Consider the following 678,401-nt stretch of genomic DNA (forward strand, 5'->3'; position numbering starts at 1 on the left):
ACCCTAACACCCCCCCCCCCCAAAACCCCCCCCCCCCCCCGCCAGCGCCGGCCCGCTTCTTTGTTGCGGGTACTGTGTTGTACCGGGCAATACGATCTGCATTTTTACCAGATGTTTCCGGTGATCGTATCGGCCGGCAGCTGTCAGCCGTCGTATTTACCCGTTTTGTCTTCAATGGTCACGTCCGCATGCTGGTTGTTCTGGATCTTCACGTATACCAGCAATTGCCCCGCTCCCGCTTTGAAACACACTTCCTGCGCGCGTTTCACAATGTCCATCAGTTGGTCGTACGGCCCTTCCATCACGGTCTCAAAGGGGCATACGCGGTACTTTACGCCGGAGCTTTGTATTACGGCAATGGCCTCGTCTACTACGGCGTACACTTTGTCTGATGCTACCTGCGGCACTATTTGCAGGGCCAGGTTCACGGTATGTTGGTGCATGGCGGTCTAGTTTTTCTTGAGTTTTACTTCGTATAAGTCTTTGCGAAGGTCTTTCAGGTTTTGCACACTTCCAAATGCGTGCAGTTCTTTAAGCAGTACCAGGTCTACATCCGCCACTACTATCATTTCCGTATTGGGCGTAGCGTCTGCCTTGATGCCAGTTACAGGGAAGGCGAAGTCTGACGGCGTGAGCACGGCAGACTGGGCGTACTGCAGGTCCATGTTGTTCACCTGCGGCAGGTTGCCCACGCAGCCTGCAATGGCCACGTAACACTCGTTCTCTATGGCGCGCGCCTGGGCGCAGAAACGCACGCGGTTGTAGCCGTTCTGCGTATCTGTCAGGAAGGGTACGAACAATATCTGCAAACCCTGCTCCGCCAGTATGCGTGACAGTTCGGGAAATTCCACATCGTAACAGATCAGGATGCCTACCTTGCCCGCGTCCGTATCAAACACGCGGATCTCGTTACCGCCCTTCATGCCCCAGGAATACACTTCGCTGGGCGTAGGGTGTATCTTTTTGAAAGACTCGTACGTGCCGTCTCTCCGGCAGAGGTAAGAAATATTGTACAGCAGCTCGTCTTCCACAATAGGCATGCTGCCGGTAATGATGTTGACGTTGTAAGACACCGCCATTTTCGAAAAGGCCTCGCGCAGCTCTTCCGTGTATTTGGCCAGCCCGCGGATGGCCGCCGCCGGGTCAAGCTGGTTGAACTCCATCATGAGCGGGGCGTTGAAAAACTCCGGGAACACTACAAAGTCCGCCTCATAGTCGCTCACGGCATCCACAAAGAACTCCACCTGCTGCAGCAGGCCCGGCATGCCGGCATAGCTGCGCATCTGCCATTGTACCAGGCCTATGCGCACGGTAGACTTGTTGTACCGGATAGTATCCTGGTCTTTTTCATAATAGATGTTGAACCACTGCAGCAGTGTGGCAAACCCTTTGGAGGCCGCATCGTTGGGCAGGTAGTTCCGCAATATTTTCTTCACAATAAAATCGTTGGAGAACTGGAAGGTGAGCGTAGGGTCATAGATCTCCTTGTCACGCACCTTTTCAATGTATTCCCGCGGGCTCATTTCCCCGGCGTACTTCTCGTAGTTGGGAATGCGCCCCCCGGCCACAATGCCTTCCAGGTTCAGGTGCTCGCAGAGGGCTTTGCGCGCGTCGTACAGGCGGCGGGCCAGTCTGCGGCCCCGAAATTCAGGGTTAACGAACACCTCTATGCCGTACAGCGTGTCTCCCTTGGGGTTGTGGGTATTGAACGTGTAGTAGCCGGTGATCTGCTCGTAAGTATGATCGTCCCCGAACTTTTCATAATCCACAATAATAGACAGGGCGCAGCCCACCACCTTGCCGTTAACGGCCACGGCTATCTGCCCTTCCGGGAAGAGCGTTACCAGCCGCTGAATGGTGCCCTCCCGCCAGTAGCTGCCCGGCATGTCTGCATAAGCGCTGACCATGGACTCTTTCAGATCCCGGTAATCTTCAGCCGTCAGCTGGCGCACCTCTATTGTTTCTTCTGCCATATGGATATCCTTTGCGTAGGAGGAAAGTTAAGGAATATTCGGAAAAAGACTATTTTTGTGCGCCGGTGCCATCATCCTTTACCGAAAAGCCGCAATTGATCATTACTAAAGCCAAGACCTCATGTTTCAACGGTTAAAGGACGCCTGCCGAGGCCCCTGGTACAAAAAAGCCATCATTATCATTAGCCTCCTGCTGGCTTCTTTTTATCCCATTTACAAAAACTATTACTACGCCCGCGGCACCCAGCAATATGAGCGCCATGTGCGGTTCATGGAAGGCCGGTCAGAGTTCTTCAACCCCTGGCAATACCGCATTCTCTGCCCGCTGCTGATAGAGTCCGCCAAATGGGCGTATGACCACAGCATAGACAAGCTGATACCGGCGGAAACGGTCATTCACTTTGATGAAAAGAAAGCGGAAGACGAAACGGCCGTTTTCCAGTCGCAGCTCAACAATAAAGAGACCTTTATTTACCTGCTGATCTTTATTGCCTTCCGGCTGGCGCTGCATGCGGCCATCTACGCGCTGGGCTTTGCGTTGTTTGCCTGTTTTACGCGCAGCAACTGGCTGGTGGGGTTTGCGCTGCTGTTTGTTTCTTTCTGCATGGGCAACGGCGCGCACAACAGCGATCTGTCTTTCAATACATACATGGACCTGGTGCTTTTTCTCTGGATGGCCTGCATTGTGCTCTACCGGAAAAACGACTGGTGGATACTGCCGGTTACCGTGCTGGGCGCCCTGAACCGGGAAACGGCCCTGCTGATACCCGGCCTTTATTTTCTGGCCGCGGCGGTGATGCGCCCGGAAGGGAAGCCGCTCTTTGGCTGGACATGGCTGCGCATACCGGCCCCGCGCGTGTGGGGCATAACGCTGGCCAGCCTGGCCGTGTTCTTCGTTATTTTCTTTGCCATCCGCAACTACTACGGCTTCCGCCCGCCAGACCTGGTTTCTGTACACCAGGTGCCGCTGGGGCTGCGGCTGCTGAAGCTCAACCTGCTCAGCGGCCAGGCGGTAAAAACCTATTTTGAGATATACGGCGTGCTGGGCATGCTGCCCCTCACCTGCCTGCTCAGCTTCCGTTACAACTCCATGCTGCTGAGAATATGGGCGCTGCCGCTGGTGCCCGTGTGGCTGGGCGTTCACCTCATTGGCTCCATGGCGGCTGAAAGCCGGTACTACCTGATTCCGCTCATGCTGGTGCTGCTGCCCATGCTGCTGGAAATGATAGAGCGGGAGTACGCCGGGCGCATAGCTGCCCGCCGGCCTGCATAGAAACCGGCTGCCCGTGAGAGCGGCCGTGTTGCTGCCATGCTAAAATGATATGCTGCAAAAGCACGGGCCACGCATAGAAACCGGCTGCCCCTGAAAGCGGCCGTGTTGCTGCCATGCTAAAATGATATTCCGCAAAAGCACGGGCCACGCATAGAAACCGGCTGCCCCTGAAAGCGGCCGTGTTGCTGCCATGCTAAAATGATATTCCGCAAAAGCACGGGCCACGCATAGAAAAAGGGCTGCCTGGATACCGGGCAGCCCTGCGATCTGTAATACACCAGGGGGTCTGGTTATTTCCTGGCCGGCCCTTTCTTTGTGGCCAGCATATTTACTTCGTCCAGCAGGCGGAACTCAAAGTCTCCGAACTCCTGCAGCTTTTCGGCAATTTCGTTATCGCCTGAAAAAGTATGCTCATAAATTATTTCGATGTGGGGGTGGCTGGTAATGAACTCCCGGCTGCCTGCCAGCATTTCCAGCTCCATGCCTTCAATGTCCAGCTTCATCACAATGCGGTCTTCCGGGGTAACGCTGGTACCCGCCATCATTTTATCCAGCGTGGAGATCTGTATCTTGTTCCGGCCCTTGCCGCTGCGGTCTATGGTGCTGGAGCTGGTCACTACCGTTTTCACGTCAAAGCTCACCACTTCTTCCTTGCTGCCGAGGCCGCAGGGGAAAAGGGTTACATATTCCTGTACGTTGTTGAGGTCTATATTGGTCTCGCAGGCCTGGTGGTTCACCGGCTCAAACGCAAAGCACCTGATCTTGTGGGCGCCCAGCCATACGCAGTACTCGCCAATGCAGGCGCCTACGTCTATGAACACGTCTATTTTGCTGCGGTTTTGTTTGATGTAGTCATGCACTTCCTTTTCATACGCATAGTTGATGAACTGGAAATCGTTAGTGCCGGGGCGCAGAAAAAAGGTACCGAACTCCGAGCGGCTGGTCCAGGGGCGTTTGGGGGGCTTGTTGAATACCAGGTACCGGCAAGCGGCCTGGATAGACTTCCAGTCTGAGTACCTGGCGTATTCCCAGAAATAGCTGATGTACTTCTGGTATTTTCCTACGTTCTTCAGGGAGGGGTAATATGCGTTGTCTTTCATGTAAAATCAGTTTAGTGTCCGGTGCGTTTTAATATATCTTCTATATACACCACCTGTGTATTTTCGGTTTTGAGGTAGCTTTTGCCGGCTTTTTTGATGCGCAGCAGCGCACGCGCCTGGTAGTACATGAACACAGGCAGGTACAGCAGCGCTTTCACGATCTCCGTACCGTTGCTCATCACTCTTACAATGGCAAAGAAGGTAATGATGAACAGGGCTATGATGGCTACCCATGCCAGCGCTCCGCCGGTAAAGAGGCTGATGGCCAGGCAAATGAAGGCCCCGCCCAGCTGCAGCAGCAACGGCGGCCGCATGAGCTGCAGGCCGAAGAATATGAGGTTGAAGTTGAACGTGCGCAGCCCTTTCCACAATACGTCCCACGCGTAGCGGAAGTATTTGAAATAGGCATGCAGCCAGCGGGTACGCTGCTTTTCCAGCGCCTCACCGCTTTCTATCTTCTCATCATATACCACCGCTTCTTCCGCATAGGCCAGCACCGGTACCCGTGTTACAATGTCTGCCTGCACCTTTTTATCAAAGCCGCCCAGGAAGTTGTTGTATACCACGGAGCGGTACAAGGCTGTTTCAATGGCAATGCCCAGGCCCCAGATGTGGGCGGACATGCCCAGCTCCATACGCATGCGGCGGTCCACAAAGTTGTAATACAGGTTGCCTGCCGCATCCAGCTTAGACATGAGGCTGCCGGTGTTTTTGGGCAGCATATTGGTTTGCACGGCGCGGTAGCCCAGGTTGAAGTAGGTATTGAGCACGGCCAGGTAATCAGGCCGCACCAGGTTGTCCGTATCAAAAATGATCAGCGCGTCATGCGCTTCCACAAAATTATTAATGGCGTAGTCAATGGACTTTATTTTGGCGTTGAGCGGGGCGGGCGGCTGCAGCACTATCACATTGGGGTGGTTGAACTGCACGTCTACCTGCTCGCAGGCATCCGCCACCACATATACCTTGAAGTGGCGGTAGGTCTGGCGCAGCAGCGAGTCTACCAGGGGCGGCACCAGCTGCAGGCTTTTATGGGCCGTAATGATGGCCGCAAAGCTGTATTCCTTTGCAGGCGGCTGCGCGGCGGCTTTGGCGTAGGGCGAGGCCTGCAGGCCCAGCAGCCGTTTGATGCCGTATACCAGCAGGAAGAAGGTGGGCAGCAGCAGGTAGAAGGCCAGCGCCGCCTGTATGATCCAGAATATGATGTGTAAAACTGTTGTCATGCGTGTACCTTGTTTTTAGCTGTCCAGATGTCTGCATATACCTGCTCCACCTGCCGGGCCATGCCCGCTACGTTGAAGCCGTTGCGTACTGTTTCCAGGGCCGCCTGCTGCAGCGTTTGGCGCAGCGCGGCGTCATCTGCCAGCGCGGTAATGGCGGCGGCCAGCTCATGCTTGTTACCGGGCGTGATCATCCACCCGTTTTGCCCGTGCCGGATGATCTCTTTGGAGCCGTCCACCTGCGTAACGATCACGGCGTTGTGCATGGCCATGGCCTCCAGCAGCCCTATGGGCAGCCCTTCCCAGAGAGAAGGCAGGCAATAGATGTCTGTGGCCGCCAGCAGCTCCGGCACATCCTGCCGGAAGGGCTGGAACACCACGCGCCCGGCAATGCCCAGTTCAGCGGCCAGCTGTTGCGCTTCCGCTGCCAGCTCGCCCTCTCCCACCATCAGCAGGGTGATGTTCTGCCGGCTGTCAAGCACCTGCGCAAAGGCGCGCAGCATGGTGAGGGGATCTTTCTGCGCCGTCATCCGTGCAATAAAGCCCACCAGGATGTTCTCTGCCGGGATGCCCAGCTCCTGCCGGATGTTGTGGCGTACCCCGGCGGCGCTGAACTTCTGCAGGTCTATGCCGTTGTTGATCACGGTGGCGCGGAAGTTGCGGAAATGCGCCCGGCCCGTCTGGAAGTTGGACGCGCTCACGGCAATGTTCCTTTGCATGTTGGCCGTGAGGAAACGTTCAGACATTACGCGCGCCCACTTTACGGGGAAAGACTGGTCATCGTGAAAAGACCAGCCGTGAATAGTGTACAGCATGGGTATTTTCAGTGACCGCGCCGGGAAAAAGAGGTTGCTCGCCGCCCTTGACCCGTGTGCATGCACCATGTCTATCTTCTTCTCCGCCAGCAGGGCCTTTACTTTCTTCCACTGCCCCAGGTCAAATGCTTTCAGGGAAGGTATCACATAATGTTCTACCTCCATTTTACGCAACTGCTCTATCATGGGCCCGCCGGTGAAAGACAGTACCACAGGCTCATAGCGGCTGCGGTCCAGCTCTCCCACCAGGCTCAGCACATGCGTTTCCCCGCCGCCAATGAGACCCTGGCGGATGGTTTGCAGTACGCGTATCTTTCTTTGCGGCAGCATTATGCGGGTGTAGCGGCAGTAGCGGCCTTGGGAGCCCAGCCCTGCGGTAATTTTTCGTTGATCTCGATGTTATCAAATTCCTTGCTCTGGCGCGCGCCTACCCGTTGCGCCCATTTGGCCATGCGTTCAATCCCTTCTGCCAGGGTTACGCCAGAACCGTTGCCAAATACGCTATGCGCCTTGGTATGGTCAGAATAAGCGTGCATTACCTCGTTACGGGCCTGCAGGTAGTTGATGTCTGGCGTTACGCCAAAGCAGCTGCACACCACCTTTGCCAGCTCGTTCACGGTGTAAGGCTTGTCCGCCCCGATGTTGAACACCTGGTTGTAGGCCGCGGGCAGGTTCACAGACTGCGCAATGGGAATGGCCACGTCATCTATATAGCTGAAGGCACGGGTCTGCTCCCCGTCTCCGAACACCGTGAGCTGTTTACCCTGCATGATCTGGTTCATGAAAATGCCGATCACGTTGCGGTATTTGTCACCGATGTTCTGGTTTTCGCCATACACGTTGTGCGGGCGGAACACCACGTAGTTGAGGCCAAACATTTCGTGGGCGGCTTTCAGGTCCAGCTCCACCGCGTATTTGGACACGCCGTACGGATCTTCCGGGGTGGGGATCATATCTTCCCGCATGGGCAGCTGCCCTGCGCCGTATACGGCAATGGAAGAGGTGAACACAAAACATTTCACCTTATACTTTACAGACTCATTGATGAGGTTGATGGAACCGATGAGGTTGTTGTTATAGTTGAACCGGCGGATGAAGTGGGAAAGGCCTTCTGCCGCGTAGGCTGCCAGGTGGTACACATAATCGAATTTGTACTCGGCAAACAGGCTGCTCACCAATTGCTCGTCCGTTACGGAACCTTGTACAAACACCGCACCGGCGGGAATATGGTCTTCAAAACCACCGCTCAGGTCATCCAGCACCACAACTTCGTGCCCCATGTTCAGGCAATGGCTCACCACATGGGAACCGATGAATCCGGCGCCGCCGGTAACGAGAGATCTTATTTTCATGTTGATGTTTTTAGATAGTTGAATAACTTGAATTGGTCACGTTCCAGAACGTACCTCTCAGAAAAGATTTCAGGTGCTCAAATTGCCCTTTCACCGTGTATTTCAATACAGATTTGGGAAAAGTGAAAAAGGTAAAGAAGAGCAGGAAGCTGGTCAGCTGCAGCTTGTTGGTATTACGGCGCATGTACAGGATGCGGTTGCGCGTATGATAATACGCCTTGATGGCGCTCTCCTTGCCCATGGTGATAGACTCCTTGTGGTAGATCAGCCCTTTGCCGTTATAATAAATGGTATAACCGGCGCGGATGATGCGGGCAGACCAGTCTGATTCTTCATAATAGATAAAGAACTTGTCTGCGAACATGCCTACCTTGTCCAGCACTTCCCGTTTCACCATCATGGCGGCGCCGTGCGCGCAATGCGTAGGGCCTTCGCCATCGTACTGCCCTTTGTCTTCTTCCCGGCTGCCTACGGCGCCCGTTCTGCCGGTCAGCAGGTTCATTTTGTGAAAACCTGCGTACTGGATAACATTGGGATGATGGAAAAAACGGATCTTGGGGCATACCACGCCGATCTTGTCATCTTTGAAGAAAGGTTCCAGCAGGCGTTCTATCAGGTCAGGCGTTACCTCCGTATCGTTGTTCACGATAAAGATGAAATCGCCCTTGGCATGCTGCATGCCCAGGTTGTTGCCGCCGGTAAAGCCCAGGTTCTTTTCGCTCAGCAGTATTTTCAGGTTGGGGTATTTGCCTGCGTTCATCTGCTCCGTAGGATTTACGGTAGAGCCGTTATCCACTACAATTGTTTCAAAGTTCCGGTAGGTTAACAATTTGGTGGACTCCAGAAATTCGCAGGTAACGTTGGTCTGATTGTAATTCAATGCAATGATCGATACCAGCGGTTGCAAGTGTGGTTCCATTGTGTTCAGTAGTATTCAGTGTTTTAGTAAAATTCTCTGTATCCTATACGTTCTCCTTTTGGATCAGTGCGGCAGGCGTATTGGCAAGTATACGCATGTCGTAAAAAAATGAATGTTTTTTAGCGTAATCTATATCCAGCCCAATGCGTTCATCCACGCTCATTTCCTTCTTCCCTCTTTTCTTCACCTGCCACAAGCCGGTGATGCCCGCGGGGGCAATGAACCTTTCCGCATAGCGGTCGGTAGTCAACGTGGCCGCTTCGTACAGCGGCAGCGGCCGGTTGCCTACCAGGGACATGTCTCCTTTCAGCACGTTGATCAGCTGGGGAATTTCGTCCAGGCTGGTATTTCTTAAAAAGGCGCCGATCTTTGTCACTCTCGGATCGTTGGAGAGTTTGAAGAACACGGCGCCATTTTTGTCATCTTTATTATCGTACTGGTTCAGATGCTGCAGCTCTTTCACTTTTTTGTCCGCATCCGCTACCATGGTCCTGAACTTGTAGAATTTGAATATCTGGTAACGTTTACCGGCGCGGGGCGCAATATAGAACACATTGCCTTTGGACTCCAGCCTGATGGCGGCGGCAATCAGCAGCAAAAGCGGGCTGAGGGCCACCAGCAGGCCGCCGGCCACGGCAATGTCAAAACCGCGTTTGGCAACGCGGCCGGTTAAACGAAAAGCATCTTGTATATAAACGGCCCGGTAGCCGGCTTCTTCAGCGGCGGCCAGTTGTTTTATCTTTTGCGAAAAAGACAATGTGCTGGTGAACGCCTCAAAAGTGGTAGCCGGGGTAACAATACCGTCTATCCCACCGGTGGTGGCCAGCCTGTCTTTATCCGCCTGGTCAAATTTTTTCTTGTATACAAACAATGGAACTTTGCTCAGCGTTTTGCTGCTGCGCACGTACTCCACAAAAGCATTGAAAATATCCGCATGCTCATCCAGGTTAAAAATGATGAACCCCGGCAGCTCGTTGGGCTGCAGCTGGCGGCGCAGCACTCTCTTCACTCCTGCAATGCCATCTGTGGTAATGGCCAGTACACCCGTTTTCAGTAAAATATGATCGTACGCGTCACTACCGCCAATAGATAAATTAAAGGATACCTGGTGAGCCGCAGGCATAGTGACGACACGGGATCGCGCTTTTTCCTTTGTGACAGGTAAACTTTGAGACAAATTGTAAATCATAATTTCAGGGCTTTACAAATTCGGCAATAAGATGTTGTATTCGGTTTATGCGGTCAGCACCCTGGCTGACAGCTGCATGTTCTTATCTATGGTTGACATCAGATTAACGGGGTCGAAGGGTTTCCTGATGAAGTCTACGATTTTATAGGCAGCACTCTCGCGCGGGGCTTCCACGCCTGACAGCACTATCACAGGTACATCATTATATAGCTCATTGCTGTTTAAATGATCAATGAGCTCCCAACCGTCTATATTCGGCATCTGAATATCTGTTACGATCATATCGGGTTTATTTCCCTTGGCAAGCCAGAGCATGGCACTGTAGCCATCTGTTGCAGATACAACTTTGTATTTTCTGCTCAGGAAAGTTTCCAGTAAAAACCTGATCGGCTCGCTATCGTCTATTATAAGTATTGTTTTTTTCATTTGAACTTTTTAACGTTAACCACTGAATCGATTCTTACATAAGGATGCAGGTCAAAATCTGGACGCAGGAGCGGAAAATGGCAAAGACATGTCCGCCTCAAGCATAACGACTTTCGGTTCCAAGGGTTAAGGTTAAAAATATTCAGTTCAGAAATTCAAAGGAGATGGTTCGGTAGTATGGTATGAGCTTTAAAATTAGAGAGAAATATTGATCTGAGCAAATTATTTATAATAAGAGGCAAAAACTCAATACTTCTTCAAATCTTGCGTAAAACTATAATAATAATCATTCTGTAATATCTAAAATTGGTAAATGGCCTGTTTTTCTTGGTAAACGGTTTGAATCTGGAAGTAAATGATCATTTTTTTTTGCTTTGCGTATTGTCCGGGCACACTGGTAATTAAATTGTTTTATAAGTTTGCTTTTCAAATACCCCCAAGGCCCGGCCGCATACTATATGAAACTGAGCATGACAAATATTTTCAGGACAGCTAAAGCGAAGTTCCATCTGGCCTTTGAACAGACAAATATTAACAGATGAAACTATTGATAATAATATTCTTGTGCAGTTTCTTCATCCTGTTCTACAGTTATGCCGGATATGGGCTGCTGGCCTGGTGCCTGGTGCAATGCAGGCGCCTGCTGACGCCCCGGAAGGCTTGGCCTGCCACGGAGCTGCCGCCCGTTACCCTGCTCATAGCCGCCTACAACGAGGCCGGGTTTATAGAACAGAAGATCCACAATACGCTGGAGCTGGATTACCCTGCGGAAAAACTGCAGGTAATGATCGTAACGGACGGGTCTACGGACCATACGCCGGATATTATACGCCGCTACCCCTCCATTATATTATTACATGAACACGAGCGCAGCGGTAAAACCGCGGCCATTAACCGGGCCATGCAGCAGGTGAGCACTCCCATTGTGGTTTTCTGCGATGCCAATACCCTGCTCAACAAAGCCGCCATCCGCAACCTGGTAAAACATTATGAAGATCCGCATACCGGCGGCGTGGCCGGGGAAAAGAAAGTGGTGGCCGGCGGAGACGACGGGGCGGCCGGCATGGAAGGCGTATACTGGAAATACGAGTCCGCGCTCAAAAAGCTGGACGCGGCCCTCTACAGCGTAGTAGGCGCGGCGGGAGAACTGTTCTCCATACGCACCGCGCTGTTCCGGCCGGTAGAGCCGGAAGTGGTGCTGGACGATTTTATTATTTCCCTCCGCATCAACATGGCCGGCTACCGTATTGCCTATGCGCCGGACGCTTACGCCATGGAAGCCCCCTCCTTCTCTATAACGGAAGAGCATAAACGGAAAGTGCGCATCAGCGCCGGCGGCTTCCAGTCTATTGTGATGCTGAGGCCGCTGCTGAACATATTTAAATACCCGCTGCTGTCTTTCCAGTACATTTCCCACCGCGTGCTGCGGTGGACGCTTTGCCCCCTCTGCCTGCCGTTGCTGCTGCTGAGCAATGCGGCACTGGTGGCCATGGGCGCGGGCCCCTGGTTTACCGCCTTTCTGGTAGCGCAGCTGGCCCTTTACGGGCTGGCGGCCATTGGATATATATTGGCCAGCCGCGCAGTAAGGGTCCGGATATTTTATATACCTTTCTATTTTCTTTTCATGAACGTAGCCATCTTTGAGGGCTTTTTCCGGTATATCAGGAAGCGGCAGTCCGCAGCCTGGGAAAAATCCTCCCGCAGCATGGCCACCGTATCTTCCTGATTCATATTATTATACTATACAACAATGAGTACCGTAAAGAACCTTCTGAAAAAAACAGCCCTGCCGGTGTACCTCCGCCTGCGCGGCATGTATTACCAGGGCAATAAAGTGGAATGCCCCGTTTGTAAAGGCAAATATGCCCGCTTCCTGGAAGTGGGTTACAACCGCCGCCCCGCCCAGTGCCCCCGCTGCCGCTCCAATGAACGTGACAGAACTTTCTGGCTCTTCCTGGAAAAGCATCCCGATTTCCTTTTCCCCGGCATCAAAATGCTGCACGTGGCCCCGGAAGAGATCTATTACAAACGTTTCCGGAAAGACCCGGCCATACAATATACTGCTGGAGACAAGTTTATTGACGAATACGAAAATACCTACCCGGACGATACCATTTACCTGGACCTCACGGACATGAACAATATTCCGGACAACACCTACGATGTAGTGCTCTGCAGCCACGTATTGAGCTGCATCCCGGACGATGCGCAGGCTTTCCGGGAAATACGCCGCGTGCTGAAACCGGGCGGCAAGGCCATTATACAGGTGCCCGTGCGGGAAGACCTGCCCGTTACCCTGGAAGACCTGACCCTCAAAGACCCCCAGGAAAGGATCAGGCTCTTCGGAGACCCCAACTACGTGCGCTTCTATGGCCGCGACTATGAACAGCGGCTGCAGGCCCAGGGCCTCAAGACCCACTTCATCAGGGTGAGCGATATGCTGAACAAGGCCGAAATTGAACGCTACGGGCTGGTTGGCACAGACGAGATACAGCTTTGCAGCAAATGACACAAACCGCTTTGTACCTGCTGGGCAGGTACAAACAAATGAGCGGGAATTTTAATTGAAGCGATTTATTTATATAAATATTTATACCGGAAATTTCTATACGTTCACGCGCCGAACCGGTCAATTCACCGGGTATTTTATAGATTTTACGAATTTTTTGTGAGCGTGTTAGTTTTTTCTTTATATCTTGCATCAGGTTTTTTCCAGGTTAGTATATCTAAAACATACCTGACCAGTAAGTAAGCCATTAGCACCGAATTACATTTACTAGGAAAAAGCTGATACAATTTTTACCATCTCCTATCTCAAACCACTGGTAATTTACAGTATTATTCAAGGTTGCGTTTGAACCGCTAGACCCCAGCGTAAATCACCTGATATTTTTAACCACCACTCCTGCGGAAAATCTGCGTAATGTGCTGAATGCATACGATGTAAGTAGGCTATGATACCTCTTATACATTTATTATTACCGGATTTCAACTACGATCTATGAATAAATTTTACACGCTGTTATTATCCTTCCTCTTCGTGATAGGATTTGGTTCTGCACAGGCCCAGACAGGTATATTGGACCCCAGTGATCCAATTGTGGAATATAACCCCTCCTCCCCTCCTGCTGTACCCAACTGGGGCATTCTCTCCAAATGGGTCAGGACCAACCGGCTTAGCTGGAATTCTACTTCCTACAAAGCCTACTACTACAAAGGCGTTCACTTCCGGCTGAAGTTCCCCAAATCTTACCAGCACGGTGTGAATGACGGTAAAAAGTATCCCCTCATCATCTTCTGGCATGGCATCGGAGAGAAAGGCACGGTGTATGATAACGAATACTCCCTGCTGCACGGTGGTGAACTGCACCGCAACGCGGTAGACAATGGCCAGTTTGACGGCTTTTTGCTCTACCCGCAGAACATTGGCGGCTACTTTGGTAACGTACAGTTTGACGCTGTGCGCGATCTCATTTATGAGCACCTGGTACCTGAAGTGAAGGTAGACCAGTTCCGCATTACAGAAGGCGGCCTTTCCGGTGGCGGCGGCGCCACCTGGGATTTTATGATCCGCCACCCCAAGGTAGTAGCGGCGGCTACGCCCATCAGCGCCTCCAACGCGGCGCTCACCAACAGCCTGCAAACCTGGAAGTTCATTCCCGTGTGGCTGTTCCAGGGCGGTAGCGACGTAAACCCTTACCCCGCTTCTTCCCAGGGCGTGTATAACGCGGCCATGGGCGTAGGCGCCAACATGAAGTACAGCGAGTACGCCGGCTTCGGCCACGGCTGCTGGTACCAGGCATGGGGCGAAGCAGATTATTTCCCCTTTGCCAACCGCGCGCACAAGGCCAACCCCTGGCCTTTATTCGGCAGAACTGAATTTTGCCCCGGAGACCCCATTAACGTAACACTGGGCGTAACCGCGGGTTTTGACCAATATGAATGGCGGAAGAACGGCGATGTGATACCCGGCGCCACCGGCAACACGCTAACCGTTACGTCCATCGGCACGTACGATATGCGTTTGAGGGATGGCTCCACCTGGTCTCCCTGGTCTCCCATACCGGTGCAGATCAAGATCAAAACGCCTACCGTAAGCCCTAACATCAGCCTGGCAGGCCTTTCCAGCAAAGTGCTCCCCGCGCTTGACGGGAAAGACAGCGTAGTGCTGCAGGTACCGGCCGGTTATACCTCCTACCTCTGGAAAAAAGCTACAGACGGTATTACCCTGGGCACCCAGCGTACCTTTACCGCCAAAGATTCCGGCCTGTACGTAGTGAAAGTGACCGAACAGTTCGGTTGCTCCAGCGAGTTCTCCGTTCCTTTCAAAGTGGTGAAAGCAACCGGTGTACCCGCTCCCCCGCCGGCCAGCAGCCTGCAGGCAAAAGCTACTTCACAAACACAGGTGCAGCTGGACTGGAGTGACAACCCCAACCCGGCCAACAACGAAACTGGTTTTGAAATTTACAGGGGCGAAGCCGCGGGCGGCAGCTATAAACTCATCGCCATCACCGCGCCCAACGCCACTGCCTATACAGACAACGGGCTCAACCCCAATAAAACGTATTACTATGTGGTAAGAGCGGTGAACGAGAACGGCGCCGCCCCGGCCAGCAATGAGGCCAGCGCCATCACGCAGCTGGATACCACGCCGCCCACCGCCCCCGGTGCGCTCACGGTAACCTCCAAATCCCGTACTTCCGTAGGGCTGTCATGGACGGCTTCTACAGACGATGTAGGGGTGAACAAATATGATATTTACATCAACGGCAACAAGGTATACACCCTGCCCGGCACACAGACATCTTTCAATTGCACCAACCTGGTACCCCAGCAGTCCTACAACTTTGTAGTGAAAGCCAGGGACCTCACCGGCAACGTGTCTCCCGCCAGCAACCAGGTACAGGCCAGCGCTGTGATGAGCGGCCTGAACTACAAATACTACCATGGCTCTTTCGATGTACTGCCTGACTTCAACACGCTGACCCCGGTAAAAACCGGCAATACGCCCACGGCAGACATCAGCGTGAGAACGCAGGGCGACAACTTTGCTTTCCTCTGGGAAGGTTATATCAACATCCCCGTTACCGGCAACTATACGTTTGAAACGTACTCTGATGACGGCAGCAAGCTCTACATCGGTACTTACAGCCACACGGCTACCGCGGTGGTGAATAACGACGGCCTGCACGGTTCCCAGTACAAGGAAGGTACCAAATACCTCACCGCGGGCGTGCATCCCTTTGCGGCCACCTTCTTCGAAAAAGGCGGCGGGGAAGAAATGAAGATCTACTGGAAAAACACCGCACATGGTGTAGGCAGCCGGCAAGAAATACCTGCCAGCGCCTTCATGGAGCAGGCGCCGCCGCTGGGGGCCAAACCCGCTGCGCCCACCAACATCCTGGCCACTGCCGTGTCTTACAGCAAGATCAACCTGACCTGGAACGACAACAGTGCCAACGAGACCGGTTTCGAGATCTACCGTGCCGCCAGCCTCGCCGGGCCATTCAACATCATTACTACCACGGCTGCCAACGCAGCGTCTTATACAGACAGCCTGCTGCAACCGGCCACTACCTACTACTACAAGGTACAGGCCATCAACAGCAACGGCAACTCAGGCTTTGCCGCTGCGGAAGCAGGCGGCCTCCAATACGGGTACTACGAGTTCTCTGACATTACCCAGCTGCCCAACTTCAACAACCTCACCCCGGCAGAGACCGGCGCTGTTGAGAATGTAACGCTGGATGTGCGCAACAGGGAGAATAACTACGCCATCAAATTCAGCGGCTTCATTACCATCCCCACCACAGGCACGTATACGTTCTATACCGCCTCTGACGATGGCAGCAAGCTGTACATCAACACCTTCAACTCCAACGGCCAGGTAGTGAATAACGACTACCTGCAGGGTACCACCGAACGCTCCGGCACCAAACAGCTCAACGCCGGTGTATACCCGATATACATTACCTTCTTCCAGCGTACAGGCGGTGCGGAACTGCGCGCCAGCTATGCAGGCCCCGGCATTGCCAAACAGCAGATACCCAACGCGGCGTTCGCTAACCCGCGCATGTCCGCTACCACGCTGCCGCTGCCCGCTGCCCCGGCTGCACCCACCGTGCTGACCGCGGCTAACGTGCAGGCTAACCAGATCACCCTGCAATGGAACGACAACTCCGCTACAGAAACTGCTTTTGAAGTATACCGTTCTGTAGGAGACAACTCCAACTTCAAGCTGCAGGCTACCGTAGACAGCAGCAGCGCTGCCACCGGCGTGTATACAGACGCGGCCCTGTTCGCCAACGTGAACTACTACTATAAAGTAAGGGCCCTCAACATTGGCGGCAACTCCGCGTTCAGCAACGAGATCAGCGCGCTCACGCTGAACAACCCGCCCGTGCTCAACGATCAGCCGAACCGCTTCATGCGGTACGACGCACAGCTGTCCGTACCGGTAATAGCTACCGATGTGGATGCCGAGCAGATCACCCTGGCGGTAACCAACCTGCCCGCATTCGGCTCCTTTGCTGATAACGGGGACGGTACAGGCACCATCCTGTTCAGCAACCCCGGCGTGCAGGATACTTACGGCAATATCACCATCACGGCAACAGACCAGCATGGCGGTGTTACCAGCAAAGTGTTCCAGCTCACGGTGAACGCCAACTACAAACCCATACTGGGCGCTATATCTAATACCACCCTCAGCGAAAACGCCACTGCGCAGGTGAACCTGGCCGTAACGAATGATAACGGCACGGACGATCTTACCTGGACGTACACCAACCTGCCTTCTTTTGCAACGGTAGTGTCTAACGGCAAAAACTCGCAGGTAACCCTGCACCCCACCTTTGCAGACGCGGGCACTTACAATGTAACCGCAAAAGTGGCAGACAACATGGGTGGTGACGATACCAAGAACTTCACCATTGTGGTGAACGATGTGAACCCGAACTTCTTTGTGTATGTGAACTTCAACGGCGCCGTATATGATGCGCCCGCGCCCTGGAACAACACCAAGAAGGCGGCTATGGGCCTGAACACCACTATTACCGATCTGAAAGATCACAACGGCAACAACACCGGTTACGGTATCAAGGTGATCACCCCCTGGAACCAGATCAACTGGGGCAGCAACCTGTTCAACGGCGGTATGTATACCTACCAGAACTCAGGCGTGTTCCCTGACAACGTGATGGTAAGCTCCTTCTGGACCACCAATGTGAAGCAGACCTTCCAGGTAACCGGCCTGAACCCGAACTACAAGTACAACTTCACCTTCTCCGCCAGCCGCAACGCCACAGGCAATTATACCGCGGACTACAGCATCAACGGCACCACCGTGTCTCTGAACGCTTCCATGAACACTACCGGGTCCGTGACCATCCCCGGCGTGTCTCCGGATGCCAACGGCATTGTTCCGGTAGACCTGCAGGCCCCCACCGGCTCACTGGCAGCGCACATTGGCGGCATGAAGATAGAAGCGGTGTTTGATGACGGTACCGCACCGGTGAAACCCACCAACTTTGCGGCCCGCAATACAGACAACGGCATCAGGCTTTCCTGGAAAGACCTGGCTTACAACGAGACCAAATACGAAGTATACCGGTCCACCTCCGAGAACGGCACCTATGAGCTGCTGAACACCAGCGGTTTCAACGCTAACGACACCGCTTATACAGATGCCACTTCCGCGGCCAACGTGCAGTACTACTACACCATCCGCGGGGTGAACGCCGCAGGCGCTTCCGGTTATACAGACACCATTGCCATCATGGGCGAGAACAAACTGCCCCTGGTAAGCGCTATCACCAGCGTGAACCTGAAAACCGGCGATGTACTGAACATTCCGCTGTCTGCTTCAGACAGCCCGGGTGAAACCCTCACCTTCAGCACCACCGGCCTGCCGGCATTTGCAACGCTCAACAACACCGGCAACGGTACCGGCAGCATAGACCTGGCGCCCACCAATACCAGCATCGGCAAATACACGGTAACGGTAACCGCTACAGACAGTTATGGCGGCAAAGGTTCCCAGACCTTCACCATCAGCGTAAGGGACAAGAACATCACCTCCATTTACGTGAACTGCAACGCGGTGAACCCCGAAGGCGCTCCGTGGAACAACTTCAACACCCATCCCATTGCAGGCCGCGCTATCACCAACATGCTGGATGAAACCGGCGCAGCCAGCGGTGTTACCATTACCCTGGTAGACGCCATGACCGGCTCCAGCATCTTCGGGCCCATCACCGGCGATAACTCCGGCGTATACCCAGACAAGGTGATGAACACCCTGTACTTTGAACAGTCTGCCACGCCTAAACGCATCAGGCTGTCTGGCCTCTCCGCCGCCAAGAAGTACAACCTCGTGTTCTTCGGCAGCGAAGGCAACGTATCAGATAACAGGATGACTGTTTACACCGCAGGCGGCCAGTCTGTACAACTGCAGGCAGCCAACAACACCGCCAACACGGTGCAGTTGAACGGTCTTGTAGCAGACGGCAGCGGTAACATAGAGTTTACCGTAAGCAAAGGCGCCGGCGCCCTCTACGCTTACCTGAACGCACTGGTAATACAGTCTTACGTAGAAACCGCCACCCCGCTGACCCCGGATAACCTGAAAGCCCAGGGCAAGTCAAGGACCTCCATCCAGCTGAACTGGAGCAACAAGGCCAGCAACGTGACCGGCATTGAAATTTACCGCGCCGCCACGCTCAACGGCACCTACAGCCTGGTAACCACCGTAGCGGCCAACGCCACTTCTTACCTGGACAACAACAGGAGCGAGAACACCCGCTACTATTACAAGATCAGGGCCAAGAACAACAGCAACTTCTCTGACTACTCGGCTACGGCCAGCGGCAGCACGTTGAGCCACTCTATTTACATCAACTTCAACGTGAACAACCCCGCCGGCGCACCCTGGAACAACACCAACCAGCTGCCGAACGTGGGTCAGAACATAGGCCAGACGCTGGAGAACATGAAAGATGATATGGGCAACCCCGTAAGCACCGTGATGTTCATCCACCGCAACTTTACCGGTACCATCCCCAACGGCATGAACACCGGCAACAACTCCGGTATCTACCCGGATGCGGTACTGTCTGTTTGCTACTACGTAGACAAGGGAGATACCGCGGGCATCACCTTCTCCGGCCTCAACCAGTCTATGGCCTACTCCTTCATATTCTTTGCCAGCCGTCAGGGCGGTGGAGATAAAGTAATAGGCGCTTACACCATCAATGGCAAAACCGTTGAGCTGAACGGCCAGAACAATATCAGCGAAACAGTGCGGATAGATAACATTGTTCCGGACGAAAACGGTGAGATACGCCTCAGCATCAACGCAGCGCCCTCCGGCCAGCTGGGTTACATCAACGGCCTTGTGATAGAAGCAGCTTCCAGGCCGCAGCCTGAAGAAGGGCAGCAGGGCAGCCAGGGTATGATGATGGCAAGGAACAGCGGCGCCGGCAGCAATGCCAATGTAGCGCTGGTAGACCATCAGCCCAACACCGGCGGCACCGATCATATCACCATTGAGAACGCTTACCCGAACCCGGCTACGTCATTCATGAACCTGCTGGTGAAAAATGACGGGAAAGCGGAAAAAGTAGTAGTGAAACTGTTTGATGCGTCCGGCAGGATCATCATGGCCAAACCAGGCCTTGAGCTGCCCACCGGCACCCAGTTGCTCCGCGTTGATTTCAACCAGGGCATACGACCGGGCATCTACATCCTGCAGATCGCTACACCCGATAACAGAAATGTGAAAGTGATCAAAGTGATCAAGCAATAACGTTAATCCGGCTACTAAAAAATCCGGTTCACGAACCGGATTTTTTAGGGCCCGTTAAGTTAAAATATTTTATACTTTAAAGAATCCTTCAATATGGATCTGATTTATCTGTTTAACTCACTAATGCGCAGGAAATGGCTGATCATGATCAGCAGCGTGCTGGCGGTTGCAATCGCATTTCTGTTCACTATGAACCAGGAAAAGCTATATCGTTCATCCGCACAAATGGCCACGGGTTTCACAACAAGTGATCAGGTAAAATTGAAGGATGAGAACTTCAACATCATTGAAATTGATGTAAAGTTCAACAACGTGATCGAAGCGCTCCGCTCCACCAAGGTACTGAGCATGGTGGCCTACAACCTGATGCTGCATGACCTGGAGAGCCCGGACAAGGCTTTCCGCCAGCTCTCGGAAGAAGACAAAAAGAAAGACGGCTTCCGCAACATCAGCAAAGACGCCGCGGTGAAGATCCTCAAAGACAAGTACACCCACGAGAAGCTGCTCAGCTCCTACAACCCGGATGAGAAGAAAGTGCAGGAGCTGATGAAGGTGTATGAGTATGACCTGGAAAGCATCCGGAAAATGCTGTCTGTAGGCCGCATCCAGAAAACGGACTTCCTGGACGTTCAGTACTGGTCTACCAACCCCGAGCTGTCTGCCTACATGGTGAACGAAGTGTGCTCGGAGTTTCTGCGGAGCAATGAGTCTGCCCGTTCCCAGCAGAACGTACAGTCTATCCAGACCATGGAAAAGCTGGTAGCCCAGAAAAAGGCGGACCTGGACGAAAAGATCAATAACCTGCGTACCATGGGCGGTATAGACGTGTCTGTGGAAAGCTCTACCAAGCTGGAGCAGATCAGCTCCCTGGAAAGCCGGATGACGGAGGAACAGAACACCCTCAACAGCGCCACCCTTTCCCTGCAGCAGCTCACCAAACAGCTGGCCGAAATGGAGCGTACCAATGCCCAGACCGCCAGCGCCTCCAGCGCCGCCTCCGCGGAGCTGAGCAAGCTGCGCACGCAAATGAACGAGGCCAACCAGGAGTATATCAGCAAAGGCGCCAAAGACCAGGAGCTGTATAATAAATATACAAAGCTGAAAGCCGCCTACCGGGACAAGCTGAACAGCCTGGCCACCAGCGCCACCCCAACGGGTACCATTACCAAGGCAGACCTGCAGCAGAAACAACGCGAGCTGGAGCTGCAGGCCAATACCTCCCAGCAGAACATTGAGACCTACCGCGCAAAGATACGCGAGCTGACCAGCAGCGTGGGCGCGGCCGCCAGCCGCAGCGCCACCAACCTGGCCCTGCAAAAGGAAATGAGCATTGCGCAAACCGAGTATGAGAACATCAAATCCCGGTACGACGCCGTGATGAACAACACCATTGTACCGTTAGACAACTTCAGGCAAATACTCTACGGCCAGCCCGCCGCCGAGGCCGAGCGTTCCAAGCGGCTCATCATACTGGCGCTGGCCGGTATGTGCATGTTCGTTTTCTGCTGTATTGCCATCATCTTCCTGGAATATGTGGACGTATCTATCAAAACACCGTCACAGTTCCTGAAAACCGTTGGCCTGAAGCTGCTGGGCGTGGTGAACAAGGTGAACATGAAGAAGCAGCCTATTGCGGACATTTTCGACACGGAGCAGAAAAAAGACAACCAGGCCGTTACCTTCCGCGAGCACCTTCGCAAGCTGCGCTTCGAGATAGAGAACAAACAGCACAAGATATACCTCTTTACCAGCGCCCGCCCGCGCGAAGGGAAATCTACCATTATCAAGGCGCTGGCCCACAGCCTGAGCAAAAGCCAGAAGAAGGTGCTGATCATAGACACCAACTTCATCAACAACACCCTTACCCGGGAGTTTGAGGCCAAGCAGGAGCTGGAGAGCTTTTCCGCCGCAGGCAAATACGATTACAAGGAGATACAGGGCATCATCACCCCTACCGGCATTGAGGGGGTAGACATCATCGGCTGCCAGGGTGGAGACTATACGCCGGCGGAAGTGCTGGGAGACGAGAACCTGCTCAACAACCTGGCTCCCCTTACGGCGGCATATGACTACATCCTGATGGAAGGCGCGGCGCTCAACGTACGGTCAGACAGCAAGGAGCTGCTGAATTTTGCAGACACCATGATCTCCGTAGTATCCGCCAAATCCACCATCAAACAAACAGACAAGGAATCTTTCCAGTACCTGCAAAGCATGAACGGGAAATTTACCGGTGCGGTGTTGAACTGCGTAAACAAGGAAAATATCGATATGTAGGCAGCATGGCACTGAAACTCATCAATACAGACACTTTGCATAACAACCGGCTGGCCTGGATAGATTACACCCGCGGCATTGCCATTATACTGGTGGTGTACCGCCACGTATTTGAAGGCATCTCCCGAACGGGTACCCCCACGGCGGATGTCAGCTACCTGGAGCATGCCAACATCCTGTTCTATAGTTTCCGCATGCCGCTTTTCTTCATCCTGTCCGGCCTGTTCGTAGGCAGAAGCCTGAGCAAAAGGACCGTTGAAAAGCTGGTGGCCACCAAGTTCAACATCCTGCTCTACCCCTACTTCCTCTGGTCTGTATTGCAGGTCACCCTGCAGCTGGCGCTGAGCAACTATGTGAACGCGGACCGCTCCCTGGCGGATTACGGGTACATCCTGTTCTTTCCCCGCCACATAGACCAGTTCTGGTACCTGTACGCGTTATTCAACGTATCTGTATTGTACATTTTCACCCGCCAGAAGCTGAAGCTGCACATCTGGCAGCAACTGGTGCTGGGCGCGGCCATGTATCTCCTGTCCGGCTACTTCAGCCAGCAGCAGATAGACCTCGGTTTTGTAAGCGACATCCTGCACTACTACCTGTTCTTTGCGCTGGGAGACCTGGTGTCTGGCCGCGTGCTGGACCAGGCCAACTTCAAATATTACGCATCCTGGAAAACATGCCTGCTCCTGCTGCCTTTTTTTGTGGCCGGGCAGGTGTACTTCCTGCAAACAAACCTTACGCATAACAACAACATGTACGTGGAAACCTGGCAGCCCGTGCTTTTTGCGCTGATAGCCGTTACAGGCTGCGCTTTTATGTGCATCCTGTCTTTTCTGCTGCAGCGTTACGGTACATTGAAGGTACTGCGGGTGGTGGGTTACCATTCCCTGTACATCTATGTATCTCACGTGCTGGTGGCCTCCGCGGTGCGGATGGTGCTGATGAAAGTGCTGGGTATTACCAGCGTGCCCCTGCTGCTGGCGCTGGGGCTGGCGGCAGCCATTATAATACCCATGATCATATACAATATTGCCATGCAATGCGGCGCCTGGTGGCTGTACAGCCTGGAGCGGCCTGCCGGCAGAAAAGAAAAGCTGCTGGTGCAGAACGGATAATTGTAAAACAGTTTTTTTGAACAAACAGCGATGAGCGAACAGAAATATACCTACTGGCTGAGATCCGGCATTTACAGTGGCCTCCAAAAGGCGGCTGTGTTGCTGTTCGGTATCGGCAGCGTGCTTGTGCTGACCCGCACGCTTCCCATCGCGGACATGGGTACCTGGAACCTCTTCCTGATATTTACCGCCTTTATAGAAGTGATCAGGCATTCCCTGATCAAGAACGCGGTGATCAAGTACCTCAACACGTCAGACAAGGCGGAGCATGCGGCCATACACAGCGCGTCTTTTGCGCTCAACTGCATCACCACCCTGGTGATCCTGCTGCTGATCGTAGCGTTCATAGGCCCTGCCGGCCGGTTGCTGAAAGCCCCTTCCCTGGCGGGTACCATGTACTGGTTCCTGCCGGGCCTGCTGCTGCTCATCCCCTTTTCACATTTTGAATGGGTGCAAAATTCCAACGCGGACTTCAAAGGCATTTTCTGGGCGTACCTCTTCAGGCAGGGAACGGCTTTCGGGCTCATCATCATCAGCCTGCTGGCCGGCGTGCATATCAACCTGACGTTGCTGGCCATCTATTACAACGTTGGCATTCTCTGCGGCGCGCTGGTATCCGGCCTGTTTGCCCGGAAGTACCTTACCGGCCGCACAAAAATAGACCTGGCCTGGACGCGGAAGCTCTGGCATTTCGGCAAATATGTGTTTGGCACCAATATCAGCGCTTCCGTTTTCCGGAATACAGACCAGATGGTGATCTCCTACTATCTTTCTACCGCCTCCGTAGCGCTGTACGGCGTATGCCTGCGTATTTCCAACCTGGTAGACGTGCCGTCTCAGGTGCTGGCAGACATCCTTTTTCCCAAAAGCGCGCAAATGATGGAGAACGGCAACATGGAAAAAGTGAAGTTCTATTACGAAAAAGCGGTAGGCGCCGTACTGGCCATAGGCCTGCCGGTAAGCCTGGTGGTACTGCTGCTGCCCAGGCTGGTGCTCTACATCATAGCCGGACCGGAGTACCAGGTGGCCGCCCCCATTTTGCAGATCACCATGCTCTACGGCCTGTTCCTGCCCTTTATCAAACAGTTCGGCACCATTATGGACTCTATTGGCCTTCCCAAGACCAACTTTGCGGTTACCACCATTACCGCGGTATGCAACATATTTATCTGCTGGGCCTTTACCCGGTACTTTGGGCTGATGGGCGCCGCATACGGCACCATGACCTCCTATGGTATCTGTTTCCTGATCACCCAGGTGATCCTGTACAGGAAAATAGGCAGCAGCCTCTCCAATACATTCCGGCACATGATACTTTTCTACCCCGATATAGTGTCTGTTTTACAACAAAAAATTCTCTTAAAATGGAAAGCAAGATGATTAAAGGACGGGATATTCTTGTGGTGGGCCTTCAGCCCTGGGACATTGCCATTGGCAGTAACTGCAAGAACGTGGCGAAAGAGCTATCGCAATTCAACCGCGTATTGTACATCAACCGCGCGCTGGACAGGATCACCCTCATACGTTCCAAAAATGACCCCAAAGTACAGACCCGCCTCAAAAGCCTGAAAAAAGAAACCGATGACATCAACCAGATAGGCCCCACCTTCTGGACGCTGGACCCGCGCACCATCCTGGAATCTGTGAACTGGATACCTTTTGCGCCGGTGTTCGACTTTGTGAACCGGATCAACAATAAAAGAATGGCCCGCCAGATCAACCAGGCCCTTGACCGCCTGGGTTTCAAGAACGTGCTGCTCTTCAACGACAACGAATTTTACCGCGGCCAGTACCTCACCGAGCTGCTGCCTGCCGTTACGGACTGCATTTACTACAGCCGTGACAATATAGCTACCCATCCGTTCTTTATACGCCATGGCAAACGCCTGGAGCCATCGCTCATGCGCAAGGCCACCATGGTAGTGACCAATTCAGACTACCTGGAAGATTACGGCCGCAGGCACAACCCGGAAACGTACAACATTCTGCAGGGCTGTGACTTTGAGCGCTTCTTCCCTTCCACCCCTTTTACCCGGCCCGAAGAAATGGCCGGCATACCCGGGCCTATTATCGGGTACATGGGCGCGCTCATCGTTTCCCGGCTGGACATCAAGATACTGGAACATATTGCCGCCAGCCGCCCGCAGTGGAGCGTTGTGCTGGTAGGCCCGCAAGACGGTACTTTCCGCAAAAGCCGGCTGCATAAAATGCCCAACGTGTACTTCCTGGGCAACACTACGGAAGTAAGGGTGCCCCAGTTCATCCAGTTCTTTGACGTATGCCTCAACCCCCAGCTGGTAAACGGCATGACCATCGGTAACTATCCCCGCAAGCTGGATGAGTACCTGGTGCTGGAAAAACCGGTGGTGGTAACCGAAACGCTGGCCATGAAAATGTTTGACGGCTACATCTACCAGTGCAAAACAAAAGAGGACTATGTGGAGAACATTGAAAAGGCGCTGGCGGAAGATCCCAACAGCGAAATGCGCAAAGCCCGCAGGGAATTTGCGCTGACGCACACCTGGGAAACCAGCCTTGGTAAAATGACAACACATTTCCAGGCATTAAAACAGGCACAATAACCTTTCAGATATGTCAGATAACAGGTTCAGCAACGACAGTATACAGGAAATCATGGTGGGCGTATTTGTGGCATTCACCATGGTGTTCCTATTCTTTAAAATGTTATTCTTTTAAACATCACAGGCGTGAACTACCCGTCCCTTCAGAAAAAACCGGGCATTTTCCAGATGCTGGGCAGGCTGGTAAAGCAGCAGATAGCCGAAAGGAGGCTTCACTCCGTATTGGGCTATACCCTGCTGGGGCTGGTGGCCACGGCCATTGCATTTGCCGTGGCAAAAATAGACGAGCGGCTGGGCATTGTGATCATTGCCGGCCTGCTGGGCGGCACCGCCGCCTTTATATGCCTGTTCAATACCAAGCTGGGGTTCTACCTCACCATTATAGTGTCTTTCTTCATGTTCTTTGCGAACCGCATGATGCATGACGCTTTGCCGGTGGGCGCCGCCATAGATGTGATGATACTGTTCACCTTCATCGGCATCTACTTCCGCAAGACCATGCTGAAGGAAAAATACTGGCAGCACTCCAGGAACCCCATTACGGCCGTGTATTTTCTCACGCTGGCCTACCTGCTGGTACAGGTGTTCAACCCGTCTATGGACTCTGTGGCGGGCTGGGTATTTGCCATCCGGAAGTTCATCAACTTCCTGATGATCTTCTATATTGCGCTGCACATATTTGACAGTTACGACAATATCAAGGAGTTTATCAAACTATGGCTGGGCCTTTGTTTTGTGGCCGGGCTGTACGGCTGCTTCCAGGAGTGGCACGGCCTGCTGGGCTTTGAGGAAAGGTGGGTGAACTATGACCCGCTGCGGTACAAGCTGTATTTCCAGGCCGGGCATATGCGCAAGTTCTCCATCCTGTCAGACCCTACCGCCTTCGGCATATTGATGGCAGACGCGGTAATATTCATACTGGTGCTGATCATGGGCAATATTACCCGCAAAATGCGCAATACGCTGCTGGTGCTCCTGGTACCTATTGTGCTGGGCATGGCCTATTCCGGTACGCGTACCGCCAACGCCATGCTGCCCGCCGGGCTGATCATTTTTGTGCTCATGACCATTACGAGCAAAAAAACGCTGGCTTTCACCATCGCAGGCGTGGTGGTGTTCATTGTGGTGCTCTTCGGGCCATTCCACAACCCTACTATTCAGCGCGTACGCAGCACCTTCATGCTGTCTGAAGACGGCTCTTACAACGAAAGGGACATTAACCGGCAGAGTATACAACCTTACATGTTGCGCCACCCCATCGGGGGCGGCCCTTCCACTTCCGGCATGATGGGGTTGCGGTACAACCCGCACCATGTGCTGGCCGGCTTCCCGCCAGACAGCGGTTACCTACATACGGCCATAGAGCTGGGCTGGGTAGGCCTGGCGCTGACCTGCCTCACCTATTTTATTGTGATGTGGACGGGTATCCGGAATTATTACCGGAGCCGGTCGCCGGAAATAAAGGCAGTATACCTGGCCGTGCTGGCCGCCCTTTACGGGTTCATGATAGCCAACTATGCACAGGTGGCCATTGGCCAGGTGCCGGGATGCTTTTTCTTTTTTGCCATGCTGGCCATGCTGGTCAAGCTGATTACTTTCGACAAAGAACCAGAACTACAAAAAAATAACAATTCAAGTGTATGAAACAGACACTCCTTACATGCTGTATTGCATTGATCGCAGCAAGCCTGCACGCACAATCTACGCCGGGCGTCACCTACGGGGTGCCGAACGCGGTGTACGATTCCATCATGAAAGCCCGCCTGCCGGAGCTGGTGATGAGTAACCCCGAACTGAACATTACCGAGCTGGAAAAAGCCAAGACCCGCTCGGAAGTAACCAAAGCAGGCGCGGCCTGGCTGAACTATGTAACAGGCAGCGTCAACATTAACGACGTAACTACAGGCGCCTTCCGCAAAAACAACCCGGAGCTGGCCAACCTTTATTACCCGCTGTGGAACATTGGCGTTACCGTGCCCCTGGGCTCCCTCATCAGCAAACCGGCAGATGTGAAAATAGCCCGCCGCAACAACGATATTGCGCAGGAACGCCGCGTGGCCATGGAAAGGCTGCTGAAACGGCAGGTACTGTCCATCTTCGAAGAGTTCCGCATGAAACGGGACCTGCTGGAGAAACAGGATGAACTGACCGAAGAAAGCCAGGCCGCCATGGAAACGGCTGAAGTAAGGCTGGCCGGCGGCACCGGTTCCGCGCAGGAATTTGCCACCGCCCGCAATGTGTATTACGATCACATGGCCCGCCAGCGAATGCTGCAGAAAGAAAAAGACGTGGCTGAACTGGAAATTGAAGAATTGATAGGCATGCCCATGGAAAATGTAGTGGCTAACAAATAAAATGTTCAAAGAATACAGCATGAGATCAGTTTTATTCGCCTGCCTGGTACTTTTCTTACTGGGGGCTGATATGGCAGCATATGCACAGCGTAACATGGAGCGCATAGAAGTCAACGTGGGGCCAAAGGAAAACCGCGGCGCCCTGCTTCAGCTGCCAAAAGACTATACTGCCAACACCAAACAGCGGTACCCGCTGATACTTTTCCTGCATGGCAAAAGCAAGGCCGGTAACGATCTTTCCAAACTAACGTTAGACGGTATTCCGTACCTGCTTCACCACGGGGCGAACCTCAACACGGTAAACCCGGCAGACGGCAAGCTGTACAAATTCATTGTACTGATGCCGCAGGCGGTTTCCTGGGGGTTAAAGCCCGCACAGGTAGACGCCGTGCTCAACGATGCTATACGCCGCTACCGGATAGACACTACCCGGATATACATTACCGGCTATAGCGCCGGCGGTTCAATTGCCGTTACGGCCCTTACGGAAAACAAGGCCCTCACCCGCCGCTTTGCCGCCGCCGTGTCTCTTTCTCCCGTACTGCTGGATGACAAGAACATGGCGCAGTTCAAACTGGTGGCCGATGCCAATGTTCCCTGCTGGTATTTTGCCGGCGAGCAGGAACCTTATTTTCTGCGTACCGTACGACGTTTTATAGACAGCACCAACAAATACAAGGAAGGCCTTACCAAGCTGACTATCGGCCAGCACGGGCATTGCTGTTTTAAAGACATCTATGCGCCTTCCTATAAGGTAGAAGGGCTCAATATTTACGAGTGGATGTTGCAACATAAACGGAAAGACTAGCATCAACAGGATAAACAGGATATGAGGATCTATTTCAAAAATCTGGACGGGATCAGGTTCATAGCGGCCTTGCTGGTGGTGTTACACCACGCGCAATTTTTTAAAGGCCGGTATTCGCTGGGCAGCCTCAACTTTTTGCACCATACGCTGGAAACAGGGAGAACGGGCGTAAACCTGTTCTTTGTGCTGAGCGGCTTCCTGATCAGCTACCTGCTCATGGAAGAGAATGAAAAGAGCGGCACCATCAATTTCAAAAATTTCTACATCCGCCGCATGCTGCGCATATGGCCGTTATACCTGGCCTACGGCATTTCCCTCACCCTGCTGGCGCCTTTTGTGTTCAGCAAGCTGGGTTTTCCCGCACTAACGGATATGGGCACCATTCTCACTAACCTGTTGTTCCTGCTGCTGTTTGCCGTCAACTTCCAGCTGGCGTTCTTCCCCTATAATACAGGCATCCTGGAAATTACCTGGTCTGTTTGCGTGGAAGAACAGTTCTACCTGCTGTGGCCGCTGGTATTGTTATTGTTCCGCAACCGCCTCAAGCAGCTTTTTATATCCATGCTGGCGCTGGGCGTGCTCAGCAAAGTGCTCCTGTTCGTTATTCCCGCTGTGTTCGATGTGCCTACGCAGCGCATGCTTGACATTAATTACCTGATGCTGTTTGACAAGCTGGAGCTGTTTGGCAGCGGCATGTTCGGGGCGTATATACTGTTTCACCGCCACCGTTACACCGCCTTCCTGCAAAAATTCTTCACCCGGCCCATGCAATGGCTGATGGTGACCATTACCGTGCTGGTAGTGTTCAATGTCCTGAAAAGCGAATTTGTCAGCCATTATTACCTGGACAATTTTATTCATGCCGGCCTGTTTGCCTACCTGATGATGGCGGCCGTTTCGGAGAACTGTGTGTTTAACCTGGAATACCCTGTGCTGAGAACGCTGGGCAAAGTATCATACGGCATTTACCTGTTCCATACGCCGGTATGCCAGCTGGTGGTGCTTGCTTTCATGAAAGTGTTCCCTGATATGAAATCGGTACTGGTGTATGACCTGCTGTACCCGGCCGTTTGTGTGGGTATTACCTGCGTGATAGCGTATTACTCCTACGAGCTGTTTGAGAAGCATTTCCTGAAGCTGAAAACGAAATTCGCTTTCCTGCATACCAGGATATAAAAAAGAAGGCCGGCTAGTAGCCGACCTTCACAATTTTATCTACGTAGTTAAAAGACTGTCCGTCCGAGATCCTGACAATGTAGATGCCGTTGCCCAGCTCGCTCATATCTACTTCTGTCTGTATTACCGGGTTCTCTCCCAGGCGGATATGTTTCTGTACCTGCCCGGCCATGTTCACGATCAGCAGGCTGAGGGCCTTTACATCTTCCTTTCCCTGTACGTTGACGCGTACCTGCAGCTTTGTGCTGACCGGGTTGGGAAAAAGCGCTACTACCACAGAATCCGCCACGCCGGCGTCTTTGATCACTGTAATTTTTACAGACGTGCTGCCGGTAGCGCCCTTATTGTCCGTAACGGTCAGCTCAAACCGGTATTCTCCCGCTATGGCGCCGCCGATGGCGGTCTGTATACTGGCGGGAGAAAGAATAGCAACGGTGACCGGGCCTGCAAGCTGGCGCCATGCGTATGATACAATGCTGCCGTCAGGGTCCCGCGAGCCGGAACCTACCAGCAGCAGCTCTTCCGAGTTGAGGTTGATGGTCTGGTCATGGCCTGCGTCTGCTATGGGCGGCTGGTTGGGCTGCTCTACCGCTTTCAGCACGGTAACGGTTATACGGTCTGCCGCCGTAGCGCCCTGGTTGTCCGTTACCACCAGCTCAAAAATATACACCCCTTCCGTAAGCCCGGTAATGGGGGTAGCCGCGGCGGCCGGCTGGGAAATGGTGGCGGCGGGACCGCTTACCTTCGTCCAGGCGTACGCTACAATATTGCCGTCAGGGTCTGACGAGCCGTTGCCGTTCAACTGTGTGGCGTTGGCCGGCTGGGAAATGGTAATATCCGCGCCGGCATTGGCTACCGGCGGTTTGTTAGGCACATCCGCCTTGTGTACGGTAACGGTTACACGGTCTGTGCCCGTGGCGCCCTGGTTATCCTTTACGGTCAGTTCAAAAACATAAGTGCCTTCTGTTAAACCGGTAATGGCGGTGCTGGCGGCAGCGGGCTGGCTGATGGTAGCGGCGGGACCGCTTATTTTAGCCCACGCGTAGGAAACAATTGTTCCGTCTGCATCACTGGAAGTACTGCCATTCAGCTGTGTGCCGGACGTTGGCAGCGTAATGTTCACATCCGCGCCGGCGTTGGCCAGCGGCGGCTTATTAGCGGCGATAACAGTAACCGTCACATTGCCGGTTGCTGTAGCGCCTTTATCGTCTTTAACCGTTAATTGAAATACGTACGTGCCTGCCGCAAGACCGGTAACATCTGTGGCCACCGCCGTTGGCTGCGCAATAGTGGCGGCGCCCCCTCCTGTTTTAGCCCAGCTATAAGACACAATGGAACCATCCGGGTCTGATGAAGCGCTGCCATCCAGCTTTACGCTGTTTACGGGAAGCGTAATGGATATGTTGCTCCCGGCATTGGCAACAGGCGGTTTATTGACCACAACGGTCCCCCCCACCTCGTAAGCGCCAATGTCAAACGCCGCCCCGGAAGGCCTTGCTTTATAATTGATATCGTAGGTAACGCCAAAAGACGCTACATCACGGCCCGCGTCTATAGCGGAAGAATTAGTTGCCAGGTTGAAGTCTCCACCGGCGGCATTGACAAAACCGGCTTCCGCCAGCGTTCTGACAAAAAAGTTGTTGGAGGAATCGAAATCTATACCGCCCTGCGTGGCCAGGTACGCCTTGTCTCCGTGAAGCGCATACTGCCCAGGGTTTACTACAATGTTATTGTAGACAAGGTTGCCTGCAGCTACAGTGCCGTAAGTACTGAGCAGCCTGATGCCATTGCGGCTGGGATTGATAATGGTGTTATTGAAAACCTGCACCTGCAAAGGTTTGTCAGGGTACATGTTTTTACGGTCGTCAATAAAAATACCGTCGTCCATCATCGGTTCTATGGGGTTGGTACCCGCACCGGTCAAAACGTTGTTATATATCCTGATCTGGCCTATGCCGAACACCATCAGGTTGGGGCCAACGCCATTGCTTACCTTGTTATTGCGCACCACGCCGCTGGCGGAGCCTCCCAGCAGTATGCCCGCGTTTTGCCCGTATGCCTTGGCCGTGCCGTAATTGCTGACATCGTTATCATAAATTTCCACGCCTACCGGTGCGGTAGACACCTGGATGCCGTCCCAGCCGGTATTTTTGGTAATTACATTGTAGATCTTCACATTCTCGATGCGGGGCGGGTACACCGTTACCGTTTGGCCGTTACATACTATCTCTGTACCGTTCGGTGAGGTATTGCCCACGTACAGGCCCTCCACTTCGGTATCGTGCACATACAGGTCATGCAGTTTCACATTGCGGATCACGAAGTTGGGATGCTGGTTGATGGCTTCACAGTCAGGGTTGATCTTGGCAAACATGCCTACTCCTACATGCCCTATTTCTATGTGATCTACCTCGTAGTCTGTACACTCCTTGCCCACGGCCATGCCGGTTTGCAGGGGTTTGGCGCTGCCATCCACCACAAAGCCGTACTTGTCTGAACTGCCGGTGCCGGTGATCCTGAAATATTTTGAGTTGACAAAGCCCAGGCCGTAATTGCCGTTGTTGCCGAATTTCACCTGGCCGCCGCAGTTGATGAAAACAATAGGTTTTGCAGCAGTACCGGTAAAGTTGTTGAACATCAGGGACACATAGTTGCCCGCCATTACGCAAACCGTATCTCCCGGCTGAACGTTCAGCCTGTCCCCGTATATCTGCGTGCCGCTTTCCGGCGTAATGGTCACTTTACAACCGGCGCAGGAAGGCGCGGCCGCGGGGGCTACGGCTACCTGCGTTTGCGCGGTGGCAGACAGGCCGTTCTGGTCTGTTACCTTCAGTTCAAAAGTATAGGTGCCTGCCACCAGGTTGGTCAAACTGGCTTTGGCGGCCTTATCTCCTGTAATGTTGAATTGCGCGGGGCCCGCCACTTTTTTCCACTCGTAGGTGCTGATAGCGGCCGTGGCCGCTTTGGAAGCGGAACCGTCCAGCTGCGTGGTATTGGTGGGCAATGTGAGGTTTACCTCCGGGCCGGCATTGGCTACCGGCGGTTCCTGCTCCACCGGCGGAGGCGCTGTTACAGCACCATCCTGGGTGTATTGCAGCATCCACTCGTAAATGTTGGGATTGTTGTAGGTATGCGTGGGGTCATAAGCCCGGTCCCACGTAACGGCATTGTGGCCACCGCCCTGAACAACGGTAGATTTAGCCGTTACTGCCGGGTTGCAGCTGTTGTACTTTGCTTCCAGCGTTTGCAGGTTGCCCAGGAAACTAACGCCCCCGCTCGCGTCTGAGGACCCGGCAAACTGCCATACCGGCACGTTGGCGGCCACTACCGTGTTGCAAATATTGGCTACCAGTTGCGCCCCCATCCCGGCCGGTGAAACCGGTACAATGGCCGCAATATTGTCCGCCCCCTGCTTGCTGGTGGATACGTACGTCCAAACGCCCTGCCCGCCTGCGCTCAAGCCGGTCAGGTAAATACGGGAAGCGTCCACCCTGTAGCGGGCTTTCATATCATCAATGATGGACTGCGTCATTTCAGCACTGGCCCACCCTCCGTAAAACTGCGGAGAAACAACGATGAACTTGTATACTTTGCCACCTACCGTAAAGTTCATTTTGGCTCCCTTTGCAATGATCTTCGGCAGCCCCTGGTTCAATACGAGGTTCAGGTTTGAGCCCTTTTCGCCCAAACCATGCATGAATATGATCAACGGGTATTTCTCACTTGTACTGTTGTAATCGTCTGGTAAATGCAACCAGGCTCCGGTTGTAGCACCGGCTGGAGAAGTTTTCACCTTGATGGCGGTTTGGTCGCCCTGCGCATATAGGGAGGTGAAAGAAAATAGTAAGGCTGTTAAAAAGGCACAGAAATGTACCTTCAAATACGTTCGGTTTTTCACTAAAAGGTTAATTTAACAGTTTCCAGATAATTGCCTTTCCGGTTCGAGAGCCTCACTAATCGCCATTCTTCCTTACAAAAATAGTGTTTAAATGCTCATAGTGGTAATATTTCCAGCAAAAAACACATATAAATTAATCAATCATTCATAATTAAATTTAATACATAAAACTGTTAACTCCAAATATTATGAACAACCCGTGTTTTAACTTATTTTATTATTTACATATAAAAGGAAACAACTGTTAGTCACGCCGGATGACGGATTGGCCCCTGACCTTTTGCAATCGGTTGTAAATCAGGATGCCTTTCACCGCCGCTGCAATGTCCAGCTCCGGCCGCTCGCAGTTGAAACGGTGCAATATCCCGGGGTAAATATCACGCCGCTGGTTGTTGGTACCGAAAATAACGTCAACCGCTGGCTCCGGGCCTTGCAACAGCCTGTCAAAGAAGGCTTTGGGAATACCGGCGTCTGAATGCGGGAACGCGAACGCCTTGTAATGCAGGCCAAAACGTTCTGCCAGCATATCTACAGATGCCGTGGTCTGCCGCAGCATTTCTTCCAGCGTCAGGTCCTGGTAATACGGGTGGTCAATACTGTGGCCGCCAATGGCAAACCCCTCCTCCACCAGCTTCCTCACCTGGTCACTGCTCATAAAAGGCTGATGCTCCGCCAGCCAGGCATTGAAATCAATACCCAGTACCGCCCCGGCGGCGTCTGTCAGGGCGCGGTTATGGTAACGGATGCGTTTAACGGCCTGGATAAGCGTCTCAGGGCGGCTGCTTTCCGGCGAGGCTACGCCGGGGAGCGGGCCGTTCTTATGCTGCGCCAGCACTTCCGCCAGCGCATCCAGCGTGGCCCTGCTTTGCGGTTGCAGCAATGCCTCCACCAGCAGGCTGATCTTGAAGCGGTAAAACAAAGACCGGTTGTCAATAAAAGCGCTGTTCAGGAAAAATGCGGCGGGGATGCCCTTTTGCCGGAGCAGGGGCGCTATTACTTCCGCTACTTCCTTCAGCCCGTCGTCAAACGTCAGCAGGAAAGTATGCGCGGGCAACGGCGCCTGCCGGCGGATGGCCGCTATCACCTCCTGGAGGCTCACGGGTTTGAAATGCTTCAACAGGTAATCCAGGTCCCGCTGGAACGCTTTTACGCCTTTATAGGGATACAAATGTTTTACATAGGGCACCTGCTCATCGCTCACCAGGTGATGGTAGGGTAACAATATACCCGTGGGGGCGGCGCCTTTCAGCAGGGATAAGTTGACCAGCCTGGCGGCCTGGTAGTACATTCTTTTGGCAATGCTCATGGTACCGGCAATCCTTTGGGGTGTAAATTAAGGCATAAAACGATGAAAGCACAAGGGCCGGCGGGAAACCATCGTTCCCTGCCGGCCCTTTTATATCTCACGGAAAGCTTACAGACCGAAAGCCTGTTTCACTTTCTCTACATAATCCAGTTTCTCCCAGGTGAACAGTTCCACCTCTACTTTTTTCTCGCTCCTTTTACCGGCGTTGAACACTTTGGTCACCACCTTGTTCTCACGGCCCATGTGGCCATAAGCGGCGGTTTCACCATACATGGGGTTGCGCAGTTTCAGGCGTTGTTCAATGGCGTAGGGGCGCAGGTCGAAAATGTTTTCCACTTTGCGGGCAATCTCGCCATCGTTCAGGTTTACCTTGGCGGTGCCGTAGGTGTCTACGAACACGCCGCAGGGTTTGGCTACGCCAATGGCGTAAGACACCTGCACCAGCACTTCGTCGCAAATACCGGCGGCTACCAGGTTCTTGGCAATGTGACGGGTAGCGTAAGCTGCGGAACGGTCTACCTTGGAAGGATCTTTCCCGGAGAACGCGCCACCGCCGTGAGCGCCTTTACCACCGTAAGTGTCTACAATGATCTTGCGGCCGGTAAGCCCGGTATCGCCGTGGGGCCCGCCGATCACGAATTTGCCGGTGGGGTTGATATGATAGGTGATCTTGTCAGTAAAGAGGGTCTGCAGTTCGGGCTTCAGTTTGGCCTTCACGCGGGGGATGAGGATGTTGATCATGTCCTGCTTGATCTTGCCCAGCATTTCCTCGTCAGCGCCAAAGTCGTCGTGCTGGGTGGAAATAACGATGGTGTCTATGCGCACGGGCTGATTGTCGTCAGAATATTCAATGGTTACCTGAGACTTTGCATCGGGGCGCAGGTATTTGATCTCCTTGTTCTCGCGGCGGAGGGTGGCCAGCTCTATCAGCAGCTTGTGCGCCAGGTCCAGCGCCAGGGGCATGTAGTTCTCGGTTTCGCGGGTAGCGTAGCCGAACATCATACCCTGGTCTCCCGCGCCCTGCTCTTCAGGGTTCTTGCGGTCTACACCCTGGTTGATGTCTGGAGACTGCTCATGAATGGCAGAGAAAATACCGCAGGAGTTAGCTTCAAACATGTACTCGCTCTTGGTATACCCGATCTTGCGGATCACTTCACGGGCAATATCCTGTACGTCCAGGTAGGCTTCTGATTTCACTTCGCCGGCCAGTACTACCTGCCCGGTGGTTACCAGTGTTTCGCAGGCTACTTTGGAGCTGTTGTCATAAGCCAGGAAGTTATCAATCAGTGCGTCGGAAATTTGGTCGGCAACTTTGTCGGGGTGTCCTTCTGAAACGGATTCGGACGTAAATAAGTAAGGCATAAACTTAAGAGTTCTGAAGATTATAGTTGAGTGTAAATGATTCTAAGTTTTATGTTGGCCGGCGGCGTGGCATTGCCCCCTCCTGCTTTCACCCGCTTCATGTCAATGGCGTACCGGTTGGAAACAGACATCAGTTTCAGCACTGAGTTGTCCATTTTTTTATCGATGATAAATTGCAAATGCCGTGCAATATTAAACTTATATTGAACAATCTTGATACCCCCCACGTCAGAAATGACGGTTTTATTACCACCGAAATACGCCAGGTTGGGCTGGCTGGGGTTACCGTAATCCAGCATATACCCCAGGCTGTCATGCGTAATATAACGGTAGAGCATCAGCCTGTCCGGTTCATCAAACAACTGGTCTTTCCCGCCGAACCCGCTGGATATTTCGGTGAGCACCAGTTCTGCCTGGTTGATCACGGACTTGGGGAAGTTTTCCAGGCCGGGTATCTGCACCTGGGTATAGATGCCCGGGGCGTCCTGCAGGTAGATCATGCTGTCTCCTTCAGGTTTGCCGGTGTTGATATAATTGGCTACTTCCGCATTGGTGTAATTGCGTACAAAATAGTTGCCGTGGCCGCTGCTGGTGGATTTGAAAGGAAATTCCGCTTTCAGGGAATCGTTCTCGCTATTTTTATAGTATACCACTACGCGGGTTTCCCCGTTGTTCAGGATGGGGAACAGCATGGTTTTGCTGCTCATGGTGTCTGGCACAATGGCCAGCCCGTTGAGGTACACCTTGAACGCCGAATCGTTCAGGAAAGCCTGGTCTGCCCGCTGCTGCAGCAGGTTGTTGCCAAAAGCGGCGCTCAGCGGAATGCGCAGTGAGGGCGGCCTTTTCTCCCCGTAAATATTGATGGAGTCTTTCGGGTATACCGGGTAAGTAGATATGGAGCCAACCATTTTAGACTGGTCGTAAGACAGGGGGCGCGTATACGTATAATAAGAATCTATCTTGAAATTGGGCTCGTTCATTTCATACACCTTCAGGTTAAGCGGCTGGTTCTCACCGAACCAGGTGGTGTCTGCCCCAATGTACAGCACTACGGAGTCCAGTACCTGGCCTGTGCCGGCAAAGGTGAACTTTTCTTCCGGGAGGCCTATCTGGGTGTACAGGAAACCGTGTGACTTGCCAAAAATGATATCGTCCGTAATACTGCCCAGCGCGCCGGTATACACATCAGCGCCGGTTACCACGCTGGAATCTGCTACGGCAATGTTGTGGGTGATCAGGCTGTTGATGGTGGTATCCAGTACGGTCACTTTGTCCGCCCCGGGTATCAGGTCCTTGCCTAAGATAGTAGACTCGTTACAACCCGAAAATGCATATAGTCCCGTTAAAACGGCCGCGGCGGCATAGCCTAGATTCCTGAAATTGATCTTCACGTGTTTTGTTTGAATCGGTTTGTTGTTGCGTTGAAAGCACTGTTCCCAAAAAGAAAAAATTAAAAATAAAAAGTAATTGTGCAATTCAGATAGCTCTTGCCAATTTTAACTTTTCATTTTTAATTCCCTCCGGGTCATTTACCCAGCAATTGGTGATACAGCTGAAGGTAGTCTGCCAGGTCATCATTGTCTTTCCTGTAAGGCAGCACTACTTTCCCTTTCTCCGCTTTCAGTTCTTCCACCAGCTTCTTGTCAGCCTTGTCGCTGGCCAGCACTACCGCGTCGGCATATTTGGCAGCGCCCCGGTTAAGAGCGGTATTGGTCCCTTCTTTATATAATTCCAGGTCTTTTTCCTTGATCTGGTTGCTGATAATCGCTTTTTTGGGGAAGCTGGCGCCCAGCTTTTCCTTGAAGGAATTGGGCTCCAGGGAGAAAACCGTTTTTGAATGGGCAAAAACCGGTTCTTTTTTATACGCTGTTTTCAGGTACACGGGGATGAGGGAGGTCATCCAGCCGCTGCAATGGATAATATCCGGCGGCCAGCCGAACTTCTTGACGGTTTCCAGCGCGCCCTTGCAAAAGAAAACAGCCCGGGCCGCATTGTCGTCATAAAACTTGCCGTCATCGTCCGCGAATACAGCTTTGCGCTTGAAATAATCTTCGTTGTCCAGGAAGTAGACCTGCAACCTTGCATTGGGCAGGGAAGCCACTTTAATGATCAGCGGGTAATCATCCCCATCTATTACAATGTTAATGCCCGAAAGGCGGACCACTTCGTGAAGGCGGTGCCTCCTTTCATTAATATTGCCAAATCTCGGCATGATAACCCTTACTTCAAGACCGGCCTCATTAGATCTGATCGCCATTTTATTCACCATTGCCGCATAATCACTCAACTCCAGATACGGCGACATCTCTTGGGCAATAAAAAGAATTCTTTTCTTTGTGGACATTTAAAGCTGATTATTAATGCAGTTATTTTTAATTTGGCTTGCAAAACTACGAAATTTTTAGGTAAAAAGGGCCAATTTGTCACTTTTAACATCCTTTTAAGCAAAGGTTTATGTATCTATTCAAGCAGAGAGCGGCGCTCCGGGACTTCCTGGAGCAGGAAAAAAAGGCAGGAAAACGCGTGGGCTTTGTACCGACCATGGGCGCCTTGCATGAAGGCCACCTGTCACTGGTAAGGGATGCCAAAGAACAGACAGACCTGGTGGTATGCAGCATTTTTGTGAACCCTACCCAGTTCAATGACCCGAAAGACTTTGAAAAATACCCCGTCACCATTAACGAAGACATACAAAAGCTGACCGGCGCCGGCGCGGACGTGCTTTTTCTCCCTGCCGTGACGGAAATGTACCCCGAAGGGGTTAATGCGCAACATCCAGCGTATGACTTCGGTTATCTGGAAACCGCACTGGAAGGCGCCCACCGCCCCAACCATTTCCAGGGGGTGGGCATTATTGTACACAAGCTGCTGGACATTGTAAGCCCCACAGACCTTTTTATGGGCCAAAAAGACTTCCAGCAGTGCATGATCATCAAGCGGCTGCTGGAAATAACCGGCATCCCCTGTGTGCTCCACATCCGCCCTACCCTCCGGGAAGCGGACGGCCTGGCCATGAGCAGCCGCAACATGCGCCTCAGCGCGGAAGAGCGGAAAACGGCCGTACAGGTTAGCCGCAGCCTCAAAACGCTGGTGCGCAACATCCGGCTGCAGCCCTTCGGGGAACTGAAAGAAACGGCCCGCAATGAGCTGAAGAACGCCGGTTTTTTGGTAGACTACATTGAAATAGCCGACGCCGGCAACCTCCAGCTCCTCAGCGGCCCCATCCCGGGGCCTATGGTAGCGCTCGCCGCCGCAAAGCTGGGAGAGATCCGTTTAATAGATAACATGCTGGTTTAGTGTTGGTAATACACCTTAGTGCATAAAAATAAGGGGCATTTCCCAAAAATATGCTTGTAAGCAATTGATAACGTTGTATTTGTAAGTTTTCCGCAACTGCATTTATGCCAAAAACATACACTCCCCATACACTGCCAGAGACTATACCTGGCCTAGTTCCGACCTATATCACACCTATATCACACCTATATTAGACCTATATTAGACCTATGTTAGACCTATATCACACCTATATTAGACCTATATTAGACCTAGTTCCTTCCGATTATCCAAAATTCCTCTACCTTTGCGGACTACACCAGAAATATGTTGATCGAAGTACTGAAATCGAAGATTCACAGAGCGGTTATCACGGAAGCCAATCTGAACTACGTGGGCAGCATCACCATTGACGAAGAGCTGATGGAGGCCGCCAACCTCATTGTTAATGAAAAAGTGCAGGTAGTGAACGTGAACAACGGTGAGCGCCTTGAGACCTATGTGATCAAAGGCAAACGCGGCTCCGGCGTGGTCTGCATGAACGGGCCCGCCGCCCGCCTGGTGGCCGTGGGCGATGTTGTGATCATTATCTCCTATGCCACCATGGAATTTGAGGAAGCCAAACAATTCAACCCCATTGCCATTTTCCCGAAAGAGGGCAATAAACTATAATCCGGTTAATACGTCCCCATGCCGAAAGCGCTTAAAAACATCCTTAAATTTCTTGCCTTTTTAAGCATTGGCGTGCTGATGATATGGCTGGCGCTGAAAGACATGACGCCGCAAGACTATGCGGACGTAAAATCGGCCTTTCTCAGCGGTAACTACTGGCTTATTATTCCCGCTTTCATCATCGGCATCGGCAGCCACCTTTCCCGGGCGCTGCGCTGGCGCATACTCATCGGCACCCAGGGCTACCGCCCCGGCGTGCTCAACACCTTTTTTGCCGTAATGGTGGGTTACCTGGTCAACACCGGCGTACCCCGCCTGGGGGAAATAGCCCGCTGCGGCGTGCTGGCCAATTACGAGAAGATACCGGCAGACAAGCTCATTGGCACCATGATAGCCGAAAGGGCGCTTGACCTGGTATGCCTTGGCATTGTTTTCCTCCTTTGTTTCCTGCTGCAGCTGGACATTGTTTCCGCCTACCTCTCCGCGGAAGTATGGCCCGCCGCGGAGCAGAAACTGGCCAACGCCAATACCACCCAGCTGCTGCTCCTGCTGGGCATTGTGCTGCTGGCCGTGGGCATCTTTATCTTTCTGCTGAAACGTTTTGCCGCCTCCCAGGCCGCCATCAAACTGAAAGCCCTCATGCGCGGGGTGATGGACGGTTTCCTGTCTATCGTAAAGATGGACCGCAAAAAGCTGGGCTGGTTCCTTTTCCATACCATCTGCATCTGGGCGCAATACCTGGCCATGCTGTACGTAGGCTTCCTCTGCCTGCCCGCCACCCAGCACCTGGGCGTTACCGCCGCCCTCACCGTACTGGCCCTGGGCAGTGTAGCCATGATAGTTAGTCCCGGCGGCATTGGCGTATACCCCTACCTGGTACAGAAAACGCTGCTGCTCTATAACATTGCCGGCCCCATCGGCATGGCCTTTGGCTGGATCATCTGGGGCGCGCAAACCCTGCTTATCTGCCTGCTGGGGCTGATTTCCTTCATCTGGCTGCCTGTTCACAACCGGAAACCGGCCGGAAAGTCGTAATTTAATAGAAACTTAACACCGCCGCTATAGGCTGGCAATTTGTTTATACTAACTTTTGCGGTTAGAAGCGGGCTGCCTTTGCAGCTCTCTAAAAATCATGTGATTATGAGTATGGATATGAACGCCATCCCTATGTTGCCGGTCAAACAAAAAAAAGACCCGGTGAAAAAAACTGAAAAAACAGACAGTACGTTCAGGAAAAGAAAAACAATAGTACGAGATATCAGCTGGCTTTCATTCAATGCGCGGGTATTGCAGGAAGCCGCAGACACCACCGTGCCGCTGCTGGAGCGCCTCCGCTTCCTCGGCATTTTTTCCAATAACCTGGACGAGTTCTTCCGTGTGCGCGTAGCCACGCTCAAACGCATGGGCATGGTGGGCCGCACGGCCAAAATGCACCTGGAAGAAAACCCCGACCAGATACTGGACGAGATACAGCGCAACGTGATCAGCCAGCAGCAGGAGTTTAACCGCATCTGGAAAGAGATAGAAGAAGAGCTGAAAAAGGAAAAGGTACACCTGCATACAGACAAGCAGCTCAACCGGGACCAGCAGAAGTTCGTGACCAACTACTTCAATGAAGAAGTGCGCACCAACATCATCCCCCTCATGATAGAAGGCATCCCCCACATGCCCTTTCTCCGGGACAAATCCATTTACCTGGCCGTACTGCTGGCCCGCGAAGACAATTCCATCCGTCAGAAGTTTGCCCTCATAGAAATACCCACCAGCGTGCTGCCGCGCTTCCAGATACTGCCTTCCAAAGAAGGCGAGCACAGCATCATTTTGCTGGAAGACGTGGTCCGCTTCAACCTGCCGCATATCTTTTCATTTTTCGGGTTCGACAAGTTCTCGTCCTGGATCATCAAGGTAACGCGCGATGCGGAACTGGATATAGATAACGATGTGGCCACCAGCCTCATTCACCAGATAGAAAAAGGCCTGAAGGCCCGCCGCAAGGGCAAACCCGTCCGTTTCATCTATGACCAGCAAATAGACCCTATTGTGCTGGAATACCTGATGCGGCGCCTGGGCCTCTCTAAAAAAGACAACCTGATACCCGGCGGCCGGATACATAACTTCAAGGATTTTATGGACTTCCCGGAGGAGGTGTTCACCCGTGAGCGCACGCGCCGCAAAACCTTCATCCACCCGCTGTTCCAGAACGCGCCCAGCGTTATGCAGGTGATTGCCATGCAAGACGTGATGCTGCACTTTCCCTACCACTCTTTTGACACCATTATAGACCTGCTGCGCGAAGCCGCCATGGACCCTAATGTGACCACTATCAAGATCACCGCCTACCGCCTGGCGCGCAACAGCCGCATCATTAACGCGCTGGTGAACGCCGTGCGCAACGGCAAACAGGTTGTGGTGGTGCTGGAGCTGCGCGCCCGCTTTGACGAAGAGGCCAACCTGCAGTGGAAGGAAAGGCTGGAAGAAGAAGGCGTGAAAGTGCTGTACGGCATCCCTGGCATGAAGGTACACGCCAAACTCTGCGTGATCAAAAAACGCATCGGCACCAAAACCATACAGTGCGGGTTTGTAAGCACCGGCAACCTGAACGAAAAAACCGCCCGCGTATATGGAGACCATTGCCTGCTCACCGCCAACCGGGGCATTATGGCAGACATCAACCGCATTTTTGCTTATCTGGAAAAACCCAGCCACGATGAAAAGCTGCTGATGGCCTGCAAGACCCTTATAGTCAGCCCCTTCAACATGCGGAAGTTCTTCCTGAAAATGATAGACCGCGAGATCCGCAACGCACGCCGGAAAAAACCCGCTTCCATTGTTCTCAAAATGAACTCCCTTTCTGACGACGAGCTGATCGCCAAACTCTATGACGCCGCCAAGGCCGGCGTTACCATTAAAATGGTGATACGCGGTATCTGTTGCGCCTATACGGAGAATAAAAAATGGAAAAAAGACATCACCGCCGTGAGCATCGTAGACGAGTACCTGGAGCATGCCCGCGTGTTCATTTTCCACAATAACGGGAACGAGAAAACATTCATTGCCTCTTCAGACTGGATGGTGCGCAACCTCGACCATCGAGTGGAAGCAGCCGTGCCCATCGGGAACAACGTGATCAGGCAGGAGCTGCGCGAGATACTGGACATTCAGCTGAACAGCAATGTGAAAGTGCGTATACTCGACAATGAACAGCAAAACGCCTACAAGCATAACAACGGCCGTAAAATCCGCGCCCAAGTTGAAATATTCAAATACCTCCACGAAAAAACATACCTTTGAGGCAGTTGCGAATCTGTAATTGACTCATGAAGCTGGCAGCAATTGACATAGGCTCTAACGCCGCACGTTTGCTGATATCGGAGGCCTCTCCGAAGGCAAACGGCGAGATGGATTTTACCAAAGTGAACCTGATACGCGTACCGCTGCGTTTAGGGATAGACGTATTTTCAACCGGCGCTATTTCAGACAAACGGGCAGACAGCCTGGTGAGCACCATCAAGGCGTATAAGCTGCTGCTGGACGTGTACGAGGTAAAATACCTCAAAACCGCCGCCACCTCCGCCATGCGCGATGCCACCAACGGCCCGCAGATACTGGAAAGGGTCAGGCAGGAAACCGGTATGGACCTCCGGCTCATTTCCGGCCAGGAAGAAGCCTCCTACATTTACGAGAACCACATTGCCGAAAACCTGGACAAGACCCGCAGCTACCTCTATATAGACGTGGGCGGCGGCAGCACCGAACTGACCTTCTTCAGCGGCAACCGCCTCATTTTCAAAGAATCTTTCAACATCGGCACCATCCGCCTGCTGCAAAACCAGGTAACGGAAGCGCAATGGCAGCAGATGAAAGACTTTCTCCGCCAGCAGTTGCGTATGTACAACGGCGTAGTGGCCATCGGCTCCGGCGGCAACATCAACAAGGTATTTTCCCTCTCTAAACGGAAAGAAGGCAAACCCCTCTCCCTGGAGCTGCTGAAAGACTATTACAAAGAGTTCAGCAACTTCACGGTAGAAGAAAGGATACACGTTTACAACCTGCGGGAAGACCGTGCGGACGTAATTGTGCCTGCCCTGCAGATCTATGTGAACGTAATGCGGTGGACGGACATTGAAGAGATCTTTGTACCCAAAATAGGCCTGGCAGACGGGCTGGTACGCTCCCTCTACAACGAGATCACCCGGGTGTAACCGCCGCTCCTAAAAAATACTGTTGAAATCCGATTTATATTGCAACTTTGTGGATTGGTTTGCCGGTCCCGGCCGGATCTTTCAATACGAATAACTGATAGTAATGTCTGCTGTAAACAAAGAGATCAAACGCATCACCACCCATATCCTGCAAAAGATGAAAGCAGACGGCGAGCGGATTTCCATGCTCACCGCCTATGACTTTTCCATGGCCAGGATATTTGATGATGCCGGCATCGATATATTGCTGGTGGGAGACTCGGCCTCCAACGTAATGGCCGGGCACGAGACCACGCTGCCCATCACACTTGACCAGATGATCTACCACGCCTCTTCCGTGGTGCGCGCCATCAAGCGCAGCTTTGTGGTGGTAGACCTGCCCTTCGGCTCTTACCAGGGCAACTCCAAGGAAGCGCTCGGCTCCGCCATCCGCATCATGAAAGAGACCGGCGCGCACGGCGTCAAGATCGAAGGCGGCGAAGAGATCATAGAGTCAGTAAAACGGATCATCAGCGCGGGCGTGCCGGTAATGGGCCACCTGGGCCTCACCCCGCAGTCTATCTACAAGTTCGGCACCTATGCCGTACGCGCTACGGATGAGGGCGAAGCCCAGAAGCTGCTGAAAGACGCGCTGCTGCTGCAGGAAGCCGGGGCCTTTGCCATTGTGCTGGAAAAAATACCCGCCCTCCTCGGCAAACAGGTGGCGGAGCAGCTCACCATCCCCACCATCGGCATCGGCGCGGGCAAGCATGTAGACGGGCAGGTGCTGGTCATGCATGACATGCTGGGCATCAACAAGGAATTTAAGCCCCGCTTCCTCCGCCGTTACCTCAACCTGTACGACGATATTTACAAAGCCGCCCAGCAATACCACCAGGACGTGAAGAAGCGCGATTTCCCGAATGACAAGGAGCAGTATTGAGCCTTGGTTGACAGCCACGCTGAAAATGAAATTGAAACAACAGACACATTCGCTGTTCGGTGCATCAAACATATTGATACATTAAAGCAATATCAGGAATGGAGAATCTGGATGACAAAATGCTCGCCGCCGCTGCAAGCAGTGATCTTGCCGCTGTTGAAAAATTAGTTTCGCAGGGCGCAAATATAAATTACATCAACAGTTGGGGCAATTTTGCGATGTTCCATGCGGCCTGGGAAGGCCATACAAAAGCCCTTGACCTGTTTCACGCCCTGGGGGCCAACATAACTTTTGACAATGCCAACCTGCTTTGCAATGCCGCCTATAACGGCAAAATTGATTCCGTAAAATGGCTCCTGGAGAAAGGAGAAGATGCCAATTTCAGTTTTACGGATACGGGAGAAAATGCCCTGCATTACACCATCAGCAAAACAAGTGAAATGGCCGCCAGGGAAGACATTGTAAAAGTGTTGATTGCCGCCGGTACGGATGTTAACAAAAGAACGTTAGCAGGCAAAGCAACGCTCTGCTTTATGCGGGACGCCTACCTCAAAGGCGAATCGCCGTTGCACAGAGCAGCCGCGTATGCTAACGCGGCTATCATAAAAATGTTGCTGGATGCCGGTGCGGACCCTTCCATGAAAGACGCCAACGGAGATACACCTATTTCCTGGGGAAGCTGGCATTTGAGAGACTCGGACGTATTACGTTTGCTGGTCTATCAGGGCATACCGGGCATTCACTAGAACAGGGCACCCAACCCGCAGCCCCCGCCCGTCCCCCGTCTTCGATAAATTCCTTATATTCGTACCCGTGAACAAATTGCTCAACATACAGCTGTCTCTCCTCTCCTTCCTGCGCAGCACCTGCTCGCACGTGCCATGACGGCCGCCTGACCCCGCTCTTGTATTATTCGCAATTCACATTTTAATCCGTAATTGACTATGACAACACTGGAAACGGTATTGGATGGGTTAATGAGCCGTTACAAGGAACGCGTTCCGGACGTAGGCGCCATCATCCATGCCATGACCGGCGAAGGCATTATTGGCCAGGCCGGGGATATCGAGAACGATCACATCGCTTTCCGCACGCTGGGCGTGGAGCACCTGGGCATCCAGTCTCTCGAAAAGATCTTTCTCCACTGCGGCTATACGAAAAAAGACTACTACCATTTTCCCGAAAAGAAGCTGGACGCGTACTGGTACGCGCCCCCCGCGGAGCAATACCCGCGCATATTCATCAGCGAGCTGCGGGTGAAAGACCTCAGCCCCCGCGCGCAGGAGATCATCAAAAGTTATACGGCTGAAGTAACCGCCGACCCCGTGAACGCGCTTGACCTGAACGACGGCGCGGCGGTAGACCGCTTCCTGCACAGCGCCCTCTGGCGTACGCCTACGCTGGCAGATTACAAGGTGCTGGCGGAAGAAAGCGAGTATGCCGCCTGGGTGATCTACAACCGGTATTACCTGAACCATTTCACCATCAGCGTACATAACCTGCAACCCGGTTACAACACCGTGGCGGATTTCAACGCCTTTCTCGAAAAGCGCGGCTTCCGCCTCAATGATGCCGGCGGAAAGATCAAGACCAGTCCCGATAAAGGTTTGCTGCAAAGCTCCACCGTGGCGCGCATGATAGAGGCCACCTTTGCCAATCATGAAAAACATGCCATTGCCGGCTCTTACGTGGAGTTTGCGGAGCGGCGCGTGCTGCCGCAGTTTGCGCAGCTGCCCCTCTCAGCCATCCGCCGGGAGCACCGCCGCGAAGGGTTTGAGGCCAATAACGCGGACAAGATCTTTGAGAGCACCTATTCGGCGCAAACAGGGAAACAGTAGCTCAATGCGGCAGCTTCTCCTGCCACCGCCCGTATGCCCAGGTGCCCGCAATAGCGCTTAACAGCGTAACCAGCACTACCGTAAAGCCGCTGCCCACCTGTGCAAAGAGCGGCCCGGGACAGGCGCCGGTAATGGCCCAGCCAAGCCCGAAAATGAGCCCGCCGTAAATGTTCCCTTTGGTAAAAGGCTTTTTGGGAATAATGATAGGCTCTCCGGACAGCGTGCGGATGCCCAGCTTGCGCAGCAGCCACACCCCCAGGATGCCCGTTGCCACGGCGCTGCCAATAACGCCGTACATGTGGAAAGACTGCAGCCGGAACATTTCCTGTATCCGGAACCAGGAGATCACCTCGGACTTGACGAGGATGATGCCGAAGAGCATGCCAATAAACAGGTATTTCCCGTTTTTCATAACAGTAGCCATTTCATGAGAGGAGGTAATATAAGATTGGTCATGGCAAAGCCGCCGGCCATAAAACAAACGGTAGCCACCAGGGATGGCCATTGCAGCGTAGACAGGCCCATGATGGAATGGCCGCTGGTGCAGCCGCCCGCATAGCGTGTGCCGAAACCTACCAGGAAGCCGCCAATGATAAAGAACAGCAAGCCTGTGGGGCTGGTTATATTGCCCCAGTTAAAAATATCGCCCGGCATCAGCTCGTCAAACTCCTGTACGCCCAGGGCCTGCAGCGCGGCCACCGTGTCAGGGTTGAGCTGCACCGGCGCCCCGTTGTAGAGGAACAGCAGGCAAAACAGCGCGCCCAGGGCAATGCCGCCTACAAAAAACAAATTCCAGCTTTCTTTTTGCCAGTCATACTGAAAAAAAGGAATTTTGCCGGGAAAGCAGGCCGCGCAGATATGGCGCAGCGAAGACGATATACCCAGCGCTTTGTTGCCGATCACCAGCAACAGGGGTACCGTTAGCCCGATGAGGGGGCCCGCAATGTACCAGGGCCAGGGTTGTTTCAGAAAGCTCATATGTTAAAATTACAAAATACTATGAATGAGGAACACCCGTAAAAACTGAATTTAGCAATGAATAACCATAAATTATGCAAAAGATCTTAACAGGGTTCAACATTGAGAAAGAGAACAGCGGCGTATCTACCGGCACAAAGTGGCTGGCGGCCTCCGGCCCGCGGCTGGCGTCTTTTTCACCGGTAGACGGGAAAGAAATTGCCGCCGTTACCACCGCCGGCCGGGCGGATTATGACGCCGTGGTGGAGCAGGCGGCAAAAGCCTTTGCCACCTGGCGCCAATGGCCCGCTCCCCGCCGCGGGGAAGTGGTACGGCAGGTAGGCGAAGCCCTGCGCGGCCAAAAAGAGGCCCTCGGCCGCCTGGTCAGCTATGAAATGGGCAAAAGCCTGCAGGAAGGTTACGGAGAAGTGCAGGAAATGATAGACATCTGCGACTTTGCCGTGGGGCTGTCCCGGCAGCTGCACGGCCTTACCATGCACTCCGAAAGGCCCGGCCACCGCATGTATGAGCAGTGGCACCCCCTGGGCATTACGGGCATCATATCCGCCTTTAACTTCCCCGTGGCCGTCTGGAGCTGGAACGCCATCCTGGCCTGGGTGTGTGGCGATGTCTGCATCTGGAAGCCGTCAGAAAAAACGCCGCTCACCGCCCTGGCCTGCCAGCATATTGTGGCAAAGGTGTTTGCCGCCAACAACGTACCGGAAGGCGTTTGCTGCCTGGTAGCCGGGGAGCGCGAGGTGGGCGAATGGATGGCCGCTGACACGCGCATTCCCCTGGTATCCGCCACCGGCTCCACCCGCATGGGCAAAAGCGTGGGCGCCGCTGTAGGAGCGCGGCTGGGAAGGGCCCTGCTGGAGCTGGGCGGCAACAATGCCATCATTATTTCCAAAGGCGCGGACCTGGACATGAGCCTCATCGGCTGCGTGTTTGGCGCCGTGGGCACCGCCGGCCAGCGCTGCACCTCCACCCGCCGCCTCATCATTCACGAAAGCGTGTACGAACCTTTCAAAAACAAACTGGTGAAGGCTTACGCCCAGCTGCGCATCGGGGACCCGCTCAACGAGCAAAACCATGTAGGCCCGCTGATAGACAAACAGGCGGTGGAGATGTACCTCCGGTCCATCGAAAAATGCAAGGCCGAAGGTGGCCGCTTTGTGGTAGAAGGCGGCGTGCTCGAAGGGAAAGGCTACGAATCCGGCTGCTATGTAAAACCGGCCATTGCCGAAGTGGAAAACCACTACAGCATTGTACAGCACGAAACCTTTGCGCCTATCCTCTACCTCATCAAATACAGCACCATGGAAGAGGCCATTGCCCTGCAAAACGGCGTGCCCCAGGGGCTTTCCTCCGCCATCATGACGCTGGACCTGCGGGAGGCCGAGCAGTTCCTTTCACAGGCCGGCTCGGATTGCGGCATTGCCAATGTGAACATCGGCACCTCCGGCGCAGAAATAGGCGGCGCGTTCGGCGGGGAAAAAGAGACCGGCGGCGGCCGCGAAAGCGGCTCGGATGCCTGGAAAGCCTACATGCGCAGGCAAACCAATACCATCAACTATACGGACAAGCTGCCGCTGGCGCAGGGGATCAAATTTGACTTGTAGGCAATAGCCACGGCGTAGCCGGCGGCAAATGGCCGGGCACAAAAAAAAGCGCCCTCCGGGTGCTGCAAACAAATTTGTTTGTAAAAGGAATACTACAAAAAGAAGGGCATTTTATAAAAGTAGCGGGGTTGGAGAACCCCGCTTTTTCGTTAAACGGAAACCATGCTTATGAGAAAGAATAATGTACTGAGAAGTACTGGTTATTCTCTCCGGGTATAAATATTACACTTTTTTTTGAAAATTCATATTCAACTTTTGTGCTACCGCTTCCCCTGCATAAAAAACGTTCACGATCAGTACCTCCTCAAACAGGCCCAATCCGGGTTTCAGCTCTTTTTCACGTATCCCGAGCAGGTTGGCCATTTTTAAAATACTTTTCGGCGGGGCGCAAATAACGATGGTTTTGCCGGTATGCCGTATTATCATTTCCTGCAGGATGTGGTCCATTACCTTCGGGTCTGCCTCACTGGCATCCCGGAAATAGCGTACCGTGGTGTTTTTGGATACCGCCAGCGGCGCTACCGTTTGCTGCAGGCAGCCGGAGTAGGGAGAATATACCGCTTCCACCGGCATGTCCCGGAGAAAACGCGCCAGTTGCCCGGCCTGCTCCTGCCCCTTACCTGTTAAGACCAGCCCCTTCTCCCCCGCCGTTGTTTCGGCGCAGTTCACAAACACAACTGTGGTAGCCCCCGTGCCCGGCGGCTGCATGGAGCATACAATGCCCCAGAGCATCATTAAGCATAAAGAAATTCGTAACATGGCGGAAAAATTAATTGGTGAAACAAATGTTAATGTCAATCCGGCATCCGGATTATTGGCGGATATTTGCCCCTTTTTACAGTAATCAGGATAGGGTTGACGGCTTAAAATTAGCCCAAATGGCAGCCGGTACGGCTGAAATGTGACGAAAGGCCCGCAGGACGAGATAAAACGGCAAAACAGGATAATTAAGAGCACTATATTTTCCAAGTAAAAAAAGCACCAGCAGTCAGGCCGGTTAGCCACTCACCACATCCAAACACCTGTTATAACACATTTATCATATCTTTAACCAATTGTGGTATTTGAATTGTAATCTTTAGGAAAATTGAATAAAATGAGATCTATCTGCAGAGCGCTGGCATTGGTAGCAAGTGTCATATTGTTGATGTCTGCACAGGGCTTTGGCCAGCAAACAAAGCCCGCTGTTCCGAAAAACTGGCAATTACTGGATTATGCAACGGATAGTGTGTACGGCATTGGAGCGGAAAAAGCGTACAAAGAACTGCTGAAAGGCAAAGAAGGCAAAACGGTGATCGTGGCCGTGCTGGATTCCGGGATCGACACCACGCACGAAGACCTGAAAGCCGTTTTGTGGCGCAACCCCAAAGAAATACCGGGCAATAATATTGATGATGACGGTAACGGTTATGTAGATGATATCTACGGCTGGAACTTCCTGGGCGCCAAAGACGGCAGCTCCGTAAAGGAAGACTCTGACGAGGCCACCCGCGAGTACTACCGTTACCTGAAGCTCTACAGCAACCCAGACTCCGCCCTGCAGCCCGGCACCAAAGAGCACAACTACTGGAAAAGGCTGAAAGACCGCACCCAGAAGCCCACTCACCAGGCCAAAACAGATTACAAGATGATGCAGAAGGTGCAGGAAAACCTGCTCCGCTGCGAGGCCATACTGGCGGAATACCTCAAAACGCAAGACTTCTCCAAACAGCAGCTGGACACCCTGCGCAGCACAGACCAGGATGTAATGCTGGCCCGCAGCTTTGCCCTGCGCCTCCTGGGCAGCGCCGGAGATGAGACCATGACGTACCAGAACCTGAAAGATGACCTGGCGGAGTATGTGAAAGAGCTGAAAAGAAAAGCGGAAAACACAGGCGGGGAACCGAAAGACAAACGCGCTACCATTGTAGGGGATAACCTGGACGATATCAATGACAAATACTACGGCAATAACGACGTTACCGGCCAGTTCGCCTTTCACGGCACGCACGTGGCCGGCATCATTGGCGCCATACGCGGCAACGGCCTGGGTATGGACGGGGTGGCAGACAACGTTCGCATTATGGCCGTTAAAGTAGTGCCCGAGGGCGATGAGCGGGATAAAGACGTGGCCCTGGGCATCCGTTACGCGGTAGACAACGGCGCGCAGATCATCAACATGAGCTTCGGCAAAGGTTTTTCCCCGCAGAAAGCCTGGGTAGACGACGCCATCCGCTACGCGCAGTCCAAAGGCGTACTGCTGATACATGCCGCGGGTAACGACGGCGCTAATAACGACGAAACCGAGAACTATCCGAAAGATACTTTTGAAGACGGCGCGGAAGCGGACAATATGATCACCGTAGGCGCCCTCGGCAACGGCCGTACCGGCAGCAAGGTAGCCGGCTTCTCCAACTACGGTAAAAAAGAAGTAGACGTATTTGCCCCCGGCGTGCAGATCTACTCCGCGGCGCCCGGCGGTAATAAATACCAGAGCGCCAGCGGTACCAGCATGGCCTCTCCCGTGGTAGCCGGCCTGGCAGCCATGATACTTTCCTATTACCCTGACCTCAGCGCGCGGCAGTTGAAAGCCATCATCGAAAAAACGGCCACTCCCCTGCCGGAAGATATGGTGAACAAACCCGGCGCAAAAGACGAGATGATCAGCTTTTCAGAACTGTCCAGATCAGGCGGCCTGGTAAACGCCTATGAGGCCATCAAACTGGCCGCTAAGACCAAAGGCGAGAACGCCAGGGAGAACAGGAAGAAAGAGAAAGCAAAAATGCAGCCTGTCAATAAAGACTGAGCCGCATAATAATATAACAACAACAGCCGCTGTTGGGAACATCATCCCGGCAGCGGTTTTTTGCTGGCTGTTTTTATAGGATACTCTCCATTGCTGGTACTTTTTTAGCCATACCGCGGATTTTGTTTTTTCTTCCCGGGAATTGAATTATTTTGTTTTAAAGGTTGTTTATTTCAACCGATTGTTTGTAGGATAGAATTGTTTGTAGGATAGAACGATAATGTTTGTAACGTCAAGATGAGACCAGAAAGAACGAGCATATTTAAATCTGTGTTGTTTTGAGCGAGGTCAGGAAGTACATTTAATGAACCAAATTCACGTTTTTAATAACAGACACTGGAGACTGATCGTCTCTCTTTGAGAACTGATAACTAAAATCAATATCGCTTAAAAAATCACTCATTTTTTTTCATGAGAAACTACGGCTTGCAGGCCTTGTGCGTGCGCTAGCGGCTGGATAGCTGTGTGCCATGCCGGTTGCGCGGCCGGTCAACCAAATCATAAACATTTCCGTACAGGAGAAAACGTTATTGAGCGCCGCCGCGCTCTGGGGAACTGTTTGCTTTTTCTAACCACGTCAAATTTCAATTCAACCAAATCAAATTTTTCAACCGCGTTTAATACTCTTTTTTATCCTCATTTCTTAATTCAAACACGTTACATTATGATGAAGAAGCTACTCCCAGGCTTTGCCATTCATTTTATGCTCTCTTTTCTATGTTTGATCTGCACACGGTCTTCTTATGCACAGGAGAAAATTGCAGTGATCGGCACGGTAACAGACACGGCCGGCACCCCCCTTCCGGGTGTAAGCGTGATGGTTACCGGCACCAAGTCCGGAACAGCCACGGACGTAAACGGTAAATTTGTGCTGGACGTCAGCTCCGGTGCAATACTGGCATTCAAGTTTGTAGGTTACACCGGAGATTCCGTGAGGGTGACCGCGCAAAACAGGGTGCTGAACATTACGCTGCGCACCGCGGAAACCATGCTGCAAGACTTTGTGGTAACGGCTTTCGGCAAGAAACAGATCAAGGAGGCCGTGGTAGGCTCCGTGGCCACCATCAAGCCCGATGATCTGCGAACGGCGGGCAGCAACCTCACCAATGCCCTGGCCGGGCAGGTGGCCGGCGTGATCGGCTTCCAGCAAAGCGGCCAGCCAGGGCTTGACAACTCCAACTTTTTCATCCGTGGCGTAACCACCTTCGGTTACCGGCAAAACCCGCTCATCCTGATAGACAACGTGGAGCTGACGATCAATGACCTGGCCCGCCTGCAGGTGAATGACATTGCCAGTTTCTCCATCCTCAAAGATGCGAGCGCCACCGCGCTGTACGGCGCCAGGGGCGCCAACGGCGTAATACTGGTGACCACCAAAGAAGGCAAGGCCGGTAAAACCAGCCTGAACGTGATACTCGAAAACGCCATCTCAACACCTACGCAAACCATCAAGCTGGCAGATCCGGTAACGTACATGAAACTGTACAACCAGGCCGGCACCGGCAGAGACCCGCTCACCCCGCCCATGTTCTCTGCTGATAAAATATACAACACGGAACAAACGCTGAAAGGCGCGCCCGGCAGCAATCCCTATGTGTACCCGGCGGTAGACTGGATGAACATGCTGTTCAGAAAATCTTCCAATACCCAGCGTGCAAACGTTAGCGTAAACGGCGGCGGCGAAGTAGCGCGCTTCATGGTATCCGGCTCTTTCAGCAACGACAACGGTATGCTGAAAAGGAACGTGGCCAACAACTTCAACAACAACGTCAATTTCAAGAACTACCAGCTGCGCTCCAACGTGAACGTAATGCTCACCAAGTCAACAGAATTGGTGCTGCGGCTCTGGGGTAACTTTAACGACTACAACGGCCCCATCACCAACAACGCATCTTTCTCTTCAGACCTGTACAGCGTGGCCATGCATACCAGCCCGGTACTGTTCCCGGCGTATTATGCGCCAGACTCCGCCAACCTGCTTACGCAGCACATCCTGTTCGGCAACTCCAGCCAGATAGGCAGCACCAGCGGCGGCGTAGGTTATCCCAACCCTTATGCGCAAATGCTCCGCGGCTACAAACGCTTCTCGGAATCCCGAATGTCTGCCACCCTGGAGCTGAACCAGGACCTCGATTTCATTACGCCCGGCCTTAAATTCCATGGTTTCTTCAACACCAACCGCTACTCTTACTTCGATAATACCATGGCGTACAACCCGTTTTACTACAACGTATTACCGGGAGACTATAACCGCGCCAAGAACATCTATACGCTGACCTGGCTCAACTCGCTGCCCAATGGCGTATTCCAGGGCGGTATAGGCTCCGGCAACAACGGCGCCGCCACAGAATACCTCATTTATTCACCGGGCTTTAAAGATGCCAACACCTACCTGCGCTTCCAGGCACAACTGGCCTACAGCAAGCAACTGGGTGACCACGGGCTGGACGCATCGCTGATCGGCTTCCGCGAACAAAGGCTGGTAGCCAACGGCGTAGATCCGGAAACCAACCTGCCCAGCCTGCAGTACTCACTGCCCTACCGCAACCTGAACCTCGCCGGCCGCCTCGGCTACAACTTCCGCAACAAATATTTTGCGGAGTTCAACTTTGGCTACAACGGCTCCGAGCGTTTCTCGGAAGACCATCGCTTCGGTTTCTTCCCCACCATCGGCGGTTCCTGGATCGTCTCCCGCGAGAAGTTCTGGGGAGACAACCTGGCACGCGTCATCAATTCGCTCAAGCTGCGCGCCAGCTTCGGCCTCAGCGGTAATGACGATATTGGCCAGCAGCGTTTCTTCTACCTTTCAGACGTAAACCTGGACGCTCCCAACGGCGCTACTTTCGGTATCAACAACGGCTACACCCGCCCCGGCGTAAACATCCGGAACTACGAGAACCGCAACGTGACCTGGGAAACGGCCAAGATCATGAACACCGGCCTGGAGATCACAGCCTTTAAAGGGCTGGATTTCATTGCGGAATATTTCACGCAAGACCGCCGCAACATCCTGATGGGAAGGCCAATCCCCAGCAGCATGGGGCTGGAAGCCCCCATTCTCACCAACGTGGGCACGGTGAAAGTAGACGGACTTGACCTTACCGCCAACTATAACTACAACGTGAACCGCAACCTGCGCGTGCAGTTCATGTCTAACTTCACCTACTCCAAAGGCAACTACGGCGTATATGAAGAACCTGAATACGCAGAGCCCTGGCGCTACCGCTCCGGCACCATGCTGAACCAGCAGTTCGGCTACATTGCGGAAAGATTGTTTGTAGACGACAAGGAAGTAGGCGCATCGCCCAGCCAGCAGTTTGGCGGCACCGGCAACCCGGTGAAAGGCGGAGACATCAAGTACCGCGATCTGAACGGGGACGGGCGCATCACCGTGGCGGACCAGGCGCCTATCGGCCTGCCCACCACCCCGCAGGTGATGTATGGTTTCGGCCTCTCGCTGAACTACAAAGGCCTGGAGTTCAACTTCCGCTTCCAGGGGCAGTCAAGGGTATCTTTCTTTGTAGACCCCCGCTCCGTGAGCCCCTTCATTATTCCCCCTTCCCCGCAGGTGCAAAGCCAGTCCCAAATATTACAGGCCTTTGCAGACAATCACTGGTCTGAAGAGAACCAGGACCTGTATGCGCTCTACCCCCGCATGGGCATCAGCGCACAGTCTATCGAAAACAACCTGCAGAGAAGCACCTGGTGGATGAGAGACGGCAGCTTCCTCCGGCTGAAAACCGCGGAAATAGGGTATTCCCTGCCCCCGGGCATTATTGACAGGCTGGGGCTGAAATACTGCCGCATTTATGTAAACGGCATGAACCTGTTCAACATTACCAAGTTTGACCTGTGGGACCCCGAACTGGGCGGCAACGGCTTTAACTATCCCCTGCAGAGAGCCTTCAACCTTGGTATCAACGTTAACTTATAAACCGCGGCAATATGAAACTGAGAAAATATAAATCGTTATACATTTTTGCGTGCTGCCTGCTGGGCTTCTTCAGCGAGGGTTGTAAAAAATACCTGGACGTTACGCCGGAGAACGTGGGCACCATAGACTACGCTTTCCGTAACCGCAACGAAGCGGAAAAATACCTGTTCACCTGTTACAATACGCTGCAGGGCATGACCAATGTGATCTATGATCCCGGTTTTACCACCTCCGGCGAAATTGTTTACCCGAACGATCTGTCTGAAAGGCCTATCAATGACGTGGGCTTTCAGCTCATCCGCGGCACCACGCAGAATATTTCCGACCCGGCGTTGAACTACTGGGATGGCAGCAACAGCGGCCTGGCCATTTTCCAGGCCATCCGCCGCTGCAACATCATGCTGGAGAACATAGACAAACCCATAGACCTGGCTGCGGAAGAAAAGGCCCGGTGGATAGCGGAAATCAAATTCCTGAAAGGGTATTATCATTACTACCTGGCCAGGATGTACGGCCCCGTGCCCATTTACCGGGAAAACCAGAGCATCACCGCGCCCATAGAAGATATAAGGGTAAAGCGGGCGCCGGTAGATTCCGTGTTCGATTACGCGGTGCAGCTCATGGACGAGGCCACGCCTGACCTGCCCGTAGTGATCGGCAACATCCAGCAGGAACTGGGCCGCATTACCCGCGTAATTGCCCTCTCCGTAAAAGCGGAAATACTGGCTACGCAGGCCAGCCCGCTCTACAACGGCAACCCTGACTACGCCGGTTTCACGAACAAAGACGGGCAACCGCTCTTTTCCGCCACCGCAGACCCCGCCAAGTGGCAGAAGGCCGCCGCGGCCTGTAAAGCCGCCATTGACGAGGCCGCGGAGCAGAACCTGAAGCTCTACACCTTTATACAGCCCGCCAACCTGCCCAACCTGGTAGACTCGCTCCGCAATGTGCTCACCATCCAGAATGCGGTAACGGAAAAATGGGACTTCAACTCAGAAGTGATCTGGGCGCTCAACGGCAACTTCGGGTACCAGAACTATTGCATTCCCAGGCTCACTACCAAGGCCGTGGAGAACTCCACCGCCGCCGCCGGCAGCTTCACCGTGCCCATGTTCACCACAGACCTGTTCTATACAGACAAGGGCGTACCCATCAATGAAGACAAGACCTGGGACTATTCAGGCCGCTTCTCCCTGCAGGCAGGCACCAATGCCGCCCGCTACTACATCAAATCCGGCTACACCACCGTCAAGAACAACTTCAACCGCGAAGTACGCTACTACGCCAACATCGGCTTTGACGGTGGCGTATGGTACGGCAACGGCGTAACGGACCAGAACAACCCGCTGTATATAGAGGCCAAAGGCCCCGATTCCAAAGCCGGCCCCAAAGACCGTGTGCGTATCAACATGCTGGCCATCTGGCCCAAGAAGCTGGTGAATTACCTCACCGTGTTTAACGAGGGCGTGCAGCAGGCCGCTTACCACCTGCCCCGCCTGCGCCTGGCAGACCTGTACCTGCTGTACGCGGAATGCCTCAATGAAGCCAGCGGTCCCGGCCCTGAGGTGTACTACTATATAGACCTCGTACGGGAAAGGGCCGGCCTGGAAGGCGTAGTGGCATCCTGGGCGCAATACAGTTCACGGCCTAACAAACCCACCACCAAAGAAGGCCTGCGCGAGATCATCCACCAGGAGCGCCGCATAGAGCTGTGTTTTGAAGCAAAAGCAGGCTGGGACCTCCGGCGCTGGAAAGAAATGCTCACCGTGCTGGCCACACCGGTACAAGGCTGGAGCATTTTCCAGAAAACCAACGCCAACTTCTACACGCTGCAAACCCTGTTCATACCGGCCATGACGGTACGTGACTACTTCTGGCCGCTGTCTGACGGAGCGCTGTCTCAAAACCCCAACCTGGTTCAAACACTGTATTGGTAATGGTTAAAAATTCAAACAAGAACACTATGCGCAATCAATATATCTACCTGCTGCTGGCCGCCTGTATGTGCCTTCACCTGGCCTGCAGCAAAGTCATAGACTTCAATGACCCGGTTTCGGACGACAAGTCCAAGCCCGGCCAGATCACAGACATCAAGGTGGCCAACTTCAACGGCGGCTCCTACATTACGTATTCCCTGCCCAAATCAGGCAACATCCTGTACGTAAAGGCGGACTACATCATAGATGACAACACCGGTAAAAAACGGCAGACCAAATCCAGCTACTATAGTGACAGCATTACCGTAGAAGGGTTTGCGGAAACAAAGGAGTACGAAGTAAAGCTCACCACGGTAACCCGCGCCAACGTGGAGTCTGACGCGGTAACGGTAAAAGTGCATCCGGATACGCCGGTGTACCGGGTGGTAGCCAAAACCATCCAGATGCAGTCTGACTTTGGCGGCATCAACGTGCAAACTTCCAACCGCAATAAAAAACCCATAGGCGCGGTACTGCTCTACAAGGCAGAGGGAGAAGACCAATATTCCATTTACGAACAGGAGTTCAGTGATTTTGAGCACATGAGCTTTTCCACCCGTGGTTTTGATACGCTGCCCAAACAGTTTGCCGTGTATATCACAGACCAGTGGGGCAACAACTCAGACACTATGTTCAAAACCATCTCTCCCCTGTTCGAAGAAGAGCTGGACAAGAGCAAGTTCTTTAACAGTGCATTGCCGAGCGATACGAAGGTAGGCTTCGGGTGGGTGGTACCCAGGCTGTGGGACAATAACAAGGGCAGCGGCTGGCATACCGTGCAGGAAAACATGCCGTTGCCTATCACCTGTACATTCGGCCTGGGCATATCCGCCAAGCTAAGCCGTTTTGTGCTTGTTGGCAGATCTGGTTACGAATACGCGCACGGCAACCCCAAGGTATTTGCCATCTGGGGCTCTGATAAACCCGCCCCGGCAGATGCCGTACTGCCGCCCTTTGCAGAAGAAGGCGCCGTGGTGGGAGACTGGGTGAACCTGGGCAATTACAACTGGGCGCCCCCGCCATCCGGCGCGCCTCCTACCGCCCCCACCGCTACAGACCGGTCCGTGTTCAACCGCGGCATGGAGTTCAACATTCCCTTTACGGCGCCCAGAACCAGGTTCATCAGGCTGGCTGTTACGGAATCATGGTCAGGCGCTACGTTTGCCCACGCCATGGAAATAACATTTTTTGGAAACACAAACTGATTGTCCGCATGAAAAGTAAATATATAACGCCGGTGGCCGTTGCGCTGCTGATAGCAGGATGCCTGTTCATGGGCTGCTCCAAGGAGATCACCAAATACAAAGACCTGCTTGACAATAGAGAGATCATTTACCCCGGGCCGGTCAGCAATTTTTCGGTCTTCCAGGGGAACCTGCGCATCAAGCTGCAATGGAACCCCAGCCCTGATCCCAGTATCACGAAGTATATGATCTACTGGAACAATAACAGGGATTCGCTGACGCTGAACGCCGCGCATAATAACACGCTTGATTCAGTAAGCACGGTGATAGAAAGCCTGGATGAATATGTGCAGAATTTTGTACTGTATACGCTGGACGATAAGGGGAACCGCTCCGTTGGCCAGTCGCTTTCCGGGGTGCGCATTTTCGGCCCACTGTACATTTCATCGCTGGTGAACCGCGCGCTGGACGCCGCCAAGCCGCCGGAGGTGGAAGATACGGATACGTACAAGCTGTATTTTGCCGCGGCAGATACCATTCTGAACGCCGGCACCCAGCTTACCTACACCGGAACAGACAACCTGGAGCGCACCGTGAACCTGGCCGCGAAGTATGATACCGCCATGCTGGACATGGCGGCGGCCGGCACAAAAGTGGCCATACGCACGTCTTACCTGCCCGTACACCGTGCTATAGACACCTTCCGGGTAGCTTACAGCGACACATTGGTACTGCAATAGTGAAACAGGAGAACTTTTGAACAGCGGGTGGCCTTGTTGCGATATAACAAGGCCACCCGCTTATTTTGGGGTCATATGGCCCTTGCTACAGGCTTCCCGGCCAGGCGCGGCCCCCATAAAAAAATCCGGCAAAACCACCTGGTACAGTGTATAAGCCGGATTCTGTAGCTGTTTTGCAACAACCTGCTATCATTTATCTGCGACGTTCATTGCTGAACGCCTGTATCTGCCTACCCTCGGTCTCGGACGGGCCGCCCTCAAACAACCGTTTACATGGCATTTCAGCACGCAAGGTTTACCCGCATTGCCGGTTACCCGGCCATGCCGTGGGCTCTTACCCCACATTTTCACCCTTTCCCCCGGAGGGGTGGTTATTTTCTGTGGCACTGTCTGTACTCCCTTTTAACGGGGAGCCCCACCCGTTAGGTGGCGCGTTGCCCTGTGCTGTCCGGACTTTCCTACCGCCCCGGGCAAGCCGGGAGCAGTCGATAGCACCGCTGTACCAGGTGGTTTTACCGGAAACGCAAAGTTACTTAAAATAAATTTCTGTGGCGCCGTAGCCGTAGAAAGGATGGTACTGGTTCACGAAGAACTTCACTTCGGGCGTGCTTTTCAGTATTTCATGCACTTCATCGCGCAGCTTGCCCGTGCCTATGCCGTGGATCACGATCAGCTTGTGCTGCCGCTGTGAAATGGCCAGGTCCAGGTGGTGCTGGAACTCGTTGAGCTGGATGGCCAGCATTTCCAGGTTGCTCAGGCCCTTCCAGTCGTCTGTCAGCTTTTCAATATGCAGGTCTACCTCCAGCCGCGCGGTTACCGGCGTGGTGTCTTTGATAGCCTGTACGGAGGTGAGCGTGCTGAGTTTTTTCTTTTCCGCCGGGCTGAAGCCGAAGGCGTCCGTTTCCGCGCGGAGCGGGTATTTTTCGAAAAGCGTGTAGTTGATGGTGGCCTGCTGTTGCCGCTGCAGCTCCGCCAGCTGCTGGAACAGCTGTTTGGCCTTCACCTTCCAGGTTTTCTGGTAAGAAGCCGCCAGGGTAAGGTCTCCCCCCTTGGGCGTAAAGGTGAACTCAAACCGCGGATTGTCATTCAGCTGGTCAAAATTCAGGTCTGCCAGGTAAGTGTGCTGGAAAGGATGGATATCCTGCTTTATTTCGAGGAAAAGCGAGTTATTCAGCCATATTTCGAAATGGAAAGCATATACCCGGCTGGTTTCGTTCAGCAGGTGGAACTTGAGAGTGGTCACCACATCGTCATACCCGTCAGACCCGAAAACGGGCAACATGGTCAGGAACATGCCTTTTTCGGGCTTTTGCACCCCTGAAGGCTTTTCCCGGCGTATTTCCTCACCCGGCGTTCTTTTGGGCGGCAAAGGCGCCTTTTTCTGCGTAAAACGGTGAAAATAAGGGAAGTCTATCTGGTCAAGGTACACGGGGAAGCTGGTGCCGCCCACTTCCACCATCACCATTTTATCGTTAATGATATCCACCACCGTTCCTTCCTCCTTGGAATGGAGCATCAGGATACGGTCGCCTACTGTATATTTCATAGCAGGCAAAATTAGTATGCCGCCGGTAAAAAAGATCAGCTTCCCCGAACTTTTTCAGGATGCCGCCTCATGTATTCGTCTACGGAGAGCGGCCCGCTGCCTTCCACCAAAAAGAAGCACAGCAGGAACAGCACTACCAGCGAAAGGGCCATTTCGGAGTACACGGCAAAAAGGTTGGTGGAAGAATTGATGAAAAAGACCGCCCCAAGGAGAATGGGCAGGTTGGCAATAACGCCTGCGCGGGTGAGCAGGCCCAGCGTAATGAAGAGGCCGCCTACCAGGTGGGCAAAAACAATGATATGGGCCAGGCCAAAAGATACTACTGTCAGGAAAGGATGCTCGTCGATCTGCGCCTTCAGCAGGTCAATGTTGTTGATGAATTGCACACCTTTCCAGATCAGAACAAGGCCCAGCAAAACTCTCAGGCCATCGATCCATTTGGGATGATGCGTGTCACCCCAGCGTTCTATTCGATTCACGAGGTTCATAACAGAAGTTTTTAAATTATCAAAGAGCAACTGTACTAAAGTTACGGAATTTCCCGCATACCGCTTCAACAGCAACGCCCCGGCAACCAGTGGGGGCCAGGGCGTGCTTATAATGATACAAACCTATTTAGCCAGTTTGCTCTTCCAGTACCCGTAGAGGAAATACACCAGCAAACCGCCCGCCATCCAGCAAAAGAACACTACCCAGCTTTTTACCGGGATCTCTATCATCAGGTACAGGCAGCAGAGCATGCCCAGCACGGGAATGAGAGACAGTTTTTTGACGATGGTGGCCAGGGTGATGCCTACGGCCAGCAGCAGGAATATCAGGTAGAGGATGTACTCGTGCTGCAGGTTGTCTACAGACACAAAGGCGGCCTTCATATTGGCAAAAGCAGCGCCCGTTTTATCACTGAAAAAGAAGCAGAACAAAATCAGCAGCGCGGGTATGATGAAGCGACCGTTGATATACGGCAGGTTGAACTTTTTGGTACCTGGCTCCGCCTTTGGCAGCAGCAGCACGCCGCCGCACACCAGCACAAAGGCGAACAGGGTGCCTATGCTGGTCAGGTCTGTTACAATACCGCTTTCCACGAACAGGGAGGGAACGGCCACAATAAAACCGGTTACAATGGTAGAGAAGCCGGGCGTCTGGTATTTGGGATGCACCCTGGCAAAACGCTTGGGCAGCAGCCCGTCCCGGCTCATGCTCATCCAGATGCGGGGCTGCCCTATCTGGAACACCAGTATTACGCTGGTGGCCGCTACCACGGCGCTGATGGAGATCACGTACCCGATCTTCTCCATGTTCAGCTTGTCAAACACGTAGGCCAGCGGGTCAGACACATGGTTGAACTCGGCATAGTTCACCATGCCGGTGATCACCAGGGTTACCACCACGTAAATAACGGTACAGATAATGAGGGAATAGATCATGGCGCGCGGCATATCGCGCTGGGGGTTGGCGCTTTCTTCCGCCGTAGTGGAAATAGCGTCAAAACCTATATAGGCAAAGAACACGGAAGACACCCCTTTCAGCACGCCCTCAAATTTATTGGGCATGAAGGGCGTCCAGTTATCCGTATTGATGTAAAAAACACCGATCAGTATCACCACCAGCAGTACCACAATTTTCAGCCCCACCATGAAGTTGGCGCTGCGCTTGCTTTCCCTGATGCCGATGTAGGCCACAATGGTGATCAGCATTACTATCAGGAAGGCGGGTATGTTCATGATCACCTTCCAGTTGCCCAGCACGGGGGCGGTGGTGAACGCCAGCCGGTCTACCGCGGCGTTCCCGCTAACGGCCACTTCATAGGCCGCTTTGGCCGTATCGTAGTCCGTAGTAAGCCAGGCGGGCAGGTGAATGTTCATGCCTTCCAGCACGTTGTTGAAATAGCTGCTCCATGAAATGGCCACCACAATGTTGCCGATGGAATATTCCAGTATCAGCGCCCAGCCAATGATCCAGGCGGCCAGTTCGCCAAACGTAACGTAGGAGTAGGTGTAGGCGCTGCCGGCCACGGGCACGCGGGAGGCAAACTCCGCGTAGCACAGGGCGGTAAAGCCGCAGGTAATAGCCGTTAAGAGGAACAGGAAAATGACCCCGGGGCCGCCGTTGTAGGCAGCCTGGCCAATGGTAGAAAAAATGCCCGCGCCAATAACGGCCGCCACGCCCATGAGCGTGAGGTCCCGCACGTTCAGCACTTTTCTCAGGCCGGAGCTGCCGTGCGCGTCAGACGCGCCTTCCTGCGCGTCTTTCAGTATAGCGGACAGCGGTTTTTTCCTGAAAAGCGATGTAGACATGTTGTAACAAGAGGTTGATATAGATTTAAATATAAGACTTCTCAGTTATCAATGCTGCCGCGTGAGCAGAAAATCTGCGAGGTCCCGCAACGGCGTTTTGCGGCTGGAAAGCACGGCAATAGCGTCCAGGTGCTCAAAAGCGCTTTCGCAGAAGCGTTCCTTTTCCTTTTCCGCCCAGGCATCCACGCGGCAATCGTGAAACACCTGCAGCACCTCTTGCACCTTGTTGGCAGGGTTGGTGGTCATCAGCTGGTGCAGGTGCTCTTTTTGCACTGGGGTGCAAAGCTCCAGCGCTTTCAGCAGCAGAAAGGTCTTTTTATTGATGAGGATGTCTCCCCCCTGCTGTTTCCCGAATTTCTCCGGGTCCCCGAAGGCATCCAGGTAATCGTCCTGTATCTGGAAGGCGATGCCTACATTTTTACCGAACTCGTACAGGTGCTGCTGGTTGCCTTCGCTGCCGCCGCCGATGATGGCGCCCATCTGCAGGCTGGCAGCCAGCAGTACGGAGGTTTTGAGGGCTATCATGTTCACATAGTCCGCATAATTCACCTGCTCCGGCCTCATCTGCTCCATGTCCATATCCAGTTGCTGGCCTTCGCATACTTCGCGGGCCGCCTTGTTGAATACGTTGGTGAGTTTTTGCCGGGTTTTGCTGTTGATCTTGTTCAGGTAGTCGTAACAGTGTATCAGCATCACGTCTCCCGCCAGTATGGCCGCCGCGTCGCTGTACTTGGTATGCACCGTGGCCATGCCCCGGCGCAGCGGGGCCTTGTCCATAATATCATCATGAATGAGCGTAAAGTTGTGGAACAGTTCTATGGCGTTGGCCGCATAATATGCATCGGGATGCAGCTCGTCAAACAGCTCGTTGCCCAGCAGGCATAACACCGGGCGTACCCTTTTGCCGCCTATGCCCAGGATGTATTGCGCCGGGTCGTACAAGTTGGCAGGATGTTCCGGGAATTGTCTTTTTCCAAATTGCTGTTCGAATTTTTCCAGTAACTCTTTAAATGAATGCATGATCGCTGCTTATGTTTTACTTCTTTTTCTTCTTCCCTTTTGTTTTGTCTGCTTTGGCGCGGTTGCTTCCCGGCTTATTCGCTCCCGCACGGCCGCCCGTTTTGCCACCCCTTCCGGCGGCTTTTGCTTGCTGGCGGCCCCTGGCCGGCCCTGTGGCAGCCCCGGCCCCGGTATCCAGGTCTTCTACCAGGTCATAGTCCAGCTGTCGTTTGGCCAGGTTGGCGGCCACCACGCGGATCACCACCTTGTCTCCGATGCGTATCTTGCGGCCCGTTTGCTGGCCTACCAGGGCGTAGTCAGATTCGGAATGCCTGAATTCTTCTGTCATGTTGTGAATGCTCACCAGGCCTTCGCACTTGGTATCAACTGTTTCCACCCAGAAGCCGAAATGCGCCACACCGCTCACTACGCCGGCAAAGGTATCGCCAATGAACTGCTGCATGTATTCCACTTGCTTGTATTTGTTGCCGGCGCGTTCCGCGTCCATGGCCTTTCTTTCCATTTCTGAAGAGTGCTTGCAGCGTTTTTCCAGCAGCTTGTCCGGCTTCACCTCGCCCGCCAGGCATTGCGCCAGTATACGGTGTACCAGCACGTCCGGATAGCGGCGGATGGGCGATGTGAAATGGCAGTAATGCATAAAACCCAGCCCGTAGTGGCCTATGTTTTCCGTGGTGTACACGGCCTTGGCCATGGTGCGGATGCCGAGGGTTTCCAGCACATGCTGCTCAGGCTTGCCCTGCACCAGTTGCAGCATCTTGTTGAAAGAGGCGGCAATGCTTTCCGGCGTGTTCACATCGAACTTGTAGCCGAACTTGGCGGCAAACACGGCAAATACATGCATCTTTTCTTCATCAGGCGTATCATGCACGCGGTACGGGAAAGGCACGGGCTGCTTGTTGGCCTTCTGTTTGCTCACGTATTCCGCCACCGTGCGGTTGGCCAGCAGCATAAACTCTTCAATGAGCTGATGCGCTTCCTTGCTTTCTTTCACTACCACGCCTATGGGTTTGCCGTGCTCGTCCAGCCGGAAGCGCACTTCCTGTGACGAGAAGTTGATGGCGCCCTCTTTGAAACGTTTTTTGCGCATGGTTTGGGCCATGCTGTTCAGCAGCAGCACTTCGCCCTCATACGGCCCTTCGCCGCTTTCAATAATGTCCTGCACCTCTTCGTAAGTAAAACGGTGCGCGGAATGGATCACGGTACGGCCCAGCCAGAATTGTTTCACCACGGCCTTTTCATCCATCTGGAACACGGCGGAGAACGTGAGCTTGTCTTCATGCGGCCGCAGGGAGCACAGCTCGTTGGAGATCTTTTCCGGCAGCATGGGCAGCACCCTGTCCGGCAGGTACACGGAGGTGGCGCGGCGGTCTGCCTCTTTGTCCAGCGCGGAACCGGGCTGTACATACTGGCTTACGTCCGCAATGTGTACGCCTATTTCATACAGGCCGTTCTTCAGTTTGCGGATAGACAGGGCATCGTCAAAATCCTTGGCGTCTACCGGGTCTATGGTGAAGGTGAGTATTTTACGGAAGTCTTTGCGCCGGGCCAGTTCCTCTTTGGAGATGCGCTCTTCCATGGTGGCCAGCTCTTCCAGCACTTCATCGGGGAACTGCAGGGGAAAACCGCTTTCCACCAGTATTTCTTTCATGGCCAGGTCATTGGTATCGCTGGCGTCCAGTATTTCCACTATTTCACCTACGGGCTTGCGCGTTTTTTCGCCCCAGGCTACAATGCGCACCACGGCTTTATCTCCGTCTTTAGCCTCTTTGAGGGAATTTTCGGGGATGTAGATGTCCGGTACAAAGGCGCCTTTTTCCGGCACCAGAAAGGCAAAGGTCTTGTTCAGCTGGATGGTGCCGGTAAACTCGGTCTTTCTGCGTTTGAGCACGTCCGTCACAAACCCTTCCATCCGGCCCAGGCTTCTGCCCTGGCGGATCACGTCTACCAGTACTTCATCCCCGTCCAGCGCCGTGTTGAGGTTTTTCTGTTTCACCAGTATATCGCTGCTAAGGCCTTCTACGGCTACAAACGCCATACCGGAGCGGGTTACGTCCACAATACCTTTATATGTTTTTTTCTGGCTGCTGTCTTTTTTCGGTTTTTTCTTCTTTGTCATTGATATGATTTTAGGGTTCTGCACCCGCTGCTATAGCCTCCGCAACATAGTCAAAAATATAACTATTAAATGAACCCGCCGCTTCAAACAGGAAGCTCACTTCCACAGGCAGCACCATTACCGGCAGCTGCATGGCCTGTAGCTGGTCTTCCAGCAGCCGCAGGCGAACGGCGTCTTTTTCCGTGGTGAGTATCACTTTTTGCGGCCCGTCCAGGTGCTCCAGCTCCTGCTTCATCTTGTCAAGATCTTTCCGGGCGTAGTAATAATGGTCCGGGAAGGCCAGCAGGTGTACGTTTGCATGCTTTTGCAGCAAATGCTGTACCATTGGTTCCGGCCGGGCTATGCCGCAGGCCACCAGTATGGCGGCCCCTGGCGGCAGCTGTTGCGGGCCGCCTGGCAGCAGGGGGTATGGCGTGCCGTACTGCAAGGTGGTGAAAAATACGCGCTGGTGCGGCAGCGGCGCTATTTCACGCACTATGGCGGCCTTTTCCTGTACAGAGAGGCCGGGCGGGCATTTGGACACAATAATGGCATTGGCCCGGTGGTAGCCTTTCCTGCCTTCGCGCAGGCGGCCGAAGGGCACTACATGGTCCCGGGTGAACAGGCGGCTGTAGTCCGTTACCATCAGGTTCAGCCCCGGTTTAATGGAACGGTGCTGAAAGGCGTCATCCAGCAGGATAACGGCAATATCAGGCTGTTCTCCCAGCAACTGGGGCACGGCCAGCATCCGCTCCTCTCCCACGCAAACGGTTACATCGGGAAATTTACGGTGGAACTGCATGGGCTCATCCCCGATATCTGCCGCGGTGCTTTGCGGCCCGGCCAGCAAAAAACCTTTGGTATTGCGGTTGTAGCCGCGGCTGAGGGTGGCCGTTCTATATTGGTCTTTCAGCAGCCGTATCAGGTACTCCACATGGGGGGTTTTGCCGGTGCCGCCTACAGAGAGGTTGCCTACGGCTATCACCGGCAGGTCAAACTCCACGGAGGTGAGCACGCCATTGTCGTACAGCCGGTTTCGTATCCACAATACAAGGCCGTACAGCAGGGAAAAAGGGTATAAAAGATAATTGAGATATTGCCACACCTGGTTTTGCTGTTTTTGTTAGTCCTGGAAATAATATACCTGCTGAGGGGTTACCACAATGTTCATCGGCACGTCCCCTTCGTAGGCGTCTTCTATCAGTTCGGGCAGCGGGGGGAACAGGCTGAGGCCAATGGCCTTCACATCTTCCCGGCATTGCTGCAAAAATTCGTCGTACATGCCCTTGCCGTACCCTACGCGGTGGCCGGCCTCATCAAATGCCAGCATGGGAACGAACACCACGTCTATCTCCTTCGGCGCCACAATGCGGCCGCTGTCAGGCTCCGGTATGCCGTAGGCGTTCTGCACCAGCCGCGTTTGCTCGTCCCAGCGGAAATGCTGCATATTGCCCGTGGCCAGGTAAGAGCGGGAAAGCACCAGCTGCACACCGGGGTATTGCTCCCGCAGCCATGCGGCCAGCGGGTAGGTATCTACCTCTTTTTTGGCCATGATGGGCAAAAACAGGTGAATGAAACCCGGGCTGCCCAGGTGAAGCTCCCGGCAATTCAGCAGCAGCTCCCCGTTCAGGCGTGCGGCCTCTTCCGCCGGCAGGGCCAGCCGCCGTGCAAGATAGGACTTTCGTATATCCTTTTTCGTGAACGTCATGCAGTAACCAGTTGTTGCAGCAACGGCCCCATCAGTTCCGCCTGCAGCCGCACAAAGTCTTTGTTCAGCTTGCGCGCGCGCGGAATGCGGGTAATGCGGGGGTAATGGCTCCATTCCACCACATCGTCTTCATTACTGTGATGGTCCCCGTTAAAGATCCATCCCACTACCGGTATTTCCGCCTGCTTGAGGGCCATGGCCGTGAGCAGGCAATGGTTAATGCTGCCCAGGTAGTTTTGCGCCACAATAATTACTTTGGCTTCGAGCGCCCTGATGAGGTCAAGCATGAACACGTCCCCGTTCAGCGGCACCATCAGCCCGCCGGCGCCTTCAATAATGAGGGGCTGGCCCGGCTGCTGCAGCTTGCGGGCATGTTCCACTATCTTGTCCTCAAAAATGGTAATGCCTTCCCGCCGCGCCGCCAGGTGGGGAGACGCCGGCATGCGCAACCTGTACAGTTCATCCCGTACCAGGGAAGGATTGCTCAGCAATGCACGCACGGTTTGCGTATCCGTTGTATCCTGCAGGCCCGCCTGTACCGGCTTCCAGTATTGCGCGCCCAAAGCCTCGGCCACACAGGCCGAAGCCACTGTTTTGCCTACGCCGGTACCTATACCGGTGATGAAGATGTTGTTCATAGAAGCAAATATAAACCATCATTCGCCCAATTACCTTAATTTCGTTCACCAAGCATCAAGATTATGAAGTACTGTGAAAATATACTGGAAACCATCGGACATACGCCCCTGATAAAGCTCCATCGCGTAACCGCTGAATTGCCCTGTACCGTGCTGGCCAAAGTAGAGTTCTTTAATCCCGGCAACTCCATCAAAGACCGTATGGCGCTGAAAATGGTGGAAGAGGCCGAAAAAAAAGGTTACCTCAAACCCGGGGGTACCATTATTGAAGGCACATCCGGCAATACCGGCATGGGCCTGGCCCTGGCGGCCGTTATCAAAGGCTACAAGTGTATTTTCACAACTACGGATAAACAATCCAAGGAAAAAGTAGACATCCTCAAAGCCGTTGGCGCGGAGGTAATTGTTTGCCCCACCAACGTGCTGCCGGAAGACCCGAAGTCTTATTACTCCGTATCCCGCAGGCTGGCCAATGAAATTCCCAATTCCTTTTACATGAACCAGTACGATAACCTGGCCAACCGCGATGCGCATTATGAGCAGACCGGCCCGGAAATATGGGAACAGACGGACGGCCGCATCACCCACCTGGTGGTGGCCACCGGCACCGGCGGCACCATTACCGGCACGGGCAGGTACCTGAAAGAAAAGAACCCCGCTATACAGGTGTGGGCCATAGACAGCTACGGCTCCCTGCTGAAAAAGTTCTTTGATACCGGCGAGCTGGACATGAACGAAGTACACCCTTATATCACGGAAGGCATCGGGGAAGATTTTGTGCCGCAGAATTACGACATGAGCGTGATAGACCATTTCGAGAAAGTGACCGACAAGGACGGCGCCGTGATGGCCCGCCGCATAGCCAAGGAAGAAGGCATTTTTATAGGGTACTCCGCCGGTTCCGCCATAGCCGGGCTGCTGCAGCTGAAAAGCCGCCTCAAGCCGGAAGATGTGGTGGTGGTAGTGTTTCACGACCATGGCAGCCGCTACGTAGGCAAGGTGTATAATGACCAGTGGATGATGGAGCGCGGCTTCCTGGACGTAAAAACGGTGAAAGACATTGTGAACAGCCGCCGCAACCTGCCGCTGGTGACCATTCCGCCAGACGAGAAAGTGAGCGGCGCCATTGCCAAAATGAAAAAGTTCGACATTGAGCACCTGCCCGTGGCCAGCAACGGCCAGTTCATTGGCGCCATTTCGGAGAGCGGCCTGTTCAGCAAGCTGATAGACCAGCCGGACCTGAAAGAATCCCCGGTAGAGGCCGTGATGCATAAAGCCTTTCCCGTAGTAAGCATGGAAACACCCATTGAAAAGCTCTCCGTTTATATCAACAAGGAGAACGGCGCCGTGCTCACGCACGATGAAAGCGGCAACTACCACATTATTACCAAATACGATATCATTCAGGCACTGGGCAGTTGATATGTTGTACCACGATCAGTTAGGCCGCACCGTGGAGATCTCCGTTCCTCCCCAACGCATCATATCCGTAGTGCCCTCGCAAACCGAGCTGCTCTACCACCTGGGCGCCACCGTGCAGGGCATCACCAAATTCTGCGTACACCCGGCGGCGTGGTTCCGCAGCATTCCCCGCGTAGGCGGCACCAAGCAGCTGGACCTGGAGCGCATTGCCGCCCTGCGGCCAGACCTCATCATTGCCAACAAGGAAGAAAATGAAAAAGCACAAATAGAGGCCCTGGCCGCGCGTTTCCCCGTGTGGGTGAGTGATATCCATACCCTGGCAGATGCCTGCCGCATGGTGACCGGCCTGGGAGACATTTTGCAGCGGCAGGCCGCCGCGCAGCATATCCGCCAGCAGATAGAAGAAGGTTTCAGCCGGCTGCAACCCCTGCCCATGGCGGCGCCCGCCGCGTATTTTATCTGGCGGGAGCCATGGATGGTGGCCGGTGGAGATACCTTTATCCACGACATGATGGCGCGCTGCGGCTTCCGGAACGTGTTTGCGGACCTGCCCCGTTACCCCGCCATGGGCCTGGCGCAGCTGGCCGCCAGCGGTTGCCGGCTGGTACTGCTTTCCAGCGAGCCCTACCCTTTTAAGGAAAAACACATTGCTGAAATAAAAGCATACCTCCCGGATGCGGAAGTGCTGCTGGTTGACGGGGAAATGTTCTCCTGGTACGGCAGCCGCCTGATGTTTGCGCCGGGGTATTTTGACGAATTGATCACGGCGGTACGGGCAACCATATAGCCGCAGCGCCAAAAGGCCCCGGTGAATAATCCGGTTGCCCGCACCTTCGCATTTCATGCTCCTGAAACCCGGCTTCCGGAAAAATTTCAATTCCCAAAGCAACCCCTTCCTCTCCATACCCGTACCCTTTTCTGAAAAACCGGTCCCTTTCAAAAAACGCGAAAAAACTAAACCACTCAATTATGGAAAGAAGAAACTTTTTGTCCAGCATGGGCATTACCCTTGCTATTGCCTGTACGGGCGGGTTGGCGGCCTGCGGCGGTAAGGGAGACGATCCCGCTCCAAACCCCGGTCCCGGTCCTGGCCCGGGCCCCGGGCCGGGCGCCAAGCTGACCGTTAACCTGGCCACGCAGGTACCGAACGTGGGAGACGCTATCATCAGCAATGGAGTGGTATTGGTACGCACCGCCACCGGCAACGCCGCGGCCTCCTTTGCCGCTTTCACCAGCACCTGCACCCACATGGGCTGCACGCTTTCCGGGGTGTCTGGCGGTAAAATAGAATGCGGCAGCGCCTGCGGGCACGGCAGCAAGTTCAACCTGGACGGTACGGTGAGCAACGGCCCCGCCACGGCCGCGCTGGCCAAATACACCGTTGAAGTGAACGGAACAACGTTAACAGTGAAATAGTGTTTGGACGGAAAAACCGCTCCGCCGGCCATGGCGGGCGGTTTTTTCAATGGAGGAACGCACCCGGTTTTTAAATCTTTTAAAAAAGAACCCTAAAACTTGCGAAAATGCAAATTTTGAAATGCCTATATTTGCTTTCCTTTAAAAATTAAACATTTTAACGTCTATGGGAAAGTACAAAGCCGGCGTATTATTCGGTGAAGAGCTGGAAGCGCTCTATAAAGATGCCAAGGAAAATGAATTTGCCATGCCCGCAGTGAACGTGGTTGGCACCAACTCAGTGAATGCCGTGCTGGAAACGGCCGCCAAGGTAAATTCCCCGGTTATCATCCAATTTTCTAACGGCGGCGCCCAATTCTATGCCGGTAAAGGCATGCCCAATGACAAGCTGCAGGCCAACATTGCGGGCGGTGTATCTGGCGCCAAACACGTACATGAGGTAGCGCAATATTATGGTGTACCCGTAGTGCTGCATACAGACCATGCCGCCAAAAAATGGCTGCCCTGGATTGACGGCCTGCTCACCGCCGGCGAAAAATTCAAGAAAGAAACGGGCCAGCCGCTCTACAGCTCCCACATGCTGGACCTGTCTGAAGAGCCCATCCATGAAAACATTGCGATCTCCAAAGCATATTTCGAAAGAATGAATAAACTGGGCATGTCTATTGAAATTGAACTGGGCGTTACCGGTGGTGAAGAAGACGGGGTAGACAACTCCGGCGTGGAAAACTCGCTGCTGTATACCCAGCCTGAAGACGTGGCCTACGCTTACGAACAGCTGAGCCAGGTTGGCAGCCGCTTCACCGTGGCCGCCGCTTTCGGCAACGTGCACGGCGTGTACAGCCCCGGCAACGTGGAGCTGCGCCCCGAGATCCTGCAGAACAGCCAGGAATTTATTGAGAAAAAATTTAATACCGGCAAAAAGCCGGTATTCTATGTATTCCATGGCGGTTCCGGCTCCCCCAAGCACCAGATCAACGAAACCCTGGGCTACGGCGTGATCAAAATGAACATTGACACAGACATGCAATGGGCTTTCTGGGAAGGCGTGCTGGATTACTACAAGGCCAAGGAAGGCTACCTGCAGGCCCAGCTCGGCAACCCTGAAGGAGCTGACAAACCCAACAAAAAATACTACGATCCGCGTGTGTGGCTGCGCAAAGGGGAAGAAACCTTTGTAAAACGGCTGGAAGAAGCCTTTACAGACCTGAACTGCATTAACCGCAACGCATAATCTTACAGTTGTACAAAAGCCCCCCGCACCAACGGGGGGCTTTTGATTTACGGAAAAGTTTAATTTTATCGTATCTTGCACCACTATTCTTTAATCTAATTTTAGTACAAAATCTAGTATGAGCTGGTTTAAGCGAATTAAACAGGGTATTTCTACCAGTACCAGTGAGAAGAAAGAGGCGCCGGACGGTTTATGGCACAAATGCCCGAATTGTAAGAAAACGACCACCATGAAAGACCTGAAAGAACATTTGTACGTATGTGACAAATGTAACTTTCACAACCGCATCAATTCACCGGAGTATTTTGAGATCATCTTTGATAATAACCAGTTTGAAGAACTCTTTGCCAACATTTACCCGAAAGACATGCTGGGCTTCAATGACCTGAAACCCTACGATGCCCGGCTGAAGGAGGCACAGAAAAAATCAGGGCTGACAGACGCCATGCGCGTTGGCTCCGGGCTGGTGAACGGTAATGGCCTGGTGGTGGCCTGTATGGACTTCAACTTCATTGGCGGCTCCATGGGCTCCGTGGTGGGTGAGAAAATTGCCCGCAGCATAGATCATTGCATGGCCCACCGCCTGCCCCTGCTGATCATTTCCAAATCAGGCGGCGCGCGCATGATGGAAAGCGCCTTCTCCCTGATGCAGATGGCCAAAACGTCCGCCAAGCTCACCCAGCTGGCAGCTGCCGGTTTGCCGTACATTTCATTGATGACAGACCCCACCACCGGCGGCGTTACCGCTTCTTACGCCATGCTGGGCGATATCAACACCGCCGAGCCGGGCGCCCTCATCGGGTTTGCGGGGCCAAGGGTGATCAAGGAAACGATCAAAAAAGACCTTCCCGAAGGTTTCCAGAGCGCGGAATTTCTGCTGGAGCACGGCTTCCTGGACTTTATCCTGGACCGTAAAGAACTGAAAAACAGGCTTAGCACGCTGCTGGAACTGTTCAAGAATTAGGAGGCCTCCCGTGCGGGAATAGGTGTTGCCGGGTGCCATGCAAGTGGCGGCAACGCTCCGGGAAGTGAAGGTACTCAAACATAACAACACCTCTTCCGGGGCTGACAAACAAAGAAGTATGGGCCATTTTTTTCCCCGCCCTGCTCCCGCTGTGTGTCAGCCCCTTATATTTGTGGCGAAATGGCAGAATTAAAGAACAGATCAGCGTATTTCGAGTTTGCGATAGAAGATAAATACATCGCCGGTATGGTGCTGACAGGTACCGAGATCAAGTCCATTCGCGGCGGCAAGGTGAGCTTTAATGACAGCTTCTGCTATTTTTCAAAAGGCGAGCTGTACGTTAAAAGCCTGCACATTGCCGAGTACTCCCATGGCACCTACGCCAATCACGATCCCCTCCGGGAACGCAAGCTGCTGCTCCAGAAAAAGGAGCTGCGGAAAATGGAGAAAAAGCTGCAGGAAAAAGGCTATACCATCGTTCCCCTTCGTATATTCATAAACGATAAAGGGCTGGCCAAAATAGAGGTAGGCCTGGGTAAAGGTAAAAAGCTGCACGACAAGCGTGACAGCATCAAACAACGCGAAGCGGACCGCGAGCTGAGAAGGAACTTCAAGCTCTGACGGTATATTCCGCCAAACGGATCACCCCCATTCCCTGTTTCCGGCATTACATTTGCCTGTTGATATGAAAACCGTAACTATTTACATACTTCGTTCGTCTTGTAAGGGCGCTCATATGAGCCGCATGTTTTTTAAAAGATACACATGTACCATCCGCCTTTCGCAACGCATAACTCTTCATTTGCCGCCTCGCCTTTTGCAGGCCTGTTCCGGTATTTTGCATTCCTAATCCGTAATTTCTCTTGACCATGTTCCGATACCTGCCCCTTCTTTTTATCCTCACCCTGTTTTCCTGCAAATCAGGCGAAAAATTATATAACCAGGGCCATTACGGCACTGCCGTGGAAGCATTCGTAAAAAAACTGCAACGCCGGCCTGCAGACGCCACATCGCTGCAATTGCTCCCCCGCGCTTACCAGGCCGCCATGGATTACCATGAGGGCCGCGCCAAACAGGCACTGGCCTCCAATAACGACCTGAAATGGGAATCTGTACGGGTAGAGTACCGCGCCATGCAGTCGCTTTACAACACCATCCGCACCTCTCCCGCCGCCATGGGCGTGGTAAAGCCGAAAGACTATTCCGCGGCTATTACCGGCGCGCAGGAAAACGCCTCTGAGGCCCGCTACGAAAGAGGCCTGCAACTGCTGGAGCAAGGCACCAAACAAAGCGCCCGCGAAGCGTATGAAGAGTTCAGCGCCGCCCTCCGCCTCACGCCCAATTACAAAGACGCGGCCCAGCTGCGGGAAGAGGCCTACGCCATTGGGCTCGTAAACGTGGTGATCAGCGAAATAGACGTGCGCTCCCCCTACTTCCAGTTTTCCGCGGACCAGTTCAGGGACGCGCTGGTGCGTAACCTGGAGCAGCGCCAGATCAACAACTTCGTAAAGTTCTATGACGAGCGCCGCGTGCGGGGAGACCGGGATTTCAGGCCAGACCAGTACATGGAGCTGCGGTTTATGGACTTCATGGTGGGCCAGACCTTTGTTGACCGATACCAGCGCGAAGTGTCCAAAGTGATTTCCGTTCCCGGCAATAAAAAAGACACTACCGGCAAACCCATTATGGTAGATATTACCGTGAAAGCCACGTTGTATATCACCAAAAAGACCGTGGCCTCCACCGGCCTGCTGGATTACCGTATCACCGATGTGAATGACAACCGCGTGCTGCGGCAAGACAGGGTGCCCGGTTCCTTCACCTGGCAAAACCAGTTCGGCACCTACCGGGGAGACGAGCGCGCCCTCAGTGATGCGGACCGCGCGCTGATAGGCGGCCGGGACATTCCGCCACCGCCGCCGCAAGACCTCTTCATGGAACTGACACGCCCTATTTATGACCGGCTGGCCGGCGACCTCCGCTCTTTTTACAGCCGGTATTAACTTTCCGGCACTGAGATTGTTATACAATCATTAAAATGAACAACATGAAAAAATACCTGGCCTTTTTTACAGCCCTTGCATTTGCAACCAGCTGCAGCTCGCCCAAGCCCGCGGCTACCAACAATGAAGCAGACCTGTATAAGACCTGGCGCCTCGTGGAAGTGCAGGGCCAGCCGGTAGATACTACCAAACTCCAGCGCCCCGCGGAATTTACGTTCAACAGGGCCGAGCAGCGCATCAGCGGCTCCGCCGGCTGCAACAATATTTTCGGGAAATTCACGGTTGCCGCGGATAAACTGACCTTTTCCCCGCTGGCCGCTACCAAAATGGCTTGCGCGGACATGAGCGTGGAAAGCCAATTCCTGCAGATCATAGACAAGGTGAACAACTGGAAGGTAACGGAAGGTTTCCTGGTGCTCAACCAGGACGGTACGCCGCTGGCGAAGTTCATTGCAAAATAGGCTGCCCGCCAACAATACTGAAAAGGGTGCAACAATGCTGTTGCACCCTTTTTTTACTGTCCCGTATGGATCTGCAGCATCCCCTGTAACTGATACTGCAAGAAGGTTTATTATGGGCCGCAGGCTGATAGCGACCCAATGTTTGAAGGCTGATAGCGTTTATATCGGCAAGGCCTGGTGATGTTGCCATAAACGGGAATACACGGCGTTATTGCCCAGCAGGGCCGCATGGGTGCCTTCTTCGGCAATGGCGCCGTCTTGCAGCACCACTATTTTGTCCGCATGCATCACGGTACTGAGGCGGTGGGCAATAACGATGATGGTTTTACCATTGTTCCGGAGCTGCTGCATTACTTCCTGCACGTATTGGTCAGACACGGAATCCAGGGAAGAGGTGGCCTCGTCCAGTATCAGGATGTCCGGGTTGCGGTAGAGCGCGCGGGCAATGGCAATACGCTGCCGCTGGCCGCCGGAGAGGTTAACGCCATGTTCTCCCAGCGGAGTATTGAAACCTTCCGGCAGTTTCTCTATAAAGTTCAGGATGCCCAGCTGGGCCGAAATGCGGAGCACGCGCTGCATATCCGGCTCAAACTCTCCCACGGCAATATTTTCCAGCACTGTTGCGGCAAAAAGGTCTATCTGCTGCGGTACTACGCTTACCCGGCGGCGCAGGCTCTCATGGTCTATATACCTGATATCCATGTTCCCGATCTGGATGCTGCCGGACTGCAGGGGATAGATATTCTGTAGCAGCGCCATCAGCGTGCTTTTGCCGGAACCGCTCTCTCCCACTACGGCGGTGATCTGGCCGCGGGGTATCTGCAGGCTGAAATTCCGGAACACCTCCACGCGGGTGCCATAGCGGAAAAACACGTTGGTGAACTGGATATTGCCCACGTCTTCCGGCGTCAGCCGTACCTTGTTGGCGGTCTCTTCCTGGTCCAGGTCCATGATCTCGAAAAGGCGGTCCGCGGCAATAAGCGCGTCCTGCATGCTTCTGTTGGCGCCTATCAGGGCCATGGCGGGGCCGGTAAAGTACCCTACAATGGCGTAGAAGCTCAACAGCTCGCCCGGGCTCAATTGCCGGTCAAGCACAAAATAGGAGCCCGCCCAGAGCAATATCACTACAAACGCGCTGGTAATGAAACCGCCGGCGGTGCCAATGCCGAGGTTGGTCATGGAGGCGGAAAAGATAGACCGCAGCAGCTTCACAAAGCGGTTCTCTGTTTTGATATTAGCATATTCTTCCAGCCCGAAACGCTTGATGGTGGCTACGGAGTTAAGAGACTCCACCAGCTGGCTGCCCAGTTCCGCGTTGTCTTCCATCAGCCGGCGTTGCATTTTTTTGTTCACCTGGTTACTGATCCAGTATATAAGGGCGTATACCGGCAATATGCACAGTACTATGAGCGCCAGTTTCCAGTAGTAGGTAAACATCAGGCCGAAAGAGAACAGTACAATGAACACGTTCACCACCAGGCCAATGGCCACATCGTTGATGAATACCCTGATCTTCACCGCGTCATTGATGCGGGAGGTGATCTCCCCTACGCGCATGGTATCAAAAAACTGCTGGGGCAGGCGCAGCAGGTGTTTATAGTAGCCCAGTATCAGTTGTGCGTCTATCTGCTGCCCGGTTTTAAGGGCAAATACGCTTTTGAGCTGCCCCACGAACATTTGCAGCACCAGTATCAGCAGCATGATAACGCCCAGCAGGTTCAGCAGGTTCTTATTGCCTTCCACCAGCACGTTGTCTACGATCTTCTGCACGTAAATAGAAGTAGACAGGCCCAGCACCGTGTAAATAATGGCGCCGAAGAGCGCCTGCAGCACCACGGAACGGTGGGGGCGCAGCAGGTACCAGAAACGCTGCAGGTGGGAAACCTTTTCGTTGCCGGGCCTGAACTCGTTTCCCGGCATGAGCAGTACCAGCACGTTGGTCCAGATGGCCTTGAACTGCGCGTGGGTCATTTTATGGAACTGCCCGTCCGCGGGGTCCATCACCACCACCTGCGTTTTGGTAACACGGTATACTACTACAAAGTGGTGCAGCTTTTCCTGTATGATCACATGGGCAATGGCGGGCTTGGGTATATTGAACAGCGCTTCGAACGGGCCTTTCACGCCTTTAGCCTGAAAACCCAGCTTGCCGGCCGCTTCCACCACGCCCAGCACGTTGGTGCCTTTGCTGTCTGTGGCGGCCAGCTGCCGGATGCGGGACACGGGCATCTGGAGGTTATAGTACGCGGCAATAGACGCCAGGCAAGCGGCGCCGCAGTCACTGATATCCCGCTGGCGAACGCGGGTGCTTTTTTTAAGTCTTGCGGTAGTGGACATGGTTTAATTTTTTCCGGCGGTATGAGGGTTCACCCAGTCGTCTGCTTTATCATATAACAATTGGAACAGGCTGCGTTGCGTGAGTATGAAGCGGGCCTGTAGCGTCATGCCTTTTTTGAGCGTACCTCTCACGCCGCCGGCCGTTTGCAGCTCTGTGGCGTCAAACACGCATTTCACCTTGAACACCGGCTGGTTCTCCGCCAGGGTAAAATCATTGTCTACGCTTTGCACGGTACCGTTCACCGTTCCCCAGTCGTTATAATTAAAAGCATCTACCTGGAACTTAACGGGCATGCCTGCACGCAGGTAGCCGATGTCTTTGGGAGACACAAGGCATTCCGCCACCAGGTTGGAATCTGGCGAGATGATGCCGATGGCCTCACCCACCTGGATGTATCCCCCGGCGTACTTGCCGTTAAATTCCTGCAGCGTGCCGCTTACCGGCGCCTTGATCAGGTTCCATTCCTTCTGTTTTTCCAGCTGGTCCGCATCGGCCTGCAGGCGGTTGCTCTCCAGCCGGTAGCGGCTCAGCTCTTCCGCCCACGCACTTCGCTGCTGCTGCACGGCAAGGCTGTAGGCGGCTTTGGATTTATCATACTCGTACTGCTTGTCCCGCAGTTCTTTTTCGGCTATCACCTTGTCTGCGAACAGTTTCCGGTACATCTCCAGGTCGCTCTCCAGCTTGCGCATGGTGGCCTGCTGCTCGTTGAGGGAAGATACGAAGCGGCTGTACTGTTGCTGGTACAGGGCAGACTGCAGCCCGCCGCCCCCACCGCCCGCGGCCAGGCGCGCCAGGTCACTCACATAGGTTTCCCGCTGCTTCAGCTCAAAGGAGGTCTGCAATAATTTACTGTTGCTAATGTCTTCCTGCAGGCGCAGGATCAACTGGCCCTTCTCCACATGCTGCCCTTCCGTTACCAGCACTTCCGCAATGGTACCGGCCACAAGGCTGCGCAGCTCGTTCTTTTCCGTTACCGGGCGTATAATGCCGGCAGACTGTACGGACACATCCACTTTAATGAAAGGCAGCGCTATGAGGCTGAGCAGCACCGCCACAAGAACCGTTGTGTAGATCAATTGAGTACGCACCCGCACCCGTGGCAGCCACGTGAATGCAGATTGCTCAATGACCTCTACTGGGAATAACTGAGGCATGAACAAATTTCAAAAATGAAAAATGATGCTTAACGGTTCAAATGGTTAACAAGCAAAATTTGCTTAAAGACGTAGGGGCAATTTACAATTTATTATTGAATAATAATATATGGTTTGTTACATCTTTGAGAAAAGGCCCTGGTCACCCTGCTCATACCCGGCATCTACCTGCAGGTGCCCGCCGTCTGCCGCTTCTGTGGCCAGCTGGTCACAGCGGTTGTTCTCCGGGTTGGTAGCATGCCCTTTCACCCATTGGAAACGGATGCGGTGACGTTTGTATAACGGGATGAAACGCTCCCACAGGTCCCGGTTCTTCTTTTCCTTGAACCCGGTCTTCACCCAGTTCCACAACCAGCCTTTTTCCACCGCGTTCACCACGTACTGGCTGTCTGTATAGATGGTAATGTTCAGGCCTTCCTTGGTCAGCACCTCCAGCGCTACTATCACTGCCAGCAGCTCCATCCTGTTATTGGTGGTCATGCGGTAACCCTGCGAAAGCTCTTTCCGCACGCTCCCCCAGATCAACACCACGCCATAACCGCCCCTGCCGGGGTTCCCTCTTGCCGAGCCGTCTGTATAAATGATCAATTGCTGATTTGCTGCCAATGCCGGTCTGTTTTTAGTAAGGCGCAAAAATAAGGGAATAATAAAACATACTTGATACCATATTCTAAATGTAAACGAAAATATCCCACAGTGTCAAGGCAAGCCTTTTAAGTGTAAACTATCTAGTAGCGCAAAAAGTGGATATGGAGGTTATTGGGCGTAAAGTTGCTTTGGTTCGGGTTTCTTTTGTTCAAAAGAGAAATTAATTTTATAATCTCCAAAGGTTTTTATAAAAAATAAAGCAGCAAGCACAAGCGTGAAAATAAAAGAACTTACAATTCCTATCCAAACATTTTTCCAAAAAGAGGGGGTAATAGGTGCAATAATGTTTTTAAGTATTTCGGCTTGTTGTGTTATAGCTTGTTGTTTGTAATTCGTTAATTCTTCATCAAGCACATTGTCAATAAAACCTTGTACTATCAATTCTGCTTTTATTCTGTAACTTTCAATGGAACTTTCGGAAGAAGAAAAGTCGTTAAATGGGATTAACTCGGCATCTGTAAGGGTCTTCCCGCCCTCGTTTTGTTTTTCGATGTATTCGACTTTGCTTTTTTTGTAAAGAGAATACGCTATGTGGCCAATTAAATCCGTATCATTTTCTACAAGTTTTGAATAGATATAGTTATAGTTTCTCTGCATATTGCTTTAGAGATTTTGCATAAGCCTCATTTATTTTATCTTTGCTAATTTCCCTGATTTTCACACTGCCGTTAAATACTGTTTTAGCTGTAATAATACCAGTATATTTTTCCCTAGTGCTAAAGTCTACTCCTTTTAACACAAGATTACTATTGGCTCTCCTAATTGCTTCAGGCGATGTTTTAAATTTAAGTGTCATAATTTCAAGTCGATTTAGGTTTACTTAAACCAATGAAATGACAATAAAGATAGTAAAAAAACACGAGTAATAAGTAAAGCCACCCCTGAAGACAATATTTTCCGCAGCAACGCTACCCCGCCTAGACCTGTATCACCCCTGTGCGGAACGCCTCTTCCACCGGCGCATGGTTGGCCGCGGCCAGGCATTCCGCCACTATCTGCCGCGTTTGCGCGGGGTCAATGATGGCGTCTACCCATAAACGCGCCGCGGCATAGTAGGGCGTGGTTTGCGCGTTGTATTTGTCTGTAATGTTTTTCAGCAGCTTCGTTTCTTCCGCGGGAGAAATGGTCTCTCCCTTTGCCTTGAGGGAGGCCACCTGTATCTGCAACAGTGTTTTGGCGGCCTGCTCCCCACCCATCACCGCTATTTTGGCATTGGGCCAGGCAAAAATAAAACGGGGGTCGTAAGCCTTGCCGCACATGGCATAGTTGCCCGCGCCGTAAGAGTTACCGATGATCACGGTGATCTTGGGCACTACGGAATTGGCTACCGCGTTCACCAGCTTGGCGCCGTCTTTGATAATGCCGGCGTGCTCGCTGCGGCTGCCTACCATAAACCCCGTTACGTCCTGCAAGAAAAGGAGCGGTATCTTTTTCTGGTTGCAGTTCATAATGAAACGGGCGGCCTTGTCTGCGCTGTCATTATAAATAACGCCGCCCATCTGCATCTCTCCTTTTTTGCTTTTCACTATTTTGCGCTGGTTGGCTACAATGCCCACCGCCCAGCCGTCTATACGCGCATAACCGCAGAGGATGGTCTTGCCATAGTCCTGCTTGTATTCATCAAACACGCCGCCGTCTACCAGCCTTGTTATCACCTCATGCACGTCGTAAGATTTGCTGCTGTCTTCCGGGATAATGCCATACAGTTCCTCCGCCGGTTTCAGCGGGGCTACCGGGGCAATGCGGTCAAAGCCGGCGCCGGTATTGTGCCCCAGCCGGGCTACAATGTCCCTGATCCGGTCAAGGCATTCCTGGTCTGTTTTGAACCGGTAATCCGCAATGCCTGAAATTTCTGTATGCGTAACGGCGCCGCCCAGGGTTTCCGCATCTACCTCCTCCCCTATGGCGGCCTTTACCAGGTAGGGCCCGGCCAGGAAAATGGAGCCGTTGCCTTCCACCATCAGTACTTCGTCGCTCATAATAGGCAGGTACGCCCCGCCGGCCACGCAGCTGCCCATTACGGCGGCAATCTGCGTAATGCCCATGGCGCTCATGCGGGCGTTGTTGCGGAAAATGCGGCCAAAATGCTCCTTGTCCGGGAAGATCTCGTCCTGCATAGGCAGGTATACCCCGGCGCTGTCTACCAGGTAAATAACAGGCAGCCTGTTTTCCATGGCAATTTCCTGCAGGCGCAGGTTCTTTTTGCCGGTAAGGGGGAACCATGCCCCGGCTTTTACCGTCATATCATTGGCCACTATGACGCACTGGCGGCCGCTCACATAACCCAAACCGGCTACAGTGCCGCCGGCCGGGCAGCCACCATGCTCGGCATACATATCGTACGCGGTGAAAGCCCCTATTTCCGTAAAGATGGTATTTTTGTCTATAAGATAACTGATCCGTTCCCGGGGGCTCAGTTTGCCCCGCTGCCTGAGCTTTTCCAGGCTTTTTTTCCCTCCTCCCTGCTCTACTACGGCCAACCTTTGTTTCATTGTGCTGAGCAGCCTGCGCATCGTATCCTCATTTTTATTAAATTCCAGTTGCTGTTGCTCCATAATGTGGTATTTAATTTGACTAAAAGTAAGGGAAAATGGGGGAATGGCCTGTTAATTGTGAATGGAACAACAGCCACCAAACCTAAATAGTCATGTCCACACTCGTTGTTTTATCAGAGTCCCTCCAGCATATCTATCACGGCACACCCTGGCTGGATGTGACCTTTCTTGAGCACCTGCAGGAAACGGACGCGGAGCAGGCCACCCGCCGGGTTGGCGAAAGCCACAACATCTGGGAACTGGTGAACCATATCATTTTCTGGCACCAGAACGTGACCCGCAAACTGAAAGGCGAAAAGCCGGAGCAGGAAGGAGACCTCCCGGACTTCTACCTCCCGGAGAACCACGGGGAAAATAACTGGCAGGCCACCCTGCAGCGGCTGGAACATTCCATGACCCAAATGGTGGAAACAATCCGTAACTTTCCGGAAGAGAAGCTGTATACGCCCGTGCCGGAAACGCAGCACAACGCCCATTATTACATACAGGGCGTTTTACAGCATGCAGCTTACCACCTGGGGCAGATCGTACTGCTCAGGAAGCACGTTATACAATAACAAACCATCCGTATGCCAGCACCCCAATTGCCCCGCGGGCGCGTGTACAGTGTAGATGTGTTAAGAGGGCTGATCATGATCATTATGGCGCTAGACCACGTGCGCGATTTTTTCCATGCATCAGCCATGACGCAAGACCCGCTGGACGCCCAGACCACTACTCCCATGTTGTACTTCACCCGCTGGGTCACCCACTTCTGCGCGCCGCTGTTCGTACTGCTCTCCGGCTTGTCCGTACGCCTGATGCATACCCGCAAAAGCACGGCGGAGATCAGCCGCTTCCTGCTCACGCGGGGCCTGTGGCTGATACTGATAGAGGTAACGGTGGTGTCTCTGGGCCTTACTTTCAACCCTTTGCTGAACGTGATGATATTACAGGTCATCTGGGCCATCGGCATCGGCTTCCTGTTCCTGGCCCTGCTGGTGTGGCTGCCCTGGCAGGCCGTGCTGGGCCTGGGCATACTCATTGCCGCCGGGCATAACCTGCTGGACTATGTACAGGCCCGGCCCGGCTTTCAACCGGGCGTGCTGTGGGAATTTGCGCACCAGACGCGGTACACTTTTTACGAGTTGTTTCCGGGGCATGGCGTGATCGTGATCTATCCCTTCCTGCCCTGGGTGGGCATTATGCTCCTGGGTTACGGCCTGGGCCGTGTGTTTGAGGGAGATGTGGATGCCGGCCGCAGGAAAAGAACGCTCATCACCGCCGGCCTCTCCATGCTGGCCATTTTCCTGGTGCTGCGCGGCTGGAATATCTATGGCGACCCGGACCCCTGGGCAGGCTCCTTCTATGCTTTCATGAACGTGGAAAAGTACCCGCCATCCCTGTTATACGCCTGTGCCACTATTGGGCCGGGCCTGCTGATGCTGGCGGCGCTGGAACATACGCGCAACCGCGTTACCGAAGTGGCCAAAGTATATGGCAGCGTGCCGTTCTTTTATTACATCCTGCATTTTTACCTGATACACGCGCTGTGCGTAGCGGCTTTCTTTATCAGCGGGTATGGTGTAAACGATATTGTAACACCCAACCAGCTGTTCCTTTTCAGGCCGCCCAGCTTCGGTTACCCGCTGTGGGCGGTCTACCTGATCTGGATAATCGTGGTGGCCATACTGTACCGCCCCTGCCGCTGGTACTCGCAGTACAAACAAACACACCGGCAATGGTGGCTCAGTTACCTGTAGGCATTTTCAGTTCGTAACGCTCTTCATATACATCCTGCCCCCACAGATGCTGCGGAGTGGATGCCGTTTTTACGAAGCCCGCCTTTACATAAAGGCCGGCGGCGGTTTGCTGCTGGTTGGTGGTGAGCAGGTATACTTCCCTGAAACGCTGAGTACGGCAAAAAGCCATTGCTTCCTGCATCAGCGCCTTGCCCAGGCCTATGCCCCTGAACGCCGGCCTGATGAGGAACCAGCGTAACTGGGCGCGGCCGCGGCCTTTGTGAATGATGGCGATCATCCCGGCCAGCTCGCCAAAGCAGGTGGCCAGCCATACCCGGTCTTTGGCCGGGTTATAGGTTGGCAGGAACTCATGCAGCGTTTCTGTTACATACTGTTCAAACCGCAGGTCGTACTGGTATTCTTCCGCGTACACCTGGCCGTGTACGCGTATAATGTCTCCAACATCTCCCGGCTGCAGGCCGTGGCGTATTTCCACATCTTCCAGCCGGGGCTGCCCGCCGGGCGCTTTCAGCAGGCCTCGCACCCTGTTCATGGCATTTCCCACCTGCCGGCGCTGCTGCGCCGTGAGGCCCTCCAGCATCTGCCTGATCTGTACATCTGACCGCTCGTTCATCTGCGCCATCAGCTTGCGGCCCCGGGCCGTCAGTTGCAGATAGCTGGAGCGCCCGTCTTCCGGCAGCGGGTGTTTGATGACCAGGCCTTTTTTCTCGAAGTTCCGCAGCAGGCGGCTCAGGTAACCGGCATCAATGTTCAGGGCTTCACGTATGCCCGTGGCCGTAGTCTGATGGTTGAAATGGACCTCGTATATCACGCGCATCTCCGTCAGGGAATATTCACTGTCAAAAACATGCTGCTGCAGCAATCCCAGCTGCATGGTATAGAAGCGGTTGAACTGGCGGATGTTGGCGATCATGGCGGCTTCCTGTTCCGGTGTCATAAAACGGGTTTTGCTGGCAAAATATCACAATTAGTTGATTTTGTCAACTAATTTATTTGACTCCGGCAACCTTATGTTCAGGGCGCTTCTTTTACCATTCAGGCAGCAAAAACAACAGTTCACATAAAACGCGCGCGCCCTGTTGTTACCCGCTTTAAATTGCGGCATGCAACAGCTACTGCTCTCCCTGTGCCTTTTTATTGCGGTGCCTTCCCTGCAGGCGCAGCAACTGCCCAAAAGAACGTTCCGCGTGCAGCTGGGCCTGCCTGTTCTGCCGTCCCTGAACGTGCATATGGAAAACCGGATAGGCCGCCACACCTCCCTGGTGGCTAAAATAGACGCCGTTACACAGTTCAGCGTATCCAGCTCCCTGGGCACTACCGGCAGCGTGGCCTACGTACCGTCTGCGGAGCTGAGGTGGTATTACAACGTGGAACGGCGATTGGAAAAAGGCAAGTCCATCCGGTACTTTTCAGGCAATTTTTTTTCTGCGGAACCTTTTGTAAAAGCGGCGCAGACCCCGTTCGGCAATTACATGGAATACCTGCCGCCGCTCTATCCTGAAGCAGGCTTGCTGGTGAATTACGGCCTGCAGCGCGGTTTTGGGCAGCATGGCCATTGGGGGCTGTGCCTGGGCATTACGCCGGTTGCCGTAATGGACGGACAGTATGCTACTGTTGTTAAGATTAATTTCCAGCTCGGGCTACAGTGGTAACGCATTTTTTTTGTTATTTTAGTACAAGGCTTCCCCCGTTCGCAACCAGTACTAAAACCATCTTATGTTCGATCTGTTCCCGATAGACAATAGTGCCGTTGATCCTGAGGATTTAAACCGTTCAACAGAAACGATGAGGGATGCGCTTCGGGAAAGTGGAGAACGGTACCGCCAACTGGTGCAGGCTTTGCCCGCTGCCGTTTATACCTGCGATGCGCTGGGTCATATCACATTTTATAACGAAGCCGCCGCCTCCCTTTGGGGCCGCCGCCCTGAAACCGGGAAAGACCAGTGGTGCGGCTCCCTGAAAATTTTCCATACAGACGGTACGCCGCTGCCGCTGGATGAATGCCCCATGGCCGTTACGCTCAGGCAGCAAATAGCTGTAACAGGCGCTGAAATAATTATAGAAAGACCAGACGGCACCCGCCGTTTTATTCAATCTTTTCCACAGCCTGTTTTCAACACCGAAGACGTTTTCATTGGCGCTACCAACCTGCTGATGGATATTACGGACAGTAAAGTGTCTGAAGAACAGCGCGCGCACCTCGCCGCCATCATCAACTCTTCAGACGATGCCATTGTAAGCAAAACGCTCAGCGGTATTGTGACCAGCTGGAACAGGGGCGCGGAGCGTATTTTCGGGTATACGGCAGCTGAAATGATCGGCCAGTCCATCATGAAAATAATCCCGCCCGAGCGTATGGACGAAGAGCCGGGCATACTGCGCCGTATCAACGCCGGCGAGCATATTGACCATTTCGAGACGCAGCGGGTTAACAAAGACGGGCGCCTGCTGGATATTTCCGTGACCATCTCCCCCATTTTCAACAAAAAAGGCAAGATCATCGGCGCGTCTAAAATTGCCCGAGACATCACCGTGCAGAAGCAGGCGGAAAAAATAGTCAGGGAACGGGACGTAGAGTTCATGAACATGCTGGAGCAGATCATCCAGGAGCGTACGCACGAGCTGGTGCTGCTCAACAGCCGGCTGCAGAAGTCCAACCATGACCTGGAGCAGTTTGCCTACATTGCCAGCCACGACCTGCAGGAGCCGCTCCGGAAAATACTCACCTTTTCCGAACTGATCGAAAGCAATACCAGCAACCTGTCTGAAACGCAGGTTCGGTACCTCCAAAAGGTCAGGGCGTCTGCCAGGCAAATGGCCGGGCTGATCAAAGACGTGCTGAACTACTCCCGCCTCACCGCGCATAATGACCAGTATGTGACCACCAACCTGCAGCAATTGTTCAGCGAAGTACTGGCGGAATTTGACCTGCTGATAGAACAGACCGGCGCCGTTGTTCACACACAGCCGCTGCCCGTGATCATGTGCATTCCTACGCAGATCAAGCAGCTGTTCCGCAACCTCCTGAGCAATTCCATAAAGTTCAGTGACCGCCTGCCGGTGATTAACGTGGAAGCTACTACGGAGAACGGGCATCTTGCCATCCAGTTCCGTGATAACGGCATCGGTTTTGAGCAGGTGTACGCAGACAGGATCTTCCATATTTTCAACCGCCTCAACAACCGCGAAAAATACAACGGCACCGGCGTAGGGCTTGCCCTCTGCAAAAAGATCGTGGAAAACCACCGGGGCAGCATCAGCGCAGAAAGCGCGCCCGGTAAAGGCAGTACGTTCCTGATCCGGCTGCCGCTGGAGTAAGGTGCTTCAGGATACCGCGGCGCCTTTGTTTGACGAAGCAGCATACTTTGTCTATGTGCAGGGAGCGGAAATAAGCACCAGGCGTCAAATTAAAAGGAATTATAGATCAAAAGAGGGAAAACAATATCAGGGCCACTTGTCCCGGAACATCTCAATAACGGAGGGATGGAAAATGCGGTATCTTTTACCGTTAATTTCCACCACCGAACCTTTCTTCTGGCTTACAGGCAAGAGCATCCTGTTTTGTACCTTCAAGGCTTTATTATCAAGTAGTTTGACGGTCATAATACTTCAAAATTAACGTTTTTCCGCGAAACTTCCCAACTGCGGCCAATGCTTTTGGCCCGGCCTACAACTTTCCGCCCTCCGGCCAGTTGGCCCAATGGGTATTGGGAAGTGTTGCGGGCCGGTAAGCCGCCACTTCTCCCGTGGCCAGTACGCGGGCCAGTTGGCGGAAGGTGTCCGTTTGGCCGGGCAGTTCTTCTCCCGCAAGGTCAGGATGGCGCCAGGCGGCCATGGTCAATATCTCCGGCAGGTCTGCCGGCAGTTTTTGCGCTATGTCCGCGCGGGTTACCCAGAACAGGCGGGCATATTCCGGCAGCAGGCCCCGCATGAAGGCCGCATAATGGATGCGGCCGTCTGCTTCCGTCCGGATGCCGCGCGCCGCGTAATGCTCCGCATCCCTGCGCAGGGGTATTACACTGTTCCTGACCCTTATGCTGTGAGCCGCCGGGCTAAGGTAGCCCCCCGTTCCCGCGGGGAAGGCCGGCGTGCCGTTGTCTGCGGCAAAGCTGAAAAAATGATCGTTGTCCATGGCCGCCCCGTTGATGCAGTTACCGTAGGTGTAGGCAATGGTGAACAGTCCGCCGAGGTCGGGCAGCCGGTTGTTCCAGGCTATTATTTCAATGAGCATGGCCCAGCGGCGGCCGTCCCGGAAAAGGGTCAGCTGCTGGTCCCCGTGAAACAGGTACCCGTTGTCCAGCATGGGAAAGGTGTAGTTGGCCGCAGCCTCGTCCAGTTGCGCCAGTATGTCCTGTTCAGTAAAGGGCATAAGGGAAAATTGGTTTGCTGGCGCAAATTAGTAAAATATGTATTTCCGCCTTATTCTACTTTCAGGCTGGTAACCGGGTTCTGCCGCGCCACCTTCAGCACCTGCCCGCTTACCGTAAGCAGGGCTACCAGCAGCACTATCAGCCCCGGCAGCACATACAGCCACCATGGCATGCTGATATGGAAAGCAAAACGCGCCAGCCACTGCTGCAGCAGGTAACTGCCCAGCGGCAGGCTGATGCAGAACGCCACCAGCAGCAGGCGGATGTATTCTTTAGACAGCAGCAGGAGAATATTGGATACGGAAGCACCGTGTACCTTGCGGATGCCTATTTCCTTGCTCTTCTTTTCAGCCAGGAAGGAAATAAGCCCGAACAGCCCCAGGCAGGCTATGAACAGCGCAAAAGCGCTGAAATAATTGAAGATAGCGCCCATCCGTTTTTCAGACTCATAGAGGTTGACATAATCCTTGTTCACAAAATTATAGGCAAAGGGATAACCGGGATTGAACTGTTTCCATGTTTTTTCCACCAGTTGCAGCGCCGCTTCCGTATGGCCGCCCTTGATCCTCACAAAATGGTAATTGTCCCACCACGGGTTGATGCGGATCACCAGCGGTTCTATTTTCTCGTGCAGGGACTTGAAGTTGAAGTCTTTCACAATGCCGATAATGGCGCCCTGATCGTCTCCTACCTTAAAACGTTTACCCACCGGGTCTTTGAGGCCGGTCAGTTTCACCGCCGCCTCATTCAGCACGTAGTTGAAAGAGTCTGCCGGGTGCTGCACCGAAAAGCTCCTGCCTTCTTTCATGGTCAGGCCCATGGTTTCGATAAAATCGAACCCTACGGTATAGCAGTACAGCTGCGTGGGGATGTTTTTATCCCTGCCGTCCCAGTCAAAGCCTCCCCAGAGGTGTACCGTATACGTAGGAATATCTGAAGAGGTGGTTACATTGGCAATTTCCGGATGCCGCAGCAGCTCCTGCTTGAAGGCGTTGTAATTCTGGCTGATGTTGCCCTGGCGGGGCACGTAGATCAACTGGTCTTTTGCGTAGCCCAGGTTTTTGTTCATGAAATAGCTGAACTGCCGGTATACCACCAGCGTACCCAGTATAAGTATAACGGTAACAGCAAACTGCACCACCACCAGCGTTCTCCGGAAATATACGCCTCCCCTGCCCGGGTTGAAGGTGCCTTTCAGCACCTTGATAGGCTGAAAGCTGCTTAATATGACGGCGGGATAACTGCCGGCCAGCAGCCCTATGACCACTGCGCCGCCCAGGAAGGCCAGCAGCACGGGCCATTGTTGCAGGCCCAGCTCCAGCTTTTTGCCTACCATGTTATTGAACGAAGGCAGCAGCAGGTAAACGGCCGCCAGCGCCAGTATATAGGCCAGCATGGCAAACAGCAGGGATTCACTAAGCAATTGCCCTATTACGCTGCCGCGGTTGGCGCCAATGGTTTTGCGCAGCCCAATTTCCTTGGCCCGCTTTTCAGAGCGGGCGGTAGAAAGGTTCATGAAGTTGATGCAGGCTATGAAGATAATGAGCAGGGCCACTATCCAGAAGGTGCGCACATACGGGTAACGCTCTTTGCTGGCGCCGTAGAGGTCTATGTCCAGCTCGGAGTAAAGGTGAATGTCTTTCACCGCCTGCAGGAAAAAGATGTCCGCAACCAGGTCGTCATTCGTTTTGGCGTATTCGCTAATGGCGGCGGAGAGCGTGGCAGGGTCTGCGTCTGGCGCCAGCTGAAAGTAACCGTAATAAAAATTATTGCCCCAGTCAAGGCCCCAGTTTTTCAGGTACAACTGGCGGAAGGGGAGCAAAATGGTGAACGTAAAATGCGTATTGGCCGGCAGGTCTTCCAGTATGCCGGTTACCTTGTAAGGTTCCGCATTGTTCAGCAGCAGGATTTTGCCCAGCGCCTCCTCCTTGCCGAAGTACCTTTCCGCGGTGCTTTTGGTGAGCACTACGGAATTGGGCTCCATCAGCGCGGTGGCCGCATTGCCTTCCAGCATCGGGAAGGGGAAAACGGTAAAAAAAGTAGAGTCTACGTAAGTGGGGGTATCGTATAGCCTGGTCTCCTTGTAGGAGAACAGCTGCTTCTGGTTATGGGGCCGCACGCGGGTAAATTCGGTAATGCTGGCATACCGCTCCTTGAGAAAACCGGGCATGGGCGCGGGCGATGCGGAGGACTTGAAAAGCACGCCATTTTCCAGTTGCTGGTGCTGCACGAGGCGGTACGCCCTGTCTGCGCCGGGCAGAAAGGAATCATAGCTACGCTCGTTCATGATCCAGAGAAAGATCAGCATGGAGGCTATCATGCTCAGGGTGAGGCCGGCAATGTTCACTAGGGAAAACACCTTGTTCTTCCGCAGGTTCCGCCAGGCTACTGTAAGATAGTTGAGCAACATGGTGATGACTTTTTACTGGCCATCCCTCCGCAAGAAGGTTGCCATTTCCGGCAAGTGCCTGCTGGCCTGCATTACAACATTTCCGGCCGGCCGCATTTGTCCGGAAACGGACAGTTGCCGTCCGGGATTGGCCGCTCATGCAGAAAATGCAGCGGCAATTTTATATTTTTAGGCCCAAATGAACAAACCTATTCTCGTCATAAAGTTCGGCACCGCGTCTATCACACTGGCAAACGGGGAGCTGGACGAAAATGTGATTGCGGCCATAGCGGCACAGGTAGCCGCCATACATGACCAGTACAACGTAGTGCTGGTATCTTCCGGGGCGGTAGCCGCCGGCAAAAAACACCTGAAAGCCTATAACGGCACCATCAGTGAACGCAAGGCGGCGGCGGCCATCGGCAACCCCGTGCTGCTCAACCGGTATTCCCATTACTTTTCCCAATACGGCATTGCCATTGCGCAAAGCCTGTGCGAGCGTACCCATTTTTCCAACCGCAACCAGTTCCTCCAGCTGAAAAAAACCTATGAGGAACTGTGGGCCTCCGGCATTATTCCCATTGCCAATGAGAACGATGTGGTGAGCGACCTGGAGCTGAAGTTCTCCGACAACGATGAGCTGGCTACCCTCATAGCGGTAGGCTTTGGCGCCTCCCTCCTGCTTTTCAGCACCTCCGTAGCAGGCGTGCTGGACAAGGAGGGCAACATTGTGCCGCAGATAGATGTCATAGACGAAGCCGCGCTGGGCCTGGCAGACAAGAAAAAATCAAGCCTGGGGCTCGGCGGCATGGTGTCCAAGCTCACGTTTGCGAGATTGGCCACACGCATGGGTATCAGGGTGGTGATATTCGGCATCAGCACGCCCAACGGCATTCCCCTGGCGGTGGCCGGTAAAACGGGCACCCTCTGCCTGCCGCAGCCCTGCAGCATGCCGGCCCGCAAAAAATGGCTGGCCAGCGGCAGCCTCGTAACGGGCCGCGTGCTGGTAGACGCAGGCGCGCAGCAGGCGCTGCTGAAACGCCACAGCCTGCTGGCGGTAGGCGTTACCGCCATACAGGAGAAGTTTGAACGCGGGGAAGTGGTGGAAATTGCAGATGAAAAGAACAACGTTATTGCCGTGGCCCGCGCCAAGGTATCTTCTGATATGCTGGACGGGAACGGCCGCGCCAAAAAACTGGAAGTGGCGCACGCAGATGAGATCGTATTGTTATAACACCGGCCCAAATGCCGCTGCAAATATAAAATAGCCAAAGGACCATGGAATCTATCATACCCTTGCTGGAAGCCGCACAGCTGGCCAGCCGCTCTATAAAGGCCCTGCCTGACCAGGACAAACAGGCCCTGCTGAAGGCCCTGGCCGCCAGCCTGACCGCCAATACCGCCAGCATCATACAGGAAAATAAAAAAGACCTGGACCGGATGCCGGACACCGACCCGAAAAAGGACCGCCTGCTGCTCAACGCGGAACGTATACAAGGGCTGGCTGGCAGCCTGCAAGACATTGCCGCCCTGCCGGACCCCGCCAACCAGGTGTTGTCTGAAAAGCAGCTGGACAATGGCCTGCTGGTACGCAAACAAACCGTGCCGCTGGGCGTGGTGGGCGTTATTTACGAATCCCGCCCCAATGTAACGGTAGATGTGGCGGCGCTTTGCCTCCGCTCCGGCAACGCCTGCGTACTGCGCGGCGGTACAGACGCCTTTTACACCAACACCTGCCTGGTGGCCCTCATCAAGGCCGCCCTGCAAAACGCCGGCGTCAACCCAGACGCGGTGCAACTGCTGCCAACAGACCGCAAGCACGTGGGCGAGCTGCTCACGGCCGTGAAATATATAGACATCCTGATACCGCGCGGTTCCCAGCAGCTCATAGACTATGTGCGCACAACATCACGCGTGCCCGTGATCGAGACCGGCGCGGGCGTATGCCATACTTACGTGGAGCAAACGGCAGACCTCGAAAAGGCCGGCCGCATTGTGACCAACGCCAAAGTATCCCGCCCGTCCGTTTGCAACGCGCTTGACACCGTGCTGGTAGACCGCGCCGTTGTAACGGGCTTTCTGCCGCTGCTGGCCCCTTCCCTGGCGGCCTACAACGTAGAGATATTTGCGGACGATGAAGCATATGCCATTCTGCAAAAGGCCGGCTATCCCCTCCTGCAGCACGCCACGGCAGATGATTTCGGGCGGGAGTTCCTGGACTTCAAATGTTCTGTGAAGGTAGTGGAAGGGGCTGATGAGGCGCTTGACCACATCCGCCGGTATTCTTCCAAACACTCCGAAGCCATCGTGTCTAACAACGCAGCGTTGAGCGAGCGGTTCCTGAATGAAGTGGATGCGGCGGCGGTGTATGTAAATGCGTCTACCCGTTTTACAGACGGCGGTGTATTTGGCCTGGGCGCCGAAATAGGTATTTCCACACAAAAGCTGCATGCCCGCGGGCCTTTTGCACTGGAAAAGCTGGTTACCGAAAAATGGGTGGTGTATGGAGATGGGCAGGTACGGTAAACGCTACCCTTCAATGAGCGCCACGCGCCCTATTTGCCCGTCTTCCAGCCTTACCTTGATGCCCCTGGAGTGGTAAGGCGCGGAGGTGAGGATATCTTTTACCACGCCATGCGTCAGCTTGCCGCTGCGCTGGTCTTTTTTAAGAATGATGGCTACTTCGAGGCCGGGGTAAATATCACTTCTGGTCCTTCCGTTCATGTTTTGCGTTTTTCAAACCGGCGCAAAGTTACATTTTTCAGCGCAATATGACCAGGCGCTAATCCAGTACCCGCATCCGGTAAGCGTTCATGGCCGTGTCTCCCAGCCTGGTCACCAGCCGGTAGTTCACCACCAGGCCCACGGCGGCGCCCACCACGGGCAGCAGCTGCCCAATTTTGGCAAGGTCAATATGGTCCCGGTATTCCAGCTGAAAGCTCAGCCAGTCAAATTCATTGATATCGTCAGGCAGCTGTTTGCTTTTCTCTTTCCAGTCCACGATCTGGTCAAACACCTTGCGCCGGTGCTGCTGGCTGCTGAAGGCCAGCTGGAAAATATAGAGGATGTACAGGCGTTCCTTGTAATCTTTTACATCAAACCCGTAAAACGTGGCAATGTCAAACAGGAGCTTGAGTTTCATGCCCAGCAGAATGGGAAAGTCCGCCAACCCCAGCAGGATGCCGCCCGCCCCTGTGATGCCGCCTTCCGCCGCGGCCGTTTTCCGGTAAAAGTCAACCCGGCGCAGCACCGCCTCTTCCACGTCAAAGAGAGAGGCAAACCGGGGTTGTTTGGGCGCGGTGTACGTGGAGCCATACAATACGCCGCGCACCATCTGCTTGATGGTAACGGTAATGGCGTTATGCACCTTGTCTGGTATAAGGCGGTTAATACGGCTTTGGACAGACTTGGAGAGCCTGTCTACCACGTTGGGCCGCCGCTGCATTTTCAGCTGCCATACCGCCATTTCCACGCGCATGCGCTGTTCGTGCGTCATAGAGGGAATATACGTAAAAAAAGAGCGTATAAAGCTGTAGCAGGATGCCCCCCACTGAAACCAGGCCCGTAAATGTGGATCAGGACGAAGCAACCGGCCCTGTAAACCATCATCAGGATCATTTTTGAACCCTGTAAACCTTGATCAGTATTTTCTACCCAAAGGTGTGAACCTATTTCAGGACAAGGCCAAAGGCAGGCTGGTGCTAGGTTTCGGATAGGATATCTTACCCATATCATACCCATATCCCAGGGATATCCCATCCATATCCCACCCCTATATAGAGGTAACTTATCTATGCCTTATCCGTATATAAAGGATTGTTTATCAGTAAAACATTCTAAAGCCATTCCACAGGTTGCCATTGCGGGGCCTCCCCCCAAAAAAGGGGCATGTTTGACCGGAAGCGGCACAAAAAAAGCCTCCCGGCATGCGCCGGAAGGCTGAGACGCGTCTGCGTCAAAACAGTTTTCTTGTATGGAGCAGCCCGGTTAGGCGATACTAACCGAAGGCTTCCATGAATATCCTGTAGATTGCATGAATACCTCCTTTTCTTTGGTGAGTTATAAATCTACGGCATTTCTCGCGGCAAAAAATGTTAAAATTCACCCGCTACGCTTGTTTCCGCCCCGGCCATACCGTTTTCAGTAGCATTTCGGCCGTGGACGCCGTTATAAGTACTCATTTAAGTATCCTGCACGCGCGCGGCAAGCGGTAATTTGCAAACAATGAAAAACCTTCTTCTCACCATATCGCTGGCGGGCTGCTGCGTGCCCGCTTTTGCGCAGAACGGCAATTTTGCTGACTCGCTGCAGCTGCAGGCCGGCACTACCGGCACGGTGGCCACCCAGGAGTACCTGCCGCTCTGGCTCACGGTCAAACGCTTCGGCACTATCAGTGACCGGAAATCTGACCTCTCCACGTACCTGCGGCTGCGCAATGCCCACCGCTTCGGGCAGGAAGAAGATTTTTACCTGCGTTACGGCATCAGCCTGTACAACAACAACCATTTCAGGGACGTGTTCTTTGAAGAGGCCTTTGCCAGGGTGGGCTACCGCAAATGGGAGATCAGGGGCGGCCGGTACGAAGAGATGCTGGGCGAAGCAGACCAGGAGCTGTCTTCCGGCGCCTGGGGCATCAGCGGCAACGCCCTGCCCATTCCCAAAATAGGCATTGCGCTCACGGAGTATGCAGACGTTCCGTTCACCAACGGATGGCTGCAGGTGAAAGGCCAGTTCAGCCACGGCTGGATGGGAAAAGAGCAATACATCCGCAACGCTTACCTCCACGAAAAAACGCTGTACCTGCGCATCGGCAAAGAGCGCCTGAAAGTATACGGCGGCATTCAGCATTTTGCCGTTTGGGGCGGTAACCGCAGTGACCTCCCCAAGATCAAAAACTCCTTTTCAGATTACCTCAACATAGTGATCGGCAAGGAAGGGGACGACGGTACGGTGATCAACGAGGAAATTGCCCCGAACCGGCCCGGGGACCACCGCGGCGTACTGGAAGGCGGCGTATCCTGGGAAAATGAGGCCCTGCAGTTCATGCTCTATAACCAGTCTATGTTTGAAACAGGGCAGAACATTTCCATCAAGAACACAGACCGCCTGCTGGGGCTGAGCTACCGGAACAAGAACGAAGACGGCGCTCTCCGCGGCCTCACGCTGGAATTTATCAACACCAAAAAGATGAATAGCTGGGACCCGCTGAGAGTACGGGAAAGCTACTACAACAACGGCATTTATCTTACCGGCTGGGAATACCAGGGCCGCATCATCGGCACGCCGCTGTTCATTAACCGGCAGCGCGGCCAGCATTACTTCAGTGATATACGGCCATATGACTGGTCTCAGCCGAAAGACTCCATCAGCGGCCGGGGCTGGAACATCATCAGCAACCGTGTTACCGGCCTGCACCTGGGCGGCCGCTACCGCATCGGCACGGCCATACAGGGCAGAACGCTTATCACCTACACAAAAAACTTCGGGAATTACCAGAATACGGCCACTTTCAACGGCGGGCTTACGCAATGGTACACCTTGCAGGAAATACAGTGGAATACGCCTTTAACTGGTTTTTCCGTTACCGGCGGCCTGGCGGCAGACTGGGGGAAACTGGGCAACAACACTGGTTTTATGCTGGGCGCGCGCTGGAGCTTCGGGTCAGAATAGGATCTTGCGGATCACCGCATGCAGCTTCTTGAACAGGAAAGGTTTGGTAACATAGCCCGCGGCCCCTTTTTTCATGGCCTTGTTCACTTCTTCCATACCTGTTTTTGCGGTGAGCATCAGTACGGGGATCTGGCGCAGCGTGCTGTCTGACTGGAAAGTGTCCAGCAGCTCATACCCGTTCATCACCGGCATGTATATGTCGCTGATAACAAGGTCAGGCCGGTTCAGGCGGGCCTGCCGCAGGCCTTCTTCCCCGTTTTCCGCCAGCAGTACCGTGAAGTCGTGCATTTCCAGCAGTGTTCTCAAGGTGTCTGACAGGTTCGTTTTGTCTTCGATGAGCAAGATCGTTCTATTCGTCCTCATATCTGAAAGTGATGCTAAATGTGGTGCCTTTGTTTTCTTCACTGTCTACCGTAATTTTTCCACCGTTCATTTCCACAAAAGTTTTTACAATAGACAGCCCCAGCCCTGTGCCCTCCCTGCCGTCTACATTGCTGCCGCGGTAAAAGGAGTTGAACAGGTTCGGGATATCTTTTTCCGGGATGCCGATGCCATGGTCCGCCACCCTGATCTCACATTTCCGTTTATGATAGCGCAGCCTGAGCACCGGGTTCTTTTTGTCTGAATATTTGAATGCGTTGCCGATGAGGTTCACGAGAATTTTGGATAACTGGTCTTTGTCTACGATCACCTTGCGGGGTGTGCCGGATATTTTCACTTCCAGCTTCCGGTCATCCCGCCTGTCCGTAAAATACTGGTGCTTCAGAAAATCTACCATCTTGCGCACGTCTACGGGCATTTTGTTGATCTCGTAATTATTGGAAACTATTTTGCTCAGCGTCAGTATTTCGTCCAGCATGGTATTCAGGTTGAACACCTCATGAGATATCTTGGCAATGTTGCGCCGGTAGAAATCATCTATGGCGCCTTCCCGCTGCATGCGGCCTTCCACAAGATCAATGGCGGAAGCTATTGCTGTTAGCGGTGTTCTGAACTCGTGTGAGGTCATCGAAATAAAGTTGGCCTTCATCTCCTGCAAATTCCGTTCCTTTTCCAGGTGCTGCAGCTGTAAGCGCAGCGCCGCCTGCCGGGCAACAGGCTGCCCGATGGCGAGCAGGTATACCTTGCGGTGAATATGAACGCGGCTTGACTTGAAATCTATGTGGCTCTTTTTGCCGTTACTGCCGGCGGCAAGAATAAAAGACCCGTTCACAGGCATCACCTGCAGCGGGTTGCCTACCAGCGCTTCTCCCAACTGTGCAATAGCTGTTTTATTGGCTTTCTCCACCACCATCGCGTCCGGGTCGATGATCAGCACGGGTGCTTTAATGCCGTTAAGCAATTGGTTAACCTTAATGTAGTACTGTGACTTCATTCTCGATTCTTCAAAATAGGATTCATGGTGCCGGTCTTTTTATGACCGTGTCTCACTGTCTTTCTACTAACTATATATATATCTGATATGGTTCCGAAAGTAAGATAAGCATTGTATCCCGCACTTTAACAACTGTAACTCACTTTTATTGCAATTGTGGAAAAAATATAAACAACCGTAGCGAACGGATAACTTTTTTTCACATTCATTACTAGTTTAAGTAATGCCCTAACACCGGCTTTCGTCTTAGAGAGTTATCAATTGTTTAAAATAATAATTAGACATTATTCAAGATTTTGGAATTAAATTTGTTATACGCTATCCTTTGACCATATCAACAGAACCTTATTAATGTTACCCGTAATATGATATCGATCGGAATTATTGAGGATAACCATTTCCAATTGAATAACTATAGAGAGTTTCTAGAAGATTTCCAGGAATGCAAAGTAGTGTTTGCATGCCGCTCCATGGAGGAGTTCAGGACGCTGCCGCACAGGGCGCCAGACGTAAACGCTATACTGCTGGACATTTCACTTCCCGGAGAATCAGGTATCAACGGCATGGAAGATATCAGGCGTATTTACCCGGACGCCAAGATCATTGTGCTTTCCGGGCACGATGGTAAAGAGTACGTGATCGAATCTATCATGAAAGGCGCCAGCGGCTACATTATCAAAACAAGCAGGCTGATGGAGATATATCACTCCATAGTAGATACTATCAACCAGGGCGGCACGCTCTCCCCGCGCGCTGCGCACCTGCTCATAGACCATGTGAGCAAAGACCCGCTGGAGAACGTGAAAGACAAGCTCACACGGCGGGAATACGAACTGCTGCAATTGCTCAAGGAAGGATATACCTACAAGGAAATGGCGGAGAAACTGTATGTTACCGTATTCACCGTTAACCAGCATCTGAAGAAGGTTTACCAGAAGCTCAACGTGGCTTCCAAGTCCGAGCTGATATCGAAGATCTGGTCAAACAGCCTGCACTGACATGGGGCACTACTTCAATTAGTAGCAGCATTTCCGGCAGCTACGTTATTTATACTTTAGTGAGTAGTTTTAAAAGAATGCAGTTGCTTTAATATTGCATTGTGATATGGTCACATCATTTTGCATGACGTACACATCACGCTTTATTAAACACAACCACAGATGTCTTTAAACGGAAAACCAGACCTTATCAGAAAAACCTTGCTGCTGGCCGTATTGTGCTACCTGCTCAGTGCATGTGCCAATACCAGGCAGGCGGCTTACTTCAATAACCTGAACGACACCGCGCTGGCCGCCCTGAAAATGGATTTTGAGCCGGTGATACAGAAGAATGATATACTGCAGATCAATGTAAGCTGCCTGAACCCGGCAGACGCAGCCATGTACAACCTGCCCAATACGTTTACGCCCGGCGCGTCAACCGGTGCGGGCATGGTAACGCTGTCCGGGGGCGCCAACCCGGCCGCCGGTTTCCTGGTTAACCAGCAGGGCTACATACAATACCCCGTGCTGGGGCCTATCAAGGCAGATGGGCTTACCAAAAGCGCGCTGTCAGACACTATCCAGAACAAACTTACGGCCCGCCAGCTGCTGGTTGACCCGGTGGTGAGCATCCGCTTTCTCAACTACCGTGTTACCGTACTGGGAGAAGTAGCGCGGCCGGCGGTAGTAAACGTGTCCAGCGAAAAAATATCCATCCTCGAAGCACTGGGCATGGCGGGAGACATCACCATTTACGGTAAAAAAGAGAACGTACTGCTGATACGGGAAGAGAACGGCCAGCGCACCTCGCACCGGCTCAACCTGAACGATGCGGCAGTACTCAGTTCACCCTACTTCTATCTGAAACCTAATGACGTAGTATACGTAGAGCCTAATAAATCGAAAGTAGCAGGCGCAGACCGCTCCCGGCAGGTATTACCCGTGGTGCTGAGCGGCCTTTCCCTGCTCGTGATCATACTGGACAGGCTGGTAGTGAACAGGTAGGCAGCAACGGCATTCATCCGAACATATTTTATAGAAAAACCATGATGCAGCAGACAAACCCACATAAACGCGTACAGCAACAGGAGCCGGTAGACCTGTTGGCTATTGTCAGGTACCGCTACCTGCGGTATTGGCCCCTGTTCATACTGGCGGTGATAGTTGCGCTGGCCTGTGCATACGTCTACCTGCGCTATGCAACACCGGTGTATAAGATATCCGCTACCCTGCTGGTAAAAGACGAAGCGAAAGACCTTGGCGGCGAAGATAACATCCTCAGCACCCTGGACCTGTTCGGCTCCAAGAAAAATATCGAGAACGAGATACAGATACTGACCTCCCGCACCCTGATACGCGATGTGATCAAGCGGCGGCAGCTATACGGTGAAATATACCGCAACGGCAATATCAGGGACGTGGCCATTTACCGCGAAGCGCCCCTGAGCCTTGAGTTCCTGGAACCGGAACTGATAGGCCCCCACCCTGAAACGGTGCCGCTGGCCTATGATTCCGCTACCGGAAAAGTACTGCTGGACGGGCGCCCCTACGCGCTGAACGACACGGTGAACACGCCCTGGGGCAACATGGTGATCAAGAAAAAACCGGGGGCTGCTATTGAGCACGACAACTATTTTGTACGCATCACCAACGAAAGGCTGCTCACGCAGTCACTGCTGAAACGGCTCACCGTAACGCCCATCTCAAAGCTGGCCACGGTGATCAAGCTGGAATATGCTGACGTGGTGCCCGCGCGCGGGGAAGACATCCTGAACGACCTGATCCATTTCTACAACAAGGCGGCCATAGAAGACAAGAACCGCCTGGCCGCCAATACCATGGCCTTTGTGGAAGAGCGCCTGCGCATTGTGACCGGTGAGCTGAGCGACGTGGAAAAGCAGGTAGCGCAGTATAAAACGTCTGCCGGCATTGTAGACATCAGCGAGCAAAGCAAAATGTTCCTGAGCAGCGTGCAGGAAAACGATACCAAGATCAATGAGGCCAACATGCAGCTGTCTATGCTGGATGCCATAGAGAAATACGTGAGCGGCAAATCTGCCAGCACCAATATGGTACCTGCCACACTAGGCATTTCAGACCCGGTGCTGCTGCAACTGGTGACCAAGCTGTACGAGACCGAAATGGAAAAAGAAAGGCTGAAAAAGACCACCGGCGCCAACAGCCCTGTACTGGAAAGCCTCAACCGGCAGGCGGAATTGCTGAAACCCGGCATCCTGGAAAACATCGGCAGCCAGCGGGCCAACCTGGAGGCCGCCAAATCCAGGCTCACAACGGCTAACGACCGTTTTGCCGGCATCCTCAAAAGCGTGCCCGCCAAAGAAAGAACATTGCTGGAAGTAAGCCGCCAGCAGGCCATCAAGAATAACATCTATACTTTCCTGCTGCAAAAAAGGGAAGAAACAGCGCTGGCGTACTCCGCCGCCATATCAGACAGCCGCATTGTAGACAGCGCGGAGTCTGCCTCCGCTCCCTTCAGCCCCCGCCGCATGATGGTGTTTGGCGTAGCCGTACTGGCCGGGCTGGTGGTAGTGGCCGGTATCATTACGCTGAAAGACATGCTGAACCGCCAGGTATCTTCCCGCGCGGAAATAGAAAAAGCAACCGCCGCCCCGGTAGTGGCCGAGATCATGCTGGCGCCGGACAAGGAGCCGCTGGTGATCACGGAAGGCCGCCGCAGCCTTGTGGCAGAGCAGTTCAGAACGCTCAGAACATCGCTCTCCTACATAGGGCTGAACGGGGATAATAAAACGCTGCTGGTCACTTCCTCCATTTCAGGAGAAGGCAAAAGCTTTGTTTCCCTCAACCTGGCCTCCAGCCTTTCCCTGCTGCGCAAAAAGGTGGTATTGCTGGAGTTTGACCTGCGCAAGCCCATGCTGAGCAAGATGCTGGGCATCAACCGGGAACCGGGCATCACCAATTACCTGGTAGGTAAAGCCTCCCTGTCTGACGTGATTCACCCGATTGACGACAACGAATACCTGTTCCTCATGCCCTCCGGCGTTATTCCGCCCAACCCCACAGAGCTGATACTCAACGGGAGGCTGGGCGAAATGCTGGACAAGCTCCGTTCTATATTCGACTACCTGATCATAGATACGGCCCCGGTAGGCCTGGTAACGGACGCACGCCTGCTGGCGCCCATGACAGACGCCTGCCTCTACGTGATGCGGCACCAGGTAACGCCGCGGCAGTATCTTGGCATGATAGACAATCTCTACCGCAGCGGTGAAGTAGGCAAGATCAACCTCGTATACAACGGCGTAAAACCCGGCAGTATGGACGGTTATTCTTACGGCCACGGGTACGGATATGTGGAAGAGATGGAAAAGACCGGCGGTTCCAAACAGTTCCTGAAAAATATTTTTAACCCGTAATGAACCATATCAGGCAGTGCCCTGCACTGCTCCGGAAAAACAGTGAACACCGATCTTGACACAACTAAAAAACTCAATCCCTGTGACTGAGGGGGCGAAGCCGTGCCAGGTTCCCACCACGCCCTCTCCTGCTTTTGCAGATTCCATGTTATGAAAACCAGTTACTATTCGTTAACCAAAAAGCAAGCACTATGGAACAGAACCTGAATGCCTGGTATGCCGTTTACACCAAGCCCCGTTGGGAAAAAAAGGTGGCGGCACTGCTGGAACGGAAACAGTTGGAAAACTATTGCCCGCTGAACGTAGTTGAAAAAAGGTGGAGCGACCGGCGCAAGCTGGTGCAGGAAGCACTTTTCCCCTCTTATGTTTTTGTGCGCATCAGCAAAGATCAGCAGCGCGCCGTGCGCGAAACGGAAGGTATCGTCAATTTTGTGTACTGGCTGGGCAAGCCCGCCGTTATACACGATCATGAAATTGACCTGATACGCCGTTTCCTCCGCGAATACAGGAGCGCCTCCGTAGAGAAATTCCCCATCCGCCAGCATGACCTGGTAGAGATCAACGCCGGGCCGCTCATGCACCACCGCGGCCGCATCATAGAAGTGGGCAACAACAAGGTAAAGGCCATGCTGCACAGCCTGGGCTGCTCCCTGGTGGCCACCGTGCCGGCGCAAGACGTAACTGTTATCAAAAAAACCGATCTGAACTATGTATAAACCCTCCGCTGCCGGTATGCAGCATGTTATTCTCTGCGGCGGCTCCGGCACCCGGCTGTGGCCCCTTTCCAACCGGCAAACACCCAAACAGCTGTTGTCTCTCTTCAACGGCCACAGCCTGTTGCAACTCACGTACCTGCGCAACCGCGAAGCATGTGAGAGCGTGCTGGCCATTGCCGGCGCCGCGCAGGCAGACCTCATCAGCCAGCAGTTGCTGAGCGCGGGCGCCACGCTGCGGTGCATTGCCGAGCCGGCCGGCCGGAACACGGCCGCTGCTATTGCGCTGGCCGCTTTTGCCAGTGACCCCGGTACCGTACTGCTCATCACCCCGTCAGACCACCTGATAGGCACCCCTGACCTGTATAACGAAACTATCAGCGCCGCACGGGCGCTGGCAGAGGCCGGCCATATAGTGACCATCGGCCTCCGGCCCGCCTATCCCGAAACCGGTTACGGTTATATCCATCACAACGGCAACGAAGTACTGCGCTTTGTGGAAAAGCCCGGCCCGGCCGCCGCGGCTGAAATGTTGCAAAGCGGGGATTACCTCTGGAACAGCGGCATATTCTGCTGCAAGGCGGAGGTGATACTGGACGAGCTGAAGCTGCACGCCCCGGATATTTATAACGCCGCCTCCAAAGCCGCCGCCGCGCTGCTGCGGACGGGCAGCATATCCGCTGCCGCCATGATGGCCATTCCTTCCACCAGCATTGACTATGCCGTGATGGAAAAAAGCGCCCGCGTAAAAGTGGTGCCCAGCGCCATGCAGTGGAGCGATGTGGGCAGCTATGAAGCCCTTTCCGAAGCGCTGACGGAACATTACGCGTACAGCAACCAGCAGGCCGTGTTCATCGAAAGCGATCCCAAAAACAGCATGGTGATCGGCAAAGACAAACTCGTAGCCCTCGTAGGGGTAGACAACATGGTAGTGGTAGACACGCCCGGCGCGCTCCTCATCATGCAAAAAGGCAAAGGGCAGAACATTAAACAATTGCATAACTGGGTCAGTGAAAACCGGCCGGAACTCCTTTAAACACACTTCCATGGAATTAGTATCTAGAATATACATTGCCGGGCACCGCGGCATGGTGGGCGGCGCTATTCAGCGCCGGCTGCAAACGCTGGGCTATCAGCACATCATCACCAGGGCGTCCGGGGAGCTGGACCTCCGCAACCAGCAGGCCGTAAAAGACTTTTTTGCGGAAGAACGGCCAGACTATGTTTTCCTGGCCGCGGCCAAAGTAGGCGGCATACATGCCAACAATACCTACCGGGCGGATTTTCTGTATGACAACCTGATGATAGCCGCCAACATCATCCACGCGGCCTATGAGCAGCAGGTATCCAAACTCATGTTTTTAGGCAGCTCCTGTATTTACCCGCGCCTGGCTCCGCAGCCGCTGCAGGAAAGCAGCCTGCTCACCGGCCCGCTGGAAAGCACCAACGAGCCTTACGCCATTGCCAAAATAGCCGGCATCAAACTGTGCGAGGCCTACCGGGACCAGTACGGCTGCAACTTCATCAGCGTAATGCCTACCAACCTGTACGGTACGGGAGACAATTACCACCCTGAAAACTCGCACGTGCTGCCTGCCCTCATCCGGAAATTCCATGAGGCCAAACAACAGCAAGCCCCCACCGTAACCGTATGGGGCTCCGGCACGCCCCGGCGCGAGTTCCTCTACGCAGATGACCTGGCAGACGCCTGCGTATACCTGATGCAGCATTACAACGGCCGAGAGCTGGTGAACATTGGCGCCGGCGAAGACCTCAGCATCAGGGAACTGGCGGAGACCGTGCGTAACGTGGTATGCTACGAAGGAGATATTGTGTTTGACACCTCCCGGCCAGACGGCACGCCCCGCAAACTGATGGACGTAAGCAAACTGCACGCCCTCGGCTGGCGGCATACCACACCCCTCCAACAAGGCATAGCCCTGGCTTATGCGGACTTCCTGAAAAAACAGTACCTGCACATGAACGCCATGCATGCATAAAAAAATTGACTGATGAAAGTAGTAGTAATAGGAACAGGATACGTTGGTCTCGTTACAGGGGCCTGCCTGGCAGAAACAGGCGCCGAAGTAGTGTGCGTAGATGTGAACGCGGCCAAGATAGCAGGGCTGCGGCAGGGCGTATTGCCCATCTACGAACCCGGCCTGGAGCAGATAGTGGCCCGCAACTACCAGAACGGCCGCCTACAGTTCAGCACCAGCCTGGCCGGCGCCATACCCGGCGCGGAGGTGGCGTTCATTGCCGTAGGCACGCCACCGGGAGAAGACGGCAGCGCAGACCTGCAGTACGTGCTGCAGGTTGCCGCGGAAATAGGCCGTTGTATGACGGGCTACCTGGTGGCCGTTACCAAAAGCACCGTACCCGTAGGCACCGCGGCCAGGGTAAACCGCGCCATCAAGGACGCCTTGCTGGAAAGGAACGCGGACATGGACTACGACGTGGCCTCCAACCCGGAGTTCCTGAAAGAAGGAGCGGCCGTGAGTGACTTCATGAAGCCTGACCGCATTGTGGCCGGCGTGAACAACGAGCGCTCCAGGCAGGTGCTGGAAACACTGTACGCACCTTTCCTGCTCAACGGCCACCCCATTCACTTCATGGACGTGGCTTCCGCGGAAATGACCAAGTACGCGGCCAATGCCATGCTGGCCACCAAAATTTCCTTCATGAACGATATTGCCGCCCTTTGCGAACTGGTGGGTGCAGACGTGAACAAAGTGCGCAAAGGCATTGGCAGCGATCCGCGCATTGGCCACCGTTTCATTTACCCCGGCGCGGGCTATGGCGGTTCCTGCTTTCCCAAAGACGTGAAAGCGCTGGTATCTACCGGCCGCGAACACGGCCGCCGGCTGCGTATACTGGAAGCCGTGGAAGCCGTCAACGAAGATCAAAAGAAAGTACTGTTCGAAAAGATCAGCCGCCATTATAACGGAACGCTGCAACACCTCGTAGTGGCCGTATGGGGCCTCTCTTTCAAGCCCGAAACGGACGACATGCGGGAAGCGCCCTCCCTGACGCTGATCGGCGCCCTGCTGGAAGCAGGCGCGCAGGTGCGTGTATACGACCCCGTGGCCATGCCGGAAGCGCGCAAAACGCTGGGAGACGCCGTTACCTGGTGTACCAGCCTGTACAATGCCGCGCAAGGCGCAGATGCCATAGCGCTCATGACGGAGTGGAACGAGTTCCGCCTTCCTGACTGGCAGCGCATACCCGCAAAAGTCATCTTTGACGGCAGGAATATTTATGACAGCGCCGCCCTGCGTAAAAACGGTTTCACTTATTACGGCATCGGCCTGGCCACTCCCTCAATTCAAAAATCAATACCCATATGAAAGTTGCTTTAATTACCGGCATTAACGGACAAGACGGCGCCTACCTCGCCGAACTTTTACTGGAAAAAGGATATATGGTGCATGGCGTAAAACGCCGCGCTTCCCTGATCAATACAGAAAGGATAGACCATCTTTACCAGGACCCCCACAGCGAAGATGTACGCTTCAGGCTGCACTACGGGGATATGACGGACTCTACCAACCTCATCCGCATCATCCAGGAAGTACAGCCGGACGAAATTTATAACCTGGCCGCCATGAGCCATGTAAGGGTGAGCTTTGACACCCCGGAGTATACCGCCAACGCAGACGGCATAGGCACCCTCCGCCTGCTGGAAGCGCTGCGCATACTGGGGCTGGAGAAAAAGACGCGCATTTACCAGGCCAGCACCTCAGAGCTGTACGGCCTGGTGCAGGAAGTACCGCAAAAGGAAACCACGCCCTTCTATCCCCGCAGCCCGTATGCGGTGGCCAAATTATACGCCTACTGGATCACTGTGAACTACCGGGAGGCTTATGGCATGTATGCCTGCAACGGCATCCTGTTCAACCATGAAAGCCCCCTGCGCGGAGAAACCTTTGTGACCCGCAAGATCACGCGCGCCGCCGCCGCCATTGTGCTGGGCCTGCAGGACAAGCTGTACCTCGGCAACCTCGATGCCCGCCGTGACTGGGGCCATGCAAAGGATTACGTAGAGGCCATGTGGCGCATCCTGCAACAAGACCAGCCTGATGATTACGTGATTGCCACCGGCATTACCACGCCCGTGCGCGATTTTGTGAGAATGGCCTTTGACGAGCTGGGCATAGAGCTGGAATTTCGCGGCAGCGGCGTGAACGAGACCGCCGTAGTAGCCGCCTGCCGCAACAAGGAATACATACTGCCCATAGGCCGGGAAATAGTAGCGGTAGACCCGGAGTATTTCCGGCCTACCGAAGTAGACCTGCTGATAGGCGACCCTACCAAATCAAAGGAAAAGCTGGGCTGGACGCCCACCTACGACCTGGCCGCGCTGGTGCGGGAAATGGTGGCGGCAGACGTAGCGCTGTTCCGCAAAAAGGAAATTGCCCAATTTGAACACCTGATGGGGTAAACATATGCAGATCGCTAACAGGGTAATGCTAAATACGGGAATGCTGTACGGCAAAATGGTGATCTCCATCATCATTTCGCTGTACGCTACCCGCCTGGTGCTGAACGCGCTGGGCGCGGGAGACTATGGCATATTCAACCTGGTGGCCGGCGTAATTGCCATGCTGTCTTTTCTCAACATGGCCATGACGCTTTCCACCCAGCGTTACCTTTCCCATAACCTGGGCAGCGGCAACGTATTGCGGCAGAAAATGGTGTTCAACGCCAGTATTGTGCTGCACCTGCTGCTGGGCCTCGGCCTGGTGGTGCTGCTGGAAGCGGCCGGCCTCCTGCTGTTTGACCGGGTGCTGAACATACCGGCAGACAGAATGCCCGCCGCCTACACCATCTTTCACATGATGGTGGCCAGCACCTTCTTCACCATCATTTCCGTACCGTACGATGCTACGCTCAACGCGCATGAGAACATGCGGCTGGTGGCAATTACCGGTATTGCCGAAGCAGCGCTCAAGCTGGGCATTGCGCTGTACCTGCAATACACGGCCTTTGACCGGCTGGTGGTATTTGCGCTGCTGACCGCAAGCCTTTCCGTGGGCCTGCTGCTCTTCAAACGGGTGTACTGCGCCGTACATTACCCGGAAAGCCGCATCCGCCCGCGCAAATACTTTGACCGGAAGCTGGCAAAAGAAATGTTCTTTTACGGCGGCTGGAACATGTTCGGCGCCATGAGCGTGGTAACCCGCAACCAGGGCATTGCCATGATACTGAACGTGTTCTTTGGCACCATCGTGAACGCAGCCTATGGCATTGCCAACCAGGTAAATGCGCAGCTCAGTTTCTTTTCCGCCACCTTGCTGCAGGCGTTGAACCCACAGATCATGAAAAGCGAAGGCGCCGGAGACAGGGAGCGCATGCTGCGGCTGGCCATGATAGCCAGCAAATTCTCCTTTTCGCTGCTGTCTTTCTTTGCCATACCGCTCATCATCGAAATGCCTTTCATGCTGCAGGTATGGCTGAAGAACGTGCCGGAATACACGGTGGCATTCTGCCGCCTCATCCTGCTCTGCACCATGATCAACCAGCTGTCTGTAGGCATACAAACGGGCGTACAGTCTGCCGGCAACATCAAGTGGTACCAGGTAACCGTAAGCACCCTGCTGATGCTGAACCTGCCGCTGGCTTTCCTGCTGTTGCGCGCCGGCCTGCCGCCGTATGCCATACTGGTTGCGGCTGCGGCGCTGGAGGTGGTTACCTGCGGGTACAGGATATGGGCGGGCCGCCGCCTCATCGGCCTGCCGGTTGCCGCGTTCCTGAACAACGTGGTGGCCCGCACCGTCAGTTGCGCGTTGCTTTCATTTTGCATAGCCCTGCTGCCGGCCATGGCAATGGGCCCCGGCTGGCCGCGCCTGCTGCTGACCTGTTGCGTCAGCACCGCCGCGCTGCTGGCCAGCCTCCGCCTGCTGGCACTAACGCCCTATGAAACCGGCAAGCTCAACGATGTGTTCGCAAAAACATTGTCACGCGTGAGCCCGCGGCTTGCCGCCTTAAAAAAAGCTGCCTGATGAACATTCTTTTCTTTACCAATATTTCACCCTTCCCGCAAAACGGCGGGGAAAAAATACGAAGCTACTACCTGCTGAAGTCTTTGTCTGAACTGGGGCACCAGGTGTTTGCCGTGATCAGGAACGAAGAACAGGTTAACCTGGACAACTACGCCCTCGAGAACGTGCAATATTACACCCACCCTAAAACACCGCTGACCATTGGCGAAAGGCTTACCGGCAGCCACTATTTCAAGAAGCTGCCCGTGGTGATGAAACACTTCCGCGATATCTGCAACGCCCATCGCATAGACCTGGCCGTTCTCGACTACGGGTACGTAGGCCACTACATTCCCTTTTTCAGGGCCAGGAGCATACGGGTGATACTGGGCACCCACAACGCCCAGCCGGAAATATCCAAACAGCTGCCGGCCGGCAACCTGCTGCAGCGTGTACGCAAGCTGCAACTGGTAGCCCTGGAGCAATGGCACGAACGCCGTTTCTTCAAACACGCGGCCGCCGTACTGGTGGTCAGTGACCAGGACCGGCATTACCACCAGCAATTCATCACCGGCAACAAAGTGTTTGTTGTACCCAACTTCCTGGACGAGAGGGAGTACGTGGCCGGCAACACCCGCCAGCAGCGCCTGCTGGTGATGACGGCCAATTTCAGCGTGTACATGAACTTTGAGGGGCTGCGCTGGTTTGTGCAGGAAGTGTGGGACGCGCGCCTGGCCGGCAGGTTTGAGCTGTGGCTGGTAGGCCGCCACTCCCGGGAAGCGTTGCAGCGCATCACCGGCAGTACGGAATGGCACAACATCAAGGCCATCGGCAAGGTAGACGATGTGAAACAATACATTGCCCGGGCGCAAGGCGTGATCATTCCCCTGCTGCACGGCAGCGGCACCCGCCTCAAATGCCTGGAGGCCATGGCGCTCAACACCCCTGTGATCAGCACCTCAAGAGGCGTGGAAGGCGTGCGGAGCAGCCATTTCATTGTGGCGGATACCGCGCCCGATTTCAAGAACGCCATCCTGGGCTTCAGCGGGGACGGCCAGCGGGGCGATGCCCTCCGCCACGACTTCATGAAAGAATACAGCGCCGCCGTGAACCGGCAGCGCCTGCAACATGTGATCAATTATACCGCAGATGTACAATAAGATAAAAATAGCGCTCTACTCGCTGCTCAGTACCGTCAACATATCCTTTGTGGGCTCCATGCGGGTAAGTGAGGTGCTGGTCATGCTCTGGGCGCCGTTTGTGTATGACCGGCGGGATTTCACCACCTACCCCTACCTCCGGAAAATAGTAATGGCCCTGCTGCTGCTGCTGTTCTTCCAGGTAGTGACAGATATTGTGGTGGGCACCGCCCCGGCAGACTACTTCCGCGGATGGGCCTCCATACTGGTATCGCTCCTGTCTTTCATTGTACTGTTCAAGCTGTTCAACAGCTACGAAGGCATCTTGCTGTACGTGGGCATGGTGATGCTCAGAAATATCTTTTATACAGATGACATTGTGGATTCCGACATGAGCTATTTCAAGTTCAAGATGGTGCCCATCCTGTCTTCGCTGGTATACCTGCTCTGCGCGTACTTTTACCGCAGGGGCAACATCAAGGCGGTACTGGGGGTATTGCTGGGCTACGCGCTCACCTGCGTATCTTTTGACTCGCGCTCCACCGCGGTGGTGTTCTTTATTTCCGCCATCATCATCTATTTTTTCAACAGCGGCCTGGTGATCACCCGCGCCAAGCTGATCGTGTTCTCCATACTGGCCGCGGGCTTCTTCCAGGTGGCCTACATCTTTTATGTAGACGCCGTGCTGGCCAACGATTTTGGCGGCGAGCACGCCCGCGCGCAACTGCAGCGGCTGGAAAACCCTTACAACCCGTTTGAGCTGCTGATGACGGGCCGTGGAGAAACCTTTGCCGCCGCCACCGCCATTGCGGACGCGCCCGTGTTCGGCCACGGCTCCTGGGCTAAAGACCACACCCTTAAGTACTACCAGATACTGCTCATGTTCCATGATGAAGAGCTGAACCTGGAAAAAGCATACGCCAAAGACCAGCTGATACCCAGCCACTCCATACTCATGGGCGCATGGATCAACTGCGGCGTGGGCGGCTTCCTGGCCGTGGCGCTGCTTTTTGGGCTGCTCATGAAGGTAGGCTTCTACATGATCAGGAATGCGCAGGAAGTAGCGCTATACCCGGTCATAGTACTAATGACCATCGGCCTGATCTGGACGTTTGCCTTCTCGCCCTTCCAGCACCTGCGTTTCAGCGTGCCGGCCACCGGCGCCATACTGCTGAGCACCTACTATGATTTTGTATACGGGGAAGCGCCTGAGCCGGAACCGCCGGCCATGCTGCCGCCCCTTCAATACCGTTAAAAACCGCCTTATCTGATCTTCTATATGGAATACGTTTATTACAAAGATGCCAAAGGCAATTTCGGGGACGATCTGAACGCATGGCTCTGGCCGAAATTCTTCGGCCCGCATGATCCCGGCGCAGACACTGCTTTTGTGGGCATCGGCTCTATTCTTTGCCATAACTCTCCCCTATTCCAGCCCCTGGCCGGCAAAAGGAAAATAGTGTTCGGCACCGGCGTACGCCTTACGTACAAAACCTTTTCGTTCAACGATACCTGGGACGTGCGTTTTCTCCGGGGCCCCCTTTCCGCCGCCTATTTCAACCACCAGCACGAACATATTGCCGATGCGGCATATGCGCTCGGCCTTACGGCAGACTTTGAACGCCTCCGCCATACGCCCAAAAAATACAAGATCAGCGTGATCCCCTACTTCCGCTCGCTGGACTATGTGAACTGGCCCGCCATATGCCGGCAACTGGGTTTTCATTTCATTTCTCCCGGCGCGGAAAAAGGCATTGAGCATACCCTGGAAGAAATTGCCGCCTCGGAGCTGGTAATAGCCGAGGCCATGCACGGCGCTATCATTGCAGACATATTGCGCGTGCCGTGGAGCCGCTTTGTGCTTTCCACACCCGTTACCGAAGGCAGCGGCGTATCCGGGTTCAAATGGATGGACTGGCAGCAGTCTGTGCAGCAGGTACGGACAGACACCACCCATATCAAGCTCTTCCGGAAGTCTTTCCTGCACGGATGGCTGAAGAACCTCTCCGGCAACCGCGTAAACGCGGAGTTCCTGGTGAGGAACGTGCTGAAGAACGAACTGATGGAGCAACTGCGCGGTATCAGGCACTTTGCGCTGTCTGAAGACAGTGTGCTTGACAGCATCAACAACCGCATGCACGAGAAGGTAGCCGAATTAAAAGAACAAATAAACAAGGTTGCATATGATCGGGGAACAACAATTGTTTGAAGAAAAACGGGACAACGATACCGGCAAGGTGAAGATGTACCGCGATAATCCGCTGTATTTCCTGAAGCGCTCCAACATTTCGCTGTACAAGAGCTTTCTGCTCTATCTCTATTACAGCGTGGCCATCTGGCTGCCTGACCCGCCGCGGCCCATTGGAGGGCTTTGTCTCTCCTTCCGCACCTGGCTGGCCTCTCGCATATTCCTGAGCGCCGGCAAACACATCAAGGTAGGCCGCAATACCCGCTTCGGCAGTGGCAGGCAGGTGGTGATCGGCAATTACTCCGGGCTCAACTGCGGCGGGTGGTTCGGGAACGATACCATTATCGGCAACGATGTGATGTTTGGCCCGGAAGTGACCATCCTTTCCGGCAGCCACAATTTTGACAGAACAGACATTCCCATGCGGGAGCAGGGCGCTACGCCCCGCAAGCCTGTAGTGATAGGCGATGATGTATGGATAGGTACCCGGGTGATCATACTGCCCGGCATCACCATCGGCTCACACGCTATTGTGGCCGCGGGCGCCGTGGTAACCAAAGACGTGCCGGAGTATGCCATTGTAGCCGGCAACCCCGCCGTTATTAAAAAATTCAGAAAGTAAACATGAAAAAGATCATTTCCGTGGTAGTGCCCGTGTATAACGGTGAAGCGTATATCAAAGACACGCTTGACAGCCTCCGCCGGCAAACGTTCCGGGATTTTGAGCTGATAGTGGTAGACGGGGCCTCAACAGACAATACGCTCCAGATCGTACAATCTCACCCGCAGGCGGCAGACCTCGTCATCTCCGAAAAGGACGAAGGCATGTATGACGCCCTGCGCAAAGGCATGGCGGCAGCCGGCGGCCGTTACCTCTGCTATATCAATGCAGATGACCGGCTGCTGCCCTACACCCTGGAAAAAGTGGTGCGCAAATTTGAAAAGGGCGGTTACGACCTGGTGTTCGGAGACGTGAACTACATTTCCGAAACCGGCGCCGTGGCCTATACCTACAAGGGCGTGAACCTGGGCTGGAAAGCCATCAGCCACCTGCGCCGGGTGCCTTTTGCGCAGCAAAGCGCATTCTGGACAAGAGAGATCTACGAGCGGGCCGGCGGCTTCGACAAGTCCATGAAATACTCCGCGGACTCCAAGTTCCTGCTTTCTATCTGCCTCAACCCCGCTGTAAAAAAAGGCTATATACCCGCCCCCCTGGGAGAGTATCGCATGCATGGCGGCTCCTTTTCCATTTCCGTAACAGACAAAATGATCAGCGAGCACCACCGCATGACCGCCAGCCTGCCGCTTACCAACAGCAAGCTGGGCCGTTATTTCTATGAAATGGTCACCAAACTGGTCAATGCCCGGGGCATTTACCGGAAAATGACCTATAAAGGCACAAAATTTTAATCCCTTATGAATATCCTGTTTATAGTTCCTTCTTACAAACCCGCCTATATCTACGGTGGCCCCATTGTATCTGTTTCACGGCTGGCCGAAAGCCTGGTGCAACTGGGCCACTCCGTTACGGTATATACCACCACCGCCAACGGCGCTGCAGAACTGGACGTGCCGGTGAACAAACCGGTGATGGTAGACGGCGTGCGGGTAAAATATTTCAAACGCATCACCAAAGACCATACCCACATATCCCCGGCCCTCTGGAAAGAGACCTGGGCCACCGTACGCCAGTATGATACCGTACATATCCACTCGTGGTGGAGCTTCCTCATTTTCGGGGCATCGCTCATCTGCGTGCTGAAGGGTGTGAAACCCGTGTTCAGCCCCCGCGGCATGCTGTGCGACTATATTTTCAACAACAAGAACCAGCTCAAGAAAAAAATACTGCACAATATGCTGGGCAGGCACCTGCTGTCCCGCACGTACCTGCATGTAACGTCCCTGGTGGAGTGGAACGACTGCCTGAAGATCAACAAACAATGGCGGGGCGGCCTCATCCACAATATTGTAGACCTCCCCGTGCTGCCCGCGGCTCACCAGGAAGACCGGACCAATGATGTATTCACCATCGGCTTCCTCTCCAGGGTAGACCCTAAAAAGGGGCTTGACATCCTGCTCAGGGCGCTGGCCGGCGTTTCTTTCCCGTACCGGCTGCAGATTGCCGGCTCCGGGGAATACAACTATGTAAAACAACTCCGCGGGCTGATCAGCGCCAGCGGCATGGAAGACAAAGTGGAATGGGTAGGCTGGAAAAAGGGCGATGAAAAATTCGACTTCCTGGCCGGTATAGACCTCTTTGCGCTCACCTCCCACAACGAGAATTTTGCGGTGGTGGTGGTAGAAGCGCTGGCCGTAGGCACACCGGTACTGGTCAGCGAGCATGTAGGCCTGAGCGGCTATGTGCAGGAAAAACGCCTGGGCTGGCTTACCGGCATCCAAAGCGAGCAGGAAGTGGCCGCCCAGCTGCAGGCCGCCTACGAAGACCACGCCAAACGGCAAAACATCAGGCAGACCGCCGCACGCATCATACAGGCAGACTTTAACGAAACAAAACTGGCCGGAGACTACGTGGAAATGTACAGGAACATCAGTGATTTCAGGGAGAAAAAACAGATCGTATGAACATAGCGGTAATAATACTGACGTATAATGAATCCAAACATATAGCCCGCTGCCTGGAAAGCCTGCAGCCTGTTGCCCGCGAAATATACCTGGTAGATTCCTTTTCCTCTGACGATACCGTGGCCATTGCGGAACAGTACGGCGCCAGGGTGTACCAGCGCAAATGGACGAACTACGCGGACCAGTTCCAGTGGGGCCTGGAAAACTGCCCCATCAGCAGCCCTTGGGTGATGCGGATGGACGCGGACGAATATCTGGAAGCGCCACTGGTGCAGGAGATTGCCAAAAAACTAAACGGCCTGCCCGAAAACGTTACCGGCCTGTACATCCGCCGCAAGGTACTGTTCAAGAACAAATGGATACGCTTCGGCGGCTTTTACCCGCATACCCTGCTGCGCATCTGGCGCCACGGTAAAGGGCATATTGAGCAGCGCTGGATGGACGAGCACATTGTGCTTTCCGGCGGCGAAACACAATTGCTGAAGGAGCACATCGTAGACCACAATCTCAATTCCATTCACTGGTGGGTCAACAAACATAACAACTACGCCATCCGTGAAATGATAGACCTCCTCAACGTGAAGTACCGCTTTATGGACATGGACCGGCGCCTGCTGGACAGTGCCGGCTCCCAGGCCAAAAGGAAACGTTTTTTCAAGGAGAAAGTATACGCCGCCATACCGCCGGGCGCACGGGCGCTGCTGTACTTCTGCTACCGCTACTTCATCCGTTTCGGTTTTCTTGACGGGTACCGCGGTTTCATTTTTCACTTTATGCAGGGCTACTGGTACCGGTTGCTGGTAGATATCAATGTGAAGGAATTTGAGGCGCGGCTGAATGGGGACACCAGCCATGAACGGCTGAAAGAAATTTTAAGAACCGATTATAACATCGCCATCTGACGTATGAGAACAGACCTCTCCCGCTTCACTACCGGCGGGTACAACGCCGGCCCCCGCTGGAAAGTGCTGAGCTGGTATTTTGTGAACTATTACATTTTCAACAGCGCCTTTCCCTGGCCGTACGGTCTCAAGCGGAAACTGCTGCGGCTGTTCGGCGCCAGGGTGGGAAAAGGCCTTGTCATCAAAACGAAAGTGCGGGTCAAAAATCCATGGCGTCTGCAGATAGGAGACCATTGCTGGATAGGTGAAAGCGTATGGATAGACAACCTGGAAGACGTGACCATCGGCAATAACGTCTGCGTATCCCAGGGCGCCCTGCTGCTGACCGGCAACCATGACTATACGCTGGCCGATTTCCCTTACCGCCTGGGAAAGATCACGCTGGAAGACGGCGTGTGGATAGGCGCCGGCTCCGTGGTATGCCCCGGCGTGCATTGCGGCACCCATGCCATTCTCACCGTCAATTCCGTGGCCAATAAAAACCTGGCCCCCTGGCAGATCTACGCGGGCAACCCCGCCTCCGCGGTGCGCGCCCGGAACATGAAAACAGAACAGATATGAGCAAAAGAATACTGCTGATCGGCGGCAACTTTGCGCCCGAGCCGACCGGCATTGGAAAATATAACGGCGAAATGATGGAATGGCTGGCCAACAAGGGGTATGAATGTGCCGTGATCACCTCCTACCCTTATTACCCGCAATGGAAAGTGCAGGAGCCGTACAGCAGCCACAAATCCTGGTACAGGAAAGAAGAGATGAACGGCGGCCGGCTGAAAGTGCACCGTTGCCCACAATACGTGCCCAGCGAGCCTTCCGGCAAAAAAAGGATGATGCTCGAAGCCTCCTTTGCCTGCTCCGCCCTGGTAAAGCTGCTGCAGCTGATCCCGAAAAAGCGGTTTGACGTGGTGATCGTAGTGGCGCCTTCTTTTCACCTGGGCCTGCTGGCCCTCCTGTACAAAAAAATGCGGAAGGCCGCTTTCCATTACCACATACAAGACCTCCAGATAGAAGCAGCGCGGGACCTGGACATGATACGTTCTCCCCGGCTGATCAGCATGATGCTGCGGCTGGAGCGTTACATCCTCAAAGGCGCAGACCATGTCAGCAGTATTTCTGACGGCATGATGCAGAAAATAGCCGGTAAAACGGCCGCGCGGGTGAAATACTTTCCCAACTGGGTAGATGTAGAGCGGTTCAGGCCCCTGCCGGACCGGCACCAGATCAAGGCGGCATACGGTTTTTCTCCCGCAGACCGCATTGTGCTGTATTCAGGCGCAATCGGCGAAAAGCAGGGCCTGGAAGCCATCCTGCACGCCGCGCGCATGATGGCGGACATGCCGCAGGCAAAATTTGTGATATGCGGTTCCGGCCCCTACCGGGAAAAGCTGCAGCTGCGGGCCGCGGAACTGGACCTGCGCCAGGTATACTTTCTGCCGCTGCAGCCGGCGGCGTCTTTCAACGAATTTCTCAATATGGCAGACGTACACCTGGTGATCCAGAAAGCCAATGCGTCTGACCTGGTGATGCCCTCCAAGCTCACCACCATACTATCTGTTGGAGGCCTGGCCGTGATCACCGCCAACCCTTCCTCCACCCTGCACCAACTGGTCACAAAATACCAGATGGGCATGCTGGTGGAAGCCGAAAATGCCAACGCCCTTTGTGAAGGCATACGGCTGGCCCTGGAGCAGAACACCACCGCCATCCGGGACAATGCCCGGTCTTACGCCGTAGACCATTTGTCTATTGCTAACGTAATGGAACGATTTGAAGAACAAATTATCAATGCTGCCGTATGCTGAACCGGTACCTTAAAATAATACTCGTACAGATCATAGTGCTGGACTTCGTTTGCCTGAACGGCCTCTTTTTCCTGGCCGGCATGGGGTTGCGGCAATACGACCTTCAGGAGCACCAGGGAGCGGACACTTTCCTGCTCGCGTCCAATATTGCCTGGGCCATAGCGCTGTACGCCATGGGCCTGAACATGATCAGCCAGCAGCTTTCCTATGAAAGAATGGCCCGCCGTACCGTACATGCGGTGCTGTTATACCTGCTGCTGCTGCTCGGTTTTCTTTTCCTGTACGGGCACCTGTACTCCCGCTTTTTTGTGATGATGTACTGCGCGCTGTTCATTGTGTCTGTAGTGCTCATCCGCCTCCTGTTCTGGTGGATCACCAACTCCATCCTCAAAAGCAAAGACATTGAGCGTAAAATGGTGATACTGGGGTATAACGAAATGTCAAAAAAACTGGCGGACAACCTGCTGGCCGAAAAAAGCAACCTGAAGCTGGAAGGCTACTTTGAAGAATACAACAACGTGCAGGAACTGTCTTATTACCCGGTAATAGGCAACCTGAAAGACTGTGTGCCCTACGCCAAGAGCAACAACATCAGGGAGATCTACTCCACCCTTTCCCCGGAGCAGAACCCGTACCTGTATAAACTGGCGTACGAGGCGGAGCAGCATTTCATTCACTTCCGTTTTGTGCCGGATTTCAAAATGTTCGTGAACCGGCAGATCTATGTAGACTATCATAACGATATTCCCATTATTTCCCTGCGTTCCGAACCGCTTGACGACATTGCGAACCGCATCCGCAAACGGCTCTTCGACATTTTATTTGCCTCGCTGGTCACCGTTTTGCTGCTGAGCTGGCTCATTCCCCTGCTGGCGCTGCTGATACGCCTTGAGTCACGGGGGCCGGTGTTTTTCATACAGCACCGCACCGGGCGCAACAACAAGACCTTCCGCTGCCTGAAGCTGCGCAGCATGTACGTGAACCGGGATGCCAACGAAAAACAGGCTACCCGTAACGACAAACGTTTCACACGCATAGGCCGCATTCTCCGCAAAACCAACCTGGATGAGATCCCCCAGTTCCTGAACGTGCTGACGGGAGACATGTCTGTAATAGGGCCGCGCCCGCACATGCTGAAGCATACGGAAGAATATTCCCGCATCATCCAGCAGTACATGATACGCCACTACCTGAAACCAGGCATCAGCGGATGGGCGCAGGTAAACGGTTTCCGCGGAGAGATCACGGAAGAGAGCCACCTGCGCAAACGGGTGGAGCACGATATCTGGTATATGGAAAACTGGTCTATCTTCCTTGATCTGAAGATCATATTTTTAACGGTGTCTAACACCATAAGAGGAGAAAAAAATGCATTTTGAGATGTACCGGCAGGACATGCACTCGCACCTGCTCCCCGGCCTGGACGACGGGGCCAAAACGCTGGAAGATTCCCTTTCGCTCATCAGGCAGCTGCGCGCGCTGGGGTATACCAAGCTGATCACCACGCCGCATATCATGTCCGGCATACATAACAATGATGCCGGCACCATTCTGCCCGCGCTGGACAACCTGCGCAAGGCGGTGGAAGCGGCTGGCATAGACGTGGAGCTGGACGCGGCGGCGGAATACCTGATGGACGATTATTTTGAGTCCCTCCTGGAAGGGCGGGAACCGCTGCTGACCATCAACGGGCAATATGTGCTGGTAGAGTTCTCCTTTGTGGCCATGCCCATGAACTACCGCACCATTTTCTTCAACCTGAAAATGGCCGGCTATGAGCCTATACTGGCGCACCCGGAGCGGTACATGTACCTGCACGGGGACCTGGACTTTTATCGGGAATTGCAGGAGGCGGGCGTTCACCTCCAGCTGAACATTCTCTCCCTCTACGGGTATTACGGCAGCCGGGTGCAAAAAATGGCCCTGCAGCTCCTGGAAGCAGGCCTGGTGGAGTTTACCGGTACAGACCTGCACCACCAGCGGCACATGAACGTACTGGCGGGGAAACCCCTGGACGCTTCCCTCCGGGCAAAGCTGGCCGGCGGGTTTATAAAAAATGAATTGTTATAGTCAAAAAATTGTAATTTTAAAAAGCACGTTAACAACGGCATGGCCGTATCCAAAATAAAACTGAATACAAAACAAGGGTTGCATAATGATTTCTTCTTCAACGGGAGCAAGTAAGTTTCCTGAAAACAAGGGGCTTATCGAAGATGTGTTCCATGAAATCAGGTCTATTCTTTCCGGTATTTTGTCCAGCGTTGAGTTGATCGAACTTTATGGTTCAGGGCAGTTCAATACGGAAAAAACCGGGGAAAAGATCAACCGGCAGGCGGGTGCCATCAAATCGCAGGTGATTGAACTGGAGTTTCTTTTACAGAATGTACGCATCATTCAACATATTCTGAACAAATCCCTTTCTTCCAAGCGGACGCCCGCCAAAATTGCCCTGCTACTGAAAAATGTAGTGGAAGATGACAGGTATGCCCCGTTGTTTGCGCACTGGGTACAGTACAGCGTGAACAGCAGCCGTGAGGTGGCGTATGTAGACGAGTTCCTGATCAGGCAATTGCTGCTGAACCTGCTTTTCCGCATGCAGCGCAACAGCCAGCCGCAGGAGCAGCCCCGCCTCACCATCACTTTTGAAAAGGATTACTTTGAGCTGAAAGGCGTATACCTCGCCAATGCCAACGATCATTCCCTCTCATCTTCCATCAAAACTTTCCAGCAAGACAACCTGCAGGCCTACCTTGACCAGCGCATCTGCAGCCTGATAGCCTACGTGGCGGAGCTGCACGACGGGCGCTTCGAGATCAGCGCCTTGCCCGAAGGGAAAATTGAAATGCTGGTACACATTCCGTACGATGTAAATTAACGCAGCCGCCTACCGCGGGGACAGGCTCTGCAGAAGGATGTTGCCGTCTATCCGGAACCGCTGGTGCAGGTTGACCAGCAGATCTACATTGGGGTATTTGCTGCGCCCCAGTATGCCTGATAATTGGGACTTGGATATATCCAGCTCATGGGAAAGCTCCGTCTGGTTATAGCCCCTGGTCTGCATTAAATGTTCAAGAATGGCCACAAAATCCGGGTTGACCGGTAAAGGGTATTCTTTGGTTTCCCACTCCTCCACCGCATCGGTCAGCTGATCGAGCTTTTTTTCCTCTTCGGGGCTCAGCTTGTCAAACCCCTTTGCCAGTAACGGCTCCATGGCCGCCATGGCGAGGAAGTACTCCTGCTTGTTTTTGATGGTCTTTTTCATGTTAAATAGCACTACAAAGTGATTAATGTTCCCCTCCGCCCATGCTCATCGTACTGTGCATGTGTTAAAACGCCCCGCACATACAACGTGCTCTTTCTGAAATTGATCATGGCAACCAGCCGGTCCCTGTTTCCGCCAATGTTGAACACATACCGGTCACTCCCGATATAGTCACAGGAATTGAAGGTCTGCTTCACCTCGCCAAAATCTCTCCACTCCGCCCTCCTTGTTTTTTTGTGCCAGTCATTTAATCCAATCACCGACAATGGATGTTTTTTCCCAAATTCAATAATGGGTGGTCTTGAAATGATTCGCATGTTTTGATTATTCATGTTCAAAATTATTCATGGACACGCTTGGGTTAACGCTTCACAAATGTACACAAATTTTTCAAACAACGATCAAAGTTCTCAAATGAGAACAAATAATTGTAGCCATAATGGTAGAAATCAAGTTTCTTTGCAGTACCCATGTCATTATTCATAGCATCGCTTAATTCAGGCAGTAACGGAAACTGTTATTATATCGGCAACGCCACGGAGGCGGTGCTGGTAGACGCGGGCATTTCCTGCCGGGAAACAGAGCGCCGTATGCAGCAGCTGGGGCTGGACATGGCGCGCGTGAAGGCCGTGTTCGTATCTCATGAACATATAGACCACATCCGGGGCATTCCGGTGCTGGCTAAAAAGTACCGCCTGCCGGTGTACATTACCGCCGCCACCCTGCAGCACAGCGGCATGGCCCTGGGCGGCATTCCCTTCAGGGCGCTGGAGCCTGTTACCATTGGCAGCTTGCACGTAACGCCTTTCACCAAACATCACGATGCCGCGGACCCGCACAGTTTTGTTGTAAGCTGCAACAACGTGCGCATCGGCATTTTCACAGACATTGGCGCGCCCTGCGAACAGCTGGCGCATCATTTTTCACTTTGCCACGCGGCTTTCCTGGAAGCCAATTATGATCCTGACATGCTGGAAAACGGCCGGTACCCTATTTACCTGAAAAACCGCATCCGCGGCGGAAAGGGGCACCTTTCCAACCTGCAGGCGCTGGAGCTGTTCAACACCTGCCGGCCCGCCACCCTGCAACTGCTGCTGCTCTCCCATCTCTCCCGGGACAATAACTCTCCGGAACTGGTACAGGAACTTTTTAACCACTATGCCTGCGGCGTGGAAATAACAGTAGCATCGCGGTACGGAGCATCAAAGGTGTTTGAGGTGGACGGGAAATGGCGGGGCACTGCCGCGCAGGCTGCCGCCGCAATGCAATTGCCAGACCGGCGGGAAACGCTTACGCAGGCATTACAGGCCTACAATACAGGCCGCAAAGCGCGAAAGCGGCAACAGACGGCTGTGACACAGGGCAATTTGGGATTTCCGGAGTAGATGCAGGCAACAAGCGAAACACGAACACGTTCCCCGGGTGGGCGCCAAGAAGCAGCCCTGCCGCCATCAGCTGCCGGTAAACCATTTTTGCCGCTATTGCTTACCCTTGCTCCACCACCAGGTTAAACGCCGCATCCAGCACCAGCTTCCCTTCTGTTTCCGCATCCGCCAGCTTTAATCCTTTTATTTTACCGGTTTTGCCTTTGGACACCAGGTCTGTCACCTGCTTTTCGGTGAGTTTTTTTCCGAATGCCTCAAACGGTATCTTGAACCCGCATGCAGCAAAATTGGCGCAGCCGTAAGCGGTGTTCCCTTTTTTCAACAGGTGGGCCTTGCATTTGGGGCACTGCATTTCTTCCGGGGATTTGCGGGGTGTTTTTTCCTTTTCTTCCTTTACCGGCGCGGCGGGTTTTTCCGCTGCCAGGGAAATGGTTTTACCGGCGTTGTTCTTCACTTCGTGCGTCAGCTCCGCCACCATTTGCACCAGCTCCTGCCTGAACGTGTCCATGGCGTATTCCCCTTTTTCTATGAGGCGGAGCTTGCGCTCCCAGTTGCCTGTCAGCTCGGGGCTTTTCAGCAGCTCGTTCTGGATGGTGTCTATCAGGTCCATGCCGGTTTGGGTGGCAAATATGTTCTTCTTCTTTTTCTCGATGTATTTTCTGCGGAACAGCGTTTCAATAATATTGGCGCGGGTGGAGGGGCGGCCAATGCCGTTGTCTTTCAGCAGTTCCCGCATCTCCTCATCTTCCACCTGCTTGCCGGCCGTTTCCATGGCGCGCAGCAATGTGGCTTCGGTGAAGGGTTTGGGCGGCGTGGTTTTCCCCTTGTGAATGCGCGGCTCGTGGGGGCCGCTTTCCCCCACCTCAAACACCGGGAGTATCTTTTCCTTTTCTTCCTCCTCTTCGCCCTCTTTCTGCGCGGGCGCATCGTTGGCGTATACTTCCTTCCAGCCCGGCTCCAGTATCTGCTTGCCCGTAGCTTTAAATTCCACCTGGCCTACCTGGCCCAGCACGGTGGTGTTGGCAATTTTACACTCGGGGTAAAATGCTGCAATAAAACGGCGCGCCACCAGGTCGTACACCCGCTTTTCGTCCAGCGGCAGGTTTTCAGGGTACATGCCCGTGGGGATGATGGCATGGTGGTCTGTCACCTTCTTATCATCAAACACGGTCTTGAGCTTGGGGATGGGCTGGGTGAGCAACGGCGCAATGAGGGCCTTGTACGGCGTCATGTCCTGCAGGATACCGGCTATTTTGGGATGCAGGTCTTCAGAAAGGTAAGTGGTGTCTACCCGCGGGTAGGTCACCAGCTTTTTCTCATAGAGGTTCTGGATGTGCTTCAGCGTATCATCCGCGGAAAAAGCATATTTTTTGTTCGCCTCCACCTGCAGGGCCGTGAGGTCAAACAGGCGGGGATTGCCTTCCTTGCCTTCTTTCCGTTCAAAGCTGGTGATCTCGAAGAGATGCCCTTTCAGGTATTCCAGGCCCTTGCCGGCGCGCTCGGGCTGCTTGATGCGGTCTATAGCGGCGGTAAATTCCGTTTTGCGGTAAATGGTTTTCAGCTCCCAGTATTCTTCAGACACAAAGGCGTTGATCTCTTTCTGCCGGGCCACTATCATGGCCAGCGTAGGTGTTTGCACGCGGCCGATGGACAGTACGGCCTTGCCGTCCCCGAACTTTTTGGTGAACAGGCGGGTGGCGTTCATGCCCAGCAGCCAGTCCCCAATAGCGCGGGCGCTGCCGGCGGCATAGAGGTTGTCATACTGCGCGGCATCTTTCAATTTGCCAAAACCTTCGCGTATGGCCTCTTCCGTGAGAGAAGATATCCACAGCCGTTTCACCGGGGCGGGGCACCTGGCTTTCAGCAGCACCCAGCGCTGTATCAATTCCCCTTCCTGCCCGGCGTCACCGCAGTTGATCACTTCCTCGCACTGGTGCACGAGCGTTTCGATCACCCTGAATTGTTTTTGAACGCCTGTATTGTCTATCAGTTTGATGCCGAAATGCTGGGGAATGATGGGGAGGTCTGCCAGGCTCCAGGTTTTCCAGCCCGCCACATAATCATGCGGCTCTTTCAGGGTGCAGAAATGCCCGAAGGTCCAGGTAACCTGGTACCCGTTGCCTTCGTAATAGCCGTCTTTCCGCTGCCTTGCGCCCAGTACTTCAGCTATATCTCTTGCCACGCTGGGCTTTTCTGCAATACATACTTTCATGTCTGATCAATCGCAAGCGCAAATGTAATATTTAAAGCGAAAACGCCGGGGTGTACACGGTACCGCGGAAGTTTATGGAAAACAAAAATATTTACATCTTTACAACATGTCCGCCAGATCTATCATATTCATATCCGCCGTATGCCTGCTAACGGCCTGCCGTGAAAAAAAGCCCGCCTCGCGGAAGGCGCCGCGTGAAAAAGAAAGCGCGCCCGCCCCGCCCGCTCCCCTGGATGAGAACAGGCTGCGGCAAAAGGCCGCCCGTTTAAAGGCGTTTGCCGCGGATGGCCGCTACAATACCCGCTATGCCTGTTTTGTAGACTTCAGCGTGTTTTCGGGGCGGCGGCGTTTTGTGTTGTATGACCTGGAAAAAGACAGCATCCTCAGCCGCTCGCTGGTCACGCACGGGCAGGGGCCTGATTTCAGAACGGAAGCGGTGGCTTTCTCCAACGAGCCCGGCAGCCGCTGCTCCTCTCCCGGCATCTACCGCATTGGCGCCAAATATACCGGCCGGTTTGGCACGGCCTACAAGCTGCATGGGCTGGAAGCCTCCAACAACAAGGCCTTTGAACGTTTTGTGGTGCTGCATGCACATGCGTGCGTACCGGCCGTGGAAGTGAACGAAGGCATTTGCCGCAGCGACGGTTGCCCTACCCTCAACCCCGCCTATTTTGCCAGGCTGCAGCCTTACATTGACAGGGCGGCCAGGCCGGTATTATTGTGGATCTACCGGTAAGCCGGCTCATCCGCCATGCTCCACCAACCTGCAGGGCAGTTGCCTGCTGCGGTATTGCAGAGCTTCTCCCGTATCCCCTTCCGCCAGCCGGTCAAACAGCATCCGGGCGGCTTCTTCCCCTATTTCGAACGAGCTTTCTTCTATGGAGGCCAGCGGCTTGTGGTCAAGGTAATGCAGGATGGGCAGGTTGCCGAAGCCGGTAAACTGTATTTTGCCCAGCAACGCGGGTTGTTGTGTTTTGAGGTAATGCATGGCCTCCAGCGTAATATAGTTCTTGAAAGTAAAAATGCCTGTGGGTGGTACATCCAACTGCAGCAGGCGCTCCATGGCCTTGTAGGTGCCTTCGGGCGTAAGGTCTACCGCCTGCACCAGTTCCGGGCGGTAAGGGATGTTGCGGGCCTCCAGTGCGGCCCGGTACCCTTCATAGCGGGCCTGGCTGGTGCGCATGCCCTGCGGCCCCATCAGGTGGGCAATATGCCGGTGCCCTTTATTAACCAGGAAGTCTGTGGCCGCTAAGCCGCCCTCCCGGTTGTTGGACGATACAAAATCGAATTGCGCCCCCTTCGGCTCCCGCCCGATGCATACCACCGGTATGCCCATAGACAGCAGTTTCAGGAAAGGCTGCATGTCTGACGTGTTTTTGGTGATGGACACGATCACCCCGTCTACCCTATGGCGCACCATTACGTCCACTATCTTCTGTTCGGTCTCCACATCTTCATGAGACTGCGATAATATAACATGGTAGCCCCGCTGCTCCGCCACCGCTTCCACACCGTTAATAGCAAAGGCATAGTACTGGTCCAGTATGTCCGGTATGATCAGCCCCAGCGTAAAAGTTTTGCTGAGCTTGAAGTGCCGCGCCGCCTCATTGGGCACATAGTTCAGCTCCAGGGCCAGTGCCTTCACCCGCTCGCTGGTGAGGGCGCTGATAGACGGGTCGTTGTTCAGCGCCTTGGATACCGTTGAAACAGACATATGCAGTTTCTTTGCTATATCCTTGATGGTTACACCCTTTTTCATGGCATCATATTACAAAAACTATTTCAAACGTTGTAAATGGATTTTTTCTCCTGTAAATCGATTGCAATTCATATATTGCCAGCGATAAAATTTCACGTCATTTTTCAACTGTAACCAGATCTTTTAAAACTTCATTTTACCCGTAACACAACTAAAAAACGTATCCATTTTCTAAATCGAAAAAACTTAACTATTGATGACCTTTTCCGGCAGGCACCGAGACTGGAGCTAAGTCTGCCGGGCGCGCACAGTGAATAACAGCAGGGATCTGTTCCGGGCTCCGGAACAGCCGCAGGAGCGGTATTCCCGGTAAGAGGCGGGCTGCGCCGGCCCCGTGTAACAACAGTACATATCGTGCAAAAATTCCATTTTCTGAATCGTAAAAACTGTTCCGCAATGACCAATTTTTCCGGTACGGGGCTACTTGTGCCCGGCCCGGCCTGACACCCGTACACATCATATCGTAAACGTTCCATTTTTCAAATCGTAAAAAATGATTTTTTCCGGTACCGGGAAAGGTATGCCCTGTGCCGTTCCACGTCAGCAAACAGATAACATAACAATTCCATTTTCTAAATCGTAAAACTGATCTACAATGACTACTCTTATCAGCAACAGGCTGCTGAATTTTCTTACAGCCTGTTTTACGCTGGCCTTCCTGCTCCTGCTTCAACAGGCCGCGCTGGCGCAGGACCGCAAGGTAAGCGGCACTGTACTGGACATAGCCGGCAAGCCCGTACCTGGCGTAACCGTGGTGATAGAAGGCACCAACAGGGGCACCGCCACAGATGCAGGCGGCAAGTTCCTGCTGAACGATGTGCCGCCCGGCGCCACGCTGGCGTTCTCTTTTATAGGCTACCAGACCATCAAGGTAAAGGCCGGCGCCAGCCCGCTGAATATCACCATGAAAGAAAATGCCACAGAGCTGGAGCAACTGGTGGTAGTAGGCTATGGCACGCGTAAAAAGAGTGATGTGACCGGCTCCGTATCGCAGGTGCAGGTCACCAAGCTGGAAAACGAGAACCCTACCAGCGTGCAGGACGCGCTGCGGGGCAATATTGCCGGCCTGAACGTAACGGGCTCCAACTCCGCCAAGGGCGGCGGTGACCTGATCATAAGAGGCAAATCGTCCATCAACGCGGGCCTCTCCCCGCTCATTGTGCTGGACGGCGTGATCTACCCCGGCGCGCTGGCAGACATCAACCCGAACGATATCCAGACCATAGACGTATTGAAAGACGCCAGCGCGGCCGCTGTATACGGCGCCAAATCCGCCAAGGGCGTAATACTCATCACCACCAAAAGAGGCAGCAAGGCCAAACCCACCATTACCCTGAACTCCAATGTGGGCGTATCTACCCTGGCCATGGACCAGCCTTTGTACGATGGCCCGGGATTTCTCCGGTGGCGTACGGACGTGATGAAAAGTACCAACGTGAACGCCAAGCCTTACCAGTTTGATGACCCTAATACGCTGCCGTCAGACATTACCATAGACCAGTGGAAGGCGTACGACAATTCGCAGGGAGACCCCATAGACATCTGGATGACGCGCCTGAAAGTATTCCCCGTGGAAGTAAAGAACTACCGCGCGGGCAAACAAACGGACTGGTACAACATGATGTGGCAGAACGGCCTCCGGCACGACCATACCGTGAGCATTTCCGGCCGGAAAGACGACATCTCCTACTACATCAGCGCGGGCTACATGAACAACGAAGGTTTTATAGTGGGAGACAAATATGAGACCTTCAGAACACGCATCAACGTAGAGGCCAAGGCAGCGAGCTGGGCCGTGGTAGGCGTGAACATGCAATTTGCGGACAGGGATGAAAGCCAGGTGCCGGTAGACTGGGGGCAAATGATCAACGCATCCCCCTGGGGTGAAAAATACAAGGATGATGGCGTAACCCTCCGAGACAGCCCTAACGACGACGTGGGCAACAACACCAACCCGTTCCTCAACAACGCCTACACCAAACGCCTGCAGAAATTCAACACCCTCTTCGGCTCGCTGTACCTCAAGGGAGACCTGCCGGCCGGGTTCTCTTACCAGGTAAACTTTACGCCCAACTTCGAGTTTCAGCGCTACTTCAACGCCAACTCCGCCAAGGACTTCCGCTACGCGGCCCGCAAGGGTTACGCGGTCAGAAGGGAAATGACCACCTACAACTGGCAGATAGACAACCTGCTGCGCTGGAACAAAACTTTTGGCGAGCACGATTTTGACGTGACCCTGCTCATGAACGCGGAAAAGTTCCAGAGCTGGCGCAACCAGATGGAGAACGAAGGCTTTGACCCGAATGATAACCTGAGCTGGCACAACATCGGCTCCGGCATCAAGCCCGTTATTTCCAGCTCGGACTCCATCAGTACCGGGGATGCCTTGATGGCCCGCCTCAACTACGGCTTCATGCAAAAGTATTTGCTCACGGCCTCCATCCGCAGAGACGGCTATTCCGCCTTCGGGCAGCGCAACCCGCGCGCCAACTTCCCCGCCATCGGCTTTGGCTGGGTGTTTTCCAAAGAGAGCTTTGTGAACGCCCCCTGGCTCAACCACGGCAAACTGCGCGTTTCCTACGGCGTGAACGGCAACCGGGACATTGGCCGTTACCTGGCCCTGTCTGACCTCAACACCGGCAAGTACCAGTACGTAATGCCCAACGGCACCGTGGTACTGGTATCTCAACTCTATGTGAACCGCATGGCCAATCCCAACCTGAAATGGGAAAAGAGCACCTCTTACAACGTGGGGCTGGACTTTGCCGTGCTGGACAACCGGCTGAGCGGCTCCATAGACGTATACAACAAGGTGACCAAAGACCTGCTGATACTGCGCACCCTGCCTGATGTAACAGGCTTCTTCAACGTGATGGACAACCTGGGCGAAGTGCAGAACAAGGGCGTGGAGATCAGCCTCAACAGCGTGAACATCAGCAACAAGAACGGCTTCAGCTGGCGCACCGGCCTCAATTTCACCCTGAACCGCAACAAGATCGTACACCTGTACGGCGAGGTAGACATCAAGGACGCAAACGGCAAGGTGATTGGCCGGGAAGAAAGGGATGACGTGGCCAACAAGCTCTTCATTGGCCATGATATGGACGAGATCTGGGACATGAAAATACTGGGCATCTGGCAGCAGGATGAAGCCGCCGAGGCCGCCAAATTTGGCGTAAAGCCCGGTGACTACAAGCTGCAGGACACGGACGGAGACGGCAAGTTCTCCGACAAGGACAAGATATTCCAGGGTTACAGAACGCCCCGCTTCCAGTGGACGCTGCGGAACGATTTTGCTTACCGCAACTTTGAGCTGTCTTTCATGTTCTATTCCAACTGGGGCCAGAAAGAACGGTACAACATTGCCAAGAACAACTCCGGTTTCATAGACCGTCAGAACTCCTACATCACCCCGTACTGGACGCCGGAGAACCCGCTCAACGATCATGCGCGGCTGTTCTCCAACAACGGCAGCATCAATTTTGACGTATACCGGAAAGCCTCTTTCATCCGCCTCAGTACATTGGCGCTGGCCTACACCATTCCCGGCAACCTGCTGGAACGCTTCGGCATAGCATCTTTCAAGCTCTACGGCAACATCAGCAACGTGGCCATGTACCAGCCTGACTGGCATTTCTGGGACGCCGAGTACGCCTACACCGCCAACAACCCGCCGGCACGGAATTATACACTGGGTTTAAACGTGACGTTCTAATTGCTTAAACAAAGGAATCTGATATGAAAAAGATACTTATAGCTGCCCTGCTGGCAGTGACCATATACGGAACAGGGGCCTGTAACAAGGAATGGCTGAAGCCGGAGCCCCTGTCTTTTTACGAGCCGGACCTCACCTATACAGACGCCGCCTCCATGAAGGCAGCGCTGGTGGCCTGCGCGCGTAACGCAAGAATTGAATATTATGGGGACAACCCGCCCATATTGACGGAAATGGTCTTTTCCGAAGTAACAGTAGAAGGCACTACAGACAAAAGCGGCCCGGCGCAAGACCTCAACCTGCTCATTACGCCAGACGGCGCCAACTTCAACAATGCAGACCGCGCCCGCATCTATTACTACTGGAACGAAGGCTATAAAGGCATCAAATACGCCAATACCGTTATTGAGCGTATAGACAATGCCCAATACAGTTCCCAGGCAGAACGCAACGCCATACTGGGCGCCGCCTACTTTCACCGCGCGCTGCGCTACTACCGGCTCACCCACCAGTTCGGGGATGTGCCGGCCCTCATGAAAGAGATCAACGCGCCGCAGCTGGAGTTCTACTCCACCAAACGCGATGTGATACTGGAATACATCAAAAAAGACCTGGATTCCGCCAAAGACTGGCTGCAGGATAACGTAGCCCGCGGCGAAGTGACCAAAGGCGCCGTGCTGCACCTGCTCACCAAGGTAAACCTGGCCCTGGGCAAATTTGACGAAGCCATTGCCAGCGCCAGCGCCATCATTAACGGCGGGGCCTATGCGTTGATGAAACAGCCCTTTGGCGCTACCAAAAAGAACGTGATCTGGGATTTGCACCGCCCGGAGAACAAATCATTGGGAGAAAACAAGGAAGGCATCTTCATGATCGTTGACCGGTTCGGAGATGGCGGTTACGACGGCGGCATGCGCATCATGCGGCAGGCGGTGCCTTATTGGGGCACCAACATCAACACGCCCTCCGGCCGCAAGGGCACCAATGACAACGTGAACCCGGAGTTCATACAATCCAACCTGTACGGGCGCGGTATTGGCCGTTGCAGGCCCACCAACTACAGCCAGTTTGAGCTGTGGACGGACCCTAACGACCTGCGGCACGCCAAAGGCAACTGGATGACCATGGAAGACCTGGTATACAATGAGCCTGGCCTCAAGAACAATAACGACGCTTACTACCTGAAACCGCTGCAAATGCGCAATGCCAGCGGCGGCCTCCTCTGTACAGACACCATCCGCTGCTGGTTTGGCTGGCCGCATTACAAGGTGTTCATACCAGACACGGAAAACTCCCCCATGCAGGGCGGCCACTCCGACTGGTACATGTTCCGCCTGGCGGAAACCTACCTGCTGCGCGCGGAAGCCTACTACTGGAAAGATGACCCGGCTGCCGCCGCGGCAGACATCAACCAGGTGCGCGAGCGCGCCCTGTGCGCCCCCATTACAGCGGCAGAAGTGAACATCGGCGCCATACTGGATGAAAGGGCCAGGGAGCTGTTTTACGAAGAGCCCCGCAAAACGGAGCTGACCCGTATTTCCTACATTTTTGCCAAAACCGGCAAAGCCGCCTACAACGGGAAAGTATATACGCTGGAGAATTTTTCCGATAATAACTTCTTTTATGACCGTGTGATGGAGAAGAACAACTTTTACAGGAATGGCACTGTGACCAACCATGGTGACAAATACACCATCAGCCCGTATCACGTGCTCTGGCCTGTGCCCTCCAACTCCATACAGGGCAATACTTACGGCATCATTAATCAGAATAAGGGATATGTGGGGTATGAAGGCAACCGCCCGCCCCTGGACAACATTCCTGAATAACGTGTGATGCATGGGCAAGAAAAAAGGCGTGCCGCTCAACCGGCGCGCCTTTCTTTTTTATTCCCTTCGTTCATTAACTTTTGTATTTTAGAGAACAATTCCATGTCATGACACAGTTCAACATCAACCGCCGCCACTTTCTCAAAGGCGCCACTGCTTCCCTTGTGCTTTCTTCCTTAGGCGCGCACGCGCTGGATTTCCTGCATCCCGCCAAAACCCTGCGGGTAGGCCTCATCGGCGCCGGCTGGTACGGTAAAAGCGACCTGTTCCGCCTGATACAGATAGCGCCGGTAGAAGTGATAGCGCTTTGCGACGTAGACAGCAACATGCTGAAAGAAGCCGGGGACATGGTGAGCAAACGGCAGAAATCCGGCAAAACGCCGCGGCTGTACGCCGATTACCGGAAAATGCTGGCCGAGCACGAACTGGACATTGTGCTGATAGGCTCCCCGGACCACTGGCACGCGCTGCAGGCCATTGAGGCCATGAAGGCCGGAGCGCATGTGTACGTGCAGAAACCCATTAGTGTAGACGTGCTGGAAGGTGAGGCCATGGTGGCCGCCGCCCGCAAATACAACCGCGTGGTGCAGGTAGGCACCCAGCGCAAAAGCACGCCCCACCTTATAGACGCCAAAAAGAACATTATAGATGCCGGCCTGCTGGGCAAAGTATCTCATGTAGAACTGTGCTGCTACTACCACATGCGCGCCAACGGCAACCCGGCGGTGCAGGCAGTGCCTGATTTCCTGGACTACGAAATGTGGACAGGCCCCGCGCCCCTCCGCCCGTACGACGGGTTGCCCCATACCCGCTGGTGGCGTACGTTTATGGAATACGGCAACGGCATTATGGGAGATATGTGCATTCACATGCTGGATACCGCCCGCTGGATGCTGCAACTGGGCTGGCCCAAACGCATCAGCTCTACCGGCGGCATTTACGTGCAGAAAGAAGGCAAATCGAACATTGCGGATACGCAAACCGCCCTGTTCGAGTATGACGATCTTACCTGCGTGTGGCAGCACCGCACCTGGGGCACGCCGGTTGACCCGGATTACCCCTGGGCCATGAAAATTTTTGGGGACAAGGGCACCCTTATGGCCAGCACCATGCGGTACGATTTTGTGCCGCAGGGCAAGGGCGAAAAGATCCATAAAGACGTGGTGTACGAAAAAGAAAAATACCCTGAAGATGTAAATGAGCCCCGTATAGAACTGAACGCGGCACCCGCCACCCGCCTGCACATGGTCAACTTCCTGGAGGCCATTGCTAAAAACGGCAGGCCCATAGCGGATATTGAAGAAGGCCACATTTCCACCGCCAGCTGCATTATTGCCAACCTCTCCATGCAAACCGGCCGGCCGCTGGTGTATGACCCAACTCAAAAGATCATTGTAGGGGACCGCGAAGCTACCGCGCTCTTGCAGCGGCCTTACCGGCAGCCGTGGCAGCACCCGGCAAAATGAGCCATTACCGTATCAGCGTTACCGTACCCTGGCGGCTGAAGCGGCGGCCCAGGTAATCCACGCCCTGCACCATCCACACATATGTGCCCATGGCGGCGGGCTGGCCTTTGAGCGTACCGTCCCAATACTGTTCCAGGGATTGGGTGGTGAATACTTCCCGGCCCCAGCGGTCCCACACCCTGAAAAAGTCCAGTTGCGGCACGCCCGGCGCTACCACCCGGAAGCGGTCGTTCACCCCGTCGTTATTCGGCGTAAAGGCGGTAGGCACATAAAATTCGGGGCCGGTGTATGCTTTTACCGCAATATCGTCTTCATCCCTGCAACCCTCCGGAGAAGTAACCGTTACCCTGAATACCTGGTCTTTTTCCAGCTGCGCCAGGGGGTCTGCAATATGGGGATTGCTGAGGCCCGTGGCCGGTTGCCAGGTATAGTGCAGGCCTTCTCCATTGGCGGTGGCATTGAGCTGCAGGGGCTGGCCTTTGGCCACCAGCGTGTCCCTGCCGGCAAAGAGCTGCAGGTCTATTACCGCAACATGCGCGTCTGCCGCCGCCGCCGCGCAACCGTTGCTGCTTACGGCGTGCAGCCGGGCGGCATGTTTTCCGCCGGCCGCATAGGTATAGGATACATGCTGGTTGCGCAAGGTATCACCTGCCTCAAAGGCCCAGTACCATTCCGCTATGGCAATGGCGGGCGTTTCATTGACCCCATTGAACTCCACCGCGTCACCGATGCATACATTACGGGCGTGCGCGCTGACAACGGGAGAAGGGAAAACGCGCAGCAGCTTGTTCACCTTGCCCGCGCAGCCTTCCTTGCTCACCACTTCCAGCTCCACGGGGTAGTCTCCCGGGGTTGTGTATGGCGCAACGGGGTGCTGCGCCGCGGCCGTTTGGCCGTTGCCCCAGTTCCAGCGCCATGTTTCCAGGGTGCCCACGCTCACGGCGGAAGCATCTTTCATTTGCTGCGGGTCTCCCAGGCACAGCTGCCCCGGCGTAAAATCCGCCACGGGGTAAGAACCAATGGTAACGGTGCTTCTCAGCGTATCGGAAATACAGCCGCTGTTGTCTTCTATCACCAGCTTCACATCATACAAACCGGGAGCGGCGTAAAGATGCGGGGCCGGCTGGGCGTCTGAAGAAATGGTGCCGTCCCCGAGGTCCCAGCGGCGGCGGGTGATCACGCCGAAGGAGCTGGAATTGTCAACGAATTTCACCGGCGTACCGTCGCACAGTATCTGCCCGCCGTCAAACGCATAGTCCGGCCGCAGCGCCGCGCAGAACTGCTGCACGTTGGAAGAGCCGCCGGTAGAGCCGGCAAAGCCCCAATACACCAGCGGGTCGTTGCCGAAAATATCCTGCACAATATCCTTTTGCACGGTAAGCCGCACCTCCCCGTCTACGCTCACTTCCAGCGTATGGGTGGCCGCGTCCCATTTAACGCGGAACAGGTGCCAGTTGCAATCTTCAATATTCTGGTTGCCTTCCACCAGCATCACCGGGCCGGCCAGGTTTTCCGGCGCAAGGTGGTCGGAGATGCCGTTCATCTGGATAGCCAGGTGGTCCCAGGGGGGATCGTTCTCCCCGTTATTCTGGTAAGTGTCTATCAAAATGCCCAGCGATGGGGAGATGCCCGCAAAACCCAGGCCCTGCCCGGTAGCGCCCAGGTTGGTGCCCTCGGTTTGCAGAATGAAGCCGATACCGTCCGCCCCGCTGCCGTCTTTGCAGCCCAGGTTCACATCAAATACATAATTGAAAGATCGGGAGAGGTCTATCTTGTTCTTGTTCCAGACGGTGCCGCTGGTGTTCTGCACATCTTCCGTCAGCACATAACAATTACACGTCCGCTGCGTGGCAGCGCCATTCAGGATGTAAGGCTGCTGTAACTGGGCGGGGGCAGATCCGTAAAGGAACAGGATACAACTCAACAGGCAGAAAACACTTTTCATGAGCGGACATGCAGACGTTCAGACAAGATAAAACATCTTTGCCTGAAATCCGGGTTATCCTATGAAAAAGTCTAAATTCGCATGCAGCACTATTGTTGATCCGTGAAACGGATATGCAAACGCGATCAAGTTTATGGAATGGACCAATACCGCCACATACCAGGCAGCACAAAAAGTATCTGCCGATATTGAAGCACATTTTACCAGGCACCTGCAAACGGGCCGGGAGAACGGTGAGGAAGAACTGGCCACCGTGCCCGGCAGGGAACATATTGAGCTGATGATAGACGTGGCCTTCTGGGCCAGCCTGCGGCGGGAAGAAGGCATTCCCCCGCGCATATCCATGGCCTTCCTGCACCCATCGCAGGCGGGCAAACCGCTGCTGTTCGAGTTCCGCATTCCCCTTACCGCCAAAGCCCTTACCAAGCTGGCCCCGGGCGTTGAACGCCCCGGTGTGCACATCGGCATATGGCACGATGAAGAAGGGCTTTACATCTGGGGCACCACCATCCAGCTCCCCAACTTCTGTTTTGTGCTGGATGTGTCCGAACCGGGCCTGCTGGTAGTAAAACACCGCCGTGCCGCGGGTTTGGGCAAATTTACCAATGTGGCGGTACTGCGGGGGGACCAGGTGAAAGTGGTAGACGAGACCTGCGGCGTGAACATGGATTGCCCCGGCATACTTACCTCCCTGCTGGGCATCAACGCGTCCCCCTTATGGAACCACCCGGTGAACGTACTGATACAGATCGCCGTATCCATGCGCGCGCACAAGCGCGGCGGCATACTGCTGGTGGTGCCGGCAGGCGGGAACAACTGGAAAGATTCTATTGTACATCCCATGCAATACCCTGTGTCTCCCGCTTTCTCAGGCGTGGCGGACCTGATCCGGAAAGACAGCAACATTGTGAGTGAAATTTACTGGCAGAACGCCCTGCGGCGGGAAGTAGACAACGTGACCGGCCTCACGGCCGTTGACGGCGCCACCATTATCAACTACCAGCATGAGCTGCTGGCGTTCGGCGCCAAAATAACCCGCTCCTTCAATTCTACCGCCGTGGAAGAAGTGCTGCTCACAGAGCCTGTAATAGGCGGCAGTCCCGCCCTGCTGCACCCCTCCCGCATTGGCGGCACCCGCCACCTTTCCGCCGCGCAGTTTGTGCATGACCAGAAAGACGCGCTGGCGCTGGTGGCCTCGCAAGACGGGTATTTTACCGTGTTCTCCTGGTCTGCGCCCCGGCAACTCATTATGGCGCACCGGATCGATATCTTGCTGCTTTGAGGCAGCGTAATATGCCGCTGCAGGGGCCGCCAATATCCCGGTGTTCCAATGTCCATATCACCTACCCCTTCAGCTCCTCCACCGCCTCACCCAGCCGCCGGATGCGCCTGTTCCACAACGCCGCCAATATGATAAACTGGATGACCGTTGCCAATACCACCCAGCCCAGGATGATTTCCTTTTCCACCGTGAAAGTAATGGTGTAGGTAAAGAACAATAAAATACAGGCCATGCTCAGTACCCGGAGCGCTACAGACAATATGGCAAATGTTTTCAGCTGCCGCAGCCTGGCCGCCAGCGCCTGCTGCAGGCCCGCCGCTTTCACCGGCCGCTTGGCGTTGAAGTACCCGGCCAGCCCATGCAGCACCACCAGCAGCACACCGGCCACCAGCAAGGCGTTTAGCCAGAAGGGGCGGCGGTGCCCGTCAAACATGTTGTAATACACGGCCAGGAAGATGCTGAACAGCAGGCTTTCGATGATAACCTGCCGCCGCAGCTGTTTCAGTACCGGATGTTGCCCTTCCTGCAACATGCCGCGTAATTCCTGCGGTTGTTTTTCACTGCCCGGCAAATGCTGCCAGGCTGATCTTAATGCGTCCATATTTTTGCGAGTTTTTGTTTGATGCGGTTAAGCCTCACGCCCACGTTGTTTTCAGTGATGCCGGTGATGGCGGCTATTTCGCGGTAGCTGAGGTCTTCCAGGTAAAGGGCGATGAGCGCTTTCTCCCCGTTGTTCAGCTTTTTGAGCGCCTGCAGCAGTTCTTCCTGCGCCGGGTTGCCCGGCCCCGGGCCCACGGCATGCTCGGGCAGCACGGCCGTATAAACAATGCGCGGCTGCTTTTTGCGGTAGGCGGCAATGGCCGTGGTAAGGGCCACGCGGTACAGCCAGGTGCTGAAGCCGGCGCGGCCGCTGTAGCCGGGCAGCGATTTCCAGAGCTGGTACACAATTTCCTGGAAAAGGTCTTCACGGTCCTCCCGGCTATCCCGGTAGAGCCTGCATATTTTGGCAATGATACCCTGGTGTTGCCCTATCAGGGCTATAAACTCCGTTTCGTTCATACAGGGTGATTAGTTGCGGGAAATGTAAAAAACTTACAGCAGGCAGAAAAAAGGTCAGTGATTTTTATTCTATATTGAGCACAGATATGACGCAAAGTACAATAGACAGTTTAAAGGAAGCCCTCCGGCTTTCGCCGGAGAACGTGCCGCTGCGCCTGCATTTGGCGGAAACGCTGCTGCAGCTGGACCGCCTGGATGAGGCGGAGAAAGAATACCGGGAAGCCCTCTCCCGCGAAAACAACGAGAAGGGCCTGATGGGCCTGGCCACCGTGTATTTCAAAAAAGAAGCCTACGCTACCTGCAATGTGATACTGGAAGACATGCTCAAGCAAAACCCGGACAACCTGAACGTGCTGGTGCTCTACGCCCGCTCCTCTCTCCGGGAAAATGCCTGGGAAAACGCGCGAGACACTTACCAGCACATCCTGCAGCTCCACCCCGGCTTTACCGATGCCGAGCTGGACGCCAAGCTGCGGGTGAAGGGCCTCTACAACCCGGAAGAGGAGGAAGAAGGCGAAGAAGACGACCTTTCCTTCTTCATGCAGAAGCCAGACATCAACTTCTCTCACGTGAGCGGCATGGAACAGGTCAAAAAAGAGATCGACATCAAGATCATACAACCGCTCAGGCACCCGGACCTCTACAAGGCCTACGGCAAAAAGACCGGCGGCAGCATATTGCTCTACGGCCCTCCCGGCTGCGGAAAGACCATGATAGCCAGGGCTACGGCCGGCCAGGTAAACGCGCCGTTCATTTCCGTTGGGCTGAACGAGATACTGGACATGTGGGTGGGCAACAGCGAAAAGAACCTGCACAACATTTTTGAGTATGCCCGCAACAATACGCCCTGCGTGCTCTTTTTTGACGAAATAGACGCCCTCGGCGCCAGCCGGAGTGACATGAAGCAGTCCGCCGGCCGCAACCTCATCAACCAGTTCCTACAGGAGCTGGACGGTGTGGAGCATACCAACGAAGGCATCCTGATACTCGGCGCCACCAACCTGCCCTGGCATCTCGATCCCGCCTTCCGCCGCCCCGGCCGCTTTGACCGGATGATATTTGTGCCCCCGCCAGACCAGCCGGCCAGGAGCGCCATGCTGCAAAGTAAATTAGCAGGAAAACCTATAGAAAATATTGATTTCGAACAACTTGCCAAGAATACGCCTGAGTTCTCCGGAGCGGATATTGAAGCGGTGATAGATATGGCGATTGAAGAAAAACTGGAAGCCTCTTTCAAAGACGGCATTCCTCAACCGATCAAAACAAAAGACCTGCTGGGCGCCGTGAAAAAACATAAGGCCAGCACCCGGGAATGGTTTTCCATTGCCAAGAACTTTGCCCTGTACGCCAATGATTCCGGGCTGTATGACGACATCCTTCATTACCTGAAAATCAAGAAATAGATGACTGACCAAATGATACAGCGCGCCACGGTGCTTTTGCAGCAGCGGAAGTTCAAAGAAGCGGAAGTCATACTGGGCAGGCTGATCACGGAAAACCCGCATAACATTGACGTGATGGCGCTGTACGCGGAATCGCTGCTGCAGCAGGATAAATATGACAAGGCCATGGAAGTGGTGAACAACGCCATTGGCCTTTTCCCGGATGTGCCGCATTTCTTCTACCAGCGGGCCCGGCTGCGGATCTACGAAAACCGGCAGTATGACGAAGCCGAGAAAGACCTGCAGCAGGCCATTACGCTCAACCCGCAGGAAGCCGATTATTTTGCGCTGTACGCTCTCATAAAAATAGACCGCAAACAATTCCAGCAGGCGCTGGAGCTGGCAGAAACCGGCCTGGAGGCAGACCCGGAAAACATACAGGCCCTCAACGCCCGCAGCACCGCCCTGCTGAAACTGGGCCGCACGGCGGAATCTTTCAACAGCATAGACGGCGCCTTCCGGCACGATCCCCACAACGCCTATACCCATGCCAACCACGGCTGGGGCCTGCTCGAAAAAGGCTCCGCCCGCGAGGCCCTGCAGCATTTTACCGAAGCCCTCCGGATAGATCCCAACATGGAGCTGGCCCAGGCCGGCATGGCGGAAGCCCTGAAAGCCCGGTACTTCATTTACCGGATCTTCATGAAGTTCTACTTCTGGATGGGCAATCTCACGGCCAAATACCAATGGGGCGTGATCATCGGATTATATTTGATTTCCAAGATATTACAGGGCGTTGCCAGAACTTATCCTTCAACAGAGCCTTACGTATTGCCCGTCATCATATTGCTGGTGGCCTTTGCTTTTTCCACCTGGATCATTTCGCCGCTCAGCAACCTCTTCCTGCGGCTCAACAAATACGGCAGGCACCTGCTGGACAGGAACGAGGCCCTCTCCTCCAACTTTGTTGGCATCAGCCTGCTGCTGGCCGCGGCCGGCGGTGTGGGCGCCCTGGTAACCGGCAACGCCGGCTGGGTGCTCCTGCTATTTTACGGCCTTACCATGATGATGCCGCTGGGCGCCATGTTCTCTCCCCGGCGCAAACGCCAGGTGCTGGTGATCTATACAGCGGCGCTGGCGGCCGCTGGCGCTGTGGCCATTGCCCTTGCCTTCAGCGGCGGCAGCCCATGGAACATTTTCAGCATTGTTTACGCAGGCGGCCTGCTGCTGTTCCAGTGGGTGGCCAACGCCATCATGATCAAACAAAATAACCGCTAACAACATGAGCAGCACCAAACCCGTATCTTTCCAGGATTTGCCTTCCCGCCAAACCGTACCCGGCATGACCGGCCGTTTCATTCACGGGGAACAGCATACGCTCGCCTACTGGGAAGCCAAAGCCGGCACCATATTGCCGGTACATGAACACATGCATGAACAGATGACCTACGTGCTGTCCGGCACGCTTGAAATGGAGCTGAACGGCATAAAACACACGCTGCATGCGCACGATGTGGTGGTCATACCCGCCCATACGCCGCACGGCGGGTTTGCCGTTACAGACTGCCGGCTGATAGATTCTTTTGCCCCCGTCAGGGAAGATTATAAATAAATTATGCGCCACCTTTTTTATTGTTTCCTATGCTGCTGCCTGCCGGTACTGGCCGCCGGGCAGGATACGCTGTTCCGCTTTGCCCTGGTAACAGACACGCATGTAGGCGTGCAAACCGGGCAGGAAGACCTGGAACGCACTATTGCCGACCTCAACGCCCAGCCGCAGCTGGAGTTTGTGGTATTCTCCGGGGATGTAACGGAGTTTGGTACGGACGAAGAGCTGCAACTGGCCAAAAGCATCATCAGCCGCCTGCAGAAACCCTGGTACATCATTCCCGGCAACCACGATACCAAGTGGTCTGAAAGCGGCTGCAACAGCTTCCGTACCGTATTCGGCAACGAGACCTTCAGCTTTGTACACAAGGGTTACTGGTTCCTGGGCACCAACTGCGGCCCCAATATGCGGATGGGCCCCGGGCAGGTACCGCGGGAAAACCTGGTGTGGCTGGACGCGCAGCTGAAACAGCCCAAATACAAAGGCCTGCCCATCATCTACATCAACCACTACCCGCAAGACGAAGGCCTGAACAACTGGTTTGACGTGCTGGACCGCCTGCGCAACCGGGACGTAAAAGTGATGCTTTGCGGCCATGGCCATGCCAACAAGGCCTATACCTGGGAAGGGAAGCCCGGCGTGATGTGCCGCTCCAACCTCAGGGCCAAAGCGCCTGTTGGCGGGTATAACATCGTTTCCCTCACCGCGGACTCCATTTATTTCAATGAACGTACGCCCGGCGCAGCCACCCTGCCCGCCTGGCACCGCGTGGCGCTGCAGGGCAGCCAATGGGCACAAAACCCGCCCCGCCCGTCTTATGCCGTGAACGATACTTTCCCGCAGGTAAAAGTGAAATGGATGGTGCAGGAAGCCGGGGACATGGGCAGCGCCGTGGCCATCAACGGCAACCAGGTGATCTACACCAATACCAATGGAGACATTGCCGCCGTACAACTAACCACCAGCAAAAAACAATGGCGGTTCCGCACCGGCGGAAAAATATACGCCACCCCGTTAGTATACAACGGGTACGTGGTGGTGCCCTCTACAGACGGTTATGTATACTGCCTGCGCGCCGCCAGCGGCCGCCTTGCCTGGAAGCGGCCCACCGGCAAGGCCATTGTGGCCTCCGCCGCCCGGTATAAAGAGCTGGCCATCATAGCCGGGTCAGACGGCCATTGCCGCGCCTGGCACATTCCCAGCGGAGAACAACGCTGGGATTTTGACAGCGTGAAAGGTTTTGTGGAAACAAGGCCGCTGGTGTACCATGGCAAGGTGTACTTCGGCTCCTGGGGCAACACCTTCTACGCGCTGAACGCGGAAACCGGCGCCCCGGCCTGGAGCTGGACAAACGGCGCCGCCAGCCGCATGATGTCTCCCGCCGCCGTATGGCCCGTAGCCGTAGACGGCAAGGCCTTCCTGGTAAGCCCTGACCGGTATATGACCGTGCTGGACACCGAAACCGGCCAGGCCATCTGGCGGGTGCAAGACCCTGCCAACAACGTGCGCGAGTCCCTTGGTATCTCCGCAGACAGCAACCGCATTTACGCCAAAACCATGCAGGGCTACGTGATTGCGCTGAACGCGCGCAGCCGGGAGCGGGAGCTGGTCTGGAAATCGCCGCTGGCGCTGGGGTACGAGATATGCCCTTCGCCCATCAACGAGTATAACGGCATTGTGTATGTAGCCGGGCAATCAGGCGTGGTCACCGCGCTGTCTGCCAAAGACGGCAGCAGGGCGTGGCAGCATAAGTTTTCCAATTGCCTGGTGAATACGGTGCAGCCGGTAGATGAACGGACGGTGATCGCGTCTGCTATGGACGGGAAGCTGATCTGTTTGGAAGTGGCCGGGAAATAACCAATTGACCAGAACAATTGACCTGGTTTGCGCGGTGTAAACCATGGCTGCACCAGACCTGTGGAAGGTCAAGCTGGAGGCAAAAGTGATACTATTTTACCATCGCCTCCCCGGTTTTATCCTTCGCTTCTCGTTCGCTTCTCCTTCGCTTCTCGTTCGCTTGAGGTTCGGTCAGGTACCTACATGAAAATAATATCACTTTATACCTGTTCGAACGCCTTGGGGTATACTACCCTGCCCGCCGCTCCTGCCAGGGCGCCCGGCTGCAGTTCTATGGCCATAAAGACCTCATCGGGCACTTCATAAGTAGTAGTAAGCCCCCACCGGGACGCGGGCGCAAACCCGAATTTAGGGTAGTACTGCGCATGGCCCAGCACTATCACGGAACCGTAGCCCAGCTCCCGGGCCACTTCCAGCCCATGGCGCACCAGTTGGCCGCCTACACCGGCATATTGCAGGTCTGGCGTAACAGATACCGGCGCCAGGGCCAGGCTTTCCACCTCCCCGCCAGCCCCGGTCATAATTTTCAGTTTCGTAAAAAGGATATGCCCGATGATGGCGCCATCCAGCACGGCCACCAGGGAAAGTGCAGGAATGTAATGTTCACTTTGCCGGAGAAGGTCTACCAGCCTGCCTTCGTTTTCCTGCCCGAATGCGGCGGCGTGGAGGGAATAAACAACGGGGATGTCTTGCTCCTGTTCAGCACGTATATCTATTTTCATACATGCAAAATAAGTATATTTAGCGGTTATGGGAAAAGGACGCAAGCAGAAGAGGCAGGCACGTGAGTGGAGTGCGGCCAAAGAACCGGCAGATAAAAGATACGACACCCTGTATTCGTTCGTATTTTTTGCCGGGGGCCTTTTATTGGCGGCAGCCTCCTTTCTGATCCAAGATACTTTTATGCCCGCCGGGGATTGGCTGGCCATCGCGCTTGCAGGCAGCCTGATAGCGCTGATAATCCGTCCCAGGCTTGAACACCTGAACACTTTTATCCGTTCAATATACCTGATTGTCACCCTTGTTGCCGGAATTGGCGGTACATTGTTTGCCCTAAGTGCTACCAACTATTATGGCAGGGGCAACACTACTCACAAGGTTTACTTGCCAATCCTGGAAAAAGGCGCCGTGAAGGGCAGCAAAAGCCGCTGCTGGAGTCCGTACGGCGTAGTTTTACTCAACGGCGTTACACGGCGGATAAGGTTTTTCTGCAACCAGGCCACAGAAATGGAGCAAGCACAGACTATTGAATTGACCCTGGCCGAAGGCGCGCTGGGGTATCCTGTTATCATGCATAAAAAACTATGGCCCTACCATTTCTCTCCCCGCCCTTAAATTCCTCCCCCGCTTAAAGAATTGTTAAAATCACACTTCTTCCCCCGGTTCATGATAAATGTCACCCCCGCTCCTCACCGATTCCGTAAATTCGCAGTACACCAAAACGCAAAGCAATGAAAAGATTCTTTCTCTCACTGTCCATCCTGGGCATGGGCTTATTTAGCGCCACTGCCTTTGCTCAAAATGGCGTTTACCTGACCGCAGAGGATTTTGCCAATAAAGAATTGCGTTACGATGATGTGAATGCGCACATCCCGTTCCGGTACGGAAAAGTGAAAGTGACTGACGGCAACAAAAAGCTGCTGCTTGACAAAAACGACGTGTACGGCTACCGCCAGGGCAACCAGGACTACCGGATCATTGGCAACAACGCCTACAAGGTGCTGGATGCCGAACATTTCCACATTTACAGCCGCCAGGTGGAAACCTCCAAAGGCAAAGGCCGCATTACTGAAACACAGTATTATTTCAGCGCGGAGCCGGGCAGTGAGCTGCAGCCCCTCACCATCGCCAACCTGAAAAAGGCCTTTCCTGACAATGACAGGTTCCACCAGTTGCTGGACCTCCAGTTCCGCCACAACAATGAACTGGCCTGGTACGACGATTATGCAAAGAAGTTCAAGATCAAATCCATATACACTCAATCGATCTAGTTGTTTTTAAGGTTATCAGTTGATGACGGGCGCCTTTGCGGCGCCCGTTTTTTGTTGCACAGGCATGCTTTTTTTCCTATTTTGTCCACCTAACCCGGAAACAACATATTGTGCAACTTCTCCCATGTTTACTCATCTGCCTTTGCTGCCTGCAACTGTCTGCGCAGAAAAAGAACGATGCTTACCAGCTCCACATCCGCAAAGCCACTTCCCCTGTCAAGATAGACGGCGTTATTGACGAGCAGGCCTGGGCCGATGCAGAAACGGCCACGGACTTTTTCATGATACTGCCTATGGACACCAGCTTTGCGGAGGTACGCACGGATGTGCGCATGGTGTACGACCAGCAGAACATCTACCTGCTGGTGGAAAACTTCAACGGCGTACCCGGCCCTTACATGGTAGAGTCTCTCCGGCGCGATTTTGCCTTCCTGAAAAACGACAACTTCCTGCTTTTCATGGACCCGTTCGACGATCAGACCAACGGTTTCTCCTTTGGCGCCAACGCCGCCGGAGCGCAGTGGGACGGGTTGATGTACGATGGCGGCAAGGTAGACCTGAGCTGGGACAACAAATGGCACTCCGTGGTAAAGAACTACCCGGATAAATGGGTGTTTGAAGCGGTGATCCCCTTCAAGTCCATCCGCTATAAAAAAGGCATTACCCGCTGGGGCATCAACTTTGGCCGGAACGACCTGAAGACCACAGAAAAAAGCAGCTGGGCGCCTGTGCCCCGGCAATTCCCGTCCGCTTCGCTGGCCTACACGGGCGTGCTGGTGTGGGATGTGCCGCCGCCAGACCCGGGGCCCAACATTTCCCTGATACCCTACCTGCTGGGCGGCGTCAACAAAGACTACCAGTCCGGCAAACCGGAAAAATGGCGTGGGGACGCGGGGCTGGACGCCAAAATAGCCGTTACGTCCTCCCTCAACCTGGACCTTACGGTGAACCCTGATTTTTCGCAGGTAGACGTAGACAAGCAGGTGACCAACCTGGACCGTTTTGAGCTTTTTTTCCCGGAGCGGCGGCAGTTCTTTCTCGAAAACGGCGACCAGTTCACCAACTTCGGGTATGCGGGCATCCGCCCCTTCTTTTCGCGGCGTATAGGCCTGGGCGTGCCCATCCACTTTGGGGCGCGTTTAAGCGGCAAGCTGAATAAAGACTGGCGCCTGGGGGTGATGAACATGCAAACAGGCAGCCAGTCCGCTACCGCCCTGCCGGCCCAGAACTTCACCGTGGCCGCGCTGCAGCGGCGGGTGTTTGCCCGCTCCAACGTAGGCTTTCTGGCCATCAACAAAGAATCTATCAACTACCACCCTGAAAAAGCGGCGCCGGGCGAGCCGGTGTACTCCCGCTATAACCGCAACTTCGGGCTGGAATACAACCTGGCCTCCGCCAATAACTTCTGGACGGGCAAGGCCATGGTGCTGAAGTCTTTCAGTCCGGGTAAAACCGGGCGGGACTGGGCGCATGCCGCCAACCTGCAATACACCAGCCGCAAATGGAACATCAGCTGGCAGCATGAGTACGTGGGCAAAAACTATACGGCGGAAGTAGGGTACGTGCCGCGGCAGGGGTACATCAAGCTGATGCCGCAGGTCACCCATCTTTTCTTTCCCAAAAGCGGGCCGGTGCTGAGCCACGGCCCCCAGCTCACGTCTACCAGTTTTTTTGACGAACAGATGCGGCATACGGACAATGAGCTGCTGGCCTCTTACGGCCTGGTGTTCCGCAGCAGGAACACGCTCACGCTCTGGGGCTCCAACACCTACATCAGGCTGCTGCAGCCGTTTGACCCGGTCAATGTGGGGAAAGACAGCCTGGTGGCCGGCACCCGGCACCACTGGAACACGGTGGGCGCGGATTATGTGTCCAAACCGCAAAGCCTGTTCACCTATGCTCTCAGCGCCCGCTACGGCGGCTACTATGCGGACGGGCGCCGCCTTACGCTGGGCGGGGAGTTTGGTTACCGCTTCCAGCCGTATGTCAGCATTGCCCTCAGCGCCAACTACAACAAGCTGGACCTGCCGCAGCCCTGGGGCCTGAACGATTTCTGGCTGGTGGGCCCCCGGCTGGACGTGACCATGACCAATACGCTCTTCTTTACCGGTTTTATGCAGTATAACGAACAGATGAAGAACATGAACCTGAACACCCGCTTCCAGTGGCGTTACCGGCCTGCGTCAGACCTTTTTATCGTATATACGGACAACTACCTGCCGGAGCCTTTCTTTGTTAAGAACCGCGCCCTGGTGGTAAAGCTCGTGTACTGGCTGAACATATAATTTTTGACGGAATCAGGCAACTATCATAACTTACAACAGTTGCAACCCCGTTAGCCAATACTGACCTGCTTCCCCGGTTACCTGACTATCTATCAACCACAAAAACATAAACTGTATGTCCTATTACAAGATCTTCCCCAGTACCCGCCTGAAGGGCAAGCTGAAGGGCATTGAATCCCTGGAGCTGTCTTACGCTACCTATCTCCTTTCCATTGTCTGGCCAAAAAATGAATACTGCCTGCTGTCTACCCTGCAGCTGCGGTTTGACAATGCGTCTAACTGGATAGTGGTAGACAGCAAGGTAGGTTCCCACCTCGGCGAGATCACCATCAAACTGGGAACGTTCAGCCCCGAAGAGCAACTGCAGCTGTTCTGGATCATCAACGCCCCGCTCACCAAAATTTCCGCGCTGGCCATCTACCTCGTTAACCTTGATACCAAACAGATGATCAAGGTAAAGCCGGAAGACGGCGTTAAAACGATTGACAAAGGGAAAGAGTGGATGGATGAAAGAAAAGACATTCAGTTATTCTAAAACAGGCTTTCATGAAAACACCGCTCATCACCCTCGCCTTCCTGCTCACGGGCCTGTTGGCCCGCTCGCAAGACACGCTGAGAACAACCCTGGTTGATTCCGTAAGGGCAGCTGCCCCCAGGTACGTCAACGACGTAACGGCCAATACCCTTTCACAGGCGCAGCTGTTCAGCGAAGTAGACCCCACCGGTTACGATCTTTTAAACGCCAACCTCAGCTTTTCGGATAAAGACCAGGTGCAGAAAATAGGCTTCTCTCCCCTGCGGTTGCTGAACACCTACTACGGCATTTTCTCCAACCTGCGCCTGAATATTTCCCACAAAGGCGGCGCCCTCACGTCGGGCCTGAGCCTGGGGTATGACAATACCGCTTACGATTCCCGCCGCGTTCAACGGCTTTTTGATGAATTTTCAAGCGCAGTGCGGCAGTTGCCCGCTATGGGGCCACGCCAGGCAGATGAATCGCTAAACGAATACCGGGAACGGGAGTACAAACATTACAAAACACAGCTAGACTCCATGGCCGGCCAGTTTGACGAAAAGCGGCTGCGCCACATCGTAAAAATTTCAGGCGGATATAATGCGCAGTTCTTTTCCGTATTGCGCAGCAAGTCAGACAACAGCAACTTTGACAGCCTGAACTACCACGGCTTCAAGGGCCATAATTTTTTCATCAGCGGCAGCTATAGCCTCCGCAACGGCTGGCTGAACGTTAACGGCGGCTACAACTATTTCAACAAACGGAAGGCGGCAGACTCCCTGCAGCAGCGCAACCGTTACAACGGCTGGTCTTTCGGCATTTCAAAACGCGTGGTGCGGCTCATCAGCGAAGAGCAGCTGAAGAAGAAGGATTTTTACATCAATTCCCGTTTCATTCCCTCGCTGTACGTTGGTTTTGCGTATGAACAGGCTGATTACCTGGGAGACAATTATCTTTTCGCGGAAGACAACGCCAAACACGTAAGGGTCTATACGCCGTTCATAGACGTGGCCTTGAGCCCCGCGGCCCAGTTCCGCCTGGCCATTCCCATCAGGCGAACAGATGAATATGTGGCCAACACCAAAGGGGAGCTGGTGGGCGCCGTGCTGCAGTTCAACTACAAGCTCATCAACCTGAACTGACCGTCATCCTTCTTAACCGCTTAAAAAGAAGAAAGGGGCATGGCATATTCAATACACCATGCCCCTGTTCTGGCCCTACCTGCACCCTGCTTATGCAACCAAAACAAGATGCAGGCGGGGTTGAAACGGAGTGCGGGCCGTGCAAAGACAGCCTATTTACACTGCCTGATATTGTGCGTGGCCGGGTAGCTGAACCCGTTCTTCACGTACCAGCGCGCTTTGTAGATCTTCAGCCCGCTTTGGTAAAACACCGTATTTCCTTTTTCATCTATCACTTCGTCCGTCCACCAGCTGGTTTTGGGGCGGATGATGATGGTGGGCAGGCTGGCGCCGCCGGAAGAAACGCTCTTGATGTTGGCCTGAATGCCGGTTGATTGCTCCAGCTTCTTCGTATCAAGGTCATACGTGTACACATTGGTGGTATTGGTCAGCCAGAGCGCGTTTTTACCGTACACGGGAAAAAGATCGTGCGCGTCCTTACCGGGCAGGTCAATCGTTTCTGACTGCGTGAGCACGGGATCGGCGCAGCTGAAGTTATAGGTGAAAGCGATCAGGTGGTTATCCGCCGCAGACCAGAGCACCTGCCGCTGCTCGTCCCACACCACGTTATGCCCGAAGGCCAGGGGAAAGTTGCGGCTGTATGCTTCATCCGCGGCCTTGGTGGTATCTACCCTGAACACGGTCATAAAATTACCCGTGCTGGACGCGCTCACAATATTCCCGTCTGGCAGCAGTTCCGCGGAATGGGTGTTGCCGCCCGCGTAGGCATAGAACACCGTTTTCTTGTCCGCGATACGCACCAGCGCCACGCCGCCGCCGGAGGCGGTTACCAGGAGGTACTTGCCGTCGTACACCGGCTTTACATCACTGGTGTTGGTGAACCAGGCCAGGTGCTGCTGTTTCACGTTAGACTGCTCCGGTTTCCACTCCCAGATGATCTGGCCAGACGGCACGTCTGCAATAGCCGCGCGGTTGTGCAGCTGCTCCGCCAGCACCACGCATTTTTTACAATCGGCCACGCTGGCCGGCGGCTCCGGGTTGCCGTTGCCGGGGCCAGGGCCGGGGTTGCCCGTGTCAGGCCCTTCCGGCCCGGCTTTTCCTTTTCCGCAGGCCATCATAACGCCCAGCAGGGCACAGCACATCCAGACGGCAGTTCTTTTCATGATCATATCAGTTAATAATTCGGATTTTGTTCAAGGTTGGGATTCAGCTCCCGTTGCGTGTGCGGGATGGGCCACCAGTAATCGCGCGATGCATCGAACGAGCGTGTAACGATGGCTGCGCCCTGCGAGTTGTAAATAGCCCCGCTCATCAATGATTCCGCGGTTTTCCAGCGGCGGATGTCGTTGTAATAAAACCCTTCCATTGCAAACTCTACCCTTCTCTCCTGCCGGATAGCGGCCCTCATTTCCGCCTGGTTGAGGCCGGCGGCGTATACCGGCATGCCGGCGCGTTTGCGGATAGTGTCTACCGCGTTGTATACGGTGGCGTCTGGCCCAACGGCCTCATTCTGCGCTTCCGCGTACATCAGCAGCACGTCTGCGTACCTGATCACCATATAATTGATCTCGGAGCGGCCGGCCTGGTTGATGAGGTTGCTGTTAGGCTCCTTGTCATAGATGCTGTATTTTTTCACGCCGTAGCCGGTCTGCTTGAAGGGAGACGTGGGCGTGGTCACAGCCCCAATGTAGGTATCTCCGGGGTATACCAGCGTCTGGTACATCCGCGGATCACGGTTGAGGTGAATATTGGACGGATCAAAATCGGGTGATTGGGCGGCCGGCAGGCCGTCTTTCATCAGGTATGCTTCCACCATGCTGCGCAGCGGCGCATTGGTATTGTACTGGCGGTTGATCAGGTCAAAAGAGCTGCCGTACCCGGTTTGCGAGATGGTGTATTGCACATCGAACACGGTTTCCTGCTTGTTCTCGTTGGCCGGCATGAACAGCTGGCGGTAGTTCGGGAACAGGCCGTACCCCGCCGTACCGGCTATGTCTATCACGGCTTTGGCGGCCGCGGCGGCGGCGCTCCATTTTGCCTGGTCGTTAGCCGGATTGTTGAGCGGGCTGGCGTCAAAAAGCAGCACCCTGGCTTTCAGGGCCAGCGCGGCGCCTTTGGTGGCACGGCCAACATCGTTGCCAGTGTATTTGGGAGGCAGCGCGGCGGCGGCTTCGTCCAGGTCTTTGATCACCTGCGCCACTACTTCTTCCCGGGTGTTGCGCGGCAGCTTGGCGTCTGTTTCCAGGTTGGGTTTGGTAAGAATGACCGGTACGCCGCCGTAGTAGGTAGCCAACAGGGAATAAAAGAAGCCGCGCAGGAATTTGGCCTCGGCCTTCATGCGGCCCCGGAGGTCTTCATTCATTTGCGGAACGGCGTCTATATTGGCCAGCAGCTCGTTGCAACGGCCAATGCCGGTATAACAGTTTTCCCAGCGCAGCGCAATGATGCCAGACACAATGTTGCCAGTACCCGCGTTGGTGGCGGAATGGGTGCCCAGCGCAATCAGGTTGAAGCCGGCAGAGTTGTCGTAATTATAAGCATTGGGCGTGGCGGTCTCTTCCCACAGCGGGGTGGCATAACCGTAAATGCCGTTGGCGGTCAGTACATCGTAACAGCCTGCAAGGCCGGCCATGGCTTTTTTCTCCGAGTCCCAGAAGGTATCAGGCGTATAGCGGTCGTTCGGCTTTACGTCCAGCAGGCGGCTGCAGCCTGTGGCTATGAACAAGGCAATAAGTAATATATAGCTGAAGTGATTTTTTTTCATGATGCTCAATTGTAAAATTTAGAAAGTGACATTCAGGCCAAGGCTGATCGTTTTAAGGGTAGGATATTCGTAAATATCATCCGCACCGGAACCGGAAGACACCGCCTTTTCGGGGTCAAAACCCCTGAATTGGGTGAAGGTGGCCAGGTTCTCAGCATTGACGAACACCGCTACCTTCTGGATGTTGATGCGGCTCAGCAACGGCCGGCCAAAGTCATACCTGAGCTGTATATTTTTCAGGCGGAGAAAAGAACCGCTCTGCAAAAAGAAAGAGGAGGCGTTGGCGGCGGAGAAGATCTCCGGCGCGCCGGTGGCAGTGGCCAGGATGGGCAGGCGCGCATTAGGGCGTTCCGGCGTCCAGGAATCTGTAGCCCACTCTTTTGTTACACCGGCGCCGTTGTTGAAGGGCATGGCCAGGTTCAGCGAAGGATAGTGGTCAATACCCTGCACACCCTGCCAGAAAGTTTCCAGCCGCAGGTTCTTGTACCCGAAGTTCACATTGAAGCTGTAGGTGTATTTGGGAATGGAACTGCCCATGATCACCCTGTCATTCCCGTCTATTTTACCGTTCTTGTCCACATCCCGGTACTTCAGGTAGCCGGGTTTCACGGCATTGCTCACCTTGGGGCTGCCGGCCACTTCTTCCGCATTCTGGTAAATGCCTTCCGCTTCGTATATGTACCAGGAGTCAAGCGCATATCCTTCCTTCACGATCTTTTTGCCGGAAATGATGATCTCACCGTTGAGGTCAATCACCTTGTTACGCACGTAGCTCACGCCGCCGGCTATTTCATAGCTGAAATCGCCCAGCTTGTTGCGGTGAGAAAGCACCAGGTCTATACCGTCATTGTCCATCACGCCTACGTTACGGCTGGGGCCGCTCAGGCCGCCCACCTGGTCAGGGATGTTCACCGGGCGGAGAATGTCTGAAGTACGTCTTTTGAACACGTCAATGCTGCCGCCCAGCAAGCCTCTCCACAGGCTGAAGTCCACACCGCCATTATAGGAGGTGGTAGTTTCCCAGGAAATGGTAGGATCGCTGTAAGCGGTAATAGCCGCACCGGGGTTCACCACGTTGTTGAAAGGATAATCATACCCCAGGCCTACGGCGGGCATTGCAGCGTAAAGGCCTACCGCCTGGTTGCCCAGCTTGCCCCAGGATGCGCGCAGCTTGAGCAGGTCAATATTGTTCACTTCTTTCAGGAACGGCTCCTGGTCTATGCGCCAGCCGGCGGAAAGGGACGGGAAGGCGCCCCAGCGGTTGCCCGCGGCAAAACGGGAAGAACCGTCGTACCGCACTACTGCTTCCAGCAGGTATTTGTCCCGGTACGTATAGTTCACGCGGCCGAAGTAAGACAGCAGCCTGTCATCTGTAACACCACCGTTGTTGCGCATATTGAGGGAACCTACGCTCAGGTCTGTGAGGGTGTTGTCGAAATACCCTTCAGACTGTGCGCTGAACTCGCTGTAGCGGAAGCTGTTGTAGCTGCTGCCAAGCATCACCTGCACATCATGGTCTCCCGCAATGCGGCGCTGCCAGTTCAGTGTATGGTACAACGAAAGCCCTACGCGGTTCTCGTTGTAGTTGTAAGAATAAGGATTGACGTTGTAGTTATTGGGCACACCGGTAAGGGGGTGGAAGGTTTGCAGGTAGGGCACAAAGGTCTCTGCCTTGCCGTCCAGCTTGTCCAGCCCCACGGTAGCGCTGTAGGTAATGTCGAAAGGCAGTTTGTAGTCCGCATTCACCTTTACGAGGTTGCGCATCACAAAATGATCGTTCTTGCCTTCTTTCAGCAGCATGATGGGGTTCTCTATGGTGTTGCGGCCCGGTGTGGGAAACACGGTGGAGCCGTACCGGCCATCTTCTGTATACGGTGTGAAGATGGGCAGCACCCGCAGCAGGCGGGTAAAGTAATACTTGGTGGCCGGGCTGCCGAAGGCGGGCTCGGAGTATACGCGGTAGTTGCCCACCAGGCTGGCGCCCACTTTCAGGCGTTTGGACACCTGTGCGGACACGTTGATGTTCAGGGAATAGCGGTTGGCATGGTTAGCGTCTATGAGGATACCGTCCTGGTCCATATACCCCAGCCCGATATTGTATACCACTTTATCCGTACCACCTGAAATGCGGAGATTGTGCTGCTGCAGGTAACCGTTCTTCAGCACCATGTCAAACCAGTTCACGCTGGGATACGCCCAGGGATTGGTGGCCATGCCGTTCCTGTATTCATCGATCTGCGCCTGCGAGTAATCTACCGCGGCGGGAGATTTACCTTCGTTGATGAGGGCCTGGTTCTTCATGGTCATGTACTGGATGGGGTCCCACACCACATCCGGCATGAACGTAGGCTGCTGGTTGCCGTAGGAGAAGCTGTAGTTCACTTCGGCCTTCTCCCCTTTTTTACCCTGTTTGGTGGTAACCAGTATTACGCCATTGGCGGCGCGGGAGCCGTAGATGGCGGCAGACGCGTCTTTCAGCACGGTAATGTTCTCTATGAAATCAGGATTGATCTCGTTCAGGTTGTATTCCACCCCGTCTACCAGCACCAGCGGGCTGTTGCCGGATGCGCTGAAGGTACCTACGCCGCGGATGCGGATGTCTCCCACATCCTGCCCGGGCTTGCCGCCGGCCTGGTTCACCCAGAGGCCGGATACGCCGTGCAGCGCCTGGCTGGCATTGGTGATGGGCCGGTTTTCTACCGTTTTCATTTCCAGTACGGACAATGAACCGGTGAGGTTTACTTTTTTGCGGGTACCATACCCTACCACCACCACGTCTGTCAGCTCGTTGTTGGCGGTTTGCAGGCGTATGTTAAAGGAGGTTTGAGTACCGGTCACAATTTCCTGCGTTTTATAACCGATGAAAGACACCACAATGGTAACGCCGGGGCCTGACACGTTCAGCGAAAAGCTGCCGTCTTCCAGGCTGATGGTATTGTTCTGTGTGCCTTTTTCGTGGATAGACGCGCCGATCAGCGCTTCGCCCTGTTCATTGGTCACTTTGCCGGTGATGGTAACCGCGCGGACTTCTTCCGTTGCCGGCGCCGCTACGGCCTGTACAGGCTTTTCCTTGATGATGATCATGTTGTTGAACAACGTCCAGGTGAGCGGCTGGCCGCTCAGGGCGCTGTCCATTACGGCGCTGACAGTGGCATTGCTGAAGGTCAGGCTCACTTTGCCGGCTTTCTGCACATCTGCTATGGAGTAGATGAACGTATGCCCGGTCTGCTTTTTGATCTTGCTGAAAACTTTTTCCAGAGAAACGTTATGTTCTGAAATGGTGACCTTCTGCGCATACGTTGCTGCTGAAGCGGAGAGACAGAACACCAGTGAGTAGAAAATGGCAAACTTCATAATTAGCAACGTTTCGCGAACACGGCGGTACTTCCGGCAGGAAGCCCCCCGGAAAGAAAATAATTTCATAACTTAGATCGGTTTTGGTTAAGTATTTAAACTGTCAGGTTTATTACAAGCTACCAGAATTTCCGCCGGGAGTGTCGCAACCACTTCCGGTTTTTTTCTGCCAGCTGTATTACAAATATTGTACGGTCAGCACCCTGCCGTTCAGCCGGAAACGCACTTTCCCGGTCAGCTCCAGGGCTTTCAGCACATCAGACATCCGGCTGTTGCGGAGAATTTCCGCTATAAACAGATCGTTGCCTCCTTTGCCTTCATAGGTGACCTCTACATCATACCAGCGGGCCACCTGCCGCATGATCTCCTGCAGCGGGGCGCCCTTGAAATTGAAGTACCCGTTCTTCCAGGCCACCACCTGTTCCACTTCTACCGTTTTGGGCGCGTTGGGCCCGCCGCTGCCGGCGGCAGACTGCTGGCCCGGCTTCAGCAGCACGCTCCGGGAGGCGCGCGTGAACTGCACGGCGCCTTCCACCAGGGTAGTTTTGATCTCCTTTTCATCCGGGTAGGCCATCACATTGAAATGCGTGCCCAGCACGCGTACGTGGGCGTCGTTCACCTTTACGGTGAAGGGGTGCTGCGCATCGTGCGCTACTTCAAAATATGCTTCCCCAGTTACCTCCACCATTCTTTCCTTACCGGTAAAAGCAACGGGGAAGCGGCAAGTTGAGGCGGCATTCAGCCAAACCTTTGTGCCATCCGGCAACAAAAGCTGGAACATGCGCGCGGGAGGAGTTGTAATAGTATTATAGCTGACGGGGGCGGCCGTATGCCCGGCGGCGTTATAGGCCAGGCTGCCCTGCTGCATCAGCACGCTGGTGGCGCCCTGGGTGGCAATGTGCCCATCTTTCAGGCTGTCCAGCAGCACCTCGCTGCCATCCGCCAGGGTGAGCACGGCCCCTTTGCGGCCCGGCTCACGGTCGTTCACCGGCGCCGGCTGCAACACCGCTGTGGGCGCCGGCTGTTTCTGCTGCAGGAGCCTGTAACCGCCCGCTGCTACCAGCAACAGTACAGCCGCTGCCGCGGCCCAGCGTACCGCCAGGTGGCGAACGCGGGCGCGCCTGGGCACCAGCCCCGTTCTGCGGCGTATCTCATGCAGCATGCGCTGTGCATGCTCCGGCTCGCCGGCAGCAAATTCTTCCGGGATGTGTACGGCATCCTGCTGGTGCCGGGCATACCAATCCGCATACTCCTTTGCTTCTTCAGGAGTAATAGTATTGTTCAGCCATTTGGCTTCCAGTTCCTGTAAACGTTTATCAAGCTGTTCATCCGGCATACAATGCACCCTTTCCTAACAGGTCGGTGCAAAAAAGATAATTCCTAGTACGAGCGAGAAAAAAATTTGTCCAAGGCGGACGCGGAGGATCTTGAGGGCGCGGTAGAGGTGGTATTCCACGTTCTTTTCGGTGGTTTGCAGGTGCTCGGCTATCTGGCGGTGGGCGTAACCCGCTTCCCTGCTCAGCTGGTACACCAGCCGGGCTTTTTCGGGCAGCTCCGCCACAAACAGGGCCAGCTTGTCCTGCAATTCGTCAAAATGTACCTGCTGTTCCAGCGAATGGTCTTGCGGAAGGCCGGCCGCGGCACTGGTCTCGTGGCGGGCAGCCGTTTGGCGGCGGTGGCGGGCGTCTATCACCTTATATTTAACGGCTACGGCAAGGTATGCACGCAGGGCGCCGTTGATGGCTATGGTGTGGCGGCGGTTCCAGATATCCGTAAACACGTCCTGCACCAGGTCTTCCGCCATAGACAGGTCATTGAGCTTGTTGGCCGCCACGGCAAACAACAGCCGCCAGTAACGGTGGTAAATTTCCGTAAAGGCGGCCTCATCACTGTTTTTCAGCGACTGCATCAGTTCTTCGTCTGTATAGGTTTGATACACTGACATTGGTGGCGTTATACGTTCCTGCCGGATAAAGGTAGTGAACAAGCAAAATTCTGGTTGACGTGTTGTTCAAAGTTAATACAAAATTAAGATTGTTGATCATCACCTTCCCGGCAAATGAAGGGGCCGTTTGTACGTTTATTCCCTAAAAAGCAATATATTAAAGTAAATTCCGCGCATGAAACGCTTTTTCCAGATCAAGACCAAGTTCAAGGTGTGCTGCCTGTTTATAGTGATCATTGTATTGGTACTGCTTAACAACCTGCGGGAGCGGAGAAGCATCAACCGGCTGGACCATTCTATTTCTTCTATTTATCAAGACCGCCTGCTGCCGGCCACCTACCTCTACGGCATAGCCAACCACCTGTACGAGCAGCGGCTGATGGGGAACGACGGGCATTCTGAAGCAATAGACAGCCTGGTTACCATTTATGAGACCACCTACCTCACGCCCGACGAGAAAAAACAATGGGCGTCCTTTAAATCCCACCTGGCAACCTACCGCCAGCAAGCCGCCACGGGAGACACGCTTGCCATGCTGCAGCAATTCCAGGAAACGGTGACCACCCTCAACGCCCTCAGCAGCATCCAGATCGGCGAAGGTAAAAACCTGCAGACCGATTCCAAGAATATTGTAAGCGGCTCCACCCTCAGCTCCCGGCTGGAACTCACCCTGCTGATCATACTCGGCGTGCTGGCCATTGTATTGCTCGGCCTGTCAGACAAAGCCTTCAACCCGGCAGAGCACCAGAGCCTGAACTGACTTTAACATTTTTATAAGGTTACCTTTTTGCGGCCGCTGTATAAACAGGAAATCCTCCTCTTATGCGCAAACCTTCTATCTATTGGGTAGCAATACCCCTTGTGACCCTTTTTGCCTGCGGGCAATACAACCGGGAAGCCTCCACCATTGAAGAAGTAACACCGTTACAGTCAGACGCCAGGAAAAGGATCAGGAGCGCCGATGTGCGCTGCCGCGTGCCGGACGTGTTCAAGGCCGCTTCCACGCTTGAAAGAATGGTAGTGTCTGTAGAAGGCGTGGTAGTGGAAAGCGTACTGCACAACGATGTGGCGGAACAGCATACCCTGCCCTGGTCCGCAGACTCCCTGAAACTGGTGAAACGCTACACTCCCGTAGCCAATCTCACACTGCGCGTACCCGTGAAACACCTTGACTCGGTAGTGACCACCCTCACTTCCATGGCGGGGTTCATAGACTACCGCAAGCTGCAGGACCAGGATGTAACACTGGCATATGAAAGCAATGCCATGAAGAATGAAGCGGCAATAGCCGAAGAAAACAGGCGGGAGACCACGCACACCAAAATGAACAAGGAACTGGAAGTAACACAGCACCAGGAGGCCGGCACGCAAGCGGCCATAGACCGCACCATTGCCAACCTGGGCATGCTGGAGAACGCCGCGTTCAGCACCATCAGCGTACAGCTTTTTCAACCGGAGGTGGCAGACGTACAGGTAGTTGTAAACCCGCAGCAATTTGCAAGGGCCGGCTTTGGAACGGCGGCCATGAGCGCCCTCCGCAACGGCGCGGACGTATTCAGGGCACTGGCGCTGTTCTTTTTGCAGATGTGGCCTTTATGGATCATTGCGGCGGCGGCATGGGTGTTGTACAGGAAAGTGATGAGGCGGTTTTCCGGGTTGAGGAAAGTGTGACGGGATGCAGCCCCGCAGCGCGGGCACTAACGGCAACAGCACTGAATTGATCCTTCAGCGCTGTTGCTTTATTATTCACGCATCAATATCCATTCCTTCCGCTTGTGCCCTCTCCCTTTCGTCAACACCAGCTTCTCCCCTGCCTGCGTTTTAAGCGATAATACTTTACCAGATACCGTTCCCGCAGGCTTTCCATTTCGTTCCACCTTCACCGCCCCATCTTTCCACGGATTTTCTATTTCAAGCGGCCGGCCCTTTTCGCTCAGGATGTTCACGGCGGTTACCGTTCCACCAGTGAGGCGGCTGCTCACTATGAACGCCCCGTACGCCCGCAGGTTGCCGAACGCCGCGTTGCGGCGGCGGTCCCAGTTGGGGAACACGCGCACACGGCCTTCATAACTTTGCAGCAACATTTCGTTAATGGTGAGCGGCACGGCCGCCAGCGTTTCCGTGCCGCCGCCGGCCTGGGTGATCCAGCCGTTGGGCAGTGAAGAGGCGCGGATGCGGTCTTTCAGGTACCGCAGAATTTCGTTGGGATCATAACCCACCCGAACGGCGCCTGGGAAGCAGGTCTCTATGCCGTTGCCCAAAGTATTGCCCCACTCTCCCGGCTGCTGCATGCGGTCTTTCCAGTGCGCTACATCACTGAGCAAAATAGCGTTGAACGCGGGATCCGTTACCGGGCCGCATACCTCCCCGGGCAGCACCAGGCCGTGAATAGACACACGGGCCAGGCCCATGGCGCGGTTGTGCCATTCCGCGGGGCTTTTCTCCACGCTCTTCAACCGTACTCTTCCTTCCACTTCCTGCACCGGGAATGCGCTGAGGTGCGTATAGATATGCTCCCATTGCTGGCGCCGCGCCCGGTCTGTTTGCAGGTAATCACTAACCTGCAGCATGCCTTTGAACAACATTTTAACCAGCCCCAGGGACAGGGTGGAGTTATAGTCTCCCAGCATATGACGCCACTGCCCCTTGTTGCGCAGGTTAGGCATTACTTCTCCATAGTGGTCCATGGCTATCACATAGCGCCCCTGTTCAAATTGCAGGTAATCTTCCCAGAAATCCGCGCAGGCCAGCAGGTATGGGTAGATGCGGCGGGCATACTGTTCATCATAAGTGCTGTAAAAGCGCATCAGCATGTTGGCCGCGCCAAACACCGCATTGATCTTCTGGCCCAGGAATTTGTAGCCGCTGTCAATAGTATTTTCCGTTGTGCCGTAGCGCCGCAGCATTTCTTCAGGTGTCAGCGGCCAGCGGGTGGTGCAGAGGCCTTTGGGGCCAATGCCTACCGGGTAATAGATACCGCGCATGTGCAGCAAGGTGCGGGCATGCCATTTTCCTTTCTCCATATAGTCCAGCAGCGGCTGGTCATAATTATCCGTCAGGTCGATATAATTAGACGAAAAGGCCGCCCAGTAAGGCGCCTGGTAGTTGTAGTTCAGGTGGTAATCGCCACCCCAGGCGCTGGAGTCCCGCGTGATGAAAGGCCCCCAGATGCCCGGCGCAAATTTGCCCGGCCTTGAGGAAGCGGCAAACAGGTATTGGGAAGCGTAGTAATATTTTTCCAGCATGGTATCCCCTATTTCCACAAAAGACCGCTCCCAGAAACCGTTCCACCATTTACGGTGCGCCTGCCGCATGGTCTCTATCCGCGCCGCAGTGAGGCCCGCGGCTTCCTGAATGGCGGTTTCCTTCCAGCGGGGCGTATCGTGATTCGTATACAGTGTAACCGTTACCGTGACCGGCCTGTCCGGCTGCAGGGTGATGTTGCTCCCGGGCGCATGCATGGCCAATGCTACATGGCTGGGCCATTCCAGCAATGGCGTATTTTCAAAAGAACGGGTTACCCAGCTGACGTTGCCGCTGGTCCCTTTCCGTACTATGGCGGTATTGCCCTCGGGCGCCCAAAGGTGCAGTTGCAACACGCAGGTCTGCGTGGCCGTAAACTCCAGCACCACGGTGTTATGCATGGCTGCTACCCAGGCTTTGACGCCTACCTGCAAACCGGGTTTGGTGAAAGTAGCCTGAATATCTGCCGTGGCAGGGTTTTGCACTACCTTGTAGGTGGCGCCTTTCAAGGCGTCTACAGATACGTTCAGCCCGCCCGGCAAAGCAATGCCGCCGCCCGGGTACACGGGATAGGCCCGCCAGAAATCATTTTTACCAAAATAAAGCTGCAGGCGGTCAGGAGTGCCGCCAAAGGTAAGGCCAATATCCCCGTTGCCGGCCAGTGCGGCGTCAGGTACCTTGCCTGTAGGCGTACGCGCAGGCGGCGCGGTGAGAACGAATGGAGATAAATGCTGCCCCGTTGCAGCATGCCAATAACAAAACATGGCCAATAGCCATACAGATAGTTTCATAACCGGTGGAATTTGATGCAAACGTTTGCAGGAAGATACAAAACAATGCAGAATATGTATATTTATATTCGTTCACTCCAAAACCCTTCACACAAAAAACACATCCATATGGCCACCAAATTCAACATCGGCGCTATTGTGTCTGCAGACCTCACCGTTCCGCAGGCTGACCTGCTAAAAGATTTTTACACCAAAGTGATCGGCTGGCAGGCGGAAGACCTTGCCATGAAAGACGGCAACGGCGCGTACGCGGACTATGTTATGAAAGACAACGCCGGCAACTGGGCAGGCGGCGTATGCCACTCCCGCGGGGTTAACCAGGACCTGCCGCCCCAATGGATCGTGTACGTGAATGTGGCAGACATTGCCCAAAGCATGGCCCAATGCCTGACGCTTGGCGGCAAGGTGCTGAAAGAAGCCAGAACGGCGGAGGGGGAATTGCAGTATGCCTTGCTGCAAGACCCGCTGGGGGCTATTCTTGCGGTTACGAAGATGCCGGAAGAATAACGGCCCGCTCTCGTAAGGGCGAGCCGTTGAAAGTGTTTGCTGCTATTATTCTTCCTGTACGATCAATGCATTCAGGAAGGAGAGTGCGCCGTAAGTGGCCGCATTGGGGTTCCTGTACACCGCCAGCCTGATCTTTCCGGTAACGTCCGGCGTTACGCCGGTTACTACGGCCTGGCTGGATGTGTTCATAAACGCATTGAGCGTTACCGCCGTACCGCCGTTGATGTGCCAGCTTCCATACACAGGCGGAGCAGCGCCCGGAGAGCGGGAGGCTACCAGTTTCAGCGTATAGGTTTTGGCGGGGTTGAGGCCGGTTACCCAAAGATTGTCCAGCGTAGTATATTTAATACTGTAGTTGAACCAGTAGCGCTTCAGCGCAATATCAGGCACAATGCCGCTGTTGTTGCCTGTGCTCATACCCGCCGTATCAGAAGCGTTCAAACCTGCCAAGCCGGCCCAATATGAGGTACCGGTGCCAACATTATCTATCGTCCAGCTGGTGGTGGGATCTGTTTTCACAATATGATTGTTTGTAACAGGGCCGTTCATGTTAAGCCAGCCGGGAATGGCCGGGGCCGCGGTATGGGAGAAATGTACCCGCAGTGTTTTCAGTCCGCCGTTATCAGGATAAACGGTCACCACCGCATCATCACTTACCTGTACATTGGTAGTGGTGGTAATGCGCAGGCGGAACATAAATACGCCGTTGGTAAGGCCCGTAATGGTAGTAGAAGCCGCGCCGGGCGTGGCAATAGTAGCCGTATTGGGGCCAGATAGCTGTGTCCATTCATAGGAGGCAATGGTAAAGCCATAATCTGCAATAATACCGTCCAGCTGTACACCGGCCACCGGCAGGGTAACCGTGGCATCCGCCACATCCACGGTGGGCGCCGTGCCCGGCGGGTTGCCGTTGGGCGTGCTGTAAGAAGCTATGTTGGAATAAGCCGAATAGGTATTATTGGTGTATTGCGCCCTTACACGGAAGTATTGCACGCCGCCGCCAGGCTTGGGATACGTTTTTTTCACTACGGCGGGGTCCGTAACTGCATCAAACGGAGACCATGTTGTGCCATTGGCGGAGGCTTCTACCAGGTATTGCTGAACACCGGTAATGGGTACAAAATAAGATTGAAGGCGGGCAAACAGGCTGTTGGCGATCTGCTGGTTGCCGTCACTGTTGAGGTGAATACCGTCTCCCTGTGCGTAGTTGGGGTGTATTACCGCATCCGTGGAGGCGCTTCCATCTACCGTATTGGAAAACCCTTCCACAAATCTTTCTGGCCAGGCATTGCGCACACTATCTGCCAATATTTTCAGCTGCGTTTGCTGGCCGGCGTTAAAGGCCGTTCTTGGCTGCGTGGTTTCCCAAAAAACTGGGATGCCGCGGTTGGAAGCCATGGTATCAATGGTACGGTAATTGGTCATGATCTGCTGCAGCGTGCGGCCCAGGTATACATCGTTGGAGGGAAGCGATATAAAAATAAAATCGGCGTTGGCGTTCAGCGCGCTGTCTATATTCCGCCCGGCCACTCCCCCGTCTGCCACCGGCAGCAGGTTGCTGCTGCTGTACCCGCCTACGGCCAGGTTGCTCCATACGGGAGCAGTGGCGTTAGCCGTTAGCCACGCACCAATTTTGTCTCCAAGCCGGTTGGGCGGCAGCAAGCCATTGCCGGCCAGTGTGGAAGAGCCCAGCCCCAGCATGCGCGGGTTATCTGTGAGTGTTTTATGATTGGTGGCCCAGCGCAAGGTGAAGGTATTGTTGCCCAGGTCTTTTGCACCGGCCTGCAACTGCGTAAGGTTGGTGGAAAAACCGGCGGCGGGCGGTTGCCCCACCAACAGGCTTACGCCGCCCAGGCCTTCTATATACACCCGCTCGTTCTGGACCAGCGGCGGACGAAAAATAATACGGCCCGATGTGCTGTCTACCTCAATGCCATCTGCGGTATCCCGGTACTGGAACAGGCCGTTCCGCCAAACTTTGATGTTGCGGCCAACAAGGCCTGTGTGCGTGAACACCGTATCTCCGGCTACCGGAAAACCTTCGCTCACACCGGTTTTGAACTGAATGCTGCGGCCGGAGTCACCGGGCGCCATGAAAGCCGCAATACGGAGCGGCAGCGTGTCTTGCCCGGCAATGGCCAGCGCAGTATCACCGATGTTAACCAGGCGCATGCGCCGGAACTCGGTACGCCCGCCGCCGGTATTTACCAGCACACCAATAGAATCGCGGGACCTATTCTGGATCATCAATTCGCCGTCTGCCACCTTTATGGTGTCTGCACGTACCAGTAAACGGGTTTGGGACGGGGTTTGGGCAAAAACAAATGCCTGCGCTGCAAGCAGGAACAGCATAGTCAGCATGTACTTCATGGCAAGGGGGTTTGTATCAGTTATCAAAAATCAAATAAATGGGAGCCTTTCTCTGCAAGAATATCTTAAGCTAAAAACCGCGGCCCGGGGCACAATTGTTATGCAGGCCGGAAATGAGGTTACCATCTATCTCATATACAAGGTATAACAAGCTGCTGTAAAAAGTATCACACCTACAGGGGATTTCCGGGGGGATGAAGCAGGAGCACCCGGTCCGTACCACGGTTGCCGGACAGGCAAATGAGCGCATGGTATTACGGGCCGGACTTTCCGGCCATAAAAAAACCGTTCCGGCCTTGCGGCCGGAACGGTAATATAAGCAGTTGTGCTGCTATCTGAGAGAATTGATCCAGCCCGCTATCTTCAGGGCGTCTGCTTTCGGTACCTGCGGCATGGGCGGCATTTCCGTGGCATAGCCCGGCCAGTTTTCCGGGTTGGGGTTATAGATCAGTTTCACCATGATCTCGTTGCTGTAGTTACGTTTGGCAATATCCCGGAACGCGGGGCCTACCTGTTTTTTATCTGCGTTGTGACAGGCATTGCAGGTATATTTGGCCAGCAGGGGCTTCACCTCTTCATAACTGGCCGCTTTGGCCGTAGCAGGTTTGGCAACGGGCGCAACGGGTTTGGCGGCGCCTGTTTTTTTGGCTGCAGCGGCTTTGGCGGCGGCTTTTTCTTCAGCGGCCTTTGCGGCAGCGGCGGCTTTGGCGGAGTTGATAGTGCTTACTTCGCTCATGGCCAGTTTGGTGCCTTCGGGAATGTTGTTCAGCGTATAATACCCCGTTGGGTGTACCAGCGAATAAAAATGATCGCGGGAGCGAATGCCTTCCAGCGTGATATTATGAATATAATACTGGCGCATGTTATCTACAATGATACGGGCTTTCAGACAGTCTTCTGACACTTTCACGCCTTTGATCTCGCATTTTTCATTGTTCACTACCGGGCTGCCGTATACAGGGTGGTATTTGTAAATGAAGCTCTCCACGGAATAAGATGCAATATCTTCCGCTGACTTTTTATCTACCGGCAGCGTAAACTCGATCTCGAACCCGTCAGGCATCGCCTTCACCGTCTGCATCTCGAAAGGGATGCGGTTGTTCCACACCAGGCGCTGCAGGCCTTCGTTGGCATCACCGGCGGAGCCCCAGCCGCGGTTGGTCTCACCAACAAACAGGGAGCCGTCTTTCCCCCAGGCCAGGCGCAATACGCCGGACTGGAAACCACTCCGGAAATCGAACGCCACGCCCTGGTACTCGCCCTTCACTTTTTCCATCACCACGCGCATGATCTTGCTCTGGCCCTGGTCTCCGATCAGCACCTGGCCTGCAAAGGGGCCAAAGGTACCTTCGGGAATGGGCACTATCTCCGAGTTGGAAATACCCAATACGCCATGCGGCAGCCATACGGCCGGTGTGCGTAAAGCGGGAAGCGCTGCTTTCATTTCAAACATGGTCTTGAACTGTTCATTCACCACGTTCTCGGGTTTGATGAAGCGGCCTTCTGCGTTCTTCACGCGGCGCTCGTCCATGTTGGCCACAAACTGCGCGTTGGTGAGCTTAACGGGTGAATTAGGCGCTTCCGCCCAACGCAGCCCTGCGGGGTGGCCCACAAAGTCTCCTTTCTTCACCTGCCAGATACCGCCGGAGCCCATCCAGTCTCCCTGGTTCTCGGAATAGAACAGTTCCCCGTTGATCATGCCCAGGCCGCAGGGAGAGCGCATGCCGGTGGCCCACGGTTCCATAGTGGAGCCGTCCGCGGAGATGTGCATCATCCAGCCGCGCCAGGGTACACGGCTTTCGCCGCGCCACCATTCCTGGTCACCGAAGGCCACGTTGCCTGACACAAAGAAAGAGCCGTCAGGCGCCAGCCGGGGGCCGAATGAATATTCGTGATAGTGACCGCTGATGGGCCATGCGTATACGGTCTCATACACGTCTGCCTTGCCGTCCATATTGGTGTCTGCCAGTTTGGTCAGCTCGCCGCGCTGCGCGCAGTACAACGCGCCGTCTTTGTACGCCAGGCCCAATATCTCATGAAGGCCGGAAGCAAACTTGCGGAAGAAAGGCCGCCTGCCGGTAGGGTTCTCTACAATGAACACATCTCCGCGGCGGGTGGCCACACCCAGGTCTCCATTAGGCAGTACGGCCAGGCCGCCTACTTCCAGCAGCGTACCTTCCGGCGCGCTCATTTTCATGATGCGGAAATAATCTTCTTCCTTGGGCGTTTCCTGCGCTGCGGCAGGTAGTTGTGCAACCAGCGGCAACAGGTAAAGCGCCGCCTTTTTCAATATATTTTTCATCAAATTGCTTATTGGTCTTTTAGAAAAGGATGGAATAACTCAACCTGCCACGAACGGGTACTACCAGCTCCTTGCCTTTGACGCTGTTACGCACCAGCGGCCGGGCCCCGCCCGCATCCTGCAATTGCAGGTACCAGGCTTTGCCGTCTATCACATACAAGTCCTTTTCGATCATATCTATCTGCGCACCTTCCGCCAGCTTTGCATAAAGGTCAGCCGCGGGACCGGTTACGGTAATTTCACGGTGAATACCGCGCCCGTTCTCCGTTACGCGAATAGCGTCCGTAACGGCGCTGCCGTATATCTGGTAGCGGAACGTAGGCCTGTCCTGCTCATCCAGCACATACCCTTTGGGCCTGTAACCGGTGCCGGTGGAGTCTGTTACCCAAGCTGCCTGTTCGCCGCTGAGCCTGCCCAGCGTAAAGAAAGGCGTACCAAAGCGCTGCAGCGCGCCTTGCGGGCGGGCGGTACCGTTACCTCTTTCGTGCCACATGGGCGTGGTTTCCAGGAAGTTCCCGCGCCATGCCTGCACCAACATGCCCTTGTCCATGTCATAGGTGTAATGCATTTTATCAGGGCTGCCAACAGATACGGCATGCACTACCTTGGGTTGGCCGGGCACGTCCATAAAACTGCGGAGAATGGTATTAGACGATGCGTCTACAAGTATAGGGTCTGTCTGGTCAGGCGTAACCGCATCGCCGGTGTAGAACTCGCGGATGCCGGGACCGGCCATGAACAGGCCCAGGGAGGGCACGCCCCAGTCTCCCGTTCTGGCATAGATGATCTCTACGGGCACATCACCGGCCGGCAAGTTTGCTTTGCCGCGCACGTTGTTGCCTGCGCCAATGGGCTGGTTGTTCACTTTCAGCAAACCGCCGCCCCCCTGTGTATTGAGCGCAAAACTATATTCCCCTGCCTGTTGTACGCGCAGGCTGCCTTTGTATTGCAGCACGTACTCTTTGGACAGCGGGCCTGCGTTGGCGCTGAGGCCGGCCGCCGCGCCGGTGGCTTCGGCTTTTTCCTTAGACAGGTCTGTATCGGGCCTGAAACGTTCCTTGAATTTGTAAACGGTATATTGAAGACCGGCCAGTTGCGGGCGCTGTTGCTCAAATTGGCGGATGCTGATGTTCCGGAATGCCACGGCGCCATGGTCTCCCTGTATGCGCAGGGGGCCTTGCGGCTTTTCATTGCCACCTATAGCGCCGCGGGTGGGGCCCATCAGCTCCAGGTTTTCGTGGATCACCACGCCGTTCAGCTCTGCGCGGATGACGCGTGCGTTCTCTATTTTATTGCCGGCCGCATCAAAGCGCGGAGCCTGGAAAGATACTTTCAGGTGTTGCCACAAGCCGGGCGCTTTGCTGGCGTTCTGGCGGGGCGCATAACCCTCGTACCCTTGCTGCCCTTCGGGCATATTGTCGTTCCAGCGCTCGTAAATGCCCCCATTGTCTCCGGAGCGGGGCGCGGCGGTGGCGCCCCAGCTGTCCAGCAGCTGCAGCTCATAGCGGCCCTGCAGGTAAATACCGGAGTTAGAGCCCTGGGCCATCATATAATCCAGTTCCAGGTCTATATCCCCATGCTCCAGGTTGGAATAGAGATCTTGCCCATGGCGCTTTTTTCCCGGCAGGTTCACCAGTACGCCGGCGCCCTGTGCTGTCTTGAGCACATTGGCCTTACCCAGCACCGCGGATACATCGCCCGCGATCTGCCAGGAGCTGCCGGCACTTTTGAAGGAAGAGAGGTCCTGCAGCGGCAGCCGCCCTTCCTGGGCCTGCACTGGCTGGCCCATGACCAGGCCGGCACCGCATGCACATAAAAAGCCGATCCACGACCGGCTTCTAAAATTGTTTTGTGATGATTTTAGTACCATAGTGTTGCTAAAATAGAAATACTTTTTATTGCATAGCCATTTTTTTTAGGAACGGCAATTGCTTGCTAAAAGGATTTAGATAAGGGTTTTAGCAGAAAAAAGGCAGTACTGAACCGGGGTTGCATGAATGCAAACGATTGCTACAAAAATAAAAAAGAGGCCGGCCATTTTTTTTACGGCCAGCCTCAAAACGGTTTACTTTCCTTACCGTTTATTCTCTTTTCTTTCGTTCACGGTTCCGTTTTATTTTTTATGCTGTTAATTGTCCGGGATACACCCTACCACCCTTCGTTCTGTTTCAGGTTGGGGTTACGCAGCGTTTCGTCTGTGGTGATCGGTATCACGTACATGGCATTCCGCCATAACCGGTCTTCCACCTTGAAACGTTCGTACCGGAAACCGCCTGGCGCGCCGGCATCTACAATGGGCCGCATGCCCCACATTTCTTTTTGCGTTTCCTCCGCTATTTTCCAGCGGCGCACGTCCCAGAAGCGGTGGTTCTCGAAACACAGTTCTATACGCCTTTCGTTCTGTATACGCTTGCGCATCTCCACCTGCGTAAGCCCTGCGGGCAGGGGCTGCTGCCCCGCCCGGGTACGCACCAGGTTAACATAGGTCAGCACATCGGGGCTGGAAGGGTCATATTCATTGAGCGCTTCCGCATAACTGAGGTACATTTCCGCCAGCCGGTAGTTGATGCCGTGAATAAAACGGCTGCCGCTCTGCCCCGGTGTAATGGCCTCGTCTGCCAGCTTGCGGGTGAAGTAGCCGGTACGGGTATGGTCCGTTTCGGTGCTTTGCCGGTCACGGCCGGTGGCGTAGGTTTCCACCTGGCGGCCCTTCCAGTTGGCGCCGTTGTACAGGATGTCTGCATAGAAACGGGGATCGCGGTTGATGTAGGGCTGCGTTTCGTCATAGCCGGAAAGCGGGTCTTCTATGGGGAGGCCGTTGTTCATTTCGTAGTCGTCTACCAGCTCCTGTGCGGGCGCGCAGCCGCTCCAGCCGCCATAGCCTTTGGGAAATATGTAACGGTCATAGTCCTGGTTAGCTTCCCGCATGCGTACAAAGATCACTTCGCGGCTTTGCAGCGTTTTGTTTTTGAACATATCCTGCCGGGCGGCCAGCGTGGGCTCCAGGGCATATACGGTACTGCCGCCGCCGTCTTTCAGGTCTATCACCGCCTTGGCGGCGTCTGCCGCATTTTTCCATTTGGCCGGGTCTGAAGGCAGGCTGCCGCTGGTAATATCCGCCTGGAAGCTGGTTTTACCGGCATTAGCCCATAACGGGCTGGCGGAAAACAGCAGCGCGCGTGCCTTCAATGCCAGGCAGGCGCCTTTTGTAACGCGGCCTACCTGCGTGTTGGGATCATAGGTGTATTGCACGCGTTTGTACGCTTCGTCACAATCCGCCAGTACCTGCGCCACACATTCATCGTAAGTACTGCGGGGCTGGTTGAGCGCCGCTTCGTCTGTCTGGTCAATGGTTTTGGTCACAATGATCACGCCGCCGAACTGCCGCATCTGTTCCCACAGGAAATAGGCGCGCAGGAAGTATACTTCCCCCAGCCTGTTCTCCAGCGTACCGGGATTGTTGGCATCGTCTGGCGTTTTGAATTTGGCCACGTTCTCGAGAATGGTATTGGCCTGGCGGATGGCCACATAGTTATCCCGCCAGGTGTTGCCAATGGGGTTGGCGTTACCTGACCAGGAACCGTTGTTGAAGCTCATGGAGGCCATCCAGTTGGAGGCGTCCTTTGCTTCGTCCGTAGCGGAGCCCATGTTATAGCCGCCAAGATAGGTGTAAGTACCGCGCATTTTGCTGTACAGGTTGTTCACTACCTGGTCCGTCATGGCAAAACTGGTAAAGATGTCTTCGTCTTGCTGCTGCGTAGTGGCCGCCCTGTCAAGAAAACCTTTTTTACAATGCGGCAGCAGGGCCAGCGCCGAAAGCAATAGTATGGTGATGTGAATGTTACGTTTCATTGGAATCAGCTTAAAATGATGAGTGGTTAAAATTTCACGTCTATCCCGAAGTTCCAGATCCGCTGAATGGGATACATGGCGCCGTTGCCGTCCCCTATCTCGGGGTCTACCTGGAAGTCGTCCAGCTTGTCCCACGTATACAGGTTCATGCCGTTGAAATAAATACGGAAATAAGAAAGGCTTAACGGGGCTATCCAGTGTTTGGGCAGGGTGTAGCCGATCTCCGCGTTCTTCAGCCGCAGGTAGTCCGCGCTGCGTATCCAGAAGGAAGATGCGCGGTGGTTGTTGCCATGGGTGTTGCTGTGCAGGCGCGGATATGTGGCCGTAGAGGCGGTTTCCGGCGTCCAGCGGCCCAGGTGGAAGGGTTTCACTTTACCGCTCTGGAAAAACTCGTACACGGCCTCATTATTCAGCAGCACGTCTGCATGTGCCGCCCCCTGGAACAGCACGCTGAAATCCCAGTTGCCATAACCCGCGGAAACGGTGGTGCCGTACATGATCTCCGGCGTGCGGGCATAGCCGATGCGCGTTTCGTCAAACGCTTCCTGTACGTAGTCATATTCCTTGCCGGTGAGCTTCTTGTACTTGATGTCTCCGGGGCCGTAAGCAGAAAAGTTCTGGAAGGGGCTGTTGGCCACATCTTCCGCGTTCATGAAAAAACCGTCCGCTATCAGCCCGAACTTGGTGCCTATGGGGTGGCCGGTACGCCGCATCCAGGGGTAACGGCGCGTTACCTCGTCCTGGTACACGATCTTGTTGCGGGCAAAGGTAAAGTTGGGTTTGACCTGGTAGCGGAACTTGCCGATGGTATTGCGGTGGGAAACCTCAAACTCTATCCCTTTGTTATCTACCGCACCTATGTTCTGCGCCTTGATGCTCTGGCCGAACACGTCTGACAGGGTGCTGCGGGAGATCAGTATCTGCCTTCTTTTCTGGGAGAACAGGTCCAGCGTCACATCAAATTTTCCGTTCCACATCTGCAGGTCGAGGCCCAGGTCTACCTGCTTGCCGCGCTCCCAGGTAACACCGGGGTTGCCGATAGCGCCCTGCCCCCAGCCGTTGGCCTGGTTTACGTTGGTACCAAAATAGTACTGCGTGGCGCCGCCCCAGGAAGTGAACCAGAGAAAACGGTCGCTGCCGCCCCTGTCATTCCCCACTTCACCGTAAGACGCGCGCAGTTTGAGGAAACGGATGGCGGGCACATTGTCTTTGATAAAACTTTCTTCAGACAATACCCAGCCGCCGGATACGGAAGGGAACAACCCGAAGCGGCTTTCTTTGGGAAAGTTTTCAGACCCCTGGTAAGATGCGCTCACCTCCAGCAGGTACTTCTGGTTGTAATTGTAGGTACCGCGGAAAAGCAGGGACTGGTAGGCGTTGGGAATGCTGGAGCCGTTTTCCAGCAGGCGCCTGTTCCACAGCAAGATGGCGGTGGCGGTGTGTTTCTTGAAAGTGCGGTTCCAGTTGGCGGTAGCTTCAATGTAGGTCTGCCGTACGGCGCCGCCGCCGCTGAAGCCGCCGTTAGGGTCTATCCGCGTGTCGTTGCCGAACTGTTTGTAGCCGGTTATTTCACCCTGCGCGTTGCGCAGCGGCTCAAACACGGCGTAGTTGCGGCCGTAGGAAGCGTTTGGGGTATTGGTGTTGTCGTAGGAAAAAGAAAGTTTGGCGCTCAGGTTTTTAGTGAGAAAATCCAGCTTGCGGGTAAGGGCAAAAGTACCCTGCGTGGTGTTGTTATACCAGCGGCGGTAGCCCTTTTGAGACAGCTCCCCGTAAATATTGCTCTGGAACGTACCGTTGCCCCACATGCTGCCGTCTTCATTAAAAATGGGATAAATAGGCGCCATGCGGTTAGCCAGGTTCATGATGGTACCGGCGGAGTTGTTGCCGTCTGACCGGTCTGTGAGTATACCGGCCAGATCGAGGCGGGCGGAGAGGTTGGGCGTAATGTCCACATCTACGTTGGCACGCAGGTTATACCTTTTCATGATGTTGTTGCCGTTGTACCCTTCCTTGTTGGCTTTGGTATGGCGGTAGTTGCCTTCCGCAATATTGTAACCGGCGGAAATGAAGTAGCGGGCCACGTTACCGCCGCCGCTTACGTTGAGGTTGGCCTGCCCCACGTTAGACGGCTGCATGATGAACTTGTAATAGTCCGTATTGGGTGCCGTGCCGCTCCTGAAAGCGTCCAGCTGCTCCTGCGTGAACGCGGGTTGTGCGCCGTCGTTTACGAGGGCTTCGTTCAGCAGGCGGGCATAGTCGTACGAGCCGAGGTACTCCGGCAGTTTGTTGGCTTCCTGGATGCCGGTGGAGGCGCGGAAACTCACGGAGGGCGCGCCGGATTTGCCGCGGCGGGTGGTAATGAGCACGGCGCCGTTTGCCCCGCGCATACCCAGTACGGCGGTGGCAGCGGCGTCTTTCAGAATGGTGAGGCTTTCAATATCGTTCGGGTCTACATAATCTATGCTGCGCTCCACGCCGTCTACCATAAAAATGGGCGTGGCGCTGTTGAGCGTGCCGATGCCGCGGATGTACAACGTGCTGGCGTCAACGCCCGGCTCGCCGCTGCGCTGCGTGGTGATGAGGCCCGGCAGGCGGCCGGCCAGCGCGTTGGTAAGGTTAGACACGGGGCTTTGCTGCAGCTCTTTGGTGGTAAGGGAGGCCACAGCGCCTGTTACGGTGGCTTTCTTCTGCTCGCCGTAGGCCACTATCACCACTTCATCCAGGCCGGTGTTAGAAGGGTCTAACGCTACATGCAGCTGGTTGGAAGAAGTCAGCTCCACCTCCTTGGGAGCATAGCCGATGTAGCTGAACACCAGCGTAGCCGGGCCGGGAGGCACCTGCAGGCTGTACGTACCGTCTCCCTGGCTTTGCGTGCCCCGCGTAGTGCCTTTCACCATTACAGTAACGCCCGGCAGGGAAACATTGGTACGGGCTTCGGTAACAGAGCCGATGATGGTGCGTTGCCGCGCTTCCTGGCGCGGTGCGGCGGGCGTTGCCGTAGTGTCTGCCTGCGTTTTTTCATCTTCCTCCCTGAATATAACAATAATGTCATCCTGCTGGCGAAACTCGAAAGGCGTATTGAGCAGCAGCAGGTTAATGGTCTCTTTCACCGTGCGCGTACCCTTGGGCAGTGTGATATTTTTGTAGCGCGCCACCTGCTCAGGCGGGTAGGCAATACGGAAACCGGAAAGCGACTCCACTTTCACCAGCGCATTGCGAAGGCTTTCTTTGACAAGCGAGAGCGTGATCTTTTTGGTGGTCATGTCCTGTGCGTTCCCCGAGGCGGAAAGGAACATGGGCAGCACAAGGAAAGCGGTGATCAGTAAAGGCAATAGGAGGCCTCCAAGCTGTTTTTGAACAGCCACGTTTGTTTTCATAACTAGTTTCAGTTTAGTTGTTACAGAATATTCACTGGTTGACTTACGGGCACACCATGCCCTCCGGCAGTGCTAATGCCCCCGTTCCGGATAATACGATGTTAGATTCAGGCAAAAGCAGGGCCTATACAGGCAATATAACGGCCCATTTCATGTTTGAAACGCGATTTTTGGTGAACGAATAGTGTTGCTGATCTGGCCTTTAGCAGTATTATGTTATTGCTGACATCCTCTTCCTGTTATCAGAATGTTGTTTTCATCTTCTATGGTATATGACGCATTGCGAATGGCGCAAACTACTGACAGCACGGTTTCCAGCGGCTCTGTGCCCTTAAACGAGGCCCTGATGGGACAGGCTTCCATGGCGGGATCATCAAAACGGATGTTGACCCGGTAGCGGTTGCTGATAGCCTGGGCAACGGTGGCAAAAGACATGTTCTCAAATAACATGTCCCTCCTTACCCATAACGTTACAGAGTCCGATACTACCGGCTGCCGTACGGCCGTGGCCACCAGGTTGTTGTACACCACCTGCTGATCCGGCGTTAACACGGCCAGCAGCTTGCCCTCATGCTCAGTCTCTACTTTCACTTTTCCGCGTGTAACCGACACCGTTATTTCCGGCGATCCTTCGTAGGCCCTGATGTTAAAGGCAGTTCCCAGCACGGTGGTACGGAGGTTGCCGCTGTGTATCACAAAAGGCCTGGCAGTATCCTGCCTTATATCGAAATAAGCTTCTCCGGAAAGCGTTACATCACGGATGGCCCCGCTGAAAGTTTCGGGATAGTCAAGCCGGCTGTCTGCGTGCAGTATCACCAGGCTGCCGTCTGGCAGGGTGATGTGGCGGCTGTGCGCAGCGGGCAAACGGTGTTCTTTCACCAGTTCTCCCTGGCGGGAAACGGGTTTGAAGAAGTACCGCGCGCCGCCTGCCAGTAACAGGAGCCCACCCACTACAGCTGCCCAGCGCAAGGCTCTCCTGTGGAAAGGCACCACCTTGGCCTGTTCCCGGCCGGCGGCCGCATGCAGTTCCTGTAACTTCTGGCGGGTCAGCAGCAGCGCCGCCTCACTGCCTTCTTCCAGCAGCTTGTCCGGCCGCCCGGCGCCCAGTGATGCATACCAGCGTTCCAGTTGCTCCAGCTCTTCCGGGCTGCAGTTACCCTGCCGGTATTTCTCCAAAAGTTCATATAAAGCGTGTGCTTCCATAAGTATAACTATCAATAAAAACACGGTTTCCGGCAGTTGCCGTTAGTGAGCCCGCAGATTTTTTTCGTTTTTTGGGCTATTCCGTTATAATCAATTGATTTACCGTACGATACAAGGGATTTTAATTTTTTGCTGAATCGATTCAGCAAAGCAGGGAAAAAGTACGGAATATTATTAAATTTGAACAAACTTTATCGTCATCGTACAGTACGCCGACTATAGTGACCCTGAATTATTCGCGTTATGGCAACAGGGAGATGAAAAAGCGTTCAACATCATTTATGAACGGCATTTCATCCGCCTGGTGAACATTGCGTATAAGAAAACCGGCAACGCATCAGCCGCGGAAGAGCTGGCGCAAGACGTGTTCCTGTCCTTCTACCGGCAAATGCCCGCGCTCACTGCCAACACGGTACCCGGCAATTATCTTTTCATTGCGCTGAAGAACCGCATCTTCAACTATCACCGCCAGTTGCTGCAACAGCTCCGCAAAGAACAGGCGTTATGGAAAGACACGCCTTTCCAGACGCGGGAAGTGAACCTGCAGCTGGAGCTGAAAGAGTTGCAGACCTACATCAAGGCGCGCATACAGGAACTGCCGCCGCAGTGCAGGGCCGTATTTCTGCTGAGCCGCGAGGCGCAGCTGTCCAACAAGGAGGTAGCGGAACGGTTGAATATTTCTGTGAACACTGTAGAGCAGCATATGCGCAAGGCCTTGCGTATACTGCGGGCTTCACTCGGTAACGACGTAGCGCTGCTGCTGTTGCTCACCGCATCGTACACGCTATAATAACGAAAGTACTATTCTTCCGCGCGCGCTCTCAACACCAGGTAAGTAATAGCCAATCCGAAAAATGCCATCAGCCCGAAGGCCCATCTCAGGCCCGCCGCTTCCGCCAGAAAACCGATCATGGGCGGCACCAGCAAAAAACCGAGGTAACCCACTGTAGATACGGCCGCAATGGCTGGCCCGTTGGCCATGGTAGCAGACTTGCCGGCCATGCTGAACACCAGCGGCACCACGCAGGAAACGCCTACGCCCGTCATCATAAAACCAAGGCCGGTGGTCAGGGGGTAAGGCAGCAGCGCGGCCAGCATCAGGCCGCAGAACACCAGCAGCCCGCTGTATTTGATCATGGTCACCACTCCCAGCCTGTTCACCAGTTTGTCTCCGCTGAAGCGGCTCACGGCCATGGCCATCATGTACGCCACAAAACCGGCCGTTACCACCTCTTTTGAGGCCTGTACGGCTTTCTGGAAATAGATACCGCTCCAGTCATACATGGTGCCTTCGCAGCTCATTACGGCAAAGCAAATGAGCCCGTACTTCATGAGGTGCTTGTCTGGCCAGGCCAATCTCCGTTTGCCGGTAGCGGCTGGCGGCTGGTGCAGTACGCCGGGATATGCAAAGAAACCCAGTATCACCAGCAAGATGCCGGTTACCATAAAATGAATGGCGGGCGTTACCTGGAAATAGACCATCACCCCTCCCACCGCCGCGCCGCTGAAACCGGCCACGCTCCAGATGCCGTGAAAAGTGGTGATGATGGAGCGGTTATACAACGCCTGCACGCCCACAGATTGTGCGTTCATGGAAATGTTCAGCAGGTTGCGCGACGCGCCGAAGAGGAACAGTCCGCCCACCAGCTGCCACACTTCGCTGGCAAAGCCCAGGCAACTGAGCATGGCGTTAAAGGCGAGCGAGCCGGCAAACATGATCACGCTGCTGCTGAAACGCTGCAGCAGCAAGCCGGTAATGGGCATGGTGAACATCAGCCCAAAAGGCAGCGCAAACAATACGCTGCCCAGTTGCGCTTCATTCAGCTGCAGGCGGTGCTGTATATCAGGGATGCGGGAGGCCCAGGTAGAAAACCCGAAGCCTGAAATGAAAAAGAAAAATGTAATGGCAATGCGTGCCCTTCTGGCCTTGCTCATACGGTAATTACTCCTGCTGTTTTAAACTGCCTGCCAATAATGTGGTGCCCAGGCCCAGTACGGCAATAAGGGTAAAAGACCAGCGGAGCCCGTACCCTTCGGCCACAAAACCGATCAGCGGCGGCCCCAGCAGAAAGCCCAGGAAGCCGATGGAAGATACCATGGCCAGCGCCACGCCGGGCTGTATGGTTTTGGAGCGCCCGGCCAGGCTGTAAGACATGGGTACCACCGCGGCCACGCCCATGCCCACCAGCAGAAAGCCGATGGTGCTGGTTACCAGGTAAGGGAAAATGACCGCCAGCAAAAGGCCTGTGAGTATCACCAGCCCGCTGAACTGCAAAATGCGGCGGGTGCCGAAGCGGGTAATGAAATGGTCTGCCACAAACCGGCCGCCGGCCATGGTGCTCATAAAAGCAATGAAACCCAGGCGGCTCCAGGTTACCGGCGCATGCACCACCTGCTCAAAGTATACGCCGCTCCAGTCAAACATCGTGCCCTCGCAGATCATGCACGCAAAGGTGATGAGGCCCAGCACTACAATATTTTTATCAGGCTTTACAAAAATGCGGGCGGCCTTGTCTTTTTTGGACACGTCCCGCGGCAGCAGGTAACGCCCGGCCGCCACTGCCAGCATAACAGACACGCTGAAAATGATGCAATAATGTACAAAGGGGGTTTGTTGCTGCGCTACCATGAGGCCGCCCACCAGGCCGCCGGTAAAGCCCGCCAGGCTCCAGAGGCCGTGAAAGCTGGCCAGTATGCTGCGGCGGTACAGCATTTCAACGCCTACCGCCTGGGTATTGGCGGCAATGTTCATGAGGTTGGCGCAAAGGCCGAATATCACCAGCGAACCGGCCAGCATTAGCACAGAAGGCGCCGCGCCCAGCAACAGCAGTGCGCCGGGGTACAGGAAGCCGGATATGAGCATAATGATGCGGCTGCCGAAACGGGCCACCAGGTAGCCGGAAAGCCCCATGCCCGCCAGTTGCCCCGCCGGCAGTGCCAGCAGCAGGCCACCCAGCGCGGCGTCACTCAGGCCCAGGTTGGTTTTGATATCCGGGATGCGGCTGGCCCAACTGGCAAATACAAGTCCCTGAACAAAGAAAAAGATACTCAGTGCAATACGGTACACCCGGGTAGCCCGGACCGGTAATGAATAAGCAAAATGCATGATGCAAAATTATTTCAAGCCCATACCTCTACCTACGCCTGTAATGACCAGTATTTGTACTGTATTGATGTTAAAAAGATGTAATTTCGGGTAATATTGACAAGACATGACCAAAATAGAGCTGGAAGAGATCACACCAGATACCGGGAAATCTTTCCGGTTCAAGACCTCCTGTTTCAAGAAGAACTTCTACTGGCACTTTCACCCGGAGTATGAAATTGTGTACGTGGAGGGCGGTTCCGGCACCCGGCATGTAGGCCAGCACCTGAGCACTTATGAGGACAATGACCTGATCTTCATAGGGCCGGACGTGCCTCATCTTAACTTCGACTATGGCCTGGGCCACGAGATCAACCAGATAGTGGTGCAGCTGCGGGAAGACTTCCTGGGCGCCCGCTTCCTGGAGGCGCCGGAGCTGGCCGCCGTGAAGGAGCTGTTCCGGCAGGCGCGGTACGGGCTTTGCTTCAGCGGGGAAACCAAGCGCCTGGTGGCGGAAAAGCTGAAAAAAATGGCCGGTATGGAACATTTCGCGCAGCTCCTCAGCCTGCTTGAAATTTTTCAGCTAATGGCTACCAGCAAGGACGTGGTGCGGCTGAACAATGAGGTGAACAGTTACAACCGGCAGCAGAAAGACCGGGACAAAGACCGCATGGCCGTGATCTACGACTATGTAGACACACACTACCACCTGAAGCCTGATGTGAACCACATTGCCGCCCAGGTACACATGACCACCGCCGCCTTTTGCCGCTATTTCAAGAAACAGACCGGCCTCACTTTTACTGATTTTGTGAACCACTGCCGCATCAACCAGGCCAGGAACCTGCTGCTGCAAGATAAAACGGTGGGCGAAGCCTGCTTCAGTACAGGCTTTGACCAGCTTTCCTATTTCAACAAGGTGTTCAGGAAGTTGAACGGGGAAAACCCTACGGCCTTCAAAAAACGGTACCTGGTCAAATAACCCGAAAACCGCCGGGCTATCATCATCCCGAATACGTTACGGTAAAGATCATGAACTCCTTCTGCATGCCTTCCGGGCCGGGCTCGAAGTAGAACTCCGTTTGCTGCACCGTAAATCCCTGCTCCTTCAGCAAAGCCTCTACCTCCGGCTCATTGTAAAGGGTAAATTCATACTGGGTGAAGGGCAGGTTGGCCATAAAGCGCTTGCTGCCCATGGAAAGTATAAAGCGGCCGCCGGGTTGCAGCACCCTTTTGATCTCCGCCAGTTGCTGCGAAGGCTGCGGCCAGAAGTAAAAGGTATTGACGGTGAAAATGCGGCCAAAACTGGCTGGTGTAAACGGCAATGTAACGCCGTCTCCCTTCTGGAAAACCGCCTGCACCGCATGCGCGGCGTTCAGCGTGCGGGCCTGTTCTACCATGGTATCGGAAATATCTATGCCCTGGTACTGCAGCCCTTCCGCCATAGCCAGCAATTGCGGCAGGTGCGAGGCGTTGCCGGGGCCTATTTCCAGTATGCGGTTGTTGGCCGCGGGCTGCAGCCGTTGCAGGGTTTGGCGGATGATGCCGGCATTGTTCTCGTTCATCCGCTGCGCGGTAACAAGGCCGTCTTCACCGGCCGGGCATTTGAGCTGCGCGGCTATTTTTTTGGGATCAGGTGGTTGTTGCATCTTCCAAAGCTACGAAACGGGCCCTATTTATGCGTGAACACCGTATATTTAAGCATGCGTACCATATTCCTTCTTTTCTTCCTGTTACAGGTCTCCCTGGTTACCCGGGCACAGAAATTACGTGTAGCCGTTGCCGGTATCACCCACGGGCATGTGGGCTGGATACTGGGCAGAGCTGATAAAGGCGATATTGAACTTTGCGGCATTTACGAGCCGGATACCGCGCTGGCTAAAAGCTACGCCAAACGTTACGGTTTCTCCGAGCAACTACTCTACCACCAGTTGCCCACCATGCTGGATGCCGTAAAACCGGAGGCAGTGCTAGGCTTTGGTTCCGTGTTCAGTCACCTGCAGGTGGTGGAAGCCTGCGCCCCGCGCGGCATACACGTGATGGTAGAAAAGCCGCTGGCGGTAAGCCTGGAGCATGCCCTGAAAATGGAAAAACTGGCCCGCCAACACGGCATTCACCTGCTTACCAACTACGAAACCAGCTGGTACCCGTCCGTAGCCAAAACCTTTCAGCTTTGCCTGGACAGCGGGTATGCCGGCAACATCCGCAAAGTGGTGATACATGACGGGCACCAGGGCCCTAAAGAAATAGGCTGCAGCCCCGAGTTCCTGGCCTGGCTGACAGACCCCGCAGGCAATGGCGGCGGCGCACTGGTAGACTTTGGCTGTTACGGCGCCAACCTCATGACACACCTCATGCAGGGCCGCAAACCCCTTTCCGTTACCGCCATTACCCGGCAGTTCAAACCGCAGGTGTACCCCAAGGTGGATGATGACGCCACCATAGTTGTAGACTACGGCCATGCGCAATGCATTATCCAGGCCAGCTGGAACTGGCCGTTCTCGAGAAAAGACATGGAAGTATACGGGGACAAGGGGTTTGTGTTTGCACCGGATAAAAACACCTTGCTGCTGCGCAACAATGAAAAAATGGCGGCCGCCAGGAGGCAGGTCACTGCGGCAGACATCCCGGTTTATGAAGATCCTTTCCGGTACCTGCACGATGTAGTGCGGGGAAAAATAACCGTGCCGGCGGGCGGCTTGTACGAACTGTCTAATAACGTAATGGTGGTAAGGATACTGGAAGCGGCCAAAACATCCGCCCGTACAGGTAAAACCGTCAAGTTATAACGATACATGCAATAAAAAAGAAGCTGCCTCAAAAGTAATTTTTGAGGCAGCTTCTTTTTTATTTTCCCGGTGTTGCGCCAGTGTATCAACCCTGCTGCATGATCTTTGCGGCCTCATCATCTTCATACTGCCGGATGAGCTGGCCCAGCTGCTGCTTCAGTTCAGCGGTAATTTTTTCATACCCTTTTTGGCCATATAGATTTTTCACCTGCTGCGGGTCTTTCTGCAGGTCAAACAATTCCCAGGTATCGGTTTGTCCGTAAAACCGCACCAGGGTGTAACGGCTGGTACGCAGCCCAAAATGCGGGTATACATGATGCGGCTGGGGGAACTCGTAATAATGGTAATAAGCGCCTTTGCGCCAGCCTTTTTTATTGCCGTTCTGCTTCACCAGCGGCATAAAGGAAGTACCCTGCATTTCCGGCTGTGCGGGCACGCCGGCAATGTCCAGCATCGTGGGCGCCCAGTCTATGTTCGTCATCAGCTCGTTTACCACGGTACCGGGTTTGATCACGCCGGGGTAACGGATCACAAAAGGCGTTTTGAGGGATTCTTCATAAATGAACCGCTTGTCGAACCAGCCGTGTTCACCGAGGTAGAAGCCCTGGTCTGAAGCATACACCACCACAGTGTTGGCGGCCAGGCCGCTTTTGTCCAGGTAGCCGAGCAGGCGGCCAATGTTGCGGTCAAGGGCGTTGGCGGTAGACAGGTAATCTTTCAGGTAGCGCTGGTATTTCCATTCCGTCAGTGCGGGGCCGCTCAGTTGTTTTTCATCAAACTCCTTGCTCACGCGGCCTTCATAATAAGCCTGGAATACCTTTTTCTCTTCGGGCGTAAAGCGGTTATAGATGTTGTTCTTGTCATAATCCGCATGCACCTTCAGGTCTTCTTTCAGGCGCATGGTCTTTTCTATGGTCATGTCCTGGTTCTGCGCGGCGGGGCGGTTGGCGTAGTTGTCCCGGAAAGTAGGTGGCAGCGGGAAATTCACGGCATCATAAGCTCCCAGGTCCGGCAAGTCTGGCAGCCACTCTCGGTGGGTGGCCTTGTGGCCTACCACCAGCATAAAGGGTTTGGATGTGTCCCTATGCTCCAGCCAGTCAATAGAAAAGTCCGTTACCAGGTTGGTAACATAACCGGGCACGCGCTCCCGTTTTTCTCCTATCTCAATAAAGTCAGGATTGTAGTAATGCCCCTGCCCCGGCAGTATGCGCCAGTAGTCAAAGCCCTGCGGCATGCTGCCCAGGTGCCACTTGCCTATCCACGCGGTCTGGTATTGATGCTGCTGCAATACGCGGGAGAACAGCAGCTGCGTTACGTCAAACTTCTTTTCGTTAAGCGTATAACCGTTCTTGTGGCTGTATTTCCCGGTAAGCAACGTAGCGCGGCTGGGGCCGCAAATGGAGTTGGTGACCAGCGCGTTGCGGAAGAGCGCGCCCTCCCGGGCAATGCGGTCAATATTGGGGGTTTGCGCAAGTTTGCCGCCATAGGCACTGATGGCCTGAAAGGCATGATCGTCCGAAAATATAAAAATAATGTTCGGTTTGCGCTGTTGCTGCGCCCACGCGGGCATGGCCAGCAACAGCAGTGCTGCTAAAATTCTCATGTGCTCTTTTTGGGTTGAAGCTACGGGCCGCAGCCCGCAGCAAGGTTATTGTTCACTATTATGGTTTGCTCAACCGCTGTTTGTCTTTCAGCAATTGCGCTTGTAATTTCCTGTAGTCAATGTCTTGCACGGCCTGTTTGTTGTTAATAGCCTGCACGGCGGCCGTGGCGGCGCTCTGGCCCAGTATCATGAACACCGGCTCCATGCGGATGGAACCGAACGCGATATGTGAGCTGGATACGCAAACGGGCACCAGCAGGTTGCGGCATTCTGCTTTTTTGGGAATAATGGAGCCGTAAGAGATCTTGTATGGTATTTTGGCATGTACCCCTATGTCCCCTTCGTTCTGCACATACCCTTCCGGCGTTACATAGCGTTGCGCATGGTGGGCATCCAGGGTGTAAGAACCCATGCCGATGGGTTGCAGCACTGGCTTTTTGCTAAGGGTCTCATGCTCCGTCATCACCTCCTGCCCTATCATGCGGCGGGCTTCGCGGATGTAGAGCTGGTGCGGCCAGCCGCCGTTGTCTGTGAACTCGTCTTTAGGCAGGCCCCATTGTTTTATTTTCTGCTGCACGTCTGCCGGCATGCGCGGGTCATTGGCCATAAAGTACATCAGGCCTTTCTGGTACTGCTCATGCTCCCTGATGATCTCCCTGCGGCGTTCGTAAGAGGCTTCGGGGTAATCATAGTTCATGCCGATGTTGTCTGTACTGAACGGGCCGTGGTTGTTGGTATCTGTTTTACGGTTGGGAATGGGATCGTATTTATCAAAAGTTTCGCGCCAGCCGCTGTTAAACACGCGCAGCAGCAACTCGTATTGCGCGGGGTCGTACCCTTCGGGTTTGGGGAAGGGAATGCGGTTATCGGGGTTGTTGCTCAGACACATCCGGAAACAGTAGGCCTGTATGCGGCTGTCTCCCGCTCCCTTGATGCCGGGGTCTTTGTCTGATATCCGCGGCAGCAGGCCGCTCTTCGGATCACCGGGCACCTTGTAGGGGCTTATTTTCATAGTAAAGTGATGACGGTGGTGGAACACGCCCGTCTGCACACCATTGAACGCTTCGCCATACACGCTGTTGGCTTCGCGGCCTACATGGTATTTTACGCCTGCGGCGGCCATCAGGTCTCCTTCATACGTGGCGTCTATGAACATTTTACCTTTGAAAGTTTTGCCGCTGAGCGTGGTGAAAGACACAATGGCGCCGTTCTTTTTGGCCACGCCTTTCTTCCGGTCCAGCCACTCGTTGCGCAGCACGGTGATGTTGTGCTCTTTCACAAAATCTTCAAACACCTTTTCGGCCACATGCGGCTCAAAGATCCACATGGTGCGCTCTGAACCGTCCATGGCAGGCGTGCCCTGGCCCTTGTTGCCATACTCTGAATGTTTTTGCCATTTCCAGGCTTCCGGGGTTTGGTAATGCAGGTAAACGCGGTGGTAAAATTCCCGTGCCAGCCCGCCGATCACTGATTTGTCACCCGTATCAGTAAAACCCAGCCCGCCGGAAGAAAGGCCGCCCAGATGCGTATCCGGAGACACCACAATAACAGATTTTCCCATCTGCTTCACCTGAACGGCGGCAGTAATAGCGGCAGACGTGCCGCCGTAGATGATCACATCGGCCTGTTGCTGTGCAAACGAAGCCTGTGCCAGTAACAAAAAGAATACAAATGCTTTTCTCATAACAATGACGTGGAGTGAAAATCCCAAGATAGTGATTTTTCAACAGGGATCTATGTTATTTTACCTGCCGCTGCGTGCATCCGTGAACGTAACCGCATCCCCTAATGCCCGCTGCTACTGCTTATTGGCCACAGACAGCTTCGGGTCAAGGAACTCCCATTCCTTGATATGCGCGGGCCGGTGCTCTTTTTTCACAATGGCGTCAAACTCCCGCAGCAGTTGCGGGTGCTGTGCCGCCAGGTCTTTTTCTTCAGCCGGGTCCTGCTCCAGGTTGTACAATTGCCACGGGCTTTGCCGGTTGGCCTTCAGCCCGGTTTTAATGCCCTTCCACGGCCCCATGCGGATAGCCACCTGCCCGCCCTTTTCAGGGTATTCAAAATAGATGTATGGGCGATGGGCCTGCTGCTGTTTGTTGCCCGTCATTTCCGGCAGCAGCGAAATACCGTCGTTAGCCGGCGCGGGTATGCCGGCTATGGCCGCAAAAGTGGCCATCATATCGTACTGCACAGACAGCAGCGCGGAGCTGCGCCCGGCGGGGATGGCGCCCGGCCAGCGGGCAATGAACGGCTCGCGGATGCCGCCTTCATACAGGTCCATTTTCAGACCGCGGAGGCCGCTTACGCTGTTGAAGAAGCGGGCGTCCACACCGCCGTTGAAGGTGGCGCCGTTATCGCTCGAAAACATGATCACCGTATGCTTGTCCAGTCCCATTTTTTTGACCTGCTCCATAATAATGCCTACCTGCGCGTCCAGGTAAGTGATCATGGCCGCGTAGGTGCTAAGGGGATGTTTGGCGGCGGCGTACCCTTGCTGCCCGTAATAGGGTTTTTCGTCAAACTGCCCTATATACTGCTGCACGGCCGCATCCGGGGCTTGCAGGGATACGTGCGGGATGGTGTAGGGCAGGTAGAGGAAAAAAGGCTGGTTGCCCTGCTGCTGCATAAAGCGGAGGGCCTTGCCCGTCATGGCGTCTATGGCATATTCCCTGCCTTTGAAATATGCAAAGTCCTCTTCTTTTGCCGTAGCCGGCTCCAGCCGCCGGTGAACGTTCATGGGCGGGTTGTTCAGGCTGTCCCACCGCCCGTTTTCCCAAAGATGGCTGGGATAAAAATTATGCGCCTGTTTCTGGTCAAGATAGCCGTAAAAATAATCGAAGCCCTGCAACTGCGGGTTGCCGGTAGAATAATGCATACCCAGCCCCCACTTGCCGATGGCCGCCGTGCGGTAGCCCGCCTGCTGCAACATTTTGCCTACGGTGAGGGTACCTTCAGGCAGGGGCATTTGCCCGCCCTCCAGCGAGTCCGGGAACCCACCCAGCTCATAGTTGCCGCGGATGTAGGAATGCCCGCCATGACGGCCCGTGAGCAGCATGCAGCGCGCTGGCGCGCATACTGGCGTGCTGGTATAAAAATTCGTGAAACGGATACCTTCCCTGGCCAGCCGGTCCAGGTGCGGCGTTTTGATCTTTTGCTGGCCATACACCCCGATCTCTCCCACACCCATATCGTCCGCATAGATAAAAATGATGTTGGGCGGGCGCTCTTTTTGTGCAAACAGGGCAATACTGTACGTTGCCATCAAACAACTGAGAAGAATAGCTTTTTTCATACAAACATTTTTCCAGGGCCTTCGGCCGTCAACAATTGACCGCGCTAAAATAATGCAGAAACCTGAGAGCATTATCTTATTTTCACAAAATGCTGACGGTACAATTCACCCCCTTCCCCGAACTGCGTACCCCCCGCCTGCTGCTGCGCCAAATGCAGCCGGCAGATGCGGCCCACCTGCTGGCGCTTCGCTCCAGCCCGGCGGTGATGCGGTACATTCCGCGCCCATTGGCGCAAACAGAAGCGGACGTGCTGGCGCTGATAGCACAATACAATCAGATGGTGGCCGATAACGAAGGCGTACACTGGGCTATTACACTGCGGGGCCAACCAGCACTGATAGGCACTATCGGTTTTTTCAACATCAGAAAAGAACATTTACGTGCGGAAACAGGTTACCTGCTCCACCCGGCGCAGCAGGGCAAAGGCCTGATGAAGGAAGCGCTCAACATGGTAACGGATTACGGTTTCAACACCATGCGGCTGCACTCCATAGAAGCCGTGATAGACCCCGGCAACACCCCTTCCGCCAGGCTGCTGGAAAAATGCGGTTTTGTAAAAGAGGCGCATCTGCGGGAAAGTGCGTTCCTGATGGGCCGCTTCTGGGACGCGGTGATCTATTCGCGGCTTACGCATCTTCGCTAAATCATATCCAACATGAGGACCTTCGTGATCGGGGACATACACGGCGCTTTGAAAGCGCTGGAGCAACTGGTAGAAAAAATAGCGCCCCGGAAGGGGGACCGTTTTATATTCATGGGAGACTATGTGGACGGCTGGTCTCAATCCGCACAGGTGATCTCCCGGCTGCTGGAATTTGGGGAACAATATGCCTGCGTTTTCCTGCGCGGCAACCACGACGTTTGGTGTGAGGCCTGGCTGAACGGCCAGGAAGCAGACCCTACCTGGCTCTTTCACGGCGGGCAATCTACGGTAGACAGCTATGAGGCTGTTTCCGGCCAACAGCAGAAGGCACACCTTCATTTCTTTAACAAACTGCGCTCCTATTATGAAGACGAAAATAACAGGCTGTACGTGCATGCCGGTTTTTCGTCGCTCCACGGCCCCTCCCGGGAACGTGACCGCAGCAATTTCTGGTGGGACCGCACCCTTTGGGAAATGGCCCTCAGCATAGACAAAGACCTGCCGCAAAGCTCCCTCTTCTACCCGCGGCGGCTCAGGGCTTTCCGCGAGATCTTCATAGGCCACACGCCCACCGTCAACTACAACATCTTCCGGCCCATGCATTGCGCCAACGTATGGAACGTAGATACGGGCGCTGCTTTCACCGGCCCGCTTTCCGCCGTGGAGGTCCATACCAAAACCATACTGCAATCGGATGCAGTGCAACAATTGTATCCCTTTGAGCGCGGCCGCAACGATCAGCCGTACCGCAGCCTGTAAGGTTTTTTCCGCCAGTTATGCCCCCAGCCCCGCCAGTTGCCAGTTATAGCTTTTCCCTTTCGGCAAATGGGCCTAGTTTGCGGCCCAATTGAAATTGTTAACACCCACAAAAGAGTTTTTATGAAATGCTTGTATCTAGCCATGGCCACAGCGCTCTGCTGTGCCGGTGCGTATGCCCAGAACATTCCGCAGGAAGAAGAGAATGCACAGGAAGTGCTTTACCAGCGCGTGAAAAAACCCACCATGGCGCTGCCCCAAGGCCCCGACGGCGATGACGCCACCAACCGCCCAAAAACCGGGCCGCTGAAAAAAATAGCCGCCACCCGCAGCATGCAGCCCGTGCAGCAACTGGTGTTCACAGAGGCAGATGCGCCCGGCGTAGCCAAACTGATGCGCGGCGCTTTTTGCGCCGCCCCCGTGGTGGAGGCAGACCTGGAGCCGGTGTACGGCTCCGTGAAAGCGCACATGCCGCTGTACCTTCCGTACAAGAACAGCAGCACCGGCATATGGCAGGGATTCTATTACAGCTGGGACAATGATAATGACGGCAACAAAGACGCGCACCGCGCCATAGATTACGGCAAAACCTCCGTGGCTGCCGGAGAAGACCCTACCTTTGGCGTATATGCCATTGCGCCCGGGAAGGTGATAGACGTGAAATGGTCAGACGGCGGCGGCAACATTGTGACCGTAGAACATACCGCCCCGGATGGCTATAAATACCGGAGCACCTACCTGCACTTGCGCAATGGCTACGATCATGACCGTTCCAAGGCCAAAGCCACCAGCGGAAAATACAAGACCTTTGCCACCAACGGTACCACCAGCCAGCTATGCTGGGGCACCAACAGCCAGAAAATTGCGGTAAAGGTGAACGACATGGTGAAAGCCGGCCAGTTCCTGGCGTATGCCGGCAACACCGGCTCGGGCGGCATTGGCGTTATACTGAACGACAACGGCACGCTCAAAAACCCAGATACCCGCTCCTTTAACGTACACCTGCACTTTGAAGTAAGGGTAAAAGACACGCGCCCGGGCCACACTACGGAATGGGTGCGTGTAGACCCTTACGGCTCCTACAATCACGCCGGGGTAGACTGCTACGACCTGGAGGCCGCCACGCCGTACGCGCGGCTGTTTGCCCCCTTCTATCCCAGCTTCCACAACGTGCCGCTTGACCTTGTGAACAAATTCTGGAGCTACTACACCGGCATGGGCATGGCCCTGCAAACCGTAAGCGTAGACCGCAGCGGCGGCAACCTTTACGCGGCCGGCTCCTTTCAGTGGGGACTGTCCGGCGCATGGTACGCCCGGTTCTATATGACCGGCACCACTTACCAGCAATTTTTCAACTCGTACGATCAGCAGGGCTACCGCCCCCGCCAGATCTCTGTTACCAAAGACGGCAGCGGCAACCCGCGGTTTTCCGCCATCTGGGAAAAGAAACCCGCCGGGCAAACCGCCGTTTCCATCCATAACCGGAACGATGCCAATTTTGACGCGCTCTGGAAAGACTACGTGGTGAACAAAAAATGGCATATACAGGAGCATGTAGACTATACCGTGAACGGCAAGCGCTACCACGCCGCTGTGTTCGTGAACAAACCGAACGACAATGGCTTTTACCTCTACTACGGCATGAAGGGCGCTGATTTTGACAAGAAGTTCGATGAGCTGTATAAAAACTGGGAGCTGCGCAGCATCAACGTGAACGGCAGTACCGTAGGTGGTGTGTGGCGGCCGAAGAAGAGCAATTACGCCGCCTATTACGGCATGACGGCTTCCGGCTACCAGGCCAAATTCAACCAGTTCAGCGCGGAAGGCCTCCGCCTCATCAAGGTGCAGAACTACGATAATAATGGCCGTTTCAGTGCCATCTGGGCGAAATAACCCGCCCCTTAACCCCAAAAATGCAGGGTGTCCGCCAAAACGGGCATCCTGCTTTATTTTTTAGCGTATTTTTGCAGCCGCAAATGGTAAAGATCGATCATATAACGCTGCCGGATTTCCCGTTGCTGCTGGCGCCCATGGAAGATGTGAGCGACCCTCCCTTCCGCGTGGTGTGCAAGGCCAACGGGGCAGACCTGGTGTATACGGAATTTATTTCCAGCGAAGGCCTCATCCGCGACGCCATCAAATGCCGCCGCAAGCTGGATATTTTCGATGAAGAAAGACCCACCGGCATACAGATCTTTGGCGGGGACGAGGAACGCATGGCCCTGGCCGCCAAAATAGTAGACGTTACCCAGCCCGAGCTACTGGACATCAACTTCGGCTGCCCCGTAAAAGGCATTGTGGCCAAAGGCGCCGGCTCCGGCGTATTGAAAGACGTTCCGCTGATGGTGCGGCTCACAGACGCCTGCGTGAAGTCAACCCACCTGCCGGTTACCGTCAAAACCCGCCTGGGTTGGGACGATGCTACCAAAAACATAGAAGAAGTAGCGGAGCGCCTGCAGGATGTGGGTGTGAAAGCCCTTACCATACACGGCCGTACCCGCTGCCAGATGTACAAGGGAGAGGCAGACTGGGCCCTGATCGCCAAAGTGAAAAACAACCCGCGCATACACATCCCCATTTTTGGCAACGGGGATATAGACAGCCCGCAGAAAGCGCTGGAATATAAGCACCGCTACGGGGTAGATGGCATCATGATAGGCCGCGCCGCCATTGGCTACCCCTGGATATTCCGGGAAATACGCCATTACCTGCAAACGGGAGAAGAACTGCCCGCCCCCACCGTAGCTGAACGCGTGGCCGTTTGCCGCCAGCACCTGCGCAAGTCCCTGCAATGGAAAGGCCCTATTGCGGGCATTTACGCCATGCGGCGCCACTACCTGAATTACCTGAAAGGCCTGCCCGGCATCAAGGAGTTCCGCAGCCGGCTGGTTACGCTCAATGACCCCGAAGAGATCAATGCCGTACTGGATGAAGTATTACGGGCGTATGAAGGGTTTGAGATGGAGAAAACGCCCATCCAGCTGGTAGATTATCACACCAACTGCCAGTTGTAACCTTACTGGCAAGCCTGTTTTTTATAAGGCGCAGGATCAAATTTCAATAACTCGTCCTTACCGTTGAACACCGGGTTGCCCTGCGTGTCCATACTGTCTGCAATGGCCTCATAGGCCTGGTCTCCCATTAGCTTGAACACTACCTGGCGTGTGCTTTGGGTGCCCTCCGCATGAAAGCTGTAGGTGGCGCGAAGTATATTGTCGTTCAGCTTCCCGTCAAGGATGCCGCTGCTTTTGTCTTTCTCGAAAAAATCATAGTCCAGCACGCCGTCTACCTTGTCATCTTCCACCAGCACCTGCAGCAGAAAAGTATCTTTCCCTACCGTTTTCATATAACACGTGGCGCTGGTATTGGTCAGCTCGGGGTTGGTAACGGCGGAGTCACGCTCCTTTTTGGAGGGGGCGGAATTGCAGGAAATCAATGCCCCCGCCAGTACACAGGCGGATAAAATAGCTGTTCTCATCATAAAATAAATCTACTAAATAATTTTTAAATGCTGCTGACATAGGGCTGTCATAACCGGGCCTGAACTTTGAATTAACAAACCAAAAAAAACTGAATTATGTTGTCAATCATTCCAAGCCTCCTCAAAGAAATGGCGCAAGAAGCCCAAACCACCCGCAAAATGCTGTCTATTGTCCCTTCAGACAAACTGGACTGGCAGCCGCATCCCAAAAGCATGACCATGCGTAACCTGGGCGCCCATATTGCCGAACTGCCCTCCTGGGTGAGCATGGTGGTGAATACGGATGAGCTGGACTTTGCCGCCGCCCCCTACGAGCAGCCGGCGGTCAACAGCCAGGAAGACCTGCTGGCATTATTTGAAAAATCTTATGAAGAAGGCCGTTCCGAGCTGGAAAAAACAGACGAAGCGCTGCTGGACAAGATCTGGACGCTGCGCACCGGCGATACCGTTCACAGCGCCACCTCCAAGGCCGAAGTGATACGCATGGCCTTCTGCCAGACGGTACACCACCGCGCGCAATTGGGCGTGTACCTGCGCCTGCTTAATATTCCCATCCCTGGCAGCTATGGCCCCAGTGCAGACGAGATGGGGCTTTAATGGAGCAATGTAGATAAAAGTGCGGGTTGGCGCGGCCGGCTGATGTCGTAAAAAGCAACGCCATTGGCCAGCTGCGCGATCAGCACGCCCCGGTGAGGGATCACGTCCCGGAAGTCGTGGCCATAGATGCGGTCCTCCAGGTTGGGTTGTTCCCGCGTGCTGATATCGTATATAAGCAGCCCGTTGATACCATCGCATACGTACAGCGCGGTGCCAGACACACCCAGCCCGTAAGGCCCGCTCAAAGCAATGGACCGCAACATCCTGGGCACTCTGATATCCGCCACGTCATACACCATCAGCGCGTTCTGCGTGCCGCCGCAGCCTGTACCCGCGCGGAGCGTTACATAGGCCGTGTTGCCCGTTGCCACCACGGGGTCACACGCGCGCAGGTGCTGCACCTGGCCCGCCAGCTTCGGGCTGGCCGGGTCTGCCAGGCTGCAGATGTAGAGGCCGGTAGAAGAGCCAACAAACAAATTACCGTCATACGGGAAGATGGTCTCGATATCCCAGCCCAGGGACACTTCGTTTTTGAATACCGGGGCGCCGGGGGTAGAAACATCGTATGCCTTTAATTGCTTCGAGTTCACCACGTACATGTAGTTGCCTACAATAGTAAAACGCGCCAGGGAGCCTCCTTTACCGCTATCAGGCGTGGGCGTACCGGCATTGTTCTTGGAACAGCCTGCCGTCATCAGCAGCAAGGCCCCGAACAGGGAAAACAGGATCGTTCTCATCTGAAAAAACAGTTAAGGGTGGACACTTTCTTTTTCTCCCATCCTATCACAGATCCTTTTGACCTGTCTACACACTCATAGTACACCATCCGCTCCGGCGGGGTTTCCGGGGTAACTTCGGGGAACACGTTCAGCATGCGCGATTTTTCCTCCACTACAGGGTACTTGCTGACGTCCAGCACCACCATGTCCCCATAATGATTGGTAAACAGCATGGAGTCTTTCAGGGCCACCTCCGTACAGCCCGGCACCGTCAAAAAACCCAGTTTCTCCGGGTGTTGCCTGTCCGCATAGTCAATAATATGGATACCGGCGCCAACTTCCACCTGGAAAAGCTTGTCGCCGATCACAAAGATCTTTCCACCGTTGACAATAGGGCGCACAGCAGCGGCGCCGATCTTCAGCGAAGGGTGGTCTGCCGGGCCATAAATGGGCACGTAACCGTCCACTATTTCGGGAGCGGGTGCTTTGTAAACGGGGTAAAAGCTGGAAAGTACCAGCAAGATGAGTAAGCAGGGAAAAATAATGCGCAGCATACGTGTGATATTACAGGGTTATATAATATCAAAACGATGCTGCGCTATGGAAAGTTACAGGTAGCGGAAAGTTAATTCTTCCGCATCCACTTTTCGTTGATATAGAAAGTGCCGAAAGGGATGATGGAAGCGCCCAGGGCAATGGCCGTCTTCTTCAGGTTCCAGTTAAGGGCCATTTTAATTTCAATGGCCAGTATGACATACAGTACAAAGAGGATGCCGTGCGCCATACCCACCTGCCTGTTCAGCCACGGCTCATCGGCAAAATACTTCAGCGGCATGGCCACAAAGATGAGCAGCAGGAAAGAGATACCCTCCAGCCAGGCTATGATGCGGAATCTTTTAATTGCGTTCATGCTGCAATACTACGCCACAGGCGCCATTTTGCATATGATCCTCGTCAGGATTGCCCCGGCCGGGCGGAAAATCTAGTCCGCAAATGAGTAACTTGCGCACCATGATCACCCGCTGTTTATTCTCTTTATTGTTGTGGGCGTGCTGTGCGCAGGCCCTTGGCCAGCACAAAACGCTGAAAGTAGCCTGCATCGGCAATTCCGTCACCTACGGCGCCGGCATCCCTGACCGGGAGCACAATTCCTACCCTGCCCAATTACAGCAACTGCTCGGCAACAGTTATGAGGTAGGGAATTTCGGTCACAGCGGCGCCACGCTGTTGAAAAAAGGGCATAACCCATATTATAAAACAGCGGCCTTCAAGGCTGCTCTCAGTTTCAGGCCTGATGTGGCTATCATAGACCTGGGGCTGAACGATACCGATCCCCGCAACTGGCCTGCCTACCGGGATGATTTTGCACCGGACTATCACTGGCTGATAGACACCCTGCGGCGTGTGAACCCCGCTATCAGGATATTCATGGGCCGCCTTACCCCCATCTTCCATACCCATGCCCGCTTCAGGTCAGGCACACGTACCTGGTTCCGGCAGATACAGGAGTTGCTGCCGCAGATAGCCACCAGCAGCGGCGTGCAATTGATAGATCTTCATACGCCCTTGTATAACCGGCCCAACCTGTTCCCTGACGCCATACACCCCAATGCCGCCGGCGCCGCCATTATGGCCCGCACGGTGTATGCGCATGTTACCGGAGATTTTGGGCGGCTGCAGATGCCCGGCGTGTTTGCCTCACATATGGTGATGCAGCGCAACAAGCCACTGGCCTTCTATGGCACAGCCCATGCAGGCGCTGCCGTTACCGTTAATTTTGCGGGGCAAACGCGGGCCGTCAAAGCCGCGTTCAACGGCCGGTGGCGCGCGGAGTTTCCCGCCATGCCGGCCGGGGGCCCTTATACTGCCGTTGTGCGGCAGGGTGAGGAAAAAATTGAGCTAGAAGATGTGCTGATCGGGGATGTATGGCTTTGCTCCGGCCAGTCCAACATGGCCTTTATGCTCCGCGATGCATTACCCATGGCCAAGCTGAAAGAAAACCCGCAGCTCCGCCTGCTGCTGATGCAACCGCTGGCCGCAACAGATAACAGCACCTGGGACAGCCTCACCCAACAAAAGGTGAACGACCTGGCTTATTTCTCCGGCCATTGGGCAACCGGCATTAACACGGCATTTTCAGCCGTGGCCTATCACTTTGGCGCAAGATTGCAGGAGCAGTTGCAGGTACCGGTTGGCCTGGTACAAGTAGCAGTAGGCGGTTCAGAAACAGAATCGTGGATAGACCGGTATACTATGGAGCATGATGACCTGCTGGTGAATGCGCTGTTCAACTGGCGCAAAAGCGACTTTATTATGCCCTGGTGCCGGGAGCGCGCGGATATCAACCTGGGGCCGGAGGCGGCAGCGTTGCAACGCCATCCCTACGAGCCCTGCTACAATTTTGAGGCCGGCATACAGCCGCTCACCGCCTTCCCCATCAAAGGTGTGATCTGGTACCAGGGAGAAAGCAATGCCCACAATGCGGAGCTGCATACCGTGGCTTTTCAGCAACTGGTGCAGAGCTGGCGCAGGCAATGGGGATATGCGTTCCCTTTCTATTACGTGCAGCTTTCTTCCCTCAACCGCCCCGGCTGGGAGTACTTCCGCTATAGCCAGCTGGCGTTGCTGCAACAAATTCCACATACGGGCATGGCCGTTAGCAGCGATGTGGGAGACAGCACCGATGTACATCCCCGCCGCAAGGCCATTGTAGGCCTGCGCCTTGCCAACCTGGCCCTGCACAACACCTATGGCATGAAAAACATAGCGGCCCATACGCCCCTGGCCACCAAAGCGGAGCGGCGGCGGGAAGGCGTGCTGGTACGGTTTGACGATACCCTGAAAGGCCCTGCGGCAAAAGGCTTCAGGCTGCTGACAGACAAGGGGCGGCAAATTATTGTGGAAGCGGCGGCAGTGAAGGGGCAAACAGTACTGTTGCCCTACGCGGGGAAAGAAAAGATCATGGAAGTATTGTATGGATGGGCGCCCTATTCAGACGGCAACCTGTACAGCGCCGCCGGCCTCCCGGCCTCTACGTTCCGGTTACGGGTTACGCAGGGTGCGCAGTGAGGTTGTACTTAACGATACCCCTGGGCCTGCAGGTGAAACAATTCCGCATAGCGGCCGCCTTTTTCCAGCAGTTGCTCATGGCTGCCAATTTCTGCCAGTTCTCCCCTTTCCAGCACCAGTATACGGTCTGCCATGCGCACGGTAGAAAAACGGTGAGAGATGATGACGGCAGATTTGCCTTTGGTAAGGTCCGCAAAACGCAGGAACACTTCATATTCCGCACGGGCATCCAGCGCGGCGGTGGGCTCGTCCAGGATCAGCACCTGCGCATTTTTCATATACGCACGGGCCAGGGCTATTTTCTGCCATTCCCCGCCAGACAGTTCCACGCCGTTATTGAAGCGGCGGCCCAGCATCTGGTTGTAGCGGCCGGGCAGCCTTTCCGTTAGCTCGTTGGCCATGCTTTTATAGGCTGCGTTCTCTACCATGGGCTGGTTGTTGTATTCATCTATATTGCCTACGGCAATGTTTTGCCGCAGCGTCATCTGGTAACGCTGGAAGTCCTGGAAAATAACGCCCACCTGCTTTCGCAGTTCCCGCAGGTCATATTCCCGAAGGTCATGCCCATCCAGCAGAATGCGCCCTTCCGTAGGGTCGTACAGGCGGGCCAGCAATTTCACGAGGGTAGTTTTACCAGCCCCGTTCTCCCCCACCAGCGCCAGTTTTTCTCCCGGGCGCAGCGTAAAGTTCAGGTGGCGGTTGGCCCAGCGCTCCGCATGAAGGTAGCGGAAGCCCACGTTCTCAAATACAAAACCTTCGCGGATGGGGTTGGGAAAAGGCCGCGCGTGAGGCTGCTGCACAATGCGGGGCGTTATCTCAAAAAACTCGAACAGGTCCCGTAAATAGATGGCGCCTTGCGTTACACTGGTAAAACGCATCAGCACACCCTCCAGCAGACCGCGCAACTGGCGGAAAGAGCCGCCGAGAAAAGCCAGGTCGCCAATGCTCAGTTGCCCCTTTACCGTTTGCAGGATGATGATCACATACGCCGTGTAGTATCCCGCACTGCCAACAATGGCAAAGAGCACGGCCCAGATGTTGTAGCGGACAGACAGCTTTTTTTTATCGTGATAGAATTTGTCTGACAATGCGCGAAAGCGTTCCACCAGGTAATCTGACAGGTTGAAGATCTTTACTTCCTTCACGGATTCGTCACTGGCGCCCAGGTAGCGGATGTAGTCCAGCTCCCGCCGGTCTGAGGTCTGCCCCCAGGCCAGCGCGTAGAAGCGGTCGTTAAAATGCGTCTCAGACAGGAAGGCGGGTATAACGGATACCAGCAGCAGCAAAATAAGCCAGGGGCTGAAGCTCACCAGGCCTGCCGCCAGAAAGCCCATGGTCACTACATCCTGCACTTGCGAAAGCACCTGCGAGAGCAGGATGGTACGGCCCATGGTTTGCTGGCGCGCACGCTCCAGTTTATCGTAAAAGGTGGAATCCTCAAACTGGTCCAGGTCAAGCGTGGCGGCATGCTGCATAATACGCACCGAAGTATGGTTGGCCACTTGTTCTCCCAGCAGCCCGTCCAGCAATGAAATGGCTCGCCCCAGCGCGCCGCTGGCAATGACCAGGGCAAACTCCAGGGCCACCAGTTCCCAGAGGTACTGATAGCTGATATCACCTTTCACCTGCGTCATGCGCACCACTTCGTCAATGATGAGCTTGCCGGTATACAGCAGGGCCAGCGGCGTGGCAGACTGCGCGCCGCGCAACAAAATGTTGGCCGTTGTGAGCGCTGGGCTGGTTTGCCATACAAGCCTGAAGAACGCCGGCAGGTTGCGCAGCGCCGCCATTCTTTCACGAAAACTGACATCAGGCTCTCCGGGTTTTCTGCCGGGTCTTTTCATGATCTGAACAAATTAGGTTGAATAAGTAGTACTGGCAGTACCAAATATTTTACAATGTAGCTGTTTTCATGAAAATGATTTTTTTGCTACGGAAGAATGCAATAATTTGAAGTATGATGACAAGAGAACAACCAACCGCTATTGACTATTCCTGGCAGCAAGGGAACAATACCTTTGCGAAGATACTGCGTGACTACAGAAGAATTGAACACGCCATAGAAAACGGCATTCCTTTATCTGCATTAACGGATATCAAGTTTATACCTTTTATACCTACGCCGCCAAAGCGCCAGTCAGAATAATACCGCTTCAATAGGCACGGTACACGTTCATACAAACCGTGCCGCTCTCTGTTCCGGCATTTTGCTTACTACTAAAAACCATTGTTTTGTTACCGCTTTACGATTTTTCTTCGATAGGGAACGAGTGCCTGTTCAGCACCAGTGCCGGAATAAACTATCGCTTATATTTCACTACATGTTACCTGGTTGACAGCGCAGGAAAAGAACTGATGATACCCGCATTCGGTTTCTCGGCGGAACTGGGGGCTACCTCACTGCAATGTCCTGCATCTGCATACGATGAAAAAGTTAAGAACACCATCATCTATGTGCTATCTGACTACTTTAACAGAAACGAAAATGCCTGCCTGTCTTATATCTGCGATACAAAGGGCGGCTACGCCCGGCACAGGAACATTGTTTTCAGAAGATGGCTCCGCGAAACCGGCTACGGGCACATTGAAAGAGTTGATTGTAGAAAGGAATACAACCGGGCCGGGTTATACGCCTCTATTTTGATACGTCGGGAAAACCCGTTGAAAAAATACTACGTTGATGCTTTCCACAGGAGTATTACCGTTGCATTCAGTGAGCTGATCGATCCGCAAAAGCGCCCTGCCTAAACACAGCCTTCATTGATACAAACCCAGCCCCTACTCCGCTATAATCACCTTCACCCCCCGCTCTCTAAGCATGCGCACGGTTTCCTGCGGCACCAGGCTATCTGTAATAATGTAATCTACCTGCTCCAGGCTGCAGATGCGGCCTATGCCGCGCCGGTCAAATTTGGAGCTGTCTGCCATCACCACCACGGTTTGGGAGAGGCCGATCATCTTCATGTTCAGGCTGGCTTCAGACAGATTGGTGATAGAGAGGCCGAACTCCGGGTCTATCCCGTCTACCCCTACAAACAATACCCCGCAGGAAATATCGTCCAGCAGCCGCTCCGCAAAAGAGCCTGCCGCGGCGGAAGAGCTTTGATGAATGAGGCCGCCTATCTGCAACACATCTATATGCGGACGGTTACACAGTTCCAGCGCTACCTTCAGCGCCGGGGTAATAACAGTAAGGTGTTTGACGGGGTGCAATGCCCGGGCCAGCTCAAATACGGTGGTGCCGGAGCCTATTATAATAGAATCGTTCTGCCCTATCAGCGTCAGGGCAGCTTTAGCGATCTTTTTCTTTTCTTCCGATTTGATGAACTCCTTTTCGTTAATAGGGCGTTCAACGGCGTAGGGATTCTGTGTGGAGCCGCCTCCCTTGGTGCGGTATAACAGCTTCTTTTCCTCCAGCAGCTTCAGGTCTTTCCGGATGGTAACGCCGGATACCTGTAATGATTCACTCAGTTCCTGTATATCTACCCGGCCGTCTTCCTGCAGTTTTTGCAGGATGTGCTGATGCCTGTCTGTAATGTTCATATCGAAAAATGGTCTTCTTTATGTTAAAATTCCTTTCATCAAATGTAACATTTTCTTTCAAATGTTGCGGCGGCAGACCGGCTCGCAGTAGGCCCGAACCACCTTACAATGCCTGTCAGTTAACAGTTTTGAATTGTTTCACAAACTTTATTTTAATTTAATTTTGTTTAATTAAGTTTAATTTCTACTTTGCAGTACATATTTTCCACGAACCCAATTTCACCACAACAACTGATACCACATGTCAACATTTTTTGAAAAGACAGGAATCCCCCGGCAGTTATTTTGGGGCTACATCGGCATCATGATCTTTATGATGGGCGATGGCATTGAACAGGGCTGGCTCAGCCCCTACCTGGTAGATCATGGTATGAGCGTACAGCAGTCCGCCACCCTGTTTACCGCCTACGGCATCACTATTGCCATTTCTGCCTGGTTTTCCGGCGTGCTGGCGGAAGGCTTTGGCGTGAAACGCACCATGACGGCAGGCCTGCTCCTCTACTGCCTTGGCACGGTGGGTTTTGTAGGTTTCGGCATGCCGGAGCTGAACTTCCCCGCCATGCTGCTTACCTATGCACTACGTGGTTTCGGCTACCCTTTATTTGCATACTCCTTTCTGGTATGGATCGCTTACAGCAGCCCGCAAAAACAACTGGGCCGCGCCGTGGGTTGGTTCTGGTTCGTATTCACCGGCGGCCTCAACGTGCTGGGCGCTTATTATTCCAGCTGGGCCATTACGCGTTTCGGGCATCTTAATACATTGTGGACGTCTCTCTTCTGGGCCTTACTGGGCGCGCTGTTTGCCCTCATACTGAACAAGACCGGCGCACAAAAGACCGCCGCGCCGGGCAACCGCGCCAAAGAACTGGTAAAAGGCCTCACCATTGTGAAAGAAGAGCCCAAAGTGCTGCTGGGCGGCATTGTGCGGGTCATCAATACAACGGCGCAATTTGCGTTCCCGGTGTTTTTGCCCATGTACATGGCGCGCCACGGTTTTGACACCACGCAATGGCTGCAGATCTGGGGCACCATCTTCACCGCCAACATCATTTTCAACCTCATATTCGGCTTTGTGGGAGACCGCCTGGGCTGGCGCAATACCATCATGTGGTTTGGCGGCGTAGGCTGCGCGGTAAGCACGCTCCTGTTCTACTACGCCCCGCAGATCTGGCAGGGCAGCTTCTGGATGGTAATGACCGCCGGCGTGCTCTGGGGCGCCTTCCTGGCAGGCTATGTGCCCCTAACGGCCCTGGTACCTTCACTGGTACAGAAAGACAAGGGTGCGGCCATGGCCATCCTCAACCTGGGCGCCGGCCTGCCGGTGTTTGTAGGTCCCGCAATTGTTGGCCTCTTTATAGGTATGGCGGGCGAAGAAGGCGTGATCTGGATACTGGCCGTTCTTTATGTGATAAGCGCCGTGCTGACCCGCTTCATCACCCTCCCTGACAATGCTAAAACACTACATCACCATACGATTAAAACAGAACAATACGCATGAGAATTTTGATCACAGCCCCTTACAATGAAAAAGGTTTACAGGAAATTGAGCAACAATTCGGGGAAGTTGTATACAGATCATGGAAACCCAATGGCCGCGCCTGGAACGAAGAAGAGCTGCTCGGCCTGCTCGCGGAAAGCAACGCGGAAGCCCTCATCACAGAGCATGACCATGTAACGGCGCGCGTAATTGCCGCCAACTCTCAACTGCAGTTCATCGGCGTATGCCGTGGTACGCCCTCCAACGTGGCCGTATCCAAGGCCACAGAAATGGGCATTCCCGTATTTTTTACCCCGGCCCGCAATGCGCAGGCCGTAGCGGAAATGTTCATCTCTAACGTGATCATGCTGCTGCGCAATACCATTCCCGGCATCAACTGGCTGAAAGGCCGGCAATGGCAGGAAGGGGCGCACGATTCTTACCTCCACTTCAAAGGCAACGAGCTGGCCGGCAAAACCATCGGCATGGTAGGCTTTGGCGCCATCGGGCAACTGATTGCGCGCATGGTGAAAGACTATCCCTGCCAGATCCAGTTCTTTGACCCTTATGTAACGGAACATCACCCGTCCTACCGTAAATTGAGCATTGAAGAGCTGTTTGCCACCAGCGATATTGTGTCTGTTCACCTGCCGGTAACGGCCGAGACCAAAGGTTTGATAGGCGGCAGCCTGTTGTCAAAGATGAAAAAAGACGCCATTTTTGTGAACACGGCCCGCGCCTCCGTTGTACAGCGGGAAGCGCTGCTGCACGTGCTGGAAAAAAATGCCATCCGCGGCGCCATCCTGGACGTGTTTGACAACGAACCGCCAGACGCGCTGGACTACCGCATTATTGACATGCCGCACGTAATAGCCACTCCGCACATTGCCGGCGCCACACATGAAGTGGAAGACCATCACGTGGAAATTCTCAACCATGCGCTGGCGCAATGGTATGCCGAGGGGAACAAATCAATTGCTGAACTTGCCAACAAGGAAATACGCTCAATACAGGTCAATGGTTAACGATCACGCTTACATTATTGTAGACATAGGCACCGGCAACGTGCGCGTGGCCGCCGCCACCCCGGCCGGCGAAGTGCTGGGCGTAGCGCGGGAAGACATTGTGTACGTCAAGGACCCGCTCTACCCGGACGCGCTTTATTTTGAACCGGAGCAGCTCTGGCAGCAGGTACTGCGCCTGGCCAGGCAGGTGATACCGGAGGGCCGTGTAAAGGCCATTACGGCCACCAGCCAGCGCGAAGGCATTGTGCTCCTCTCCGCAGAAGGCGAGTCGCTCATGGGCCTGCCGAATATAGACCACCGCGGCAGGGAATGGGAACACATCATGGCAGACAAAAGCGGGGTATACCAGCTTACAGGCCGCTACCCTACTTCCCTGTTCTCCGCCATGAAGCTGGTGGGCATCCGCGAGCGGCGCCCGGACATATGGGAAAAGACCGCTTCTTTCCTCAGCATCAGCAACTGGATAGAATACAAACTCAGCGGCATCAGCCGGTACGAGCACTCCCAAGCCTCTGAAACCTTGCTGTACGATGTGGCAAAAAAACAATGGAGCCCCGAGCTGTGTGCCGTGTTCGGCCTGAGCCCGGCGCTGCTGCCGCCCATTGCCGCCTCTGCCGCCATCCTGGGGCCCATCCGCGCGGACGTGGCCAAGGAACTGCAGCTGCGGGACAATGTACAGATAGTAGTAGGCGGCGGAGACACGCAGCTGGCCATCAAAAGCACCCGCCCCGCGGTAGACGATATGGTGATCGTATCAGGCACTACCACGCCGATTGTCAAACTAACAGGTACGTATACACTGGATGATGACGAACGTACATGGACGAGCCGCGACATTGAAGACGGCCGCTTTGTATTTGAGGCCAACGCCGGCGTTACCGGCCTGAACTACCAGCGCCTGAAAGAGATCTTTTACCCCAATGAGGGGTACGACGTGATAGAGCAGGAGCTAGCCGCCAACAAACATACTTTCTGCATGGCGTCTCTCGGCTCCCTGCTGGCAGATGAAGAAGTGGCGCTCACCCGCGGCGGTTTCATTTTTCCCGCGCCCGTATCCCACCTGCTCACCCGCGGTTCTTTTGTATGGGCTACCATACTGGACATTGCCTGCTCCATTGTCAAGAACTACCGCATACTGGCGGAAGTGGCCGGCCACCGGCCAGACTACATCTGGGGCTGCGGCGGCGGGCTGCAAAGCAAGGTGCTGCGGCAGATCATTGCCAACCTCACCGGCAAAAAAGTGCAGATGCGCCGTTCTTTCCAGCAATCTTCCGCCATTGGCGGCGCGCTCATCTGCAATGAAGCATTGCAGGTGAATGTGGAGATGGACGGCAGCACAGAAACCGTTTATCCACAGGAAGAAGCCTATTACGCGGGCTTGTACGCGGAGTGGAAAAAAACAAGGAACCATTTCAGGAATATGAATTAACATGGATTATTTTATAGGCATAGACGTAGGCACCCAGGGAGCGCGCGTGCTGCTGACAGATGAAAAGGGCCGCCCCGTGGCCGCGCACGAAGAACAGTTCCCCCTTCACCGGGAAGAGCAAGACCCGGAACACTGGTGGGCCGCCTGCCTCCGCTCCCTGGAGCAGTTGCCGGAAGGCTACCACATCAAAGCGGTGTCTGTTACTTCCACCTCCGGTACCATTATTCCCCTGGGCCACAACGGCCAGCCGCTGCACAACGCCATCATGTACAGCGACGGGCGGCAGGCTGCAGAAGGCCAACTATGCCGCCAGCTGGCCCGGGAGCATCACCCCGGCGGCTATACAGGTTTCAACACCTCCAGCGGACTGCCCAAAATGCTGTGGTTCGTTCAACAATACCCGCAAAAAGCAGCACAGCTCTACAAGTTCATTCACGCGGCAGACTATATCATCGGCAAGCTCTGCGGGCGTTTTGACCGCAGTGATTTTACCAATGTGTTAAAATCCGGTTACGATGTTGAAGCGCAACGCTGGCCGGAATATATTTGGGGAAAATTGCCGCTGCGCAGGGAGTGGCTGCAAGATGTAGTACCTTCCGGCACGCCCCTGGGCACTGTTACCGCCCGCATCAAGGGGCTGAACGATAAAGTGGTGGTAGTGGCCGGCATGACGGACGGCTGCGCCTCACAGGTAGCCTCCGGCGCCGTGAACCCGGGAGACTGGAACACCACCATTGGCACCACGCTGGTGGTAAAAGGTGTTACCGCCGCCGCCGTCAAAGACCCGGAAGACCGCCTCTACAGCCACCGCCACCCGGAAGGGTACTGGATGCCCGGCGGCGCCAGCAATACAGGCGCGGACTGGGTCACCAAACTTTTCGCCAACCGCCTGCAGGAACTGAACGAGGCCGCGGCAGGGCTCTACCCTACCCCGCACCTGGTGTACCCGCTCCTGCAGCAGGGAGAACGGTTCCCTTTCATAGCCCCGCAGGCGCAGGGTTTTGAAGCGCCCGGATTGACAGACGCGGAGCGCTTCACCGCCGGCATGGAAGGCGTGGCGTACATCGAGAAGCTGGCCTACGAAATGATCGAAAAACTGTCTGGCGAGCAGGTGAAGGCCGTGTATACCGCCGGCGGCGCCAGCAATAGCAACGTATGGCTCAACATCCGCAGCAACGTGCTCAACCTGCCCCTCTATAAAATGGAACAGGTGAGCGGCGCAGCTGGTGCGGCTATACTGGCCGCCTCCAAAACACGGTATGCCACCATTATGGAAGCCGCCGCCGCCATGGCCCATACAGAAAAGACCGTAAGGCCGGAACCCGGCGTGGCCGCCGCTTACACCGGCGGTTACCGGCGGTTCAAAGAGAAACTGATAGAAAAAGGATACATTCCGCAACATACTTATGCTTAAAGTTTTTTTACTCCGCCACGGCCAAACGGCATGGAACGCGGACAACAACAGGTACTGCGGCCGGTCAGACATTTCACTGACCACCAAAGGCATACAACAGGCCGAACTGGTAAAGGAGCAACTGAAACACATCACTTTTGACGGCGTGTACTCCTCCCCGTTAGAGCGGGCGTTCATGACGGCCAATATTGCCACCGGCGCGCATGTAAAAAAAGATAACCGGTTGATAGAAGCGGACTTCGGCAATTGGGAAAAGAAGACCAGGGAAGAATTTATTGCCGAAAACCCTTTGCTCTGGCAGAACTGGATGGAAGACCCCGCCCTGCACCGCGCTGGCGGCACCGGTGAAACGGGTATGGAAATAGTAAAGCGCGTAGACGCTTTTTTTAACGATGTGCGTAAACAGCACGCCGGCGGCAATATACTCGTAGCCGCCCACAACGGCGTAAACCGCCTGTACCTGGCCTACAAGCTCGGCATGCCGCTGCGCAATTACCGCATGCTGGTGCAGGACAACGCGTCTATCACCATGTTCACCCTGGCGGCAGACGGCGCCTTTACACTGGAACACCTGAACTCAAAATTCTGACAATGTATTAAAAGCTATTATTGGCGTGGCCATTTGCAATTTCCTGGTGGCAGCCCATGCACAGCAATTGTAAAAAAGCAAGATCCCTTACCTGTTACTGTATATCGCAAAGCGGAGGCCGTCAGTGGCCTCCGCTTTTTTATGGTATCCACGGTTTTAATCCCTATATTCGGGAAAAGCACCCCTTATGGCTACCATTACTATGATCGTTATTGCCTGCGTTGCCATCATCCATGTGTATATTCTCTGGCTTGAAATGTTTGCCTGGACAACGCGCGCTCCCAAAGTGTTCAAACAGATACCCCCCGAACTGTTTGCCCCCACCCGTACGCTGGCCGCCAACCAGGGCCTCTATAACGGCTTTCTGGCCGCGGGGCTGGTATGGAGCCTGTTCATCAGGCAACCGGAATGGGCAGAAAACGTGGCGGCCTTTTTCCTGGCCTGTGTAGCCATTGCCGGCCTTTACGGCGCCGCAAGCGCCAGCCGGAAGATATTCTTTGTACAGGCGCTGCCTGCTTTAATTGCGCTGTTCCTGCTGGTGATGTTCTAACGTTCTGCTACCAGCGCACCGGTTATGCCTGATGGCGCACCGGCTGCCCTTCTTCATGCTGTAACCTTTTCCGCCAGAAATACCACATGGCCGCCAGCGTACCCGCTATACCCGTTACACCCGCCACCATCACCAGCTGCGTGTAGAACTCCAGCCAATTGACCCGGCCGGCCATAACGCCCGCGCCCACCATAACGGCCACACTGCCCAGGTAACCGTACGCGTCCGCTATATAGATCAGGAAACCCGCGTTGCCGTTAAAACGGAAAGCGGCAATAAAACGGTCAAACAAAATACTGTTGAAAGGGATGTACACCATATACAGCCCCAGCCCCACCAGCAGCATCCAGTAATACATGGGCAGCGCCTGCTGCCTGAAAAACAGCGTAGCCAGCAGGGCCGTGCAGAAACCCGCCAGCATGATGCCATGCGCCAGCATAAAAGCCCTGAAGTTGTTGCGCAGCCAGATCATTACCGCTATCAGCACCAGTATCACCAGCGAAATGAGCGTTTCCGTTCTTGCAAATACGCCGGGCAGAAAAGTAACGCCAGATTCCCGCCACATATCCGCCATAAAGCTGTCCCGCACTTCGCGTAAAATGGTAACAAGAATATAGATCACAGTAAGCACCGTAATACCCGGCAGAAACCCGCGCAGCAGTGCCCGCCGGTCTGTTTTCGCCATCGGCTGCCGGTCCATGCGCTGCAGTTTGTCTTCCGCATCAGGCGGAGGTATCTTTTCCAGCAGCCACACAAAAAGGATAAGCGCGGGCGCAAAAATGCAGCCTACGGTGAAGGGCATCCAGTATTCGCTCACCTCCCAGGCGTTCATGACCCATTGCGCCGTGGTTTTGGCCAGGCCCGAAGCGAATATGAAACTCACGGCCAACGCCGCGCTGATGAGGTCTGTAGTACGCCTTCCTTCCACATAAGAGAACACAATGCCCCAGATGAGGCCCAGCGGGAAACCGTTCAGCGCCAGGCACCAGAAGTTGTAAGGCGGCGGCAGCAGGGCAAACAGCAGCCAGGCCATCCATGCAATACCTGTCAGCAGCCAGATCAGCCAGTGCCGGCGTACCCTGGACAATGCCGCAATGAACCGGATGCCGTAAAATTTGCTGGCCATATACCCGGCAATCTGCGTTACCACCAGCACCACCTTGTAGTCTGTACCGAACAGCCGATGCCCTTCAAAAGGCGCTACGTTAAAGGCCTTGCGGTAGGCAAAAATGGCGGTGTAGGCGCAAAAGCCGGTAATGGCCGCCAACAGGGCTATCCATAACTGGCGACTGGTAAAACGTGCTGCTGACATAAGTACTGAAGATACATGCTAAATCCCGTAATAAAAACAGGGCCGCCCGCTGATGCAGGCAGCCCCGTTGTATGTGTGAGTGAACGATCAATGGCCTATTTTGATGAGCCGCAGTATCTGGCGTTTGGTGCCTTGTATGATCTCTGCGTAGTACATGCCGCCCGGGTAGTTGCCGCCGATGGTCAGCGTGCTGTTGGGCGATATGCCGCTGCGGGTCTCTACCAGTTGCCCGTTGCTGTTGTAGATGTTCAGCTGGATGGGCAGTGCGTCCGTGCTCTTCATCAGCAGCACAAACTGGCTGAACGTTGGGTTGGGCAAGGCTATCACTGCCAGGCCGTCTCCATGTGTCCATGGTTTGTTACCCGGTACCAGTACGGTAGTGCTGGCCGTGCTCACGTTACCCGCGCTGTCTGTGCTGGTCACCGTGATCGTGTATACGCGGCCGTTACCCAGCGGCAGCCGCTGCGCCCTGAGCTTCACGGTATGGCCATCTACTACTTCCCAATCAGGCGCACCCCATACCGGCTCGTTGCTGGTAACGGTGATCACGCTGATAACCGGGCTGCAGTCGCTCACGGTGTAGTTCACCGTTACCGGCACCATCTTGTTGTTGGGAACGGTGATGAGAGACGGGCTGGTGCTCAGGCCAGCGATCTGCGGCGCCAGCGTATCTTTCAGGTGTACGGCAAAACTGCAAGTGTCTGCCTTGCCGCCTGCATTGACGGCCACCAGCCGCACTATGCTGTTATGCGCCACCAGGCTGCCCGGCGCGGGCAACTGGGTAACGGCAACGCCTGTAGTATCGCTCACTACGCCCAGGTGGCGGTAGTCTGGCAGCTCCGCCATGCAGAGGGCGTTGCCGTACAGCTCCTGCGCACCCGGACAAAGAATGTCCGGCGCCAGGTTGGCGGAGAGGTTGGTAAGGCCGCTTTCGTTATGATAACGGTCAAGCGCCGTTACAGCATAATAGTAGGTGGTATTGGCGGCCGCGGTCTTGTCTGTGTAGAACGTTTCGCTGCCGTTGGTGATGGCCAGTATGTTATCTGCCGTTGTAGTATCTATCTGCGGAACAGTGGAGCGGTAGATCACGAATTGCCGCGCCCGGTCCATTTCACCGGTACCGGCCGTATTGGTCCAGCTCAGCACCACGGAATCCGCGCTTTGCTGTGCATCCAGAGCAATGGGCGCTGTGGGCGCCGCATTGTCCCGCCAGGGCATGGCGGGCAGCAGGGCGGGTTTGCTATAGAACACCAGCCGCAGCGAGTCCCGGAAACGGTTCTTGTTATTGCGCAGGCTGGTGGTGTTATAAATGGACTGGCCGTAGATGTTGGGGTACAGGCTGTCACGGTTCATCCTCACCTGCCGGGGTATCTGGGTGGAATCCGTTTTCCAGTTGGCGTTGGCGTCGTCCAGCACCTTGTAGCCTGCCATGCCGATGTAGATATGGCGGCCGGCGGCCTGGTTGTTCCACCAGGGAATGAGGGCGGCGTAATTGGCGCCGGGCTGCCCTATCCACCAGTATACCTGCGGCATGATGTAATCCACCCAGCCTTCCTGCAGCCAGCGGCGGGTATCGGCAAACAGCGTTACATAGTGCTGCAGGCCGCTGGTGGGCGAGCCGATGTTGGGGTCTGTACTGTTCCGGTAAATGCCGGAGGGAGACACCCCGAATTTCACCCAGGGCTTTTGTGCCCGGATGCTATCATACACCCGCTTGATGAGGAGGTTCACGTTATCTCTCCGCCAGTCTTCCTTTACGGTGAAGCCGCGGGGATAAGCGGCAAAGGTGGCATTGTCGTTATACGGGGTAACGCCGGCCGGTGCGGCAGGCGGGTAAAAGTAATCGTCAAAGTGGATGCCGTCCAGATCATAACGGGTCACAATATCATTGATCACGCTCATGATATGGTCACGCACTTCGGGCAGCCCGGGGTCCAGCACCTGCAGGGTACCCTGGGTGAGCAGCCATTCCGGGTGCTGCTTGGCTACGTGATTGGCGGCAAAATTGGGCAGGTTGTTCGTATTGCCCACGGCCCGGTAGGGATTGAGCCAGGCGTGGAACTCCATGCCGCGTTTGTGGCATTCTTCAATGGCAAAGGCCATGGGGTCCCAGGGGGTGGAAGGCGGCACGCCCTGCACGCCGGTCAGGTCATTGCTCCAGGGCTCTATTTCACTGGGGTACAATGCATCGCACTGGCTGCGCATCTGTACATATAACACGTTGATGCCCGTGGCTTTGTGATGGTCTGCCAGGGTAATAAAGGCGGCCCGTTGCTGGGCCGGCGTCTGGTTTTTATTGGGCCAGTCTATACCAAAGTAAGAGGCTACCCAGGCGCCGCGTAGCTCCCTTTTAGGGGCTTTCTGGGCGGAAACAAGCAGTGGTAAAAGGCCGCAAAGCAGCAGGAGGCGTAGAGTTTTAGGCATTTTCCGGGGATTTTGGTTGATAACGATAAACGGTTTTATACCATATAAGATCAACTGGAAATGCCTAACCGTTATTCTGTCCGGAAAAAATCTGTTACCGGGCCAGGTACCTTTTCGCAGAATCTGCCGCTACCACCATTGCCCCGGCCAGCATGATCAGGTCTTTGATCACTAGCCTGCCCGCAGCAGACAAATAAGGGAAGCCATGATGGGCGTCTCCCAGCGCCGGTACCCATGTTTCCGGCGTAGTGACCAGGAAAGACAGTGTGCCGATGCCCATAATGAATGTCAGCACGCCCCCGGCCACGCCAAAGAGCGGATGTACCCTGTTCAGCAGCAGCAAAAGGCCCATGGTCACCAGCAGGGCGCCCAGGCCGTAGGCATAACCGTAGGTATTGTTAGCCTTGTGCCAGATCTTGTTTTCCGGTACCAGCTCCCCTTCCTTATTACGGTGCTCGCTGTATTGCTCCGGGTGATGATAGAAGAAACGCATGAACGGGCTGTTGGCCACAAAAGGGGTAATACCTTCCGCCTCATAGGGCACCACTTTCAGGGCGCCTATCCAGATCAGGATAACGGAAATAGCAATACGCAGAAAACGAATGCCGGCGCGGTCCAACCGGCTGATGGCTTGCAGAATTTTCATGATACAAAGCTATGGCGGAACATGACTGGGGAAAATGGAGAATGTTCGCCAATACCCGGACAAATGGGCCACCTGCGCCTAGTCCCGCCCCGCCAATATGATCACGCCTACGTTTTCCCTGAACTCCCTTGGAGAAACGCCTGTATACTTCTTAAACAGGCGGCTGAAATAAAAAGGATCGGCAAAGCCCGTATTGGCAGCTATTTCCTTTACGCTCAGGTCGGAAAAATGAAGCGCACGTTTAGCCTCCTGTACAATACGCTCGGCAATCAACGCGGAAGGGGTTTTAAAAAGATATTTGCCCGTGAGGCGGGATAACGTTTTGACGGAAATATGCAGGGCCGCCGCGTAGTCTGCCGGTTTGTGCCATTCGGAAAAGCGGTTTTCTATCAACTGGTGCAACTGTTGCACCTGCGGGCCTGCGGCTGCCGGCAGCCTGTCTCCCTCTTCTTGCATCTGGCGGAGCTTCAGGCGGGTGGCAATGATCAGCAATATTTTAAGGTGAGCAATGACCATATCGTGCCGGGCAATATTTTCTTCCCGCTGCATGTCATCGCGCAGCAGGCGCAGATAATTTTGTACGGCCGCATCGTTCTCCTCGTCCAGCAGTACAAACGGCGGGGCATATACGTTATTGAAGAGTACACCGTTGCAGGCTACTTCATGCCGGTGCTGCTCTATGCAATAAAAATCGCCGTGAAAATAAAGCAACTCCCCCTGAAACGCGCCCGGAGACCGCAGCGCATATTGCTGGTATGGCGTAAAGAAAAACAGGGCAGGCCCCTGTACGGTATATACAGACAGGTCTGTTCTGCACTCAAAAGTGCCGGGCGGCACCTTTATGAGAGCATACATCGGCTTGCGTTCCCAGGTGCTTTGCTGGTCAATGGCAAGCAACGCTGCGAGCGGCTCACTGCTGTGTTCCCGGCTGATCACGTTAGATGGCTGCATGCAGGCAAAGATAACATTTAGCAGGCAACGGGTGGAGATATAACGCCCGCCGTTTCAGGTAAGATTGACCGCAACGGCCTCCCTGGCCCTCACTAACACTCCTCCTTTCAGGCTGACTAGTACCCGTGCTCCTTCCTGTTTAAACAAAGCGTTCACCTTTTTCCCGTTCACCATCACTTCCGCATTTTTAAATACACGGCCGCCAATTGCCTCAAATGAAAGAGACGAAAGCCGCAGCGTCCCATACGCCAGGCTGACCTGATGCTGCTGGCCGCCTGCAGTTTGCTGCTGGCTGTAGGTGCCCCAGCCTTCCGCGGCGGTAAATGCGGCCCTGAAGTTTTCCGGGTGGATGCGGGGCGCAAAGCCGAGTTTTCCTTTGGGGCCATGATACGTATAGCCGCAGGCGTTAATATAGGTGCCATAGGAGGCCATGGCCCGGGCGTAGTGGTCACTGCATTCTATTTCGTTGAAGGGGTTGCGTTTGGCCGCATGGTAACGGTCGTGAATAACACGCGTTAACGCAAGGCTTTCGTCTACCATGCCTTCCGCCATCATGTGCGCGGCTACCTGGTGCTCAAAGCCGCTCATGCATTCATGGAAATAGCCGAGTTGCCAGGTCACATCTTCCCCGTAGGGCTTGGCCTCATTTTTCGGGTTGGTGTTCATGACCATGCCGCCTTCTCCCGCCAGCGCGTAAGGGCGGCCACCGGTATGGGTCTTGATGTAGGGGCCTACGTCCATCGTGAAATTGTATTTCCAGAGGGCTTTCAGCGCAGCCTTTGTTTTTTCTTCGTTCAGCATGCGCGGCAGCCCTACCTGGAAAGCCCAGCTCTGGCCGTACACCTGGTCTATGTGACAAGTATTGTAGGAACCGAGTTTTTTCCTGCCTGCTATGGCATCCGGCCGGTGAATAAAATATTCTCCGTTGAACAATTGCGCTTCCATGTTTGCGCGGCCTTTCTCCACATACGCGTTGCAAATTTTCGCAAAGGCCTTGTCTCCCATTTCCGCGGCCATTTCACCCGCGGCGCCGGCGGCGGCAATGCAGAGACCTACGATCCAGGCTATTTCCCCTTCCCACACGGCGTCCAGCGTATTTTCCATGGGCGTGTCCGTCATGCCGTCACCGTTCTTGTCCTGCGCCAGCATGAACTGCACGGCTTTTTTGATCCGGGGCCAGTTGGTATGGAGGAAGCTGTTGTTGGCGCTCATCTGGTGCTCCCGGTAGAAACGCAGCACCGTGCCCGCCTGGCCGTCTATAGCGGGCCTGCTTTCATTTTCCGCCCTGAAAATAATGGCCCCGCTGTCTTCCCTGAAACCGGCGCCCAGGTCTACCCGCTGGCGCTGGTCACGTTCCAGCGCGGGAAAGATACGCGCCATGCTTTGCGCGTATTGCCATACATGCGTACAGGTGCCCGCGCAGGCGCCTACGCCTTCCCATGCCCAGAAACGGCCGCTGCTGAAGCGGTAGGTATTGGCGGTGGCCAGCGTGCCGATGTTCACAAAAGTGCGCTCCAGGAACCAGTGCGGCAGTGTGGAGTTGTTCCAGGTTTGCCGCCACAGTTCCGTAGTGTTCACCAGGTGTTGCAGGTTCTCCGCTACATGCCGGTCTACCTCCTGTGCATTTTTAAACCGGCTCCCGTACCAGTAACCGCCTTCCGCATCCTTCACCAGCTTTTTCAGCTTGGGATGCGGGTGGTTGAAATGCCAGGCCACCGTATAGTCTGCCCTGAAAGTCTCTTCCCCGGTCACATGCCCCTGGCAGATAATGCCGCCCACCTGTTTTTCCCCGCCGTCTGTTTCCGCCATGCCGGGAGTAGCGGCGGCATCAAAGCAGGCTGCCGTAACCGGCCATGGGGCCAAGGCGTTCAGGGGCTTTGCGCCAGCGTGGTGGCAGCACAGGGACATGCTGCCCGCGTCCTGCGCGGTGGCCAGCGCGGCATCAGCCGCGGCAAAGTCAAAGAACAGGGAGGCGGCACCGCTGCCGGCGCTCACGCTGCACCGCTTTTTGCCGTTGCCGTTTTTGGCCGTCAGTTTATTGGCGCCGTTTTCCAGCCAGCCCAGCAACGACACATCCAGCGCTTCGCCGGTGAGGTTGGTAACGGCCACCCGGAGAATGGTTACAGGCAGGCCTGAATTTTCCTCGTCCAGCGGAATAAAGGGCGCATAAGCGTTCAGCTGCACCTTCACCGGGAAGTTTTTGGCAGTGTACGTAATGGTGGCGGCAGGATATGCAGGTTCGAAACGGATCTCGTCCCACTGGTCTTCATTCAGCTCTTTGATATATTTTGTTCCGTTTTTTATCACCTGTACGGCAAACCCCTGCTCCAGCACCCGTTTATTGCCCGCAATGGCAGGTTCTACATAGGCGGCGCCGTCTCTTGGCCGTATTTTGCGTTGCTGGGTACCATCGTTCCAGAGCACCAGTTTGGGATCTATGCCTTCGTGAGTAGGTTCCATGCTTTCGTTATACACCTGCCAGAGCCACAGCCGCCCGTCACCGCCAAGGTAAACGGTGCCCGCGTGCAGGCCGCCGGCCGGCATGCCGATGTAACGCAGCTCGTTGCGGCTCTTGAGATAGGCGGCAGGCTCCCCTCTTTCTCGGAGCGAGCGCAGCCAGGCGGGGTCTATCATTTTATCCGCGGGGATGTTGTGTTCAGGGTAACGCGGCGGCCGGGCAAACGCGCCCCACACGGGCAGTTCCGCTGCCAGCAGGCCAAATCCTAACAGGCCCGAGTGTTTGAGAAAATTTCTTCGCTGCATACAGTTCGTTTTGGTTGGGTAGCACACTGCTCCGCTATCACCGGTAAACATATAAACGCATTGCATATTACATGCATTGACCGGAGAACGCTGGCAGTTTTTTAGCGTTTCGTGGGTGTTTTTTCACCAGCTCTGCCCGGCAATCGGTTGTTTCATATTCCAGGTCAATCAATATACACAAACTTGCCTGTTAACCGGACCTTCTTCATGGTAATGCCTGTATTTCTTGCCGCTGCGGCTGGATGCCCCAAAACCGCTGGCTGAATGTCATACCATGGTGCTTGCCGTTGGTTGGCAGATGGGAATGCCACATGCTGACTATGGCATCTGGCGGGTAGGCAACGCGGGCAGCGGCAAAATACTACACAGGGGCCAGCCCCATTTGGCAATACGCGCGATATGGCTTTATTTGCATGCATTAAAGCCATCAGTATGGAAATAGGCATCAGTACATTTGGAGAAGTACATCCCGAGCGGGTAGCCGGCGGGGCCAGGGAATCTTACGCGCGCATGCAGGAGTTGCTGGAAGAGGCCAAACTGGCCGATACCACGGGCCTTGATGTATTTGCGCTCGGCGAGCATCACCGGCCTGATTTTATCATTTCCTCCCCGGAGGTAGTGCTGGGCGCCATTGCGGCCGTTACCCGGCGCATCCGTCTCTCCAGCTCCGTTACCGTGCTTTCGTCCGCAGACCCGGTGAGGGTGTTCCAGCAATTTGCGGAGCTTGACCTGGTTTCGGGCGGGCGGGCGGAGATACTGGCGGGCAGGGGTTCCTTTACGGAATCGTTCCCCCTTTTCGGTTACAGCCTCAATGATTACAATGAGCTGTTCGTGGAAAAGCTGGACCTGCTGCTACAGATCAATCAAAACGAAATAGTGAACTGGCAGGGCCGTTTCCGCCCGGCCATCCGCAACCTGGGCGTGTACCCGCGCCCGTTACAACCCGCTTTGCCCGTTTGGCTGGCAGTAGGCGGCACTCCCGCCTCGGCTGTAAGAGCAGGCAAGCTGAACCTTCCCATGACGCTCGCCATCCTGGGCGGCAAGCCTTCGCAGTATGTGCCCTTCATCCAGCTATACCGCAAGTCCGCGCAGGAAGCCGGGCACAACCCCGCCAAGCTGCAACTGGGCATCAACTCCCAATTCCACCTGGCCGAAGATGCAGACCAGGCGGCGGACGACTTCTACCCTTCTTATGAAAAACTGATGAACCGCGTAGGCAAGGAAAGAGGCTGGTCCCCCATGACGCGGGAACAGTTCGAGTTCATGCGCCTGCCGGATGGGCCGCTGTTTGTAGGCAATGTAAAAGAGATCACAGACAAGATCATTTACCAGCATGGCCTGTTCGGGCATACCCGCTTCCTGGCGCAACTGGTGAAGGGCAGCATTGCGCAGGAAAAGGTGATGAGGTCCATACAGTTGCTGGGCACCAAAGTAGCCCCGGCCGTGAAGGAAGCATTGCAATAAAAAACAGGTAACCCGCTTTATGCAAGCCGTATTCAAAGCCGGTTTGTTTACCTTCTTTGCAAGAAAAAGCGCGCCGGTATTTTTTTTATGCTTGCATAAAAGATGCAGAATACATAATTTCACCGCTCATTGCTCACCTTTTTAAAGCCATTTCTTATGACGGACGTTTACTAACCACACCGGCATTGCTATTGCCGCTCCTGTCTATTTTATCCCGGAAACCATGTAAAACATTGCCTGCTGCGGCGCTCTTCCTCTGAAAGCCCACCCCCAGGCCGAACTACACCTTACATTATTGCTATGGACCTGACACTCATCCCCAGGTATCTTGTGCTGTCCGCATGCCTTATCCTGCTTGCCGGACGTGTAAATGCACAAGGCGCACAACCGCCAAAGATACTTAACGTTGACGGCGCAACGCAGAACTATCTCCCCGCTGAAAATGTGGCCGCGCTTGATCCCGAGTCGGATGCAACGGTAGGTACGGGAACCATCACTTACTGGCAGAAGAGCCATATTGTTGTGCGCTTTATTGACGGCTACGTTAGCACAGAAGATCAGCTGCTGATCTGGAACAACGGCCAGGTAGACATGGTAGGCAGACAGGTTTTTTACCAGCACAACCGCATCGGCGCCTGCACCGGCGGCTTCAACGGCCTGCCCCTGTATATCCGGTTTACCACCAATGTAACGCAGGAAGTGGTGCAGCAGGTGATCAGGGCATTGGGATACGTCAATGTAAAACCTGATGGCCCCACTGCACAAACGCGGCGTATCGGCATTATTTTGCACGACGGGTTTGGCAATGCGAGCCAGGAAGCCGTGTCTACCATTAACGTTACCGCCGGCAACCGGCCGCCTACCGCCAATGACCTTTACTACAATACGGCCGCCGGCACCGCGTTTACGGTACCCGCCGCCAACGGCCTGCTGGCCCATAACCACGACCCGGAAGGCAAGGCCATCAACGCCGGTATTACACAGCAGCCGGTGAACGGTATCCTTACGTCTGCCCCGGGAGGCGCATTCACCTACACTCCCAATGCCGGTTTCACCGGGCTGGACAGCCTTCAGTACCAGGTTACCGATGCAGACGGTATTCAAAGCGGAATGGGCACGGCCATCTTTGCCGTGGGGATAGGCAACAACCTACCGCCTCCCTCACGGTATATTGCATTCGGCATACCTGCCAACCAGGTACTGTTCGTACCACGCGCCGGCAGCATTCTAAAAGAACTCAATGACCCCAATTCAGGCAACGTACGTATATTCGGCCATGCTGAGCTGATGACCCCGCCGCAACACGGCACACTGCAACTTTCGGCATACGGCAATTTCATCTATACACCCAACCCGGGCTACGCGGGTACAGATAACTTTGTGTACAGGCACTGTGATGCACAAGGCGCCTGCAGCTCGAATGCACAGGTAGCGATCGAAATACTGAATAACCAGCCGCCTTTTGCTGTTAACGACTATACCCAGCGGGATACCTATATCATGACCGGCAATGTTTTGACCAACGACCGTGATCCCGACGGCAACGCGCTGACGGCCTCCCTGGTAACCGCGCCGGTGAACGGTACCGTGGTGCTGAACGCAGACGGCTCTTTTACCTACACCGCCAACGACGATAAAAATAGTGCGCTGGATTCTCTCATTTACCAGGTTTGCGATAACGGCACACCCTCCCTTTGCGATACGGCTGTACTGATGCTGGAGACGAAGTTCAACAATCAGCCGCCGGTGATCACCGCCCCGGCACAGCACGGCGTGGAGGAAGACCGCGATACCACGCTTGTCAATTTCTCCTTCTCGGACCCGGATGCGGGTAGTGATGAAGTAAAGGTAGACCTGTCCATCCCTACCGGCCGCGGCAAGCTGACGGTAACGCCTATCCCGGGAGTATTTGCCGTTGATTCCCTTGTTAAATGGGTGCTGGCCGGCAGCATTGCAGACATTAACCAGCTGATCGCAGGCGGCGGCGTAGTATATACCCCGCCTGCCAATGAAAGCGGCATCACCGTTCCCATGACCATTTACATCAATGACAAGGGGCACAACGGCCCCTCCGGCGAAGCGGCGGATACCGTGATCATGGAGCTTGTTATTTCCGCCGTAAACGATGCGCCGGTGCTTACCGTACCGGGAGGCCAGGCAGTGCCGCTCAATACCACGCTCCACTTTAATGCCGCCAACCAGAATGAGATCAGCATGGCCGATGTGGATGCGGGCGGCGGGCAGTTGCAGGCAGCCCTTTCTGTTACCGGCGGCACGCTGAGCCTCGGCGTCAAGACTGGCCTTACTTTCTCAACCGGTACCGGCACCGGTGACGCAGCGTTTACCTTTACCGGTACGCTCACGGCCATCAATAACGCGCTGGCCAGCCTGTCATTTACCCCGGCCGCCGGCTTCATTGGCGAGGTTACGCTCACTGCAACGGTGAATGACCAGGGCAATACCGGCACAGGCGGCGCCCTTACGGACAGCAAACAGGTACGCATACTGGTTGGCCCGCAGGAACCGCTGGTAACAGGGGTTACTGCTTCCACCGCCAACGGCCTGTACAAAACAGGTAGCAACATCATCATACTGGTGCATTTCAATAAAGCGGTAACGGTAACGGGTACACCACAATTGACGCTGCAAACGGGCAGCGTACAACGTACCGCCGCCTATACTTCCGGCAGCAGCTCAACCACCCTTACGTTCACCTACACCGTGCAGGAAGGCGATGCAAGCCCTGACCTGGACTACACGGCAGCAACCGCCCTCCAGCTCAACAGCGGCACCATCCGCAATACAGCCAATACCATGGATGCCTTGCTGACACTGCCTGCGCCAGGTGCGGCCGGCTCTCTGGGCGCGGCGGCGAATATTGCGGTAGATGGTATTGCACCACGTATCAGTACGCTGGAAGTACCCGCCAACGGCAACTATAAAGCGGGAGATATACTCACGTTCAAAGTAACGGCAGACGATAATGTAATACTGGAAGCCGCCGGCGCAGCGCCTTCATGGCCCGTTACCATTGGCGCCGCTGCAGTAAGCCCCACGTTCTCCGGTATGCAGGGCCGTGTACTGACCTTCACCTACACCATTCCGGCCGGCGCTTTTGACGCAGATGGCATTGAGCCCGCGGCCACACTGCAATTCCCCGCAGGCAAAATACATGACCAGGCCGGTAACCACCTGTTGCCCGCCATACCCGGCGCAGGCCTGCTGGCCAACGTACGGATAGACGCGGTGCCCCCCGTAGTGACCGCCGCACAGGCCTTTACGCTGGCTGAAAATGCGGCCGGCGGCACGCAGGCAGGCACCATTGCCGCTACAGACGCTGCTGCCCTGCTGCCCTTGCAACAATGGCAGATAGTACGGCAAAGCGTAACCGGCGTATTTGCGCTGGATGCCGCTACCGGCGCGCTCACCCTGCAAAACGCCGCAGCGCTTGACTACGCGCAGCAACCGGTACACGAAATAACCGTTACCGTGAGCGATGGCATCAACACCAGCACAGAAGCCGTGGTACGTGTTACCCTGCTCCCTGTGAACAAAGCGCCCACGCTCAACCCTATCTCCAACGTGTCTATCTGCCCCGGCGGCCCCGCACAAACCCTGCAGCTTTCCGGCATCACGCCCGGCCCTGAAAGCGGGCAGACCGTTGCATTGAGCATAGCCGCCGCGGCAGACAATTTCAATGAACTGACCATCACGGATAACGGCAGCGGCAACGCCGCCGTGCAATACCGCCTCAAACCCGGTGTAAACGGCGCCACCAGCGTGACGGTTACGGTGAAAGACAACGGCGGCACGCAAAACGGCGGTACAGACACCTTTGAACGAACATTTGCGGTACAGGCAGAGGCGCCGCCCGTTATAAACGTGAGCGCCAGCCCGGGTACGGGCATTTCCAAAGGCACTGTTGCCCGGTTGACCGCCACCGGCGCGGACAACTACACCTGGCAACCGGCAGACGGCATTGTGGGCGGGCAAAATACCGCCACGGTTTCCGTACGCCCCTTCGTTAATACCACTTACCACGTAACCGGCACTGCCGCCAACGGTTGCACCGGCGAAGGCAGTATAGCCGTTACCGTTATTGAAGACTACAAGCTGGAAGCCACCAACATCCTCACCCCGAACGGCGACGGTAAAAATGACCGCTGGGTAGTACGCAACATAGACGCCTACCCCAACAACGAGGTGAAGATATTTGACCGCTCCGGCCGCATGGTATACACAAAGCGGGGCTATGCCAACGAATGGGACGGCACGGCCAACGGTACCCCCTTGCAGGAGGGCGCCTACTATTTCATTCTCGAGTTAGGCCCCGGCCTACCGCAGTTCAAAGGTTCCATCACCATTATCAGAGGTCTCCGTTAAAAACAGCAACCATGAAAAACAAACTTTCCATCTTCATAAAAACAGCCGGCCTGCTGGCAGCCGCATTATTTGCACAACGCGGTACAGCGCAGAGCTTCGGCAGTTCTGTTGCTACGTTTGAAGCGCCCGCCGCGCAATATTTTTTCAACCAGTACATGGCAAACCCCGCCATGGCCGGCATCGATTCCGGCCTGCACATACAGGCATCTTACCGCAGGCCGTGGGACGATCTTCCGGGCGCACCGGTTACGCAGGTGTTCACCGCAGACGGCTATTGGGGCAAACGGGTAGGCGCCGGCGTACATGTGCTGAATGACGAAGCAGGGCTGCTGCAAAGAACAAAGATAGCGCTGACCTATGCCTACCACCTGCCGTTGAACACCAGCAATACCCGCCACCTGCACTTTGGCCTTTCCATGGCCCTGCAGGTACAGCGCCTCAATACCAAAGACGTGATCGGAGACCCGGATGACCCGGCTTTTGGCGCTTTCAACCGCCGCGATAATTTTTTTGAAAGCGACTTCGGCATGGCCTATACCGATGAGCACTTTACCATACAGGCCGCCATGCCCAACCTGTTCGGCCATTTCCGGGACGAGTACAAGAACCTTGCCGGCACCACCTCTTATTTCGGGGCCGCATCTTACCGCATCCTGCTCAACGGCGCGCTCAACGCCATTGAACCGAAAGTAAGTTACCGCGGCATCAAGGAGGCAGATGACATCCTCGATGCCGGCGCCCAGTTCAGCTTTCTGCAAAGCAGGCTGAACGTCTTCGGTATGTACCACACCTCCGGCAATTTTACCGTAGGCGCAGGGTATCAATACAACCGCGTAGTGGCGCTGCAGGGCGCCTACATCTCACAGGCATCGGGATTGAGAAGGATCATCGGCAACAGTTTTGAGCTGAGCCTGCAACTGAATTTTCTGCGGGGAGCGGTGAGGAACCAGTAAGGAGCATTGACGTTACATGCCCGACGGCAGGCAGGCCAGCAGGTGCTTCACGCGGTCTTCCACGCTGCTTTGGGGTAGTATTTCCAGCCGGTAGCCGAGCCGCGCGTACGTGTGCTGCATCATGTTGCAGGTGCGCACCGCTTCTTCAAAGGTCTGCTTCCGCTCCCGGTCATGCCGGTAAATTTCTTCCCACGGCGGCGTGATGAACACCAGCGGGTTATAGCGCAGCGCCGCTGCGGCCTCCGCCACAGCAGGCGGTACGGGCAAGCCGCACAACGCAAGGTAGCCTTCCACATCCGGGATGCCCCGGTCAAAAAATACCGGCTGCTGCGTGGCCTGCAACGTTTCATAATCTGCTACAGCCTGCCAGAACATCAAGCCCGCAAAAGCGTTTTGATCTGCCCAGGGCAATGCGTTGCCGCCCGTGGCTACCTGCTGCTGAATAATGGCGCGGCCGGATTCCGGAACGCAGGTATAGCCTTGCTGTTGCAAAGCGTTCAATAACGATGTTTTTCCCATTCCCGGCCCTCCGGTAATGATGAAATAATTTGTTGTAAGCATGATGATGTTGTTGTGAGAGTGCCCGGTAACGGGCGCGGGTAAGAGATGCAAAGATAGGGTTTTCCCCGGAATGGCCACTCCATCAATTTATGATCAGCGGTTTGAATATCTCTCCCTGAAGGTTTAACTTTCCCTTTTTGCAATTCATTACACACTTAGTTACCACGTTATGAAAATGAACATCTTTATGGCCGCAGCGCTGCTGGCGGCGGCCGTGGCGCAGGCGCAAGCTCCGCCGCACCAGAGCGAATGGGTGCATGCAAACGAAAAAGGCAGGCTTGTTTACAAAACACTGCCCACGGGAGACAGGATACTTGATTTTTCTTTTGCCGGTTATGGTGGCGGCGGGGCCACACTTCCCTCCCCTGCCGTCCAGATCACGCTGGGCCCTGCGGCGGGAGACAATACGGCCGTTATCCAAAAAGCCATTGACGAAATTTCCGCCATGCCGCTAGTCAACGGCTTCCGCGGCGCACTGCTGTTCAAACCCGGTACGTACCAGTGTAACGGCACACTGGCCGTCAAAGCCAGCGGCGTGGTGATACGCGGCAGCGGTTCCGGCGCAAACGGTACAGTGCTGCACCTTACCGGCAAAGCGCATGGCACGCCGGTAAAACCGGCCAGCCTCTACCTGGCGCAACTGGAAGAAAGACTGGGAAAGCGGGCGTTGAAGAATATCGGGTATTAGGATATAAAAACACCCGGAACCGGCTCCCCCGGCTCCGGGTGTTTCTTCATTAAAACTTCAAGATCCCCCTCACCGTTTTATCTGTTCCGTCCGTTACGTGCAGGAAATACAAGTCGTTCCGGAGCGATGACAGGTTCAGTGTGATCGCTGTGCCGGATTGCCCCTGCGGGATCACCGCGTAGGCCACCTGGTTGCCGGCGCGGTCAAATACCCTGAAGGTGTAGGCAAGCTGCTTCTTGCTTTCGAGGCGCACGGTTAGCTGGCCGCGCGTGGGGTTGGGATATACTTTAATGTCAATCGGATCTTTAATGAGGCCGAGGCCCAGCACCAGTATGCTTTGATCTGCTGTGGCCGTGTCATAGTTCTCATTACCGGTTTGCGTGGCCCTTACCGTTACCAGGCCTTCTTCAGTGAGCTTGATGCTGTTGCCGGTAATGATACCGCCGCCTGAAACGAGTGAATAGCTGACAGGCAGGCCGGTAGAGGCGGCAGCATTAAGTGTTACGGTCTCGTATTTCAGGCGGGGCGCAATAACGGGGAAGGTGATGGTTTGCGGCGCCTTGCGAACGGTGATGGCCGTTTCAGCCGATGCGGGGAAATACTGTTCGTTGCCTGCCTGCGTGGCGCGCACTGTGATAGTGCCGCCGCCCGTGAATACAAGTGCGGAATCTGCAAACATGCCGGGGCCGCTTATGACTTCCATTTGTACGGGCAGGCCGGCGGTGCTGCCTGCAAGCAGCTCAAAAGGCTCGTCTCCGTAGGTGATCTCCGGCACCTCATTAAAAGAAATGGTTTGCAGCCGCCGCTCCCAAAGCTCCCATTCAGAGAACTGCGTGCCGGTGTGGCCGTTGTTGGCGGTGATCTGCAGGCGGTAATACTGGTAAGCGGTGGTGTTGGTGTCTAGCGCAAAGCTGCGGGTGAGGCGGCGGCTGGCAAAAGACTGGTTCAACTGGCTGTCCAGCACGGCCCAGGTAACGCCGTCCGCGGAACCTAGCAGCTTCCAGTCTTTCGGGTCGCGCTCCGGCACATCGTTGCCTGAGGTGATGGTATAACGGCTGAGGATGGCCGGGCGGGGCGATATGTATTCCACCCAAAGCGCCCTGCGGCCGCTGATGTAGTACTTGGTGGTGATGAGGTTGTCTATCAGGCTGGGATAATTTTCAGCGGGTTTGCTGGTGTTGGCATATTGTGCGGAAATGATGCCGCCATTGTCTGTAATGTCGAAAGACTGGAGCGTATCTTCTCCGAAGAAGGGCACCTTTGGTTCCGCGGCAATGCGCAGGGCCTGCGCGCGGAGGCTGTCCCACAGGGTACCGACGCGCTGCGCAGCGGTGGTAATGTTGTCAACAGCGCCGGCGCCCAGCCTTTCCTGCAGTTGCGCCAGGTAGAGGCTGCGCGGTAATACATGAGCGCCCCAGCTTTCCCAGTAGCCGTTGCCGTTGCGCGTTCTGCCAATGTTGCCGATGCCCCAGTTGCGGCCGCCGATGGGGCTTTCCACCTTTATATCGCTCTGGTAGGAATATACGTTCCAGAACATGGTCTGTACGCCTGCCCAGCCGTGGCCGGTACCGGAGGCGCCGCGGTTCTGCACGCGGATCTGGCCGCCGTATACATTATCATACAACTGGCCGGTAGACCAACGGTGATGGGGGCCGATGTCTGCTTTTGTGTTTTCTGACGCGCAGTCCAGGAACACGTTGGGGCCAGGCACCTTGGAGCCGCTCACCAGGTCGTGGCGGCCGCCGTAGGTATTGCAGCGCTGTACCAGGTTACAGGTAGAGTTGCCCTCTACATTGAAGGAATACTTTTTGCCGCCGGTGGTAACAGACTTGGGATCTATCATGGAACAGTCCTGCACGGTAACAAAGCGGGTCTGCCCGGACAGGCTCACGGCGCCGTAGCCGAAATACTTGGCGATCACGTTTGTCATCCAGCAGTTTTCCGCGCGACTGAAATGCACGGCTATCCAGCCATGGCTTTCGTCTTCATCATTCAGGAAATAAGATTCGATGCGGAGGTTTTCCACGCCTGCTTCCCGGATGCGGCCGGTAATGTTGGACCTGAACACCTCTCCCCCGCCAAAGCCCGTTTCGATAGGGTCTACAATGGGAATGTTGATGGTGATGGCGTTGCCGTTCACGGCCACTACTTCCCGCTCGTAGGTGGTTTTATAGCCGCTGGCCGTCCACCCGTACTGGCGCATGTTGAGCGTATCTATCCAGGCATCGTTGGGTGTTTTCTGCACCACAATTTGCTGGCCCGGTTGAAAGCTGTGGCCGGCGGCCACTTCAAAAGTTTTAGCGCCGGTGCCTACATAAGGCGATGTGATGCGCACCTTGCTGCCCGCTACTTCGCCATAGCCGCTGCCACTGCCCTGGATGGCAATGAAGTTGTGATTAGTTTTCTGCGCGGCAATGAGCACAGTGCCGTTGCGGCCGTTGCCTTCGCCCCGCAGCACTACACCGCCCGTTCTGATACGCAGCACACCGTCTACCACGTACACGCCCGCTTTCAGCAGCACCGCGCCGCGGTGGCCGCTGGCGTCTGCCGGCAGGGCGCTAACGCGGTCTATAGCCGCCTGGATGTGAGACAGGTTGTTGCCTTCAACGGGCGAAATGCTGTCTGCCACCGGCAGCTCCGGCAGCCTTACGCCGCCGCCATGGTAACCGGCGTTCGAAAAATCAGGCACCTGGTTGTCTGCATTGACCTGGCCCTGGTTAGCGTATTTCGCGTACACGAGTTGCCCGTTTTGCAGGGATACCAGCTGGGCATGGGCGCGGGAAAGAAAAAGGCACAGCAGTGCCAAAAGACAGGGAGTAAATCTGGCTTTCATAAGTGGAATTTTAGTTATCCTAATTAAGCCAGAATTTCCCACACCTGTTTATAGCAAATTCGCTTTCTGTAAGCGGATTTTAGCAACCTGCGGTATGGCCGCGGTTTGCCGTGCAATGGCTCCTTTAGCGGCAGGCATATCAGTGACAGGCGGATATAAACAAAAAAGCTGCACAGCGCAAAAAAAGCACTGTGCAGCAGTTATGAAACGAACGGTTAGTAACGGGAATTTCTGTTACCCCCGAACGAGCGGTCCTCGCGCTCCTTGGCTACCGCCACACTCAGCGCTTTACCATCAATTACTTTGCCGTTCAGCTGGTCAATGGCGGCGCGGCCTTCCTCATCGCCGGGCATTTCAACAAAGGCGAACCCGCGGGAAGCACCGGTATACCGGTCAAGAATTACCTTGCAGGAGCTGATAGCGCCGAAAGAAGCAAAAAGGTCCTGTACGTCCTGGTCCTTCATATAATTTGCGAGATTGGATACGTAGATGTTCATTTTATATAGTTTAAATATGAGAAAACAATTTAGTGTGCCGGAACAACCACGGGCAGCCTGACTATCCGCATCCAGCTCAGCACTTTGATGGCGTAATAAACAGGATCTATTTCATACTTCCTGATACCGAAATTGGGAGAAGAAGGATGCTTATGGTGGTTATTGTGGTAAGACTCGCCTAACATCAACACGTCAGTGCGCAATAAGTTCGAGGAAGTATTTTTCATCCGGAAATTGGTATAACCGTACTTATGGGCAAACCAGTTGATGATAGCGCCGTGTACCGCACCCATAGCCACTACTACCGGTAACAGTATCCACAGGTACCAGGCTGAGGCAAAGAACACAAAAAGCAGCGAATAGCCGGCCACCCAAAGCAGGCGGCTGGCGGCAGAACTGGCAAAGCGGTCAAACCCCTTCCAGTCCGGCAGGTTTTTCGTGAACTTGTCTTCCACTTTCATCCTGTTATGGAATATATTGCGGTAGAAGCGGCTGGTGCGCCACATCATGGCAAATACATTCTTCGAGAACGAAGGAGAATGCGGGTCAAGCTCGGTATCTGTATATGCGTGGTGCATACGATGCATAATAGCGTAGGCGCGCGGGCTCATGTAAGAAGAGCCCTGCGTGATGTAGGCTATAATGTAAAAGAACCTTTCCCAGAAGCGGTTCATCTGGAAAGCGCCGTGAGAAGCATATCTGTGTTGAAGGAAAGTTTGGGAAAACAGAGAAAGGTACCAGATGGCAATAAAAAAAATAATGATCAACATGAAAAAAAAGTTAAATAAAGAAAATCAGCGCGTAATAATTCGACAAAGGGGAAACCAGATCGTAGAACCGGAAGTTATGCAGAAGGCATCAACTGAGGGTAGAATAAAGTAGTATCAACTTCTTATTACTTCAGCAAGATAATCTTTTCCTTGTTAAGAAAATCATAAATCCCCGGAAGTAGCCCATGGCCGTTGGGCAGTTCCGGGAAAATCGTTACTTTAGATGTCCCGGATTTTCCTAAAACTGTAAACACTCATATCTGTTATGAAACCTAGAGTTGTACTCATTATTGATGATGATAACGATGACAGGGATTTTCTGAAAGAAGCCATCTCTGAGTATGACCCGAGTACTATTTTCCAGGAATGCAAGAACGGTGTGGAAGCCGTTGGTTTACTCAGCAATATTACACGGGAGGAGGTGCCTGATTTCATCTTCCTTGACCTGAACATGCCGTTGATGAATGGCCGGCAGTGCCTGCGCCATATCCGGAAAATGGACCAGTTGGCAGATACGCCGGTGATCATTTACACCACGTCCCTGCAGCCGGACCCGACCATTGCGCCAGGGGGCGCCGGTTCCGTGCATTTTCTGACCAAACCCAGCCGCCTGGCGGAGCTGCGTACTTCTGTCAGGAACATCCTGGACCACAACTGGCAGAAAATAGTGCAATTATAACCCCGAACGGACATTCTGGCGGAAATCCTTTATCTTTACATATTACCTATATTATTAAAAAAGTATATTTACCTTGTATTTTGACGAATTTGACTTCGACGATGATCTGCTGGACGGTATAGAGGCAATGGGGTACACTACGGCCACCCCGGTACAGGAACAGGTGATCCCCATTATTTTGTCCGGTAAGGACCTGATAGCATCTGCACAAACAGGCACCGGCAAAACAGCCGCCTTTCTGCTGCCCACCATGCAGAACCTGCTGACCCATACGCACGATGCCCACCAGATCAATTCCATGATAATAGTGCCCACCCGCGAACTGGCGGTGCAAATTGCCCAATCCCTGGAAGGGATGAGCTATTTCACCAACATCAGCTCCATTGCGGTTTATGGCGGTGGAGACGGCGCTTCCTTTGCAGCGGAGAAAAAGGCTCTCTCTTCCGGGGCGGATATTGTGATATGCACGCCCGGCCGCATGATAGCCCACCTGAACATGGGCTACGTAAAGCTGCAGGGGCTGAAATACCTCATCCTGGACGAGGCGGACCGCATGCTGGACATGGGCTTTCACGATGATATCGAAAAGATCATCTCCTACCTGCCCAAAGACCGGCAGACGCTGCTGTTTTCCGCCACCATGCCCGACAAGATGCGGAAACTGGCCCTGAAGATCCTGAAAGATCCGGAGCAGGTGAACATTGCCATTTCCAAACCGCCGGAAAAGATCAAACAGGAAGCGTTTGTGGTGCATGAAGAGCAAAAGGTACCCCTGGTGAAGCACATCCTCAGCAGCCGGAAAAAAGAAAGTGTGATCGTTTTCTGCTCCCGCAAACAGAGCGTAAAGCAATTGACCCACGTACTCAAACGCGCCAAGTTTTCCGTGGAGGAGATCCATTCAGACCTGGAGCAGGACAAACGCGAGCAGGCGCTGCTTGACTTCCGCAATCATAAGCTGAACGTACTGGTGGCTACAGACATCCTGAGCCGCGGCATAGATATTGAAGATATAGACCTGGTGATCAATTTTGACGTGCCTAACGACGGGGAAGACTATGTACACCGCATTGGCCGTACGGCCCGCGCTACCTCTGACGGCACGGCTTATACTTTCATCAGCCCGCGTGAACAGCAACGATTTGCCCGCATTGAGCAACTGCTGGGCCATGAAGTGACCAAGGCCTCCGTACCGCAGGAACTGGGCCCCGTGCCCGAGTACCAGCCCAAAGGCCGCAAAGGCGGCGGAGGAGGAGGCCACCACCGTGGTGGCGGCGGCAACAGCGGAGGGAAAAGACATAACGGCGGCGGTAAAAGAAGAAATTACCGGCCGGCAAATAATAAGGGCGCCGCCAAAAAGTAGGATGAAATATTATCTCCATCCAGGTAAATTATAAAAACGGAGGGTGTATCAAATGTGATACACCCTCTTTTTATCCGGCAGCCTTAGGCTTTATGCATATTACTGGTAGGTGAACCGGACTATCCTGTTGGCCTGCCGGTAGTCGAACTGCGAGAAGGTGCCCACCATCAGCATGGCCTGCTGCCCCGGCATTGGCAGCATTTGCCATACCTGCCCCAGGCCGGCGTTGCCGCTGAAGGTAATACCACCGTTGGTATTGTACGTTTTGTGCACCGCGCCGTCTGGCGTGAGCACCACAAAGTTGCTGCGGGTAACGCCTGCAAACTTCCGGAAGGTGCCCGCCGCAATGATGTTGCCGCCGGGTATCAGCCCCAGCTTGCTCACATACCCCTCTGCCCCGGTACCCACATTGAATGAGGGGTCTAGCGAGCCATCCGGGTTGAGCCGTACTATACCGCCCGCATTCACGCCGTTGAACTTTGTGAAATTACCCGAGCAGATAATTTTGCCGTCTGGCTGCAGCACAAAATCGCTGAGTGCCTGGTCTGGCCCGGAACCGGGGTTGAAACCCTGGTCTAGCGAACCATCTGTATTGAGCCGGGCAATGCGGGAAACGCTCTGCCCGTCATACGTGGTGAAGCTGCCGGCTATCAGCAGCTTGTCGTCCGGCAAAAGCGCGGCGCGGTAAATAGTGCCGTTCACCGTCAGTTTGCCCTGGTGGCCGGCCAGGTCATAATGATAGGAAGAATCCAGCGTACCGTCCGGATGGAGGCGGGCAATGTGGAACACCATGGTAGAGTCCAGGTGCAGCGAATCAACGCCCAGCTCTATAGTAGACAGGTTGTAGTTGGGCCTCACATAATACCGGAAGTTACCGATGGCAATGATCTTTTTATCCTGCTGCACAAACAGTTCGTTAATGGCGCCCCGGAAACCTCCTTCCAGCGCGGAGGCTGGCGTGGCCGCCCCGGAGGGGCGGTTTACGGAACGTTCGTCTACTCCCCCGTCTATATTCACCCGCGCAATGCTGTACACGTGGCTCACCTGGTCAAAGGAATTGAAGGAGCCGCCCACCAGGTACTGCTTTTCCTCCGGCAGGTACACTACAGGGTAAACGGGGCCAGAGGGGCCGGTACCGGTGCCGTACTGGAAAGTATTGTCAAGCGTGCCATCCGCATTGATGCGGGCCAGCCGGTTTACGCCGCCGGCAATAGTGGAGTTGTCATAATTCGTAAACTCCCCGCCGATCAGGTATTTGTTGTCCGGCAAGGGAATGGCGCTGTAAATACCACCATTGCCGCCTCTTACGCTGGGGAACAAGGTATCCATCTGGAACGGGCCGAATATGGGGAAGTACGGGCCAAAATAGAACTCCTGCCCTATCTGCGCGGATACGGCGCCGCTGCTGCCCAGCTCCGGTACCGTTACGGTGATGGTAGAGTCCGTTACCTTCACAATGGGCGCGGAAGTGCCGTTGAACAGTATGTTCAGCTTGTCTTTTACGGCCAGGAAGCCTTTGCCTTTCAGTGTCACTTCATCGTTTACATATCCTTTGGCCGGCGTAATGGCATCACCTTCCGCAAAATTGATGGCAGGCAGTACGGGGTCCCCATAAGGGCCCTTGCCGCTGCTGTTTACCGTTTCCTTGGAGCAGGCCGCCACCATGGCGCCCAACAGCAGGCATGCATATATTGATCTCTTCATCATGTGCATTATTCTTTAGACTTTAAATAATCTGCCGCAATACGGGTAAATTCTCCGCGGCGGAAACCGAAATAATGGGATATGCTCAGGGCATGTACCACACCGTTCTTTGGCTGTATGTCTGAAGACACTACCCTTACCCTGGGGTTGTTCCTGAAATTGGTGGGATCGTACGTGATGTCCGTTACCGTCAGGATGCGCGGGCCTACGGCCTCCACCCCATTGTAGGACGTGTAATCCAGGCCAATGTTGAGGATGTACCCGTCCAGCATAATGTAGTTGATACCCGGAAAGGCGCTGATGTTTTCGGGGCTCACCCGCGGAAAGCTGCCTGCCACCCGTTTGCCCTGCATAATGTACATGCCCAGGAACTGGCGCCATACTTCCGGCCCGATGTCGGCTATATCAACAGAATCTTTCATGGTGGCGTAGCGCTGCGCGTTCAGGTCGTTCATGGCCACGCGGATCACGTCATCTGTTGGCGAAAAGAACGTAACGGTATCTGACGTCATCATGTCTTTCAACCCGGCCAGGTCTATGATCTGTTTGATAGTGTCAAAATACAGGGTCTTCTCCGTGAGGTAATCGTATATAGTACCGTTGTAGTACGGGTTGGCCAGGCCGCCGTCTACATAATAATCCTTTTTGCAGGCCTGCGTGAACAGTACCAGGCAAATGAGCGCCAGCGGCCATTGAAATATCTTTTTCATACAATGCGTTTTAATACTTACTGTACCCAATAAGCGGTTTGAACAAGGAGAGGATTGGTGCGGATAGCGTCCACGGGGATGGGCCATGTCCATGCGCGGCGGTCAAACTGGTCTTGCGTGAGATAGTTCTCGCATTCGTTCATGTCCATTACCCGGCCTGTTCTGACCAGGTCTGTCCACCGCTGCCCTTCTCCCATCAGTTCCTTTGTTCTTTCCATGAAGATGGCGTCTTTCAGCTCGTCTCCACCGCTGCCGGTATATTCTTCCGCCGAGGCGCGGCGCCTGATCTCGTTGAGCAGGCCAATGGCCTCCACGTCTTTCCCGCCCAGTTCCGCCAGCGCTTCCGCCTGCAGCAGCAATACGCCGCCATAACGGAAGAACATGATATTGAAGTCAAAACTGCGTACCCCGGGATCTGAGGGAATGTATTTCAGGAACATGGAAGATTGCGGGTTCAGCTGGGAATACGGATCATCGAACCAGAGGGTGAAACGCGCATCGGATTTACCCGGCGGGTATAGGCGGTCAATAAAATCCTTCTTGATGGTGATCTCGCTGGCCAGGCCGCCAAACAGCGTGGTGCTGGTAGCCAGCACAGGCTGATGCAATACCCATTGCGCCATGAAACCGCCCCAGGCATTGCCGTAGTTGGCATCCATGCTAAGCTCCCAGATACCTTCTTCAGAGCGCCCTTTGAACAGCTCTTTGTAGATCTCCTGCGCGTAAGGCATGAGGCGGTACTGCCGCAGGTCTGTTATGGCCTGGCAAGTGTTCAGGCACTTTTGCCACCATTCTTTGGCGCGCGGTTTATCAAAACCGGCCTTCCAGGCGTACATATGCGCCATCAGCGCCAGCGCGGCACCTTTAGTGGCGCGCACCGCGCGAAAGGTAGGGTCGCTGTAGCCTTCCGGCAGGTCTTTTATGGCCAGCTCCAGGTCAAGCAGGCAGGTATCCAGCACGTTCAGCATATTGGAGCGCGGCTTCAACTGTGTATCATAAGGATCAAACTGCAAGGGCACATCTCCATAGTAATTGACCAGCAAGTAATAATTGAAACTGCGGATAAAACGCGCTTCGCCTATGTACCTGGCCTTCTGTTCAGCGCTCATGGCAGGATCACTGATCTCCGGTATTTTGGCGATGCAAAGGTTGGCCATGGCAATGGATTTGTAAAAATCGCCCCAGCTGCTGCGCAGGGCCGCCAGGTTATCCTGCAGGCCCAGGTCCGCGCTTTGCAGTTGGTTGGTGGAAAGGGCAATGAAATTCCGTTTGGCCCAGAAGTTCCAGTTACCAGGCCTGAAGTCTCCGCCTGCATAAATGGCGGTACTGGCCATCCGCGCGCGTAGCAGGCTGTAGGCGGCGGTTACGCTCATTTCCGCGTCTTCCGCGTTCTTCCAGAAATCAGCCCCGGTAAACCTGTCGCTCGGCTCCACTTCCAGGAACTTTTTGCAGCCAGACAAGGCGGTGCCCGCCAGTACGGTACACGCCAATAATATGTTAAACCACTGTTTCATTTCAATGTTTGTCTTTTAGTTTAAAATTCTGCAGAAAAGCCCACGGTGAAGCTCCTTGATGCAGGATACCCGTTGATGTCGTCCCTTCCCAGCTGGCTTACCATTTCAGGGTTGGGGCCAGAGTATTTAGACAATACCGCCACGTTGAACACGGTGGTGTACATGCGTAACGTGCGTATCCTGGCCCTTTTCATGAAACCGAAGTTGCGGAAGTTGTAGTTCAGCGTAACCTGGTTGATCTTGAAGTAGGAGCCGTCTTCCATGAACATGGTCTGGTCCAACCGGAAAGGCTGTATCTGTCCGTTGCGGTAAACGTAGTACACGTTGGGGTACTGCGCGCCCAGGTCTCCTCCCTGTTTCCAGTAGTTCACCAGGTCCAGGTCATAGATGTTCACCGTACCGCCAATACCCCCATCGTATTTAATATTGTAAGGCTGTGTAAGGCGCAGCAGGCGGGAGGCCATGGCGTTGTTCAGGATGTCTCTCTTGATGGTGAAGGAGCAGAAGACGTTCAGCGCAAAATTCTTGTAGCTGAAAGTATTGGAAAGCCCCCCTACAGCGCGCGGTTCGGGGTTACCAACAATCATGTTGTCCTCATCATCGTCCAGCATGTAATCTCCGTTCACATCTACCCAAACGGGGTCCCCGGCCATAAAGTACTGGGCCGTGTTGCCTTTGCCGTTCCGGTAACGCACGCCGCGCACAGGGTCTACCGGCACTTCACTGTCAGACTGGTAAATACCTTCCGTTTTAAAGAGGAAATTGGCAATCGGGTTGCGGCCTACCTTGCGGGCAAGGTCTTGATAATAAGGCGCCCCGTCGTCGTACCGGAAAGACTCCAGGCCGCCGGGCAATGCCGTCAGCGTATTGCGCCAAACAGAGCCGTTGGCGGTCAGCGTCCACTGGAAGCCATCGGGCTTGGTGGAAGCAATGGGCCGTACGGTGATGGCCAGTTCATGACCATAGTTCACAATGGCGCCGCCGTTCTTCTCTATGCTGGTATAACCGGTTACATCTGTGAGCGGCATGGTCATCACCATGTTATAGGTGCGTTTGTAGTAGGTATCGTACGTGAACGTGAACCGGCCTTTGAAGAAGCTCATATCCAGCCCCACATCAAACTGGCGGGACTTTTCAGACTCCAGGTACGGGTTGGGCATCAGCTTGAACTCGGGGCCGATGGCCGTCTGGTTGTTATAGTCCGCATGTATCTGGTAAATGCCCAGTGCGTTCACCTGGTTAGCCACGGGACGGCTGTTGATGCCGAAGCTGCCGCGCAATGAACCGTAATCAAGGAAGTTCAGGTTTTCCATGAAGCGTTCCTTGCCAAAGTTCCAGCGCACGCCCATGGCGGGGTTGATGGAATAGCGGCTGGAGAGCCCGGAGCTGGAGTTACCGTCTGAACGGTAAGAGAGGTCCAGCACGTACTTCGTTTTATAGTTGTAAGAAACAAACCCGGCGTATGACAGCGCGTGATATACGCGGCTCACCGGCGTGCCGTTGGTGTTCTTGTTGGAAGCATCATTCCAGGGGTTGCCGGGGTAAAAGCGGGGTGAGTATCCGCGCGGCCCCCAGTAGAAATCACTGGGCCCGTTGCGCATTTCACGGATATGCTGCTCATTTTCCATGATGTTGGCCTCTGTAAAGAAGCTGACCAGCACGTTGTGGCCCTTCTCCGTGTTCTCCCGGTTGCTGTTGAAGTTATACGCCAGGCCGTTACGGGTGTTCAGCTCTCCCCGGCGGCCTACAAAACCGTACAACAGTGTTTGGTTATTATTGGAGAAACCGCGATTAAAACGGTCACGGGTATCCGTGTAATAATCGTACGAGGTGGTGGTGGTGAGGCGTAGCCCGCGGAACAGCTCGTAATCTACGTTGAGGTAGCTGCGGATGTTGACGGTATTGTTATCGTCCACATTCTCCAGGTAAGCCCTCAGCTCCGGAAATTCCAGGAAGTGGGAAGGCCCTGGCAGCAGGGAAGACGAGAAGGCGTTGCCTGCGCCGTTACCGGTGATGCCGCCGCCATTGCCGCGCTGCTTTTGCCCGTAGGCGCCAAACAGCTGGCCGCTTACGCGCAACCGCGTATTGGGCTGCATGTTCAGCTGCATATTGAGGCTGTATTTGTTGAAGCCGGTATTTTTGATCACACCCTGGTTCATCTGGTAAGCGAGGTTGGCCTTGTAGTTCATTTTGGCGTTACCGCCGCTGATCTGCAGGTTATTGTTGGTATTCAGCGTGGTTTGGTAGAAAAGGCCCTGCCAGTCTGTGCTGTTATTGTAGAAGCCATTGAGGCTGTCTGAAATGAACTGGGCTTCGTCCAGCTCCCGACGGCCCTCCCGTTCGCTCTGGCTATACCCCAGAATGGCGGCAATGCGGTATTCCCTTTCCTTGTTGCCGCCCCACACCGCGCGCAGCTGCGGCGGCACGTTCACGAACAAGCTGTTGTTGGTGCTGATGATGGGCACGGCGGAGTTACCGCGGCGGGTGGTGATCACAATTACGCCGTTGGCGCCGCGCGAGCCGTAGAGGGAAGCGGCCTGGGCATCCTTGAAGATCTCGATAGACTCAATGTCTTCCGGCGGCAGCAGGGCCAGCGGGCCGGTAGCGGCGCCGGGCTGCAGCATGGACTGGTCTATACCGCCATCATAATCTACCGGTACGTTATCGATCACCAACAGCGGGTTGGAACTGGCCAGGAAGGCCTGGTCCCCGCTGCCCGATATGTTGAGCTGAGAAATACCGCGGATGGAGATGGTACCGCCAAAGCCGGGCGCACCGGTATTGTTCTGGATGTTCATGCCGGCCACCTTGCCCTGCAGCAGTTGCTCCAGGTTGGCCACGGGCACGTTTTGCAACTCCTTGCCGCTGATATGGCTGGAGGCGCCCGTCATGGTTTCCTTGGTACGCGGCTGGTACCCCACGATCACTGTTTCCTTCAGCCCTCTTTCAGAAGTAGCCAGCTGTACATTGATCTCCTGCTTGCTGACCCTTACGGTTTTATCTTCATAACCGATAAAGCGGAACAGCAAGAGCTTTCCCGATTCAATGGCAATGGAATAGTTACCCGCCGCATCCGTTACGGCAATACCTTTTTTTGCCGCCACATCCACAATACTTACACCGGGAATACCTGTATGCGAGGCGGCATCCGTTACCTTTCCCTTTACCAGTACCTTTTGCTGGGCATACGCCGTGCTGCAGGCAAAAAGCATCAGGGCAATACAGAGCTTCATGGCTCCAGGGTATAATTTATGCATAGTTTGCTGATTTAAAAGTTGCGCGTTAATCATCACTGAATTTTGGGTTGATCATGTAACGGAACACCACCGTCCATTCACCCGGCTCATGAATGCTGAACTTCAGGCCTATTCTGCCAACCACCCGGTAGCCGTAAGACACCCTGCTGTAAGAGAAGATGTACTCCGCCAGCTCATCTCCTGCAAAGGCTTCCGCCAGTACTGGAAAGGGATTGGTAATGTCATAGGTGACAGACATGCTGTCTGCAGGGATGTTCCTGTTGAAACCGAACCTGACGTTGCGGCCGGCCATTTTGCTGTAGTAGTACAGGCTGTCCCAGCGCTGGATGTTGAAGGTGGAGATGGGAATGCCCACACTGTCTTTATCTACGAACTTGAACGTGAGCGTATTGGCGGCGGCGCCGGTTTTCACGAAGTAGATCTGCACATTTTCCGCCTTGATCTCCCTGCCCTGCGGGTCTCTGTGGTTGGAGATGGTGCTGGGGCGGATGATGCCGCCGGCGTTGTCTGCCTTGCGGATGCCGGTAACATCGTCATATTCGTAAGGCTCATAAGGCCGGGGGCGGCGCAGGTCCAGCATCAGGCCGGGGAACAGGCGCTCCCCCGCCTTGTTATTCACCTTTACGTCAAAGAAATATTTGCCGTAGGGCAGTTTGGTGGAATCTACCGGCCATACTACCAGCTGGCCGTTCTGGCTGTTCAGGTCAAGGATGGGGCGGCGCACCGTGATGCGTTTGGCCTCAATTTCCGCAACAGAGGTTTCCGTGCCGGTGTAGTAGTCTTTCCACTGGCGGGTGTCTACCGCTTCCAGCAGTATGGGCGCCGGGGTTTTATTGTCTATCCGGGGAGACTGCAGCTCAAATTGCAGCGGCTGGGTGGAATAGTCTGCGTTGAAGATGTCCGCAAACACGTTCATACGCCCCAGGTTGGCCACAAAGGTCTCTTTCTTGAAGTTCATGTCTTTGCTCATGTAATCCTTTTCCACCGGCAGCGTGTCTTTGTAACAGCCCGCCAGCAGGCCAAGTGAGCACCAGGCCATGAGTTGTATTGTAATGCTGTTCTTTTTCATAAGTTGAAATTATTTCGCTACAAAAATCACTTTGGAAATGTTAAAGCCCGAAGCGCCTACTACCACTTTCAACAAGTGCTCCCCGGCGGTGAGCGTTACGTCTTTTTTCACCAGGTCTGTATAGGTGCCGTAGGCCCCGGTTTTGGGCACGTTGAGCACACCGCTCACATTGGTACCGTCAATATCTGCGTGTACCTTGCCGGAGGTATTGGGAGAAGCCACCCGGAAAATGATGTCGTACTTGCCGGTTTGCTGGATGTTCACAGTATAAGACATCCATTCCCCGGCCGCGGTATAACCAACATTAAAACCGCCTTCTTTTGCATTCTGCTCCACGTCCGGGCCTTCAAATGCGCGCATCATCTGTTTGGCGTTGCCGCGGTTCTGCACGTCCGCATCTTTGTAGCCAATGCCTTCGCCGCCCCAGTCAAACTCCGCTATGGGAATGGTACCGGGTATTTGCAGCGGGGCGCCGTTAAAGGGTTTCCTGAATTTGGGCACAAAACCGAACCGGGCCATGTTGAAGCCGGCGGCGTCTACATGGTACGTCACTACGTGCTCGCCTTCCGTGAGGTAAGTTTCTGTTCCCTCTACGGTTACCCAGTTCTGGTAGCCGGTGCCTTTTTTCAGGTAGATGAGGCCGGTCACGTCCTGGTCATCCACTTCCAGGTGGGTGATGCAGTTGGCGTTGGGCGTGGCTACGCGGGCGTAGGTGCTGTACAGGCCGGAATATTCCACTTTCACCGTATACTTCAGCCATTCTCCGGGATAGGTATAGCCTATATTGTAGGGGCCTTCCGTACATACGTCCGTATCCACTCCTTCTTCAAACCGGAACTTGCCGTTGCCCCTGTTAGCGGGCTCAAAGTCGTGGTAAGCCACCCCTTCACCACCACGGTCATAGTAGGCAATATCCACACTGCCGGGGCCGGGTATCAGGAAGGGGATGCCGAAGTAGGGCGAGCGCTGGGCGGGGTAAGCCATGCCGAGGAAAGACGAGAACCCGAAAATGTGTTTGGACTCCAGCATATGCACAATGCCGTTGGTAGTCTGGATGTTGGCAGATTCCGTAATGGCAGACACCCAGAATTTGATGAGGCGGGAGTTGTTCTTGTCACTGAACTGGATCACCATGGAGCCGCCGTTGCTGATACCGGAGGCGGTGGTGGTCATAGCCTTGGCGCTCATTTCGTAGCCGTATGGCGTTACAAGGGTAACCCCGTCCCCATAACGCAGGGAATCCAGGTTGTACTGACCATCTACCAGGTAGCGGCTCAGCAATGTGTCCCATACGCCGGTGCTCACGCTGTCTACCGTCCAGTTGGGGTCTTCCCCGCGCTTTTTGCGGATGAAGTTGAGGTTGTCCATAGCGGAGGCAATGCTGAAATCTTGCGGCGCAAAAAAAGTATTGTTGCCGGTTTTCAGTTTTTCCGCTATGCCGGTTTTTTCAAGCAGGTAAAGCAGCGTATCATAGAGGCCGCTCTGGTTGGCCTGTTTAAGAAATTCGTAACTGCTCATCTTCACTTCGCCCACGGGCTCCATGTTACGGTATTCGTTATTTTTCCGGCAACCGGCGGCCAGGGCCAGCAGGGCGGCCGCGGCCAGTATATGTTTGAAGGAGAATAGTCTTTTCATGTTGAAGGGATTATTTCCAGTATGAATATTGTGTAAGCTGGGGATTGAGGCTGAGCGAGTTCTTGGACAGCGGCCAGTAGACGGCGCCGTTCTGCACATCGGCTTCCGTAAGCCGGCTGAAAGCAGGCACCTTGCCGAAGCTCACCAGGTCGTACCAGCGCCACCCTTCACCGATCAGCTCCCGGCGGCGTTCTTCCAGTATGAGGTCCAGCAGTTCCTCTTCTGTTACATCTTCCGGCACGGCGTCTATATACCGCCTGTTACGCAGTGTATTCAGTTCCGTGCGGGCGGCGGCATAGTTTTTAAGGCGTGCGTTGCATTCGGCGCGCAGCAGCGTCATTTCTTCATATCGGAAGATCACTATGGCGGCGTTGAAGAAGCGCAACGTGGGGTTGCGTACGGCGCCGTCCAGCATGCGCAGCTTGTAGAACATAGGCTGTACACTGGTCATGTCTTTGAAGAAGATGGAAGCGCGCACGTCTGACGGGTTGCTGTAAATGTTCAGGATACTGTCTTTGGTCACATAGATCTCGGCTTCGGCCTTTGGCACGTCCGGGTAGCGGAGCGTCCAGTATTCCAGCTGGCCGGTGGTGGATATTTCCGCGTGGTCTATGTTGAAGTCCAGCTGGAAAATGTTCCAGTTGGTACGGCCGCGGAAAGTGGAGCCGGAGGTACCGCTGGGCGCCACTATCATGTCGTTGTTGGTAACGTAGTCATATGCCGTGCGTGCCTTGTTGTCTGTAATGGTATTGATGTATTTGAGCGCGGTGGCATAGTCTTTCTTCCAGGCGGCAATGTGCGCTATGAGGTTGTAGCACGCGCCGCGGGTGGCCAGAATGCTGCGCCAGTGGGAAATACCCTGCCCGCGGTAATTGCCCTGCTGCTCCGGGTTGGAACCGTCAAACTGCCAGGGCAGGTCTTTGGAGGCGGCAAGGGCTTCTTCCTGGGCAAAGTCCAGCACCTTCTGCCAGCCTTCGCGGGTATTGGCCGTAAAGTCTCCTTTAAACGGCTCGGTGATCAGCGGCACGTCTCCCCAGATACGCACAATGTAGAAATAGGTGAAAGCGCGTACAAAACGTACCTGCGCCGCGTCCAGCTTCATTTCGGAGCGGGCGTAGCGGTTGTCCAGCTCGGGAATGCCGGGCAGTTTGGCAAGGGCCAGGTTACATTGCGCAATTACGGCGTAGAACCGGCGCCAGTCACGCCAGGTATCCATGGCCGGGTAGTTGGAGGTGAGCTGGCTGGAGCGGAGCGCCTGCAGGTCTCCACGTTTGGTAACGGTAAAATCGCCGCCGCGCATATCGCCATACGCCCAGTGTGCGTTCTCATTGGCCAGCGCCGCGCGTAGCAGGCCATAGGCGGCAAAGCTGCCGGCCCAGGCATCGTTCTTGGTCTTCCACATGTTCTCTTCCGTTACAGCCCGGGTAGAGTCTATGTCCAGCATCTTTTTACAGGAAAGCCATCCGGTAGCCAGCAGGCACATCAGGCTTCCCATCCATATATATCGCATAAGGTCAGTTTTAGTTATTTGAACTGTAAGTTGAAACCGAGGGTATAACTCTTAGGCGCGGGCCAGTTGTAAACGCCCTGGTCGTACCCGAAGTAGTCAAAGGCTTCAGGGTCCCCGCCGGAGTAGTTGGTGATGGTGAAAAGGTTATTACCGGTCACGAATACACGCAATTGCCGTACGCCCTTCTTTTCCATCCAGGCGCCCGCAAAGTTATACGTCAGCGAAAGGGAACGCAGTTTCACGTAAGAGGCCTTTTCAAGGAAAAGGGTCTGCTCTGCCTGGTAAGCCCTTACGGGGCTCCAGGGGTTGTAGCGGTACATGCCGTTCAGGTCTCCCTCGGGTTTGGTCCAGTAGGCAAACTCTTTTACGCCTTCAATAGCGTCTACCCCTTCGTGGTTCACAAAGTCAAACCGGTCTGCCAGCGCCTTGTTCAGCAGCTTTCCGCCAAAGGCATACCGGAAGAGCATGTTCAGTTCAAAATTGCGGTAGCGCAGGTTGTTGGCCCAGCCGCCCTGCACCGCGGGATTGTGGGTGCCGGTAACGACACGGTCCGCATCGTCTATGTTATTATCCCCGCTCACGTCCCGCCATTTGGGATCGCCGCCTTTCATGGGCAGGCCCTGGTAGGTCATGCCCGGAGGCACATCGGCATCTGTGGCATAAATACCGTCGTTGATAAGCAGCCAGTACTTGTCTACCGGTTTGCCTACCAGGAAACGCCGGTTGCCCATGCGCACGTCCGTTCTGCCGCCCGGCAGCTTCAACAGTTTGGTTTTGTTGGCGGATGCGTTCAATGCGGTAGACCAGCCAAAGTTTTTGCCGTTCACTATCACGGCGTTTACGCCCAGCTCGCCGCCATAGTTGGCAATGTCCATCCCGTTCATCAATACGCCGGTATAACCGCTTTCCGTCATGGCCGGTACTTTGAGGAGCAGGTTCTTGTCCTGCCGGGTATACACGTCTACAGAAAAGTTCAGGCGGCCGTTGAGCACTCCTACGTCAAGCCCGCCGTTCAGCTGGTCTGTATATGCCCAGGCAATACCGGGAGAAATATAACCCAGCTCATACGCCGCGTTCAGCACGGGAAAGGCGTTATAGGTGGCCATGTTGGGCGTGCCTTCCCAGCCTGCTTCCACGTTGTACACGGGGCCGCCTTTGTAATAGTCGTCGTGGAACACCTTGCCTATGCGGCCCGCACTGGCCCGCAGGCGGAGGTTGCTGAAGAGGCGGCTGTCTTTCATAAAGTCTTCCCCGGATATTTTCCAGGAAGCGGACGCCGTGGGGAACAGTTGCCAGCGCTCGGCCTCGCTGACGTTGGAAGACCCGTCTTGCCGGAGGTAGAGGTTGAAGAAATATTTATCCTGCAAAGCGTAGTCAATGTCTGCGTAGAAAGACGCGAGGTTGGCCTTCACCCTGTCTTTATAATTGGCGGTGAGGCGCAGGTTGTGGGAGGCGCCGGTCTTGTTGTCGTCATTACCCGGCTGGTAGATCTGTATATAATCGCTCTTGCCCTTGAACGCGCGGCCGTAGTTGTACTTCCACATATCCCACTGGTTGTACTGGCCGAGGGTAACGGAAAGGCGCTGGCCTTTCTTTTGCAGCGGCGTTATTTCCAAAGAGTTGTCGAATACAAGGCGGCGGTGCAGGCCATCGTAGTTGGATACAAAGTTGTTGCCGTCGTTCACGGTGGAGGGAATGAACAGGTCCCGGTAGTTTTGCCCGTGATCAATCCCGAACCGGGAGTTGAGCTTTACATACCTGCCAAAAGAATATTGCAGGGTGTTCAGCACGCGTACGTTGGCGTTCCTGTTTTTGTCAACACCTTTTTCCAGGTAGCTGAAATACTGTTCTACCTGCTCTTTGCTGGAGGATGGCGGTTTGTCAAGACTGAGGATGTAATCTTCATCCCCCATCCTGTCACGCAGCAGTTGCGGCCTGTCACGGTTGATCACCGCCGCGCTGATAAAGGTGCTCCACATCAGGTTTTTTACCGGCATTACATTGATGCCGAAGTTGACGTTGTACCGGCGCATGGCCGTTTTTTCCGCCACGCCCTGTTCAGCGGCCTGCCCAACGCTGAAGCGGAAGTTGGCCAGCCGGTTGCCGCCGCTTACGGCAGCCTGCAGGCCGGTAACCCAACCATTGCGGTAGTAGGCCTCATCCCAGTCCGCATTACCATAATAGGTGGAGTTGGTGGAGTCTGCAAGGTAGGCGGGAAAACTCCTGAACTGTTCCTTGCTGGCGTAACGGTCATAGAACTGCAGCCTGAAATCCCGTTCCCAGCGGCCATTGATCACATCTACCGAAGGTTTGACGGAAATACCGGCAAAGCCGTTCACTTCCACTTTAAGTTCTCCGCTGCGGGGCCCCCAGGTGGTGATGTTGATCACGCCATTAGCGGCCAGGGGCCCGAATTTTGCGGCGGCGCCGGCGTCTTTCAGCACTTCAATGTTTTGAATGTCGTTCACATTGAGGAAGGCCAGTGGGTCTATCTCTGTGCCCATGCGGTTAAAATCGAACCGCTGCACATCAAAGGCAAAAGCATGCTCGGTGATGAGGGGCATGCCATCTACCACGTACACGGGCTGTGCGCCAAAAAGGTCACCGTTTTTAAGCAGCAGGCCGGAAGCGCCGCGTACAAAGGCGCTGCTGCGCTTGCCAGGCTCTGCGCCGGGGATGCGAACATCCACGCCGTTGACCCTCCCGAGCAATAGCTGGTTTACGCTGGTGTAAGGGAGTTTCCTTACTTCATCTAAAGGCAGCCTGCTAACGGCGCCGGTTGTACGTAGAAGGAGCTCGCTGTTGGGAAGGTACCCTACCGTGTCCCTGGCAAGCATGGGCACGTTTTTCAGGCGTTCCGCAGCTTCCGCGCTGCCCGCCGTTCCTGTAGAGTCTGCTTTCTTGTACAGCTTTTGCTGCGCCATGGCGCCCGCTCCCAGCATGAAGAGCCCCAGCAATAACGCGGCGCGCTTCCCTGAATTTGGGTAGAAATATATCATAAGACGGATTTATTGAAAAACAAAGAACTCCCCTACCCGCCGCTATGGTAAAGGCATAGCCGGGACACTTCAACACAAGGGACTCCCTGCCCGCTACTATGACAACGCATAGCCGGGTGGGCCCAAAACAGGAAATCCCCTGCCCGGCGCCATACAAGGCATAGCCGGGCCACTAAAAAAATAAAAGACTCCCCTGCCCGCTATGCAAAGTGCATAACAGGGCCGTGCCGCAGGCTGGTAAGCATACAGATTGCCGCGGCACGCATAGCGCGTTACCGTCTGGAAAAAGTGATACGAAGAAGTTAACTTTTCACCTGCACAGGGATCCTACATGGAAGTTAATTTCGCTTTAGTTAGGTACCGACAGCTTGGATGGTGCGGGGCACTAATTTAAACTGACGCACTGCAAATTTTGATCATATTGTTTCTACGTGCAATTTTAACGTGGTGAACAAAAAGTATAGTTAGGCTCTATTTAGATTCGTTATTCTGTGCTCGCATACCTCGGGTTGTGAGGTATATCTGGTTTGAAAGATACATACCATATTCTTTTGAGTCAATAGATCACCATATTTTTCGTATAAATTATACGGCCAACCTGCAAAATATCACAATCTACCGTTAATAAAATACCAAAATGCGCCTGTTGATGATTTAAAATTATTTAAAAAGATTACAAATCCTAATGTTTTCACAATTAAGTTTTTGTTAACATATTGCCCTCAGGCGTAAAAAATACCTTTCTTAACTGCTGTACCATGGCCAGTTTGAAGTCAGTTTACCATCTATGCTAATCGTTTAGCAAAGTGACTTTTGTCCTTTCAACTTTCACTAAACTATTATTAAATACAATCATATGAAATAAAAACGTCACTAACGTGGCGATAAAATATAGTTATAAATTTATGCGTGCGCATGTCCGGATTTGTGCTCTGCGCGGTACTATACTAAAAACACATGACCATGAACAAATACCTTTTGCTGCTCCGGGAAGACCTGGAAAAGATGCAACAGCTTTCTGAAGAAGAAATACAGCAATGTACCGCGGTAATGACCAAATGGTGTGAAGACCTGGCCGCGGAGGGCTTTTTTGTAGCCGGCGAGCCGCTGGATATAGAGACCCGGTATGTAAAACCCGGCCATATCGGTACAGACGGGCCGTTTGCGGAAGCCCGCGAAAGCATCAGCGGTTACATACTGGTACACGCGCGAGACCTGGAGCATGCCGCCGCCATTGCGGCACAATGCCCGCACGTATCCGTTTACAACGGCGCTGTGGAGGTAAGGCCCCTGATGGCACACTAACATGGAGCAGTTGCTGCAACATATCTACCGCGCGCATTTCGGTAAAATGGTGAGCGCCCTGCTGTACCACAGCGGCATTAGCCGTATGGCAGATGCAGAAGATATTGTACAGGAGGCCTTTGCGGCAGCTGCCGCCAGCTGGCCGCAACAGCTGCCTGAAAAACCGGAAGCCTGGCTCTATGCCACCATTCGCAACATTGCCAACAAACAGCTCAGCCGGCAAAAGCCCCTGCTTCCGCTAGACGATGCAGGCGGCCTGCCGGCGCCCGCTGCCATGCAGGAAGACGGAGACCTGCAACTGCTGCGTCTCCTCTTTGCCTGCATGCGGCCGGAGTTTTCTCCCAAACTGCAGCTGGTAATGGCGCTGCGTTATGTACACGGCCTGCAGGTGCAGCAGGTAGCCGCCCTGCTGGGCGCCGCGCCGGATACTGTTTCCAAAATGCTGTACCGCCGGCAACAGCTGCCCAAGGAAAGAGACATTGCGTTCAGCAGCGGCTTTGTATGGTGGAGCGAACAAAAAGTGCTGATGGCCCTCAAAGTGCTGTACCTCGTATTTACAGAAGGCTGGAAATATGCGGACGAACAGTTGTGCGAAGATGCGCTCAGCCTCACCAAAACCGTGATCAGGCAGGCCCGGGTAGGCGTAGCGGACGCCAGGGCCCTTTTTGCCCTGATGCTGCTTCAACTCTCCAGGCTGGATACACGCACCAGTGAAACCGGCGAGCTGCTGGAGCTGGAGCACCAGGACCGCAGCCGGTGGAACAAAGACATGATACTGGTGGCATCCCGCTACCTGCACGAAAGCGCCGAAGCGCGCCACAAACCCTTTCTGCTGGAGGCTACCATTGCCTGGCTGCACGCCGCCGCGCCTTCTTTTGCCGCCACGCCCTGGGCGCAGATAGCCGCCCTTTACCGCCAGTTGCAGCACATCAGCCCCTCTCCCTTTGTGCAGCTGAACCATGCCATAGCCCTCCATTTTGCCGGGCAGCCTGACAACGCGCTGGCCCTGCTGGCCCCGCTGGAAGAACATGATTTCATGCAACGGCATCACCTCTTCCACTGCAGCATGGCCCGGATATTCACAGACCGGCAGCAACCCCGCCGCGCCCTGGAATACTATGAAAAAGCGCTGCGCTGCAAACTCACGCCGCAGGAAGAGCATTTTATCCTGAAAAAGAAAAAACAGCTCTTGACCTGATGGTATAGCGCATGCGATCCTCTCTTTTTGCAACCATCTTGTAAAAATATTGCATGCATCCTGCCCTTATTTTAATATTTTTGCGGCATGAAAGCATGGAGCTTCCTTCTCAGTATCTGGATGCTGGCCTGCGCGGGGTTACCCTGTGCGGACCGGTGTACAGACGCCGACCATGAGCCGGCGCAGGAGGAAGTGCATGTACCCCTCAAGGAAACGCGGGACAGTGGGGACCTTTGTTCACCCTTCTGTGTCTGCTCCTGCTGCGCCGTTATTTCCGTGCTGCCCAAAAACGCGGCCTTTCTCAACAAACCTGTTATTCTCAACGCCCCTGTAAGCAGGTACCTCATTCCACCTGTACAGGAGGTAGCAGACTCTTTCTGGCAACCGCCCCGCTTCGCCTGATCTTCCCGTTTTATTGACAACATTTTATCATGCCGTGCGCACGAACGCCGGGTGTATGCCGTTATTGGCGCGCGCACGTGCACAAACAGGCTTTACAATGCTAGACAGGATAATCAGGTTCTCGATTCAAAATAAATTGATCATCGGGCTGCTCACCCTGACACTGGTCATCGCGGGCGTGTACTCACTTACACGCCTGCCGGTAGACGCCGTGCCAGACATCACCAACAACCAGGTGCAGGTGATCACCCAAAGCCCTTCACTGGCGCCACAGGAGGTGGAAAGGCTGATCACTTTCCCCGTGGAACAGACCATGGCCACCATTCCGCAACTGTCGGAGATCCGTTCCGCATCAAGGTTCGGCCTTTCCGTGGTTACTATTGTGTTTGACGATGATGTGGACATTTACTGGGCGCGGCAGCAGGTGAACGAAAAGCTGGGAGAGGCGCAAAGCCGCATTCCCGCCGGCATCGGCTCTCCTGAAATGACGCCCATCTCTACCGGGCTGGGGGAAATTTACCAGTACGTGGTACATCCCAAAGCGGGCTATGAAGAAAAATACCCGCCTTCGGAGCTGCGTTCGATACAAGACTGGATCATCCGCCAGCAATTGCTGGGTACGCCCGGCGTGGCGGAGGTGAACAGTTTTGGCGGTTTTCTCAAACAATATGAAATAGCCCTTGACCCGGACAAGCTCCGCAGCTTCAACCTGGGCATCAACGATGTATTTACCGCCCTGGAAAAGAACAACCAGAACACCGGCGGCGCGTATATCGATAAAAAACCCAACGCCTATTTCATCCGCACGGAAGGCCTTGTTACTTCCCTGGATGATATTGAAAAAATAGTAGTGTCTCACACCTCGCAGGGCCTGCCCGTGCTGGTGCGGGACCTGGCCATGGTACGCTACGGCGCCGCCGTGCGTTACGGAGCGCTCACCCATGCAGACGGCAAAAAGAGCGGAGAGGCCGTAGGCGGTATTGTGATGATGCTCAAAGGAGAGAACGCCAGCAAGGTGGTAAAAACCGTAGACGCCCGCATTGAGCAGATCAGGCAAACACTGCCCGAAGGCGTGGAGCTGGAAGTATACCTCAATCGCAGCCACCTCGTAGACCGCGCCATTGGCACGGTGAGCAAAAACCTCATTGAAGGCGCGCTCATTGTGATCTTTGTGCTGGTGCTATTCCTGGGCAACCTGCGGGCAGGGCTGATAGTGGCTTCTGTAATACCGCTGGCCATGCTGTTTGCCATCATCCTGATGCGGGTATTTGGCGTATCCGGCAACCTTATGAGCCTGGGGGCCATTGACTTCGGGCTGATTGTAGACGGCGCGGTGATCATTGTTGAAGCTACCATGCACCACCTGGGCCTCAGCAAACTTACGCGGCTGGACCAGCGGCAGATGGACGGGGAAGTATACACCTCCGCCAGCAAAATACGCAGCGCGGCCGCCTTCGGGGAAATCATCATCCTGATCGTATACCTCCCCATTCTTGCCCTCACCGGCATTGAAGGCCGCATGTTCAGGCCCATGGCCCAAACAGTGAGCTTTGCCATACTGGGCGCCTTCCTGCTCTCGCTGACCTACGTGCCTATGATGAGCGCGCTGTTCCTCAGCAAGAACGTTGTGCATAAAAGGAATTTTTCAGACAGGATGATGGATTTCTTCCAGCGGTGTTACCGGCCGGTGATCAACGGTGCGCTGCGGCATAAGCTGATGGTGACCATCACCGCCGTGGTGCTGTTCCTCATCAGCCTCGTTACCTTCCTTCAGCTGGGCGGCGAATTTATTCCCACCCTGGAAGAGGGAGACCTGGCCATTGAAATGCGGCTGGCCACCGGCAAGTCCCTTTCCGAATCCATAGACAAGATCAACCTGGCCTCACAGCTGCTGCTGAAGGAATACCCGGAAGTAAAAGAGGTGGTGGGCAAGATAGGCTCCGCCGAAATACCTACAGACCCCATGCCCATGGAGTCCGTAGACGTTATGATATTGCTGAAAGACAAGTCTGAATGGACATCCGCAGGCACGCAGGAAGAGCTGGTGAACAAGATGCAGGCCACGCTGGATGCTATTCCCGGTGTGCAGTTCGGCTTTTCCCAGCCCATCCAGCTGCGGTTTAACGAACTGATCTCCGGCGTGCGGCAGGATGTAGGCATCAAGATATTCGGCGAAAACCTGGAAACCCTCACCCGCCTGAGCAAGGAAGTAGGAAAGATAGTAGCCGCCGCAGACGGGGCCAAAGATCTGTATGAAGAAAAGATCACCGGCCTGCCGCAGATCATGGTGAGCATCAACCGGGACCTGCTGGCCCGCTACGGGATTGACGTGGCCACGGTGAACCAGGCCGTGAACACCGCTTTTGCCGGCCAGAGCGCCGGGCTGGTATATGAGGGCGAAAGGCGGTACGACCTGGTGGTGCGCTTCCAGCAGGTGAACCGGGAAAGCATAGAAGATGTCAGGAACATTTTCATTACCGCGCCCAACGGCAACCAGGTGCCGCTTAACCAGCTGGCAGACATTTCCTACAAGCTGGGGCCCAACCAGATACAGCGGGAAGCCGCCAAACGGCGTATTATTGTAGGCTTCAACGTACGCGGAAGGGATATTGCCTCCGTAGTAGAAGAAGTATCCGAAAAGATCAACAGCAGCGTAAAACTGCCGCCCGGCTACTTCATCACCTACGGCGGGCAGTTCGAGAACCTGCAGGAAGCGCAGCGGCGTTTATCCGTAGCCGTACCCATTGCGCTGGGTCTCATCTTCCTGCTGCTCTTCTTCACCTTCCACTCCGTGAAACAGTCCCTCCTGATATTTACCGCTATCCCCATGGCGGCCATCGGCGGGGTGATGGCCCTGGTGCTGCGCGGCATGCCGTTCAGCATTTCAGCCGGCGTAGGTTTTATTGCCCTGTTTGGCGTGGCGGTGCTCAACGGCATTGTGCTGATAGCGGAATTTAACCGGTTGAAAAAAAGCGGCCTTGCCAGCCTGCAGGAGATCGTGCTGGAAGGTACCCGCCTGCGGCTGCGGCCCGTGCTGATGACGGCATCCGTGGCCTCTCTTGGTTTTCTGCCCATGGCGCTGTCTGGCTCCGCGGGCGCGGAAGTGCAAAAGCCGCTGGCCACGGTGGTGATCGGCGGGCTGGTCACCTCCACCCTGCTCACGCTCATTGTACTGCCCATCCTGTACATCTATTTTGAAAAGATCCACAAAAAACCGAAGCATATGAACAAACTGCTTCTTTTGCCGCTGTTGCTGGCGGCGGGGCTTTCCGCAAAAGCGCAGGAAGGGAACGTAACGGCAGGCACCGCATTGCCATCAGACAAGCATGCGATGAAGGGAACCAGCCCACTGCCCGCCGCTTTGCCACAGCCAGTCTACACCCTGCAGGAGTGCATCCAGACCGCGCTCCGGCAGAACCGCAATATTGCCGCCGCCGAAGCAGACCTCAAAGGCAACCGGCAACTGCGGGGAGCAGCTACAGACATCGGCAAAACAGAAGTGATGCTGCAATACGGGCAATACAACAGCTACGAAAAAAATGACAACAACATTGCCATCACACAAAACATACCCTTTCCCACCCTGTTTGGGGCGCAAACCCGGCTGGCAGACGCCAACATCCGCAGCAGCGAGCTGAAGCTGGCGGCAGACAGGAACGAGCTGGTATACCAGGTACAGGCCGCATGGTACCAGCTGCAATACCTGCAAACATGGCATCAGCGTTTGCAGGAACAGGATTCCATTTACACGGAATTTGCCCGCGCCGCCGGGGTAAAACTGCGAACGGGGGAAAGCACCCTGCTGGAGAAAACCGCCGCTGAAAACCAGCTGCAGCAGCTAAAAACACAACAGCAACAGGTGAAGGCAGACGTACGCTTCTTCCGCACACGCCTGCAAACGCTGCTGCACGCGGAACAGCCCGTGTCTATCAACGCAGGGGCGCTGGCCGCCCTGCCCCTTCAACTGGCAGACAGCGTTGCCCTGCAAACCAACCCCGGCCTGGAATGGTTCAGGCAACAGGCAGTAGTGGCCGGGCAGCAGCAACAGGTAGAAAAACAGAAAATGCTGCCGGATATCACCCTCGGCTTTTTCACCCAAACGCTGATTGCCACGCCCAAAAATGCTTCCGGTACGCCCCTGGCCACTTCCGGAGACCGCTTTAACGGTTTCCAGGCGGGCCTGGCGCTGCCGCTGTGGTTCAAACCGCAGGCCTCCCGCATAAAAGCGGCGGCCATGCACAGGGAAGCGGCCGGCTTCCGGTACCAGCAGCAGCAGCAACATTATAAAGGGCTGTTTAATGAACAGATGGAAGAGGTCCTCAAATACAAGGAGTCCCTCCAGTACTACGACAATTCCCTGCTGCCGCAAACCGCCCTCATGACAGCACACGCCGGCAAGGCCTACCGCAGCGGTGAAATAGGTTACGTAGAATACCTGCAAAGCCTGCGCACCGCCATGGATGTACAGAACAACCATCTGCAAACCCTTAATAATTACAACCAGAGCGTTTTACTGCTGCAGTACCTGCTGGGCAATAAAACAGAATAAACAGACGCACATGAAAAAGAACATCATCATCATAGTCGCCATTGCCCTCTCCGCCTGCGGCAACAAAGGCAAGGCCCCCGCGGCAGACAGTACGGCCACCGAACCGCCGCATACGGAAAACATGGTGGAGATCACCGAAGCGCAGTTCAACACCATCCGCCTGCAAACCGGCGGCCTGGAACAAAGGGAACTGAGCGGCACCATTAAAGTGAACGGCCTGCTGGACGTACCGCCGCAGCAAATGCTGAGCATTTCCATGCCCATTGGCGGCATACTGCGGCATACAGACCTGCTGGAAGGGTACTGGGTGAAAAAAGGGCAGGTAATTGCCCAAATGGAACACCCTGACTACATCCAGCTGCAGCAAGACTACCTGGAGGCAAAAGCCCAGCTGGCGTTCATGGACCAGGAGTATGAACGGCAAAAAGAACTGAGCGCGGAAAACGTGAGCGCTAAAAAGACTTTCCAGAAAACGGACGCTGACCGCAACGCCCTCAAAGTGAGGGTGGAAGCACTGAAACAAAAGCTGCTGCTCATGAATATAGCGGTGGCCAGGCTGGAAGGCGGCGCCATACTCCGCACCATTCCTGTACTGGCGCCCATCAGCGGTTACGTTACCAGGGTGAACGCCAATGTAGGCAAATACGTCAGCCCCAACGAGCCGCTTTTTGAAATTGTGGATACGGAGCACCTGCATGCGGAACTGACGGTGTTCGAAAAAGACATTCCACGCCTCAAAATAGGCAACAAGGTGCGGTTCATCCTGTCTAACGAGTCTAAAGAAAGAACGGCTACCGTACACCTGATAGGCCGGGAAATTGACAAAGACCGCACCATACGCGTACATTGCCACCTGGACCGGGAAGACAAGGAAATGCTGCCCGGCACTTACCTCAAAGCCTGGGTGGAAACCGGCGCCGCCAGGGTACCCGCCCTGCCCGCCGCCGCCGTGGTAATGGAAGCCGGACGGGAATACGTGTTTGTGGCTACCGAAGCAGCCCGCCACTACCGCAAAGTGGAGATCAAAACCGGCGTGACCGCCGGCGGGTATACCGAAGTCATATTGCCGGAAGAACTGCCTGCTGACGCACAGTTCGTAACGCAGGGCGCGCATGACCTGCTGGCCAAAATGGCAAACAGCGGAGAAGAAGGCGGCCACGCCCACTAGCGGCGTCATAAACATTTATCAGGGCCGGCCGGAGCATTTGTTTCCGGCCGGCCTTTTTATGTTCCGGTACCCGGGGCAACTGGCAACGCTGCCCTGTTCCCCTCATTTTCCCCAAATAATTTTCCTTATTGTGTGCCGCTCCGTTATTTTTGCGCCATGCAAAGTACTTTTCAGCATAAGTCCGTTGTGATCACAGGGGGCACTTCAGGGATAGGGAAAGCACTGGCGGTCGCTTTTTTGCAGGCGGGCGCCAGGGTATCGGTTTGCGGCCGCAGGGAGGCCGCGTTGGCCGCCCTCAGCCAGGAAGTCAACAATCCCCTGTTGCACACCTTTGTGGCGGACGTAGGCCGGGAAGAAGATTGCAAGGCGTTCATAGACAGCGTGCTGGAAAAATACGGCGGCATAGACATCCTCATCAACAACGCCGGCGTCAGCATGCGCGCCCTGTTCCGGGACGTGGAGGTGGATGTGCTGAAAACCCTGATGGACATCAACTTCTGGGGCACCGTGTACTGCACCAAGTTTGCACTGCCCTCCATTACGGCCAACAAAGGCACTATAGCCGGCGTGTCTTCCATTGCCGGTTACCGGGGCCTGCCGGGCAGAACAGGGTACTCCGCCTCCAAGTTTGCCATGCAGGGTTTCCTGGAAACATTGCGCACAGAAAATTTACATACAGGCGTGAACGTGATGTGGGTATGCCCCGGCTTCACCTCATCCAACATCCGCAACACCGCGCTGGACCAAACGGGCCATTCCCAACGGGAAACGCCGCTGGATGAGTCCCGGCTGATGAGCGCGGAAGAAGTGGCGCAGCATACGCTGAAGGCCATTGCAAAAAGAAAACGCACAGTGGTGCTCACCTTGCAGGGAAAACTGACCGTGCTGCTCAGCCATGTGATCCCCCGGTGGGCAGACAAACTGGTGTTCAATCACTTCCGGAAAGAACCTGGCTCCCCTCTCTGAACATTTCCGGCCCGGTATGTGTATATCCCTATGTGTATAAAAGAAATAAAATTGTTTTCAACATTACTTTGATAAAATGACTTTCTTTGCACTGATTTCCCCCTGTGCTTTTTAGTTCCGGATGTATAACATGCCCATCATCACACTAACATCAGACATCGGTTTGCAGGATTACCTTGCAGGCGCCATCAAGGGCCTGCTGCTGCAACACTGTGCGGATGCCCGGGTGGTGGACATTTCTCATCATATTTCGCCCTTCAACCTGCCGCAGGCCACCTACATCTGCCGCAGCGCTTTCCATTATTTTCCCGAAGGCGTGTACCACCTGGTGCTGAACAACCTGTTTGACCGGAAGGCGGACTACATGCTGATAGGCCGCCACAACGGCCAGTACATCTGCTGCGCGGATAACGGCCTGCTGACCATGATAGCCGGGGAAAAGCCCGCCGAGGTATACCGCCTGCCGCTGCCCGCCGGGGAAGCGCGCAACACCCTGAACATTGTACGCGCCATGGCAAAGGCCCTGGCACAACTGATGGCGGGCGCTCCGCTGGAAGCCATCGGCACGCCCGCGCCGGAAATAGTGGTAAAGAACAACCTGCAGCCCCTTACCGGAGAAGACTATATAGAAGGCCAGATCATCCATATAGACAACTTTGAGAACGTGGTGGTGAACATTACCCGCGAGCAGTTTACGGCGCACGGCAGAAACCGCCGGTTTGCCATCTTCTTCCGGCGGGACGAAATGATCACCCAGATCAGTGAAACCTATGCAGACGTGGCCGAAGGCCAGAAGCTGGCCCTCTTCAACGCGGCCGGCTACCTGGAAATTGCCGTAAACAAAGGCAATGCCGCCGGCCTCTTCGGCCTGCAGGGCTTCCGGCGAGACCAGCTGCAGCAAGGCTCCTTCCAGCAGTTATCTTTTTATCAAACCGTCAGAATCCTTTTTGAAGAATGATCCGGATCGTGAAACTCAGCTTTGACCCGGCCCGCGCCGCGGAATTTGAGGCCATCTTTGAAGCCCGCCGCCACGCCATCCGCCATTTTCCCGGCTGCAGCCACCTGGAGCTATGGAAAGACAAGATGCACCCCGGCGTATATTTCACCTACAGCACCTGGAACGATACCGCCGCGCTGGACGCCTACCGCCACTCCCCCCTCTTCACCGAAGTATGGGCCTCCATAAAAGGCTGGTTTGCAGGCAAGCCGGAAGCCTGGAGCCTGGACCGTAAGGCGTAACGGCCGCCCGCTGTTGCGGCCCGGCATATCCGTTATTCCACCCAGGCAACACCAAAGCCCCCTCCTGAAAAGTTTGTCTTCCTTCCCCCCGGGCAGGCCGGAAAAAACAGCGCCGCGGCAACGGGCACATCTTGATGGGCCCTCTTACAACCAGCCCGGCCGGTTCCCCGATTTGTTAAAATATTTATAAAAAGTTAAAACTGTTGTTCACATTAGCTTAATTGGTTACTTTTTCTATTTTTGTCGGAATTATCTAAAACAACCTTATGAATTTTAACCGGATTAATAACATTGTAGGCTGGATAGTGTGTATAGTTGCCTGCACAGTGTATTTAATGACGATGGAAGCCACGGGCAGCCTGTGGGATTGCGGGGAGTTCATTTCGGCCGCCTACAAGGTGCAGGTACCCCACCCCCCCGGCGCTCCGCTGTTCGTTTTGCTGGGCCGGCTGTTCACCCTTCCGTTCTCTCCCGCTGAAGCATCCCTGGGCGTAAATATCATGAGCGCCCTGGCCAGCGGTTTCACGATCCTGTTTTTATTCTGGACAATCACCCACTTTGCCCGCCGCATTCTCTCCAAGAACGGCGAGCCCCTGAGCAACCAGCAACTGCTGGCCGTAATGGGCGCAGGCGCCATTGGCGCGCTCGCCTACACCTTTTCCGATTCTTTCTGGTTTTCCGCCGTGGAAGGCGAAGTATACGCCATGAGCTCCCTGTTCACCGCCGTGGTGTTCTGGGCCATGCTCAAATGGGAACATGAGGCGGACACACAATACGGGGACCGCTGGATAGTGCTGATCGCCTACTTGATGGGCCTCTCCATTGGCGTACACTTGCTCAACCTGCTCACCATCCCCGCCATGGTGCTGATCTACTACTTCAAACGCAGTAAAAAAGTAAATACCACCGGCGCTTTCTGGGCCTTTGTGCTCGGTTGCGTGCTCACCGGCCTGGTACAGAAATTCATTATACAGGATACCATCAAGGCCTCCGGCATGATGGACGTGTTCTTTGTGAACTCCCTGCACATGCCTTTCTTCTCCGGCTTCACCTTTTATTTTGTAGCCATCATCGTGTTGCTGGTGTACGGGTACTTCCGGCCCAGGTTCGGGTTTTATGTGCCGCTCATCATTGTAGCGTCCGTTATTGCCATTCCCGCCTTTGCGGACGGAGACGGCGCCGGCATCCGTATTTTCCGTTTCGTACTGGCCGCAGCCGTATTGCTGGTGCCCTACTTCATTAAGATGTTCGGCATAGAGCTGAACGCGCAAAAGCTGAAACACTTTGTACAGCTCGCCAACTCCTGCATATTCTTCCTGCTGATGGGTTACTCCACGTATGTGACCACCATGGTGCGTTCATCCGCAGACCCGTCTGTAGACATGTATAATGTAGACAACCCGGTATCCCTGGTAGGTTACCTGGGCCGTGAACAGTACGGAGATTTTCCGCTGCTGTACGGCCAGGTGTTTACCGCCCGCCCGGAGTCTTACGAAGAAAAAGGCACCGTTTATGCCCGCTCCAACAAGGAATACATCCCCGTTGGCAAAAAACAGGTACCAGTATACGCCAGCAAAGATAAAATGCTGTTCCCCCGTGTTTGGGACGCCAGCAATGACCAGGGCCATGCCGACTACTACAAGGCCTTCCTGGGCCTCAAAGACGGCCAGGCGCCCACCTTCGGGGATAACATCAAGTTCTTTATCGGCTACCAGCTCAACTTCATGTACATCCGCTACTTCATGTGGAACTTTGCCGGCAAGCAAAACGACGTGCAAGGTTTCGGCAACCCGCGGGACGGTAACTGGATTTCCGGTATTGCCCCGCTTGACAATGCGCTGTACGGAGACCAGGGCGAAATGCCTGACAGCCTGCAGAACAGCAAGGCGCGCAATACCTTCTACTTCCTGCCGCTGATTCTGGGGCTGATCGGTTTCTTCTTCCATTACAACCGCCACAAGCGCGACGCGCTCATTGTTGGCCTGCTCTTTTTCTTCACCGGCATTGCCGTTGTGCTATACCTGAACCAGGCCGGCAATCAGCCCCGTGAACGTGACTACGCCTACGTGGGCTCGTTCTACGCCTTTGCCATCTGGATAGGGCTGGGCGTGCTCAGTATCTACAACTTCTTTATCAAAAAGAACGCCGTGGCCAAAATGGCCGCGCCGCTCGCCATCATACTCTGTTTTGTGGCCGTACCCGTGCTCATGGCGCAACAGGGCTGGGATGACCATGACCGTTCCGAGAAAGTACTGGCCCGCGATGTGGCCCGTGACTACCTGGAATCCTGCGCCCCCAACGCCATCCTGTTCACCGTGGGCGATAACGATACCTATCCTCTATGGTACGCACAGGAAGTGGAAGGCATCCGGCCAGACATCCGCGTGATCAACCTGAGCCTGCTGGGCGTAGACTGGTACATTGCGCAGCAAACCCGCGCCGTGAACCAGAGCCCCGCCATCGAAATGACGCTGGGCGCAGACAAGTACCGCGGCGAGAACCGCAACTATGTAATGCTGTACGATAACGGCCAGGTGCCGCAAGACCGCTACTTCAACCTGAAGGAAGTGATCAACTTCATTGGCGATGACCGCGACCAGGCCAAGGTACCGCTGAACACCGGCGAAAAAGTGAACTACCTGCCCACGCAGAAGATGTTCATACCGGTAGATGTGGCGGAAGTAGTGAAGAACGGCACGGTAGACATACAGGACAGCGGCCGCATCTCCCCGCAGGTGCCCTTTGTGATCCCGAAACAGGTGGTGTACAAAAACGACCTGGCCGTGTATGACATCATAGCCACCAACGCATGGAAACGCCCGATATACTTTACATCGCCCGTAGACCTCGGCTTTAACGAGTTCCTGCAGGTGGAAGGCCTCACCTACCGCCTGGTACCCACGCGCAGGCCCGTATCTGACGAAATGCTGCCCGGCCTTAACGACCAGGTGCATACCCGCAAGATGTACGAAAACCTGATGGACAAGTTTGTGTACGGCAGCGTGAACATAGAAGGCGTATACTTTGACGAGCCCAACCGCCGCATGCTGCAAAGCATCCGCAACGCTTACACCAAACTGAGCGTGGCCCTCACCAAAGAAGGTAAAAAAGACAGCGCGCTGAAGGTGCTGGACCGCCAGGATTCCGTGTTCCTGCCCGGCAACATGCCTTACGCGCTCACCACTCCGGGCAATATGCACAACCTCTGGAGCATGGAAATAGTATATGCCTATTATATTGCCGGCAATACCAAACGCGCCGGGGAAATATCTGATGAGGTCACCAAAGACCTGGAGCAGCAAATGCGCTACTACCGCAGCCTGCCGCCCCGCCTGTTCACCAACGACCTGCAGGACGATGCCCAGCGCGCGGAACGCTTTGTGCTCATGCTGAAGCAATGGAAGCTGGATTTCGGGAAAGACTCCGCCAGGGCCACCGAGGCCGGCGGGCAGTTCAGCACCGTGCCGGACAGTGTTCCGAAGGCAGACAGCGGTAAATAATTCTCCTGAACAAAAAACTCCCGGCATACGCCGGGAGTTTTTTGTTTGTTATATTGTCAGAGTACAATGTCTGGCAGATGATGATATGTACCGGAGAACATTTTGATGATCTCACGTTCTTTTATTCCCGTTTTTTCACAATTCCGGTTAACCAGTAAATATCCGCTTATTGCAGGGTATTCGAAATGCGCAAAAGTTTGTTGACCAAATTTCTTCGCTGCAAAATAAACATATGTTCTAAAACGCTGATTGCTGGCAATCCCTTCCACCTTGCCAGAGGTTCTGTCAATTGTGCGGGAACCGATAAAACCGAAAGAAGCGGAGGGGTGTTCCTTCAACAGCAGGGGAACTGTTTTGGCGCAGGTAACCAGGATGTTGCCTATATCTCCTTTGTTCGTTATCTTATTGTACCTGAAATCACTATGCCTATGCTGTTTTGCATAAAATTTCACAGCAAATGCATCTGCCTGATGATACTCAGCCCTTACAATGTAAATATACCGGGTAACCGGTGAATAGAATTTGTAAATGTAGGTACATACATGGTCAGATGCATCCCTGCATTGCTGCCGCTGAACAAAATTTAATGTATAACCAGGAAAATCAAACGTCAAGGCACTAAAACATTGATAGCAGAAGTGTTGGTTCTTTTAGCTAAATCGGAGGCTGACAATAACTTACCATTTGTAAGTTCAGGAGTTAAAACAACGGGCTTTACTTCCGTTAAACTTGGCCAGTTTAGACGGTCACCTTTGGGTACTATTTTTTTACCCTCGGAATTTTTATGGTGAGCACGTTTCATATAATGCTTTCAAAATTACAAAAAATATGAGAAATAACCCTGCCATACCCTGAGAGTGGCATAACCAGCACACTTAATACATTGATTATTAACAAAAAATCGCCGGGGGCATCCCCCCGGCGATTTCATTTTTTTATACCTTCAAAGCAATTACAACTTAGATATCATTGCCCTTACATTCTTCACGCTTTCTGTGATTTCCGGCACGCTGTTAAACCAGTTGTGCTCGTACTCCGCAGAAAAAAGCCCCTTGAATTTTTGCTTTTTCAGCTCTTTCAGCACCCCTTCAATGTTGCAAACGCCGGTGCCCCACACTACATCGTGACCCTGGCGGGATTTTTCGTGCAGGTCTTTCATATGCAGGCTGAACACGCGGCCGTTCAGTTTTTGCAGGCTCTCAATGGGGTCCAGTCCGGAGCGTACCCAGTGGCCAATGTCCGCGCAGGCGCCCATGTACTGGCTGCGGCCGTTGATGGCGGCCAGCACGCTGTCCGGAGACCAGTAATGGCTCGGTTTCGGGTGGTCGTGAATGGCCACCTTGATCTTGTACTCGTCACACAGTTTGGACACCAGGTCCAGGTCTTGCAGGCGCGGTTCAGACGTGATGATCTGGATCTTCATGGCTTTGGCAAACTCGAACAGCTGTTTCCACTCCTCGTCGCTCCTCGGGCTTACTACCCCAAAGGCTACCAGGGTCTTCTTTTTGCTTTTCAGCAGGTCAAGCACCTGCTGGCGCTTGGCGGCATCCATCTTGAAGTCCATTTTGCCTTCAATATTGCCGCCAATGGTCTGGCCCGGGTAACATTCCACATATTGCAGCCCGCAGGAGTCCAGTTTGTCCAGCGCCTGAGTGAGGGTAAACCGGTTGAATGAATAAGCCTGGGCGCCCAGTTTCCAGCCCAGCTTCGCTTCCTGTTTTTGCGCAACAGCCGTGGTGAACAGCATAACGGCCATTCCCAGGCTTAGCAGCCCTTTTCGTAATGAATTCATAGACGTGTTTTTTAACAGAGAGTAAAATAAGTGAATAAACAGCCATTTTCTTAATTTTCCGGGCCGCTTTTTTTACTTTTTTCGCCCCAGCGCTTTTTTGCGTAAATTAGACCTGATATGCAGCCCGCATGGCCGTCACTGTTAGTGGCACCCCATCGGGTTAAATAAAAAAGACAAAATAAGGGGATGAAAGGATTTATTTTCTCCCGGTTTGACCCGTCGGAGAACCAACAGTCGCCGTTCGAAAAATTGCTGGACATTTTCACGCAATTGCTCACTTACACCAGCGGAGACGTGGCAGAGGCCCTGCAGTGGCTCACAGAGCTAGACAAAGAATACCAGCTTTCCAATAACGAGTATGGCATAGGGGATTTCATACAAGACCTGAAAGACAAAGGCTTTATCCGCGAAAACGAGGAAAACAGCCAGCTGAACATTACCGGCAAAACCGAGCAGACCATCCGGAAAAGGGCACTGGAAGAGATCTTCGGCAAACTCAAAAAGTCTAATATCGGGGACCATAATATCCGTAAATCAGGTATGGGCGATGAGCTGAACGCCGAAACCCGGCCTTATACCTTTGGCGACGCCCTGGAGCAGATAGACATGACCGCCTCCATCCGCAATGCCCAGATCAACCACGGCATTGACGCGTTCTCCATGCAGCAGGACGATCTTGAGATCAGGGAAACGGACTTCAAGACCCAGACCTCCACCGCCCTGATGATAGATATTTCCCACTCCATGATCCTCTACGGGGAAGACCGGATCACCCCTGCCAAAAAAGTGGCCATGGCCCTCAGCGAGCTGATCACCACCCGCTACCAGAAAGACACGCTTGACATTATCGTGTTCGGCAACGATGCCTGGCAGGTGGAGATCAAAGACCTGCCCTACCTGCAGGTAGGCCCCTACCATACCAATACCGTGGCGGGGCTGGAGCTGGCCATGGACATTCTGTGCAGGCGGCGCAATCCCAACAAGCAGATCTTCATGATCACAGACGGGAAACCCACCTGCCTCAAGCAGGGCAAACAATATTACAAGAACAGCTTCGGGCTTGACAGGAAGATACTCAACCGTACCCTCAACCTGGCGGCCCAGTGCAAAAAGCTGAAAATACCCATCACCACCTTTATGGTAGCCACAGATCCCTGGCTGCAGCAATTTGTAAAGGAGTTTACGGAAACCAATAACGGCAAGGCTTTTTTCTCCGGAACAGACAAACTGGGCCAGTTCCTCTTCTACGATTTCGAGAGCGGGAAAAGAAAGCGGCTATAAAAACAGCAACACAAGCAATGGAAAAGATCAAAACGCTCGGAGAGCTTAAAAAAAGTGGTTATACCTACCGCACCGTGAAAGAGGAGATCAGGCAGAACCTGGTACTGAAGCTGAAAAGAAAAGAAAGCACTTTCCCCGGCATTATAGGGTATGACGATACGGTGATACCCGATACCGAAAGGGCCCTGCTCTCCCGGCACAATATCCTGTTCCTGGGGTTGCGCGGGCAGGCCAAAACGAGAATGGCCCGGCAAATGACAGACCTGCTGGACGAGTGGATACCCATTGTGGCCGGCTCGGAGGTGAACGACAACCCTTTTGCGCCCCTCAGCCGTTATGGGCGTGACCTGGTAGCCAGCCTGGGAGACAAAACGCCCATAGAATGGCTCCCCCGCGAGGCCCGTTATGGAGAAAAGCTGGCTACGCCCGATGTATCCGTGGCGGACCTCATCGGAGACGTAGACCCCATCAAGGCGGCCAATGAAAAACTGAGCTATGCGGACGAAAGGGTGATCCATTTCGGCATCATTCCCCGCTCCAACCGCGGCATATTTGTGATCAACGAGCTGCCTGACCTCCAGGCCCGCATACAGGTGGCCCTCTTCAACATCCTCCAGGAAGGGGACATACAGATACGGGGCTTCAAGGTGCGCATGCCGCTGGATATCCTGTTCGTTTTCACGGCCAACCCGGAAGACTATACGAACCGCGGCGCCATTGTAACGCCGCTGAAAGACCGTATAGAAAGCCAGATCATCACGCACTATCCCAAAACGCTGGAAAACTCGCTGCTCATTACCGAGCAGGAAGCCGCCATACACGAAGAACAGCAGGGCGCCGTGCGCATGCCAGACATCATCAAACGGCTGATAGAACAGGTGGCGTTCGAGGCCCGCGCCAGCGAATGGGTGGATAAAAAAAGCGGCGTATCTGCCCGCCTCACCATTGCCGCATTCGAGAACGCCATCAGCGCGGCCGAGCGCAGGGCCATCATCAACAAGGAAAAGAGCACCCAGGTACGGATCAATGACCTGCAGGGCATCATACCCGCCATAACGGGAAAGATAGAACTGGTATACGAAGGCGAGCAGGAAGGACCATTGCAGGTGGCCGTAAACCTGCTGGAAAAGAGCGTGCGCACCACCTTTGCGCACTACTTCCCCAACCCTGACGCCTTCAAGAAACGCAAGGCCGGCGCGGCAGACGTGAATCCCTACCGCAGCATCATCCAGTGGTTTGACCAGGGCAATGCCCTGCAACTGATGCAGGATACTACGGACAAACAGTACGAAGCCGCCCTTACCCGGGTAAGCGGGCTGCCGGAACTGGTAAAGCACCTCTTCCCCCAGGCCAACAAACAGGAACAGCTGCTGATGATGGAAATGGTGCTGCACGGGCTGGCCGCCTATTCCCTGCTCAGCAAGAAAACATTAGAGCGTGAGACCCGTTTTTCTGACCTGTTGGGCACCATGATGAATTTTGGCACGGCGGAAGACCCCGAAGAAGAGGAAGAAATATAGTTTCCTTTTCATATCTTGGATGTCATTTACTCCACGTCTAAATACATGAAAACTTATGCACAGAAGAAACTTTCTCCTGAACTCCGGTGCCTTCCTGGCCGGGTCGGCCCTCTTTCCTTCTGCCCTGCGCGCATTAGCCCCCAGCGACCGTGTTAATTTTGCGGTCATCGGCGTGAACGGCATGGGATGGAGCAACCTCAACGGCCTGCTGAACCACCCCGAAGCGCAGTGCGTGGCGCTTTGCGACGTAGACAAGAACGTGCTGGACAAACGGGCCGCGGAGCTGGCCAAAAAGAACATTACCAACGTAAAGCTCTACAGTGACTACCGCAAGCTGCTCGAGAACAAAGACATTGACGCCGTGGTGATCGGCACGCCCGACCACTGGCACTGCCTGCAAATGACAGATGCCTGCGCCGCCGGCAAAGATGTATACGTTGAAAAGCCCATCGGCAACTCCATTGCCGAGTGCCGCGCCATGGTAGCCGCACAGCAGCGCCACAACCGCGTAGTGCAGGTAGGCCAGTGGCAGCGCAGCATGCAGCACTTTAACGATGCCATTGATTTTGTACACTCCGGCAAACTGGGCAATGTGAGGCTCGTAAAAGCCTGGGCCTACATGGGCTGGATGAAGTCCATCCCCAAACAGCCCACCTCCGCCCCTCCCGCCGGCGTGGACTATAAAACCTGGCTGGGCCCGGCGCAAACCCGGCCCTTTGACCCTAACCGCTTCCATTTCAACTTTCGCTGGTATTGGGATTATGCCGGCGGCCTGATGACAGACTGGGGCGTACACCTGGTAGACTATGCGCTCTATGGCATGAAGGCCTCCAACCCCAAATCAGTGGTAGCGGCCGGCGGCAAGTTCGCCTACCCGGACGATGCGGCCGAAACGCCAGACACGCTCACGGCCATTTACGAGTTTGACGGCTTCAACATGCAGTGGGAACACGCCACCGGTATAGACGGCGGCCCCTACGGCCGTACCCACGGCATTGCCTTCCTGGGCAACAACGGCACCCTGGTGCTGGACCGCGGCGGCTGGGAGGTGATACCTGAAAAAGATAAAATGGAAGCCGTGCCCCGCGTAAAAGCATCAGACAACGGGCTGGTGAAACATACCAAGAACTTCCTGGAGGTGATCAAGTCACGCAACCTGAAAGACCTCCACTGCGATATCCAGACCGGCGCCAACGTAGCCGTGAATGCCCAAATGGGCAATATTGCCTTTAAAACAGGCCAGAAAGTGTACTGGAACAAGGAAAAGCAGCAGTTTACAGACGCCGCTGCCAACAAACTCATCACACCCGTTTATCACAACAGTTATAAATTGCCTAAATAATGAACATGTACCGTTTTTCTTCCCTGCTGGTATCAGCCGCCCTGCTGTTACCCGCCATCAGCGCCAATGCGCAGGAAAAGGGCAAGCCTGAAGACACAGAAGTATGGGAACCCGTGCCGGCCGTGGTAACACCCGGCGCCGGCACCGCCGCGCCCTCAGACGCCATTGTGCTGTTTGACGGTAAAAATCTTGACCAGTGGGAGTCCGAGAAGGGTGGCGCCGCTCCCTGGACGCTGAGCAACGGCGCTATGACGGTAGCCCCTAAAAAAGGCGGCATCAAAACCAAAGCGGCTTTCGAAGACTTCCAGCTGCATATTGAATGGCGTACGCCCTCCGTGGTAAAAGGCGAAAGCCAGGGCCGCGGCAACAGCGGCATTTTCCTGCAAAGCAATTATGAACTGCAGGTGCTGGACAACTACAATAACAAAACCTACTCCAACGGCCAGGCAGGCAGCCTGTACAAACAGGCTATCCCCCTGGTGAACGCCTGCAAAAAGCCCGGGGAATGGCAGGCCTACGATGTGATCTGGACAGCGCCGCGCTTCAATGAAGACGGCAGCCTGAAAACGCCCGCGCGCATTACCGTACTGCACAACGGCATCCTGGTGCAGAACAATACGGAATTGCTGGGCAAAACACTGTACATCGGCAAACCGTTCTACGAAAAACACGGCGCCCTGCCCCTGATGCTGCAAGACCATGGAGACCTGGTGAGCTACAGGAACATCTGGGTACGGAAGTTATAAATGCGTATAACAACCTTTTGGAAGACGGCCGGCGAATGATTCCCGGCCGTTTTTTTGGAGATCCTGTGCTGGAGAACAAGGCTTACCCTGTAAGCCGGAACCAGGATTAGTTTTCAGCATTGTAAACCAATATCAGTATTTTCTAAACCAAGGTGTAAACCTATATCAGGACAAGACCTAGGTCTAACATAGGTCTAATATAGGTGTGATATAGGTGTGATATAGGTCTAATATAGGTGTGATATAGGTGTGATATAGGTCTAACATAGGTGTGATATAGGTAGGAACTAGGTATTGGTCTTCTTCAGACACAGGTCCCAATGCGGAAATTTGATTTGATTCGTTTTCTGCCAGCCGCTGCCTGAAAACAAAAAACCTTCTCCAGAGAGAAGGTTTTGGAGGTTCCGAGCGGATTCGAACCGCTGTATAAGGTTTTGCAGACCTCTGCCTAGCCACTCGGCCACGGAACCATTAATTTTGTTGGACTGCAAAAGTAGTAAATTTTCGATATTTGCCAAATCTGATTACAAGATATTCATTTATAAATTAAAAAAAATACACCATATATGACCAGAATAGCCGAATCAGAATTGATACTCAACGCCCGCGGTGCGGTGTACCACCTGGACGTGCGTCCGGAAGAGCTGGCAGATACCGTCATAACCGTAGGTGACCCTGACAGGGTGCAGGCTGTGAGCCGGCACTTTGACCGTATTGAAGGCACTTACCGCCACCGCGAGTTTGTGACACATACGGGCTACATCGGGCAAAAACGGCTGTCTGTGGTGTCTACGGGTATTGGCACTGATAACATAGATATTGTGCTCAATGAGCTGGATGCCCTGGTCAATATCGATTTCAATACCCGCCTTGTAAAAGAAGAACCGGCGGCGCTGCAGATCATCCGCCTGGGCACTGCCGGCTCCCTGCAGGAGTCTATACCGGTAGACAGTTTTGTGGTATCCACCCACGGCCTGGGGCTGGATAACCTGCTGCCTTTTTACACTTATCAGAATACCCCGGAAGAGCTGCTATTGCTGGAAGCCTTCCGCGGGCAGATACGCCTGCAGCCTAATGCCGCGCGCCCCTACCTGATAGAGGCCGCCGCCACGCTGCTGGAACGCTTTACAGACGGTTTCCACACCGGCATTACCGTTACCTGCCCCGGCTTTTACGCGCCGCAGGGCCGTGCATTACGGGGCGGCCTCTCCCACCCTGAGCTGATAGAACAGCTGGGCGGCTTCAGCTTCGAGAACCGGCACATCACCAATTTTGAAATGGAAACCGCCGGTATTTACGGCCTCGGCCGCGTACTGGGGCATCACTGCCTTTCCATCAGCGCCATTGTGGCCAACCGCGTCAGGCAGGAGTTCAGCAAAGACGGCAACGCCGCCGTGAACGCGCTCATAGAGAAAGCGCTGGGCATTATTGCACAGTAAAAGCCTATACCGCCTGTGTTTTACGTACGCCCGGAGCCGCCTGCCTTTTGTGGCGCACCGGAGGACATTGTGCTGTAAAAGCCTATGCCGCCTGTGTTCCCGCGTTTTCAGCAAGCCGAAGAACGCAGCATCTGCCCGCCGCCTCATTGCGCCCTGAAAAAACATTTTTACCTTTGCACCAGCATGAACATTCATTTCTACAAATACCAGGGTACCGGTAACGACTTTGTGATCGTAGACAACCGGAACGGCGCTTACAGCGGCCTCACTACCGCACAGATAGCCCACCTGTGCGACCGCCGCTTTGGCATTGGCGCAGACGGGCTGATGATGCTGGAAACCCACCCGGAATACGACTTCCAGATGAAGTATTACAATGCGGACGGGCGCGAAGGCAGCATGTGCGGCAACGGCGGCCGCTGCCTCACGGCTTTTGCCCGCCAAATGGGCATTGATAAAAAGGAAGTGCGGTTCATTGCGGTAGACGGCCCCCACCAAGCCAGCTTCCGGGACAATGGCTGGGTTAACCTTAAAATGCAGAACGTAGACGCAATGGAGGTAGGGAACATGTATTTTTATCTCAATACAGGCTCCCCCCACTTTGTGAAGTTCGTGACAGACGTACAGGAAGTAGACGTATACCAACAAGGCCGGGAAATCCGTTATAATGAGCGGTTTGCCGCCGAAGGCACCAATGTGAACTTTGTGCAGGAGGTAGACAACGGCATTTTTGTACGCACCTACGAGCGGGGTGTGGAAGACGAGACCTACTCCTGCGGTACCGGCGTTACCGCGGCCGCGCTCACCGCCGCCCCCGCGGAAGAAGGCAATTACAACATACCCGTTGAAACCCTCGGCGGCCACCTGGAGATCCGCTTCACCCGCACCGGCGAACGGAGCTTTTCAGACATATGGCTGTGCGGCCCCGCCACCCTTGTATTTGAAGGAAATATTAATATTTGACCCGCCTGCTATTGGTAAATTAATTCCACTACCTTTGCGCCCGGATGATCCAGTATTTCAAAAATATAGATGCCCGCACGGTAGCCATAGAACGCCCGGAAAACGGCGCCTGGGTGAATATTACCCCGCCCCTCAAACAGGCAGAGTTTGAACAGCTCTCCGAGGAGCTGGACATTCCGCTGGACTTTTTGACGGACTCCCTGGATATTGACGAAAAGGCCCGCTTCGAGCTGGAAGACAACGTAAAGCTCATCGTTATCAAAACACCCACGGAAAACAACTCCATCAACGAAAGCGACGCCTATTACATCACCATCCCCATCGTGATCATCCTCACCCACAACCAGATCGTTACCGTTAACTCTTTCGATAACGCCGCCATCAAAAAATTCCTCAATACCTTCCACAACCGCCACCCCGAAAAACGGAACATGATGGTACTGAAGGTGTTTGAGAAAGTGGTGATGAACTTCCTGGATTACCTGAAGGAGATCAACCAGCGCCGCAACCTGCTGGAGCAAAAACTGTATGACTCCAACCGTAACGAGGAGCTGCTGTACCTGATGCGTATCCAGAAAAGCCTGGTATATTTCGTGACCGCCCTGCGCAGCAACGAACTGCTGCTCATGAAACTGGAACGCACCAATTTTATGGGCCTCAATGACGATGAGAAAGAGTTCCTGCATGACCTGATCGTAGACACTTCACAGGCCCTTGAAATGGCCAATATCTACACCAACATCCTCAGCAGCACCATGGATGCCTTTGCCAGCATCATTTCCAATAACCTGAACTTTGTGATGAAGCGCCTCACCTCCATCACCATTGTGCTCACCCTGCCCGTACTGGTGGCCAGCATTTACGGCATGAACGTGGAAATACCCTACGCCCACTCCCGGTACGCCTTCTACATACCCGTTACCATTGCCATTGTAACGGCCGTGGTGATGAGCTGGTATTTTATGAAGAAAAAATGGTTCTAGGGTCATAGTAACCACCTCAAGCGTACTTCTTTTTCACAATATCCGCCAGCACCTTGTCAATAGGCAGCGTCACTGCTTCACCCGAAAACTCGTTCCAGTCTACCCAGCGCACGCCTTCTACCTGCGTGGCCCCGGGCGGGATATCAAACCCGAAGGGTTGCTCCAGCAAACGCGCTGTAAAGGGAGATGCCGGTTTTACGAGGTAATAGATGGAGATAATCTGGTTCACATCATCAAAAGCGGATATCTGGAAAAAATCCGTGGTGTAAATGTGTTCCACTACTTCAATATCCTGGTCCAGCTCCTCTTTCCATTCCCGTACCATGCACTCCAGCGTACCTTCGCCAAACTCAAGCCCGCCGCCGGGAAACTTGGTGTAATACCCCCCGCGGATGTATTCATCGCTCACCAGCACCTGCTTTTTTTCATTGAACATGATGCCGTACACCCTTATTGTGAATTTTGACATGATTGATTGTTGCTTTTTATCTGTTCATGGCCGCCTGCCTCATTTCCGTGGCCTTTTCGTGACCCAGGTACTTTTCAATGATATCGTGTATCCAGTAGATCACGGGCGTAAGCACAATGGCCACCGTAAATTTATAGATGTAATTGATGATGCAAACGCTCAGCACCAGCCCCATAGACCATACCTCGTTCCCGTCCGGATTATAGATAGAAGGCGCCAGGCGGAATGCTACGAACAGCACAACAAAACTGTCTATCAGCTGTGAAATAAGCGTGGAACCGGTGGCCCGGAGCCATATTTTCTTTTCGCCGGTCACCTTCTTGATCTTGTGGAAGGTGAACACATCCACCAGCTGGCCAAGGAGAAAGGCCAGCACGGAAGCGATGATGATATACGAGCTTTGGCCCAGTATCTGCCCATAAGCAGCGTCCATGTCAGGCACGCCTGACTTTACTTTCATGGTCACAAAAAAACTGGCGGGCGAAAGCTGGATGGCGCAGAAAAATACAAGAAAGGCGAAAATGATCAGGCCCACCGTCATGTAAGACAGGAAACGAACGCCTTTCATACCGTAATACTCATTGATAATGTCTGTCATGATGAACACCACCGGCCATAGCAGCACACCCGCCGTCATGTTGAAGCTGTAGGGGTCACCGAGTATCACCAGGTTAGCGGGGCTCATGCCCAGCGTGGCTTCCAGCGAAAAAATCTTCACGCCTATGATTTCCGCAATGAGGGCGTTGGCCACAAAAAAGCCGCTCAGAATAATGAACAGCCTGGTGGGTTTGTCTTTCAGGATATTGGTGATCATGATATGAACAATTCCGTTTGAACAAGCAAAATAATAACATTCAATACAAATATATAGGGATGCATGTTGGCCCACTGCACCTTGCGGGTGACCAGCAGGATGGCGCCCAGCAGGCAGGTGACAATATTCAGCGGCGCGGCCACCAGTCCGCCGAGTACCATCACATGTTTCACCACATGCTCCCAGGCGTCTGTATGGTCCATCATCCTGATCACAAAGCCGATCAAATAACAGCAATTACAAATAAAGCTCAACTTTATCAGGAACCTCAGCCAGCTCATATTGAAATTTCGGATAAAATACAGTTATTTTGGATTCTTTAAAACTAAATCTGTTTTACCCGATGAAGCAAAACTGGCAAAAAGCCGTTCTCCCGCATGTGTATGCCATCCTCATCTTCCTGGGGCTTGCATTTCTGTTCTGCAGCCCGGTGCTGGAAGGCTTGGAAATCAGGCAGAATGATACGGTACAATGGCAAGCCATGTCACAGGAGGCCCGCGAATACAAAAACGCCACCGGCACAGATCCCTTGTGGACCAATGCCATGTTTGGCGGCATGCCCACCTACCAGATCTTTATGGCGCAAGACAATTATACTTATTTCCTGCACCTGATACTGACCCTGGGGCTGCCCAAACCGGTGAATTTCTTTTTCCTGGCCATGCTGGGCTTTTATATTTTGCTGAATGTAATGGGCTTCCGGCATTGGGTCTCCGTTATAGGCGCCATTGCTTTCGGGTTTACGTCCTACACGTCCATCATCATTTCCGCCGGGCATGATACAAAGATGTTCACCATTGCGTACATAGCGCCCATGCTGGCGGGTATTTTGCTGACCTACCGCGGCAGGTACTGGATTGGCGGCGTTATTACCTGCATTACGCTGGCGCTGATGACCACGTCTGGCCACTACCAGATATTGTACTACGTGCTGCTGGTGTGCCTTATCATTGGCGTGGTGTACGTGGTGCATGCCATCCGTACGCAACAGGTGGCGCATGTTATCAAGGCTTCCCTGGTATTAGTCGTTTCCGGGGCGTTATCCATACTGCCTTCTACCGTCAACATCTGGACCACCTCTGAATATTCCAAGTATACCATGCGCGGCGGCCACTCCGAACTATCCGCCCCTGAAGGGGAAGAAGGAGACAAATCCGCCGGGGGGCTCACCAAAAGCTACGCTTTCCAGTGGAGCCAGGGCATCACCGAGCCGCTGACCATATTTGCGCCCAACCTGTACGGCGGGCCCAGCATGGGGCCTTTGTCTACTTCCAGCGCTACCTACAAAGCCTACACCAGCCTGGGCATGCCGGCCGCGCAAGCGGAGCAGTACGCCGCCAACTCGCCCCGCTACTGGGGGCCGCAGAGCATGGTAGACGGCGGCATTTACTGGGGCGCAGTGATCATCTTCCTGTTTGTGCTGGCGCTGTTCATTGTAAAAGATTTCAACAAATGGTGGATAGTGGCCGCGTCTGTACTCGGGGTGTTGCTGGCCTGGGGAGACAGCTTTGCCACGTTCAACTACCTGCTGTTCGATTACCTGCCGCTGTACAATAAATTCAGGGCGCCCGCGCAGGCACTCATCATCCCGCAGGTGCTGGTGCCGTTGCTGGCCTGCTGGGCGCTGAACGAGGCGGTGGCCGGCAAAATTGACAAGCCGCTGCTCATCAAACAGCTCAAAAAAGCATTCTATATCACCGGCGGCATTTGCCTGGCGCTGATCATCGGCTCCTTTGGCATCATCCATTTCACGTCCGCTACAGATTACGCCCGGAATTTTTATACACAGATCACGCAGGGCAACCAGCAGATCATTGACACCATGATGACGGCCATTATTGAAGACCGCGCTTCCCTGCTGCGCATAGATGCCTTCCGCAGCCTGGCCATTATAGCCGTGGCTTTTGCCCTCCTGTGGGCGCTGCTGCAGCAAAAAGTAAAACCGGTGGTGTTCTTTGCCGCCATGACCATACTGGTGGCAGTTGACCAGGTACCGGTAGCCTACCGCTATCTCAATAAAAAGAATTACGTAACGCCTCAAGACTACAGCAGGATCTTTGCGCCCAGCCCTGTAGACCTGGCCATCAAACAGGATAAAGATCCGTATTACCGTGTATTCAATGCCGTTAATTTTCAGGACGCGCTGAACTCTTACCACCACAAGGCGGTGGGAGGCTACAGCCCGGTGAAGCTGGCGCTGTATCAAGACCTGATCGTTCACCAGATCACCAAAGGCACGCCCGGCGTGCTGAACATGCTGAACGCCAAATACATCATTTTCGCGGACAGCGCGGGGCAGCTGGCTTACCAGCAGAACCCCGCAGCACTGGGCAATGCCTGGTTCGTAGACAGCCTGGTGTGGGCTAAAAATGCGGACGAGGAAATGAAAACGCTGGATCACCTGCCCACCGGTCATGCCGCTGTTATTGACGAGCGCTTCAAACCGGTATTGAACAACTTTGCACCAGGCAGGGACTCCGCCAGCCATATTACGCTCACGCAATACGGCCTCAACCAGCTGAACTACAAAAGCGCCAACACCCAACCCGGCCTGGCGGTGTTCTCGGACGTGTATTATCCTGCGGGCTGGAATGTGTATATAGACGGGAAAAAAGATGAAATAGTGCGGGTGAACTACCTGTTGCGCGGTGTGAAAATACCCGCCGGGGAACATACCATTGAAATGAAGTTCGAGCCGCGCTCCTACTACCTGGGCAATGCTATTTCCCGCTGGTCTTCCATACTGATGCTGGTGTTGCTGGCCGGTGCGCTGGTATACGAGATCAGGAGGCGCCGCGCTGCGCCTGCGGCATAGGCACATAGGAATGAATTGAACGGGCGTTCCTTCGGGGCGCCCTTTTTTTATGATGGCACGTACTGCCTGAAAAAGGCGTCCGTTTCGCTGATCACCTGTTCCCAGTTGCCGGGTTTGCTGAAGCCATGATCTGCGCCATTGACCTGCACATGTTTGTTCGGTACCTGTTTATCGTTGAGGGCGTTGGTAAACGCATCGCAGAGGGTTTTGCTGACATCCGGCATGTTGAACGCTTCATTGTTTTCGGGCCGTATGTTGATGGTGGCCCTGGCGCTGCCGCCGCTGGCCACTATCCAGTAAGGGCTTACCGCCATATAGGCCAGCTTGTTGGCATTTACCGGCTCATGGCCAATGGCCCTGTAGTACACCTCCACCAGCCGGTAGTTCACGTTCAGCACCGCGTACCCTTTGGCGGAAAAACTTTGCATCTGCGCATGCAGGTCTGCCTTGTCTCCCGCCACAAATCCACCGCCATGCAAAAACACCACCACGGGCGTATTGGCGGAGCGGGCAGATGGCAGGTACACGTCCATTTTCTGGCGGGCATCGGGGCCGTAGGCCATGTCTTTGAGGATTACGGGGTCATTGCTGTCTTTTTTGCTCCAGGCAGAAGCAAGAATGGCCATACAGAGAAGAGATAAGGTGCTGCGCATGGTACATGGTTTTGTACTGGGCACGGTACTTCAAAAAAGGTGCCGGGATGATGATGGGCCGCTTTTCGGGAACAGCACCCATACAGCGGTATTCTTCGGGCGGCAGGAAAGCCTTTTTATTCAATACCACCACCTTGCGCCTACGCTCCGCAGGTATTCCTTTGCTTTTTCTCCCAGCGGCGTTCGCCGTTCCCGGCCCGGAATGCGCCATATTTCGCGCCAGCCGCCGGCCCATTCCTTCCAGTTCCACGATGTTTTTTGGAGGAACTCCAGGGACCACATCACGGCGGTGGTACAGAAATACAGCTTTGGCAGGTAACGGTAGGCCACCTTGCTTTTATTCACCCATAACATTTTCATCTTGATCAGCTGCGGCGTGCGGCCCAGGGGAGATTCGTTGTGGAGCACCACAATATCCGCATCGTAGGCAATGCTGTAGCCCTGTTCTATTACGCGGTAGGTGAGGTCATATTCTTCCATGCCGTAAAAAAAATCAACCGGGTACACGCCGGCCTTTTCATATACTTCTTTGAGCACGGCATGCCCGCAGCCGATAAAATAAGGGGCCAGAAAGAAAGGCTTGCGGTGATATTTTTCAAACTGTTTGTGGGGAAAGGCGTTCACCTGCATTTGCCCGGTGCTGGCATACAGTACCTTGAAGCAAAGAATGCCGGTACGGTGATCTGTCAGCAGCGGGGCGGCAAAGGCCGCTTCTATCTGCTGCAGGGCGGTATTGTTTTGAAAGGCCGCATCATCATCTATAGTGACCAGTATAGGCGCGGAAGCCATGGAAATGCCCAGGTTGCGGCCCCGCGCCACCCCCAGGTTCTCCTGTGAATAGTGGTAGCGGAAAGGAAGGTGGGCATGCGCGGCAATAAAGGCCTGCACCGGCGTATAATCAGCGGTGGACGCATTATTGATGATGATCACTTCCTTCAGGAGGCTGCCGGCCTGCTGCTGGCCGGCCAGGTTCTGCAACAGCGCCAGCAGATCGTCTGGCCGGTTGTAAGTGATGATGATGACAGACAGTTGTTTCATAATTCCAGCAAAAGCGAGCGGTAGGCCTGTGCAAATGCCTCCATCCCGAAATGTTCACGCGCGTAGCGGATATTGGCCGCCGCTATGGCCTGCAGTTGCTCCGGGTGCTGCCGCCAGCGGGCCAGGCATTGCACCGCCTGCTCCACTATACCGGCTTCCGGCTGCGTATGGTCCAGGAGAAAGCCGTTTTCCCCGTTCTTTACATGATAGGGAATGTCTCCCACATCTGTGGCCAGTACGGCCAGTCCCCGCGCCATGGCTTCCATGATCACCATGGGAAAACCTTCGCGGGTGGAGGTGATCATAATGACCTGGTGCTGCCGGTAAATGCGGTCTATGGCAGCCGCGTCCGTCTGTTCCCCGTAGAAATGCCCATAGGGCCGCAGCTCCGCCGGTATGGCAGCCTCTACCGGCCCCAGGAAGCCCGCGGGGAGGCCGGATGCTTTCGCTATTTCCGCCACCAGCCAGGGGCGTTTTTCTTCCGTGCCGCGGCCAACGTAGAGCAGGGACAGCGCTCCAGCCTGCCCGTTTGTGTTGTGCATGTCCCCGCCCGGCCCCGCAACAGGCCCTTCGCCGGCGGAACCAATGCTGTCCGGCAGCGGAATGCCGTTCATAATAAGCCGGATGCGCTGCTCAAAATGCGCCGGTACCTTATACCGTTTGTACAAGGCAAGGTGCTGCGCTATGCTATCCCGGCTGATCATCACCGTAGCCGTGTAAAACGGCAGGAAAGGCAGGCGGATGTAGGAAAAGCTGCAAAAAGAATGGATCAGCTCTATCTGGCGCACAGGCGGCCGCAAATGCGGGCTCAGTTTATACGCAAAATTGCATTGCCCGTTCAACACCACCGGGGTGCGGCGCTGGCGGTGAATGTAACCGGCGGCAATGCCGCGCCAGGTGAGGTTGAGGAAATACAGCCATTTATTGTCCGTATAGGCAGCTACGTTATAGATGGTAATGTTGCCCCCCCTGAACCGCGGCAGCATGGCTTCGTTCATAGACCGTTTGGTAAAGAACACCGCTATCTTCTTTTCAGGGAACAGCTTCACTATTTCGCTATGTACTTTCTCCGCCCCGCCCACATGGTAAAAAGGGAAAAAGAAAAAGATATCATATTCTTCCTTCAGCGGCCTGAAACGGGCTATCAGCCTGCCCAGCAGGGCAAAGGGGAAAATGATCACATCTTCCAGCCGTCTTTTCCGTATCAGCCACTGGTACATCTATTTTGCCGGTTTTAAGGATTTGGCCATGGCGGTTGCCAGGTCTTTCAGCATTCCACGCAGCACGGCCCTGTCAAAACTGTTGAACCGGCCGTTGCCAAGGCGTTCTTTCAGGAAACGCCACTTGCAGCGGAAATGTTTGTAAAATACGTTTTTCTTTTTGAGGTGATGGCTGGTGATGGAAGTGTTATGCACGCGGTACAACAGCAGCGTTTCGGGCACTTTTTCCATCACTTCGCCGTTGGCCTGCATGCGCAGCCACAGGTCGTAGTCTTCTATATGCCGCTGGGCGGGGTTGTAACCATATTGCCGCATAACGGCCGTTCTTGCCATAATACCGGGGTGGGCCATGCAGTTCAGGTACGGCAGGGTTTGCCGTATTTGCGCGGCGGTGTAGTTGGCGCGGTCTTCCGGCCAGGCGCCGGTTTCCTCTCCCGCTTCATTGATAAAGGTCACAAAGCAGCCGGCCACCGCGGTTTGCGGGTGGGCGTCCAGCCAGGCGGCCTGTTTGGCAAAACGCTGCGGCAGGCAGAGGTCGTCTCCGTCTATCCGCGCCAGGTATTGGCCGCGCGCCTCGGCAATACCGCGGTTGAGCGTGGCCACCAGCCCGCTGTTAGGCTGCTCCAGGTAACGGATGCGGCTATCCGGGAACGACTGGATGATGCGGTCGCTCCCGTCTGTAGACCCGTCGTTGATCACGATCAGTTCAAAATTGCCAAAGGTCTGCGACAGGATGCTTTCCATGGTAGCGGCCAGGTAGGCGGCGCTGTTATACACCGGCAGTATTACGGATATGATGGGCGTTTCCGGCATATTCAAATGGTTATCCAGTTTGGCGGGAACAGGTCTGCGGTGTTATGCTGCGCCTGGTTGAACCACTGTTTGGGCGCTATCACTTTTTTAGCCGCGTACGGGTTCAGCCAGGCGGCCCACCAGCTATAGCTGCTATTGGCGATCACCTGGTGGCGGCAGCGGCTCATCAGGTACAGGTCTTCATACTGCGTATGGCTTAGCGTGCCGCTCAATATCTCCGCGGATATGCCGGGGGGCAGGTTTTCCCGCACCCAGGCGGGGTCATTGGTAAAAATATAATACTGTATGCCGGCGGGCAGCTGCCGCACGGCGTTGTTGTAGTACGCCGGCCCGCAGATGCCATGGTAATTGACCGTTATCTCCTGCGTATAATCTCCCCGGCGGAAATGCATGGCTACGCTCTCTGTACTTTCCAACAGGGCCGCTTTTTCTTCTATGGCGGCGGAAAAAGCGCCGGCAAACCTGAAATCCGTGCGTACGGGCTCTTCCGCTTCCCTAAAATACTTCCAGCTCTGCCAGTAGCCTTTCATGTACAAAGGCGGGCGCATACGGGTAAAAGCGGCATCGTAGTGAAAATGCGGCTCCCGGTATACCCGGCGCATGGCGGGCGGCAGCAGCCTGTTCAGCACCTTTGCCGCCACCCCCTGCTCAAAGGCCTGCAGCTCGGCAGGTGCAGCTATGCCGGCCTGCACTTGCAGACCGTTGAGCGCGTACATGCCGGCCTGTTTGGGCTCGTAGCTGCCGGTATCCAGCAGCAGCGGGGCGCCCGTGCGCAGGGCCAGCGCCCGCCCTGCCGCATATTGGAACATCTGGTTACCCAGCCCGCCTTTGAGTTGAACAATGATCAATGACAAACAGATTTTAAGTCGCAAAAATATTTAATTTCGCCCTTATTATCATTGAAAGCATTATATAAGGCCTAAAACACCAGATCCGGCGCCGATGCGGAAATACATATGGGAATAATCAGAAAACAGAGTTTGCGTTCTTCCGTTGTCACCTATATCGGGTTTGCGATAGGGGCGCTCAATGCGGTGCTCTTCAACAAATTTGTGCCGGCGGAGGTATATGGTCTTACCCGTATCTTCTTCAGCAGCAGCCTTATATTTTATGCTTTTGCCTCCTTTGGCACCGCCACCCTGCTCAACAAATTCTATCCTTATTACCGGGATTACCTGCCGCTGAAGCAGCGGGACCTCTTTGGCATTGTACTGATCGTGAGCATGGTGGGTTTCCTGCTGGTAACCGCCGGCACCATCATATTTGAGGGATTGATACACCGCAAATACCAGCTGGCCCCCCTCTTCCTCCAATACTTTTACCTCCTCTACCCTTTTGCGTTCTTTTACATGCTCTTCACGCTGTTCGAGAACTTCAGCTATAACCACTACCGCTCCGTTTTCCCCATATTCCTGAAAGAGGTAACACTGCGCGCGGTAACCACTATTCTGATTGTGCTGATGGTAGCGGGGCTTTTCTCTTCCGTGCAGTTCATTTACGCGTTTTCCTGCCTGTATGCGGTCATCTTTATTGCGCTGATCATTTACCTGCGCAAAGAGCGCACCCTGCAATTTTCCTTTAAAACAAGCAGCGTTACACGCCGGCTGGCGTACAGGATGACCACCTTTAACCTGTGGATCTTTGGCGGCAGCGTATTTGTGGCCGTACAGCAGAACCTGGACTCCATCCTCATCACCAGCACCAATGGCCTGGTGGGTACGGCGGTGCTGGAGTTCAATACGTACGTGAGCAATGTGATACAGGTACCCCAGCGCAGCATGATAGCCATTGCCGTGCCTATTCTTGCAAAGGCGTGGAAAGACAAGGACATGGAACAGATACAGCGCATTTACACCCGCTCTTCCATGACCATGCTGATCTTTTCCATCCTGATCTTTATGCTGATCTGGCTCAACCTGGAATCCGTCTATCACATCCTTGACCTCAACCCGGTATACTGGACCGGCCGGTACATTATACTCTTCTACGGCCTGGGGCGCATTGTGGAGCTGGGCGCGGGCGTAAACGGGCAGATCATTGGCACGTCAGACATGTGGCGGTTCGATTTTGTGTCCAACCTGGTGCTCATTGCCCTCAGCATCCCTCTCAATTACTACTTTATCAAAACCCTGGGCATCAATGGGCCAGGCATTGCACAGCTGATTGCCATCAGCGTGTTCACCATTATCCGCTTCACCTTTCTGCTGCGCCGCTATAAAATGCAGCCTTTCTCCCTGAAAACGCTCTATGTAGTGCTGCTGGGCATTGCAGGCTGGCTGGTATGCGCCTGGCTGGTAACGCCGGAAAACCATTACCTGCGCGTAATTCTCCGCTCCGCCATATTTGCGGGCATTTTCCTGCTACCCATCCTGGTATTCGGCTGGTCTCAGGATGTAACCGAAAGCTGGCACAAAGGCCTGGCCCTTGTCAGAAAGTATTGGCAGAAAAAATAAGCGCCGGAAAGAGCACGCAGGAAAAGAGGCGTTTCAGCCTGCGGATGACGCGTTGCAGCAGGGTCTTTTCCTGCTCCGGTGCGATTTGCCGCATAAAGCCGTGGCCGCCGAAACGGGCTTTGTCCCGCATGCTGATGGCGGGGGTAAAGGGAAGCTCCCAGCCTTCAGGATAGGCATAAGCGGGCGTGAGCACCTTGGGATGCCGGCCGGCCATATAGCTGTTGAGGTGAGACTCATCATGCCAGACAGCAATGATCCCCCTGTCCAGGTCTGCCTGCGTATTGTTCATCAGCGTTTCCACCAGTTGCATGTAAGCCGCTCCCGTGCCGCCGTTCAGGCAGCCCTGGAAATACTGTTGCCGGCCGCTCCGGGGCATGAATGCCGTGGATTTGCGGGACCGTTCATAGGGCAATTTGCCGGCGGGCTTGTTGTAATACCCCGGGTGCAATACTACCGTAAGGCCGTTATGCTCCAGGCCGGGCAATATTTCACCCGCGCTGATGGGGCGTATAAATTCCGCATTGGCATTGAAGAAGAAAATGTAGTCGAAACCGCGCAGCGCTTTTTCAGCGCGGTAGAAGATGCTGAAGCGCATTAATGTGTCATACGGCCAGCCCAGGCGCTCCTGGTGGTACACATGCACCTTCGGGTCATTCTTGTACGGAAGCGCCGCATCGTCCGTAAAAACAAAATATTCCTTTTGTGCCGCAGGAATGAAATACTGTTCCGCGCTGGTAAAAAAACCTTCCCAGAAAATGCTGTATTTGCCGGTGCCGATGAACAGGAGGGCTATCTTCATGCCGGGCGGTTCACTTTCCTGAAGAAATCCGGGCGCCCGCTGCCGGTTTCGCGGAACATGGCCCTGAAATGCCTGCCCCGGAGTACGGTACGCCAATGGCGGATACGGTCTTTTACAGATTCCGGCAGTTTTGCCGCCAGCTGCTGCACCAGCCCCTTACCGCCGGCCGCGGCCAGGGATTGCTGCTCCTGCCAGGCTATATGCTCATAATCGCTCTGCTGCGGCGTGGTCTGGAACAGCGGCTGGTCCGCCAGCTTCTTTGCCAGCGTCATCAGGTAAGATTGCCGGGTGTTCTCCAGGATCACGCGGCTGCGCACTTCTTTAGGGTCCGGTACCTCGTACCAGTCCGTAAAAGGCCTGGTGGTGGTAAACACCATCTGCTCCACCCTGAAGCCGTTTTCCGGGGAAAGCACCCGGTACAGCAGCTCGGGGCTGAACTGGTAGAAGCCATGCCCGAAATAGTTGTTGGCAGGGGTAATGCTGATATAATGCCCCCCAGCGGCCACCAGTTGCATGGCATTGGCAATGGCCACGGGGAAGTTGAATACATGCTCCAGCGTACCGGTGTCTATTACCAGGTCATATTGCTGGCGCCATTCGGCGGGGATTGGCTGGTTGAGGTCGTGAATGAGGGTAGCGTTCTCGTAAGAAGAGGCGTCCATGCTATGCACCGTTTCTGCGCCCAGGTAGCGGAGGAAAGGCTCCACGTACGCCCCGTCTTCCTGCAGCAAGGCCGTGGCTGTTGCCGCCTGGCGCCCGTTCTGCACAAAACACTTTCTGAAAGCAAATTCATCCAGTTGATAGCTCTGGCGGCCCAGCATTAATGTTTTGGTAAACGGAACGTCCTTTTTTCGGGTATGGAACAGGAAGTTAATGGCAGAAATATCGAAACCCATAGGGCCAAAAGTAATAAAATTAAAGATAATCTTAATTCACACGGCCCGCGCCCGCGTAATAGCGCACCCAGTACGGTTCCCGAAGGTCGCTGATCACCACCCCGGCACTGGAAGAAGCATGCACGAAACGGTCGTTCTCAAGGTAAATGCCTACATGTGAAATGCGTTTCCGGCGGTTGATGGCAAAAAACACCAGGTCCCCAAGCTGCAGGTCTTTCCGCTTTTTCAGGTGCTGCACCTGGCTATACAGCTGTATGGAATTGCCGGCCAGGGATACCTGGAACACGGCGCCCATTAACGTATTTACAAAGTTGGAACAATCAATGCCTGTTTTGGAGCTGCCGCCCAGGCGGTACGGGGTGCCCCACCATTCTTCAATAAAACCGTACAGCTTCTCGTTCACCACATCTTCTACCGGCAGGTCCAGCAGTTGCGCGTACTTGAACTGCCAGGGCCGGGCGTTCTCAATACCGTTCACCGAGAAGGGCACGTCTTTTACCGTGGTGTTGCGGCCTTTGTACTCATGCTTTGAAGTTTTACCGTCCCGCGCAATGGCAATGCCATCTATAAACTCAATATCCCCTGCCGGTTTCGCTTCTTCCTTTGCTACGGTTTGCTGCTGCGGCTTCAGCAGGGCGCAGCTTCCGAAGAGCAGCGCCGCCAGTGGTAAGGCAAGATATGGTTTTCCGGGTCTTCTGGTCATTTGCACGATTTTAAAATGCCTGCAATATAAAAAAAAAGTCGATTTTTGTTACTTGCTACACGATGTAATTAACCGATTTTAAGAAGCGAACGATGAAATTCTCCCACCTGCACGTACACACGCAATTTTCGCTGCTGGACGGGGCTGCAGACATCAAGCAGCTCTACAAGAAATCCATAGCGGACAATATGCCGGCCCTTGCCATTACAGACCATGGCAACATGTTCGGGGCCTTCCAGTTTGTTGCAGAAGCATATAACCACAAGCTGAACCCGGAAGACCCTAAAGATAAACGCCTGAAAGTAAAGCCTATTGTGGGCTGCGAGTTCTACCTGGTAGAAAACCGCCATAAAAGACAGTTTACCCGCGAAGAAAAAGACATCCGCTACCACCAGGTGCTGCTGGCCAAAGATGACGAAGGCTACCGCAACCTCATCAAACTTTGCTCCATCGGTTATATTGAAGGGCTGTATGGCAAATATCCCCGCATTGACAAGGAGCTGATCCTGCAATACCATAAAGGCCTCATTGCCACTACCTGCTGCCTGGGCGCATCCGTGCCCAAAACCATCCTGAAACACGGAGAAGAAGCCGGCGAAAAGGAATTTAAATGGTGGCTGGATATTTTCGGGGAAGACTTTTACGTGGAAATGCAGCGTCACGGCATACCGGAGCAGATCACGGTCAATGAATCGCTGGTAAAATTTGCCCGCAAGTACAATGTGAAGATCATTGCCTCCAATGACTCCCACTACGTGGAGCAGGAAGATGCCAACGCGCATGACATCCTGCTTTGCATCAACACCGGCGAAAAGAAAAGCACGCCTACCAATAAAGAGTTTTCTGACGATGATGTGAGCGTAAAGAACAAACGCTTTGCGTTCTATAACGACCAGTTCTATTTCAAGAACACGCAGGAAATGTCGCAACTGTTCCATGACCTGCCGGAGTCTATAGACAATACCAACGAGATCGTGGACAAGGTGCAGCTGCTGGACCTCAAGCGGGACATTCTGCTGCCCAACTTCCCCATTCCTCCGGAGTTTTTTACGCAAGACCAGTACCTCCGCCACCTGACCATGGAAGGCGCCCACAAACGCTACGCGGAAATAACGGCTGAAATTGAAGAACGGCTCAACTTTGAGCTGAACGTGATCGAGAACATGGGATTTGCCGGTTACTTCCTCATTGTATCCGACTTCATCAAGGCCGGCCGTGACCTGGGCGTGTTCATAGGCCCCGGCCGCGGTTCCGCCGCCGGCTCCGCGGTGGCCTACTGCATCGGCATCACCAATATTGACCCTATCAAGTATGACCTGCTGTTCGAAAGGTTCCTCAACCCCGAGCGTAAGAGCATGCCCGATATTGATACGGACTTTGACGATGAAGGCCGGCAAAAGGTAATTGATTACGTAGTAGACAAATACGGCAAACAACAGGTAGCGCAGATCATCACTTACGGTACCATGGCCGCCAAAATGAGCATCAAGGACGTGGCCCGCGTAATGGACCTGCCCCTGCAAGATTCCAACGCCCTGGCCAAACTGGTGCCTGACAAACCCGGCATTCAGCTGGGCCGCATCTTCAACGCCCCGCTAGACGGGGAAAAGAGCCTGGCCGAAAAAGAAGGCCTGGCCGCGGAAGACCTGGAAAACGTCAAAAAGCTCCGCGAGCTGATCAAGGGCGCAGACCTCCAGGGCGAAGTGCTGCGGGAGGCCTGCGTACTGGAAGGCTCCGTGCGCAATACAGGCATTCACGCCGCAGGCATCATCATTGCCCCCAAAGACCTTTCAGAACTGATACCCGTTACCACGGCAAAAGACTCGGACCTGCTGGTGACCCAGTTTGAAGGCAACGTGATTGAGAGCGCCGGCGTTATCAAGATGGACTTTCTCGGGCTCAAAACCCTTACCATCATCAAAGGCGCCCTGGAAATGATCAAAAAGAACCATGGCATAGACATCATCATAGACGATATTCCGCTGGATGACCCCAAGACCTTTGAGCTGTACCAGAAGGCGGAAACCAACGCCACCTTCCAGTTTGAAAGTCCCGGCATGCAGAAATACCTCCGGGAGCTGAAGCCGGACAAATTTGCCGACCTCATTGCCATGAACGCCCTGTACCGCCCCGGCCCGCTGGAGTACATCCCCACTTTCATACGCCGTAAACACGGCCTGGAACCGGTTACTTACGACGTACCGGTGATGGAGGAATACCTGGCGGAAACCTACGGTATCAACGTATACCAGGAACAGGTGATGCTGCTCAGCCAGAAAATGGCCAACTTCTCCAAAGGAGACGCAGACATCCTGCGTAAAGCCATGGGTAAGAAACAAAAGGCCGTGCTGGACAAAATGAAAGCCCAGTTCATGGAAGGCTGCAAAACCAACGGGCACGATCTCAAGATGTGTGACAAGGTGTGGACAGACTGGGAGGCCTTTGCATCTTACGCCTTCAACAAGTCCCACTCCACCTGTTACGCCTTTGTGGCCTACCAGACCGCCTATCTCAAGGCCCACTACCCTGCCGAATACATGGCCGCCGTGCTGAACAACGCCAGCAACCTGGAAAAGATCACCTTCTTTATGGAGGAGTGTAAACGCATGGGGCTGGACGTATTGCCGCCTGATGTGAACGAGTCTTACAAGGGTTTTGCCGTGAATAAACGCGGCCAGGTGCGCTTCGGGCTGGCAGGCCTGAAAGGCGTGGGCGAGGCCGCTATTGAAAGCATTATCGAAGAACGCGAAAAGAACGGCGCCTACCCCAGCGTGTTTGATATGGTCAAACGTGTGAACCAGCGGGCCGTGAACAAAAAATCCATGGAGGCGCTGGCCATGTCTGGCGCGCTGGACTGCTTCCCCGAGCTGCACCGCGCCCAGTACTTCCACAAGCCGGACGGGGATCATACCAACGGGCTGGAAAAAGTGATCAAATTCGGGCAGCAGGCCCAGGCCGGCAGCCAGAACGCCGGCAGCCTCTTTGGAGACGAACTGATGCCCGAAATACTCCCGCCGAAAATCCCTGCCTGCGACCCCTGGCCGCTGAGCATCAAGCTCAACAATGAGCGGGATATTACCGGCATTTATATTTCCGGCCACCCGCTTGACGATTACAAGTTTGAGCTGAAATACTACAACATGTCAACCATTGCGGAAGTGCTGGAATACCAGACGCAGATCAGCACCCCATCGGATAACAACAAGGGCAAGGAACGTTCTTTCCGCATGGCCGTATATGTTACCGGCGCGGTGGAACGCATTTCGCGGAACAACAAGCAGTTTGGCATCATGACGCTGGAAGACTATACCGGCAAGTTCGAGTTTGCCCTCTGGAGCGAAGACTATCTGCGGTTTACCACCCACTTCAAGCAGGGCATCTGCCTGTATGTGAACGGCGCCTTCAAACCGAGGCGGTTCAACGAGAACGAATACGAGTTCAAGGTGCAAAGCATGCAACTGCTGCAGGAAGTGAAACGCACCCATACCCGCAAGCTATGCCTGATCACCCAGCCGCAGTTCATTACGGGAAAAGTAATCGACTTCCTGGCGGACAATTCCGCCAAATACCCCGGCAAGTGCGAAATACTGATGCAACTGATAGACCAGCAGGAAGAGCTGCAGGTAAAACTGCACACTTTTAACCGGCATATCGAAATGAATGACGAACTGGCGCAGTTCTTCGAGAATCAGCCGGATATCGATATCTATATTGACACAATCAATAAGTAGGCGTGTCAAAAAAGCAGTACTTTTACACCGGTTTGGTTTTTGTATATATTGCAAAGCGATGCGGATACAAACCAAGGATCAAACCATTAAAAACCAATCATTTAACAAAATTATAAACTTTTAAATCTATAAAAATGGCTTTAGAATTCACAGATGCGAACTTTCAAACCACCGTACTGAACTCGGACAAACTGACCGTGGTGGATTTTTGGGCAGAATGGTGCGGTCCCTGCCGTGCAATTGGCCCGGTGATCGAGGAACTGTCTAAAGACTACGATGGTAAAGTGAACATCGGGAAAGTGAATGTGGACAATAACCCGCAGATCTCCATGAACTACGGTATTACCAGCATTCCTGCCATCCTGTTCATCAAGAATGGCCAGGTGGTTGACAAGCAGGTAGGCGCAGTGCCCAAGGCAGTGCTCGACAAAAAGATACAGGCAAACCTCTGATAAAGGTACCATACAGAAAAAGCCGCCTCATATGAGGCGGCTTTTTTATTGGACGGCAATGGCTACCGCAACAGCGTAAAAGTTCCCTTTTTACTGTTCAGCTGTACATCTCCTTCATTGCCCCAGAAACCATATTGTATAAAATAAACATAAGTGCCCGCCTCCTGCGGCACCCCGTTGAGCTTGCCATCCCAACCCGTTTTAGGTTGCGTGCCCTGGTATATCAACTGGCCCCATCGGTTGTATATCTGCATGTTGTACACGATCACCCCTTTGGAAACCGGCCTGAAAAAATCGTTCACCCCATCGCCATTAGGGGTAAACGCATTCGGCATCTGGAAAGAGCGGTGGTAAGACACTTTTACCAGCACCGTATCAGCATTGATACAGTTCTGCCCCGTCACTGTGCGCACAATATACCGGGTTTCCCGCAAGGGCCTGGCCACTGGCGTGGCGCAGTCCAGGCAGCTAAGCCATCCGTCCAGCGGCTGCCATTGGTAATCTGGCGCATTCTCTGCCTGCAGTACCAGCTCTTCGCCAATATTGATGGTGGTATCGTTGTTAAGGATGTTTACCCGCGGTATATCTACGTTCCCGATGTGGAAGTCTCTGGTTTCACCGCAGCCGTTCTGGTCTTCAACGGTTACGTAATAAGCGCCGGCACCAAGGGACTGCCATTGCGGGAGATTGGTCTCATTCCCGTTCCACCGGATGGTATAAGGCGGCGTTCCTCCAGAAAGCCTTATTTCAGCCGTGCCGTTGCCCCTGCTGCAGACCTCGTTCTCTGTGGTTAACACCGCTGTAATGGCCAACGGGCTTTTCAGGGTCACCTGCTGGCTGTCAAGACACACTCCGTTGCGGATGTAGAGCTTATAGGCGCCGTCAGAAAGACCGGTAAAATTCCCGTCTGCCTGAAACGGGCTGTTCTCCAGCGCATATTCGAAGGGCGGCACGCCCTGCGTTACCGTCAGCTCAATTGCACCGTCAGCAAGCCCCATGCAGGAAGGGTCCGCTTTTGAATAAGCCGTCTGCAACATGCTGGCGGCATCTTCCGTTACGGCAAACGGATGCGTGACCGCGCAACCGTTTACGTCTGTCACCAGCACGGAATGGTCACCCACCGGCAGGGCATTGAAGGTGCCCGATGCTACGGGCGTATTTCCATTCAGCGCATAGCTGAAAGGCGCGGTACCGCCGCTGACCTGCAACACGGCGCTGCCGTCCGGATGGTTGCAATCTACCGGCGTAACGGCTGCGCCAACGGTAAATGCCGGGAAAAAAGTGAGCCCCACTTCGTCAGAAGCCGTGCAGGCGCCATTGCTGACGGTAACGGAATAAGTGCCGGTAGTACCCGCGGAGATCTTTTGCGCCTGGCTGCCCGTGCTCCAGGAATAGGCCCTGAAACCATCCCCGGCATCCAGCGCTATCTCCTGGCCGGAGCATACAGACCTGTCTACGCCCAGGTCAACAACCGGCGGGGCTTTCACTACTATTGTTTTGCAGAAGTTTTGCTGGTCAGGCGTGCCTTCGTCCGTAATAAGGGTTACAGTATATTTTCCGGCCCGGGCATATGAAAAGGCGGGCGGTGTGGCATTGGTGGAAGAGGGTACGCTGGCGTCTGTGCAAGACCGGAAAGAAACGCGCGCCAGGCTGTTGCCGGTTACGTTGGGAACAAAAGCGTACAGGTCATTATTGACACGGAAAGGCGCAGACAGCGATACCGGGAAGTTCAGGATACCGCCGGGGTTACCGAGGTCTTCGGCTACCATGTTACTGGTAATACCGCCGCTGAAGTCCAGCCGCACCAGCTTATTGACCGGGGGCTGCACATGCGGTTCAGAGCCGTTCAGCACCAGGGCTATGGTTTGCCCGCATTCCCTCACAAAAGTAATATCGCGCGGGTGCCGCAGGAGGCCGCCGGCATTGCCGAGGTCTACCGCTGCAGGCGTATTCAGGAGGCTGGTGCCGAAATCGAGCCGCACCAGCTTGTGGCTGCGCTCGTTCACCACAAACACGTACCAGGAGCCGTTTTCTTTTATGGCATAAAGCCCCGCGGGCCTGTCTAGCAGACCAAAGCTGCCCAGGTTCACACCCGTGGGCGTGGCATTCAGATCAGCGCCAAACCTGAGCCGGGTGATGGTATTGTTTTCAAAATTGACCGTAAATCCGTAAAACACACCGCCTTCTTCAAATGTGAAAAGGTCGTTCGGGTACGCCATATTACCTATGTTGCCCCAGTTGGTGACGGTGGGCACCGGGTTGGAAAGGCTGGCGCCAAAATCTACCTTCATCACCGCAGGGCCTTGCGCAACGGTGCCGCCCACAATGACCAGGTGAAAGCCGTCCGCATCTTCAATCAACTGTATCCCCTCCCCGCTCCGGGTAATGGTGACACCGGGCACGTACGATGCTGACGGTGCATTCAGCAGGCTGCTGCCGAATGCAAGTTTTACGAGCCGCTGGTCTGTATTGTTTACCAGGAAAACGTAGTAATCATTCCCATCTTTCGCAATAACGGTATGCACGGGTGTGTTCAGTAATCCGCCGGGGTTACCGAGGTTTTGCAGTTCAGGGGGATTATACACGTTCCCGGAGCAGAAATTCCAGAAATAAGAGCCGGCGCCGGCAACGGTATTTTGTAAGGAGATCTCCGTATTTACGCAAACGGTATCGGGCGCAACAAAGCCGGGCTGCTGGGCCAACAAGCGGAACGGGAACAATAAGCACAGGTACAAGATCGGCTTCATACAGGCATCGGGGAATGTATACGCCAAATATACAATTAATAATTTTCGTTTACATGTCACCGCAACCAGGCCCGCCCCCGCGCTTTTTTAGGCCCTTCGCGCGCTCATATGAACATATTCCCTTATTTTGCCACATAAATCGATCACTATCATGTTACATTGGGAAAATATTGTTCGCGGTACGCTGGGCATGTTCTTTCTTATCATGGTTTGTTACCTGCTCAGCAACAACCGGCGGGCCATTAGCTGGAAACTGGTAGGGATCGGGGTTTGCGCCCAGATCATGTTTGCCCTTGGCGTGCTCAACACCCAGGTGGGCGGGCAGCCGGTTTTCTGGCTGCTGTTCGGCATCATGATAGCCGTATTCATCGTAAACCGCCTGCGCCGCAAAATGCGGGAAGGCTTCGGCGCCCCGCCAGACGCCCTCAGCTGGGCACTGGCCATTGCGGCGCTGGCAGGCTTCTTCTTCGGCATAGTCCGCAGCCGGGAGTACCCCTTCCCCGTTATTGCCTTCACCCTTGGCCTGGTACCCATTGTGGCCATGATCAAAGTGCTGCAGAAGCGGCATATAGAACTGCTGAAGTGGACCATACTGGCCGCCTGCGTACTGCTCACCATCTCCGTGTACGCCCGCTGGTGTACGCCTGATGTGTTCCGGAACACGCTCTCCGCCGTGTCCAGCTCCTTTGTGAACCTCATCAACATCAGCCACAAGGGTACAGAATTTATGTTTGAAGGCCTGGCGGACTACACTGGTACCTGGGGGTATATTTTTGCCGTGCAGGTACTGCCCAACATCATTTTCTTTGCCGCCCTCTCCTCCATTCTCTATTACCTGGGCATCCTTCAGAAAATAGTGTACGTTTTTGCCTACCTGCTCAACAAACTGCGTATTTCGGGCGCGGAAAGCGTGTCTACCGCCGCTAATATCTTCCTGGGCCAAACCGAGGCCCCGCTGATGATACGGCCTTACCTGGAAAAAATGACCCGCTCGGAAATACTCTGCATCATGGTAGGCGGTTTTGCCAATACCGCCGGCAGCGTGCTGGCCGCCTACGTGGGTATGCTGGGTGGGCCGGATGTGGGCCAGCAGGAGTATTTTGCCCTGCACATGCTCAGCCAGAGCATTATGAGCGCCCCCGCCGCCATTGTATGCTCAAAGATCCTGTTCCCCGAAACGCAGGAACACCTGATCTCCAAAGACCTGCAGGTACCCCGGGAAAAACTGGGAGACAACTTCCTGGACGCGCTCTCCCTGGGCACCACAGACGGGCTGAAGCTGGCCGTGAACGTAGGCGCCATGCTCATTGTGTTCACCGCCCTCATGTACGTGGCCAATGCCATACTGGGCTGGGCGGGAGACCAGACGGCCATCAACCCGCAGATTGCCGCCATGAGCGGCGGGCGGTACAAGGAGCTGTCCCTGGAAATGATACTGGGTTACGTGTTCTCCCCTATTGCCTGGCTCATAGGCGTTTCCCGGCAGGATATGCTGGCCGTGGGCCAGTTGCTGGGAGAAAAAACGGTGCTCAACGAGTTCATCGCCTACAAATCGCTCGGCAGAATGAAAGACGCCCAGGTGATCCAGGACCCGAAGTCCCTGCTGATCGCCACGTACGCACTTTGCGGTTTTGCGAACTTTGCCTCTATTGGTATCCAGATAGGCGGCATCAGCCAACTGGCGCCCAACCAGCGCCGTAACCTTACAGAGCTGGGCGTAAAAGCGCTCATTGGCGGTACAATTGCCTGCCTGATGTGCGGCTGCATTGCCGGCGCCCTGAGCTGACGGCCTTCCTTAAATTATCCAGTTAAGGAACGTGCTGACAATGAACCGGCCAAAAGGGAGATCATCCGGAAAAAAAGGCCCCTGATCGAAATTTTTGAAACAATTCACCGGCTGTAAGTACATTTACAGCACAGATAAATGTGCGGACCGTGCTGAATACTGACTATAACCTATAATGCTCCTTAATTTGCGTAGTTCTACCCTGATCATTTTCTGCATGGTGGCCTGCCTGAGTGCGGCCGCCCAAAGGAAATGCGGCACCGAAGTGGCTTTACAACAACAACTGGGCAGCCGGCCCGCGCTGGCAAAAAAATTGCAGACCGTGGAGCAGCAGTTACTGAAAGCCAGGCCAGACAGCCGGTTTTTCAGGGTCAATCCCCGCGTTACCATTCCCGTGGTGGTGCATATTGTGCTGCCAGACCCTACGCAGGTAACAGACCAGCAGGTATGGAACCAGGTAGCCAGTCTCAATCTGGACTATATTGCCCAGAATACAGACATCAATAAGGTGCCCGCCGCCTGGCAGAGCCTGATCGGCAATGCGGAACTGGAATTTTGCCTGGCCGTGCGCTCCCCTTCCGGAGACCCTACCTCCGGCATTACCCGCACCACTACCACCCATGCCTCGTTTGCCATAGACGGCGCCGCCCGTAACGTAAAACACAGCGCCACCGGCGGCACGGAAGGCTGGGACGGCACCCGTTACCTCAACATCTGGGTGTGCGTGCTGTCAGACAACTACCTGGGCGTGGCCACCCCGCCCGGCAATATATTCCCGGCGGATGAAGACGGCGTGGTGGTACATTACCGCGCCTTCGGCAATACCGGCAGCGCGCAGGCCCCCTTTAACCTGGGCCGCACGCTCACCCATGAAATTGGTCACTATTTCGGGTTACGGCACATCTGGGGCGATGATAACGGCGCCTGCACCCAGGACGACGGGGTGTCTGACACCCCGCTGCAGGGCGGCCAGAACTACAGCTGCCCCACCTACCCGCTCACAGACGCCTGCAGCCCCGCCGCCCCCGGCGTAATGTTCATGAACTACATGGATTATGTGAACGATGCCTGCATGTACCTGTTCACCACCGGGCAAACAGACCGCATGCGCAATGCGCTGGATGCGCAACGCGTATCCCTGCTAAGCTCCAACGGCTGCCAGCCCGTAACGCTCAAAACGCATGACGCCGGCATTGCCGCCGTGCAGCAGCCGGAAGGTTACCTTTGCCAGGCCCCCCAAACACCGGTGGTAACGCTGAAAAACCGCGGCGCCAATGCGCTCACGCAGGTCACCATTCAATACACCATCAACGGCGCCACGCCGGTGAACTATAACTGGACGGGTAACCTGGCCTCCCTGGAGCAGGCCAGCGTAACCTTGCCCGGCTTCCAGGCGGGAGAAGGCATTTCCAGCCTGAAAGTATACACCCGCCTGCCCAACGGCACGGCAGACGAGCAGCCGGACAACGATACCACCACCGTGGCTTTCAGTTATTACCAGGAGTCCGGCTTCCCCTTCCGGGAAACTTTTGAAAACGGCGCCTTCCCGCCCGCCGGTTTCAGCCTGCGCAACCCTGACCGCAGCTTCACCTGGGAAAGAGGCGTTACCGGCAGCAAAGGCAGCAGCAGCGCTGCTGTGATGCGCAACCTCGGCTATGCCACCAACGGCCAGCAGGACGATCTGCTGGGGCCTGTAATAGATGCAACCACGGCGGACTCAGTGATGTTGCGGTTTGATGTGGCAGCCGCCACCGTTACATCTACCGGCACGGCCGGCAACCCCTGGGATACGCTGGAAGTGTTGCTCACCACGGATTGCGGACAAACCTATATACCCACCGGCTATAAAAAATGGGGCGCCAGCCTCATCACCCGCCAGTCTCCCACCGGGCAGGAGTTCGTACCCACCGCTACGGAATGGCGTACAGACTCCATTGACCTCACCCCCTTCATCTATCATCAGCCATTCAGGGTGGTGTTCCGCAACACGTCCAACTACGAAAACAATGTTTATATAGACGATATCAATATTGTAAAGAAAGATATCAACGCCACCCTCAACGAGCAGGGCATTCTCATCTGGCCCAACGCCTTCAGCCGGCAGTTTTACATCGAGTTCAAAACCTGGCCGGAAGACCTGCGGGGCATTGCCATATATGACGCCGCGGGCCGCCTTGTGCACCAGGTACAACCCGTTGTGCGCAGCGGCAACCGCACTACAATTGATTTGGTAAATGCGGCAAATGGTGTTTACTTTGTAAAGTTATTTTACAGCCAACAGGTGAGGACTTATAAAATAGTGAAAGCAAAATGACGACGACTAACGCACTGAGACCCGGATTGCAAACCATATTGGCCGCCCCTTCCCTGGACGGGAATCTACGCCGGATAGCCGACAAGGTACTACAGCAGGAAAGGCTCACGCAGGAAGACGGCATCACGCTCTTCGAGAAAGGAGATATCGGGCTGCTAGGCGCTTTGGCCAACCACGTGAGGGAAAGAAAACACGGCAACAAAACCTATTTCAACCGCAATTTCCATATTGAGCCTACCAACGTTTGTGTGTTCACCTGCAAATTCTGCTCTTACTCCAGGCTCTATAAAAACCGCGAAGAAGGCTGGGAACTCAGCATTGACGAGATGCTGGACATTGTGAAGAAGTACGATGATCAACCCGTTACCGAGGTACACATTGTAGGCGGCGTGCATCCCAAAATGAACCTGGACTTCTTTATGGAACTGATGCGCCGCATCAGGGCGCACCGCCCCGGCCTGCACATCAAGGGTTTCACCCCCGTGGAGCTGGATTATATGTTCCGCAAGGCCAAGGTAAGCGTGGAAGAAGGCATGCGCATGATGCATGAAGCCGGCCTGCAGTCGCTCCCCGGCGGCGGCGCGGAGATCTTCCATCCAGACATCCGCGTGCAGATCTGCCACGACAAGGTGGATGCGGACGGCTGGCTGCACATTCACAAAACCGCTCATGGCATGGGCATGGTCACCAACGCCACCATGCTGTACGGCCATATAGAACAATACTGGCACCGCGTAGACCATATGGAAAGGCTGCGCAGCCTGCAGGATGAGACCAACGGCTTCAACACCTTCATCCCCCTCAAATTCAGGAATAAAGACAACGAGATGGCCCATATCCCTGAATCTACCATCATAGAAGACCTGAAAATGTACGCGGTAGGCCGCCTGTATATGGACAACTTTCCGCACCTGAAGGCCTACTGGCCTATGCTGGGAAGGAACACCGCCCAGCTCGCGCTTTCCTTTGGCGTGAACGACCTGGACGGCACCATTGACGATACTACCAAAATATACTCCATGGCCGGTTCCGAAGAACAATCGCCTTCCATGAACACCGCCCAGCTGGCCATGCTCATCAGGCAGGCCGGCAGAATACCGGTAGAACGGGATACGGTGTACAACGAAGTAAAAGACTACTCCGGCGTGGAATTTTCCGAAGAAGAACTGATGGGCTGAAGGGGTAATCATATTAGTTTCCCTATCTTCATCCCTCAAAAGCGAGAAAAACTATGAATGTCAAGATCATGCTGGCCATCTTCGCAAGCCTGTACATTTCTTCCTGTCAAAACCAGCCCGGCCGGCAGCCCGCAGGCAGTGCGGACACCGCCGCCACAGTGAGCACCATCCCCTCCGCTCCCGCCGGCAGCGGCCCCGAGTTCCGGAAAGAAGGCGTACTCTCCTTCATCAGCAAAGAGAAAGGTGATACCATCAGCACCATCAGCATAGAAATTGCGGAAACAGACGATGAAAGGGCCCGCGGCCTGATGGACCGCAAAAGCATGGCAGACACCCTGGGCATGCTCTTCATTTTTCCCGCCCCCGAAGAACAGAGCTTCTGGATGAAGAACACCTACATTTCGCTTGACATCCTGTATATAGACCAGAACATGGAGATCGTTTCCATCCAGAAATACGCCACGCCCCTGTCTGAAGAAAGCCTGCCTTCTTTCAAAAAGGCACAGTATGTGGTGGAGGTGAACGCGGGGTATGTAGACAAGCAGAAGATCAAGTACGGTGACAAGATCGCTTTCAGGAAAGATTAAACCTTGATGCCATCGGGCAGGCGCTCCCATGCAAACATCCGCTCCCACAATACGGCCCTCCGGTAACTGGTACGGTCATACGTTCCTTCTCTCTTAAACCTTTCACATGGTTAGTTTATCGGATATTGCAGATAATCTTCATTTTAATAGATAATACATTATCCAAATATATATAACACTTACAACCCGGAATATTATACAATGCACAATCCTGAAGGGCGTGTAAATAGCAGCCATCCATAAATTTTTTTTATGGCTGAAACAAATAAACCTTTATCTTTACGCTATATATCAGTTACAACGTACTGCAAATTATACTATGAGATAACAAACAGAATCTGAATCGTATTAACAAATCTGAATCGAAGTCCGGTAGCTTGCCGTGTCTGAGAGTTACATCAAATTTATTGACATCAAAATCTATTTAGTTATATGCTTTAGAGCCTTGCCGGATCGATAGTAAGCGATTATTTCCCTGACCCGATCTCCTCTCGTAAAGTTTATACTGAATCCATCCAAGTTTTAACCTGTTCTTTAACGGAAATTGTGGGCCTGTAGCCTGCCTGTACCTGAATATAAATCTAAATCTTAAGTTCCAACAATAAGTCTTTGGGTCGAGTTTTTTTATATTTAAAATCTAAATCTACATGAGAAAAAAGTTACTTGGTTTTTTCTTGTTGACTCTGCTGCAGGTGACTGTAGTATTTGGTCAGGACAAAAGAATTACGGGTAGAGTTACGAACTCTCTGGATGGAACGCCCATACCCGGCGTATCCGTAATTATTCAGGGTACCACTACCGGTACTCAAACCGATGCCGATGGCCGGTACATCATCAAGGCCCCCGGCGGCAGCGTGCTGCTGTTCCGTTCAATCGGGTTTGGCACTAAAACCATCACAGTAGGAGACGCAACATTGGTAGACATTGGCCTGGAGGCTACTACTGACGAGCTGAGCGAAGTAGTGGTAGTGGCCTATGGCAAGGTGAAAAAAGAATCCATTACGGGGTCTGTAACTTCGGTGGCGGCCAAGGATATCGAGAAGCGGCCCATCACCAACGTGCTGGGAGCACTGGAAGGTAGTGCCGCCGGTATCCAGGTAAACAACACCACTGGTCAGCCCGGCTCTGAGCCCGCCATCCGCATACGCGGTATGAGCTCTATAAATGGGGATAATTCACCCCTCTATGTGATTGATGGGGTCTTTTTTGGTGGCAATATTTCTGACCTTAATCCCAATGACATTGCCAGCATCTCCGTATTGAAAGACGCGGCCGCCTCAGCTCTTTATGGGAACAGGGCTTCCAACGGCGTGATCATTATAACCACCAAGCGGGCCAGCAAGGCCGGTGATGCAGGCATTACCGTGGTAGCTAACCAGGGCATCTACAGCCGTGGTGTCAAGGAATATAATGTAATGAACCAGCAGGAGTTTATGGAAACCATGTGGAAAGGCTACCGTAATTCCCTTATGACCAACAACCCTGCTACTTATCCCAACAAGGAAGTAGCCGGTGCCAAAGCAACGGAAAGCCTCATAGACAACTACCTGACATTAAATATCTACGACAAACCAAATGACCAGTTGTTCGATGCTAATGGCAAGTTAGTGGCAGACGCGAGGATCAGGCCCGGGTACCTGAACGATCTGAACTGGTTCAACGATATTGAAACACAGGGACACCGCCAGGACTATTCCATCAGCGGCCGCTCCAATAGCAACAAGAGCAGCCTGTACTACTCAGTAGGTTACCTGGACGAAAAGGGTTATCTGAAAGGCTCGAATTATAAAAGATTTACCGGGCGCATTAATGCGGACCTTCAGGCCAAAGACTGGCTGAAGTATGGCTTTAACCTGGCCGGTTCTCACCAGCAGTCTGATCGTCTGCCCGGCGGTACCGGCAGCGCAGGCTCTATTGTAAGCCCTTTCAATTTTGCAAGGAGCGCCGCTCCGATCTACCCTGTTCACCTGCACGACCCGGCTACTGGCGAATATGTGCTGGATGAGGAGGGACAGAAACGGTATGATGACGGATCGAACACGAGGAGCTGGCTGCCAGGCCGCAATGCTATCTGGGAGAACGAATTGAACAAGGATAAAGTTTACCGGAATACAATTAATGGACAGGTGTATTTTGACATAAAGTTCCTGAAAGATTTTACCTTTTCTGTTAAAGGCGACCTGAATCTCCGCAACAGTGATAACCATACCTACTCCAATGCTGTTATAGGCGATGGGCAAGGCAATAAGGGCCGGGCCGAGCGGAACAATTACCGTTACATGAACTATACGGCCCAGCAGTTGCTTTCCTGGGCAAAGGCCATTAACCGGCACAATGTGGATGTGATGATAGGCCATGAGAACTTTTATGATAACTACAATTACCTTAATGGCTATAAAACCAACGAAACTTTCGCCAACCAACTGGAATTGATCAACTTCACCGCTATTACCCGCCTGACGGACTACCAGCACAACTACCGCACTGAAGGATATTTTGCCCGTGCCCGTTACAACTATGATGAGAAGTATTACATCGACGGTTCCATCAGGAGAGACGGTACATCCCGTTTTTCCAAAGATGCCCGGTGGGGTACCTTCTTTTCGCTGGGTGGTAGCTGGTTAATCTCAAAAGAAGACTTCTTCCAGCCCATCTCGAATGTGGTGAACTATGCTAAACTGCGTGCGTCTTACGGTGAAGTAGGCAATGATGCAGGCGTAGGCGCATCAGTGCTGTATCCTTATATGGCGCTCTACACGCTGGGCCAGAACGCGAACGTAGCGGCTCTTTACAAATCTCAGCTCTCTGCCTTAGCACTGCATTGGGAAACCTCTTCGTCTGTAACCGCAGCCCTGGAAACCCGCCTGTTCAACAGAGCCAACCTGACAGTTGAGTACTTTGACAAACGTTCACAGAACCTCCTGCTTGATGTGAACCTGCCGCTGTCTGCCGGTGCTACATCTACCGCCGAGGCTGCTGCTATTATGAGACAGAACGTGGGTTCAGTATCCAATAGAGGGCTGGAAGTGTCTTTGGACGTAGATGTAGTGAAGACAAAAGACTGGACATGGAACGTTGGCGCCAACGCTACCTGGATGAAAAACGAGATCGTTCGTTTGTCTGAACAGAACAAGAATGGCATCATTGAAGGCAACTATAAGTACACAGTGGGTCACGGTATCTATGACTGGTGGACGTACCAGTTTGCGGGTGTAGACCAGATGACAGGCAATTCCCTGTATGTATTGGATTCCGACACTTATAAGCCCGATGCAACCACAGGTGAGCACCTGAAATACCTGGTAAACATCAACGGTACCTACTATACTACCTATCACACATATGCAAAGCGTGATTTTGTAGGCAGCCCCATGCCGAAAATGTTCGGAGGCATCAGTACAGCACTCACCTATAAAAACTTTTCGCTGTCTGCCCTCATGACTTATGCTACCGACTTCAAGATCTATGACGATTCTTACCTGGACCTGAGAACCATGAGCGGTACACCCGAATCTATGCACAAGGACCTTTTGCGCGCATGGGATGGTGTTCCTGCCGGTATGACCGAAACCTCTCCCAACCGTATAGATCCGAAAGGCATTCCTGTAGTGGACTTTGCTAGGAGTCAGTACAACAACGTAATGTCTTCCCAGTACCTGCAGAACGGCTCTTACCTGGTGATCAAGAACATTTCGCTTACTTACAACCTGCCTTCTTCCCTGTTGAATAAGATCGACATCAGTTCCGTAAGGCTGAATGCAGGAGTGGAAAACCTGGCTACTTTCACTAAACTGCAGGGTATGAACCCTCAGCAGCAGTTTAACGGCAGAAGCGTAAACGCCTGGGTAACACCCCGGGTAATATCATTCGGTGTAACCGTTGGTTTATAACAAAAACTTGAAAAAACATGAAAAAAATTGTCAATATAGGTATCCTGTCTGCTGCATTGCTTGCAACTTCCTGCAGCAAAGATTATCTTGAAACCAAGCCTACAGACCAGGTGGGTGAGGTAACCGCTTTCGAGACCACGGCCAATGCCAAACTGGTAGTGAACGGTCTTGCCAAAATGATGACCCAGCAATACCTGGGCTCCCAGGGCTTTAATGGCGAGGGCACCATCAAGATGTATTACGGTAACTATCCCGGGAACCACTTCTTTGTGAACCTCCCCGGCTGGGCCGCTATCATCAATTCTACCTTCAATGAAAACGTGACCAGCATCTACCTGTACTACCCGTGGTACTATTATTACAAGATCATTGGCAATGCCAATGCTGTAATCAATAAAATAGATGCCGCTTCAGGCCCTGAAACAGAGAAGAAGTTCATCAAGGCGCAGGCGCTAACCTTCAGAGCCTACTCCTACTTTATGTTATCACAATTATATGGTAACAGGTGGGCTGATTCCAACAATGGGGCTACCGGCGGCGTGGTATTGAGGCTGGATGAGTCTACCGGAGACTTGCCTTTGTCTACCCTCGGAGAAACTTACAAGCGGGTATACGATGATCTGGACGAAGCCATTAAACTGTTCACCGAATCCGGCAAAAGTCGTGAGAAGAATCATGAAATGAACATCAACGTGGCACATGCCATCTACGCCCGTGCGGCGCTCACCCGCCTGGACTATCCGGCTGCGGAAGACCATGCTGTAAAAGCAAGGGCCGGCTTCCCGCTGATGTCTGTGGCTGACTACAAAGCTGGCTTCTCTACTCCCAATGCAGAATGGATATGGAGTACCTATGGCGCGTCTGACGAAACGCTGTACTTCTACTCTTACCAGGCGTATATTGCTTACAACTCAACTGCCTCTGCTGTAAGAACGTATCCCAAATGTATCAGCCGCGAGTTATACAACAAGATACCGGCTACAGATATCCGCCGCGGCCTGTTCCTTGACCCGGCCGGCGATACTTACAACACTAACACCGGTTTGGCCGGCGCAACTCTGAAAGCCAGGGCTTTCCAACTCTTCCCTGCTCTTGATCCGGCAGCCTCTGCGTATGCCTATATGCAATTCAAGGTAAAGGCTAACGACATGCCCGGCGTAGGTAACCTGAATCACTTCCGCTCCTCGGAAATGTACCTCATTGAAGCCGAAGCCAAATACTTCCAGAACGAACCGGCTACCGAAATTCAGCAACTGTTGGTAGATCTTACGAATGGCTCCGGTCGCGATGCGAGCTATACCTGCACCAAAACCGGTACAGACCTGCTGAACGAGATCAAGACCTACCGCGCCATTGAGCTTTGGGGCGAAGGTTTTGACTGGTTTGATATGAAACGCTGGAACGAGCCGATCATACGCAAGGAATATGCTAACGGCGGCAACTTCATTGCTGACCTGGCAAAAACCATTCAGCCGACCGAAAACAACAAATGGACCTGGAAAATTCCGTTAAGGGAATCCGACTACAACGGCGCCCTGGAATAGCAAACAAGGAACATAACTTTATAACAAGACCGCCCTTGCATCTGCAAGGGCGGTCTTATTTTTTACGGCATATTTGGTGAGGTCAGGATGCTATCTATTTCAACTCCTCCATCGTAAACGATCTCTCCCGCCCCTTATACTTCTGCTTCACTAATTGAATGTCTTTTTCCGTGATCTTCTCCGCCTTGTTGCCCCAGGCATTGCGGATGAAGCTGAGCAACTGGGCAATGTCCCCGTCAGAGAACTCGTCGTTATTGATAATGCCGGGCATGTCCCCGTTGATCTCAGGTGATTTGTAGAGCTTGCCGTTCACCGTTACAGGGCCGGTAAGGCCGTACAGCACAATGGCTATCAGCCTTTCTTTTCTGCCCGTTACCAGCTCCGAATGGTTGAGCGGGGGCGCCAGCGACTGGATGCCCTCCCCGTCTGCCCCATGGCAGGTTTGGCAAACCGTTTTGAAAATGAGGTTGCCACGGGGGTATTCTTTCAGCAGCGCGTCGTCCATGCGGGATTTACGGCGGTTGGCAATGTCTGACAGTACTTTGTCCAGGTGGCGGCGGATCACCAGGTTGGTATCCGGGTCCCAGGCCGCTATGTCTGAAAGCAGCGCTGCTTCTTTATCCTTCACATTACTGATCACGGCATCCGCCATTACCCTGTTGTTGGGATAGCTGCGCCAGGCTTGCTGCAGCAGCCGCGCCGCGGCGGGCGCGTCTTTCTGCCGCAAGGCGGGCAGCACCAGGGTGGCTACGGGCGCCTGCAGGGAGTCTGCCATCATATCCTCCAGCACGGCAGCTATTTCTTTGGCGTTGCCGCTGCTCATCACCGCCGGCAGCACTGTAATGGCCTGGCTGCGCAGCGTGGCGTCAGGTTGCCGCAGCAGGGGCAGTACGTCCGCCAGCGTAAGCGCGTGCAGGCCTTCCAGCGCCCAGAGGGCATGCATGGCGGCCAGCGGCTGCGCCGCATCGTGCAGCCGTTCCCGTAAGGCGGGCGCCAGCTGCCTGTTTTGCCCGTCTACGATCATTTGCTGCGCCTTGTCCCGCACCCATCCGTTGGGATGCTTGAGGTAAGGCACCAGGTCTCCTTCAATCTTAACCGGGCCGGGGTTCACACCCGCGGGCACCACCCGGTAAATGCGGCCGCAGTTCAGCGGCTGGGTGAGGGCCCTTTCTCCGATCTCGCTTTTCAGGTAAGGCGTCAGGTAGGTCTTATGCTGGATGATGCCGCGGTACATGTCCAGCACATACATGGTACCATCCGGCCCCAGGTGCAGATTAACGGGCCGGAAACGCTCGTCTGTGCTGGCCAGGAACTCACAGCCTTTGTACGCCTGCCGGCCTTTCACCTTATATCCCTGGTTTTCCAGTATGTTCCTTTTGATGAGGTTGGCGGAGGGCTCGGCCACAAAGGCATTGCCTTCAAAGCCCTGCCCGTAAAGGCCGCCGCGGTACACCAGCGGGCCGCAGGCAGCGGTGAAATTGACAAGGCGCAAGCTATCGTCCAGCACGCCTTTCATATAGCCGCGGTTTACGCCGGTATTGGGGCGGAGCGGGTACACCTTGTTGTCAGGCACAATATTTTCGTCAAAGCCGTCTACCTTGCGCTGGTTGGGATTGCCGGCGCCCAGGCCGGCGCTGAAATAATCGCCCAGCAGGTTTTCGGAGTTGTTGTTGTAAAACAGCCGTCCATAGTTATCCTGCGAAATACCCCACTGCCCCCGGAAGTGCGTGTCTTCTTTCAGCCAGCGCCCCCTGTCAAAGCGGTAGCGCTTGTCTGACTTGGCGTTGTATATCCAGTTGTCCATGGCGCGCACCAGGCCGTTGGGCTGGTGTTCTACGTTACCGCCCACGGTATAGAGGGAGTCTACCAGTGTTTTTTTACCGGGCCGGTCGCCATCAAAGGCATAATACCAGAGTTTGGGCGGTTCCGCTACCAGTATGCCATTGCCTACAATGCAAAGCGCCCTTGGCAGCACCAGCGAGTCCAGGAAAACGGTGCGCTTGTCCATGGCGCCGTCTCCGGTGGTGTCTTCCAGTATCACGATCTGACCGTTACGGGCATCTTCGCCGGTGCCTACCGTATCCGGCATGTACCCTGTCATTTCCGCCACCCAGAGGCGGCCGCGCTCGTCGAACGTCATGGCCACGGGTACTATCACCATAGGCTCGGCAGCCACCAGCTGTACCGAAAAGCCGTTTTCCACCTGGATCTTTTCAAGAGATTCAGCAGCCGTCAGTACGGGAGATCCCGCGTATTGCTGCCTTATGGCGAGAGAGTCTGTTGTTGCATGTTTCCGCGGGTTATTACAGGCACTGATCAATAAACCTGTAAACGCCCATACACCCAATAATCTGCCAGTATTCATAGACCTGGAATGCAGTTTTTGAAATCGATTGAAAATAGCCTTTAAAATACTATCCCTAACGCTAATTTTCAAATTTGAAGGGGCTAAAATAACGCGGGGCCGGTCAATTTCCGGGGTTTTATGACGGACGGCGGGAAAGCCGGAAAGGCGGGCGGCCCGGCGCTACCCGGCCGGAGCGGAATAGCGCGGCCGGCAGCAGATCACGGACCCGGGAGGAATAGCGCAACCGGCAGTAGAGCGCAGTCCGGGGGAAGAGCCCGGCGTAAAGCGCCCCTTCTGCAACAACGGCAACCATCAATGGAACCTCCGCTTGATCACATTCTTCAAGGTAGAATACCCTTCCATCAGGTTGCCCACCAGGAAGTTGTTTTTCAGGTTATTGCGCATGGTGCTGCGCATAATGCGTACTACGTAGTCTTTCTCCACTTCGCCCGTTTCCTTGACGCGGCTCAGCATTTCAACGGCTATCAGCCCCAGCAGGGCGCCAAACAGGAACAGGAAGTTCCATTCATGCAGTTCAACAATATGCAGCGTTTTTGTCCAGCGGGGGCCGCCCCACTCGGCGTCAATTTTCAGGTGGCGGCCGGTAAAGTAGTCTGCCAGCACCCCGCCGGCCAGCGGCGCCAGGGCGGAAAATATAGCGGTCACAATGTTCTTGGAGCTGAGGTACACAATGGCATCGGCCGTGGGCGCCAGTTTCAGGCCTATGTTGGTGAGGGAAAGGTTGATCCCCGCATTGGCCACGCCCATCACCATATGAATAACGGCCAGCAACAGCAGGTTGGGCCACAACTGCGAATAAATGCCCACAAAACACCAGCCCACCAGGCAAAGGATATACAGCGGGGCGCCAATGGCAATGATGGTCTTGTTACTGTAACGGTCTGCAAAGCGGCCCCAGATGCGGATGGTGAATATGCTGCTGATCTGGCTGATGATGGTAAGGCCGATGATGTAGGAAAGCCCGAGCCCCATGCTCTTCATCATGAACACGGTAAAGAACGGAGAGGCAATGTTCACGGCAAACACCCAGGCGGAGTTGAACACCAGCAGCCGCCGGAAGTTGGCGTCTTTCAGCGGGCGCATCAGCATTTTGAAAATATTCTCCTTGGGCAGGAACTTCTGGGGCTCCGGCGTTCTGGCCAGTACAACGGTGCCCGCCATGCCTACCACACCGGCCACAATGAACATATAGCCGTACACGTTCAGTTCAAAAGCCGGGTGGTAGTCCCGCACATAGTCTACGCCCAGGGCCAGCAACAGGCTCAATACCACGTTCAGCGTCTGCATGTAGCTGCTGCGTTTGGCGAAGTAGGCGCCCAGCTGTTTTTCCGGCACCAGGTCTTTCATCCAGGAGTTCCAGCTGGCGCCGGCCACTGCGCCGGAAAGATAATAGAAGAAGAGGATGGGAATGATCAGTTCTATGCTCACCACTTGTGGCAGCAGCAACGGCAGCAGGCCAATGATCACCAGCGGGAAACGGGCCAGGAAAGAACAGATGACCGTAATGGCCCGGCGGTTGTTGAAACGCCTCACCAGCCAGATGGATATCAGCTGAAACATGTTCACCATGGTGGGCAGGGCCGCTATCAGCCCCAGCTGCAGGTTATTGGCGCCCAGCAATATGGCCATGGCAATGATGAACGCGCCGCCGGTCAGCGTAGTCATGGTCTCGGAAGCAAGCCCGTCGCCAATTACCAGCTTCAATCCTTTTTTTACATCCTGTTCCGTTAATACATCCCGCGGCTTAAGGTCCATACTGAGGGTTTTGAAGGAAGCGGCAATCTTTGTACCAGCCTGTGAATAAGCATGAGAATTTCACAACCGGCAAACAACCGGCCCGCCTGAAGGCTATCATACATTACATCCTGAAAAAGTAGTTGATCTTTGCCGCGTCATTGGGCGGGTTTTTCCAGTCAAATGCCGCATACCAGCCGTTCTCCAGCTTGATGTAGTACCCCCAGCCCAGCCGGTGCTCAACGGAAAAGTCTGCCTGCTGTTGCTTCAAAGCCGCCAGCGGTTGGCCTACCTGCAGGTGGCCTGCCTTGAAATTTTTATCTCGGGTGGAAATGTAATGTACCTTGTTCTGCTTGCTGGCGGTGAGCCAGTAAACAATACCATCTACGGAAAGTTCCTTGAACTGTTCTATGCCGAAATAGGTATACACAGACCGGCCGCCGGTATGCGGAGGGGCCGCCATGTGATCTCCCAGCGCAGGCAGGCTTTGGGCGCTGAGGCTGCCAATACAGGCATGCAGCAGGCAAAAGAGCATGAATGACCGCATAAGATAGTTGCTTTTATGCTTTAATATACGCATAAAAACACATATAGCAATCTAGTTCAGGCTCCTGAAGTCTACCGGCACCAGCTTGCTCACGCCCGGCTCCTGCATGGTAACGCCGTAGATCACGTCTACCGCGGCCATGGTCTGCTTGTTGTGGGTCACAATGATGAACTGCGAGTTGTCTGAGAACTTGCGGATCATATTGGTGAACTTGCCTACGTTGGCATCGTCAAGCGGCGCGTCTACTTCATCCAGTATACAGAAGGGCGCGGGTTTGATGAGGTAAATGGCAAACAGCAGCGCGGTGGCGGTGAGGGTCTTCTCCCCGCCTGAAAGCTGGGTAATGGCCGCGGGGCGCTTGCCTTTGGGCTTGGCTATGATCTCTATGCCGGTATCGGCGAGGTTGGCGGGATCGTTGAGGATCATGTCACACTGGTCTTCTTCCGTGAACAGCGCCTTGAACACGCGGATGAAGTTTTCTTTCACCTGGTTGAACGTGTCCAGGAACTTCTGGTTGGCGGTGGTCTCTACTTCCTGTATGGTGGCCAGCAGGGATTCCTTGGCGGTCACCAGGTCATTCTTCTGCTCCAGTATGAACTCGTAACGTTTTTTCATTTCCGTGTACGCCTCAATGGCCGTGGGGTTGATCTCGCCCATGTTCTCCAGCCGTTTCTTGAGGCGCTCCGCGTTGCCCTGCAGGTCTTCCACGCTTTGCGCGCCGGTGCGTTCTTCGTCCAGTATCTCGTCCAGGTTCACCTTGAACTCCACGCTCAGCCTTTCTTTCATGGAGGCCAGTTGCAGCTTCAGTTCGTTCACCTTGTCTTTGATCTGGTTCAGTTGCTGGTCCAGCATGTCCCTCGTTTTCTGTTTGGAGCGAAGGGCGCTTTCCAGTTCCTGCAGGTGGTTGCGGAAATTGTAGTACTCCTGGTCTTTTTCGTTCACCGCTTTCTCTTCTTCCTCCCGGCGGCGGAACAGTTCCACCAGGCCGTCTTCAGACTGCAGCAGGCGGTCTTCCGCGGCGGCAATGTTGCCCGCGGTGTCTTCCAGTTGTGTTTTATTGCTGGTGATCTGCAGGTGCAGGTCACTGAGTTGTTTACGTTTGAAGTCCAGCTCCTGCTTCAGCGCCTGCACCTTGCTTTGCTGGCGGGTATGCTGCAGGTTCTGGTTGTTGAACTGCACGCTGGCCTGGTTGAACTGCTGCTCGGCTTCCTGTGCGGCGCGGTCCGCGGCCACAATGTTGTCGTGCAGGGCATGTACGCGGTCGTTCAGCGTATCCAGTTCATCGCGTACGCTGGAAATGCTTTGTTCATTGGCCTGCAGGGAGGCTTCCATTTCAGCCAGGCGTTTGCTGCCGGTGTCTATCAGGTGGTGGAAGTTCTCTATTCGGTTCTGCAGCCCGAACAGCTGGTTATTGAGCTGGTTCACCTTTTCGCGCAGGGCGTTGATGTTGTTCTCATTGAGCTGGCCGTTGTACCCCAGCACTTCATCGTGCTTGGCCTGCAGCTGCGCCTTGAGGCTGCTGCATACGTTTTCCAGCTCCCGTATCTCTGCTTCGAGTTTTTCCAGGTTTTTGGCGCGGCCCAGCTTCTTGCCTTCGAACAACCCTACGGAGCCGCCGTTCATGCTGTATTTACCGCGGTGTACACGGCCGCTTTTTTCGGTGATGAGCACATCCTGGTCAGGCAGCTCGGTAAAATTGATGGCGGTCACGTCTTCGGCTACGAACACTTTGCCCAGCAGGTAATTGCCCAGGCCTTTGTATTTGTCTTCTATTTCCACTACGTCCAGCGCCGGTACGGTGCCGGGCGGGGTAAAGAGGGCGCCGGCCTGGTGGTTGAACTGGTCCAGGATGAAGAAGTTGGCCTTGCCTTTTTTGTGCAGGTCAAGCAGGCGGATGGCCTGGATGGCCTCTTCCGTATTGTTCACCACGTAATAGTTCAGGTAAGGTTCCAGCAGGTTCTCGATACAGGTGCGGTAATCTTCTTTACAGAAAAATATATCGCTGAGAATGGGCGCCTTGTTGTTCCATTCGTTGTTCTTCTTGAGGAACTTGATACTTTCCGGGTAGCCTTCCAGGCTGTCTACGAGAGATTTGAGCAGGTCGTACTCGTTCTTTTTAGCGTCCAGCTTCCTGTTCTCGTCTACCAGCGTATCCCGCAGGCCTTCAATTTCTCCCTGGGTGGTGAGTATCTTGCCTTTGGTCTCTTCCTGGAAGCGGACCATTTCCGCCAGTTCTTCCTTCTGCTGTTCCAGCGTTTCCTGCAGGCCGCTCTTTTCTTCTTCCAGCTGCGTGATCTGTGTTTGCCGGTTGGTCTTTTCTTCCTGCAGCTGCTGAATGCTGCGTTGCAGGTTCTGCACGGAAGTGTCTGCCACAGCTACTTTCTTCTCCGCCTCAAATTGCTGGCGCTGCCATTGCTGCTGGTCTTTCCGCAGGTTTTCCAGGCCCAGCTTCTTATCGTTAAAATGCGTTTTCTTTTCGTCTACCATTTCCTGCAGGGTTTCCAGTTCGTCCTGCATGGACCCGGACACTTCCTGCTCGTCTGCCACCTGCGTTTCGGTAAAGGCAATAGAGTCTGTCAGCCCGTTGAGCTGGCCTTCTGCGTTGTCCAGGAAATCAGAGAGGCTCTTTTCCCGTTCCCGCAGGTAGGTGAGCTGCTGGGTAGCCAGGTTCTTGTCGTTCTCCTTGGTGCGGATGGTGGCTACCAGCTCGTTGAAGGAGCGCTGCAGTACCTGCAGTTCCCGTTCCTTGGCCACAAAATGCAGCTTGTCCTGCTCCACGGCCGCTTCATCCGTAGATATTTCGGCTTCGATGGCGGCCTTGCGGTCTGTTTCCTGCTGCTGCTGGTCCGTCAGGTCCCGGAAGGTGATGTTGAAGCCTTCCAGGGCGGCCTTGGCCAGTTCTATGCTCGCTTCTTTATATTCTTTCTTGATCTCGTAATAACGTTCCGCTTTTCTGGCCTGGCTTTCCAGGGTCTTGAGGTTGTTGTTGATCTCGAACAGCAGGTCCTCTATCCTGTTGAGGTCTCCTTCTGTAGCGTCCAGCTTGGATTTGGCCTCTTTTTTACGGGTTTTGTAGATGGAAATGCCCGCGGCCTGTTCCAGCATGCGGCGGCGGCTGTTTTCCTTGTCCTTGATAATATCGTCTACCATCCCCAGCTCAATAATAGCGTAGGAGTCTGTGCTGACGCCGGTATCCATAAAGAGGTTGTGGATGTCTTTCAGGCGGCAGGCCACATCGTTGAGGCGGTATTCGCTGTCTCCGTTCTTGTAAAATTTACGGGTGATCGTAACGGTGGTAAACTCCGTGGGCAGTACGTTCTTGGTATTCTCGAAAGTGAGGCTCACTTCTGCCATACCGCTGGCGGAGCGGGTACGGGAGCCGTTGAACACCAGGCCGGCCTGGTTCTCTGAACGCAGGTTGCTGATCTTGTGCTCGCCTATCACCCACCTGATGGAGTCAATGATGTTGCTTTTACCGCAGCCGTTGGGGCCGATAACGCCGGTCACTCCTTCGTCAAAGTGCAGCACGGTTTTATCCGCAAAACTTTTAAACCCTTTAATTTCCAGTGTTTTTAAACGCACAGCTTCTAATTACGATTTTTTTGAATCCTTTGTTCCGGGATGGCCGCCCCTGATGCCGGGGACCATTTTCCGGGCGCCAAAGATAAACGAAATAAGTTGATATGGCAGTAGGTCTCAGATATGGCCGCACACTGCATTCTATGGTAAATTAACGGAGAACACATAATATTTACTATTTACTTATACACACCTGGGGATAATTTATCCACTTCACGTCCTTAATTCACTGATTTTCATAAATTAACGTAATTTATTTCGATCATTACTTGATTCTCGCAAACCTCCCTTGTAAATTGTAATTTTGCGCCTAATGCAAGATCGTTGGTCCAAAGAAGCGAAAGCCTTTATTTTCAGTTATCATTTCAGCAACGGGCTTCGTACCACCCTGAGTGTTGTTGTCCCCTCCGTTATTTTTGCCGCCATCGGCCACCTCAACACCGGCATCGCCATTTCGATGGGCGCATTGTGTACCGCCCTTGCTGACGTACCGGGCACCATCCTGCACAAGCGGAACGGCCTGCTGATCAGCACCCTGCTGATCTTCCTCACCGCCCTGGGCACGGGGCTGCTGCTGCCCCATACCACCCTGCTTACCTTATGGGTAGGCCTCTGCAGCGTTTTTTACAGCATGCTGCTCATTTACGGCAACCGCGGCGGCAACATCGGCATCGGCGGGCTCATCATTATGGTGAGCATCATGGCGGAAAGCTATGTCAGCTGGCAACTGGCGGTACAGGTGGCCCTGCTCACCCTCAGCGGCAGCATCTGGTACGCCCTGCTGGCCCTCCTGCTCTGGCAGATACGGCCGTACCTCACGGTGCAGCAAACGCTGGGCGACTGCATCCAGCAAACCGCCCGGTACCTGCGGCAGCGCGCGGACTTTTACAACCCCGCTGTGGATATTACAGACAGCTACCGCGATGTGCTGGCCCAGCAGGTGGTGGTGAACGACAAGCAGGAAGCCGTGCGCGAGCTGCTCCTGAAAATGCGCTCCGCCCAGCAAGGCACCACCAGCATCAGCAAAAGCATGGTGCTCATTTTCCTTGACCTGGTAGACATGTACGAGCAGATCACCGCCTCGCAGATAGACTACACCTCCCTGCAGCAACGCTTCACCGGCACGCGGGTGATCGCCTCCCTGCACCATACCATCCTGCAGTTTGCCAACGAGCTGGACAATATCGGCATTGCCGTATCCGCCGGGCAGCGCTCCATGCCCAAGGTGAACCTCAAGCTGGAGCTGGAAAGGGCCCGCCGGGAGTTTAAAGCCTACCAGGCCACCCTGCCCACGCTGAAAGAGCGAGCAGACCTCATCCCCTTCGAAAGCATTTTTGACAACCTGCAGAACATTACGCAGCGTATTTACAACATGCACCGGCTCACGCGGCTGGAGCGGGTAAAAGATTCTTCTTTTGACCACCAGCTGGAACTGTCAAAGTTCACCACGCGGCAGCGGTACGATATTACCACCTTCCGCAACAACCTCACCTTCAAGTCTCACATCTTCCGCCATGCCATACGCACCGGCCTGGCCATGATAGCGGGTTTCCTGATAGGCCACGCGCTGCAGCTCAGCCGCACCTACTGGATACTGCTCACCATTGTGGTGATCATGAAACCCGGTTTCAGCCTCACCAAGACCCGCAGCTACCAGCGCATACTGGGCACCATCATAGGCGCGTTCTTTGCCGCCGGCATCCTCTACCTCACCAAAGACGATACGGTGATCTTCTTCGTGATGCTGGTCTGCATCCTGGGCGCGTACAGCTTCCAGACCTATCACTACGTGACCAGCGTGGTGTTCATGACGCCTTTTATCATCTTCCTGCTGCATTTTCTCCACCCGGCAGACTTTGACAACCTGAAACACCGGGTGCTGGACACTATGCTGGGCGGGGGCATTGCCTTTGCGTTCAACTACATCTTCTGGCCCAGCTGGGAGTACCGTTTTTTGCCGGAGTACATCCTGAAAAACATCTCGGCCAACAAACAATACCTCACGCAGGTGATGAACCTGTATACAGACAAGCCTTTCAACCTCTTTGCCTACAAGCTGGCGCGGAAAGACGTGCATGTGACCACGGCCAACCTCACCGCCGCCTTCCAGCGCATGCTGAGCGAGCCCAGGAGCAAGCAGAAATTCGGGTCTGAGCTGTACCACTTTGTAGTGCTGAGCCATTCCCTCTCCTCCCACATTGCGCAGCTGTCTGCCTACGCCCTGCAGCACCAGCTGCAATACAAGCGGCCGGAGTACAAAGACGTGCTGTTGTACCTGCTCACGGTGATGGACCAGATAGAGCAATTTGTGAGCGTGGGCGTGTTCATCCCCGACATGCAGCTGCCGCAGGCCTTCCAGCAGCTGGAAGACCGGCTGGAGCACCTGCTGCAAGTACGGCAGGAGCAGATCAATAACGGGCAGGGCCACACGGTGGAAAGGGAGGAAATGCTGGAGATCAAACACGTGCGGGACCAGTTCCACGCGCTGCATACGGTGTTGAAAGACATGAAAAAAGCCGCCGTACACGGGGCGGCCATTGTGGATTGACGCGTTACTCCTCCGCAATAATGCAGAACTGGTCTGTAACCGGCTCCAGCGCGTGCAGCAGGTGGTCAAAGAACGCGGGGCCGTATTGGGCGTAATAAGGCAAAAAGTTCTCCTTCCGTTCCTGCAGCGTATTACCGGGAAACAGCCGCGCCTTCAGCTGCGTGATCTGCTCCGTTTGCCATTCAAACTTTTTCTTTTCCGCCCGCAGGAACTTGTGTTCCAGCTTGCCGATGGATTTGATGGCGCGGGTGCGTTCCGCGTTGGTGGTGGCTACCAGCGTGGCGTCTATGGCCCTGGCCTTTTCTTCGAGCGCGTTGAACAGTTTTTCAACAGCCGCGTATTCTTCCCGCAGCACCAGTGAGGCGTTGGTATGTTCATGCACAAAGCGGTTAATGAGCAGGCCGGTATCTTCAAACAACGCGTTCATGGCAATGTTCAGCTTGCGCTGGCGGGCATGCTGCTCCTGGTCTACCCAGAGGAACGAGTTGCGCAGCAGCACCACCGGGTATGGTACGCGGTGATGGCGGAAGAGGTCGCGCAGCTCCAGCCAGTAGGCCACTTCACCCCCGCCGCCAATAAAGGCGATGTTGGGCAGGATGGTTTCCTGCAGTATGCCGCGCAGTATCACGTTAGGGCTGAAACGTTCCGGATGTTCGTGCAGTTCTTTCCTGAGCGCTTCCCCGGAAAATGACAACGATGTGTGTAATATTTTCCACACGTCTCCCTCCTTCACAATTCTTTGTCGTATATTTGCATCCAGGTAGAAAAGATTTATTTCCCTGGGGTTAGCCTGCACTTTATAATGTTCAGCCAGTTTTCCGATGGTTTTGCTGACAATAGCTTCCGAGCTTTGCTGAAAAAGCTCCTCTTCCATTACCGGTATCAGTTGTTGTTTAAATGCCGGGTTATCCGGTATCAGCACTACCAGTCCATAACACCCGAAAAGGTTGTTTACCAGGCTCAATGTAGCTTCCTGTATAGTTGAATGGCCAAGGTAGGCCTTCTTCAACATGTCCAGCAATGCAGGCCCGTATGGGGCAAAGCCGATGCTGTCCGCTATCTGCCCGATCAGGGTGTCCAGGCCGGCCGTATGCATGCGGCCTACGGCCCCCGTCTGGTCTGTTTCCCAGGTCAGCTTGCGGCCGTCCAGGAAAATGGAGCCCAGCTCGTCCAGGTCGGCGTCTTCACTGCCCATGTAATACACCGGCACAAAATGATGCTCCGGGTATTGCCGCTGCAGGTCTTGCGCCAGCTTGATAGTTTGCAGCACCTTGTACACGAAGTACAGGTAACCGGTGAAGATATTGGGCTGGTGGGCGGTACAGACGGTAAAGGTATTGGTGGCCTGCAGCAGCCCGATGTTGGCCCTCACCTCCTCGCGCATTTCAATATGCTGGTACTGGTGGTACAGGGCGTCTGCCAATATGTCCCGGCGCAACGGTTGCGCCGCCTTCAGCAGCATGGCCTTTTTAAAGTCGGGCTGCGTGGGATGGTATTCGTAGAAGGAACGCAGGGGCTCGCGGCCTGACAGGAAGTCTGCCACCAGCGGGCTGAAGTAGCCTGTTTCTGCAAACGGTATATGATGATAGCTGAGTTGCGGCTGTATATTGTTGGTCACTAAAATTACAATTTGAATGCACGAAGATAAATCAAATACAAATCGGTACCAGATGAGGCAGTGAAATTACATATTTCAAACAAACCGATATTACCATTTATCACAATTCGTATCATCCCGGCCCCTTTACCCTGCTGATTATTGGCAGCTAATTTGCAAATATTAAATATCCTGTGAGCACTATGTGAATGTCCCGTGTTTGTTCCCCGTATTGCTAAAATTTTAAAAACAGTTACTCTTATGAAGATTGCGTACATTTCGTCTTACTATCCCCGGGAGTGCGGGATCGCTACGTTCACCGAACATCTGATACGGGCCATGGGCCTTGTGGAAGAAGCGCCTGAAGTGAGCGTGATAGCCATGAATGACGATGGACAGACTTATGAATACCCGCCGGAAGTTACGTTTACCGTGCGCCAGCACAGCATGCAGGATTACCTGGCGGCGGCGGAGCATATCAATCATGGTGATACGGACCTGGTAGTGCTGCAACATGAGTTCGGCATATTCGGCGGCGAAAGCGGCATCTTCATTCTGTCCCTGCTGGGCAAGTTGAAAGTACCTTACATTGTTACCTTCCATACTGTTTTAAGAGAGCCTTCCTTTTTGCAGAAGACCATCGTTAAAGAGATTTCCCGGCATGCTGCACGTGTTATTGTGATGAGCCGGCTGGCCACGCGTTTCCTGAACGATATCTATGATGTGCCGGAAGACAAGGTAACGCTCATCCCGCACGGCGTGCCCGATTTCGAAAAACTTTCCATCAGTGCGGACGTGCTGCCTGAATCGCTGCGCCACCGCAAGGTGCTCTTCACCTTTGGCCTGCTGAGCCGCAACAAGGGCATAGAGACCGTGATACGCGCATTGCCCGGTGTGATAGAACGCCACCCTGAGGTGCTGTATGTTGTGGCGGGAAAAACACATCCCGCGGTATTACGCCACGCCGGTGAGGAATACCGCAACAGCCTGAAAGAGATGATCAGAGAAAACGGGCTGGAGGAACATGTGCTGTTCGTAGACCAGTTCCTCACGGAAAACGACCTGTTTGCCTACCTCACGCACAGCCATGTATACATTACGCCTTACCTGAGCGAGGCCCAGATCACCAGCGGCACGCTCACCTACGCCCTGGGCGCCGGCGCGGCGGTGGTATCCACCCCGTACTGGTATGCGCAGGAGCTGCTGGACGAAGGCCGCGGCCGCCTCTTCGGCTTTTCCCGTTTTGACGAGCTGGGCCATATACTTACCGAACTGCTGGACGATCCCGAAGCGCTGGAAGCCCTGCGCAGCCGCGCGTCCGGGTATGGCCGCGAGCTGCAGTGGAGCCGCATGGGCGCCCGCTATTACCAGCTGGCCAAAAAGGTCCGCAATACGCCGCGCCCGGCCACCGTCAACAACCCGCGTACCTTGCCCGACCCTTCTTTTTTACCGCCGCTCAACTTCTCGCATATACGAAGGCTGACAGACGATACCGGTATTGTACAGCACGCCAAATACGGCATTCCCAACCTGAAAGAAGGCTATTGCGTGGATGACAACGCGCGGGCGCTGATGATGACCGCTATGGCGCACCAGCACCGCAAAAGCAAAGACGCGCCCACGCCGGAGCTGCTGCCCGTATACCTCAGCTTTATTCACTACATGCAGCGGGCAGACGGTAATTTCAGGAACTTCCTGAGCTTCAGCCGCCAGTACCTGGACGAGATAGGCTCTGAAGACTCCTTTGGCCGTACCGTATGGGCGCTGGGCCACCTGGTGCGGTACGCCCCCAACAATTCTTACCGGGAATTTGCCATGGAGCTTTTTCACCGCTCGCTGGCCCACCTGGACGCGCTGGAGTACCTGCGCGGCCGCGCCAACGCCGCCATTGGCCTTTGCCATTACCTGCAGGCCTACCCCTCAGACGAAGGCATGCTGGCCAGGCTGCTGCAGCTCATACAGCCGCTGGCGGACGCCTGGTACCAGCACCGGGCGGGAGACTGGCAGTGGTTCGAGAAAACAATGACTTATGATAACGGCATTCTTCCGCTGGCCATGCTGCACACCGCTGCAGTGAGCAAGCGGGAAGACCTGCAGGAAATAGGCCTGCAAAGCCTTGCCTTCCTGGAAACCGTTACCATGGACCAGGGTTACTTCTGCCCCGTGGGTAACGAAGGCTGGCTGTGCGAAGGCGGTGATTGCCCGGTATTTGACCAGCAGGCGCTGGAAACCATGGCCATGGTGCTGCTGTACCAGCAGGCCTATGCCGTTACCGGGCATGCCGGTTACCTGAAAAAGATGTTTACCTGCTACCGCTGGTTCACCGGGGAAAACGTACTGCGTGTATCCCTCTACGATACGGAAACGCACGGCTGCTGCGACGGTATTTCGCCTCACGGGCTGAACCGCAATCAGGGCGCGGAAAGCACGCTGGCGTACTTTATTTCGCACCTGGCCATGCTGCAAAGCTGCGAGGCCATTCCCCGGCAGGAAAAGCCCGTCAAAACGGCCATTATTTCCACACCGGTAGTCAGCAAAATCAGTTAACAGCACCATGAAGATCGCAATACTCTCACCCGTAGCGTGGCGCACACCGCCCACGCATTACGGGCCCTGGGAGCAAATGGCCTCCAACGTAGCGGAGGGGCTGGTGAAACGCGGCTGGAACGTAACGCTCTTTGCCACGGCCAACTCCCTTACCGGCGGCACCCTGCAGGCCATTTGCCCCGAGGGCTATGAAGAGGACCGGGAGCTGGACGCCAAGGTGATGGAATGCATGCACATCAGCCTGCTGATGGAGCAAGCGCATGAATATGACATCATCCACAACCACTTCGACTTTCTGCCCCTCACCTATTCCCGCCTCATCCGTACGCCCATGGTCACCACCATTCACGGCTTTTCTTCCCCGAAGATCATTCCCGTGTACCGGCGTTATAACGATATATGCCACTACGTATCCATCAGCAACGCGGACCGCAGCGCAGACCTGCGGTACGCCGCCACGGTGTACAACGGCATCCGCCCCGGCAGCTTCCGCTTTAACGACCAGCCGGAAGACTACCTGCTGTTCTTTGGCCGCATCCACCCTCACAAAGGCACGGCAGACGCTATTGACATAGCCCGCCAAACCGGCCACCGCCTCATTATAGCCGGTATTGTGCAGGATGAGCGGTATTTTAATGAAAAGGTGAAGCCGCGGATAGACGGGGACAAGGTCAGCTATATAGGCCCCGTAGGCGGCCATGAGCGTGACCAGCTGCTGGGCCGCGCCAAAGCCCTGCTGCACCCTATTTACTTTGACGAGCCCTTTGGCCTCAGCGTGGCGGAAGCCATGATGTGCGGCACGCCTGTTATTGCCTACAACCGCGGCTCCATGCCGGAGCTGGTGCGGCATGGCAAAACCGGCTTCCTGGCCGGCGGCCCGGGGGAAGCGGCGGAACAGGTGGCCATGCTGGGCACTGTAGACCGCCATGCCTGCCATGAATGGAGCATGGAACAGTTCAGCGTGCAAAAGATGGTGGATGATTATGTGAAGGTGTACGAGCAGGTGCTTAGCCTTCCTTCACCTTCTCCAGCAGCTTGTCAAGATGTACGGTAGCAAAGGTAGACGCGTAGTCAGACAGCCCGTAGGGGATGATCAGCTCATTGCCGTGTATCATGGAGCCGCAGGAGTACAGCACATTGGGCACATAGCCCTCCCGTTCGTCTTTATTGGGAATGAGCAGCGGCTCTTTGAGGCGGCCTATCTCTATTTTGGGATCTTCCAAATCCAGCAGGGTGGCGCCCAGGCAGTAGGTGCGCATAGGCCCCACGCCGTGGGTGATCACCAGCCAGCCCTCCGGCGTTTCAATGGGCGAGCCGCAATTGCCGATCTGCACAAACTCCCAGGGGTACTTGGGCGTTTGCAGTATTTCAGGGTTTTCCCAGATGTTGATCTTGTCTGAGTACATGATGTAGTTGTTGATGCCGTCTATACGGCTCATCATGGCGTACCGCCCGTTGATCTTGCGGGGAAAGAGCGCCAGGTTCTTGTTCTGCGCGCCTTCGCCGTAGAGGGGCATGATCTTGAAATGGTAGAAATCTCTCGTCTGCAGCAGCTTGGGCTGAATGGTGATGCCGTCAAACGCCGTGTAGGTGGCATAGTAGGTGACCCCGCTCGTATCCCCCTCGTACCGCACAAAGCGGGCGTCTTCAATACCCCGGCTCTCCGCTTCGGAATAGGGGAAAATGACCCGGTCTGAAATATCCGTATCCAGCGAAAAGTTGATCTCGTAATAAGAGTCCGCCAGCCACAGCACCCGCTCCAGGTTGCGCTTCAGCAGGTGGTCTACCTGGTAGCGCTGCTGCATGTCACGGATCACTTTTTTCAGCTGCATGTACTCGAACGTGTCCGGCAGGCCGTTGCTCACCTCGCGCACCACCGAGTCCGGCAACCTGATGGAGGCAGCGTTCTGGAAGAACACGTTCTTATGGTATACCGTATTGCGGATAATGTCTGGCTCATCTACATAATTGCCGGCGGGTATCAGTGAGATTTCGTTGTTCTTGTTGATGGTGCCGCGGCGGAACACGATAGAAGAAATATGCCCTTCGCCCACCGCCCTGAAGCTCAGCACCACTCTCTTTTCCCCTTCTTCCAGCCCGCTCTGGTCCACATCTTCCACAATGGAGGGGTTAAAAAAAGCGGCAGACTCAATGGAGAACTCATTGGTATGAAAGGAGCCGATCAGCAGTTTCCGCTTGATGTCCAGCTCGCTGTAATCTATCTCCAGGGCCGTGAAGAGGTTTTTCAGTTTGTCTGCATGGCGCTCATAGATGCGGGTTATGTTACGGTGCCGTTTGGAAAAATCGCGCAGGATGGGCGTAATGCAAACGTTCACCTCATCGTCCGTCATTTCCATTACTCTCAGAATAATACCTTTCGCCCTTGCATCGCCGTTGTAAAAAAACCTCGCCACCACACGTTTCAGATCAGGTGACACCTTGATCATTTGCCTTTCAATAGATAGCCGCATATCCCGAATTTTTTGTTAAGCGTTGTTACCCGAGGCATTGGAAACCGTCAGGGAGTACTGCTCCTTTCTTCACAACAACAATGCCATCCTTCACGGTATACTTCTCAAAATCCCCATCTTCCAGGTGCTTGCCCCCGTTGATCCGCACATCGTTCCCGATGCAGGCGTTCTTATCTATAATGGCATTGTTGATATAACAGCGCTCCCCGATGCCGATGGGCGGGCGCCCCATGCTGCGGGCATTGTTGATCTCGTCCAGCGTCTGGTAAATATCGTTCCCCATCAAATAGCTGTTGCTGATGGTGGTGCCCTTGCCAATGCGGGTGCGGATGCCCACCACACAGCGCTCCAGGCGGCTGGCGTTGATGATGCAGCCGTCTGCTATCACCGTTTTTTCCAGGGTGGTGCCTGATATTTTGGCCGGCGGCAGCATGCGCGCGCGGGAAAAGATGGTCTTATGATCGTCAAAGAGGTTGAACTGCGGAATATCGTCCGTAAGGCCCAGGTTGGCCTCAAAGAAAGAAGAAATGTTCCCGATGTCTGTCCAGTACCCTTCATACTGGAAGCTGAGCACCTTATGCTCTGTAATGGAGTTGGGAATGATCTCCTTGCCAAAGTCAGTAGAATCAGGCTGCCCGTTGAGCAGGTCAAACAGCAATTGGCGGTTGAAGATGTAGATGCCCATGGAGGCCAGGTAAATACGGCCTTCTCGCTGCATGTCAGCGCTCACTTCGGAAGACCAGTCTGGCAGCAGCTCCTTTTTGGGCTTTTCAATAAAAGCGGAGATAAAGCTGTTCTCATCCGTTTTCAGGATGCCGAACTCCGTGGCCTCCCGGCCGTGTACGGGGATGGTGGCAATGGAAATGTCTGCGCCCTTTTCAATGTGGTGTTGTATCATTTCCCGGAAGTCCATCTGGTACAGCTGGTCCCCGGAAAGAATGAGGGCGTACTCAAACTCGAAGTTCTCCAGGTGGCGGAGTATCTGCCGCACTGCATCCGCCGTGCCCTGGAACCAGGTGGGGTTGTCAGGCGTTTGTTCAGCCGCCAGGATGTCTACAAATGCTTTGCTGAAATGGCTGAAGTGATAGGTATTTTTGATGTGTTTGTTCAGCGAGGCCGAGTTGAACTGCGTCAGCACAAAAATGCGGTGCAGGTCAGCGTTCAGGCAATTGGAAATGGGAATGTCCACCAACCGGTACTTTCCGGCTACGGGCACAGCCGGCTTTGAGCGGCTGCGGGTCAAGGGATAAAGCCGCGTTCCGGCACCTCCTCCGAGAATAATAGAGATCACTGCGTTCGACATAACGTTACAATTTATTTTAGGCTGGTATACATATTCAGGTACTCCCGGGCCGCTTTATTCCAGGAATGGTCAAGCTGCATCACTGTTTTCCTGATCTTGGCAAATTTGTTCCTGTTCCCGTACAGCTCCAGCGCCCTGCCAATGGCGTGGGCCACGTCTCCGGGGGTGGCGTGGTAAAAGCGGATGCCGAAACCACCTTCATCGCCAAAATCACGCACGGTGTCTATAAGGCCGCCGGTGGTGCGCACAATGGGGATGGTGCCGTACCGGAGGGCATACATCTGGTTGAGGCCGCAAGGCTCTACCCTGGAAGGCATCAGCAAAAAGTCAGCCCCCGCGTACAACTGGTGAGACAGGGTTTCGTTATACCCGATGAATACGTTAAAGTTGTTGCCGGCGTATTGCCGGGCCTGCTGCAGCATCCATTCCGTATGCGCGTCCCCGCTGCCCAGCACCAGGAAGTTGAGGCCGTCAGGATGTTCCGCCAGCGTACGCCCTATCACTTCGGGCAGCAGGTCTGCCCCCTTGTCTCCCACCAGCCGGCCAATGAACACAAAGAGCGGCAGCTCCGGCTGAAGGCTAAACGTTTCGCATAAACGAAGTTTATTGGCCTTCTTGCCTTTGGTAACGTCTTTCACGCTGTAGGGTACCGGTATCATCTCGTCTGCCGCGGGGTCCCACACCTTGTCGTCAATCCCGTTCAGGATGCCGGAGGCCTTGTAGCGTTCCAGGTTCAGCAGGGCTTCCAGGCCGTTGGCGTTGCTGAAAAGCTCTTCCATATAGCTGGGAGACACGGTATTGACCCGCCATGCACACTTGATGGCGGCCGCCAGCGGGTTGATGGCCCCGTTCCAGTCCAGCATGCCGCTTTTCCAGAGGTCGAAAGACGGGATGAGGTACAGCTTGTCCCAGCCGAACTGGCCCTGGTACTGCGCATTATGAATGGTCAGCACGGTGGGGATGTGCTGCAGCGGCGCGTACTTGTACCCGAATCTGACCAGGAAGGGGATCAGGCCGGTATGATGGTCGTGGCAATGGATCACATCCGGCTGATGCTGCCATTCATTGAGCCAGTCCAGCACCGCTACCTGGAACCCCAGGAAACGTTCCGTATCGTTGGGGTAGCCGTATACGCCGGCCGTGTCCAGCAATCCGGGAATGTCTACCTGGTAGAGGTCAAAGCCCAGTACATTGGTGCTTTCTTTCCAGATATTGAAGTGGTACCATTCATGGCCCACCCATAAGCCGCCCTGGTGAACGAGGTCAAAAGTGTGTTTTTCCCTGAAGGGGGTATTGTATGCCGGCATCACTACTTTGGCAATGGCGCCCGCCTGCTGCTGGTATTTGGGCAGCGCGCCCGCCACGTCTCCCAATCCGCCTACTTTTGCCGCCGGGTAACATTCCGCGCTAACGTGTAAGATCTCCATACTGTCCTATTCGTTTATAATTTAACCCGGAAAAACGAGAAAAGAAAACGAAAGTAGGAAAAAGTTATTTTTTCGGCGTTGGGTACCGTATGTGGCGGGCGGCTGGCCGTTAAGATACGGCAGGTATCCCGGACGTTGCCCCGGGGCATTGCTGCCGTTTTTTACCGTGTTACTTGTTAAAATGCCGTCAGTCTTGGCCGCCCTGTCCTGCGGCTTTACCGCCTTGCTTGTTAAAATACCGCCAGTATCTTGGCCGCCCCTGCCCTGGCGGCGGCTTCTATTTCGCCATACCGGCCTGTAATACCCAGCTCTATCCCAATGGCCAATACCAGGGACTCGCCCCTGGCGGCTCCCTTGTCCAGCTGCAGGGTGATCTCTACTGGCCCGGAGGCGGCGCCGGTGTGCTGCCATTCCGTAATGCGGTATTGCTGGTGCGCCCTGTCTACCGCTACCGGCTGAAACTTTGTACCGTTATACCGCACATCGCCCGCTTTTCCGAGCGAGACCAGGAAGCGGACAAAAGGCGCATTCCAGGGCAGGTTGAGGCTGATGCCGGGGATCAGCCCGGGAATGGAAACAGTGGCTGTCCCCTTCTTCCGGTTGGTCTTGACCGCCAGGGGGTGCCTGAACAGATTGTCAAAAGGCATTTCCGCGTTGAAGTCGAACCCGGCCAGCATGCCGCCGTGGCGGGACAGGCTAATGCCCCGCTGACCTCTTTTGCTGGTTTTGTCCAGCAGCTGCATTTGCTTGCCTACGCTGTTCAGCGCGCCGGTGAAACGAAGGTCTCCCAGGTGATTGACCAGGAATACCGCGTTCCTGATGCCCCTGGTCAGCATGGTGCAGGCCTTGAACTCGGCATTGTTTTCCCGGGTACGGGCAAACCTGGGCGAAGTATTGACCTGCTCCCTGGAAGGACCGCCCTTGCGCCGGACTACCAGTTTGTCTACGCCGCGCATTTTGTACACGCTGAAATTGCCGAAGTTGCCGGAAAAGTCGAAAGGACCATTAAGTTTTGCCATAGATGGTTGGTGGTTTTAAGGTGTTAACAATGTGGTTACAGTTAGGTCCTATTCAAGTTACAATACCGTAAATATAAGGAAAACCATTAGTTCAGCCATGGATAAGCTACCTCTATATAGAGATGACTTATCCACGGAATATCCCTGGCTTATGGGTATGATATGGGTAAGATATCCTATCTGTAAACCGCCAGGGGCGGCACTTTGGGCTTAGGGCAATTATTGGTGTGGAATGAAGCAGGAAAACACATACTTGCTGGTGCGATTTGCATTGGTCGAATGCCTATTTTTGCCGGCAAAAGAATATCATTTAGTGTATGAAAACTAAAGGACATAAAACAGAAAAACCGGTGAAAGTATCGGACCAAGAACTACTGTCTTTAGTTGCAGAAAAACTGAAAGGCAGGGTATTGTTCCCGGAAAGTCATGCAAGGGCCAAAGCGTTTCTCAGGAACATGACCATCGCAATAAAATAATGTCTTTACACTAATTGGATAAAAGGGGCCGTCTCAAAAGTAATTTGATGGCCCCGAGAATCACGTAAACGAAAAATCTCTCCATCAGGTACCCGAATAAGATCAGGTAAAAATTACTTTTGAGACGGCCCCTTCTTTGTTAAAGGCCGTTCCCATCCCACCCGCAGATTCCCTACCTTCACAGCATGGACTTTGGACGAGTAGACGCCGAACTGCTGAACAACATTGATTTCAAGCTCTCCGCGGAGCCGGTTTTCAACAAGGCCGCCCTGCCGGGCCGCCCCGCCAAGGCACCGGCCGTATACCTGGGCTGCGCCAAGTGGGGCCGTAAGGAATGGGTGGGCAAAATATACCCGAAAGGCACGCGTGACAAGGATTTCCTGCAGGAATACGTCAAACACTACAACAGCATAGAGCTGAACGCCACCCACTACCACGTAGACCCGTCCCTGCTGCGGAAATGGGCCGCCACCACGGCGGGGCGCCATTTCAGGTACTGCCCCAAGGTCCCGCAGTCTATCAGCCATTACAGCCAGCTGACCAACGCCACCGAAGCCACCACGGCCTTCCTCAGTGAAATACTGGCCTTCGGGGAGCAGCTGGGGCCTGTTTTCCTGCAGCTGAGCGATAAATTCGGCCCCTCCCGTAAAAGCAACCTGTTCAACTACCTGGCCTCCCTGCCGCAAGACCTCCGTTTTTACGTGGAGGTGCGGCATCCTGACTGGTTTGCAGACCCCGTTCACAGCCGGGAGCTGTTCCAGACCCTGCGCAACCTGGGCATGGGAGCGGTGATCACCGATACGGCGGAGCGGCGGGATTGCGCCCATATGCACCTGCCCGTTGCCGGCGCTTTTATCCGGTTTGTGGGCAACAGCCTGCACCCTACAGACCATACCCGGGTAGACGACTGGGTGAACCGCCTCCAGTACTGGCTGGAGCACGGGCTGGAAGAGCTGTATTTTTTCATGCATATGCACGACGAGGCTTTTTCCCCGGAACTGACCGTATACCTCGTAGACCAGCTGAATGCCCGCTGCGGGCTGGGTTTGGCCAAACCCGTGTTCGTAAATAATAATACCCTCTTTTAAGCTTCCTGTTTATATATTATTTTCGCGGTCATGATCAAGCGTGAAATGCTGATACAACTCGGCCGGCAATTGCAGGGGGAGTTGTATTTAGATGATACAATGCGTACCCTCTATGCCACGGACGCGTCCGCCTACCGCGAAATGCCCCTGGCAGTGGCCATACCGGAAAACGAAGAAGACATTAAAACTCTGATCCGCTTTGCCCGTGAACATAAAACGTCGCTCATACCCCGTACGGCGGGCACTTCGCTGGCCGGGCAGGTGGTAGGCAACGGCATTATCGTGGACGTATCCCGGAAGTTTACCAAAATACTGGAGATCAATACAGCAGAAGGATGGGTGCGGGTGCAGCCCGGCGTGATCCGGGACGAGCTGAACCTCTTCCTGAAACCCTACGGCTATTATTTTGGCCCGGAAACCTCCACGGCCAACCGCGCCATGATAGGCGGCATGGTGGGCAACAACTCCTGCGGCTCCAACTCCGTGGTATACGGCAGCACCCGCGAGCACCTGCTGGAAGTAAAGGCCCTCCTGAGCGACGGCTCGGAAGCCACCTTTTCAAGCCTCTCCCCTGACGAGTTCCATGCCAAATGCGAGGCCACGGATGGCAGCCTGGAAACCACCGTGTACCGCCAGGTACGCACCATCCTGGGCAACGCCGCCAACCAGGAGGAGATCCGGAAAGAGTTCCCGAAACCTTCCATCCTGCGGCGCAATACCGGCTATGCGGTAGACCTGCTGCTGGAAACGGCCCCCTTCACGGCCGGGAAGGAAGACTTTAACTTCTGCAAGCTGATAGCTGGCTCCGAAGGCACCCTCGCCTTCCTCACGGAGATCAGGCTCCATATAGATCCTCTCCCGCCAAAGGAAGCGGGGCTGATGTGCATCCACTTCCATAATGTAGACGAATCGCTCCGCGCCAACATCATTGCCATGCGGTACAAACCCAGCGCCAGCGAGCTGATAGACCACTTCATACTGGAATGCACCAAAGACAATATTGAGCAGCGCAAGAACCGCTTTTTTGTACAGGGAGACCCCGGCGCCATACTGGTGGTGGAGTTCTCCCGCAATACCCGCGAAGAGATCACCGAGGTTGCCGGCAAATTGCGCGGGGAGTTGCAGGCCGCCGGCCTGGGCTACCACTTTCCCCTTCTCTTCGGGGAAGACACCAAAAAGATCTGGACGCTCCGCAAAGCGGGCCTGGGCCTGCTGAGCAACCTCCCGGGAGATGAAAAGGCCGTGCCCGTCATTGAAGATACCGCCGTGGCGGTAGAAGACCTGCCAAACTTCATTGCGGACTTCAACGGGATACTGAAAAAGTACGACCTGTTTGCCGTACACTACGCCCACGCCGGCAGCGGGGAAATACACCTCCGCCCTATCATCAACCTAAAAACGGTGGAAGGCAACCAGCTGTTCCGCACCATTGCGGAAGAGATAGCCACGCTGGTCAAGAAATACAACGGTTCCCTCAGCGGCGAGCATGGGGACGGGCGCCTGCGCGGCGAGTTCATTGCGCAAATGATAGGCCCCCGCAACTACGAGCTGCTGCGGCAGATCAAATACACCTGGGACCCGGAGAACATCTTCAATCCCAACAAGATCGTAGACACCCCGTCTATGAACAGCATGCTGCGCTACGAGCCGGGCAAAAAGGCCCCGGACCTGAAAACGGTGTTCCATTTTCCGCAACAGACCATTTTGCAGCACGCGGAGCAATGCAACGGCTCCGGGGACTGCCGCAAAACGCACCTGAGCGGCGGCACTATGTGCCCCAGCTACATGGCCACCCGCAACGAGAAAGACACCACCCGCGCCAGGGCCAATATTCTCCGCGAGTTCCTGACCAACTCCACCAAGGAGAACAAATTTGACCACGATGAGATCTACGAGGTAATGGACCTCTGCCTGGCCTGCAAGGGCTGCAAATCAGAATGCCCCAGCAACGTAGACATGGCCAAGCTGAAAATGGAGTTCCTCCAGCATTATCACGACGCCAACGGCGTGCCCTTCCGCACCTGGCTCATCGGCCACTTCCGCATGCTGACCAGCCTGGCCGCCATTGCGCCGGGCATCTACAACTGGCTGGTAAAGACCAGCGGCCCCTCCCGCCTCATCAAACGCATCACCGGCTTTGCCATGGACCGTTCCATGCCCACGCTGGAAAAAAGAACATTGCGCAGCTGGCTGAAGGCCAACCCGCAGAACGGCAGCGGCAACGGGCGCAAAGTGTACCTTTTCTGCGACGAGTTCACCAACTATAACGATACCTATATCGGCATCAAGGCTGTAAACCTGCTGCGTAAACTGGGGTACGAAGTAATACCCGTCAACCACCCGGAAAGCGCGCGGGCACTGCTCTCCAAAGGTTTTTTACGCAAGGCGCAAAAGATAGCGGAGAAAAACGTGCAGGTGTTCAGCGGCCTCATCACGGAAAACGCCCCGCTGATAGGCATAGAGCCTTCCGCCATACTGGGCTTCCGCGATGAATACCCGGACCTGGTAGGAGAACCGCTGCGCGCCGCCGCCAAAGAGCTGGCGCGGCATGTGTACATGATAGATGAATTTCTTTCCCTGGAAGCGGACCTTGGCCACATTACGCCCGCCATGTTCAAACCTGGCAAACAGCATATCAAACTGCACGGGCACTGCCAGCAGAAAGCACTGTCAAGCGTATTGCATTCCAAAAAGATACTGGGCCTGCCGGAAGGTTATTCCGTGGAAGTGATCCCCTCCGGCTGCTGCGGCATGGCCGGGTCTTTCGGGTATGAAAAGGAACACTACGACGTGTCTCAGAAGATCGGCGAGCTGGTGTTGTTCCCCGCCGTAAGGAATGCGGGCGATGGCACGCTGATAGCCGCGCCGGGCACCAGCTGCCGCCACCAGATCAAAGACGGTACAGGCGTGCACGCCAAACACCCGGTGGAGATATTGTACGACGCATTGGCATAAAGCCCATAACGATACAGACAGGGGCCGCCCCAAAAGCAATTTGACGGGCTTGAGAATTGCAAGCCCCCCGCCGCGCAACCATCAATGGCGGATAGTGTCATGGCCGGCACTGAACGGGTGCCGCTGCAGACCGGCGCCATTATACCACGCGAACAAAAGCCGCCGCCTGCTGTTAGTAAACAGTGTATGGACCTTTCAGCAAGCACCATTGCGGCCGCCCTGTGCATACTGGCCACCCTTCCCGGGCCGGCGCAGGCACAATCCGGCGAACTGACCCTTGAAGCATGTTTCCAGCTGGCGCGCCAGCATAATATTGCACTGGAACAGGCCCGCCGCTCGCTGGACGCACGGCAGCACCAGCTCAAGGCCGAGCAGGCCACCTACTTCCCGAAAGTAGACCTGCTGGCGGGCTACAACTACCTCAGCCGCCCGCTGGAGATCAACCTGCAGCAGGTGAAAGACGGTATTGTGGAAGGCTCCTCGCTGCAAAGCGTATCCGCGGCCAACACCGTGTACCGCGAAGTGACCGGCAACGACCTGCCGCAGCCCGTGCAAGACGGCATCTATAATACCTCCCGTAACATCATTGGCGCGGCATATCCCAACTACAACCCGCCGTTGAGCAAACAAAGCTACTTTACGGCCGCCCTGGGCCTGCGCCAGCCTATTTACCTGGGCGGCAAGCTGGCCACGGCGCGCAACATTGCGGCGGCGGAGCACCGGTCCGGCATCGTGAACGTGGAACTGGTGGAAAAACAGACAGATTTTGCCCTGGCCACGGCGTATATCCGTATCCTTTACATCAACTCCGTACTGCTGTCTCAAGGCCGCATTGTGACCGCTATGGAACGCAATGAACGGTATGCCGCCTCACTGGTGAGCAACGAGATCATTCCGCCCTACCAGCGCAACTGGGCTACGGTGGCGCTTACCTGGGCGCGCAGCCGCCAGCAGAACCTGCAGCTGGAAAAAGACAACGCCCTGGTGGAGCTGAAGCGGCTGCTGCAACTGCCGCAAGATACGACGCTCACCCTCACGGATACACTGCAATACCGCTCCCTGCAAAGCACCGCCCCGCCGGTGGAGTTCTGGAAAGGCAATCCCGCCTGGAAAGCGGTAGACAGCAAGATATCCCTGGCGGAAACCACCGTAAAGGCCGCCCGCTCCCTCAACCTCCCCAACATTTTCGGCATTGCCAGCCTCAACCTCTACCAGCGGGACCTGCCCGTTATCACGCCCCCGTGGCTGGTAGGCGTGGAAATGCAGTGGACGCTGTTCAGCGGCTTTTCCAACCAGCAGCGGGTGAAAGCCACCCGCATGCTGACGGAAGAAGTGAAACTGGCCTCGGAGAACACCCGCAGCATGCTGGAAGCGGGCGCCACCGTAGTGCGCAATAAAGTGACCGTGCTGGAAAGAGACCTGCAAGCGCTGGCGCAGGCGCGGGACCAGGCCCGGCTTACCACCGCGCAGGTGCAGGAAAGGCTGGCCAACCAGCTCTCTTCCGTGAAAGACGTGAATGAATCGCTGGTGGTGGAAGAAGAGATCGGCAAAGCCTATTACGCCACGCTGCTGGGCTATATGCTGGCCGCAGCGGAGTATTATAACATTCTTGGAACACCGCAACAAATCACGAGCCTTATACAATGAAAAGATTTTTTTCACAATACTGGGCCTTGCTGATCCCGGTGATCATTTTGCTGATAGCCCTGCTCTTCCTGATGCGCGGCAACGGCGGCGCCAGCCGGTCTTTCATAGGCATGGTAGATGCGGAGTACGTAGACGTGGCGGCGGAGTTTCCCGGCCGGCTGGACTCGCTGCTGGTATCCCAGGGAGATACCGTAAAAGAAGGCCAGTTACTGGGCGTATTGCGCACCACGGAGATCAACGCCATCCGCCGGCAGGCCGAAGCCGCCATAGAAGCCGCCACGGCGCAGGTGAAGCTGCTGGAAAAAGGCGCGCGGCCGGAGGTGATCAAAAACGCGGGCAACCTCTACCACATAACGCAGGAGCAATATGACCTGGCCCGCAAAACCTATGAACGCATGGAGCGCCTGTATAATGACAGCGTGATATCCGGTACGGAAAAAGACCTGATCTACTTCAAGTTCCAGGCCGCCAAAAAAGAAATGGAAATAGCCCGCCTCAACCAGGAAATGCTGGAAAAGGGCACGCAGCCGGAGATCATCCAGACGGCCACCGCCATCCTGAAACAGGCGGAAGAAGGGTATGCCCTCACCAAGGCGCTGACAGACAATACCCGCATTCATGCGCCCGCCAGCGGCATCATTTCCTCGCTGGTGATCCACCAGGGAGAGATTGTGAGCATTGGCTACCCGATGATGACGCTGCAAAAGCCGCTTTCCTATTTCATCCGTTTCAATATCAGGCAGGATGCCGCCGCCGCCCTCCCGCTGGGCGCCAAAGCCCGGGTAAAGGTACCCGGCTGCCAGCCGGAAACGTTTGATGTGCAGGTATCTTCCGTAGCGCCCTCGCTGGAATTTGCCAACTGGGTGCCCGTAAAGGAGAAAGGGAAATTTGAACTGCGTACTTTCACCATAGCATGCAAACCCGCCGATGTGGCCGCCATTGAAGGCCTGCGGCCGGGTATGACGGCAGCCCTCATCATGCCATGATACGCGCCATTTTCCAGATCGCCCTCCGGGAATGGAAACGCATTCTCACCCGGCCAGACCATTGCCTGGTGCTGCTGGTATTGCCGCCGCTGCTCTTTTTCTTTTATGCGTACATCTATGACAAACAACAGGCGGAAGACCTGCCTGTTGCCATCTGGGACGAAGACCGCTCCCCCGTATCCAGGCAGATCACTTTCCTGCTGGAGCAAACGCCCAGCATCCGCATTACGGCTTCCGTTAACAGCCAGGATGAGCTGGAGGCGCTGATGCAGCAGCAACAGGTGATTGGCGCCGTACATTTTCCCCGGGGCATGGAAAGGGATATCAAAAGCCGCCACCCGGTAAAGGTGCCCATTTACACCAACGCCGCCTCCCTGGTGCCCGGCAAGCTCATCAATAAAGACGCTTCCACGGTGATCATTACCGCCGCCGCGGGCGTAAACCTGCAAAAGTTCATGAAAACCGGCATGCCCGCGGGAAAGGCCATGAGCCTGGTAATGCCGGTGAGCATGACCGTGTACCCCTTGTACAACCCCACCTATAACTACCAGCACTACCTGGTGCCCGGCCTCATTACCGTGGCCCTGCAAATGATGATCATCATGGTGGCGGTGCTGCTCATCAATATGGAATGGAAAGAAGGCAGCATGAGCGAATTGCGCGCCATGGCCCGCAACCACGCCGGCGTGATCATTGCAGGTAAAACCCTGGCCCACCTGGGCGTGGCATGGGTCAACTTTGTGCTGGTGGCAGGCATCATCTTCCCGTTCTTTTCCCTGCAGCACCCCGGTACCACGGGGCAGTTGTTTGTGCTGTACAACCTGCTGGCACTGGCCTGCACCGGCATAGGCCTGATGATCTCCGTACTGGCGGCGGACGTAATGCTGGCGCTGGACGTGGGGCTGTTCTACACCTCTCCCGCGTTTGTGTTCAGCGGCTTTACCTTTCCCCGCTGGGCCATGCCCTGGTATGACCAGTATTACGCCAGCCTGATGCCCTACACGCCGTTCCTGGACGCGTTCTTCAAAGTATATTTCATGGAGCTGCCGCTGCGGTATGCCATGCCGGAAATTACGCGGCTGCTGCTGTTTATCGGCTGCACGTTCTTTGTGGCCGTGTTCTTCCTGCAACTGAAACTGAACAAACAACAAACGTATGCCGCAACAGCAAGGATATAGACCGTTCCGCCTGCTGCTGCGGGAAGCGGCGCTGGTAGCCAAAGACCACAGCCTGCTGCTCACGCTGCTGATAGCGCCGCTGCTGTACGCGTTCTTTTACGGGAGCATTTACAGCTACAAGGCGGAAGAAGAAGTACCCATTGCCGTGGTGGATGAAGACCGCACCAGCCTCTCCCGCACCCTCATCCAGCAGATCAATAATACGCAGATGGTACATGTAACCGCCGTTACTACGCTGGAAGCGGCCAAAGAAGCCATGTACCACGGCCGCACGCAGGGTTTCCTGTACATTCAGCGCGGCATGGAAAAGAAGGTGCTCTCCCTGCAGCAGGCCAACATGGTGCTGGCGCTGAATGCAGCGCGGTTCCTGCCTTCCAGCGATGTGCTGGGCGCTATTACGGAAGTAGGCCTCACCGTGGGCGCGGGCGTGCGCCTGCAATACCTGCAGAAGCAGGAAGGCATGAACACGGAAATTGCAGGGCGGGAGGTGATGGCCGTAAAGCCGGATGCCCGGCCGCTGTTCAACAACCGGACAGACTATGGCACCTTTCTGCTGCCCGGCCTGCTGGCCATGATATTGCAGCAAACGCTGCTGCTGGGCCTGGCGGGCGGCACCGCCGCGGAAAGGCAGCGGAATACCTTCGCCGCATGGATGCAGGCGGCGGGCAACAATCTCTCTACGGCCCTGTGGGGCAAAGGGCTTTTTTATTTCATCCTGTTCAGTTGTTACGCCTTCTTTTTCCTGACCGTCAACTTTGGCGTGCTGGAGCTAAGATTGCTGGGCAACGCGTGGGAGCTGGCGCTGGTAACGGCGCTCTTCCTGGTCTCCCTGATACCGATGGGCATCTTTACCGGCCTGCTCTTCCGTTCGCAATTGCTTTGCACGCAACTGCTGGCGTTCAGCACCTATCCTATTTTTCTCATCACGGGTTACACCTGGCCCATACAGCAACTGCCGGACGGGCTCAAGGCCGCCGGCAGCCTGCTGCCCATTACGCCCTTTCTCTCGCTCTACCAGGGCATTGTACAACAGGGCGCGCATATTACGGACCGTTTGCCGGCGCTGTACCATCTTTGCATATTGTGGTGCTTGTATACGCTCTTGTGTTTATGGAGCATCCAAAAACTGGCCCGCAAGGCCCGTAAAACGCCGCTGCCCGTTGCCTGAAAATTCCGTAATTTGCGGGCCATGAACAGCAGGCAAGGACCAATAGGCGTATTTGACTCAGGCTATGGCGGATTAACGGTACTGAAAGAAATTGTGAAAACATTACCGCAGTACGATTATATCTACCTTGGAGATAATGGCCGCGCTCCTTACGGCATCCGTTCATTTGAAACAGTTTACCACTATACGCTGGAATGCGTGCAGCATTTGTTCCGCATGGGCTGCCACCTGGTGGTGCTGGCCTGCAACACCGCTTCCGCCAAGGCCCTGCGCACCATTCAGCAAAACGATCTGCCCAACATAGACCCCGAGCGCCGCGTGCTGGGCATTATACGCCCCACTACCGAAGTGGTGGGCCAATATAGCCGCAGCCGCCAGGTGGGCGTTTTCGGCACTACGGGCACGGTCAATTCCCAGAGCTACCCCATAGAGATCGAAAAGTTTTTCCCGGACGTACAGGTATACCAGCAGGCCTGCCCCATGTGGGTGCCGCTGGTGGAGAATGATGAATATGACAGCGAGGGCGCAGATTATTTTATTAACAAGTACGTGCGCCAGCTGATGGTGCAGTCTAAAGACATAGACACCATTGTGCTGGGCTGTACGCATTACCCCTTGCTGGCCGGCAAGCTGCAGGCGCACCTGCCCCCCGGCGTTACCCTGCTTTCGCAGGGCGGGCTGGCCGCGGCCAGCCTGGCGGATTACCTGCAACGCCACCCCGAAATGGCGGCCAAATGCAGCACCGGCGGCGGCAGAACGTTCTATACCACGGATGATACGGCCACGTTTGACCGGCAGGCCGGCATCTTTTTTGGCGAACCGGTCAGCAGCATACATCTTGCCTTATAATTTGTATATTTAATTCAACAAGACCTTTCAACTATGCTAAGTAAAACTATTCAAGAAGCGCTGAACAAACAGGTGGCGCTGGAAGCAGCCTCTTCCCAGGCATACCTGGCCATGGCCTCCTGGGCAGACATTCAACCCGGCCTGCAGGGTGTGGCAGATTTCTTTTATGTACAGTCTGACGAAGAACGGGTACATATGCTGAAACTGATCAAGTTTGTGAACGAGCGCGGCGGGTTTGGCATAGTGCCGCACCTGGGGCAGCCCATTATCACGTTTGTGTCTCTCAAAAGAGTGTTCGAAGAATTTCTCTCTCACGAGATCAAGGTGTCTGAAAGCATTAACGACCTGGTTCACATGGCCCTGCAGGAAAAGGACTACGCTACCCACAACTTCCTGCAATGGTACGTGTCTGAGCAGATAGAAGAAGAAAGGCTGGCCCGCACGCTAAACGAGAAGCTGGAGCTGATCGGCGAAGACAAGAGCGGCCTCTACCTCTTTGACCGTGACATACAGGCTTACCGCCTGCAATCCGAAAAGAAAGGATAACAATATGGCAGGGGCCCCGTGCCCCTGCCCTTTTTCATCCCTTGCCGTTAACAAATGCCGGCACCCGGCATTAACATTTTTTACACCGCCAAAGGTTTATTTTTAAACCTGCTATTACCTACCTCCGTACTATGCAACATCATTCTCCCGGAAACCTGCGGAAAGGGAACCGTGAGCTTCTCCTCCGTTATGCCATACTTGCCTTGCTCATCAGCGCTTTGACCATTGTACTGCTGGTCCGTTTCAACAGGCAGCAGCGTTACCAGCAATTGCACGCCGCCGTGGAAGAGCTGGCGGAGACCCGCCAGCAGAAAGACTGGATAGGGCATGCCATACAGACCATGTACGCCGCTGAAAATCATTTCCGTTTTTATACCCTCACCTACCAGAACGTTTATTTTTCCCGTTACAGCACGGCACTGCGCGAAGTGGCGGCAGACCTGGACTCCCTGCAGCAATACAAGCAGCAGGGCCTCGGCGGCATGCTGGCGGAGAAGCAGGAACAGAGCGGCATCTTTCTCAACATCAAGCGCGCCGCGGATTCTCTGATCGCCATGAACACCAGCTGGGACACCACCCACCAGCGGAACATCCTGCGGCCCGCCACCGGCATCCGGTTTGCGCAGCAGGTACGTACCGATACAGTGGTCACCGCCACGCCCCGAACGCCTGTTAAGCGGAAAAAACTGCTGGGCCGCATTGCGGACGCGGTGGCCAACAAAGGCCCTTATGCGCGTGACACTGCCGCGGCCGGCGTAGTGAAAACCGCTACCACTACAAGCCCTGACGCGCAAAGCAAACAATACAACGAACAGCAGCTGCAAAAACTGCATCGCTACTACACTACCCTCTTCAACAATATCAGCAGCGGCCAGATGCAGCTGAACCAGCAGGAATATGAAATGGTAACGGCCAATGACCGCATGCTGAAAACCCTGCTGGCAGACCTTTACCAGCTCAGGCAGCATGAGCAGGAAACCGCCAGCCAGCGGCAACGGGTGCAGGCGGCCGGCATCAACCTGCAACTGAGCGAGTGGTACAGCGATGCCCTGAACGGCTCTTTGCTGATCATATTCATGCTGGCCCTCATCCTTACGCTGCTCTATGTTGGTTACAGAACAAGCGTGCGCCTCAACAGCGCCCGCCTGGACGCGCTGCGCTTCTCCAAGCTCAAGAGCGATTTTGTGTCTAACATGAGCCACGAGATCCGTAACCCGCTCAGCTCCGTGATCGGCTTTACCGAACAACTGAAAAAGACGAAGCTGGGAGGCGAGCAGGAAGAAATGGTGAGCGCCATACAACTCTCCTCCGGCATGCTGCTGTCTGTAGTGAACAACGTGCTGGACTTTTCCAAACTGGAAGAAGGCAAGCTGGAGCTGGCTGCTGCGCCCTTCTCCCCGCGGCAGGTGGTGGAAGAAGTGACCAAGGGCATGCAGGTGCAGGCCGGGCAGAAAAACATCAGCCTGCGGGAACGTTTCGGTTTTTCCGGCGGGGAACTGGTGGAGGGCGATGCCTTCCGTTTGAAACAGGTGCTGGTGAACCTGGTGAGCAATGCCGTGAAGTTCACGCCCCGCGGCGGCAACATATTGATCGACGCCGTGCTGTATTCCCGCAATGGCCGCCACAGCCTTGAAGTATCTGTGAAAGACAGCGGCATTGGCATTGCCCCCAAACAGCTGAAACATATCTTTGAAGAATACACGCAGCTGCGCACGCCCGTTGCCGGGCAGGAAACGCCTATTGGTTCCGGGCTGGGGCTGGCCATTGTCAAGAAAATAATAGACCTGCATGGCGGCACGCTGGGCGTAGACAGCAAGCCTGGAGAAGGTTCCACCTTTCATTTTTCCATTCCCTATAAAACGGCCGCCGCCCCGCCTGCGCCCGCCGCGCCCGCCCATAGCCCCGCAACGCTGCCGGATATTTCAAGGGCGCTGATAGTGGAAGACAATCCCCTCAACCGCCGCCTGCTGGAAATTATACTGGAGCGGCTGCGCATTGAGCACGCTACCGCCACCAACGGCGCGGAAGGCCTGCAAATGATGCAGGAACAATACTTCGATATTGTTTTCACAGACATCTCCATGCCTGAAATGGACGGCCTGGCCCTGGTACGGCACATCCGCCGCCTGGCAGACCCGCGCAAGGCGCACGTGCCGGTTATTGCCATTACCGGCAACGCAGTAAAGGAAGAGCTGGACATGTACATGAGCTCCGGCTTTACCAGTTACATCGTAAAACCGTTCCGTGAAACGGACGTAGTGGACAAGATCAACCTCACGCGCCGGAACGGGCTGATGACGAAGCTGCGGCAATAGCGGGCAAAAATGCAAGCCCGGACAAGCAGGCTACGCGTTTACCCGCCATGGCGGGAGGCAGCCACCATGGCAGAAAAAAAAACCACGCACGAAGCGTGGTTACAATAATTTACCTTCCGGCGTGATAGCAATCTTTAGGATGCCGGACAGGCTATTAAAATTTCGCTAACAATGATGCCCCGGTAGGGCAACTTTGATGCCATGGCGCAATACGCTCTTAATTCATTCATTATCAATACTATCTAAATAGCTTTCATGTTCGTTTCTGTACAGGTTTGTCCGTTTGCGGACAATCGCTACTCCAGGTAGTCCATGTCTTTCGCAAAGGTCTCATCCAGCCCGCGGAGCGCCAGCAAGGCAACGGCAATGGTCAGCAGGCCCACTATGCCGGCGCTGTGCAGCACGCCCCAATGCGGCTTCAAGTAAAGGAACAGCATGGTGAGGGGAATAACGGCGCCTCTTACAAAATTGGGCACTGTGGTGGCCACGGTGGCCCGCAGGTTGGTGCCGAACAACTCCGCCGCCACGGTAACGAACAAGGCCCAATAACCATTGGTAAAGCCCAGGAAAGCGCAGATAACGTAAAACGTTCCCACATCGCGGTACGGCAGCAGCAGGTACACCCCTACCATGACCAGGGAAAGCAGGATGAACAGGAGGATGATCTTCTTCCTGCTTTGCACGAACTGGCTGAGGAGGCCGCTCACAATATCTCCCAGCACCTGGCCCGCAAAAGACAGCATCACCGCCTTGCCCGCCACCACGGGCGCGTTCAGCTCCATGGCCCTGCCAAACTCCGGTGAAAAAGTGATGAGGATGCCCACCACGAACCAGATGGGCAGGCCGATGGCAATGCACTGCAGGTAACGCAGCAGGCGCTTGCGGTTGGAAAAGAGCCAGAGGAAATTGCCGCGCCGTACCTGCATCAGTTTTGTTTTCTGGAAGATGCCCGATTCCAGCACCCGCATTCTCAGTACCAGCAGCAACAGGCCCAGCCCGCCGCCAATAAAGTAAGAGATGCGCCACTGGAACAGGTCTGCCATAAAGTACGCCATAATGGCCCCTACTACGCCCAGCGTAGCCACCAGCGTGGTGCCGTAGCCGCGTATGCGCCGGGGCAATACTTCCGTGACCAGGGTAACGCCCGCGCCCAGCTCGCCCGCCAGGCCAATACCGGCAATGAAGCGCATGGCCGCGTATTGCGGCACGGATTGCACAAAGCCGTTGGCAATGTTGGCCAGGGAGTAGATGAGGATGGAGCCGAAGAGCACGGAGAGGCGGCCTTTTTTGTCGCCCAGCACGCCCCAGATGATGCCGCCAATGAGCAGGCCGGCCATTTGCATGTTGAGCAGCAAGGCGCCCTGGTGCAGCAGCGCATCGTCTTGCAGGCCGAGAGATTGCAGGCTGGGCACCCTCACTACGCTGAAGAGGAAGAGGTCATACATATCTACCAGGTACCCGAAGGCGGCTACCAGCACGGGCAGGCGCAGCAGCTCCCTGGCGGTGGAATTTTGTTCCGGCATAAGTATCTGTTAATGGTTATTTATAACCGAAAAATGGTGAGGCCGCCGTCTATCATCACCACCTGCCCCGTGGAATAGGCCAGTTCTCCCGCGGCCAGCATGGCCACGGCTTTGCCCACATCTTCCGGCAGGCCCCAGCGCGGCTGTGCCAGCAGGCCCTCGCCTATGAGGCGGTCATATTTCTCTTTTACGCCCGCCGTCATGTCCGTAGCAATAATGCCCGGCCGCACTTCATACACCGGTACCTGGTAAGCGCCCAGCCGGAGGGCCAGCAACTGGGTCACCATGCTGAGGCCCGCTTTGGAAATGCAGTATTCGCCACGGTTGAGCGAGGCCACGGTGGCGGATATGGAAGATACGTTGATGATGCAGCCCTGGAAGCCCTGTACACTGGTTTGCTGCCGTAACATCCAGTTGGCGGCGGCCTGCGCCAGGAAGAAGGGGCCTTTCAGATTCATGTTCATCACCCGGTCGTAACTTTCTTCCTGCATTTCCAGCACGTCTTTCCGCTCTTTGGGCGCCACGCCGGCGTTGTTGACCAGCACATGCAGCGCGCCGTAATGCGTGTTGACCTGCTCCAGCATGCGCTCCCGCTCCTGGCGCAGAGACACGTCTGCCGGGCAGTAGATCACATCGCCGCCGTGCTGTTTCAACTGCTCCACCACGTCCGCTACGGCAGCCGGTCCCCGCACACCGTTGATGGCGAGGTCAAAACCCCGCTGCGCCAGCATGGCGGCAATACCCAGGCCAATGCCGCGGGTGCCGCCGGTGATCAAGGCAATTCTTCTCATAAAGGATCTATGTTTATCCAGCAACGTTTGGCCCAGCTTTCCAGGCCTTTTTCCGCCAGCTGCACGCCTTTGGCGCCTTCCCGGAGGTCCCAGGGAAAAGGCCCGTCAACGGCCACATGGCGGAGGAACAGCTCCCACTGGGTCTTAAATGCGTTCTCATATACTTCCTGCTCCGGCACTTTGGCCCAGCCTTCAAAGAACTTCACGGGCTGCTCTATATCAGGGTTCCACACGGGCTTGGGCGTATGCCCGTAGTGCTGTACGTAACACTCCCGCAGGCCCGCTACCGCGGAGCCATGCGTGCCGTCTACCTGTATGGTGAGCAGATCGTCCCGCCGCACCCGCGTGGCCCAGGAAGAGTTGAAATGGGCTACAATGCCGCCTTCCAGCTCAAAGGTGGCGTAGGCCGCATCATCTGCCGTGCAGGCATAGGGGCGGCCCTGTTCGTCTATTCTTTCGGGAATGTGGGTGGCGCCCAGGCAGCTCACCGCTTTGACGTTGCCAAAAACGTTGTCCAGCACATACCGCCAGTGGCAAAGCATATCCAGGATGATACCGCCTTCGTCTTCCTTCCGGTAGTTCCACGAAGGGCGCTGCGCGGGAATGGAATGGCCTTCAAACACCCAGTAGCCGAACTCTCCTTTTACAGACAGGATGCGGCCGAAGAAGTTTTGCTGCATAAGCCGTTTGAGCTTCATGATGCCCGGCAGCCAGAGCTTGTCCTGCACCACGCCGTGTTTCACGCCCGCTTCGCGGCAGCGGCGGTACAGCTCCAGCGCGGTGGCCGTATCTGACGCTACCGGCTTTTCGCAATAAATATGTTTGCCTGCCGCCACTGCCTTGCGGATACTGGCGGCACGGTGGCCGGTGGTTTGCGCGTCGAAGTACACGGTGTAGTTGGGATCTTTCAACAGCGCGTCCAGGTCTGTGGTAAAGGCCGTGATGCCGCTCTTTTCCGCCAGCTCCTGCAGGCGGGCGGGGTTGCGGCCTACCAGCACGGGGTCTGGCAGAATAAATTCCGAATCGCTGACCTTTACGCCTCCCTGCCGGATGATGGGCACAATGGAGCGCAGCAGGTGCTGGTTGGTACCCATGCGGCCGGTAACGCCGTTCATGATAATGCCGATGCGGTGGACCTTTTTAGGATGCTCTGCCATGGTATGTATTTCAGGAATGATGTAAATATGCTTGTTTGATCTTTTGCAGGAACTGGTACTGGTTGCCGGCCCAGTATTCTGTGGAGAATATCTCCACTTCATGAAAGCCGGTAAAGCCGGCCGCTTCTACCCAGCCGCGGACCTTCGGCACGGGTATGCAGCCTTCTCCCATCAGCCCCCTGTCCAGCAACAGGTCCCGCGTGGGCACGCGCCAGTCGCAAATATGAAAGGCCAGCAAGTGGCCGTTGCGGCCGCAGCGCATGATCTCCTGCTCCAGGGCGGGGTCCCACCAGAGGTGGTAGACATCTACCGCCACGCCCACCCAGGGAGAGTTCAGGGCTTCCGCCATATCATTGGCCTGGGCCAGCGTATTAACGGCGGAGCGGGTATCTGCATACATGGGGTGCAGCGGCTCTATGGCCAGTTGCACACCTGCCTCTCGGGCGGCGGGCTCTATGGCCGCAATGCCGTCCAGTATCTGCTTGCGGGAGGTTTCCAGCGGGAGGCCGGGCGCCGCGCCACACACCAGCACCAGCAGCGGCGCTCCCACTGCGGCCGCTTCAGCAATGGCGCGCAGGTTATCGTCTACCGCTTCCGCCCGGCCGGCAGAGGCCGCATGCGGGAAAAAGCCGCCCCGGCAAAGAGACACGATCTCCAGCCCTTCATCCCGCAGCATGCGCCCCGTAGCGCGCAGGTCGCGGCCCTCCAGCGCATCGCGCCATACGGTGATGCCGCGGATGCCTTCCGCGGCGTACGCCCGCGCCGCTTCTTCTATGGGCAGCGGTTTGGTAGTGATGGTATGTACGCACAGTTTTGAAAGATCGGTACCGCTCATGGTTCATCGGATTAAGCTGATATTCAAAGGTTTCTTGTTCAGCGGAGCATACCGGCCGCAGCGGTCCCCTTACACACAGTTAAAGAACGTATAATAAGGCTCCCCCTTTCCCATCCGCTGTACCAGCAACGCCAGCTCGCGGATGTGATAATCTCCCCACATGCAGGACTCGCCGCAGGGCACCTTGCTGCCGAGCGGCGTATAGTCCCAGCCGTTAGGCCGGTGGTAGATGGTGTGGAGCAACAGGCCCTGATGCCGCGGGTCTGTACTGAGGTACGGGGGCTGCAGCAATGTTTGCAGCACGGTGAGGCCCGCCTGCAGGTAACGCCGCCCGGCCGCTTCGCCCAGGTACCGGCCAAAGCGGATGAGGCCCTGCGCCGCAATGGCCGCGGCAGAACTGTCTACCGGCTCATATTCGTTAAAGGGATCGGCCGGTTGTTGCAGGTAGTGATGCAAATGCGCAAGGCCGGGCGCGCCGGTGTCCCAGTAAGGCACCCCGTCTGTTGGCGTTTGCTGTATGTAAAATTCGCAGGTGGCGCGCGCCGCCTTTTCCATCCAGCCCAGCTCGGCCGCCGGCATGGTGGCAGACAGGAACTCCAGTTCTTCCGCAAAACCAAGCATGGCCCAGGCCAGCCCCCGCGTCCAGGTGGTGAAGCCGGAGTAGCCCTGTTGTGCGTTAGGGGCGCGGAAATTCCCGTCGTTGGTATTGAAAATGCATTCGTGGGCAGTTCTGCCGGGCAGTACATCGTAAGCGTCCCTTCCTTCGCCGTAATAGATATTGAAGCGGGCAGTGGCTTTCATATGCTGCAGGGCGCGCTCCCGCAGGTTGATGCGCACATCGTTCTCCGCCTGCAATACGTGGCCCAGCGCGTCACTCAGCATCAGTATGCGGCAGGAGCGGATAGTGTCTACAAAGAGGGAATGCGGACCGTTGAAAGAGTAGATAAAACCACCGCCGCCGCTGATGTTCGTCCACCGCGCGGCCTGTACCGCCCCGGACACTTTCAGGGCCAGCTGGTATAGCTCCTGCTCCCGTTCATTATGCGGGATGCGTTGTTCTTTCATGAGCCGCAGCAGGTTGCCGTAGGTGCTTACATTGTTAAACCCATGATCGTGCACGCCGGTATGGCTCAGGTGCGGCGCCATGGCCGCTATGGTCTTGTTCCTGCCCATGTGGAGGAACAGCTCGTCTCCCGTGGCGTCAAACTGGAGGATGGCGGAACCATATTGAAAACCCTGCGTCCACTCCGTCCACCCGCGCGTAGTGTATGTACCTTCCCGTGTGAACACGGGCGCGCCCTGCGCAGTGTTATAATCCTTTTCCAGTTGTATGATCCTGGCGGCAGACAGTTGCCAGAATTGTTGCAACAATGCCGTCAGTTGCTGCGGCTGTAATGATTCATTGATGTTTATCATTCCGTGGAAATTTGTGTAGCGGCGTAGCGTTGTTCCAGGCTATTGTACGGTACCAGTCTGTAGCGGTCGATCCTATCTGTTGGGTCCAGCAATGGAAGATAGGGTAAAAATGTAAGGAAAAGAAGCGGGGGAATGAAAAAATCAGGTGAGATACCGGGCGGCCAATAAACACCTTCTATTAACGCACCGGGAGAAAGACCAAAGCGCCCATTGGCGCCATAACGGGCAAGGTTACGTTAAACCGGCCGATGTAGCGGGCGGGAGCATGCCCGAGAACCCATTAACGTTATAACGGTCACGGCTACATTACCCTTTGCCTTCCTTCCGCTTCATGGCCTGTATGGTTTTCAGATGCCCGGTAGGTGTTTTGCCCATAAACCTGCCGAATACACGGGAGAAATGGGCCTGGTCTGAAAACCCCGTCAGGTAGGCTACTTCGGTGAGGGTGTACTTTTCTTCTTCCATCAACTTCAGTGCCTTTTCTATGCGGAGCCGGCGCATGCGCCCGCCGAAGCTATGGTCCTCAAAATACGAATCGTCCAGTTCCAGCATGGCAGACAGGTCTTTCAGGGTCAGCGCCATGTTGGTATCTACCTGGTCTTGTATAACGGCGGCCATTTCCTTTACCCATTCGGGTTTTTTCTGCCGGTCACTGTACCGCCGGGAAATAAGATCGTGGAACATGTTCATCAGCGCCAGCTCCGGATGCCGGCGCGCGGGTGGCTGCGGTTGTTGGGCCCAGCTATAGAGGGCGTCAAAGATCACCATACCCTGTTCCAGCAAGGCATGGTCATCCTGGATGTTATGCGTAAGCCCCGCCGCTATGGCCCAAAGGCCCGCGGCTTCGGGCGCCAGGTGGCGCTGGTCTGTGCCTGCGCCGCGTACAATGGCGGCCAGCGCCTGCAAGGCAGGCTCCCCGGGCCGGTGTTTTTCCAGGAAAGCGTCAAAGGTACAGCGGTTATCGTGCGGGCCGTATTCCGCGCCTGGTATATCAAACGGTATAGCCTGCGCTGCCCCGGCCACGGCCGTCACCGCTGTTTCAGGCGCAAATAAAAATTCGGCCTTTGTGTCAATGAACCGGCGTATCAGCCATGAACAGGCAATCCCGCCAGCTGCCGGCCGCTGCCGCGTTACCCATTTCATAACAACATCAGTTGGTTGCCTAAAAGATAATACAATTCTTCTACGGTACAGGTACCTTCACGGCCTGCCGGCCTATGAGCTTCCATTGGCCGCCGTTCTTGCCCCACACCAGCATTACGTACAGCTTCACGTTGCCCGGCTTGCCGCCATCGTTCGTTTGCGCGGTCAGCGTATGCCTTACAATGGCCGTTGGGCCGGTAATGGCAATAGTTTGCGCGGTGAGGTCCATCGTCACAAAATCAGACTGGCCGCTCATCAGGTTGCCGATGAACTCCGCCCGGTCTTCAATACGGCCGTTGGAGTGCCCATATGTAAGCGAGGGAGCGGTGAGCTTTTCCAGGTCTGATCTGTCCGCATCTACCATGGCCTTGCGCAGCGTTTCAACAGCTTTGGCTATGGCAGCTTCGTCTTTGGATTGCGCTGCCGCAACATTGAACAGGGAGGTAACCATCAGAAGGGCAAATAATTGTTTCATGTTTTCATTTTTGTGGAATATTCCAAAATACAAATTGTTTGGAATTGATGGGTGAAAAATGTATTAGCTTGCGGGTATGAAACCGTTAAAGATCGCTACAGCACAGTTTGAGAACCGCAGCGGAGACAAGGGCCATAACCTCTCCGTGATCCGCCAGCTGGCTGCCCGGGCCGCGGCAGACGGGGCGGACGTGATTGCTTTTCATGAATGCTCTGTTACCGGCTATACGTTTGCCCGCCATCTTGACCGGGAGCAGATGCTGGAACTGGCGGAAGAGATCCCTTCAGGCCCCACCGTACAGGCCCTCACAGACATGGCCCGCGAACTGGGCATTGTAATACTGGCGGGACTGTTTGAAAAAGACACTGCCGGCCTGTACAAGGCCTATGTATGTGTAGACGGCAACGGCCTGGTGGCCAAATACCGCAAGCTGCATCCTTTCATCAATCCGCACCTTACGCCGGGAGACCGTTACGTGGTATTTGACCTGCTGGGCTGGAAGTGCGGCATCCTGATCTGTTATGACAACAATGTTATTGAGAACGTAAGGGCTACCGCCCTGTTGGGCGCGGATATCATTTTCATGCCGCATGTGACCATGTGTACCCCTTCCACCCGCCCCGGCGCCGGTTTTGTAGACCCCGCGCTCTGGGAGGACCGGCATGTGGACCCCACTACCCTGCGGCAGGAGTTTGACGGGCTGAAAGGAAGGGCCTGGCTGATGAAATGGCTGCCGGCAAGGGCGTATGACAATGCTGTTTACGCCGTGTTCTCCAACCCCATTGGCATGGATGATGACCAGCTGAAAAATGGCTGCTCCATGATACTGGACCCCTTCGGTGACGTTATTGCCGAGTGCCGGAAGCTGGACAACGACTATGCCATTGCTACCATTACGCCTGAAAAGCTGCAGCAGGCGGGCGGTTACCGGTACAGGAAAGCGCGGCGGCCGGAGCTGTACAAAGACATTATAGGGCAGGCAAACGTACCGGAGCAAAAAGTAGTGTGGATGAAAGGGTAAGCGAATGCGGCAGTTCCCCCGGAAAGCCTGAACGAATAACGCCCCGCAAATGAAAGGCCCGCGGCAAAGCACTGTGCTTCACCGCGGGCCTTTTGAATACATGCCGGTTATATCTGTGCAAATGCCTGCTCCAGGTCTCCCTTGATATCTTCTATATGTTCAATACCCAGGGAAATACGCAGCAACCCCGGCTCTACGCCGGCTTTCTTCTGCTCTTCCTCGCTCAACTGCTGGTGCGTAGTGGTAGCCGGGTGAATGATCAGTGTTTTGGCGTCTCCCACGTTGGCCAGGTGGTAGATCAGCGTTAAAGACTGTACAAATTTGTCTGCCGCCTCTTTACCGCCTTTGATCTTGAAAGACAATACCCCGCCGAAACCGTTCTTCAGGTACTTCTTGCCCAGCTCATGGTATTTGTTGCCGGGTAAACCGGGGTAGTTCACAGATTCCACCTTGGGGTGCTGCTGCAGCCACTGCGCCAGCGCCAGTGAATTTTCTACCGTGCGCTGCACCCGCAGGGAAAGCGTCTCCAGCCCCTGTATGAAGAGGAAAGCGTTCTGCGGCGCCAGCGCGGGACCCCAGGTACGCAGGCCGGTTACCCGGGCGCGGATGATGTAGGCAATGTTGCCGAAGGGACTGTCTGCGCCGAACACTTCCCAGAATTTCATGCCATGGTAGGCATCGTCCGGTTCGGAGAACTGGGAAAACTTGCCGTTGCCCCAGTTGTAATTGCCGCCGTCTACAATAACACCGCCAATGCTGTTGCCATGCCCGCCGATCCACTTGGTGGCCGCCTGCACAACAATATTGGCGCCATGCTCAATGGGGCGGAACAGGTAACCAGCCGCGCCGAAGGTATTGTCTACCACCAGGGGCAGGTCATGCTTTTTGGCAATGGCCGCTATCTTTTCAAAATCCGGGATGGCAAAGCCGGGGTTGCCGATGGTTTCTACGTAAATAGCCTTGGTGCGGCCGTCTATTTTCTCTTCAAAACTGGCGGGATTATCCAGGTCGGCAAACCGCGCCTCTACGCCTATCCTTTTAAAAGATACCTTGAACTGGTTGTACGTGCCGCCATAGAGATAAGAAGAGGTCACAAAGTTGTCTCCCGGCAGTAAAATGTTATGCAGGGCTATGAACTGCGCCGCCTGGCCGGATGCCACCGCCAGTGCGCCCACGCCACCTTCCAGCGCCGCTACGCGTTTTTCGAACACGTCTGTAGTGGGGTTCATGATACGGGTATAAATGTTCCCGAACTGTTTCAGTTGGAAGAGGTCCGCGGCATGCTCGGCATTGTCAAAAGTGTAAGAAGTGGTCTGGTAGATGGGGACAGCCGCAGACCTGGTGGTAGGCTCTGGCTGGTAACCTGCATGCACCTGCAGTGTTTCAAAACGTAAGGGTGTTTTTGGCATGATGTGATAGTTTATTGATAATTAGTCTACAAAATAAATAGACTACCGCAGTATTCAAAATAAAAAGTACAGATCATCAAGGAAACACGGCGCTTTATCAAGGCGGGGCCTTGCGCATGAGGGGTTTTGCGCAGTTTTGTACCGCACACCAAACCTTACAATTATGAAAAGCATGATGTTTGCCGCGGCGGTGATGCTCTGCATCACCCTCCTCTCCTCCCGGGCCCATGCCGGCGGAGATTATTTTAAAGTATACCTCAACAACAAGCTCATCATTGAACAGCATGTATGGGAACCGCTGAAGCTGCAGCAGCTGCAATTGGGCAAAGCCAATGCGGACGACGAGCTGACCTTTCACTACAGCCATTGCGGCAAGCTGGGCAGCAACCGGAAAATTGCCGTGCAGGATGCCAAAGGGAAAGTGATCAGGGAATGGAAATTTGCGGACGCCCCGGGCAGCAAACAGTCCGGCATGGTCATAACCGTGAAGGAGCTGCTGGCGCTGCAGCAGCGGGACCTGCGGTTTTTCTACACCGCCACGGAGCTGCCCAAGGGCCAGTTGGTAGGATCTTTTCATGTGGGCAGCCAAACCACCTCGCAGGTAACCGCGCCCGCCGCCCAGCGGCAGCGCCTTGCCGCTCTTTTGCCTGAGAGGAACACATTTGCCTTGTTGTAATATGCTGATCCCGCCATTCTTTCCGGGCCGGCCTTCTGTGAGGGCCGGTTTTTCATTTGCGGGCCGGCGCTGGCGGAGCTTTTAAATACGCGGCTTCCCTGCTGTGCGGGGGCGAAGTGGCCGGAGCGTTCCAAATACGGCTTCTCTGTTGTACGGGGCGAAGTTGCCGGAGCGTTCCAAATACGACTTCCCTGCTGTGCGGGGGCGAAGTGGCCGGAGCGTTCCAAATACGGCTTCCCTGTTGCCCGCCGGCGTTCCCGCTCAATGTTATTCTTTTCCCGCACCGCCCCGTCATTCCAAAACTTTTGTTATATTGACAATTCATAATAATTCACTATACCGCTTATGATCCGTTTGTTAAACATTATGGACTGGTTTGGCCCGCTGCCGGTTTTTGAAAAAGTGTACTGGTGCGTGGCCATCTTTTTTTCCCTCCTCTTCCTGGTGCAGAACACCCTCAGCCTTTTTGGCGGAGAGCATGACCAGGCCCTGGGAGACGTAGACGATGTAATGGATGCCGATGACGGCATCGGGTTCCAGTTTTTTACCATCCGCAACCTCTTCGGCTTTTTCACCATTTTTGGATGGACGGGGCTGGCCTGCATCAGCAGCGGCCTCTCTACCCCGCTGGTGGTGCTCATTTCCGCAGCCGCCGGCCTGCTGATGATGCTGCTGATGGCCACGTTGTTCTATTACACGGCCAGGCTGGCCTATAACGGCACCCTCAAAATGGAAAACGCCGTGAACGCCATTGCCACCGTATACCTCACCATTCCCCGCTCCCGCACCGGTGTTGGCAAAGTGAACCTGAAAGTGCAGGGCGCCTTCCGCGAGCTGGACGCCATGACGGACGACGGGGAAGATCTCCGCACCGGCGCCGTAGTAAGCGTACAGCAGGTGATGAACAATGAAATTCTCCTAGTAACCAAACAAACTTCATAACCTATGGATTTTATACTGATTGCGATCATAGCGGCAGTAGTTTTTGTATTTGTTGTACTCTATTCTCTTTTCAAACGATACAAACGCTGCCCCTCAGACCAGATACTGGTGGTATACGGCAAGGTGGGCCGCGGGCCAGACGGCTCCCACAGCGCCAAGTGCATTCACGGCGGCGCCGCCTTCATCTGGCCGGTGATACAGGATTATTCCTTTATTGACCTCACGCCCATTTCCATAGAAGTGAACCTGACCAATGCCCTTAGCCGGCAAAACATCAGGGTAGACGTGCCCTCCCGTTTTACGGTAGCCATTTCTACCGAACCGGGCGTAATGACCAACGCCGCCGAAAGGCTGCTGGGCCTGCAGCGCCCCGCTATTCACGACCTGGCCAAAGACATCATCTTCGGCCAGCTCCGCCTGGTAGTGGCCACCATGGACATTGAAGAGATCAACAACAACCGGGACAAGTTCCTGGCCAACGTAGCCTCCAACGTGGAAGCGGAGATCAAGAAGATCGGCATGAAGCTGATCAACGTGAACGTTACGGACATTAAGGACGAATCTGGCTACATTGAGGCGCTGGGCAAGGAAGCCGCCGCCAAGGCCATCAACGAGGCCAAAAAGAGCGTGGCGGAACAGGAGAAGATCGGTGAGACCGGTAAAGCGGAAGCAGACCGTCAGAAAGACATCACTATCCAGGAAACCCTCAAGAACCGCGATGTAAGCATTGCCGAAACGCAACGTGACCGGGATGCGCAGATTGCCGAGGCCAACAAGGACAAGGCCATCCTGATTGCCGCCGCCAACCGCGATGAGGCCATTGGTAAAGCAGAAGCCGAAAGAGATACCCGTATCAAAGCATCCCAGGCCAACGCCACCGCCGTAACCGGGGAGAACGAAGCCCGCATCCTCATTGCCCAGTCTGAAGCGGAGCGCCGCGAGAAAGAGGCCGAAGCCGACAAACGTGCCGTGGCCGCGGAAAAGATACAATCCGCCAGGGCATTGGAAGAAGCCTACCTGGCAGAGCAGAAAGCGGAACAAGCCCGTGCGGAAAGAGAGCGCGCCTCCCAGAACGCCAACATTGTGGTAACCGCCGAAATACAGAAACAGCGGGCCATTATTGAAGCACAGGCCGAAGCGGAAAAGATCAGGGAAAAGGCCAAAGGTGAAGCAGACGCTATCTATGCCAAAATGGAGGCGGAAGCAAAAGGTATGTTCGAGATACTGACCAAACAGGCCGAAGGCCTTGACCGCATTGTGCAGGCGGCCGGTAATAATTCCAAAGACGCCGTGCTGCTGCTCATAGCAGACAAGCTGCCGGAGCTGGTGAAAATGCAGACCGAAGCTATCAAGAACATCAAGATAGACAAGGTAACGGTTTGGGAAGGCGCCAACGGACAGAACGGCACCACTTCCACCGCCAACTTTATTTCAGGTCTCTACAAAGCCGTGCCGCCGCTGCAAGACATGTTCAACATGGCCGGCATGGACCTCCCCGGATACCTGGGCAAACAACAGCCGGGCACGGAGGTAATACCCACCGCCCCTACAGATGATAATTGAGTATACAACACGGATAATCCGGCATAAAAAAGGCCCTGCAAATAGCAGGGCTTTTTCATATTTTGAGACCTCAAAAAATTGCTGCCATCATGAAAAAACTATCCCTGTTTCTACTGCTGTGCGCGGGACTTGACGCCAGCGCCCAAACCTACGTAGCCGGCCTGGAGAAGCGGGTGATGATCATGGAGGCCCCTCCCTTTCCGGAATGCCACGCCTCTACCATTACCGAGCTGCCGAAAAAGGGCTTCATTGCCGCCTGGTTTGGCGGTACGGACGAAGGCCATAAAGATGTAGGCATCTGGACATCCGTGAACGAAAACGGCAAATGGGGCGCGCCCAAAGAAGTGGCCAACGGTATTATGAACGACACGCTGCGTTACCCCTGCTGGAACCCCGTGCTCTTCAGAACAAAAGCCGGCAAGCTCTTCCTGTTCTATAAAGTAGGGCCTAACCCGCGGGAGTGGTGGGGCATGGTGATGGAATCAGCCAACTGCGGCAAAAGCTGGAGCAAGCCGCAGCGCCTGCCCAACGGAATGCTGGGGCCTATCAAGAACAAACCGGTGCAGCTGAAGAACGGTGACATCCTCTACCCTACCAGCACGGAAAGCGTAAAAGGCAACAACTGGCACATTCATCTTGAGAGATCAGACAAGAACGCCCGCCACTGGGCGCATATCCCTATCCAGAACGATACCTTCCAGGTGATACAGCCCAGCATACTGGAATATCCCAATGATTCCCTGCAACTGCTGTGCAGGAGCAAGCACAACTACGTGGTGCAAACCTGGTCTGCAGACAACGGGGCTACCTGGGGGCCGCTGAGCAATACAACACTGCCCAACCCCAACTCCGGCACAGACGCCGTTACGTTGAAGAACGGGCTGCAGGTGATCGTGTACAACCCGCTGGGTAAAGGCCGGCAGTGGTGGGAAGGACGCGCCAAACTGGCCGTGGCCGTGTCTAAAGACGGCCTGCAATGGCAACCGGTATTTTCACTGGAAAACGAAGAGCGCGGAGAATACAGCTACCCCGCCATTATACAGGACACGGAAGGCCGCGTGCATATTACTTACACGGCAGACCGGAAAAACATCCGGCATGTGATATTGCGGATAGAGGAGTCTACAACGAATGAGCCGCTGAAACCGCAGGGCACCTGAACGAAACGGTCCCTCCACACTGATAACGCCGCAGGCACACGCCGGTGTTACGGCCAGGCCGCAACCCGCGCAGTTACACGATCACTACCTCAATGCCCATATCTTCCAGCAGCTTCACCATATGCTCGGAAATGCCTTTGTCTGTAATGATCTGGTCTACTTCTTCCAACCGGCAGATCCTCCCGAAACCGCGCTTGCCGAATTTGGACGAGTCCGCCAGCACAATGGTCTTTTGCGCCGCCGCGATCATTTGCTGGTTGAGGTGCGCTTCAGCAATGCTGGTGGTGGTGAGGCCAAATTCCACGTCAATGCCGTCTACCCCCAGAAAGAGCTTGCTGCACGAGAAATCGCTGAGGATCTTTTCCGCGTAAGGCCCGGCTACGGAAGAGGAGTTGTTACGGATAACGCCGCCCAGCTGTATCACTTCAATTTCGTGGTAGCGGTTCAGCTCCAGCGCTACGTTCAGGGCGGATGTGATGATCATCAGCGGGCCGCGGGGCTGTATATGTTTGGCAAGGGCCAGCACGGTGGTGCCGGAGGCGATGATAATAGCGTCTCCCGGCATGATCAGTGAGGCGGCGGTTTTGCCGATCAGGTTCTTTTCTTCCCGGCGTATCTTCTCCTTCTCGTTCACCGGTTTGTCGTTGGTATAAGGGTTTTGCACCGTAGCGCCGCCGTGGGAGCGGTAAAGAAGGGACTTGTCTTCCAGCAGCTTCAGGTCTTTCCGGATGGTTACACCCGAAACGTCCAGTTCTTTGCACAGTTCTACCACATTCACATACCCCTTTTCATACAATCTGCTTAATATAAACTTGTGCCGCTCTGCGATGTTGATCATTGACATATTATAAGAGATTATTCGTTTTAACGTGGTTATGCATATTGAAAATCATCCGCTTATAGCACCGTTCGATCACTTTGCATCCTAATTTACGCAGGATTTTCAGAAAATCATTGTTATCTGTTAGTGACCTTTCCCCTTGCTGGCATGGTTTCCGGCAATTAATCGATTTATTCCCAATCAGTTATACTAAAACAGATGTCTTCCGCCGCTATCCCGGATTTGCCGGCCGGGTTACGGATCGTTATTCTATTTGCTTTTAAATTATTTATTTTTATTTATAATTGCACTAATTTATTACAAAATCGAAAGAAAAGTAAACAATACATTCTCCATTCCATAGATATTTAAAGAGCATCCGTTCTATGATTGTATAGAATAGATAACGTGGAAAAAACCGAGCGGGAAGTTCTCTTTCCGCTTTTTTTATTACCCGCGGGCAAGGGGTCAGGGGTGTTGTTCCAGGATGCTGATCAGTATCTTTTTCCCCCGCTCGTCCAGGTAACCGGCAGGGCTCAGTGTGTCAGACGGTATAAAATGCCGTTTGAACGCATCAATGGAAGCCGTGGTATCTTTCATATCATATCCCACCGTACGCAATGCCATCAGCGTATTGAACGATCCGGGCACCTGTACAAGAGAGGTATCGCCGTACCATAACCCGAAGCCTTTGGCGGCCAGCGTGTCCCACGGGAAATACCGGCTCGGGTCTACCTTCCTTTTGGGCGCAATATCCCCATGACCAATAAAGTTGGCGGCAGGAACGTTGTAGCGGTGTTTCAGCGTATCCAGCAAGGTCAGCAGGCTGCGGATCTGCGGGGCGGCAAAAGGCTCATGCCCGTCATTGTCCAGCTCAATGCCGATGGAAGAAGAATTGATGTCCGTCATGCTGCCCCAGCGCGCCACGCCGCCATGCCATGCGCGCAGGTAATCATTCAGCATGTGGTGAATGGTACCGTCTTCGCAGATCACGTAATGCGCGCTCACCTGGGTGCGCTCCAGCGTAAAGGTGCGCAGCGTCTGCTCACAGGATTGCTGGGCGGTATGATGAATGATCACGAAGTTGGGCTTGCGCAGGTTGAAGTTGGTAGTGCCAGCCCACAAGGCCGGCGCCGCTACGGAATCTGCGGGAATCACGTCCGGCTGCAGCTTCAGCACGTTAGACCAGTGTTTTGCCTGTTGCTTGTACACCTTGTTGGTAGCCTTGTACGGCTGCGGCGCGCAGGCCGCCAGCGAAACAACGGTGGCGAAAAGAAATAAGCGTTTCAGCATAGCCCTAAATCTACAAAAAATCCTGCAATCCCTTTGGTGTAAGGTACGGGTAGAACATGCCAAGGAACAGGCGGCTGAAATAGTCCAGCGCTTTTTTCCCTTTCAGCTGCATGGTGATCTCGTTGCTTGACAGCCAGAAATCACATACAATGAATACCTGGTGTACCAGCAGTTTCAGTACATCATCAGGTATATCTTTCCGCAAGGTACCCTTCTTCCGCATGAGCGAAAAGAGGTGCATCAGCTGCGGCTCGCGGTCTTTCAGGTTCTGGCGGTAATGTTTGGTAATGGCTGGAATGCGGCGGCCTATCTCCACAAAATGAAGATAAATGAAGCGGTACTCATATATCAGCCGGAAAGAAGCCCTGGCGCCTTCCCTGAAAAAAGCGATCTCGTCCGTGACCTGCGCCGGCGCCCCCAGCAGCAGGGCGTCAAAACCATCTACCAGCTTGTTATACAGCTCCTGTATGATCACGTTGGTATTGGCATAGTGGTATTGCAGGTTACCATGGCTGATGCCCATTTCCTGCGCAATATGGCGGATGGTCACGGCATCTATCCCGTTGCGGTTAAAAAGCTGCAGCGCCGTAGCCAGTATCTTTTCTTTGGTAGCAGACATATTGATCATTTTAGGCCAAATGCACTAATCTATAAAAAAGTAGTACATTTGACCTAAATATACATCTTTCCCATGAAAGTGATCATAGCAGGCGGCGGCATAGGCGGTTTAACCACGGCTATTGCCCTGCAGCAACGCGGTATTACCTGCGAGGTATACGATGCCGCCCCCGCCAACAAAGCCCTGGGCGCGGGCATCATGCTGGCTCCCAATGCCATGACCGTATTTGACAAACTGGGCGTGGGCCATGCCCTGCGCGCGCACGGGGCCGTTGCCCGGCAGTTTTACATCCGGTACTATAAAGGAGACGTGCTGCAGCATATAGACGGCTCCCTGCTGCAGCAGAAATTCGGCAGCGCCAGCTACGGCATACACCGCGCGGCGCTGCAGCAGCAACTGATCGAAGCCGTGCAAACACCTGTTCACTGGGGCAAGCGTTGCACCCGGGCGGAGCAAACGGCAGAAGGCGTAACCGTTCATTTTGAAGATGGCACTACGGCCAGCGGCAACGTACTGGTGGGCGCGGACGGCATCCATTCCGTTCTACGGGAACAGCATGTGGCCAAAGCCCGCTACCGTTACTCCGGGCAAACCTGCTGGCGCGCTATTGTGCCGGTAAACCTGCCGGAGCGGGAAGCAGCCGAAGCATCTGAAGTGTGGGGCAACGGCAACGGCCTGCGGGCCATGTGCATGCAGGTAGGGCCGCAACAGGTGTATTTCTGGATGACGAAGCGAATGCCCGCCGGCCTGAAGATACCGCCGGAAGAAGCGCTGGCCTTCATAAAAAAAGAACTGCGCCATTTTCCGGGTTATATGCACAATGTGATGGAACACCTGCAGCCCGAAGCGCTGATCCATTCAGACCTGTATGATATTGCGCCCATGCGGCAATGGTACAACGGCCGCATTGTACTGCTGGGCGATGCCGCGCATGCCACCACACCCAACCTGGGCCAGGGCGCCGGCCAGGCCATTGAAGACGCCTACGTGCTGGCCAAATGGCTGGCCACGGAAAAGAATATCACCTCCGCCTTTGAAAAATACCAGCGCCAACGCAGAAAACGTGTACACATGTTGGTGCGCACATCCTGGCAGCTGGCCAGGATCACCAACTGGAAAGGTCCGCTGCTGGCTGCTTTGAGAAACACGTTGTTAAAAAGCGTACCGGCAGGGATAGCAGAAAAACAGATCGATCTGGTGTATGGCGTGCAACTGGATTAGCATGTACCGGGCACTAACGCTGAACGTACTTGCGGTGAATGGGGCAACCGGGGCGCAAAAGTAACTATTCAGCTCGTCACCGGCCAGCATCCGCCCCGATGGAATAAATGGTTTTTTCATTATCTTCCGCGAGATGAAACGCCTTCTGCAATACCTTTTCCGCAAACCCGTGATCTGGCTGGCCAACAAATTTTCTTCCCGGCCGCAGAGCCGCCTGGTGTTCAGCGCGCTTTCCCAGTTGCAGGAAGACATCCTCAACAATAAAAAAGAAAAGGGCCTGCTGCTCAGCTGCACCCCTGAAAACGCCCGCTTCGTGATATTCTCTGACCAGCACAAGGGCGGCGGCGATGCGGCAGATGATTTTGTACCGGCGGCAGACAACTACCACAAAGCCCTCACCTGGTATTACGGGGAAGGATATACGCTGGTTAACCTGGGAGATTGTGAGGAACTGTGGGAAAGCACGCCTTCCCAGGTAATTGCGCAACACCGCCTTTCCCTGCTGGAGGAAGCCAAGTTCCTTCAGCAAAAACGCTATTACCGCATTTTTGGCAATCATGACCTGGAATGGAACTACGTTATTCCCCGCAACCAGTTCCTTAAACCCATATTCGGCAACAGCCTGAAAGTGTACGAAGGCCTGCTGGTGGAAATACCCTATAACAAAAACCTTTACCGCCTCCTGCTTACGCACGGGCACCAGGGAGACCGGCACAGTGACGGCAACGCTTTCTCAAAATGGTTTGTAGCCGCCATCTGGACGCCGGCACAGCGTTTTCTTGACATCCGCATCAACACCGTATCAGATTCCTTTGACCTGGTAGACCTGCATAACATTGTGCTCTATGAATGGACGCTGCAGCAGCCGCGTACCATCCTGGTTACCGGCCATACGCACAAACCCGTTTTTGCCTCGCTGGACCATATAGACCGGCTTACCAAACAACTGGAGCGTGCGGTACAGGAGCAGCACACCGAGCTGGCCGCCCGGCTGCAGGCAGACCTCGCAAAACGGCAGGCGGAATACGCAGGCAAACAGATCGTCAAAACAATGGCGCGGCCCGCTTACTTCAACACCGGCTGCTGCTGTTTCAGTGACGGGGACATTACCGGGCTGGAAATTTCGGAAGGGTTCATCAGGCTCATAAAATGGGAAGGTGGGGAAAGAAAAGTCTTGGAAGAATCGCCATTATATTATTTATTTGAGCAATTGTAATCCCTACCTTGATGCGTAACAGGAAAGTTTTCTATTACACTTTGTGCATTTGGCTCACCCCCGTGCTGCTGGCCCCGCTCCTTTTCCTGGTCTTTTACCCGTTGTACCACAAAACACAATGGGCTTTTTCACTGTATATTTTACAAGTGGCCATTGGCCTGCTCTTTTCCTTCCCTGTATGGTTTGTGCTGTACAAGTTCACGGTATGGGTGCAAAAGAAAGAACACCGCCCGGGGCTTCAGCAACTGTACATTGCCCTGGTGGGCCTGCTGCTGGTGCTGCTCTGCGTGCTGAACCTGGTGCAGGAAGAGAACAGCATGCATTATTCCTTCCTGGAATATGCGTTGCCGTATACGGCGGTATTCATCCTGTCCATGCTTTTTTACGCATACCCTGCACCGCCTGTTGCCATAGCGCCCAAAAGCCTGAAAGGCCGCCATATCCGCATCAAGGTCAATGAGTATGACCCGCCCATTGCCGGTGTGATCGTATCAGAGCTGAACGTGTCCGTACTCACCATCCGCCTGCATCGCAGCGTCAGCGGCCGCCTGGTAACCAGTGACCTCCTGGAGCTGCACCCATTGGAAACGGAACAGCTGTTTGCCCCCCTGCTTTTTAACCAGCAGGTGCCGGTAGACGGGTACCTGCTCAAAGACGAAGAGGCGGAGTTTTTCTGCACGGGCAAGGTGGAGCTGGACTATACGTTGAATTAACGTGCCGCAGTGAAAAGCTGCCGGCAGGAACATTTGCACCATAGTGAAACCGCGCTCCTAGCCGATCTTCAGCTTCTTCCCTCCTGCCGCCATAGACGCATAGATAGCTTCTATCACTTTCATATCCCGCAGCCCTTCCTCACCGGGTACATTGTTAGGCCGGCCTTCAAGAATGGCTTTGGCCACACCGTCCATATGTGCGGCCTGCTGGTTGATGGGCGTGATCTGCATAGCACCCTGGCTGGTACGGCCCTGCTGCCCCCGGTAGCCGTAGGCATTGTTGATCTCGAACCAACCTTTCTCCGCGGCGGCGTACAGGCGGTTTACGCCGGTGATATAGGTAGAAAAGGAATTGGCAATAGCGCCATTGGGAAAATACAGTTGCCAGGAAAGGGACTCTTCCACGTCTTTGAACTTTACCGGGTCTGTTTTCGGGAAAGCCTGCGCCGTTACATATGCAGGCTCCAGGCCAACGGTATAGCGCGCGCCTTGTATGGCGTAAATGCCCACGTCCATCAGCGGGCCGCCGCCGGAAAGGGCGTGTTTCAGCCGCCACTGGTTGGGATCTCCGGCGCGGAAACCATCGCTGGCCTCTACCAGCTTCACTTCCCCGAATACTTTTTCGCGGCTCAGGCGCATCATTTCCAGGTGGAAGGGATCGTAATGCAGGCGGTAGCCGATGGCCAGTTGCCTGCCCGCTTTTTTACACGCGTCTATCATGGCCTGGCCTTCTTTCACGCTCACGGCCATGGGCTTTTCGCAGATCACGTGCTTGCCGGCTTTGGCGGCGCGGATGGTAAACTCCGCGTGCATGGAGTTGGGCAGCACCACGTACACTACGTCTATGTCTTTGTTGTCTGCTATTTTGTCGAAGTTGTCATAATTGTAGACGTTCTTTTCCGGTATCTTATATTTTTCTGTCCACAGGGGAATTTTGGACGGCGTACCGGTTACAATGCCCCGCAGCTCAATGTGCTGCGTTTGCTGAAGGGCGGGCGCCAGCTGATTGGTAGCATAACCGCCCAGGCCCATGAGCGCAATGCCCAGTTTCTTTTGCTGCCGGGGCAGGGCCAGGCCCGCAAGCGGCGCGGTGAGCACGGCGGCCCCGGCCATAGCGGAGGCATGCAGAAAAGTGCGGCGAGTGTGTGTCATGTTACAAGGGTTTTTAGGGAAGGATAAGATACGCAGTATTTACCGGTTTACAAACAGGGTGGCCAGCCGTATCAGCAGCAGCGAGGCCACGCTGAACGCGGCAATCACCAGCCAGTCTTCGCGGCTCATGTACTGCAACCGCAAGGCCTCCGCCACCGGCGGCACCAGGCGGCACAGCAGGGTGATGCCCAGGCTCAGCACCAGTGAGGCCCAGAGATATTTGTTCCTGATCACGGGGCCGGAGAAAAACCTTTCTTTGGCAGCCGTCATGTTGAGGGAATGCAATAACTGGGATACGATCAGCGTGAAGAACAGCACGTTGTTGGCGGCGCCCGCATCTGCCGTGCCCCGCCGCACTTGCTCCGCCACAAAGGCCGCTCCCAGCGAGCAGCCGCAGATAATGGCCGCGTACATCCATATTACGGCCCAGCGTTTTTTGCTGATGATGGGGCGGCGCGGGTCCCGCGGCGGCTTCTGCATCACCGTTTCGTCTCCTTCCGTAAAACCCAGCGCCATGGCGGGGAATACGTCTGTAATGAGGTTGATGAACAATATTTGCAGGGCAAATAACTGGAAGGGGAAATTAAAAGTGGCAATGAGGCCTATCACCAGCAACTCGCTCAGGTTGCAGGAGAGCAGGAAGATGATGAAGCGGCGGATGTTCTCGAATATGGTCCTGCCCTGCCGCACGGCGTGTACAATGGAAGAAAAGGCATCGTCTTTCAGTATCATGTCTGCCACCTCCTGGGATACCTGCGTGCCGCGGATGCCCATGGCAATGCCAATGTCTGCTTTCTTGAGAGCAGGCGCATCGTTCACCCCGTCTCCCGTCATGGCCACTATTTCATGGCGGTCTTGCAGCGCCTTCACCAGGTCCAGCTTCTGCGCGGGACTTACCCGGGCAAACACTGGCGTTTGCAGCCACTGTTCGGGGTCTCCTCCCATGTCTTTCCCGTTCATGACCTCATTGTTGTTGCTGATACCCAGCTGCTGCGCAATATTGGAGGCGGTGGCCGGGTGGTCTCCCGTGAGCATGATCACGCGTATGCCGGCCGTATGGCATTCCCGGATGACCTGCTGCACGTCTTTGCGCGGCGGGTCAAGAAAACCCGTGATACCCGCCAGTACGAGGTTGTCCATAAAGCTGTCCGTAGCGGCGGCAGGCTTTGCGTAGGCATAACCCAGCGTTTTGAGGCCGGATGCGGCCAGGTGGTCCGTTCTTTCCAGCCATTCTTTTTTCTCCGTTTCTTCCAGCGGCTGCGGCCGGCCATTTTTCAATACCTGTGTACAAAGAGGCAGCAGGTTTTCCATGGCGCCCTTGGCGCAGGCCAGGTACCCTTCGCCGGAGCGGTGCAGGGTGCCCATTACCTTGGTGTCTGAATTGAAAGGGAACTCTTTCTCCTTGTGATATTTTGCCGCAAGCTGGGCAACATCCGCCCCGGTATCCCGGGCAAATTCCAGCAGGCTGACCTCCAGCGGGTCTCCGATGCCTTTTTCGTGGTTGAGAGATGCGTTGTTGCAGAGCACCGCTATGCGCTGCAGCATTGTAAAATCTTCCGAGTCCGGCGGAGATCCCAGGGATACCTCGCCGGAGGGCAGCTCCGCCGCGGTAACGGTCATCTGGTTTTCCGTAAGGGTACCGGTTTTATCTGTGCAGATCACCGTGGTGGCGCCCAGAGTTTCCACGGCGGAGAGTTTCTTCACGATCACCTGGTGGCGGGCCATGCGTATCATGCCACGGGCCAGCGCCAGCGTAGCCACTATGGGCAGCCCCTCCGGAATGGCCGCCACCGCCAGGGCAATGGCCGTTTTGAGCATTTCCAGTACCGGCACCTTGTTCAGCAGCCCGGCCACAAAGATCAGCAGTACAATAACAACCGTAATGCCTATCAGCCGTTTGCTGAAACTCTCCAGCTTTTTTTCCAGCGGCGTGGCGGATTTTACCGCGCCCGCCACCATGGCCGCAATATGCCCCAGCTCCGTTTGCATGCCTGTGGCGGTACACAGCACCCGGGCGTTCCCCTTGCGGATGAAGGTGCCCTTGTATACCATGTTGGTGCGCTCGGCCAGGGGTACGCCTTCTTCCAGTTCGCCGGGTTCTTTTTCCACCGGCACAGACTCCCCGGTAAGGGCAGACTCGTCTGCCTGCAGGTCTGTAGCCTGCAGTATGCGCCCGTCTGCCAGTACCATATCTCCCGCTTCCATCACCATCAGGTCTCCCGGCACCAGTTCTTCAGACGGTATTTCCTCCATCACCCCGCCCCTGATCACTTTGGCCATTTGGCGCGCCAGTTTTTGCAGGGCTTCCATAGAGCGCTCCGCCTGAAATTCCATGACAAAGCCCACCGCGGCGTTGAGCAATATCACCACGCCAATGGCAATGGCATCCAGCCATTCTTTAAAGAAAAGGGACATGCCGGCGGCCACCAGCAAGAGATATACCACCGGGCTTTTGAACTGGTGCAGCAAGATCATCCAGGGGGAGCGGCGGCGCTTGCCTGTGATCGCATTGGGGCCATGCTGCTGCAGCAATTCCGCAGCGGCCCCGGGAGAAAGGCCTTGCTCCGTGTCGGCATGCAACTGGCCGATCAGCTCTTTTACCGGAGTAAAGTAAGGTTCCATGCGTTCGTTCTTTGATCTATAATGCATTACAAACAGGGTACCGGTTTTGTTGGTCTTTATTTTACGGGGGAGCGCAACAGATAGTTTTTTTTGCTATTTTCAGGCTACACCTACAAACTGAAACACCAATTGTATGATTAACCTGTTTTCTCCGGCGCGTACGGTATTAATATACTGCATCTTCGGGATTGTATGGGTATTTAGTACTGATTCGCTGCTGCACTGGTTATCCGAATATACGCCATCCGTGCTCAACGGCGGGCAACGCATCAAGGGCGTTGTATTTGTGCTGATCTCGGCGGCATTGTTGTACTGGCTGCTGCAAAAATACCTGGGCTCCCTCCGTAAATCGGAAAGAACATACCTCAACATTTTCCAGGCCAACCCGCAACCCATGTGGATCTACGATCTGAACAGCTTCCGCTTCATTGAAGTGAACGACGCCGCCGTGAGCGTTTACGGCTACAGCCGCGAAGAGTTCCGGCACATGACCATTCTGGACATGCGGCCCGCGGAAGACATAGAACGGGTAAAACAATACCACCACAACATGACAAGCGGTTACGCGGACGCGGGCGTATGGCGGCACCTGAAAAAAGACGGCACCGTGGTGTACGTGGATATACAGGCCTATGCCACGGAGTATAACGGTAAAGAGGTACAGGTAGTATGCAGCCGGGACGTGTCTGAAAAATACCTGGCCAGCAAAGCTCTCAGCGAGCATCAGCAATTGCTCAGCACCATCATCAACAGTACGGATGACCTTGTCTGGTCCGTAGACGCCAACCTGCGCTTTGTTGCTTTCAACAATGCTTTCAAAACCATCATCCATCTCATCAGCGGCGTTGAGCTGGAAGTAGGCATGCCACTGATAGATGCAGAGGGCGAAGCGGAATACCGCAGATGGCAGCAATACTATGAAGCCACCCTGCGGGGCGAAAAACAGGTAATAGAAGAAGAACGCGAGCTGCAGGATGCTGGCATCACCTATGCGGAAATTACCATGGACCCTATTATGGACGAAGGCAGGATCATTGGCGTGGCCTGCTTTGCCCACAACATCACGGAAAGAAAGCAACAGGAGATCCAAATGAAAAAAATGCTGGAAAGATATGACATGGTAACCCTGGCCACCAATGATGTGATCTGGGACTGGGACCTTGTCAGCAACCAGGTGATATGGAACAAGAACCTGGAAGTGCAGTTCGGCCACACGGCCGTGGAAAATGAAGCGGGCTGGTGGGAAAAGAATGTACATCCTGACGATGTGGAAGAAGTGGTGAACGGCTTCAACCAGGCCGCGGAAAACGGCCAGCGCGCCTGGGCCGTTGAATACCGCTTCCGGCGGGCAGACGGTGTGTACCGCAGTGTGAACGACCGCGGTTACGTGATGTACAACGAAGAAGGGAAGCCTATCCGCATGATAGGCGCCATGCAGGATGTTGAAGACAAAAAACAGTACATAGAAGAGCTGAAAAAAGTGGCGCAGCTCAGCTCTCACAGCCTGCGCCGGCCCGTAGCCTCCATGCTGGGCATCGTATCCATGTTGAATAAAGACAACCTCTCCCACCCTGACAATGCGCCGCTGCTGGCCCACGTTGAAAGAGTAGCGCAGGAAATGGACGGCATTCTGCATGTAGTGGCGGAGAAGTGCAACAACATCTTCCAGCAAACAGAAAAAGTATAAAGGGGCCCACATCAGCAGTACCCCTTTGTATCTATTTCAAATTGAGCGCAAATCAGGTTTTGGCTTCCTGGTATTGTGCATTACCCTTTCCCGCACCGGTTTCCAGTATGATCACCGGGGGCATTTTGTAGGCCTGCTGCGGCAGGTGTATAAAAAACTGGTCTTTCGCAATTTCTTCCACCTTCATGCTTTTGCCTGCCAGCGTAGCTTTGGCAATTTTAGTACCTGCCGGCACCTTCACTTTCAGCAGGCCGCTCACCGGTATGTTGAACACCACCATGTTCACCCGGCCGCCGCTGCGGGGTTTGGTGAAGTACCCCCAGTCCTGCTTGTCCCAGCCGGCATAATCGCAATCATAGATCGCCGGCCCGTTCTGCTGCATCCAAATGCCGATGGTGCGGGCTATATGCTGCTCTTCAGCGCGGATGCTGCCATCTCCGGCAGGGCCGAAGTTCAGCAAAAAGTTGCCGCCCATGGAGGTAGTGTGTACCAGCATTTCCAGCAGCTCCAGCGGGCTTTTCACGTGGCTCACGCTCCAGTCTCTATGGTAGCCCCACTGGTTTTCAGGCACCGTCATGCAGGCTTCCCAATCCCATTTTGTAACCTGTACGTCTTTTACGGGATGCGGCAGCCGGCGTTCGTAACCGGATTCATAGTCTCCCATCAGCTTGCCGTTGGAGTCTATATGCCGTTTCCCGAAATCGTCTGCCCGCAGGCGGCTGTTGACCACCACGCCGGGGCGCACCTGCTTGAGCATCTGTTCCATTTCCAGCGTCCACCAACCGTCCTTCTTGATGGAATTGTCCCAGGTGCCGTCAAACCAGAACCCTTTAACTGTGGGGTAATTGGTGGCCAGCTCACGCAACTGGTTGCCCGCAAAGGTGAGAAAGCGGCGGAAGGCAATGCTGTCTTCGGCCGATTTGATGTCATACCGCCAGTCAGGGTGATGCCAGTCCAGCACAGAGTAATAAAAATTCACGTCTATGCCTTCTGCATTATAGGCATCTACCAGTTCCTTCAGAATGTCTTTTTTATACGGCGTATGGCCGATGTTGAAATCTGTATACCGGCTGGGCCAGAGGCAAAAGCCTTCGTGGTGCTTGGTGGTGATGGTCATGTATTTTGCGCCCATCTGTTTGGCCATCTTTGCCCATTGCCGGGCATTGAACTTCACCGGGTTGAACTGGTACATGAGCGAGTCCCAGGTAGATGTGGGGATCTTTGCGCTAGACTTCAGGAACTCCGCCGCGTAGTTATAGGTTTTTCCCTCCCACACCCCGCCGGGTATGGCATAAAGGCCCCAGTGAATGAACTGGCCGAAGCGGTTGCCCCGCCATTTGTTCATGGCCTCGTCTGTACGTTTGCCGGTGTACTGCGCACCGTATTTCAGCGTTACTTCCTGTGCTGAAACGCTGGCACTGCAAAGCAGTGCCAGCGCTAAAATGCCTGTTCTTATTTTCATCGTTATGGGTTTACCATCCCGGGTTCTGTACCAGCGCCTGTGATTTGTTGATCTCAGACTGGGGGATGGGCATAAAATACATTTGCGGGCTTCTGAACGTTCTCTTTTCAAACGCAAAGCGCTCGTAGTCATAAAGATCACCATTTTTTGTGATGCGCATGCCGAACATATCGCCGTTTACCTGCTGGTCAAACGTTTTCCAGCGCAAGAGGTCAAAGAAACGGTGGCCTTCTTCGTACGCCAGCTCCACTCTTCTTTCATTGCGGATGGCGTCCCGCATGCTTTCTTTGGTCAAACCCTGGGGCAACTGGTATGGATTCAGGCCGGCACGGCGGCGGATGGCTTCTACCGCGTTATACACGTCTGCAGTGGGGCCGCCGTATTCGTTCAGGGCTTCCGCATAACCGAGCAAGATTTCCCCGTAGCGGATGGGCGTGAGGCAGCGGGTGGGCGATACGCCAAAGTTGCCGCCCGCGTTCTCGTCCATCATCTTGCGCCAGAGGTAGCCCGTGCGTGTGGAAGAAGAATTGGTGCTCAGCCCGTCTTGCGGCGCAAAGAGGTACAGCCACACGGGGTCTCTGCGGTTGGTGGAGGCCAGCAGCCAGGTTGCACCATTGTGGAGTATGGAGAAATAAAACCGCGGGTCGCGGCCCTGGTAAGGATCATTAGCGTTGTAACCGCTGCCGGCTTCGTCAATGGCCTTGCCGTTAGCCATGGGGAAAGCATCTACCAGTTGCTGCGTGGGGAAGCTGTAGGTTTGGCCTCCGCGCGTGGCGGGCAGGCACATGTTTTCGAAGGTGCGGTTGGCGCCCTGCATGATCTGGAAAATGTGCTCCTTGTTCTTACGCTGTATAAAGGTGGTGTAAAAACCGTTGCCGGGGCGGGTGGTATTGTCTTCTATCAGCTCGTACGTGCCCAGGTCCATCACTGCCTTGAAAGCATCTGCCGCGGCTTTCCAGCGTTCGGCATTGGCGCTTTCATAGCCCAGTATTTTTTTCTGGTCTGCCGTTTCTCCCAGGTTGCCGCCGTTGAACAGCGGGCTGGCGGCCAGCAGCAGCGTTTTGGCTTTCACGGCCAGCGCCGCCCCGCGGGTAGGGCGGCCATACTCCCCGCCGAGTTGCTCTTCAGGCAGAACGGCCGCCACTTCTTCCATCTCTTTCACAATATAGCTCACACACTCTTCAAAGGAATTGCGGGGCTGGTTAAAGTCGTCCGTCAGGTCGTACAGCCGGTCGCCTATCAGCGGAATGCCGCCGTGGGTACGCAACAGGTGGAAATAGAAATACGCGCGCAGGAAACGGGCCTCTCCTTTGGCCAGCGCTTTGCGGCCGGCGGACAAAGGCCCATTGTCTACATTGGCCAGGAAGATATTGGCGCGGCGGATGCAGGTGTAAGGCATGTTCCAGTGGTCGTTGCGCATCCTGGTAAACTCCGCAACGCCTGCAAAGGTGGCGGAGTTGTACGCCTGCGCGGTTTGCGCGGTGGCGCCGCTCCAGCGTATCTCTGAATCGTCTGTGGCATCTGAAAAAGACCAGAGCCCGCCGCCATAGAGGCCATTATCTATAAAGTAGGTGTAAGACAGGTTACGGTAAATACCATTCAGAAAATCCATGGTGAGCGCACTGTCTGCAAAGGTCTTTTCCTGGTTGATGGTGCCGGTATCGGTTTTGTCCAGGAAACTCTCCCCATCTTTACGGCAGGCCGCAAAGAGCATCATGGCCGCAGCCGTTCCGAAGAATATTGTATGAAGGTTGTTTTTTCTCATGATCGCAATTATTTAAATGAAACCTGCAGGCCGAAATTGTAGATCTTCTGTTGCGGGTATTTGCTGTATGCTTCTACTGAGCCGCGCTGGGATTCAGGGTCTACGTCGTAGATCTTGAGGTTGTACCAGGTGATCAGGTTGAGGCCGTTGGCATACAGGCGGATGTCTCCCACCCCTACCCTGCGGCTTACGGATTTGGGCAGGTGGTAACCCAGCTCCAGGTTTTTGAGGCGCAGGTAGTCTACCGGGCGCAGCCAGAAGGTAGACAGGTCAAAGTTCACCCCACCCAGCCGCGGATACTCCGCAACATCGCGGGTCTCCGGCGTCCAGCGTTTTTTGTGTATCTCTGAAGGGATGCCGTTGGAGTTGCCGATCTGCAGCAGCGTAGATGCGTCCATACTGCCGCGGGCAGCGCCCTGGAACATCACGGAAAAGTCCAGGTCTTTCCAGGAAAAACCGGTGCTGAAACCATAGGTTACCTGCGGCAGGTTGGGATAGCCGATGGGGCCTATATCGTTGTTGTTAATGAGGCCGTCCCCATTGATGTCTTTGAACTTGATATCTCCGGGCTGCACTGTTTTACCCACTACTTCAGGACTTTTGGCAATGTCCGCATCGTCATAATAAAAGCCGTCAAAGGTATAACCGTAGATCTGGCCAATGGGGCGGCCGGTTTGCGCCAGCAGCGGGTTGGCGGAGTTGAACGGCTCATCCCGGTACAGCACCTTGTTTTTGGCAAATGAGAAGTTGCCTTTCACAAAGTAGTTGACATTGCCAAGGCGGTTGTTGTGCGTTACGTCCAGCTCATAGCCTTTGTTGCTCACGCGGCCCACGTTCACGGGTGGCAATGAAATGCCGGTAAAGGCGGGCACGGTGCCGCGGGCGGTAAGAATATCGTAGCGGTAGTTGTCAAAATAATCCGCTATCACTTCCAGCTTGCCTTTGAAGAGACGCAGCTCCACGCCCAGGTTGAGCTTGCGTTCACGCTCCCAGCGCACATCTTCGTTGGCCAGTGCGCCGGGCAATACGGCCAGGTAGCTGGCAGGGCTTTCACCAAAGTTGTAGTTCTGGTTGCCGCCGGGGCGGGTGTATACTTCTTCGTAGAGGTACTGGAAAGAGTTGGGGAACTGGTCGCTGCCTACTTCGCCATAAGAGCCGCGCAGTTTCAGCTGGTCTACAAACAGCACATTATCCTTGAAGAACGGCTCTTCGCTGATGTTCCAGCCGGCAGACACGGCGGGAAAGAACCCGTAGCGCTTGCTGGCCTTGAAGCGGTCTGTACCGTTGTACCCGAGGTTAAATTCCAGCAGGTATTTGGAACGGTAATCGTACCCGAGCCTGCCGGAGTAGCCGCGGAAGTTGCTCGGGATGTCTGCCGCCTCAATGTCTGTACGCTGGTTGAACAATGCCAGGCCGTATACGGTATGGTGGCCGAAGGCGCGGCGGTAGTCCAGCACCAGCTGGGTATTGAGGATGCGCTGCGGTTTGGCGCGGCCGTTCTGCCAGTCTGCGTCTTCCGCCAGCACCGGAATGCGGCTGAGCGTAGGGAATACGGCGTCATACGTATCTGTGCCTGCAATGTATTCATATACCGGGAAGCGGCCGCGGGTAAGGCTTCTGCGGCTCTGGAAATCGTTGGTATACGCCAGGGAGCCCCTTACGCTCAGGCCCCTGGTGATAAAGTCCAGCTTGTGGTTGGCGGTAAGGTTCAGGTTAAGATCGTTGTTGTATTCCCTTTTGTAACCGGCATATTTGAGAATGCCTACCGGGTTGAGGGTAAAGTCTTTCCTGCCGCCGAAAGACCCGTCAGGGTTATACACCGGGTATACCCAGGGCGCCAGCAGGCCGGAGGTGATCCTCCGCCAGAAAGGCCATGCGCCGCCGGCCATCACGTCAGGGAAGTTGGGCTCGTTGATCTCGGACACGCGGGCGGAAAGGTCCAGCCGCATGCTGAGGTCTTTGGTCACGTCTACGTCCAGGTTGGAGCGGAAGTTGTACCGTTTCAGGTAATAGTTGCTGTTGAAGTCTTCTTCTTTCGGCAGGTCTTTCATGATCCCGTTCTGGAAAATATAACCGAGCGAAACGAAGTAACGCACCGCTTCCGTACCGCCGCTGATGTCCAGGTTATTGCGCTGCTGGATGGTGTTGTTCTTCATCACTTCGTCATACCAGTTCACGTTCGGGTATTTGTACGGTTCATCTCCCAGGCGGAAGTGCTCAATGGCCTCCGGCGAAGTGTAGCCGGGCAGGTACAGCTCGGGATCTTGCCCGGAGTTGGTGTAATGCTCTATCAGCAAGGGAATGGCTTCATGAGAAGGCAGCGGTTTGCGGTACACGGTGGGTTGCTGAAAACCGGTTTCGGAGCGCAGCGTGATCTTGGGCGGCCCCTGCTTGCCGCGGCGGGTGGTGATCACCAGTACGCCGTTGGCGCCCTTGATACCGTAAATGGCCGTGGTAGACGCGTCTTTCAGGATGGCAATGCTCTCCACCTCGTTGGGGTCTATCTGGCTCACGGCATCGTAAGAATATTCAATGTCATCTACAATGATCAACGGGTTGCTGGTGCCGCTGTTGTAAGAGCTGACCCCGCGGATGAAGAAGTTGGCCCCGTCCCTGCCGGGCTGGCCGCTTTGCTGCTGCTGGAAAAAGCCGGGCAAGCGGCCCACCAGCGAGTTCTGGATGCTGGCCGCAGGGCTCTGGCGCAGCTCCTTGCCGGAGATCATGCTCACGGCGCCCGTGCTGGTCATTTTTTTCTGCTTGGCAAAACCTACGGTCACTACTTCGCCAAGACCGGTCACAGCGCCGTCCATCATCACTTCTACAGTGTTTTTGCCCCTCACGTTCACCGTTTTACCGGCGTAGCCTACAGAGGTGATCACCAGTTCGTTGCCATTCGTTTTAAGCGTGATGGTAAACGTGCCCTTATCATCTGTCAGCACCCCGTTCTTCGGGTCTGCCACTTCTTTAACAGTGGCATATGGCACCGGCCCGTCTTTGTCCATTACGGTACCGGTCACCTTCCTTCCCTGTGCCATAGCGGTGATGGCCAGGAAAGAAAACAGTATGGTGGATATAATAAATTGCTTCATGATTCCTGATTTTTTCATGTGAAAAAGCGTGCTCAGTAGTCCCAGCCTTCGTTCTGCCGCATGTTGGGATTGGTCTCTATTTCGGCGTAAGGAATGGGGTACCAGTACATGCGGGCTGCGTCAAACACGGAAGCGGCGGCATTGAAGCGGGTGTAGGTAAACGTACCGTCTGCCAGCTTGTCTATCTTCATGCCTTCTACCGGCTGGTTCATCACCTCACCCGCTATCTTCCAGCGGCGGATGTCCCAGAAGCGCTGCTCTTCAAATGCCATTTCGATCCTTCTTTCGTTCTGGATGATCTTCCGCATGACCGCCTTGTCTGTTACACCCTCCGGCAGGCCGTACAGGTTGTTGGCGCCCGCCTTGATGCCGGCGCGTTTGCGGATGAGCACCAGGTTGTCATACACCGCCTGTACCGGCCCCTCCGCTTCGTTCAGCGCTTCCGCGTAGCTCAGCAGCGTTTCTGCATAGCGGAAATGGATCATGTGACGGGTGGTGTTGGCATAGGCCGCCGTGCTTTCAAACTTGCCCATGAACTTGCGCAGGTAGTAGCCGGTTTTGGTCTGGGTCACAATGCCACCGGGCTTGTCCCGGCCGCCTTCAAATGTTTCTACGGGCCTGTTCAGCCATTTTTTGCCATTGTATAAAATAGTAGCATCTAACCGCGGGTCTCGCCCGGTATATGGATTGGCGGCATCATAGCCGGAAAGGGGATCTGTGATGGGCAGGCCGTTGTTCATGGGGAAAGCGTCTACCAGGTTCTGGGAGGGACTGGTAAGCCCCCTGCCTGCCGCCGCGTTCAGGTAGCCTACCGGCCCGTTCTGCTGCTCCAGGGTTTGGGAGGGCGCCTGCATTTTGGCGAAGATCATTTCGGTGCTTTTGCCGGTAATGAACAGGTCTGTATAGGCCGTAGCCAGGGTGTACACGCCCAGGTCCATCACGTCTTTTGCGGCATTGGCCGCATCCGTCCACCACTGCGGGGTATTGCCTTCGTTGTACAGCGGGCTGGCCCAGTACAGCAGCACGCGGGCCTTCAGCGCCAGCGCGGCGCCTTTGTTGGCGCGGCCTACTTCCCCGTCTGCCATGATGTTGGGCTGCAGGTCGTCTTTCACGGCGTCCAGCTCGGCCACAATGTAGTTTTTGGTTTCTTCCAGGCTGTTGCGGCTCAGGTTGATGTTTTCCCGGAAGCCGAACACCTTGTCTCCTACCAGCGGCACGCCGCCCCAGCGTTTCATCAGTTCAAAATAAAAGAAGGCGCGCAGGAAACGGGCTTCTGCTTTCCATTGTTTTTTCAGCTCGTCCGTAGTGGGCACGCGGTCTATTTTGGACAGGAACATGTTGGCCTGGCGGATGCCTTTGTAACTGTTGTCCCAGGCATTGTCCAGCACGTTGAGCGGGCTGATGCGGCCCAGGCGGTAGTCGTTGCTGCGGTCTCCGTCAATGGAGGCCATACCGTCGTCTGTAGTAGCGTCCAGCAGGGTGTTGCCAATGCGGTTGGAGATAGATGGCAGCAGCGCGTAAGTGCCCAGCAGAAAGGCCTTGGCATTGTCTGCGTTCTTGTCTATTTCGTCAAACACCAGTTCTTCCGTGAGCCGGTCTTGCGGCTCGGTTTCCAGGGTGCGTTTGCAGGCCGTTTGCACAACGCAAAGGCCGGCTATGATATACAGGAAATATTTTCTTTGCATGCTGATAAGTTTAGAGCTGGATGTTCACACCAAAGTTGATGATGCGCTGGTTGGGATACCCGCCGAGATAAGATTCCGGATCTACCCTGCTCAGCGGCGTAAAGGTGAGCAGGTTGTACCCGCTGGCAAACGCCCTGACAGATTGCAGGTGCAGATAGCGTACCCAGTGCTGCGGCAGGGTGTAGCCCAGCTCCAGCGTTTTGAGGCGCAGGTAGCTGGCGTCTTTCACCCAGAAGGTAGACGTGCGGTGGTTGTTCACATTGCCGTTCACGGAGAGGCGGGGGTATGTGGCGGAAGCGGCGGTAGCGGGCGTCCAGCGGCCCAGGTGGTGCTCCATGGCCTGGCCGGGGGCGCCGTTGGCGTTGTTCAGGAACTCCCAGGTGTTGCTGCCGTTCAGGTTGATGTTGCGGTTGCCCACTCCCTGCCATACCATGTTGAGGTCTATGCCTTTCCAGCTGATGCCGGCGGTGAGGCCGTAAAAGATCAGCGGCTTGTCTGAACCGATGGCGCGCTCGTCAAATACATTGATGGTACCGTCCCCATTCAGGTCTTTGTACTTGATGTCTCCCGGCACAGGGCTGTAACCGTCTAACGTAGCACTGTTCTCCACATCTTCTTTAGACTGGTAGAACCCGTCTGCCACCAGGCCAAAGATCTGGCCCACCGGCTGGCCAGTGCGCTGGTTCCAGCTGTAGCGGCGGTTTACTTCGTCCATATCATCCACCCTTGTTCTGGCAAAGGTGACGTTGCCTTTTACGTAATAGCCCAGTACGCCCGCCTGCTCGCGGTAGGCGGCAGACAGCTCCAGGCCGCGCTGTGTGGAACGGCCAATGTTCTCTACCGGTAACGTGGCGCCAATTACGCCGCTGGCATTGGTACCGCGGTACATGACCAGGTCGCTCAGCTTGTTCACATAATACTCCGCCGTAAACTGCAGCTTGTCATTATGCGTAGCCACATCCAGGCCTATGTTGGTTTTCCTGGCTTTCTCCCAGGTGAGGAAAGGGTTGGCCAGGGCGGCCTCGCCAATGGTGGATACGCCCGTAGCAGGATTGCCCAGGTTGTAGGTGCCGTTAAAATTGAAGAACTGCAGGTAAGAGTAATAACCTGATCTCAGGCTGTTGCCCACCAGCCCGTAGCTGCCGCGCAGCTTGAGGGTGCTGATGGCGGGCGCCGCATCCCTGAACCAGTTTTCCCGCGCAATGTTCCAGCCCAGCCCCACCGCGGGAAAATACCCCCAGCGGTTGCCCTTGCTGTACATATTGTTATAGGAATAGGCCATGGTAACCTCCAGCAGGTACTTCAGGTCATAATTGTAGGCCGCGCGGGCGGAGAACGCGGAGTTAACCAGCGGCAGCACGTTGCCGTCCGTATAACTGTCCCGGTAATACAGCCCGGTAACGCTCACGCCATGTTTCCCGAAGGTGGAATCATACCCCAGCTGCAGTTCGGTATAAGCCTGCCGCGTTTGGGAGGTGATGGAGCTGCCGTTGCTCTGCTGCCCGTCCGATCCTATCTGGTTGATCACCGTATCCGCGCCCGGGTTAAGGGCCACGTTGTACACGGCAAAAGACTTGGAGCGGTTCAGCGCCTCATCGTAATAACTGTTAAAAGACGCCAGGCCTTTTACGAACAGGCCCTGCAGCAGCACATCCAGCCGCTGGCGCAGGCTGAGGTCTACAGACAGGTTGCGGTTGTAGGTAGGGCGGTAGCCGGAGCGCGTGGCCTGGCCGTAAATGTTGTTGGTGTACTGGTTATTGCCGGCCAGGCTGCCGTCAAAGTTATGTACCGGGTAGGCGTTATTGGGCGTGCTGAGGATGTTCCTGAAAATACTGTCAGTACGCGCGCCCGGCTCGTTGCCGTTGCGGATGCGGCCGTACACGCTCAGGTTCATGAGGGTACTGCGGGTAAGCTCCACGTCTACATTGCTCCTGAAAATATATCTTTTGTAAAAATTGTTGGTGGGATAGGTATTGCGGCTGTCTGTTTTGAAATACCCCTGCTGGTTCAGGTAATCCAGGTCTACAAAGTAGCGGGATATCCTGTTGCCGCCGGCAATGTTGAGGTTATAGCGCTGCATGCCGGCCTGGTCTTTCAGCACGGTGTTGTACCAGTCTACGTCAGGGTGGCCCAGCGGGTCGGCGCCGGTGCGCCAGGCTTCCAGGTCGGCGGCGGAGTATGCGGGCTGCCGCCCGTCATTTGCCAGCGCTTCATTATACAGGCTGGCGTAGTCATGCGCATGGAGGAACTTCGGCGTTTTTACCATTTGCTGCACGGCCGTTTGCGCGGTGAAGGAGATCCGTTTTTTGCCATTGTAGCCGTGGCGGGTGGTTACCAGTATCACCCCGTTCTGCCCGCGCATGCCGTACATGGCGGTGCCCAGCGCGTCTTTGAGGATGGTAACGGACGCCACCTGCTCCGGGTCTATGGATAAACCGGAGCGGGGTACCCCGTCTATCACTATCAGCGGCAGGGTGCTGCGCAGGTTGGCGCTGGCCGCATCGTCTCCCGGGTTCAGGCTGAACTGTTCCAGATAAAGCCCCGCCAGTTTACCGTAGAGGGTGTTTTCTAGCGTGGTAACGGGCGTGTTGCGCAGCTCTTCCCCGTAAACAATGCCGTAAGACTGCAGCAGGGAGGCGCCCTGTTGCTGGCCGAAGAGCACCGGCACCGTGTCTTTCAAAGGCAGCACCCGGCCGGCGTGCGCAGGAACGTTTGGATATGCGGGCATTTTACGGGCCAGGGTGTCTTCCTGCGCTGCCGCAGGCCGGGCACAAAGCGCCGCCGCCGTCACTCCAAAGAAAAAGGGCATAGCGTACTTTTTCATCATATAACGTAATAGTTTAAAAAGACCAGCGAAAGATCAATTTGGTTGATTAGCTGTAACTCATTGGTTGATCTGTAAGCTCAATGCCTCAAAAGTAGGTGGGTAAAAAATGGAAGCTACCCGTCATTTCTTGCTTAAATACGGGTTAAATCATTCAAAAAGCGGATCAAAAAAGCAGGGGTAAAAATGAAGGACCGGCCACCATGGCTATTCTCCGGCATTACCGGCATGTGCGGCGGCATATTCCTTGGGGGTACGGCCAAACTCGGTCTTGAACCACTTGCGGAAATAGTCCACGTCAGAAAAACCGACCATGTAGGCCACCTCGGTAACGGTAAATTCGTTCCGTTCCAGGTATTGGGCTGCCCTTTTGAGGCGGTAGCTCCTGATAAATTCTATGGTGCTCTGGTTGGTGAGCGCCTTTATTTTGCGGTAGAGGGTGATGCGGCTCATGTTCACCTCCCGGGCCAGCTGCTCCACATTGAGGGTGGGCTCCAGGATGTTGTTGTCTATAAAATGCATCACTTTGTCCAGGAACACCTCGTCTGCCGAGGTAATGGAAATGTTCCGCGGCTGCAGCATGATGTCTTTGCTGTAGCGTTCCCGCAACAGCGCGCGGGATTGCAGCAGGTTGCCCACGCGGAGCTGCAGCAGCCCCATATTAAAGGGTTTCGTCACATAATCGTCCGCGCCGGTCTCCAGGCCCTCCATCTGGAACACGAGGGGGCTGCGGGCGGTGAGCAATATAACGGGGATGTGGCTGGTGCGCTCGTCTTTTTTCAGTTTGCGGCAAAAGTCCGTGCCGCTCATGCCGGGCATGGCCACGTCACTGATAATAATATCGGGCAGCACTTCCGTGGCTATTTTCCAGCCCTCTTTCCCGTCTGCCGCTTCGTGAACGGTGTATTGGTCCCGGAAATGGGAAGCAATAAAGGCCAGCATTTCCGCATTGTCTTCCACGATCAGCATCACCGGCTGGTCCCCGCCCTCTTCTTCGCGGGACAGTACGGGCAGCTCTTCCGCCGGCAGAACGGCCTCCGGGGATTGCTGTATCTCGCTTTCCGCGTATTGCTCACGGTAGAGTGGCAGGGTTACCGTAAAGCAGGTATGACCGGGCTTGCCGCCGGCGGCCTGTACGCTTTCCACCCTGATCTGCCCGCGGTGCAGGCCTACCAGCCCTTTGGTGAAGGCCAGGCCAATGCCGGTGCCGGAAATGGGCAGGCCGGTATCATTATAATGGTGGAAGGGGTTGAATATTTTGCCGAGGTGCTGCGGGGCTATGCCCACCCCATTGTCTTCCACCGTAATCACCACCTGCCGCTCCGTACTGGTGCGCAGGCAGACCGTGATGCCGCCGCCGGGCGGGGTAAACTTCACGGCGTTAGACAACAGGTTGAACACCACCTTCTCCAACTTGTCGTGATCAAACCACAGGAGCATTTCCGGCGCTTCGGTTTCCATATCCAGCTTGAGGTTGCGTTGCCGGGCATACGCGTCAAAAGACAGCAGCACCTCCCGGAGGAACTGCACCATGTCATATTGCGCCACCTGCAACTGGAGGTGGCCGGCCTCAAACTTCCGGAAGTCCAGCAACTGGTCCGTAAGCCGCAGCAACCGCTCGCCGTTGCGCTGAATGAGCAGCAGCTGGTTCAACACCTTGTGGTTGCCCTGCTCCTCCTTCACCAGTTTTTCAAGCGGGGCCAGTATCAGTGTGAGCGGCGTTTTGATCTCGTGGGAAATATTGGTGAAGAAAGAAAGTTTCCGTTGCGCCAGCTCCCGGTCTTTTTCCCGGCTGCGCTGCTGCATCTGCAGCTCGTGGCGGAGGCGGGCGGTCTTGAGAGAATGGGACCAGAGAAAATACAGGATGGCCCCAATGGTCAAAGCATAAAACAGGTAGGCGTACCAGGTTTTCCAGATGGGCGGCAACACGGTGATATGCAGGCTGGTGTACTCCTCGTTCCACAGCCCGTCATTGTTGGCCGCTTTCACTTTGAATATGTACTCGCCCGCGTCCAGGTTGGTGTAGGTGGCCTGCTGCTGGCTGCCCACGTAGCTCCATTGCGTGTCTCCCTTCATGCCCTCCAGGGTGTAGGCGTACTGGTTGGTGCCGGAGTTGATGTAGTTCAGCGCGGCAAAGCCAATGGTGAGGTACGCCTGGTTGTGTTGGAGCGTAATATGGTCTGTATAGGTGATGCTCTGCCGGAGGGGGGAATCTTTGCCGCCAATAGCCACGGGCCTGTTCTTGATCAGGAAAGAAGTGAGCGCAACGGGCGGTTTGGTGCGGTTGATGATGAGTTTTTCCGGGTTGAAAGATACAATGCCGTTGTTCCCGCCGAACATCACCTCCCCCGCCGCCGTTCTGCAGGCCGCGGCCAGGAACTCGTTGGAACCCAGGCCATTGTTCACGGAATAATTGACCACCTGCACGTCTTCCCGGGCAAAGGGGGCGTGCGCCTTGCGCAGTACAATGCGGGCAATGCTCTGGTCAAAGCTCACCCAGAGGTCTCCTTTCTGGTCTTGTATAATACCGTGCACAATATTGCTGGAAAGCCCGAAAGCCGTATCCAGCGTAAAGAACTGGTTGCGCTCCCGGTTGAGGAGCTTCAGGCCTCCTCCCCGGGTGCCTATCCAGATATTGCTGCGGTCATCTTCATAAATGCAGAGAATAGCGTTCTTGTTGAACACGCTGTCATATTCCGCCAGGTAGTTGCGGAAGGCCTGTTTCCCTTTGGGCAGCCAGGACAGGCCTATTTCCGTGCCTATCCATACGCCGCCCTGGCTGTCTTGTATCAGGGCATTGATATCATTGGAAATGATGCTGGCCGGGTCGTTCTTTTTCCGGTAGCGGGTCATGCGGCCGCTGCCGTCCAGGTGGAACAGGCCGCCTTTGGTGCCTATCCACAGGTTGGCCGCATCGCCCGCCAGGCCGTACACCACATCGTCCATCACGCGGGCCGGGGATTCTTTCAGGGAGATGGGCTGTATGCTCCCGCTCCGGATGTTGTGTTTGAAAAGCCCTTCCAGCGTGCCTATCAGCAGGTTGCCCTGCCCATCCAGGTGAATGGCCTTGACCATTTCAGGGTTGATATGATGGGGAGAGCCGGGATGGATGCGGATATGGCGGAAGGTATTGCGCGCGCGGTCATAAAAGTTAACGCCCCCACCTTCCGTAGCGATCCAGAGGTTCTGGTCTTTATCTTCGCGGATGCTGCTCACTACGCGGTACGTAAGGCCCGGCTGGCGGCCCATCTGCTCGTTGATGTAACTAAAGTTTTCGTTGCCGGGATGTTCTACACTGATCCCCCCGGCAAAGGAGCCCACCCACATGCTGCCGGCCCTGTCTTTCATGATGCAGAGAATGCTGTTGCCGGAAATGGAATAGGGATCATATTTGTCTACCACGTAATTGCGCACCGCTGTTCTTTCGCTATTGAGAATATAGAGCCCGTTGCGCGTGCCTATCCAGGCCTCGTTTTGCTGAAAGTAAATGGCGCGCACCATGTCGCTGCTGATCTTGACGGGCGTTTCAGAATTGAAGTTGTTGCATTGGCGCGTTTTGCGGTCCCATACCATGAGCCCGTCTTTTTCCGTGCCCAGCCACACATTGCCTACGCTGTCTACGTTTACCTGCTGAAAGGTGCTTTTACCATAGCGCTCATTTTGCAGCAGCGCGTCCGGGGTAGGCAGCACGCGCCGGCTGGCGGGGTTGTAACAAAGCACTTCCTTGCCGCCTGCCAGCCACAGCACTCCTTCCGGGTCTATTGCAATGGTACGCACATACGGGGCGCCCGCGCCCTTTCCGAGATCAACCGGGCGGAGCGCTTTTTCCTTTTCGTCATACAACATCAGGCCACGGGCCGTGCCGATCCAGATGTTGCCGTGCGTATCTTTTTTGATGGCGTTAACGTGCCTGAACACATGATCCGCGCTTTTGGAGACCGGCAACACGCGGTGAAAGCGTTCCAGCCGGCAGTCAAACAGGTCAAGCCCGAAAGCGGTGCCTACCAGCAGGTTACCCTGGCTGTCTTCTTCAAGCGTGAGCAGTTCGTTACTGGTAATGCTGTAGGGGTTGGTGGGATCGTAGCGGAAATGGCGGAAGCCATAACCATCGTAGCGGTTGAGGCCATCGGTGGTAGCTATCCAGATGAAGCCGCGGGAGTCCTGGAAGAGGTTGTACACGGAGCTTTGAGACAAACCCTCCGCTATTCCAAGGTGGGAGAAACGCAGGTGGTTCACCTGTGCTTTTCCAACTATATGGAACAGTACAATAAAGAGTATTGCCGTAAAACAGCTACGTTTTATTCCCCCCGGTTGTAAAATCATACACGCAACGTGGTATAGTTACCGGCGTTAAAATTAGGGATTTGGCCGGAAACAAAAAACAGGTGGCGCCGGGGGCGTTTGTTAACGGGGCGTGGGCACGCCCTCACCCTTCGGGGGCTACAGCGCCGTCTGCCACCTTTACAACCTTATCCCGGTTCCAGTTGGCATCATAATACACAAAGAACGCCAGCCAGATGGTGCGGGAAACCCGCATCAGCACCGGTTGCAGCACTATGAGCAACGCCGCGTTGACGCCCAGCCACCAGAAAATGCGGTTATCGTACAGGGAAAAACCGAACAACACCCACCAGGCCACAAAAGTAGCCACGCTCAGGGCTATGGAAAGCGCGTAGCTCACATACCCGGTGCCGAAATAGAAACCGGTTTCCGGCTCCGTGGGCTGGCCGCAGACCGGGCAGTGCCCGTTCATTTTCATGAATTTTTTGAGATGGTAGGGATTGGCTTCTTCGTACAATTTACCTTGCCTGCAGCGGGGACATTTATTCTGCAGCACGCTCAGTACAATATTAGGTTTACGTTCCATGGTATCAATCAGTTTAAATTTTTTCTGAACTCGTCAGGCGTAATGCCTTCATATTTTTTGAAGAAACGGGAGAAGTAGGAGTTGTCTTCGAAATTCAGCTCATGCGCAATCTGCGTAACCGTCATGCCGGCATTGGTGAGCATCCTTTTTGCTTCCAGCAAAATGCGGTCGCGGATCAGTTCTCCCGCCGTTTTTCCCAGCAGATCGTGACAGAGGGCATTGAGGTGGTTGGGCGTAATGTAGAGCAGTTCCGCATATTCTTTGGGCAGTTTGATGTGGCGGAAATGTTTATTGATGAGCTGCTGAAAATTGCGCAATACCAGCTGTTTTTGCTGCGGGATGATTTTAGTGCCACCTTTTCCGCAGCACTTTTCAACGGCGAGGAACAATTGCAACAGCAGTACCCGCACCAGGTCCGTTTGCTGCTGTACCGTTTCTTCCAGTATTTTTTCGAAAAGCAAGGTGATCTCCGCGCGGGCCGCTGGCGGTATGGTCATAACCTGGTCTGCGCTGTTACCGCTGAAAAAGGGGAACCGCTCCAGGTAATCATGGTCCAGCAGGAAGGTGCGGAAAAATGCTTCCGAAAAATGCACCACGTAGCCTTCCACACCCGGCTCAAAATGCCAGCTATGCACCTGCCCCGGCACCATAAAATAGACCTGACAGGGCACTACGGGGTAACGGGTAAAATCAATGGTCTGGAAACCGCTGCCGGCTGTAAAAAACACCAGGTGATAAAAAGAATGGCCGTGCTGCTGATGCACCCGCTGGTAGTTCTTCTGAAGGTACCGGCCCATTCTTTCCGCCAGCAGGTCTTCCTGTTTGTGGCCTGTGCTGATGCTGCAGATATCATATACCGGAATGGAAGGTTTCATGATGTCACAAAGGTACAGCAGATGGAGTGGCCCGCCAATGACGATTTGGGGTATTTGTGGCACTTTTTACCGGTATAGTGCCGGCGCGGAAACCGCGCCGGGCTTAGAGTACCATTACTCCTGGTTGATCACCTCCATAATGGTAAATTGCTTCTGACCGGTGGGCACCTGCCACATCACCTGCTGCCCCTGGCGGAAGCCGATGAGGGCCACTCCCACGGGGTTCATCACAGAGATCTTTCTTTGTTTGATGTCTGCCTCTTCCGGCATCACCACAATGATTTCCATCGTTTTATTATTATTGGTGTCTTTTACCACTACTTTGGAATTAAGGCGCACCACATCAGCAGGAAACTCGTCTTTCTTCACCAGTTTCGCCTTTTTGAAATCAGCCAGTAACGATTCAACCACCTGCGGGCCAAAAGCGCTGGCACGGGCACCATCGTTCAGGCAGGCAGTTAACATTTCATAGTCATCTTCCCTGAATACCAGTTGATGTTTTACTTTTTGCATAGCAGTTAATTTAAAAAATGAATGAATGGTCCATTTAATTCCCTTATCCCGGAAATAAAAAAATCATGCTGTCATGCAAACCATGCGGTTTCGCATCCAAGCATTCAAATCAATAATAAAGCAGGAAAGGGCACCCTGAGCCTTGGAATTATTGTTTTAGCAGGCCAGGGTCAATTTATTGAAGTCCTTAAAATTTGAGAAGTAGTACAACTTCTTGCAGAACGTGCGGAATTGCTGTGAGGTGCAGCCGTACAGGGGCATCGCATCCGCCACGGGGCGGCGGAAGGCGCTTTTGGTTATATATGTACGTGTACCTGACATAGTGCAAACTTACGGAATTATTTTTAAATGCCCCAATCCCCCTTCCAGTTGCCGCCACCCGGAATGCCCGCATGTTCAGGTACAAATACGCATGCATACAGGCAATAACCCGCATTTTATACCGCAGAAAATGCGTAACTTCAGGAAGTAACCGATTTCTAACCCCAAAAACACTGTATTATGGCCTCCGCATTAATTGGCGCCGTGGTAAATCCCGTGCGCACACAAGGTTTGGCTACCAGCCCCGCCATCAACTCCACCAAAGAACTGGTAAAACTCAAAGGCCCCGGCCTCTTTATTTCAGCAGAGATCACCAAACAGGGCGGTATTTCCGACCTTTCTTTCGTGATACTGGACATAGACGGTAAAAACGTGGTGAACATCAGCATTGCCGCGCTTTTCAACCAGGGTCTCACCACCCACAACAGCTACGGCGTCTCCGTGTTCCGCAGCGGCGCCGGACTGGAAACGGTCACCATCGGCTGGCCTGTGCCGCTTACCTTTTACAAGCAGCTTTCATTGAAAGTAACCGTGAAGGAAGCCGGCGTGGTGCAACTGCTGGGGAATGTGATCACCGCTTCCTGAAAGATGTTTGTTGCGGCTGTGGTACCGCAACAAATATCCCTCTCCCCTCAAAAAAAATTTGGAAGTATCGCCGCCGCTTACTTACTTTGTAATTCAAAGTACTTTTTAATCCTATTATAACAGCCCGTCCGCGCGGGCTGATTTTTCACCCTTTCACTTTGCAACACAAAGTGAATTAAAAAACAGCGTCCATGCATACTTCCCGCCAATGGATCGAACACTTCCGCAACAACCTGCGGTACCACCGCATCAACTGGGACCTGGAGCCTTCCATTACCCCGAAAGAAACCGCCGCCATACTACGATCCATGCAGGCCTGGCAGTTGGGTGAAACGTCAGACGGGCATAATCTTCTGCGGGCGGTCGCCAAATATGCGCACCGGCACAATGACCCGGACTACATTGCGGCCATGACCCTGTTTATCAAGGAAGAACAGAAACACGGTGAAAACCTGGGTCGCTACCTGGACCGCATCGGGCAGCCGCGCATCAAAAAAGACTGGGGAGATACCCTGTTCCGCAGGGTACGCGGGTTCAACACCAGCATGGAAATGTGGACGCTGGCGGTCATTACCGTGGAAAGCGCTGCGCAGATCTACTACCAGGCCCTTAAAGACGCTACCTATTGCGTGCTGCTGAAACAGATCTGCCGGGACATCCTGATAGATGAAGCCTGCCATATCACTTTCCAGACGGAAAGAATGAGTATTATTTTCGAGCAGAAATCCCCTGTCGGGAAAATGCTCTGCGGCCAGTTGTACCGCCTGTTTTTCTTTGGTACCGCGCTCACCGTATGGATAGGCCACCACCGCCTGCTGAAGGCCGGCGGCAATACGTACAAAGGGTATATGCGCAAGATGTATTTCAAATATATTAAAACGCTGCATCGCATCACGCACCCCAAACCTGTACCGCAAGCTGCTTTTATATGAACACGCCCCTCTCCTCCGCCGCAAAAATGCTACTGGTGTCTATTGCGTTCTGCCTGCTGCTGGTGGGTGTGCGCATGTACTACACCGGTAGCATTATGTATGGTTTTTACATATGGAATATGGTACTGGCGGTTATGCCGCTCATTTTCAGCAGGCAACTGGTCCACAGGCGGCCGCTGCACTGGCGTAGCCTGTTACTGCTGGGCGGGTGGCTGGTATTCTTTCCCAATGCGCCATACCTGGTTACTGACATCCTTCATTTCACCAGTGCTTCTTCCGCACCCAGGTGGTTTGACCTTGTGCTGGTCACTACGGCGGCCTGGAACGGCCTGCTGCTGGGCGCGCTGTCTCTCATGCATATTGAAGGATTTCTTGCGCTTCATTTCAGCAAACCCGCTGTTAGCGGAATACTGCTCTTTATCATGGTCCTTTGCGGATATGGCGTTTACCTCGGGCGGTTTCTCCGGTTTAACAGCTGGGACGTGCTCACCGATCCTTATGCCTTGTTCTCGATTGTGGGGCAGCACTGGCTGCAACCGGCAGCCCACGTTACAGTATGGGCCTTCACCCTCCTCTTTGCCGGTATGTTCGCTATCTTCTATTTTACCCTTAAATACCTGAAACAATAGCCCCCCCTATCTGTTTTTTCATTATTTTCCTGCCCGAAAACCAAACTCCATTACCATGGGCATCACCATTGCAGTTATTGCCGTTATAGCCATTGCCGCGCTGTGGGCCGTATCGTTATACAACCGGCTCGTCAGCAAAAGGAACCTCGTAAAAGAAGCCTGGAGCGGCATAGACGTTAGCCTGAAAAAACGGTACGACCTCATCCCCAACCTCGTGGAAACCGTGAAAGGCTACGCCGCTCACGAAAAGACCGCGCTGGAAAACGTAACCCGCTACCGCACCGCCTCCATGCAGGCCAATACACCGCAAGACAAGATACAGGCGGAAAACAACCTCACCAGGGCGCTGGGATCTTTGTTTGCCGTGGCGGAAAACTACCCGGACCTCAAGGCCAGCACCAACTTTCTGCAACTGCAGGAGGAACTGAGCGCTATTGAGAACAACCTGGAATCCGCCCGCCGCTATTACAACGGTACCGTGCGCGAAAACAACATACTGGTGGAAAGTTTCCCCTCCAACATCGTAGCCGGTATGTTCGGGTTCAAGACCAGCGTTTTTTTCGAGATAGAAGACCCGGCCCACCGGGAAAGGCCCAACGTTTCTTTCCAGTAACCCATGATGAAAAAATTATTACTGCTGGCGCTGCTGGTCATTACAGTACGCACAGCCACGGCGCAGGAAGGAACGCCGCCCTTCTCCGAAGGCATCCTCTCTTTCCATGCAGACCTCCGTATTTTGCCCACCGGCATGCTGCAGGTAACGGAACACATCAAGGTGATCACGGACCTGCAACAGATACGCAAAGGCATTTTCCGCACCATTCCCGTTTACCGCCGGGACATGTACGGGCGGAAGGTGCATGTAGACATCCGCATAACGGAAGTGCTGAAAAACGGCAGCTCCGAGCCCTACAAGGAAACCGAAGAGAACGGCGAGCTGAACGTACGCATCGGCAACGCGAACGAAGATCTGGAAGCGGGTATCTATGACTACGAAATAGCTTACGAAACCTCCGGACAGGTCGGTTTTTTTGACGGGTACGATGAGGTGTACTGGAACGTGACGGGCAATAACTGGCAGTTCCCGATTGCGGAGGCCAGCGCTTCCGTTACCTTGCCTCCAGGCGCACAATCTCTGCAAACGGCCTGCTACACCGGCCCTATGGGCGCTACAGAAACAGATTGCAGCACCGCGAACGATACCAGCGGCGCCCTGCTGTTCCGCACCCGGCATTTGCTGGAGCCGGGCAGCGGCTTCACCGTTGCGGCAGGCTTCACGCCCGGCATCATTGCCCGCCCGCCTCCGCCTACGGCACTGGAAAAGCTCTGGGACCGCCTTATGGCTTACAAAGAGTACGCACTGGCCCTGCTTGGCAGCATCATTGTGTTCTGCTATGGCTTCTTTACATGGCGCAAACATGGTAAAGACCCCGAAAAACCCGTAGTAGTACCTACTTTTGAGCCGCCAGACGGCCTTTCTCCGGCCAGCATCCGCTACCTGTACAAAAAGACGGCGGACAATACCGGTTTTACCGCGGCCATCATCAGCATGGCCATCAAAAAGGCCCTGCATATCAAAAAAGACGGTTCTCAGTTCAAGCTGGAAAAAGGCGCCACGCCGGCAAACGCGCTCGCGCCGGAAGAACAGGCCATCCACGCCAAACTGTTCCAGGGAAGGAACAGCATCAAGGTAGATGATGCGCAGCACAGGGCCTTTTCCACCGCGCAAGCGGCTTACAGTGTTTCAGTAGGCACCCGTCACAACCTGAAATCCTACTATGTCAGCAACACCCGGTACATGCTTATTGGGGGCCTCATTACCCTTGTCATCCTGGCCGGGTACATATTGACCGTGAATTTCGCGGAGTTCTTCGTGCTTCTCTTCCTGGCGCCTTTTATAGCCGTGGGCGGTACGCTGCTGATCACCGGGCTCAGAAGCCTGAAAAAAGGCTGTTCAGGCGTTTTTCTCACCATGATGGGCGCCATTTTCACGTTCATGCCGCTGTTCTTCATGGTGATGAACATGGCAGAAATACCTTTTATTGCCATTGCTTTTGTAGTAGCCCTGCTGGCGGCCTATGCCTGGTACGTGTACCTGATCAGGGCGCTTACGCCCAAAGGCGCCGCGCAACTGGCCAGGATAGAAGGTTTTATGATGTACCTGAAAACCGCCGAAGAACACCGGCTCAACATGCTCACACCGCCTGAACATACGCCTCAATTGTTTGAAAAACTGCTGCCGTACGCCATTGCCCTTGATCTCGAAAATGAATGGGGCAGCAAGTTTGAAACAGTGCTGGAACAGGCAGGCTATTCGCCAGACTGGTATGAAGGCCAGGAAATACGGTACAGCCACCTCTCTTCCTCTTTCAGCGCCGGTTTCATTTCTTCCCTGGGCCGCGCCCAGGTAGATCCTACCCGTCCTTCCGGCAGCAGCAGCGGCGGCAGCAGTAGTTCCGGCAGTTCCAGCTGGAGCTCCGGCAGCAGTGGCGGCGGTTCTTCCGGCGGTGGCGGCGGTGGCGGCGGCGGTGGCGGCTGGTAAGCCCTAACCGCTTGTTATTCAACTGTTTTGTATATGTTAAAACTGCTTTAACACATTAAACCCCGTTCATACCGGTCCGTCTAATATGCAGACTAAAACGATTGTGTATGAAACGATTCTTAATCCTGGTTTCATTGATAGCCGCAGGCGCCGTGTTCAACCCGGCCAGCGCGCAGGTGAGAGTGAGCATCAACATTGGCCTGCAGCCGGCCTGGGGCCCCGCTGGGTACGATTATGTAGAGTACTACTACCTGCCCGCCATGGACATGTACTACTATGTTCCGGCACGGCAATATATTTACTTTGACCACGGCCGCTGGATCAGAACAGCTTACGTGCCGGTCCGCTACCGCCATGTAGATTTCTACCGCACCTACAAAGTGGTGATCAACGACCGCGATCCTTTCCGCTATCATGACCGCTACCGTGTGCAATACGCGAAGTACCGCCATGTGCATTACAACAGGCCGCTGCTCCGCGATACGCGTTACAGCAACAACCGCCCCGCCGAGCGCCGGAACAACAACTGGAACAACGGCCGGGATAATGACCGCCGCAACAACAGCTGGAACAATGGCCGCGGCAACGAGCGCCGGAACGAGAACTGGAACAACAACCGCTCCGCTGAACGCCGGAACGATAACTGGAACAACAATCGCGCAACGGAACGCCGGAATGACAACTGGAATAACAACCGCGCAACGGAACGCCGGAATGACAACCGGAATAACAACCGCGCAACGGAACGCCGCAACAATTCGTGGAACAATAACAACCGGGGCAACAGTAACCGGGTAAATGACAACCGCGGGCAAAACCGGCGCCAGCAGGACGTGAACTACAAACAAGACAGGCTGTTCGGTAAAAACGGCAAATCCTGATCAGGTACCGGCGTTGACAAACTGAATAAACAAGCCGCCTCACCGCGGCCCCGCAACAAAGAAGTTTTAGATTGGCGGATCTATTATCAAAAATGGGCTGCTCCGTAAGGAGTGGCCTGTTTTATTTGAAAACACCGGCCCCAGGGCCGCCTGCCCAACTTTTTTCGGATTTTATGCAAACGTTTGCTATTTTGCCGGGATAATCGTTTGCACGGTTAAAATTCCAACGTTATGAGCATTAAAAACTACCTGCTGCCCGCAGCACTTTTCTTACTGTCTGTTACCACCCGTGCCCAGCAACAGCAAAGGCTGAACACCGGCTGGGAATTTCTCCGGTCAGACCTGGGCGGCATCTGGGAAGCTGTACGTCCTGTGGGTAAAGGCAACCCGGAAGCCTCTCCCATCTGGGAAAAAGTAGAGCTGCCGCATTGCGTGAACGCGTTTGATGCGGTAGATCCCGATGTGAACTATTACCAGGGCCCCGCCTGGTACCGCACGCAGCTGAAGATCAACAATCCCTACGCCGGCGGCAGGACCATCCTGCATTTTGAAGGCGCCGGCCAGAAAACGGATGTATATGTCTACACCACCAAAGTAGCCTCTCATGTTGGCGGGTATGATGAATGGACGGCAGACATTACCGAAGCAGTAGCGGCCTTTAAAAAAACACCGCAATTCAAAGGCGGCGTACCAGTTGCCATCCGCACAGACAACAGCCGCAACCTGGAAATGGTCCCCTCCGACCTGTCTGATTTCAATGTATATGGCGGCATTTACCGGTATCTCAACCTGGTGTACGTACCTCCTGTTTCCATACAGCAAATGCACGTAACACCGGAGGTGAAGAACAACGGCAAAAATGCTGCCGTCAGCGTGTCTCTTCAGCTATATAACCCCGGCGCAATCACCGGCGCCACGGTTACCACTGTGCTGAAAGATCCGGCAGGCCGGAAAATAGCCGAATCCCGGCAGGAAGTGAGTAACCCCGGAGGCACCCTTGCGGCGGCCGCTTTCCAGGTAAAAAAACCGCAGCTGTGGCATACAGACCACCCGGTGCTGTATACCGTAGAAACCACTGTATCAAAAGATAACGCCAGTTATACACAAACCGTCAAAACCGGTTTCCGCACCTTTGAATTTGTGCAGCACGGCCCCTTCCTCCTCAACGGCAAACGCCTGCTGCTGAGAGGCACGCACCGGCACGAAGATCACGCGGGCGTAGCCGCGGCCATGACGGAAGATATGATGCGCCGGGAAATGGTGCTCATGAAAGAAATGGGTGTCAACTTTATCAGGCTGGGGCACTACCAGCAATCCCGCATCATTCTCAACCTGTGTGACAGCCTGGGCATGGTAGTGTGGGAAGAAATTCCCTGGTGCCGCGGCGGCCTCGGCGGCCCCGTATACCAGCAGCAGGCCAAACGTATGCTCACCAACATGATCAACCAGCATTACAACCACCCTTCCGTAGTGATCTGGGGCCTGGGCAATGAAAACGACTGGCCGGGAGATTTCCCGGAATTTGACAAGGAGAAGATACGCGCGTTCATGAAAGAGCTGCACAATCTCTCCCACCAGCTGGACCCTTCGCGCAAAACGGCCATCCGCCGCTGCGATTTCTGTAAAGATATTGTTGACGTGTACTCTCCTTCCATCTGGGCCGGCTGGTACCGTGGCATCTATACGGAATACAAATCCACATCTGAAGAAGAAATGAAAAAAGTAAACCACTTCCTGCATGTGGAATGGGGTGGAGACAGCCATGCCGGCCGCCATTCGGAAAGCCCTGACAAGGCGCTGCAAAGCATAAAAACCGGTGGCGGTACAGACGAGCGGGCGGGCGATGCTTCCCTCTACGGCGGCGCTGCCCGGGTGTCTAAAGATGGTGACTGGAGCGAAAGCTATATCTGCAACCTGATGGACTGGCACCTCAAAGAGCAGGAAACCATGCCCTGGCTCACCGGTACCGCACAATGGGTGTTCAAGGATTTTTCAACGCCCATCCGGCCAGACAACCCCGTGCCCTACATGAACCAGAAAGGGCTGGTAGAAAGGGACCTTACCAGGAAGGAGGCGTACTACGTATTCCAGTCATACTGGGCCACGCAGCCCATGGTACACATCTACGGCCACTCGCAGCCTGTAAGATGGGGTCAGGAAGGAGAAGAAAAAATGGTGAAGGTATATTCCAACTGCGATGAGGCGGAGCTGTTCGTGAACGGGAAAAGCTACGGGAAGAAAAAACGCCGGAGCGCAGACTTCCCCGCTGCCGGCCTGCGCTGGAACGTTCCGTTTGCCAAAGGCAACAACAACGTGCATGTAGTAGCTGCCAAAGGCAAAACCGTGGTGGAAGACAACATCGCTTTCCGGTACCAGACGGAAACCTGGGGTAAACCCGCAAAAATGATACTCGAAAAGATCGCTACTAACGGCAATATCACCACGCTGGAAGTAAAACTGCTGGACGATAAAGGCTTCCAGTGCCTGGACGCTGCCAACTGGGTACGCTTTTCACTGGCCGGGGACGGGCGGTTGATAGACAACCTGGGTACCTCTTCCGGCTCCCGGCGGGTGCAGTTGTACAACGGCCGCGCCACCATTAAAGTGGATACGGGCAAAGGCGGCGTAAACGTAGCTGCCGTGAAGAGCGAGGGCCTCACCACCGTAACACTGAATTTATAATTTGCGCAAGTGCTTAAAAATCAGTAAATTCCGTATTGACCATATTCTTTCTTCTCACCAAAACAAGTCAATATGAAACGGAAACACCTGCTTTTTTCGGCACTGCTGGTATTGGCATGCACTGGTATGGCGCAGGCGCAGTCAGGCAAATTTTACATGAAAGCAGCCGGCGGATATTTTTTCAGCGTTTCAAACGGCCAGTTCCCTGATGTAGGCCCTTATCCCCCGCGAGACATACGTAATTCGGTCAACCCTGGCACAGGCGCCACCACCACTATTTCAGAGAAGGTGCTGACCGGCTCTTACGGCGAGGGCGCCAGGGGCGGCCTTACCTTCGGGTATAACCTTAACCGGTATATGGCGGTGGAAGGAACGTTCAATTACTTCCACAGCAAAAAGAACCTGATGACCCGCAACATCACCACGGTGGAGAACTCCACCACTGTGGCCGGCAGCGTGGAGTCTTACGGCCATGTAAACGCTATAGACTTTGCCCCCAGCCTGGTGATCAGCCCGGGTTTCGAAAAGCTGAACCCGTACGTACGGTTCGGCGTGGTAGTGCCTTTGTGGGGCCGGCTCTTTATTGAAACGGATGCCAGCAGAATGAGCGCGGTACCGGGCCAGCCGGCCTTTATTATGGCACAGACCGCCATTCATCGTAAAGAGGAAATTGAGCCCAGCCCCACCATCGGCTTCCAGGGCGCATTGGGCGCTACCTATCCGCTGGGCAAACGGCTGGACATCTTCCTGGAAACAGAATACCGCAACGTGCCCGTTAAAGGCAAAAGCAAGGAAGTAACGGAGTACGATGAGGTGACCAACGTGGTCAACACCACCAACGGGCAGGTTATCTCCACCCAGCAGCGCGGCCTGAACGATCTGAGCACAGCGGAGCGGCATACGGACTATGTGACCACGCTTGACCAGAACTCCAACACGCCTACCGGCACTACCGGCACCAAAACGAATTATAAAAACGATAACGCGCCGGCCAATGATCTTAAATCCTACATCAACATTGGCGGCCTTGGGGTGAACCTCGGGGTGCGTGTCCGGTTTTAACAAAACACGATAATAAAAAAGAAGCTGTCCCTTTCTGTGAAGTGACAGCTTCTTTTTTGTTACGCAAGATCGCTAGAAAGTAGGCGGAGGAGCATCCAGGTCAGCATCCAGGAAATCAGTGACCATGGGTATCAGCCAGTCCGTCCGGTACATCATGCCAATATGCGTGGTACCCGGTATAATGGCAAGGCGTGATTTGGGCAGCCCGTGCATATCCCCCATCTTTCCGCCGCCCTTGGCGCGGAACAACTCCAGCGCATGCTCATACCGCACGCCGTCCGCATCGCCAATAGCCATAAATATCGGGGCCTGTATCTTTTTTACGTCCTTAGACCAGTCATAAGGCTTCAGATCAATGCTCATCACTTTTTTGATGTATTCCGGGAAACGGGCCGGGTCATTGCCAAGGCTGTCATATTGTTTTTGTATGGGCGATCCCTGGAACATTTCCGGCGTGAAAGTAGCAAAGCTGGCTTCTACATCCGGCCACCAGCCGTTATGCGCATACGTGCCAGACAACACTACCAGCCTGCGTACCTGTTCAGGATGGCGTACGGCCATCTGGAAGGCTACGCCGCCGCCCATACTGTAGCCCAGTACGTCCGCGCTGTCTACTTTGAGGTGCTTGAGCAGGCCGGATACATCGTCTGCCATCCCTTCGTAACTGAACTCCCTTGCAATATCCTTTGTACGGCCGTGGCCCTGCATTTCCGCTACTATTACCTGACGGTCTCCGGCCAGTTGGGGGATAACGTGAGACCAGTTCAAGGGTATGTTCATAAACGAACCATGCAGCAGCACAATGGGTTTGGATGTTCCCTGGCCGTATACTTCATAGTACATTTTCAGCCCGTTTATATCGGCATAACCAGTGTCTGCCGGTTTCACGGCCTGGCTGTCAACCTTCACTCCTGTTGCAGCTGATGCGTTGTGTTCTTCCCTGGGGCCTGGCTGGCAGGCCGCTGCCACCAAAACAATTGCAAGCGTAATACCTGTTATCATCTGCCTGTTCATATCGTGTGTGTGTTTGTTACGATACAAATCTCGGCAACAATATGATGTCATCGGCAGTGCGCATGCGACAATTATGGGGCAAAAAACGACATTGGATTTTATACGGGACTGACCTGAAAGCATATCGCTGCTTCCAGGTCAGCCCTTTCCTGTTTTATGTCAGAAAGCAGGTTGCCGGCAGGTTATCTCAAGGTTTAGGCAAGGATGAAGCATAGATAACTTACCTCTATATAGAGGTATAATATGGATGAGATATCCTTGTAACATGGGTGGGATATGGGTAAGATATCCTACCTCAAAGCCAATAGCAGCAACACTTTTAGCCCCAAGCCATTATCCAGTTAAAATACTAACTCACTGAAAATCAACCACTCATATTCTCCCGGAAAACAGGGGGCCGTCTCAAAAGTAATTTGATGGCCCCGAGAATCACGTAAACGAAAAATCTCTCCATCAGGTACCCGAATAAGATCAGGTAAAAATTACTTTTGAGACGGCCCCTCATGATTGCATCCGGGGCTATTTCCCCGCATCAAATATCTCCGTTACCACATGCCCCACATTACCACTGGGCATTTGTATGTTCAGCAGCGCGGCCAGTGTGGGCGCAATGTCTGTCATACCGGTGGTGCGGTGCGTTTTACCGGGCTTGATGCCCCAGCCCATCCATACCAGCGGTATATGCGCATCGTAGGGATACCACAGGCCGTGCGTGGCGCCGGTACGGCTGCCTTCTTTCCAGCCTGATTTATAGATGACCAGCACATCGCCGCCCCTTTCTTCATTAAACCCGTTCACGAACATGGTTTTAGCCGGCTCGGGGATGGCGGCGCCGCCCAGTTCTGACAGGCTGTAGGCGGCCACTACGCCGGGCTGCTGTTTCAGTACACGTATCACCGTTTTTTCCACCACGCTCATATCCACCTTCCGCTCCGCAAAAGCGGGGCGGTTAAGATATAACTGATGCGCGGAAACGCCCAGCACGCCTTTGGGTACGCCAAACTGCGCGTCCAGCGCCTTGTTCACGGCGGCAATAGCGTCCTTGCCATTGATGATGCCGGTGGGTTGGCGGTGCTCTTCCAGGTAACCTGGAGACTGAGACACGCCATGGTCTGCAGTGATGAAAAAGAGATAGTTGTTTTTACCGAAGCGCTGGTCCAGCCAGGAGAAAAATTCGGCCAGCTCTTTATCCAGCCGCAGGTATACGTCTTCTACCTCAATGGAGTTGGGGCCAAACTGGTGGCCTACCGCATCGGGCGATGAGAAGCTCACGGCCAGAAAGTCTGTCACCTTACCGCTGCCCAGGCCATAACCTTCAATGGCCGCTTTGGCAAATTCAAAAGTGAACGTGTTGCCGTAAGGGGTAGAACGGACATTTCCATTTTCCCTGCCCTTGAACTGGTGCGGGAAAACCGGCAACTGCTCATGACCGAAGGGCTTTTCATAGTCCTTGTTATCCGCCTCGCTTTGTTTGTAAGTATTCAGCGGGTACAAGGTATTCCAGCCATTGGCGAGTAATTGCTGCGGCAATTTCCGGTCATTAAAACGCTGCACCCATGCCGGCAGTTCCTGCATATAATAGGTGCTGGTCACTACCTTGCCGGAACCGCCATCGTACCAGAAGGCGGCGTTGGCGCTATGGCCGGCGGGGAAAATGGCGCCGCGGTCTTTCAGTGCAAAGCCTACCACCTTGCTCTCAAAGTTGGTGGCCATGCGCAGCTCGTCCGTTACCGTGCTGGTAAGCAGGTTGCGGGGAGACATGCCGCCTTTCTCTGAAGGGATGCCCACCGGCTGCACGGTAGAATCTTCTGCACAGTACATTTCCCTGTTCAGCGCGCGGTTGTACCAGCCGTTGCTGATAATGCCATGCACTGCCGGTACGGAGCCGGTGTATACGGAGGTATGGCCGCAGGCCGTTACAGTGGGAGCGTAATTGATAAGGGTATTCTCGCAGCTGAACCCTTCGCGCAGCAGGCGTTTAAAACCACCGGGGCCATAACGCTGGCTGTAACGGTACAGGAAATCCCAGCGCATCTGGTCTACCATCATGCCCACTACTATTTTAGGGCGTTCCGCGGGTTTCTGGGCAAAAGCCGCCTGCAGCAGCAGGCAGCAGCCTAATAAGGCAATCAGTTTTTGTTTATTCATCAGTTCAGTACTTTTTGACAAGTTGACATGCCGGTAAAGTTGCACATTCCATCCTGCAATTCCTTCCCTGCAACATTATCATTTCAATACTTTTAGAAAGCGGGCCATCCAGTAAGGGAGCAAAAATTCATCGCCCGCCAGTTCGCTGCTGCCGCCGCGGCCGCCGTCCAGGTTGAAAGCGTTGGCATTGTGGCGGTGAACGGGCTGCTCATCCAGCGGTATCAGTCTTTCCGTGGTTTGCCCCCTGAAGTTAGCAGGTAAAAACGTTAAATCCTTGCGATGCGAGTTTTTAATTTGCCAGGTAACAAGGTCCATCGGGAAAGTGCGCATCCACCAGAGCGTGGCAGCTGCGTCAAAATCTCCTGTGGTACCCAGGGCAATCAGGTCCCATACCGCATTTTTCTCCGGCCGCTCAATTTCCCAGTGGTTGCGGATAGCACCTCCGTATTGCTGCTTCAGCTGGTCCGTGAAGGCGTAGCGGTACAGTACCCAGTAGGTCAGGAAGGCCATTTCGTCGTCGCTATGGTTCCAGCCGCCCGTGCCCATGTCTATGCCCATATGTTTGTAACCGGGCGTATAGGTGATCTTGCGGTAGTCGATGAGGATGTTTTTGAGATAGCCGTGTTTGTTCATCAGGCGCGTGGCCTCGTCTTTATACTTCTTTTTGCCGGTGAGCGCGTAACCCAGCTGCAGGCCCGCTATGATGGTGGTGCTGCCCAGCTTGCGGTCACCGATGGTTTCGGGGTACCAGTTAATGTATTCAGGGTTCCAGCGGCCCCAGAGCGTGGGTTTGCCGTCTATATCCACCAAATAGTACTTGTTGTCAATGATGTGGGTCATGATCTTGTCTATGAAATCCGCCACCCGTTGTTTTTCTTCCGGCGTTTCCGCCACCATTTCATGCAATACGGCGGCAATCCAGATGTACGCCACAAACTCGTCGCTGCTGGTATGGCCTTTCCATTCCCATTCCGGGTCGGGAGAATCCCGCCATCTTTCCGGGTCGGAATTTTTATAGCCCTTGCGCTCAAACGTACGGCTGGGGAATCCTTTCAACTGGTTGATGGAGAGTATGCGCTCAAAGGCCTCAAAGGCTTCCCAGGCGTAGCGTTTGGCTTTGGGTTCTTTGGTAACGCCGTAGCGGAAAGCCTGGCTGCCCAGGTAAAACGCGCTCCAGAGGCCGTCATTATCTGTATCCGTCATCTGGGAGGTGGCAGCGTCTCCCGGCCTGCTGAGGTGCAGGTTGGCAATGAAGCCGTAACGGATATGGCGCTCCCTGATCTTGCGCTGGAAGTAGGCTGCCTTTTCCGCCAGCGTATGTTCCGGGAAGCTGATCCGGTTCAGGCCTGTGGAAGTAAGGAGGTACACGTTCCCTTCCCCGTCTGTTGCCATGCTTTTCACCTTGTCTTCGTTGAGCCAGCGCCGTGAGGCAAAGTAGCGGTACAGCCCTGCGGAGTCTTCCGCAAAAGCCCCTTGCGGCGTACCGGCCCAGACGCGGCCATTGCGCACCAGCAGGGCGCTGATGTCCGGCACGGGCACCCGTTGCTGCAGGCGCAGGCTGGTATCGCCCGTTTGGCTGTTAACAGCATAATACCCGTTATGCGTGCCAATGATCACTTCCCCGTTGCGGAAGGCCATGGCCTGTGGTTGCCGCACGGCCTGCAGCGGCACAAACTTTTCACCGGCCAGGGAGTAGATGCCCTTGGTTGTGAGCGCAAAGAAGCGGCCGTTATTTACCTGCAACTGCTCCACCTGCTCCGGCGGCGGGGCGCAGTTCACCAGTTTGCCGCCGCGCGCCAGTGCTGCCGCGCCGGGGCCGGCCAGCAGCACGCTGCCGTCTGCCGCCACCGCCAGCTGGTTGTAACGGCCTTTCACGGGGAGGTCCATGTAGGGTATGCCTGCGTACCCGTTGGTGAGCCATTTGTCTGCATACAGGTAATACAGATGCCCGCTGCCTTCCTGCGCAGTTACGTCAAGCGGTATTTTTTCCGCCAGGGGGCGGAAACGCACATCGCGCACCAGGGCGTTGCCGCTGGTGCGGTAAAAACCCTTGTCTGTAAGCACATGCACATTATCATTATAGTCCGTTATTACTTTTTTAAGCTCGCTGCCTTTCAGCTCGTCAGGCATGGCATACTGCAGGGACACGGGCTGATGGAAGGGATAGTCTGTAGCCTGGCCTGCCGCCATGGTAAAGGCAGACATGCAAAGCCCCAGCCCTGCAAGAGTTTTCTTCGCTGTCATGATCTATTTTTTGATGAGCCATACTTCCGTAACACGGGAGTGCTGGCGCCAGTTAAGATGTTCTTCATCAATGGCATCGAACGTAAGTTGCAGGCGGCCCTGGCGGGTCAGGGCCTGCGGTACGGGAAACTCCTTGATCTCTCCGATGCCTTTTCCGTATAATGTGGGTGTCAGTTTTTCTCCGTTTGCGCGCAGCAGGCATTCTCCGTTGCCGGTTACTCTTACGGTATAGCGGGCCGTGGAATCCAGCCGTTCATATACCATGCTGTGCGGCCAGCGCATGCTTACCTGCCAGGAGAGGCGCCTGCGGCTTTTGCCGCCGTCCCACCAGTCAAACCCCGGGTTATCGCTCCGCAGCATGAGCGGGTCGGTTTCCAGGCTTTCCGGCCGCACAATGTGCCGGGAGCGGCTTACATTGCCCACGTCGTCATAATGGCTGCCGGAGCCGGGATGCGTCCAGTTGGCAATAGTGTCAAGCGCGGCCAGTTGCTGCGCGGCGGGCAGTTGCCGGATGCGGGCAAACTGGTCTTCCAGCCACCAGCGGTTGTTGAGCGGCCTGTCAAGAAAATCCAGCACGGCGCCCCTTTCCGGGCCTGAAGCCTGGTATTTGGGCACGCTGGTCTGCAGGGCAATGGAATGGTAGAGGGAATCGCACAGGGCTATGATCTTGTTACGCCACGCGGGTTCCGGCGGGGTGTCTGCCAGCTGCAATATCTTTTCCGCCAGTTTCATAGCGGCATCCGCGCCCGTGATGGGCGCCTTGATGAGCGCGTTGCAGGCGGCTTCTTCCGCAATGGCTTCGCTAAAGGCCCGTTCACGCGTGTAGGCATCGTAGTAAGCGCGCAGCAGGAACATTTGCCAGCGCCAGTTGCGCGGGTGCCGGTGCTCCATTTGCTGCCACTGCTGCAGGGTGGTTACAATGCCCTGGTTTTTCAATGCCGGCCCCACCCAGTTGCGCTCCAGCGCCAAAATACCGTCTGCGGCGGCTTCCACCGTTTCGCTGTCAAAAAAGAAGTTGGCATATTCGAGCAGCATGTGGCGCGGCGTCTGGTTACTGTTCCAGCCCAGCATGCTCCAGATCATCTTGTTCACATCATCATGCGCGCCATCTGAATAACTGATAAAACCATCGTTCAGCGGTGCGGTATGCCGGAATGCGGCGGTGTGATACACCGGCCGGGGATTCACCGCTTCGCGGCCCAGGGTGAAAGCAAAAGCGGGGTCCCACCAGGGCACGGGAAAGTCACAACGCACGTTATGGGTAATGTCTGGATAATGCCGCAGCCGGTAGCCCCCGGGCAATGCCGCGCGGGTCTCTTCCATGGGCGGGCTGCCGGGGCCTGTGACCAGCCCGGCCAGCCATCCCGGCTTTTGCCGCCGGATATAATCGTACACAAAATTACTTTGCTCCTTGTCAAAACCCTGCAGCGAAAGCCAGATGCGCGCTTTGGGATGATGGCGCATCAGCCGCCCGGACAAACTCTCCAGGAACGGCACTACCAGCCGCGGGTCGTTATGCCCCGGGTCTCCCCCGGGAAAGAACACGGCGTCCAGCCGGGGCGCCTTGCGGAAGAGGGTGTCGAACTGGCGGAGGAAGTACGCTTTCTTTGCAGCATCGTTCAGGTCAAAGGTAGCGGGTGTCCACACCCAGAAGTTGACATCGTACCGTTTGCAGATCTCGCTGATGCGCAGGTTCATATCCATGGAAGGCAGCGAAAAATGCGGCCCCCACGGCTGGAAAGGAATGGCTTCTATGCTGTTGGCGCCGAAGATCACCAGTTCGCGGATGTACTGTTCATATTGCTCCGGGCTCCAGCCGTCGTAAGAGTTAGCCAGGTTGCGGTACCCTATCTGGTGGCCGCGCAGGGCTTTTTCCGGCGCTTCTGCCAGGGCCAAATCTGCGGGCAGGGTCACGCTATTGGGCGCGTAACGCAATATGCGTAACAGTTTACCGGCGCCAAACATCACTCCCCGGCGGTCAAACCCTTCTATCACAATTACCTCCCGCCCTTTTTCATGCAGGGCCGCCAGCCTGAAAGCCTCGGGCAGCGCAGGCAACGCCGGTAGCGTGCTTAAAGACCAGGGCAATGAAACGCCGCGTGTTTTTAGCACTATCACCGCACCGGCCGCCGGCAGCTTTGTTACTACCCGCCACTGAAGGCCCGTGCGTTTAGCCACTTCCTCCTGCAATACCCTGGCGGCCATGACCTGGCCCGGAGCGTATATGCTGGCCTGTTGCAGGGTGATGGCGTCAACCGTGGCGGAGCGCCCACCGTAACCGGTTACCAGTTGCGGCGTTGCGCGCTGCATGCAGGCTGCGGGGAACTTACCCACAGCACCAACAGCGGGCCTGGAAAAGCCCGCTATCAGTGTTATGAAAAAAAGCCGTTGCCAAAGTAATATCCTCATGCCGGAAATTCTGCTGTATTAAGCCAATAGTTGTGTTTAAAAAATAACAGGCCGCGCCTGTCTCATCTCAATGCCCCGCTGTACCCGCCGGCGCCTTGTTGGTGAAAACATTGCCGCCGCCTTTTTTCTTTTCCAGCTCAAAGGCATCATACAGCTCGCCGGTGGTTGTATAGGATTCGTAACGGAGTTTATTGCCTTTTATATGCACCAGCTGGAACAGCTGGGTATAGGACGCCGTTTTCTGCATCCAGGGCTGAGGGTCCAGCGGGTACATTTTAGGCCCGCTTACAGACACTACGTACACGGTATTGCCCACTTTTCCGCGGGCGTACGTATGGTCATGCCCCTGCATCACCAGGTCTACCTTGTATTTGTTGAACAGTGGCTGAAAGTGGCCGCGCACCTCCTTGTTGTCCCGCGTGCTTTTGGTAGAGAGTACCGGGTGGTGGAAAACGAGGCATGTCCACTGGTTGGGATTGTTCTTAAGCACCTCTTCCAGCCATGCCTTCTGTTTCAGCATGTTGGCCGGGTTGATCTCTATTTCCTGGGAGTTCAGGGAAATAAACCTTACGCCCTGCACGTCTGTATAATAACAGGTCTCTTCCAGCCCGGCGGGCCCGTTTTCCGGCAGCGTGAACTGCGGCCGCCAGAAGGCAGACACCATGCCGCTGTCTTCAGGAGTGTAATAATATTCATGGTTGCCGGGAGAAGGCATGGAAGGTATGGTGCTGTGAATAAATCCGCCGGCTTCAAACCATTGCTGCCACTCCACGTTACGGTTGCCCCGGTTCACCAGGTCTCCCGCATGCAGCATGAGCCTGGCATCAGGCGCCATTTCGTACGCCTTGCGGATGGTGCGTGACCACATGGAAAGCAGGTTGGTTTGCCCGTCTCCCAGGTAAATAAAAGTAAAAGGCTCTCCCGGTTTGCCTGCTGTTGTGAATTGGAACCACTCGCTCCAGTCTTCCCCCTGCCCTACGCGGTAAGCGTACAGGGTGTTGGGCGTCAGGTTGGGGAACACCATGCTGTGGTAATGCGCGTTCAGCGTGTCTGACAGCCAGGGTGTGGTAACCGCCTTGCTCTGCACGGCCTTGCTCATGGTGCGCGGGTCTGCCTGCGCGGGAACGATCTCTGCAAAACTTTCCTTCACGGCCGTGCTGGTGCGCCAGGTAACCGCCGCGGAGGTAGCCGGGTTTTCTGTTACGTTCAGTATGATCCTGTCTGGCCGGGCAGTTTGGGCGGATGCGCTGAACGCTCCGCCTATAACCATCGCCAGGCATAAAATGCTGCTTATTCTTACTTTCATTACATGTTATTTCAGGTACCACATGAGCGTGGTCTGCCTGTCTTCTCCAAATACGGTGAGTGCTTTCTGGTACTGTTCTTCGTTGTACGACCTTTCAGTTTCAGGGTAGATATAACGTTTGGGAATACCACCCGGCGCCAGCGGCCCCAGTACAAACTGCGGGTACCCGGTGCGGCGGTAGTCAAACCAGGCTTCGGCCCCTTTCAGGAAACCGGCAATCCACTTCTGCCCTATCAATTGCTGCAGTGTGCCGTTGTATTTCACGAGCGGCTGGTCAAAGTACCCGTCATCATCTGCTTCTTCCTCTACCCCATAATAACGCATGTTGGCCCTGATGCCTTTGTAATACATGCTTTCGGCCGTTTCCCCGGTTACGGTGATCTTGCCGGCCTGCAGCGCTTCCGCGAGTATGAAACATACTTCAGCGTAGGTGAGCATGCTGGCTTTCACCATGGCATGCAGGTTGGAATTGAACATGCCGCTGAGCCTTGACATGTGCGGGGTACCACCGTTATAGTCATACGGTGCGGGGATCGCGTTCGGTACGCCCACGTAGAGGTTGTTGTCCACAGTTCCGCCAGCGGGCTCGTCTACCGGTGCTATCCATACTTCCAGGCGGGGGTCGTTCCGTTGCAGCAGCGCGTCTACGATCTCCTTGCTGGGTTTTCTTTTGTCAAACTCGGAGTAGGCATTGGCAATAGGCGCGCCGGGCCATGCGTTAGCGCCCACATCTCCCAGGTACTTTATTTCAGCGTTATCTGCGTTAGACTCAAAAATGGGATACTGCGTTTTATTGTTCAGTATTTCCTGCATATCTGTAAAGGCTTGCGGATAGGCCTTGGAAATACGCAGCAGCATGCGCAGGCGCAGCGAGTTAGCAAATTTGCGCCAGTTGAGCACATTGCCGCCGTACATGGCGTCTGCTTTGGTATCTATAGGCTCCAGCTCTCCCGCCAGCATGGTGTTGGCTTCTTTCAGCTCATTGAGCAGGGAGGGATAGATGTCCTTCTGCTGGTCGTAAGACGGTTGCAGAATGCCCTCATCTTTAGACAATAACGCTTTGGAATAGGGAATGTCCCCATACAGGTCTGTGGCATAGGCAAAGTTGAACGCCCTTAATATTTTCCCCAGCGCCACATACTGCTGCTCTTCGCTTTCAATGGCCAGGTCCGTCATGCTTTTGATGGTAGACAGTTTGGAAAAATACCCGTCCCAGTTCTGCGGGCCCCAGTCAAATTTATCATTGCCTTCATTGCGTACCAGTGTAATGTAACGGCCGGCAGACGCAGGCTTATCATAATAAGCATCCTTCTGGTAGTCGTACGCGGAAGCGATCAGCGCCGTAGACAACAGGAACTGCGGATTGACTTTCTCTGACTGGTTAGGGTTCACGTTGATCTCTTCCAGCCCCTTGGCGCAGGAAAATAACGTGGTAACGAACAGTACCGGTAAAAATTTATGCAAACGTTTCATAAACGGAGATAATTAATGGTTAGAAATTAAACCCGAGCTTGAAGCCGAAAGACCGTGTATAAGGCATGCCCCAGCTGGTTACCCCGGGTGAAAAGCTGCCGTTGGAAATGGTCATGGACGTTTCCGGATCGTAGCCTTGCTCTGCCGCCGTCCACGTAAACAGGTTGCGGGCTATCAGCGCCAGCGATACGTTGGAAACGGGCAGGCGGCCCAGCGTTTTCTGGCTAAACATATAGGTGAGAGACAGTTCGCGCAGCTTCACATAGCTGGCATCGAACGTTGACCTGCTATTATAATCCCAGTAATATTCACCGTAATAGTTTTCCGGATCGGTCACTTTGGTATTCAGCTTGTACCCGCCCGCGCCGTCTTCAATATAACCATGCAGTATCATACCGTCTGTACGGTCGTTGGTGCCGTCGTTCCATGCAATGCCGCCGCTCTGCGGGTCCCGGCCACCCAGCGTGGTGGTGGTACGCCCGTCACTCAGCAGGTTTTTAGCTACATAAGAGTAGAACTGCCCGCCCTGGCGCCAGTCAACCAGCGCGTTGAGCGTAAAGTTCTTGTACCGGAAGCTGTTATTGATGCCCACCATAAAGTCGGGATTGTAATTGCCGATCTTTTCGTACTGGTTGAGCCGCTGGTTACTACCGTCACTGTCCAGCAGGGGTTCTCCTTTATACGGGCCGTCCGGCACGGTGGCCCACTTGCGCGCGTAAAAGTCTCCCAACTGCTGCCCTTCCCTTACTTCATACTGCACACCTTCAGCACCGCCCTGCAGGAAGCCGGTCAGGCCTTCTGTCAATTCTATGATCTTGTTGCGGTTTCGGGTAAAGTTCACATTCACGTCCCAGGTGAAAGCACCCTTTACCGGCGTGCCGGACAACCCGATCTCAAACCCTTTGTTCTGCACCTTGCCGGCGTTGATCAGCTTGGAGCTGTAACCGGAGGCCATGGTAGAAGGAATATTTACGATCTGGTTGCGGATCATGGTATTGTAGTAGGTAAAGTCAAGGCCCAGCCTGCCATTAAAGAAACGCAGGTCCGTACCCAGCTCAACAGAGGTGGCAATCAGCGGTTTCAGGGCGTTGTTCTTCAAGGCAAACTGCATGTTCGCCCTTTTTACATCTCCCCAGTCCTGCCCGAAGCTGTAGGTATTGTACAACTGGTACGGCCCGGTATCGTCACCCACCTGCGCCCAGTTGGCCCGCAGTTTAGCGAAGCTGAGCGGGCCGGAGCTGATCCGGAACATGTCTGTCAGTATCAGGCTGAGCGTGGCAGAGGGATAAAAATAGGAATTGTTGGATTTGGGCAGGGTGCTGCTCCAATCGTTACGGGCGGTAAGGTCCAGGAAAGCGTAATTCTTGTATGCTACATGGCCGGTGCCCAGCACGCTGTTGATGCGTTTGCGCTGGCGCCATGAGTTGTTGAACACGGTACCGGCCTTGGCGTTGGAAATGTTATACAGGCCGGGCATTACCAGGCTTTCGGAAGACTGAACAGTGCTGGTACCGCTCTGGTCCATGCGGTTGGCGCCGCCGGAAACGGATATGAACCAGTCCGGGTTCAGGTTCTTTTTATAGGTAAGCAGGAAGTCTGTGTTCTGCTCGCGGAACGTTTCGGTTTCAATGGCATAAGCGCCCGTAGGGTTGCGGATGGAACCGAAGGGGCGTTTGCTCTCCCGGTTCTCCGAGAACATGTCAAGGCCCGTACGCGCCATCAGGGAAAGGTCTTTGGTGATGTCTATGTTCACCGTTACATTTCCTGTTAACCGGTCCCTGTCAAAAGCATTGATGAACTGGTAAGCTACAAAGTACGGGTTGTCCATATCTCCCGGCAGATGCGTGAACTGTTCCAACCCTTCCTTGCCGGGCACCCAGTAATTGCGCAGTTTTTTGATGTCAACGTTGGGCGTAGTGGTGTACACAATGTTGCCAACGCTGCCGCGGTTAAAGGTGGGGCGGTTATCGCTCTTGTTTTTTGTATAGCCGATATTGGTGCTTACCCTTACCTTGGAGCTGAGGTTGTAACCCGCGGCCACATTCAGCGTATTACGCTTCAGGTCCGTGTTGGGGATCACCCCCTCGTTCATCAGGTTGGTATAAGAGAGGCGGAAGTTCCCGTCTTTATTATTCCCTGTAATGGCTATGTTATTGGTGAGGGTAACGCCTGTCTGGTAGAAGTCCTTATGACGGTCAGGGTAAGATACCCAGTCTGTGGGGATGGGGTCTCCATTGGCGTCCAGCGGGCTGTCCCACTGTACATGTTTGGTACCGATGTCTATTCTCGGCCCCCAGGTAGCGGGCGAAATGGTCTCGTCAGAGCCGGCCCTGTCTCCCGCCCCGAACTCGTTCTGGAAATTGGGGAACAGCCAAGCGCGGTCAAACATGGAGCTGGAGTTCACGCTTACACCCAGGCCCTTTTTAGCGCCGCTGCCGGATTTTGTGGTGATCAGTATTACGCCGTTGATGGCACGGCTGCCATACAAGGCGGAAGCGCTGGCGCCTTTGAGCACGGTTACGCTGGCAATATCGTCAGGGTTGATGTCAGACACCGTGCTGCCATAATCTACCACAGACTGGCCTACCGGTTGCCGGGGAGTGCGCACCGCACTGGCAATGGGCACACCGTCTACCACATAGAGCGGCTGGTTGGCCGAGGCGTCCCCGAAGCGGCTTTGACCGCGGATGTTCACGAGCACCGTAGCGCCGGGGTCAGAACTGGTAGCTCTTACGTTTACGCCGGTTACTTTACCGGAAAGGGAGTTGACTACGTTCACATCTTTTACGGTCGCTATTTTTTCAGCATCGAGCGTAGCAATGGAATAACCCAGCGCCTTCTCCTGCCGCTTGATGCCCAAAGCCGTTACCACCACGCCTTCCAGGCTCCGCACGTCTTGAGAAAGCTGTACGTTGACGTTACCGTTGCCGGCAGCTACTTCCCTGGTCTGGTAACCAACCGAGCTGAACACCAGTATGGAACCGGCGCTGGCCACGCGGATGCTGAAGCGGCCGTTGCCGTCTGTAGCCGTACCGTTGGAAGTACCTTTCTCCTGCACGCTTACACCGGGTACGGCCTGCCCCTGTTCATCAGTTACCTGGCCTCTTACCGCCAGATCAACAGCCCTGGGCGCGGCTATTTTCGGTTCCGCCGCCGCAGCGCGGGGGCGGATGGCGTACGCGCCTTCTCCCAGCTTCACCGCGGTGAGGCCTACGGGTGGCAGCATGCGTTCCAGCTGCTGCTCCAGGTTTCCGGCGCTGCTGGCGGCCACATATTTATCCGCCACCTGTTCATAATTATAACTGAAATGCACCTTGAAGCGGGCTTCGAGGCCGGTGAGCACCTTCAGGAGGGCCACCTTGCCGGCGCTTTTTGCGGCGCCGCGCACTAACGTTTCCTGCGCCCGGGAGGGCAGGGATCCGCACAAAACCAACATCACCAGAAATGGAGCGATAAACTTTGTAAAGCTCTTTTGCATAACGGTAGTTTTTAAATAATCTTATTCAATAACGATAGTTGAGTCACGCTGTTCTATTTTCACGCCATGCACTGCCCGCATGGCAGACAACAGCAGGCCTATCTGGTTGCCCGGGTAAGTGCCCGTAAGCCGCAGGTCTTTAGCCGCGGTTTTCCGGAACTGTACAGTATAGCCATAGGTATCTTCCAGTATTGCGGCAATGGATGAAAGCGGTTCGTTCTCGAACACCAGCCGGTGGTCTTTCCAGGCCAGGAACTTTGCCGGGTCTACCTTGCGGCGCTCGCTCCCCGTGGCGGAAACGGTCACCAGGTCTCCCGGCACCATATCCAGGTCATTCATCTTCACCTTTCCTTCCTCCAGCACCACGGTAACCGCCCCCCTCCTGTTATGTACATTGAAGGCGGTACCCATTACTTCCACATTGCCCATTGGCGTATGCACCCTGAACTTGGGGTGCAGGCCTGAAGGATGGGAGGTGACCTTGAAAAAGGCCTCCCCGTTCAACATCACCTCCCTTTCGCGGGAGGCTGACCAGGATTTTTGATAACGCAGGCGGGAATTGGCGTTCAGTATCACCCGTGAGCCGTCGGGCAGCGCCACTTCCCTGGTTTCAGCAAATGAGGTAGTGATGGTAACAGTTGCAGGTGAGGGTGGCCATAGGAATAGAATGCCTAATATCAGTGAGGCGGCCGCTGCTGATATAATATAGATCAGCCGCCGCCGTGCGGAAGATTCATTTTTTTTAGTCTGGTCAAGCGCCTGGTTGATGTTTTGCATAACTGCTGTCATTTCAGCCGGGTCAACTTCCGTTGAATGAAAACGAAGGGCCTCTACCAGTTTCCTGGCGGTGGTAATGGCCGATGCCTTGTCCGGGTTGGCGGCCTGCCAGCCGGTCCAGAACTCGTGGTTACTGCCGTGCTGCACCCAGGCCTGGAAAGAGGCGTCCGCAACAAAATCCGCTGCTTCGTAATGCCTGTAATTCGTCATAATGCTCGTGTATCTGAATAGAGGAGGCATAGAGCGGGCAAAATGCCCTCAGGGTTTGGCAACTTTTTTCGGGAAAAATGGGAATTAATGTTTCGAGAGCAGGAGCCCGTCTTTTTCCAGCACCGCCTTCAGCTCTGTAATAGCCCTGTAAACCAGCGTTCTGGCGTATTTTACTTCTTTCAGCTGCATAATGCCGGCTATCTCATCATAGCCCATGCTTTCATAAAAACGGAGGTAAATGGCTTCTTTTTGCCGGTCTGTCAGCAGGTACAGGCTGCGCTGTAGGTGGCGCGCCTTCTTTTCTTCGTGCTGGCGGTTGATCAGGAGGTTTTCAGCGGAAAGCTCCAGGCTGAAATCATAGGCTTCTTCCTGCAGGGGCTCGCCGGCGCGGCGCGTTTCCGTGCCCAGCCGGCGCACCAGCTCGCGGCGGGCGGATACCAGCAGGTAACTTTTAGGGCGCTCCGGTATGGTCAGCGTTTGCCGTTTGAGGTACAGTTGTGTAAAAAAATCCTGCAGTACATCTTTCACCAAATGGCGGTTGTCTGTGAACCGGATGCAATACCGGAACAGCAGCGGGAAATACCGCCGGTACACTTCGCCAAAAGCATCCCGGTCACCCTCCCGGAGTTTCGTCCAGAGGGTGTGTTCGTCTTGTAGCGGAATATGCAAGTTGGTCATATGCAACAAGGATTAGGGAATAGCAATCGGCGTTCCAAACTACAAACAAAAAATCATCCGGCAATACTTTCCGCGCAGGAATAACGATGAATTAATGATAAGCAGCCGCCGCCGTTGACACCTCCCTGATATTAAGCCGTTCGCACCACTTCCTGAAGTCCCGGTAAATATTGTTGAGCACTTCCTTCTGTTCAGGCGTCAGCTCCAGCACGTGGGCGCGACTGATAGTGCGCACCGGCAGGCCGCGCAGCTGCAGAAAATACTTGGCGCTCATCGGGTAAGCAATATGTATCAAAGGGTCTACCCGCTGCAGCTCCGCCTGTATCCAGGCCACATCTTCCTGCCTGTCCGGATCATTGGCGTGCTGGCACAGCCATACCAGTATTTCCGGGTAAAAGTTGCCGGAAATGGAAGACATGCCCGCCGCTCCCATCTGCAGGGAGGCCACGGCGTTGGGCGTATGCGCATCATAGAACTCCAGCTTGCTGCCCGCGGCAATGGCCAGCTTCTCCCGTACGCTGTCTACATTGCAGGAGGTATCTTTATGATAGTTCAGCCGGTTGGTGTCCAGCAGGCGTTTTAGTATTTCAGGTGAAATAATGCGTTTGTAAGGGGCCGGGCATTCATACAAACCCAGCGGTATGTTTCCCGTGAGGGAGAACAGCTTGTGAAAGCGCTCCCACAACACATCATCAGGCTCATCCACATGCGCAAAATGGCCCGTGATCAGTATCACGGAATCTATGCCCGTATCTGCTATCTTTTTAACGAACTCCGCCTTGTCTTCAATGGTAAGGCCAAAGGAGCCGGTAGCCACTATGGGCACGCGGCCGTTCACATAATTCACCACATGCCGCGTCAGCTCCAGCCGTTCATCTTCATTGATGCTGTACATTTCCGAAGAAAGACAATTGGCGAAAAAGCCCTTCACACCGGCGGCCAGGTAAAAATCAACCAGGTTCTCCACCACGCCGAAATCAATTTTCGCTTTCAGGTTGTAAGGGGTTATCATCACAGGCACAAACTTCTTTTGCATAAAATAGCCGTTTTTATAATTAATTGGAACAAATTCATGTTTTCACCATCGCCCGCTTCAACCGCGTAAACAGGGTGCCTGCCAGAAAAATGGACAGGGTGCCCACCACAATGATCATATTCACATGCATGGGGCTTTTAAGGTGCTGCCAGCTGTCAGGAAAGTATTTGGACAAAGACATCCACAGTATCACCACAATGCCGATCAGCGTGGCCGCCACCGCTTCCGTATTTTTTGCTTTGGATACCACGCCCAGCAAAAACAGCCCCAGCATGCCGCCGGCAAAGATGCCGGAAAGCTCCCACCAGATGTCCAGCACGCTCTTCACCCCTATCATGGCCATGCCAAAGCCGATGGCTATCACGCCGGTGACGGTGGTGGTGATGTAAAGCACCTTCATTTCTTTTTTTGGCCCCGGCGCTGGATTGATATAACGCTGGTAAATGTCTTTCAGGAATACCGTGGCGGAGCTGTTCATGCCGCTGGAAACGGTGCTCATGGCGGCGGAAAGGATGGCGGCAATGATGAGCCCTACCAGCCCCTTGGGTACCTTGGCCACCATGAAGTAAGGCAGTATCTTGTCCCCATAGTCCGCAGGCGTCAGCGATTCCAGCGGCACGTTCCGCTCCAGCGCTACCTGCTGCTTCACCGCCAGCAGCAGTTCCGGCTGTTGCTGAAAGTAGGCGTACAGGGCGGTGCCGATGAAAAAGAACGCCAGAGACACCGGCACGTACCAGTATACGCACAGCCATATGCTGCGCGATGCTTCTTTTTGGCTGCGGGCCGCGTGGTAGCGCTGCACGTAGTTCTGGTCCATGCCAAAGTTGTTCAGGTTGATGAAGAAGCCGTACAGGAATACCACCCAGAAGGTAGAGGTGCTGAGGTCAGTAATATTAAAGCTGCCCAGCGCAAACTTGTGGTTTGCCGCCCCTATCCTGATAATATCCGAAGGCCCGTTTTTCATTTCAAACAGGATGATGCCGAGTATAATAAGCGCTCCCGCCGTTTTGACGAGGCCCTGTATCACTTCCGTCCAGATCACCGCTTCCATGCCGCCCAGCACGGTGTATACAATGATGCACGCGCCGGTCACGATCATGATGGTTTTCATGTCTAGCCCGGTCAGCGCCTGCAATGCCAGCGCCACACCAAAAAAGATGGAGCCCATCCGCGCCAGCTGCGTGAGTATGAAACACACCATGGCGTATGTTCTGGCCCAGGCCCCGAAGCGGTGCTCCAGGTGCGTGTAGGCGCTGACCTCCCCGCTTTTGCGGTAGAACGGTACAAAGTACCGGCTCGCAATGTAAGCGGCCAAAGGCATAGACAGGCTGAACACAAAAGCGTTCCAGTTACTGCCGAATGCCTTGCCGGGCACGCCCAGGAACGTATTGCTGCTTAAAAAAGTAGCATACAGCGAAAGGCCCAGCGCCCAGCCCGGTATAGTGCCTGACGCAGTGGTGAACTGCGCCGCATTTTTGTTCTTCCTCGAAAAATACACCCCAACCAGGACCATGCTGACGAGGTAAATGAAAATAACCAGTAAATCAATTAAAGGCAGATGGCTCATAGTTGTTCGGTAGTGTCACGCGGAATATGGATGCTAAGTTTGCCAAAAATAATCACCCGCGCAATGTTTAATGTTATGAAAAGAATAGCTTAAATTACTGTAATTATGATAAACGCTCCCACCTTCCAGCAAACCAACTGGATCTTGCCGCCACAATTGCAGAAGAAACTTGAGAAACACCCGCTGGGCAAAAACCTGTACATCACGGAAATGGGCTTTTCCACTGAAAACAGCCCCCGTAGCTTATCACAGCCCAAAGGCAGTCCACATTACAGCCTGCTGTACTGCGCGCACGGCAAAGGCTGGTACGATGCGGGGCGCCGTATACCCATCAAAACCAACCAGTTCGTGATCATACCAAAAAAAATGCCCTTTTCCGCAGGGGCGGATGCCAGGGACCCATGGCGGTTGTACACGATACAATTCAACGGGCTGCTGGCGGACGAGATATACTCCTACCTCTCCACAGACAAAAAAGGTGCACCGCGCACCGTGCCGCCCCTGGTAGGGCGCATTGCCCAGTTTGATGACATCCATCACCACCTGGACCTGATGAACAACATCGAGAACCTGCTATACGCCAACTTCCGCTTTTACAGCTTTTTAGGCACCTTCCGCCTTACCGTGTTCAACTACATGAAAAAAGGGGCGGACAATATTATAGAACGCAGCATCCTTATCATGAAACAGCACCTGCACACCCAGCTCACGCTGGCAGACCTGGCCCGGGAAACACAGCTCTCCGCCTCCTACCTTTCTGCCCTGTTCAAGGAAAAGACCAAGTATTCCCCCATACAGCTCTTCACGTCCCTTAAAATACAGAAGGCCAGCCAGCTGCTGAAAGAGACCAAACTGAGCATCAAGCAGATTGCGCAGGATATGGGGTATACGGACCAATACAGCTTTTCCCGCTCCTTCAAGCTGGTGATGGGCACCTCGCCCAAACAATTCCGGGAAGAAAGATATTTACGGCGACCGCTATAAAAAACAAATCTTAAAGCGTATTTTATACCCGCATTTTTTCATTATGAGCATCCACGTAAACAGCACTTTAACATCAAACTATGCTTAGAACGCTATCTGTAGTGGCACTGGCAGCCATTACCATTACCGCCTGTACCACGCAGCCCGAAAAGACCGGGCCTGTAGATCCGAAGGTAGAAAAACTGAAACTGCCTGATAACTTTACCGCCGAGCATTTATACAGTCCGGGTGACAGTATGCAGGGCTCATGGGTATCTATGACCTTTGACCCCAAAGGCCGCATGATCGTATCAGACCAGTTCGGCTACCTGTACCGCGTAACCGTACCGGCCATAGGGGACACTACCAACCGGCTCACCGCCGAACGGCTGAAAATTGGCGCAGATACCTCTTCCAAAGTAACCATGGGGTATGCGCAAGGCCTGCTGTACGCATTCAACAGCCTGTACGTGATGGTGAACCACAACAAAGACGAGAAATTCAGCCAGGGCAGCGGCCTGTACCGCCTGCAGGATACAGACGGAGACGACCAGTTTGACAAGATCACCCTGCTCAAGGAGCTGAAAGGCGAAGGCGAGCATGGCCCGCACAGCATCATCCTCAGCCCGGATAAAAAATCGCTCTATGTGGTGGCCGGTAACTTCACCCGCATACCGGAAATGAACAGCTACCGCATGCGCCCTACAGACAGCATAGATAACCTGTTGCCCATGATCAAGGACCCCGGCGGGCACGACAGGATCGTGAATGCCCACGGCGGCTGGGTAGCGCATGTAGACTCTACCGGTTCCAACTGGGAACTGATCAGCTCTGGCTTCCGCAATCCGTTTGATATTGCGTTCAACGAGTCTGGCGACCTGTTCACGTACGATTCCGATATGGAATGGGACTTCGGCATGCCCTGGTACCGCCCCACCCGCATCTGCCATGTAACCAGCGGCAGCGAGTTCGGCTGGCGGCCCGGTACGGCCAAGTGGTCTCCCAACTACCCTGATAACCTGCCCGCCATCCTGAACATCGGGCAAGGTTCCCCCACCAACGTAGTATCAGGCAGCGATGCCCGCTTCCCGGAAAAATACCGCAAGGCCATTTATGCGTTTGACTGGAGTTTTGGCATCATCTACGCCGTACACCTGGAACCGGATGGCGCCTCTTATAAGGCCACGGCCGAAGAGTTCCTTTCCGGCGCTCCCCTGCCGCTGACAGACGGTGTAATTGGCCCTGACGGCGCTATGTACTTTCTCACCGGCGGCCGCCGGCTGGAATCAGACCTGTACCGCGTATACTATAAAGACAATACCGCAGACAACAGCCCGCTGAAAGCGCCCGCCCTCACAGACGCGCAACAGGTACGCCGCCGGCTGGAACAATACCATGGCGGCGCCCGCGCCGGTGCGGTAGACGTGGCATGGCCCTATCTGAAACATGAAGACCGGTTCATCCGCTTTGCCGCCCGCATAGCGCTGGAAAACCAGCCTGTAGCAGAATGGCAAAACCGCGCGCTCGCGGAAACAGACCCGGTCACTATCATACAAACCGGCATTGCCCTGGCCCGCCAGGGTACGCCCGTGTTGAAAGACAGCATCTTTTCCCGCCTGTTGACAGTAGACTATGGTAAACTCAGCGCCGTGCAGCAGGGAGACCTGTTGCGCGCCACCGAACTGGTGATCACCCGCATGGGCAATCCTGATGACGAACAACAGGCGCGGCTTGTTGCCTACCTCAACCCGCATTACCCGGCCGCCAACAATGCCCTCAACCGCTCCCTGAGCAAGCTGCTGGTATACCTCAACGCGCCCGATGCGGTATCCAAGACCATGGCCCTGATGGCAAAAGCCGTAGATGACAAGGAAGAACAAAAAACCGCTACTTCCTCCGAAGACCTCATCATGCGCAATCCACAATACGGGCTGGACATTGCGGACATGCTGGCCAAAATGCCGCCTATGCAGCAGACCTGGTACGCCACCGTACTGAGCCAGGCCAAAACCGGCTGGACGCCGGAACTGCAGGAAACCTACTTCAAATGGTTTGCCAACGCCTTCGGCTTCAAAGGCGGCCGCAGCTTCATTGGCTTCCTTGACAAAGCCCGGAAGAACGCGCTGGCCCTGCTGCCCAAAAACGACTTTGCCCATTTCAACAGCATTTCAGGAGATTCTCTCGTGAGCAACGGCCGCAACAGCCTGACGGCAGGTTACCCCCAGCCCAAAGGTCCCGGCAAAAGGTGGAAGCTGAAAGAAGCAGTAGCCGTAATAGACAGCGGCCTCAGCAACCGCAACTACGAACAGGGCAAAGCCATGTTTGCCGTAACCCTCTGCAGCTCCTGCCATAACATGCGCGGCGAAGGCGGCACAGCCGGCCCAGACCTTACGCAGCTGGGCACCCGCTTTACAACTAAAGACATCCTGGAAGCGATCATAGACCCCAGTAAAACGGTATCTGACCAGTACGCCGCCACGGTATTCACCATGAAAGACGGCAGTTCCGTACTGGGCAGAATGGTGAATGACGACGCCGGCAAATACTACATTTCCCAGAACCCTTTCTCACCGCAAACAGTACGTGAGCTGGACAAAGAGCAGGTAACGGGTACCAAACTCTCTAAAGTGTCTGTGATGCTGCCGGGATTGATCAACCGGCTGAATGCGGAAGAACTGAGAGATTTGATGGCCTATTTGAAGGCCGGAGGAAATCCGCAGGATACGGTGTTTCAGCAGAAGAAAAAATAACAACACCCGCTCCGCGGGTACCAGCGCCGGCCTTTTACGGGCCGGCGTTTTTTTATTCCGCCCGCCTTCCCTGCCGCGCCTCATAGATCCTTACGATCCTTTTGGTGCTGACTATGGTCATGCTATCGCTATTTTCAGGGAAGCGGCAGCGCACGCGTTGCTGTAAAACGGCTGAATAGAACAAGCCGCTGTTTTTATCCGCCCACAAATGCCGCGTGACCCGGCCAGATACGCGAACTTTTCTTTTTCCTATCATATTCTCTTCCTTGTTGTACACCATCGCAACATCTACATAAATACTGTCTGCCACCTGCCTTGTATTGTTTTCTGTTACCTGGAGGGCAACAGGGAACGCCAGTCCTTTCAGCGTGTCTTTCTCTTTCAGCAGGTAGCTCTTTGCGTCTGCCATGAAAAAGTTACCGATCATTTTTTTTACCGCGTTACTATCCAGGTAAAACCTGGCGGCAGGCGAACGGCCTAACGCAACATCTTGCCGGATACGGTCTTCCAGCTGATGGTAGTTCAGCAGCACTACCGGCTGCTCGTTATGCCCGCCGGCAAACTCCAGCGGTATTTGCCGGAAAATGCCGATGAGTTTTTTGTTAACCTGGTTGGTATCTGCCAGCCTTTCCGTACTGAAGAAAAAAAGCATCCGCCCGTTTTTCTGTTTCACGCGGGATTGCATGAACAACTCGCATTTTGTTACGCCATTTCCCCCACTGGTAAATTTGAACCATTGATGTTCTGCTTCCAGCATGGAATCCTGTCCATGTACAATGGTCACCATATCTGTGTGCATGAGGCGGACAACCGTATCAGCATGCCCACTGTTTCCGGGGCAGATATAATTGAGGAGGCAGATGGTGGCAAGGCATGCCGCGGATTTGTACAATGGAGTAAACATAAAATATCAAAGTAAGTAAACCCGGCCACATTTCATAGATACAGCCGGTCAATATTTTCCATATATCCCGCCCGCCGTTTCCTCAAACCGCTTAAGTACCGGCTTTATCTTTGCCTCCTCCAACAGCATAATGCGGTGATTACCACCGGCTGATTCAGTAAAAACGCTCTTCCCGTCTGCCTCAATACGGATAGTGCCCGGCGCAGACTCCCGGAAATATCTTCTCTCCGGCTCTATGGCATGCAATACGCTGGTGAGGTCCCAGGTTTCCCGGTTATAGGGCATTTTCATGTAGTGAAAATAGGCGTTCACTAACGGGTGCTCCCACAACTGCGGATAATAATAAGATAGTGAGCGGGCGCGGAAATGCAGGCGGGAACCTACTTCCCATCCACTCGCAATGATCCGGCCCGGCCATTGCTCAAACACCGTGCGGGCCGCAGCAATATCTTTCACCACATTATACTCCGGGAACGGCTGAGGCCCGAACATACCGGCCATCATGTATAATGCCTTCACTTTTTTGGCCACCAGCGCCCGGCCGCCCAGCGGTGAAAATTCATCGGCCCCTGACTGCAGCAGTCGGGCAATATTGGTGGAGAAACCTACCACTACCATCACTACAGACGTATCCGGCGAGGCTGCGAGCACCTTACGCTGCAATTTATAGGCCTCCGGTACTTTTTCCGCCAACGTGGAATCATAGGTAAAGAACGGCCGTCCTTCTTCCGTGTACTTCACTGTTTGCATATTGTACCTTCCCGGCTCCGGCGTGGGGCCGTTGTTGCCTACGTAACCCAGGGGTATGTGCCCAAGGCCGTAGGTGCGGTTCATCAGGTCTGTGAACGTAACGGCGTAAGGATGGCCCTTACTGATGGTAACGGCCTTCAGGTCAGCTCTCCGGGCTTTATGGTACGTGTACAGCATGGACAGGGCCAACACATCATCTACATCATTCCCCATGTCCGTATCAAAGATGACCGGTACCGGTCCTGTTTGCGCTTGGAGGGGTATATCTGTTAGCAGCAGCAATGCCGCGAAGGAGACGTGGAATATTGTTTTCATCATAGGGTTTGAATGTTTGGGCTAAAATATACTTTCTATGAGTGATTAACCAGCCATTTTTAAGAGAAAACCTGCAGGCTAAGAGATGCTTTCAAACATCTAAAAAATTGATAACCAAACATATGTATACACTCTTTCTCTGAAATCCAGCTGTCTATTTTTTAAACTTCCAATCTTTCGCCGCCAAGGCTTCCCGAAGCAGGTTCACCCCTTTCGGCCCCATACCATGCAGGTTGGCCACTTCTTTTTCCGTAACAGCGGTGAGTTGTTGAAGGCTGGTAAGGCTGGCCGCAGCCAATGCACGCAAGGCCGGCTGCGAAAGCCCCTTGGGGAAATCTCCTATATCTGTGATCTTCTTCATGCTCCAATTTCGGGATTTTGAAGATTAAAACCAACGGGCCGCCCCCCTGCCACCTGCTCCTATTTATTGTCCAAGAAACACCCAAACCAGCTACAGTAAAGGATTTAATAAATTGGCACGGTTTCTGCAAATATCCAGCCGGATGCGATAAATCTAAAAATTTTAACCATGAAACAGTTATTGACAGCATTAGCAGCAGTTAGCATACTGGCCTCCTGTGGCGGCAACGCGGACACTGCAGCTATTGAAAGTGCAAGAAAGGCCACTATAGACTCTATGAATGCTATTGCGGCCGCAAAACAGCATGTAATTGACTCCATGAACGCTGTAAAGGCTAACCGCACCAAAGCGGCTTCTTTCAACAGCCATGAAAATACCGCCGCGGCTCCCGTAACGGAAACCGCAGCTGCTCCCGCTCCGGCCAAGAAGAAATGGAGCCATACTGCCAAGGGCGCCGTTGTTGGCGCAGGTGCAGGCGCCATTACCGGGGCCATCGTCAATAAAGACCGTGTGAAAGGCGCTGCTATCGGTACCATCATTGGCGCCGGTGTAGGCGCTGGTACAGGGGCTATTGTAGACAAGCAGGTGAAGAAAAAACAGGCACAACAATAGATAACACAGGTGTAATTATAAATCGTTTGACAACCCAGGCGCCTTCCATTTTGGAGGGCGCTTTTATTTTCACTGCAACGGCAGATGTTTAATCATCCAGCCCCTTCCCCTCCAATATCTGCTGCACATACTTCTCCACCCTTGCCTCCCGCGTCTTGGGCTGCCTGGCTGAATTGAAATGGAAAAGATACCCCCGCTGCCTACCCGGCGTCAACGCTTCAAAAGCCTTTTTCAGCGCCGGCATTTTATCCAGCTTGTTTTGAAATTCTTCCGGCACGGGGTAATCCGCCGTTTTTCTCATTTCCACTTTTGCGCCGGATTCCTCCACTTCAACCGCTTCAAAAATGTATTTTTTGAGCGCGGGCGCCAGCTTCTTTATTTCGCTGGCGCTGGTGAAACGGATCTGGCGGGCGGATTGCACATTCTCCGTTTGCTGTATCAGGATGCCTTTGGGATCTTTCAGCAAGGCGCCCTTAAAAAACAGGTACGCACAATAATCCTTGAAGGCATGAATCAGAACGATGTTACTTTTCTCGTAGGTGTAACAGGGGCAGCCCCATTTCAATTCTTCGGTCAGCTGGCAATCCAGCGCGATCTGCCTCAAAAGCTCCAGCTCTTCCTTCCACTGTTTGGCTTTGTTAAAGAAGAAATCAACTTTGGGATTCATAGCGTTACATTTATTAACCAGCTAATACGGCTTTCCGGCCAGGGGGCCTGAAATACCAGGATATTACCGTCAGCGCCAGCAACAGCAACGCGGGGAACATTTTGTTCATGTCTCCTGTTGCGAAATGCGAAAAGATGGCCCCTGACATTACAAAGAAAAAGCCTGCGTATGCCCATTCTTTCAGCAAAGGATACCTGGGAATAAGCACTACCACAGCACCCAGAATTTTGCAGATGCCCAGCAGGGTCAGCAAATAGACCGGGTAACCCAAATTTATAATAAAATCCGTTTCTTCTTTTACCCGGAGCAATTGCACCAGGCCGGTGGAGACCATACCCAATGCCAGCCATATGGTAGCGATCCAGTATATTATTTTGTTTCTCTTTGACATACGGTTTTATTTAAGTTTGCCAACAATTTTTTCCAGTTGAGCGTGCGCCATGTTGATGCCTTGTTTGAAGGGCAGCTGCAGGTTCTGATCACGAAGCTCCGGTGTTCTGTATATGGTGTGGATGGTGAGCTTGCTGGTATTGTCCGTCAATTTTTCAAATTCCAGGAACTCCAGCGTTACGTCAAACGGCGCATTGTCCATTTCAAACGTACGGGTGATCTTCTTTTCGGGGATAAATTCATGGATGGCGCCATGAGCGCCGAATAACACGTTCCCTTTATCGTCCGATGTCTGGAACTGCCAGCCGCCGTGCCTTTTGTTCTCCAGCTTCAGCACCTTTGTTCCCATCCATTGCTCCAGTATCTCAGGTTCTGTGTATGCTTTGAAAAGCAGCGCTACCGGCAGGTCAAAATCCCGGGTGATCACCAGGTCGTGCCGGCCATTCTCGGCATGGATCTTTGTTTTCATTTCCATATGGGCTTATTTTTTAGGTTTATAGTTTTTCATGATACTCTCCAGTTTATTGAACCGGTCATCCCACAACTGGCGGAAAGGTTCAATGAAGTCCGCTATTTCTTTCATCTTTTTTGGGTTGAGGTGATAGTATATTTCGCGGCCGTTCTGCTCCTGCTTCAGCAATTCGCATTCGGTCAATATCTGCAGGTGTTTGGATACGGTTGGCCGTGCCGTATCAAAATTGGAGGCAATGGCCCCCGCCGTCATGGCCTGTGAGGCTACCAGCACCAGTATGGCCCTCCTTGTAGGGTCTGCTATGGCCTGGAAAACGTCTCTTCTCAGATTCATTGCGTAGCTATTTGACTACAAATATACATGTAGCCATTTAACTACGCAAATATTTCTTTGATTTTTTTTGAAACCGGCGGGACATGCCGTTGTTTTGTCTGTGAATATAGAATCGGGAACGCCGCTGGCCGGCAAGCTGACAGACATTTAAGGTACAATGGTGCGGAAGGTGAGGTTCACGCGCGGAGCGTGTATAGTGGCTGATTTGGGTATGCTGTGCCGCCAGAAGGCCTGTGTTTCCCCGCGCATCACCAGCAGGCTGCCATGCTGCAACAGTACAGACACGGTTTCCCCGCTGGTTTTATGCCGCAGCAAGAACTTCCGCTCCGCGCCCAGGCTCACGGAGGCAATAGTGGTGTTGCGGCCCAGGGCGGCCTCATCGTCACTATGCCAGGCCATGCCTTCCGCGCCGTTGCCGTACAGGTTGAGCAGGCATGAATTGAATACGGCACCCAGTTTGTGCTCTACTACGGTTTTCAGCTCAAGTAGCTCCCGCGTCCAGGGAAGGGCCTCGCGGGTTACGCCGGAATAGGTGTAGCGGTAGCGTTCGTTGCCATACCAGGCTACTTTCCTTTTGGTGCTGCGCAGCTCACCGGCCACAAACACCTGATCATGCTGCCAGGGAATGATGTGAAGCAAGGCCTGAAGGTAGTGGTCTGCATCCGGCAGTACCGGGCCATAGTAATTCACTTCGCCGTTGCGGGGTAAAAGATTGCTGCCGTATTCCGAAAAGAGGTCTATCATAATTTTGAGGCCAGCGCCTTGTAATAGTTATCGAAACCATCCGGGGTGGTGCTGAGAAAAAGATAAGGCTCTATCAGCTCCAGCTCCATCAGGTAAAATTCGTTGTTCCTGATAATACCGTCTACACGTGCATAGAGCGTGTCTTTGGCGAACTGCTGTACATAAACGGCGGCTTTTTCTTCAAATACAGCGCCGGCACCGGCTGGCGCATAGGTACCGCCGTGAATGTGCTGCACCCTGAAGTCTCCTGCCTTCGGCACTTTCAACAAGCTATGACTGAACCGCCCGCCGAAGAAGAGGAATGACCATTCTCCCTGTTCCACTTCCGGCAGGTAGGGCTGCACCAGGTAGTCCTCCGCCTGCAACATGATGTACAGTTTATCTTCTTCCGCTACCGCTTCTTCCCGCCGCAACAGCAAGGTATTCCTGGCGCCCGCGCTGATACTGGGCTTGATCACTATCTGTGCCGTGTTCCACCGGTTGAAGAACGTTTCCAGCCCGGGCAGGCTCCCTTGCGGCAGCAACGCGGTGGGTATAACAGGCAGCCCGCTATCCGCAATTTCCGGCAGGTATTTTTTATTGCTGTTCCAGATGACCGTATCTGCAGGGTTTTGCACGGCCACACCGGCCGCCTGCAGAGAGCGCAGCCACCCATGGAACGCCGCCGCCTGCTCGTGGTAATCCCAGGTGGATTTAAGCACCACCAGGTGGTAGCTTTTCCAGTCTGTTTGCGGGTTGCTCCACACTTCCCTGTTCACTTCCAGGCCTTTTCCTTGTAACCATGCCTGCAGTTGGGCGTCTTCGCCGTCATGTTCCGTTGCCTGGGCCTCACAGGTAACCAGGGCTATTCTTTTTGCCATGCTTTGTTCCTTTTGCCTGCAAGTTATCAACTTAATGCGTCATGAAAAATAATGCCCATGCTGTGGCGTTCGCCGCTATGCAGCGGGCTCACGCCGTGTTTCATATTGACGCGGTAGTACCCCCTGCTGCCCCTGGCGGGCCGGAAGCTGGTAGTGAAGAGCAGCATGTCTCCCCTGCCGGGCGTTAGCACATTGGCTTTTGACTGGGCGCGGGGTATTTGTTCCGTGATCACAAATTCGCCGCCGGTAAAGTCTTCATTGGCCTGGTTGAGTACAAACACCATCTGCATCGGGAAGTACACTTCCCCGTAAAGGTCCTGGTGCAGCGTGTTGAAACCGCCTGCGCCGTATTTGAGGATGAGTACGTTGGGCTTTGTTTGCCCTTTGTCCGCGCACAACTTCTTCATGCCGGCATGTGTGGCGGGGAAACGGGTATCCAGGCCCAGTTCCTCCATCCAGCGGTTGGCAACAGGCGCAATGTATGGGTATACATTTTCCCGCAGTTCCGTAATGAGGTTGGGAAGCGGGTAACGGAAATATTTATACTCCCCGCTGCCGAAGCGGTAACGTTCCATGCTGATAGTTTTGCGGTAGTTCTCGCTTTCCTGGTAATCTGCTATCAATTGTTCGCACTCCTGCTTGCACAATATTTGGGGTACAATGGCAAATCCCTGTTCATGCAACTGCATGGCGATCTGCTCCCAGTTTTGTGCTGCGATGCGTTCTTTGACCGTTTTCATGATGTAATGATTTTATGCTGTACGATGGCGGCGGGCGGCTTCCCAGCCTATGATGGCGTTTTTCCTGACGCCGCCCCAGTGGTATTCCCCTATTTCGCCGCTGGCTTTGATAACGCGGTGGCAGGGTATGAGAAAGGCCACGGGATTGTTGCCCACGGCGGTACCGGCGGCGCGGAAAGCGCCCTCATGACCGGCCTTGCGGGCCAGGTCCGCATACGTGGTAAGGCCGCCGGGTGGTATTTTCAACAGGGTTTCCCATACTTTGATCTGGAAATCCGTGCCTTTGAGGTGCAGCCTGATCTCTTCCAGCCGGCTCCAGTCCTGGCTGAATACGAACAACGCGTTTTGTTGTATCATATCTACCCGCTGGTGGTAGCCGGCGTTAGGGAACATGCGTTTGAGCTGCGCCAGCGCGGGGCCTTCTCCTTCATCCGCAAATGCCATGTGGCAGATGCCTTTGCCTGTAGATGCTACGATGACCGTACCGAAGGGCGTATCGGCAAATGAATAGTTGATCTGCAGAGAGGCGCCGCCGTTCTTGTATTCGCCCGGCGTCATGCCTTCTATTTTCACAAAGAGGTCGTACAGGCGGCCGGTGCCGGAAAGACCGGTCTCAAAAGCGGTATCGAACAGGGAGGCGCCGGTGGTTTTGAGTATTTCCTTGGCATGTTCCACACTGAGGTATTGCAGGAACTGCTTGGGCGTTACGCCCGCCCACTGCTGGAACATGCGCTGGAAATGGAACGGGCTGAGGTGTACGTGTTCCGCCACTTCTTCCAGTTTGGGCTGGGCCTTGAAGTTTTCCCTGAAAAACCCGATGGCTTCCGCTATTCTCCTGTAATCCAGTTCCTGTTGCGTTTCCATGATCGTTGATGTTTAAATATACGGCAAAATTACCGGTGAATGGCGGGTTTGGAAACCCGTTTCTTGCTGTGGTGGTGGTGTTGTAAGGCGGCGGTCGAAGTGGGAACCGTGTTGTTGCTGCAAGCTGGCCGCCCCGGCCGGTAGCCATTTCCAGCCATGTTATAGCCGCGCCCGTTACCGCCGTTGCGCTTCCATGGCCAGCAATTGCTTTTTGCGCTCCGTGCCCCAGAAATAGCCGTCAAACTTCCCATTGCTGCGTACTACGCGGTGGCAGGGCACCAGGAAGCACACGGGATTGTCTCCCACGGCGGTACCTGCGGCCCGTGCCATTTGCGAGCTGCCGGCTAATTGCGCATAAGTAGTAACAGCGCCGGAGGGAATGGCCAGCAACTTTTGCCAGATGCTTAACTGGAAAGGCGTGCCTTTCAGGTGCAGGCGCAGCGGCTGCCGGGTGCGGCCCGGGTGGTTCAGCCATTGCAACGCCTGTTGGTGGAACACGTCTTCCTGTTTGCTAAAAGCGGCGCCGGTGAGGCGGCGCCCCAGATCTGTCAGCGCCAGCTCCCGGTACCCGTTGGTGAACCCCGCATAGCAGATGCCCTGCGGTGTGGCGGCCAGCAGTATTTCACCGATGGCGGTGTTGTACACGCCATAATGAATGGGGAGGCCAGGCAGTTCTTCTTTTTTCAGCTCCCGGATGGTAACAGCTGGCTGATGCTGCCTGCGGGCATCCTGCGGGAGGTTCGTCATTCGCGCTCTGATAGCGGCGGGATGCAGGTCTTGTGTGATGGTTTGCATGATCTTTCTTTTTAAAACAAAATTAGGCGCAACCGCCGCCCTGATCAACCCGTTTCTTGCGCGTTTTTCCAGCGGCGGTATTTTTCGGGCAGGCATGCGGCGCAGGGGCGGTAGCCATGCGCCAGCGCTTCTGCTTCGTCTTTAAAAAACACCCTGTTAGCCGTTTTCATGCGTTGGCCGGCACTGCAGCGCAGCGTGCCGTATATGCGCGCCTTTTTATACCCGCCCAGCGTGACGGCGCCGGAACGCACCAGCAGCGCCAGCTGGCGGCTGCGCGAAAAATCGGTATGGCCCAGTTGCAAATGATGGTACATACCCGCAAAGTACGGCCGCAGCGCGGCAGCGCCAACCCGTATCTTGCGGCAGATGGGCCAGTATTCCGGTTTTTTCCTGCAACTGGATGACCGGAATGCGGAAGAAGCACCGGATCTTTGCGGCTCACGTTCGTCAACCATGCAAAACATTCAGCAGAACATTGCCCGCGTAAGGGATAGCATCCGGCGCGCCTGCCAGGCCTGCGGGCGCAACCCGGAAGAAGTGCAGCTGCTGCTGGCCACCAAAACGGTACCGGCGGCAAGCATCCGCATAGCCATTGAAGCGGGTGAAAGGCTTATAGGGGAAAACAAGGTACAGGAGCTGCGGGACAAAGATGCCGCCTTGCAGGGACTGCCCGTAGAGCGGCATTTCATTGGCCACCTGCAAAGCAATAAAATAAAAGACGTACTCAAATACGCCACCTGCATCCAGTCTATAGACCGCCTCAGCATTGCGGAGCAACTGCACAAGCGGCTGGAAGCCGAAAACCGCACTATAGACATCTATGTACAGGTCAACACCTCTGAAGAAAGCAGCAAGTTCGGCATCCCCCCGGAAGAGGCCCTGCCTTTCATCCTGGCCCTGCAACACTTTAACACCCTGCGCCTCAAGGGGCTGATGACCATCGGCCTGCTGGACGCGGACCCGGAATACCGGCGCCCTTCATTGCGCAAGCTGCGCCTGGTGCGAAACCAGCTGCTGCGCGAGGGCATTGCCGGCCCGCTGGGGCTCTCCATGGGCATGAGCGGGGATATGGAAATGGCCATTGAAGAAGGAGCTACCCTGGTACGTATAGGCACCGCCGTATTCGGGAACAGGGTACCGGGGAAAGAAGTATGGAACGAAAGCGGGGCGCAACATTAAAACATGCAACAATAAAAGTTTATCACTACATTAGCCGGCAAACCGCTTACTTATGAAAGTATGGAAAACACTGGGCTGGGCTTTGCTGGCCATACTTGTAGTGATACAATTCTTCAGGCCTGCCAGGAACACGGCCGCCGTTCCCTCCGCCAACGATATTTCCACCGCCTACGCCGTACCCGCGGAAGTCAGTACCATTCTCGGCAAAGCCTGTAACGACTGCCACAGCAACAATACCACATATCCCTGGTATGCATCTGTACAGCCGGTAGCCTGGTGGCTGGCCAAACATGTGAATGACGGTAAGCGCCACCTCAACTTTTCCGAATTTACCGCCTATCCCCTCGCCCGCCAGTTCCACAAACTGGAAGAGACCGTAGAAATGGTGAATGAAAAGGAAATGCCTCTCAACTCCTATACCATTATTCATACCAATGCCACACTCACAGACGCGGAAAGGAAGCTGCTGGTGAACTGGTGCGAAAGCATCAAGGATACCATGCGGGCGCGGTACCCGGCAGATAGCCTGGTACGAAAAAAAAGACCGTAAGCACCACTCCTAGTTTGCCTGCGTAGCAATGTACTCGAAGCGGGATCTGTAACGCTCCACACTGGGCACGTACACCGCGGCGGTGGAGGCCACCGGCAGCCCCTGCTCATTGTACAATACGCTCCGATGTACCTGGTCCATGAACAGGTTCACGCCCCAGTTACCTTTTGACAGGCGCGGCGTGCCGTTCATATGGAACGGGAGATTGAAAATGCCTGACAACTGCAGGTTCATACAGCTTTCTATCACCGGGCCGTTGTCATACTCATCATATATTTCCGTTGTATACAGCGGAGTGATGGAACGTTTCAGGTTATCGTTCTCATAAACATACCAGGTGGTATCAAGCCCGGATTTCGGGTTCTCGAATATGACCCTTACGGTATCCGGGCCATACGTATACAATGTTTGCCCGGTGCCGTACGTTATGCTGAAAGGAAGGGTGTCATTGCCTTCGTAATGGTATGTTCTGGCGTAGACCGTACCTCCCGCTTCCGTTGTATACACTTCTTTCACGCGGAACTGCCCGTCGTACACCAGTGAGTCTACGGAAGACAAACGCAGGTTGACCGTGTCGTTCCGGGCGGCGCTGACGTAAGTATGCCGGGTAACGGGTTTGTAATAACTGTTATAGCTGATCTCCCAAAGGAGCTTGGAGCGCGAAAACGGCGGATCGCCGGGGAGCGGGTTGCCGCCATAGTACTCGGTGATCTGTACCATACGGCTGATCAACCATTGCGGGCGGGTGGGCGGTTCAGGGCCTTCCCGGTCTTTCATACACCCGGCAGTGGCCATCAATGCGCATGCGGATAGTATCAGGTAGCAGGTTTTCATGCTACTAAAGTTAACCGGGGACGCGCATTTTTTTGATACTCGTTTCAGTAGTTTTTACAAGCCTCCTACGCAGGCGTTCCCAGCGAAACCCTGATACCGAAAATATCTTTCAGCGCCTTGCGCGCCGCATGGTAGCCGCACATGCCATGTACCCCGCCGCCGGGTGGTGTGGAGGAAGAACAGAAGTAGATGCCCTTGGCCGGGGTGCTGTAAGGGTTCAGCTTAATTGCGGGGCGGGTGTATAACTGCCGGGCATCCATGATGCCGCCGCCAATATCCCCGCCGATGTAGTTCGGGTTATACGCCTGCAGCGCTTGTGCATTAAAGGTATGCCGCGCCAGGATGGTATCCCGGAAACCGGGCGCAAAACGTTCTACCTGCTGCTCTATGGCATCGGTCATGTCTTTTTCCGAACCATGCGGCACGTGGCAGTAGGCCCAGGCCGTGTGCTGCCCTGCCGGGGCGCGACTGCTGTCTGCAATACTTTGCTGCGCCAGCAGAACGAACGGCTTGTCTGCATGCACACCGCGGTGGGAAAGCACTTCTGAAGCGGCCATTTCTTCCAGCGTATTGCCGATGTGTACGGTACCCGCCTGGCGGCAGGCCGCGGCGGTGAACGGAACGGCTTCGGACAATGCCCAGTCTATCTTGAACACGCCCATGCCGTAGCGGTATTTTTCAAGCTGCCATTTGTAGATACCGGAGATCTTATGGCCCGCCAGTTCAAGGAATTGTTTAGGCGTAACATCCAGCAGCAGTGCATGATGGGAAGGCAGCTGCCGCAGGTTCCGCACGTAGTTGTTTGTTTCGATCTTCCCCCCCAGTGACGTGAAGTATGCCGCCAGTGCGCCGGCTATTTGCTGCGAGCCGCCTTTGGGCAACGGCCAGCCATGCCGGTGGCCTACAACAGACAATACCAGCGCAATGGCTGAAGTGGCCATGTTCTCTAGCGGCTGCGTGGCATGCGCGGCCATACCGCCCAGCAGGCCTTTTACGTAAGCGCCGTTAAAACGTTTCACCAGCGTAGTAACTGGTTGCAGCGCCTTCAGGCCGAAGGCCGCCATTTTCAGCGGGTGTGCGGGAAAATGGAATGGGCCCAGCGCATCGTTCACGATCTGCGGCCAGCTTTCTATAAAAGGTTCCAGCAACGATTGATAAGCATCGGCATCCGCCCCCAGCGTGGCAAGGGTTTCGGGCATGTTGCTGCTCAGTACGGCGGCGTGGCCGTCATCAAACGGATGCGCAGCGGCTATGGCGGGATACAGGTACTCCAGTCCAAAGTCCGTCAACGGCAGGCTTTGGAAGAACGGTGAGGTGGCGGCGAGGGGATGGATAGCGGAACAGACATCGTGCAGGAAACCGGGCAGCGTCAGCTCTGCCGTGCGGAGGCCTCCGCCGATGGTATCTTTTGCTTCCAGCACCAATACCCGCAAGCCTTGCTGCTGCAGGGTAATGGCGGCCGAGAGGCCGTTAGGGCCGGAGCCTACTACAATGGCGTCAAAATCCCGCTGTTCCATTGGCTAAATATACATCAATCTGTTTTTGCGTTCAGGTCTGAACACAAAAACAGCTGGGATAGCGGGTAGGATGAAAGGCCGTAGCTGTTTTACAGATGATAAAAACGAGCAGGGAACAGGCATGCCAGCACGCCGGTTCCCTGCGGGGCAGCGCTATGCGCTAAAGATGTACGGCATTGCTTCGCAATTTCCTTGATTGCAGGTAATCTATCAATTCCCTGGGCCGGTCTGTCTGAATGATATTGATCCCCCGCTCAATGAGCCATCCATAGGCGGCGTCTGGCGAGGTCAGGGCCAGTTCATCGTCCCGGTTGCCACAACGGTCAGGGGTGATGGTGTTGATCCATATCCAGCTTCCGTATTGCTGCCTCCATTGCTGCAGCCGCGGCACCAGCGATGACGTATCTTCCTCAAATTTGACCTGCAGCACGCTGAAATCCCGCGCCTGCTCATACGGGTCAAGATATTCGGGGATACGGGGCGTTTGCGCCTTGATCTTCGGCATAAACGCCACACTGTCCAGCACCGGGCCTGCCAACAACTGCATTTCCGCAAGGGAGAGGTATGCTCCTGCAATTACCTGGTCTGCGGTGCCGGTCTTTTTCAGCACCGGGTACACGAGCGGCAGGAAATTCTCCGCTTTGTCCAGGTTAACAAGTATTTTCCCTTTTGTTATAAGCATCGCTTCTTCCAATGTAGGAATGGGGTGCCGGGTGGGCCTCCCGAGGCCGTCCCGCAGCCTGAACTTTTGCAGCTCCCGGTAGGTGTACTGGTTGATCTTCCCCTTGCCGGTGCTGCAGCGGTCCAGCTTGCTGTCATGCATCAGCACTATCACGCTGTCTTTGGTCAGTTGCAGGTCAATTTCCACGATGTCTACCCCCATTTCTATACAGTTACGGATAGCTTGCAGCGAGTTTTCGGGCGCATTCCGCCAGTCTCCCCGATGCGCCACCGTCATTACATAACCGCCCGCCGGCGCACTATGCAGCATAGCACGTAATTGTTCAAAAGACGCACGGCCGTTTTGCGCCTGCACACTGCCTGTATAACAAAGCAGGCATGTGAGCACTGTCAGTAAGGCCCGGCGAATTGGTTGGTCCGGATATTTCAAAGCGCTATGTTTTTATCAGGTGAAAGTTTAGATTTTATAGCCGCCAGTTCTTCCATCAGCAATTGCAATTGCGTGGCCTGCTTGTCTACCTGCGCTTCCAGTTCGCTTACTTTTTTGTCTTGCGCTATGGTATAAAGCGTCAGCTCTTCTATTGTTTTCAGAAAACCCCGGTTGAGCTTGTGAAGGCTGTACCCCTGCTTTTTCACAGTTGCTTCAGAAGGGATGGCGGGCAGGTGCTTGTGCTCCTGCAGGAATTTCTCCAGCTCCTGCAGCGAAGGCAGGTGATAGTCTTCAGCAAATACGTAATCATCCCAGTCAGACACAGACGCCAGGGCAAAGTCTTCGCTCACAATGCCTTTGCTGACCCACAGGGAATAGTTGTTGTCCTGGATGGGGCTGGATGTGTCGCCCACGGAAGCAAGGTACTCGTTATAGGCGTCCGTGCCAATGAATACCAGTTCCTTGCCGGCGGAAATGTGGAACACCTGAGCGCCGGAGCTGTTGCCCACATGCACGCTTCCTTTTACGTTCAGCTGTATGTCTGTGGCGGGCGCAATGCCAATGCCCACGCGGCCGGTTACATAAGACTCCCCTGCTACCTGCAGCTTGTAGGCGGGCACGGTGGTGCCGATGCCCACATTGCCGGCTGTATTGATGGTCATTTTTTCAGCGTTGCCCACACCCAGGTGCATATTATCCCCGGTAACGGTACCCAGGAACATGCCGCCTAACGAAGCTTCCCCGAGGCGAGCCTGCGGCCCGTCCTGATAGTGAACGAGTATATTCCCGTTTTTCACATGCAGGCGTTCATTTGGCGTGCTGGTGCCCAAGCCCACCCTGATATTATTGGAAGAGATATATACTCTATTGCTACCGGTAGACCATTGCGCCTGTGCCCCGGACAGGATGAACAGCATGCCGCATGCCATAGCCAGTTCTTTCCATTGACAAAATTGTGATAAGGTACCTAAAGACTTTTTCATGATATTTAACAGATTAATGATGTAATAAAATTTTCAAAAAGATCATTATGCAGGTCAGTTGCAGCCGCAGTCCATGACCATGGTGGCCGTGTACTGTTTACCGCCGGTCATGCATTTCAGAACATAAATACCGGTAGGCACCCTGCTTTGCCGGATGTTGTCCCATGTCAGGCTGCGTTGCCCTTTGACCACATCGAAGCGTTTCTCGGCCACCAGTTTACCGCTCATGTCGTACAGGCCGAGGTAGGCCGGGCCGTTTTCAGGGAGCGCCTCTCCAAAATCCAGCGTGATCCTGTTAGTAGCCGGGTTGGGGTACACAATAATTTTGGAAAGTTTTTTCTCTGTCAGCGGTGTTTCCGCCGCCATAGCTGCTATCAGCGGCGGTTCACTTACCATTTCCGTGGGCGGCGCCGTCAGGCAGCCTCCGGGTGTGCGGGGAATGGCATTCATGCGGGATACATCGTCGTTATGCACGTCCTGATTATTCTGGTTAGGCGTGTAGAAAGGATATGACAGACCGCCCGGCGATATGTTGGAGACCTGCTCCTTGAAGTATTCGAATGCCTCCGTACGGCACAGCGGCATTTCCCAAATAGCCAGGTCATCCAGATACAGCGACTGCCAGCTGCTGTTAGGGAACAGGGTTATCAACGGTACAACCGGCGTAGTGTCCTGGAAGGCAGGCTGGTCATCCAGCCCATAATCCAGGTACATGCAATCGAATTTCCCGTCTTCCGTTCCCATATGCAGCCGTACCTGGCCGGCCTCTTGTACCAGCATCACAAAAAACCAATGGTCTGCTCCATGATCGGCTATATACCGGCGTACGTTGACGGTAGATGATTCCCAGAATTTTACTTTCCAAAGCTCATTATCTCCCGTTTTTTTATTGGTGTACCGCGATATATATGCCCTTCCGTCACCTACGATACCGAAATCCCAGATGAATTCCGCGCTGTCATCGGCCACTTCCATAATACGAACAGTTGCTTCGGGGCCTGCTGTCATTACATCCTTGAACTTGACCCAGCATGCAACAGAAAAACCATTGGCATTGATGTTAAATGAATGTCCTTGAGACATTGGCCTAGCGGTAGCCGCCGGTTTGACATACAAGGCCCCCGTTGAAGAACCGTGCCGGTCTGTTGTGCTTTCATAGTTCTCATTCTCTGTTCCATCCCGGGACGGGAACCGTATGCCATTGATGGGATTCTTGTCGTCTATCAAATTATGATAGTGGTTGAATTGGTTGGCATTCAATCTAACCATGCTGAAGAAGCTCTTCAGCTCGGGATAGCTGACGCCCTCCTGCGCCTGCGTTTGCGCGGTATAGAACAAGGCCGCCATCAGGGCCATGCATTTGATAAATATCTTCATTGCATCAAATTAAAAGGTGATTATTGCCGGGCATCAATGATAGCGGTGAGTACTTCCGGTATGTCTGTGATCAGGTAATCGTACCCGTTGTTGAGCACCCAGTCAAAGTTGTTACGCTTGTCGTCATTAAAATTCACGTATTTCTCCACCGCGGATTTGGTCCAGTAGCCCGAGCAGGACGTGGGTGTTTCCGAGAACACGCCTACCCGCAACGGAACGTTGCTATTATAGTGGAGGGATTGCACGTAGGGGATGGCACTTTTAAGGAAAGTGTTGATCGGGGTAGGCTCATCGTTTTTCAACCGTACTTCCATACCTACTATTGATACAAAAGGGATGCCTCTGCCTTTGTTAAGGTCCAGCCAGTTATGGAAATACGTCTCATAGTCCGCAATATCGTCTCCCAGTTTGGGCGTATAGGCAATAATAGGATGTGCGTCTACACCATCCGCGGCCATTGAGCGTACAAAATACTTGCGCAGGGTATCTTGTACAGATCCCCATACCGGATCATCATAAGTATATTTCCCTTTAAAGATGATCCTGTCTGTAAGGCCATAACGGCAGGCGGCGCCCACCGCTTCCAGGAACACGGCGTCAAAATATGGCCGGCCGGGTACCTTGAACGTATCTACCGGTACCTGATCAGGGATGCCGATGTCCAGGTTAACGGGTTTGGTGATCTGATGATCGTGCAGGTATTTGAAGGCATTCTCCAGGGTCAGCAGGGTTTCAGACGTTTCCAGGTCAAAGCGGTCAAAAAGTTTGTAAGGCGTCAGTGTGGCCAGCGTAAGATCGTAAATGGAAGCGTTCGGGTAGTCATCAAGCGTTTGTTGCAGTACTTTCTGCGGCATGTCATCATGAAAGCAGATCGCTTTTTTGTCTTTGCTGCTTCTGACGTCCAGCTCTATCACGTCAACGTCAACCCGGGTTGCCGCTGCCTGTATGGACCCCAGGGAGTTTTGGGCCACGCCGGCATTGCGCCAGAAACCGCGGTGCGCTACTACCGTAGGGCGGTCACTTCTGAAAAGGCCACTGTAGTCTGTATTGTACCAAACGTTGAACAACCCATAAGGAGTAACCTGGTTATTGTTGTCACTAATTCCCGGGATAGCAATGTATTTCACCGTGGCATTCTTAATAGTCAACTCCGCTACAACAGGCTGCAGCGGTGTGAGCCACGTTCTGCAGCTGGCTTCCGCATTATCCAGATAGGTCCTCGCCGGCCTTTTGGCTTCCGATACCAGCAGAGAAGTGGTGGTATCCAGCATAGATGACAGATATTTGCCGGAAGCGAATACTTCATATATGCCTTTCAGCTTAGACAATGCCCCAAGCCAGGCCCAATTGCTTAAGAAAGTTTCTTTCCCGGTGAAGCTGCAACCCGAAGGATGGAATATGCTGGTATGCTCTATCAGCTTTTTTATATCGTGGCTCGATACTTTATCCGTGGAGCCCCATGGGAGCGCCCTGGTAACCTCCCAGTAGCCTTGTGTTTGACCGTTCTGCGTTGTGCTGCCGTAAAGCAATGGCCCTTTTGAACGGGTCACCTTGTCATAAGCATACAGGCGGAAGGTAACGATACTTCCCTCGCTAAATCCGCTGCCAAAAATACCGGTTGGCGTACCTTTGCTCATATACCATACCCGTTGGGCATTAAGATGCGTCATTAAAGTACGCACGGTCTCGTCTGACGGGGCCATGTAAGTAGTGAACGTTTTTTCACCGCCGGAAACGGTCACGCTGCTGTCCGTGTTCCAACTGACCGTTTGCGCTAAGGCGGCGGCATGCAGCAATCCTGCACACACCCCTGTGCAAAATATTTTTTTCAGGCACATAGTGAATATTTGATGTGAGTAATGTCTAATAATTAGGGTTTTGGCTCAGGGAAGGGTTGAGCGCCCGCTCGTTTTGAGGAATAGGGAACAGTTCCTGTTTTTCGGGTGTGAATGCCCGGTTCAGCTCTTTGACGGCATTGATTTTCTGCTCCGCAATGCCGAGCGTTACCAGGTCAAACCAGCGCTGCCCTTCAAAGCCCAGCTCTACCCTGCGCTCGTGGATCACCTCCTCCCGGAACTGTTCTTTGGTGAGGTTTTCCGTAACGCCCGGCATGTTTACCCGGCTGCGTACTTTGTTGATGGCCTTGTAGGCTGCCGCCGTGGGGCCGTTCACTTCATTTTCCGCTTCCGCGAACATGAGCAGTACATCCGCATACCGGAGAATGGGAATGTCCAGTTCTCCCTGGTTCAGCTTGATGCCGTTCAGCGTTGTGTATTTTTTTATGGCGAAGTCCGTTTCGAGCGTGCCTTTCGTATTTCTACCGTCAAAAGGCAGCAGGGCCGTATTGTTGGAATAGACATCGCCGGGCACGGTAATGGAGGCTTTCAGGCGCGGGTCCCGGTTGTCATACGGGTTGCTTTCATCGTAGAGCGGGGAAGCCGTTACCGGCAGCCCGTCTGTGCAATAGAAGTCCTGCACATAATTTGTATGTACAGACACGCTCAGGTTGCCGCCATGGGCGGCGTAAAAGCGGCCGAGGCCGGTGCCCCTGGTGAGGTCGTTATTTTTCAGGGCAAAGAGCACTTCCTTGTTGTCGATATTGGCCAGCAGGAACTGGGCCTCATAGTTGGCCTGGCCATCGGTTCCCGCGCCAACGGTAAACAATCCAATGCCTGCGCCTTCCGCCAGCGGCATCAGCGCGGCCAGCTCCTGCAGGGCTTCCTGCCATGGGCGGTTGCCCATGCGGGCCTCATACAGCAATACCTTACCCAGCATACCGCGGGCAGCCAGTTGTGTAACCCTCCCTTTTTCATTATTGAAGGGCTTTACCTGCAGCACCTCTACGGCGGCTTTCAGCTCGCTGATCACAAAATCCACCACCTGCTGGCGGGGCGTTCTTTTCAGCTGCAGCGCCTCGTTTTTTTCAATAAAATGCGTGTACAGCGGCACATCGCCAAACAAGTACGCCAACCGCATATAGGCAATAGCTCTCAACGTACGGGCCTCAGCAGCGTAGACGTCCCGCTCCTGCCGGCTTACAATACCGGGGGCGTCTATATTGTCCAGCAAGGCGTTGGCCCTTTGTATCAGCACATAAGGTTTTCCATAGTAACCGGCCATGGTACCGGCCGCGTCCAGGTTGGCATAACCGTTGCCCTGCGAGAACGCGATCAGGTCTGTTTCATATTTGAACAATTTGGCATTGTCGCTGATGGCATCCAGCTCCGGAATTTTACCGAACAGTTGCGCGCTCTGGAGGGCGCTGTACACGCCGGTGAGCCCTATTTTCAGGTTGGCGGCATCGTTATAGAAGGTTTCCGGCGCCAGTGTATTCTGAGGAAGCCTTTCCAGGAAGTCTTTCTGGCAGGCAAACAGCGCAACGGCCAATAACAGGAGTATGTATTGTTTTTTCATGACAAATGCTGGTTTAGAAGGATACATTGACCCCGGCTGTGAATATTTTCAGTTGCGGTAAGGCAGACGTGGCATACTGCGTTTTGTCCTGCCGTTCGGGATCAAAATCTTTAAACGAAGTAAAGGTGAGCAGGTTCTGCGCGTTCACGAACAGGCCCAGCCGCTGCACTCCCATTTTCCGGAGAAGCGCCTGGGGCAGCGTATAGGCCAACTGTATGTTCTTCAAGCGCAGGTAGGCACGGTCCTGCACCCAGAAAGAAGTATGGTTCACTTCAATGGTTGAGCCGTTGTAGCCTTTCCTGTCCACCCACAGGCGGGGGTATGTGGCGCTGGGGTGCTCGGGCGTCCACCGGTTCAGCCAGTCGGCCCGTATGCCGGCAAACGGGAAGGGCGCCGTGCCGCGTGCGAGGTACATATCTGTATGCCCGATGCCCTGGAAGAGTAGCGAAAGGTCAAACCCTTTATATCCGGCCTTCAGGTTAAAACCGTACAGCAACCGGGGTACCCTGTTGCCGATCACCACCTTGTCATTTTTATCTATCACACCGTTGCCGTCCACATCACTTATCCTGAAATCTCCCGGCTGCGGCGCTACGCCGAACAGCGTTGTATGGTCAGGCGCATGGGAGATCTCCGCTGCGTCCTGGAAAATGCCCTGCAGCCGGTAGCCGTATATCACGCCAATAGATTCTCCCCTGATCAGCCACTCATTGGCGCTCTCGCTCAGGGCCACGCGGTCAGACTCGTCCGTAAGGCTGGGGTTGATAGACTTTACCTTGTTGGTGATATAACTCACATTGAAACCACCACCAATTGATACCTGCCCGATCTTATCCCGGTAGTTCACATTCACCTCCCACCCCTTATTTTCCACCGCTGCGGCATTAACCGTAGTGGGCTTGTCAATGCCCAGTGACAGCGGGTTTTCTATTTCGGTAAGGATGCCACTGGCGCGCTTGATGAAATAATCTGCTTCCAGCGTCAGTTTTGAGCGGAAGAAACCGGCGTCTACACCAAGGTTAACGGATTGCGTCTGTTCCCATTTCAGGTCTGGATTGCCGATAACGGAATAAGCTCCGCCGTTGTTGACCACGTTATTGAACGCGTACCGGTTGGTGAGCGATACCTGGGTGGCAAAGGGGTACATGTCTGTATTCTGGTTGCCGAGTATACCCCAGGAAGCCCTGAGCTTCAGGAAATCTACCGCGTTCGTATTCCAGAACGGCTCGTTGCTGACCAGCCAGCCTGCGGACAACGACGGGAAATTACCGTACCGGTTGTTGGCCCCAAAGCGGGAAGAGCCGTCCCGGCGGAAATTAAATTCAAACAGGTAGCGGTTGCTGAAGTCATAATTCAACCTCCCGAAGTAAGACCTGAGCGCCCAGGAGCCGCGGCTGGTATTGGCTTTGGGGGTAGAAGCCCCGCTGCCCAGCCTGATCATGCTGGTGGTCTCAAATTCAATTTGCTGTACCGTATTGGTTTTGCCGTTGTAAGACTCCTGGTTGTAACCCACCAATGCGCGCAGCGTATGCCGGCCCACTTTTTTTTCGTAAGCGGCCTGTACAAAGGCGGTCACATTGCGGGAGGTTTTTTCTATATCATATAACTGGCTGCCGGGAAAAACAGTGGTGGCCAGGTCTCCGGTAACCACATCGTACTGGGAAAATTCCCGGCGGGTATCCGTATAATCGCCGTGCTGGTAGTGATGGCCTACGGTGCCTCTTACCTTCAGGTCTTTGATCAGCTCATACTCCGCATACACGCTGCCCAGCAGCTTATTATTCTTTTCCAGGGCAAACTGATTGTCCAGTATACCTTGCCCGTTATTGCGGCTGGAGGAAAGGCCCAATTGCTGTTCCAGCGCGGCATACCTGCCCTGGGCGTCATACACGGGCACAATCGGGTGCTGCATGAGCGCTCCTTCAAAAGCAAGGTTGCCCTTGCCGCTGAGATCGTTGCCGGCAGCATCGTCTTTAGGAGTGTACCGGGTATCTGCGTAGCTGAAAGCGAGAGATGCGCCTATCTTCAGCTTTTCGGTGACGCTATTATCCAGATTGAGGCGGATATTATAGGCCTTATAATTTTGCCCGCCCCGTATAATGCCATCCTGGTCCAGGTAGCCGAGTGACAAGCTGTAGGCGGACTTTTCGCCGCCGCCCCGGAGTGACACGGCATGCTGCTGGATGGGTGCGTTTTTCCGGAAGCCTACCTTCAGCCAGTCCGTGGCCGGCAATGCGGCGTAGCGGTCAATATCCGCGTCTGTGAATTTGTATTTGGTATCACTGTTATCCGCCGCTTCGCGGTAAAGCTCCAGGTAAGTGCGCGGGTCTGTTACCATATCCGGCAATACCGTTGGCTGCGAAAAACCCGTTGAAAAGTTATAGCTTACAACAGGCCGGGAGTTCAGCTTTCCGCGTTTGGTGGTAACCAGCACCACGCCGTTGGCCGCCCTGGAACCGTATATGGCGGCGGCGGAAGCGTCTTTGAGCACGGTGATGGACTCAATATCGTCCGGGTTGATGTTGTTAATGGATGCTTCAATACCATCCACGAGGATGAGCGCACCGGCATCGTTCAGCGTACCGATGCCGCGCACGCGAATAACCGCTTCGTTATTACCCGCTTCGCCGGTAGGCGCGTTCAGGTATACGCCGGGCATCAGTCCGTACAACGCCTGCGATGCCTGCGTAATAGGCCTGTTCTCCAGGCTTGCCGCGGAAATGCTCGATATGGCGCCGGTCACTTCCGTTTTCAACCGGGTTTCGTACCCTACCACTACCACCTCGTTGAGATTGGACTTGTCTGCTTTCAGCAATATCTTCAACCGGGTTGCTTTCCCATGTTCCACCACCACCTGTTTCAGGCTGGCAGGCTGGTAAGAAATAAAGCTGACCTTCAGGTTGTACCTGCCGGGCGCAAGCTGCAAGGAAAAAGTACCATCCGCGCCGCTCTGGCCCACCTGGCCTGTTTCCAGCACCTGGATGGTGGCGCCCGGAAGCGCTTCTCCCTTTTCATTAGTGACCGTGCCTTCCAGTATACCCTGCTGTTGCTGTTTACGTGGCACCAGCACAATTCCTTCCTTACTTTCCTTATAGGCTATCTGCGTATTTTTCAGCAGGTAATCCAGTACCTCCCTGGCCGGCGCCTTTATAAAAGTTTTGTGGCGCACATTGATCTGATGTACACCCAGTACCTTGCCATCATACACCAGCGGTGCGCGGATAACTTTGGCAAAAGCCACCAGCGCGTCTCCCAGCTGCTGGTCCCGGAGGCTGATATCAACCACCTGCGTCAATACCTGGGCGTTGGTACGGCCGGCAATCATCACCTGCGTGAATGTGAGCAACAGAAAGGTAACAATGCAGTATATGCGCATAATCTGTCTTATGAACAAATAATTTTTTTTCATACATTTGAACGTCTGGTTAATTGAATTTTCATTGGTCAGATACAGACAGCCCCAACTTTGTGGAAATCGGAAGGGCTGTTGAGCATAGCCTTCAGGTTACTCAGACCTGAAGGTTTTTTAATAGATCGTTATTTCATTGTTTTCCCTCCTGTATTGTTTATTGTGAATGGAACAAATAAGTTTCACCAGCGCTTCGGGCTGCTGCTGGCGGGATACCTGTATGGTGTAATGCCCTTTCTGCACCGCCGGGCTGGCAGAACGAAGACGGATGCCGAACTGATTGTGGAAAACAAGCGCCAGCTCAAGGAAAGAAGCGTCCTGCAGGAAGGTGGTGCCCTTCATCCAGCCTGCCGTTTCATCTGGCAACTGCCGCTTGCGCTCCACCTTGCCGGTAATTTTATTATACACCAGGCCCTCGCCTACCGCCAGTATATTTCCTTCTTTGCCCTGCGGGGTCTGTACGCTAACGCGCCCTTCCTGTACGCTTACGGCTGCGTAATCCAGCTCCGGATAGGCGCTAACGTTAAAGGCGGTGCCCAGCACCGTAGTGGTGAGACAAGGGCTATGCACTACAAAAGGCAGGTCTGCATGCGGCACCACTGTAAAGAAGGCCTCTCCCGCATCCAGGTACACCGCTCTTTCCTTATGGAAGCCGGCGGGGCTGTACCGCACCGTGCTGCCGGCGTTCAGGCTCAATACAGAGCTATCTGGCAGCGTTATTTTCTTTAACTGGCCGGTAAGGGTAATAATGGTATCCATTTGCGCGGCCGTTTGGCGGGAAAGCCGGCCGCGCTGCTGGCTGAACAGGTAAAAAAGAACAGCTGTGCCCAGCAGCAGGAGCAATACAGCCGCATAACGCCGGAAGAGCGGGACTACCGAAGCGCCCCGGCGCCGGTGAACATGCTTTTGCAAATTTTCCTGGAGTTGTTGCCGGATGGCGGCCGCTCTGGCGGCGTCCTGCAATGGCGGAATATCTTCCGAATAGCCGAAGGAATCATACCAATCGTCTACCAGGCGGGCATCGCTCTCATTGAGCTTTCCCCGCTGATATTGCCAAAGCAGCTTTCTAAACTTTCTAATTTCCACGGTAGCGCATCATGTTGTTCTATAAGCTATACAGCCCTGCGCTCCGGAAGTACCCCGAAAATATGTTAACTAATTGTTAATGACCCTGCCCCGGTAAGCAATACGGTGGCAAAAAGCAGCATCAGATCTTCATCTATGGGGTTTTTATGGAGAGATTCCCTGAGCAGGCGCAGGGCCTTTGTAATATTGTTCTTCACTGTCTGCTCTGCTATATTGAGGTTTTCGGCGATCTGCTTAATTGACAAACGGTTGCTGCGCATAATAAAAATAGTGCGCATCTGCTCGGGAAGCTGATCTATGCAGGCATCTATATGGCTTTCCAGCTTTTCATGTTCGCGGAGAATGTACGGGCGTGAAGCAATATTTTCAAACTGCCTTGCCAATTTTTCCAGCACGGCCCGTTTCACCTGGCTGGAAGTAAAATGGTTGATCACCTTGTTCTTTACACTTTTGAGCAAATAGAACTCAAGGGTTTCCTGGCGCAGGGAAAGCGTGTCCCTCCGTTCCCAAAGTTGCAGGAATATATTCTGTGTAATGTCTTGCGCAACCTGTTCATCTGACACCCTCCTGTAGGCAGCTGCAAACATCTGTTGCCAGTAGGTATTGAAAATGGCAGTAAACGCCTGTTCATCTCCTTTTTGCAATAAACTGATCAGGTCCTGCATAACAGTCATTAAGTATAAGGTAAAGAGTAAAAATAAAATGTAAAATGTTACGGGTGTATTAAATAATTGAGATCAATTCTCTGCCTGGCCTTTCTGCGTGCCGACGTGGGGCGACCGCTTTGCCGTTTAATATCCCGAACATGTTATTCTACTCAAAATACAATATACGTTTGATGTTTCAAACCTTGTCAGTCAGGCCCTATTTCTTCCCCTTGCCGCTCTCTTCGTTCTCTTTTTTCCTGAACGCAACAATGCCCGTTATCAGCTCCAGCGGCAGCGGCTCATTGCTGGGGAACTGGATGGCAGACTTGCTCACCTTCAGCCCTTTCAGCTCTTTTTCGAACTTTTTGAGCAGGGCTTCACTGAACGGATGAGACAGCGAAATATGTTTGGCGTATGCGGAATAATAGACCAGGTACCCTTTGTATTTGAAACAGGGTATCTGGTAGCTGATCACTTCTTCCGCCTCCGGCACTACCTTGTGCACAATGTTGCGGATGGCCTGCATCCTTTCCTGCACTGCTTCAGGAAAGGCTTTGTGATATTCGTCAATGTTCTTATAATCAGTTTTTGCCATAGTGGTGAGGTTTAGAATTATTGATATAAGATACAACCAAAACCGCTAAAATAAGCAGTATGGTGATGAACAGAGATGGATACCAGAAGATTGTTGATATCTGAATAGCAAGGATGTAAAAAATGCTGGGTCAGAACCCGTAAAATACCTGCCGCGTTTTATATACTCCCCGCTCGAACATCCATATCACTACATAACCGCCGGCGCCGTCGGAATTGATGGCCTCAACAAAACACCGGCCGCCCGCACTGTCGTATCGCAGCTGGGTATGAAAGAAATTGGGCTCAAAAACATCGTTGAAAGCACTGTCCGGCATATTGACCGGGCGGCCTTTCCAGGAAAGCCGGAATACGCTGTATTCCTGGCGGGGCAGGCCGCCATCGGTGCCCCAGAAGTCGCGGCCGTCAATACGGGCCAGGTATTGGTACTCTCCGCTACGGTTATATTGCAGTTGCCTGTTCTCCTGCCTGAACAGGCGTTTCCCGAGCACCAGGCGCAGCGAATCCTGGCGGAAAATGATACTGTCTTCCGTAGCTTTCTGAACGGCAATTTCAGGGAAATTCCGCACCATTTGCAGGCGGGAACGGTGAATGTACCCGGAGCCGGTCTGTTTACCCGAGCCATAATCCACAGAATACCACTCCCCCGCTGTTTCCATGCAGAAAACAATATTGCCGGAGGGCACGCGGCCTGTTACCGTGCCTGACAGCGAAGGCTTGTCCCGCACGTTCACATAACCGTCTTTATCTTCTACCAGGGCAAACTGGGCGTGTAGCTGGAGTGAAAGGCATAGCAGCGCAAGGAAGGCAAGATGTCTCATGTGGCATAGGTTAGGCCCTAAAATAACTTAATTCCCGCTTCCGGACGTTCTTTGTATCAAAATCGAACACATACAAATAAAGTAAATATATTTTATATTCATCTGTAGGCTTTAGGCAGATGGCATTCTTTTAGTGGCCGTATGCACATGCTTAGAAACCACCTCAAGATTGCCTGGCGCAATCTCCGGCAAAATAAAGGCCTTTCCGCCATCAACATCCTGGGCCTGGGCATAGGGATGGCGTTTGCTATCATCATCGGGCTGTGGATCAGGTATGAGACCAGCTTTGATACCTTCCATGCAAATGCAGACCGCATTGGCCTGATCAGGAAACACAGTTTTTCCAACAATGAAAAAAAGACGCAGGTGGGCATCCCCCTCCCCTTGTACGATGAACTGAAAAACAACTACCCGGCCATCAAACGCGCATCGCGGATGGATTGGGGCAATAACCACAGCCTGGTGGCGGGAGATAAAAAACTGTCCAAAACAGGTCTTTATGTAGACCCGGACTTTCTGCATATGTTCACCTTCCCGGTAATTGAAGGGAATATAGAAACGGCGCTGCAAGACCCCAATTCCGTTGTGCTCACGGAATCATTGGCCACAGCGCTGTTTGGCGCGGAAAGCCCTGTAGGCAAAACGCTGAAGGTAGACAACCAGTACAATGTAATGGTAACGGCCGTTATCAAAGACGTGCCGGACAATTCCTCCATCACTTTCCAGTTCCTGGCGCCTTTTGAGTTCAAGGTGCAGAACATTGAATTTGTCAGGAACGCCAAAACGCAATGGGCCAACAACTTTTTGGCCAACGTGGTGGAGATCAGGGAAGGCGCTTCCATGGAGGCGGTTTCCAAAATGATAGACCCGCTGATCATGCAAAAAGACAAGTCCGTGAAGAACCAGCACCTGTTCCTGCAGCCCTTCAAAGACGTACACCTGTATGATGAGTACAAGAACTGGAAAAACGTGGGCGGGCGCATTAAATACATCCGGCTGTTCGGCATCATCGGCATATTTGTGCTGCTCATAGCCTGCATCAACTTTATGAACCTGGCCACGGCACGTTCCGAGAAACGCGCCAAGGAAGTGGGCATCCGCAAAACAGTAGGCTCCCGGCGCGGGGAGCTGGTGCTGCAGTTCCTGGCGGAGTCTATGCTCACCGCTTTCATTGCCTTTATTTTCTCGCTGCTCTTGATACAACTGATACTTCCCCTGCTGAAAGACATCGGCTTTGAGCATATCCGGTTTGATTTCGGAGACGTTTACCTGCTGGGCGGCGTGCTGGCGGTTTGCCTGCTCACCGGCCTGGTGGCCGGCAGCTATCCTGCTTTTTACCTCTCCTCCTTTCTGCCGCTGAGAGCGCTGAAAGGGAACCTGAAACAAGGCCGGGGCGCCATTACCTTCCGTAAGGTGCTGGTAGTATCCCAATTTGCCGTGTCTATAGCACTGGTGGTATGCACCATTATTGTGTTCCAGCAAATACAACATGCCAAGAACAGGTCTGTTGGCTACGATCCCAGCAACCTGATCACCATCAACATGAGCAGCGACCTGCAGAAAAATTATACAGCAGCCAGGCAGGAGCTGTTGAATACCGGCGCCATTGCTTCGGTAGCCCGCGCATCCAGCCCCATGACGCAGTCTTACAACAACTGGGGCGGCTTTACCTGGGAAGGCGCCGCGCCCGACGTAAAAGACAATGTAGTATTTGACGTGGTGATGACGGATGTTGACTATGAACAGGCCACCGGCCTGAAATTCCTGCAGGGAAGGCCTTTTTCCAGCGCTTACGCTACAGACTCTTCCGCCATCATACTGAACCAGGCCGCCCTGAAGGTGACCGGTTTTAAAGACCCCATCGGCAAGATCATCAGGCTGGACGGACGACCGCTGACCATTGTAGGCATTACAGAAAATGTGCTCAACAGAGATCCCTTCAGGTCATTTACCCCCGGTGTGATCCTCTTTCAGCCCGGCAGCGCCTTTATTATGTTGGTACGCCTCAAACCGCAGGCAGACCTGCGCAAAGCGCTGGCCGCCATTCAGCCGGTCATTGAAAGGCACAACCCGGCTTACCCCTTCGAGTATAGTTTTGTAGACCAGGAATTTGCCAAAAAATTCACCACGGAGAACCAGGTAGGCAAGCTGGCCGCCGTGTTTGCGGTACTGGCCATTTTCATTTCCTGCCTCGGCCTGTTCGGGCTGGCCGCTTTCATGGCGGAACGCCGCACCAAGGAAATAGGCATCCGCAAGGTGCTCGGCGCTTCGGTGGCCAACCTGTGGTTGCTGCTGTCTAAAGAATTTGTGCTGCTGGTACTGCTGGCATGCACCATTGCATCTCCCCTGGCCCTGTGGCTGATGCATAGCTGGCTGGCACAGTACGATTACCGGATAGACATCAGCTGGTGGGTATTTGTGGCAGCGGGCATACTGTCTTTGCTGATTGCGCTGAGCACGGTGAGCTTCCAGGCCATCAGGGCGGCGCTGGTGAACCCGGTGAAGAGCTTACGGGCGGAATAGGCTTTTCGAGGCCTTAAAAAACGCGGCCGGCCGCAGTCAGATATGCGGTGGAAACGTATGGCCCCCAGCTTCAACTCAATATTGCGGAGTTGAAGATAAAGGACGAAGAATTTATAGAAGAACCTGTAAAATAACAGAAAGGGCCGCGCGAGCGGCTCTTTGATAGAAATCCTGTACGGCAGCCCTGCGCATGCCCCGTAATATTATCCATATATCCCATAAAAATTTCCATTAAAATCCCCGCCGGCAAAAGTAATATTGTACCAACCAAACGCCACGTATGAAGCACATCTTCGCCCGCGCCGCTTGTTTTGTATCAATACTGCTCAGCGCCTGCACCACCGCTCCCGAAAAGAAACCCAACATCATCCTGATAGTGACAGACGACCAGGGGTATGCCGACCTTAGCGCCTACTCCCATGTATCAAAAGATTGCGCCACGCCTAACATGGACCGTATTGCCAAAAGCGGCGTGCTGTTCACCAACGGCTATGCTTCCGCGCCCGTATGCAGCCCGTCCCGCGCCGCCATCTATACCGGCAAATACCAGCAGCGGTGGGATTCCGCCATGTACTGGAGTCCCGGGCTGCCGCAGAACGTGCTCACGCTGGCAGAAATGCTGAAAAGCGCGGGGTACATCACGCAGAAAGTTGGCAAGAGCGACTTCGGCAAACATTACCACACCGCCCGGGCCAGAGAGTTCCCCACCCGCCATGGCTACGATCATTTCCTGGGTTTCAGCGCCCATGCGCACGATTATTTTTTGCTGGATGAAGACATTGAAAAGGCCACGCCTGACCCTTACGGCCCCAGTGAAGCCCTGGGCCGCCTGTTTCGTGACACTGCCAAAGAGAGTTTCCGCAATACCTATACTACAGACCTGTTCACCGATGAGGCCATCCGGTTCATCAACCGGCAACAGGGCGATACGCCTTTCTTTCTCGACCTCTCCTACAACGCCGTGCACCACCTGATACATGAGGTGCCGCAAAAATACCTCGATAAATGGGGCGTTCGCAAGATACCTGACTATGACACCGCTTACGGTAAATACGCGCAATATTACTGGGATTACACACAGGTGAACAAGATCACTGATGAGGAAATGCGCCGCTACTACCTGGCCAACCTGAACTGCCTTGACGATAACATTGGCCGCTTGCTGCAAGCGCTGCAGGCACGTCATATGCTGGAGAACACGCTGATCATTTTTGTGTCTGACAACGGCGGAGAGCCGTTGAGCGGCGCCAACAACCTGCCTTTATGCGGATCGAAATACACCATGCACGAGGGCGGCATACGGGTACCGTTCATGATGAGCTGGCCGGGCAGGCTGCCTGAAGGAAAGATATACGGCCACCGGGTGTCTGCGCTTGACATTGTTCCCACCACGCTGGAAGCGGCGGGCATCAGCGATACTGCAAAGTTTGACGGGGTAAGCGTGTTGCGGCCCATCAAAGAGGACCGCCCGTCTCAAGCGGCTATGGCGCCGCTCTGTTTCCAGTTCGACAAACATTATGCGGTGATAGACGGCCCCTGGAAGCTGGTGCATACCTTCGACTATAACCCTGCTAACCGGCCCATCACCAGCCAGATACTGCTGGGCGCCCATAACAATGAGCTGGCTTTGTACAACCTTGAACAAGATCCCGGTGAAAGGAATAACCTGATTGAAAGGGAACCGGCCATAGCCGCAAAGCTGAAGGAGCACTTTGCCCAATGGAAAGCCGCCATGCGGGCAGACCATCCGCATTACAGGCAGGCAGCTATGCGTTGAACTGGCGTAAATGATGATCTAAATGCTTGTAGACAAAGATGCCTATTTCATTGACCGTCATTTTGCCGAAGAAGTTGTGAATAAAAGCAGGGTTGGAGAAATGCCCGTATGCAGCGATCTGTTCCATCCATATCTTTTTTTGTAGCTCCACATCTCCCTCCTTCTCTTTTATGGCGAAGCTGCCTGCTGGCATGTTCTTTTTCATGGGGCGCTCATCTTTTACCAGGCCCTTCAGGGCCATTTTGCCGAAGATCCTACCCAGTAATTCCTGCTTGTAAGTGTGCCAGCCCCTGCCTAGCATCCAGTCGTTCCATACCGTGCAATGTTTCGTCATCTGGTAAATATTCATTTTACCCCATTGGCCGGTGTTGTTACCGGTAAGGGAATTGACCCTGCCCGTCAATTCCTGCCTTATTGTGTGATCAAATATTGTCTTCATAACAGTTTCTTGTTGTTGTTGTATGTAAAAGTAGCCCTGCCTGCCAACACCCTCACTACGTAAAAATGACATTGAAGGGTGTATTTTGTGCCATTATTTTTAGGTAATTTTGGTTATACCATGCACAAAGAAGGATGAAACATATTTCCATTGTAGTATATGAAGATGTGATGCTGCCGGCGGTATCCAACACCGTATCGCTATTGCTGAGTGCCGGTGAGGCGGCGGTGAAAAGAGGAAAACCCTTGCCCTTCCAGGTAGAGCTGGTTGGCGTACACCTCAAAAACGTGCAGCTCAACCTGCCCGTGCAGTTCTATTGCAGCAAAACCATTGCCGATGAATTTGACACGGATATTGTGGTGGTCCCACCCATGAGCCCCGCCGCGGGAGACATTGATGCGCTGCTTTCGCGGAACGGCAAGCTCGTTAACTGGATCAGGGAGAAATATGACCGTAATGCGCAGGTCATCAGCCTTTGCACAGGGGCCTATTTTCCGGCGCAGTGCGGCTTGCTGAACGGCATGCCGGCCACCTCTCATTGGGGCGCCATGGAAGACCTGCAGAAAAGGTACCCTTTAATAGATTTTAAGCCGGACCATGTTGTTACGCACTCCAAAGGGATCATTACCGGCGGTGGCGGATTTTCGTCGCTGAACGCTCTGCTGTACTTTATTGAGCAGCATTGCGGCAAGGAGGTTGCTGTAGAATTGAGCAAGTTCTATGCGCTGGACTATGGCCGCACTTCGCAAAACATCTTCACCATCTTCTCCGGACAGCGCCTGCATAACGATGATGAGGTCCATCAAGCCCAAAGCTATATTGAGCAAACGTTCAAATCAGACATTTCGGTAGACGAAGTTGCCCGGCAGGTGAACATGAGCAGGCGGAACTTCATCCGCCGGTTCAAGAACGCCACCTCGCTAAACCCCATAGAATTTATTCACCGTGTAAAGGTAGAGGCCGCCAAGAAAGCGTTTGAGGCCGGAGAGAACATTGCCTCCGTTACGTACGATGTGGGGTATAACGACCTGAAAACGTTCAGGATGGTATTCAAGCGGGTAACAGGGTTAACGCCGGCGGAGTACCGGAACAGGTATAATACGCAGGCGGTGGCGCGTTGACAGGGAACGCTTTGCATAAATTTCAGTAACTTCAGATACCATAAACTGAAAACCATGAAATTCCGCATTGAATCTCCCGGCCACAACATCAGCCCTTCCTTAAAAGCCTTTATCAAACTCAAACTCGGAGCGCTGGACAAATATTACAAAGACCTGCAGGAAGTGGAAGTAACCATAGAAAACAAGCCCCGTGGCCAGCGGGAAAATATTGTGTGCATCCTGAATATGCGCATGCCCGGAAAAGATGACTACGTTAAAGCAAACTCCCCCATTTTTGAAGACGCTATTCTGAAAGCGGCCGATGCGGCCAAACGCCGGTTAAGGATCAGGAAAACACAACTGCAGAATGCCCGAAAGGCACAGACAAATAACCGGCGGGTAGTGGCAAAAAAAGCCGCGGCCGGTAGGTTGCGGTAGGTTAAATACTACCTTTTGTCAAGGATCTGCTTCATTAGACGTAAAAATCAATCCCCACTACCCTGCATATCGTAGCTTTCGGAAAATTGCCGTACATGAAACAGCCCAAACCTGTTTTGATAGCCGCTTTATTGCTATGTATCATATCAACTGCGTATTCACAGCATAATAGCCGGGGAAATTCGCCCAATCCCGGAACTTTTGTGGCAAGCACGCCCTGCAGCCAGGGTACGAGACCTTTGCCCGGCATTTCCGCCAGCGCAGATTGCGAGCTGATGAAGTGGAAACTTGTGCTTTACCAGGACAAAGACACCACTTTTCAACTCCATTGCCGGTACGGATTGCCCCAACAAGGAACTACCGGGCTTACCGGGGGAGGAACAACCATTGAGCTGAAAGGGAAATGGACAGTGCTGAAAGGCGCCCCTTCCAACCCACATGCAATAATTTACCAGCTGCATGACAGTAAAACGAATCGGATAATTTCCCTCCTGAAGCTCAGTAACAACCTGCTTCACCTGCTGGACAGTGATCTTCATTTAATGATAGGCAGCGCCGCATGGAGCTATACGTTCAACAGGGTCGGGAATAAATAAACCGGGTAAACCGAAATATCATGAAAACTATTCTGGTCATAACTTTCTGCTCCCTGTTTGTACATTTTTCAAAGGCGCAAACAACAACGGCTGACAATAAACTTTCGCAGACCATCACATTCCGGCCCATCCCGAAAGGCCCGTCTGTTTTGGGCGTTTTTCAGGGGCGTCCCCCTTGTGCCGGGCTAGCCGGACAGCTGCAATTGTCAGTGCCAAATGATTGTATAAAGCTGAAATGCGATCTTGTACTTTACCGGCAACCGGCCACATTTACGCTGTATGTAGTGGGCGGTGGGGATCTGGTGCAACAGGATGGGAATACTTACCGGCGAAAGTTACTGAAAGGCAAATGGAGCATCGTCAAAGGCCTTGGGGCAGACCCGGAGGCAGCAATTTATGTGCTGGATTTTGACGCCCCGAAGACCCGCATCTACCTGTTCAAGGGAAATGAAAATGTTCTTTTCTTTCTGGACAACAACAAACAATTCAGGGTGGGAAATGAAGATTTCAGCTATACGCTGAACAGGGTGGAGCTGGTGGCTGGGGTTAAATAGTTACAGGAAGACACGTAAATTATCTGCCCACGATCTTTTTCGTTACAAATTCGCTGAAAAAGAGATCCCGGTAAATACTTCCGATAGGAATTTCGTTTGTACCTATGTACACCGTGTTGTTATCCACAGAACCGATATGCCTGACATTGATCACATAGGATTTACTTACTCTCACAAACATGTCTTTTGGCAATTGATCGTAGATAGTTTTGATGTTCATGGCCGTAATTACCTTCTGGTTTTCGCTATGCATCACCACATAATCTTTTAAACCCTGGATAAAAAGCAGGTTATTGAAATAGACTTTAAAAATCCTCCGGTCCGCTTTAACAAAGAAAAAATCATCTGCTACCTGTTCAATATTATTATGAGCGTAATCCGCCTTGAATAATTTGGAATAGGTGTGGGCTTTTTCAACAGCCTTTTGAAAACGCGCCAGTTTTACGGGTTTTATCAGGTAGTCTATGGCATCTACTTCATAGCTGTCGGTAGCAAATTCAGAATAGGCAGTTGTAAAGATCACAAATGTTTCTTTCGGGATGGACCGGGCAAATTCAATGCCGTTAATTCCCGGCATCTGTATGTCAAGAAAGATCAATTCAACTGTATTGCTTTTCATAAAGTCCGTGACGGTTTCCGGACTGTTGAATGAGCCGATCAAATCCAGATCATCCGTTTGGTTGACCAACATCTCTATAGCCTCCCTTGCCAGTGGTTCATCATCTATAATAATGCAGTTCATAGCTTTATGGTTAAGGTTACGCAATATCTTTCCGGGTCATCTTCTATATTCAAGTGATGCGTTGCCGGGAACAAAAGCGCCAGTCTTCGCTTTACATTTGTCAACCCCAATCCGCCTGTACTACTAACGGGTTTAAGCACAGGTTTGGAGTTGATGCATTTAAAAAAAAGCTCATTGTTCCTGACATCGAAATACAGATTTACATAAGACGATCTTGTTGCGTCATTGTTATGCTTCACCGCATTTTCCACAAACGAAATGAACAGCAAGGGAGGAATTTGCACCCCGCTCAAATTCCCCTCTTTTGAAATAAGGAAATCAAAACTATCTCGCCTTACCTTTTCTAGATTTAAAAAATCTTCCAGGAAATGAATATCTGCAGTCAACAATACTTTATCTCTCGCACTGTCATAAAGCTGGTAGCGAAGCAGATCGCTTAGCTTCATTAAAACCTGTGAGGCCTTTTCCGGGTCTTTCTTCGTCAGAACATTGGCATTGTTCAGCGTATTGAACAAAAAATGCGGGTTGATCTGGTTTTTCAATTGTTCCAATTCCGCATAGGCTTTCGACTGTTCCAGCTCGTAGATCAATTGTTTGTCTATTATTCCCTTCTGAAACAGTTTTATGGAGGAAGAGGCCGCTAACAGCAGTGCGGTAAGAAAGGAAAAAAGCGGGATGTTCAGCCCGTTCTCTTTATTAAAAGGGTTCAAAAAGTAACCGCAAACAGCTACTATAACAAGAATGCCGATCACAGACAAGCAGTATGCCATATTTCTGTTCCTGAACAAAAACTTCGGCACCAGCACATACATATTTATATAAAACAATATAATGAAGTATACAAATACCATTACCGGGCTGTCAATTACGGAAGCACTGTTATACAACACAGCACCTATAAAAACAATGAGCAGCAGATGCCGCAGCACCCTGCGGTCAGGTGAGGTCAGGAAACGAAAAAGCATGTTTTCGCTGGTGAGCTGCTGACGGGTAAGATCACTCATTTATCAAATTGTATACAACAAACTTAACATTTAAAACCCTGATCTGATCTGCTTTTATACAAAAGTGCATGTTTTTTATACGAAAGCAAATTTTGTAGCGCCCCGGCATACTTTGCTATAAAAGATACGGCGTTTGGTATAAATAGGAACAAACGGTTATCCAAAGGAATTTTCTTTGTGCCCAGGTTGCCATTGTTAAACCGGTTTTACATGATGAGACACAAGATCATTTACACCATGCTATTTGTAGCCATTTCATTCAAGAGCTATTCACAGGAGAAAGTCACATTGAGTGGAACAATCACCATAAAAACAAGCGCCGAAACAATAATCGGCGCAAGCATTTTCATCCCTGAAGCAAAAATTTCAGCAGTGACCAATGCGTATGGATTTTACACGATCACCCTGCCGAAAGGAGAATACACCATCTTTATCAGCCATGTGGGCTTTGAGAATATTGAGGAACATATCGTTTTGAGAGCAAACACCAGGAAAGACTTTTCGATGCCTGAAAAAAGCAAAACTTTGGATGAGGTAGTGGTAAAATACAATAGTTCAGCCACCAGCATCCGGAAACCGGAAATGAGCGTGAACAGGCTCTCCATCGCCACCGTCAAAAAGATGCCGGCAGTGATGGGCGAGGTGGATGTTTTGAAGGCTATCCTGCAACTGCCGGGCATTTCCAATGCCCAGGAAGGAGCAACAGGCTTTAACGTAAGGGGTGGTTCGGTTGACGGTAACCTGGTATTGCTGGATGAAGCCGTTGTTTACAATACTTCACACCTGTTCGGTTTTCTCTCCGTTTTTAATGCCGATGTGATCAAAGATCTAAAATTGTATAAAAGTGGAATACCGGCCAATTTTGGTGGGCGTACTTCTTCGGTTCTGGATATTTATCAAAAAGAAGGGAACAATAAAGAATATCATATAACAGGTGGAATTGGGGCGGTTTCGAGCAGGTTATTGGCAGAAGGGCCTATTGTAAAGGATAACGGGTCGTTCGTGGTTGCCGGGCGCGCTTCTTACGGTCATTTATTCCTGAAACTGGCTGACAACCCCAATGCTGTTTCTTTTTATGATCTGAACGCCAAACTGAATTACATGATCAATGACAATAACCGGCTCTTCCTTTCAGGGTATTTCGGTAAGGATAACATGGATTTCAGCAATTTTTTCAACAACGATTATTCGAACTCATTCTTTAATCTTCGCTGGAACCATATCTTTTCCGATAAACTTTTTTCCAATGCGTCAATCATCTACAGCAAGTACAATTATGGCCTGAAGATAAAATATGTCGGTATTGACTGGGTATCGGACATCCGTAATTATAATTTCAAGTACAATCTAAGCCATCATCTGTCTGACAAGCTGGTATTGAATTATGGCGTCAACTCCCTCTACTACCAGTTCAATCCCGGCACAATAAACCCTTTGGATGCCGCATCGCCTGTTAATGCAGAGCAGATCGAAAAAAAATATGCCTGGGAAAATGCATTATATATCAGTGCCGAACAAAAGCTCACAGATAAAATATCATTGAACTATGGACTGCGATACAGCCATTTCCAACGGCTGGGAGAACAGCGTGTAAATAATTATGCCAATGATCAGGCAGTGCTTTTCAACCCCGAATTGCAAATTTATGAGGAAGGAACACCCACAAGCATCACGCATTACAATAAAAACAAAAAGATCATTGATTTTGGGAACCTGGAACCCCGCCTGGCAGTTTCTTATGCCATCAATCACGACCAGTCCATTAAGGCGAGCTATAACCGCATGAGCCAGTATATTCATTTAATTTCCAACACTGCGTCTGTCTCCCCGCTTGATATTTGGGCGCCGAGCGACCAATATTTGAAACCGGAAATTCTTGACCAGGTTGCATTGGGCTATTTCAGAAATTTCAGCAATGGAAAATATTCGTTAGAAACAGAAGCTTTTTACAAGAAAACCAAAAACAAGGCAGATTACATTGACGGCGCCGAACTGATTGCCCATAGGGCTATAGAACAGGTATTGCTAAATGGGGAGGCAAGGGCTTACGGGCTTGAGGTAATGCTCAAGAAAAACACCCAAAAGCTGACAGGCTGGCTTTCTTATACACTCTCCAGAGCAGAGCAGCGCACGCCGGGAAGAAATGCAGCAGAACCTGGGATTAACAACGGCGAATGGTACCGGGCCAATTACGATAAAACGCATAATCTTTCACTTACAGCCGCCTATCAACTGAATAAAAAATGGAGTTTTGGCGGCATTTTTACCTACCAGACCGGGAAAGCAGCCACCTATCCCATCGGCAAATATCAGTATCAGGGAATCACGATTGCGAATTACGGAGAGCGAAATGTTAATTCACTTCCGGCTTATCATCACTTGGACCTATCAGCTACCTACACACCCAAACCAGACAGTAAAAAAAAGTGGAAGGGTGAATGGGTCTTCAGTGTTTACAATGTTTACAACAGGAGCAACGCCGCCTCCATGATGTTTGAGCAAAATAGGGAAACGGGGTTGAGTGAAGCAAAGCGGATATCCATTTTCGGTATCATTCCGGGTGTGACTTACAATTTCAGATTTTAATCCTAATAATATAACATGAGAAATATACTTAAATGCCTGATCGTTTCATGCTGCTTTTTTCTTCCGGCTTGCTCAAAAGTGGTGGAAGTGAACCTAACAACAGCAGCACCGAGATTGGTAATTGACGCATCTATTGATTGGGTAAAAGGTACCGCCGGCCATGAGCAGAAAATAAAACTCTCCACCACAACCGGATATTATAATACAGTATTCCCTACAGTTTCAGGAGCGGATATAGTTGTCACAAATTCAGAAAATATTGTTTTCAGTTTTACAGAAAATCCGGGTACGGGAGAATATACCTGCTCCAATTTCCATCCGGTTATCGGGGAAACTTATACATTAAAAGTGGCTTTGAATGGGGAGGTCTATACCGCCACCGAAACCTGTATAGGGGTACCGCATATTGAAAATGATATTGTACAGAACAATGCCGGCGGATTTGGCGGTGACGAAGTAGAGATCTCCTACTACTACCAGGACAATGGCAATGAAGTAAATCATTATCTACACCGTATTATATCTCCTGTATCAACGTTCCCGGATTATAAAGCCGAAGATGACGGGAATAGTCAAGGCAACCTGATGCAGACATATTTTTCTGATAAAGAGCTGAAGGCCGGAGATATCATAAACATCAGGCTGTATGGAATTTCCAGGAGATATTATGATTATTTCAGAAAATTGCTGACAGCATCCGGGGCTGGTAACGGCCCGTTTCAGACAACACCAGGTACCGTGAGAGGGAATATCATCAATCAGACCCACTTCGCCAACTTCGCTTATGGATATTTCAGGTTATCGGAAGTAGATGTAAAGGAATATACGATACAGTAATGCTAAAAAAATGGGACAAGTCTTTGTTTGAGACTTGTCCCGAGAAGTGACCCTGTAGGGACTCGAACCCTAGGCCCGCTGATTAAGAGTCAGCTGCTCTACCAACTGAGCTACAGAGTCAAAAAAGTGGACAAATTTAACAAATAATCCGCAAATTCCACAAATTTCTACCGTTATCCCCTCCTTTCATTCCATAAATTTTATTATTATACTTGTCAGATGAAACACCGCTTACTATCCATAGCACTGGCAATTATTACCTATACCGCCGCCCATACGCAGGATACACGTCCTCCCGGCACCATCATCACCCACATTCCCGCCGCCACCCAAACCTACATCGGTTCCCCTGCCATAGCCATTTTGCCCAATGGGGACTATGTAGCGTCTCATGATCTTTTTGGCCCTAGCAGTTCCGAATTTGTACAGGCCATCACGCGGGTGTACCGTTCAAAAAACAAAGGCAAAACCTGGAAACAGGTATCCGAAATAAGGGGCGCTTTCTGGTCAAGCCTCTTCATGCATAAAGACACCTTGTACCTCCTGGGTCCTGACCGACACCACGGCACCGTGCTCATACGCCGGTCTGTGAACGGCGGCAAAACATGGACGCAGCCCACCACCAAAGAAAACGGCCTGCTGCTGGCAGGGCAGTTTCACTGCGCTCCCATGCCGGTAGTGGAGCATAACGGCCGCCTCTGGCGCGCCATGGAAACGGCCCACGGCCCCATTTTGCAATGGGGAAAGCGTTATGGCGCCATGATGATGTCTGCCGCGGTAGATGCTGACCTGCTGAAGGCCGCCAGCTGGACGGTGAGCAATTCACTGCTCTATGATTCCAGCTATCTGAGCGGGCAATTCACCGGCTGGCTGGAAGGCAACGCAGTAGCGGCGCCAGACGGCAGCATGCTGGACATTTTGCGGGTAGATGATAAAACTTCGCTCAATGAGAAAGCGGCCGTGGTAAAGATCAGCGCAGACGGTAAAAGGGCCAGCTTTGACCCGGCTACGGGTTTTATTCCCTTCCCCGGCGGCAGCAAGAAGTTCGTAATACGTTTTGACAAAACCTCCGGCCGCTACTGGACGCTGGCCAACAGCATCCCTGACTCCTTCCGGCAGCAGTACCCAAAAAGGAACCCCGCCGGCTTCCGCAATACGCTGGTGCTGATGAGCTCCGGGGACCTGCTGCACTGGCAGGAACATGAAACAGTTCTGCAGCACCCGGATGTGCTGCACCACGGGTTCCAGTACGTAGACTGGCTGATCGAAGGTAACGATATGATAGTGGCCTGCCGCACAGCCTTTGATGAAAAAGGCGGCCAGGCCCACAACAACCATGACGCCAACTACCTGACCTTTCACCGCATCGTCAACTTCCGCGAGCAGGCAGGCCGGTAAAAAGAACTCAACTTTCCGCCCGCTCCAATGTTTATACCTGTAAAACCCATCCGCAATGAACATAAAAAACGTAACAGTGGCAGGCAGCGGCGTGCTGGGCTCGCAAATTGCCTTTCAGTGCGCTTTTCACGGTTACCAGGTAACCGTGTACGACATTAGTGATGAAATACTGGAAAAAGCCAAAACAAGCTTTCAGCAATTGGGAGAGAACTTCAGGCGTGACCTGGGCGCCACGCAACAACAGGTGGAAGCCGCCGTTCAGCGGCTGGCCTATTCTTCAGACCTGCCCACAGCCGTAAAAGATGCAGACCTGCTGATTGAAGCGGTGCCTGAAAACCCGGCCGTCAAAACGGAGTTCTATACCAAACTGGCCGCTTCCGCGCCGGAGAAAACCATCTTTGCCAGCAACTCCTCTACCCTGTTGCCCAGCCAGTTTGCAGCGGCTACCGGCCGCCCGGCGCAGTTCCTGGCGCTGCACTTCGCCAATGAAATATGGAAACACAATACGGCGGAGATCATGGGCCACCCGGGTACAGACCCTGCGGTGTTCAATACCGTGGTAGATTTTGCCAGGTCCATTGGCATGGTGGCGCTGCCACTGCACAAGGAGCAGCCGGGCTACATCGTGAACTCCCTGCTGGTGCCCCTGCTGAGCGCGGGCCTGGGCCTGCTGGCAAAAGGTGTGGCAGACGTGGAAACCATCGATAAAACCTGGATGGTGGCCACCGGCGCGCCCATGGGCCCCTTCGGCATACTGGACGTGGTAGGTATCACCACGGCTTACAACATCAACAAAATGAGCAGCGCACCGGGCGCGGCGCAGGTGTCCGCTTTCCTCAAGGAGAAATTTATTGACACGGGCAAACTGGGCGTGGCCGCGGGAGAAGGGTTTTACAAGTACCCCGGCCCGGCGTATAAACAGCCGGGGTTCCTACAATAGAGAGGAAATTATCTTCTCCTTCAAACAAGTTTGTTAAAATGCCCAGAATTTCGGGGTATGATTTTCTTTTGTTATATTCGAGAACTTTTTTGTTAAGTCCATCAATTACAAATCCTTATATCACCCAAAATTACACTTATGGATTTTAAGACCTCATTAAACAACTTGGAGAAAGAGCCGTAAAAATTAAAGACTCCGTTAATACAGAAGAAGCAACCAAAAACGCCTACATTATGCCCTTTATTCAATCCCTGGGCTACGACGTTTTTAACCCAGCAGAAGTAATTCCCGAATTTGTAGCTGATCTAGGAATTAAGCAAGGAGAAAAAGTAGATTATGCGATTCTACGCAATGGGCAACCTACTATACTTATTGAATGTAAATGGCATGGCTCCTCGCTGGATGTGTTTAACTCACAGTTATTTCGATACTTTCATACAACGAAAGCTAAGTTTGGGCTACTAACAAACGGTTTTGAGTATCGTTTTTATACTGATTTGGTTGAGAATAACAAAATGGATGAAAAACCATTCTTCACATTTAATATTACTGATCTACGGGATAATCAAATTGAAGAAATCAAAAAGTTCCACAAAAACTACTATGATCATGACACTATAGTAAGTACAGCCACTGAGCTAAAATATATGAATGAGCTGAAAAACCTTATTCATGCTGAACTAAATACCCCTTCCGAAAACTTTGTTCGACATTTTGCTAAGCAGATTTATTCCGGCGCTATAACTGCAAAAGTGCTGGAGCAATTTACCAATCTAACGAAAAAGTCAACAACTCACTACATAAATGATTTGATAACAGATAGGCTAAAATCAGCATTGGCCAAAGAAGCAGACATGCAAAAACTTGAAAAAGAAACTGAAGCACTTAGACCTCAAGTGGAAGAGCCTAAAATAGTCACCACTGCTGAGGAACTTGAGGCATTTTACATTATTAAATCCATTCTTCGCAATAAAATTGATGTCGAGCGAATAGCTTATCGGGATGCTCAGTCTTATTTCTCCATCCTATTGGATGACAACAACAGGAAGCCGATTTGCCGAATGCAGCTAAGTGGAGTCAAAAAGTATATCTTCCTATTTGATGAGGATCGCAAGGGCAATAAGAAGGAAATAACAGGTATTGATGCCATTTTCGGGCTCGCCGACAACCTTATCAAGACTGTTGAAAACCTGGAGGCAAAGCCAGAAAGTGCATTAAATTAAAAAAGCATATAGCCACCCAATAACCTGGTAGCATCCCGGAAATGAGCGCTGGCGGATACGCTCATTTTCCGGTTTGCATTTGTAGATGCAGGTATTATTCTTCCAGCTTTGCTTTCACCCCCCAGCCGCCGAACGTTTCGGATACGGCTATCCACAACTCATTACGGCCTTTTTTCAGGTCAAGATAAACTGCGTCCCAGTACCCTACAGTACCCAGGAAGCGGTAGTCGCGAGACATAAAGACATCTTCTCCCGCGTACAGCAGCTTGTTGTTGAGATACACCTTTGCCCGGTCTGAAAACCCGAAAGACAGTTTCCGGATGCCGGGCTGGTCTGCCTCTATTATTTTTCTCACAAACACGGTATTGCTGTCTTGCGTAACGCCAGCCAACATGGAAAGGTCTGTAATGCCGTTATAGTCTGCTTCCAGGGTTTTCCAGGTGAGGGCGCCGGCATCTTCCGGCTTCAACCATGTTTTGCCGGCCAGGCTCTTTTCCGTGAACACGTTGCTTACCTGCCATGCGGTAATGGTGCCGGCGGGCAGGGGGGCTACCGGTTCCGGGCGACTTTTGAGCGTTACCTGGTCATCCGCGCTGTAGGAGAAATTGCTGAACCAGGCGGTGGCGGGGGCGCCGTTGACCAGGGCTATCATGCCGCTGGCCACGTCTCTCTTCAGTTCCCGGATGAAAAGCACGGGCGTGTCTTTTTTGTTGAGGTACACTTCTGCCTGCTTGTCTTTCACCACCAGGCGCACGTGCAGCCAGCGGTCAACAGGTAATGGTACCGGGTTGTTGTAACCGGCGCCGTAGTAAAGCTGCCAGCCTCCCAGGCCGTTCCACACGGGCGTGTATTGCATGGCGTCCGGGTTGCCGGACTGGTGCGGGCGCAGGTAGTATTGTTCGTAATTGAACTCGTCCTGCATACGGAAGTTCACAGACGGGAAATAGCGGCCGTTAGACAGGGCAATGTCAAATTCGATCACCCCGTTGCGGAAATTGGCATCTTTCAGCACAACCCCGCCTCTTTTGACCCGCAGCGCGGGCTGGCCCAGGTGAGCCTCCTGCACGGCCTCTTCCGCCTGTATCGTCCAGCGGGGCGAGTCAAACGGAATGGCCGTTTGTGCAGTAGCATGCGTAGAAAAAATAATCAGGATAATAAAAAGGCGGAACATGAATAGAATGAGTTAAGTGGTTAAAAAAAATACTATTTTGGATGTGGTACCAGATGCAAGGTATTATTTCCGGCAGCCCGCGGCTATTCATGCAAAGTGCAAGACCGTTCAAAGTTGTTCACGCCATATTTAATTGATTATCAATTATGAACACCTCCCAACTCCTGCAGCAATGTTGCACCCTGATAGAGCAAAAACTTGATTGGGGCAGCAGTGAGCATTGGCAGAACCAGGATTTTGATGCGCTCAGCACCCGTATATTTGAAGAAACGCAGGTGGTATTGAGCGTGAGCACGCTCAAAAGAGTATGGGGCAAGGTGAAGTACGAGAGCCTGCCTTCCGCCACCACGTTGAACACACTGGCCGTGTTTGCAGGGTATGAAAACTGGCGGGCGTTCCGGCAGCAGGTGGCGGGCAATGGCAACGGGGGTCCTGATGCGCCTGATGGCAAAACAGCGGAACAGTTTTTTCATCCTGTGGCTGATAGTGAAGGTGAGGAGGAGGATAACGAAATGCCGGCGAAGGGCAACGCCATCGCCGCCGGGCATTCTTCCGGAAATCCCGTTGCTCTGCCTGTTGATACCACCGCCCCGCGCAAGCGCCACCCTGCCTGGTACGCCATTCCCGCCGTAGTAGTGGTGCTGGCCCTGGCCGGCTGGATGTACAAAAAGAGCGGCACCACCAGTTCAGACAGCTACAGCTTCAGCAGCCAGCCCCTGGCCAGCGGCATTCCCAACTCAGTGATATTTAATTATGATGCGGAAGCGGCGGGAGACGATTCCGTGTTCATCCAGCAATCGTGGGACCCGCGGCGCCGCTTCCAGGTGCCGACCAGCGGGCATACATATACTTCCATGTACTATTACCCCGGTTATTTCAGGGCCAAGCTGATAGTGGGCAAAAAGATCGTACAGGAGCATGACCTGCTCATCCCCTCCAACGGCTGGCTGGCAGCGGTAGAACAGGAACCGGTACCGGTGTATTTTAACCGGCAGGAAACGGTAAACGGTGGCATGCTGCACATCACCCCCACCCTCATGCAAAGCAAAAACATTCCCCTCCAGCCCCAGGTGCCCAAAGTGCGGTATTATTACATAGGAGATATGCAGGGGCTGATGAACGATAACTTCGTATTCGAAACGGAGCTGAAAAGCGAATTTGGCCAGGGCTCCGCCGTATGCCAGCGGGTAACCGTGCTGGTACACTGTGAAAAGGCCGCTTTTATGATCCCCCTGGGCATTCCCGGCTGTGTGGGCGATATGTTCCTCATGTTGCCGGACAATGAAATGATGGCCGCCAACGCAGACCTCTCCGGTTTTGGCGTGAATATGAATGAATGGGTGCAGTTGCGCTGCGAGGTGCGGAACAAGCAGATCCGGATCTCCGTGAACGGCAAAAAAGCGTTCGAAAGTTCCTTTACCAGCGAAGCCAATAAAATTGTGGGCGTTAGCTACCGTTTTGACGGCCCGGGGGCGGTGAACGGGGTGAAGCTGGCCCGCCTCAATGGCAGTACGGTGCTGGCAGATGCATTTGATTAGCGCGGAACAGCGGGATCATCAGCCTCTTGAAGGCGCCGGTTAAATATTATGCCGGCAGCCTGCAGAAAAAAGCCCGGCTGCCGGCACTTTTTTTACGCCTTTAGGGGACCGTAATCTCAATCTCACGGACCACGCTGTATTGCCCTTCATAACTCGTATTGGAAGCAATGAAAGCAACCTTGTAGGTTCCCGGGGCGGTATAATTAAAAGCATAGGTGGTAAGCCGGGGGTTTATCACGCTTTTGATGGCAATAGGCCTGTCTGGCCCCATATCAGTTTTAGCCAGCACAAACCCTTTACTCACCGCCCAGGATTCTGTGTCCTCTTCTTTGTGAAGATGATTGCCGTTCAGGCGGATGGCGCCCGAACTTTCAATAACAGCGCCTCTGCCCGGGTCAACTACCGCGCCTTCATTGATCAGCTGCCAGTCAGCCGTTGTCAGCGAGGCAAGCGGCACGGTGCCGAGGTCTGTCTGGGACTCCAGCGAGAATGCGCGGATACGCCAGGTTGAATTAGCCCCATGTACCGACTGCGGTTTGCAGATATAGCGAAACGCATAATAAAAGGGCTTCCCTTCCACAAGAAGGTCTTTGACATCTTTCGTTCCGGAAGGAAGCGACGCCGACGCATTTCTGCTATTCAGCGTAAAGCGGTCGGTAATGTCTGTCCAGGTAGCCGCCCGTATGTTGCCAATATCATACGTTCCGTTAAAATCGCTGGAAACAAGCACAGACAGCTGGTTTTCCTGTGTTCCGTTATTCAGGGTGGTAGAGAACGAAGACAATAGCCCCTTTATATCCAGCATACGCCCCTCGCGATAGCTGTAATCATTCCCCATAATACCCGGGTAAAAAGACACAATTTGCGCATCTCCCGAAAAGCCGAAGGTTACCTGTTTCACTTCATTGCCGGATGAGTCAACCATGGAGGCCACCTCGTACCCCGTAACATTAAAATCCGGTGCAACGGCAGTATCCTTCTTTTCGCAGGCGGCAACAATGCCGGAACACAAAACGATCACTATATACTTGAGTTTCATATGTTTTGTTTTAATAGGTAATTACCATCCGGGATTTTGTACGAGGGCGCGGTTCAGGGACATTTCGCCCGTTGGGATGGGAAAAAGGAAATTCTTCTCCGTTACATTGAGGCCCGCCCTTGATTCGAATTTATAAGCAGACGCGGCGATCTGGCTAATTTCCGTACCTGCCGCATGCATCTCCGCCAGAAATTCCTGCCAGCGGATGAGATCACCTTTCCGCAGGCCCTCAAAGCATAATTCGCGGCTGCGCTCGTCATGGATGAATGACCTGAAATTTTCTTTGGTGGCGTAGTCTGCCGCCGGTATTTCATCGTCACCATTAACCGTGATGGTAGCTGTTGCGGCAGCGCCGGTACCGCCGCCGCTGATGGTGACGGTGGGGTTAGCGGTATAAAATTTACCGCGGTCAGTGATAATAATGGAGGTTACTCTGCCGCCTGACACCGTTGCAATGGCAGTGGCGCCACTGCCCCCGCCGCCGCTGATGGTTACTGTAGGCAGGTTGGAAGATGAATACCCGCTGCCGCCGCCCGTTAACGTTATCTCCGCCAGGTTCTCACCATGAATGGCCTTGCCGTACCCTCTTTTTCTTACAAGGCTCACAGCATTGATCGCTTCGGCGGAAGGGGTGGCCGTTAGCTCGTTGTCTGCTTCGGCAAACATCAGCAGGATGTCCGCATAACGAAGAATGGGGTAATTGATGGGCGTAAAGCTGGTGCTTTTGGGTGTCAGCACCTCGTACATCCGGCGGTATTTGCCACAGCTCCGTTGCCAGAGATTGCTTTCCGGCCAGTATTGCCGTTCCGCATTGTCTGTTCCACCGTAGATGTATGGTGCAATATTCCAGTCGCGGCGGTCGTCTGTGGGTTGATAGCGATTGTAAAAGCGCGGCGTGGCGTTGATGCGGCCAAGGCTGTAGCCAGTGTCTACATTGGTACACCGGATGCCGTTACGGGAGCCCAGGCGCCCGCTTTCTGTGTAAGCGTCCGAGCGGTTGCCCCAGAACTCCACTTCAAAAATGCTTTCTTTAATATCATACTTGTCTGCTGCAAGGTTAATGAACACCTGGCTATAGGAACTGTTCAGGGCGTGGCCTGCTTCTCCGTCGTCCATTACTTTTTTTGCCCAGTCGCGCGCGTCGGCGTATTTCGACTTGTCGTTCAGCGGATAACCGGCCATGTGCAGGCACACACGCGCAAGCATGCCGCGCACCGCAGATTTGCTGACCCGGCCGCCAAAGCCGACGGCACTGATCGGCAGCACCAGCGTTTCCGCTTCTTGCAGATCGGCCAGTATCTGGTTATATACTCCGGCAAGGGGCGCACGCGGCACCTGCGTATTTTCAGGAGATTTGATTGTTTCCAGTACCAGCGGCACATCGCCCCACATCTGGGCAAGCAGGAAATAATAATAGGCCCTTAAAAAAAGCGTTTCTCCTTTGACCACCTTCCTTTTTCCTTCGTCCATAACAGGCTTGCCTATGTTTTCCAGCAGCAGGTTGGCACGGCCCACGCCATTGTACAGCGCTTCCCATGTTGCCGCTACCACAGGATCTGAATTGGAGAGATTGTATACCTGCACCCCATTCACCACGCCGGCGTGGCCATACACGCCTTCGTCCGAAATATCGAACTGATAGAACATATTATCGCCATAAAGGTTTGAATTGCCCAGCACATCGTAAACGCCTGTCAATGCGTAATTCAGTTCCTTTTCTGTATTATAGTACGTACCCGGCGCAAGAAAATCACTTGGCTGAGTTTCCAGGTATTTATTGCAGCTTGCCAGCACAAGCAGGTTAACCGCAATAATATATAAGTGTATTTTGTTCATATGATATATTGATGATGGTTAAAAAACTGCCCGGATGCTGAAGGTAAGCGTGCGGGCCCTTGGATATGCCGAATAATCGAACCCCGGGGTAAGCGCGGAATTGCGCACGGAAACTTCGGGGTCCATACCGGAATATTTTGTCCAGGTATACAGGTTCTGCGCAGCAACCGAAGCCACAATATTTTTCACAAAAGATGACCGCAGTACCTTTGGAGGCACCCTGTATGCCAGCGAAACCGTTTTGAGGCGCAGGTAAGAACCATCCTCTAAAAAATAATCCGAATAATATCCCGTTGGGCCGTATCCGCCGGCGCGGAATTTCTTGCTGTCCTGGTTATTGATAGACCAGCGGTCGTTGTAAGAAGCGTATTGATTGAGGCCGGTACGGTTGCTCATATTCCCTTCAAACATTGTTCTGTTGGCATTGTATATTTTGTTGCCGTAAGACCACTGGAAAAAAATACCGAGGTCAAACCCTTTGTAGCTGAAGTTATTGTTCAGACCACCCACATGCCTGGGCAGCACCCGGCCGATCACCACCCTGTCTTTTTCATCCACCACGCCATCGAGGTTCACATCCTTGTACCGGATATCTCCCGGCTGGACCCTGTACCTGGCCATACCGTTCGTAGGCTCGGAGAGCTTCAGGGTGTACGCGCCGCTGGCAGACACATCAAAATCACTCACCTGGTACAACCCGTCGCTCAGGTAGCCGAAGAACATGGCGGCGGGCTCGTTGAGCGCGGCAACATACAGCGGTACGGTATTGAAGCTGTTCTCCCACCCTACCGTACTGAGCAGGTTATCCTGGTTTTCCGACAAGCCCAATACAACATTCCGGTTAAAGCTGATGTTAATGTCCGTGTTCCAGCTGAAGCTGCCGGATTTGACGTTGGTGGTGGCCAGCGTTAGCTCCAGCCCTTCGTTCCGTACTTTCCCGATGTTCTTGTACACCCTTGTAAAGCCTGTAGTTTTCGGGAGACTGGCATTGAGCAGCAGGTCTGAGGTTGTTTTCCGGTACAGGTCTACCGTCAGTTGTATGCGGTTGCGCAGAAAACCGAGGTCAAGCCCGATATCGGCTTGCGCGGTGGTTTCCCATTTCAGTTTCGTATTACCCAGGGAGGTTTGTATAACGCCCGTTTGCGGCATGCTGTTGTTTTGAGAATAGGATGCGCCTATAGGGCTGGTGAGCGCCGGCAGCGTGGCAAAGTCGCTCACCCGGTTGTTTCCCGTTGTGCCGTAGCTGGTGCGGAGTTTTGCATCGGAAATGAATTTAACAGATTGCATGAACCGCTCTTCCTTGATCTGCCAGGCAAAAGCGGCAGACGGGAAATACGCCCAGCGGTTCTCGGGAGAGAATTTGGAAGACCCATCCGCCCGGAAACTGACTGTCAGCAGATATCTCGAAAGAAAGCTGTAATTCACACGCGCCAGAAAAGAGCCCAGCTTGCTTTCAGTGGCGGACGATGAGGTGGAGCCAGGAATGCCCTGCTCAAGCCCGGGAATGCCCAGCGACTCGTTCGGTACGTTTTGCGACATAAACCCGTAGCCGCTTGCTTTTATTCCCTGCATGGTGAAACCGCCCAGTACTTCCAGCCGGTTTTTCCGGTTGAACCTTTTTATCCAGGTAAGTGTGTTTTCATTCAGCCAGCTGCTTCTTTCCACAAAGTTCACACTGCCATACTGTCCTTTGGTGTTGTTGGGGAACCTCGGGGTGCCCCTGGAGGTAAGCGAGTTGTAAAAACTTGTGTTTTTCCGGTTGAGGCTTTCCACACCGCCGCTTACCCGCAGTTTCAGGCCGGGAATAATTTCATAGGTGATATACGCATTGGCCAGAATATTGCTCGTTGCAGATTGCCGCAGTTCATTTTTTGCATTGATGATGGGGTTGATGCGGTAGTCCATCGTTTCGTCTATTTCATCGTCCATCAGCTCTTCACTCAGGTCCGTGGCATCCTCCAGGCTTTTACCGGAAACGGGCCTGTACCCCCAAACGGAGTACAGCAGGTAGGCGCTGGCGCCGTTGCCGGCATTGGCGCCCGACGCGATCTGGCCAAAATTGCGAACGCGGCTGTAATTCAGGTTTACGCCTGCCGTTACTTTTTTACCAATGTTCTGATCAATAACAAAACGCCCCTGGTAGCGGCTTAACCCGGAATTGATCAATACGCCCTGCTGATCGGCCACAGATCCGGAGAGCGAATATTTTGTGCCCTGGTTGCCGCCACGCATGGCCAGGTTGTATACCTGCATCGGCGCATCGCGGAACAGTTCACCCTGCCAGTCCACGCCCTTTACCCGCTTATAGTCATCCAGCGTGGCATCTGAGAGATAGGTTGTTTTGGCAATTGTGGAATCCCGTTCAAGCTGATAGCTCACAAAGTCATACGGGCTCATAACGTCCATTCGTTTGGCCACATGCTGGTAGCCCAGAGACGCGGTGGCGGTAACAACAGGCGCCCCGATCTGCCCGCGCTTGGTTTCGATCACTACCACGCCGTTTGCGCCACGCGCGCCGTAAATGGCGGTAGCAGACGCATCTTTCAGGATATTGATCGTTTTGATATCTTCCGGGTTCAGCGACATGTTTTCAGGATCTTCCATCGGGAACCCGTCTATCACAAAAAGCGGTGAATTGCTTTGAGAAAGCGAGTTGGCGCCGCGAATAACGATATTGATCCCTTCAGCGCCGGGCTGGCCGTCATTAGAAGATACCTGAACACCGGCCACCCTCCCCGCAAGGGCCTGGTCAAACGACAATACCGGCGCCTTCTGAAGATCTTCCACCTGTACCTGCGCTACCGAACCGGTGAGGTCTTTTTTGGAGGTGGTACCATAGCCGATCACCACCACTTCATTCAGCTTTGAGGCGTCCGGCAGCAGGGTTACCGTAACGGAAGTACGCCCCCGTATGGCTTCCTCATGTTTTTTAAACCCGATATGATTAAACACGAGAGTACCTTGCAGGTCAGGCACGCGGACCGTGAAACCGCCATTCTTGTCGGTGCTGGCGCCGGTTGTTCCGTTCTTCAGCCGTACGCTCACGCCGGGCAACCCTACACCCTGCTCGTCAACCACCCGTCCGGTAACGGCAGGCAAAACCTGTTGTGCGGGGACCGCGTACGCTAAACCGATCAGCAGCAGCAACAGTACGGCGCTTTTGAAGCCGCACCGCCTGCTCATCTTTAGGTGTGCGCAATCCCGGAAAGTAAAGACAATAGTTCTCTGACACATACTTTAGATAGTTTATGTGGTTAAATCCTGAAGTAATAAAGGTGATGTGTGGAAACCCTGGAAGCGGGTCCCGGAATCCTACTTCATATTCCTGTAGGCCTCTAATAATGCACCCAGTTTTTTTTCAACCGGCTGATATTTTTTTGTTCCTGAAAGATTTTCTTGTTCAACCCGGCCATTCCCCAAATAGTACAGCTCCCTGTTTTCAATGGCATTGTTAGACAGGTTGTACCAGACCGTGTATCGCCACTCCCGGTCCCTGACGGAATAGCCCATATGCGTGGCGGTTTTTGACAGTATGGCCCTGTAAGGCCTGCTGAACTGGCTGTATGCCACCTTATCCCATCTTGAAGCCGGATCTCGCAAAAGCGGTGCAAGGCTGCCGCCGCTCAGCTTTGACGCCGGACCGATCTTGCACAGGTCCAGCAGCGTAGGATAAATATCAACGGCTTCCACAATAGCATCCGTACTGGCGCCTTTTTTTGCGCTGCCCGGTGCGGATATCATCAAGGGAACTCTTGCATCCAGTTCGAAATTGGTAGATTTACACCATAAGTTCTGCTCGCCCAGGTGATAGCCGTGATCGCCTACTAGTACAACTATTGTGTGCTCGCTCATGCCAAGCCTGTTCAGCTCTTCCAGCACTTTGCCCACCTGCGCGTCTACAAAACTGATACAGGCGTAATAAGCGCGGATCAGGTCGTTTTCCTTTTCATGGGTGAGCGGCCCTTCATCAGGTATATCTGTATAACCCCGCAGTTCCTGGCACTGGTGAAACGCAATTTCCGGCGCGCCCGCGGGCCTGTTCCTGTTTTCTACGCCGGGAAAAGAAGTGTGCGCGTACATATCCCAATACTTCCTGGGGGCGCAATACGGGAGATGCGGCTTTCTAAACCCGGTTGCCAGGAAAAACGGCTCGCCCGAATTTTTAAACCTTCTTAACAGGTCAATAGCCTGATCTGCCACCTTTCCGTCTGGATAACTGGCATCGGCGCTATCAGTAAACTCATAGGCGTCCGCTTTGCCGCCTTTTTTGTTCCTGTCGAGGAAATATTCCCTGCCCTTGGGCCCGTTGAACGCCAATTGCACGGGAGACCAACTGACGGGGTCTACCGTTCTTTTTGTATCATGGAAGATCTTGCCCACGCCCACCGCGGTGTAGCCATTATTTTTGAACGCCTGCGGCAGGGTAGTCACATCGGGTACCTTTTCCCTGAAATGCGTTATCAGGTCTGTAACGCCGGTCTGGTCCGGGCGCAACCCGGTTAAAATGGAAGCGCGGGAAGGGCTGCAAACCGCCTGCTGGCAGTATGCATTTTTAAACAATACACTGCGTTGCGCCAGCCGGTCCATATGGGGGGTAATGGCCCTGGCATCGCCATAGCTGGCCAAATCCGGCCTCAGATCATCAATGATGATAAAAAGCACATTGTATTTTTTGTCTTTCTCCTTGTCATCGGCAAAAGCGGCAAATGCATGTAAAATGCATATGGCAATGGCCAAAGACCTGTTAAAATAACTGCGTGGAACCATGAGATCATATTATTTACCTGTTGTAAAAATCAAGCGGAGATGTTCATAACGATGGCCATCTTTTCCTGGCCGCTCGGATGTTCTGGAAATACGTAACGTGTAATTTTTCTTACTCTTCATTTCCATCGATTGCAAAACAACTCCCCCTTTTTCCATCGATTGCAAAACAGAATGAACCTGATCATTGCTGGAATAATTTTTGGAACTTTGCTGGCAGGAACGGTCTCTTTTAAGAAACTGTATTGGCTACAACTTTGCCCTGGTGTGATCTTTCTAAATAAGAATGAAGTGTAATTTTTTCTCTAACCAGTGGAATTGTAAATTTTCGCTGCTCCGCTTTAAACCTTGTCCATAGGCAACAAAAGCAATAGATAAGGGAATCTGATGATTGGTTGCTGTGATAACAGTTCTACATACGTGATCTGGCAACTGGTTTTATACCCCTTGTCTTCCCGCTTATGTTTACTCGTACTTATGTACTACATAACAAATGTAGGGTTCATATTTTGAATCTGCAAACTTTTTCTGCTTTAATATTTCCGCAACCTTGAAAATGATGATATTTTACCTTGAACAGGATGTCCGTGGCGAGTCCGTGTGAGCTATGGGGTATCTGATATTGAATGATGGGAGAAGGGTTGTAGGAGAGCAACCCGGTTGGCGGGCAACTACACAGGGTTGATCCGGTAAGCGCAGTGCCGCGCGCCTTCCAGCGCATGGTCCAGCCGCTCAATGGTACCCCACTCCTTAAATATCTGCTGAAAGGTCTGCAGCTCTACCTTGCAGATGTCATGGCAGGCCGTGGCGGCCGCACAAATGGGACAATGGTTCTCTATCATCACAAAACCCTCCCCCTCCGGCCGGTATTCGGCCAGGTAACCGTCCCGGGAGCGGAGTTCGGCAAATTTCTTCACTTTGGCCTCCAGGCCGTCTTCCAACCTTAAAATATCATAATACCGGAGCAGTTGTTTATGTTCCCGGGAAGAAATGACCTGGCCCAGCGCCTCATCTCCCAGCACGTCCCGGATGGTATTGATCAACTGTACCGTCAATTCGGCATGCGTATCCGGGAACTGGCGGTTGCCCCGCCCGGACAGGCTCCATACCAGGGAAGGGCGACCTACCCCCCGGGAAATGGACTCAAACACCACCCAGCCCTCTTCCGCCAGCCGCTGCAACTGCTGGCGGGCGCCTTCGCCCGTAATACCCAGCTCCTGCGCAACGGCGGTAGTGGCCAGCGGCCCTTTCGTCTTGAGCAGCAGCAACATACGGTCTGTTGATGAATTATGAGATGCTTTATAATTTTCCAAGTTTTGACTTGCTTTATTCGCAAATATCGTAACTTTGTGGGGATTTCAAGCAAACTATTTGAAAACCAGTTTGAAATTCTGCGGCCAGCAGTGATTATTACCGCTCCCAAGGCACTATCTTTGTACCGGCGTAACCAGCAATTACCCTTGCAATTACGGTATGAAAAGGTGGCAGTTTTCCGGAAAAAGCGGATGGTCCCGGTCCCGTAGCAATCACCCAACAATTTGATAGAGAAGTATATATATTATGAGCGCAGAACAAGACATATTACAGGAACTGGCCGGCCGGGATTATGAGTTCGGGTTCGAGACGGATATCGAAATGGATATTGCGCCTCCGGGACTGAATGAAGACATCATCCGCTTCATTTCCGCCAAAAAGAACGAACCGGAATGGCTCCTGGAGTGGCGTTTGAAAGGGTTTCAACTCTTCCAGAAGCTGGCCATGCCCACCTGGCAAAACTTCAAGCTGCCGGAAGTAGACTTCCAGAGCGTTTCCTACTATGCCGCACCCAAGAACAAGGTAAAGTATGAAAGCCTCGATGAAGTAGACCCGGAACTGCTCCGTACCTTTGAGAAACTGGGCATTCCCCTGGAAGAGCAGAAAATGCTCTCCGGCGTAGCGGTAGACGCGGTGTTTGACAGCGTGTCCGTTGCCACCACGTTCAAGAAACAGCTGAACGAACTGGGTATCATCTTCTGCTCTTTTACCGAAGCGGTACAGGAACACCCTGAGCTGCTCCGCAAATACCTCGGTACGGTAGTGCCGCAATCAGACAACATTTACGCCGCGCTGAACTGTGCCGTATTCTCAGACGGCTCTTTTGTATACATTCCCAAGGGCGTACGCTGCCCTATGGAGCTGTCCACCTACTTCCGCATCAACGCCAAAAACACCGGCCAGTTTGAGCGCACGCTCATTGTGGCGGACGAGGGCAGTTACGTAAGTTACCTGGAAGGCTGTACCGCTCCCATGCGGGACGAGAACCAGCTCCATGCCGCCGTGGTGGAACTGATAGCGATGGACAATGCGGAGATCAAATACTCCACCGTGCAGAACTGGTACCCCGGAGATGCCGACGGCAAAGGCGGTATCTACAACTTTGTGACCAAACGCGGCATCTGCAAGGGCAAAAATTCCAAAATATCCTGGACGCAGGTAGAGACCGGCTCCGCCATTACCTGGAAGTACCCCGGCGTGATCCTGCAGGGGGATAATTCCATCGGCGAGTTCTATTCCGTGGCCGTTACGTCCAAACGCCAGGTAGCGGATACGGGCACCAAAATGGTGCATATCGGCAAAAACACCCGCAGCCGCATCATTTCCAAAGGCATTTCCGCCATACACGGCCAGAACACGTACCGTGGCCTGGTGAAAGTAGGGCCTAATGCCACCAATGCCCGCAACTTTACGCAGTGCGATTCCCTGCTGATAGGAGACCGCTGCGGGGCGCACACATTCCCGTACATCGAGTCCAAGAACAATACGGCTATGGTAGAGCACGAGGCCACCACCTCCAAGATCGGGGAAGACCAGGTGTTTTACCTCAACCAGCGCGGCATAGACAGCGAACAGGCAGTGAATATGATCGTGAACGGATACGCAAAAGAAGTTTTAAACCAGCTGCCCATGGAATTTGCCGTGGAAGCGCAAAAATTATTGTCCATTACCCTGGAAGGTAGTGTTGGATAACTATTAATAACAAAGAGATGCTCAATATTAAGAACCTGCATGCTGCAGTAGAAGGAAATGCTATTCTGAAAGGCATTAATCTGAATGTAAAAGCGGGCGAAGTACACGCCATCATGGGGCCCAACGGCTCCGGCAAAAGCTCCCTGGCCTCTGTGCTGGCCGGCCGTGAAGCCTATGAAGTAACAGACGGCTCTGTGGAGTTTGAAGGGAAAGACCTCCTGGACATGAGCCCCGAGGTACGTGCCCGCGAAGGCCTGTTCCTGGCTTTCCAGTACCCGGTAGAAATACCCGGTGTATCCAACATCAACTTCCTTAAAACGGCAGTGAACGAAATACGCGCCTACCACGGGCAGCCGCCCATGCAGGCCAAAGCGTTCCTGGACATGCTGAAAAGCAAACAGAAACTGATGGAGTTTGACGCCAACCTGATGAACCGCTCCCTCAACGAAGGTTTTTCCGGCGGTGAAAAGAAACGGAACGACATTTTCCAGATGGCCATGCTGGAACCTAAACTGGCTATCATGGACGAAACGGACTCCGGCCTGGACATTGACGCCCTGCGCGTAGTATCTGCCGGCGTGAACAAGCTGCGCAGCAAAGACAATGCCTTCATCATCATCACCCACTACCAGCGCCTGCTGGAATATATTGTTCCAGATTTTGTACACGTACTCTACAACGGCCGCATCGTGAAATCAGGCACCAAAGAACTGGCGCTGGAACTGGAGGAAAAAGGCTACGACTGGCTGAAAGAAGACATCCGTTTAGAAGAACCTGTACAATAGATCATGACCACTATAGCAAGCAACATACCATCATTATATGATACGCTGCCGGCGCAGTTCAGCACCCTGACGGCCGGCGCGCAATGGCCGGAAGCCCGGAAGGAGGCGTTTGACCGCTTCCAGGCGCTGGGCGGGTTCCCCACGGTAAAGGTGGAAGACTGGAAATACACCAACGTGATCCCCTTCTTCCGCAGCCTGCAAACCCTGCAGCTCCCCGCTCCCATTGCCATCACCGAAGCGCAGTTGGAGGCCACCGGCCTGCTGCTGCCAGACGTTTACCGCATTGTGCTCCTCAACGGGGAACTGCAGCCGCAACTCTCCGAGCTGCCCCCCGCCAAACAGGCCACCGTGCTCAAAATGAGCGAGGCCGCGGCAGAACCGGCTTTTACCGCTCACTTTAACAATAGCCAAAAACTGGCGGAGCATCACTTTGCCCAGCTCAATACCGCCTTCTTCACCAACGGCCTCTTCATTGAAGCCAAGGCAAAGGCGCAGGTGGAAAAACCCCTGCACATCATCCACCTCTACCACAACACCAGCAGCCTGCTCGTAAACCCGCGCCACCTCTGGGTAGCGCAGGAAGGCGCCAGCATTCAGATCATAGAATCCGCGGCCGGCCTTGACGGGAGCGGTACCATGGTGGTGAACAGCGTGGTGGAAGCAGTGACCACAGAGCGCTCGCAAATGAGCCACTACCAGCTGCAGACGGGCGGCGGCCAGCTCCGGTTCATTAACCAGACGCTGGTGCAGCAGCGCGGCAAAAGCCTGTACAACAATTACACTTTCACGCTCTCTGAATCCGAACTGGTGAGGAACAACCTCAACATTTCGCTGGATGACGAGCGTACCGAAACGCACCTGTTCGGCTTCTACATAGCTACCGGCAACCAGCTGGTAGACAACCATACCAGCGTAGACCACCGCATGCCTAACTGCGAAAGCAACGAGCTGTACCGCGGGGTGTTGATGGACAAAGCCACCGGCGTTTTCAACGGCAAAATATATGTGCATGAAGATGCGCAGAAAACCAATGCCTTCCAGCAGAACAACAACCTGGTGATCAGCCCCGAGGCCAACATTTACACCAAGCCGCAACTGGAAATCTTTGCGGACGATGTAAAATGCAGCCACGGCACCACCATTGGCCAGGTGAGCGAAGAAGCGCTGTTTTACCTGAAAGCCCGCGGTATTGGCGATGCCATGGCCCGCAGCATGCTGGTAAAAGCATTTGCCTTTGATATTACCGCCCAGGTCAAAATTCCAGCCGTGCGCAAACAGGTGGAGCAACTGGCCACCCGTTACCTGAGCGCGGCGGTTAACAACTAAAAAGGAATTACCATGGAAACCGCCACCGCGAAAAATACTATCTGGCCGGACGTTGAACTGATCCGGAACGAATTTCCCATTCTGCAGCAGACCGTGAACGGCAACCCGCTGGTGTACCTGGATAACGGGGCCACCACGCAAAAGCCGGTACAGGTGATCCGCGCCATGCAGGAATATTACACCGGGTACAACAGCAACGTTCACCGCGGCGTACACACGCTCAGCCAGAAAGCCACCAGCGCTTACGAGGCCGCACGCCACCAGGTGGCCGCCTACATTGGCGCGCACCATCATGAGGTGGTGTTCACCAAAGGCACCACAGACGCCATCAACCTGGTAGCCGCCGGTTTCCGCAGGGCGTTCCTGCATGAGGGGGACGAAGTGATCATTTCCGGCATGGAGCACCACTCCAACATTGTGCCCTGGCAACTGGCCTGCGAAGAAAAGAAAGCCCACCTGAAAGTAATACCGGTAACGGACCAGGGCGAGCTGGACATGGACACTTTTGCGGCCATGCTCAACCCGCGCGTGAAAATAGTGTCTGTTGCCTGGGTGAGCAACACCCTGGGCACCATCAACCCGGTGAAAGACATTATTGCCATGGCCCATGCCAAAGGCATTCCCGTACTGCTGGACGCGGCGCAGGCCGCGGCGCATACGCCCATCAAGGTGCATGAGCTGGATGTGGACTTCCTGGCGCTCTCCGCCCACAAGGTGTACGGCCCTACCGGCATCGGCATCCTTTACGGCAAGGAAAGCTGGCTGCAGCAGCTGCCTCCCTACCAGGGCGGCGGAGACATGATCAAACATGTTACCTTCGAAAAGACCACCTACGCAGAGCCGCCGCTGAAATTTGAGGCCGGCACGCCCGCTATTTGCGAAGCCATCGGCTTTGGCGCGGCCGTAGCCTACGTTACGCAGCTGGGCATTCATAAAATACAGGCTTACGAGCACCAGCTCACAGAATACGCCGTAGCGCAGCTGAAAACCATCCCGGAGCTGCGGTTGATAGGCGAATCCAGGCACCGCGCCGGCGCCATCTCCTTCCTGATAGGCCAGCACCACCCGTCAGACGTGGGCGTGCTGCTTGACCAGCAAGGCATTGCCGTGCGCACGGGCCACCACTGCACCCAGCCGCTGATGGACCGCTTTGAGTGCCCCGGCACGGTAAGGGCTTCCCTGGCGCTGTATAACACCACGGCAGACATAGACCGCCTGGTAGCAGGTGTGCAAAAAGCCGTAACTTTGCTGGGATAAACCAAACGGAACAATACAATGACCATTAAAGAGCAACAGGATAATATCATAGCTGATTTTGAAGTGTTTGGAGACTGGATGGAGAAATACGAGTACATCATCCAGCTGGGGAAAGACCTGCCGCTCATAGACCCGACATACAAAACGGACGACAACCTCATCCGCGGCTGCCAGAGCAAGGTATGGCTGCATGCGGAAATGCAGGGAGATAAACTGGTGTTCACGGCAGACAGTGACGCGGTGATCACCAAAGGACTGGTAGCCCTCATGATACAGGTACTCAGCCACCAGGCGCCGAAAGACATTGCCAACGCGGATATCTATTTTATTGACGCCATCGGCCTCACCAGCCATCTCTCCCCCACCCGTTCCAACGGCCTGCTGTCTATGCTGAAACAGATCAAGCTGTACGCCATCGGGTACCAGGCTAAAAGCGTTCAACAAAACTGACGGACCATGGAAACAACACTCAGAGACCAGGTAGAAGAAACACTGCGCACCGTATACGACCCGGAAATACCGGTAAATATCTTTGACCTGGGGCTGGTATACAAGATAGAGGTAGGAGATAACAACAACGTGCTGGTGATCATGACCCTCACGGCTCCCGGTTGCCCAGTGGCCGGCAGCATTATGGAAGAGGTAAACAACAAGCTGCTGGCCATTCCCGGCATAGGCGGCGCAGACGTAAGGCTCACCTTTGACCCGCCCTGGACGCGAGACATGATGAGTGAAGAAGCCAAGCTCGAACTAGGATTTTTGTAATAAACGGAGAAGTGTGCCAGGGACCCGGTACACTTTTTTTATATCGCCACGGCTGCTTCGTGGCATTATTTCTTTATCACTATGGCAGAAGATCTCACCATCGCCAAAGGCACCAAAGCCGAACAATATACCGCTCTGCTCCCGCAGATCAAGGCACTGATCACCGGGGAGCCTGACCAGACGGCCAACCTGGCCAACATCACCGCCGCGCTGAAAGAACAGTTCGGCTGGCTGTGGGTGGGCTTTTACCTCGTCAAAAACAATGAACTGGTACTGGCGCCCTTCCAGGGGCCGGTAGCGTGTACCCGCATCCGTTACGGCAAGGGCGTATGCGGCACGGCCTGGCAGCAGGCTAAAACCCTCATTGTGCCTGACGTGGAGAAATTTCCCGGCCACATTGCCTGCAGCAGCCTCTCCCGCTCTGAAATTGTAGTGCCGGTTTTCCGCAACGGCGAAGTGGCCGGCGTGCTGGATGTTGACAGCACGGAACTGAACACGTTTGACGAAACAGACCGGCAATACCTGGAAGAGATCGTTTCCTGGGTGGGGTGAGGCCAGCTTGCTGTTCCCTGACCCGGCCCCCGTTATGTCACTCCCTTCAGCATTTGTGCAGGCCCGTGCAAAAACAAAAGGCGCGGGCATTTAATCCTCCACCACCGCAAACACCACAGACATAGGCGGCAGCGCCAGCCTGATGCGTTCCCCTACCGGCGCAGACCATGCCTTCAGCCCCGCATACCCTTCCGGCCCGCCCGCCGCGCCTGCGGGGCCTTGCCCGTTCACCAGCACCTTGCGGGAAAAACCGGCGCCGCCATCTCCCCCCGTGAGCACATACCAATAGTACCGTTTGCCCGGCCTGAAGTTGCGAAAAGCCAGCTCCACGTTGCGGGTTACCGTGCCCTTGTTCACCAGCGCCAGCCCTGTTTCGCCGGAGCTGTACGTGGAAGCATAGGCGCTGATGTTAGCATTGGCGCCGCTCACTTCGGCGTTCACCAGCCGGTCACCAAACATTTTGCGGAAGTAATAGAGGTAATAAAAAGCCGGGCGCGGCGTCCATTTGGTTTCGCCGGAGGCTGGTTCTCCCTGGCTGAAAAGGCCATGATCGTTACCGTTTTCCCAGGCGTTGGCCAGGTCCCAGCGGGCGGCCATGCCGTATTTGTTTTTCATCAGTTCGCCCAGTACCAGCACCGCGTGCATACCGGCCACCTGGGATACCATCTGCTGCGAGCCGGTGGCAAAAATGTTCCATTCCGTGAGCGCCAGCGGTTTCATGGGTACCTGCGCGGCGGTGGATGCCGCGGTAACATAATCCAGGATGGCTTTGGTAACCGCATCCGCGGAAGCCAGTATTTCAGGCGGGTTGGAATTGGTGTTGTAGGGCGTAAAGTAACTGTGTACAATAAAATAATCCGCACCGGCGGCCTGTTTCAGCACACCGGCGTTCCACTGTTTATCCGTGGCGGTGGCCCATATCGCCGGTTCATGCTCCAGCAGCTGCGCGCCGATGTAAATGGTTTTACCCAGTTCCGCGGCCGCTTTGCGCATGGAGTCTGCAAACACTTTGAAGTGGCGGCCGTAGAGATCGCCGGAGATGACCTCCGGCTGGCCGTCTTTGTTCTTTGTAACGTCTATGCGGTAGCCGGCCTGCCATACGCCGTTGCTTTCGTTGCCTATTTCCCAGTACCGCGTGCGCCCTTTGTCAAACCGCACCCATTCAGCCGCCAGGTGGGCGGCGGCGGCCACGGGGTCCGCGGCGGTGCTGTACCGCGCATAGGCGTAGTTGATGGTGATGATGCCCTCGTTGCCGGTTTGCGCCAGCATCTTGTAATAATTGGCTACGGCCAGCGTCCACCCGTCTGTATTGCCACCGTACCAGTAACCGGCGTCCGCCAGTGTCCCTTCTCCGTCTGGCAGCTGGTCTGGCGCGTCTGCGGGGTGGCTGCCGGGCACGGCGTTCCAGAAAAACAGGCTGCTCAGGTTGCCGCCCGGGAAGCGGACAATACCGGGGTTGAGCGCTTTCAGGTGGTTGAGCAGCAGCGGCTCCGTTACCATCTGGCCCATGTAGATGTTGCTGTTGTTGCCGAACAGCGCGGGGGAAACTTTGGTAACAATGGTAGAAGCATCTACCGTTACGGTATGGGCCGCGTCCGGGGGCGGCTCCTTGTCACTGTAGGGCGGCGCCGTAAACTTTTTTTCCGCCCAGCTGTCCATAAAAAACCCGATGGAGGGCGCCACGGCGGGGTCAGGAACGGCGGTTACCGTTCCTGAAGTATCGCTCCCGTTATACTTTTCCGCCGATTTTTTATTACATGCCATCACTGTTGTAAACACCACGCTTAACAACAAACCACTAGCTATTTTTACCATTACCTGATCTTTATGATTCTGAAATTATCGAACGCGGTGTTGAACACTTCTATAGGCGTGTCTCCCGCAATAAAGCGGTAGCCAAAGGCCACCTTGCCGTCTGATTTTACCACATCGCTCATGGCCACGGCGTTGGCGCCCATGCCTTCTATCCCGTCTGCGGTGGATTTAAATTCTGACAGTACCACCGTAATGGTGCGCCATTTGTTTTCCGTGTGGAACGTTTGCCCCGGCTCGCTGTTGAACGGCATAAAGCGGTAGGCAAAGGTGGTAGGGCCGTCGTTGAAGCGCAGTACGCAAATGGCGTTCGTCCACGGTTCTTTGGTGTTCACTTCAAATTTCAGCGCGTAGTTGGCGGCCTGCTGCGTTAACACGGCGGGCGTAAAACGCTGCACTTCGTTGAAGTTGCCGGAGCGGTTGCCGTTCCACCAGGCGCCGTCGTTAGCGCCTACGCCGCCAAAGATGTTCTGCAGGTAATAACCGCGGGCGCCGGGGAAAAGCGCTCCATCGTTGGTGCGGTTGGCGCCCCACCAGGCCCAGTTGAACACCGGCGTTTCACCTTCTTCCGGCTTTTCTGTGAGATTGCTGAGCAGGTTGGCGCTCTGGTGGTCGTTGAGCGGGCCGTGGGAGCTGACGGTGCCGTATTTGGCCTGGATAGTGATGCGCCCCGTGTCTGTTCCCAGGTCTGGCATGATCATCCCTACCCACGTGCCGGCCACATCTCCGGCAAGCGCCGTTACTTCGCGGCCGCCGGGGAAGGTGATCTTGTCTATCAGCCACAGGCTGGAGCCGACAATGATCAGGGAATCTCCGGGCTGCGCGTTCTCATTGGAGATGTAGGCAATAGAGGGCGGCGGAATGTCTACCGCAAAAGAGTACCGTGTTTCCCCGTGCGTGGTCACAATGTGTATCTCGTTGGGCACGCCGGGGTCTGTGGCTTCTGTGGGCGCATTGTCAGGGATGGTGAGTATAACGTGGGTGTGGGTATTGTACGTTGGATTGAAGTAGGCCGGCAAACCGTTGAAGGAGATACTGGTGATACCTCCCAGGTTATCGCCCGTGATCAGCACCAGGGTGCCGGGCAGGGCGCGGGTAAAGGCACTGTCTTGCCGGGCGGAGTCCAGCAGGCTGACCGCCCGTACCACCGGCGGGCCGCTGAAGTCATTGTCTTTGGAACAGGCCGCCCAAAGCAGGCATAATAGCAGGAATGCAATACTGGTATGTTGACGCATAATTTTCTTTTTTAGGCATTAAAACTCATAAGGCACGGGCGGCTTGCGCAGGTTGGGCGCGGCGGCCAGTTCCACTGCCGGGTAGGGCAGGTAAAAGTTGCTTTCCGTTACCGGGTAATAGGCCGGCGTGTCTGAGGTGATGGTCCACGAAGTGGCAAAAGTGGCCGAGTTGGGTACTACGCGGTAGGTGCCCCTGTCCTGGTTGCTCAGCATGTTGAGCACTTTGGCGGGGTTGTAATAGTGCATGCGCACCGCATCGTACCAGGCCTGCCCTTCCATGGCCAGCTCCAGCTTGCGTTCATTAAAAATATCTTCTTCCGTGATGAGCGCTTTTCCCTGCAGCCCCGCGCGGGTGCGCACGGCGTTGAAGTATTGCAGCGCCTGCGGGTCTGCCGTAGAAGCGGCGGTACCCAGTTTGGCCTCCGCGTATACGAGGTAGAGGTCTGCCAGCCGCAGCATGTAGGTGTTGATTTCCGTATGCTGCTGCGTTACCTTGCCGTCATTGTCTTCCGGCCGGCCCACTACGTACTTCTTCACCCAGGCGCGGGTATTGTAACGTTCCGTGCCTACATAGTTCCAGGGTACCTGTAGTTCCTGTATGATCTTTTTGCCGGGGTTGGCGGGATCGTCTACAGACTGGTGGATGTAGCTGTAATGCGTGCCGGGCAGCATAAAGGTGGCCTTCAGCCGCTTGTCTGCCGGGGTGTACATCTTCAGCATGTCCAGCGAGCCGCCGAGGTCCCCGCCCCAGCCGTCTCCAAAACCGGTGATCTCCGAGCCGTAGGCCAGGAAGGCCTGCACGCTGTTTTGCGTACCCCAGTCCCCGTCATATTTCCATTGCAGCGCAAAAAGGCTTTCGGTGTTGTTGTTGTTCTTCATCAGGAAGAGGTCTTCGTAGTTGGTCATCAGCCGGGCGCCGCTGTTCTCGATCACGTCCAGCGCGTATTTGGCGGCACTGTCCAGGTCTGCCTGGTTGCGCGTGCCGCTAACGCCGGCGCGGGTGAGGAACATTTTGGCCAGCATGCCTTTGGCGGCCCATTTGGTAAGGCGGCCTTTAAGGGCGGGCGCGGGCGGCAGGTATTCCGCGGCAAAACGCAGGTCGCGGATAATGAACTCCCACACGGTCTCAACGGTGTTGCGGGTAATGGAGGTATCTGTGAGCAGGGTGTTATTGTCCGTGATGATGGGCACCGGCCCCCAGTTCTGCACCAGGTAGGAATAAGCTACCGCGCGCATGAAACGGCCTTCCGCAATACCCGCCTGTTTGGCCGCTTCAGACACGGAGGGGGCGGTGTATTTGGTGAGGTTGTTGATGATCATGTTAGACTGTGCCACCACGTTGAAGAAAGATGTCCACGAGGTATATACTTCCCCTGTTACATCGGTAGTTTGCATGCGGATGTTCTCCACCTGGTAGGAGCCTGACATGAGCACGCCGCCCCTGCCGTCTCCCAGGCCGTGGGAGGCCTTGTCGTTATACGCAAACCATACAATGTTGTACAGCGGCGCCGTGCCGGCCAGCACCTGCTCCGGCGTTTTGTAGAAGTTCACGTCTACAATGGCGTCTTCAGGCGGCCGGTTGAGAAATTCCTTGCTGCAGGCGCCCAGCAAAATGAGGCCGGCCAACGCTATGATGTATCTGGTATATTTGAGCTTGTTCATGATGTAGTTTTTTCTGCATTAAAAATCAACGCCAATGCTGGCCGTATACAAACGCGTAAGCGGGTACCGCCCGGCGTCTACCGCTATGAGCTGGCTGTTGAGCTGCACTTCCTTGCCCAGGTAAGCGCCCACCTCGGGGTCAAAACCTTTGTACTTCGTAAACGTGAAAAGGTTCTGCGCCCCCACGGTGAGCCGCACGCCCTTCACTACGTTCTGTTTGCGTAGCAGGGCGCCGGGGATGTTGTAACCCAGCTGTACGTTTTTGATGCGGATGTAGGAACCATCTTCCACAAAAAGATTGGTAAAGCGGTTGCCATTGCCGTTGATGTCGCTGCCTACAATACGGGGTACGGTGGTGCCGGGGTTTTCCAGCTTCCCGTCTGCCGTTACGCGGGCATAGCTGAACGCATCGCGCAGCAGGTTGCGGCCCAGGTTGATGTTGTTGGGCTGGGTGTTGTCATAAGCGAGGTAATTGAAAATATCATTGCCCTGCGCCCCGGTAACCAGTATGCTCAGGTCAAAGCCCTTGTAGGCGAAAGTGTTGGTAAAACCGAAAGTGAGCTTGGGCCAGGGGTTGCCGATGTAGGTCTGGTCCCGGGAGTCTATGATGTTATCGCCGTTCAGGTCCCGGTACTTGATATCTCCCACCCAAACGCCGGCATCCCTGTTGACCGGCAGGCGGGAGCCATCTGCCTGTGCGGGAATAGCGCTTTTATTGATCTCTTCTTCAGACTGGAAAACACCTTCCGCTATGTAGCCCCAGAACATCCAGGGCGCCTGGCCAATGGCGGAACGGGAGGTGAAGTTGTTCATATACCAGGCGGAGCGGGAAAGGAAGGCCGCGTCTGAATAGAATTGGGTGATCTTTGTTTTGAAAGAGGAGATATTGAAGTTGCTGCGCCAGGTGAAACCGTTCCGGTTGTCTATGTTCACCGTGTTGAGCGTAATGCCGAAGCCCCTGTTCTCCATGGCGCCGATGTTCACAATGGGCGGGTTGATACCCCCTTCTCCCTGCGTGCCCATGTAAGCGGGCAGCGGGTTCGGCATCAGCAGGTTATCTGTTTTCCGGATATAATAATCGCCTTCCAGCTGTACCCTGTCTTTGAACAGGCTTATGTTCAGGCCAATGTTCTGCGTTTCGGTAGATTCCCATTTCAGCCCCGCGTTGCCATACTGCCCGGTGCGGAAACCCGCGCCCCAGGGCGTGGTAACGGAGTTGAGCGCGGAATACTGCGCGCCGCCGCTGCCGTTGTTGCCGGTGGTGCCATATTCGGCGCGTATCTTCAGGTCGCTGATAAAAGTAAGGCTGCGCATGAACGGTTCTTGCGAAATGCGCCAGGCGGCTGATACAGACGGGAAATACCCCCACTTGTTCTCCGGCCCGAAGTTGGAGGAACCGTCTGCACGGCCGGCCAGTTGCAGGATGTATTTATTGTCATAAGAATAGTTGATGCGGCCCAGCCACGATTCCAGGGCGCCGGAGCCTTTGGAGCTGCCGGTGGTCTGGCCCAGCGCATCGCCCAGGTTGATGGAGGGTATCTCGTTGCTGGCAAAACCTACGCGCGTGGCGGAAAAGTTCTGGTAGTTCCAGGCCTGCGCCTCGTGGCTGGCCATTACGCCAATGCTGTGTTTGCCGATGTCTGTATTGTATTGCAACAGTTCGTTGAGGTTCCAGTAAAAATTGCGGTTGCTGGTAACGCTCAGGCTGGCCTTCTCATTGGCATTGTAGCCCAGGCGGTAGGTGGGGGTGAACTTGCTGCCGTCCGCATATTCAAAGTTGCCGTTGAAACTGGTGCGGAACACCAGGCCTTTGATGATGTTCACATCCGCGGAGAGGCCGCCCAGGCCGCCGGTCCTTTTCAGCTGGTTGCTCACCAGGCTGGCAATGGCCACGGGGTTGAGCGGGGCAAACTTGGCGTTGCTGCCGTACTCGTTCTCGGTAGCGCCGCCCCAGCTGCCGTCAGGGTTCTTTACGGGAATATTGGGGGCCAGGTTGATGGCGTTGCGGATCACATCTTCGCTGGTGGAGGCCAGCTTTTCCTTTGTCTGGTAAAAATTGAGCGAGGTGCTCAGTTTCAGCCATTTGAAAGCCTGGTTGTCCAGGTTGAGACGGAAAGAATACCGGTCAAAGCTGGAGCCGATGGCCACCCCTTCCTGGTCAAAATATTCACCGCCCAGGTAGTAGGTGGTGTTATTGTTGCCGCCGCTCATGGAGAGCTGGTGTTTTTGCAGGGGCGCTGTTTTGAACAGGGCATCCTGCCAGTTGGTGCCGGCGCCCAGCACGGAGGGGTTGGCAAATTCCGCCGTGGGGGTGCGGCCCAGGATGGCGGCAATTTCATTGTTCATGATGGCGAACTGCTGCAGCGTCATGGTAGGCAGGTCGTCCGGTTTGTCTTGCTGGGAGTATAAATAATTATAGCTCACCTTCAGTTGCCCGGCCTTGCCTCTTTTGGTGGTGACCAGCACTACCCCGTTGGTGGCGCGGGAGCCGTACACCGCGGTGGCGGAAGGCCCCTGCAGGATCTCCACAGACTCAATATCGGAGGGGTTGATGCCGGCCAAGGGGTTGATGGAGCTGGTGGCGCCGTAAGACACGGTGGCGGGCTGCAGCTGCACGCCATCTATTACGTACAGCGGCTCATTGGTGCCGCTGAGGGTGTTCACCCCGCGAATCACCACGGAAAGGCCCCCGCCCGGCTGCCCGGAGTTCTGGGTCACGTACACACCGGCCGCGCGGCCCTGGATGGCCTGGTCTATAGTGGTGTTCACCGTTCTGTTGATGTCTGCGGAGGTGATGGAGACCTGGGCGCTGCTCTGGTCCGTTTTCTTCATTTTGCCGTAGCCTACCACCACCACATCATTTAAAATGCGGTAGTCTGTTTCCAGGCTTACGTTCATCACACCGGAGCTGCCCACTTTCAGCTCCCGGGTGGCAAAACCGATAAAGGAAATGCCGATCACCTGCCCCGTTTCAGCGGCAATGCTGAAGTGGCCATTGGCATCGGTCACCACCGCGTTGGTGGAGCCCCTGACCACTACGGTAGCCCCTGGCACCGGCCTGCCGGTAGCCTGGTCCGTAACGGTGCCGGTGATCTTGCGGGCTGTAGACGTGGCGTTTTGTGCATACACCGGCAGGGTAGCCAGCCAGGTGAAGACCATGGCCCATAATAGCAGGCATAGTCTTACTGCAAAACTGTTTTTTTTCATACGTAGCAATTAGTTTTTGAGTGGAATGTGGAATCTTGAGTAACGACTTTGGTTGTTATTTCATAGGAGCTAAAGCTAGGCAGCCGTTCTCATACCCCGGGGCGGCGTATGTTTATTATCCCGGACGGAATGTTGCCCGGTATGGACCAAATGTTTATTTGAAGGGTATCATTTGTTGCCCGGCAGGGTACGAAATGGCCACTGCAGGGCGTTTGGCGGATCACCGCCACAAGCCGGAAAACCGGCGGCCGCTTGCAGGCCGGTGTGCTATATGCGGGCGCTTGCCTGCTCATACGCCATCCTCTCCGGCACGTGCGGCCTGCTTCCGCATGGCCGGTTCGCTATATGCGGGCGCTTGCTTGCACATACGCCATCCTTTCCGGCACGTACTGCCTGCTTCCGCATGGCCGGTTCGCTATATGCGGGCGCTTGCCTGCTCATACGCCATCCTCTCCGGCACGTACTGCCTGCTTCCGCATGGCCGGTTCGCTATATGCGGGCGCTTGCCTGCACATGCAACATCCTCTCCGGCACGTACGGCCTACTTCCGCATGGCGGACGCGTAGGCCGAGGGCAGCATGTTGTACGCTATCTTGAAATACCGGGCAAAGTATTTCGGGTTGTTGAAGCCCACCTCATACGCCACTTCGGTAATGTTCATTTCCGTTTGGCTCAGCAGGCGGGCGGCATGCTGCAGGCGTATGGTACGGATAAATTCTATGGGAGAATGCCCGGTGAGGGCAAAAATGCGTTTATATACAGATACGCGGTTCATGCACAGCTCCCGGCTGAGCATTTCAACGGAAAAACCGGCGTCTGACAGGTGCTTTTCCACAATTTCGAGGGCGCGGCGCATGAACTTGTCGTCTGCCGTGAGCGCGGCTTCCTGCGGGGCTTCGGGCCGGGGTATCACCAGTTGTACGGGCGCCTGCCGGGCCAGCAGGTTGCGCACGCGGGAAAGCATGATCTCGAAGTTGAAGGGCTTCACCATATAGTCTGCCGCGCCGGTTTCCAGGCCTTTCAGCTGCGCATCTTCCGCCGCCATGGCGGTGAGCAGTATAACGGGTATCTGGCGGGTGCGGGCATCGGCATTGATCTTCCTGCACAGTTCCAGCCCGTCCATTACCGGCATGTCCACATCGCTCACCACCAGGTCTGGCAGCCGCTCCAGGGTTTTCTGCCAGCCTTCCGCCCCGTTGGCGGCCTCCGCAATATCATACCATTCCCTGAGGTTGTCTTTGAGGTAGAAACGGAAATCGTCATTGTCTTCCACCAGCAAAACGCACTGTTTTTTCCGTTTGCGTTTGTCTGCCAGGCGGGCAGCAGCCTGGTGGTCATGAACGGCAGGCGCTTCCGTATGCGGGGCCGCCGCTCCCGGGGTCAGGCCCGCCGCGCCGGGCAGCATCTCATCCGTGCCGCCGGCTGGCCCGGCCAATCCGCCGGGCATAGACCGGCCCAAAATGGCGCCCCGCAGTTCCTCCGCTCCGGCCGTACCATCCGCCACACCCTCCTGCCCTGCCCGCGCCACCGGAAAGCGCAGGCTGAAGGTAGTGCCTTCGTTCTCTTTACTGTATATGGAAATGTGGCCATTGCAGAGCTTTACGAACTCTTTGGTAATAGCCAGCCCAATACCGCTGCCGTGGCTCACAAAGGTGCCGGGGTTGTGCAGCTGGAAGTACCGTTCGAATATTTTTTCCTGCCGCTCTTCGGGTATGCCGATGCCGGTATCCTGTATGCTGATATCCAGCCACTGGCCGGTCACATTGGCCGTTACGCTGACGGCGCCGCCTCCCGGCGTGAACTTGAAGGCGTTGGAGAGCAGGTTGAAAAGAATGCGCTCCATCTTGTCGTGGTCAAACAGCGCGGGCAGTTTGGTGCAGTTGGTATGATAACTGAAGGTCACGCCCTTGCGCTCCGCCAGGTCTGTGAAGGAGTCTGCCGTTTCCTGCACAAAGGCCATCAGGTCTCCCGGGGCCGGGGCGGGTTTCAGCTCCTGCAGCTCCATTTTCCGGAAGTCCATCAACTGGTTCACCAGGTTCAGCAGGCGGCGGGCGTTGCGGCGTATCAGCTGGAAGCGCTGTTTTTCTTCCGGGTCCCGGGCCTGTTTGATCATTTCTTCTATGGGGGATAAAATGAGGGACACGGGCGTTCTGAACTCGTGGCTCACATTGGTGAGCAGCTTGATCTTCATCATGTCCAGCTCATGCAGGCGCTGTGCTTCCCTCCGCTCCTGCTGCAGCGCAAAGCGGCGGTGGGCGCGGTTGATGGTCATTTTACGGGCAAACAGCAGCAGCGCCAGGGCCAATACAGCGTACAGCAGGTACGCCCACGTGGTTTTCCAGAAGGGCGGCAGTATGCGGATGCGCAGCGAGATCCCTTCTTCGTTCCAGACCCCGTCTTCATTGGCGGCCTTGAGATGCAGCACGTACTCGCCGGGGTTGATGTTGGTATAGGCAATGCGGCGGGTTTTGCCGTCCGTGGTCACCCATTCTTTATTGAATCCCTCCAGCTGGTAAGCGTAGCGGTTCTTGTGGGTGTTGATGAAATTGAGGGCGGCAAAGTCTATAGCAAAATCGTTCTCGTGGTGGCGCAGGGTAATAGCGGGTGTTTCCGGCAAGGCCGCGGGCAGCACTACGTGGTTTTGCCGCTTTTCGCCCACTGCCACGGGTTTGTTGGAAATGTGCAGGCCGGTGAACACCAGCACCGGTTCATGCTGGTTCTGCCGCATGTCTGCCGGGTTGAAAATGTTGAACCCGTCCGCCCCGCCAAACAGCAGCTCGCCGGAGCGCAGCCGGAAGCCCGCGCTTACATTGAAGGCCCGGCCCTGCAGGCCATCGTCTTCATCATAATTGCGGCAATGGATGTGGATGCCGTTGTGGTCCTGCTCTACGGTAATGCGGCTCAGGCCGTTGGAGGTGCTGACCCATAGCTGGCGGTTATTGTCTTCCAGGATGCTGTTGATGTTATTGTCCGGCAACCCGTCTTCAATGCGGAAAGAACGGAAGCTGCCGGTTTTGGCGTTGTATACGTTCAACCCCTCGCGGGTGCCGGCCCACATGTTGCCGTAACTGTCGCAGTGGAGCGAGGTCACGTTGTCGTTGCTGAGGTTGTGGGTGCTGTGCAGCAGGTGCGTGAAAGTGCCTTTCTCCTTGTCCATGATATCTATGCCATAAGCGGTGGCAATCCAGAGATCGCCGTTGGGGCTTTCCGCCAATGCGCTGATGAAGTTGGAGTGTACGGAATTGGGCAGGCTGATATTGTTATGATAAAAGATGCCGTTGCTGGGGTCAAACCTGTCCAGCCCGCCGCCCAGCGTGCCTACCCAGAAGTTGTTCCGTTTGTCCCGGTAAATTTTCCAGACGGTTTTGTTAGACAGGCTGTTGGGGTCTTGTTCGGAATGGCGGTAGTGGTTGAAGCGGCTGTGGTTGTAAAAGTCCATGCCGCCGAAGTAATAGCCTATCCATAGATTGTCCCCGTGGTCTGCGTACAGGCTGATGATAACATCGTTGCTGGGGCTGTTATCATCGGCGGCGTTATGTTTGAACTGGCGGAAGGTGCCGGCCTGGCGGTCAAAATAGACCAGCCCGCCGCCGTTGGTGCCTATCCAGATGTTGCCTTTTTTGTCTTCCGCAAAACAGTTGATATCGTTATAACTCAGCCCCGGCCCTTTGCCCGCCTGCTTGTTGCGGTACAGGGTGAACTTCATCTTGTTTTCCGCGTAATAGCTGATGCCTCTTTTATAGGTGCCGCACCAGATGATGCCCTGATCATCGCGGTAGAGCGCATAGATAGCGTTTTCCGCCACGCTTTTTACATCGTCCGGCTGGTTGGTGAGGAAGGTAGAAGAAAAATCTTTTTTATCTACGAGGTTGATGCCGCCATGGTCTGTGCCTATCCACATGGTGCCGTGCTCATCCTGTATCACGCTGTTCACAATATCGTTGTTAAGGATGCCCTGGCGGCGGGATACCTGTTTGACCGCGCCGGTCTGCGGGTTGAGGTACAGTACGCCAAAGTCTATACCGGGCATGTACACCCACAGCTCTTTTGCCGCATCCACAAAAAGCTGCAGTGTAAGCGGGCGCGCGGCAACATATTTACGCAGCACGCCGGTATGCTGTACAATACTGCCGGTACGCGCATCCAGCTTCAGCAGGCCGCCATTGTACAGGAGCACGTACAGGAAATCCGTGCCGTACATTTTCATGTCTGCCACCGCCGCTTCTCCACCCGGCAATGCTATCCGCCGGGCGCGGCCATCCGCTTCGAGCCTGTACAGGCCGGAATCCGCATAGGCCACCCAGCAGCGGCCGCCCGCCTTCAGTACGCTGCTGACGCCCACGGCGGGCATACCGGCGGCCTGCAGCCAGGGAGCGGCGTTGGTGAACTGTTCCTTTACCGGGTCATAGAGATTATCCCCGTTGCGGGTCTTGATGAACAGGCGGTGGTCTGGCAGGGAAAAAATATGGGTGATATAATCGTCACTGAGGGAAAGGGAATCAGAGAGGCTGTGGCGGAACACCCGGAAGTTGCTGCCGTCGTACCGGTTGAGGCCGCTCATGGTGCCGAACCATAAAAACCCTTTGGCATCTTTATGAATGCAGTTCACCTGGTTGTTGGAAAGGCCGGCGTGGATGTTGAGGCCCGAAAACTGTACAGGTTGCCGCTGCGCATAGGAAAACCACGGCAGGGAAAGCAGCAGCGAAACCAGGATGCAACTTCTTAACATGGAATTTGGACGTGGGTGTGCTCGTGAATATAACGATTTAGGGGGATATAACATTAAAAAAGGAACTGTTCGGGTACGGGAGGCTGCCTTTGGTATATTGTTTTATATTGACATTAATTGCACAATAATGTGCATTTGTATAATCTTTTCGAACCTTCGGCCATGGTTCGGTGATCCTTCGGTCAACCTTCGGTTAAACACCCTCAAAGCCGTACCCACACCGAACACCACCGAAGGATCACCGAAGGATGGCAGGAGGATGTCAGCAGGTTTGGGGGCGGTTCACGCAAAAAGCCCGTTTAAGGGGCTATTGCTGCTATATTTTACCAAAACGTACCCTTGCCTCAAAATTGTAATAAAGCAGCCAAATGGGGCCAGAAACACCCTGTAGCTAAAAAAAACCGGCCGCCCTGTTGCCGTTATGGGCAACCGGGCGGCCGGGCGGAATGATATAGTTGTAAACAACAATGTAAACATCTTGTGCAGCGGGTAGCTACTCCGGTCTGTTCCAGGTGTTGTTGGTGCTGTTCACGTCAGGCAGGCGCTTGTCAGGGTCTGCTGTTACGCTTTCAATTTTGATACCGGCGGGCAGGGTATGGCGGAACTGCTTGACCCCGCCGGTTTGCCATACTTCTACCGGCAGTTTCACCCGGTCAGATTTGCCGTCTGTAGTTTTGATCTCTACCGTTACAGGCATGGGCAGCTGTTCTAAACATGCAATGCTGACAATAGCGGTGGTGTCATTGGCGTAGGTAACGCCTTGCGCGGCCATGTCTACCTTCCAGTTGTTGATGATCCAGCCGCGCCAGAACCAGTCAAGGCTTTCACCGGCGGCATTTTCCATGGCGCGGAAAAAGTCCCACTGGGTGGGATGTTTGAAGGCCCAGTTGTCTATGTAATACCTGAACGCCTTGTCGAACCGCTCTTCTCCCAGTACTTCTTCCCGCAGCAGGTCAAGGCCCATGGCGGGTTTGTAGTAGGCCAGTATGCCCAGGCTCCTGTTCTGGATCACGTCTGCCCGGTGCATGATGGCACTGGCGGAGTCATAGAACATGGTGCGGCTCATGGCATGGCGGTCTCTCGACTTGCGGTCGAACTCGCCGTTATTAAAGGCCTTGTCCGCAATACCGTTGATAAACGTGTTGAAACCTTCGTCCATCCACGCAAAGCTCCTTTCGTTGCTGCCCACTATCATGGGGAACCAGTTGTGGCCAAACTCGTGGTTGGTAACGCCCCAGAGGCCGGCCTTCTGGGAGCGGGCGGAGCAGAACACGATGCCGGGGTATTCCATACCGCCTACTATGCCCGCCACGTTCACCGCTACGGGGTACGTATAGGGATACCATTTTTCAGAATAATGTTCAATACAGCCTTTCACGAACTCGGTAGAACGGCGCCAGGCGGAGTCTCCCGCGCTTTCTTCGGGATAGGCGCTCATGGCCAGCGCTTTTTTGCCGGCAGGCAGGTTAATGCGGGCGGCATCCCATACAAAAGCGCTGGAAGAAGCCCAGGCCACATCGCGGGTGTTGGCGCATTTGAACTTCCAGGTGAGGCGCTCCCTGCGCGGGCGTGTAGCCGGGTCCGTTACCTCGCCCACATCGCGCAGCATGACCGTTTTATCGCTTTGCTGCGCCTGTTTGTAACGTTGCAGCTGCTGCGGGGTGAGCACTTCAGCCGGGTTGAGGAGCAGGCCGGAACCTACTACAATGTGGCTGGCGGGGGCGTTGATGGAATATTCGATATCCCCATACTCCAGGTAAAATTCACCCTGGCCCAGGTACGGGAGCGTATTCCACCCCAGCACATTGTCAAACACGCACATGCGGGGGTACCACTGCGCTATTTCGAACACCTTGCCGTTTTTGGTAGGCAGAATGCCCATCCTGTCTGTTCCGTACTGCGGAATATTGAACGCGAACTTCACTTTCACCTGTATAACGCCGCCGCCCGCCTTCAGCGGCTGCGGCAGGTCTATGCGCATGCGGGTGTCTATCACTTCGTGCCGGGCGGACTGTTCTTTACCCGCGGTGAGCAGGGAAACGCCGCCAATGGTGTAGCCGCCGTTGAAATTGCGGTTGGCCCAGCGGCCGCCGGTAACGGGCGTTACGGCCGCCCCGCGCGAATCGGGTTTGTAGATATTCTGGTCCAGCTGCAGCCAGAGGAACGGCAGGTTTTCCGGACTGTTGTTCTTGTAGGTGATCACCACGGCGCCGCTGATATGTTCCTTTACATCATCAAACGTCACGTCAATTTTGTAGTCCGCTTCGTTTTGCCAGTACTTTGTACCGGGCCGTCCGCTGGCGGTGCGGATGTTGTTCCCTTCGGATGCATAAAACACCGGTTGAAAGGCTTCGTAGGCATTGAACCTGGAGGCACTCTGCTGTGCAGACAGGGCCATGGGCAGGCAAATACATCCCGCCAGGATGGATATCCACTGTTTTTTTCGCTGTTGTGCAGGCATAATAAGATTTTGTTAACGGCCTAAACTAGGGATAATATTCGGTTTTAAAAAGCCGGAAATGACAGGCGGGGCGGCTACTGCCGGGGGAGCGCGCCCCCTTCTACCCCATCCGCTTGAAAGCCGCCAGCAGCACCTCTCCCCGCGGGCTTAACCGGTAACCGGGGTGCAGGCTTTCTGTGAGGCCCAGGGCTTTCAGCTTGCGGATGTTGACCTTCAGCCACTCTTTGTCCATGTTCATATCCACCGCCATATCGCCCGCTTTGGTCTGGGGGTAGCGGTCTATGTGGCCCATGACCCTTTTGGTCCACGGCCCGTATATGCTGCGGGCATCTATGTGCCGCAGTTTTTTGAGAATGACGGCGGTTTCCTGTTCAGATACCTCGCTGTTTTCGCGGAGGGCAATGCGGGGGTCTTCTCCGGCGTAGCGCAGGCGGACGCGGTAGAGCTTTTCCCCGGCGTGTTTGGCCAGCTCCGCCAGCAGGGCGGCTTTAGACGGGAAGCCGCTTTGCAGGGCTTCCGCTTCCGTGATGCCGCGCGCCGTTACCACGTCTACCGCGTCAATGGCCAGTACGCCGGCCTTTGTGGTAAGCTGGCCGCCTGTTTTTACGGTGGGCCGGTTCCATTTGCGGAAGGCCAGCGTTATTTTTCCCTGCAGCATGCCCTGCAGGTGACGTTCCTTGATGAGCATAACCCTATAAAAATAAGGATTATTCAGACCGCAGGCTAACCACCGGGTTGGCCAGCGCCGCCCGCAGGGCCTGGTACCCTACCGTGGCCAGGGCCACCAGCAAGGCCAGTCCGCCGGCCAGCGCAAACATCCACCAGTGGAGGGAAATGCGGTAGGCAAAGTCTTCCAGCCACATGCCCGTCATCCACCAGGCCAGGGGAATGGCCAGCAGCGCGGAGAGCAGCACCAGCTTCAGGAAATCGCGGGAGAGCATGCCGGTAATATCGGCGGCGGAAGCGCCCAGCACCTTGCGGATGCCTATTTCCCGGGTACGCTGCTCCGCCGTGAAAGCGGCCAGCCCGAACAGGCCCAGGCAGGCTATAAAAACGGCCAGCGCCGTAAACACTACGAACACGCGGCCCTGCGCCTGCTCCGAATGGTACTGCCGGGCAAAGTCATCGTCAATAAAATGCGCTTCCAGCGGGTAGTTCTTTTCGAACTGCGCATATACTTTTTCAATATGCCGCAGCCCTTCGGGAATATGCCCCTTCTGCAGGCGCACGTACAGGTTATCTTCCCATGACGGGCTGGGCGGCATCATCAGGGCTACGGGCGCTATTTTATGCTGGAGGGAATAAATATGAAAGTCTTTCACCACACCAATGATGCGGCGCTCCCGCACACTGTCTGCCGTAAACTGCACCCGCTTGCCAACAGGGTTTTGCAGGCCCATTTCCTTCACCATCGTTTCATTCACCAGCATGCCGGTATAACGGTCTGTGTGCGTGAAATTGCGGCCTTCCAGCAGTTTCAGGCCCATGGTGGCTATAAAATCTTCGTCTACTTTAAAGTTCTGCGTAATGAGGGAGGCTACTTCAAACTTGCCGTCTTTCTCCGCCCTGAAGCCGTTGGAACCAATGTTGTTCCGGCCAATGGGGTTGCTGGAAGAAGCCACGCTTTCGATGTGCGGGCTCTTTTTCAGCTCCGCCTTGATGGCCGCCACGCTGTTGCGCATGGCCTGGCTGTGCAGGTGAAAGGTCAGCACCTGGTCTTTCTGGAAACCCAGGTCTTTCTGCTGCATGAACCGCATTTGCAGCCAGCATACCAGTGAAACGGCTATCAGCACAATGGCCGCCGTGAACTGGAAAGACACCAGCGCCTTCCGGAACGAAGCAGTACCAAAATTGTTGCCCAGCCTGCCTTTGAGGGCATTCACCGTTCTGAAGCCAGACATGAAGAACGCCGGGTAGGAACCCGCCAGCAAACCGGCCAGCAGCGCAAACGCGCCCAATGCCGTTAACGTATAGCCCATGCCGTATTGCCAGAGAGACAAAGCGGTGCCGGCCATGGTATTGAAATACGGCAATACCACCGAGGTGAGCGCCATAGCCAGCATGGCCGCCAGCAGCGTGAGCAGCACGGACTCCGTCAGGAAAAGCGCGGCCACCTGCCTCCTCACGGAGCCGAGCGATTTGCGCACGCCTATTTCCTTTATTCTTACAGCGGAGCGGGCGGTGGAAATGTTCATGTAGTTGATGCAGGCAATGAGCAGGATGAGCACCGCCACCATGCCGTACAGGTAGGTATTGCGCAGGCTGCCGTTGGGGCTTAGCTCGTAGCTGAGGGCGGAACGCAGGTGAATATCCCGGAGGGGCTGCATGTCCAGGCGGAAGTTGATCCCGTCTCCCATTTCTGCCCGCAGGTACCGGTCATAAAACTGCCGCAGGCGGTTGTTGAGCGTGGCAATGCTGGCGCCGGGCCTCAGCAGCAGGTACGTGTACAGGTTAAAGTTCTGGATGCCGTCCGAGAAATTGGCGGGCAGGGCGCGCACCGCCTCAAACCGCAAATGCGAGTTGGCCGGCACGTCTTTTATAATGCCGGTAATGGTGTTGGCCTGCTGCATGTCCCAGGTGACCTGCTGGCCCAGGGCTGCCTCCGGCGTACCGAAAAACCGGCGGGCCAGGGATTCAGACACCACTACCCCATCCGGCGCAGACAGGGCGGTAGCCGGGTTGCCGGCCAGCATGGGGAAACTGAATATGCTGAAAAAAGTACTGTCCGCAAAAATGACCGCGCCCGTTTGCAGGCTTTTGCCGCCCGCGGTGAGCAAACCGCCGCCCTCTCCCAATATGCGCACATATTGCTCCACTTCCGGGTAATCCCGCTGCATAATGGGCCCCATGGGCGCGGAAGACACCGCCAGCTGCAGGTTGCTGCCCGGCCAGGAGGCCAATACCGCCGCGCGGTAAATGCGGCTGTTCTTCTCGTGAAACCGGTCATAACTCCATTCATTCCCCACATACAATAAAATGACCCAGCACGCGGCCAGGCCAATAGCCAGCCCTGCCAGGTTGATAGCCGTGTAGGAACGGTATTTCCAGAGGTGGCGCAGCGCTATTTTGAAGTGATTGCGGAACATTGGGTATACATTTTGTGTTGATATCATGACAGGTTAAAAATCGTACCACCTGTCAATTAACTGGCAATCAATTGATTACCATTAAGTGATTGTCCATTTCAGTACAATGCCCGTCCGTTTCCGGACAACCGGCGCGCCTGCCAGGCTGAACGGCCGGCAGGTAAAGGTTGCCCGGGGCACTTCCAGTCATCTTAAAAACAGACCGCGCGTATGGACCTGCAAGCTGGTTACCCCTATTCATTGGTAAAATACGGCCTGCCCAATGATTATCCAAAACTGGACCGTGACCTCCGTACAACCGTTGCCGTTATTGGCGGCGGCATCTCCGGCGCGCTCACCGCGCACGCGCTGGTGCAGGCGGGCATTGCATGTGTAGTGCTGGATGCCCGCACCGTGGGCCTGGGCAGCACCGTTGCCAGCACTTCCCTGCTGCAATATGAAATAGATGTACCGCTGAGCAAACTCATCCCGCAGATAGGCCGCAGCCGCGCGGAACGGGCCTACCGGCTTTGCGCTGACGCCATTGCCGCACTGGCCGGTATCAGCAAACGCCTGCCGGGCGTACCCTTTGACAGGAGACCCAGCCTCTACCTGGCCTCTTATCAAAAACACCTGTCGCTGATTATAGCGGAACACAAAGCCCGCCGCGCCATGGGGCTGGACGTAGTGCTTTGGGACGCGGACACCGTTAAGCACACCATTGGCCTCGATGCGCCCGGCGGCATCTATTCCCGCACCGGCGCGCAAACAGACGCCTACCTCCTCACCCACGGCCTGCACCGGTACAATATCAAAAAAGGCGCGCAGGTGTATGACAGAACGCTGGTCACCCACATCCGCCACCATAAAAAAGGCGCGGTGCTCACCACGGCCACCGGCCACACCGTACACACCCGCAAAATAATAGTAGCCACCGGGTACGAATCCCTGCAATACATCCGCGAAAAGATCGTAGACCTCCGCTCCACCTACGCCATAGCCGGCGAACATGGCGAAACGGCCACGCCCTGGTATGAGAACTGCCTGATATGGGAAACAAAAGACCCCTACCTGTACCTGCGTACCACGCCAGATAAGCGCATTGTGGCCGGCGGGCGGGATGAGCAATTCTACAGCCCCGCCCGGCGGGACAAGCTGCTGAAACGCAAAACGCGCCAGCTGGAGCAGGACGTGCGGCGCCTGTTCCCCCACCTCCCTTTCCATGCGGAATTTAGCTGGACGGGCACCTTTGGCAGCACGCAAGACGGCCTGCCCTACATTGGCGAATACCCCCGCATGCCGCATACCTTTTTTGCCCTTGGTTTTGGCGGCAACGGCATCACCTTCAGCCAGGTGGCGGCGGATATTGTCTGCCGCCTTGTACAGGGCCGAAAGCACCCCGATGCGGCGCTGTTCTCCTTCAGCCGGTATAAGGGATAAAATGCGTAAATTTGCAGCTTAATTTGAGACGAATGAAGATAGATATCTGGTCAGATGTGGCGTGCCCCTTCTGCTTTATCGGCAAACGCCACCTGGAGGCGGCACTGGAAAAATTCCCCCACCGGGAGAACGTGGAAGTGACCTGGCACAGTTTTGAGCTGGACCCGGGCGCCAAACAGGAATACGAAGAAAACCAGTACGAGCTGCTGGCCCGCAAATACGGCATGTCTGTAGAACAGGCCAGGGAAAACACCGCGCGGGTAGAGGCCTCCGGCGCCGCGGCCGGCATACAGTTTGACTTTGACAACGTGAAACCGGCCAACACCTTCAATGCCCACCGGCTGATACAGCTGGCCGCGCAACACGGCAGACAGAACGAAGTGGAAGAACTGCTGTTTACCGCCTACTTCACGAAAGGCCAGCACATTGGCCGCCCGGAAACGCTGCAGGCCATTGCCACCGCCGCCGGCCTAAACGCCGCGGGCCTTTTCGATACAGACGCCTATACGAAGGAAGTGCGGGCGGACGAAGCGGAAGCGCAGGCCATCGGCATCAGGGGCGTTCCGTTTTTTGTGTTTGACCGCAAATACGCCATCTCTGGCGCACAACCGGTCAACGTGTTTGAACAAACGCTGCAAAAAGTATGGGAAGAAAGCCGGCCCGCGGATGTAGCGCCGGGCGGGGTTTGTGAAGACGGGGTTTGTACGCCGGGGGAATAATATTTAAACGTGCGAATATTCAGCCCAAAGGCTGGATGTTCTCATTTTGAAGATGTCAGCTTTTCTATATCATCAAGGTCTTTATGCCTGCCCGCGGCCTTTTTGGCCATCGTTCCCATCAATTATTCATTTTCCGGCTCGAAAAATACTTCCTGTCCATTTTGGGCGGCGTATTGATATTAAAGCCATAAGCCTGTGAAATAAGGTAATACGCCTGCCTCAAACGCTCCGCATACGGAACACTTTTATCGAAAACATTCGCGGCGTCCGCCTCCCTGAATGTCATCATCTTAAACGCTGTTCTATCAAATTTAAACGCTCCCATAGCTGCCTTGATTTGTTATTAAAGGTACGAAAAAGAAAAAAGCCTTTTAAAAGGGCCGTTCAGCTCTTCTTAAAAGGCTTTTTATATGTTGCCATGGAAAGCTAGAAGTTAAACCCGGCCTTCAGGCCAAAGAAACCCAAACCGCTGTTCCGGAACCAGTTTTCATACTTGGCCTGTACATCCAGCCCCAGCACGCGGATGCCTATGCCCGGGGCAAGCAGGAACGCCGAACCGTCCAGGTCGCCAACAAAATTGGCGGCGCCGCCTTCCAGCTTCACATACAGGATAGATACCAGCTGGTATTTCAGGCCTACCCTTACCGGTACGGCAGCCACTGCGGGAAAATCCGTATTGCCTACTGTTTGCCCGCCGAAACGCATGTACCCTACGGAACCGGTTACCCCAAAACCTGCTATCAGCTTGATGTCTGCGTTAAGGCCCACACCAAACCCGGTCTTGTTGATATCTCCGAAATCGCCTACAGGAAAACCGGCTTCTACATAAGGCCCCAGGCTGAACCGTTTTAATTGCGCGTGTGTTGCCAGACTGCCCATGAGCAACACCGCCATCATCAGGAAGAGTTTGTTTTTCATTCAAAGGATATTTCGAGGTTATGGTTATGGTGATGTATTACACGAAAGTATTAGTTATTTCTCACACACCCTAAAAGAGCTTTTAAAGGCAGCCGGATTTTACTAAATTTCCGGTCATGAAAAACTGCCTGGTCCCCTTGTTGTTAGCACTGGCCCTGCAAGCCTCCGCACAAAATACCCGATCCTGGAAGTACCATATGGACATCACGATCAACACCACGCCCGCCGGCGCCCATATAGCAGGAGACGTGCATCACTACCCGCTGGCCGTAAAACTGGACGCACAGCATTTCGACTTCGGGGAAGCCAAGGCCAACGGGGCGGATATACGTTTTTCCCAACCCGGCGGCGCCGCCTTTCTGCCCCACAGCATTGAATGGTGGGACCCCGTTCACCGGGTGGCGCTGGTATGGGTGAAAGTACCGCTCATCAAAGGCAACAACGATACGCAGTTCATTACGCTGCACTGGGGCAATGCCGCCGCCGGCGCGGAAGACCGCTCTCACGACGTATTTGCCACCGGCGAGGGATTTGTAGGGGTATGGCACCTCAACGAGCCCGGCAATACCCTGCCCGGCGGTTACAAAGACGCTACGGCCAGCGCCGCGGACGCCACCGGCGTAAACATGCTGCCCGGCAACCTGGCCGCCGGCATACTGGGCAAAGCCCAGCAATTCAATTACAGCAACCGGCAGTGGATCAAAATAGACAGCGATAAACGCAAACTGTTCGACCTCACCAACCAGCTCACCTTTTCCATCTGGGCGCAGGCCCGCAGTTACGCCAACAAGGGCAACGAGGCCAAACGGGTGCTGCCCGGCTATGAGACCATGATAGCCAAGGGAGACAACTCCTGGCGGCTGCAAAAGTACGGCACCCGCCAGTGGCATAACCCTCCGGCGGAGCTGATAGAGATCTGCGTGGAGCGCCTGGACCCGAAAGGAGACCTCTGCGTGATAGGGAAAACAGATATGGTCACCGGCCGCTGGTTCCACATTACCGGCGTGCATGACCACCCCTACGTACGCCTGTACGTGAACGGCGTGCTGGACGCCACCGCCACCTATGACAGCAAATGGACAACAGACGACCATCCCGTGGGCATCGGCAACCAAAGCCAGTTCCCTGACAAAGGCGGCCGCTTTTGGGACGGCTGGCTGGATGAGGCGCGGGTGCTGAACGTGGTGAAAGACGAATACTGGATCAAACTGGACTATGAGAGCCAGCGGGAAGGGCAACGGTTGCTCCGGTTCGGAAAAACGGTGCGGCAGTGAATAGGCCACCCGCCAATAAATGGAAAGGGCAACGGTTGCCCCGGTTCGGGAAAACGGTGCGGCAGTGAATAGGCCCCCCGCCAACAAACGGGAAGGGCAACGGTTGCTCCGGTTCGGGAAAGCGCCACGGCAGTGAATAAGCCCCCCGCCAATAAAAACGGGCCGCAGAAACCTGCCGCCCGCCTGTAAAAAACGCGTATAATGCCTATTTTTTCTTCCTGTTCCTTTTTTCCGTGATAACGCCGTTAAAGGAAATAGGTTGCCGGTTGGTGCTGGTTACCTGGAGGGAAGCATATCCGTCTTCAGACACGGAAAGGAACAGCTGCTGCACCTCGCGCACGTCTTTGGGCTGAATGGTAATGTCCCAACCGCCGCGCTTGCCGGGTTTTTCCGTATACTCAAAATCTTTTGAAATGAACTGCACGCCCCCCTTGGAAGGGTCTAGCGGAGCGGAATAGGCCCGCCCGAAATAAGGCAGGAAAGAATTGATGGTATCTTTTGATACGGTGAGGTCATACCCTTCTCCCGTTATCTGCCGGGTGCGCCCTCTCATGGGGAACACAGACTGGGCCTCAAAAACGAAGTTCCGGCTTTGCACCAGCTGTTTGATCTTGTCTGTTCTGGACGTTTTGACCTGTGCGCCGGACTGCGCGCCCGCGTTCAGGAAGGCGGCCATCAGCAGCAACAGAACAGGTATCGTTTTGACTGCTTTCATATGATCTGGGTTTTACCTTTTTTGCATATAGAACAAATCATGTACCATAAAGGTTTTTTCATTATATTTAACCATCATATATCCTAAACCACCTTACACTATGACTCCTTTCACATTGTTGGCGGTAGCAGCCGCCGTTTTTTTTGTGGCCCACGTATTTTTACTGTTCACCTCCTTCGGCCGCGGCATCTATCACAAACGCAAGTACCTCTGGTCTCACCTCACCCTCTGGATCTGCGGGGCCATCCTTTTTGCCATGGCAGCGCTGTACGCGGGCAAAGGCGAATCTCCCGTTATGGACGTGTTTGATACACCGGTGAAACGCTGGCTGATCATTGCAGTGGCCTTCGGCCTTTCCGCCGCCGCGCACACCATTGTAAAATTGCTGGTGATGCCCCGCTACCAGGGCCGGTAACGCGCGCCGGCTGGAATGTTTCTGTATCTTGCAGGCATGACCGTTCGCAAAATCATTCATGTGGATATGGATGCATTCTATGCATCGGTTGAGCAGCGCGATTTTCCAGTATACAGGGGCAAGCCCATTGTTGTAGGCGGCTCCCCGGAAGGGCGTGGCGGAGTGGTGGCAACGGCCAGCTACGAGGCCCGGAAATACGGCATCCGCTCTGCCATGCCTTCCAAAAGAGCTTTGCAATTATGTCCAGATGTAATTTTTATACGCCCCCGCTTTGCCGCCTACAAGGAAGTGTCTCAGCAGGTGCGCGATATTTTCAGGCGGCATACGGACCTGGTAGAACCCCTCTCTCTTGATGAAGCCTACCTGGACGTAACGGAAGACAAACAACAGATCGGCTCCGCCATTGCCATTGCCCGGCTGATCAAACAAGCCATCCGGGACGAGCTGCAGCTCACCGCCTCCGCCGGTGTTTCCATCAATAAATTTGTGGCAAAAATTGCGTCAGACATGCAGAAGCCGGACGGCCTCACGTTCATAGCGCCGGAGCAGGTGGAAACATTTATGGAGCAACTGCCCGTGGAAAAGTTCTTCGGCGTGGGAAAGGTAACGGCGGATAAAATGAAACGGATGGGCCTGCATACTGGCGCCGACCTTAAGAAGCTGACGGAAAACAACCTGGTGCAGCTTTTCGGGAAAACAGGGCATTTCTATTACCGCATCGTGCGGGGGATTGACGAACGGGAAGTACAGCCGCACCGCGAAACCAAATCGCTGGGCGCTGAAGACACCTTTCCGCATGACCTTACCACTGTTGAAGAGATGAACCTGGAGCTGGACAAAATAGCGCTCACAGTAGCCGGCAGGCTGGAGAAATACCAGCTCCGCGGCCGCACCGTTACGTTGAAGATCAAATACAGCGATTTCCGCCAGATCACCCGCAACCAGTCTTTCCCGCTGCCGGTGGGAGACCTGGCCACCATTGCCGCCACCGCCAAACAGTTGTTGCTGAAAACAGACCCTGCGGATGTAAAGGTCCGCCTGCTGGGCATTACCCTCTCCAATTTTGCGGACGATGCGCCCGCCGCGCCCGCGCAGCAGCTCAGCCTGTTCTGACCATTTCTTTCCCTGCATGCAGAGAGCAGCTGCGGAACCTTGCTGCTCCGTAACATACCGGCTGCCTGCGGGCAAACCGGAAGTGCCCTGTTACCCTCTGCCGCGCCCGTTACTCCGTTCTCAAACTATGCACCGGGTTGGCCAATGCCGCCCGCACCGCCTGGTAACTGATAGTGAAGCAGGTGATAAGCAGTGTGACCGCGCCGGCCAGTACAAACATGCCAACGCCGGGCGTGATGTGATAGGCAAACCCTTCCAGCCAGCGGTGGGTGGCCCACCAGGCCAGGGGCAGCGCAATCAGCACGGCCAATGCCACCAGCTTCAGGAACTCGCGGGAAAGCAGCATCACCACGTTGCTCACGGAAGCGCCTACCACCTTGCGCACGCCTATTTCCTTTTGCCTGCGCTGGGCGGTGTAAGCAGCCAGGCCAAAGAGGCCCAGGCAGGATATCAGGATGGCCAGCCCGGCAAAATACCGGCTCAGGATGCCGATCCTTTTTTCGGAAGCATACATTTTCTGGTACCCTTCGTCCAGGAACTGGTAATCGAAGCTGAAGCCGGGGTTAAACTGGCGGTAGAGCTGCTCCAGGCCCGCAATGGTCTCCTTTTCACGGCCCGCCTGTATTTTGATGACGGCCGCATAGGTAGCGCCGGGGTTCAGGCGGAAAAACACCGGCTTTACACTTTCGTGCAAAGACTCGAAGTGAAAATCTTTTACCACCCCAATGATGTGGCGGGTCTCTCCCCAGAGCTGCACGGTTTTACCCAGCGGCTCCTTCATGCCCATATACCTGATAGCGGCCTCATTAAAAATAATGGCATTGCTGTCTGAGGCCAGATCTCTTGAGAATGCCCGCCCAGCTACTACCTGGAAACCCATGGTTTCCTCCATGCTGTATGAAACGGCAATGTTCTCGAACTCCGTTCTGTCTTCCGGGTCGCGGCCCGGCCATTGCACGCCGGAAGTGCCGCTGTTATGCCCCGTCATGTTGTGGGCCATATAGGTGGCGCTGACAACGCCCGGTACGTTCCTTACACGGGCCATAAAGGTCTCCAGGTGCTCTTCAGCGCCCAGCTTGCCTTCCCGGGTGAACATGATCACATTGTCCCTTTTATAGCCGAGGTTCTTGTTCTGCACAAACGCGATCTGCTGGTACACCACCATCACAGACACGATCAATACAGCGGATATAGCGAACTGGAAAACCACCAGGCCCTTGCGCACCCACAGTTCCCCGGCGGAGCCGGCCAGCCGGCCTTTCAGCACGGCAATGGGCTTGAAGCCAGACAGGTAAAGAGCCGGGTAACTGCCGGCCAGCAGCCCGGTAACAAAGGTGATAAGCACAAAAGCGCCGGTCATCCCGGGTGTAACCGCAAGCGCCAGTTGTTTGCCCGTAATGTTGTTGAAAGACGGCAGCAGCAGGGCCACCAGCAACACCGCCACCGCCAGGGCCATGAAGGTGAGCAGCACGCTCTCCCCCATATATTGCAACATCAGTGACGCCCTGCTGGCGCCGGCCACTTTCTTGATACCGATCTCCTTCATTCTCCTGGCCGCCCTGGCCGTGGAAAGGTTCATGAAATTGATGCTGGCAATGAGCAGGATGAATACCGCTATGATGATGAACATCTTTACATAGGTAATGCGCCCGCCGCTGGCTACGCCATTCTCATAACTGCCATGCAGGTAGTTTTCGGAATATAGTTTGAGGAACGGCGTGCGGTGCTTGACCTCGCCATTGGTCTGTTTCTTTACAAAACCGGCCAGCCTGCTGTTAAACCGGGCCAGGTCAGTGCCTTCCCGCAACAGTACGCGGGTATGCGCGCCGGTATTGCCCCAGCTGCCAACGTATGGGTTGGTATCGAACAGTATCTGGACCGGCAGCAGAAAGTCGAACTGCTCGGTAGCATTTGCCGGCCCGGGCCTGAACACGCCAGACACGGTATATTGCTCCTGGTGCTGCAGCGCAATGGTTTTCCCGATTATGTTTTCCGTGGTATTGAACAGCTTGCGGGCAAGGGTTTCAGACAATACAATGGAATTTTTACCCGCCAGCGCCTGGTCAGCATTGCCCTGCAGCAAGGGATAAGAGAACATCCTGAAAAAATCCGGGCCGGTGTACTTCCCATTGGCCCGCACGTCATTTTGCTGCACGCTGAGGGTGGCATTGTCAAACGGCCGCTCCGTAACCGCATATTCCACTTCCGGCATTTCCGCTTTCATGGCAGCCGCCATGGGGCCGGAGGTGGTGGGGGATGTCCAGATGCCGCCGGCGCGGGCGCGGTTTTCCATTACCCGGTACAACCTGCTGTCTTTTTCATTGAACCTGTCTACCGCCAGTTCGTCCGCTACCCACAAGTAAATAAATAAAGCGCAGGCAAGGCCCGTGGAAAGGCCTACCAGATTGAGCATAGACGATTGCCTGTTTTTCAGCAGGCTGCGCCAGGCCATTTTGAAGTAGTTTTTCAGCATAAGGTAAGCATCATGGACACTCCCGGCGCTAATTCGGTACCACTTTGCGAGGCATTGTATATAAAAGGGAAACAGATGATCAAATTCACCATATGTCCATTTTCAGGATAGCTGTTGTCCGGAATCGGACAGCTTATTCAGACCGTACTACCGCTCCCCCGCGGGAGGTGCCGTTTTCATTAATGGCCTCTATGGAGAAATAATAGGGCCGTTCTTTATCCATTCCCTTGAAATAGTATTCATTGCCGCCATGTACCATGATGCAGTTGTACAGTTTGTTTGGCGCTATGCCCACGTAAATGTTATAGGCATACGCACTTGTTACCGGCGCCCATTTCAGCCAGGCGCTCCGTTTATCTTTCTCCGTGCGGAGCACCACAAAATCTTTGACCGTATCTGGCGGAGCGCCGCTGCCTTTGCCAAACGCGCGCAGGCCGCTGATGGCAAACTTGCCCGTGGGCATGTGTATGTTTTCCAGCTTGATGAAACGGGCCTTTACAGGCTGCGGCAGCTCCACGTAATCATGCGGCACATCCTGCCGGTTGTTGCTTTTGTCCGCAAGCAGTTTCCACCGCCGCCCATCCAGCGAGTAATACAGTGTATACTGGTGATAAGTGCCTTGCTGCTTGCCGAGAAATTCCGCGTCCTGGTCCGCATAATTGATCTGGACGGCATGTACCGTGCCGGCGGCGCCCAGGTCTGTGCTGATCCATTCCCCCTTGTTGCCGGTGGCCGCGCTCCAGTAGGTCTTTATATTTTCATCTACCGCGTAATTGGGCAGGTAACCGCCTAATGTAGAAGACACCTGTACCGGCCGCTGGTAGTTCAGCAGCATCCAGCCGGTAAAGTAACTGTCGCCATTGGGCTGCAGGTAATGCGGGTAATCCCCGAAGGCGGTGTTGCAGTACATCACACCGTCCTGATCAAACCCCGCCGGCCAGATACCGATGCGGCGCTCAAAATTGTTCTTGACAGATACCACTACGGTAGACACGTGCCAGTAATGCCCATTGTTATCTTTGAAAGTACTGCCATGACCCGCGCCGCGGGCAAAGCCGCCGGGCTTGTAAGCAAACGGATTGTGCGCCTGCGGCGTGAAAGGCCCGAGGGGATGATCTCCCACCACCACGCCGTCCGCATACCCGCTGAACTCGGTGCCCGGCGCCCCGTATTGCAGGTAGTACTTCCCGTTATGTTTGGTCATGTGTGCGCCCTCAATAAAAGGATCGAGGAAAGTATTGTCGCTGTACTCTCCAAAGCGCTGCCAGCCGTAGCGCCAGTCTTCCAGGAGGTACATTTCCCTGCGCGTGCCCAGCGGCTGCAGGGTTTTCCGGTCCAGCTCCACACCGTAGAGCGGGTAGCGGTTGCTGCTGCCGTTGTACATGTAGAGGCGGCCGTCATCATCCGGGAAAAGATCAGGGTCCCAGCCGCCAATAGCAAAGGAGTTTACAGCTTCTTTCCACTCGTTGCCCCTGGGGTTGGTGCTCATCCATATGGGGAAATTGGTGGAATAGGTGGAGCCGAATACCAGCATGGTATCTCCCATCACGGCCACTGCCGGGGCGCACAGCTCGTCGTACACCTTATGCCAGGGTTTGAGGAACCGGCGTGACACAAAATGCCAGTTGAGCATGTTGCTGCTCCACCAGTATCCCCACTGGTTGGTAGAGAAGAGGTAATAATCGCCCTTGTAGTTAACGATCACCGGGTCTGCCGTAGCGCGGTGTTTGCCCCAGGCGGCAAAATCGGGGATGGGCGTATAGCCGTAGTCAATGTTGACAGGGTTGCAGTATGTACGCTGCTGCGCCTGTAGCGGCGCGGCCAACAGCAGCAAGAGGCATGCGGACAAAATGGTTCTCATACGCAGTAACTTTCCTGATGTTCTAAGTTCCGAAAAAATGACATGCGCCCGCATAAAAAATTACCGGTACTGTTGGGTAGCGAGATAAGCGGTTGGCCTGCGGGCGATACCTGTATGTCCGCCTGCCAGAAAAAACCGGCAGTTGGTACTGCCGGTTAACGAGATGTAGCGGTTGGCCTGCGGGCGATACCTGTATGTCCGCCTGCCAGAAAAAAACCGGCAGTTGGTACTGCCGGTTAACGAGATGTAGCGGTTGGCCCTGCGGGCGATACCTGTATGTCCGCCTGCCAGAAAAAAACCGGCAGTTGGTACTGCCGGTTAACGAGATGTAGCGGTTGGCCCTGCGGGCGTGTCAGTATTTTGCCGCCTGCCCGTTTTTCGGAATAGCTTTCAGGATGAACTCGCGGAGGTGGTCGTTACTGGTGGCCAGGTCATCTTTGCGGAGGTACATCATATGCCCGCTGCGGTAGCCTTCCCAGGAGAGGCGGTCTTTCAGCCGGCCGCTGGGGTCCAGCTGCCACATGCTGTATTTGGCGTTGAAATAATCACAGGCGCCATCGTAATACCCGCTCTGGATCAGCACGTGCAGGAAAGGGTTTTGCGCCATGGCCTGCCGCAGGTTCTCCCCTGTTCTGTTGCCGTTATTGTCCCACGGAAATACCGGCCCGAACATGTAGTATTTCAGGTCTGTTTTGTATTTCAGCTCTTCCCGCAGGTACATGTTGATGGCGGGGGTGAAAGAATGCAGCCAGGAGGTCAGCTCGGCGTTAAAATCCACCCGGTCTCCCGCATCGCGCCGGTCAATGCCCAGGTAGCGGGAATCCAGCCGGCCTACAGTGTAGCCGCGTTCGCGCAGCAGCTCTTTCCAGAAGAAGTTCAGGGGAATGTCCAGGTTATTTTGCAGCACGGCTTTTTCCGAGATGCCGGCATAGCGGCTTACCCGGGCGGCAATTTCCTTTTTGCGCGCATCGGTAATAAAGCCGCCCTCCGCCAGCGCGGGCAGGTACTCCTTGATGGTGAACTGCTCTACTTCCTGCAGCATCTGGGTGAGGTCTTTCTGTTGCAGGTCTGCCGCCAATGCTTTGTGGTACCAGGCGGTGGCCGCAAAGTAAGGGAGGCGCAATGCGGCAGACGCGGGGCCTGAGCGCTCAATGCCCAGCTCCGTGGGCGATACGAGCACCACCCCATTCACATAGATCCATTGCGCATTTTGCAGTTCCAGCGCCAGCCCGGACACACGCGTGGTGCCGTAGCTTTCGCCCACCAGGTACTTGGGAGAGGCCCAGCGGTTGTAGCGGGTAATAAATGTATTGATCCATTCGGCCAGGTACTTCACATCCTGGTTCACGCCAAAGAATTTTGTGCCGGGCACGTCTTTACCGGCGGCGCGGGAAAAGCCGGTGTTCACGGGGTCTACGTACACAATATCCGCCGCGTCCAGTATAGAGTGCGGGTTATCTTTCAGGCCGTACGGCTGTACGGGATATCCTTCATCGTCAATATTCAGCACCCTTGGGCCGGTGTAGCCGATCTGCATCCATACAGACGCCGTGCCCGGCCCGCCATTGAACGAAAACACCAGCGGGCGGACCGCCTGGTTGTCTACATTGGTCCTTTCAAAATAAGTATAAAAAACACCGGCTATGGTTTTGCCGTCGTCGTCCCACACGGGCAGTGAGCCGGCCGTTACCTTGTAAGGTACCTTTTGCCCGCGGATGGTCACCTCATGCCGGGTTACCACGCTGGCATCTATTTTCAGCGAGCGGCCGGGAGTGGCGCTGTACAATTTGCCATCAGCGGAATCCTTTGCAGGCGCAGGCCCTTTTTGTGCGTATAGCTGGCTGCAGCCCAGCAGTAGGGCCGCGGTGAGGAAGTGTTTCATAATTTAAACATAGGGTATATGTTTGAATTTACGGGATTTTTTGTGATAAGGGCAGAGAAGAACTAAAAGAATTTGTTGATCTGATAAAACCGATGAGATATAAAACCACGAGAGAAATAGGGGATAATAATAATCACCTGATCTGGAGCGTAATACCTGTATAAAAGAAAAAAGGCAGTGCCAGTTTCCCGGTCAAAGCCTCCGGCGTAAAGATAGGTGAATATAAATTACCGGCAAAAAAATATGGTATTATTTTTTCGTCATAAATACCCACTTCACTTTCTTCTCATACCCAAAAGGTTTCCCCGCCACAGGCCCGCTCATCTCCCCTTTCAGCGTACCGCTTTTATCTTTTGATACGTTCAGCATTACCGCTGAAAAAGCGCCTTTTTCGTAATTAAAAGTAGTTCCGTCATCATCATACAACGTGAAGCTGCCGGCTGCGGTACCGTAATGCCTCACTTCCAGCGGCAGCACCTCTCCTGCTTTAGGCGCCTGCCGGCGGGCGGGTATCATGGGGATGATGGCCCCGTCCTTCACGAACAGCGGTATCTTGTCCAGCACAGCAGTAACGGTGATCTCCTGGTTTTCACCGGCCAGTTGGCCGGTATAAAAGTCATACCACTTGCCGGCGGGCAGCTGCACCTTGCGGCTTTTTTCACCGGCAAATACCGGTGCCACCAGTATATTGTCTCCCATCATGTACTGATCTTTCAGCTCCGCGCGGGTTTTGGCTTCATAAGGGTTCAGGGTGGCATCCAGCTTGCCGCCGGTTTCGCGGGCGGCATAGGCAAAGCCGTCTATCAGGTTCATGGAGCGGAACGGGGGCTTGCCTTCAAAATGATATTGGGCAAAAGTGGAGTAGATGTAAGGCAACAGCCGCATACGCAGCATGGCCACCTCCTGCACCGCCTTTTCCACTTCAGGGAAAGACCATGGCTTGGTACCGTCTGCCCAGGCATTCAACATGGCCATGGGGGAAAAACAAACGCTCTGCATCCTTCTCACCCACTCTTCCGCGGACTTGGAGGCGCGCACTTCCGGCGTCCACAATACGCCAATGAAGCTGCTGTTCACCAGGGCCGTAATAAAATCAGGATGGGAATAATAATCGTTATAGATCACGTACGGGAAATTGCTGGCGCCTGCGTTAGACGCCCTTACCAGCCCATACGTACGCTGGTTCTGCTCCCGGTACCACTCGTCCGTCATCTTCTGCATGATCACCCCGTACACCTGCCGCATCTGCTCTGCCGTGGTGCCTGAGGGGAAGGAGGCCACATCGGGCCACAGCCACTTGTCGTAACCATCGTTCTCATCCATTTTATACCCGCTCACGCCGATGGATATATGATTTTTGATGAAGTGCTCTTTCCACAGCTGACGGGCTGCAGGAATGGTGAAATCTGTTACCAGGCCGTTCCATACGGTATGTGTGCCGGCGTAGGGCTTCACTTTGCTGTACAGGCTGCTTTTGGGAGATACGTAAGGGTTCAGCCAGAGGTTGGCGCGCACGCCTTTTTGGGCCAGGCTGGTGATAAACCCTTTCGGGTCGGGGAAGCGGCTGCTGTCCCATTCAAAGGTGCAGGGGTAGCTCATGGAGTGCCAGCCCGGCTCCACGCCAATAAAGTCCAGCGGAAAGTTATGCGCTTCAAACTCGGCCGCTTCGCGGAGAATATCTGATTGGGAATAGAGCGTGGGAACGCGCTGGGTGAAACCCAGGCCCCACTTGGGCGGCAGGTAACCACCACCATTGAAGAGGTTGTAACGCTGCACAGCGTTCATGGCGGTGGGCCCGCCAAAAACGTAGATCTCCACCCCGGCGGCGGGCACCAGTACTTCCACCCCGTCTGAGTACGGCATGCTCTGCCACTTCTTGCTTTTATCATTCCGGTCTATCAGCTCCGGCGGGTGCCTGGTATCTACGCGCACGGCCGTACCGGCGTATACAGTGAGGTACCGCGCGGCGTCTATCAGCACGCCGTAACCGCGGGACGATACGTAGAACGGCACCGGGGCGTGGGTGCGCCCGTTGTCTGTTCCGCCATAATGGTCCATATGCAGCTGGCTCACGCGGCCGCGCTGGTTCACGGTCTTAAAATTGAGGCCGAGGCCGAAAAGCTGTTCATCCCTTTCCAGCGGGAACTTGAGGTATACCTTGCCATCTTCCAGGCGCACGGTAATATCCGTTTGCGGCAGGGGGAATTGGGCGGCGGGCAGTTTTTGCAGGGAGGCCGCGTTGGGCGTTGCGCCCGCGGCTTTGAGGAGGCTGATCTTTTCAGGTGTGCCGGCTACGGCTTTCCAGACGCCGGGCTGCACCTGCTGCCATTGTAAGGATAATTGCTGTGCGGTGGCTGCCGCGCACAGCAGCAGGCATACCAGCGCCAATCGGGCTGTTTTCATAACTTGATGGAATTGCAGGCATCAAGTTAGCAAGAAAATCCACGTTTTCTCCTTTTGATCAATATACTGGCAGTAAACGCTAAAAAACAGGAAGCCAGCGGGCCGGGGATTGGCACAACCGCAGGCAGTACGTTCCGTTTACGGTAAAACACGAAGCAGTCTAACCCGCGTTTTTTTGCGCGCCGTCAGGCGGGCAGTACGTTCTGGTTCACAGGTTCTTTCACGGCGGGGTTTACCTGGTAGCACAGTATTTTACCGCTGGTCAGCACTTCTACCACGCGGTAACCGTGGTAGGGCGTTCCCCAGCTGCCGCCCAGGTGGCCGTCAAAGAAATAATGTTTACCGTTCTTTTCCTTCATGCCATCTTCCGCATGGTCGTGCCCGTGGAAGATGGCCCGGAGGTTGGGCTGGGCAGAGAACATATCTGTCAGTTCCGGACAGTCGATGCCGTGTTTCGTCCATTTTACGGGCGTGATGTGCATGATCACGAAGAGATGTTTTTTATCCCGGTATTGCTGCAGTTTGGCGCGTGTCCATTCCAGGTCAGGACAAATATACTTGCCTGTTACGTCTGCGGTGTTGAGCACCAGGAAGGCGGCATCGCCCTGCTCCACCACATGGTGCCAGCGCGTGCCCCAGGTTTTCTCCCAATCGTCTTCCGGGATCATGTCGTGATTGCCGTGAGATACAGCATACGGCATTTTCAACTGGTCCCAGGTGCTTTTCACCTCCGGCAGCAAGGCCGGGTTGTTATGAAAAATATCCCCGTTAATAAATGCATAGTGCAAGCCCCTGCCCTTCTTTTCTTTATTGAGCCAGCCCGTCATGCGCTGATGGTTTTCTACCCAAGTAGTTTTGGCCTCGCCGAAATGGCCGTCAGACGTGAGGGCAAAGCGCAGGGCCACCTTGTCTTTGGCGGGCAGCGTAAAGCCCGGGGCGGCAAAAGATTGCAGGGTATTGCCGGCGCCAATGAGCACAATGCCCTTGAGGGTGTTTTCGAGGAATTTGCGACGTGTGAGCATGCCATGAAGATACTTATTTCCGGGAAGCGGAGGTAGTAGGGAAACGAAAAATTAATGCAGCCGGCGGCATGCACTGGCGCAGGCTGGTCATGCATGCCATGGAGGACAGGTGTACTGGCATAAACCGGTTGTGCATACTGTAGAGGGCAGGTGTATTGGTATAAACCGATTGTGCATACTGTAGAGGACAGGTGTATTGGCATAAACCGGTTGTGCATGCGGGCGGGTGCGTGTACTGAAGCACGCGGTTGTACGCACCGCGGAGCTACCCGTTCACGCAAAGGTCAGCGTGTCCAGTTGTTTCCTGTAATCGTACTGCAGGTCTTCGTGCAGGGTTTCCAGCGCCTTTTCAATTTTGCGCAGCTGCTGCACATACAGGTTGGTAAGCTGTACGCTCCGGTCTATCTGGATGCCGCAGCGCCTCATTTTCCGGCAGAAAAAAAGCAGCAGCTCAATTTCGGCCTGTTTGGAACCGGTAAAGCGGATGTGTTTGTTGGTGATGCGCAGTATTTTGCGCAGGGTCTTTTTGGCGTGGTAGAGGTGCGTAGTGGTCATGCCATCAAACTCCAGGGCAATATACTCCTGTACGGAGGCAATGTACCCGTCAAGACTGTGGCTTTCTAACAGCAGGTAGGTGAGCAGTTCCTTGCTTTCCTTTTTGAATTTGGCCAGCCGCAGGCACAGCTCCACCAGCTCCGCGGGCGGCAGGGCGGAAAGCTCCGTTTTCAGTTCGTTGATGGTGGCTACTTTCATGTATCCCGGCTATTCCTGGTAAAAGTCTATCAAAGCGCCAAAGTAGGTATCGTTCCAGCCCTCCACTATATCGTGATAGGCTTCATCGGGGATGTTGGTATGTTTCAGTTCCGCGGAGGTGCCTTTTTTATGCGGGTGCAGGATGATGGTAACAATGGAGGGCGCTTCCTGCTCTCCGAAATACCATTCCTGCACAATTTTTTTGTCTTCCGCAAACTCCAGGTTCTTGCCGGCAATGCTGCCGTCCCAGAGGGAAAATTCCGAGCCGGGCTCGGTGCTCATTTCCGCTTTATCTCCCGTCCATAGCTGGATGGTGGCGGGGTTGGTGAGCGCGCGGTACACATCTTCAGGGGGGGCGGGTATTTCGAAGTGTTTCTTGTAATCTTTCATCTGTTTTATTGTTCCAGTAACTGAATGCCGGTTTTGGTGAAGGCGATCTTCTGCTGTTTGTACAAGGCGCCGGTTACCATTTTGAATGTTTTTTTGCTCATGCCAAAGAAGGCGTAGATCTCTTCCGGGTCAGACTTGTCGTGGTACGGCAGGTAACCATTGTTTTCCTGCAGCAGGCGGAGCACTTTCCCGGTTTCGTCTTCCACCCTTCCGTATCCCTGCCGGCCGGGCACCACGTCTATCTTGTTATCGTCTTTGATGGCTTTGATGAAGCCCTGGAAACGGTCTCCGATGTCCATGGGCCTGAACTGGTCCGCAAAGTGCAGCACGCCCGTGTGCCGGTTGTTGATGATGGTCACAAAACCGATGTCTGTACGGCGGTAGATCACCAGGTCTACCACATCTTTTTCTTTTACCGTCAGGTCTTCGTTGCTGAGGTACTGATCTATTTTTTCAGTAGCGGCAATACGGCCGGTGAGCTTGTCTATATAGATCATCACCAGGTATTCCTGGCCTTTGCGCATTTTTGAAAGCTGCTGGGATTTGGGCACAAAGAGGTCTTTCATCAGGCCCCAGTCCAGGAAAGCGCCCTGGTCCGTAACATCTACGGCTTTGAGGCTGACAATATCCCCTGCAATGCCGAGGGGTTTTTCCGTGGTGGCAATGAGGCGGTTCTCGGAATCGTGGTAAAGGAAAACTTCCAGCTCGTCACCCGGCCGGGTGCCTTTCGGCACGTACCTTTTAGGCAGGAGGATCTCCTGTTCCCCGCCGTCGAGGTATACACCAAAATCCGCTTCCTTCTTCACTTTTAAAGTATTGTACGCGCCTACCTGGATCATAAATTCGCTTTATTGACCGCAAAGGTACAATAAAATAAGTCTTGCAAAATGGGAAAGATGCTACATATGCTTTAAATAGCGTATTCATAAACAACTAATAAATATGCGCTGAATAATTGAAACACATATTATTAGGCGCTACCGATTATTAGTGCTACCTTCGGCTCCTTATTTTTTATAATTCTTTTACACAATGGAACAAAAATTCACAGGAACTGTAAAGTTCTTCAATGAAACAAAAGGTTTTGGCTTCATCAAGCATGATGAATCCGCCAAAGAAACTTTTGTACACGCAAACGGCCTCATTCATGAAATTCAACAGGATGACCGTGTTGAGTTTGAACTGCAGGAAGGCAGGAAAGGCATGAATGCCGTTAACGTTAGACGTATTGATTAAGCTTGCTTAAAATATGTTTTACCGGCCGGTCTTTTTGACCGGCCTTTTTTTTGCCCAGCCTTTTTGCCCTTGATGTTCGGGCCTCTTTATCAGAACTGCTTCAAACTCCCCGGCCGGAAGCTCCACTCCGGCGTAACCAGCGTTTGTGCTACCGGCGTGCTGTACCAGGGGCTGCCGGCATTGGCGGGATTGTTGAGGATATGGATGCTTTGCGCCGGCATGTAACTCTGCGCCAGCAGGTACCGGCGCTCCCCCGCCCCGTTCGCCGCCACATCTACCACAATAACCGCATGCCCGGGGGCGCCGCCCTGGATGAACACATGGCCGGGCATTACGGCCGTGGCCGGTTTCAGCTCCCGGCTGAGAGACAGGGTGCCTGCCCAGGCAAAAACCGCTTCCAGGTATTGCAGGAACACCTGCCGGTTTTCCGCAGGGGCTGCCGTGCGGCGTTTTACCAGGCGGCCTTGCCGCAGGCCATAGCGGATACCGCTGCGCCAACCGTCATAGTCCATCAGCGTACCGTCTGTAGCGCGGAACGCGATCTTGCTGAATTGTTTATGCTCATAAAGATATTCCGCGTAGAGGCGCATCACGGCGTCCGCGCATTGCTGCAGATCTTTGCTGCCCACAGATACGTCCAGCACGGCAAACTGCGCCTGCTGGTCCTGCTTTTTCCGGCCGTTGAAAAGATAGACCGTATTGTCTTCTTTCAGCGGCACGGCGCGCAGCCACGCCCCGAAAGTACCGGGCGGCTGGCTAACGCGGGTGAAGCCGGGAGGAAGGGGGATGGAAGCAACCGTGCGGGAGGGCGGCGTGGCCGGTAGCGGTGCAGCGGCCGGGTGCTGCGCTATATCCTCATTAGCCGGAGAAGGCACCTGCCATTCAACAGGCGCACCGGCCGGTGCCGGGCGCTGCGCTATATCCTCGTTAGCCGGAGAAGGCACCTGCCATTCAACAGGCGCATCGGCCGGTGCCGGGTGCTGCGCTATATCCTCAATGGCCGGAGGAGGCGCCTCCCGTTCAACAGGCACAGCGGCCGGTGCCGGGTGCTGCGCTATATCCTCAATGGCCGGAGGAGGCGCCTGCCATTCAACAGGCGCACCGGCCGGTGCCGGGTGCTGCGCTATATCCTCATTAGCCGGAGAAGGCACCTGCCATTCAACAGGCGCACCGGCCGGTGCCGGGCGCTGCGCTATATCCTCAACAGCCGGAGAAGGCACCCGCCGTTCAACAGGCGCACCGGCATGATGCCCCGCGAGCGCACCGCCCGGCGCCGCAACAAAAGCGGAAAAGAGAAACAAAACGTACTGCATGTAAAAAAGATGCCCGCATCCCTCATTTCCATATGCCTTTCTTTTTTTCTGTACCGGAAAATATTAATAACTTGATTGCCGCATCCACGGTACTATCATAAAACGAATATGATATGAAAAACACCCTTACCCTGCCAGCCGCGCCATTGCAGCACCCCGCCTGGGCCTCGGCCCCATTCACCCTCCTGCAGCCCCTCCGCAGCCGGGCCTTGCTCATTCTTTTTTGCGGCGCCTTCAGTTTCCTGTTCATGTACATCTTTTCGCCTTTTAACATGAACCAGTGGTACAAGGGCGGCCCGCAGCCCGTTACCGGCGTGTTTGGCATATTTTCCCTGTGCGGCATGACCGGCCTGGCCATTTCCCAGTTCGGGCTGATGCGGCTGAAGGGGCGCAAACCTTTCACCTGCCTGCAATATGCGGCATGGCTGGCGGGCGAAGTGCTGCTGGTGGCCCTGGTGGTAAATATTGTGAACGTTTCCATGCATGACTACCTCCAGTACTCCTGGCTGGAGTATACAGATACGCTCAAGTTCACCTTCGGGGTGATGGCCCTCCCCTACGCCATAGCCCTGCTCTGGTTCTACAACCGGGCCAAGGTGGCGGAACTGGCGCAGCGCGCCCGGCAACAGGAAAAAGATACCTGCCTGCACATCAGCGACGAATACGGCAAACTGGCTTTCAGCCTGCAGCCGGAGCAACTGCTGCTGCTCAAGGCGGAAGACAATTACGTGCAGCTCTTTTACCGGCACGGGCATACCGTCCGCAAGGAGCTGATCCGTAACTCGCTCAAAAAACTGGATGGGCAACTGGCCGGCCAGGGGTTTGTGCGCGCCCACCGCTCCTACATGGTGAACCTCTCTAAAGTGATCTTGTTCCGAAAAAATGCCAAAGGCTACTACCTGCAGGTAGATGGCATGGAGGAGGTAACGGTGCCGGTATCCGTGTCTTACCTACCGGCCTTTCTGCAGCGGTTCACCCCGCCCGGCTGATTTCACCCCGCATACCCCGTTTTTCACCCCAAAACGGCCAGCAGTAACGGTTGGCTGGCGGTATTTTCTCTAATATCGCCCATATCAACCAACGCTGCCCATGTACAAACTGATGCTACTGACCGCCCTTTTTATGCCCACCCTGCACGTTCCCCTGCAGGCGCAGCAGGTTATTTACGGCAATGTGCAGAACAGTGAAACGGGAGAAGGTGTGCCGGCCGTGTCTGTAAAAGCCAAAAACACGCCTAACGGAGACTATACCAACAACCAGGGGAACTTCCGGTTCCATACCCGCGCCGCCCTGCCGCTTACCCTGGTATTCTCTTCCCTCGGTTTTGCCACGCAGGAGGTGGTGGTGACCGGCCCGGGGGCCGTGCAGGTAAAACTGGCGCCCGCCTCCGTGTTGGGCGCTGAAGTAGTGGTATCCGCCAGCCGCAACGTACAGCGGAAAATAGAATCGCCCGTTACCATTGAGCGGATAGACAACAAAGACATTGTCAATTCCGCCCAGCCCAGCTACTACAGCATGCTGCAGGGGCTGAAGGGAGTAGATGTCACTACCTCCAGCCTCACCTTCACCACCGTAACCACCCGCGGCTTCAATACCTCCGGCAATACCAACTTTACCCAGGTGGTAGACGGGATGGACAACCAGGCCCCCGGCCTCAACTTTCCGCTGGGCGCGGCCATTGGGCTTACGGAGCTGGACGTGGACAACATAGAAGTGCTGTCTGGCGCCTCCTCCGCCCTGTATGGCTCCCGCGGGCTGAACGGCACCATGGTGATGACCGGCAAAGATCCATTCAAATACCAGGGCCTCAGCATACAGGTCACCCAGGGGGTGAACCATCTCAAAAAAGGTAAGGGCAACGACCCCATGGGGCCGTCTCCGTACTACGACTGGACGGTGCGCTGGGCCAAAAAGGTGAATGACCGGCTGGCGTTCAAGGTCAACGCGCAATACACTCTGGCCAAAGACTGGATGGCCGCGGATACCAGCAATACCAACGGCCCGGGCAACCGGTATACAGACCCCAATTACAACGGGGTGAACATGTACGGCAGCAAAACGTCCGTAGACATCAACCCCTTCCTGGAAGCGGCGCTGGCCATGGACCCTTCGCTGGCGCCCATCATTGACCCGCTGCTGGCCAGCCCGTCCAATTACGTGGCGCGCACCGGTTACGCGGAATATGGCTACCTTAGCAATGAAGCCAAACTGCTCAAGTTGAATGCGGAGCTGCGCTATAAGATCAGGCCGAAACTGGAAGCTGTTGTTTCCGGCACTTACGGCGAGGGCAACGCGGTATACAGCAACGATACCCGGTATGCACTGACCGGTTACAAGCTGGGCCAGTACCGCGCCGAGCTGCGGGGCGAGCAATGGTTTTTGCGGGCGTACACCACCCGGGAAAACTCCGGCAACACCATTATTGCCAGCCCCACCGCCCAGTTGCTGAACGAAGTCTGGAAACCCAGTTTCAACCCTGCTACCATGGACGGCTGGTACCCGCAATATACCGGCGCGCTGCTGCAGGCACTGGCCACGGGCAGCACGCTGCAGAACGCCCACCTGGCCGCCCGCAGCTTTGCGGACCAGGGCCGCCCCGAGGCCGGGAGCCCCTTCTTCAACCACCTGAAAGACAGTATAGCCGGGCTGCCCACGCCGCAGGGCGGCACCCTTTTTCAAGACCGGAGCAGGCTTTATAACACGGAGCTGCAATATAATTTCAGCCGCCTCATCCCTTTCGTGGAAGTTATTGCCGGCCTCAACTACCGCCTCTACCGGCTGGATTCCAAAGGCACGCTCTTCCCGGATACGGAAGGGCCCATAGATGTGGCCGAGTACAGTGCGTACGCCCATCTTTCAAAAAAACTGGTACAGAACAAACTTAAGCTGGGCGCCGCTTTCCGGTACGATAAAAATACCCTCTTCGAGAAACCGCGCGTTACCTCCCGCCTCTCCGCCGTGCTGGAAACGGCCAAAGAAAACTACCTGCGTTTCTCTTACCAGAACGCCTACAGTTTTCCTTCCAACATCCAGTCTTTGCAAAGCACGCTCACAGATTATAATACTTACGCTTCCGGCGGCAGCGCCCGCCTGCTGTACGGGGAGTACGGGTTCAACAAATACCCGCCCTACCTGCTTACCAGCGTAACGGCATACCAGCAAAGCAACGACCCTTCCCAACTGGAACGTTTCAGCCTCAGCGATATCAAGCCGCAGTCCGTAGACGCGTTCGAGCTGGGCTACTCCGCCCTGTTTGCCCGCTGCGTGCTGGTAGATGTGCTGGGGTATTATTCCACCTGGAAAAACTTTATCGGTTATGTGAACGTGGCCAATACGCCCGGCACGGACGATGTTACGGCGTTCAAGGAACGCAGCCGCTACGTGGCCTACAACATTGCGTACAACGGCGCGGAAACGGTGAATACCTACGGTTACGCCGCCAGCGTGAGCGTAGACCTTTCCCGCAACTACCTGGCCAGGGCCAATTTTTCTTCAGACTTCCTGAAGAACAGGAACAACAGCCAGATCAATAATTTCAACACGCCCAACTGGAAGTTCAACGTGGAGTTCGGCAATACCGGGCTGGGCAAGCGGCAGCAGCTCTCGTTCAATACCAGCCTGCGCTACCGCCCCGCTTATTTTTACGCCATCGGGTTCGCGGCCGGTACCATACCGGCCAATGTGGTGCTGGACGCGCAGATCAGCTACAAGCTGCTGAAAGCCCGTTCCCGCATCAAGCTGGGGGCCACCAACCTGACCAACCGGTACTATTACAACGGCTTTGGCAGTCCGGCTATTGGCGCGGTGTATTATGCCACGCTGGCCTATAATGTATTCTGACATAAAAACATGCTGATATGAAATATTACGTAGCCGCACTGGCCCTCCTTGCAATGGCAGGCTGTACCACCGCCCCCGGCGGCAAGGGAGATTACGCCACGGTGCTCACCTTTGGCCCCGGCCAGGAAAGCCAGATCGTGGAAGCCTTTTTGTCCCTGAAAGACAGCAGCAGCATTGAGCTGAAAGAAGGGCAATACCATTTTGACAACCTGAGCCTGGTGCAGCTGAAACATGTACGCATCCAGGGCGCGGGGCCAGACAAGACCATCCTTGATTTCAGCGCCCAGAGCCAGGGCGGCGAAGGCATCAGGGTGGCCGAGGTGAAAGACTTCCACATTGCGGGCCTTACCCTGCGGGATTCAAAAGGAGACCTGCTGAAGATCAACAAAAGCGAGAACGTGACCATCACCAACCTGCATGCCGTCTGGTCCAGGTCAGACTCTGCCAGCGGCGGCTACGGCATTTACCCGGTGCTCTGCAACAACGTGCTGGTAGAGAACTGCTATGCGCAGGGCGCTTCAGACGCGGGCATCTACGTGGGGCAAAGCAACAACGCCGTAGTGCGCAAATGCAAGGCCTACAAGAACGTGGCCGGTTGTGAAATTGAGAACACCACGCATGCGGAGGTATATGATAACGAGTTTTACGGCAACACCGCCGGCTTCCTCGTATTTGACCTGCCAGACCTTTCCCAGCGCGGCGGGCATGTAAAAGCATACAACAATTTCATTCATGACAACAACGAGCGCAACTTTGCCAAGGCCGGCAGCTTCGGCACCACCTGGGGCGTGGGCAATGCCGCGCCCGGCAGCGGCGTGATCATACAGGCCACTTCCGATGTGGAGCTGTACAACAACCGCATCATCAATAACAATTCCAGCGCCATCATCCTCGTGTCCGGCTTTTTTGTGGATGCCAAAGCGGGAGACAAGATCAATAACGCCTACTTCCCTGTTTCCAAAAACATCATGATACACAACAACACGCTCGAAATGGGGCCCGCCTTCCCGGAACCGGTGTACAACCACCATACCGGCAAAATACTGGTTGCCATAGAACAAAAGCTGGGCGCCAGGATACCCATGATCGTGTATGACGGTATCAGCACCAATATACTGACCGGCGGAACACTGCAAAACCCTGACTCCATCTGCATCCGCCAGGCGGGAGATCATTTGTTCGTGAACGTGAACGCGCTGCAGATGGGCGCCAAAGACTGGCGCCCCGGCACAGACATGACCGCTTTTAACTGCCAGTGACCATGAGAAAAAGTATTGTGATATTGGCCCTGTGGCTGGGCTTTGGCTGTAACAACCCTCCACCGCCCGCCGCATTTGCCTTCCGCGAAAAACTGTCTGACTACGGTTTCTTCACCGGCCCGCTCAAAAACCTGCGGCCCGCAGCAAGCATATTACCGTATGAGCTGGGCACGCCCCTGTTCACAGACTATGCCGTGAAAGACCGCTTTATTGTACTGCCGGCCGGGAAAGCCATGCAGTACCGGGATTCCGGTGTGCTGAACTTCCCCGATTCCACCTTCATCATCAAGAACTTTGCGTATACGGACACGTTGCGGCAGAAAGTGATGATAGAAACGCGCCTGCTGTTCAAAGACCCGGCAGACCAGCAATGGAAAGTGATGAACTACCTCTGGAACGATGAGCAAACCGAAGCCGTCAAATGGATCACCGGCCAACGCGTGCCCATTACCCTGCTGGATGACCATCAGCAGCGGGTGGCCACCACTTACCAGGTGCCCAACACGAACGATTGCAAGCGCTGCCACTCCAATAACGGCCGGCTGCTGCCCATTGGCCCCCGGGCGCGCAATGTACACTATAACCGCCAGCTGGAAACCTGGGCCGCCAACGGCGCCCTGCAAGGCTTACCCGCGCAGGCAAAAGCGCTGCCGGTATGGACGGACAGCGTGCAGTATACGCTGGAGCAGCGCGCCCGCGCCTACCTGGACGTTAACTGTGCGCATTGCCACACCAAAGGCGGCGATGCGGACAACACCGGTCTCTTCCTCGAATACGAACAAACCGCGCCCAACCACCTGGGCCTGCTGAAGCGGCCTGTTTCCGCGGGCAACGGCGCGGGCGGGCTCGATTTCGATATTGTACCGGGCCATGCGCAGCAATCCATACTGGTACACCGCATGAACAGTACAGAGCCCGGCACGGCCATGCCAGAACTGGCCCGCACGCTGGTACACCGGGAAGGGCTGGCCCTCGTTACCGCCTGGATCAACAGTTTGCCGGAAGAGCGGTAGGCGGTCAGATGTTCCCGGCCGGAGTAAAAAAGGCCGCCTCCTCCCGGAAGCGGCCTCTGCATATTTACGATAAACTTAGTTATTTTTCAGGTACCAGCACTGCCTTGAAGTAATTGGCCCCGCCCAGGTATTTAACGGCGGCGGCTTTTACGCTGGCCTCCGTTACCTGCTGCAGGCGTTCCGCATGGCGCAGCACGCTGAGGGGATCTTCATTGGTTTTGAGCTTGGAGGTGATGTAAGACAGCCAGAAATTGTTTTCCCGCAGGCTTACTTCCATGGCCCGCGCGCTTTCCGCGCGGAACTTCTCAATATCCACCGCGGTAGCGCCTTCTTTCTTGATCTTCTCTATCTCGTCCAGCGCGGCATTGACCAGCTTGTCTACATTGGCGGATGCGCAACTGAAAGAAATGGTAAGGTTGTAATAAGGCTGGGGGTACTTTTCGTAGCTCACGCCTACCCTGGGGCTGTACACGCCGCTTTCCTTTTCGCGCAGGCGTTCCAGCACCTTGAACTCCAGCACATCGCTCAGGGCGCTCAGCTGCAGGTTATTGTCTGCCGCATAGTCATAATCCCCATGGAAAAAGAGTTTCACCTGCGCCTTGTCTTCAATGCCTTTCTTCACAATGCGGGTAACGTTGCCGGTGAGCGGTTTGCCGCCGCGGTCCGCAAACTTCTCTTTACGGCCGGTGGCGGGCAGGCCGCCCAGGTAGGTTTCCAGCAGGGGCTTGATCTTTTCCACTTCAAAATTGCCTACAAATACGAACGTTTGGCCGCTGGCATCTGCAAAGCGGTCTTTGAAGAACGCAAAGGAACGGTCAAGGCTGATCTGGTCCAGCTCCGCCAGGGTGGGCTTGCGTTCACGCAGGCTGTTGGAAGACATCACCGAGGTGATGGTATCTCCGTATACGCTTTCCGGGCTGTCATCCGCGTTCTGCAGGTATACCCTGAACTCGTCCATGTTCTTTTTAAAGAGAATGGGGTCTTTACGCGGGTTGGTGCCATGGGCGTATACCAGCTGCAAGGCGGTTTCCAGGTCTTTGGGAGAAGCGGAGCCGCCGTAGCCTTCATACAGGCTGCTGATGTACACGGAGCCGTTGGCGGTGCTGCCGGCCAGCATTTTGCGCAGCTGGGTGTTCTCAAACTCCCCGATGCCGTCTCCGCCAATGTTGCCGGCGTAGTTGGTGGCCATGTAGTCTCTATCTTCCGCCAGAGACATGCCGCCTTCCGCAAAGGAAGAGAAAATGATCTGGTCGTTCTTGAACGTAGTGGGTTTCAGGTACACCTTTACGCCGTTAGACAGGGTGAGTTTGGTTACGTCTATGCCTTCAATTCTTTCTTCGGCGGTTACCTTGCCGGGTGTGGGTTTCTTTTCCAGCAGGGGTTTGTTCACGCCCGCGTCTACGTAGGCGGTAAGGCCTTTGCCGGAGTTGCGCAGCGCGTCCAGCAACTGGGCGTCTGCGGGCAGTTTGGCCTTGTCTTTCTCAGGCGCCTGTGCAATGATGGTGATGTTTTCGGGCGTCATTATTTTTTTGGCAAACTGGTTCACCTCTGCCAGCGTGATCTCGCTCAACAGCTGTTTGGTCAGCGTGTAGCGGAAATCAGGGCTGAGTATGGGTGATTTGTACATGAAGTTTCTCAGGTACGTTTGCACAAAGGCGTTGGAGTTGATCTTGTCTTTTTCGCGGTAGTTCTTTTCATTGCCGGCTTCCATGTTCTTTTTCACTACTTCCAGTTCTGACGCCGTGAAACCGAATTGCGCCATGCGCTCTGCTTCCGCGGCCACGCCGCTGAGGCCTTTGGCCAGCTCGCCGGGGTCTTTGGTAACGGCCACAATGGTAGCGGCGTCAATGCCGGGCACCATGCCGCCCTGGTAGGCGCCATAGCTGAACTGCCCGTCTACAAAGGGCGCGGTACCTTTCTGCTTCAGCTCCTGTATGCGCGCGCCGATCATGGAATTGATCATGCTGGTGATAATGCCCTTGCGCACGTCCGCCACGCCGCCGGTCTCTTTATACCGGTGACGGATAAAGGCGATGACCACGTTGTAGGGAAACTCCTTGTCTGTTACCTGTTTTACCACCGGCTGCTTGTTGTCAGGCAGATCGTACCGCTGGTGCGGGCGCGGGTTGGCGGGGTTGGCAAGCGGGCTGAAGTTCTCCCTGATCAGCGCTTCCACCTGTGCCACGTCAAAGTCTCCCACCGCTATTACCGCCTGCAGGTTGGGGCGGTACCAGTCTTTATAGAACTGTTTGATCTCGTTGTGCTGGAAGTGCTGGATAATGTCCAGCTTGCCGATGGGGATGCGCTCCGCGTAACGGGAGCCGCCCAGCAGCACCGGCAGCAGCTCTTTCTGCATGCGCGATTGCGCATTTTTGCCCCGCTGGCGGTCTTCTTCCACGATCACCCCTCTTTCCTCGTCAATGTCATCATTTTCCATGCTTACATAACCCGCCCAGTTGGCCAGTATCTTGAAGCCGTTCCTGAACAGGGCGGCGCTGTCTGTAGGAATAGGCAGCTGGTACACCGTCTGGTCAAAAGACGTATAGGCGTTAAGGTCAGCCCCGAACTTCACACCAGCTTTCTGCAGGTAGTTGATCAGTTCGTTCTTCGGGAAATCTTTGGTGCCGTTAAAGGCCATATGTTCCGTAAAGTGGGCCAGGCCCTGCTGGGCATCTGTTTCCATAAGGGAGCCTGCTTTCAGGGCCATGTACAGCACCGCCCTGTTCCTGGGCTCGCTGTTTTTCCGGATGTAATAGGTGAGGCCGTTGGAGAGTTTGCCGATCTTCACATCGGGGTCTGCAGGTATGCTGCCGATGGCAGATTTAGCGGCGGCCTGTTTGGGTTTGGGCTGCGCCTGCGCCTGGGTGAAAGATACCTGTAGAACGCTTGCTGCCGCAAGCGTCAGCAGTAGAAAATTTCTTTTCATAAATGGTGTTGGTTTATAGATTTTGTGCGGGCAAAGCCGCCTCCCGCGGGGCGGGGTGGTAAATATACTATAAACCCTTTAAACAGGGCTTTCCGTTCATCAGGAAAAGCGGGGGGAATGATGATCTTGTGCCCGAAACGTCAGATCGCGCCGGTGGCGTTCGGGAACACAGTTTCCGCAATTTCGTTGGTGCATGTTGGTCCGCCGGCCAACTAAAAACGGCCCATGCCATATAGCATGAGCCGTCCGGAACTTTATTTGCAGCCTGCGCCACCATCGAGGCGCCGGCAGGGCCGCCAAATCAAAACTTCCCTTTCACCAGCGCCGCATTATACAACTGCTGGTGTACCTCGTAAAAAGATCTCACCGGGTTTTTGAACACCTTTCTGTCATACGTAATGAGGCCGTTGGTCTCAATTTCCACATCGGTGGTCTGCGTGTATACGGCCGCGGACAGCCCCATGGGGATAAGGTCTTTCAGCCTGCTCATGTATTCCGTGTAGCGTTTGAACAGTTCGTCTGCGGTTTTGAAGGTCTGGTACCCCCAATTGTCTTTCTGCTGCCATACGTGGCCGTTCACCGGCAGGCCCAGCCCGCCGAACTCGCCCAGTACAATGGCCTGTTTGCCGCCATAAAGGTCAGGCTGCGGCATGGCAGGTTCCGGGTAATTGTGCAGGTCTATGATGTGGCCGGTGGGGAAAAAGTTGCCGCCGCTGGCGCTGTTCACCAGGCGGGAAGGATCTTTTTGCATGGTCCACTCGGTAATTTCCTTTGTTTTGAACTGGCCCCAGGCCTCGTTGAAGGGTACCCATACTACAATGGAGGGGCTGTTGTGCAACGCTTCCATGATGGCGTTCCACTCTTCGCGGTAGGCCTTTTCAGAGGCGGGGCTGCGTTGCTGCTCCGTGCCCTTGCCTACAATACCGGGCCTCGGCTCCCAGCGGTTGCCGAGGTCTCCGCTGGGCATATCCTGCCAAACCAGCATGCCCAGGCGGTCGCAATGGTAATACCAGCGCGCGGGCTCTACCTTGATGTGTTTGCGGATCATGTTGAAGCCCATGGCTTTGGTCTGCTCCACGTCAAACAGCAGGGCCTCATCTGTGGGGGCGGTGTATAGCCCGTCAGGCCACCAGCCCTGGTCAAGCGGGCCGTACTGGAAGAGGAACTGGTTGTTGAGCAGCATGCGGTATACGCCGTTGGCGTCTTTGGCCATGGAAGACTTGCGCATGGCAAAGTAGCTCTGTACGGTATCTACCGCCTTGCCTTTGCGGGCAATTTCCAGGCGCAGGTCATACAGGAACGGGTTGGCGGGAGACCAGAGTTTGGGAGAAGCGATCTTCAGCACGGTGGTGCCGCCGGGTTCCATTTCGCCTTCGGCTACTTTAGCGTCACCGTCCCAGGCGCTGACCACCACTTTGTCTCCCGGCACGGGATTCACTACGGTGGTAGACACGGTGAGGGTTTGCTGGTCTATATCCGGCGTTTGTTTCATGGTGGCCAGGTAGGTTTCCGGCACTACTTCCAGCCAAACGGTTTGCCAGATGCCGGTTACGGGCGTGTACCAGATGCCGTGCGGCCTGCGTACCTGTTTGCCGCGGGGCTGGGGGCCTTCATCAGTGGGGTCCCACACTTTCACCACCAGGGTTTGCGGGCCTTTCTTTTTCAGGTGCTGGGTAATATCGAACGAGAAGGGGTCAAAGCCGCCTTTGTGGCTGCCCACCAGCATATCGTTCACATACACTTCCGCTTCCCAGTCTACCGCGCCGAAATGCAGCAGCACGCGTTTGCCTTTTGTGCCGGATGGCGGGGTAAAGGCGGTGCTGTACCAGAGTACGCTGTCTTTCCCTACCGTTCTGCCTACGCCCGAGAGCGCGGACTCTATGGCAAAGGGCACCAGTATCTTCCCGTCGTAAGCGTCTGCCTGGCCGCCGCTGCGGCGGGTTACAGCATAGTCCCACAAACCGTTCAGGTTCTTCCAGTTGCCGCGTACGAACTGCGGGCGCGGATATTCAGGCAATACGTTCTCCGGCGTTACCTTTTCTGCCCAGGGCGTGGTGATCTTTCCCGGTACTACCTGCCAGCTTTGCGCCTGCGCCATGTTGGCCACCAGTAGTAATAAAATGAGTTTCTTCATGAACCTGTGTTTTGTGCTTTTTTGTGCAAGGGTGTGGAAGCAGGTAAAATAGTGATTTTTTGAATATCTTGGAAGTATGAAAAAGTTACTCCTTGCTGCGGCGGTACTATGCAGCGCCACGTTATGCTCCGCGCAAACCCGCAGCCTGTTCAACGGGAAGGACTTTACGGGCTGGCATATAGACGTGCCGGACCTGGAAAAGGACAGCTCCACGCCCAACCCCTTCATTATCCGCAATGGCATGATGGTGAGCCTGGCCAAACCGCAGGGCCACATTATCACAGACGCGGTATATGAAAATTTCCGGCTGGATGTGGAGTACCGTTTCCCCGGCAAGCCCGGCAACTGCGGGGTGCTGGTATTTGCGTCCAAACCGCGGATGCTGTACGGCATGTTCCCCCAATCCATTGAAGTGCAGATGATGCATCAGAACGCGGGAGATTTCTGGTGCATCGGTGAAAACATCGAGGTGCCCGATATGGAGACCCGGCGCGGCCCGCGTGAAAAGTGGGGCACTACGGAGGGCAAGGAGCGCCGCATCAAGAACCTGACGGACAATTCAGAAAAACCGCTGGGAGAATGGAACCACATGCGCATTGAATGCCTGGGCAACACGGTGAAGGTATGGGTGAACGGGGACCTGGTGAACGAAGGCGCCAACGCCACTGCTTCCCGCGGCCAGATAGCGCTGCAGGCGGAAGGTTCCGAAGTGGAGTTCAGGAAGGTGGCCCTTACGCCGCTTAAAAAAGCCGGGAAACAATAATGCCCATGGATATGGGCACTAGCGGAAAACCAAAAACATAGGTATGTATGCACCGGGTTGAACCGGCGGTTACAATATGTATACTAATGTCAACCATGTATGCATCATTCGGAGGGATACAACGGAAAAACAAAAATGAATGCGGTAGTCCGAAGCTGCAGGAGAAGCAGTGGCCGTAATTTGTAAAATTATTGATTACGAACAGGTTAAATGTTTGTTAAGACGGTAACGGGCAACGTTATATGAAGAAAAGCCGGCCGGGAAGCGGGATACCCTGCTTCCGGCCGGCTTTTAAATATGGTAAACCGGGGAATTTATGCCACACTGATCTTGATCACCACCTTTTTGACGGGCTGCTGCACGCCGGCCGTGAGGTTGGGCATGTGCAGGTCTGACGGGAAGAATATGGCGAACTGGTGCTGCGCCAGCCGCGAAAAGAAGGCCGGCCGCTCTCCGAACAGCATGTAATCCGCGTCACCGTCATACGCCCTGGAGGGGGTTTGGCCGTTCAGGAAATCATGCCCTATCTGCTCTTCTCCTTTTGCCACATATTGTACGTCTATATATTTTTTGTGGGCCTCCATCTGCTCCCCTGCCGGATCTACCGTCTGGTACTCGTTCACGATGGCGAAGATGGTATTCCCTTCAATTTCGTATTTCCCTTTTTCAAGCGTGGAAAAATCTGTCTGCTGCAGGTACTCGAAAGCCTTCACGAACCTGGGGCCCAGGCCGTGGTAAAGATGCGCATTGTCTAAAGAATCGATGATCATGGCTATAAAAATTCGGCCGGTAAGATAGTCATTGTATGTTAAAACAACACCAATTTTGATAACGGTATGCCGTTTGCTTGAGGATTTGGCATGATATTATAACAATCAATCAGCCGAAATTGTAATAATTTTGACAAAATGCAGCAAATGGATCCTAACGAACAAACGGAGAAACCACTTATTTCCAAAGGGCTTGATGCTTTTTTCATTGGCGTGTACGATATTTTCCGGTTCATCAGCCGTTTTTTCAAGGAAGTGCTGCTCCCCCCTTTCGAGATCAGGGAACTGATACGGCAGTGTTTCCAGGTGGGGTATAAATCCCTGGCGCTGATCAGTCTCACGGGTTTCATTACCGGGCTGGTATTCACCAAACAAAGCCGGCCTTCGCTGGCGGAGTTCGGCGCTACCTCCTGGCTGCCTTCCCTCATTTCCATTGCGGTGATCAGGGCGCTGGCCCCCCTTGTAACGGCGCTCATCTGCGCGGGCAAGGTAGGTTCCAGCATCGGCGCCGAGCTGGCGTCCATGAAAGTAACCGAGCAGATAGACGCTATGGAAGTATCCGCCATCAACCCCTTCAAATACCTGGTGGTAACCCGCGTGCTGGCCTGCACCATCTGCCTGCCGCTGCTGATGTCTTACACGGCCGTAGTGGGGCTGATGGGCTCTTACCTGGACGTTCACCTGAACGAGCAGACCAGCATGGTGGCCTTTTTCCAGAAAGCCTTTGAAAGCATTTCGTTCCTTGACCTGGGCTCCTCTTTTGTGAAAGCCACGGTATTCGGTTTCACCATCGGCATTGTGAGCGCCTACCAGGGTTATAATGCCTCACAGGGCACGCAGGGCGTGGGCAAGGCGGCCAATATTTCCGTGGTGATCTCCATGTTCCTGATATTTATTGAAGAAATAGTTATTGTTCAGATAGTAAACTCGATACGCTAACGGTATGAAAACATTCACGCCTGAAATAGACTGGAACAACGTGGTCATCTCCATCAAAGACCTGTACAAGTCTTTCGGGAACAACCACGTGCTGCGCGGTGTGGACCTGGAGCTGCACAAGGGCGAGAACATTGTGGTGCTGGGCCGCTCCGGCACGGGCAAGTCGGTATTGATCAAGATCATTTCCGGCCTGCTGCGGCAGGATGAAGGTACCGTGAACGTGCTGGGGCAGGATGTGGCGGCGCTCAGCCCGCAAGACCTGCGCGCCCTGCGGCTGAAAGTTGGTTTCTGCTTCCAGCATGGCGCCCTGTATGACAGCATGACCGTGGGCCAGAACCTCGCCTTTCCCCTGCAGCGCAACGAGCCGGGCATGAGCGCGGAGCAGCGCAACAAACTGGTAGATATTGTGCTGGACGCCGTAGGCCTCTCCCATACCATAGACCAGATGCCGGCGGAACTGAGCGGCGGGCAGCGCAAACGTATAGGCATCGGCCGCACCCTCATCCTCCGGCCGGAGATCATGCTGTATGACGAGCCCACGGCCGGGCTGGACCCCATTACCTGTACTGAGATCAACAACCTTATTAATGAAGTGCAGCGCAGGTTCCATACCAGTTCCATCATCATCACCCATGACCTTACCTGCGCCAAGGTAACGGGAGATAATATAGCCGTGATGAAGGAAGGGAAATTTATCAGACAGGGAAAATTTGATGACGTATTTGCCGATAACGACGAATTGATCAAGGAATTTTACGATTACAATTTTATTCAGTAAACTATGAAAGATAAGAGTACCAAAAGGACCGTTATTGTGGGCATTTTCATTTTGCTGGGCCTGGTCATTTTCGCTACCGGCGTACTGCTGCTGGGCGGGCAGAAAAAAACCTTCATGCGGTCCGTCAGGGTGAGCGCCCTTTTTCACGACATCGGCGGCCTCTCCAAAGGAGATAACGTATGGTATTCAGGCGTGAAGGTGGGCACCATCAAAAGCATTTCCTTTCTGTCTCACGACCGTATTGAGGTGCAGATGGACATAGACAAGAACTCCCGCAATTTTATCCATAAAGATGTAAGGGCCAAGGTCAGCTCAGACGGGCTGGTGGGCAACAAGATCATTGCGCTGGCCGGCGGCACCCCCGCCACGCCGCCTATAGCGGACGGAGACACCATTGTTGTGGAAACCAGCATCAGTACGGACGAGATCATGAACACCCTGCAGGTGAACAATAAAAGCCTGGTGGAAATTACCGGCAACCTGAAAACCATCACCAAAAAGATGATGGATGGCGAAGGCACCGTAGGCAAGCTGCTGAACGATGAAGCGCTGTACCTCAACCTGGCCGGCACCCTGGCCACGCTGCGCAAAACGGCCGCCAACACGGAGCGCCTTACAGACGGCCTGGCCGGCTATGCGGCCCAGCTGAGAAAGGAAGGTTCGCTGGCCAATGACCTGGTAACGGACACGGTGGTGTTTGCCCATCTCCGCTCCACGGTTACGCAGCTTTCCGCCGTGGCCAGCCATGCGGACAGCGTGATGCAAAACCTGCAGGAAGCCGCGGCCGGCGTGCAGCAAAACCTGCGCAGCCCCTCCACGCCCGCCGGCGTGCTGCTCAACGATGAAAAAACGGCGGAAGCCCTGAAAGCCACCATCCGCAACCTGGAGACCAGTACGGAGAAGCTGGATGAGAACATGGAAGCGCTGCAGCACAACTTTTTGCTGCGCGGCTTTTTCCGGAAAAAAGCCAAACGAGAAAAGAAGGAAGCGGCGCAGCAACCACAGCAGCCCGCTCCGCAACCATAAACAGCAAGGCGCCTCACCGGGCGCCTTTTTTTATGCCGATACTGCAGCCGCAATGTTCTTCATCTGCCGGGTGTGGCGGATGGCATGCACAATGGCAAAGTTGATCAGCTCCAGCCGCGTCATGTGGCCTACTGTGGGGAACTTGAAGTCGGTAGCGGTTGCAGAAAGGTCCATGGTTTGAATGGCCTCCTCCAGCTTTTCACGGGAGCGGCGAAAAGCGGCTATCAGCGCCGGCTGCTCGTAACCGTCCGCGCGCGGAATGGTAAAGTCCGGCGCCTGCATCTTAATATCGAAGTTCAGAAAGGCTTCCCGAAGGCCGGCCACGTTCTTGTCTGGCGCCCGCTCCGTGGTAGGCCGGCTGTTGCCGAACAGGGTGCTCACTACGCCGGTTTCAGACATGGAAAGATGGGAGGCCACCTGCCCGGCCGTCCAGCTGCCGGCAAAAGGCACCTGGTTGAACTCTTCGGGCGTAAAGGATGGCAGCACGCGGAAAAGCTCTTCGCTGTTCTGCCGCAGCTCCGCCAGTAATTCATTTTTCATGCACAGTAGTTTTAACAGGTACTAAGGTAGCATGGAAAAATGCGCCTGTCAGCGGTGGAACGCGACAAAAAGAGGGGGAAATACGCAATGAGGGGAACCGGCCGGCTAAAGAACAGCTTCAGGCAGCAGTGCGGCCAGCTTCTTCAAGCCGCGCACGGCAGAAATGCCCCGAAAAGTACCTACCGGCCGAAGAGCAGCTTTAAATAAAATTGCGGCGTGTCCGTCCCTTCAAGCCGCGCACGGCAGAAATGCCCGGAAGGTACCTACCGCCCCAGCAGCAGCTTCAGGTAAAATTGCGGGGTGGCCAGCTTCTTCCGCAGGTCTACTTCATGGAACATGGCAGACATCAGCTCCTGCAGCTGCGTATTGCGGGCAGCCATGCGCATGAGCAGGTTAAAGAGCCAGGGGTACCGGATCAGCTTTTGCAGGCGGGTGCTCATTTGCAGCTCCGGGCCGAGCACGCGGTACACCTCCGCATCGTACGCCAGCAGGGTGGCGGCGCTATAGTCATCCGCCGCAATACAGGCGGCCGCCTGCTGCGCCGCCATGCGGGCGGCATACATGGCGTTGCCGATGCCTTCTCCTGTAAACGGGTCTATGAGAAAAGCCGCATCGCCCACCAACATGTACCTTTCACCGGAGAGGCGCCTTTTTTTGCTGCCCAGCGGCAGCCCGTAGCCATCTATATTACCATGGAGGGTGGCATGTTTGAACCGTTCTTTCATCACGGGGTCTTGCCGCAGCGTGTCCTGCAATAATTTTTTGAGGTTTACCTTTTTGCGGCGGGCCACTTTGCTCAGCATGCCGATGCCCACGTTGGCCTCACCGCCGGGCAAGGGGAATATCCAGAGGTAGCCGGGCAGCACGTTCTTGAGAAAATGCAGCTCAATGAGGTTGTCTGCATGCAGGCCGGCAATACCGCTGAAATAAGCCCTGATGCCGGCCACGTAATGCGCCGGTTCCATGTGAATGCCCGCCACCTCTTTGGTGAAACCGGAGTGCGCGCCGTTGGCGGCTATCACCAGTTGCGCCTTCACCTGTAGGGTACCGGCCTCATCAGACAGCAGGTACCCATCCTGCTCCAGCTGGTACCGGGTAATGGCCGTTCCTTCTATCAGCTGCACCTGCGGGCAGCGTTTCAGCTCTTCCACCAAAAAGTTATCAAAGTGCAGGCGCTTGCATACAAACCCTCTCGGCTCTCCGGGCAGCTTCTGGTAGCCGGGCTTGTAAGGAATGTTCATGCCCATGCGGTTGGCGGCCACAAAGGTAACGCCCCAGCTGTCTTCCTTGAATACGGCCGCCTGCAGCCGTTCTGCAATGCCTTTGTTTATGCGGGCCAGCAGGGTGAGCACCTTGCCGCTGAGGCCGTCTCCGCATACTTTGTCACGTGGGAAAACCGCTTTGTCCACCACCAGGCAGGGAATGCCCATGTAAGCCAGTTGGAGCGCCGTAGTAGCGCCGGCGGGGCCGGCGCCTATTATACATACCTTTGTTTCCAGCATCATTGTTCCGCAAGGTAGCTAAATATTTTTCATGCCGCCGTGTCCGGAAACGGACATCCGCCTCATCAAATCCGGACAACCCGCGTACAGACAGCCGTTTTAACCAAATGATTATCAATACCTTTATAAAAAGGCATTTTCTTTGAGCGCTTTCGGCATACTTTCAACCCTTTCTGTTATGCTCAAGAATTATTGCATCATAGCTTTCCGGAACATGCGCCGCAATGCGGGGTACGTATTGCTGAACGTGATGGGGCTTACGCTAAGCGTAGCCGCCTGCCTGGTTATTTTCCTGATTACGCGCAATGAGCTGAGCTATGACCGTTACCACAAAAAAGCAGACCGTATTTACCGCGTTACGCTCAACGCGCTGGACTTCAATTCCAGTGTATCCATGGCCGTTACCCCGGCATTGCGCAACAGCTTCCCGGAGCTGGAGCAGGTATCCCAGATATGGTGGCAGCGCGGCGGCATGGTACAGGCGGGAGAAGAAAGGTATAATGAAACTGATTACATGTTCGCAGACGGCTCCTTCCCGGCCATTTTTGACCTGGGCTGGGTAGCCGGCAACCCCGCCACGGCGCTGGCCGGGCCGGGCAGCGTTGTGCTCACGGAGTCTGCCGCCCGCAAGTTTTTCGGCCATCAATACGCTATGGGGCAAACGTTGCGGCTGAACAGTTCTTACAACCTGCAGGTAACCGGCATTGTAAAAGACCAGCCGGGCAACACGCACCTCCCCTTCCGCTTCCTGGTGTCATGGAAAACGGTAGAGCCGGAAATGAAAGTGAGCCTGGAAAATTTTTACGCCATTGCCGGCGGCAATACCTTCATACTGTTGCCGGAACATTATGATGTAAAAAAGCTGGCGGCCGCCATGCCTTCCTTTATTGAAAAGAACTGGGGGAAAGATATTGCGGAAGGCGCCAAGCTGCTGCTGCAGCCGCTGAAAGACATTCATTTTGACCAGCGCTATCTGACGGGCGGCGCCACTCCCACCACCTCCCGCACCACCTATTGGGCATTGGCCGTGGTGGCGCTTTTTATCATCATCACCGCCTGCATCAATTTCATCAACCTGGCCACCGCGCAGGCATTGAAACGCGCCCGTGAAGTAGGCGTGCGCAAGGCGCTAGGCGCCAACCGCCTGCAGCTGGTACGCCAGTTCCTGGGAGAAACGTCCATACTGGTAGTGCTGGCCATTGTACTGGGGCTGATACTGGCTTTGACGTTCTTGCCTCACACCGCCGCGGTGCTGGACGTGCAGGTGACCAACCAGCAATTACTGCAGCCGGCGGTATTGGGGCGGCTGGCCGCCCTGGCCGTGGTAGTGGTGCTCACCGCCGGGCTGTACCCGGCCTTTGTGCAGTCTTCGTTCAAACCGGTAGAGTCACTGAAAAGCAATACCACCATCCGTTTCAAAGGGCTGGGTTTGAGAAAGACACTCGTGTTCGTACAATTCGCCATTTCGCAGATACTCATCATTGGCACCCTGGTGGTGGCCAACCAGATGGACTTTTTCAAGAACCAGGAGCTGGGTTTCAGCAAGGAAGACATGGTCACTTTTCCCATACCTGACCGTACCAAAAAAGAAGTGCTGCTGCAGCAGTTGCAGGCCAACCCCGGTGTGGCAGACGTAAGCCTTTCTTCCGGCGCTCCTACCTACAACAACAATTTTGCGCCTTTCAGCGCACCGCACCTCGGCATAGAAAAAGATGACGTAACAGAGCTGAAGTTCGTAGACGACAAGTTCTTGTCCATGTTCAACATCAAACTGCTGGCCGGGCGGGCATTGATGAAAACCGCGCCCGGAGATACCCTGCGCAACGTGCTGGTGAACGAATCGCTCATAAAGAAACTGGGTTACCGCACGCCGGAAGAGGCCATCGGCACCACCTTTTATAGCAGCGGGCCGTCTATTATACAAGGTGTAGTGGCTGATTTCCAGAGTGAGTCCAAACACAAAAAAAGACGGCCCTGCATACTCATGTACCATGAAGACCGCTTTTTTACCGCCAGTGTAAAACTGCGCTCCGGCCACACGCACGCTACCCTGGCCCGCATAGAAAAAGACTGGTCTGCCCTGTTCCCCGCCTCTCTCTTCCATTACGAGTTCATTGACGATCATATTGCCGGCATGTACCGGCAGGAAGACAAGGTGTATGCCGCCTTCCGCCTGTTTTCCATACTGGCCATCGTAATAGGCTGCCTTGGCCTGTACGGCCTGGTGTCTTACGCCGCCATGCAGCGCACCAAAGAAGTGGGCATCCGCAAAGTATTGGGGGCGTCTCCCTTCCACATTCTCAGCCTGTTCGGCCGGGAATTTTTTGTGCTGATCGGGTTGGCCTTTTTAGTGGCCGCACCGCTGGCAGGGTTCATCATGCACCGCTGGCTGGACAACTTCGCTTACCAGGCCAGCATGGGCGCCGGCGTGTTCATGGCGGCCATTGGCGCCTCTGCCGGCATTGCCGCGCTGACCATGGCGTACCAGTCACTCAAAGCCGCGCTTTCTAACCCGCTGAAAAGCATCCGTACAGATTGAATACCGCACACCGTTCGTTCACCGGTGAACATATTTTCAGAAAAACAATACATAACGCATGAGCAAAACAGCGCATTGCAATATGGCAATCTTTCTTGTGGTAAGCCTTTGATGTACGTACAATATTTTATTTAATTCAACCGGTTTTTATGAGCCACATCGTCATTCCCATCCCTCCGCATTCCGGCAAGCAGGAAATTGAGATCGAGGTCACTATCAACAACCAGAAGCAGCAGCTGCACTACCGCGTGGAGCTGTTTTACTGGGAAGACTGCACCATTCCCACGGCGCACCGGGCAGACTGCATCAGCGAAATGCTGGCCCATCACGATCCTGAATGGACGGTGTATTACATCGGCACGCCAACGGACAAATTTGTGCCCATCACGTTCGTGAACAAGGAAAGCCGGAAGCTGCTGCAGCGGTTAAAAGACTAGCCGGTTTTTTTTTTGCGGGCTGCTGACATACCGTTGTCACAACCCCGTTTTTTCTTTGTGTTATAAATTGATATAACACATGGAAAACACCATTCTTACCTCTTCAGAATTATTGCAGCACTGGCAGGGCCACCGCGGGCTTACCCGCCGCGTTATAGACGCCTTCCCCGAAAAAGAGCTTTTTACTTACAGCATCGGCGGCATGCGCCCCTTTTCCGAAATGGCCATGGAACTGACCCGTATTGCCGAGTTCGGCATGTACCAGATGGCCACCGGCAGCCTGGACACCACGGGCCAGTTGCACACCGGCCCCAAACCCGCCACCAAAGCAGACCTGCTGGCCCTTTGGGACAAGGTTACCGAGGTAATAGACCGCCTCTGGGCGCAAATGCCGGACAGCCGTTTCCGTGAAATGGAAAAGGCCTTCGGGGAGTATGAAGGAACGGTGATCTCCCTCATGTTCTACTGGTTTGACAACGAGATACATCACCGCGGCCAGGGGTATGTATACCTCCGTTCATTGGGCATAGAACCGCCGCCTTTCTGGGACCGCTACTAGGCATGTGGATAAAAAAATAAACGCTCAGGGGTTGATTGCGACAACATGCGTATAATTTAACAAGGGAAACCGTTAGATTGCACGAAAATCTATCAACCATGAAAGTTCTGAAAAGGATCCTCCTCATCCTGGTGGTGCTGATAGCGCTGCTGGTGATCGTTTCTTTTTTCCTGCCTTCTTCCTACAGCATTACCCGTACCGCTGTTATGAAAGCCTCTCCCCAAGCGGTGTTTGACCAGTTCAACGACTTCAACAACTGGCGGCAGTGGAACACGTTTGATGACATGTACAAAGACATACAGTACACCACATCAGACCCGTCTTCCGGTGTGGGCGCCAAACAAAGCTGGGTGGCCAACAAAAATGAAAAAGGAGAAATGACCATTGTAAAAAGCGAACCGCCGAACACCATGGAATTTACCATTGCGTTTGAAGGCTTTGACGACCCGATGTACGGCTACGTGAACTTTGAAGCAGTGCCCGAAGGCACCAAAGTAACGTGGACGGACAAAGGCAACATGGGCAACAACCCGCTTTACAAGTACATGGGGCTGTTTATGGATGATATGATGGGCAGCAACATGGACAAGTCTTTTGAAAATATCCGCAAAGCGGTGGAAAAATAAGTACCCGTTATAACACGAAAAAAAACCTGCCGTTGCGCAGGTTTTTTTTGTCATAAAACACCCCGCACATTGTCTTAAGTGCCCACGGTCAGAACAGCGGAACAGTTGTAAGTTTGGGGTATATTATTCCACCCGTAAACGCAATAAAATATGGCAAACGTTAATCCTTATCTGACATTTGACGGCGCCTGCGAAGAAGTGTTCAACTTCTATAAGTCCGTTATAGGCGGTGAGTTCGCAATGGTGATGCGGTTCAAGGACATGCCCGGCCCTCACATGGAAGCCGGTGAGGACGGCAACCTCATCATGCACATGGCCTTGCCCATTGGCCAGCACACCATCCTGATGGGCAGTGACCGCCCGGCTTCTTTTGGCCGCGCCACCAAAGGAGACAATTTTTCACTCGCCATTGGCGCAGACAGCCGCGAGCATGCGGACAAACTGTACAAAGGGCTGGCCGAAGGCGGCAAAGCGGAAATGCCCATGGGAGACGCGCCCTGGGGAGATTATTTTGGTATGCTGACAGACCGTTACGGCATTCAGTGGATGATCTCCTACGGCCCCAGCAGCCCGCAGGCTTAACCGCTGCCGCAAAAAATATACAACCAGGCTGACCTTTTTTGGGGGTCAGCCTTTTCAATACCGGTACTATTTTACCTGTTTCCATTTTTGGCTCTCCTTCGCTTCTCGTTCGCTTCACGTTCGCTTGAGGTTCGCTTGAGCACTTTGTTAAAATAGTACCAGACATAACAAAGCCGGCAGGTAAAATTTACCCGCCGGCTTTTTGTTTCCAGTACGAATATAGGGATTTATTGCAGAACCGTACCGTCGTTAACAATATACACGCTGTTGAGGAAAATGGTGGTCACTTTCTCATTGTTATTGGCCTTGGCCGGGAAGGCCACCCTGAACTCCCGGGCCACGGGGTCTTCAAAGCCGGGGTAGGTAGCCTTGCAGTACGCCAGCCAGTCCTTGATGCCGTTGCTGGTGAACCACAGCACGCCGTCTATATAGGCATGGAACACGTGGCCCGCATCCACTGAAAAAGTGATCTTCTTCTCCACGCCGCTGGCTATTGACAAAGCCGGTACCTTGCCCTTTACGGGGTTGATGAGCGGCAGCGGCCTGGGCAGCGTGGCATTGGTATTGCCGTTGGCGCTGAACTGGTCCCCGGAGGTATTGGACGGTACGTTGGTGACCATTCTCAGCTGGTAGTTGTCTGTAGTGGCCGGGTTTACCGTGGGGAAAATTTCCCAGCGTATCTCCTTCAGGAACGGGTAGCCGGGGTTGGCCACCGGCTGAACAAAGTATATGGAGAAGGTGATGGCCTGGTTGGGCCTGAAATAGCTCTTCCAGCCAAACTGCGCGCTTACGGAAAAGGGTATTTTCAGTTCCGCCAGGTTCAGCGGGCGGCGCAGGTTGGGGCCGCTGGTGCTTTTGTTAGACACTTCTATCACAGATTGCTGCGGGTCTGTATTGGCCACCACTTTCCGGTCTGTATTGCTTTCCGCCCAACCGGAGCCGGCGGTGGTGAAATTGTCCTGGAACTCGTCAAAGAAATACCGGGTCACTTTCATGGTGGTAGAACGGGAAGAGGTGTTCTTCCCGTCTTTGGCCGTAGCCGTCACCGTGTACTCCCCGGGTACGGTAGGCGCTATCCAGAGGTTCTCGAACAGGTTCTGCGTTCTCCAGCCGTCAAAGGTACCGCCGGTGGCCGTCCAGGAGTAGGAAATATCTTTCCGCTCCCCGTTGGTGCCGGCCCATACGGGCACTTTCTCTCCAAAATAGAACTCCCTGCCTGCCTTGCTGAGGGTCACTATCTCCACCGGGGCGTCTTTTTTGCAGGCCGCCATGGATGCGCACATGGCCAGGAATAATACCGGGTTATATATCTTTTTCATCAGTTTCAATTATTTGTTGTTATCGAATTGCTCCTGCGTGGGCGGTACAAAGTACCGGTTCATGACGTGAATGGCCCCGTTGGTAGCCTGTATGCCGGGCGTACGCGGGCGTATTTCCTTATACGCGGTATTCGGGAACACCAGGTAGTTGTTGAAGAAAATATACCCTTCGCGCGTGGCCTGCATATAGATGTACACTTTGGCCAGCGGGTCGTTCTCGCCCGCCAGGTAAGAGTCTGCCCATACCGGTGTGGAGTTCAGGCTGGAATAGTCCCAGCGCCCTTTCAGGATGTGGTATTTCAGCAGGTCCGCCACCACCTTTTTATCGTACTGCGTCCAGCTGGTGCCTTTGGTGGGCGGCAGCGCGGGGTCAGGGTTGGGAAAGGTGTTCTTGGAATAAAAGCTGTTGGCATCCTCCAGGTTGCTGAGGGCGTTGTTGTGCAGCAGCAGGTACGTATAGCCGGTAGCGGAATACAGCGGCTTGATGTCTTTGTAAGCCGGGTCGGTGTCTACGTAATCAATAGCCTCCAGCATGCTGGAAAACAGGTCTGGCCGGGATTTCATGAACTCCATGGCCGTCATGTTCACCTTGTTGTCATAGTGGGAGCTGTTATAATCATACCCCGGCTGCAGGGGCAGTTTTTCGCAGGCAGACAACGCCATGCCGCACAACAGCACCGGTAAAATATATTGACGAATGTTTTTCATACACATTTCGGATTGACGTTAAAAGTTGTTATTCATCGTAAGGCGGGTTCTGGTCCCCTACCAGTTTGCGGTTGGCATTGAATGCGTCCGAATTGATGGGGTACAGTATCCTGCCCATGGCATTGGGCGTGGCGGCGTTGTTATCAAACTGCGTAGCGCCTTCCCGGGCGGCCAGGAGGGGGTTCATCATTTCGCGCAGGTAGGCGTAGCCGGTATTGGTAAAATCATACATTTTATCAATGCGGCAGAGGTCAAACCATCGCTTGCCTTCGCCAATCAATTCAAACTGCCTTTCTTTCAGGATGAGGCGTTCTATGTACTTCGTTTTGTCTTCACCGGGCGGCACGTCCGCTTCTTCCGCTTTGTCCATATACCCTACTCTTTCCCGCACCTTGTTCAGTATCTCCAGCGCCTCGGGGAAGCGGCCCTTGTGGGTGAGCGCTTCCGCGCGCAGCAGCATTACGTCCGCAAAACGGTAAATGGGAATTTTGGCGTTGCACTGGTTGTTGCCTTCAAAAATGAAGTCGCCGCCGGGCAATGCTTCCCATACCGCAAACTTGCCGAACTGCACCACGTTGGCGGCATATTCTGACTGCAGGTTGTAGGTAATGGTATCCCAGCAGAGGTAAAAACGGCCGTCTGTGGTCACGTTGTTCTCCGCGTGGTTTTTCAGCTCCTGCCACAGCTCGGGGCGCACCTTGTACTGGTGGGTGTTGGAGCCGGAGCCCAGCTTCTGGCATACGCCTACGCCGGTGTTGCCCCTTTCCACATCGTTCCAGTAGAGGTTGAAAATGGTCTCTGTGGAGGCTTCCGGGTTTACGAACATGTCTTTCCACTGCATGGGCGTGCTCACCCAGGTGCATTTGCTGGTGGTGATGCAGTGCTGGGAGGCTGCCAGCGCCTGGTCATACTCCTGGAACCACATGTGTACGTCTGTTTGCAGGGCGTATACCCCGGCTTTCTGGATGCGGTACTTGATGCCGCGGCTGGTAAGGTCGTTGCCAATGAGGCCGAGGGAAGCCTCAATATCGTCCTGTATCTGTTTTTTCACCACGGCAATGTCTGAGCGGGGATACTGTACCTCCTGGCTGAGGTCTTCTACCGGCTCCAGCAGCATCGGCATTTTTCCCCAAACGCGCAGGCCGTAGAAATACAGCAGCGCGCGCAGGGCGTAACACTGGCCCAGGTAATCCTTGTAGAGGGCCTGGCCCTGGTCACGGTTCTCCGTGATCATTTCCGGGAAATACCTGATGCCGAAGTTGCAGAGGGAAATACCGGTGTACAGGTCCGTCCACCGCGTAATACCGTTAATATCACTGTCATTGGCCGTGAGCGCGTTGTTCAACAGCTTCGTTTGGGCGTTGCCGGTACCGGCCACGGTCATGTTATCTGACCGCACTTCGCCCCAGTCAAACCAATTGGTACGCAGCACGTTCTGCAGCTGATTGTAAATGCCCGCCATCCAGGATTTGGCGTCGTTCTGGTCTTTCCAGAAGGTTTTCGGGTCTGCGGTAGACACCGGGCTTTCATCCAGCATCTTGTTGCACTGCAGGCTGGATACCAGCAGCAGGCCCGTAAATATTATTGTTAAAATGTTGAATCTTTTCATACACTGTTCAGATTAAAATGAAACATTTACACCCATCCCTATTTCACGCCTGCGCGGGTATTTGCCCGGGTCGTCTCCCGGCTTGAGCACGCTGCGCTGGCTTACTTCCGGATCAAAGCCGGTGTATTTGGTCCACGTTAAAAGGTTGTTGCCATATACGTACACGTTCAGCATCTGCATGTGCAGCCTTCTTGAAATGTCTGCCGGCAGGGAATAGCCCAGCCTGGCGGTTTGCAGCCTGATAAAGGAACCGTCTTCCAGGAAGTAGCTGCCGCCCCTGCGGGAGTTGTCTGCCAGCTTGTCCCCGCCCTGGTAAGAATCTGTGATCTGGCCGGGGTACTTCCACATGTTGTAGATGAAATACGGTTCCGGCGTGGTGTTGCTGTTGGAGAAAGAAGCGGTGTTGCGCCTGTTCTCGTTATAGATGCTGTTGCCGAAGTTGCCGTAGAAGGAGAAAGACAGCGTGAAGGTCTTGTACGAAAAGGTGTTGGCCCAGCCCAGGCTCCAGCGCGGCTGGCCGTACCCGATGATCTTCCGGTCTTCGTTGCCGATGCTGCCGTTGAGGTTGCCGTCCGCGTCCGGCAGGTTGCGCCAGATCACGTCACCGCCTTTGGACACGTTGCCGCCGGTGGTCATGCGTTTCACTTCGCCGGTGTACTTCTGGCCGTCTGGCGTATTGTAGCCTACCAGCACGGGCTGCATGTTTTTCTCAACGATCACGTTGCCCTGCGCATCCTTTTCAAATTCGGGAATGAGGCGGGTTTTGTAGTCCGGCGTCCACGCGTTGCTCTGGTCATACTCATAGATGCCCAGGTACTCATAGCCGTAGAAGTTGCCGGCTTCCATGCCCTGGCCTACGTACCAGATACCGTCTACATAATCCCCGCCGGGCAGTTCGGTGATCTTGTTGCGGATGCGGGTCCAGTTCACGGAGGTCATCCACTGAAAGTTCTTGGTATGCAGCGGGTAGGCGGTGATGCCCAGCTCAATGCCGCTGTTCTTGATGCTGCCGGCGTTGGTACGCACCTTGCCGGGGTAACCGGCTTCCAGGGGAAGCGGCGCATCGTACAGCAGGTCCGAGGTATGCTTTTCATAATAATCCGCCACAAAGGCAATGCGGCCATTGAGGAAGGTGAGGTCCAGCCCGATGTCTGACTGCACGGTTTCTTCCCATTTCAGGTCCGGGTTGCCGAGGCGGCTGTTGGTCCTGATGCCGCTCACGCCATCGTACCGGTACTCACCGAACACGAACTGCGTTTGCGCATCGTACTCGCCAATGGCCTGGTTGCCCGTAACGCCCCAACTGGCGCGCAGCTTGCCGTCTGTCAGTATTTTGGACAGGCCGCGCATAAAAGGCTCGTCGCTAAAGCGCCAGCCTGCGGATACGGAGGGGAAATTGCCCCAGCGCATATCCCGGCCAAAGCGCGAAGACCCGTCCCGGCGCAGTACGCCGTTGATCAGGTAACGGCCTTTATAGTCATACCCTACCCTGCCAAAAAAGCCGAGCAGGGAAGAGTTGGCCCCTCCGGTATACAGGTCTGCCGGAGAAAAGTCCGTAGCCGCGTTCAGCGACTCCACAGATTCCGTTACAAACCTGCGGCCGCCGATGTTGGTCTCTTCTTCCGTGTTCCTTTCATAGTTCAGGCCCGCGGTGGCGTATACGTTATGCGCCTTGTTAAAGCTCTGCTTGTAGCTGAGGTAGGCGTTAGACTGTGTTCTGATGGGCAGCGAAGTGTTTTCGCTGGAGGTGGCCACCGGGTCTCCGCTGAAGTCTACCAGCTTGGAGTTGAACCTTTTGTTCTTGTTCAGCGCCAGGTCCGCGGAGCCGTCTACATGCAGGCTCAGGGAGGGCATGAAGGCGTAGTCGAAAGACTGGTATACGGTGGAGCGGTAGATGTGTGAATTGTTTTTGCGGAGAAAAGATTCCGCAATGGGGTTCCGGCGCCCGCCGTTGTTGAGGATGTAATCCCCGCTGGGCAGGTACAGCGCCATGCCGGCCGGGCGTTGCAGCGCCTGGCGGATCACGTTGCCCTCATCCACGTTGTTCCTGTCCTGGTACCCTGCAAAAAAGCGGGTGGCCATAGACAGTTTTTTGGAAGGCCGGTATTCTATGTTGGTGCGGAAAGAGAACCGCTTGTTCATGGTGTTCAGCACAATGCCCTGTTCATTGAGGTATTGCATGCCGGTGTAATAGCTCAATTGTTTGGTGCCGCCTTTCACGCCAATGTCAAACTGGTTCCTGATAGCCGTTTGCGTAATGAGGGCCTGGTAATCGTTATCCGCGTTGCGGGCAAAGGAGGTGGAATCGTCCGGCTTGGGATCGAGGCCGATGTTGGAGCGGCGTTCGTATATCTGCCTTTCCAGGCGGTTGGATTGCGGCACGCGGTTGGCCAGTTTGCCCCAGCTGCGGAAATAATCCAGCGTTACCTGCGGCTTGCCTTCTTCCCCGCGCTTGGTGGTGATGAGGATCACGCCGTTGGCGGAGCGGGAGCCGTAAATGGCCGCGGAAGCGGCGTCTTTGAGTATTTCGATTGACTGGATGTCTTTGGGATTGATGCTGTTGATGTTGTTCATCGTTACCCCGTCTACGATATACAAGGGTTTTACGCCCGCATCGGAGAGCGTGGAGAGACCGCGGATGGTGATGTCCTGCTCGTCTCCCGGCGCGCCGGAGTTGCTCATCACCCTTACGCCGGGGGCCGCGCCCTGGATGGCGTCAAAGATGCTGACCGGCTGCTTTTCTTCAATGGCTTTGGCACTGATGGAGCTGATAGCCGCCGTTACATCCCTTTTTTTCTGGGTGCCATAGCCTACTACCACCACATCATTGAGAGTGGAAATGTTGTCCAGCAGGGTAACGTTGATGGTAGTACGGTCTCCCACCACTTCTTCCCTGCTCATAAACCCGGTCATGGAAAACACCAGGGTGGCGCCCGGGGCCACGGTAATCATGTACTGGCCTTCCATATTGGCGGCCACACCCTGTTTGGTGCCTTTCACAATTACGTTTACGCCCGGCAGGGCATTGCCTTTTTCATCCTTTACGGCACCCTGCACTTTTACAGACTGTGCAAAAGCTGCGGTGGCCCAGGCCTGCAGCAGCAGCAGGAAGGTAAAAGGCAAAAGCCACTTCCTGGCGTAAAAGATGCAGGTGTTTGCGCTCATACGTTTTCTCATAAGGGAATTGCTTTAAAATTTTTGAAATAGATACAGAAGCTGTTGAACTAGCATTGGTCGTATGGTCTCATGAAGGAACTAGCGATCAGGGCCGGGCGCAAAGCCCGGGCAGGAAGCAAAAATTACCAGTCATAACGTGTTACTCTTTTTTTTAAAATGAATATGTCCCCCAGGGCGGTTTCCGGCGCTATTTTATTCGATAAATGCAATCGTTTGCATAAGTATTCAAAAAAATAGCGGTGTCATCCGTCCGTTTTTCGATGTTGAAAATCTTTTCCGGCCTGCTGTTTTTTTACATGAAATTGTTTGAAATGAACCTGAATATTCTACCTAAATCCTGTTACTGCATAGATTAAGCCCGCAAGCTGATTTTGGTATTTATCACTCTTTCATAACCGTGGTGTCTGCGTTTCTGCCGTAAAAGTCACTTAAATAGCCTGAAATTCCTTGACGTTTATTCTCCAATCATGGTATTTTTTTGACATGCCCCGCATGGCGGGTAAATGAAGTTCTCCAGTAGCTTTTCCAGGGGCTTCCATAAAGCCGGAAAGGTGAAGGGACGGGCAAAAAACAGTCAGCCAGGTACCCGTTTCTGAAAACGTTTGCATACCCGGGGAACAAATTTCCCGGTATGAGGCATAAAATTTGCACCCGCCCTATGCAACAATATATTACATTGCAGTGTTAACGAACTTAAAATCAACTCACAATGGCAAAAGCAGTAAAAAAAGCAGCTACGGCAACTAAAAAAACGGCGGAAAAATCCAATTCAGGTTTTATGGCGCCCCTCACTCCCAGCCCTGCATTGGCAGCCGTGATAGGCGATAAACCCCTGGCAAGGACCGCCATTGTTAAAGCGATCTGGGATTACATCAAGGCGCATGGCCTGCAAGACCAGCAAAACAAACGCATGATCAACGCAGATGCCAAGCTGAAGCCTGTTTTCGGTAAAGACCAGATCTCCATGTTCGAACTGGCCAAACTGATCAACCAGCACGTGAAATAAGCGGATATTGTTACATCGCAGTTGAACAACATTTAATGCGGGCAGTACCCGCAGGAGGGCGTTTCGGCCCTTTCCTGCAGGGGCCCGCTGCCCGCCCGCTGCGGGTGGGTACACATCTGTTACAGGAGGCCGTCTCAAAAGTATTGAGCGGCCTCTTTTTATGCGGGTATCTGCCGGAAACAAGTAAACGTTCAGGCGATCTCTCCGGTTTTTATCCGGGTACCTCATGGAAACAGCTAAAGGTGATTCAGGCGATCTCTCCGGGTCTTCTTTTATTTTTGATGCCTCCTCCTTTGTGACCCGTCAGAAATATTTTTCCACGGTTAGCCCGTAGTTCATCAGCAGGTTTTCCCGGTTGGTGCGGTTCAGCTTATTGTACGTCATGGCGGCCGTAATGCTCAGCCAGGAGCGGAGCTTGACGGAAAGGGCGGTATTGCTCTTGATGATATAGTCACTGCCGAGAGACAGGGAGTTCTGTAAAAAATGCCGGCCTTCCAGCACCACAATATTTGCCACGGTGAATTTATACTGGAGGCGGAGGGAGTTCCGGAAGGTCTGGTACACGTCAGGCACCGTGTCATGCAGCACCAGGTCACTGTTCTCGAACAGGATGCCGTCACTGATATTGAGCTGGGCGTTGGGTTTGTTGAGCACATCGTACGCCAAGCCTGCCCCGCCCTGGAAGCGGTTGTTGATCTTGAGGGAATAACTCTTGTCGTAACTGGCCAGGCCCCAATAGTACAGGCGGCTGCTGTCCCGGTAGAGGTTAAGATCAAGCGCGGCGGAAAAATCGTTGTTGGTGAGGTCACTGTTTTGCTGGCCGTAGATATAGGCGGCATTGGCGTTCAAAGCAACTTTTCTTTTGCTTATTTTAAACCCGAGGGCATTGTTCAGGAGATAGGCCCGGCCGTTGTTGGTGTGGTTCATGGAGCCGGTAGACGCGTATTTCAGGTAATAATGGGTAGAGTCGCTGAACTGCGCAAACACCTGGCCGCAGCCCAGCAGCAGCGCCAGCAATAGAAGGTTTCTTTTTATCATCACGCCCTGCGCAGCCACAATTAACATGCCGGGGCGGCAAAAACTGCCGTTTTTGCACGCAGGGGAAAGCGGCTATTCATATGATATCCCGGCCCCGGCCCGTTGGCGGCCACGCTCAGGCAACTAACGCGCAACACCCGGGCAGCCGCCGCATGAACGGCGCGGTGTATTAACGCTATACGTGAAGCCGGCGCCGCGGCCTATTCCACGGCCAGCGACTCGTCCAGGCCGTTGTCCGCCACAAATTTGTCCCGCTTCTCCTTGTAGCTCACCAGCAGGCCGTCTACCTTGTCTGTTCCGCCCACAATGCTGTCATAAATATCACCGAGCGATTTTTCCAGCTCACTGTCACCCAGGTTGATATTGTCCGTTTCTATCTGCCCGATCTTTTTTACCAGGGAAGACTGGGTATTCTTCAGGTCTTCCAGCTCGCGGAGTATCTTGTCCATTAACAATGCCTTTTCTCGCTTGTCCATAAATAGCATTTTTAGGATGAGGAATACCCTGCGGGCACCAAATATGGTGCCACAGCAGTAGGGGAACAACCGTAACGGCGGGAAAAAAATTTCCTTTTCACTACTCCCCTGTGTAATTTCAATTGTCTCATAGATATGAAAAAATTGCGCAGCTTTTCCAAAACGTTCCAACTGTTATGCGTGCTGGTACCCTTCTGCCATACCAGCCTGAAAGCCCAGCAGGAGCTGGACGTGATACGCAACTGGATGCATTTCACCGATGCGCCCAACTCCCTCTACCGCCACCTCACCGGCGAGGCCTATCCCCTGCTGGCCCGGCGCCAGGCCGAAGTAGCGGCGCAGCACGGCCTTTCAGCCTGGCAGCAACGGCAACAGGGCATCCGTAACAACCTGGAGGAGATGCTGGGCCCTTTCCCGGAAAAAACGCCCCTGCGCCCCAAAGTGATGCGGGAGGTACGCAAGGCGGGCTACCGGGTGGAGCATGTGGTATTTGAGTCGCAGCCCTCCTTTTATGTTACCGCTTCGCTCTACATTCCCGCCGGCCTGAAAAACAAGGCCCCCGCTATTTTGTATTGCAGCGGGCATTCCAACACCGGCTACCGCTCCGCGGCGTACCAGCGGGTGATCCTGAACCTGGTGAAAAAAGGGTTCCTGGTGCTGGCATTTGACCCCATCGGGCAGGGAGAGCGGTTGCAATATGTGAACCGCGAAACGGGGAAATCCCGCTTCAAATGGCCCACCTGGGAACATTCCTATCCCGGCGCGCAGCTCTTCATCACCGGCAGCTCCATGGCGCGGTACATGATCTGGGACGGCATCAGGGCCATAGACTACCTGGTGAGCCGCCCGGAGGTAGACCCGCAGCGCATCGGCGTTACCGGCCGCTCCGGCGGCGGCACGCAGAGCGCCTACATTGCCGCGTTGGACAAACGCGTGAAGGCCGCGGCGCCGGAAAACTACGTAACCAGCTACACCCGGCTGCTGCAGTCCATCGGCCCGCAAGACGCAGAGCAGAACTTCCCGCAGGCCATTGCCCGCGGCTTTGACATCGGAGACCTGCTGCTGGCGCGCGCCCCGGCCCCTACGCTGATGATCACCACCAGCCGCGATATTTTTTCCATCCAGGGCTCCATGGAAACCGCGGAAGAAATAAAGGCCGCGTATACGGCCTATAACAAGCCAGGCAACTTCCGGATGGTGACAGACGATGCGGCCCACGCCTCCACCGAAAAGAACCGGGCGGCCATGTACGCCTTTTTCCAGCAGCACCTGGGCAACCCCGGCAACGGGAAAGACGAAGAGATCACACCGCTGACGGAGGCCGAGCTGCAGGTGACCACTACCGGGCAGGTGCTCACCTCCCTGCAGGGAGAGACCGTGTTCAGCCTCAACCTCCGGGAAGCGGACCGGCTCAACGGCCAGCTGCAAAAAAAGCGGCAGCAGCCCGCCTACCTGGCCGGGGCCGTACAACAGGCCCGGGAGCTGAGCGGTTACCGCGCGCCGGGTGTAGCAGAAAAGCCCGTATTCACCGGCCGGCTGCAAAAAGACGGCTATACCATAGAAAAAGCGTTCATCAAAGGAGAAGGGGATTACCCCGTTCCGTTCATCACCCTGCGGCCTGAAAGCGGCGGCAGCAAGGCCGTGATCTACCTGCACCCCGCCGGCAAGGCCGCAGACGCGGGCAAGGAGATGGAATGGCTGGTGAAGAACGGCTTCACCGTGCTGGCGCCAGACCTGTTAGGCACCGGGGAAACAGGCCCCGGCGCGTTCAAAGGCGATTCTTACATAGACAGCTGCACGTACAATACCTGGTTTGCCGCCATGCTCACCGGCCGCAGCATTGCCGGCATCCGCGCGGGAGACGTAGGGCGGCTGGCGCAGGTGCTGGCGCAGGACAGGCACGTAACGGAGATCTGCGCGCTGGCCAAAGAAGAAATGGCGCCCGTATTGCTGCACGCAGCCGCTTTTGATAAAAATATCACCAGGGTAGCCCTCGTAACGCCCGGCCTTTCATACCATTCCATTGCCACTACCCTGCAATACCCTCCGGAAGCCATACAGAGCACCGTTCCCCGCGCCCTGGGGGCGTATGACCTGCCAGACCTGGCCGCCAGCCTGGCCCCGCGCTACCTGCTCATCGCCAACAGCGCGGCGGGCGCCGGTGAGCTGGAACTGGTGAAACAGGCCTACCACGGCCAGCATGCGGACACGCGCCTGCAGGTAGTGCCCGAAGCCGCTACGGAACAGCTGCACGATGCGCTCAAAAAATGGCTCCAAACCCAATCGCTCACCATATTACCGGGCAGCTCCAGGTAGCCGCCTTTCATGTAAACCGCATATCATGCTCTTTGCCAATATCATTTCCCGTGTGCATACCAGCTTTTTCAAGACCCTGCTGCTTCCCTGCCTGCTGCTCCTTGCCGTGCAGGGCAGCGGGAAAGACTTCCTTATTACTACCTATGGCGCCAAACCCGGCGGCAAGGTGGTGAACACCGCCGCCATCAACAAAGCCATTGCCGCCTGCCATGCACAGGGCGGCGGGCGGGTGGTGGTGCCCGCCGGCATTTTCTGCACCGGCACGCTGCTGATGAAAAACAACGTGGAGCTGCACCTGGAAATGGGCACCACCCTGCTGGCCAGCACGGCCCTGCAGGACTTTCCGCAGCAGCCGCAGCCCGCTTACCGCTCCCAGAAAGACCCCGGCGGCTGGCGCGCCCTGATCTATGCCAACGAGGCCAGCAACATGGCCATTACCGGCCCCGGCACTATTGACGGCAACGGCGCGCAGCAAAAGCCCGACCCCGCCAACAAGCTAGGCGGCGACCTGGACGGCCGCCCGCGCAACATCCTGTTCATTTCCTGCAAAAACATACGGGTAGAACAGGTACACATGCGCAACGCCGGCATCTGGAACCAGCATTACCTGAACTGTGAAGATGTGGTGGTAGACCGCATACAGGTGTACAACCACGCCAACCGCAATAACGACGGCATAGACATTGACGGCTGCCGCCGCTTCATCCTGTCCAATTCCACCTTTGATACGGACGATGACGCGATTGTGCTCAAATGTACCGGCGCGGCCGCGGTAGAAGATGTGGTGATCAGCAACTGCATTGTGTCCAGCTTCTGCAACGCCATCAAAGCGGGCACAGAAAGCACGGGCGGTTTTCGCAACATCACCATTTCCAATTGCGTGATCAAGCCCGGCGTAAACGCCCGGCCGCCTATTTACGGCATGCGCGGCGGCATTGCCGCTCTTTCTCTTGAAATTGTGGACGGCGGCATCATGGAAGGCATTACCATCAGCAACATTGCCATTGAAGGCACGGCCTGCCCCCTGTACATCAGGCTGGGCAACCGCGCGCGGAAGCATACCCACAGCGCGCCGGTACCGCCTATGGGGCAGATGCGCAATATTGCCATCAGCAACATTACGGCATACGGCACCGGCAACTACAGTGCTTCCATTACCGCTATTCCCGGCCATTACGTGGAGAACGTTTCCATTTCGAACGTGCAGTTCTTCAACAAGGGCGGGCTGCAGGCCGGCGGGTACATAGCGGATGTAAAGGATGTGAAGGAAGATGAAAAAGGTTACCCGCAGCCTACCGTGTGGAAAGAACTGCCCTCTTCCGGCCTGTTCATCCGCCACGCCAGGAACGTGCAGGTCAACGGGCTGATGCTGGGTTCCGAAGCCGCGGACCCGCGCACCCCGGTGATTGCGGTAGATGTGGAAGACCTGCAGATCAGCAAGGTGGCGAAGATCAATAACAATACGGCCCGCACGTTCTTTTACGGTAAAAATGTGCGTAATATTTCCATTGAAGCGCCGCTGGGCTGGAAACAGGCGGTGCAGCAAACGGAGGAATAACGGGATAGCTCCCCTTTTTGCAGGTAACCGGGCCGCAGAAAAACGTGATCCTGAAATTGCCGCCGCCACGGTTTGCAAACCGGCAGGCGGCTTACGCCTTTGCCCGGTGAAAGCTGATCACCCGCCGCTGCACAAAACCCATGTGTTCATACAGCCTGATAGCACGCGCATTAGACAACGCCACATGCAGGAACGGGGTGATCCCTTTTTCCGCATGCATCCCGCAAAGCCGCGCGATCAGGCGCTGCGCGTAACCGCGGCCGGTGTGCTGCGGGTGGGTGCAGATGGCGCTCAGCTCGCTGAGGCCCGTCATCCGCATGCGTTCCCCGGCCATGGCCACCAGTTCCCCTTCCTGTTTGATACCAAAGTAAGTGCCCAGCAGGCGGGTATCTATGTTATAGTAGCCGGGTTGTACCAGGTTGATGAGCTGGTACATGGCTTCCGCGTCCGCAGGCCCCAGCAGTACTATGCCGCTGTCTTTCTCCTGCTGCGGCGGCTGTTGCAGCAGCATTTGGGCGCAAGGCAGTTCGTGCTCCACCACCCAATGCGGCGGCAGGGCGGATGGCAGGTTACCAATTATGTAAAAACTTTCCCCCTGGCCCATCCACGGCGCCAGCTCCATAATGCCTTCTTCCTCCGGATGGCGGCAGGCGGTAAAAGGTACCACGCCCGGCCGGTACCGTTTGGCGCAGGCAGTGCCCATGGCAAATTCAGCATGCTCCGTGGTCAGCGCGCTCCAGGCCGGGTTATCCAGTAAAAACTCGTTCATGCGGGCAAGTTAAGGTATAATTCCGGTTAGGGGGCGGCCCGTATCTTTGTAAAAAAAAACGCGCTTGCATGTCCAATCCCGCGCGTTCAGTTTGTTATGGAGGTATCACATCATTCAATAACACTTAAAACAATTGATCATGGATGAATTTATGCTGATCTTCAGGCACCAGGACGGCAGCAAGGTAGCCTCCCCCGAGCAGATACAGGTCTGGATGCAACAGACCATGGACTGGATAGGCGGCATTGCGGCGCAGCACAAATATGTGGAAGGCAATGGCCTGCTGTTTGACGATGCCCGCGTGGTACACCATAACAACGTAGTCACCAACGGCCCCTTCGGGGACATTAAAGAAACGCTCGGCGGCTACATTGTGGTAAAGGCGGCCTCCGCGGAAGAAGCGGTGGAGTTTGCCAAAGGCTGCCCCGCCTTGCAGGGCGAAGGCAATACCGTGGAAGTAAGGAAAATTGTGAGAGGGGACGGCGTACATTAAAAGATCACACCGCAGCCCCGCCGTAGCGGGGCTGCCATTATAGTATGAAACAGCAGGAGCTTATACCGCATCTTTTCCGGACGGAGTACAGCAAAATAACGGCCGTGCTGTGCCGTTATTTCGGGATGGAACAACTGGAGCTGGCGGAAGACATAGCCGGAGAAACCTTTCTGGCCGCGCTGGAAAGCTGGCCGTACCGCGGCATTCCCGAAAACCCGGCGGCATGGCTGTACACGGTGGCCAAAAACAAGGCCCGCAATCATTTTGCCCGCCGCCATACCTTCCGCGCCAGCATCTCCCCCGCCCTGCAGCAGGCCGCGCCCGCCATGGAAGGAACAGACATCGACCTCTCCGGCCAGCACATTGCGGACAGCCAGCTGCAAATGCTGTTTGCCATCTGCCACCCCGCCATTGCCCCGGAAGCGCAAATAGGGCTGGCATTGCGCATTCTCTGCGGTTTCGGCATAGATGAAATTGCGGACGCCCTGCTCACCACCAAAGAGAACATCAACAAAAGACTATACCGGGCGCGTGAAAAACTGCGGCAGGAAAAAGTGGCCATGGTATTTCCCGCGGCCGCGGAAGTACACCTGCGCCTCAATACGGTGCTGACCACGCTGTACCTGCTTTTCAACGAAGGCTATTACTCTGAAAGCAGCAACAGCGTACTGCGGGAAGACCTTTGCCAGGAGGCCATGCGCCTCTGCCTGCTGCTGACAGACAACCCCGCCACGGACCTGCCGCCTGTGAACGCCCTGCTGGCACTGATGTGCTTTCACGCTTCACGGTTCCCCGCCCGCAAAGACGCCAACGGGGAAATTGTGCTCTACCATGCGCAGGATACCACGCGCTGGGACCAGGAGATGGTGCGCCGGGGCGTGTACTACCTGCATAAAGCGGCCACCGGCAACCGCCTTTCAAGGTTCCACCTGGAGGCCGCCATCGCCTACCACCATACTATCAGGGAAGATACGGCGGAGAAGTGGGGCGCCATCCTGCAGCTCTACAACCAGCTGCTGGCGCTGCACTATTCTCCCGTTGCGGCGCTGAACAGAACGTTTGCACTGTCTAAAGTGAAAGGCAGGGCGGCCGCTATTGCCGAGGCAGAAAAACTGCAGCTCACCGGCAATCACTATTATTACACGCTGCTGGGAGCACTGTACCGCGGCATCAGCAACCACAAGGCGCAGGAGTGCCTGCGGGCGGCTTACCAACTGGCCAGAACGGAGGCGGACAGGAAGGTGATACGGGAGATGATGGCGGAGTTGTATCTTTAACATCCGGCCCGCAAACCCGCCGCTCCCGTATGAAAAACATCAGCAGCCACATCCTCAAAAAAATAAACGACCCGGAACTGGTGAATACCCTCGCCCGCCGCCTCGCCGCAACAGACCTCAACACCATTCTGCTGGACGTGTTTCACCAGCGCACCGCACAACTGAATGCCGGCGCGCTGTTGCGCGGCTATGCGCAGAACCGCCTGGTGCAACCCGCCGCGGTAGACGTGATCAGGCTGAAAGAGGAAGAACTGCAAACCTGCCGGCTGCTCCAAAAAGCGGGTTTTGAGCCGGTAGAGCTTTCGCCGGTGGCGCAACTGGGTACCAGCTCCGTAGTGGCCGCGGTAGACCAGAAAAAAGTGCTGACGGCGCTCAGGGGTACGGAAGTGCAGGCAGACCCCACCAATGCGCTGGCCCTGCATTACGCCCACCAGCGAAAAACGGGCGCACTGGCAAAGGGCATACACCGGTACTGCAACATCAGCAGGGTGCTGAGAACACAAGCGCTGCCAGACCCCGCCTATACGCCGCACTTTGCCGTATGTACCCTCACCACCATGGGGCGCGATGCCGGTAGCTTCACCTTTGAAAAAACGGCGCTGCTGGAGCACATTACAGCACAGAACACCATTTGCCGGCAGGTATATGGCAAGGCGCAGGTACGCGCCGAACTGATCCCCCAAAAGGGCTATTCCGCCACACACCCGCTCATAGCCGCCTGCATGGAACACCTGCAGGCCGCGGAGCCCGGCCTTGCCGTAACCGTGCGCCAGCAGCCCATCAACAAGAACTACTACACCGGTTTGCAGGTGAAAATAATTGTGGCCCTGGAGGAACGGGAATTTGAAATAGGTGACGGCGGGCTGGTGACCTGGACGCAACAACTGCTCAGTGATAAAAAAGAACGCATGTTCATCAGCGGGCTGGGGGCGCAGTTGCTGCATATCTTCACCGCGCCCCGGTAACATGGGCGGTGGGCAATTCCCGGTTGCCGCACATCTTCACCGCGCCCGGTAACTTAACATGGGCCGTTGGCAATAAATCCTTAGTTTTAGCGCTGTTTATTACCTATGTTCCACCGCCTCATCATCATCACGCTCTTTTCCGTTGCAGCACTACAGGCGGCAGCGCAACAAACAAAACCGCGCAGCAGGGTAAAGTACTTTGTTGACTCGGTGCCTGCCGCCACCGCCCCGCAAATATCACAGGAAGACCTTGCCTACTACGATGTTGTGGTCTACCCTGAAACCAGGAAGATCATCCGCTTCCCCGCGTATGACAGCCTTGTTTTCCTCTTCACCAAAGCCTGGGTAGACCGCCCGGCGGAGCTGAAGCAGATACCGGCCACAGGGCAGCTCACGCTCTTTGGCGATCAGTATTACTACAAAGGGCAACCCTACACCGGCAAGGTGATAGATTATTATTATGATGGCAAGGTCAGGCACCGCGGCGCTGTAAAAAAGGGAAAGCTGGAGGGCACGCATTTTTACTACAACCCGTCCGGCACGGCCATGCGGCGCACCTATACCAACAGAAGCAACGGCGTGGTGCTGGTCACAGAAACAGACAGTGAAGGCAGGCTCACCAGGCGCGAAGAGCGCTACCGCAACAGGCCGGAACAAACGGAAACCTATTACGCCAACGGCCGGGTCAAAAGCCAGTACTCCGTTACAGACAAACGCACGCTGTCCGTATCCTATTATTCTTCCGGGCTGCTAAGAGATTCTGTGGTAACGTACCGGGGAAAAAACAAAAAGGTGTACCGCCCGCCGCACATCCAGCAATACTATCAACTGGTAGATAACCGCGAGTACGCCAAAGCGCGGGAGCGTTACCCCGGCCACCCCGGCCCGTACCCTTACCTGGCGCAGGCGGCGGCAGACAGCCTGCAATTTGACAAAGCCGCGCGGTATATGGATACCTGCCTGCTGCTGGAGCCTTACGAATCGCATCTCTACCTGCAACGGGCCTATATCCGCCTTGCAAAATACGCCTATGCGGCCACGCAGGAAAAACGGATGAGCGAAGAGGCGCTGACCCGATACCTCAATACCAATCCCCCGCTCAATATTCCCACGGCGGAAAAACAGCAGATCATCAGTGACCTGAAAAAATGCGAGGCGCTGGACAAGTGGGGCTTCGGGTACTTTCCCGTATTTGCGGATATCAGGAACTGGCAGTTCCTGCGTTTGCCATAGCGGCCGCGCTATTGCTGCTTCCTGATCTCCTTCAGCATCAGATAAAACGATGGCTTCGGCATATCCCCGTGCCCGTACCCGTCCATCTCATAGAGGTGCGTATGCTGATGCCCCACCAGCTGCATCATCCTGGCCAGGTAGGCATTTTCTTCATACCGCCCCAGCATTTCCATATCCCGGTTGCCGGTGTAGAGGTACAGCGGGGGCGCGTCTGCCCGCACGTGGTAGAGCGGCGCAAAGGCGTCTATGGTGGGCTGTTTTTCAGGAATGCCTTTTTCTTTCCGTACGGTAAAGTGGGTAATGGCCTGCGTGCTGAAAGGGAACAGCGCGGCAATGCGGTTGGCGTCAATATTATACTTGGCCAGCCATTGTTTGTCCAGCCCTATCATGGCCGTCAGGTAACCGCCGGCGGAATGCCCCGCCACATAGATGCGCGCCGTGTCCCCGCCAAACTCCGCCGCATGCTGAAAGGCCCAGGCCACGGCGGCCGCCGCATCTTCAATATATGCCGGGCATTTCACTTTGGGGCTAAGGCGGTAGTTGGCCGCCATCACGATCACACGTTGTTTTTTCAGCTCTTCCGGTATGCTCTTGTTACCCCCGGTAATGCCGCCGCCATGGAACCACACAATGACCGGCAGACCCTGTGCCTTCTCGGGATAGTATACGTCCAGCACGCAGCGCTCTTTCATATAGTCCGTTTGCTGGCCAACACGGTAGGCTACGTTCTTTTGCTCTTTGTATACAGCGTCCTGCGCCAGTGCGGGCAGCGCCAGGCACAGCAGGAAAAGGAATGCAAGGTGTTTCATGGGCGCACGTTTGATTGATTGACAAAGAAAACAAAAAATACCGCTTTTCTTGCTTTTGGCTATTTTTTAATATATTTTAACTAGCCGTTTTCAGGCCCGGCTACCGGCCTGTTATTTTTATAACGTCTACACAATTTTAAAAATGTCCACGTTCACCGGAAACATCAGACACCTTGCCGTGTTTTCATTACCCGTTGCAGCCGCATTGCTGCACGGCTGCGGGCCGCAACAGGCCGCAGACCTCCGCATCAGGGAAATGGATTCCGCCTTTACGGCCCGCTTTGCAGACTCTGTTGGCAAAGCCATGAAACCCACCATCGCAGACAACCTCACGCTACAGTTGTGGGGCATTGACTCGCTGGTGATCTCCCCCATTGCCCTCGACGTTGATGACCACGGCCAGGTGTATTTTACCACTACCAGCCGCCAGAAGAACTCCGAGTTTGACATCCGCGGCCACCGCGACTGGGAGATACCTTCCATCAGCCTGCAAACCGTAGAAGAACGGCGCGCTTTCCTGCACCAGGAGCTCTCTCCCGAAAACAGCCACCGCAACAAATGGCTCAAAGACCTGAACGGGGACAGCTCTCACGACTGGCGGGACCTCACCATTGAAAAAGAGCATGTATACCGCCTGCAAGACCTGAATGGCGATGGCGTGGCAGACCGCTCGCAACTGGTGGTAGATGATTTTAACGATGAGGTGACAGACGTGGCCGGCGGCGTGCTGGCCAATGGAGACGACCTGTATGTGGCCGTAGCGCCTGACCTCTGGAAAATACGGGACAAGAACAAAGACGGCATAGCCGATGAAAAGATCTCCCTCTCCCACGGCTACGGCATACACATCGGCTTCAGCGGCCACGGTATGAGCGGCGTTGAGATGGGGCCTGACGGCCGCATTTACTGGCAGATCGGGGACATTGGCTTTAACGGCCAGGGGCCGGACGGGCAAAAATGGGAACACCCCAACAGCGGCGTAATTGCCCGCTGCAACCCGGATGGCAGCGACTTTGAGATATTTGCCCACGGCACCCGCAATACGCACAAATTTGTATTTGACGAATACGCCAACCTCATCAGTGAAGATAACGACGGGGACCACCCCGGCGAAAAGGAACGGCTGGTATACATCGTAAACGGTTCAGACGCCGGCTGGCGCAGCAACTGGCAATACGGCAAGTACCGTGACCCGAACAACAATACCTACAAGGTATGGATGGACGAAAAGATGTACCTGCCCCGCTTTGAAGGCCAGGCGGCATACATCACGCCCTGCATCAGCAACTTTGTAAGCGGCCCCGCCGGCATGGCTTACAACCCCGGCACCGCCCTCGGCCCTGAATACAAGAACACGTTCTTTATTGCTGAATTTGTAGGCAACCCTTCCAGCTCCGGCATTCACAGTTTTAAGCTGAACCCTAAAGGCGCCACCTTTGAACTGGGCGAGCACAAAAAAATACTGGGCGGCGTATTGCCCACCGGGCTTGACTTTGGGCCAGACGGCGCGCTGTACCTGGCAGACTGGATAGACGGCTGGGATACGCATGACTATGGCCGCATCTGGAAGCTGGATTACAAAGACGCCGCGTCTATCACCATCCGTAAGGAAGTAAAGGAACTGCTGGCCGCCAGTTTTGCAGACCGTAAAGAAAATGAGCTGGGCGAGCTGCTGCATCACGCAGACATGCGGGTGCGCCAGAAAGCACAGTTTGAACTGGTGAAAAGGAAAAACAAGGGCGCGGCAATTTTCCAGGCCGCCCTGCAGCAGAAAGATCACCAACTGGCACGGGTACACGCCATCTGGGGTACCAGCCAGCTGGCCCGGCAGGATAAACAATATGCCGCTCCCCTGCTGCCGCTGCTGCAAGACCAGGACGCAGAGATACGCGCGCAGGCCGCCAAATGGCTGGGAGACATCCGCTACGCCGAAGCCGGCGCCGCCCTGGTGCCGCTGTTGAAAGATACGTTCAGCCGCGCCCGGTTCTTTGCCGCGGAAGCGCTGGGCAGAATAAAATATGCGTCCGCGGTACAACCCCTGATCGCCATGCTGGAAGCCAATAATGACGAAGATGCTTACCTGCGGCATGCGGGCTGCCTGGCACTGGCCCGCATAGGCCAGCCGGAACCGCTGGTGGCGCTGGCCGCCAGCCCTTCCCGCGCGTTGAGGATTGCCGCCGTGGTAGCCCTGCGCCGCATGGCAAACCCCGGCATTGCCGTATTCCTCAAAGACCAGGATGAGTTTGTGGTAACAGAAACCGCCCGTGCTATTAATGACGATCTGTCTATTCCCGCCGCGCTGCCTGCCCTGGCCGCGTTGCTGCATAGCACCAGCTTCGCCAATGAAGCGCTGCTGCGCCGCGTGATCAACGCCAACCTGCGGGTGGGTACAGACAGCGCCTTGCACAGCCTGGTGGCTTACTCGCTGAAAGAAGGCGCGCCCGCCGCCATGAGGGCGGAAGCGGTAGATGTGATCAGCGTATGGCCCAAACCCTCTGTGCTGGACCGGGTAGACGGGCGCCTCCGCGGCCCGGTAGAGAGGAACGCCGCCACTACTACCGCCGCGGCCACTACCGCCCTGGTCACTTTACTGAAAAATAAAGAACTGCCCGTCAGGCTCAGCGCCGCCAAAGCCATCAACAAGCTGCACATCCAGCCAGCCGCGCCGGCGCTGCTGGCCGCTGTAACGGGAGATGCGGAACCGGCCATGCGGGTAGAAGCCCTCAAAGCCATGGTAGCCGTGCAAGGCGAGCAAATGGAACAGGCCATTAAACATGCCTTGTCAGACAAGGAGAAGAAAGTACGGGTAGCCGGGCTGGACCTGCTGGAGAAAATGGACATTCCCAAAAACACCATGGTGAGCCTGCTTACAGACGTGATCAATACCAAAACCATGGAAGAGCAGCAAGCCGCCGTGCTCACCCTGGGCCGCCTGCCGCTGGCAAATACCCGCCCCGCCATTACCACCCTGCTGGATAAAATGGCGGCCGGCAAACTGGGCGCGGGCATTTACCTGGAGCTGGGTGAAGCCATTGACAGCACCGGCGCCGCAGACCTGAAAGAACGCTACGCCTCCATTAACCGCGGGCTAAGCCCCGATGAACTGCTGGCATCTTACGCCAGCAGCCTGCAGGGCGGCGATCCGCAGCGGGGGCGCCAGATCTTCTACCGCAACCAGAACGCGCAGTGCATGAAATGCCATGCGTATGATGACAGGGGCGGTAACGCCGGCCCGCGCCTCAACGGCGTTGCCGGCCGCCTCTCCCGCGAGCAGCTGCTGGAAGCCCTCATAGACCCCGGCAAACGCCTGGCCCCCGGCTTTGGCATGGTCACCCTGGAGCTGAAAGACGGTAAAAAACTGACCGGCGTACTGCAGGGAGAGAACAAGACCGGCATCAAAATAAAAGAAGGGCTGGAACCGGAGAGAACAATTGCCGCGGCGGATATTGTGAAGAAAACCCTCGCCCCGTCCAGCATGCCGGACATGAAGGCCATCCTGTCCAAAAAAGAGATACGGGACGTGGTGAGCTTTCTTTCGGAAGCCAAAGAAGATAATTAAACGCCGCACGGGCAGGTGCCCGGGCGTATACCGCAGATGCTTTCACCAACGGCGCGCGGTGCCCGCACAACAAGCACGCCCGGGCGCATACCGTAGATGCTTTCACCAACGGTCGCGCAGGTGCCCGCACAACAAGCACGCACGGGCGCATACCGTAGATGCTTTCACCAACGGCCGCGCAGGTGCCCGCACAACAAGCATGCATGCAAAAGTGATAAAACAGCCGGGGCGGCCTCCAACAAAGGCCTGCCCCGGTTGTTTTATTTTTTCCCCTCCCGGTTATTTTAATTTTGTACTTTATCCCCGTAAAACAACCAGGACCAGGATCTGAACACGTTATATTATCGTTAATTCAAGGCACCGGCATGAGCTTTATTTTCCGCGTATTACAGCCAGCAGGCGGCTTTTGCGGCTACCGGCGCCTGCAGGCCTGCCCGCAGGCGCATACCGTTGGAACAGCCCTTTCTTAACGACCATATTTATATTTGCAACCTAAATCAAAGTGATGTCTGCTCATAAAATACATATGGAGCCCGGTCTGTTAAAAGCCGTTTCCGAAGGGGACGAGAAGGCTTTCAGCGAGATCTTCCATCTGTACCGCAATAAGATCTATGCCATCGCCTTCAAGGTAACCGGCTCCGAAGCCCTGGCCGAAGAAGTGCTGCTGGACGTGTTCCTGAAGGTATGGCTGAAGCGGGAGCAGTTGCCGCAGATCACGCATTTTACCGCATGGCTGTTTACCATTACCCGCAACCACGTTTTTAACCTGCTGAAACAAACCGCCCTGCAAATGACCTCCGCGCCGCTGATGGAGCAGGAAGAATACCTGCTGCCGCATGCGGACAACCCCGGCGCCATTCTGCAGGAAAAAGAGTACCGCCGCGTATTGCAGCAGGCCGTACACCAGTTGCCGCCCCAGCAAAAAAAAGTATACCACCTTATTAAAGAGCACGGCCTCAAGCGGGAAGAAGCGGCCGTAGAGCTGAACCTTTCCCCTGAAACGGTGAAACGGCACCTTTCAGACGCCATGCAGTTCATCCGGGTATACTGCCTCTCCCACCTGGGCATGTATGGCGCGCTGGCCATTATTAAGGAATTGTTATGAGCGCCATTTATTTTCCTGTTCACTGACCCATCCCTCTTTTTTTATTGTCTCCTTTTATAGAACGCATATCTATGTCCAGACTCGACGAGTTATTTTCCCGGTTTATCAGCGGCTCCTGCACACAGCAGGAAAAACGGGAGCTTTTTGCCCTCATTGCCCGGCCGGAAAACGATGCGGCCCTGCAGCAGTTGCTGGACGGGCTGATAGCCGGTATGGACGAAGAGAAGGAAGTAGATGCCGCGCGCGCACGGGAAATACTGTCCGTTATCCTGAAAGCCGGTACGGGAAAAAGCCGGCGCAGCAAGGTGTTCAGCCTGCTTGGCCGCGTAGCGGCCGCCGCCGCCGTACTGGCGCTGGTAGCAGCGGGCATCCGGTACTTTCAGCAGCGGCCGGCCGCCGTGCAACCTGCCGGGAACATAGTGGCGCAAGACATTCCCGCGGCCGTGAGCGGCGCAGTGCTCACGCTGGGAGACGGCAGCAAGATATCGCTGGACAGCCTGGGCCAGGGCCTCATAGCCAACCAGGCCGGTACAAAGGTATTGCTGGGCAACGGCTCCGTATCCTACAACAGCAGCCAGTCTGCCGCCGTTACCTTCAATACGCTCAACACGCCGCGCGGCCGCGTGTTCCACATCACCCTGCCAGACGGCTCCGGCGTATGGCTCAATGCGGCCAGCACCCTGCGCTACCCCACCAGCTTCAGCGGGGCAGACAGAACGGTGGAACTGAGCGGCGAAGCCTACTTCAACATCAGCCCGCAAGCCGGCAAACCGTTCAAAGTAAAAGCCGCCGGGCAGGAAGTAGTAGTGCTGGGCACCGGCTTCAACGTAAGCGCCTACAGCAACGATGCGCAAATGACCACCACCCTGCTGCACGGCAAGGTAGCCGTGAACAGCAAAGTATTGCGGCCCGGTGAGCAGGCCCGTATTGCGGAAGGCGGCGCCCTGCAGATCAGCCGCGCGGATACCAGCCAGGTAATGGCCTGGAAAAACGGCATGTTCAATTTTGAGAATGCCGGCATCCATGAGGTAATGAAACAACTGGAACGCTGGTACGATATAGATGTAACATATGAGAACGGTATACCCGCCATGCAGTTTGGCGGAAAAATAGAACGCAGCCTCAGCCTCATGAACATTACCCGGATACTGGAAATATCCAATGTACACTGCAGGCTGGAAGGAAGAAAACTGATCGTCACACAATAATTCATTCAACAGGAAAGGCCCGCAGCCGTAACCAGTGGTTAGGGACGGGATGCCTATGTATTTAAAATTCGTAAAACGAACATGTTGCCAATCAACTACCGCACAACAGGAACAATGCCGGCCCTGGCCGGGCGCCCGCCCGCTCCGCCGGTTCTCAGCAAACAAAAATTGCTGGTCATGAAACTGATCGCCATGCTGGTCACAGTGCTTTGCCTGCAGGTGCAGGGAAGGGCCGGGGCCCAGACCGTTACCCTCAGCGGCAAAGACCTTTCTTTCCCGGAGATCTTTTCCCGGCTGGAAAAACAAACGGGGTACGTGGTGTTCTACAACCAGGCGCTGTTGGGCAAAACAACGCCCGTAACCGTAGACGCCCGCAACATGCCGCTGGAAACCTTTCTCAACACCGTAATGGCCGGCCAGCCCATTGATTACGAGATCAGCAGCAAAACCATCACCATCAAGGAACGCGCGCAAACGGCCAACGCGCCCGCAACGCCAACGCATCCCGTGGCAGACCCGCCCATTAAAGGCGCCGTAACGGATGAAGCGGGCAATCCCCTGCCCGGCGCCACCGTGTCTGTTGCCGGCACCAGCCGCGGCGTGCAAACCAATGAAAAAGGCGAGTTCAGCATTACCGCCGGCCAGCAGGACGTGATCTATATTTCCTATGTAGGTTTTGACCGGCAGGCATTGCCCGTGAAAAACATCAAACTGCCGCTGGTGATCAGGCTGCAGCCTTCCAATAAAAGCATCAACGAAGTAGTGGTGATCGGCTACGGCAGCGTTACCAAAAAAGACCTGACCGGCGCCGTGTCTACCGTAAAGGTATCAGACCTGGCAGATGTACCCGTTAGCCGCGTAGACCAGATGCTGCAGGGCCGCATTGCCGGCGCGGAGTTTGTTTCTACAGACGGCGAGCCCGGCGCCGGTACCTCCGTGCGCATCAGGGGCACCCGTTCCATTACCGCCAGCAACGAGCCGCTGTACATTGTAGACGGGCTGATGGACGCCATCACCAACCTGAACGAACTCAACCCGTCAGACATTGCCAGCATCAGCGTGCTGAAAGACGCCTCTTCCACCGCTATTTACGGCTCCCGCGGCAGCAACGGCGTGATCATCATCACCACCAAAACCGGCGGCAGCAAAACCGGCAAAACCAATTTTACCCTGCGTAACGATGTGGGGTTTTCCGAACTGCCCCGCTACCTGGACCTGATGAGCGCCACGGAATTTGCGCAGCTGCAGAACGACCGTTATTATTTTGCCAGCACGGCCAACCAGACCAAACCGCTGGAAGAATATCCTTACCCTGACCCGCTGGCGTTGGGCGAAGGCACCAACTGGACCAAAGAGATCACCCGCCGCGCGCCGTACCACAACCTGACGTTCTCCGCTTCCGGCGGGGACAAGGCCACGCAATATTATTTCTCCGCCAACTACAATAACAACCAGGGCATCATCCTCAACAGCGGCATGAAACGCTACCAGGTGCGCCTCAACCTGGACCGTACCATCAGCCAGTACGTAAAGGCCGGCGTGCGGTTCAACTACTCCAATGTAGACCGGGCGCTGAACAATGCGGACGTGGGCACGCAAACGCTCTGGTACCGCTCTACCATCTTCCTGGCGCCTACCATACCGGCCTATAAGGCGGATGGCAGCCTGAACGACTGGAACTCCCAGTGGTACAGCGGCACCCTGTTCGATTCACCGCTGGCCAACGCCCTGCTCAAACAAAACAACCGCCTGGAGAAAAGCCTCAGCTCCATGGCCTACATAGAGATCAAGCCCGTGAAGAACGTGCTGATACGCTCCACCGTGTCTTACTCAGACCTGGTGAGGAACAACGACCAGTACTTTCCCTCCACGCTGCCCACCCGCATCAACGCCAATTCAGGCGGGTATGCCTACAAGAGCAGCTATTCAGAGAACAACCTGCTGAACGAGAACACTATCACCTATAAAAGAACGTTTAACAAACACCACTTCTTTGACGCCATGTACGGCTTCACCGTACAACGCAGAAAGTACAACAACATGACCGCCAGCGGGCAGGGGTATTTTGTGGACGATATCGAGAACAACGACCTGGGCGCCCTGCCGTCAAAAGAAACCATCAGCCTTGGTTCTTCCCTGGAGACCCTGGGCAGAATGAGCCACCTGGCCCGCCTGAACTACAACTACCGCGGCCGGTACTATTTTACGGCCACCATGCGGCGTGACGGGGCCTCCAACTTTTCCCGGGACAACAAGTGGGCCTTCTTCCCCTCCGCCGCCTTCAAATGGAACGTGAGCAACGAGCAGTTCATGAAACGTTTCTCCAAACTGAGCGAACTGTCTTTTCGCCTGAGCGGCGGCACCTCCGGCAACGATGCCATTTCCCGCTACCAGTCCCTTTCCCGCCTGTCTTCCACCACCGGCGGCTACATCTTCAGCGGCGGGCAGCCCGTGGCCTACTACCCTTCCCGTATTTCCAACGAAGGGCTTACCTGGGAAAAGACCACCACTTACAATGCCGGCATAGACCTGTCTTTTTTCAACAAGCGGCTGGACATTGTGATAGACGCCTACCGCAGCACCACGTCTGACCTGCTGCTCACCGTGCAGCTGCCCACGCACGTAGGTTACGGCTCCCGCCTGGCCAACATCGGCAAAACCTCCAACCGCGGCATAGAGCTGACCGTAAACCACGAGAACATCCGCCGCAAACACTTCAGCTGGTCTACCACCGTTACCGCGGCGCATAACACGCAGCGCGTGGAAGACATTGGCGGGCTGGACAGGGTGTCTGTATACGACAATCCCTACGGCGCGCAATACATGATGTACGGCTATGTGAAAGGCAGGCCGCTCAACGCCGTGTGGGGCATGCAATACGCCGGTGTATGGAAAAACACGGAAGAGATCGAGAAGAACAAGACCACGAAAGAATACGCCTCTTCCGCCGTGAGCTACTACTCTCCCGGCCGCCAGCGGTATATAGACCAGAACAAGGACGGCGTGCTGGACAATAACGACCTCATCTACCTCGGCAATGCAGACCCCTACGTATACGGCGGCATCCAGAACACTTTCAACATCAGGAAGCTGAGCCTGTCCGTTTACCTGAACTATTCCCTCGGCGGTAAAATATACAACCCTACCGAACTGTTCATGGGCACCGGCACCTACCTGAGCAACCAGTACCGGTACATGGTGAACGCATGGCACCCCGTGCGCAACCCTCACTCCAACTACCCGCGCGCAGATTCGAAAGACGACATCCCGAACGACCGTTTCCTGTACAACGCCAGCTTCCTCCGCCTCAAGAACGTATCCGTAGGCTACCCGCTGAACCTGGCGCGCGTTACCGGCGGCAAGCTGCAATCACTCTACCTGGCCCTCACCGGCAACAACCTGGTGCTCTGGAAATATTACAACGGGTATGACCCCGAGGTGTCTACCCAAAGCGGCGGCTCCACCATCCGCAGAATGGACAATGGCGCTTACCCTACCAGCAGAACGCTCACCTTTAGCGCAGAACTGAAATTCTAAAACAGACATTGACGATGAAAACGAACAAACACAACATATTCATGGCCATGCTGCTCGGCAGCGCCCTTGCCTTCAGCAGCTGCAGCAAGCTGCTGGAAGAAGACCCGCACAGTTTTGTGGACGCAGGCGGTTTCTTCAAGTCGGAAAGCCAGTGCATTGCCGCGCTGAACAGTTGTTACATAGACCTGAACAACCTGTACCTGGCAGACCTGATGATTGCCCTGGAAGGCGCTACAGACCTCGCTTTCCTGAACTCTTCCAACCTGGATGCCAAGCTGGAGATCTCCCCCGCCAACCCCGGCGCCGGAGATAACATCTGGACGGCCTGCTACCGCGGTGTGATGTACTGCAACGCCGCCCTCAGCGGCATAGACAACGCCACCATCCCGGAAGATAAAAAGCCGCCGCTGAAAGCGGAAGCCGTGGCGCTGCGGGCATTGTACTACTACATTCTCACCAGCACCTTCGGGGACGTGCCGTATTACACGCAAGACATCAACAGCCTGGCCGTACTGGAAACCGTTTCCAAAATGGGCCGCATGAGCGCCGCAGACACACGCACCGCGCTCATCAGGGAACTGCAGGAATATGTTCCGCACCTGCCGCAAACCCGCACCTCGGAGGTGAAAGACAACCGTATATCCGCCTCCATGGCCTATATGCTGATAGGCAAACTGGCGCTCTGGAATAAAGACTATGCCACCTGCGCCACCGCCATGGAAGAGATCAGGAAGATATACGGGCAGCTGCTGCAATACCCCCTCACGGATACCTGGTTCCGGAACAAGAACACGCCGGAGTCCATCTTTGAGGTACAATACACCTGGAGCGCCACCGGGCTGAAAAAGACCACTACCGTGGCCGCCTTCTTCACCCCCACCAAAGCCTCCGGCACCAGCACGTACGACGGCGTGAACATTCCCGAACTGGGCAATGCCGCCAACCCTTTCAACTCCATCACTCCCTCGGAATATTTCATGTCGCTTTACGACCTGGCAGACCCCCGCAAGGAAATAATACTGGCCTACAGCTATAACGGCGCCTGGTTCAAACGCCCCATGGCCAACAACGGCACCGGCAAACCCTGGATGGGGCCCAAGTTCTGGTGCCCGGGCATGACCAATATTGCGGACGGCAACAACCAGAAAGTGTTCCGCTACGCGGATGCGCTGCTGATGCTGGCCGAAGCCGCCAACGAAACCGGCAATACGGACCTGGCCATGCAATGCATCAATGAGGTGAAAGGAAGGGCCGGCGAAGACTTCAAGCTCACCGCCTACCCTGGCAAAACGGCGTTCCTGGAAGAGCTGAAGAAAGAACGCGCGCGCGAGCTGATGGGAGAATACGGCCGCAAATGGGACCTGGTACGCTGGGGAGATTACTACCGCGTGCTGACGGAAACCATTGCCGAAGAATACGCGGTGATCAAGGAAAACGTCCGCCCTTATCATGAATATTACCCGGTGCCGGATAAAGAAGTGGTACGTTCCGGCGGTGCATTAACTAACCCTGCTTATCAATAATAACATATGAAAAAACTGACCGGCTTTTTATTGATCGCGGCCGCCTGCTGCCTGGCGCAGCCCGCAACGGCCCAAACTTCCCTGAAGGTGTTGAGCTACAACATCCTGGAGGGCATGGTGAAAGACACTACCAAAGGCAAGATACATTTTGTGGCGTGGGTGAAAGCGCTCGACCCGGACGTGGTGGCTTTGCAGGAATGTAACGGCTTCACACAAAAAACACTGGAAGAGCTGGCCCATTCCTGGGGCCATCCTTACGCTGTTATTGTGAAAGAGAACGGCTACCCAACCGGCCTTACATCCAGGTTTCCCATTGCCAACATCCGCAAGGTGAACGAAAGTATGACCCACGGCTTCATCATGGCCCGTATAGAGCAGTACAACTTTGTGGTGCTCCACCTCAACCCGCATAAACATTGGAAGAGAAGGGCGGAAATTGCGCAGGTGCTGAAAAACATAGAGCTGCAGCAAGACAGGAAGAACTGGCTCATCATGGGAGATTTCAACTCCGTATCCCCGCTTGACAAAGAGCGCCTTGCACAGGGCGGTTACCAGGAAAAAGCGCTGGCGGCCGCCGCCAAAAGGCCCGTGCTGGAAAACCTGGTGAACGGGAAGGAAATAGACTTTCAGGTACAGCAAAGCATGCTCTCCGCCGGTTTCTCCGATGCCGGGCATGCCTGGGACCAGCGGGAAAAGGCCCGTACCGGCAAAAGCGCCATTGCCACCAACTCCCGCATAGACTATATCTACCTGAGCAGGGACCTGGCCAAAAAGATAGGCACCTGCCGTTTTATTTACGATGATTTTACGGCTACCCATTCAGATCACAAGCCGATCATACTTGAATTAAAAAACTAACGGAATGAAACAATCGTTCTTATACCTGGCGGCTTGCGGAATGGTAGCCCTGCTGCTGTTTGCCTGCCGCAAAACGGAAGACTACAAGTTCAGCACGGAGCTGGCCATAGACAGCCGCATTGTACGCCTCAACGCCAACGCGGATACCACGCAGATCATTGTATATGCAGACGGCAGCTGGAGCGTGGAGCCGGTGGAAGAAACAGACTGGATGCAACTGCAGTCCGCCTCCGGCAACGGCAAAGGCAGCGTGCGCGCGGAAGTGACGGACAACAACGGGCAATTGCCCCGCGCCGTAAAGCTGCTGGTGCGGGCCGGCGGCAAAACAGATACCATTTCCCTGCAGCAGCGGGGCCTGGTGCCGCAGGTGGCCATTGCGGACACCACCCTGCAAAGCATTGCCAACGGCGGCTCCCTCAAAACCGGTATGGCCACCAACGTGCCGCTGGAAAAAATGACCATCGGTTACCGGTATGAAGATGCCGCGCAAAGCGGCTGGCTGAAAGAGGTGAGCATCAGCAACGGTTACCTGTTCGTAAAAGCAGACACCAACAAAACCGCCGCCGCCCGCACCGGCGTGCTCACCCTCAGCTACCTGGACGCGCTGGGCGCTACCACGCGGGATTCCCTGAAGATCAGGCAGCACCCCGGCATGAGCTTTGACGGCGCCGTGCTCAAAGACCTGGCCTACATCAAAAGCCTGGCCGCCGGGCCCATTGCGGAAAATATCTACATGGAAGGCGTGGTGGTGAGCGACAAGGGGCATCCCAACATCGCCAAAAACCTCAACACCGCCACCAACAAACATACGGTAGACAAAACGGAGAACGCCATTGCCGTATACGTACAAAGCATGGACGGCGCCACCGGCCTGTACCTGAAAATGAAAACCGCCGGAGACAATATCTTCAGCTTCAACGACCATGTGAAGATATGGCTCAGCGGCGCCACGCTGGCCCAGCTCAGCAACCCCGGCCGCACCGTGATCAGCGGGCTGGAAGCCACCCGCGTCATGCACAAGGAAAGCCGCAGCACTCCGCTGCTGCCCCGTGAAAAGTACATCAGCGAGCTGACGGATAACGACCTGTATACTTACGTGAAGCTGAAAGACGTGGAAATATCCGTGCCCTCCGGCGCCTTCACCAACATCAACGAAGGCTACATTGCCCGCATGGACTGCTACCCCACCCACATCCGGGACGTACAGGGCGGCAGCCTCTACATGCTCACCAACCTTGACGTGCCCTACCGCCGTGACGGTACGCCCGTGCCGCAAGGCGCCGGCACTATTGCCGGCATACTGGTGAGCGAGACCCTGGAGCGCTTTGGCGGCAACATCGGCAAATACGCGCTCCGCCACCTGAAGCGGGAAGACATTGCCCTGCAACCCGAAAGAAACAACGGCTTTTCCAACGTACTGGCAGAATGGAGCCGCTTCAAGAACGAATTTGCCGCTACACCTACTGAAACACAAAATCCCCTTACGCCAGACATTGGCCAGGGCCGCCTGTTCCAGAGCGCCAAAACGCAGCTGGACTTTACCGGCACCGGTATTTACACCACCACTGACTATAACGGCCTGCTGCAGGAGCCCACTACCGTAAAAGGCGCCGTTACCCACGGCGGGTGGGCCGCCAAAAACTGGTGGAATACCGCCGCCAACAGCGGGGAGTATTGGGGCATCAATGTGTCTACCGCCGGTATCAGCACGCCCGTTTCCCTGCAACTGGAAGGGAATACGGACATTGGCGGGCCGCGCAACTTTGTGGTGGAATGGTCTGCGGACAACGCTACCTGGAGCAACGTGGGCGCCTTCACTTTTGAGGACGTGGCCAACTGGTCTAACACCCTGCTCACGCAGGTGCCGGGCTACAAGGTGGTGAACTTCAACTTCCCGCAGGCCGCCAGCGGGCTGCCCAACCTCTACATCAGGGTAAGGGTGGCCAACAGAACGGTGGGCACCTCCACCAACCCGTCCGGCGGCACGCTGGGCGCTACTACGGCTTGCAGGCTGGTACATGTGTCTATCAAGTACAACAAGTAAAACGGGAATACGGCTGTTACTGCAACTGTTTATTGTTTAAAAGCAAGAGGCTGCATCGGTTTGATGCAGCCTCTTTTAGTCATAAAGCTGAAAAAACCTACCTTTAACGCAGAAACCGCGCGCCATGCTCACATTCGAAACAAAATGCTATGAAAATGACTGGGAGTTCCTGCTGAAAGGGGACCGCCTGCGGCAAATGACGGAGCGGTGCGGCGTGGATTTTGCCCGGCGGGTGGTGATCATCAACAATGTGCGGAACATGGGGCGGGTAAAGCGGTACGCGGACAAAAAAGTGCGGGAGGGCGTTATTGACGCTTATTACGTGGCGGAAGAACATGCGGCGGCAGCGCTGGCTTTTTTTGACATTGACCCGCAGTCTTTCCGCGGCGGCTATTATTACTCCATTGCGGAACTGGTGGGCATTTTTATGTGCGAAACGGAACACCTGCTGCACTTCTCCAGCGATACCATGCCCGGCCCCGCGCATGCCAACTGGATACCGGAGGCGCTGGCTATTTTCAGGGAAAGGAAAGACGTACTGGTGGCCAACCCTACATGGGATTATCGCTTCACCCATGCCGAAGAAGAATCTTTTGACAGCATCGGCAATTTTTACCTGGGCTACGGCTTTTCAGACCAGTGTTACCTGGTGAGAACGGCAGACCTGCGGCAGCCCATCTACAACGAAACGCATCCTTTTTCCGCCCGTTACCCCGCATATGGCGGCGAGCTGTTTGAAAAGCGGGTAGACAGCTATATGCGCAACCATCAGCTGCTGCGCATCACCAGCAAAAACGCGGCCTACGAGCACAAGAACTTCCCGAAAGACCGGCTGGACCGCCTCCGCCTGAAACTCAACATATACCTCAACCGTTCATCATCATAACATCCATTTACCATGAGCTTCAAAGAAACATTTACCCTGCACGGGGAAAACCTGCTGAAAAAAGTGAAGGAAGTGATCGAAGAAGGCAATGTACGCAAGATCACTATTCACGACAAGGAAGGCAAGGAGTTTATGAGCTTTCCGCTCACCATTGGCGTGGTAGGCGCCCTGCTGGCGCCGGTGCTGGCCGCTGTAGGCGCCGTGGCGGCTTTTATTGGAGAATGCACCATTACCGTGGAGCGGGACGGGGAAGAAAAGAAAGAGGGCTGAACCGGCAACCTGGCCTCTCCCGTATTTCCTGGAACGGCGCCTCCGGTTGCCCGGGAGCCAACCGTATAAAAGAGGGCTGATCACAGACCAGCCCTCCGTACCATCGCGTTCCGGTCACTAATCCACCACAGGTATATTCAATTCCTGCCCGCTTTTCACAAGCCGGGCCGCCAGTTTTTTATAGTCCACCTGCTGCACGGTGCTGCCCTCGTCAATAGCTTCCGCGGCCGCCACGCCGGCGCTTTGCCCCAGCACTATCCAGGCCGGCTCTACCCGCACGGAAGAAAACGCCACGTGTGAAGAAGACAGGCAAACCGGTACCAGCAGGTTGGTACACTGCTCCGCTTTAGGCGTGATGGCCCTGTACGGCATCTGGTAAGGGCGGCCTATTTTCCTGTTGCCGAGGCGTTTGGGGAAAATGGTGCCTTCGTTGATGAAACCGTCTTCTGTAGCAATACGCTGACAGTCGTGCGAGTCTACCGGGAACGAGCCAATGCCGATGGGGTCCGGCTTTTCCACATCATGCAGGATATCTTTTTCCGTCAGGAAGTAAGCCCCTTCCATACGCCGCCCTTCCCGCACGTACAGCACCGGCGGGAAGTGGCCGAATTTGGCGAACTCGTCTTTGGCATATCCCAGCCCTTTCATCTTGCTCCGGATGTGTTCCGGCACGGCCGGGTCTGTGCAGAGGAAATAGAACAGCCCCTTGCAATATTCCGTATGTGCGTTCCAGATAGCCTGGCGGCGGCTGGCGGAGCCGTTGGGGTACTCGGCGTTCAGCCCCACCAGCCCTATGGACAGTTGCAGGCCGATGCCGTTGTTGCCGTCAAACTTGTTGCCGGGCAACTGGTACAGGTCAATGAGCCTTTCCGTATCAGGGTAAGCCTTGAGGAAACGGCGTACCAGCTCATATTCAGCGGGGTTGTAGTTTTCCGGTTTGGTGAAAGGCACCTGGTTGGCGGGGTCTGTGGAAAAGCAGAAGCGGAAGGAGTAGGTCATGATGAGATCGTCTCCCTGGCCTTCGGGCGGCCTTTGGGTACCGGAAATGTAAGGCAGCGGTTTGCCCTGCACATCGCGCACATCCAGCTTCACGGGCTTTTTGGGGTATGCCGCGCCTGCCAGCGCTTCGTTGAACTCGCTCCTGCCCTCGCGCCCCACGCGGAATTTCACGCCGGCGGCGGCCATCAGGTCCCCTTCGTACGTAGTATCAATGAACACTTTGCCGGCAAACGTTTTGCCGGAGGCGGTGCGCAGCCATTGCAGCGCTTTGCCCTTTTTGCGCACGCGCTGCAGGGCCTCTCCCAATACCACGGTTACACCGGCCTCCTGCAGCATGGTAAGAAAAAGGTTTTCCGCCACATGCGGCTCGTACGTCCACGGGCGGTTATCTTTTACGCCTACTTCATAAGGCAGTTGTACGCCCTTGTCTTTATAATGTTTTTCCACGCGCAGGTGAAACTCTTCAAAAATGCCGCGCAGCGCTTCGCGCGCCATCTGGTTGGAATCGCTGAAGCTGAGGCCGCCGCTCATCATGCCGCCCGCTATCTGCAGCGGTTCTACCAGCACCGTCCGTTTCCCTTCCCGCCCCGCGGCCACGGCAGCCGCTATGCCGGCGGGCGTGGCGCCGTATACCACCACGTCAAACTCCTGCGGCCGGGCGGTTACGTCCAGTATAAAATCCGCCGCGCCGGCTGTTCCGGCAGTGAACAGCTGCGGAATGAACACCGCGGCCAGTGCTGAAGAGCGGATGAAAGTACGGCGGTGTTGCAGGGAGCCTGCGGGCTGTTGGTCTTTTCCTTTTTTATGTTCCATGATCTTTTTTTAAACGTGAATGAATGCCTAGTACCCGGGGTTCTGGTCTTTAGCCGGGTCAAGCGCCTTGTTGTAGTTCATTTCAGACAGGGGAATGGGCCAGAGGAAATTCTTGTCTGCAATGGTAATGTTCTTCACCGCCTTGATGATCTCTTTGGCGCGGCCGCTGCGTTTCAGCTCCAGCCATCTTTTCCCTTCAAACTGAAATTCGTAGCCCCGCTCCTTCATCACCAGGTCAACAAAACTTTGGGCGTCATAGTCTGCCAGGTTGAAGTCTGCCGCGGAGGGCGCTTCCGGGTTGTAGCCGTAGGCGCGGCGGTGTACCTTGTTGAGCGCTTCCATGGCTTCCGCCGTGGGCGCATTGCCCGCGCGGCAGGCCGCTTCCGCGTACAGGAGCAGCAGTTCGGAATAACGGTACACGGGCAGGTCTGTGCCGGCGCCGCGCTGGCTGATGGCCTGCGGGTCCTGATACTTGCTGCTCACCAGCGAGTTGGGGCCCAGGCCGATGTTCACCTTCGTCCACAGGCCTTTGCGAAAATCCGCATTGTCCCAATTGGCATATACGGGGTTGGTGGTCTCGCTGTAAATGGCGTAGGCGCCGCCGGCTTTAAACAGCCCGGTGCTGGGGTGGTTGGTGATCCAGAGCATGTAATTGCCCTGCTCTATCTGCCGGGTATATTTGATGTAGAAGATCTCCTCTTTGGTGGTGATCACATCCGGCCCGTATATCTTCTGGTAGTCTGCCGTGCTGCTCACGGGCACCAGCGCGTACTTGCCTGACCTGATGGCCTCGTCCGCCTTGTCTCTCGCTTCGGGGAAGCGCCCCAGCTCCAGGTACACGTCTGCCAGCAGAGTTTTGGCCGTCCATTTGGAAGGGCGGCCGGATTGCGCGGCCACGTCTGGCAGGCTGGTTTCCGCGTTGGCCAGGTCTTCCAGGATAAGGGCGTACACATCTTCCTTGCTGCTCCGCGGAATGTCTGTTACATCCAGGTTTTGCTCTGTACGCAGGGGCACGCCGCCCCAGTTGCGCACCAGGTGAAAGTAGCAGAAAGCGCGCAGGAAACGGGCTTCGCCGATGTACATGGTTTTCTCCGTTTCACTGATGGCATTGCCGTTGGGCGTGTTCCTGATCACGAAGTTGGCGTTGCGGATGCTCACATAAAAATCTGCCCAGAAAGGGTTGATGCGGTTGGTGTTGGCATCGTTCAGCCCCTGGTACTCGTTCATCTGCGCCCAGCTGCCGCGGCCGTAGCCGTAATCAGACTGGCACTCCAGCGTGGCGTAATAGTTGGGCATGGTGTTGGGCCGCAACGGCAGGTAAATGGCGAACACGGCAGATTCTACCTCCGCCTTTGTATTGTAAAAAGTTTCCGCCATCAGCGATTGCGGGCTTTCCGTCAGCTCGTGCTTGCAGGCCAGCAGCAGCAGCGGCAGGGCGGCCTTCAGCAACATAGCGCCGCAGCGTTGTTTTTGCCGGTGAAATATAGCTGTTGTAAGAATGTTTTTCATGATACCTCTTTTTTGGTCCAGTAATGTTAAAAACCGGCCCTGATGCCGAATGTGTATGAGCGCGAAATGGGATAGCCGTAGGCGTCATAGCCCTGCGACGTAGAGTTCTCGCCGCCGCGCGCATTTACTTCAGGGTCCCACCAGGAGTATTGGGTGAGCGTGAGCAGGTTCTGCCCGCTGGCAAATACCTGCAGGCCCTGCAGCCAGTTGATGCCGGCCTTCTTCACCGGCAGCTGGTAGGCCAGCTCCACGTTCTTCAATCTCAGGTAAGAACCGTCTTCTACAAAGCGGTTGGATGATTTTACGTTGGCGTTCACGCTGATGAGCGGGTATTTTGCGTGGGGGTTCTCCGGCGTCCAGTGGTTGTTGTATACGTCCCGCGGCATGTTGAGGCCAAAGCCGTAGTCTATGGTATTGCCGATGGCGCTGATGTTGAAGATATCATTACCCTGGGAGCCCTGCACAAATATGCTCAGCGAAAAGTTCTTGAAAGACATATTGGAATTGAGGCCGTAAATGAAATCAGGATTGGGGTTGCCGATGTAGGTCTTATCCCTGGCCGTGATAGCGCCGTCTTTGTCCGTGTCTACATATTTGATGCGGCCCCTCTCGTCGTACCCGTCTTCCATATACCCCCAGAAGCGGCCCAGGGGCTGCCCTTCGCGGAGAATGTTGCTGTTGTCCGTTACAATGATGGCGCCTACGCCGCCGCCCATGATGTCTTCTCCTTCATAGAGTTTCACCACCTTGTTGCGGTTAAAGGAAATGTTGCCGCCCAGCTCCCACTGGAAGGCGCCGGTAAAAATGTGCGCGTCCACGCCCAGTTCAAAACCCTGGTTCCTGATCTCCCCCACGTTGCGCAGGGTGCTGCCAAAGCCCATGGAAGACGGCAGTATCACGGTGTTGAGCAGGTTGCGGGTATGTTTTATATAATAGTCCGCCGTTACGGTTATCTTGTTTTGCAGCAGGCCAACGTCCAGCCCTACGTCTTTCTGCTCCGTGGTTTCCCAGCGCAGGTTGCCTGGCAGCACGTTACCCGCCGCGTAGGTGGTGAACAGCTTGTCGTCAAACACGGTCTTGTTGGAGAAAAGCCGGTTGAGCGTAGCGTAGGGGTCAATGGCCTGGCTGCCGGTAACGCCCCAGCTGGCGCGCAGCTTCAGGTCAGACACCACGCCGTTGCCTTTCATAAAATCTTCGTTGGAAATGCGCCATGCCAGTGCCGCGGAGGGAAAGCCGCCCCATTTGTTGCCTTCTGAATATTTGGAAGACCCGTCTTGCCGGAAGCTGATAGTGGCCAGGTATTTATCGTCATAACTATAGTTCACCCTGGCCAGGAAAGAAGCCAGCGCGGATTTGGCGTACCCCGTACTGGGAACGCCGGGCGCATCCGCGGAGCCTATATTTCCCGTGCCCGGCGCATCACTCAGGTATCCCGTACCGCCGCCGCTCAGGAAGGTGGTCTGGAAGTTCTGGAAAGTAAAACCGGTTACTGCCGCCAAGCTGTGACGGCCAAAGGTTTTGTTGTAGCTGATGGTGTTTTCGCTCAGCAGGCTGGTAAACTGGCCGGTGCTTACGTTGCTGGAACCGGAGGAGTTGATGTAGTTGGAAGTAATGTACTCGTCCGTACGGTCGTCCCGGTTCTCAATGCCGCCGGCAATTTTCAGCGTGAGGCCCGGCAGGGGCTGGTAGCTGATGGAGGCGTTGGCCAATATCACGTTGGCCTTGGTAGAGCGGCTCCGCTCATGCAGGAAATTGAGCGGGTTGATGAGGTCTGTGGCTACGAAGGGATAGGCGGCGGAGAGCACGCGGTAGCTGCCGTCGTCATTATACGGCGTTAAAGTAGGCGGCGCGGAAATAGCGGCGGAGATCATGGAATTGCCGCGGCTACCGCCTTCATGATCTTTGCGGTCTGTTTCCAGCCGGGTGAGCGTGCTTGTAAGGTTGAAAGTGAACTTCTTGCTGATCTCGTGGTTCACGTTGGCCCGCAGGGAGTAACGCTGGTAGTTGCTGCCTTTCACAATGCCGGCCTGGTCAAATACGCTGCCGGACAGGGAGAACTGCGTACGTTCATTACCGCCGCTTACATTGAGGCTGGCCAGCTTCATGGGCGCGGTGGTGAACACCAGGTCTTGCCAGTCATACCCTTCCCCGAAACCATCTATCTGCTGCTGCGTAAAATAGGGTTGCTGGTTATCGTTCTTCGCCTGCTCGTTGTAAAACATAGCGTATTCCTTTGCGTTCATGAGGTTGAGCTTCTTGCGCAGCTGCTGTACGCCGTAGCTGGTCTCGAAGTCTACTTTCGTTCTGCCCGCCTTGCCGCGTTTGGTGGTGATCAGCACTACGCCGTTAGCGCCGCGGGAGCCGTAAATGGCGGTAGCAGAAGCATCTTTGAGGATGTCTATGGTCTCAATGTCCATGTTGTTGATCATGGTAGGGTTGGTGCCGTTCACCGGGAAACCGTCTACCACGTACAGCGGTTCATTGCTGCCCTTGATGGAGTTGGTACCCCTGATGCGGATGCTTACCGGGCCGCCCGGCGCGCCGTTGTTCTGCATCACCTGCACCCCGGCCGCGCGGCCGCTGAGGGCCAGCAGCACATTGCCGGCCGGCACGGCGGTCACTTCTTTTGATTTCACCTGCGTGAGAGAACCTGTCAGGTCTTTTTTGGCCACGGTGCCATAACCGACCACCACTACTTCATTGAGGCCTTCCAGGGAGGGCTGCAGGGTAATGCTGAGCGTAGTATTGTTCCCTACCACCTGCTCCTGCGGGCTGAAACCGATGTAGGAGAATTGCAGCACGGCCTCTTTGCCGGGCACGGCAATAGTGAAGCGGCCGTCTTTATCCGTAGCCTTGCCGGTGGCGGTGCCTTTTACCTGTATGGTAACGCCCGGCAACGGCTCGCCCTTGTTGTCTTTCACCTGCCCGCTCACCTGCAGGGGCTGCGTAGTGTCTGCCGCCGGCGCGGGCGCCTGCTCTTTCAGTTTGACCACTACCGTTCTGTCTACAATGTTATAGACCATGGGCTGCCCTTTCAGTACGGCCTGCATGGCCTCCTGCAGCGAAGCGTTGCGCAGCGAAACGGTGACCGGCCTTGCATGGGCCAGCACCTGGCTGCTGTAGAGGAAATCGTAGCCGGTTTGCCGGCGGATGTCTTTGAACACCTGCTGGATGGCCGCTTCTTTTTTAGACAGCGTGATGGTTTGCTGCGAGAAACCTTCTGCACTGCTTTCCATCAGGAAGGTGAACAGGAGGATGGTGGTAAGCCGCATACGCCGTAGAGTTTTGGAAAGGTAAGGACTGCTTATGCATAAGGCTTTGCAGCGTGCATAAATTTGCATACTTTTAAAATGTTTAGGTGTGAATGAGAAATTCCGGGCGGAATTTTTTTAGCGCCTGACCGGCCGGGAACACTTCCAATGTTCCTGGCCTTTTTTGTGCGTGGAATGCATCATTTTTTCATACGTGGCAGATTTATTGGTTGAATAATATGGTGGCTGTTTACGGCCGCTTCACGCTGCTCACGGTCACCCTCCCGTTCTCCGTGCGGAACCGCACTTCACCCGTCAGCTCCAGCATTTTGAATACCTGCGAGGCGGGCACGTTCTTGCGGATGTTACCGTTGAGGAATACGTGCAGGGAATCTTCATAACTCACGTCTACGTTGTACCAGCGGGATATTTGCCGCATGATGCTATAGATGTTGGTATTGGAAAACTGGAACTCGTTGCGCGTCCAGGCCAGCGCTTCATCCAGCGCCGCGTTCTCCACCCTGACGCCGCCCGCTCCCGAGTTGCTGATCACCGCCTGCTGGCCCGGCCGCAGCAGCGCCGGAACGCCTTCTCCCGTTACCCTTACGGCGCCGCTCACCAGCGTGGTCTTCATCACCGGCTCGTCTTCATAAGCCATGATGTTGAAGCTGGTACCAAGCACCTCTATCATTCTTTCAGGGCCGCTGCCCGCCGCGGGCCGCACTTTGACGCGGAATGGCGCGGCGGCGTTGCCTGCTACTTCAAAATACGCCTCGCCGTTCAGCTCCACTTCCCTGCCGCTGCCCGTGAAGGCGGTAGGGAAACGCAGGGAAGAAGCCGCGTTCAGCACTACGGAGGTACCGTCTGGCAACAGCACCTGGTACTTGCCGCCGCGGGGCGTGCTGAGCGTGTTGTATTGAACAACCTGGGACGTACCGCCGGCCTGGTAGGCCAGTTTGCCGCCCGCGTGTTTGTAGATGGTGGTGCCGCCCTGGGTGGACAGCGAGCCGTTGCCCGCACTGTCTAACGTAATGGTGGAACCGTCTGCCAGCGTGAGCACGGCGTGGTCTCCGCCGGGCGCAATATCCTGCCGGGGCGTTACGGGCTGCTGTGCCAGCGGTGGCGGTTTTTTGCTGCCTTGCATGAAATAAACGGCGCCTGCGGCCAGCAGCAGGCCGGCAAGCGCTGCGGCGGCCCACCAGCGTTTCCGCAGGGAAATGCGGAGCGCGCCCTCCCGGTGCGTTGGCGGGGAAATGCGGTGGATGCGGGCCTGGTCTTCCCGGCCGGGTACCGCTGCTGCTTCACCTCCCGCTTCCTGATGCGCAACGTCCGGCATGGCGGCGTTGCCATCCGCCCTGGCGTTCATGTAAGCGGTGATAGGCTCGTCCAGCAAACCTCTTTCCAGCAGATGAAAAAAAACTTCCAGCTCCTCATCAGAAGCCTTGTTTTCCATGTACCTGCGTACCAGCCGTTGATAAAATGCCTTGTTTTCCATGCGTATCAGTATACTTCCCGCGTGTGGGCCACGGGTAACGTGCTTTCAGGTATAAGACGAAAAGAAAAGCAGGGAGGGTACCCCTGCCGGAAAAAAAATTCTGCAGCCCCCGCCAGGGCCGTAACAGTCCCGAAAAACGGCTGTTTAAGGTACCGGTACCAAAACACCCCTAAAACGGGACTGTTCCCAATGTACCTTGCACCTGAAAATGGCAAAAACATACACTCCCCATGCACCATCCTGGGAGTATGGTGGGAGTATGGTGGAAGTAACGTGCTGGTAAGGTGGGAGTAACGTGCTGGTAAAGTAGCCTGTCTTATCCTGGAAAAACTTTACAGAGAAGTGTGTTAATACTGATTTGGCTTTACAGTTTGGATCTTAATCCGGTATGAACTTTACAGTTGATTGCCAAAGTGTCTTATTCCGGGAAACGTCATCGGGACGGGCTTTTGCCGCATATCACCGGTCATTTGCAGCGCTCCCGCCCCTTTTGGTGCGGCCCCCTGCCCTATTACCGGGCACTCAGGAGGCGCCCGGCATCATTCCGGCATATCCACTGCAAAAGGCGTTTGCGGGCCCGTATGCCCCCCGTAAGACGCTTTTTTGGCCTTCCGGCAGACGCAGGAACGGGTAGGAAAAACAGGTTTTCCTCCTAAAAGTGGTCATCGTAACGGTAGGAAAAACAGACTTCCCCTCAAAAAGTGATCATCGTAACCGGTAGGAAAAACAGGTTTCCCACCAAAAAGTGGTTATCGTAACGGTAGGAAAAACAGGTTTCCCACCAAAAAGGTGGTCATTTTACCTCATTTGGAGGGCATTTTCAGTCCCGTTTTCTTGTTTTCGGAGGCAGTGAGTGCGTCATTTTAAGGGTATGATCTGAAGGGGCGGTCATTTGTGCGTCCCGCAACCGGGACTGCCACGGTCCTGTTTCCGGGACTGTTCCGGCCCTTTTCCCGTCCCGTTTTCAGGACGGCAGGCACCCGCAACAGTGCTTTTGCCCGCGGGCCCAACGCCCTCACATGCGGGAGATCAGCGTAAGCAGCAGGCCAAACGAAATACCCAGGTCTTTCTCCGCCCCCCCTTTGAGGGTTTTCATGGCGCGTACCATGTGTTTTTTGACGGCGTTGCGGGAAATGCCCAGCTGTTCCGCCACTTCCTCATAACTATGCTGCTGTTCCCGGCAGAGGCGGAACACCTTCCGGGTTTGCGGCGGCAGCGTATCCAGCAAACGGTGCAGGTGCCGCAGGTAGGCGCGGGTGAGCACTTCTTCCTCCGTGTTGTTGCGCAACTCGCGGAAGTGGTGAATGATCTCTCCCTTCAGGGCCAGCTCTGAAGAAGCCCGCCGCAGGCAGTCCAGCGCATGGTTGCGCGCGGCGGTGAACAGGTAACTTTTGAAGGTTTGTACATGGGCCAGCTGCGCGCGTACCTCCCAGATGCGGATGAAGGTTTCCTGGGCCAGGTCTTCCGCCAGTGCGGGAGATTTTACGAGCAGTTGTATGAATTGGGCTACAGCGGCATGGTGCCGGTTGTACAGTGCAGAAAAGGCCTCTTCCTCTCCCTTTACCAGGCGGGCCAGCAGCTCGCCGTCGCCAATATCATATGGAGTACGTGCAGCCAAAAGCGTGGAATTAGTGATAGTTAAAGCTAAGGAAAAACTTTCTAATGACCGCTATTTTGCGGCGGCCATCTCTTTCAGCTGCGCTTCCAGTTCCCGCAGCCGGCCCGGTGGTTTTGCGTCCAATATCACTTCGCCGTCCTTAAATATTGCGTACCGCGGAATGCTCAGGGTGCCGGCTTTGCCGAACACGCCTGTAATGTCTTTATTCAATGCGCCGGTAGCACGGATGTGATAACCTTTCAGATCATAGTACATGATCATTTCCTCCCATTTCTTTGCATCGGCATTACGGTCTATGGAAATATACAGCGCTTCCATCCCGTTTTTCCGCAGCAGCTCATGAAGCGGTTTGTTATAGGCAAAAGCAGCTTTACAAGGTGAGCACCAGGTGGCCCAGAGATCAACGTACAGGGTCTTTCCCCGGAAAGCGGCGGCCAGTTCCCTGACGGTAGACAATTTTTCCGGCTCCTTCACAAAACGGTGCGCTGCCGAAAAACCGGCAGCCACGCTTTTCCGGTATTCTTTCACCTCCTTTGCGCCCTTTGCCAGCAAGGCATTGAACTTGCTTTTGGGATAGCTGTTGCTGAAGGCGGCGTATTCTCCCGGGATGAACGCATAAAACTTTTCGCCCGCTATCTGGTCTCCCAGCCACGAAGCCAGCACGTATTCCCGCATGGGCCCTTTGAAGTGAGCGGCAATGAGGTCTTTATGATACAGCTCCGCTTCCTCCCGCGTTGGTTTGGGCGTAATGGAATCCTTCATCCTGATCACCAGCCCTCTCTGGTACATGGTGGCCCAGAGGTTGTTCACATAATCGTAAAACTCCATGGAAACGGCCTGGCTGCGGTCATGCACGTCTGAAATAGCGGGCAGCTCCTGCCAGTTGGCGTTCATTTCCTGCAGCCGGGCCGCGCTATATCCCGGCAGGTCTTTTTTGTACACCACATTGAAAATGGGCATGATCATGGTAGCGCCCAGTATGGAAGCGTGATAGGCGTTGTTCACCTTTTGCGCCGCTTCAAAGAAACCGTTGTCCATTTTTCCGGCGGCATGCAGGTTGCGGAACAACTGCAGCACACTGTCACGCCGCGCCAGCGCTCTTTGTTTGTTATGGGCAAATACCGTGTCTTCCTTGTACCAGCGCATGCCCGTTTCCTGGTAAAATTCCTTCATAGACCGGTTGAACAGCTGCTGCGCCTCCGCGTCCGGGCCGGTTACGGCAAACGGGGCATCCGCGCTGGCCCTTTCAAGGGATAGCGAATAGCGCTTTCCCGGCTTCACATACAATTTATACAGACCGGTACCCTTAAACACAAAGTGGTAGATGCCGGGCACTTTTTCCCGGTTAGGCAGCACCAGCACACCGTTACTGTCCAGCATGGGCTGGATGGCGCCGCCGCTGAAATATTCGCCCTGTTGCGGCGGCACCACTATGACCTGTTCCCCGGCGCCGCCGGCCACCGTAACGGTAATATCCGCTTTTTGGGCGGATGCCAGCAGCGGGCCGCTCATCAGCATGAGCAAGAAAATCCTTTGCATCATCCTTCAATATACAAAACTGTTGCTATTCTCCTGCCATTCCGCTATATTGCGGCTTCAGAAATCCACGTCCATGCCAATTAACAGACGCACCGCCATCAGGCAGCTTTTCATTATTTCGGCCGGCGCGGCCATACTGCCCGCCTGCGTGAACAACACAAAAACGTCCGCTCAAACCTTCAGTAACTTACCCGTTACCGCAGATGAACAGGCTTTGCTGGAAGAAATGGCTTCTTCCATTATTCCCACTACAGACACGCCCGGCGCCAAAGAAGTGGGAGCGCACCTGTTTGCCCTCCGCATGGTGAACGATTGTTACAAGCAGCAAGACAGGGAAAAGTTCCTCAGCGGCCTGCGCGGTTTTGCCGGCCAGGTGAAACAGGAGCAGGGCAAGCCCTTTGCGGAATGTACCGCCGCTGAAAAGGAGGCCCTGCTGCGCAAAGCCGGGGATAAAAAGAACGGCGAAGAAACAGCTTATTTCTTCAGCACCTTCAAACGCCTTACCATACAGGCGTACACCAGCTCGGAATATTACCTCACCAAAGTAGACGTATACAAGCTGGTACCCGGTAAATTCATCAGCAGCGTAAAAGTTTAGACCACTCACATCAGACCACTCAATTATGTTCAATATCAACGATTCTGCGAAAGAGCGCACTTACGACGCCATTGTGATAGGCTCCGGCATCAGCGGCGGCTGGGCCGCCAAGGAGCTGTGCGAAAAAGGGCTGAAAACACTGGTGCTGGAACGCGGCAGAAATGTGCAGCACCTGAAAGACTACCCTACCACCAACATGATGCCCTGGGAGTTCCCCCACCGCGGCCAGGTGCCGCTGGCGGTAACGGAAGAAAACCCGGTGGTCAGCCGTTGTTACGCGTTCAGGGAAGACGCCATGCACTTTTTTGTAAAAGACAAGGAGCATCCATACGAACAGGAAAAACCTTTTGACTGGATACGCGGTTACCAGGTAGGCGGCAAATCGCTGCTCTGGGCGCGGCAAACGCAGCGGTGGAGCGACTTCGACTTTGAAGGCCCCGCGCGGGACGGGTTTGCCGTAGACTGGCCCATCCGCTATAAAGACATTGCGCCCTGGTACAGCTACGTGGAAAAATTTGCCGGTATTGCCGGTAATAAAGACGGGCTGCCCAACCTGCCGGACGGCGAGTTCCTGCCGGCCCTGCCGTTGAACGATGTGGAAAACTACTTCAAGGATTTTGTAGGCAAAAATTATAAAGACCGGCATGTTATCTTCGGCCGCTGCGCGCACCTGACGGAGCCGCAGGAAATACACCTGCAGCAAAACAGGGCGCAATGCCAGAACCGCGTGCTGTGCCAGCGCGGCTGCCCCTTTGGCGGGTATTTCAGCAGCAACGCCTCTACCCTGCCCTGGGCCGCTAAAACCGGCAACATGACGCTGCAGCCGGACAGCGTGGTGCAGGAGATCATCTTTGACGAGAAACTGAACAAGGCCAGCGGCGTGCGCGTAACAGACGCCAACACCAAAGCCGTTACGGAATATTACGCAAAAGTGATCTTTGTGAACGCAGCCGCGCTCAACACCAACCTGTTGCTGCTCAACTCTACCTCTCAACGCTTTCCCAACGGCCTCGGGAATGACAGCGGCGTGCTGGGCAAATACGTGGCCTTCCACAACTACCGCGCCCGCATTTCCGCCGCCTGCAACGATTTCAAGGACGTATTTACAGAAGGGCGGCGCCCCAGCAGCGCTTACCTGCCCCGCTTCCGCAACGTATACAAACAGGAAACAGACTTTCTCCGCGGTTACGCCGCCGGCTTCTCCGCCGGGCGCGGCTCACGGAGAGACACCAGCGGCCTTGGCCAGGGCCTCAAAGACCAGCTCCTGAAAAAAGGCGAACTGGGCGGCTGGCATGTAGGCTCTCACATGATGGGCGAAACCATTCCCAAAGAAAGCAACACCGTATCTCTCGACGGCAGTAAAAAAGACGCATGGGGCATGCCGCTGCTGAAAGTGAACATTGCCTATGATGACAATGACGAGAAAATGGTGAAAGACTTCCATGAGCAGATGACGGAAATGTATACCAAAGCCGGCTTCACAGACATCAAGGTAACAGACAGCAAACAGGCCCCCGGCCTGGACATTCACGAGATGGGCGGTGTGCGCATGGGCCATGACCCGAAGACCTCCATGCTCAACAAATGGAACCAGCTGCACGCCTGCAGCAACGTATTTGTGACAGACGGCGCCTGCATGACGAGCACCGCCACGCAAAACCCTTCACTGACATACATGGCGCTGGCCGCAAGGGCGGTAGATTATGCCGTGGCGGAGATGAAGAAAGGGAATATCTGATCATCGTTTTTATACCATAGCACGCGTCCGGGACCGGTGTTCCGGGCGCGTGCTGTTTATAGCCCCGGGGCTTGCCTTCCGCAGCGCGTTTTTACGAATAGCGGCATCGTCCGTGCGCCATCCATCTCTTTCCCTGCATAGCCGGCATGATGATAACGGGCGCCGCGTACCCTGCACATTCTGCACAATAATCGTTACCTTACGGGCACGTACCCGTAAATACGCTCATATCATGAAACAAGCCCTGTTGGTCCTCAGCCTCACAGCCTGCAACCTGGCCGCCGGCGCGCAGATGCGGCATATCCTTTCCAATGGCGCCACTACCGCCGTGGTGGTAGATGAAGTGCCGCTGGCGCATACCGCGCAATTGCTGCCGTTAAACGGAAACGGCGCGCTGGTTGGGCCCGGGAACGCCGCGCTGCAGGTGGAACAGGTACTGAAAAACATAGCGCTTTCCTTACAGGAGGTGCGGTCTGGTCTGGAGAACGTGGTGAAGCTGAACATTTGCCTGCGCCACCCCGGTTTGCTGCAGGAAGTGCAGACCGCCCTGCGTAAACAATTCGGGAACAAACAGCCCGCCGTAAGTTATGTTACCGGCAACCTCCCGGCAGAAGGCGCCCTGGTGGGTATAGACGCGGTGGCTACGGCCACCCGCCGCAAGGGCGCAGCCGTTACCTATCATCATTCCAGACAAACCCGCTTCCCCACCGCAGGCGCCGGTGTAGCGGTATTGCCCGCCGGCGGGGCCGTGTATATATCCGGGCAGGCAGACAAGGGCGCGCTGGGCCAGGCCACCACGGGTACCCTGCGGCAGCTGGACACTACCCTCCGCCACCTGAAGCTGGCAAAAGAAAACATTGTACAGGTAAGAGCGTTCATCAACCCCATGACAGATATCCGCACGGCAGACAGCGCGTTCAGTGTATTCTTTGCAGGCGCGGCCATGCCGCCGGTGGTGTACGTGGAGTGGGTGAGCAAAGACCCGCTGGTGGAAATTGAGCTGATTGCCGCCTCTCCTGCCCGCGGCGCGGAGCAACTGGAGTTCATTACTCCTCCGGGCATGACGGCCTCTCCCGTTTATGCCAAAGTAACCCGCCTGAACCGCGGAAAGAAAATATACTGTTCCGCCCTGTATGGTACAGATACCAGCAACGCGGCAGCGGAAGTGAACAGCCTCTTCGTGTCACTGAAAAACATGCTGCAGGCAGCGGGCGGTAATATGGAGCACCTGGTAAAGGCCTTGTATTATGTGTCTGACAACGAAGCCAGCACCAGCCTCAACGCGCTGCGGCGCAGCTACTACAACCCTCAGCGCCCGCCCGCCGCATCCAAGGCCGCCGTTTCGCAACTGGCCCTGCCGGGACGCGGTATTACCATAGACATGATTGGTGTAGTGGCGCAATAAACCCTGTATTTGTCGTGTTCGCCGCCCCGGCAAATGATTGTTCATGCATAAATTTGCATACTATAAAACAGGCAGCCTATGCAACGCAGGTTTGTTATAACATTGTTATTGCTCATCACTACTTATTCTTTCATGAAAGCACAACAGCCCAAGGGCCAGTACGCGGCCATTAACGGTCTTCAGTTATATTACGAGATACACGGCAACGGCTACCCGCTGGTGCTGCTGCATGGCGGCGGCTCTACCATTACCACCACCTATGGCCGCATATTGCCTGAGCTGGCTAAAACACACCAGGTGATTGCCATTGAGCTGCAAGCGCATGGCCATACGGCAGACATTGACCGCCCGCTGAGCTTTGAGCAGGATGCGGACGATGTGGCCGCCCTGCTCCGCCATTTGAAAATTGAAAAGGCCAATATCATGGGTTTCAGCAACGGCGCTACTACCGCCCTGCAAATAGGCATCCGCCACCCCCAGGTGGTGAACAAGCTGGTATTGGCCTCCATTGCCTACCGGAGGGACGCGCTGCCTCCCGGCTTCTTTGAAGGCATGAAACAGGCAACACTGAAAGACATGCCCCAACCCTATCATGAGGCGTACCTCGCCATCAACCCCGATCCCAAAGGCCTGCAAGCCATGTTTAACCGGGATGCGGCCAGGATGATAGATTTCAAAGACATCCCCGATGCTGCCATTAAAACCGTACAGGCGCCTTCGCTCATTATCAGCGGAGATAAAGACGTAACACCGCCGGAACATTCAGTGGCCCTCTCCCGTATGCTGCCGCATGCGCAGCTGGCTATATTGCCTTGCGGACATGGAGATTATATAGGAGAGATATTATCAGCAAAAACCGACAGTACCATGCCGGTGTTTGTTGTCAGCATGATCAGCGCCTTCCTGGCCGGAAAGTAACCGCTCTTAACCGTACATGGGCCGGAACCGCAGGTAGAAGGTGACCACTACCTTTTGAATATTTTTGTCAGGGTGCAGCGCCTGGTAGATGGCGGTAAGGTCACGTTCCAGCATTACAAAGCGGAAATTGAATGGTGTAACGCGGCATATTTCTTCGTTTCCTTCAAAAGTGAGCGTAAGCGCCAGTTTCCTGTAGGTGTACGTTCCCTCTTTAAAAGAATTGCCGCCATACACTTCCCTGAATTTTTTTTCCGATTCCCTGAATTGGTAGCCCCTGATACTGGTGGCGGACACCTCCAGCAGCTCTTTTTCCAGGGTGGCGGCAAACGCCGCATCTCCAGCTTCCACAATAGCCTTCCCGTAAGTTTCGTCCGGGCCGAGTGCCCTTCCCCAGTCCCCGTCCATCGAGTGGACGTTTGCCTTGATGATGGCGGTATTGCCGGCATTGTCTTTCACGGTGATTTCCGTTTTTTCCGCCAGGTCTGCAGTGAGCAGGAGCTGGTCATTCTCCACCTTTACCTGCACGATCTGCGCGTTGCCGGCCGTGGCGGTGTAAGGCGGGGCAATGCCTTCAATAGTAATGGTACTGTCTTCTCCTGACAGCAGGTTCACTTCTGCGCTGCTGAAGCGGAGCGGTGGTTCGGGCGTTTTGTCTTTTTTGCAGGACAGGCAAATGAGCGCAAACAATGCGATACATGTTAAAGCATGGTGAAATTTCATAAGTAGCAGTTAGGTTAATGTTTCCGTGGAATTAAAAATATAATAATTCCCCGAAGCGCAGAGAACGATCTTGCTTCAACTTGCCTTGTATCCTTTCTGCAGCAATAACTAAGCGTTTGTTGTGCTTGTGGAAGGCCCGGGCGCCATACTCTGTTTTCTATCCAGCCAGGAGTTAAATACGGTATAAAATACGGCCAGTATAATGGCCCCTTTGAACATGCCGGTAAAGCCCCAGGCCACCATTCCGCCTACCACGCCAATGAACAGCACCAGGAAGGGCAGCTTGCCGCCGCTTTTTGCGATCAGGATGGGTTTCAATACAGCGTCTACCACCAGCACCGCCGCGCCGTAAATGCCCAGGAAGATGGCGGTACCCGTATGGCCTTGCGTAGCAGCCCATATTACCAGCGGCGCCCATACTATCAGCGGACCTACCTGTATCAGTACCACAAAGAACACAATGGCCGCCAGCAGCACCTTGAAATGAAGGCCCGCAATAGCAAAGCCTATCCAGGAAATTACCGTGGCAATAAAGGCCGTGCCCATCACCCCTATGGATACGCCCCTGATGGCATGCGCCGTGGCATACATGAGGCTCACCCCGTCTTTTCTTCCCAGCAGATGCCGGAGCGTGGACTGCAACGGTTGCAGTATTTTATCTCCCGTAGCCAGGAATATGGAGGATATGATAACGCCCAGTATCACTTGCAGCGCCGCCCCGATGATACCGGCGCCGCCCGTCAGCAGGTGATGCAGTACCATTTTTATCTGCTGCTCGTAACCAACGATGGTTTCCCGCGGGTTTTCCTGGAGCTGCTGCCAGAAAGCGGTGATGGCATCACCTATGTAGGGCATGCCCGCTATATTGGGCGGCAGATCTGGCAAGCCGTGCTGCTTTACTTCTTCTACCAGGTGCAGCGCGTCTTTTACATGCCTGCCCAGGGCCGCAATGGCATATACAAAAGGTAAGGCCACCACCAGCACCAGTACCATGGAATAAATGACCGCGGCCAGCTTCCGCCGGTTATTCAGGAGGCGCACGAGCCGCTCATAGGGCTGCGCCATGGATACGTAGAAAATAATAGCGAAGGTAAACACTCCAAAAAAGACCTTCATCACGTCATACAGCGCCAACAGCAGGGCCAGCAATAGCAGCAATACAAGGATAGTTTCCAGGATACTGCGTGAAGAGGGGGATTCAGCGTATCGCATATAGTATAGCGTTATTTAACGGGTTATCCGGTTTATGGGTGTATAAATATAACTACAATAACGGAAACCGGCGGCAACTATGGAGGAAGAGGCATACTAAAAAATGATGGCAGTGTAACTTTCCGTGGTTTGCAGCCGTTTAACCATTGAACTGAAGCCATTGCATTGTGAGGAAACAGCATCGTTATTCTTAAAACACGACTTATGAAACTTTCCAAAATCCTGATCGGCGCCATTATGGCCGGTATTGCCGTTCAAACGCTGCCTTCCTGCTCCAAAGACGGAGACCTGACGCCCCAGCAAAAGGAAGCCAAGAAAAAAGAAGAAGAAAAGAAACGCAACATGGAACCCTGTCCGGCCTGTGGAATGGGCTGATGCTGAACGTAAATCATCTCCGCCTTGCCCCGCCTGCTTTCCACCGTAGCCTGTAACCTGGACCCCCATTTGCTGAGAGCCTGCCTCCCGCTCTTTGAATCCGGCGAAGCCGATGCCATCGAGTGGTCTTTCGATGCGCTGTACAGGCTGGATGCGCTGCCGGATTGGTTTCATGGATTGATCAATGCCTTCAGCGAGGGCAACCGCCTGATAGGCCATGGTATTTTCTTTTCGCTGTTTTCCGGAAAATGGCACCCGGAACAGGAAACCTGGCTACGGGAGCTTTCCGCTGTTTGCCGGAAATACCGGTTCGATCACATCACCGAACATTTCGGGTTCATGACGGGGCAGGATTTCCATCATGGTGCGCCGCTCAATATCCCTTACACAGATGCGGCACTGCGTATCGGGCGGGACCGCCTCCTGCGCATCGCGGATGCCTGCGGGCGGCCGGTAGGGATAGAGAACCTTGCGTTTTCATGGTCGGTAGACGAGGTGCGGCAACACGGGGATTTTCTTGACCAGCTGCTGGAGCCCGTCAACGGTTTCATCATTCTCGACCTCCACAACCTGTATTGCCAGGTTGCCAATTTCAACCTGCCCTTCGAAACGCTCGCCGCGCTCTATCCCCTGCATCGCGTCAGGGAAATCCATATTTCAGGCGGCAGCTGGGAACTTTCGGAAGACCAATCCCGGTCCATCCGCCGCGATACCCATGACGATTCCGTTCCGGAAGAAGTATTCCGCTACCTGGAAAACATCATTCCCCGGTGCCCGCACCTGCGCTATCTCGTGATGGAACAACTCGGGTCAGGACTGGAAACAGAAGACAGTAAAAACGCATTTCGTGCCGATTTCCGGCGGATGGCAGCTATAGCCCGGCAATGGAATCTTACAAAAGGAGACGAAATCCTTCATCCTTTCTCTCCGCCCGCCAACCCGCCGCAAGGTGCGCCGCTGGAGGATCTGGCCCTGTACCAGCAGCAAACAGAGCTTTCTTCCATCCTCGAAAATGCCCCGTCATTCGAAGCCGCTACCCGCGCACTGCAGGCATCTTCCCTTGCACAAAGCCATTGGCAGGTGGAACGATGGTCTCCCTTTATGCTGGAAACCGCCATGCACATCGCGCAGAAGTGGATGAAAAAAAATTAAAAAAGCGCCCGCGGAAACCGCGGGCGCTTCGTATATACATCCATGTTAGCCTATTGCACCCAACCCGGGTTCTGCGTCAATGCCGGGTTCAGCGTCAGTTCTGTTTGCGGCAGGGGGCTCAGGTAATCCCTGTTCAGCTGGAAGCCGTAGCCATTGGGCAGCGGTGACTGGTAGGGGTCCATAAAACCGTCCGCATCATCAGGGTACGGGTTTTTGGTGAATTGTTCTCCGTAAAAAATACCCTTGGGGCGTTTGCCGGCAATGTACTCATCCGCGGCGGCCCAGCGGGCAATATCGTCCCAGCGGAAGCCCACCAGGGAAAGCTCTACCCGGCGCTCGCGCCGTACTTCGTTGATGAGGGGAGACAGGCCGGGAAAGTCCCAGTCGGGATCAACCTCAATGGCGGACACGTTCAGGTTGGGCATGCCCACGCGGTCCCGCAGCAGTTTGATAGACCTGTCTACCTCCGCCTGTGTGAGCTGGCCCAGCTCTGCCTTGGCCTCCGCGTAGTTCAGCAATACTTCGCCATAACGGAAAAATATCACCGGCTCGGTGCCGCCGCTGAGGTCGTGGTTCACAAATTCCGCGCTGTAGCCTTTCCTGATCACATAACCGGTAGGCGTGGAATATTCCGAGCTGTTGAACAGTTTAGCGTATACGGCCTGGTTCCAGGTAGTGGTATCTGTTCCCTTTATTTCCCAGGGCATGCCGGGAGAAAAAATGGTTTGGGCATAGCGGGGATCTCGGTCTTTCATTTCAGCGGCAAGGCTGCCATGACCGCCAAACTGCGGACTGGTGGCTATGGGGCGGCCGTCTTTACAAAGGTAGGAATCCGCCAGGCCTTTGGTGATGCCGGTACCATCCGGAAAATCGCTTGACACGCTGCGGTAGTTCACAATACCGAGGCCCTTGTCAAATTTTTTCCAAAGCAGTACTTCGGAGTTGGCCGCGTAATCCGGCAATACAAAAAGGTTGTAATAATCCGCATCCGGCTTGCCGGTGGCATACAACTGGAACCTGCCGGATTCCATAACGGCCCCTGCCGCTTCCGCTGCCTTGGTAAAATATTTGTCCGGGTTGGCGCCGTTTACGCCAAAGGGCGTACCGGCATGATATTTTTCCCAGCTCCCCTCATACAGGGCTATCCTGGACTGCAGCGCAAGCGCCACCCATTTGTTGGGGCGCAGGCCGGCGCTGGTCTTTTCCGCTGTCATATACAGCGCCGCTTTGTCCAGGTCTGCCAATATGCTGTCTGCGATCACGTTGCGGGGCGTTCTGGGATTCATCAGCTCGGGCGAGTTGGTGTCCAGCACCTTGCTGAACCATTGCACGTCCCCGAAAGTGCGCAGCAGCTTGTAGTAGATGAGCGCCCGGAAAAAATAGGCTTCTCCTACATATTGTTTGTAGCTGTCAAAGGGATCTTTACAATGCTCGTAGTTCTCGAAAAAGTAGTTCACCTTGCGCACCAGGCTGTAATCCCACCCGCCGCCTGAGGCAGGCACCACGCGGGTACCGTTGAGCAGCGGGCTAACGGACGCGTTGATGAAATTGTCTGTTGCCAGGTCAAGGGCAAATACCGTTCTGTTGTAGTTCAGGCCACCGCTGCTGCCAAAGTCCAGCAGGCGGTTGCCGGGGTTGTAGAACTGGTTCACGTACAGCATCAGGTCTGATGTAGTACTAAAGAACACATCTTCAGACACCTGGTCCAGCGGGTCTTTCTGCAGAAAGTCGTCTTTACAGGAACCGAAACTTATAATGACCGCAAGAGCGAATATGATATGCTTAATCTGATTCATGGCACTCAATTAAAATGTGATGTTCAATCCAAAAGAGATCACCCTTGACAAGGGGTAGATCTTACCCAGGCCTTCCACAGAGCTGCTGCCCATGGAGGTAAAGGCGGTTTCCGGATCTATCCGTTTGGGCATTTTCTGGAACGTGAGCAGGTTCTCGCCAGACACGTACACTTTCAGCGCGTTGATGGCAACTTTGCTGGTGAGCCATTTGGGCAGCGTATACCCTATCTGCGCATTTTTCAGGCGTACGTACGCGCCATTGAGCAGGTAGCGGGTTTGCGCCTGCAGGTTCTTGTAAGTTTCGTTGTTCTCGTACGGCTTGGGGAAATAGGCGTCTGTATTGGGGCCCAGTATGTTGGTCTCGTTTGCGGGCCGCCAGTAATCTTCATGCCCGTAAAAGAAAGCCTCCCCGTTGTTCACCAGCCCCCAGAACAGGGCGTTGCCATACACGCTGCTCACGTACAGGTCTCTGCGGCCAATGCCCTGCCAGAACATGGAAAAGTCCAGGTTCTTCCAGGAAAGGCCGGCGCTGAGGCCAAAGTTGAACCGGGGCTGGTTGTTGCCGATCACCCGCAGGTCCCCATGGTTCTGCAGCGTACGGTTACCGTCATTGATAATGTCGTTGCCGTCCAGGTCTTTATACTTCATATCCCCGGGGCCCCATTTGTTGAAGAACTTGGACTGGTCAGACATTTTCTCTCCTGCCTGCTGAATAAGGCCGTCTGAGGTATAGCCCCATATTTCGCCATACACTTTGCCTTTGTAGTAGTTATCTAACAGGCCCGCGGCGTTGTTGTATTCCAGTATCACAGAGCGGTAGTCTGCCAGGGTGAAGCGGAGGTTATAAAAGATATCGTTGCTGATACGGTCTTTCCAGGTCAAAGACAGCTCCCAGCCTTTGGTGGAAAGGGAAGCGTTATTTTCCAGCGGTACCGCCGCGCCCAGGGCCGCGGGCAAGGTGATGGACGGGCCGAACATGCGGCTGGTGCGCCGGTCGTACCAGTCAAAAGTGAGGCCCAGCCGGGAGTTCAGGAAAGCCGCATCTACGCCAAAATCAAGCGTGCTGATGCGCTCCCAGGTAATATGGGGGCTTTGGATGGGCGGCATGAGGGCGTAGTTGGGACGGCCGCCGTCCAGTATCCACTCACCGTTGCTTTCCGTATCAAGAATGGACATGTACAGGTAGTTGGGTACGTTCTGGTTGCCCAGTGTACCGTAAGAGCCCCTTATTTTCAGGCTGTTCACCGCTTTTGCCAGTGCGCCCGTCCAGAAGTTTTCCCTTGACACGTTATAGCCGGCGGAGAAAGACGGGAACAGGCCCCAGCGGGAATCTGGCGCAAAACGGGAAGAGCCGCCATAGCGCGCGTTCAGTTCCAGCAGGTATTTCTCTTTGTAGTTATAGTTGAAGCGGCTGAAAAAAGCGCGGGTGCTCCAATGGCTCATGGCATCGTACAATTGCACGGGGCCGGTAGCGGTGGAGATGGAAGGCACCAGTTCTGTGATCAGCGCACGTTTGTTGCCGGAGAGGCTGTTGTATTGTTTATACTCCTGCTCATACCCCACCATCAACCGGAGGAAATGGCCGGAAAGCTGCTTCTGGTAAGCGGAGGTGGCAGACAGGAAGGAATAGTAGTTCTCGTTCCAGTCTTGCGAGAAACCATTTTCAGGAGAACCGATGTTCCAGAGCGTGCCATTGGGCGCTTCCAGCCACACCTGTTTGTCGTGTTTCGTGTATTTGCCGCCGTAGTAGTTGTAGCTGTAGGAAACGGTAGACTTCCAGTCTTTCACCGGCTCCAGGTCTGCGCTGATGGTAGCCCACAGGTCGTTATCCCGCATGCGTTCCAGCCCGGCGTTCATCAATTGCTGCACGTAGGGGTTGTTGATGGTGCCGTTCACATTGTACATGGGCGTGGTGGGATAGAACTTGACCATTTCTGAAATGATCTGTTTCTTTTCCAGGCCGCTGGAGCCAATGGGGTGGTGCTGCATGGAGGTGGCGAACTTGGTGCTCAGGTTCACCGTCATCCATTTGGTGGCCTGGGTGGAAAGGTTAGACACCAGGTTATAACGTTTATAATTTTCGTCTGCCCAGTTGTAGGAACTGCCCTGGCCGAAATACCCGAGGGAAATGTAGTACTGGGATTTATCCGTGCCCCCGCTCAGGCTGATGCCGTGTTTATGGTTGGGCACCACGTCCTTGAAGTACATGTCGAACCACTCGTAGTTGGCGTTCCCGTCGTGGCGGCCGCGCCAGAGGGTGGGCGGCGGGTTGGCCGTATCGTATTCCGGCAGGTAGGTGCCTGCCATATACCGTTCAATACGGTCTATCTGCTCCGCGGGGAACTTGGGCGGCTGCCCGGCGTTGACCAGCGCCTGGTTGCGGGCCGTTACATACTCCAGCGCGTTCCTCCATTTAGGCAGGTTAATGGGCGAGGCAAGGCCCAGGTTATAGTTGTACTGTATCTGCACGCCTTTGGCCGCGGAGCCTTTTTTGGTGGTAATGAGCACTACGCCAAAGGGCGCGCGGGCGCCGTAGATAGCGGATGCGGCCGCGTCTTTCAGCACGGTCACGCTCTCTACAGATTCAGGGTTCAGGTTGTTGATGTTCATTTCCACCCCATCTACCAATATCAGGGGCGCGCTGCTGCCGGCAATAGAGCCCAGGCCGCGGATGTTCCAGGTACGGCCGGCGCCCGGTTCGCCACCGGTGTTGGTAACGCCGATGTTGAGGTTGGGCGAGGCGCCCTGCAACAGCTCACCCATGTTGGCAGAGGGCCTGTTCTCCAGCATTTCGCCCCGCACCACGTCTACCGCGCCGGTGAGGTTGATCTTTTTCTGCTCCCCATACCCTACTACCACCACTTCTTCCAGGGCGGTATTGTCTTCCGCCATGGTGATGTTCATCTGGGCAGATACGGGCAGCTCCTGGGTCACAAAACCGATGTATTTGAATACCAGTATGGCGGAGTCGTTTTTCACCTTGATGGAGAAGGTACCGTCTTCTCCGGTGGTGGTGGCATTGATGGTGCCTTTCTCAATGATGGTAACGCCGGGCAGGGGCTGGTTGTCTTTCATCACCACCTTGCCGCGCACGGTAGTCTGGTATACCTGCGTTTGGGCGGCTACCTGCGTGATCACCACCAGGTTCTCGTCTACCTGCTTGTAGGTAAGGCCGGTATTGCGCAGCAGGTGCACCACGGCTTCCGCCCAGGTCTTATCCGTTACCTGCACGTCTGCCGGGGCTTTATTCTCCAGTATCTCATCATTATACACAAAGTGGATGGACGTTTGACGCTCAATGGCCTTCAGCACCTTTTTCAGGGGCGCCTGCCGGAGGTTGAGAGACACCCTGTCCTGCGAGTAGCCCGTCAGCGCAAAAGCCTGCACCGTGCACACGCACACAATAATGGCTGCCAATTTCATCATGAGTAAAAACTTGACAAGTGGTACAACAGGCCATCCGGGCTGAAAGCCCGGGCCTATTCTCATTTTTTTCATACTTTTGATTATTGGGTGATAATAAATAATGGCTTCTTTCCCCTTAGAACCCGGAAAAAGCCGTTACATGAAACATTACCTTGAGGAACGGAGAATGTTAGCGCATTCTCCTTCCTTTTTTACAGTGATTTCAGTTGACCATTGTTCGTTAAAATTGTTTTTCGTTTTTCTTTAGCGGACGTACACAGTATCGTTTTCCAGCCGGTATGCCAGTTTACCCGTCTCCTGCAGGGTATTCAGCACCGTGGTAAGCGATTTGTTATCAAATACGCCGGTAAAGCTGGTGGTATACAAGTTTTTATTTTCCAGCACTACCGTTACGTTGTACCATTTTTCGATTTTGGACACCACCCGCTGAAAGTCATCCCCGTCAAACACCAGTTTCCCTTCTTTCCAGGCCGCGTCTACCGTGGAGTTGCCGGCGGTGTCTACCCGCATTTTGCTCAGCAGCAGCATGGGCGCCTCCAGGCTGTCTGCCGGTATGCCGGGCGCCGCCATTTTACTGGTGGTATTGTCTACACTGAGCTTCTGGCCGGGTTTGAGCTGTATCTTGTTACCCGGCTGATCGTCCAGCGTAATTTCTACGGAGCCGGTTTCCAGCGTGGTCTCAATATTCGGTTCATCTGGATAGGAACGGATGTTGAAGGTGGTGCCCAGCACTTTTACCTTCAACCCTCCCGCCTGTATGATGAAAGGCCTGTCCGCATCCGGCGCCACTTTGAAATAGGCTTCCCCGGTGAGGGTCAGCTCCCGGTTGGTGCGGTTGAACCCCGGGCTGTGGGTGATGGAGCTGTTGGCGTTGAGCCATACCGCTGTACCATCTGCCAGCACCAGGTGGGTACGTGCGCCTTTTTGTGTTTTGACCTCGCGGCCGGCCGGCGTTTTTTCCCGCAGGCCGAACCACCAGCCCCCTGCCAGCAGCAGCACCAGTACGCAGGCGGCGGCTGGCAACAGGTACATCCTTCTTTGCCGCCCGCGGGCAGGCTCCGGCGCAGCATCAAACAGCCCGGCAATCTGCATGCGGGCGTAATGAGCGGAATAGGCCAGCAGGGCCTCGGAATCATCATCGTGCTCCGCCGCTTCACCACCGGGAAAAAACTCCCGGTACAGTAAGGCCAGTTGCTCATCTTCCTGTACAAGTTGCTGCAGTTCGGCTTGCTCTTTTTCACTGGCTTTGCCGGCCGTTAGCCGCTTCATCAGGGTATAAAAACGTTCTTCCTTCATAAAAAATACAAGGGGCGGTTACAGGTAAGACAAGATGGGGCGGTAAAGTCCCCAATTGTTTTAAAAAAAAAATTCAAGGGAGATCAGGGGAACGGATGCTTCTACTGTGTGCAATGGATCTTTAGCCGCTCCGCCGGGTTGTTCTTGCCTTCTTACGTTAGTGGCCGCTGCGCTGCCGGTAGGTTTGCAGCACGTCTGCCAGCCGGTGCATGGCAATGTTCAGGTGCCTGTCTACTGTGTTTTCAGAAATATCCAGTATGGCGGCCACCTCCCGGTAGGTGAAGCTGTCTTCCCGCACCAGTTTGAACACCATGCGGCATTTGGGCGGCAGCTGGCTCACGGCTTCGGCAAAGTTGCGCTTCAGCTCCCGGTGAATGGTCTCTTCTTCAGGCGTATGGGGGGAACCAAAAGTATCCGGGGCTACCTGGTCAATGTCCCAGGTGGTGTAGTTGCGGCTTTTAAGAAGGTAGTTGATGGCGCCGTTCCGCACCGCCCTGAAAAGGTACACGCGGAGGTTGCGAACGCCCAGCAGGGACTCCTGCATGGTCCATATTTTCAGCATTACGTCAGACACTATTTCTTCCGCTACCTCGTGCTGCCGCACGTAGGTATCCGCAAAGCGCGTCAAACCTTTATAGAAATGGAGGAACAGGCGCTTGTAGGCGTTCTCGTCCCTGCCGAGGGCAACCTGTTCCTGTAATAATGTGATATCCATTCCTGCTGTTATTATTTTCCTTTCAGCCACTTGTCCAGGAAGCGAATACCCGGTCCCACAACGGCTTCATGCCCGCCTTCATGCATGGTCAGTTCCATACGGTCTGCCATGTTCAGGCGTTCGTAGTGAGTACGGGCTTTTTTGAAATCATCCGCTACCTGCGGCCAGTAAGCGATGCCGTCTTTTTTGCCATGCTGCACCATTACCGGGCGCGGGCAGATCAGCGATATCAGGTCGTGGTCGGCAAACTGTTGCAGCCATCCTCTCACGAACACATAATTTTCGTTGCCCTTTTGAAAGCTGCTGTAGCGTTTGTCTTTCACCACCATTTTATTGATCCGGTCATTATACCAGCCAGAAATGATCCCGGTTTTGATACGCGGTTCCAGCGGCATCCAGAACATGGTGGCCATACCGCCGAGAGAAACGCCCCACATGCCTACTTTGCCGGCATCTATGCGCGGGTCTGCCAAAACCACGTCCAGCAGGTGCTGCACCCTTACCAGCTCAATACCGGGCAGGCTGGTGCCGGCCAGGCGGCACAGGTGCTCAATGTTGTTCCTCCGCTCTATGGTGCGCATGTTGAGCGGGCACAGCACGGCATAACCTGCTTTCAGCAACGCTTTGGCGTATGAGTTGTAGTTCCCCCCGCGGAACGGTGTTTCCGGCGAGCTGCCGATGCCATGCTGCACTATAACGAGCGGCACCGGTTTTTTGGCGCTGGCCGATGCGGGAATGGCCAGTACGGCCTCCGCGGTCACAATGCCCAGCGGCAGGCTCAGCCACTCGGCGTTGACATCATCTATCTGGTGGGGGCGTTTTTGCAACGGGCCGGTTTTACGAAGTTCGGGCGGGCTGATCACTACTTCCCAGGCCCGCCGGTTGGGCGCTACGCTGCGCTCCAGTGCGTCCGCACTGCTGTAGTCCCGATGCCAGAGTGTTTGCGCCCTGCTGTCATATTCATCTACCAGGTAATGAGAAAGGTATTTTTCCAATTGGGCCTCATAGGCATCCAACCGCGCTATTTCTTCGGGCGTGTTAATAGACGCCTTCTCCTGCGCCAATGCAGGCAACTGGAACAGGCACGCCGGCAGCAACGCCAGAGCAGCTATCAATTTTTTCATATGTTCTTAATTACTTGCCTACCTTCAGCGCTGTGCAGGAGAATGGCTGACCTGGTTGACCGAAAAACGTGGTAAAAATGTGTACGTACCCGTACACAAGTATAAAAAACATTCTTTCAACATCCAAATAAAACCATGCGCGGGGCGAAAAATTCCGGGCGCGCAATTGGCCGGGAAAAACGTTATGCCTGGTACAACGGGGACGGGCAATCATACGGCAAGGGGCCCGGCCGGTAAAAGCACACAGCGAAACAACCCCGCAGCGCGGTCGTTAACGGCATACGGCAAAACAGCCCTGCAGGGCACCGGCCGGTAAAAGCCGCCATCCTGCGCCCCCCGGTCAGGCTACCGTTTTCACCTGCAGGTAATTTCGCTTGTAGGTAACCGGCGTAAAGCCCGTCACCTTCTTGAACTGCCGGTAAAAGTTGGAGATGTTGAGAAAGCCGCATTCGTTGGAGATGTGGGGAATAGACAGCTTGTCTTCTATCAGCAACCGGCATACATGGCCTACCCTCACTTCGGTCAGGAAATCGTAGTACGTTTTGCGCGTCATCAGTTTAAAATAGCGGCAAAAGGACGTAACGGTGAGGTTGCTGATAGCAGCTATTTCTTCCAGGGTGATCACCTTCCTGAAGTTGGACAGGGTATAATTATATACCGCGCTCAGGCGTTCTGTTTCCTGCCGGCCGGGCGGCTGAAAGGTATAGGTATTGCTGATGAAGGAATATTCTTCCGTTTCGGACAGCAGGCGCAATACAGACAGGAGCGTGACCATCTTTTCCAGCCCGTCCGTATGCAGCAGGCGGAACAGCAGGGGTACCAGCTGCTGCTTGGTATTGCCATAGATCACCATGCCCCTTTTGGCCTTTTCGTACAGCTTGAGCAGCAGGCGGGCCTCCGGCAGGGTCAGGAAATCATCTCCCATGCAATTGGGCAAAAATTGCAGCACCAGGGCCTCAATGTCTTTATGGGTGCCCTTGGCGGTATTGTCTTCTTTACTATACCAGGTATGGGGCATGTTCTCTCCCAGCAGTATCATTTCACCCGCCGAAAAGTTGCTGATCTTATCTCCTATAAAACGGATCCCCTCCCCTTTGAGCACACAATGCAGCTCCAGCTCCGGGTGGTAATGCCAGGTGGTGTCAAAGCTCGGCTCAACGTCGTGGCGTATGCTGAACGAGGTCTGTAGCGGACGTGGAACTTTATGGAAATGCGGTTTCATGGCCGGTGAAAAAGTGTTTTTCTAAATATAGGGCAAAAAAGCATGACTTGCAAATAACACCGGCATGCTAATATAGTATAGCAGCCGGGCAATAAACGGCATTAACCGCCTTCATATAAATCATACATTCAGGGCGTATGCAGAAAGGACTTTACCATATATGCCTCCTGGGGTGGCTGCTTTGCAGCTGCGGCGGCAACGGCGCGTACTACACCACGGAAGACTTTGCCCGCGTTCCCAAAACAGATGCGCATGTGCATATGTATACCGCAGACACCACTTTTGTTCACCAGGCGCGGCAAGACAATTTCCGCCTGCTGACCATTGCGGTGGAAGAGCCTCCCGGCATGGCGCTGCAGGAGCAACTGGGCATTGCCCATCACCAGCATTACCCGGAGCGGGTAGCTTTTGCCGGCACGCTTTCCATTGCCAACTGGAATAACCCGCACTGGCCGGAGGCCACCATTTCCCACCTGGATACGATGATCCGCGCCGGGGCCATTGCCATCAAATTCTATAAGACCATCGGTATGGAACTGAAAGACGAAGCAGGGAATTTTGTGATGATAGACCATCCGCGGTTTGATACAGTACTCCGCTTCCTCACCGGTAAAGGCATTCCCGTTATCGGTCACTTTGGCGAGCCGAAAGACTGCTGGCTGCCGCTGGAGCAAATGCAGATGAACAGCAACCGGAAATATTACAGCCGCCACCCGGAGTTCCATATGTACGCCCACCCCTCTTACCCCTCCTACCATGAGCAGATAGCCGCGCGTGACCGCATGTTGCAAAAGCACCCGCAACTGCGCTTCATAGGCGCCCACCTGGGCAGCCTTGAGTGGGATACGGATACACTGGCCGCCTGCCTTGACAAATTTCCCAATATGGCGGTAGACATGGCCGCCAGGATCAGCGACCTGCAATTCCAGGCTATGAAGGACCGGCAAAAGGTGTACGGTTTTTTTATCCGTTACCAGGACAGGCTGCTATACGGAACAGACCGCACCGCGGAAGACGATGGCCCCACGCCGCAGTTCATTCACGAGGCCTGGATGCGTGACTGGGCTTTCTTCACCAGTAAAGACACGCTGCGCTCCCCTTCTTTCGAAGGCGTATTTACCGGGCTGCAACTGCCCAAAACGGTAGTAGACAAAATATACCGGTATAACGCGGAACGCTGGTTTAAAGGGCGGCCGCAAGAACAATAACGCTACATACACGGGGCCGCAACTGCCCAAAGTAGCGATGTTGCTTCAGGTAATGGCCCCATTCCGCACAGCCTGTTTCTCTACATACGCCGGCTCGCCCGCCGCAGCGGCCTGCAAGTGGAAAGCCGCCGTTGGCAAACCTTTCACGCCCGTACGCACCTGGAACAGGCTGCCGCTAAGCGGGTAAAGGCGCAGCGCCTCTTCGGTCATCTCCTGCCGCGCGGTGGTAATAAAAAGCGTATCCATGTTCTCCCCGCCGAATACGCAGGAGGTAACGTTGGGCGCCGGCAGGCCGATCTTTTCCAGCAGGGCGCCGGTAAGCGGGTTCCAGCGGCAAACGCCGAAACCGCCATAATGCGCCACCCACAACATGCCTTCCCCGTCTATCGTCATCCCGTCAGGACTGCCCATCACCGATGGTATCTTAAACGCTATTTTCTCAAAGGTGATGCCGCCGCTTTCCACATCAAAAAGAAAAGACCGCACACAACGTTTAGTGGAATCTATAAAATACATCCTGCTATTATCCAATGACCATACCAGGCCGTTGGGAATGGTTTGTTCCGGGAGCTGGCGGCGGAGTTGCAGATGACCGTCCAGCATATACAGGGAACCGGCGCCTTCCTTGAACTGCATGTGCAGCGTGCCTACCCAGAGGCGGCCTTGCGCATCGGCGGCGCCATCGTTACAACGGTGCAGCGCCTGTTCTTTTTCCAGGTCTGTGAGCCATTGCAGGCAGCCGCTGACCGGGTTGAACGTAGCCAGGCCGCCCTGCATGCCCAGTAGCAGGCTGTTGCTTTGATGAAGCGGTACAATGAGCGTTACGCGGTTGTTCATCTGCCAGCAGGCGGTGGTGCGGCTGTGCCAGTCATATTCATACAGGGTTTTGCCTTCAATATCTACCCACATCAGCTTGCCGGTGGCGGGCAGCCATATGGGGCCTTCTCCCAAAATACATTCCGTGTTACATAGTACAGATGCCGTCATGGTTGTGGTGTTGCAGCGGGCCAGTACTGGGCCAGTTTACGGCGGAGGAACGCTACGCTGCGCTCCAGCTGCGCCATACCGTCTACCCCGTCTTCAATACTGATCCAGCCGTTGAAGCCTGCGTTTTTCAATTGGGTGAAAATAGCGTCGTAGTCATTGAGCCCCTTTCCTATCTCACCATGGCTGAGGCGTTTGGCATACCCCGCGGCCCCGCCTTCTTCCCGGCGGAGATCTTCGAGCGTGCCTTCTTTCAGGTAACGGTCACTGGCATGCATGGTCACCACGCGGTGGGCCACGCGCCTCAACAGTTCCAGCGGGTCTTCTCCCGCCAGGTAGGTATTGCTGGGGTCATAGTTCACGCCAAAGTTGGGATGATGCACCCTATCCACCAGCTGGCAAAACACGTCCATCTGCTGCGCAAACTCGGGGTATTCCCAGAAATCATCTTTGTAGTGATTTTCAATAATAAGGGTGATGCCCCGCTCCGCGGCGTAGGGAATGCAGGCCTCTATACAATCTGCCGCCAGCTTCAGCCCTTCTTCTATTGTCAGCTCCGGGCGGCGCTGGCCGGACAGCACGCGGCAATAGGCACCGCCAAGCGCATAGGTCATGTCTATCCAGCGTTTTTGTTTGCTGATCTCCCGCTCGCGGAAATGACGGTCAGGGTGCGTAAAATCCGGCGAGCAGCACATCATGGGTATCACCTTTCCCTTGTCTTCCACCTGCTTGCGGAAGCCGGGCCAGTTGGCGGCATGCTCCATTTCAAGGAAGCCGGCGTACCATTCCAGCCCGTCTACCTGCAACGCGGTGGCCAGCGTTATCCATTCGGAGAGGCGCATGCTGCCGTCTTTGCAGAGCGCCTGCATAAAGGCTTTAGGGAATACGGCCAGTTGCGGCATAAGCATTAGTTTGTCTTTTTTAAATGAATTGATCAGGCAGAACGCTGAAGGGCTTCCTGATGTGGTGAGCGGCCGTTATCAGGCGGGCCACCGTCACTTCCGGGCGGGCAGCACCGTATCGTCTTTTGGCGGGTTGCGCCCAATAAAAGGATGCTGTTCCAGGTCTACCACCTGGCCGCTGATGGGGCCGCTTTCATCCGCCAGCCAGTAAACGGCGGCGGCCGCTATTTCTTCCGGCTTCAGCAGGCGGCCCGCGGGGGCATATACGGCGGGCACCTGCCGGTGCCAGTCATCCGCCAGCCCCTGCGAGCGTTTGATGTCTACTTCTTTGTCCGTGAGCACCCAGCCCGGGTTGATCTGGTTCACCCGTACACCCTGCTCGCGGTGCAGCGTATCTCCCAGGTTGCGGCTGAGGGTCATGAGCGCGCCTTTGGACACGCTATAGGCCAACAGGTTGGGCTCACCGCTCCAGGCGTTCACAGAACCGATGTTGAGCACGCAGCCGCGCGTGGCGGCAAGATGCGGCAGGGCGGCCTGTATGAGCGCAAAGGGGGCCAGCATGTTCACTTCCAGTATATCCCGGAAAAAAGGCAGCGTGGTAGACGCAAGGTTGGAAGACGCTATCATGGCCGCATTGTTCACCACGCCATGCAATGCGCCAAAACGTTCAATGGCGGTGTTGACCAGGCGCTGCGGAGCACCGGCGGCGGTAATGTCTTCAATATGCAGTACGGCCTTATCCGCTCCCAGCATCTTTACAATATCCGCTCCCTTGTCTGCATCCAGCCCATGCACCACCACCCTTGCCCCTTCCGCGGCGCAGCGGATGGCAATGGCCTTTCCAATGCCGGTGCAACTGCCGGTGATGATGATCACTTTATCTTTCAGGCGCATAGTTATTCCGGTTTAATGATACTTTTCACTACTTCTCCACGGTGCATTTTCTCAAACGCATCGTGCCATTGGGCCAGGGGCCATATGCCCCCTATGATAGGCTTTACATCCAGCCGGCCGCTGGCCAGCAATGCAATAACACGCTCCCACACGGGCCAGTTATGGCTGAAGCTACCCTGCAGGGTAACGTTCTTCTGCACCAGCGGATCTAGCGAAAAGCCCAGCGGCTGAGGGCCCCAGCCTACTTTGAGAATATGGCCGTTGGGCCGCACCAGTTCCATGGCTATTTTAAGGGTAGCGCTGGCGCCGGCGGCATCTATCACACAGTCCGCCCCCAGCCCGTCTTGCGCGCGGGCCCATTCCGCGGCGCTGCCTGTAATGGCTTCGCAACCGTATTGCTCCGCTATCTTCAGCCTGCTGCGGTCCCCTTCCAGCCCTACCACCGCCACGTCTGCCCCGCAAAGGCGGGCCACGGCGGCGCACAGGATGCCAATAGTACCAGGGCCCAGCACTACCACGCGGTCTCCGGGGCGCAGGCGCGCATTGTTCACTACGGCGTTGTAGGCCACGCAACAAGGCTCCGTGAGGCAGGCATGTTCAAAAGGCAGCTGCTCCGGTATACGGTGCAGGCAGCGCGCGGGGGTAGACACGTACCGCGTCATGGCCCCGTTTACGCCGTAGCCGAAACCTTTTCGTGTTGGATCAAGATTGTACAACCCTATTTTAGACATGGGGTTGGAAGGGTCTATGATGGCGGCCGTTTCACTCACCACGCGGTCTCCCACCTGCCAGCCGGTAACGGCGGCGCCCAGTTCCGCAATGCGGCCGGCAAACTCATGGCCCAGCACTACCGGGTAGTTCACCGGCCAGCTGTGCCCGTTGGTCCATTGATGAAGGTCACTGCCGCATACGCCTACGTAGGCTACTTCCAGCAGCACATCGTTGGGGCCTGGTTCCGGTTTGGGTATCTCACGTATTTCCACCGCTCCTTCTTCCGGAGCAAAGTTTACCACAGCGGCTGATTTCATGTGTTATTGATTGATTTAGTGAGCATGCCCCACGGCCACATCGCCGTAGGCATGTATTTTATCGCATATCAGTTTCAGGGAGGCTTCCAGGTTACCGTCCGCCGTTTTAAACGCATCGGCGTCTATCGTGAGCGGGGCGCCCAGCACTACCAGCGGCGCACCGTACTCGGGGCAGCGGATGGCCTGCTCCAAAGAAAGGCCGCCTACGGCCTGTACCGGCACTTTCACGGCCGCCACCACCTGGCGCAACTGGTCCAGCGGGCTGGGCATGCGGTGGCTGCGCGCTGCAATGCCGCGCCGCTCGTCGTACCCGATGTGGTGGATCACATAGTCACACCCCAGCGCCTCCAGCTGGCGGGCGCCTTCTACCATATCCGGGCAACCCAGGTTGTCTCCCATTACCTGTACGCCGAAGTCGCGGCCGGCCTTTACCGCGCAGAGGACGGTTTCTTCATGCGCCCTTGCCATCACCACCACATGCGTGGCGCCGGCTTTGGCCATCATTTCCACTTCCAGGTAACCGCCGTCCATGGTCTTGAGGTCTGCTACAATGGGCACGCCGGGAAAGGCTTCGCGCAGCTTCCTGACGCCATGCAGGCCTTCCGCCAGAATAAGCGGCGTGCCTGCTTCCAGCCAGTCTACCCCCGCGCGCATGGCCAGCGCGGCGGTTTCAAGGGCTTCATCTATGTTAGTGAGATCGAGCGATATCTGTACTATCGGTTTCATATTGCGTTTTTAATCCGGCAGTTGCTGTTTTGATGATGTGAGGTATACCATCGGTGTATGCATCCTGTTTAATCCGGCAATTGCTGTTTTGATGATGTGACGTATACCATCGGTGTATGCGTTCTGTTTAATCCGGCAGTTGCTGTTTTGATGATGTGACGTATACCATCGGTGTATGCATCCTGTTTAATCCGGCAGTTGCCGCACTTTCAAGTCCTTGAAGTATACCTTGCTTTTCGGGTCGTGGCCTTGCAGGGCAAACGTTCCGCGGTCTATCACCCGGCCGGCGTGGCCTTGCGGGGCGGTGGTATGCTCCGGCTCGGTGTATTCCAGCACGGTTTTGCCGTTTACCTTCAGCGTTACGGTTTTACCCTGCACGCGGATGTACTGGGTATACCACACATCATCCGCCGCGTGTACCTCTCTGATGTCTTTGATGTCATAGAGGCTGGAAGTTCTTTTCCAGTCCGTGTGCGAGTTGTTCACCTGCACTTCAAAACCCTTTTCGGGCCAGCCTTTCTCCTGGTAGGCCGTGTGGAAATAAATGCCGGAATTGGAGCCAGGCGTGGTCTTTACCTTGGCTTCAAACTCAAAGTTCCTGAAGTTGTGCTGCCCGGCGTCTCCCACATAGAACAGGTGCGCGCGGGGACCGTGTACTACAATGGCGCCGTTCTCTACAGAAAAGGTGCCGGCGTTCTCGCCTACTTTCCAGCCGTTGAGAGACTTGCCGTCAAAGAGGGATACCCAGCCTTTTTTGGTAGCCGCTGCGGGAGAAACCGCCGCAAGTGAATTTCCGGTGTTGTTTGCAAAAGCCGGGTTATTACCGCTGTTTACAACAGCTATCATTGAAGCAGCCGCAGGTACGCTTCCGGTATTGCTTACGGGAATCGCCCCATTGTTCGCCACAAACGCCTGCCCGCCGGTTTCTCCCGCAGGCAGCTGCAGCGCATCCGGCGCCACGTGAAGGCCCATCGCCATTAATCCAAGCCATACACAAGGTTTCATAACAGATCAGTTTTTCAGGTTTAAAAAAGGATCATCCAAGGTTGCCCCAGCCCTGACGGTACTCCCGCTTCACGAACTGGTTGGCAGCGTCAAAATTGGTAACGCGCATCTGCTCATTGTCCCAGAGCAGTTTGGTGTTGCTGCCGGGATAGTCGTTGCCCCTGCCGCTTTTGCGGGGCACGGGAATATCCGCTACCCTGATGGCCAGGTTGGCCATCAGCACCGCTTCCGTAAGCGGCCCGGCCAGGCTGAAGGGAGAGCTTAGTTCCATATTGCCGTAGCCGGCTATAGCGCCTTCCACCCATTGGGCATAGTGCCCGTCCGCACTGCCGGGCACGCGCTTCAGCGTCTGTTTCACCTTTACTTCCTGCATGCGGGAAAGCGGTAGCAGGCGCGGGTTGGCGGCGTACTCGCTGGCCATCATCTTACCTTTGGTGCCAATGAACAGGATGCCGCTGTTACCGTCTCCGAACAATTCATCCGGCCCCAGTTCTTCCGGTCTTTCGGGCTTGATGCCGCCATCCATCCAGTGCATGGTCACCTTGCCTTTTGTTTTGTCTGTTTTAGGGAAGGTGAGCGTGGCATGGCTGGCCGGCGGGCAGCTATCCGGGAAAAAGCCGCGCTGCCCGAAGGCGGTGAACACGCTGCTGACGCTGGCCTGCACATCCAGCGCGTATTTCAGGTTGAGCACGCGGAAGGGGGCTTCTATCAGGTGGCAGCCCAGGTCTCCCAAGGCGCCGGTGCCATAGTCCCACCAGCCGCGCCAGCTGCCTGGTATGAGGTTGTCTACATAATCTTTTTGCGGCGCCGTGCCCAGCCAGAGGTCCCAATCCAGCTCCTTCGGCACGGGCGGTTTTTCTTTTGGCCAGGGAATGCCCTGCGGCCAGATGGGGCGGTTAGTCCAGATGTACACGGTGTGCACATCGCCGATCACGCCCGCGTCGTACCATTCGCGTAGCTGGCGCACGCCATCTCCGGACGCGCCCTGGTTGCCCATTTGCGTTACTACCTTATACCGGTCTGCCGCTTTGGTGAGCATGCGGGCTTCGTAAATATCATGCGTGAGGGGCTTCTGCACATACACGTGCTTGCCCAACTGCATGGCGCCCATGGCTATAACGGCATGGTTATGGTCTGGCGTGGAAACAGACACGGCGTCAAAACTTTTAGCCTCCTTCTCGAACATTTCCCGCCAGTCTTTGTAAAACTTCGCTTTGGGGAACCGCTCGCGGGAGGTGGCCGTCATGCGGTCATCCACATCGCAGAGGAAACCGATGTCTGCCTTTCCGCTCTGGAAAAAACTGTTCAGGTCTGAGCGCCCCTTTCCGCCTACGCCCACACCGGCAATTACCAGCCGGTCACTGGGGGCGAGGTACCCTTTGCCGCCCAATACGTGGCGGGGCACAATGGTAAACGCTGCGGCCGCCATGGCCGTTGTTTTGATAAAGTTGCGACGGGAATCGGAATGCATGTGCTTTGTTTTTGGTGAGTGGATGTAACGTGGCTGCGGCCATTGTACAGGGTTTTACCGGCCGCCTCATGTAACAAATATCCTAATTATGCGGGCTGGGATGTTATACGATATTTTCCTGTTTGTAGCGGATGTTATCTTATAAAGGTCCACCGCAACAGGCGCCCGTTATCTGGCAAAAAGGCCGGCCGCTGAACAGCAGCCGGCCCGTTATCGTTTTTCAATATCAGGTGAGCCTGTTGTTATCCTGACGGGGTACCGGTATCAGATGGCAGGGTCTGCCGGGGTGTTGAGGTTATTATCCCTTTCAATCAACGGGTAGGGATAGAAGTTGCGGTTCCGCTCCTCACCGGGCTGATTGGGCCCGGGGCGGCCAAAGCGGCGGCTGTCTTCCAGCTCCTGCCCGCTGACGAACAGCTCCAGCCTCCGTTGTTTATAAATGTCTTGCAGCAGCGCCGGCATGGTCATAGCCCCGCTGTAGGCCGGCTGTGAAGCACCAATGCCGAATACGTCCGTAGTTTTGGTCCGCACTGCGTCCAGCGCGGTTTTGGCTTGTACGAACTGCGATTGCCGCGCGTAATTTTCGGCAATGATGAGGCTCATTTCTCCCGGCAGGTACACCGGGTATATGGCCGTGGTATTCAGCGCGAAGGCTTTCAGCGGGTACGTGGTAGGGCCGGTCTGGCTGATGTAGAAACCCACGCGCGGGTCTGATGCGGCAGGCACCGGCGCCAGCCCGTTGCGCAAGCCCAGGGTGGAGTCAATAGCGCCAAACACGTTTACCGTGGCGTTCCATTCTCCCAGCGGGTTGGTGGTAGCCGTGGTGAACGTAAACTCGGAACGCACGGTCTGGCTGGCGGCGGAGGCGGCGGCAATGGCCTTGTTGCCTGCCGTGGCATCGTACGTGCCGGAGAGCATGCTCTGTATGTTGTAATACCTTGCCAACAACGCTTTTACCGTGCTCTTCATATCAATGGACGGCACGCCCGGCGTTCTGTTGGGTATTTTGCTGAGGAACTTGGCGCTGGGGTTGGTGGCAGCCAGGTCGGCATCCGCGCTTTCCAGCACGGAAATAACACGTTGCAGCACTTCCGCGCGCGGGCTGAAGGCCGCGTTGTTCTCGGTGGCCAGCGGTATCTGCTCATAAAACTGTACCAGCGTGCCCATGTTCAGCGCGTAAAAGATACTGGCGTAGGCTTTCAGCCCTACCTTGTCTCCGGCTTCGGTGGCCACGTTCAGGTTGTTCAGCACCGTTTCTGCTTCCGTGCGCCCCAGCAGGCATTGCGTCCACATTTGCGTTACCACGGAGTTGTTGAGGGTAATGGCGCCTTTGCCGGTTTCCAGCTCCTTCTCCGTAGTGTTGCCGATGTTGAGGGTGTAAAGCGCATACACGCCGTACGCGCCTCCCACGGGCGCGCAATATAACGGGCTCTGCCGGCCAATGGTGAAGCGGCGCTGCAGGCCGAGGCAAAGGTTCATCAACGCATCCGGACTGCTTGTTACGCTGGGTACCGAAGCGGAACTTGGGTTGATGTATTCTTTATTGCAGGAAACGATGGGAAATACCGTTCCCAGCAAGAGCAATAAAGCGATCTGTTGTATATGGATCATTTTCATGGCTGTTCAATTTGGGTTTAGAAACTGGCTCTTAAAGACAACTGGAAGGTCCTCGGGATGGGCACGTTGCCGAAATCTATCCCGCGCAGGGTAGCGCTGTTGCCACCGGCATTGGTTTCCGGGTCGTAGCCGTCATAGTCGTCCCAGCTGATGAGGTTGCGGCCAACCAGTGAAACAGAGGCGGATTTGATGAACTTCGCAAAAGACGGCAGCTCGTAAGAAAGCGCCACTTCGCGCAGTTTCACGAAAGACCCGCTTTCCACCCTCCACTCTTCTGTGTTGTAGATGGCAAAAATGTAGCCCCTGGGCAGCTCTCCTTTTATCTCTCTTTCGGAATAGTCTCCAATGCCTACACCCTGGCGGGTGCGGCGGTCTGCGTTAAACACTTCCTGGCCCAGCGCGCCATCCAGCAGAAAACTGAGGCTGAGTTTTTTGTAAGACAGGCTGCTGTTGAAGCTCACCAGCCAGTCCGGGTGCGGGCTGCCGATCACCCTGCGCAGCAGCACCTTGGTGGTGGGATCAATGGCGGCAATGGGGCGGCCTTCCGCATCCAGCGCCATGCCTCCTTTACCGTCCCGCTCAAAGTAGTTGCCGTAAAACACGCCAATAGGCTCACCGGCCACTATCACAGACAAAGAGCCTGCCGCGTTGGCCAGCATGATGGGCGTTACCTGGCTGGAAGATGTAACAAGGTTCTTGTTACGCGCCAGGGAGCCGCCTACGGTCCATGTAAAGTCCTTATTTGAAACCGGCGTGGCGTTGATGCCCAGCTCCCAGCCCTTGTTGGTGAGGTTGCCCACATTCTCCACGCGCTCGCTGCCGCCTGAAGAAGGTGCCAGCACCCTGTCTACCAGCAGGGAGTTGCCTACTATCTTTTTGTCGTACACGGTGAAAATAACGCCCAGCCTGTTGTTGAGGAAAGACAGGTCTGTGCCCACTTCTATTTCGCTGGAGCGTTCCGGCTCTACGTCACTGTTACCCAGCCGGGTGTTCACGTTGTAGGTGGCCAGGCCGTTGAGGCTCAGCGGCAGGTAGGTGGAGAACTGGTCGTAAGAGCCAATGCCGGTGAGGTTGCCCGCCAGCCCCCAGGAGGCCCTCAGGCGGGCGGAATTGAACCAGTTGCCCATGCCTGCCCAGAAACCCATATCGCTGAGGCTCCAGGAGGCGCTCAGTTTGGGGTAGAAATACGTACGCGTGTCTTTCGGGAAGGACGTACTGCCGTCTATACGCGCGGCGGCGGTAATGAAGGCAATGTTCTTGTACCCGAACGTTTCCTGGAGGAAGCCGCCGAAGATCTGCCGCTGGTCAAGCGTATAACGCGGGTCTAGCCGGGTGGCGGCGCCATTGATGGAGGTAATGCCGTTCAGCAGGTCACGCCCTTCGTTGAACAGGCCGGTGATCTTCTGGTACTGGTGGTTAAAGCCCGCGGTGGTGAGGGAAGAGAAATCCCCGAACTTCGTGTTGTAGGAAATGTTCAAATCGTTGTTGATGAAGAAAGAGTTCACCATAGCGGTTGATACGTAGCCCAGCCCTTCCTGCGCGGCAATGTACGGGTACCGTTCTATCAGGTTGTTGCCCTCCTGGCTGAAGTTGTCCACTCCCAATATATAATCGATATTCAGCCCTTCCACAGGTCTGATCTTCACCTGTATGTCACTAATGGTACGGCTTACCGCCTGTGTCAGGTGCATATCCTCTATTACGCTCAGCGGGTTTACACGCGTGGGCTCTACGCCTTTGAGGTTGCCGGCCGCGTCCCTTTCTTCTATGTTGTAAATGTTGTTGGTGATGTTGATGGTATTGATAGGGCTCCAGAACACGTTCCCATTGGGCTTTTCATTGGAGAAGCTGTTGGCGTAGGTGATGCCGCCCGCCAGGGTAAGGTGTTCGTTGATCACCTGCTCTACTCTTGTTTTGAAGTTGAAACGCCTGAAATCCGTGTTGCGGATAATGCCTTCGTTCTTGTAATAACCGCCGGAGAAATAATACTTTGTTTTTTCAGAGCCGCCGCTGATGGAAACGTAGTTGTCCGTACCCAGGCCGGTATCAAATATCTGGTCCTGGTAATCATACCGCGTTACATCCACCAAGCCGGTAGCCAACCTTCTCACCTGCCCGTCAGGCCGCGTGTACATTACGTTGGGCGCAGGCCCGTCACTGATGTTGCCGAGGCGCAGCGTGGTGGAGCCGAACTGCTTGCCATAAGTAGAGATATATACTTTTTTACGCAGCTCGTTCATGATGATGCTGGTACCGAAATCTATTTTCATCTGCCCTGCCTTGCCGGATTTGGTAGTGATCAGCACTACCCCGTTGCTGGCGCGGGAGCCGTAAATGGCGGAAGCGGAGGCGCCGGGGATGATGTCTATTTTCTCGATATCGTTCGGGTTAATGTCTGCCATGCGGTTGGTACCCAGCGCGGCAGACTCTCCCGCGTTCACGTTGAGGTTGGTCACATTGGTGGTAGTGTTGCTGACCACTACCCCGTCTACCACGTACAGCGGTTCCGAAGAACCTTTGATGGTGCTGGTGCCCCTCATACGGATGGAGATACCGCCGGAAGGGTCTCCCGAGGTCTGCGTGATCTGCGCGCCGGGCACCTTGCCCTGCAGCGCCGCGCCCAGGTTACCGGAGCCGGTGTTGGTGAGCTGTTTGGCGCTCACGGAGTTGACCGTGTTACCCAGTTGTTTCCTGGATTGCCGGAGGGTGGAACCGATCACCACCACTTCGTCCATGTTCAGCACATCGTCCTGCATCACGGCGTCTGCCGTAACGGGGCTGCTGCCGATAGTGATGCCTTGGGGAGCGGACTTGAAGCCGATGCCGGAAAAATCCAGCGTGTAGTTGCCCGGTTTTGCATTGGTGGTAAAATTGTACCGCCCTTCAGCATCTGTGGTGGCGCCGGTGCTGGTGCCGCGCAGCTGCACCGTAATGCCGGGCAACGCGTCACCGGAAGGCGAGGTGACCTTTCCGCTGATGCGGACCTGCGCTATGGCAACGCAGGCCAGCAGTTGGAACAAGATGATAAGCGGAAGCGCCTGCCATCTTCTTTGCCGGAGTCTAAGTGGACTTCTCATAATGATCTTAATTTTGGCGTTAGAAAAAGGAAGTAAGTAAGACTGTGTTCACCGTATTGCATATAGAAGATGCATTCAGCCGGGCCGCCGGCCCGGAGACGTTCATTGTCAGCGATCATGTTAACTGCCTGTCAGTGTACCTCCATACCTGCATCGCGGTAGGGGGCCAATAGCTCATCCAGGGGATCCAGTTCCGTAATCAGGATGTCGATATCTGTTGCGTTGCAAACCTTCAGCCGTTGGGCCGTGTTGATCTTTTCCGATATAGCCAGCGAAACAACTCTTGAAGAAGATTCCACCATGGCCTTTTTCACCTGCACTACATCCAGGTCGTTATCCGTAAGGCCGGCGTGAATGTCTATGGCATTGGTGCCAAGAAAGCAGAGGTCTGCCTTCACCTGCCTGATCTGCGCAATGGCGCCGCCGCCCACGGTAATGCGCGAGCTTTTAGACAGCCTGTCCCCGATCAGTATCACTTCAATATGTGGATGCTGCAGGTATTCAAAAGCCGCTGGCAGGCTGCCGGTAAAAAAAGTGGCCCGCAGGTGCTGCGGCAGCGCCCTGGCCATTTCCAGTATGGTAGTGCCACCGGTGGTGAATACGAACATGCCGTCCTGTATCAGCCTGATGGCCTTCTGCGCTATGCGCTTCTTTTCCGGCAAGGAATAAACATCTGTAATATTGAAGGAATTGTGGAACGAGCGGGACAGCGCGCCGCCATGCACTTTGATGATCCTCCCCGCGTCTGCCAGCTCATTGAGGTCACGCCGGATAGTGTCTTCAGACACGTTCAACCGCTCTACAAGATGGGTAGTGAGCACCTTGTTGTGAAGGTTGACCTCATGAAGAATAACGTTCTGTCTTTCTTCCTTGAGCATAGCGGGGTTGTTTAATTGTTAGCTATATGAAGATAAACAAAATACCCAGATACCGCACAAAAATGCAGGAATATTTCTTAAACATGCAAATTTCGGCAAGGGAAGTGCGTGTTTCATGCATGTAAATCTTTCACCTTTATACGGTGGTATAGCGTATTTTTGGGTGAATAAAAGACCATCAATTATGCATTTGTCTCAGCAATTTCTGTCTACTATCTGTTTAGGCGGCGCCATTGTGCTGGCATCCTGCGGCCAGGGCACCAGCGGCAATCATTCCAAAACGCCTGCTGACAGTGCTGCAACGCCGGCAGACAGCTCTGCCGCGCCTGTGGAAACCAAGGCCGCCAACACTGATTACAAACCCGCATTTCCCGGCCAAACGAGGATTGGCGGTGTAAAGACCACTACGCCCTATCAAAGCGAGGTGCTGACCAATGACCTGCAGTCTCCCTGGGGCATTACGCAGTTGCCTGACGGGCGTTTCCTGATCACGCAAAAGAAAGGCACCATGCGCATTGCCACGCTGGACGGGAAACTCAGCGAGCCCATTACCGGTTTGCCGGCAGTTAACGCAGGCGGCCAGGGCGGTTTGCTGGGGCTGCGCGTTGACCCTGATTTTGCCAGCAACAGGATGGTGTATTGGGTATTTTCCGAAAAGCTGCCCAATGGCAACCTGACGGCGGTAGCAAAAGGCAAACTGTCTGCAGACGAAAAAAAGATAGAAGGCGCTACCGTTATATACCAGGCCACGCCGGCCTATGACGGCACGCTCCACTACGGCGGGCGCATCCTGTTTGACAAGGAAGGCAACCTGATCGTTAGCACCGGCGAGCGTTCAGACCTGGCCACCCGCCCGCAGGCGCAAGACCTACAATCAGGCCTGGGCAAAATTGTGCGCATCACCAAAGAGGGGAACCCCGCGGCCGGCAATCCCCTTGCCAGCCAGGGCGCGCGGCCGGAACTGTACTCCTATGGTCACCGCAACGTACAGGGGCTGGCATTCCACCCCGTTACCGGAGACCTTTGGGAAACAGAATTTGGCCCCCGCGGCGGCGATGAGCTGAACCGCGTGGAAGCCGGCAAAAACTACGGCTGGCCTACCATTACCTATGGCCTGGAGTACAGCGGCAAAAAGGTCGGTGACAGCATTCAGCAGAAAGCCGGGCTTGAACAGCCCATATATTACTGGGACCCCGTGCTCTCCCCCAGCGGCATCACCTTCTACAGCGGCAATGCTATTCCCGAGTGGCAGAACAACCTGTTCATTGCAGGGCTGAGCAGCCAGCACATTGCGCGCATTGTGATCAAAGACAATAAAGTAGTGGGCGAAGAACGGCTGCTGGCAGATGAAAAACAACGCTTCCGAGATGTAACGGAAGGAAAGGACGGCGCGCTCTATGCCATTACGGACGGCGGGCGGCTGTACAAGATATCCAAGAAGTAAATAAAATACAAACAAGCGCTACTGTGCATAAAAAAGGTGCTGAACACTTCCTGGTCAGCACCTTTTGCAATTATTATCAGGTCACCTGCTATTACGGCTGGTTACCCGCGGGTTGTTGCGGGCTCACTACCGGCGGCTGGTCATCAGCGTCAGGCGCTTTGTCTATCAGCTCCATAAACTGGTCCAGTTTAGGCGTGATGATGATCTGCGTACGCCTGTTGCGCGTTTTACCGGCATCGTCAGCATTGGAGGCAACAGGATTGTATTCGCCCCGGCCGCCTGCTGTCAGCCTTTTGGGATCTACAGCATAATCGTTCTGTAAAGACTGTACCACAGAAGATGCCCGCAAGGCGCTCAGGTCCCAGTTGTTGCGGATGTTCGTTTTGGAAATGGGCACGTTGTCCGTATTACCTTCGATCAGCACGTCATAGTCTTTGTAGTCTTTGATGATCTTGGCGATCTTGGCCAGGGTAGCCCCCGCGGTAGATGAAATTTCGTAGCTGCCTGACTTGTACAGCATTTTGTCTGACAGCGAAATGTACACTACTCCTTTCAGCACCTGCACATCAACATCCTGCATCTCTTCCCTGCTGAGGGAACGGGTGAGGTTGTTGGTGAGTACAAGATTGAGGGAGTCACTGGTGTTTTTGGTATTCACCAGGTGCTGGATGTATTTGTTAGACGCATTGATCTCATCCACCAGTTTGGAAATGTTCACATTGCCCTGGCTGGTAGAGTTCAGGCATTTGTCTAACGCGGCCTGCAGGGCAACCAGGTTGTTGCGCTGCGCGGCTATCTGCTCTTCCAGGCTTTGCACCCGTGTGGTGGCGCCTGAAAGTTCACGCTGAGAGGCTTGGTATTTACCGTCCAAAGCCCTGTTCTGGTTCTGTAATTCGTTATAACTGCTCTGTAACTGGCCAAACTTCTTGTTGCTCACACAACCCTCTCCTAAAATAGCTACCACCGCTAATGATGATAATAAGACCGGTACTCTCATGTGTTTATTGTTTAATATGAAGAATTATTGCCTCAACAAGGCAATAACCGGTGTATACAAAGGTTGTGCCAGTAAATAGATAAGATTGGCGCTCAGCCACTTACAAACAACGGTAGACTCCCCGGCGCTGGCTTCCTTTTTGTTGCATCTGGTGTATAAAACCGTCTGTTATGAGCGACGATAAAAAATTAACCGGCAAGCAGGACGATCTCCGGGTAGACGCAAAAGACCCTTCCGAGGTAGAATACCTGCATCAGCAATTCCCCTGGAAAACACACGAAGAAATAAAAGAAGCCATCAAGACCAAAGGGCCTTTCCGGGAAGATATTGAGGCTTACCTGCGCAAGGGGAAAGCGTAGCGGGCTGGCGTGGCCCGGCGGGCAAAGCAGCACCTGCCGGCTTTAAGCTGTTTTTCGCGGCGTTCATACGCTAAAGGCACACCACAGCGTCAGCGGCCCGGCTTTTTATTTCACCCCTCATTCCCTATTTTTACGGCCGCTTTGCAAAACTCATTGCTGTCCGTTCATGCCATCTACAAGCGCGCCGCGTGGCAAGCTGATACTGGCGGGTATCATCTTCGCATTTTTATGGGCCTCTGCCTCCGCCGGCACCAAAGCAGGCCTGAGCGCCGTGCAGCCCTTTGTGCTGTTCGTACCGCGCTTCTTCCTGGCTGCGGCCATTATGCTGTTCATTTCCCACGGGCTGTTCAGGAAACGCCTGCCGCAAGGAAAAGAATGGCGGCAGGTGGCTATTTACGGGCTGTTCAACATTTCCCTCTACCTGGGCATTTATGTGGTGGGCATGACGGAAGTATCCGCCGGGCTGGGCGCGCTGGCCGCCGCCACCAACCCCGTATTCATCAGCCTGCTCGGCACCATATGGCTGCGCCAGCCGTTGCGGCCGGTTACCATATTGAGCCTGGTGCTTTGCCTGGCCGGCATTGGGGTGGCCGCATGGCCGCTGATGGCAGACAGTTACGCCACTCCCTGGGGGCTGAGCATGGTATTGCTCAGCATGGTGGCCTACTCCATCGGGTCTATTTATTTCTCCGGCCGCGCCTGGGGAGACCTGCATATTTTCACCATCAACGGCTGGCAAACGCTTTTTGGCGGCATCTTTCTGCTGCCGCTGATGATAGCCTGGTACCAGCCGGGCGTTAACCATTTCGATCTCACCTGGCTGCTGGCCTTGTTGTGGCTGGTGGTCCCCGTATCTATCATTGCCGTGCTGCTGTGGCTGTACCTGCTGAAAGACAACCCCGTGAACGCGTCGTTCTGGCTTTTTCTCTGCCCGGTTTTCGGCTTTGGCATTTCCGCCGCGCTGATGGGCGAGCCGCTGAGCCTGTACACCCTGGCCAGCGTGGTGCTGGTAGTGGCCGGTCTTTACCTGGTGCAACGGGCGCGGAAATGAGCGTATTGCTCCGCAACGTTGGCCGCAACAACAAAAGTCATAACTTTAAGGCTGACAGGAGATCATGAAAAAAGCGGAGCAACATACTACCAGCCGGCCGGAAGAAATTGCGCAGCGGTACCTGCAATTCCTGGACAGGCACCTGGAAGACCTGGTGCAGGGAAGGGTGACCGAAATGCTGCAGCTCCGGCAAATTGCCGCGGCCCTCTATATTTCGCACTACCATCTTACCGATACCGTTAAACAGCTGCTCGGGCATCACCCCTGCCATTTTTACGACCAGAAGATCATCAGCAAGGCCAAAGAGATGCTGGCAGGAACAAGCCTGCCTGTTGCCGACATTGCGCTGACGCTGACGTATGACCCTTCCAACTTCAGCAAATTCTTCAAAAAGTTCACCGGCCAAACGCCCGGAGATTACAGGAAAGCGCAGCAGGCGTACTGATTTCCCAAAATTCCCAAAAGTTCACCATAAGGTATCCATTTGCTTTGGAGAGCTTTGCCGTACTGTTCATCAAAAAAGAATCATTATGGCAAGAAACGATCTCAAAGGCAAAGTGGTGCTAATTGCAGGCGGGGCTAAAAACCTTGGCGGGCTGCTGAGTAAAAACCTCGCCGCCAGGGGAGCAAAAGTGGCCATCCACTACAACAGCGGCAATACCAGGGCTGATGCGGAGCATACGCTGGCAGCCATACAGGCGGCCGGCGGCGAAGCTGTTATTTTCCAGGCAGACCTTACGCAGGTGAGCCATATCACGAAACTGTTTGACGACACCATCCAACAACTCGGAGGTATAGATATTGCCATCAACACCGCGGGCAAAGTGTTGAAAAAACCTTTTGTAGACACCACAGAAGCGGAATATGATAGTATGTCTGACATCAACGCCAAGCTGGCTTACTTCTTTATACAGGAAGCCGGTAAAAAGCTCAATGACAACGGCAAGGTGTGCACCATTGTTACCTCCCTGCTGGCGGCCTTTACCGGGTATTACTCCACTTACGAGGGCCTGAAAGCGCCGGTAGAGCATTTTACCCGCGCCGCCGCCAAGGAGTTCGGCAACAGGGGCATTTCAGTGACCGCTGTAGCCCCCGGCCCTATGGATACGCCCTTTTTCTACGGGCAGGAATCTGAAGATGCGGTGGCGTATCACAAATCTGCTTCTGCACTGGGAGGCTTAACGGACATCAAAGACATTGCCCCGCTGGTGGAGTTCCTGATAACAGACGGCTGGTGGATCACGGGGCAAACTATTTTTGCGAACGGGGGCTACACCACCCGTTAGGAGGGATGCCTGTATCAATAAAAGCGCTCACTTCGTTGTGAGCGCTTGTTGTTTCCCGATCTGTTCAACTGTTTACCCGGTCCGGCCGGTTCTTCTCAAAATGATTGCCCTCCCTGGTGTTGGGCTGCCCTTTGCCGGTAGTGATCAGCTTGTGCAGGCTGTTGGTGATGTAGTTCGTCCATGCGTTATTACAGATCTCATAACATTCATATGCCGGCACCAGCCCCTGGTGGGTAAAACGGAGGCGGGTCTTGTCCCCTTCCCGGGAAATCTCAAAGATCGCTTTTGTGCCTTTCCATTCTGTTTTGTCTTCGGTAAAGTTAAAGTAGTTATCCAGCACCAGCCATACTACCCGCTCGTCCGGCACCACCTCCACCAGCTTCATGGTGCAGCGGTGAACATCCCTGTAGTGATAATAAAACTCATCGTCAAGCGCGGCGGTGCCTCCTTCAATTTCTTCAGACCACCAGGCCCTGGGGTCGGTAACGGCGGCAAAAACTTCCTGCGGCGTCTGGCTTACCAGCAGTGTGGTGCCGAAACTTTGATTTTCCATGATCGATTCAGTTTAAAGCGTGAACGTTTACGTACAAAACTATCGTCTAAATTCCGCTTGCAAGGGTGGGTAATTGGACTTTATAGCGGGGCATTCCGGACATCACAAATCCATACCTTTGTCAAAACGCTTTCTCCCATGAAACATATCACCATCATTGTACCGGACGGGCAGAGCAACCTCAGCACCATAGCCAGCATAGTGGGTACCTACGAGATACTGACCCGGGCAAACGAGCATTGGGTGGAAACCGGCAGGGAAAAGCCTTTCAGGATAGAACTGGCCGGTGTTTCAGAAGAAGTGGAAGTGTACGACGGGCTGTTTGCCGTAAGGCCGCAAACCCATATTTCGGCCATCCGCCAAACACACCTCATCATGATACCTTCCCTGGTGCGGGATTACCAGCAGGCGCTGCTTGGTAACCAGGTGTTGATTGACTGGATAGAACAGCAATATATTGGCGGCGCCGAAATAGCCAGCATGTGTACCGGCGCTTTTATGCTGGCCGCAGCGGGCCTGCTGGACGGGCGGAACTGCTCCACCCACTGGTCTGCCGGAGACACCTTCCGGGCGTTATTCCCCAAAGTAAACCTGCAAACAGACAAGCTGATCACGGATGAGAACGGCATCTATACCAACGGCGGCGCTTATTCTTTTTTGCACCTGGTGATCTACCTGGTTGAAAAATACTATGACCGCCAGACGGCCATTTATTGCGCCAAGATCTTCCAGATCGAAATGGACCGGCAAAGCCAGTCTGCCTTTACCATATTCAGGGGGCAGAAACAGCATGGAGACGAAATGGTGAAGGAGGCGCAGGCCTACATTGAAAGCAGGCTGCATGAAAAAATATCCGTAGAAGAACTATCGTCCCGGTTTGCCGTAGGGCGGCGCAACTTTGACCGCCGCTTCATCAAGGCCACGGGCAACACCCCGGTAGAATATACCCAGCGGGTAAAGATCGAGTCTGCCAAAAAAGCATTTGAGACCACGCGGAAAACGATCAACGAAGTGATGTATGATGTGGGCTATGCAGACGTAAAGGCCTTCCGGGAAGTGTTCAAAAAGATCACCGGCATATCCCCGGTGGAATACAGGAATAAATACAACAAGGAGGCGCTGGTGTAGTTTCCCGGTGGAATACAGGAATAAATGCAGCAAGGAGGCGCTGGTGCAGTTTCCCGGTGGAATACCGGAATAAATGCAGCAAAGAGGCGCTGGTGTAGTTTCCCGGTGGAATGCAGGAATAAATGCAGCAAGGAGGCGCTGGCGCGGCTATTAGCGGCATCGGCCATTCTGTTAAAGTGCAAGCCTTTTACTTCCTGAACTTCCCCGCCTTGTCTTTCACCGCCCAGGTTTCCATGGCGTCTATCACGGCCTGCAGCCCCTGCCCTGCCTTGCTCAGCCGGTACGTAACAAAAGGCGGCACCACTGGTTTGGACTCCCGAACCACCAGGTGATCTTCTTCCAGCTGCTTCAGATGCTGGATCAGCACCTTCTCTGTAATGGCGGGTATGGCCCGCTTCAGCTCGCTGTACCTTTTGGGGCCGCCAGCCAGGTGGTAAATGATGATGGGCTTCCAGTAGCCGCCTATTTTCTCCATTACGTACGTGACCGGGCAAAGGTCTAACGCATACTGTTTGTTTTCCTGGATAACAGATGATTGTTTGATAGCCGTCATGATACATACTTTAGGGTAAGTACTTGTCAAAAAGTAAGTACAAAGATACCTTTGTTCCCGGAATTAAAAAACAAAAACAATTGACATGAAGATCATAGTCACAGGTTCTTTAGGGAACACAGGAAAACTATTAACCAGCATACTGGTAGCCGCCGGCCACCAGGTAACCGTTATCAGCAGCAATGCAGACAGGCAGCAGGATATTGAGGCGCTGGGGGCCACCGCCGCCATTGGCTCCTTGAGCGATGCCGCCTTCCTCGCCGGGGCTTTTGCCGGCGCGGACGCCGTATATGCCATGACGCCTCCGGGTATGGGCGGCTCCAACATTGTAGCCAACAACACCCGCGCCGGTGAAGCGCTGGCCACCGCCATACAGCAGGCCCGCGTGCCGCGCGTAGTGGTGCTGAGCAGCGTGGGCGCAGACCTGTCCAGCGGCAACGGCCCCATTGCGGCCTTGTACAACATAGAGCATTTGTACAACAAGGTACCGGGCACGGCCTTCACGTACCTGCGCGCCGGGTATTTCTACCTGAACTTTTATGCAGACATCCCGCTGATCAAAGGCCAGGGCTTCATGGGCGGCAATTACCCCGCCAACACTGTACTGCCGCTGGTACACCCGCGGGATATTGCGGCCGCTGCGGCAGAAGAGCTGCAGCAACCTTCCGGCAAAAAAGTGCGTTACGTAGTAAGCGATGTACGTACGGCGGCAGATGTGGCAAAGGTGCTGGGCCAGGCAGCCGGCAAGGCAGACCTGCCCTGGGTGGAGTTTACAGATGAACAATCCCTGCAGGGCATGACGCAGGCCGGGCTGCCGGAAGAAATAGCGGGGCTGTACACAGAAATGGGCGCAGCTTTCCGCAGCGGCAAGCTGCAGGCTGATTTTGAGCAAAACGGCCAGCCGGTGAGCGGGAAAGTGAAGCTGGAAGACTTTGCGAAAGAGTTTGCGGAGAAGGTGTAACGGTAGAGGAAATCCTTCAAACCCGCACGTACGTGCGGGTTTGAAGGACCCTATGCTATAGCAGCGCCGGGTTGACCTGCGGGCACTTCTTGTTTTCCACCTTGTGGCCCGTTTATGTGCCGGGCGGCAATAACATGCCGCCAATACCGCTACAGCAAAAATCAGCTTCTCGACACTTCTACCCAATAACTGCCCATCCATATCAGTTTCAGCGTAGAGCGGGACGTGGGTGAGAACTCCAGCCCGTCTGACAGGAATATGTTGGAGTTGTGCGCGATCTTGGTGAGTGAATTGCTGAACGTCAGCAACAGCTCCCGGTACAGCTGGCCGCCGGTAATATTGGTGATGGTGGTGGCCGCGGAGTTGTTGAAGTTCAGTATCTGCGCCGCCTGCAAGGTGCCGCCGCCCATGCTGCAGGATACCACGGCGGCGTTGTTGTTGACAGACAGGCGGCCGCCGGCCGCAGTGGTCAGAAATGCCTGCAGGGCCGCTTCAGAAATGTAGGTGGCAGGCGCCTGGTTAAACACCGGGTCTTCCAGCGAAAGGCGGTTGCTGGCTACGTTGCTGCCATATGCGTCTATGAATATGCCGTTGGTAGCGCCATAGGCTCTCACTGTTCTTACTATGGGGCGGCGTATCACCAGGCCCTGGGTGAGCGCTTTGTTAAATACAATGCCACAGCCCAGGTTGTTGAAAAGCGGGCTGTCAAACTCCACGCCTACGCCGTCTTTGATGTGAACGGCAAAACTATTGTAGCTGTCATCCTCAATTCTGCCGCCGCCGGTGAAATAGGTATTGATGAACTTGATGTTCCTCGGCAGGTCGTTGGCGCCGTCCGAGTCAATGAGAATGGCATTGAGGCGGGAGCCTTCAAACTGCTGGCCGGTAGAAACGAGGTTGTACGCCCCGCCGTCCAGCCACATGTTATGCTGGTCTGACAGGCTTACCTGCCCGCCTATGAAATTCAACGGCCCTATGGTGCCATAGGTGGCGTTGCGCCGCCCTATCCTGATACCATAACCGCACTTGTACACGTTCACGTTGCTGTATATTTTCATGTTCACCTGGCCGTCTGATTCATTTGACCTTATGTTGAGGCCAATGCCCGTCCAGCTGCCGGTACCCGCGGCCTGCCCGCGGATGAGGCCGTTGTGATGCTCTGTTTCCCAGGTGGTCACCTCCGTGATGCCGTTACCGGCCGGGTTGTTGATCTGCACGGTGTAATTGTCCATGCTGATCTGCCCCTGGCAGGCCTCGAAATAGATCACGTCTTTTGTTCTGTTGCCGCCCACAAAGTTCATGTTCTCGAAATGTATCTGGCCGCCCATGCTGGCGGGGCTGGAAATAGAAAAGCTGCCAATGCATTCTATCAGCCGGCCGGTATCATTGCTCATATGCACCAGCGCGGCGCCCTGCGGTTCCAGGCTGCCGGTGGCAATACCGCCGGCCTGCCCGGAGATTTTCACCCGGCCGGGGCGGGCAGCGTATTGCGGGTTTTTCAGGCTGTCTTTATACAGGTACAGCGTGTGGGTCAGGTACTTTTTCCCTGCCAGCAGCTTTATTTCCATACCGGTCACAGCGCAGTAGTTGAGCGCTTTCTGGATCTTGGCGGTGTTGTCTGTTCCGGTTTTGGTGATGTAGTCATAATCTCCGGTGGCGCCGAACATTTCCAGCGTGGCGTAGGTGGCAATGCGTTTGTAGCGGCGGGCGCCGCTTACCAGCGTCATGGCGCTATCATCCGGCGTGCTGGTATCTGAAGGGTCCAGCTGGAAAGCGCCGGATTGCTCACCCGCGGTGATGAACACCACATCCCGATTGTCTGCCGCGCCGCTTCTCAGTTGCGCCATAGACAGGTAAGGAACGTTCTGGATAGTATCTTCCAGGTTGAGCGGGAACACTTCCGCCGTTTTTTGGCAAGACGAAAGCCACGCTATCAGCAGGATAGCGAATAGAGGGACGTTTTTCATGTGACGTTATTTTTTGATTGATAAAACCTGGCCCTTTGCTTTCAGGCGCCGCGCCAGTATGGAATAGTCTACTTCCTGTACCGGTACGTTATTTTCCAGCGCTACGGCAGCGGCAATACCGGCACTTTCTCCCAGCACCATCCAGGCCGGCTCCACCCTGATGGAGCTAAACGCCACGTGGGAGGCAGACACACATACGGGCACCAGCAGGTTGGTGCATGCTTCCGCTTTGGGCACAATGCTGCGGTAAGGCACCTGGTAAGGAATGCCCTGGCCATTGATACGCGTTTTGGCGGGGAAGATGGTGCCTTCGTTGATAAAACCGCCACCGGGCGTGGCTATCCGCTGGCAGTCGTGAGAATCTATAGGAAAGGATGCCACCGCTATTGCGTCTGGTTTTTCTTTATGCTCCAGTATGTCTGCCTGTGTCAGGAAATAAGCGCCTTCCATGCGCCTGGCCTCCCGCACGTACAATACCGGCGGAAAGTGGCCATAGGCGGCAAACTCATCTTTGGCATAGCCCATCTGCCGCATGCGCTGGCGCACGTTTTCCGGCACGGCGGTGTCTGTCATCAGGAAATACAGCAGCCCTTCCGTATAACTCCGGTGCCGCGCCCAGATGGCCTGGCGCTGTTTGTAAGATGCGTTGGGATAATCCCAGTTCTCTCCCACCAGTCCCAGGGAAAGCTGCCCGCCTATACCGTTGTTGCCGTCCAGCTTGTTGCCGGGAATGGGGTACATATCGAAGGGGACGCCCGTTTTGGGGGCAACCTTGTAAAAGCGCCTGAACAGTTCGTACCGGCCTGCATCATAATCTGCCGGCCGGGTGAAGGGCACGCGGTTGGCCGGGTCTTCAGAGAGGCAAAGGCGGAAGCTGTAGGTCATGATGCGGTGGTCTCCCTCCCCTTCCGGCGTTACGGTAGTGCCGGAAACGAGGGGCAGCGGCCGGCCGTTGTCTCCCCTGGAGCGCGCGCCTACAGCTTTCTTCTGGTACACTGCGCCCGCAAAAGATTCCCCAAATTCCGCACGGCCTTCCCGCCCTACGCGGAACGGTACTTTGGCGGCGGCCATCAGGTCCCCTTCATAGCTGGCGTCTATAAACACCTTGCCTGCAAACCGTTTACCCGAGCGCATGCGCAGGGTGCTCAGCTTTTTGCCGAACATGGCGGCCCGCTGCAGCGTTTCGTTCAGCACTACTGTTACGCCTGCTTCTTTCAGCATGGTATTGAACACCAGTTCCGCCACATGCGGCTCATACGTCCAGAACTTCGTGTCTTTTTCTGCTACGCGGTACGGCAGCGCAATACCTTTTTGACCGTAGTGCGCTTCCACTCTTTTATGGAACTCTTCAAACAGGCCGCCCAGCGCTTCGCGCAGCATCTGGTTGGAGTCACTGAAGCTGAGGCCGCCGCTCATCATGCCGCCTACCAGCGGCAGCGGCTCTACCAGCAATACCGTGCGGCCCTCCCTGGCGGCGGCTACGGCAGCGGTTACGCCGGCGGGCGTGCCGCCATATACAATAACATCGTAACTATCTGCCGGCCTCCCTGCATGCGCGGGTTTCCATGCTATCAAAAACATACATATCCATGCGTATAACAACGTCTGCTTCATGTGCTAGTATCCGGGATTTTGTGGTAACAGTAACGGGTTAAGGTTCAGCTCCCTGAACGGCACGGGCATCAGCTTCCTGTCTGCCGTAACGCTCATGTTGGAGAGGCGCGGGTCAACAGGGCGGTATTTGGCCTTGAAGGCTTCCATGGTGGCCACTTCTTTTCCCCAGCGGATCAGGTCGTGCCAGCGGTGGCCTTCATAACACAGCTCCAGCCTTCTTTCCTTTTCAAGCGCCAGCTGCGTGTCTGCCTTGGAGAGACCGGTGAGTGCGTCCAGGCCGGCCCTTACGCGGGTTTTGCTGATGTAGGTAAGCGCCTCTTCCGTTTTATTGTTCTGGTTAAGGGCTTCCGCGTACATCAACAGCACGTCTGCGTAACGAAGCACCGGCCAGTCGTTCCCCCCGTCGTTCAGCACGCTCACGTTATTCACAAATTTCCTGGACCAGTAATAGATCTTCGGGTTGGTGCCGTCTTTAAACACCCCCATGTAGGCTGTTTTACGGAGGTCGTTATTATCAAAGGCATCATACAGGTCTTGCGTGCCCATGTTGTTGCTGAGCGCGCCCAGGCCTACCACGGAGGTGCCTGATTTCTGCGGTGCAAAGGCATGCGCAAAAGAGTTGCCCAGCCCTATTCCACCGGCCACATACTGTACGGAAAAGATCACTTCGGAATTGTTGTCATTACCGGGGCCGAACAGTTTGGCCAGGTTAGGCTCAAACGTATAGGCGGGTACCACCTGCGCCAGTTTGGCTTCCGCCAGTTCCCATTTTTGCTGCTGCAGGTACGCTTTCCCCAGCAATGCCCTGGCCGCACCGCTGGTGGCGCGGCCCACGTTCACCCCGGTGAACTTCGGCGGAAGGAGGGCCTCGGCGTCCAGCAGGTCTTTTTCTATTTGCGCGTATATGTCTTCCGCCGGGGTGCGGGCATAGGTGTACGCTTCCGCTTCTGTGGCCAGCTCTTTCAGTACCAGCGGCACATTGCCGAAGAGGCGCACCAGGTTGAAGTACATGAGGGCACGGAGAAATTTGGCCTCGCCGGTGTACTGGTCTTTCAGTTCGCTGCTCATGTCAATGCCGCCTATGCGGTCAAGAATGATGTTGGCCGCGGCAATGGTGCGGTACCCCTGGTTCCAGGGGCCTGATACGCCGCCGGTAGAGCGGAAGGTCAGCCAGTCAAACTCCCCGTAGCTGCCTTCGTTCTCGGTGAATACCTGCGTATTGTCTGACGGCAGTTCGAAATAGATCCAGAAGCCGTTGTAAATATCCCGCAGGTTGCCATATGCGCCGGTCAACGCCGCGCGGATGTCTGCTTCCGTTTTATAATAGTTGCCTACCGGTATCACGTGTTGCGGCGTAATCTCTACAAATCCGCTGCAACCCGCTGCCGCCAGTGAAATGGCCAATATGGGAATATATTTTTTCAGATGCATGATGTGCTGGTTTAGTGTTTAAAAACCCAGGTTAAGGCCGGCAATGAACACCCGGTTAGCCGGGTAAGTGCCCTGGTCTACACCGGGGCGGTATACGGAGTCTCCGGTAACGCTGGTCTCCGGATTGTACCAGTTGTACCTGGTAATGGTGAACAGGTTTTGCGCGGTTACATAACAGCGGAGCGCCTGTATCTTTACTTTGCGCAATACGCCCGCCGGTAAAGTATACCCGAGCGTAACGTTGCGCAGGCGGAGGAAAGACGCGTCAGACACGGCCATATTGGTGAGGTTGTTCAGCGGCGTAACACCGGAGGCCAGCGGGGCCGGGTATTCCGCAGCTTTATCCGGCTGCTGCGGGTCAAAAATGTTGTTGTAGTACGCGGGACTGGTGTTCACGTTATGAATGCCGAACTGGTGGCGCACGTTGCCGTTGATCACGTTTACGCCCTGTACGCCCTGTACAATGAATGAAAGGTCTATGTTCCGGTATTGCAGGGTGCTGTTGAGGCCATAAATAAAATCGGGGAAACCATGGCCCAGCACGGCGCGGTCGTTCTCATCTATCTTGCCGTCGTTATTCTGGTCTTTGATGATCCAGTCGCCTATCTTGTTGCCCGTTACCCATTGGGGGTATGCGTCCAGGTCATGCGCCGTTCTGAAAATGCCTGCTACCTGGTAACCGTACATCAGCCCCAGCGGATCGCCGGTCTTCACCTGGAATACATTGTCCCATCCAAAAATGGCGGCGTCTGGCGGTAAAGACGACGGGCCTCCCAGGTCCAGCACCCTGGTGCGGTTGGCAGACGCATTTGCTTCCAGCGTCCACCGCACGGGGCCCAGGTCAAAGTTGGCTTTGGCGTTCACTTCAAGGCCCTGGTTACGCAGTTTGCCAAGGTTGGTACGGAAGGAAGCCGCATAGCCGATAATGGCGGGCAGGTCTTTCTGGAAGAGCATGCCTTCCGTTTCGCGGGTATAATAGTCTACCGAGAGGCTGTATTTATCATGCAGGAAACCCAGCTCCAGCCCTACATCCGTTTGGCGGTTCTTTTCCCAGGTAAGGTTGTAGTTGGCAAAGCCAGACTGGGCGCTGCCGTAGGTGCGCTGGTTGCCGAAGCCGTAGTCTCTCGGAACAATATTGTTGGCCCAGGTAAAGTCGCCAATGTTGGCGTTGCCGGTCTCCCCGTAGCTGGCGCGTACTTTCACTTCGTTCAACACATGGCTGACAGCCTGCATGAACGGCTCCTGGCTGATGCGCCATGCGGCGGAAACAGACGGGAAGGAAGCAAAGCGGTTGCTGGGGCCGAAGCGGGAAGAACCATCGCGGCGGAGCGCGGCAGACAGCAGGTATTTGTTCTTATAGTCATAGTTCAGCCTGCCGCCGACAGAAAGAAAAGAGTTCTGGCTGTAGGCCAGTGAACCTACCAGGTCTGATGAGGCCAGCGGGTTTTCCAGCAAGGCCGTGGTATAGGTGCCGGAGCGGCCCGCCGCGCTGGTAGACTTGGCCTGGTAGCGCTGCAGGGAGTATAACACCAGCGCGTTGAAGTGATGCGCTTCCCCGATGCTGCCGTTGTAAGAGAGGGTATTTTCCCACAGCCAGTCTACTACGGAAGACTGGTTCTCGGAAGAATAGATCTGCGCCATCACCGGGTTGGACAGGCTGGCGGCCGGCGCGCTGTTATTGGCCAGCGTGGCCGGTATATACGCATACTGATCGTTAATGTTGAGCGTAGCGCCAAGGGATGTTTTCAGCTTCAGGTGCTTCACCGGCTCGTATTCCAGGAAGCTGTTGCCCAGCAGGCGGTATTCTTTCACGCGGTTCTTGTACAGCTCCAGTACCGCCAGCGGGTTGTAAAGGCTGGCCTGGAAAAACACGCCGTTAGCCGAGTTCCTCAGCCCGCGGTACCCCTGCGCATAATCCCCGTCTGCCGCGTATACCGGCACTACGGGCGGCATCAGTACGGTGGAATGTATAGGGCTGGGCAAACCGCGGCCACCCGCCGTTTCCCCGGAAGACGCCTCACTGAACTGCCCGCCGGCAGGCTGCCGCCACTGGTCTGAGAACGAGGGCGCCATGGAGATGCCGAGCTTCAGTTTAGGATGAAGGTCCGCGTCCATATTGAAGCGCAGGTTGTACCGTTTGTACGAGGTGCCGCGCATGGTGCCTGTTTGATCAAAATAGCCGCCAGACACAGAGTAGCGCGCCTTTTCAGAACCGCCCCGCGCGGAAAGCTGGAAGTCGGAAATAGGCGCCTGCCGGAAGATCACATCCTGCCAGTCTACATCCGGCAGGCTCTGCGGGTCTGTATCAAATACGGCGGGATAGGTTACGTTGCGGAGGCGCGCCGCAAATTTTGCGTAATCGATATATTCATCGCGGCGCAGCAGGTCTACCTTTTTAGCGATCTGCTGCATGCCGGTGTAAGCGGAGAGATTGAACGCCGCTTTACCTGCCTTGCCTCTTTTAGTGGTCACGATCACCACGCCGTTGGCCGCCCTGGAACCGTAAATAGCCGCGGAGGCCGCGTCTTTCAACAGCTCAACGGACTCAATGTCTGCCGGGTTGATGAGGTCGAACTGGGTAGACTCCTGCAGGGGGTAGCCATCTACCACGTACAGCGGATCGCTGCTGGTGCCCAGCGAGCCCACGCCACGTATCCTGATAGTAGGCGGTTCTCCCGGGTAGCCGCCCCTGGCAGATTGTACCTGTATACCGGGGGCCAGCCCCGCCAGCGCTTCGCCCGGTGTTGATACCGGCTGCCGCGCCATGGCCGCGCCGCCTATCTTGGAAATAGCGGTGGTTACCTTTTTGCTGCTCTGCTCTCCGTACCCGATCACCACCACTTCTCCCAGGGCTTTCTGCTGCTCTTCCAGCACCACCTCCAGTGCAGCGGCGCCGTTAACGGCCACCTCTTTCGGGGAAAACCCGATGAAAGAGAACATCAGCACCGCATCATCACCGGCCGCAATACGGAAGGCACCGGCAGCGTCCGTTACCGTGGCGCTGGCCGTGTTCTTCACCCTGATGCTGACACCGGGCAGCGGCTCCCCTTTGGCGCTGGTGACCCGGCCGGTCACGTTCTTTTGCTGCGGCGGCGCCTGGCCTGGAGCGGCCGCCGCCTTTCTGCGGATCACCACGGTTTTGTAGTCATCATTAAAAATGATATCTACCGCTTCCCCGCTGAAACACTTTTGCAGTACCTCTTTCAGCGGCGTGTTGCTGAACTCGAGCGTAAGCGGTTTCAGGTTTTTCAGCAACGCTGCGTCTGCAATAAAGTTGCGGCCGGTTTGCTCCGTTAGCTGGTAGAACACTTCTTTGATAGACGCATTCTTTACGCGGATGCTGACCTGTTGTGAGAACCCCTGTGCGCCGGCCAGCAAAAGGACGCTCAGGAAAAAAGTAAAACTCAGTTTCATAACACTCCTGGAATTTTTGAAAAATAAAAGCCCCGCATGCCGCCTCCTGTGCAGCATGAACAGCTATTGAACAGCTCTTCTATTGTTTGATTACCGTAACTTTATTGCCCTCAATTTTAAAACGGACGCTATTGGTTTGCTCAATGGTCCTCAGCAGGTTCACAAGGTCCCGTGAACGCTGGTAGTTACCCTGAAAGGCCACGCCGGTCATATCCCCTTCGTATCGTACTTCAATGTTGTACCAGCGGGCAAGCCTGGTCATAATATCCCTGATGTTCTCATTGTTAAAAATGAACAGGCCTTTCTTCCATGCCATTACATCATTCACATCTGCCGCCATCACCCGTATGGCCTCCTGCCCGCCGCCGTTAACGGCCATCTGGCCGGGTTGCAGCAGCACCGGCTGGCCGGGCGTGTTCCGCACCCGCACCGATCCTTCCAGCAGGGTGGTCCTGATAGCGCCTTCTTCCGTATAGGCGTTGATGTTAAAGTGCGTGCCCAATACTTCTACCTGCTGCCCGCGTGCCTGTACCAGGAAGGGGCGTTTTACGGCGGCGTTGCCCACCTGCCCTGTTTGTTTGTTCACTTCAAAGTAGGCCTCCCCGCTTAGTTCCACCTGCCTGGCATGCTGCAGGAACCTGACGGGGTAACGCAGGCTGGATGCGGCATTCAGCCATACGCGGCTGCCATCGGGCAACGTTACCTGGTATTGTCCGCCGGGCGGCGTGGTAATGGTATTGTAAGTTTCCGGGCCATCCGCGGGGCTATCCGCGCCGGAATACAGCAGCTCCCCTTCCGCCGTTTTATCTACATGCAGGCCTTCTTCGCTGGCAAGGCGGCCGATGGGGGCATCCGCCAGGCTCACCTTTTTGCCGCTGGCCAGCGTCAACACGGCCTGGTTGCCGCCGGGCGGTATGTTAGCTTCCGGCAAATACGTGGCCACTGCCGGCGCGGCCGGTTGCCCGCCGGGGGCCAGGTAGTACAGCCCTGCGGCAATGCCCAGCAATACTGCCGCGGCCGCGGCCCAGCGCGGCCAGAGGCGTCTTGTGCGCGGCAACCGTGCCTGGAGGTCTTGCAGGCCATGTTCATATTCTTCCTGCATCTGCTGCGCGGTGAGGTCTGAGGGCGGCAGGCCCTGTTGCAGGTACCAGCTTTCCACCAGCGCTTTTTCTTCGCTGGTAGCTTGCCCGGAAAGGTATTTATCTAGCAGTTCTTTGGCGTTCTTCATCGTGGAATGGGCATTTTGCCCGCTGTACACTTATATGACACGCTACTGAAAGGGAGGGGGTATACGATCTGAAAAAAAATCAGAAGAAAATGGAAAAAACGCGGGCGCCCAGCCGCACCTTGAGAATACGCAGCGCGTTCCTGACCTGGGTGCGCACTGTCAGGGGGCTGATAGACAGCTCTTCCGCTATTTGCTGGTGGCTCATGTTGAGGTGGCGGCTCATTTCAAAAATAAGCCGCATCTGCGCGGGCAAGGCGGCTACTTCCTGCTCCACAAGGCGTATCAGCTCTTTTTCCCGGAGCTTTTCATCTGTAATGTTCTCTCCTTCTTCTATAAATTGCTGCAGGGAGCGGGCAAAGGTATCATGCACTTTCTGATGGCGGATGATGTTCAGCAGCCTGTTCCTGACGGAGGTATACAGGTAGGCGGCCAGGCTGGTGGTGACCTGCAGTTGCTCGCGGTTATGCCAGAGGGAAACAAAGATGTCCTGCACCACGTCACGCACCTCTTCCCTGTCTGGAAAGCGCCTATAGGCGTGGCTGTAAAGGATGCCCTGGTACCTTTTGTATATTTCGTTCAGGGCCTCCCGGTCACCCGCCTTCAACATGCCTAACAATTGCTGGTCACTATGTGATTGGTATAGCATTGAGCCCGTTTACATGACTACTGTGTAACAGTGGAATTTGCATAAATATAATAGAATTATCAGAATTTGCAGTACGGGCTGATTTTGCGGGAGCGGGCCACCGCTCCTGCAGCGATATTTCAATTGACATAAATATTTTTCCTGTAAAAATGAAGATATGCCCTATATTTGATCATCATTTCACAATTTGACCCTTGAGAAGTCTAATGTTTTCCCGGTTGCCCAGTAACCTATAAGAATTAATACCAAACTCTCTGCAGAGGAATTTCTACCTCTCTGTAGCAGTCTTCCAGGATGTCTTTAGCTGAAATCATGTAAGCAGAACAATCGCTTTTGGAAAAAGATATTGTTTACTCCTTAATCAAATGATCTATGGAACCTTACCTTGCACTTATCTGCATTTTCGGCGGCAATTTTGCTATCAGGGGCTGGGCTTTCTGCCAGGGACAACTCTTGTCCATTGCCCAGAACTCCGCGTTGTTTTCCCTGTTGGGCACTACTTATGGCGGAGACGGCCAAACCACTTTTGCATTGCCTGACCTCAGGGGCCGCGCGCCCATCGGTATTGGCCAGGGCCCCGGCCTTCCCAACTATGTACTGGGTCAAATGGCCGGCACCACTACGACCACGCTGCTGATCACCAACATGCCTGCGCACAACCACATAGCGGACCCCAGCGGGCTGAGCGTAACGCCTTCCGCCAGCACGGCCAATGGCAGCACCAACATTCCGGCCGCGGACCTGGTGCCCGCGCAAGTGCCCGTAATAGGCAGCGGCCCTAACGCTGTTACGGTAAGGGCGTATGGCAAGCAGGACAATACCACCACGCTGGCGCCTGGCAAAACAAGCGGCACAATAGGCATCAGCATGGCCGGCGGCAGCCAGCCCTTCAACATCCAGGACCCGTACCTGGCCATGAATTACCTGATCGCTACGGCAGGCATTTTCCCTCCCAGAAGCTGATCATACAACGTATCACCCTAATTACCAAGATCAGCGCTTCATGGTCCCTGCCATTACAGTTGGCTTTCTAAGCCCCTACTCCGGTATTTATCCGCACTATGCGCACCACCTGTTCACAGGCTGGCTGTTGGGCATGGGGCTTGACCCTGCGCGGCAGCATACCGTTCAGTTTGTGCAGGAGTACACGGAAATGGGTGGCATGAAGACCACGGAAGCCGCCGCCCGCAAGCTGCTCTTTTTTAACCGGGTGGATATCCTGTCTGGCCTTATCAGCTACAAAGCTGTGCCGGGCATTATACCGCTCATTGAAAAAGAGCGGCGGCCGGCTTTCTTTTTTGACCTGGGAGAGTATGTACCGCATTTCCCCTATCTCAGCCCCGACGTGTTTTATGCGTCCCACCAGTTGTGGCAATCGCAGTACGCGCTCGGCAAATGGGCGGCAAGCACGTTCGGCGGAGGCGGCCACATGGTCATGCCGGTGTACGAGGCAGGCTATCACTTCAACGGCGCCTTCCGGCAGGGCACCATTTCCGCGGGAGGGCAGGAACTACAACTGACGGTGTTGCCTTTTGACGAAAACGATCCATATAAGATGGAACTCGGCGCTTTTTTTGCATCGCTCGCAAAAGGACCGCCACCCTATGTGTATGCCATATTCTGCGGCAGCATGGGCCGGCTTTTTTTCCAGCAATGGATGGCCAGCGGCTTTCATAAAAAGGTCCCGCTGCTGGTACATGAAACCATGGCCTATGATGATATACTGGACGACATCAGGCATACAGACCTGGAAATATACACTTCCAGTTTATGGATGCGGGAAGATGAGAACAAGGTGAACCAGGTATTTGTGAGGCAGTTTGAACAGCTGGCACAGCAACCCGCCAACATCTATGCATTGATGGGCTATGAAGCAGGGCTGATATGGAAGGAGCTATTACCACATGCGCAAAAAAAAGACTGGGACACGGTGAAGCAGCAATTGCGCACCGGCGTCATCAACGGCCCCTGTGGCGAAAAGAACTTCTACCCTGCCTCCGGCTTTGCATTACCCGCGCCCAGCATTATCAAGATCGCAACACGCAACCATCAGATACATAAGATCATTCTTGACCAGGGAAAAGGCATGCGCTTCGATGCAAAGGAGCTGGAAGAAATACACAACGGCAGTGTATCAGGCTGGCAAAACCCATTTCTCTGTATTTAAAAAACTACTATGCTGCAAATTTTTACCACGTACATCAGGCTATTATTACTGTTTACATTCGGATGCCTGCTGGGCGGCACCGCCCGCGCGCAATACACGCAAACGATCATGGAAACCGGGGGATACTACTCAGCGGTGGCCTGCGACAACAATGATAATGTTTACGTGGTACGCTACAACGGCACCACTTGTGAAATAGCCAAATACACCAACGGCACAGGCACGCCCACCGTCATTTACGACCAGTTGGCCAACGGGCCGGGCAGGCTGCCCTGGGGCATTGCCGTTAATGACGCCGGCGTGGTGTTTGTGACCAACCCCAACCCGTCCAACAATTGGGAGATCATCAAACTGACCCCTGGAGCAGGTGGCACTTACACGCCCCAGATGATACAAAGCGGCGCCTGGTTCTCAGCACTCGGCATGCGGTCTGACAATACCCTGATGGCCATTGAATATGTTTTTGCACCAGACAGGCACCGCTTGAGGGCCTGGCCTCAAGGTCAGGAAGACCAGCTTGGCACCTGGCTAACACTTCCCATCACCGTCCACCCCGGCGCCACCACAACCTGGCCCTGGGGGGTGATAGCGGATGCGGCAAATAACTACTATGTACTGGACCTTCATGAGAACAATAACGGCCAGATCATACGCATGAACGCAGCTAGCGGCTATACCACCTCTACTGTTGTGGCCTCCGGCGAGTTTTTCAGCGCAATCGCCATTGATGGTGACGGCAACTTTTATACAACGGAATATAATGGCACTGACTACCGGGTAGTGAAGCGCGCGAATATAACACAACCGACAGGCGATGTGCTGCTGAGCGGCATGAGTATAGACGGGCTGGCAGTGCCCTGGGGCCTGGCCGTTAACAGCAAGGGAGAGGTATTTGTTGGCGACGGCAGTTCCTCCACCGGCGGCCGCCTGGTAAAGCTCAGCCCGCCGGGCATTGCCGTAACCGGTTCTACAAGAGCAGGTACTAACCCTTCCAACGCCGCTACCGTGCATTTCACGGTTACCTTCAGCGGGGCAGCCACCAATGTGACCTCTTCGGCGTTTTCCTTATTTACTGCCGGCGGCATTACAGCCGCCAGCATAGCCAGCGTTACCGGGATCGGTAATACCTATGCCGTTACCGTCAATACCGGCAGCGGAGACGGCACACTGCGCCTTGATGTAACCGGTAACGGGATGAGCAATATCGTAACGAATGTTCCGTATGCCCTCGGTGAAACGTACACGATAGATAAAACGGCCCCTACCGGCACCTTATCTGTTAACAGCGGCGCAGCCGCTACCAATGACCCTGATGTTACGCTCGCCATTACCGCGGATGGCACAGCTCCCAACTATACCACCAGCTTTTCAAATGACAACGTTACCTGGAGCGCTTATGCACCGCTGGCCGCCAGCACCCCGTGGACGCTCTCTGCCGGAGACGGGACAAAAACGGTGTATATGCGGCTGAAGGATGCGGCCGGAAATGTGACGCCCTTGCAAGATCAAATACTGTTAGACGAAACAGTACCTGCTACCACCATCACATCAGCCCCTCCCGCCATCACCAATAGTACCACGGCTACTTTCGTCTTCACATCCAGCGAGCCGCCCGGCACGTTTGAGGCCCAACTGGACGGCAGCGCCTTTACGCCGGCCACCAGCCCCCTTACCTTTACGGGCCTGGCCGAAGGCGCACATACGTTCTCCGCAAGGGCCATAGACGCCGCCGGCAATATAGACGCAACACCCGCCATCCATAACTGGACAATAGATCTTACCGCGCCCGCTGTTGCCAATGTAAGCGTACCTGCCAACGGGTACTACAAGAGTGGCAATGCGCTCAGTTTTACAGTACAGTACAACGAAAATGTGACCGTAACCGGCACGCCCTACCTTGATCTGATACTTGGCAGCGCTACCGTACAGGCCGCTTACGTAAGCGGCTCCGGCACCAACGCGCACATATTCTCCTACACCGTGCAGAACGGTGATATGGACATGAACGGCATTACACTGGGAACTAATATAGTACTGAACGGCGGTACTATGAAAGACGGGGCGGGGAACGATCTTCAACCTGCATTGCAGAATGTATCTCCCACCAACAATGTGTTCGTGAACACAGCGTCTCCCACCGTCACCTTATCTACCGCCGCCGCTGCCGTGAACCAGCAGTTCACCATCACCGTTACTTTCAGTGAAGCGGTTACCGGCCTTACGGCGGGAGACTTCACCTCTATCAATACTACCCTCAGCAACCTGCAAACCACGGACAATATCACCTATACGGCGCTGGCAATACCTGCAGTGCCCGGAATGCTCTCCTTCAGCGTATCGGCCAACGCGGCGCAAAATATCGGCGGCAACGGCAACCAGGCCTCCAATACGCTCACCGTTATGTATGACGATACGGCCCCCGCTGTAAGCTCGGTCAATGTACCGGCCAATGGCACTTACGCCGCCGGGGACGCACTGACCTTCACCGTCAATTACAATGAGGGCGTATCGGTAACCGGCACTCCTTCCCTGCCGGTAACCATTGGCGCCGCCACCGTGCAGGCCCTCTATACCGGCGGCTCGGGCACTGCCGCCCTGGCTTTCTCCTACACCGTGCAGAACGGTGAAACGGACGCAGACGGCATCACTGCTGGCACGCAGCTGCAGCTGAACGGCGGCACCCTGCGCGATGAGGCCGGGAACAACGCCGCTACTGCGCTCACGGGCATACAGCCCACCACGGGCGTATTCGTAGATGCCGTAACGCCGGTAGTCAACGCGGTGAACGTTCCTGCCAACGGCTACTACAAGGTAAATGACGTACTGGTATTTAAGGTCATATTCAGTGAAACTGTGCAGATAACAGGATTTCCCCACCTCTCCGTCACCATTGGCTCCACTACCCGGCAGCTTACGCGCACCGGCGGCAGCATGAACAGCGAGTTCACGTTCGGCTATACCGTGCAGAACGGGGACCTGGACATGGATGGCATTACCATTGGCAGCAACCTGGAGCTGAACGGCGGCACCATACAAGATATGGCAGGCAACAATGCAGTGCTCACGTTGAACAATGTTGGCAACACCAGCCAGGTTTTCGTGAACACCGTTGCTCCCACCGTGGTGCTTTCCGGCACACCGTCCATCAACGCACCGTTCACGCTTACCGCTACCTTCAGCGAAGCGGTAACAGGCCTGGCGGCGGCAGATTTCACCGTTACCAACGCCACCCTGAGCAACCTGCTAACTTCGGATAACATCACGTACACCGTACTGGTAACGCCTGTGGCGGAGGGAGCGGTCAGCATCAACCTACCGGCCAACGTGGCTGTTAACATTGGCCATAACGGCAACCAGGCATCTAACGTGATCTCCTATACGTATGATGGCACGGCGCCCGCCGTTACTTCCGTAGACGTACCGGCCAATGGCTATTACGGCACGGGGCAACATCTTGACCTCACCGTGCATTTCAGCGAGAACGTTACCGTTAATACCACCGGCGGTACACCGGGCATTGGCATTACCATTGGCGCTGCGGCCGTAACAGCCGCCTATACCGGCGGCACCGGCACCAACGCCCTCACCTTCCGCTACACCGTGCAAAACGGTGACCTGGACATGGACGGCATCACTATCAACAGCCTCCTATTGAACAGCGCTACCATACAAGACGCCGCGGGTAACAACGCCGCGCTGGCATTGAACAATGCCGGCAATACCAGCGGCGTGTTCGTGAACACTCAACGCCCCACCGTTACCCTCACGGCCTCCTCCACCGGCCGCGTGAACACGCCGGTAACCGTAACGCTCACCTTCAGCGAAGCCGTGAGCAGCCTGGCGGCCACAGACATTACTGTTACCAACGGCGCTGCCTCCGGCCTGCAAACAACTGACAACATTACTTACACCGCGGAGATCACCCCTGCGGCAGACGGCGCTGTAAGCGTAACCCTGCCGGCCAATGTTGCGGAAAACATTGCGGGCAACGGCAACGATGCTTCCAACACCGTTTCCTTCACCTACGATGCTACCGCCCCCGTGATCAACGCCGGCCAAAGTTTCACCGTGGACCAGTACAGCCCTGCCGGCACTGAAATAGGCCAGGTAGCAGCCACCGCGGGCACAGATGCCCTGCAGAACTGGGCCGTTGCCACAGACGGCTCCGGCGGCGCCCTGGAGCTTACCGGCACCGGCATGCTGCGGGTAAAAGATGTAAACCTGCTGGGCCCGCTGGGCGGCACCACGGTAACGCTCGGTATTACGGTAAGTGACGGTCTGAACACCAGCGCTCCCGTACCGGTAACCGTACAGGTACGCCTCGTGAACCAGGCGCCCACGCTGGACCCTGTTGCGAACGTGAGCCGCTGCGCAGATACAGAAACACATACCGTGCAGCTCACCGGCGCATCCGCAGCAGAACCGGCGCAAACGTATACCATTACGGCCGTGGCCAGCCAGAACGTGTTTGACCTGCTCACCGTCAACACCGCCAACGTACTGAGCTACCAGCTGAAGGCGGGCACCGCACCAGGCAACGTAACCGTTACCCTTACCATCAAAGATGACGGCGGCACGGCTAACGGCGGTACAGACACCTTGCGCCGCAGCTTCACCATTACGGTAACCAGCCCGCCGGCCATCAGCATTACCAGCGATAAAGGCGCCAGCGTATCCAAAGGGGATGTTGTAAGGCTCACCGCTTCCGGCGGCAGCACCTACCAGTGGGCGGACGCGCCCGGCATTATCAGCGGGCAGCAAAGCGCCGTGCTGGAAATAAGGCCGCAGGCCAACACTACGTATGAAGTGACCGGCGCCAACGCCGCCGGCTGCACCGCCGCCGCCAGCATCAGCATTGCCGTGGTGAACGACTTTAAAGTAGACGCCACCAATATACTGACGCCGAACGGGGACGGGCGGAACGACCGCTGGGTGGTGCGCAACCTGGACAGCTACCCCAACAATGAGGTGAAAATATTTGACCGCTCCGGCCGCCTGGTGTACCAGCGCAGGAACTACAGCAACGAGTGGGACGGTACCGTAAACGGCAGCCCGCTGGCGGAAGGCACCTACTACTACATCCTGACCATTAACGGCGGAGAAGCCTCGGCAAAGGGTTATATCACCATTGTAAGGGACAGTCAATAATCCATTAAACGTTCAGCAAAATGAAAAACTTGATCACAACACCGATATATATACGCTTCTTCTGCATGCTGCTGTTTTCAGCGGCATGCGTTAACCAGGCCGTGGCGCAAAGCCTTGGAGAGGCGCCGGCGCTGCTGCAGCCTTCAGGCACGCAATGGTACCAGAACCAGTACCTCGCCAACCCCGCCATGGCCGGCATAGACACCGGCATGCATGTGAACGCGGCTTACCGCCGCCAATGGAGCGGCATGGAAGGCGCGCCAAAAACCGCTTTTTTCACGGCAGACGGTGCAATGACCAACCGGGTTGGCGCAGGCGTTAACGTGTTCAATGACCAGGCAGGCCTGATCAACCGCACCCGCATAGGGCTCACCTATGCGTACCACCTGCCACTGGGCGCCCGCGGCCAGCGGTTGCACTTCGGGCTTTCTTTTGTTTTTAACGTACAGCGGCTGAACTACGAGCATGTAGATGGCGACGCAACAGACCCCTCACTGGGGGCCTTTAACCGGCGAGACGATTATTTTGAAGCGGAATATGGTATGGCCTATACAGACGGGCCGTGGACCCTGCAGGCCGCCCTGCCTAACGTACGGGCCCTTTTTACCGGGAAAGACCTGGGCGTGAACGGCGGCAGCGTGTTCTTCACAGCAGCCTCTTACCGGTTTACGTTACCCGGCGCCATCAGCCGCATTGAGCCCAAAGTAAGCTACCGCGGCGTGAAGGGATATGACAATATACTGGACGCGGGCGTACAGATCTGCTTCCTGAACAATGTGGCCAGCGTAATGGGCATGTACCATACCTCTGAAAGCATCACCGCGGGCCTGGGTTTCAACATCCTGAAAACCGTACAGATACAGGCGCTGTACAATGCGCAAACAGGCGGCATCAAGAACTATGTAGACGGCGCTTTTGAAGTAGGCGCCACCGTTCACCTGTTCCGTTAGGGACTAAATATCAGGGGCCGGCCCCTGCTTGGCATGAGGCGCTGTTCCAAACGTCTTCATACCTGCGCAGGGGCCGGCCTTGTTATACAAAAAAGTATCTGTTGCTACTCCGTTTTGTGCGGAACGTTCTGGGCAATCAGCTTCACGTTGATGGTATACTCCACCTTGTCCAGCCCGGAAGAATAATCTTTCGTGCTTTTAAAGGTGATGCTTTTGTTCAGCGCCAGCTGGGAAAGGCTGATGCTGAAGGTGCCCACCACATCATCATCACTGGTGCCATCTTCGTCATACACCGTTACCGCCACGCTGGAATTGAACCATACCGAGCGGCCGCAGTTCCAGGTATCTCCTTCTTTCATGGAAAAATAATCGTACGTAGGGTAAGGGTATGCTGTATCCCCGTCTGCCTGGAAAATAAAATAGACCTCGTTCTCATCTCCCGCGCCGTCATTTGACGGATGCACGCATTTTAAACTTTCAATGATCAGGAAGTTGCTCTTCCTGGGCTGCACAACAGGTTTAATATAAGGGTCTACGCCCTGGTCTCCCAAAATGAACGTATAGGTCTCCACCAACGCTATACCGTCTTCCACGCCTACGCCCACTGTTAAGGTAACGCCCCGCAGGCCGGAAAGGTTGAAATAAAGGGCGCCGCTGAACTCTATGTCAGCGCCCAGGTCCAGCTCAATGCCATTTGCGTTCCCGCCGAGGTTGGCCGGCGCCTGGTTCCACAGCCCGAACTGCACGCCTGCCAGCACCCCGGCCTGCACGCCTGCCTCCAATGACACGGACAAAAATTCGCAAGACTGCACGCCCGCGGAATTACCTATGCCCACCGCAACGCCCAGCGTAGCGGTAAACCCGATGATCAGCTCCGCCTCCACGGTCAGGCCTATTGAAAAACTGCTGTCCGGGAGGTCTAAAGACCTGATCCATTTGATCAGTTTGCTGAATACCGGCTTGTCTGGCAACCCGGCTACATATGCCTGCAGTTCCGGCAGCTCCATATTTTCTACCGCCGCCAGTTCCTTTTTACCTTCCGGCGAGCTGCTATAGGTGGCCCAGGCTTTTTCCGCTTCTATCAACACCTTCTTTTCATTCTCGGTCAATACGGGGTTGGCGGGGCGTTCTGCCGGCGCAGGGGCGGCGATGGACTGGTAAGCACCCACATAATTGGCCAGTTGTATTTTCAGTGTATCGTTCATGATGGTATTTTTTGATGTTAGTCAATGTAAGTATACGAGATGGTGTAATCCGCCCCGTTCAGGTTAGAGAGGCGCTTGGAGCCGGAGCCGATACCCGGCTGAAAATCGTTGCTTTGGAGGTAGGTGGCGAGGTTGGGGTCATAATTCAGGTCATGGTCCCAGAGTGTGACCAGCACCTCGTATTCAAAGTTAAGCACAAGGTTGTCCGGCTTCCAGGTGTCTCCTTTTTTCATGTTCTCGCTTGCATTGACGCCGCCGGGTACGCGGATAGGCAAACCGCCGTCTGCCTGGCACACCAGGTATACTTCATCTCCCGATGTGATGCCTGACTCTGAGGTAGCGTTGCAGTAAATGGAAGTGACTTGAATGGAATGTTTACTCATGGTTAAAATTATTAGTTAACAAAATGATTGACCAAACATAGGTTGCCCTACGCGGCGGCGGTATGCCACGGCAACGGTCATTGATGCATACGCGCTATCGCCGGCAGATCAGTACCGGTAACGCGTAATGGGCCTCCCTTTCGGGGGGAACGCGGATACAGTGCCCCTGGCGGATTACAGGGACCTTCTTTTTCGGATGCGTGTTGAATGATGAAAACCGGGTGCTGCTGTTGAAGGAATGAAGAATAGGGCTCATTTGTCTCACAACAAAGCGATGGGCGCTTCTATAGGCAGCGATATAAAATCTAACGGTACGAATATACGAAAGTATTTTCATGCCGTGTTAAAAAAATGATGCACAAGGCGATATGGCCCGCCCTGCAATACATAATGATCATTTAACAATTCACTGCGGCAAAAATCCATACTTTTACAATACCCGCATCTGAAAATGCCGCCTCATGAAAAATAAACACCTGTTCCCATTATGCCTGTTTGCCGCCCTCCTCTTCTCCTGCAAGAAAAAAGACGGGCCGGTGGTGATCGATACTGATTTCACCCTCAAAGTATCAGACACGCAAGGGCGGGACCTGCTGGACCCGCAGACCGGCGCATACCATGCTGAAGACATTCAGCTGTTCTATATCGTGAACGGCGAAAAGGTACCGGTGTACTCCTCTTCCCGTGACCTTCCAAAGAATTTTGAGTTAAAAGAGAACGCGCCCAGGAACGAGCACCTGCTCCGTATATTTCCCAATACGGTAAAAGAAGCCCGCCCGCAAACCCTCATTCAGTGGAACAGCGCTGAAACAGACACTATTACCTGCGAGTTTCAGCGGCCGGGCGCCTCCCTGTTCCTGAGCAGGATCTGGCTGAACGGGGTATTGCAATGGGAGCTGTCTGCCGCGGGTACGCCCAATGACCTTGTACGCGGCGAACGTTTTTTCGAGATCATCAAATAACACCCCGCTCCTCCTTAACGCGCTATCAATTCCCTGCCTGCCATCTGGCGGCCCGCAGCAGGTTTCAGCCTGCGGAACGGCTCCAAAGAGGGCGTGTTGACATGCGCTACCTTGTTCACTGTTTCCAGCAAGGCCGTCAGGCCCGTGTTGGGATGGTCATACAACGAAGCGTTCATCCTCATTCTGCGGATAACGGCGTTAGACAGCCACCTGGCCAACGGAAAATTCAGCACGGTATCTTTCCTGTCATCATCCGAATAGCTCCGCAGGTCCCTCAATATTTCCTTTTCCAGCCGCATGCTGTCCGGGTCTGCGTAGGCGGAGGTGTTCTCATCCACCACCAGGCGGTTGTTAAGCCCTACTTCAATGTAGCTCACCAGCGGGTCTCTCCGGTCAACAAAGCGGGCGCGTTCTTCAAAGTAAGAAGCGCTGCCCTGGAAAGGCTGGGCGGAGAGCGCTTTCAGCGGCAGCACCAGCGGTACTTCGGAGGAGAGGGATTTGTAGAGGTGCTTTTCTCCTGAACCGTTTTTCAGGTAAACGATGTAGATCCTGTAGGCGCCGTGCACGCTGTCTTTGCCCAGCATGTCCTTCAGCTTCTGGTAAACGTCCAGCGTGGTTTTCAGGCCGGTGTTCTCGTGATAGCCGCCGTCCACAAAACTGCCCAGGCTGTCTATATAGGCCGGGGCGCTGAATATCGGGAACAGTTCACTGGTATTGCAGGCCTGGCCGAGGGAGATGTTCTTTTTGTAGGTACCGCAAAGCATTTTGCCGTCACAATCGCACACGGCATCTTCATAGAGGTAACCGGTGATGTCTACGGCATCGTTAAAATAATCGTTACCGAGCTGCACGGGAGAGAAGATGCCGCGACGGCCGTCGTTACTGCGGCAGGTGTTGAGGAAGGCCAGCGGCCTGTCTTTCCGCAGCGCCAGCTTGCCGTTCTCTTTGGTATAAAAGAAGCTCATAAAATCCCGCCGGAGCGTTTGCTGCGCCAGTGGAATGTTTTCGTGGTTATTGACCGGCCTGCCTTCCATAATGGCCAGGCAGGCGCGCTGGGTGTGATAGGCCTCTTCTTCCTGCAGGGCGGTATTCCTGTCCCGCCGGCTATAGGTGAAGGGGTTCAGCAGTTTCCACAGGTCTGTGAGCAGCACGCCGCTGATAGAGCTGCCTACAAAGTTGTTGTTATACACCCTGGCCGGCAGTTCCAGCCATTTGGGGTCTACACTGTCTCCCGGCTGCGGCTGCTCCCAGAAGGCATACGTGGTGCTTACGCCTACGGAGCTGCCGGACACGGTAGAAATGGAGAAGATATGCTTGCGGAAATTGCCCCGGGTATAATAGTCAAAGTTGATCAGGTTCTCGCTGAACCACATGCCCGCGCGGGAGCCGCCGCCCTCGCCCGCTACCAGCACAATGGGGTATGGCTGGCCAGATGTATTGGCCTCTATTTCCTGCTTCAGCTGCCGGAAGCGGTCTTCAAAACGAAGCCGGTCCGCCCCCGTGAGTATGGAGGTGTCTTCAATAGCATCCATGGCATAGTGCCGCAGGTTGAGGTTTACGGAGCGGCTGATGGCTATGACAATGACCAGCAGCACCACCAGGCAGGTGGCAATGAATTTCCGCTGGCTGCTCACGTTCACGAAATACACTACCAGGTCAATAATAAAAATATAGAGCGAAAAGAGGTACAGCAGCGTGGATTCGGGCGCCAGGTCAAACCGGCCGGAGGCATTGAACAGCATGATAACGGCTACCACGTGCGCCACCAGTATAACGGTATACACCGTGCTGTTGATCCAGTAGCGGCGGTAGGGCCTGATCACATCGTTCTCCGTTTTCATGTTCTCTTCAATAAGCCGCCCGTCTACATACCGGTAAATGTTGTGCATGAGAAAAGCAAGGAGGTAGAAGATGATCACCAGCATTACCTTGGCCTCATTGTACTGGCGCTTGTAGATCACCGCAAACCAGGATACGGCCGCCAGCAGCAGCACGGCCACCGCCATGGTATACCACTTCCCCGCCGCCGGCTTTACCCGTTCATTGTACAGGAACAGCATGCCCAGCTGCAGCAGGGAGAGGCCTGTGAACAGCAGCCACATATACTTCCCGTTGAACAGCACATAGGCCAGCAGCCAGAAGGGGATCAGCGGCAGGATGCGGTGTACGAAAAACAAATGCCGTTTGAAAATGGATACATAGAACCGGTGGCCTTTGTTTACCCTGTCTCGCTGCTCCAGCAAAAAGGCGGGAATGATCCACATGGAGACGGAGAAGCTGATGGCGCTGAGCACGGTGAAACCGATACGGTCCAGGCCATAGATACTGTCAGGCTCAAAGAGGCTCACCACCAGGTCCCGCCCCTGCCCCATTTTGGTAACAATGAACCAGAAGGCCAGCAGGAAAAGCAGCTCAATGCCCGCGTCTTCCAGGATGAGGCCTACCAGCTTGATGCCCGTCTGGAACCAGCGCAATACACGGGAAAACCAGGAACCGTTGCCGAAAGCCGTAGTACGGCCCAACAGCCTCCAATAGGAGCGCAACCCGTTGTTGTCATATGTTTTCATATTATTTGGGATTAAATAGAAAAAGATACCTTTGGATAAATTCCTTGCCATGAAACCGCCCCTCCTTTCCCCCAAACTGATCATTTTCACTGTTCTTTTTATTGTGTGGGTATTGCTTTTCGAGTGGATCAAACCGTACGGTTATTTTCATGCCGGCGATACCGTTACCCACATTATTGACTCCCACCTGCAGCCTGACAGCAGCATCCATTCCCTGGCGGAATACGGCGGCCGCTTTTTTGACCATGGGTATGTACAGGCAGCCGCACCACGTTACGATCCGGGAAAATATCTCCGGAGCTTTTACATAGTGGACTTTTTCTTCCCGTTCATTTACCTGAATTTTTTCCTCGCTTTGGCTGGATACTGGAAAGGGACCGCTTTTTACAGGGTGTACCGTGCCGCCATGATCTTTTGCGCACTGTTTGACCTGCTGGAAAACACGAGCTTTGCTTATTACCTGTTCCACCAGGACGGGGGCATGCATCAACTGGTGGCCATTTTCACTACCCTGAAGTCTGTACTGTTCGGCTTTGGTTTTGTGCTGGCTGTTGGGGCTTTTGGGGCCGCTTGTATTCACTGGTCCAGGAACGGCCGGCGCTCTGCTGTGAAAAGTTAGGGAAAATCAGGGGATTTTCCTAATGCCCGTGGTACAGGTAGATGGCCCCGTACGTCCAGTTAGGCCCTTTCAGGCCGGGATAGTTGAACCGGTCCATCATCAATGCCACAAACGGGAAAGGGTATCCTTCCGGCATTTGCACCACGTTGGGCCATACCCTTGTATTGGCGGTATCGTCCCAGGGCGGCAGGTCCATTTTTAAAGTGCCCGCTTCTTTCAGGCCGGGATAAGTGTAGATGAAGATCTGCCGTTCGGAGCTGCCGGAGAAACAATAATACCGGCCGTTGATCTTTTGTATGGAGGTGCCGGTGGAATTATGCGTGACCGGCCCGGCTATTTGCCGGTAATCTTTGTTCCAGTGGTCTGATTCCAGGATAACGGCCTTGTACCCGCCGTTCTGGTTCACACAGGTCAGCATGCGCCATTTCCGGGCGTCTTTATCATACACAATATGCGGGTCTTCAATATCTCCTACAATGCCGAAGGGCGCCGCGTGCATCACCGAAAAACCAAAGCGGGGGTCTCTTTTGCTTTCTACGGCCAGCAGCTGTTTCTTTTCCTTACCGGGGTTGGCGTAAGCGCTGAAGCCGGTGGTAATGCCGCGCCAAATGGCATCCTTCCTGTCGTAAAAAATATGAGAGGCCACTTCATTGCGCAGCAAACCATCGTTCCGGTCAAACAGGATAATACCTTCCAGCTTTACATCAAACACGGTGGGATTCATACTGAACACGCCCTGTAGATGATGCGGCAAAGCCCGTCCGCGGATGGACATGGTATACCACAACCGGCCGTTGTCAAGGTACGGGTCTCCGTTCTCGTAAGTGATGGGCCGGATGTCTGCCAGGCCCATGCCGGTAGTGAGCGCCATTTCTACGCCATTGATGGCAGCCTGCCCGCCGGTGAGGCCCACAAAAAGGCTGGATTGGAAAGTATGGATGCGGTCTTTGGCGCGCAGGTCCATATTTATATCGAAATCTGCCTGGCCTATTACTTTCGGCAATCCGGCGGTGCGGTGATACAACACCAGGCCGCTGCCCAGCATTTGCAGCATGATCTTGCCGGTTATGTTCACTGCCTCCTGCTGCTTTACCATGATGGATTTGCCTGCTGACCGGCTTGTGCTGAACTGTACATCGGTCAGTATATTATTCTTTGCCGCCAATGTGATCAATACCCGTTCCCCGCCACCGGCAAATTCAAAACCGATCTCCCCTTCTCCGGACAAGGCATCCAGGTCTATGGCGTACGTGGCAAAGGGATTAAAGCCCCCGAACCAGATAGCGGTCCCGGACTTTTCCTTTGATGCAACGATCAGCTTGTTTTTATCAATGCTGATGTCTGCCTGGTTTGCCAGGTAGTGTTTGGCGGGATGCATGGCGGAGATGCCGATGATGTTCGCGGGCTGCAGCTTTGCCAGGGGGATGGACTGGTTTTCATCAAAGATCATGCGCTGTACGCCTTGCCTGACGAAGTTTATTTTATCAGGGGTTTGCTGCGCCAGTGCGGCGGGGAGGTTGTAAATAACGAAAAGAACGATTGCCAGTAAATGTTGTTTCATGTGGAATTGCAGTTTTCAGCGTCAGCCCGTTCCGACCAGCTTTGCCTAAAAATAATAACTTCCCGCTGAAGTTTCATGGGCGCTTCACTTTGATATCTAACCCGCTTTTACTATTTTCAGGCATCAACCGGGGTGTCCACGACCCATCTACATTAACACGCATAAAAACCAGCGGATGAAAAAGATCCTGTTACTATTAGTGACCCTCTATTGCCATGCCCTCAGTGCGCAGACACCCGTAAACCTGAGCGGCCTGAAGAAAAACGGCGCCACCGCGCGCGTCAGCAAAAACCTGCTTACCGTTAACTGGCCCGCCGGCGCGGCCGGACAGGGCAGCATGGTGCTGGACCTTGAAGCGGGCGCTCCCCTGTTCCGCAGCATCCGCCTGGGCAACGCCCAAACGGAAGTGGCCAAAGGCATAGACCCGGTATTCATCCTGAGAACAGGCAAACGTACCCTCAGCCCGAAGAGCGGCGGGTGGGACGTGTTTTTTGACAATGTGTACAAACGCCCTTACACCACGGAGCTGGTGGCATTCACCAAGGGCGCCGCCGCCGTGTCTACCACCGGCTCCCGCACCGTGGTAAAAATAGGCCAGGTAAGCACACCCCTTTTCAACGGGCATCTGGAAATTACCCTTTACAACGGCAGCCCGCTGTTCAATGTAGCGGCGGTGCTTTCCACCCGGCAAGACTCTACCGCCATTCTTTACGATGCGGGCTTGACCAGCAACGCCTGGCAGCAAATAGCCTGGTCTGACGTAAAAAGCGCCATGCAATACGCGCCCGTGCGCCTGCAGGAGCAAAGCCGGCCCCTGGAAGTAAAATACAGAACGGTAATAGGTGAGCACAACAATAGCAGCCTGGCCGTATTCCCCGCGCCGCACCAATACTTCTACCCGCTGGATGAGGCCTTTAACCTGAAGTTCACCTGGTACGGCGCCAACTACCTGGACCTGGTGCCCGGCTTTGCCATCGGCATCCGGCAAGACCCCGAGGGAGACCACCGCTACGTGCCCTGGTTCAACGCGCCGCCGGGCACCCTGCAGCGCCTCAATTTCTTCTGCCTCATCAGCACCGGCAAGGCTCCCGCGGCATTGGAGGAAGTAAAAAAATTCACGTACAATGACAGCTACGCGCCCCTGCCCGGTTACAAGACCATGGCCAGCCATTTTCATAACGAGTTCATCACCAAGGTGGCCCTCAGCGGCAACCCCGTACCGGAAAAACCGGAGTTTACAGAAGTGCTGAAAAAGGCAGGGCTGGATATTGTAAAGCTGGCGGAGTTCCATGGCCCCGGCCATCCCAAGGGGCCGGACAGCCTGCGGCTCCGGGAACTGGAGAGTTTGTTCACGCAGACCGAACGCCTGTCAGACACCGGCTTTCTGCTGCTGCCCGGAGAAGAGGCCAACAACTTCTACGGCGGGCACTGGCTGGCGTTTTTCCCGAAGCCGGTGTACTGGGTGATGTCCCGCAAGGAAGGGGAACCTTATGTTTCCCAGCACCCCGTGTACGGCAAGGTATATCACATCGGCAGCAAGGAGGAAATGTTGCAATTGCTGGAACAGGAGCACGGCCTGGCCTGGGTGGCGCACGCCAGAACAAAAGGCTCTACCGGCTACCCGGACAAGTATAAAGATGAGCCCTTCTTCCACTCGCCCACCTACCTGGGCGCAGCGTGGAAAGCCATACCGGCAGACCTCTCCTGGCCTACCCTCAGCAAACGCGTGCTGCACCTGCTGGACGATATGGCCAACTGGGGCCTGAAAAAATACGTGCTGGCGGAGTCAGACATTTTCACCATCACGGAACAAAACGAAATGTACGCGCACCTCAACGTGAACTATCTCAAAATGGACAAGCTGCCGCGTTATGAAGACGGCTGGCAGCCCGTGCTGGACGCCCTCCGCAAAGGGCAGTTCTTTGTATCTACCGGCGAAGTACTGATGCCCGCCTTCACTGTGAACGGCAAGGAAAGCGGGGAAACGCTGCCACTGAACAGCTCCGGCAAAGCCACCGTTAACATGCGCCTGCGGTGGACGTTCCCGATGAACTTTGTGGAAATAGTATCCGGAGACGGCAACCAGGTATACCGCGAACGTATTGACCTCAGCCAAACCAAAGCCTTCGGGGAACAGGCTTTCCGCTGGCCGGTGAACCTGAAGGGCCGCAAGTGGGTGCGCGCGGAAGCGTGGGATGTTGCGGCCAACGGGGCGTTTACGCAAATGGTGTGGCTGGAATAGCTGGTTACCCCTGGTGCTGATGCGGCCAAGGCCGCCCCTTACCGGTTTCACAATATAATTTCAGGTTTCTCAGGAACTGCGCCCATGTTAGCTGAATGCGGCTATACATGGGCGTATTCTTCCCAGCCGTCATAAATGAAAGGGGCAAGCGCGTTCCCTTGATATTTTAAGCGATTTATAGTTTAATAACATGTATTGTAATGGCTAAACCGCCTGCAAATGCATTCTTGGATGCGAGCATCAACGACCTGGTGCAACGGACAATGATTGCCAACCCGGCCACTCAACAAGTGTTGCCCGGCTCACCGCGCCGTTGGCATCTGCCGTATGATGGCCTGCTTTTCTTCATCCGGGAGAGCGAAGAAGGATGAGATGTAGTTGAAGAGGATGTTTTCCAGATGGTGATGTGAAAGCATGTGTGGATAAAGCATGTTAGAATTGCAGCCTTTTAGCCTGGTCACGTATGATACCTTTGTAGGCATCCCTTTCCTTTTTGCTTAAAAAACTTGTATCTATAAACTTCAGCCATTGAGGAACAGACCGTTTCATTTTTTTGTAGATATTATCTATCTGCTTTTCATCCAGCCCGGTATTGGAAAATGCCATGTCAAAATCACGCTTAGTTATTTTCTTTTTCCTGCCGTTCAGGGTAAGCGCCAGATCTTCAAGGTCAGATGGCATCACCAGTTTTGTTGATACCATATCATATGCAGGTGCTAACGCTGCCCCCCTGCCGGGAGTATTGATGAGGGAAAAGTTCTTCAGATGCATATCCGCATTACCAGTCAGAAAACAGAAAAGCACCTGTTCAAAGAAATTCACTGCGTCCAGGCCGGGAGCATCGGAATATTGCTGTATCACTTTTGCTATTTGTTCATAAGAACCGCGGTACTTGTCTTCCGTGAGGCGGCCGGTGAGCTGACACATATCTTCCATATGTATTTTCCTGCCTTCTGTCCTGTCAATTCTTTTAGTGACATAAGCCAGCTTACCCGATTGCATCCGGATGAGGCTGTGCGGCACTGTAACAATTCCGGCAATTTCCGCCAGGTGCATGGTCAGATCTTCCACTTCAGGCAGGCCGGAAAAGATGTCTGTATGTGGTTTAAGGATATAATTTCCCAGTGCGCCAACTATTGTAAAGCGCTTTCTATTGGATGTTTTATCTCTGGTTAGCCGGAGAGACAGTTTGGGCTGTACACCGGTTATCACCTCATGCCGCCGAATGATTTTCCGGCCAAGCTCTTCGAGCTGGGCTTCTGAAAACGGTAATACCGGCGGCGAGGGCGCGCCAAAGATGCGCCGGCTGCAATGAGGATGAAAATCTATCTCATCCTCCCCTAATGGCAGATAACAGTACAGGCATTTACGGTTTTTCATTTGCCGAGTCTTCTATGGGATGAACACTTACCGCACCAATGCAATCTTCACAACAGGCCAGCAGCAGCCCCATTCTGTCCCGTGGGTTAAGTTTGAAGTTTTTCTCCGCAATATCAAGCAGCCATCCTTCCGGTATCAATCCGTCAAAAAATGAGAACATCGTTCTGCTTGAAAACGGATCGGTCCGCAATGGTAAAGTTTTGCTGATAGCTTCGCTATGCGGGCCATGCAGATACTCCTCATCATAAATAAACTCGTACCCGCTTTCCGTTTCCAGCAGCCATCCCGCAATGCGGTTGTGCATGTGTATTTCTGCCTTTCTCATTTGATCATCCTTTTCTGTTGAGTGAAACCGGGCCCAGTGTATAGCCAAACAGACGGAGCACCTGGTTAACCTTGTCAAGACGCAGCGTATCCTTTTCTCCTCCCTCCAGTTCGCGGATGAACCGCAACCCAACCCCGGCTTTGCCGGCTAAGTCTTCCTGGGTGATATTCAATTGCTTTCTTTTTTCTTTTACAAACTGCGCAATAGAAAGCTCAGATAGCGTCAATGATGGAGATAATTCGGAAGATGTCCTGTCTTCTATTGACGCAGGCAGCGCATTTTCCATAACAGCGCGGATGCCGTTCAGCCGGGCTGTTGCAGACCGGTACATATCACTGGTGCCTATTACCGCGCCGTTGCTTGCCTTTAAGGTAAAGTAGTATTTTCCGCCGGAGGCATGCTTTTGATCATAACGCTCCATTCGTGAAGCATTACTCCGCACAGCATTTATACCAGCTAATGCAGCTGCCTTTAAAACATAGTCCTCGCTTGTCAAAATTATTTCACCGTTGCTTGCCGTGAGCGTAAAACGATATTTGCCATTGGGCGACCTCGAAATAATAAACTTACCCATAACTAATTTTATACCCGATCAGGTATAAAATTACGCAAAATGCATTAAATTACACCCTATCGGGTATTATTATTACCAAAAAATCAATTTTTATACCCGATCAGGTATAATATGAGTCAAGAATCAACTAATCATACCCGTTCGGGATTATTCACATACAGGATTAACATCTCATTTGCAGATCCCCCGCAGTCCCAAAAACAGGCCTGATCCAGTCCTGGAAACGGGCCAGCACAGTCCTGAAAAAGGGACCGCCTCCGTCCCGGTACCAGGACGCACAAAAGAGCACTTCCTCAAAACACACCCTTAAAACAACGCACTCCCACCCCCTGAAAAACAGAAAACGGGACTGAAAAAGCCCTCCAAAAGCGGTGAAATGACCATTTTTTTGCGGAAAATCCATTTTTCCACCCCTGCCTCTGCGTCTCTTATGGGGCAAAAGACCATCTTACGGGGGCATATAGGCCGTAAATGCCGTTTACCGGGGGTTAACCGCAATGGCCGGGGTTATGTCCTTATTGCCCGGTAAAAGGGCGCGTATAAAGCGAGATCCGTATTGAAGCCACCGGGCTGTATGGCAAACGTGCCCCTGTTGTAAACTAAAACCCGGACAAGCCCACCAACTGTAAAGTTCTGGCAGGATTAATATCCAACCTGTAAAGCCAAAGCCGTATTAACCTACCTCGCTGTAAAGTTTTTCCAGGATAAGACAAGGCAGGATGCGGGTACGTTACTCCCACCTTACTTCCACCTTACTTCCACCTTACTTCCACCTTACTCCCAGGATGGTGCGTGGGGAGTGCATGTTTTGGGTGTTTTTGAGGTAAGGTACATTGGGGAACAGTCCCTTTTTAGGGAGGTTAGGGTTACGGGCCTGGTTCCGGGACTGTTGGGCTTTGCGGAATGCGGGAAGGCAGCAGATGCATTTGCCGGAATGCCGGGCATGGCCGCCGCCCCATAATGGCATTCGGCATCCAGGCCCGGCCGCCGCTGCTTACAAACCTTCAAAAATATACTGCTCTCCGGGTTTTGTATCAAGGTCGTACACGTAAGTTTCTTTCAGTACCGTTTTTACCAGCTGTGCTTTGCCGGAGATGAGCGGCTCCCTGACCGCGGGCACCGCATAGAACGGGTTAGGGTTCTCCCGCCGCGCCGGTTTGAGCGGCTGTTTTCCGCCCTTCAGGGGGTGATAGGCCCGCAGCCGGCAATTGCCGCCCAGGCTGGAATAGATGGTGAGTTTGTTGAGCTTGCCGTTGCGCCAGGAGGCGTCTATCTTGAAGCCGCCCCTTGCCAGCAGGCCCTTTACGCTGCCGTTTTTCCATTGGTCGGGCAGCGCGGGCAGCAGGAATATAAACCCGTCGTGGCTCTGCACCAGCATTTCCGCCACACCCGCGGTAAAACCGAAATTGCCGTCTATCTGGAAGGGCGGGTGCGCGTCCAGCATATTGGGGTACGTGCCGCCCTGGTGTTTCCCTTCAACGGGTTTTATCTGGTCACCGATGAGCTTCAGCACGTGATTGCCGTCCAGCAGCCGTGCCCAGAGATTTATTTTCCACGCCATAGACCAGCCGGTAGATTCATCTCCCCGGTAGACCAGGGAATTTTTGGCCGCTTCAAACAATGCCGGCGTTCTGAAGGGGGATATCTGATCGCTGGGGTACAGGCCGTACAGGTGAGAAACATGGCGGTGATGGCTGCTGGTATCGTCCCAGTCATTGATCCATTCCTGCAGCTGGCCAAATTGCCCTACCTGCATAGGCGGCAGCCGGTCCCGCATTTGCTGCAGGGTATCCGCAAAGCGGTTGTCTTTTCCCAGTATGCGCGATGCTTTGATGACCGCTGAAAAAAGATCGAACACGATCTGGTTGTCCATAGTTGCCCCGGCCGTAACGGAAGCGCCTTTCTGGTAGGCATTTTCAGGGGAAGTAGAAGGGCTTACCATCAGCCAGCGGCGCTCCGGGTCTTCCTGCAGCTCGTCTACAAAAAAGGTGGCGGCCTCTTTCAGGAGGGGATATATTTTTTGCAGGTACGTTCCATTGCCGGTAAAAAGATAATGCTGCCAAAGCGGCTGGCAGAGCCATGCCCCTCCCGACTGCCACATGGCGGACCCGGCGCCGTCTACCGGGCCGGTGATGCGCCAGAGGTCTGTATTGTGATGCAGCATCCACCCCCTTGCGCCGTATATTTCCCGCGCGCTCTGCCGGCCGGTAACGGCCAGGTCTTCTACCATGCTGGTGAGCGGTGCTATCAGTTCGGAAAGGTTGGCCACTTCCGTTGGCCAGTAGTTCATTTCTGTGTTGATGTTGATCGTATACTTGCTATCCCACGGGGGGCGCACCCGGTCGTTCCATATGCCTTGCAGGGTAGGCGGCTGCCCGCCGGGCTGCGAGCTGGATATCAGCAAATACCGCCCGAACTGGAAGCATAAAGCGGCCAGCTGCGGGTCATTCCCGTTCTTAAAATCGCGTATCCTTTTATCTGTGGGGTCCTTCACGGAGTTTGTCACTCCCAGGTCCAGCCGCACGCGGTCAAAATATTGCCGGTAGGCCGCTATATGATCGTTCAGCAGCCGGTTGTACGGCCTGCCCCAGGCCGCGGCCAGGTATTGGGCGGCTACTTGGGCTTCATTGCCGCTCACGTCTTTATAATTCCTGAAGTTGGTGCCGATGGATATGTAAATAGTGGCCGTATCCGCGCCTTTTATCACAATGCTCGTGTCTGTCCATGTGCTATGCCCGCCAACTGTTTTAACTTTGACCTGCGCGCTGAACTTTACCTTGCCGGCCTGCCCTTCCAGGTCACCTGAAACACCGGAAAGCACCAGTTCTCCGCTTTGGGTGGTATTGACCTGGTGCCGCATGGGGCTGGCCATCCTGAGCTGGCAGGTAATCTGGCCCGCCTTTTCCGCGGTCAGGCGCATCACGATCACCTGGTCAGGGAAAGAAGAAAATATCTCCCTTTTGAAGCCCACCTTCCCCACCTTGTATTGCACGGACGCCACTGCTTTGGAAATATCCAGCGTTCTGGTGTAATCCTGGAAATTTTCGTGGCCGGGAAAGCTGACCAGCAGGTTGCCTACGGGCTGGTAAGCCATGCCGTTGTTGGGCTTGCCACTCATCATTTCATTGGTCAGCTGCTGCGCCTCCAGGTATTTCTTTTCAAAGATCAGCTGCCGGATGACCGGAACGTTCTTTCCCATACCAGGCTTGATGTTATTGTTGGGGCCGCCTGACCATACCGTTTCTTCGTTCAGCTGTATGTTGGCTTCCGCGGGATGGCCGAAGATCATGCCCCCCAGCCGCCCGTTCCCGATGGGGAGCGCCTCATTCCAGTTGTCCGCGGGCTGGCGGTACCAAAGCGTATGTTCATTGTACGCTTTGGCCGTTCTCTGTTGCGGGTAACCGCTGAAAGGCAAAAGGAATAGCGCCGCAAAAAAGCCTGTACCTAATTTCATCAGTAAACAATTGTATTACGTGAGCATGTATCATTCAAACCATTTCATGACCTCTCCGGCAATCACCGTATGCCCTTTTGCATTGGGGTGATTGTATTGAGACATGTAACCGCGCAGGTTTTCACCGGCCCTGGCGAGCTTTACAAATGCCGCATAGCTGTTGGCCAGCCCTATGTGGTATTTTTTTGCCAGCTCCGCCAGTTGGGCAGCATGCTGCTCCAGTATATTACCGGGTTGGGTAATGTCTACTTTCAAGTCTGGGGAGGGCGTGATCAGTATGACCTTGATGTGTTTCTTCAACGCCAGCCTTATCATTTTCTCCGTGGCTACCCTGGCCTTTTCCAGACCTATGCGCCGGTCGTTCAGCCCATAGTCGATGAACAGCACATCGGGCCGGTGCGGCAGCACATCTTTTTTAAAACGCTTTTCTCCCTGCGCTGAATTTTCCCCGCCAATAGATGTGGTGATGCTATTGACAACAGCATAGGGGTATTGCTTTTGCAACCGGCGGAAAACCAGGAAGGGATAGGCCTCCGGCCTGTTTACGTGAGGGGTGTTGAAGTACCCTGCCGGAACGGAGTGCCCGTGAAACACCAGGTTGACCGTGCGGTTGCCGGGCCATTGTTTGTTCAGCTCCGCTTTTATTTCAGCCAGGTAAGTGTCTGGACTGGCCTGCGCCTTTGCGCGCCCACCTGTTAAAAAAAGGAAGAGCAGCAAGCTCATGGCGGTGGAAAATATACTTTTCATATAAGTGCTTTAAACAGTTCTATCAGGGGCGTACATTGATAATTTCCTTCCACGTCATTTTTCCCGGGTACCCCCACCCCGCTTTGTCCAGGTCACAAAAATCATTCAGCTCTTTCATGGACGCGGACAAGAGCGCCCGCAAAGCGCTGACCTTGTGCCGGTACAATGGCTCGTCTGCCAGGTTATGCAATTCCCACGGGTCTTTGACCAGGTCAAAAAGCTGTACGGGGTACTGCCCGTTCACATTGTAACAGGCCAGTTTGAAACTGTCTTTCACAACGGCCCGCTGCAGGTTGGCATAGGCGAAGAACAGGTGGTCACGCCCGCTGAAATCTCCCCCGCCAAACGCTGCTTTCAGTGACGAGCCTTCTACACCGGGCGGTACGGGAATGCCTGCCATATCACACAAAGTGGGATAAATATCGTTCAGGTATACGTAGGCGTTCACCCGTTTGTTGGCCGGTATGCCCGGGCCGGAAAATACCAGCGGTACGCGCATGGCGGACTCATACGGGTTCTGCTTTGTGAGCAGCCCGTGCTGCCCTACGGCCAAACCATTATCGCTCGTAAAAACGATCAGTGTGTTTTTGTCTTTACCGGTCTGTTTGAGCTGTTCCAATATCCTGCTGATCTGGTGATCTACCTCGCTGATCATGGCATAATATTTTGCGATCTCTTCCTTCACCGCTTCTTTTGTTCTCGGAAAGGGCAACAGCATTTCTCCCCTTATATGCAGCTCCCCGTTGTCAAAGGGATGCATGGGCAAATAATTGGGCGGCAGGGAGATCTCGCCTGCCTGGTAACTGCGGCCATACCCGGTGGGCGGCGTGCGGGGATCGTGCGGGGAGGTGAAAGCCACGTACATCAGGAAAGGCCGGGTGGCATGCTGCAGGCTTTTGAGAAAATCAACCGCCGCGTCCGCAAAATAAACAGAAGAAAAATGATCCCCCCAGAACGGGTGGTCATATTGGCCGCTGCTGTCGTAATGATGGAGGCGCGGGCGGTAATGGCCACCTGTATTGGGCGAATGCATGCCGCCGAAAAAGATGTTATCGCCGGTAGAAAAAGACCGGGCAAAGGACGCTACGTTCTGGTGCCACTTGCCGGTGCCGAAAGTAACATAGCCGTTGGCGCGGAACAGTTCCGGGAACGTAACGTCAGCCGGGGGAATGAGCCCGCCGGCCTTGTGCAGGCGGAACAGCGTTCTGCCGGTGAGCACCATGTTCCTGCTGGGGCAGCAGATAGCTCCCATCAGCCCGCCCATGATGTGCGCCTGGGTGAAGGCAGTGCCTTCCCTTACCAGCTTGTCTATAGCAGGGGTAAAGATCTCCCTGTTCCCCAGGGCACGAATGGTATTGAAGGTCTGGTCATCGGTTAGCAGGAACAGGATGTTCGGCCTGTCATGCGCGCCAGCCCCCGCTTTTAATACGGTCGCATTTACCAGAACGGATAACACGGTAATAAAGACCATTTTTGCCATAGCGGTCCTTTTGAATGCCTGTGATTATTTTTTTACAATGTTCCGGGAGACCGCCTGTTACGGCCTGGCCGGTTGGTAAGATCGTCTCCCAGGTCTTCCCGTGCCTGCTCTGCCAACTGCTGCAGTTGCTGTACGATGTTGGGGTGCTTGTCTTTTACATCATACCGCTCTCCCGGGTCCCGCCGCAGATCGTACAATGCCAGGCCGGTAGAGTCCGGGCGGCTTTTTCCAGGCCATCCGTCCACCCCCGGCACCCCGTCTACGAAAGACCCATAGCGGTGCGGGAATACCAGCTTCCATTCTCCTTGCCTCACGGCCTCCAGGCTGTTCTTCTGGTAATAATAGTACATGTGGTCACGCGGGTTGGCGTGCTGATCTCCTTTCAGCAAAGGCAAAATGTTTACGCCGTCAATTTTCCGGGCAGGCAGCGGGGCGCCGGCAATGGCGGCGGCCGTAGGCAGCAGGTCTATATTGGCGGCCAGCTTGTTGCAGATGGTACCGGCGGGGATCACGCCCGGCCAGCGCATAATGGCGGGTTCTTTCACGCCGCCGTCCCAGGTGGTGCTTTTACCTTCTCTCAAACCGCCGGCAGAACCGCCATGGTTACCGAACAGCAGCCACGGCCCGTTGTCCGCGGTAAAAATGAGCAGGGTATTGTTCTCTTGCCCGGTCTCTTTCAATGCTTTCATCAGCTCTCCCATAGACCAGTCTATTTCCATCATCACATCACCGAACAACCCTTGTTTGCTTTTTCCCCTGAACTTGTCAGATACCGCCAGCGGCACATGCACCATATTATGCGCCAGGTACAGGAAGAACGGCTGGCCCTTATGCTCTTTGATGAACCTGGTGGCCTTTTGCGTGTACCAGGTGGTCAGCATGGACTGTTCTTCCTGAGTAGTGATATGCCGCAGGGTCTTGTTACCATCTATCAGGGCCAGCGGGGGGATGCGCCCTCTCCACTTGGTGGTATCAGTTACCATTGTCCAGTCATAGTCTACCGGCCACATATCATTGGAATAGGGCAGCCCGAAAAAATAATCAAAGCCGTGCTGCAGGGGCAGGAACTTTTCCGAGTCTCCCAGGTGCCACTTGCCGATGATGCCGGTAAAATACCCGCTCTTCTTCAGCGTGGAGGCAATGGTCTCTTCCTGGTCACTCAGCCCGATCTTGGAACGGGGCACCAAAGCACCGTGAATACCGATGCGGTTGGGGTAACAGCCCGTTAATAAAGCGGCACGGGAAGCGCTGCACACCGGTTGTGCCGAATAAAAATTCGTAAAGCGCATTCCCTGTACTGCCAGCTTGTCTATATTTGGGGTCATATAATCAATGCCGCCGTAGGCCGCCACGTCCCCATAGCCCATATCGTCCATATACACGATGATGATGTTGGGCTTTGCCGTTTTTTGCTGGGCATGGCCATTGGCAACCGTCCCGGCAAGGGCCAGTACGGTTAATTTGCTGAACTGGAATAATTTTTTCATAACTGTTTTTTTGATCACCGATGGCCCTGTTAGCGGGCCTGTTTCTTTTTGATGAGCAGGCAGGCGCCGCCACCGGCAGCCAGCCTTACAGGAACATGATCTGATGAACGCAATATCTTCCGGTCTGTTTTAGCGGCCGTTCTGTTGGTCTTGTAATGCGCACCGTCACCATCCTGCATAATGGTTACTTCGTATTTTCCTTTTCCCAGAAAGTGTAATGGAATGGAAATATCCCTGGCCGTTTCATTGTTGGCGGCGCCCACCAGCCACGCGCCGTCAGCGGCCTGCCGGGCCATTACGATGTACCCGCCGATCTCTCCAAGAAGCGTTCTGCTATCTTTCCACGGCATTTTCTCCGCGGCAACAAAGGCAAACAGCTCGGGGAATTTCTCGTAGTTCTCCGGCACATCGGGGATGGTGGTAAGCCCTGAAAAAGTGATCAGGGTACGGGCGGCCTCAGCGGTTACGGTGGAGGGCACGTCTCCCTTATACACATGGTTGTACATGTTCTGGTCTTCCTTCCTGATATTGACGGGCCTGCTCCTCATCAGGTCAAACACGCCGTTGGTCATGTCCAGCGGGCCTGCCAGCATGTTCACGAACACCGTGGTCACAAATGTTGACGGCTGAAAATAGGTGAGCGCATCCAGCTGGGCCTGGTTGTACTCCCGGGTAATGGCATTGGGCCAGGTACGCATTTGCCCGTAGGGGGCCACCGGCCCGTCGTGAAAATTACAGAGCAGCTGGTATTTTGCGCAAAGCTCCGTGATCATCCGCGTGCGGGTATTCCTCTCCGCCATGGGCCCTCTCATAAACCCGTACTTGATACCGGCCACGCCCCATTGCCTGTATTGCCTAAACGTTTCTTCCAGCGGGAAGTCTTTGGAGCCAAGATCATTCATATAAAGCAATACCTTCACTCCTTTTGTGCGGGCATATGCGATCAGTTCCCTGATCTCTGCCGCCCGGCCGCCGTTGACCGGGTCGGAGTTTCTGCTGAACTGGTCCCCGTACCAGCCGGAGTCCATCTGCAGGTAGGGGATGCCGCTTTTTGCGGCAAAATCTACCAGCCGTACCCAGGTGTCATATGCCTGCACGTAGTACGTAAAACCATCTGCCTTTACACCTTCCACGCGGCGGTTCCATAATGCCACGCCCGGCTTCACCCAGGAAAAATCAGCCCCCGCGGGCGGGGCGGGATTCAACAGTTCTGTTACATGCGCATCTACCAGCGCGCCGGGCGTTTCTCCATACAGCACTACCCGCCACGCGGAAACATACCCCGGTTTGATAACGCCCGGAGCGGATGTTACGGAAAACGATCTTTCTCCTTTTTCGCTATGCAGCGCCAACGGGCTGCCGCTCCGCAAGTCAGCCTCCAGGATGGCCATGTAGGCATTGTCTGCCGCCTTCACCGTCATAACGGGACGGCGGTTGCCCTGTACGTCCGTCAGTTTGCCGGGGCCCAGGTTGGCGTGTTCCCCGTTATAGAACCAGGCGGTATAGTCCCCTGCAAAATCAAACGTGGTCAGCTCCTTTTCACAAACACCTTCCCTCCCGCCGGCATCTTCCGGCACTTCGTAACGGAACGCCACACCATCGTTATAGGCCCTGATCACAATGTGCAGCTTGTTAAACGGAACGGCCGGGCCCTGGAGCTGAACGGTAGTTTCATTGTACCGGTTGCGCACGGTGGCGCGCTTGCCCCATACGGGTTTCCATACGTCATCCGTGCGGCGCCTGACTACGTTGCTCACCTTCCAGCCGCTGGAAGGGAACATACCGGACGGCCCGCAATCAAGCCCCATATACGAAGAGGTGATCAACCGCACCCCATTGGCGGATACGGCATAACGGATAGCACCGTTGGCAACAGCGGCGGTGATAACAAGGCGGCCATCAGGGCTTTTGACCTGGTAGGCGCCCAGCACGTCCTGCGGCGTTCCCGTTGATGCGGCTTGCGGCGGCGCCATAGCGCGGGCCGGGCTTTTTCCCGCAGCGGCACACAGCAGCGCTGCCGCCAGGGTTATTACATAAGTTCTCACATTTCTTTTTTTGTTTGGCATGTTGTCCGCTTCTTGTTTCATTTGATATTGAATCCGGCAATACCGGTCTTGTTATTCCCTTATTTCGTTTTGATCGTAAATTCAGCAATGCCCAATCCCCCTGTTTCTTCCGGGTCTTCTTTCTGGAACACGAAATACACATCGTGCCGGGCGCTGTCTGGCGCCTGGCTCAGGGGCAGCACGGCGTAGGCCTCCCTGCGGTCAGCTATGCCCCGGCCAATAACGGCAGTGCCCAATAACTGGCCCTGCGGGCTGCCCAGGCGCAGCGATACTTTCCATCCTTTATCTGACAGCTGGTCCGTACTATACTTTATTTGTATTCCTTTTACGTTTTCCAGGCTGATGCCGGAGAACTTGAGCCAGCCCCTGTTTTTGAGATGTACCACCATCATGTTGCCCAGCTTGCTGTTGGCCGCGTCTGCAGAGGATGCATCAGCAGACCGCGCGGGCAGCGTGGGGTCACGCAATACCAGCACGGCGTTGCCGGTGAGGGGCAGTATGCCTTCGGCGCCCTTGTCCGTATAAGCGGCAGAGAGGGCTATGGCGCCCCGGGGCACCAGCTGGAACTGCCGGGCAGGCAGTATGCTGCCTTTCAGCGGCATGGTGTTGCCGCTGCTGCCTGCCAGTGACAATATCCAGGAAACGATCTTCTGCGCATCGGGAACAGACAGGTCAGGATGGGCCGCCATGGCAACCTGCCCCCAGTTGCCGCTGCTGCCGTTGATGATCTTGTGCGGCAGAAAGTTCACCGCCCTTTTATCATCTTTATACCGCAGCGCTACCTGTTTAAAGGCAGGCCCTACAGAGACGGCGTCTACCTGGTGGCAAGACTTGCAGTCCAACGACTCCATCAATCTTTTACCAGAAAATGCAACGCCTGTTTTGGGCGCTCCGTTTTCCAGCAGCAGGGCCTTGTCCGGCTTGCTGATATAATCAGCGCGTACCATCACGCCTGCCGCGTCAAATCCCGGCTGGCCTGAACGGCCATCTTCCGCATCGTTCACTTCCACTTCGTAACTGAGCGGGCGGTCCGGAAAGTAGAAAGACGGGTTGCCTGCTACCGATATCTTTACGCGGGGCACCGCGTTACCGGCATACACATGTACCAGGGGGCCTTTCGTTTTACCTCCTTTCCCGTCTGTTACTTCTACTGATACAGGATAAGTACCTGCCTTTGTAAACGTGTGGCTGGCCTCGGGGACAGCTGTTTGCAACGGCTCCCCGTCCCCGAAGTTCCAGGTATAGGCCAGCGGGTCCCCATCGGGGTCAACCGTGCCAGCCGCGGAAAAACGTACGGTAAGCGGAAGCGCACCGGCCGATGTGTCTGCCGCCAGTTGTACCGCCGGTGCAAGATTTCCGCCGTTATATGTAATAACGGACAAACCGGCATCCGCATTTTTATGCCGCCATTGCCCGCCATATTCCACTATGTAGAGCTGTCCGTCAGGGCCGGCTTCCATATCGCTGATATTGCTGAACCGGACGTGCGGCATGAACTTTTCTATGGTCTGCAGGTTACCTTCTTTCGTCATGGTAACTGCCATGATCCAGTTGCGCATCCAGTCATAGATGAACAACTTGCCATCGTAGTAGCGGGGGTAACGGGTGGCCTCGGGATAGTCTTTTACATGGTACACCGGCCCCGCCATGGCGGTACGCCCGCCTGTTCCCAGCACCGGAAAGTCTTGAGACACGGCATAGGGATACCAGATAAAAGCCGGTTGGGCGGGCGGCAATTGTTTGATGCCCGTGTTGTTCCTGGAATGGTTAACAGGCCCGTCTGCGTTGAATACCGGGCCAGATACGCCGGTGGCGTAATCATATTGAAAATAGGCGTAGTTGTTGCCCACAAAATAAGGCCATCCGAAATTCCCGGCCTTCCTGGCCTGGTTGATCTCGTCATAGCCGCGGGGGCCGCGGGTGGACAGGCTGTCATTACCCGCGTCCGGCCCTACTTCTCCCCAATATAAATAGCCACTATGCTTGTCTACGGCAATACGGTAAGGGTTGCGGTTGCCCATCACATAGATCTCAGGGCGGGTCTGCGGGGTGCCTTTCGGGAACAGGTTGCCATCGGGGATGCTGTAAGTACCATCTTCGTTTACGCGTATCCGTAATATCTTTCCGCGCAGGTCGTTACTGTTGCCCGCCGCGCGGCCGTTATCATAGTTCTCAAAACCGGGGCGGTCGTCCAGCGGGGCAAAACCATACAGGTTAACATCGTACGCCTTGCGCGTAGCCTTATCCACTTCATTAAAAGGGGTGGTATTGTCTCCCACGGAGAGGTACAGGTGGCCGCTGGCGTCAAAGGCAATGGAGCCGCCGGTATGGCAGCATATTTCACGGTCTGTGGTCACCTCCAGTATCACCTGTTCAGACGGCAGGTCAAACCGGCCGTTCTCGAACCTGAAGCGGGAAAGGCGGTCTACCGGTTTAGCCCCTGTTGGGGAATAATACACATATATCCAGTGGTTCTTTTCGTACTGCGGGTCCGCCTGCATGCCCAGCAGCCCTCCTTCCGTGCTGCCGCCGGGGTTGAGCCCGCTATGGTACACATCCAGCTGGGCTACTTCCCGTATGGCCTGGCTGGCCTGGTCAAAGAACTTGATGGTACCCCGGCGTTCGGCTATCAGTATGTTGCGGTCAGGCAATACGGTCAGCTCCGTAGGCTCGTACAGCCCTCCGGCCAGGAATTTTTTGGAGAAACGGGCATCGTCCGGCTTACGCAAGGTAGTGGCCTTCCCGTAATCAAGCACGGCATTTTCACCAATGGCATAGCGGATACCTGCGTGCAATAATTGAAGGAAAGCAGGCTCTGTGTAAGATGCCGGCGTATGGCCCAGCGCGTTGTAAAAAGCGCGGCCGCCGTCATACTCGTGGTACCACACCATGGGGTGGTCCGCCCCGTTCTTGCCGCCTTCATAGCTCCCTTCGTCTATGCTCACCAGCACCTGTACGTTCTCCGGTATCTCCCGGAAGTTGTACCATTCATCCGTTCTGGTCCAGGGGTCAGGCAGGGAGTCCGTAACGGGGAACTTACTGTCACGATGTATATTCAGCCGGGCCTCCTGCGTACGCGGGTGCCCTTTAAAATAAGCTCCTACCAGTTTGCCGTACCAGGGCCAGTGATACTCACAATCGCTGGCGGCGTGAACGCCCACATAACCGCCGCCCGCCTGGATGTACCGCTCAAAGTCCGCCTGCTGGCCGGCATCCAGCACATCACCGGTGGTGTTGAGGAAGATGACGGCGGCGTATTGTTTGAGGGTATCTTCTGTAAAGCGGGCGGCGTTAGAAGTGGTATCTACGGTGAAGTGATGCTGGCGGCCCAGTTGCTCTATGGCCTTTACACCGTCGGCAATAGCGCCGTGATGAAAGCCCGCTGTTTTGGTGAATACCAGTACATGGGGCATGCCAGGGCGTTTCTGGGTGCAGCCTGTTCCGAAGAGGCCCCAAAAGATACCGAAGGCCAGCAGTAAAATAGTCCGTGTTTTCATAAATAAAATCTCTTCATCTTTATTTGGCTAATGAGTTGATCCATGTTGCGATCTTTTTCATATCGGGCGCCGGTATGTCCGGCATGGGCGGCATGGGCGTTGCATAATCAGGCCAGTTCCGCGGCTCCGGGTTGTGGATGAGCCGTATCATTTTGTCGATGGAATACCCGCGCTTTGCCACTTCGGCATACGGAGGGCCAACGAGTCTTTTTACCGGGTCGTGGCAAGACAGGCAGGTATATTGTGTCAGCAACGGTTTAACCTCAGCATAGTCGGGTATCCTGTTTTTGGCGGAAGGAGCGGCAGGCCCTTTTGGTGAGGGGCGCTTTGCCTGTGTGTGCTGCACCGTACTTTTCTTAACAACTTTCACCCTGTTCTCGGCGGTAACTGTCATCTTTGGCCCATCCGGTATCCTGTTCAGCGTATAATAACCTGTGTTGTGCAGCAGGCTTTGGTTGGCCGCGGAGCGTATGCCGGCGGCGTTTATTTCGTGGATATACCCTTCTTTCAGGCTGTCCAGCACCAGTCTTACTTTCAGGCCATCAGGCGATACGGTGACGGCTTTCAGCGGGCGGTCCCTGCTATTGATGATGGGGCTGCCGTACTGGCGGTGATATTTATACGTAAAACTTCTGACGTGGCAGGAAGCCGCCGCCCGGGCCGTTCTTTTGTCTACCGGTAAAGTAAACTCCAGTTCAAACCCGTCTGGCCTGGCATGCACCCTTTTGATCTCAAAGGGCACATTCCCGTTCCAGACCAGCCGCTGCAGCCCAAATGGCTCTCCGCCACCGGAACCCCAGCCTCTCGACGTCATTCCTACGAACATACTCCCGTCCGCTCCCCAGCATAACCTGAGCACGCCAGAAGAAAATCCTTTTCTAAAGGGAAATACAGCCCCCTGATATACGCCCTTTACTTTTTCCAGGGCCACACGGTTTATCATGCTCTGGCCCTGGTCTCCCACAAAAAATTGTCCTTCAAACGGGCCCATCTGCCCGTTGTAGTCAATTAACAGCCCGGACGTAGAAACGCCCAGGATCGCATGTGGAACCCAGACACTGGGTGTTTTGAGACTAGTAATCTGTTTAGCTACTTCAAATTCCGGCTTGCCGCTGTCCGGTATATCCTCAGCTTTCAATTTTACGGGCGAGCCCGGCAGATCAGCCCATGCCAGCGAGGAAGGTTGACCCAAAAAATCTCCTTTTTTTACTTCCGTAATATGGCCGGAGCCTACCCATTCTCCCTGGTTCTCTGCAAAAAAAACGTTGCCGTCTTTGTCTACCGTCAAAGCCGCGGGAGAGCGGAAACCGGCGGCAAAGGGCGTCATCTGCCCGTCTGTGGATACTTTCAGCATCCATCCACGCCAGGGCGCCCTGCTTTCCATAGCGCCGCCTTTGAACACATCGCGGAACCAGCCGAGGTTGAGCGTTACGAACATATTGTCTTCGTTGTCAAACACCGGCCCGTAAGCATATTCATGATAGTTGCCGGTGATGGCGAACGTATAAATGTTTTTATATTCATCCGCCACCCCGTCGTTGTTCTTATCTCTCAGCCGCGTGATCTGCGGGCGCTGCGCCACGTAGAGGTCACCTTTGTGAAAGGCCAGCCCCAGCGGCTCGTGCAGCCCCTGGGCAAACAAACGGTACTGCGGGGGGCGGCCATTTTTCATGTAGGGGTTGGAAATGATCCAGACCTCACCGCGCCGTGTGCAAACCGCTAGCTTGTCATTGGGCAGCAAAGCCATGCCGCCAACTTCCAGGAAAATATCTTCCGGTACCGGCACCGTCTGGAGCTGGTAGAAGTCTTCTTCTTTCGGCGGGCCGGCGATGTCTTTCTTCACCTGGGCCTTTGCCAACGTAACCGCGCCCATCACCACTATCACACTCCATAATAAATGCTTCAGGCTGAAATGTATCGTCATTGTCTACAGTATTCTATGGTTACCAGATGATGGAATAGGTAAAGGGCTGTTTCAGGCCCGCCAGGGACACCAGCATTTCCGCTCCTTTCCCCGTTGATCTTACCTGCGGGTTGTAACGTTTGTCTATATGGATGTAACAGGCGCCGTCTATCCGGTACAGTTCCCTGCCAAGCTGCTCAATGGTGGCGGCAGCCGCTATTCTGCTATAGAGGCCGGGCGGAGCGCTGGCTACCGTTATGGTCCTTTCGAATCCATTGCGGCCGGCGGTGGGCGCTATCCTGTCTTTGACCGGTACGCCCGCTATCAGGTAGCTGAAGGTGGGTACCCTGTCCGCATCCAGCTCATACCCCTCTTCCCGGAAGCTGCCTGTGGCCACCGTATCCGGCCAGGGTGCGCCTTTATCTGCCAGCACGGCTACGCCGGGAGCGGCGGAAAAGGGCACTACGGCGCCCAGCGGCAGGGCCAGCTGCGCCTGCCCCCTGCTATGCCACATATCCGTTACATCCAGGAAACGGCCGCGCCATACCTGGAACAGCGCTCCCGTGCTGAGGTCATATGAATAGTTCAGGCCTGACTGGTCTCCCATGGAGATCACGTACACCAGTTTTTGACCGCCAAATTCCATGAAGCTCCTTAGCAGGTAAGGCTGGCGGCCCGGGGTAACAATAATGGGAGATTTATACGGCGGCTTTACGGGCGCGATGTGCAGGGGGCGGTAACGGATGTTGCGGAACGCTACTTTTCCGTGATCTCCCTGCAATAACAGCGGGCCGGTTGCCACTTCCTTGTCTGACGTTGAAGGCGAGCGCGTGGGGCCGGTTACTTCTACCTGGCTTTGCACCAGCACGCCGTTGAGGTATACTTCTTCAAACCGGGCGTTGCCTGTTTTTTCTCCCTGCGCATTGAAGCGCGGCGCCCTGAACCTGATGACCAGGTGCTGCCACAAGCCAGGCGCACGGCAGGCATTCTGCAGCGGCGGTATGCCTTCGTAGCCTTTGCTCCCGGCCGGGCGGGCGCGGTCCCACCGCTGGTACACGCCGCCACAGTCACCGGAAGCAGGCATTAACTTGGTCCAGCTGTCTGCCAGCTGTATCTCGTATTTCCCTTGTACGTATACGCCGGAGTTAGAGCCTTTTGCCATCATAAACTCCAGTGAAATTTCAATATCCCCGAAATGCTGCTTTGTGACCAATGGGGTACGGGCTTTTTCCGAGGGATGGTTGATCACTACTCCTTTGCCTTCTTTTATTTTCTCCAGCGCTCCCGTGCGGGTGTAATTGCCCCACGCTTCCGCCACAATGCTCCAGTTGGCGCCCGGGTCTGCGAACGCATGCAGGTCATTTAGCGAAATATCCGCCCAGGCCGGCGCGGCCTGGCTTTCAGGGCTACCCTGACCATGCGCCGCGGGCCATAACATCATCATGCCCAGGATCATTCCAACCGTTCTCATATACATAGTTTTCGGTAAATATTGATAGTGCTACTTTGCCTGCTGCTGTTGTTCTTGTTGCCGCTGCCGCTGCTGCATTTCCCTTTTTATCCTTTTCTCCAGCTTTGTTTGCAGCACGCTGAGCGGGCAGTTGATCTGCTGCCCAATGGGCTGCCGCCCCCGGTAGGTAATTACACGCACCTGCGTGGCGCCTTTCGGCACATCCAGCGGGACGCCGGCATACCGGGCGCAAAAATTATCCGGGTTGGTGCCGTCAAAAGTGTAGTACACGTCAAGCCCCGGCACTTCCGTTGCCAGCGTTACTTTTAAAGAATCATCGCTGCCCTTGGCCACGTCAATAATGGCATCGTACATGCTGCGGGCGTATTTCACCCGGGCGGCGTCCAGGTAGTGGAACTGCTGCTCCACCCGGCGGATAAAATCAGGCCAGTTGCGCTTGCCCGCCGGTGACCAAAAAGCCTCAGACAATGCAAAGGAACGCGGCCAGGTCATGTACTCCGCCTGGCGTTGGGTGGGCACGGCCTCCGTCCACAGGTTGCCCTGCCCGCCAAGAATATATTGCGGGTCTACACCTTCCGGCAGCGGGTCAAATTCATAACATGTTTTGAGCCGCAGCATGCCGTAGGTATTGGGCTCCACCAGCGGGTCTCCCTGGTAAAGGTCCAGGTAGGCCTGGCCCCAGGGAGACATCACTACCGGGTGTTTTCTTTTAGCCGCGGCCGTACCGGGGTTCATACCACGCCAGGACATAACGGCAATATCTACCGGCAACTCGTCATTCAATATCTCATCCCAGCCTATCATCTTTTTGCCTTTGGCCACAATGAGCTGCCGCATCTTTTTCTCGAAGTAAGGCTGCAACCCTTCCTTGACAGTGATACCCAGCTTTTTGGCCAATGCCAGGTCTTTCGGGCAGGCTTCCCAAAAACTCTTATGCGCTTCATCTCCTCCCACATGGATGTATTCTCCGGGGAACAAGGCCGCTACCTGTGTAAATACTTTATCCAGTACCTGCCAAACAGAATCGTTGGCCACGCACAATACATTGTTGATATCCTTTTTCAGGAACCTGCTGCCGGGGTTTACATCATATTGCAGCCCGGAGCAGGACAAGTGGGGGTAAGTGGCAATGAGCGCCAGGCAGTGCGCCGGTACGTCTATTTCCGGCAATACGGTCACAAAACGTTCTTTGGCATAGGCCACTACTTCGCGGATATCCTCCTGCGTATAGTAGCCGCCGTCTGTGGCTTTCTCCCCGGGTTGGGGCGGGGCAAAAGTGCCCCATTGCCCGGTGCGGGGCACGCGCCAGGCGCCGGTTCCTGTCAGCTCCGGCATGCCTTTTATTTCAATACGCCAGCCCTGGTCATCCGTCAGGTGCCAGTGAAATACGTTGAATTTATACCTGGCCAGTTCATTGATGTATTGTTTGACCACCTCTTTGGGAAAGAAGTGGCGGCTCACGTCCAACATGAGGCCGCGCCAGCCAAAACGCGGGTAGTCCGTTATACTGACGCAGGGCAGTTCCCAGCGCGTATTTTCTACCACGGCGGGGCTGCCGATGGCGGGAGGCAGCAGCTGCAGCAGCGTTTGCATGCCATAAAAAAGCCCTTGCGGCCCGTTGGCGGCAATTACCACCTGGCCTTCCGATACCCGCAGCGTGTAGCCTTCATTACCCAGTGAGGCGTCCCGGCCGGCGTTGATGCGCAGCACGATCACATTCCCTTCCTGCGTGCCTTTGCCGGTTTGTACCGCTATGCGGTAGCCGGTGGGCGCGTTCAGCATGCCGGCCAGCAGTGACGCTACGCCGGAAGCCTCCGCACCGGACACCATGATGCGGGTATCCGGCCGCAATAAAAAATGCCCGTTCTGCACCGACACGGATACCGGCTCCGGCACAATGCGTAAAGCCTGCTGCTGCTGGCCTGCGCCCGTGAGGCACATCACTATTCCCGCAAAAAGTAAAAAAGTAAATTTTCTCATTTCCCTGTTTGTTTTATATATCCCTTCTTCCAGATATCTACCGCTGCATTGTTCTGCAAGGGCGTACCCGGCGTGCTCCGGCCGTTCGCCACATATTGCTCCATCAAACCGGTAAGGCGTTTCACCACCTCCGGCCGCTCCCCTGCCACGTTCTGTTTCTCGGAAACATCCGCCTCCATGTTATAGAGCTGCACAAGCGGCAAACCCTGCTGATAAGCCTTATTGTTCCGGGGAGCCGCCCAGCCGCCTGAACCGGGGCCGAACACCAGCTTCCATTGGCCTTCCTGGATGGAAAAGTTGCCGTCAATAGAGGCATACACAATGGCCGGGCGTACCGGCCCTGTTGCCTTGCCGGTAAAGCAGGGCAGCAGGCTGTAACTGTCTTCCGCCGCGTTGCCGGGCAGCTTCACCTGCAGCATGTCCGCGCTGGTGGCCATCAGATCTGTAAGGGATACGGTAGCATTGCTGACAGACCCGGCCGGAATGGCGCCCGGCCAGCGCACCACCAGCGGAACGCGGTGGCCGCCCTCCCAGATGTCTGCCTTGTACCCGCGGAAGGTATAGCTGGGGTAATGGCCCATTTTTTCCACGTTGTACTTGTTCAGTACGTAGGGCGCAAAACCATTGTCGCTGGTAAAGTACACAATGGTGTTGCCTGTGATGCCCGCGGCATCCAGCGTTTGCATGATCTGGCCTACCACCCAGTCTGTTTCCATTACAAAATCACCATAGGCCGTAACGCCGCTTTTTCCCGCAAACGCGGCTCCCGGCACTACGGGCGTATGGGGTGAGGGCAAAGCGAAGTATAAAAAGAAAGGTTGTTTTTTGCCGGCCTGCGCAGTGATGATCTGCTGCGCTTTACGGGTGATGGCGGGCAGTACGTTCACTGCCTCAAAGTTTTCCGCCGCCGGGCCGCTGCGGCCGTATTGTTTGGTGACCGAGGGTATGCCCATGGTTTTGTTGTTCTCAATAAAAACGTACGGCGGCATATCCAGCGAAGCGCTGATACCGTAGTAGTAATCGAAGCCTCTTGTAGTTGGCCCCTGGTGTATGGGTTGGCCATAGTCTATTTCCCAGCCCGTTTTAATGTTCGTATAGCCATTCTTTACAGGCCAATCCATACCCAGGTGCCACTTACCCACACAAGCGGTGTAGTAGCCTTGCTGTTTAAAAAGTTCCGCCACCGTGAGGCGCTCCGGCTCAACGAGGGGAGGCGAATAGCCAAATAGCACCCCTTTTTGCAGCGTTGAGCGCCAGGGGTACCTACCGGTAAGAATACTGTATCTTGAAGGTGTGCATACCGCGGACGAAGAATGGGCATCTGTAAACTTCATTCCTTCCGCTGCCAGCCGGTCTATGTTCGGCGTTGGTATTTTGCCGTTGGGGTTAAAACATTGCAGGTCCCCATAGCCCAGGTCATCCGCGAGAATATAGACCACGTTCACGCCGCCTGCCGCCTGCTTATTGTCTTCCACGCTTTTCGGCACGCGGCATGCCGCCAGCAGTACACCGAAAATGCAATACGTCAAAACACCGCTCCATATCCGCACTGCCGCAACGGGCGGCACATCCACACAAGTTTTCATTATCATCTGTTTAAGTCTGCAAAACATGTTACTGGGGCCGGGCATTGCATCCCGGCTTTGCCTGGATGGCAGGCAAATCAACTATCAATTGACGTGAGGGGAATACGGCGGGAGACCATTGCTCCCGCCGTTACTTTACCAATTTACCAACCAGGATTTTTTGTCAGTGCGGGATTTATGATGATCTCGTTCATCGGGAACGGCATCAGGTAATTTTTGCCCGGGTCAAACTGGTACCCGTTCGGCAACTGCGTTTTGAAAGGCAGAAAATAATTATCGTCGTCTTTAGCAATCGTTCTGCCGGAACCGTTGTTCATGATCGGCTCAAAATAGGCGCCCTGGAAATTTTGCCCGATGATCAGCTTGGCGGCCGCCCACCTCCTGATATCATCGAACCGGAAATCTTCACCCAGCAATTCTACGCGGCGCTCTCTCCTGATCTCCTGCAGCAGGGGCGAAAGAGGATAACCATGGTCAGGCCATTCAGGATCGGCAACAATTGCGCCCACCATGAGCGGCGGCATGTTCACACTGGCCCTGCTTCTCAGTTTGTTGATGGTTATATCTGCCACAGCCTGGTCAAATTCTCCCAGTTCCGCTTTTGCTTCTGCATAGATCAGCAACACTTCGCCGTACCGGAAAAACACGGTGATCATGTCCCATGTTTTGGGGTTTGACGTGGGGCTTTCCAGGTCATACGTATAAAACTTCTGGCTGGTATAACCGGTAGGCTGGTATTGCCCTGCCGCGTCTACCGTCGTAAACGGGTTCACGAACCGGGTAGTGTCTCCCAGGGCGGAGATCCTGTATACTTCACCGGGGGTGAATACGGACATGTCCAGCCGGGGGTCCCTGTTCTTGCCGATGTTGGCCAGGGACTGGTCCCCTTCGTACAACGGGCTCACGCTGATGGGCAGGCCGTCTGTACAGAGGAAGCTCCTGATGGCAGAGCGGGTGTAGCCTACTTTGTGCGGCCACTGATTGATATCCGGGTTGCCGTATATCTCCCTTCCTCCCCCGCCGAACTTCAGGTTGCTGAACTGGCGCGCAAAGATGATCTCTTTTACGGGGATCTGCGAACCGGCAATGGTATGGTCATTATGTACCTTCTGGAAATCATCGTCCAGCGTATAGCCGTAGTTATCCATCAGCAATTTGGCAGACTCCGCCGCTATGCGCAGAAATTTGTTATAGTCGCCGCCCGGCACGCCGAAAGGCGTACCGTTGTGGTATTTCTCCCATGTACCTTCAAACAGCGCTATTCTTGCTTTGAACGCAATGGCGGCGTCTTTGTTGATACGCTGGTACTCATTGCTCAGTTTGAGCTGGTCTTTTGTTTTCAGGAGCGCAATGGCCTTGTCCAGGTCAGACAGGATGAAATCCGCCACAGAATCCCGCCGGGTCCGCAGCATGTACAGGCGCTCGTCCGTGCTTTTGAGCGGCTCTGTTACCAGTTGTGCGGCGCCCACATTGCCGAGGATGTCAAAATAGTGCCTGGCCCTGATAAAATAGGCCTCTCCCTTGTATTGATCGCCGTCTGCCTCGGTCACCCTGTCCATATTGGCGATCATGATATTCACGTTCCTGATGTGGGTGTAGGAAGACCCGGTAGCATCTGCGGTGGGCTGCGTAAGCCCGTTCATCCAGGTAGAGGCGCCGTTGGTGGAGAGGGCGTTGTCCGACCCATTGTCCATCTCATATTGGTTCTTCCATGAGTTGTGGTACAGGTTGTTCACGTATAACTGCAGATCGTTAGCCGTTTTCCAGAACTCAGGCTCTGAAATGGTATCCAGCGGCGCGCGTTCCAGAAAGTCTTTTGTGCAGCCGGCCGCAAGGGCTGTTATAACAAAGAACGATATAATAGATTTTAGCTTATTCATGTTCTGACGTTTTTACTGAAGTGTCCATTAAAAAGTAACGTTACAACCAAAAGAAAATACCTTCTGCAACGGGTAATTGCCGTAGCCGGTCAGTTCCGGGTCAAAAAACATGTATTTGGTGCTTGTGAAAAGATTTTCTCCCGAGAGGTAGAACCGGAGCTGGTTAGCCCTGATCCTGCTGATCAGCGAAGCGGGGAGGCTGTAGCCGAGCTGCAGGGATTTCAGCCGCAGGTAGGCCTTGTTCTGCAGATACCGGTCGCTGGTAGCTTTGTTCATGGTAGTGCGCGCTACCCCGGCGCCGCCGAAATAGGGTTTGGGGAAATAGGCGTTCGGGTTATCGGCGCGCCAATAATCTTCCTGCCCTCTTAATATCACCACGCCGCCTTCACCCTGGCTGGGGCCCCAGAACGCGTTCTGCACGCCGCCGCCGGGCCATATGGCCTGTTTGGCCACGCCTTGTATCATGAAGCTGAGGTCAAAACCTTTGTAATTGGCGCCTGCGTAAACACCGTATTTGTACCGGGCCTGGGTGTTGCCGATCACGGTCATGTCTCCAGGATCATCCGCCCTTTTCTGTCCGTCGTTCACTTTACCGTCTCCGTTCAGGTCACTGTATTTCATATCTCCCGGCATCCAGTTGCCGCTAAAGATGAACGACTGGTCTATGTTACGTTTGGTCACTTCTTCAGCAGACTGGTACAGCCCTTCCGACTTGTAGCCCCATATCTCGCCGATCACCTGGCCCTCGTAGAAAGTGCTTAACAGTTTCAGCGGGTTGTTGTAGCTGGTCACTACAGACCGGTGGTCTGACAGGTTCACGTTCACAAAATAGCTGAAGCCTTTACCGAGCGCCTGCTTCCAGTTCACCTGTACTTCCCATCCTCTTGTTCTCAGGGAGCCGTCGTTATTGCGGGGCACCGTGCCGCCGTATATCTGGGGCATGGCCATACCGGGGCCAACCAGGTTGTTGATGTCTGACTGGTACCAGTCTGCCGTAATAGACAGCCGGTTATTGAACAGGTACATATCCAGCCCTATGTCTTTGGTATTTACTTTTTCCCAGGTAAGACCGGTAGTGGTCTCGTTCGGGGGGGTTACGAGGAAAGATTTGTCTCCCCCCAGCAGGTAATTGCCCAGCCCGTTAGACATGAGCGGGATGTAGAGGTAATTGGCCACGTTCTGGTTGCCGATGGAGCCCCAGGAAGCGCGGAATTTCATCATGCTGATGTGCTGTTTGAACGGGAAGAAATGTTCTTTGGCAATATTATAGCCTACAGACACGGAGGGGAAAGTACCCCAGCGGCTGCCCGGCGCAAACCTGGAAGAGCCGTCTCTGCGTACGTTGGCCTCAAACAGGTATTTTTCATGGAAGTTGTAATTCAGCCTGCCGAAGTAGCTCTGGGTAGACCAGTGGCCCTTGTCATCAGCCGGGTTCTTTACGCCTACCGTGGTGCTGAGAGAAGGCACATTGTCCGTCAGCAGGTAAGTACCATTGCCGCTCAGGCCAAAGATGGTCTGCAGTTCCTGCTGGTACCCTACCAACGCGCCGATGTAATGCCCGCCAACCTGCCGGAAATAGGTGCTGGTGATGTTGGGAGACGTATAGGTGGTGGTACGGGCGCTGGCAATGTACCTGGTCTGGGACTGCGTTATCCCGTACATTTTGGTACCGTCCGGCTGCATCTGGTAGAAGGTGTTCGCAATGTTCGTCTGCGAATAGTTGGTATAGGTGTAGTTATACTGCAGGGTGGTAACCCAGTTCTTGACCGGTTCCAGGTGTATGTTGGGAGACAGCACCCATTGGGCGGTTTTGCGGTGCTCCTTTTCATTCAGCCCGGAGTTGATGCCGGATGCGTTGAAGTACCCCCCTTCCGGATTGTATAAAGGCAGTGTAGGCGCATTGCGGGATATCCTGTTCATAAAGAAGTTACGGCCGTCTGCGCTGATATCCCACGGGTAGCTGTCTTCAGAGCCCACGTATTTGGTGATCAGGCCTGCTCTCAGCCAGCTGAGCGGCGTTGCTTCAATTCTACCGCTCAGGGTCTTCCGCGTATACTCTTCAGACGCGTACCTTGAAATACCGTCTTCATGGAAGAAGCCGCCGGACAAGGCATAGCTGACGTTCTTGCCGGAACCGGAAATGCTGATGTTGTGCGTTTGCCTGATGGCATTTTTCCTGAACAGCACATCATACCAATCCGTATTGGCGTTGGCGCCCAAACCTGAACCGCTAAAGTTCCAGCCCGTGCCGGTCGCGTTCGGTATAGCGCCGGGCGTGTTCACGGGGTCTTGCATGAACTGTTTGATACGGTCAATAGCCTCCGGGGTGTAAGGTTGCGCCACACCGCTGTTCACTGCGGCGGAGTCAAGGATCAATGCAAAGGTGAGCGCGTCTACCTGCTTGGGAAAAGTGGTAGGCTGCGCCAGCGCATAGTTATAGGAATAGGACACTTTCATGCCGCCGCCTTCCAGGCCGGTTTTGGTGGTGATCAAAATAACACCGTAGGCCGCACGGGCGCCGTAAATAGCGGTGGAAGCGGCATCTTTCAATACCGAAATAGATTTTACGTTGTTGGGGTCTACATCGTTCAGGTCCATGGGTACACCATCTACCAGCACAAACGGCGCTCCGGGCGTAAAGGACGCCCCGCCTGCGGTGTTTGACAAAGAGGCCAGTCCCCTGATATTAACGGAATGGCCTTCACCCGGCTGCCCGGAAGACGCTGTGGCCTGGATGTTGAGGCCGGGCACCGCGCCTTGCAGCACTTGCTGCAGGTTAGATACCGGCCTGTCTGCCAGCTGCTCTCCGCTGATCTGGGTGATAGCCCCGGTCAGGTTCTCCTTCTTCTGAACGCCGTACCCAACGGTTACCATTTCGTTTAGTACAGATACGGCTTTTACCAGCACCGCATCAATACCTGACCGGCCGCTCACCTCTTTTTCCTGTTTGGTGTATCCGATGAATGAAAATACCAGTGTGCCGTTGCCGTTCTCCAGCGAGAGCGAATAGTGGCCATTGGCATCCGTAACGGTGCCGCTGCTTTGGCCTTTCAAGCCTACGCTTACGCCCGGCAAGGGGTTGCCCTGCTCATCGGTGACCCTGCCTTTTACCACAAATGGCGGCACGGCAGGCCTGTCAGGCACTTCTCTGCCAACAGACGCCGGGTGCTGGAGCACTACTACCGTTTTGTTCTGGATACGGTAGTTGAGGGGGTAATTCTTAAAACAGATAGCTAATATTTGAGGAACAGTAGCATCTTTCACCGTAATACTGATAGACGGTGCATTTTTTACATCTTCATCGTTGTACAGGAACTGGTAGTCCGTTTCCTGCTGAATAACGCTGAGTACCTTGGACAGCTTTACGTCCCTGAGGTCCAGGGTCAGTTTTGTTTCCTGCGAGTAGCCTGCAGCATGCAAATTCACTACACATGCCAGGGTCAAAAATACAGTGATACGCATGGCTCGGACAATTAATGCCGAGATGCCATGCCCGGCAAACCGGCCTTGGATAAATAGATTTTTCTTCATACCTTGGTACGATTAAGGGTAGAATAATACCTGCTCGTTCTCTCCTGCCGAAAGCATTAGCCCAGGCGGGTGTTGACCGGAATGAACAGGTGATTTCAACTTCTGGAGCCGGGGATGTTGGAGCATTCCTGGCTTTTTTTTGACTTTGATTGATATACTTTTTCTATTTCATTACGTGCAATTCATGATCTTTAAACGTGAAATGTACTTTTCCTGTCAGTTCTATTAAACTTAAGATCCCTTTTATATCCTCATACCGCCGGATGCGCCCGGTGAAGTGAAACAGGGTATCTACACCGTTATCGTACTTCACCTCTACGTTATACCACCTGGACAGTTTCCGCATCAGGCTGCCCAGCGACTCGCTGTCAAACACGAACATACCGTTCTTCCAGGCCAATGCCGCCTCTACGTTCACCTTGCTGACCTGTATGGCCGGGTTGTTTTTCCCGATCACCGCTTCATAGCCCGGCTTCAGCATAACACCGCCGCCGCCGCTATTGACGCGTACCGATCCTTCCGCCAGGGTTGTTTTATGCACAGGGTCATCAGGGTAAGCGCTCAGGTTGAACTTTGTACCCAGCACGGTAATGTCCATCCTGTCCGTATTGACAATGAAGGGCTGTTTTGCATCTTTCGCCACTTCAAAATAGGCTTCCCCGCTCAGGTACACTTTCCGTTCTTTTCCATTGAACTGTGTGGGGTAACGCAGCGAAGACGCGGCGTTGAGCCATACCTTTGTACCGTCAGACAGCTCTATGCGGTATTCTCCGCCGCGGGGCGTTACCAGCGTATTATACAACGTGGCCACATGCGCGCCGGCCGGGCCGGATACATAACTCAATGCGCTGGCGCTGTTGCGTACTTTTGTACCGTCTTTTTCTGTGATGGCCTTTTGCAGGCTATCGTTCAGGTTGACCTTTTCCCCGTTGGCCAGGATGAGCTGCGCTACTTTTCCCTGCGGGAAGATCTGTAGCTCTGTTGAGGCCAGCGTTTCTTCCCCTTGCGGCGCCCTGAGCCAGAAGAAATACAAGGCGGCCCCGCCCAGCAGCAGCAACGGCAACAGCATGGCCGCATACCGGAGCGCCTTGCGCACCGCCACCACCCGGCCGGCAGGCCGTTTCCCGGAGATCTTCTCAGACAGCTGCCGCCAGTGTACCGACCTATCCCGGTCATGCTCCCAATACTGTACCCGCTCCTGGAGGTATGCCGGATCTGTGAGGCGTTCCCAAAGCGCTTTATTTTCGCTGCTCTCCTCTACCCACGCCTGCAGTGCTGCCGCCTCTTCAGGGGTCAGTTCCCCTTGCAGGGACTTGCCTATCAATGCGGCTATGTCGAGATATTTTTCGTTCTGTTCCATATGCGTGACTATAGTAGAAACAACCTCAGGTGAAAAAGGGGTGAAAGGAGGCATTATTTTTTTTTGCCGTAAACGGGGCTACCTCACCCTGCTCCGTTTCACCTCCTGCATGACCAGTGCCTTCCTGGAATTTGCCTTATCGGTCTGCAGCCCGTCTACCACCAGGTTGTCAACATCCCCGGCAATAACGGCGGGCCGGGGGTCTGGCTGCTCGCTTTTGAACGTGCAGTTCACAATGTCTATATCTTCCACATGCCTCACCAGCAGGCCGTAGCAGGGCAAATTGCCCCATACGGTGGGCTGCGGGTAGCCGTTCTCCGATTCTTTTACCTTATCCAGCGTTGGGATGTACGCGCCCGGCTGCACCCCGCCCCGGTTAAATATCCTGATATTACTTAAATAGATATTCCTGATCCTGGCGCCCGGCACCCCGGTAATGGAAGAGGAGTAATTGCCGGTATTATAAGCCAGGATGTTGGACAGTTGCACGTTCATCATCCGGCTAACGGGCGGCGGCGGCGCATCGGGCGTGTGTTTGCGGTTCCTGGTGGCCAGCCTTACATAGAGCGGGCAATCCGTACCCTCTATCACGATGTTGTTGATGCTGACGCCGTTCATGATGCCGCCATCCACCATTTCGAGAGAAATGCCGGTAATGCCGTACCTGGGCGTGTTGAACGCCGGTTGAGAATGAGACCTGGACGGTTTGATAACGCAATTGGAAATACTGATGTTCTGAAACCCGCCGGTAGATTCCGTTCCGCATTTAATGGCATTGGCAAAGCTGCTGATGACACAATTGGTAATGGTAATATCTTTAGAGACGGCAGTATCGCTGCTTTTGATCACAATGGCATCGTCATCAGCGTCTATGATGCTGTTGCTAAGCACAAACCGCCTACAGGCGTCAATATCAAGGCCGTCGTTATTTTTTCTGCCATGATTGTATACCTTGATGTTATTCACCATCACATCTTCACAGTTATAATAGTGCTGGTTCCAGAACCCGGCGTGAGTGAGGGTTATGCCCTCAACGGTCACGTTATTGCAGCCAATAAAAAGCAGGTTGCGCGGCCGGCCGTCTCTCACCCCGCGTGGAAACATTTTTGCGTTGCGATACTGCCGGCTGCCGTTGCCGTCGATCACCCCGTAACCGGTTACCGCTATGTTGCTGGCCCCTTCCGCAAAGATCAGGGCATACCAGCCGTAAAAGTCCTGGTAAGAGCCGTAAAACGTTTTGGACGCTCCGGGAAAATCCCTGGCGTCCGTACTTGCGTACAAGGTAGCGCCATGCTCAAAATGCAGGTTGACATTGCTTTTTAGATAAATGGTGCCAGACCGGTACATGCCTGCCGGTACAACTACCTTTCCTCCCCCATTTTTATGACAGGCGTCAATGGCCTTGTTAAAAGCATCTGTGCTCAATGCACTGGTGTCTTTCTTTGCGCCATAATCCAGCACGTTAAATGTTTGTGCGTGAAGTATACTTACTATACAACATAGCCCCACTGCCAATAAAATCTTCTTGAACATCATAGATCTTTAATTGGAGTAGAAACAACCTCAGGCAGGAAATGGGTGAAAAGAGCGGGGAATTTTTTTTATGCCGCTGCTACCAGTGGTGGTGCAGGAAAAAGGTGAAGAAAGAACCGCCCAACAACTTTTTGAGCAGCTGGATACCTCTCATTTTCTGTGTTTTCACGGTATTGACAGACACCTGCAAATGGCTGGCGATGTCTTTATGCTTCATGCCTTCAAAATAACTGAGCTGCAATACGTTCCTGCAACCCGCGGGCAGTTTTTCCAGCGCCTGGAACACATTTTCCAGCACTTCCGATTCAATGATACGGGCCATTACATCACTTTCCCATTCTTCTTCCAGCCGGCCTTCATATTTACGTACTACCTTATTGTGCTTGTAGATGTTGAGGCAGCTGTTCTTGACCGTAATATAGAGAAAGGCCTTTACGGCGTTCAGTTCAGGGAAATGCTCCCGTCTTTGCCAGAGCTTTACGAACGCTTCCTGCACTACATCTTCCGCGTCCTGGCCGGTAACCAGGAAGGTGGCGGCAAAATAGCACAGCCTCGTATGATATTCTTCAAATATCTCACGAAAAACCTGTTCGTTCCCCTGCGTTAAACCCGCTATGTAAAAATCTTCCTTCATTTACGAGGTCTTCCCCAACCGGGGCAGTTATGCGTAGCGTTCCGCTGCTATATACGGGCGGACTCTCTCATGTCTTGATCATTTTGGCTGCTGTATCTCTCCCCTGCCCCGTCATTTTATATGACTTTAAAATTTTAGATAACGTGTGACCAGGGGCGAACTTAAAGGTAAGGCATCTTTTTATTATGGCGCCAATGACTGTAAATATACACTTTGATTTGATACTTGTTGCTATAAGTTATACGCCGGTCAGTCCAGGCCGCTTTCTACCTGTGTGTTCTTTTCATCCGGCTTAACCGGCGCGGACCGCAACTGGCTGAATGCGCGGAAAGCCCCTTTCCAGTCCAGGTTAAAGGCCACGTCCAGCATGCGCCCGTCTGGCGAAATAATGACCTTTGACGGGTAGCCGCTTACCTTGTAATCTCCCTGCACCTTTCCATCGCTCATGGCTACGGGGAAAGTGTATTTTTCCAGTTGCATGAAGTTGGTGACATGCGCCGGCCTGTCGTGGCAGGCAATGGACAGGAATGCCGATTCCCCGTTGACGGGCAGGTTTTGGTGCATCTTTTGTATTTCCGGCAGTTCCTCGCGGCAGGGCGCGCACCAGGTGCCCCAGAAATCTATCAGCAGCCATTTGCCGCGGTAGTCAGAGAGTTTGTACCTTTTCCCGTCAGGGCCGGTCAGGTCAAAGTTGGGCGCTGTTTTCCAGGTGCGCACCAGGGTATTATGCACAAAATCCTTAAAATCCCGGCCGGGCAGGTGTTGCTCAAAAGCCTTTTGCACGTCTGGCAGCATGGCGGGGTTGGCGTTCACCTGCTGGGCCAGTACTTTCGTGGCCTCCCGGTCATCTCCCTGGCGGAACAATGCATTGGCAAAGCCGGAGCGGTAACTTTCATCAGACTTCAGCATGGCGCGGTCATAGAAGCTGTCATACGCCCGCTCCTCCTTATTGCGCGGAGAAACCGCGGCTGCCCTGGCGTAGTAGTTCAACGCCTGTTCAGCGTGGGTATCTTTTAAAGCCTCGTATTGGAGAAAGTAAGCGTAGGCCAGCAAATTCTGGTCGGCATAACGGGTGCTGCTCAGGCTGTCTACCGTGCCTTTTTCCAGTACGGCGGTCACATCTTTCAGCGTGGCGGCCGCTTCCGTATGCATGCCTTTTTCCCGCATCTGTTTATAGAGCATCAACTGGTAGCGGCTGCCGTTGCCATATTTCCGTTCTGCCGGGCGGAGGTTGCCGAATGCTTTTGCCAGCAGGCGTAGGGAGTCAGCATGGCCGGTGCGGGTGGCCTGCATGCCTAGCAGCATGGGATAGGCGGCTTGCCGGATGATGGTATCCTTATCTTGCGCCAGCCTTTGCAGCAGGCCCGTGGCGCTGCGGCGCCGGTCAAAGTACTCTTTTTGCAGGGCAGCGATCTTTTCTTCGCTCAAGCCATCTTTGCGCCATTCGTTTTTAGTTTCTTCCATCTCCTCCGCACTGAAAGCCTCAAACACGCTTTGCGCAAAGCTGTGCTGCAGCCAGTCTTCCATAGACTTGCGCCGGGCTTTGCCGAGGTAGCGGATGAGCTGAACGGCGCTATCCGGGTGGGCGCCCCAAACATCCTGCAGTTTGTTGTGCAGATGGGTGGAATTGCCTTGCAGCATATGGTTGGGCACGGTCAGCAGCACACTGTCATACAGCTGGTAACGGTCCTCGACGCTCAACCCCTGTATGAGGCTTAGTTTGTTGTTCACGTACTCCGTGCTGTTGCCGAACAAGGGGTCCATTTTTTTAAGGAAGGCCATTACCTTGGCGGAATCGTACGCTACGCCCCTGTTGTCTTTCAGCTCCCCGCTCCACGGAGAGCTTTTGATCAGCATTTCGCGCAACGCGGGCGTAACGGCAGGCAGTTGCGCCAGGTCTGGTTTCTGCATAACGCGGAGCAGGGCCGTGTCTTCATAATGAACAGGCCTTTTTTCACCGTTCAGGTCTATGGTACCGCCTACGTTGACGATCAAACTGGCCGATAACAATCCGCCGGCCTTGCTATCCCACTTGTACACATGACTGAACCGCAGCGTTTGCCCGGGAATGCTTTTGGGCCGGTATTCCGCAGCGGTGATGGTGCGCGGCCCCGCAGCCTCGCCGGCGGCCGTGAACACAAGGGAAGAATCCCGGTCAAACCAGCGCGCCGCGCCGGGCGGCACGGGAAGAAAAACGGACTGTACCTCTTTGTCAAGAAAACTACGTGAGCCCTCCACCACAAAGTTGATATACGTTTCATGCACACCGGCTTCCCGGGCTTTCCGCTCTACCAGTTGCTCCAGCTCCGGCCGCGGTACGGCAGGGCCGCTGGGGCGGTATATAAATTCAACCGGCTGCTGCAGCAAAAGCACCTGCAACACCGGCTCCGTGCTGCTCATCTGGATGTTGGCAATATCTGTACTGTTTTTTGGCAGCTCCCCTTTACCTGGCCGGTAATTGAGCAAGGTGGCACGGATGCGCAGCGTGCTATCCGGCAATTTTTCCAGCAGCTGCAGCTCGCAAAGCGACACATATGCGGAGGCATGGCTATTATCATACCTTTTTGTAACGCGGGTCTCAACATAACGGGTAAAAGGCGTCTGCTGCGCAAGTGAAACGCCGGCTATGAGAAGCGCCGGTAACAAAAGCCTGAGGGATTTTTTGTGCATGGAATTAAACATTGTATTGAACAGCCGCTATTATATACCCGGCTCACCTTCCGCCATCACTATCCGGATTAAATATAGCAAAAATTGCCATATACCTGACGCAGGGAAGCATGGCCGCTGAAAATCCCGCCCGTCATCATTTATTTTTTCAGCCCTCCTGACACAGGGCTGTCACCGCAGGGATGTAGCTTTGCCATTATGGAAAACAAAGACCTTGCAACCTATTGCCCCACCACCCGGCAGCAATGGCGGCGGTGGCTGGAAAAAAACCACGGTAAAAAACAATCAGTCTGGCTGATCTATTACAAAAAAGAAGCGGCCGTGCCCACCATCACTTATGCCGATGCGGTGGATGAAGCCCTTTGCTTTGGCTGGATAGACAGCACCAAAAAACCGCACGGGAACGGCAGCTTCATGCAGCTTTTCACGAGGCGGAAGGCCACCAGCGTATGGTCAAAGATCAACAAGGGGAAGGTGGAACGGCTCATTGCCGAAGGGCTGATGACAGCAGCAGGCCGCAAAAGCATTGAGACCGCGCAGCAGAATGGCTACTGGTCCATACTGGACGATGTGGAGGAGCTGGTGGTACCCAAAGACCTGGCCAAAGCCTTCCGCGCGCACCCCGGCTCCAAAGCCTATTTTACCGGTTTAAGCAAGTCCGTAAAAAAGATGATGCTGCAATGGGTCACACTGGCCAAACGGCCTGAAACAAGGCAGAAGCGGATCAACGAAATAGCCTCCCTGGCGGCGCAGCACCGGAAGCCGAAACAATTCTGACTATTTTTATGGAATATCCCCGCCCCTGCATCTATACCTGAAAACACTGGCCTTTGTTACTCTTCCAACTAAGCTGCGGCAGCATTTTTCTGCTGGCCTTTCTGCTGTTAAGCCACGTAAAAAGCGTACATACGGGCGCTAACCGGTGGCTGGGGGTGTTCTACCTGTTTGCCGGCTTTGCCATGCTGGGCGCCATTATGGAGCAGGCGGGCAACCGCTACGCATGGCTGCTGCCCGCTATGGAAACCACCCGGTTTGCCATGGCGCCGGCGCTTTACTTTTCCATCCGGTACTACACCGGCAACCCTTACCGGTTCCGCCACACAGACCTGCTGCATTTTTTGCCCGCCCTGCTGTTTATTCCTATACTCCTGGGCGTTAGCCGCTACCTGCCTCCGGGAACGGGCTTTGTGGTAGGGCTGGGCATTAAGGTGCAGCTGGTAGTGTACTGGATACTGGGTTACCGGCTGCTGCGGCAGCACCGGGCGCGGCTTGAAAGCGTGGCGCCCGATACCAGCGGGGCCGCCCTGGCCTGGCTGAAGAACCTGGTGATACTTACCGGCATCATGATCGTCAACTTTCTCCTTTCGCCATTCATACGGCCGCATGCCTGGGAGGGAACTTCCTATATCATTTACCTGGGGGCCATCTACCTCTCTTGCTACTACGCATGGCGGCAAGGCCCGGTATACCCGCCACGGGAAAAGGAAACCCTCCCGGTGCCGCCACCTGCCGGGCCGCCACGGCTGCACGAAGATGAAGCGGCCGCCCTGAAGGAACGGCTGGCCACCCTGATGCGGGAAGAAAAGCTGTACACGGAGCCGGAGCTGTCCCTTTCCGAACTGGCAGACAGGCTGGAGGTTTCGCTGCATGAAGTATCGTGGCTGCTGAACAAGGAGATCGGGAAAAATTTTTATCAATACGTGAACCACTTCCGGATAGAAGAAGCCAAAGAACTGCTGCACTCCCCCGGCCACCAGCACCTGAGCATACTGGCCATCGGTTTTACGGCGGGCTTCAATTCCAAAACAGCGTTCAACAGCGCCTTCCGGCAAATAGTGGGCATGACGCCGGCAGCATTCCGGAACATAGTGGTGCGCCTGGATGCAGGCGGGCAGTAAAACCCTTACCAGTGGCTAGTATTGCAGTAAAAGCAATACTATGAACAAACTGAAATTCGGCCCGCTGATGCTGGTTGCCACATTAACCGGATTTATGGCCGGCTTTGTTGTGTACAGAATACTTACCCGCTACGCCGCGGGCTGGATGCCGCCTGTTGCCAAATGGGGGCTTTCTTTCCTGATGCTGCTGGCGGTGCTGCTGTATGGCGTGGCCCGTTACCTCCGTTCCCGGAAAACCGATGCCGCGCAGCCAGACCTGCTGGCGCCGTTTAACGTGCTGCTGGTATTCCTGCTGGCGTGGGACCTTTACTCCTTCGGCTGGCAGAAGATCTTCCACCTGCAAATGGTAGTGCCGCTGGGCATGCTGGACCTGCCGTTCAACAGTCTTGACGGGGAAACACTCACCTGGGCGTACTTCAGAAGGTCTTACCCCTTCACCGTAGCCATCGGCCTTGCACAGATGACCAGCTCGGTGATGCTGCTTTTCAAACGCACCCGCCTGCTGGGGCTGATCATGCTGGTGCCGGTGCTGCTCAACATCATCCTGATCGATACCTTTTACCACCTGCATACCGGGGTGCTGCTGCACGCGCTGGTATTGATGGCCGGGGTTATCTATCTTTTATACCAGTACCGGGCGGGGTTGATCACGTTCTTTTTCAGCGTGGCCCCCACGCTATTGCCCTGGCGCAAAACGCCCTGGGTGATCAGCCTACTGATACTCACACTGCCGCTGGTGCTGCTGCTCACCTACTCCATGCCTGACAGGCACCCCCAGTTCACCGGCAAATACCAGGTGAAAGACCTGCAGGTGAACGGCACGCCGCAAGCGGCCCGCAGCTTCAGGGACAGTGTGCTCACGGTGATGTATATGGACCTGCAGGATGATATTGCGCTCGAATTTAACCATCACAACAACCGGTACATTGGTACCTACCAGTATGACGAGGCTTCTCAGCGGATCAGCGCCAAGTGGAGATACCCGCACAGTACGGATTTCCGGTTTGAGGGCGTTATGCGGCCGCTAGGTGGGCGGGATTTGCGGTTCACGGGAGTGTTGGCGGGAGACAGCGTGCAGATGCGGCTGGTGCATGTGCCGGAGCCGCGGTGAGGAAAAGTATTTGCAGCCTCCGGATACGGGGGCTGCTGACCGCTATCACCCTTGAGCGCGGGGAAAAACATCAAAAATGACGGGGTGCGGGACTACCGGTGATCCCCGTCAGCCATCTGCGAAACCCTGGTGCCATGGGGCGCCGGCACCCGGAACACCTGTAACGGTTCAGCGACCAACCAGCCGTTTTTCGAAGCGGCCGGTCTTTTCCATTATCCTGATACGGTATACGATGTGCCGTACTAGCGGCGGCTCCTCCTGCCGCTGGCCAAGTTCCCGGGTCATTTCGGCAATACCGGCGGTTTCACTTACATGCCGCTGCTGCAAGTTGCCCACCAGGAACTTCATGGCATAGTACCGCTCCTTCGGGTGCATTACCTCTTCATATTCCCCCCGTATCATCACCGAACGCCAGTTGGCAAGGTCGTCTATTTCATCTACCAGGAACCATACATTCGGGTTCTTCCGCATGATATCTATCTTCTCGCCCGGCCTGGAATGCACTGCCAGGTAGGTGCCGTTGAATGCGTAGCTGACCGGCACAACGTATGGCATCAGACCGTCTGTACATGCTATACGGCCAACGGCATGCCTCAACAATATATCGTCCATCTGTTCCGGTGTCAAAGTTCCTAACATAACATTGAGTTTAAGGGTGATCAGCTCCGCAGCATCGGGGCTGAAGCGCATTACAGGCAATTGCATCATTGTGAACGTATGTTAACATTTGGAACTACTGGATTATTCAGTAATTTTTTTTATCTTAAACTCATTCTTTAACCCTAAAAACCATAACTATGGGAAAGTTTGTAGTTACCAAGAGATCTAATGGCGAGTTTCAGTTTAACCTCAAAGCCGATAATGGTGAGACTATTCTTAGCAGCGAAGGCTACTCCGCTAAAGCCGGTTGTGAAAACGGGATTGAGTCTGTGAGGAAACATTCACAGTCTGATGCCAATTATGACAAAAAGACATCGAGTAATGGGAAGTATTTCTTCAACTTGAAGGCTTCTAACGGGCAGGTTATTGGGACGAGTGAAATGTATGAGAGCGCGTCTGGAAGGGACGGCGGGATTGAATCGGTAAAGAAGAATGCGCCGGGGGCGAGTGTTGTGGATGATAGTTCGAAAGCCGCTTAAAAAACTACTGATATGCCCGGAGGTCTTATGACACTATCCCAAAAACTGTGTAAACGTAGAAAATCGGAGTTCAAAGCGCTCCGATTTTTTTATTTTTAAACTTTATACAGACAATGAAAGCAGAGGAATTTTTATCAGACGATTTTTTGAAGCAAT

General features: G+C 54.6%; 511 protein-coding genes, 2 tRNA genes, 1 other RNA gene and 1 pseudogene. 244 read left to right on the top strand and 271 right to left on the bottom strand.

All coding sequences use genetic code 11. The annotated features are described in order from the left end of the window. Positions 1 to 143: 143 nt before the first annotated feature. Together D3A97_RS19445 and D3A97_RS19450 are read right to left on the bottom strand one after the other, a co-directional pair. The gene (locus D3A97_RS19445; RefSeq protein ID WP_119080223.1) at positions 144 to 443 is read right to left on the bottom strand and encodes a thiamine-binding protein; all 300 of its coding nucleotides are present in this window, start codon (positions 441 to 443) and stop codon (positions 144 to 146) included. Between the two features lie 6 nt (positions 444 to 449). Next, positions 450 to 1,973 (bottom strand): bifunctional GNAT family N-acetyltransferase/carbon-nitrogen hydrolase family protein, encoded by a 1,524-nt coding sequence (locus tag D3A97_RS19450; protein ID WP_119080224.1) that lies wholly within the window; start codon positions 1,971 to 1,973, stop codon positions 450 to 452. A 121-nt stretch (positions 1,974 to 2,094) separates the two neighbouring features. On the opposite strand from D3A97_RS19450, the gene D3A97_RS19455 reads away from it, so the two are divergent. Next, complete coding sequence (locus tag D3A97_RS19455) at positions 2,095 to 3,246, top strand: hypothetical protein (protein WP_119080225.1); 1,152 nt, start codon at positions 2,095 to 2,097, stop codon at positions 3,244 to 3,246. A 290-nt stretch (positions 3,247 to 3,536) separates the two neighbouring features. Here the strand turns inward: D3A97_RS19455 and D3A97_RS19460 are convergent, their stop codons facing one another. The 7 genes from D3A97_RS19460 to D3A97_RS19490 all read right to left on the bottom strand — a co-directional run bounded on the left by D3A97_RS19460 (position 3,537) and on the right by D3A97_RS19490 (position 10,267). After that, the gene (locus D3A97_RS19460) at positions 3,537 to 4,346 is read right to left on the bottom strand and encodes an FkbM family methyltransferase (protein WP_119080226.1); all 810 of its coding nucleotides are present in this window, start codon (positions 4,344 to 4,346) and stop codon (positions 3,537 to 3,539) included. A gap of 11 nt (positions 4,347 to 4,357) precedes the next feature. Continuing rightward, positions 4,358 to 5,569: a glycosyltransferase gene (locus tag D3A97_RS19465; RefSeq protein WP_119080227.1), complete on the bottom strand. Its 1,212-nt coding sequence runs from the start codon at positions 5,567 to 5,569 to the stop codon at positions 4,358 to 4,360. After that, positions 5,566 to 6,711, bottom strand: coding sequence for a glycosyltransferase family 4 protein (locus D3A97_RS19470; RefSeq protein WP_119080228.1), 1,146 nt, complete (start codon positions 6,709 to 6,711; stop codon positions 5,566 to 5,568). The genes D3A97_RS19465 and D3A97_RS19470 overlap by 4 nt, the downstream gene beginning before the upstream one ends. Then, positions 6,711 to 7,733 carry an NAD-dependent epimerase/dehydratase family protein gene (locus tag D3A97_RS19475; protein WP_119080229.1) on the bottom strand — a complete coding sequence of 341 codons (1,023 nt, stop codon included), beginning with the start codon at positions 7,731 to 7,733 and terminating at the stop codon, positions 6,711 to 6,713. Before D3A97_RS19475 ends, D3A97_RS19470 begins: the two co-directional genes overlap by 1 nt. A 10-nt stretch (positions 7,734 to 7,743) precedes the next feature. Then, positions 7,744 to 8,652: a glycosyltransferase family 2 protein gene (locus D3A97_RS19480; RefSeq protein ID WP_119080230.1), complete on the bottom strand. Its 909-nt coding sequence runs from the start codon at positions 8,650 to 8,652 to the stop codon at positions 7,744 to 7,746. A gap of 43 nt (positions 8,653 to 8,695) precedes the next feature. Beyond that, the gene (locus D3A97_RS19485; RefSeq protein WP_119080231.1) at positions 8,696 to 9,775 is read right to left on the bottom strand and encodes a sugar transferase; all 1,080 of its coding nucleotides are present in this window, start codon (positions 9,773 to 9,775) and stop codon (positions 8,696 to 8,698) included. 111 nt (positions 9,776 to 9,886) lie between these two features. Further along, positions 9,887 to 10,267, bottom strand: coding sequence for a response regulator (locus D3A97_RS19490; protein ID WP_119080232.1), 381 nt, complete (start codon positions 10,265 to 10,267; stop codon positions 9,887 to 9,889). A gap of 538 nt (positions 10,268 to 10,805) precedes the next feature. Between D3A97_RS19490 and D3A97_RS19495 the strand changes: the two genes are divergently transcribed. From D3A97_RS19495 to D3A97_RS19545, 11 genes are all read left to right on the top strand, one after another. Beyond that, the gene (locus D3A97_RS19495; protein WP_198674085.1) at positions 10,806 to 11,993 is read left to right on the top strand and encodes a glycosyltransferase family 2 protein; all 1,188 of its coding nucleotides are present in this window, start codon (positions 10,806 to 10,808) and stop codon (positions 11,991 to 11,993) included. Positions 11,994 to 12,017: 24 nt separating this feature from the next. Next, positions 12,018 to 12,776, top strand: a complete 759-nt coding sequence (locus D3A97_RS19500) for a methyltransferase domain-containing protein (RefSeq protein ID WP_119080233.1) — start codon at positions 12,018 to 12,020, stop codon at positions 12,774 to 12,776. 492 nt (positions 12,777 to 13,268) lie between these two features. Further along, positions 13,269 to 20,072, top strand: a complete 6,804-nt coding sequence (locus D3A97_RS19505; RefSeq protein ID WP_119080234.1) for a fibronectin type III domain-containing protein — start codon at positions 13,269 to 13,271, stop codon at positions 20,070 to 20,072. 93 nt (positions 20,073 to 20,165) lie between these two features. Continuing rightward, positions 20,166 to 22,349 (top strand): exopolysaccharide transport family protein, encoded by a 2,184-nt coding sequence (locus D3A97_RS19510; RefSeq protein WP_119080235.1) that lies wholly within the window; start codon positions 20,166 to 20,168, stop codon positions 22,347 to 22,349. 5 nt (positions 22,350 to 22,354) lie between these two features. Then, positions 22,355 to 23,464 (top strand): acyltransferase family protein, encoded by a 1,110-nt coding sequence (locus tag D3A97_RS19515; RefSeq protein ID WP_119080236.1) that lies wholly within the window; start codon positions 22,355 to 22,357, stop codon positions 23,462 to 23,464. A gap of 30 nt (positions 23,465 to 23,494) precedes the next feature. Then, positions 23,495 to 24,844, top strand: coding sequence for a lipopolysaccharide biosynthesis protein (locus tag D3A97_RS19520; protein ID WP_119080237.1), 1,350 nt, complete (start codon positions 23,495 to 23,497; stop codon positions 24,842 to 24,844). After that, a complete protein-coding gene (locus tag D3A97_RS19525) occupies positions 24,829 to 26,046 on the top strand; it encodes a glycosyltransferase family protein (protein ID WP_119080238.1) in 1,218 nt (405 codons plus the stop codon). Before D3A97_RS19520 ends, D3A97_RS19525 begins: the two co-directional genes overlap by 16 nt. Positions 26,047 to 26,172: 126 nt before the next feature. Beyond that, the gene (locus D3A97_RS19530; RefSeq protein ID WP_119080239.1) at positions 26,173 to 27,690 is read left to right on the top strand and encodes an O-antigen ligase family protein; all 1,518 of its coding nucleotides are present in this window, start codon (positions 26,173 to 26,175) and stop codon (positions 27,688 to 27,690) included. Further along, the gene (locus D3A97_RS19535; RefSeq protein ID WP_119080240.1) at positions 27,687 to 28,400 is read left to right on the top strand and encodes a TolC family protein; all 714 of its coding nucleotides are present in this window, start codon (positions 27,687 to 27,689) and stop codon (positions 28,398 to 28,400) included. The genes D3A97_RS19530 and D3A97_RS19535 overlap by 4 nt, the downstream gene beginning before the upstream one ends. Positions 28,401 to 28,470: 70 nt before the next feature. Then, a complete protein-coding gene (locus D3A97_RS19540; RefSeq protein ID WP_157986641.1) occupies positions 28,471 to 29,208 on the top strand; it encodes a carboxylesterase family protein in 738 nt (245 codons plus the stop codon). 21 nt (positions 29,209 to 29,229) lie between these two features. After that, positions 29,230 to 30,384 carry an acyltransferase family protein gene (locus D3A97_RS19545; RefSeq protein WP_119080242.1) on the top strand — a complete coding sequence of 385 codons (1,155 nt, stop codon included), beginning with the start codon at positions 29,230 to 29,232 and terminating at the stop codon, positions 30,382 to 30,384. A 13-nt stretch (positions 30,385 to 30,397) separates the two neighbouring features. On the opposite strand, the gene D3A97_RS19550 is transcribed toward D3A97_RS19545, so the two are convergent. The 5 genes from D3A97_RS19550 to D3A97_RS19570 form a co-directional block, all read right to left on the bottom strand. Beyond that, positions 30,398 to 34,177, bottom strand: a complete 3,780-nt coding sequence (locus D3A97_RS19550) for a PKD domain-containing protein (RefSeq protein ID WP_157986642.1) — start codon at positions 34,175 to 34,177, stop codon at positions 30,398 to 30,400. Between the two features lie 349 nt (positions 34,178 to 34,526). After that, the gene (locus D3A97_RS19555) at positions 34,527 to 35,588 is read right to left on the bottom strand and encodes a polysaccharide deacetylase family protein (RefSeq protein WP_119080244.1); all 1,062 of its coding nucleotides are present in this window, start codon (positions 35,586 to 35,588) and stop codon (positions 34,527 to 34,529) included. 108 nt (positions 35,589 to 35,696) lie between these two features. Beyond that, positions 35,697 to 36,950 (bottom strand): methionine adenosyltransferase, encoded by a 1,254-nt coding sequence (gene metK / locus D3A97_RS19560; protein WP_119080245.1) that lies wholly within the window; start codon positions 36,948 to 36,950, stop codon positions 35,697 to 35,699. Positions 36,951 to 36,970: 20 nt separating this feature from the next. Further along, positions 36,971 to 38,341 carry a DUF4270 family protein gene (locus D3A97_RS19565; RefSeq protein WP_157986643.1) on the bottom strand — a complete coding sequence of 457 codons (1,371 nt, stop codon included), beginning with the start codon at positions 38,339 to 38,341 and terminating at the stop codon, positions 36,971 to 36,973. A 134-nt stretch (positions 38,342 to 38,475) separates the two neighbouring features. Beyond that, positions 38,476 to 39,294 carry a glycogen/starch synthase gene (locus D3A97_RS19570; protein WP_119080247.1) on the bottom strand — a complete coding sequence of 273 codons (819 nt, stop codon included), beginning with the start codon at positions 39,292 to 39,294 and terminating at the stop codon, positions 38,476 to 38,478. A 110-nt stretch (positions 39,295 to 39,404) separates the two neighbouring features. On the opposite strand from D3A97_RS19570, the gene panC reads away from it, so the two are divergent. From panC to D3A97_RS19610, 8 genes are all read left to right on the top strand, one after another. Further along, positions 39,405 to 40,247 (top strand): pantoate--beta-alanine ligase, encoded by an 843-nt coding sequence (panC, locus tag D3A97_RS19575; protein WP_119080248.1) that lies wholly within the window; start codon positions 39,405 to 39,407, stop codon positions 40,245 to 40,247. 306 nt (positions 40,248 to 40,553) lie between these two features. Beyond that, entirely contained in the window at positions 40,554 to 40,898 is a 345-nt protein-coding gene (gene panD / locus D3A97_RS19580; RefSeq protein WP_119080249.1) for an aspartate 1-decarboxylase, read from the top strand. 18 nt (positions 40,899 to 40,916) lie between these two features. Further along, positions 40,917 to 41,933 (top strand): lysylphosphatidylglycerol synthase transmembrane domain-containing protein, encoded by a 1,017-nt coding sequence (locus D3A97_RS19585; protein ID WP_119080250.1) that lies wholly within the window; start codon positions 40,917 to 40,919, stop codon positions 41,931 to 41,933. Between the two features lie 105 nt (positions 41,934 to 42,038). Beyond that, the gene (gene ppk1 / locus D3A97_RS19590; RefSeq protein WP_232826025.1) at positions 42,039 to 44,189 is read left to right on the top strand and encodes a polyphosphate kinase 1; all 2,151 of its coding nucleotides are present in this window, start codon (positions 42,039 to 42,041) and stop codon (positions 44,187 to 44,189) included. 26 nt (positions 44,190 to 44,215) lie between these two features. Continuing rightward, positions 44,216 to 45,100 (top strand): Ppx/GppA phosphatase family protein, encoded by an 885-nt coding sequence (locus tag D3A97_RS19595; protein WP_119080251.1) that lies wholly within the window; start codon positions 44,216 to 44,218, stop codon positions 45,098 to 45,100. 103 nt (positions 45,101 to 45,203) lie between these two features. After that, entirely contained in the window at positions 45,204 to 46,022 is an 819-nt protein-coding gene (gene panB / locus D3A97_RS19600) for a 3-methyl-2-oxobutanoate hydroxymethyltransferase (protein ID WP_119080252.1), read from the top strand. Positions 46,023 to 46,120: 98 nt separating this feature from the next. Continuing rightward, on the top strand, positions 46,121 to 46,768 hold the full coding sequence (locus tag D3A97_RS19605; protein WP_119080253.1) for an ankyrin repeat domain-containing protein: 648 nt from the start codon (positions 46,121 to 46,123) through the stop codon (positions 46,766 to 46,768). Positions 46,769 to 46,966: 198 nt separating this feature from the next. Next, entirely contained in the window at positions 46,967 to 47,860 is an 894-nt protein-coding gene (locus D3A97_RS19610; protein ID WP_119080254.1) for a DUF1338 domain-containing protein, read from the top strand. Between the two features lies 1 nt (position 47,861). Here the strand turns inward: D3A97_RS19610 and D3A97_RS19615 are convergent, their stop codons facing one another. Together D3A97_RS19615 and D3A97_RS19620 are read right to left on the bottom strand one after the other, a co-directional pair. Next, on the bottom strand, positions 47,862 to 48,272 hold the full coding sequence (locus D3A97_RS19615) for a DUF6691 family protein (protein ID WP_232826026.1): 411 nt from the start codon (positions 48,270 to 48,272) through the stop codon (positions 47,862 to 47,864). Beyond that, entirely contained in the window at positions 48,269 to 48,838 is a 570-nt protein-coding gene (locus D3A97_RS19620; RefSeq protein ID WP_119080256.1) for a YeeE/YedE family protein, read from the bottom strand. Before D3A97_RS19620 ends, D3A97_RS19615 begins: the two co-directional genes overlap by 4 nt. A 74-nt stretch (positions 48,839 to 48,912) precedes the next feature. Here D3A97_RS19620 and amaB point away from each other — a divergent pair, with 74 nt between their 5' ends. Continuing rightward, positions 48,913 to 50,439 (top strand): L-piperidine-6-carboxylate dehydrogenase, encoded by a 1,527-nt coding sequence (amaB, locus tag D3A97_RS19625; RefSeq protein WP_119080257.1) that lies wholly within the window; start codon positions 48,913 to 48,915, stop codon positions 50,437 to 50,439. Between the two features lie 222 nt (positions 50,440 to 50,661). Here the strand turns inward: amaB and D3A97_RS19630 are convergent, their stop codons facing one another. Continuing rightward, positions 50,662 to 51,198: a histidine phosphatase family protein gene (locus D3A97_RS19630; protein WP_119080258.1), complete on the bottom strand. Its 537-nt coding sequence runs from the start codon at positions 51,196 to 51,198 to the stop codon at positions 50,662 to 50,664. 337 nt (positions 51,199 to 51,535) lie between these two features. Here D3A97_RS19630 and D3A97_RS19635 point away from each other — a divergent pair, with 337 nt between their 5' ends. The 5 genes from D3A97_RS19635 (at position 51,536) to D3A97_RS19655 (ending at position 61,058) form a co-directional block, all read left to right on the top strand. Next, entirely contained in the window at positions 51,536 to 53,224 is a 1,689-nt protein-coding gene (locus D3A97_RS19635) for a S8 family peptidase (protein ID WP_119080259.1), read from the top strand. A gap of 664 nt (positions 53,225 to 53,888) precedes the next feature. Next, a complete protein-coding gene (locus D3A97_RS19640) occupies positions 53,889 to 57,158 on the top strand; it encodes a SusC/RagA family TonB-linked outer membrane protein (protein WP_198674087.1) in 3,270 nt (1,089 codons plus the stop codon). 11 nt (positions 57,159 to 57,169) lie between these two features. Further along, positions 57,170 to 59,095 (top strand): RagB/SusD family nutrient uptake outer membrane protein, encoded by a 1,926-nt coding sequence (locus D3A97_RS19645; protein ID WP_119080260.1) that lies wholly within the window; start codon positions 57,170 to 57,172, stop codon positions 59,093 to 59,095. Between the two features lie 26 nt (positions 59,096 to 59,121). Then, positions 59,122 to 60,339 carry a DUF5000 domain-containing lipoprotein gene (locus D3A97_RS19650; protein ID WP_198674088.1) on the top strand — a complete coding sequence of 406 codons (1,218 nt, stop codon included), beginning with the start codon at positions 59,122 to 59,124 and terminating at the stop codon, positions 60,337 to 60,339. 8 nt (positions 60,340 to 60,347) lie between these two features. After that, positions 60,348 to 61,058 (top strand): DUF4998 domain-containing protein, encoded by a 711-nt coding sequence (locus D3A97_RS19655; RefSeq protein WP_157986644.1) that lies wholly within the window; start codon positions 60,348 to 60,350, stop codon positions 61,056 to 61,058. A gap of 135 nt (positions 61,059 to 61,193) precedes the next feature. Here D3A97_RS19655 and rnpB read toward each other — a convergent pair. The 9 genes from rnpB to bioD form a co-directional block, all read right to left on the bottom strand. Beyond that, positions 61,194 to 61,563, bottom strand: an RNA gene (gene rnpB / locus D3A97_RS19660) — RNase P RNA component class A. 24 nt (positions 61,564 to 61,587) lie between these two features. Then, complete coding sequence (locus tag D3A97_RS19665; protein WP_119080263.1) at positions 61,588 to 62,604, bottom strand: Smr/MutS family protein; 1,017 nt, start codon at positions 62,602 to 62,604, stop codon at positions 61,588 to 61,590. A 35-nt stretch (positions 62,605 to 62,639) separates the two neighbouring features. After that, positions 62,640 to 63,092, bottom strand: coding sequence for a DoxX family protein (locus tag D3A97_RS19670; RefSeq protein WP_119080264.1), 453 nt, complete (start codon positions 63,090 to 63,092; stop codon positions 62,640 to 62,642). Positions 63,093 to 63,215: 123 nt separating this feature from the next. Then, positions 63,216 to 64,898 (bottom strand): amino acid permease, encoded by a 1,683-nt coding sequence (locus D3A97_RS19675; RefSeq protein WP_119080265.1) that lies wholly within the window; start codon positions 64,896 to 64,898, stop codon positions 63,216 to 63,218. Between the two features lie 48 nt (positions 64,899 to 64,946). Then, on the bottom strand, positions 64,947 to 65,918 hold the full coding sequence (locus D3A97_RS19680) for a polyprenyl synthetase family protein (protein WP_119080266.1): 972 nt from the start codon (positions 65,916 to 65,918) through the stop codon (positions 64,947 to 64,949). A 16-nt stretch (positions 65,919 to 65,934) separates the two neighbouring features. Further along, entirely contained in the window at positions 65,935 to 68,034 is a 2,100-nt protein-coding gene (gene rnr / locus D3A97_RS19685; protein ID WP_119080695.1) for a ribonuclease R, read from the bottom strand. Positions 68,035 to 68,044: 10 nt separating this feature from the next. After that, positions 68,045 to 69,118 (bottom strand): tetraacyldisaccharide 4'-kinase, encoded by a 1,074-nt coding sequence (gene lpxK, locus D3A97_RS19690; RefSeq protein ID WP_119080267.1) that lies wholly within the window; start codon positions 69,116 to 69,118, stop codon positions 68,045 to 68,047. An 18-nt stretch (positions 69,119 to 69,136) separates the two neighbouring features. Further along, positions 69,137 to 69,721 carry a 5-formyltetrahydrofolate cyclo-ligase gene (locus D3A97_RS19695; protein WP_157986645.1) on the bottom strand — a complete coding sequence of 195 codons (585 nt, stop codon included), beginning with the start codon at positions 69,719 to 69,721 and terminating at the stop codon, positions 69,137 to 69,139. Further along, positions 69,718 to 70,359: a dethiobiotin synthase gene (bioD, locus tag D3A97_RS19700; protein ID WP_119080269.1), complete on the bottom strand. Its 642-nt coding sequence runs from the start codon at positions 70,357 to 70,359 to the stop codon at positions 69,718 to 69,720. The genes D3A97_RS19695 and bioD overlap by 4 nt, the downstream gene beginning before the upstream one ends. 63 nt (positions 70,360 to 70,422) lie before the next feature. Here bioD and D3A97_RS19705 point away from each other — a divergent pair, with 63 nt between their 5' ends. The 8 genes from D3A97_RS19705 (at position 70,423) to D3A97_RS19740 (ending at position 77,859) form a co-directional block, all read left to right on the top strand. Continuing rightward, entirely contained in the window at positions 70,423 to 71,781 is a 1,359-nt protein-coding gene (locus D3A97_RS19705; protein WP_119080270.1) for a pyridoxal-phosphate dependent enzyme, read from the top strand. Between the two features lies 1 nt (position 71,782). Continuing rightward, complete coding sequence (locus tag D3A97_RS19710; protein ID WP_119080271.1) at positions 71,783 to 72,568, top strand: helical backbone metal receptor; 786 nt, start codon at positions 71,783 to 71,785, stop codon at positions 72,566 to 72,568. Between the two features lie 182 nt (positions 72,569 to 72,750). Next, positions 72,751 to 73,197 (top strand): QcrA and Rieske domain-containing protein, encoded by a 447-nt coding sequence (locus tag D3A97_RS19715; protein WP_198674089.1) that lies wholly within the window; start codon positions 72,751 to 72,753, stop codon positions 73,195 to 73,197. A 166-nt stretch (positions 73,198 to 73,363) separates the two neighbouring features. Next, positions 73,364 to 74,431, top strand: a complete 1,068-nt coding sequence (fbaA, locus tag D3A97_RS19720; protein ID WP_119080273.1) for a class II fructose-bisphosphate aldolase — start codon at positions 73,364 to 73,366, stop codon at positions 74,429 to 74,431. A gap of 118 nt (positions 74,432 to 74,549) precedes the next feature. Next, entirely contained in the window at positions 74,550 to 75,395 is an 846-nt protein-coding gene (gene accD, locus D3A97_RS19725; RefSeq protein ID WP_119080274.1) for an acetyl-CoA carboxylase, carboxyltransferase subunit beta, read from the top strand. A 180-nt stretch (positions 75,396 to 75,575) separates the two neighbouring features. Beyond that, on the top strand, positions 75,576 to 76,016 hold the full coding sequence (smpB, locus tag D3A97_RS19730) for an SsrA-binding protein SmpB (protein ID WP_119080275.1): 441 nt from the start codon (positions 75,576 to 75,578) through the stop codon (positions 76,014 to 76,016). A 248-nt stretch (positions 76,017 to 76,264) separates the two neighbouring features. Then, positions 76,265 to 77,398, top strand: a complete 1,134-nt coding sequence (locus D3A97_RS19735) for a tetratricopeptide repeat protein (RefSeq protein WP_119080276.1) — start codon at positions 76,265 to 76,267, stop codon at positions 77,396 to 77,398. 44 nt (positions 77,399 to 77,442) lie between these two features. Further along, positions 77,443 to 77,859 carry an META domain-containing protein gene (locus tag D3A97_RS19740; RefSeq protein ID WP_157986646.1) on the top strand — a complete coding sequence of 139 codons (417 nt, stop codon included), beginning with the start codon at positions 77,443 to 77,445 and terminating at the stop codon, positions 77,857 to 77,859. A 159-nt stretch (positions 77,860 to 78,018) separates the two neighbouring features. On the opposite strand, the gene D3A97_RS19745 is transcribed toward D3A97_RS19740, so the two are convergent. The 6 genes from D3A97_RS19745 to D3A97_RS19770 all read right to left on the bottom strand — a co-directional run bounded on the left by D3A97_RS19745 (position 78,019) and on the right by D3A97_RS19770 (position 84,554). Further along, complete coding sequence (locus D3A97_RS19745; RefSeq protein WP_119080278.1) at positions 78,019 to 80,196, bottom strand: peptidase domain-containing ABC transporter; 2,178 nt, start codon at positions 80,194 to 80,196, stop codon at positions 78,019 to 78,021. Positions 80,197 to 80,199: 3 nt separating this feature from the next. Next, complete coding sequence (locus D3A97_RS19750; RefSeq protein WP_119080279.1) at positions 80,200 to 81,351, bottom strand: HlyD family secretion protein; 1,152 nt, start codon at positions 81,349 to 81,351, stop codon at positions 80,200 to 80,202. Positions 81,352 to 81,468: 117 nt separating this feature from the next. Next, entirely contained in the window at positions 81,469 to 81,957 is a 489-nt protein-coding gene (rnhA, locus tag D3A97_RS19755) for a ribonuclease HI (protein WP_119080280.1), read from the bottom strand. Positions 81,958 to 82,107: 150 nt separating this feature from the next. After that, on the bottom strand, positions 82,108 to 82,596 hold the full coding sequence (locus tag D3A97_RS19760) for a hypothetical protein (protein ID WP_119080281.1): 489 nt from the start codon (positions 82,594 to 82,596) through the stop codon (positions 82,108 to 82,110). Then, the gene (locus D3A97_RS19765; RefSeq protein ID WP_119080282.1) at positions 82,580 to 82,795 is read right to left on the bottom strand and encodes a hypothetical protein; all 216 of its coding nucleotides are present in this window, start codon (positions 82,793 to 82,795) and stop codon (positions 82,580 to 82,582) included. Before D3A97_RS19765 ends, D3A97_RS19760 begins: the two co-directional genes overlap by 17 nt. A 121-nt stretch (positions 82,796 to 82,916) precedes the next feature. After that, a complete protein-coding gene (locus D3A97_RS19770) occupies positions 82,917 to 84,554 on the bottom strand; it encodes an acyl-CoA carboxylase subunit beta (protein ID WP_119080283.1) in 1,638 nt (545 codons plus the stop codon). Between the two features lie 92 nt (positions 84,555 to 84,646). Between D3A97_RS19770 and D3A97_RS19775 the strand changes: the two genes are divergently transcribed. Continuing rightward, the gene (locus tag D3A97_RS19775; RefSeq protein ID WP_119080284.1) at positions 84,647 to 85,111 is read left to right on the top strand and encodes a DinB family protein; all 465 of its coding nucleotides are present in this window, start codon (positions 84,647 to 84,649) and stop codon (positions 85,109 to 85,111) included. Between the two features lie 12 nt (positions 85,112 to 85,123). Continuing rightward, positions 85,124 to 86,296, top strand: a complete 1,173-nt coding sequence (locus D3A97_RS19780; RefSeq protein ID WP_119080285.1) for an acetyltransferase domain-containing protein — start codon at positions 85,124 to 85,126, stop codon at positions 86,294 to 86,296. Here D3A97_RS19780 and D3A97_RS19785 read toward each other — a convergent pair. Then, on the bottom strand, positions 86,283 to 87,233 hold the full coding sequence (locus D3A97_RS19785; RefSeq protein WP_119080286.1) for a bifunctional helix-turn-helix transcriptional regulator/GNAT family N-acetyltransferase: 951 nt from the start codon (positions 87,231 to 87,233) through the stop codon (positions 86,283 to 86,285). The genes D3A97_RS19780 and D3A97_RS19785 overlap by 14 nt on opposite strands. Before the next feature lie 166 nt (positions 87,234 to 87,399). Here D3A97_RS19785 and D3A97_RS19790 point away from each other — a divergent pair, with 166 nt between their 5' ends. Further along, positions 87,400 to 87,948 (top strand): hypothetical protein, encoded by a 549-nt coding sequence (locus D3A97_RS19790; RefSeq protein WP_119080287.1) that lies wholly within the window; start codon positions 87,400 to 87,402, stop codon positions 87,946 to 87,948. A gap of 133 nt (positions 87,949 to 88,081) precedes the next feature. Beyond that, complete coding sequence (locus D3A97_RS19795) at positions 88,082 to 89,614, top strand: PAS domain-containing sensor histidine kinase (protein ID WP_198674090.1); 1,533 nt, start codon at positions 88,082 to 88,084, stop codon at positions 89,612 to 89,614. 349 nt (positions 89,615 to 89,963) lie between these two features. On the opposite strand, the gene D3A97_RS19800 is transcribed toward D3A97_RS19795, so the two are convergent. Together D3A97_RS19800 and D3A97_RS19805 are read right to left on the bottom strand one after the other, a co-directional pair. Further along, positions 89,964 to 90,665: a DUF7003 family protein gene (locus D3A97_RS19800; RefSeq protein WP_119080289.1), complete on the bottom strand. Its 702-nt coding sequence runs from the start codon at positions 90,663 to 90,665 to the stop codon at positions 89,964 to 89,966. Positions 90,666 to 90,715: 50 nt separating this feature from the next. Beyond that, positions 90,716 to 93,076, bottom strand: coding sequence for an ABC transporter permease (locus D3A97_RS19805; protein WP_119080290.1), 2,361 nt, complete (start codon positions 93,074 to 93,076; stop codon positions 90,716 to 90,718). 178 nt (positions 93,077 to 93,254) lie between these two features. On the opposite strand from D3A97_RS19805, the gene proB reads away from it, so the two are divergent. Next, positions 93,255 to 94,289, top strand: a complete 1,035-nt coding sequence (gene proB, locus D3A97_RS19810) for a glutamate 5-kinase (protein WP_119080291.1) — start codon at positions 93,255 to 93,257, stop codon at positions 94,287 to 94,289. 44 nt (positions 94,290 to 94,333) lie between these two features. Next, positions 94,334 to 95,581 (top strand): glutamate-5-semialdehyde dehydrogenase, encoded by a 1,248-nt coding sequence (locus D3A97_RS19815; protein ID WP_119080292.1) that lies wholly within the window; start codon positions 94,334 to 94,336, stop codon positions 95,579 to 95,581. 3 nt (positions 95,582 to 95,584) lie between these two features. Here D3A97_RS19815 and D3A97_RS19820 read toward each other — a convergent pair whose 3' ends face one another. Both D3A97_RS19820 and D3A97_RS19825 read right to left on the bottom strand, forming a co-directional pair. After that, a complete protein-coding gene (locus D3A97_RS19820; protein ID WP_119080293.1) occupies positions 95,585 to 95,779 on the bottom strand; it encodes a YwbE family protein in 195 nt (64 codons plus the stop codon). A 58-nt stretch (positions 95,780 to 95,837) separates the two neighbouring features. Beyond that, the gene (locus D3A97_RS19825) at positions 95,838 to 96,551 is read right to left on the bottom strand and encodes an EcsC family protein (RefSeq protein ID WP_119080294.1); all 714 of its coding nucleotides are present in this window, start codon (positions 96,549 to 96,551) and stop codon (positions 95,838 to 95,840) included. A gap of 728 nt (positions 96,552 to 97,279) precedes the next feature. Here D3A97_RS19825 and D3A97_RS19830 point away from each other — a divergent pair. Further along, on the top strand, positions 97,280 to 98,725 hold the full coding sequence (locus D3A97_RS19830) for a capsule assembly Wzi family protein (protein ID WP_119080295.1): 1,446 nt from the start codon (positions 97,280 to 97,282) through the stop codon (positions 98,723 to 98,725). Here D3A97_RS19830 and D3A97_RS19835 read toward each other — a convergent pair. After that, complete coding sequence (locus D3A97_RS19835; RefSeq protein WP_119080296.1) at positions 98,717 to 99,088, bottom strand: response regulator; 372 nt, start codon at positions 99,086 to 99,088, stop codon at positions 98,717 to 98,719. The genes D3A97_RS19830 and D3A97_RS19835 overlap by 9 nt on opposite strands. Next, a complete protein-coding gene (locus D3A97_RS19840) occupies positions 99,075 to 100,043 on the bottom strand; it encodes a sensor histidine kinase (protein WP_198674091.1) in 969 nt (322 codons plus the stop codon). Before D3A97_RS19840 ends, D3A97_RS19835 begins: the two co-directional genes overlap by 14 nt. A 422-nt stretch (positions 100,044 to 100,465) precedes the next feature. Here D3A97_RS19840 and D3A97_RS19845 point away from each other — a divergent pair, with 422 nt between their 5' ends. The 21 genes and pseudogenes from D3A97_RS19845 (at position 100,466) to D3A97_RS19945 (ending at position 122,658) form a co-directional block, all read left to right on the top strand. Further along, complete coding sequence (locus D3A97_RS19845; RefSeq protein WP_119080298.1) at positions 100,466 to 101,098, top strand: response regulator transcription factor; 633 nt, start codon at positions 100,466 to 100,468, stop codon at positions 101,096 to 101,098. A 162-nt stretch (positions 101,099 to 101,260) separates the two neighbouring features. Next, positions 101,261 to 102,085 (top strand): polysaccharide biosynthesis/export family protein, encoded by an 825-nt coding sequence (locus D3A97_RS19850; RefSeq protein ID WP_119080299.1) that lies wholly within the window; start codon positions 101,261 to 101,263, stop codon positions 102,083 to 102,085. Between the two features lie 41 nt (positions 102,086 to 102,126). Next, the gene (locus tag D3A97_RS19855) at positions 102,127 to 104,475 is read left to right on the top strand and encodes a GumC family protein (protein ID WP_119080300.1); all 2,349 of its coding nucleotides are present in this window, start codon (positions 102,127 to 102,129) and stop codon (positions 104,473 to 104,475) included. Between the two features lie 191 nt (positions 104,476 to 104,666). After that, complete coding sequence (nusG, locus tag D3A97_RS19860) at positions 104,667 to 105,191, top strand: transcription termination/antitermination protein NusG (protein ID WP_119080301.1); 525 nt, start codon at positions 104,667 to 104,669, stop codon at positions 105,189 to 105,191. Between the two features lie 16 nt (positions 105,192 to 105,207). Next, a complete protein-coding gene (locus tag D3A97_RS19865; RefSeq protein ID WP_157986647.1) occupies positions 105,208 to 106,224 on the top strand; it encodes a mannose-1-phosphate guanylyltransferase in 1,017 nt (338 codons plus the stop codon). A 10-nt stretch (positions 106,225 to 106,234) separates the two neighbouring features. Next, positions 106,235 to 107,188 carry a GDP-L-fucose synthase gene (gene fcl, locus D3A97_RS19870; protein ID WP_119080696.1) on the top strand — a complete coding sequence of 318 codons (954 nt, stop codon included), beginning with the start codon at positions 106,235 to 106,237 and terminating at the stop codon, positions 107,186 to 107,188. A gap of 12 nt (positions 107,189 to 107,200) precedes the next feature. Next, the gene (locus D3A97_RS19875; protein WP_119080303.1) at positions 107,201 to 108,535 is read left to right on the top strand and encodes a UDP-glucose dehydrogenase family protein; all 1,335 of its coding nucleotides are present in this window, start codon (positions 107,201 to 107,203) and stop codon (positions 108,533 to 108,535) included. Continuing rightward, a complete protein-coding gene (gene gmd / locus D3A97_RS19880; protein ID WP_119080304.1) occupies positions 108,532 to 109,629 on the top strand; it encodes a GDP-mannose 4,6-dehydratase in 1,098 nt (365 codons plus the stop codon). The genes D3A97_RS19875 and gmd overlap by 4 nt, the downstream gene beginning before the upstream one ends. A gap of 4 nt (positions 109,630 to 109,633) precedes the next feature. Next, entirely contained in the window at positions 109,634 to 111,190 is a 1,557-nt protein-coding gene (locus tag D3A97_RS19885) for an MATE family efflux transporter (RefSeq protein WP_157986648.1), read from the top strand. Beyond that, positions 111,190 to 112,329 carry a glycosyltransferase family 4 protein gene (locus D3A97_RS19890; protein WP_119080306.1) on the top strand — a complete coding sequence of 380 codons (1,140 nt, stop codon included), beginning with the start codon at positions 111,190 to 111,192 and terminating at the stop codon, positions 112,327 to 112,329. Before D3A97_RS19885 ends, D3A97_RS19890 begins: the two co-directional genes overlap by 1 nt. Next, positions 112,319 to 113,563 carry a hypothetical protein gene (locus tag D3A97_RS19895; RefSeq protein ID WP_119080307.1) on the top strand — a complete coding sequence of 415 codons (1,245 nt, stop codon included), beginning with the start codon at positions 112,319 to 112,321 and terminating at the stop codon, positions 113,561 to 113,563. Before D3A97_RS19890 ends, D3A97_RS19895 begins: the two co-directional genes overlap by 11 nt. Before the next feature lie 24 nt (positions 113,564 to 113,587). Continuing rightward, positions 113,588 to 114,517 carry a polysaccharide pyruvyl transferase family protein gene (locus tag D3A97_RS19900; protein WP_119080308.1) on the top strand — a complete coding sequence of 310 codons (930 nt, stop codon included), beginning with the start codon at positions 113,588 to 113,590 and terminating at the stop codon, positions 114,515 to 114,517. Between the two features lie 436 nt (positions 114,518 to 114,953). Then, positions 114,954 to 115,106, top strand: a pseudogene (locus D3A97_RS25445) (DapH/DapD/GlmU-related protein); the annotation flags it as partial. Positions 115,107 to 115,120: 14 nt separating this feature from the next. After that, positions 115,121 to 115,906 carry a glycosyltransferase family 2 protein gene (locus D3A97_RS19910; RefSeq protein ID WP_119080310.1) on the top strand — a complete coding sequence of 262 codons (786 nt, stop codon included), beginning with the start codon at positions 115,121 to 115,123 and terminating at the stop codon, positions 115,904 to 115,906. 6 nt (positions 115,907 to 115,912) lie between these two features. Further along, the gene (locus tag D3A97_RS19915; protein WP_119080311.1) at positions 115,913 to 117,079 is read left to right on the top strand and encodes an XrtY-associated glycosyltransferase XYAG1; all 1,167 of its coding nucleotides are present in this window, start codon (positions 115,913 to 115,915) and stop codon (positions 117,077 to 117,079) included. After that, positions 117,076 to 117,981: a glycosyltransferase family 2 protein gene (locus D3A97_RS19920; protein ID WP_119080312.1), complete on the top strand. Its 906-nt coding sequence runs from the start codon at positions 117,076 to 117,078 to the stop codon at positions 117,979 to 117,981. Before D3A97_RS19915 ends, D3A97_RS19920 begins: the two co-directional genes overlap by 4 nt. Before the next feature lie 3 nt (positions 117,982 to 117,984). Further along, on the top strand, positions 117,985 to 118,542 hold the full coding sequence (locus D3A97_RS19925) for a WcaF family extracellular polysaccharide biosynthesis acetyltransferase (protein WP_119080313.1): 558 nt from the start codon (positions 117,985 to 117,987) through the stop codon (positions 118,540 to 118,542). Next, positions 118,539 to 119,783, top strand: a complete 1,245-nt coding sequence (locus D3A97_RS19930) for a WcaI family glycosyltransferase (RefSeq protein ID WP_119080314.1) — start codon at positions 118,539 to 118,541, stop codon at positions 119,781 to 119,783. Before D3A97_RS19925 ends, D3A97_RS19930 begins: the two co-directional genes overlap by 4 nt. Further along, positions 119,777 to 121,162, top strand: a complete 1,386-nt coding sequence (locus D3A97_RS19935; protein WP_119080315.1) for an undecaprenyl-phosphate glucose phosphotransferase — start codon at positions 119,777 to 119,779, stop codon at positions 121,160 to 121,162. Before D3A97_RS19930 ends, D3A97_RS19935 begins: the two co-directional genes overlap by 7 nt. Continuing rightward, complete coding sequence (locus D3A97_RS19940) at positions 121,152 to 121,853, top strand: tyrosine-protein phosphatase (RefSeq protein WP_119080316.1); 702 nt, start codon at positions 121,152 to 121,154, stop codon at positions 121,851 to 121,853. Before D3A97_RS19935 ends, D3A97_RS19940 begins: the two co-directional genes overlap by 11 nt. A gap of 196 nt (positions 121,854 to 122,049) precedes the next feature. Next, positions 122,050 to 122,658, top strand: a complete 609-nt coding sequence (locus tag D3A97_RS19945; protein WP_119080317.1) for a hypothetical protein — start codon at positions 122,050 to 122,052, stop codon at positions 122,656 to 122,658. A 9-nt stretch (positions 122,659 to 122,667) separates the two neighbouring features. Here D3A97_RS19945 and D3A97_RS19950 read toward each other — a convergent pair whose 3' ends face one another. Both D3A97_RS19950 and D3A97_RS19955 read right to left on the bottom strand, forming a co-directional pair. Beyond that, complete coding sequence (locus D3A97_RS19950; protein WP_119080318.1) at positions 122,668 to 123,045, bottom strand: helix-turn-helix domain-containing protein; 378 nt, start codon at positions 123,043 to 123,045, stop codon at positions 122,668 to 122,670. A gap of 11 nt (positions 123,046 to 123,056) precedes the next feature. Continuing rightward, positions 123,057 to 123,305, bottom strand: coding sequence for a type II toxin-antitoxin system HigB family toxin (locus D3A97_RS19955; protein ID WP_198674092.1), 249 nt, complete (start codon positions 123,303 to 123,305; stop codon positions 123,057 to 123,059). 210 nt (positions 123,306 to 123,515) lie between these two features. On the opposite strand from D3A97_RS19955, the gene D3A97_RS19960 reads away from it, so the two are divergent. After that, positions 123,516 to 124,430, top strand: a complete 915-nt coding sequence (locus D3A97_RS19960; protein WP_119080319.1) for an MBL fold metallo-hydrolase — start codon at positions 123,516 to 123,518, stop codon at positions 124,428 to 124,430. A gap of 100 nt (positions 124,431 to 124,530) precedes the next feature. Here D3A97_RS19960 and D3A97_RS19965 read toward each other — a convergent pair whose 3' ends face one another. Beyond that, positions 124,531 to 126,642 (bottom strand): type IA DNA topoisomerase, encoded by a 2,112-nt coding sequence (locus tag D3A97_RS19965; protein WP_119080320.1) that lies wholly within the window; start codon positions 126,640 to 126,642, stop codon positions 124,531 to 124,533. 106 nt (positions 126,643 to 126,748) lie between these two features. Between D3A97_RS19965 and D3A97_RS19970 the strand changes: the two genes are divergently transcribed. After that, positions 126,749 to 127,378, top strand: a complete 630-nt coding sequence (locus D3A97_RS19970; protein ID WP_119080321.1) for a murein L,D-transpeptidase catalytic domain-containing protein — start codon at positions 126,749 to 126,751, stop codon at positions 127,376 to 127,378. A gap of 6 nt (positions 127,379 to 127,384) precedes the next feature. Here D3A97_RS19970 and D3A97_RS19975 read toward each other — a convergent pair whose 3' ends face one another. After that, positions 127,385 to 128,401 carry a LacI family DNA-binding transcriptional regulator gene (locus D3A97_RS19975; protein ID WP_119080322.1) on the bottom strand — a complete coding sequence of 339 codons (1,017 nt, stop codon included), beginning with the start codon at positions 128,399 to 128,401 and terminating at the stop codon, positions 127,385 to 127,387. 595 nt (positions 128,402 to 128,996) lie between these two features. Here D3A97_RS19975 and D3A97_RS19980 point away from each other — a divergent pair. The 3 genes from D3A97_RS19980 to D3A97_RS19990 all read left to right on the top strand — a co-directional run bounded on the left by D3A97_RS19980 (position 128,997) and on the right by D3A97_RS19990 (position 135,411). Continuing rightward, a complete protein-coding gene (locus tag D3A97_RS19980; protein ID WP_198674093.1) occupies positions 128,997 to 132,116 on the top strand; it encodes a SusC/RagA family TonB-linked outer membrane protein in 3,120 nt (1,039 codons plus the stop codon). Positions 132,117 to 132,139: 23 nt separating this feature from the next. Further along, positions 132,140 to 133,945, top strand: coding sequence for a RagB/SusD family nutrient uptake outer membrane protein (locus tag D3A97_RS19985; RefSeq protein ID WP_119080323.1), 1,806 nt, complete (start codon positions 132,140 to 132,142; stop codon positions 133,943 to 133,945). 107 nt (positions 133,946 to 134,052) lie between these two features. Then, a complete protein-coding gene (locus D3A97_RS19990; protein WP_119080324.1) occupies positions 134,053 to 135,411 on the top strand; it encodes a Gfo/Idh/MocA family protein in 1,359 nt (452 codons plus the stop codon). 4 nt (positions 135,412 to 135,415) lie between these two features. On the opposite strand, the gene D3A97_RS19995 is transcribed toward D3A97_RS19990, so the two are convergent. Next, positions 135,416 to 137,356 (bottom strand): lectin-like domain-containing protein, encoded by a 1,941-nt coding sequence (locus D3A97_RS19995; protein WP_119080325.1) that lies wholly within the window; start codon positions 137,354 to 137,356, stop codon positions 135,416 to 135,418. 133 nt (positions 137,357 to 137,489) lie between these two features. Between D3A97_RS19995 and D3A97_RS20000 the strand changes: the two genes are divergently transcribed. Then, positions 137,490 to 138,638: a putative sensor domain DACNV-containing protein gene (locus tag D3A97_RS20000; RefSeq protein WP_119080326.1), complete on the top strand. Its 1,149-nt coding sequence runs from the start codon at positions 137,490 to 137,492 to the stop codon at positions 138,636 to 138,638. Between the two features lie 61 nt (positions 138,639 to 138,699). On the opposite strand, the gene D3A97_RS20005 is transcribed toward D3A97_RS20000, so the two are convergent. Both D3A97_RS20005 and D3A97_RS20010 read right to left on the bottom strand, forming a co-directional pair. After that, positions 138,700 to 139,239: a hypothetical protein gene (locus tag D3A97_RS20005; RefSeq protein ID WP_157986649.1), complete on the bottom strand. Its 540-nt coding sequence runs from the start codon at positions 139,237 to 139,239 to the stop codon at positions 138,700 to 138,702. Next, positions 139,227 to 139,697 (bottom strand): RNA polymerase sigma factor, encoded by a 471-nt coding sequence (locus tag D3A97_RS20010; protein ID WP_119080328.1) that lies wholly within the window; start codon positions 139,695 to 139,697, stop codon positions 139,227 to 139,229. Before D3A97_RS20010 ends, D3A97_RS20005 begins: the two co-directional genes overlap by 13 nt. Before the next feature lie 86 nt (positions 139,698 to 139,783). On the opposite strand from D3A97_RS20010, the gene D3A97_RS20015 reads away from it, so the two are divergent. From D3A97_RS20015 to D3A97_RS20030, 4 genes are read left to right on the top strand one after another with little or no spacing between them, the layout of a single operon-like run. Beyond that, positions 139,784 to 141,100 (top strand): ATP-binding protein, encoded by a 1,317-nt coding sequence (locus D3A97_RS20015; RefSeq protein ID WP_119080329.1) that lies wholly within the window; start codon positions 139,784 to 139,786, stop codon positions 141,098 to 141,100. Beyond that, complete coding sequence (locus D3A97_RS20020) at positions 141,101 to 142,357, top strand: tetratricopeptide repeat protein (RefSeq protein ID WP_119080330.1); 1,257 nt, start codon at positions 141,101 to 141,103, stop codon at positions 142,355 to 142,357. Between the two features lie 4 nt (positions 142,358 to 142,361). Next, positions 142,362 to 142,691 (top strand): cupin domain-containing protein, encoded by a 330-nt coding sequence (locus D3A97_RS20025; protein ID WP_119080331.1) that lies wholly within the window; start codon positions 142,362 to 142,364, stop codon positions 142,689 to 142,691. Positions 142,692 to 142,694: 3 nt separating this feature from the next. After that, positions 142,695 to 144,545, top strand: coding sequence for an outer membrane protein assembly factor BamB family protein (locus D3A97_RS20030; RefSeq protein ID WP_119080332.1), 1,851 nt, complete (start codon positions 142,695 to 142,697; stop codon positions 144,543 to 144,545). Between the two features lie 200 nt (positions 144,546 to 144,745). Here D3A97_RS20030 and D3A97_RS20035 read toward each other — a convergent pair whose 3' ends face one another. After that, positions 144,746 to 145,267, bottom strand: a complete 522-nt coding sequence (locus D3A97_RS20035; RefSeq protein ID WP_119080333.1) for a GNAT family N-acetyltransferase — start codon at positions 145,265 to 145,267, stop codon at positions 144,746 to 144,748. Positions 145,268 to 145,295: 28 nt separating this feature from the next. On the opposite strand from D3A97_RS20035, the gene D3A97_RS20040 reads away from it, so the two are divergent. From D3A97_RS20040 to D3A97_RS20060, 5 genes are all read left to right on the top strand, one after another. After that, a complete protein-coding gene (locus D3A97_RS20040) occupies positions 145,296 to 145,880 on the top strand; it encodes a hypothetical protein (RefSeq protein WP_119080334.1) in 585 nt (194 codons plus the stop codon). Between the two features lie 116 nt (positions 145,881 to 145,996). Then, positions 145,997 to 146,536: a hypothetical protein gene (locus D3A97_RS20045; protein ID WP_119080335.1), complete on the top strand. Its 540-nt coding sequence runs from the start codon at positions 145,997 to 145,999 to the stop codon at positions 146,534 to 146,536. 110 nt (positions 146,537 to 146,646) lie between these two features. Further along, complete coding sequence (locus tag D3A97_RS20050; protein ID WP_232826027.1) at positions 146,647 to 148,821, top strand: DUF5916 domain-containing protein; 2,175 nt, start codon at positions 146,647 to 146,649, stop codon at positions 148,819 to 148,821. A 115-nt stretch (positions 148,822 to 148,936) separates the two neighbouring features. Next, positions 148,937 to 149,356, top strand: coding sequence for a hypothetical protein (locus D3A97_RS20055; protein ID WP_119080336.1), 420 nt, complete (start codon positions 148,937 to 148,939; stop codon positions 149,354 to 149,356). A gap of 11 nt (positions 149,357 to 149,367) precedes the next feature. Further along, complete coding sequence (locus tag D3A97_RS20060; protein ID WP_119080337.1) at positions 149,368 to 150,477, top strand: hypothetical protein; 1,110 nt, start codon at positions 149,368 to 149,370, stop codon at positions 150,475 to 150,477. Positions 150,478 to 150,629: 152 nt separating this feature from the next. On the opposite strand, the gene D3A97_RS20065 is transcribed toward D3A97_RS20060, so the two are convergent. The 5 genes from D3A97_RS20065 to D3A97_RS20085 form a co-directional block, all read right to left on the bottom strand. Beyond that, entirely contained in the window at positions 150,630 to 151,640 is a 1,011-nt protein-coding gene (locus tag D3A97_RS20065; protein WP_157986650.1) for a DUF6528 family protein, read from the bottom strand. A gap of 11 nt (positions 151,641 to 151,651) precedes the next feature. Beyond that, positions 151,652 to 153,241 (bottom strand): RagB/SusD family nutrient uptake outer membrane protein, encoded by a 1,590-nt coding sequence (locus tag D3A97_RS20070; protein WP_119080700.1) that lies wholly within the window; start codon positions 153,239 to 153,241, stop codon positions 151,652 to 151,654. Positions 153,242 to 153,259: 18 nt separating this feature from the next. Beyond that, positions 153,260 to 156,595 (bottom strand): TonB-dependent receptor, encoded by a 3,336-nt coding sequence (locus D3A97_RS20075; RefSeq protein ID WP_119080339.1) that lies wholly within the window; start codon positions 156,593 to 156,595, stop codon positions 153,260 to 153,262. 178 nt (positions 156,596 to 156,773) lie between these two features. Then, on the bottom strand, positions 156,774 to 157,931 hold the full coding sequence (locus tag D3A97_RS20080) for a FecR family protein (protein WP_119080340.1): 1,158 nt from the start codon (positions 157,929 to 157,931) through the stop codon (positions 156,774 to 156,776). 15 nt (positions 157,932 to 157,946) lie between these two features. After that, positions 157,947 to 158,540, bottom strand: a complete 594-nt coding sequence (locus tag D3A97_RS20085) for an RNA polymerase sigma factor (RefSeq protein ID WP_119080341.1) — start codon at positions 158,538 to 158,540, stop codon at positions 157,947 to 157,949. Positions 158,541 to 158,715: 175 nt separating this feature from the next. Between D3A97_RS20085 and D3A97_RS20090 the strand changes: the two genes are divergently transcribed. Then, positions 158,716 to 159,300 carry an MCP four helix bundle domain-containing protein gene (locus D3A97_RS20090; protein ID WP_119080342.1) on the top strand — a complete coding sequence of 195 codons (585 nt, stop codon included), beginning with the start codon at positions 158,716 to 158,718 and terminating at the stop codon, positions 159,298 to 159,300. A 62-nt stretch (positions 159,301 to 159,362) separates the two neighbouring features. Continuing rightward, complete coding sequence (locus tag D3A97_RS20095) at positions 159,363 to 160,211, top strand: DUF4349 domain-containing protein (protein ID WP_119080343.1); 849 nt, start codon at positions 159,363 to 159,365, stop codon at positions 160,209 to 160,211. A 71-nt stretch (positions 160,212 to 160,282) separates the two neighbouring features. Here the strand turns inward: D3A97_RS20095 and D3A97_RS20100 are convergent, their stop codons facing one another. Then, positions 160,283 to 162,574, bottom strand: a complete 2,292-nt coding sequence (locus D3A97_RS20100; RefSeq protein ID WP_198674094.1) for a glycosyl hydrolase family 95 catalytic domain-containing protein — start codon at positions 162,572 to 162,574, stop codon at positions 160,283 to 160,285. A gap of 108 nt (positions 162,575 to 162,682) precedes the next feature. On the opposite strand from D3A97_RS20100, the gene D3A97_RS20105 reads away from it, so the two are divergent. After that, positions 162,683 to 163,081 carry a VOC family protein gene (locus tag D3A97_RS20105; protein WP_157986651.1) on the top strand — a complete coding sequence of 133 codons (399 nt, stop codon included), beginning with the start codon at positions 162,683 to 162,685 and terminating at the stop codon, positions 163,079 to 163,081. 45 nt (positions 163,082 to 163,126) lie between these two features. Here D3A97_RS20105 and D3A97_RS20110 read toward each other — a convergent pair whose 3' ends face one another. The 6 genes from D3A97_RS20110 to D3A97_RS20135 all read right to left on the bottom strand — a co-directional run bounded on the left by D3A97_RS20110 (position 163,127) and on the right by D3A97_RS20135 (position 176,158). Beyond that, positions 163,127 to 165,451 carry an SGNH/GDSL hydrolase family protein gene (locus tag D3A97_RS20110; RefSeq protein ID WP_119080345.1) on the bottom strand — a complete coding sequence of 775 codons (2,325 nt, stop codon included), beginning with the start codon at positions 165,449 to 165,451 and terminating at the stop codon, positions 163,127 to 163,129. A 331-nt stretch (positions 165,452 to 165,782) separates the two neighbouring features. Continuing rightward, complete coding sequence (locus D3A97_RS20115; protein WP_232826028.1) at positions 165,783 to 167,753, bottom strand: hypothetical protein; 1,971 nt, start codon at positions 167,751 to 167,753, stop codon at positions 165,783 to 165,785. Positions 167,754 to 167,772: 19 nt separating this feature from the next. Beyond that, on the bottom strand, positions 167,773 to 169,542 hold the full coding sequence (locus D3A97_RS25195) for a 3-keto-disaccharide hydrolase (protein WP_232826029.1): 1,770 nt from the start codon (positions 169,540 to 169,542) through the stop codon (positions 167,773 to 167,775). A gap of 359 nt (positions 169,543 to 169,901) precedes the next feature. Further along, a complete protein-coding gene (locus D3A97_RS20125) occupies positions 169,902 to 171,605 on the bottom strand; it encodes a RagB/SusD family nutrient uptake outer membrane protein (protein ID WP_119080347.1) in 1,704 nt (567 codons plus the stop codon). Between the two features lie 26 nt (positions 171,606 to 171,631). After that, positions 171,632 to 174,982, bottom strand: a complete 3,351-nt coding sequence (locus D3A97_RS20130; RefSeq protein WP_119080348.1) for a TonB-dependent receptor — start codon at positions 174,980 to 174,982, stop codon at positions 171,632 to 171,634. Positions 174,983 to 175,198: 216 nt separating this feature from the next. Beyond that, positions 175,199 to 176,158: a FecR family protein gene (locus tag D3A97_RS20135; RefSeq protein WP_198674095.1), complete on the bottom strand. Its 960-nt coding sequence runs from the start codon at positions 176,156 to 176,158 to the stop codon at positions 175,199 to 175,201. A gap of 226 nt (positions 176,159 to 176,384) precedes the next feature. Between D3A97_RS20135 and D3A97_RS20140 the strand changes: the two genes are divergently transcribed. Continuing rightward, entirely contained in the window at positions 176,385 to 176,975 is a 591-nt protein-coding gene (locus tag D3A97_RS20140; protein ID WP_262697060.1) for an RNA polymerase sigma-70 factor, read from the top strand. Between the two features lie 11 nt (positions 176,976 to 176,986). Here D3A97_RS20140 and D3A97_RS20145 read toward each other — a convergent pair whose 3' ends face one another. Together D3A97_RS20145 and D3A97_RS20150 are read right to left on the bottom strand one after the other, a co-directional pair. After that, positions 176,987 to 178,120: an MFS transporter gene (locus tag D3A97_RS20145; protein ID WP_119080351.1), complete on the bottom strand. Its 1,134-nt coding sequence runs from the start codon at positions 178,118 to 178,120 to the stop codon at positions 176,987 to 176,989. A 7-nt stretch (positions 178,121 to 178,127) separates the two neighbouring features. Further along, positions 178,128 to 179,291, bottom strand: coding sequence for an MFS transporter (locus D3A97_RS20150; RefSeq protein ID WP_119080352.1), 1,164 nt, complete (start codon positions 179,289 to 179,291; stop codon positions 178,128 to 178,130). Between the two features lie 106 nt (positions 179,292 to 179,397). Between D3A97_RS20150 and D3A97_RS20155 the strand changes: the two genes are divergently transcribed. Further along, entirely contained in the window at positions 179,398 to 180,252 is an 855-nt protein-coding gene (locus D3A97_RS20155; protein WP_119080353.1) for an AraC family transcriptional regulator, read from the top strand. A gap of 22 nt (positions 180,253 to 180,274) precedes the next feature. On the opposite strand, the gene D3A97_RS20160 is transcribed toward D3A97_RS20155, so the two are convergent. Further along, the gene (locus D3A97_RS20160; RefSeq protein WP_119080354.1) at positions 180,275 to 180,919 is read right to left on the bottom strand and encodes a class I SAM-dependent methyltransferase; all 645 of its coding nucleotides are present in this window, start codon (positions 180,917 to 180,919) and stop codon (positions 180,275 to 180,277) included. 54 nt (positions 180,920 to 180,973) lie between these two features. On the opposite strand from D3A97_RS20160, the gene D3A97_RS20165 reads away from it, so the two are divergent. Next, on the top strand, positions 180,974 to 182,059 hold the full coding sequence (locus D3A97_RS20165; RefSeq protein WP_119080355.1) for a Gfo/Idh/MocA family protein: 1,086 nt from the start codon (positions 180,974 to 180,976) through the stop codon (positions 182,057 to 182,059). A gap of 85 nt (positions 182,060 to 182,144) precedes the next feature. On the opposite strand, the gene D3A97_RS20170 is transcribed toward D3A97_RS20165, so the two are convergent. The 3 genes from D3A97_RS20170 to D3A97_RS20180 form a co-directional block, all read right to left on the bottom strand. Then, on the bottom strand, positions 182,145 to 183,662 hold the full coding sequence (locus D3A97_RS20170) for a sulfatase family protein (RefSeq protein ID WP_119080356.1): 1,518 nt from the start codon (positions 183,660 to 183,662) through the stop codon (positions 182,145 to 182,147). A gap of 58 nt (positions 183,663 to 183,720) precedes the next feature. Then, a complete protein-coding gene (locus D3A97_RS20175) occupies positions 183,721 to 185,346 on the bottom strand; it encodes an FAD-dependent oxidoreductase (RefSeq protein ID WP_119080357.1) in 1,626 nt (541 codons plus the stop codon). A 114-nt stretch (positions 185,347 to 185,460) separates the two neighbouring features. Continuing rightward, complete coding sequence (locus D3A97_RS20180; RefSeq protein WP_119080358.1) at positions 185,461 to 186,954, bottom strand: arylsulfatase; 1,494 nt, start codon at positions 186,952 to 186,954, stop codon at positions 185,461 to 185,463. Between the two features lie 89 nt (positions 186,955 to 187,043). On the opposite strand from D3A97_RS20180, the gene D3A97_RS20185 reads away from it, so the two are divergent. The 4 genes from D3A97_RS20185 to dusB all read left to right on the top strand — a co-directional run bounded on the left by D3A97_RS20185 (position 187,044) and on the right by dusB (position 191,368). Next, positions 187,044 to 187,598 carry a GNAT family N-acetyltransferase gene (locus D3A97_RS20185; RefSeq protein ID WP_119080359.1) on the top strand — a complete coding sequence of 185 codons (555 nt, stop codon included), beginning with the start codon at positions 187,044 to 187,046 and terminating at the stop codon, positions 187,596 to 187,598. 12 nt (positions 187,599 to 187,610) lie between these two features. Beyond that, complete coding sequence (locus D3A97_RS20190) at positions 187,611 to 188,357, top strand: metallophosphoesterase family protein (protein ID WP_119080360.1); 747 nt, start codon at positions 187,611 to 187,613, stop codon at positions 188,355 to 188,357. Positions 188,358 to 188,477: 120 nt separating this feature from the next. After that, entirely contained in the window at positions 188,478 to 190,247 is a 1,770-nt protein-coding gene (locus tag D3A97_RS20195; RefSeq protein ID WP_198674096.1) for a hypothetical protein, read from the top strand. 83 nt (positions 190,248 to 190,330) lie between these two features. Next, positions 190,331 to 191,368 (top strand): tRNA dihydrouridine synthase DusB, encoded by a 1,038-nt coding sequence (dusB, locus tag D3A97_RS20200; protein WP_119080362.1) that lies wholly within the window; start codon positions 190,331 to 190,333, stop codon positions 191,366 to 191,368. 2 nt (positions 191,369 to 191,370) lie between these two features. On the opposite strand, the gene D3A97_RS20205 is transcribed toward dusB, so the two are convergent. Then, positions 191,371 to 191,835, bottom strand: a complete 465-nt coding sequence (locus tag D3A97_RS20205; RefSeq protein ID WP_157986653.1) for a hypothetical protein — start codon at positions 191,833 to 191,835, stop codon at positions 191,371 to 191,373. Positions 191,836 to 191,931: 96 nt separating this feature from the next. On the opposite strand from D3A97_RS20205, the gene D3A97_RS20210 reads away from it, so the two are divergent. After that, on the top strand, positions 191,932 to 192,432 hold the full coding sequence (locus D3A97_RS20210) for a DinB family protein (protein WP_232826030.1): 501 nt from the start codon (positions 191,932 to 191,934) through the stop codon (positions 192,430 to 192,432). On the opposite strand, the gene D3A97_RS20215 is transcribed toward D3A97_RS20210, so the two are convergent. From D3A97_RS20215 to D3A97_RS20225, 3 genes are all read right to left on the bottom strand, one after another. Then, a complete protein-coding gene (locus D3A97_RS20215) occupies positions 192,429 to 193,169 on the bottom strand; it encodes an LVIVD repeat-containing protein (RefSeq protein WP_119080364.1) in 741 nt (246 codons plus the stop codon). The genes D3A97_RS20210 and D3A97_RS20215 overlap by 4 nt on opposite strands. Then, positions 193,166 to 193,705 carry an LVIVD repeat-containing protein gene (locus D3A97_RS20220; protein ID WP_119080365.1) on the bottom strand — a complete coding sequence of 180 codons (540 nt, stop codon included), beginning with the start codon at positions 193,703 to 193,705 and terminating at the stop codon, positions 193,166 to 193,168. The genes D3A97_RS20215 and D3A97_RS20220 overlap by 4 nt, the downstream gene beginning before the upstream one ends. A gap of 71 nt (positions 193,706 to 193,776) precedes the next feature. Continuing rightward, positions 193,777 to 194,061 (bottom strand): DUF3817 domain-containing protein, encoded by a 285-nt coding sequence (locus D3A97_RS20225; protein WP_119080366.1) that lies wholly within the window; start codon positions 194,059 to 194,061, stop codon positions 193,777 to 193,779. A gap of 83 nt (positions 194,062 to 194,144) precedes the next feature. Here D3A97_RS20225 and D3A97_RS20230 point away from each other — a divergent pair, with 83 nt between their 5' ends. Continuing rightward, positions 194,145 to 196,220, top strand: a complete 2,076-nt coding sequence (locus D3A97_RS20230) for a GDSL-type esterase/lipase family protein (protein ID WP_232826031.1) — start codon at positions 194,145 to 194,147, stop codon at positions 196,218 to 196,220. A gap of 8 nt (positions 196,221 to 196,228) precedes the next feature. Here D3A97_RS20230 and D3A97_RS20235 read toward each other — a convergent pair whose 3' ends face one another. Continuing rightward, positions 196,229 to 198,064 carry an ABC transporter ATP-binding protein gene (locus D3A97_RS20235; RefSeq protein ID WP_119080368.1) on the bottom strand — a complete coding sequence of 612 codons (1,836 nt, stop codon included), beginning with the start codon at positions 198,062 to 198,064 and terminating at the stop codon, positions 196,229 to 196,231. Positions 198,065 to 198,177: 113 nt separating this feature from the next. Here D3A97_RS20235 and D3A97_RS20240 point away from each other — a divergent pair, with 113 nt between their 5' ends. Together D3A97_RS20240 and D3A97_RS20245 are read left to right on the top strand one after the other, a co-directional pair. Continuing rightward, positions 198,178 to 198,366: a hypothetical protein gene (locus D3A97_RS20240; RefSeq protein ID WP_157986654.1), complete on the top strand. Its 189-nt coding sequence runs from the start codon at positions 198,178 to 198,180 to the stop codon at positions 198,364 to 198,366. A gap of 86 nt (positions 198,367 to 198,452) precedes the next feature. Beyond that, positions 198,453 to 198,968 carry a DUF6169 family protein gene (locus D3A97_RS20245; protein WP_119080370.1) on the top strand — a complete coding sequence of 172 codons (516 nt, stop codon included), beginning with the start codon at positions 198,453 to 198,455 and terminating at the stop codon, positions 198,966 to 198,968. Positions 198,969 to 198,998: 30 nt separating this feature from the next. Here D3A97_RS20245 and D3A97_RS20250 read toward each other — a convergent pair whose 3' ends face one another. Then, positions 198,999 to 199,763 carry a DeoR/GlpR family DNA-binding transcription regulator gene (locus tag D3A97_RS20250; RefSeq protein WP_119080371.1) on the bottom strand — a complete coding sequence of 255 codons (765 nt, stop codon included), beginning with the start codon at positions 199,761 to 199,763 and terminating at the stop codon, positions 198,999 to 199,001. Positions 199,764 to 200,004: 241 nt separating this feature from the next. On the opposite strand from D3A97_RS20250, the gene D3A97_RS20255 reads away from it, so the two are divergent. The 6 genes from D3A97_RS20255 (at position 200,005) to D3A97_RS20280 (ending at position 206,247) form a co-directional block, all read left to right on the top strand. Further along, the gene (locus tag D3A97_RS20255) at positions 200,005 to 201,261 is read left to right on the top strand and encodes an MFS transporter (protein ID WP_119080372.1); all 1,257 of its coding nucleotides are present in this window, start codon (positions 200,005 to 200,007) and stop codon (positions 201,259 to 201,261) included. After that, positions 201,258 to 202,265 carry an NAD(P)-dependent oxidoreductase gene (locus D3A97_RS20260; RefSeq protein WP_119080373.1) on the top strand — a complete coding sequence of 336 codons (1,008 nt, stop codon included), beginning with the start codon at positions 201,258 to 201,260 and terminating at the stop codon, positions 202,263 to 202,265. Before D3A97_RS20255 ends, D3A97_RS20260 begins: the two co-directional genes overlap by 4 nt. After that, the gene (locus D3A97_RS20265; protein WP_119080374.1) at positions 202,258 to 203,694 is read left to right on the top strand and encodes an FGGY-family carbohydrate kinase; all 1,437 of its coding nucleotides are present in this window, start codon (positions 202,258 to 202,260) and stop codon (positions 203,692 to 203,694) included. The genes D3A97_RS20260 and D3A97_RS20265 overlap by 8 nt, the downstream gene beginning before the upstream one ends. 1 nt (position 203,695) lies before the next feature. Beyond that, positions 203,696 to 205,108 carry an FGGY-family carbohydrate kinase gene (locus D3A97_RS20270; protein WP_119080375.1) on the top strand — a complete coding sequence of 471 codons (1,413 nt, stop codon included), beginning with the start codon at positions 203,696 to 203,698 and terminating at the stop codon, positions 205,106 to 205,108. Beyond that, on the top strand, positions 205,101 to 205,697 hold the full coding sequence (locus tag D3A97_RS20275) for a histidine phosphatase family protein (protein ID WP_119080376.1): 597 nt from the start codon (positions 205,101 to 205,103) through the stop codon (positions 205,695 to 205,697). The genes D3A97_RS20270 and D3A97_RS20275 overlap by 8 nt, the downstream gene beginning before the upstream one ends. Before the next feature lie 187 nt (positions 205,698 to 205,884). Continuing rightward, positions 205,885 to 206,247 (top strand): DUF1304 domain-containing protein, encoded by a 363-nt coding sequence (locus tag D3A97_RS20280; RefSeq protein WP_119080377.1) that lies wholly within the window; start codon positions 205,885 to 205,887, stop codon positions 206,245 to 206,247. 22 nt (positions 206,248 to 206,269) lie between these two features. On the opposite strand, the gene D3A97_RS20285 is transcribed toward D3A97_RS20280, so the two are convergent. The 5 genes from D3A97_RS20285 to D3A97_RS20305 form a co-directional block, all read right to left on the bottom strand. Beyond that, entirely contained in the window at positions 206,270 to 207,559 is a 1,290-nt protein-coding gene (locus tag D3A97_RS20285; RefSeq protein ID WP_119080378.1) for a DUF5690 family protein, read from the bottom strand. An 87-nt stretch (positions 207,560 to 207,646) separates the two neighbouring features. Then, positions 207,647 to 209,983 carry a family 10 glycosylhydrolase gene (locus D3A97_RS20290; RefSeq protein WP_157986655.1) on the bottom strand — a complete coding sequence of 779 codons (2,337 nt, stop codon included), beginning with the start codon at positions 209,981 to 209,983 and terminating at the stop codon, positions 207,647 to 207,649. Positions 209,984 to 210,077: 94 nt separating this feature from the next. Next, positions 210,078 to 210,629: a reactive chlorine resistance membrane protein RclC gene (rclC, locus tag D3A97_RS20295; RefSeq protein ID WP_119080380.1), complete on the bottom strand. Its 552-nt coding sequence runs from the start codon at positions 210,627 to 210,629 to the stop codon at positions 210,078 to 210,080. Positions 210,630 to 210,707: 78 nt separating this feature from the next. Further along, positions 210,708 to 211,580 (bottom strand): helix-turn-helix domain-containing protein, encoded by an 873-nt coding sequence (locus tag D3A97_RS25315; protein ID WP_119080381.1) that lies wholly within the window; start codon positions 211,578 to 211,580, stop codon positions 210,708 to 210,710. A 54-nt stretch (positions 211,581 to 211,634) separates the two neighbouring features. Beyond that, positions 211,635 to 214,343 (bottom strand): GH116 family glycosyl hydrolase, encoded by a 2,709-nt coding sequence (locus tag D3A97_RS20305; protein ID WP_119080703.1) that lies wholly within the window; start codon positions 214,341 to 214,343, stop codon positions 211,635 to 211,637. Positions 214,344 to 214,742: 399 nt separating this feature from the next. On the opposite strand from D3A97_RS20305, the gene D3A97_RS20310 reads away from it, so the two are divergent. The 3 genes from D3A97_RS20310 (at position 214,743) to D3A97_RS20320 (ending at position 221,143) form a co-directional block, all read left to right on the top strand. Further along, entirely contained in the window at positions 214,743 to 215,807 is a 1,065-nt protein-coding gene (locus D3A97_RS20310) for an Atu2307/SP_0267 family LLM class monooxygenase (RefSeq protein WP_232826032.1), read from the top strand. Between the two features lie 300 nt (positions 215,808 to 216,107). Continuing rightward, positions 216,108 to 220,190 carry an Ig-like domain-containing protein gene (locus D3A97_RS20315; RefSeq protein ID WP_119080383.1) on the top strand — a complete coding sequence of 1,361 codons (4,083 nt, stop codon included), beginning with the start codon at positions 216,108 to 216,110 and terminating at the stop codon, positions 220,188 to 220,190. An 11-nt stretch (positions 220,191 to 220,201) separates the two neighbouring features. Then, entirely contained in the window at positions 220,202 to 221,143 is a 942-nt protein-coding gene (locus D3A97_RS20320) for a PorP/SprF family type IX secretion system membrane protein (RefSeq protein ID WP_157986656.1), read from the top strand. A 12-nt stretch (positions 221,144 to 221,155) separates the two neighbouring features. Here D3A97_RS20320 and D3A97_RS20325 read toward each other — a convergent pair whose 3' ends face one another. Beyond that, on the bottom strand, positions 221,156 to 221,755 hold the full coding sequence (locus D3A97_RS20325; RefSeq protein WP_232826033.1) for an AAA family ATPase: 600 nt from the start codon (positions 221,753 to 221,755) through the stop codon (positions 221,156 to 221,158). Between the two features lie 118 nt (positions 221,756 to 221,873). Between D3A97_RS20325 and D3A97_RS20330 the strand changes: the two genes are divergently transcribed. Next, positions 221,874 to 222,392 (top strand): hypothetical protein, encoded by a 519-nt coding sequence (locus D3A97_RS20330; protein ID WP_119080384.1) that lies wholly within the window; start codon positions 221,874 to 221,876, stop codon positions 222,390 to 222,392. 49 nt (positions 222,393 to 222,441) lie between these two features. Here the strand turns inward: D3A97_RS20330 and D3A97_RS20335 are convergent, their stop codons facing one another. The 3 genes from D3A97_RS20335 to D3A97_RS20345 form a co-directional block, all read right to left on the bottom strand. Then, complete coding sequence (locus D3A97_RS20335) at positions 222,442 to 225,225, bottom strand: T9SS type A sorting domain-containing protein (protein ID WP_119080385.1); 2,784 nt, start codon at positions 225,223 to 225,225, stop codon at positions 222,442 to 222,444. A gap of 215 nt (positions 225,226 to 225,440) precedes the next feature. Next, a complete protein-coding gene (rbp, locus tag D3A97_RS20340; RefSeq protein WP_119080386.1) occupies positions 225,441 to 225,722 on the bottom strand; it encodes an RNA-binding regulator in 282 nt (93 codons plus the stop codon). Positions 225,723 to 225,751: 29 nt separating this feature from the next. Next, a complete protein-coding gene (locus D3A97_RS20345; RefSeq protein ID WP_119080387.1) occupies positions 225,752 to 226,492 on the bottom strand; it encodes an acyl-CoA desaturase in 741 nt (246 codons plus the stop codon). Positions 226,493 to 226,757: 265 nt separating this feature from the next. Here D3A97_RS20345 and D3A97_RS20350 point away from each other — a divergent pair, with 265 nt between their 5' ends. Together D3A97_RS20350 and D3A97_RS20355 are read left to right on the top strand one after the other, a co-directional pair. Further along, positions 226,758 to 227,171 (top strand): response regulator, encoded by a 414-nt coding sequence (locus tag D3A97_RS20350; protein ID WP_119080388.1) that lies wholly within the window; start codon positions 226,758 to 226,760, stop codon positions 227,169 to 227,171. Positions 227,172 to 227,244: 73 nt separating this feature from the next. After that, entirely contained in the window at positions 227,245 to 228,531 is a 1,287-nt protein-coding gene (locus D3A97_RS20355) for a DEAD/DEAH box helicase (protein ID WP_198674097.1), read from the top strand. A 99-nt stretch (positions 228,532 to 228,630) separates the two neighbouring features. Here D3A97_RS20355 and D3A97_RS20360 read toward each other — a convergent pair whose 3' ends face one another. From D3A97_RS20360 to D3A97_RS20395, 8 genes are read right to left on the bottom strand one after another with little or no spacing between them, the layout of a single operon-like run. Then, a complete protein-coding gene (locus D3A97_RS20360; RefSeq protein WP_198674098.1) occupies positions 228,631 to 230,238 on the bottom strand; it encodes an IPT/TIG domain-containing protein in 1,608 nt (535 codons plus the stop codon). A 5-nt stretch (positions 230,239 to 230,243) separates the two neighbouring features. Continuing rightward, positions 230,244 to 230,945: a fasciclin domain-containing protein gene (locus tag D3A97_RS20365; RefSeq protein WP_157986657.1), complete on the bottom strand. Its 702-nt coding sequence runs from the start codon at positions 230,943 to 230,945 to the stop codon at positions 230,244 to 230,246. A gap of 17 nt (positions 230,946 to 230,962) precedes the next feature. Next, a complete protein-coding gene (locus D3A97_RS20370) occupies positions 230,963 to 232,459 on the bottom strand; it encodes a RagB/SusD family nutrient uptake outer membrane protein (RefSeq protein WP_119080391.1) in 1,497 nt (498 codons plus the stop codon). 20 nt (positions 232,460 to 232,479) lie between these two features. After that, entirely contained in the window at positions 232,480 to 235,716 is a 3,237-nt protein-coding gene (locus D3A97_RS20375; protein WP_157986658.1) for a SusC/RagA family TonB-linked outer membrane protein, read from the bottom strand. 25 nt (positions 235,717 to 235,741) lie between these two features. Further along, a complete protein-coding gene (locus tag D3A97_RS20380; RefSeq protein WP_119080393.1) occupies positions 235,742 to 236,785 on the bottom strand; it encodes a DUF5007 domain-containing protein in 1,044 nt (347 codons plus the stop codon). Between the two features lie 9 nt (positions 236,786 to 236,794). Continuing rightward, the gene (locus D3A97_RS20385; protein WP_198674099.1) at positions 236,795 to 238,420 is read right to left on the bottom strand and encodes a carbohydrate-binding protein; all 1,626 of its coding nucleotides are present in this window, start codon (positions 238,418 to 238,420) and stop codon (positions 236,795 to 236,797) included. 10 nt (positions 238,421 to 238,430) lie between these two features. After that, entirely contained in the window at positions 238,431 to 239,930 is a 1,500-nt protein-coding gene (locus D3A97_RS20390) for a RagB/SusD family nutrient uptake outer membrane protein (protein ID WP_119080395.1), read from the bottom strand. Positions 239,931 to 239,944: 14 nt separating this feature from the next. Further along, positions 239,945 to 242,929 (bottom strand): SusC/RagA family TonB-linked outer membrane protein, encoded by a 2,985-nt coding sequence (locus D3A97_RS20395; RefSeq protein WP_119080396.1) that lies wholly within the window; start codon positions 242,927 to 242,929, stop codon positions 239,945 to 239,947. A 963-nt stretch (positions 242,930 to 243,892) separates the two neighbouring features. Here D3A97_RS20395 and D3A97_RS20400 point away from each other — a divergent pair. The 9 genes from D3A97_RS20400 to D3A97_RS20440 all read left to right on the top strand — a co-directional run bounded on the left by D3A97_RS20400 (position 243,893) and on the right by D3A97_RS20440 (position 257,256). Continuing rightward, entirely contained in the window at positions 243,893 to 244,234 is a 342-nt protein-coding gene (locus D3A97_RS20400; RefSeq protein WP_157986659.1) for a YciI family protein, read from the top strand. Positions 244,235 to 244,244: 10 nt separating this feature from the next. Continuing rightward, the gene (locus D3A97_RS20405; protein ID WP_198674100.1) at positions 244,245 to 245,432 is read left to right on the top strand and encodes an RNA polymerase sigma factor; all 1,188 of its coding nucleotides are present in this window, start codon (positions 244,245 to 244,247) and stop codon (positions 245,430 to 245,432) included. 87 nt (positions 245,433 to 245,519) lie between these two features. Further along, positions 245,520 to 245,834 (top strand): DUF6660 family protein, encoded by a 315-nt coding sequence (locus tag D3A97_RS20410; protein WP_119080399.1) that lies wholly within the window; start codon positions 245,520 to 245,522, stop codon positions 245,832 to 245,834. 97 nt (positions 245,835 to 245,931) lie between these two features. After that, positions 245,932 to 250,383, top strand: a complete 4,452-nt coding sequence (locus D3A97_RS20415; protein WP_119080400.1) for a CusA/CzcA family heavy metal efflux RND transporter — start codon at positions 245,932 to 245,934, stop codon at positions 250,381 to 250,383. 10 nt (positions 250,384 to 250,393) lie between these two features. Beyond that, positions 250,394 to 251,551 (top strand): efflux RND transporter periplasmic adaptor subunit, encoded by a 1,158-nt coding sequence (locus D3A97_RS20420; RefSeq protein ID WP_119080401.1) that lies wholly within the window; start codon positions 250,394 to 250,396, stop codon positions 251,549 to 251,551. A gap of 156 nt (positions 251,552 to 251,707) precedes the next feature. Then, positions 251,708 to 252,517, top strand: coding sequence for an SDR family oxidoreductase (locus tag D3A97_RS20425; RefSeq protein WP_119080402.1), 810 nt, complete (start codon positions 251,708 to 251,710; stop codon positions 252,515 to 252,517). 130 nt (positions 252,518 to 252,647) lie between these two features. Further along, complete coding sequence (locus D3A97_RS20430; RefSeq protein WP_119080707.1) at positions 252,648 to 253,475, top strand: SAM hydrolase/SAM-dependent halogenase family protein; 828 nt, start codon at positions 252,648 to 252,650, stop codon at positions 253,473 to 253,475. Then, positions 253,472 to 253,756: a putative quinol monooxygenase gene (locus tag D3A97_RS20435; protein WP_119080403.1), complete on the top strand. Its 285-nt coding sequence runs from the start codon at positions 253,472 to 253,474 to the stop codon at positions 253,754 to 253,756. The genes D3A97_RS20430 and D3A97_RS20435 overlap by 4 nt, the downstream gene beginning before the upstream one ends. Positions 253,757 to 254,022: 266 nt before the next feature. Beyond that, positions 254,023 to 257,256 carry a glycosyltransferase family 117 protein gene (locus tag D3A97_RS20440; RefSeq protein WP_119080404.1) on the top strand — a complete coding sequence of 1,078 codons (3,234 nt, stop codon included), beginning with the start codon at positions 254,023 to 254,025 and terminating at the stop codon, positions 257,254 to 257,256. 56 nt (positions 257,257 to 257,312) lie between these two features. On the opposite strand, the gene D3A97_RS20445 is transcribed toward D3A97_RS20440, so the two are convergent. The 3 genes from D3A97_RS20445 to D3A97_RS20450 all read right to left on the bottom strand — a co-directional run bounded on the left by D3A97_RS20445 (position 257,313) and on the right by D3A97_RS20450 (position 259,048). Next, entirely contained in the window at positions 257,313 to 257,870 is a 558-nt protein-coding gene (locus tag D3A97_RS20445; protein ID WP_119080405.1) for a hypothetical protein, read from the bottom strand. Next, positions 257,867 to 258,058: a hypothetical protein gene (locus D3A97_RS24905; protein WP_157986660.1), complete on the bottom strand. Its 192-nt coding sequence runs from the start codon at positions 258,056 to 258,058 to the stop codon at positions 257,867 to 257,869. Before D3A97_RS24905 ends, D3A97_RS20445 begins: the two co-directional genes overlap by 4 nt. Before the next feature lie 150 nt (positions 258,059 to 258,208). Next, positions 258,209 to 259,048, bottom strand: a complete 840-nt coding sequence (locus tag D3A97_RS20450) for a sugar phosphate isomerase/epimerase family protein (protein WP_119080406.1) — start codon at positions 259,046 to 259,048, stop codon at positions 258,209 to 258,211. A gap of 186 nt (positions 259,049 to 259,234) precedes the next feature. Here D3A97_RS20450 and D3A97_RS20455 point away from each other — a divergent pair, with 186 nt between their 5' ends. Genes D3A97_RS20455 through D3A97_RS20470 form a run of 4 tightly spaced genes read left to right on the top strand, consistent with a single transcriptional unit; the run spans position 259,235 to position 263,937 of the window. Then, positions 259,235 to 260,329 (top strand): vWA domain-containing protein, encoded by a 1,095-nt coding sequence (locus D3A97_RS20455; protein WP_119080407.1) that lies wholly within the window; start codon positions 259,235 to 259,237, stop codon positions 260,327 to 260,329. A gap of 17 nt (positions 260,330 to 260,346) precedes the next feature. Beyond that, entirely contained in the window at positions 260,347 to 261,849 is a 1,503-nt protein-coding gene (locus D3A97_RS20460; protein ID WP_119080408.1) for a magnesium chelatase ATPase subunit I, read from the top strand. 55 nt (positions 261,850 to 261,904) lie between these two features. Next, positions 261,905 to 263,191, top strand: coding sequence for a Gfo/Idh/MocA family protein (locus D3A97_RS20465; protein WP_119080409.1), 1,287 nt, complete (start codon positions 261,905 to 261,907; stop codon positions 263,189 to 263,191). Next, positions 263,191 to 263,937 carry a 3-keto-disaccharide hydrolase gene (locus tag D3A97_RS20470; RefSeq protein ID WP_317126384.1) on the top strand — a complete coding sequence of 249 codons (747 nt, stop codon included), beginning with the start codon at positions 263,191 to 263,193 and terminating at the stop codon, positions 263,935 to 263,937. The genes D3A97_RS20465 and D3A97_RS20470 overlap by 1 nt, the downstream gene beginning before the upstream one ends. A gap of 396 nt (positions 263,938 to 264,333) precedes the next feature. Here the strand turns inward: D3A97_RS20470 and D3A97_RS20475 are convergent. Further along, a tRNA-Cys gene (locus D3A97_RS20475) sits at positions 264,334 to 264,407 on the bottom strand. A 96-nt stretch (positions 264,408 to 264,503) separates the two neighbouring features. Here D3A97_RS20475 and D3A97_RS20480 point away from each other — a divergent pair. From D3A97_RS20480 to D3A97_RS20490, 3 genes are all read left to right on the top strand, one after another. Continuing rightward, complete coding sequence (locus D3A97_RS20480) at positions 264,504 to 265,376, top strand: nucleoside phosphorylase (RefSeq protein WP_119080410.1); 873 nt, start codon at positions 264,504 to 264,506, stop codon at positions 265,374 to 265,376. A gap of 183 nt (positions 265,377 to 265,559) precedes the next feature. Next, positions 265,560 to 266,339, top strand: a complete 780-nt coding sequence (gene dapF, locus D3A97_RS20485) for a diaminopimelate epimerase (RefSeq protein WP_119080709.1) — start codon at positions 265,560 to 265,562, stop codon at positions 266,337 to 266,339. A 44-nt stretch (positions 266,340 to 266,383) separates the two neighbouring features. Then, positions 266,384 to 267,322: a magnesium transporter CorA family protein gene (locus D3A97_RS20490; RefSeq protein WP_119080411.1), complete on the top strand. Its 939-nt coding sequence runs from the start codon at positions 266,384 to 266,386 to the stop codon at positions 267,320 to 267,322. A gap of 16 nt (positions 267,323 to 267,338) precedes the next feature. On the opposite strand, the gene D3A97_RS20495 is transcribed toward D3A97_RS20490, so the two are convergent. From D3A97_RS20495 to D3A97_RS20505, 3 genes are read right to left on the bottom strand one after another with little or no spacing between them, the layout of a single operon-like run. Then, on the bottom strand, positions 267,339 to 267,791 hold the full coding sequence (locus tag D3A97_RS20495) for an NUDIX domain-containing protein (protein ID WP_119080412.1): 453 nt from the start codon (positions 267,789 to 267,791) through the stop codon (positions 267,339 to 267,341). Positions 267,792 to 267,807: 16 nt separating this feature from the next. Next, entirely contained in the window at positions 267,808 to 268,605 is a 798-nt protein-coding gene (locus tag D3A97_RS20500) for a queuosine precursor transporter (RefSeq protein ID WP_119080413.1), read from the bottom strand. Then, complete coding sequence (locus tag D3A97_RS20505; RefSeq protein WP_157986661.1) at positions 268,602 to 268,832, bottom strand: hypothetical protein; 231 nt, start codon at positions 268,830 to 268,832, stop codon at positions 268,602 to 268,604. The genes D3A97_RS20500 and D3A97_RS20505 overlap by 4 nt, the downstream gene beginning before the upstream one ends. Before the next feature lie 116 nt (positions 268,833 to 268,948). On the opposite strand from D3A97_RS20505, the gene D3A97_RS20510 reads away from it, so the two are divergent. After that, entirely contained in the window at positions 268,949 to 271,420 is a 2,472-nt protein-coding gene (locus D3A97_RS20510; protein ID WP_119080415.1) for a YfhO family protein, read from the top strand. A gap of 47 nt (positions 271,421 to 271,467) precedes the next feature. Here the strand turns inward: D3A97_RS20510 and D3A97_RS20515 are convergent, their stop codons facing one another. The 5 genes from D3A97_RS20515 to D3A97_RS20535 all read right to left on the bottom strand — a co-directional run bounded on the left by D3A97_RS20515 (position 271,468) and on the right by D3A97_RS20535 (position 275,992). Beyond that, positions 271,468 to 272,073, bottom strand: a complete 606-nt coding sequence (locus tag D3A97_RS20515; protein ID WP_119080416.1) for an alpha/beta hydrolase — start codon at positions 272,071 to 272,073, stop codon at positions 271,468 to 271,470. A 120-nt stretch (positions 272,074 to 272,193) separates the two neighbouring features. Beyond that, positions 272,194 to 273,111: a glycosyltransferase family 2 protein gene (locus D3A97_RS20520; protein ID WP_119080417.1), complete on the bottom strand. Its 918-nt coding sequence runs from the start codon at positions 273,109 to 273,111 to the stop codon at positions 272,194 to 272,196. Then, entirely contained in the window at positions 273,108 to 274,331 is a 1,224-nt protein-coding gene (locus D3A97_RS20525; protein ID WP_119080418.1) for a glycosyltransferase family 4 protein, read from the bottom strand. Before D3A97_RS20525 ends, D3A97_RS20520 begins: the two co-directional genes overlap by 4 nt. Then, positions 274,332 to 275,144, bottom strand: a complete 813-nt coding sequence (locus D3A97_RS20530; RefSeq protein ID WP_119080419.1) for a glycosyltransferase — start codon at positions 275,142 to 275,144, stop codon at positions 274,332 to 274,334. A gap of 2 nt (positions 275,145 to 275,146) precedes the next feature. After that, positions 275,147 to 275,992, bottom strand: a complete 846-nt coding sequence (locus tag D3A97_RS20535) for an alpha-1,2-fucosyltransferase (protein WP_119080420.1) — start codon at positions 275,990 to 275,992, stop codon at positions 275,147 to 275,149. A 108-nt stretch (positions 275,993 to 276,100) separates the two neighbouring features. On the opposite strand from D3A97_RS20535, the gene D3A97_RS20540 reads away from it, so the two are divergent. Continuing rightward, on the top strand, positions 276,101 to 277,597 hold the full coding sequence (locus D3A97_RS20540) for a lipopolysaccharide biosynthesis protein (protein ID WP_119080421.1): 1,497 nt from the start codon (positions 276,101 to 276,103) through the stop codon (positions 277,595 to 277,597). Here the strand turns inward: D3A97_RS20540 and D3A97_RS20545 are convergent. The 3 genes from D3A97_RS20545 to D3A97_RS20555 are packed head-to-tail and all read right to left on the bottom strand — an operon-like array spanning position 277,572 to position 279,995. Next, positions 277,572 to 278,396 carry a family 6 glucosyltransferase gene (locus D3A97_RS20545; RefSeq protein WP_119080422.1) on the bottom strand — a complete coding sequence of 275 codons (825 nt, stop codon included), beginning with the start codon at positions 278,394 to 278,396 and terminating at the stop codon, positions 277,572 to 277,574. The genes D3A97_RS20540 and D3A97_RS20545 overlap by 26 nt on opposite strands. Next, positions 278,393 to 279,292 (bottom strand): class I SAM-dependent methyltransferase, encoded by a 900-nt coding sequence (locus D3A97_RS20550; protein ID WP_119080423.1) that lies wholly within the window; start codon positions 279,290 to 279,292, stop codon positions 278,393 to 278,395. The genes D3A97_RS20545 and D3A97_RS20550 overlap by 4 nt, the downstream gene beginning before the upstream one ends. Before the next feature lie 31 nt (positions 279,293 to 279,323). Beyond that, on the bottom strand, positions 279,324 to 279,995 hold the full coding sequence (locus D3A97_RS20555; RefSeq protein WP_119080424.1) for a C40 family peptidase: 672 nt from the start codon (positions 279,993 to 279,995) through the stop codon (positions 279,324 to 279,326). Between the two features lie 92 nt (positions 279,996 to 280,087). On the opposite strand from D3A97_RS20555, the gene dnaE reads away from it, so the two are divergent. Then, the gene (gene dnaE, locus D3A97_RS20560) at positions 280,088 to 283,726 is read left to right on the top strand and encodes a DNA polymerase III subunit alpha (protein ID WP_119080425.1); all 3,639 of its coding nucleotides are present in this window, start codon (positions 280,088 to 280,090) and stop codon (positions 283,724 to 283,726) included. A 134-nt stretch (positions 283,727 to 283,860) separates the two neighbouring features. Further along, positions 283,861 to 284,178, top strand: coding sequence for a thioredoxin (gene trxA, locus D3A97_RS20565; RefSeq protein WP_119080426.1), 318 nt, complete (start codon positions 283,861 to 283,863; stop codon positions 284,176 to 284,178). 62 nt (positions 284,179 to 284,240) lie between these two features. Here trxA and D3A97_RS20570 read toward each other — a convergent pair whose 3' ends face one another. Continuing rightward, positions 284,241 to 286,925 carry a T9SS type B sorting domain-containing protein gene (locus D3A97_RS20570; RefSeq protein WP_119080427.1) on the bottom strand — a complete coding sequence of 895 codons (2,685 nt, stop codon included), beginning with the start codon at positions 286,923 to 286,925 and terminating at the stop codon, positions 284,241 to 284,243. 151 nt (positions 286,926 to 287,076) lie between these two features. Between D3A97_RS20570 and D3A97_RS20575 the strand changes: the two genes are divergently transcribed. From D3A97_RS20575 to D3A97_RS20600, 6 genes are all read left to right on the top strand, one after another. Then, a complete protein-coding gene (locus tag D3A97_RS20575) occupies positions 287,077 to 288,711 on the top strand; it encodes a NupC/NupG family nucleoside CNT transporter (RefSeq protein ID WP_119080428.1) in 1,635 nt (544 codons plus the stop codon). Between the two features lie 187 nt (positions 288,712 to 288,898). Beyond that, positions 288,899 to 291,025 carry a M43 family zinc metalloprotease gene (locus D3A97_RS20580; protein ID WP_198674101.1) on the top strand — a complete coding sequence of 709 codons (2,127 nt, stop codon included), beginning with the start codon at positions 288,899 to 288,901 and terminating at the stop codon, positions 291,023 to 291,025. Further along, a complete protein-coding gene (mqnE, locus tag D3A97_RS20585; protein WP_119080430.1) occupies positions 291,022 to 292,203 on the top strand; it encodes an aminofutalosine synthase MqnE in 1,182 nt (393 codons plus the stop codon). The genes D3A97_RS20580 and mqnE overlap by 4 nt, the downstream gene beginning before the upstream one ends. Positions 292,204 to 292,256: 53 nt before the next feature. Continuing rightward, positions 292,257 to 292,790 (top strand): DUF192 domain-containing protein, encoded by a 534-nt coding sequence (locus D3A97_RS20590; RefSeq protein WP_119080431.1) that lies wholly within the window; start codon positions 292,257 to 292,259, stop codon positions 292,788 to 292,790. Between the two features lie 647 nt (positions 292,791 to 293,437). Continuing rightward, positions 293,438 to 296,680 carry a SusC/RagA family TonB-linked outer membrane protein gene (locus D3A97_RS20595; RefSeq protein ID WP_119080432.1) on the top strand — a complete coding sequence of 1,081 codons (3,243 nt, stop codon included), beginning with the start codon at positions 293,438 to 293,440 and terminating at the stop codon, positions 296,678 to 296,680. A 17-nt stretch (positions 296,681 to 296,697) separates the two neighbouring features. Continuing rightward, the gene (locus D3A97_RS20600; protein ID WP_119080433.1) at positions 296,698 to 298,224 is read left to right on the top strand and encodes a RagB/SusD family nutrient uptake outer membrane protein; all 1,527 of its coding nucleotides are present in this window, start codon (positions 296,698 to 296,700) and stop codon (positions 298,222 to 298,224) included. Positions 298,225 to 298,318: 94 nt separating this feature from the next. Here D3A97_RS20600 and D3A97_RS20605 read toward each other — a convergent pair whose 3' ends face one another. The 4 genes from D3A97_RS20605 to smc form a co-directional block, all read right to left on the bottom strand. After that, on the bottom strand, positions 298,319 to 300,589 hold the full coding sequence (locus tag D3A97_RS20605) for a DUF7133 domain-containing protein (protein WP_119080434.1): 2,271 nt from the start codon (positions 300,587 to 300,589) through the stop codon (positions 298,319 to 298,321). A 294-nt stretch (positions 300,590 to 300,883) separates the two neighbouring features. Next, a complete protein-coding gene (locus D3A97_RS20610; RefSeq protein WP_119080435.1) occupies positions 300,884 to 302,347 on the bottom strand; it encodes an MFS transporter in 1,464 nt (487 codons plus the stop codon). Between the two features lie 103 nt (positions 302,348 to 302,450). Next, positions 302,451 to 302,873 (bottom strand): hypothetical protein, encoded by a 423-nt coding sequence (locus D3A97_RS20615; RefSeq protein ID WP_119080436.1) that lies wholly within the window; start codon positions 302,871 to 302,873, stop codon positions 302,451 to 302,453. Between the two features lie 51 nt (positions 302,874 to 302,924). Beyond that, entirely contained in the window at positions 302,925 to 306,455 is a 3,531-nt protein-coding gene (smc, locus tag D3A97_RS20620; protein ID WP_119080437.1) for a chromosome segregation protein SMC, read from the bottom strand. A gap of 310 nt (positions 306,456 to 306,765) precedes the next feature. Here smc and D3A97_RS20625 point away from each other — a divergent pair, with 310 nt between their 5' ends. Further along, positions 306,766 to 309,000 carry an FUSC family protein gene (locus tag D3A97_RS20625; protein ID WP_119080438.1) on the top strand — a complete coding sequence of 745 codons (2,235 nt, stop codon included), beginning with the start codon at positions 306,766 to 306,768 and terminating at the stop codon, positions 308,998 to 309,000. A gap of 4 nt (positions 309,001 to 309,004) precedes the next feature. Here the strand turns inward: D3A97_RS20625 and bshC are convergent, their stop codons facing one another. Continuing rightward, on the bottom strand, positions 309,005 to 310,618 hold the full coding sequence (gene bshC / locus D3A97_RS20630; RefSeq protein WP_157986662.1) for a bacillithiol biosynthesis cysteine-adding enzyme BshC: 1,614 nt from the start codon (positions 310,616 to 310,618) through the stop codon (positions 309,005 to 309,007). A gap of 240 nt (positions 310,619 to 310,858) precedes the next feature. Between bshC and D3A97_RS20635 the strand changes: the two genes are divergently transcribed. After that, positions 310,859 to 313,144 (top strand): glycosyltransferase family 4 protein, encoded by a 2,286-nt coding sequence (locus D3A97_RS20635; RefSeq protein WP_119080440.1) that lies wholly within the window; start codon positions 310,859 to 310,861, stop codon positions 313,142 to 313,144. 7 nt (positions 313,145 to 313,151) lie between these two features. After that, positions 313,152 to 314,198: a glycosyltransferase family 4 protein gene (locus D3A97_RS20640; RefSeq protein ID WP_119080441.1), complete on the top strand. Its 1,047-nt coding sequence runs from the start codon at positions 313,152 to 313,154 to the stop codon at positions 314,196 to 314,198. Here the strand turns inward: D3A97_RS20640 and D3A97_RS20645 are convergent. From D3A97_RS20645 to D3A97_RS20660, 4 genes are all read right to left on the bottom strand, one after another. Beyond that, positions 314,152 to 315,615, bottom strand: a complete 1,464-nt coding sequence (locus D3A97_RS20645) for a glycoside hydrolase family 130 protein (protein WP_119080442.1) — start codon at positions 315,613 to 315,615, stop codon at positions 314,152 to 314,154. The genes D3A97_RS20640 and D3A97_RS20645 overlap by 47 nt on opposite strands. Positions 315,616 to 315,640: 25 nt before the next feature. Then, the gene (locus D3A97_RS20650) at positions 315,641 to 316,918 is read right to left on the bottom strand and encodes a glucose-1-phosphate adenylyltransferase (protein WP_119080443.1); all 1,278 of its coding nucleotides are present in this window, start codon (positions 316,916 to 316,918) and stop codon (positions 315,641 to 315,643) included. Between the two features lie 11 nt (positions 316,919 to 316,929). Beyond that, positions 316,930 to 318,345: a glycogen synthase gene (locus D3A97_RS20655; protein WP_119080444.1), complete on the bottom strand. Its 1,416-nt coding sequence runs from the start codon at positions 318,343 to 318,345 to the stop codon at positions 316,930 to 316,932. A 230-nt stretch (positions 318,346 to 318,575) separates the two neighbouring features. Next, positions 318,576 to 319,364, bottom strand: coding sequence for a hypothetical protein (locus D3A97_RS20660; protein ID WP_119080445.1), 789 nt, complete (start codon positions 319,362 to 319,364; stop codon positions 318,576 to 318,578). Positions 319,365 to 319,681: 317 nt separating this feature from the next. On the opposite strand from D3A97_RS20660, the gene D3A97_RS24910 reads away from it, so the two are divergent. From D3A97_RS24910 to D3A97_RS20705, 10 genes are all read left to right on the top strand, one after another. Next, positions 319,682 to 319,840, top strand: a complete 159-nt coding sequence (locus D3A97_RS24910; protein WP_157986663.1) for a hypothetical protein — start codon at positions 319,682 to 319,684, stop codon at positions 319,838 to 319,840. 185 nt (positions 319,841 to 320,025) lie between these two features. Further along, positions 320,026 to 320,928, top strand: coding sequence for a DUF72 domain-containing protein (locus D3A97_RS20665; protein WP_119080446.1), 903 nt, complete (start codon positions 320,026 to 320,028; stop codon positions 320,926 to 320,928). 30 nt (positions 320,929 to 320,958) lie between these two features. Next, a complete protein-coding gene (locus tag D3A97_RS20670; RefSeq protein ID WP_232826034.1) occupies positions 320,959 to 323,883 on the top strand; it encodes an FAD-binding and (Fe-S)-binding domain-containing protein in 2,925 nt (974 codons plus the stop codon). A 186-nt stretch (positions 323,884 to 324,069) separates the two neighbouring features. Then, the gene (locus tag D3A97_RS20675) at positions 324,070 to 325,530 is read left to right on the top strand and encodes a TolC family protein (RefSeq protein WP_119080711.1); all 1,461 of its coding nucleotides are present in this window, start codon (positions 324,070 to 324,072) and stop codon (positions 325,528 to 325,530) included. Then, on the top strand, positions 325,527 to 326,516 hold the full coding sequence (locus D3A97_RS20680) for an HlyD family secretion protein (RefSeq protein WP_119080447.1): 990 nt from the start codon (positions 325,527 to 325,529) through the stop codon (positions 326,514 to 326,516). Before D3A97_RS20675 ends, D3A97_RS20680 begins: the two co-directional genes overlap by 4 nt. Continuing rightward, complete coding sequence (locus D3A97_RS20685) at positions 326,513 to 327,694, top strand: ABC transporter permease (RefSeq protein WP_119080448.1); 1,182 nt, start codon at positions 326,513 to 326,515, stop codon at positions 327,692 to 327,694. The genes D3A97_RS20680 and D3A97_RS20685 overlap by 4 nt, the downstream gene beginning before the upstream one ends. Further along, complete coding sequence (locus tag D3A97_RS20690; RefSeq protein WP_119080449.1) at positions 327,672 to 328,862, top strand: ABC transporter permease; 1,191 nt, start codon at positions 327,672 to 327,674, stop codon at positions 328,860 to 328,862. The genes D3A97_RS20685 and D3A97_RS20690 overlap by 23 nt, the downstream gene beginning before the upstream one ends. A gap of 21 nt (positions 328,863 to 328,883) precedes the next feature. After that, the gene (gene murI / locus D3A97_RS20695; RefSeq protein WP_119080450.1) at positions 328,884 to 329,711 is read left to right on the top strand and encodes a glutamate racemase; all 828 of its coding nucleotides are present in this window, start codon (positions 328,884 to 328,886) and stop codon (positions 329,709 to 329,711) included. Positions 329,712 to 329,744: 33 nt separating this feature from the next. Continuing rightward, positions 329,745 to 330,257 (top strand): ferritin, encoded by a 513-nt coding sequence (locus D3A97_RS20700; RefSeq protein WP_119080451.1) that lies wholly within the window; start codon positions 329,745 to 329,747, stop codon positions 330,255 to 330,257. Positions 330,258 to 330,388: 131 nt separating this feature from the next. After that, on the top strand, positions 330,389 to 332,572 hold the full coding sequence (locus tag D3A97_RS20705) for an ATP-binding response regulator (protein ID WP_119080452.1): 2,184 nt from the start codon (positions 330,389 to 330,391) through the stop codon (positions 332,570 to 332,572). 296 nt (positions 332,573 to 332,868) lie between these two features. Here the strand turns inward: D3A97_RS20705 and D3A97_RS20710 are convergent, their stop codons facing one another. The 7 genes from D3A97_RS20710 to D3A97_RS20740 form a co-directional block, all read right to left on the bottom strand. After that, entirely contained in the window at positions 332,869 to 334,095 is a 1,227-nt protein-coding gene (locus D3A97_RS20710; RefSeq protein WP_119080453.1) for an MFS transporter, read from the bottom strand. Between the two features lie 20 nt (positions 334,096 to 334,115). After that, positions 334,116 to 334,886: a 3-ketoacyl-ACP reductase gene (locus D3A97_RS20715; protein WP_119080454.1), complete on the bottom strand. Its 771-nt coding sequence runs from the start codon at positions 334,884 to 334,886 to the stop codon at positions 334,116 to 334,118. Then, positions 334,883 to 336,043, bottom strand: coding sequence for a Gfo/Idh/MocA family protein (locus tag D3A97_RS20720; RefSeq protein WP_198674102.1), 1,161 nt, complete (start codon positions 336,041 to 336,043; stop codon positions 334,883 to 334,885). The genes D3A97_RS20715 and D3A97_RS20720 overlap by 4 nt, the downstream gene beginning before the upstream one ends. A gap of 10 nt (positions 336,044 to 336,053) precedes the next feature. Further along, positions 336,054 to 336,878 carry a sugar phosphate isomerase/epimerase family protein gene (locus D3A97_RS20725; RefSeq protein ID WP_119080455.1) on the bottom strand — a complete coding sequence of 275 codons (825 nt, stop codon included), beginning with the start codon at positions 336,876 to 336,878 and terminating at the stop codon, positions 336,054 to 336,056. 69 nt (positions 336,879 to 336,947) lie between these two features. Beyond that, the gene (locus tag D3A97_RS20730; protein WP_119080456.1) at positions 336,948 to 338,294 is read right to left on the bottom strand and encodes a glycoside hydrolase family 88 protein; all 1,347 of its coding nucleotides are present in this window, start codon (positions 338,292 to 338,294) and stop codon (positions 336,948 to 336,950) included. A 306-nt stretch (positions 338,295 to 338,600) separates the two neighbouring features. Then, positions 338,601 to 339,437, bottom strand: a complete 837-nt coding sequence (locus D3A97_RS20735) for a chromate resistance protein ChrB domain-containing protein (RefSeq protein WP_119080457.1) — start codon at positions 339,435 to 339,437, stop codon at positions 338,601 to 338,603. 40 nt (positions 339,438 to 339,477) lie between these two features. Beyond that, positions 339,478 to 339,912 (bottom strand): nuclear transport factor 2 family protein, encoded by a 435-nt coding sequence (locus D3A97_RS20740; protein WP_119080713.1) that lies wholly within the window; start codon positions 339,910 to 339,912, stop codon positions 339,478 to 339,480. Between the two features lie 76 nt (positions 339,913 to 339,988). Between D3A97_RS20740 and D3A97_RS20745 the strand changes: the two genes are divergently transcribed. Continuing rightward, entirely contained in the window at positions 339,989 to 340,933 is a 945-nt protein-coding gene (locus tag D3A97_RS20745) for a nitrilase family protein (protein ID WP_119080458.1), read from the top strand. Positions 340,934 to 341,040: 107 nt separating this feature from the next. Here D3A97_RS20745 and D3A97_RS20750 read toward each other — a convergent pair whose 3' ends face one another. Next, entirely contained in the window at positions 341,041 to 342,342 is a 1,302-nt protein-coding gene (locus D3A97_RS20750) for an O-acetylhomoserine aminocarboxypropyltransferase/cysteine synthase family protein (RefSeq protein WP_119080459.1), read from the bottom strand. A gap of 163 nt (positions 342,343 to 342,505) precedes the next feature. On the opposite strand from D3A97_RS20750, the gene D3A97_RS20755 reads away from it, so the two are divergent. The 4 genes from D3A97_RS20755 (at position 342,506) to D3A97_RS20770 (ending at position 346,683) form a co-directional block, all read left to right on the top strand. Then, positions 342,506 to 343,018, top strand: a complete 513-nt coding sequence (locus tag D3A97_RS20755; protein WP_119080460.1) for a hypothetical protein — start codon at positions 342,506 to 342,508, stop codon at positions 343,016 to 343,018. Positions 343,019 to 343,363: 345 nt separating this feature from the next. Further along, entirely contained in the window at positions 343,364 to 343,960 is a 597-nt protein-coding gene (locus D3A97_RS20760) for a hypothetical protein (protein ID WP_198674103.1), read from the top strand. A 3-nt stretch (positions 343,961 to 343,963) separates the two neighbouring features. Then, complete coding sequence (locus D3A97_RS20765) at positions 343,964 to 345,523, top strand: flotillin family protein (protein ID WP_119080461.1); 1,560 nt, start codon at positions 343,964 to 343,966, stop codon at positions 345,521 to 345,523. A gap of 89 nt (positions 345,524 to 345,612) precedes the next feature. Then, the gene (locus D3A97_RS20770) at positions 345,613 to 346,683 is read left to right on the top strand and encodes a sialidase family protein (RefSeq protein ID WP_119080462.1); all 1,071 of its coding nucleotides are present in this window, start codon (positions 345,613 to 345,615) and stop codon (positions 346,681 to 346,683) included. A gap of 73 nt (positions 346,684 to 346,756) precedes the next feature. Here D3A97_RS20770 and D3A97_RS20775 read toward each other — a convergent pair whose 3' ends face one another. From D3A97_RS20775 to D3A97_RS20785, 3 genes are all read right to left on the bottom strand, one after another. After that, positions 346,757 to 347,521, bottom strand: coding sequence for a DeoR/GlpR family DNA-binding transcription regulator (locus tag D3A97_RS20775; protein ID WP_119080463.1), 765 nt, complete (start codon positions 347,519 to 347,521; stop codon positions 346,757 to 346,759). 450 nt (positions 347,522 to 347,971) lie between these two features. Continuing rightward, positions 347,972 to 348,796, bottom strand: coding sequence for an N-acetylmuramoyl-L-alanine amidase (locus D3A97_RS20780; protein WP_119080464.1), 825 nt, complete (start codon positions 348,794 to 348,796; stop codon positions 347,972 to 347,974). Positions 348,797 to 348,806: 10 nt separating this feature from the next. Then, a complete protein-coding gene (locus D3A97_RS20785; protein WP_198674104.1) occupies positions 348,807 to 349,415 on the bottom strand; it encodes a TetR/AcrR family transcriptional regulator in 609 nt (202 codons plus the stop codon). 72 nt (positions 349,416 to 349,487) lie between these two features. Here D3A97_RS20785 and D3A97_RS20790 point away from each other — a divergent pair, with 72 nt between their 5' ends. From D3A97_RS20790 to D3A97_RS20800, 3 genes are all read left to right on the top strand, one after another. Further along, positions 349,488 to 350,636, top strand: coding sequence for an FAD-dependent monooxygenase (locus D3A97_RS20790; protein WP_119080466.1), 1,149 nt, complete (start codon positions 349,488 to 349,490; stop codon positions 350,634 to 350,636). Between the two features lie 133 nt (positions 350,637 to 350,769). After that, positions 350,770 to 351,852, top strand: coding sequence for a metallophosphoesterase (locus tag D3A97_RS20795; RefSeq protein WP_119080467.1), 1,083 nt, complete (start codon positions 350,770 to 350,772; stop codon positions 351,850 to 351,852). 11 nt (positions 351,853 to 351,863) lie between these two features. Then, on the top strand, positions 351,864 to 352,565 hold the full coding sequence (locus D3A97_RS20800; protein WP_119080468.1) for a hypothetical protein: 702 nt from the start codon (positions 351,864 to 351,866) through the stop codon (positions 352,563 to 352,565). A gap of 57 nt (positions 352,566 to 352,622) precedes the next feature. On the opposite strand, the gene D3A97_RS20805 is transcribed toward D3A97_RS20800, so the two are convergent. After that, the gene (locus D3A97_RS20805) at positions 352,623 to 353,717 is read right to left on the bottom strand and encodes a Gfo/Idh/MocA family oxidoreductase (protein ID WP_119080469.1); all 1,095 of its coding nucleotides are present in this window, start codon (positions 353,715 to 353,717) and stop codon (positions 352,623 to 352,625) included. Positions 353,718 to 353,756: 39 nt separating this feature from the next. Beyond that, positions 353,757 to 356,366: a cation-translocating P-type ATPase gene (locus D3A97_RS20810; protein ID WP_119080470.1), complete on the bottom strand. Its 2,610-nt coding sequence runs from the start codon at positions 356,364 to 356,366 to the stop codon at positions 353,757 to 353,759. A 106-nt stretch (positions 356,367 to 356,472) separates the two neighbouring features. Between D3A97_RS20810 and D3A97_RS20815 the strand changes: the two genes are divergently transcribed. Continuing rightward, on the top strand, positions 356,473 to 358,026 hold the full coding sequence (locus D3A97_RS20815; RefSeq protein WP_119080471.1) for a PAS domain S-box protein: 1,554 nt from the start codon (positions 356,473 to 356,475) through the stop codon (positions 358,024 to 358,026). Positions 358,027 to 358,078: 52 nt separating this feature from the next. On the opposite strand, the gene D3A97_RS20820 is transcribed toward D3A97_RS20815, so the two are convergent. From D3A97_RS20820 to D3A97_RS20860, 9 genes are all read right to left on the bottom strand, one after another. Further along, on the bottom strand, positions 358,079 to 359,488 hold the full coding sequence (locus tag D3A97_RS20820) for an alpha-L-fucosidase (protein ID WP_119080472.1): 1,410 nt from the start codon (positions 359,486 to 359,488) through the stop codon (positions 358,079 to 358,081). A gap of 10 nt (positions 359,489 to 359,498) precedes the next feature. Further along, positions 359,499 to 361,253, bottom strand: coding sequence for a RagB/SusD family nutrient uptake outer membrane protein (locus tag D3A97_RS20825; RefSeq protein WP_119080473.1), 1,755 nt, complete (start codon positions 361,251 to 361,253; stop codon positions 359,499 to 359,501). A gap of 8 nt (positions 361,254 to 361,261) precedes the next feature. Further along, positions 361,262 to 364,342 carry a SusC/RagA family TonB-linked outer membrane protein gene (locus D3A97_RS20830; protein WP_119080715.1) on the bottom strand — a complete coding sequence of 1,027 codons (3,081 nt, stop codon included), beginning with the start codon at positions 364,340 to 364,342 and terminating at the stop codon, positions 361,262 to 361,264. A gap of 32 nt (positions 364,343 to 364,374) precedes the next feature. Beyond that, a complete protein-coding gene (locus D3A97_RS20835; protein ID WP_119080474.1) occupies positions 364,375 to 366,027 on the bottom strand; it encodes a RagB/SusD family nutrient uptake outer membrane protein in 1,653 nt (550 codons plus the stop codon). A 10-nt stretch (positions 366,028 to 366,037) separates the two neighbouring features. Next, on the bottom strand, positions 366,038 to 368,854 hold the full coding sequence (locus D3A97_RS20840) for a SusC/RagA family TonB-linked outer membrane protein (RefSeq protein ID WP_119080475.1): 2,817 nt from the start codon (positions 368,852 to 368,854) through the stop codon (positions 366,038 to 366,040). Positions 368,855 to 369,058: 204 nt separating this feature from the next. After that, complete coding sequence (locus tag D3A97_RS20845) at positions 369,059 to 373,174, bottom strand: two-component regulator propeller domain-containing protein (protein ID WP_119080476.1); 4,116 nt, start codon at positions 373,172 to 373,174, stop codon at positions 369,059 to 369,061. A gap of 103 nt (positions 373,175 to 373,277) precedes the next feature. Next, positions 373,278 to 373,718, bottom strand: a complete 441-nt coding sequence (locus D3A97_RS20850) for a DUF983 domain-containing protein (RefSeq protein ID WP_119080477.1) — start codon at positions 373,716 to 373,718, stop codon at positions 373,278 to 373,280. A gap of 8 nt (positions 373,719 to 373,726) precedes the next feature. Continuing rightward, positions 373,727 to 374,593, bottom strand: a complete 867-nt coding sequence (locus tag D3A97_RS20855; RefSeq protein ID WP_119080478.1) for an AraC family transcriptional regulator — start codon at positions 374,591 to 374,593, stop codon at positions 373,727 to 373,729. Positions 374,594 to 374,707: 114 nt separating this feature from the next. Beyond that, entirely contained in the window at positions 374,708 to 375,106 is a 399-nt protein-coding gene (locus D3A97_RS20860) for a GreA/GreB family elongation factor (RefSeq protein ID WP_119080479.1), read from the bottom strand. 501 nt (positions 375,107 to 375,607) lie between these two features. Here D3A97_RS20860 and D3A97_RS20865 point away from each other — a divergent pair. The 8 genes from D3A97_RS20865 to D3A97_RS20900 all read left to right on the top strand — a co-directional run bounded on the left by D3A97_RS20865 (position 375,608) and on the right by D3A97_RS20900 (position 384,740). After that, entirely contained in the window at positions 375,608 to 376,012 is a 405-nt protein-coding gene (locus D3A97_RS20865) for a hypothetical protein (protein WP_119080480.1), read from the top strand. Positions 376,013 to 376,203: 191 nt separating this feature from the next. Then, positions 376,204 to 376,944, top strand: a complete 741-nt coding sequence (locus D3A97_RS20870) for a ferritin-like domain-containing protein (RefSeq protein ID WP_119080481.1) — start codon at positions 376,204 to 376,206, stop codon at positions 376,942 to 376,944. Further along, on the top strand, positions 376,941 to 377,573 hold the full coding sequence (locus tag D3A97_RS20875; RefSeq protein ID WP_119080482.1) for a DUF1361 domain-containing protein: 633 nt from the start codon (positions 376,941 to 376,943) through the stop codon (positions 377,571 to 377,573). The genes D3A97_RS20870 and D3A97_RS20875 overlap by 4 nt, the downstream gene beginning before the upstream one ends. Positions 377,574 to 377,628: 55 nt before the next feature. Beyond that, entirely contained in the window at positions 377,629 to 378,186 is a 558-nt protein-coding gene (locus tag D3A97_RS20880) for a LemA family protein (protein ID WP_119080483.1), read from the top strand. Between the two features lie 6 nt (positions 378,187 to 378,192). Beyond that, positions 378,193 to 380,115, top strand: a complete 1,923-nt coding sequence (locus D3A97_RS20885; protein WP_198674105.1) for a DUF2207 domain-containing protein — start codon at positions 378,193 to 378,195, stop codon at positions 380,113 to 380,115. Between the two features lie 107 nt (positions 380,116 to 380,222). Then, positions 380,223 to 380,996, top strand: a complete 774-nt coding sequence (locus tag D3A97_RS20890) for a hypothetical protein (protein ID WP_157986664.1) — start codon at positions 380,223 to 380,225, stop codon at positions 380,994 to 380,996. 231 nt (positions 380,997 to 381,227) lie between these two features. Further along, a complete protein-coding gene (locus D3A97_RS20895; RefSeq protein WP_119080486.1) occupies positions 381,228 to 383,678 on the top strand; it encodes a glycoside hydrolase family 2 TIM barrel-domain containing protein in 2,451 nt (816 codons plus the stop codon). Positions 383,679 to 383,750: 72 nt separating this feature from the next. Beyond that, on the top strand, positions 383,751 to 384,740 hold the full coding sequence (locus D3A97_RS20900) for an outer membrane beta-barrel protein (protein ID WP_119080487.1): 990 nt from the start codon (positions 383,751 to 383,753) through the stop codon (positions 384,738 to 384,740). A 72-nt stretch (positions 384,741 to 384,812) separates the two neighbouring features. On the opposite strand, the gene D3A97_RS20905 is transcribed toward D3A97_RS20900, so the two are convergent. From D3A97_RS20905 to D3A97_RS20955, 11 genes are all read right to left on the bottom strand, one after another. Then, the gene (locus tag D3A97_RS20905) at positions 384,813 to 385,754 is read right to left on the bottom strand and encodes an alpha/beta fold hydrolase (RefSeq protein ID WP_119080488.1); all 942 of its coding nucleotides are present in this window, start codon (positions 385,752 to 385,754) and stop codon (positions 384,813 to 384,815) included. Between the two features lie 519 nt (positions 385,755 to 386,273). Next, positions 386,274 to 387,902: an alkaline phosphatase PafA gene (gene pafA / locus D3A97_RS20910; RefSeq protein WP_119080489.1), complete on the bottom strand. Its 1,629-nt coding sequence runs from the start codon at positions 387,900 to 387,902 to the stop codon at positions 386,274 to 386,276. A 78-nt stretch (positions 387,903 to 387,980) separates the two neighbouring features. Further along, positions 387,981 to 390,146 (bottom strand): hypothetical protein, encoded by a 2,166-nt coding sequence (locus D3A97_RS20915; RefSeq protein WP_157986665.1) that lies wholly within the window; start codon positions 390,144 to 390,146, stop codon positions 387,981 to 387,983. A gap of 3 nt (positions 390,147 to 390,149) precedes the next feature. Then, positions 390,150 to 392,555 (bottom strand): beta-N-acetylhexosaminidase family protein, encoded by a 2,406-nt coding sequence (locus tag D3A97_RS20920; RefSeq protein WP_119080491.1) that lies wholly within the window; start codon positions 392,553 to 392,555, stop codon positions 390,150 to 390,152. A gap of 67 nt (positions 392,556 to 392,622) precedes the next feature. Continuing rightward, a complete protein-coding gene (locus tag D3A97_RS20925) occupies positions 392,623 to 393,861 on the bottom strand; it encodes a purple acid phosphatase family protein (RefSeq protein ID WP_119080492.1) in 1,239 nt (412 codons plus the stop codon). Between the two features lie 6 nt (positions 393,862 to 393,867). Continuing rightward, positions 393,868 to 395,334: a SusD/RagB family nutrient-binding outer membrane lipoprotein gene (locus tag D3A97_RS20930; RefSeq protein WP_119080493.1), complete on the bottom strand. Its 1,467-nt coding sequence runs from the start codon at positions 395,332 to 395,334 to the stop codon at positions 393,868 to 393,870. 19 nt (positions 395,335 to 395,353) lie between these two features. Continuing rightward, entirely contained in the window at positions 395,354 to 398,812 is a 3,459-nt protein-coding gene (locus D3A97_RS20935) for a SusC/RagA family TonB-linked outer membrane protein (protein ID WP_119080494.1), read from the bottom strand. A gap of 21 nt (positions 398,813 to 398,833) precedes the next feature. Further along, positions 398,834 to 399,799, bottom strand: coding sequence for a FecR family protein (locus D3A97_RS20940; RefSeq protein WP_198674106.1), 966 nt, complete (start codon positions 399,797 to 399,799; stop codon positions 398,834 to 398,836). An 84-nt stretch (positions 399,800 to 399,883) separates the two neighbouring features. After that, positions 399,884 to 400,477 (bottom strand): RNA polymerase sigma factor, encoded by a 594-nt coding sequence (locus tag D3A97_RS20945; RefSeq protein WP_119080496.1) that lies wholly within the window; start codon positions 400,475 to 400,477, stop codon positions 399,884 to 399,886. Between the two features lie 91 nt (positions 400,478 to 400,568). Beyond that, a complete protein-coding gene (locus D3A97_RS20950; RefSeq protein WP_119080497.1) occupies positions 400,569 to 401,513 on the bottom strand; it encodes a dihydrodipicolinate synthase family protein in 945 nt (314 codons plus the stop codon). A gap of 34 nt (positions 401,514 to 401,547) precedes the next feature. Next, entirely contained in the window at positions 401,548 to 403,026 is a 1,479-nt protein-coding gene (locus tag D3A97_RS20955) for a sodium:solute symporter family protein (RefSeq protein ID WP_232826035.1), read from the bottom strand. Between the two features lie 159 nt (positions 403,027 to 403,185). Here D3A97_RS20955 and D3A97_RS20960 point away from each other — a divergent pair, with 159 nt between their 5' ends. After that, positions 403,186 to 404,064, top strand: a complete 879-nt coding sequence (locus D3A97_RS20960; protein ID WP_119080499.1) for an AraC family transcriptional regulator — start codon at positions 403,186 to 403,188, stop codon at positions 404,062 to 404,064. An 80-nt stretch (positions 404,065 to 404,144) separates the two neighbouring features. Continuing rightward, the gene (locus tag D3A97_RS20965) at positions 404,145 to 406,793 is read left to right on the top strand and encodes a c-type cytochrome (protein WP_119080500.1); all 2,649 of its coding nucleotides are present in this window, start codon (positions 404,145 to 404,147) and stop codon (positions 406,791 to 406,793) included. Between the two features lie 52 nt (positions 406,794 to 406,845). Here D3A97_RS20965 and D3A97_RS20970 read toward each other — a convergent pair whose 3' ends face one another. The 3 genes from D3A97_RS20970 to D3A97_RS20980 form a co-directional block, all read right to left on the bottom strand. After that, a complete protein-coding gene (locus tag D3A97_RS20970) occupies positions 406,846 to 407,592 on the bottom strand; it encodes a hypothetical protein (RefSeq protein WP_157986666.1) in 747 nt (248 codons plus the stop codon). A gap of 153 nt (positions 407,593 to 407,745) precedes the next feature. After that, positions 407,746 to 408,765: a nucleoside hydrolase gene (locus D3A97_RS20975; protein ID WP_119080502.1), complete on the bottom strand. Its 1,020-nt coding sequence runs from the start codon at positions 408,763 to 408,765 to the stop codon at positions 407,746 to 407,748. Between the two features lie 151 nt (positions 408,766 to 408,916). Beyond that, positions 408,917 to 409,123 carry a helix-hairpin-helix domain-containing protein gene (locus D3A97_RS20980; protein WP_119080503.1) on the bottom strand — a complete coding sequence of 69 codons (207 nt, stop codon included), beginning with the start codon at positions 409,121 to 409,123 and terminating at the stop codon, positions 408,917 to 408,919. A gap of 168 nt (positions 409,124 to 409,291) precedes the next feature. On the opposite strand from D3A97_RS20980, the gene D3A97_RS20985 reads away from it, so the two are divergent. Beyond that, positions 409,292 to 409,735 (top strand): YMGG-like glycine zipper-containing protein, encoded by a 444-nt coding sequence (locus D3A97_RS20985; protein ID WP_119080504.1) that lies wholly within the window; start codon positions 409,292 to 409,294, stop codon positions 409,733 to 409,735. A gap of 88 nt (positions 409,736 to 409,823) precedes the next feature. Here D3A97_RS20985 and D3A97_RS20990 read toward each other — a convergent pair whose 3' ends face one another. The 10 genes from D3A97_RS20990 to D3A97_RS21035 form a co-directional block, all read right to left on the bottom strand. Continuing rightward, the gene (locus D3A97_RS20990) at positions 409,824 to 410,402 is read right to left on the bottom strand and encodes a YdeI/OmpD-associated family protein (RefSeq protein ID WP_119080505.1); all 579 of its coding nucleotides are present in this window, start codon (positions 410,400 to 410,402) and stop codon (positions 409,824 to 409,826) included. Between the two features lie 13 nt (positions 410,403 to 410,415). Further along, positions 410,416 to 410,793 (bottom strand): DoxX family protein, encoded by a 378-nt coding sequence (locus tag D3A97_RS20995; RefSeq protein WP_119080506.1) that lies wholly within the window; start codon positions 410,791 to 410,793, stop codon positions 410,416 to 410,418. Between the two features lie 6 nt (positions 410,794 to 410,799). Further along, entirely contained in the window at positions 410,800 to 411,267 is a 468-nt protein-coding gene (locus D3A97_RS21000) for an SRPBCC family protein (RefSeq protein ID WP_119080507.1), read from the bottom strand. A 6-nt stretch (positions 411,268 to 411,273) separates the two neighbouring features. Then, positions 411,274 to 411,597: an ArsR/SmtB family transcription factor gene (locus tag D3A97_RS21005; RefSeq protein WP_119080508.1), complete on the bottom strand. Its 324-nt coding sequence runs from the start codon at positions 411,595 to 411,597 to the stop codon at positions 411,274 to 411,276. Between the two features lie 147 nt (positions 411,598 to 411,744). Beyond that, on the bottom strand, positions 411,745 to 412,341 hold the full coding sequence (locus D3A97_RS21010) for an alpha-ketoglutarate-dependent dioxygenase AlkB family protein (protein ID WP_232826036.1): 597 nt from the start codon (positions 412,339 to 412,341) through the stop codon (positions 411,745 to 411,747). Beyond that, the gene (locus D3A97_RS21015; protein ID WP_157986667.1) at positions 412,338 to 413,201 is read right to left on the bottom strand and encodes an ATP-grasp domain-containing protein; all 864 of its coding nucleotides are present in this window, start codon (positions 413,199 to 413,201) and stop codon (positions 412,338 to 412,340) included. The genes D3A97_RS21010 and D3A97_RS21015 overlap by 4 nt, the downstream gene beginning before the upstream one ends. A 26-nt stretch (positions 413,202 to 413,227) precedes the next feature. Further along, positions 413,228 to 413,941: a 2OG-Fe(II) oxygenase gene (locus D3A97_RS21020; RefSeq protein ID WP_119080510.1), complete on the bottom strand. Its 714-nt coding sequence runs from the start codon at positions 413,939 to 413,941 to the stop codon at positions 413,228 to 413,230. 12 nt (positions 413,942 to 413,953) lie between these two features. Continuing rightward, positions 413,954 to 414,805 carry a methylated-DNA--[protein]-cysteine S-methyltransferase gene (locus D3A97_RS21025; RefSeq protein ID WP_119080511.1) on the bottom strand — a complete coding sequence of 284 codons (852 nt, stop codon included), beginning with the start codon at positions 414,803 to 414,805 and terminating at the stop codon, positions 413,954 to 413,956. Positions 414,806 to 414,979: 174 nt separating this feature from the next. Beyond that, positions 414,980 to 415,600 (bottom strand): methylated-DNA--[protein]-cysteine S-methyltransferase, encoded by a 621-nt coding sequence (locus tag D3A97_RS21030; RefSeq protein WP_157986668.1) that lies wholly within the window; start codon positions 415,598 to 415,600, stop codon positions 414,980 to 414,982. Between the two features lie 44 nt (positions 415,601 to 415,644). Beyond that, on the bottom strand, positions 415,645 to 416,055 hold the full coding sequence (locus tag D3A97_RS21035; protein ID WP_232826037.1) for an Ada metal-binding domain-containing protein: 411 nt from the start codon (positions 416,053 to 416,055) through the stop codon (positions 415,645 to 415,647). On the opposite strand from D3A97_RS21035, the gene D3A97_RS21040 reads away from it, so the two are divergent. Then, on the top strand, positions 416,054 to 416,779 hold the full coding sequence (locus tag D3A97_RS21040) for a YggS family pyridoxal phosphate-dependent enzyme (RefSeq protein ID WP_119080513.1): 726 nt from the start codon (positions 416,054 to 416,056) through the stop codon (positions 416,777 to 416,779). The two genes, D3A97_RS21035 and D3A97_RS21040, sit on opposite strands and share 2 nt — an antisense overlap. A gap of 52 nt (positions 416,780 to 416,831) precedes the next feature. Further along, a complete protein-coding gene (locus D3A97_RS21045; protein ID WP_119080514.1) occupies positions 416,832 to 417,329 on the top strand; it encodes a heme-binding domain-containing protein in 498 nt (165 codons plus the stop codon). Positions 417,330 to 417,338: 9 nt separating this feature from the next. Here D3A97_RS21045 and D3A97_RS21050 read toward each other — a convergent pair whose 3' ends face one another. The 12 genes from D3A97_RS21050 to D3A97_RS21105 form a co-directional block, all read right to left on the bottom strand. After that, the gene (locus tag D3A97_RS21050; protein ID WP_157986669.1) at positions 417,339 to 418,163 is read right to left on the bottom strand and encodes a hypothetical protein; all 825 of its coding nucleotides are present in this window, start codon (positions 418,161 to 418,163) and stop codon (positions 417,339 to 417,341) included. Between the two features lie 65 nt (positions 418,164 to 418,228). Further along, positions 418,229 to 419,680 carry a phytoene desaturase family protein gene (locus D3A97_RS21055; protein ID WP_119080516.1) on the bottom strand — a complete coding sequence of 484 codons (1,452 nt, stop codon included), beginning with the start codon at positions 419,678 to 419,680 and terminating at the stop codon, positions 418,229 to 418,231. Between the two features lie 160 nt (positions 419,681 to 419,840). After that, positions 419,841 to 420,671 (bottom strand): glycerophosphodiester phosphodiesterase family protein, encoded by an 831-nt coding sequence (locus D3A97_RS21060; RefSeq protein WP_119080517.1) that lies wholly within the window; start codon positions 420,669 to 420,671, stop codon positions 419,841 to 419,843. 116 nt (positions 420,672 to 420,787) lie between these two features. Next, positions 420,788 to 421,774 carry a hypothetical protein gene (locus D3A97_RS21065; protein WP_157986670.1) on the bottom strand — a complete coding sequence of 329 codons (987 nt, stop codon included), beginning with the start codon at positions 421,772 to 421,774 and terminating at the stop codon, positions 420,788 to 420,790. Between the two features lie 54 nt (positions 421,775 to 421,828). After that, a complete protein-coding gene (locus D3A97_RS21070; protein WP_119080519.1) occupies positions 421,829 to 423,151 on the bottom strand; it encodes a T9SS type A sorting domain-containing protein in 1,323 nt (440 codons plus the stop codon). A gap of 20 nt (positions 423,152 to 423,171) precedes the next feature. Continuing rightward, positions 423,172 to 424,959: a glycerophosphodiester phosphodiesterase gene (locus D3A97_RS21075; protein WP_157986671.1), complete on the bottom strand. Its 1,788-nt coding sequence runs from the start codon at positions 424,957 to 424,959 to the stop codon at positions 423,172 to 423,174. Between the two features lie 55 nt (positions 424,960 to 425,014). After that, complete coding sequence (locus tag D3A97_RS21080) at positions 425,015 to 426,565, bottom strand: RagB/SusD family nutrient uptake outer membrane protein (RefSeq protein ID WP_119080521.1); 1,551 nt, start codon at positions 426,563 to 426,565, stop codon at positions 425,015 to 425,017. A gap of 13 nt (positions 426,566 to 426,578) precedes the next feature. Further along, complete coding sequence (locus tag D3A97_RS21085) at positions 426,579 to 429,941, bottom strand: SusC/RagA family TonB-linked outer membrane protein (protein WP_198674107.1); 3,363 nt, start codon at positions 429,939 to 429,941, stop codon at positions 426,579 to 426,581. Between the two features lie 150 nt (positions 429,942 to 430,091). Continuing rightward, positions 430,092 to 431,060: a FecR family protein gene (locus tag D3A97_RS21090; RefSeq protein WP_157986672.1), complete on the bottom strand. Its 969-nt coding sequence runs from the start codon at positions 431,058 to 431,060 to the stop codon at positions 430,092 to 430,094. A gap of 65 nt (positions 431,061 to 431,125) precedes the next feature. Continuing rightward, positions 431,126 to 431,725 carry an RNA polymerase sigma-70 factor gene (locus D3A97_RS21095; protein WP_157986673.1) on the bottom strand — a complete coding sequence of 200 codons (600 nt, stop codon included), beginning with the start codon at positions 431,723 to 431,725 and terminating at the stop codon, positions 431,126 to 431,128. A gap of 199 nt (positions 431,726 to 431,924) precedes the next feature. After that, positions 431,925 to 432,302: an iron chaperone gene (locus D3A97_RS21100; RefSeq protein WP_119080525.1), complete on the bottom strand. Its 378-nt coding sequence runs from the start codon at positions 432,300 to 432,302 to the stop codon at positions 431,925 to 431,927. Between the two features lie 130 nt (positions 432,303 to 432,432). Beyond that, positions 432,433 to 433,122, bottom strand: coding sequence for an SH3 domain-containing protein (locus D3A97_RS21105; protein ID WP_119080526.1), 690 nt, complete (start codon positions 433,120 to 433,122; stop codon positions 432,433 to 432,435). A 141-nt stretch (positions 433,123 to 433,263) separates the two neighbouring features. Here D3A97_RS21105 and D3A97_RS21110 point away from each other — a divergent pair, with 141 nt between their 5' ends. Next, entirely contained in the window at positions 433,264 to 435,645 is a 2,382-nt protein-coding gene (locus tag D3A97_RS21110) for an ABC transporter permease (protein ID WP_119080527.1), read from the top strand. Positions 435,646 to 435,925: 280 nt separating this feature from the next. Next, on the top strand, positions 435,926 to 437,422 hold the full coding sequence (locus D3A97_RS21115; RefSeq protein WP_119080528.1) for a sulfatase family protein: 1,497 nt from the start codon (positions 435,926 to 435,928) through the stop codon (positions 437,420 to 437,422). Here D3A97_RS21115 and D3A97_RS21120 read toward each other — a convergent pair. Next, the gene (locus D3A97_RS21120) at positions 437,412 to 437,861 is read right to left on the bottom strand and encodes a DUF1569 domain-containing protein (protein ID WP_119080718.1); all 450 of its coding nucleotides are present in this window, start codon (positions 437,859 to 437,861) and stop codon (positions 437,412 to 437,414) included. The genes D3A97_RS21115 and D3A97_RS21120 overlap by 11 nt on opposite strands. 134 nt (positions 437,862 to 437,995) lie before the next feature. Here D3A97_RS21120 and D3A97_RS21125 point away from each other — a divergent pair, with 134 nt between their 5' ends. The 4 genes from D3A97_RS21125 to D3A97_RS24920 all read left to right on the top strand — a co-directional run bounded on the left by D3A97_RS21125 (position 437,996) and on the right by D3A97_RS24920 (position 440,549). Beyond that, the gene (locus D3A97_RS21125; RefSeq protein ID WP_119080529.1) at positions 437,996 to 438,982 is read left to right on the top strand and encodes a GlxA family transcriptional regulator; all 987 of its coding nucleotides are present in this window, start codon (positions 437,996 to 437,998) and stop codon (positions 438,980 to 438,982) included. A 54-nt stretch (positions 438,983 to 439,036) separates the two neighbouring features. Further along, the gene (locus tag D3A97_RS21130) at positions 439,037 to 439,399 is read left to right on the top strand and encodes an HPF/RaiA family ribosome-associated protein (RefSeq protein WP_119080530.1); all 363 of its coding nucleotides are present in this window, start codon (positions 439,037 to 439,039) and stop codon (positions 439,397 to 439,399) included. A gap of 275 nt (positions 439,400 to 439,674) precedes the next feature. Further along, a complete protein-coding gene (locus tag D3A97_RS25390) occupies positions 439,675 to 439,995 on the top strand; it encodes a hypothetical protein (RefSeq protein ID WP_157986674.1) in 321 nt (106 codons plus the stop codon). A 20-nt stretch (positions 439,996 to 440,015) separates the two neighbouring features. Further along, positions 440,016 to 440,549, top strand: a complete 534-nt coding sequence (locus tag D3A97_RS24920) for a hypothetical protein (RefSeq protein WP_157986675.1) — start codon at positions 440,016 to 440,018, stop codon at positions 440,547 to 440,549. Between the two features lie 19 nt (positions 440,550 to 440,568). Here D3A97_RS24920 and D3A97_RS21145 read toward each other — a convergent pair whose 3' ends face one another. Then, the gene (locus tag D3A97_RS21145; RefSeq protein WP_119080533.1) at positions 440,569 to 441,291 is read right to left on the bottom strand and encodes a LytR/AlgR family response regulator transcription factor; all 723 of its coding nucleotides are present in this window, start codon (positions 441,289 to 441,291) and stop codon (positions 440,569 to 440,571) included. Then, complete coding sequence (locus tag D3A97_RS21150) at positions 441,288 to 442,295, bottom strand: sensor histidine kinase (RefSeq protein ID WP_119080534.1); 1,008 nt, start codon at positions 442,293 to 442,295, stop codon at positions 441,288 to 441,290. Before D3A97_RS21150 ends, D3A97_RS21145 begins: the two co-directional genes overlap by 4 nt. Positions 442,296 to 442,505: 210 nt before the next feature. Here D3A97_RS21150 and D3A97_RS21155 point away from each other — a divergent pair, with 210 nt between their 5' ends. Further along, positions 442,506 to 444,881 carry a TonB-dependent receptor gene (locus tag D3A97_RS21155; RefSeq protein ID WP_232826038.1) on the top strand — a complete coding sequence of 792 codons (2,376 nt, stop codon included), beginning with the start codon at positions 442,506 to 442,508 and terminating at the stop codon, positions 444,879 to 444,881. A gap of 15 nt (positions 444,882 to 444,896) precedes the next feature. Next, complete coding sequence (locus D3A97_RS21160; RefSeq protein ID WP_119080535.1) at positions 444,897 to 445,718, top strand: DUF4249 family protein; 822 nt, start codon at positions 444,897 to 444,899, stop codon at positions 445,716 to 445,718. A gap of 47 nt (positions 445,719 to 445,765) precedes the next feature. Here D3A97_RS21160 and D3A97_RS21165 read toward each other — a convergent pair. After that, positions 445,766 to 445,838: transfer RNA gene (locus D3A97_RS21165), tRNA-Lys, on the bottom strand. Between the two features lie 99 nt (positions 445,839 to 445,937). Between D3A97_RS21165 and D3A97_RS21170 the strand changes: the two genes are divergently transcribed. The 3 genes from D3A97_RS21170 to D3A97_RS21180 all read left to right on the top strand — a co-directional run bounded on the left by D3A97_RS21170 (position 445,938) and on the right by D3A97_RS21180 (position 449,279). Next, positions 445,938 to 447,116, top strand: a complete 1,179-nt coding sequence (locus tag D3A97_RS21170; RefSeq protein ID WP_198674108.1) for a sialidase family protein — start codon at positions 445,938 to 445,940, stop codon at positions 447,114 to 447,116. A gap of 55 nt (positions 447,117 to 447,171) precedes the next feature. Further along, entirely contained in the window at positions 447,172 to 448,056 is an 885-nt protein-coding gene (locus D3A97_RS21175) for a 3-hydroxyacyl-CoA dehydrogenase (protein WP_119080536.1), read from the top strand. 185 nt (positions 448,057 to 448,241) lie between these two features. Next, a complete protein-coding gene (locus D3A97_RS21180; protein ID WP_262697061.1) occupies positions 448,242 to 449,279 on the top strand; it encodes a type I restriction endonuclease in 1,038 nt (345 codons plus the stop codon). Between the two features lie 94 nt (positions 449,280 to 449,373). On the opposite strand, the gene D3A97_RS21185 is transcribed toward D3A97_RS21180, so the two are convergent. Then, positions 449,374 to 450,450 (bottom strand): hypothetical protein, encoded by a 1,077-nt coding sequence (locus tag D3A97_RS21185; protein WP_119080538.1) that lies wholly within the window; start codon positions 450,448 to 450,450, stop codon positions 449,374 to 449,376. A gap of 146 nt (positions 450,451 to 450,596) precedes the next feature. On the opposite strand from D3A97_RS21185, the gene D3A97_RS21190 reads away from it, so the two are divergent. Next, positions 450,597 to 451,988 (top strand): hypothetical protein, encoded by a 1,392-nt coding sequence (locus D3A97_RS21190; protein ID WP_119080539.1) that lies wholly within the window; start codon positions 450,597 to 450,599, stop codon positions 451,986 to 451,988. 100 nt (positions 451,989 to 452,088) lie between these two features. Here D3A97_RS21190 and D3A97_RS21195 read toward each other — a convergent pair whose 3' ends face one another. The 5 genes from D3A97_RS21195 to D3A97_RS21215 form a co-directional block, all read right to left on the bottom strand. Beyond that, positions 452,089 to 453,027, bottom strand: a complete 939-nt coding sequence (locus D3A97_RS21195; RefSeq protein WP_119080540.1) for a DUF5017 domain-containing protein — start codon at positions 453,025 to 453,027, stop codon at positions 452,089 to 452,091. A gap of 21 nt (positions 453,028 to 453,048) precedes the next feature. After that, complete coding sequence (locus D3A97_RS21200) at positions 453,049 to 454,863, bottom strand: RagB/SusD family nutrient uptake outer membrane protein (protein WP_119080541.1); 1,815 nt, start codon at positions 454,861 to 454,863, stop codon at positions 453,049 to 453,051. Positions 454,864 to 454,881: 18 nt separating this feature from the next. Next, positions 454,882 to 458,046: a SusC/RagA family TonB-linked outer membrane protein gene (locus D3A97_RS21205; RefSeq protein ID WP_119080542.1), complete on the bottom strand. Its 3,165-nt coding sequence runs from the start codon at positions 458,044 to 458,046 to the stop codon at positions 454,882 to 454,884. 129 nt (positions 458,047 to 458,175) lie between these two features. After that, on the bottom strand, positions 458,176 to 459,630 hold the full coding sequence (locus D3A97_RS21210; protein WP_119080543.1) for a sulfatase: 1,455 nt from the start codon (positions 459,628 to 459,630) through the stop codon (positions 458,176 to 458,178). Positions 459,631 to 460,298: 668 nt separating this feature from the next. After that, positions 460,299 to 460,940 (bottom strand): helix-turn-helix transcriptional regulator, encoded by a 642-nt coding sequence (locus tag D3A97_RS21215; RefSeq protein ID WP_119080544.1) that lies wholly within the window; start codon positions 460,938 to 460,940, stop codon positions 460,299 to 460,301. Between the two features lie 247 nt (positions 460,941 to 461,187). Here D3A97_RS21215 and sufB point away from each other — a divergent pair, with 247 nt between their 5' ends. From sufB to D3A97_RS21250, 7 genes are all read left to right on the top strand, one after another. Next, positions 461,188 to 462,633, top strand: coding sequence for a Fe-S cluster assembly protein SufB (gene sufB, locus D3A97_RS21220; RefSeq protein WP_119080545.1), 1,446 nt, complete (start codon positions 461,188 to 461,190; stop codon positions 462,631 to 462,633). Positions 462,634 to 462,650: 17 nt separating this feature from the next. Then, entirely contained in the window at positions 462,651 to 463,418 is a 768-nt protein-coding gene (gene sufC, locus D3A97_RS21225; protein ID WP_119080546.1) for a Fe-S cluster assembly ATPase SufC, read from the top strand. 3 nt (positions 463,419 to 463,421) lie between these two features. After that, on the top strand, positions 463,422 to 464,744 hold the full coding sequence (gene sufD / locus D3A97_RS21230) for a Fe-S cluster assembly protein SufD (protein ID WP_119080547.1): 1,323 nt from the start codon (positions 463,422 to 463,424) through the stop codon (positions 464,742 to 464,744). A 12-nt stretch (positions 464,745 to 464,756) separates the two neighbouring features. Continuing rightward, positions 464,757 to 466,001 carry an aminotransferase class V-fold PLP-dependent enzyme gene (locus D3A97_RS21235; RefSeq protein WP_119080548.1) on the top strand — a complete coding sequence of 415 codons (1,245 nt, stop codon included), beginning with the start codon at positions 464,757 to 464,759 and terminating at the stop codon, positions 465,999 to 466,001. An 18-nt stretch (positions 466,002 to 466,019) separates the two neighbouring features. Beyond that, on the top strand, positions 466,020 to 466,451 hold the full coding sequence (locus D3A97_RS21240; RefSeq protein WP_119080549.1) for a SufE family protein: 432 nt from the start codon (positions 466,020 to 466,022) through the stop codon (positions 466,449 to 466,451). A gap of 6 nt (positions 466,452 to 466,457) precedes the next feature. After that, positions 466,458 to 466,766 carry a DUF59 domain-containing protein gene (locus tag D3A97_RS21245; protein WP_119080550.1) on the top strand — a complete coding sequence of 103 codons (309 nt, stop codon included), beginning with the start codon at positions 466,458 to 466,460 and terminating at the stop codon, positions 466,764 to 466,766. An 81-nt stretch (positions 466,767 to 466,847) separates the two neighbouring features. Beyond that, on the top strand, positions 466,848 to 467,318 hold the full coding sequence (locus D3A97_RS21250) for a free L-methionine (R)-S-oxide reductase MsrC (protein WP_119080551.1): 471 nt from the start codon (positions 466,848 to 466,850) through the stop codon (positions 467,316 to 467,318). 90 nt (positions 467,319 to 467,408) lie between these two features. Here the strand turns inward: D3A97_RS21250 and D3A97_RS21255 are convergent, their stop codons facing one another. The 8 genes from D3A97_RS21255 to D3A97_RS21290 form a co-directional block, all read right to left on the bottom strand. Further along, a complete protein-coding gene (locus D3A97_RS21255; protein ID WP_119080552.1) occupies positions 467,409 to 469,133 on the bottom strand; it encodes an alpha-L-arabinofuranosidase family protein in 1,725 nt (574 codons plus the stop codon). Next, positions 469,133 to 470,365 carry a glycan-binding surface protein gene (locus D3A97_RS21260; RefSeq protein ID WP_119080553.1) on the bottom strand — a complete coding sequence of 411 codons (1,233 nt, stop codon included), beginning with the start codon at positions 470,363 to 470,365 and terminating at the stop codon, positions 469,133 to 469,135. The genes D3A97_RS21255 and D3A97_RS21260 overlap by 1 nt, the downstream gene beginning before the upstream one ends. 18 nt (positions 470,366 to 470,383) lie before the next feature. After that, positions 470,384 to 472,027: a RagB/SusD family nutrient uptake outer membrane protein gene (locus D3A97_RS21265; protein ID WP_119080554.1), complete on the bottom strand. Its 1,644-nt coding sequence runs from the start codon at positions 472,025 to 472,027 to the stop codon at positions 470,384 to 470,386. Positions 472,028 to 472,045: 18 nt separating this feature from the next. Further along, entirely contained in the window at positions 472,046 to 475,234 is a 3,189-nt protein-coding gene (locus D3A97_RS21270; protein ID WP_119080555.1) for a SusC/RagA family TonB-linked outer membrane protein, read from the bottom strand. A gap of 541 nt (positions 475,235 to 475,775) precedes the next feature. Continuing rightward, positions 475,776 to 479,963 carry a hybrid sensor histidine kinase/response regulator transcription factor gene (locus tag D3A97_RS21275; protein ID WP_198674109.1) on the bottom strand — a complete coding sequence of 1,396 codons (4,188 nt, stop codon included), beginning with the start codon at positions 479,961 to 479,963 and terminating at the stop codon, positions 475,776 to 475,778. Between the two features lie 493 nt (positions 479,964 to 480,456). Beyond that, a complete protein-coding gene (locus D3A97_RS21280; RefSeq protein ID WP_198674110.1) occupies positions 480,457 to 482,424 on the bottom strand; it encodes a M1 family metallopeptidase in 1,968 nt (655 codons plus the stop codon). A 100-nt stretch (positions 482,425 to 482,524) separates the two neighbouring features. Next, the gene (locus D3A97_RS21285) at positions 482,525 to 483,112 is read right to left on the bottom strand and encodes an ASCH domain-containing protein (RefSeq protein WP_119080558.1); all 588 of its coding nucleotides are present in this window, start codon (positions 483,110 to 483,112) and stop codon (positions 482,525 to 482,527) included. Between the two features lie 19 nt (positions 483,113 to 483,131). Then, positions 483,132 to 485,510 (bottom strand): ABC transporter permease, encoded by a 2,379-nt coding sequence (locus D3A97_RS21290; RefSeq protein WP_119080559.1) that lies wholly within the window; start codon positions 485,508 to 485,510, stop codon positions 483,132 to 483,134. 210 nt (positions 485,511 to 485,720) lie between these two features. On the opposite strand from D3A97_RS21290, the gene D3A97_RS21295 reads away from it, so the two are divergent. Further along, a complete protein-coding gene (locus D3A97_RS21295; RefSeq protein WP_119080560.1) occupies positions 485,721 to 486,929 on the top strand; it encodes an NAD(P)/FAD-dependent oxidoreductase in 1,209 nt (402 codons plus the stop codon). 32 nt (positions 486,930 to 486,961) lie between these two features. Then, positions 486,962 to 487,648 carry a DsbA family oxidoreductase gene (locus D3A97_RS21300; protein WP_119080561.1) on the top strand — a complete coding sequence of 229 codons (687 nt, stop codon included), beginning with the start codon at positions 486,962 to 486,964 and terminating at the stop codon, positions 487,646 to 487,648. A 426-nt stretch (positions 487,649 to 488,074) separates the two neighbouring features. Here the strand turns inward: D3A97_RS21300 and D3A97_RS21310 are convergent, their stop codons facing one another. Further along, the gene (locus D3A97_RS21310) at positions 488,075 to 488,566 is read right to left on the bottom strand and encodes a hypothetical protein (protein ID WP_119080563.1); all 492 of its coding nucleotides are present in this window, start codon (positions 488,564 to 488,566) and stop codon (positions 488,075 to 488,077) included. A 116-nt stretch (positions 488,567 to 488,682) separates the two neighbouring features. Between D3A97_RS21310 and D3A97_RS21315 the strand changes: the two genes are divergently transcribed. Beyond that, positions 488,683 to 489,840, top strand: coding sequence for a DUF2341 domain-containing protein (locus D3A97_RS21315; RefSeq protein ID WP_119080564.1), 1,158 nt, complete (start codon positions 488,683 to 488,685; stop codon positions 489,838 to 489,840). Between the two features lie 205 nt (positions 489,841 to 490,045). Here the strand turns inward: D3A97_RS21315 and D3A97_RS21320 are convergent, their stop codons facing one another. Further along, the gene (locus tag D3A97_RS21320) at positions 490,046 to 490,555 is read right to left on the bottom strand and encodes a DUF4251 domain-containing protein (RefSeq protein ID WP_119080565.1); all 510 of its coding nucleotides are present in this window, start codon (positions 490,553 to 490,555) and stop codon (positions 490,046 to 490,048) included. A gap of 100 nt (positions 490,556 to 490,655) precedes the next feature. On the opposite strand from D3A97_RS21320, the gene D3A97_RS21325 reads away from it, so the two are divergent. Then, positions 490,656 to 490,970 carry a hypothetical protein gene (locus D3A97_RS21325; RefSeq protein ID WP_119080566.1) on the top strand — a complete coding sequence of 105 codons (315 nt, stop codon included), beginning with the start codon at positions 490,656 to 490,658 and terminating at the stop codon, positions 490,968 to 490,970. Positions 490,971 to 491,006: 36 nt separating this feature from the next. Continuing rightward, on the top strand, positions 491,007 to 492,083 hold the full coding sequence (dinB, locus tag D3A97_RS21330; RefSeq protein WP_198674111.1) for a DNA polymerase IV: 1,077 nt from the start codon (positions 491,007 to 491,009) through the stop codon (positions 492,081 to 492,083). Positions 492,084 to 492,192: 109 nt separating this feature from the next. Here dinB and D3A97_RS21335 read toward each other — a convergent pair whose 3' ends face one another. From D3A97_RS21335 to D3A97_RS21370, 8 genes are all read right to left on the bottom strand, one after another. Then, positions 492,193 to 494,556 (bottom strand): ABC transporter permease, encoded by a 2,364-nt coding sequence (locus D3A97_RS21335; RefSeq protein WP_119080568.1) that lies wholly within the window; start codon positions 494,554 to 494,556, stop codon positions 492,193 to 492,195. 133 nt (positions 494,557 to 494,689) lie between these two features. Then, positions 494,690 to 496,417: a family 43 glycosylhydrolase gene (locus tag D3A97_RS21340; RefSeq protein WP_119080569.1), complete on the bottom strand. Its 1,728-nt coding sequence runs from the start codon at positions 496,415 to 496,417 to the stop codon at positions 494,690 to 494,692. A gap of 352 nt (positions 496,418 to 496,769) precedes the next feature. Then, positions 496,770 to 498,299: a S10 family peptidase gene (locus D3A97_RS21345; protein WP_119080570.1), complete on the bottom strand. Its 1,530-nt coding sequence runs from the start codon at positions 498,297 to 498,299 to the stop codon at positions 496,770 to 496,772. Between the two features lie 249 nt (positions 498,300 to 498,548). Further along, a complete protein-coding gene (locus tag D3A97_RS21350) occupies positions 498,549 to 500,702 on the bottom strand; it encodes a TIM-barrel domain-containing protein (protein WP_119080571.1) in 2,154 nt (717 codons plus the stop codon). A 185-nt stretch (positions 500,703 to 500,887) separates the two neighbouring features. After that, complete coding sequence (locus tag D3A97_RS21355) at positions 500,888 to 501,724, bottom strand: metallophosphoesterase family protein (RefSeq protein ID WP_119080572.1); 837 nt, start codon at positions 501,722 to 501,724, stop codon at positions 500,888 to 500,890. A gap of 273 nt (positions 501,725 to 501,997) precedes the next feature. Next, the gene (locus D3A97_RS21360; protein ID WP_119080573.1) at positions 501,998 to 502,477 is read right to left on the bottom strand and encodes a hypothetical protein; all 480 of its coding nucleotides are present in this window, start codon (positions 502,475 to 502,477) and stop codon (positions 501,998 to 502,000) included. 9 nt (positions 502,478 to 502,486) lie between these two features. Further along, positions 502,487 to 502,867 (bottom strand): SRPBCC domain-containing protein, encoded by a 381-nt coding sequence (locus tag D3A97_RS21365; protein WP_119080574.1) that lies wholly within the window; start codon positions 502,865 to 502,867, stop codon positions 502,487 to 502,489. 5 nt (positions 502,868 to 502,872) lie between these two features. Further along, positions 502,873 to 503,706: a CvfB family protein gene (locus D3A97_RS21370; protein WP_119080575.1), complete on the bottom strand. Its 834-nt coding sequence runs from the start codon at positions 503,704 to 503,706 to the stop codon at positions 502,873 to 502,875. A 193-nt stretch (positions 503,707 to 503,899) separates the two neighbouring features. Between D3A97_RS21370 and D3A97_RS21375 the strand changes: the two genes are divergently transcribed. Further along, a complete protein-coding gene (locus D3A97_RS21375) occupies positions 503,900 to 504,103 on the top strand; it encodes a cold-shock protein (RefSeq protein WP_119080576.1) in 204 nt (67 codons plus the stop codon). Between the two features lie 89 nt (positions 504,104 to 504,192). Here the strand turns inward: D3A97_RS21375 and D3A97_RS21380 are convergent, their stop codons facing one another. Further along, positions 504,193 to 505,416, bottom strand: coding sequence for a DUF4846 domain-containing protein (locus tag D3A97_RS21380; RefSeq protein WP_119080577.1), 1,224 nt, complete (start codon positions 505,414 to 505,416; stop codon positions 504,193 to 504,195). Between the two features lie 113 nt (positions 505,417 to 505,529). Between D3A97_RS21380 and D3A97_RS21385 the strand changes: the two genes are divergently transcribed. From D3A97_RS21385 to D3A97_RS21400, 4 genes are all read left to right on the top strand, one after another. Then, on the top strand, positions 505,530 to 506,405 hold the full coding sequence (locus tag D3A97_RS21385; protein ID WP_119080578.1) for a LytR/AlgR family response regulator transcription factor: 876 nt from the start codon (positions 505,530 to 505,532) through the stop codon (positions 506,403 to 506,405). Positions 506,406 to 506,505: 100 nt separating this feature from the next. Continuing rightward, positions 506,506 to 509,256 (top strand): TonB-dependent receptor, encoded by a 2,751-nt coding sequence (locus D3A97_RS21390; RefSeq protein WP_119080579.1) that lies wholly within the window; start codon positions 506,506 to 506,508, stop codon positions 509,254 to 509,256. 17 nt (positions 509,257 to 509,273) lie between these two features. Further along, entirely contained in the window at positions 509,274 to 510,515 is a 1,242-nt protein-coding gene (locus D3A97_RS21395) for a parallel beta-helix domain-containing protein (RefSeq protein WP_119080580.1), read from the top strand. A 2-nt stretch (positions 510,516 to 510,517) separates the two neighbouring features. Further along, on the top strand, positions 510,518 to 511,528 hold the full coding sequence (locus tag D3A97_RS21400; protein WP_119080581.1) for an SO2930 family diheme c-type cytochrome: 1,011 nt from the start codon (positions 510,518 to 510,520) through the stop codon (positions 511,526 to 511,528). Between the two features lie 79 nt (positions 511,529 to 511,607). Here the strand turns inward: D3A97_RS21400 and D3A97_RS21405 are convergent, their stop codons facing one another. Both D3A97_RS21405 and D3A97_RS21410 read right to left on the bottom strand, forming a co-directional pair. Next, positions 511,608 to 514,454, bottom strand: coding sequence for a M16 family metallopeptidase (locus D3A97_RS21405; protein WP_119080582.1), 2,847 nt, complete (start codon positions 514,452 to 514,454; stop codon positions 511,608 to 511,610). Between the two features lie 301 nt (positions 514,455 to 514,755). Continuing rightward, positions 514,756 to 516,588, bottom strand: a complete 1,833-nt coding sequence (locus D3A97_RS21410; protein WP_119080583.1) for a glycoside hydrolase family 2 protein — start codon at positions 516,586 to 516,588, stop codon at positions 514,756 to 514,758. 76 nt (positions 516,589 to 516,664) lie between these two features. On the opposite strand from D3A97_RS21410, the gene D3A97_RS21415 reads away from it, so the two are divergent. Then, positions 516,665 to 517,351 carry a 3-keto-disaccharide hydrolase gene (locus D3A97_RS21415; protein ID WP_119080584.1) on the top strand — a complete coding sequence of 229 codons (687 nt, stop codon included), beginning with the start codon at positions 516,665 to 516,667 and terminating at the stop codon, positions 517,349 to 517,351. Between the two features lie 314 nt (positions 517,352 to 517,665). Here the strand turns inward: D3A97_RS21415 and D3A97_RS21420 are convergent, their stop codons facing one another. After that, complete coding sequence (locus tag D3A97_RS21420; protein ID WP_119080585.1) at positions 517,666 to 518,121, bottom strand: NanQ anomerase/TabA/YiaL family protein; 456 nt, start codon at positions 518,119 to 518,121, stop codon at positions 517,666 to 517,668. A gap of 147 nt (positions 518,122 to 518,268) precedes the next feature. Here D3A97_RS21420 and D3A97_RS21425 point away from each other — a divergent pair, with 147 nt between their 5' ends. From D3A97_RS21425 to D3A97_RS21435, 3 genes are read left to right on the top strand one after another with little or no spacing between them, the layout of a single operon-like run. Beyond that, on the top strand, positions 518,269 to 519,060 hold the full coding sequence (locus tag D3A97_RS21425; protein WP_119080721.1) for an MlaE family ABC transporter permease: 792 nt from the start codon (positions 518,269 to 518,271) through the stop codon (positions 519,058 to 519,060). Positions 519,061 to 519,064: 4 nt separating this feature from the next. Further along, complete coding sequence (locus D3A97_RS21430) at positions 519,065 to 519,838, top strand: ABC transporter ATP-binding protein (RefSeq protein ID WP_119080586.1); 774 nt, start codon at positions 519,065 to 519,067, stop codon at positions 519,836 to 519,838. A 3-nt stretch (positions 519,839 to 519,841) separates the two neighbouring features. Beyond that, a complete protein-coding gene (locus D3A97_RS21435; protein ID WP_119080587.1) occupies positions 519,842 to 520,864 on the top strand; it encodes an MlaD family protein in 1,023 nt (340 codons plus the stop codon). Between the two features lie 30 nt (positions 520,865 to 520,894). Here the strand turns inward: D3A97_RS21435 and D3A97_RS21440 are convergent, their stop codons facing one another. Both D3A97_RS21440 and D3A97_RS21445 read right to left on the bottom strand, forming a co-directional pair. After that, positions 520,895 to 521,404 carry a DinB family protein gene (locus D3A97_RS21440; RefSeq protein ID WP_119080588.1) on the bottom strand — a complete coding sequence of 170 codons (510 nt, stop codon included), beginning with the start codon at positions 521,402 to 521,404 and terminating at the stop codon, positions 520,895 to 520,897. Positions 521,405 to 521,667: 263 nt separating this feature from the next. Next, entirely contained in the window at positions 521,668 to 522,909 is a 1,242-nt protein-coding gene (locus tag D3A97_RS21445; RefSeq protein WP_232826040.1) for an NAD(P)/FAD-dependent oxidoreductase, read from the bottom strand. A gap of 175 nt (positions 522,910 to 523,084) precedes the next feature. Between D3A97_RS21445 and D3A97_RS21450 the strand changes: the two genes are divergently transcribed. From D3A97_RS21450 to D3A97_RS21470, 5 genes are all read left to right on the top strand, one after another. Further along, positions 523,085 to 525,445, top strand: a complete 2,361-nt coding sequence (locus D3A97_RS21450) for an ABC transporter permease (protein WP_119080589.1) — start codon at positions 523,085 to 523,087, stop codon at positions 525,443 to 525,445. A gap of 149 nt (positions 525,446 to 525,594) precedes the next feature. Then, positions 525,595 to 525,882, top strand: coding sequence for a hypothetical protein (locus D3A97_RS21455; RefSeq protein ID WP_119080590.1), 288 nt, complete (start codon positions 525,595 to 525,597; stop codon positions 525,880 to 525,882). A gap of 79 nt (positions 525,883 to 525,961) precedes the next feature. After that, on the top strand, positions 525,962 to 526,441 hold the full coding sequence (locus tag D3A97_RS21460; RefSeq protein ID WP_119080591.1) for a DinB family protein: 480 nt from the start codon (positions 525,962 to 525,964) through the stop codon (positions 526,439 to 526,441). Positions 526,442 to 526,539: 98 nt separating this feature from the next. Next, entirely contained in the window at positions 526,540 to 527,067 is a 528-nt protein-coding gene (locus D3A97_RS21465) for an SRPBCC family protein (RefSeq protein ID WP_119080592.1), read from the top strand. Positions 527,068 to 527,217: 150 nt separating this feature from the next. Beyond that, positions 527,218 to 527,649, top strand: a complete 432-nt coding sequence (locus tag D3A97_RS21470; protein ID WP_119080593.1) for a VOC family protein — start codon at positions 527,218 to 527,220, stop codon at positions 527,647 to 527,649. A 227-nt stretch (positions 527,650 to 527,876) separates the two neighbouring features. On the opposite strand, the gene D3A97_RS21475 is transcribed toward D3A97_RS21470, so the two are convergent. The 5 genes from D3A97_RS21475 to D3A97_RS21495 all read right to left on the bottom strand — a co-directional run bounded on the left by D3A97_RS21475 (position 527,877) and on the right by D3A97_RS21495 (position 535,070). Further along, positions 527,877 to 528,968 (bottom strand): hypothetical protein, encoded by a 1,092-nt coding sequence (locus D3A97_RS21475; protein WP_157986676.1) that lies wholly within the window; start codon positions 528,966 to 528,968, stop codon positions 527,877 to 527,879. A gap of 9 nt (positions 528,969 to 528,977) precedes the next feature. After that, positions 528,978 to 529,676, bottom strand: coding sequence for a fasciclin domain-containing protein (locus D3A97_RS21480; protein WP_157986677.1), 699 nt, complete (start codon positions 529,674 to 529,676; stop codon positions 528,978 to 528,980). A gap of 28 nt (positions 529,677 to 529,704) precedes the next feature. After that, on the bottom strand, positions 529,705 to 531,285 hold the full coding sequence (locus D3A97_RS21485; protein ID WP_119080596.1) for a RagB/SusD family nutrient uptake outer membrane protein: 1,581 nt from the start codon (positions 531,283 to 531,285) through the stop codon (positions 529,705 to 529,707). Positions 531,286 to 531,297: 12 nt separating this feature from the next. Beyond that, positions 531,298 to 534,462, bottom strand: a complete 3,165-nt coding sequence (locus tag D3A97_RS21490) for a SusC/RagA family TonB-linked outer membrane protein (protein ID WP_198674113.1) — start codon at positions 534,460 to 534,462, stop codon at positions 531,298 to 531,300. Positions 534,463 to 534,890: 428 nt separating this feature from the next. Next, positions 534,891 to 535,070: a hypothetical protein gene (locus D3A97_RS21495; protein WP_119080598.1), complete on the bottom strand. Its 180-nt coding sequence runs from the start codon at positions 535,068 to 535,070 to the stop codon at positions 534,891 to 534,893. 101 nt (positions 535,071 to 535,171) lie between these two features. Between D3A97_RS21495 and D3A97_RS21500 the strand changes: the two genes are divergently transcribed. After that, entirely contained in the window at positions 535,172 to 535,468 is a 297-nt protein-coding gene (locus D3A97_RS21500) for an SWIB/MDM2 domain-containing protein (RefSeq protein WP_119080599.1), read from the top strand. 303 nt (positions 535,469 to 535,771) lie between these two features. Here the strand turns inward: D3A97_RS21500 and D3A97_RS21505 are convergent, their stop codons facing one another. Both D3A97_RS21505 and D3A97_RS21510 read right to left on the bottom strand, forming a co-directional pair. Further along, on the bottom strand, positions 535,772 to 536,506 hold the full coding sequence (locus D3A97_RS21505; protein ID WP_119080723.1) for a DUF481 domain-containing protein: 735 nt from the start codon (positions 536,504 to 536,506) through the stop codon (positions 535,772 to 535,774). 200 nt (positions 536,507 to 536,706) lie between these two features. Then, positions 536,707 to 536,982, bottom strand: a complete 276-nt coding sequence (locus tag D3A97_RS21510; protein WP_119080724.1) for a hypothetical protein — start codon at positions 536,980 to 536,982, stop codon at positions 536,707 to 536,709. A gap of 135 nt (positions 536,983 to 537,117) precedes the next feature. Here D3A97_RS21510 and D3A97_RS21515 point away from each other — a divergent pair, with 135 nt between their 5' ends. Then, positions 537,118 to 539,298, top strand: a complete 2,181-nt coding sequence (locus D3A97_RS21515; protein ID WP_119080600.1) for an alpha/beta hydrolase — start codon at positions 537,118 to 537,120, stop codon at positions 539,296 to 539,298. Positions 539,299 to 539,323: 25 nt separating this feature from the next. Next, positions 539,324 to 540,856: a glycoside hydrolase family 28 protein gene (locus D3A97_RS21520; protein WP_119080601.1), complete on the top strand. Its 1,533-nt coding sequence runs from the start codon at positions 539,324 to 539,326 to the stop codon at positions 540,854 to 540,856. A 91-nt stretch (positions 540,857 to 540,947) separates the two neighbouring features. Here the strand turns inward: D3A97_RS21520 and D3A97_RS21525 are convergent, their stop codons facing one another. Next, complete coding sequence (locus D3A97_RS21525; protein WP_119080602.1) at positions 540,948 to 541,625, bottom strand: GNAT family N-acetyltransferase; 678 nt, start codon at positions 541,623 to 541,625, stop codon at positions 540,948 to 540,950. 139 nt (positions 541,626 to 541,764) lie between these two features. Here D3A97_RS21525 and D3A97_RS21530 point away from each other — a divergent pair, with 139 nt between their 5' ends. The 4 genes from D3A97_RS21530 (at position 541,765) to D3A97_RS21545 (ending at position 545,593) form a co-directional block, all read left to right on the top strand. Continuing rightward, positions 541,765 to 542,118: a YciI family protein gene (locus tag D3A97_RS21530; protein WP_119080603.1), complete on the top strand. Its 354-nt coding sequence runs from the start codon at positions 541,765 to 541,767 to the stop codon at positions 542,116 to 542,118. Between the two features lie 44 nt (positions 542,119 to 542,162). Further along, entirely contained in the window at positions 542,163 to 543,395 is a 1,233-nt protein-coding gene (locus tag D3A97_RS21535) for an RNA polymerase sigma factor (protein WP_119080604.1), read from the top strand. Positions 543,396 to 543,424: 29 nt separating this feature from the next. Continuing rightward, positions 543,425 to 544,360, top strand: coding sequence for a hypothetical protein (locus D3A97_RS21540; protein WP_119080605.1), 936 nt, complete (start codon positions 543,425 to 543,427; stop codon positions 544,358 to 544,360). A 105-nt stretch (positions 544,361 to 544,465) separates the two neighbouring features. Next, a complete protein-coding gene (locus tag D3A97_RS21545) occupies positions 544,466 to 545,593 on the top strand; it encodes a toxin-antitoxin system YwqK family antitoxin (RefSeq protein ID WP_119080606.1) in 1,128 nt (375 codons plus the stop codon). A gap of 8 nt (positions 545,594 to 545,601) precedes the next feature. On the opposite strand, the gene D3A97_RS21550 is transcribed toward D3A97_RS21545, so the two are convergent. After that, positions 545,602 to 546,402 carry an alpha/beta hydrolase gene (locus D3A97_RS21550; protein ID WP_119080607.1) on the bottom strand — a complete coding sequence of 267 codons (801 nt, stop codon included), beginning with the start codon at positions 546,400 to 546,402 and terminating at the stop codon, positions 545,602 to 545,604. 142 nt (positions 546,403 to 546,544) lie between these two features. Between D3A97_RS21550 and D3A97_RS21555 the strand changes: the two genes are divergently transcribed. The 9 genes from D3A97_RS21555 to D3A97_RS21595 all read left to right on the top strand — a co-directional run bounded on the left by D3A97_RS21555 (position 546,545) and on the right by D3A97_RS21595 (position 561,392). Further along, positions 546,545 to 549,961, top strand: a complete 3,417-nt coding sequence (locus tag D3A97_RS21555) for a DUF7133 domain-containing protein (RefSeq protein ID WP_119080608.1) — start codon at positions 546,545 to 546,547, stop codon at positions 549,959 to 549,961. 505 nt (positions 549,962 to 550,466) lie between these two features. After that, positions 550,467 to 551,066, top strand: a complete 600-nt coding sequence (locus D3A97_RS21560; RefSeq protein WP_119080609.1) for an RNA polymerase sigma factor — start codon at positions 550,467 to 550,469, stop codon at positions 551,064 to 551,066. A 71-nt stretch (positions 551,067 to 551,137) separates the two neighbouring features. Beyond that, on the top strand, positions 551,138 to 552,274 hold the full coding sequence (locus tag D3A97_RS21565; RefSeq protein ID WP_119080610.1) for a FecR family protein: 1,137 nt from the start codon (positions 551,138 to 551,140) through the stop codon (positions 552,272 to 552,274). Between the two features lie 177 nt (positions 552,275 to 552,451). Next, positions 552,452 to 555,811, top strand: coding sequence for a TonB-dependent receptor (locus D3A97_RS21570; protein WP_119080725.1), 3,360 nt, complete (start codon positions 552,452 to 552,454; stop codon positions 555,809 to 555,811). 14 nt (positions 555,812 to 555,825) lie between these two features. Next, positions 555,826 to 557,334, top strand: coding sequence for a RagB/SusD family nutrient uptake outer membrane protein (locus D3A97_RS21575; RefSeq protein WP_119080611.1), 1,509 nt, complete (start codon positions 555,826 to 555,828; stop codon positions 557,332 to 557,334). A gap of 6 nt (positions 557,335 to 557,340) precedes the next feature. Beyond that, positions 557,341 to 558,192, top strand: a complete 852-nt coding sequence (locus D3A97_RS21580) for an endonuclease/exonuclease/phosphatase family protein (protein ID WP_119080612.1) — start codon at positions 557,341 to 557,343, stop codon at positions 558,190 to 558,192. A 4-nt stretch (positions 558,193 to 558,196) separates the two neighbouring features. Further along, a complete protein-coding gene (locus D3A97_RS21585) occupies positions 558,197 to 560,236 on the top strand; it encodes a DUF5689 domain-containing protein (RefSeq protein ID WP_157986678.1) in 2,040 nt (679 codons plus the stop codon). Positions 560,237 to 560,360: 124 nt separating this feature from the next. Beyond that, on the top strand, positions 560,361 to 561,122 hold the full coding sequence (locus tag D3A97_RS21590) for a hypothetical protein (protein ID WP_119080614.1): 762 nt from the start codon (positions 560,361 to 560,363) through the stop codon (positions 561,120 to 561,122). A gap of 12 nt (positions 561,123 to 561,134) precedes the next feature. Next, positions 561,135 to 561,392, top strand: a complete 258-nt coding sequence (locus D3A97_RS21595) for a DUF4342 domain-containing protein (RefSeq protein ID WP_119080615.1) — start codon at positions 561,135 to 561,137, stop codon at positions 561,390 to 561,392. Positions 561,393 to 561,509: 117 nt separating this feature from the next. On the opposite strand, the gene D3A97_RS21600 is transcribed toward D3A97_RS21595, so the two are convergent. The 6 genes from D3A97_RS21600 to D3A97_RS21625 all read right to left on the bottom strand — a co-directional run bounded on the left by D3A97_RS21600 (position 561,510) and on the right by D3A97_RS21625 (position 572,616). After that, positions 561,510 to 563,204: an FAD-dependent oxidoreductase gene (locus D3A97_RS21600; RefSeq protein WP_119080616.1), complete on the bottom strand. Its 1,695-nt coding sequence runs from the start codon at positions 563,202 to 563,204 to the stop codon at positions 561,510 to 561,512. Positions 563,205 to 563,231: 27 nt separating this feature from the next. Next, positions 563,232 to 564,713 carry a RagB/SusD family nutrient uptake outer membrane protein gene (locus D3A97_RS21605; protein ID WP_119080617.1) on the bottom strand — a complete coding sequence of 494 codons (1,482 nt, stop codon included), beginning with the start codon at positions 564,711 to 564,713 and terminating at the stop codon, positions 563,232 to 563,234. 26 nt (positions 564,714 to 564,739) lie between these two features. Further along, positions 564,740 to 567,985: a TonB-dependent receptor gene (locus D3A97_RS21610; protein ID WP_119080618.1), complete on the bottom strand. Its 3,246-nt coding sequence runs from the start codon at positions 567,983 to 567,985 to the stop codon at positions 564,740 to 564,742. A gap of 229 nt (positions 567,986 to 568,214) precedes the next feature. Next, complete coding sequence (locus tag D3A97_RS21615) at positions 568,215 to 569,459, bottom strand: FecR family protein (RefSeq protein WP_119080619.1); 1,245 nt, start codon at positions 569,457 to 569,459, stop codon at positions 568,215 to 568,217. 1,015 nt (positions 569,460 to 570,474) lie between these two features. After that, entirely contained in the window at positions 570,475 to 571,077 is a 603-nt protein-coding gene (locus D3A97_RS21620) for an RNA polymerase sigma factor (RefSeq protein WP_198674115.1), read from the bottom strand. A 51-nt stretch (positions 571,078 to 571,128) separates the two neighbouring features. Beyond that, on the bottom strand, positions 571,129 to 572,616 hold the full coding sequence (locus D3A97_RS21625) for a TlpA family protein disulfide reductase (RefSeq protein WP_157986679.1): 1,488 nt from the start codon (positions 572,614 to 572,616) through the stop codon (positions 571,129 to 571,131). Positions 572,617 to 572,689: 73 nt separating this feature from the next. Between D3A97_RS21625 and D3A97_RS24925 the strand changes: the two genes are divergently transcribed. The 4 genes from D3A97_RS24925 (at position 572,690) to D3A97_RS21645 (ending at position 577,275) form a co-directional block, all read left to right on the top strand. Continuing rightward, positions 572,690 to 573,214, top strand: a complete 525-nt coding sequence (locus D3A97_RS24925) for a gluconate 2-dehydrogenase subunit 3 family protein (RefSeq protein ID WP_157986680.1) — start codon at positions 572,690 to 572,692, stop codon at positions 573,212 to 573,214. Between the two features lie 25 nt (positions 573,215 to 573,239). Beyond that, entirely contained in the window at positions 573,240 to 574,952 is a 1,713-nt protein-coding gene (locus D3A97_RS21635; RefSeq protein ID WP_119080621.1) for a GMC oxidoreductase, read from the top strand. 232 nt (positions 574,953 to 575,184) lie between these two features. Continuing rightward, positions 575,185 to 576,357, top strand: coding sequence for a RidA family protein (locus D3A97_RS21640; protein WP_119080622.1), 1,173 nt, complete (start codon positions 575,185 to 575,187; stop codon positions 576,355 to 576,357). Positions 576,358 to 576,435: 78 nt separating this feature from the next. Further along, positions 576,436 to 577,275, top strand: a complete 840-nt coding sequence (locus D3A97_RS21645) for an alpha/beta fold hydrolase (protein WP_119080623.1) — start codon at positions 576,436 to 576,438, stop codon at positions 577,273 to 577,275. 6 nt (positions 577,276 to 577,281) lie between these two features. On the opposite strand, the gene D3A97_RS21650 is transcribed toward D3A97_RS21645, so the two are convergent. Further along, entirely contained in the window at positions 577,282 to 577,995 is a 714-nt protein-coding gene (locus tag D3A97_RS21650; protein WP_157986681.1) for a hypothetical protein, read from the bottom strand. A 108-nt stretch (positions 577,996 to 578,103) separates the two neighbouring features. Continuing rightward, on the bottom strand, positions 578,104 to 579,207 hold the full coding sequence (locus D3A97_RS21655) for an AI-2E family transporter (RefSeq protein WP_119080625.1): 1,104 nt from the start codon (positions 579,205 to 579,207) through the stop codon (positions 578,104 to 578,106). 204 nt (positions 579,208 to 579,411) lie between these two features. Between D3A97_RS21655 and D3A97_RS24930 the strand changes: the two genes are divergently transcribed. Then, positions 579,412 to 579,582 carry a chryseobasin-related MNIO class RiPP peptide gene (locus tag D3A97_RS24930; protein WP_157986682.1) on the top strand — a complete coding sequence of 57 codons (171 nt, stop codon included), beginning with the start codon at positions 579,412 to 579,414 and terminating at the stop codon, positions 579,580 to 579,582. Positions 579,583 to 579,606: 24 nt separating this feature from the next. After that, on the top strand, positions 579,607 to 580,734 hold the full coding sequence (locus D3A97_RS21660; protein ID WP_119080626.1) for a multinuclear nonheme iron-dependent oxidase: 1,128 nt from the start codon (positions 579,607 to 579,609) through the stop codon (positions 580,732 to 580,734). A 50-nt stretch (positions 580,735 to 580,784) separates the two neighbouring features. On the opposite strand, the gene D3A97_RS21665 is transcribed toward D3A97_RS21660, so the two are convergent. The 6 genes from D3A97_RS21665 to D3A97_RS21690 all read right to left on the bottom strand — a co-directional run bounded on the left by D3A97_RS21665 (position 580,785) and on the right by D3A97_RS21690 (position 590,313). Next, complete coding sequence (locus D3A97_RS21665; RefSeq protein ID WP_119080627.1) at positions 580,785 to 582,530, bottom strand: RagB/SusD family nutrient uptake outer membrane protein; 1,746 nt, start codon at positions 582,528 to 582,530, stop codon at positions 580,785 to 580,787. Positions 582,531 to 582,539: 9 nt separating this feature from the next. Further along, on the bottom strand, positions 582,540 to 585,956 hold the full coding sequence (locus tag D3A97_RS21670) for a TonB-dependent receptor (protein WP_198674116.1): 3,417 nt from the start codon (positions 585,954 to 585,956) through the stop codon (positions 582,540 to 582,542). Between the two features lie 243 nt (positions 585,957 to 586,199). Beyond that, complete coding sequence (locus D3A97_RS21675; protein WP_119080629.1) at positions 586,200 to 587,252, bottom strand: FecR family protein; 1,053 nt, start codon at positions 587,250 to 587,252, stop codon at positions 586,200 to 586,202. Between the two features lie 157 nt (positions 587,253 to 587,409). Continuing rightward, a complete protein-coding gene (locus D3A97_RS21680) occupies positions 587,410 to 587,967 on the bottom strand; it encodes an RNA polymerase sigma-70 factor (protein ID WP_119080630.1) in 558 nt (185 codons plus the stop codon). Positions 587,968 to 587,978: 11 nt separating this feature from the next. Beyond that, on the bottom strand, positions 587,979 to 589,091 hold the full coding sequence (locus D3A97_RS21685; protein WP_119080631.1) for a dienelactone hydrolase family protein: 1,113 nt from the start codon (positions 589,089 to 589,091) through the stop codon (positions 587,979 to 587,981). A 340-nt stretch (positions 589,092 to 589,431) separates the two neighbouring features. Continuing rightward, positions 589,432 to 590,313, bottom strand: a complete 882-nt coding sequence (locus D3A97_RS21690; RefSeq protein WP_119080632.1) for an AraC family transcriptional regulator — start codon at positions 590,311 to 590,313, stop codon at positions 589,432 to 589,434. Between the two features lie 137 nt (positions 590,314 to 590,450). Here D3A97_RS21690 and D3A97_RS21695 point away from each other — a divergent pair, with 137 nt between their 5' ends. Beyond that, on the top strand, positions 590,451 to 591,521 hold the full coding sequence (locus tag D3A97_RS21695; protein WP_119080633.1) for an amidohydrolase family protein: 1,071 nt from the start codon (positions 590,451 to 590,453) through the stop codon (positions 591,519 to 591,521). Positions 591,522 to 591,566: 45 nt separating this feature from the next. Here the strand turns inward: D3A97_RS21695 and D3A97_RS21700 are convergent, their stop codons facing one another. The 10 genes from D3A97_RS21700 to D3A97_RS21745 all read right to left on the bottom strand — a co-directional run bounded on the left by D3A97_RS21700 (position 591,567) and on the right by D3A97_RS21745 (position 604,103). Next, positions 591,567 to 592,508, bottom strand: a complete 942-nt coding sequence (locus D3A97_RS21700; RefSeq protein ID WP_119080634.1) for an SMP-30/gluconolactonase/LRE family protein — start codon at positions 592,506 to 592,508, stop codon at positions 591,567 to 591,569. Next, positions 592,505 to 593,413 (bottom strand): sugar phosphate isomerase/epimerase family protein, encoded by a 909-nt coding sequence (locus tag D3A97_RS21705; RefSeq protein WP_232826041.1) that lies wholly within the window; start codon positions 593,411 to 593,413, stop codon positions 592,505 to 592,507. Before D3A97_RS21705 ends, D3A97_RS21700 begins: the two co-directional genes overlap by 4 nt. Before the next feature lie 87 nt (positions 593,414 to 593,500). Next, positions 593,501 to 594,301, bottom strand: a complete 801-nt coding sequence (locus D3A97_RS21710; protein WP_119080636.1) for an SDR family NAD(P)-dependent oxidoreductase — start codon at positions 594,299 to 594,301, stop codon at positions 593,501 to 593,503. Between the two features lie 2 nt (positions 594,302 to 594,303). Further along, positions 594,304 to 595,329 (bottom strand): zinc-binding dehydrogenase, encoded by a 1,026-nt coding sequence (locus D3A97_RS21715; protein WP_119080637.1) that lies wholly within the window; start codon positions 595,327 to 595,329, stop codon positions 594,304 to 594,306. Positions 595,330 to 595,344: 15 nt separating this feature from the next. Further along, a complete protein-coding gene (locus D3A97_RS21720; RefSeq protein WP_119080638.1) occupies positions 595,345 to 596,055 on the bottom strand; it encodes an orotidine 5'-phosphate decarboxylase / HUMPS family protein in 711 nt (236 codons plus the stop codon). A 186-nt stretch (positions 596,056 to 596,241) separates the two neighbouring features. Continuing rightward, the gene (locus D3A97_RS21725) at positions 596,242 to 597,060 is read right to left on the bottom strand and encodes a 3-keto-disaccharide hydrolase (protein ID WP_232826042.1); all 819 of its coding nucleotides are present in this window, start codon (positions 597,058 to 597,060) and stop codon (positions 596,242 to 596,244) included. A gap of 31 nt (positions 597,061 to 597,091) precedes the next feature. Then, the gene (locus tag D3A97_RS21730) at positions 597,092 to 598,531 is read right to left on the bottom strand and encodes a Gfo/Idh/MocA family protein (protein WP_119080639.1); all 1,440 of its coding nucleotides are present in this window, start codon (positions 598,529 to 598,531) and stop codon (positions 597,092 to 597,094) included. Positions 598,532 to 598,795: 264 nt separating this feature from the next. Further along, entirely contained in the window at positions 598,796 to 600,148 is a 1,353-nt protein-coding gene (locus D3A97_RS21735) for a RagB/SusD family nutrient uptake outer membrane protein (protein WP_119080640.1), read from the bottom strand. A gap of 17 nt (positions 600,149 to 600,165) precedes the next feature. Further along, a complete protein-coding gene (locus D3A97_RS21740) occupies positions 600,166 to 603,225 on the bottom strand; it encodes a SusC/RagA family TonB-linked outer membrane protein (protein WP_119080641.1) in 3,060 nt (1,019 codons plus the stop codon). A gap of 131 nt (positions 603,226 to 603,356) precedes the next feature. Next, a complete protein-coding gene (locus D3A97_RS21745; protein ID WP_119080642.1) occupies positions 603,357 to 604,103 on the bottom strand; it encodes a DeoR/GlpR family DNA-binding transcription regulator in 747 nt (248 codons plus the stop codon). Between the two features lie 190 nt (positions 604,104 to 604,293). Between D3A97_RS21745 and D3A97_RS21750 the strand changes: the two genes are divergently transcribed. Continuing rightward, entirely contained in the window at positions 604,294 to 605,547 is a 1,254-nt protein-coding gene (locus D3A97_RS21750) for a PQQ-dependent sugar dehydrogenase (protein WP_232826043.1), read from the top strand. 91 nt (positions 605,548 to 605,638) lie between these two features. Here D3A97_RS21750 and D3A97_RS21755 read toward each other — a convergent pair whose 3' ends face one another. Next, the gene (locus D3A97_RS21755) at positions 605,639 to 606,544 is read right to left on the bottom strand and encodes an OmpA family protein (RefSeq protein ID WP_119080644.1); all 906 of its coding nucleotides are present in this window, start codon (positions 606,542 to 606,544) and stop codon (positions 605,639 to 605,641) included. Positions 606,545 to 606,714: 170 nt separating this feature from the next. Between D3A97_RS21755 and D3A97_RS21760 the strand changes: the two genes are divergently transcribed. The 4 genes from D3A97_RS21760 to D3A97_RS21775 all read left to right on the top strand — a co-directional run bounded on the left by D3A97_RS21760 (position 606,715) and on the right by D3A97_RS21775 (position 609,240). Then, positions 606,715 to 606,903, top strand: a complete 189-nt coding sequence (locus D3A97_RS21760) for a DUF3606 domain-containing protein (RefSeq protein WP_119080645.1) — start codon at positions 606,715 to 606,717, stop codon at positions 606,901 to 606,903. A gap of 166 nt (positions 606,904 to 607,069) precedes the next feature. Further along, on the top strand, positions 607,070 to 607,954 hold the full coding sequence (locus D3A97_RS21765) for a DMT family transporter (RefSeq protein WP_119080646.1): 885 nt from the start codon (positions 607,070 to 607,072) through the stop codon (positions 607,952 to 607,954). A gap of 64 nt (positions 607,955 to 608,018) precedes the next feature. Next, entirely contained in the window at positions 608,019 to 608,399 is a 381-nt protein-coding gene (locus tag D3A97_RS21770; RefSeq protein WP_119080647.1) for a helix-turn-helix domain-containing protein, read from the top strand. A gap of 85 nt (positions 608,400 to 608,484) precedes the next feature. After that, the gene (locus D3A97_RS21775) at positions 608,485 to 609,240 is read left to right on the top strand and encodes an SDR family oxidoreductase (protein WP_119080648.1); all 756 of its coding nucleotides are present in this window, start codon (positions 608,485 to 608,487) and stop codon (positions 609,238 to 609,240) included. A gap of 64 nt (positions 609,241 to 609,304) precedes the next feature. Here D3A97_RS21775 and D3A97_RS21780 read toward each other — a convergent pair whose 3' ends face one another. Continuing rightward, positions 609,305 to 609,793, bottom strand: coding sequence for an SRPBCC family protein (locus D3A97_RS21780; RefSeq protein ID WP_119080649.1), 489 nt, complete (start codon positions 609,791 to 609,793; stop codon positions 609,305 to 609,307). A 138-nt stretch (positions 609,794 to 609,931) separates the two neighbouring features. Between D3A97_RS21780 and D3A97_RS21785 the strand changes: the two genes are divergently transcribed. Beyond that, positions 609,932 to 610,921, top strand: coding sequence for a GlxA family transcriptional regulator (locus D3A97_RS21785; RefSeq protein WP_119080650.1), 990 nt, complete (start codon positions 609,932 to 609,934; stop codon positions 610,919 to 610,921). A 187-nt stretch (positions 610,922 to 611,108) separates the two neighbouring features. On the opposite strand, the gene D3A97_RS21790 is transcribed toward D3A97_RS21785, so the two are convergent. Beyond that, complete coding sequence (locus D3A97_RS21790; protein ID WP_119080651.1) at positions 611,109 to 611,474, bottom strand: winged helix-turn-helix transcriptional regulator; 366 nt, start codon at positions 611,472 to 611,474, stop codon at positions 611,109 to 611,111. 85 nt (positions 611,475 to 611,559) lie between these two features. Here D3A97_RS21790 and D3A97_RS21795 point away from each other — a divergent pair, with 85 nt between their 5' ends. Continuing rightward, positions 611,560 to 612,435, top strand: a complete 876-nt coding sequence (locus D3A97_RS21795) for an NmrA family NAD(P)-binding protein (protein WP_119080652.1) — start codon at positions 611,560 to 611,562, stop codon at positions 612,433 to 612,435. Positions 612,436 to 612,596: 161 nt separating this feature from the next. Here D3A97_RS21795 and D3A97_RS21800 read toward each other — a convergent pair whose 3' ends face one another. The 6 genes from D3A97_RS21800 to D3A97_RS21825 form a co-directional block, all read right to left on the bottom strand. Next, the gene (locus D3A97_RS21800; protein WP_119080653.1) at positions 612,597 to 614,402 is read right to left on the bottom strand and encodes a hypothetical protein; all 1,806 of its coding nucleotides are present in this window, start codon (positions 614,400 to 614,402) and stop codon (positions 612,597 to 612,599) included. Positions 614,403 to 614,408: 6 nt separating this feature from the next. Beyond that, positions 614,409 to 615,983, bottom strand: a complete 1,575-nt coding sequence (locus tag D3A97_RS21805) for an FAD-dependent oxidoreductase (protein ID WP_198674117.1) — start codon at positions 615,981 to 615,983, stop codon at positions 614,409 to 614,411. A 36-nt stretch (positions 615,984 to 616,019) separates the two neighbouring features. Continuing rightward, positions 616,020 to 617,447: a RagB/SusD family nutrient uptake outer membrane protein gene (locus D3A97_RS21810; RefSeq protein ID WP_119080655.1), complete on the bottom strand. Its 1,428-nt coding sequence runs from the start codon at positions 617,445 to 617,447 to the stop codon at positions 616,020 to 616,022. An 18-nt stretch (positions 617,448 to 617,465) separates the two neighbouring features. After that, positions 617,466 to 620,861: a SusC/RagA family TonB-linked outer membrane protein gene (locus D3A97_RS21815; RefSeq protein ID WP_157986683.1), complete on the bottom strand. Its 3,396-nt coding sequence runs from the start codon at positions 620,859 to 620,861 to the stop codon at positions 617,466 to 617,468. A gap of 79 nt (positions 620,862 to 620,940) precedes the next feature. Next, a complete protein-coding gene (locus D3A97_RS21820) occupies positions 620,941 to 622,089 on the bottom strand; it encodes a FecR domain-containing protein (protein ID WP_119080657.1) in 1,149 nt (382 codons plus the stop codon). Between the two features lie 79 nt (positions 622,090 to 622,168). Then, the gene (locus tag D3A97_RS21825) at positions 622,169 to 622,735 is read right to left on the bottom strand and encodes an RNA polymerase sigma-70 factor (protein WP_119080658.1); all 567 of its coding nucleotides are present in this window, start codon (positions 622,733 to 622,735) and stop codon (positions 622,169 to 622,171) included. 372 nt (positions 622,736 to 623,107) lie between these two features. Between D3A97_RS21825 and D3A97_RS21830 the strand changes: the two genes are divergently transcribed. The 4 genes from D3A97_RS21830 to D3A97_RS21845 are packed head-to-tail and all read left to right on the top strand — an operon-like array spanning position 623,108 to position 631,000. Next, positions 623,108 to 623,698: a phage tail protein gene (locus tag D3A97_RS21830; RefSeq protein WP_119080659.1), complete on the top strand. Its 591-nt coding sequence runs from the start codon at positions 623,108 to 623,110 to the stop codon at positions 623,696 to 623,698. Between the two features lie 40 nt (positions 623,699 to 623,738). Continuing rightward, positions 623,739 to 624,902, top strand: a complete 1,164-nt coding sequence (locus D3A97_RS21835) for an ABC transporter substrate-binding protein (protein WP_119080660.1) — start codon at positions 623,739 to 623,741, stop codon at positions 624,900 to 624,902. Positions 624,903 to 624,911: 9 nt separating this feature from the next. After that, positions 624,912 to 630,050: an Ig-like domain-containing protein gene (locus D3A97_RS21840; protein ID WP_119080661.1), complete on the top strand. Its 5,139-nt coding sequence runs from the start codon at positions 624,912 to 624,914 to the stop codon at positions 630,048 to 630,050. A gap of 20 nt (positions 630,051 to 630,070) precedes the next feature. Next, positions 630,071 to 631,000, top strand: coding sequence for a PorP/SprF family type IX secretion system membrane protein (locus D3A97_RS21845; protein ID WP_119080662.1), 930 nt, complete (start codon positions 630,071 to 630,073; stop codon positions 630,998 to 631,000). Positions 631,001 to 631,104: 104 nt separating this feature from the next. Here D3A97_RS21845 and D3A97_RS21850 read toward each other — a convergent pair whose 3' ends face one another. Further along, the gene (locus tag D3A97_RS21850) at positions 631,105 to 632,205 is read right to left on the bottom strand and encodes a C2 domain-containing protein (protein ID WP_119080663.1); all 1,101 of its coding nucleotides are present in this window, start codon (positions 632,203 to 632,205) and stop codon (positions 631,105 to 631,107) included. 17 nt (positions 632,206 to 632,222) lie between these two features. Beyond that, complete coding sequence (locus D3A97_RS21855; RefSeq protein WP_119080664.1) at positions 632,223 to 632,588, bottom strand: hypothetical protein; 366 nt, start codon at positions 632,586 to 632,588, stop codon at positions 632,223 to 632,225. Positions 632,589 to 633,049: 461 nt separating this feature from the next. Between D3A97_RS21855 and D3A97_RS21860 the strand changes: the two genes are divergently transcribed. Beyond that, complete coding sequence (locus D3A97_RS21860) at positions 633,050 to 633,550, top strand: hypothetical protein (RefSeq protein ID WP_119080665.1); 501 nt, start codon at positions 633,050 to 633,052, stop codon at positions 633,548 to 633,550. A 14-nt stretch (positions 633,551 to 633,564) separates the two neighbouring features. Here the strand turns inward: D3A97_RS21860 and D3A97_RS21865 are convergent, their stop codons facing one another. Next, on the bottom strand, positions 633,565 to 636,117 hold the full coding sequence (locus D3A97_RS21865) for a hypothetical protein (RefSeq protein ID WP_119080666.1): 2,553 nt from the start codon (positions 636,115 to 636,117) through the stop codon (positions 633,565 to 633,567). A gap of 49 nt (positions 636,118 to 636,166) precedes the next feature. On the opposite strand from D3A97_RS21865, the gene D3A97_RS21870 reads away from it, so the two are divergent. Beyond that, entirely contained in the window at positions 636,167 to 636,736 is a 570-nt protein-coding gene (locus D3A97_RS21870; RefSeq protein ID WP_157986684.1) for a hypothetical protein, read from the top strand. A gap of 19 nt (positions 636,737 to 636,755) precedes the next feature. Here the strand turns inward: D3A97_RS21870 and D3A97_RS21875 are convergent, their stop codons facing one another. Next, positions 636,756 to 638,297, bottom strand: a complete 1,542-nt coding sequence (locus D3A97_RS21875) for a glycoside hydrolase family protein (RefSeq protein ID WP_119080668.1) — start codon at positions 638,295 to 638,297, stop codon at positions 636,756 to 636,758. 175 nt (positions 638,298 to 638,472) lie between these two features. Here D3A97_RS21875 and D3A97_RS21880 point away from each other — a divergent pair, with 175 nt between their 5' ends. Both D3A97_RS21880 and D3A97_RS24935 read left to right on the top strand, forming a co-directional pair. Then, positions 638,473 to 640,539 (top strand): CehA/McbA family metallohydrolase domain-containing protein, encoded by a 2,067-nt coding sequence (locus D3A97_RS21880; RefSeq protein ID WP_119080669.1) that lies wholly within the window; start codon positions 638,473 to 638,475, stop codon positions 640,537 to 640,539. A gap of 200 nt (positions 640,540 to 640,739) precedes the next feature. Then, a complete protein-coding gene (locus tag D3A97_RS24935) occupies positions 640,740 to 640,910 on the top strand; it encodes a hypothetical protein (RefSeq protein ID WP_157986685.1) in 171 nt (56 codons plus the stop codon). A 61-nt stretch (positions 640,911 to 640,971) separates the two neighbouring features. Here the strand turns inward: D3A97_RS24935 and D3A97_RS21890 are convergent, their stop codons facing one another. The 19 genes from D3A97_RS21890 to D3A97_RS21990 form a co-directional block, all read right to left on the bottom strand. After that, entirely contained in the window at positions 640,972 to 641,919 is a 948-nt protein-coding gene (locus D3A97_RS21890; protein ID WP_119080670.1) for a HipA domain-containing protein, read from the bottom strand. Continuing rightward, positions 641,906 to 642,244: a HipA N-terminal domain-containing protein gene (locus D3A97_RS21895; protein WP_119080671.1), complete on the bottom strand. Its 339-nt coding sequence runs from the start codon at positions 642,242 to 642,244 to the stop codon at positions 641,906 to 641,908. Before D3A97_RS21895 ends, D3A97_RS21890 begins: the two co-directional genes overlap by 14 nt. 4 nt (positions 642,245 to 642,248) lie before the next feature. Beyond that, on the bottom strand, positions 642,249 to 642,818 hold the full coding sequence (locus tag D3A97_RS21900; protein WP_119080672.1) for a type II toxin-antitoxin system Y4mF family antitoxin: 570 nt from the start codon (positions 642,816 to 642,818) through the stop codon (positions 642,249 to 642,251). 994 nt (positions 642,819 to 643,812) lie between these two features. Continuing rightward, positions 643,813 to 646,272: a glycoside hydrolase family 95 protein gene (locus D3A97_RS21915; RefSeq protein ID WP_119080675.1), complete on the bottom strand. Its 2,460-nt coding sequence runs from the start codon at positions 646,270 to 646,272 to the stop codon at positions 643,813 to 643,815. A gap of 30 nt (positions 646,273 to 646,302) precedes the next feature. After that, entirely contained in the window at positions 646,303 to 647,019 is a 717-nt protein-coding gene (locus D3A97_RS21920; RefSeq protein WP_232826044.1) for an SGNH/GDSL hydrolase family protein, read from the bottom strand. A 22-nt stretch (positions 647,020 to 647,041) separates the two neighbouring features. Then, complete coding sequence (locus D3A97_RS21925) at positions 647,042 to 648,499, bottom strand: sulfatase family protein (protein ID WP_119080676.1); 1,458 nt, start codon at positions 648,497 to 648,499, stop codon at positions 647,042 to 647,044. A gap of 32 nt (positions 648,500 to 648,531) precedes the next feature. Beyond that, positions 648,532 to 649,986, bottom strand: a complete 1,455-nt coding sequence (locus D3A97_RS21930; protein WP_119080730.1) for a sulfatase family protein — start codon at positions 649,984 to 649,986, stop codon at positions 648,532 to 648,534. Between the two features lie 29 nt (positions 649,987 to 650,015). Further along, the gene (locus D3A97_RS21935; protein ID WP_198674119.1) at positions 650,016 to 652,031 is read right to left on the bottom strand and encodes a glycoside hydrolase family 97 protein; all 2,016 of its coding nucleotides are present in this window, start codon (positions 652,029 to 652,031) and stop codon (positions 650,016 to 650,018) included. 80 nt (positions 652,032 to 652,111) lie between these two features. Continuing rightward, the gene (locus D3A97_RS21940) at positions 652,112 to 655,549 is read right to left on the bottom strand and encodes a ThuA domain-containing protein (RefSeq protein WP_119080678.1); all 3,438 of its coding nucleotides are present in this window, start codon (positions 655,547 to 655,549) and stop codon (positions 652,112 to 652,114) included. Between the two features lie 19 nt (positions 655,550 to 655,568). After that, entirely contained in the window at positions 655,569 to 657,473 is a 1,905-nt protein-coding gene (locus D3A97_RS21945) for a DUF7133 domain-containing protein (RefSeq protein ID WP_198674120.1), read from the bottom strand. Between the two features lie 19 nt (positions 657,474 to 657,492). Then, positions 657,493 to 658,923 carry a 3-keto-disaccharide hydrolase gene (locus D3A97_RS21950; protein WP_157986686.1) on the bottom strand — a complete coding sequence of 477 codons (1,431 nt, stop codon included), beginning with the start codon at positions 658,921 to 658,923 and terminating at the stop codon, positions 657,493 to 657,495. Positions 658,924 to 658,953: 30 nt separating this feature from the next. Continuing rightward, a complete protein-coding gene (locus tag D3A97_RS21955) occupies positions 658,954 to 660,903 on the bottom strand; it encodes a beta-N-acetylhexosaminidase (protein ID WP_232826045.1) in 1,950 nt (649 codons plus the stop codon). Further along, positions 660,900 to 662,489 (bottom strand): sulfatase family protein, encoded by a 1,590-nt coding sequence (locus D3A97_RS21960; RefSeq protein ID WP_232826046.1) that lies wholly within the window; start codon positions 662,487 to 662,489, stop codon positions 660,900 to 660,902. The genes D3A97_RS21955 and D3A97_RS21960 overlap by 4 nt, the downstream gene beginning before the upstream one ends. Positions 662,490 to 662,632: 143 nt before the next feature. Then, complete coding sequence (locus D3A97_RS21965; RefSeq protein ID WP_119080682.1) at positions 662,633 to 664,369, bottom strand: RagB/SusD family nutrient uptake outer membrane protein; 1,737 nt, start codon at positions 664,367 to 664,369, stop codon at positions 662,633 to 662,635. Between the two features lie 27 nt (positions 664,370 to 664,396). Beyond that, a complete protein-coding gene (locus D3A97_RS21970; protein ID WP_198674121.1) occupies positions 664,397 to 667,831 on the bottom strand; it encodes a TonB-dependent receptor in 3,435 nt (1,144 codons plus the stop codon). A 232-nt stretch (positions 667,832 to 668,063) separates the two neighbouring features. Continuing rightward, complete coding sequence (locus D3A97_RS21975) at positions 668,064 to 669,260, bottom strand: FecR family protein (RefSeq protein ID WP_198674122.1); 1,197 nt, start codon at positions 669,258 to 669,260, stop codon at positions 668,064 to 668,066. A 78-nt stretch (positions 669,261 to 669,338) separates the two neighbouring features. Beyond that, entirely contained in the window at positions 669,339 to 670,721 is a 1,383-nt protein-coding gene (locus D3A97_RS21980) for a glycoside hydrolase family 28 protein (protein WP_198674123.1), read from the bottom strand. Positions 670,722 to 670,872: 151 nt separating this feature from the next. Further along, positions 670,873 to 671,427 carry an RNA polymerase sigma factor gene (locus D3A97_RS21985; protein WP_119080685.1) on the bottom strand — a complete coding sequence of 185 codons (555 nt, stop codon included), beginning with the start codon at positions 671,425 to 671,427 and terminating at the stop codon, positions 670,873 to 670,875. A gap of 249 nt (positions 671,428 to 671,676) precedes the next feature. Next, positions 671,677 to 674,073: a TlpA family protein disulfide reductase gene (locus D3A97_RS21990; protein ID WP_157986687.1), complete on the bottom strand. Its 2,397-nt coding sequence runs from the start codon at positions 674,071 to 674,073 to the stop codon at positions 671,677 to 671,679. Between the two features lie 222 nt (positions 674,074 to 674,295). Between D3A97_RS21990 and D3A97_RS21995 the strand changes: the two genes are divergently transcribed. Genes D3A97_RS21995 through D3A97_RS22005 form a run of 3 tightly spaced genes read left to right on the top strand, consistent with a single transcriptional unit; the run spans position 674,296 to position 677,106 of the window. After that, positions 674,296 to 674,874, top strand: coding sequence for a YdeI/OmpD-associated family protein (locus D3A97_RS21995; RefSeq protein ID WP_119080687.1), 579 nt, complete (start codon positions 674,296 to 674,298; stop codon positions 674,872 to 674,874). A 53-nt stretch (positions 674,875 to 674,927) separates the two neighbouring features. Then, positions 674,928 to 675,995, top strand: a complete 1,068-nt coding sequence (locus D3A97_RS22000) for a helix-turn-helix domain-containing protein (protein WP_119080688.1) — start codon at positions 674,928 to 674,930, stop codon at positions 675,993 to 675,995. A gap of 40 nt (positions 675,996 to 676,035) precedes the next feature. Beyond that, positions 676,036 to 677,106: a hypothetical protein gene (locus D3A97_RS22005; protein WP_119080689.1), complete on the top strand. Its 1,071-nt coding sequence runs from the start codon at positions 676,036 to 676,038 to the stop codon at positions 677,104 to 677,106. Between the two features lie 168 nt (positions 677,107 to 677,274). Here the strand turns inward: D3A97_RS22005 and D3A97_RS22010 are convergent, their stop codons facing one another. After that, positions 677,275 to 677,745, bottom strand: coding sequence for a pyridoxamine 5'-phosphate oxidase family protein (locus D3A97_RS22010; protein ID WP_157986688.1), 471 nt, complete (start codon positions 677,743 to 677,745; stop codon positions 677,275 to 677,277). Positions 677,746 to 677,903: 158 nt separating this feature from the next. Here D3A97_RS22010 and D3A97_RS22015 point away from each other — a divergent pair, with 158 nt between their 5' ends. Further along, a complete protein-coding gene (locus tag D3A97_RS22015; protein ID WP_119080691.1) occupies positions 677,904 to 678,245 on the top strand; it encodes a YegP family protein in 342 nt (113 codons plus the stop codon). Positions 678,246 to 678,401: the final 156 nt, after the last annotated feature.

Source organism: Chitinophaga alhagiae (assembly GCF_003568665.1).
In the GTDB taxonomy this organism is placed as follows: Bacteria; Bacteroidota; Bacteroidia; order Chitinophagales; family Chitinophagaceae; genus Chitinophaga; species Chitinophaga alhagiae.

Bases quoted from the DNA above. Each gene is read 5' to 3' on its own strand.
- D3A97_RS19445 (WP_119080223.1), bottom strand. From the start codon at position 443: ATGCACCAACATACCGTGAACCTGGCCCTGCAAATAGTGCCGCAGGTA.
- D3A97_RS19450 (WP_119080224.1), bottom strand. From the start codon at position 1,973: ATGGCAGAAGAAACAATAGAGGTGCGCCAGCTGACGGCTGAAGATTAC.
- D3A97_RS19455 (WP_119080225.1), top strand. From the start codon at position 2,095: ATGTTTCAACGGTTAAAGGACGCCTGCCGAGGCCCCTGGTACAAAAAA.
- D3A97_RS19460 (WP_119080226.1), bottom strand. From the start codon at position 4,346: ATGAAAGACAACGCATATTACCCCTCCCTGAAGAACGTAGGAAAATAC.
- D3A97_RS19465 (WP_119080227.1), bottom strand. From the start codon at position 5,569: ATGACAACAGTTTTACACATCATATTCTGGATCATACAGGCGGCGCTG.
- D3A97_RS19470 (WP_119080228.1), bottom strand. From the start codon at position 6,711: ATGCTGCCGCAAAGAAAGATACGCGTACTGCAAACCATCCGCCAGGGT.
- D3A97_RS19475 (WP_119080229.1), bottom strand. From the start codon at position 7,733: ATGAAAATAAGATCTCTCGTTACCGGCGGCGCCGGATTCATCGGTTCC.
- D3A97_RS19480 (WP_119080230.1), bottom strand. From the start codon at position 8,652: ATGGAACCACACTTGCAACCGCTGGTATCGATCATTGCATTGAATTAC.
- D3A97_RS19485 (WP_119080231.1), bottom strand. From the start codon at position 9,775: ATGCCTGCGGCTCACCAGGTATCCTTTAATTTATCTATTGGCGGTAGT.
- D3A97_RS19490 (WP_119080232.1), bottom strand. From the start codon at position 10,267: ATGAAAAAAACAATACTTATAATAGACGATAGCGAGCCGATCAGGTTT.
- D3A97_RS19495 (WP_198674085.1), top strand. From the start codon at position 10,806: ATGAAACTATTGATAATAATATTCTTGTGCAGTTTCTTCATCCTGTTC.
- D3A97_RS19500 (WP_119080233.1), top strand. From the start codon at position 12,018: ATGAGTACCGTAAAGAACCTTCTGAAAAAAACAGCCCTGCCGGTGTAC.
- D3A97_RS19505 (WP_119080234.1), top strand. From the start codon at position 13,269: ATGAATAAATTTTACACGCTGTTATTATCCTTCCTCTTCGTGATAGGA.
- D3A97_RS19510 (WP_119080235.1), top strand. From the start codon at position 20,166: ATGGATCTGATTTATCTGTTTAACTCACTAATGCGCAGGAAATGGCTG.
- D3A97_RS19515 (WP_119080236.1), top strand. From the start codon at position 22,355: ATGGCACTGAAACTCATCAATACAGACACTTTGCATAACAACCGGCTG.
- D3A97_RS19520 (WP_119080237.1), top strand. From the start codon at position 23,495: ATGAGCGAACAGAAATATACCTACTGGCTGAGATCCGGCATTTACAGT.
- D3A97_RS19525 (WP_119080238.1), top strand. From the start codon at position 24,829: ATGGAAAGCAAGATGATTAAAGGACGGGATATTCTTGTGGTGGGCCTT.
- D3A97_RS19535 (WP_119080240.1), top strand. From the start codon at position 27,687: ATGAAACAGACACTCCTTACATGCTGTATTGCATTGATCGCAGCAAGC.
- D3A97_RS19540 (WP_157986641.1), top strand. From the start codon at position 28,471: ATGGCAGCATATGCACAGCGTAACATGGAGCGCATAGAAGTCAACGTG.
- D3A97_RS19545 (WP_119080242.1), top strand. From the start codon at position 29,230: ATGAGGATCTATTTCAAAAATCTGGACGGGATCAGGTTCATAGCGGCC.
- D3A97_RS19555 (WP_119080244.1), bottom strand. From the start codon at position 35,588: ATGAGCATTGCCAAAAGAATGTACTACCAGGCCGCCAGGCTGGTCAAC.
- metK (WP_119080245.1), bottom strand. From the start codon at position 36,950: ATGCCTTACTTATTTACGTCCGAATCCGTTTCAGAAGGACACCCCGAC.
- D3A97_RS19570 (WP_119080247.1), bottom strand. From the start codon at position 39,294: ATGTCCACAAAGAAAAGAATTCTTTTTATTGCCCAAGAGATGTCGCCG.
- panC (WP_119080248.1), top strand. From the start codon at position 39,405: ATGTATCTATTCAAGCAGAGAGCGGCGCTCCGGGACTTCCTGGAGCAG.
- panD (WP_119080249.1), top strand. From the start codon at position 40,554: ATGTTGATCGAAGTACTGAAATCGAAGATTCACAGAGCGGTTATCACG.
- D3A97_RS19585 (WP_119080250.1), top strand. From the start codon at position 40,917: ATGCCGAAAGCGCTTAAAAACATCCTTAAATTTCTTGCCTTTTTAAGC.
- ppk1 (WP_232826025.1), top strand. From the start codon at position 42,039: ATGAGTATGGATATGAACGCCATCCCTATGTTGCCGGTCAAACAAAAA.
- D3A97_RS19595 (WP_119080251.1), top strand. From the start codon at position 44,216: ATGAAGCTGGCAGCAATTGACATAGGCTCTAACGCCGCACGTTTGCTG.
- panB (WP_119080252.1), top strand. From the start codon at position 45,204: ATGTCTGCTGTAAACAAAGAGATCAAACGCATCACCACCCATATCCTG.
- D3A97_RS19605 (WP_119080253.1), top strand. From the start codon at position 46,121: ATGGAGAATCTGGATGACAAAATGCTCGCCGCCGCTGCAAGCAGTGAT.
- D3A97_RS19610 (WP_119080254.1), top strand. From the start codon at position 46,967: ATGACAACACTGGAAACGGTATTGGATGGGTTAATGAGCCGTTACAAG.
- D3A97_RS19615 (WP_232826026.1), bottom strand. From the start codon at position 48,272: ATGAAAAACGGGAAATACCTGTTTATTGGCATGCTCTTCGGCATCATC.
- D3A97_RS19620 (WP_119080256.1), bottom strand. From the start codon at position 48,838: ATGAGCTTTCTGAAACAACCCTGGCCCTGGTACATTGCGGGCCCCCTC.
- amaB (WP_119080257.1), top strand. From the start codon at position 48,913: ATGCAAAAGATCTTAACAGGGTTCAACATTGAGAAAGAGAACAGCGGC.
- D3A97_RS19630 (WP_119080258.1), bottom strand. From the start codon at position 51,198: ATGTTACGAATTTCTTTATGCTTAATGATGCTCTGGGGCATTGTATGC.
- D3A97_RS19635 (WP_119080259.1), top strand. From the start codon at position 51,536: ATGAGATCTATCTGCAGAGCGCTGGCATTGGTAGCAAGTGTCATATTG.
- D3A97_RS19640 (WP_198674087.1), top strand. From the start codon at position 53,889: ATGATGAAGAAGCTACTCCCAGGCTTTGCCATTCATTTTATGCTCTCT.
- D3A97_RS19645 (WP_119080260.1), top strand. From the start codon at position 57,170: ATGAAACTGAGAAAATATAAATCGTTATACATTTTTGCGTGCTGCCTG.
- D3A97_RS19650 (WP_198674088.1), top strand. From the start codon at position 59,122: ATGCGCAATCAATATATCTACCTGCTGCTGGCCGCCTGTATGTGCCTT.
- D3A97_RS19655 (WP_157986644.1), top strand. From the start codon at position 60,348: ATGAAAAGTAAATATATAACGCCGGTGGCCGTTGCGCTGCTGATAGCA.
- D3A97_RS19665 (WP_119080263.1), bottom strand. From the start codon at position 62,604: ATGAAATATACAGTAGGCGACCGTATCCTGATGCTCCATTCCAAGGAG.
- D3A97_RS19670 (WP_119080264.1), bottom strand. From the start codon at position 63,092: ATGAACCTCGTGAATCGAATAGAACGCTGGGGTGACACGCATCATCCC.
- D3A97_RS19675 (WP_119080265.1), bottom strand. From the start codon at position 64,898: ATGTCTACATCGCTTTTCAGGAAAAAACCGCTGTCCGCTATACTGAAA.
- D3A97_RS19680 (WP_119080266.1), bottom strand. From the start codon at position 65,918: ATGCATTCATTTAAAGAGTTACTGGAAAAATTCGAACAGCAATTTGGA.
- rnr (WP_119080695.1), bottom strand. From the start codon at position 68,034: ATGACAAAGAAGAAAAAACCGAAAAAAGACAGCAGCCAGAAAAAAACA.
- D3A97_RS19695 (WP_157986645.1), bottom strand. From the start codon at position 69,721: ATGACGTTCACGAAAAAGGATATACGAAAGTCCTATCTTGCACGGCGG.
- bioD (WP_119080269.1), bottom strand. From the start codon at position 70,359: ATGAACAACATCTTCATCACCGGTATAGGTACCGGCGTAGGCAAAACA.
- D3A97_RS19705 (WP_119080270.1), top strand. From the start codon at position 70,423: ATGAAGTACTGTGAAAATATACTGGAAACCATCGGACATACGCCCCTG.
- D3A97_RS19710 (WP_119080271.1), top strand. From the start codon at position 71,783: ATGTTGTACCACGATCAGTTAGGCCGCACCGTGGAGATCTCCGTTCCT.
- D3A97_RS19715 (WP_198674089.1), top strand. From the start codon at position 72,751: ATGGAAAGAAGAAACTTTTTGTCCAGCATGGGCATTACCCTTGCTATT.
- fbaA (WP_119080273.1), top strand. From the start codon at position 73,364: ATGGGAAAGTACAAAGCCGGCGTATTATTCGGTGAAGAGCTGGAAGCG.
- accD (WP_119080274.1), top strand. From the start codon at position 74,550: ATGAGCTGGTTTAAGCGAATTAAACAGGGTATTTCTACCAGTACCAGT.
- smpB (WP_119080275.1), top strand. From the start codon at position 75,576: ATGGCAGAATTAAAGAACAGATCAGCGTATTTCGAGTTTGCGATAGAA.
- D3A97_RS19735 (WP_119080276.1), top strand. From the start codon at position 76,265: ATGTTCCGATACCTGCCCCTTCTTTTTATCCTCACCCTGTTTTCCTGC.
- D3A97_RS19740 (WP_157986646.1), top strand. From the start codon at position 77,443: ATGAAAAAATACCTGGCCTTTTTTACAGCCCTTGCATTTGCAACCAGC.
- D3A97_RS19745 (WP_119080278.1), bottom strand. From the start codon at position 80,196: ATGTCCACTACCGCAAGACTTAAAAAAAGCACCCGCGTTCGCCAGCGG.
- D3A97_RS19750 (WP_119080279.1), bottom strand. From the start codon at position 81,351: ATGCCTCAGTTATTCCCAGTAGAGGTCATTGAGCAATCTGCATTCACG.
- D3A97_RS19760 (WP_119080281.1), bottom strand. From the start codon at position 82,596: ATGCAGAGAAACTATAACTATATCTATTCAAAACTTGTAGAAAATGAT.
- D3A97_RS19765 (WP_119080282.1), bottom strand. From the start codon at position 82,795: ATGACACTTAAATTTAAAACATCGCCTGAAGCAATTAGGAGAGCCAAT.
- D3A97_RS19770 (WP_119080283.1), bottom strand. From the start codon at position 84,554: ATGGAGCAACAGCAACTGGAATTTAATAAAAATGAGGATACGATGCGC.
- D3A97_RS19775 (WP_119080284.1), top strand. From the start codon at position 84,647: ATGTCCACACTCGTTGTTTTATCAGAGTCCCTCCAGCATATCTATCAC.
- D3A97_RS19780 (WP_119080285.1), top strand. From the start codon at position 85,124: ATGCCAGCACCCCAATTGCCCCGCGGGCGCGTGTACAGTGTAGATGTG.
- D3A97_RS19785 (WP_119080286.1), bottom strand. From the start codon at position 87,233: ATGACACCGGAACAGGAAGCCGCCATGATCGCCAACATCCGCCAGTTC.
- D3A97_RS19790 (WP_119080287.1), top strand. From the start codon at position 87,400: ATGCAACAGCTACTGCTCTCCCTGTGCCTTTTTATTGCGGTGCCTTCC.
- D3A97_RS19795 (WP_198674090.1), top strand. From the start codon at position 88,082: ATGAGGGATGCGCTTCGGGAAAGTGGAGAACGGTACCGCCAACTGGTG.
- D3A97_RS19800 (WP_119080289.1), bottom strand. From the start codon at position 90,665: ATGCCCTTTACTGAACAGGACATACTGGCGCAACTGGACGAGGCTGCG.
- D3A97_RS19805 (WP_119080290.1), bottom strand. From the start codon at position 93,076: ATGTTGCTCAACTATCTTACAGTAGCCTGGCGGAACCTGCGGAAGAAC.
- proB (WP_119080291.1), top strand. From the start codon at position 93,255: ATGAACAAACCTATTCTCGTCATAAAGTTCGGCACCGCGTCTATCACA.
- D3A97_RS19815 (WP_119080292.1), top strand. From the start codon at position 94,334: ATGGAATCTATCATACCCTTGCTGGAAGCCGCACAGCTGGCCAGCCGC.
- D3A97_RS19820 (WP_119080293.1), bottom strand. From the start codon at position 95,779: ATGAACGGAAGGACCAGAAGTGATATTTACCCCGGCCTCGAAGTAGCC.
- D3A97_RS19825 (WP_119080294.1), bottom strand. From the start codon at position 96,551: ATGACGCACGAACAGCGCATGCGCGTGGAAATGGCGGTATGGCAGCTG.
- D3A97_RS19830 (WP_119080295.1), top strand. From the start codon at position 97,280: ATGAAAAACCTTCTTCTCACCATATCGCTGGCGGGCTGCTGCGTGCCC.
- D3A97_RS19835 (WP_119080296.1), bottom strand. From the start codon at position 99,088: ATGAGGACGAATAGAACGATCTTGCTCATCGAAGACAAAACGAACCTG.
- D3A97_RS19845 (WP_119080298.1), top strand. From the start codon at position 100,466: ATGATATCGATCGGAATTATTGAGGATAACCATTTCCAATTGAATAAC.
- D3A97_RS19850 (WP_119080299.1), top strand. From the start codon at position 101,261: ATGTCTTTAAACGGAAAACCAGACCTTATCAGAAAAACCTTGCTGCTG.
- D3A97_RS19855 (WP_119080300.1), top strand. From the start codon at position 102,127: ATGATGCAGCAGACAAACCCACATAAACGCGTACAGCAACAGGAGCCG.
- nusG (WP_119080301.1), top strand. From the start codon at position 104,667: ATGGAACAGAACCTGAATGCCTGGTATGCCGTTTACACCAAGCCCCGT.
- D3A97_RS19865 (WP_157986647.1), top strand. From the start codon at position 105,208: ATGCAGCATGTTATTCTCTGCGGCGGCTCCGGCACCCGGCTGTGGCCC.
- fcl (WP_119080696.1), top strand. From the start codon at position 106,235: ATGGAATTAGTATCTAGAATATACATTGCCGGGCACCGCGGCATGGTG.
- D3A97_RS19875 (WP_119080303.1), top strand. From the start codon at position 107,201: ATGAAAGTAGTAGTAATAGGAACAGGATACGTTGGTCTCGTTACAGGG.
- gmd (WP_119080304.1), top strand. From the start codon at position 108,532: ATGAAAGTTGCTTTAATTACCGGCATTAACGGACAAGACGGCGCCTAC.
- D3A97_RS19885 (WP_157986648.1), top strand. From the start codon at position 109,634: ATGCAGATCGCTAACAGGGTAATGCTAAATACGGGAATGCTGTACGGC.
- D3A97_RS19890 (WP_119080306.1), top strand. From the start codon at position 111,190: ATGAACATTCTTTTCTTTACCAATATTTCACCCTTCCCGCAAAACGGC.
- D3A97_RS19895 (WP_119080307.1), top strand. From the start codon at position 112,319: ATGTACAATAAGATAAAAATAGCGCTCTACTCGCTGCTCAGTACCGTC.
- D3A97_RS19900 (WP_119080308.1), top strand. From the start codon at position 113,588: ATGGAATACGTTTATTACAAAGATGCCAAAGGCAATTTCGGGGACGAT.
- D3A97_RS19910 (WP_119080310.1), top strand. From the start codon at position 115,121: ATGAAAAAGATCATTTCCGTGGTAGTGCCCGTGTATAACGGTGAAGCG.
- D3A97_RS19915 (WP_119080311.1), top strand. From the start codon at position 115,913: ATGAATATCCTGTTTATAGTTCCTTCTTACAAACCCGCCTATATCTAC.
- D3A97_RS19920 (WP_119080312.1), top strand. From the start codon at position 117,076: ATGAACATAGCGGTAATAATACTGACGTATAATGAATCCAAACATATA.
- D3A97_RS19925 (WP_119080313.1), top strand. From the start codon at position 117,985: ATGAGAACAGACCTCTCCCGCTTCACTACCGGCGGGTACAACGCCGGC.
- D3A97_RS19930 (WP_119080314.1), top strand. From the start codon at position 118,539: ATGAGCAAAAGAATACTGCTGATCGGCGGCAACTTTGCGCCCGAGCCG.
- D3A97_RS19935 (WP_119080315.1), top strand. From the start codon at position 119,777: ATGCTGAACCGGTACCTTAAAATAATACTCGTACAGATCATAGTGCTG.
- D3A97_RS19940 (WP_119080316.1), top strand. From the start codon at position 121,152: ATGCATTTTGAGATGTACCGGCAGGACATGCACTCGCACCTGCTCCCC.
- D3A97_RS19950 (WP_119080318.1), bottom strand. From the start codon at position 123,045: ATGAAAAAGACCATCAAAAACAAGCAGGAGTACTTCCTCGCCATGGCG.
- D3A97_RS19960 (WP_119080319.1), top strand. From the start codon at position 123,516: ATGTCATTATTCATAGCATCGCTTAATTCAGGCAGTAACGGAAACTGT.
- D3A97_RS19965 (WP_119080320.1), bottom strand. From the start codon at position 126,642: ATGAAAGTATGTATTGCAGAAAAGCCCAGCGTGGCAAGAGATATAGCT.
- D3A97_RS19970 (WP_119080321.1), top strand. From the start codon at position 126,749: ATGTCCGCCAGATCTATCATATTCATATCCGCCGTATGCCTGCTAACG.
- D3A97_RS19975 (WP_119080322.1), bottom strand. From the start codon at position 128,401: ATGAAAAAGGGTGTAACCATCAAGGATATAGCAAAGAAACTGCATATG.
- D3A97_RS19980 (WP_198674093.1), top strand. From the start codon at position 128,997: ATGACTACTCTTATCAGCAACAGGCTGCTGAATTTTCTTACAGCCTGT.
- D3A97_RS19985 (WP_119080323.1), top strand. From the start codon at position 132,140: ATGAAAAAGATACTTATAGCTGCCCTGCTGGCAGTGACCATATACGGA.
- D3A97_RS19990 (WP_119080324.1), top strand. From the start codon at position 134,053: ATGACACAGTTCAACATCAACCGCCGCCACTTTCTCAAAGGCGCCACT.
- D3A97_RS19995 (WP_119080325.1), bottom strand. From the start codon at position 137,356: ATGAAAAGTGTTTTCTGCCTGTTGAGTTGTATCCTGTTCCTTTACGGA.
- D3A97_RS20000 (WP_119080326.1), top strand. From the start codon at position 137,490: ATGGAATGGACCAATACCGCCACATACCAGGCAGCACAAAAAGTATCT.
- D3A97_RS20005 (WP_157986649.1), bottom strand. From the start codon at position 139,239: ATGGACGCATTAAGATCAGCCTGGCAGCATTTGCCGGGCAGTGAAAAA.
- D3A97_RS20010 (WP_119080328.1), bottom strand. From the start codon at position 139,697: ATGAACGAAACGGAGTTTATAGCCCTGATAGGGCAACACCAGGGTATC.
- D3A97_RS20015 (WP_119080329.1), top strand. From the start codon at position 139,784: ATGACGCAAAGTACAATAGACAGTTTAAAGGAAGCCCTCCGGCTTTCG.
- D3A97_RS20020 (WP_119080330.1), top strand. From the start codon at position 141,101: ATGACTGACCAAATGATACAGCGCGCCACGGTGCTTTTGCAGCAGCGG.
- D3A97_RS20025 (WP_119080331.1), top strand. From the start codon at position 142,362: ATGAGCAGCACCAAACCCGTATCTTTCCAGGATTTGCCTTCCCGCCAA.
- D3A97_RS20030 (WP_119080332.1), top strand. From the start codon at position 142,695: ATGCGCCACCTTTTTTATTGTTTCCTATGCTGCTGCCTGCCGGTACTG.
- D3A97_RS20035 (WP_119080333.1), bottom strand. From the start codon at position 145,267: ATGAAAATAGATATACGTGCTGAACAGGAGCAAGACATCCCCGTTGTT.
- D3A97_RS20040 (WP_119080334.1), top strand. From the start codon at position 145,296: ATGGGAAAAGGACGCAAGCAGAAGAGGCAGGCACGTGAGTGGAGTGCG.
- D3A97_RS20045 (WP_119080335.1), top strand. From the start codon at position 145,997: ATGAAAAGATTCTTTCTCTCACTGTCCATCCTGGGCATGGGCTTATTT.
- D3A97_RS20055 (WP_119080336.1), top strand. From the start codon at position 148,937: ATGTCCTATTACAAGATCTTCCCCAGTACCCGCCTGAAGGGCAAGCTG.
- D3A97_RS20060 (WP_119080337.1), top strand. From the start codon at position 149,368: ATGAAAACACCGCTCATCACCCTCGCCTTCCTGCTCACGGGCCTGTTG.
- D3A97_RS20065 (WP_157986650.1), bottom strand. From the start codon at position 151,640: ATGAAAAGAACTGCCGTCTGGATGTGCTGTGCCCTGCTGGGCGTTATG.
- D3A97_RS20070 (WP_119080700.1), bottom strand. From the start codon at position 153,241: ATGAAAAAAAATCACTTCAGCTATATATTACTTATTGCCTTGTTCATA.
- D3A97_RS20075 (WP_119080339.1), bottom strand. From the start codon at position 156,595: ATGAAGTTTGCCATTTTCTACTCACTGGTGTTCTGTCTCTCCGCTTCA.
- D3A97_RS20080 (WP_119080340.1), bottom strand. From the start codon at position 157,931: ATGCCGGATGAACAGCTTGATAAACGTTTACAGGAACTGGAAGCCAAA.
- D3A97_RS20085 (WP_119080341.1), bottom strand. From the start codon at position 158,540: ATGTCAGTGTATCAAACCTATACAGACGAAGAACTGATGCAGTCGCTG.
- D3A97_RS20090 (WP_119080342.1), top strand. From the start codon at position 158,716: ATGAAACGCTTTTTCCAGATCAAGACCAAGTTCAAGGTGTGCTGCCTG.
- D3A97_RS20095 (WP_119080343.1), top strand. From the start codon at position 159,363: ATGCGCAAACCTTCTATCTATTGGGTAGCAATACCCCTTGTGACCCTT.
- D3A97_RS20100 (WP_198674094.1), bottom strand. From the start codon at position 162,574: ATGAAACTATCTGTATGGCTATTGGCCATGTTTTGTTATTGGCATGCT.
- D3A97_RS20105 (WP_157986651.1), top strand. From the start codon at position 162,683: ATGGCCACCAAATTCAACATCGGCGCTATTGTGTCTGCAGACCTCACC.
- D3A97_RS20110 (WP_119080345.1), bottom strand. From the start codon at position 165,451: ATGAAGTACATGCTGACTATGCTGTTCCTGCTTGCAGCGCAGGCATTT.
- D3A97_RS20115 (WP_232826028.1), bottom strand. From the start codon at position 167,753: ATGAAAAATATATTGAAAAAGGCGGCGCTTTACCTGTTGCCGCTGGTT.
- D3A97_RS25195 (WP_232826029.1), bottom strand. From the start codon at position 169,542: ATGGGCCAGCCAGTGCAGGCCCAGGAAGGGCGGCTGCCGCTGCAGGAC.
- D3A97_RS20125 (WP_119080347.1), bottom strand. From the start codon at position 171,605: ATGAAACGTAACATTCACATCACCATACTATTGCTTTCGGCGCTGGCC.
- D3A97_RS20130 (WP_119080348.1), bottom strand. From the start codon at position 174,982: ATGAAAACAAACGTGGCTGTTCAAAAACAGCTTGGAGGCCTCCTATTG.
- D3A97_RS20145 (WP_119080351.1), bottom strand. From the start codon at position 178,120: ATGAGCAAGGCCAGAAGGGCACGCATTGCCATTACATTTTTCTTTTTC.
- D3A97_RS20150 (WP_119080352.1), bottom strand. From the start codon at position 179,291: ATGCATTTTGCTTATTCATTACCGGTCCGGGCTACCCGGGTGTACCGT.
- D3A97_RS20155 (WP_119080353.1), top strand. From the start codon at position 179,398: ATGACCAAAATAGAGCTGGAAGAGATCACACCAGATACCGGGAAATCT.
- D3A97_RS20160 (WP_119080354.1), bottom strand. From the start codon at position 180,919: ATGCAACAACCACCTGATCCCAAAAAAATAGCCGCGCAGCTCAAATGC.
- D3A97_RS20165 (WP_119080355.1), top strand. From the start codon at position 180,974: ATGCGTACCATATTCCTTCTTTTCTTCCTGTTACAGGTCTCCCTGGTT.
- D3A97_RS20170 (WP_119080356.1), bottom strand. From the start codon at position 183,662: ATGAGAATTTTAGCAGCACTGCTGTTGCTGGCCATGCCCGCGTGGGCG.
- D3A97_RS20175 (WP_119080357.1), bottom strand. From the start codon at position 185,346: ATGAGAAAAGCATTTGTATTCTTTTTGTTACTGGCACAGGCTTCGTTT.
- D3A97_RS20180 (WP_119080358.1), bottom strand. From the start codon at position 186,954: ATGAAAAAAGCTATTCTTCTCAGTTGTTTGATGGCAACGTACAGTATT.
- D3A97_RS20185 (WP_119080359.1), top strand. From the start codon at position 187,044: ATGCTGACGGTACAATTCACCCCCTTCCCCGAACTGCGTACCCCCCGC.
- D3A97_RS20190 (WP_119080360.1), top strand. From the start codon at position 187,611: ATGAGGACCTTCGTGATCGGGGACATACACGGCGCTTTGAAAGCGCTG.
- D3A97_RS20195 (WP_198674096.1), top strand. From the start codon at position 188,478: ATGAAATGCTTGTATCTAGCCATGGCCACAGCGCTCTGCTGTGCCGGT.
- dusB (WP_119080362.1), top strand. From the start codon at position 190,331: ATGGTAAAGATCGATCATATAACGCTGCCGGATTTCCCGTTGCTGCTG.
- D3A97_RS20205 (WP_157986653.1), bottom strand. From the start codon at position 191,835: ATGATGAGAACAGCTATTTTATCCGCCTGTGTACTGGCGGGGGCATTG.
- D3A97_RS20210 (WP_232826030.1), top strand. From the start codon at position 191,932: ATGTTGTCAATCATTCCAAGCCTCCTCAAAGAAATGGCGCAAGAAGCC.
- D3A97_RS20215 (WP_119080364.1), bottom strand. From the start codon at position 193,169: ATGAGAACGATCCTGTTTTCCCTGTTCGGGGCCTTGCTGCTGATGACG.
- D3A97_RS20220 (WP_119080365.1), bottom strand. From the start codon at position 193,705: ATGCTGCGCATTATTTTTCCCTGCTTACTCATCTTGCTGGTACTTTCC.
- D3A97_RS20225 (WP_119080366.1), bottom strand. From the start codon at position 194,061: ATGAACGCAATTAAAAGATTCCGCATCATAGCCTGGCTGGAGGGTATC.
- D3A97_RS20230 (WP_232826031.1), top strand. From the start codon at position 194,145: ATGAGTAACTTGCGCACCATGATCACCCGCTGTTTATTCTCTTTATTG.
- D3A97_RS20235 (WP_119080368.1), bottom strand. From the start codon at position 198,064: ATGAAAAGACCCGGCAGAAAACCCGGAGAGCCTGATGTCAGTTTTCGT.
- D3A97_RS20240 (WP_157986654.1), top strand. From the start codon at position 198,178: ATGATGACAAGAGAACAACCAACCGCTATTGACTATTCCTGGCAGCAA.
- D3A97_RS20250 (WP_119080371.1), bottom strand. From the start codon at position 199,763: ATGAACATTACAGACAGGCATCAGCACATCCTGCAAAAACTGCAGGAA.
- D3A97_RS20255 (WP_119080372.1), top strand. From the start codon at position 200,005: ATGTCAACATTTTTTGAAAAGACAGGAATCCCCCGGCAGTTATTTTGG.
- D3A97_RS20260 (WP_119080373.1), top strand. From the start codon at position 201,258: ATGAGAATTTTGATCACAGCCCCTTACAATGAAAAAGGTTTACAGGAA.
- D3A97_RS20265 (WP_119080374.1), top strand. From the start codon at position 202,258: ATGGTTAACGATCACGCTTACATTATTGTAGACATAGGCACCGGCAAC.
- D3A97_RS20270 (WP_119080375.1), top strand. From the start codon at position 203,696: ATGGATTATTTTATAGGCATAGACGTAGGCACCCAGGGAGCGCGCGTG.
- D3A97_RS20275 (WP_119080376.1), top strand. From the start codon at position 205,101: ATGCTTAAAGTTTTTTTACTCCGCCACGGCCAAACGGCATGGAACGCG.
- D3A97_RS20280 (WP_119080377.1), top strand. From the start codon at position 205,885: ATGGCTACCATTACTATGATCGTTATTGCCTGCGTTGCCATCATCCAT.
- D3A97_RS20285 (WP_119080378.1), bottom strand. From the start codon at position 207,559: ATGTCAGCAGCACGTTTTACCAGTCGCCAGTTATGGATAGCCCTGTTG.
- D3A97_RS20290 (WP_157986655.1), bottom strand. From the start codon at position 209,983: ATGCCTAAAACTCTACGCCTCCTGCTGCTTTGCGGCCTTTTACCACTG.
- rclC (WP_119080380.1), bottom strand. From the start codon at position 210,629: ATGAAAATTCTGCAAGCCATCAGCCGGTTGGACCGCGCCGGCATTCGT.
- D3A97_RS25315 (WP_119080381.1), bottom strand. From the start codon at position 211,580: ATGCAGCCATCTAACGTGATCAGCCGGGAACACAGCAGTGAGCCGCTC.
- D3A97_RS20305 (WP_119080703.1), bottom strand. From the start codon at position 214,343: ATGCAGCGAAGAAATTTTCTCAAACACTCGGGCCTGTTAGGATTTGGC.
- D3A97_RS20310 (WP_232826032.1), top strand. From the start codon at position 214,743: ATGGCTTTATTTGCATGCATTAAAGCCATCAGTATGGAAATAGGCATC.
- D3A97_RS20315 (WP_119080383.1), top strand. From the start codon at position 216,108: ATGGACCTGACACTCATCCCCAGGTATCTTGTGCTGTCCGCATGCCTT.
- D3A97_RS20320 (WP_157986656.1), top strand. From the start codon at position 220,202: ATGAAAAACAAACTTTCCATCTTCATAAAAACAGCCGGCCTGCTGGCA.
- D3A97_RS20330 (WP_119080384.1), top strand. From the start codon at position 221,874: ATGAAAATGAACATCTTTATGGCCGCAGCGCTGCTGGCGGCGGCCGTG.
- D3A97_RS20335 (WP_119080385.1), bottom strand. From the start codon at position 225,225: ATGAAAGCCAGATTTACTCCCTGTCTTTTGGCACTGCTGTGCCTTTTT.
- rbp (WP_119080386.1), bottom strand. From the start codon at position 225,722: ATGAACATCTACGTATCCAATCTCGCAAATTATATGAAGGACCAGGAC.
- D3A97_RS20345 (WP_119080387.1), bottom strand. From the start codon at position 226,492: ATGTTGATCATTATTTTTTTTATTGCCATCTGGTACCTTTCTCTGTTT.
- D3A97_RS20350 (WP_119080388.1), top strand. From the start codon at position 226,758: ATGAAACCTAGAGTTGTACTCATTATTGATGATGATAACGATGACAGG.
- D3A97_RS20360 (WP_198674098.1), bottom strand. From the start codon at position 230,238: ATGATGAAGAGATCAATATATGCATGCCTGCTGTTGGGCGCCATGGTG.
- D3A97_RS20365 (WP_157986657.1), bottom strand. From the start codon at position 230,945: ATGAAAAAGATATTTCAATGGCCGCTGGCGCTCATTTGCCTGGTACTG.
- D3A97_RS20370 (WP_119080391.1), bottom strand. From the start codon at position 232,459: ATGAAACAGTGGTTTAACATATTATTGGCGTGTACCGTACTGGCGGGC.
- D3A97_RS20375 (WP_157986658.1), bottom strand. From the start codon at position 235,716: ATGCATAAATTATACCCTGGAGCCATGAAGCTCTGTATTGCCCTGATG.
- D3A97_RS20380 (WP_119080393.1), bottom strand. From the start codon at position 236,785: ATGAAAAAGAACAGCATTACAATACAACTCATGGCCTGGTGCTCACTT.
- D3A97_RS20385 (WP_198674099.1), bottom strand. From the start codon at position 238,420: ATGAAAAGACTATTCTCCTTCAAACATATACTGGCCGCGGCCGCCCTG.
- D3A97_RS20390 (WP_119080395.1), bottom strand. From the start codon at position 239,930: ATGCGATATATATGGATGGGAAGCCTGATGTGCCTGCTGGCTACCGGA.
- D3A97_RS20395 (WP_119080396.1), bottom strand. From the start codon at position 242,929: ATGATATATTTCTACCCAAATTCAGGGAAGCGCGCCGCGTTATTGCTG.
- D3A97_RS20400 (WP_157986659.1), top strand. From the start codon at position 243,893: ATGAACAAATACCTTTTGCTGCTCCGGGAAGACCTGGAAAAGATGCAA.
- D3A97_RS20410 (WP_119080399.1), top strand. From the start codon at position 245,520: ATGAAAGCATGGAGCTTCCTTCTCAGTATCTGGATGCTGGCCTGCGCG.
- D3A97_RS20415 (WP_119080400.1), top strand. From the start codon at position 245,932: ATGCTAGACAGGATAATCAGGTTCTCGATTCAAAATAAATTGATCATC.
- D3A97_RS20420 (WP_119080401.1), top strand. From the start codon at position 250,394: ATGAAAAAGAACATCATCATCATAGTCGCCATTGCCCTCTCCGCCTGC.
- D3A97_RS20425 (WP_119080402.1), top strand. From the start codon at position 251,708: ATGCAAAGTACTTTTCAGCATAAGTCCGTTGTGATCACAGGGGGCACT.
- D3A97_RS20430 (WP_119080707.1), top strand. From the start codon at position 252,648: ATGCCCATCATCACACTAACATCAGACATCGGTTTGCAGGATTACCTT.
- D3A97_RS20435 (WP_119080403.1), top strand. From the start codon at position 253,472: ATGATCCGGATCGTGAAACTCAGCTTTGACCCGGCCCGCGCCGCGGAA.
- D3A97_RS20440 (WP_119080404.1), top strand. From the start codon at position 254,023: ATGAATTTTAACCGGATTAATAACATTGTAGGCTGGATAGTGTGTATA.
- D3A97_RS24905 (WP_157986660.1), bottom strand. From the start codon at position 258,058: ATGAAACGTGCTCACCATAAAAATTCCGAGGGTAAAAAAATAGTACCC.
- D3A97_RS20450 (WP_119080406.1), bottom strand. From the start codon at position 259,048: ATGAATTCATTACGAAAAGGGCTGCTAAGCCTGGGAATGGCCGTTATG.
- D3A97_RS20455 (WP_119080407.1), top strand. From the start codon at position 259,235: ATGAAAGGATTTATTTTCTCCCGGTTTGACCCGTCGGAGAACCAACAG.
- D3A97_RS20460 (WP_119080408.1), top strand. From the start codon at position 260,347: ATGGAAAAGATCAAAACGCTCGGAGAGCTTAAAAAAAGTGGTTATACC.
- D3A97_RS20465 (WP_119080409.1), top strand. From the start codon at position 261,905: ATGCACAGAAGAAACTTTCTCCTGAACTCCGGTGCCTTCCTGGCCGGG.
- D3A97_RS20470 (WP_317126384.1), top strand. From the start codon at position 263,191: ATGAACATGTACCGTTTTTCTTCCCTGCTGGTATCAGCCGCCCTGCTG.
- D3A97_RS20480 (WP_119080410.1), top strand. From the start codon at position 264,504: ATGACCAGAATAGCCGAATCAGAATTGATACTCAACGCCCGCGGTGCG.
- dapF (WP_119080709.1), top strand. From the start codon at position 265,560: ATGAACATTCATTTCTACAAATACCAGGGTACCGGTAACGACTTTGTG.
- D3A97_RS20490 (WP_119080411.1), top strand. From the start codon at position 266,384: ATGATCCAGTATTTCAAAAATATAGATGCCCGCACGGTAGCCATAGAA.
- D3A97_RS20495 (WP_119080412.1), bottom strand. From the start codon at position 267,791: ATGTCAAAATTCACAATAAGGGTGTACGGCATCATGTTCAATGAAAAA.
- D3A97_RS20500 (WP_119080413.1), bottom strand. From the start codon at position 268,605: ATGATCACCAATATCCTGAAAGACAAACCCACCAGGCTGTTCATTATT.
- D3A97_RS20510 (WP_119080415.1), top strand. From the start codon at position 268,949: ATGAAGCAAAACTGGCAAAAAGCCGTTCTCCCGCATGTGTATGCCATC.
- D3A97_RS20515 (WP_119080416.1), bottom strand. From the start codon at position 272,073: ATGCGCAGCACCTTATCTCTTCTCTGTATGGCCATTCTTGCTTCTGCC.
- D3A97_RS20520 (WP_119080417.1), bottom strand. From the start codon at position 273,111: ATGAAACAACTGTCTGTCATCATCATCACTTACAACCGGCCAGACGAT.
- D3A97_RS20525 (WP_119080418.1), bottom strand. From the start codon at position 274,331: ATGTACCAGTGGCTGATACGGAAAAGACGGCTGGAAGATGTGATCATT.
- D3A97_RS20530 (WP_119080419.1), bottom strand. From the start codon at position 275,144: ATGCCGGAAACGCCCATCATATCCGTAATACTGCCGGTGTATAACAGC.
- D3A97_RS20540 (WP_119080421.1), top strand. From the start codon at position 276,101: ATGGGAATAATCAGAAAACAGAGTTTGCGTTCTTCCGTTGTCACCTAT.
- D3A97_RS20545 (WP_119080422.1), bottom strand. From the start codon at position 278,396: ATGAAGATAGCCCTCCTGTTCATCGGCACCGGCAAATACAGCATTTTC.
- D3A97_RS20550 (WP_119080423.1), bottom strand. From the start codon at position 279,292: ATGGGTTTCGATATTTCTGCCATTAACTTCCTGTTCCATACCCGAAAA.
- D3A97_RS20555 (WP_119080424.1), bottom strand. From the start codon at position 279,995: ATGACCAGAAGACCCGGAAAACCATATCTTGCCTTACCACTGGCGGCG.
- dnaE (WP_119080425.1), top strand. From the start codon at position 280,088: ATGAAATTCTCCCACCTGCACGTACACACGCAATTTTCGCTGCTGGAC.
- trxA (WP_119080426.1), top strand. From the start codon at position 283,861: ATGGCTTTAGAATTCACAGATGCGAACTTTCAAACCACCGTACTGAAC.
- D3A97_RS20570 (WP_119080427.1), bottom strand. From the start codon at position 286,925: ATGAAGCCGATCTTGTACCTGTGCTTATTGTTCCCGTTCCGCTTGTTG.
- D3A97_RS20575 (WP_119080428.1), top strand. From the start codon at position 287,077: ATGTTACATTGGGAAAATATTGTTCGCGGTACGCTGGGCATGTTCTTT.
- mqnE (WP_119080430.1), top strand. From the start codon at position 291,022: ATGACGACGACTAACGCACTGAGACCCGGATTGCAAACCATATTGGCC.
- D3A97_RS20590 (WP_119080431.1), top strand. From the start codon at position 292,257: ATGAATGTCAAGATCATGCTGGCCATCTTCGCAAGCCTGTACATTTCT.
- D3A97_RS20595 (WP_119080432.1), top strand. From the start codon at position 293,438: ATGAGAAAAAAGTTACTTGGTTTTTTCTTGTTGACTCTGCTGCAGGTG.
- D3A97_RS20600 (WP_119080433.1), top strand. From the start codon at position 296,698: ATGAAAAAAATTGTCAATATAGGTATCCTGTCTGCTGCATTGCTTGCA.
- D3A97_RS20605 (WP_119080434.1), bottom strand. From the start codon at position 300,589: ATGAATACTGGCAGATTATTGGGTGTATGGGCGTTTACAGGTTTATTG.
- D3A97_RS20610 (WP_119080435.1), bottom strand. From the start codon at position 302,347: ATGGACCTTAAGCCGCGGGATGTATTAACGGAACAGGATGTAAAAAAA.
- D3A97_RS20615 (WP_119080436.1), bottom strand. From the start codon at position 302,873: ATGCGGTCATTCATGCTCTTTTGCCTGCTGCATGCCTGTATTGGCAGC.
- D3A97_RS20625 (WP_119080438.1), top strand. From the start codon at position 306,766: ATGCAAGATCGTTGGTCCAAAGAAGCGAAAGCCTTTATTTTCAGTTAT.
- D3A97_RS20635 (WP_119080440.1), top strand. From the start codon at position 310,859: ATGAAGATTGCGTACATTTCGTCTTACTATCCCCGGGAGTGCGGGATC.
- D3A97_RS20640 (WP_119080441.1), top strand. From the start codon at position 313,152: ATGAAGATCGCAATACTCTCACCCGTAGCGTGGCGCACACCGCCCACG.
- D3A97_RS20645 (WP_119080442.1), bottom strand. From the start codon at position 315,615: ATGCGGCTATCTATTGAAAGGCAAATGATCAAGGTGTCACCTGATCTG.
- D3A97_RS20650 (WP_119080443.1), bottom strand. From the start codon at position 316,918: ATGTCGAACGCAGTGATCTCTATTATTCTCGGAGGAGGTGCCGGAACG.
- D3A97_RS20655 (WP_119080444.1), bottom strand. From the start codon at position 318,345: ATGGAGATCTTACACGTTAGCGCGGAATGTTACCCGGCGGCAAAAGTA.
- D3A97_RS20660 (WP_119080445.1), bottom strand. From the start codon at position 319,364: ATGGCAAAACTTAATGGTCCTTTCGACTTTTCCGGCAACTTCGGCAAT.
- D3A97_RS24910 (WP_157986663.1), top strand. From the start codon at position 319,682: ATGAAAACTAAAGGACATAAAACAGAAAAACCGGTGAAAGTATCGGAC.
- D3A97_RS20665 (WP_119080446.1), top strand. From the start codon at position 320,026: ATGGACTTTGGACGAGTAGACGCCGAACTGCTGAACAACATTGATTTC.
- D3A97_RS20670 (WP_232826034.1), top strand. From the start codon at position 320,959: ATGATCAAGCGTGAAATGCTGATACAACTCGGCCGGCAATTGCAGGGG.
- D3A97_RS20675 (WP_119080711.1), top strand. From the start codon at position 324,070: ATGGACCTTTCAGCAAGCACCATTGCGGCCGCCCTGTGCATACTGGCC.
- D3A97_RS20680 (WP_119080447.1), top strand. From the start codon at position 325,527: ATGAAAAGATTTTTTTCACAATACTGGGCCTTGCTGATCCCGGTGATC.
- D3A97_RS20685 (WP_119080448.1), top strand. From the start codon at position 326,513: ATGATACGCGCCATTTTCCAGATCGCCCTCCGGGAATGGAAACGCATT.
- D3A97_RS20690 (WP_119080449.1), top strand. From the start codon at position 327,672: ATGCCGCAACAGCAAGGATATAGACCGTTCCGCCTGCTGCTGCGGGAA.
- murI (WP_119080450.1), top strand. From the start codon at position 328,884: ATGAACAGCAGGCAAGGACCAATAGGCGTATTTGACTCAGGCTATGGC.
- D3A97_RS20700 (WP_119080451.1), top strand. From the start codon at position 329,745: ATGCTAAGTAAAACTATTCAAGAAGCGCTGAACAAACAGGTGGCGCTG.
- D3A97_RS20705 (WP_119080452.1), top strand. From the start codon at position 330,389: ATGCAACATCATTCTCCCGGAAACCTGCGGAAAGGGAACCGTGAGCTT.
- D3A97_RS20710 (WP_119080453.1), bottom strand. From the start codon at position 334,095: ATGCCGGAACAAAATTCCACCGCCAGGGAGCTGCTGCGCCTGCCCGTG.
- D3A97_RS20715 (WP_119080454.1), bottom strand. From the start codon at position 334,886: ATGAGAAGAATTGCCTTGATCACCGGCGGCACCCGCGGCATTGGCCTG.
- D3A97_RS20720 (WP_198674102.1), bottom strand. From the start codon at position 336,043: ATGGCAGAGCATCCTAAAAAGGTCCACCGCATCGGCATTATCATGAAC.
- D3A97_RS20725 (WP_119080455.1), bottom strand. From the start codon at position 336,878: ATGAGCGGTACCGATCTTTCAAAACTGTGCGTACATACCATCACTACC.
- D3A97_RS20730 (WP_119080456.1), bottom strand. From the start codon at position 338,294: ATGATAAACATCAATGAATCATTACAGCCGCAGCAACTGACGGCATTG.
- D3A97_RS20735 (WP_119080457.1), bottom strand. From the start codon at position 339,437: ATGAAATGGGTAACGCGGCAGCGGCCGGCAGCTGGCGGGATTGCCTGT.
- D3A97_RS20740 (WP_119080713.1), bottom strand. From the start codon at position 339,912: ATGAAACAATTATTTGCCCTTCTGATGGTTACCTCCCTGTTCAATGTT.
- D3A97_RS20745 (WP_119080458.1), top strand. From the start codon at position 339,989: ATGAAACCGTTAAAGATCGCTACAGCACAGTTTGAGAACCGCAGCGGA.
- D3A97_RS20750 (WP_119080459.1), bottom strand. From the start codon at position 342,342: ATGCCAAAAACACCCTTACGTTTTGAAACACTGCAGGTGCATGCAGGT.
- D3A97_RS20755 (WP_119080460.1), top strand. From the start codon at position 342,506: ATGAAAAGCATGATGTTTGCCGCGGCGGTGATGCTCTGCATCACCCTC.
- D3A97_RS20760 (WP_198674103.1), top strand. From the start codon at position 343,364: ATGATCCGTTTGTTAAACATTATGGACTGGTTTGGCCCGCTGCCGGTT.
- D3A97_RS20765 (WP_119080461.1), top strand. From the start codon at position 343,964: ATGGATTTTATACTGATTGCGATCATAGCGGCAGTAGTTTTTGTATTT.
- D3A97_RS20770 (WP_119080462.1), top strand. From the start codon at position 345,613: ATGAAAAAACTATCCCTGTTTCTACTGCTGTGCGCGGGACTTGACGCC.
- D3A97_RS20775 (WP_119080463.1), bottom strand. From the start codon at position 347,521: ATGATCAACATCGCAGAGCGGCACAAGTTTATATTAAGCAGATTGTAT.
- D3A97_RS20780 (WP_119080464.1), bottom strand. From the start codon at position 348,796: ATGCTGAAACGCTTATTTCTTTTCGCCACCGTTGTTTCGCTGGCGGCC.
- D3A97_RS20785 (WP_198674104.1), bottom strand. From the start codon at position 349,415: ATGTCTGCTACCAAAGAAAAGATACTGGCTACGGCGCTGCAGCTTTTT.
- D3A97_RS20790 (WP_119080466.1), top strand. From the start codon at position 349,488: ATGAAAGTGATCATAGCAGGCGGCGGCATAGGCGGTTTAACCACGGCT.
- D3A97_RS20795 (WP_119080467.1), top strand. From the start codon at position 350,770: ATGAAACGCCTTCTGCAATACCTTTTCCGCAAACCCGTGATCTGGCTG.
- D3A97_RS20800 (WP_119080468.1), top strand. From the start codon at position 351,864: ATGCGTAACAGGAAAGTTTTCTATTACACTTTGTGCATTTGGCTCACC.
- D3A97_RS20805 (WP_119080469.1), bottom strand. From the start codon at position 353,717: ATGACACACACTCGCCGCACTTTTCTGCATGCCTCCGCTATGGCCGGG.
- D3A97_RS20810 (WP_119080470.1), bottom strand. From the start codon at position 356,366: ATGCATTATAGATCAAAGAACGAACGCATGGAACCTTACTTTACTCCG.
- D3A97_RS20815 (WP_119080471.1), top strand. From the start codon at position 356,473: ATGATTAACCTGTTTTCTCCGGCGCGTACGGTATTAATATACTGCATC.
- D3A97_RS20820 (WP_119080472.1), bottom strand. From the start codon at position 359,488: ATGAAAATAAGAACAGGCATTTTAGCGCTGGCACTGCTTTGCAGTGCC.
- D3A97_RS20825 (WP_119080473.1), bottom strand. From the start codon at position 361,253: ATGAGAAAAAACAACCTTCATACAATATTCTTCGGAACGGCTGCGGCC.
- D3A97_RS20830 (WP_119080715.1), bottom strand. From the start codon at position 364,342: ATGAAGCAATTTATTATATCCACCATACTGTTTTCTTTCCTGGCCATC.
- D3A97_RS20835 (WP_119080474.1), bottom strand. From the start codon at position 366,027: ATGCAAAGAAAATATTTCCTGTATATCATAGCCGGCCTTTGCGTTGTG.
- D3A97_RS20840 (WP_119080475.1), bottom strand. From the start codon at position 368,854: ATGATGAAAAAGTACGCTATGCCCTTTTTCTTTGGAGTGACGGCGGCG.
- D3A97_RS20845 (WP_119080476.1), bottom strand. From the start codon at position 373,174: ATGATTTTACAACCGGGGGGAATAAAACGTAGCTGTTTTACGGCAATA.
- D3A97_RS20850 (WP_119080477.1), bottom strand. From the start codon at position 373,718: ATGGAACGTAAACCTAATATTGTACTGAGCGTGCTGCAGAATAAATGT.
- D3A97_RS20855 (WP_119080478.1), bottom strand. From the start codon at position 374,593: ATGAAACCTTCCATTCCGGTATATGATATCTGCAGCATCAGCACAGGC.
- D3A97_RS20860 (WP_119080479.1), bottom strand. From the start codon at position 375,106: ATGCAAAAAGTAAAACATCAACTGGTATTCAGGGAAGATGACTATGAA.
- D3A97_RS20865 (WP_119080480.1), top strand. From the start codon at position 375,608: ATGGCCTCCGCATTAATTGGCGCCGTGGTAAATCCCGTGCGCACACAA.
- D3A97_RS20870 (WP_119080481.1), top strand. From the start codon at position 376,204: ATGCATACTTCCCGCCAATGGATCGAACACTTCCGCAACAACCTGCGG.
- D3A97_RS20875 (WP_119080482.1), top strand. From the start codon at position 376,941: ATGAACACGCCCCTCTCCTCCGCCGCAAAAATGCTACTGGTGTCTATT.
- D3A97_RS20880 (WP_119080483.1), top strand. From the start codon at position 377,629: ATGGGCATCACCATTGCAGTTATTGCCGTTATAGCCATTGCCGCGCTG.
- D3A97_RS20885 (WP_198674105.1), top strand. From the start codon at position 378,193: ATGAAAAAATTATTACTGCTGGCGCTGCTGGTCATTACAGTACGCACA.
- D3A97_RS20890 (WP_157986664.1), top strand. From the start codon at position 380,223: ATGAAACGATTCTTAATCCTGGTTTCATTGATAGCCGCAGGCGCCGTG.
- D3A97_RS20895 (WP_119080486.1), top strand. From the start codon at position 381,228: ATGAGCATTAAAAACTACCTGCTGCCCGCAGCACTTTTCTTACTGTCT.
- D3A97_RS20900 (WP_119080487.1), top strand. From the start codon at position 383,751: ATGAAACGGAAACACCTGCTTTTTTCGGCACTGCTGGTATTGGCATGC.
- D3A97_RS20905 (WP_119080488.1), bottom strand. From the start codon at position 385,754: ATGAACAGGCAGATGATAACAGGTATTACGCTTGCAATTGTTTTGGTG.
- pafA (WP_119080489.1), bottom strand. From the start codon at position 387,902: ATGAATAAACAAAAACTGATTGCCTTATTAGGCTGCTGCCTGCTGCTG.
- D3A97_RS20915 (WP_157986665.1), bottom strand. From the start codon at position 390,146: ATGACAGCGAAGAAAACTCTTGCAGGGCTGGGGCTTTGCATGTCTGCC.
- D3A97_RS20920 (WP_119080491.1), bottom strand. From the start codon at position 392,555: ATGAGGATATTACTTTGGCAACGGCTTTTTTTCATAACACTGATAGCG.
- D3A97_RS20925 (WP_119080492.1), bottom strand. From the start codon at position 393,861: ATGAAAGTAAGAATAAGCAGCATTTTATGCCTGGCGATGGTTATAGGC.
- D3A97_RS20930 (WP_119080493.1), bottom strand. From the start codon at position 395,334: ATGAAACGTTTGCATAAATTTTTACCGGTACTGTTCGTTACCACGTTA.
- D3A97_RS20935 (WP_119080494.1), bottom strand. From the start codon at position 398,812: ATGCAAAAGAGCTTTACAAAGTTTATCGCTCCATTTCTGGTGATGTTG.
- D3A97_RS20940 (WP_198674106.1), bottom strand. From the start codon at position 399,799: ATGACGAATTACAGGCATTACGAAGCAGCGGATTTTGTTGCGGACGCC.
- D3A97_RS20945 (WP_119080496.1), bottom strand. From the start codon at position 400,477: ATGACCAACTTGCATATTCCGCTACAAGACGAACACACCCTCTGGACG.
- D3A97_RS20950 (WP_119080497.1), bottom strand. From the start codon at position 401,513: ATGCAAAAGAAGTTTGTGCCTGTGATGATAACCCCTTACAACCTGAAA.
- D3A97_RS20955 (WP_232826035.1), bottom strand. From the start codon at position 403,026: ATGGTCCTGGTTGGGGTGTATTTTTCGAGGAAGAACAAAAATGCGGCG.
- D3A97_RS20960 (WP_119080499.1), top strand. From the start codon at position 403,186: ATGATAAACGCTCCCACCTTCCAGCAAACCAACTGGATCTTGCCGCCA.
- D3A97_RS20965 (WP_119080500.1), top strand. From the start codon at position 404,145: ATGCTTAGAACGCTATCTGTAGTGGCACTGGCAGCCATTACCATTACC.
- D3A97_RS20970 (WP_157986666.1), bottom strand. From the start codon at position 407,592: ATGCACACAGATATGGTGACCATTGTACATGGACAGGATTCCATGCTG.
- D3A97_RS20975 (WP_119080502.1), bottom strand. From the start codon at position 408,765: ATGATGAAAACAATATTCCACGTCTCCTTCGCGGCATTGCTGCTGCTA.
- D3A97_RS20980 (WP_119080503.1), bottom strand. From the start codon at position 409,123: ATGAAGAAGATCACAGATATAGGAGATTTCCCCAAGGGGCTTTCGCAG.
- D3A97_RS20985 (WP_119080504.1), top strand. From the start codon at position 409,292: ATGAAACAGTTATTGACAGCATTAGCAGCAGTTAGCATACTGGCCTCC.
- D3A97_RS20990 (WP_119080505.1), bottom strand. From the start codon at position 410,402: ATGAATCCCAAAGTTGATTTCTTCTTTAACAAAGCCAAACAGTGGAAG.
- D3A97_RS20995 (WP_119080506.1), bottom strand. From the start codon at position 410,793: ATGTCAAAGAGAAACAAAATAATATACTGGATCGCTACCATATGGCTG.
- D3A97_RS21000 (WP_119080507.1), bottom strand. From the start codon at position 411,267: ATGGAAATGAAAACAAAGATCCATGCCGAGAATGGCCGGCACGACCTG.
- D3A97_RS21005 (WP_119080508.1), bottom strand. From the start codon at position 411,597: ATGAATCTGAGAAGAGACGTTTTCCAGGCCATAGCAGACCCTACAAGG.
- D3A97_RS21010 (WP_232826036.1), bottom strand. From the start codon at position 412,341: ATGATAGACCTCTTTTCGGAATACGGCAGCAATCTTTTACCCCGCAAC.
- D3A97_RS21015 (WP_157986667.1), bottom strand. From the start codon at position 413,201: ATGGCAAAAAGAATAGCCCTGGTTACCTGTGAGGCCCAGGCAACGGAA.
- D3A97_RS21020 (WP_119080510.1), bottom strand. From the start codon at position 413,941: ATGAAAACGGTCAAAGAACGCATCGCAGCACAAAACTGGGAGCAGATC.
- D3A97_RS21025 (WP_119080511.1), bottom strand. From the start codon at position 414,805: ATGGAAACGCAACAGGAACTGGATTACAGGAGAATAGCGGAAGCCATC.
- D3A97_RS21030 (WP_157986668.1), bottom strand. From the start codon at position 415,600: ATGCAAACCATCACACAAGACCTGCATCCCGCCGCTATCAGAGCGCGA.
- D3A97_RS21040 (WP_119080513.1), top strand. From the start codon at position 416,054: ATGCAAAACATTCAGCAGAACATTGCCCGCGTAAGGGATAGCATCCGG.
- D3A97_RS21035 (WP_232826037.1), bottom strand. From the start codon at position 416,055: ATGGTTGACGAACGTGAGCCGCAAAGATCCGGTGCTTCTTCCGCATTC.
- D3A97_RS21045 (WP_119080514.1), top strand. From the start codon at position 416,832: ATGAAAGTATGGAAAACACTGGGCTGGGCTTTGCTGGCCATACTTGTA.
- D3A97_RS21050 (WP_157986669.1), bottom strand. From the start codon at position 418,163: ATGAAAACCTGCTACCTGATACTATCCGCATGCGCATTGATGGCCACT.
- D3A97_RS21055 (WP_119080516.1), bottom strand. From the start codon at position 419,680: ATGGAACAGCGGGATTTTGACGCCATTGTAGTAGGCTCCGGCCCTAAC.
- D3A97_RS21060 (WP_119080517.1), bottom strand. From the start codon at position 420,671: ATGCTGCATAGTGCGCCGGCGGGCGGTTATGTAATGACGGTGGCGCAT.
- D3A97_RS21065 (WP_157986670.1), bottom strand. From the start codon at position 421,774: ATGAAAAAGTCTTTAGGTACCTTATCACAATTTTGTCAATGGAAAGAA.
- D3A97_RS21070 (WP_119080519.1), bottom strand. From the start codon at position 423,151: ATGAAGATATTTATCAAATGCATGGCCCTGATGGCGGCCTTGTTCTAT.
- D3A97_RS21080 (WP_119080521.1), bottom strand. From the start codon at position 426,565: ATGAAAAAACAATACATACTCCTGTTATTGGCCGTTGCGCTGTTTGCC.
- D3A97_RS21085 (WP_198674107.1), bottom strand. From the start codon at position 429,941: ATGCGCATATACTGCATTGTTACCTTTCTGTTGCTCACATTCACGCAG.
- D3A97_RS21095 (WP_157986673.1), bottom strand. From the start codon at position 431,725: ATGCAGGACCTGATCAGTTTATTGCAAAAAGGAGATGAACAGGCGTTT.
- D3A97_RS21100 (WP_119080525.1), bottom strand. From the start codon at position 432,302: ATGGCAAAAACTGATTATAAGAACATTGACGAATATCACAAAGCCTTT.
- D3A97_RS21105 (WP_119080526.1), bottom strand. From the start codon at position 433,122: ATGAGACATCTTGCCTTCCTTGCGCTGCTATGCCTTTCACTCCAGCTA.
- D3A97_RS21110 (WP_119080527.1), top strand. From the start codon at position 433,264: ATGCACATGCTTAGAAACCACCTCAAGATTGCCTGGCGCAATCTCCGG.
- D3A97_RS21115 (WP_119080528.1), top strand. From the start codon at position 435,926: ATGAAGCACATCTTCGCCCGCGCCGCTTGTTTTGTATCAATACTGCTC.
- D3A97_RS21120 (WP_119080718.1), bottom strand. From the start codon at position 437,861: ATGAAGACAATATTTGATCACACAATAAGGCAGGAATTGACGGGCAGG.
- D3A97_RS21125 (WP_119080529.1), top strand. From the start codon at position 437,996: ATGAAACATATTTCCATTGTAGTATATGAAGATGTGATGCTGCCGGCG.
- D3A97_RS21130 (WP_119080530.1), top strand. From the start codon at position 439,037: ATGAAATTCCGCATTGAATCTCCCGGCCACAACATCAGCCCTTCCTTA.
- D3A97_RS25390 (WP_157986674.1), top strand. From the start codon at position 439,675: ATGAAGTGGAAACTTGTGCTTTACCAGGACAAAGACACCACTTTTCAA.
- D3A97_RS24920 (WP_157986675.1), top strand. From the start codon at position 440,016: ATGAAAACTATTCTGGTCATAACTTTCTGCTCCCTGTTTGTACATTTT.
- D3A97_RS21145 (WP_119080533.1), bottom strand. From the start codon at position 441,291: ATGAACTGCATTATTATAGATGATGAACCACTGGCAAGGGAGGCTATA.
- D3A97_RS21150 (WP_119080534.1), bottom strand. From the start codon at position 442,295: ATGAGTGATCTTACCCGTCAGCAGCTCACCAGCGAAAACATGCTTTTT.
- D3A97_RS21155 (WP_232826038.1), top strand. From the start codon at position 442,506: ATGATGAGACACAAGATCATTTACACCATGCTATTTGTAGCCATTTCA.
- D3A97_RS21160 (WP_119080535.1), top strand. From the start codon at position 444,897: ATGAGAAATATACTTAAATGCCTGATCGTTTCATGCTGCTTTTTTCTT.
- D3A97_RS21170 (WP_198674108.1), top strand. From the start codon at position 445,938: ATGAAACACCGCTTACTATCCATAGCACTGGCAATTATTACCTATACC.
- D3A97_RS21175 (WP_119080536.1), top strand. From the start codon at position 447,172: ATGAACATAAAAAACGTAACAGTGGCAGGCAGCGGCGTGCTGGGCTCG.
- D3A97_RS21185 (WP_119080538.1), bottom strand. From the start codon at position 450,450: ATGTTCCGCCTTTTTATTATCCTGATTATTTTTTCTACGCATGCTACT.
- D3A97_RS21190 (WP_119080539.1), top strand. From the start codon at position 450,597: ATGAACACCTCCCAACTCCTGCAGCAATGTTGCACCCTGATAGAGCAA.
- D3A97_RS21195 (WP_119080540.1), bottom strand. From the start codon at position 453,027: ATGAAACTCAAGTATATAGTGATCGTTTTGTGTTCCGGCATTGTTGCC.
- D3A97_RS21200 (WP_119080541.1), bottom strand. From the start codon at position 454,863: ATGAACAAAATACACTTATATATTATTGCGGTTAACCTGCTTGTGCTG.
- D3A97_RS21205 (WP_119080542.1), bottom strand. From the start codon at position 458,046: ATGAGCAGGCGGTGCGGCTTCAAAAGCGCCGTACTGTTGCTGCTGCTG.
- D3A97_RS21210 (WP_119080543.1), bottom strand. From the start codon at position 459,630: ATGGTTCCACGCAGTTATTTTAACAGGTCTTTGGCCATTGCCATATGC.
- sufB (WP_119080545.1), top strand. From the start codon at position 461,188: ATGAGCGCAGAACAAGACATATTACAGGAACTGGCCGGCCGGGATTAT.
- sufC (WP_119080546.1), top strand. From the start codon at position 462,651: ATGCTCAATATTAAGAACCTGCATGCTGCAGTAGAAGGAAATGCTATT.
- sufD (WP_119080547.1), top strand. From the start codon at position 463,422: ATGACCACTATAGCAAGCAACATACCATCATTATATGATACGCTGCCG.
- D3A97_RS21235 (WP_119080548.1), top strand. From the start codon at position 464,757: ATGGAAACCGCCACCGCGAAAAATACTATCTGGCCGGACGTTGAACTG.
- D3A97_RS21240 (WP_119080549.1), top strand. From the start codon at position 466,020: ATGACCATTAAAGAGCAACAGGATAATATCATAGCTGATTTTGAAGTG.
- D3A97_RS21245 (WP_119080550.1), top strand. From the start codon at position 466,458: ATGGAAACAACACTCAGAGACCAGGTAGAAGAAACACTGCGCACCGTA.
- D3A97_RS21250 (WP_119080551.1), top strand. From the start codon at position 466,848: ATGGCAGAAGATCTCACCATCGCCAAAGGCACCAAAGCCGAACAATAT.
- D3A97_RS21255 (WP_119080552.1), bottom strand. From the start codon at position 469,133: ATGGTAAAAATAGCTAGTGGTTTGTTGTTAAGCGTGGTGTTTACAACA.
- D3A97_RS21260 (WP_119080553.1), bottom strand. From the start codon at position 470,365: ATGCGTCAACATACCAGTATTGCATTCCTGCTATTATGCCTGCTTTGG.
- D3A97_RS21265 (WP_119080554.1), bottom strand. From the start codon at position 472,027: ATGAACAAGCTCAAATATACCAGATACATCATAGCGTTGGCCGGCCTC.
- D3A97_RS21270 (WP_119080555.1), bottom strand. From the start codon at position 475,234: ATGAAAAAAAACAGTTTTGCAGTAAGACTATGCCTGCTATTATGGGCC.
- D3A97_RS21275 (WP_198674109.1), bottom strand. From the start codon at position 479,963: ATGTTAAGAAGTTGCATCCTGGTTTCGCTGCTGCTTTCCCTGCCGTGG.
- D3A97_RS21280 (WP_198674110.1), bottom strand. From the start codon at position 482,424: ATGCCTGCACAACAGCGAAAAAAACAGTGGATATCCATCCTGGCGGGA.
- D3A97_RS21285 (WP_119080558.1), bottom strand. From the start codon at position 483,112: ATGCTCATCAAGGAACGTCACCTGCAGGGCATGCTGCAGGGAAAAATA.
- D3A97_RS21290 (WP_119080559.1), bottom strand. From the start codon at position 485,510: ATGTTCCGCAATCACTTCAAAATAGCGCTGCGCCACCTCTGGAAATAC.
- D3A97_RS21295 (WP_119080560.1), top strand. From the start codon at position 485,721: ATGGACCTGCAAGCTGGTTACCCCTATTCATTGGTAAAATACGGCCTG.
- D3A97_RS21300 (WP_119080561.1), top strand. From the start codon at position 486,962: ATGAAGATAGATATCTGGTCAGATGTGGCGTGCCCCTTCTGCTTTATC.
- D3A97_RS21310 (WP_119080563.1), bottom strand. From the start codon at position 488,566: ATGAAAAACAAACTCTTCCTGATGATGGCGGTGTTGCTCATGGGCAGT.
- D3A97_RS21315 (WP_119080564.1), top strand. From the start codon at position 488,683: ATGAAAAACTGCCTGGTCCCCTTGTTGTTAGCACTGGCCCTGCAAGCC.
- D3A97_RS21320 (WP_119080565.1), bottom strand. From the start codon at position 490,555: ATGAAAGCAGTCAAAACGATACCTGTTCTGTTGCTGCTGATGGCCGCC.
- D3A97_RS21325 (WP_119080566.1), top strand. From the start codon at position 490,656: ATGACTCCTTTCACATTGTTGGCGGTAGCAGCCGCCGTTTTTTTTGTG.
- dinB (WP_198674111.1), top strand. From the start codon at position 491,007: ATGACCGTTCGCAAAATCATTCATGTGGATATGGATGCATTCTATGCA.
- D3A97_RS21335 (WP_119080568.1), bottom strand. From the start codon at position 494,556: ATGCTGAAAAACTACTTCAAAATGGCCTGGCGCAGCCTGCTGAAAAAC.
- D3A97_RS21340 (WP_119080569.1), bottom strand. From the start codon at position 496,417: ATGAGAACCATTTTGTCCGCATGCCTCTTGCTGCTGTTGGCCGCGCCG.
- D3A97_RS21345 (WP_119080570.1), bottom strand. From the start codon at position 498,299: ATGAAACACTTCCTCACCGCGGCCCTACTGCTGGGCTGCAGCCAGCTA.
- D3A97_RS21350 (WP_119080571.1), bottom strand. From the start codon at position 500,702: ATGAAAACAGCCCGATTGGCGCTGGTATGCCTGCTGCTGTGCGCGGCA.
- D3A97_RS21355 (WP_119080572.1), bottom strand. From the start codon at position 501,724: ATGCTCACACGTCGCAAATTCCTCGAAAACACCCTCAAGGGCATTGTG.
- D3A97_RS21360 (WP_119080573.1), bottom strand. From the start codon at position 502,477: ATGAAAGTAGCCACCATCAACGAACTGAAAACGGAGCTTTCCGCCCTG.
- D3A97_RS21365 (WP_119080574.1), bottom strand. From the start codon at position 502,867: ATGAAAGATTACAAGAAACACTTCGAAATACCCGCCCCCCCTGAAGAT.
- D3A97_RS21370 (WP_119080575.1), bottom strand. From the start codon at position 503,706: ATGATCCAGGTAGGCGCGTACAATACTTTAAAAGTGAAGAAGGAAGCG.
- D3A97_RS21375 (WP_119080576.1), top strand. From the start codon at position 503,900: ATGGAACAAAAATTCACAGGAACTGTAAAGTTCTTCAATGAAACAAAA.
- D3A97_RS21380 (WP_119080577.1), bottom strand. From the start codon at position 505,416: ATGCAGTACGTTTTGTTTCTCTTTTCCGCTTTTGTTGCGGCGCCGGGC.
- D3A97_RS21385 (WP_119080578.1), top strand. From the start codon at position 505,530: ATGAAAAACACCCTTACCCTGCCAGCCGCGCCATTGCAGCACCCCGCC.
- D3A97_RS21390 (WP_119080579.1), top strand. From the start codon at position 506,506: ATGTACAAACTGATGCTACTGACCGCCCTTTTTATGCCCACCCTGCAC.
- D3A97_RS21395 (WP_119080580.1), top strand. From the start codon at position 509,274: ATGAAATATTACGTAGCCGCACTGGCCCTCCTTGCAATGGCAGGCTGT.
- D3A97_RS21400 (WP_119080581.1), top strand. From the start codon at position 510,518: ATGAGAAAAAGTATTGTGATATTGGCCCTGTGGCTGGGCTTTGGCTGT.
- D3A97_RS21405 (WP_119080582.1), bottom strand. From the start codon at position 514,454: ATGAAAAGAAATTTTCTACTGCTGACGCTTGCGGCAGCAAGCGTTCTA.
- D3A97_RS21410 (WP_119080583.1), bottom strand. From the start codon at position 516,588: ATGAAGAAACTCATTTTATTACTACTGGTGGCCAACATGGCGCAGGCG.
- D3A97_RS21415 (WP_119080584.1), top strand. From the start codon at position 516,665: ATGAAAAAGTTACTCCTTGCTGCGGCGGTACTATGCAGCGCCACGTTA.
- D3A97_RS21420 (WP_119080585.1), bottom strand. From the start codon at position 518,121: ATGATCATCGATTCTTTAGACAATGCGCATCTTTACCACGGCCTGGGC.
- D3A97_RS21425 (WP_119080721.1), top strand. From the start codon at position 518,269: ATGGATCCTAACGAACAAACGGAGAAACCACTTATTTCCAAAGGGCTT.
- D3A97_RS21430 (WP_119080586.1), top strand. From the start codon at position 519,065: ATGAAAACATTCACGCCTGAAATAGACTGGAACAACGTGGTCATCTCC.
- D3A97_RS21435 (WP_119080587.1), top strand. From the start codon at position 519,842: ATGAAAGATAAGAGTACCAAAAGGACCGTTATTGTGGGCATTTTCATT.
- D3A97_RS21440 (WP_119080588.1), bottom strand. From the start codon at position 521,404: ATGAAAAATGAATTACTGGCGGAGCTGCGGCAGAACAGCGAAGAGCTT.
- D3A97_RS21445 (WP_232826040.1), bottom strand. From the start codon at position 522,909: ATGATGCTGGAAACAAAGGTATGTATAATAGGCGCCGGCCCCGCCGGC.
- D3A97_RS21450 (WP_119080589.1), top strand. From the start codon at position 523,085: ATGCTCAAGAATTATTGCATCATAGCTTTCCGGAACATGCGCCGCAAT.
- D3A97_RS21455 (WP_119080590.1), top strand. From the start codon at position 525,595: ATGAGCCACATCGTCATTCCCATCCCTCCGCATTCCGGCAAGCAGGAA.
- D3A97_RS21460 (WP_119080591.1), top strand. From the start codon at position 525,962: ATGGAAAACACCATTCTTACCTCTTCAGAATTATTGCAGCACTGGCAG.
- D3A97_RS21465 (WP_119080592.1), top strand. From the start codon at position 526,540: ATGAAAGTTCTGAAAAGGATCCTCCTCATCCTGGTGGTGCTGATAGCG.
- D3A97_RS21470 (WP_119080593.1), top strand. From the start codon at position 527,218: ATGGCAAACGTTAATCCTTATCTGACATTTGACGGCGCCTGCGAAGAA.
- D3A97_RS21475 (WP_157986676.1), bottom strand. From the start codon at position 528,968: ATGAAAAAGATATATAACCCGGTATTATTCCTGGCCATGTGCGCATCC.
- D3A97_RS21480 (WP_157986677.1), bottom strand. From the start codon at position 529,676: ATGAAAAACATTCGTCAATATATTTTACCGGTGCTGTTGTGCGGCATG.
- D3A97_RS21485 (WP_119080596.1), bottom strand. From the start codon at position 531,285: ATGAAAAGATTCAACATTTTAACAATAATATTTACGGGCCTGCTGCTG.
- D3A97_RS21490 (WP_198674113.1), bottom strand. From the start codon at position 534,462: ATGAGAAAACGTATGAGCGCAAACACCTGCATCTTTTACGCCAGGAAG.
- D3A97_RS21495 (WP_119080598.1), bottom strand. From the start codon at position 535,070: ATGCAAACGTTTTCAGAAACGGGTACCTGGCTGACTGTTTTTTGCCCG.
- D3A97_RS21500 (WP_119080599.1), top strand. From the start codon at position 535,172: ATGGCAAAAGCAGTAAAAAAAGCAGCTACGGCAACTAAAAAAACGGCG.
- D3A97_RS21505 (WP_119080723.1), bottom strand. From the start codon at position 536,506: ATGATAAAAAGAAACCTTCTATTGCTGGCGCTGCTGCTGGGCTGCGGC.
- D3A97_RS21510 (WP_119080724.1), bottom strand. From the start codon at position 536,982: ATGGACAAGCGAGAAAAGGCATTGTTAATGGACAAGATACTCCGCGAG.
- D3A97_RS21515 (WP_119080600.1), top strand. From the start codon at position 537,118: ATGAAAAAATTGCGCAGCTTTTCCAAAACGTTCCAACTGTTATGCGTG.
- D3A97_RS21520 (WP_119080601.1), top strand. From the start codon at position 539,324: ATGCTCTTTGCCAATATCATTTCCCGTGTGCATACCAGCTTTTTCAAG.
- D3A97_RS21525 (WP_119080602.1), bottom strand. From the start codon at position 541,625: ATGAACGAGTTTTTACTGGATAACCCGGCCTGGAGCGCGCTGACCACG.
- D3A97_RS21530 (WP_119080603.1), top strand. From the start codon at position 541,765: ATGGATGAATTTATGCTGATCTTCAGGCACCAGGACGGCAGCAAGGTA.
- D3A97_RS21535 (WP_119080604.1), top strand. From the start codon at position 542,163: ATGAAACAGCAGGAGCTTATACCGCATCTTTTCCGGACGGAGTACAGC.
- D3A97_RS21540 (WP_119080605.1), top strand. From the start codon at position 543,425: ATGAAAAACATCAGCAGCCACATCCTCAAAAAAATAAACGACCCGGAA.
- D3A97_RS21545 (WP_119080606.1), top strand. From the start codon at position 544,466: ATGTTCCACCGCCTCATCATCATCACGCTCTTTTCCGTTGCAGCACTA.
- D3A97_RS21550 (WP_119080607.1), bottom strand. From the start codon at position 546,402: ATGAAACACCTTGCATTCCTTTTCCTGCTGTGCCTGGCGCTGCCCGCA.
- D3A97_RS21555 (WP_119080608.1), top strand. From the start codon at position 546,545: ATGTCCACGTTCACCGGAAACATCAGACACCTTGCCGTGTTTTCATTA.
- D3A97_RS21560 (WP_119080609.1), top strand. From the start codon at position 550,467: ATGTCTGCTCATAAAATACATATGGAGCCCGGTCTGTTAAAAGCCGTT.
- D3A97_RS21565 (WP_119080610.1), top strand. From the start codon at position 551,138: ATGTCCAGACTCGACGAGTTATTTTCCCGGTTTATCAGCGGCTCCTGC.
- D3A97_RS21570 (WP_119080725.1), top strand. From the start codon at position 552,452: ATGAAACTGATCGCCATGCTGGTCACAGTGCTTTGCCTGCAGGTGCAG.
- D3A97_RS21575 (WP_119080611.1), top strand. From the start codon at position 555,826: ATGAAAACGAACAAACACAACATATTCATGGCCATGCTGCTCGGCAGC.
- D3A97_RS21580 (WP_119080612.1), top strand. From the start codon at position 557,341: ATGAAAAAACTGACCGGCTTTTTATTGATCGCGGCCGCCTGCTGCCTG.
- D3A97_RS21585 (WP_157986678.1), top strand. From the start codon at position 558,197: ATGAAACAATCGTTCTTATACCTGGCGGCTTGCGGAATGGTAGCCCTG.
- D3A97_RS21590 (WP_119080614.1), top strand. From the start codon at position 560,361: ATGCTCACATTCGAAACAAAATGCTATGAAAATGACTGGGAGTTCCTG.
- D3A97_RS21595 (WP_119080615.1), top strand. From the start codon at position 561,135: ATGAGCTTCAAAGAAACATTTACCCTGCACGGGGAAAACCTGCTGAAA.
- D3A97_RS21600 (WP_119080616.1), bottom strand. From the start codon at position 563,204: ATGGAACATAAAAAAGGAAAAGACCAACAGCCCGCAGGCTCCCTGCAA.
- D3A97_RS21605 (WP_119080617.1), bottom strand. From the start codon at position 564,713: ATGAAAAACATTCTTACAACAGCTATATTTCACCGGCAAAAACAACGC.
- D3A97_RS21610 (WP_119080618.1), bottom strand. From the start codon at position 567,985: ATGCGGCTTACCACCATCCTCCTGTTCACCTTCCTGATGGAAAGCAGT.
- D3A97_RS21615 (WP_119080619.1), bottom strand. From the start codon at position 569,459: ATGGAAAACAAGGCATTTTATCAACGGCTGGTACGCAGGTACATGGAA.
- D3A97_RS21625 (WP_157986679.1), bottom strand. From the start codon at position 572,616: ATGCAAAGGATTTTCTTGCTCATGCTGATGAGCGGCCCGCTGCTGGCA.
- D3A97_RS24925 (WP_157986680.1), top strand. From the start codon at position 572,690: ATGCCAATTAACAGACGCACCGCCATCAGGCAGCTTTTCATTATTTCG.
- D3A97_RS21635 (WP_119080621.1), top strand. From the start codon at position 573,240: ATGTTCAATATCAACGATTCTGCGAAAGAGCGCACTTACGACGCCATT.
- D3A97_RS21640 (WP_119080622.1), top strand. From the start codon at position 575,185: ATGAAACAAGCCCTGTTGGTCCTCAGCCTCACAGCCTGCAACCTGGCC.
- D3A97_RS21645 (WP_119080623.1), top strand. From the start codon at position 576,436: ATGCAACGCAGGTTTGTTATAACATTGTTATTGCTCATCACTACTTAT.
- D3A97_RS21650 (WP_157986681.1), bottom strand. From the start codon at position 577,995: ATGAAATTTCACCATGCTTTAACATGTATCGCATTGTTTGCGCTCATT.
- D3A97_RS21655 (WP_119080625.1), bottom strand. From the start codon at position 579,207: ATGCGATACGCTGAATCCCCCTCTTCACGCAGTATCCTGGAAACTATC.
- D3A97_RS24930 (WP_157986682.1), top strand. From the start codon at position 579,412: ATGAAACTTTCCAAAATCCTGATCGGCGCCATTATGGCCGGTATTGCC.
- D3A97_RS21665 (WP_119080627.1), bottom strand. From the start codon at position 582,530: ATGAATCAGATTAAGCATATCATATTCGCTCTTGCGGTCATTATAAGT.
- D3A97_RS21670 (WP_198674116.1), bottom strand. From the start codon at position 585,956: ATGATGAAATTGGCAGCCATTATTGTGTGCGTGTGCACGGTGCAGGCT.
- D3A97_RS21675 (WP_119080629.1), bottom strand. From the start codon at position 587,252: ATGAAGGAAGAACGTTTTTATACCCTGATGAAGCGGCTAACGGCCGGC.
- D3A97_RS21680 (WP_119080630.1), bottom strand. From the start codon at position 587,967: ATGGATATCACATTATTACAGGAACAGGTTGCCCTCGGCAGGGACGAG.
- D3A97_RS21685 (WP_119080631.1), bottom strand. From the start codon at position 589,091: ATGAAAAAATTGATAGCTGCTCTGGCGTTGCTGCCGGCGTGCCTGTTC.
- D3A97_RS21690 (WP_119080632.1), bottom strand. From the start codon at position 590,313: ATGAAACCGCATTTCCATAAAGTTCCACGTCCGCTACAGACCTCGTTC.
- D3A97_RS21695 (WP_119080633.1), top strand. From the start codon at position 590,451: ATGCAGAAAGGACTTTACCATATATGCCTCCTGGGGTGGCTGCTTTGC.
- D3A97_RS21700 (WP_119080634.1), bottom strand. From the start codon at position 592,508: ATGACGGCATCTGTACTATGTAACACGGAATGTATTTTGGGAGAAGGC.
- D3A97_RS21705 (WP_232826041.1), bottom strand. From the start codon at position 593,413: ATGCTTATGCCGCAACTGGCCGTATTCCCTAAAGCCTTTATGCAGGCG.
- D3A97_RS21710 (WP_119080636.1), bottom strand. From the start codon at position 594,301: ATGCGCCTGAAAGATAAAGTGATCATCATCACCGGCAGTTGCACCGGC.
- D3A97_RS21715 (WP_119080637.1), bottom strand. From the start codon at position 595,329: ATGAAATCAGCCGCTGTGGTAAACTTTGCTCCGGAAGAAGGAGCGGTG.
- D3A97_RS21720 (WP_119080638.1), bottom strand. From the start codon at position 596,055: ATGAAACCGATAGTACAGATATCGCTCGATCTCACTAACATAGATGAA.
- D3A97_RS21725 (WP_232826042.1), bottom strand. From the start codon at position 597,060: ATGAAACCTTGTGTATGGCTTGGATTAATGGCGATGGGCCTTCACGTG.
- D3A97_RS21730 (WP_119080639.1), bottom strand. From the start codon at position 598,531: ATGCATTCCGATTCCCGTCGCAACTTTATCAAAACAACGGCCATGGCG.
- D3A97_RS21735 (WP_119080640.1), bottom strand. From the start codon at position 600,148: ATGAAAATGATCCATATACAACAGATCGCTTTATTGCTCTTGCTGGGA.
- D3A97_RS21740 (WP_119080641.1), bottom strand. From the start codon at position 603,225: ATGAGAAGTCCACTTAGACTCCGGCAAAGAAGATGGCAGGCGCTTCCG.
- D3A97_RS21745 (WP_119080642.1), bottom strand. From the start codon at position 604,103: ATGCTCAAGGAAGAAAGACAGAACGTTATTCTTCATGAGGTCAACCTT.
- D3A97_RS21755 (WP_119080644.1), bottom strand. From the start codon at position 606,544: ATGAGAGTACCGGTCTTATTATCATCATTAGCGGTGGTAGCTATTTTA.
- D3A97_RS21760 (WP_119080645.1), top strand. From the start codon at position 606,715: ATGAGCGACGATAAAAAATTAACCGGCAAGCAGGACGATCTCCGGGTA.
- D3A97_RS21765 (WP_119080646.1), top strand. From the start codon at position 607,070: ATGCCATCTACAAGCGCGCCGCGTGGCAAGCTGATACTGGCGGGTATC.
- D3A97_RS21770 (WP_119080647.1), top strand. From the start codon at position 608,019: ATGAAAAAAGCGGAGCAACATACTACCAGCCGGCCGGAAGAAATTGCG.
- D3A97_RS21775 (WP_119080648.1), top strand. From the start codon at position 608,485: ATGGCAAGAAACGATCTCAAAGGCAAAGTGGTGCTAATTGCAGGCGGG.
- D3A97_RS21780 (WP_119080649.1), bottom strand. From the start codon at position 609,793: ATGGAAAATCAAAGTTTCGGCACCACACTGCTGGTAAGCCAGACGCCG.
- D3A97_RS21785 (WP_119080650.1), top strand. From the start codon at position 609,932: ATGAAACATATCACCATCATTGTACCGGACGGGCAGAGCAACCTCAGC.
- D3A97_RS21790 (WP_119080651.1), bottom strand. From the start codon at position 611,474: ATGACGGCTATCAAACAATCATCTGTTATCCAGGAAAACAAACAGTAT.
- D3A97_RS21795 (WP_119080652.1), top strand. From the start codon at position 611,560: ATGAAGATCATAGTCACAGGTTCTTTAGGGAACACAGGAAAACTATTA.
- D3A97_RS21800 (WP_119080653.1), bottom strand. From the start codon at position 614,402: ATGAAAAACGTCCCTCTATTCGCTATCCTGCTGATAGCGTGGCTTTCG.
- D3A97_RS21805 (WP_198674117.1), bottom strand. From the start codon at position 615,983: ATGTTTTTGATAGCATGGAAACCCGCGCATGCAGGGAGGCCGGCAGAT.
- D3A97_RS21810 (WP_119080655.1), bottom strand. From the start codon at position 617,447: ATGCATCTGAAAAAATATATTCCCATATTGGCCATTTCACTGGCGGCA.
- D3A97_RS21815 (WP_157986683.1), bottom strand. From the start codon at position 620,861: ATGAAACTGAGTTTTACTTTTTTCCTGAGCGTCCTTTTGCTGGCCGGC.
- D3A97_RS21820 (WP_119080657.1), bottom strand. From the start codon at position 622,089: ATGAAGAACGCCAAAGAACTGCTAGATAAATACCTTTCCGGGCAAGCT.
- D3A97_RS21825 (WP_119080658.1), bottom strand. From the start codon at position 622,735: ATGCTATACCAATCACATAGTGACCAGCAATTGTTAGGCATGTTGAAG.
- D3A97_RS21830 (WP_119080659.1), top strand. From the start codon at position 623,108: ATGGAACCTTACCTTGCACTTATCTGCATTTTCGGCGGCAATTTTGCT.
- D3A97_RS21835 (WP_119080660.1), top strand. From the start codon at position 623,739: ATGGTCCCTGCCATTACAGTTGGCTTTCTAAGCCCCTACTCCGGTATT.
- D3A97_RS21840 (WP_119080661.1), top strand. From the start codon at position 624,912: ATGCTGCAAATTTTTACCACGTACATCAGGCTATTATTACTGTTTACA.
- D3A97_RS21845 (WP_119080662.1), top strand. From the start codon at position 630,071: ATGAAAAACTTGATCACAACACCGATATATATACGCTTCTTCTGCATG.
- D3A97_RS21850 (WP_119080663.1), bottom strand. From the start codon at position 632,205: ATGAACGATACACTGAAAATACAACTGGCCAATTATGTGGGTGCTTAC.
- D3A97_RS21855 (WP_119080664.1), bottom strand. From the start codon at position 632,588: ATGAGTAAACATTCCATTCAAGTCACTTCCATTTACTGCAACGCTACC.
- D3A97_RS21860 (WP_119080665.1), top strand. From the start codon at position 633,050: ATGAAAAATAAACACCTGTTCCCATTATGCCTGTTTGCCGCCCTCCTC.
- D3A97_RS21865 (WP_119080666.1), bottom strand. From the start codon at position 636,117: ATGAAAACATATGACAACAACGGGTTGCGCTCCTATTGGAGGCTGTTG.
- D3A97_RS21870 (WP_157986684.1), top strand. From the start codon at position 636,167: ATGAAACCGCCCCTCCTTTCCCCCAAACTGATCATTTTCACTGTTCTT.
- D3A97_RS21875 (WP_119080668.1), bottom strand. From the start codon at position 638,297: ATGAAACAACATTTACTGGCAATCGTTCTTTTCGTTATTTACAACCTC.
- D3A97_RS21880 (WP_119080669.1), top strand. From the start codon at position 638,473: ATGAAAAAGATCCTGTTACTATTAGTGACCCTCTATTGCCATGCCCTC.
- D3A97_RS24935 (WP_157986685.1), top strand. From the start codon at position 640,740: ATGGCTAAACCGCCTGCAAATGCATTCTTGGATGCGAGCATCAACGAC.
- D3A97_RS21890 (WP_119080670.1), bottom strand. From the start codon at position 641,919: ATGAAAAACCGTAAATGCCTGTACTGTTATCTGCCATTAGGGGAGGAT.
- D3A97_RS21895 (WP_119080671.1), bottom strand. From the start codon at position 642,244: ATGAGAAAGGCAGAAATACACATGCACAACCGCATTGCGGGATGGCTG.
- D3A97_RS21900 (WP_119080672.1), bottom strand. From the start codon at position 642,818: ATGGGTAAGTTTATTATTTCGAGGTCGCCCAATGGCAAATATCGTTTT.
- D3A97_RS21915 (WP_119080675.1), bottom strand. From the start codon at position 646,272: ATGAAATTAGGTACAGGCTTTTTTGCGGCGCTATTCCTTTTGCCTTTC.
- D3A97_RS21920 (WP_232826044.1), bottom strand. From the start codon at position 647,019: ATGAAAAGTATATTTTCCACCGCCATGAGCTTGCTGCTCTTCCTTTTT.
- D3A97_RS21925 (WP_119080676.1), bottom strand. From the start codon at position 648,499: ATGGCAAAAATGGTCTTTATTACCGTGTTATCCGTTCTGGTAAATGCG.
- D3A97_RS21930 (WP_119080730.1), bottom strand. From the start codon at position 649,986: ATGAAAAAATTATTCCAGTTCAGCAAATTAACCGTACTGGCCCTTGCC.
- D3A97_RS21940 (WP_119080678.1), bottom strand. From the start codon at position 655,549: ATGAAAACACGGACTATTTTACTGCTGGCCTTCGGTATCTTTTGGGGC.
- D3A97_RS21945 (WP_198674120.1), bottom strand. From the start codon at position 657,473: ATGACGATACATTTCAGCCTGAAGCATTTATTATGGAGTGTGATAGTG.
- D3A97_RS21950 (WP_157986686.1), bottom strand. From the start codon at position 658,923: ATGAGAACGGTTGGAATGATCCTGGGCATGATGATGTTATGGCCCGCG.
- D3A97_RS21955 (WP_232826045.1), bottom strand. From the start codon at position 660,903: ATGAGAAAATTTACTTTTTTACTTTTTGCGGGAATAGTGATGTGCCTC.
- D3A97_RS21960 (WP_232826046.1), bottom strand. From the start codon at position 662,489: ATGAAAACTTGTGTGGATGTGCCGCCCGTTGCGGCAGTGCGGATATGG.
- D3A97_RS21965 (WP_119080682.1), bottom strand. From the start codon at position 664,369: ATGAATAAGCTAAAATCTATTATATCGTTCTTTGTTATAACAGCCCTT.
- D3A97_RS21970 (WP_198674121.1), bottom strand. From the start codon at position 667,831: ATGCGTATCACTGTATTTTTGACCCTGGCATGTGTAGTGAATTTGCAT.
- D3A97_RS21975 (WP_198674122.1), bottom strand. From the start codon at position 669,260: ATGGAACAGAACGAAAAATATCTCGACATAGCCGCATTGATAGGCAAG.
- D3A97_RS21985 (WP_119080685.1), bottom strand. From the start codon at position 671,427: ATGAAGGAAGATTTTTACATAGCGGGTTTAACGCAGGGGAACGAACAG.
- D3A97_RS21995 (WP_119080687.1), top strand. From the start codon at position 674,296: ATGGAAAACAAAGACCTTGCAACCTATTGCCCCACCACCCGGCAGCAA.
- D3A97_RS22005 (WP_119080689.1), top strand. From the start codon at position 676,036: ATGAACAAACTGAAATTCGGCCCGCTGATGCTGGTTGCCACATTAACC.
- D3A97_RS22010 (WP_157986688.1), bottom strand. From the start codon at position 677,745: ATGTTAGGAACTTTGACACCGGAACAGATGGACGATATATTGTTGAGG.
- D3A97_RS22015 (WP_119080691.1), top strand. From the start codon at position 677,904: ATGGGAAAGTTTGTAGTTACCAAGAGATCTAATGGCGAGTTTCAGTTT.